This is a genomic window from Paraburkholderia sp. RAU2J, from assembly GCF_003634845.1.
Taxonomy (GTDB): Bacteria; Pseudomonadota; Gammaproteobacteria; order Burkholderiales; family Burkholderiaceae; genus Paraburkholderia; species Paraburkholderia fynbosensis.
Genome location: NZ_RBXG01000001.1, coordinates 969,075 through 1,891,820, shown reverse-complemented (window position 1 = coordinate 1,891,820; position 922,746 = coordinate 969,075). Strand labels below are relative to the sequence as shown.

Here is a 922,746-nt window from a genome sequence, read left to right as displayed (position 1 = left end):
CTTGCAGATGAATCGCGCCAACATGCTCGTCATCCTCGCCCAGGATTCGATCGACGAGCGTGCGCACCGCATCGAAGCGGCCGGCCTGATAGGCGGCTATCGCCTCGTCGTGGAGGCTCGAGGTGTTGGCGGATTCGGCTGGCGGGCGAACAGACATGATTGACGAACCAACGAGCGCGCGTGCGTGATGCACAGGCCCGGTCGCCATAAGCGGCCCAGGCGTAGCGGCAAACACGGCTTGATCAGGGAAAGTCTCGGCGGCGCATGCGATACACCAGGCCGCTCGACTTTTATCGAACGAAGATTATGTTTGAGCCGCGGCAGCGAGTCTTTAGGAGCGCTCTGAAACGCGTCATATATCGCGCTTTGCATCGGTGTGGCGCACGGCAGGACGCGGTTGCTTCCGAGCGATGCGAAGGCTGGCCCTGCGGGCTGCGTTCGAGATTGCCGGCCCTCGCGCCACTACCGCCTAATCATACCCACCCACCGTCAACAGCTTCATCGCCACCCGATAGCTCGTATAAGCCAGCCAGTTGAGCGCGCGCTCGACGACCGGACGCGATTCGTAATGCGCCTCGTCGATACGGCGCGAATCCTTGAACGCGTCGAGTATCGCCTCACGCAGCGCCTCGGTCGACGCGTCGTTCACCAGCACCACATTCGCTTCGTTGTTGAGCATCAAACTCAGCGCATCGAGGTTCGACGAACCCACGGTCCCCCAGTTCGAATCGACCACCGCGACCTTGCCGTGCAGCAGCGTCTTCTCGTACTCGGCGATCTGGACGCCGGACCTGAGCAAGGCGTGATAAAGAAACGGCACCGCGTAATCGAGCGCCTTGAACTCCTTGCGCCCGATGATCAGCTTCACCACGACGCCGCGGCGCGCGGCGAACACCAGAGCACGCCGCAGCTTGCGCCCCGGCATGAAGTACGGATTGGCGAGCAGGATCTCGTGCCGCGCCTGGCCGATTGCGGCCAGATATGCCTTCTCGATCGCGCGCCGGTTGATCAGGTTGTCGCGCGCGACGAACGCCACGCACGGCTGCCCGCCTGCCCACAACTGCTCGTTGCGGCGCCGCCGGCGCCGCCGCAAACTGCCGAGCGACGCGGACGTGTGCGTGCCGAGGTCCGGCTCCAGTGCCTCGATCGGCCGATGCCCGAGTCGAATCCGGCGCCACTGCACCTCGAACGCCTGACGGACGTCGGCGACCACCGGCCCGTGCAACTCGACCGCGAAATCCCAGCGCCGGTAAGGCAGAGTCTCGCCATTGTTCTCGTAGTCGTCGACGATGTTGATGCCGCCGCAATACGCAAATTGATCGTCGATGACCGCGAGCTTGCGGTGGGTGCGCGAAAAGCCGAAGCGGCCGAACAGATGCGGGTTGTAGATGCGATGGTCGATGCCGGCCGGCGGCCATTCGTCGAACATCGACAGACGCGCGGTGCCGATGCCATCGGTGATCACGCGTACCCTTACGCCGCGCGAAGCCGCGCGCAGCAATGCTGCGCTGACTTGCTGGCCGGCGGCGTCGTCGCAGAAGATATAGGTTTCCAGAACGACGTCGCGCTGCGCGGCATCGATACGCTTGATCAGGGCGTCGAAAAAATCGTCGCCCGAGCGCAGCAGCCTGACGTCGTTGTCACTGGTGAAGCGATAACGCTGCCAATAGCGCCGGCCAAGCAGCGTGTGCCGCAGCCGCGAGAAACGGCCGCCTGCGCTCATCGGCCACGCTCCGCGGCAGGAACGCCCGCCGCTCGGCCGGCAAGCCGCCTGGGCAACTGCAGAATCGCGTCCGCGTTCGACGACGAGAAGCAGCGCGACGCCGCCTCTTCATGCGGCAGCCACAGAAACGCAGTGTGCTCGCGCGGTGCCAGCGTCACCTCGAGCTGCTCGGGCACCTGCACACTGAACCAGTGCTCGGTGTTGTGGATCACGCCTTCGGCATAGCGATGGCGGAATTCCGGGTAGATCTCGTATTCGATCGAATATTGCCAGTCAAACAAAGCGCTGCCAGGCACCTGCGCGCCGCCGATCACGATGCCGGTCTCCTCGGCCACTTCGCGCACCGCCGTTTCGACGAGCGGTTCGTCGAGGCGATCCTTGGAACCCGTCACCGACTGCCAGAAGCCCGCATGATCGGCGCGCTCGATCAGCAGCACGTCGAGCGCGGGCGTATGGATGATGACCAGCACGGATTGGGGAATTTTCGGCGGTTTCGGCATGATGTGAAAACTGGGCGCAACGCTTGCGCGGTACATGTCGGCACGCAGTGCAATGAGCGGTCGAAAGCGGTTGCTTCGACTGTAACGCAAAAAACGAAAAAGGCGCATGCGCGCCTTTTTCGTTTGCTCCTGCTGTCGTTTTCAGACAGCACTCACTTGCACTTGCCTCAAGCCTTAGGTTCAGGCGTACGCAAACGGATGTGCAGCTCGCGCAACTGGCGCTCGTCCACTTCGCTCGGCGCCTGCGTGAGCAGACACTGCGCGCGTTGCGTCTTCGGGAACGCGATCACGTCGCGAATCGAATCGGCGCCGGCCATCATCGTGACGATGCGGTCCAGACCGAACGCGATACCGCCGTGCGGCGGCGCGCCGTATTGCAGCGCGTCGAGCAGGAAGCCGAACTTGGCTTGCGCTTCTTCCGCGTTGATCTTCAATGCGCGGAACACCTTGCTCTGCACTTCTTCACGGTGGATACGCACCGAACCGCCGCCGATTTCCCAGCCGTTCAGCACCATGTCGTAGGCCTTCGCGAGGCAGCGCGCCGGGTCCGTTTCCAGGTACTCGAGGTGCTCGTCCTTCGGGCTCGTGAACGGGTGATGCGCGGCGACGTAGCGGTTGTCTTCCTCGTCGTATTCGAACATCGGGAAGTCGATCACCCACAGCGGCTTCCAGCCGGATTCGACGAGACCGTTGGCCTTGCCGAATTCCGAATGGCCGATCTTCAGACGCAGCGCGCCCAGGCTGTCGTTCACCACCTTCGCGCGATCCGCCGCGAAGAAGATGATGTCGCCGTCTTGCGCGCCGGTGCGCTCGATGATCGCTTTGACCGCTTCGTCATGCAGATTCTTGACGATCGGGCTTTGCAAACCGTCACGGCCCTTCGCCACTTCATTGACCTTGATCCACGCGAGACCCTTCGCACCGTAGATGCGCACGAATTCCGTGTAGCTGTCGATGTCGCCGCGCGAAAGCTCGCCGCCCTTCGGCACGCGGATCGCCGCGACGCGGCCGTCCTTCGTGTTGGCCGGCGTGCTGAACACCTTGAAGTCGACGTCCTTGACCGCGTCCGTCAGGTCGGTGAATTCGAGCTTCACGCGCAGGTCCGGCTTGTCCGAGCCGAAGCGGCGCATCGCTTCCGAATACAGCATGACCGGGAATTTTTCGTCGAGCGAAACGCCGATCGTTTCCTTGAACACGTGACGGATCATCGCTTCGAACAGATCGCGGATTTCCTGCTCCGACAGGAACGAGGTTTCGCAGTCGATCTGCGTGAATTCCGGCTGACGGTCGGCGCGCAGGTCTTCGTCGCGGAAACACTTGACGATCTGGTAGTAGCGATCGAAGTTGGCCACCATCAGCAGCTGCTTGAACAGCTGCGGCGACTGCGGCAGCGCGAAGAACTGGCCCGGGTTCGTACGGGACGGCACGAGGTAGTCGCGCGCGCCTTCGGGCGTGCTCTTCGTGAGCATCGGCGTTTCGATGTCGATGAAGCCTTGTGCGTCGAGGTACTTGCGCACTTCGATCGCGACGCGGTAACGCAGACGCAGGTTGTGCTGCATCTGCGGACGGCGCAGGTCGAGCACGCGGTGGGTGAGACGCGTGGTTTCCGACAGGTTGTCGTCGTCGAGCTGGAACGGCGGCGTGATCGATGCGTTCAGCACGATCAGTTCGTGGCACAGCACTTCGATCTTGCCGCTCTTCAACGCGGCGTTGGTCGTGCCTTCCGGACGGCTGCGCACGACACCCTTGATCTGCAGGCAGAACTCGTTGCGCACGCCTTCGGCGGCCTTGAACATCTCGGCGCGATCCGGGTCGCAGACGACCTGAACGAGCCCTTCGCGATCGCGCAGGTCGATGAAGATGACGCCACCATGGTCGCGGCGGCGGCTCACCCAGCCGCACAGCGAAACGGTTTGGCCCAGCCGTTCTTCGGTCACCAGACCGCAGTATTCAGTTCTCATCGACATGATGTTTGTCTTTCGTTTTGCATTGGTTGAACGGCACGCGGCAGTTTGAAACTGCGTAAAACCTTGCGCACCGGCATTACAGCGGAGGCTCGACTGTCGTGCGGCGCACCGGCGCCGGCGGCGCGGACGGCGCCACGACGCCCATCGAGACGATGTACTTGAGCGCGGCGTCGACCGTCATGTCGAGTTCGATCACTTCGCTCTTGGGCACCATCAGGAAGAAGCCGGACGTCGGGTTCGGCGTAGTCGGCACATAGACGCTGACGTAATCTTCTTTCAGGTGGTTGACCACGTCGCCGCCCGGAATCCCGGTCAGAAACCCGATCGTATAGGAGCCGCGGCGCGGGTATTCGATCAGCAGCGCCTTGCGGAACGCATTACCGCTGCTCGACAGCAAGGTGTCGGACACCTGCTTGACACTGGTGTAAAGCGGGCCGACCACCGGAATGTGAGCGACCAGCAGTTCCCACCACTTCACGAGCTTCTGCCCAATGAAGTTCTGCGTCAACAGCCCGACGACAAAGATGAACGCGAGCGTGAGCACCGCCCCGAGGCCGGGCAGGCGATAGCCGATTGCGCGCTCCGGCTGCCAGGAGGTCGGCAGCAGCAACAGCGTCTGGTCCATCGTGCCGATGATCAGGCCGAGCACCCACAGTGTGATGGCCAGAGGCACCAGCACCAGCAGGCCGGTCAGAAACACCGATTTGAGCGTCGTCTTTTTCGTCGTCATGTGTACCGCCAGAAGACCGCGCGGGCCGAGGCTCAACGCGCGGTGTGTGCGCCGCCGATCAGGGCGGCAGTCCCACTAGGCGCTGCCGGCACCGCTCGAGCTTGCCGAGGCGGCGGGTGCGGCAGCGGGCGCGGCCGGCGTAGCGGCTGCGCTCGATGAACCGGCTGCGGTCGTTCCGTTGGCCGAGCCCGTATCGGATTTGGCGGCGCCGTTACTGGCGGCCACCGTATTCTCGCTCGCGCCGTTCGACGCGCCGTTCGCGTCGGGCGTGGCCGGCGCGCTTATGCCGCCATTGCCGCCGCGGAAATCGGTCACGTACCAGCCGGAGCCCTTCAACTGGAAACCGGCTGCAGTGACCTGTTTGCGAAAGGTGTCTTTCCCGCATTCGGGACACTGCGTCAGCTGAGCGTCGCTCATCTTCTGAAGCACGTCTTTCCCGAAGCCGCATGACTCGCAACGATAAGCGTAGATCGGCATGAACTTTTCCTACTGAAATCTTGTAAACGCTTGCAAAGCCTTGAATTATAGCCGCAAACGATATCCGTTCCGTGGAATTCGGGAACCGATGCTCGACGCGACCGCCGGTACGGTAAATTGGGGCGGCCGCGGTCGAATCAAGTGCGCCGCGCCGTGCCCGGGCACGACGGCGCGCCCTTACGGACGACGGCACCAAGTGAGCCAGCGCTCACGCCCGGCGAAAACGGCAATTGAATCGGTCACGGCTTCGTCTTCGATCAGCTCGAAGTACGGCGTGAGCAGCGCATCGAGTTCAGTGCGCTCGATACCGAACGGCGGCCCCTTGGGCGTCGCGCCGATGAAATAGAAACCGGCAAGCAGCGCGCCGCCGGGCAGCAGCTCGGCCATCCGGCGCGCGTAGTCGGTGCGGCGTACCGGCGGCAGTGCGCAGAGGAACGCGCGCTCGTAAATCCACGCGGGCACAAAGGGCGGTTCATAGGTGAAGAAATCCGCCTGCTCCACCAGTTGCGCGTGTTGCGCGCCCAGTTGCTCGTGCGCCGCCGCGACGGCGGCCGGCGAGAAGTCGATCGCGCGGACCGGGTTGCCCTGCCCGGCGAGCCAGACGGCTTCGTAGGCGCTGCCGCAGCCCGGAATCAGCACCGCGGCGCCGCTGTGCCGCGCGGCGAATGCGCGGAATGCGGCGGGCACGCCCGCTTGATCCCACGGCATGAATCCGCGCTCGAAGCGCTCGTCCCAGAACGCGGGCGAGTTGGGGTCGCGAGTCGAGAAGTCGGGCGCGGCGGGTTGAGTCGGATCGCTCATCGGATGCCTCGCATGGGTTGCGCGCGTTGCATGGGTCGTACGGGTGGTCTCGATTAGCCGCCGTATGCCAGCGCCAGAAACGCCCGCGCCAGCACGGCGCCGACGCCCACCGCCACGCCGAACAGCAATAGCCCTTGCAGCAGCCGGTTGGTGCGCTTCTGCTCGAGCAGGATCTGGCGAATCATGTCGTCGTTCGCGCCGCGCGTGTTGTCGTGCCGCTCGGCGAGCACATGGTGGATCAGGCGCGGCAACTGCGGCAGCGTCTTGCTCCACTGCGGCGCTTCGATCTTCAGGCGCTCGTACCAGCCCCGCACGCCGATCTGCTCGTTCATCCAGCGTTCCAGATAGGGCTTGGCGGTCTTCCACAGGTCCAGTTCCGGATCGAGCGAGCGGCCGAGCCCTTCCACGTTCAGCATGGTTTTTTGCAGCAACACCAGTTGCGGCTGGATTTCGACGTTGAAGCGGCGCGAGGTCGAGAACAGGCGCATCAGCACCTGGCCGAGCGAAATGTCCTTCAGCGCGCGGTCGAAATACGGCTCGCACACCGCGCGGATCGCGCTTTCGAGTTCTTCGACACGGGTCGTCGGCGGCACCCAGCCCGACTCCAGATGCAGCGTGGCGACGCGGTGATAGTCGCGCTTGAAGAACGCGAGGAAGTTCTGCGCGAGATAGTTCTTATCGAAATCCGACAGCGCGCCGATGATCCCGAAGTCCAGCGCGATATAGCGGCCGAAGTGCGCGGGATCGAGACTCACCTGAATGTTGCCCGGGTGCATGTCGGCGTGGAAGAAACCGTCGCGGAACACCTGGGTGAAGAAAATCTCGACGCCTTCGCGCGCCAGCTTCGGAATGTCGATACCCGCCGCGCGCAGCGTCTCGACCTGGCTGATCGGCACGCCGACCATGCGCTCCATCACTAGCACCGTGGGCGTGCAGAACTCCCAATACATTTCCGGCACCAGCAGCAGGTCGTGGCCGACGAAGTTGCGCCGCAACTGGCTGCCGTTGGCCGCCTCGCGCATCAGGTCGAGTTCGTCGTGCAGGTATTTGTCGAATTCGGCGACCACCTCGCGCGGCTTCAAGCGCTTGCCGTCGGCCCACAGCCGCTCGGCCCACACGGCGATGTCACGCAGCAATGCGAGATCGGAGTCGATCACCGGCAGCATGTTCGGGCGCAGCACCTTCACCGCGACCGCCTTGCCCGCATGCTGACCGGCCTTCACCTTCGCGAAGTGCACCTGCGCGATCGACGCGCTCGCCACCGGCACCCGCTCGAAATCGTCGAACAGCACGTCGACCGGCGCGCCGAGCGATTTCTCGACCAGCCCGATCGCCACCGCCGAGTCGAACGGCGGCACCTGATCCTGGAGCTTCGCCAGTTCGTTGGCGATGTCCACCGGCAGCAGATCGCGCCGGGTGGACAGTACCTGGCCGAACTTGACGAAGATCGGCCCGAGGCTTTCGAGTGCGAGCCGCAAGCGCACGCCCGGCGGCGCGTCGAACTTGCGGCCGAGCGTGGTGACACGCAGCAGCAGACGCACGCGCCGGTCGTTGATGCGGCCCAGCATCATCTCATCGAGACCGAAACGGATAACCGTGAAAAATATCTTGAGGAAACGCAGAAAGCGCATAGCTGTGCCCGGTGACTAGCGCGTGCCGCGCGACATGGCGGCGCCGCCCGGCGCATTCGCGCCGCGGGCTTCGACCTTCTGTTCAAGACGCTCGATGCGTTTTTCCACGCGCGCCAACGCGTCGCGCGCGCGGGCCAGTTCGACGTTGAAATCTTCGAGCGCGGCGCGGCGCACCAGTTGCGGATTTTCGTCGAGCAGATACTCGGCGGCCGTATCGAGCAGATTCCGGCCAGTGCGCTGCACATGCTGACCGACCGTGCGCACCACCGACGCAACCCGCCACGCCGGACCGTCACCGATCAGCTTTGCCAGATCTTCTTCGGGCTCCCAGCGCAGATGCTCGGCAAGCTTTGCGATCACGGTAGCGAACTCGGCGTCGCCTTCGATCTTCACGTGCTTCATGACGGCGGCCTGGCCGCCTTGTACGAACGCAGGCAATGCGTCGGACGGCACCGAGACGGTTACGTCGAACTGATGCGTTTCGGTTTCGCCGACCGCGCCCAGATAGCCGTCGGGTTGCACCAGCAGCGTCAATACGACTGGCGGACACGACAGGCGCGCGATCTTGCCGGCGTAGGGGGCGAGGCGCTCACGAGCCCACGATTCGCGGGCGAGCAGATGATTGACAGCAGCAGCGAAGGGCTTGGCGGCGAGGGTCATCGAAAGTGGCAAGAAAAAACCCGCGCGAACGAGGTGCTCGCGCGGGTTCCTATTGTAACGTCCGTTCGCTTCGCGGCCTGCTATGCCAAACGGCCAACGTTATGGGCAAAATCAGGAAGAGCCGCACCGCCCGGCTCTATCCTCCTCACGGTTCAGTGCTGCGCCACCTGCTGGATGCCGGCCAGCAGCCAGCCTTCGCCAGCGCGGTTCGCCTTGGACAGATTCCAGACTTCGACGAACGGCTCGGCGGCCGCGCCCGGGGCTTCGCGAAGCAGGCCGGAGAAGCGCACGCTGGCGAAATATTCGTTCGCGCGCTCTTCGACGCCCAGCAACTCGGCGTTCAGCTGCACCACGTCCGTCTGGTTGGACTCCGTGCCGCGCGAAGCGAGGTCGACGCGCACTTCGGCGAACATTTCCGGCGTGGTGAATTCGCGGATGTCTTCGATGTTGCCGACGTCCCATGCGGCTTGCAGGCGCACGAAGTACACCTTGGCATTACGCAGGAACGCTTCCGAATCGAAGCCGGCGGGCACCACGGGCATCGGGTTGATGGTCGGCGTGCTCAGCGGGTTGCCCTGCGGTTCGAGGTACGAGCCGGTGGGCGGTGCGCTGTAGCGCGGTTCCTGGCTATAGCCGGTGCCGCCCGCGTTCAGCGACGGCGAAGCGCCCGCATATGCCGGTTGCGCCGTATCGCGCTTGCGGCCCATAAAGCGGCGGATCAGCCAGATGACGACCATCGCGATCAACGCGATGATGATGACGTTGGCCATCATGCCGGCAAACGCTTCGCCCATGCCGAAGTGCGACAGCAATGCGGCGATGCCGAGACCGGCGGCGAGACCCGCGATCGGCCCGAGCCAGCGGTTGCGGTTAGGCGTGGCAGGCGGCGTCGGCGTCGGTTGCGTGCGCTGCTGCTGCATGGCCTGATTGCTTTGGGCCGGTTGCGACGGGGTCGCCTGATGCTGCTGCTGAACCGTGTTCGACTGACGGCCGATGCTACGGCCACCGCCCATGCGGCGAGCTTCCGCATCGAGCGAAGCGAGCGAGCCGGCCATGATCAGACCGACCATCGCGATCAGTCCGATTCTTCTCACCAGCGAACGCCCAACCTTACGGGGAGATAACACACCTGAATCGGACATTTTCGTACTTTCCTTTAAAAATCGATGGGTTAGGAACCCTAGTATTTGGTCCCCACATGTAAAGCTACCACGCCAGCTGACAAATTGTAATATTTGACGCCGTCGAGACCCGCTTGTTCCATCATTGTTTTTAAGGTTTCCTGATCCGGATGCATCCGGATCGATTCCGCAAGATACTGATAACTCTCGGCATCTTTGGCAAAGCGCTCACCCAGCCACGGCAGCACCTTAAAAGAATAGACGTCGTAGACCTTTTTGAGCGGATCCCACACCTTCGAAAATTCGAGCACCAGCAGACGGCCCGCCGGCTTCAGCACGCGGCGCATTTCCGCCAGCGCAATATCCTTGTGCGTCATGTTGCGCAAGCCGAATGCCACGGTCACAACATCGAAGTAGTTGTCGGGAAAGGGAATTTTCTCGGCGTCGCAAAGCAGCGCCGGGGTGATGACGCCCTTGTCCAACAGCCGGTCGCGGCCCACGCGCAGCATCGATTCGTTGATGTCGGTGTGCCAGACTTCGCCGGTCTCGCCGGCCTGTTTCGCGAAAGCTTTCGACAGATCGCCCGTGCCGCCCGCGATGTCGAGCACCTTGTAGCCCGGCCGCACGTGCGCCTGGGCGATCGTGAACATCTTCCACGCCCGGTGCAACCCGCCCGACATCAGGTCGTTCATCAAGTCGTAGTTAGCGGCCACCGAGTGGAACACGCCCGCCACCTTCTGCGCTTTTTCCTGTTCGTCGACCGATTGAAAGCCGAAGTGGGTTTTGCTCATCGCGCTCGTCCTTTCGCGTATTCTGAAATGTTGCGCCGCATCGGTGCGGCGATCGGGGCGAATCGTATCAGTGACAGTGGCCGTGCGCAGCGCCGGAGGGCACCATCGGCGTATCGCGCTCGACACCCGCCGCTTGCAGTTTGGCGAGATAGTCGCGCCAGAGTTCATCCTGGCGGACCGCCATGTCGTACAGCAGGTCCCACGAATAGATGCCGGTGGCGTGCCCGTCGGAGAAAGTCGGCTGCAGCGCATAGTTGCCGACGCCTTCGATCGACGTGATCGTGACCTCGCGCTTGCCGGTCTGCAGCGTTTCCTGGCCGGGCCCATGGCCCTGCACTTCCGCCGACGGCGAATACACGCGCAGGAGTTCGAACGGCAGCCGATACGATTCGCCGTTTGCGTACTGCAATTCAAGCACACGCGATTTCGAATGCACGACGACGCCGGTCGGCACGGGAGTTTGGGGGGTCAGTCCGCTCATGATGGACTCGCAAGAAAACGCAGGGCCGCCTCAGGTTTGCGCCCCCGGGAGGGGCTTTGGGCGCGCGACGCGACGGGTTAGGGGCGCTCAGCCAAGAGCTTGTTCGATTTCCTGGCGCACGGCTTCGCGCAGCAAGGTGGCCTGCGCGCGGCGCGACGACAGCATGGCTTCGGAAACCGTGCGCTGGCGCGGCGCCCAGATAGGCAATGGAAAATGAGCGTCGTTCGAAAAACGCGGAATCACGTGCCAGTGCACGTGCGGCACCTGGTTGCCGAGGCTCGCCAGATTCACCTTGACCGGCTGCATGACACGCCGGATCGCGCGCTCGACCGCGTACACGGCCTTCATCACGCGATCGCGGTCGTTCACGGCGAGATCGGAAAACTCGGCCACGTGGGTGTTCCAGATCACCCGGCAAAAGCCCGGGTAATCGGGTTCGTCGGGCAGGACGACACGCAAGGTGTCGTCCTGCCACAGCACATCGCCGCCTTCTTCGCGGCAAAAAACGCAGTCCATCGTCGTCCTCAGGCAAAAATCGTCAGTCGTGCCATTAAACCAGCACGCGCTCGATTCCGCCATTGTTCGCCCGTTGGACGTAATCCGCCATCCAGTCTTCACCCAGCACGTGGCGCGCCATCTCGACGACGATGTAGTCCGCCTCGGTGTTCGCATCTTCGTTGTAGCGCGACAGGCCTTGCAGGCACGACGGGCAGCTCGTGAGGATCTTGACGTCGGTCACGCCGTTCGGCTGCGGACCGTCGCCGGCCTTCAGCACGGAGCCGTTCGGCGCACCCGCCGCACCGGCCGAAGCATTGGCCGGATTGATCGCGTTCGCACCGGCTTCGGCCACGAGCGGAATGCCGCGCAGCTTGGCCGCGCCCTTGCGCATCTCTTCTTCCTTGCGGAAGCGCACCTGTGTCGAAATGTCAGGACGCGTCACCGCGAGTGTGCCGGATTCGCCACAGCAACGATCGTTCTTTTCGATCGTGTAGCCGTCCTTTTCCGAACCCATCAGCTGATTGACCAGCTTGACCGGGTCCATCGTCTTGATCGGCGAGTGGCACGGGTCGTGATACATGTAGCGCACGCCGTTCACGCCTTCGAGCTTGATGCCCTTCTCCAGCAGGAACTCGTGGATGTCGATGATCCGGCAGCCCGGGAAGATCTTCTCGAATTCGTAGCCGGCGAGCTGGTCGTAACACGTGCCGCACGACACCACCACGGTCTTGATGTCGAGGTAGTTCAGCGTATTGGCGACGCGGTGGAACAGCACGCGGTTATCCGTAACGATCTGCTCGGCCTTGTCGTACTGGCCCGAGCCGCGCTGCGGATAGCCGCAGCACAGGTAGCCCGGCGGCAGCACGGTTTGCACGCCCGCTTCCCACAGCATCGCCTGCGTGGCCAGCCCCACCTGCGAGAACAGCCGCTCGGAGCCGCAACCCGGGAAGTAGAACACCGCTTCCGTGTCGGCGGTGGTCGTCTTCGGATTGCGGATGATCGGGACGATCTTGTTGTCCTCGATATCGAGCAGCGCGCGCGCGGTTTTCTTCGGCAGGTTGCCCGGCATCTTCTTGTTCATGAAGTGGATCACCTGCTGCGTGACCGGCGGCTTGCCGACCGTCGCCGGCGGATGCGCCGTCTGCTTCTTCGCGAACTTCTTCAGCACTTCGTTGCCGAGCCGCTGCGCCTTGTAGCCGACGCCCATCATCGCGGTGCGCGCGAGGTTGATGGTCTGCGGGTTGGTCGCGTTCAGGAAGAACATGCCCGCCGCGTTGCCCGGGTTGAATTTCTTCTTGCCCATCTTGCGCAGCAGGTTGCGCATGTTCATGGTCACGTCGCCGAAGTCGATCTTCACCGGACACGGCGTCACGCATTTGTGACAGACCGTGCAGTGATCGGCGACGTCGTTGAACTCGTCCCAGTGCTTGATCGACACGCCGCGGCGCGTCTGCTCTTCATACAGGAACGCCTCGACCAGCAGCGAAGTCGCGAGAATCTTGTTGCGCGGGCTGTACAGCAGGTTCGCGCGCGGCACGTGGGTCGCGCACACCGGCTTGCACTTGCCGCAGCGCAAGCAGTCCTTGATCGACTCGGAAATCGCGCCGATGTCGGACTGCTGCATGATCAGCGATTCGTAGCCCATCAAGCCGAAGCTCGGCGTGTACGCGTTGCGCAGGTCGGCGCCTTCGAGCAGCTTGCCCGCATTGAAACGGCCATGCGGATCGACGCGCTGCTTGTACGCGCGGAATTCGCCGATCTCGTCGTCGGTCAGGAATTCGAGCTTGGTGATGCCGATGCCGTGCTCGCCGGAAATCACGCCGTCGAGCGAACGCGCAAGCTTCATGATGCGTGCGACCGCGGTGTGCGCGTCCTGCAGCATCTCGTAGTTGTCGGAGTTGACCGGCAGATTCGTGTGCACGTTGCCGTCGCCCGCGTGCATGTGCAGCGCGACGAACACACGCCCGCGCAGCACCTGCTTGTGGATCGCCTGGGCTTCGTCGAGGATCGGCTCGAACTCGCCGCCGTTGAAGATCTGCCGCAATTCAGCGCGGATTTCCTGCTTCCACGACACGCGGATCGTGCGGTCCTGGGTGATATGGAACACGGTCGCGTCGGGTTGCTGGTCGGCGCGGTCGGCGAATTTTTCCGCGAGGCCTTCGTAGCCGAGACCGACCAGATAGTGCTGCGCCTCGCGCACCGACAGATCGAGCTTGTCGCGCAGGAACTCCCAGCGCGTGCGCACGCGCGTGAGGAGATCGAGTGCCTGCTGCACGCGGTCTTCGAGCAGTTCGGCGCTGGGGATTTCGTTGGCATCGTCGCTCTTGCCGAGCGGCAGCTTGCCGCCCTTGAAGAACGTTTCGAGCGCGTCGACCAGTTGCAGCTTGTTCTTGATCGACAGCTCGATGTTGATGCGCTCGATGCCGTCGGTGTACTCGCCCATGCGGTCGAGCGGGATCACCACGTCTTCGTTGATCTTGAACGCGTTGGTGTGCTTCGCGATCGCGGCGGTGCGGCTGCGGTCGAGCCAGAAGCGTTTGCGCGCCTCGGCGTTGACCGCGACGAAGCCTTCGCCGCTCTTGCCGTTAGCCATCCGCACGACTTCCGAGGTGGCCTGCGCGACCGCATCCGCGTCGTTGCCGACGATGTCGCCGATCAGCACCATCTTCGGAAACGCATTGCGCTTGCTCTTGGTCGCGTAGCCGACCGCGCGCAGATAGCGCTCGTCCAGATGCTCGAGGCCCGCCAGAATCGCGCCGCCCTGACGCGAAGTCTCGAACAGGTAGTCCTTGATTTCGACGATGCTCGGAATCGCCTCGCGCGCCTGGCCGAAGAATTCGAGGCAGACGGTGCGCGTATGCGCGGGCATCTTGTGCAGCACCCAGCGCGCGGACGTGATGAGGCCATCGCAGCCTTCTTTCTGCACGCCCGGCAGACCGGCGAGGAATTTGTCCGTGACGTCCTTGCCCAGACCTTCCTTGCGGAACACGCGGCCCTTGATGTCGAGCGCTTCGGTACGCAGCAGCTTCTCGCCCGGCGCGTAGTTGCCGTCGAACCACTTGAGCTCGAAGCGCGCGACTTCGATGTCGTGAATCTTGCCCATGTTGTGCTCGAGGCGGGTGACTTCGAGCCAGTTCCCTTCCGGGTCGACCATGCGCCACCAGGCGAGGTTGTCGAGCGCCGTGCCCCACAACACCGCTTTCTTGCCACCCGCGTTCATCGCGACGTTGCCGCCGACGCAGGACGCATCCAGCGAGGTCGGATCGACCGCGAACACGAAGCCGGCTTGCTCGGCCGCTTCCGTCACACGGCGCGTGACGACGCCCGCGCCGGAGAAAATCGTCGCGACCTTGCGGTCGACGCCCGGCAGTTGGGTCATCTCGACCGCGCCGAGCTGTTCGAGCTTTTCCGTATTGATGACGGCCGAGAACGGCGTGAGCGGCACCGCGCCGCCCGTGTAGCCGGTGCCGCCGCCACGCGGAATCACGGTCAGCCCGAGTTCGAAACACGCCTTGATCATGCCGGCGATCTCGGCTTCGGTATCCGGCGTGAGCACGACGAACGGGTACTCGACGCGCCAGTCGGTCGCGTCGGTCACGTGCGATACACGGGACAAACCGTCGAACTTGATGTTGTCCTTTTCCGTGACCTTGCCGAGCACCTTCGTCGCGCGACGGCGCAGATCGTAGGTCTTCTGGAACTCGCTCGCGAAGTCGTCGACCGCGCGGCGCGCGGCCTGGACCAGCGTCTCGACGCGCGCGGCGCGATCCACGCCAGCCTCATCCCCGTGTTCCGTCAGATCGGCGCGGCGGCGCTTCTCGATCTCCGACAAACGGTGATGCAGCGCTTCGATCAACTGCGCGCGGCGCTTCGGATTGTCGAGCAGGTCGTCCTGCAGGTAGGGATTGCGGCGCACGACCCAGATGTCGCCGAGCACTTCGTACAGCATTCGCGCCGAGCGGCCGGTGCGGCGTTCCGCGCGCAGTTCGGCAAGAGCCGCCCACGCGTCATCGCCAAGCAGGCGGATGACGATTTCGCGGTCGGAAAACGACGTGTAGTTATAGGGAATTTCGCGCAGGCGCGCTTCGGGATCGGCGGCCACCGCAGCGGCGGCCCCGTGCGGATCGAAAACTTGAGGTGCGTTCATGTTCGGACGACTCGGTAGATCAACCGGGCGCGCTCTTCGGGAGGCGTCGGCTGACGGTGCGCGTGGGGCGCAATGCCTGAAATCTTTCTATAGGGGAGCGAAGCACGACCGACGGCCTACCCACATCGGTCGCTTCGCGGCGCTCAGATATAACTACACGATCGTGCGTGGCGGACGTGACGCTGCGCCGCGGGACAAGATTCACGCGGGACGGGCATCAAGTGGGCGATCCGAGGCTGCCAGTGCATCTTCCGATCCTTATTCCAAAGTGGAATTCTACCGCATGATTCCGCCACGCGTTGACGGCTGCAATCGTAGCAGCAGCGGGGCTTCAGGCGTTTTCACACTGGAAGCGCATGAAGTGAATTTGTCGACCGGTCGGTCGGGCGGGCCCGCGCGAGCGCACCCGACGCGCTTGAGAGACCCTCGCGGCGCTCCCAGGCTGGATCGGACGGAAGGCCTGAGCGGTCACCGTTGGCGCTATCATGGACCCTTTCCCGTCTCACAACGCGCATCGCGCCACCCGCATGGCTTCCCACGACTACCTGAAAAAAACCCTGACTGCACGCGTCTACGACGTGGCCCGCGAAACCGAACTGGAACGCGCGCCGAATCTGTCGGCACGGCTGCGCAATCCGGTGTATCTGAAGCGTGAGGACAACCAGCCGGTGTTCTCGTTCAAGCTGCGCGGCGCGTACAACAAGATGGCGCATCTTCCGGCCGAAGCGCTGGCGCGTGGGGTGATTACCGCGTCGGCGGGCAATCATGCGCAGGGCGTCGCGTTGTCGGCGGCACGCATGGGTGTGAAGGCGATCATCGTAGTGCCGGTGACGACGCCGCAGGTGAAGGTCGATGCGGTACGCGCGCATGGTGGGCCGACGGTCGAAGTGGTGCAGTTCGGCGAGTCGTATAGCGACGCGTACGGCCATGCGGTCAAACTGCAGGAAGAGCGTGGCCTGAGCTTCGTGCATCCGTTCGACGACCCGTACGTGATCGCAGGGCAAGGCACCGTCGCGATGGAAATTCTCAGCCAGCATCAGGGGCCGATCCACGCGATCTTCGTGCCGATCGGCGGCGGCGGACTCGCGGCTGGCGTGGCCGCGTATGTGAAATCGGTGCGCCCGGAGATCAAGGTGATCGGCGTCCAGACTGATGATTCGTGCGCAATGGCCGCCTCGCTCAAAGCAGGCGAGCGCGTCACGCTGAACGAAGTCGGACTGTTCTCGGACGGCACGGCGGTGAAGCTGGTCGGTGAAGAAACCTTCCGCCTGTGCAACGAATATCTCGACGACGTGCTGCTCGTGAATACCGATGCGCTGTGCGCGGCGATCAAGGATGTGTTTCAGGACACCCGCAGCGTGCTCGAACCGGCAGGCTCGCTGGCTGTTGCGGGTGCGAAGCAGTATGCCGAGCGCGAAGGCATCGAGAACCAGACGCTGATCGCGATCACCTCGGGCGCGAACATGAATTTCGACCGCATGCGCTTCGTCGCCGAGCGCGCCGAAGTCGGTGAAGCACGCGAAGCGGTGTTCGCCGTGACGATTCCCGAAGAGCGCGGCAGCTTCAGGCGTTTCTGTGAACTGGTCGGCACGCGCAGCGTCACCGAGTTCAACTACCGGATCGCGGACGCGAACTCGGCGCATATCTTCGTCGGCGTGCAGATCAGAAACCGCAGCGAATCGGCGCAGATCGCGGGCGCGTTCGAAGCGCACGGCTTCGCGACCGTCGACCTGACCTTCGACGAACTCTCGAAGCAACACATCCGCTACATGGTCGGCGGGCGCTCGCCGCTCGCGCATGACGAGCGCCTCTTCCGCTTCGAGTTTCCGGAGCGGCCGGGCGCGCTGATGAAGTTCCTGTCGTCGATGGCGCCGAACTGGAACATCAGCCTGTTCCACTATCGTAACCAGGGCGCGGACTACAGTTCGATCCTCGTCGGCATCCAGGTGCCCGCGAGCGAGACCGAAGCGTTCGAACGTTTTCTCGCCACGCTCGGTTATCCGAACTGGGAAGAGACGCAAAACCCGGTGTATCGGCTGTTTCTTGCATAACAGGGACTGAAACGCGCAGATGGCTCTCTCGCTCGCCGACAAACTGGTGGTGGCAATCTCGTCGCGCGCGCTGTTCGACTTCGAAGAAGAGAACCGCGTGTACGAAGAAGGCGACCTGCACACCTATGAAGCGTTGCAGCGCGACCGGCTCGCGGTGCCCGCCAAACCGGGCGTCGCGTTTGCGCTGATCCGCAAGCTGCTTGCGCTGAATGCCGGCGGCCACCGCGTCGAAGTGGTGATCCTGTCGCGCAGCGATCCGATCAGCGGATTGCGCGCGTTTCATTCGTGCCGCGAACATGGGCTCGCGATCGAGCGCGGCGTCTTCACGCGTGGACGCGCTCCGTTCGGCTATCTGAAGCCGCTGAACGCCTCGCTGTTTCTGTCCGCGAATCAGCAGGACGTGCGCGACGCGCTGGCCGCCGGATTTCCGGCCGCACGCGTGTTGCCCGAATCGGCGAAAATGGCGAGCAAGTATCCCGACGAAATCCGCATCGCGTTCGACGGCGACGCCGTGCTGTTTTCCGACGAAGCGGAACGCGTGTTCCAGAAAGACGGCTTGCACGCCTTCGTCGGCCACGAGATTCACAACAAGGACTTGCCGCTCGCGGACGGTCCGTTGAAACCGTTGCTCGAAGCACTGCATCGGCTGCAAAAACTCGCGGATGAAGCCGCGCCGATGCATATTCGTACGGCATTGGTGACGGCGCGCTCGGCGCCCGCGCATGAGCGCGCGATCCGCACCCTGATGGCGTGGAACATCGAAATCGACGAAGCGATGTTCCTCGGCGGCCTCGACAAGAGCGCATTCCTGCGCGAGTTCGAGCCGGACTTTTTCTTCGACGACCAAATTGGCCACTGCGAATCGGCCCGCGTCGTGACGGCGACCGGGCACGTGCTGAGTGGCATCGTGAATGCATCATGACACCCGAACAATCTCCGCTGGGTAAGGCCTCCACTTACACCGAACACTACGACGCATCGCTGCTGTTTCCGATCGCGCGAAAAACCGCGCGCGAGGCGATCGGCATTGGCGCGCAGTTGCCGTTCTTCGGCACGGACATCTGGAATGCTTACGAGTTGTCCTGGCTGAACGCGCGCGGCAAACCGCAGATCGCGGTCGCGACCTTCTTCGTGCCGGCGGACTCGCCGAATATCGTCGAGTCGAAGTCGTTCAAGCTGTATCTGGGCTCGTTCGCGCAGACGGCGTTCGAGTCGATGGACGTGGTGCGCGACACGATCAAGCGCGACGTATCCGCTTCCTGCGGCGCGACGGTGTCGGTTCGTCTGGCCACGCCGCATGAATTCGGCAAGCTGCAGATGGAAGAATTCGAAGGCTTGTCGCTGGACCGGCTGGATCTGGATACCGACATTTATCAGCCGGATGCGTCGCTGCTGAGCGCGGCGCACGATGAAGCGCCGGTCGAGGAAACCCTGTTTTCCAACCTGTTGAAGTCGAACTGCCCCGTGACCGGGCAACCCGATTGGGGCAGCGTGCAGATTCACTACGTCGGCCCGCAGATCGATCACGCGGGCTTGCTGCGCTACATCATCTCGTACCGTAATCACACCGGCTTTCACGAGCAGTGCGTCGAGCGGATTTTTATCGACGTGCTGAAGGCCTGCAAGCCGGTCAAGCTCGCGGTGTATGCGCGCTATACGCGGCGCGGCGGGCTGGACATCAACCCGTTCCGCACCAACTACAACCTGCCGATGCCGGACAACATGCGTCTGGCCCGGCAGTAACAACGCAGTGGTTCGCCGCGGGTTCAGTCAACCGCGGCGAAGGCAATGCCTCAAGCCGTCGGCTTCTTATATGCGACGCAATCCACTTCCACCTTGCAGTCGATCACCATCGACGACACCACACAGGCGCGCGCCGGCGGATTGTCGCCGAAGTATTCGCGGAACACCTTGTTGAACGACGCGAAGTCACGCGGATCGTCGAGCCACACACCGCAGCGGACCACATGCTCCGCGCCGTAGCCGGCTTCCTTCAGAATGGCGAACACGTTCTGGATCGCCTTGTGCGATTGCTCGACGATGCCGCCATTGATCACTTCGCCGTTCTCCATCGGCGTCTGACCGGACACGAAGAGCCAGCCGTCCGCTTCGACCGCACGCGAAAACGGCATATGCTGACCGCCCGTTCCCTTTCCGCCTTCAACGCCATAACGCTTCATCATCACACTCCTTAAAAAGTCCGGCACGCGCCCGGCACCAGCGCCGCGCGCACCGCAATCAGTCGAACAGAAATAGTTAGAACGCGCCGTGCGCGTCACCCTTCGACGCCGCGCCGCGCGCCACGAAATGACCAGCCCGCTCGCCCGTCACCGCGCCGTCGCGATACGACAGCACGCCGTTCACCCAGACCGCGTCGATGCCGTCCGCCGCCTGCTGCGGCTTGTCGAACGTCGCCGCGTCGCGCACCTTGTCCGGGCTGAACAACACCAGGTCGGCGTGATAGCCGATATGCACTTCGCCACGCTGCGCCAAACCAAAGCGACGCGCCGACAGACTGGTCATCTTGCGCACCGCCTCTTCGAGCGGCAGCAGACCGGCGTCGCGCGCGTAATGGCCGAGCACGCGCGGAAACGCGCCCCACAGGCGCGGATGCGGCAGCGGATCGTTCGGCAAGCCGTCCGAGCCGACCATCGTCGCCGGATGCGAGAGGATGCGCCGCACGTCGTCTTCGGACATGTTGTGATACACCGCGCCCGCCGGTTGCAGACGCTTGCCCGCTTCCTGCTGCGTGACGCCCCACTGCGCGGCGATCTCCTTGACGAGCTTGCCCGCCATCTCGGGATGCGGCTCGGACCACGTGATCGTGATGTCGATGTCGCCCGTCACCTGCTTGAGATCGAGCGTCGACGAGCTACGGTTGTACGGATAGCAGTCGCACCCGATCGGCTGCATGCGCCGCGCCCCTTCGAGCGACTTCAGCACTTCTTCGCTGCGCCCCCAGTTCGACGGCCCCGCGCACTTCAGATGCGAGATCACGACCGGCACATGCGCGTGACGGCCGACGCGGTACGCCTCGTCCATCGCGTCGAGAATCGCATCGAATTCGGTGCGCATGTGTGTGGTGTACAGCGCGCCCGCGGCGGCGAGCGGTTCGGCCAGGGCCATCACTTCTTCGGTCGGTGCGGCGAACGCCGAGCCGTATGCGAGCCCCGAACTCAAACCCAGCGCACCGTTGGCCAGTGCCTCTTCGAGTTGCGCGCGCATGCCGTCGATTTCCTGCGCCGTGGCCGCGCGATCGAGCCGGTCCATCTGATTGCTGCGCAACGCCGTGTGGCCGATCAGCGCGCCGACGTTCACCGCCGGACGCGCGGCGTTCACCGCCTTCACATACTCGGCGAAAGTCGGGTACTGGAACGCGTCGCGCTCGCCGAGCAAATTCATCGGATCGGGCGGATCGCCCTTCAGTGCCACCGGCGACGCGCTGATGCCGCAATTGCCGACGATCACCGTTGTTACGCCTTGCGTAATTTTCGGCAGCATTTGCGGCGCCTGGATCACGTGCGTGTCGTCATGCGTGTGGACGTCGATGAAGCCCGGCGCCAACGCGCGCCCCTCGGCCTCGATCACCTCTTCGGCGAGCCAGTTCGACAGATTGCCGATCGCGACGATGCGGCCGTCGCGGACCGCCACGTCGCGTTCGACAGGCGGTGCGCCCGTGCCGTCATACAGTTGCGCGCCGACGATCAGCGTATCGGCGGCTTCGGGATGCGAGTGCATGGATCAGTCTCCTAACGGTTGTCGATCGCCGCCGCCGCGATGCGCGTCGAGCGCGTGCTTCATGCGGCGCAGCAATTCGCGGCTCTCGTCACCCTGACTGACGGCAAGTTCGGTGACGAGCACATCGAGCGCCATCATCATCGCGTAACGCGACGACGACGGCTTGTAAATGAAATCGGTTTCGAACGCGACGATCGGGATCACCCAGTCCGCGAGTTTCGCCAGCGGCGAGGTGGGCGCGGTCAGCGCGATCACGGTCGCGCCGTAGCTGCGCGCGATCTTGCAGTTCTCGATCATCTCCGGCACGCGTCCGGTGGTGGACAACGCGATCACCACGCATTCGCGCGATACGGTGCTCGCCACCATGCGCTGCAACAAGCCGTCCTGATAGGTCGCGACCGGGCGGCCAAGGCGCACGAGCCGAAAGCGCATCTCGTCGGCAAGCGCGGTCGAGCCGCCCCCCATGCCGAACACGTAGATCATGCGCGCCGCGCGCAAGGCGCTGGCCGCTTCATCGAGCGGCGCCTTGCGCAGTAGCTGATGGTTATGGGCCAGAGCGGTTTGCAGTTCGTCGAATACGCGGGTCGCGATCGGCTCGGGTACGTCTGTTGCGCCGCCCGGCTGCAGGAAGCGCTGCCCGACCGCCGCCGCCTGCGCGAGCCGCAGCTTCAGCTCGCGCACGTCGCGGCACCCGACCGCCTTGGCGAAACGCGTGACGGTCGCGACGCTCACCTCCGCCTGCTGCGCAAGCGCGCCGATGCTGGCGCGCGAAGCGCCCGTCAGATCGTCGAGGATCAACGCGGCGACCTTGCGTTCGGCCGAGCGCAGGTCCGGCGCGCATTCGGCGATGCGCGCGACGATGTCGAAAGCCAGCGGTTCGGCGGTTGAGTTCATGGCGGACTGGGGGAGGTCGCGCGAAGACTTGCAATACGCCTTCGGAACGCCGTGGTACTAAATAACATTTCTCCTGCCATCGTACTTTCGGTAACATGGTAAAGTCAAATTTGATTCAATTTAACTGGACGATGGAGCAAGGAGACATGAAAGTTACAAACTATCAGGGCGCAACGATTGATCCTTATAGCAAGGGCTTGGGCATGGTTCCGGGCACCAGCATCCAGCTCACGGATGCCCCGCGCCTCGAATGGAACCTGCTCAACGAAGACGTGAGCCTGCCGGCGGCCGTGCTGTATGCGGATCGCGTGGAGCACAACCTGAAGTGGATGCAGGCGTTCGTCGCGGAGTACGGCGTGAAGCTCGCGCCGCACGGTAAGACCACGATGGCCCCGCAGTTGTTTCGCCGTCAGCTCGAAACCGGCGCGTGGGGCATCACGCTCGCCACCGCGCATCAGGTGCGCGCGGCGTATCACGGCGGCGTCTCGCGCATCCTGATGGCCAACCAGCTGGTGGGCCGCCACAACATGATGATGGTCGCCGAGCTGCTGAGCGATCCGGACTTCGACTTCTTCTGCCTCGTCGACTCGGTCGAAGGCGTCGAGCAATTGGGCGAGTTCTTCACGTCAGTGAAGAAGCCGTTGCAAGTGCTGCTCGAACTCGGCGTGCCGGGCGGCCGCACGGGCGTGCGCGACGAAGCGCAGCGCAACGCGGTGCTCGCCGCGATCGCCCGCTATCCGGATGTGCTGAAGCTCGCCGGTGTCGAGTTGTATGAAGGCGTGCTGAAGGAAGAGCACGAGGTGCGGGAGTTCCTGCAAAGCGCGGTCGCCGTCACGCGCGCGCTTGTTGAAGAGGGGCGTTTCGCGCGCACGCCGGCGGTGCTGTCGGGCGCGGGTTCGGCGTGGTACGACGTGGTGGCGGAAGAATTCGTGAAGGCGTCGGAGACCGGCAAGGTCGAAGTCGTGCTGCGTCCCGGCTGCTATCTGACGCACGACGTCGGCATCTATCGCAAGGCGCAGACGGATATTTTCGCGCGCAATCCGGTCGCGAAGAAAATGGGCGAAGGCCTGCTGCCGGCGCTGCAGTTGTGGGCGTACGTGCAGTCGATTCCGGAGCCGGATCGCGCCATCATCGGTCTCGGCAAGCGCGACTCCGCGTTCGACGCGGGCATGCCGGAACCAGCGCGTCACTATCGTCCGGGTAACGTTGCGCCGCGCGATATCGCAGCGAGCGAAGGCTGGGAAATTTTCGGCCTGATGGATCAGCACGCGTATCTGCGGATTCCCGCCGGCGCCGATCTGAAAGTGGGCGACATGATCGCGTTCGACATCTCGCACCCGTGTCTGACGTTCGATAAGTGGCGTCAGGTGCTGGTGGTCGATCCCGCGTATCGCGTGACGGAAGTGATCGAAACGTTCTTCTGACGCGGCCGTGAGCGGCGCGCGCCTTGCAGTCAAAAGGCGCGCGCCGCTTGCGGTGGTTCCGATAACCAGTGGCTTGGGCAGCGCAAGGCCAATGCTTGCCAGCGGCATCCGTAAGCCACCCACGCGACGAACGCGTCAGTGAATCAGGGCTGCCGCAACGCCCCACTGTGTGCAGCTTCGCCTGCCTGTCCTACCTCTCAGCACCAGCCGCGCTCGCCGCGGCTGCCACTTCGCCGATCCGCGCTTCGAGCATCTTCAGCGCGCCCGACAGCGCTCCCAACGCCTCGTCTGGCAGCGCGGCCATCGTGTCGTGCAAAAACGCGTTGCGACGCGGCAAGCTCGCTTCGGTCGCCGACTGTCCCGCCTCCGTCAGACGCACATTGGTGACGCGGTTGTCGCGCGTATCCATGCTGCGCGCAATCCAGCCCAATCCTTCCAGCGTTTTCAACTGCCGTGTGAGCGCGCCCGGATCGACCCGCAGGCGCTCGACCAGCCTTTTCTGCGACGACTCGCCCGCCTGCTCGTGCAACGCAAGCAAGATGCGCCAGCGCGGCAGCGGATGGCCGACGTGTGCCTCGAACGCCGACATGAACGCCCGATAAGTGCGGCCAAATTGTTGCATGACGGCGACGCGGTCCTGTTCTTCCATGATCTGTTCAGTCAAACGGTAAGTCTAAAAATCAGTCCGCGTGGATCACGGGCTCGAGCTTGCGCTGGAGCTTGATCCGCGGCACGCGGCGGCTTTGCCACACGGACACCACGGCGATGATCGCCGCCATCGCGAGACCCAGATGAATCGCCCCGACGAGCGCCTCGCGCGCGCTTTCGAGCAGCATCGCGCCGTTGTGGCCCGCATGCGTCAACTGCTCGACCAGGGTGGTCTGCGCCCCCCGGTTGATCAGGATTTGCGGATCGCCGAGATCGGCAAACCAGTGCGATGCGTTCGCGTTATCGAGCGCGCTGCGCACGCCGCTCGCGTACATGTGGCTGACCAGCGTGCCGGTCAGCGCCGTGCCGATCATCCCGCCGATCATCCGCAGCGACTGCAGCAACGCCGTCGCGATGCCCAGGTGTTCGCGGCCGGCCGTCTGCTGCGCGAAGATCGTCAGGTTCGGCATCACGAAGCCGAGCCCGAGGCCGCCCACCACCATGAACGACATCAGCACCCATTGCTGCATGGAACGCGTCGCGACGACAATGCCGAGGCACGACAACGCCACCAGCGAAAAGCCGATATACAGCATCAGATTCGGATTGCTCACGCGCGACACGATGCGCCCGTTGGCAATGCTGCCGATCGTGATGAACACGACCAGCGGCGTAATGACGAGCCCCGCTTCTTTCGGCGACATGCCGAAGCCGCCCTGAAACAGCAGCGGCGCGTAGAACAGCAGCGAGAACATCGTGAAGCCGCCGAGCACCGCGAGCGTGAAGAGCGCGGCAAGACTGCGGTTGCGGAACATGTCGACCGGCAGGATCGCCGTCGGGCAGCGTTTTTCCCACTGCCAGAGCGCGTAAGCCGAGGCGATGCTCAGCGCGAGCAGCGCAAATGCGCTCAGGGTGACGCCGTGTTTCGGCAGCAATTCGACAAACAACTGCAGCGAGCCGAGCGCCACCGCGATCAGCACCGCACCGGGCCAGTCGAGCCGCATCTTGCCCTCGTGCTCGACATGCCGCAAATGCGGCAGGAAGCGCCAGACGAAAAACAGCGACAACAGCCCGACCGGCAGATTCACGTAGAACACCGAACGCCAGCCGTAGTACTGCGTGAGAAAGCCGCCGAGCGACGGCCCCACGGCGTTGGCAATGCCGAACGCCGAACTCATCAGCACCTGCCAGCGCAGGCGCACGACCGAGTCGGGAAAGAGATCGGGAATGCAGGCGAACGCGGTGCCGACCAGCATCCCGCCTCCGATACCCTGCAAGCCGCGCGCAAGCACGAGGAACAGCATGTTGTTAGCCGCACCGCACAGCACCGACGCCGCGGTGAACACGACGATCGACGCGATCACGAATGGCTTGCGCCCGTAGTAATCGCCGAGGCGGCCGAAAATCGGCACCGTGATCACCGAGGTGAGCAGGTACGACGTGGCGACCCACGCGTACAGTTCGAAGCCTCTCAGTTCTGAGACGATGGTGGGCAGCGCGGTGCCGACCACGGTCTGGTCGAGCGCGACCAGCATCGTGACGAACGAGATGCCGAGCATTGCCAGCAAAGATTCACGGAAGGGTAAAACTTGCCCACTCGAGTGGTGGGCCGCGGTATGGACAGCCATTTTTTAATGGAGCTTTTGATAGCGCAACAGTTGACTCGTCAAACGATTGGGAATCATACCACGGTGTGGCGCTCTAAGCGGGACGTGCTCGCGCGGTTCAACGCGCCGGCAATCGACTGAAAAACGCACACGACATGACGCCAGGGAGGCCCATGCAGCCGAGTTCGCTCGCAGCACTATCCTTAACGGAGCAGGATCTGAACGCGCTGCGGCGCGCGAAACATCAACTCGAAAGCCCCGCGCTGGCGATGAAGCTCGCGAGCGTCGTCGGCGCGCCGATCGAAAAGCTGTTGGCGCGGCTGCCGGCATTCGCCAACGCCAAGGTCACCGATGCGACCGAGCTGGCGTTGCGCAAGTGCCTGTCGATCGCGCTGCGCACGCTGAACCGGCGCGACGCCACGTCCCTGATTGCGCCGGACAAGCCGAGCAACCTGCTGCACAAGTTCGCAGTGGCCACGACCGGCGCGGCCGGCGGCGCATTCGGACTGTTCGCGCTGCCGGTCGAGTTGCCGGTCACCACCACGCTGATGTTCCGCTCGATCTGCGATATCGCGCGCAGCGAGGGCGAGGATCTGTCGTCGATCGACACGCAGTTGCAGTGTCTGACCGTGCTCGGCATGGGCGGCACGTCGAGCGAAGACGACGACGCCGAGTTCGGCTATTTCTTCATGCGCGGCGCGCTCGCGCAGGCGGTGTCGAAGGCGTCGTCGGAGATTACGACCAAGGGCTTCACCTCGCATGGCTCGGCGGCGTTGCTGCGGTTGCTGCATGCGATCGCCGCGCGCTTCTCGGTGCAGGTGAGCGAACAGATCGCTGCCAAATCGATTCCGGCGATCGGCGCGGTGCTCGGCGCGATGGTCAATACCGTCTTTATCGACCATTTCCAGCAGGTCGCGCATGGCCACTTCACCGTGCGTCGGCTGGAGCGGCAGTACGGTCAGGCAGCGATCGAAGCCGTCTATCAGACTCTCGACATCGCGCTCGACGGTTGAGCGGCCGCTTGTGCCCCGTGCGCGGCGCGGCTCGTCGCGCGCCGCACGAAAGCCGCCGCATGATCGAGCGCGCGGTTCGCTTCCGGGATGAACGGTGCGAACAGCGGCCAGACGTGCGGCATCTTCTTCCACACTTCGAATTCGCAGTCGACGCCCGCCGCGCGCGCGTTGTCGGCGACGCGTTGCGAGTCGTCGAGCAACACTTCGGTGCTGCCCGCCATGATGAAAAGCGGCGGCACGCCGTGCAGATCGGCATAAACCGGCGACGCATACGGATCGGTGGCCGGCGCATCACCGAGATAGACCTTCGCGGCACGCGCGATCGCGGCGCCGCAAAACATCGGATCGACGCTGTCGTTACCGCGGATGCTGGCGCCGGCCGCCGCCAGATCGGTCCACGGTGAAAACAGCAGGCCGCCTGCGGGACGTGGATCACCGGCGTCGCGCAGCGCCACCAGCGTGGCGAGCGCAAGGCCGCCGCCGGCCGAATCGCCCGCGATCACGATCGACTCGGGCGCGATGCCCATGGCGAGCAACTGTCGATACGCCGCGCTCGCATCGTCGAGCGCCGCCGGGTAGCGATGCTCGGGCGCAAGACGGTAGTCGAGGGAAAAGACCCGCGTATCGGCACGCGTGGCCAGTCCGAACACGAGCGAGCGATGCGTACGTGGCGAGCAGAAGTAGTAGCCGCCGCCGTGGCAGTACAGCACGGTCGGCGGCGCGTGGCCGGCCGGCGCCTGAGCGACGCGCTCCAGCCACTCGCCGCGCAGCGGCGCATCGTGCGGGCGGTATGTTTCGCGCAGACGCCAGTCGCGCGGCACGCGCGGCGACCAGACACGCTTCGCGGTCAGCGCACGCGCGTTCGCGACATCGATGCGAGGCGCGAGGGTTTGCGGACGAAACTGCCTGCGCAGATACCAGCACGCAAGTGCGCTTTGCCAACTCATCAGGACACGCTCCTTCGATAATGTCCCGTCATGGTACGTGCATTCGCGGCTGCGCCTGTGGACGGCGGCTTCTAACCGGATAACGGCGGCTCTTCGCGCAGAGCCGCGCGCCTTCTAGTTCGCCGGCAGCACCTGGCCGCGAATCTCGCCCATCGGGTTCTGCGCGGTATGCACGTTGAAGTACCACTGTCCCGCCATCAGGTCGGTGACCTGCTGCTCGGTGAGCGCCGCCGATCCTTTGATCGGGCTCGCGAGCGCGCCCTTGTCGATCGGCACCTGGACTTTCGCGTTCTGACCGACCGGCGCCGGTCCGTGGAAATGCGCGGCGGTGGGCGCGCCGCTCAAGCCTTCATAGGTGACGGTCCATTGCAGGGATTGCGTCTTCGTGTCGAAGGTGGCGTTCAGCATGCCGTGCCCGTGACTCACGCGAGGCGGCACTTCGCTCGACGGCTCGAGGTCCGCCTTCAGCGCCACCGTATCCGCGAACGCGGCTCCCGACGCCAACGCCCACACCACTACGGCCAGATTCAATTTTCGCAGCGAAATCATGGTCTTCTCCGGACTTTGATGCGCCGCCGCACCGACAGTTCGGCCACGTGCGGAGCCACCACATACTAGTGCAAATCCCTCCGATATGTTGGCGTGGCAAGCGTGTTCGAATCGATGGCGACCTTGCCGTTATATCGCGGCGCGGATTGGATCTGTAGTTATCCGAAACTGTTCGCCGTGTTCGTCATGCGTGACCAAGTTCGCGAGGTCGAGCAGGACGTGCACGCCATTAAGGCATTTCGAACCCCGGTTCGGAGCGATTTGAGAATCGATCCACTCGTCTTCGCCGGTGCTTTACTCGAATTATCCGAACAATTATTTGCGAATTTTGTAATGAATCAATCGCGGCATCCCGGTTATGCTTCCGCCTGCGAGAAGTGACTCCTTCATCGAGGGAAGTCTCCAAACCTTTTAACGCGGCCTCGGCCGCGTTTTTTTTTCGTCCGCTTTTCGGCTGGTTATCGCGCGCTCGTCTGCATTTTTTTGCATTCGGCTGCACTCGCTTGCAGGTGTTGTCCCCTACGCGAGCAAAGCCGCCTGCTGCTCGATGCCGTCCAGCATCGCATTGCACTTCTTGATCAGTGCCCGCCCTTCGTCGCGCAAACGTCCCGGTGACTTGAGGGCGAGGTCGCGGCGATAATCGTCGAGCGCGTCGAGCAGCGGCGGATATTGCAGGACGCCCGCCGCCCCTTCCACCCGGTGCAGCCACTCGCGCACATCCGCAATCTCCATGCGTTCGAGCAGCGGCGACAACGACTGCATGTCTTCACGCACCGCTGAAACGAACGCGTCGAGCAATGCCTTGACGGTCGATGCGCTGCCCCACAGCTGCGTCATGTGCGTGAGATCGACCGGAACGAACGGCTCCTCGCCACCCTGAACGAGCGGCCCGGCAATCTCCGGCTCGCTCTGCGTTTCCGCGGGCGCGGTCTGCCACGCGCTGTCGGTGCCGAACCAGCGGCTCAGATAGTCGCGCAACGTGGCGAGCCGGGTCGGCTTCACGAGGCTGTCGTCCATGCCGGCATCGCGGCATAGATTCAGATCGTCGGGCGCGGTGTTCGCCGTGATCCCGAGGATCGGCAGACGCTGCGTGCCGCCCCGCTCCTTCTCCCGGATATGCCGGGTGAGTTCGTAACCGGACAGATTCGGCATATGGCAATCCGTGATCAGACAGCCATAGTTCGTGCGCTCCAGCGCGGCAAGCGCCTCCACGCCGTCGTTCGCGACATCGCACGCGAAACCGAGCAAAGCCAGTTGATGACGAATCAGCTCCTGATTGACCGGATGATCTTCCGCGACAAGGATCAACCGCCCGCTCGCGATCGCGCGCTCACGGTCCGGCGGCGTCGTGACGCCTTGGGGTGTGCGCGGCAGGCCCGCCGTGGGCCGCGCCACCGAAGGCAGCCCCGTCATCGCGGCGGCGCACGCCGCGCCAAGACCGCGCCACGAAATGGGGTTGACGCTCACGCGCACGGTATTGTCGAGAATGCGATACCCCGTCGGCTTCGGCTTCTCTGTGAGGATGATGACCCGTGTGTCCGGGCCGACGCATGCGGGCAACTGCACCTCCTCGCTCACGAACAGCAAATCCACGTTGGCCAGCGTGCCGCGATCACGCAACGCACTGGCGTGCGGCGCGACGCTGCGCAACTTGAGCCCGAGCGCCTTGCCGAAGTGCATCAGCGCACGGCCGACCCGCGTGTCGCCGGTCGCGACAATCCCGCGTTTGCCCCGCAAGCGGCTCACGGAATAGTGCTGCGCCACGACTGGCATCGTGACCCGCACGATCATGCAGGTGCCGTGACCCGGCGCGCTGCGCAACGCGAGCGTGCCGCCCATGAGGTCGATCAGCTTGCGGCAGATCGTCAGCCCGAGTCCGGTGCCGCCGAAGCGCCGCGTGGTGGACGACTCCGCCTGCACGAACGGCTCGAACAGACTGGCCTGCACGTCCGGCGCGATGCCGATGCCGGTGTCCTCCACGCTCATTTCAAGCGTCTGCGCGGCGCCGTTCTGGTCGACGACCGACACGTCCACGTCGACCTCGCCCTGCGGCGTGAACTTGATCGCATTGCCGAGCAGGTTGAACAGAATCTGCCGCAAGCGCACGCTGTCGCCACGCATGACGGCGGCGACGCCCGACGCAATGTTCACGCGCACTTTCAGCCCCTTCTCGTGCGCGCGGCCCGCGAGCAGTCCGACGGCGTTATCGACCAGCTCACGCAGGTCGATCGGTTCAGCTTCGAGCGTCAGCCGCCCTGCCTCGATTTTCGAATAGTCGAGCAGATCGTCGAGAATCTGCAGCAGCGCGCCCGCGGACTCGTGGATCATGCTCAGCATCTCGCCTTGATCCGTATTGAGCGGCGTGCGCTCCAGCACTTCGACCAACCCAAGCACGCCGTTCATCGGCGTGCGGATTTCGTGGCTCATCATCGCGAAGAAATCGTCTTTCGCGCGCGAAGCCGCCTCGGCCATGTCGCGTGCGCGAGCGAGTTCCTCAGAGCGGGCGCGCTCCACGCTCGCGTCCACCCAGAAGCCGCTCCACACGACGCTGCCGTCCGCCTCACGGCGCGGCACCAGCTCCGCGCGCACCCATTTGGGCTGCTGTCCGCCGCGTAGGCGAAACTCCATGTGCACCGGCGTTTCGCTGCGCGCAGAGCGCTCCAGTTCGGCCTGCACGAACTCGCGGTCTTCCTCCGCTACGCGATGGAAGTCCACCTGGGCGCGATGACTCAGCGACACGCCGTTGTCGCCCAGCAGGTGCCGCGTGTCGCCGCCGATATACGGAAACGAGTACGCGCCGCTCGCGGTGCGGCGCAACTGAAACACCACGGCCGGCAATGAACGCGTCACATCGAAGAGGCGCCGCTCGGTGTCGCGCGCGAGCATTTCGGCACGCCGGATAGTGGTGATGTCGACCATCGCGCCGACGAGGCAAACGGGTTGTCCGTCACTGCCGCGGCACACGCTGTTCCAGAACAGCCCGTGCCGCACATCGCCCGTGCTGCTGCAGAACTGCAACTCCACTTCGGCGATGCCGCCGCTCTTCAGCACCTCGCGCGTCATGCCGTCGAGAATGCGGCTGTTCGCTTCGCCCCATGTCTGCACTTCGATCGTCGTGCGTCCGAGCACTGCCTCGCGGCTGATGCCGCACGCCTTCTCATAAGCGCGGTTGACCGCGATGTAGCGTCCATCCAGATCTTTGGCGACCAGCGCATAGGGCACCGTCTGCATCATGGATTCCTGGAAATTCAGTTGCAGCGCGAGCGCACGCTCGGTCTTCTTGCGCAGCCTGACTTCCCGTTGCAGCAGCAGATAGGCGCGCAACGTGACCACCAGTACGACGCCGACGCCGATCAGCACTGGCAGCAGGCGCACCGCGCTCACGCTCCATATGCCGCTGTGCGGAACCGCGTCGACCACCCAGCGTTGCCGGATGCGCTGCGTCTCCGCCGCCGGCATTGCCAGCAGTGCTCGGTCGAACAACCCGGCGAGCGGCTTCAGGTCCGAGCGTACCGCGATGTCGAGCGAGTCGGATTCGCCGAGCGCGCCGAGAATCTTGAGAACGCCGGCATAGCGGCGCTTCAAACGGATATCGACAGCGGCCATGTTGCCGACCGTCACGTCCGCTTCGCCGGCGGCCACCATTCGCAGCGCGTCGTCCGTACTGGGCGCGACGACGATGTGATCGGGCGCAACGGCCTCGAACGCGTGCGGGACCGAGCCGGCAACCCGAGCCGGGATGACGATGCGACGCGACGTGACATCGTCGAACGCGCGCGCCGTTTCGCCAACGCGGCCGACGACCACCATCGGGTAGCTCGCGTAGGCGCGAGTATGGGCGGCGTTATTCAGTTTCGGATCGTTGCTGGACGCCATCGGCAGAATTGCCAGTTCGCCGCGCTGGAACGCTTCGACGTTCGCGGACCAGTCGGACAGTCGGGCCCGGTTGAAGACGACGCCGAGAGTCCGGCTCAGGTATGCCAGATAGTCGGCGGTCACGCCGGCGGGACGACCCGATTCGTCGATGAAACTGAACGGCGGGCAGTTGCTGTCGAAGCCGATCTGCAACGGCGGCAAGGAGCGAAGCCACGCTTTCTCTTCCGATGTCAGCACGAACTGACGCGCCGCGGCGGCCGGCTGTGCGTTGAAGCTGTCGGACAGCCAGCGCACGCGAATCGCCGTAGCGTCTGCCGGGCTCATCGACGCGAGTGCGCGATCGAGCAGGTCGCGCAGCGCGACCTGATTGCGGGGCACGCCAAAGCGCAGGTTGGAAATTCTCCCGCTCTCGTCGAACGCAACGTGCAGATCTCGGAAAGGCTCCGTCGCCAACTCGTACTGGACGACCGTGGTCAGGCCAAAATAGGCATCGGCGTCGCCGCGGGCCACCGCGGAGAGCGCGGCGCGCGTGGTGGCGAACGCGTTGACTTCGGCGCGCGGAAAACTCTCGCGGATCGGACGCTCGAGCGCGAAACCCCGCTCTATCGCGATACGCGCGCCGGCCAGTTCGCCACGGCTCGCGTACCGTTCGCCGCCGCGCCGCACCACTGCCGAGACCGACGAGCGGAAATACGGCGCCGTGAAACTGAGGCACTGTTCGCGCTCGGGCACGCGAGCGACGCTCATCATCAGATCGATATCGCCCGCGCAAGCCGCGGCCAGCAACTGCGGCATGTCGGGAAACGCTTTGGCTTCGATAATGACGTTCTGCCCCACCAGCGCGCGCAGATAGTCGCCGCTGATGCCGGTGAGGCGGCCGTCCTGCATCATGTCGAACGGCGGCCAGCCACCCGCGAGCACGCCGACGGTCAGCCTGGCAGGGAACGCGCGCGCGGCCGGATAGCGCGCGTTGCTGCCGAACGGCTCGGCGACGGACGTCACGGCCACCGACAGGCAGACGGCGAGCAGCCACAGCGGCAGGTGCCGGAACGCGCGCTTCATCGCAATGCGCTCGACGAGACCCGCGATGAACGGACCACGTGGCACCAGGCTAACCTCACGCGGCGTCGCCGGGACCGTCGGCTAGCGTCGCCGCGGAGGGATCGGTGTCGCCATTCAGGAACGAAAACAGCACGCCGGCCGCGACGCCGCCCGACAGCGGCGCGGCCCAGAACACCCAGAGTTGGTCCAGCGCCCAATTGCCGACGAACAGCGCTTGAGCCGTGGAACGGGCGGGATTGACCGAGCCGTTGGTCACCGGGATCGACACCAGATAAACGAGCGTCAGACACGCGCCGACAATCAGCGGAGCAATCGGCGCGAGGTTCTTTCGGTCGACGATCAGCAGGCACACCATGACGAACGCAAACGACAGCACGAATTCGATGGCCAGCGCCGAGTGCAGTTGATAGTCGGCGGGAGAATGGGCGCCGAAGCCATTCGCGGCAAATTCGCTTGTGCCCGGATCGAAGCCGGGGCGGCCGCTCGCCACGTACACGAGGAGCGCCGCCGCGGAGATCGCCCCAGCAATCTGCGCGGCAATGTAGGGCAGCAGATCACGCACCGGAAAGCGCTGGGCGACCGTGAAGCCGACAGTGACGGCGGGATTGAAATGCGCCCCTGAAATGCCACCGAACGCATAGCCGGCCGTGGCGAATGCAAGGCCGAACGCCAGCGACACGTCCAGGCTGCCATAGCCCTGCAGGATCACGCTGGTATCCAGCACGGTGCTGCCGCATCCAACGAACACCAGCCACGCCGTTCCCACTCCCTCCACCCACAACCGCTTACCCAGCGTGACCATCCGCCCCTCCCATTTTTTCTCTGTACGAGGCAGACGCACCGCGTGATTGCACCGGACCTCTGCTCTGAATTGTCTAAGGCCCGTTACTTCCTAGGACAACGAAATACGAGTCGCCGTCAGGTAGGGAAGCAATAACGCCTCAGTCAATTCAGAATTATTGAATTCGGGGATCGTTATACGAATCAGAAAATTCTTAAATCTACTGCCCTTTAATCATCAATGTTATTCAAAAGTCAAGCAATGTCAGATCACGCCGATTTGCCTTGCGTATTCGACTAAATCGTCTTCCGTTTCCAATCCGAGCTTGCGCATCGCGCTGCGTTTTTGCGTGCTGATGGTCTTGCCGCTGCGCTGCAGACGTTCGGCGATTTCATGAACCGCGAGGCCCTGCGCATAGAGCTGGAAGACTTCCCATTGCCGCGCGCTCAGCGCATTGGCGTAAAGGTGCGGCGCCCGCTCCGCGGCGTTCAGCGCGACACGCACCTGCTCCGACAGATGAACGCGGCCGGAAACCACGACAGCGATGGCATCGACCAGCGTTTGCGCGGCGTCGCGCTTGTCGATGATTCCGCTCACGCCGATGCTTTGCAGTCCGGACAGCAGGTGACCATTGCCGATCATCGTCAGCGCGACGACATGCGGATGCGGCCGGCGCCGCAGCAGCCGGCGCAGAAACGGCACCGCGTTGCTGCTTCCGTCGATCCCCGGCATGGCGATGTCCGAGACGACGACGTCGCACGCGCAGGCATCGAGCAGGACAGCCAGGCCATGGGTGTCGGCTGCCTCGCCGACCACTTCGATATTGGGCCTCGCCTGCAGCAAATATTTGACGCCGACGCGAATGCATTCATGATCGTCGGCCACGATGACGCGGATCTTGTGTGTCATTTTTTTGTTGTCTTTGTCGACTGACACCGCCCGCACGCGCTGTGCTTCCCCGGGCTGTGTCAACACTTGTGCTGTTCGCCATGCGACGGCATGGCGCGTCACTGGATTGCCAGTGGCTTCAGTCGCATCTTCATGACCTTTCAGCGGCTTTGACCACGCCACGCGGAAATGACGCCGTGCTCGGCGGCGAAGCGAAACAGTTCGGCGTCACTGCGCAACGAAAGCTTGCGCATCGCCGTGCATTTCTGCGCGCTGATCGTCTTGACGCTGCGCCCCAGGCGCGCGGCGATTTCACTGACGGCGAATCCCGACGCGTACTGCACGAACACCTCGAGTTCACGACGCGATAACGCGCTGCGAACGAGGTCGAGCCGCTGGGTCACCGTTGCTTCGGCAATCAGCATGCGCACCGCGGGTCCGACATAACACTCGCGCGCGAGCGCCGTGACGACCGCCACGTGAATCAGATCGATCCGGTCGCGCTTGCTCACGAGTCCGTCGACCCCGAGCGCGATCACGCTCTGCAGCGCGGCCGCCTCGGTTTCCATGGTGAGGACGATGAGCGCGACATGGGGATAACGCGTTTTGAACTGCTTGACGACATCGAGCCCGCTACCGTCGATATTGCCCGGCATGTAGAGGTCCATCAGCACCAGGTCGCATGGGCCGCGATCGACTTGCAGGAAGAGTTCGGTGGCGTCGGCGGCGCGTCCGACAATTTGCATGTTCGGATAAGTGCGCACCAGATTTTCGATTGCCAGCAGAACCAGTGGATGGTCGTCCGCTATGATGGCTCGAACCGGTGCGCTCGCCTCAGCGGTGTCGTTCATCGTCTACTGCTCCTCGGTATTTTGTATTTTTGCCGCTCTCTACGACGCAACCGGCTCTATCACCATAATTGAATATTTTTGCGCCGATAAATATAAGAGCGTTCCGAAATAACCTTAGTCAATCGGCCATGGAGAATGCTTAAATATGCGAATCAATTTCAACAATGCCGCATGCGTACAGGCGCGAAAATAGACCGGGGTTGTTGGTGACGCCGAGCTTCGTCATCGCTGCGCGCTTTTGGCGGCTAACCGTACGGCGATGACAACCGAGCGCCTCCGCTATCTCGGCAATAGACTGCCCGCTGACAAGCCGCTTGACGACCTCCGTCTGTCGCCATGACAGACGGACTGTCGGGAGCGACGTGCGCTCGTCGTTCTGCGGGCACGCGAGTGGGTCCGCGATAGAACGTCCGAGGTAGCGCGCACCGTTTGCGCTGGCTTCGATCGCTTGCCAGAGCGTGTCCATCGACTCGGCTTTACCCAGCGCGCTCACCGCGTCGTCTGCCGCGACCGCCCGCAGAATCGAAGGGCCCGTCAGCGTCGTGACCACGACGACGCGCAACTGCGGCCAGTCGCGGCGAATACGCCGCATCAGGGCGAGATCGTCTTCGGGAGCGCCGTCGGCGTCCGGCATGAAGAGGTCGGTCACGAGCACATCGCAAGGGACGCGCTGCAGCAATTCAATCAACGCCCGAGGCGTGTGCGCCTCGCCGACGATCGTGACGCCGGCCTGGGTTGCCAGCATCGCCCGGTAGCCGAGCAGCACGAACGGATGATCGTCTGCCAGAATGATTCGCAGATGCACGGGAATTTAGCTCGTTCGTTGTAGGAATGATTGGCTCGCGCGCCAGACACTCTGAGCGCACAGCGCGCTTTGACTTAGCGCATGACGACGACGTCATGCGCTAAGGCGCCCATAAAATCATCACTAAAATCCCGCAAAAATCAGAGCATTCCGAATCATGTAAAAATAAATGGTCTATTTTTGTCCTTATGAAATAGATCAAAATTAATTATCCCGGTTGAATCATTCCGACATTGGCATATCGCTTTTTCTGTGCTTTTTCTGCGCTTTTTCTGTTAAGGGGCAACGGTTCGACTACCGCATTGCATCGCAAGCCCCCGCCGCCGCCCTGACCCTCGGCATCGCGCGCGGGAAAACGGGCAACGCGAGCAGCGCGCACGCACTCGCCACCGCCCACACCATCGGCCACGAACCCACGGACAATAGCGGCGGGATCGCGAGCGGCGTCAGAAAGAGCGTGAGAAACACGCAGGTGTTGCCGATCGCCAGCGCCGTGCCCGCGCGGTTCGTTCCAGCCAGCGTGGCGAGTTCCGTGAAGGCGACGCCGTGCCACGCCGACGCGCTTACGCCGCCCAGCACGACCATCAGCGCGAACAGCGTAGTGATCGCCGTGTGATGCGGGCCGGCGAGCCCCGTCGCCAGCGCCAGCGACGCGAACAGCATCGCGCTCAGCAAGCTGCAGGCGCGCATGTAAGCCCGTCGATTGCCGCGCCGATCGGTCCAACTGCCGCTCCAGACCCGCGCGATCGCTGCGCCCGTTTGCACCGCGGCCATCGTCACGCTGATCGCCAGCACGCCCGCGTGGCCGTAATCATGCAGAAACACGGTGCCGAACGTGACGACGGCGAGTTGCGGCACGCACAGCGCGCCGGCGCCTAGCGCGACCCGCCAGATGCCGACGTCGCGTAACGGCGAGACCTTCGCAGGGGCGCCGGCCGCCGCAATCTTGTCGTGCCTCGCAGTGCCGACCGCGGACGTCGAGCCGTGCGCCCCCGAAGCGAGCGCCGCACCTGCGCCATGCGCCTGCCGAGCCGGCCGGGCCGGCCGAAGCGACCGGGGCGCGGGCCCGCCCTCCGCTGCCTCAGCGTGCGCAGGCGGCGGCTCGTGCAGCCAGCGCCATGCGAACAGCGCCGTGACAGCACACGCGAGAGCCAGCACGGTATAAGCGCTCGCAAAACCGAATCGCGACGCGAGCGCCGGCAGCATCAACGCGCCGATTCCGCCACCCGCGGGCACGGCGGTCTGACGAATGCTCATCGCCAGCCCACGCTCGCCCTCGCGAAACCACGCCATCACCGCGCGGCCGCTCGATCCGTTGACGCTGCCGCCCAGCAGGCCGACCAGCAGCAGCCCGAGCGCGAGCATCGTCACGCTGGGCACATGGGCGCCGCTCGGCGCGACGAACAAGGCGAGGCCGGCGAGCGCGGCGGCGGTGGACAGCAGCCCGAGCAGCAGCACACGGCGGTCGCCCCAACGGTCGGTCAACAAGCCCCACGGCAACTCGCTGATCGCAATGCCGAGGCCGAGCATGCCGAGCACCAGTCCCAGTCCGTCATTGCCGAGGTGATAGCCCGAGCGCAGAAACACCGCGGTTGTCGGAATACCCGAAAACGCGGCGGAAAAGCTCGCGTTCGCGGCGAATCCGACCCCCAGCACCTTCCACCGGTGACTCGCGCCACGCTGGTGGGCCCCGCCGGCAACCGCAATCGACCTGTTTCCCATGACACCCCTCCGCAATGAGCTTTGGCGGTATCCTACGGCTGGGCTTTCCATCGGAAAAGCCGGAAATTCAGATGCCTTCTATCGGATATACCGAATCATGAGCCAACGCGGATTCGACCTCACCCAGTTGCGCACTTTCGTCGCCGTCGCGGAATCGGGCAGCGTTTCGGCGGGCGCGGAGCGTGTTTTCCTGTCGCAATCGTCGGTGAGCGAGCAGTTGAAAAGACTCGAGGAGCGCGCCGGCCAGCCGCTGTTCCTGCGCAGCAAGCAGGGCGTGAGCGCCACGCCCGCCGGCAGCCGCCTGCTCGATCATGCGCGACGCATCATCGCGATGAGCGAAGCGGCGTTCGAAGACCTGCAAGGCCGCTCGCTCGACGGCGAGCTGCGCATCGCGATCACGGACTACTACCGGCCGCACGACATCGCGCGCATTCTCAAAGCGTTCTCCGAACAGCATCCACGGCTGAAGCTGCACGTCACCGTGTTGCCGAGCGCCGTGATCGACAGCAAGGCCGATGACGACGCGTCGTTCGACATCGGCCTCTCGCTACGGCTCGTGACCGCCAACCCGCGCGCCGCCGGCCGGCGCAGCGGCGCGCCGAGCACCGTGGTGCGGCGCGAGAAACTGCTATGGGTGAGCGCCGCCGATGCCGAGCAACGGCCGGCCGCGCCGTATCAACTGGTACTGCTGCCGTCGAGCTGCCAGTTGCAGCGTTTCGTCGTGAAGCTGCTCGACGAGCACAAGGTGCCGTATCTGATCTCGCATTCCGCGTCGGGCGTGGCGGGCTTGCAACTGGCATTGAAGGCCGGGCTCGGCATTTCCTGCCTGAACGAATCGTCAATCGGCGGCGGTCTCGTGGCCTGTCCCACCAGCGTCGGACTGCCTGCGTTGCCGGCCGTGGAGTTTCATCTGCTGCCCGGATGGCTCGGCGAAAGCGAACTGGTCAGCAATGCACGCACGGCCTTGATGCGCCTGTTCGCGTGAGCGCATCGATACGGATGCGGGCGCGCAATCCCATTTGAAAGCGTTTTAGCCGACGCCTATGATGGTTTGATACAGATCAATTCGAGGTTTTTTCGGCTATTGACGCGTCGAATAAATTCCTGCACGCTGCTACACGCTGCCTGACGCTTCATACGTCCTTTCTCGCGGCCCGGAAACCGCAGCCCAGCCGCGCATTCAGCGCAGATTGCCGTTTTCGCCAAACATTTGCATCGCCGTACAGCATCAATGCTTCGTCATCCGGAATAAGTCCGTTTCGATTCGCCGTAATGCAGTCGTTATAAGAAAAAAAGCAAAACAACTGGCAGACCCGCGATGCGTCGTGCGTCGGATTCGCGCATGAATCCACGAACGAACGCGTGACAAACAAATCGAGAAGCAGAACGCTCCCAACGAGGCTTGGCGTGCATCGTAGAACTATCGGATCTTCGGTTCTGTTCGTGCTTCATGTCGTGTGGAGTGGCGCGGCGCTCGCGGCCACCGATACGTCCAGCGCGATGCCGTCCGCGATGGCCGAGCGCATGCGCGCCTGCACCTCGTGTCACGGCGTGCAGGGCCAAGGCCGCAACAACGACTACTTTCCGCGCATCGCCGGCAAACCGGCCGACTATCTGTTCAATCAGTTGACCGCCTTTCGCGACGGCGGCCGCACTTATCCCCCGATGGGCTATCTGCTCGCCTTCCTGCCCGACGACTATCTGCGCCAGATCAGCCAGTACTTCGCCGATCTGCAACCGCCCTTTCCCGACGCCGATCACACCGACGTCTCGCCCAAGGTGCTCGCGGCCGGCGAACGACTGGTCATGCACGGCGACCCGGCGCGCGGCATACCGGCGTGCATCGCCTGCCACGGCGCGCGCATGACCGGCACGCAGCCGGGCATTCCCGGCCTGCTTGGCTTGCATGCGAGCTACATCGCCGGGCAGATGGGCACGTGGCGCTCGGGCTCGCGTCGAGCGCTCGCGCCGGACTGCATGCATTCGATCGCGGTCAAGCTGAGCGATCGCGACATCACCGCGGTATCGAGCTGGCTGTCCCGCCAACCGCGGCCGGACGATCCGCGGCCCGCACCGGCGTCCGCTGAGCGGCTGCCTCTAGCATGCGGGAGCCAACCACGATGAAGCCGATACTTTGTTCGCGGGGTTGGGGACGGGTGCGGGGTGCGGTTTTTGGCGGCGCTTCTGGCGGCGCTTCTGGCCGCGATTCCAGCGCCGTTTTGCGCGCCGTTGCCCGCGCTGCGACGCAAGCTCACCGCACGGCCTCGTCATTCACCTCGGGCACGCTAACCGGCGCCCTCATCGCGACTGGCTGCGCCCTCCTCCTTCATGCCCTGCACGCGCCACTGATCTCCGAGGCCCGCGCCGCCGATACCGCGCCGGCCACCCCGACGGCCTCGCCATCGACCGCAGCGACGCACGGCGGCGCCCCCGATACACGCCCCGAGATCGTCCAACGCGGCGAATATCTGGCGCGCGCAGGCGACTGCATCGCCTGTCACACCGCGCCGCGCGGCAAGCTGTTCGCCGGCGGCCTCGCGATGGACACGCCGTTCGGCACGCTGTTTTCGCCGAACATCACGCCGGATGCGCAATACGGCATCGGCACGTGGAGCGAGGAAGCGTTCTTCAAGATGATGCGCACCGGCCGCAAACCGGACGGCACGCTGATTTACCCCGCCATGCCGATCGCCCAGTACACGAAGGTCACGCGCGAAGACTCGGATGCGATCTTCGCGTTCCTGCGCACCGTCGAGCCGGTGCGTGAGCCCAACCGCAAGCACACGCTGCGCTTCCCGTTCAACCAGCGCGACTTGCTATACGGCTGGCGCACGCTGTATTTCCACGAGGGCGAGTTCAAGCCCGACCCGACCAAGTCGGTCGAATGGAATCGCGGCGCGTATCTGGTCGAAGGGCTCGGGCACTGTTCGATGTGCCACACCAAGATCAACATGCTCGGCGGTTCGTCGCAGCGCGATCAGTTCGCCGGCGGCCTGATTCCGGTGCAGAACTGGTACGCGCCGTCGCTGACATCGGACAAGGACGGCGGCCTCGGCGACTGGAGCATTCAGGACATCGTCGACCTGTTGCAGACAGGCATCTCCGCGCGTGGCGCCGTGTACGGCCCGATGGCGGAAGTCACCTATCACAGCCTGCAGCATCTGTCGGATGAAGACGTCCGCGCGATGGCCGTGTATCTGAAGTCGCTGCCGGACAATCGCGGCCGCAAGACCGGCCCGTCCGCGCAAGCCGATCCCAAGACGTTCGCCCTCGGCAAACAGATCTACGCCGACAAGTGCGCGCTGTGCCACGGCGCCAACGGCGAAGGCCAGTTGCCGCACTACCCGCCGCTCGCGGGCAACCAGTCGATCGAAATGAATTCGGCGGTCAATCCGATCCGGATCGTGCTCAACGGCGGCTTCCCGCCAGGCACGAAGCGCAATCCGCAGCCATATGGCATGCCGCCGTTCGGTCAGGAGCTCAATGACGTCGAAGCGGCGGCCGTCGTCACCTTTATCCGCACGGCGTGGGGCAATCACGGCCAGCCGGTGACGGCCCGCGAGGTCAACGAATTGCGTAAGGCGCCGCTGCATTGATGCGCCGCACCGGAGAACCATCGAGATGGAAGCGAACGACACCCACAGCGCGGCCCCGCCCACCGATGACGAAGTGGAGCGCGTCGTCGCGGCCGGTCCGCATGGCGCGGTTGCGCTCGCCGGCGTCGCGACGCTGATCGTCATGGCGATCTGGTTCGGCTTCTACTTTTTCGCGTTCCTGCCGCGCGGCATCATTCACTGACCATGTCCACCGATTCCAATCCTCAACCGGAGAGCGGCCACGCGGTCGCGTTGCGCGCCGAGCGACGCTGGGCGATTTTCGCGGTCGGACTGATCGTGCTGATGCTGGCGGTGATCGTCTTCTCCGGCCTGCATTGGGCGATGATGCCGCCGTCGCGCGTCGAAACGATCGACCCGGCGCGCTTGCAACTGTCCGGCGAATTCGTCGAAGACAATCTCGGCAGCGCGGTGCAGCCGGACGGCTCGGTGATCGTGCGCTTCATCGCGCAGCAGTACTCGTTCACGCCGCAATGCCTGCTGGTGCCCGCCGACACGCCGATTACGATCCGCACCACCAGCGCCGACGTCGTGCACGGCCTGCTCGTCACCGACACCAACATCAACACGATGGTCGTGCCCGGCTACGTCGCCACGCTGAACACCCAGTTCGCCCAGCCCGCCGATCACACCATGCCGTGCCACGAATTCTGCGGCTTCGGCCATCAGACCATGTGGGCACATGTGAAAGTGATCGACAAAGCCGCCTTCTTCGAGCAGGCCCGACAATCACGGAGGCTGAGCTGTGTTTCACGCTAAGCGACTCGTTCTCGCGCATTTCTGGCTCGCCTTCATCACGTTTCTGATCGCGCTGTTCCTCGGCGCCTGGCAGATGCTGGTGCGCAGCCCGCTCGTGCCGTGGATCGGCGACCCCGAGTTGTACTATCGATCGGTGACGGCGCACGGCACGGTGATGGCCTATGTCATGCCCACGCTGGTGTCGATGGGCTTCGGCTACGCGATCGTCGAGCTTGCGCTCGCGCAGCGCCTCGCCGGCCTCAAATGGGCATGGGCCGCGCTCATCATGCTGGCAGTCGGCGCGGTCATGGCGATGGTGCCGGTCGCACTTGGCACGGCCTCGGTGCTCTACACATTCTATCCGCCGATGATCGGCAGCCCGTTCTACTACCTCGGCGTGGTGCTGGTGGTGGTCGGCTCGTGGATCTGGGTCGCGCTGATGCACGTGAACCTGCGCATCTGGAAGCGCGCGAATCCCGGCAAGGCGGTGCCGCTCGCGATGTTCGCCAACGTGGCGGGCGCGTATCTGTGGGCGTGGACCGCCGTCGGCGCGGCGGCCGAGATCCTGTTCCAGATCCTGCCCGTCGCCTTCGGCCTCACGCGAACCATCGATGCCGGCCTCTCGCGCGTCCTGTTCTCGTGGACGCTGCATGCGATCGTCTACTTCTGGCTGATTCCGGCGTATATCGCGTACTACACGCTGGTGCCGCGCGCGATCGGGGGACGGCTATATAGCGATTCGATGGCGCGCGTGTCATTCATTCTGTTCCTCGTGTTCGCGATGCCGATCGGCATCCATCACCTGTTCGTCGATCCACAGGTCGGCTCCGGCTTCAAGTTCCTGCACGCGGTGTTCACCGGCATGGTGTCGGTGCCGACGCTGCTGACCGTGTTCACGATCTGCGCGTCGGTGGAAATCGCCGGCAGGCTGCGCGGCGGCAAGGGTGCGTTCGGCTGGCTCACCGCGTTGCCGTGGCGCAATCCGATGATGCTGGTGATCGCCTTCTCGTTCGTCATGCTGGGGTTCGGCGGCGCGGGCGGGCTGATCAACATGAGCTATCAGCTGAACTCGACGGTCCACAACACGCAGTGGGTGACCGGCCACTTCCACCTGATTTTCGGCGGCGCGATCGTCATCATGTACTTCGCGATCGCGTATGAACTGTGGCCGCAATTGACCAACCGCGCGATCGTCTCGGTGAAGCTCGTGCGCACGCAATTGTGGCTGTGGTTCATCGGCATGATGATGGTGACGCTGCCCTGGCATTACGTCGGCCTGCTCGGCGCGCCGCGCCGCATGGCTTATTACGACTACACGATGTCCGGCATGCAGGACCAGGCATTCTGGGTCGGCATGTCGGCGGTGGGCGGCCTCGTCCTCGTCGCCTCGGGCGTGCTGTTCGTCTACATCCTCGCGAAGTCTCAATTCGGGCCGGCGGTGCAACCGCAGGCGTTCCGTTTCGCGAGCGCGGTGCAGCCGGTCGACCGCGTGCCGGCCGCGCTCAATAGCTTCGGCTTGTGGGTCGCGCTGATGATCGGCCTCACGGTCGTCAATTACAGCGTGCCGATCGTACAGTTGCTCAGACTGCCGCAGACGTCGGTGCCGGCGGTCGTCATCGGAGCGCAGCGATGAGTGAGGAACGCGTCTTCAGCTTGCGTAACCCGTGGTTCACCTGGAGCGTGGGCGGCACGATCGCGATTGCGATCGTAGGAATACTGATCGGTTTCATCTGGCTGCCGTCGGCGAGCAGTGCCTTCGGCGATCGCGGCTTATGGGCGACGATCTGCGGCGCCGCCGGCGCGCCGTCGAGCTGGTATAGCGGTGCGAGCGCAGGCAGTCCGGTGCCGAGCGAGGTGGTCGTGTTGCCGCCGTGGCACCCGACGCGCATCGCAGCGGATTCGATCGGCCGCGGCGCGACGATCGCGACGCAGCACTGCTCGATGTGCCACGGTGTGCTCGGCACGCCGCAGGTCACGGCACCCGGGTTGGCCGGGCAGTACGGCGATGCGGTCTATAAGGAATTGCGCGACTACCAGAGCGGGCGGCGGCAAAACGCGGTGATGCAGGCGATCATCGCGGGGCGCAGCGATCAGGATCTGCAGGATCTCGCGGCTTACTACACGTCGCTGACGAGAGGTGCCGGCGCCGAGACGCGACGCGTCGGCGAAGAGCCGGATGCGAACGCGGTGAAGCTGGCGATGCAAGGCGATCCACAGCGCAACATCGCGCCTTGCGCAGCCTGTCATGGAGAGCTCGATCGCAAAGGCGCGACACCATGGCTGGGCGGGCAGTCGTCGGCTTATCTCGCCGAACAGATGCGCGCGTTCGCTTCCGGCGCGCGGCACAACGACATCAACGAGCAGATGCGCAATGTGGCGCGGCAGTTGACCTCGGCGGAGATAGATGGCCTCGCCAGGTATTACGCTGCCATGCAATGACGCTGCGCTCGAATGCGCGGTGTCCGTCGTCGTTTTCGAAGACGCTGCGCGCCGCCGTGCGCAATGGGCCTGAACCGAACGGCCTCGATGAACGAGCGCCAACGAACAGGATTCGACGTCAGGCCGCCACGAACTCGCCCGCGTCATCGCGCTTCGAGGCTGCGGCGGAAGCGTCCCGGCGTCGCGCGACCGCGGCGGAGCCGCTCCCCGTGCGGAACACCGCCACCGCCGATGACAACCGCCGCGCCTGATCTTCCAGCGAACTGGCCGCCGCCGCAGCCTGCTCGACCAGCGCGGCGTTCTGCTGCGTCACCTCGTCCATCTGCGCGACCGCGAGATTGACCTGATCGATGCCGGTGCTCTGCTCGATCGCCGCCGCCGCGATCTCGCCCATGATCGAACTCACGCGCGCAATCGCGTCGACGATCTCGGCCATCGTCGAGCCCGAGCGTTCGACCAGTTGCGAGCCCGCCTCCACCCGCGCCGTCGATTCGTCGATCAAGCCCTTGATCTCCTTGGCCGCCGCCGCGCTACGCTGCGCGAGCGAGCGCACCTCGCTCGCCACCACCGCGAAGCCGCGTCCCTGTTCACCCGCCCGCGCCGCTTCGACCGCGGCGTTCAGCGCGAGGATGTTGGTCTGAAACGCGATCCCTTCGATCACGCCGACGATATCGGCAATCCGCCGCGAGTCGTCGACGATGCCGTGCATCGTGCCGACCACCTGCTCGGTGAGGTCGCCGCCCTGCGCAGCCAGGCTCGACGCGCCCTGCGCGAGCGAACTCGCCTGCTTCGCGTTGTCCGCCGTCTGTTTGACCGTCGACGTGAGTTCTTCGATGCTCGCCGCCGTTTCCTCGAGCGACGCGGCCTGCTCTTCGGTGCGCTGCGACAGATCGGCATTGCCGGCCGCAATCTCGCTCACGCCGGTATCGATGGATTCGGTGCCTTGACGTACCGCATTCACCGTCCCGATCAGCGACTGCTGCATCTTGCGCAGCGCCGCCGCGAGACGGCCCATTTCGTTGTCGCTGGTGACGTCGATCCGGCTCGTCAGGTCGCCGTTGGCGATGCGCTGGAATTGCGCGATGGTCGCGTCGACCGGATTGACGATCGCGCGCACCAGCACCATGCGCCCGAGCAACGAACCGAGCAGCGACACCACCATGCCGATCGCCACCGCGATACAGATCGCGTAGAACAGGTCCTGCGCCTCCTGGTAGCGTTGCGCGCCGTGATCGAGCTGCAACTGTTCGAGCGCGAGCATCGCCTTCTCGTACGTGCTGTAGAGCGACGGCAGCTTGTGCGCCTGCAATTGATTGAATGCGTTTCTGTCGCCCGACTTGAGCGCGGCGAGCGCTGGATCGACGCCTTCGCGCAGGAAGCTGTCGCGCTTGGCCTGCATGTCCTTGATCAGACGCTGCTCGTCGTCGTTCGAGCTCGCGCGGCTCACATAGTGGGCAATCCGCTCGTTGGATACTTTCTGGTACTGATCGAAACGCTTGAGCACGGCATTCGCGCCGTCCTGATCGTTCAGCTCGATCAGCGATGCGTACGTCGCGAGCGCGAGACGCAGGCGCAGCAACTGGCCGGAGCTGCCTTCGAGGTCCGCGACGGCGGGGGTGTCGACGGTGTACATCTGTTGCAGCGACGCGTTGCTCGAGCGCAGCGACAGCAGGCCCGCGGCGGCGCCGAGCAGTAACACGACGCCAAAGAACACGATCATCAGGCTAAGGCAGGTGCGAATCGACAGATTTCTCAACATGGGGCTTGTCTCCAATGGGCCGCTCGGCTGGTGCCTCGATGGCTCCGACCACGCGTGCTGCGCCCAAACCCTTCCGGCCAGGTCCGCAACTTTTGTCTAAAATTTAAGCAACCACCACACTGAGGGACTACGGCGGCACAGCAGAAAACTTTATGGTCGATGACGCATATGGTTGCGATACATCAAGTGACGGGCGCGAGCGCAGGGCCTTTTCCCGCCGCGCATTCCGGTGCGGGACTACCCGGGTATCCGGCACCTGGCAGTTGATGGAAAGTGACGACGCACCAGTCTTCGGAGTATTTCTATGGCGGAAGTCGGATCGGCTCTACTGGTTTTTGCGCTGCTGCTAATGGCGACCAGCCTGGGCGTGTGGGTACGGCCACTTCTGCCCGAAGAGCACAAGGCGCACGAGACCGTTCAGCTCATCCAGCTGGTGATCGGCATGCTGGTGACGTTCGCCGCCCTGGTGCTCGGGCTGTTGACGGCCTCCGCGAAGTCCAGCTTCGATACAGCGTCGAACGATCTGCGTAGCTACGCGGCCGATCTGATCGAATTCGACACGACCTTGCGCGACTTCGGCAACGATACCGACGAAGCCCGCCGCCTGTTGCGCCAGTACACTTCGGCGGCGATCGCGTCGACCTGGCCTCACGAGCCGGCGCCGAGCGGCGACTACCCCAGGAACCTGGGTCCGCAGGATTCGAAGCGGCTGGAAAACGTCCAGCTTGGCGATATGTTGACCGACGTGGGCCGGCAGTTACGGCAACTGCGAACGCAGGATTCGCTGGAGGCGGGTGCGCTCGACGACGCGTTGGCGCAATACCGGCGCGTCGTCGACGCGCGGTGGAAGCTCATCGAAGAAGCGCATAGCTCGATATCGCAGCCGTTCTTCAAGACGCTCACGTTCTGGTTGTGTGTGATTTTTATGAGCTTCGGCTTGATTGCGCCGCGTAATGCACTGGCGCTCGTCACCATTTCGCTGGGGGCGGTGTCGATTGCTTCGGCGATCTATGTGATCGTCGATCTGGATACGCCCTTTTCCGGGCCGATTGTGATTTCCAGCCAGCCGTTGAGAGATGCGCTGACGCATTTGAAGCGGTGAGCGCAAGAAGCAATAAAAACGGCCCCGGAAATTCTCGCCAAACCATTTGAACGGTTGGGAGAACCCGGGGCCTGCTGTACTTCCTGCCGATATGCCTGTTAGAACGGAATATCGTCATCCATCTCATCAAAGCCGCCGCCTGCCGGCGCGCTCGGACGGCTGGAACCGCCGCCACCGCCACCACCGCCGCTGCCGCCACGCGAAGCACCGCCGCCCGACGACATCGCGCGGCCACCACCGCCGCCGCCGCTACGCTCCGACGGCTCGCCGCGGCTATAGCCGCCTTCGTCGCCACCGCCGCCCGAGCCGCCGCGGCCACCCAGCATTTGCATCTGCTCGGCGACGATTTCGGTCGAGTAACGATCGGTGCCGTCCTGCGCTTGCCACTTACGCGTGCGGATGCGCCCTTCCAGATAGACCGACGAACCTTTCTTCAGATATTCCGAAACGATTTCCGCGAGGCGGCCGAAGAACGACACGCGGTGCCACTCGGTGGCTTCCTTCATCTCGCCGGACGCCTTGTCCTTGTACCGGTCCGTCGTCGCAAGGCGGATGTTCGCCACTGCGTCGCCGCTCGGAAGATAACGGACTTCCGGATCGGCTCCGAGATTGCCGACGAGAATGACCTTATTCACGGATGCCATGTGTTTCTCCTGTTGATTCCGTTGCGGGCGGCGCGGCACTGGGCGGTTTGCGTCTCGTGCCCCGCAGGCCGAGATCGGAACAGCGCCTCTGCCCGCCGCCGGGTGAGTTCTGGATGAATTCGGGATGTGCTCCCGGGTGCGCCGCGACAGCCCGGCGAGTGTTGCGTACTACGCCTTGCGCGGCGGCTGTTTCATCTTTGCGGCGATTATAAGCCAGCAAAACACGAGCCCCGAGCAAGTGAGGAACACCGTGCTTTGACCATCCACTTTCAACAGCCAGCCGCCGACCATGCCGCCCAGTGCAAGACCGATCGACTGAGTGGTGTTGTACACGCCGGCAGCCGCGCCTTTGCGGGTGCCCGGCGCCAGTTTCGACACCAGCGAAGGCTGCGACGCTTCGAGAATATTGAAGCCGAGAAAGTACACGAAAAGGATCGCCGCCACACTCAGAATCGTATGCGGAGCGACGCCCAATAACAACTGTCCGATCAGGATAAGACCGATCGCGGACAGCAGCACGATCTTCATCTTGCCGCGCTTCTCGGCGGCGATGATTGCCGGCACCATCATCACGAAAGACAGGCCCATCACCGGCAAATACACCTTCCAGTGCGATGCGACCGGCAGGCCGCCGGCCTCGAGAATGCGCGGCACGACGAGGAACAGCGCGGTTTGCGTCGCGTGCAGCACGAGCACGCCGAAGTTCAGGCGCAGCAGCTCGACGTTGTGCAGCACTTCGGCGAACGGCGCGCGCACGTGCACCGGTCTCGGCGCGTCGGGCACGACCCACAGCACCACGCCGATCGCGAGGATCGAGAAGATGCCGACCAGCGTGAACAGGCCGCTCATGCCCACCCACTGGAACACGATCGGCGCGCCGACGATCGCCACCGCGAACGACACGCCGATGCTGCCGCCAACCATCGCCATTGCCTTGGTGCGATGCTCTTCCGACGTAAGGTCGGCGAGGAACGCGATGACCGCGGACGACACCGCGCCCATCCCCTGGATCACGCGGCCGACGATGATCCACGTCATGTCGTGCGCGCCCGCCGCGACGAAGCTGCCGAGCGCGAAGATCAGCAGGCCGGTGGCGATGACCGGCTTGCGCCCGACCTTGTCGGAGATCCAGCCGTAGAAGATGTAAAGCATCGACTGGGTCACGCCGTACGCGCCGAGCGCGATGCCCACCAGCAGCACGTTGTCGCCGCCCGGAATGGTCTTCGCGTAGATCGAGAACACCGGCATGATCATGAAGAGACCGAGCATGCGCAGCGCGAAGATGGCGGCGAGCGACACGGTCGCGCGCAGTTCAGGCGCGCTCATGCGTGTGGAAGTGGCGGACGGATTGGACATCGGGAGCGTTCTTTGAATGAGCTGGACGGCACACTGCGGGCGACCGGCGGCGGGCGGCGGGAACCGGCTGCGAAACAGGCCCGCTGAGACCGCCACAAGCCAGCAACTTGCCACGGCATAGCCGCAATACCCGCGGGCCCGGCGTTCGAGCCGGCGGCCTGCAGCATGCCCGCCCACGCCTCGCTGTGCCTTGTACTCGCGGAAAACGGCCCCAGTTAAACCCCTTCCCCCGCGGCGCTAAACCGCAGCCTTACAGCTTGCCTCGCGCGTGATTCGCGCTGTCAGGAAGCCGTAACGACGGCCTTGAAAAGTCGTTATAGTAGCAGGTTTAGCCTCTTCCTCTTTCCGCCAGTTCATGGAATAAATCCGTGGAACAAATCCGTATTCGTGGGGCTCGCACCCACAACCTGAAGAACGTCAATCTAGACCTACCCCGTCACAAGCTCGTCGTCATTACGGGCCTTTCCGGCTCGGGCAAATCGTCGCTGGCGTTCGACACGCTCTATGCGGAAGGACAGCGGCGCTACGTCGAAAGCCTCTCCGCCTATGCGCGCCAGTTCCTTCAATTGATGGAAAAGCCGGACGTCGATCTGATCGAAGGTCTGTCGCCGGCAATCTCGATCGAACAGAAAGCGACCTCGCACAATCCGCGCTCCACGGTCGGCACCGTCACCGAAATTCACGACTATCTGCGCTTGCTGTTCGCGCGGGTCGGCACGCCTTATTGCCCCGATCACGAGATTCCGCTCGAAGCGCAAAGCGTGTCGCAAATGGTCGATGCGGCGCTCGCGCTGCCGGAAGAGACCAGGCTGATGATCCTCGCGCCTGTCGTGGCGGACCGTAAAGGCGAGCACGTCGAACTGTTCGAGGAAATGCAGGCGCAAGGCTTCATCCGTTTCCGCGTGCGCTCGGGCGGCGGCACTGCCAATGAAGGCGTCGCGAAGATCTACGAAGTCGACTCGCTGCCGAAGCTGAAAAAGAACGACAAGCACACGATCGACGTCGTCGTCGACCGTCTGAAAGTGCGCCCGGACATGAAGCAGCGGCTCGCCGAGTCGTTCGAGACGGCGCTGCGTCTGGCCGACGGCCGCGCGATCGCGCTCGAAATGGATACGGACAAGGAGCATCTGTTCAGCTCGAAGTTCGCCTGCCCGATCTGCTCGTATTCGTTGCAGGAACTGGAGCCGCGGCTGTTCTCGTTCAACAACCCGATGGGCGCGTGCCCGGACTGCGACGGCCTCGGCCAGATCACCTTCTTCGATCCGAAGCGGGTGGTCGCGCATCCGTCGCTGTCGCTCGCGGCGGGCGCGGTGAAGGGCTGGGACCGGCGCAACCAGTTCTACTTTCAGATGCTGCAAAGTCTCGCGGCGTTCTATGAGTTCGACATCGACACCGCCGTCGAAGATCTGCCGGAGAAAGTCCGCAAGATCCTGCTGTTCGGTTCGGGCAAGCAGGAAATTCCGTTCTCGTACATCAACGAACGCGGCCGCACGTCGGTGCGCGAGCATGTGTTCGAAGGGATCATCCCGAATCTGGAGCGGCGTTACCGCGAGACCGATTCGGTCGCGGTGCGCGAAGAACTCGCCAAGTATCAGAACAATCAGCCGTGCCCGGCCTGCGCCGGCACGCGGCTGCGCCGCGAAGCGCGCTTCGTGCGGATCGGCGCGGACGGCGACGCGCGCGGCATCTTCGAAATCAGCGGCTGGCCGTTGCGCGATGCGCTCGGCTATTTCCAGACGTTGCGGCTGGAAGGCTCGAAGCGCGAGATCGCCGACAAGGTCGTGAAGGAAATCGTCGCGCGGCTGATGTTCCTGAACAACGTCGGGCTCGATTACCTGTCGCTGGAACGCAGCGCGGAAACGCTGTCGGGCGGCGAGGCGCAACGGATTCGCCTCGCGTCGCAGATCGGTTCCGGGCTGACCGGGGTGATGTACGTGCTCGACGAACCGTCGATCGGCCTGCATCAGCGCGACAACGACCGGCTGATCGCCACGCTCAAGCATCTGCGCGATCTCGGCAACTCGGTGATCGTCGTCGAACACGACGAGGACATGATCCGCATGGCCGACTACGTGGTCGACATGGGCCCCGGCGCCGGCGAGCACGGTGGCATGGTGATCGCCGAGGGCACGCCCAAACAGGTGCAGGCGAACGTGGCGTCGATGACCGGCCAGTACATGTCCGGCGCGCGCAACATCGAATTCCCCGACGAGCGCAAGGCGCCCGACGAGCGGCGTCTGCGCATCGTCGAGGCATACGGCAACAATCTGCAGCACGTATCGCTGGATCTGCCGGTCGGGCTGCTGACCTGCGTGACCGGCGTGTCCGGTTCGGGCAAGTCGACACTGATCAACGACACGCTGTATCACGCGGTCGCGCATCACCTGTACGGCTCGGCCACGGAGCCGGCGCCGTACGAGTCGATCGAAGGCCTCGAGCATTTCGACAAGGTCATCAACGTCGACCAGTCGCCGATCGGCCGCACGCCGCGCTCGAACCCGGCCACCTACACGGGACTGTTCACGCCGATCCGCGAGCTGTTCGCTGGCGTGCCGGCCGCCAAGGAACGCGGCTACGATCCGGGCCGCTTCTCGTTCAACGTGAAGGGCGGGCGCTGCGAATCCTGTCAGGGCGACGGCGTGCTCAAGGTGGAAATGCACTTCTTGCCGGACGTGTACGTACCGTGCGACGTCTGCCACGGCAAGCGCTACAACCGCGAAACGCTGGACGTCCAGTACAAAGGCAAAAACATCAGCGAAGTGCTCGACATGACGGTGGAGAACGCCTACGAGTTCTTCAAGCCGGTGCCGGTCGTCGCGCGCAAGCTCAAAACCTTGCTGGACGTCGGTCTGGGCTATATCCGGCTGGGCCAGTCGGCCACTACACTGTCGGGTGGTGAGGCGCAGCGCGTCAAACTATCTTTGGAACTGAGCAAGCGTGACACGGGTCGCACGCTATACATTCTTGACGAGCCGACCACCGGTCTGCACTTTCATGACATTGCGCTGCTGCTCGAAGTAATCCACCGGTTACGCGACCAGGGTAATACCGTCGTGATCATCGAGCATAATCTCGATGTAATCAAAACCGCCGACTGGGTCATCGACCTCGGTCCCGAAGGCGGTGCGGGCGGCGGGCAGATCATCGCTCAAGGCACGCCGGAGCAGGTCGCGAAGTCGAAGGCAAGTTTTACCGGCAATTATCTGGCGCCGCTGCTTAAGCGGGCGGCCAGCAAAAAGTAACGCTGCACAACAAGGGTGGGAGACGGGATAAGCCATGGCCAAGCGGAATCAGGCGCGCGACGACGGGCAAGTGCAGGACCTACGCCCACGCCCGGTCAGGCTGACTAGCGACATGAGCCTGCCGAAGCTGTCGGCGGTCGAAATCGGCAGTTACGTTCTGATGCTGGCCGGCATGTGGGCGGTCATTGCACTGAAGCTGCTCGGCGCATTGCTCGCCGGGCTGCTGGTGTTTCAGCTCGTGCATACGATCGCGCCGCGCATCGAGCGCCACATGTCGAGCATGCGCGCGCGCTGGCTCGCGGTGGTGATCCTGTCGGTGGTGATCGTGGGGGCGCTGACCGGGCTTACGCTCGGCATCATCGAGCATTTCGAGAACGACGTGCCGAGCGTGCAGACCCTGCTCGATCAGGCCATGCAGCTGATTCACCAGGCGCGCGGCCGGATTCCGCAATTCATCGCCAATTCGCTGCCGGTCGACACCGAGCAGATGAAGGCCAAGGCCGAAGAGCTGATGCACACGCACGCGAACATGCTGCAGCAAAGCGGCACGATCGCGGCGCGTGGCTTCACGCACATCCTGATCGGCATGATCATCGGCGCGATCATCGCGGTCGGCGCGCAGAAGCATATGCACCGGCTGCCGCTGTCCACGGCCTTCATCACGCGCGTGACCCGTTTCGCCGATGCGTTTCGCCGCATCGTGTTCGCCCAGGTGAAGATTTCCGCGCTCAACGCGGTCTTCACCGCCATCTTCCTGCTGGTGGTGCTACCGATCTTCCACGACCAGTTGCCGCTGTCGAAAACGCTGGTGCTGGTGACGTTCATCGTCGGTTTGCTGCCGGTGATCGGCAACCTGATCTCGAACACGATTATCGTCGCGGTGGCGCTGTCGGTGAGTTTCCCGGCGGCGGTCATGTCGCTCGTGTTCCTGATCCTGATTCACAAGCTGGAATATTTCCTGAATGCGCGCATCGTCGGCGGACAGATCGAGGCGCGCGCGTGGGAACTGCTGATCGCGATGCTCGTGATGGAAGCCGCGTTCGGCATCCCCGGCGTGGTCGCGGCGCCGATCTTCTATGCGTACATCAAGCGGGAATTGATCTACCTGCGGCTGGTGTGAATTCCGGACGCATCACGGGCGCCCGCTCGGGCAAGCAAAAAACGGCACTTCGGTGCCGTTTTTTTTGGTCTTTTCCCGTTGACCCCATCAAACGCCGCCGCACGACGAACTTGCGGTAGTTTGCGCAAGCCCCTAAGATGCGAACAATTCCCATTTACAGATCGCTTACGCCGTGACGCCCGCCCAGCCTTTCCTCCCCCTCCTGCCGGATCGCGCATGAGGCGCCAGCTCGTCCGCCTGCACCGGTGGTTCGGCGTCGCCACCGCGCTGCTTCTGTTCGTCGCCGGCCTGACCGGCGCGATCATCGCGTGGGACCATGAACTCGATGCAGCGCTGAATCCATCGTTCTTCAAAGCCCGCACGGATGCTCCGGCGCTGTCGGGGCTGGAACTGGGCCGCCGAGTGGAAGCCGCCGACCCGCGACTTCAGGTGACCTATCTGCCGCTGACCGCCGAACCCGGCCACACGCTGCAGATGATGGTGCTGCCGCGCACCAACCCGGCCACGAAACAGCCCTACCCGCTCGATTTCAACCAGATCGCCGTCGATCCCGCCACTGGCGAGATCCAGGGACGTCGCGAGTGGGGCGCCGTATCGCTCGCGCGGATCAATCTGATTCCGTTCATCTACAAGCTGCACTACACGCTGCATCTGCCGTTCACCGGCGGTATTGATACCGGCACGTGGTTGATGGGGATCGTCGGCATCGTGTGGCTGCTCGACAGCGTGATTGCCCTCGTGCTGTCGTTCCCGAGCGTCAAGGCGTGGCGCAAGTCGTTCGCGTTTCGTCTGAAGCGCGGCGGCTATGCGCTCACCTTCGACCTGCACCGCTCCGGCGGCGTCTGGATCTGGGGCCTGCTGATGGTCATCGCGCTGACGTCGATCTCGATGAATCTGTCGAGGCCGGTGGTGCGCCCAGTCGTCTCGATGCTCTCGACGCTCACGCCGGACCCGATCAACAACCCTGAAATCCTGCGCGCCCCGCAACCCGGCGATCAGGTATTGAGCCGTGAACAGATCTTCGAACTGGCCGAGCAGGCCGGCAAGTCGATGAACCTCGCCGCGCCGCCAGGCGGCATCTATTACGCCGAGTTCCTGCACGCGTATGGCGTGGGCTTTTACGCGCCCGGCAACGATCACGGCGACATCGGCCTCGGCAACCCGTGGATGTATTGGGACGCGGCCACCGGCAAGCCGCTCGGCAAAACGATTCCGGGCAAGGGCACCGCGGGCGACATTTTCATGCAGGTGCAATTCCCGCTGCACTCGGGGCGCATCCTCGGACTCGGCGGACGGATTCTGATCAGCGCAATGGGCATCGCGGTCGCCGTGCTGAGCGCGACGGGCCTGCTGATCTGGCTGAAGAAGCTGAATGCGCGCCGCCGTTCGGCGCAGAACGCCGGTCTCGCGCGCGACGCGGGCGGGTCGGCGGCGCGGTCGTAGGGGAAGGAGCTTGCGCCGGCGGCTTCGCGCGGCGCATTTTGCGGCGGCGGCACGCGGACTATCGTCGCCGCCCGCTACGGAGTCATGGGCGCCTGAACGCCTCGACCGCTTTTACCGGAACACCACTGTCTTACTGCCGTTCAACACGACGCGATGCTCGACGTGCCATTTCACCGCACGCGCGAGCGTCACGCATTCGACGTCGCGGCCAATCGCCGTCAATTGCTCCGGTGTCATGCTGTGATCGACGCGCTCCACTTCCTGCTCGATGATCGGACCTTCGTCCAGATCGGTCGTCACGTAATGCGCGGTCGCGCCGATCAGCTTCACGCCGCGGTCGAAAGCCTGGTAATACGGCTTCGCGCCCTTGAAGCTCGGCAGGAACGAGTGGTGAATGTTGATCGCACGGCCAGCCAGTGCTTCGCACAGTTTCGGCGACAGAATCTGCATGTAGCGCGCGAGCACCACCAGATCCGCCTGATGCTCGTCGATCACTTCGAGCACGCGCGCTTCCTGCGCGGCCTTCGCGTCGGGCGTGCCGCCCAGCAGCGGGAAGTGATGAAACGGAATGTCGTAGCTCGCGGCGAGCTGATAAAACTCCTTGTGATTCGAGATGATCGCCGGAATCTCGATGTTCAGCTGGCCGGTACGGTAGCGGAACAGCAGATCGTTCAGGCAGTGACCAATCTTCGACACCATGATCACCACGCGCGGCTTCACCGACGCGTCATGCAGTTCCCAGCGCATGCCGAACTGTTCGGCGAGTTCCGTGAACGACGTGCGCAACGCCTCCAGTCCCGGATCGCCGCCCACCTGCTGAAAATGCACGCGCATGAAGAACTCGCCGGTGCCGCTGTCGCCGAACTGCGCGGAGTCGAGAATATTGCTGCCACGCTCGAACAGAAAGCCCGACACTGCGTGAACGATGCCGGGCCGGTCGGCGCACGACAGTTTGAGGATAAAGCTGTGATCGGTCGACATGACCTGGGTGACTCCCTTCTTCAATGCGTGGTTTGTTCAGTCTGTACGGCTCGATGCTGCGTGCTTCGGGGTGTTCGTCGTGCGGGCGCTGCGGCTGTCAAAGCCGGTGTCTACACAAGCGCCGGTGGCGCGAACAACGCTTCGATGCCGGCGCACGCCTCTTCATCGAGCCAGCGGCGGCGCAGCAGGCAATCCAGCGTGGCGAGACTCGCGTCCACCGTCATCGCGCCCTCCTCGATCCAGCGCGCCACTTCGTCGATGCGTGCGAGCCGGTGCTCACCCACTTCGCCGTCCTGATTGCGCGGCGCGAAATCGGCCGGCAGCGCGAGGTCGTAGATGAAAATCTGTTCGGCCTGCGTGCCTTCCGGCAGCGATTGCAGCACATGCGCGGTGCGCCCGGCGACGGCGCGCGCGGCGATTTCCTCGGGGATGCCGGCTTCTTCCCAGCATTCCTTGATGATCGTCGCCTCGATGCCGAAGCCCCAGCCGATCCCGCCCGCGACGACATTGTCGAGCATGCCGGGGTCGGTCGCCTTGGTATCGCTGCGGCGCGCGATCCACAATTGCGGCGCGCCCTTCTGCGCGCCATCTGTGTATTCTACGACGCCGTTCAGATGCACCGCGTAGGTCATCGTGCCGAAGAAGCGCGACGCCGCGCGTTCGATGTAAGCGAGCGGCGGCGCGTCGAACGCATTGCGGATCGCGTAGGTCTCGTTGCGCCAGCCGGGAATGCGGCCTTCCGCGGCGAGCGCGCCGATCACGGAGCCGAGCGCCGCGCTGCGCAGATCGACGGTATCGAACGCGGCCGCGAGGGCCACCAGAGCGTGGCCGCTATTGCTATCGATGTCGAACACGTCGGGCCAGCGCGTGAGCAGGGGCACGTCGCTCGCACGGATCCAGCCGACCTGTTCGGCGCCGATCCAGAACGGCAGATGCGCAGCCGCATCGAAGCGGCGCGCGGCAGTGATGCAAGGCAATGTCATCCAAAACTCCAAACTGAACGGTGCGCCAGAGGCGGCCGGTGAGTGGCGAACGCGTGGTCGGTCACAGGGCCGCGTCAGTCACGCAGCGCCACGCGAATCCCGATGGCGATGAACGTCGCCCCGGCGAGGCGATCGAGCCACACGCCCACTCGCGGCCGACGCTTGAGCCAGCCGCCGATAATTCCCGCGCACACGCCGAACAGCGAAAACACCACGACCGTCTGCAACATGAACAGCACGCCGAGTTCGAGCATCTGCACCGTGATGCTTTGCGCGCCGTGCGGCTGCACGAACTGCGGCAGGAACACGACGAAGAACAGCGTCACCTTCGGATTCAGCAGATTGCCGAGCACACTCTGGCGAAACACCGTCATCAACGGCTGCGGCGCGCGCTGATGCGCGGTCGCGAGGCCCTGGCTGCGCAGCGCCTTGATGCCGATCCAGACCAGATAGGCGGCGCCGGCCAGCTTGATCGCTTCGAACGCAAGCGGCGACGAACGCAGCAACGCGGCAACGCCGAGCGCGGCCAGTGTCGTGTGAAACGTGATGCCGGCCGCGAAGCCGAGCGCGGCGACGAGACCCGCCGCGCGGCCCTGCGAGATGCCGCGCGCGAGCACCTGCAGGTTGTCGGGGCCGGGCGCCACGGTAATCGCAATCGACGTGGCGAGAAACAGCAGGAAGTTGGGCATCGTCGTTACCTTCTTGTTGTGCGGCGAAGTGCGGCGAACAGCGGCAGCTACGCGCGCGCTCAATGACCTTCGAAGCGTGTCGCGGTGTAGAGCGCGAGGCCGGCGTCGCGCAGCAGCTTCGAGCCGCCGAGTTCGGGCAGATCGACGATCGCCGCGGCTTCCACGACGACCGCGCCGAGCCGCTCGAGCAGAATCTTGCCGGCCATCATCGTGCCGCCAGTGGCGATCAGATCGTCGATGAGCACGACCCGGTCACCGGGCTTGCACGCATCTTCGTGAATCTCGACGGTGGCGGTGCCGTATTCGAGTTCGTACGACTGCGAGAGCCGCTTATACGGCAGCTTGCCCACCTTGCGGATCGGAATGAAACCGATGTTCAACTCGTACGCGAGAATCGGCCCGAAGATGAAGCCGCGCGCATCGAGCCCGGCGACGTAGTCGAGCTGCGCGTCGAAATAGCGCTGCACGAACAGGTCGATCAGCACGCGCAGCGACTTCGGCTCCTGCAAGAGCGGCGTGATGTCGCGAAACTGCACGCCCGGCTGCGGCCAGTCGGGCACCGTGCGAATGTGGCTTTTGATGTAATCGGCCGCATCGAGCGGCGCGCCGACAAGCGCGTTGGACATGATGTCTCCGGATGGACCTCGGCAGGTCCGATGAAAAACTGAATCTGAGCGGCGTAGGGGCTGGCGGCTCACAGCTTGTGCCTTGCGGCGCGGCGTCCCGCCGCGCGCATGCGCCCCGAGCGCCGGCCTACGCCGCAGCCGCCCCCGCTCGACGGTGCTTCGAAAGCCGTTCCTCGGCTTGCGCCAGTTGCTCGGGCAGACCGCGCAATACCACGATGTCGCTCGCGCGCAGCTTGGTGGACGGGTCCGGCTCGACGCCGCGAATGCCGTGCCGGCGTATCGCCGTCACTTCCACGCCCAGATCCAACAGGCCCAGTTCCGCGAGCGTGCGACCCACCGCGTCCGCGTTGGCGTCGACCGGCACCGATTGTAGCCGCACCTGTTCGTGGCCGTCGTCGTCATCGATGTCGTCGGCGCCGTGGAAATAGCCACGCAGCAGCGCATAGCGTTCGTCGCGCATTTCCTCGACCCGCCGCACCACGCGCCGCATCGGCACGCCCATCACCACCAGCGTGTGCGAGGCCAGCATCAGACTGCCCTCGACGATTTCCGGAATCACTTCGGTCGCGCCGGCGGCCAGCAGCTTCTCGAGGTCGGCGTCGTCGACGGTGCGCACGATCACCGGCAGCGTCGGTTCTTCCTCGTGAATGTTGTGGAGCACGCGCAATGCCGACGGCGTGTTCGCGTAAGTGATCGCGACCGCGGCCGCGCGGTGCAGACCGGCGGCGAGCAACGACTCGCGCCTTCCGGCGTCGCCGAACACGACCGACTCACCGGCGGCCGCGGCCGCCGCGACGCGATCGGGGTCGAGATCCAGCGCGACGTACGAGAGGCCTTCGTGCTCCAGCATGCGCGCCAGGTTCTGCCCGGCCCGGCCGTAACCGCAGATGATCACGTGGCCGCTCTGCTTCAGGCTTTGCGTCGCGATGCGCGTCATCTGCAACGACTGCATCATCCATTCGGTCGACGACAGCCGCAGCACGATACGGTCCGCGTTCTGGATCAGGAAGGGCGCAGCCAGCATCGACAGCAGCATCGCCGCGAGAATCGCCTGCAGCAGCGTGGCGTCGACCAGATGCCGGTCGAGAATCAGGTTCAGCAGCACGAAGCCGAACTCGCCGGCTTGCGCGAGGCCGATACCAGTGCGCATCGCGACGCCCGGCGTCGCGCCGAACAGCCGCGCGAGGGCCGTGATCATCACCGCCTTCAGCAGAAGCGGGCCGATCAGGAAGCCGAGCACGATCAGCGGATGTTCCCAGATCACGGTCGGATTCAACAGCATGCCGGTGGTGATGAAGAACAGGCCGAGCAGCACGTCGCGAAACGGCTTGATGTCCTCTTCCACCTGATGCCGGTACGGCGTTTCGGCGATCAGCATGCCGGCGATGAACGCGCCGAGCGCGAGCGACAGCCCGAATTTGTCCGTGATGAACGCGGCGCCGAGCGTCACCAGCAGCACATTGAGAATGAACAGTTCCTGCGAGCGGCGCCGCGCGACCACGTTGAACCAGCGCGTCATGAAGCGCTGCCCGACGATCAGCAGCAGAGCCAGCGCCACGACGATCTTGATCGCCGCGACGCCGAGCGAGGCGACCAGTTCTTCCGACTTGCCGCCAAGCGCCGTGATGATGATCAGGAGCGGCACCACTGCCAGATCCTGGAACAGCAGCACGCCGAAGATGTTGCGCCCGTGCTCCGTTTCGATTTCGAGCCGCTCCGCCAGCATCTTGCTGACGATCGCGGTCGATGACATCGCGAGCGCCCCGCCGAGCGCTACGCTCGCCTGCCACGTGATATGCACCCAGCGCTCCAGCACGAAGCCGAGCGCCACGGCCACCGCGATCGTGCCGAGCACCTGCAACAGGCCGAGGCCGAACACGAGCCGATGCATCGCGCGCAGCTTGGCGAGCGAAAACTCCAGCCCGATCGAGAACATCAGGAACACGACGCCGAACTCGGCGAGGTTCTGCGCCCCGGCCGAGTCGGGAATCAGTCCGAACGCGTTCGGCCCGACGACGATGCCGACCGTCAGATAGCCGAGCATCGGCGGAAGGTTCAGAAAGCGGAATACCACCACGCCCGCCACTGATGCCAGCAGCAGGAACAACGTCATCTCGAGCGGGGAGATCATCGGCAAAAACGCATGGGTGAAGCGTCCTCGTTCGTCAGCGGAACCGTGCACGCAAAACGCCGTGCGGCGAGGTTGAGGGGCCGGCAAAAAGGCCGAAAAAGGGCTGTTGATGGCAGCGGCTTGGCACAGCAGGCCCGGCGCGGCGAACGGCGCCTTTGCTATACTCCGCGAATGATAGCGAAAATCAATGGCGACCGGGCACTGACGCTCGCTCGCGACGTGCTCGACATCGAAGCGGACGCCGTGCGGGCCCTTCGCGACCAACTCGACGATGGCTTCGTAGGGGCGGTTGATTTCATCCTGGGTTGCCGTGGCCGCGTGGTCGTTTCCGGCATCGGCAAATCCGGCCACGTGGCCCGCAAGCTCGCGGCCACGCTGGCCAGCACCGGTACCCCCGCGTTCTTCGTGCACCCCGCCGAAGCGAGCCATGGCGACCTCGGCATGGTCACCTCGGACGACGTGTTCCTCGCGTTGTCCAACTCCGGCGAAACCGAAGAACTCGTGGCGATCCTGCCGCTCATCAAGCGGATCGGCGCGAAGCTGATTGCGATGACGGGACGCCCGTCGTCGAGTCTCGCACAACTGGCCGACGTGCACCTGAATTCCGGCGTCGCCAAAGAAGCCTGCCCGATGAATCTCGCGCCGACCGCCAGCACCACCGCCGCGCTCGCGCTCGGCGACGCGCTCGCGGTCGCGGTGCTCGATGCGCGCGGCTTCGGTCGCGACGATTTCGCGCGTTCGCATCCGGGCGGCGCGCTCGGCCGGCGCCTGCTCACCTATGTGCGCGACGTGATGCGCACCGGCGACCAGTTGCCGCAGGTCACGCCCGAGGCGACCGTGCGCGACGCGCTGTTCCAGTTGACCGCGAAACGCATGGGCATGACCGCGATCGTCGATGAGGAAGGCCGCGTGGCGGGCATCTTCACCGACGGCGACCTGCGCCGCGTGCTCGAGCGCGATGGCGATTTCCGCCAGTTGTCGATCGCCTCGGTCATGACAGCCGGCCCGCGCACCATCGGCCCGGATCGACTCGCGGTCGAAGCCGTGGAACTGATGGAGCGCCACCGCATCAATCAGATGCTGGTCGTCGACGAAGCAGGCAAGCTGATCGGCGCACTCAACATGCACGACCTGTTCTCGAAGAAGGTGATCTGATGGCCATCGCGCCCCCTACCGCTACCGAACGCGCAAGCCGCGTGAAGCTGATGATTTTCGACGTCGACGGCGTGCTGACCGACGGCGGCCTGCTGTTCACGGCAGAAGGCGACACGATGAAGGGTTTCAACTCGATGGACGGCCACGGCATGAAGCTGCTGCGTCAGGCGGGCATCGAGACGGCGATCATCACCGGGCGCAAGTCGGGCATCGTCGCGGCGCGGGCGAAGGAAATGAACATCGCGCATGTGTATCAGGGCGTGCAGGACAAACCTCAGGCGTTTGCAGACCTTTTGCAGCAGACCGGCCTCACCGCGGAAGAATGCGGCTACATGGGCGACGACTGGGTCGACCTCGCCGTGATGCTGAAGGTCGGCTTCGCGGCGGCGCCCGCCAACTCGCATCCTGAAGTGATCGCACGTGCCCATTGGGTCAGCGAGGCGCGCGGCGGTCACGGCGCGGCGCGAGAAGTCTGCGACACGTTGCTGCGCGCACAGCACAAGTACGAAGCCCTGCTCGCTGCTGCCTGCAGCGGCGAACAGCGAGGCCTCGTCGGATGAATCAGTTTCGCTGGACTTCGCTGATTCCGCTGGTCGCGATGGCCGCACTCGCCGGTATCACATGGTGGCTGTTACAAGCCACCCAGCCGCGGCAGAACGAAGGCGCGCCCCGTCCGAAGGGACACACGCCGGACTATTTCGCGGACAACTTTTCGGTTTCCGAACTCGACCAGTCCGGCGCGACGCAATACCGCCTGACCGCCCAGTCGCTGATCCACTACGAAGACGACGATCTGAGCGACCTGATCAAACCGGCCATGCGCGCGTTCCAACCCGGCAAGCCGATCGTCACCGCTACCGGCGACACCGGCAAGGTCAACGCCGACGCGTCGATCGTCGATCTGTATGGCAACGCGCGCATTGTGCGGGCGCCCGGCAACGGCGATCCGCGGATGCAGGCAGATTCGGAGCATTTTAGGGTGCTGGTCAACGACGATGTGATCGAGACCGAAAAGCCGGTTAAACTTCAGCGCGGCATGTCGGTGATGACCGCCAGCGGCATGAACTACAACAACGTCACCCGGGTGATGCAGCTGTTCGGTAACGTGAGAGGCGCCATTACCTCGTCCGACGCCGGCGGCAGCTCGCCCAAGCAACCCGGGTAATCCATTCCAAGCGTGACTGCATGAACGAATCGTTCCCCCGTTTTTTTACCGGCCGCTCGCGCACCCTGTCCGCGTGCCGCGCCGGACTCGCTGCGCTCGCCGTCGCGTTGCCGCTCGCCGGCTTCGCGCCGCTCGCGCATGCGGACCGAGCCGACAAGGACAAGCCGCTGAACATCGAAGCGGACAACATGACTTACGACGACCTCAAGCAGGTCAACATCTTCACCGGCCACGTGGTCGCCACCAAGGGGACGATCGTGATCAAGGCCGATCGTGTCGAAGTGACGCAAGACCCGCAGGGCTATCAGTACGCCACCGGCACGTCGAGCGGCGGCAATCTGTCGTATTTCCGCCAGAAGCGTGAAGGTCTCGACGAATACATCGAAGGCACGGCGGTCCGCATCGACTACGACGGCAAGCAAGATCTGACCACGCTCACCACGAATGCCACGGTCCGCCGCCTGCAGGGTCTGTCGACGGTGATCGACCAGGTGCACGGCAGCGTCATCACCTATGACGGCCAGAACGACTTCTATACCGCGAAGGCAGGCAAGGACGTCGCCAGCCCGGGCAACCCGACCGGCCGAGTGCGCGCGATGCTGTCGCCGCGCAACAATGCCGCGGCGGCGCCGACCGGCGCGTCGGCCACGCTCGCGCCGTCCACTACGATCCAGGGAGCGCCGAATCAGTGAGCACCACCGCGTCCCTCCCCAATCGCAAGCCGGCCGGCACCAGCAGTTCGCTGGTCGTGCGGAATCTGAAGAAGCGCTACGGTTCGCGCACTGTCGTCAAAGACGTATCGCTCGATGTGAAAAGCGGTGAAGTGGTCGGTCTGCTCGGGCCCAACGGCGCCGGCAAGACGACCTCGTTCTATATGATCGTCGGCCTCGTGCCGCTCGACGCAGGCGAAATCGACCTGGACGGCAAGTCGATCAGCCTGCTGCCGATCCACAAGCGCGCGTCGCTCGGCCTGTCGTATCTGCCGCAGGAAGCGTCGGTGTTCCGCAAGCTCACCGTCGAGCAGAATATTCGCGCGGTGCTGGAACTGCAGCACGAAGACAACGGCAAACGGCTCAGCAAAGACACCATCACCGCCCGCACCGAAGCCCTGCTCGACGAGCTGCAAATTGCTCACTTGCGCGAGAACCCGGCGCTGTCGTTGTCGGGCGGCGAGCGTCGCCGGGTCGAGATTGCTCGCGCGCTGGCCACCAATCCGAGCTTCATTCTGCTCGACGAGCCGTTCGCGGGCGTCGACCCGATCGCGGTGCTGGAAATCCAGAAAATCGTCAAATTTCTGAAGCAGCGCAATATCGGCGTACTGATCACCGACCACAACGTGCGCGAGACGCTCGGCATCTGCGATCACGCGTACATCATCAGCGACGGCAGCGTGCTGGCCGCCGGGGCGCCGAGCGAAATCATCGAGAACGAAAGCGTGCGGCGCGTCTATCTGGGCGAGCACTTCCGCATGTAAGCGCACACGGGATTGCCGGCGGTGCGAACGCGCATCCGCCGGTCCTTTTTGCGGCAACCGCACATCAGCATTTTCGACCTGGGCCCTCTCGCGCCCAGCGCCGCCGAAAACGGGCGCACACGTAATTGCGAATGTCGCAAGGTGGTATCGCGGTCGTGGCAAACTCTCTACAATGAATCTCAACTTGCCATGAAAGCCAGCCTCCAACTCCGCCTATCGCAGCATCTTGCGCTGACCCCGCAACTGCAGCAGTCCATCCGGCTGCTTCAGCTGTCCACGCTCGAACTGCAGCAGGAAGTCGCAATGGCGATCTCGCAGAATCCGCTCCTCGAAAACGAGGACGACTGGATCGCGAGCCCGTTGCGGGTGGCGGCTGACGGTTCGCTGATTACGCAGGCACCCAATTCGTCCCCGCCGCCTGAGCAGATGGGCGGCAACGGGTCATCTTCGTCCAGCAGCAACGAGCGCGCCGAAAACGGCGAGCCGCAAGGCGTCGACGAATACAACGGCCTCTCGGGCGACAGCAACGGCGACGCGTCGCAATGGAATCTGGACGACTACGGCCGCTCCGGCAATGCGTCCGACGACGACGACCTGCCGCCGCTGCAAATCCACGAATCGAGCACGTCGCTGCGCGACCACCTGATGGCGCAATTGCGCGTTACCCAGGCGGGTCAACGCGACCGGGCGCTGATCACGTTTCTGATCGAATCGCTCGACGACGACGGCTACCTCGCCGCCACGCTCGAAGAAGTGCTGGCCGACCTGCCCGAAGAGCTCGAAGTCGATGTCGACGAAATGAACGCCGCGCTCGCGCTGCTGCATAGCTTCGACCCGGCCGGGGTCGGCGCGCGTTCCGCGTCCGAATGTCTGAAGCTGCAACTGCTGCGGCTCGATCCGTCGCCTACGCGAACGCTGGCGCTCGACATCGTCAGCCACTACCTCGAACTGCTCGCCGCGCGCGATTTCACGCGGCTGCGCAAACACCTGAAGGCGAACGACGACGACCTGCGCGATGCGCATGTGCTGATCCGTTCACTCGAACCGTTCCCCGGCGCCGCTTACGGCAAGGCCGAAGCGGACTACGTGGTACCGGACATCATGGTGCGCAAAACGGCCCAGGGCTGGCAGGCCGAACTGAATCCGGAAGTAGTGCCGAAGCTGCGCATCAACCACCTGTACGCGAATATTCTGCGCAATAACCGCGGCGATCCGGGCAGCGGATCGTTGCGCCAGCAACTGCAGGAAGCGCGCTGGCTGATCAAGAATATCCAGCAACGTTTCGAGACGATCCTGCGCGTCGCGCAGGCCATTGTGGAGCGTCAGAAGAGCTTTTTCGTGCACGGCGAAATTGCCATGCGCCCCTTGGTTTTGCGAGAAATTGCTGATACGCTGGGCCTACACGAGTCGACTGTCTCGCGTGTGACAACCGGTAAATACATGCTGACCCCATTCGGGACGCTGGAATTCAAGTATTTTTTCGGCTCACACGTTTCAACCGACACGGGCGGCGCGGCCTCTTCCACGGCCATTCGCGCGCTCATCAAACAACTGATAGGAGCGGAAAACCCGAAATCGCCTCTCTCAGACAGCCGCATAGCCGAACTGCTGGCGGAACAGGGCTTCGTGGTCGCACGGCGTACCGTTGCGAAGTACCGCGAAGCGCTCAAGATCCCGGCAGTCAACCTGCGCAAGTCTCTGTAGCCCGTCGCCTTCCGTGGCGGGCATTTACCGGCCGCTCCGCAGTTGGCGGACAGGCCGGCCGATGCGACCTGCCAGATGTCAGTCACCGGGGGGCGACTCAGGCAAGCCGACATATCGACCGGACCTTTGTCATCGTGCGGAACAAGCGGCCACTAGCTTGGAGAAGCACTATGAATCTGCAGATCAGTGGACACCACCTCGAAGTAACGCCTGCGTTGCGCGAATACGTGATCACCAAACTGGATAGGGTGCTAAGACATTTCGATCAGGTAATCGACGGCAGTGTGGTCCTCTCGGTCGACAACCACAAGGAAAAGGACAAGCGTCAAAAGGTTGAAATCAACCTGCATCTCAAGGGCAAAGATATCTTTGTCGAGAGCTGCGACAGCGATCTCTACGCTGCAATCGATCTGATGATCGACAAGCTCGACCGGCAAGTGATACGCCACAAGGATCGTCTGCAAGGTCATCAGCACGAGGCGATCAAGTATCAACCGGCGCCGCAACTGGATGTGCCGCCGCAATAAGGAAAATTAGAGGGCTTTCTCATTTTCCTCACCTTGGCAAAACCGCCCCAAATCGGGCGGTTTTTCGTTTCTGGGCGCATTTTTCGCACGTCGGCGCAGCTTATGGACCAAATCGTTAAAAACCCATCGCGCATCGATGGCGCGCCGCACCATCCGTAGCTACCCTGTTCTATAATGTTCCGGTTACCATCGGGGTCAAGCTAGCTCGTACGGAAATCGGCCGGCCAGAGTCTCGCACTTCCGACTCCACCGCAGGTCTTCGCGAGCATCGAACGAATGGAACGCCACTCAAACGCCCCAGCGAGGAGAACCCAGGCCACGTTTTCGCCTGTCAACATGAATCGTTTAGCCAAATTTCTTCCCCTCGAGAACGTCGTCGTCGGACTATCGGTCACCAGCAAGAAACGTGTGTTCGAGCAAGCGGGCCTGATCTTCGAGAACCAGAACGGCATCGCCCGAAGCACGGTCACTGACAATCTGTTTGCGCGCGAGCGCCTCGGATCGACGGGGCTCGGTGAAGGCGTCGCGATTCCGCATGGCCGGATCAAGGGCTTGAAACAGCCGCTCGCCGCGTTCGTCCGACTCGCCGAACCCATCCCCTTCGAGTCGCCCGACGGTCAGCCCGTTTCGCTGCTGATCTTCCTGCTCGTGCCCGAACAGGCCACCCAGCAGCACCTCGAAATCCTGTCGGAAATCGCGCAGTTGCTGTCCGATCGTGAGGCCCGCGAGCGCCTGCACACGGAAGAAGACCGCGAATCGTTGCATCGTCTGCTCACTCAGTGGCAACCTTGATGCAGCGGCGGTTATCCGCCCGCATGCGAGTACCGGCTGGCAACGCGCGTGGCCCGCGTTAGCGCGTCCGCCTCTTAGCCCGGCAAGCGGCCCACACTGGAGTCACTGACTCATGGATACGTCCAGCATCAACGCCCAAAGCATTTTCGACGACAACGCCGCCATGCTGAAGCTCAGCTGGCTGACGGGGCATGAAGGCTGGGAACGCGGCTTTTCTTCGGAATCCGTCGCGAATGCCACGTCGAGCGCCGATCTCGTCGGCCACCTGAACCTGATCCACCCCAACCGGATCCAGGTGCTCGGCGACGCCGAAATCGACTACTACAAGCGCCAGACCGATGAAGACCGCTCACGCCACATGGCCGAGCTGATCGCGTTGGAGCCGCCGTTCCTGGTGGTCGCGGGCGGCGTCGCCGCGCCGCCGGAGCTGGTGCTGCGCTGCACGCGCTCATCCACGCCGCTGTTCACCACGCCGATGTCCGCCGCCGCGGTGATCGACAGCCTGCGCCTGTACATGTCGCGCATTCTCGCCCCGCGCGCCACCTTGCACGGCGTGTTTCTCGACATCCTCGGCATGGGCGTGCTGCTGACCGGCGACTCGGGCCTCGGCAAAAGCGAACTCGGGCTGGAGCTGATCAGCCGCGGCCATGGCCTCGTTGCCGACGACGCGGTCGACTTCGTGCGCCTCGGTCCGGACTTCGTCGAAGGGCGCTGCCCGCCGCTCCTGCAAAACCTGCTCGAAGTGCGCGGCCTCGGCCTGCTCGACATCAAGACGATCTTCGGTGAAACGGCGGTGCGCCGGAAAATGAAGCTGAAACTGATCGTGCAACTGGTGCGCCGTCCCGACGGCGAATTCCAGCGGCTGCCGCTGGAAAGTCAAACCGTCGACGTGCTTGGCCTGCCGATCAGCAAGGTCACGATTCAGGTGGCTGCGGGCCGCAACCTCGCGGTGCTGGTCGAAGCGGCGGTGCGCAACACGATCCTGCAACTGCGCGGCATCGATACGCTGCGCGACTTCATGGATCGCCAGCGCCTTGCGATGCAGGAACCCGACAGCCAGTTTCCGGGCAAACTGATCTGAGTCGGCATGCGCCATGAAGCGCCCGCAGCCGGAGGCCGGCAGCAGCTACGCGCATGGGGACCAGATGCTATGATGGAATGTACGGTTTCGACGACTCCATGCGCATAATCCTGATCACTGGTATATCCGGCTCCGGCAAGTCAGTTGCCTTGAACGCGCTTGAAGACGCAGGCTACTACTGCGTCGACAATCTGCCGCCGCGCTTTCTGCCGCAACTCGCTACCTACCTGGCCGAAGACGGGCAAGACCACCTCGCGGTCGCCATCGACGCTCGCTCGAGCGCTTCGCTCGACGAAATGCCCGCCATGATCCGCGACCTGTCGCGCGCTCACGACGTGCGCGTGCTGTTCCTGAGCGCGAGCACGCAGTCGCTGATCCAGCGCTTCTCCGAAACGCGCCGCCGCCATCCGTTGTCGGGTTCCACCGCGCACGACGCGGACGTCGGCCTGCTCACCTCGCTCGCGGAAGCGATCGAACGGGAGCGCGAGCTCGTCGCGGGCCTTGCCGAATTCGGCCACCAGATCGATACCAGCAATCTGCGCGCAAACGTGTTGCGCGCATGGGTCAAACGTTTCATCGAGCAGAAGGAAGCGGGACTCGTGCTGATGTTCGAGTCGTTCGGCTTCAAACGCGGCGTGCCGCTCGACGCGGATTTCGTATTTGACGTACGCACGCTGCCAAACCCGTATTACGATCATGAATTGAGGCCCCTCACCGGCCTCGACAAACCGGTGATGGATTTTCTCGGTGCACTGCCGGTCGTGCATGAAATGATCGACGACATCGAGAAGTTTCTCTCCAAGTGGCTGCCGCATTTCCGCGACGACAATCGCAGCTATCTCACCGTCGCGATCGGTTGCACGGGTGGCCAGCACCGCTCGGTGTTCATTGCGGAGACGCTCGCCGCGCGTCTCGCAAAGTCGGCGAATGTGATTGTGCGGCACCGCGATGCGCCGGTCGACGTCGGCGAATCATCGAAGCTAGTGGCTTAACCGGCCGCATCGCGCGGCCTCAACTCGAAGCGTTGCGCCATGTCTTCTACTTCTACTGTGCTTGCCGATGTGCCGCTGTTTCCGCTGCATACGGTGCTGTTTCCCGACGGACTACTGCCACTGAAGATCTTCGAAGCGCGCTACCTCGATATGGCGCGCGATTGCCTGCGTGAAAAAACGCCGTTCGGCGTGTGCATGCTGAAAAGCGGCGCGGAAGTGGCGCGCGAGGAAGAGCCTTCGGTGCCCGAAGCAATCGGCTGTCTCGCTGAAATCGAAGAATGCGACGTGGAAGCCTTCGGCATGCTGCTGATTCGCGCGCGCGGCACGCGGCGGTTTCGCCTGCTGTCGCACCGTGTGGAAAGCAGCGGCCTGCTGGTCGGCATGGCGGAACCGATCGGCGACGACCTGCCGCTCGAAGGCAATGAATTGCTGGCCAAATTCGGCGCGTGCGCGGAGGTGCTCGAACGGATCATCGCGACGATTCGCGAGCGCGACCCGGACAGCCTGCCGTTCGCGGAACCGTTCCGACTCGAAGACCCGTCGTGGGTGTCGAACCGTCTCGCCGAAGTGCTGCCGATCGCGTTGCGAGCACGCCAGAAACTGATGGAACTGCAGGACGCCGGCGCGCGGATCGACGTGGTTCATCACTACATGCAGCAGCATCAACTGCTTTAACGTGCCGCCGCGCCGCCGGCAAATCAGACCGATCGTTAGATCAACGAACCCTGCAGACTGTCTAGCAGTTTGCGCACCGGCGCCGGCACCCCGACCGAATCGAGATCGCCGAGCGCGACCCACGCGGTGTCCGCATCGCTCAGCGCGGCCAATGCGCCGACACTGCGATCGAGTTCCGCGAGCCTCGGCTCGATGTCGAGCTTGAAATGCGTGAACACGTGCGTGAGCGGCGCGAGCGGCGAGACCGCGCCGTCGCTGCCGCAGGCTCGTGCCCGCTCGGCGAGTGCGGCTTCGTCGGCGGCCTCGGGCAGGCTCCACAAGCCGCCCCAAATGCCCGACGGCGGACGCTTCTCCAGCATCACCGCGTTGCCGTCACGCAGCACCAGCATCCAGGTGCGGCGCGTCGGCACGACTTTCTTCGGACGCGATGTCGGCAACTCGCGCTGACGCCCCGTGACGTTGGCCACGCAGTCGGCCGCGAACGGACAACGCAGGCAATCCGGCTTGCCGCGCACGCAGAGTGTCGCGCCGAGATCCATCAGACCTTGCGTGTACGAACTCACTTCGTCGTCCGATGCATTCGGCGGCAGCAGCGACTCGGCCAGCGTCCACATCGCATTCTCGACCTTCTTCTCGCCCGGAAAACCTTCGACGCCGAATACGCGCGCGAGCACACGCTTCACGTTGCCGTCGAGGATCGTCGCGCGCGCGCCGAAGGCAAAAGATGCGATCGCCGCCGCGGTCGAACGGCCGATGCCCGGCAACTCCGCGAGTTGCTCGACCGACGCCGGAAACGCCCCACCATGCTGCTCGACCACCACCTGCGCGCAGCGATGCAGATTGCGCGCGCGCGTGTAGTAGCCGAGGCCGGCCCATAACGCCATCACGTCGTCCGAAGGTGCGGCTGCAAGCGCGGCGACATCCGGAAAACGCGCGAGAAATCTGGCGTAGTACGGAATCACTGTCGACACCTGGGTCTGCTGCAGCATGATCTCCGACAGCCAGATCCAATAAGGATCGCGCGTGTTCTGCCACGGCAGATCGTGACGCCCGTGCCGGCGCTGCCACGCGATCAGGCGCGCGGAGAAATCGGGCATGGCTGAAAACGAAGGCGTTCCGGACGTGCCGGTATCGGACATGCCGGTATCGGACGTGCCGGACGAAGCTGAACGCGCGGCGGCGCGCGGAGTTACACGAGAAGGCATGGGCGATTTACCGCTGACAGGTGGGACAGAAATACGTAGAACGCTGCCCCTGCACGATCTGTTTGATCTGCGTTCCACACACGCGGCATGGCAGGCCCGCGCGATCATAGACGAAATAGTCGAGTTGGAAATAGCCGCTTTCGCCGTCGCTGCCGACGAAATCGCGCAGCGTGCTGCCGCCCTTCTCGATCGCCGCAGCAAGCGTCACGCGCACGGCGTCCGCGAGCAGGTCGTAGCGCACGAGCGAGACCCTGCCCGCAGCAGTGGTCGGACGGATGCCGGCGCGAAACAGGCTCTCCGACGCATAGATATTGCCCACGCCCACCACGATTTCACCGGCCAGCAGCGCCTGCTTCACGGACACCTTGCGCCCGCGTGTGAGCCGATGCATCAACGCGCCGGAGAACGCCGGCGAGAACGGTTCGACGCCGAGCCCCGCGAGCAGCGGATGCTCAAGAATGTCGCCGGCCTCGCGCGGATGCCACAGCACCGCACCAAAGCGCCGCGGATCGCGATAGCGCAGAATGAATTCGTCGAAGATCCAGTCGACGTGGTCGTGTTTCGCCGCCTCCGGTGGATGCGGCACATGCCGCAGCACCCGCAGCGTCCCAGTCATGCCAAGATGCACAATGAGCCAGCCCGCGTCGATTTCGAACAGCAGATACTTGCCGCGCCGCTCAACTTTGCGCACTACATGGCCGCGCAAGGTTTTCGCAAGGTCGACCGGAATCGGCCAGCGTAGCGCGGGCGTACGCACGTCGACGCGTTCGACCTTGCGCCCGGACACATACGGTTCGATTCCCCGTCGGGTAACCTCGACTTCTGGCAACTCTGGCATTTCTAACTGGTCTGCAACTTGCGTGAGTGGTTGTGCCCGTATTGTAGCGAGCGCGTTACAATCGTCCGAAACATTGAACGGATTTCCATGAAATTGTCCTTCGTGAAGCTGTTTTCGAAGCGCCCGGCTCGCGCATCCCGCGTGCCGCACGCCGTGTCCGCTCGCCGGATGCTCGGCGCCGCCGCGCTTGCCGTCTGGGCGCTGGCCGCCGTGCCCGCGCACGCGCAGGACCCGTCGGCGGATCCGGACGATACCTCCGTCACTTTGGCGGACCCGCTCGGCCCGGCATCGGCGGAAGACCAGAAATCGTTGCCCGACGTGCCGCTGTCGAGCCAGATCGTATTTCAGGTGCTAGCGGCCGAAGTCGCGCTGCAGCGCGACCAGCCGGCGCCCGCCTACCAGACCTACCTCGCCCTCGCGCGCGACACGCACGACCCACGCATGGCGCAGCGCGCCACCGAGATCGCGCTGGCCGCGCAAAGCCCGTCGGACGCGTTGGCCGCCGCGCAATTGTGGCAGCAGTATGCGCCGAATTCGGAGCGCGCCGCGCAACTCGACGCGTCGCTGCTCGTGCTGTCGGGCAAACCTGACGAGGCAGCGCCAATTCTCGCTGGCGAACTCGCGAAGGTGCCCGCGGACAATCGCGGCAGCGCCATTCTCGCGTTGCAACTGCTGCTGTCGCGCGGCCCGAACCGGATCGGCGGCCTGCACGTGCTGCAGGAGTTGCTGAAGAACGACATGAACCGCCCGGAAGCGCAACTGGCGATCGCGCGCCAGCAGCTTCTGTCGGACGACGCGCCGGGCGCGCGCAAATCGCTCGAACAGGCGCTGACGCTGAAGCCCGACTACCTGCCGGCGGCGCTGCTGCTGTCGCAGATGGGCCCGGAAGAGCGCGCGGAAGGCATCGCGTCGCTTGAAAAATACGTGCAGCAGAATCCGAAATCGCACGACGCGCGTCTCGCGCTCGCGCAGTTGTATCTCGCGAGCGACCGTCTGGACGACGCGCAGAAGCAGTTCGAGATCATGCACAAGGCCAACCCGAACGACCTCACGCCGCTGATGGCGCTCGGGCTGATCAAGATCCAGCAGAAGAATTTCAACGAGGCGCAGACGTATCTGACCCAGTACGCGCAACTGGCCGAAAAGACGCCGGGCGCCGATGCGGGCCAGGCGTACATCTACCTGGCGCAATTGGCGCTCGAGCAGAAGAACGAAGCGGCGGCGAGCGACTGGCTCAACAAGATCTCGCCGTCGAGCCAGCAATATATGGCCGCGCAGATCACGCGCGCGCAACTGCTGGCGAAGCAGGGTAAGACCGACGACGCGCGCAAGCTGCTGGCCAATCTGCAGGTGTCCGATCCGCGCGACCTGGCGTTGATCTCCCGCACCGACGCGGCGATCCTGTTCGACGCGAAGCGCTACCCGGAAGCGGAATCGCGCCTGCAACAAGCCACGGCGGCCTTCCCCAACGACCCCGATCTCACCTACGACTACGCGATGGCCGCCGAAAAGACCGGCCATTACGACGTGATGGAAGCGCAGTTGCGCAAGCTCATCCAGACGCAGCCCGACAATCCGCAGGCGTACAACGCGCTCGGCTATTCGCTGGCCGATCGCAACCAGCGCCTCCCAGAAGCGGACAAACTGGTCGAGAAAGCATCGGCGCTGGCGCCGAACGACGCGTTCATCATGGATAGCGTGGGCTGGGTCAAATTCCGGATGGGCGATACGTCGGATGCGATCAAGCTGCTGCGCAAAGCCTACGACCTCCAGCCGAACGCCGAAATCGGCGCGCACCTCGGCGAAGTGCTGTGGAAAAGCGGCCAGCAGGATCAGGCTCGCGCCGCCTTCCGCGAGGCGCGCAAGCTCGAACCGGACAACGAAACGCTTGTCAAAACGCTCCAACGTCTCCAGGTAAACGATCTTTGATACGTCTTTCCCGTTTGATTTCCTTTCCCCGGGCGCCTCGCGGCGCGGCGCTCGGATTCGCTGCGGCAGCGGTTGTCGCGTTGGCCGGCTGTGCGTCGGTGAAACCGCAGGGGCCGTCCACGTCGAATGCCGCCACTTCGGTCACCGCGCAGACGAGCCGCGCTTACCAGGGCCGCTTCGCGATCCAGTACAACGATCAGAACGGCCAGCAGCGCAACGCTTACGGCAACTTCTCCTGGCAGGAAACGGGCGACACCGTAACGCTGCAATTGCGCAACCCGCTTGGCCAGACGCTGGCGATCGTGACGTCGTCGCCGTCCGCAGCCACGCTCGAATTGCCGAACCGCCAGCCCCTGACCGCGGACAACGTGTCCACGCTGATGCAGAATGCGCTCGGTTTCGCCCTGCCTGTCGAGGGTCTGCGTTATTGGCTGCAACCGTCGCCCGCGCCTACTTCGCGCGCCAAAACAGAGAAAGACCCGGAGCAGCCGTCGCGTCTGAAGCAGATCACGCAGGATGGCTGGACCATCGACTACCTTGCGTATGCCGACGCGCCCGCCACCGGCGTGAAGCGCCTCAACCTGAGCCGTTCGGAGCCGCCGCTTGACATCAAGCTCGTGCTGGATCAGTAATTCGCGTCTATGCGCAACCTTGCCGCTTCTTCGGCGCCGCTTGGCGCATGTAGCCTCGACTCATGATTGAAACGACCGATTCGCTGCGCGATTGCCTCGCGCCAGCGAAACTCAACCTCTTCCTGCACATCACCGGCCGCCGGCCGGATGGTTATCACACGCTGCAAACGGTTTTCCAGTTGCTCGACTGGGGCGACACGCTGCACTTCAAGCGACGCGACGACGGCCGCATCACGCGCAGCACCGAGATCGCGGACGTGCCGCCTGAGCATGACCTGACCGTGCGCGCCGCGACTTTGCTCAAGGTGCATACGGGCTCGTCCGAGGGTGTCGACATCCAGATTGAGAAGCGCCTGCCGATGGGCGCCGGCCTCGGCGGTGGCAGCTCCGACGCGGCGACGACGCTGCTCGCGTTGAACCGTCTGTGGAAGCTCGACTTGCCGCGTCTGGAATTGCAGGCATTGGCATTGAAGCTGGGCGCTGACGTGCCGTTTTTTGTTTTTGGACAAAATGCGTTCGCAGAGGGTGTCGGTGAAGCTTTAGACGTTGTACAATTGCCGCCGCGCCACTTCTTGGTGGTGACGCCGAGGGTGCGGGTTCCAACTGCAGCGATTTTTTCCGAAAAAGCGTTGACAAGAGATTCAAAGCCACTCATAATTACGGACTTTCCTGCAGAACTCAGCTGCAACACTGAATGGCCGGAAAGTTTTGGCCGTAATGACATGCAGCGGGTTGTCGTAGAAAAGTACGCGGAAGTAGCGCAAGTGCTGCGATGGTTTGAAAACGTCGCGCCAGCGCGGATGTCTGGATCAGGTGCAAGTGTCTTTGCAGCGTTCCGTAGTAAAGCTGAAGCAGAAGCGGTGCAAGCCAGGCTGCCAGCCGAATGGAATAGCGCAGTGGCCGCCGGTCTGGATCAACATCCACTCTTTGCTTTCGCGTCATAAGTTTTGCATCGTCGAACGAAACTCCACGTTCGGCGGAGCTCAGAGTTAGTGTAGGGGAGTCGCCAAGCTGGTTAAGGCACCGGATTTTGATTCCGGCATGCAAAGGTTCGAATCCTTTCTCCCCTGCCAAAAATATCTCGCATTTCCCCTCGCCCCCAGCCTGAAGCAGGTGCACGATGAGCAGCCATGACGGCCTGATGGTTTTTACTGGCAACGCGAATCCCGCGCTTGCACAGGAAGTCGTCAAAATCCTCGGTATTCCCCTCGGCAAAGCAATGGTTAGCCGTTTCTCGGACGGTGAAATCCAGGTCGAGATTCAGGAAAACGTGCGTGGCAAGGACGTCTTCGTCCTGCAATCCACGTGCGCGCCGGCGAATGACAACCTGATGGAACTGATGATCATGGTCGATGCGCTCAAGCGCGCATCCGCTGGCCGGATCACCGCAGCGATCCCCTACTTCGGTTATGCTCGTCAAGATCGTCGCCCGCGTTCCGCGCGCGTCGCCATTTCGGCGAAGATCGTGGCGAACATGCTGGAAATCGCGGGCGTTGAGCGGATCATCACGATGGATCTGCACGCTGACCAGATTCAGGGCTTCTTCGACATCCCGGTCGACAACATTTACGCTACGCCCGTGCTGCTCGGCGATCTGCGCAAGCAGAACTACGAGAACCTGCTGGTCGTTTCGCCGGACGTCGGCGGCGTGGTGCGCGCCCGTGCATTGGCGAAGCAGCTCAATTGCGATCTCGCGATCATCGACAAGCGCCGTCCGAAGGCGAACGTCGCCGAAGTGATGAACATCATCGGTGAGGTCGAAGGCCGTACCTGCGTGATCATGGACGACATGGTCGACACCGCGGGCACGCTCTGCAAAGCAGCACAGGTTTTGAAGGAACGCGGCGCAAAGCAGGTGTTCGCTTACGCTACCCACCCGGTTCTGTCGGGCGGTGCAGGCGAGCGTATCGCGGCTTCCGCGCTCGACGAACTCGTTGTCACGGACACGATCCCGCTCGGCGAAGAAGCCCGCTCGTGCGCAAAGATCCGTTCGTTGACCAGCGCCGGCCTGCTTGCCGAAACGTTCTCGCGCATTCGTCGCGGCGATTCGGTCATGTCGCTGTTTGCCGAAAGTTAAGTATTTGCGAAGGCGCAGCGCATCGCTTCAGGCGGCACGCTGCGCTTTTGCACAATCGGCACGAGCGAACGAAGGTTCGTGCCGCAGCTCTGGGGCCTCAGCCATATTGGCTTGGAGGCCCCGTTTTTACTGCCTGGTCGCGGGCAGTGCATTGGAGATTCAACATGAAAGTAGTCGCTTTCGAGCGTTCTTTGCAAGGTACGGGTGCGAGCCGCCGCCTGCGTAACTCGGGCAAGACCCCGGGCATCGTATATGGCGCTGGTGCTGAAACGCAATTGGTCGAACTGGACCACAACGCGCTGTGGCACGCGCTGAAGAAAGAAGTTTTCCACTCGTCGATCCTCGACCTGGAGGTGGCAGGCAAGTCGCAACAGGTTCTGCTGCGCGACGTGCAATACCACCCGTTCCGTCAGCTCGTGCTGCACGTGGACTTCCAACGTGTCGACGCGTCGAAGAAGCTGCATACCAAAGTGCCGCTGCACTTCATGAACCAGGAATCGAACCCGGCAGTGAAGCTGTCGAGCGCGGTGATCTCGCACGTCCTCAATGAACTGGAAGTCGAGTGCCTGCCGTCGGCACTGCCGGAATTCATCGAAGTCGACCTGGCAAAGATCGAAGCGGGTCAATCGGTTCACGCTAAGGACATCGCGCTGCCGGCAGGTGTGTCGCTGGTTGCTCACCTCGACGCAGAAAACCCGGTGGTCGCAGCTGCAACGATCCCGGCTGGCGCCATCGCTGAAGGCGACGCCGCCGCTGCTGCTGAAGGCGAAACGCCGGCTGCTTAAGGACCTTTCGGGTTCTAGCCAAGCAATCCTCTCGATCCGTTTTCAATGAAACGGTCGATGTGACCCGCCGAGGTTCGCCCCGGCGGGTTTTTTTTCGGTTTTTTTCGGCCCGATCGAGTTCGGCTCCCTGGCCAGATGGACCTACGCAATCATGATCAAGCTGATCGTCGGGCTCGGCAATCCGGGCGCCGAATACACCGCGACGCGCCATAACGCTGGCTTCTGGCTGGTCGATCAACTAGCGCGCGAAGCAGGCACGACGCTGCGCGACGAGCGGCGCTTCCACGGTTTCTACGTGAAAGCGCGGCTGCACGGCGAGGAAGTGCATCTGCTGGAACCCCAAACGTATATGAACCGCTCCGGCCAGTCGGTCGTGGCGGTCGCGCAGTTCTTCAAGATTCTTCCCGACGAAATTCTGGTTGCGCACGACGAACTCGACATGCCGCCTGGCAGCGTCAAGCTGAAGCTCGGCGGCGGCAGCGGCGGCCATAACGGGTTGAAGGACATCACCGCGCATCTGTCATCGCAACAATACTGGCGGCTGCGGATCGGTATCGGTCATCCACGCGATCTGATTCCTGAAAGCGCGCGTGCCGGCGCCAAGCCAGATGTCGCCAACTACGTGCTGAAGCCGCCGCGGCGGGAAGAGCAGGAGGAGATCGACGCATCGGTCGAGCGGGCGCTTGCCGTGATGCCGAAAATTATTGCAGGCGAGCTGGAGCGCGCGATGATGCAGTTGCATCGCAATCCTTGAGCTGGCCCGCTTGCGGACGTATTGCTGTAGCGTTATCGCTCGCTACTGCAATTAGCTTGCATGGGACCGCTTTGCATGGGACCAGAGTAAGCGCTAAAGCGCTAACTCTGGTCGACACAGGAGAATTGCTTGAGCCGCTATTGGAGTGACATCGTTCATCGTCTGACGCCGTATGTGCCGGGCGAGCAGCCCGCGCTCGCGCATCCCGTGAAGCTGAACACCAACGAGAATCCCTATCCGCCGTCGCCGCGCGTGCTCGATGCGATCCGCCGGGAGCTGGGCGACGCCGGCGAATCGCTGCGGCGCTATCCCGATCCGACCGCGCTCAAACTGCGCGAAACGGTGGCCGCCTACCACGGCATCCGCGCAGACCAGGTGTTCGCGGGCAACGGTTCGGACGAAGTGCTGGCGCTCACGTTCCAGGCATTGCTGAAGCACGACCAGCCGCTGCTGTTCCCGGACATCACGTACAGCTTTTATCCGACCTACGCGCGGCTCTTCGAAGTCGACTATCGGACCATCGCGCTCGACGACAGCTTCGCGATCAATGTCGACGACTACACGGCGCCCAATGGCGGCGTGCTGTTCCCGAACCCGAATGCGCCAACCGGCCGCCCTCTGCCGCTTGCCGATATCGAGCGTCTGGTGGCAAGCAACACGGAATCGGTCGTCGTAATCGACGAGGCTTACGTCGATTTCGGCGCGGAGTCGGCCATTGCGCTGATCGACCGCTATCCGAACCTGCTGGTCGTTCAGACGACCTCGAAGTCGCGCTCGCTGGCCGGCATGCGCGTAGGCTTCGCGTTCGGCAATCCGGCGCTGATCGACGCGCTGAACCGCGTGAAGGACAGCTTCAACTCCTATCCGCTCGACCGCCTCGCGCAGGCCGCCGCCACCGCCGCGTACGAAGATGACGCGTGGTTCCGCGGCACCTGCGCCAAGGTGATCGCGAGCCGCGAGCGGCTGGCGGCGGGACTGACGGCGCTTGGCTTCGAGGTCGTGCCATCAGCGGCCAATCTCCTGTTCGCGCGCCATGAAGGCTACGACGCGGCCGCGCTCGTCTTGCGGCTGAGGGAAAAGGAGATTTTCGTGCGCCATTTCAAGGCGCCGCGAATCGACCAGCATCTGCGGATTTCGATCGGCACCGACGCCGAATGCGACATTCTGCTGGAAGGGTTGCGCGATATCTTCAGCGCTTACGTCGGCTAGTCCGCGCACGACGAGAAAGCGCCGCGGCAAAAAGAAAAACGGCGAGGCCAAGGCCTCGCCGTTTTCTCATCCACATTGCGGATCTTATGCGCCCTTCGCGGTTTGCAGCGCGTGATACTTCGCCATCAAGCCGTCGGGCGTTTCCAGGTGGTCAGGATCGCGCGGAATGCACTCGACCGGGCACACCTGAATGCACTGCGGCTCGTCGAAATGGCCGACACACTCGGTGCATTTCTTCGGGTCGATCACGTAGATTTCCGGGCCCATCGAAATCGCGTCGTTCGGGCACTCGGGCTCGCACACGTCGCAATTGATGCACTCGTCGGTAATCATCAGGGCCATACTTCTCTCACTTCGCGCCAGCCGCAGCCGGCATTGATCCGTCGAACCGACAGTTTACGCCGGTTACGGCTGCGTCGCCGAAGCGCCCTCGTTCGGATCCAGCGCGGCGACCTTCTCGTGCAGCCATTTTTCGACCGACGGGAACACGAACTTGCTGACATCGCCGCCCAGCTGCGCGATCTCGCGTACGATCGTGCCCGAGATGAACTGGTACTGGTCGGACGGCGTCATGAACATGGTTTCGACGTCGGGCAGCAAATAGCGGTTCATGCCCGCCATCTGGAACTCATATTCGAAGTCCGACACGGCGCGCAGGCCACGCACGATCACCCGTGCGTTATTGCTGCGCACGAAGTCCTTCAGCAGTCCCTTGAAGCTCATCACCTGGACGTTCGGGTAGTGCCCGAGCACCTCGTGAGCGATGTCGAGGCGTTCTTCCAGCGTAAAGAACGGCTTCTTGTTGCGGCTATCGGCAACGCCCACCACCAGCGTGTCGAAAATGCTCGACGCGCGCCGAACGAGGTCTTCGTGACCGCGCGTCAGCGGGTCAAACGTGCCCGGGTACACGGCGACTACCATGAGACTTCTCCTCTCTTCAGACAAAGGGCACGTCAAAGCGTCCACACGACGCATTTGGCACCGACCGCGCTCGTGACGTCAAACCGCCCGGCGCCTGTTTTAGAACGCGCATTATTCCTTATTTTCGCGCTGCAGCAAATGAAAGTGGACGGCGCCCGCTTTCCCCTGCCGCACGATTTCCCAGCCGGCGAGTGTCTCGTTCCCGTCGAGTTCGAGCGCATCGCCCGCTTCCACGTATAGAAACCCTTCCGCGCTGACGAGCGGCACGGCCAGCGCGAGCGCTTTGCCGAGCAGGGCGCCGTCGAACGGCGGATCGAGGAACACCACGTCGAACGAGCCGGGTGCGAGACTCGCGGCGAGACGCAAACCGTCCGCCTCGGCAATTTCGATCGTGCGCGCGGCCAGCCGTTCCTGGTTCGCGCGCAACTGGCCGGCGGCACGCGCGTTGCGCTCCACCATCAGCACCCGCGCCGCACCGCGCGACGCGGCCTCGAAGCCCAGCGCACCACTGCCGGCGAACAGGTCCAGGCAGCGCTGGCCGTCGAGGCGCTGGCCCAGCCAGTTGAACAGTGTTTCGCGCACGCGGTCGGGCGTGGGGCGCAGGCCGTCGAGATCGAGCACAGGCAAAGGCGTGCGCTTCCAGTCTCCGCCAATGATACGGATGGCGTGCGGCTTGCCGCCTTTCGACGAAGGGCCGTGGGCGCGTGAGGGTGTGGAACGAGGCATGCAGTTTCAATGACGTAATGAATGCACCCGCAACGTCGATACGCGCGGGGTCGGAGCGCCAACGTTACCACAGGGGCGGCCCGCGTCCAGCCTGGCCGATGGGCCGATACGACGGGCGGCGGCGCGCCTGATAAAATGTGCGGCTTCCAGCGCCTTGCATCCCGCGCTTTGTCTACCCCTGCAACGCTGCCTGCTGCTCCCGCCGGTCTTGTGCCGGCTGCGCGCATCGGCGCGCGCTCTCACCACGCCAGATCATGTTCAGCTTTTTCAAACGATTCAAGGGTTCGAAAGAGTCCGATACCGCGGCAGACGAATCGCAGGCGGCACCCGACGGCTCGACGCCCGATGCCGCCGCAGAGGTGCCGGCAGTGCCTGTCGTGCAGCCGGCTCCGCATCCTGCAGCCGCCGTTGGCATCGAAGCGCCGGCGCCCGCCCCGGCCGCAAGCGTGCCGGAGCCTGAGCCGGAACTCGAGTCGGAAGCACCCGCGCTCGAAACCGTCGAAATCGTCCCGCCGCCCGTGCAGGACGCGGGCGCGAAACGCACGTGGCTCACGCGCCTGAAAACCGGCCTGTCGAAGACGAGTTCGAGCCTGACCGGTATTTTCGTCGGCGCGAAGCTCGACGAAGACCTGTACGAAGAGCTCGAAACCGCGCTGCTGATGTCGGACGCGGGCGTCGAGGCCACCGAATTCCTGCTCGAGTCGCTGCGTGAGAAAGTGCGCAGCGAGCGCCTCACCGATCCGCAACAGGTCAAGGGCGCGCTGCGCGCGCTGCTGGTCGACCTGCTCAAGCCGCTGGAAAAATCGCTGATGCTCGGCCGCGCGCAACCGCTCGTGATGATGATCGCGGGCGTCAACGGCGCGGGCAAGACCACCAGCATCGGCAAGCTCGCCAAGCATCTGCAGAGCTTCAATCAATCGGTGCTGCTGGCCGCGGGCGACACGTTCCGCGCCGCCGCGCGCGAGCAACTGGCGATCTGGGGCCAGCGCAACAACGTGACCGTGGTCTCGCAGGAAAGCGGCGACCCGGCGGCGGTAATCTTCGACGCGGTCGGCGCCGCGCGCGCGCGCAAGATCGACGTGATGATGGCGGACACGGCCGGCCGTCTGCCGACCCAGCTGCATCTGATGGAAGAATTGCGCAAGGTGAAGCGCGTGATCGGCAAGGCGCACGACGGCGCACCGCACGAGGTGCTGCTGGTGATCGACGCGAACACCGGCCAGAACGCGCTCGCGCAAGTGAAGGCCTTCGACGACGCGCTCGGCCTCACCGGCCTCATCGTCACCAAGCTCGACGGCACCGCGAAGGGCGGCATTCTCGCCGCCATCGCTCGGCAGCGTCCGATTCCGGTGTACTTCATCGGCGTCGGCGAAAAGGTCGAGGATTTGCAGCCCTTCAGCGCGGAAGAGTTTTCGGACGCATTGCTGGGCGGTTGACCCCCCGGCCGCGCAACGGTCGGCGCACGCGCCAGCAGAAAGGGGCACTCCGCGGAGTGCCCTTTTTTTCATTCAACACCGCCCCCTGTCACTCGGCGTCGGGCTGCATGCCAGGCGCCGCACGGGCAAACGCGTCGATCTGCATCGCGTGATCGTAGATGCGCTGGATCGTCGGAAACCGCGTCGTATCGACCTTGAAGCGCTGCGCATTGAACACCTGCGGGATCAGACAGGCGTCGGCGAGCGTCGGCGTATCGCCAAAACACAGCTTGCCGGTGCGCGCGCTGCCGGCCAGATGGGCTTCGAGCGTCGCGAAGCCCGCCTCGACCCAATGCCGATACCAGGCGTCTTTCGCGTCGTCGTCGACACGCAGCGTGTGCTTCAGATACTTCAGCACCCGCAGATTGTTCAACGGATGAATCTCGCACGCGACCTGTAACGCCAGAGAACGAACGTACGCGCGGTCGCCGGGCGCTTTGGGCAGCAACGGCGGCTCGGGATGCGTCTCCTCCAGATACTCGATGATGGCAAGCGACTGCGGCATCAGCTCGTTGCCGTCGACGAGCGTCGGCACGATGCCATCCACATTCACTTTGCGATACTCCGGCTTCAGTTGCTCGCCGCCGTCGCGCACGAGGTGCACGGGCACATAGTCGTACGGCAGCTTCTTCACGTTCAGCGCAATGCGCACGCGATAGGACGCCGAGCTCCGGAAATAGCTGTAGAGCTTCATGTTGTCTGTCTCCTCCAAGCCGCCGCCTGTCAGACGACGCGCACGCTGAACTCGCCGAGTCCGTCCACACCGCCCTTCATCAGATCGCCCTTCGCCACCGCGCCGACGCCTTCAGGCGTGCCGGTGAAAATCAGATCGCCGGGCTGCAATTCGAACAGCGTCGACAGATAGGCGACCGTCTCCGCCACCGACCAGATCAGCTGCGACACGTCCGAGCGCTGCTTTTCCTCGCCATTGACCGACAACCAGATCGCGCCGTTGCCGACATGGCCGATCGCCGTCACGGGATGGATCGGGCCGAGCGGCGCCGAGTGGTCGAAGCCCTTCGCGGTATCCCACGGACGGCCCAGCTTCTTCGCTTCGGCTTGCAGATCGCGGCGCGTCATGTCGAGACCGAGCGCATAGCCGTAGACGTGGTCGAGCGCGCTTTCGGCCGGAATGTCCTTGCCGCCTTTGCCGATCGCGGCCACCAGTTCCATTTCGAAGTGGACGTTTTTCGACTGCGTCGGATAGGGGAATTCGCCGGTGGCGCCGGGCGCGACGTACAGCACGGCATCGGCTGGCTTGGTGAAGAAGAACGGCGGCTCGCGGTCGGGATCGTGACCCATCTCGCGCGCGTGTGCTTCGTAGTTGCGTCCCACGCAGTAGATGCGACGCACCGCGAACTGCTCGCTGGACCCCACAACCGGCACCGCCACCTGCGGTGCGGGTGCAAATACGTAACTCATCCCGTTCTCCGTTGCTTGATTTGCGCCGACGACGCGGCGAGAAAACTTCGAGTGTAACGCGCGGCACAGCGCCGCGCGCGGCAGTCGGGCAGGTGCGCGCGGGCGGACTGCCGCGCACCGCGCCTCGCAGTATCGCCATAGATGCGATACTGCCACCGAACAGCGACCCAACAGCTTCCCTTGAATACCATGGCGAGCCGCCCGCGCGCGGCACGCCGTCACGCCCCTTGCGCCCGATGACCGACACCGCCATTGACACCCCGTTCCCCTGCGCCCGCTTCATCAAGGAAATCGGCCGCGGCCCGAATGGCGCCCGCGCGCTGACCGCTGACGATACGCGCGCGCTCTACACCGCGATGCTCGATGGCCGCGTGGCCGAGCTCGAACTCGGCGCGGTGCTGCTCGCTTATCGTGTGAAAGGCGAAACCGCCGACGAACTCGCCGCGATGCTGGCGGGCGCGCACGCGTCGTTCGAGCCGATCCATTTGCCGCACGGCGCATTCCGGCCGGTGTCCATCCCCACTTACAACGGTGCGCGCAAGCAGCCGAACCTGGTCCCGCTGCTGGCCCTGCTACTGGCCCGCGAAGGCGTGCCGGTACTGGTGCACGGCGTCACCGAAGATCCGGGCCGCGTGACGAGCGCGGAAATCTTCACCCATCTGCAAATCCAGCATGCGCGCTCGCACGCCGATATCGAAGACGGGCTCGCCGAGCATCGTCTTACGTTCGCGCCGATCGACGTGCTCGCGCCGAAACTCGCGCGCCTGCTCGCGCTGCGCCGACGCATGGGCGTGCGCAATTCGACGCACACGCTGGTGAAAATCCTGCAGCCGTTCGCGCCGGCGGGGCTGCGCCTCGTGAACTACACGCATCCGCCGTATCGCGACAGTCTCACGCAGTTGTTCAACTCGCATCCGGATGCGGCCGTGGGCGGTGCGCTGCTGGCGCGCGGCACCGAAGGCGAAGCGGTGGCCGACACGCGGCGTCAGGTGCAGGTGGACTGGCTGCACGACGGCGTCTGCGAAACGCGCGTGCCGCACGAGCGCTCGTCGCCTGATGCGCCGGAAGTCGACTTGCCCGAAGCGCGCGATGCCGCCACCACGGCCGCGTGGATCGGCGCCGTGCTGCGCGGTGAAGCGCCGGTGCCGAGCGCGATCGAACGGCAAGTGGAACTGATCGTGGACGTCGCGAAAATGCCGGTGTGAAGCGTTGAAAAAGAAGTTGAAGTCGAGGTCGACGCGCATGCGTGAGCCGGCGTGGCGCGCTCCTATGGCATGAGTTGGCGCGAGGAAGCGGTGGTCGCGGGTTGACACACCGCTTCATACCGTCATACATTCAGGCCCATGCGTTCCCTTCCGAACACCCTCCGAATTACCTTCGGCCGCCTAGCGCGGCCCCTATCGCTACGCTTGGCGTAAGTCAGGCATAGCGCCGTTCGTTGGCAACCCTCGTTGCCGTCGGACGGTCCTCCAGGCAGTTTCGCAGTTCCCGTTTCACTTCCCAGCGTAGTTCTTCACAACCTGTAGTCGTTTGCATTCGTCCGTTTACCGTGCGGACGAAGCGCGAGGGTCAAATGCACGTTGCTTGGGCATCATCCACGTTCGTTTTCGTCATCGTCGTGACGTTGTTCGTTCGCGCCCGTTCGTTGTTGCCGCTAGCCATTGGTTGGCGGGCCGTGCATCCGTGGCAGTCCGCCAACCGCTCAATGCCACCCCTTTCGCATACGACACAACGAACAAGGCACATCATGTTGCGCAATCCCGCTGAAAAATACCGTCCCTTCCCTCCCGTGCGCCTCACCGGCCGCAAATGGCCGAGCCGCACGATCGACCAGGCGCCCGTCTGGATGAGCACCGACCTGCGCGACGGCAACCAGGCGCTGATCGAGCCGATGAACGCCGCACAAAAGCTCGAATTCTTCGAGGTGCTGGTCGCGATCGGCTTCAAGGAGATCGAGGTCGGCTTTCCGTCGGCGTCGCAGACCGACTTCGATTTCGTGCGCAAGCTGATCGAGGAAAAGCGCATTCCCGACGACGTGACCATGGAGGTCTTCATGCCGTCGCGCGCGGACCTGATCGCCCGTACGTTCGAGTCCCTCGAGGGCGCGCCGCACGCCATCGTGCACCTGTACAACGCGATCTGCCCGTCGTTCCGGCGCATCGTCTACAACCAGTCGAGAGCCCGGGATCAAGACGCTGGCCGTGGACGGCACCCGCCTCATCAAGGAACACGCGCAGGCGCGCCCGGGCACGCACTGGACCTTCCAGTACTCGCCCGAAACCTTCAATACGGCCGAGCTTCCGTTTGCCCGCGAGGTCTGCGATGCCGTCGCGCAAACATGGCAGCCCACGCGCGCGCACAAGATGATCCTCAAACTGCCGGCGAGCGTCGAGGCGGCGACGCCGAACGTCTTCGCCGACCAGATCGAATGGATGGATCGTCATCTTGCTTATCGCGACAGCATCGTGCTGTCGGTGCATCCGCATAACGATCGCGGCACCGCGGTGGCCGCGGCGGAACTGGCGCTGCTCGCGGGCGCGGACCGCGTCGAAGGATGCCTGTTCGGCAATGGCGAGCGTACGGGCAATCTCGATCTCGTCGCGCTGGCGATGAATCTCGACGCGCAGGGCATCGCCACCGGGCTCGATTTCTCCGATATCGCGGCGGTGCGGCGCGTGGTCGAGCGGTGCAATCGGCTTCCGGTGCATCCACGGCATCCGTATGCGGGCGATGCAGTGATGCAGGCGGCCGATGCGGAACGCCGCCGGAGCGTCGCCGCGGATCAGGAGGGTGCGGCGAGCGCAATCGACACGGCGGGTCGTGCCGAGTCGTGCGAAGAGGAGCGGCAGCGCGTTGCGGCCTGAGATTTGCGCGGGAAGAACGAGAAATGCGACGAGAAAAGCGACGAGAAAGAGCGCGTACCCCGCGCTCTCAGGCTGCCGGCGCGTTCACGAGACGCGACCGGCCTGACGATGTGAAGCCAAGAGGCTTACTCGAGCGCGCACCGGGTGGCCTGCCACGCAATCAGGCGCCACTGCCCGTCTTCCTGCGTGTGAATCGCGGTGTAGGCGATCGGAAACAGCAACGCGCCGTTATTCGCCTCCATCTCGATCAGCGCGCGGCCGGTGACGACATACGTTTCCCGTCCGGCCGGCAGCACCTCCTGCGACTGCACTTCGATCTGCCGATAGCGGCGGCGTCCTCCGGTAATCCCGTCGATGAACTGCCGCTTCGTTTCGCGTTTGCCATTCGTGTGCACATAGCTCACGTTGTCCGCGAGCAGCGTGTCGAGCGACGGTCCGTCGCCTTCAACCATCGCACGAAAGCGCTCTCGCTCCAGCCCGCGAATCGCTTCGATCATCTTTGCCGCCATTGCTCAGCCCCCACACCGGTAAGCCAAACGCGGCCTCGGTCGTCAGAAGTTATATTGCAAATATAACTGGCTGAAATTTATACCAGGATTCGGCTCTTTGATACCGCCGTTGGAAATATGCTGGAAGCGGTAGCCCGCGACGTACTGCTGGCGGTGGCCGAACTGCACGCCGACGCCCGCCATTTCGGCGAACTGGAACGCGGTGCCGAGCGTGAAGTCCGAAGCAATCCGGGGGCTCGACAGCAGGCGGATGCCCGCGCCCACTTCGACGAAGGGGCGAACCCATCCCGATATCTTGATGAAGCGGATCACAGGCGTCACGCCGATTTCGCCGATGTCGCCGTGCACGTTCCCTTCGTTGGTATGCCACCAGGCCGCGTGCGCTTCGCCGATCAGCGCGAAATGCCAGTCACCGATCTGCCACCAGTACAGCCCTGGATCCCACGCCACGCCAAGTTCGAATTTCTTGACGTGATGATCGGCCGCGCCGGCCGCGACCTGAAGTCCGAACTGGCCGGCGGACGCCAGACGCGGAGCCACGAGTAACAGCCCAACCACGACGCTTTTTAGAGCCAGACCACGCAAAACATTGTTTTTGTTGTCCATCTAACATCCGAAGCGGCCGGGTTTAAAAAATGCATAACTGTTTTGCCTATTCTAGATAGAAAGTCGATTTCGTTGATCGTAAGAAAAATACTTATTTTGCGCAATTAGTCGCTTCTGATCCGGAAAATACCGGTCGTTTATGAGAGCGCGAGCGCACAAACGGGTAAATTCTACGTACTGCGCAAGATGCTCCGTTGGTGTACCCTATGGCTATTAAAACGCGAACTTCAATAGGACTTTGCGGAACTTGGATGCCCCTACTCCCTCTAAGTATTAGCACTCCCCGAATCGGAGTGCTAACATCCAACGCTGGAGTCGTTTACTGAATACGTTTTTGTCTGATTCCAAAGGAGTTTTCCACGTGAGCCATGCAATGACCCTTCCGAGTGTTTTGAGCCCGTCGTCGGCTAAGGCCGCTTCGGCAGGTGCACTGGCGCTCTCGCATTCCTCGCTGCTGCCCGGTCAACTGGGCAATATCGACGCCTACATCCAGGCCGTTAATCGGATTCCGATGCTGACGCCGGCGGAAGAACGCCAGTTCGCCACCGAATTTCGCGAGCAGGACAACCTGGAGTCCGCGCGCCGTCTCGTGCTGTCGCACCTGCGGCTGGTCGTATCGATCGCGCGCAACTATCTCGGTTACGGACTGCCGCACGCAGACCTGATCCAGGAAGGCAATATCGGCCTGATGAAGGCCGTCAAGCGTTTCGATCCGGAGCAGAACGTGCGCCTCGTGTCATACGCGATGCACTGGATCAAGGCTGAGATCCACGAATACATTCTGCGCAACTGGCGCATGGTGAAGGTCGCCACCACCAAGGCGCAGCGCAAGCTGTTCTTCAACCTGCGCAGCCACAAGCAGGGCTTGGGCGCGTTCACGCCGGACGAGATCGAAGGTCTCGCGCAGGAACTGAACGTGAAGCGCGAAGAAGTCGCCGAAATGGAAACGCGCTTGTCCGGCGGCGACATCGCGCTGGAAGGCCAGGTCGAGGACGGCGAAGAGTCGTATGCGCCGATCGCCTATCTGGCCGACTCGCATAGCGAACCGACTGCCGTGCTGGCTTCGCGTCAGCGCGACCGCCTGCAAAGCGACGGTATCGCCAGCGCGCTGGACGCGTTGGACGCCCGCAGCCGCCGCATCATCGAAGCACGCTGGCTGAAGGTGGAAGACGACGGTTCGGGCGGCTCGACGCTGCACGAGCTGGCAGACGAGTTCGGCGTGTCCGCCGAGCGTATCCGGCAGATCGAAGCGAGCGCAATGAAGAAGATGCGCGGCGCACTGACCGAATATGCATAAGGCCTGAGGCTGTCAGCACGCCGGTTCGCCCGACGTGCGCCACCCGGCCTCGAGCCTCGCCCTCGCAAGACGGCGGGGCTTTTTTTCGCCCACGCGGCGGCGCATTCGCGCACGCCCACACTGGCTGGATGAAATGGCCCGACGACGGCCTGCCGCCACAGCTTTCTTGACGTATCACAAACCAGATAGCAATACTGGATAAACACGGCGAGTTTAGCGACTCAATGCCGCACTGCCGAATCGATGCGCGCGAGGTTCCGCTCCTAAAATCGGGATGCACTCGCCAGACCGCTCAGGCGGCCTGGATCCAGCCGGATTCACCGGTGTGAAGTCGCTTTCGACCGACTATGACCATAGCCCTCAATCGCAATACCACTCTCCGGTCGCGCTGGCGCAAGCGGCTCGCCGGCTGGGTGCGCGGTCCAACGCTGGCGCGGGATATCGCCATCGTCCTCGCCGTCAAATTCTGTCTGCTGATGGCGCTCAAATACACCTTCTTCAATCATCCGCAGGCGGAGCATATGTCGCTGCCGCCTGAACAGGTCGCGCAGGCGCTGCTGTCCGCGCCTGCCTCGCATTCGTCTCAAGGTGATCAACATGCCCGTTAGCGAAGTCGTAGAACTGTCGCGCCTCCAGTTCGCCATCACGGCGCTCTATCACTTTCTGTTCGTGCCGCTCACGCTCGGCCTCGCATGGCTGCTCGTCATCATGGAGTCCGTCTATGTGATGACCGGCAAACAGATCTACAAAGACATGACACAGTTTTGGGGCAAGCTGTTCGGTATTAATTTTGCAATGGGCGTCACCACGGGCCTCACGCTCGAATTCCAGTTCGGCACCAACTGGGCGTACTACTCGCATTACGTCGGTGACATTTTCGGCGTGCCGCTCGCCGTCGAAGGCCTGATGGCCTTCTTCCTCGAATCGACCTTCGTCGGCCTGTTCTTCTTCGGCTGGAAACGGTTGTCGAAGGTACAGCATCTGATCGTCACGTTCCTCGTCGCGCTTGGCTCGAACCTGTCGGCGCTGTGGATTCTGGTGGCCAACGGCTGGATGAACAATCCGGTCGGCGCCGTCTTCAATTACCAGACCATGCGCATGGAACTCGACAACATCGGTTCCGTCCTGTTCAACCCGGTCGCGCAGGTGAAGTTCGTGCACACCGTGTCGGCCGGGTATGTGACCGCGGCGATGTTCGTGCTCGGCGTGTCGTCGTGGTATCTGCTTAAGCGCCGCGATACCGAGTTCGCGCTGCGCTCGTTCGCAATCGCAGCGGGTTTCGGTCTCGCGTCGACGTTGTGCGTGATCGTGCTCGGCGACGAATCGGGCTACCGCACCGGCGAAGTTCAGCAGGTGAAGCTGGCCGCGATCGAATCCGAATGGGAGACCGCACCCGCCCCGGCGCCGTTCACGATCTTCGGCATTCCGAATCAGGCGGAGCAGCGCACGGACTACGCGATCCGGGTTCCGTACGCGCTCGGCATCATCGCCACACGCTCGATCAGCGAGCCGGTGGTGGGTCTGAGAGACCTGATCGCACGCAACGAAGGGCGCATCAAGAACGGCATGCTGGCCTACGCCGCGCTGCAGAAGTTGAAGCAAGGCGACGCAACCGACGAAGCGCACGCCGCCTTCGAACTCCACAAACAGGATCTCGGCTACGGCTTGCTGCTCAAACCGTTCACGGCGAACGTGACCGACGCCACGCCGGATCAGATCGCCCAGGCGGCCAAAAGGACGATTCCACCGGTCGCGACGCTGTTCTTTTCGTTCCGCCTGATGGTCGGCCTCGGCCTGCTGTTCCTCGCGACCTTCATCCTGGCGTTCTGGTTCTGCGCGCAACGTACGCTGCTGCTGGAAAAGCGTCGCTGGTTCCTGCGCTGGGCCGTGTGGGCGATTCCGCTGCCCTGGATCGCGGCCGAGTTCGGCTGGATCGTCGCTGAAGTGGGCCGTCAGCCATGGAGCATCGCCGGCATTCTGCCGACCAGTCTCGCCGCGTCGAATCTGGCGCCACGCGATCTGTATCTGAGTATCGCCGGCTTCGTGCTGTTCTACACCGTGCTGTTCATCATCGAGATCATGCTGATGTTCAAGTACGCGCGGCTCGGCCCTTCGTCGTTGCATACGGGCCGCTATCACCACGAAGTGACAGAGCCGCTGGACGGGCCGCTGTCGGCCAACCCGGCTGCATGAGTCACCGCCACTCTGTTCCAAGGGAAAGTTCATCATGGATTACGCAACCCTCAAGCTGATCTGGTGGGTATTGATCGGCGTGCTGCTGATCGGCTTCGCGCTCACGGACGGCTTCGACATGGGCGCGACGATTCTGCTGCCGTTCATCGGCAAGACCGACGCCGAGCGGCGCATCGTCGTGAACACGGTCGGCGCGACGTGGGAAGGCAACCAGGTGTGGTTCGTCACGGCAGGCGCCGCCATGTTCGCCGCGTGGCCGCTGGCTTACGCGGCGTCGTTCTCCGGCTTCTACTTCGCGATGCTGCTGGTGTTGTTCGCGCTGTTCTTCCGGCCGGTCGGCTTCGACTACCGCAGCAAACGTGAAGACCCGCGCTGGCGCGCCGCGTGGGACTGGGGACTCTTCATCGGCGGTTTCGTGCCGGCGCTGGTGTTCGGCGTCGCGTTCGGCAACCTGTTGCAAGGCGCGCCGTTCTCGTTCGATACCGACCTGCGCGTCACCTATCACGGCGGTTTCTTCGGTCTGCTCAATCCGTTTGCGCTGCTGTGCGGCCTCGTGAGCGTCGCGATGCTGGCCGCGCATGGCGCCGCCTTCGTGAAGTTGAAGTCCGATGGCGTGATCGCCGCGCGCGCGTCGCTGGCGCTGCGCATCGCAGCGGCGAGCGGCGTGGTGCTGTTCGTGGTGGCCGGCGCACTGGTCGCCACGATGATCCCCGGCTATCAGATCGTCGACGCCCCGCCTCTCGACGCGGTCGCCAATCCGTTGATGAAGACCGTGATCAGCGCGCCCGGCCTGTGGCTCTCCAATTACGCGCTGTATCCGTGGACGGTGATCGCGCCCGTGGCCGCTCTGGTCGGCGGCTTGCTGGCGGCGCTGCTTGCGCGCTCGCGCTTCGAGAAGAGCGCGTTTCTGTCGACCGGGCTGATGATCATCGGCGTGATCCTGACGGCGGGCTTCTCGATGTTCCCGTTCATCATGCCCTCCTCGCTCGACGGCCGCAGCAGCCTGACCATGTGGGACTCGACTTCGAGCCGTCTGACGCTGCAGATCATGCTGTTCGCCGTGATCATCTTCCTGCCGATCATCCTGCTGTACACGAGTTGGGTGTATCGCGTGCTGCGCGGCAAGGTGACCGCCGCGGCGCTCAAAGAGCATCACCATACGATGTATTGAACGGCACTACGCTTAACAGGAGTTCGTGATGTGGTATTTCAGTTGGCTGCTCGGTATCGGTGTCGCGCTGGCGTTCGGCATCATCAACGTGATGTGGCTGGAATCGCGCAGGCCGTCGGAAGCGGCAAAAACCAAAGCGCACTGACGCAGTACGAACCGGCCTCGACCCGGTAAACGCAAAAGCGGCACCTTGCATCAAGGTGCCGCTTTTTTCGTTGCTGACTTATCACCGCCGCATGAGCGCTTACCGCCGACTCAGCGAATGCGCGCCGTGGCAGGGCACTTCGTTAGCAGCCCTGCACGCTTTACGCGGGCAACGGCGTTGCGCCGCCGCTTTCCGACATCCGCGTCGCCAGTCTCGCGGCATAGCGCTGCGCCGCTTCGCCGACGACGATGTGGAACGTGTCGCCAGAGACCCATGCGGTGTCGAGCGAGGCGAGACGCTGACGATCGACCGCCGACGGATCGCGCACGACGATACGCAGACGCGTCGACGCCACCGCATCCAGCGACACCACGTTGCCCGCGCCGCCGAACACGGCGAGCCAGCGCAGCGGGTCCGGGTCGAGCGGACCGCCAGTTGCACCTGTGGTTGCAGCAGCCGGCGCGGTCGCGGCACTCGCGGCGACCGCAGCCGGAGTAGCCGAAGTAGCGGCCGCCACCGGCGTCACCGCCTCACCCCCACCCTGCGCGATCACCGTACGCATTTCGTCTGCGATGATGTCCGCTTCCGGTCCGATGATCACCTGCACATTGTTCGAGCCGCGCTTGAGCACGCCACGCGCGCCAATCGTCTTCAGTTCGCTTTCAGAGACCTTGTTCGCATCGACCACCGACAGACGCAGACGCGTCGTGCACGCATCCACGACCGACAGATTCGCCGCGCCGCCGAGGGCCGCGATATAGCGCTGCGCGCGCGGCACGGCCGCACCGGCTGCCGGCGAAACGAAGCCGCCCGCCGCGAACGACTCGGCCTGCTCGTCGGCGGCAGCGGGTTCGCGGCCCGGCGTCGCCATGTTGAACTTGCGGATGAAGAAGCGGAACAGCCCGTAGTACGCGACCGAATACACGAGGCCGACCGGAATTGCCCACCAGCCCTTGGTCGACAGGCCGAAGTTCAGCACGTAGTCGATGAAACCCGCGGAGAACGTGAAGCCGAGGTGAATGCCGAGCGCCGAGCAGATCGCGAGCGACAGACCCGTCAGCAGCGCATGAATCACGTACAGCACCGGCGCGAGGAACATGAAGCTGAATTCGATCGGCTCGGTCACGCCCGTGAGGAACGAGGTCAATGCCATCGAGAACAGCAGGCCGCCGACCACTGCGCGGCGCTCCTTCGGCGCTTCATGGAACATCGCGAGACACGCGGCCGGCAGGCCGAACATCATCACCGGGAAGAAGCCGGTCATGAAGGTGCCCGCTGTCGGGTCGCCGGCGAAGAAGCGATGCAGGTCGCCCGTCACCGCAGCACCGCCCGGCGGCGTGAAGGTGCCGAACACGAACCACGTCAACGAATTGAGGATGTGGTGCAAGCCCGTGACGAGCAGCAGCCGGTTCAGCACGCCGAACACGAATGCGCCGAGCGCGCCCGCGGTGGTCAGCCAGTGGCCGGCCGTATCGATCACGGCCTGCACCGGCTGCCACACGTAGCCGAATGCTATGCCGAGCCCGAGGCAGACCACCCCCGTGGCAATCGGCACGAAGCGTTTCCCTCCGAAGAACGCGAGGTAGTCGGGCAGCTTGATGTCCTTGTACTTGTTGTATAGCAAGCCCGCGACGATACCCGCCACGATCCCCGACAACACGCCCATGTTGAGCTTGTCGTTGATGTCCTTCATCACCGCGATCTGCACCAGATAGCCGATCGCACCCGCGAGCCCCGCGACCCCGTTGTTGTCTTTCGCGAAGCCGACCGCCACGCCGATCGCGAACAGCAGCGGCAGGTTGTCGAAGATCGCGCCGCCGGCGTCGGCGATCATCTTGATGTTGAACACATCGGGCTGGCCGAGGCGCAGCAGCAGGCCGGCAACCGGCAGCACCGCGATAGGCAGCATCAGCGCGCGTCCCAGGCGCTGAATCTTCAGAAACGGATTCCCATCCATTGATATCTCCAATCCTTGTCTCGTGGTCGACCGTCGTCGTTGAGTTTTTGTAGCTATACGAAGTAACTGTGCGAAGCTGGTTGCGGACTGTGGGGTTCAGTCCAGAGGCCAGGTTTCGCGGCTTGCTGCTCTTACCGCCTGCGCCGATTCGAGCGCGAGAGCATCCTGAGCGCGTTGACGGCACAGCTGATAATCGAGGTGGCGCACCCGCGCTTTGATGCCCGGGACCGACACCGGGTCCACCGACAGCTCGGTCACGCCGAGGCCGACGAGCAGCGGCACCGCGAGCGGATCGCCCGCGAGCGCACCGCACACGCCAACCCATTTGCCATGCCTGCCCGCGCCTTGCACGGTGGCCGCGATCAGGCGCAGCACCGCCGGGTGCAAGCCGTCGGCTTGCGCGGCGAGATCGGCCTGACAACGGTCCATCGCGAGTGTGTATTGCGTGAGATCGTTGGTGCCGATCGACAGGAAGTCCGCGTGTTGCGCGAGTTGATCGGCCAGCAGCGCCGCCGACGGCACTTCGATCATCACGCCGACTTCGATCGGCTCCGTGCGGCCCGCGTCGCGAGCCAGTTCGTCGATACGCTTGCGGATACGGATCAGCTCGCCGACATCGGTGACCATCGGCAACAGGATGCGCACCGAGCCGAGCGGCTGCACTGCGAGCAGGCCGTGCAACTGATCGTCGAGCAGATCCGGGCGCACCTGGGCGAGGCGAATGCCGCGCAGGCCGAGCGCCGGATTCGGCTCGGGCGGCAGCGTGAGGTAGTCCACTTCCTTGTCCGCGCCGACATCCAGCGTGCGGATGATCGCGGTGCGGCCGCTCAATGCGTCGACGATTCCCTGGTAGCTCTGACGATGTTCGTCGGTGGTCGGCGCGGCCGCGCGATGGATGAACAGCAGTTCGGTGCGCAGCAGGCCCACCGCATCGGCGCCATTGTCGACGGCGGCTTTCGCGTCGTCGAGCGTGGCGATGTTCGCGGCCACTTCGATCGCGCGGCCGTCGGACGTCACCGCGGCTTGCTGCGACGTGCGGCGATTCGCTTCGCGCACGTCGGCAAGACGGCTGCGCTCGCGGCGAGCCCGTTCGACGTCGAGCTCGGTCGGTGCGAATTCGAGGCGGCCGCTGCTGGCGTTCACCACCACTTGCGTGCCAGGCGCAATCGCATGCAGCGCGTCGCCGAGCGCGACCAGCGCGGGAATGCCCGCCTGGCGCGCGAGAATCGCCGCGTGCGAGGTCGCGCCCCCACGCGCCATTACCAGCGCGGTGACGCGCGAGCGATCCAGCGACGACAGATCCGACGGCGTGAACTCTTCCGCAGCGAGCACGGCTTCTTCCGGCAACGTGCGCGCGGCGGCGTTCGTATAGCCAAGCGCGCGCACCACGCGCTTGTCGATGTCACGCAGATCGGCGGCACGTTCCGCGAGCAAGGCGTCTTCCACATTGCTCAGGATGCCGATCTGTGCACGGATCGCCTCGCGCCACGCAAAGCCGGCGCTCTTGCCGAGACTGATCAGATCGCGCGCGGCGTCGAGCAGCGTGGGATCTTCGAGCAGCACGCGATGCACCGCGAAAATGCCCGCTTCGCCGTGCGCGCCGCGTTGCGACGCGTCGCGTACGGTCGTGTCGAGATCGGCGTCGACGGTGGCGATCGCTTTGTCGAGCAAACGGCTTTCAGCGGCGGACGTGCCGCTTGCCTGCTCGGGCGGATCGATGTCCGCATCGTCCCAACGCACCAGTTTGCCGACCGCAATGCCCGGCGCCGCGCAGACACCGGCGAGCGTATTCGGCGCGAGCGCTTCGCCTGCCGCACGCGGAACCGCCTGCGGCGCAGGCGAACTTTGCCGCGCCGGTTTCTCTTCGACTTCGCCGTGCGCTTCGCGCGTCAGTTCATGCGCGATCGCGTCGACTGCGGCTTGCGCTTGCGGACCGACACCGAGCAATTCGACGCGCGCGCCCTCACCCGCGCCGAGCCCGAGCAGTCCAACCACGCTTTCGATCGCCGCTTTACGCCCTTCGTATCGCACTTCGACGCGCGCATCGAAACCGCGCGCCGCTTCGCGCGCACGCGCCGCGGGACGCGCATGCAGACCGCCCGCGTGAACCAGCGTGACCTGCCGGCGCGCTTCCTCCATCACCTTCGTCGCGCTGAGCTGGCGCGACGCGTCGGCTGCCGCGCCGTCACGGGCACGCAGTATCAGCAACGGCGTTTCCCCCGCCTTCAGCACACCGCCTTGCGCACGCTCGACGATCTCGAACGCATCCGAATTGGCGATCGCGATCACCGACACGAGGCTCGGCGCATTCAACGCGACCTGATCCTGATCGAACTCGATCAGCACGTCGCCGGCACGCACAGGCGCGCCCTGCTCGACCATTGGTGCAAAGCCTTTGCCGTTCAGCTCGACCGTGTCGATACCGATGTGCAGCAAGATCTCGGCGCCTTCGGTGGTGGCCAGCGTGACCGCATGACCGGTGCGCGCGAGATGGGTGATGGTCCCGTCGCACGGCGCGAGCAGCCGTCCCTCCAAAGGATCGATGCCGATGCCGTCACCGAACATGCCACCCGAAAACACCGGGTCGGGCACCTGCGCGAGCGGCACGACCGGACCGGTCAACGGCGCGAGCAAAACAATATGGCCTTCAGAATGGCTCTTCAAGCGGGACTCCTCGACACGTCGCATCTGATGTCTCGTCAGTGAGTTTCGGTGACTTTGTTGAGATGGCGCGGCGCATCGGGATTGCGCCCGCGCGCGGCGGCAAGGCCGGCGGCCATCACGTAAAAGGACAGGATGGCGGCGATCGGGTCGAGCGCCGCGTGAGCGGTGGCGGCCAGCGGCAAGGTGGCCTCGGGCACGTCGTCCGGTGCGGCGAGCAGCACGCGCGCGCCGCGCGCCCGCATGTCGTGCGCGAGTTGCAGCAGACCGGCCTGCTCGGGGCCGCGCGGTGCGAACACCAGCAGCGGATAATCGCGGTCGATCAGTTCCATCGGACCGTGACGCACTTCCGCGCTCGAAAACGCTTCGGCCTGAATGCCGGAGGTTTCCTTCAGTTTCAACGCGGCTTCCTGTGCAATCGCGAGACCCAGACCCCGGCCGATCACGATCATGCGCTCCATGCCGCGCAGTTCGTCCACGGCCTTCGACCAGTCGAGCTTGCCTGCGGTCTGCAAAGCGTCGGGCAGCGTGTTCAGCGCGCCGAGCAACTCGGCATCCTTCTGCCAGTGCGCGACCAGTTGCGCGGAAATCGACAGCATCGCGATATAGCTCTTCGTGGCCGCGACGCTCAGTTCAGGACCGGCGACGAGCGGCAGTTGCCATTCGCACGCATCGGCCAGCGGCGAGCCCGGCGCGTTCACGGCAGCCACGGTCAACGCGCCCGCGTTGCGCAACGCCTGCATCGTGCCGACCAGATCCGGGCTCTTGCCCGATTGCGAGAACGCCAGTGCGAGCTGTTCGCGCACCTGCAGCGGCGCCTGTTGCAGCGTCGCGACCGACATCGGCAGCGATGCGACCGGCACGCCGAGGCGGCTCATCGTCAGCGATGCGAAGTAACTCGCCGCATGGTCCGAGCTGCCGCGTGCGACGGTCAGCGCAACGTGGCGCGGCTGTAGCGCCAGCGTCGCAGCGAGCGCCGCGACCCGCGAGGTGTCCGTGAGTTGCGCGGCGACCGTGTCAGCGGACGCCAGCGCCTCTTTAAGCATATTCGACAATTGCTTCTCCTTCGACGTAAGTCGCGGTCAATGCCAGTTCACGATCGAACACGACCACGTCGGCCCAGGCGCCGCGCGCAATACGGCCGCGGTCCTCGATACCGAGATAGTCGGCGGCATAGCGCGACAAACGGTTTGATACGTCGGCGATCGGCAGGCCGATCGATACGAGATTGCGCAGCGCCTGGTCCATCGTCAGGGTGCTGCCGGCGAGCGTGCCGTCGGCGAGACGCACGCCGCCCAGGCACTTCGTCACGTGCTGGCTGCCGAGGCGGTATTCGCCGTCGGGCATGCCGGTGGCCGACGTGCTGTCCGTCACCACGTACAGACGCGGAATCGCGCGCAACGCGGCGCGGATCGCGCCTGGATGAACGTGCAGCAGATCGGGAATGATTTCCGCGAACTCGGCATGCGCGAGCGCCGCGCCCACCAGCCCAGGGTTGCGGTGATGCAGCGGCGACATCGCGTTGAACAGGTGCGTGAAGCCGCACGCGCCGTGCTTGAGCGCGGCGACGGCGTCGTCGTAGGTGCCGAGCGAATGGCCGAGCTGCACGCGCACGCCACGCGCCGCCATCGCGGAGATGATCTCCATGTGGCCGGCGATTTCGGGTGCCAGCGTGACCACGCGGATCGGCGCGATCGACAGATACTTCAGCACTTCGTCCATCACCGCCGAGACCGCCGCGTCCGGCTGCGCACCGAGCTTGCCCGGGTTGATGTACGGCCCTTCCAGATGCACGCCCAGCACGCGCGCGCCGCCCGGCGTGCGCACCTTCGCATTGTTGCCGAGCCCGGCCACCACGTTCATCAGTTCGTCGCGCGGCGCGGTCATCGTGGTGGCGAGCAGGCTCGTCGTGCCGTAGCGCGCATGCGTGCGGGCGATCACTTCGATCGCGTCGCCGGCCTCCATCACGTCGGAACCGCCGCCGCCGTGCACGTGCAGATCGATGAAGCCCGGCAGGATGTACGGCGCGTCGTTCGTCGACGGATCGACGCGCTCGCCGGTGAGCGCCGTGATGCGGCCGTTTTCGTATTCGAGCGTGCCGTGAATCCACCCATCGGTGGTGAGTATGTTTCCGGTCAGCATGAGTCTTCCTGGTGAGGCGTGATACGGGTGTGGCCGACTTGCACTCGCCGGCGCCGCGTCCGACGGCCGGCCACGCGGGCCGCCTCGCGGCGCAACCGGCTGAGGCAAGTCAGACGCGCAACTCAGGTGCGCAATTCGGCGACGAAGTCGTAGTAGTCGTCGCGGCAATAGGTATCGGTCAGTTCGATCGCGCGCTGGTCCGCGCTATAGCCGATACGGGTAATGACCAGCAGCGCCGTGCGCGGTTCGATGTCCATCAACGAAGCGATCTCGCTCGACGCGTTGACCGCCCGGAAGTGCTGCAACGCGCGCACGACCGCCGCGCCGCGCTGCTCCAGATAGCTGTAAAGCGATACGCCGATGGCCTGGGGGTCGGGCACGATCGACGCTGGCAGCGCGGAGTGCTCGACCGCCATCACGATGCCGTCCGCGCGCCGTAGCCGCCGCAGACTCGCGACCGCGGCGCCGGGCGACAGTCCGAGGTGCACCAGCTCGTCGCGGTTGGCGGCGCGGATATCGCGCTCGAGCCACACCGAATCCGGCCGGAAACCGCGCTGCTGCATCTTCTTCGTGAAACCGGTCAGCCGCGACAGCGGATCTTCGACGCGCGGCGTGATGAAGCTGCCCGCGCCGCGTGCGCGCCGGATCAGGCCTTGTTCGACCAGCAGCTCGATGGCCTTGCGCGCGGTGATGCGCGACACGCCGATCGCATCCGACAGCGTGCGCTCCGACGGCAGCGCCTCGCCCGCCGACCACACGCCGCAATGGATCGCCGTCGCCAGATTGCGCGCGAGCTGCAAATAGAGCGGCGTGACGTTGCGGGCGTCAGGCATCAGTGCGGACCAGCGAGTTTCCATGGGACTCCGGCGGCCGTCACGAACAGATAGGCCTACGAAAAATGAGAGCCCATTATATAACCAACATAATACCAGTCAACCAACTGGTTCCATGCTGGTACGAATGGCCGCAAAGCCTTGCCAGATAAGGCTCACACAGACCTTGGAGTGCTGTCGGGAGGACATTTGGACGATCAGGATTTACCCGTATTCGCCCCGCCGGGAAGGGGTTTTGGTGGTCTTAGTCGGTCGCCAATTTGATCGAATGGAAGGTCCTGATTGATACCTGTTTAATACCAGTTCAAGGCACCCTTGTCCGGCGCGGCTTTGCTCCAGACAGACGTTCAAATATAGTGCGGGATACCAAGCCATAAAAAATCCCCGGGGAGCCCGCACTTGACCGATTCCGAAGCGCGGCGGCGCGCTCAGGTCGTCCGCCATTTCAACCGCTTCTATATCCAGCACATTGGCGCATTGCACGAGCATCTGGCGAAGAGCGAGTTCTCGCTGACGGAGGTGCGCGTGCTGCACGAACTCTCCCGCGGCCGTGCGCAGACGGCCTCCGTGCTGGGCCGCGCGCTCGGTCTCGACAGCGGCTATCTCAGCCGTCTGCTGACCAGTTTCGAACGACGCGGCTTGATCACGCGCCGCCCGTCCGAGTCGGACGCCCGCCAGTCGCTGATCGCGCTCACCGAGGATGGCCATGCGGTCTACGCCCCGCTCGACGCCGCCGCCATCGATGAAGTGTCGGCGCTGCTCGGCCACCTTACCGTGCTCTCGCAGGAGCAGTTGATTACCGCGATGAAGCTCATCGAGCGGCTGCTGCGCGACAAACCGAAGCATGAACTCGTGACACTGCGGCAGCCGCGTGCTGGCGAGTGCGGCTGGCTCGTGTATCGGCAGGCGCAATGGTTCGCCGCGCAATACGGCTGGGATCGATCGTTCGAGGGGTTGCTGGCGCGCGTGGTCGCCGATTACGCGCAGCGCGACGACCCGTTGCGCGAGATGTGCTGGGTCGCCGAACAGGACGGTATGGTGGTCGGTTCGGTATGCGTCGTCGGGGTGTCGACGACGGTGGCCGGCGTGCGGCTGCTATGGGTCGAACCGGACGTGCAGCGCCTTGGCATCGGCACGCAACTGCTCAGCGAGTCGATGCGGTTCGCGCGGCGGGCGGGCTATACGACGCTCACGCTGACCACCGCCAGCTCGCTCGGCGAACCGCGGCGACTTTGCGGGCGCGCCGGGTTCAGGCTTGCCGGCACAACGGCTGAGCGCCGTTTCGGCAAGGAACTGATGATCGAAAGATGGGAGCTGGAGTTGTAGCAGCACGCGCGCGGCGGACATGGCCGCGCGCGCCTGGGTGCTCAGTGCCGCTCGCTTAGAACGACGGCACCATCGAACCCTTGAACTGGGTCTTGATGAACTGGCGCACATCTTCCGACTGATAAGCCGCGACCAGCTTCTTCACCCACGGCTTGTCCTTGTCCTGCGCGCGCACGGCGATCAGGTTTGCGTACGGGCTGTGGATGTCTTCCAGCGCGATCGCGTCTTTGGTCGGCTGCAGGCCGGCGGCCAGCGCGAAGTTCGTGTTGATCACGGCGGCGTCGACGTCCGACAGTGAGCGCGGCAGTTGCGCGGCGTCGAGTTCGACGAACTTGATCTTCTTCGGATTTTCCGCGATGTCGAGCGGCGTCGCGTTATTGCCGCCCGTGCCCGCGCCAGCTTTGAGCTTGATCAGACCTTGCGACTGCAGCAATAGCAGCGCGCGGTTTTCGTTCGACGGATCGTTCGGCACCGCGACCTTCGCGCCTTGCGACAGGTCCTTCAGCGACTTCAGCTTCTTCGAGTAGACGCCGAGTGGCGAGATGTAGGTGAGACCGGCGTTGACGAGCTTGTAGCCGCGCTGCTTGATCTGGCTGTCGAGGTACGGCTGGTGCTGGAAGCTGTTCGCGTCGAGGTCGCCTGCGTCGAGCGCGGCGTTCGGCTGCACGTAATCGTTGAATTCGACGACCTTCACGTTCAGGCCTTCGCGCTTCGCCACTTTGGTGACGACTTCCCAGATTTGCGCATCCGGGCCGCCGATGGTGCCGACCTTGATCACCTTGTCGTCGGCATGGGCGCCGACGCTGGTGAAGATCGCTGCGCCGGTGACGACGGCGGAGAGGGCTTTGAGGAGGTTTCTGCGCTGCATGTGATTCTCGCTGTTTCTAATCGACTATTTCGCACCGATGCTTCGCTCGGTGTCGGATTCGGGTGGAAGCCGGCGGCGGCGCTTACGGATGCGAGCGCGCCGCCAGCGAAACCCTAAATGGTCTCATATGCACGGCGAGATGGGAAATAGCGCGATTGCATATCGGTATGCATATGAACGGCGCGGGACCGCGTCCGCTGAAAACGCGGTACGCGGCCGGGGTAGTGACTAGAAGGTGGTCCAGTCGTCGTCGGAGGTGCTGGTGCGTGCGGGAGCGGGCCTTGCCGAGGCGGCGGACTGACGCGTGGCGGCGGGCCTGGCGTTCGCAGTCGATGCGGTCGATGCAGTTGGTGCGGTCCTCGCCGAACCGGTGGCCGAAGCTGTCGCGGCTATTTTCGGCTCGGCGCGTATGGGCGCCTCCTTGAACTGAGCCGCTGCGCTGCCGTCCCGCGTCGCCCCTGCAGGCGCTGCTGGCGCCGCTGGAGCCGCTTCACGCGGCCGCCCCGCACCCGCTCGTTCAGCTGCGCCTCCCGCGCCGCTCCCACCGCCGTTCACACGAAACGCGCTCACCGTATCGCGCAGACGCCCGGCCTGGTCCTGCAACGATGCCGCCGCAGCCGCAGCCTGTTCGACCAGCGCGGCATTCTGCTGCGTCACTTCGTCCATCTGCGTGACGGCGCGGCCAACCTGCGAGATGCCACTGCTCTGCTCCTCGGACGCCGCCGCGATTTCGCCCATGATGTCGGTCACGCGCTGCACCGCCTGCAGAATCTCGCCCATGGTCGCGCCGGCCTGCTGCACCAGCGTCGACCCGTTGTGCACGCGCTCCACCGATGCGCCGATCAACTGCTTGATCTCCTTGGCCGCCGTGGCCGAGCGCTGCGCGAGGCTGCGCACCTCGCCCGCGACGACCGCGAAGCCGCGCCCCTGTTCGCCGGCGCGCGCGGCTTCCACCGCCGCGTTCAACGCCAGGATATTGGTCTGGAACGCGATCCCTTCGATCACGCCGATGATGTCGGCAATCTGCCGCGAACTGTCGTTGATCTCGCCCATCGTGCCGATCACGCGGCTCACGACGTGGTTGCCCCGGGTCGCGATTTCCGACGCGTTGTGGGCGAGTCCGCTCGCCTGGCGCGCGTTGTCGGCGTTCTGCTTGACCGTCGCGGTGAGTTCTTCCATGCTCGCCGCAGTCTCCTGCAGCGACGCCGCCTGCTGTTCGGTGCGCTGCGACAGGTCGCCGTTGCCGGCGGCAATCTGCTGCGTCGCCGACGCGATCGATTCCGCCGAGCGCCGGATCTCGCCGATCGTGCGCTGCAAACGGTTCTGCATGTCGCGCATCGCGGCCATCATGCTCGTCGTGTCCTGCGCGCGAACCTCGACCGCGTGCGTCAGATCGCCCTGCGCGATACTCGCCGCGAGCCGCGCCGCCTGGTCCGGCTCGCCGCCGAGGCTCGCGCGCACGTTGCGGATGATCAGCACCATCGCCAGCGAAATGACCGCGCCGATCACCAGCACGACCACGAGGTGGCCGAGCAGCGTGTCGTAGTACACCGTGTCGATGTCCTTGATGAACACGCCGCTCGTGATGTTCCAGTCCCACGGCGCGAACCGCACCACGTAACTGATCTTCGGCACCGCCGTTTCGCTGTGCGGCAGGCGCCCGCGATACTGCGCGAAGCCGCGGCCGCTTGCCTTGGCCGCGTCGACGATCGCCACGTACAGCAGCTTGCCGTCCGGGTCCTTGAAGTCGCCGACGGGCTTGCCGGTCATTTGCGGCAGCGTCGGGTGCATCAGCACGACCGGCTTCGAGTCCATCACGAACAGATAGCCGGATTCGCCGTAGCGCATCGTGGCAAGCCGGGCGAGCGCCTCGCGCTGCGCGTCGGCCTCGCTCATTCTGCCGTTCTGCGACAGCGCATAGTAGCCGCTCACCACCCCCTGCGCCGCCTCGACGAGGTTCGCCATGCCCGCCTTGCGCTCGGCCAGCATCGTGCTGCGGGTTTCGACCGCGCTCCACAGGCCGACGCCAAGCAGCCCCAGCCATACGAGCGCGAGCGACAGCCATAGTTTGCGATTCAAACTCATCCTGCTCATTGTTGTGGTCCCTCTCGTGTGATTCGTCTTCGATCCGCGGCGTGAGCGTGTTGCCGCGCGCGGAGCGCAAACGATTGCCTGTGTTATATCGGCATGCGAGACGGCCAACTTGAGGGATTTGGCTGCACTGCAGGGCGGCGCGCGGATGAGGGGTCTCACACAGCAAAGCGCTCGCTGACTGATAATTCAAGGTCGTAGCCGCGAGCGCAAATGCACGCGGCTCGTTCAATTGCCTGCGAGAACGCTCATGTACGTCATCAATCTTATCTACACCGCATCGCTCGAACGCATCGACGACGCGCTCGACGCGCACCGCGCGTTTCTGGCGCAGCAGTTCGAAGCGGGGGTATTCGTCGCCGCCGGACCGAAAGTGCCGCGCGACGGCGGCATCATCCTGGCGGTGCGCATCGAGCGCGAGAGGCTGGACCAGATCCTCGCCAGCGACCCATTCGCCGAGCAGAAGCTCGCGCGTTACGAAGTGACGGAGTTCAAGACGACGCGTCTCGCACCGGGGTTGAATCTGCCGGTGCCGGTTTGAGAATCGGCGGGAATTGATTGCAGCGAGGGGATTTGAACATGGGCGCGTGATCCGATCACGCGCCCATGTTGATGCCGCCGCGACTCAGTCGAGCAGCAGTTTGATATCGTGCACCCACGGCGTGGAGCCCTGGCCGTCGCGCGCGAACAGACGCAGCTTGCCTTGCGTGTCGAACACATAGCTCGCGGCCGTGTGATCCATCGTGTAGCTGTCGGGCGTCTTGCCCGGCACCTTTGCGTAATAGATGCGGAAGTCTTTCGCGAGCTTGGCGAGCTGCGCCGCATCGGCGGGACGCAAGCCGACGAAAGTCGGATTGAACGCCGGTACGTATTGCCCCAGCAATTCCGGCGTATCGCGCTCGGGGTCGACGGTCACGAACAATACCTGCACGCGCTTCGCGTCCTCGGGGCCGAGTTGCTGCAACGCTTGCGAGAGTTCGGCCATCGTGGTTGGACAAACGTCCGGGCAATGCGTATAGCCGAAGAACAGCACCACCACCTTGCCCTTGTAATCCGCCATCGTGCGGATTTTGCCGGACGTGTCGGGCAGCGAGAAATCGCTCGCGAATTGGGTGTTGCCAGTGATGTCGAGATTGGTGAACGCCGGCGGCTGCTTGCCGCAGCCCGCCACCAGCATCGCGCCGCCCAGCGCGCAAGCGATCACGGCGGCACGCGCGACGCGCGCGAAGCGGTTTGTGAGCATGGTATTACGCGCCGATCAGGACACGTGCATAGTGGTCGATCAGCAGCGCGGCGAACAGCAGCGACAGATAGACGATCGAGTAACGGAAGGTGCGGCGCGCCAGATCGTCAGAGTATTCCCGATAGATCTTCCACGCATACGCGAGAAACACGGCGCCCAGGAACACGGCCGCGGCAAGGTACACCACGCCGCTCATGCCGGAGATGAACGGCATCAGCGTGACCGCGAACAGGATCACCGTGTAGAGCAGAATATGCAGACGCGTGTACTTCTCGCCGTGCGTGTTCGGCAGCATCGGCAGGCCGGCGTTCTCGTAGTCCTTGCGGCGATACAGCGCGAGCGCCCAGAAATGCGGCGGCGTCCACACGAAGATGATCAGCACCAGAATCCAGGCATCGCCCGGCACGTGACCGGTGACCGCGGCCCAGCCCAGCGCGGGCGGCATCGCACCCGACGCGCCGCCGATCACGATGTTCTGCGGCGTAGCCGGCTTGAGCAACAGCGTATAGATGACTGCATAGCCGACGAAGGTGGCCAGCGTGAGCCACATGGTCAGCGGATTGGCGAACGTGTAGAGCGTCCACATGCCGATGCCGCCGAGCACCGCCGAAAACAGCAGAATCTGCGCCGTGCTGATTTCACCGCGCGCGGACGGGCGCCACGAAGTGCGGCGCATCTTCGCGTCGATTTTCTGTTCGACGAGGCAATTGATCGCGAACGCGGCGCCGGCCAGCAGCCAGATGCCGACGGTGCCGCCGATCAGCACGGTCCACGGCACCATGCCGGGCGTAGACAGGAACATGCCGATGACGGCGCAGAACACGGCGAGTTGCGTGACGCGCGGCTTCGTCAGGGCGATGTACTGGGAGGCCCGGCTACCGGGCGTTTGGGAGAGTGTTGTGCTGTCCATGTGGAGTCACGCTGGCGCGGCATCGCGCGCTGGGAGCACGGCGCGGCCGGGACGGCTATAAGCGATCCGAAAGTTTAACATAACGAGCAAAAGCAGCAGGATCGCGGCCCCGCCGTTATGCGCGACCGCGATCGGCAAAGGCCATTGCAGGACGATGTTCGACAGCCCGGTGACGAACTGGATCAGCACCACCAGCAGCACGCCGTTCGCCGGCGCACGCAGCGATTCGAAGCGGCGCAGCTTCGCCGCGAACCACAACAGATACGCGATCACCACGAACGCAAACGTGCGATGCGTCCAGTGGATCGCCACCAGCGCGTCCTGGGTGATCACGTCGCCGTCGCCGGTCATGCCGAGCGCACGCCACAGATGAAAGCCGTGCGCGAAGTCCATCGGCGGAATCCATTGGCCGTTGCAGGTCGGGAAGTCGGCGCACGCGAGCACCGCGTAGTTCGTGCTGACCCAGCCACCCAACGCGATCTGCACGACCAGCAGCGCGAGGCCCGCCAGCGCCGCCGCGCGCCAGCGCGCGGCTTCGGGCTCGTAAGCCGGCAAGGGCGTGAGCCGCGCCGCCAGCCAGCCGAGCGTGCCGAGCAGCGCGAGGCCGAGCAGCAGGTGCGTCGTCACGATGACCGGTTGCAGCTTCATGGTCACGGTCCACGCGCCGAACGCGCCCTGCACGAGGATCAGCAACAGCAGCGAGGTCGGCCACCACGGCGACACATGCAGCGGGCGGCGTTTGATACGCGCGGTCCACGCAATGATCGTCTGCGCGATGATCAGCACGCCGATCGCCATCGCAAAGTAGCGGTGGATCATTTCGATCCAGGCCTTCGTCATGCTGACCGGCCCGGTGGGCATTGCCTGATGTGCGGCCGAAATCGCCGCGTGCGCGATGAACGGCGACGAGGTGCCGTAGCAGCCCGGCCAATCCGGGCAGCCGAGTCCGGAATCGGTGAGGCGAGTGAAGCCGCCGAACATCACGAGATCGAGCGTGAGGAAGGTGGTCAGCCAGACCAGCTTGCGGAATTTATTGTCGTCGGCCTTGACCCACACGTAGGACAGCGGCAACAACGCAATACACAAGCCGATCAGGCCCAGTTGCAATACGAACATCTTTTTTACTCTGTCGTCTTAGCCTGGTTGCGGCATCAGCCGATGCTCGACCATTTGAGCAGCTTGGTCACGTCGCCCTTGATCTTGCTGGGGTTCGGATCTTTCGGAAAACGCATCATCAGATTGCCGTTCGGATCGACCATGTAGATGTGGTCGGTAATCTGGGTGCCCGTGTCGGCGGGCAGCCATGCGGACACCTGCGCTGGATCGGCGACCAGCATGTCGGTGTCCGGGTAGGCGGTTTGTATCACGTCGGCGACCTTGCCCGCATCGGTGCGTAGCCACACTTCCACGAGGCGCTGGCGTTCCGGGCCCTGAGCTGCGCGGATTTGTCGCATGAAGTAGAGCTTGGTGACACACGCTTTGTCGCATGCGCTATTGTCGACGGATACCAGCAGCCAGCGGCCGCGCAGCGTCGCCAACTTGAGCGGCTTGCCGTCTTCGCCGGTGACCACGAGCGAGTCGGGAATCGGCCGCTGCGGGTCGACCAGCGTGCCATAGCTCGTGCTGCCGCCACTCGGCTTGATCACGTAGTACATGAAATACGACACGGCGATCGGCGCGGCGCAGATGATCGCCAGCAGCAGCAGCATCCAGCGGCCGCGCTGCCAGGAACCTTTGCCATTGGGTTGGCCGGGCATCGCTTTCGATGCGGCGGGTTTGCCGGCTCGCGGCGAACGGGGAGATTGCGTCGACACTACAGGACCTCTTTCAATGATTGCGCGGCCTGGCCGTTATTTACCGGACCGTTAAGCCGTATGTGCTGCGTCACGCGCGCAGCGTGTGCTCTGTTTCGCCACGCGCCCCGCGCGTTGCTCTTTCTCACGACGCGGCCCGAGCGCAGGCCACATTCCGATTACGCGCCCGGTGCATGCTCTTTCTTGCCGGCGCGGCGCGCGGCGTACAGCCCGAAGGCCAGGGCTGCGGCCGCCATGCCCCACCACTGGAACATGTAGCCGTAGTTGCGCTCGACACCACTTGTCGGCGCGGGCCAGTCGCGCACCAGTTTGTCGCCGTCGTCGCTCAGTTGCTGAATCACGAACGACTGCAACGGCAGCCCGGTTTCCGCGGCATACGCGGCGATATCCAGATTCTGGCGGATCAGTTGATGCGCGGCCGAACCGCCCTGCCCCAGCTCGAACGCGCGCGACGCGTCGGCCCGCGCGATCCCTTCGATCTCGATTTCGCCTTGCGGCGTCGTGTACGGCGCGATGGTCTCGCGACTGCGCATGTTGCGCGGCAGCCAGCCGCGGTTGACCAGCACATAACCGCCGCCGGCCAGTTTAAAAGGCATCACGACGTAAAAGCCCGGTTGATCGTTATACGGACGATTATCCAGGTACACGACCTTGTCCGCGACAAAACTGCCGCGCGCCTTCACGCGATGAAATTCGATGTCCTTCAGTTCGACCGGCGCGGCACTCACCGGCTGCGCGGGCGCGTTTTCGAACTGCGTGATGTGCGCTTCGAGCGCTTCCTTCTGATGCGCGCGCTCGCGCTGCCAGAAACCGAGCCGCACCGTCACGACGATCACCAGCAGAATCAGCAGCACGGGAATCAGCCGGAACTTCATCGAACACGCTCCGACACGGCTTGCGGCACCAGCTGGAACCGGCGGCAAACGCTCACGCACGGTGCGATAATAAACTTCTTGCCTCTGCGCTTCCTGGTTTCAACCAGTTCCATGCACATTCTCGTTCCCATTGCCTTCGCTCTGATCATCGCCAGCATGGTGTCGGCGCTGTACTTCATGATGCATGACAAGGGCAAAACCAAGCGGATGGTCTGGTCGCTCGCCACGCGGGTAGGCCTCTCGATTTCCCTGTTTCTGTTCATCCTGTTCGCGCACTGGATGGGCTGGATTCAATCGACCGGTATTCCTTACGGGCGTTGACCGGGTACGGCGGACGAACCCTCGCGCTGCCGACCGCAGCCACTCGCAGCCAAACAAAACGCCGCCCCGACAGGGTCGAGGGCGGCGCGACTTGCGTGCTTGCATGCTGCTCGTGCGCCCCGCCCCGAAGGGCCTCGCGCGAACGGCCTGCACGCGGTCCGGTTAGCCGGTCGGCGCAGGCCAAACTCCGTTACAGCCAGTACACGACGACGTACAACCCGAGCCACACGACGTCCACGAAGTGCCAGTACCATGCGGCGCCTTCGAACGCGAAGTGATGCTCCGCCGTGAAGTGGCCACGGATCAAGCGTGCCAGCACCACCGCCAGCATCGTGCCGCCGAGGAACACGTGGAAACCGTGGAAGCCCGTCAGCAGGAAGAACGTCGAACCATACACGCCCGACGACAGCGTCAGATTCAGTTCGTTGTACGCGTGGAAATACTCGAAACCTTGCAGGAACAGGAAGCTGACGCCGAGCACGAGCGTCGCCGCTAACCAGACGATCGCCTTCTTGCGATGATTTTCACGCAGCGCGTGGTGCGAAACCGTCAGCGTGGCGCCCGAGGACAACAGCAGCGCCGTGTTGATGGTCGGCACCGGCCACGGCTGCATCGACTTGTAGGTCGACACGAGCGCAGCCGGTCCGTTGTTCGGCCACACCGCCGAGAAATCCGGCCAGATCAGCTTGTAATCGAGACTGCCGAGTTGATGCATCGCAATTTCACGCGCATAGAACAGCGCACCGAAAAACGCGCCGAAGAACATCACTTCCGAGAAGATGAACCAGCTCATGCTCCAGCGATACGACTTGTCGACGTTCTTGCCGTACATGCCGCCTTCCGACTCGGCGATCGCGTCGCCAAACCAGTGCCACAGCGTAAAGAGCAGCCACAACAAACCGGCGAAGACGCCGATCGGCGCCCAGCTTTGTTCGTTGATCCAGGCCGCAAGCGATCCGAGCATGACCAGCAAGCCGGTGGCGGCGCTGATTGGATGCCGCGACGGATGCGGTACGAAATAGTACGGGCTCTCGTTTTGACCGCTCATTCTTGATTCTCCACTTCAGTCCAGTTGTTCCGGAATCACCGGCTGTATCTTCGGCGGCGCGTCGATACCGCACCGCTTCACTCTAATTCGTGGGCCCTGCTTCGCCTTGCCCTGCTCGCTGCGTGTGCGCCCGAACGTCTATCCCACCACGACGCGCACGACCAGGATCAGCACGCCAATCAGGATAGCCGTGGCGATCAGCGCCGCCGCGATCACATGCAGCGGGTTTAACTGCGTCGCATCCGCTTCCAGATCGCGGCGCTTGCGCACGCCGAAAAACGACCACAGCACGGCCCGCATCGACTGACCGAAACTACTCTTGCGCGGACTACCGCCGTTCTCGCTCATCTTGTCTCGTCTTCCTTCGCTCGCGGCTCGCGCCATCAGGCGGGATTGGCCGCAGTTGCCGCCGTATTGGCCGTGGGCCCCGCGCTCCCGGCCTTCGCCGCTGCCGGCGTGCTCAACTCGAAGAACGTGTACGACAACGTGATCGTCTTCACATCCTTCGGCAACTTCGGATCGACCGCGAACACCACCGGCATCCGTTTGGTCTGATTCGCTGTCAACGTCTGCTGCGTAAAGCAAAAGCACTCGATCTTCTTGAAGTACTCGGTAGCCTGCTTCGGCGCGTAGCTCGGAATCGCTTGCGCCTGAATCGTGCGCGCCTGTTCGTTGCTCACCTCGTACATCACCGTCGTCACTTCGCCCGGATGCACGTCGAGGCTGCGCTGCTCCGGCTTGAAACCCAACGGGCCGCGCGCGTTCGCGTCGAACTCGATCGAAATCGTGCGGCTCATGTCGACCTGCGTATTCTTCGCCTCGCGCGCCGTGGCATCGCGCTGCACGAGGTTGTTCACGCCGGTGATCTGGCAGATCGCGCGATACATCGGTATCAGCGCGAAGCCGAAGCCGAACATCATCAAGGCGACGATGAACAGCTTGATCAGCATCGAACGGTTGAAAGAGCGGTCGGCCTGAGCCGGCGGTTGCGTCGACATCTCAATCCTCAACAAACCTGCATACAGACTCGAACGGCCAAGGCTGCCTCAGGCGAACCAGCACTGCTTGATGATGACGCTCGCGAAAAAGATCGCTGCGATGGCGAACATCACAAGACCCATTCGCCTGTTGCCCGCGCGGATCTGCTCCGGTGTACGTCGTTCCTGTGGATTGCGCGTCATGCTCGACTTTCTGAATACTTTCCGTGACTGGCGGGTTGCGGCCGCCGCCCGGCGGGTGCCCGGTTCCACGCCACGCAGTAATGCGACGCCGGAGCCGGGCATCTCGCCGAAGACCGTTTATTCAACCGTCGGCGGATGTTCGAACGTGTGGAACGGAGCCGGGCTCGGCACGGTCCACTCGAGGCCCGTTGCTCCGTCCCATGGCTTGTCGCCGGCTTCTTCGTGCTCGCCGCCGCCACGGTAGGCCGGCAGCGCAACCGCGAACAGGAAGTAGACCTGAGCGAGACCGAAGCCGAATGCGCCGATCGAGATGACCTGGTTCCAGTCGGTGAACTGAGCCGGGTAGTCGGCGTAACGACGCGGCATACCGGCGAGACCGACGAAGTGCATCGGCAGGAACGCGAGGTTGAAGAAGAACATCGACGCCCAGAAGTGGATCTTGCCGCGCGTTTCGTTGTACATCCAGCCGGTCCACTTCGGCGACCAGTAGTACCAGCCGGCGAACAGCGCGAACAGCGAGCCCGCCACCAGCACGTAGTGGAAGTGCGCCACGACAAAATAGGTACCGTGATACTGGATGTCGAGCGGCGCCATCGCCAGCATCAGGCCCGACAGACCACCGAACGTGAACACCAGCAGGAAGCCGACTGCGAACAGCATCGGCGTTTCGAAGCTCAACGAACCGCGCCACATCGTCGCGACCCAGTTGAACACCTTCACGCCGGTCGGCACCGCGATCAGCATCGTCGCGTACATGAAGAACAATTGGCCCGTCACCGGCATGCCGGTCGTGAACATGTGGTGCGCCCAGACCATGAACGACAGAATCGCGATCGACGCGGTCGCGTACACCATCGAGCTATAGCCGAACAGCGGCTTGCGCGAGAACGCCGGGATCACCTGCGACACGATCCCGAACGCCGGCAAGATCATGATGTACACCTCAGGGTGCCCGAAGAACCAGAAGATGTGCTGGTACATTACCGGGTCGCCGCCGCCTGCCGCGTTGAAGAACGACGTGCCGAAGTGACGGTCGAACAGCACCATCGTGATCGCGCCAGCCAGAACCGGCATCACGGCGATCAGCAGGTACGCGGTGATCAGCCATGTCCACACGAACATCGGCATCTTCATCAGCGTGAGGCCGGGTGCGCGCATGTTCAGGATCGTCACGACGATGTTGATGCCGCCCATGATCGACGAAGCACCCATCAGGTGGATCGCGAAAATCGCGAAGTCCATGCCCGGGCCCATCTGCGTGGACAACGGTGCGTAAAGCGTCCAGCCCGCAGCAGTTGCGCCGCCCGGCGAGAAGAACGAACCGACCAGCAGCACCGCCGCCACCGGCAGCAGCCAGAAGCTGAAGTTGTTCATCCGCGCGAAAGCCATGTCCGATGCGCCGATCTGCAGCGGCACCATCCAGTTCGCGAAACCGACGAAGGCCGGCATGATCGCGCCGAACACCATGATCAGGCCGTGCATGGTGGTCAACTGGTTGAAGAACTCCGGACGCATGATCTGCAGACCCGGCTCGAACAGCTCGGCACGGATTCCCAGCGCCATCACGCCCCCGGAGAGGAACATGGTGAACGAGAAGATCAGGTACAGCGTACCGATGTCCTTGTGATTGGTTGCGAACAGCCAACGGCGCCAGCCATGCGGCGTTTCGTGGGCATGGTCGCCGTGCACGTGCTCGTGGCCCGCGACTACATCGTGTCCGATGCTAGACATGACAATCTCCTAAAGCGAATTCTGCGGTGCTGATCATGAACACGTCAGGCAGCCGGGCTGATCTGAACACGCCGGGCTTCTTTCGCGTCGGTGCCGCCCGTGATCGTTTCCGGCTTCTTCAAAATAATGTGGTCTTCGGCAATGCCGGCTGCTTTCAGTGCGTCGCGCACGGCTTCGGCACGACTCTTCGCGAGCTTCGCGTTGAGGTCGGCGGAGCCGGTGGCGTCGGTGAAGCCCGACAGCGTGAATTTTGCGTCCGGATGCGCCTTCGCGTAGGCCGCGGCCGCGTCGACCGCCGCCTGCGCGTCGGCCGGCAGCGTGCTCTTGCCCGTTTCGAAGTAGATGCTTGCCGGCAGTGCAGCCTGCGTTGCAACCGCGCTGTCCGAACTGGACGCAGCAGCTTGCGCGCCCGAAGCCGCCGTTGCACCGCTGGCCGCGGCACCCGCGTCGGCCAGATGGTTGCCGCCTTCCGGCAGCTTGCCGTTGCGGGCATCCGCAACCTGCTTCGGCTGGAGAATGTCGCCGGTGTGGTTGCCCCACGAGTTGCGCTCGTACGTGACCACCGATGCGATTTCGACGTCGTTCAACGTCGGCGCCCACGAAGGCATCGCGTTTTTGCCCTTCAGCACGAGGCTCACGTGCTCGGCGATCGCGCCGTTGGCGATCTTGCTGCCATCGAGCGCAGGGAACGCGCCTGCGCCCTTGCCGGTCGGCTGGTGGCAGACCGCGCAGTTCGCCGCGTACACCTTGCCGCCGCGCTCCATCAGCTCGGCCATCGTGTAGGTCTTGTTGGGATCGTCCTGGCCAGCGGCCATTTTCTTCTTCTGGGCGTCGACCCACTTCGCGTAGTCGTCGGCGGAAAGCACTTCGACCACTACCGGCATGAACGCGTGTTCCTTGCCGCACAGCTCAGTACAGAAGCCGCGGAACGTGCCGATCCGGTTAGCCTTGAACCACGTGTCGCGCACGAAACCCGGAATCGCGTCCTGCTTCACGCCGAAGGCCGGCACGTACCAGGAGTGGACCACGTCGTTCGCGGTGGTGATGATGCGGATTTTCTTGTCGACCGGAACGACCAGCGGATTGTCGACTTCCTGCAGATACAGCGTGGAAATCGGCTTGTGGCCATCGGTTTCCGCGCGCGGCGTAGCCAGGGTGGACAGGAAGTTGATGCCCTCGCCCGGACCCTTCACGTAGTCGTAGCCCCATTTCCACTGGTAGCCGGTGACCTTGATCGTGAGGTCGGCGTTCGTGGTGTCTTTCATCGCGACGACGGTGCGGGTGGCGGGCAGCGCCATCAGCACGACGATGACGAACGGTACGATCGTCCAGATGATTTCGACGGTGGTGCTTTCGTGGAAATTCGCAGCCTTGTGGCCCTTCGATTTGCGGTGCGCGAAGATCGAATAGAACATGACGGCGAACACGCCGACAAAGATTACGGTGCAAAGAGCCAGCATGAACATGTGGAGGCTGAAGAGCTCCTCGGCGATTCTCGTCGCAGGCGGCTGGAGATTGATCGCGTTGACGGCAGGGCCGCCCGGAGCATCGCCCACTGCCAGGGCAGCACCGGCGAAAAGCAGTCCGCTCATCGCCAGCACGCTCATGAGCGCTCGCTTGATTGTTTTCATAGCTTCCTTACCCAAATTTTCCATTCAAACCCTCGACCCCGCTGGCAGCCTCTCTCGCACTCCCCTTGAACGCCGCGTGACTCGCCCCATCTAACAGCGGGAGAGCCACATACGCAATTCGCCTGCGAACTGCGCGCGCCGATACTGCGCGAGATGTTGCCCGATCATGATCGTCTGGCCGCGCGAGACCAGTTTGATCTGGTCACGCGGCGTTGCGCCCGGCTCGATCCGCACCCAGCGCGGATTGAATTCAAACTGCGTGAGCTGCTCGGCGCTGACCTGCTCGATTACCAACCGGCTCTGGAACAACCGGATACGTTCGTAATCGACAGCATGACGCGCATAAATGGCAAAGGCGATGCCCACCGCGAGCAATTCGATCCCGGTGAACGGCAACACCAGCCAGGCGCCGACCAGAACCAGCATGAAAGCAATTGCCAGCGAGAACAGCGCAAGCGAAACGTAGAGACAGATGAACTGCCGGGGCGATATCGAACAGTTGCGCTTCATCGTCCAGTCCTTGAGAACCGGTTCTGAATCCGCCAGCAGATCTGATGCGCCCACCGCTGCCTCCTGCGAATCGCCAACTTCGGCCATTCCTTGCGGCCATCGATTCCGGCCGCGCGAACCCTCTACCGCGTCACCGCATGTTGCAACCCTATGCCTCGGGCCTGCCGCCCCAAATGTGGGAACTCCGGGCGACAAACTGACGCATTATAGGCGCGATCCATAGCATCCACAAGCAAGCCCCAATTGGCCCACAAGCCAGGCGGGACAAGCCTTAGCGCCGTTTTGACCCGCCTTTTGCGGGTCTTTTGAAGTGCAAATTTCAGACATAACAGATGTCGTCTTTACCGCTTCAACGATTCCTCGCCGAACCCCGTCCGATATCCTCGATGCGCACGATGCCATGCCCTTCGGCCGTCGTGCGCGGCACGGCTTTCCATGCGTGCCCGTAGATCACCTCGAAGGTCAGCGCGATCGTGCCGTCGGCCCGGCGACGGGCTTCGAGCGCCGCCAGCAACGCTTTGTGCAATCTGCGCGCGACCGCGCTCGAGGACGCTTCGCGCTCGAACGGATACGCGCCCCAGCGGCGCACGTCCGCAAGCAACGATCCCGGCGACTTATAGGTGATGGTGAGCACTTCCTGGTCCATTACCGGAATCTCGAAGCCGCTTTCGACCAGCATGTCGCCGAGGTCGTGCATATCGACAAAGTCGATCACGTGTTTGCGCGAGGCGACGCCGTGCGCGGCTTCGACTTCGGCGTAGGCGCCGCGTAATTCCTTGAGCGTGTCGGGGCCGAGCGTGCTGAACATCAGCAGGCCATTGACCTTCAGCACGCGCTGCCATTCCGGGAATACGAGATCGGGCCGCGAGTGCCAGTGCAGCGCGAGATTGGACCAGATGAATTCGAAGGCGCCGGCCGCGAACGGCAGCGCGGAGAAGTCCGCTTGCGCGAAGCGCGGACCGCGGGCGCCGAGCGCCTTGCCGAGTGAGGCCGGCAGAAAGCGCCGCCAGCTCGTGTCGCCGGCATCGTGGTGAAGTGCATGCGTCAGCATGCCGTGCGACAGATCGGAGCCGAACACCGGCGCTTCGGGGAAGCGCTCGCGCAGCGCGGGGATGTCTTCGCCCACACCGCAGCCCGCGTCGAGCACGCTCGACGGCGCGACCTTGATGTAGTCGAGACGCTCGCGCATGCGTTGCGCGATCTCGCGCGGCAGGAACGCAACCTCGTCGAACCGTGCGGCGCGGCGGTCGAAAATACGCCGGAGGCGCCGTGAATCATAGGCCGGACGGCCTGATTGAGCGGAAGTTGGGGGCATGAGTGTCGTGCTGGCGTAGAGCACGAAGTATACTCGTTCGCTTCCTTCCCTTCAGTGTGAAAGGCCTTCGCGGGCGCCCACTCGTGCCATTCCGACCACTTTCTTCGTCTTCACGCGGCAGATTCGCGCGTTTCACATGCGGCTTGCATTCGGCATGGCCGCACGTGATGCACGCGGCATTGCCGAACCTCTGCGCACTCTGCGGCAATTTGTCGCACAAGACGTTGTGCGCCGGTTGCGACGAAGCCTACTGGAACGAAAGCCGGTTGCGATGCACGGCATGCGCGGTGCCCTTGCCGGCAACGCGATGGGCCGCTCATGCGCGATATCGCTGTGCGGATTGCGTCGCGCAAGCGCCGCCGTTCGATGCGACCTTCGCGCTCGCCGACTATCGCGCACCGCTCGACACGCTCGCGGTCGGCCTGAAATTCCGCGCCCGGCTGATGCTGGCGCAGGAGTTCGCGCAGCGCCTCGCGCGGCTTGCGCAGGACGCCTGGCAAGATGAGTCCGAGCGCCCCGACGTGATCGCGCCGGTGCCCTTGGCGGGCCAGCGTCTCACTGAGCGCGGCTACAACCAGGCATGGCAGATCGCCAAGCCATTGGCCCGCACGCTCGACGTGCGCAGCGACGCCACCTTGCTGCATCGCGCGATCCACACCGCACCACAATCGCGGCTCGACCTCGACGCGCGCCGGCTGAACGTCGGCCGCGCATTTCGGGTCGCACGGACCGTGCGCGGGCTGCACGTCGGCGTGGTCGACGATGTGATGACGACCGGCGCGACGCTCGAAGCGCTCGCCCGTACGCTAAAAGCTGCCGGTGCGCGGCGGGTCACGAACTTCGTCGCGCTGCGCACACCGAAAAACTAGTCTTTACCTGGCCTCACTATGTTCAATGTCGTTCTCGTAGAACCGGAAATTCCGCCGAACACCGGCAACGTGATTCGCCTGTGCGCCAACACCGGCGCGCGGCTGCATCTGATCGAGCCGCTCGGCTTCCCGCTCGACGACGCCAAGCTGCGCCGTGCCGGCCTCGACTATCACGAGTATGCGCAAATGAACGTGCATGCCGATTGGGCCGCCTTCGTCGCCAAGGAAGCGCCGGATCCGGCGCGCATGTTCGCGTTCACCACGCGCGGCTCGGGCCGCTTTCACGAGCACGCGTTTCAGGCGGGCGACTGGTTCGTGTTCGGCGCCGAAACGCGCGGCCTGCCCGACGCCGTGCTCGACGAGTTCGCGAACGGGCAGCGCGTGCGCCTGCCGATGCGCCCGGGCAACCGCAGCCTGAACCTCTCGAATACCGTCGCGGTGGTGGTGTTCGAGGCCTGGCGTCAGACCGGCTTCGACGGCGGCGCCTGACGGCGCTTCAATTCGGCCTCGTAGCGCGCGAACATCGCGTCGTCGAAACAGGCGAACACCACCTGTTCGATGTGCGGCGCGCGCGGCAAGGTGTCGAGCACCGTTGCGAGCGCGATCCGCACCGCGTCGTCGGCGGGGAAACGGTAGATGCCACAACTGATCGCGGGAAACGCGATGCTCCGGCACTGCGCCTCGCGCGCCACCTCCAGCGAGCGCTGATAGCAGGAGGCGAGCAGATCGGCTTCGCCATGCGTCCCACCCCGCCATACCGGGCCGACTGCGTGGATCACATATTTGGCCGGCAAGCGGTGGCCGCCGGTGAGCTTGGCGTCCCCGGTCGCACAACCACCCAGCGTTTCACATTCGCGCAGCAAGTCGCGGCCGGCTGCGCGATGAATCGCGCCGTCCGCACCGCCGCCGCCCAGCAGCGACGTATTCGCAGCGTTGACGATCGCGTCCACTGCAAGCGTGGTGATGTCGACCACACGCGCTTCCAACGTGCAAGCATTGACAGTGAGCATGGGAACCTCGCTGATCCGAAGCGTCGATAAAAACGTGGACAGCGATGAAGGGCAGCCGTTCAACGCAGTGACGCGCTAAACGGCTGAAACTGATCGATCAAAACAGCGCTTATTCAGCCTTGGAATCGCGCCGCAGCAGGGCGCTGACGGCGTCGCGAGGCGCTACGCCGTCAAATAGCACGGCGCACACCGCTTGCGTGATCGGCATCTCGATCGCGTGCGCGCGGGCAATGGCGAGAACCGCTTGCGCGCAGCGGACACCCTCGGCCACGTGACCGAGGGCACCGAGAATGTCGTCGAGCGTGCGGCCCGCGGCAAGTTGCACGCCAACCGTGCGATTGCGCGACAGGTCGCCGGTCGCGGTCAGGATCAGATCGCCGAGACCGGTCAGGCCGGTGAACGTCTCAGCACGTCCGCCGAGCGTCACGCCGAGGCGCGACATTTCGGCCAGTCCGCGCGTGATCAGCGCCGCACGTGCATTGAGACCGAGCCCGAGACCGTCGGCAATGCCCGTTGCGATGGCCAGCACGTTTTTCACCGCCCCGCCCACTTCCACGCCGACGACGTCGTCGCCGGTATAGATGCGCATGGCGTCGTGGTGAAACGCGGCAACCGTGTTCTCGCGGCATGCCGCCGACGCGCTGGCGATCGTCAATGCGACCGGTAAGCCCTGCCCGACTTCGCGCGCGAAGCTCGGACCGGACAGCACGCCGTTGCTGCCATGCGCCGGCAGCTCGGCCGCGACCACCTGATGCGGCAGCAACTGCGAATCGGCTTCGAAGCCCTTGCACAACCACACCAGGTGCGCAGGCACCTTGCCCGCGTCGCGCATCGTTCGAAGCAGCCCACGCAGGCCGGCCACGGGGGTGGCCACGACGCATAGCGCTTCATCGGCAAGGGCGTGCTCGAGTGCCGCGTTCAGGTCCGCTTCGTAGCGAAGCGCGGGCGGCAAAGCAACGCCCGCCAGGTAGCGGGCGTTTTCGTGCGTCGCGCAGAGATCGGCAATGAGCGCGGGCTCGCGCGCCCACAGCACCGTGTCGTGCCGTAAGGCCAGATGGCCGGCGAGGGCTGTGCCCCATGCGCCGGCGCCGAGGACAGCAACCTTCATAGCCGGCACTGCCTGCGGCACCTTAGTGCGTGACGCCGTTCTGCGCCGCGCCTTCCTGGCTGCCCATCTGCGCGAGACGTTGCTCGTACAGTGCCTGGAAGTTGATTTCGGCGAGGTGGATCGGCGGGAAACCGGCGCGGGTGATCGCGTCGGCGATGTTCGAGCGCAGGTACGGGAACAGGATCGTCGGGCAGGCGATGCCGACGAGCGGATCGATCTGCTCTGCGGGGATGTTGCGGATGTCGAAAATACCGGCTTGCTTGGCTTCGATCAGGAATGCAACCTTGTCCGACACCTTGGCCGTGACTGTGCCCGTCACGAGGATCTCGAACACGGTGTCGGCGAGACGCTCGGCCTTCACGTCGACTTCGACTTCGACCGACGGCATTTCCTGCTCGAGGAAGATGCCCGGCGAATTCGGCTGCTCGAGCGACATGTCCTTCAAATAGATACGCTGGATGTTGAAGAACGGCTGGTTATTCTCGTCGGACATGATTGAGTGATTCCCTGATAGGTGTGCATGGTGGCGACCCATGATTCCATGGGCCGCCGGATCGTTGCGGCGCGCCGCCCGCCCTCGCGGGGCAGGCACGCGCCGGCTTGTATTTCAACCGCCCGCTCAGGCCGTCCGCAGATGTGCGGAGGACGCGCGAAGTCAGGCGGCTTCGAGCAGCGGCATCAGACCGCCCGCGCGGTCGAGCGCGGACAGGTCATCGTACCCGCCGACATGCGTCTCGCCGATGAACACCTGCGGCACCGTGCGACGACCGGTGCGGGTCATCATCTCCTCACGACGGGCCGGGTCCTTGTCGATCAGTACCTTCTCAACGTGCTCGACGCCGCGCGACTTTAAAAGACGTTCGGCCATCTGGCAATACGGGCACACCTGGGTGCTGTACATGATCACTTTGTTCACTTGGCTGCTCCTTGTTTCACAACCGGCATACCGGCTTTCTGCCAGGCGTCGACACCGCCTTCGAGAACGTGGACTTCCGCGTATCCCGCATCCTGCACGATACGCGCTGCCTTGTTCGACTGCTGGCCGGTCTGACACACCAGCAGCACCGGGTTGCTCTTGTTCTTCACGAGTTGCGCGACCTTCGCTTGCAACTGCGCAAATTCAAGGTGCCGTGCCGAGGGCAAATGCCCCAGGGCGAAGTCGGCGGACGAACGAAGATCGATGACCGCCGCATTGCGCCGGTTGATCAGTTGGGTGGCTTCAGCGGCCGACAGGCCACCGCGACCGCGCCGGCTGATCGTCGGCCACAGCAGCAACCCACCGGAGATGAGGACGATCGCGATCAGTACAAGGTTTGTGTAATCAGTGAAAAACTTCACGGAAAATCCGCCGAAAAAGAGAGAAATCGAAAAGGGCAATCCACCCATTATAAAATAACCGTCTGACGCGATGGCGGTGCTCCTCCAGAGGCATCCCCGCTGCGCTTTACCGCTTCCTTACTACCGACCGGCAATCTCATGTACAAACTCGTTCTCATCCGCCACGGCGAATCGACGTGGAACAAGGAAAACCGCTTCACCGGCTGGGTGGACGTCGACCTCACCGAACAGGGCAACAGTGAAGCGCAGCAGGCGGGCGTGCTGCTGAAGGAATCCGGCTACACGTTCGATATCGCCTACACATCGGTGCTCAAGCGCGCGATCCGCACGCTGTGGCACGTGCAGGACAAGATGGATCTGATGTACCTGCCGGTCATTCACTCGTGGCGCCTGAACGAACGTCATTACGGCGCGCTGTCGGGCCTGAACAAGGCGGAAACCGCCGCGAAGTTCGGCGACGAGCAGGTGCTGGTGTGGCGTCGCAGCTACGACACGCCGCCGCCGGCGCTGGAGCCGACGGACGAACGTGCGCCGTACGACGACCCGCGCTACGCGAAGGTGCCGCGCGAACAGCTGCCGCTCACCGAATGCCTGAAAGACACGGTGGCTCGCGTGCTGCCGCTGTGGAACGAGTCGATCGCGCCGGCCATCAAGTCGGGCCGCAAGATCGTGATCGCCGCGCACGGCAACTCGATCCGCGCGCTGGTCAAGTACCTCGACGACATCTCGGACAGCGACATCGTCCGCCTCAATATTCCGAACGGCGTACCGCTCGTCTATGAACTCGACGAGAACCTGAAGCCGATCAAGCACTACTATCTGGGTGACCAGGAAGCAATCGCCAAAGCGCAAGCCGCGGTCGCCAAGCAGGGCAAGGCGGGCTGATTCCGCCCAGCCGGCCGCGAACCCCGTGCATTGAACATGCACGGGCGCCGCGGTCCGCCGGCTGCGCCGACCGGCAACACGTACCGGCTGGCGTGGCCCGCTTCACGCACGCGCACCCTTCTGGCCGCCTTGGGCGTGTTACGGCACATTACTTCGCTCGCGCGGGCTCAATCTCACGAACCAGCTCCGGTTCGCACTGTCGAATCACCTTTGCCCGCCCTGCCCCTGAGTAGGCGGGTGTGCAGTTATACTTGTCCGTCCAAATCCTATCGACGCTGCCACGCGCTTCCGACCGCAACAGACTCTATGCGAAAGAACCTGAAAAATATCGGCCTGATTGCCGCGGGCCTTGCTACCGGTGCATTTGCCACCCTGCAACTTTCCGCCTCGGCCCAGCAACCCGCTAGTGCCGCCGCCGCACCCCTGCCGTTAGACCAACTCAGGCTCTTTGCCGAAGTGTTCGGGCAAATCAAGCACGAATACGTCGAACCGGTCGACGATAAAAAGCTTCTCACCTCCGCGATCAAGGGCATGGTGTCGAGCCTCGACCCGCACTCGTCGTACCTCGACAAGACCGATTACGAGGAACTGCAGGAGCAGACCAAGGGCCGCTTCGCGGGTCTGGGCATCGAGATTTCGTCGGAAGACGGCCTGATCAAGGTGATTTCGCCCATTGAAGACACGCCCGCGTTTCGCGCCGGCATCCGTCCGGGCGACCTGATCACACGCATCAACGACAAACCTGTACGCGGCATGACGCTCGACCGGGCGGTCAAGCAGATGCGCGGCGAGCCGGGCACCAAGGTCACGCTCACGATCTTCCGCAAGTCCGACGACCGCACGTTCCCGCTCACGGTGACGCGCGCGATCATCAAGGTCCAGTCGGTCAAGGGCAAGGTCATTGCGCCGGGATTCGCGTATGTCCGCGTCACCAGTTTCCAGGAACGCACCACGCCTGATCTCGCGGCGAAGCTGCAGGACATCGCGCGTCAGGAGCCGAATCTGAAGGGCCTCGTGCTCGACCTGCGCAACAACGGCGGCGGTTTGCTGCAAAGCGCGGTTGGCGTAGCCGGCGCGTTCCTGCCGCCGAATTCGGTGGTGGTGTCGACCAACGGCCAGATTCCGGATTCGAAGCAGGTCTATCGCGACACGTACGACAACTACCGCCTGCAATCCTTCGACAGCGATCCGCTGAAGGACATCCCGGCCATCTTCAAGACCGTGCCGATGATCGTGCTGACCAACGCCTACTCGGCGTCGGCTTCGGAAATCGTCGCAGGTGCACTGCAGGATCAGCATCGCGCGCTGATCGTCGGCAAGACCACCTTCGGCAAGGGCTCGGTGCAGACCGTGCGCCCCATGACCGCGGATACTGCGCTGCGCCTGACCACCGCGTACTACTACACGCCGAGCGGCCGTTCGATCCAGAACAAGGGCATCCGTCCTGACATCGCGGTCGACCAATACGCGGAAGGCGATCCGGACGACGCACTCGTGACCCGCGAAGTCGACTACTCGAACCACCTCGCGAACACGCAGGACCCGAACGAGAAGAAGGAAGCGGAACAGCGCGAACAGGAACGCATGGACCAGTTGCGCCAGCTCGAAGAAGCGAACGACAAGAAGACGCCGGAACAGCGTCAGAAGGATCGTGAGCGCAAGCCGGTGGAATTTGGTTCGGCCGACGACTTCATGCTGCAACAGGCGCTGGCCAAGCTCCAGGGCAAGCCGGTGCAGGAATCGAAGTCGCTGACCGAGCGCCGTCTCGCGCAGAGCAAGCCGGCCACGTCGGCGTCCGCGCCGGTCGCGGTGAAACCGACGCAACCGGTTCCGGGTGCATCGGCCGTCGCGCCCGCTTCGGCTCCGGCTACACAAAGCAAGTAAGCAGCAAACCCTCGCGTGTCTTCGCAGCGAATCATGCTGCGAAGACACTCAGCAAGACCCGCAACGAGCCTCACCCTTGGCGCGATTAAAATAACAACAACGAAACGCGCGCGGCAGACCGCAAGTCTGCTTCCCTTTGCGCGACATACTCACGCGCCCCCGCCATGAATGACGATCAACTCCTTCGCTACTCCCGCCATATTCTCGTCGACGAAATCGGCATCGAGGCGCAGCAGCGCTTTATCGACGCGCACGCGATCATCGTCGGCGCGGGCGGGTTGGGTTCGCCCGCTGCGATGTATCTCGCGGCGGCTGGCGTCGGCCGCTTGACGCTGGTCGATGCCGATACGGTCGACCTGACCAATCTGCAGCGGCAGATCCTGCACGTGAGTGCATCGGTCGGGCGCAAAAAGGTGGAGTCGGGACGCGATTCGCTTGCGCAGATCAATCCCGAGGTGACGGTGAACGCGGTGGCCGAGCGCGCCGATGACGCCTGGCTCGATCGCGAAGTACCGCACGCGAGCGTCGTACTCGATTGCACCGATAACTTCGCGACGCGCCACGCGATCAACCGCGCCTGCGTGAAGCACGGCGTGCCGCTGGTGTCGGGCGCGGCGTTGCGTTTCGACGGCCAGATCAGCACGTTCGATTTCCGCGACGAAGCATCGCCCTGCTATGCATGCGTGTTTCCCGAGGACCAGCCGTTCGAGGAAGTCGCGTGTTCGACGATGGGGGTGTTCGCGCCGACGGTGGGCATCATCGGTTCGATGCAGGCCGCTGAAGCGCTCAAGGTGATCGGGACGATCGGCACGCCGCTGCAGGGCCGTCTGATGATGCTCGATTCGCTGCGGATGGAATGGAACACGATGCGAATCGGGCGCCAACCGGATTGCCCGGTATGTGGACAAAGGCATCACGCTTGACGGCGCGATGCCTACGCTAACGAACCGCTGAATAAAAAAAACGCCGCATGCGGCGTTTTTTCATGCGAAGAACCAGCCTCGCGCTCAGGCCTGCGCGACGCGCTTGAGCGCGGCCTGCAACTCTTCCGGTTCGAACGAAGCCAGCACGTCGGCCACCGGCTTCTCGAGCGTCTTGAGATGGGAGCGCAGCACCTCCTGCTTGACCACCAGCAACTGGCTCGGATGCATCGAGAACTCGGTGAGGCCCATGCCCAGCAATAAGCGCGTCAACGCCGGATCCCCCGCCATCTCACCGCACACCGACACCGGCACGCCAGCGCGCCTCGCCTCGCGCAGCGTGAACGCGATCAGATGCAGTACAGCCGGATGCAGCGGGTCGTATAGATGCGCCACCGCGTTGTCCGCGCGATCGATCGCCAGCGTGTACTGGATCAAATCGTTGGTGCCGATCGACAGGAAGTCGAGCCGCTTCAGAAACAGCGGCAATGCGATGGCGGCCGCCGGGATCTCGATCATCGCGCCGACTTGCACGTTGGGATCGTAGGCAATGCCTGCATCGTCGAGTTGGCGCTTGGCTTCCCGCAGCAGATCGAGCGTCTGGTCGATTTCCTGCGCGTGCGCGAGCATCGGAATCAAAATCTTCACCGTGCCGAACGCCGACGCGCGCAGAATCGCGCGCAACTGCGTGAGGAACATCTGCGGCTCCGAGAGGCTCCAGCGAATCGCGCGCAGCCCCAGCGCGGGATTCGCCGCGGTCTCGTAGCCGTCGCCGCCGCCCATGGAGTCGAGCGGCTTGTCGGCGCCGACATCGATGGTGCGAATCGTGACCGGCAAACCGTTCATCAACTCGACGGCCCGGCGGTACGCGGCGAACTGCTCTTCCTCCTCGGGCAAGCGGTGCTTGTGATTCATGAACAGGAACTCGGTGCGGAACAGACCCACGCCGGTCGCACCCGAGTTGACCGCGGCGCGCGCGTCTTCCGGCAGCTCGATGTTCGCGCACAGTTCGATGCGCGTGCCGCACAGCGTTTGCGTCGGCGAAAATTTCAGGCGCTGCAGCTTGCGTTGCTCCAGCTCTTTTTCGCTTTGCCGATACGAATACTCTTCGAGCACGATCGGCGCGGGATCGACGATCACGATGCCGTGATCACCGTCGACAATGATCAGGTCATCCTGACGGATCAACGCGCTTGCGTGCTGCACGCCGACCGCGGCCGGAATGCCCAGGCTGCGCGCGACGATCGCCGTATGCGACGTGCGGCCGCCGAGGTCCGTGACGAAGCCCTGAAACGTCTGCGTCTTGAACTGCATCATGTCGGCCGGCGCGATGTCGTGCGCGACCACGATCATCTCGTCGCAGGCGCCGTGCACGCCGCCACCGAGCGTCGCCGATGCCCCCGCGAGCGCCTTCAGCACGCGCTCCACCACCTGCTCGATGTCGGCTTTGCGCTCGCGCAGGTACTCGTCTTCGATGTCGTCGAAGTGACGCGACAGGCGCTCGAGTTGTTCGGTCAGCGCCCACTCCACGTTGTAGCGGCGCGTGCGGATCAGGTCGATGGTTTCCTGCACGAGCATCGCATCGTTCAGGATCATTGAATGAACATTGATGAACGCGCCCATTTCGCTGGGCGCGTCTGCGGCGAGATCGGCGCGCAGCGTGTCGAGCTCCCGATGCACGTGTTGCTGAGCCGCGCGAAAACGCTCGACCTCGCCCTCGATCTGGGCGGGTTCGATCAGATAGTGGTCTACGTCAAGTGCTGCCGGGGCGATCAGATAGGCCCGCCCGATGGCGATACCGCGTGACACGGGAATTCCATGCAGCGTGAAGGACACGCGCACCTCCTCTAGTTGTGTAATGCCGCGGCAAACCGCTGCAGTGCTCTCAGACTCTGCTGGTCATTATAAATTCCGCACCCTCTGCAAGTACGGCAGGGCTATGTGCAGCGCAGCAACAATTATCGTCATCGACATGACAATGCGCCTTCAGCAGGTTTGCATTCCGGCAAGTTGATCACGCCTATGCGCAGACAGGCAAGCCGATTTCCCCGCACCTGTCCGCCCATTCTCTCGCGCTAAAAAAAACGCCGCGGACAACCGCGGCGTGGATGCTCGTTGTAAACGTGCATGCGCGACTTCACTGACCCTCGCCGAATTTATCGGCAATTAGTTTCAGCAGTGCGTCCATCGCTTCCTTTTCGTCAGTGCCTTCCGTTTCGATCAGCACCGTGCTGCCGATGCCCGCGGCCAGCATCATCACACCCATGATGCTCTTGGCATTGATGCGGCGGCCATTGCGGCTCATCCAGATTTCCGCCTGGTAGTTGCCCGCGAGTTGCGTCAACTTGGCCGACGCACGTGCGTGCAGCCCCAGCTTGTTCACAATAGTCGTTTCCTGTTGCAGCATGTGATGGTCCGAAAGCGCGGGTAAGTATGGTTACGAAAGGTGAATTTGCACACACCCGTTGCACTGCATTTGAAGCATTGAGCATTGGGCTTTGGAACGGCCTGCGCGCGGCCTACAAACCGGCCGCGTCGGTTTTCTGAGTCAGATCGGCGTCGGCCGGGAGCGCGGGTAGACAGTCGCCCGCAGCCGCGTCGGGCGGCAAACCCGACATGCACTCGCTGACAGCCGCCGCGCACGCCACGGAGGCCGGCGTAGCCGGTCCGATTGCATGCACGCCCTTGGTCGCGCCGGCGAGCGCCTTGTCGACCAGCGTGTCGAGCGGCGTGGCGCGATAGCAGACCGCGCGTACCAGCATCGGCAAATTGACGCCGCAGAGCACGCGTACATTCGGCACCGTGGCGAGCCGGCCCGCAATATTCGCGGGCGTCGCACCGAACATATCCGTGAGCACGAGTGCGCCGTTTTCTTCCTTCAAACGCTCGATTTCCGAGTTCGCAAACGCAACCTGTTGCGCGGGATCGCAATCGGGCGATACGTCGATCACGCCGATGCGAGCCGGCAAACCGCCGTAGATGTGCGAAATACAATCGCGCAACGCGGTGGCGAACGGAGCGTGCGCAATGATCAGAATGCCTGCCATGTCAGCCTTGCTGCAAAAGAACGGCCCCAAACCGTGGACCGGGACGAGGCCCGGTTCGTCAGCGCCCTCGACCGGCCGTAGGTCATGAGAGCCGGAACGCATCATTTGATGAGCAGTGCGTCCGCGCCGCGCCATGCCGGCGCCGCCTGGACATTGCTCACTCACCGTCCGCGATCCGTGCCCGTGGCCTCGGTTGAAGCCATCGAACCGGCTTGGCGCGGAAGAGCGGGCATTGTATCAGGCTCATTTTCACGCCAAATCCGGCGCTGCGCTTGATGCGGATTTACTACACAGGTGGGGAGCTATGGCGGGCATTCAAGGCCCGCGCGTCAGGCCGCCGCGCGCTCCAGCGCGTCGACGAACATCGCGGCCACGTCGAAGCCGGTCTGATCCATGATTTCCCGGAAACACGTCGGGCTCGTCACGTTGACTTCGGTCAGCCAGTCGCCGATCGCGTCCAGCCCGACCAGCAGCAGACCACGCGCCGCGAGCACCGGCGCCAGCGCGTCGGCGATCTTGCGATCATGCTCCGTTAGCGGACGCGCCACGCCGAGGCCACCGGCTGCGAGATTGCCGCGCACTTCATTACCCTGAGGAATACGCGCGAGCGAATACGGCACTGCAGCGCCGCCGATCAGCAAAATGCGCTTGTCGCCGTCCTTGATTTCGGGGATGAACTTTTGCGCCATCACCGAGCGCGCGCCATCGTGGCTCAGCATTTCGACGATCGAGCCCAGGTTCATACCGTCGGCCTTCACGCGGAACACGCCCATGCCGCCCATGCCGTCGAGCGGCTTGAGGATCACATCGCCGTGCTGTTCATGGAATGCGCGCAAACGGGTCGCGTCGCGCGTGACCAGCGTGGGCGTGACGAACTGCGCGAACTCGCCGATCGCCAGCTTTTCCGAATGGTCGCGAATCGCCTGCGGCTTGTTGAAGATGCGCGCGCCGCCGCGCTCGGCCATTTCGAGCAGCCACGTCGACGTGACGTATTCCATGTCGAACGGCGGGTCCTTGCGCATCACCACCGCGCTGAAGCTCTTCAGCGCGCGCGGCGCGGCCGCGTCGGCGGCGTGCCACTCGTCGCGATGCAGATCTGTCACGTCGCCGACGATCGTAAGCCGCTGCACGTTCGCTTCGACGTCGCCGCCCGTCCACGCCAGATGCTTCGGCTCGCACGTGTGCACCACGTGCCCGCGGCGTGCGGCTTCGGCCATCATCGCATAGGTCGAATCTTTGTAGATCTTGAACTGGGAGAGCGGATCGGCGATGAAAAGAATGTCCATGAAGGTCCCGGTGCGCCCTGACGGGCGTGGCATTGTTCGTCAATATAGTCGTTGAAAATGGCGATGGCGGCACGCATGCCGCCATCGCCCATTCAGGATGGCTTAGACTTGGATTGCTTCCGGATCGGTCTTTTCCAGTTCGACCGATGCGGCAAGCAGCCCGAGCCGCGCCACCACACCGTACATGTAGAAGCGGTTCGGCGGCGCCGCGCCGGGCTTCGCGTGCGCGTCCGGCAGCGCCGTATGCTCGAAGCCGAGCGGCACGAAGTGCATGCCGGGCGCGTTCAGGTTCTGGTCGCGCTCGCGGCTGCCGTGCACACGGTAGAAGCCGCCCACCACGTAGCGGTCGATCATGTAGACGACCGGCTCGGCGACTTCCTCGCCGATGCGCTCGAACGTGTACACGCCTTCCTGCACGATCACGTCGTGCACTTCGAGGCCGTCCTTGGTGGCCGCCATCTTCGCGCGCTCGCGCTTGGTGAGCGCGGCCACTTCCGACGCGTCGTGCACGGTCATCACGCCCATGCCGTACGTGCCCGCGTCCGACTTGATGACGACGTACGGTTTCTCGGAGATGCCGTACTCGCGATACTTCCTGGCGATCTTTTTGAGCACGCCGTCGATCGCGTCGGTCAGCGCTTCTTCACCGGTGCGCTCCTGGAAATCGACGCCTTCGACATGCGCGAAGTACGGATTGATCATCCACGGATCGATTTCGACCATCTTCGCGAATTTCTTTGCGACGTCGTCATAACACGAGAAATGCGTGGATTTGCGACGAACCGCCCAGCCAGCGTGCAACGGCGGCAGCAGGTACTGCTCGTGCAGATTTTCGAGCACGGGCGGGATGCCCCCTGACAGGTCGTTGTTCAGCAGGATCGAACACGGGTCGAAGTTCTTCAGGCCGAGACGGCGCTGCGAACGTTCGAGCGGTTCGAGCACGAGTTTCTGGCCGTCCGACAGCGCGATCGTGACAGGCCCGTTGATGCTTTCGTCGAGCGTGCCGAAACGCACGTTCAGGCCGGCCTGGCGCATGATCGCGGCCAGGCGGGCGACGTTTTCGAGGTAAAACGCGTTGCGCGTGTGGCGCTCCGGAATCACCAGCAGATTCTTCGCGTCCGGGCAGATCTTCTCGATCGAGGCCATCGCGGCCTGCACGGCCAGGGGCAGCACTTCCTGCGGCAGATTGTTGAATGCGCCGGGGAATAGATTGGTGTCGACCGGCGCGAGCTTGAACCCCGCGTTACGCAGATCGACGGAGCAGTAGAACGGCGGCGTGTGCTCCTGCCATTCGAGCCGGAACCAGCGTTCGATGGCGGGTGTGGCGTCGAGGATCTTCCGCTCGAGATCGAGCAGCGGGCCGTTTAACGCCGTAACTAGGTGCGGAACCATTGATCACTCGCAGACTGGAGAAAAAAGATTGTAGAGCAAATGCTTTGTCCATTTGGGGACGGTTTCTCCATTCGCAAGCGGACGCGAATGCATTCTCCCTATGGTCATGATAGGCGGGGAAATCTGCCGCTCACAAGAGAGCCAGCAAGAAAAAAGCCCGCCATGAAGGCGGGCCAAATCGCTGCGCTTGATCGTGATCAGACGAGCCCGGGAGCGCGGGCTCGCAGACGTTTTGCTTATTCGACGTGTTCGCCGTGCAGGCTCACGTCGAGGCCCTCGCGCTCCTCTTCTTCCGTCACGCGGATGCCCATCACCATGTCGATGATCTTCAGCAGGATGTAGCTCACCACGCCGCTGTAGATCAGCGTCGTCAGCACGCCCTTGGCTTGCACGATGATGCTGCCGTCCGCGCCGCCAATGTCCTTGACCGCGAACACGCCGGTCAGGAGCGCACCGACGATACCGCCGATGCAGTGCACGCCGAACGCGTCGAGCGAGTCGTCGTAACCGAGCTTGTGTTTGAGCCACGTGGCCGACCAGAAGCAGACCACACCCGCCACGATACCGATCACCAGCGCGCCGACTGTGCCGACGAAACCCGAAGCCGGCGTAATCGCCACCAGACCCGCCACCGCACCCGACACGATACCGAGCACCGACGGCTTACCCTTGGCCGCCCATTCGGCGAACATCCACGCGAGCGCTGCCGCCGCGGTGGCCACTTGCGTCGTGAACATCGCGAAACCGGCACGGCCGTCAGCCGCCACCGCCGAACCCGCGTTGAAGCCGAACCAGCCCACCCACAGCATCGCGCCACCGATCAGCGTGAGCGTGAGGTTGTGCGGAGCCATGGCTTCCTTGCCGTAACCGACACGCTTGCCAAGCACCAGCGCGCAGACCAGCGCCGCGATACCGGCGTTGATGTGCACCACCGTGCCGCCCGCGAAGTCGAGGATGCCCGCGCTAGCCAGCCAGCCGGTCGGTTCCCAGACCATGTGCGCGATCGGCGAGTAGACGATGATCGACCACAGCGTCATGAACACCAGCATCGCCGAGAACTTCATACGGTCGGCAAACGCGCCCGTGATCAGTGCCGGGGTGATGATCGCGAACGTCATCTGATAGACGAAGTAGACCGTTTCGGGAATCGTCGGAGCCAGATGGCTGACGGTCAGCGTCGTGGCCTTGTCACCCTTGACGTAGTTCATGCCCGCCATGAAGACGCGCGAGAAGCCGCCGATGAACGAGCTGCCCGGCGTGAAGGCGAGGCTGTAGCCCACCACCGTCCAGACGATCGTCACGAGGCAGGTGATCGCGAAGCTTTGCATCAGCGTCGCGAGCACGTTCTTCTTGCGGACCATGCCGCCGTAGAACAGTGCCAGACCCGGGATCGTCATGAACAGCACGAGCGCGGTGGAGGTCAGCATCCAGGCGGTGTCGCCCGAATTGATCTTCGACGAATCGACCGAGAACGGCGCGCTCGGTGCCGCCGGGGCGGCGTCGGCTGCGGGAGCCGATGCCTCAGGCGCGGCTGCTGCCGGTGCCGAAGCTGCTGCGGCGGCTGGCGCGGCCGAGGCGTCGGGCGCCGGGGCGCTGGCGGTCGCATCGGGAGCCGAGGCGGCTGCGGGAGCGGACGCGTCGTCCGCAAAGGCGGCGCCCATACCGCCCGCGAGCAGCGAACCGGCCATCAGCAGGGACATCAATAATTTGCGCATCTTTCGTTTCCTCTTATCGCTATCTATGTCGCTATCTTTTCGTGTTACAGAGCGTCCGCGCCGGTCTCCCCGGTGCGAATCCGGATCACCTGCTCGATCGGCGTGACGAAGATCTTGCCGTCGCCGATCTTGCCGGTGCGCGCTGCGCGTTCGAGCGCCTCGATCGCCTGGTCGACGATGTCGTCCGAGACAGCTGCCTCGATCTTCACTTTCGGCAGGAAATCGACGACATATTCAGCACCCCGATACAGCTCCGTGTGGCCCTTCTGGCGGCCGAAGCCTTTGACTTCCGTCACCGTGATGCCCGAGACGCCGATGGCCGACAAGGCTTCGCGCGCCTCATCGAGCTTGAACGGCTTGATGATTGCGGTAATGAGCTTCATGAAATCCCTCGCTAAGTTGCGTAACCCGTTGCCTAACCGTTTTGCGTACCCATAACCCGTTCGCGTGGTCTCGTCCCTCTGCCGGCGAAAAGCGTCCGGCAGTGCGCGCGGGGCAGTAACAGCAACTCGCATGCCATGTTGTGTCAGACTGCGCACCGCGCGCCAGGAAAGGCGCGCAAGCGACCCTGGCCGGATGGCTAACGATGGCCGGGCACGCTGGCGCGGCGTATGGATCGTTGCTAGAGTGTTCGAAGGTTTAAACGCGAGGGCGGCGCACCAAAGGCGCTCATGCCGCAGCGGCGCGCAAATGGGGGCGCACCAAAACAGCCCATGCGTGATGACAAAGCACAGGCGTAACGAAATATGCACATTTTTTGTGCACAAAGGGGAACACCATGAAACAACCAAACGATGTTTTCAATGACTTTCAGGCTCGTATGAGCGAGCTGTTCAAGAACTCGCCGGCCAAAGACGTCGAACGCAACGTGAAGGCCATGCTGTCGCAGGGCTTTTCGAAACTCGACCTCGTCACGCGCGAGGAATTCGATACGCAGACCCAGGTGCTGGTACGCACCCGCGCCCGCCTCGAAGAGTTGGAGCGCCGCGTCGCCGAACTCGAACAGAAGCTGCCGGTCACCTCACCAACGCCTTAATGCATCGCTTGTAGCGCACCAGCTGCGCAGTGCTGCCCATCACAGGCAAGCGAGCCGTGACGTCATCAGCGTTTTAGGGGACTTGCGCGCGCCTTCGGCGCGCCGTCCGACGGGAGAAGATATGTCGCTTGCCGTGGTGCGCAGTCGCGCGCCGGCCTCTGGCCGCGCGCCCGAAGTTACTGTCGAGGTTCACCTCGCAAACGGATTGCCCTCATTTTCGATCGTCGGCCTTCCTGACTTGGAAGTGCGCGAAAGCCGCGAGCGCGTGCGCGCGGCACTGCAAAACTGCGGCTTCGACTTCCCCGTCCGACGTATTACCGTCAATCTTGCCCCCGCCGATTTGCCGAAGGAATCCGGCCGCTTTGACCTGCCGATCGCGTTGGGCATCCTCGCGGCGAGCGGGCAGATTCCCGTTGAATCCCTGCTGTATCGGGAGTTTGCCGGCGAGCTATCGTTGACTGGCGCGCTGCGGCCGATGCGCGGCGCTTTCGCGATGGCGTGCGGGACGGCCCGCAGCGGCGCGGCTCAGCGCGGCGCGCACGACGGCGGCTTCTCATCTTCCGCGATCCCCGGAGAGTCGACCGTGGCCCCGCTCCCCCCGGAGCGTACTCCGCAGCTCTATCTCCCTGCCACCAGCGCGGCGGAAGCCGCGCTCGTGCCCGGCGTCGATGTCTACGGCGCCGCCGACCTGCCGTCGCTCTGCGCCCACCTCGCCGGAGCGCCCGACGCACGGCTTTCTCCCGTCGCTGCACCTGACCTCGCCGAAAGCGCGCCCGCTGCCGCGCCCGACATGGCCGACGTGATCGGCCAGCGCGGCGCGCGCCGCGCCCTCGAAGTCGCCGCGGCCGGCGGGCACCACGTGTTGCTGATCGGACCGCCCGGCGCGGGCAAATCGATGCTCGCCGCCCGCCTGCCGGGCCTGCTGCCCCCCATGACCGACGACGAAGCGCTCAGCTCCGCCGCCTTGCTGTCCGCCAGCCGGGCTGGCTTCACGGCGGCGCAGTGGCGGCAGCGCCCGTTTCGGGCGCCGCACCATTCGTCGAGCGCAGCGGCGCTGGTCGGTGGGCGCAATCCGCCGCAGCCCGGCGAGATCACGCTGGCGCATCTGGGCGTGTTGTTCCTCGACGAACTGCCCGAATTCAGTCGCGATGTCCTCGAAACGCTGCGCGAGCCGCTCGAAGCCGGTCGCATCACAATCTCGCGCGCCGCCCTGCAGGCGGATTTCCCGGCGGCCTGCCAGCTGATTGCCGCGATGAACCCGTGCCCCTGCGGATGGCGCGGTGACCCGGGCGGCCGCTGCCGCTGCACGCCGGAGATCGCGGCGCGTTATCTGCGCAAGCTGTCCGGCCCTTTGCTCGATCGAATCGACATTCAGCTTGAGATTCCGGCGCTCACGCCAGCCGAACTTGCGGCTCGGTCGGCGACGGCCGGCGAGGCGAGCGCGGCGATCGCTCGACGGGTATGCGTCGCACGCGAGCGACAACTGCGGCGGCAGGGCAAGACCAATCGCGAACTCGGTGGCCGGGAAGTGGACGAGGTCTGCCGCCCCGACACGGCGGGCGAAGCGCTGCTGCGTGAAGCCGGCGAGCGCTTCCGATGGTCAGCGCGTGCTTACTATCGGGTGCTCAAGGTCGCCCGTAGCATCGCCGACCTCGCAGGCGTGACGATGCCGAGCGCTGCGCAGATCGCGGAGGCCATCCAGTATCGACGGGTTTTTGGCTCGTTATGAGGAGAAAAATATGCTGTCAAGACTTGACTTATGCACACATGCACGCTTCGGATAGATTTTGATACATCTGAAAGGTGCGCTGAAGGGCTCAATCGAAACCCGTTGATTTAATTGGCTTTTTTAAAATATTCAAAGTCGCGGAGAACTGACAGGATGCCCGCGGGACGGGCATCGGCGGCAGATACCGGCGAGTTCTCAACAGAGTTATCCACAGGCGCGCCGAGCATGGGGAAAACTTCAACGTAAACCGGGAATTAGCGCACGATGCTGCGAAGAAACTTTCACTATAAACGTCGCTCCTTCGCGCGCCCGATCGGCCAAAAATACCGCCTTCAATAAAGTTTGAACGACGAAAAAAACTGTTCGACCTGCTCTGGCGGCAGCGGTTTGTCGGCGATGATTGCCGCCTGATAGACGTGCCGCCCGCGTGCCGCCAGGCGGGCGTAGACCGTGCGCATTTCATGCTGCGAGCCCGCCTCACCGGTGAGCTTCATTTCGAGGCCCAGCACCTGGCCGCCCGCTGCGAGCGGGATTTGCACCGCGTGCGCGTCGGGCGCCACGCCAACGTTACGAGCGAGGCCGTCGCGCAGAAAAGCCAGCGCGGCACGCTGCGTGGCTTCCTGGTCGTCGGGCAGCATGACGGTGCCGACCGCGAATACCGCGTTACCGGCTTCGGCCGTTTGCATCGCCATCGGCATCGCCGCGCCGCCGATCTGCACCGGCCGCTGATCGTTGCCCGGCTTGGCGGGAAAGTCGACGGTGTAGCCGTTGTCGTTGTTCATGATGGTGCGCCAGTCGAAGGTCGGCGAGCAGGCGCTCAACGCGGCGCCGAGCACCAGCGCGCAAGCAGTCGCAGCGAGCAGCCTACGCCCGCGCGGCCGGCGCGAAGAAGCGTCCGGAGCGCCGACCGGCGGGTTGTCATCAGCTGGCAGGCCGCTTCGGAAACGGCTACCGAAAGAAAAGCAGGCAGGAATTGGGGCGAGGAAACGGCTAATGCAAAAGGCAGCTCGGAACATGGGGACAGAAGATCGGACCGACCGAAACGTAAAACCCTATTATCCGCTGCCGCCCCGCCTCCTGCCGCGCCGACGGAATGGGGCTACAATAGCGACGCTGTTCAGCACCGGCCCAACGGCCCGATCGACCCACTGGCCCGCGCGTTCCGCGCGACTCTCGAGGTTCCGTTCATGAGCTCCAACCCATCTTCCGCCGCCCGGCGCGCGAGCCCACTGCGCTACATCATCGCAGCCGCCGTGGCGATCGTGCTGGCGGTCGCCGGCTACTTCGCGTTTGCGGGTCAGCAGCGCGTGCCCGATGCGACCTTCACGCTGCTGTCCGGCCAGAAAGTCACGACCGCCGACCTGAAAGGCAAGGTCTATCTCGTCAACTTCTGGGCGACGAACTGCGATACCTGCATGAAGGAAATGCCGCAGATGGTCGAGACCTATAACCGTTTCAAGGGCCGGGGCCTCGAATTCGTGGCGGTTGCCATGAACTACGACGCGCCGATGTACGTGACCAACTACACGCAAACGCGCCAGTTGCCGTTCAAGGTTGCCATGGACGACGGCTCGGCCGCCAAGCAGTTCGGCAATGTGCAACTCACGCCCACCACGTTCCTGATCGACAAGGACGGCAAGATTCTGAAGCGTTATGTCGGCGAGCCCCAGTTCGCGGAACTCGACCAATTGCTGGAAAAGGCGCTGAAGGCGTAACGGCCTTCGCCCCGGCTCGATCCGAGTCGATTCGAGTCGAGTCGAGTCGATCCGATTCAACGCGCCGGCCGCGCCTTGCCGCCGGCGCCGTTCCTCACCGCTCCCCTTCCCCTTTGGCCGCCAGGCCATATCGCTTGATTTTCTCGTAGAGCGTGGCCTTGCCGAGCTGCAGCTTGTCCGCCGCCACCGCTACTGCCCCGCCGGCCTGCTCCAACGCTTGCGCGATCATCGCCCGCTCGAATTGCTCGACACGCTCCTTCAACGGTTGCGTGGCCGCGGGGTCGTCGGCGCAAGACATGACCGGATCTTCTGCGACGCCGAGCACGAAGCGGTCGGCGGCATTGCGCAGTTCTCGCACGTTGCCCGGCCAGTCGCGCTGCATCAGGCTCGCGCGCTGGCGATCGGTGAGAATCGGCGCAGGACGCTGGTAACGCACCGCCGCATCCAGCAGGAAGTGTTCGAAGAGGGGCACGATGTCCTCGCGACGCTCGCCCAACGGCGGCAGCGCGATCGTCACCACGTTCAGCCGATACAGCAGATCGCGCCGGAACGAGCCATCCGCGACGTGCTCGGCCATGTCGCCCTTCGCTGCGGCGACCACCCGGCAATTCACGCGAATCGGCTGGTTCGAGCCGAGCCGCTCCAGCACGCCGTCCTGGAGCACGCGCAGCAGCTTGACCTGCAACGCGAGCGGCATGCTCTCGATCTCGTCGAGAAACAACGTGCCGCCCGACGCATGTTCAAGCTTGCCGATTCGCCGTTTCGCCGCGCCGGTGAAGGCGCCCGGTTCGTAGCCGAACATCTCGGACTCGAACATCGGCTCCGGCAACGCGCCGCAATTCACTGCGATAAACGGCTTGTCGCGCCGCGGCGACAGCTCGTGCAGACTGCGCGCGATCAACTCTTTCCCCGCGCCGGTATCGCCATTGATCAGCACGGAGGCGTCGGTCGGCGCGATGTTCGCGATCAGCCGCCGCACCTGTTCGATCGCGGGACTGCGGCCGATGATCCGCGGCGCCACCGAGTTCTGCTCCGCCAGTTCACGGCGCAGGGCGAGATTCTCCAGCACCAGCTTGCGGCGCTCCAGCGCGCGCCGCACGGTTTCGATCAGGCGCTCGGATGCGAACGGCTTCTCGATGAAGTCATACGCTCCGTCGCGCATCGCCTGCACGGCCATCGAGATATCGCCGTGGCCGGTGACCAGAATCACCGGCACGTCGGGCGCTCGCTCGTGGCACTGCGCGAGCAGATCGAGCCCGCTCGCGCCCGGCAGGCGAATATCGCTGACGATCACGCCGGAGAAATCCGCGCTGATCATCTTTGCCGCGGCTTCCACCGACGCATGGCCGACCACGTCGAAGCCCGCCAGTTGCAGGCTCTGCACGCTGGCGCGGCGCACCAGTTCGTCGTCTTCGATATACAGCACTTGCAGGCCGTGGTTCAGCATCGCGTTTTCCATCTTGATTCAGGAACCCGTGGTTAGCGGGTCCGCCGGGTGGTTCGTCTGCACGCGCGCGCGGCGCAGCGTCAACACGAATAATGCACCGCCGTCCGGCGCGTTGCGCGCGACCAGCGTGCCGCCGCAATCGCGCGCGATCGACGACGAGATCGCCAGCCCGAGTCCCAGCCCCTGCCCCATTTCCTTGGTTGTGAAGAACGGTTCGAACAGACGCGGCAGCACGTCGTCGGGAATGCCGGGGCCGTTGTCGCTCACCATGAGCGACACGTTCGCCTCGGCGACTTCGATCTCGATCGCGATGCGCGGCGCGCTCATGCCGGCAATCGCGTCGAGTGCATTGCCGAGCAGGTTGATCAGCACCTGTTCGAGCCGCAGGTCGTCGCAATGCGCGATCAGTTCGGGATGGTCGTCGGTGAGACTGAGCGGTGTGCGCGCGCCGCTCACCGCATCGCACAGCGTGAACGCGACTTCGACGCCCTGCAAGCGCTTCTGCAGCAGCCCGACGACATTGCGCAGCGCCCGCATGATCGGCGCGCGCGCATTGCGCGGCCGCGCCCGTCCGACGAACAGCTTCAACTGATTGGTGATCTTGCCCATGCGCTCGGTAAGCGCCGCGATCGCTTCGAGGTTCTCGCGCGCCGACGCCTGGTCGCCGCGTTCGAGCAGCACGCGCGTGTTGTCCGAGAAACTGCGCAACGCGGCAAGCGGCTGATTCAATTCATGCGTGATGCCCGCTGCCATTTGCCCGAGCGCGGCGAGCTTGCTCGCCTGGATCAGCTCGTCGTGCGCGGCGCGCAACTCCTGCTCGGCGCGCGTGCGCTCGATCACTTCCTTCTGCAACTGTTCGTTCGCCTGCGACAGATCCACCGTGCGTTCGGCGACCCGCTGATTCAGTTCCGCGTAGGCCTTTTGCAGCAGCGTGCGGCTGCGCATCATCTCGCGCACGCGAGCGCGGCGCATACGCCAGTAGAACGCGAGCAACACGATGGAGATGTAGGCGAAGCCGGTGACGATGGTCGCCTTGCGCGCGTCGGCGTCGACCGGATCGACGGGCGACATCGTGATCAGATGCCAGTCGGGGATGCCCATGCTGCGGCGCGACGCGAGATAGCGCGGCGCATAGCGGCCGCCGCCGATGCGCACGATCTGCGCATGGCCTTCGAGCGTGCGCTCGATCGTCAGCGGCAGCGGCGCGATGGTCTGCTGCGCGTACTGCCGCGCCTGGTAGATCGAATCGGCGACCGGTCCCGACAGCGGCCGTATCGTGTGATATTTCCACGCCGGCACCGAGGACAGAAAGATCACGCCGTGATCGTCGGTGACGACGAGCGGCTCGGACGCATCCGCGCCCTGAAACCATTCGAGATCGAGTTTGACGACCGCCACGCCGACGATCTTGCCGTCGCGCCGCACCGGTTGCGAGATGTAATAGCCCGGCGCCTGCGAAATCGTGCCGATGCCGAAAAAGCGGCCCACGCCGCCATTGACCGCATCGAGAAAATACGGCCGGAACTGATAGCCCGCGCCGATGAAACTGCCCGGCCCGCGCCAGTTGCTGGCGGCGACGCAGTAGCCGTCGAGCGGAATGATGTACGTGACCGTGGCCCGCGCGTGGCGGTTGAGGTCTTCGAGATAGAGGTTCGCGCGTTTGACGTTGGCCGGGCTGGGGTCGACCAGCACGTCCTGCACGATGGGATGCTCGGCAAGCAGATAGGGCAGCGACTCGTAGCGTTCGAGCGTGCTCTTCAGCGCGCTGGCGGTGCGCTCGGCGCGCACGGCGGCGTTGCGCCGCAGGTTGTCGATGCCGCTTTGCCACGCGATGCTGTAGGTCAGTGCACACGCCGCCACGAGCCCGGCAACGAGCGCGAAGAGGATCAACAGGCGGCGCGTCACGTTGGCAATGTCCGATCGGTCAGGATCGGACATTGTGGCATAAGGCGGCGCGCCGCCGTCGCCAGCTTCGCGATGCGGGGACGCGGTGGATCGGCGCGGAGCACCCGGTTTCATACGCGGGTGTCCGCAGCCGTTATGGAGAAGTCCGAACCTGCGCGCGGCTTAAACGCCGGCCGGTTCTTTGACCGCCACGTCGCCGCGCAACGCGGCATTCAGCTTGTTGCGGTCCAGCTCCTTTTCCCATGCCGACACCACGACCGTCGCCACGCCGTTGCCGACGATGTTCGTCAGCGCGCGGCATTCGCTCATGAAGCGGTCGATACCGAGAATCAGCACCATGCCCGACAGCGGAATGGTCGGCACCACGGCCAGCGTCGCGGCCAGCGTGATGAAGCCCGCGCCCGTCACGCCGCTTGCGCCCTTCGACGTCAGCATCGTCACCGCCAGCAGCGTGAGCTGTTGCGCCCACGTGAGTTCGGTGTTGGTCGCCTGGGCGATGAACAGCACGGCCATCGTCATGTAGATGTTGGTGCCGTCGAGGTTGAACGAGTAGCCGGTCGGCACCACGAGGCCCACCACCGAGCGCGAGCAGCCGAGCTTTTCGAGCTTGAGCATCAGTTGCGGCAGCGCGGCTTCCGACGAACTCGTGCCGAGCACGATCAGCATCTCTTCCTTGATGTACGCGACGAAGCGCAGGATGTTGAAGCCCACGAAGCGCGCGATGATGCCGAGCACGACCACCACGAACACGATCGCGGTCAGATAGAACGTGCCGATCAGCTTGAGCATCGGCAGCAGCGAGCCGATGCCGTACTTGCCGATGGTGAACGCCATCGCGCCGAACGCGCCGATCGGCGCCAGCTTGGTGATGATGCGCACGATGCCGAACAGGATGTGCGAGAGCCCTTCGATGAAGTTCGTCACCACCTTGCCCTTCTCACCGGCCGTCGCGAGCACCGCGCCGAACAGCAGCGCGACCAGCAGGATTTGCAGGATCTCGCCTTGCGCGAATGCCGACGACAGCGTGTCTGGGATCAGGTGCATCAGGAAGTCGACCGTGGTCTGGCCGTGCGCCTTCGCGGCGTACGACGCGACCGCCCTGCCGTCAAGCGTGGCCGGGTCGATGTTGAAGCCGGCGCCCGGACGCAGCAGGTGGGTGGCGAACAGGCCGAGCACCAGTGCGAAGGTCGAGACGATTTCGAAGTACAGCAGCGCCTTGCCGCCGACGCGCCCGACCTTCTTCATGTCCTCCATGCCGGCGATGCCGGTGACCACCGTGCAGAAGATGATCGGCCCGATCACCATCTTGATCAGCTTGATAAAGCCGTCGCCGAGCGGCTTCATGTCGACGGCGAGATTCGGGTAGAAATGCCCGAGTGCGATACCGATGACGATCGCCACGATCACCTGGACGTACAGCACTTTATAGAAAGGTTTCTTCACGATGATTCCTGCTTGGTGAGATGAGCTCTAGGCCTGCCACTGCGCATCACGCGAACGAAGATTCGTCAGCCCGTGCACGGCAATAGGCCGCGACAAGACGACGAATTCAGAAATACCGGGAAGGGAAATCGGACATCGTTGTCTCCTTGCTTTAGTTGTCGGACCGTTGCGGCCGCACCCTCTGTTTTGCAAGGTCGATGCCAGGCGGATATAAATCTTAGCGCCTTGATTCTTATGCGATTTTTATCGCAGCAACACGAATGCCGTCCGGGATTCCGGAAATCCGGACGAGGGCTGTCGGGGAATCCGGAATTCGTCGAGGCAAACCTTGCGGGAAAACCCGTAGCCCTTTTTTGCGTGTGCCTACGGTTTGCCGGCGCGAGTGTACCGGCCGCACCGCTTCACCCACGCTCCAGCGCCCGCGTCATGCAACCCTCAGGCCGGACTCGCCGGTGCGGACAACATGTCGTGGTGCAGCTTGTCGATGCGATCCGTGCAAATCATGTCGACGCCCCATTGCGCGAGCAGTTGCGCGCGCGCCGGGTCGTTCACCGTATAGGCCAGCACGCGCAACCCGGCCGCGCGAATCTGCGCGACCAGCGGCTCGCTCAGATAGCGGTGGCTCGCGTGCAACGACACGCAGTCCAGTTCACGCACGATGCGCAGCCAATCCGCCGGCACCTCTTCGAAGAGCATGCCGCGTTGCAGCGACGGAGCGCCATCGCGCGCGGCGGCAAGCGCCTCGAACGAAAACGACGACAGCAGCGGCGGCATCTGTCCTTGCCACAACGTCAGCGCGCCCCTTGCCACCAACGTGCCGGTGAGCACCTCGCGGCCCGGACACGGTTTGATCTCGATGTTGGCGGCGATGCCGTCGCGTACGCAACGTTGCGCCGCATCGGCGAGCGTCGGCAAGCGCGTGCCGGCGAATTGCGGTCCGTGCCACGCGCCGGCGTCGAGCGCGGCCAGTTGCTGCCACGTGTGTTCGGCGGCGGCGCCGTGGCCGTTGGTGGTGCGGTCGAGCTTGTCGTCGTGGAGCAGAAAGAGCTGGTTGTCGGCCGACAGCTTCGCGTCGAATTCGACCATGCGGTAGCCGTAACGCACGCACGCGTCGAAACCGGCCAGCGTGTTCTCCGGCGCCAGCGTGCCGCCGCAGCGATGCGCGACCAGGCGCGGATAAGGCCAGTCTGCGGATAAACCGCGATCAATCCCGTTTGCCACGTCTCGTTCCCTTGCAGAAAGAGCGGTTGAGTTTGCTCGCGATGCGGTGCGTTGCAAGCCGCTATCACCTGCAACGGCGTTCATACGGCACGCTGGGCGGCTTCACACGCGAGTCCCGCGCGTAGTATCGCGCGTGGGCGAATGCGGCGATAGTCTGGCGTGGGCGCGCGCCTCGTCTCGTCGCGTTCTTCAGTCTTTGCAAGTTCGTGATCAGGATGACGAAGCGTCCGGGCTCGCGGATCCCTCGCCGCGGCGCAGTGCCAATGTTTCCCGCCTCATGTGGAATTGATGCGTGCCGGCGTCCGGCCGTTGCAGACACAAGCTGGCGTAGTCCGCCGCTGCCCCGACGCCGCCGGGCAGCGGCGCTCATGCCGCCTTTAACGCGCTTGCGAAGCCGCCTGGGCACGCACCCTGCCGCCGTCGGTCTGCGGCAGCAGCAGCGTGCTCACCACGCCGATCAACAGACTGAACAACACGTAGTACAGCGGCGCGGCATTGCTGCCCGTCACCTTGACGAGCCACGTGTTGACGAACGGCGCCAGTCCACCGAACAGCAGCACGGCCAGGTTGTACGTGAGCGCCGCACCCGTCGAGCGCACGCCGACCGGAAACACTTCCGTCAACACGACCGGTACGGGCGCCCAGATAAAGCTCATGAAGAACGACACCCCCACTTGCAGCAGCAACAGCGAGTGGAACGAGGGCGCGGCGATGAAGTGATGGAAGAAGAACCACGCGGCCACGCCATAGCCGACCATCCCCGGCAGCAGCACCGCCCTGCGTCCGTATCGGTCGGACAGGTAGCCCGCGAGCGGACAGACGAGCAGGATGACGGCCGTTCCGAAAAAGGTCGCGAGATTCGCATCCGCCGTCGCGATGCCCAGGCGCTGCTTCGCGAAGATCGGCAGGAAGAACACGAACACGTACGCGGAGACCGTGCCCACCACGCAGATGCCGGTGCTGGAGATCATCTCGCGCGGATACTTGCGCACGAGATCACGCAACGGCGTGCGCGCGGCCTTCTCCGATGCGCTCGCGGCGCTGCGGCGATAGGCAAGAAACTCCGGCGATTCATCGACCTTCGAACGGATGATCCAGCCCACCGGGCCGATCAGGATGCCAAACAGAAACGGCAGGCGCCATCCCCATGATTCCAGTTGAGCCGCGCTGAGGTGGGTGGTGAGCAGGTACGCCACTGCGGCGCCCAGCGAGAATGCCAGCGCCTGCGAGCACATCTGGAAACTGCCGAAGAAGCCGCGCCGATGAGCGGGCGCGAACTCCACCAGCATCGTGGTCGCACCGCTGAATTCGCCGCCGGCAGAGATGCCCTGAATCATCCGGGCCAGTACCATCAGGATCGGCGCGGCGACGCCGATCGCGGCATAGGTCGGCAGCAGGCCGATCATGCCGGTGCCGAGCGCCATCAGCACGATGGTGACCGACAGCGCCTTCTTGCGCCCGACCCGGTCGCCGTACAACCCGAGCAGCACGCCGCCGAGCGGGCGTACGGCAAAGCCGATGCCGAAGGTCGCCAACGTCAGCATCAGCGAGGCGAGTGGGTTGTCGGCCGGGAAATACAGGCGCGCGATCGTCGCCGCAAACAGCCCGTAGATCGCGAAGTCGAACCACTCGAATGCATTGCCGAGAACGGAGGCAATCACCACCTTTCTCACCATCGACGGCGATTGTACGGGGTTAACGGACATTGCGAATCTCCATGAAGATGTGATTGGCGTGTGCGCTCAACCCAGCCGACGCCGCACGATTTCGAGGAACACCGCCGCGCCTGCCGGTGCCGTGTCGTCGTCGAAATCGAATGCCGGGTGATGGCACGTCAGGCCGTCGTGACCGAGGAAAAAGTACGAACCCGGGCGCTGCTGCAGCATGAAGGCGAAGTCTTCGGACGCCATCAGCGGGGCGACGTTGGAAATCACATTGTCGACGCCCAGCACGTGTTCCGCGGCGGCCCGCACGACGTCGGTCTGCTCAGGCGTGTTGACGGTGGGCGGAGAACTCTGCAGGTGCTCGAATTCGACCGTGCATCCATACATACGCGCCGCGCCGTCGCAAATATCGCGCATGCGCTTCAACGTCAGTTCCTGGGCCGCGACCGACAGCGTGCGCACGGTCCCTTCCAGCATGGCGGTGTCCGGGATCACGTTGATCGCGGTGCCGGCAATGAACTTGCAGACACTGACCACGGCGGTGTCGAGCGGATCGATATTGCGGCTGACGATACTCTGGATCGATTGCACGATGGCCGCGCCGATCATCAGCGGATCGATCGAGCGGTGCGGCATCGCGGCGTGGCTGCCAACGCCCTGGATGTCGATCCGGAAAAGATCGCAGGCCGAAAGAATCGCGCCGCTGCGCACGCCGACCTTGCCCGCCGGCAATGCGTTGTTGTTATGCAGCGCGTAGATTTCGTCGCAATGAAAGCGCTCGAAGAGACCATCGCGAATCATCGCCGAGCCGCCGCGCAGCGTTTCTTCGGCGGGCTGGAAAATCAGATGGACGGTGCCGCGAAATGCGCGATGCGCCGACAGATGCTTCGCGACGCCAAGCAGAATCGCCGTGTGGCCGTCGTGGCCACAGCCGTGGAAAACGTTGTCATGCGTCGAGCGGTGCGCGACGGTGCCCTTCTCCTCCATCGGCAGCGCGTCCATGTCGGCGCGCAATCCGATCGATGGCCCCGCGCCCAGCGTGCCCCGGATCGTGCCGACCACACCCGTGCCGCCCACGCCGGTCTGAACTTCGATGTCCCAACCAGTCAGCAGGCCGGCGACCAACTCTGCGGTGCGATGCTCGTGAAATCCCAGTTCCGGATGCCGGTGAATGTCCCGCCGCCACGTCCGCATCGATTCCGCGAGCGCACCCCATTCCACATTTGTCTGCATGCCGGCATCCCTCGAAACATGATGAAGGTCAGATCTTTTCGCCGCGGCGATGACGATCCCGTTACCGGAAGATACTTTAATAGTTGCAAATTTCAACTAGTGCTTTTACGGACGAACGGCGCGCGGCGGCCATGCTTCGTCTATCATCGAGCTTGATCTGAGCGGCAATCCACGCCGCCTAGGCGACGCCCCCGACCCAACCCGAGCCCGACAGTCCCAAGCGGTATGCCACCTGCCAAGCCGAAAGCCCGCGCGTTTACCGAAGACATGAAGTTTGCGCGCTTCCTCACGTTCAAACTGGATCTGATCAAGACCGAGATGATCAGCCGCGCCAATGCGGTGTACAAGCCGGCGTGCGGTTTCGACGTGCGCGCTCTGCGCGTGCTGCGGATCATCTGCGATGCGCCCGGTATCACGGCGACGGCGGTGAGGGAGCAGACCTTGATCGAGAAGACGCTGCTGTCGAAGCTGCTGGCGGATCTGATCGAGCGCAAGCAGGTACGGCGCACGATCCATCCGGATGACGCGCGTCACTTCCAGTTGTGGCCGACGACGACCGGCAAGCGCACGCGCGCGGCCAGCGACGAACTGGGGCAGGCTTTGGAGGCGGAGTTGTTATCGGTGTTGAGCGACGAAGAGCGCGCGGCGCTCGATCATATCGTCGACAAACTCGTCGACGCATTTCGCGCATCGGCACAACGCGAGGGCGCGAAGTCCACGGACTGATGCAATAGCGAGGTAGCAGCGTGGGATGAGACGGGTGGCCCGACGCAAAGCCGGCAGAAAAAAGCCCGCAACGCGTGCGGGCTTTTTCATCTTCAATACGGACAACGAGCTAAAGCGTTCAGACCACGCCGGCCCCATGCGCCTGCAAATCGGCGTGGTAGCTCGAGCGGACCATCGCGCCGACCGCAGCATGCGTGAAGCCCATCTTGTACGCTTCTTCCTCGTACATCTTGAAGGTGTCCGGATGCACGTACGAGCGCACCGGCAGATGGTGCTCCGACGGTTGCAGATACTGGCCGATGGTCAGCATGTCCACGTCGTGCTCGCGCAGGTCGCGCATCACTTGCAGAATCTCTTCTTCGGTTTCGCCGAGACCGACCATCAGCCCGGACTTGGTGGCGACGTCCGGATGCAGCGCCTTGAAGTCCTTCAGCAGCTTCAGCGAATGCGCGTAGTCCGAACCCGGACGCGCTTCCTTGTAAAGACGCGGCACCGTTTCGAGGTTGTGGTTCATCACATCCGGCGGCGCGGCGTTCAGAATGCCGATCGCACGATCGAGACGACCGCGGAAATCCGGCGTGAGAATTTCAATGCGCGTTTCCGGCGACAGCTCGCGCGTCTGACGAATACATTCGACGAAGTGCGCCGCGCCGCCGTCGCGCAGATCGTCACGGTCGACGCTCGTGATCACCACGTACTTCAGCTTCAGCGCGGCGATGGTGCGCGCGAGGTTGCCCGGTTCTTCGGGATCGAGCGGGTCGGGACGACCGTGGCCGACGTCGCAAAACGGGCAGCGGCGCGTGCACTTGTCGCCCATGATCATGAAGGTCGCGGTGCCCTTGCCGAAGCATTCGCCGATGTTCGGGCAGCTCGCTTCTTCACACACCGTGTGCAGGTTGTGTTCGCGCAGAATCTGCTTGATTTCGTAGAAACGCGAATTGCCGGTGGCCGCCTTGACGCGAATCCAGTCCGGCTTCTTCAGCTTTTCAATCGGGACGATCTTGATCGGGATGCGAGCAGTTTTGGCTTGCGCCTTCTGCTTCGCGGTAGCGTCGTAGGCGGCGGAAGCCGGCACACCTTCGAGCGCGGGGGAAGCTGCGAGGTTCGCGGTAACGTCAGTCATTCGTTCGGTCCAGTCAGGCGGTGAGCGCACCAGCCTGTGGTTGGGCGACGGCCGCGGGACTGCCGTCGAGGTTTGCGGTGAGGCATGCTGCAAGGGTACGGGCCACGTCGTCCCAGCCGGCGGCAACGCCGAGCGTTGCCATGTCGACCGTTTCGAGCCCCGCGTAGCCGCATGGATTGATCGCCAGAAACGGCCGCAGATCCATCTTCACGTTCAGGCTCACGCCGTGATAACTGCAGCCGTTGCGGATTTTCAAACCGAGTGCCGCAATCTTGGCGCCGGCATGCAGCCCGGCGTCGGGATGAGGCGCTACGTAGATGCCGGGGGCGCCGGCCTTGCGTTCTCCGGCGAGATTATACGCCGCCAGGGTGTCGATCACGGCCTGCTCGATCCGAGTGACCATGTCGCGCACCATCAGCTTGCGGCGACGCAAATCGAGCAGCAGGTACGCGACCACCTGGCCGGGCCCGTGATACGTGATCTGGCCCCCTCGGTCGACCTTGACCAGCGGGATGCCGCTGTCGGTGGCCAGCAGATGCGCCGGATCGCCGGCCTGCCCTAGCGTGAAGACGGGTGGGTGTTCGACCAGCCAGATTTCGTCGGGAGTATCGGCCGTGCGTGCATCGGTGAAGGCGCGCATCGCGTCGAAACTGGCTTCATAGGATTCGTTGCCGAGCCAGCGCAGCGTAAGCGGCGCCGTGGCGGGTGAGGGAGACGGGGAAACCGGGATGGTGCTCATGGTCCCGGCAGTTTACCGAAATACCGGGATCCGCGCCGGGGGTGACTGCATTCAAAAGGCCTCGGTGCGGACGGGCGCCGTGTTGCCGTGTGCGTTGTGTAGGGAGGGGCGCTGGCTGGAAGCGCATCGGACGGCGTGGCGGCACGTGTGCCTATTACCGCCAGTGACTTGGCGTCTCGGCGTCTCGGCCTATCGGCGCCCGCCGCCCAACAACGTCATCCGCGCGCCGCCCCGGCCTCAAACCGTGCGCCAACCGCCGCGCAGGCGCATCATCAACCGTTCACCGACCCGCGCGAGCCAGTTCAACGCGCGTTCGTCGCAGCGCGTCGGTACGGAAAACGCCACCTTCGCGTGCGTGGTGCCCTCGGCGCTCAGCCAGAGTCGCTCACCGCGCCGCAGCCGGAGCGTGTGGCCCGGTTGCAGCCAGTAATCTTCGGTGTCGTCGCTGCGCGTGACCCAGATCGCGCCGCCATGGACCACCAGCTTGGTGCTGCGTGCGACCTTCATCGGCAGCGTTTCGCCGTTACGGATTTCAAACGCAATGCTAGAGGAAATTTCTCGCATGATGCCCTCGCCAAAAATCGTTTCATGGCTACAATCGTAGGCGTAGCAAGGGTTTACGCAAAACGATCTATTTTCACCTCTATGTGAGAAATATTGCGATGGACCTCCGACAATTACCCGCGCTGAACGCGATCAAGGCATTCGAGGCCGCCGCCCGTCACGAGAGCTTCTCGCGCGCCGCCGACGAACTGTTCGTCACGCATGGCGCCGTCAGCCACCAGATCCGCGCACTCGAAGCCGAACTGGGCGTGTCGCTGTTTGCTCGCGACGGCAAGCGCGTGCGCCTTACCGAAACCGGCCGGCGCTACGCCACGCATGTGCGCACCGCGCTGATGGCGCTCGCCGACGCCACCCGCGAAATCCGCGCCGGCGACCGCGAGCGCCGCCTGGTGGTGTCGATGCTGTCGTCGTTCGCGGCGCGCTGGGTGACGCCGCGCATCGGCAGCTTCATCGAGGCGCATCCGCAATGGGACCTCGAACTGCTGTCCACCAACGCGCTGACCGACTTCGCGCGCGACGACGTCGACGTGGCGATCCGTTTCGGCTTTGGCAAATATTCGGGGCTGCATTCGGAGTTGCTGCTGGAGGAGATTTTCTTTCCGGCCTGCGCGCCGCATTTCAACGGCGGCAACCTGCCGAAAACGCCGGCCGATCTCGCCAAAGTCCCGCTGCTGCGTTCCGACGACGAATTGTGGCGCCCCTGGTTCGACGCCGCCGGCCTCACCGACTGGCCTGAGCCCAAGCGCGGCGTGCTGTACCAGGATTCGTCGAATCTGCTGCAAGCGGCGATCGACGGCCAGGGCGTCGCGCTCACGCGCCGCTCGCTGGCGATGCATGAGATCGCCGCGGGCCGCCTCGTGCGTCTATTCGATGTGGACGGGCCGAGCCCGTGGCAGTACTACTTCATCTGCCCACCGCAAATGCTCGACACCGCCCGCGTCAGGGCTTTCCGCGACTGGGTGTTCGACGAGGTGGGACGCTTCAAGCAGCTGTTCGACCGGGCTTGCGAGGCGAGACCCGCTGCGAGCCCCGGTCTGGCGGCGGACGCATTGCACGTCACGCCGTGATACGAAACATCGCGCGACGCGTTACAGCACCACTTTGACCATCGGATGGCCGGTCAGCGCGAGATAGATGCTATCGAGATGCTCACGGCTCGTGGCGCGCACGGTGACCGTCAGCCCCGTGTAGTTGCCGCCGCTGGACGGCCGCGTTTCGACGCGCGACGCGTCGACTTCGCCGTCGAACTGGCGGACCACCGTGACGATGGTTTCGGCGAACTCCGGATGCGATTTACCCATGATCTTGATCGGGAAATCGCAGGGGAAATCAAACAGTGAGTCGTTCGCGGGATTCATTCTCTACTCCTTGCTGCGCCTGTTGCGCTTCTTTGTCCTTGGCTCGCTGATACGCCGCATACAGCGCCGCGAACACCGCGCCCGGCTTGCCCTCGCCGACCGGCTGGCCGTCGAGCCGCGTGACCGGCAGCACTTCCTTGGTGGCCGAACTGACGATGATCTCGTCGGCCGCGCGCAACTCGGCTTCGCTGATCTCACGCGCTTCGAAGCGGATGCCGCACTCGGCCGTCAGCTCCTCGATCAGACCGTAGCGAATCCCTTCGAGGATCTTGTGGCTGCGCGGCGGCGCCGACAGCACGCCGTCCTTCACCATCCACACATTCGACGACGATCCTTCGGTCAGCATGCCGTCGCGAAACTGGATCGTCTCGAACGCGTCATTCTCCGCCGCGAATTGCGCCATCAGCACATTGCCGAGCAGCGACACCGACTTGATGTCGCAATTGAGCCAGCGGCGATCCTCGGCGCTCACGCAGGGCACGCCTCGGGCACGCTGCGCGGCGTCCGGCAGATTGAGCGGCGTGACCATCACGAACACGGTCGGCCGAATGCCGGCCGGGAAAGCGTGGCCGCGCTTCGCGACACCGCGCGTGACCTGAATATAGGCAATCGCATCCTGATCCGCCGGCAAACCGCCATCAGCCTCGTTGGCCGCGACCACCCGCTCGATCAGTTCGCGCCAGCCGGCGTCGTCGAACGGATTGGTGATGCCGATCTTGCCCACCGAGCGCGCGAGGCGCGCGAGGTGCTGCGGAAAACGGAACGCGGTGCGCCCGCCCCGATGCGCCAGGCGCGACGCGTAGAACGGTGCGACCTCGTAAATGCCGTCGCCGAAAATAAAGCCGCGGTCGAGCACCGGCACGCGCGCTTCGGACAACGGCACCAGCTCGCCGTTCAGATAAACGATCGGATCGAGCGAAACCTCGGAAACAGCGGTCATTGCGTCAGGCTCTTATTTCTTCTTGTTGAACATCAGCATCAGCGAATCCCACACGCGGCCCACCACGCCGGCTTGCGGCACGGCGTGCAAGGCCACCACCGGGAACTGCGCGAGCACCTTGCCGTCGGCCACCAGCTTGGCGACGCCGACCTGCTGACCGTTCGCGATCGGCGCGATCAGCGTGTCGACCTGCTCGATCTGCGGCTTGACCTTGTCGGCCATGCCCTTCGGCACGGTGATGTACTGGTCGCTCTTCACGCCGATCTGCACACTGTCCTGCGCACCCTTGTAGACGCGCGGCGTGCCGACCACCTGATTCGCCTTGTACAGATGCACCGTGTCATACGCGGTGTAGCCGTAATTCAGCATCTTCAGGCTGTCCTGCACGCGGTCGTGTTCCTTGGTCTCGCCCATCATCACCGAGACGAGACGGCGCGACGCGTCGGTCGTGCCCGGCAGCGAACGCTTCGCGCTCGCGATCAGGCAGTACCCCGCCGCTTGCGTGTGGCCGGTCTTCAGGCCGTCCACGGTCGGGTCGATCCACAGCAGGCGATTGCGGTTCGGCTGCTTGATCTTGTTGTACGTGAAGTCCTTGACCGAGAAGATGTTGTAGTAGTCGGGGAAGTCGCGGATCAGACGCGCCGACAGCACCGCAAGGTCGCCCGCGGTCGTGTAGTGCTGCGGGTCGGGCATGCCGTTCACGTCGGCGAAATGGGTGTTCTTCATGCCGAGGCGCTGCGCTTCGGTGTTCATCATGTTGACGAACTGCGCTTCGCTGCCGCCGACCAGTTCGGCCAGCGCGATCGCCGCGTCGTTACCCGACTGGACGATCATGCCGTACACGAGGTCGTGCACGGTGACCGGCTTGTTCGCTTCGATGAACATGCGCGATTCGTCCGTGCGCACGCGGCGCACCGCTTCGCTCGGCATCACGGTCTGATCCATCGTGATCTTCTTCGTCTGCAGTGCTTCGAAGACGAGGTAGGCGGTCATCAGCTTGGTCAGCGACGCCGGCTCCACGCGCTCGTCGGCATTGCCGGAGGCGAGCACCTGGTTGCTGGTGGCGTCGACGAGCACCCACGAGCGCGCGTTTACCGCCGGCGGCGGCACTTGCGCGAACGCGGTGCTGGCAGCGAGGGTCGCCGGCAACACGATGCCGAGGGTGATGGCGCGGCTAAGTTTGAGGGGGACGAAGGAAGCAACTGACGGGAAGGACGTGCGGCCGGTGGTGGAGAAACGCATAAGGTCGGTTCGTGCGGAAAATACATCGCGCGCAGGGCGCATAGTTTGGAAGAGCCGGTCGGCGGGCGTCCGGCCGTAAAACGGCGCGGCGCCCATTGGACTTCCGGCGACCTGGTTGGTTCGCGCAGCACGCCCCACAGGCACCGCTGCGCGCGAAATGACGCTCCGCGACGCGCGAACTGCCGGATGGACCGTGCTGCGCTCAAAAAAAGAGCGCTCATTATACGCGCGCTATCCGGCCAATCCCGCGTGGCACGATCCGATTAATTCGCGGTTTCGCGTACCTGTACCCCGGAAAACGCGCGCGCGGCGCGGATCATCGCCACGCGTCGACGATGATCCGCTTCAGCACGTGCAGTTTGCGGTGCAGGAAATGTTCCGCTCCGGGAATCACGACCACGGGCAATTCCTGCGGACGCGCCCAGTCGTAAACGGATTGAATGGGAACGGTCTCGTCGGTCTCGCCGTGAATCACGAGCGTGTTGTCCGGCACCGGCGCGACATTCCAACGGCTCGCCGCGGTCCCGACCAGCACCATTCGCTCGATCTCCTGACCTTCTTCGCGCAGCTTCGCGGCCACGTGCGACAGCACGAAGGTGCCGAACGAAAAGCCCGCGAGCACGAGCGGCAGATCGCCCTGCCCGGCTTCGGCGCGCATGTGGTCCAGCACCGCGCGCAGATCGTCGCGCTCGCCGATGCCCGCGTCATGTTCGCCCTGCGTCTGGCCGACGCCGCGAAAATTCGAACGATAGGTGACGTAGTTCAACTGCACGAGGGTGCGCGCGAGCGTCTGCGCAACCTTGTTGTCCATCGTGCCGCCGAACAGCGGATGGGGATGCGCGACCAGCGCGATGCCGCGCGGCGCGGCGCCGTTCTCGCGCATCTCGTCGGGCAGATCCAGCGCGACCTCGATCTTGCCGACCGGGCCGTCGATCAGATATTTCTTCGTGTGTACGTTCATGGGAATGCTTATTGATCGATTTTCAGACGCTCGACAATCTTGCCGTTCAGAAGGTGGGAGTCGACGATCTCGTCGATGTCGCTTTCGTCGACATACGTGTACCAGACGCCTTCGGGATACACGACGAGCGTCGGCCCCAGCTCGCAGCGATCGAGGCAACCAGCCTTGTTGATGCGCACCTGGCCGGGGCCGGCAAGGCCGAGTTTCTTCACGCGCTTTTTCGCGTACTCCTGCATTGCCTGGGCATTGCAGTTCGCGCAACTCGGGCGCTCGGCACCGGGTTCGCGCTGATTCAGGCAGAAGAAGACGTGGTGCTTGTAGAAGGAATCCATGATGTCCGGGACGAGACTGTAAGGGAGGGCCATGGCGCTGTCGGCGCGCCTCGTGTGCGGTCGATTATAGCGAGCGGGGCTGATGGCCGCCGATGCGGGCGAGGGGCGAGGCGTGCTGTGCGGGTCCATTCCGCTTGTGTCGGGCAGGCCACTCTCGCACCGCACCCATCTCACACGCGCTTCATACGCCGCTTGAGCCACGCCTGTTCGACGACAAACGCCAGCCACACCAGCGCCGCATACGGCCAGATCCACGCGAGCCAACGCGCGAGCCCGTTGAAGTGCAGATAACGCCCTTGCCGCCAGTCGGCCAGCACGACATCGAAATAAGGATTCACCGGCAGCAAATTGACGAACACCAGCGCAACCACCAGCGCCACGCTCGCGAGCGCCGCGCGCGAGCGGCGCCGCAGATGCAGCGCGAACAGCGCGGCAGCCGTGCCGCACACGAGCCCGGTGAGCGCACCGGGCGTCGCCCAGTCGAACGCGAGACCCGACTGCGACTGCAAGAACGTCGCGCCCACCTTCACGCCCAACGTGACGACGATGAACACGAGCAACAGCCGCGCCCGCGGCGCGTGGCGGCGCACCGGCAGCGACGCCAGCGCCAGCGCGGCAAACAGATTCAGGGTGGTGATCACGGCTTCCCACGCGTCGTCGGGCAACCATGCGGCGGCCACGGCTGGCCATGCGCCGACGTGCCAGCCCTGCGGCGCCCACGCGAGCAGCGCGTCCTGCGTCGTCGAATCGAAGCGCATCCAGAGCGCGCGCGGCCAGTTGCCGAGACCGAACAGGCGCGGCGCCGGATACATCGTCGCAAACGGCCATGCGACGACCAGACACGCGAGCGCAGCACGGTCGCGCTCGAACCACAGGAGCCGCATACGCCTCAACAAGCCGCGATCGAGCAACGCGCCGGTCGCGGGCGACATCATCGCCGCGCCGAGCAAAGCGCCGAGCGCGTTGGCGGCCAGATCGAGGTTGGACGCGACGCGCGTCGGCAGATACGTTTGCCCCGCTTCCATCACGCCCGACAGCAGCCCGCCGAGCACGAAGGCCAGCGCGACGGCCAATGGGCCGCGCCAGCGCGGATAGACCGCGAGCACCACCAACGCGCCGAGCGGCATATAGCCGAGCACGTTGGTGACGACGTCGAACGCCGTCAGGTACTGCGGCATGGGATCGAACAGATAGGCAAACGGCCCGAGCCCGAGCGAACGCCAGCCCGAAAACGGATACCACGAACCGTACACGATCAGCGCCGCATACAGCAGCAGCGCTTGCCGGGCCAGCACCGACGGACGGCGCAGCCAGGGTCGTTGGCTCATGCAGCGCTCCGTTGCGTGCGCTGCGGGCCCGTCATTGCGCGGCGACCAGCGCCTGCGTGCCGAGCCACGCACCGATCTGCGCGACCAGATCGTCGCTGGCCGTGGCGAGCGCCCGCGCGCCGCCGGCGGCGTCCGCGGAACTGGCCGGCGCCTGGGCGACGAACGTGCGCTGGCCGAGCACCTTGCCACTCTGGGTGAGCGTGGCGCGCGCGGTGATCGCCGCATGGCTTTCCGTCTGGCTGTCGAAAACCTGCTCGAACTGGCTCAGGTTGACTTTCAGCACCGGCGCGGACACGCCGTCCGCGCCCGTCAGCACGGTGCCGTGCGAACTGAGCGCGCCGCGCAGACGCTGGGTCAGCAACTGCGAAGGCATCATGGTCCAGTGGCTGTTCGCGTACGACGCGATCTGCTGCGCGTCGGCGTAGCTGAGGCGGTACAGCAGCCGGTTCGATTCGAGCACCTCGGGCGCGCTCACATCGAGCACCTTCACGGCCGGCAAGCTGCCCGCCGATACCGCCGCGCCCGGCGGCCCGAAGTCGAAGCGCGTGTCGGAGAGCGCCGCGGGCGCGCTCATGCAGCCCGCAGCCAGCACGCCGAACGCGAGCAGCACCGCCACGGCGGCGCTCGAGGACAACAATCGGTGAATCGGACGTGACATGAGCGTTCCTTTCTTCAAACCTGTTGATTCATCGGGCGGCGCGGCCGGCGGGCCAGGCGAAGCCGGCCTCGCCGGGTCCGGGCGCGGCCGGCGGTGCGCCGAACAGCACGCTGCGCGGACTGGTGCTGAACGTATCCGCTGCACGGTCCACCGAGCGGGCCGCCGAACGCACGTCTTCGGCGAGCGAATTGACGCGCGGCAGCGTGTCGTAGCCGACCCGCGCCGACAGCTCCTGCAACGTGGCGTTCATCGACGTGAGCGCGTCGCCCGCCTGTTGCGCGGCCGTGCCGACCTTGTTCAGGTTCATCTCGAACGGGCCGTTCGGACGGTTCAGGCCGGTGACCAGTTGATTGGTCGAGGCCAGCGTGCGGTCCAGCTGGTCGATCGTGCCTGGCAGCTTGCCGGTGACCGGCGTGATCTGCTGGGTCAACGTGGCAACGCCGTCGGCGGCTTTCTGGATGCTGGACGCCGTGGCGTGCAACTGGTCGGCCATTTCCGGCGAGAGAATATTGCTCACGTTGTCGGCGACTCTTTCGAGCTTGCGCAGCAGGATGTCGCCGCGTTGCTGCAATTGATCGAGCAGGCCGGGGCGCATCGGCAACTGCGCGACCGCGTGAGGCGACGACGGCAGCGGCCGCGGGTCGCGCCCGTTGTCATCCAGTTGAATGAAGGCGATGCCCGTCACGCCCTGAAAGCCGAGGCTGCCGAAGGTCGAGTGGGTAATCGGCGCGCGCGTATCGACGAGGATGCGCACCAGAATCTGCCCCGGATGGTTCGGATCGAATTTGATCGACTGCACCTTGCCGACGTCGAGCCCGCGATAGCGCACCGCGGCATCCGCAAACAGGCCGGTCACGTTGGTGCGCGCAATCAGGTCGTACGGCACCCGCACGGAACGGTCGACGTTGAACAGGAATGCCGCCGCCGCGATAGCCAGCAGCAGGACGATCGTGAAGAGTCCGGCCCAGAAGGCATGCGATTTGTTTTCCATTGTCAGGTTCCCTGGTTCACAGCGGCAATTCGGACGATGCCGGCTCGAGCGCCGCGCGCGGCAGCCTCGCGCGGCGTTCCGGCGGCAGCGCCTGCAACGCGCGGCGCCCGCGCAGGCCGAGGAAATATTCGCGGATGAACGGATGATCGACGCCCGCCGCCTCCTCGACCGGTGCGGCGACCACTACCTTGCGATCGGCCAGCACGGCGACGCGGGTGGACAGCGCAATCATCGTGTCGAGATCGTGCGTGATCATCACCACCGTCAAACCCAGCGCGCGATGCAGCGCGGAGATCAGCTCGACGAATTCGTCGGACGCCTGAGGGTCGAGCCCGGCGGTCGGTTCGTCGAGGAACAGCAATTCGGGTTCGAGCGCGATCGCGCGGGCAATGCCGACCCGCTTGATCATGCCGCCCGAGAGCGCCGACGGCATCTTCGATGCATGCTTGCACGGCAAGCCGACCATCTCGAGCTTGAGCATGACGATGTCGCGCAGCAGGTCTTCGGGCACCTTGCCGAGCTCGCGCACCGGCTGCGCGATGTTGTCGAACACCGACAGCGACGAGAACAGCGCGCCGCGCTGGAACAGCATGCCGGAGCGGCTGCGCATCAGCAGCGCGGTTTCCGGCGAGATGGTCGCGAGGTCCTCGCCGAACAGCTTGATGGTGCCGGAGGACGGCCGCTCGAGGCCGAGAATCTGCCGCACCAGCGTGGTTTTGCCCGAGCCCGAGCCGCCGACGATCGACATGATCTCGCCGCGCCGCACGTCCAGGTTCAGATGCTGGTGCACGATGTTGCGGCCGTAGCGCTTGGTGATGTCAATAACCTCGATCACCGGCTCGGCGATCGACGGCACGGGCTGGCCGCGCACGGCTTGGGTGAGTGGCGCGATCATCCTAACCCCACGTTCTGGAAGAGGATCGCGAACACCGCGTCCGCGAGAATCACGATGGTGATCGAGGTCACCACCGAGGTCGTCGTGCCTTCGCCGAGACTCTGCGAATTGGCCTTGATGCGAAAGCCGAAATGACAGCCGACGATCGCGATCAGCATGCCGAACGCGACGCCCTTGCCGAGGCCGATCCACAGGTTCGCGATCGGCACCACGCCCGGCAAGGCCCGCGCGAAATAGCTCATGTCGATGCCGAGCACGAGCTTGGCGGCGAGCGCGCCGCCGCTCAGCGCAACGATGTTGGTCCACATGACGAGCAGCGGCATCGCCACGCCAAGCGCGATCACGCGCGGCAGGATCAGGCGCAGGCCGTGGGGGATGCCCATTACGCGCATCGCGTCGAGCTCCTCGGTCACGCGCATCACGCCGATCTGCGCGGTGATCGCCGAGCCCGAGCGCCCCGCCACCAGAATGGCCGACAGCACCGGGCCCAGCTCGCGGATCACCGAGAGCCCGAGAATATTGACGATGTACTGGTTGGCACCGAACAGCCGCAGTTGCTGCGCCGACAGATAACTGAGCACGATGCCGATCAGGAACGCGACCAGCGCGGTGATCGGCAGCGCCCGGGCGCCCGCGTTGTAGATGTTCGCCGAGATCTCGGTCCACGGCGTGATTTTCGGCTTGCGCACGATCGCGAGCAGATCGAGCACGACGCGCCCGAGCATGCCGACGCCGCCGTACAGGTGCTCGAAGAACGAGAAGATCGCGAGACCCAGCCGGGTGAACGGATCGAACCGGACCACCGGCTCGGCCTTCTCGCGCACCGTGTCGAGCAACGCGATGCGCTCGAAGATGTCGCGCTGCGTGTCGGTGAGCGTCGTGTCCGAGGGCATCCTGTGGCCCCACACGCGCCACAGCGCCTGACCGCCGACGTGGTCCATCCGGTCGATGCGCGACAGGTCCCACTCGCCGATGCCCTCGGCGCCGGCGAGCGAGAGCAGCAGAGGAATCACGTGACCAGTGGCGCGGTCGCGCGCGAGCGCGAGCGCCGTCCACTGGCCCGAGAGCCGGACGATCTTGCCTTGGCTGCCAGCCGCGACTTCAAGGCCGGGCGGAGTGTCGTAGTTCAAGGATCGCGAGAATCTGGTTATCGGGTTAAGGGCCATTGTAGCGAAGGCGCGGCGGATGGGCCGTGCTCAAACCCCCATGGAGTTCGCTGTCGCTACAATATGCGGCATGAACGCTTCCAAGACTCCACCCCAAGCCACCAGCGCGGCCGGCGCCGACTGGCGCATCGACCGCGAGCGCGCGGTCGCGCTGTTCGGCGCGCATGCGCATGACTGGCCGATCGAAATCGTCGAGGAAACCGGCTCGACCAACGCCGACCTGATGGCGCGCGTCAAGGCGCTGCCGCGTAAAGCCGGCGCGCTGCCGCGCCCGATCGTGCGGGTCGCGTATCTGCAAACCGCCGGCCGCGGCCGGCGTGGCCGTCCGTGGTACGCGGAGCCGGGCAATGCGCTGCTGTTTTCGGTCGCGTGCGTGTTGCCGCGTCCGCTGGAAGGGCTGGCGGGGCTGAGTCTCGCTGTCGGCGTCGCGCTCGTCGACGCGCTGCGCTCGCTGCCGGTCGCCGGTCCCGGCCAGATCGCGCTGAAGTGGCCGAACGACGTGCTGCTCGAAGGCGACAAGCTGGCCGGCATCCTGATCGAAACCGCGTGGAGCACGCGCGACGCCAGCGCCGTCGTGATCGGCATCGGCACCAATGTGAAGGGCGCGGACGAACTGGCAGCGCAGGTCGGCGCGCTGAACGCCGATGTGCCGCCGCAGGCGCGCGGCGCGATGCCGACCGCGCTGCAACGCGCGCTGCCCAACGCCAATCTCACCGACACGCTCGCCGCCGAGCTGAACGCGCTCGAACCGGCTTTGCAGCGCTTCGGCGCAGAAGGCTTCGCGCCGTTCCAGGCGCGCTGGAATGCCGTGCATGCGTATGCCGGCCGCGAAGTCGTGCTGCTGGAACAAGGTGTGGAACTGACGCGCGGCGTAGCGGCGGGCGTCGACGAGCGCGGCCAGCTGCTGCTCGACACCGCCGCCGGTCGCCAGACCATCGCGACCGGCGACGTCTCGCTGCGTCTGGCCGACGGTGCCGCATGACGAGCGGCGCGCCTTATCTGCTGATCGACGCGGGCAATAGCCGGATCAAGTGGGCGCTCGTGCAGGCGGGCGGCACACAGCTCGCCGCTGGCGCGCTGGCACACATGAACCATGCGGCGCAGGGCGGCGCCGATCAGCCCGACTGGTCGAACTTGCCGACGCCGGGCAGCGCATGGTTATCCAATGTCGCCGGTGAAGGCGTCGCCGCGCGAGTCGCGGCGCTGCTCGATGCGCACTGGCCGCAACTGCCGCTCACCACGATCCGCGCCCAGGCGCAGCAATGCGGCGTGACCAATCGCTACAGCACCCCCGAGGCGCTCGGCAGCGATCGCTGGGCCGGCATGATCGGCGCGCATGCCGCGTTTCCCGGCGAACACCTGCTGATCGCGACGTTCGGCACGGCGACCACGCTCGAAGCCTTGCGTGCGGACGGCTGTTTTGTCGGCGGCCTGATTGCGCCGGGCTGGACCCTGATGATGCGCTCGCTCGGCGAGCACACGGCGCAACTGCCGACGCTCGACGCCGCCGCGGCACGTGGGCTGCTCGATGCCGATGACGCGCGCGACACCGCACGCCGCGGCCCGTTCTTCGCGACGGACACGCCGCGCTCGCTGTCCGCCGGTTGCACGCTGGCGCAAGCCGGTTTGATCGAGCGGATGTGGCGCGACTTGCAGGATGAATGGCAGGTGCCGGTGCGGCTCGTCGTCAGTGGCGGCGCCGTGCACGCAGTGGCGGGTGCGCTCAAAGTGCCGCATACTCGCCACGATTCGCTCGTGCTGTCCGGCCTCGCGCTGATCGCGGCCGAGTGCGCGGTGCAACAGAGCGCCTGAATCGCAACGCCGCCAACATAACAACGGCTCAACTTTCTCTGGACGGGACCACCCACAATGCTTCGCTGGCCGATCGCCATCTTGCTTCTTGCCAACATTCTGGCATTCGTCGCGGTGCGCGGCGTATTCGGCCCGGCGCCCACGGCCGGCGGCCGCGAGCCGAATCATCTGAATCGCCAGGTGCATCCGGACTGGCTGAAAGTGCGGCCGATCACCGCTGCCGAAGCCGCCGATCAGCCGGTCGTCGGAGCGCCGGCGCCGGCGGCGCCGGTTGCGGCATCGGCGTTGCCGCAGTAAGAAGCTGCGGGCGAAAGCACGACACAGCGCGGCAACTGCAGTTTCTTATGAACGCGAGCGCGCCGCGTGACCTTCACCGCAACACCGTTCAGCCTTGCGTGCGGACCTTCCTCAGAAGCGCGGTGGTCGAGCGATCGTGCTCGAAAGGAATCGCCAACGCCTTGCCGCCCCAGCCTCGCACGATCGCCGACTCCGGCAACGCGTCCATATCGTAGTCGCCGCCCTTGACCAGCACGTCCGGGCGCAACGCCGTAATCAGTTCGACCGGCGTCTTCTCGCCGAAGCACACCACGTAGTCGACGCTCTCCAGCGCCGCCAGCAACGCCATGCGGTCGGCTTCGTTGTTGATCGGCCGGTCATCGCCTTTGCCGAGCATGCGCACCGACGCATCGCTATTCACACCGACGACGAGGCACGCACCCAACGCCTTCGCATCGGCAAGATAGGTCACGTGCCCGCGATGCAGGATGTCGAACACCCCATTGGTGAACACGACCGGCGCGCTCAACGAAGGACGCAGCTTCACCAGTGCATCGCGCGTCAGAATCTTGCGTTCGAAAATAGCAGCCATGACAAAGTCGGAGAGAGAAAAATGCCGTCACGATACACGGTGCACGCCCTGAAGCAAAACGGCCCGACAAGCTCACGCCTGTCGGGCCGTTCCAGAAATCGTCAAACCGGTTCGCGGCTTCGGCACTAAAGGGCGCCTGAATCCGCGAGACATCATCACTACATCACGCCGGCTGTTCGGCCGACTTCTGCTCCGCCTGTAAGCGCGCCACCACTTCCTTGCGATAGCGGTTCAATTCCTGCGCCGTGGTGAACGTGCGCTCGAACAGCAGCGACAGGTTGTGCAGAATGCGCTCGACTACTTTCTTTTCCCAGCCGTCGTCGAAACGGATCTGTTCGTCGAGCCAGCGCTCGAGCCATTCCGGATCCGGCAGACGCGATTGAATCGTGTCGCGCGGGAACAGCGCCTGATTCACGTGCAGGTTGGTGGGATGCAGCGGCTTTTCCGTGCGGCGCGCCGAAGCCATCAGGACACCGATCTTCGCGAATGCAGCGCGTGCGATGTCGCCGGTTTGCACCATCGCCTTCTTCATGTAGCGCAGATACGCGCCGCCATGGCGCGCTTCGTCGCGCGAAATGGTTTCGTAGATCTGCTTGATGACCGGCTCGGTGTGCCACTCGGCCGCACGGCGATACCAGTGATTCAGGCGGATTTCGCCGCAGAAGTGCAGCATCAGCGTTTCGAGCGGCGGCGCCGGATCGAATTCGAAGCGCACGGCGTGCAGCTCTTCTTCGGTCGGGCACATTTCCGGTTTGAAGCGCCGCAGATATTCCATCAGCACCAGTGAATGTTTTTGTTCTTCGAAGAACCACACGCTCATGAACGCGGAGAAATCGCTGTCGTGATGGTTGTCACGCAGAAACATTTCCGTGGCGGGCAACGCCGACCATTCGGTGATCGCGTTCATCTTGATCGTCGCGGCCTGCTCGTCGGTCAATAGCGATGCATCGAACTTGTCCCAGGGAATGTCTTTTTCCATGTCCCATCGAACGGATTCGAGCGATTTATAAAGTTCCGGATAAAGCATGGTGTTCATAGTCCCACCCCTGTTCTGCGCATACTGTCTGTGTCTGTAACTACTACGTGTAGCATTTTCGTTCACGACGAACGAAATACACCGTTTGTCGGCCAAGCATTCAATTTTACGCGGTAATCAGCTGCCTAGATGCACCTGGCAGCAAAGAAGTGCAGGCGTCTTGCGCCAGCGCAACCCGTAAGTTACGCGCTGTGCGGCCAACCGTGGGTGAGGGATACCCTGTGCCTGAGGTCGAGCCAGTCTGCGATGAAAACCGCACCGTCCAGCCCTGCGCCGGTCGTACCGGCGGCAAATGAAGCGAGGGCGGCTGGATTGGTTCTTGTCAACGCGCGCCCAAAGCCAAATGAAGCTTACACAATGATAGCACGCGGGCTTTACCGATTTCGCATCACACAGCCCGCAATTCCGGTGCCCGCTTGAGCTGCGGCAAGAAAGCCCGCAATCGGCGCAGTGTGCCTCGTAATCGGCGGCAAAAGCATGACAGGCGGCGAATCTGCGTTTTGAGCCGGCCCGGCCTTGCGGTTTTGGCGCTGCGGCGCGAGGCGCGCGCCGCGGTCTTTCGTTCCTGCCTTTAAATAGACTTTTTCGCAGTCGAACCGCTCGTGCCCGTGCTGCTCGTGCGTTTTGCGGAGGTCGATGCGCGCTTTGCCGCCGGCCGCTTCTTCGCGGGACTGCCGGCTTGCTCCGAGGCCGAGGCGTGAGCCGCCGCGCCGCGCGCCGCCGACGGCTTCGCCGCGTCCTTTTCCGCGTCCGTCGCTGCCCCGCTTGCTGCCCCGCTTGGTGCTGCTGCGGCGGCGGCCGGTTGCGTCATCGCGAACTGGGCGATCTGGTCGAACTGCGATTGCAGCAGATTCCACCAGGCCGACGCGTCGAACGGCGGTGTGGCGGGCGTGTCCTCTTCCGTGTTGTCTGCGGCAGCCGCACTGTCCGATGGCGCGGCACTCTGCGCGGCCGGACTCGGCGCGGGCGCCGCCGGATGCGGCCAGCCCCTCGCCGGCGCGGGACTCGGCGCGGCGGACGCGGCAGCGGGCTGCGCCATCGACGACTGCGCGAACGCACCAAACGCGCGCAGGGTCGCGAGCGTCGCGCGCTGCACTTCGAGCGCCTGAATCGCGGACTGGAGCATGCTCAGATTCAGCTTCAGCCATTGCTCGACGGCGCGCATATCGGTGATGCGCTTGTCGAGTTCCTCGACGTTGGTGAGCGGTGCCATCATGTCGGACATCATCGACAGCGACGGCCCGAGGCCGCCGCCCGGTTGCGCGCCGGTGAGCGCGGAGCCGAACGGCGAGAGCCGCATCATGCCCCACATGCGATCGAGCATTTCAGCGGGCGGGAAACCAGGAAAGCCGGGAAAGGGCGGCGTGGAATCAGTCGTGTCGGTCATGCTTGTCGCCTCGATGCATTGGGGGGAAGGAATGAGCGCGATTCGCGCGTGTGCGATTCGATCATACCGTGCGAAGCACGGCCTCAGGACCGCTCTTTGCCCGCTTCGCCGTTGTTGGCGCCGTTGTTGGCGCTGCCGTTGGTGTCATTGTTCGCGCCATTGCCCGACGGCGCCTGCGGCTGGCCGCGCCACGGATCGCTTGCGCCGAAAGCGGGCGCGCGCCGTTCACGCAGCGAGTTCACGCCCTCACGCACGTCCGGCCCGGCAAAACCCATGAATTCCAGCGCGAGCGACGTATCGAACGCGGGGCCCGCCGAGCGCAGCCAGTTGTTCAACGCATACTTGGTCCAGCGAATCGCGGTCTGCGAGCCGTTCGCGAGTTTCTGCGCGACTTCGAACGCCTTGGGCAGCAGATCGTTTTCATCGACGGCGAGCGACACGAGGCCGATGCGCTCCGCCTCTTCGCCGCTCACCGGTTCGCACAGCATCAGGTAGTACTTGGCCTTCGCCATGCCGCACAGAAGCGGCCAGACGATCGCCGCGTGATCGCCGGCGGCGACGCCGAGCCGCGTATGGCCGTCGATGATGCGCGCGGTCTTCGCCGCGATCGAGATATCGGCGAGCAGGCCCGCCACGAGTCCCGCGCCGACCGCCGGACCATGCATCGCCGACACGACCGGCTTGCTGCAATTGATCACGTTGTAGACGAGATCGCGCGCCTCGCGCCACACCCGCGCGCGCACGTCGAAATCGGTCGCCATGTCTTCGACCAGTTGCAGATCGCCGCCGGCCGAAAAGCCCTTGCCCTCGCCGCGAATGATCGCGACGCGCGTGTCGGGATCGCGGTCGATGTCGCGCCAGATCTCGGCGAGTTCGAAGTGCATTCGCGCATTGGCCGTGGCGAGCCCGCTTTTGTTCGCGCCCTCGCCGCTCATCACGACTTCGAGCACGCCGTGCGGATGGCGATGCAACTGCAGCGACTGATAGTGAGCGTAATACGGGTCGTTGCTGTGGCCGTTACTGTGTGGTGCCTGAGACATGATGACCAATCCGTGTGTCGCTGTATCTGTTGAACCGGAGCCGCGCGAACGGGAAAGGCGGCGGCATGCGCCGCACCTTCAATGCGGCTGATAAACCCATTTGGCGTTCCTGATTTCCACCATCACGCGCGCCCGCTGATCGAGCCCGAGATGATCGGTGGCGCTCATGTTGACCACGCCGTTGGAGTCCGCGAGACCGTGCGTCGCTTCGAGCGCATCGCGCAGCGCGCGGCGAAACTCCGGCGTGCCCGGCGCGCCCGCCTTCAGCGCAATCGGCACGGCATGGTCGAGCAACGCGCCCGCGTCCCACGTATACGAGCCGAACGCCGACACGCTGCCCGGTCCGCGCAACGCCTCGAAGCGCGCGATGTAGTCGAGCGCGAGGCGTTTGGCCGGATGATCCGCCGGCAATTGCGCCGCGACCAGCACCGGGCTCGCGGGCAGGAACGTGCCATTGCAGTCGGCGCCGCAGACGCGCAGGAAGTCGTTATTGCCGACGCCGTGATTGTGATAGATCAGGCCTTTGTAGCCGCGCTCACGCAGTGTCTTCGGCGGCAACGCGGCGGGCGTGCCGGCCGCGCCGACCACCACCGCATCGGGATGGGTCGCGATGATCTTGAGGATCTGGCCGGTCACGCTCGGGTCGGTGCGATTGAAGCGCTCGCTCGCCACCATGCCGATGTGATGCAGTTGCGCGAACTTCGCGACTTCGGCATAGAAGGTTTCGCCGAGCGCATCCGCCTGGCCGATGAACGCGATGGTTTTGACGCCGTGCTTGCTCGCGTGTTCGGCGATGGCCGAGGCCATCATCGCGTCGGTCTGCGGGGTCTTGAATACCCAGTGACGTTTCGCGTCGACGGGCTCGATGATTTTAGCCGACGACGCGAGCGAGATCATCGGCGTTTCACCCGCGGCGACCACGTCGATCATCGCGAGCGAATTCGGTGTGATCGACGAACCGATGATCGCGTCGACGCGATTTTCGGAGATCAGCTTCTTGGTGTCCTGCACGGCCTGGGTCGTGTCGGATGCGTCGTCGAGCACGATGTATTCGACTGTCTGTCCGCCGATCTGTCTGGGCAGCAGCGCGACCGTGTCGCGTGCGGGAATGCCGAGCGATGCAGCCGGGCCGGTGAGCGACAGCACGAGGCCGATCTTGACCTGCGCGCTCGCCAGCGCCGGCAACGCACCGACGAGCGCCGTGCATAGCGCGGCGGCGCGGCGCACGAAACGGTGGTGCACATGACTCGCGCGCACGCATGCAATCACGTTCGGCGCGCGAGCGCGCAGGCTTCCAGGCTCGAGGGATTCCAATCGCGGCATGCTGTCTCCTCACGTCGGTTTTTCGTTTTTGATGGACTGCCGATGCGCTGCGCCCGCGCCGCCGAGCGCGGCTTTTGCGCCATTGTTTTCACTGCACGACTTGCGATGAGCCGGCGGCCCGCCGCCCCGGCCTTGCCGCCGCGCCAGTCAGTGTAGCCGCGCGCCGTGGCGGCGGCATCGGGCGAAACCCTTTCGTCCGTGCAAGGGTGGCGCGAACGCGGTTCTGCCTTCCGCCCTGCCGCCAGATTTCAATCCAGCGGCGCGATGCCCTGATCGATCGAACCGAAAATCGACTTGCCCGCTTCGTCGAACATTTCGATCTTCACGGTATCGCCGTATTTCATGAACTCGGTTTGCGGCGCGCCCTGCTCGATGGTTTCGAGGCAGCGCTTCTCGGCGATACAGCAATAGCCTCGCTTCGCGTCCTTGTTCGACACCGTGCCCGAACCCACGATCGCTCCGGCGCGCAGGTTGCGCGTTTTCGCGGCGTGCGCGATCAGTTGGCCGAAGTGAAACACCATGTCGGTGCCTGCGTCGGGCTGGCCGACCTTCTTGCCGTTCCAGTGGACGATCATCGGCCGGTGCACGCGGCCTTCGCGCCAGTGTTCGCCGAGTTCGTCGGGCGTGACCGCGACGGGCGCGAACGACGTGGCGGGCTTGCTCTGGAAAAAGCCGAAGCCCTTTGCCAGTTCGGCGGGAATCAGGTTGCGCAGCGATACGTCGTTGACGAGCGTGATCAGGCGCACGCTTCTGAGCGCCTGGTCCGGCGTGACGCCCATCGGCACGTCGGCGGTGATGACGGCGACTTCCGCTTCGAAGTCGATGCCGAACGCCTCCGACGCGCACACCACGTCGTCTTTCGGGCCGATGAAGTCGTCGCTGCCACCCTGGTACATCAGCGGATCGGTCCAGAATTCCGGCGGCATGTCCGCGCCGCGCGCGCGTCGCACGAGTTCGACATGATTCACGTACGACGAGCCGTCGGCCCACTGGAACGCACGCGGCAGCGGCGCCATGCATTCCTTGGCGTCGAAGGAGAAGCTGTTGCGCGCGCGGCCCTGATTGAGCGCGTCGTACAACTCGTGCAGTTGCGGCGCGTAGAAGGACCAGTCGTCGAGCACGCGCTGCATGGTGGGCGCGATCGCATCGGCGATGGCCGCAGTGTGCAGGTCGCGGGACACGACGATCAGTTGGCCGTCGCGCGTGCCGTCCTTCAGCGTGGCAAGTTTCATAGGGGAGTGAACCGTATTAGTGACGATGGAGGGAATCTATTCTACGATGGTGAATCGGCGTGGCCCAAGTGGACGGGGTTGCCGGCGCAAGGGGCGTTGCTGGTTGCCGGGTGCTGCTTGCCCTGCACGATGCCTGTGCGTTGACGGGCGCGGGCGCGACCGCGACCGCGCGCGAACGCCACTATCCCATGTGCCGCCACTCATTTCTTTCCATCATCTTTTGAACGCGCTCGATGCGCCCCGCTCATGCCTTCAACTACCCGCTCCGGCGCGATCCGCACCGACACCGCCTCTGCTGACCCGCTCGACGCCCCCGAAGCCGACGACGAAAGCATCGAGGCCGGCGAGGAGAAACTGCGCTCGGGCATCCAGTCGATCGAAGTCGGCTTCCGGCTGCTCGACGTGCTGACCCGCGAACCGCGCGCGATGATGCTGCGCGATCTCGCGCAGCGCGCCGGCATGAGCCCGGCGAAGGCGCATCGCTATCTGGTGAGCTTTCTGCGCCTCGGCGTCGTCGCGCAGGATCCGCTGTCGGGCCGCTACGAACTCGGCGGTTTCGCGTTGCAACTGGGGCTTGCGCGGCTTGCGCGTGTCGACGGCGTCAAGCTCGCGCGAATCGCGCTCGCGGAGTTGCGCGACCGGCTCGATCTGACGGTCGGCATCGCCGTGTGGGGCAATCAGGGGCCGACCATGGTTCACTGGATGGAGTCGAGCCATCCGGCCAAGGCGTCGCTGAAACTCGGCGACGTGATGCCGCTACTCAGTTCCGCCACCGGCCTGCTGTTCGCCGCCTATCTGCCGGCGAGCAAAACCGCCGCGATGCTCGAGCGCGAACTGGCCGATTCGCGCCGCTCGTCGCAGATGGGCGGCCCGCGCACGCGCGAGGAAGTCGACAAGGTGCTGGCTCAGGTGCGCGAGCATCAAGCAGCACGCGTGGAAGGCATGTTGCTGCCGACCATTCACGCGTTCTGCATGCCGGTGTTCGACTCGACCGGCGAACTCGCGCTCGGCCTCGTCACGCTCGGCCAGGAAGGTGGCTTCGATATTCGCTGGGGCGGCGAGATCGATACGGCGCTGCGCGAATGCGCGCAAAAGCTCTCGTACGAGCTGGGGTATAGTGCCGCGCCACGTCACGAAAACTGAGGACCTGGCGAGGTTGTGGTCGTCGACGGATGATTCGCTGTCGGCAGTATGGGATTGCGGGCGCGGGTGACGCTGTTGGCGGTTGCGGACACTGCGGGCCGCGTCGGATGCATCAGACCCCTGCGTGTTTTCGCCGTCGCGGAACATCATGCGCGGCTGTGCGGTCGAATCCGTTCGCCGCTTGCCATGCGCGTGCACATCGGAGTGAACGTCTTTTCCCGTCAGCCGACATACGTGCGCCCCGCAGCGCCCTGATCCATCCCATCCCACCCACATTCAATCGCCGATGGCTTCAGCTCCCGCCGCACGCCGCGTCAATCGCCAGCCGCCCAACGGGCCGCGCGGCGGGTCGCGCGCGTGGCGATGGCTTGCGGTGCTGGCCATGGTAGCCGTTCTGCACTGGATTGCCGCGCAGTGGTTCGAGCGCAACCGCGCGACGCTCAATCCAACCGATCACGAGCACGTACCGGTGCAGGTCGCGCTGCTGACGCCCGAGCGTATCGAGCGCAAAGCCGCGCCGGCCGCGCCCCCCGCGCCGGCCCCGGTGCCTGCGCACAAGGCCGCGGCGAATCCGCCGCGCGAACACGTGCTGACCGCGCTGCAACCCGCAACGCAAGCTGCGCAGCCGACAGCCGCCGCGTCGGACGTAGCGGCAAGCGCGCCGGTCGCGGCGGCGAGTCCCAATGCTCACGCCGATGCCGCCGCACATGCCGCAGACACAGCCAGCGCGCCTGCTGCCGCCAGCGCGCCTCAAGCGGCGCCCGGGGTGAAGTTTTCGGTCCCGCCATCCGCCGAACTGCAGTACGACGCGTTCTACAACGGCGTGCGCAATCAGCCCGGCACGATCCACTGGACCAGCAACGCGCAAGGCTACGAGATGATCGTGTCCGTGCCGCTGCCGTTCGTCGGCCCATTTGTCTACTCGAGCCGTGGCCGCATCGATGCATTCGGTCTCGCGCCGGATCAGTACAGCGAAAAGCGCGGCCATCGGGCGGAAGACATCGCCATCTTCAACCGCACCGATAAAAAGATCGGCTTCACGCGCACCCCGGCCACGCTGGCGCTGCCCGATGGCGCGCAGGACCGTTTCAGCATGGTGATGCAGCTCGCGAGCCTCGTACGCGGTGACCCGTCTGCGTATAAGCCCGGTGTGACGCGGCAGTTCTTCGTCGTCGATAACGACAGCGGCGAGAACTGGCCGGTCGAAACGATCGGCGACGAGACCATCCGCACGGCCGAGGGCTACCTCGATACGCGTCATTTCAAACGCTTGCCGCGTCGTGACGGCGACATGCGACGCATCGACGTCTGGCTCGCGCCGTCGCTCGGCTGGCTGCCCGCACGCATCGTTCAAACGGAGCCGAACGGCACGCAATTCGAACTGGTGTGGCGCGGCAAGCTCTCGCTCGACGATGCGGGCCCGAGCGTCGGCAGCAGCGAAGACGGCGGCGCGGCCGCTGCGCCCTCGCCCTCGCCTGACAATTCAACCGCCCCGCCTGCCGACACATCGGCAATAACGCCCGAACCCTCGCCCGTCGCACCCGTCGATTCGACCGTCCCGGGCGACGTCAAACCCTGACATCCCCACAATCCGAACAGGGTTTCGATCGAATCGCCGAACTTCCGCGACGACGCCGACTCGCACCACTTGCTGCACCCGTTCGCGCGTGCGCTGCGTATAGGGATCAGCCCCATCGCAGGGGCGGAACACGACGCGTGCAAATGGACGAACGGACCCTTCCACTGCGTTCCCTTCAAGGAGCCCGCATGCAAGTGAACATCAACGGAATCGAAACGCGCTATGTGCTGAGCAACGAGGGCGGCGGCCCGTGGCTGACGTTCATCCATCAACTGGGCGGCGATCTGTCCGTCTGGGACCAGCTTGCCGGCTATTTCCGCGACGACTACACCGTGCTGCGCTACGACGTGCGCGGCCACGGCAATACCGCTGTATCCGGCCAGCCGTTCAGTGTCGACGATCTTTCAAACGATCTCGCCGCGCTGCTCGATGCGCTGGGTGCCCCGACGACCCATCTGGTCGGCATGTCGATGGGCGGCATGATCGCGCAGCAATTCGCACTGAACCATCCGTCACGCGTCGACACCTTGACGATCGCCGACAGCGCCGCCCGCACTTTGCCGGAGAGCCGCGCCGTCTGGGATCAACGCGCCCATACGGCGCGCAGCGACGGCGTCGCGGCGCTAGTGCCCGCGACTTTGAGCCGCTGGCTCACACCCGGTTTTCAGGCCGCGCATCCCGAAGCGGTGGAGCAGATTCGCGAGGTGCTCGCTCATACGTTGCCAGAAGGCTACGCCATGGCATGCGAAGCGCTGCGCGATTTCGACGTAAGCAGTAAGCTGGGAAGCATTCGTTGTCCAACCTTGACCGTGGCGGGCCGCCACGACTCAGGCACGCCGCCTGCTGCAACGCGTGCAATAGCAGACGCCATCGAAGGCGCACAGTTCGAACTCCTCGACGCCGCTCACCTCGCGCCCATCGAGCAATCTCACCGTTTTGCTGCACTGCTTGAAACGTTTCTTGAAAAGCCGGTCTAACCGGTAGGTTCGGAAGCTGGGCAAGCGTCACATCCGGACCCACCCCTTGAATTCCACCAAATACGCTCCACGTATGGTGCAGAAACGGCCAGGAGCCAACGGAAAAAGGAGTGTCGCCATGCAAATGATCTATAACAGCCCCAACTATTGTGTCGTCGAGTTTCCGCCGCAGGAAGGTCCTCTGGCCATGAAGTCGGGTGGCTACGAGATCGTCGACAAAAACATGCAGCGCGAGATCTACATTGACGGTGCAATGGCGGCGCGCTTTCGCGAGCACGTGCAGAAGCTGATCGAAGAAGAACCGTCCCTGGACGAGGTCGACGAATTTCTCGGCCAGTTCGACAGCCTGATGCATCAACCTGTGATCCTTCACTAACCGCGGGATTCGCTTCAACCTCTTTGGCGACATGGATTGACCGCGCCGTCCGGCCCAGCCGGCGGCCTTTATAAGGCGGTCAGCACTCGTAAAACGGCCCAGCAGGCTTTTGCCTCGCTGGGCCGTTTTCTTGGCAGCGTGCTTTTGCCCCGCTAACGGTTTGTCCCCGTACCCTTCTCGCGTTATCTTTGGCTCACTGTCATGCCCGCACGCCGGGGCGTGGCTTCACCCGCGCCGGGCGCATCAACCCGGCAGCGGCTACAATGACAGGTTTCCCGAAAAAGCCGGCGCAAGCCCTCATCCGCCATGAACCAGCCTGCTCAAACCGCCACCCCAGTCCGTTCCGAGCCCGCCTACACGCGCGGCACGGCGCTCCCCGCGCTGCTCAAGTCGCGCATCCTGATCCTGGACGGCGCAATGGGCACGATGATCCAGCGCTACAAGCTCGACGAAGCCCGCTATCGCGGCGAGCGCTTCAAGGACTACGGGCGCGACATCAAGGGCAACAACGAGTTGCTGTCGATCACCCAGCCGCAGATCATCGCCGAGATTCATGAGCAGTATCTGGCGGCGGGCGCCGACATCGTCGAAACCAACACGTTCGGCGCGACCACGGTGGCGCAGGCGGACTACGGCATGGAAGCGCTCGCCATCGAGATGAATCTCGAGTCGGCGAAACTGGCGCGCGCCGCGTGCGATAAGTATTCGACGCCGGACAAGCCACGCTTCGTCGCGGGCGCAATCGGACCGACGCCGAAGACCGCGAGCATTTCCCCTGACGTGAACGATCCGGGCGCACGCAACGTGACGTTCGACGAACTGCGCACCGCCTACTACGAGCAGGCCAAGGCGCTGCTCGACGGCGGCGTGGACCTGTTCCTCGTGGAAACGATCTTCGACACGCTCAACGCCAAAGCCGCGCTGTTCGCGCTCGACGAGCTGTTCGAAGACACCGGCGAGCGTCTGCCGATCATGATCTCCGGCACCGTCACGGACGCGTCGGGGCGTATTCTGTCGGGGCAGACCGTCGAGGCGTTCTGGAACTCGCTGCGTCACGCGAAGCCGCTTACGTTCGGTCTGAACTGCGCGCTGGGCGCGGCGCTGATGCGCCCGTACATCGCCGAACTGGCGAAGCTTTGCGACACGTACGTGTCGTGCTATCCGAACGCCGGTTTGCCGAATCCGATGAGCGACACCGGCTTCGACGAATTGCCCGCGGATACCTCGGGCCTGCTCAAGGAGTTCGCCCAGGCCGGTCTCGTGAACATCGCCGGCGGCTGCTGCGGCACGACGCCGGAGCACATCGCGGCGATTGCCCAGGCGCTCGCCGAAGTGAAGCCGCGCCAGTGGCCGACCCAGTATCGCGACGCCGCGTAAGCGAGGCGGCCCGAGTTCGCGCCGCCACTCCCGCAGTATCGACATAGCCGCACCGTAGCCGCACCTCAACGCAAGCAATCGACTCGCACATACGCCATGACCGATCACACCATGCGCCTTGCCGGCCTCGAGCCGTTCAACGTCACGTCCGGGACGCTTTTCATCAACGTCGGTGAACGCACCAACGTGACTGGCTCGAAAGCGTTCGCGCGAATGATCCTGAACGACCAGTTCGACGAGGCGATTGCCGTCGCGCGCCAGCAGGTCGAAAACGGCGCGCAGGTCATCGACGTCAACATGGACGAAGCGATGCTCGATTCGAAAGCGGCGATGGTGCGCTTCATGAATCTGATCGCGTCGGAGCCGGACATCGCGCGCGTGCCGATCATGATCGACTCGTCGAAGTGGGAAGTGATCGAAGCGGGCCTGAAGTGCGTGCAAGGCAAGGCGATCGTCAACTCGATCTCGCTGAAGGAAGGCGAAGAGGCGTTCCGCCATCACGCGAACCTGATTCGCCGCTACGGCGCGGCCGCCGTCGTGATGGCCTTCGACGAACAGGGCCAGGCCGACACTTTCGAGCGCAAGACGCAGATCTGCAAACGCTCGTATGACTTCCTCGTGAACGAAGTGGGCTTCCCGCCGGAAGACATCATCTTCGATCCGAACATCTTCGCGGTCGCCACCGGTATCGAAGAGCACAACAACTACGCGGTCGACTTCATCGAAGCGACGCGCTGGATCAAGCAGAACCTGCCGTACGCGAAGGTGAGCGGCGGCGTGTCGAACGTGTCGTTCTCGTTCCGCGGCAACGACCCGGTGCGCGAAGCGATCCACACCGTGTTCCTCTACCACGCGATCCAGGCGGGCATGGACATGGGCATCGTCAACGCGGGCCAGCTCGGCGTGTATGCCGACCTCGACCCGGAGTTGCGCGAACGCGTGGAAGACGTAGTGCTGAACCGCCGTGAAGACGGCACCGACCGGCTGCTCGAAATCGCCGACAAGTTCAAGACCGGCGCCGCGAAGAAGGAAGAGAATCTCGAGTGGCGCAACCAGCCGGTCGAAAAACGTCTGGCGCACGCGCTCGTGTCGGGCATCACCAATTTCATCGTCGAAGATACCGAGGAAGTGCGCGCGAAGATCGCGGCAGAAGGCGGCCGCCCGATCAACGTGATCGAAGGCCCGCTGATGGACGGCATGAACATCGTCGGCGACCTGTTCGGTCAGGGCAAGATGTTCCTGCCGCAGGTCGTCAAATCGGCGCGCGTGATGAAGCAGGCGGTCGCGCATCTGATCCCGTTCATCGAAGAAGAAAAGAAACAGCTGGCCGCCGCCGGCGGCGACGTGCGCGCGAAGGGCAAGATCGTCATCGCCACCGTGAAGGGCGACGTGCACGACATCGGCAAGAACATTGTCTCCGTGGTCCTTCAGTGCAATAACTTCGAAGTGGTCAACATGGGCGTGATGGTCTCGTGCAACGACATTCTCGCGAAGGCGAAGGTCGAAGGCGCGGACATCATCGGCCTCTCGGGGCTGATCACGCCGAGCCTCGAAGAGATGGCCTACGTCGCATCGGAAATGCAGCGCGACGACTACTTCCGCGTGAAGAAGATTCCACTGCTGATCGGCGGCGCGACCACCTCGCGCGTGCACACCGCGGTGAAGATCGCGCCGCATTACGAGGGCCCGGTAGTGTATGTGCCCGACGCGTCGCGTTCGGTGTCGGTGGCATCGAGCCTCCTGTCCGACGAAGGCGCGGCGAAATACGTCGACGAACTCAAAGCCGACTACGACCGCATCCGCGACCAGCACGCCAACAAGAAAGCGCAGCCGATGGTGACGCTCGCCGAAGCGCGCGCAAACAAGACCAAGGTCGACTGGGCGAACTATCAGCCGGTCAAGCCGAAGTTCATCGGCCGCCGCGTGTTCAGGAACTTCGATCTGAACGAACTCGCGAATTACATCGACTGGGGCCCGTTCTTCCAGACCTGGGACCTGGCCGGCCCGTATCCGGCGATCCTGAACGACGAGATCGTCGGCGAATCGGCGCGGCGCGTGTTCTCGGACGGCAAGTCGATGCTCGCGCGTCTGATCCAGGGCCGCTGGCTGCAGGCCAACGGCGTGATCGCGCTGCTGCCGGCCAACACGGTCAACGACGACGACATCGAAATTTACACGGACGAATCGCGCTCGGAAGTCGCGCTCACGTGGCGCAACCTGCGCCAGCAAAGCGTGCGGCCGGTGGTGGACGGCGTGATGCGGCCGAACCGGTCGCTCGCCGACTTCATCGCGCCGAAAGACTCGGGCGTGGCCGACTACATCGGCATGTTCGCGGTGACGGCGGGTCTGGGCGTCGACGTGAAGGAAAAGCAGTTCGAAAAGGATCACGACGACTACAGCGCGATCATGCTGAAGGCGCTCGCCGACCGCTTCGCCGAAGCGTTCGCCGAAGCGTTGCATGCACGCGTGCGGCGCGACCTGTGGGGCTACGCGAACACCGAAAGCCTGTCGAACGACGAGTTGATCGCCGAAAAATATCGCGGCGTCCGTCCGGCGCCGGGCTACCCGGCCTGCCCGGATCACCTCGTGAAGCGCGACATGTTCGACGTGCTGCAAGCCACCGAAATCGGCATGAGCGTGACCGAATCTCTCGCGATGCTGCCGGCGGCCAGCGTGTCGGGCTTCTATCTGGCGCACCCCGACAGCACGTATTTCTCGGTCGGCAAGATTGGCCAGGATCAGCTCGAAGACTACGCGCAGCGCATGTCGCTGTCGAAAAAGGACGCCGAGCGGGCGTTGGCGCCATTGCTATAAGCCTTGTGGCGGGAAACCCACCATATCGGGTCTGAAAGACTGAATATTTGCGGCAGCGTAATTTTCGGCTTTGTAGACTGGGTCGGTTTCATCCCGCCAGGCGCGGCCAAAACGCGTCGGCTTATTTAATTGCAATCGTCAACGGAGAAAATCGTATGAAAAAGCTGGCGCTGTTCTTGACTGCTGTTTCGCTTGCCGTGGGCGCTTCGGCGGCACTGGCCCAGCCCGCCGCCCCCGGCGGCTCCAGCGCGGTCAGCTCGTATTCGCCGCCGGTCGCGAAGCACGTCAAGAAACCGAAGAAGCAGAAGACGAAGAAAGGTGCGTCGGCTCCCGCTGCCGCCCCGGCAGAGGCCGCCAGCCAGTAAGCGGCTCGGCCGGCCTCGGCCCGTTCCAAAAACGAAGAGCCCGCGTGGAGCGGGCTCTTTTCATTGGTGCGTCAGGCGTCAGGCCTCAGGCCTCGCGTGGTCAGCCATTGCCTCTGCTGCGCACGCTCTCGCGCGGCATGCGGGGGATCAGAGCCCCCAGACGATGTCCGCGTTTGCCTTCTGCGCCGCGCGCAGCATGTCGAGGAACGGATACGCGCGCTGCGCGAGCCCCGGCGGAATCTCGTGATGCTCATGACCATCTTCGCCTTCGTGGAAATGGCCGTCGTGCTCGGCGCGTTCCTGCTTGTCGAAGGTGATGGCGGCTTCGAGCTTCTCGATGGCCGGGCCCAGTTCGTCGTGAATGATGACGCCCCGCTCCCCAAGGCGTTTGCCGACAATGCCGACCAGATACTGAGCCAGATTCTCCAGCATCATCACGTCTGGGCAGGCGCGGCATTTGAAAGTAATCAGCATGACTGTTCCCTTTTTCGTTATGTCGGATCGACGCGCGAGCGGCCCGAAGGCGGCTGCCGGCGCGCATGACGCGCCTGTCACGACAACTCGCCGGTCAGGCGCGGCGGCCACGGCCCTTGCTGGGCATCTCATTGAACATATTAGCACCTGCTAAAATCCGTCTGGACGGAAAAGCGCGCCGCCCTGCGCCGCGCGAGGCGAAGCGCGGGCAGCGTGGCCGGGCCGGTTGGCCGCAACCCCGTATGCCGTGGCAGTCGACACCGCTGCAAGTTGCCGTGCACCGCTTACCGCGTTGCAGACAACGTGCCCGATGGCGCATCGGATGTACTCCGGCGCCTTCGAAAAGCCGCACGGGGTGCCTCGCCGCTTTCCTCGCTTCTAACGAATCGGCCGCGCCAGCCGCGCGGCCGGCGCCCCTTCCGCATCACCGGATTGCCTCACTGGACTCGCAACAAGCATGCTGCCCGCACATAAACATACCCTCGAAACCCTGCTCGCCGACACCGTGAAGCAGGTCGCGCTCGCCACGCAAGGCGCGAGCGAAGCCGCTTTCGTGTCGCCCACCATCACGCTCGAACGCCCGAAGGTCGCCGCGCACGGCGACGTCGCGTGCAATGTGGCGATGCAACTCGCCAAGCCACTGCGCGCCAATCCGCGCCAGTTGGCGCAGCAGATCGTCGACGCGCTGCTCGCGCAGCCGCACGCCCAGGGTCTCGTCGAAGCCGCCGAGGTGGCGGGCCCCGGCTTCATCAACCTGCGCCTCACGGCCACGGCCAAGCAGGCGGTGATTGCCGCCGTGCTCGCGGAAAAAGGCGCATTCGGGCGCTCGCAGCGCGACGCCGGCAAGCATGTGCTGATCGAATTCGTCTCGGCCAACCCGACCGGTCCGCTGCACGTCGGCCATGGCCGCCAGGCCGCGCTCGGCGACGCGCTGTCGAACGTGCTGGCCTCGCAAGGCTGGGACGTGCACCGCGAGTTCTATTACAACGACGCCGGCGTGCAGATCCACACGCTCGCACTGTCCACTCAGGCACGCGCGCGCGGCCTCGCCCCCGGCGACGAAGGCTGGCCGGCTTCGGCCTACAACGGCGAGTACATCGCCGATATCGCGAAAGACTATCTGAACGGTGTGACGGTGGCCGCGAGCGACGGCGAGCCGGTCACCGGCGCGGGCGACATCGAGAATCTCGAAGCGATCCGCCGCTTCGCGGTCGCGTACCTGCGCCGCGAACAGGACATGGACCTGCAGGCATTCGGCGTGAAGTTCGACCAGTACTACCTGGAGTCGTCGCTGTACACGGAAGGCCGGGTCGAGAAAACCGTCGAGGCGCTGATCGCCGCCGGCAAGACCTACGAGCAGGAAGGCGCGCTGTGGCTGCGCACCACCGACGACGGCGACGACAAAGACCGCGTGATGCGCAAGACCGACGGCACCTACACCTACTTCGTGCCCGACGTCGCCTATCACGTCGCGAAGTGGGAGCGCGGCTTCACCAAAGTGATCAATATTCAGGGCTCGGACCACCACGGCACGATCGCGCGGGTGCGCGCCGGCCTGCAGGGTCTCGGTGTCGGTATTCCGAAGGGCTATCCCGACTACATCCTGCACAAGATGGTCACGGTGATGCGCAATGGCGAAGAGGTGAAAATCTCCAAGCGCGCCGGCAGCTACGTGACAGTGCGCGACCTGATCGAATGGTCGGGCGGCGCGACGCCGGGCTCGGAAGCGGCCGTCGACCTGATCGACGAGGAAACGATTCGGCGCGGCCGCGACGCGGTGCGCTTCTTCCTGATCTCGCGCAAGGCGGACACCGAATTCGTGTTCGACATCGACCTCGCGCTGAAGCAGAACGACGAAAATCCCGTGCATTACGTGCAATACGCGCACGCCCGGATCTGCTCGGTGATCGCCGAATGCAAGGCGCGCTATGGCTCGGACAAAAGCACGGACGAAAGCACGCTCGCGAGCGTGGACGTCGCGCCGCTCACGAGCGAACGTGCAATGGCCCTTCTGAACAAGCTCGCCGAATTCCCGGACATGCTGCAACACGCGGCCGACGAACTCGCGCCGCACGCGGTCGCGTTCTACCTGCGCGACCTCGCCGGGGAATTCCACTCGTTCTACAATGACAGAGCCGAGCGCGTGCTGGTCGACGATGCGGCCGAGCGCAATGCCCGCGTCGCGCTGCTCGCGGCCACGCGTCAAGTGCTGGCCAACGGTCTCGCGACGATCGGCGTCTCCGCTCCCGTCAAGATGTAAGTCCTCCGACGCAACATGCACGCGGCCGTCGTTATAATCGACGGCCGTTCCAGGATTCTTTTTGCAGGTAATTCGTACGATGGCAAAACCACGCCGCACAACAAAGCAATCGAAACAAACCGGGGGGACTTTTCTCGGCATCGTGCTGGGCCTGATCGTCGGCCTTGCGATCGCGGTAGTGGTGGCGCTGTATATCACCCGTGCGCCTACGCCGTTCGTGTCGAAGGTGGCGCCGCCCGCAGCGTCGGACACCGGCGCGAGCCAGGCGCAATACGACCCGAACCGTCCGCTGCAAGGCAAGACGCCGGGCCAGCCGGTGCCGCAGGCCGCACAACCCGCGCCGCCCAATACCGCACCGGGCCAGACCAATTCGCAGACCCAGTCGGGCATGCTCGAAGAACCGCAGATCGTCGAAGTGCCGCCGTCGGCAGGCAGTGCAAACGGTACGGCGGTCGCGCCGAAGCCTTCGCAGGATAACGGCACCGGCACGGCCGCCGTGCCGGCTCCGGCGAAAAAGCCGCAAGCCTCCAGCGCGCCGGCCGCCACCGCAGCGGGCTCCGCGCCGAAGAGCACCTCGGCTCCGGCTACCGCTAACGCCGCCAAGCCGGGCGCGAGCGCGGCGCCAGCGCCGGGCGATGCGAACACCGGCTACTTCCTGCAAGTGGGCGCGTACAAGACCGCAGCCGATGCCGAACAGCAGCGCGCGCGTCTGGCGTTCCAGGGCTTCGAGTCGAAGGTGACCCAGCGGGATGCAGGCGGCGTGACGTACTATCGCGTGCGCATCGGACCGTTCTCGAAGTTCGAAGACATGAATTCGAGCCGTCAGCGTCTGTCGGACGCGGGCGTGGATACCGCCGTGATCCGCTTCACCAAACAATAAACAAACGGTAAACGTCGGCACGCACGGCCACCGAAACTATCGGTGTGCGGTGCGTGTCACAACTCGTCGGACAGTTGCGACGTCCATTGCCGAATCTGAAAACGGTGACGGGCATTTGCGTGGCGCCACCGTTTCTCCGCCTACTCGAGTCAACACAACATGAAAAAACTGCTGAGCATTCTGTTTCTTTCGCTGGGTCTGATTGCCGCCTCGGCACAGGCGTCGCCGGCCGCGCCGGTGTCGGGCAAGGACTACACCGTGCTGGCTTCGCCGCAGCCTACCGACGTGCCGGCCGGCAAGATCGAAGTCATCGAGTTCTTCTGGTACGGCTGCCCGCACTGCAATGAATTCAACCCGTACCTCGAAGCATGGGTGAAGAAGCAGGGTCCGGACGTCGTGTTCAAGCGCGTGCCGGTCGCCTTCCGCGACGACTTCATTCCCCACTCGAAGATGTTCCATGCGCTCGACGCACTCGGCGTCGTGAACGAACTCACGCCGAAGATCTTCAACGAAATCCACGTCAACAAGAACTACCTGCTGACGCCGGAAGACCAGAGCAAATTCCTCGCGAAGCTCGGCGTCGATCCGAAGAAGTACATGGAAGCGTACAACTCGTTCTCGACGCAAAGCGCGCTGCAGAAAGACAAGAAGATGCTCGACACGTACAAGATCGACGGCGTGCCGACGCTGGCCGTGCAAGGCAAGTATGAAACCGGCCCGGCCGCGACCGACAGCCTGCCGGGCACGATCCAGGTGCTCGACTACCTGGTGCAGCAAGTCCGCGCCAAAAAGATGTAACGACGAGGCGCCGGAATGAGTTCACCGCTGAAGGTTTTCATTACCGGCGCTTCGAGTGGCATCGGCCTCGCGCTCGCCGCCGACTATGCGCGGCGTGGCGCGATTCTCGGCCTGGTTGCCCGCCGCGGCGACGCGCTCGCCGCGTTCCAGCAGTCCCATCCGCACAACACCGTCTCCATTTATTCCGTCGACGTTCGCGACGCCGAAGCGCTCGCCGACGCGGCCACGCAGTTCATTGCGCAACACGGCTTGCCGGATATCGTGATCGCCAACGCCGGCATCAGCCGCGGCGCGGTCACCGGGCAGGGCGATCTGCGCACCTTCCGCGAAGTGATGGACGTCAACTACTTCGGCATGGTCGCCACCTTCGAGCCGTTCTCCGCCGCGATGGTCGCCGCGAAGCGCGGCACGCTGGTCGGCATCGCCAGCGTCGCGAGTGTGCGCGGCTTGCCGGGCTCGGGCGCCTATAGCGCATCGAAGTCGGCGGCGCTCAAGTATCTCGAAGCGCTGCGCGTCGAGATGCGCCCGCACGGTGTCGGCGTCGTCACCATCGCGCCCGGCTATATCCGCACGCCGATGACCGAGCACAACCCGTACACGATGCCGTTCCTGATGGACGCCGACCGTTTCGCCGCAAAGGTCGCAGATGCGGTCGAGCGGCAGACGGCGTTCGCAGTGTTTCCGTGGCAGATGCGCATCGTCGCGATGGTGCTGCACGTGCTGCCGCGTTGGCTCTACGACCGCGCGTTTGAACGCGCGCCGCGCAAGCCGCGCGTCCTCGCCGAATAAATCATGCAACCGCGTGCGGTCGATGCAGCCGGCGTCACGCACGAAACAGCGGGCGCCGACGCGCGCATCGTCTCGCTGGTGCCGAGCATCACCGAAACGCTTTTTGCGCTCGGGCTCGACCGGCAGATCGTCGGACGTACTGGCTTTTGCGTGCATCCGCACGACAAGGTGCGCGAGGTCCGCAAGGTCGGCGGCACCAAGGCCGTCAAGCTGGACGCGATTCGCGCGCTGCGCCCTACCCATCTGATCGTCAATATCGACGAAAACGAGCGCGACACCATCGAGCAATTGCGCGCGTTCGTGCCGCATATCGTCGTCACTCATCCGCAGACACCGCAGGACAATCTCTCGCTTTACGCGCTGCTGGGCGCGATCTTCGACCGTAGGCACGAAGCTCAAAGGCTCTGCGAAAGACTCGAAGACCGGCTGCGCGAAGCCGCAGCGCAAGCTTTCGCCGCGCAAAACGTGCTGTATCTGATCTGGCGCGAGCCGTGGATGAGCGTGGCGCGCGACACATACATCGCCTCGATGCTGCAACTCGTGAACTGGCGCACGCTACCCGATGTGCGAGGCGGAGCGGCGGGCGCCGCGCGTTATCCGATGCTCGACTTCGACGACACGCCGTGGCTCGCCGATGTCGACCGCATCCTGCTGTCCAGCGAGCCGTATCGCTTCACGCAGACGCACCGCGACGCGCTCGCGCGTGATCCGCGGCTGGCGGGCAAGCGCATCGAGTTGATCGATGGCGAAATGGTGTCGTGGTACGGCGTGCGCGCGATCGAAGGCATCGCTTATCTGCAGCGGCTTGCGTCAACGCCATGAGCGCGGACGCCCGCTCTCCATATGAATATGCGGATTATGTTGTTGTCGCCATCATCTCCCTTCGATAAGCTTTCGCGAAGGCGCGCGGCGCGCATGAGCCAGGATCACCCGCCCCATGCGCGAGCGCCGCAAACGTATCACAATCAGGGCGGCGTCGACGCCCGTCCCTCGTCACCGGAATAACACACAACCAGACGCACCGACTGACTGCGCTTGTTATGGGAGAACCTATGCGCTTCAAACTGCTCGCAGCCGCCCTACTGTTCACGGCGCCCGCGCTCGTGCTCGCCAAACCGCTGACCGTCTGTACCGAATCGAGCCCGGACGGCTTCGACGTGGTGCAGTTCAATTCGCTCGTCACGACCAATGCGTCGGCCGACGTGATCTTCAACTCGCTGGTCTCGTACGACGAGGCCGCGAAGAAGGTCGTGCCGGCGCTGGCCGAGAAGTGGGACGTGAGCGCCGACGGCCTCACCTACACGTTCCATCTGCGCCCCAACGTGCAGTTCCAGACCACCGACTACTTCAAGCCCACCCGCGCGCTGAACGCCGACGACGTCGTCTTCACGTTCGACCGCATGCTCAACGACAGCAATCCGTGGCACAAGGTGGCGGGCGCGAGCGGCTTTCCGCATGCGCAGTCGATGGGCTTGCCGAAGCTGATCAAGTCGATCAGCAAGGTCGACGAGAACACCGTCAAGTTCGAACTGACCATACCGGACGCGACCTTCGTGCCGATCCTGACGATGGGTTTCGCATCGATCTATTCGGCCGAATACGCCGACCAGTTGCTCAAGGCGGGCAAGCAGACCGATCTGAACGCGAAGCCGATCGGCACCGGCCCGTTCCTGCTCAAGAGCTACACGAAAGACGCGGTGATCCGCTACGACGTGAACCCGACCTTCTGGGGGCCGAAGCCGAAGATCGACCGCCTGATCTACGCGATCACGCCGGACGCCACCGTACGCGCGCAGAAAGTGAAAGCAGATGAATGCCAGATCGCGTTGTCGCCGAAGCCGCAGGATCTCGCCGACGCGAAACAGGACAAGTCGCTCGCAATCGTTCAAACGCCCGCGTTCATGACCGCGTTCGTCGCGTTGAACACGCAGAAGAAGCCGCTCGATAACCAGAAGGTGCGCGCCGCGCTGAACATGGCGTTCGATCGCAGCACCTACCTGAAGACCGTGTTCGACAACACCGCGACGCCGGCCACGAACCCGTATCCGCCGAATACGTGGAGCTATAACAAGTCGATCAAGGGCTGGCCGTACGATCCGGTGAAAGCGAAGAAGCTGCTCGCCGATGCGGGCTATCCGAACGGCTTCGAAACGACCATCTGGGTGCGGCCGAACGGCAGCGTGCTGAACCCCAATCCGAAGGCCGGCGCAGAATTGCTGCAGGCCGACTTCGCGAAGATCGGCGTGAAAGCGGACGTGAAGGTGATCGAATGGGGCGAGCTGATCAAGCAGGCCAAGCAAGGCCAGCATGATTTGCTGTTCATGGGCTGGGCCGGCGACAACGGCGATCCGGACAACTATCTGACGCCGCTCTTCAGTTGCAACGCGGTGAAGTCGGGGATCAACTTCGCGCGCTTCTGCGATCAGGATCTCGACAAGCTGATCACCGACGGCAAGGCCACACCGGATCAGGCCAAGCGCACCAAGGCGTATGAACAGGCGCAGCAGATCATCCACGACCAGGCGCTTTGGATTCCGCTCGGCTATCCGACCGCCTCGGCGATCACGCGCACGAACGTCAGCGGTTATCACGTCAGCCCGTTTGGCCGGGTCAACTTTGGGACGGTCGCGGTGCAGTAATTCGCGCTTGCCTGAAGGTACACAGAAAAAAGCCCGGTTTGCATGACCGGGCTTTTTTTATCGACGCATCAAGGCGATCTCTTCACTCACGGCGCCGAAAAACGGATCACGCCGTCCGCGTCCTGGGTGCGCTTCAACTCGCCTGCGAGCCACAGCAGATGCAAATGCGCGAGCGCCTCACCCAGCGCGAACGTCATCTGATGGATGTCGAGCTGGCGCTTGAACATCAGCGGCACGATGTCGGCCGCGCTCTGCGGCTTCTGCGCACATGCTTCGCGCACTTCGGCCAGTCGCGCATCATGGTGCTCGCGCAGTTGCCGGACGCGCGTGCGCACGCCGCGAAACGGCTTGCCATGCGACGGCAGCACCAGCGTCTCTTCAGGCATGGTCTCGTAGCGGCCGAGCGACTCCAGATACAGCGCGAGCGGCGAGCCTTCCGGTTCGATATCGAACACCGACACGTTGGTCGAAATGCGCGGCAACACCATGTCGCCGGAAATCAGCACGCCGGTTTCTTCGCAATGCAACGCACAGTGTTCCGGCGAATGGCCGAAGCCCGTCACCACCCGCCAGGTCTTGCCGCCGATCTTCACACCATCGGCTTCGCGCAGACGCCGGTATTGCCCCGGAATCGCCGGCACGAGGCTCGCGTAGTAGCTCTTGCGATTGCGCAGCTTCTCGAGCGATTCCTCATCGTTCAGACCGTGGCGGGCGAAGTGCCGCGCCGCCGCCTCGCCGCCTGCATTCGAACCGTCGCCGGCGGCCATCACGCGAGCCTGCATGTATTCGCCGAGGGTCATCCAGAGCCGCGCGTCCCAGCGCTTCCTGTCACCGCCGCTGCACACCCAGTGCGCGAGGCCGATATGGTCCGGATGGCAGTGCGTGACGATCACGCGCAACACCGGCAGGCCGTCGAGCAACGAGTCGAACACGCTCTCCCAGTTCTGCTTGATCGTGTCCGACGTGATGCCGCAATCCACCACTGTCCAGCCCTGCTTGCCGTCGATCTCGTCACGCAGCAGCCACAGGTTGATGTGATCGAGCGCGAAAGGCAGCGGCATGCGCAACCAGAACACGCCGGGTGCGACTTCCATCGTCTGGCCGGCTTCCGGCAAGCTGTCGTTGAATGGGTATTGGAGTTGATGTTCGAGTGCATTCATTGGGGATGTCTTCCTCCGTCGGCCGTCCGGCATGGCGGGGTGTGCGATGCGGGTCGGCGTGGTTATGGCGCGCGCCTGCCGTGTCGCGCCGTGGTTGCAGCAATGGTTGCGTTCAGCTCAGGTTGACGATAACGTAAACGTCGATTCTATCGTCCAATCCGATTTTCTGCCCGGCCACGGGATGCCCCGTATGAATACGCAATACACGATCACCGAGCTCGCGCGGGAATTCGACGTCACGCCGCGCGCGATCCGCTTCTACGAAGATCAGGGTTTACTCTCGCCGAGCCGCGAAGGGTCGAGCGGTTTGCGGCGCGTCTATTCGGGCCGCGACAGAACGCGTCTGAAGCTCACGCTGCGCGGCAAGCGGCTCGGTTTCACGCTCTCGGAGATCCGCGAACTGCTGGACGTGTACGAATCGCCGACCGACACGGTGCCGCAATTGCACGCGTTTCTTGCCACGGTGGCGCGTCATCGCGAGGTCTTGGAGCGTCAACTGGAAGACCTGAACGCCACGCTCGAAGATCTCGCGCAATACGAAGCCCAGGCGCGCGCGTTGCTCGATGGTGCCGCACGCGAGGCCAAGCCCGCATGAACGCGGCATGACGTGGCGCGACACGGCGCGAGCCGATAAACGCAACGTAACGCAGTCAAGCGCAGCACGAAGCAAATTTTTTAGCGGAATTTGCGCCGGCTAGTGATGCCAAACCGGCGCATTGAGCGAAGATAGTCGGAAAGTCGGTGAACGCCTGACAACGCCCACCAGGCGGCAGGGCGCGAGCCGAGCGGCGCGATGCGTCGCGGGCCCACCCGGACGATACAATCACGGGTGTCTTCACGACATGGGACGAATGCACGGTCGACATGAATCACTTCCCCAAACTGCTGTCGTCGCAAATCGGCTTTGACGTCGCCCAGACGATGCTCGAAGGGTTCGACCGCCATTACCGGATCTTCCGCGACGCCGCGATCCACGCGAAGACGCTCTTCGAAACCGGCGACTGGCACGGCCTGCAAAAGCTCGCGCGCGAGCGCATTACCTCGTACGACGAGCGCGTCGAAGAATGCGTCGAACTGCTCGAAGACGAGTACGACGCGGAAAACATCGACGGCGACGTGTGGCAGCAGATCAAGCTGCACTACATCGGTCTGTTGACCACGCACCGCCAGCCCGAGTGCGCGGAAACGTTTTTCAATTCGGTGTGCTGCAAGATCCTGCACCGCTCGTATTTCAACAACGACTTCATTTTCGTGCGCCCCGCCATCTCGACCGAATACATCGAGAACGACGAGCCGGCCGCGAAGCCGACCTATCGCGCGTACTACCCCGGCAAGGACGGACTCGCCGCGACGCTCGAGCGCATCGTCACGAACTTCCAGCTCGACCCGCCGTTCGAAGACCTGACGCGCGACGTCGGCTGCGTGATGCAGACGATCCACGACGCGTTCGGCGTTTTCGACGAAGCGCCGAACTTCCAGATTCATGTACTTTCGTCGCTGTTCTACCGCAACAAGTCGGCGTATATCGTCGGACGCATCATCAACGGCGATGCGCTGCTGCCGTTCGCCGTGCCGCTGCGTCACGCGAAGCCGGGCGTGCTTGCGCTCGACACCGTGCTGCTCAGGCGCGAGCAACTGCTGATCATCTTCAGCTTCTCGCATTCGTATTTCCTCGTCGACATGGAAGTGCCGTCCGCTTACGTCGAATTTCTCGGCACCATCATGCCGGGCAAACCGAAGGCGGAAATCTATACGTCGGTGGGATTGCAGAAGCAGGGCAAGAATCTGTTCTATCGCGATCTGCTGCATCATCTGTCGCATTCGAGCGATCCGTTCATCATCGCGCCCGGCATCAAGGGGCTCGTGATGCTGGTGTTCACGCTGCCGTCGTTCCCGTATGTATTCAAGCTGATCAAGGACAACTTCCCACCGCCGAAAGACACCACGCGCGCGCAGATCCAGGCGAAGTATCAGCTCGTCAAACGGCACGACCGCCTCGGCCGCATGGCCGACACGCTCGAATATTCGAGCGTCGCGTTGCCGGTGGCGCGGCTCGATGAAGCGCTCGTGCGCGAACTCGAAAGGGAAGTGCCCTCGCTGCTCGAATACGAGGGCGAGAACCTCGTGATTCGCCACATGTACATCGAGCGCCGCATGGTGCCGCTGAACCTGTTCCTGCAAAACGGCAACGACGACGACGTCGAGCACGGCATCAAGGAATACGGCAACGCGGTGAAGGAACTGATGCAGGCGAACATCTTCCCCGGCGACATGCTGTACAAGAACTTCGGCGTGACGCGTCATGGCCGCGTCGTGTTCTACGACTACGACGAAATCGAATACCTGACCGACTGCAACGTGCGCGCGGTGCCGGCGCCGCGTAACGAGGAGGACGAAATGTCGGGCGAGCCGTGGTACTCGGTCGGCCCGCACGACATTTTCCCGGAGACGTACGGCACGTTTCTGCTCGGCGACCCACGCGTGCGCCGCTCCTTCATGCAGCACCACGCGGACTTCTTCGATCCTGCGCTATGGCAACGGCACAAGGATCATCTATTGAAAGGCGAACTGCCCGACTTTTTTCCGTACGACAGCCACGAGCGCTTCTGCATCCGCTATCCGGAACGCTTTGCCGATGCATCGGCATCCGCTTCACCGGATACACCGCACGCGCGACCCGACGAGCGCAGCGTGCGCGTGGCGTGAAGCCTGCGCCGCCCGCCTCGTTGAATGCATCGTCCAAACTTTATGTAACGACTTCGACCGGTCAAGCGGTCGAGAAACCACCAAGACGCACCATGAACACAAACGCTTCAAGCTCCTTCCATCCGCTCTCGCATCTGTTCGACAACAACGACGCGTGGGTGGCCCGCAAGCTGTCCGAAGACCCCGAATTCTTCTCGCGCCTCGCGCATCAGCAGGCGCCGGAGTATTTGTGGATCGGCTGCTCGGACTCGCGCGTGCCGGCGAACCAGATCATCGGCTTGCCGCCGGGCGAAGTGTTCGTGCACAGAAACATCGCCAACGTGGTCGTGCATACCGATCTGAACTGCCTGTCGGTGATCCAGTTCGCCGTCGATCTGCTGAAGGTCAAGCACATCATGGTGGTCGGCCACTACGGCTGCTCCGGTGTCGCCGCGGCGCTGCACGGCCGCCGCGTGGGTCTCGCCGACAACTGGCTCGCGCACGTGCAGGACGTGCGCGCGAAGCACGCCGCGCTGATCGAAGAATGGCCGCTCGGCGAAGCGCGGCATCGGCGGCTCGTGGAACTGAATACGATCGAACAGGTGGTGAACGTGTGCCGCACCACCATCGTCAACGATGCGTGGGCGCGCGGCCAGGAACTGACCGTGCACGGCTGGGCGTATGGCGTGCATGACGGCAAGATCCGTAACCTCGGCATGACGATCAGCGACGCGGCCGCGCTCGAAGCAACCTATAAGGAGTGTGTGGCCGCCGTGTCGGCGAGCGGCCCGCGCAACGCGGACAACGACGTGGTTGCCGCGGACGCGGCGCAGCTCGGCGACCTGCCGGCCATCGTCGAAGGTGTGATCAAGGAGCTAAAACATGAGTGAGACAGACATGAGTGAAAAGCGAACCCAAGCGAATGCCGATCCGGTTGTCATCGTGAGCGCCGCGCGCACGCCGATGGCGGCGTTTCAGGGCGACTTTGCATCGCTCACCGCGCCGCAACTCGGCTCGGCGGCGATCGAAGCCGCCGTGCGGCGCGCGGGCCTCAAGCCCGAGCAGATCGACGAAGTGGTGATGGGCTGCGTGCTGCCCGCTGGCCTCGGCCAGGCGCCCGCGCGGCAAGCCGCGCTCGGCGCCGGCCTGCCTTTGAGCACCGGCAGCACCACGGTCAACAAGATGTGCGGCTCCGGCATGCGCGCGGCGATGTTCGCGCACGACATGCTGGCCGCCGGTTCGGTCGACGTGATCGTCGCGGGCGGCATGGAGAGCATGACGAACGCGCCGTATCTGCTGCCGAAGGCGCGCGGCGGCATGCGCATGGGTCACGGCCAGGTGATCGATCACATGTTCTACGACGGTCTCGAAGACGCGTACGAAAAAGGCCGTCTGATGGGCACCTTCGCCGAGGAATGCGCGGCGTCGTTCGACTTCACGCGCGAGGCGCAGGACGCGTTCGCGGTCGAGTCGCTCAACCGTGCAAAGCGCGCCAACGAAGACGGCTCGTTTGCGTGGGAGATCGCACCGGTGAAAGTGGCGAGCCGCAAGGGCGAGGTCACGATCGACCACGACGAGCAGCCGTTCAAGGCCAACCTCGACAAGATTCCGACGCTCAAGCCCGCGTTCAGCAAAACCGGCACGGTGACGGCGGCGAATTCGTCGTCGATTTCCGATGGCGCCGCAGCGCTTGTGATGATGCGCGAATCGACAGCGAAGCGTCTCGGCGTCGAACCGATCGCGCGCGTGGTCGGCCACTCGACGTTCGCGCAGGAACCGGCGAAGTTCACCACCGCGCCGGTCGGTGCGATTCGCAAGCTGTTCGAGAAGAATGGCTGGCGCGCCGACGAAGTCGATCTCTATGAGGTGAACGAAGCGTTCGCCGTCGTGACGATGGCCGCGATGAGGGAACACCACTTGCCGCACGAGAAGGTCAACGTGAACGGCGGCGCTTGCGCGCTCGGCCATCCGATCGGGGCGTCCGGCGCGCGCATTCTCGTCACGCTGATCGGCGCGCTGAAGCGGCGCGGCCTGAAGCGCGGCGTCGCGACGCTGTGCATCGGCGGCGGCGAGGCGACGGCGATGGGTGTCGAACTGGTTTGACGCGTGGATCGTGGCAATCGCCGCCTGTGAGGCGGCGTCCTGAAAACTGAGGTATTCGATGAAGACAGTGTTGATCGTCGGTGCGTCGCGTGGCATCGGCCAGGAATTCGTCCGGCAGTACCGGCATAGCGGCTGGCGCGTGCTCGCTACCGCGCGCGACGGCGCCGCGCTCGATGCGCTGAACGCACTCGGCGCGCAAACATTCGCGGTGGACGTGACCGCGCCCGAGGACATCGCCGCGCTCGGCTGGAAGCTCGACGGCGAACGGCTCGATGCGGCGATTCTGGTGTCGGGCGTGTACGGCCCGCGCACCGAAGGCATCGAGACGATCACCGCCGAAGACTTCGATCACGTGATGCACACCAACGTGCGCGGTCCGATGCAATTGATGCCGATCGTGCTGCCGCTCGTCGAAGACGCGGGCGGTGTGTTCGCGGTCATCTCCAGCAAGATGGGCAGCATCGCCGAGCCGAGCGGCACGAGCGGCTGGCTGTATCGCACGAGCAAGGCGGCGCTGAACGATGCGCTGAAGCTCGCGTCGCTGGAGGCGAAGCGCGCGACCTGCGTGTCGTTGCATCCCGGCTGGGTGCGCACCGACATGGGCGGTGCGCAAGCCGCGATCGACCCGGCGCGCAGCGTCGCCGGCATGCGTGAGGTGCTCGCGCAGGCTGCGGGCGCCCGCAATGCGTTCAACGGCCGCTTCTATCAATACGACGGCACGCAACTCGACTGGTGAGGAGACCGCGCCATGGTGCTTGATCAGGATCACCTGATGATCCGCGACGCGCTGCGCACCTTCGTGCGCGACGCGATCACGCCGCATGCGGCCGTGTGGGACCGCGAGCGCACGTTTCCGCGCGACGTGCACCGCCAACTCGCCGAGCTCGGCGCCTACGGCGTGCTGGTGCCCGAAGCGTACGGCGGTGCCGGCATGGACGCGCTGGCGCTCGCGCTGGTCCTCGAAGAGATCGCGGCGGGCGACGGCGGCACGTCGACAGCAATCTCCGTGAACAACTGCCCGGTGTGCAGCATCCTGCTGAGCTACGGCAACGACGCGCAGAAACGCGACTGGCTCACACCGCTCGCGCGCGGCGAGATGCTCGGCGCGTTTTGCCTGACCGAGCCGCAAGCCGGCTCCGACGCGTCCGCGTTGCGCACCACCGCCACCCGCGACGGCGACGCGTACGTGCTGAACGGCGTCAAACAGTTCATCACGAGCGGCAAGAACGGCGACGTCGCGATCGTGATGGCAGTAACCGACAAGGCGGCAGGCAAGCGCGGTATCAGCGCGTTCATCGTGCCGACCAGCACGACGGGCTACATCGTCGCGCGCGTCGAAGAGAAGCTCGGCCAGCATTCGTCGGATACCGCGCAGATCGTGTTCGAAGACTGCCGCGTGCCCGCCGCGAATCTGATCGGTGCGGAAGGCGAAGGCTACCGGATCGCGCTGTCGGGGCTCGAAGGCGGGCGCATCGGTATTGCGGCGCAAAGCGTCGGCATGGCGCGCGCCGCGTTCGACGCCGCGTTGAGCTATGCCAGGGAACGCGAGAGCTTCGGCGCGCCGCTCTTTTCGCACCAGGCCGTGCAGTTCCGTCTCGCCGACATGGCGACGCAACTCGAAGCCGCGCGTCAATTGATCTGGCACGCCGCGTCGTTGAAAGACGCCGGTCAGCCGTGTCTCACCGAAGCCGCGATGGCCAAGCTGTTCGCCTCCGAAGCCGCCGAGCGCATCTGTTCGGCGGCCCTGCAGATTCATGGCGGCTATGGGTATTTGAGCGACTTCCCGGTCGAGCGGATTTATCGCGACGTGCGCGTGTGCCAGATTTACGAAGGCACCAGCGACATCCAGAAAATATTGATCGCACGCGGTCTCGATTGAACGCTTAATAAATAAACCATTGTTGCCGATGCAAAGACCTTCCGACTGCCCCTGCGGCGGCACCGCGCCCGGACAGCGCAGCGCCGTCAAAGCGCCCCGCTTCGCGCAATGCTGTGGCCGCTATATCGACGGCGGCGAAGCGGCGCCGCGCGCACTCGAACTGATGCGCTCGCGTTATAGCGCGTATGTTGTCGGCGCAACCGACTATCTGCGCGCCACCTGGGCGCCGCACACCTGCCCCGCCGATCTCGACGCGGACCCCACCGCGCCCGACGCGCCGCGTTGGCTCGGACTGCAGATCAAGGCCTTCGCCGAAACCGACGCGGATCACGCAACCGTAGAATTTGTCGCGCGGTACAAGGTGGGCGGCCGGGCGCACCGGCTGCACGAATTGAGCCGCTTCGTGCGCGGCGAGGACGGCCGCTGGCGCTATGTCGATGGCGACGTCCGCGAGTAGTGCGCGGCACGCGAACCTTTCGCGATCTTTCACGGCGCAGCGGCGCGCATTGCGCCGCGATCAATAAGGCCCTCATTGCAGGGCTTTTTTTCGTGTTGGCCCGGCACCACAGCCCGCATGCCGAGCCGCCTGTCGCTTGATCCGGCAACCATCCCGTCTTCGTCCAGCCGGTACGCAGCCACGCGGCGAGCGAGGCCTCCGCGCGACGCCGACATTCGCTCAAAACACGAGCCGCAATTTTTTTCGGCGCGGGTTCTCCTTGATTGCACAAAACAAAATTGTCGTGCCAGGATGAGGCCGTAGCTTCATGACGTCACATTGCGAGAGTCGGCCGAACCAGCTCCGCAAAATGTGCAGGAAGCCCTGCCGCTTACCAGACAGTGTGGATGCGGCGGCGGCTCCGGGCAGCAGGTGTGGCGCTCATCATCGGCGCGTGGGGTCGCGTCGGCCGTTTGGGTTCATCCCGTGCGATCTCGATTGGCATGCGTGCGCTTGGCGCACTGCATACGCGAGTGTGTTTTTGTTTGTCGAAAACGCGGACGAAAGGAAAACGTCAGCAATTAAATCGGCAAGCGGACATCACGGTGTTCAGGGCAGGTCTTCGAGGCAGGTGCGTTAATGGTGTTCAGCAAGGTTCTGACGAAGTGTGCGGTGATCTGTGCAGCGGCTACGTGCGCTGTCGCAGTCGCGCACGCCGATCCGCTCGCCCAGGCGTACGCAGCCCCGCACGCCGACGCGCAGGCGGGACCGCTGGCACGCGCACACGTGCCGCGCATCGCGCTCGACGACGACATCTACCTGCCCACCGCGCGTCTGAACGAACAGGTTATCCGCGTGCCGGTGGACGCCGCCGGCACGATCACGCTCGAAACGACGATCTACAAACCGGACGGCGCCGGCCCGTTCCCGATGATCGTGTTCAACCACGGCAAGATTCCCGGCGATCCGCATACGCAGGAGCGCAGCAACCCGCTGCCGCTCGCGCGCGAGTTCGTGCGTCGCGGCTACGTCGTGGTCGCGCCGAACCGGCAAGGCTTCGGCCATTCGGGCGGCGTGTACCAGCAGGATGGTTGCGATGTCGAACGCAATGGCATTGGCCAGGCTGGCGACATCGCGGCAACGATCAACTATATGTCGAAGCAGCCGTATGTGGACGCGGCGCATATCGTCGTGGCCGGCACCTCGCACGGCGGTCTCGCGACCATGGCCTACGGCACCGAGGCGGCGCCGGGCGTGCGGGCGCTGATCAATTTCTCGGGCGGCTTGCGGCAGGACGCCTGTACCGACTGGCAGAGCAACCTGACGCACGCATTCGGCGCGTATGGCGAGAAGACTACGGTGCCGTCGCTGTGGATGTACGGCGACAACGATTCGGTCTGGAACGCGCCGCTGGTGGCCGGCATGTATGCCGCGTACAGCGCGCACGGCGCGAGCGCGAAGATGGTGGATTTCGGCCACTACAAGAACGACGCGCATCGGCTTGTGGGCGACCGCGATGGCGTGCATGTATGGTGGCCGGCTGTCGAGGCGTTCCTTGCCCGCGTAGGGATGCCCACGGGCGTGCAGTATCGGGTGGCCGATCCGTCGGCGCCGAAGCCGAGCGGCTTCGCTGCCGTCGACGCGGTGGATGCCGTGCCCTTCGTCGATGAAGGCGGGCGCAATGGCTATCGGAATTTCCTGCATCAGTATCCTAGCCGCGCGTTTGCCGTATCGGATTCGGGCGCGTGGTCGTGGGCTGAAGGCGGAGATGATCCGATGTCGGTGGCAGTTGCCAACTGCCAGAAGCAGAGTTCGGATCCATGCCGGTTGTATGCGGTGGATAACGCTGTGGTTTGGGGGCAGCAGTCTTCGCAGACGGCTGATGGTGGGCGTGGTTCTGGTGATCGCGATCGCGATGCCGATGGGCGGCGGGCTATTGCTAGTCGGAATTAAGGCTTTTTTTGCCTGCTCGGCGCTTTGGGTGTGCTATTCGGGTGTTGGCCTTTCCTTGATGTCACGTCGGTCTATTGGCGTTGCCCCTGTGCGGGGCGGCACCTACTTTCTTTGCATGCCGCAAAGAAAGTAGGCAAAGAAAGCGGCTTCACACCGCTAATTCTTAAGCGGGTCCCCTGGCTTGGAGGGGGCAGCGGTCCATCTGGAATCAGTGCCCCCGCACATTCAGCCTCAGTGACAAGGCAGTCATTCTTCCGGCGACGCTTCGCGCGCCGACGCGGTCATTCCTAAAACGCGAGCTCATTTTTCCGGCGTGCGCCCTTCCTGAAGCCTTCAAGGCCGGCCCTTCATGAGGCAGTTGTCTGCCATTCGTTTTTTTCGTCCGGACGCCTCCTCCCCGACATGCTTCATTTGCGCGGCCTCGCCGGGGCGAAGCCGATAGCCCCACCGCACACGACCAAAGCCGTTGGTTTCCCACGCATACCCGTCCGCGACGCACGCAGTGCGGAGTGGGAGCGGATGACGGCATTGTCACTCGCGTGGAATGTGCGGGCGCACCGATTCCAGATGTTCCACTGCCCCCTCCAAGCCAGGGGACCCGCTTAAGAATTAGCGGTGTGAAGCCGCTTTCTTTGCTTACTTTCTTTGCGGCGGCAAAGAAAGTAAGTGCCGCCCCGCACAGGGGCAACGCCAATAGACCACCGTGACATCAAGGAAAGGCCAACACCATAAGACCACAGCCCAAAAGCGCCGAGCAGGCAAAAACCCCAAGATTCCCACCCCATACCCCCAACTACTTTGCCGTCGCCAACTCCGCCGAACGGCGACCTTCCGGGACGAACACAAACCACCTGCACCGAACAGCGCCAAACCCCCGCCCGGCAAGCAAAACCGCCCATTTTGCCGCTAGTGCATAGCACGAAATAAACCGCTAATCTCGACCCCGCACGCTCGCCAAGGCCGCGCGCAGCGCCAAAAAAATGGCGCACGGCCCGCCTGAAATGGCCCTGAAAGCCACCCCGCGCAGCGCGCAAAGAAAAGCACCTCGGAGTACCGTTTTGGAAAAATCAGCCGCATTGCCCGTCGCCCCTGAAGACTGGGTTGCCCGCAGCCTGCGTGCCGTATGGCACCCCTGCACCCAGATGAAGCACCACGAGCGCCTGCCGCTCGTACCCGTCGCGCGCGGTCAAGGCGCGTGGCTCTACGATCGCGCTGGTCATCGCTACCTCGACGCGATCAGCTCCTGGTGGGTCAACCTGTTCGGCCACGCCAATCCGCGCATCAATGCCGCGCTCAAAGACCAGCTCGATACGCTCGAACACGCGATGCTCGCCGGCTGCACGCACGAGCCGGCCATCGAACTCGCGGAGCGCCTCGGCGCACTCACCGGCAACACGCTCGGCCACGCGTTCTTTGCCTCGGATGGCGCATCCGCCGTCGAGATCGCGCTGAAGATGAGCTTCCACACGTGGCGCAACCGAGGCTTCGCAGATAAGCAAGAATTCGTCTGCATTGCCAACAGCTATCACGGCGAAACCATCGGCGCGCTCGGCGTCACCGATGTCGCGCTGTTCAAGGACGCCTACGATCCGTTGATCCGCCACGCGCACGTCGTGGCCTCGCCCGATGCGCGCCTCGCGCAACCGGGCGAAAGCGCCGCCGACGTCGCGCGCCGCGCGCTCGATCACGTCCGCTCGCTGTTCGAAGCTCGCGCCACCCGCATCGCCGCGCTGATCGTCGAGCCGCTCGTGCAATGCGCGGCCGGCATGGCGATGCACGACGCGTCGTATCTCGCCGGTCTGCGAGCGCTATGCGATCAGTACGGCGTGCATCTGATCGCCGATGAAATCGCCGTCGGTTGCGGCCGTACTGGCACTTTCTTCGCGTGCGAGCAAGCCGGCATCTGGCCGGACTTTTTGTGTCTGTCCAAAGGCATCAGCGGCGGCTACCTGCCGCTGTCGATCGTGCTGTCGCGCGATGAAATCTTCGCGGCCTTCTATCACGACGACACCGCGCGCGGCTTCCTGCACTCGCATTCGTACACCGGCAATCCGCTCGCGTGCCGCGCGGCGCTCGCCACGCTCGATCTGTTCGCGAGCGACGACGTGCTCGCCGCCAACGCACGCAAGTCCGCGACGCTGAAGGCCGCGCTCGCACCGCTTGCAGCACACGAGCAGGTCCGCAACCTGCGCCAGTGCGGCACGATCTTCGCGTTCGACGCGGTGATCGACGATGCTCTGCATGCCAAAACGTTTTCGCGCCGCTTCTTCGAAAACGCGTTGCAGCGCGAACTGCTGCTGCGCCCGATCGGGACCACCGTGTATCTGATGCCCCCTTACATCCTCGACGCCGAAGAACTCGCGCTGCTTGCCTCGCGCACGCGCGACACCTTCGACGCCACGCTCGCGGAGGCCCGCTGATGCATTTGCTCGACACCCTCACCGAAGGGCTCAAGGAACTCGACGAACGCGGTCTGCGCCGCCGCCGCCGCACCGCCGACACGCCGTGCGCCGCGCACATGACGGTCGACGGCCGCGCGATGATCGGCTTCGCCAGCAACGACTATCTCGGCCTCGCCGCGCATCCGCAACTGATCGAGGCGATCGCCGAAGGCGCACGTCTTTACGGCGCGGGCAGCGGCGGCTCGCATCTGCTCGGCGGCCACTCGCGCGCGCATGCGCAGCTCGAAGACGATCTCGCGGCATTCACCGGCGGCTTCGTCGATAACCCGCGCGCACTCTACTTCAGCACCGGCTACATGGCGAACCTCGCGACGCTCACTGCGCTCGCGGGCCGCGGCACGACGCTGTTCTCGGACGCGCTGAATCACGCGTCGCTGATCGACGGCGCGCGCCTGTCACGCGCCGACGTGCAGATCTATCCGCACTGCGATATGGACGCGCTGAGCGCGATGCTCGACGCGTCGGAGGCGGACGTCAAGGTGATCGTCTCCGATACCGTGTTCAGCATGGACGGCGATATCGCGCCCTTGCCGCGCCTGCTCGAACTCGCGGAACGGCACGGCGCCTGGCTGATCGTCGACGATGCGCACGGCTTCGGCGTGCTCGGTCCGCAAGGCCGCGGCGCGATCGCACGAGCCGCGCTGCGCTCGCCGAATCTGATTTCGATCGGCACGCTCGGCAAGGCGGCCGGCGTCTCGGGCGCGTTCGTCGCGGCGCATGCGACCGTAATCGAATGGCTCGTGCAGCGCGCGCGTCCGTACATCTTCACGACGGCGTCGGTGCCGGCTGCCGCGCATGCGGTGTCGGCGAGCCTGCGCATCATCGGCGGCGATGAAGGCGATGCGCGCCGCACGCATCTTCAGCAACTGATCGAACGCACGCGCACGATGCTCAAAGCGACGCCGTGGCTGCCGGTCGATTCGCATACGGCCGTGCAGCCGCTCATCATCGGTGCGAACGACGCCACGCTCGATATCGCGGCCACGCTCGATCGCGCGGGCCTGTGGGTGCCAGCGATCCGTCCGCCGACCGTGCCCGCCGGCACGTCGCGGTTGCGCATTTCGCTGTCGGCCGCGCACTCGCACGCCGATCTCGACCGCCTCGAAGCGGGCCTGCAACAACTCGGAGCACAAGCGGCATGAGCGGCAACGTGAACACCATCGGGCCAGCACTGTCGTTCTTCGTCACCGGCACCGATACGGAAATCGGCAAGACCTTCGTTTCTTCGGCGCTGTTGCGGGGCTTCGTTCGCGAAGGCCTGCAAGCCGCCGCGATGAAGCCGATCGCCGCCGGCGCATTCGAACTGAACGGCGTGCTGCATAACGAAGACGCAGATCAACTCGACGCCGCGTCGAACGTGCTGCTGCCGCCCGAGCTGCGCACGCCGTATCTGCTGAAGGAACCAGCCGCGCCGCACATCGCGGCCGCGCTGGAAAACGTCACGCTCGATCTCGATCACATCGTCGCGTGCCATGCACAGGCCGTGCAGCGCGCGGAGATCGTCGTCGTGGAAGGCGTCGGCGGCTTTCGCGTGCCGCTGACCGCCACCCAGGACACCGCCGATCTCGCCGTCGCGCTGAAGCTGCCGGTCGTGCTGGTGGTCGGCATGCGCCTCGGCTGCATCAGCCATGCGTTGCTGAGCGCCGAAGCGATCGCCGCGCGCGGACTCACGCTCGCCGGCTGGGTCGCCAATCGCGTCGACCCCGACATGACGTTCCCCGACGAAAACATCGCGTCGATCCGCGAGCATCTTGCGCGCGCCTACGACGCGCCGCTGCTCGGCATCGTGCCGCATCTGAGCCCGGCTGCAACCGAACTCGCGGCAGATCAGCTCGACATCGACCGGCTTTTACAGACGCTGCGCCACGCGCAGCGCTGAACCACACCACCTCTATCCATCCATGAGGATCGACCCCATGACGCAACTGAACATCACTCCGACGCAGGCCGACGCGGCCGCCGCCAACGCCAACGCCAACGCCAACGCCGCCACGACCGGCGGCAAGCAGGTCGCGCGCTGGCGCGTCGCCGACATCGTCGCGCTGTACGAACTGCCGTTCAACGACCTGATGTTCCGCGCGCAGCAAACCCATCGCGAGCATTTCGACGCGAACACCGTGCAACTGTCGACACTGCTGTCGATCAAGACCGGTGGCTGCGAGGAAGATTGCGCGTACTGTCCGCAGTCGGTGCATCACGACACGGGCCTCGCAGCCGACAAGCTGATGCCGGTCGACGAAGTGCTCGCCGCCGCCAAGGTCGCGAAAGAGAACGGCGCGACGCGCTTCTGCATGGGCGCCGCGTGGCGCAATCCGAAGGACCGCCATCTCGAACCGATCAAGGACATGATTCGCGGCGTGAAAGCGATGGGCCTCGAAACCTGCGTCACTCTCGGCATGCTCGAAACGCATCAGGCTCAGGCGCTGCGCGAAGCGGGCCTCGATTACTACAACCACAATCTCGACACGTCGCCGGAGTTCTACGGCCAGATCATTTCGACGCGCACGTACCAGGATCGACTCGACACGCTCGAACGCGTGCGCGACGCGGGCATCAACGTGTGCTGCGGCGGCATCGTCGGTCTGGGCGAATCGCGCCGCGAACGCGCGGGGCTGATCGCGCAACTGGCGAACATGGAGCCGTATCCGGAGTCGGTGCCCATCAACAACCTGGTGCAGGTGGAAGGCACGCCGCTGACCGGTACCGAAGCGATCGACCCGTTCGAATTCGTGCGCACGATCGCGATTGCGCGCATCACGATGCCGAAGGCGATGGTGCGCCTGTCGGCCGGGCGCGAGCAGATGGACGAGGCGTTGCAGGCGATGTGCTTTCTCGCCGGGGCGAACTCGATTTTCTACGGCGACCAGTTGCTGACCACGAGCAATCCGCAGGCGGAAGCCGACCGCAAGCTACTGGCGCGCCTGGGCATTCGCGCCGAGGCCGCGCAGCAGATGCCGCTGGAACAGAGCGGCTGCGAGCATGGCTGCGATAAGCACAGCGCGCCGAACTGATCGCGTGAGATGACGCGTGCGCAATGAAGCGCACGCACATGAAAAAAGCCGCCTGTTGCGAAACAGGCGGCTTTTTAACTTCGACTCGGAGAATCACTTCCGGTCGACGATGATCTGATCGAATGTCCCGCCATCGGAGAAATGGGTCTGCTGCGCCTTCTGCCAGCTACCGAACATCTCTTCCACGGTGAAGGTCTTGATCGGCTTGAACTCGGCCGCATGCCTCGCCAGCACGTTCTTGTCGCGCGGACGCAGATGATGCTGTGCAATGATCTCCTGCGCGGCCGGCGACCACAGATAGTAGAGATACGCCTGCGCCTCTTTACGCGTGCCGCGCTTGTCGACCACCTTGTCGACGATCGACACCGGCGGCGCCGCCAGCAGACTCACCGACGGATACACCGCTTCGAACTTGCCGTCGCCCACACCGGAGCTAATCAACGACACTTCGTTTTCGAACGTCACCAGCACATCGCCGATGTCGCGCTGAGTGAACGTGGTCGTCGCACCGCGACCGCCCGTGTCGAGCACCGGCACGTTCCTGAAGATCGCCTTCACGAAGTCGAGCGCCTGCGCATCGGTGCCGCCGTGCTGCTTGCGATACCCCCACGCGGCCAGATACGAATAGCGCCCGTTGCCCGACGTCTTCGGATTGGCGATCACCACCTGCACGCCCGGCTTCGCGAGATCGTCCCAGTCCTTGATGTGCTTGGGGTTGCCCTTGCGCACGAGGAACACCATCGTGGTGGTGTACGGCGCGCTGTCGTCCGGCAGGCGCGCGCGCCAGTTGGCCGGCACGAGTTGACCTTTCTGCGCGAGCAGATCGATGTCGTTGGGCTGGTTCATCGTCACGACGTCGGCCTGCAAGCCTTGCAGCACCGACAGCGCCTGCGCGCTCGACGCGCCATGCGACTGGCGGATCGACACGGTCGTGCCGCTCTTCTGCTTGTACGCGGCGATGAAGCCCGTGTTGATGTCCTTGTACAACTCGCGCGTCACGTCGTACGACACGTTGAGCAACGATGTATCCGCGTGCGCCGCCGACACGGGGCCCAGCGCGAACGTGATCGCCGTCGCGCCGGCTGCGAGCCAGCGCGACATCCCCGTCTTGCCTGCCATGCTTGTCCCCGCTTATCGATGATGAAATTCCGTGGCCACACGAGCATGCGGCGTGAAGCGGGATTCTAACGGATCGCTTACCAATCGGCGGCGCGCGGCTTTGGTGCGTCGCCGCGGGCCGTGGCCCCTGATTCACATGAACGCATGCTGGCTCGCTTCGAACGGCTCTTCGCGAAAGCGCAGCGGCGCCGCGCAATGCACGAGCGTATCGACGAAGTATTTGGCGCGCGGCCACGGGCCGAAACCTGCGGCGGTGTTGATATGCCCCGCGTCGCCGAGATTGACGAACGCGCTGCCGAAGCGCTGCGCGAGATCGCGCGCACCGGCGAGCGGCATCCACGGATCGGTTTCGCTGCCGATCAGGATGGACGGCACACCGAGACGGCGCGCGTCGAACGCTCCCGCGAAGGCAAACTTCTGCGGACTCGCGGGCGCGACGAACAGCACGCCGACGACGTCGTTCGCATCCGACGCCTGCTGCAGCGCATGCGCGGTCGCGAGGCAACCGAAGCTGTGCGCGGCCAGCACGAACGGGCCGCGCTCGCGCGCGAGCACATCGCGCAGCGACTTCGACCACAGCGCGATGTCCGGCGCATCCCAGTCGGCCTGCTCGACGCGCAACGAGCGCGCGAATTGCCGCTCCAGCCATGTTTGCCAGTGCGCGCCCTCGCTGCCGTGCAGGCCGGGCACGGTGACGAGACGCGGCGGCCATGTCGATCTGATGCATGAAAGCATAGGTGTGCCTCGCTGCGGGAATCCGGGGAGTCATTGTCGCGCTGGGGTCTGGGCGGGTGAACCAAGTTTTTTTGCTTTGGTTATGGCGCAAATGTGCGGGTCCACGCGGCCCGCCCCGGCAAGCGCACGCAAACGAAGCAGCACGGCCGTGCGCAAACGCGCGCGATCCGCGTTGAAAAAGTAGAATGAAGCCTGTCTATCCATAAAGGGAGGAGGCCCCATGCAGCAAGTGTCGTCGGAAGCGTCGCACCGTGGCTTTGCCGTCGCCGGACCCGACCACGCAGGCGCCTGGCGCACCGTATGAAGATCCTTTTCTACATGCCGCATGCCGATGCCGCCGCGTGGTTGCACGACTTCGTCCACGCGCTGCCCGAGGCCGAGTTGCGCGAATGGCAAGCGGGCGACACCGCGCCGGCCGATTTCGCGGTCGTCTGGCGTCCGCCGCGTGAGATGCTGGCCGGCCGCGATGACCTGCGCGCCATTTTCAATCTCGGCGCGGGCGTCGATGCAATTCTCGCGCTCGAACACGAGCATCCCGGCACGCTGCCGCGCAGCGCCCAGCTGATCCGCCTCGAAGACACCGGCATGGCGCCGCAAATGGCCGAGTACGTGACGTACGCGGTGCTGCGCTATCTGCGCCGCTTCGATGAATATCAAACGCTGCAGAACGAACGCCGGTGGGCAGTCCTCGATCCGCATCCGCGCGAGACCTTCACGGTCGGCGTGCTCGGACTCGGCGTGCTCGGCGCGCACGTGGCGCAAACGCTCGCCGCGTTCGGCATGCCGGTGCGCGGCTATAGCCGCAGCGCGCGGCAGATCGACGGCATCGCGACGTTCGCGGGCGAAGCGCAGTTCGACACGTTTCTCGACGGCGTCAAAGTATTGGTGAATCTGCTGCCGCATACGCCGGATACACGCGACGTGCTGAACGCGCGAACCTTCGCGAAACTCGCACGCGGGGCGTATCTGATCAACGTCGCGCGCGGCGGCCATCTGGTCGAAGCGGATCTGCTCGACGCGCTCGCGAGCGGCCAGCTCGCCGCCGCCACGCTCGACGTTTTCCGCGAAGAACCGCTGCCCGCCGAGCATCCGTTCTGGCAGGAACCGCGCATCACGATCACGCCGCACACGTCCGCGCTGACCTTACGCGCGGAAAGCGTCGGGCAGGTCGCGCGGAAAATCGACGCGCTCATGCGCGGCGACACCGTGAGCGGCGTAGTGAATCTCGAACGCGGATACTGACACCCTCGAATTGAATTGACGAAGCGCCGCCTCGCGCGGCAGGAGACAGATCATGGCCCTACCCCAGCAAGTGAAAATCGTCGAAGTCGGTCCGCGCGACGGGCTGCAGAACGAGAAAGACTTCGTGCCCACCGCGACCAAGATCGATCTGATCAATCGCCTGTCGGCGGCGGGGTTTCGCAACGTCGAGGCGGCCTCGTTCGTGTCGCCGAAATGGGTGCCGCAAATGGCCGACGGCGCCGACGTGATGGCCGGCATCGAGCGCCGCGCGGGCACGATCTACTCGGTGCTCACGCCGAACCTGCGCGGCTTCGAAGGCGCACTCGCCGCGCGTGCCGACGAGATCGTGATCTTCGGCGCCGCGAGCGAGGCGTTCTCGCAGAAGAACATCAACTGCAGCATCGCGCAAAGCATCGACCGTTTCGCGCCGGTCGCCCAGGCCGCGAAGGAGCATGGCGTGCGGATTCGCGGCAGCGTGTCGTGCGCGCTCGGTTGTCCGTATCAGGGCGAGGTGCCGCTCGCGTCGGTGGTGGACGTGGTCGAACGCTTCGCGGCGCTCGGCTGCGACGAGATCGACATCGCCGATACCATCGGTGTCGGCACACCGAAGCGCACCCGCGAAGTGTTCGACGCGGTGACGCGTGTGTTTCCGCGTGAGCGCCTGTCGGGCCACTTCCACGACACGTATGGCCAGGCGCTCGCGAATATTTACGCGGCGTTGCAGGAAGGCATCGAGATTTATCACGCGTCGGTGGCGGGGCTCGGCGGCTGCCCGTACGCGAAGGGCGCGACCGGCAACGTCGCGACCGAAGACGTGCTGTATCTGATGAACGGCCTCGGCATCGAGACCGGCATCGACCTCGCGCAAGTCGTGGCGATCGGCGATTTCATTTCGACGTCGATCGGCAAGCCCAACGTCTCGCGCGCCGGCAAGGCGCTGCTCGCCAAGGCGCGCAGCGAAGCGGCTAACTGCGTGTGAGGGCATGTGAATTCACCCGAAACATTCACCCCATCCATCAGGACCTGAACCGATGACTGACCAAGTGCCCCTCGAATCCGACGATCTCGCCACGCTGCCCGATTCGGCGCGCCGCGTCGCGCTGTTGCTGCGCGAACGCGGTCACTCCGGGCGCGTCGTGATGCTGCCGGAAACCGGCAAGACCTCCACCGAAGCCGCCGCCGGACTCGGCTGCTCGGTCGCGCAGATCGCCAAGTCGATCCTGTTTCGCCGGCGCGACGACGATGCCCCAGTGCTGGTGGTCGCAAGCGGCGCGAATCGCGTCGACGAAAAGAAGGTGGCCGCGCAGGTGGGCGAGATCGGCCGCGCGGACGCGAAGTTCGTCCGCGAGAAAACCGGCTATGCGATTGGCGGTGTCTGCCCGATCGGCCACGCCACCGAGCCGGTCACGCTGATCGACGCCGACCTGCTCGCGCTCGACAGCCTGTGGGCCGCCGCCGGTCATCCGCATGCGGTGTTCAATCTGACGGCGCAGGAACTGATCGCGCTGACGGGCGCACCGGTCCTCGACGTGGCGCTGCGCGAAACGGCCTGACGCAATGACGGCAAGCCTCGATCACGAAGACGAACACGGCGCCGTGCCGTCGCCTTGCATCAACGTGTGCAGGATGGATGCGTCGACCGGCTGGTGCGAAGGGTGCCTGCGCACCATCGACGAGATCGCCGGCTGGTCGCTATTCGACGACGACGCGAAGCACGCGGTGTGGGAGGCGATCAAGGGCCGTCACGCGCAGTTCATGGCGAGCCAGGCCAAGGCACAGGCCAACACGCAGACCAGGGCGAAACGATGACCACTGCGCCACGCATCGTCACGATTGGCGAGACGTTCAGTTCGACGCTCGAGTTGTCGGCGGATTCGGTGAAATCGTTCGCCACGCTCGTCAACGATCTCAACCCGCTACATCACGACGACGCCTATGCCGCGCAAAGCCGCTTCGGCGGCCTGATCGCGTCGGGTACGCAGCCGACGGCGCATTTCATGGCGCTGCTGGCAACGCACTTCTCGACCTACGCGCAACCGCTCGGCCTCGAATTCGATATCAAGCTGAAGAAGGCCGTTCATGCGCACGACACGCTGACCATCAGGTGGCGCGTGCGCGACGCTTACTGGAAGCCGAGCCTGAACGGCGATCTGACGCATCTGGACGGCACGGTGTTGAACCAGCGCGGCGAGACCGTGCTGGTGGGTAGCTCGACCATTCTCGTGATGCCGAAGCCCGAAGCGTCCGCGCAAGCGCTGAGCCCCGCATCATGATCACGCTGCCGGAATCGATCCGAGTATTTGAACGCGGCTGGCTGTCATCGAACAACGTGCTGCTGGTCGACGAGACCTGTGCCGCGCTCGTCGATACCGGCTATGCGACGCATGCGCCGCAAACCGTCGCGCTGGTGCGGCAAGCGCTCGGCGCACGGCCGCTCGATCTGATCGTCAACACGCATCTGCACTCGGATCACTGCGGCGGCAATGCGCTGTTGCAGGCGACGTGGCCGTGCCGTACCGTGATCCCCGCCTCCGAAGCCGATGCCGTGCGCGCCTGGGACGACGTGCGCCTCACCTTTCGCGCAACGGGTCAGACCTGCGAACGCTTTACCTTCACCGACACGATCGTGCCCGGCTCGCATCTGCGACTCGGCGCACTCGACTGGCAGGTGCTCGGCGCGCCCGGTCACGATCCGCATTCGCTGATGTTGTACTGCGCGCACGAACGCATCCTGATCAGCGCGGACGCGTTGTGGGAAAACGGCTTTGGAGTGATCTTTCCGGAGCTCGACGGCGAAAGCGGTTTTGCCGAGGAACAGGCCGTGCTGGACACGATTGCGAGGCTCGATGTGCGCGTCGTGATCCCAGGCCACGGCGCGCCGTTCACGAATGTCGAACAGGCGCTTGAGCGCGCTTTTTCGCGCGTCGCGTGGTTGCGTGCCGATCCCGCGCGCAATGCGAGGAACGCGTTGAAGGTGCTGATCGTATTCAAGCTGCTCGACGTGCGCACGATGAGTTTCGACACGCTGCTGCGGATGCTCGACGACGCGGCCGTGATGCGCGCCGCCGCGTCGATGCTCAAGCCGCGTCACGAGTGGCCGGCGCTGGTGAAGGATATCGTCGGGGAACTGGCCGCGAAGAATGGGCCGCTGGAGACGGATGGCATGCGCATCGTCGCGCGTCAGAGTTGATGCCAGCGCTCGTGCGGGCAAGCCCTGCAAGCGCAGCGGCAGACAGACGCTCACCACAAAAAGAAAGCCGCTCGACAGTCAAGGCGAGCGGCGGAAATTCTGTCGGACGTGATCAGCGTCGCTATGAATGATACGCGTCGCGGTTTTTTGACCGCATTGGTGATTTCCCTACAGATGTTTGACACCGCCTCTTAAACCGCCCACACGTCAGCCATGAAGCCCATGTAGTCGAGGCTTTCGCGCCATTGATCCGCTCATACGAACAATCACCCTCTTGCTGTTATTCCGGAATCCATAACATTGCGACTGCCCGCATCGGCATGATGTCGATCAAGTCGACGGGAGCCACTTCTGCGGCACGATACGCCAGCCAAGATTGACGCCTGCCGCCGCCAGCAGAATCAGCACCGCGCCGAGCACCTGAATCCATGCGAGCGTTTGCCCGAACGCGATCCGATCGACGATGATCGCCACCACCGGATAGATGAACGACAACGCGCCCGTCATCGACGTCGGCAGCTTCTGGATCGCACCATACAGCAGCACGTACATGAGGCCGGTATTAACGACGCCGAGCACGGCCAGTTCGAGCCATTGCACGCCGCTCGTCGGCAGCGCATCGAAGCGCACGAACGGCGCGAGCATCACCACGCCGAGCGACACCTGGATCAACGCGATCAGATGCGGCGGCGTGCCCTTGAGCCGTTTCGTGATGATCGACGACACCGCATACATCGCCGCCGCGCCAACCGCATACGCGACCCCGACGAGGTATTGGCCCGGCTTCGCCAGCACCGCCGGCTCGACCTTCACGACGAACACGAGGCCGATGAACGCGACCACCAGCCACGCGAGCGTCGACGCGCTGATACGCTCGCGAAACACCAGCGCGCCGAGCGCGATCAGCATGAAGGGCTGGGTGTTGTAGACGGCCGTCGCCATCGAAATCGACGCGCGTGAATACGCGGCGAACAGCAAAACCCAGTTGATGACGATGGCCGCGCCGCCGAGCAGCGCGAGGCCGAACATTTTCCACGAGAACAGCTTGCGCCTGAAAAGGCCGAGTACCGCGCACACGAGCGCCAGCGTCGCGCCGCCGAAAATACAGCGAAAGAACACCACGTTGAACGGACTCTGCTGCGACGACACCACCAGCCAGCCGATAGTGCCGGACATCAGCATCGCCATCGTCATCTCCGCGGCCCCGCGGCGAATTTCGTTTGAAGCCATGATCCGATCCCCTGATTGATGCTTTCATGAGGAGCAGTGTAATTAATCCGATCGCGCGAATACATGGCTAAACTTAAGTCTTTCGACGAGTTCACCTGATAATCGAAGGCCATCATGAGCAAACGCCTTGCTGTTTCCATGCCCGCCGCGCTCGACGACACCGACCGGGCGCTCCTTGCCGCGCTCGCGCAGGACGCGCGTCAGCCGGTCAGCGAACTGGCGCGCGTCGTGGGACTGTCGGCGCCGAGTACGGCTGAACGCATTCGGCGGCTCGAAGCGCAAGGCGTGATCGAGCGCTTCACGGTGCAGATCAATCCGCGCGCGCTCGGCTTCACGCTGCAGGCGATCGTGCGCGTGAAGCCCTTACCGGGTCAGTTGCATCTGGTGGAGGAGGTGCTCCGGCGCATTCCGGAGTTCGTCGAATGCGACAAGGTGACGGGCGACGATTGCTTCATCTGCCGCCTGGTCCTGCATTCGATCGAGCAGCTCGATGAGATTCTGTCGAAAGTCACGGAGCGCGCGGAGACCAGCACCGCGATCGTCAAGTCGACGCCGATCGCGCGCCGCCTGCCTCCGCTTGGTTGAACGAGGCGTGCGGCCTGGCCTGGCACTACCGCTCGACCGCTTCGAAGAAGGACAGCATTTCGGCGACCAGTTCGTCCGGCGCCTCCTCGGGTATGTAGTGCCCGCAAGACAGCGCACGGCCGCTCACGTCGCGCGCCACATGACGCCATTCGGCGAGCGCGTCGAAGCACTTCTCGATCACGCCCTTGTCGCCCCACAACACGCGCAGCGGACAGCCGATCTTGTTACCCCGCTCGATGTCCGCCCGATCGTGCTCGAGGTCGATGCTCGCCGACGCGCGGTAGTCCTCGCACATCGCGTGCACCGCGCCCGGTTGCGAGAGCGCCGCGCGATAAGCGTCGAGTGCGGCGGGCTCGAACGGCGCGAGGCCCGCGTGACGGCTACCCATCACCGCATCGACATAAGCGGCCGGATTCGCGCCGATCAGCGTTTCCGGCAACGGCTGCGGCTGGATCAGGAAAAACCAGTGGAAATAGAGCGTCGCGAACGTGCGGTCGGTGGCTTCGTACATCGCGAGCGTCGGCGCGATGTCGAGCAGCATCAGACGCTCGACCGCCTCGGCATGGTCCAGCGCCATCCGGTGCGCGACGCGCGCGCCGCGATCGTGCGCGCAGACGAGGAATTTCTCGAAGCCGAAGTGGCGCATCACGGCGACCTGGTCCGCGGCCATCGCGCGTTTGGAATACGGCAGGTGTGCCGCGTCGCTCGGCGGTTTGCCCGATGCGCCATAGCCGCGCAGATCGGTCGCGATGACGGTGAAATGCTCGGCGAGCTGCGCGGCGCAGCGCTCCCAGATCAGATGCGACTGCGGGTGGCCGTGCAACAACAGCAGAGGCGGCCCCGCTCCGCCCTTCACTCCGAAAATATCGACATCGCCCACGGCGACGCGAAAAGGCGTGAAATTCTCGAAGGGCATGGCGTCTCTCTTTTGTGATTTGTGAGTGACTGCATTGTAGAAGCCCAACGTGTCAGCGCGGGGTGGGATAACCCACGCAAACGTAGAACCTGAAGACTCCTTCCAACTGTTCCGGACCAGGCCGCCAGACGCGGGGACGCGCTTCGCCTATAATCGAACGATCGTTCTTAAATAGTCGAACGGCCTGGCCCGCTGGATGTCGTTGACAGCGCAGCGTGAGACGCGTCAGCTTCGATACGCCGCGGGCCATGTGCCGCTAAACTCATCAAACGCCGGGGCGCTCAACGCCGCACCGGTCCGCCTAAACAGGAGACTCGCACTATGGCATTGCCCGCCGTCCTGCAAAACCTTGCGCTGCCCGTCGTCGCTTCGCCGATGTTCATCGTCAGCTATCCCGAACTCGTGCTGGCCCAATGCAAGGCCGGCATCGTCGGCTCGTTCCCGGCGCTCAATGCGCGCCCGGCCGAATTGCTCGACGAATGGCTCACGCAGATCCAGACGCAACTCGCCGACCACAAGGCGGCCTACCCCGATGCAATCATCGGGCCGATCGCCGTCAATCAGATCGTTCATCAGTCGAATACGCGGCTCGAACACGACGTGCGCGTGTGCGTCGAGCACAAGGTGCCGATCTTCATCACGAGCCTGCGCGCGCCCGCGCGTGAAATCGTCGATGCCGTGCATAGCTACGGCGGCATCGTGCTGCACGACGTGATCAATCTGCGCCACGCGCAGAAGGCGCTGGAAGCGGGCGTCGACGGTCTGATCCTCGTGGCGTCCGGCGCGGGCGGCCATGCGGGCACGACCTCACCGTTCGCGCTGGTCGGCGAAGTGCGGCGCGTCTTCGACGGCCCGATCGTGCTGTCGGGCTCGATCGCCAACGGCGGCTCGATTCTCGCGGCGCAGGCGATGGGCGCGGACCTCGCCTACATGGGCACGCGTTTCATCGCGACGAAGGAAGCGCATGCGGTCGACAGCTACAAGCAGGCGATCGTCAACTCCACGGCGTCGGACATCATTTACACGAATCTGTTTACCGGCGTGCACGGCAATTACATTCGTGAAAGCATCGTGAACGCGGGTCTCGACCCGGAGGCGCTGCCGGAGTCGGACAAGACCAAGATGAACTTCGGCAGCGACAAGGCGAAGGCGTGGAAAGACATCTGGGGCGCGGGCCAAGGCGTCGGCCTGATGGACGATGTGCCGAGCGTCGGCGAACTGGTGCAGCGTTTGTCGCGTGAATATGAGGATGCCAAGGCACGGCTGGGGATCGCGCGCCAGGCGTCGCGCTAAGGCACGGCCTGGCGGAGCGCGTCGGTGCGCTCCATGGCTGCGGCTCGCTTCAGGCTGCCGAGCCGCAGCGTATGCGATGCAGGCACGCGCCTACATATTCCGCCTATACTGCCCGCCCACTTCGAACAACGCATGGGTGATTTGTCCGAGCGAACACACACGCACCACATCGATCAGCACGGCGAACACATTCTCGTCATCGATCACCGCGCGCTTCAGACGGTCGAGCGCCGCGGGCGCCGCTTCGCGATGCCGCGTCTGGAATGCGTGCAGACGCTTTAACTGACTCTGCTTTTCTTCATCGGTGGAACGGGCCAGTACGATCGGCTGCGGCGCTTCATGAGGATGCGCGCTCAGGAACGTATTCACGCCGACGATCGGATACGACCCGTCATGCTTGCGATGCTCGTACAGCATCGACTCGTCCTGGATGCGCCCGCGCTGATAGCCGGTTTCCATCGCGCCGAGCACGCCGCCGCGTTCGGTCAGCCGGTCGAATTCGGCCAGCACCGCCTCCTCCACCAGATCGGTCAGCTCCTCGATCACGAAGCTGCCCTGATTCGGATTCTGGTTCTTCGCGAGCCCCCACTCGCGATTGATGATCAACTGGATCGCCACCGCACGGCGCACCGAATCTTCGGTGGGCGTGGTGATCGCTTCGTCGAAAGCATTCGTGTGCAGCGAGTTGCAGTTGTCGTAGATCGCGATCAGCGCCTGCAGCGTGGTACGGATGTCGTTGAAATCGATCTCCTGCGCGTGCAGGCTGCGGCCCGAAGTCTGCACGTGATACTTGAGCTTCTGGCTGCGTTCGCTCGAGCCGTAGCGCTCGCGCATCGCGACCGCCCAGATACGGCGCGCGACGCGGCCCAGCACGGTGTACTCGGGGTCCATGCCGTTCGAAAAGAAGAACGACAGATTCGGCGCGAAGTCGTCGATCGCCATGCCGCGCGCCAGATAGGCCTCGACGTAAGTGAAGCCGTTGGCCAGGGTGTAGGCGAGTTGCGAAATCGGATTCGCGCCGGCCTCGGCGATGTGATAGCCGGAGATCGACACCGAATAGAAATTGCGCACGCCGTGCTCGACGAAATACGCCTGAATATCGCCCATCACCTTCAGGCTGAACTCGGTCGAGAAGATGCAGGTGTTCTGGCCTTGGTCTTCCTTCAGGATATCGGCCTGCACGGTGCCGCGCACGTTTTCCAATGCCGTGCGACGGGTCGCGGCGAGTTCGTCGTCGGTGAGCGGGCGGCCTTGCTGCTGCTCCCTACGCGCGATCTGCTGATCGATCGCGACGTTGAAGAACATCGCGAGAAGGGTCGGCGCGGGGCCGTTGATCGTCATCGAGACCGAGGTTTCCGGCGCGCACAGGTCGAAGCCGTCGTACAGCGCCTGCATGTCGTCGAGGGTTGCGACCGACACGCCCGAATTGCCCACCTTGCCGTAGATGTCCGGGCGTTCGTGCGGCTCTTCGCCGTATAGCGTGACCGAATCGAAGGCGGTCGAAAGACGTTTGGCCGACATGCCTTCGGAGAGCAGTTTGAAGCGGCGGTTGGTGCGCTGCGGATCGCCTTCGCCGGCAAACATGCGAGTCGGGTCTTCATTCTCGCGGCGAAACGGGAACACGCCGGCGGTGAAGGGAAAATAGCCGGGCAGATTGTCGAGCATCAGCCAGCGCAGAATTTCGCCGTGGTCGACGAATTTCGGCAGCGCGACTTTGCGGATTTCGGAGCCGGAGAGCGTCGTCACGGTGAGCGCGGTGTGGATTTCGCGTTCGCGAATGCGCACGATGTGTTCGGCGCCGGAATAGGCGGCCACGGTTTGTGGCCAGTTGTCGATGAGTTGGCGCTCGCGTTCGCCGAGGGCGGCGCTGCGCTGAGCGATCAGGGTGTCGAGGGCGGTTGGGGTGGTCGGTGGGTCGGTTTGCGCGCTTGTGCTGCCAGTGGCGTTTGCGGTGGCACGTGTGTTTGCGTTGGTAGCTATGTCTGGGTTAGCGGGTGAGGGCGCGCGGGTCGTGGCTTCTGCTCTTGCGGCCGCATCTGCTCCTGCATCCGGGCAAGCCCCCGCTCCTTCGCCCGCCTCCGCAAGCATCCGACGCGCCTCGACAAGCTGCCAACGCTCGCGCGCGATGCGCGCTTGCGCGTCGGCGCGCGCGCGGTAAGCGTGGACTGTCTGCGCAATGTCGGCCAGATAGCGCACACGAGCCGGCGGCACGATCGCATTGCGACCGCTCGAGAAGCGCAGGCCCTCGGGCGTCGCCAGACGGCCTCCGCCCGGACGCAAACCGTGCCGGTGCAGCGCATCGGCGACGTGGCGGTACAACGCGGTCACGCCGTCGTCGTTGAAGCGCGAGGCGATCGTTCCGAACACCGGCATCGCGTCGGGCGGCGTGGCGAAGTCGGCGCGATTGCGCTGCACCTGTTTCGCGACGTCCCGCAATGCGTCCGCCGCGCCTTTGCGATCGAACTTGTTGATCGCGACGAAGCCGGCGAAGTCGAGCATGTCGATCTTCTCCAACTGGCTCGCCGCGCCGAACTCCGGCGTCATTACGTACAGCGATTCGTCGACGAACGGCACGATCGCCGCATCGCCCTGCCCGATCCCGGATGTCTCGACGATGATCAGATCGAAGCCCGCCGCCTTGCAGAGCATCAACGCGTCGGGCAGCGAGTCGGAGAGTTCGCTCGACGCTTCGCGCGTCGCCATCGAGCGCATGTAGACGCGCGCGCCGCCGCCCCAGTCGCCGATTGCGTTCATGCGGATGCGGTCGCCAAGCAGCGCGCCGCCGGACTTGCGGCGCGACGGGTCGATCGCGAGCACGGCGATCGTGAGGGCGTCGCCGTAGTCGAGCCGGAAGCGGCGGATCAGTTCGTCGGTGAGCGAAGATTTGCCGGCGCCGCCCGTTCCGGTGATGCCGAGTACGGGAGTCGCGGAGGGCTTCGCGAGCGCCGACAGTTGTTCGCGGCTGGCTGGATCGACGCTGCCTGCTTCGAATGCGCTGATGAGTTGTGCGAGCCGGCGGAAGGTGAGCGATGCGGGGGTGGGGGTGGCTGAGACGTTCGCGGCGTTCGACAGATCGGCCAGCCACTCGCCAACCGGCGTCTGTCCTGCGGCGATACCCACGCGCGCGCCTTCAGCACAACGCGCGATCATATCGTCGATCATTCCTTGCAGACCGAGCCGCTGCCCGTCCTGCGGCGAATAGATCTTCTCGACGCCATAACGTTCGAGCTCGGCGATCTCTTCGGGGACGATCACCCCGCCGCCGCCGCCGAACACCTTGATGCGCTCGCCGCCGCGCGCGCGCAGCAGATCGACCAGGTAACGAAAGTATTCGTCATGGCCACCCTGATAGCTGGATACGGCGACGCCGTCGGCGTCTTCATGCAGCGCGGCGGTGGCGACTTCATCGACGGAACGGTTGTGGCCGAGGTGGATCACCTCGACGCCGCTCGCCTGCAGAATGCGCCGCATGATGTTGATCGACGCATCGTGGCCGTCGAATAACGCGGCGGCGGTGACGAAACGCAAGCGCCGGCCGGCGGGCAGCTTGTGGCTGCCGGCGCGTTGCGGCGTGGACAGATCAGTCATGTCTCCCCCAGATCGTTACGCGTATGGGTGCTGGCAACCAGTATAGCGAAACGGGTCGCGGCGCCCGGGCCGCCTCGGCGGCGGTTTCGAGTGCGATTGGCGCAGCGGCTCGCCGTGTTTCGCCACGCCCCCCACTCCCGCACCGGCCATCCCTTCTAACGTACCGCCAATGCTTTGATCTGCTCAAGCGACGGCCAGAGCGACTCATTCGCGAACCGCTCGGCAAGAAAGTCGACGAACGAGCGTACCTTCGCCGACAAATGCCGGCGGCTCGCATAGACCACGTGTATAGGCAGCTCGCGCGGCGGCACGTCGTCGACGAGCAGTGGCACGAGACGTCTCGCAGCCAGATCATCGCCGATCACCTCGGTGCCGAGCATCGCGATGCCCGCGCCTTGCAGCACGATCACGCGCTGCGCCTCCAGATGATTGACGATCAGGTTGCCCGACAGACGCACGCGCGGCGACGCATCGCCGGTCGCAAGTTCAAGCGCCGACACGCCCGCGTACTGGAGGTAGTTGTGGTTCGCGAGATCGGCGACGCTCTTCGGCGTGCCGTGCCGGCGCAGATACGCCGGCGACGCGCACAGCACGAGGTGTGCGGTGGCGATCTGCCGCGCGATCAGCGACGACGACTTCATGCCGCCCGGCGAAGCCCGGATCGCCACATCGAAGCCCTCGTCGATCAGTTCGACCACCCGATCGGACAAGGTCATGTCGACGGTGACTTGCGGATATTGCGCGGCGTAGTCCGCCACCGCCGCCATCACGTGGCTCAAGCCGAACGCCGACAAGGACGACACCCGCAAGCGCCCCTGCGGCACGACGCTGGCCGCGCCAACGGCCTGCTCGGCTTCTTCGAGTTCGGTCAGCACCTGGCTCAGCCGCTCGTAGTATTCGCGGCCCGCCTCGGTCGGCGCCACGCGCCGCGTGGTGCGGTTCAGCAGGCGCGCGCCGAGCTGCTGTTCGAGGTGCATCACATGCTTGCTCGCCATCGCAGCCGACATCTCCATCCGCTCGGCCGCGCCAACGAAGCTGCCGACTTCGACCACGTGGCGGAACACTTTCATGCTGACCAGGGTATCCATCTATCAATCGCTCGCTTCAGGAATCAATCGACTCCATTCTGCCGCGTTTATCAAAAAATGGTCGGCAAACTCCGGTGATGCGCAGTCGGAGAGACGGGGAGAAAAGGCTGCGCAACTCGATGTCCTGGCGCTGGCGTGGGAGGCCCGCGCAATCTGGAGCTCAGAAATTGCAAAGCCCGCCTTCCGGGCGGAAGCGGGCTTTGCTCTTGTTGGTCTGCTGCGGTCGGCTCAAGTGCGGCAACCGGGCGGGCTGCCGCACAAGCAGCGCGCCCCGATCACCTCAGACGCTCAGAACTTCGCGCGCAAGCCTGCGCCGTAGGTATTGCCGCTCGACTGGCCGGTGATGTGGTCGTACAGGTACGCCGCATAGACGTCCGTGCGCTTGGACAGCGGATAGTCATAGCCGATCGCGGCCGTCTGACGGGTCTGGTTCGAGCCGCCGCCATTGCGCGAATAGGCGTACGACGCCATCACCGAGCCGGGGCCGAACGGCACCGTGACGCCGCCTTGTCCGGTGTTCACGTGCCAACTCGTGACCTGCTGGTTGTTGTACGTGTACATGTACTGGCCGTAGAACTTCACGAACTTCAGGTCGTACGACACGCCCGCTTGCGCGACGCTCTGGCTGCGCAGGCCGGGCACGCCCGAGGTTTCGAAGCTGCCGAGGTCACCGGGGACGTTGTTGAAGTTCACGTACTGGTACACGGCGGTCGCCGCGAACGGGCCGTGGAAGTACAGCACCTGGCCGCTCCACTTCTTCGCGCCGTTCTGCGTCGTGTTGCCGAGCGCGTACATCGCCGTCGCCGACAGACCGTTGAAGTTCGGCGACGAGTACGACACCGCGTTGCTCCAGCCCGAATCGCCGGTCACGCCCTGGTCGGTGTCATAGGTCGGGAACGTGCCGAGGCCGAGGTACGTGTGATACACCATCGGCGAGAACACGTATGAATCGACGAACGGGTTGAACAGAATCGTCGACACGAACAGCGGCGTCGTCAGGCGGCCGGCCGTCACCGTACCGTACGGCGATTCGATGCCGACGTACGCATTGCGCGAGAACATCGTGTCGCCCGTGAAGCGGCCGTACTGGCCGTTCTGCGCGAGGAAGAAGCCTTCCAGCGCGAAGATCGCCTTGTAGCCGTTGCCCAGATCTTCAGCCCCTTTCATGCCCCAGTACGAGGTCGACATGCCGCCGCCGGACACCACCACCGCGGTCTTGCCCCCCGGGAATTTCTGCGAGCCGACCCATTCGTCGACCTGGCCGTAAAGCTGCACGCTCGATTGCGCAAAAGCAGACGATGCACTGGCCAGCAGAGCGGCACACGCGGTTGCCTTGAGGGTGGTCTTCAGCGCACTGCTGATGCTTGTTTTCATGGATTCTCCAAGTCTTTGTCAAAAGGGTGGCCGTGCGAAAGGGGGCGCTCGCGCGAACCATTGTTGTTGTCCGTTCGATCATCGAGCCAATCTGGGCGACGACCATCTTTGCGGACCATTTTTATGAACAAAAATATCGCTGGTTATTGCGGGTATATCGAACTGGTTAGTTTTGTCGCTTATCGGCCTGATACGGCTCGGCTGCCGACGCGCTCGCGGGGGTGCGTCGGCTGCCTCGGCGCATCACGCAAAGCGGTACTGGCGCAGCGCAGACCGGCGTCACACGTGAGGTGACATGCGGATGACGCATCGCAGCAGAATTGCCCGAATTTGACGACGAGAGCGGCTTGCCTGCCGAGTGTTTTCAAAAAAAGTGTGGCGTCGATACGTCACATCGGCGGGTCGCGTCGGGGATGGGCTGAAACGGGAAGGCGCACGTAAGCGGTTTGGCTGGCGGACGCGATCTGCGGGTATGGGGTGCGGGTGCGGGTGCGGGTGCGGGTGCGGGTGCGGGTGCGGGTGCGGGTGCGGAACGATATCCGACGGGAGGGATAAGCAGCGTTGCGCCACTTTCGGCGCGACTTCGACAGCCCGCAGCCGCCTGCCCGCCGACGGCCTATCCGGCCGCCAGTTGGCAAACCCCTAATTACGATACGGCGAGCCTTCCGGCTGACGCGGATCGTCAGCCTGACGCTGACTCGCGCGCGCGGAACCGCGCTCTTCGTTGTAGCGGGCAACGTCGGCACGAATCGAGCCACCGCGCACCGGCGCATTTTGCGGCGGCCGCGGCACCCCGCGTGACTCGGCGCTGACCGGCGTCATGGCACCGGCGTACTGCATGCGGCCACGCCCGTCACCGGGATAACCAGACGGTCCGCCGACACGGCGCGCATCGGGGCGATAAACGCCGAAGCCGTCCGCGTAATTGACACCCGCGAAGTTCGCGCCGCCTTGCGGCATGCGCAGGTTGCGGTCGGCCATCGAGTCACGGCCGGGTCTTGCAGCAGAAACGTCGCGGTGACGGTCGCCATTGCGTGCGTCCGCCAGCCTCACATGGTCGGCGGCAGCATGCGAGTGTCCGGAGCCACCACCGCCGTGCGGCATACCCGGCGCTTTTGCATAGACGAACGAACACAGCGCAGCGATGACCGCGCCCAACGCCCAGTGCTTCGTTCTCGACAACCCGTCCACCTGGTGACTCTCATGCCCGAAGACTTGCCTGAAGACCACCGTTCGAGCTGCGATGGACTTGTTCTGGGACTGGCAAAGACGCCGCGCTTCTGCCGCGACGCCTGGACATCCCGATGGCCTTTGAACCGTAATTTATGGGCGTGGGCAAAGGGTGTCGAGCCAAAAAGTGTTAGGCCTCACCCTTGGATGTAACACCTTGTTACTGCGGCGTTTTTCTGCGACAGAGTCCTTGCATGAACGCATCGAAGTGGCCTGCACGCGGGAGGTTTGCGGGTTTTCCCGACCCCGCTTGCCATGACGAATTGCCTGGGTTTCTGGGACCCGACTTGTCAAATCGGCATGGACCAATCCGTCCACGTCGCCAATACTGACCGCTACCCCGCGCCACCGGCCGCCGCCCTCGTCAAAAACTTTTTGATGCGCGATGATCATTAATCAATTCGGTAAATGAATTTGCTTTTTCAATCGATTTTCAACAACAATAGCCGTTTCCCATAGCCGGAGGCGGCGCTCTAACACGCGCACTCCGTGCCATTCCGCACTACCCAATCGAGATTCCGACATGGCTCGCCCGAAACTGCTTCCCGATAACTTCACCCTGTGTCTCGTCGGCACCGTGATCCTCGCCAGCCTCCTGCCGGTTCACGGCCAAGCCGCCGTCGGGTTCAACTGGGTGACCAATGTCGCGGTCGGCCTGCTGTTCTTCCTGCACGGCGCCAAGCTCTCACGTGAAGCGATCGTTGCGGGGGCGACGCATTGGCGTCTTCATCTGGTGGTACTTCTCAGCACGTTCGCGCTGTTCCCGTTGCTCGGCCTCGCGCTTAAGCCGATCCTTTCGCCACTTGTCACGCCGGCGCTCTATGCGGGGGTCCTCTTCCTCTGCACGCTGCCATCGACGGTTCAGTCGTCGATCGCGTTCACGTCGATCGCCAAAGGCAACGTGCCGGCTGCCGTATGTAGCGCCTCGGCCTCGAGCCTGCTCGGCATCTTCATCACCCCCGCACTGGTCAGTCTCGTCGTCGCCAATCAGGCGGGCGCCAGCGGCGCGTCGCCGTGGCATACGGTAGGCAACATCGTGCTGCAACTGCTGGTGCCGTTCGTGGCCGGGCAGCTGCTGCGCCCGCTGATCGGCAAGTGGATCGAGCGTCATCGCGGCGTGCTGAAGTTCGTCGATCAGGGCTCGATCCTGCTGGTGGTGTACGGTGCGTTCAGCGAGGCCGTCACCGAAGGCTTGTGGCATCAGATCCCGTTGTCCGCGCTCGGCGGCCTGCTGCTCGTCAGTGTCGTGCTGCTCGCGCTCGCCCTGGCCGTGACGATCTTCGTCAGCAAGCGGCTCGGCTTCACCCGCGCGGACCAGATCACGATCATCTTCTGCGGCTCGAAGAAGAGCCTCGCCGCCGGCGTGCCGATGGCGAAGGTCATCTTCGCCTCGCACGCGGTGGGCGCGGTGGTCCTGCCGCTGATGCTGTTCCACCAGATCCAGCTGATGGTGTGCGCCGCGCTCGCGCAGCGTTGGGGCGCGCGCGACACCAGCGGCGAGACCCAGGTCAGCTCGCGCGAGCGGCCCGCGGCCGCCGTCGCGCGCCGGTGAATACGCCCGCAATGCAAACAGGACATTCATAAGCGCCCTCCCTGAGCGTCGTTCCGAACAAAGCCGCCTTGTGCGGCTTTTTTGTTATTTCACGCGCAAACGCAGGCGCTGTCGCCTCGGCCTGATGGCATAGGAGAATTCCTGGCCAGATGCGGCAGGTCCGCCATCGGCCAGCAAGCGCGCGACACGCACCATCGCGGTGCCTCACGTCACTAAAAGTTCACTTAATTCGAGACCAGAGGCGCCGATAAGCCGAACATCGATCGCTACGCCTTTCCGCCATGCAACTTCGTCCGCACTCCCGATTCGCTGCGCCGCGCATCGAGGATCTGATCATCCGGCGCGATCTGTCAGCCGTCTTCCAGCCGATCATCGATTTCGAACACGGCGGCGCTATCCTCGGCTACGAAGGGCTGATCCGCGGGCCGGCCGGCACCTCGCTCGAAACGCCGTTCGCGCTGTTCTCGCAGGCGCTCGCGGAAGGCTGCGCGCTCGCACTCGAACGCGCAGCCGCGCGCACCTGCATCGAGGCGTTCGCCAAACTCGATTTCGACGGCAAGCTGTTCCTCAATTTCAGCGCGGGCGCGATCCGCCAGCTGGCCGACGCCCGCGAGGGCACGCTCGCGCTGCTGCGCCATCGCGGCGTCGATCCGCGGCGCATCGTGATCGAGCTGACCGAGCAGAGCGCGATTCCGGATGTCGGCAATTTCGTGCCGGTGATCACGGCGCTGCGCACCGCCGGCGCGCAATTCGCGCTCGACGACTACGGCACCGCGAACGCCAGCATGAATCTGTGGGTGCGTCTGCAACCGGATGTCGTGAAGATCGACCGCTTCTTCATCCACGACATCGCCTGCGATCCGCTCAAGTTCGAAGCCGTGCGCGCGATGCAGCACTTCGCGCAGGCGAGCGGCGCGCAGCTTGTCGCCGAGGGCATCGAGAACGAAGCGGATCTGATCGTGGTGCGCGACATGGGGATCGGTTGCGGGCAGGGCTTTTTCTTCGGCCGTCCGCATGCGCGGCCGGCGCGCAACGTGACCGACGACGCCCGCGACGCGCTGCGCGCCGGCCACATCGCGGTATTTCCGGAGACGACGCGCACGGTGAGCAGCGCGTCGCCTTCGGGCGGCATGGCATCCGAGAAGATGCTGGTGCCGGCGCCTGCGCTGCCGCGCCACGCCACCAACAACGACGTGCTCGACCTGTTCAACCGCCTGCCCGATCTGCATGCGGTCGCGGTGGTCGAACACGACGAACCGGTCGGGCTGATCAACAGGCGCAGCTTCATGGATCGCTACGCCCTGCCGTACCACCGCGAACTGTTCGGCAAGCGCCCGTGCATGCAGTTCGCCAACGCGTCGCCGGTGGTGATCGAGAAATCGATGACCGTCGAGCAGATGGCCAAGCTGCTCGCGAGCGACGACCAGCGCTACCTCGCCGACGGCTTCGTGATCACCGACCAGGGCAGATACGCGGGCCTCGGCACCGGCGAGAATCTGGTGCGCGCGGTCACGGAGGTGCGCATCGAAGCGGCGCGCTACGCGAACCCGCTCACCTTCCTGCCGGGCAACATTCCGATCAGTTCGCACATTGCTCGCCTCCTCGGCAACGACGCCGGCTTCTACGCGTGCTACGTCGATCTGAACCACTTCAAGCCCTTCAACGACCAGTACGGCTACTGGCAAGGCGACGAAGTGCTGAAACTCGCCGCCGCCGTGCTCGCCGACGTGTGCGACCCCACGCGCGATTTCCTTGGGCACGTCGGCGGCGACGACTTCCTGATCCTGTTCCAGAGCGAAGACTGGCGCGAGCGCGTGCTGCGCGCGATTCACCTCTTCAACGAGGGCGCGCAACGCTTTTACGCGCCGGCCGACCGCCTGGCCGGCGGCATCCACGGCGAGGACCGGCGTGGCAATCCGACCTTCTTCGGTTTCGTGACGATGGCGATCGGCTGCGTGCGCGTCGAACCGGCCAGCGGCGCCTCGCTCTACACCAGCGAGCAGATCGCGTCGGTCGCGGCGCTGGCCAAGCGCCGCGCGAAGCTGGAGACAAGCGGCTTCGTGCTGATCGATGCCGAGGAAAGCGCGGCGCTGCTTCGACGCGAGGACGAAGCCGAGGCCGCGCCCGAACATGCAGACTGAAGACACACGCGGCATGCACGCGCTCGAAATGTGAGCTTGTTTAGCTAATTTTACTAAACGGCATATTCCGGGCCAACGTCAGCATCTACGGGTATTTACGGGTATCGCGGGGCGGGGCGCGAAGCTGTTTTAGCACCGTTTTACTATACAATCGCCCGAACCCAAACAGTGTGCGGCGCAGCCTGCGGCCGCTTCTTTCGATGGCCACCACGATCCGCGACATTGCCCGCGTGGCGAGCGTGTCGATCGGCACCGTTTCGCGTGCCCTGAAGAACCAGCCGGGTCTCTCCGAGGCCACTCGCGAGCGCGTCGTCGCTGCGGCACGGCAGCTCGGTTACGACGCCGCCCAGTTGCGGCCGCGCATTCGCCGCCTGACCTTCCTGTTGCACCGTCAGCACAACAACTTCGCCGTCAGTCCGTTCTTTTCGCATGTGCTGCACGGCGTGGAGGACGCCTGTCGCGAGCGCGGCATCGTCCCGTCCGTGCTGACCGCGGGTCCCACTGAAGACGTGATCCAGCAGATGCGCCTGCACGCGCCCGACGCCGTGGCCATTGCCGGCTTCGTCGAGCCCGAGACGCTGACCACGCTGGTGGCGATGCAACGCCCGCTCGTGCTGATCGATCTGTGGGCGCCCGGACTGCGCTCCGTGAATCTCGACAACGCCGCGGGCGCCATGCTCGCCATGCGGCATCTGTTCGAACAACAGCGCAAGCGCGTCGCGTTCATCGGCGGTTCGCTCGCGCACTTCAGCATCGCGCAGCGCGCGCTCGGCTACCGCCAGGCATTTTTCGAAGCGGGCATGCTGTTCGACCCGTCGTTGGAAGTGACCATCGACGCCGGCCTCGATCCCGACAGCGGCGCCGCGCGCGCGATGCACCGGCTGCTCGACGCGCCCGGCCCGCGCCCCGACGCCGTGTTTGCCTACAACGACGCCGCCGCGCTCGCCGCGCTGCGCGCGTGCCTCGCACGCGGCCTGCGCGTACCCGAGGACATCGCGATCATCGGTTTCGACGACATTCCCGCCGCCGCCCATGCCACGCCACCGCTGTCGACCATGTCGGTCGACAAGGAAGCGCTCGGCCGGCGCGGCGTCGAACTGCTGCTTGAAGACGCACCCGCCGAGCTGGAAGTCCGCTTGCCCGTTCAACTCATTGCCCGCGCCAGTACTCTGGTGAAAACGCCATGACGCAACCCGATCCGCTTCATCCCGCACTTCATCCCGCCAACGACACCGCCGTGCCGCCCGTCGACAGTTTCCGCAGCCGCGACTTCCTGCTCGCGCACGTCGAGGACACGCTGCGCTTTTACGCGCCGAATGTGCTCGATCCGAGCGGTGGCTTCTTCCATTTCTTCCGCGACGACGGTTTGGTCTACGACAAAACCACGCGGCATCTGGTGAGCAGTTGCCGCTACGTCTTCAACTATGCGATGGCGTATCGTCAGTTCGGCGACCCCCAGCATCTGGAATACGCGCGTCACGGCCTGCGGTTTCTGCGCGAAGCGCATTGGGACGCGCAGCACGAGGGCTACGACTGGGAGCTCGAATGGCACGACGGCAAGAAGCACACGCTCGATGCGACGCGCCACTGCTACGGCCTCGCGTTCGTGCTGCTCGCGTATTCGCATGCGGCGATGGCCGGCATCGAAGAAGCGAAGCCGATGATCGGCGCGACCTTCGAGCTGATGGAGCACCGCTTCTGGGATGCCGCCGCCGGTCTCTACGCGGACGAGGCCTCGCCGGACTGGCGGGTCAGCTCGTACCGCGGACAGAACGCGAACATGCACACCACCGAGGCGCTGCTGGCCGCGCATGAAGCGACCGGTCACCTCGTCTACCTGGATCGCGCGGAACGCGTCGCGTCGAATATCACGCTGCGGCAGGCGAAGCTGTCGCAAGGTCTGGTGTGGGAGCACTTTCACGCGGACTGGTCGGTCGACTGGCATTACAACGAGGAAGACAGCTCGAACATCTTCCGTCCGTGGGGCTTCCAGCCGGGGCATCAGACCGAATGGGCGAAGCTGCTGCTGATTCTCGAACGCTTCCGGCCGTTGCCGTGGCTGCTGCCGCGCGCGATCGAACTGTTCGACGCCGCGATGACGCACGCGTGGGACGAGGACCACGGCGGCCTCTATTACGGCTTCGGCCCGGACGGTACCGTGTGCGACCACGACAAGTACTTCTGGGTCCAGGCCGAAACCTTCGCGACCGCCGCGCTGCTCGGCAAGCGCACCGGCAACGAACGCTTCTGGGACTGGTACGACGAGATCTGGCGCTATAGCTGGGCGCACTTCGTCGATCACAAATACGGCGCGTGGTATCGCATCCTCACCTGCGACAACCGCAAATACAGCGACGAAAAAAGCCCGGCCGGCAAGACCGACTATCACACGATGGGCGCGTGCTACGAGGTGCTGGCCCACGCGCTGCCCGACGGCGCCCAGGCCACAGCCGCCACGGCCGCCGCGTCCAATTCAGCGGAGAAGACAAAATGAGCAATCCGAACCCAGGCGCCGAATTCCCCGTCTTCGTGTCGGCCGGCGACATCCTCACCGATCTCGTGCGCACCGGCGCCTCGCAATGGCTGTCGCGTCCCGGCGGCGCCGGCTGGAACGTGGCCCGCTGCGTCGCGCGGCTCGGTTTGCCGACCGCGTGCGCCGGCTCGCTCGGGGTCGACAACTTCTCCGACGAACTGTGGAACGCGAGTGTCGCCGCGGGTCTCGACATGCGTTTCATGCAGCGCGTGGAGCGGCCGCCCTTGCTCGCGATCGTGCATCAGACGCATCCACCCGCGTACTTCTTCATGGGTGAGAACGGCGCCGACCTCGCGTTCGATCCGGCGCATTTGCCGGCCGGCTGGATCGGCCACGTGAAGTGGGCGCACTTCGGCTGCATCAGCCTCGTACGGCAACCGCTCGGCGACACGCTCGCCGCGTTGGCCGCCGAGCTGCGTTCACACGGCGTGAAGATCAGCTTCGATCCGAACTACCGCAATCTGATGGAGCACGGCTACGAGGCGACGCTGCGCAAAATGGCGGCGCTCGCCGATCTGATCAAGGTGTCCGACGAGGATCTGCGCCTGCTGTTCAAGACCGACGACGAAGCCGCCGCCCTCGCCCAGTTGCGCGCGATGAACCCGGCCGCCACCGTGATGGTGACACGCGGGCCGGAGTCGGCGATGCTGATCGGCGGCGCGGCGGTGATCGAGGCGCGCCCGCCGCGGGTCGAAGTGGCCGACACGGTGGGCGCGGGCGACGCGTCGATCGGCGGCCTGCTGTTCAGCCTGATGACCGCTCCTCAGCGCGCGTGGCCCGAGCACCTGGCGTTCGCGCTGGCGGCCGGCGCGGCCGCCTGCCGGCATGCCGGCGCGCATGCGCCATCGCTGGATGAGGTCGTCGCGCTGCTGTAATTTTCCTGCCTTGCGCGGCGTGCATTGTCACGCACAGGGCGCGCCGCGCGAGCAGGGAACCGAGCCGCCGTCATCGTGCTACGATGAAAAATCCGAAACCTTTGGAAGCAGGAGCGACGCCATGGATGACATCACCTACACCAAGGGCATCTACACGGCGACGGCTTCGGTAAGGGACATCGGCCAGGATACCTGGCAGGGCGTGGTGACGCTCACGCGTGACGAAGGCGACGAAAGCGTCGATCAGGAAACCACGCTCTACGAAGTGAAAGAGCCGTCGTCGACGCCGGAGGAAGCCCTCGAGGAAGCCAAAGCGCTCGCTCACCGCATCCTCGGGGAAATCGAACTCTAGGCAGACCGGCGCCGCGTCTGTCGCGCCGCGCCACTCTGAATCAACCGGATGGAGGCGTTCATGGCTGAACAGCTCTTCCTCTACGGCGTGTACTCGATACACGTCCGCCCTCTCGAACTCAACGGCGCGCGCTGGGACGCGGAGTACGAAATCCGTCATCGCGAGAAAGCCGTCAAAGCGTGGACCACGGTCGGCGGCGACGACGGTTATGCCGATGAAGCCGAAGCGGTAGCGTCCGCGCACCAGCAGGCTATCGACGATATCGAGCACGGTGCGGGCATTCCCAAGCCGCGGGCTTTTCCGTAGTCCGGCGCCGAGCGGGGCGCATCGGTTGTCTCCCGCTTGTCTATTGGTTGTCTGGTGGATGCGGCGAATGGTGCGTCACGTTGTGTGTCGCGCGGAATGGCAACGCGCTGCGCATTGTCCGCGCGAGGTGTCCGGCCGATTGCGTTGCATCTACTCACGCATGCCGTGCACGCCATAAGGACGCAAGCACGAACGTCGCTGCATGCCCCGCGTGACCACCAATTCGAGTGCCGTTGGGTGCATCACCTGCACACGGACACGCACAACACAACAAGGCCCTTTCACCGCCGCCTGATCCCCTTCTCCCACCGCGTCACCGTGCTACGCTTTGCCCGTTTTCATTCCGACGAGCATGCGATGGCAACTGGACCGTCAGACCATTTTTCCGGCACCGGCGACGCCGAACCGGGCGCGCCCGAACGTCGTGCGCGCGGCAGCCGTGAACTACGTCTGGACGATCGCGTGATCATCGCGCACGGCATGCCCACGCCGTTCTGGCAAGACCTCTATCACCGCGCGCTGGTGGTGCGCTGGCCGACGTTTTTTGTCTCGCTCGCGGTGCTGTTCATGTTGCTCAACATGGCGTTCGCCGCGCTTTACATGCTGGGCCACGCGTCGATCGCCAATCAGTATCCGGCGGGTTTCGGCGGCGCGTTTTTCTTTAGCGTCGAAACGCTCGCGACGGTCGGCTACGGCGACATGCACCCGCAAACCGTCTACGCACACTCGATCGCGACGCTGGAAATCTTCGTCGGCATGTCCGGCATCGCATTGGCGACGGGGCTGATCTTCGCGCGCTTTTCGCGCCCCCACGCGAAGATCATGTTCGCGCGCTACGCGGTTGTCCGTCCGCTCGACGGCCGCATGACGCTGATGGTGCGCGCCGCCAACGCGCGCCAGAACGTGATTGCCGAGGCCCATGCGCGGCTGCGCATCATGCGCCAGGAAACCTCCGCGGAAGGCTTCACGCTGCGCAAGCTCTACGACCTGACGCTCGTGCGCGATCAGCATCCGGTGTTCAAGCTGGGCTGGTCGCTGATGCATATCATCGACGAAAGCAGTCCGCTGTTCGGCGAGACCGCCGCGACGCTCGAAGCGCGCGACACGTCGCTGCTGCTCACCCTCGAAGGGGTCGACGAATCGACTTCGCAAACCATGCAGGCGCGCCACACGTGGCGTTGCGATCAGATCTGCTGGCAGCATCGTTTCGTCGACATCATGAGCGAGAAGGACGGCGTGAGCCATATCGACTATTCGCACTTCGATGAGATCGTGCCGCTCGACGCGGCGTCCCTTCACGCGAGCCTGCCGGTCAAAGCAGCGGCCCGATAACTGGCTCGATAAGCGCCGCGGCAAACCCGCATCCGGCAGCGCCGACGGCACCCGACACACACCAGGGCATACCCGAACCGCGCCGCCGCGTGGCAGATCCCTCTCAAAGACTCGCTAAAAAACGCGGCTCGTCGCGCCCGCTTGCTGCTTACTCGTCAAAGTAGAAAAAATTCTCTCTAATCGGCGCTAAAAAATAGAGTCTCTTCCGCAGCGTGCTTTTGTGGTCACCACCCTCGCGCGCGGATGCAAAACAGCAATCATCTTGCATGGAGACTCACCCATGACCGCTCGTCTGCCCATCGACGGCACACCCGCTCTCGCCGACTACAAGCTGTCCGACAATCTCACCGCGACGCGCGGCCGAATCTTCCTCACCGGCACCCAGGCGCTGGTGCGGCTCGCGCTGATGCAGCGCGCGCTCGACAAGACCCGCGGCATGAACACCGCCGGTTTCATCAGCGGCTATCGCGGCTCGCCGCTCGGCATGGTCGACCAGCAGTTGTGGAAAGCGAGCAAACTGCTCGCGGCGAGCGATATCCGCTTTCTGCCGGCGATCAACGAAGAACTCGGCGGCACGGCCGTGCTCGGCACGCAGCGGGTCGAAGCGGACCCCGAGCGCACCGTCGAAGGCGTGTTCGCGATGTGGTACGGCAAGGGGCCCGGCGTCGACCGCGCGGGCGACGCGCTGAAGCACGGCAACGCGTATGGCTCGTCGCCGCATGGCGGCGTGCTGGTGGTGGCGGGCGACGACCACGGCTGCGTGTCGTCGTCGATGCCGCATCAGAGCGACTTCGCGATGATGGCGTGGCACATGCCGGTGGTGAATCCGTCGAACATCGCCGACATGCTCGAATTCGGCCTGTACGGCTGGGCGCTGTCGCGTTTCTCGGGCGCGTGGGTCGGCTACAAGGCGATCTCCGAAACAGTCGAATCGGGCTCGACGGTCGATCTCGATGCACTGCAAACGCACTGGGCCGTTCCGGAGGATTTCAGCGTTCCCGCCGGCGGCCTGCACAATCGCTGGCCCGATCTGCCGAGCCTGACGATCGAGTCGCGCATGCACGCGAAGGTCGACGCGGTGCGCCACTTCGCGCGCGTGAACAGCATCGACAAATGGATCGCGCCGAGCCCGCACGCGAACGTGGGGATCGTCACGTGCGGCAAGGCGCATCTGGATCTGATGGAAACGCTGCGCCGGCTCGATTTGACGGTCGCGGATCTGGAAGCGGCCGGCGTGCGGATCTACAAGGTCGGCCTGTCATTCCCGCTGGAGATGACGCGCATCGATGCGTTCGTGGCCGGTTTGTCGGAAGTGCTCGTGATCGAGGAGAAAGGCCCGGTCATCGAGCAGCAGATCAAGGACTATCTGTACAACCGGACGCAAGGCGCGCGGCCGGTCATCGTCGGCAAGCATGCCGAGGACGGCACGCTGCTGCTGTCGTCACTCGGCGAATTGCGGCCGTCGCGCGTGCTGCCGGTTTTTGCGAACTGGCTCGCGAAGCACAAGCCCCCGCTCGATCGCCGCGAGCGCGTGGTCGATCTGGTCGCGCCGCAAATCCTCTCGAACGCGGCGGACAGCGTGAAGCGCACGCCGTACTTCTGCTCGGGCTGCCCGCACAACACGTCGACCAAGGTGCCAGAAGGGTCGATCGCGCAAGCCGGTATCGGCTGCCACTTCATGGCCTCGTGGATGGAGCGCGACACGACCGGCCTGATCCAGATGGGCGGCGAAGGCGTCGACTGGGCCTCGCATTCGATGTTCACGAAAACGCGTCACGTATTCCAGAATCTCGGCGACGGCACCTACTTCCATTCCGGCATTCTCGCGATTCGCCAGGCGGTCGCCGCGAAAACCACCATCACGTACAAAATTCTCTATAACGACGCGGTCGCGATGACGGGCGGCCAGCCGGTCGACGGCAGCATCTCGGTGCCGCAGATCGCGCGTCAGGTGGAAGCCGAAGGCGTGTCGCGCTTCGTCGTGGTCAGTGACGAGCCGGAGAAATACGACGGTCATCACGATCTGTTTCCGAAGGGCACGACCTTCCACCATCGCAGCGAAATGGACACCGTGCAGCGCGAGTTGCGCGACACGGACGGTGTCACCGTGTTGATCTACGACCAGACCTGCGCGGCGGAAAAACGGCGTCGCCGCAAGAAAGGTGAATTCCCCGACCCGGACAAGCGTCTGTTCATCAACGAGGAAGTCTGCGAAGGCTGCGGCGATTGTGGCGTGCAGTCGAATTGTTTGTCGGTGGAACCCGTCGAAACGACCTTGGGACGCAAGCGCCGCATCGATCAATCGTCGTGCAACAAGGACTACTCGTGCGTGAACGGCTTCTGCCCGAGCTTCGTCACGGTGGAAGGCGGCAAGCTGAAGAAAGCCGCGGGCGCCGCGTTCGATCCGCAAGCGCTGGCCGCGCGCGTCGACGCTTTGCCGGTGCCCGCGACGAAGCTGGACGCCGCGCCATACGACATTCTGGTGACGGGTGTTGGCGGCACGGGCGTCGTCACGGTCGGCGCGTTGATCAGCATGGCCGCACATCTGGAAGGCAAGAGCGCTTCCGTGCTCGACTTCATGGGCTTCGCGCAGAAAGGCGGCTCGGTGCTGTCGTTCGTGCGCTTCGCTGCACGCGATGAGTGGCTCAACCAGGTCCGCATCGACACGCAACAGGCCGACGTGCTGCTCGCCTGCGACATGGTGGTCGGCGCGAGTGCCGATGCATTGCAAACAGTGCGTCATGGCCGCACGCGCATCGTCGTCAATACGCATGCGATTCCGAACGCGACCTTTGTGCAGAATCCGGACGCGACGCTGCACGCCGACGCGCTGATCGACAAGATGCGTCACGCGGCGGGCGCCGAGCGCATGTCGACCTGCGACGCTCAGGCGCTCGCCACGCGTTTTCTCGGCGACACGATCGGCGCGAACATCCTGATGCTTGGCTATGCCTGGCAACTCGGCCTCGTGCCGGTGTCGTTCGGCGCGATGATGCGCGCGATCGAATTGAACAACGTCGCGGTGACCATGAATCAACTGGCGTTTGCAATCGGCCGGCTGGCCGCTGAAGATCCGGCCGCGCTCGAATCGTTGTGGCAGGCGCGGCACGCGGCGAAGCAGACCGTGCGCGTCGATACGCTCGACGAACTGATCGCGCATCGCGAGGGACGTCTGCAGACTTATGGCGGCGCAGCGTATGTGAAGCGTTATCGCGCGCTGGTGGACGCGGCACGCCGCGCGGAGACTGCCGTCGACGCGACGAGCGAGCGCGTGACGCGCGCGGTTGCCACGACGTTCTATCGTCTGCTCGCGGTGAAGGACGAATATGAAGTCGCGCGTCTGCATACGGATGCCGCGTTCCGTGAAGCGCTCGAAGCGCAATTCGAAGGCGTGGCGGGCAAGGACTTCGGCATCAAGTTCAACCTCGCGCCGCCGACGCTCACGCGCGCGCAAGCGGGCGTCAATCCGAGCAAGAAAACCTTCGGTCAATGGATGTGGCCAGTGCTCGGCATGCTCGCGAAATGGCGCGGCCTGCGCGGCACGCCGCTCGATCCGTTCGGCCGCACGCTGGAGCGCCGGATGGAGCGCGAACTCGCGGGCGATTACGAAGCCACGTTGCTGCGCGCGCTCGCCAGGCTTGGCTCGAACAATCTGGAAGACGTCGCGAAGCTCGCCGATCTGCATGCGCGTGTGCGCGGCTATGGTCACGTGAAGCTGGCGAATCTGGCGGGCGTGAAGCGCGGCGAGCGTGATCTGGCGGCACGCTTGCAGATCGACCCGGCGACGGGTGAAGCGGTGAAAAAGTCGCTGGAAGAGATGAAAGGCGCGGGACAATTGCGCGGCATTCCGGTAGTGGTGGCGAAGTAGTCGAAGTCGCCTTGCGATGGCGCTATACGCCGTCGTGCAATGTGAATGAGAAAAGCCGCTTCGGGTGTGATCTCGAAGCGGCTTTTCTTTGCTTGCTGATGTGACGATGCCGTCGCGTCACCCACCTCGCGCGGCGCTCGGGCTCGCATTCAGCCATGCCCTGACTTGGGCGACTTTTTCCGCATCGACCGGTGCGAGGCAGTTGCTGCCCACGCGCACACCGGAACCGAAATGCACCGCTTCAACTTGCGTTGCGCTCACGAATCCGGCAATCGCATCGACCGTCAAACCCGCACCGGCCAGCACCGTGCACTGCGAGCCGCGCGCTTGCCGCACCAGCTCGCGAATCGTTGCTTGCGCGTGCAGCACCGATGGCTTGCCGCCCGACGTCAGCACGTTCGTCACCGCGTCGAAACCGAGCAGCACGTCGAGCGCTTCGCGCAGATCGCGGGTTTCGTCGAACGCACGATGGAAGGTGATGGCCATGCCATCGGCTGCATCGATCGCACGCGCGAGTCCGTCGCGATCGATCTCGCCATCGGCCTTCAGCATGCCGATCACGATGCCGTTCGCGCCCGCCGCCTTGACCGCGCGCACGTCGCGCAGCATCACCGCGTAGTCGTCGGCGTCGTAGACGAACGAGCGGCTATGCGGCCGCACGATCACATTCACCGGCACGGCGGCAGCTGGAATCGCGACCGCCGCGACCACCGCTTCGATCAGGCCGACGCTCGGCGTGAGGCCGCCCTCGCCCATCGCGGTGACGAGTTCGAGACGATCGGCGCCCGCTTGCGCGGCGACGCGCGCATCGGCAACGGTGGTGGCAATGACTTCGAGCAGAACGGACATGAGCGCAGCAGAGTGTCGTTAAAAACGACATCATCTCAGAAGCGCTCTTCGTCCACCCAGTCGATGTCGCCGCACAGCACGCAGGTCTGTTCTCCGACACGTGTCGCCACCGACAGCGTCACGCACGGCAACGCCTCGTTGATCGACAGATACGGGCGAGTCACATGTACGCGTTCCGGCGCATTGATCGCATCGCGGAAATACGGGCGACGCAGCCAGTTCGCCCCTTGCGCGTCGGCCAGCGGCAAAAAGCGTGTTTCATGCGCCGCGCGATCGGCGCGCAGCACAACGTTGCGGCCCGCCTGCCGGCCCTTCGCGTCGAGCAGGAAACAGCGTGCGGCATGGTCGAGCGCAAGGAAATTCCAGCACACTTCCTCGAGCGGTTCACCGGCGGCAAGCCGCTCGGCCGCACGCTCGAAGGCCCGCAAATACGGGGCGAGACGGCTCGCGTTGCGGCGCTCGCGCGCTTCGGCCTGATCGCGGTAGCGCTCGGTCAACTCGCCGATGCACGCCACCGCATGCACCGGGTCGGCCGCGCCGGGATTCGGCCGGCCGAAGAAAAAGCCCTGCACGAAGTCGGCGTTGCAAGCGAGCGCCATCTGCGCTTCATGCTCCGTTTCCACGCCTTCGATCAGCACCAGCTTGCCCGCTTCGTGCAGCAAGGCGACGAGCCCCGGCAGAATCGTCGCCATATCGGCGCGATGCGCGGCGTGCGACAGCATGATGCGGTCGAGCTTCACGATGTCGGGGTTTAACTGCCAGATCCGTTCGACGTTCGAGTGGCCCGCACCGAAATCGTCGAGTGCGATCAGGAAGCCGCGCTCGCGGAACTGGCGCACCGCGTCGGCGAGACGCTCCAGGTCTTCGGCGCTCTGTTCGAGCACTTCGAGCACGATGCGCCGCGGCGGCAGGTCAAGCCGTTTCAGACTGGCGAGCAGCGCCGCGGAGTGATACGGATCGGTGAGCGCGCCGGGATGCACGTTCAGAAACAGCCACTCGCGCTCGGCGCCGAGCACCTTGAAGTTTTCCAGATGCAGCGTCTGGGCGAGCCGATCCACTTGCAGCACGTCACCCAAGCGCGCGGCTTCACCGAATACGTCGAGCGGCGACACGGCGCGGTCGAGCGCGTCGTGCGCGCGCAGCAGCCCCTCGTAACCGACCGCCCGCATATGCGACAGGCTGAAGATCGGCTGGAACACGCTGGTGAGCGTCAGCTCGCCATGCTGCACCGAATAACGTTGGAGGCCCGACGCTACCTCGACGTCGAAACCATGCGGCACACTCGCCGTCCTATCCTGTTGCGCAATCGTCATGCAGTCCTCTCACGCAATAGCCGGCCCGGTCCGAACTCGGAAACGAATACCTCGGCGCCGTTTTTTAAAATGTGCGTCATCGCTACTGCTTAAGCAAGCTCCATGCGCACGCTGGCGCACATCCGGTTGAAATTTGTTCGAAGGATTGCACCGGGGCAAGGGTTCATGCGCCGGACGGGGGCGTGCGGCGCACCGTTGAGGTGCGTGACGCAGAGCGCGGTTGCGCGGGGCGGTTGCTGCAGTGGGGGCCTGAGCTTGCCGCCGTGTCCGTTGCTGCGTTTGCGGCCGCGTTTGCACCGCGTTTGCACCGCGTTTGCCGCCATGTTCACCATCCTGGTCGCTCGCCGCCGCGCCGCCTTCACGCCGCGCTCGCAATGACCGAACGCGTCATCGGGCTACACTTTGGCCTTGCGTGCCGTGAACGCTGCGCGGTGCCCGCGTCGAGCGATCGCTTCGACATCCCGCAAAAACCCCAAGAAAAACCCGTTATATCCGCACCCACAGACCGATGGAAATAGTCTTCACCGTATTGATTCTTCTGCTTGCCGTCGCGGCTTCCGGCGTCCTCACGCGCACACTGCCGTTCAAGCTGCCACTGCCGCTCGTGCAGATCGCGATCGGCGCGCTGCTCGCGTGGCCGACACTCGGCTTGCACGTCACCTTCAATCCGGAAATTTTCATGGTGCTGTTCATTCCGCCGTTGCTGTTCGCGGACGGCTGGCGCATTCCCAAGCGCGAGTTCTTCATGGCGCGCCGCGCGATCCTGATGCTCGCGCTCGGCCTCGTATTCATGACGGTGCTGGTGGTCGGCTACTTCGTGCATGCGCTGGTGCCGGCGATCTCGCTGCCGGTCGCGTTCGCGCTCGCCGCCGTGCTGTCGCCGACCGATGCGGTGGCGCTCTCCGGCATCGTCGGCAGGGACAAGATCCCAGGCCGGCTGATGCATATTCTCGAAGGCGAGGCGTTGATGAACGACGCCTCGGGTCTGGTCGCGCTGAAGTTCGCGATTGCCGCGGCGCTGACCGGCGTGTTCTCGCTGCGCGACGCGTCGCTCAGTTTCGTGATCATCGCGGTGGGCGGCCTCGCGGTCGGCGCGGCGGTGAGCGCGCTGTTCAGCTTCGTGTCGACGCGCTTTCTGAACCTCACCGAAGAGGGCGACCCCGCGCCCGGCGTCGTGATGACGCTGCTGATTCCGTTCGCCGCTTATCTGACCGCCGAGCATTTCGAGTGGTCGGGCATTCTCGCCGCCGTCTCGGCCGGCATGATGATGAATTACGCCGCGGTGGCGAACGCGGGCTCGGTGGCGTCGCGCATCCGCGCCGCCAGCACGTGGACGATGATCGAGTTCGTCTTCAACGGCATGGTGTTCATTCTGCTGGGGCTGCAATTTCCGCACATCCTCGGCCGCGCGCTGCTCGACGCGCACGAGACCAGCGACGCGCAGGTCGGTCTGCTGATCGGCTACATCGCGGCGGTCGCTGCCGCGCTGTATGCGATGCGCTTCGTGTGGGTGTGGTGCCTGCGCTGGTTCGCGAGCCGTGGCGCGGTGAAGCAAGGCGTGACGAACGCTGTGCCGGGCTTGCGCATGGTCTCGGTGACGACGGTGGCCGGCGTGCGTGGCGCGGTGACGCTGGCGGGCGTGCTGTCACTGCCTGTGTCGCTGCCGGATGGCGCGCCGCTGCCGGGCCGCGATCTGGCGGTTTTCATCGCGTCGGGTGTGATTCTGCTGTCGCTGCTGGTGGCGGTGGGCGCGCTGCCGGTGCTGTTGCGCGGCTGGCGGCGAGGCAAGGACCCGCATGCCGCCGAGGAAGCGCACGCCCGCACGGTGGCCGCGCAAGCAGCGATTCGCGCGGTCGACGAGATGCACGACAGGGAGTGCGCGGATCTGGATGAATCGGCATCGGCGTATGCGGCGGATGTGACCGCGCGGGTGATGGATCTGTACCGGCGCCGCCTCGCCACGCTCGACGACGAGCAGGAACGACGCGAACTGGCGCGCCGCGCCGATGCGCTCGAGTTCAGGATGAAGCTGGCGGCAATGCGCGCCGAGCGCAAGGCATTGCTCGCGCTGCGCGAGGCTCAGGAGATCAACGACGAGACGTGGAACAAGCTGATGCGCGAGGTGGATTTGTCGGAGACAGCGCTGACGGCGCGGAGAAAATAGAGCGAGTTTGGCGGTGAGGGAAGCGCCGGCATTTCTCGGTCATGGGATGAGATCTCAAGCCGGCGCCGCTGGCCGCCTGGCGCCAACCGACGCATGTCGCCTCGCTGCGTCAGCCAGCGCCAATCGGAAAATGTAAATCAGGCCACCGGCCCTTGCGTCGGCTTCCTGCGCAGCAACGCGTACAGAATGATCGCGCCGAACGTCGCAGTACCGATTCCGCCGAGACCAAAACCGCCGAGCTTCAGCGAGAAGTCCCCCGCGCCGAGCACCAGCGTCACGGCGGCGACGATCAGGTTGCGGTTATCGGAGAAGTCCACCTTGTTGACGACCCAGATGCGCGCGCCGGTCACGGCGATCAGCCCGAATACGACAATCGACACGCCGCCCAGCACCGGCCCCGGAATGGTCTGGATCACCGCGCCGAACTTCGGGGAAAAGCCCAGCACCAGCGCAATCACCGCGGCGATCACGAATACCAGCGTCGAGTAAATCTTGGTCACGGCCATCACGCCGATATTTTCCGCGTAAGTCGTCACGCCGGTGCCGCCGGCAAAACCGGACACGATCGTCGCGAGTCCGTCGCCGAGAAACGCGCGGCCGATATAGCGGTCGAGGTTCTGGCCGGTCATCGCGCTCACCGCCTTGATGTGACCGAGATTCTCCGCGACGAGGATCACCGCGATCGGCGCAAGCAGGGCCATCGCATGCGGATCGAAAACGGGCGCCGTGAAGTGCGGCATGCCGAACCACGCGGCATTCGCGACGATCGAGAAATCGATCGGCTTAGCCATGCCGAGGCCGTTCGTGACGATCGCGTAAATCACGTATGCCATGAGCAGCCCGATCAGAATGAGCAAGCGTTGCAGCATGCCGCGCGCAAACACCGCGACCGCCCCCACGCACAGCACGGTGACGAGCGCCATCCACGAATCGAAGTTGCTGCCGCTCACGCCGCGCACCGCGATCGGCGCGAGGTTCAGACCGATCACGCAGACGATCGCGCCCGTCACGACCGGTGGCATCAGCGTCTCGATCCAGCGGGTGCCGACTGCCGACACGATCAGGCCGATGATCGCGTACACCACGCCGCACGCGATGATCCCGCCCAACGCCACCGGGATGTTCAGATTCGGACCATGACCGCCGTACCCCGTCACCGCGATCACGAGACCGATGAATGCGAAGCTCGAACCGAGATAACTCGGCACGCGCCCGCCCACCAGCACGAAGAACAGCAACGTGCCGATGCCCGACATGAAGATACAGAGGTTCGGATCGAAGCCCATCAGCAACGGCGCAAGCACGGTCGACCCGAACATCGCGACGACGTGCTGAACGCCCATCGCGAACATCTGCGGCCAGGCGAGGCGCTCGTCGGTGCCGACGACGCTGCCCTCGGCCGCAGCGGACTGGCGACGCCAGCGGGGGAAATAGGAATCGGCCATGGCGGGGGTTCTCCTCTGTTCGGCGTGACGGCGGATGGGTGCCGGACGGCGCGTGGTCGGGCGCGCTCCGGGAATTACGCGCGAGTGTACGGAGTGCTATTGGGCCTGGCAAGCGTGGCGAGAGGCTTGCGCGAATGGTGTTGGCGGGGCGAAGAAGGTTCGGGGATAACGTGTGCCGCCGTGTTGCATGAGCGCCCAGCCCCGCGCGGAGTCAGCTTCGCCCGGGGCTACCGGTGACGTGATGCATCATCCCGCGCGCAAATCGAGCGCAGGTGCGGATGCCACACGACTGAGCGCGCGAATGTCCGCGATTTCGAGCACCGCTTTAGGTGCGCCGTTGCGTGCGGCCGCCAGCATCGCGAGCCCGATGTCCTCGGTGCTCAGCACCAGGTTGGGCAACAGTGCGCGCAGCGTCGGCAGGAACGGCTTCGCCAGCGCGTAGAACAACCTGTACGAACGGGTCTTCGAACGCGCGCCGTTCAGCGGCTGAATCACGCCGGGACGAAACAGATACGCGGCCTTGAACGGCAGCCGTTGCAACGCGTTCTCAGTACGCCCCTTCACACGCGCCCACATGCTGCGCCCGTGTTCGGTGCTGTCGGTGCTCGCGCCGGACACGTAGACGAAGGTCATCTGCGGATTGAGCCGGGCGAGCGTTTGCGCGGCCGCCATCGTGAGATCGTAGGTGAGCCGCGTGTAGTCTTCCTCCCGCATCCCCGCCGACGAAACACCGAGGCAGAAGAAGCACGCGTCGAACCCCGTGGCGGTTGGGGATGCAGTGACTGCGGGCGCAAGCGTGGATGATGGGTGGGATAAGTTTTGAGTGAAGGGCTTTTTGTTGGGGTGAAGGGATGTGGGATGGATGCTTGGGGCTGGGTCTCCCTTTGCTCGCTTGGGGTAGAAAAGGAAAAAACCGGCAAAAAGCCGGTTTTTGCTTTTGATCGAATCTGGTTGGGAGGAGGAGGATCGAACTCCCGACCTTCGCATTGCGAACGCGACGCTCTCCCAGCTGAGCTACCCCCCCAACGTCCTTGTGATTCAAGGGGTTAGCGTTACGTGCCCCCGTTCGTCGGACTGGCTTGTCACCCTGCTGTCACCCCTGGAGAAGTGATGGCTACCATTCGACAACGTAACGACCGCTGGCAAGCGATCATTAAACGGCAGGGCTACCCAGTCCAATCAAAGACATTCGCGCTGAAGAAAGACGCGGAGAAATGGGCGAGACAGCAAGAACGTCTCATCGATGCCGGGCAGTGGATTAACGGCCCACAAGATCGCCAAACGAGTTTAGGTGAACTTCTTGACCGATACGCGAAGGAAGTCAGCAACGGCAAGCGTGGAAGTCGTGCGGAATTTTACAGAATTGAAAGCTTTAAGAAACTTGGCCTCGCGAAGCACGCACTTTCTTCAATAACACCACACATGGTTGCGGCATGGCGAGACGCCCGACTTGGAGAAGTTTCGTCTGGCACCGCGCTGCGGGAACTTCAGCTTCTTGGACACGTTTTCAGCATCGCAATCCGCGAATGGGGCGTTCAGCTTCCAAACAACCCGGTTAGTCTCATCAGAAAGCCACGATCTGGCAAAGCCCGCGACCGCGTGCTGACGGCAGCAGAAAGGGCCGCCCTTATCTCGGCTTGCGGCCAGTGCCACAACCCGTGGATCAAGCCCGTCGTTATCTTTGCCCTCGAAACTGCCGCACGACGTGGTGAAATCCTTGCGCTGTCATGGAATGACGTGGACTTGCCCCATCGGACGGCGACCCTACAGGTAACGAAGGCCGGGCAGCCGCGAAGAATTCCGTTGTCAGGGTCTTGCATCGCGATGCTGGAAGCACTGCCGCACAGTCTTGACGGACGGGTATTCCCCGTCTCTATGGAAGCTGTTAAACAGGCATACGAACGAGCGGTTGCGCGGGCCGGTATCGCCAACTTCACATTCCACGATCTCCGACACGATGCACTGACAAGATTGGCAAAGCAGGGACTCTCGATTCTGGAACTTCGCGCCATATCCGGCCACACGACGGCGAACATGCTTCAACGGTATGTGTCGATTGACGCTGGTGAATTGGCGTTGAAGCTCGGCTGACCGTAGCTGAAACAGCACTGGTTATCGGTCCATCGCCCACCCGCGCGGTGGATCGATCATGTTAGCTCTGCCCTTACGCTTCCTCATCAGGCGGGCGTGTCGTGAAATCAATACTGACGATTAAAGCGGACCGCCGAAACGGCACCGTGAATGCAACGAAGCACCATGCCAAGCGGTCTGACGCAGCAAGCGTCAGCAACTCCTGAAAATGACTCTCCGTCATGTCTACCACGCCCTGTAACTCGGGTTTGATCGATATGAATGCGCCAACGTTAGGCACATCGGCATTGCCAACACCCGGCTTGTCGGTCGGGGAGACTTGGAACAAGAACCGGGTCACATCACGTACTGGTTCGGTGAACTCCCCCTCCAACAGAATCGATGCGCGACTTTCCCGCTCGGGCGGACTACCGCGTGGCCGGTCCACACGCTCCGTCACACTCGCGTGCCAACTTGTGACGCGCCCATACCGACTCAGCAGTTCGCGTCGGCGGGTCGGATGCTTCGCTTTGGTCATACCTCGTTATCTGAACACAAACCACTTAACTACGGCGAACGACAGGGGCGCTTTTAATCGAACTGATTCTACGCCCTTGACCAGCGCATCGAATTGGACGCGCTGCTCACGTATACAACTCGTCCCAGTCTTCACCGAGCATCCATCGCAGGGCGGAAAGCTTACCGTTAATCATCCCCCACTCGAAGTCGGACCAAGGACCATAGTTCCCTTCGCCCAGCTTTCGCTCCGCCTTCTTGGCGGACTTCAGCGCACCCTTCCAAATGTCCTCGACGGTATGGGTCTGGCCGTTCAGCTTCTTTTGGGTCCATTCCTCGCGACTGACGATCTTATGCTTGCCTTTCTCAACTTGCCAAGCAAGGAACTTGTGCCGGTTGTACCAGACTTGCGTCGTCAGCCGGTCCATAGCATCTAACATCTCCGAAAGACTTCTCGGCTGTTGGTCCCATTCCTGCTCCCACATCGCATAGGTAACGCGCATCGGGTCGATACGTCGCAAGCACTCGGCCAAGTTAATGAAGTACATGGACTTGATCTTCGAGAACGATGCAGCGAAGTCTACGTGTGGCAGTCTCTGATTTCCGTTGACGATACTGAAGTCGTGCTTGTTGTGCGTTACAAATGCGAACCGCTGGCCCGCCCTTCCCATCGTTCGCACACACTCGAAGTACGTTTCGATCAGCACGGCGTCAGCCATCGAGTTCTTGTTTTCATGATGGCACGGAGCCTTTCGATGCAACGCACGGTCTGTCGCCTGAAGCTTAACCGCATCACTTGCTTCAATGACGGTTGATGCGGACAGGATCGCAGCGATCCGCGTCAGTACGCCGTCTGCGGCACCACCCAAGATAGGAATACGGTGCCCCAAGTCTGACAGGTAGTCCAGCACCCGGCCCTTTTGCCGGTTGTCGCCATCAGCCTTGCGGATGGCGCTCTTCACTTGATCGAAGTGTGCCGAAAGGCTCTTCGCGCTTGATTTGGCAACCCGGTCACGGTTTTTATGGAATTCATCGACAACGATGCGCGGTACCAGCAGCGTCAACTGTCCGTCCGAAAGCAGACCTTCCAGTAGGTCTAGCAACGGCGTCTGCTTCGCATCTGCCGCAAGATCCAGCCAGACGCTGGTGTCGATCAAAAGATTAAACATCTGTATAGGTCATTGTTGTCACGGCGTAGCAGTTTGACCGACACCGCGAATCGCTAGGTAGCGTCCTTCAAGCCGGATTCAATAGCGGCTTGACCCCGAAGACAGTCCCGGACCGAATCCGCATTTCCAGTTCATAAGCCCGCTTACTCGAATCAACGACCCCAAACTGATATTCGAAGTGGCGGTGAATGTACGCCTTGGTCAGCCGATCCAGCGTATTTTCGCCGGATGCGAATTTTCGTAACTCGTCCAGCCCCAAGCTAGGAAGGACAAGTCGATTGGCAACATACACGCAGAACTGATCGCCACTTAGCCGTCCAGACGCGTGGCTTGCCAGCCGCGTAACCAGCCCGTACTTCTTTCTCTGCGCCAGTTGCGCTTTCTCGAACTCTCGTCCCGACATTCCGCAGTACATGAACGCATCGTCATGCCAGATTGCATATACGCCAGCAGCCAACGCCGGTATCGCAGCATTGGGCCAGTCCGAAAATTTGAACCGCTGCGAAAAGTCTGCCGTGATTTCTGTTTCGTCCATGTTGTAGAGACCGGTCACTGCGGTGCCATAGGAACAGGTTTTGTCAAGAACGAAGCAAGCAACGGTTCGACAAGTTCGAAGCCCCGCAGCTCTTCAAGCCAACGCTGCGGAACACCGGCTAGGCCAAATTTGATACCGGCCAGACCGGCAGCCACGGCGGCGGTTGTGTCGGTATCGTTGCCGAACAGGATGGCAGTCCGGGCGACATCTTCAAACGTCTCTTCTTCCATCGCCTTCCGCGCCGACCAGAGGGTATCAAGCACATAGCCGGTTCCACGCGACTGATCGGTCTTCGGGAAACTTCTCAACACGTCCAGTTCCGTCAGAAGCGCCTTGCGTTCCGGCTGGTCGGGCCAATCTCTGTAAATCTCATCGAGACGTTGATCCGCCCATGACAAAGGGTCGGCAAGGTGCTTCAGGTATCCCCGCGCCCAGAGGCAATAAAATGCGCAAGCGACCTGTGAACGCGGGTGCGCGTGTGTCGGCAGCGATTGACGATGAGCGTCCCGAACCAGCGCTTCGTCGGTTCCGTTGTGCCACAAGGCAAGCGGCAGAACCCGCATCAACGATCCGTTGCCGTTGTCCATCACCGCCGCGCCGCCAGATTCTCTTGGAGACACACCGTCACGCAGTCTGTTCAATGCGTCGGCGGTTTGAATACCAATGTCGAACACGTCACCATCGACAGCGAGATAGCCGTCATCGCGCCAGCGCAGCAACCTATCCGCGAAGTCAGTCAGCGACAGTTTTCCGCAGTCAAACAGGCTGGCAAGCAGACATAAGGCTTGGCTTCCATCGTCAGACCATGTCCCGACCGGCACACCGGCATGAGACCGCCTGAAGCCGACTGGCGTTGTCATCTCAATCTGATAGCGTGGCGGAATCTGTTCAGGCTTCTTGAACTCAAAACCGACGCCAAGCGCGTCGCCGACAAGGAGACCGACCAACCCCGCGATCCGTGCGTCTGCTATGTCGCGTAATCCTATGAAGCGGACTCCTTGTTCCATGTACTTTTCTCCAAGTCGCATCTGAGACCAAGACCGCACCAACACCAGCTGGCTGTCGAAGGTATGAATGACCGGCGCATAACGTCGCAATGGTGGGATGGTGCAACCGAACTGACCGGCAACCGAACTGACCGCTAAAAAAAAGGCCGTCCAGACACGCGACGGCCACCAACACACGCCGTGCAGCGTCTGCACGACAGATTCAGCAAGCTACCGAACTTCAATACAGCGGTTAATCAGGCCGGTCACAAACAGACCATCAGCTTCGACACGTTAAATGTCAGAGGGGGTCTGGATGCGGGCATCAGTTACACGAAGCAGCGCAGCGTGTGACCTAGCCTCTAATCTTGAAAATCACTTGCTGGCAGTCGTCGCCATCGCGGCATCAAGGGAACCGGTGTTGATGACTTTGTCCACGAAGTTCTCCATGGCGTTGGCGATGGCTTTTTGCCCCGCGTCGGCCAGCGCGTCGGCGCCTACGCCGCACGACCCGTCTTGACTCGAATGCCCTTGACCACGAAAGGTAGTCGCGAGAAGTTCTTTGCCCGCTTTGTCAGATACGCGGGCGTGAATCGCTATATCTACGTTGGCGTCAGCCGTCGGAACAAAGAAGCCGGGCGTGAAGCGAATTCTTGGGTCGAACTCCGAAAGGTCGAACTTGAAAATAAGTCCGTCAGCCGACGTAGGAATCGAACCGCCGTTGTTGACAACATGCGGGTAAGCAGCTTCCACGGTCTTCGAAAGGGAGCTTTCAAGCGGTTCACCGATGTACATTGGGTATCGGTGAGCCCCGCACGCGAACCCCGGTTTAACTTCTTTCCCCGCAGTCGCGAGATTGTCGCTGAACACCAAATATGCCTTGTCCTGCTTGACCTTTGTGCTCATGACTTCCGCCGCACCAGACTGCGAGGATACTTGCACGTTGTAGGCACAGCCTGAGAAAACGCTCACCGCTGAAAGAACAAACATTGCTTTAAGCAACCGCATCACATTCCCCGTATCGTTTAATGGTTTTCACTAGTGCCAGCCTTCGGATGACATCTGATCGTTATATCGGAGAAAACGCGCCCGGCTTTAGGGTTGGCACCGCTTATTGCATTCGCAGCGGACGACGCGAAGCACCGCGCCGATCTGCATAGCACACGTCAAAACTGGCTGATTACCCGAGCTTTGATCGTCTCGTATTCGGAGTCACTTATTAGCCCCGCGTCGAGCATGGCCTTGGCTTTTTTCAGTCGTTCAGTCGGGTCCTCATTGGCCGTTGAAGATGCGCCGTCCGCGCCAAGCGAACCCTGAAAGCCGCCAGATTTCGCCCTTAGCTCTTCCAGTTCACGAAGGCGTCGTTTTTCGCGCCAAGCTTGTTCTTGTGCTTGGCAGATGCGGTAGACGGCCTGAGCTTCTGCCTTCCGAAGACCAGAGAATTCGAACGGACGCACCGCACCGTTGATGGCAAGGTCCGGCATAGTTAAAGCAGTCACTCGCAACGTACTACCAAAAATGCCCGCCTTAACGTGCGCGGATTTGATGTCCTGCCAACGGAGATCAACCGGCGTAAAACCACCGATCAAGCCACGGCTAACACCGATCAAACGGCCCGTTGTGGCTGCGACAAGTGAGCGACGGTGCAGCAACGCGAATAGTCTGCGTTGCACAGCCGTCGATTGAATTTTCTCGCCGGTCACAAGCATTGAGTCCAGCGGCGCATACGCTTTTTCGAGTCCCGCTTCGCGCGGGTTGGCCTGTTGTTCGCTCATTTACATTCCCCGTAGGTCTAGTTGTTGGTTTGGCGTCCCCGTTGTGCATTGACTTCAAACGGGTGCGTAAGTGTATCGGAGCTGAATTTTTCGACAGTTGCGGCGTCATCACACGGATGCATGCATGACCGACTTTTCGTTGTCGCCGTCTGACATTCAGCAATGCTTCAACGGCCATTACTCCCGAAACTTAAATACTTTTTGCTGCCTGACAAATGGCCTATTGCGGTACATGGACCGTCGATCCGGCGAGATGCCGCAATGATTCGGTGGTGCCGAATCTCTCATCTCAACGCCAAAATCCCACCCTTGTCGCGCTCGGACAAGCCATTCGCCGCCTTTGCGAAGCCAAAGAGCTTTCACAAGAAGGTCTGGCACTACTCGCGGATGTAGACCGTGCGTATGTCGGTCGCGTCGAACGCGGTGACAACGCTGCTGATGAGCGAAGCGGGTCTATGAAACTTGCCCCCTCACGTCCCGCGCGTCGCACGACGCTCTGACCAGTCAATTAGTGCGCAAGGCACGCCAGCCGGGCCTATGGCAGTATCCGTGTCGTCGTTCGATTCCTTCTTCACTTGCCGACTCAGTCGCGAAAGCGTAGATCGAGAACAACCGGTCGCCGCGACGATGGAATTCCAGCTATCGCCACGGCGCAACATGTTCATGATGGCGGCGTTGCGCTGAACATCTGGCGTCCGCCCTTTGTAGCCACCAGTAGACTTCAGCTTCTCGATCCCCTGTTGCTGTCTGCGACGCCGGTCCTCGTAGTCCTTGCGTGCGATTGCCGCAAGCATGTCCAGCATCATTGCGTTCAACGCATCCATCATGCGTCCGGTCATGTCGTCGGTCGTATTGGTCATCATCCATGATGTCGGCAAGTCAAGGGCGACCACCCGGACACGCCGAGATTGCAGTTCGCCTTTTAACCGCTGCCAGTCATCGTTGTTCAGTCGGCTAAGTCTATCGACCTGTTCGACCAGAAGGATGTCACCTTCGTGGCAATCGGAAAGCAGTCGAAACAACTCCGGTCGTTGAAGCGATGCGCCGGATTCGTTCTCGGTGTAGAAGGACACGATTTGTAATCCCCGCTCCTTCGCGAATTCGATCAGGTCCGATCTAGCACGATTCGCGTCCTGTTCCTTGGTGGATGCTCTGAGATACGCCCTGACGTACATAGTCACCCCATTCGGTTCGTTTTGGCTGGTTCGCATATTACAGGTTCGATTAGGGTCATGTCAATCAACTTATCGAACCAAAAACGACCCAGTTCTCGAAAGGCATACCTATCTGGCACTGGTTAGTTGTCATGTATGGCACCACTGGATCGGTTGTTTGCTGACTTGCTCACCTCTACATCCCGGCCTGACCTCACAAAAGAGGTACGTCGTTCCTATATAATAAATAGACTAGTGAGTTGTTTTTTTCTCCTTACAAGCCGCATAGGTTCGCGCCGCACGCGACGGTAAAGCGTTCGAGCGCCATCAGCGACAACACGCCGCGACACAAACAAAAAACCCCTTTCGGACTGACATCCGAAAGGGGCTATCTACCAATACAAAGTGACCACCAGTATTTATCTGTCCACCGCCGAATCGATTTTTCGAACACCGACCAAGATCGTCAGCCTCGACGAGATCATCCCCATCATTCGCAGCGCGGCCCACAAAGCCACTATCGAGAGCGTCAGGCGGGCGCAAAGCAAATCCGAGAAACATGGGATCAAGCAAAAAAGCTTGCCCGTCTTTTACCCATCGGCAACGTTCGACGAGGACGGAAAGGTACGCGCCGCAACCGGCATCATCCAGTTCGATATTGACGTAAGCGATAACGAAAACCTCGACTTCGATGCCCTGAAACGGGAAGTAAGCATGCATCCGGCGTGTTTGTATGCCTTCCTCTCGCCAGATCGTGGCTTGAAGTTTGGCATTCGCACTGACTTTGCCAGATTGGAAGACGAGGACACGGACGCGATGCTGGAACGATTCAGGCAAGCATACAGGCTATGTCTTGAAGAAGTAGTGGTCAGTTGTTCAATTCAGTTCAACATCGATACCGCAATGCAAACCCTCCGGCAGTCATGTTATTTTTCGCATGACCCCGACGCGATCTTCAGGCCCGACTGCGGTATCGTAAGCCTGAATGCACGTTACGAGTATCGCCCGGTGGTCTATGCTCGGGCGGACGACGCGGGATTGGCCGAGATCGAGCTTGCGCTTGCCGCCATTCCAACGAAGTTGAGTTATCACGACCGACTGCCAGTCAACCTGTGCGTGCTTGCGATGATCGGCGAAGCTGGCATCCCAGTATTGAAAGCGCACTGGCAGACCGATGATCCCCGGAAGTTGGACCGGCAGCTACGCGACCAACTGAAGGGTGCCCGGTTCGGTACCATCGCCCTCCTATGGGCCGTGGCACGTAAGCACGGCTACAAGCCGCCCACAGGGAAACAGCGATGGTCCGTAAAGCCTGAACCTTGCGACCTTGTCCTCGAACCCCTCGCGACTCCCGGAGAAGCAACCGAGAAGCTGCGTTCTATCGTTCGGCATTTCGTCGATACCAAGCAATCGCAGTTCGTGAACGTCTCGACGGGTGCCGGGAAGACTGAGACAGTTCTGAAAACCATCATCGAATACGTTCCCGATGACATCAAGCTGCTAATTCTGGTCCCCACGCATAAACTCGGAAAAGAGGTTGTCGAGAGATTCAAGCGGCTTCGCCAGCAACGCGTAGAAAATGCAATTAATTTGAAAGAAAGGGTCCGCATTAAACGTGTGATCCCGATTGAGGGTCGCGACCGTGCATGCCAGAACCAAGAACAACTGAAGATATTCAAGGACAAAAGCGTAAGCATGCCGTGGGAGTTCTGTTCCAATCATTGCGGCATGCACGGCGACTGTTCCTACACACAGCAGTTCGACGACCCTCTGTCGAATATTCGCATAATGACCCACGACGAGTGGAGAAATGAACAGTCAGCGTGGTTCAGTGGAAGACGCCGCGTTGACGGCACGTATGAGCCGCGCCGGGGGCGCAACGCATGGACGCCTGATCTAATAGTCATCGATGAAGACTTCGTTCGGATAGGTGAAGTCATTAGTGAAATCACATCCACTACATTCCCTTCTTTGGGGCTTGTAATCGAAAGCGTAAAGAAAGGCGTTTCACTGAAAGACGCCGTCTGGATGCACCGTGAACAAGTGCTGAGTGACAGTGGCAAGAATGTCCGCATTCCACTCCCGCCATTCACCGGCGCGGCTGACTATGTGAAAGCCGTTGAGAGAAACAGGTCACGTGAATCGTACTCACCTATCCTAGATCGATTGGCGACATATTGTCGTTACGAAGAGACTAACTATCTCAACGGTCTATGGGTGGAAAATGACAGCCTTCATTTTCTTCCAGTGCGATTGGCTGCGAAGCGGTACAAGGACGTTCCGACGCTATACCTCGATGCGACCGCAAGTGAAACCGTAGTAAGGAAACTATTGCCCGATGTTCAATTCCATCGAATACCGGTAAAGCAGAAGGATGAAATTCGGCTCTTCCAGCTATCCGATGGGACGTTCAGCCGAAAATCCCTCAATGATCCGGCCAAGGTCGAAATGGTCATCAATGGACTGAAATCAATTGTAAGTAGGTACAAGAACGTTGGATTGATTACCTATCAGAAGACAGAATCCGATCCAATGTTTTACAAGACACTCGCGAATGCGCTTGGCGTCAGTCATGCTGGATACTTCAAGAATCTGCGCGGCCTTAACGAATTTGAAGATGTGGATTGCCTGTTGATCGTGGGTAGATTTCGCTTGCCTCCCATCGCCAGCAGAAATTATGTTCGCGCGATTTTTGGTGAAGATGTCACATCAGTGCCGCAGTATGGCGATCTACCAGTGAGGATGAAAGACGGGCGAACGGTCACGCTTAATACATATGTCGCCGAGAACGACTTCCATCAGGCAATACATGACCATTTCAGCCTTGCCGAGACACTGCAAGCAGTGGGGCGTGGGCGACTGATTCACGGTGCAAGAAAGGATATCTACGTTTTTTCTAACGAAAACCTTACCACAGACACTGAAATCGCCGAATTCTTTACCTATGAACAATGCTTTGGTTCAAGAAGCAAAATTAAAGCGAAGCCGGTCGTACCGTTGATTCCGCCCGAGATTATTAATCGTATAAAGCAGCGCGGTTATCTACAAGACATTGAAGGTGAACTCGTCGATCAGTTAAATCTCACCGAAAGCCAAGTGAAGCGAAACAGGAATAAAATTCGGATTGAACTGGCCGCGCTTGGACTGACTAGACGAGGCGTAACGATACGATATGGCAACGGAACCACTGGTTCGCGAAACTATCTTGTCTCTGATGACACGCATAAGCTTCGTCAGGCGCTGGCCGAAAAAGGGGAACGCTTGTTGAGCGATTGATGGAAGTCGGCATTGATCGTCATTGATCGGCCTCACTGTACTGCCACTGGTGGTCGTCACTGGTGGTCGTCACTGGTGGTCGTCACTGGTATCGGCACTGGTGTCGATTGGTGGTCATCACTGGTACCGGCACCGGTGTCGATTGGTGGTCATCACTGGTACCGGCACCGGTGTCGATTGGTGGTCGTCACTGGTATCGCCAATGGTGTCATCACTGGTATCGCCAATGGTGGTCATCACTGGTGTCGGCACTGGTGGTCACATCACTGGCATCGCCAATGGTGTCGCCAATGGTGTCGCCAATGGTGGTCATCACTGGTGTCGGCACTTGTGGTCATCACTGGTATCGCCAATGGTGTCGGCACTTGTGGTCATCACTGGTATCGCCAATGGTGTCGGCACTGGTGGTCACATCACTGGCATCGCCAATGGTGTCGGCACTGGTGGTCATCACTGGTATCGCCAATGGTGGTCATCACTGGTATCGCCAATGGTGGTCATCACTGGTATCGCCAATGGTGGTCATCACTGGTATCGCCAATGGTGGTCATCACTGGTATCGCCAATGGTGGTCATCACTGGTATCGGCACTGGTGTCGGCACTGGTGGTCACATCACTGGCATCGCCAATGGTGGTCATCACTGGCATCGCCAATGGTGTCGGCACTGGTGGTCATCACTGGTATCGCCCAATGGTGTCGGTACTGGTGGTCACATCACTGGCATCGCCAATGGTGGTCATCACTGGTATCGCCAATGGTGTCGGCACTGGTGGTCATCACTGGTATCGCCAATGGTGTCGGTACTGGTGGTCATCACCGGTGCCAGCTGCTTCGGCGCGACATCGGTTGATTTTCTGCCTGAAACAGATCGAGATCGGTAAAAATTTTATGCTGCTTTGGGCTTGCGGAAGATGTTCCGTTTGCCTTATATTTCAACGGCTCTCCGGATTCGCCGGAGAGGAAAGTGACAGGTTGTCAAGCCACGCCGAATTGCTCGTAGAGCACAGACGCAGTGCAGACAACACGTAGACCGCGATTTCCGTCATACGGACCTCCAAGTTTATACTGACATGATATTGCATTTCTAACATTAAGCGGCCAAAGCCCGAATTATAATCGGGTGAGATAATGTAAAGAACATTGGTGTATATCCGGGAATGCGTATTTTGGAGTGCCGCCAACCGCCGCATTCCCGGTTTGCTAGGTACCCTTGATGAATGTGCCTCTGGAATGGTATCGACGCCGGACATATCTACATTTTGATATGCCGATTAGTGAAAGTGCGGCGATTTCAATCACAGGAAATCCGGCTGTCGTTGCCCGTCACGCCTTTTACCCGTTCATCACCTTCACTATAACGAGCAAAAAGGTCAAATGGGACAAGACACTCAAAAAGTTATCGATAGTCCCAAAACCCCGCCCGGTTAGTTACGCATCGCATGTAGATAGTCACATATATGCATATTATGGGGCGCTACTGAGCGACCGATATGAGGCCCATCTGAGAGAAGCCGAGTATGAACCCGCCGTACTGGCTTTTCGGAAGTTAAGCAAGAGTAATATACATTTCGCCAAAGAAGCGTTTGCTGCAATCGCGAAGATTGGCAACGCAGACGTAATCACCACCGACATAAGAGATTTCTTTGGGAATCTCGATCATAAAATTCTAAAAGCCGCGTGGTGTTCCATTCTAGGCGTTGATGCATTACCGAAAGATCACTATACCGTCTTTAAATCGCTCACTAAATTCGCACAAGTAGACAAGCGCAATCTCTATGCAGCCTTGCACATCTCCCCGAATAATCCAAGAGCGTCGGGGCCGCGAATATGTGAGCCGGATGAATTCCGTCAAGTTGTGCGTGGTTCTAAACTGATTGAAACCAACGCACTGGCGCGGGGCATCCCCCAAGGGTCGCCGATCAGTGCGCTGCTCTCGAACATTTATATGGCGAACTTCGATGAGTTGATGTGGAACGCAGTCACGGCTTGGGGCGGCAAATACTTTCGTTACTGTGACGACATGCTCATCATCGCCCCGCATGGAAGGGGTAAAGACCTGTTGAAACTCGCACAGCAATTTGCTGACCTTCACAAACTTCCGTTGCACCCGGATAAGACAGAGGAGCGCACGTTCACCGTGACTTCAGGTGGGTTAATGGCGGACAAACCCCTCCAATATTTGGGATTTGTGTTTGACGGTAAACGCGTTATCTTGCGTTCAGCGTCGCTGGCGCGATATTCAGACCGAATGAAGCGAGGAGTGCGCCTCGCCAAGGCTACTATGCGGAGTCGAAACGATCTACGAGTGGGACGCGGAGAAGCGCCAATTTCCCTTCATAAGCGGAAACTGTATAAGCGGTATTCCTATCTCGGTAGACGAAATTTCGTCTCGTATGCGTTACGTGCGGCGGGAATCCTCGAAGCGAAAGAGATCAAGCGCCAAGTCAAGCCGTTGTGGAAGCGACTTCGGAAGCAGATGATTTAGCGTCTATGGGCGCATGAGGTCTAGCAATGGGCAGGGATAGGAGAACCGAAGCCGCAAGTCAGGACTCCGGCGGACCAATCACACAGTCAGTGCGTCCGGTTCGTCCTTCGCTTCCATCAACTGGCCTACAGTCGGCCCCGGCTGCTGAATGTCGAGACGCGGCAGAGATTTCACGATCTTCATCGTTTCCAGACAGACGGTCACGACACGCTGGAACAGTTCCAGTGGGTAGCGAGGGTTGTTCATCGTCTCCGTCGCATAATTGTTCGCGTCGTTGACAATGTCGCTGTCCTTGTCGGTCCGTACTTGCTGCCGGTCAATCACCCAGTCTAGCGCCGGTTTGCCGTTGACTACATACTCGTAGGCTTCGAGCGGAATACCCTTCGCCGTGATCTTGTCGTTGTAGATCAACGTGGTCAGGTCCTTGTCCTTGCCGACCTTGCGGTACTTCATCTTCTCAACCCGGAAATCGGCATCGGTCAACAACAGCCCGCCACCTTCGATTGGTAACGGATACTTCTCCACCGTCTCGTAATTCACGTGTAGGTCTGCCAGCTTGCGGCCAGCATCCGAAAACGCCCAGAAGTCAGCAGCCGTCTTCACGCAAGGGATGCGCGGCAACTCCTTCGACAAATTGTCGGCATATCGATCGCGATAGTCGCTCGAATGCAGCAGCCCATAGACATAGTAAAAGATGTCTTCCTTGTCGATCTGTTCGCCCGGATACGCTGCCTCAAAGTGCGCAAGTCCTTCGTTGGTCAGCGCGTCGCGACGCTTCCGTTTGCCTGTGTCGGGCGCTCCGAATAATCCCGCTTGTGTTTGCTCATCGTCTACGTCGTCGCTCGATTCATCGTAGAGATACAGTGGGAAGTACTGCGACCCGACCATATCTACGGCGTGGAGACTGGTCACGCTGTCCGACATCAGGGCAGAGAAGCCGCTACGAGTCCCTAGCGACGATACACCGATGACAAGATTCTCACACAACGAGTCTGGAAAGAGACGTGGCATCTGCAAGACGCGCTCATTGAAGCGTCGATTGAAGTAAAGCCAATGTTTCGTGAAGGGCCGGTACAAACAAGCAGTCAAACACTTGTCGTCAAACTCAAAGCGCCGCCCTTTTAGCAATTCCTGCTTTAAATTTACCGACCAGCTAATCTGCGTTGGATCACTATCAACGAATCCGTCCACCTTCTCCGCACGCCCTTTTGTGTCCAACCCGGCGAATGATCCGTCGAATCGCTTCGCTTCCGCATTGTAAAAAGCAATCGTGCGTGACATATTCTCAGTCAACTGCTTCTTAGAGAAGTTATAGCACCACGCGTCGCGGTTTGTTGACACGCCAAGAGAAAAATTTTCAAACAGTTTCAGTTCGTGGCCTTTCTTGTTCCCCAAGGCCACGAAGTCTTCAAAGTCGTCGTCTCGCTGATTGAGCCAATCCCCATGAGAATCAGGGATAACGGGCACCCATCCTCCCACGCGACTGATGCCATCAATGCTACTGAAGTTTTGAATTTTCCCCAGCTTATCGTCCCGACTCAGGTAATCCCCAATATCATGGAACTGAATGTTGCCATGACGCTTTGCGTCGGGATTTTTGACGAGTATCGAAATAGCGATAGCCGCGCCGCTTGCGGCTCCAAATATCTGGCCACCTTCGCGTTTCGCCCGTTCACCAGACGTTTTTTGTCCTCTCAGACCGCGTAGATGGAAGACATAGATATTCGAAAACTCTTCGGCAAGCGATTTTCGCAAACCATCGGTTGTTTTCGCATCCAAAAATCCTGCGTTCGTTACAAAACCGATTACTCCTTTATCGCCGATTCTGTCGCTGGCCCAGCGAATGGCACGAATGTAGCTATCGTAAAGTCCCTTCGAAAGCGACGCGTTGGAGCGTTTCGCGTAGGTATCAGTGATGCGTTGATCAAGGTGCGGATACCCAATATTTCTATTATTGTCGTTAGCATCGCTCTGTCCGACCGAGTAGGGCGGATTGCCGATAATCACGCGAATATCCAACTTCTTCTGGCGCTTTCGCCGGGCGCTGTTCTGCGCCAGCACGGCGTCAACCAAGTCTTCCTTCTCGTAAAGCTGAAAGGTATCAGCAAGGCAGATGCCTTCAAACGGCTGATACGTGCCACCGGCGATGCCGTGATAGACCGCTTCGATATTGATGGCGGCGATGTAGTAGGCCAGCAGGACGATCTCGTTCGCGTGGATTTCGTGCTTGTACTTGTGAGGCAGTTCTTCCGGCTTGATGAGACCGCTTTGCAGCAGACGCGTCACGAACGTGCCCGTGCCAACGAAGGGATCGATGATATGCACGCCCTTGCTACCCAAGGTCTGGCCGAATTCGGTCTTCAGGACATTGGCGACGCTATGGATTACGAAGTCCACGACCTCGACCGGCGTGTAGACAATCCCCAACCGTTCGGTCATCTTCGGGAAGGCGTTGCGGAAGAACCTATCGTACAAGTCCACGACGATCTTCTGCTTGCCAGCCGCATTGTCGATCCCTTCGGCCCGCAGCTTCACGCTTTCGTAGAACCGTTCAAGCGTGTCGGCTTCCTTGTCCAGTCGGTGCTCTTGAAGCACGTCGAGAACGTCCTGCATCGCCAGCGACATCGGATTGTGCTTTGCGAAGCTGTAGTCTTCGAACAGGGCGTCGAACACCGGCTTCGTGATGAGGTGCTGCGCCAGCATCTCGATGATTTCGCCGTCCGTGATGCTGCCGTTCAGGTCATCCCGGAGTTCGTGAGCGAACGCCTCGAACGCTTCACGCTCCTTGGCATTGGCCGGGTTCTCGATGATGCCGCTGATGCGGTCGATGTGCGTTCGGGCGATCTTCGCGATGTCGTTCGCCCAATCTTCCCAATGGTGTCGGTTGCCGACCTTCTGGACCAGTTTGGCGTAGATCGCCTTTTCGATCTCGCCGATCTCGAATTGCAGTTCCTGTTGTTCCTGCGCGGTGCGCTTCTTCACCGGGTCGCCGATGGTGAACTTGCCCTTACCGGCGTCTTTGTTCGTCGTGCCCTTGCCTTTCTGCTGTTTCTTCTGAATCTTGTCGGTGATGGCGATAACTTCCATCTTGTTGGTGTTTGGCCCATTAAGTTCGAGCTTGTTCACCATCGCATCGAAGCGGTCATCGTGCGAACGGAGCGCCTGTAAAACCTGCCAAACCACCTTGTATGTCTGATTGTCGTTCAGCGCCTCGTGCGGCTCTACGTCAGGCGGAATCACGACTGGCAAGACGACGTAGCCGCGCTTCTTGCCCGGTGCGTTGCGCATGACACGACCGACTGACTGCACCACGTCAACCTGAGAGTTACGCGGCGTCAGAAACAGCACGGCGTCCAGCGCCGGAACGTCCACACCTTCGGACAAGCAACGGACATTGCTGAGGATGCGGCACGTGTTTTCGGGCGCATCGGCCTTCAGCCACGCCAGCCTTGCTTCCTTCTGACTAGCATTCATCCCGCCATCTACGTGTTCGGCTTCGCAGTGAAGCGGCGCCGCCTGTTCGAACTCTTCCGTCTCCTCTGCTTCCTGATACGCTTCGACGACCGACTGGAACATCGCGGCGATCTGCTTCGAACTGACCTTGTGGGTCTTCGAACCTTTCGAAACCTCGATGACCTGACAGAAGGCCACGGCACGTTTCATAGGGTCGCCGTCGCCGATTAAATCTTCGGTCAGCCCTTGCTTGGATAGTGCCTTCCAGCAGCCAACGATCTTGGATGCATCGTCCACCTTCAATTGATTGTTCTCGTCGCGCAGCAAGTCTTGCAGACGACGGCTGACGTGCTTTTGTTCGACCGCCAACACGATCACCTTGTAATCGACCAGCAGCCCGCGCTTGACGGCCTCCGAGAACGTGATGACGAACAGTTCCTTGCCGTACCATTCCTCCTTGTTCATGCCGAACAGAAGCACCTTGTCCCGCTCCGCCTGAGCTTCGGCAGTATCGCTGTAAATACGGGGCGTCGCTGTCATGTAAAGCCGTTTGGCGGCGCGGATGAAGTCTCCCTCATGCACCTTGATGAAGTGACTCTCGTCGTCTCCGCCATACGAAATCCCCGTAGTGCGGTGAGCTTCGTCGCAGACGATCAGGTCGAACTCAGCCAGCCCATATTCCTTCTGGGCGCGACTGATAACATCAATCGAGTGGTAGGTGCTGAAAACGACGCTCATGTGCGATGCGTCGTGGCGCTTCGCCATTTCTTCCGCCAGTCGTGCCGAATTCGTAGTCGCCGGATAGCGCAGTTCATGGACGAAGGTCTTAACCTCGTCGTCCTCTTTCTTGCGCTTTTTGCCAACGTCGCTATCTGAGCAGACCGCGAAGCTATGCAGCGGCGTCTCAGCTTCTTGGGTCCATTCGGTCAAGGATTGCGACAGCAGGGACAGGCTCGGGACAAGGAAAAGCACCCGCTTGCCCGCACCGGCCAACGTCTCGGCGATCTTCAAGCTGGTGAACGTCTTCCCGGTACCGCAAGCCATAATCAGCTTGCCACGGTCGGCATCCGCCAGACCATGAACAACGGCGTTCAGCGCGTTGGTCTGGTGAGAGCGCAATTCCTTCTTCGCCTTGATGACCGGTGCAGCCTTCGGCTGGTATCTCGACCAATCGATCTGGCTCTCTTCAAGGGCTGTCAGGTCGACCTTGCTGACCGGTGGCTGCTGATTCAGCAAGGCGTCTTCTGCGTGTTCGCTCCAATGATCAGTCGTTGCGACGATGATCCGGCGCGTGAACGGCTTCTTGCCCGATGCCGTAAAGAAGCTATCTATGTCGCCCTTCTGGACCTTGTAGTCGGCTGCATACATCTTGCACTGGATGGCGTGGACTTCATCCGTCCCGCGCGTTTTCGCTACAAGGTCGATACCGGCGTCGCGCTTGTCCAACCCTTGAAGGTCGGCCCATTCCGAATAGGTCCACACGTCGCTGTACAGGTCGCGGTACGTGGCTTCGTTCCGTAGATAACAGACGATCAACTCTTCGAAGTAGGTCCCTTTCTCCCGTTCCGTGACGGCGGCGTGGCGGAACGTATCGAGCAGTTTTTCGAGAGGGGTCATAGTCTTTTTTAGCTGGGAGATCAGCCAGTACGTAATCCAAGGACAACATTATGCCGTCCCAATCCGTTGTTTCGGCCTGATTTCGGCTTACCACAATCCGAGAAATACCCGCAGAATGCGGGTTGACTCAATTCAGACCGAGACCGGGCTCATGGCGACAATGAACGAACACGGGCATGTCGTTGCAAACTGCCCGACTTGCAGTGGTGCGCTGACATCCTTCCTCATTGGCGACCCGCAACGCGGGCCATACGGGCAGATTTTTCGACAGATCGACGCCAAGCAGACCGAGATATACAGGCTGGCTCGATGCACGGGCTGTGGCGCTGGTGCATTGATAACGCTCTCGACGAGCAGCGTGCATGGCAGCGGCCAGTTGGAACTGACCGATTTTTACCCGGAAGCAGAAGTTCGCCAAGTTTTGCCAGACGCGGTTCCCGAAGGAATCGTCAAGGAATTCCGGGAAGGCGAAGAGTGCGCGGAAGCCGGGTGCTACAGGGCGGCTGCCGCCCTGTTTCGGTCCGTGCTGGACAAGACGCTTCGCGCCAACGGTTACAAACTGAAGAAGGGTACGTCACGCGAACAGCAGATTGATTTGGCTGCCGCAGATGGCGTTATCACCGCGTCACGACGGAAACGCGCCCATGACGAGATTCGTACCTTGGGAAACTACGTGCTGCACGAAGAATGGCGAGAAGTCATGCCACCGGAAGTGAAGGTAGCCAAGGAGTACGCCGCATACCTGTTGCACGACTTCTACGATGATCGTGAAACGGTGCTGGCTTTGCTTCGAGAGAAGAACCGTATCGTTGACGAAGACCGCACGTCAGATGACGAGTAGTGACGGGCAAGCTCGGTCGAACGCGGTCACGCGCTATCGTGACTGTTGACCTTGTATCCGAGTGCGTGCCATCCTTCCGCCAGACAGACGACTGTCTGTCACCCTGATGTCACCCTGCGGGGTGTCGAGCCAACGACGACGGAAGCAACGCACAAAGAAAAAATCAGCCTAAGTGGCTGATTTTAAAGGGATTTTTTGGTGGAGAGGAGGAGGATCGAACTCCCGACCTTCGCATTGCGAACGCGACGCTCTCCCAGCTGAGCTACCCCCCCAACGTGCGAACAATTCTAGCACAGCCATTTTCTCTTTTGCCAAGCCCCAACGGCTGGCCTGTAACCCCTCCAAATCACTTCTCCGGCGCCCCCGCCAGCACCCAATCCACGACCGCCCGTATATCCGCATCGCTCATCGATTGATGTGCGGGCATCGGAATCATGCCCCACACGCCCGAGCCTCCCTCTTTCACCTTGCGAGCCAATTTCACCGGCGCCTGCGCATCGCCCTTGTACTTCGCGGCGATCTGCTGAAACGACGGACCGACCAATTTGCGGTCCACCGCGTGACAACCCATGCAGGCATTCGCATTGGCGACCGTCCGGCCGCGCTGCGCATCGGGAGCAGCGCATGCCGCCGTCGCAACGAGACCCGTCGCCGCGCCGACAATCAGCGCAGCGACGACAACAACACCACGCCTCATGGCGCAGCCTTCGGGTTACCCGGACGCACCGAATTCGAATTGCTGACCGGCGCAGGCGCCTGCTGTTCCAGCGGCCGCGCGCTCACCGACGAATCAGGAATCGCGCCTACCGTCGGCTCGCCCGCATCCGGCTGCGATGCGGCAACCGGTGCCGTGGCTGCCGCCGTGGCGGCCGCCGCAGCTTCCTGCGGCTGGATGTACTGGAACACCTTCACGACTTGGACGACACCCGGCACGCGGCTCGCGACGTCGGCGCCGCGATTGCCTTCATCCATCGTGACGAGCCCCATCAGATACACCGAGCCGCGTTCGGCCACCACCTTGAAGTTGTTCGCCGAAATATTCTTCTCGGCGATCAGCGCGGTCTTCACGCGCGTTTCAAGATACGTGTCGTTGGTCCGCGAAGAGAACGAGCTGGCCGGCATGATCGCCAGTTCGTTGACGATCGTATTGACGTTGTTCAAGCCGCGCACGATGCTCTCGGCGCGCTGCTTCGACGCGTCGCCCGCCACCTCGCCTGTCAGCAACACACGGCGGTTGAACACCGCCACGTTGACGTGCGCGCTATCTGGCAAATTCTGGCTGATCTGCGACAGCGCCTTCACCTGCAACTCGCGATCTTCGGTCTGCGCACCGAGCGTGCGCCGGTCGGTCGCCACCAGAGCGCCGCCGCCCGCCGCGCCGGCGACAGCGAGAAAGCAGCCCTGCAAGGTTGCCGACAGCCCCGCCGCGAACCCAACCACCAGCACGGTTCTCACCAGTGTCTTCTTGATGCGGAATACGCTCATCAACTAGCTCTCCTTCGAAATCAGTCTCAGTCTTCGCCCAGCAACATGGCATCGATGCCGTCGCATAGACAATGGATGGTCAGCAAGTGCACTTCCTGAACGCGCGCGGTCCGGTCGGACGGCACGCACACATGAATGTCGGTATCGCTCAAAACTTCCTGCATGCGCCCGCCGCCCTTGCCGGTCAGCGCGACCACGATCATTTCGCGCTCGTGCGCGGCTTCGATCGCGGCAAGCACGTTCGCGGAATTGCCGGAGGTGGTGATCGCGAGCAGTACGTCGCCCGGTTGGCCGAGCGCCCAGACCTGCTTCGAGTAAATCTGTTCGAACGAATAGTCGTTGGCGATGGCGGTCAGCACCGACGTGTCGGTGCTCAGCGCGATCGCCGGCAAGCCTGGCCGCTCGCGCTCGAACCGACCGATCAGTTCCGCTGCGAAATGCTGGGCGTCGGCCGCCGAGCCGCCGTTGCCGCATGCAAGAATGCGATTGCCGTTGGCTAGCGCGCCGAACATCGTGTCGATCGCAGCGGCGATCGGCATCGACAGGGTTTCGAGGGCTTCGAGTTTGACTGCCGCGCTGTCGCGGAAGTGTTGTTGAATGCGTTCGACTGACATCGAGTCTCTATCTTCTACCGCGAATGGACCGCACTGCGCGGCCGTGTTGTGAAGTCGTATTGCGAAGTCGCGCCACGCCGATGAACTTCGCCAGCACCACAGGACGTGAGCGCGAAAAGCATCGCGCAATGCGCGGTTTGCCGTGTTGTCGCGTTGCCTCACGGCCCGCACGCGAGCGCAAGTTTATCGCACTCACACGCGTTCTCCGCGCAAGGCGTCAGACTTCGTCGGCGCGAAACGCATCGCGCAGCCAGACGAGCCGGCCGCTGTCGAAAGCAACCACATCGAAACGGCAGGCGGGCTGATCCTGCGAACCGTGACTGCGCGTCGCCAGGTAGTGCTGCGCCGCGCGCACGATGCGCTGCTTCTTGTGCCAACCGATGCTAGCCACCGCGCCGCCGTAGCGACGCTGCGCACGCGCGCGGACTTCGACGAACACCAGCACGCCGTCGCGATCGCGCATCACGAGATCGATCTCGCCGCTCCTGCACGACACGTTGTGTGCGACGAACCGTAAGCGCTGGCGTTGCAGGAATTCTCGCGCACGCGCCTCGAAAGCCGCGCCGACGAGCTTGGACCCACTGGGTTTGGAAAAGTTGTAGGGTGTGGGTGCTGCGCGGGATGTCGTTGTCGGCGTGACAGTAGTCACCACGGTCGCCGACGCTTCGGTCCTTTGCGCCTTGGCTCCTGTCGCCGCACTCGCCGGCCCCCTCGCAGTCCGACCGCCGCGCCGATCGCCCTCCCCACCTGAGCCGCGCAACCCCGCGTGGCACAATGGCGGCCTCATTCCGTCTGTTTGCGTCTTCTGCCTCATGACTCCTCTCTCCGAACTTGCACAAGGGCAGCAGTACCCCGCCGCCGCGCTGTATGTGGTGGCCACGCCGATCGGCAACGTCGCCGACGTCACCCTGCGCGCGTTGCATGTGCTCGGACTGGTGGACCGCATCGCTGCCGAAGACACCCGCAACACCGGCCAACTGCTCGCGCGCTACGGCATCTCGAAGCCGCTCGTCGCCGTGCATCAACACAACGAGCGGGCCGCGGCACTGCGTCTGATCGAGCATCTGCAAGCGGGCGAGCGCGTGGCCTACGTGTCCGACGCAGGCACGCCGGGCATTTCGGACCCCGGTGCGAAACTCGTCGATGCGGTCCGTGACGCCGGCTTTCCGGTCGTCCCCCTGCCAGGCGCAAGCGCGCTCGCGACGGCGCTAAGCGCAGCCGGCGATTGGGTCGCGACGTTCTCATTCCTCGGCTTCCTGCCGCCGAAAGCGAAGGCCCGCGCCGCGACGTTGCAGACGCTCGCGCAGCATCCGCACGCGATGGTGTTCTACGAAGCGCCGCACCGGATTATCGAAACGGTGCAGGCACTGGCGGACGCTTTCGGCGGCGAGCGCAAGCTGCTGATCGCGCGGGAACTGACGAAGTTACATGAAGCGCTGCATCGCGGCACCCTGGCCGAAGGGCCAACGTGGCTCGCCGCCGACCCGAACCGGCAACGCGGCGAATTCGTGCTGGTGGTGGAAGGCGCATCGCCGGAAGCCGCCGGCGAACACGATCACGACGCGCTCCTGCGCATCCTGCTGGAAGAGTTGACGGTGAGCAGCGCAGCGAAGGTGGCGGCTGCGATCACGGGCGCGTCGCGCAACGCGCTGTACACGCGCGCATTGGCGCTGAAGGCCGACGACGAGTAAAACGAACGGAGAAAACAAACGGAAAAGAAAAGGGCCGCGCAGTTCTGAACTGCGCGGCCCTTTGTTTTTCTGCCGAGACGGCGACTGCGTGCAAGGCCGCCGTGCTACGCGACGCTGCGGGCGCGTCAGACGCGCCTACATCATTTGTCGGCGTTCGAACCCAAGCTCGACGCCAGCGTTTCGTTGAGTTCGGCGCGAGCTTCCTGCTGCGTCAAACCTTCGATCCGCACGCTCGCGGTCCCGGCGTGACGCATGTCGAGCGCAGCGGCAGCGGCCGCCGACAGGTCGATCACGCGACCACGTGCGTACGGACCACGATCATTGATACGCACGATGACCGAGCGCGAGGTGGCCGGATTGGTCACGCGCACATACGAACCGAGCGGCAGCGTACGATGCGCGGCCGTCAGGGCGTGCATATCGTAACGTTCGCCGTTAGCGGTACGGCGGCCGTGAAAGAAACGACCATACCACGACGCGCGACCCGTCTGATGGAAGTCAGACACGTCCGCGCCGTCGTCCGTCAGCGGCTTGGCGTCGGCCAACGGCGTGCTTTGGGCAGCCGGGCTGGAGGCGGGCGCGCTACCGTAGGATTGCGGTCCAAAGGTGCTCGATTGCGCATGTTCCGTGCTGCGCGGCACGTCGTTAGCGGACGTGTCGCTAGCGCTTGGCGGCGTGGCACAGCCGGCCAGCACAAAAAAGGCAAAAAGAGTCCCCAGACTGCGGGTTAACCGAGTTTTCATAAGACGTATCAAATTGTCGAGCCGCATCACGCGAAATGTTGTGCGTGTTGTCTGCGACTCCGGCGGCAACGGACGACAACGCGCCGCGCAGACAAGCGCAGTACGTCAAAGCCCGGATGCGGCTCATTCAGCCGCCACCGCACGGTTAATTTTCACGTCTGGCGCAACCTGTCCCCGGCAGCCTGACCAGACCCCACATGCCGCCATCGAACGTGGCAAACACGTTCTTGCGCGCGCAACTCAGCGCACAGGAACGGCGGCGTAGGCCCCACCCAGCGTCACGGCAGTTAAGTCCGTAGCAGGCGCGTGGCGCCTGGCTGGGCAAGACGTGTGCATCGAACGCATCGATACTTGATGGCCGTCGACCAAACGCGACAGCCCATACTTGAATGGCGATCCGCGTACCCATTTTTGATGGGAACGCATCGCCGTGTGACAACACAGTGACCTGTGCATGGGTCCATTATACCTAAAACAAAATTTAGAGACGCCAAGCACATGAAAAGCTTGATGAATTTTAACATTTGCCGCAAAAATGAGCAGACAAAAGCCCGCGCCAGCGGGCTTCAACGGCTCGGCGGGCACGAGCGAGACGCCGGTACAATCAACCTTTTCCAGCGGCGCCGTCCTCCATGAAAGTCACCTTGATCCCCGTCACGCCGTTCCAGCAGAACAGCTCGCTGCTCGTTTGCGAGGCGACCGGACGCGCGGCCGTCGTCGATCCGGGCGGCGACCTCGATGTCATTCAGGGCGAGATTGCGCGTCAGAACGTGATGGTCCAGAAAGTTTTCCTGACCCATGGCCACATCGATCATTGCGCCGGCGCGAAGACGCTCGCGGCGCACTATGGCGTGCCGATCGAAGGCCCGCATCCCGACGAGCGCTTCTGGCTCGACAAGCTGCCGGATCAGAGCGCGCGGTTCGGCTTCCCCGCCGCCGACGCATTCGAACCGGATCGCTGGCTGGACAACGGCGACACCGTGCAGTTCGGCGACGAGACACTCGAGGTCTATCACTGTCCAGGCCACACGCCCGGCCACGTGGTGTTCTTCAGCCGCGCCCACCGGCTCGCCCTGGTAGGCGACGTGCTGTTCGCCGGCTCGATCGGCCGCACGGATTTTCCGCGCGGCAATCATGCGGACCTGGTGCGCTCGATCCGCGAAAAACTCTGGCCGCTCGGCGACGACGTCACCTTCGTGCCGGGTCACGGTCCCACTTCCACATTCGGCGCGGAACGGCGCACCAATCCGTACGTTGCCGATGGGGTGCAGGCATGAGCAGCGAAATCTACGTCAGCACCGATGTCGAAGCAGACGGCCCGATCCCCGGCCCGCATTCGATGCTCAGCTTCGCGTCCGCCGCGTACACGGAAGACAAGCAACTGATCGCCACCTTCTCGGCGAATCTCGAATTGCTCGAAGGCGCCGCGCCGCATCCTGTGCAGGAAGCGTGGTGGAAGACCCAGCCCGACGCTTGGGCGGCCTGCCGCAAGGATTTGCAGCCACCCCAAGCCGCTCTGACGGCTTACGTCGACTGGGTGGAGGCGTTGCCGGGAAAGCCTGTGTTCGTGGCGATGCCGGCCGGCTTCGATTTCACGTACATGTTCTGGTACATGATGCGGTTCGCAGGCCGCTGCCCGTTTTCGTGGTCGGCGCTCGACATCAAGACGCTCGCGTTCGCGATGACCGGCCTACCCTATCGCAAGAACATCAAGCCGCGTTTCCCGAAGCACTGGTTCGACGATCATCCGCACACGCACGTCGCGCTGGACGACGCGATCGAACAGGGCGCGCTTTTTTGCAACATGCTGAAAGACCTGCGTGCAAGTCAGGCCGCCTTGCTCGGGGCGGCTAAAGATGGGGACGGCTCAGGACAAAACGCCGCTGAGGAACCGGCAAATTAGACGATCTCCCTCGCCGAAGCCGTTTTACATTGCGTTTCGTTTTCGCGCCCTCTACCATGCGTTGATACGGCGACGCAAACGGAGGCGCAGTTGACACTCGATACGTTCTCACAAAAAATCCTGCGCTTGCTGCAGTTGGACGCCCGCCGTTCCGTGCAAGAGATTTCCGATCAGGTCGGCCTGTCGAGCACGCCTTGCTGGCGGCGCATCAAGGACATGGAACAATCGGGTGTCATCCAGCGCTACACGGCGTTGCTCGACCGGGAAAAGCTCGGACTGCATGTGTGCGCGCTTGCGCATATCCACCTGACGCGGCATACCGAAGGCGGCGTCGAACAGTTCGAGCGGGAAATCGCCACCTGTCCTGAAGTCACCGAGTGCTACAGCACGACCGGCGAATCCGATTACATCCTCAAGATCGTCGCGCCCGACATCAAAGCGTACGACAGCTTTCTGCACGAACGCATCTTCAAGATTCCGGCCGTTGCACAAGTGCGCACGAGCGTCGTGCTGCGCGAAATCAAGTTCGATACGCAATTGCCGCTGTGATCGCCTGACTGGGGGACGCTGCCGTTCGCGTATGCGGCGGCTGTTTTATCAACGCCCTCGGTCCAGTCATCAAACGGTGCCGTGCGATTCCGCGGCTTTGGCATGATTGGCTGCCGCGCCGCCGTTTTTTGCCGGGAGTACTTCCAACTCCTGCAACAGCTCCAGCGTGCGGGCGCCCAAACGACGCTTGAGTTCTGCCAGATCGATCTGGCCGAGCGTCGGCGCGCCGCTTTTACCGTCCGAAGTGCGCGACGGCCCCGCCGGCAGCACCACCTCCACGTCGAGTCCCGTGCTCAGGTAGTGGATATTGACTGCCGCGGCCTGCATACCGCCCGCTGCCAACGCCGCGTTGACCTCCGTGACCACCCGCTCCCGCGTCGGCAGATCGACGGGCGGATGCGTCACCGCATCGTTCTCCGGGTCGACGTGGATCAGCGCGTCGAGTACCCGGTTGTCGCTCAGCACGCGCAGGCGCGCCGATTCGGCAATGTAATGCCCCTCGGAGACGGAGATCAGCGGATCGACCAGGATGTGCGCATCGACGAGCGCGAAGTCGCCCATCTTGCGGGTGCGCATTTCGTGCACTTCGCGCACGCCGGGCGTCGCGAGCAGGAGCGCGCGGACGTCGGCAGAAGCGGCTTCGTCGAGCGCCCGGTCGGACAGATCCTGGAGCGCGTCCCAGCCGAACTGCCAGCCCATGCGCGCCACCATGAAGCCGACGATCGCCGCCGCAATCGGATCGAGCAAACGCACACCGGCAAGGCTACCAACAATGCCGATCGCCACCACCAGCGACGACGCCGCGTCCGAGCGCGCATGCCATGCATTTGCGATCAACATGGCCGAGCGCACGCGCTGCGCTTCACGCAGCATGTAGCGAAACAGGCTCTCTTTGGAAATCAGCACCAGCACCGCCACCGCAAGCGCGCTCGCGTGCACGGCGGGAATGCTTTGCAAATCGGCCAGACGGGTGCCGGCGCGCCACAACATGCCGACGCCCACCGCTATCAATGACGCGCCCAAAAATAATGAAGCCACCGTTTCATAACGGCTATGTCCGTAATTGTGGTCGGCATCGGGCTTCGCGCCGCTATGCCGATTGGCAAACAGCACGACAAAATCGGAAATGAGATCGGCAAGGGAATGGACACCATCGGCAACGAGGGCCTGAGAATGCGCAAACATCCCGACGACGATTTGCAGTGTCATCAACACCGCATTGAGCGCAATACTCACGAACGTGCTTTTGCGCGCAACGTTATGTTTCTCGGTGGATTGGGCGGTGGCGGCGGAAGGCATCGTGGAAGGGAGTGAAAAATGAGGTGAAAAAACGTACGTCCCCATATTCTACCCGCGGCACTTCGAAATGAATGGCGAAAATCGAAAAATTTCCTTTTAAATCATATGCTTATCTAAACGAAAAGCATTCGCGTTCAACGTCCGAAGTGCATGCGACAAAAACCCGCACGAATACGCCGCGCAAAACAAAAAACCGCGCCCTGAACGGTACGCGGCTTTCTTTGGCCAGATCAGCGCGCGCTAAGCGCAACTGACTGAATCTATTCGTATTACCAGCAGGCCAAGGCGGTACTTTGCCCGACAGGGGTATTACTTCTGGATCAGGAATTTCTCACGGTCCAGACCTGCAATCCAGCGCGGCGGCTTGCCGCGGCCCGACCACGTGCTGCCGGTGTCCGGGTCGCGATACTTCGGCGCGACGCCCGCGCGCGGACGCGCGGCTTTAGCGCCCTTCGCTGCGCGGCCACCGCCGAGTTCAGTGAGCGAGATGCCGTAGTCGGCCATTTTCTGCTTGATCTCATTCAATACTTCTGCGTATTCACGCGACTTCGCTTCTTCGATCTGCTTTTCAAGCTTCTCGCGCTGTGCGAGTAGTTCTTTGTAGGAAGACATAGGTTCCCTTGTAGTTTGGATAAATGACTGCCAGTCTTAAGCCGGCTTGCCCTTTGAAGGTGTTCATGCCTCGGAATTTGTTGGCGAGATTAACACAAAAGAGAAAACTCACAAAAGCAAGCATGAAAAATTAATCCAAATTCGTTTCAAAAAGTTTCCGTGCAACCTTGCATCCTTACGCTTTCTTTCGAACAACTGATTTCGGACGTCACTGAAACGCCAATGGTCCATCGTATCTATGTGATTATTTATCAAAAAATGAAATTTCAGACAGCGATCCGGCATCAACATTTCATACGATGAGAACTTTTGATATTGAGCATCCGGCGCGCATTTTTTCGAGAGACAGAGGCCCCTTAATTGACGCATGGGTGTTTTCCCAAAAGTGCAATCAACTAATCTGCTTGGCGTTGGATACAAACTTCAAGCGCCGTATGCAAGGCTTCGGGGTTCAGCCTGGCGTCGTCGAAGGCAAGCCGCTTGCGCGCGCCCGCGAGCTTCAGATCCGCGCCGTATCGGTCGACGCCGAGCAGTCGAAACGCCCCAGCGCCGCCGTAAGCGTGGTTGAATTCCTCGATGAGCGCATTCTCCTCATCGACGCCGAGTGGCGGCAGCGCGTCAAGTTCGGCTCCGCTCAGCCATCCCATCGCCCCGAAGCCGCCGATGTAGCGCAGCCGTTCGAGCTTCATCGTCCAGAAGGTGAAGTCCCCAAGGACGAGATAGCGCTCCGCATCCGGGTGATAGCGCAAATGGCGCTGCACGACTTCCGGGGTCGAATCGACGGGTTCGAAGGTGCCCAGCAGCGTCACGCGCTGTCCGCTCAGCACGTCGCCGTCGGGGGCGTCGACGACCAGAAACCCGGCGCGCGGGTCGGCGTGCAGGTTATGGGTATGCTCGGCGAGCCGGCTCACCAGAATCGTCGGACGGTGCCGCGCGTCTGGAGCGAACGGCAGCATCGACGGATACGGAAAACCTTCCGGCTGGCGCGCGTGCGTGGCGAGCGTGCCAACAGCGGCCGTGTGCAACAGATGCAGCGGAGCATGAGCGGGAATGTTCAAGAGCGCATACCTCGGTGGAGGGGTGAATGGATGGCGAATCGCCGGGACGGACCCACGCAACGAGGACGACGAACCGCTCGCACCGCCTGTCACGTTGACGCCGAATAATCGCCAATATCGGGCGCCCGCCTTCCAAGCATAAGACAGCCCGCTTCGATAGAATCAGAAATCCGCTTTCAACGCGCTTTCCCCACGCGTGTTTTTCGCCACGCGGCCGCCTTCCACGAGACTTCAGTGCCCGACCACCAATCCGCCGAATTCGACGCGCTCCCCGCCGCTCACCGCGACCTGTCCGACACCGCTCGGCAGCGGGCTCGCTACGCCACGATGGCGGTGTTCTTCATCGCCGGCATGATGTACGCGTCGTGGGGGGTGCATGTGCCCACCGTGCGCGACCGCTTCCATCTGAACGCGGCGCTGCTCTCGTTCGCGCTGCTGGCCGTCGCCGGGGGCTCGATCGGCGCGATGGCGGCGAATGCTTCGTGGATCGCGCGGGTCGGCACACGCCGCGCCTGCCTCGCCGGCGGCCTTGTAATGGCGGTATGCGCCGCGCTGATTCTGGTCGTACCGGCTTACTGGATGCTGCTGGTCGTGCTGGCCATCTTCGGCGCGGGCATGGCGACCCTCGACGTCGCGATGAACGCCGAAGCCAGTGCCGTGGAGAAAGCGCTCGGCAAGCCGATCATGTCGGCGCTGCATGGCATGTTCAGTGTCGGCGGGATGTTCGGCGCGGCCGCAGGCGGCGCGTTGCTCTCGCGCGGCATGGCGCCGGCGCTGCATCTGGCGCTGGCCGCCGCGGTCAGCGCGCTGGTCCTCGTGAGCGCCTGCCCGTCCGTGTTGCCGCACGTGCCGCACGCCGAGCACCCGGACTCCGCCACGCCGCGCGCGAGCCGCTGGCGCTCGCCGGCGCTGTGGGCGCTCGGCGCAATTGCGCTGGTCGCGCTCATCGCGGAAGGCGCGATGTACGACTGGGCCACCGTCTATATGCGCGACGTCGTGCTGGCTACGCCCGCGCTCGCGAGCGCGGCGTACGCGGCTTTCTCGGGCGGCATGGCGGCGGCACGATTTGCCGGCGACGCGGTGCGCGCCCGCTTCGGCGCGCCGCAACTGGTGATGCTGAGCGCGACGCTCGCCTGCGCCGGCATGGTCGACGCGCTGCTGCTGCCGAATTCGATCGCGGCGCTCATCGGCTTCGCGCTGATCGGCCTTGGCCTCGCGAATATGATGCCGGTGCTGTTCGCGGCCGCGGCGAACGTGAAGGGCGTGCACGCGGCCGAAGGGCTCGCGCACGTCGCGGGGCTTGCGTACTTCGGGTTGCTGCTCGGGCCCGTGATCATCGGCGCGGTGACGCAACTGACCAATCTGACAATCGGCTTGTCGGTCGTCGCCGTGTGTTCCGCAGCGATCGCGGTTGCAGGTCCGAAGGTGCTGCAGCGCCTGAAAATCTGACGCCGAAGCGCGGCGGCGATTCGGGCGCCTGTGAAGCCGTACTGAGACCACAAGCTCACGTTACGTTACGCGCGGCCCGTGTGCCGAGGTGCTCCCCGACACATCGGCCGCCCAAAAAGCTGCACTGCACGTTCAGCCTGTCTCGTCGTGAGTCGTATATGACAGGATGGCGTCGAGCAGCAGATTTTCGGCAATCCAGCGGCGCCAGTCGTCGATCGAGCGGGTCACGGTAGTCACGGCATGTCCTCATACGGTGTGCGCGACCGTGAGTCTCTAATGCCAACGCCCAAAAGAAAAGGCACGCAAAGCCTGACGGCATGCGTGCCTTTTAACCAGTTGACCGAAGACAGCCAATAAGCCGTCTTCGATCGCGCGGATTTACATCTTCACCACATCGAGCAGCGTCTTCTTGCCCGACTTGTAGTTGTAGAGCGAGATCACGCCGTGTTGAAGGTCACCCTTCGAGTCGAACGTGGTTTCACCGATCACACCCTTGTAGTCGGTGGCCGGCATCGCTGCGAGGATCTTCGCCGGATCGGTCGAGTTGGCACGCTTCATCGCGTCGACGATGATGTACACCGCGTCATACGTGAACGGAGCGTAGATCTGGATCGGCTGACCGAAACGCTTCTGATACTTGGCGAGGAACGCCGGGCCGCCAGCCATCTTTTCAAGCGCCATACCGGCTTCCGAGCAGACGATGTTGTCGGTTGCGTCGCCAGCCAGATCCGACAGCTTGTCGGTACAGACGCCGTCACCTGCCAGCACCTTCGCGCGCAGGCCGAGCTGCTTGGCTTGCTTCGCGAACGGGCCGCCGGTGGCGTCCATGCCGCCGTACATGATCGCATCCGGGTTTTCGCCCTTGATCTTCGTCAGAATCGCGCGGAAGTCGACGGCCTTGTCGTTCGTCGCGTCATGCGACATCACGTTCAGGCCGAGCGACTTGGCGGTCTTTTCGAATTCGTTCGCGAGACCCTGGCCGTAAGCGGTCGAGTCGTCGACGATCGCGACGCTCTTCACTTTCAGACCCTTCGCTGCGTAGTTGGCCAGTGCCGGACCTTGCTGCGCATCGGTCGCAACGACGCGGTACGTCGTCTTGAAGCCTTGTTGCGTATAGGCCGGATTGGTGGCCGACGGCGAAATCTGCACGATGCCCGCATCGCTATAGATCTTCGACGCAGGAATCGACGTGCCCGAGTTCAAGTGACCGACGACGGCGACGACCTTATCGTCGACCAGCTTCTGTGCGACTTGAGTTGCCGTGCGCGGGTCGGCCGCATCGTCTTGCGCATCGAGTTGCAGCGTGATTTTCTGGCCACCGATCGTCAGGCCCTTGGCGTTGATTTCCTCAATTGCCAGGCGCGCGCCGTTTTCGTTGTCTTTACCCAGGTGAGCGATACCGCCGGTCAACGGCGCAACGTGACCGATCTTGACGACCGTGTCCGCTGCAGCCGATGTTGCCAACGTCGCGAACAGCATCGCCGCAGCGCTGATCGGCAACAGCTTTTGAATCTTGATGTTCATGTAAGTCTCCAGTTTCGGTCCCAAAAACAACGTAATCGCCTGTGCCCCCGCTTCCCCAACACGTGTCGCTCAGTCCCGTGGACGATCACGCCGGTTGCATCGTTCATGCACTTGGCCAGCACGTTTGCCGGACTGTTTGTGGCAGGTGGCAAACCGTACTTGCGCGCAAGTGTAGGTGATCAAATTAATTTGTGGGACTTTTTTGAGAAAGTGGGATGAACACTAATAGCGTTTATCCCACAAGGGCCCGTGCGGGCTGGCTTGACTAGCTGAAGAGCACCGACCCATGCGGGTTTCCGCCAGGTGAGGCTTTATTCTAAAAGGGGCGGTTTGACACTTTGCGCGGCTAAAAACGTTAGTGATTCGAACCGCTTTTGTGCTTCAAAATTAAGCGCTTCGCAATCGATTGCGAAGCGCACCGGAAGTGCCGCCAAATCATTATCTGAATGCGGCGATCCGTGCCGTCGCGGCACGCCATTCCTGTTCGAGTTGTGCCATCAATTCGGCGGCGCCGAGGTCTTCACGGCGCGCCCGGCCCAAGGGTGCACCCTGGCCCGACCAGAGCGAAAGATAATCGGCGTTCTGCGCGCGGCCCGCGCTTTGACGCAGTTCCTGCGTCAAAGCGTTTTGCACCGGATACGGCGCGATCCTGTCCATCGTTTCGCTCAAACGTTGCATTAACGGATTGCGGATGCCCCGCGCATGGCGTCCGGTGATCGCGCGCGTGACCGACGTCGACGTGTCGGACATCGCGCGTACGCGGGTTTTCCATGCCTGCGGTACGGCGCTTTCGTGACAGGTGAGGAACGCGGTGCCCATCACCGCAGCTTGCGCGCCGAGCGCGAGGGCGGCAACGATGCCGCGTCCATCCATGATGCCGCCTGCGGCCAGCACCGGCAGTCCGGTCGCGTCGACGAGTTGCGGCACGAGCGCCATGGTGCCGATCAGCGCGTCCTCGAATGCGCCGATGAAGGTGCCGCGATGCGCGCCGGCCTCCGCGCCTTGCGCGGCGATCGCGTCCGCGCCGGCGTCGCGCCATGCCACGCCTTCGGCAACGTGCGTCGCAGTGCCTATTACATAGAGGCCATTCGCATGCAGCCGTGTGACGTCGTCGGCGGAGAGCAGACCGAATGTGAAACTCGCCACCGGCACGCGCAATTCGATCAGCACGTCCAGTTGCGCGCGGAAGTCCGGCGCGTAGCGTTCGAGCGGCTGGCCCGACGGCAAGCCGAGATCGGCGCGCAACGGATCGATCGCTGCGAGCGCGCGCCGCACGGTGGCAGCGTCGGGCGCGGCGGGCTCGAGCACGAACAGATTCACGCCGAACGGACGATTGGTCAGCGCGCGAATCGCCGCGACTTCGCCCGCGATCTTCTCGGGCGACAACGCCGCGCCCGCGAGAAAGCCGAGGCCGCCCGCGTTCGACACGGCCGCCGCCATCGCCGGCGTGGTTGCGCCAGCCATCGGCGCCTGCACCACCGGCACCCGCATTTCAAAACGCTGCGCAAACGACGTCACAAAACTGCCTTCACTCATGATCTATTCCTTTTCCGGCAATACACTCGCGACAGGGGCGAGCCGACAAGCCGACTCTACAGACGCGAACCACGACGGAAAAATGAATTATCAAGAATGTTTCATTCGCCTTACGAGAACAGCGCCGCGCGGCGCGGCTCGCCAACCCGCGCCCAGCCGTGCTGCAAGGCGGTTCTTTTGATGGCACACTAACTGCCGCTTGAGGCATTCGGGCCTCTGGCATTTCGTTAAGACGGGCCTCGCGCAATCTCACGCAGGCCCAATGGAGAACAGCATGAGCACGACTTCCCGATGGATCGACATCCCCGCCGGCGACGACAGTTTCGGCGGCTACCTTGCGCTGCCCAAAGGCGGCAAAGGTCCGGCCGTCATCATCATTCAGGAAATCTTCGGTGTGAACGGCCATATCCGCTCGATCGCGGATCAGTACGCGCAGGACGGCTACGTCGCGCTCGCGCCGGACGTGTTCTGGCGCGTGCAGCCGCGCGTCGAATTGACGTATGACGGCGCAGACCGCGAGAAGGGCGTCGAACTGATGCAGAAGACCAATGTCGACCAGGCCGTGACCGACATCGGCGCAGCCGCTGCGGCATTGCGCGCGATGCCGGAAGTCACCGGCAACGTTGCGGCCATCGGCTACTGCTTCGGCGGCCGGCTCGCGTATCTGGCCGCGGCGCAAGGCTCGGTCGACGGCGCAGTCGCCTACTACGGCGGCGGCATCCAGAACCAGCTCGACCAGGTGCCGAACATCAGGGTGCCGATGCAGTTCCACTACGGAGAACTCGACACGCATATTCCGCTGTCGGATGTCGGTCAGATTCAGGAACGCTTCGCCGGCCGCAGCGACGTCGAGTTCTACATTTATCCGAACGCCGATCACGGCTTCAACTGTTCGGAGCGCGCGTCGTATAACCAGCGCGCGTCGGCGTTGGCTCATGGCCGCACGCTGACGTTCCTCGGTGAGCGTCTGTACTGATCTCGGCACCGCGCGATTCTGAATCGCGCATTTTGGCTTCGCGCACGTGATGCGCGCTGTCGAATCCGCGTGACAAACGCTCGCGAGTCACTGGAACTCGGTTACTCTCCCAAAGACGGCGTGTCGGCGACACGCCGTCTTTTTCCATGTGTGACGATCAACCCGGGCATCGGGAAGCCCAGCAAAACGGATTCATTCCATACACAGGCACCCGGCAGAATTCATACTCGATCGCGAGGACCCATCCGCCGTGCAATCAGACTATCTCGCCCATGACGCCATCGGCCTCGCCGAACTGGTGCGCACTCGCCAGGCCAGCGCGCGCGAATTGATCGACATCGCGATTTCGCGCACCGAAGCCGTCAATCCCGCGATCAATGCGATTGTCCTGAAAGACTACGATGCAGCCCGTCATCGCGCATCACGCGACGACGCGAACAGAACCAACGGCGCGCAGGCTCCAGAGAGCACGAGCGCGCAGATCGCACTGGCCGGCGTGCCCTTTCTGATCAAGGACCTCGGCGCGCCGGTCGCCGGACTGCGCATGGCAATGGGCAGCCGCCATTACCGCCACTTCATTCCGGAGCAGGATGCACCGGTGGTCGCGCTCGCGAAAGCAGCCGGCCTCAACATCTTCGCCAAGACCAGCACCTCCGAACTCGGCCAGATGCCTTATACGGAGCCCGAACTATTCGGCGCGTGCCGCAATCCGTGGAATCTCGACCATACGCCGGGCGGTTCGAGCGGCGGCGCGGCAGCGGCGGTTGCCGCCGGCATCGTGCCGCTCGCGCATGCGTCGGACGGTGGCGGCTCGATCCGCATTCCGGCTTCGTGCTGCGGACTGTTCGGCCTGAAGCCTTCGCGCGGACGCGTGCCGCGCGCAGCCCCTCCCGGCGCCGGCGAACTCGGCATCGATCTCGGGATTTCGCGCAGCGTGCGCGACAGTGCGTTGCTCCTCGATCTGCTGGCGGGCAACGCGGACCGGCCGCTCGGCGCGCCCGGCACCTTTCTGGGCGCAAGCCGCGAGCCGTGCAGGCCGCTGAACATCGCCTACGTCACCGACCCAATGCTGGCGCCGACGCTGTCCGCCGATTCGCGCGCCGCACTCGAAGACGCCGCGCAACTTGCCCACTCGCTCGGCCATAACATCGAGCCGGCTTCGCTCGGCATCGATTTCGCGGCGGTCCGCCATGCATTTCTCACGCTGTGGTCCGTGACGGCGGAAGACCTGGTGCTGAACGCCGAGCGCATCAGCGGCCACAAGCCGCTGCGCACGGAGTTCGAAATCTCGACGTGGGCGATGGCGCATGTCGGCCGCAAGCTCGGTGAGCGCGGTTTGCCCGGCGCGCTCGAAGAACAGCGCCGCATTACCGAGCGCCTCACCGATCTACTGCACCGCTATGACGCGATCCTGTGCGCGACGCTCGCCGCGCCGCCGATCAAGATCGGTGAAATGCAGCCGACTCCCGCCGAACGGATACAGATGCGTGCGGTCACCGCGATGCCGCTCGAAGTGCTGCTGAAACGGCTGCTGCAGGAAGCGTCGGACAAGGCCTTCGCGTGGGCGGGATGCACGGAGTTGTTCAACCTGAGCGGCCAGCCGGCGATGTCGGTGCCGCTTTTCTGGAACGCGCGCGGCTTGCCGGTGGGCGTGCAATTCGCTGCGCGCACTGGCGGCGAAGCGACTCTGTTGCGGCTCGCGGCACAGCTCGAAGCAGCCCGGCCGTGGTTCGACAAGCGGCCGCCGTTGATGAAGGCGCGCAGTTAGAGAAAGCGGCGCGCCAAGTCGGCGCGGGTTTCGAAGAGCCGCGCTTCAGGCCGTCTTGCGCTGCGCATCCAGATCCCCGTGCCGCTTGCCCGGAATGCAGGCCACCGCGACGATCGACAGCGCCAACCCGCCCATCACGTGTTGCTGGCCGGAAAGAACAATTGCGCGATCACCACCGTGAGGAATCCGAACACGGTGAAGTCGTGCCATTCGAGCGCATTGCCGATGACCGCTGCGACGACGGCGCGTGTATTGAGGCTTCTCGACGCGGGTGCCATGCAAATCTCCAGCTTGCGAAAAATGCTCGACATAGGTCGTGGCGAACGCCGTCGCGCGTGAGGACGCGTCGAGACGCGAGAGCAAAAACCGCGCTTGCGGCGGTGTGATCGCCTGGGTGTGTAAAGAGCGCACAAGCTGTTTTCAAGCAGCAAAAAGGCGTCTGCCGCAATGACGGAAGACGCCTCGACACGCGGGCTTCGACCAAGCGCCGCGATATTGCGGCGCATCTTGTGCGACACCGGCCAAGTACCACGTTCAAACGTGCCTAGGCCTTCTTGTTATATGCGCTGCACCAACCCTTGCTAGAGACCTGCTTGCCCGCGAACATCTGGCAGCCAGCGTAGGCATCGGTGGCCTTGCCCTGAAAGAAACTGCAGTTGCCACAGTCCTGGCCCGCGGCATATTTGGCGAACTTCGCCTTATCGACTTTGCTCGCGTCCTCTTTATAGCCGAGCGCTTGTGCGGTCGGGTCGGTTTCGGCGACCTTCGGTGCATCCGCGAAAGCCTGCCGCGACAAAGCGAAGGAGGAAGCTACACCGAGGCTGGTGATCAAAAACGTACGACGGGAAGATTTCATGGGGACTTACTCCGTTTATGAACCGATCGCCGTTCTAGTGACAGCGGTCCCCAAGCATAGCAATGAAGCCGTCGCGCGTGATGGCCCAAATGATAGAGATAACCGAATTGCTACTACGCCTCGCTCGATGACCGTGCGAGGCGGTGCCGCATGAAATTAAGATAGCTTGCGCAAGCCCGCGCCCGCACTCCGACATCGCGTGAGCGCGACCCGGTCAGGCGCGCCCGCTCAACTCGCATACCCGCTGCGCAATCGCGAGCGACGCCGTCAAACCCGGCGACTCGATGCCGAACAGATTGACGAGTCCACGCACGCCGTGCGCGGCTGGCCCCTGAATGACGAAGTCGGCAGCAGGTTCGCCCGGCCCCGAGAGCTTCGGACGAATACCCGCGTACGCGGGTTGCAAGGCGCCGTCGGGAAGCGCGGGCCAGTACGCGCGAATCGCCGCGTAGAACGATTCGGCGCGACGTGGATCGACGTCGTAATTGATCGCATCGACCCACTCGACGTCGGGACCGAAGCGCGCCTGGCCGCCGAGGTCGATGGTCAGATGCACGCCGAGGCCGGCCTCGTTCGGCATCGGATAAATGAGCCGGGTGAACGGCGCGCGTCCCGAGATACTGAAGTAGTTGCCGCGCGCCAGATAGAGCGGCGGTACGTGACGCGCGTCCAGTCCGCGGATCTTACGCGCCAGCGCATTCGCATACAGACCGGCGCTGTTGATCACGCAGCCGGCGCTGATCGTGGTCGGCGCGTCGCCGCCCACGGTGATGACGAAGCGCCCATTGTTCGCCTCGATCGCGGTCACCGGCGCATGAAACGCGCACACCGCGCCGTCGCGTTCGGCATCGCCCTGCAGCGCCAGCATCAACTGATGACTATCGACGATACCCGTCTGCGGAGAGAACACCGCCTCGACATATTCGAGCGCCGGCTCGAGGGCTTGCGCCTGATCGCCGCTGATCCGCAACAGATCGAGCACACCGTTGTCGCGCCCCTTCGCCATGATGCTTTCGAGCTGAGGAATCTGGTTGCGCGAGGTGGCAACGAGCAGCTTGCCGCAGCGCGAATGCGGGACGTTGCGCTCGGCGCAATAGTCGTAGAGCATCTCGCGGCCGCGCACGCAGAGCGCCGCTTTCAGCGAACCGCGCGGATAGTAGATGCCCGCGTGAATCACTTCGCTGTTGCGCGAACTGGTGCCCACCCCGATCGCCTCGGCCGCTTCCAGCACGATCACCTCGCACCCGCGCGCTGCCAGCGCGCGTGCCACTGCAAGACCGATCACGCCCGCGCCGATCACTACACATTCGATTTGGTCCATGTCCCTTGACGCGGCCGGCTTCGCCGCGCACTGCCTCGTTCATCCGATAGAGAGGAAGACAGGATGCAAAGATCGCGCGCCACTCACCGCTCGCTGTCGAACGCACCTGCCCTTTCGCAACCGCTACGCAAAATTGTACGACGCCGTACAGACAGAAATGCCCGCGAGTCGGAGCGACTGCGGGCATTCGGTATTGAGCGCGTCTCAAACGTACCGGCCGGACTGATTCAGTGTACGCCGTCGAAGCGCATGGTGCTCGCTTCTTGTATCTGACGAAGGCGGTGAACTCGACCGACGCGCCGGACAGAGGCAGGCCACAACACCGCTCAGTTCTGCGTGTTCACCGGGCGATGCGACGCAGCGACCAGGCCGCTCGTCACTTGCGCGCGCGGCGCGGCGTAGCTGTCGAGTGCGGCTTGCTGCGCATAGGCCGGCGCGTTCGGATTCAGATTCAAGTAACCGCTCGCGCGTGCTTCGGCCAACTCGGCCTTTACCTCGGCACGGCTTTTGGGACCGTTGCCGGGCGTGGCGCTCACGCTGTCGGCCGAAACCGGCGCGTACGGATTCTGGTTCAGTTCGCCGGTTGCGCGAGCGCGCGCTACTTCAGCTTTTACTTGCGTACGGGTCACGCCGCTCGGTTGCGTGTCCGTGGCGACCTCCGGCCGATACGACGTCGCCGGACCATAGCCGCTCGCGAAAGCCGGTGCGGCGATGGCAGCAGAGAAAAGCAAAGCGAAAGAAGCGGTTCTCATGATGGTTTCCAATAGTCGTTGATGGTGGGTTCTGTGCGTTGCGCGATGGCGTCTGGATTCGTTGCGCAGCCGTCATCTCGTTGGCCCTCAGTGTATTCCCTGACTATTGAAAAACTAGACCGATTGAAATCAACTTAGAATCCCAAAAATGGCAACAATTGCGTCGGCATTCCCTCCATTTCCAGCAGGGAGTCCCCTGTTGAATCGAAAAAAGCCGCCCGGAGGCGGCTTCAGCCGGAAAAAGGGCAAAAAATGCTCAGAAACCGATGGGTTTTCGCCGGTTTCCGTAGTCCAGACGAATATCGCCCGCTTCGATCCGATCGCGCCCGTCGATTCGCGCCGCGCCGAAGCCATTCAGAATCGCGCGGCGCATTTCACGCGGCGAAGCGAGCTTCAGCGCCTCGAGCGCGCCTTCGCCCAGTGCTTCGGGAAAACGCAGTCCCCAGTTGTGCGCCGAGCGGATCTCGTCGTAGATCGCTTGCGCGATGCGCCGCGCGCCGTCGTGATCCGGCGGCGGAATCTCGTACACGTTCATCCGGTTCAGGATCGGCTCGGGAATCGAGCGCTCGTCGTTGGCCGTCGCGATCCAGATCACGTTGCCCGCGTTGATCGGAATCTCCGCGAATTCGTCGATGAAGCTCTGCGCGGTGTCGTGTTCGAGCAGCGCGTACAACGCGCCGAGCGGATCGTATTGCGAATCGCCGGTGGCCTTGTCGATTTCGTCGACGGCGATCACCGGGTTCGCGTAGCTGCCGTTCACGAGTGCATCGAACACCTTGCCCGGCTTCGCGTTCTTCCATTGCGACGACGCGCCCGACAGAATCCAGCCCGCCGTCAACGAACTCATCGCCACGTATTGATAAGCGGTGCCGAGCAGGCGCGCCAACTGTTTCGCAAAGTGCGTCTTGCCGATGCCGGGGTCGCCGAGCAGCAGGATCGGCATCAGTTCGAGCCGGTCTTCGGTTTCGAGACACAGCGCGACCTGCTTGCGAATGTCGTCGAGCGGCGAAGAAAAATTGGGCAGCGCGGCGATCAGATCGTCGATCGACGGCATCCGGTTCGGCTTGACGCAGAAGCGCAGATTGCCGGTCTTCAGCATCTTTTCGTACGTTGCGCGCAGCGCCTCGTTCGCGCCGTCGCCGAGATCGTTCAACGCGGTCTCGACCTGATCGAGGTCGTACACCCGGCTGAAAGACGCCACGGCGATTTCCTGTTTGACCATTGCTGTTGTCATCGCTCACCCCGTCTGGCTGGTCCTGCTGCGGCGGTGCCTCGCGGGCACCGTTTCAAGTCCAGTGTAACGACGACATATTCGCGTGCAAGCCAGCAGTCCTGCTGCTCTGCTGCTAACGATGCGCTTGCTTCGGCCACGGCCCGACAGAGGCGCCCTTGCAATTGCCAACGGTGCCCGCAATGTATTGTTGCTGAACCCGGCTCCCGCTGGCGTGTCAGAAAACCGTTGCAGCTATCAGAGGTAAGATGGCTCCCTGACCAGACAGGCCGAGGTTGAGCCGGAGATTCCTTCTATGTGGAAAACCAGTATCGTCGCCGTGCTGCTTGGGACTTCGTTGCTTGCGAATGCACAACAACCGCCCGCGCAGCAGGTCGTGCAATGGCAGTTGCAGGTGCTGAGCGACGGTCAGCAGATCGACGCGTTCGAGGGCACCACCACGGTCGGCCAGGCGCGCACGGATACGCATCACAGGATGGTGCAGCATAACGTCGGCTGCAAAGACCAGCCCGCCGGCAACCTCGATCTGTCGCGCACGCTGACCATCTCGCCGTTACGGGCGGACGCGAACCAGATCATGCTGTCGATCGACGCGCAGGAAACGCTCGAAGATCCCACCGCCCGGCAAACCGACATCGGCTGCAAGCTCCCGCCGCAGCCGCGCCAGGTGAACGCGAGCCATCCGGGTCTGATGGTGACGCCCGGTCAGTGGGCGAGCTGGACCATCGTCAACGCCAATCCGAACCTCGTGTACCGCGTGCGTGCGAGTCTCGCGGACAGCGCCAGCAATGGAAAGTGATGCAAACAACGAACGCGCAACCAACCCGGCCTTCAATCAGAACACGTGGATAACGCGGCATGCGAAACCCAGAAGAATTGATCCGCGAGAACCTCGCGCCGAACGATTTCGTCGCGGTGAGCTGGAACCTGCACAAGGGCCGCACGCCGCTCGGCTTTCAGGCCTGGCAGGCGATGCAGCGCTGGGTCCAGTCGACTCACGCGGACGCCTATTTTTTGCAGGAAGCGATGGCGCGGCGCATGCCGTCGCCAGTGCTCGCGAGCAGTTTCGGCGCGCCGCTCGGCGATCCTCTGAACGATGTCTGGCATTGCCAGGCCACTGAAATCGCGCGCTCGCTGGAACTCGAAGTGGCGCTCGGGCCGAACGTGTTCAAGCCGTCGTGGCGGCACGGCAACGCAATCCTGTCACCGCATCCGCTCGATCTCGGCGGACGCTGGGACATCTCCGCGCATCGCTTCGAAAAGCGGGGTTTGCTGGTGGCGCGGGCGACCTTCGGCGGACATTCGGTCACGCTGCTGTGCGCGCACCTCGCGCTCACACGCCCGGCGCGCTTGCGGCAGATGAACTGGATCGCGCACTGGATCGCGAAGGAAGCGCCCGATGGTCCGCTGGTGCTGGCCGGCGACTTCAACGACTGGCGCAACGACTCCGTGCCCCTGTTTCGCGAACACGGACTGCACGAAGTGGCGACGCTGCTCGGCGAAGCGGGCCGCACCTTCCCGGCCTTCTCGCCGGCGCTCGCACTCGACAAGATGTTCGTGCGCGGCATGCAACCGATCGAATGGATCCAGCCGACGCAGGAAACCGCGTGGCTGTCGGATCACTTGCCGTATATGGCTCGCTTGCGGGTTGAATGAGCGCGGGTGGACTCATGTGAAAAAGGGCGGCCTGGGCCGCCCGTTTGTTTTGCTCAACGCTCATTCCTGCCAGCGCGCGCGCAGCGCAATACGACGCTACCCGCGTTGCGGCGTCCACTTCAGCGTCGCGGCAATCTCCTCACCCGGCTGCAACACACACCCGCCCACCTGATCACGCATACCGACCGCATTGAAGCAGTCGGTGGTGTTGGTTACCGGCTCCACACACAGTTGGGGATCGTTGGCCGGTGCGAACACCACCATATGATCGAACGGCGCGTCGGCGGTCATCGTCAGGCGGCGGTGTTCGTCGGGCCATGCGATGGTCGCCTCGCGCGTCCAGTTGGCGAAGTTGTTGTCGAGGTCGAACGCATCGGGCGACATGCCTTCACGCAGCGCGTCGACCGCGGGGTGCGGGCCGAGATGCGTCGGCAGCACGTCGGCGTCGGCATGCCACATGGCCTGCACATCGGCGTACACGCGGGTCTGCGCGGTACGCGGATAGTAGGGGTGATGGCCCATGCCGAACGGCATAGGCCGCTCGGCCAGATTTTGCGCGGACAGTGTGATGCGCAGTTCGCCCCCGCTCAACTCGATGCGTTGCTGCGCCCGATAGCGAAACGGCCAGTCGCCGGCCACCTGCGCGTCGGGGTCATGTTCGAAGTGCAGCTCAACCGAACTGTCTGTGCGCGCGCCTACTTGCCACGGACGCCGCCACGCGTTGCCATGCAGCGCATGCGCGAAGCGCTCGTCGTTGCCGGACAAGTCGATGGTGCCGCCGCCGAATTCGAAACGCGCGTCGCGAATCCGATTGCAGTAGGGGAACAGCGGGAAACTCGCCATCCGAAGCGGATCGCGTTGTTCGAACGCCGCGGACGCAGCAGGCCGCAGCCAGTGCAGCGGGCCCTCGGGCGTGGCCTCGTAGAAGGCCGCAAGCGCGCCGCCGACGGCCGGCGCGATCACTGCCCGCAGCGCGCCTGCCGTCAACGTGACAAGCGAAGCCGCAAGCGCGGGATCGTCGAGCCACGCAAGCTCCGTGGAAAGCGGCCGGATCGGATTCAAGGAAACGTCGTCGCGCATGGTCAGAAAAGGCAGGGCCTCGGGCGGATGACGGCAAAAACGCGCATCAGTGTCTCCTATGGCGCGCCGCGCACAGCGCGCGACCGGCGGACGGTCGAGGTCCGCGCGACCGAGAATCGCACGACAAAGCGCCGTGGTCAATATTATTAGTAATAAATTTATCGTAAGGATGTGTTCCGGGTGTTCATCAAGCGCTCCCAAATGGCGGGTTAGCGCGCGTTGCCGTGCGCATATTATTAGTGGTACCGTCAGCACCACGATACCCACGGCATGCCTTAGCTTTTGCGCCGCCAACCGCGCGGCCCGCCCCATGAAAAAATCGACTCAACGCCGTCCGACCATGACCGACATCGCCAAGCTCACCGGCGTGTCGCAATCGACTGTTTCGCTCGTGCTGAACAACGCGACCGGCGCGAAATTCTCCGAAGCCACCCGCAATAAGGTGCTCAAGGCCGCGCACGATCTCGGCTACCGGCTGTCGCTGCGCGAGCCGGTCGCGGCCTCGACCGACGAGCGCAACCTGATCGTCTATCTGGCCGACGAAATCTCCACCAGCCCGCACCCGGTCGTCAACGCAGACGGCGCGCGCGACGCGGCCTATGCGAGCGGCAAGATGCTGGCGATCTATTCGACACACGGCAACGCCGATATCGAAAAGCAGGTGCTCGACACGATCCTCGCGAACCCGCATGTGTTCGGCGTGATCTACGCGACCGTCTACACGCGCAAGGTGACGCCGCCGGCAGCGCTCTCGCAGGTGCCGACCGTGCTGCTGAACTGCTACACGAGCGAGGGCGGCTTTTCGTCGGTGGTACCGGCGGAAGTCGCGGGCGGCCATCTGGCCACCGACTACCTGCTGCAAGCGGGCCATCGGCGGATCGGCTACATCAACGGCGAGCCGTGGCAGGACGCGTCAAAAGACCGCCTGAAGGGCTACCGCACCGCCCTCGCCACCGCCGACCTGCCGTTCGCGCCGGAACTCGTGCGCGACGGTGACTGGAGCTCGGGCCTCGGCTTCGAACTGACGCTCTCGCTGATGCGCGAAGCCAATCCGCCGACCGCGATTTTCTGCGCGAACGACCTCACCGCGATCGGTGCCATCGAAGCATTGAAGCAACTCGGTCTGCGCGTGCCGGAAGACGTCTCGGTGCTCGGCTACGACGACCAGGAAATTGCCCGCCACACGCACCCGCCGCTCTCGACCGTGGTGCTGCCGAACTACGAACTGGGACGCTGGGCCGTCGAAACGCTGCTGCAGGAAGAGCACAACCGCGCCGCCGGCGCGCCGGTGCGGCACCGGATGGTCAAGCTCGACGGGCCGCTCGTCGAACGTTCCTCGGTGAGGGTAATTACCGAGGCAAAAAAGCCAATAACTAATATTATTAGTGATTGACCGATAATAATTCCCGATGGAATAATCGGCACGACCGGTCGGGGCAAAAATAGCGCTGATCGATCAGGTGCAACACAAAAAGCAAATACAACTTACCTCACCAGGTACTGGAGGAAGACATGGCGTCGCACAACACGCAGTCGCGCAAACTCGCGCGCAGGCAGCAGATTCGTCCGCTGGCAGGTTCGCTGCTGGCACTGGCAATCGGTTTCGGCGTCGCCACCGCGCACGCCGACGACGCATTGCCGAAGTTGTCCACCAAGACTCCGCTGAAGGTCGGTTTCGCGCAGACCGAAAGCAACAACCCGTGGCGTCTCGCGGAAACCAAGAGCTTCAAGGACGTCGCCGCGAAATGCGGCTGGCAGGTCGTGATGACCGACGCCAACGGCTCCAACTCCAAACAGGTCTCCGACATCCAGAGCATGATCGCGCAGCACGTCGATCTGCTGGTGTTCCCGCCGCGTGAGGAAAAGCCGCTCGCACCGATCGTGCTGCAAGCTAAAAAGGCCGGCATTCCGGTGATCCTGGTCGACCGCAATGTCGATCAGTCGGTTGCCGTTGCTGGCCGCGACTACATCACGTTCATCGGCTCTGACTTCATCGATCAGGGCCATCGCGCCGCCAACTGGCTCGTCAAGGCGACGGGCGGCAAGGCGAAGATCATCGAACTCGAAGGCACGACCGGCGCGTCCGCCGCTAACGATCGCAAGAAGGGCTTCGACGAAGTCGTCGCGAAGAATCCGGGCATGACGATCATCGCGTCGCAAAGCGGCGACTTCGCGCGCGACAAGGGTCGCCAGGTCATGGAAACGCTGTTGCAGGCGCATCCGGACGTCACCGCGGTCTACGCGCACAACGACGAAATGGCGCTTGGCGCGATCGCCGCGATCAAGGCAGCCGGCAAGCAGCCGGGCAAGGACATCCAGATCGTGACGATCGACGGCACCAAGGGCGGCCTCGACGCGATCGCCGCCGGCGAACTCGGCGCGAGCGTGCAGTCGAGCCCGTTCTTCGGCCCGCTCGCCTGCGACGTCGCGCAGCGTTACGCGAAGGGCGAAAAGATCCCGACCTGGGTCAAGGTCTCCGACCGCTTCTACGACAAGAGCAACGTGCAGCAGAGCATGCAGTACGGCTATTGATAGAGCAGCTAGCGTTGCAGCAGGAAGTCACCCGCCTTTGAGAAGTCTCCTCTCGATGCAAGATACTTGCGCGGTGGGCGGGTGACGGGAAGGGTTCGAAGCGACGCGCCCGTGATTGCACGGACCGTCGCTTCGCTTTTATGCGGCGTAACATGACTCGACGCATCGATTCGACTGCGCCTCTGCATCAAGTCCGCACGCGCACGGCGCTTCGCCGTGCAGCCTATGCAGCACCCGCATCAGGAGGACTCCCCGTGACGGAATCCGGCAAAGAGACACCCCACTCCCCCCTTACCCGCGCGCCGCTGCTCGAGATGCAGGACATTGGCATCAGCTTCGGCGGCGTGCCCGCGTTGCGCGGCGCGAATCTGAGCGTCGCCGCGGGTGAAGTGCACGCGCTGATCGGCCAGAACGGCGCCGGCAAATCGACGATGATCAAGATCCTGACCGGCGCCTATCGGCGCGATTCGGGCAGCGTGCGCTTCGAAGGCCGCGAAGTCGATTTCCGCACGCCCAAGCAGGCGCGCGAAGCGGGCATCAGCACGATCTATCAAGAGATCAACCTGGTGCCGTTCCGCTCGGTCGCGGAAAACATTTTCCTCGGCCGCGAGCCGCGCCGCTTCGGTCTGATCGACTGGCGCGCGGTGCAGCAGCGCGCCAGCGCGCTGCTCGAATCGTTCGGCCTGCAGATCGACGTGAAGAAACCGGTCGGCCGCTATTCGACCGCGATCCAGCAGATGGTGGCGCTCGCGCGCGCGGTGTCGTCCGACGCGAAGATGGTGATCATGGACGAATCCACCTCGTCGCTCGACGAACGCGAAGTGGAACTGCTCTTCACCGTGGTGCGCAAACTGCGCGACGACGGCCGCGCGGTGATCTTCGTGTCGCACCGGCTCGACGAGCTTTATGCGCTGTGCGACCGCGTCACCGTGATGCGCGATGGCCAGACGGTCGCGCAAAGCACGATGGCCGAGATGGACAAGCTGCAACTCGTCACGACGATGCTCGGCCGCACACTCGCCGCCGTCGTGCAGGAAGACACCGCCTCGCGCGAAGCGAACCTCGCGCGGCGCGGCAAGCAGGCGATCGCCGCGTCGCAGTTGAGCGCGCATCCGAAGGTGAGCGACGTGTCGCTCGACGTGCATGCGGGCGAAGCGGTGGGTCTCGCGGGCCTGCTCGGCTCGGGCCGCACCGAGACCATGCGGCTGATGTTCGGCGCCGATCCGCTGGAGCGCGGCTCGCTGTCGATCGGCGGCGCGGCGGTTACATTGAAGTCGCCGCAGGACGCGATCGCGCGCGGCCTCGCGTACCTCACCGAAGACCGCAAGGGCGAAGGCATCGTCCCCGAACTGTCGGTGCGCGACAACCTCACGCTGGTCTGCCTGCGCACGCTCGCGAAGAATGGCGTGGTCGACGTGAAGAAACAGCAGGCGATCGTGGACCGCTTCATCGCGTCGCTCGGCGTCAAGCTGCGCTCCGCCGATCAGCCGATCCGCGAGCTGTCGGGCGGCAATCAGCAGAAGGTGCTGCTCGCGCGCTGGCTCGCCGCCGAGCCGTCGCTGCTGCTGCTCGACGAACCGACGCGCGGCATCGACGTCGGCGCCAAAGCCGACGTCGCGAAGATCGTGCGCGAGTTGCGCGACGCGGGACTGGCGGTGCTGCTCTGCGCATCGGAACTGGAAGAGCTGACCGCCGTGGCCGACCGCGCGGTCGTGATCCGCGACGGCCGCACGGTCGCCGAGCTGAACGGCGCCGAGATGAGCGAGACCGCGATCATGGACGCCATCGCCTACGGCAGCGAAGGACATTCGCCACTGGTGGAAGCGGCCCACGCCGCCCATATCGAAGACGCGTTGGAGGGCGACCGTCATGGCGCTTAAGCTGCACACCGAATCGTTGCAAACGGAACCGCCGCGACATGGCGAGGCCACCTCGGCCATGAGCGCCGCGCCGCGCGCCAAACCGGCGAGCACGGTGCAGAAATGGCGGCACCTGGCGATGCAGCGCGAAGTCATCGTGCTGCTCGCGATGGTGCTGTTCAATCTGATCTTCACGCCGCACTTCTGGTCGCTGCAAACCTTCAACGTGAACATGACCCAGGTGGTGACGATCGTGATCGTCGGCATCGGCATGACGCTGGTGGTGGCGACGGGGGGCATCGATCTGTCGGTGGGCGCGTCGATGGCGATCTCCGGCGCGCTTGCGCCGATGCTGTTCCTCAACATACCGGGGCCCGGCGGCATTACGCTCGCGTTCGTGCTGCCGGTGCTCGCCGCCGCGTTGTGCGGCGTGTTCAACGGCTTGCTGGTGACGAGGCTATCCGTGCAGCCGATTGTCGCGACGCTGGTGCTGTTCATCGCCGGACGCGGCATCGCGCAGGTCGTCACCGATGGCAGTCTGCAGGCGTTCAACACGCCGGCTTTCCAGTGGATCGCGCTCGGCAAGGTCGCGGGCGTGCCGTTCCAGGTGCTGCTGATGCTGGCGCTGGTCGCGGTGTTCGTGTGGGTCGTGCGCAAGACGTTGTTCGGGCAGTACCTGCTGATCACGGGCGGCAACGAAAAAGCCGCGTACCTGTGCGGCGTGCCGACCGCCAGCGTCAAGCTGATCGCCTACACGTTGTGCGCGGCGCTCGCGGGTCTCGCCGGCCTGATCTCGATCTCGGTGAATTCGTCTTCCGATGCGAACGTGGTCGGGCTCGGGGTGGAGCTCGATGCGATCGCCGCGGTCGCCGTCGGTGGCACCGCGCTGACGGGTGGCAAGGCGTACATCGGCGGCACGCTGATCGGCGCGCTGATCATCCAGTTGCTGCGCTATACGCTGCTCGCGCACGGCATTCCCGACGCGGCGGCGCTGGTGGTGAAGGCCGGCATTATCGTCGCGGCCGTTTATGTGCAACGGCGCTCGCGCTAACGCCTGACGCAGCTTACGGACACTCCCGGACTCATGCGATGAAAAAGAATCTTCCTATCCTGCTCGCGCTGGCGGCCCTCGTCGTCTTCGGCCTCGTGCGCTACGAGCATTTCGGCTCGGCGTACAACATCACGTCGTTCTGGCGCTACAACTCGATGTTCGCGCTGATCTCGATCGGCATGGCCTTCGTGATCATCACCGGCGGCATCGACCTGTCGGTGGGTACGGTGGCCGCGCTCGCGAGCGTCGTCGCCGCGCTGACCAGCGTGTACGGCGGCTGGGTCGCGGTGCTGGCGGGCTGCGCGGCGGGACTCGCGGTTGGCGTGCTGAACGGACTCATCATCACGCGGCTAAAAATCCTGCCGTTCATCGTGACGCTCGCGACGAGCCTCGGCGCACACGGCGTCGCGCTGCTGCTCGGCAGGAACGATGCGGTGTCGATTGCGTCCGAATCGAACTTCGGCAACTTCGGGCAAGGCGATCTGTTCGGCTTGCCGATTCCGGGGATCGTCGCGGCGGCCGCCGCCGTGCTCGGCTGGCTCGCGTTGCGCAGCACGCGCTTCGGGCGGCATTCGCTGGCGATCGGCGGCAGCGAGGAAGCCGCGCGGCTGATGGGGCTGAACGTCGACCGCACACTGGTGATGGCCTATGCGGTGAGCGGGCTGCTCGCAGGCATGGCGGGCGTGATCCTCGCCGCGCAGTTCGGCGCGGGACAGCCGAACGAAGGCGTCGGCTGGGAGCTGTTCGCGATTTCGGCGGTGGTGCTCGGCGGCACGCTGCTCACCGGCGGCGAAGGCTCGGTCGCGATGACGATTGCCGGCGTGCTGCTGCTCGGTCTCGTCTTCAACCTGCTGAACTTTGAAAACGGCCTGGGTTTCATCAGCTTGTCGGCGTACTGGCAGTCGGTGATTCGTGGCGTGTTCCTGTTGCTGGTGATCGTCTTGCAGGCGCGAGTGCTGAAACAGCGCGGGAAAAAGCGGGTGGCGGCGCCGGCGTAGGCTCTCGCGTGAGTTGGCAACTTCAAGGTGAGGCTGTGGGCGGTTTCGGGCGATTCGGTCCGGCCGCTCACCTGCTCGGCGTCATCGCACTGGCAAATAAGCCGATCCTTACCTCACCTACGCTTCAGTCAAGTCGTGACGCGTCGAATCCACCTTCGTGTACCAAAAAATCGCTCACCGGACCATGCGGGGTAGAAAGTCTCCGCGCTCACGCCCTGCTATCCACCGGCCAGCTGATTTCCCCTCCCTGCGCCCCATTTGCCAGTTTTCTCAGCAGGGTCAATGCTGCAGCGCACGCCACGTTTCGGTATGATCCCGATCATGTTGCCCGCGCGGCGCGCCTATCCGGCGCATGCCGGACGGCCGATGGCAGCGGCCTAGCGCGACTTTTCGCCCATCGCCGTACCCCTGCTGAAGCGCGGCCGCTTTCACGCCAACGTCGTTCGCGGCGCCCGATTGTTTCGACAGCCGGTGCCGCCGCTTCCAGGTTCGGCAACCCGCATCACCACGCTCAATCGCCGCGCCGCCGCCCTTCGGCTCCGGGCGCGCTAAAATAGCGGATTGCGCGTGACTCCCGTCCACGGGTGAGCGCAGCATCGCCCTTGCCGTGCCGGCCGGCTCAAACGACTGGCCGCCTTTGTTTTCGCACTATCCAAGAAGCCATGAGCAACCTGAATTCACAAACCGTCCTGAGCGTCCATCACTGGACCGATACGCTTTTCAGCTTCACCTGCACGCGCGATCCGTCGTTCCGTTTCGAAAACGGCCAGTTCACGATGGTGGGCCTCGAAGTCGATGGCAAGCCGCTGATCCGCGCGTATAGCCTCGCGAGTGCGAACTACGAAGAGCATCTCGAATTCCTGAGCATCAAGGTGCAGGACGGCCCGCTCACGTCGCGTTTGCAGCATCTGAAAGTCGGCGACGAAGTGCTGATCGGCAAGAAGCCGGTCGGCACGCTGATGGCCGACAACCTGCTGCCGGGCAAGACATTGTGGCTGCTGTCCACCGGCACGGGCCTCGCGCCGTTCATGTCGATCATTAAAGATCCGGACATTTACGACCGTTACGAGCGCGTCGTGCTCACGCACACCTGCCGTTTCGTCGACGAACTGGCGTACAAGGAATACATCACCGACCATCTGCCGGCACATGAGCACTTGGGCGAACTGGTGCAGGAAAAGCTGCTGTACTACCCGACGGTCACGCGCGAAGCATTCCAGAACCGCGGCCGCATCACCGAGCTGATCGAAACCGAAAAGCTGTTCGCCGACCTCGGCGTGCCGGGCTTCTCGCTCGAAAACGACCGCATCATGCTGTGCGGCAGCCCGCACATGCTGCGCGACACGCGCAAGCTGCTGGACGACCTGGGCTTCCAGGAAGGCAGCAACAACGCGCCGGGTCACTACGTGGTCGAAAAGGCGTTCGTCGGCTAAGCCGCGCACTGCTTTTCGCGGCTTGCGCCGCAGATCCAACAAAAAAGGAGCCTTCGGGCTCCTTTTTTGTTGCCAGTTACAAATTCACGCCGTAAATTTGACATTTAATGTCGGTATTCTTCCTACATATGCAGGCTTGCTCGAAAGTTGACCAACATCAAGCACTGCATGAGATATAAGCGCTAACCCTTGGTGCAACTGCATTTTTTATTTTTTTGAGATATCATCCCGGCGCACGACGAGGCAATTCGACAGACTTTTCGTCGTTCGATCTAGATGTTACTGAATGTAAATTTCGTTACTTCGCACCATGGCGTTTTACCCGTCGCGTGCTATACGTAACGGCCACACCCGGAGGCTCGAGATTCGCATGCGTTCTTTCGTCTTCGCGGCGCAGATGCGCACCCGCTTCGCTGTCCGTACGGCTTCCTAACAGGAAACTCATGGATACGTCGACTGTCGTCCCGTTCAACGCCCAGCTTTCCCCGTCAGCGGCCCGCGACGGATTCGTCGCGCCGTCCACCGCAGTCGAGCGCGAGCTCGCGCAACTGCGTGCGCGGGTGCGCGAACTGTCGGCCGAACTGGTTCAGGCGCACGAAACCGCCTGCCATCATGTGGCGCGCGAACTGCACGACGGCCTCGGCGCCGAATTGACCGCGGCGCGCTTCGCGCTGGCCGGCGTCGAAACCTGGCTGCCCGCCCACGCGCCGTCGCAATGCGCTGCCGCGCTCGCCGTCGCCAACCGTTCGCTCGACGCGGTGTGCGCCGCGAGCCGCCAGGCCGTCGCGGAGTTGCACGCGCCGTCGCTGGAAGCCGGCATCGTCGGGGCGCTCGCGCATTGGACCAGCGACTTCGCCACCCGCACGCAACTGCGCACGAGCTTCGTCTGCGCCGCCGACGCGCGTCTCACGCGCCTGCCCGCCGACGCGGCGCTGGCCGTGTTCCGCGTCGCCCAGGAAGCGCTGAATAACATCGTCAAGCACGCCCGCGCCGAATCCGCCGACGTACGCATCGAGACGAACCGTCGTCACCTCACGCTGCTCATCAGCGATGATGGGATCGGGCTCACGCGCAACGCCCGCCAACGCCGTGGCCATGCCGGTCATGGCGGTCATTTCGGCCTAAGCGGCATGCAGGCGCGTTGCGCCGCGTTTGACGGCACGCTGCGCGTCAGCGTCCGGCGCAGCAGCCCGCACCACGCCGCCGACGCCAGCACGCAGCGCGGCACACGGGTGCAGGCGCGCTTTGCGTGGGATGCGATGCTCGCGCCCACGCCTCGCGCCGAGCAGCGCGCGCTGCAATCGTGAGCGCGCCGTCATGAGCCTGCGCATCCTGATCGCCGACGACCACGCCGTGGTTCGCCAGGGCGTTCGCCAATTGCTGCTCGACCGCGGCGTGGCGCGCGAAGTCATCGAGGCGCAAAGCGGCGCCGACACCCTCACCGCCGTCGGCCTGCAGAGCTACGACGTCGTGCTGCTCGACATTTCCCTGCCCGACATGAACGGCGTCGAAGTGCTCAAGCGGCTCAAGCGCAAGGCGCCGCGCGTAGCCGTGCTGATGTTCTCGATGTACCGTGAGGACCAGTACGCAGTGCGCGCGTTGAAGGCGGGGGCCGCCGGCTATCTGTCGAAGACGGTCGACGCCGCGCAGATGATCGGCGCGATCCAGCAGGTCGCGGCCGGCCGCAAATACGTAAGCCCGGCGATGGCCGAAGCGCTGGCCGACTACGTGTCGTTCGACGGCGAACAGCTGCCGCACGAAAAGCTCTCCGATCGCGAATATCAGACGCTCTGCATGCTCGCGTCGGGCAAACGGCTGACGGATATCGCGGCGGCGCTGTCGCTGTCGGTCAAGACGGTCAGCGTGTACCGCACGCGCCTGCTCGAGAAAATGAAGCTGCGCAATAACGCCGAACTCACGTTCTATGTGATGAGTAACCGCCTCGTCGATCTGAACCCGGCGATGGCCGGCTGAGCCCGCCTGCGTTGCCGCCTCTCCCTGTCCGCTGACTAGCGAACCGCTGCCCGGCTCGTTTGCAAGAGAAAGATTCCCTCCCCATTATTCGCGCATCGAGCGAAAGCTTGGCTGCCGGTATGCGTCCTGCGCATGAACGCCACGCGCGAAGCCCCTCGGGCCGGGAGTTTCCGTCCACCGGCTGGGCGCTCCGCTGTATGTCCCACAATAGTGCGGCGACGCGCATCCGCTAAAATCGCGGGTTTCCCCGACATTCGGCGCGCAACACGCGTGCACTACTGGAGACCCACGCCAATGTCCCTGTTTCGCAAAAAGAGCGTCGAGCACATGATCGCGGCAAGCGCTCGGAACGCCGGCTTGAAGAAAGAGCTCGGCGCACTCGATCTGACTTTCCTCGGTGTCGGCGCCATTATCGGCACCGGCATTTTCGTGCTGACCGGCACGGGCGCCGTCCAGGCCGGCCCGGCGCTAATGATCTCGTTCCTGATTGCGGCACTCGCGTGCGGCTTCGCCGCGCTCGCCTATGCCGAATTCGCGTCGACCATTCCGGTCGCGGGTTCCATCTACACGTATTCGTACGCGACGCTCGGCGAACTGGCCGCCTGGATCATCGGCTGGGATCTGATGCTCGAATATGGGCTGGCCACGTCCGCCGTATCGGTGGGCTGGTCGGGCTATCTGCAATCTTTATTGTCGGGCTTCGGCGTGTCGTTGCCGGTCGCGCTGACGGCGGCGCCGGGCGCATTGCCCGGCCACGAGACCCTGTTCAACCTGCCTGCGTTCCTCGTGATGATGGTGATCACCGCGCTGCTGTCGATCGGCATTCGCGAATCCGCGCGGATCAACAACATCATGGTCGCGATCAAGGTGACCGTGGTGCTGCTGGTGATCGGCGTGGGCGTTTTCCACGTGAGCCCGGCCAACTGGCATCCGTTCATGCCGAACGGCTGGAGCGGCGTATTCGGCGCGGCCGCGGTCATGTTCTTCGCGTTCATCGGCTTCGATTCGGTGTCGAACGCAGCGGAAGAGGTGAAAAATCCCAAGCGAGATCTGCCGGTCGGGATCATCGCGTCGCTGGCCGTGTGCGCGGTGTTGTACGTGGCGGTGGCGGCGGTGGTCACGGGCATCGTGCCGTCGGCGAAGTTCGCGAATATTTCGCACCCGGTGTCGTACGCGTTGCAGGAAGCGGGGCAGACGTGGGTCGCGGGATTTATCGACCTTGGCGCCGTGCTCGGCATGCTGACGGTGATTCTGGTGATGGCTTATGGTCAGACGCGGATCATCTTCGCAATGTCGCGTGACGGGCTGTTGCCGGCGCGACTCTCGCGGCTGCATCCGCGCTTTGCGACGCCGTTTTTCACGACGTGGCTCGTGGGGATTTTCTTTGGCTTGATCGGCGCGCTGGTGCCGTTGAATGTGCTCGCCGAGCTGATCAATATCGGCACCTTGGCCGCGTTTTCCATGGTGTCGATTGCGGTGCTTGTTTTGCGGAAGACGCATCCTGAGTTGCCGCGGGCGTTTCGTTGCCCGGGTGTGCCGGTGGTGCCGATTCTGGCTGTGGCGTCGTGTCTGTTTCTCATGCTCAATCTTGAGGGTGTGACTTGGGCTGCTTTTGGTATCTGGCTTTTGATCGGCATGGTCATTTATTTCGGGTATTCGCGGCGGAATTCGAAACTCGCGAAGTGAGGTTTCTTTTTTTGCCTTCGCGGCGCTTTTGGGCTGTGCTATTCGGGTGTTGGCCTTTCCTTGAATTCACGTCGGTCTATTGGCGTTGCCCCTGTGCGGGGCGGCACTTACTTTCTTTGCCGCCGCAAAGAAAGTAAGCAAAGAAAGCGGCTTCACACCGCTAATTCTTAAGCGGGTCCCCTGGCTTGGAGGGGGTAGTGGTCCATCTGGAATCGGTGCGCCCGCACATTCCACGCGAGTGACAAAGCCGTCATCCGCTCCCACTCCGCACTGCGTGCGTCGCGGACGGGTCTGCGTGGGAAACCAACAGCTCTGGTCGTGTGCGGTGGGGCTATCGACTTCGCCCCGGCGAGGCGGCGCAAATGAAGCGTGTCGGGGAGGAGGCGTCCGGACGAAAAAAACGAATGGCAGACAACCGCCTCATGAAGGGCCGGCCTTCAAGGTTTCAGGAAGGGCACACGCCGGAAAAATGGGCTGGCGGTTTTAGGAATGACCGCGTCGGCGCGCGAAGCGTCGCCGGAAGAATGACTGCCTTGTCACTGAGGCTGAATATGCGGGGGCACTGATTCCAGATGCACCACGACCCCCTCCAAGCCAGGGGACCCGCTTAAGAATTAGCGGTGTGAAGCCGCTTTCTTTGCCTACTTTCTTTGCGGCGGCAAAGAAAGTAGGTGCCGCCCCGCACAGGGGCAACGCTAATAGACCACCGCGACATCAAGGAAAGGCCAACACCCCAAGCGCGACATCAAGGAAACGCCAACACCCCAAGAAATGCCGCGCAGCGAATTCAACGAAAGCCCGACATCCAGACAAACAAAAAAAACAAAACCGGCTCGCACACTTCCCCTCATAGCGCGCCAGCCCGATTTGTGCTTTACTTTTCGGCAGACTCATAAAAATCCGCAGCACCCTTATCGGACCCCACGAACAGGCAGCTGAAGGCAAGAAAACAAAGGTCCGGTCTCATCCCCATCAGGAGACACTTCATGGCGATCAGCATCAGTCTGACGGTGAACGGCGCGCCCATTAGCGCCTCAATCGACCCCGGCACCCTGCTTGTCCAGTTCCTGCGTGATCAACTCCGCCTCACCGGCACCCACATCGGCTGCGATACCGCACAGTGCGGCGCGTGCACGGTCCACCTGAACGGCCGCGCAATCAAGTCCTGCAACATCCTCGCGGTGCAAGCGGAAGGCGCGAACGTCACCACCATCGAAGGGCTCGCGCAGAACGGCACGCTGCATCCGATGCAAGCCGCCTTCAAACACTGCCACGGTCTGCAATGCGGCTTCTGCACGCCCGGCATGGTGATGAGCGCGGTGTCGCTCGTCGAGCGTCAGCCCGAACTCACCGGCGAAGACGTGCGCGCGCAGCTCGACGGCAATCTGTGCCGCTGTACGGGCTATCACAACATCGTCAAGGCAGTGCTAGAAGGCGCCGAGGGCATGAAGTCCTCCGGCACGGCCAGCGCCAATGCCGCTCCGTCCGCCACGGCCGCCGCGCCGCTCACCGCCTGAGGAGCCGACGATGAACGCACCCGACACTCACCTCATCGGCGCTTCCGTCGAACGTAAGGAAGACTACCGGTTTCTGACCGGCAACGGCCAGTACACCGACGACATCGTCCTGCCCCAGCAAACCTATGCGGTCTTCCTGCGCTCGCCGCATGCGCATGCGAAGCTCAACAGCATCGACACCACCGCGGCCAAACAGTCGCCGGGCGTGGTCGCAATCTTCACCGGCGCGGACATGGCCGCGGAGAACGTCGGCGGGCTGCCGTGCGGCTGGCTGATCCACAGCACCGACGGCAAGCCGATGAACGAGCCGCCGCATCCGATCATCGCGCATACGAAAGCACGCCACGTCGGCGATCAGGTCGCGCTCGTGATCGCCGATTCGATCAAGGCCGCGAAAGACGCCGCCGAACTGATCGAGGTCGACTATGACGTGCTGCCCGCCGTAGTCGACACCGCGCATGCGGCCGATCCGGGCCAGCCCGCGGTTCACGATGAAGTACCGGACAACGTCTGCTACAACTGGGGCCACGGCGACAAAGCCGCGACCGACGCCGCGTTCGCCAAAGCCGCGCACGTCACCACGCTCGACATCGTCAACAACCGCCTGATTCCGAATGCGATCGAACCGCGTGCGGTCAATGCGAGCTACTCGGCGCAGGACGACAGCTACACGCTGTACGTCGCGAATCAGAATCCGCACGTCGAGCGTCTCCTGATGGCCGCGTTCGTGCTGTCGCTGCCGGAATCGAAACTGCGCGTGATCGCGCCGGACGTCGGCGGCGGCTTCGGCTCGAAGATCTTTCTGTACGCCGAAGATGTCGCGCTGACGTGGGCCTCGAAGAAGATCCGCCGCCCGGTCAAATGGACCGCCGAGCGCTCGGAAGCATTCGTCTCCGATGCGCACGGCCGCGATCATGTGACGAAAGCCGAACTCGCGATGGACGCGGACGGCAAGTTCCTCGCGATGCGCATCCACACGATCGCCAACATGGGCGCGTATCTGTCCACGTTCTCGTCGAGCGTGCCCACCATCCTCTACGCGACGCTGCTCGCCGGGCAGTACACGACGCCCGCGATCTATGCAGAAGTGAAAGCGGTTTTCACCAACACCGTACCGGTCGACGCCTATCGTGGCGCGGGCCGCCCCGAGGCGACCTACGTCGTGGAGCGCCTCGTCGAAACCGCCGCGCGCGAGATGAAGCTCGATCCGGCGGAAATCCGCCGCCGCAATTTCATCCGCGAGTTCCCCTATGCGACGCCGGTAGGCCTCACCTACGACACCGGTGACTACGAGACCATCCTCGCGCGCTCGCTCGAACTCGCGGACGTCAAAGGTTTCGAAGCACGTCGGCAGGAATCCGAAAAGAACGGCAAGCGGCGCGGGCTCGGCTACTCGTGCTACATCGAAGCGTGCGGTCTCGCGCCGTCGAATATCGCGGGTGCATTGGGCGCGCGCGCCGGTCTCTTCGAAGTCGGACAGATTCGCGTGCATCCCACCGGTTCGGTCACCGTGTTTACGGGCTCGCACAGTCACGGCCAGGGACACGAGACGACCTTCGCGCAAGTGGTCGCCGACCGGCTCGGCATTGCGCTGGAAAACGTCGAGATCGTCCACGGCGACACGGGCCGGATTCCGTTCGGCATGGGCACGTATGGCTCGCGCTCGATCGCTGTCGGCGGCTCCGCGATCATGAAGGCGCTCGACAAGATCGAAACGAAAGCGAAGAAAATCGCCGCGCACCTGCTCGAAGCCGCAGCCGAAGACATCGAGTTCAAGGACGGCGTGTTCCGCGTCGCGGGCACCGATCGCACGAAGGCATTCGCCGAAATCTCGCTCGCCGCGTATGTGCCGCACAACTATCCGCTCGACGTGCTCGAACCGGGCCTCGAAGAAAGCGCGTTCTACGATCCGAGCAACTTCACCTATCCGTCGGGCGCGTACATCTGCGAGATCGAAGTCGATCCTGAAACGGGCGTGTGCCGCATCCAGAAGTTCACCGCCGTCGACGATTTCGGCAACGTGATCAATCCGATGATCGTCGAAGGCCAGGTGCATGGCGGGCTCGCGCAGGGTATCGGCCAGGCGATGCTCGAGCGCTGCGTGTACGACAACGACAGTGGCCAGCTGCTGTCCGGCTCGTACATGGACTACGCGATGCCGCATGCGTCCGATCTGCCGGACTTCACGGTCGAAACCTCGAAGGGCACGCCGTGCACGCACAATCCGCTTGGCGTCAAAGGCTGCGGCGAGGCGGGCGCGATCGGCTCGCCGCCGGCGGTGATCAACGCGATCATCGACGCGCTCGCGCCGCTCGGCGTGACCGATCTGCAAATGCCGGCGACGCCGCATCGCGTGTGGTCCGCGATTCGCACAGCCCAAACCCATTGAGATCCTGAGCGGAGCATTCGACATGTATTCATTCGAGTATCAACGCGCGACGGATCCCAAAGCGGCCGCCGCCCTCCTCACCGCCGACAGCGACGCGAAGTTTCTGGCCGGCGGCCAAAGCCTCCTGCCCACCATGCGGCTGCGTCTCGCGCAGCCGTCGCAACTGATCGACGTGACGCGGATTCCCGCGCTCAAGTCGATCACCGTCGACGCGGACAAGGTGACGATCGGCGCAGCCGTCTGTCATGCCGACGTCGCGGATCACGCGGAATTGCGGCGCGTGTCGCCGGCTCTCGCAGATCTCGCCGCGCATATCGGCGACCGGCAGGTGCGCGCGCTCGGCACGCTCGGCGGCTCGCTCGCCAACAACGACCCGGCCGCCTGCTATCCGGCGGCGGCGCTCGCGTTGGATGCGACCATCGTGACCGAGCGGCGGCGCATCGCGTCGAGCGACTTCTTTGTCGGCATGTACGAGACCGCGCTCGCGCCCGACGAGTTGATCGTCGCCGTCGAGTTTCCGGTTCCCGAGCGCGCGGCCTACGAGAAATTCCGCAATCCCGCGTCGCACTTCGCGCTGGTCGGTGTGTTCGTCGCGAAGTTCGCGAGCGGCGTGCGCGTCGCGGTGACGGGCGCGGCATCTGCGGTATTTCGTGTGCCGGAACTGGAGAGCGCGCTGTCGGCGAATTTCACACCGGACGCCGCGCGCGGGGTCAGCGTGCCGCCCGGCGATCTGAACACCGACATGCACGCGAGCGCCGAGTACCGCGCGCATCTGATTCCGGTGCTGGCCGCGCGCGCGGTGACGAAGGCGAACGCTTAGCGATCCTTGCTATCGGCGGCTGACGTGTGGTGCAGTTTGCCTGAGCACGTCAGCGCCGTCCCGTTCGCCAAACCACGCGAGGCGAGGTGCGCCGCCCCGCTTCGCGTTTCACCGGCGTCGCGCTTCACCGCCCGGAGCGCGCAGATTCAGGACCGCCATGCAGCCAGCTTCGATCGACGACACCCTCGCGCAACTCGCTGCCCAACGCTATTTCGCCAGCCGCGAACTGGCGACCGCGTTGTATCTCGCGTTGCGCATGGAGCGGCCGTTGTTCGTCGAAGGCGAGCCGGGCGTCGGCAAGACCGAGCTCGCCAAGGCCGCTGCCGGCATGCTGGGCACCACGATGTTGCGGCTGCAATGCTACGAAGGCCTCGACACGGCCAGCGCGCTCTACGAGTGGGACTATCCGCGGCAGATCATGGCGCTGCGGCTGGCCGAAGCCGCCGGCGAGCGCCCTGACAACGACACGCTGTATCGCGGCGAATTCCTGCTGAAGCGGCCGCTGCTGCAAGCGCTGATGCCGGACGAACATCATCCCGGCGCGCGGCGCGTGCTGCTGATCGACGAGATCGACCGCGCCGACGAACCGTTCGAGGCCTTTCTGCTTGAACTGCTGTCGGATTTCCAGGTATCGATTCCCGAATACGGCACCGTGCGCGCGGCGCAGCCGCCGCTCGTCGTGATGACGTCGAACCGCACGCGCGAAGTGCATGACGCGTTGAAACGCCGCTGCCTGTATCAATGGATCGGCTATCCCGAGCGCGAGCGCGAACTGGAGATCGTCGCCGCGCGTGCGCCGCAGACGTCGGTGCAGTTGCAGCGGCGCGCGGTCGACTTCGTGCATCGGCTGCGCGGCATGGATCTGTTCAAGGCGCCGGGCATCGCCGAAACGATCGACTGGTGCCGCGCGCTGGAGGCGCTGTCGGTGACGGAGCTCGATCCTCAATCGGTGCAGAACACGTTAGGCGTGCTGCTCAAGTATCAGGACGATCTGGCGCGCGTGGATGCCGCGCAGATTGCGCAATGCCTCACCGCGCCCGGATAGCCAGCATGACGAACCGAACCGACAGCGGCGACAGCGATAGCGACGCTTCCGACTCAAACCCGCGAGTGGGTTTGCCAGCCGCGCGAATCGTCAGCGCGACTTCGGGCGTGAGCGCCGCGCCGCGCGACGACACGCCCACGCTCGCCCGCAACGTCGTCCATTTCGTGCGCGTGCTGCGCGGCGCCGGTTTGCCGATGTCGCCCGCGCAAGCCGTCGACGCGCTCGCCGCCTTGCACTGGATCGATCTCGGCCGCCGCGACGACGTGCGCGCCGCCCTCGCCGCGCTGCTGGTCTGCGCACCCGACGAACGTGACCTGTTCAACGCGGCATTCGATCTGTTCTGGCGCGATCCGGACTGGGAAGGCAAGCTGCGCGCGCTGCTGCTGCCGAAAGTCCGCGACGGTCTGCCGCCGCCCAAACGCAACAACCGTCTCGCCGATGCGCTGGCCGTGCGCGCGCCGCCGTCGCCGCATAGCAGGACGCCGCAGGAAACCGAGCAGCACGAGTTGCACGCGCACGTCACGTTCAGCGCCGAAGAGCGGTTGCGTCATCGTGATTTCGACACGCTTTCCGCAGCTGAGTGGCGCAGCTTGCGCCATCTGATCCGCGGCCAGCGGCTGCCGCTCGCGACCGAGCCGACGCGCCGTCTGAAGGCCGCCTCGCACGGCACCCATGCGGACTTGCGCGCGAGCGCGCGGCACGCGGTGCGCGCGGGCGGCGACTGGACGGTGTGGAAATATCGCGCGGTGGTCGAGCGCAAGCCGCCGCTCGTGCTGCTGCTCGACATTTCCGGCTCGATGAGCAGTTACTCGCGCGCGGTGCTGTATTTCTGCCACGCGCTGCTGCAGTCGCGCGAACGTCTGCAGGTGTTCCTATTCGGCACACGCCTGACCAACGCGACGCGCGCGCTGCGCGAGCGCGACCCCGACGTGGCGATCGCGACGCTCACCGACCAGGTGCTCGACTGGTCGGGCGGCACGCGGATCGGCGCGGCGCTCGCCGAGTTCAACCGCCGCTGGGCGCGGCGCGTGCTGACCGGCAGAGCCACCGTGCTGCTCGTCACCGACGGCCTCGACCATGAAGCGATCGACGTGCTCGACATCGAGATGGCGCGTCTGCGCCGCTTCGCGCACCGCATCGTCTGGCTCAATCCGCTGCTGCGTTTCAGCGGCTTTTCTCCGAAGGCGCGCGGCGTGCAGGCGATCCTGCCGTATGTCGATGCGCATCGCCCGGTTCATAATCTGGACAGTCTGGCTGCGTTCGGCCGCGATCTCGCGCAGCTCACACGCGCGCCTCGACCAACCCGCGCGGCCACGACAACCGCAGGAGCAACGTCATGGAATTGACCGAAACCCACACACTGCCGGTCGCGCAGCAGCGCACTTGGGACGCGCTGAACGATACGGAGATTCTGCGCGCCTGCATTCCGGGTTGCGAAAGCATCGACCCGGATGGCGAGAACGCGTATCTGGTGACGCTGAGCGCCGCCGTCGGTCCGGTGAAGGCGCGCTTCAAGGGGCGCATGCAGCTGACCGACATCGACGCGCCGAACGCGTACAACATCGTATTCGAGGGCCAGGGCGGGGCGGCGGGTTTTGCGAAAGGCAACGCGCGCGTCACGCTCGAACCCGACGGCGACGCCGCGACGAAGCTCAGCTACACGGCGAGCGCGCAGGTCGGCGGCAAGCTCGCGCAGATCGGCTCGCGGCTCGTCGACGGCGCGGCGCGTAAAATTGCTGGCGAATTCTTCAAACGCTTCGGCGTACAGGTCGCGGGAGAGGGCGGGGGCGACAATGCCGCGCCCGCCGACGGCGACGAGGCCGCTGGCACACAGACCGGTACGGAATCGAATGACGCGTCGGCTGCCGAGTCCGGTGCCGACGCAGACGCAACGAAAAGGAAACGATCATGGACAGCGTGGATCTCGAAGTCCTGAAGTCCAGCGCACGCTGGCTGGAAGAAGGACATCGCGCGCTACTGGTGACGGTGGTGAAGACGTGGGGCTCGTCGCCGCGTCCCGAGGGCGCGATGCTCGCGGTGCGCGACGACGGGCTCGTGGTGGGCTCGGTGTCGGGCGGATGCATCGAAGACGATCTGATCGACCGGGTGCGGCATAGGGGTATCGAGCAGACGCATCCGGAAGCGGTGAAGTACGGCATCACGGCCGAGGAAGCACATCGCTTCGGCCTGCCTTGCGGCGGCACGATCCAGCTGGTGCTCGAACCGTTGACGAAACAAAGCGGTATCGCCGAACTGTGCCACGCGGTGGAGAACGGCCGGCTCGTCGTGCGCGATGTCGACATGACCACGGGTTCGGTGCGGCTCGGCGACGCGCAGGCGACCGACGGCGTGCATTTCGACGGCGAGCGGCTGTTGACGATTCACGGCCCGCGCTACCGGATGCTGGTGATCGGCGCGGGGCAGTTGTCGCGCTACCTGTGCCACATCGCGGTGGGGCTCGATTATCAGGTGACGGTGTGCGATCCGCGCGAGGAATATACCGAGGAGTGGAACATCCCCGGCACGAAAATCGTGCGGACGATGCCCGACGACACCGTGATCGACATGAAGCTCGACGAACGCTGCGCGGTGATCGCGCTGACGCACGACCCGAAGCTCGACGATCTCGCGCTGATGGAGGCGCTGAAGACACCGGCGTTTTATGTCGGTGCTTTGGGGTCGCGCCGGAATAATCAGGCGCGCCGCGAGCGGCTAAAGGAGTTCGATCTGAACGAGACTGAGTTGGCGCGGTTGCATGGGCCGGTCGGGATTTATATCGGCAGCCGGACGCCGCCTGAGATCGCCGTATCCATTCTCGCCGAGGTGACGGCGGCCAAGAACGGCGTTTCGTTGCCTACGCTGCTGCGGGTGGAAGGTGCGAAGGCGGCACGGGAGATCGCTGCTTCTGGTGGCGCGGCATGTAGCGTTTAGTGAAAGCCTCTGAGAGAGGCGCTGCGATCTGGCGGTGATGACGAGGTGGTGACGCGGCGCGGTTGAGGCCGCAGCCGCAGCCGCGGCCGCAGCGCCCGTTTGCGCTGCGCACATCAGCCGTGCCGCTCAACTGCTTACATCAACCCGCACACCACCGCCGCGATCACCGACCCGCCAATTAGCACGACGCCCGCCACGCGGCGTTTATTCAACTCGGTCCAAAGCAACACGCCGGTGAGCGACAGCAGAATCAGGCTGCCCGCAATCGTGTCGATCAACAGCACCCAGCCGACACTCAAGCCCACGCCCTTGTGCAGATTGTTCATCGTGGCAAGAAACGAGTTCTGCGTGCGCTTCACCGAGACGAAGCTGTTGCCGACCCAGTACTCGGCTTGCATGCTTTGCGACGGCCCCACGATGCCGACCTGCCAGAACTCCGGCTGCATCGTGCTGCGCTCGCCCCACGCCACCGGATGCGCCGGCTCGCGACGCGAGCGCCCCGGCTTGCCGTCGATGTTCAGCTCTTTCTTCAGCCACTTCGCCATCTCCATCGGCGAATGCAGCGGTTTTTGCGGCACGGGAATCTGCATTTCCTCGACCTGCGGCTCGCCTGTCGGCACCTTCAGCGGCCCGCCGCGATGGTTCAGCAGAAAACCGGTCACGCCGAACATCAAACCCAGCACCGCACCCCATAGACCGACCCACCCATGCACCTTGCGCAGCCACTTGATGAAAGTTGCGCGCCGCGAACGTTGGCGCCGCGCGGCCTGCTCGGCACCGTCCATCAGATGATGGCCGCGCCCCGGCGTATGGACGGTGTACTGGGTGCTGTTTGCGGCAGCGGGTTTCACTTCGATCGAATCAGGCGCATTCACATCCAGGCTCCAGGCGCAGCGGGTTGCTGCGTCGCCGGCGCGCGACGGATCACGTGCGCTCACCGGCAGCGGTTATAAAAATTTATTCGGGGAAGGGGCCGGACGGCCCGGCGTGCGGTCCCTGGTCGTCCGGTTGAGAGGCTGGCTGGCAGTCACCGAGGAGGAGAAATGTGACAAATAGCTGGCGATGCCTTTCAATTGAGAATGGATATCATTACACGTTTAAGCGGTTTGCTCAATCCGTGCTCTATTTCCATGTATGACAGCGGCTTGACATCCACCCAGCGCAAACCGACTCCAAGCGCAGATCCCGTCAACGTTGCCGTTCGCGTTCGTATACCTGCCTGCCATGCGACTCTCCTCCGTGGCCTGCCTTGCCGCTTTCGGCTGGCTCGCCGGCCTTCCTGTCGAGAGCGCGAATACGCCGGCAAGGCTGGACGATCCCTAGACCAACAAGGCAGGCGAATTGCCCGTCAACTTTCGGGCGCTCGACATGCCGGAGGCAAAGCGCACCCAGGACCGCTTCGTCGATTTCCAGTCGCAGTACACGTTCGATCCGCTCAGCAACGTCGTCACGATGACGCGCGACGGCGCCACTCATTTCGCAAGCGAGGTCTGCTCGCCCGAGGACTTCGCGCAGATGCGTCCTGCCCTCGAAGCGATCGGGCGCGACGTGCGCGCGGAGGTGATCGTCAAGTCGACGTTGGTGGAGTCGTCGAGCGTGGTGTCGCAAGCGCCTTGAAAAGCCTGCCCGCCTGCGCGCGCGCCGCAGCCCCTATGTAGCTGCCAGAATCGCTGCCACGATGCACACATCAGACCCCTGTCACGCACCATGCGGCCACGTGCGGGCCAGCGGTCAGCCTCATCCGCCTCATGTTCGGACCGTTCGCGAATGGCATGCGCAATCGCATGCGGCGCGAGCCTTTAAACCGGCCAGAGCGGCCCTTCCTGCATCGCGCCGATCTGCTCGCGCATTTCGAGGATGCGGTCTTCCCAATAGCGCTGCGTGTTGAACCACGGAAACGCCGCCGGAAATGCCGGGTCGTCCCAGCGACGCGCGAGCCACGCCTGGTAGTGAATCAGCCGCAGCGTGCGCAACGCTTCGACCAGATACAGTTCGCGCGGCTCGAACTCGCAGAAGTCTTCGTAACCGGCGAGCAGATCCGTCAGCGCACGCGAGGCCTCCGCGCGCTCACCCGGCAGCAGCAGCCACAGATCCTGCACCGCCGGACCCATGCGGCTGTCGTCGAAGTCGACGAAATGCGGGCCCGCGTCGGTCCACAACACATTGCTCGGATGACAGTCGCCGTGCATGCGCAACATGCGGATATCGCCGGCACGTTCGAACGCGCGCTCGACACCTTCGAGCGCGAGATTCACCACGGTCTCCCATGCGGTGCGCACGTCGTCGGGCACGAAGTGCTGCGCGAGCAGGAAGTCGCGCGGCTCATAGCCGAATGTCTGGATGTCGAGCGTGGGCCGTTCGGCGTAGTCCTGCGTCTGCCCAATCGCATGAATGCGGCCGATGAAACGACCCAGCCATTCGAGCGTGTCGCGCCGGTCGAGATCCGGCGCGCGGCCGCCGCGGCGCTCGAAGATCGAGAAGCGAAAACCGTCGAAGGTATGCAGCGTGCGGCCGTCCAACGTACGCGCAGGCACCGCCGGAATCTCACGAGCGGCGAGATCGGCGACGAACGCATGTTCTTCGAGGATGGCGGCATCGCTCCAGCGCTCCGGGCGATAGAACTTCGCGACCACGGGCGGGCCGTCTTCGACGCCCACCTGGTACACGCGATTTTCGTAGCTGTTGAGCGGCAGCATGCGGCCATCGGTGCGCACGCCGATCGTGCTGAGCACGCTGTCGAGCGCGTCGAGCACGATTTCCGGCTGGAGCCGGGCGAAAGGCACGGCGCTCTGCGCGCCGTCCTGGGAGTCGAGGTTGTCGTCGTTCATGCCCGCATTGTGCGCCGGGCCGCCGTCAAAGACGAGAGCGACGGCTCACGATACGGATTACAACTCAGCTACAACGCGCCTGGACTTCGACAGCAAAATGCCGTCAGTGCATCTGCGCGCTCGACGGGCGGACCTGCTCGCCGGTGTCGATCAGGTCTTCGAGAAAAAAGGGTTCAGTATTCAGATGCGGCGATGCACCGGGCTCGCCGGCGTACCACGCCACCATGGCCATGTCGCCAAGAATGCGCATGACGATTCCGCGCGCGCCTTGCGGCACGGCGATATGCACCGATCGGACAATGGAACCGATTTGCATGATGTTTCCCCGTTTCTCCCGTAGCCGGCTTTGTGATTTCATGCCGGTCAAGGTGATGATAAAAGCGCCGCTTCGCCGCCAACGTTGCGTACGCACCCAATCTGCTGCGCGTGATTCGCGTGAGAGGTTCGAGTGATTGTTCCCGTTTTACGCGCCGTTGGAAAGCGCGAATTAAAGGCTGTTCACCCGTCGTTTCGCCCTATTCCAATTAGGCTGCGCGCGACCGATGATCTGGGCGTAAAACCTCGTAACGAGACCATCATAAACCCTGCTGGGGTGGGATATCAAAAACGTGCACCGTCAGGGCGATTCGTTTAATCGGCGCACCACGCCCTCATCGCGCCACGGTCTGCGCCGCCGCGCGCGCCATATTCAGCGCGGCCGCCGCGTCGCGTGTGCGCACGGCAGCTCCCTTCGCGCTTTCGAGCGGGCACGCTAGCCATGTGGATCGTTCGTCTCGCGCTGCGGCGTCCCTACACCTTCGTCGTGCTGGCGCTGCTCCTGCTGATCGTCGGGCCGCTCATGATTCTGCGCACGCCGACCGACATCTTCCCGAACATCGACATTCCCGTGCTCTCGGTGATCTGGTCGTATAACGGCCTGCCCGCCGACGAGATGGAAAAGCGCATCGTGCTCAACTACGAGCGCGGATTGTCGGTGGCGGTGAACGATATCGAACACACGGAATCGACCTCGCTGAACGGCATCGCGGTCATCAAGATCTTTTTCCAGCCGCACGCCAATATCAACGAAGCGCTCGCGCAGGTCACCGCGCTGTCGCAAGCACAGTTGCGCTCGCTGCCGCCTGGCATCACGCCGCCGTTCATCCTGCGCTACAACGCGTCGACGGTGCCGATCCTGCGGCTCGCGCTGTCGTCCGCGTCGCTCACCGAGCAGGAGCTGTACGACTTCGGCAACAACTTTCTGAAGACGCAGCTCGCCACCGTACCCGGTGCGTCGGCGCCGTTGCCCTATGGCGGCAAGCAGCGGCAGATCATGGTCGATATCGATTCGCGCAAGTTGCAGGAGCGCAATCTCTCGCCGCTCGACGTGGTCAACGCCGTCACCGCGCAGAATCTGATCCTGCCGTCGGGCACCGCGAAAATCGGCTCGACCGAATACTCGGTGGAAATGAACGGCAGCCCGGATTCGCTGGCCGGTCTGAACAACATCCCGATCCGCTCGACGGCCAACGGCACCGTTTATATCCGCGACGTCGCGCATGTGCGCGACGGTTTTCAACCGCAGACCAACATCGTGCGCGTGAACGGCCAGCGCGCGTCGCTGCTCACGATCAACAAAAGCGGCAACACGTCCACGCTCGATATCGTCGACCGCATCAAGACGATGATGCCGACGCTGCGCAATCTCGTGCCCGCGTCGCTGAATATTGATCCCGTCGCCGATCAGTCGCTGTTCGTGCGCGCGTCGGTGCAGGGCGTGCTGCGTGAAGCGTTGATCGCTGCGTGCCTGACCGGTCTGATGATTCTGCTGTTCCTCGGCAACTGGCGTGCGACGCTGATCATCTTCGTGTCGATTCCGTTGTCGATGATCACGTCGATCATCGCGCTGTCGATCCTCGGCGAAACCATCAACATCATGACGCTCGGCGGGCTCGCGCTCGCGGTCGGGATTCTGGTCGACGATGCGACGGTGGCGATCGAAAACATCAGCCATCAACTGGAACAGGGCAAGACGCTCGAACAGGCGATTCTCGACGGCGCGCATCAGATCGCGATTCCGACGCTGGTGTCGACCCTGTCGATCTGCATCGTGTTCGTGCCGATGTTTCTGCTCACGGGCGTCGCACACTATCTGTTCATTCCGCTCGCCGAAGCCGTGGTGTTCGCGATGCTGGCGTCCTATTTCTTCTCGCGCACGCTGGTGCCGACGCTCGCGAAATATCTGCTGCGTCATCACCACAAACCGGCCGAGCTGCATCACGCGCCCGCGCAGACGCGCAATCCGTTCATGCGCGTGCACTACGCTTTCGAACGCGGGTTTGCGCGTCTGCGCCAGCGCTATCGCGTGTTTCTCGAAGCGCGCGTCGCGCGGCCGGGTCTGTTCGTGACGCTGTTTCTGCTTGGCTGTGGTGCATCGATGCTGCTGATGCCGTTCCTCGGGCGTGACTTTTTCCCGGCCGTCGACGCCGGTACGATCGCACTGCATCTGCGTGCCAAAACCGGCATGCGGGTCGAGGAAACCGCCGTGCTCACCGATCGCGTCGACATGCGGATTCGCCAGTTGATCCCGGCGGGCGAGCTGCATTCGATCATCGACAATATCGGCTTGCCGGTGTCGGGCATCAACCTCTCATACAGCAACACGGGCACGATCGGCACCTCGGATGCCGACGTGCTGATCACGCTGAATCCCGATCATCATCCGAGCGCCGACTACGTGCGCACGTTGCGGCACACGCTCACCGACGAATTCCCCGGCGTGCAGTTCGCGTTCCTGCCTGCGGATATCGTCAGCCAGACGCTCAACTTCGGCATGCCGTCGCCAATCGACATTCAGATCGTCGGCCGCGATGTGGCCGGCAATCGCGTGTTCGCCGCGAACTTGCTGCACCGTTTGCGCACGGTGCCGGGTCTGGCCGATGTGCGCATCCAGCAGCCCGCCGACTTGCCGCGCATCTTCATCGACGTCGATCGCACGCGCGCGCAGCAAGCCGGTTTCTCGCAACGCGAGATCGCGAGCAATCTGCTGATCACCCTGTCCGGCAGCCAGCAAACCACGCCGACGTTCTGGCTCAATCCGCGCAATGGCGTGAGCTACAACGTGATCACCGAAGCGCCGCAATACACGATCGATTCGCTGCAATCACTCGCGAACATCCCTTTGAACGCGAACGGCCGCACCAACATTCTCGGCTCGCTCGCCACCATGAGGCGCGAAGCCGCCAACGCGGTGCTCACGCACTACAACGCGCAGACCACGATCGACATTTTCGGCACGGCCGACGGCCGCGATCTCGGCGGCGTCTCCGACGACATGCGCAAGATCGTCGACGAAGCCCGGGCCGAACTGCCCAAGTCCTCGACCATCGAAATCCGCGGCCAGGTGCAGACCATGAACGATTCGTTCTCGGGCCTGTTCGCCGGTCTCGTGTTCGCGATCGTGCTGGTGTATCTGCTGATCGTGGTGAACTTTCAGTCATGGCTCGATCCGTTCATCATTATCACCGCGCTGCCGGGTGCGCTCGCGGGCATCGTGTGGATGCTGTTTCTCACGCACACTACCCTGTCGATTCCCGCGCTGACGGGGGCGATCATGTGTATCGGCATCGCCACCGCCAATTCGATTCTTGTAATCAGCTTCGCGCGCGAACAGTTGCTCGAACATGGCGACGCGACCCGTGCGGCAATCGAAGCGGGCTTCACGCGTTTTCGTCCGGTGCTGATGACGGCGCTCGCGATGGTGATCGGCATGGTGCCAATGGCGACCGGTCTCGGCGAAGGCGGCGAGCAGAATGCGCCGCTCGGGCGCGCGGTGATCGGCGGGCTGACGGTCGGTACGCTGGCGACGCTGATCTTCGTGCCGGTGGTGTTCTCGATGATCTACCGGCGGCTCGCGGCGCGGCGTCAGCGGGCGGCCGGGCATGTGGTGGGTAAGCCATGAGGCAAGAAGCGATACACATGGCACGCGATACGATGCGCGACACCGCATGCAATACAAGAGGCAGCGTCGACTGCCCGCGCAAATACATAGGGGAAGTTTGATGGAAGCACAACGTCCAGACGGTTCCGGCAGCGCGCGCGATCCCGCGAAAGCGAAGCGCACGCGCTGGCTCGTCGTCGTGCTGGCCGTGGTAATGATCGCGCTCGCAGCCCAGGGCATCTGGTCGCGTCACAGTGCGCACGCGGCGCTCGAACGCGACGCCGAGCATGCGAGGCAGATGAGCGTCGAAGTCGTGCGCCCGCAGAAGTCGTCGGCCGGACTCGATCTCGTTTTGCCCGGCAACGTGCAGGCCTTTCTCGACACGCCGATTTACGCACGCACCAACGGCTATCTGAAAAAGTGGTACGCCGACATCGGCGCGCGCGTGAAAAGCGGTCAATTGCTCGCGGAAATCGACACGCCGGAAGTGGACGATCAACTGCGCGCCGCCCGCGCCGATCTCGCGAACGCCAACGCGAACTATGCGCTCGCGAAAAGCACCGCCGATCGCTGGAGCGAGATGCTGAAGAGCAGATCGGTGTCGAAGCAGGAGACCGACGAGAAGGTCGGCGACATGCTCGCGAAGAAAGCCACGCTCGACGCGGCGCGTTTCAACGTCGCGCGTCTGGAGAAGACGCAGTCGTTCCAGAAGGTGTATGCGCCGTTCGACGGCATGGTGACGGCGCGCAACGTCGACGTCGGCGCGTTGATCGACGCGGGCAGCGCGGGTGGGCCCGCGAAGGAACTGTTTCATGTTGCGCAGGCGGATCGGCTGCGCGTGTATGTGAATGTGCCGCAGGCTTATGCGCAACAGGTGCGTGCCCAGCAGACAGCGTTTCTCACGCTGACCGAAACGCCGTCGCGGCATTATCCGGGCACGGTGGCGCGCACCGCGGGCGCTGTCGATCAGCAGCAACGGACCATGCTGGTCGAGGTCGATGTCGACAATCGCCATGGCGATTTGCTGCCGGGGGCCTATGCGCAGGTGCATTTCGCGTTGGGCGCGGGCGCGGCGCCGTTCACGGTGCCGGGCAACGCTTTGCTGTTCCGCCCAGATGGCGTGAAGGTCGCGACCGTGGATGCGCAACGCAAGGTGAAACTGCTGCCGGTGTCGCTCGGGACTGACTTCGGCACGCGGGTTGCGATTGCGTCCGGGCTGCACGGCGACGAGCAGGTGATCTTGAATCCGCAGGACTCGATTGTCGACGGCGCGCCTGTGCGGATCGTGCCGCGCAAAGCAGAAGGGGCGGCGGGTGCTTCGGGTGCGGGGGCGGGTGGTGACGGAGCGGCTGGCGCTTCGGCGGCGGCGGCGAGGGCATCGTCATGACCGCGCGAGCAGCACACCGCAGCATGACGGCCACGCCCGGGTGCGCCCTCATGCCCGTTTCCATGGGCGCGTCAGCATGCGCACTGACCTTGGCCATCACCCTCACCGCTTGCACCGTCGGCCCCGACTACGTCAAGCCACCCACACCCGCCGCAGCTACCTTCAAGGAACTCGAAGGCACCGGCTGGAAGCCCGCGCAACCCGCCGACATGCTGACGCGCGGCGCCTGGTGGAGCATCTACGCGGACCCATCGCTCGATGCGCTCGAACAGCAGGTCGCAGGCGCGAATCAGAACGTGCAGGCGGCCGAAGCGCGCTTTCGCGCCGCACGCGCCACGGTCGCGCAATATCGTTCGAGCTTCTTCCCGCTGGTCACCGCGAATGCCGCCTACTCGCGCGCGCGATCCTCGGAAAACGTGCTGCACAAATCGACCGCCGGCCTCACGCTGAACGACTACCTCGTGCAGGCCGACGCGTCGTGGGAACCTGACCTGTGGGGCCGCGTGTCGCGCAGCGTCGAAGGGGCGAAAGCGCAGGCGCAGGCCAGCGCCGCCGACACGCAAGCCGTGCTCCTGTCAATGCAGGCCGAACTCGCGACAGACTACTTCGAACTGCGCGGGCTCGATCAGGAGCGCCAGCTTCTCGACGACACGATCAAGGCCTATCGCGAAGCGCTGGATCTGACGCAGCATCGCTACGCCGGCGGCATCGCCACCGATGCCGACGTCGCACAGGCGCAGACGCAACTGAAAACCACCGAAGCACAAGCACTCGAGCTCGGCGTGCAGCGCGCGCAGCTCGAACACGCAATCGCGATCCTGATCGGCCAGCCGCCCTCCACTTTCTCGCTGCCGGTCGCGCCGCTCGCGGCCGTGCCCGTGGTGGCGCAAGCGGGCGTGCCGTCCGCGCTGCTCGAACGGCGGCCCGACATCGCGGCCGCGGAAAGGCAGGTCGCCGGGATGAACGCGCAGATCGGCGTGGCGACGGCGGCATTCTTCCCGAACCTGATTCTGTCGGTGACGGGCGGCCTCGAAGCGACCAACTACAGTCAATGGCTGCTCGCGCCGAGCCGCTTGTGGTCGCTCGGGCCGGCTCTCGCGGGCACATTGCTCGATTTCGGCGGACGCGCATCCGCGAAGGAACAGGCCCGCGCGCACTACGACGAAAGCGTCGCGCAATACCGGCAAACGGTGCTCGCCGCATTCGGCCAGGTCGAGGACAATCTCGCCGCGCTGCGCGTGCTCGAACAGGAAGCCGCCGCGCAGGACGACGCGGTGGCCGCCGCGCAGCGCGCGCTGTCGGTCGTGTCGGACCGCTATAAAAACGGCGCGATCACGTATCTCGACGTGGTCGTCGCGCAAACGACGGCGCTCACCAACGAGCGCAATGCGGTGTCGATCGCACGCCGCCGGATGGCCGCGAGCGTCGCGCTGGTCAAGGCGCTCGGCGGCGGCTGGGATGCGTCGACGCTGCCGACCGACGAGCAGCTCGTGCATCCGTCGCCGCCGGCCAGCGATGCAGCGGCGCAGGGTTAGCGCCCGGGTAGCTATCGGTTTCAGTGAGCAGGCTTTACTGCGTCGAACAGCCGTGCTGCGCCTGCTGAGCACTCACGCAAGCATGACGCTTCACGGCGGCGGCGCCGCGCATCGCGCCGGCCTGCATCTCTATTTCAGCGTATCCTTAACTCCTTTTGCGCGTTTCGCTTTCCCCAAGGAGATTTTTTCGTGACCCCGCCGCCGGAATCCCTGCGGACTGCTACCTCGGCTGCTCCTTCTTCGTCTGCTTCTCCCAACGTTTCCGCCGTGCCCGACATTCCCTACCTCGAACGCGGCAGCCGCGCCTATTGGCGTGCCAGCATCGCACTGCTGTTCGCCGGTTACGCGACCTTCTCGCTGCTGTACTGTGTGCAGCCATTGCTGCCGTCGTTTTCCGCGGCGTTCGACGTGACGCCCGCGCAAAGCAGCTTATCGCTCTCGCTCACCACCGCCGCGCTCGCGCTCGCCGTGTTCGTCGCCGGCTTCGTCTCCGAAGGCTGGAGCCGTCACAAGCTAATGACGCTGTCGCTGACCGTGTCCGCGTTGCTGACGATCGGCGTGTCGATCGCGCCGCAGTGGCATCAGTTGCTCGTGCTGCGCACGCTCCTCGGTCTCGCGCTCGGCGGCGTGCCCGCCGTCGCGATGGCCTACCTCGCCGAGGAAGTGCATCCCGACGGCCTCGGTCTTGCAATGGGGCTTTATGTGGGCGGCACGGCGATCGGCGGCATGGCGGGACGCGTGATCACGGGTGTCGTCGCGGATCTGTTTTCCTGGCGCATGGCGATCGGCACGATCGGCGTGCTCGGCCTTCTGTCGATGCTCGCGTTTCGCGCGCTGCTGCCGCCGTCGCGTCATTTCGTGCCGCGGCGCGGACTCGGCTTCGCGCATCACCGCACCGCGCTGCTTAAGCAGTTCACGCGGCCGGGTCTGCCCTTGCTGTTCCTGCTCGGCTTCGTGCTGATGGGCAGCTTCGTCACGCTGTACAACTACATCGGCTACCGGCTGCTCGCGCCGCCGTATCGATTGAATCAAACGGAAATCGGCGCGATCTTCGTCGTGTATCTGACCGGTGTGATCGCGTCGCCATGGTCGGGGCGCATGGCCGATACGTTCGGCCGCGCGCGCGTGCTCACCGGCAGTTTGCTGCTGATGCTGCTCGGTCTCGCCCTCACGATGCTGCATCCGCTGGCGATGATCGCCACCGGCATCGCGTGCGTCACGTTCGGATTTTTCGCCGGGCACTCGGTGGCGAGCGGTTGGGTCGGACGCCTCGCCAAGGACGCGAAAGGCCAGGCCGCCGCGCTCTACCTGCTCGCGTATTACATTGGTTCGAGCGTGGTCGGTTCGTACGGCGGCCGCGTGTGGGCCGGTCATGGATGGAATGGCGTCGCCGGACTCGTGGGCGCGTTGCTCGTCATCGGGCTCGTTGCGGCGAGGCGTTTGCGCGGACGCGAAAAGGCGGCCGCCTAAAAGCTCGAATCTGTTCGCGCCGCCACCCATTGCGCATTGAATCGCACCAAAAAGTAAGGCCCGCGTAAGCAAACACTTCATTTTTTTCGATCTGTTTGCTGCGCCGCGCCAATCGTGGGGAGCCTTGCCACAGCGCATTCAGCGCCTTGCGAAAAGTCGCCGCGGCGCCGCACGTCATTGCTACGCCGATCTAACGGTCTTCTATACTCAAATCGAGCGGGGGCGGTGAATGACTCCGGCAGATCGAGCCGCCCCTTCGCGACCAATACATAGCAACCATGTTGCATGGGAGACGAATATGATGACCTACTTCACGATCGGCGATTTCATCCTCGTCATTCCGATGGCGCTCGCGGGCGCGCTATTTGTCGGCGCGCTACCCTGCAAGACGGAAATGCGGCACAACGCGCTGCGTGTGCTGGGCGCACTGATCGGCGTGATTTGCGCAGTCGCGCTGGTTGAAGGTCTGCCGGCGCTGGTGTAGCGCACAGTAAAAAAGCCGCCTCACGGGCGGCTTTTTCGCTTCTGCTCATCGGCTTTCTGCGGATGCGGGTCGCGATGATCAGATTGCCTGATCCGTCGACGGCTTCTCCCACAGATTGACTCCGCCTTCGGTCGCGTAGCGGTCGATCTCCGCGAGTTCGTCCTTCGTGAACGCGAGGTTCTTCAACGCACCGACGTTCTCGCGCACCTGCTCCGCGCGGCTCGCGCCGATCAGCACCGACGTCACGCGCGAATCGCGCAATGCCCACGCCAGCGCCATTTGCGCGAGGCTCTGCCCGCGACGCTGCGCGATGTCGTTGAGCTTGCGCACGTGCTCGATGTTTTGCGGGCTCAAATGCTCCTGCTTCAACGAACCGCCGCCCGGCTTGTTGACGCGCGCATCGTCCGGCACGCCATTCAGGTATTTGCCGGTGAGCAAACCCTGCGCGAGCGGCGTGAAGGCGATCGTGCCAGCGCCGACCTTCTCCAGCGTATCCAGCAGCTCATGCTCGATCCAGCGGTTGAGCATGTTGTACGCGGGCTGATGGATCAGCAGCGGCACCTTGTACTCGGCGAGCAGCTTCGTCATTTCGAGCGTCTTGGTTGCCGAGTAAGACGAAATGCCGATGTACAGCGCCTTGCCTTGTTGCACGGCGCTCGCCAATGCACCGGCGGTTTCCTCGAGCGGCGTGTCGGCATCGAAACGATGCGAATAGAAGATGTCGACGTAGTCGAGTCCCATGCGTTGCAGGCTCTGATCGAGACTCGCGAGCACGTACTTGCGCGAGCCGCCACCCTGGCCGTACGGACCCGGCCACATGTCCCAACCGGCCTTCGACGAAATCAGCAGCTCGTCGCGATACGGTTTGAAATCGTCCTTGAACAGACGCCCGAAGTTCGTCTCCGCGCTGCCGTACGGCGGCCCGTAGTTGTTCGCGAGGTCGAAGTGGGTGATACCGAGATCGAACGCCGTGCGCAGGATGTCGCGCTGCGTGGAGATCGGCGTGGTGTCGCCGAAGTTGTGCCACAAGCCGAGCGACAGCGCCGGCAGTTTGAGACCCGACTTGCCGCAGACGCGGTATTGCATGTCCGAATAGCGTTCGGAAGCTGCTTCGTAAGCCATTGCTAGTGTCCTTGTTGGTGAAGTCGCCCGGTCAATGCGGGCGTGAGGCGATCACACGTTGCGAGAGGCGGGCTGCTTTATAGGTTTATGCGAAGTGCAGCCAGAGCGCTATGGTAGCCAATCGACGCGATGCGTGCAGACGCCCAGTATGCGGGATGGACGATGGCTTGCGGGTCCCTTACACTTTGGCCGGTCGAAGCTTATGGGAGGAATGCATGACGAAGGCTATTTCATTCGCGCTGCTCGTCGGCGGGATCGTGTTGCTGTATTTCGGCGGGCAGGCGTTCAATTCGGTGAGCAGCGACGTCGCGCGCGTGTTCACCGGTTCGCCGAGCAACAAGGCGATCATGCTGATCGTGGCCGGCGTGATCGCCACGCTCGCCGGAGTCACGGGAATCGCGCTGTCCGGACGCAAACGGTAAGCGCTGATGGACGGGTGCGGCGCCTGGCGTTCGATCGCATGAAATGAACGCACACGAGCGCCGCCGCCAACGATAAAAAGCTAAAACGCCACTTCAGGCTTCGCAGCCGAACGGGTGCCCGGCAACGGCACATTGCTCGCGCCGTGATACGTGTACACCAGAGAAAACTTCACCTGGTCGCTGAGGTTTTTGCCCGCTGAGTGCAGCGTGTTGCAGTGGAAGAAAACGACGTCCCCGGCCTTCAGTTCGGGCGACACCGCCGCGCGAATCCAGGCCTGATTCTCTTCGAGGTCGGAGCGGAAAAATTTGGCTTCGTCAAACCGGTCGGACGTGAACGGCTCGCTGTGAGACTTCGGCACGAGCCACAGCGCACCGTTATCGACGGTTTCCGAACCGACCGCGAGCCACACCGATACCAGATCGTCACGCTCGAACGACCAGTAGCGCACATCGCGATGCCAGCCGGTCAGGCTGCCGTATGCGGGATGCTTGGTCATCATGCAGTTGTGATGCGCGCGCGACAGGCGCGGCTCTTCACCGAAGTACAACTCCATCCAGCCGCGAATTTCCGGCGCAGTCGCCCACTGCGCGAACGCCGGATGGCGCCCATACGCATCCAACAGCCGCCGCACCGTATGGCCGCCCGGCGCGTGTTTCGACGACGGCGCGCCGGGGTACTGCAGATCCGCTTCGAATTCGATCGGCACCGCCGCTTCCTGCAACTGCTGCTGCGCGATCTGCTTCAATTCGGCGCAACGCTCGGGCGACACCAAATCGGGCACCACGACGAAGCCCTGCTCCCGCAACGTCTGAATTTGCTCTTTCTTCGAATGGAATGACATGGTGATCCGTTACTGTCGACTAGCCGATGCTCGATTGTAAAACGGGCGCGATCGCACTGCGCGCAGTTTCACCCGCCGACGCGACGCAGCCTGACTCACGACTTTCACGCGCAGGAACGCCGGTACGGCACAGCGACGGGGCAAACGCGCACGATAATCGACCGCGGCGTGCCCGCCGCGCGGGCGTGCGTTGCGCTCCATCTTCGTAATAACCCGTATTCGCAGGGTAAAAACCCGACTTTTTGGCGTCATGAATCACGTGTAGCCTGCACGCATGTTGATCGCCGCTCCCGCACTTTTGCGTCGTGCCCAGGCCGCCCAGGCCCGCGCCGCCGAGCTCCGTGCTTTTTTCCGACGAATTCCGGGCTTTCGTGCCGTCCCTCGGGACACCGCCTTTGGCATGTTTGCTGCTGCTATTGGCGCACCCTCCGTCGCGCGACACGTTGCCTACCTGTGAAGCCATGCATACTCTTCTGAGCACCCGTCTTACCCGCGCCGCACTGAAAGCGGCGCGCCCCGCGCGCCGCCACGTCGTGCGCGCGCTGCGTCATCACGCCACGCGCACCCGCGCGTTGGGCGAACAGTGGCGCGATGCCAAAGCGGTCGACGGCATTCGCACGTGGTTCCACACATTCTTCTCAGCACTGCGCCTGCAAGGCAGTTCACGCCGCTTCTCGCTGCGCACGCTGCTGCGCAAACCGACACCGCTGCGGCTCACCGCCGCGCAACGCGCACCGGTTCCCGCGCAGCAGAATACGAGCCGCCGCCCGCGTCGCATGTCGACGAGCAGCAGCAGCGGCTGGTTCGTGTTCGCGTTTGCGAGCCGTTAAGACGGGGCTCGGACACGCACCCCGCCGCTATCGCTAGCGCGGTTTCCGAACAGACGCGCGCGTGGCGGTTTCCCATGACGCGGAGTAACCGCGCGACGAAGCAGCGACGCACTACGCAATAGGCGATAAAAAAACCCCGCCCGGCTCACGCCGGCGGGGTTTTTGTTTGAAGCGGGCAGCGCGTGCTGATTAGGCGAGCGCGGCAACCGGTTCGGTGCCGGCGGCTTCCGCCAGCGCGAGCGCCTTGTCCGTGGATTCCCACGTGAATTCCGGCTCTTCGCGGCCGAAGTGACCATAGGCCGCGCTCTTCTCATAGATCGGGCGCAGCAGGTCGAGCATCTGGATAATGCCCTTCGGACGCAGGTCGAAATGCTCCTGCACCAGACGCGTGATCGTCGCATCCGACACGCGGCCCGTGCCGAACGTGTTGACCATCACCGAAGTCGGCTGCGCAACGCCGATCGCGTACGACACTTGAATCAGGCAGCGCGACGCGAGGCCGGCGGCCACGATGTTCTTCGCGACATAACGGCCTGCATAGGCCGCCGAGCGATCGACCTTCGACGGGTCCTTGCCCGAGAACGCACCGCCACCGTGGGGCGCCGCACCGCCGTACGTATCGACGATGATCTTGCGGCCCGTCAGGCCGCAATCGCCTTGCGGACCGCCAATCACGAAACGGCCGGTCGGGTTCACCAGGAACTTGATGTCGCCCTTGATGAGTTCGGCGGGCAGCGTCGGCTTGATGACTTCTTCGATCACGGCTTCGCGCAGCGTGTCCAGATCGATGTCCGGCGAGTGCTGCGTGGACAGCACGACGGTGTCGATCGAATGCGGCTTGCCGTCGACATAACGCACGGTGACCTGCGACTTCGCATCCGGGCGCAGCCACGGCAGACGGCCGTCGCGGCGCAGATTCGCCTGACGTTCGACCAGACGGTGCGACAAATGGATCGGCAGCGGCATCAGCTCCGGCGTTTCTTCACACGCGTAACCGAACATCAGGCCCTGGTCGCCGGCGCCTTGATCGAGGTTGTTGTCGTGCGCGCGGTCCACGCCCTGGGCGATGTCTGGCGATTGCTTGTCGTACGCGACGAGCACGGCGCAGCCGCGGTAGTCGATGCCGTAATCGGTGTTGTCGTAGCCGATGCGCTTGATGGTATTGCGCGCGATCTGGATGTAATCGACGTTCGCCGTGGTCGTGATTTCACCGGCCAGCACGACCAGGCCCGTGTTGCACAGCGTTTCTGCTGCGACACGCGAGTATTTGTCCTGCGCCAGGATCGCATCGAGAATCGCGTCCGAGATTTGATCCGCGACTTTGTCGGGATGGCCTTCGGAGACGGATTCGGAAGTGAAGAGATAGTCGTTTGCCACGTTGCAGACTCCTGTTTGGTGGTTACGGTTGAGTTTCACGTAGCCAGCTTCGGGAGTCTGAAGCGGCGACGCTTTAGCGGATTACTTTGACCGGCCGGCGCATATCACATGGATCGCACCCGCCAGCTTCGCCCCGCAAGTTGTCTATTAACTCGGCGAAGCCCTTATTATAGCGACTTCCTTTGATTGTCACAGAGTGTCCACGAGTGCGGTATTACGTCAATTTCTCCGCTTTCCTGAAATCCGTCGTGCGCAGCGCCTCTTCTTTCCTGGAGGCGGCATGCTGAGCCGCTATGGCGCGAAGCTCGCGATCGGGCTGTTGAAACTTTTTGCACTGCTGCCCTATGGCCTCGTCGCCCGTTTCGGCGACGGGCTCGGCTGGCTGCTCTATCAGATTCCGAGCCGCCGCAAGCGCATCTTGCACACCAATCTGACGCTGTGCTTTCCCGAGTGGAGCGACGAGCGCCGCGAAGATGTCGCGCAGAAACACTTCCGCCACGCGATCCGCAGCTACATCGAACGCAGCGTGCAGTGGTTCGGCTCGGCGAAGAAACTCGAAAAGTTGATCCAGCTCGACAGCGCGATCGATCTGACGGACCCGAACCTGCCGCCTACGCTGTTTCTCGGCTTTCACTTCGTCGGCATCGAGGCCGGGTCGATCTTCCTGAACTACTCGCTCAAGCGTCAATGCGGCTCGCTGTATCAGCCGATGTCGAACCCGGAACTCGAAGAGGTCGCCAAAGCGGCGCGCGCGCGTTTCGGCGCGGACATGGCGAGCCGCGCCGACAGCGCGCGCATCGTGCTGCGCTGGCTGCGCGAACGCAAGCCGGTGATGCTCGGCGCCGACATGGACTACGGCGCGCGCAATTCCACCTTCGTGCCGTTCTTCGGCGTGCCGACCTGCACGCTGACCGCGGTGGGGCGTCTCGCGAAGGTCGGCCGCGCGCAGGTCGTGCCGTTCATCGGCGAAGTGCTGCCGAACTACAAGGGTTACCGCCTCAAGGTATTCAAGCCCTGGGACAACTATCCCACCGGCGACGACGACTTGGACGCGCGGCGCATGAACGCCTTCCTCGAAGAGCAGATTCCGCTGCTGCCCGAGCAGTATTACTGGGTGCACAAGCGCTTCAAGACCCGGCCGCCGGGCGTCCCGAGCGTGTACTGACCCGGTTCGACCTGAACGACGCCGGCGCAGCCAGCCGGACAAGCCGCCCGAACGCGGAAATAACGCGGCGTTCGGCTCACCTGCCGGCGCGTCACTTACAATAGCGCGATGAAACTGAAATTCACCAAGATGCACGGCGCGGGCAATGACTTCGTCGTGCTCGACGGCTTCACCCGACCGGTCAACCTGAGCCCGGCGCAGGTGCGCGCGCTCGCGGACCGGCACTTCGGCGTCGGCGCCGATCAATTGCTGCTGGTCGAAAAGCCCACCGTGGATGGCGTCGATTTCCGATATCGCATCTTCAATTGCGACGGCGGCGAGGTCGAGCACTGCGGCAATGGCGCGCGCTGCTTCGTCAAGTTCGTGCGCGACCGCGGCCTGACCGATCGGCGCAGCGTGCGCGTGCAAGTGCAGAAGGGCATCATTACGCTGACCGTGCAGGACAACGGTGAAGTGCTGGTCGACATGGGCGCGCCGGTGTTCGACCCGGCACGCGTGCCGTTCGCCACCAAGGGCCTCGAAGGGCGCCGCGAAGGCACGGACACGCTCTGGCCGCTCGACGTGAACGGCACGACGCGCTGGATTTCAGTGGTGTCGATGGGCAATCCGCACGCCGTGCAGGTGGTCGACGATGTCGAAGCGTTCCCGGTGCTGGTCGAAGGCCCGGTGATCGAACGCCATGCGCGCTTCCCGCAGCGGGTGAATGCGGGCTTCATGCAGATCGTCGGCCGCAGCGAGATCAGGCTGCGCGTGTATGAACGCGGCGCGGGCGAAACGCTCGCGTGCGGCACGGGCGCCTGCGCGGCGGTTGCGGCGGGCATCCGGCGCGGGCTGCTGGACGCACCGGTGCTGGTCCACACGCACGGCGGCAAGCTGACGATCACGTGGGACAGCACCCGCGAAGGCGAACCGCTGCTGATGGCGGGCCCCGCCGCCACCGTTTTCGAAGGCGAGATCGAACTGGCCGACTCGTTGGCCGCTTAAACTCATTGACCGATGCGCCGCCCTTGGGGCGTCGTCCCGTAGTCCTTTAGCCGAAACCATGAACGATCGCGAAGTCGCCGAATACCTGCTCGCCAACCCCGAATTCTTCGCCGAACACGCGGAAATGCTCGCGACCATCCGGCTTGCGAACCCGCACGGCAAAGCCGCGGTGTCGCTGCAGGAACGGCAGATGGAAATGCTGCGCGACAAGAACAAGCATCTCGAACGGCGCCTCGCCGAACTGCTGCGTTACGGCCACGAGAACGACAGCATCGCGTCGAAATTCAACCGCTGGACCATCCGCGTGATAGCGGAGCGCGATCCGTACGCGCTGCCGCGCACGATCGCCACCGGCTTGCGCGAGATTTTCGACGTGCCGCAGGCCGCGCTGCGCGTGTGGGACGTGGCCGAGCCTTACGCTCAGGCCGACTTCGCGCGCCACGTCGGCGAGGAAGTGCGCATTTTCGCGGGCAGTCTCACGACGCCGTACTGCGGCGCGAACACCGGCTTCGAAGCCGCGCAGTGGCTAACTCCGGCGGTCGGCGCGGTGGCGGACGAGAGCGCGTGCGGCAGTGCCACGTCCGAGTCGGCGCACGTCACTGAATCGATTGCGTTGCTCGCGCTGCGCGACCCGGAGGCCAACGAAGAGGCGCCCACCTTCGGTCTGCTGGTGATGGGCTCGGCCGATGCGCGCCGCTTCCACGACGGCATGGCCACCGATTTCCTGACGCAGATCGGCGCGCTGGCGAGCGCCGCGCTGAGCCGTCTGCTGCCGCGCTGACCTGCGCCCGCCCGCACGCACGCGCCCGAGCCCGCTACCGTGACCGCCGCCGACCCGATCGCCGCGTACCTGTCGAACCTCGAACATGAGCGGCGGCTGTCGGCGCATACGCTGCGCGGCTATACCCACGAACTCGAAGAACTCAGGCTGCTGGCCAAAGGTCGGCCGCTCGAAAGCCTGAGCGCCGTCGACATTCGCGGCGCCGTAGTGCGCGCGCATGCGGGCGGCCTGACGGCGCGCTCGATCAGCCACCGGCTGTCGGCGTGGCGCGCGTTTTATCGCTGGCTCGCCGGCCGCGTCGAGCTGCCGGCCAATCCTGTCGCCACCGTGCGCGCGCCGAAGCAGGCGAGGACGCTGCCCAAGGCCCTGTCCGTCGACGACGCCACGCGCCTGATGGAAACGCCGCCCATCGCATCGCCCGAAGGGTTGCGCGATCACGCGATGCTCGAACTGTTTTACTCGTCCGGTCTGCGTCTCGCTGAACTGGTCGGCCTCGACGCCCGTTTCGCCGATGCCGACGGCTACCGTTCCGCCGGTTGGCTCAAGCTGGACTCCGCCGAAGTCGAAGTGCTCGGCAAGGGCAACCGGCGCCGCGTCGTGCCGGTCGGCAGCAAGGCGCTCGCCGCGCTGAACGCATGGCTCGCGGTGCGCGGCCAGATGGTCAAGCACGATCCGCATCCGCTGTTTCTGTCGGCGCGCGGCAACCGCCTGTCGCCGAATGTCGTGCGTGAGCGCGTGAAGCGCGCGGCGCTGGTCGCGGGCATCCCCGCCAACGTACATCCGCACGTGCTGCGGCATTCGTTCGCCACGCACGTGCTGCAGTCGAGCGGCGATCTGCGCGCCGTGCAGGAACTGCTCGGCCATGCCAGCATCACCGCTACGCAGGTCTACACCGCGCTCGATTTCCAGCACCTCGCCCACGTCTACGACCAGGCGCATCCGCGCGCCAAAAAACGCGACTGACGCCGCTTATTCGGCTTGTAGTCTCCTGCGCTTTCGCTTCACTCGCTGCGTGCGCGTTGCCACGCGGCCATTGCTCTGCTGACACCCTGATGAATACCGTTACGCTCAAACCGTCGAAAGAAAAATCGCTGCTGCGCCGCCATCCGTGGGTCTATGCCAACGCGATCGACCGCGTCGATGGCAATCCCGCGCCCGGGGCAACCGTGCTGGTGCGCGCGCACGACGGCCGCTTTCTCGCGCGCGCCGCCTACAGTCCGCATTCGCAGATCCGCGCGCGCGTGTGGAGCTTCGACGAAACCGAGCCGATCGATCACGCGTTTTTCAAACGCCGCGTGCAGCGCGCGCTCGCGCATCGTCAGACGATGGTGCACGACACCGGCGCGGTACGGCTGATTTTCGGCGAAGCGGACGGCCTGCCCGGCTTGATCGTCGATCATTACGTCGCCGCGGACGCAGGCCAGCGGAGTCAGTTGGTTTGCCAGTTCATGGCGGCGGGCGTCGAGGCGTGGAAGGAAGCAATCGTCGCGGTGCTGGTCGGCGCGACCGGCTGCCCGAATGTCTACGAACGTTCGGACGTGTCGATTCGCCAGAAGGAAGGACTCGAACAGATCACCGGCGTGCTGGCGGGCGAGGCGCCATCGGATGCGTTGATTTCGAGCGAAAACGGCGTGCGCTATCACGTCGACGTGCGCAACGGCCACAAAACCGGCTTTTACGTCGATCAGCGCGACAACCGCCTGCTGGTGCAGCAGCTCGCGCAGGATCGCGACGTGCTGAACTGCTTCTGCTACACCGGCGGCTTCTCGCTGGCGGCGTTGAAGGGTGGCGCGAAGCGGGTGGTGTCGATCGACTCGTCGGGCGAAGCTCTGGCGCTCGCCCAGCAGAACGTAACGGCCAACGGCTTCGACGCCGAACGCGCCACCTGGCTCGACGCCGACGCGTTCAGGACGCTGCGCCGTCTGTACGACGAGGGCGAGCGCTTCGACCTGATCGTGCTCGACCCGCCGAAATTCGCGCCGTCGCGCGAACACGTGGACCGCGCGTCGCGCGCTTACAAGGACATCAACCTGACCGGCCTGAAGCTGCTGCGCCCGGGCGGTTTGCTGTGCACCTACTCGTGCTCGGGCGCGATCGACTCCGAACTGTTCCAGAAGATCGTCTCCAGCGCGGCCGCCGACGCGCGCGTCGATGCGCGCATTCTCAAGCGCCTCGGCGCGGGCGTGGATCATCCGTTGCTCACGGCGTTCCCGGAAGGCGAATACCTGAAGGGTCTGCTGTTGCAAATCGCCTGATCGCCCATAATTTGAGCTTATTTTTCAGGCTCGTTTAGCGCTCGGGCGGCGCTGGCGCCGGCGGGCGGGAACCCCGACCGTCAGCGCGGGCTTGACAGATATGGTTCAATAACCGGCTACACAGGGCTGCGCGCCATCCGGCCGCCGCGCCCGGCTACGCTTTCGATCACGCACCGTTTCACGAACTACAGGCGACCAACATGCTCCCAGTCACCATCCTGACCGGCTTTCTCGGCAGCGGCAAAACCACCCTGCTCAAGCGCATCCTGAACGAAAAACACGGCATGAAGATCGCCGTCATCGAAAACGAGTTCGGCGAAGAGAACATCGACAACGAAATCCTCGTGCAGGACACCAGCGAGCAGATCATCCAGATGAGCAACGGCTGCATCTGCTGCACGATTCGCGGCGACCTGTCGCGCGTGCTGGGCGATCTGGCGGCGAAGAAACAGGCGGGCGAAGTGGACTTCGACCGCGTCGTGATCGAAACCACCGGTCTCGCGAATCCAGGCCCGGTCGCGCAGACGTTCTTCATGGACGACCAGATCGCCAGCGAATTCCTGCTCGACGCGATCATCACGCTGGTGGACGCGAAGCACGCGAACCATCAACTGGACGAACACGAAGTGGTGCAGCGTCAAGTCGGTTTCGCCGACCGCCTGTTCATCACCAAGGCCGATCTGGTCGACGAAAAGCACGTGAGCGATCTGCGCCACCGTCTGCTGCACATGAACCCGAAGGCGGCGATCAAGGTCGTCAATTTCGGCGAAGCGGACATCAAGGAAATTTTCGATCTGCGCGGCTTCAACCTGAATTCGAAGCTGGAAATCGACCCGGACTTCCTCGCCGAAGACGAGCACGCCCACAGCCACGCTCACGCGCATGACGAGCACGGCCATACGCACGCCGACCACGATCACGAAAACTGCGATCACGACCACGGCCATTGCGACCACGAAGGCCACGATCACGCGCACCATCACCATGCGCATCACGACGACAAGATCAAGTCGTTCGTGTACCGCAACGATCGGCCGTTCGATCCGAACAAGCTCGAAGATTTCCTCGGCGGCATTCTGCAGATTTATGGCGAGCGCCTGCTGCGCTACAAGGGCGTGCTGTACATGAAGGGCGTCGATCGCAAGGTCGTATTCCAGGGCGTGCATCAGATGATGGGCAGCGATCTGGCCGCAAAATGGCAGCCGGTCGAGAAGAAGACCAACAAGATGGTGTTCATCGGCATCGAACTGCCGCAAGACCTGATCACCGACGGCCTGGACGCCTGTCTCGCCTAAGCGCGGGCGCTTGCCGTGCTGCGGCAGCGGCGCGGCACACGCCGCGCTGCCGCGCTCGCCACATATGTGGCCGTATGCGCGGCGTTAATCATCTGCCGAATGCGCGTGACGTCCGGTTGCAAGGCCCCGAACAAGTCACGCGAATGAAAAGCGCGTGAAAACCCTGCTGTATTAATACGTGCACGACCATCGCTTTTTGGTCGTGCGCGCGTTATATTTTCGGGATATTGGTGCGCTGTAAGGAGATTTTCGCTAGTTGCGGTACCGGATTGTGATTCAGTTACAATACGTCCCCACTGGAGAATGACAACGAATTGCCCGGTCAGCGCGTAGGTCGCGCAGGGCCTGAAGCGGCGCCGGAAAAACTTGACCGGGAACGACGCCGACCATGCCGGCTGGCACTGCCTGACAAGGTGCGCTGCCGGCAAGCAATACCTCAGGAGCATTTGAGAATCGGTTTCCAGAGGAGTTCGGCCCCGCATTGGCGTTGCGACGCCCGGCGTGTGGGCGCCAGGCGCTTCGGCGTCACGACAGTCCACCGTTCGTGCCCGCCTTCGCGCTTCCGCGTCCTCGAGGCGCCTTTGCGGGCAATACGAAAGTGCGGGCACTATGTAAGAGTTTTGCCTCACATTGAAGAAGTAAGCCAGATGACGACGAAACGACTCTTGACCGAAGCCGAAATCCTGAAGATGAGCGACAAGGATTACATGAATGAGGATCAGCTCGCCTTCTTCAAGAACAAGCTCGAACAGCTGCAGGCGGACATTCTCCGCAATGCCGGCCAGACGACCGAGAACCTGCGCGAAACCGTAATCGTGCCGGACCCGGCCGACCGTGCAACGATCGAGGAAGAGCATGCGCTCGAACTGCGCACGCGCGACCGCGAACGCAAGCTGCTGAAGAAGGTGCAGCAATCGATCGCGCGCATCGATTCCGGCGACTACGGCTGGTGCGAGGAAACCGGTGAGCCGATCGGCATTCCGCGTCTGCTCGCGCGGCCCACGGCAACCCTGTCGCTCGAAGCGCAGGAACGCCGCGAACTGCGCCAGAAGCTGTTCGGCGACTGAAAGCCTGTGGCGCGGCTTCGGCTCCGCGCCCTGACACGCTGCTTCGTCGAGAGGCGCACGGTGAAACGTGCGCCTTTTTTCTTTTGTGCGACGCAGTCGTGCGCCGCACTGTGAAGCGGTTTCATGCCCGCCGCTGTTCGGTTTCGGCGATGCGGTTCGACATCCGACGGTCGTCGTTTTTCGTCGCATGAGGCGCCTCGCGGCGAGGCTGGCCCCTTCGCGCCGCCCGCCGCTGCACCATTGCCGCGCACGCACCCAATCCCCGGTTTTTTGTCTTATGCCATTCGGCAGCTCTTGATATGACCGCGCACGCCCTAAAATAAATCGGACATGCGCTGCACGAGCGCGCGCCGACCAGTCGAATTACAGCGTCGTGCGCCGTCCGTTTTCAGGATTCATGCGGTAGCGCGTCGCGCTGCCGCGTCCTACCCGTTTTGCAAAGAGGAACGCATATGGAGCAATTTCACGGCACGACGATCGTCTCCGTGCGCCGCGGCGACAAGGTCGCGCTCGGCGGCGACGGCCAGGTAACGCTGGGCAACATCGTCATGAAAGGCGGTGCGAAGAAGGTCCGGCGCATCTATAACGGCAAGGTGCTGGTCGGCTTCGCCGGCGGCACGGCCGACGCCTTCTCGCTGCTCGACCGCTTCGAAGCGAAGCTGGAAAAACATCAGGGCAACCTCACGCGCGCCGCCGTTGAACTCGCGAAAGACTGGCGCACCGACCGCATGCTGCGTCGTCTGGAAGCGATGTTGATCGCCGCCGACGCGACCACCACCCTCGTCATCACCGGCAACGGCGACGTGCTCGATCCGGAAGGCGGCATCTGCGCGATCGGCTCGGGCGGCGCTTACGCGCAGGCCGCCGCGAAAGCGCTCGCCGACAACACCGAGCTGTCGCCCCGCGAAATCGTGGAGAAGTCGCTGGAGATTGCCGGCGACATGTGCATCTACACGAACCACAACCGCGTTATCGAGACGATCGAGTAAGGACCCACGATGAGCACAATGACCCCTGCCGAGATCGTCTCCGAACTCGACAAACACATCATCGGCCAAGGCCGCGCGAAAAAAGCCGTGGCCGTCGCGCTGCGCAACCGCTGGCGCCGTCAGCAGGTCGAAGACCCGCTGCGCCAGGAAATCACGCCGAAGAACATTCTGATGATCGGACCGACCGGCGTCGGCAAGACCGAAATCGCGCGGCGTCTGGCGAAGCTCGCGGATGCGCCGTTCATCAAGATCGAAGCCACCAAGTTCACCGAAGTCGGTTATGTGGGCCGCGACGTCGACAGCATCGTGCGCGATCTGATCGAGATTTCGGTCAAGCAGACTCGCGAAACGGAAATGCGCAAAGTGCGGACCAAGGCCGGCGACCAGGCTGAAGACCGCATTCTCGACATCCTGCTGCCGAGCGCACGCCCGGTCGGTTTCGGTGCGAGTTCGAGCGCCGCCGACACCGCCGACGAAAGCAGCAGCACGCGTCAAACGTTCCGCAAGCGTCTGCGTGAAGGCCTGCTCGACGACAAGGAAATCGAACTCGACGTCGAACAGCCGCAAGCGGGCATGGACATCATGGGGCCGCCGGGCATGGAAGACATGACCGAGCAGATCCGTTCGATGTTCGCGAACATCGGCGGCGGCAAGAAGGCGCGCCGCAAGATGAAGGTGAAGGAAGCGCTGAAGGTGCTCACCGACGAAGAAGCCGGCAAGATGCTCAACGACGAAGAGGTGAAAACCAAGGCGGTGCAGAACGTCGAGCAGAACGGCATCGTGTTCCTCGACGAGATCGACAAGATCGCGTCGCGCAGCGAAGCAGGCGGCGGCGAAGTGTCCCGCCAAGGTGTGCAGCGCGATCTGCTGCCGCTCGTCGAAGGCACCACGATCAACACCAAGTACGGGATGGTGAAGACCGATCACATTCTGTTCATCGCGAGCGGCGCGTTTCATCTGGCCAGGCCGAGCGATCTGATTCCCGAACTGCAAGGCCGCTTTCCGATTCGCGTCGAACTCGACTCGCTGTCGGTGAACGACTTCGAATCGATCCTCGTGTCGACCGATGCGAGCCTCGTCAAGCAGTATCAGGCACTGCTCGCCACTGAAGACGTGCATCTCGAATTCGCCGACGACGCGATTCGGCGCTTGGCCGAGATCGCTTACTCGGTCAACGAGAAGACCGAGAACATCGGCGCGCGGCGTCTTTACACGGTCATCGAAAAACTGCTCGAAGAGGTGTCGTTCTCGGCGGGCAACCACTCGGGCAGGGCCGTGCAGATCGACGCGGCATATGTCGATCGCGCGCTGAACGAAGTGGCGGAAGACGAAGATCTGTCGCGTTACGTGCTGTGATATCCGTGTCGATGCACATGCTGCGTCAGGTTATTCACATTGCCTGACGCAGATCAAATCTGACGCACAAAAAAACGGGCTGCCTTAATCGAAGGCAGCCCGTTTTCTTTTGTCACATTGCTTACGTCGAAGCAGAACGACTTACTGTTTGACCGGCCGCTTCGCCAGCTTGCGCTGCAACGTTCGACGATGCATGTTCAAGGCCCGCGCCGTGGCCGAAATATTGCCGCCGTGTTCGGCCAGCACGCGCTGAATATGCTCCCACTCCAGACGCGCCACCGACAACGGCGTGGGATGTTCGATCGCCTCTTCCGCTTGCAGCGCGCTCGCTTCGGTTTGCAGCGCCGATAAGATCGTCTCGACGTTGGCGGGCTTCGCGAGGTAGTTGTCCGCGCCGTCTTTCACCGCCTGCACCGCGGTGGCGATGCTCGCATAGCCGGTCAGCACCAACATGCGCGCGTCGGGCTGCAGATCGCGCAACGGCGCGACGAGCGTCAGGCCCGAGTCGTTGCCGAGATGCAGATCCACCGTGATCTGGCTGAACTTCTGCTGGTTCGCCAGCTTGATCGCCTCGTCCGCGTTGTGCGCTTCGCTAACCGTGTAACCGCGCCGCGTCAGACCGCGAGCGAGGATGCCGGAGAACACCTCGTCGTCGTCGATCACCAGAAAATTCTTTTCGCTCATGCCTGTTTCTCCGTGTTGGATGGCGTGGCGCCTTGACGGCCCGCGCCAGAAAATTTGCGCCCGCCGGCGAGCGGAATTTTCAGCACCGCGCGCGTGCCGCGCGGCTTGATCGCGCTGACGTCGGTCAGCTCGATCGAAGCCTTCAGACGCGACGCCGCCGAGAAGGCCAGATAAAGGCCGACACCGTGACCGCCCTGTGTGCTGTCCACCGGCATCGCGCCAAGCGAGCCGCGCAGTGCGGCCGGAATCCCGGGGCCCGCGTCGCAGACTTCGAAGACGACTTTCTCGCCGCGTGGATCGAGCGCGCACGACAGCGTCACGTGATCGCGGCTCGCGCGCGCGGCGTTGTCGAGCAGGATCGTGAGGATCTGGCTGACGGCCACCGTGTCGTCGAGACTGACATCCGCGGGCGGTGCGCCGATCCGTTCGAACTTCACATGCGGATGACGCAGGCGCCACTGCTCGGCAAACGATTCGAGCCACGCGCCGACCGGCTGTCGATTGGTCGTCGTCGACGCGCGGCTGCGCAAGCGGGCCAGCGCCGACGTGCATAGCGTCATCTGCTGTTCGAGCAGTTCGAGATCGGCACTGTACGGTGCGAGCTCTTTGTCGCTGCGTGCCGCGTCGCGCAATTCTTCGGACAACATCGCGATTGTAGACAGAGGCGTACCGATTTCGTGAGCGACGGTGGCGGCCTGCACGCCGAGCGCGACCGCGCGTTCGTCCTGAAGCAAGCGCTGCTGCGCTTCTCCGAGCGCTGCGTCACGTAGCCGCAGAGCTCGCGACATACGCGCGACGAACCATGCAATCAGCCCGACGCTGACCATGAAGTTGACCCACATGCCGGCGCGGTAGTAGTCGAAGAGGTTCGCGGGGTTGTCGAGATTGAGGGGCACGGAATCGAAACCGAGCACCGCGTAGCAGGTCACGGCGAACGCCGCGAGCCATGCCATCAGTTGCCACGGCAACACTGCGGCGGCGATCGCGAGCGACGGCAGGTAGAGCGAAACGAATGGATTCGTGGTGCCGCCGGAGAGAAACAGCAACGCGGACAACGCGCCGAGATCGACCCAGATCTGGCCGAACAATTCCATGTTCGACTCGGGCCGTTGCTGCGACACGCGCCACCACGTGAGCGCGTTGAACAGCACTTCGAGCGCGATCACGAGCAGCATCGCGGGCAGCGGCAGGTTCACGCCGATGAAGATCTGCACGAATGCGATCGTCATGAGCTGACCGATGATGGCGAGGCTGCGCAGCCAGAACAGATGACCAAGATTGACCCGGCCGGTGTTGGTTATACGGTGCATCACTTTAGTCTACCCGTTCGGAATACTCCGACTTACTTTGCAGCGGTGCCGCCGGTAACATATTGCTTTTGCGACAGCGTCGCATGGTCCGGTCTTTCGTCATCGGCGCCCGCGCCGCGCAACCGTTCCATGCCGCCTACCTCCAACCGCGAAGCCGACGCCTCATCAGCTTTCCTGAATTATTTGCGCGATGCCGCCGCAGCGAGGGAAAGCGGTAGCGCGGCAACGGAGGCTGCCTGTTTCGAGGCGGCGGCGCAGTTGCATCCACTCGACGACGCTTCGCTCGCCGCACTCATCGCAAGCTTCTCCGAACAGCATCGTCAGCGCGACGCGATCGAGCTCGCCGCCATTATTGCTCAACTCGATCCGCATCGCGCTCTTACGCACTTTCGTCTCGGCTACGCGCTGCAGATCGCCAATCTGCATCGCGAAGCCGTCGCTCCGTACCGCCGCGCGCTCGCCATCGAACCGACCTTGCCACAATTGCGCAACAATCTCGCCGCCGCGCTGATACTCAGCGGCGGGGACCTGGACGAACAACGGGCGTTGCTGGAAAGCGCGGTTCGCGACGAACCCGCCAATGGCGACGGCTGGATCAATCTCACCAACACGTATCGCTTGAGCATGGATCTGCCGCATGCGCTGGAAGCGGGCGCACGCGCCGTGCAATGCGCGCCGCACAGCCCGCTGTCGCATAACAACTATGCGCTGGCGCTACGCGAAGCGCAACGCTGGAGCGAAGCCGAACACGCCGTGACAACGGCCTGCACGCTGGCGCCGCATGACGCCACGATGCGCGCCGGTCTCGGGATGCTGCAACTCGTGCGCGGCGAGTACGCGAACGGCTGGCTGTCGCACGAGGCGCGTTGGGACGGTTCGCAGGAGCTCCGCGGTGGCCGTCCGCAGATGCCGGCACCCGCCTGGCGTGGCGAACCGCTCGCGGGCAAGACTCTGCTGGTGTGGGGCGAACAGGGCATGGGCGACCTCCTGCAATTCAGCCGCTATATCCCGATGCTGGCCGAGCGTGTTCATCGCGAGGGCGGCCGATTGTCGTGGAATTCGTTTCCGCACATGGGCGCGTTGCTTGCGCGCTGCCTCGGCAGCCATGTGGACGAATACTCCGCCGGCGGAGGCGTCGAAACGCTACCGCCGTTCGACTATGAAATTCCGCTGCTCAGCCTGCCATTGATCTTCGAGACGCGCGAGGAAACGATTCCGGCTGCGTCGCCGTATCTGTTTGCGCAAGCGTCGGCGCGCGACTCGTGGCGCAAGCGGCTCGCAGGGGAATCGCGGCTCAAGGTCGGACTCGCGTGGACCGGCAGCCTTGGCCATCAGCGCAATCCGTTCCGGCGTGTCGGATGGGAACGCTACGCGGCCCATTTCGGCGGCATGCAGGACGTGGCGTTCTACTCGCTGCAACCGGGCGCGGACGCCGACGTGACCGCCGCGCGAGCGGCCGGTCTGCCGATGACCGACCACACCGCCGAATTCGCGACTTTCGACGACACCGCCGCGTTCGTCAGCGAACTCGATCTGGTCATCACGGTGTGCACGTCCGTCGCGCATCTGAGCGGCGCGCTCGGCCAGCGCACGTGGGTGCTGCTCGACGTCAATCCGCACTGGGTCTGGCTGCTCGGACGCAACGACAGCCCGTGGTATCCGAGCGCGACGCTGTACCGGCAGCCGCGGTTCGGCGAATGGGAGCCGCCGCTGGAAGCGGTCTCCCGCGACCTGCGCACGTTGGCTGCCCAACATTGCGCGGCCTAGCTCTGCGGCGTTTCGCCAACGGGGCGTCGGCCTCGCCGCGGGCTACAGCCAGCTCAGGCCGGGCCGGCACCCGGTCCCGCATGAGCCGCTTGCGCAATCTCCCCGGCCAGACATTCGGGACACAGACACGGGCGCGCCGGATCGAGCCTGTCCGCCGGTAACGACGGCATCTCGCGGCACCAGCACTCGAACGGCTGCGCATGCCTACCGCAATCGAACGCATTACCGCAGCGCGGACAGCGCGGGCTGTTGGTTGAACGGGAAGCGGACGGTTTCATGACGGGCTGGGACGTGCGCCGAGGCATCGATCAGGAGATGATGCCACGACTGGCGAACCCGCGTGAGTCGTCCATTCGGCCAATTCACGAACGTCACGTGAGCGCGTTAAGCTTGATGGTCGAGCGAAGCCTGCGGCCTGCCGTTGCGCAGTGCGCAAAGCCCACGCCGCCCGCGGCCCGCGCAGCTATCGAAAACCCTGTTGCAGCGCGCCAGTCCTGTACAATTCGCCCTGTTTTAACTGTTCCGTGCCTGAGCCTGCCGCCATGTCCGAGCTTCCCGACCTTTCGCAGATCGCGCCCACCCTGAAGGCTGAAATCCTGGCCGAGGCGCTGCCCTACATCCGCCAGTATCACGGTAAGACCGTGGTCATCAAATACGGCGGCAACGCCATGACCGAGGAGCGTCTGAAGCAGGGCTTCGCGCGCGACGTGATCCTGCTGAAGCTGGTCGGCATCAATCCGGTGATCGTTCACGGCGGCGGTCCGCAAATCGACCAGGCGCTGAAGAAAATCGGCAAACAGGGCACGTTCATTCAGGGCATGCGCGTCACCGACGAAGAGACGATGGAAGTCGTCGAATGGGTGCTCGGCGGCGAAGTGCAGCAGGACATCGTCACGCTGATCAATCATTTCGGCGGCCACGCGGTCGGCCTGACCGGCAAGGACGGCGGCCTGATCCACGCCCGCAAGATGCTGATGCCGGATCGCGACAACCCGGGCCAGTACGTCGACATCGGCCAGGTGGGCGAAGTCGAGGCGATCAATCCGGCGGTCGTGAAGGCGCTGCAGGACGACGCGTTCATTCCGGTGATCTCGCCGATCGGCTTCGGCGAAGACGGCCTGTCGTACAACATCAACGCCGACTTGGTCGCCGGCAAGCTGGCGGTCGTGCTGAACGCCGAAAAGCTCGTGATGATGACCAACATCCCGGGCGTGATGGACAAGGAAGGCAATCTGCTAACCGATCTGTCGGCTCGCGAAATCGACGGCCTGTTCGCGGACGGCACGATCTCCGGCGGCATGCTGCCGAAAATCTCTTCGGCGCTGGACGCGGCGAAGAGCGGCGTGCGCTCGGTGCACATCATCGACGGCCGCATCGAACACTCGGTGCTGCTGGAGATTCTCACCGAACAGCCGTTCGGCACGATGATCCGCTCGCATTGATGCCTGCGCATTGACTCCTGCATCAATCCCGGCACACACGGCGCGCCGCAACGGCGCGTCATGTGTGCCGTGCGGTTACGCTGCGAAGCCGGGCACACTGCCCGGCCAATGCGCGGTGTCCGGCGCGCGCAACCACTCTCGAAGCGCGCTCGTGGCACACCAGCCAGCACTCTCCTTCTCTCGCGCCACCCGCATCGCGAACGCTCCACGTTCGCCGCGAGCAGCGCCCGTCCGCGCCTGAACGGCGTTCTCCACCATGCGCACCCCCACTTCCCGCCGCCGTCGTCCGCATATCGCAGGCGGCAAGCCGGTCTGGCTGTTCGATCTCGACAACACGCTGCACCACGCCTCGCACGCCATCTTCCCGGCGATCAACCACGGCATGACGCAGTACATCATCGACGCGCTGCAGGTGGACATCGACGAAGCCAACCGTCTGCGCACCGGCTACACGCAGCGCTACGGCGCAGCGCTGCTTGGCCTGACGCGCCACCATCCGCTCGACGCGATCGACTTCCTGAAGGTCGTGCACACATTCCCCGATCTCGGCTCGATGATCCGTCACGAACGCGGCATTGCGCGCCTCGTCGCGGCGTTGCCGGGCCGCAAGATCGTGCTGACCAACGCGCCTGAAGCGTATGCGCGCGCGGTGCTGGCCGAATTGCGCATCGAACGTCTGTTCGAGCAGGTGATCGCCATCGAGCACATGCGCGATCGCCGCCGCTGGCGCGCCAAGCCCGATCACGCGATGTTGCGCAAGGCCATGCACGACGCCCATGTCTCGCTCAAGGATGCGATCCTCGTCGAAGACACGCGCTCGCATCTGAAGAACTATCGGCGTCTCGGCATCCGCACGGTGTGGATCACCGGGCATCTGCCGCGCAAGCCGCACGCGCAGGGCGTGCCGACGCGTCTGCCGGGCACCGGCCGGCCGCATTATGTCGACCGGTGCATTCGTTCGTTAAAATCGCTACGACTGGGCAGCCGCTCGGTTCGATGGAAGGGACAGCAGCCGGGACGACAGCCATGCAGCCGATCGACAAACCTGACGAAGCCTTAGCCGAACACGAAGCCACTGCGCCGGCCAATGCAGCGGCCACCCAGCGCGCGCAGCGTCTGAAGCCGGGCGAGCGCCGCGTGCACATTCTGCAGACGCTCGCCGCAATGCTGGAAGCGCCGAAAAGCGAAAAGATCACTACGGCGGCGCTTGCCGCCCGGCTCGGTGTGTCCGAAGCCGCGCTGTACCGCCATTTCGCCAGCAAGGCGCAAATGTTCGAAGGCTTGATCGAGTTCATCGAGCAAACGCTCTTTGGCCTCATCAACCAGATCGCCGACAAGGAAAGCAACGGCGTGCTGCAAGCACGCGCCATCGCGTTGATACTGCTCAATTTCCCCGCGAAGAACCCCGGCATGACGCGCGTGCTGACGTGCGAGGCGCTGGTGGGCGAGCATGAACGGTTGACCGAGCGCGTCAACCAGATGCTGGAGCGCGTCGAGGCATCGCTGAAGCAGTGTTTGCGGCTGGCGCAGACGGAAGCGATTGCGCACGCCAGCGAAGGCACGAACGACGCCGCACACACTGCCGCCCCGCTGCCTGCCGGCTACGATCCCGCGATCCGTGCGAGCCTGCTGTTGAGCTACATCATCGGCCGCTGGCATCGTTATGTGCGCAGCGGTTTCGCCCGGATGCCCGCCGAACACGCCGACGCACAATTGCTGCTGATCCTTCAGTAATCCGCGCGGCACGCAGCGCGCGAGGGTGCGCCGGCGACGCTGTCGCACGAAATTTTCCGCTATACTTTGCGCCTGAACGCGGCCCTTCGATGCATCCGGGACCGCGATCCGGATCACCCTGAACACTCATCACGCGCCGATTTGCTGACTCGATTGCGGGCGCGCGAACCACTGGAATACTCCCGCGGTTCACTATAAATGCGGCTAAAGAGGTCGTCAGCCGCGCACACAGTCGTTCCTCCGTGCTTCGCCGACGCCATCTAGCCGCCTGTTTTTTTAATGGCGGAATGAATGGAATCGATCGGTATCGTCGCTCCCCAAACAATGCATTTCACCGAGCCACTGCAGCTGCAGAACGGCAGCTCGCTGGCCGGTTACGACCTGATGGTCGAGACCTACGGCACGCTCAACGCCGCGCGCAGCAATGCGGTACTGGTGTGCCACGCGCTCAACGCGTCGCACCACGTCGCGGGTGTGTACGCGGACAACCCGAAGGACGTCGGCTGGTGGGACAACATGGTCGGCCCGGGCAAGCCGCTCGACACCGACAAGTTCTTCGTGATCGGCGTGAACAACCTGGGCTCGTGCTTCGGCTCGACCGGGCCGATGAGTATCGACCCGGCCACTGGCGTCCCGTACGGCGCGACCTTTCCGGTCGTCACCGTCGAAGACTGGGTCAACGCCCAGGCGCGCGTCGCCGATCAGTTCGGCATCACGCGTTTCGCCGCGGTGATGGGCGGCAGCCTCGGCGGTATGCAGGCGCTCGCGTGGAGCATGATGTATCCGGAGCGCGTCGCGCATTGCATCGTGGTCGCGTCCACGCCGAAGCTGTCGGCACAGAACATCGCGTTCAACGAGGTCGCGCGCTCGGCGATCCTGTCGGACCCCGACTTCCACGGCGGCAACTACTACGCGCACAACGTGAAGCCGAAGCGCGGCCTGCGCGTCGCGCGGATGATCGGCCACATCACGTATCTGTCGGACGACGACATGGCCGAGAAATTTGGCCGTTCGCTGCGCCGCGCGGAAGGCGCACTGGACGCATACAACTTCAACTTCGACGTCGAGTTCGAAGTGGAGTCGTACCTGCGCTACCAGGGTGACAAGTTCGCTGACTACTTCGACGCGAATACGTATCTGCTGATCACGCGCGCGCTCGACTACTTCGATCCCGCCAAAGCTTTCGAAGGTGACCTGACCAAAGCGGTCGCGCACACCACGGCGAAATATCTGATTGCGAGCTTCACGACCGACTGGCGTTTCGCGCCGGCCCGCTCGCGCGAACTGGTGAAGGCGCTGCTCGACCACAAGCGCACCGTCACCTACGCGGAGATCGACGCGCCGCACGGCCACGACGCCTTCCTGCTCGACGACGCGCGCTATCACAACGTGATGCGCGCCTACTACGAACGTATTGCGAACGAGGTGAACGCATGAACCAGCGAGCACTCGATTACCTGGCGCTGCGCCCGGACTTCCGCGCGATCGCCCGTTGGGTCGAACCGCGCGCCACGGTGCTGGATCTCGGCTGCGGCGACGGCTCGCTGCTGTCGCTGCTGACCGAAGAACTCGACGTGCAGGGCTACGGCATCGAGATCAACGACGCGGGCGTGCTGGCGTCGACGCAAAACGGCGTCAATGTGATCCAGCAGAATCTCGAAGACGGCCTGCGCCTGTTCGAAGACGGCAGCTTCGACTTCGCGATTCTGTCGCAGACGCTGCAAACCATTCATCAGACCGCCGCGATCCTGCGCGAGACGGTGCGGGTGGGCAAGGAATGCATCGTGTCGTTTCCGAATTTCGGCTACTGGGCGCATCGGCTGTCGGTGCTACAGGGGCGCATGCCGGTGTCGAAGTCGCTGCCTTATCAATGGCACAACACGCCGAACGTGCGGGTGCTGACCATCGAGGACTTCGAAGCGCTCGCACCGGAAGTCGGCATCGAAATTCTCGACCGCGTGGTACTGCACGACGGGCAGACCGTGCGCTGGGGCGTGAACTGGCGTGGTAGTCTTGCGGTCTATCGCGTCAAGAAAAGCTAACGCAAATTATCCACATGTCGAACCCGCCGCACGAGGCGCCTGCACTTAACGCTCACGAAGAACATCCCGGCTGGCGCGCGTTCCTGAATACGCGCATGCTGATCTGCGTCTTTCTCGGCTTTACGTCGGGCCTGCCGCTATTCACGCTCGTCTATCTGGTGCAGGCATGGCTTCGCTCCGAAGGCGTCAACCTGAAGGAAATCGGCCTCTTTGCGCTGATCCAGTTCCCGTACACCTGGAAATTCATCTGGGCGCCGCTGATGGACCGCTACATGCCGCGCTTTCCGGGCTGGCGTCCGGGCCGACGGCGCGGCTGGATGCTCGTCACGCAGATCCTCGTGGCCGGCGCCATCGCGACGCTGGGGTTCGTGTCGCCGCGCGATTCGATCTGGACGGTGGCGGCTTTGACGGCGTTGGTCGCGTTTTTCGGCGCGAGCCAGGACATCGTGATCGACGCGTACCGGCGCGAACTGCTGAGCGACACGCAGCAGGGCCTCGGCAATGCCGTCCATGTGAACGCCTACAAGATCGCGGCGCTGGTGCCCGGCTCGCTCGCGCTGATTCTCTCCGACCATTTGCCGTGGACCACCGTGTTCATCGTCACGGCGGCATTCATGCTGCCGGGCATGGTGATGACGCTGGTAGTCAGCGAGCCCGAAGTGCACGGCAAGCCGCCGAAGAACCTGCGCGAAGCGATCGTGCAGCCATTCCGGGAATTCATTCAGCGCGACGGCTGGCGCGGCGCGCTGTTCGTGCTCGGCTTCATCTTTCTCTACAAGCTCGGCGACACGATGGCGACCACGCTGTCCACATCGTTCTTCCTCGACATCGGCTTTTCGCGCACGCAGATCGGTGTGATCGCGAAGACCACCGCGTTCGGCGCGAGTCTCGCGGGCGGCATCGTCGGCGGGATCTGGCTGATGAAGATCGGCATTGGCCGCGGCTTGTGGATCTTCGGCGTCCTGCAGATGGTGTCGACGCTCGGCTTCGCGTGGCTCGCGCATCTCGGTCCGGCATCGCCGGGTCTTGCCGAGATTTACGACATCGCCGTCTGGCTCAGCCAGGGGACGACGAAGGTGCTCGCGCTGGTCGGGATCGATTGGGCCGTGCAGTTCGAGCCGCGCTCGGTCGCGCTCGCACTGGTGTATGGCTTCGAAACCTTCACCACCGGTCTGACGATGGCGGCCTTCACCGCGTATATCGCCAGCACCACCGACCCGCGCTACACGGCCACGCAGTTCGCGCTCTTCACGAGCCTCGCGTCGGTGCCGCGCACGCTGGCATCGGCGGCGAGCGGTTATGTGGTCGCGCAGATCGGCTGGTTCGACTACTTCATCGCGTGCACGGTGCTGGCGTTGCCCGGCATGCTGCTGCTGTTGCGCATCGCGCCGTGGAGAACCCGCTCGTGAAGACGCAACGCTCAATGCGTGCGCGGCCTTTGCGCGCGACCTGGGTTCCGTCGTTCAAAGCGACGCGCACGGTACTGTATGCGGCCTGCGCGCTAGGCTGGGCAAGCGGCCTGGCGTTGACCATGCCGTCGGGCGCGTACGCGGCAAGCGCACCGGCGGCCGGCGCCAGCGCGGCCACAGCCGCCGCACCGGTCACCGCGACGGGCCCGGCGGCCGCGCCTACGGCGAAGTCCGCGGCGGTGACGGCCGGTGCCGAGAACCCGACCCCGGCAGCACCCGGCGCGAACAACGCGACGAGCAGCCCGAACACCGGCAGCACGCCCGCCACCACCGCACCGACCTCCGCGACACCGCCGGCTCAACCGCCCGTCACCGCGAAAACGCCTGCGGCGACTTCCGCGCCGCCCGCCTCGCCGCTCTCGTACACTCCGAACACTCAGTTGCGTTTCGGTGGCTACATGGTGTTCCGCAATCTGATTCCGTCGCCGATGCTCGAGGCGCAAGCCGCCGAAGAGTTCAGCCAGATTGCGTACGGCGCCGAGCACGCCAACCGCCTGTACGGCGACGCCGATGCGCACGTCACGCGCGTACGGTCGATCGTCGACAGGATGATTCCGTACTCGCTGAAATGGAACGAGCGGGCCAAAAACTGGAAGTGGGATGTGGAGGTGGTGCGCTCGCCCGATATCCGCATGTACTGTCTGCCGGGCGGCAAGATCGTCGTCTACGGCGGGTTGCTCGACCGCGTGCGTCTGAACGACAACGAGCTCGGCATGCTGATCGGCCACGAGATCGCGCACGCGCTGCGCGAGCATGCACGCGAACGGCTCGGCCAGCTCCAGGCGAGCCAGCTCGATTCGACCGGCACGATCCCGCAGCTATTCGGGCTGGCCGACCTCGGCGCTGCGCCGCTCGGCATCGGCTCGCGCCTGCTGGAAATGAAGTACGAGAGCACCGACGAAACCGAAGCCGACGTGATTGGCAGCGACATCGCCTCGCGCGCCGGTTTCGATCCGCGCGCGGCGGTCACGCTGTGGGACAAGCTCGCGCAAGCAACGCGCGGCGATCGCGAGCGCGGCTTCATCTACGTGCATCCGTACACGCCGGCGCGTCGTCAGGACATCATCAAGCGCTTGCCGGACATGCTGCCGCTCTATGCGAAGGCGATCGGCAAGAGCGTGGACGCGCTACCGGATTACGCGGGCATGGGCCGTCCGCGCCGCAAGCCGATCCGCGATTGACAGACGGGTATTGAGCGACGCGGCACGGGTGCTTACTTCTTGACCTTGTGATCGTAGTCGACCGTCAGCGGCGCATGGTCGCTGAACTTGATATCGCGGAACACGTCGGTGCGCTTCGCCTTGCCGGCGATGCCCGGCGTCGCGATCTGATAGTCGATCCGCCACCCGACGTTCTTCGCGTACGCCTGACCGCGATTGCTCCACCACGTGTACTGTTCCGGCCGCTGGTCGAGCGTGCGGAACACGTCGACGTACCCCACTTCGTCGAACAGTTTGGTCAGCCACGCGCGCTCTTCCGGCAGGCAACCCGAGTTCTTCTGGTTGCTCTTCCAGTTCTTGATGTCGATTTCCTTGTGGACGATGTTCACGTCGCCGCACGCGATCACTTCGCGCTCTTTCGCGAGTTCGGCGAGATGCGGCATGAACTCGTCCATGAAGCGGTACTTGGCCTGCTGGCGCTCGTCGCCGCTCGAGCCCGACGGCACATACACCGAAATCACCGACAGCTTGCCGAAGCGCAATTCGACATAGCGCCCTTCCGGATCGAATTCTTCGCTGCCGAAGCCGATCACCACTTCGTCCGGTTCGTGACGCGTGTACACGCCCGCGCCGCTATAGCCCTTCTTCACCGCGTGCTGAAAATAGCCGGTGAAATCGTGCGGCGCCATGAATTCCGGCGTCATGTCGTCCTGCGAGCATTTGATTTCCTGCACGCACAAGACGTCGGCGTTCTGCTCGCCGAACCAGTCGAAAAAGCCCTTCTTCGCCGCAGAGCGGATGCCGTTCAGGTTGGCGGTAATCACACGCAACATGTCGTTCCTTTATGTTCGATTCGTTTCTGGAGCCAGGGGGCGCAGCCGGTCTCACTCGACCTTGACGCCCTTCAGCGATTCTTTGGGAGGCGGGTATTCGAGCTTCAGCGCATCCAGCGCGCGCAACAGCAACTCGGCGACCATCACATTGCGATGCGTCTTCGAGTCGGCGGGAATGACGTACCACGGCGCGTAGTCGGTCGACGTCGCGGCCAGCGCGTCGCGATACGCCGACTGATACGCGTCCCACTGCTTGCGCGCGTCGAGATCGGCCACGTCGAATTTCCAGTGCTTGCTCGGGTCGTCGATACGCGCCTGCAGACGCTGACGCTGTTCGTCTTTCGAAATGTGCAGCATGCACTTGACGATAGTCGTGCCGCTATACGCAAGCATCTCCTCGAACTGGCGAATGTGGCAGCAGCGTTGCTCGAACGCCTGCTCATCCAGTTCGCCGCGTACGGTGGGCACTAGCAGATCTTCGTAGTGACTGCGGTTGAAGATCGTCAGCTCGCCGGCGGCGGGCGCCTGCGCATGCACGCGCCACAGAAAATCGTGCGCCAGTTCCACCGGCGTCGGCGCCTTGAACGGGACGATGCGCAAACCGAGCGGATCGACGTCGTGAAATACCGCGCGGATCGTGCCGTCCTTGCCGCTCGTATCCATGCCTTGCAGCACCAGCAACACGCGACGCTTCTGCTGCGCGTGCAGGCACTCCTGCTGGGTCTGGAGTTGCGCACCGATCTCGGCGAGCCGCTCGCGGTCCGCATCTTTCGAGCCGGTTGAAAATGGCTTCGCAGCCGTATCGAAATCGTTCAGCGAGAATTTGAATTTTTTCTTGCCGTCGTCGAAATACGGCACGCGGAAATCGTCGAGTTCGGGTTGCTTCGCCATCCACACACTCCGTGATCTGCGTTCAGCGGTTCGAAAAAAAACGAGCCAGCAAAATGAAACGGGCCGTTGCCCCACTTTCGTTTCCGGCAACAGCCCGTGATGGTCCGGGCGACAACGCCCAGACCGCGCTTCTTCAACTCAGGACAGCTTTTTCTTCAGCAGTTCGTTCACCTGCGCCGGATTGGCCTTGCCCTTGGTCGCCTTCATCGCCTGACCGATCAGCGCGTTGAACGCCTTTTCCTTGCCGGCGCGGAATTCCTCGACCGACTTCTGGTTCGCGGCGAGCACTTCGTCGATGATCGTTTCCAGCGCGCCGGTATCCGAAATCTGCTTGAGGCCCTTCGCTTCGATGATGCGATCGGCGGCGGCTTCGTCGGTGGCCTTCTCTTCCCAGATCGCGAGGAAAATTTCCTTCGCGATCTTGTTCGAGATCGTGCCGTCGGCAATGCGTTGCAGCAGCAGCGCGAGTTGCGCGGACGACACCGGCGACGCGTCGATTTCCAGCCCTTCGCGATTCAGTTGCGACGACACTTCGCCCATCAGCCAGTTCGCCGCGACCTTCGCGTTGGCCGGGCCGACCTTGACGACCACCGCTTCGTAGTACGCGGCCATCGCCTTGCTCGACGTCAGCACGTTGGCGTCGTAGGGCGTGAGGCCATATTGCGACACGAAGCGCTGCTGGATCGCTTCCGGCAGCTCCGGCATCTCGCCCTTCACGCGCTCGACCCACGCCGCGTCGATCACGAGCGGCATCAGATCGGGGTCGGGGAAATAGCGGTAATCGTGCGCGTCTTCCTTGCTGCGCATCGAACGCGTTTCGCGCTTGTCCGGATCGTACAGACGCGTTTCCTGCACCACCGTGCCGCCGTCTTCGATCAACTCGATCTGACGGCGCACTTCGTACTGGATCGCCTCTTCGAGGAAGCGGAACGAGTTCAGGTTCTTGATCTCGGCGCGCGTGCCGAATTCCGCCTGACCGACCGGGCGCACCGACACGTTCGCGTCACAGCGGAACGAGCCTTCCTGCATGTTGCCGTCGCAGATGCCGAGCCACGTGACGAGTGTGTGCAGCGTCTTCGCATACGCAACCGCTTCGGCCGCGCTGCGCATTTCCGGCTCGGTGACGATTTCCAGCAGCGGCGTGCCCGCGCGATTCAGATCGATGCCGGTCATGCCCGCGAAGTCTTCGTGCAGCGACTTGCCCGCGTCTTCCTCCAGATGGGCGCGCGTGAGGTTGACGACCTTCTCGTACGCTTCCTTGCCCGCCTTCTCATTGGCAGGCACCTGAATCGTCACCTGGCCGCCCTGCACCACGGGGATTTCGTACTGGCTGATCTGATAGCCCTTCGGCAGATCAGGGTAGAAATAATTCTTGCGCGCGAAAATGCTGCGCGGGGCCACCGTCGCGCCGATCGCGAGACCGAACTGGATGGCGCGTTCGACCGCGCCGCGGTTCATCACCGGCAGCGTGCCCGGCAAGGCGAGGTCGACGGGGCAAGCCTGCGTGTTCGGCGCCGCGCCGAATTGCGTGGCCGCGCCCGAGAAAATTTTCGATTGAGTCGACAGTTGCGCGTGGGTCTCCAGACCGATCACGACTTCCCATTGTTTGGTCATGGTGCTCACACTCCTGCCGGTGCTTTGCGGTGCCAGTCGGTGGCGCGCTGGAACGCGTCGGCCACCTGCAGCATCCGGGCTTCATTGAAATAGTTGCCGATGATCTGCAGACCCACCGGACGCTGCGCATTCGCGCCCGCGCCGAAACCGCACGGCACGCTCATGCCCGGCAAACCGGCGAGGCTCACCGACAGCGTGTAGATGTCGGCCAGATACATCTGCACCGGATCGTCGCCCTTCGCGCCGAGATCCCACGCTACCGACGGCGCGACCGGTCCCATGATCACGTCGCACTGCTTGAACGCTTCCTGGAAGTCCTGCGCGATGATGCGGCGGATTTTCTGCGCCTGCAGGTAGTACGCGTCGTAATAGCCATGCGACAGCACGTATGCGCCGACCATGATGCGGCGCTTCACTTCCGGACCGAAACCTTCGGCGCGCGACTTCTTGTACATGTCGAGCAGATCGCGATATTCAGCGGCGCGATGGCCGAAGCGCACGCCGTCGAAGCGCGACAGGTTCGACGACGCCTCGGCCGGCGCGATCACGTAGTACACCGGAATCGACAGTTCGGTTTTCGGCAGCGAGACGTCGACCAGCGTGGCGCCGAGCGCTTCGTACTGCTTCAGGGCGGCGTCGATCGAGGCGCGCACGTCGTCGGCGAGACCCGCGCCGAAGTACTCGTTCGGCAGACCGATGCGCAGGCCGGCGAGCGGCTTGTGCGCGCCGCTGTCCTGCCACGGCTTGCCGAGATAGCGCGTGTAGTCTTCGTCGTCGCGCACGAGGCTCGTGGAATCCCGCTCGTCGAAGCCGGCCATCGCGTTGAGCAGCGTCGCGCAGTCCGCGGCGCTCTTCGCCATCGGGCCGCCCTGATCCAGCGACGACGCGAACGCGATCATGCCGTAGCGCGACACGCGGCCATATGTCGGCTTGATGCCGGTGACGCCGGAGAACGACGCCGGCTGACGGATCGAGCCGCCGGTGTCGGTGCCGGTCGCGGCGGGCGCGAGACGCGCGGCCACCGCCGCCGCCGAGCCGCCCGACGAACCGCCGGGCACCGATTTAGGATCCCACGGATTCTGGACGGGGCCGAAGTACGAATTCTCGTTGGACGAGCCCATCGCGAACTCGTCCATGTTGGTCTTGCCCACGCACACCATGCCGGCGTTCTGCAGACGCGCAACCACGGTGGCATCGAACGGGCTTTCGTAGTTCGCCAGCATCTTCGAGCCGGCGGTGGAGCGCCACCCCTTGGTGACGAACACATCCTTGTGCGCGATCGGCAGGCCGACCAGCGGTCCGGCATGGCCGGTGTGGAGCAGCGCGTCGGCGGCTTTCGCCTGCGCGAGCGTTAATTCGTGATCGACCTGGATGAACGCGTTCAGGCCATTGGCCGCGTCGATCCGCTTCAGGTACAACTGCGCCAGTTCGACTGCGGAGCATTCCTTGGCCGCCAAGGCGGCGCGCAGTTCGGTCAGACTTTTTTCATGCATTGCGTTTTATCCTGGAAAGCGCGGCAGCGCGGTCACGCTGCCGTGGAGGCATCGGGCTGCCCGCCGGCAAACCGGGGCGAGGAAGCCCGCGATGGGCGCGCACGCCGCTCGTGCGGGGCGGCACGCCGCAGGCTGGCAAGCCACGCCGGGCCTGCAGCGCGGGACTTACTCGATCACCTTCGGCACGAGATACAAGCCGTCCTGAACGGCCGGCGCCGGGCGCTGGAAGGCTTCGCGTTCGACCGTTTCGGTCACGGCGTCGTTACGCAGGCGCAGCGCGACGTCTTCGATCTGCTCGATCGGGTGGGCAAGCGGGGCGATGCCGGTGGTATCGACCGCCTGCATCTGCTCGACAAGGCCGAAAAAACCATTGAGCTGGGCACGCGTGTGCTCAGCGTCGGCGTCGGCCAGTTCGAGCCGCGCGAGATGCGCGATGCGTTTAACATCGGTCAGGGTCAGAGCCATGCAGTCACCGGAAATTGTGGTGGACCGTCGCAGCACGAAAAAAACGACGCTGCAACAGCAAGTTACGAGGCAATAGGACAACCCCGAAAAAGGGGGTCGGCGGGGGCAAAAAGTGCCCTCCGTTTCCTTCAAAACATCCAAAATTATAAGGTATCATTACGCGTTCGACCCAAACCCGGACCGACTTACCAAGTCCTTTCTGAACAATTCCCAAAGATCGTTCGGATTTTTCTGATTTGGCTTCGCAACGGCCTCCGGTAGACTCCCTCGCAGTTTCAAGCTCAAGTGGCGTAGTGTCCGCCCGGTTGAAGCTGTTATTTTTCCGCTGCCGCCCTACGCAAACGTTGCGAGGCCCGGCCCCCAGCGAGACAGGATTTTGAATGTTCGGTTTTCTTCGCAGCTACTTCTCCAACGATCTGGCGATTGACCTCGGCACCGCCAACACGCTCATCTACATGCGTGGCAAAGGCATCGTGCTGGACGAACCGTCGGTGGTTTCGATCCGCCAGGAAGGCGGTCCCAACGGCAAGAAGACCATCCAGGCAGTCGGTAAGGAAGCCAAGCAGATGCTCGGCAAGGTGCCGGGCAACATCGAGGCGATCCGCCCGATGAAAGACGGCGTGATCGCCGACTTCACCGTCACCGAGCAGATGATCAAGCAGTTCATCAAGACAGCTCACGAATCGCGCATGTTCTCGCCGTCGCCGCGCATCATCATCTGCGTGCCGTGCGGTTCGACCCAGGTCGAGCGCCGCGCAATCAAGGAAGCGGCGCACGGCGCGGGCGCGTCGCAGGTTTATCTCATCGAAGAGCCGATGGCCGCCGCAATCGGCGCCGGCCTGCCGGTGTCGGAAGCAACCGGCTCGATGGTCGTCGACATCGGCGGCGGCACGACTGAAGTCGGCGTGATCTCGCTCGGCGGCATCGTGTACAAGGGCTCGGTGCGCGTGGGCGGCGACAAGTTCGACGAAGCGATCGTCAACTACATCCGCCGCAACTACGGCATGCTGATCGGCGAGCAAACCGCCGAAGCGATCAAGAAGGAAATCGGCTCCGCGTTCCCGGGTTCCGAAGTCAAGGAAATGGAAGTGAAGGGCCGCAATCTGTCGGAAGGCATTCCGCGCAGCTTCACGATTTCCAGCAACGAAATTCTCGAAGCCCTCACCGATCCGCTGAACCAGATCGTGTCGTCGGTGAAGATCGCGCTGGAACAAACGCCGCCCGAACTCGGTGCCGACATCGCCGAACGCGGCATGATGCTCACGGGCGGTGGCGCATTGCTGCGCGATCTGGACCGCCTGCTCGCCGAAGAAACCGGCCTGCCGGTGCTCGTCGCCGAAGACCCGCTGACCTGCGTCGTACGAGGCTCGGGCATGGCGCTCGAACGCATGGACAAGCTCGGCAGCATCTTCTCGTACGAGTAAGCGAGCCCCTCTCCATGTCAGTAGCGCGGATCTGGCACACGGCCCCTTGCGGGCCGGTTTGTGTTTGTCACCGGCTGGGCCAACCAGCCGCCGCGCGCTGAGCGCGCGTCCGTCGCGCGCCGCCGTCTCACTCAACTGTTCACGCCCCCGGCGCCGACCATGGAATACAGTCCGCCGCCCCTGTTCAAGCAAGGCCCTTCCGCACTGGCACGACTGCTATTTTTCGTCGTGCTGGCGCTGGCCCTGTTGATCTCCGATGCACGCTTCCAGACGCTCGAAATCGTTCGCGGCGTGCTCGGCGCGGGTCTTTATCCGTTGCAACGCGCGGCTCTGGTGCCGCGCGACATCTTCATGGGCGCCGCCGATCTGGCCGTGACCAGCGCCACACTGCGCAGCGAGAACGACAAGCTGCGCACGAAAGACCTGCAGCTGTCGCAGCAAGCCAATACCGCCGCCGGACTTGCCGCCGAAAACGCCCATTTGCGCGCGCTGCTGCAACTGTCGCAGCGCTCGACCACGCAATCGCTGCCTGCTGAAATCCAGTACGACACGCGCGATCCGTTCACGCAGAAGGTGGTCATCGGGCGCGGCGCGCAACAGGGCATCCAGAACGGCTCGCCGGTCGTCAACGAAGATGGCGTGATCGGCCAGGTGACGCGCGTGTTCCCGCTGCAGGCCGAAGTCACGCTGCTCACCGACAAGGATCAGGCGGTGCCCGTGCAGATCGTGCGCACCGGCTTGCGCAGCGTGATCTACGGTACGCCGAAGGGCGATACGCTCGACCTGCGCTTCGTGCCGATCAGTGCCGACGTTCAAACCGGCGACGAACTCGTCACCAGCGGGCTCGACGGCGTGTATCCGCCGGGACTGCCGGTCGCGAAGGTCGTGCGGGTCGACAAACAGGCCGACACGGCGTTCGCGCGCGTGGTCTGCGTGCCGGTCGCGCCGGTGCGCGGCGCGCGTCAACTGCTCGTGCTGCACTACGTCAACGACGTGCCGCCGCGTCCGCCCGAAGAGCCCGACGCGGCCACCACCGCGAAGGAAGCGAAGAAGAAGGGCGGCAAATCGGCGGACGGCAAGGGCGCAGCGGATAAATCCGCCGCCAAGCCGGGGGAAAAAGCGGCCGAGAAGCCCGTGACGGAGAAATCCACCGCGAAGCCCGTCGAAAAAACGCCAGCCAAGCCGGCCGCCGCAGAGAAGAAGTCCGCCGCCGCAGAAAAGAAACCGGTCCCCGAGAAGAGCGCGAAGCCACAAGCTGCGTCGGGAGCCAAGCCATGAATCGTCCGCAATACATCCTGCAGCCGGTCAATCCGTACTTCATCGCCTTCAGTCTCGCTGCGGCGTTCCTGCTGAATCTGATGCCATGGGGGCGCCTCGTCGGCGTGCCTGACTTCGTCGCGCTCGTGCTGCTGTTCTGGAACGTGCACCAGCCGCGCAAAGTCGGCATGGGCATCGCATTTTTCCTCGGTTTGCTGATGGACGTGCACAACGCCAGCCTGCTCGGCGAGCACGCGCTGGCGTACACGCTGTTGTCGTACGGGGCGATCACGATCCACCGTCGCGTGCTGTGGATGTCGCTCGGCGTGCAGACCTTCGCGGTGATGCCGCTGCTGGTCGTCGCGCAGCTGGTGCCGTTCGTGATCCGCTTGCTGACGGGCGCGGCGTTTCCGGGCTGGGGTTACCTGATCGACGGTTTCGTCGAAGCCGCGCTGTGGCCGATCGCCAGCGTGCTGTTGTTGATGCCGCAACGCCGCCCGGCCGATCCGGACGATACGCGGCCCATTTGATCCCGCATCGGGCGCGCCGGCCGTTCCGTTCCGATGGAACTCATCCGCCGGCCCGCCCGACGCACATCGCTGTTCATGCCCTCCGGTTCCGGCCGGATCAGGCGCACACTCATGATGGCCGTCGTCCGGCCTTTTGCAGAATCGCATGACCGAATTCAAGGACACACAGCAACAGCTCTCGAAGTTCCGCCTGCGCGTCGCGGCGGCGGGCCTGTTTGTGTTCGTCTGCTTCGGGCTGATCGGCTTCCGTTTCCTGTTCCTGCAGGTCTGGCACTACAGCAAGTACTCGCTGCAAGCCGACGAGAACCGCATTTCCGTCGCGCCGATCGTGCCGAACCGCGGCATCATCACGGATCGCAACGGCGTGGTGCTCGCCAAGAACTACTCGGCCTATACGCTCGAAATCACGCCGTCGAAGCTGAACGACTCGCTCGAAAACGTGATCGACAATCTGGCGACCGTGGTGTCGATCGATGCCCGTGACCGCCGCCGCTTCAAGAAGCTGCAGGAAGATTCGAAGAACTTCGAAAGCCTGCCCATCCGCACCCGCCTGACCGACGACGAAGTCGCGCGCTTCACCGCGCAGCGCTTCCGCTTCCCCGGCGTCGAAGTGCGCGCGCGCCTGTTCCGCCAGTACCCGCTCGGGGAGACCGCGGCGCACGTGATCGGCTACATCGGCCGGATTTCGCAGCGCGACCAGGAGCGTATCGACGACGCCAGCGACCAGAACGACAGCGATCCGGACCACTACGATCCGCGTCTAGACGCGAACAACTACAAGGGCACCGACTACATCGGCAAGATCGGCGTCGAGCAGAGCTACGAGACCGAACTGCACGGCCAGACCGGCTTCGAGGAAGTGGAAGTGACGGCCGGCGGCCGGCCGGTGCGCACGCTGTCGCGCACCCAGGCGACGCCCGGCAACAACCTCGTGCTGTCGCTCGATATCGGCCTGCAGCAGGTCGCCGAGCAGGCGTTCGCCGGCCGCCGCGGCGCGCTGGTCGCCATCGAACCGGCAACCGGCGACGTGCTCGCGTTCGTATCGGCGCCGAGCTTCGACCCGAATTCCTTCGTCGACGGCATCGACCAGCAAACCTGGGACGAGCTGAATAACTCGCCGGACCATCCGCTCCTGAACCGGCCCCTGCATGGCACCTACCCGCCGGGCTCGACCTACAAGCCGTTCATGGCGCTCGCCGCGCTGACGCTGCACAAGCGTACGCCGGGCTGGGGTTTCCAGGATCCGGGCTCGTACACGTTCGGTGGCCACACGTTCCGCAACGACGTGCGCTCGGGCCAGGGCTGGATCGACATGAACCGCGCGATCGTCGTGTCGAACGACACGTATTTCTACATGCTCGCGCACGATCTCGGCGTCAACAACATCGCCAACTTCATGAAGCCGTGGGGTTTCGGCCAGATCACCGGCATCGACATCTCGGGCGAGGCGCGCGGCATCCTGCCGTCGACGGAATGGAAGCGCAAGGCGTACCGTAAGCCCGAACAGCAACGCTGGTATGAAGGCGAGACCATCAGCCTGGGCATCGGTCAGGGCTACAACTCGTTCACCATTCTGCAGCTCGCGCACGCCACCGCGACGCTCGCGAACAACGGCGTCGTGATGAAGCCGCACCTCGTGCGCGACATCGAAAATCCGATCACGAAGGACACCCGCGCGGTGGTGCGCGATCCGAGCGACAAGATCGCGGTAAAGCAGTCGGACATCGACTTCATCAAGCGCGCAATGGAAGGCGTCGTGACCAACGGTACGGCGTCCAAACTGTTCATCGGCGCGCAGTATCAGGCGGCCGGCAAGACGGGCACGGCGCAGGTCTATTCGCTGCAGGGCGCGAACTACAAAGGTCACGCGATCGCCGAGCATCTGCGCGACCATGCGCTGTTCATCGCGTTCGCTCCGGCCGAGCAACCGAAGATCGCGCTCGCACTGATCGTCGAAAACGGCGGCTGGGGTGCGGAGTCGGCCGGTCCGATTGCGCGCAAGGTGCTCGATTACTACCTCGTCGGCAAGAACAAGCCGGGCGCCGAGGCGGCGGCCGTCGCGGCGGCGGCATCGGCGACCCAGGACGCGTCCGCGCCGCAGGTCGGCGATGCGCCGACACTGCAGGAAGGCGCGCAGCCAGTCAGAATCGCCGCAGGCTTCACCGCGTTGCCGATGCCCGGAGCGGCTTCGGCAGCGGCGGCAGCCTCTGCGGCTGCGGCGTCTTCTGCTGCCGCGAATGCCGCGTCCGCGCCGGCAGCGGCTTCCGCCGCAGCGGCGACAGGTGCGTCGGCGGCGATGCCCGCCTCTGCGTCCGCTGCCGCGAAGAAACCAGCGCCGCGTAAATCTGGCGCTCCGCATCAACCCCGTCCCGCCAGCGACCCGACGCCGACCGCCGTCACGCGCCCCGCCCCGTCGCGGGATGACGCCACCGAGGCCACGTCGCCGCGCCAGCCGGCTACCGGCGGCATCGACGAGTAAGGAGAAAGGCATGCAATTCGACAAGCGCGCCTGGCTCGAGCGCATCAAGCAGATGTTCGCGGGCTTCGACCGCCCGCTCGCCCTGATCGTGTTTCTGCTGTTGTGCGTCGGCATCGTCACGCTGTACAGCGCGAGTCTGGATGTCCCCGGCCGTGTGGAAGACCAGTTGCGCAACATCCTGCTGACGTTCGTGCTGATGTGGGGGCTCGCCAATGTGCCGCCCACCACGCTGATGCGCTTCGCGGTCCCGCTCTATACGTTCGGGATCGCGTTACTCGTCGCGGTGGCGATGTTCGGCCTCACGCGCAAGGGCGCGAAGCGCTGGATCAATGTCGGCGTGGTGATCCAGCCATCGGAGATCCTGAAGATCGCCACACCGCTGATGCTCGCCTGGTACTACCAGCGCCGCGAAGGCGTGATGCGCTGGTACGACTATCTGGTGGGTCTTCTGATCCTCGCGGTGCCGGTCGGTCTGATCGCCAAGCAACCCGATCTGGGAACGGCCGTGCTGGTGTTCGCGGCGGGCTTCTTCGTCATTTACTTCGCGGGCCTGAGTTTCAAACTGATCGTGCCGGTGCTGATTGCCGGCGTGATCGCGGTCGCTTCGATTGCGGCGTTTCAGGACAAAATCTGTCAGCCTGAGGTGCAGTGGCCGCTGATGCACGACTATCAGAAGCACCGCATCTGTACCCTGCTCGATCCGACCTCCGATCCGCTCGGCAAGGGCTTCCACACCATTCAGGCGGTGATCGCGATCGGCTCCGGCGGCCCGCTCGGCAAAGGCTGGTTGAAGGGCACGCAAGCGCATCTGGAGTTCATCCCCGAGAAACACACCGACTTCATCTTCGCGGTGTTCTCCGAAGAGTTCGGCCTGGCCGGCGGGGTCGTGCTGCTTACGCTTTACATGCTGCTGATCGCGCGCGGGCTGTATATCGCGGCGAACGGCGCGACACTGTTCGGGCGGCTACTAGCCGGATCGTTGACGATGGCCTTCTTCACCTACGCGTTCGTCAATATCGGTATGGTGAGCGGGATCTTGCCGGTGGTCGGCGTGCCGTTGCCGTTCATGAGCTACGGCGGCACCGCACTGACGACGCTGGGGGTCGCGATCGGCCTCATCATGAGCGTCGCGCGGCAGAAGCGGCTGATGCAGAGTTAGCGGCGCGAGAGGCCACGCCGCCATGGTCGAAGTTTGACGCTGGCTGGAGCAGGCCTGAACGAAGAATCAAAATGCTTAAGGGGCGCACCGTTCACGGCAGCGCCCCTTTTTCATTTACTGCGGCTTCACTTCTTTCTGATCCCGCAGCTGCGTGCTGAGCTGCTGATACTTCAGACGCGCCGCCGGATCGCCCTGCGCCGCCGCTGCCGCATAGTAGGCGCGCGCGACGTTCAGATTCTTGTCCACGCCGTCGCCGCCGCGCTCGTAGAACGAGCCGGTCACGTATTGCGCGGTCATGTCACCACCCTGAGCCGCCTTCTTGTACCAGACGAACGCCTGCTTGTTGTCGCGCTCGGTGCCGCGCCCGTCGAGAAACTGGTTGGCCAACGCGAGCTCAGCCTGCACGTGGCCCTGTTGCGCGGCCTTCAGAAACCAGCGGTGCGCCTCAACCGGATCGCGCCCGACGAACTCGCCATCGTCGTACATCTTGCCGTACACGTATTGCGCATGCGACATGTTGGCGTCGGCGGCCTTGCGCAGCCACTTTTTGCCTTCGTCGACATTGACCGGCGTGCCTTCACCGTTGAGCAGCATCATCGCGTAGTTGAATTCGGCGAGCCGGCTGCCGCGCTCGGCGGCCTTGCGAAACTCGGCAAGCGCCGCACCCAGATTGCCGGCGTTGTAGTCGGCCACCGCGGTTTGCGTCTCCGGATCGTTCGACTTCGCGACCCGGTCCTGCGCATAGGCCACGCCGCTCATCAGCAACGCCGCCGTGACCACCGCCTGCACGAGGACTGCCTGCACCCTGCACTTCATGACCTCACCTCCTGCAACGCCTGACGGGTCGCGCGCAACATCCACATGACGTCGGCGGCCAGCGCGATGAAACGAAAACCGGCATCGCGATGCTGCTTCGCGCTCGCGACGTCCATCGCGAAGATGCCGGCCGCGATGCCGGCTTTGTCGGCAGCGCTGACGATCCGCACCATCGCCGCCTGCACGTCGGCATGCTTCGAATCGCCGAGATGGCCGAGGCTCGCGGCCAGATCGGCCGGTCCGACAAACAGGCAGTCGACACCCGGCGTTGCCGCGATCTTCTCGACCTCCTGCAAGCCGCGCGCCGACTCGATCTGCACGATGGTCGCGATCTGCGCGTTGACCGTCTGCACGTAATCGCGCCGCATGCCGTAGCCCGATGCGCGCACCACCCCGGCGACGCCGCGCTGGCCGTCGAGCGCCCCGGCGGTCGGATATTGCGTGAGACGCACGGCATGGGCCGCGTCGTCGGCGGATTCGATGTTGGGGAACATCAGCGTGCGCGCACCGGCATCCAGCACACGCTTGACGAGCCAGCCTTCGCTGGCCGGCACGCGCACCACCGGCTCGCTCGGCAGATGCGCGGCGGCGATTGCGCGCAGTTGCGAGGCGACGTCGCCGCTATCGTTCGGCGCGTGCTCCATGTCGATCAGCAGCCAGTCGAAACCGGCGTGCGCGAGCGCTTCGGCGGCCGCGTCGCTGCCGAGCGACAGCCACAGGCCGAACAGCGGATCGGCTTCCGCCAGACGTTGCTTGAGGGGATTGGTGAAAGTGCTCATCGCCGCGCTCCGTGACGACGATCGCACGGATCGCCTGAAACGCGGGAAAGCAGGCCGGCCTCGTGGGCCCGGCAGGAACAAAGACGATGGCGCAGGCCGGGTCGGCCTGGATGCCTGTTGCGACGCAATGCGGTGACCGGCATGTCTCGCTCCGTGTGGTTATCGGAGCGATCATACCGTGTCAATAACGCCGAGGTCAGGCCGTCCCCGAAGGGGACTTTCCATGGGCGCGCAAGTGCGCCTCGAGGTCTAGTCGCGGACCACGTCGGCCCAGCAATTCGGTGTCTCGTACAGACGCACCTTGTGCAGGCGCAGATTCACGCCGTAGTGCGCGTCGTACACGTTCGCGAGAATATCGAACGCGACAGCGGCGAGGTTTTCCACGGTTGGAATGCGGTCGAGCACCACCGTCTTGTGGCCCGCCATGCTTTCCAGAAAGCCGCGCACCTGCGTGTCGCCTTCGTAGACGAGGAACGCATGATCCCACCTGTCGACCAGATGCTCGTTGGCAAGCGATTTCACGTCGGCGAAGTCCATCACCATGCCGCGATCGGGCGCGCCTTCGGTGTCGACCAGATCGCCTTGCAGCGTGATTTCGAGCACATACCGATGGCCGTGCAGATTACGGCACTGGCTGCGGTGATCGGGGATGCGGTGACCCGCGTCGAATTCGAGTTTTCGTGTAATCGTCAGCACGGCAATCAGGGAATGTTCAGATACTTGTGGGTCTGCATCGACAGGCGCCATTGCGGATGGCGTTTGCACCACTCGATCGCGAGCTTGGTGTTGATGTCGCGCGACGGGCCGTCCATCGGCTGGACGAGGAAATACTCGAAGTCGAGCTTCGCATAGTCGGACAGGCGCTGGTTGTCTTGCGGGATCACGACCTTCAGCTCGTTGCCTTTGGTCACGACGAGCGGCGCGTCGGCCTTCGGGCTCACGCAGATCCAGTCGATCGTGTCGAGCACCGGCAACGAGCCATTGGTTTCGATCGCGATCTCAAAGCCCGCGGCATGCAGCGCGTCGACCAGCGGCTGATCGATCTGCAACATCGGCTCGCCGCCCGTGCAGACCACGAAACGCTTGCCCTCGCCTTGCGGCCATTGCGACGCGATTAACTGCACCAAGTCTTCGGCGCTGCGGTACTTGCCGCCGTTCTCGCCATCGGTGCCGACGAAGTCGGTATCGCAGAAACGGCACACGGCTTGCGCACGATCTTCCTCGCGGCCCGACCACAGATTGCAGCCGGCAAACCGGCAGAACACGGCGGGACGCCCGGCATTCGCGCCCTCGCCCTGCAACGTGTAGAAGATTTCCTTGACCGCGTAACTCATGCTGCTTTCTGCCTTGTGTTCCTGAAAATGATGGACTGCGTTGCGCTGCTGACTGCGTTGTTGCGTCGTGCGCCGTTTGTCAGAGCGGCGGCTCGGTGACCTTTTCGCCGGCCAGGTACGCTTCGTAGCCGCGCTTGCGCAAGCGGCATGCCGGACATTCGCCGCAGCCGAAGCCCCACGCATGCAGTTCGGCACGTTCGCCGACATAGCAGGTGTGCGTCTCGATGCGTACCAGTTCGACCAGTTCGTCGCCGCCCAGCTCGTGCGCGAGACGCCACGTGTCGGCCTTGTCGAGCCACATCAGCGGCGTTTCGAGCAGCATGCGCGTGTCCATGCCGAGGTTCAGCGCGACCTGCAATGCCTTCATCGTGTCGTCGCGGCAATCGGGATAGCCCGAGAAGTCCGTCTCGCACATTCCGCCGACCAGCACCTGCAAACCGCGCCGGTAGGCAATCGCCGCCGCGATGGTCATGAACATCAGATTGCGGCCCGGCACGAACGTATTCGGCAAACCGTTGGCCGTGGCTTCGATCTCGATCTCGCGCGTCATCGCGGTATCGCTGATCGAGCCGAGCACCGACAGATCGATCATATGGTCTTCGCCGAGCCGCTCGGCCCACGCCGGAAACGCTCGCGCGACACCCTGACGGAATCCTTCGCGGCATTCGAGTTCGACGCGATGACGCTGACCGTAATCGAAGCCGAGCGTTTCGACCGTCTCGTAACGATCGAGCGCCCAGGCAAGGCACGTGGCGGAATCTTGGCCGCCGGAAAACAGCACGAGAGCGCTACGCTTAGCGTCTTTGCGGATCACCGTGAAACTCCGTGAATGATGAGTGCCACGTCGCGCTGCGCGAGGTGCGCCATGCGAGCAACGCGGCGCGACGCGTGCCGGCACTGCTGCCGGCCCAAAGCAGTATAGGCCGCGCCTTCTGCAGGCAGAGTCGCTGGGCGCTTATACCGTTAATCGTCGGGCGAAGGGTTCGGGGCGGATGGCGGCCTGTGCCGCGCGGCATCCAGGCGCGACGCAGGTGACACATTTGCCTGCGCGCAAGTCCTTGAACTGGCGCGATTTTATCACGCGACGCCGAATGCCGCCGAGCGCGTCCTGGCGCAGCGTACGTGCAAGCCGAAGCCACGAATACCCGTCAGAAAAGGAAAAGCCCCAGGAATCTTGCGATTTCCTGGGGCTGAATCCTGGTGGCCTGGGACGGAATCGAACCATCGACACGCGGATTTTCAATCCGCTGCTCTACCAACTGAGCTACCGGGCCAACGAAGAACGAAATGATATCAAGGGGTCTTCAGTATGACAAGCCCCTGCGTGAAAAAATATGTCGTGGCGGAAGCCACGCGTGAGACTCCGCGCTCACACACGTCCTCACTCTCCTTTGTTCTTGCCGAGATCGACGCCGAGCTGCTTGAGCTTGCGATACAAGTGCGTGCGCTCCAGACCGGTCTTCTCCGCCACGCGCGTCATGCTGCCGTTCTCGCGCGCAAGGTGATATTCGAAGTACGCGCGCTCGAACGCATCGCGCGCATCGCGCAACGGAATGTCGAACGAGATCGATGCCGTTTGCGCGGCCAGCGCACCGCTGCCCATGCCGTCGGTGGACAGCATCGGCAACGCGGCCGACGACGCCACCGCTGACGCGCTCACCGGCAACACCGGCTTGGCCGCTGCACCGCCGAGCGCCCCGGCCGAATTGCCGCGCGCGAGGCCCTGCTCGACGGCCTTCAGCAGCTTCTGCAGCGCAATCGGCTTCTCAAGGAAATTGAGCGCGCCGATCTTGGTCGCTTCGACCGCCGTATCGATGGTCGCGTGACCGGACATCATGATCACCGGCATGGTCAGTTGCCCTTGCGCCGCCCATTCCTTGAGCAAGGTCACGCCGTCGGTGTCGGGCATCCAGATGTCGAGCAGCACGAGGTCCGGCGCCTGGCGCAAACGGAACTCGCGCGCTTCCTGCGCATTTTCAGCGGCCTCCACGACATGCCCCTCGTCGCTCAGGATCTCCGAGAGCAATTCCCGGATGCCCATTTCATCATCTACCACCAGGATGGTTGCCATTTACGCTGCCCTTGTCTGCACTGTTGCTTTTGTCTTTCCCTGCGACGCACCGCTGCCGTGCGCCGGTCGCGGCCCTGTACCAGGTGCCGCGGCATCGTCCGCCAGTTGAAGGAAGAGGATCGAAATCTGCGCGCCTTCGATCACGTCGCCCGCTTTCATGCGATTGCGAATGTCGATGCGCGCGCCATGCTCGTCGACGATCTTCTTGACCATTGCAAGACCCAGACCCGTACCTTTGGCCTTGGTCGTCACATAAGGTTCGAATGCGCGCGTGAGGATGCGCGCGGGGAACCCCGGTCCGTTATCCGATACTGTCAGACGCACCGCGACGCGTACTTTGCCTTCCGTGTCGGGGTCTCCGTATTCTACTGTCCTCGTCTCGAGCAACACACGCGGATGCTCGACATCGGCTACCGCATCCTGCGCGTTCTGCAGCAGGTTGTGAATCACCTGCCGCAATTGCGTCGCGTCGCCGCGAATCGCGGGCAACGCGGCGAGCTCCACCTGGATCGCGCCCTTGCCTTCTTCGATACCGTACAGCGTGAGCACTTCGCTGACCAGATCGTTTAACTGCAGATGCGCGAGCACGGCCGGAGGCGTGCGCGCATAGTCGCGGAAATTGTCGACCATCTGCTTCATCGCGGCGACCTGGTTGACGATCGTAGTCGCGCCGCGCTTCAATACGTCGGCGTCGGATGGCGACAGCTTGTCGGCGAGCTTCATCTGCAATCGCTCGGCGGAGAGCTGGATCGGCGTGAGCGGATTCTTGATCTCGTGCGCGAGCCGCCGCGCGACTTCACCCCATGCAATCGAACGCTGCGCGGAGATCACGTCGGAGATGTCGTCGAACACCACGACGTAGCCGGAGGTCTGCATGTCTTCGGCATCGCGGTCCGTCGCCGAGACGAGGCGCGCGCCACGCACGAGCAGCGTGAGCGGTTCGGTTTCGCCCGGCACCTGAATCGAGAACTGCTGCTGCCAGTGGCCACGATCATCGTGACCGTCGCCGCTTGCTGCTTCGCGATCGGCAAACGCCTTGCGGACCATGCCGCCGAATTCGCTCAACGCGCCGATCTGATCGAGCGACGAACCGAGCACGGTCTGGAACGGCTGACGGAAAATCCGCTCGGCGCCACGATTCGCGGTGGTGAGCCTGAACTGCCGGTCGAACACGAACACACCCGCGGTCAGATTCGCGAGGATGCTTTCCAGATACGCCTTCGAATGTTCGAGCGCGATGCGGTTGTTCTCGACCGCGGCGCGCGCTTCGGACAACTGCCGCGTCATCGCGTTGAACGACTGCGTGAGAAAGCCCAGCTCGTCGCGCGATTTGATTTCGCGCTTCGGCGTGTAATCGCCTTCGGTGACTTCCTTGGTGCCCTGCGCGAGCAGGAACAGCGGCCGCGCCAGTTGATTGCCGAGCGCGAGCGCGAGCATCATCGCGATGAAGGTGGCGAGAAACAACGCGAGCGTCAGCGTGCCGATGTACATCTTGCGCAAGCCCGTGCGGCCGAGCGCCTTCTCCTGGTACTCGCGATAAGCGCGCTGCACCGCGTCCGCATTATGCGCGAGCGACGGCGATACCGGCTGCGTGAGTTGCAGGAAGCGTTCGGCCGGCTGCAACAGCGAAGCGTTCGAGTCGGGGATGCGCTGCACGACGCGCAGGCGCAGCACGCCCTTGCTGCCATGCGCTTGCGGATCGCCGTCCACTTCGCCTTCGATCGCCGCGTAGCCGCGACCGCGCGCCTGTTCGATCATCAGCGGCGTGGGCAGGTCGTTCGACACGAGCATCGCGTAATTGCCGGAGGCCTGTGCGACCACATGCATGTCGGGTGTCGCGCCCGACATGCTGCGCGTGGGCTCGACGATGATCGCGTCCTGCACGCCGAACTGATCGCGCAGACGCAACAGCGTGAGCGTGGTGCCGGCGGCGTCCGCGCTGGCGATCTGCTCGGACATCAGGCGGGCCTTGGTCTGCAGGTCAGACAGCGACGCGTCGAGCATGCCGCGCCCGAGATTCAGACCGGCCGTGAGCGCAGTTTCGACATTGACGTCGAACCAGGACTCGATACTGCGCGACACGAATTGATACGAGACCACGTAAATGATGCCACCCGGCACCACGCCGACCAACGCCATGAAGAACGCGAGTTTCGCGAGCAGCCGCGTGCCGAACTTACCCTTGCGCAGCCGCACGATGATGAGGATGACGAGCGTCGCCACGACCAGCAGAAAGATCATCGCGACCGCGACATTGGCGCCGTACAGCCACTGGTAATAGCGGTCGAAGAATTCGGTATTCGCGCTCGCGGCGGCCAGCAGCACGAGCAGCAGCACGGCCGTCACCGCGACCGTCGACACCAGCACGCGCACGACGATGCTGCTGACACTGGTGGTTGAGCGCACTTTATTTAGCACGTTCGGTTGCCGTGAAGGTAAAGCGCTTCCATTCGGAGGCGAGGTTCCAGTCGCGGTTGTTCACCGCGTCGATCTGGAACGGCTTGGGCATCAGCGCGATGTCGAGTTGCATGCGCACTGATGCGTTGTAGGTTTCGCCGACGCGCACCTGATTGCGCTCGATCACATGCCATGACGTGACGTGCTTGATCACGGCGAGCGCATCCTTGAGCGTGCTGAAGGCGAGCTGCAACCCGCCGGACGACACGCTCGATACGCGGTATTCGCGCGTCAGCGGCTGGAACGACAGGCGAATGCTCTGCGACACGCTCACCGGCTGCTCGTCGAACCAGTACCAGCGCGGCCGGCTCAGTTCGAAGTCGGTCGTGAAATAGAGCGGAATGCCTTTGTTGACGGCATCTTCGAGATTGCTGTTGAGCTCGAAGTCGAAACGCGCGTCGAGACTCCAACCACTGCTGTCGGCTTGCAGCGACGCGCGCTGCACCGCGATCGAATCAGCGTGCGCCGCGCCCGGCGCTGCAAGCCATACGGCCAGCGCGATCCAGAGCACGGCAGCGAGCCGAAGCGGGAAGAAGCGTTTGATGGTCACCGTTTCTGAAAGCGCGCGTAGAAAAATCCGTCGTGGTCTGAGTTCGCGCCGGCGCTGTCTTCAGCGGATTGTCCGGCATGGGAACCGGCCGAGGTATCGGCGGGCGCGCGGGCGACTGAAGGTAAAAGTTGCCCTGGCGCGTCCAATCGTACCGCATCCTGATACTTGTTTCCAAACCACTGCGCCTGCAATTCGCCTTCGTCGGGAAAGATCGAACACGTAACGTAGAGCAACTCGCCGCCCGGCTTCACGAGCGGCCAGAGCGCATCGAGGATGCGGCGCTGTTCTGCGACCAGTGCGGGAATATCGGACGCGCGGCGCAGCCAGCGAATGTCCGGATGACGCCGCACAATGCCCGATGCAGAACACGGCACGTCGGCGAGGATGCGGTCGAACGGCTGGTCGATATCGTCGTGCCACTTCGCGGGCGTGCCCGCATCGCCGATGCGCACTTCCGCTTCGAGCTTGAGCCGCTGCAGGTTTTCGCCGATGCGGCGCGCGCGCGACGCATCGCTTTCGAGCGCCACGAGCTGCAGATTCGCCAGTTCGAGCAGGTGGCCGGTCTTGCCGCCTGGCGCCGCGCACGCGTCGAGCACGCGCATGCCGTCACGCACGCCGAGCAATTGCGCGGCGAGTTGCGCGCCGGCGTCCTGCACCGAGACGACGCCATCGCTGAAACCGGGGATGCGGTCCACCGGCATCGGTGTGTCGAGCCTGACGGCGTAGTCGCCGGCCCGGCTCGCGGCGACGTGATGGCTCTGCAGCACTTGCAGGTAGGCATCGACCGTCGAGCGGCGCGCGTTCACACGCAGCGTGAGCGGGCCTTGCGTGTTGCCGGTCGCGAGCACCGCTTGCCACGCGTCGGGCCATGCGCGCTTGACCGCGTCAATCCACCAGGCCGGATAGTTCCAGCGTGCGACTTCGTCGGCTTGCGCGGCGCTCAGCAGCGTCTCGCGCTCGCGCAGGAAATTGCGCAGCACCGCGTTGACGAGCCCCTTCGCGAACGCGAATTCGCGACGCGCAGCGATTGCGCTCACCGCCTGATCGACCACGGTGAACGGCGTGTAGGCGGCGCTCGCTTCATCATCGACCAGCAGCGCGAGCGAGCAGGCGAGCACATGGCCGACGTGCGGCGGCGGAACTTTCTTCACCAGCTTCGCCATCAGCCATTCGGCGGTCGCGAGGCGCCGCATCGTGCGGTACGCGATGTCCTGCACCGCGCCGCGCGCGGCGGCGGCGCTGCCCTCAGGCGCGGACACGAAGACGGATTGCAGCGCGGCCGGCAAGGCCGCGCCGAGACGCACGGCGCCGACAGCCTGGCCGGCACAGTCGAGCGCGAAACCCAGCGATTCGGGCGCGAGATGCAACATCGACAAACGGGATTCGCGCGGACGTGCCGACGGAGAAGCAGAACGCGAAGAAGGCTTTGATGTCATGAAAGAGGCAAAGGCAGGCCGCACGGTGCGCGCGGCGCAATCAGCACACATTGTAGCGTGGCGTCGGGCCGGGGCCGCCGCGGCTGGGTGGCCAACGGTGGAGTCATGGCAAATCAGGGGCGGCCAATCATAGGCTAATCGTGCGAGCGTAGCGGCGAGCGCGGGTTCGCTGCAACGGCAGGAAAGAGGTGAAGCGAATTCGCCGGGTGGTGCTATCTGAGATTTTTCGTGAAATCATCCGGCGACGCTTCCGCATGCGCCCTCTTACGGCGCGTGAAATGAAGAAGGCGGGCCTGCGGGCCCGCCTTCTTCCGTCACGTCACTCGGCGTTACTCGAAGCGCCCCGTGCGCGCCATTTCCATCAAACGCGCGATGCGTTCCTCAGTGGCCGGGTGCGTCGAGAACAGATTCGCGATGCCGCCGCCCGACAGCGGATTCATGATCATCATCTGCGCGGTGGCCGGATGCTGCTCGGCCACGGGGAACGGGATCCCGCTCGCGTAACGATGGATCTTGTCGAGCGCCGAAGCGAGCGCTTGCGGGTCGCCGGAAATCTGCGCGCCAGCGCGGTCGGCCTCGAATTCGCGCGCGCGTGAAATCGCCATCTGAATCAGCGCACCCGCGAGCGGCGCCAGCAACGCGACGGCGATGCTCGCGATCGGATTCGACCGATTACCGTTCTCGTCGCGGCCGCCGAAGAACATTGCGAAGTTCGCCAGTGCGGAAATGGCGCCGGCCATGGTTGCCGACACGGTCGAAATAAGAATGTCGCGGTGCTTCACGTGTGCCAGTTCGTGCGCCATCACCCCGCGCATTTCGCGCTCGGACAGCACGCGCAGGATGCCAGTGGTGGCAGCGACCGCCGCGTGCTCCGGATTGCGGCCGGTGGCGAAGGCGTTCGGCGCATCTTCGTTGATCAGGTAGACGCGCGGCATCGGCAGATTGGCGCGCGTGGAAAGCTCGCGCACCATGCGATAGAACTGCGGGGCGCTGCTTTCGTCGACTTCCTGCGCGTTGTACATGCGCAGCACCATCTTGTCCGAAAACCAGTACGAGAAGAAATTCATCCCGAGGGCGATCACGAGCGCGATCATCATGCCGCGCGACCCGCCGATCATCCCGCCGATCACGATGAAAAGGGCCGTGATCGCGGCCATCAACATCGCGGTTTTGACCCAATTGAACATGTCTGCAACTCCTAAAACGTGGGCTCCATCTCTGCGCCGCTAGAACGCGGCGCCTGATTGTAAGCGAAACGTTAGATAAGGACGGATGGAGAAAATTCAATCATCTTGATGCGGTGGCGAGCTTGATGCCGAGGCCGACGAACGCGCTGCCGACGCCCCGATCCAGCCACTTCTTCACCGAAGGCTTGCCCGAAAAGCGCTGCGTCACGCTGCCCGCGATCCACGCGACGAAACTGTTCCAGAACATGCTCATCACGACAAACACCGCGCCGAGCGTGAGGAACGCGAAAGTTTTGTGTTCGCTGCCGGTTGTCACAAACTGCGGGAAAAACGATACGAAGAAAAGCACGACCTTGGGATTCAGCACATTGGTCCAGAAGCCTTGCAGAAAAAGCTGCTTCAGCGACTTGGGTGCATCGGCCGCGCGTGCGTCGCCCACCGCCGTCCGCGCTGCAGGTTTGGTGAAAATCAGGCGCGCGCCGAGGTAGATCAGATAAATCGCGCCGGCGAACTTGATGACGGTGAACGCCGTGGTCGAGGCGGCCAGCAGCGCGGTCAAACCGAACGCGCACGCAAGCGAATGGACGCAGCAGCCCGCCGAGATGCCGAGTGCGGACATCAGACCCGCGCCACGGCCTTGAGCGACGCTGCGCCCGACGATGTACGCCGTGTCCGGACCGGGCGTCACGTTCAGAAGGAAGACAGCAACGACGAAAAACTCGAAATGGGTAATGCCGAACATTGAAAACCTCGAAATTTGGGCGACTGCATAGAGGATTCTAACGCGCGGCAGGGTCGCGGCGGCGGTCTTGAACATCGGCCAAACGGCCGATTTTCAAGACATGCGCGAGCTGTTACTTTGCTTCGGGAAGTTGAAAACGCTGTCCCGCGGCCAACGTCGAGCCCGCGAGGAACTCGCGCACCGGCAGGCGCTTGCCGCCGGGTTTCTGCAATTGCGTCAAACGCAACGCGGCTTCGCCGCAAGCCACGATCACGCCGTCGACAGAGACTTCGGTAATCGTGCCGGGCGCGCTGTTGCCTTGGGCTTGAGCGGGAATCGCGGCCCAGATTTTGATTGAACTGCCGTCTTCCAGCGTGCCCACGCCACCGGGGAACGGATCGAACGCACGCACCTGGCGCGCAAGCACCTCGGCCGGGCGGCGCCAGTCGAGGGCGGCTTCGTGCTTGCCGATTTTTTCCGCGTAGGTCACGCCGTCCGCCGGTTGCGGGGTCGATGTCAGCTTGCCGTTGCGCTCGAGTTCGATCAACGCGTCGACGATGAGCTTCGCGCCATCCTGCGCCAGACGGTCGTGCAGCGTGGCGGTGGTGTCGTCGGCGGAAATCGGCGTGCGCGCTTCGGAGATCATCGCGCCGGTGTCGAGGCCGACGTCCATCTGCATCAGCGTGATGCCGGTTTGTGCGTCGCCCGCTTCAATCGCGCGATGGATCGGCGCCGCACCGCGCCAGCGCGGCAGCAACGACGCATGAATGTTGATGCAGCCAAGCCGTGGAATATCGAGCACTTCCTGCGGCAGGATCAGGCCGTAGGCGGCGACCACCATGACGTCGTGTGGCGTGGCGCGCAGCTGCTCGATCGCGGCCGCGGCTTCCGCCGGGTATTTGCCAGCGCGGCGCAGCGAAGGCGGCTGCGCGACCTCGAGCCCGTGCTCCTGCGCGTAGCGCTTGACGGGGCTCGCCTGCAATTTCATCCCGCGCCCAGCGGGCCGGTCGGGCTGGGTCAGCACGAGCGGCACCGGAAAACCGGCACGGTGAATCGCGGCCAGCGCGGCCGCAGCGAACTCCGGCGTACCGGCAAAGATGACGCGCAACGAATGACTCATGAACGGGGACGATGGACGAGGTGAACGCGCATTACATTGCGTGGGCGAGCTTCTTCATCTTGCTTTTGATACGCGTCTGCTTCAGCGACGACAGGTACTCGACGAACACGCGGCCCATCAGGTGATCCATTTCGTGCTGGATGCACACGGCGAGCAGCCCTTCGCAATCCAGTTCGAAGGTTTCGCCCTTCTCGTTCAACGCGCGCACACGCACTTTCTCGGCGCGCTCGACGTTGTCATAAATGCCCGGCACCGAGAGGCAACCCTCTTCCGAGAGCTTGCGCTCGTCGCTCGACCAGAGGATTTCCGGATTGATGAACGCGAGCAACTGGTCGTGCGTGTCCGATACGTCGATCACTATCACGCGTTCGTGCACGTCCACCTGGGTCGCGGCGAGGCCGACGCCAGGCGCTGCATACATGGTCTCGGCCATGTCTGCGACGAGACGGCGAATCCGGTCGTTGACCTGTTCGACCGGCTTCGCAACCTTGTGCAGACGCTTGTCCGGATAGTTGAGGATATTCAGTAAAGCCATGATTTCGAGTGTGATTTGAGGCGCCGCTGACCGTCGAAGGGTTCGTGTTGGCCGTTCGGCCAGGTTGTGGGCCCATCGTATTGCGCCGAGGATAGATGGTGTCGAACCGGTTCGATTCAACGCGCCACATGCGCTAAACGACGGGCCCGCGCGGGTGGGCGCGGCGCTGCGGTTATTTCGGATGATGAAAATTTTAGCATGGCGCCCGCCTGCCCGCTGGCCCTGCAGAAGGAGCGACTCGCAATGCACACCTTGCCCGCAACCGACATCGAACTCGCCGCGTGGCTGCGGCTGTCGCTCGCACCGGGGCTGAAACCCGCGGCGCTGCGCTTGATGCTGAGCGCTTTTGGATTGCCGGGAGCGATTTTAGGTCAATCGCCGCAAGCCCTGGCCGGGGTCGCCGGCGAAGCCGCAGCGCGCGCCGCGCTCGCGCCGCCGGGCCCCGAATTCGACGCCCAACTCGACGCGGTGATCGCATGGCGCGAGCTGCCAGGCAATCAGGTCGTGACACTCGACGACCCCGCGTACCCGCCCGCGCTGCTGACCATGCCCGACCCGCCGCCACTTCTATATATAAAAGGCCGGCTCGATCTGGTGCATACGCGAGCGGTCGCTCTCATCGGTAGCCGCAGCGCGACGCCGCAAGGCGTCGAAGACGCGGAGCGTTTCGCACGCGAGCTGTCGGCTGCAGGTGTGGTCATCGTGTCGGGACTGGCGCTCGGCATCGACGGCGCCGCGCATCGGGGCGGCCTGGAAGGCATCGGCAGCACGGTGGCGGTGATCGGCACCGGCGCGGATCTCGTGTACCCGGCGGCGCATCATGCGCTGGCGCGGCAGATCGCGGTGCAGGGCGCGATTCTCTCGGAGTGGCCGCTCGGCACGCCCGCGCGCGCCGCCAATTTTCCGCAGCGTAACCGCCTGATCGCCGGGCTGGCCAGCGGCGTGGTGATCGTCGAGGCGGCGATGCGCTCTGGCTCGCTGATCACCGCGCGGCTCGCCAATGAAATGGGACGCGACATCTTCGCGTTGCCCGGCTCGATTCACGCGCCGCTGTCGCGCGGATGTCATCGGATCATCAAGCAAGGCGCAAAGCTGGTGGAATCGCCCGAGGAAGTGCTGGAAGAATTGGGCTTTGCCAGGCGGCCGGCGGTTCGTGCTGCCCCGGCTTCAACGCAGACTGTGCTTCGGGATGGCGTCGATTCGCGGAATACGCCGCCAGTCGGCGCTTCGGCAAAGGTTCAGCCCGCGCTGGCAACGGCGCCGGCCGCCGATATGAATCACTCGAAATCGGCGACTTCAGACGCGAGCGGAGCGGTATGTGCCGGCTCGGAGGCCGCGCCTGACTCGACCACGCTGTCGCTAGCAGCAGGAACACCGCTGAAACCACGACCCGCGGCGGCGAAGCAAGCAGCGGCCCGCGCCGGTTTCGCAACGCCAGAATCGCCCGCGCCGCCCCTTACCCCGGCCACTCCCGATGCGCAGCGACTCCTCGCGGCGCTCGGCCACTCGCCGACCACGCTTGAAATCCTGGCCACCCGCACCGAGATGGAGGACTCGGCCCTGCAAACCACGTTGCTGCAACTGGAACTCGCCGGACAGGTGACCTTGCTGCCCGGTGGCCGTTTCATGCGGGCCAGCCACAGCCGAGCTCGCGTGGACCAGGGTTGACCACCCTTCGGCATCGGCCATGCTACATTCGCGCCAAAGCACCTGACAAAGTACGCAAGGAACCCACCACATGCCCGCGCTGAATCTCGACACCGACCAAGACCGGATCGCCGAGCGCGTCAACGAGCCCGACACGCTGTTCGTGGCGTGCCTATGCGCGCAATGGTGCGGGACCTGTCGTGATTATCGGGACGCTTTCGACAAACTGGCCGACCGGCATCCCGATATCTGTTTCGCATGGATCGACATCGAAACCCATGCGGATCGCTTCGACGATCTGGATGTCGAGAACTTCCCGACCATCCTGATCGAAGACTCGGTCACAACACGCTTTTTCGGTACGGTTTTGCCACAGGCGTCGATTGTGGAGCGGATGTTGCTGGACCTGACGGCCGTGCCTGGCATCACCGGCGCGCCGAAGCTGCGGCCCGCGCTGACGGTCGCCTGACCGCGGCGGCGCCGCCGCTCGACTGTCGCTGCGAGAGCGTGTTGAAAGCGCTACACAGCACGTTTGCCGCAGCTTGCCCAACGTCTGAGCGCGCAATTATGATGGCGCGCTTTTAGGGCACTTGACACGCCGCCTTCGCGCCGTGTGCTATAAAGCGGTCGTCAATGGGTCGCAAAGGTCGCAAACGAGGGTCGCGCGCTTAAATGGCGCACTCAAGGCCAACAACCCGGATCTACCAACCTCACATCGAGTCATGTCCAAAGCACTGATCATCGCCGAAAAGCCTTCCGTCGCGAACGACATCGCGCGCGCTTTGGGCGGCTTTACCAAGCATGACGAGTACTACGAAAGCGACGACTACGTCCTTTCCTCGGCAGTCGGCCACCTGCTGGAAATTGCCGCGCCCGAAGACTACGAAGTCAAGCGCGGCAAGTGGAGCTTCGCCAATCTGCCCGTCATTCCGCCACATTTCGATCTGAACCCGATCGCCAAGAGCGAGTCGCGCCTGAAGGTGCTGACCAAGCTGCTCAAGCGTAAGGACGTCGACCGTCTGATCAACGCATGCGACGCGGGGCGCGAGGGCGAGCTGATCTTCCGCCTGATCGCGCAGCACGCCAAAGCCAAGCAGCCGGTGCAGCGTCTGTGGCTGCAATCGATGACGGCCGGCGCAATCCGTGACGGCTTCGCCCGTCTGCGCAGCGACGAAGAGATGCAGCCGCTCGCCGATGCGGCGCGCTGCCGCTCGGAGGCGGACTGGCTGGTCGGCATCAATGGCACGCGGGCAATGACCGCGTTCAACAGCAAGGGCGGCGGATTCTTCCTGACCACGGTCGGGCGGGTGCAGACGCCGACGCTGTCGATCGTCGTCGAGCGCGAAGAGAAGATTCGCCGCTTCGTGCCGCGCGACTACTGGGAAGTGAAGGCGGAGTTCGTCTGTGCGGGCGGTTTCTACGAAGGCCGCTGGTTCGATCCGAAATTCAAGCGCGACGAGTTCGACCCGGAAAAGCGCGATTCGCGTCTGTGGGCGCTGCCCGCGGCCGAAACGATCGTCGCCGCCTGCCGCGGCCAGATCGGCACAGTGACCGAAGAATCGAAGCCGTCCACACAGCTGTCGCCGGCCCTCTTCGACCTGACCAGCTTGCAGCGCGAGGCCAATGGCCGCTTCGGCTTCTCGGCGAAGAACACACTGGGCCTCGCCCAGGCGCTGTATGAAAAGCACAAGGTGCTGACCTATCCCCGGACCGACGCTCGCGCGCTGCCGGAAGACTATATGGATACGGTCAAGCAGACACTCGGCATGCTCAAGGAAAGCAACAACTATTTGCCGTTCGCCAAGCAGGTGCTCGACAAGGGCTGGGTGAAGCCGAACAAGCGCATCTTCGACAACTCGAAGATCAGCGACCACTTCGCAATCATCCCGACGCTACAAGCGCCGAAGAATCTGTCCGAGCCGGAGCAGAAGCTCTACGACCTCGTCGTGAAGCGCTTCCTGTCGGTGTTCTTCCCCGCCGCCGAATACCGGGTGACGACGCGGATCACCCAAGTGGTCGGCCATCACTTCAAAACCGAAGGCAAGGTGCTCGTCGAACCCGGCTGGTTGCAGGTCTACGGCCGTGAAATCAGCGGTGAAGACGCGAACCTGGTACCGGTGCAAAAGGACGAGAAGGTCAAGACCGACAAGATCGCCGCTCAGCAACTGGTGACCAAGCCGCCCGCACGCTACAACGAAGCGACCTTGCTGTCGGCGATGGAAGGCGCGGGCAAACTCGTCGAAGACGACGAGTTGCGCGAAGCGATGGCGGCCAAGGGGCTTGGCACGCCGGCTACGCGTGCGGCCATCATCGAAGGTCTGCTCGGTGAAAAGTATCTGATCCGCGAAGGCCGCGATCTGATTCCGACCGCTAAAGCGTTCCAGTTGATGACGCTGTTGCGCGGCCTCGGCGTGAAAGAGCTGACCGCGCCTGAACTGACCGGCGAGTGGGAATACAAACTCTCGCAGATGGAACGCGGCAACCTGCCTCGCGATGCGTTCATGCAGGAAATCGCACGCATGACGCAGACGATCGTCAAGCGCGCGAAGGAATACGATTCCGACACGATCCCGGGCGATTACGCGACGTTGCAGACGCCGTGTCCGAATTGCGGCGGTCAGGTGAAGGAGAACTACCGGCGTTTCGCCTGCTCGAAATGCGAGTTTTCGATTTCGAAGATTCCGGGCGGACGCCAGTTCGAAATTCCAGAAGTCGAAGAACTCCTGCAGAACAAGACGATCGGACCGCTGTCGGGCTTCCGCAGCAAAATGGGGCGGCCGTTCTCGGCGATCCTCAAGCTGTCGTTGGACGACGAGATCAAGAACTACAAGCTCGAGTTCGATTTCGGCCAGGATGCGGGCGGCGAAGACGGTGAACCGCCTGACTTCTCGGATCAGCAGCCGGTGGGCGCTTGCCCGAAGTGCAAGGGTCGCGTGTTCGAACACGGCATGAGCTACGTCTGCGAGAACTCGGTCGCCAACCCGAAGACCTGCGACTTCCGCTCGGGCAAGGTGATCCTGCAGCAGGAAATTGCCCGTGAGCAGATGGCCAAGCTGCTCGAAGAAGGCCGCACGGACCTGCTGACGAACTTCAAGTCGTCGCGCACCGGACGTAACTTCAAGGCGTTCCTCGTCAAGCAGAACGACGGCAAGATCGGCTTCGAATTCGAGAAGAAAGAGCCGTCGGCGAAGACTGCCGCGAAGACCGCGGCGGCCAAATCGGCTGCGAAGGCGGCGCCGGAGTCGGACGATGGAGAAACGGCAGTGGCGGTAAAGACTGCGCCCGCCGCTAAAAAGGCTGCGGCGAAGAAAGCGCCTGCGGGCAAAACCGCAGCAGCCAGGAAAGCGCCCGCGAAGAAAGCGGTAGCGCGTAAAACCGGCTCCTGATTCAAGCTGATAGCCGCGCCGGAAGACGTTTCACGTCCGGCAGGTCTCCTCCGCGCTTGCCATGAAAAAAGGCGCAGTCACTTTTGGTGACTGCGCCTTTTTAATGTCCACAGGCATATGCCTGCGTTGCTGCCTTCTGTCATCCCAACCGTTACAGCGGCGACAAAGCCGTTGGCCGGGTGCGATTCGTCGTCTTTGCCAAAGTCTTCGGCACGGGTGCCAGCTCGCTGTCCAGCAGCCGCGACAGCGGCTCGGCGCCATCGAACGCTTCCGGCGGCATGGAGTCCGCGGAATCGAACGCCGCCGACGTAACGGGCCGCTCGAGGCCGTCCTTGATCCATTGCTCACCGAGCACGCTGTTCGGCGTCTGGTTGAAGTGCTCGACCAGATGATCGATGAACGTGCGCACCTTCGCCGGCAAGTGACGACGGCTCGGATAGGCGATGTTGATCTCCACCTGCGGCAAGCGGTAATCGCCGAGCAAGCGCACCAGTCTGCCGCGTGTCATGTCGCGGCCGATCAGGTAGCTCGGCAGAATCGCGATGCCCATGCCGAGCAGCGCAAACTGCCGCAGCATTTCCGTGTTATTCGCAACGATGACGTTCGACGGACGCACGCGCACCTCGCCTTCCGGGCCCGTGAACACTCGCTCGTCGCCCCAGTACTCGGAGGGCAGACTCAGGCACGGATGCTCCAGCAGATGCTCGGGACGCGTCGGCGTGCCGTGCTTCTCCAGATAGGCCGGCGTCGCGCACACGGTCATGCAGCCGGTGGTCAGGCGCCGCGTGACGATGCTGGCACTGCGCATTTGCCGCGCAATCACCACGCCGACGTCGAAGCCTTCTTCGACGAGATCAACCTGGCGGTCGACCAGCGTGACATCGGGGATGACTTTCGGATAGCGCTCCGCGTACGTTTGAAGCACGGGCGCGAGATTATGCAAACCAAAGACGACCGGTGCGACGATTCGCAACGTGCCGACCGGCTCGTGATTACGCGCCACCACCATCTGTTCGACGTCTTCCAGTTCGTCGAGAATCTGGCGCGCACGCTCGAGATACACCTGACCTGATTCGGTCAGCGACAAGCTGCGGGTCGTGCGATTAAGCAGCCGCGTACCAAGACGGCCTTCGAGGTCGGCAACGTGACGGGTGGCGACCGCGTTGGAAATATCCATCGCGCTCGCAGCGCGGGCAAAACTGCCGAGATCCGCCACTTTGACGAAAACTCGCATCGACTGCAAATGATCCATAGGACAACTCCTGCCGTGTTACAGCTTTCTGACAATTGGTGAAAACCAGTGCAGCGAACTTGGAATTCTCCTACGACTCGCGAAATCGTGCAGAAGTTGCCCGCGAAACCGGAAATATTGTCAATTTTCGTGCGACTGTATTCCCTAATGTGGGGCATGACCGTCGATTGTTCCTTGAAACGAAACAATTTGCTGCGACGCAGCTAGTACAGTCTTTTTTGTTCGAACAGACGCAAAGGTCGCTCCAGCATTGCGGAATCAGAAAAAATCCTCGAGCGGGGGTCGAATCAGAAAAGAAAAGCCGCCCGAAGGCGGCTTTAGTCGAGAAGTGAACGCTCACATGATCAAGCTGCGAGTTTCCCTTCGAGCGCCTTTTTGGCCTGCGTCAAAGCGGGGGGCAAACCATTTCGCAATGTGTCGAATAGCTCCGCATGCAGCGCGAGTTCGTTGCGCCACGCGGCGTCGTCGACCGAAATCACCTGCTCGAACTGCTCACGGCTGAAGTCCAGCCCGCTCCAGTCAATGTCCTCGTAGTGAGGCGACACGCCGAAAGCGTGCTCCTCGCCCTGCGCCGTGCCTTCGATCCGGCCAACCATCCAGCTCAACACGCGCATGTTCTCGCCAAAACCCGGCCAGACAAACTTGCCGTCCGCGCCTTTGCGGAACCAGTTAACGCAGAAGATTTTCGGCAGCTTGGCGTTCAGTCTTTCGAGACGCTCGCCGGTTTTCAGCCAGTGACCGAAGTAGTCGCTCATGTTGTAGCCGCAGAATGGCAGCATCGCGAACGGATCGCGGCGCACCACGCCCTGCTGGCCGGCGGCGGCGGCGGTCGTCTCGGAGCCCATGGTCGCCGCCATGTAGACACCTTCGACCCAGTTGCGCGCTTCGGTGACGAGCGGCACGGTGGTCGAACGGCGGCCCCCGAAGATGAATGCATCGATCGGGACGCCAGCCGGATTTTCCCAGTCCGCGTCGATCGACGGACATTGCGAGGCCGGCGCCGTGAAGCGTGCATTCGGATGCGCCGCCTTGCGTCCGCTCTCCTTCGCGCTGGCCGGTGTCCAGTCCTTGCCCTGCCAGTCGATCAGGTGCGCGGGCGGCTCGTCGGTCATGCCTTCCCACCAGACGTCGCCGTCGTCCGTCAGCGCGACGTTCGTGAAGATGACGTTTTCCTTCAGCGTGGCCATCGCGTTGAAGTTGGTCTTTTCGCTCGTGCCCGGCGCGACGCCGAAATATCCCGCTTCGGGATTGATCGCGTACAGACGGCCATCCTTACCCGGCTTGATCCAGGCGATATCGTCGCCGATCGTGGAGATTTTCCAGCCGTTCAGGCCTTCCGGCGGGATCAGCATCGCAAAGTTGGTCTTGCCGCACGCCGACGGAAACGCCGCCGCGACGTGATGCTTGCGCCCTTGCGGCGACGTCACGCCGAGAATCAGCATGTGTTCGGCGAGCCAGCCTTCGGCGCGGCCCATCGTCGAGGCGATGCGAAGCGCGAAACACTTCTTGCCGAGCAGCGCATTGCCGCCGTAGCCGGAGCCGTAGCTCCAGATTTCGCGCGATTCGGGGAAATGGACGATGTACTTGGTCTTGTTGCACGGCCAGGACACGTCTTCCTCTCCCGCCGCGAGCGGCGCGCCGACCGAATGGACGCACGGCACGAAGTCGCCCTCTTCGCCCAGCACGTCGTACACCTGGCGGCCCATGCGCGTCATGATGCGCATGTTGGTCGCGACGTACGGGCTGTCGCTCAACTCGACGCCGATGTGTGCGATCGGCGACCCGAGCGGCCCCATGGAAAACGGCACCACGTACATCGTGCGGCCGCGCATCGCACCGTCGAACAGGCCGTCGAGCGTGGCGCGCATGTCGTCCGGGGCGATCCAGTTATTGGTGGGGCCCGCGTCTTCCTCACGCTGCGAGCAGATGAAGGTGCGATCCTCGACGCGCGCGACGTCGGAAGGATCGGACCATGCCAGGTAAGAATTGGGACGTTTCGCTGGATTGAGCTTCTTGAGGGTGCCCGCTTCGACCATCTGCGCGCAAAGTCGGTCGTACTCCTGCTGCGTGCCGTCGCACCAGACGATCCTGGCCGGCTTGGTCATCGCGGCAACCCGCCGCACCCAGTCGATCAGTTTGCGGTTCTTGACCCACGCTGGCGCCTTGATAGCTGGCTGTCCTTCAAATGAGGGATGATTCATCGACCTGTCTCCGTTTTGAAAGCAATAGAAAAACGGTACTAGCCCGGCGACGCTGCATGCGAGAGGCATTCAATTCATCACGCGAGGTGTCGACTACCCGACGCGCAATTGCGCAGGTCATCCTGAGCCATCCAGTCTGTCTGGCGGAGGCGCCCTATTGACGGGGCTTCTGCAACCGTCTGTAAAGCGGCTTGCCTCAACACGCAACAAACTGTTAAAAACGATTTCAATTTGCCCTTAGCGTGGTGCTGTTGTACTTTGCAGCAGCATCTACGGTAAGGCATCCTGCCACACCGGCATGTGACCTAAGTCACATGGAGGGACAGTGAGCATAACACTCGATTCCGCACCGTCATGGTGCGCCGCAAGACACATACCATGAAGATTGCCATCCTCGACGATTACCAGGACGCTGTTCGCAAGCTCGACTGCTTTCAATTGCTGGCCGATCACGAAGTCAAAGTTTTCAACAATACCGTCCGCGGACTCGGCCAGCTGGCAAGCCGTCTCGCCGAAGTCGACGCGCTCGTCCTGATTCGCGAACGTACCCGAATCAACTCGCAACTGCTCGACAAATTGCCGCGACTGCGCATGATCAGCCAGACCGGAAAAGTGGCCGGCCACATCGATCTTGCGGCCTGCACCGAGCGCGGTGTCGCCGTGTTGGAAGGCACCGGTTCGCCGTTCGCGCCGGCCGAGCTGACGTGGGCTCTCATCATGGCGGCGCAGCGCCGCATTCCGCAATACGTAGCTAACCTTAAGCAAGGCGCCTGGCAGCAATCCGGCCTGAAGACGTCGGCGCTGCCGCCGAACTTCGGTCTGGGTCAGGTGCTGCGCGGTCAAACGCTGGGGATTTGGGGTTACGGCAAGATCGGCCGTCTGGTCGCCGGCTACGGCAAGGCGTTCGGCATGAACGTGCTGATCTGGGGCCGCGAGCATTCGCGTGAAGCCGCTCGCGCCGACGGGTATAGCGTGGCCGAGAGCCGCGAAGCGCTTTTCGAGCAGACCGACGTGCTGTCCTTGCACCTGCGTCTGCACGACGACACGCGCGGCATCGTCAAGCAGGAAGACCTGATGCGCATGAAGCCGACCGCCTTGCTCGTGAACACGAGCCGGGCCGAACTGCTCGACGAAAACGCGCTGGTGAGCGCGCTGTCGCACAACCGGCCGGGGATGGTCGCCATCGATGTCTACGAAAGCGAGCCGATCCTGCAGGGCTACAGCCTGCTGCGAATGGAAAACGTGATCTGCACGCCGCACATCGGCTATGTGGAACGCGAGAGCTACGAGCAGTATTTCACCGCGGCGTTCAACAACATTCTGGCGTTCGACGCCGGCGATACCGCCAGCGTCGCGAATCCGGAAGCGTTGCAGGGCGGGCGCCGGCGGTAAAGCTGGGCGTTGACTGGCTGCCCCGGCGACGATTGCCGGCGGCTGGTGGCAGGCCGGTACGCGATCTCACGCGCAACCCATCCGTGCAGCTCAGCTCGACTCAGCGCGCTTCGTGCGCGCCAGCCTCCAGCAGATCGGGCACGCGCTCGAGGAAGGTCTCGCCATCGGCGCGACCGAGGTTGTATGCATGCGTCATCTGGGAAGGGCTCGTGTAATCCCAGCTCGAAATCGGCACCTTGCGCGACGGCTGCACGTAAAGCCGTTGCTGCACGCCGTGCGGCACGACGAACATCTGTGGCCGCGGGTAGAGGCGCGTGACCATCACCAGCACGTTACCGGGGGCGCTGGCGTCGAGTGCGCCGACCGGCACGTTGTCGACCATGCCACCGTCCAGCACCGGCCGGCCGTTGCGCCGCAGAACCGGCGTAAACGGCGGCGTACTTGATGATTGCAGGATCAGATCCGCGAGATCCTCGACGCTCGCGCAATCCTGCGCACGCACGAATTCCGGATGAAAGCCGAGCGTCTGACCCAAGGTCGGATGCAGCGTCTTGCGCACGTATTTCTCGATGTTGTACGCGATCAGGCCCGCGGCGACTGCGCTGCGCGCGCCCAGCCAGCGCGGCAGGTGCGACACGCCGATGCGGATTTCCGGCGCGTCGGCAAGCGTCGAAAACTTCTCGCCGTAGATGTCGAGCAGCGCCTGCCGGTAGATCCGGTAGTGCGGAAACACCGACTCGCCGCGCAGCAGGTTGCCCCAGTAAGCGTTGCGGGTGTTGTGGCGTAGTGCGTCCTGGTAATAGCGCATGACCCAGTCGGAGTCGCGCGTGTAGAGCATGCACGCGGTCGCGGCGCCGGCCGAAATGCCGGTAATGACGCGCGGCCGGACCTGTAACTCCGGCTGCACCACGTCCCAGAAACCCGCCTGCCACCAGCAGCGGTTGCCCCCGCCGGCGAATACGACCTGATCGAACATCCTGGTTTTTCCTCTCGTGCGGCTTGCCGCGCTGTTTCTGTCTCAGTCGAGCAGCGCGTAGGTCGTGGTGGCGTGAACGGCCATCTTGCCGGTTTCATCGAACAGTTCGACTTCGCCGAACACCAGATTGCGGCCCATGCGCAGCACGCGCGCGGTGATCAGCACGTCGCCCTTGCGGACCGCGCGCATGAAGTTGATGTTCAGCGACACCGTGCTCATCGGCTTGAAGCCGCCGAGCGCGGCCGAAATGGCGATGATCATCGCCGTGTCGGCGGCCGCCATGAACACTTGGCCGCAGATCACGCCGCCCGCATGGCGCAGGCCGCCGGAAAACGGCAGGCGCAGTGTGGCGCTTTCTTCATCAGCCTTGACCGGGGTCAGCGTGAGCGCACGAACCCATGGCGCGAGGATGCGGTCGAGCAACTCGATAATTTCTTTCTCATCCATGGCAGTCCCCGGTCGAAAGCCGCGCGACGCTTCGCGCGGTGAGATGTCCGCGACATGATACCGGGACGATCAGCGCCGCGCGTTTTTCACGCTCGTGGCGCCATCGAGGAATGACTCCCATCTGCGGACGCGAATGTTTTTAAGAAATTTACTAAAGGGGCTTGGCAAGCTCGAAAAGTTACTGCATAATTTCGCTTCTGTTGGGGGCGTTAGCTCAGTTGGTAGAGCAGCGGACTCTTAATCCGTAGGTCGAGTGTTCGAGTCACTCACGCCCCACCAAAGAAATCAAGCACTTAGCCCGGTCCTCGCGACCGGGCTTTTTGTTTCCTGGCGCCCATGTAACCGCGGTGTAACCGGCTTTCGTCAACGCACGTCGACTACCGACGTCGCCGCCGAGACTAAACAACGGCGATGTGTTCGCCTGTTCGGCCTGTTCGCCCACTTCCTGCGATCCTCCGCGACCGTACTCACAATCGGTTCGCGAGCGTTCACCCCCGAGGGACGAACCACCCTTCGATGCAGCAATAGCGGCCGGGACTTGTCCGGCCTGTTGCGAACGTTCACTTACTGATACCGCAGCGCCTTATTGCGACACAGCGCGGACAAGTACACGTTCGCGTCTGCACGCCGCCGCATCAACGCACCCGGTCTACATTCCGGGTCGGCCACGCCCGCCTCCCCTCACTGCGTCAATCGAAGCACACCAAGGCTGCTGGCAATCTGCTGGAAGATGGTATTGAGGTCCGAGTTGGTCGGTGCATGGTAGTAGTTGCCCGGCGACGCGCAACTCTGCATCGTCTGCTGTGCCACCGCACTCGATGCGTCGCTCCCGAAAGTAATCGCGTAGATGACGATCCCGCTGTTCTTCATCGCGGTACAGACACCGAGCTGGAAGGCATTGATGTCGTCGACCGATGTTGTCGAGCCGTCGAAGAGCGACGAACCGTTCAGGCGTGTGACGGTGGGCGCTTGCAACGCGCTGCTCCCGACGCCCGACAAGCCGTTGAAGGACGGCGGCGGCATGATGCCGTTCGCGCTCCCTGGATCATTCTCGCCGTCGGTCAATACGATCGCGACCCGTTGCAATCCTTGCGTGATCTCCGGGCGGGGCAACGTGTTGTCGGTCGACACCCAGCCGTTTCCTTTCGACACATTGTTCGACCAGTCCGACGACAACATACGCCAGCCCCACAGCAGGCCCGTCGGAATGATCGTCGAGCCCGCGGCCTGCATACCGCCGATGGCGGTGGTCAGCGAGTTCGCGTCCTGAGTGAGGAATTTTACCGGCGCGATCGAGCAAGGGCTGCCGGTTCCGTTGACGTTGCCGTTCTGATCATAGGTCTTGGTTTTGGGGTTGGTCTGGCTTGCCTGGCCCCAGGCCGCGGCGATACCCAATCCGTTGCTGATGCCGCAGGTTGTCGTCGAACCGTTGGTCTGCAGGGTCAGCGGAACGCCGGCCACGGTGTTGGTACTCGACTCAACACAATTGTTATTGCCACCACTCGTGCTTTTGTACGTCTTAACCGTGAAGCCTGCCTTCGGGACGTTAAAGAAGAACGGCGTGAATCCTGGCGAATTCAACGGTGCATAGGCCTGTGGATACAGGTTCGAGCTCACATCGCGCGGCTCGACGGCGCAACCGCCCCATCCCGATCCGGTCACGCCAGAGTGGCGCGTCATATAGACATAGTTCGGGTTGTATGTGAAGCTCGGCGTCATCCAGCTGCCGCTCGGAAGCAGCGCGCTGCCCAAATTGACCATGGTGGTGAACGGCACAAGCCCGACGTAGGAGTTGTTCTTCGGAACACTGAAGATGTTGTTCACGAGGCCAGTGGCCGCCGTGCGAAGCCCTTGGATCTTCGTGCCCTGCGTCTTGTCGCTGCTCGCGTAGTCGGACATCGAACCAGTGTTGTCGAGCACCAGGACCAGTTCGAGCAAACTCTGCGGCTGGCGCAGCGCCGTGTTGCTGGCGGAGATAGTCACCGTGTCAGGCGCTCCGCCGGAGCCGGAGCCGGAGCCGGAACCAGAACCGGACCCGTCGCCCGATGCGCTATTACCGAAGATGATCGGTGCCAGCAACGGAGCGCTACCCGTCGCAGAGAGCTTGATGGTCTGGCCAGTGGAAGGCATGCCGCTGACCGTCGCCGAAAACTTGGGGTCAGGCATGCTGAATTCCATGTAACCCGACGGCATGTTCGCATTGTAGTAAGCGCGCGCGTCGGCTTGCCACTGCGCAAGACTGCTCCCCGTGGTACTCGGGTAATGCGCGAGGTTGACACCCGAAGACAGCGTGGCGACGTCGAGCGCCATCTGGATGCGAGTCTGCGTCATCTGGTAATGAATGGTGTCGATGGCAGTGCACATCGATCCGATCATCATGGTTGCGCACAGCGAGAACATGACCGTGAGCGAACCCTCGTCTCCGCTGAGCAATCTCGTGAGAGAGCGAGGCTGTAATGGAGCCACGTGGCGGGTCGACCGATTGGCGGCTCGTGCCGCGATATGGTCGAAAATCATGACGACACCAAAGTCAGTGCAGTGCCAGCACGCGGGCGCACATAGACTCGTTCGTAGATGGTCTGAGTGCCTGGTGCGCTCGTCCAGAAAGGCATGGTCATCGAGAAGGGCGTGTATGAATAGAACACCTCCACCACGACCGCCGAATCACCGTTACGAAACGGCCATGTTGCCGGCAAGAGACTCGTGGCCGTTTCCCGCGATTTCATGGCGGCCAGGGTCCAAGGCGCGCTCCGCTGCCAGAACCGCACCGGCGTACCGGCAGCCATCGTCGGCGCGCTGGGTACGTAGGGTTTCGTGCCCGGGGCGGCCGCGTTGCAGCCTGCCATCGCCTGATCGCAGATCGAAGTGATATAAACGCCACCCTTCGTCTGCAATGCGTTCGGCACGGCGAGCAGCGTCGCCGCGTTCCAGAGCGAACCGAGACTGTCCGTAGAACCTGTCGTGGGGTCGTCGACAACCGCTGTCATCTGCCCCAGCGAATCGGCGAGCGTGAAGGCTGTATGCTCGACAAGACTCACGGCCCGCATGTACAGGTACACCTCGCTAAAGCCGAGCAGGATCAGCAGCATCAGCGGGACGATAATCACGAACTCGATCGTCACGCTGCCGCGATCCGATCGAAGAAGGCCGAAACGACTGGCCAATGACATTTTTTTCATCGCACTTTTCATTTTTCGTTTTGCACGAGGTAATTGCGTTGAAACGTAAGCGGCAACGTCACTCCGAAAAATCTGTATATGCCAGTGAAGCCCGTCGGCAAGGTGACGCTGATCTGGTAAGCGACGACGTCGCCGAGACCGCCCATGTTCGATTGATAGTTTGGCGTGCCAACATTGTCGTAATTGCCATAGTTCCAGGTGTTGATACTCACCGTTGCACCGATGTTCTGCCAGCGGCCCAGCACGCTCATCACGATGCTTTTCGCCTGATCCGAACGCGTGCCGGTGGCCGGATCGGTCGTGGTCAGCCCGGTGCGCGACGCGGATTCAGCCGCAATCTGCACCGTTGCGTCGACAATCATGTCGAGCGCAAGCTCGAAGGTGGCCAGCGTCAGGAGGATCACGACCGGCGACAGGAGGGCGAACTCGATCGCCGAGACCCCACGGTTGTCGGCAAGGAAGCGGGCCAGCCGGCGACGCCGCTGCGAGGCTGCCGTTTTCATCGGAGGCTCGCTGCCTGGACAGAGGCGGTCGGCACTGCCGTTACTTTGGACGTAGCCGGACGCGGCGCGAGGCGCTCGCGCTGGATTTCGTAGAAGCGCAAGTTGTCCTGCACCGATGCCTTGGGCAGATCGCGCCCGAGGATTTCAGCAGCCGCTTCGGTATTGCCGAGCAGGCCATAGGCAAGCGCGAGATCCTGGCGAGCCTGCGGGGGCGCCGCAGGATAACGTGTAACGTCGAGCAGCACGTTCGCGCCTTCACGCGGATTGCCGCTCAGGATCAGCGACAGACCGAGGTTCACGCTCAGCATTGGATCGCCGGGATTCATGTTCAATGCATCGCGAAGCACAGCCTGCGCGCCCAGATGATCGCCCGTGAGGTCGAACGCCGCGCCAAGCCCCGCCAACGCCATTGGATCGTTCGGCGTCACCGCTAGTACGCGATGATAGGTGGCGATCGCAGTATCGAAGCGCCTCTGGTGAATCGCGACACGCGCGATGCCGATCAGCGGTGCGGTCGCGCGCGGATCGGCCTGGCTTGCGTGCTCGTAGTAGACACCCGCCCGCGTGAAATCGCCGACCGCGTAAAGGGTATTACCGAGCCCGGTCAATCCCTCGACCGAATGCGGGTCGGCCTTTACCGCTTTTTCGTACAGCGTCGTCGCCAGTTCGAGGTTGCCGGAGTCGAGCGCCGTGTCCGCGATTCGAAGCTCGCTCATGGTCGTGGGCGTCGAGTTGCGTATTACGGGCCGCGCTTCGGAGACGCGTTCGGTTGTCGTGCACGCAGCGGTGAGCGTCAACAGCGACATGCCGCAAGCGATCAGCGAGGCTCGCCGGACAGAACCCAGAAGCTGGATGCCTCGCGTGACGGGCACACGGCGAGCAATGGTGAGATGAGCGTTTTTCATTGTTTGGCGAGTGCATCCATCAGTTGGATAACGGCCGGGCCGGCGGCAATCGCCACGACCGCGGGAAGAATGAACAGCATCATCGGCACGACCATCTTTGGAGCGAGCTTGGCAGCCTTCTCTTCCAGCGAAACGATGTGGGCGAGCCGTTCGGTGCGCGACAGCGTACGCAGTGCCTGGGTGATCGGGGTGCCGTAACGCATTGACTGCGTTAGTGTTGAAATGAGCGCGCGGATCGACGGCAGATTGATCCGCTCGGCCAAACCGTGCAGCGCACGCGTGCTGTCACCGGAGAGCTTGAGTTCGTCGGCCGTCAGTGCAAATTCGCTCGAAAGTGGCGGGCAGATTGTCGCGAGTTCATCGGCCACGCGCCGGATACTCACGCCGAGGCTGTTACCCGCGTTCGTGCAGATAACGAGCAGATCGAGTGCATCGGGCAAGCACCCTTCCATCTCTTTGCGGCGTTGCGACGCGCGAAACGAAACGACGTATTCGGGGATGATCATTCCGATGATGAACACGAAGAGCATCATCACACCGCGAAACGCCGGATAGCCGCCAAAGACCGGAATGTGTGACCCCAGCATGACCGTCAGCGCGGCACAGATCAGACCGACTCCGAACTTGACCGCCAGCAGGATGGACACAGCGAGGTTGCTGCGGTAGCCGCTTTGAAGCATTTCCTTCTTCAACTTGAGGCGATATTTCGCGTCGAACAGCGGCAGGCGGTCACCCACCACCGCCAGGCGATGCAGGAAGCGCTGGCCAAACCCGCTTCCTTCCTCGAGTTCCTCCGACTCCGTGCTGCCTGCCCGCTGGGCGAGCGCGGCTTGCCGTGCTCGCTCGGCGATCCGTCCGCGGCTGCCGCCGTGCTTCGTCGCCCACCAGATCGCGAGCGCGGCGAACAGCGCAAACAGCATCAGCAGGTTGATCAGCGTTTCGACGTTGGCCGGACTCATCGCGAGGTATCCAGTTTTGAAATTTTGCCGATGACGGTCAGGCCGATCGCGAGCGAGATCGCGCCAAACGTCAGAAGCTTCTGGCCGGGAAGCGTCTTGAACAGAATAAAGAGGTAGGTTCGATTCATCGCATACATAGCAAGCATGATCACCGCTGGAATGGCAGCCATGATCTTGGTCGTGATGCGGGCTTCTCCCGTAAGCGCCTTCGTTTTCTGACGGATCTCACGACGTGTCCGAACAATCCCGGCCAGACCTTCGAGCGTCTCGCCAAGCTGGCCGCCCGTTTCACGCTGCAGCAACAGACACACGCAGAAGAATGAAAAGTCCGCGATCTCAATGCGTTTGACGGCCACGGCCAACACTTCTTCCAGATCGAGACCGACCTGCAGCGAATCGCTCATCAGCTTGAATTCACGACGCATCGGCTCAGGGCACTCGCTCGAAACGGTGCCGATGACCTGCGTAACCGGGACACCAGCACGCACCGCGCGCACGATAAGGTCGATCACGTCAGGGAAGCCCTCGAGAAAGCGTCGGCGAAACCGCTGGACCAGCGTTTGATAAGCGCGGCCGCCTGCAAATATCGGTAGTCCGACGATAAGCAGCGGTATAGCGAAGCTTGGCAGCGGCATGAAGCGCGTCATCAGCATCGCAACGAGCGCGCCGGCCCCCCCTGCCGCCAGCACGACGCGAATGCCGTTCTTCCCGGCGACGGTTCGCAGGCGCGCCGCCTTCGGTCCATACCGGCGGCTTATCGCGTTGTCGCGTTTGCTGATCGTGAACAGGTCGGTATGGCGTGTCCTGTCGTCTCGCGTGCGCAAGTCGTGCGAGGAAAACGCTTCTTCCATACGCGCCTTGATCCTTGCTTTAGGCTGGTGCTTGCGCATGTCCTGCATGACCAGCCACATCACGCCGAGCATCAGCACGAGTATGAAAGCGCATGTCGTAAGGAGGTCAACCCTGTTCATGGCCTCATCGCCTCCAGCAGCGCATCTTCGAGCCCGTAATACGCCGCGCGCGCCGAGAACGCCGGTCGCACCAACGCCGATTCGTAGACACCCTTGACCTCTTCGCTATAGGCGGTTGCGTCGTAGCGAAACGTAAACAGATCCTGCGTGATGATGACGTCGCCTTCCATGCCGACCAGTTCGGTGATGCGGGTGACACGGCGCATGCCGTCGCGCATCCGCTCGATCTGCACGATCAGGTGCACCGCACTCGCGATCTGCCGGCGAATCGATAGAAGCGGGAGGTTCCCGTTCGCCATCATCACCATGCTCTCAAGCCGGGTGATGCCGTCGCGCGGAGTGTTCGCATGGATCGTGGTCATCGAGCCGTCGTGGCCCGTGTTCATCGCCTGCAACACGTCGAAGGCTTCCGCACCACGCGTTTCGCCGAGGATGATCCGGTCCGGACGCATCCGCAGCGCATTGCGCACGAGATCGCGCTGAGCGACGCCGCCGAGTCCTTCGGCGTTCTCTGGCCGCGTCTCCAGACTGACGACGTGCGGCTGGACGAGTTGCAGCTCGGCCGCGTCTTCGATGGTGATGGTCCGCTCGCCGAGTCCGATGAAGTGCGACAGCGCATTGAGCAAGGTAGTTTTGCCGGAGCCGGTACCGCCCGACACAATGACGTTCAGCCGGCAGGTACTCGCAAGCTTGAGCAGGTTCGCCATCTGCAGCGACATGTTGCCTTGCTGCGCCATCCGCAAAAGCGTGATGTTGCGCTTCGAGAACTTACGAATCGAAATGCTCGCCCCATGAATGGCGAGCGGCGGTAGCACGACGTTCACCCGGCTGCCGTCGGCGAGACGTGCATCGACCATCGGACTGCTTTCGTCGACCCGCCGCCCCACCCCAGCGGCGATCCGCTGCGCCACATTGACGACGTGCGCATTGTCTCGAAACTTGAAGGGCGTGAGTTCCAGGCGTCCGTGCCGCTCTACGTAGACCTGATCGGGTCCGTTGACCAGCACGTCGGTGATCGTTTCGTCGGCAAGCAACGGTTCGATCGGACCCAGGCCGAACATGTCGTTCAACAGTTCACCGACGATCTGCCCTTGTTCAGACATCGTGATGTTGAGGCGTTCGCGCTCCGCAATTTCGAGCACCAGTTGCTCGACGCCCGGTTTCATCTGCTCACGCGTCTTGCCGACCGCGGCCGACGCGTTTATCAGGCTGAACACACCGTTACGGATCGTTCTGAACAGCTCGGAGCGCACCAGCGTCTCGTTGCCCTCCGACGTATGCGAGCGAGCCGCAGCTGGCGCCGCCGTCGCTTCGATCACGGCGACAGCTTCCGCTGCTGCGGCGTCAACAGTCGCTTCAGATGTACGCGGAGCCTGCTTTTGCCCGAACATCAGCGCCTCCTGAATCTGAGCTTTTGGAAGAACGTGCGTTCAGCGGCCGCAGGCTGACCGGTCAGGTCGCGTGCGATTCGCATGATGGTCTGATTAAAGCCGTTCGGCGCCTTTTCGTTCGGCGCCTCGCCCAGGTTCTCGGCGACAGTGACTGCCTTGGCTTCGAACGGAATCTCATACAGCGCGGCACGTCCGACGGCCGCCGTGAAGTCGGCCGCCTGGACCTTGCCCGTGCTCGCCGCATTCGGATTGTTCAGCAGCAGCGAAGTGGGCGGGTTGTTGTCGCGGTCCTCGATAAAACGCAAGATACGTATCGTCTCGCGCGTCGAATGCACCGAAGGGTCGGCGACCAGATAGACGCGCGATGCATAGTCGAACGCGTCGCCTGCAAGCGGGTCGGTCAGACTGCCGACATCCAGGATCACATAGTGAAAGCTATCGCATAGCAGCTCGAGCACGCGCGCAAGCGCCCCCCCCTGGAACGGCGAGAGGTTCCCGTAATCGAGTTCGGCCGACAGGACGAAGAGCCGCGCGCCCTTTGCGATCAACGTGCGCTCCACATACTGCGGATCCAGCCGATGCACGTTCTGTAGCACGTCGCTCAGGCCGTTGTTACTTTGGATGCCGAGCATGCTGTTCGCCGCGCCGCCGTACAGGTTCAGGTCGACATAGGCCACCCGGCGATGCGTGTCCTCGGCCAGATGGCGGGCGATGTTGAGCGCGACCGTGGTCGTGCCGACGCCGCCGCGCGTTCCTGCGAACGCAATCGTCTTGCCCGCGCGCGCCAGCATCACGGGGCTGACCTTGCCCTCGGCGACATTCACGGTCCGCTTGAGCAGTTCGACCGTGAGAGGCTTGACCAGATAATCGCGCACGCCGATCTTCAGGAGACTGCGGAACAGCCCGACATCATTACGCTCGCCCAAGGCCACGACCTGAACGGAAGGCTCGCACACTTCAGCGAGCCGGCCGAGGTCCGACAACGGCATCACCGAATTCTGCAGATCGATCAGCAGGAACTGCGGCGATCGTTCGATTTTCGCCAGGTAAGCAATCGCGTCATCGACTCCGCCGACTGCAACGTGCGTATGCGGCATGACCTGGTCGAGCACGAAGCTCTTGAGCACCTGCTCCGTCTTGCGGTCGTTCACGAACGCAATGAAATCGGCGACCCGGGTTCCTGTGTTGTTCTTCGTAGAGTTGAACTCAGTCGTGCTCATGGTCGTCTTCCGTGAGTGTTAGCCGCGTCACTTGGAATCGCGCGAAGTGCCGCTGTCGAGCGGAATCACACGACCGGTTTCGTAACGATGCACCGCGCTCGCCGCGACGGCGGCGTCGGCTGGACCGAGTGGCTGCGGCTTGACGAGATCTTCCGGATGCGCGACTTGCGCTGCGAGATTGGTGTAAGTCGCACAGCCCCACTCCATGCTCGGGCGATGCCAGCCCGCGTCCGTCAGCACCGACGGGCGCGCGAGCTTGGCGCAATCGGGCGGCAACACGGAGTGGCCGTCGAAGCCGATCGTCGACGAATCCGGCATGCCGAACGGGGGCTTGAAGCATCCGCTGACGCTGGCCGCGATAGCGCAGACGAGAAGGAGCGTAAGAAGACGGACGGTTTTCATTAGGTCGGGCTCCTGAAGCGGCTCAATAGACGTATCCGGCCGCGCCAACGAGACGCGGTTGATCAGACGCGGAAGACCCATTGCCGGCCTGACGGTTGTAGCTGTATTCGACGTCGCTGCTGGGCGATACCAGCGATTCGAGCGGCGTGCGAAGCTTGGACGAGTCGGTCGGCTCGACCAGATAGGGCGTCACCATGATCACGAGCTCCGTCTTGTTGTTCTGGTAATTCGTCGACGAGAAAAGCTTGCCCAGAATAGGAATGGAGCCCATGCCCGGGATCTGCGAAATGATGTCGGTCGTATTGCTCTGCAGCAGGCCGCCGATCGCAAAACTCTGGCCGCTCCCCAGTTCGACGGTGGTATCGGCACGGCGCACACTTAGCCCCGGCACCGTGATGCCGCCCGTCGTGACACTCACCGACGTGTCGATCTGGCTCACCTCCGGACGCACCTTCAGGCTGATGCGGCGATCGTTGAGTACGGTCGGCGTGAAGTCGAGCTTCACGCCGAACTGCTTGAACTCAACGGAAATCGCGCCGTTGGTCTGCGACACCGGAATCGGGAATTCGCCGCCGGCGAGGAAGCTTGCGGTCTGGCCGGACATCGCCACGAGGTTCGGCTCGGCAAGAACGGTCAGCAGACCTTCCTGGTTCAATGCATCGACGAGCGCCTGAATATTGACGTTATTCGTCTTGAACGCGCCGAATAGCGAAAACGCGTTATTGCTCGGCAGGTTCACCGGATAAGTCGTCTGGCCCGTCGGGCCGATGATTGGCTGGTTCAGGTTGTAGATCGGGCGCCCGCTGAAGAGGCCGCCGTAGAAATTGCCGAACGAGTTACCCATTGCCTGCCAGTTGATCCCAAGCTGCTGCGTTACGTTCCGGTCCACTTCCGTGATTCGCACGCGCAACTGCACCTGCAGCGGACGGTCGATCGTCATGCGGTTGATCAGGACTTCCTTGTCCGCCAGATACGGCGTGACGGCCTGGACTACGGCGTCGGCGTCGGACGGGTTGGTCGCCTTGCCCGACAGCTGCAACGAGCCCTTCCCCGTGCTCACCTGCACGTTCATGCCGGGAAAGCGCGCGGCGATCATGTTGCGCAGTCCGTCCATGTCGCGCCCGACCACGACCGTTCGTCGCACCAATGTCTTGTTGTTCGCGCCGAGCACGTAGAGCGTGGTGTTACCGGTTTTCTTGCCCAGCACGAACACGGCCTTCGGCGACGGGACGTGAACGTCAGCGATCGTCGGATCGGCGATGAAGACCGAAGTGGCGACCTCGTTCAGCGGCACCAGCGTGCCTTTACCCTCACTGACGTTCAGTGGCGCCGATGCATCGTTGGGCAAGGCCATCGATGTCGCAGCGACAGTCCGCGGCAACGTGGCGTGAGAGGAAGCCGTGCGCCCCGCGGAGGCCGGATGTGAGGCAGCGCCGTGCGACTTGTCCGAGCGCAATGGCGCCGCGTGCGCCGGCGTTGCGAGTATCGGCACCGCGCAAGAAACCGCGCAAGCCATCAACCATACTGCTTTGCGAATCGGACTGAACGGCATTTTCACGTTTCTCTATCCTGGCAAATGAACCTGATCCCGCGGTTAGACGACGTCAGCGTTGCGCGGGAATGGACGGCAACGGCGGCGCGCTGTCTCCCCCTCCGGCAGTACCCGCTGCCGGGTCGGACTTCTCGGAGCCTCGGTAGATCATGACCGGCCGCGCTGCGACGGATGCGGGTGCGGTGGCGCTGAGCTGGACTGCGCGCGATCTCGGGAGGTCGCGCACGGCGCGCGAGATGTCGCCCGCCCAAACCGGCGCCGGTTGTACGGCGGAAGCCGGCGCCGATGCGGCGGGGTCGCGCGAAGCCGTCGCGAAACTGCGGAGCGCAAGCGACAGGCTGCCGAGCCGTGCAGCGACGGACACAACCTCGCCCATGCGCGGTGTGACTTCCAGCGTGACCGTACGGGCCGGGCGGCTTCCCATCGGCTCCGCGCCGTCGCCGGTTTTCGGCCGCTTGATTTCGGAGCCGACCGCGAGCACGCGCACGTGCTCGACCACCGTTTCGCTCGACACGGCGAGATCAGGAGAGTCGGTGCGGCGATCCATCTGCTGCGTCAGCAGCAGATCGACGTAATCGCCCGGCTGGATCAGCCCTGCGTTACCGGAGACGTCGTCGACGGCCACCGACACCGCGCGCATTTCAGGCTTGAGCGTTGCCGCCAGGAATCCCGGTGCACCCGGCAGAATCACGTCTTCGGCCACGAGGACGGTGCCGGTCGCTGCCGCATGACGCAGCAACGCACCCTTCAGTTCGGGCGCGCCTGGCGTACCGGCAACAATGGCGCCCGCCGGGATATCGGCGAGGGACATGGGTTTCCAGACCATATCTTCGTCGCGCAGGAGCAAGCCCTGCGGGAGATCGGCTGCGCTCACCAGCACCTTTTGCGTCTTGATGACAGCCTTCGACGGATGCGATCCACTCGCTACGACCACCCGCACGATCAGGGCGATCATGATGGCTCCGACGATCAGCACGGCGAATTTAATGACGTTTGACATGGGAGCGCCGTCCTATCGCTTCAAAATCAGAGGCATCACGGCCGGCAGCACGATCATCAGACCGCCGCCAAAGGCGAGCGCTACGCCGTAGGGGACGCCACGTGCTCCGGAAAACAGCGCCAGCACCCGCATCGGCAGGGCTCGTTGGTCCGGATTCATGTTTCGCGTGGCAAGACTGATCAGGGACACCACCGTCCCGATCACGGAAATCAGTGTTAATGCCGGCAGCGCGAGACTCGAGCCAACCCACAGAAAAATGACCGACGCCAGCTTCGCGTCACCTCCGCCGAGCATCTTCGCTGCGAAGAGCGCGGCACAGACGAGGAACACCCCCAGCGCCAACACCAGGTGGACGATCACTTCGTCAGCGGGCAGACGAAGGATTAGCGCGTCCGCGAAAAACAGCGCGCCGACTGCCAGCACGACGCGGGTCGGCAGGCGTCGCGAACGAATGTCGATGACCGCGAGCCACAGCAGAGCGCACAGCACAAGGAAACGAATGCCGAGAGACAGTAGGTGCACGAAGGTCGCCGTATAGAAATGCGAGGTGAGCCAGACAGGGGTTCGGATCGAACCGGTCCGAACCCCTGACCATCGTTACGTCGAAGCGGCCGTGATTTTCGCGTACAGGTTGGTGAACAAATCACCCATCGATGTTTTCATCGTCACACCGACTGCTGTCAGAGCGACGACAACGATGCCAGCCAGAATCGCGTATTCCATGGCGCTCACGCCACGCTCATCGCGAACAAACGCTTTCAAGAGTTTGATCATGTGTTTCCCCCGTAAAACAACAGATAGAAAAACTCTCCCGGGAAGGCCAAGAACCGGGTATAGCCAGCCACATCCCATGCCCGTCTCGCCCAAACAAAGAGAAGGGCGACAAATCATTGCTGCGCATTACGAGCCGGGACGGCCGGTAATTCCTATAACGGCGAGGCAGCAAGCAACTTTAGCAATCCGTATCGATTATTTTTGTGCCCAGCGATAGTTGGCAAAACTTCGCAAATCGCTTAAAAAATGCAACATCGGATGATTTAACGTTTGCGAGGTCCATTCTGTGCGGGAGTCCTCACTGAAGAGCTTTGGTAAGTTGCTTTGTCAATCTGGAGCGGATAGGCGTTAGCCCGTACAAAAATCTCAACAAAAAAATCCTTCGGACAGTGATGATCGGTAAATTCTTGTGATTGCCAGGTTTCTAACTTGGCTAGTTTTGCCCCTCGTCATAAGGTTCACGCGAGGCGATACATTTATGACGTTCACGTGCGCACGCCGACCGAAGCGACCCGACACGTGCTCGAGCTGATTGGCGAACTGTACGGCATCGAGGCCGGCATCCATGGCAAGCCGGCCGCCGAGCGGCAGCGCGTGCGACAGGAGAAGAGCGTGCCGCTGATCGCAACCATCAAAGCGTGGATGACAGACAAGATCGCCGCGCTGCCGACGAAATCCGAGCTGGCCAAGGCGATCCGCTACTCGCTCAACCAATGGGACGCGCTCGTGCTGTACTGCGAAGACGGTCGCCTGGAGATCAGCAACGCTCTTGCCGAAAACGCCCTGCGCTGTGTCGCCCTCGATCGCCGGACCTACATGTTCGCCGGCTCCGACAAGGAGGTGAGCGGGCCGCCGCGATGTACAGCCTGATCGGGACGGGCAAGCTGAACGGCATCAACTCGCGCGCCCACCTGGAATACGTCCTGACTCATATTGCCGATCACAAAATCAATTGCATCGATGAGTGGGTATTCCGGCCTAACGTGACCGACGATTCCGGACGAACGTGACCGAGCATTCCGATTCATCGTGACCGGTCATTCCGGACGAACGTGACCGATTTCCGGGGCTTTCCGGAATCCGCGGTCACGAAGCCGGAATCGACGGTCACGATACCGGAATGGTGTCGTACAGCGCCGTAACGGTGTTACGCATATCCGCAACAGCGACGGGTACCTGTCGATGACCGGCAGAGCGGACGGGTCGGAGTCGGACGTCAGCGCATCAGTGCTCTTGCTTCGAGAGGCACTCGCCTTGCTGACCGCACGTGGCCCTTCATAGTTGAGCTGACCTAGTTGGGCAAACCCTACCTGCATCCCTGTTAGCAGGTCAAAACCGCCGTTTGCACGCCGTGGCGTCGAAAGACCGCAGCGGGTCGAGTGCTGCCGATCGCTCTCTACTGATTTCAGGTAACGGCAAATCCAACTGCCGCGAAGGGCAAGCGGGTGCGCTTCTAAAGCGGGTGCGCTTCTATTTAACGATCGACCTGGTAAAACGAAATCGACGAACGGATGAACGCCCACGCCGTGTCGCGGTCGAATCGACAAGTGTTCTGCGACTCGCCGGTGGAACGAATAAATCGCCATGCCACGCTGGCCGCCAGGAGCGCAATGCATGTCTCGCGTCTCGCCTCATCATATGAGGATTATCATGCGCAACTTTCTTCCTTCCCTGCTCGCATCCATCCTGTTCGGCTTCGCCGGCACCGTACATGCAACCCAGACCAACGACACCGCCAATTTGAGCGCCGCCAACGATCAGGTCAGGAGTGACCAGACCAGCGCCACCTCCTTCGCGTCGGGACAGGTCCAAACAGCGAATTCCACGGCGAACTTGCCGACCCTCAGCGCCGGCTTCCACGTTTCGATTTATGCCAATGTACCCGAACCGATGAAATTGTCGTTCGCGCCAGACGGGGCGCTCTACGTGGGTCGGCAGGGAGGAAGCAACAACCGGATTCACAAGGTGGAGCCCTGCGGCGGATCGGTGTCTGAGTTTGGCCCGCCCCAGGTTGACCCGGATGCAGTGCTGTTCGACGCCTCCGGACGGATAGGCGGCGTGCGCAATTCCGTGCTCGTCGGAGGCGGCGGCATTCTGGCCGCGATCTTCAAGGACCAAACATCCGCGGTGATATTCAATTCCGGCTTTGCCGATGTCGATGATATGAAGTTCGATCAACGAGGACGCCTGGTGTTTTCCGACGACTTCCCGCGGATCCTTGTGAGCAATGGCGGCTCTCCCACTGTATTGTTTTCCACCCCGAACCGGCCAAACAGTATCACGATCGCCGACGACAACCGGATCGTCCTGTCGATCGCCGACGGGACCATCCGGATTTACAACGCCGACGGGACAGTTGCGGACAATGCGTTTGCGACCGGCTTGGCCGGATTCAATACCTATCTCGCCTTCGGGCCTGCCGAAGGTGGTTTCGGAAAGGCGCTCTACGTATTGAATGGCACTGAACTGCTTACCTACAACAAGCGTGGTGAGGCTACAACGATTGGATCCGGCTTCAGTATCGGCCCCGCATCTGGCACCGGCTTTGTGTTCGGCCCTGATAAATCGCTCTACGTTTCCGATTATTACAATAACCGGATTCTCAAAATAACCAGGGGTGATCATGAAGGGCGGCATGAAGGCCCGCGTTGCCCGAACCGCTGAAAAAGATCTTCTTGCGCCGGACAGCGTCATGTCTGTCACCGGTGCATAGCGGTGTTACCCGGAGCCGGTATCAGGCTCGACAGATTCGCGGACGCCGGTTGTTCGACGTGACGAGCACGGCGGTGCCGGCCGTGCGCGCTTCGAGTTCGACGTAGAAGGCGCCGGCCTTCACGATGGCCGACAGGACGCCGCCCGCCTGGGCGGCGGCGGTCGCCTGGGAGACGTCCAGCGTTTTCATCGGATGACCTGTAAATGATGCTGCCACGGTTAACAATACATCGTGGCAGCACGTTCCGATCGGCACGTGTTGCCCCGGTCACGTAGCGCTGCAACCGGCCACTAGGGACGTTGGTCCGCGCTTACGCCAAGCCATTCAAAAGTCCGTTCTGCTTCTACAACGGTCGCTGTCGCGTTTTAGTTCGTACACATCTCGTAGACCGGGGTGAAGGTTAGTTACCCCGCGAGTACTGGTGTCGCACTGTCTACAGTCGGCTCGTGTATCGTAGCGCCGGGGACGCCTTGGGCAATGCCACGAATGTGTGACCGAACGTGCGAATCATCCGTTAGTCGGCCGCTCGGTCTTGGGGGGCGGCACAGGTTCGGCATTCGGTCAGCCCCGCGCGCTCTCGAACCTGACTTATGCCGCCCCTAGACATTGCGCGCACAGACCATGAGCAGGTCCACTTATCGGGAAGCCACTCCTTTCATTTTTCGAACCGACTCACAGACGCTAAACCTCTGTTGGACAGTCCGAACTGGACAGACTACGTTTTCTCTTTTACTGCCCTTTTTAGGGATACTGATTACCAATTTACGATCTTCGTACATGATCGGTACTTCATCTTTTCGTTTCGTTGCCCGCGCGTCGCCGCGTCGTCTGAAGCAAATTCAATAAAGGCGTACCCTTTCGCATGAGTGTGCCTGCGCGGTACTCGAAGGTCAACGATCTCACCTGGTTCCGAAAAAATTTCGAATAATTTCCGATTAGATGTCTCTGGCGGTCGGTTCCCAATAAAAATTCGACGGCGCTCAATGTCGGCCTCTTCAACAACCGACTCGTCCGCCTTAATTTCCTTGGTGCGCGTTCGTCGATCGATGTCGCTTTTCGCGGCTGCGCCGGCAGGCCTATTCGATAACGTGGATATTCCCGGTAGGGAAATTTCCTTTTCGATGCCAGTCTTTTTGCAACAGTTCGCTCGACTTCATTCTGAAGAATACCCATCTTAAGTAACGAGTCGACTAACTTCCGGTAATCTTCGGTGTCCACTATTCCGACAGCATCCCAAACGTTAGCGGCGGAAAAAATCCGACCGCCTTGGCACATCAGCACAATCGCCTTCTGTTTTCGATCGAGATCGAATGAGTCAAACTGACTCAGCCACAGCATATCTTTCGGCGAGTACATCGCCTTATTAGTAAGCGTAATGCCAAGCCGTCTGGGAACTAATCTCCGCTGCGGCGCTGTCATCGTCGCTCGATAGGAACACTGCTCTCCTACCGCCGTGTACGGCCGGATCCTGGCCAAGTACAGCAGCGACCAAATGATTGAAGCCCTTGACCAGTCTTCCGCCAGTGAAGGCGTTCGCGACGACCTTCGAAGACGGCTGTCCTCCCAGTTCCTCAGGGGGCACGCCGTAGGCATTGGTCACATCGACGATGGTCTTCCCCTGCCAGGTGGGCAGCGCCTTCGCGACGTCCCGGTGCGACTCGAAACGGACAGCCAAAAAAATGATGTCCGCTTTGACGGCATCCGCCAGTTTTTTGGGGATGATCGCAGGTCCAATCGCGGCCACATCGGATGCAAAGCTTTCGGGGTCGCGCGTGGTTGCAACGGATACTTCGATGTCGCTGCGGGCAAACGCCTTTGCAAGAGCTTGGCCGACCTTGCCGAAGCCGATAATTGCGTAGCTCATATATTCTCCTTTGGTTCACCACGCCCGACGGGCTCCGAATACCGAACGGAGTGACCGGCCGGGCGCGGCGTGTCAAATTTGCGCCAAGCCACCGTCGACGGCGACCTCGCTGGCGGTCATGAAGCTGCTGTCCTGCGACGCGAGAAAAGCAGCGACCGCCCCGATCTCCGCCGGATCGGCCATGCGCTGCAGCGGATTCATCGAGGCGAACGCCTTCATGCCTTCCTCGCCTAGTGCCTCCTTCGCGAGTTCGGTCGCCGTCGGCCCAGGCGACAGTACGTTGACCCGGATGCCAGTGCCTTTCAGGTCCTCCGCCCAAGTCCGCGCGAGGTTGCGCACTGCGGCCTTGCTCGCGCTATAGGCGCTGAATGCCGGGGCCCCCGTGGTGCCGGCGCTCGATCCGGTCAGGATTATCGAACCGCCTCGGCCCATCAGCGGCAACGCCTTCTGGATAGTGAAGATCAAGCCTTTCACGTTGGTATTGAAGATATCGTCAATGTGCTCGGCAGTGATCTTGCCGAGCGGAAGCGGGCTTCCGGCCCCGGCATTGGCGAAGACGATGTCGAGGGTTGCGCGCTCGGCCTTCACGGCCGCGTAGAGTCGGTCGAGGTCGGCCGGCTCGCAGACCGAGCCCTTCACCGCGCGGGCATTGGGCCCGAGGTCGGCCACAGCGGCGTCGAGCGCTTCTTGTCGGCGGCCGAAGATGAAGACGAAGGCGCCCTCTTCGATGAAGCGCTGTGCCGCGGCGCGGCCGATGCCGGTAGCGCCGCCGGTGATCACGGCGGTCTTTCCATTCAGTCTGGTCATGTCATGGATCCTTTCGTTGGGAGTTGCACAAGTATCCAGACCTGATTACATTAGGACAAGTATGCACTTTTTGGTAAGTACCAAAACATGACGACGTCCTCTCAAATTTGCGATACCGGCTGTGGGCTCAACGCCACCCTGCGCATCATCTCGGGCAAGTGGAAACCGCTGATCCTGTTTTTTTTGCGCGACGGCCCGAAGCGCTACGGCGAGCTCAAGCGCTTGACACAAGGCGTCAGCGACAAGGTGCTGATCCAGCAGTTGAAGGATCTGGAGGCCGATCGAGTGCTAGCGCGGACCGACTACAAGGAGGTGCCGCCGCGTGTCGACTACGCGCTGACCCCGCTCGGTCGCAGCCTGGCCGACGCGATCGTCCCGCTGTGCACTTGGGGAACCGAGAATGCGGCGGAAATGGCAAGCATCTTCGCCAAGCGCGACGCTTCGGGACAACCATCGCCGTGATTGCACATCGACCGTGCGCTTTGGGTCGGTTTGGTGCGCTCGCCGTCGGCCCGGATACGGCCATGAGCGTTCCCTTGCACTCTATCGGGAACGCCTGTTGACGAGCAGCAACCGCCATTCAGCAAGGCGGCAACCGACCATTTCCATCAGCTCCGATTGCCTTCTTTAAGGCCAGTCATTATGTGATCGAGGATCATTACTCATAGACGAGTCTCCAAACAATTGCGGAGCGCGCCTTACATGATGGAAAGTCGGCGGTAAGACGGCATCGGCGGCCCCTTCTTTCCGTAAAAAGGCCTGTGTATTGCTCCTTGCTGCCGGCTGACCGCCGTTGTGCGATCACTGGATCGGTGGCACCACGCCAAGCTTTTCGGCCAGCATTCTTTCGTAGACACCGAAGTGCAGATCAACCTCCTCCTGCGTCACTACGGTCACGAAAATATTGATCTGCGCGGGCTGCAGACCCAGGACCGTCGCGACCGCCGCTTCCAGTTGCGGCGCGCAAAGGCGGTCGTCGGCAAAGGTGGTGCCGACAGCAATTTCGTAAGCGGATTCCCGGTGGAATACCACTTCAACCAGGCGCGCACGGGCGCTCATATTGTTGTCGATCGCCAGCCGGATTACTTCGACCGCCGTGCGCATCGTCTCGGTCGGGAAACCCTTTGTTGAGCGCAGCCGGATCCGGTGTCGTCCCAGTGTCAGCCAGTCGTATTCGAATTCCATGGTGTCCTCGCATGGTCCGTCAGGGGTGTCGAGGAGGTAGGGATGCGGCCGGCCAAATTCAAGGGTAAAAAATGGCAACACCCTCTTGAAATTTTCGCGCAGGATTCCTATCTTAAATTCCGCTCAGGCAGTCGCGCGAGTAGTCTGGCGCGCTGCGTGTTTCTATTTGTTTGCCCGCAGCACGGCAGACGAACTGGAGCGCGTAGGCCGGTTCGTCTTCCTGCTGGTCTGAAGGAGGAAATGACCATGAGTGATCTCTACTTCGGGACCGACGTTTTCAGCGAGTTCGACCGTCTGCAACGGCAGATGGCGAGCCTCTTCGGCGGCTTCCCGTCCAGCATCCGTTCCGGGCGCTCCGGCGCGTTCCCGCAGGTCAACATCGGTTCGACTGACGACTCGATCGAGATCGTCGCGTTCGCGCCGGGTATCGATCCGGCGAACCTCGACGTATCCATCGACAAAGGGCTGTTGACCATCAGCGGCGAGCGCAGGACCGCACAGCCGGACGCGGCTGGCGACGACACGCGCACCTATGCGCAGGAGCGGTTCGTCGGCTCTTTCCGGCGCGTCATTGAACTGCCGCAGCACGCGGACCCCGACAACGTTAAGGCGCAATACACCAATGGCTGCCTGACCGTCAGCATCGGCAAGCGGGAGACATCCAAGCCGCGGGCCATCACCGTTCAATGAAACCCGTCGCAGAACTGAGGAGGACATCATGAACGACACCACAGAACTTGCCAGGAAAGACGAAAAGGCGGTGGCGCGGCGCGAAGACGAGCAGTCACAACGCCTGATCACGCTGACGCCGCCCGTGGACATCTTCGAGGATAGTCAGGGCATCACCCTGTGGGCGGATTTGCCCGGTGTGACAAAGGACCGGCTCGATGTAAAGGTGCACGATGGCAACCTGTACATCGAGGCAGAGGCAGTTGTACCCACGCCGGAGGGGCTGCGTCTGCATCACGCCGAGATCCGCCAGCCTCACTTCGCGCGGGCGTTCGCTCTTGGGGCTGACTTCGACCCAACGAAAATCGACGCAAACCTGAAGGACGGCGTGCTGAAGCTGACGATACCGCGCCGCGACGAAGCGCGGCCGCGGCGGATCGAAGTGCACACGACCTGAACCCGGCAGACGGGTGACAACGACAGGAGAAAACCCGGTGGCGGTCGTCTGGCCGCCGCCGTCCGATGTGGAGGCCAAGATGCAGGACAGCCGTCGGGGGCGCCGGAGTGAATCCCCGGTCAGCGTGTCGGCAATGCTGCTACGCCGGTCCCCGGACGGTCCGTTCGCTGCGCGGGCCAGGAGCGTCGACGGCGAGGCGACCACGGCAGCCGCGTACTGGCAGTCGGAAACATCAACGTTCACGCCACTGTTTCCGCCAAATGACCGGCATCCGGCTCTCCTGCCAGACGTGCCTTAAGGAGAACGCTACGATGAACACCGACCTGAAGAAGTGGAATCCTTTTAAATTCCTTCGCGGCGCCGGGCGCAAATCCGATGCGGACAGCCCGGAAGGCCAGCCGGCCACCGACCAGTGGCGCGCCTCCTGGCCTGACATACCGAGATTGTTCATGCGCGAACCGTGGCGCGTCGTGGAGGAGTTTTTTCACGACCCGTTCGCTGGCCGCGGCGCACTGGAACGATGGTTCGGGGACTTCAGTTCATCGCGCTTCCAGCCGCGCATCGACGTGGTCGACGAAGGAAAGGTTTTGCGTGTGACCGTCGAGCTGCCCGGCATGCAGCGGGAGGATGTGAGCGTCACCGTCGACGATGGGGCGTTCGTGTTGCGCGGCGAGAAAAAGCAGGATGTGCGCAGCGAGGAAGACGGATGCTACCGGCTCGAGCGCGCCCATGGCAGCTTCGTACGTACGATCCCGATGCCGGAGAACGCCGACCCCGATCATGCCCTGGCAAAGTTCGACAATGGTGTGCTCACGTTGACCGTGCCGAAGTCAGAGCCACCACGATCCGTGGGCCGCACGATTGATATCGGCTAGCCCGGACGCCAGCCTGAGCCCCGTCATCAAGGCTGATTCCGAACTTCGTCTCATGGACGGACGCAAGCGCGACGGTGTGATCGCGCTGTTCGCCAGAAAAGAATGGGGCCGGAGTAGTTCGCGACCACGAAAGGGCGCGAACTACTCATCAGGACCGGCGACGAGGTCAATGGCGACGGCAGTTCGCCATGAATCCGCACTCTTTTTGCGTAGCGGCCTCACGCACAGTTTGATAGGCATCGACTGCAATTCTCGCTCCGCAGTAAAACAACAATTACCGCCGGGCGACTGCGCCGCGCTACGGAGCCAGTCCTTTCAGTTGCGCTGTGTCTCCGCGTGTCCATCGCCGGCACGGCGCTGCGTCCGTCAGCTGTCGGCCGGCTGCAACGCGGCGCGCAACTGATCAAGCGTGAAGGGCTTGCGCAGCGCCGACCATTCGAAGTCAAACCTCTCGTGCTCCGGGACAACGTTTCCGGAAGCGAAAATAATCCGGAGTGCCGGGTGTGCGGAAGCCGCGCGTCGCGCGAGCTCGGTGCCCGACATGTCGGGCATGATGACGTCCGTGAAGAGGACGTCATAGTCGTCCGCTTCCAATGCATTGAGCGCCGCCGCCGCGCTTTCTGCGCGCTGCGGAGCCATCCCGAGCAACATCAGCAGCTCACAGGTTGCGTCCAGCGACGCAACGTCGTCTTCCACGACCAGGATGCGCAGGCCTTCACCGTCTCCGGCTGGCCCGACACCCTCCCTTGGACGCGTACGGGCCGCACCCGCTCCGGTTGCTTCGATATTGCTGTTACCGAGTACCTGCCGCACCTTGGCGGCAAGCTGCCGACGGCTGTAGGGCTTGCTCAGCAGTTCCACGCCGGCATCGAGCCGGCCACCATGCACGATCGCGTTCTGGGTATAACCCGACGTAAAAAGCACCTTCAGCCCGGGCAACATCTGGACTGCCCTTCTGGCCATTTCCGGACTGCGCAGTGCGCCGGGCATCACCACGTCGGTAAACAGCAGATCGATATGTACGCCGCTCGCCACGACGGTCAGCGCCTGCTCGGCGTCGTTGGCCTTGAGCACCGCATAGCCGAGACCGCTGAGAAGTTCAACGACTGTCGACTGGACCTTCAGATCGTCCTCCACGACGAGGATGGTCTCGCTGCCATGCTTGAGGACGCCCCCGGTGCTACGTCTGGCCTCAACCGCCGTGCCGGTTGAGCGGGGCAGATAGATCCTGACTGTCGTTCCCTCACCGACCTCGCTATAGAGCCGGATATGGCCGCCACTCTGCTTGACGAAGCCGTAGGCCATGCTCAGGCCGAGGCCCGTGCCACGGCCCTCCGGCTTCGTGCTGAAGAACGGGTCAAAAGCGCGCTCCATCACTTCCCGGCTCATGCCCGTCCCCGTGTCCGTGACCGCCAGCATCACATACTGCCCGGCTGAGACGTCGGCAAGCGCTAAAACGTACTCATCGTCAAGCGTCGCGTTGGCGAGTTCAAGTGTGAGCTTACCGCCGTCCGGCATCGCGTCGCGCGCATTGATGGCCAGATTCAGTATCACGTTTTCAAGCTGATGGGGATCGGCGATGGTATTCCACAGGCCGCCGGCAACGACGGACTCAATCTCGACCCTCTCGCCCAGTACCCGCCGCAAGAGGTCGTCCAGCGCCTGAAGCTGACGCGCGGGGTTGATGACGACGGGTTCAAGGGGCTGCTGGCGACCGAAGGCCAGCAGCTGTGACGCGAGCTTCGCGCCGCGATCAACCGCGTCAAGCGCGTTACCCAGCCGCTCAGCGCTCCAGTCGTCGCGGCCGTGCCGGCTTTCGAGCAGTTCCAGATTGCCCCGCATTACCTGGAGAACATTGTTGAAGTCGTGCGCCACGCCGCCCGTCAGTTTGCCCAAGGCCTCCATCTTCTGTGCCTGGAACAGGGCTTTCTGCGTTTGCTCGAGCTGCTCGCTGGCGCGCCGTCGCTCGGTGATATCGCGCGTGATCTTTGCAAATCCGACCAGCTCACCGTTTTCATGAATGGCGTCTATCACGACATGCGCGAAGAAACGGCTTCCGTCGCTGCGCACGCGCCACCCCTCGGCCTCGAAACGTCCCTCCCGTCGTGCCGTGTCCAGGCCCCGGAAGGGGACGCCCGCCGCGACATCCTCCGGGGTGTAGAACCGGGAAAAATGCGAACCGACAATCTCGTTTTCGGCGTACCCCTTGATGCGTCGAGCGCCGGCATTCCAGCTCGTGATGTGCCCGTCGGGCGACAGCATAAAAATGGCGTAGTCGGTTACACCCTGGACCAGAAGACGGAAGCTGCGCTCGCTTTCGAGCACCGCGTCGTGAGCGGCCTTCTTGTCACTGACGTCGCGGACCACCTTGCCAAAACCGATAAGCTCGCCGCCGCTGTCGCGCAGCGGTGTCATGACGACGTTCGCCCAGAACGACGTGCCATCCTTGCGCACTCGCCAGCCCTCCGCGACATAACGCCCGCCCTCGGTGGCGGCGCGCAGGGCGGCCTCGGGCGCGCCCACGGCACGCTCGGCCTCGGGGTAAAAAAGGGAGAACGACCGACCAATAATTTCGTCGGGGCGATAGCCCTGAATGCATTCGCCGCCTGGGTTCCATGTGAGCACAGTACCTTCGCGAGAAAGGGCGAAGATGGAGTAGTCTTGAGTGGACTCGGCCCAAAGCCGGAGCCACGCAGAGCTGAAGGCGTCGGATTGCGGGTCAACGTGGTTCATCTTCATCTGATCAACCTGGTAACGCCGGTCAGCGGCGCGGCGGGATTAAATCCGACGTAGCAGCAATAAGCGAGCCTGGCGTGCGCGCTGCGCGTTGCCGTGCTGCGGCTCTGGCTGAACGGCAGTGAGGCTGAACCGCGAGAACTGGACGACCTGGTCCGTTTTAACGAAGCGATCGATCAGGCGCTGACCGAGTCGGTCAGCTTTTTCAGCAGTCAGGTTGAGCGGTCGCGCAACCTGCTCCTGGGCATGCTCGGGCATGACATGCGCGGTCCCCTGCAGACGATCCAGATGACCGCGTACCATCTCGCAAACTCAACGATGGCCAGGAAATCTCCGCCGCCGCGGCACGGTTGATCAGGAGCGGAGCGCGGATGCAGGGACTGCTCGATGACATGCTGGATTTCAGCCGCACGAAGCTCGGTCTCGGTATCCGGGTAGCGCCTGCGCCCGTTGAGGTGGCGGCTCTGGTCGCCGACGAACTGGACCAGCTACGGGCTGCGCACGGAACGCAAAGAATCGAATTCGGTGTGACAGGGGACACCCGCGCAGTCTGCGACGGCCGGCGAATCCAGCAGGCGCTCGGCAACCTGGTGGCCAACGCGATCAAGTATGGACAGCCGACAGCCGCAGTGCAGGTGGCGCTCACCGGTGGGGATTCGGAGATATCGATCGAGGTCAGGAACCGCGGGCCGGCGATACCGCCGTCTACCCTTCGTCGCATATTCGAGCCGCTTGAGCGCGGCGCGGGTAGCCAAAGCCGCGCTGGGTCGCAGGACGGCCTCGGTCTGGGACTCTTCATTACCCGAGAGATCGCCCGTGCTCACGGCGGCGAAGTAGACGCACGCTCCGACGCATCCGAAACCGTATTCGTCGTTCGGCTACCTCGCCGCGGTCCCGACATACAGATGGAGAGCGCTAACGCCAGGTAACTTCAGACTTGCTGAGGCCGCCAACGTCCTGCTCCTCCATTTCACCTAAAACCTGAAACTCGCGCGGCGACAGGGCCGAAGGAGTCGCGAGCGGATCGACCACCGGCTCCACCGGTCTGTATAGCAAGGCCCTTCGTGACCATGGGTGGGAGCGAACACGAATCAGCAGTGCCCCCATACGTCCGACCGGGCGCCGCGGCGGAATGGCTGCTTTGGAGCGCGGCGGCAACATTCGCATACGCTGGCTGAGGGCGGGAAGGGTCGACTGCTGTCCGACGGGGACTTCAATGGCCGACCACGCCGGCCAGTCCATGTCGGACCGGGTTCGGGCCACTTTCTGCCACTCGCCTAAGCCTCGCAGAGGTCACTCGAACGGCTGGTCTACCCCGAAATCGGTCCGATGCGGGCACGCGCTGGTCGGCCATTGCCGAGATTGGGCCGGGTGGGTGCAACGTCAGCAATGTGGCTGATTGCCGACCTTCAACGGGCTCCACGGGTAACACCGAGTGTCCCATCGCTGCCAACGCCGCGGCATCACGGCCCATGCCGGCGCCCAGGTCGAGGATGAGCGATGGCGCGGCCGGTATGAGATGCATCACCGGCCGGCGGGGTCCGTCAACGATGTTTCGCCCCGCTGGTTGGCCAGGGCAGCCGCGTGTTCTGCATAACCTTCAGTTCCAGGAATGTCGCTTGACATTGTTAGCGGTGGCGCTGTGTAATCATCGTGGTGTGTCGGATGGTTTTTCCTGGCCGCTCAGTGCCTCACGCAAAAGAGCATCGACCGATAAATCATTCCCGCCCGCGATCAACAATGCGCGAGCCTGAACCGCCGTTCGAAATTTCGCCCTTGCACGAGCCGTTTCCAAGGTACAGCCGTCTCATCAAAGTCGAGTTAGCGGGCGATTCCGTGCGCTGCCGAACAGACGCAGTTTGATTTAGCGCCCGTAATCCCCGCTCGGATGTCTTCGTTTCCAAGGCCGTCGCCAGCAAAGCGGGAGCCCGGCTAGATTTCGATGAGGGTGAATACAGGTTCGCGAGTGATGACCGATATACTTGGCCCTTTTTTCCAAATCACGGGTCACCCGTCTCCGATCGATTGGGGTTGCACGCCTGGATCAGGTCTTCCGCATAACCCACTACTTCACAGGATGGCAATATGTCGCTTCGTATCAACGACGTCGCTCCCAACTTCACTGCGCGCACCACTCAGGGCACCATTGATTTCCACGACTGGATTGGGGATCAATGGGCCATCCTGTTCTCGCACCCGAAGGATTTCACGCCGGTTTGCACCACTGAACTGGGGTACATGGCAAGGATCGAGCCGGAGTTCACACGGCGCAACGCCAAGCTGATCGGCCTCTCGGTCGATGCAGTCGAAGACCATGCCAAATGGGCCGCAGATATCGAAGAGACTCAGGGAGCCGCCGTCAAGTATCCGATGATCGGGGACACCGATCTGGCCGTGGCCAAGCTATACAACATGCTCCCGGCCGATGCGGGCGATACGAGCGAGGGGCGCACCGCGGCCACCAACGCCACCGTGCGCTCTGTCTTCATTATCGGGCCTGACAAGAAAATCAAGCTGATGCTGACCTATCCGATGACCACTGGCCGCAACTTCGACGAAATCCTGCGCGTGCTCGACTCGATGCAGCTGACCGCGAAATACAAGGTGGCCACGCCGGTCAACTGGAAGCAGGGCGAGGACGTGATCATCACGCCCGCCGTCAGCAACGAAGAGGCGGAGCAGTCCTTCCCCGGCTTCAAGACCATCAAGCCGTATTTGCGCACCACCCCGCAGCCGGACTGAACACAGGCAAGGCGGCCCGTGCCGGGCCGTCTTGCGTTCCCCCCTCGGAGGTCCGCGATGATCTTTCGCCAGCTCTTCGACGCTGCCTCCTCCACCTATACCTACTTGCTGGGCGACAGCAGCGAAGCGTTGCTGATCGACCCCGTGTACGAGCAGGTGCCGCGGGACATGGCGCTGCTGCAGGAGTTGGGCCTGCGGCTGCCGACTACGCTCGACACCCACGTACACGCCGACCACGTGACCGGCGCATGGCGCTTGCGTCAATCTTGCGGCAGCCTGATCGCACTCGCCGCAGTCGTCGGCGCCGAGGGAGTGAACCGGCCGCTGCGGCACGGCGATCGCATCGACTTCGGCAGGCGCCATTTGACCGTACGCGCAACGCCCGGCCATACCAATGGCTGCCTGACTTATGTTCTGGACGACCAGAGCATGGCCTTTACCGGCGACAGCCTGCTGATTCGCGGCTGTGGCCGCACCGATTTCCAGCAAGGTAGCCCACAGCAGCTGTTCGCCTCCGTGCGCGGGCAGATCCTGACATTGCCCGACGACTGCCTGCTCTATCCTGCGCACGACTATCGCGGCATCACCGTCACCAGCGTGGCCGAGGAGAGGCGCTTCAACCCGCGCCTCGGCGGCGACGTGGATGTCGGCGACTTCACGGGCCATATGGACAACCTGAATTTGCCCCATCCCAAGCTGATGGCCGCGGCGGTGCCCGCCAACCTGCGTTGCGGACAACCGGAGGGCGACGCGGCTGCGGCGCAAGCGCCGGACTGGGCGCCGTTGACGCTGCGCTTCAGTGGAGTGTGGGAGATCGAGCCCATGGCACTGCTGCAGTATGCGGCGACGCTACAGATCGTTGATGTGCGCGAGGCGCGGGAGTTTATCGATCGTCTGGGCCATCTGCCAGGTGCAAAGCTGGTGCCACTCTCGCAGTTGATGAGCCGGCTGGATGAACTGGATCGCGAGCGTCCGGTTGTGGTCGTGTGCCGCTCGGGGGTCCGCTCGGCCCAGGCTAGCGTGCTGCTGACCAAGGCAGGCTTTGGCAAGGTGGCCAACCTCGCCGGCGGCATGCTGCGCTGGAACACAGAGGGACTGCCGGCGGCGTCGGGCAGCGCTTGACAGTCTGTGTTGACCGACGTGGTCAGAACGTCAAGGACCGCACTCCAGACTCGCCACTCAGCTCGAGTCAGGGCGAAAGGCTGCGGTGGATCCTACGTGAGCTTGCGATGAGGTCGTCACCTGACGGTGCACCACCTTAGCGGTAGCTCCACAAACGTCGCCCGCTCGAGGCCGCTAGGCCCTTGCTGCATGTGCACGGTGGCTGCAGTACCGAGCCGGCGATCGGTTGACGAAATCGAACCGGCCTCGGGCGAGAAAAACGGGTATCGGAATGGGTTGAATTCCGCATCCCCCGACAGCCTAAACCGCCGACAGTGTGCCATGTAGCGGAACCCAGCCTCACCACTCGGGTCAGCCACGTATCTCCAATAAACCTCGCGCAGTCCAATTAAAGTCGCGCTGCCTTGCGCGTGGACTACCCGATGACACGCCGGTAACAGCGACAACAGTGGAATTCGACATGACCAGCTCCCTTCAGGTGAATTGATGGTGTTTTTAACTGCCCGCGTCGAGCGCGTCCTGCAGCGTTTGCTCGGAAGGCTGCGCCTGCTCATGCCGATCTTTGCGCAAGCCAGCGATACCGCCGGGTCGAATCCTGAACCAGATCGAATACATCGCCGGCAGGAAGACCAGGGTCAGAATCGTCCCGGCGAACGTACCGCCGATCAGCGTGTAGGCGAGGGTTCCCCAGAACACCGAATGGGTCAGCGGGATGAAAGCGAGGATCGCCGCCATGGCCGTCAGGATCACCGGTCTGGCACGCTGCACGGTGGCTTCGACGACCGCATGGAACGGATCCAGCCCCGCCTGCTCGTTCTGGTGGATCTGTCCGATCAGGATCAGCGTGTTGCGCATCAGGATGCCCGATAGCGCGATGAGGCCGACCAGCGCATTGATGCCGAACGGCTGCCGGAACAGGATCAACGTCGGCACCACCCCGATCAAGCCCAGCGGGCTCGTCAGGAACACCATCACCATGGCGGAGATCGAGCGCACCTGGAAGATGATGATGATGAGCGTAACCGCCAGCATGATCGGGAAGAACGGCAGCATGGCGGTCGTCGCTTTAGCCGATTCCTCGATGGAGCCCGCCTCTTCGATACGGTAGCCGGTCGGCAGCCGGGCCATGATGGGCTGAAGCTGCTTCGTGATCGCCGTCGATACGTCCGGCGGCTGAAGATTGTCGGCAATGTCGCCCCGTACCGTGATCGTCGGCACGCGGTCCCGCCAGCGCATGATGGGTTCCTCCATGCGCACGTCGACCTTGCCCACCTGCGACAGCGGAATGCGTTGCCCGTTCGCGCCAGCCAGCGTGAAATCGCCGATCCGGGCCGGATCGAGCCGCACGTCGCCGGCCGAACGCGCCATGACCTGCACGGTTCGAATATCCTCACGCACGGCGGTGACCGGCACGCCGCTGAGCAGAAACTGCAGCTGCTGCGCCACGGCGCTGGAGGTCAGCCCCACGGCCTGCAAGCGATCCTGCTGCAAGGTGAAATGCAGCGTGGGCGTGCGCGTGCCCCAGTCGGCGTTGACCGTGCGCATCATCGGGCTGGCCTCCATCCCCTGCTCAACTTCTCCCGCAATACCGCGCAGCCTGTCCGGGTCCGGACCAGAGATACGGTAGGCGACCGGGTACGGCGAATATGGACCGAACACGAGTTGCGTGACCCGCACGCGCGCCTGCGGGGCGAGTCCGCCCGCGATGGCCTGACGCAGTCGCTGCTTCAATGCGTCGCGCTCATCCTGGCTGTCCGTGCGCACCACGATCTTGGCAAACGACGGATCGGGCAGTTCCGGTCCCATCGCCAGGTAAAAGCGCGGCGCACCCTGCCCGACGTAGGCGGTGACGATCTTCGCTTCCTTCTGCTTCGCGAGCCACGCTTCGACTTTCTCTGTGGCAGCGCTGGTTTGCGAGATCGACGTGCCATAGGGCATCTGCACCTCGACCAGCACTTCGGGACGGTCGGAGATCGGGAAGAACTGTTTCTTGACGACCGCCATACCGAGGATGGCGAAGGCGAAGAGGCCCACGACGGAACCGGCGACCAGCCATTTGCGCGCGATGACGCGCGTGAGCAGCTGACGGAAGCGGTTGTAGCGCGGCGTGTCGTAGATCGCGTCGTGACCGCCTTCGACCTTTTTGAAGTCGGGCAGCATCTTCACACCCAGGTAGGGCGTGAAGACCACCGCGACGACCCACGATGCGATCAGTGCGATGCCGACGATCCAGAACATGTTGCTGGTGTATTCTCCGGCCGTGGAGCGCGCGAAGCCATTGGGCATGAAGCCGACGGCGGTCACCAGCGTGCCCGCCAGCATCGGCGCGGCCGTATGACTCCACGCGTAGGCGGAGGCGGCGATGCGGCTGTAGCCTTCCTCCATCTTTACCACCATCATTTCGATCGCGATGATCGCGTCGTCCACGAGCAGGCCGAGCGCGAGGATCAGCGAGCCGAGCGTGATGCGGTCGAAGTTCTTGCCGGTGGCGGCCATCACGACGAACACCACCGCGAGTGTCAGCGGTACGGCCGCGGCAACGACGAGGCCCACCCGCCAGCCCATGCTGACGAAACTCACCAGCATGACCACCAGCAGCGCAACGAAAAACTTCACCATGAACTCGTCGACCGCCGAATGAATGTTGACGGCCTGATCGGTGACCTTGGTCAGGCTCATGCCCAGCGGCAGCCCGGCGTTGATGGCGCCGACCTCGCTGTCCAGCGCCTTGCCGAGATCAAGCCCGTTCCAGCCGTCGCGCATCACGATACCCAGCAGCAGTGCAGGTTCGCCGTTGTTGCGGATCATGAACGTCGCCGGATCTTCATAACCACGCGTCACGGTGGCAATGTCCGACAGCTTCAGCGTGCGGCCCTGCGCGACGACCGGCGTGTCGCGGATCTTCTGCAGGTTGTCAAAGGCACCGTCCAGGCGAATGAACACCTCCGGACCTTTGGTCTCCACGGAGCCGGCCGGCGTCAGGGCGTTCTGACCGTTGAGCGCGGCGAACACGTCCTGGGGGCTCACGCCCAGCGTTGCCAGCCGGTCATGTGAGAGTTCGACATAGATTCTCTCCGACTGCTCGCCGATGATGTTGACCTTCTTCACGCCCGGCACGTGGAGCAACCGCTGGCGCTGCGTCTCGGCATCGCGCACCAGCAGGCGCTGCGGTTCGCCCCTGGCCTTCAGTGCGAAGAGGGCAAACGTGACATCCGAGTATTCGTCGTTGACCATCGGCCCGATCACGCCAGCCGGCAGGTTGGCTGCCTCGTCGCTGATCTTCTTGCGGGCCTGGTAGAACTGTTCCTGTACTTCCGACGGCGGCGTGCTGTCGAGCAGGGTCAAGGTCGTGAAGGCGAGGCCTGGTCGCGTATAGGTCTCGGTCCGGTCGTACCAGCGCAGCTCCTGCATGCGCTTTTCGAGCTTCTCGGCGACCTGATCGTGCATTTCCTGCTCGGTCGCCCCGGGCCACGCGGTGATGATGGTCATCACCTTGACCGTGAACGCCGGGTCTTCCGCCCGGCCCAGCTTGAAGAACGAAACAAGCCCGGCCAGTGAGATCAGGCAGATCAGGAACAGGGTGATGGAGCGCTCGCGCACGGCGAGCGCCGACAGGTTGAAACGGCCTTCGCTCACGGACGGACTCCCTCGGACGCGACGGCGACGGCTTGACTCGTCAGCCGGACCTGCTCGCCTTCGCGCAGCAGCTGCGCGCCGAGCGCGACGATCCGGTCGCCTTGCTTCAATGTACCTGACACGCGAGCGCTGTCGTCGTCCAGGTGAAGGACCGTCACCGGCCGCCACGCAACCTTGGCCGGCTCGCCGTTTATCACCCACACGCCCGCGCCCTTGCCCGCGTCGAGCACCGCGCCAATCGGCACCTGCAAACCGTCTTGCACCGCAGAACGCGCGTCCGGAATCTGGACCGTCACCGTGGCGCCCAATGGGGCGTCGGCCAGTTCTCCCTGCAGGACATACCGCGCTTCAAAGGTCCGCGTGCGGGGATCTGCCGCATCCGACAGCTGACGTAGCGTCGCCGGCACGGTGCTGCCGCTGCTGCCGAAAAGCGTCGCCTGGGCGACCGAGCCAATCGCGGGACGCAGGGTTTCGGGTAGCTGGATGACAGCCTCGCGACGCCCGGCGTGAGCGAGGCGCACGACAGGCTGTCCGGCGCTGACGACCTGACCGGGTTCGGCCAATGTTTCCATCACAACGCCATCGCCGTCCGCCATCAGCCCGGCATAGCCCGTCGCATTGCGCGCCACGTCGGCGTCAGCTTCGGCCGCATTGAGCTGCGCCCTGGCGGCATCGGCGGCCGCCTTGGCCTGGTCGTAGGCCGACGCCGAGATCGCACCGGTGCCGCGCAGGTCGCGATAGCGCTCCTCATCCTGCGCGGTCTGCTGCGCCCGTGCCCGCGCGGCGGTGACCGCCTCCTGCCGGGCCTGCGCGGCAAGCTTGAGATCGATCGGGTCGAGGCGCATCAGCGGCTGACCGCGTTTGACGGTTTGGCCGGCATCCACCAGCCGTTCCAGCACCTTGCCCGAAACACGGAAACCCAGGTCGCTCTGCACGCGTGCCGCGACGGTCCCCGTCAACGAACGGGACGCGGGGACGGCGCGCTGAACGACGGCCATGCGCACCAGTGGGGCTTCGGTGCGCGGATCGGGCAGTGTTTTTTCGCCGCAGGCCGCTAGCGCAAACGGCAGCGCACAGGCGAGTGCGGAAGTGGCGAGGCGACGCGAGAACATGAAAGTCCCATCGATGAGTGATGACGGCTTCCATTATGGTTCTAGTAACCAAATTAGTCAATGGTCACAACCGAAATTTCCATCAAGGCGACAGACTGCGGAGCACGAGACTGGACAGTTGTGCAGGCGCGACCCTGGTGTAATCGAAGCTGTACTGCAGCAGCATTGGGTTAAGGTAGGGGCGCATCACCAGATAGATCGCCATCGCAGTCTCATCGAGGGGTGTTTTGCGCTCGAAGTCCCCGCTTTGCCGACCCGCCTGGAGGACGTCCCGAAGCAACTTCTGGACGCGCTCTTCATACGCAAGCACCGACTGCCAGTTCTCCGTGGCCGCCGATGCGGCAATCTCGTAGAGCTTGCGGTCCTGGAAAAACAGACGGAGGCTCGCTTCGGTGAAGACGCTGAACATCCGCCGCAGCTGCTCTGGCGGCAGATCGGTCTGTGCGACGGCCGCCCTGACTTCGGTTTCGATCTGGTGCAGGCAGTTGGCGCAGATCATCTCGCCAATGGCCTGCTTGGATTCGAAGAACTTGTAGATGTAGGCCTTGGAAAAACCGACGGCCTTCGCGAGGTCTGAGACCGTCGTTTTCTCGTAGCCATACCGGCTGAAGTGCTCGGTGGCGGCGACAACGATCTGATCCCGTACCTCGTGGTCAGCGGGGCCGCGCGCCGGGATGGGGGAAGTGGTGGCTTTTTTCATGGGTAGAGCATACAGGAATGGACAACCAGTGACTATTTGGTATTATAGTCACAACCGGAACCCTTGCGAAGACGCTCATGCTACCCAAACCCATCCTTGCCGCGGTTATTGTCGCCAGTCTTTCGGCTGGCTGCGCTGTAGGCCCCGATTATGTCCGGCCCAACATAGCCATGCCCGAGCAGTTCCAGGGCCAGGCCGCGGTGGATCACCGGCACGCGGCGGCCAGTGCCGACCTTGTCACGTGGTGGACGGGTTTCGATGATCCTCAATTGACACGATTCGTCACGCTCGCGCTGGAACAGAACCTGGACCTCGCCCAGGCCGCCGCTCGCGTCTCGCAGGCGCGCGCGGGACTTGGCGCGGCGAATGCCGCGCTGCTGCCGTCCGGCAATGTCAGCGGCCAGGCGGCGCGAGTCTACCAGTCGGTCGAAACCCCCCTGGGGCGAGTCCTGAATTCCACGCCCGGTTTCGATCGCTACGGCAATGATTACGAGGCTAATTTCAACGCGAGCTGGGAACTGGATGTGTTTGGTGGCCTGCGTCGCGGGCGGGAAGCGGCACTTGCCGAATACCAGGCTTCGGAAGCCGGCGCGGCGGCCACGCGCCTGGCAGTGGCGGCGCAGACTGGCGACATTTACATCACGATTCGTGGATTGCAGGCCCGTCTGAAGGTTGCCCGACAGCAGGTGCAGACACAGCAGGATCTGCTTTCGACCATCAACCTCCTGTATAGCAAAGGATTGGCGGCCGACCTTCAGGTGAGCCAGGCCGAAGGTGCGCTATCCCAGGTTCAGGCATCTGTCCCGGTCCTCGAGGCGGGTCTGGATGCAGCGATGAACGCGCTGGATGTGATGCTGGGCTCACAGCCCGGCACGCATCGGGCCGAACTGGTCGACGCTGGTGACATCCCGGTCGCCCCGCGGATCGCGGACACAGGATCCCCGGGAGAGTTGCTCAGGCGCCGGCCCGACCTGATCGCGGCCGAGCGTCGCCTTGCTGCATCGAACGCGCGCATCGGCGTGGCCGTCGCCGAGTATTACCCTAAGGTGTCGCTCAGCGGACTGCTCGGCAGCGCCACCTCGGTGGCCAGCGGCAACCTGTTCAGTACCGGCGCCAATCAGGCCGCTGGCGTGCTGGGGCTGCGCTGGCGTCTGTTCGATTTCGGCCGCATCAATGCGCAGATCGAGCAGGCCAAGGGGCAGCAGGCGGAAGTGCTGGCCGCGTATCGGCTCGCCGCGCTTCATGCAACCGAAGACGTCGAGAACTCATTCTCGGCACTCGTCAAGCGGGAGGCACAGGCGGTGGTACTCGCCCAGGGAGTGAACTCGCTCGGCCGGGCGCGAGCCGCCTCGTTCGCGGCCTATCAAAAAGGCGTAGTCAGCCTGATCGAAGTCTTGCAGGCCGACGACAACCTGCTACGCGCCTCCGATGAGCGGGTGCAGGCGCAAACGGAATCCGCACGCGCAGCCGTTGCTGCCTTCAAGGCGCTCGGCGGCGGATGGCAACCGCGCGAATCCGAAGCGGTCGCCATCAAATAGCAGCCCTAAGCACCCAACGATTTGCCAGGAGCGTGGATTCTGGCCATCGTTCTTTGCCATATGAGCGCTTTGCCGCATGCCACACAAACGAATGACGCGAGCAGAAAGCCGCGAGCGAACCCGGCGGCGCCTGCTCGACGCAGCAGCGTCGAGCATCGCCGAAAAGGGGTTTGCTGCGACCAGCGTGGAGGATATCGCAGCCCAGGCCGGCTATAGCCGCGGCGCGTTTTACTCGAACTTCAGCAGCAAGAGCGATCTATTCGTCGAACTGCTCCGTCTCGATCACCAGAACATGCAAAAAAACTTGCAGACGCTGCGAGACGCCGCACCGTCCAGCGAAAACCTGCAAGAACAGCTCACCTTGTTATATGCGCAGTGCTATCGCGACGATAACAACTACATCGTCTGGGCTGAGGCACGTTTGCATGCCACGCGTGATGCGAAATTCCGACAGCATGTGCATGCCCTATGCCTGCAAAAGCGCGACATGGTCGCGTACTTCATCGAGCAGTTATGCAAGCGCCTCAACATACAGTTGCCGGGTCCTTTCGCCGACCACGCGCTCGCCGTTATCGCATTGATCGACGGCATCCTCTGCTTCAACATGACAATGCCCAATGATCTGTCGGACGCTTCGGCCGAAACGACTTTGTGCCGCGTATTTACAAGGATGTTCTGCAATGCATCAGTCTTGACTGGAACATAGTTTGTTCACGCGACTTGTCGACCTCGATAGCGTGCTGCAGGAATTCAAAGAGACACGTCTTTGCGAGACGCGCGAGTGCGGCGACAGCGGGAACTATCCGTGCTGCCTCATTGCCTCATTCGATGCTCTGCATTACTGCCTGAAGCCAGCGCCCGAGGTAGGCCGCAAACTTCCTGTCTGCTGCAAGGTGTCGATGAACGCTCGCACCTTGGCACTCAGCAATCGCCGCGAGCTGTAGAGTGCCCAGATCTCGACGGGCGGACCTGCTTCGAGACCAAGCTGCACGAGCTTCCCCGCATGCACGTCCTGCTCGACCAGCAGACCCGGCAGCAGCGCGGCGCCCGCACCGTCGAGCACGGCTTCACGCACCATCAGTAACGACGACATGCGCAAGACCGGCGCGGGCGCGATCGTGCGAGTCATGCCGTTCTTCATCTCGATCTGCCAGCGCGCATTGACAGGCGTATTGCTCATCAATATCGCAGGCAATTCGAGGAGCGCTCGGGAATCGCTCGGCGCGCGCGGAATCGACAGACCGGGTGGCGCGACGAGCACGCGGCGGTCCGTCGCAATGCATCGTCCGACGAGCAGCGCATCCTGCGGCGGATTGATGCGTAGCACGAGATCGAAGCCGTCCTGTACAGGGTCGGCGATGCGGTCTTCGGCGACGATCTCCAGTTCCACTTGTGGATGGGCCAACGCATATCGCGATGCGATGCGGCTCAGCACGACCTGACCGAATACTAGTGGCGCGCTGACACGCAATCGCCCGCTCGGCACCGGTGCGCGCGCGGCGACGGCTTCGCCCGCTTCGACGATTTCTGCGAGCAGGCCTCGCGTGCGTTCATGGAGCGCGTGACCTTCTTCGGTCAGCCGAAGCATGCGCGAGCCACGTTCGACGAGACGCACGCCCAGATCCGTTTCGAGTTCCGCGACGTGACGCGAAAGCGTCGCCTTGGGACGTCCGAGCGCCCGACTCGCTGGGCCGAAGCCCTTATGTTCGGCTACGGCGTTGAAGTCGGCTAAAGCGGCGAGATCCATAGACGTTCCACTGACGAGACAGATGGTCTCGATTATCGGGCTTTCGACCCGCGCATGGAACGGCTATCGTTGTTTCTGCCGGGCCCGACAAACGACGGCCCTTCACGTATCCAAGGACAAACAACATGACAATTCTGGTCACGGGCGCCACGGGCGTCGTCGGTTCGCAAGTCATCGCGCATCTTCAAAACGAAGGGGCAGACGTGCGCGCGCTCACGCGCTCGCCGGAGAAGGCGAAGTTCGAAGGCAGCGTTGTGCCGATCAAAGGCGAGCTCTCCGACATCGCCGCAATGCGCGCGGCGATGAAAGGCATCGACACACTATTCCTGCTCGCGCCGAACGCAGCCGACGAACTGACGCAAGCGCTTCAGGCGATGAGCATTGCGCGCGAAGCGGGCGTGAAGGGCATCGTTTATCTGTCGGTATTCAAGGGCGCCGAATACGTCGACGTGCCGCACTTCGCGAGTAAGCACACGGTCGAACGGATGATCGAAGGGATGGATTTACCCGTGACGGTGTTGCGTCCCGCGTACTTCATCCAGAACGATGTCCGTCAGAAAGAGGCGCTGCTCGGGCACGGCATCTACGCCATGCCGATCGGCAGTAAAGGCATTTCGATGGTGGATGTGCGCGACATCGGCGACGCAGCCGCGCGCGAACTGCTGCGCCGCGAGCGATCCGCCGCATCCTTGCCTCGCGTGACGTTCGAACTCGTCGGTCCCGATGCGCTCACCGCAGATTCGATCCTCGCAATCTGGGCGGACGTCTTGCAACGCCCCATCCGTTATGCGGGCGACGATCTCGATGCGCTCGAAGCGGGGCTCAAACAGGTATCGCCGGACTGGCTCGCGTACGACTTGCGCTTGATGATGCGGCGCTACCAGCAGGACGGCGCAGTGGCGACATCGACGGAAATCGACGCGCTCACCGCGCTATTGGGCCGCGCGCCGCGTTCGTATCGGGATTTCGCGGAAGCAACCGCGAAAGAATGGGCATCGAGTTAAAGCGGCGACCATGGAGGCGGCGCTTCGATTCGAACGCGTCACATCGCCGCCTTGAGATTGCGTTACACGCCGGCGTTCCGTCGTATGGCAGCGCGCTACGAAAGCCGCCCTCGGCAGATTCGCCCGCGCACTGGAAGTCTTCTCTCCGGCCGTTGAAGATCGGCTCCGGTCGACCGCATCGGGCAGTAGTCCAACGAAAAGTGGTCGTTCGCGAGTTCCAGTCGAATGATCGCTTCACGCCCTGAGGCGGTCAGTCAAGGTTTTTCCGAGGGCATGCGCAGCCCACATCCTTGACCTTGTAGCCTCGGGCGTCGCTCATTCATGAAACGGCGGATGTCGAAGAAACGTCGTGCGCTCATCTGGCGAGTTGCCCACCGCCGGCCAGCGTCATGGTCATAACAGGCGACCCGCCGGCCGGCCGTGGACAACTCGCGACATGACGTCAAGCGGAGGCAACCCACGGATCCGGAAGCAGTTGCGTAACCCGTCGACCGGAGCGGGCTACCCCGGAAGCCCGAGGTTCCCGAGGAGTGGTGAACCGCGTTTCCTCAAGGCGTTGAGGTAGATGTTCTCGTCGTACCGCGTTCCGGTCTGCCAGCAGCGGTAGATGATCCGTATCCACTTGAACGCCAATGCCCGCACGGCGGCCTGATACGAGCTGCCCTTCGCCCGCTGTTGCCGGTAGTAGGCGCCCGCCCAGAACGATTTGTTGATGGTCTGGCCCGCCCATTCGACGAAGGTCTGGCGCAGGAAGGTCGGGCATTGCCAGCGCCAGTGCACCCAGCACTTCTTGCCGCTGCGCTCGGTGACCGGCGCGATGCCGGAGTACTTCTGCAGTTCATCCGCGCCCCTGAAGCGGTCACGTTGCTCGCCAAACGCAGCCAGCAGGCGCGGTGTCAGATGCGGACCTGCGCCGGGCAAGCTGTCAAACAGGTCGAAGTCGGGCAGCGCCCGTGCGACTGCCGCGATTTCCCTGTCGAACACGTCAATCGCAGCGAGCGCTGTGCGCAGTTGCGTCACCAGCATCAGCGCGAGCAACCGGTGAGGTGCAACGATACCGGGATCATCAGTGAGCGATGCAGCGCAGCGGATTGACTCCAGACGTCCCTCAATCAGTTGGGCCCGGCGACAATTGTGCGCATGGAAGAACGTTTCAAGGGTCTTTCTGTTCGCGCGCCTGGCTGCCGGCAGAGTAGGCCAGCGGGTCACGAAATCACAGAACAGCACCGTGTCGATGTCGTCGAACCATTCCAAGGCTTGAGGATAATACTGCTTGAGTGCGTTGGTTAGCCGGTTGGTGAACCGGGTCTTGTCGCCGACCAGTTCACGACGCTGTTCGATCAGGCTCAGCAAGGAGCGCATGCCTGCGCTCTGCGGCCTGAGCGGGCTGAACCGCTCAGGATGGCGCAGCAGCAGGTCGAGTGCCAGTTCGGCATCGGTGGGATCGTCCTTGGCCCGGCTCGGCTTGAATGCCTCACGGTACTTCGCGAGCATTGCAGGGTTGATCGGGAATAGAGTGACGAACGCATGTTTCTGCAACACAGAGACGATCGGCCCTGTGGCCAGCTCAAGCGCGACCGCGATCGGACCACCAAAGCGCTGATGTAACGCCTTTGCCCATTCATCAATGCGCGTAACCTGGTGAGGGATGCAGTCGAACTCGCGCCTGTCGTCGCCTGCCTGCTGTAGGCAGATGTCATGTTTGGTATCTGCCCAGTCGAGGCCGACGAAAGCCTTGAATTGCTGGTTCGATAGAGGTGCCATGTGAACCTCCGCAAGTGATAGATTACCCCGTAGGGACATGCATGCTTGCGTCCAGCGAAGGCAATATAGTGAGCCGGTGCCACGGCGAACCCTGAGTATTCGTTATCGGACGCAGGCGCACCCGTGGACTCGAAGCTAAAGCGGCAATCGTCCAGGCGTTTGGGTCGGGATATTCGTAGTCCACGGGTGCATGTCCCGCCTCGACTGGCAGCTCGCTGCCAGTCCCACCAGTATCGATGAAAGCGGGACGGACTATCTATACAGGGTCGGGTGTCGTCAGTCGATACCCGAGTGCTTCGACCAATTCATGGTGATCGTATGAGGCAGTGGGCGGCTAACAAGCGTCATTCGCGCGTTTTTTTGCTCAGACATTCGGGCGTCGGCTCCGCTCCCCTGAGCGGCCATCCGGGTCTCTGTGAGCCTTGCCCTAGTCGCCCCTGCGCCTCTTCGAACGCCAGGGCAAGGTCACGCATAGTCAACCGTCAACCGTTTGGCAGCTCACCTGACCCTCACGACGACCTTGCCCTTGGCGCGTCCCTGGGCCAGGTATTCAAGCGCTTCCTTCGCTTGCTCAAACGGAAAGACCTTGTCGATCACTGGACGAACGCGTTCTGACTTAAGCAGTTCGCCAATTTCGGCAAGCTGGGTGCCATCGGGACGCACGAAGAGAAATGAATAGGATACATCCCGCGTTTTCGCAAGCCGCATGATCTTGCGGCTCATTAGCCCGAATACCAACCTCAGAATAAAGTTTAGCCCGCGAGCACGGGCGAACGCTGCGTCCAGCGGCCCGATGAGAGACACAATCTTGCTCCCCGGTTCGAGGATGCCTATGGATTTTTCAATCGCGTCACCTCTGATAGTCCCAAGCACCACGTCGTAGCCGCGCAGCACTTTCTCGAATTCCTGCTTTTTATAGTCGACGACCTCATCCGCGCCCAGACTGGTTACTAGTGGGACGTTGCCCGTACTGGTGGTCGTTCCCACCCTGGCGCCGAAGTGCTTTGCCAGTTGGATCGCAAACGTGCCGATACCTCCGGACCCGGCAGGGATGAACACCTTCTGGCCAGCTCGAAGATTGGCGCGCTCCTTCAACGCCTGCCAGGAGGTGAGCCCGACCATCGGAACGGCCGCAGCCTGCACAAAGTCGAGATTGAACGGCTTCGACGCGGCGACGCTCTCCGGCACCGCCGCGAATTCGGCGATCGAGCCCCTGCCGAGATCGAAGAGGCTGGCAAAGACTGCGTCGCCCGGCTTGAAACGCGTCACACGGCTGCCGACCTCAGTCACCACACCGGCAATATCGCTGCCCAGCGTAGCGGGCAACTCGAACTTGAGGACGGGCTTGAACGTTCCCGCCGGAATCATGTTGTCGATTGGGTTCAACCCCGCCGCGTGGACCTGGACCAACAGTTCATCAGGCTTTAGCGTGGGGCGAGGCACTTCGGCGAACCCGATCTCGGGTGACTTGCCATAGCGTTTGAAGGTGAGCGCTTTCATGGTGTTCTAAATCCAATGTTGGGTACCTGTCGCTGACCGCGAAGGATCCATTGCGCCAGAAACTTCAGCGCCTTGATCACGAAGTCGGTGTGATACTGAAAGATGCCTCCGTGTCCCGCGTCCTCGTAAATGACGAACTGCGCGTTGGGAATGCGGCGGGCCATATCGTGGCTCAAGGCCGTGGGCACCATGATGTCGTTGTCTCCATTGGCGATCAGGACAGGCATGTGCAGGCGGGCGAGGTCCTGCGGCGCCTGCTGGCCCCAAGCCTTGATCGCCTTGAGCTGGCGGTGCAACGCGCGGGGTGTCGGCCCCTTGTCGCGCCCCGCCTCGCGTTCCTTCAGCCTCTTGAGGAATGCGCTTGCTGCCTGCCGGCCGTTAGCGGTGGAGGTGAAGAACAGATAGGTCTTGGGGTCGCGCATCGTCACCAGGCCCTTGAGCATCAGTGGCCAGGAGATGGCCCCCACACGATCGATGCCCTGACCGCCCGCGGGCCCCGTGCCTGTGAGGATAAGCCTGCGCACCAGGTCAGGCGCCTTTAGCGCCACGTCCTGCGCCACGAAGCCGCCGAGCGAAAAGCCGAGCAGATCGACCTGATTGAAACCCATCGCGCGGATCAACGCGATGGTGTCGTGCGCCATCTCGTCCACGCTCACGGGCGCAATGCCGCCGGAAGAACCGATTCCCCGGTAGTCGATCGCAATAACGCGACGCTCGCGGGCCAGGCCATCGACGATGCGCGGGTCGAAGTTGTCCAGCACGGCGCCCCAGTGGTTGAGCAGGATCAGCGGAATGCCGCCGTGCGGGCCCAGTTCACGGTAAGCGAAGGTGGTTCCGGCCGCCCTGAGCTGGTTGTTCGGTGCGTGGGCATAGGACGTTGCCGATTGGCTATCTGGGTTCAAACTGATCATCATCGATTCCTTGGGCTCGGCCTTCATGCGTTGACGTCCACGACGGTGGGGCCACGCACCCGGCCCGGGAATACCGCATCTGCGAGGCCAGGCACGTCGGCCAGGCCGACCATCCGGGTAGTGCGTGCGAGCTTTCCGGGGTCCGGGTCGACAGACAGACGTGCCCATGCTTCCAGCCGCATGTTCTGCGGTGCGTGACCGAGTCGATGGCGGCCAGGGTCACGTTGCGCAGGACGAAGGGCAACACCGAGCCGGGCAGGTCCGCGCCCTGCGCGAGCCCGAAGGCAGCCACCGCGCCGTGGTAGCAGGTCTGCGCCGGCACGTAGGCCAGCGTGTGGCTGCCAACCGGGTCGATCGCTCCGGCCCACCGTTCCTTGGCGATTGGTGCACCCGGCTCGGACAACGTGCGACGGTCGATAACCTCGGCCGCACCCAGCTCGCGCAGATAGTCCGTCTCTTCCAACCGGCCGGTCGAAGCGATCATCCGCAAAGCGTGGGGGCGCCGTGTAGGCGCGTCAGTCATCGGGTTACATGTTGAGGGCTGAGCCGGGGCATCGGTCGATAAGGCATGGCTGGCTTTCGGGTAGGACGGAAGCCGCAGTGGTCAGGCTTCTGGCCGATAGCGATCGGCCGCGTGCGCTTGTCGAATGTCCGACATGAGCCCTTGACGCGCGCCATCCAGCGCGTCCCAGCGCCCGGCCACGTGCAGCGGCGGGATGGTGACGAGTTCGCGGCGATCGAAGCCGACCAGCGCCGCATCAACCAGTTCGCCGACCTCCATCACTTCGGAAAGCGTATTGACGTCGATGCCGGCGCGCTCCCAGATCTCCGTGCGGGTCGCCGCCGGCAGCACCGCCTGCACGTAGACCCCACTGGGCGACAGCTCGAGGTTCAATCCCTGCGACAGGAACAGCACGAAGGCCTTGGTCGCGCCGTAGATCGACATGCCGAGCTCGGGCGCGAAACCCACCACCGAGCCAATGTTGACGATCGCTCCGGTCCGCGACTGCACGAAGCGCGGAGCGACCGCGGCTGCGAGCCGCGTCAGCGCCGTGGTGTTGAGCGTGATCAGGCGTTCGATGCCCGCAGCGGTCTGCTGCACGAAGCCGCCCGCCTGACCCATGCCGGCGTTGTTGATGAGGATGCCTATGCGAGCGTCGTCGCGCAGGCGAGTCTCGACCGCGGCCAGATCCCCAGGCTGGGTCAGGTCGGCCTGGAGCACTTCGACGGCCACACCGCTTTCTTCACGCAGACGTGCGGCCAGCGTATCGAGGCGCGCCTTGTCGCGTGCAACCAGCACGAGGTCGTGGCCGCGGCCGGCGAAGCGCTCGGCGTAAGTGGCGCCGATGCCGGAGGAGGCGCCGGTGATGAGAACAGTCGGAAGCGTGGTCATGGGTTATTTCCTTTGCAAAGTGGTTCGGACGCGGACGCAAGCAGCACGCCTCAGGCGGCAACGCTCGGGTAGTCGGTGTAGCCCGCAGCGCCGCCACCATAGACCGTGGCGAAGTCGGGCTGCGCCAGCGGTGCGCCGGTCTTCAGGCGTTCCACCAGATCGGGGTTGCTGATGAATGCGCGGCCGAAGGCGAACAGGTCTGCCTTTCCCTCGTTGAGTCCGGCGGTAGCGAGTTCCAGGTCGTAGCCGTTATTGGCCAGATAGGTTTGCCTGAACCGGCGGCGCAACGCGTCGTAGTCGAACGGTGCGACATCACGCGGGCCGCCGGTCGCACCCTCGACCACGTGCAGATAGACGATGCCCAGCGCGCTGAGCTGCCCGGCGATGTAGTGGTATTGCGGCTGGGGATCGCTGCTCGAGATGCCGTTTGCCGGCGACACAGGCGAGATGCGCACACCAGTGCGGTCGGCGCCGATTTCTTCCACCACCGCAGTGACGACTTCCAGCAACAGGCGAGCACGGTTCTCGATGGAGCCGCCGTAGGCGTCAGTGCGCTGGTTGGCCCCGTCCTTGATGAACTGCTCCAGCAGGTAGCCGTTGGCACCGTGGATCTCCACGCCGTCGAAGCCGGCTGCAATGGCGTTAGCCGCAGCCTGGCGGAAATCGTTCACGATGCCCGGCAATTCGACAAGCGCCAGCGCACGTGGCTGGGACACGTCGACAAATCCGTCGTTGACGAAGGTTTTTGTCGCAGCGCGAATCGCCGAAGGCGCGACCGGCGCAGCGCCGCCAGGCTGGACATCGACGTGCGAAACACGGCCGACGTGCCAGAGTTGCACGAAGATGCGCCCACCCTTGGCATGCACAGCCTCGGTGACCTTGCGCCAGCCGGCGATCTGCTCAGGTGTGTAGAGGCCGGGCGTGTCCTGATAGCCCTGCGCCTGGGCTGACACCTGGGTGGCCTCCGTGATGATGAGGCCGGCCGAGGCGCGCTGCGCATAGTAGGTCGCGGCCAGTGCGCCGGGTGTCAGCCCCGCGCCTGCGCGATTGCGGGTCAGCGGTGCCATGACAAAGCGGTTGGCGAGTGTCAGGCGGCCGAGGGCGTAGGGCTCGAAAAGCGTCGTGTCGCTCATGTTGCGTCACATTCCAGGGTTGATAGTGCGCTCAATGATGACGGTCATAATCCAACCTGTCAAGGTTTTGATGACGATCGACATCAATGTATAATGAAGCCTTCGCAGATATGCACTCACAGTGGTCAACAAATGAAGATCACCAAGGCACAGGCGCAGGCCAACCGGGAGCGCGTCGTCGAGACGGCGTCCAGGCTGTTTCGGGAGCGCGGCTACGATGGGGTTGGCGTTGCCGATCTGATGGCCGCCGCCGGCTTCACCCACGGCGGCTTCTACAAGCAGTTCCGTTCCAAGGCCGACCTGATGGCGGAATCGGCGGCCTGCGGCATCGCGCAGACCGCGGCGCTGAGCGAGGGTGTGAACGCGCCTGAGTTTGTGCGGTACTACCTTTCCCGCGAGCACCGCGACGCCCGCGCAACCGGTTGCACGATGGCCGCACTGAGCGGGGATGCCGCGCGTCAGTCGGAAGCAGTTCGGGCCACGTTCGCGGCCGGCATTGAGAGCCTGCTGGCTGTGCTGAACCCCGAGGGCAGTGCGTTGGACGGGGTGGACCCAAGCCAGGCGCGAGCCAGATCCCTCGACATACTGGCGCACGCGGTCGGTGCCATTGTCATGTCGCGCGCCTGCCCGGACGATTCGCCGCTGGCCGACGAAATCCTTGCGGTTTGCCGCGACGAGATTCTGGCGTCAATGAGCCCGTCGGCGAGCGCGGGCGAACCTACGCGCGATCACGGTAGCGGCGCGTCGGCAAGGCCGGAATGATGCAGTCACAGGTGGCACACCGAAATGTCCGAGAGTCGGCTGCATGAGTCAGTCGGTCGAGTATTCGAGTCACTCACGCCCCACCCAAAGATTCAAAGCAAAAAGCCCGGTCCTCGCGACCGGGCTTTTTGCTTTTCTAGCGCCCTTCAAGCGCTCTCCTCCCACAAAGCAATTTCCTTCAATACACCCCACCCCTGCGCCCGATACCGTTGACCGTCGCCATTCCTGCGCAACGCGCTCACGTACCGAGGCATCTGATGACCGTCTTACTCTCCATGGCCGCCTTCGCGCTCGCCAGCTCCATTTCCCCCGGCCCGGTGAACGTCGTCGCGCTCAGCGCGGGCGCCCGGCACGGACTCGCCGCTAGCATGCGGCACGTGAGCGGTGCGACCGTCGGCTTCACCGCGCTGCTTCTGCTCATCGGACTGGGTCTGCATGAGTTGCTCACGCATTTCCCCAATCTCATCGACATCATCAAATGGGCCGGCATCGCCTTCCTGCTTTACATGGCGTACACGCTCGCGATTGACGACGGCCGTCTCGGCACGGATAAACCGTCTCGCGGCCCGTCCTTCGCCCATGGCGCGGCGATGCAATGGCTCAATCCGAAAGCCTGGCTCGCGTCGCTGGCCGGCATGGGCGCCTATGCGGCCAACGGCGACGGCGGCCTCGTCTGGCAATTCACCGCGTTGTACTTCGTGATCTGCTACGTGTCGATTGCGAGTTGGGCCTACGCGGGCACGTTCCTGCGCAAATACTTGCAGGAACCGGAGCGGGTCAGGCCGTTCAATCGCGTGATGGCGGCGCTGCTTGCGGCCAGCGCGCTATATCTGCTGATGGAGTGACGCACCGCGCTGTGCACCGCTCAGTGCATTCGCCAGATCAAAGTCAAAGTCGAGGTCAAGTGCGATACTGCCCCGGCGTCGCCGCGACCAGCCGCTTGAACGTCCGCTGCAAATGCGCCTGGTCGGCGAAACCGGCATCGAGTGCGACATCCGCGATCAGACGGCCGCGTCTGAGTTGCGCGCGGCTGTATTGGATGCGCCGGTTGATCAAATAAGCGTGCGGGGTCATCCCGTAGCGCTGCTTGAACACGCGAATCAGATGCGACGCGGACAAGTCCGCCACCTCGCAAATGTCTTCGAGTGTCAGCGATTGCGTGCAGTTTTCAGCGATGAATTCCGCAGCCCGCGCCAGTTGCCGGCTTGCTTCGCGATCCGGCAAGGACGCCGGATTCAGCTTGCGTTGCACTTCGGAGAAGAAGGTGATCGCCGCGCTTTCCTTGCGCAGCGTGTCGGCATCGTCGGCGACCAGAATCGCGCACAGCCGGTCCAAGCCATCGAACAACGCCGCATCCAGCGTCATGGTCTGCGAGAACGCGCAAAACGCGCGGTTCTCGCTGAAGCCCAGTTCGTGTTGCAGCCCCGTGAGCCATTCGACGTCGACATGCAGCATGCGATACGACCAGCGCTCGTCGGCGATCGGGTTGCATGCATGCACGTCGTCGGGGTTCATCATTACGACTGCACCGGCGCCGATCCACTCGCGCGCATGGCGATTCAGATACACGCTGCGGCCGCCGGTCACAGCGCCGATCGAAAACGTCTCGTGCGAGTGTTTGGCGTAGCAGACCTCGCGGCCGTCGTCGATGGAACGTGCTTCGATGAACGGCAGCGCGTCGCTGCGCCAGAACTTCGGCGCAGAAGCGCTCTTAACGTGGCTTGCCGCCTCTGTGATTCCGCTCATCCGCGTGCTCTCCGATGCTTGCATAGACCTCGCCAAAGCGAGGCCTACGTATCGTAGCCGTCAAACACGCCGTCAACAAGCCAACACCGCGAGAGCGTCAACATCACCGCGCGTGCGTATGCGCATGCAGCAATAACTTACTTCGCACTCACATCGATATTGCCGAGATATTTCGTCGCCAGCGTCTTCACCGTCCCGTCGGCCTGCACCTTCGCGATTGCCGCGTTCAACTGATCGCGCAGCGCCGTATCGCCCTTGCGAATCCCGTACGCGATGCCGCTGCCGAGAATCTTGTCGTCACGCACCGGCTGGCCGACGAACGCATAGTCCTTGCCGTTAGGCTTCGACAGAAAACCCGTTTGTCCAGCAGGCGCGAGCACGAGCGTCGCGTCCAGACGTCCGGCCGCCATATCCGTGTAGACCTGATTCTGATCCTGGTACGGCACGATGGTCACACCGGCCGGTTCCCAATGCGTCTTCGCGAAGGTCTCCTGAATCGACGCCTGCAACACGCCCACCCGCTTGCCCTTCAACGACTCGGGTGTCGGCAGCAAGCCGCTGTCGCGCCGCGCGATCAATTGCGTCGGCACGCGATACACGACCGTGGTGAAATCGATCGCCTGCCGACGCTGCTCGGTCGCGTTCATCGCCGAATTGATCGCGTCGAACTTGCGGCCCTGCAGCGCGGGAATCAATCCGTCGAACGAGGTCTCGACCCACTTGCACGTCATGTGCGCGGCGGCGCAGACAGCATTGCCCACGTCGATATCGAGCCCCTGCAATTCACCGTTCGGGCCTTTCGATTCGAACGGGGGATACTGCGCTTCGACGCCGAAGCGCAGCGTCGCGGTGTCGGCGGCACTCGCGGCGGACGACGCCGCGAGCGACGCGAATGCGCAGGCCAGCGCCAATAGAGGCTTGAGCAACTTCATAGCGAATCCCTTTCTCTTCTTTCGATTTCGTCGTATCGCCCGCGCCGCAGCATGCCGATGCACGGCGGCGTAACGAGGCGCGACGATCATACTGCGTTCAAAAAACCAGCCAGTGCTGCGGACCACGTTCGTCAGCGCGCTCAGATCTCGCACAGACGCCGCGCGCCTTCGAGCAGTGTCGCGTCGTCCTTCGAGAAGCTGAGGCGGATCAAACCGGAATCCGTGCCGTCAGTGTAAAACGCGGACAACGGGATCGTCGCGACGCGCGCATCGCGAATCAGGCGCAGCACGAAATCGCTGTCGCTTTCGTCGGAGATGCCGCGAAAACGGGCAAGCATGAAGAAGCTGCCCTCACTCGGCAACAATTCGAAGCGCGACTCGCGCAGCGCGTGCGCGAGCAGATCGCGCTTTTTCTGATAGAACGCGGACAGGCCGAGGTAGCTTTCGCGATCGGCCAGCGCATCGGCGAACGCGTACTGCATGGGGGTATCGGCGGAAAAGACCATGAACTGATGGACCTTGCGAATCTCGTCCATCAGCGCGGCGGGTGCGAGGCAATAGCCGACGCGCCAGCCGGTCACGTGATACGACTTGCCGAACGACGAGACGATCACGCTGCGCTCCGCGAGCTCGGCGTCGCACGCCATGCTCTGATGCTTCGCGCCGTCGAACACGACGTGTTCATAGACCTCGTCGGCGAGAATCACGATGTCGGTGTTACGCGTGAGCGCCTTCAGCCGCGCGACGTCGGCCTCGCTGAACACGGTAGCGGTCGGGTTGTGCGGCGTGTTGATGATGATCATGCGGGTCTTCGGCGTGATCGCGGCAGCGACCTCGTCCCAGTCCACGCGGAAGTCGCTCAACGAGAGTTTGATCGCCAGCGGCGTCGCGCCTTGCAGCCGGACGATCGGACCATAGCTGTCGAACGACGGCTCGAAGTAGATCACTTCGTCGCCGGGATGCACCAGTGCGCTGATCGTCGAATACAGCCCTTCGCTCGCGCTGGCGATCACGGTCACTTCGCTGACCGGGTCGTAGCGCACGCCATACAGCGTTTCGACCTTGTCGGCGAGCGCTTCGCGCAACGCGGCAATGCCGGCCATCGGCGCGTACTGGTTGTGGCCAGCGCGCATCGCTTGCGCGACACCGTCGACCAGTTTCGCGTCCGGCGCGAAATTCGGAGCGCCCTGCGACAGGTTCAGCGCATCGTATTGAGCGGCCAGCTGGCCGATCACGGTAAAAATCGTCGTGCCCACGTCAGGCAGTTTCGAGCGGGCTTGCATGGCGCTCTGCATAAGGCTATCTCCCTTTCTTCATCCGGCTGCGGATTCGAGGACGCACCGACAGTGCGGCGGCCTTTCCGGTCTGGTGATTAGGCATCAGCCAAAGAACCGTCACAATCGAAACTTTGTCATGCGCGGCATGCGTTTACGTCATGACGCGCGCGAAAGCGCACCGCGCCCGGTGAAGCCAATCGGATCAAAGCCTTGGGGAAGAAACCGGGCCGCGAAAAGCACCCGAAATAAAGCGCAGGTATGACGTAATGTGATGCGCGAAGGGAGCGGCCGCGAATGCCGCCACCCCTTACGATGTCCTGATAGCGGGCGCTATCAGGCGTCGTCCATCAGACGGACCTTGACCTTCTTGCCCTTCACCTTGCCGGCGCTGAGCTTGCGCAGCGCGTCGCGCGCGATGCTGCGCTCCACCGCCACGTAGGTCGACATCTCGGTTACGTTGATCTTGCCGATCTGCGAGCCGGCGAAACCCGCCTCGCCGGTCAGCGCGCCGAGCACGTCGCCGGGGCGGATCTTTTCCTTGCGGCCGCCGAGAATCTGCAGCGTTTCCATCGGCGGCAGCAGCGGCTCCTTGCTCGTCGTCGTGAGTTCGGACAGCTTGTGCCATTCGACGTCGCGCTTTTGCGCCTGTTCGAGACTGCCGACGCGGCCCATCTCGTTCATGCTCGCGAGGCTCAGTGCCCAGCCTTCCTGATCGGCGCGGCCCGTGCGGCCGATGCGGTGCACGTGCACTTCCGGGTCCGGCGTTACGTCGACGTTGATCACCGCTTCGAGTTGCGCGATGTCGAGACCGCGCGCGGCGACGTCCGTGGCGACCAACACCGAGCAGCTGCGATTCGCGAACTGGATCAGCACCTGATCGCGCTCGCGCTGATCGAGTTCGCCATGCAGCGCGAGCGCATGGAAACCTTGCGCGCGCAGCACGTCGAGCAGATCGCGGCATTGCTGCTTGGTATTGCAGAACGCGAGCGTGCTCACCGGGCGATAGTGGTTGAGCAGGAGACCGACGGCATGCAGGCGCTCGTCTTCGGTCACTTCATAGAAGCGCTGGCGAATCTTGGTGTTGTCGTGCCGCTCGGCGAGCTTCACTTCCTTCGGATTGCGCAGGAACTGCTGGCTCAGCTTGACGATGCCCTCGGGGTATGTCGCCGAGAACAGCAGCGTTTGCCGCTCTTTCGGGCATTGCTTCACGACGGTCGAGATATCGTCGAAGAAACCCATGTCGAGCATGCGGTCGGCTTCGTCGAGCACCAGCGTGTTCAGCGCTTGCAGCGGCAGGCTGCCGCGTTCGAGGTGATCCATGATGCGGCCCGGCGTGCCGACCACGATGTGCGCGCCGTGTTCCAGGCTGGCCGTTTGAGGCCGCATCGGCGTGCCGCCGCACAGCGTCAGCACCTTGATGTTTTCTTCCGCGCGCGCGAGGCGGCGGATTTCCTGCGTGACCTGATCGGCGAGTTCGCGCGTCGGGCACAGCACCATCGCCTGCACGGCGAAGTTGCGTACGTCGAGGCGCGCGAGCAGCGCGAGCGAAAACGCCGCGGTCTTGCCGCTGCCCGTTTTCGCCTGGGCGATCAGATCATGGCCGGCGAGCGCGATCGGCAGGCTCGCGGCCTGTATCGGCGTCATCTCGACGTAGCCGAGCTGCGTCAGGTTCGCGAGGGTCGCGTCCGGCAGCGGCAATGCGCTAAACGGCGCGCCGGCGGTGGTGGGACTGTTCATAGGGTGAGGGTTCGCTATTGGCTGGAGACTAGTCGGCCATGGGGCCAGGGGCGGGACGGCCTTCGATCTGTTCGTACAGCACCGAGCCGTCTTCGCCGTCGAAACGCTCGACGTAATTGCGCGCGCCGCACATCGGGCAACGGAACAGCAGCCCCTGTCCTTCGTTCTTGATGACGACGTCCGACAGTTCCCACTGCGCGTCGCAGGACTGATTTCTACAGGTAAACACGTTGATTCTCCAACTGGATTCGGGGTTTATCGGGCGGGCCGCACGAACGGCCCGGCCATGAAGGGGTCGCCGCGCTCGATCACGCGATGCGGCCGGAACGCTTCAGCCCAGATGCGTATGGCGCGCACGCGGCGCGCTCACATCCATTTCGCTCAGGCCGTGCACGATGCCGCAGTCTTCGACGGCCTGTTCGCCGCGGCATTGCTCGCGCAACGTGGTCAATTGCAGTTTCAGTTGCTTCAGTTCGTCGATGCGCGTGTCGACGTGCGCGATGTGCTCGTCGATCAGCGTATTGATGCCGCCGCAGCCGTTCGCCGGCGCGTCGGTTAACAGCAGCAACGCGCGGATTTCGTCGTGGGTCATGTCGAGCGCGCGGCAATTGCGGATAAAGCGCAAACGCTCGACGTGCTTCGCCGTGTAACTGCGGTAATTGGCCTCGGTGCGATCCGCCTCGGGCAACAGGCCCTCTTTCTCATAGAAACGGATGGTTTCGGTCGTGCAATGGGCGATTTCCGCCAATTCGCCGATTTTCATGGACCCTCCGGATAGCGGCCTTGACCTTGTAGTGGCTTCAAGGTGTTTACTAGACCACAAATCGAACCAGGAAGCCACCAATGCGTCACGTCAGCGAATCCGAAGCGGACCGTTATGAAGAGGGGAAAGGCTGTGCTCATGGTCGTGAGGGGCATGCTCATGAGCATGGGGATGCGCACGGGCAAGAGGGGTGTTGTGGGCGTGTCGATCCGCATGCGCGTGGCCATGATCGTGGCAATGGCCGTCGCGGTGCTCGTGCTCATGCCCACGACACCCATGCCGCCGCCGATTGCTGCACACCCGCAACCGCGATCTCCGCAGCCATCGCGCTGCCGCGATCCGAAGCCGTCGGCGACGACATGCGCACCGCGATCCGCATCATGCAGATGGATTGCCCGACCGAGGAAGCGCTGATTCGCAAGAAATTCAGCCGCATGGCCCACGTGCGCAGCATGGACTTCAATCTGATGCAGCGTGTGCTGACGGTCGTCCACGCGCCGCATGCCCTTGATGCGATCCTCGCCGCGCTCCACTCACTCGACTTCACGCCCGAACTCGCGAGCACCGCCTCCGGCACAGCGCCCTCCGCCGTTTCGCCCGCACCGCCCAGGCCGTGGTGGCCGCTCGCGCTCGCCGGGGCCGCCGCGGCGGGCTCAGAGGCCGCTGGCTGGCTCGGCGCACCGGTCTGGCTGGCTGCGGGTCTGGCGCTCCTCGCGATCGTCTCCTGCGGCCTCACAACGTACCGCAAGGGCTGGCTCGCGATCCGCAACGGCAACCTGAACATCAACGCGTTGATGAGCATTGCGGTGAGCGGCGCGCTGATGCTCGGCCAGTGGCCGGAAGCCGCGATGGTGATGGTGCTCTTCACGATCGCCGAACTGATCGAGGCGAAGTCGCTCGACCGCGCCCGCCATGCGATCCAGGGCTTGATGCAACTCACGCCGGAGCAGGCGAGCGTGCGGCAACCCCAAGGCGGCTGGCAACTCACGAGGCTCGACGCGATCCCGCTCGGCGCGGTGGTGCGCGTGAAGCCGGGCGAGCGGATCGCGCTCGACGGCGAGGTCGTCGCGGGCCGCTCCAGCGTGAATCAGGCGCCGATCACGGGCGAGAGCCTGCCCGTCGACAAAACCATCGGCGACGCCGTGTTCGCCGGCACGATCAACCAGGCGGGCTCGCTCGACTATCGCGTCACGGCCGGGTCCAGCAACACGACGCTCGCACGGATCATCCACGCGGTCGAGGAAGCGCAAGGCACCCAAGCGCCGACGCAACGTTTCGTCGACCGGTTCGCGCGGCTGTATACGCCGATCGTGTTCGCGATCGCGCTCGCCGTCGCGGTCGTGCCGCCGCTGCTGTTGGGCGGAGCGTGGCACGAGTGGGTCTACAAGGCGTTGGTGATGCTGGTGATCGCCTGTCCGTGCGCGCTCGTGATCTCGACGCCGGTGACCATCGTCAGCGGGCTCGCGGCCGCCGCGCGCAAGGGCATCCTGATCAAAGGGGGCGCCTATCTCGAACAGGGCCGCAAGCTCACCCGGCTCGCGCTCGACAAGACCGGCACGATCACGCACGGCAAACCGGCGCAGACCGAGTTCGAGCAGTTACACGGCGTCGGCGGCATGGCAGACGCGCTCCGTTGCCGGGCGCTCGCGGCGAGTCTCGCGGGGCGCTCCGATCATCCGGTGTCGATGGCGATAGCGGCGGCGGCGCAAAGCGACGGCATGGCCCATCTCACGGTCGATGCGTTCGAAGCGCTGGCGGGACGCGGCGTTCGCGGCACTATCGACGGCGCGCCGTATTGGCTCGGCAATCATCGGCTGGTCGAAGAACTCGGCCACTGCTCGGCGTCGCTCGAAGCGCGCCTCGACACGCTCGAAGGCGAAGGCAAAACCGTCGTGATGCTGATGAACCCGGAGCGCGTGCTCGCGCTCTTCGCCGTCGCGGATACGATGAAGGAGACGAGCCGCGCCGCCATCGCCGAATTGCGGCAGCTCGGCGTCTCCACGGCGATGCTCACCGGCGACAACCGGCACACCGCCTCGGCGATCGCGCAGCAGGTCGGTATCGACGAAGCGCGCGGCGACCAGTTGCCGCAAGACAAGCTGAACGCGGTCGCCCAATGGTCGGCTAATGGGGCAACGGTCGGCATGGTCGGCGACGGCATCAACGATGCGCCCGCGCTGGCGCGCGCCGACATCGGCTTCGCGATGGGCGCGATGGGCACCGACACCGCGATCGAAACCGCCGACGTCGCGCTGATGGACGACGACCTGCGCAAGATTCCTCAATTCATCCGTCTGTCGAAGGCGACGCATGCGGTGCTGGTGCAGAACATCGCGTTGGCGCTCGGCATCAAGAGCGTGTTTCTCGTGCTGACGTTGATGGGTCTCGGCACGATGTGGATGGCGGTGTTCGCCGATGTCGGCGCGAGCCTGCTGGTGGTGGGGAACGGGCTGCGTCTGTTGCGCAAGTGAGTTGCGCACGGATACGAGGCGCGTGTTGCTGGCGCCTGAACGGCGGGACCGCTGCCTGTCCGCTGCTCGCGTGCCGCCCGTGCGCCTAGTGAGCGAACGAACCTGCTTCTGCCATGCCGTGGCGAACGCTCACCGCCGCCTTCAACGTCTCCGACGGGCGTACGCCGAATAGCTTCCGATAATCGGTTGCGAACTGGCTCAGATGCCAGAAGCCCCACGCCGCCGCGACATCCTGCACCGAACGCGATTCGCGCAATGCATTCGACAGATCGCGCCGCGCGCCATTCAGACGAAGCGCGCGCAGATAGGTGGCGGGCGCCATGCCGAGCACGTCCTGAAAGCAGTACTGCAGCGTGCGCCGGCTCACATGCAGCCGCTCGCACAACTCCGGCACGCTGACCGCGCGATCGCGATGGGCCAGCACGTACTCGCGCGCTTCCGACACGATCGACTGACGACGCGGCCGCGCCGGCATCGCAACCGGCTCCGCCGCCGGCAACGCGCCGACGTCGAACAGCGATGCCAGCACCGACGCCTGCACATTGTTGCGCGCGAACGCAGACAACGGTGCGCCGCTCGCCGCGCCGTCGTCGAGCAATTGACGCAGCGACGCACATAAGCGCGCCTTGCGCGCCACGCCGATCGGCACGACTTCGTTGTGCGGCATATGATCGGCGAGACCGACACGCTCCACGTCCGCCGCATAACGGCGCAGCACCTCGCCCTTCACCACCACGCCAAAAATCTCGTAGCCCGCCGAGGTCAGCAATTCGAACTCCACGCCGCCCGGACGAAACGCGAGCGCGTCGCCGGCGATCACCTGCGCGTCGATGCGGCCCGAAGCCGTCGTGCAAGTCGGGATACCGAACCAGTACGCGTCCTTCTGCACCTCGCAGGTTTGCCGCAACGTGTGGCTCGTCGTCTCGACGAACACCTGCATGTGATCGATGCACAGCTCCGTCAGTTCGCCGACGAAGCAGCCCGCGGTCAACTGGTCATAAGTCTGGTTCCAGCCGTGCAGATTGCCCGCCTGTTCATCGGCGTCGTGAGCGACGCGCGTCTGCACGCGGAAGCTCGGGTGCGGCGCGAGCGTCGGATTGATGAGGCTGTCGTCTCGGGTATCGGTCGTCATACCGGACCTGCGCAAACGGAAGGGGAAGAGAACAGGAAGGCAAGTCCCATGCCGAACCCACTTGTCGCGCTCTCGCCCGCGCGCCCTGTTCAATTCATGAACAGGACGGCACACACTGGTCAGAAACGAAACGCTCCAGTGCCTTGGCCTGAACAGCGCTGCGCACGATGCCGTGCGCCGATGCCTGCTGCGCGTGCACGGGTCACCGGCGCGGTGCATTGGCACACTTCTGGCTCTAGGCTGTCACGGCCGAGCGGTATAGCGCGCCGAATACAGCCCATTCAATCATGCGAGGAGCACACAGATGAATCACGCGGAGATGCAGTTTCTGACCACCGAATTCCCGTTCAAGAAGCAGTATGCAAATTTTATCGGTGGGGAATGGGTGAAGCCCGTGGGCGGCGAGTACTTCGACAATGTGTCGCCGATCACCGGCGAGCCGTTCACGTCGATCCCGCGTTCACGCGAAGCCGATATCGAACTCGCGCTCGACGCCGCGCACCGTGCGAAAGTCGCATGGGGCAAAACCTCCACGGCGGATCGCGCGAACATCCTGAACCGTATCGCCGACCGGATGGAAGCGAATCTGCAACGCCTCGCGGTCGCCGAGACGATCGACAACGGCAAGCCGCTGCGCGAAACCATGGCCGCCGATATTCCGCTCGCGATCGATCACTTCCGCTATTTCGCCGGCGCGGTGCGTGCACAGGAAGGCTCGATCTCCGAGATCGACGACGACACTGTCGCCTATCACTTTCACGAACCGCTCGGCGTGGTCGGTCAGATCATCCCGTGGAATTTCCCGATCCTGATGGCGGTGTGGAAGCTCGCGCCAGCGCTGGCCGCCGGTAACTGCGTGGTGCTGAAGCCCGCTGAGCAAACGCCCGCTTCAATCCTCGTGCTGGTCGAACTGATTCATGACCTGCTGCCCGCGGGCGTGCTGAACGTGGTGAACGGCTTTGGTCTCGAAGCCGGCAAGCCGCTCGCGTCGAACAAGCGCATCGCGAAGATCGCGTTTACCGGCGAGACCACGACTGGCCGTCTGATCATGCAGTACGCGAGCCAGAACATCATTCCGGTGACGCTCGAACTCGGCGGCAAGAGCCCGAACATCTTCTTCGCCGACGTGATGAACGCCGACGACAGCTACTTCGACAAAGCACTCGAAGGCTTCACGATGTTCGCGCTGAATCAGGGCGAAGTGTGTACGTGTCCATCGCGCGTGCTGATCGACGAAAAGATTTACGACCGCTTCATGGAACGTGCGTTGAAGCGCGTCGCCGCGATTGCGCAAGGGCATCCGCTCGACAGCAAGACGATGATCGGCGCGCAAGCCTCGCAGGAGCAGCTCGAAAAGATCCTCTCGTACGTCGACCTCGGCAAACAGGAAGGCGCCGAATGTCTGATCGGCGGCGAGCGCAACACGCTCGACGGTGAGCTGAGCAAGGGCTATTACGTGAAGCCGACCGTGTTCCGCGGCCACAACAAGATGCGCATCTTCCAGGAGGAAATCTTCGGGCCGGTGGTGTCGGTCACGACCTTCAAGACCGAGGACGAAGCGCTGGAAATCGCCAACGATACGCTCTACGGTCTGGGCGCCGGCGTCTGGACGCGCGATGGCACGCGCGCCTATCGCTTCGGCCGGCAGATCCAGGCGGGCCGCGTGTGGACCAATTGCTACCACGCGTATCCGGCGCATGCGGCGTTCGGCGGCTACAAGCAATCGGGCATCGGCCGGGAGAATCACAAGATGATGCTCGATCACTACCAGCAGACCAAGAACCTGCTCGTCAGCTATAGCGAGAAGCCGCTCGGGTTCTTCTAACGCTAACGGTCCGACCGGGGCGGGCCGCATTGCGCGGCTCGCTCTTTTTCAGCGAGGGCATGTGATGGCCGATGAGAAAGAAGTCGCCCGCGTGATCGCGACGCCTGCCGCTGTCGAGTTGATCGGCAAGCTGCGCGCCGAACATGGGGAGGTGCTGTTCCATCAATCCGGCGGATGCTGCGACGGCAGCGCGCCGATGATGTTTCCCCGCAACGAGTTCATGGTCGGCGGGTCCGATGTGAAACTCGGGACGATCGCGGACGTGCCGTTCTACATGAGCGAATCGCAATTCGAATACTGGCAGCACACGCAACTGATCATCGACGTGGTGCCCGGTAATGGCGGGATGTTTTCTTTGGAGCGCCCGAGCGGCATGCGGTTTCTCACGCGCTCCCGCCTCTTCGAAGACGACGAGAATGCGTGGCTTGAAATTCATCCGGTGGAACGGGCGGATGCCTGAGGGCTGATGTCGGGTCGCTTACGTCGTAGGTTACGTCGCGGCCTTGTTTGAATCGTCACCGATAGCGGGCGTTGCTGGAGTGCTTGCCAGCAGCGCATCGCTATCGTCTTTCAGGCCGACGCCGGTGAGCCCCAGGCGACGGGCATGCGTGAGCAGGTAATGCAACTTGTGCGCGGCCAGCGGGTAGTCGAGTCCTTCCGGGCGCACATTCGAAATGCAATTGCGTTGCGCATCGCTGCATCCCACCTTGGGCGCGTACGTCAGATAAATGCCGAGGCTATCAGGCGAACTCAAACCAGGCCGCTCGCCGATCAGCATCACCACGATCTTCGCGTTGAGCAACTCGCCGATTTCGTCGCCGAGCGCGACGCGTGCCTGCCGTGCCACCACCACCGGGCCGATTGTCCAATCCGCGAGTGTCGGGCAAACGGCTTGCAGCAGCGGGACCGATTGCTTCGATGCGGCGAACGCGGAAAGACCATCGCCGATCACGAACACCACATCGCTCGGCGCGGCCCGCGTCTTTGCGAGCATCGCGCGACTCTCCTCCGATAAGCGCCTGCCCAGATCGGGACGCCGCAAATAATGCTCACGATCGGGCGCCGCGCTATGCACATCCAATGTCTTGAAGCCTTGCGCGCGCAAGTGCTCGTGCAACACATCGGCATCGAGCGGATGATGCACCGCGTCGCGCGCCTGCGCATGCGACAGGTTGAACGCGAGCAACGGCGCAGTCGGCAAACTGCTGCCTGCGCGGCCCAACGCGATACGCGCGTTGGTGAACTCGCGCAGCGCGTTCCATGGGTTCTTTTCGAGGAAGTCGCTCATGCCATGCCCATCCAGTCGCGCGCGCCTTCGAGCAGCGGTTGCTGCGGCGACGCACTCAACAAAGCACCGCGTGCGTCGGTGATCTGCATCGACTCCAGCCACTCCTCAAATTCCGGCGCGCGGCGCAAACCGAGCACGTTGCGCACATACAGCGCGTCGTGGAACGACGTGCTCTGGTAGTTGAGCATCACATCGTCCGCGCCCGGAATGCCCATGATGAAATTGATGCCCGCGACGCCGAGCAGCGTCAGCAGGTTGTCCATATCGTCCTGATCGGCTTCGGCGTGGTTCGTGTAGCAGATGTCACAACCCATCGGCACGCCGAGCAGCTTGCCGCAGAAGTGGTCTTCGAGACCGGCGCGCGTGATCTGCTTGCCGTCGTACAGATACTCCGGTCCGATGAAGCCCACCACGGTATTCACGAGGAACGGATTGAACTTGCGCGCCACCGCATACGCACGCACTTCACAGGTCTGTTGGTCGACGCCGAAATGCGCGTCGGCCGACAACGCGCTGCCCTGCCCGGTTTCGAAGTACATCAGATTGTTGCCGACCGTGCCCCGTTGCAGCGACAGTCCCGCTTCATATGCTTGCTGCAGCAGCGCGAGCGAAATACCGAAGCTCGCGTTCGCTTTCTCCGTGCCCGCGATCGATTGAAACACCAGGTCGACCGGTGCGCCTTTTTCGATCGCGGCAATCGTGTTGGTGACGTGCGTCAGCACGCACGATTGCGTCGGCACCTGATAGCGCTGTCGAAATTCGTCGATCATCAGCAACAGCTTCGTGATCGCGGCGAGATTATCGCTCGCCGGGTTGATGCCGATCATCGCATCGCCGCAACCGTACATCAGGCCGTCGAGCATCGAAGCCGCGATGCCTTTGACGTCGTCGGTCGGATGATTCGGCTGCAGACGCACCGACATGTGACCCGGTAAGCCGACGGTGTTGCGAAAGCGCGTAATCACCGGACGTTTGCGCGCCGCCAGGATCAGATCCTGGTTGCGCATCAGCTTCGACACAGCGGCAACCATCTCCGGCGTGAGACCGGCGGTGATACGCGTGAGCGTGTCCGCATCGGTCGTACTGCTCAGCAGCCAGTTGCGGAAATCGCCGACCGTCAGATGCGCGATCTCGGCGAACGCTTGCGGCGAGTGATCGTCGATCACGAGGCGCGTGACCTCATCGCTCTCGTACGGGATCAGCGCTTCATTGAGGAAGGTGCGCAACGGCACCTGCGCGAGCGCCATTTTGGCAGCGACGCGTTCTTCTTCGGTCACTGCCGCGACGCCCGCGAGTTGATCGCCGGAGCGCTGCGGGCTGGCTTTCGCCATCAGCGTCTTCAGATCGGCGAAGCGATACGTGCGGCTGCCGATCGACTCGGTGTATCTCATGCTTACGACTCCATCGCCGCTGCTCGCACAGCGGCTCGATTCGTCACGTCATTCTTCGAGCAAAGCGTCCGCGGGCGCCGCCTCGCGTTGATGACGCGTCAACAGGAAGTATACGTAGCCCAGCGCGAGGAAGATGGCGAACACGATCGCCACCAGAAAATTGAAGTAAACCATCGTCGCCAGACAGATCACCGCCGCCACCAACGCGAATGCCGGAAAGAACGGAAACAGCGGCGCACGAAACGGGCGCTCCATGTTCGGCGCGCTGCGGCGCAGCTTGAACAACGCCAGCATGCTGACGATATACATCACGATAGCCCCAAACACCGACATCGTCACGATGTTTGCCGTTAGCGTCTGACCGCCGAACTGGATCAGCTCGTCGCTGTAGATCGCGGCAATGCCGACCACGCCGCCCGCGAGAATCGCGCGATGCGGTGTTTTGAAGCGCGGATGCACCTTCGAGAGCCACTCCGGCAGATAGCCCGCGCGAGCCAGCGCAAAGATCTGCCGCGAGTAGCCGAGGATGATGCCGTGAAACGACGCGACCAGTCCAAACAGGCCGAGCCACACCAGCATATGCATCCAGCCGCTGTGTTCGCCGACGATGAATTTCATCGCTTGCGGCAGCGGGTCGTTGATGTTCGACAGTTTGGTCCAGTCACCGGCCGCGCCGGCAAACACCATCACGCCGATCGCGAGCACGACCAGCGTCAGAATGCCGGTGACGTAGGCGATCGGAATCGAGCGCTTCGGGTTTTTCGCCTCTTCGGCCGCCATTGCCACGCCTTCGATCGCGAGGAAAAACCAGATCGCGAACGGGATCGCCGCGAACATGCCGTGGAACGAGCCCATGCTGAAGGTGTTCGAGCCGGCCCAGCCGCCCGTCGTGAAGTTCGACCAGCGGAAACCCGGCGACACGACGCCCATGAAGACCAGCAGTTCGAAGATTGCGAGCAGCGTCACGCACAACTCGAACGCCGCGGCGATTTGGACGCCGGCGATGTTCAACGCCATGAACACGAGATACGCGCCCATTGCAGCGTGCTTGGGTTCGAGTCCGGGGAACTGGACATGCAGATAAGCGCCGATGGCGAGAGCGATGGCCGGTGGCGCGAATACGAATTCGACGAGCGTCGCCGCGCCCGCGAGATAACCGCCGGTCGGACCGAACGCTTGGCGCGCGTATGCGAAGGGGCCGCCCGCGTGCGGAATCGATGTCGTGAGTTCGGTGAAACTGAAGATGAAGGTCGTATACATCGCGGCGACGAAAATGGCCGTGATGACGAAGCCGAGCGTGCCCGCGCTCGCCCAGCCATAGCTCCAGCCGAAATATTCGCCGGAAATGACGAGGCCGACGGCAATGCCCCATAGCTGCCATGTGCCGAGCGTCTGCTTCAGCTCGTGATGCATGGCCTGACCGATCGACTGCTGATTGGACGCTGGCTTCATCGGATGCTCCTGGGTTCGCGTGTGTGCGTTGACGCGGTTTGCTCGACGCCGCAAGGGTTTGCGGTGCATGGGCCGACAGGCTTCAGCCGATGGTAGGGAGCCATTATTCGAGGGTGTTATCGAAATTCGGCAAAGTTATCGGTGCGTTCGGGTGTTAACGGGCGCTTAACTGCGGTTACCAGTCTGGTGTGAAGTTCGCAGGATTGGGTCATCGAGGGCGTGGTACTTTTGTCTTTCCCTATGTGCCGCTCCTTGTCGGCAAGGTCATTCATGAACGAATCAGGCAATCGGGTTCGATACGAAACGCGGCTCGCACGCGTGCTCGATCTTATTTGCGATCATCTCGACGAGCCGCTCGATATCGCGCGGTTCGCTGGCATAGCGTGCCTGTCGCCGTATCACTGGCATCGGATTTATCAGGCAATGTATGGCGAGACGGTCGCGACAACGGTTCGCGGCTTGCGGTTGCATCGCGCGGCGGGGCTATCTCGCGAACGGTCCGATGCCGATTGCGGAGAATCGCCGAGCGATCGGGCTGCAGCAGTTTGCAGTCTTTTGCGCGCACTTTTCGCACGGCGTGGCGTGCCGCCGGCGCGGTTTCGCAAGCAAGGCACGCATTGCCGGTTTCGTCCGGCGCTTACAGGAGACGGTCAAATGACGATGCGCGAAGTGGTGATTCGTTATGTGGAGCCGATTGAGGTTTTGTCGGTGGATCACGTGGGGCCATATATACAAATCAGCAAAGCGTTCGATGCTTTGTTCGGGTGGCTCGCTCAACATAATTTGCTGGCGGCGGAGATGCGAATGATCGGGATTTTCTTCGATGATCCTCATGTGGTCGATGAAAACGCGTTGCGCTCGAAGGCTGGGGTGTCGTTGCCGCATCCGCTGCAAGTGGCGGTGACGGTGAATCCACCGGTTTCAGTCGCGCATGTTAAAGGCGGGGAATACGCGGTGTTGCGGCATAAGGGTCCGTATAGCGATCTGCGGGCGGCGTACGAGTGGTTGTATGGGACGTGGCTCGTGCAGTCGGGGCGTGAAGCGGCGGACGCGCCGGTGTTCGAGGAGTATCTGAATAGCCCGAAGGAGACTGCGCCTGCGGAACTGGTTACCGAGATCTGTTTACCGTTGGTTTGACGGTTGACCGCGTTTGTGAACGCGCTCGCGGAGGCTTATGCATGTATACGCAGCCCGCTTTCCGGATGCCTCTCTGGTTTTTATAGTCTTTGTATATGTATACGTAGTAACAGTTAACAAGCATCGCACCTGGCTGTGGATAACGCGAAACTTCGTTTACGCATCAATGGGCTGCGTAAACCATAAGTCTGCGGAGTAAGGGCGGACAGGAGGGAGGAGCCAGGGAAAACTTTTGTGCGGCCTGGTTAACCTGCGGGTTTATCAAAGTTTCGCCCACAAGGTGCCAGGGGGTTTCTACAAAAGTTGTCCAGAGGGGGGTGTGGATAAGTTTGGGGGCGTTGGCGGGAGTCCTCGTTCCCCCGGCTGCCCAGGTTTTCACCATGCAATTTCGCGAGCGCTTGGCCGCGCTGCCCTGTCCGATGCAGTTGGCCTATCTGGCCATCGTGTGGCCACAAACCGCATGCCACTGCGCCCCGGCCGCACCGAGACGGTCCGCGACGGATTCGATGGAAGTTTGCTGTCCGAGCCGGGGAATGAGGTGCCGCAACTTCTCCGGGCGACGCAGGCCGACGAGCGGCGTGCCGGTCCGCCGGTTGAAATCCTGCTGACAGGTATGGCATCTGAAGTGCGGACTTGGCCCGGCCCGGCTGGAGCGGCGCGATCGCAGTACCGTATGGCGACTTCCGCAGCGCGGACAGGCAAATGGATTCTCCGATAGCGAGAACGCTTCTTCCCACGCACGCTCGACATACGCGGTAAGTGCGACGTCCGCATGATCGGGCACCTCGGCGCGCGCACGCGAGAGCGGCACCCGTTGGCTCAAAAGCCCGCAGCCACGCCGGCATGTTGTCGTCGGCGGTCCGTTGGCCTTTCGGGGCCGAGGCCTTATTGCTGGATCGACGCATTCTTCAGCTGGTTTCCGGTGAACTGCGCCGCAGCCTTCTCCATCGCGAGCGTTTCCAGCTGTTTGCGCATTGCATCCTTCGCCTGATCGAACGCCGGCACCTGCGTCGGGCGCTTCGCATCGAGCTTAACGATCACCCACACATTCCCGACCTGGACCGGCAGCGGCGTCGCCCCGCCCACCGGCAACTTCGAGATCGTCTGCGCCAGCGCCATTGGCAGACCCTGTGTCCTGCCCTCGGTCACTGGCACCGGGAAACTGATCCACGGCATTTCGCCACCGTTCGCCTTGCTCGGAGCCACGCTGTATTCCTTCGCCAGTGCCTCGAACGGCTGCCCCGCCTTCATCTTGTCGAGTACCTTTTTCGCGGTGACCTCATCCCCCACCGTGATGACGCGCGGCTTGAACTCGTCCTTGCCGAGCGAAGCGGCGATTTCGTCGTAGCGTGCCTTCACCTGTGCGTCCGTCACCGCCTCCGGGTGAATGCTGTCTTTCAGGTACAACTGGATCTCAGTGCCGACCTTCGCAGTGGCAAGCGCCTGCTGCACTTCCGGCTTCTGATCATAGTGGGCCTTCTCGGCGTTCTGCCGCAACACCTCGCGGGCAATCAGTCCACTTCTGAGCATCTGGCGCAACTGCGGTGTGTCGGGCTGCCCGGTCTTTGCCGTGACCATCTTCACGGCATCGTCGAGCTGGCTCTGCGGCACCGGCACCCCGTTGACGACCGCAACCGCGCCAGCGGGCAGGTTCGACGCGGGCGCGTCGGCTGCATGTGCGGACGACGATGCGAAAATACTGAGCGCGACCGAGGCAAAGGCCGTCACGCATGCGGCGCGGATCATGTTGTTGAGTCGGAACATCGGTACACCTCTTTGAAATAAGTGTTATTGAGAATGAGTTGTCGCTCACGTCGGGCAGCACGCGTCAGCATTCGCCAGCGCGTGCCAACCTCGGATAGCCAGGTCGACTGGAGTCGATCACGTTCACACAGTTCCCCGGTTGAAGATCGAGCGGACTATCGACATCGCGCTTCGATCCGTCCGGCAGCTGGACACCATATCGGTAGACCCTGACTGGCGAGTTAACCTGCCGTTCAAACAGACGCGAGAGGTCGAAGCTCAGGCCCGCGCCAAGCCCCACTCCACTGACGCCACCGCCACTGATGCCCCCCGCTCCAATGCTGGCTGACGGCGTCTCCGACGACTGCGGCACGACCGTCGTCAGATACTGCTTGCCGCCAACCCGCCCTGTGCTGACGCGGGCATCGTCCGGCATCACGGCAGACATCCCGTCCGTCGTGCTGCAGCCCGACTGTGCAATCGCCAGCAGCGCGAGCAGGACCAGCCCGCACCATCGCGGCTTCATTGAATTTCTGCGATTCATGTTCGGTTCGACTCCGTGTGAGTAAGGGCAATAAGCAGCGTCTTGCCGTACTCAGAATGACCAATTGATGGTGGCCAGCGCGAGCGTCGACTTCGGGCCGATGGCTGCGGGCCGGCAGAGCTGCCGTCCCACCAGTCCTTCGGCCGAAAACTGCTGACGGTGCCACTGCCATTGCGCACGCAGGCCCACCCCGGCGCCTGCCAACGTTGAGAATCCCGGCACTGCGATCAGGTCGGCCTTGCCCGCGTCGAGGAATACATAGGGTTCAATGCGCCCGTCATGCCAGACCGGCACGTTCACCCACGCCAGCTCGTTACGCGAATAAAAACCCCGGTCGCCCGCAATGTCACCCGAACGAAAGCCCCGGATCGTGTCCATGCCGCCGAGGTACAACTGGTCGGTACCGTAAAGCGCCACGTTCGTGTACTGACCGCCCAGCGTCCCGCGATATGCGAGTGCGGCGCGGCCCAGCTTCGGCAGCGGCACTGTCCAGCTCGCCGTTGCATCGAACTTCGTGAACTGCGCATGCGCGTCGGTACGTGGCGCATCCGCTCCATCATGATTTGCGCCGATCCACGGCAGGCCCTGCGAGAGACCCGCGTCGAGCGTTAGGTTGCCCTGCGCATCGTTCAGCACGAAACGATGCAGCCAGTTGCCGCCCACACGCAGCACGGCCACGCGCTGGGGGTCGAGGTCGTTGTCGTTGATCTCGCGGTCAGTTCGCCGCCACGACAGCGTTGCGTCGAGCGCCGTGAGGTCAGATGCGGTACGTCCGATCTGATAGTTCCAGCCAAAGATATGGCCGAGCGTGCGGCCATATTCGAGCGCCGTGGTGCCGACGAGCTGCTGGTATTCGGAGTCCGATAGCGTATAGCTGAAGGTATTGCGGCCCCACGGAATCGCGAACGAACCGACGAGCGCATTGCTCTCGAGGCTGTCGATATAGTTCAGGCTCAGCGACTCCTGCAGGCCGAGCAGGTTGTCCGCCTCGACGCCCGCGCGATAGCGCGTCACACCCGTCGATTGGGCACCATAGTTGTCGACGCCGAGCGTGTAGTACGTGCGGTCGCCGGGTACGTTGCTGATCGCGATCACCGAATCGCCCACAGCCTGTCCCGGCAGCACCTGCACGCTTGCCTGATTGCGGCGCAGGCGGTTGATCTGCGCGACGCCCTGGTCGATGTCGGAGAGCCGCAACGGTTCGCCCGGGCCCGTCGGGAACGCGTTCTGGTAGCCCGCATCGGTCAGCCATCCGCCGCCGGCAGAAGTTTCGTTCGTCGCCAGGCGACGGATGGGCTGGCCGTTGACCGTGAAGGCTTCAATCAGGCCCGTCTGGATCACGACCGTCAGCGTACCCGCGCCGATGTTCTGCGGCCCGAGCACTGCGCGCGTGGTCACGTATCCGGCGGACACGTAGGCGTTGGTGAGACGTCGCAGCAGTACGTTCAGACGGTGTGAACCGATTTCGTGACCGGCAAAGGCCGCGGTGATCGCGTCCAGCGTCGACTGCGAAACGGTGGTCTGGACGAGCGGCCTGCCTTCCGGTCCGGTCAGGGTGATGTGCTCGACCCGGAAGGTTGGGCCGGGTTCAGGGATCTGGTCGACCGGCGTGTCCAGTGGAATGTTCAGCGAGATATCGCTGCCAGACGGCGCGACGCTGATCTGTGCCGGCGGTTCGGCAAGCTGCCTCTGACGCGCGGACTCGCGCTGCTGGTCGATCAGTTGCTGCGCCGGGTCCTGCACGGGGCGCGGCGCAACAGGCGGTGCGATCGGTGGGGGTGTCTGCGCACAGACGTTCGTTACGACGACCATCGCCGCCGGGAGTGTTGCGAGCCGCCAGGTATTCTTCATCTGCATCGTTAGAACCACAACCACGTCGTCAGGCCCAGGTGCTGGCCGATCTGCACCGGCGTTCTCGACGGCGCACGCAGCGTCGTGAGTTGGCCTCTGACACCCTGTCCGCCCGAGATATAGCCGCCGTTGACAATCGCGTCGCCCGTGAGTGTCACGAGCCCGTCCGCCGTGAAGCCGCCGCCGATGTCCATCGCGATGAGCTGCGCCCACGTCGATCCAAAGAACGCCTTGAAACCGCGGTCCTGGTTGATCGACAAGTAGCCCGTCACGCCTGTCGCGTAGGTGAGAGGTGCGTCAACCGTCAGGTCGCCGTGCGCGTAGACGTTTCCCCCGATGTTCGCCGCGCTCGTGCCGGCCTTGATGGTCATGTCGCCACCCGCCATGATCGACCCACCATAGGGCGTCACACTACTCGACGCGCTGCCGTGGCAGAGGATGAAGCAGCTCTGCGAGTAGCTGGCCTGCCCGGCGAACACCGCCGCATTGGTGAATGCGTCGCGCGCGATAATGTTCACGTCCCCATTGCTGGCCTCGATCATCCCGCCCGAATTGGTGACGTTGCGCCCCGTGATCGCAACCGGGCCGGCACTCGATGCGATATAGGCGAGCTGGTCCGGCGCATTCACGGTGCCGTAATCGACATTGAATCCGCTCGACTGATGCTGGAAAAACAGGAACCCGCCGCCCTCGTCGGAGTACGCCACTGGCGTTCCGCCGTTGACACCGCCGCTATGGTCAATGACGTTGTTCACGTCGCCCTGTGCGGCGAGCGAGATCCCGCCGTTGGCGAGGATGCGCGCGTTGTCGTTGGTGATGTCGCCCTGCGCGGTCAACAGCACCTGGCCGTTCGCCGAAAATAGGATGCCGAGGTTCGTGGCGTCCGAGCGGTTTGTGATGCTGCCGCCCGCGTCGAGCATCAGGTCGCCGCCCAGGAGCGAACCGTCTGGCTGCACGACGCCTGCCTGGATCAGGCTGCCGGTATCCGAAATGTCGCCAGCGCTCTTCAGCGCCAACGCATTGTCCGCACGCACGGTCGCAGGACCCGACGCGTCGTCGGAGACTGTGATGCCCGCAGCCTGAAGCGTTGCGTTGTGGTTAGCGCCGATCTGTCCGCCCTGCATCGACAGCGCTCCGCCCGCGTCCAGCGACAGGTCGTTTGCAGCAAACGCCTGGGCGTCCTGCAGCGTCACCGCGCCAGCCGCGCTGACGGCCGTGTCGTTTCCGGCCTTGACCGTGCTGCCGGTGCTCGTGAGGTCGCCACTGCTCGCGAGCGTCGCATTGCGGCCTGCCGAGACGGTCGAAGCTCCGTTGCCATCAGCCGACAGGGTGATACCCATCGCCTGCAGTGACACATCCTGCCCCGCCAGCACCTGGCTGCCCTGCGCGCTGAACACCTCGGTCGCCGTCAGCGAGACATCCTGACTGGCAGTGACCTTCGTATCCTGCAAGGTCATCGGGCCCCCCTGCGCGTTGAGCGTCGTAGCGTTGCCCGACTCGACTGCGCCGCCTGCAACCGCAATGCTGGTCCCCGCCGTCACGTTTGCGTTACTGCCGGCGGTCATCGGCGTGCCCTGTACCGACACCGCGCCGGGTGTGGTCATCGTCACGTCGTTGGCTGCGGTCACCGAACCGCCCGCGATCGTGATGTCACCGTTCGCCTGCACAACCGCGTCGCCTGCCGTGGCGTTGAGCGTACCGGCACTGCGCACGCCCGCCCCCTGGTCGGTGACGATGAGCTGCACGCGGCCCGCGGTAAGACCGCCCGCCTGCGTGATGTCGACCGCATAACCCGCCCCCGGCACACCGGGCGAAGTCAGGCCAACGAGCCAGTCGTGGCCGTTGTCGGAGGGCGACAGGCCCGTGTCCCACGTTGTCGTGCTGTTGCCGGTAATCGCGCGGATACCACCGGTCGAACTCGAATAGTCGTTCGTGACCGGGCCGTTGACCGCGAGCTGCTTCGAGACGAGGTCAAGGTTGATGAGCGTGCCCGTGAGGCCGCCCGCGCCGATGATGATCGCACCGCCGTTCGTCGTCAGCACGACGTCGCGCTGGATCTGCCCCGGCGCGAGTGTGATGTCGCTGAAGCTGACCTGACCGGTTGAAAGCACGACGTGACCGGCATTCACGAAGCTGCCGCCGTCGACGGTGATGCCGTTCGGGTTCGCCAGGATCACGTTCGCGCGCGAGCCCAGGACGTTGACCGCCCCCTGGATCAGCGACGGGTTCGTGCTGGTCACCTGATTAACGATCGTGCGCGCGTTGATGCCCGTATTGTTCAGGTCCGCGCCCACTGCCGACACGTTGAACGAGCGGTACGTGTTGCTCGACACGCCGCCTGCTGCTGGTGCGATGGCGACCGTCTGGCGACCGTTTGCTGCCGTCGAGACGCTCGTCGCGGTGCTGCCGTCAGGCACGATGCCCACCGCCAGCGCTGGTTTTGTCAGTGCGCAGAGCAGAGCACTGGCCACCGCAGCGATGTGGGTAAGCGGAAAGGGCCTTATCTGATTTTTATACATTTTTAACAATTTGCAGTACTAACCTGAACTCACGCGGATCGGATGATTTTTTAAGCATGTGCCCGTGAGTGTCATCCAACCGATCGAGCGTCACCAGATGCTGCGGTTCGAATCACCTGCGTCCTGCTGTTAATCTTTGCTGGTGTTCTGGCGTATGGGGTGGTCCTGCGCGTCGGACGTTCCCGTGTAATTCAGTTCTGCGATGTCCTTTGCACCGGTATCGGGTTGCTCAAGCGATGGCACTATCCGGCCGACCAGCAAACCCATCGATATCGAAGTGCGGACATACTTCGTTTCGCCTGCATCCAGAGCAAATGACAGGGTTTTCTCCGTTTCTGTTTCCGTCGATACGGTGTACTGGCCCGCCGGCTCGTCAACGTAGAAGAAGCCCCCCGGCTTCGAATGTCCGATCACCATGCCATTCAGCTTGATCTCAGGCTGGATCGCCGCACCAATAACCAAACCCGACCGGAAAAAGTAGATACGGCCGTGATCCGCCGCAAGTGTCGGAATCGAAGAGGCCATCTCATTGTATTGTGGTCCGGAAGCACAACCTGCAGCGAGCAGCGCTGCGCTGCCTGCGAATGCGAGCGTACGAATCAGGTTTTTCATCAGGGTTCTCCGAAGGTGAGTGAAACAGATGGAGCAAGTGGCGAAAAATGTTCTTCGCCTGGAAGATAGAAGCCAGTCAAACGGCCATCCTTGACGACGAGCCAGGCTTCATGAATCTGCCGCCCCTCGATCGTGAAGACGGCGTCAACCGGCTTGAACACCTGTCCTTGCGGCAACGTCCCAATTACGCGCCAGCGCGATTGGTCGGCGATCCTGCGCTCATAGCTGGAGCTGAGACGAACAATCACCTGTTGCTGGACGACGTAGACCCGCGTGATCTGTGGATCGGCAGGTACAGTGAGGCGGGCCCGCTGCACGGGCACAGCCGGCGCGCAGCCCGATAGCGTAACTATGCAGGCCGCTAACGTGGGTAAAAGCGGCAAAAAGAGTTGTTGTCGGAACATTGTTTTTATTTCTGTGTAACGCCACTGTTTGCTGCTGTCGGGCGGTAATAACCGGCGCAATCCTATCCTGCGTGCTTAACCGTAATGCGCCTAACCAGTGCACCGACTGAACGCAAATCGTAACGCCGCGCCGATTTCCGTTGAATCACAATCAGCCCGAACTCGCACAAAGCTGTCTTCAGCAATACCCAAGCCGCTCCACGCCTCAAGCTTTTCGTGATGCGTTGGGCGCATCGTGATCACCCCGTCCTGTTCCTCGATACCGCAGCTCTTCATATCCTTGAATAGTGCTCGTCGCGTCTTGTACCCGTAAGCATCCGTCACTGACTTTACCCACCCCTCGTACTGCGGCACCACCCTGCCTCTAATATCGAAGAATTCCCGATGTTCATTGGGATGCAGGAAGCGGCTTGCCGCCAATGCGTCGAGTACGGCACGACCTAGTGCCTCATCCGTTGCCGGATTCGATATTTGAATCCTCTTTCCAAGGGGATCGGGAAGTCCACCACGATATCCCGATTGGGTTTCGACCTGAACGAAATCGCGATTCTCATAGGCGCTCGCCCAGCGCTTCCTTACGACATCTGTCATCTCGTTACCGTAATTTTCACGTTGACACCCTTGCTCGCCCCGTATTGAACAGCGTTGCTGATTTGTTGCCACTGAGCCGGTGTGGTACTAGCCGGAACCGCAACCTGCAAATTGCTCGAAGCAATCATGTCGGGCGTTAAGCTCACGCCGCTCAGCTGATATCCGGGGAAATTGGTGATTGCGTCGATATTACTCTTGAGCGACGAATACACCTGTGACGGATCAGCCAGTCTAGCTGCGGTCGTGGTGTCAAGCGTCTTCGCGCTCGTAGCAACACCACTTAAAGGATCGTAAAAATCGAAGGTCTTAAAATTCGGCGGCAGCCTCGATTCGGCAGGCAACTGAGCAGCGAGGTAATGCTCCCACGGCATGCCCTGCCCCATGATTCCCTTACCCCACTGAATGCCAGCGTCGATGATGCCGCTGTCGCCAATCAGCGACCTCACTACATTGCCGATTGCACCCAGCCCGGCAGCAACACCAGGGATGTCGATCGGCGCAAACTGCAACGCATCGGACGTGCTCTGCGCCACCTGTCCGTCAAACGAATTTGCGTAGGCTGTCTGATACGGATCGCCAACTGCCTTGATCGCCGGGCCATTGGGATCAAACGCGTAGGCTGTCCCATTAACGAACTGGACGTTATTTCCTCCCGCCAGCGCTGCGGTCACGGCAGCCTTACATGCTGGCGTGCCAGTCCCACCTGCACATGCATTCGCCAGCCAGGCATCGTTCTGCTGGGACTGGGTCTGAAGCGCACTTGCCGTAGCGCAAGCCTGCTGGTCGCCGTTGCCGCACGCCGCTACCGCATTGTCGTAACGCTGCTGGTCCGACAGGAACATCGGGCTCGGTGGAACGTGATTCAGCCAGTTGTTCAGCGTCTCGTTCTGCGCCGCCGTCACCGCACCCTGAACATTAAAGCCCAACGCTCCGGCGATGCCGCCGCTCACCAGCGTTTCGATCGCCGTCAAGGCAACTGGCGGGATATTCCCATTCGCATCGATGATCGGGTTCAACCCGGCCGACACCGCCCCGCCAATGGCACCGCTCGCGCATCCAGTCCCCTCAGCAGCACTCGCAGCACAACCCAGAGCGGCGTGCTCGGCGGCATACAGCGGATTGCTCGTGGTCCAGAATCCGCTTTGGTCACCGAACTCGTTGCCGATCGCGAACGCACCAGCCGCCGCCACATCACTGACCGCGCTGTTGCGCAGATTGGTCAGGAAGCTGCCGCCCCCGATCGCGGTCTGGGTACCCCCCTGGATAGCCGTCACTGCTGCAAGAGCCAGCACCGTCTGCAGGGTATCGCCCGTGGCAGCGGTCGTCGTCGGCACCATCACACCACCGACAGCCTGCACACCCGCCAGCGCCGCCAGGCTGTTCGTCGACGCCTGCGTGGTGAAGCCGAGCGTACCGTTCGCGTACGTGATGCCGTTCGTCAGGCCCGCCGTCACAAACGCCGTCGCCCCCGCCTCGAACATCTGGCCCAGGTTGAACCCGTCACCGGACAACGACTGGCCCATCGCGCTGTTCACCATCCCGCCCACTGCCGCCGACAGCGCAACGTTACCGACACCCGCACCCAGTGCGCTCGCTCCCGAACCGGCAGCCGCAAACGTCGCCCCCGAGCCAACCGCCTCACCCGCCGCGCCCGCCATCGCACCAATCGCCGCGGAGGCCGCACCCGCCGTGCCAATCGAGATCACGGTCATCACCGTCATCATGAAAACGGTGCCGAGCACACTCATGCCCTGGTCAGCCACGACCGACGTCTGCAGGTTGTCGCTCACGGACGACTGCGTGAAGTTGCCCGCGAGCTGCGCTTTCAGGTTCGCCAGCAGTTGCGCGGTCGGCGCATCGTTCGCGCTGCCGTCCGCGTTGACCTGCTGCAGTGCCCCGCCGATCTGGTTCAGCGTGTCGACGTTGAGCTGGTAGTTCGCGGCGCTCATCAGGCCGCCCTGCTGCACCACCGTGCCGGTCGTGTCCGTCACGCCCGCACCACCGGCCAGTTCAGCGTAGATGTTGCCGACGTTGGTCGACCGCTGCTCGTTGGTCAGCGAGCCGGTATTGACGCTCAGGTTCTCCGCACTGACGGATCCGGTATTGAGAATGCTGTTCGCGTAGTTCAGCGCAACGTTCGTCCCGGTAATCGTGCCGTCTGCATTCACGGTCGCGAAGTTCTGCGGCAGCAGCACCTCCGGCATCAGCGCCTGCACGGTCGGGCATGCGCCATTACCTGTTGCCGTGCATCCCGGCTCGGGCACCGTCTCCTCGACGTACCAGAGTATCGGTGCGTTGATCAGCGCTAGCTGCGCCTGGCTCAGCTGCGTGCCGAGCGCAACGTTGTTCTGCTCCGCATACTGCAGCGCCGCGCCATACAGCGCCGCTGTGTCCAGATTGTTGACCGTCTGCTGGGTCTGGCTGTCGGTCTGCGCCGGCAGCGCGTAGAAGCTCGACTGGCCCGTTGCCTGCAGCGCGGCCTGCTCCACCTGCTGCGCCTGAGTGTACGGGTCGTAGTAGAACTGCGTCGTATCCGGTTGCAGGCTCGCGGGCAACCGTGCGAGCAGTGCGGCAGGTGACAGGTCACCTGTCACCGCCGACGCCGGGCTATTGAGCAGGTACGTCACATTCAGCGTCTGCCCGCCCACCGTGGCCACCGTCGTGCCCGCCAGCGCGCTGGTGCGGCCAACGGACGGCGCGACCGGCTTGCCCACCGTCGTCACGCCAATCGGCGAGTTCGACGGCAGACCCGCGGCCCCCGTCACGGACACCGGCTGACCTGTCAGGTTCGTCACCAGGCCCGCGGCGTTGACGGTGGTCGTCGCCGTCGACGGCACGGAAGGTGGCCCAAGGGTGATCACCTGGCCCGCTACTGCAGGCGGTGGAGTGTAGGCATTCGGGTTCGTCAGGCCATTGACGAGCGTGGAGCCCGTCAGATTCACTGTCTGACCGATCACATTGCCCGTGTTGGTCAACGTCGGCGAGTTCACCGCGAGCGTGTTGCCCGCCTGGATCGTGCCTGGCACGAAGTCCGGCAGACCGGCCGCATCCGGCAACCCCGCCGGATCCTGCGCCTGCGCGCTCTGGTAAGCGCCGCCGTAAAGCGACGCGCACAGCGCGGAATTGCCTGCGCAGCCCCAGGCCGGGAAGTTCGCATCGTAGTACGACAGGTTCGCGTGCCAGTACGCATTCAGGTACTGGTTATCGCTCGACGCGGCCGTCGTCGCATTGATCGTGACGTTGTTCAGGCCCGTCACGAGGCTGCCCATATTTGCGAATGTACCGGCGCTCAGGTTGACGTCATGATTCGCCGTGATCGTCGCCGGGCTGGCGGACTGCACATCGACGTATGCCTCGCAGTTCGACGAGCAGCCCGCAAACGGCTTTGCACTCCCGTAGTTTTCATGGACCTGCACCGGCGCCGCAATCGTATTGACGATACTCGACGCGTTGATATCGATGTCGTTGCCCGCCGCGATCGCACCTGAGGTGTTCGTCACGCTTGCGGCCTGCGTCAGGTTCGTCGGGGTGCCCGAACCGTCGCTCGCATCTGTACCTGCACCACCGATCACGACGTTTCGTCCGGCGACGAGGTTGCCGTAAGTATTGCTGACGGCGTTTGCGGCGACGACGATATCGTTGCCCGCTGTGACGTTCGCGTTGAGCTGCTGGTAGCTGTAGCTCTGCGAATTGTTATTGGTCGTGGCACCTGCGGTGCAACCGCTATGGCCGGCCGCGCAACCCGCCGTGGTTGTCATCGTCCCGGTGTTGGTGCCCTGGTTTGTGAAGCTGTTCGCGGTGATGTTCACGTCGTTCGCGGCGGCAATGGTGCCCGCGTTCGTGAGGTCGCCCCCCGAGAGATTCACGTTGTGACCGGCCACGATCTGACCGGTTGCGCCCTGCACCGTCAGCGAGGACGAGGTGGACACGGGCGTGACGGTGCCAGGCGAGTCGAGCCGGATACCCGGCGGTGCAATGTAATAGCCCACCGTGTAGGGTCCTACCGCCATATCCCCGTAGTAGTTATTCCAGATCGAAATCGTCGATGGCGCGGCCGCGAGAAACGCATTCAGCGAGGGGAGATCGACGCCGTCCGTCACGGTCGAGCTGTACGTCGAGCCGCTGTTGTTAAGCGACTGCACGTTGATGTTTGCATCATGGCCCGCGCTGACCGTGCCACCCTGATTGTCCAGGCTGTTCGCGGTCAGGCTCAGATCATGGCCTGCGGCAATCACCGAACTGGCGCCTGGCGCACCGCCAGTCGTGGTCGTCGTTTCCGTCACCGTGGGCAACGCGATGGTCTTCGTGGCGATAGCCTGACTTGCGTTATCCGGCGTCTGGACAAACCACAGGTTCTGCATGCCACCCGATGCCGTGGGAACCTCCACCTCGACAAAGGTCACCGTGCCCGAAGTCGTCACCGGCGGGCTGCCGGGCAGCAGGGTAAGGACGCCCTCAGTGACCCCTGCCGCCGTACCGTCAGCCGATAGTGCATCCGCGAGCGTCACTTTCTGCGGCGTCGATGTGATGTCGCAGCAGAAGCCGTTCTCGGCACCGTAAATCGTGGCCTCGTCAAGCGTGTCGGAGCCGACCACGAGCGCCATGAGCAGCGCCGGATTGTCGATGACGGTCGTCGTGGTCGTGGTCGCGCCGGAACCCGACGCACCCGAATTGATCACGTTCGCCGCGCTCAGCGCGAGGTCGTTGGTCGCCGTGATCGTGCCGCCGGAATTGGTGAGATCGCCCGACAGGTTGATCGCCATGTTGCCGCTGCCTGCACCGGTGCCGGCCTTCGTGATGCCGTTCGAATTGTCGTAGCTTGTGCCGCTGATGGTCAGCTTGTTGAGCGCCTCGATCGTGCCCGCATTCGTGCCCGAACCGTTCAGCGTAAAGGCGTCACCGGCCTGTACAGTCGCACCTGCCTGATTGGCGAGGTTGCCATTGACCGTGAGGTCCTGCGCGGCGATCGTGCCGCTGTTGATGACGGCGCCGTCAAGCGCGAGCGAACCTGCCGCCTGGCCGATCGTGCCGCTGTTCGTCATCCCCTGGGATGCCGAAACAGTCACGTTCGTGCCCGGCAGCGTCCACGTTCCGCTGTTGGTGATGGCCGCCACCGACAGGTTCAGCGCGTTGCCGCCATTGACCGTGCCAAAGGTGGCGGATGACGGATCCACCGTCTGGTTCGGCAGGTTCAGCGTGACGCTGTTCTGCCCCAGGATCTGCCCGTTCGTGTTGCTGAAGCTGCCATCGCCGCCCGTCACGTTGACCGTCACATCGCCCGTGGCGGCCGTTGGATTGTTCACGTCGCCCGCGAAGATCACACCGTTGCTGTTGTCGAGCGCGCGGGTCGTCAGCGTGAGCGCACTGGTCGCCATCAGCGCGCCGATGTTGGCCGTGCTGTTCGCGACCGACACGTTCATCGCCGGGCCATACACCGTGCCGCTGTTGATCAGGTCTGCTGCAGTGATGTTCGCCGCGCTCAGGCCCGAGAGCGCGCCTGTGTTCGTCACCGTCGAGCCCGAGACCGTCAGCGTACCCGCGGCCATCTGCGTGCCGCTGGTCGTGACCGTACCACCCGCGAGCGTCGCGTCGCCAAGGTAAGCGCCCGTGCCAGTCGTGGTGAGAGTTTGCGAGCCAGTCGCGCTGTAGGCGCCCCCAACCAGCGTATTGCCGGTCCTCACCGTACCACCCGCGAGCGTCGCGGTGCCGTTCACGCTGACCGTCCCTGCCGAGGTGTCGAGGTTTTGCGTCGCGGTGGCCGTCAGGTTGCCGCCCACGTCCGCATCCTGCGTCGTGATGTTCGCGCCCGTGAGCGTCGCATTGCCCGACACGCTGGTCTGGCCGTTGAGCGCCAGGTTCCGTCCTGCGTTTAGCGTCGCGTTGCCCGCAGCCGACAACGGGCCGCTGGCCATGAGGTTGCCGCCTTGCGCATTCAGGTTCAGGTCGCCCAGCGCCGTGACACTACCCGGCACGTTCACGTCCGTGCCGGCGCTCACGCCCAGGTTGCCGCCGGTGAGCACATCGCCGCCGAGCGTCGCGCTGCCGCTCGTGGCCGTCACGCTCGCATTGCCGACCGCCGTCACCGCGCCCGTCGAGATGTCCTGCACCGCCGTGGCGCTCAGGTCGTTGCCGGTCTGCAGCGCGCCGGTCAGTGCGATGCTGTTGCCAGCAGTCAGCGTGGTGTTGTTCGCGACGTTGATCGCGCCGCTGCCGGTGATGTTGCCGCCTGCCGTTACCGTCGCGTTGCCCGTACCGTCGGCCTCGAGGCCGCCGTTCAGCGCCACGTTACCGCCGGCGTTGACGGCCGTGTCGCCGCCGCTGTGGACGGTGCCCGCGAGCGTCGCATCCTGCGCCGCGTTCACGGTGATCGCGCCGGGGCTCGACAGGGTCCCGCCCACTGTCACCGTTCCTGCGCCCGAGCTGATCGAGGCGTTGCCCTGGCTGTACACGGTGCCACCCAGGTTCACGCCCTGCTGGCCACTCGCGTTAAGTGTGCCAAGGCTGACGACATCACCCGTCGTGGCAAGCGTGCCTGCCCCGGCCGACAATGCCACGTTGCCGAGCGACGCGACTGTGCCGTCAATCGAAGCATTGCGGCCTGCGTTGACGGCAAGCGTCATGCCCGCGGTCGCCGCACCGGCGAGCGTGGCATCCCGCCCCGCAGTCACCGTGACTGCGCCCGGAGCCGTCGCCGTCCCGCCAAGCATCGCGTCGGCGCCCGCGCTCACGCTCAGGTCCGTGCCTGCCTGCAGGTTGCCGCCCGCCTGCACATTCTGGCCTGCGGTGAGCGAGACCGCGTCGTTCGACGAGGCGACATTACCCTGCCCGGTAATGGAGCCATTCGTTGCGGTAACCGAAACCGGCCCCTGCGCCTGCACGGTACCGCCGAGTGCCACGTCCTGCGCTGCCGTCGTTGTGAACGCCCCGTTGCTCTGTACATTGCCTGAGACGGATGCAGAGCCCGTCCGGGCCGTGATCGTCGTGTCGCCGACCGCCGCCACCGACCCATTGATCGTCGCGCTACGCGCGCCCGTGAGCGCCACCGTACTGCCACCCTGCACGGCCCCGTTGATCGTCAGGTCACGCCCGGCTACCGCCGCGATCGTGCCCGGTGCGGCAAGCGCTGAATTGACGGTCAGATCGCCCGTCTCCGCCCGCAGGTTGATCGCGTTTGCCGCGAGCGAACCGAGCGTCATCGAATTGCCTGCAACAAGGCTCGCCTGCCCGTTCGCGGCCACCGTCGCCGCATTCAGGTTGTTGCTTGCGGTAAGTGCGATATCCTGGCCCGCCGAGACACTGCCGGTCGCATTGATGTCGCCTGTGGCATTGACGGTGTAGTTCTGGTTCGCCAGACCTGTATTGCTTATCGTGACCTTGCCAGCGCTGGTGAGGCTCACGTTCTGGTTCGCAAACGTCTGCCCGACCGTGATGTCGCCGTTCGAATTCACGCTCAGGTTGCCAGCGGTCGCCGCCAGCGGTCCCTGCATGTTCACACCCTCGCCTGCCGCGGTCGAGACGATATAGATCTGCCCAGCAGTGACCGAACCGTACTGGCTCGCATCGACCGCGACCGCGCCTGGCGTTCCCCCGGCGATGTTCGAGGTGGCGTAGCTCGTGCTGGAGCTCCCCGTCGTGCCTGGCGTAACCGTCTGGCTGCCCGCGATGACGTTGACGGCCTGGTTCGCATGGAGCGGCGCATTCAGACTTACCGACTGGCTGATGATGTCGATATTGCCCACCGTCCCTTCGATACCTGATCCGGGACCGTTGGCGCCTGCAGGGCCGTCGATCGTCACGTTGCCCGAAGAAACGCTATACGCCACGGCGCCCGCATTCGCGAAGCTGGTGGCGCTGCCGCCAGGGCCGGCGATGAACTGCGGCACCCCCGTGGTCAGCACGAGACCCGGTGCGTTCGTCAGCGAAAGTCCGTTGACCGAAAGTCCGTTGGGATTGCTGATGATGATTGAGGCAGGCGACCCGAAGACCTCGAGCGGACCTGCCAGTGTCGACGACGCAGTCGAGGTCACCTGGTTCAGGATCGTGGTGGCCGCGCGCCCATTGAGGTTCGGATTCGCGCCGAGCGTGCCGCCAAGCAGCGGCGTGCCGGAGACCAGACTGTTATTGAGCACAAGGCCCGAACTGTCGACATTGAACGAACTGTACTGGTTCGCGCTAAGGCCATTTGCATTCGGGGCTGCGATGTTAACAGCTGGTACGCCGGTGCTGGTCTGGGTAATCGTTGGCTGGAACGAAACCGGAGCGCGAGGATCGACGATCGGCGCGGCCTGTGCGGTCGCCTCTGCCAGCAGCAAGGCGGGCGCGAAATACATCACGACCACCATGATCCACGCCGTTACACGCATCCAGCGCGGACGAGGCGAGCCGTTATCGCAAGCTGGCGCAGCAAGGCAACCCTCAGTCCATGCACCAAAGCGCGCAAGATCACGTTGCAATAGACGCGCTGCGAGAAGGCGAGAGCTGATCCCCATACCCGTTTGTATTTCGTAGTCCTGTTTTATTTCAAGATTACGGTGCATATTCGCTCGAACAGCCCACCGAATCATTCCACGGCGGACATTATCATCGCGTCAGCGCAATGGTAAATAGCACGGCACATGAATTAACCATTGTTGACCAAACCTCTTGTGCAATCGGCACACTGTTAATGCAATACGTGTAAGTTTAATAATTCAGGAAGAGGTCCAGCCGATAACGCCGCGATCGTTCAGCATCTGCCAATTGCTTTCCGACCAGGCACTCACGTAAGCGCTCGCGCCTTCTTTGGCTTCGAATCCTGGGTCGGACAGGTCAAATCCGCCTTTTATATTTTTGCTCCGCCAAGATCATCAGAATCTATACCTTTCCGAACATCGCGAAAATCCCATTCCGGCCATCCATGAGATGTCTGTTTTCAGTCGTAGCCCTGAACCTTGCCGTGGTCGGCCACGCGATGCCACATGCTGCACGCGAAGCCAGGGCTTGTAGTCTGGGCCAGAACCCTGTCCGTACCCTCGCGCTACGTATCTGTCGATGTCGCTCTGCGTCTTGAAACGTCGTCCTCGCATCCAGCACGGTCTAACCAAACCGGGCAGTATAGTCAGGCGTCCGCTTATGTCACGCTCTATTGTTTTGTGCCAAGGTGTATTGTCTTGTGTCGAGCTCTATTGTTCGTTCACATTTATCCGTTTTTCACCGGTCAACCGATGTCCCGCTCTACAAAGCTTTCCGAGGTTCTCACTCTTGCCGAAGTCCAGTCGCTCGCCGACACGAAGACGTTTGCGCGCGGCAAGGCTTATTTTCACGATGGTGTCGTCTCCCGCCTGGATGAGCGCGATGACGCTGTTCGCGCCACCGTGAGAGGCACGCACCGTTACCGGGTTGAACTCGCCGTCGACGATGGCGAACTCGCGTATGAATGCAGCTGTCCCGTAGGCGACGAAGGCGTGTTCTGCAAGCACGCTGTCGCCGTTGCACTTTCCTGGCTCGAAAATTCCGGTGAAGAGGTGTTTCACGCCGAAGAATCGGGCCCGGGGAAGCCACGCAAAAAGCGGAAAACCTTCGAGGAAGTGATTCGCGAATACGTCGCGACGCTGGACACGGGTGCGCTTCAGGAATTATTGATGGACGCCGTCGAACGCGACCTGACGCTGCGTGACAAGCTGCTGTTCGCTGCGCGTGCCGCGGGGGCATCCGATTTGCCCGGCATGAAGGCCGCCGTCAGGCAGGCGACCCGCATTTCCCGGCCGTTGGACTGGCGGGAGTCTGGTGCATACGGCGATGGCCTGATGTCGCTGGCCGACATGCTGCGCCAGAGGCTTGCCGGGCCGCACGCCGCACAGGTGGTCGAACTTTCCGAACTGGCGATTGCGGGTGCGGAACAGAGCCTCGAACAGATTGACGACTCTGGTGGGGATGTGATGCCGGCCATTTTCGAGCTGGCGTCTGTTCATCTCGATGCCTGCACGTTGACGGGCCCCGACCCGGTGAAGCTGGCGGAGCGACTATTCCGCTTCCAGACAGAAGGCAAATGGGACACCTTCTACAACGTTCTTCCGGCCTATGCGGAGCCATTGGGCAAGGACGGGTTGAGCCGCTATCGCGAACTCGTCAACGAGGCCTGGGAAGCGCTGCCCGCGCTCGCGCCGGGTAAAGAACATCGACGGTCATACGACTCGCCGCGCATGCAGCTCGAACACGCGATGGAAGCGCTGGCCGAACTCGACGCAGACGTGGATACGTTGATTCGCATTCGCTCGAAGGACCTCTCGAGTCCGTACCGCTTTCTGCTGGTGGCGGAGCTTTGTGTTAAGCACGGTCGCCCGGACGAGGGGCTCGTGTGGGCCGAGCGCGGCATCAAGGAATCCGGCAAGAGCTTTGACCAGCGCCTGCTCGACTTCTGCATTGATGCGTATCTGCGTCGCAGCGAATTCGACAAGGCCGATGCGTTCGCATGGCGCCGTTTCGAGATGCAGCCGACGGCCGAGGCGTTTCCCGCCTTGATGAAGGTCGCTACGGCCACCGGCAGGCATGACGAAACCCGGGAGCGTGCTCTCAGGCATCTCTGGGCGCTGGTCAGCGAAGAGGAGTCGGTCGCAAAATCGAAACGCAGTGTCTGGCAGCGCGCGACGCGGACCGAACTGGTCAAGGTCTTTCTGGCCGGGAAAGAGAACGACGTCGCATGGGAAACGTTCACCGGAGGTCCGGTCGCAATCCAGCTGTGGCCTGAGATGGCCTCTGTCCGCGGCAAAACCCATCCGCACGACGCCATCGCTCTTTATCACCGCCTGCTGCCGGTCGCTGCCGAGAGCGGCTCGCGCAACGCCCGATATGACGAGGCATTTGAAATCGTGCGGGCCATCGGCATGCTGCGGGCAAGGCTGGATGAACGTGCGGAGTTCACCAGCGAACTGGAGGCGATTCGGGCGGCGTATCGTGCGAAGCGCAACTTCATCAAGCTGCTCGCCAAACTGTCCTGAAGTCGACGTCAGGCTTTGACGGGCCGACATCCACAACGCAGTTTCCTTGGCTGGGATAACCGTGGAAAAGGGGTGCTAAGTCGTTACGCCTACCTGTGTCATGCCGCCGCCAATTGCTGATTTGTCGGACGAGATGGCAACCGAGCTGACGTTGAGTTTTATCAGGAGAAGCGGGACGCGTTGTTGAAGACGCTTGCCGAATAACGGCCTCAACCTTCGCAGCAAGTGTCAACTGATGATAGAAATGGGCCCGTAAGTATCTCTACTTACGGGCCCGGCGGACTCCGTTCTACCCTCCGTGCCACCAATTATCAATGGCTATCGAAGGACGAGAATCCTAAATTTCTCAGTTTATGCGTCCGGTTTCTCAGGTCATGAGGCTACCTACTGCAGGGAAACGGAATTCGTGAGACTAGGGCGCTTCTCGTGAGACCGGAAAAGCGGAAATCGTGAGACTAGCCGGACTACGAGTTCGGATGGCGTTGTCGACAGTAGTCGGCGTTCACGTCTCGCGGCGACAGCAATTGTTGGCGCGAAACGTTTAAGCCACTGAACCGGGTTTTCCCGACACATCGATCGTTCGCGACACTGCCCCTTGAGGGACAGTGGGAACGATCGCGACAAATGGATCAAATGGCTTTTGGTAGCCCAGCTTCGATGCTGGGCTCTCCCTCTAATTCCAGAAAAGTCGCGCGCTATCGGATGGAGTGATCGGTTGGCACCAACGATGGATCGTCATCCGAGTACCCCGGAACAAAAATTTCGACTCCCCGAGATGCTTGAGTGGCTGGTGAGCTCTCCACCCACAGCCAGTCCACGAGCGCTGGCGGCATTCCAACGATTACATTTGTGTTCCAATAGTTCTCCCAATGGCTAAAGCGCTCGTTGAAGGACACCGCCAAGCTTTTTTTCGGATCCGTCCACTTGTCCTTAGCCGCGAGCTGTGCCGAAATGCACTCCTTCAGTTCCCTGATACCCGGAACCGTGGGCTCGACGATGCGGCTCCTGATTTGCGATGGGACCAGCGAAGCTAGTCTGTCGTGCAAGTCAGATCCGAATTTCGGTGATTTATTTTCGTCGACCTCCACAATAGGCAAGTAAGCAACGAGCTGAAGTGGATTCGCCAGCGCCTGCGGCCTTGGCTTGCCTTCATGCATAAACAGCGGATCAACGTCGGCGATAACCATCGCCTGCTCACTATCGCCAAGAGCGTCGGAGCGACTGCTGTAGTAAATACCCTTTGACCACCCTGCATAAGGAGTTATGTTCGTGTCGCGGTGGACGTTCTGCCCGCCCCCATTCCAACTATTTCGCCCAATGAAGCAACTTCCTCCGACCGCATGGCTATCGACGGCGTTGCAAAAGACAGTTGTCGCCCCGCCGGCGAGCAAAGCGGCTTGGCCGAAGATCCAATAGTCGGCGGATCTGGTCGTCATCGCCGGCACCAGCAAAATTGAACGTCGCTTCATCGTCGCTGTTGTATCAGAGATACCCAGAAATCTCGCAACGTTCGCTATGTCGTCCTGTACTTGCGTCATCGCGCCCTTCTCGTCAATTCTTGAACCGAATCGACGCGCTAGTTTGTGCAGTTCTACAGCGAGCGTTTGATGGTTGGCAAGGCTCATTGGCAAGAACAGTTCTGAGCACACAAATTCTGCGAAACATTCCAGATGTCGCAGCTTGTCGACGTAATGGAGTATTTCGGCTGCCGATACCGCCTCTGGAGTGGCGGAACGAAGCCCGCCCTTGGAACGACGCCCCAATTCGTGCAACAGCCCCGAACTCGAAAAGAGCGGCTCCAGCGGTTCTAGCGGGGGGTTAAAGACTTCGGCGGCGGCGAGGGACGGATACTTCTTCCGCCGCGAGAAGGTACAGACGACTCGTTCACCATTCTCCAACTCCAAAGGCGATAGCATGGTTAGTACTGCACTGTGCTCGCCAGAAATGTAACCTCCGTTGCTTCCCTTCGCGACGACAGACGACGATTCGAACGTCTTCTGATATTCGGCTAAACCGAGAATCTCCCGATATACCTTTTCGAAGTTCAAATCTGACGATCTGCCATGCAACTTGTAGGTGCCAGCCAGTACCGAGGGTGCCCCCGTCCTTAGCTGCAGCTGGTTTTTCAGCCAACCGACCGTATCAGGTCTGACCGAGTACTCCGGGAGCACCAGAACATCCACCTTGAAACTTTCGCATGCGGTTAGGGCCTCAGTTAGAAACTGTCTGCGACGATATTCGATTGCACTCGCTTCAAAGGGTAAAAGTGGCTTAGGTATTCCCCCGACCGGTTCCCTCCGTGGCGGCCATTTCTTGTCCCATTTATCCGCGTCGATTGCCGGATGATGGTAGGTCTCATCCAGCTCCCACTGCATCAAGGCAATGCGTACGTGTCCAGGCGACTTCGCTCGTCTCAACTGCCACGTGTTCTGCTGCAACGTCCGCCAATCAGTCCGTTGACCCAATGACGATGAACCGGAAGGAGTGGAGGTTTGCCTAAATCCTCGCAGCGCATCATTGGTCGCGCGTAGCTCATTGATCGATGAACGCGATTCTTGCGTGTTGTCGGCTTGGCTACCTCTTTCAGACGTCTCGTCAGCTGTATGAATACCAGTCTCGAATACGGCACCACCAGCCCTTTCGGAAGGGCTTCCTAACGTGTCCGGTGCCACGTTGCCTTGCGAGTCTTTACGAGCGAAAGCCTCGTTTAGCAATTTACCAAGCCGTGCATCGCGTGCGGCGACGAGTAAAAGGTTTCCTTCAGCGTCTCGTGTTTCATCCCAGATGCTGAGGATTCGCCTTCCTATCGTGACCCGCTCTGGTTTTGCGCCTCCGCCCAAAAGGATCTGCCATGGTGCGACGCCCCACTTACCTCCGCCCGAATCGGTGAAGCTGCGATCCGCAGGATCAAGTCTCCAGGGCCCGACTATCCGAGAAGTATGATTGAGGCCGATATTCGCCTCGAATTCGCCGACGATGACCGCGCTCGAAGCAAACGAAGGTGTCGCCCATTGCGCAAGCACAGCTGCGCGGTCGCATTCAAACGGCCAGTCGGGATGGACATCGTCTCCATCTTCACCAGTCGCAGATGCAATTGCCGCAAGGCTAGTTGCCAGCGCTTTTGCGCGATCAACCTGGTCAGTGCTCCATTCGCGCATCAACGGTCTTCTCATTAATCCGTTGATCAGACCAATTCTGCCCGCCAACAAAATCAGCCAACCGAGTGGGGTAATGCTTGCGAATGCCCGCTCCGACGCGCCTTCGACAACTTTTTTTTGGAAGAACTCTGTAAGAGCGCTAACGGATCCATCAGGCCGATCGAAAAGAAAACCTCTCTCTTCAATTTGCCATACTTCGGCGACTTCACCATCGAGGGGGAGTGGCCATTCTTCCTTTCTTGGAAGGGCCTCCACCGAAAACGTCAGCTCACGTAACCACGCCGATATGGCTGCAAGCCGCAATCCTGAGATCAGTACCGTGAAGCTTCGCTCTTGCTCTCCGATACGCTCCGTGGCCGAACGTAATGACGACAACCTATTGGCTAGAGACCAGTATGTCCGTGGCAGGATGCGTTCCGTCGACAGTGCGTTGATAGTATCCGACTCAGAGAGTTGACCGAGCCAACCTAGCTGTATCCGGCTGACGACGCGCATGGCGACTTGCTCGAAGAAAGCTCCCCCGATGCCAGGATAATCGAGCGATACGTCAGTCGCGAGGCGTGTCCGCATTCCGGCCGTCTCTGCTTCGCTAGAAAGCACGTAGGCCATCGCGTTGTGGTATTCCCCGTCAACCGGGAATTTTCGTAACAGGTCAAGTGATCGGGCGACGGATGCAGGGATGTAATCTCGCCCTGGCGGGGATTGGAGTACACGTCCGTTTACGTATGCTCCTCGTAACTTACGAAGAACGTTACGAAGAAGATGCGCGGCGGGTTCAAGGCTGTCAGCGGCGTCGTGATGACCAAGAGCGAGTGGGTTCAATGAAGCGTACTGATCGAGATCGCTTCGAAACCCGAATAAATCGGACAGAAGAACACCAGCTCGCCAATGTCGACCATATAGTTCCGGCACGTCGTACGTCTGCAAGCCCCGCGCGCCGTTACGCACGAATGCTAGACCGTCAAGCGACGACCGTGGATAACGCGGCGAGAGTAGTGTCAGCTTTAATGAGGTCTCGTCGGGTCTCTCGGGACGCAAGTTGACGACCAAATATGGCCAAGCCGGTGCAAACTCGGCACCGTCAGTCGACATATCTTGCCCGACAATATGATTTAACTTTGCGATCGACTCGTAAGCATCCGCGATCCACGCCAAACAGCGGGTGGTTATTGACAACGCGGGAGGTTGCAACAGCGCGTAAGCAGGCGAGTTGTCCGCAGCCCATGCGGCGCTAAACATTTGAAGCCCATCCACCCCTTGGACACGCTGCCAGTCGAGCGCGATTTCTTCGACGGTTCCGCTCGCGGACGCAAGGCGGAAGCTAGGAAGCAACGTTTCCGCATCTTCTCGTTGGGGCGTAACCCACCATACGGTCGAGATTTTTGCCCAATTACCATCTCTCTCGGCATGAGAAATGAGCAGTAGCCCTCTCGCAGGTACGCCTGGCAAAGGCGGAAGAGGGAGCTTTTCTCCGCCGCCCTGTAGCAAGTGTCCTCGTCTTGATAGCAACTTTGCCAGATGCTGTCTCGGCGCGATAGCGGCAAGCGTCTGGAGAGAGAGCAAAGTAGTCTCGCCGTCCTGCTTTTGCTGCCCAAGCGTGCTGAACGGATCATCATCATTCGGCAATAGACCACGCAGCAACGGCAGAAACCTATCGTGCGTAACCGAAAAATGCGCTGCTCTATCATCCCTCAGCCACCGCTCCATCCTTTCGAGGTCACTATCAAACCCTGACAGCGGATCCGCTTCTGAAAAATCCGTTTCCGATGCCAGCGCTGCGATCGCTCGATGGATCCATTGAAACCCGTCGCTCAACACATTGAATTCAGACTGGCCGCTAGAGGTTACTGCGACACCCGTTGTACCAGTCCTCCAAGTTTCCGCATCGGTAATAAGTGATCGCCGTAGCGAAGCGCGCAGCGGGTCACCAAGATGACGGAGCAAAATCTGGGCTGTTTCGTTGCGAGAATCAGCCATGGGAGCGTCATCGGTCAAACACGCGGCCTTCCAGCGCATGCAAATGACGCGCTGGAAAAACATTCGACGCAAGCGCTCTGTCCCGTGTCCCCATCCTGGGGGCGCATCTTCGCGATCGGTTTGTTCAAACATGCGCGCGAACTCCAGAGAGCGGGCTACGCGCGCCAGTCCAGCGATACACCTTGTCCGTTCAATTGATTCTTCTGGTGTCAAACCAAATTCGGCACGGTTTGCCCTCTCGAACAGATTCTCCAATCCCTCGATCGCATGGAATGCCGGATCATCCCAAGGAACTCGTACATCTAGTGTAAAAGGTGCGCCTGAAGTTACGGTACCCCAAAGCTTCCAGTAGCGCGCAATGACATCTTTCGCACTATATTTAGTTTCCTTGAAGGACAGCGCGGCTTGATACCACAACCAGCGCGAAGCTTTCCCTAGTTCCGCCGGTCGCAAATCATCAGCCCTCAGTGCCGTGTAAACTTGATCTAAAACCGTGTCGGCCGACATGGCGTACAGCCGAGAATCCCGAAGAAGCTCCAATGATGTTTGCCGGCGTGGACCCTCGGTCTGCCACATACCCCAGCCGGCGTCGCCATCACCAGATTCAAGGAGTAGCGCCTCTTCTCGCGGGCCATAGGCCGGTAGTGCGCGGCCTGCGGTTAGATGCTGTGAAAATTCCCCCGCTGACATTGGCGCGAAATTTTCTTTCGAGATCAGTTCAAGCTGTAGAGTGCGAGTGACATCCTCAGCGGCCGCTCTCAGAACATCGAGTATCCCTTGATTTTCGGCCAAAATGACTACGTCATCGACATATCTCGCGTAGCCAGCCCGAACCACTTGGTCGAGATTAAGCTCCTGTAGCTTTGCACGCATCACAGCGTCAAGCTTGAAGAGAATAATATTTCCGAGCCACGCGGACAGCACTGGCCCCTGTGGTATGCCTTTCTCCCGATCGGATGCTATCGGGTGTCCCGTGTTCGGATGGTAGTAGTAAAATCCGAAGCTCTGGTCCAGGAGAAAATCGATAGCAGCATGTTGACGCTCGGCTTGTAGTGCCGTAGGGCGGAGGAGCGGAACGAAAGCCTCGCGACTATCACCTAGGCTTTTGTACGCCGACTCAATGCTGCTACCCAAAATGTCTTTTGCGACGATACGCGTTATACGATCGTAGTACCTCTTCAAATCTAGACGGACCATATGAACATGGTTCATCGCTCGTCCCTGTTTCAGCAGCGAAGAGATGAAGCCGCGCCAGCACTCAAAATATGGGCGAAACATTCCGCCTTCGCTAGGAGGAGAGCGGCCTTCTAGCGCATCCATGTCGACTTGATACGCAAAACTCAGCGTTTCGCTATGTTCAGTTCCTCCTGATTCGCCCGTTGTGCGCACGTGATCAATTGAGCGGTAGTAGCGAACGGCCGGAATATGGTTGCTAAATTTCGACTCGGAACCGTCGTCTAGGCGCTCCGTAAGCAGTTCATTCATTAAATACTGCTGTACGATCAAATCCTCAAGGCATGGCATTGCCTTGAGGCGTTCTGCATCCTTGCCAAATCCTCTCGACACGACGACAGCGTCGAAAGGCTCGATCGGCTGGAACTGGACCTGCTGGAGGCGCGTTATGAGACCTTCGTTAAACGCGGTGGCGGCAAGTGATACGCGCCTCCATGCCGCTATATCTGAGAGCACCTCGCCTTTGTTTGCGCCCGCCTGAGCGAGCTCACGCGCGATATTCAGTTGCAGGGCGATTTCTTCCGCAGACTGGATCGGTAGTCCAACATGTGTAGGAACCGGATTCAGAATAAATCGCCAGACATCTTGATGCCACTTGCCGTATGAGTCAGATTGTGCCGTTCCCGTTGTCAGGACGCGATCGATAAGACCACCTGCCAAGCTCTCAAGTAGTACCGCTAGGCGATATTTCGCTCCAAGGGGAATAGTTTCCCAGCGGTTATCTTCTAGGATGTCTACGGGGGGAACCCTGAGCCGCTCAGCCAGAAACGCTACCGCGACCGGGTGAGTGGAGCGGTCAAGATATGCAATTGCCGGCTCCGGCTCATCGAACATTCTGAGTAAATCGTCCGGATCCTTAATTGGAAGCGATTGCGAATGAGCCGATTGACTGTCCAGTGGCCAGACGAACCCTAACTCTAGGCGCACGTCTTTATCAAGTTTGAGGACAGTTTGTATGGATGCTGCAGCCCCTTTCAAACCCGCCCCATCCTGGTCTAGGAAGAATCGGACCTGCAAGGGAGCCATATCGGGCAACGTACCAGCGAAATCGATTAGGATTCGAGCTTGAGCGTCCGACATGCGCGCGCCGAGAACTGCCACGGCGGACAACCCAATGCTTTCGAGCCTCAAAGCATCGACTAGTCCTTCACAAACGTACACCACCGGCTTGGCACCATTGGCTAAGTCGGCTTTGATTTTGGCAAGCGCGAAATTTGCTCGATAGAGCACCTGCGATTTAGGCAGGTTCGGCGAATAGAGATACTTCGGCGCGGGCGACTCGTTTAACCTTCTTCCCGCAAATCCTAACATTCGTCCTGAAGCGTCCCTTATTGGAAAAATCACCCGACCGTCGTTAAAGAAATCTCTATATTGCCCTCCGAGATTTAGATAAGTCTCAGCAGCGACAACATCTAACTTCTTTCTTTCAGACCGTATTAGGCCTGCGCTTTGCAATTGACCGAGTAGTTCCCTGAACGCGCCGAAATCAGATCGGCCGTTTTCAACATAATTCACAAGCGTAGCCGGGGCAGCAAATCCCAGCTCTGCCGCGGCGGCGACTTCCTTGGGCAGCGCGCGAGCCTTCAGCCACTCCTCAAGTGCTTTCGTATCCTTCTGCCTGTACACCCCGACGACGCGCTCGAGAACGCCGGAATCTGCGGGCGTCGGTTCGACGATCGCCCGACCTATTGTTATCGGGGACTTTCTTGCTGATGCACCACTTGCTAGTGCTGGCGACGCTAATCCATAGGACGACGCCAGCCAGCGCACCGCCTCGACAAAGTCCAATCCTTTCGACTGTTTGACTAGTTCGAAGATATCGCCGTGAGCGTCGCAGACAAAGCAGTGGTAATGCGCCTTATCTCGCGGTGTGCCCGGATACAGCGCCATGGATGGGTTGGTGTCGTTATGGAATATGCATTGCGCATACGAACGGCCACCTACTCGCCTTACCGGAATTCCCAGCCGCTCGGCGAGATCGTCAATATGGATCGTGTCAGCCAGTTGTTCGATTAGTCGACGGATTTCACTTCCGGGCTTTGTCGGGCTCATTTTTTATATTCGATACTGAGATTTTGCGACTCTAGCACTCTGAGCGTATAAACGTCTTGCAGGACGGGCTAATCGTCGAAGACAACACGGCGCTTCGTGAGCTAGCCAAGTCAACTAACTCTGCTCGATACGACGCTTGCCAACCTCGCGTGTGCGCGGGGGCAATCATCCTGCAGCCCGACTCCTTGACTGCAGAACGGCTGTTTGAATGAGTGAATAGGCCTGTTTCTATGTGGGCGACGCTGCTGTGAACGACGCTAAATGATCCCGGAAGACAACGTTCGGCCTGCCACCTCGCGAAGCGGACGTTTGACACCAAGTTTCCGGGTGCAACGGTAGTTATTGAGAACCGCTTTTATCAATAGTTGACGCGCCCTTCCTGCGCCCGCCGGCCATGGCCGGCGGGCAGATGGCGCTTGGCCCATCGCCCGGTCACCCGCTGCGGCGTCCGCCTGCTGACAACCTTTCTTCAGGCGGCCGCTGCCAGGTCGTCCCTGCCTGCTGCTAGTGGAGCGGTGGATGCGGCCTGCTCGACCAGGGCTTCAGCGAAGCGGGTCTGACAGGCTTGGCGTGCGACTAAACGCTCGCGGAGGTCGGCACAGAGGCGGCGCAGGTCATCGACACGATCAACGATGCGGCACTGTGTCTCCAAGGGGGGGAGTGGAAATTGCAATCCGGATACTTCCGTGCTGTTAATGTTCTTCACGCCCGACGTACTTCGAATCGGACCCTCTATCTGCGCTCGCACCCCCTCGGTCTCCAATGCCAGCATGATGTATGTTGACAGAGCGACATCCTCTCGAAGTCGAATCCGCATCAGATAGCCTGCAAATGCGAAATCGCGAGATTCCTCTCTGACCAGCGCGGCAGAACCTACCAACGTTGCGCTGCCATTCGAACGGATAAGAAGCAAATCACCTGGAACAAGTGCCAGCCGCGCAGTCTCTTGCGTGGTTAGCGCCCCGAACTTGAGGTCTTCGGTCGAAATTCGACCATTTTTTAGGTTCGGAATGCGCAATACAGGGATCCCATCAACCTTGTAGTCGCATTTCGCAGATGTGCCATACCGCAAATCACGCATGATCTCGCCGAATCGGATCCACGACCAAGACGACGGAATCTCATACGGCGCGACGTTTAGCGAATCATGGGTTGCTTCATCAGCTTGCTCGACAGCGTTTGCCGTTGCCGTTTCATCCACTCGTGAAGTCGTTCCGTCGCGCTCGTCGACTGGCAGCAGCAGCCCACGCACAGCAAGCTCCAGAATCGTCCTCTCCAGCGCGTCGACCGCTTCCGGCCGGTCGAGCAGCAGGTCGAAATGGGCTGCAATACGGGACCAGTTTTCGGCGAGCGCGTGTGGCGACTCGCTTGCGGCGAGCGCATCGAACAGCGTCGCGGTCAGCCGCGCGTGCTGCTCGGCCTCCAAGCGACCACGGTTTTCCAGTTCATCGCACAGGCGCATCAGCTCATCGACCTTCGCGACGATGCGTGATTGTTCCTTGATAGGAGGCAATGCGACAACGATGTCATTTAGCTTCGCCTGATTCATTTTCGGCTGAGCTGTACCTGTGACATACGGCTCTAGCGAGATCGCGTTGATGAAAAGGCATAGATACTGCATGACAACATCGTGAGTCGCATCAACAACGTGGGCGTGATTATTTACCCAGTACTTACCGGTAGCAAGGAATGCGATGGGCGTCGAACGATTTATTAGATTTGCTCCGTCTTCGCCGATAAGCAGCAATGTCTTGTCGAACAGATATCCGTCAATCTTATCGATGACTCCGGAGGCTCCATAGTAGTCGTACAGTTTCGCGCGCTTTTCCCGGTCCGCCGACGATACGGGAACCCGCTCTCCGTCCCGATTGATAGAGACGTTGCCAAATCGAACCCACTCCCAGTTGGCCGGTAGGCTGTACGGCTTTTCCTTGTCATCGATTTCGGTCGACGGTTTTTCTGCCTTGATCGTACCCGTTGCGATTCGCCGGTTTTTCTCTGTACGTATCTCTTGAAGTAAAACACGCGCAGGCTCATCCGTCTGCTCCTGCGGTACCAGTTTGCCCATCACTGCTAGACTGAAAATCAGTTTGCGCAGGCGCGTCATGCCCTCTGGCGCGGTGGCCAGTAGCTGGAATCCTTCAGTCGGCCTCACGCCCGGGCTCCCAGCGCGTCCGTCAGAATACCCTTGAGCTGGTCGCGCAATGCCTGCGCCTGCGCCGTCAGCTGCCGATACTGGGCCAGCAGTTCGTCCGGGTCGTGACTGATCTCATCGCCCTTGTGCGGGTTCTTCTGGTCGAGGTTGTAGCCGTTCGCCTTTAGGGTCGCCATATCGACCTTCCAAGCGAACTCGTTCTCGACGCGGCCCGCAAAGCCGTCCGCTTCGCTACCCCACCATGTCTTTTCCGCGTCGAACTCTTCGATGCGGATTGGCTTGGTCTTCGAGTAGCTCTTGCAGCCCGCAGGGTACGGGTGCTCGTAGTACCAGACGTGTTGGCTCGGCGTGCCCTTGGTGAAGAACAGTAGATTGCTTTTGATGCCGGTGTACGGCGCGAACACGCCGTTCGGCAGCCGCACAATCGTGTGCAGGTTGCACTCGTTTAAGAGCTTTTCCTTGATGCGGCTTTTCACACCTTCGCCGAACAGCGTGCCATCCGGCAGCACCACCGCCGCGCGGCCGTTGTGCTTCAGCAGCTCAATGATCAGCACCAGGAACAGGTCGGCCGTTTCCCGGGTGCGCACGTCCGCCGGAAAATTCCCTTCGATGCCCGGTTCTTCGGTGCCGCCAAACGGCGGATTGGTGAGGATCACGTCGACCATGTCGCGCGTGCCATAGTCAGCCAGCGGTCGCGCCAGCGTGTTGTCGTGGCGGATCAGCGACGGCACCTCGATGCCGTGCAGCATCATGTTCGTGACGCACAGCATGTGCGGTAGCTGCTTTTTTTCGACGCCGTTAATGGCGTTCTGCACCACGACGTCGTCCTCGATACTCCTGCGCTGAACTTTTAGATGCTCGAGCGCGCACGCGAGGAAACCACCAGTGCCGCACGCCGGATCAAGGATTCGCTCGCCGAGCTGAGGGTTGATCTGGTCGACCATGAACTGCGTAACGGCCCGAGGCGTATAGAACTCGCCCGCATTTCCAGCGCTCTGCAGGTCCTTCAGAATCCGCTCGTACAGATCGTTGAACAGGTGACGGTCCGCGCGATTATTGAAGTCGATCTCGTTGATCCGATTGATCACCTGGCGCAGCAGCTGGCCGGACTTCATATAGTTGTACGCGTCGCTGAACACCTCGCGGGCCACGAAACCGCGCGCATTGCGCTTTGAGTCTGCACTGAGTCCCTTGATCGACGGAAACAGGTCGGCGTTCACGAAGGCCAGCAGTTCATCGCCAGTGATGCCTTCCGGGTCGGCTGCCCAGTTGCGCCAGCGTAACCGCTCGGGCAATGGCGACTTGAAGGCATCGCGCATCAGTTCGAGCTCTGTTTCCTGGTCGTCGAAAATTTTCAGGAACAGCAGCCAGGTCAGCTGTGAGATCCGCTGCGCGTCGCCGTCGACGCCGGCGTCCTGGCGCATGATGTCCTGAACGGACTTGATAAAGGTAGAGCTGATTGTCATGAGTGAACCGGTGAAACCTTATTGATAGAGCGAGCGTTCGAGCTCGCGGATCGCAGCCTGATACTGGGCCCGGCCACCGAACGCCTGAACCAGTTCGACCGGCGAGCCGAGCTGGTCGAGCGGCGCGAGCCGCAGCACTTCTGGACGCTCGATATTTTCAATGCCGTCGTCGGCATATTTCTCAAGCAGCGCTTGGAGCACCTGCCGCGCGGTGTCGCCGTACTTGCCGAAATAGTCGCGCTTCCTGACGTTCTCGGCGCGTTCCCGCCGAGTCAGCGGCTTCTGGCCAAACGCGATATGGCAAACCAGGTCGAACGGGTCGAGGTCCTTGCCGGCCTCTCTCGCCAATTCGTCGAACAGGATGCCCTGTTCCTCGAGCTCGGCGACGATCGCCTGCTTTTTGTCAGCATCGTTCCAGGCCTGCAGGAACGCGTCGAGCGACACAAAGCGTCTGCCGATCTGGATCCGCGTGAAGTCGCGCAGCGACTCCGTGATCAGCCTGCCGTCGGGGCCCAGATACTGGACCCGCTCATTGACGACATAAACGGGCACTTCGTCAATGACGTACTTGGTTCGGCCTGTGCTTGGCCCGTCAGGCCCACCAACAATAATTGGCATGTCGCTAGCGTCTCCGTCCAGACCGCCAAGGGGGTCACCCATTGGATCGCCGTCCTCTTCCGGCGGAACCACGGGTTCGTCAGGCCCGGGTTCGAACACCACGACCGGATCGCCGTCAAAGGCCGGGTCGGCAAACAGCTCGGTCGCCTTCTTGAAGTCCAGAATGGTAAACCACAGCTTGCCGTACTCCTCGTCGATCCGCGTGCCGCGGCCGATGATCTGCTTGAACTCGGTCATCGACCTGATCGTACGATCGAGTACGACGAGCTTGCAGGTCTTCGCATCGACGCCGGTCGTCATCAGGCGCGACGTGGTGGCAATCACCGGATAGTCCTTGCGGGGATTGATGAAGTTGTCGAGCTCGAGCTTGCCTTCCGGGTTGTCGCCAGTGATCTGCATCACGTACTTCGGATTGGCGCCCGCCAGGTCGGGGTTCGCGTTGGCCAGCGCCTGGCGCATCCGGGCCGCGTGGTCGATGTCCTCGCAGAACACAATGGTCTTCGCCATCCGGTCGGTCGCATGCAGAAATTCGGTGATGCGTTTCGCGACCGCTTCGTCGCGCCGCGTCAGCACCAGCGACCGGTTCATGTCGGACTGGTTGTAGATCCGGTCTTCGACCAACTGCCCCAGCCTGTCGACCATCCCGGCTGTGGGCCGCCAGCCCAGATCCTTGTCGAGATCGACCCGGATCACCTTGTACGGCGCCAGAAAGCCGTCCTCGATGCCTTGCCGCAACGAATACGTATAGACCGGCTCACCGAAGTAGGTAATGTTTGACACCTCGGCGGTTTCCTTCGGCGTCGCGGTCAGCCCGAGATGGGTCGCGGAGCTGAAATAGTCGAGGATCTCGCGCCAGGCCGAATCCTCGGCCGCACTGCCACGATGGCACTCGTCGATCACGACGAGGTCGAAAAAGTCGCGGCTGAACTGGCGGTAAATGTTCTGTGTTTCTTCCGTGCCAGTCACCGCCTGATAAAGCGACAGGTAGATCTCGTAAGACTTGTCGACCTCGCGATTTTCGATCTTGGTCATCGCGCCGGCGAACGGCTTGAAGTCGTTGGTCTTGGTCTGGTCCACCAGGATGTTGCGGTCGGCAAGGAACAGGATGCGCTTCGCCGCCCGCGCCTTCCACAGCCGCCAGATGATCTGGAACGCGGTATAGGTCTTGCCGGTGCCCGTTGCCATCACCAGCAGGATCCGCGACTGCCCTTTCGTGACCGCCTCGATCGCGCGGTTCACCGCGTTCAGCTGGTAATAGCGGGCCGGTTTGCCGGGGTAGTAGTCCTGCGCGTAGACCGGCTCCGCCTCCGGCCCGATGCCCTTCCACGCTAGGTAGCGCTGCCACAGGTCCGCCGGCGACGGAAACTGGTCCATCGCGATCTCGCGCTCGAGCACGCCGTCATGCAGGGTCCTGTCATGCCAGACGAAGCCGTCGCCGTTACTCGAAAAGGCGAACGGGACGTCGAGCATGTCGGCATAGGCAAGCGCCTGCTGGATGCCGTCGCGTACCGTGTGGTTGTTGTCCTTCGCTTCGACGATCGCGAGCGGAATACCGGGCTTGAAATACAACACGTAGTCCGCGCGCCGGATGGTCTTCGCGTCGCGCTTCGCCTTATTGCCACGAACTACGACTCGACCGCTTGTCAGAGCTACTTCCTCAAGTAACTGAGTATGCATGTCCCAGCCGGCTGTCGTTAGTGCCGGGGTGATGAACTTGCTGCAGACGTCGCGTTCAGATAGCGATTTTTTTTCCATTGTCGATCATCCCCGATTCACTGGACTGCCGACCCAATGAAGGTTTACGTTCCCGGCGCGCATAGGTTCCTCGCCTTGGGCAAAAGCGTCGAATTGACTTCGCTTGGGAGAAGACATGGGCGGTCGTGCCAATATCAGTATGGAATTATAAATGGCCGGAGCAAATAGCCTAGAAATGGCAGGAATCCATACACGGCACGATAAGTGCCCTCGTCGAGCCGTAGCATCTGTAATCCGCGATCACAAGATCCCGCGCATTGCTCTCGACTTCCAACGTCAGAAAATCGGGCTTGGTGTCATTGTGAAATAGAGAAATTAGTATTTAAAATCAAATGCTTGTGTGTTGACGGGATTTCGACTTTGGCCTATGGTTGGTACATCGTGTGACCATCTATCGCCATTCCTCTATGTCAACGCCCCTAGGAATTTTCCTCCGAGCCCTTCGATTGAGAGCTGGACTGAGGCAGCAGGAGCTTGCTGAGAAGGTTGGATACGATGCTTCGCATGTGTCCGGCGTGGAACTGGGGCGCAAGAATCCGTCTCCTGAGTTCCTGGAGCGTTTCGCTGAATCGTTGCAGCTTGCGGCTGACGAAAAAGCAGGCCTGAAGAGGGAGCTCGCGGACTCGCCGACGAGCATTCAGCTGATTCCGGATTTGCCTACCGATGAGTACCGGATGTATGCGGAGCTTGGCCGAAAGCTCGGAAGGCTGTCGCCCGGGCAAATTGCGACCATCCGCGCGATTGTCCGGCTCGACGAGGAGATACGTTCGCAACCGGCGTATCAGCCAAGTCGCATAAAACGACGATCGAAAGAGGAGGCGCCAATGTAAAAACGGGACAAGACCTTGCGGCTTGCCCCGTTGCGAGCTAGCGAACGACACTAACCCGGTTGACGCCTTTAGTATCGTCCGCCCCTCCGCGACAGTCAAGCCGCTTTTCCTCGATTCATGGGAAAACGCACGGGACAGATTCGCCTGTGTGGGGACACTTTTTCGTCCGGATTCGGGCAATTTCGTTAGTCGGGCAGCGACCGACGCTGCCTGGTGGCACAGCTCGTCCCCGACCGTGGATCGCTCAAGAAACCTGCTCGTCATACGCAACGAGCAGCAGTTCAGTCGTAGGAGCAATCATGGACGTCCCATATGATGGCGCCGGCGCCAGTCGGCCAAACACTTCTCCGCCGCAAACTTCCAGGCATCCGGCGCGCAATCCTGTTACGCCGACAGGCAGAGGGTTTCGCGCCAAGTTTTTTTCGCCAAAGAACAACCGGCTTGTCCGCTGCGAGAGTCTTCTGGAATTTGACTGCCTCCACTTGTTCGAATTTGCACGGGGTGTCGTTCGATTTGTCGAGCAGCCGAAGACCATCAGGTATCGCGTCGGCGCAGCTTCGCGAACCTACACGCCGGACTTCGCCGTCGATTGGAGCGACGGTCGCCGTTGGCTCATAGAAGTGAAGCCTGCCGACGTGCTAGCCGAGCAGCGAAACCAGGAAAAGTTCGACCGACTTTCGGAGGTGTTTAAAAGTCAGGGAGAGCAGTTTCTCTTGCTGACCGATCTACAGATTCGGAAGTCAATCAGATTGGCTCAGATCAAAACGCTGCTTCAGGTGCGTTACGGAAAATGGCTGGACGGGGCAACGCAACCCGCCGTCCCCTCCAGCCTTGCGAATCGGACCATCGCGGAGGCACTCCGAATCGGGGCGTCGGGCCGCTCGATTGTTCATCGTCTGGCCGCGCGCGAGTTGACCTGCTGTCTAGACACGGAGATTACTGGATCAACCCTTTTGTTGCCGTTTGAGGAGAGCCACGATGACGCGCTATTCGTTTAGGGCTGGGGAGTCCTTCTCGCTGCACAGGGTTAACTATCTGATACAGGATGTGATCGATCGATCCGTGCATGTGACGTCTCTCAGCGACGCAAGCAAATCAACACATAAAGTCGCGGAGCTTCTCTCGCGATATGAAAGCGGAGAACTAAAATTTCTTTCAAGCGAAGAAGCTCGGATTGCGGCGGTCGATGTTCCGCCGGAACGGTGTATCGAGCGCGGTCTCTCGAATTTTTCGCATCGCGTTCAGACAAACACCATAGCAAAGTGGAAGTATCTGCATGCGATTTGCCCGGACGGACGGGTAGGATACCCGCGCAACGTTGTGGCGAATCTTCTTCGCAAGGTGTGGAGCGAGCTTGACCCGAAATATCGTAGTGAACGCCCGCCGTCACTACCAAGCTTTTATCGTTGGAGAACACGGTGGGTATGGGCGAACTTCGACATTCGCGCACTCATAGACAAATCGGAACTTCGAGGACACAGGCCGGCTGAACTTCCCGACAAGCTGTCAGAATTGATAAACGAGGGAATCGAAAAGATCTATCTGACTCCGCAGCGCGAGTCACTTCGAGAGGTGCTCGACTGGGTCCAGCACGAAGTCGAAATGGAGAACCGTCGCCGAGCGCCCGAAGATGCGTTGCCTCGCGTTACCCGCCGCATGCTTAATCGTGTCATTGCGCGGATCGACCGTTATGCAATTTTAAAGAGGCGGTACGGTGAAAAATATGCCAGGGAAGCAACACGGATATACGGGAAGGGACCTATTTGCACACGGCCGCTCGAACGCGTAGAAGTTGATCACACACCACTCGATATTCTGGTGGTTGATTCCAGTACCGGTCTTCAACTTGGCAGACCGTGGATAACGGTCATGATTGATGCATATTCACGGATGATTGTCGGGATCCACATCTCTTTCCGTAAGCCAAGCGTACGTTCTGTCTTGCGATGTCTGAAACATGCGATCTTGCCGAAGTCGTATGTCAAGGATCGGTTCCCGAGGGTAACTGGCGACTGGCCCGTCTATGGACTCATTGACCAGCTCGTATGTGACAACGGTCTCGAGTTTCATGCGCAGGATCTGGAGGCGGCGTGCGCGGAACTCGGAATCCACGTGATCTACTGCCCAACCCGGGCACCGCAGATGAAGGGACGCATTGAACGCTCACTCAAGACGCTTAACTACGGGCTGGTTCATATCCAGCCAGGAACAACGTTCGCCACCTATGGTGAGCGGCATGCATACGATTCTGAACGGACAGCTTTGCTAACCTTTGAGGCGCTACAGGAACTCGTTCATCGATGGATTGTGGACGTCTATTCCGTGAGCTTTCATCGAGGAATCCAGACTACGCCAAGGCAGAAATGGGACGAAGGCATTGCTAAATTCGCCCCCCGGTTGCCTCCGTCAACCGACGTTGTGAGTGTCTATCTCGGTAACACTGCGATTCGCACTCTCAGCAAAAATGGTATCGAAGTGCATTCACTACAGTATGCGTCGCCCGCGCTTCAGGATCTCCGACGGCGACGCGGTGACATTGAAGTCACGGTGCGGACGGATCCCGATGACCTCGGCATCATTTTTGTGTTTGATGAAGAGGCCGCTCAGTACATAGAAGCCAGATGCACGATAGCAGGATATGCCGAAGGTATTACTGCCGAGCAGCACAAGTGGATGCTTGCGAAGGCAAGGAAAGACTACGACACATCACCGCTCCGCCTTGCGCTACTCGCTGCCAAGTCCGCGTTGCGTGAAGACACCGACCGGCTTATCCGAGAGTGTTCGCCAACGAATTCGAAGTCGAAGCGTACAAAAGCTACTAATGCGGACCGTGAGGCCCTGATGCAGCGAGAAGAAACGCGTCAGATACCGTTGCCGCTCGAACCGATCGAGGAAGCGGATGTGTCGGGTGACATTGAGAATGATGATGTCGAGACGCCTTTGTTCCCAATCCGGCGCGGAACGTCTTCGCCCGACGACGTAAATCCAAAGCCTCGCGGCGCTTAACGCATTGCAGATTTTTCGGCCCACTGTTACGGCCGCTTGGAGAAGCTATCATGAACGCCCACATCATAAATGATTCGGATAACGAATATATAGAGAGCGACGAGAAACGTGAAAATCAAATTCAGCATCTTATCGACAAGAAGTATGAGTCGGTGGCCACGGTACGTGAGACGCTTATCGAACATCCAGCGTTTGCCTACGGTATCAGCGCCATCCGACGGTGCCATCGGATGGGGCGATTCGGACTTCAGGAGCCAGGATGCCTGATCATTACGGGAGTATCCGGTAGCGGCAAGTCTACACTTCGCAAGGAATACGGCAAGCATCATCCTCGTCGTGAAACAGAGAATGGAACAATCATTCCCGTTTTGCATCTTGAGCTACCCGCGAAACCGACGATAAAGAACGTCGCAGAACGCATCCTTTTAGCGTTAGGCGATCCGTTATTCGCCCGCGGAACTGCCATAGATATGACACAACGGATCGTCATGCTGTTTAAGAACTGCCAGTTAGAACTGGTTATCCTGGATGAATTTCAACACTTTATCGATCATTCGAGTGAAAAGATCGAGACGGCGGTCGCTGACTGGTTGAAAAGTCTTATCAATGAAACGAAAGTTCCCTTCGTGCTGATGGGCTTGCGCCGCTGCAGGCGAATCCTGCAGAGCAACGAGCAGTTGCGTCGGCGCTTTTCGCGGCAGATATCACTTGAGCCGTTCAGCATTGCTGACAAACGGTCGCGGCGCATTTTTGACGGTCTCTTGCGTACAATATATGGCATCTTGCCGGTTCCGTGTGTTCCCGAACTCACAGGTGGTGGAGCCAGCGTCGAGCAGATGCACTACGCGACCTTTGGTCTGATTGGCTATGTAATGACGCTCGTTGCCGCGGCAGTCGAGATCGTCATTGAAGACGGACGCGCGGCAATCGATCGAGGTGTCCTCAGCAGGGCATTTTCCGACGCCATCTGGCCAGAAGGTGTAGGCCGTCTAAACCCGTTTCACCCAAGCTTCATCAACAGGCCGCTGACTAACGCAAGCGAGCCGTTCTTTGGCTACAAGGACGATTCCGACCACGTCCGTTGAGATCGTTCTGGATGAAAAGAGTAACTCTATCCGTTGATAGTGTACGCGCCCATATCATTTTTGAGTTTCTGTCTAGATAGGCGCGTACGTCTCAATCCTGTCATGGCCGCTTCATGTGGGAGACTATTGCCCTATGCCGGGAGACCGTTCTTTGGCTACCCACGCTGCCTCCACAGGTCGGCGTTTTATCTGCCGTCCTCGACCGGCGCGCGACGAACACGTACTGAGCTATTTGCTGAGACTTGGGGTGATGAATGGGTACAGCGGACACCCAGCGCTTGGGCGGTTTGTGCGGTCGATCCAGGCCAGCCTTTGCAGGGCAGACGAGGTGGCCACGGTCGCTCAACTTGTTGATCTCGACGTATGCATCCTACACGAGCTGCTAGGCCGGCACCGGCGTGTTCCCGGCGTGCGTACTAGCTCACTATATTGGGCAACGCACTACTTTTTTCGCGACCCGTATATCGCATATTGCCCAGCATGCATTGGTGAGCGCGGACTTTTCAGGGCTATCTGGAACTTTCGCGCCATCGCCATATGCGAGTTGCATTGTGTATGGCTCGTGGAGCGCTGCCCGCAATGCACCGAGCTCGTAGGGTGGGATCGACCTGGACCCACATCGTGCAAATGCGGATTCGATCTTGGCCAGACGGAGACGACACCAGCTCCCATTGAGGCTGCTCTAATCAGTAAGCAGATTTCTGCAGCAGTTCTCGAGGTCGCAGAAACTGATCTGATTGAGCAGCAGCTATTTTGTACCAAAGTGCGTCGAATGAGCCCGTTGGAGTGGCTAGCAGTCTCCAACTTCCTGTCGACGATTGTTACACGATCACATCACTTCCATCCAACCACCAAGTCTTCCCTTGAGACAGAGAAACGCGCCACGATTCTTGCGGCCGAGCTGCTCAGAGCTTCGCCGACAAGCGCTATGCACGAACTGAACAGGATCTCGCAGAGCCACTTGGTCGGATGGAAGCCTCTACTCATCTCTTTCGAAAAGCTTATCGCGAGGGCGCCGACTCGTTACTTGAATCGCCGTCGAGGTGCAATGGCACTCCCGGCCTTCTTGACCGAATTGGTGCACCAGTATGTTGACGACCTCACTGTGTATCGGGAAGGACGGAGGTTCGCGGTCAACCCAGACAGGCTAGAAGCGGGCAGCGATGGATCCCTAGCCATATCAATACGGAGGGCGACGAGCATAGGCAGCTCCGAGGCCCGCAGCCAACGCGAATCTATTTCCCTGGGAGACCTCATTCAGGCGATTCGGCAAATGAACATCGTCCTTCACAGCACTCGCGAGGCTGAAGAGCTGATAGGTGCGACAAGCCGCCAGCGTCTTGCATTGATCCGCGTCGGGCTCTTACACCGTTTCGACGGAAGCACGTTCGTATTGTCGTCTGAGATTGATCGCTTTCTGCGATGGTTGCGAGACAATAGTACGCTGACCACTGACCTGAGCAGCATGGTGCGGCTGAGCGAACTCACGCCAATGAGCTGTCTTGGATTTCAACGAGTGATGACGGCTGTCATTGAAAAGCGTGTACGACTTTTCCGACGCGTCGAGGATAGTGTGACATTCGGCACGTGCTTTGTCGCAAAGCGTTCACTTGCCACACTCGTGAGGTAGCAACATGACCAAGCTTCTGGTTCGCTTCGCGCCAATGCCTGATGAGAGCACGACAGGCTACCTGCTTCGTCTATCAGAATGTAACGGCTTCTCATCGTTGCTTGATCTGGATCTTTTGGCCTCTGACGAGCATGGTGTCGATGGTCTAGCGAGGGTGGGCTCGATGCTTCCTGGGCTGTCACTGCAGCCGCTCCGTGGTCAGGTAAGCCACTTTCGTCATCTCAACACCGCTGATCCGGGTCGCCTTAGCGCGAAGTATTGGAACGGACGCAGACCCCGCTACTGCCTGGAATGTCTCGCGGAAAGGCCAGGATGGCGCGCAGCCTGGGATTTGACGCTGATGGTGGCCTGCCCGATCCATCGCGCCCGATTGCGCGACTCCTGTCCCGGTTGCAAGCAACCGCTGTCCTGGAAACGGCGCTTTGTTTCTCTGTGCAACTGCGGCCGATCGTTGACAGAAGCTGCGTCAGAAACGGCTACGGACGCGGAGATTGCCGTAGGGGCCTATCTGTCTTCAGCATTGACCGGGGAAGCATTCGGAGAACCCGCCCTGCATCGAACAAACGTTGGGCTCCTCGGGCTTCAGGACCTGTTGGCAGCCTGCATGTTTCTCGGTGGATATGCGTCCAACAATGCGGCAAAACCTACCAAAATCGCAAATCTGGATGAGGTCTCGGTGGCAACCGCAACAGCAGACGCAGCAGGGCGGGCATTTCTCGACTGGCCGCGCGGGTATCAAGAGCTACTGCGCATGGTTTGTCGTAACAGAGGGGCCGACAATTCATGCGCCCGCCTGACTGCCCGGTTCGGTTACTTTTATACTGCCTTGTACAAGCGCTTCGCAGCTGATCAGTTCGATTTTCTGCGTCGGGAGTTCGACTCATATGTCAGCCGCGAATGGGTCGGCCAGCTGGCCCAGAGGAATCGGCGGCTGTCGCAGGCGACCCGCCGTCAACATGCCTGGATTCCGCTCACGTCGGCGGCGAAGCTGCTGAGGACGAAGCGCGACACGATCTTGGTATTGATCGCGGACGGCACTCTGGAGGGACAAACGCACAAGACGGCCGCCGGCCGAACGTCGGGTACAGTAAGCAGGTGCAGTGTGGAGGCGTTCCGCCACGAGAAAGCGCAGTGGATGACACTTGCGGATGCACGAGAAACCTTGCAAATTTCGCGCAAGCGTGCGTACGCTTTGCTTCGCTCACATGTGCTGAGGCCGGTCGGAGGGCCATCGGTGGACGGTTCAGCGGTATGGAGATTTTCTGCACGAGAGGTGATGGCATTGATGTCGACGCGATCTGATGCGACGTCAACCGCCGACCGTCATTGAGCCAAGGATGATCAATTAACCTGAACGCAGGTAGAAAATGGAAGACATGTCGCCCGAAGTTTTGGACCCGTGCGATTTGCTGAGGACAATCGACTCGCTCCATGAAGCCGATATCCGAAACGGATTTTTTTCACGGCGGGACGGTGTCACCGGCGAGATCCAGCCAGTTACTGTGTCCGAACATCTCGCAGACGTAGTATCGGTCGGCCTAAGCGTGAGAGTACCCCGGTCGGTCCGAGTCCACTTCGAAACGGCGAAAAATCTCTACGCGTACGCATGGTTTGTCTATCGCTTTTATCCTGTGGCAGAGCAACAAGCGCTCACGTCGCTCGAGTTCGCACTCCGCGAGCGGTTAGCTGCCGGGGTGGCGCAATCCTCACGAGAAGGGGCCAGGCGGTCACGTGGTCTGAAAAACTTGCTGGAGGAAGCACGGCAACGAGAACTGGTATCGAATGACCGGTTTTCGTGGACCCGAGAGCGAGCGTTGCAACGTGCCAGACAACGTGCCGAGTTCCAACAGATCGAGGAGATGCACCGCCTTGGCCTGACGACGGTCGAGGTCGACTACTCGAATATAGAACCATTATCCGAGGATTTCGACCAGGACTGGATCGGCACATTCATCGACACTCTGCCCAGAATTCGAAACACGTACGCTCATGGCTCGGGCGTCCTTCACAACTCGGTCCTGCACACATTCGAAATCGTTAGTGAGCTGATTAATCAGCTATTCTCTTCAGCGCGGTAGCGCGCCGTTACTGGCAATGCAACGTCAACTGTGCGCTTTAACGGAGTTCCCAGAGGCCGCCAAGCGACGGCGCGCCGACGTTTTCGCCGAGAGGCCCCAGCTATGCTTGTCTTTCTAGACACCGAGTACACCGGACTTGGTCAACCGTCACCGAAGCTGATTAGCCTCGGGATCGTGACGGAGGACGGACGCAGAAAGTTCTATGTTGAGCTCGAAGATACCTGGAAGCTTAACGACTGCTCTGATTTCGTTCAACGGGAGGTTCTGCCGTTGCTTGGCGGACCGGCTGTGTCACTGCTGAAAGCTCGTGAAAGGCTACTCAACTGGTTCGCCGCTTCTCCGCGTACGGTGCGTGTCGCTTGTGACTCGATGACGGATTTTCGATTCCTTTTGCAGGTGCTCGGCGAATCGACGCCGCCTAACCTTGCTGCGGCGCCATTTGATCTGCGACCGCTGATCGATACCTCGGTATATCACGATGCAGTAATGACGCACTACCTGACAGACAACCGTGAGCACCATGCGCTGGTCGATGCATGCGCCTATCGTAAAGGCTGGCTGGCATGGATGGATGCGCGCAAGGCTAGCCCGCCTTATGCGGGTCAAAAGCAAGGTTCCACGTGCCGCTAGTCCTCATGCATTGAATGTCATGGTGTTCCCGCAGAAAATCCGCATCGCCACGCGGGTGTAGCGGTCACGGAGCAGTTGGCGTATTGCTGTGCTCCTTAGCCTGTGTGGTGGTCAGCTGGTCACTGCGCACAACGAAAACAAAGTTTGGAGAGCTACGATGGAAGACGGTCGTCAAGAACCTTCGAGCAATGGCCGTAGTGGCCACCAAAATCCCCTTCAAAAGGGAACCCTACATTCGATTCCTTCATCGGGTAAGTTTGATACAGCACCATCGTCGGACGAGCACATGGCTGACGAAGTCGGCAAGGGAACGTTGGGCGGACCTGTTTCAGAGCGGCCTTTGGTCAACCTAAAAGACACGTACAAAGAGACCATCGCGATGGTCAAAGATACGCTTGACGTCGCATGGAAGGTAGCGCCAGTTGCCTTGCTCCCGGCTGCCCTATTCGTGTGGAGCTATCTACGATCAATACACTGGACAAACTTGTTTCAGGACTCTGCGATGTCCGGCAGTGGTTTGGTCTTTCTCTTTATTGCGGCGGTGCTGATCGCGGTGGCTGTTCTATTGCAATTCATCGCACCGTCGCTACTACTGATTGGCACCATGTGGAACTACCGCAATGAAAGCATCCTTCCGAAAGCCGTACCACGGCTGTTCGGCTGGGCAACTGTTGGATGGCTTGCCGGGTTAGCGTTGGTAGTTGAGCTGGAAACGAACCAGGTCTGGATCATGTTCGCGATGGCCTTTATTGCAGCGTTTATATTTGGTGTCTATAGCCGCAGTTCGTTAGATATCCCCGCAAAGATCGGTGGAAAACTACCTCTCTCCGCGGCCCACGCAATTGGCTTGGCGTTAGTCGCCATGTTCGCGTTGACGGCGACATCAATACCGCTCTTGATTACCCTACACGTAGCAGAGCGACATGCAGACGGCGGTTGGCTGGAGAAGCTACTCGTGTTCTCCGTGTGCTTTGGCACAACAGCCGTTAGCTTGCTGCCCGGATATATGTATCTTAATGCTCGCACATGGAGGCCCGGGTTCTATCAACCGCTCAAGCTTGCTTCACTTGGGTTTTTTCTGCTCTCGAATATCGTTGTATCCGGCGCAGCGCTTTTTGTCCCTGTTTCGTCTACGGTCATGCGACTTGCTGGCATCTACAGCAACGAGCCGCAAAGTTTTCAGATTTTGCAGCCCAGTCTCACTGCGGCCCTCGACGCGGCTGGTGTACCGATTCAGAAAGGTGAACAGTCGAATATCGTCACTGGATATGTTAGGTACGACTTCGGAGGAATTCGCCTCCTTTGTCGGCGACCCTTCGACGCGGCCCTCGTATCTGGCGATGCCATAAAACTTGCGCGGAAAAATAAGGCCCCAGATCCAACGGTGCTCGCAGGTTCTGGCTGCGTTCAGGCGACTCCGTCGGAGCTGCGGCCTTTGCGGATGTGAGGAAACACGATACAGCGCGAGGGTGAACCGTCGAGGGGCGGGGCGGATCACTGCGTACGCGCTGATTACAGGCTGTGTGCTTACCTTGGATATGGCGAGGCTCTATATGGTTCTTAACCGATATGTTGGCGTGGTGCGCGCTATGGTTGGCAGCGCTGCATCGAGTCGCGGAACGGTCACGTTCAAGCAATTGTTCGGTGCGTTCCCGACAGAGACGCCGCCGTCCGATGTCTACGATACTCTGGAGAAGGCATGTTCAGAGCTTGGATCGTGGGACGAGGTCATCTATTCGGTGGTGATGGCAAAGGCGAAGGACGGCCTGCCGGGCGACGGCTTTTTTGACATATTCAAGACGCATCGCGAGGTCGCGTTTCGCCGTATCGCTGATCGTGCTAAGACGCTCGATCTGACGGATGAGCAGCGCAAGCAGATGACCGAGTTGGAGCGCGAGCGCGTGTATGCTCCCGCGAGCCTAAAATAACGCCGTTCGGTCGCCTATGCATCATCGTCGCGCACGAGAAAATTGGGTAATGCCGGACAGAGGGGAATACCTATGACAGACTCAACAAACGATGTATTTACACTCGATCACTTCCGGCGTGCACTCGGCGACGTGAGTGACTTGCACTACGATGATCTGCATGAAATTCCCTACATGAACGTCGCCACAAGACTCTACCTTACGGCGGGTGTCGCAGTGATGCGTATTTCGGCGAACGTGACCGTCGATTTCGGGAACGTGACCGATTCGGCGGGGTTGGGCGTTGCGCGGTGTTGATTGTAGATTTTCTTGTTAGTTCTGGTCGAGTTCGGGCTCCAGGACGTTGGGTTTAGGGGATGCTTTTCTGAGGGATTCACCGGTGAGCGTGATCCGGTGATGACGTTGCATGAGGCGGTCGAGCATTGCGTCGGCGATGGTCTCGTCGCCGATCCATCCATGCCAGTGCTCAATCGGTAACTGGCTGGTGACGATGGTCGCCTTTCCCGCCGAGCGGTCATCGATCATCTCGAGCAGATCGTTTCGAACCATCGCATCGAGGGGCGCCATTCCCCAATCGTCCAGTAGAAGCACGTCGACGCGGGCAACCTGCAGCAGCCATTTTGTGAAGCCGCCGTTGCCGTGCAGAACTCGAAACTCCTCGCCAAGTCGCGGCACGCGCAGGTACAAGGCTGAATGCCCGCGCCGGCAAGCGTATTGGGCCAGGGCGCAAGCGAGCCACGATTTCCCAGCGCCGGTTGGGCCGCTGATGAGCAGGCTGTAGCCGGCTTCCACCCAGTCACCGAGTGCAAGGCTCGTGAGCGAGCGCGGATCGACGCCACGGCCAGCGCGCGTGTCGAGATCTTCAATGGCGGCCTGCGGATACTTGAGGCGCGCCTGCTTGAGCAGTCGGGTACGACGGCGATCATCACGCCAGCTGGCTTCCCGGTCGACCAGCAGTGACAGGCGCTCCTCGAAGCTCAGGCTGGCCGCACTGGGCTGCGTCAATTGTTCTTCCAGGCCGTCAGCGAACCCGTCCAGCTTGAGTGTGCGCAGTTGCGTCAATGTCTGTTGCATCATCATGGTAGGTTCTCTTTATTGGTAGTAGCCGGGGCCGCGTACATGCGGGTGACTTGGACTGATCCAGTCGGCAGGTGTCGCCACCGCCGCCCGGTCGCGGTTGTTGACCAGGATGTCGCGCACGTGGCGGTAACGGTGCACGCCCAGTTCCAGCGCCAGCGCGCAGGCGGCTTCGAGACGGTCGCTGCCATAGCGACGTGAGAGCGACAGCAATCCAAGGCACGCCCGATAGCCGTGTTCCGGATGGCGTTGCTCCTGCAGCAGCCGGGTGACGAGCGCGCCGGTTGCCGCGTCGATCTGCTGTCCCCAATGAATCAGCCGCTGCGGCGTCCATTCCAGATGAGCGCGGTGTGCCGCCGGCATGTGCTCGACGACGGTGGTGTAGCCACCGGCGCGGTCGTTGCGTGCGTGGCTGGCGACACGGCGACCGCGATGCAGCAGTTCGACAGCGCCCGCCGTGATGCGCGCATCGAGCTTGAGACCGACCAGCGCGTGCGGCACGCTGTAGCGGTGTTTGTTGATCTCGACGTGATAGTCGATGTGAACCGTCACTGTCTTGAAGCGCGCGAGTTCATAGGGCTGTGCCGGCAGCGGCTGCAGTGCCGGCGCGTCCAGCTGGGCGAATGCGCTGGTGCGACATCCCGGCAGCTTCTGGAACGGCCTCTCATTCAGGTTCTTGAGCAACGGGTGGATCGCCTCATTGACCGAGTGAACCGACTCAAACCGGTGATGACGCAGGCGCGCCATGATCCAGCGTTCGACCACCTGGACCGCAACCTCTACCTTCGGTTTGTCCTGCGGACGATATACGCGTGCAGGAAGGAATGACGTGCCGTAGTGACGCGCAAAGTCCAGCACGGTGTCACCGGCGCGAGGTTCATAGCGATCGGGATCGGCAATCATCGCGCGCGGGTTGTCCGGCACGATCAGCTGCGGCACGCCGCCATAGAACGTCAGCGCGCGAGCAATGCCGCCCAGCCAGTCCTCCATCGTTTCGGCTGGCGTCGCGCATGCGAACGTGTAACTCGATGCGCCCATGGCCGCCACGAAGATGTGCGCGCGGCGTCCAGTCGTCAGCGGCAACGTGGGGCCGGCGAAGTCGACAAACAGCTTCTCGCCGGCGCGGTGAATCTGACGCATCGAGCGCTTCAGGCGTTTCGTGAAAGCCTTGTAGTGCCCGCAGAACTGCGTATAGCGGTAAGTCTGCCGGTCCGCGAACTCGGTCTGGTACTCCTCCCACAGCAACGTCAGCGTCATGCCCTTGCGACGCAGTTCCTGGTGGATGCGTCCGTAGTCGGGCTGGGCGTAGCCTGCTGGCCCCGTGGGCTTGCCGAGCAGCCGCCGTTCGAGCTCGCCTTCGTCCATCTCACAGGCGCTTGCCCAGTCCAGCCCGGCGGCACCGGCCAGTCCTATGTACTTCGTGACCACGCCCTTGGATATGCCCAATGACGTGGCGATCCGATCGTGCGAGAAGCCGCCGTCGAATTTAAGTCGTAAAACATCCTTGATCATGCGCATGTTCATCCGGTGCGCGGGCATGCTCTCTCCGGCAAAAGCCGGCGAGCATAGCCCGCGTAGTTGATGTCATGCGCAACGCCAATCCTGCCTTCCGGTCCGCTCGGTCACATTCCCGAAATGACCGGTCACGTTGCCGAAATCGCTGGTCACCATCCCGAAACGGCCGGTCACGTTCGTCCGAAATACGCACCGAAATCATCGTGAACGTGCTTTGAAGTCTTTGCGCTCGGTGGTTAGCGTCTGGCAAATGGCTATCAACAACTGGGCCGAGCACTAGACTTCCAGAGACAACAGAAACTTATTTCGGTCGCGTTCGAGATCCGAATAGTAAGGTCGCAACCAAGCGGTTCCGTCGGAAGACATGATGATTAGCGCACGTTTCACTGAGCGCTTTGGCATCAAGCATCCGATTGTTTGTGCGCCAATGGCGTTCGTCACTGGCGGGGCGCTCGCGGCTGCTGTTTGTCGCGCCGGAGGACTGGGGATCGTTGGCGGAGGCTACGCAGGGACGCTGGGTTGGGACCTTGATCTAGAAACCGAACTTTCTCGAGCGAAATCCGGCAAATTCGGCGTTGGATTTATCAGCTGGGCTCTGGCGCGTGCGCCGACGATGCTGACGAAAGCGTTGCAACACTCGCCGTCATGCGTGTTCCTGTCATTTGGTGACCCTCGACCGTTTGCAGCAGAAATCCGCGACGCGGGCGCCGCGTTGATCTGCCAGGTGCAGTTCTTGTCGCAGATCGACGTGGCCCTGGAAGCTGGCGCCGCAGCGATCGTAGTACAGGGCACCGAGGCAGGGGGGCACGGAGGAAACCGTTCAACGTTTCCGTTTGTGCCGGAAGCTGCCGACTATTTGAAACAACGCTCGCCTGAGACTTTGCTGGTTGCCGCCGGCGGCATAGCGGACGGGAGAGGACTGGCAGCAGCCCTGATGCTTGGTGCAGACGCGGTGGTGGTCGAGGAGCAGCAACACCAACGAAGTATCGCTGCCCTCAAACGTCGCGCCGCCAAGCGTGGGTTCCGGCTTGAATCAGTTCAGGTGACAACGTAAAAGCTACCGCCGAATAGCTTTTTTTCTTGAGAGAGGGATAAGGAAAGCTTGGAGTTCCTCTCAATCCCGGCCGGAGCTTGGCCATGTCCCGACCAAGGGTTACCGGTCTTTGGATTGAGATATTTTGCGGGCAACGGTGCCTTTTTTCACCGCAGCAATTTATAGGTGCACGCGGTTATCGTGCCAGTGCGCGGAACGCTTGCGTTTCTCTCCAGGATATCGAGTACGGCATTCCAGTCACGTCTTTGCGTGACGGATTGCTTGAGGCAAGGTTTGCTGCATTGGTATCCTTGACTGGACGTGCGGCATCGCACATTGCATGCTTGCGCGCCGGCATGCTATGACTAAACTACCTTTTGGTGCGCGCAAGCTAGCACTTTCTATTTCCGAAGTGCCAGGGCGTGTAGCCCGTGCCTGGAATGTTGGAACATGAGGAGGCCCCTTGCCGACTCACATTTTTCGAAGGCATTCAGGAGACGCGCGTGGGTGGCGAAGGCGTGCCCGATTCCACGCAGCCAACGCTCGACGGCTCATAGCGAACCCCATCACCTTCCTGTTGCTTGTCAGCACCGCAGAGTCCGCATTGGCGATCGATTCCGAAGAAGTCGTTGAGACAGCCGTCTGTACATCTGCGAATATTGCGACTCCGATCGCCGTCAAAGCCTCGTACTTCACGTTCAATCGTAAGGATGGCTTCGATTGCGCCCGAAGGGCGTTGAAATCGCTCGAAACCAGTATTTCTACGAATCCCGAGGCGAGACTGGGCTCATCGCGCCTGTTATGGGGAATATTTTCTTTGGCGCGGGACGATGCGACGCGGGACGCAGAATTCAAGGCATTGACCACATCGATTCGCCTTGCGGACAAGCATCCGCTCCGGGGCGAAGCGAGACTCGCACAGTTACGTCTCGATGCGTTGCGCGGCAAGCCGAACGCGTCGCTTGGCACGCAGATCGAAGGGGTCATCACAGATCTGGGCATTCGTTCGGATGTCCGCAGGCTCGCGGCGTTATATAACGACGGCAGCCTCCCTCTTCGAGAGTCGTTGCGTTGGCTGTTCTATTCGTATGCCGAGACGCGCTCTCGGGCAAGTAGCCCGAACGTCAATCTGACGCTACGGCTTCGCGAAATTGCGGCTTGGGGCGTAGAGTTGGCTTCGATTGGTGCGGCATGCCCGGAGATGGCGCGATACTTGATCAGCCGCAGCTGGCAGCAGGGACGTCGACTGGTAAATCAGGGGACAGGAAAGCCACTGGTGTCGGGGGAACCCTATGCCGAAATGGACGGAAAGCTGACCTATTCGCTGTGTGCGAATTCAAATTGTCAGACTCAGAATCTGTCGTTTGTAAAAATTAGTGACCAACTTATCGAGAAGCGGGAGAGCCACGAGTTGTCGGATTCGCTGGCCGCGATTCGTTATAGCGTTGATAGCAGCCCTATTCTCCAGATAAATTGCTCGCGGAATGAGACGTCGTGCAAGGATCTTTCGCCCCAAGAGGCTGGTCGGCACTATCAAATTGGTGTGGTTTCCGCAGTGGTAGGCGGATCACGCTGGAAAGACGCTTTCTGGAAGCAGGTCAAGGGCATCGAGGACTTCGGCTCAAGCGTTTCATACTCACTCGAATCCCGGGTAAAGATACCGTCCTGCGCAAACCCAGTCCAATGTCCCATCAACATTTTGGCCGCCGCTAGGTATTTGAGCAATGGCGAGGACGCCGGCACGGAGCGCACGGCGACGCTTCTGCGCCCGGACGGGTCAAAGACGCTTTTTCCGAAGGAAAGTCTCGTCAGTATCGATCGTAGTACGGGAGACCACTACATCGATCTCAAAATCTCGGAGACGCGCCAATCCAAGGGAGGCACCCATGGGCCCAATCAGGAATCATTAGTTGGCGTATCGCTCTGGTCTGGCGCAACGGTATCTGCACACGTTCTCGAGTCAACGAAAAAGGCGCTCGCCGCCAGCCCACTACCATTGACCGACTATCTTCCCGTCATCCTCATGACCCGAGCGGTGCTCGAGAGCCCCTCGGTGACCTCCGGAACGCCGAAGTACATGGGGCTCGGTGAAGCTCTCAGCCAGTATTCAGACCCTAAGGTCGCGAATCGCTGGGAGCGGATTTATCTCCCCCTTTATTTCACCTCGCTGCTGCAGACTGATGTCGGGCCGCGACTAGCGCCGGAGGATCGGCAGGGGCTAATGCTTGCGGACCAACTTCTGAGTCAGGTAGCCAAGGACAACTTTGGTCCCTTCGTGGACCAGCAAATCGCCCTGCTGCGCGGCTTGCGACAAGCCCTGAGCGTCGCGCTACTGGACAGCGCCATCGGAGCCATCCAAAAAGATCAACCCCTCGACAATACGCTTACGCCGTTTGTGCAAACGATCTTGGACGCACCGACCACAAACGGACTGTCATCGGATGACAGCCTTGCACAGGCTCAGTCGCTTATTACGCGGGCTCGCGCGAGTGACAACTTGCTCGACGCAGTGTTGCTGCTTTATCAGGCGAGAGACAGACTGGCACAGGCAGAGGAGCGTCTCGTGATCGTGCTGGACCAGCTCGTGGTCGAGAAAACCGGCCTGATCGCTCCATGAAGCCGGCAACCAGGGTGGTGGCGTTGGCGGTGACGAGCCTTCTGCTTTCGGGCTGCGAGGACGACTGGGGGGACAAAATCGCTAATTTCGTCGATAACGAGGTGCATGCGCTTACCGTCGAAATTGCCCGACAGGAGCTGGAACTTCGCTGGCTAGATTATTTCCGCGGACTTCCCATCAAATCCGCGCTGGTTCTCGGAGTGACGGGGAAATTAATCGACACAGAAGATATTTCGAAGTCGGAGGTTGCTTCTTTTGACAATCGCGAAGAGCTTCTTACACGCATTAACTTGACGGATCTCAATACGATCGCGGCCACCAAGATGTTGCGTTCTGCCATTGCGGAGATTGATCGGGTGGATACCCTCTGCGAAGATACGAACGCACTGTATACAGTCGATATGGCCGGAATCGGCCAGAAGATATCCCAGCAGATTGCGCTACCAGAACCGCAGTGGTATGTGGAGATAAGTTGCCAATTTGGCGGAGGCGAAAATCAGGGCGCAGCGTCAGCAAATGGTGGCGACCGCGGCGACAGCGGTGGAAACTGCTGGAAGAGCTTGGTATCCGTGGTCACGGCAATCTTTGGTGCCGATAGTCAGAAGGAGCAGGAAGAAAAGGCGAAAAACGCGATCTCCCGCATTCCCCAGCGCGTCGTCTCCCCAGCTGAGGTGTTATCCATGTCTCGCATGACGTGCGCACAGGTATCGTCTCTTCCCTTGATCCGTCAGAGCTTGGAGAAGTCACGCATCGCGCTGTCCTCCGCCCTGCAAGCCTCATCGGCCACCGCTGTCGCGCTTTCGAACATGCGAACCCGACTAAATGCGCAACAGATCCCGGCACTCCTCGCGGAAGTTACCGACGCCACGGGAGTGCAGAAAACCGCAAGCGCTGTTGCCAGTGAGTACGAGTCGGTGGCTGTAGAAGCGACCATAAGCCGGCAACGCAAGGACCTTCAGTACTTCGAGTCCAGAGCTTTGAATGCGGCATCGTGCGGTGAAGTGCTTGGGGCCAATCAGTTATACGCGCTTGTCCTCGCCGAGAAGAGGACGCAGCTGCAGGCTGCGGTCGGCGTCGGTAGTACATACGGCCCAGACTTCCAGGCGTTGCTGGATAGCGTCACGGCAGCGGAAAAAACCTTCTCGGAAATGCATGGGGCGAGGGCGGCCAGGCTATGCGCATCCCATTGATTCTCTGCGCCCTCATCTTACAGGCCTCGAATTGCTTTGCCGGACCGTGGGGAGAGTTGATATGCGTTAGGCGCGTCTGGCACGGGGAAACGCTGCATAGCACTGCGGATTGTGCGGTGTCCACACCCGGTGGCACGCGCTTTGAGCCAAGTAAACCAGGGCCAGTCGGAGAGGTGAAGCAGGGGTCGTGGATTGGCGACCTACCTCCCAATGAGACCGGCGTCATATACATCAAGGGCGCTGGAGGCGGAGCTGAAGCGGGATCTGATGCGGGTGCCGACGCAGGCTCCTACCGTGAGGTGAGCCGGGGGGCGAAGCCGTATATCGAATCGGCCGGTTACTTCGGCTCACTGTTCGCCGAGGAAATGGTCGAGTACCGGGCGGCAGCTATCAACAGAAACGAGAGTGTGGAACTCAACCTAGGCAGGGTGCGGCAGACGGCCAATGCGACAGCGGAAGACTTGGCGGGCGCAGTGAAGGCGCGTAACGAGGGGCTTGCTCAATCGACCCAGCAGACGGGCGACATGATCTCAACTAATCTCGGCGCGGTTGGTGAGAAGTTAAAACTTGCGACCGATGGCGCGAAGAACTTAGATGCAAGGCTTTCGGCTCTAGGTGTGGCAGATGCCCCGTCGGGGGAGAGCAGTCTCGCAGGCAGGGAGGTTCTGCCGGTGGAGGTGGTGCGCGCTGCCACGCTCGCGGTGGACTCCGCCAGGTTAGTGGGACAAGAATCCCTCGCAGGCAGCGCACCGAACGGACTGAGTAACGCGGCGGACATTGAGCTAGGCGAATATGACAAACTTGACCCCGCTTTGAGGGGAAGCCCCGGACTAGTTCAGGGAGCCGAAGCTCTCAGGCAGGCGAAGTATTACTCCAAGACGAATCCGGAGATGGCCGGTGCCTTGTATGCCGAGGGACGAAGCGCCCGAGCGTTTGCTACCGGAGAGATCGGGACAGCACAGGTGGCCGTCTGGGACGTTTCTGCGGGAAATATTGCGATGGTGCCTGTGACGGACGCAGCCAACCGTGTGTTACCGGTCGCTTCATTTTTTGGCGCGCAGCGGCTGAGGGTGGAATCGATGCTCGAAGACGCTGCGGGCGGTACGGGGACCAATGCCAACACGGCGGCGGCACCCGACAGCGTGCTGCGCACGACACAGCGTATTGTCGCCGAGGCAACAGAGACGCTGGCCAGCGATCCAGTCAAATCGCTTGGCGGACTGTTCAGAGCGCGGACGCTTGTAGAAAACATCAAGCTATATGGCGGGGCGTGGGCCAAACTGACCAAATGGTCCGCCGGCGCGGCTGCAAGGCTGCGTAAGTTATTCAGTCCCCCGCCCAAGGTCGCATATCCTGGCGGAGCAGGTCGGTATATCGCGATCGAAGTATCCAAAAATCTGAAGAACGCAGTGTCCGAGTACCAGAAAAACTTGCAGGCCGGTCAGTATGCAATTTACGGTATCGGGAGCGTCTACGACATGTTTGGCACCGATGAACTCGCGGAACTGAAAACATCCTTGAAAGATGGCGCATACGCAGCCTCCGTTGAGGCGAAACCCATGGAGGATCTTTATACCGTCGCTCCGACGTTGTATAGGCTGTGGGTGTCGAATGACGCCAGGAAAGCCAACGAGGCAGATTCTAAGGCGGAAATTGCGCAACTTAACCAATTGCGCGATCTGTATGAGGCCAGGGTGCAAACTCTATTGCAGTATGGTGACCGGATCAAGGCACTGTCCGGTCTTGCGACGGTAGATGCGAGCGCCCTTGACTCCCCCTTAGCTTTTGGCTACATAAGGGCGCTCTGCTCGCCCCAAACGGGGACGGTCTGCGATGCCGAAGTGTTCGCCACAAGCGAACAGCTTAGGGAAGTCTCTGCACTTTCGGACGACGCGCGCAGGGAAACGGCGAAGACCGTAGAACGATACCGCCGCGAGCTTGAGAAACTCGACCAGCTCATCGACGGCTGGCTAATGGTGCTTCCTGACCCGTCCGTGAGGGACTATCGCCGGCTTGGGCCTCCGATGCGGGATTTGGAACGTAGTTTTCGGTGAGGTAAGTACCCGTGAAAATGCGTGTTGCGTCAAACCTTGTCGCTATGCTGCTTCTCCTGCCGACCAGCCTTGCATACGCGACTCCATTCGAGGAGTTCTTTGAGCCCGACCGTTCCCGGTACTGCGGTGTGGAGCGCAAGGAAGACATTCTCGAAACTTCGTGTCTCTGGGATGCTACGGCGCGGGCGTCAGGTAACTGCGACGCTAAGGAATACCAGGTCACGATTGGGAAGGAACCCATCTACCGCAGTTGCCGTTCACTATTCACTCTCGGTGAGACCGCATCGACTCTCACGCCAGACGCTCCGCCCGGGATAACGCCAAATGCCGCCTTGATCTGGCGCCTTATGGCAGCCATCCAACCCATCGCGAAGGAAGCAACGACCGTCTCGCCCCCCGCTTGCGTCGCCGATGTAAAGGAACCCAAGGACCGGACTTCCCGGGAAGACCATGAGAAGTACTTCAGTTGCCTGGACGAATGGGACAACGCCATTCTTTACCAGGCTGATACGAGCGCCCCTGGCAAGATGGTCGGTATCATCGAGGAAGGGCTGAAAGGTGCAAAATTGGAGGATGATGACTCCCGCGGAGCTTTAGGTGAACTCACGCTTTTGCTCGAAGACGAGGGATCCGCCGCCGATCCATCAACCGTCCAGAATCTAGTGGCGAGGTTGAAATAAGACTATGCGAGCCGCTCGTGCTCGGACACGATCTTCCATTAGAAGGCGCATACTCAGTCATTACAAAGAGTTGAAGTTTTCCGTGGTCTGCGGAACGAGTGGACAGACTGTCACAGATTGGAGAGCGACCAATCGACAGAACTCCGCTTCGTACGAGACTTTTCTTCGCCCGTCCCGGTCACTGTCTAGGGATTATGACAGGCGTGTAGTTAACCGTCCCGGGTTTAGTGGAGGCTCCAATTCTTGAATGGAGCCCATGAGCAAGCAAACCAAGTTTTCCCCCGAGGTCCGAGAGCGAGCTGTACGGGGCAGGCAATCGTATTTCAGCTTCTTCGTGCTTGATGACATGACTATTCGTCATAAACAGGTCATGGCTGATTGGAAATTCGGTTCCCAGCTCCGACGTCGTGGCGTAATTGACCTCGACATAGGCTACAGCCCGTGCCCGTTGTGCGCCTACTGGCAGAAAACTGACACGCTGGAAGTCGATGGTGTCTCCAACAATCGATTCTGGTCCGTTTCGGTCGGACCGGCGCCGACGTGCTGAGTATGCTCGTGCGCGCTCGAGGTCTGGCTCAGCTTCGCGCCAGCGCCCCTCGCCGACTAGTTTCCGAACGCGCCGCCGCTGGACTTCTGTAGCCGCGACTCGGGCCAGGATCTCATCTCGTTTGCTTATCCATTTGATTTTTCTCACACTCAATTCGGTGGTCGGTGACTTGGCCGGTAATGGTTGTGTGAAGGTACGCCCCGTGTCGCGTGTTGCGTGTTGCGTGTTGCGTGTTGCGAAGGGTAGTTCACGCTTTCCAGCATTCAATCCAAAGATTAGAAGATCTCGCGCGGTGCCAATACACGCAAGAATTCTCAAGGAGATCCACGTCAGGAAAGACGAGAAAAATCCGCTTCTACATTTTTGGGCGAGTTGCACACGACAGCGTTTATGTCCCAACGGAGGTTGACTGTGGTTCGTCCGGTTGCCATGGGCTGGTCGCGGACCGATATTCAATCCAGATTTTTTTCGGCCGTAGCGGTGCCACGGTCACGCGCAACGATACCTGTGGTTGCTCAGATTCCCTCGCTTTCTAATTCAGATCTGTGCGGAGAATCCCCGAAACATTTCGCCACTGGCGTTGGCACGATGTCGACGAGTACTCGTTCGCGGCAGGCCTTTCATTTCCCTTGAGAACGATAGGAGATCGCGGACCGGTTGATGTGGATGGATGCGCACTTGTGCGGCTTACCGCACACAGATCTCAATGTTATACGGCGCTTGATAGCGGGGTAGCGATGTGGGTAGAGTTGCACCATGAACACAGCATGGACTCCCCGCCAAGCGGCGACACGCGAATCGGATCCCTTTCCAGCGAAATTCAAACTAACAGATCGGGATTGAGCTGTGTCACGGAATTTGGAAGGTGTTTGAGCTGACAACCGTTCAGGAAGTCACGGGTAGCCGCCTGACCAAGACGGGACTTTGAATGCGCGCAGTGCCGGGCTGCACCATCGGGCAGGTGTCAGCCGAGCGGATCGTGACGGCGCATAAGAGATCAAAACGGTCATTGCTGCGCGCTGTCGGACTAACCGCGACAAACCCTACCTGAAACGCGGCGCATAACTTCCCCACTATCGTAGAGACTTATTTGCATGCCGAAGCTGCGCTCACAATCGATGCGAAATCGTCTGTCTAACCGCGGCGGCCGAACTCTAAGCGGGTGAGACACACGAACTTGACGAGACGCCTCTGTTTGCCTTGAATGAAAGATGCCGTTCAACCGTCAACTAGAAGTAATGGAGCAACGACGCGCTTCTATCAGACTAATTCGGCGAGTTGTTCGCGAACTAGCCAAGAGGGACACCAGTCGGAATAGCACCGTACACGTATTCGAGGGCGTAAATTGATGAACCAGCCAAAGGAAGCGGACGACAGCACGAGCCTTGCTCCGGCGGCCGTGCGGCGAGGAGAACCATCGGCTTCGCCGGTTCACTCCATGCGCTCCTTTCCATTGCGTCTTCTTGTCGCTGCCTGCGCTTGCGTGATCGCTACGTTCGCATCGCAGGCCGTCGCCGAATCGGTCACGACGTATCGTGGCATCTGCAGCGCGTCGGCGGGTATCGATCTCGGTTCTGGTCACTTCGTCGTTGCCGATGATGAAATGAATCTCCTCGTCGTCTACCGATACGACTCTCCCGCCTATGTGAGCATCGTGGACCTCTGGGACTTCTTGCGCGGCAGCGACGGCAAGAAGGAAGCCGACCTTGAAGGCGCGGCACGAATCAACGAGCGGATCTATTGGATCGGCTCGCACAGCCGGAACAACGATGCCGACCTCAGGCCTGCGCGTCATCGTCTGTTCGCGACGCGCATCGATACGACTGGCGCATCGCCGACAGTCAAACAGATCGGAGCGAAGCCTTATGATGGATTGCTGGAGGCGATCACGTCGGACGAGCGTTTTGCCGAGTTGCGCGATGCATCGGCGCGGGGCGCCGAACGGCCGAAAGGCTTGAATATAGAAGGGCTCGCCGCCACTGAAGACGGCGGCTTGCTAATAGGTTTCAGAAATCCGCTTTCAGGCGAGAAGGAGATGGCGTTCGTCCTGAAGCTCACGAATCCCGCCGCGGTTGTCGATCAGAACGCGGTGCCCGTCTTCGGCGACCTCATACGGCTCGATCTAGGTCAGCGCGGGATTCGCAGCATGGAGCGTGTCGGTTCGGAGTACTTCATCGTCGCTGGACCTGTCGATGATGGCGCGCCGGGCACGCCGTCTTCAAAGTTCGCGATCTACAAATGGAGCGGCGCACCCGGCGCGGCTGCGGTGCACTGGAAGGACATCAGTCCGCCTGACTTGCACATCGAGGGGTTGTTCGAGATTGCCGGGACGAAACAACTCTATCTGCTGAGCGACGACGGTGGCGGCCGCGATAACTGCACGAACAAAAAAGTGCCTTCCGACGACAAGACGTTCCGGGGCATGCGCGTCGCTTTCTGACCCTCTTGAGCGATAGTGCTTCAGCGGTGTCGAAGACACACATTGGAAAATGAACGCCGCGTTCGGATCCTGCGAATGAGTTGCGCCACAATAAGGAAATATCGATTAATCCGCCAACTACGGGCGTTTGCTTTGTAGTTCGGCTACAGTCAGACGATACATCACTGCTCAGGCAAATGCGGTCATCCTCCATCCAATATGTGATGAATCATGAATCGCTTCTGGCTCTTTATCAACAGGGTTGGTTACCGCATTTCAGCGACGCACGCATTTCGTGGACTGTTCTTCGCGTCGACACTGGCGGCTATTCCCGGATGCAAGCGGCTCGCCGATACAGGCCGCGAATAACATCTACGCTAACCTGGAGTATCCATTCGAGACGGAAGTGCCTCCCACATTCTCCGCCTACCGTTCGTCGGTGGAAATCGAGACGATTATCGGCGGAATGGGGCGCGGAAACGATTGCTTCATTCCCTGATACTGTGATGTCGCTTTCAAGCAGTCGCCTGGCGCCGCTATCCCCCTCAACCGCGACATGTTCGACCACCGAATCACTTCGTTACTCACGACATCGCCACTCTGGCGGACTTAATGGCAGGCGCTCGATATGTCCGCCTGCACCCATCGCAAGCGAGCGGGGCGCGCAGTCCATCAAGCCGGCAACGATCTGCCTCTGTGGTTCGCCAGTTTTCGGCATGGCCAATGCAATTGGGGGCAGGCAGACGCCGCTCACTTTTCGGCCTTTGCCGACGTTGAGGCCGTTCCGTTCAACGTCAGCAGCGCGGCGTAATGCTGACGTTGCCGGCGTCGCGCGGCAGAACTCCAACTGCATGCGTCAGCGAAAGCACACTCACGACCCTCTGCCGACGGTCGCGTCGTCAGCGTTTCAAAGACAGGTAACGGATCGGTCCGGCCATCGAAGCTGGCTTCTCCGGGACAGCTGTTGCGATTCGCCAGGCGGCACTGCCGGAAATTGTGGGCGGTGGCGCTACGCCGGGCGTTCCCTTTTCGCGGAAAGGCGCGATGCACTCGCGACCGGCGGGGCACACACACTGTCATTGCCAATCGTCGGGTTTGCGGGCGCGCCACGCTGAGTGCATCTACTATTTGGTTCTCGGCGCCGTTGGGATCGCTGGCGCCGCATCAACGCCCGGCGATATTCGCGATGTGCTCCACGCCGAAATGGTTCGAGTTCTCGCGTGCGTTTTTTCAATCTGTCCACCCAGTCCAACTAATTCGTGACGCAAATCCGGCTAGTCCAACTATTTCGGTTCGGGTCGTCCGTGTGACTCGACCGAATTAGTTAGCAAGTCATTGATTAATAAGGATCTGCAGTCTAATTAATTCAGTCTCCCTGCACTACAATTCCCCTCAAACATCAATATTCCCCGCCCTCAACGCATTCGACTCAATGAAAGCCCTCCGCGGCTCCACATCGTCCCCCATGAGCGTAGTGAAAATGCCATCAGCCGCAATAGCATCCTCAATTTGCACACGAAGCAAACGACGCACCGTCGGATCCATCGTCGTCTCCCAAAGCTGCTCAGGATTCATCTCACCGAGACCCTTATAGCGCTGCTTGGAAACGTTACGTTCAGCATCAGCCAGCAACCACTTCATCGCGCTCTTGAAGTCGCTAACCGCCATACTCCGCTCACCACGCTTGATCACTGCGCCAACGCCAATCAACCCCTTGAACGTATTAGCGGTATTGATCAGCTGCTGATAATCCGCAGTCAACTGAAACTCTTCATCGAACACCGAAATCTTCTGATTACCGTGGTGAGTACGAGCGACGCGCAGCGAGCGCAGTTCACGCACCGGGTCATACATCGTGGTGACCGTCACCTCGGGCTTCAGTGCGTCGTCGCGCAGCTTGGCCTCGAGTGCCTTGGCCGAAGCCTCGGCCGCAGCTTCACTCGTGAGGTCGACCACCACCCCATCCATCACAGCCTCGAGCGCACCAGCGTCGTACAACCGGCTCAAACGATTCACCACGGCCTGCGCAAGCAGATAAGCCCGAGCCAATTCGCCCAACGCATCGCCGGTGATCGGCGTAGCGCCTTCCGAAGCCACCAGCTCCGACCCTTGCAGCGCGAGCTTCAGAATGTGAGCATTAACCTCGGCTTCATCCTTCAGATACCGCTCGTCCTTACCCGCCTTGATCTTGAACAGCGGCGGTTGCGCGATGTAAATATACCCACGCTCGATCATGTCCGGCATCTGACGATAGAAGAACGTCAGCAACAGCGTCCGAATGTGCGCACCGTCGACGTCAGCATCGGTCATGATGATGATGCGGTGATAACGCAGCTTCTCGAGGTTGTAATCGTCCTTGCCAATCCCGCAACCCAACGCGGTAATCAGCGTCACGATCTGCTCCGAAGAAAGCAGCTTGTCATAGCGCGCCTTCTCCACATTGAGCACCTTGCCGCGCAGCGGCAAGATCGCCTGAAATTTCCGGTCACGCCCCTGCTTCGCCGAGCCGCCTGCCGAGTCACCCTCGACGATATAAATCTCGGACTTCGCGGGATCCTTCTCCTGGCAATCCGCCAGTTTCCCAGGCAGACCGACGCCGTCAAGCACGCCCTTACGACGCGTCATTTCGCGCGCCTTGCGAGCCGCATCGCGCGCGCGCGCGGCATCGACGATCTTGCCGCAAATGATCTTCGCGTCGTTCGGCGTTTCCAGAAGGAATTCCTCGAGCGCCTTCGCGACCACGTCTTCCACCGGTGCACGCACTTCCGACGACACCAGCTTGTCCTTGGTCTGCGCGCTGAACTTCGGCTCCGGCACCTTCACGGAAAGCACGCACGAGAGCCCTTCGCGCATGTCGTCGCCGGACGTTTCGACCTTGGCTTTCTTCGCGACTTCGTGATCGTTGATGTACTTGTTCAACACGCGCGTCATCGCCGCACGCAACCCGGTCAGGTGCGTGCCGCCGTCGCGCTGCGGAATGTTGTTCGTGAAGCACAGCACGTTTTCGTTGTAGCTGTCGTTCCACTGCATTGCCACTTCCACGCCGACGCCGTCCTTCTCGCCGCTGATGTGGAAAATGTTCGGGTGCAGTACGGCCTTGTTCTTGTTGATGTACTCGACAAAACCCTTCACACCGCCGACGAACGCGAAATCTTCTTCCTTGCCGCTGCGCTGGTCCGTCAGGCGAATGCGCACGCCGTTATTCAGGAACGACAGCTCGCGAATGCGCTTGGCCAGGATGTCGTAGTGATATTCGACATTGCCGAAGATCGTCTCGTCGGCCATAAAGTGCACTTCAGTACCGCGGTTCTCGGTATCGCCCACCACCGGAATCGGCGACACGGCCACGCCGTCGATCTCTTCGATCACGCGGTTCTGCGGCACGCCACGGTGGAATTCCATGAAGTGCTTCTTGCCGTCGCGGCGCACGGTCAAACGCAGCCACGCGGAGAGCGCGTTCACACACGACACGCCTACGCCGTGCAGGCCGCCGGACACCTTGTAGCTGTTCTGGTCGAACTTGCCGCCGGCGTGCAGTTCGGTCATCACGATTTCGGCGGCGCTGCGCTTAGGGTCGTGCTTGTCGTCCATCTTCAGACCGGTCGGCACGCCGCGGCCGTTGTCGGTGATCGAGATGGAGTTGTCCGCGTGAATGATCACCTGGATGTCGTTGCAGTGCCCGGCCAATGCCTCGTCGATCGAGTTGTCGAGCACCTCGAACACGAGGTGGTGCAAACCGGTGCCATCCGATGTATCCCCGATGTACATCCCCGGCCGCTTGCGCACAGCCTCCAGACCTTCGAGGATCTGAATGGACGAGGCGCCGTAGCTGTTGTCGGGTTGCGTATTGTTCGTTTCAGTCATGGATTTTTTCCGGTTCTGCGTTACTGCGAGGTTGCTGCTCGGGACTTTTCAAAACGCCATAAAAACGCCAAAGGGGCGCTGCGCCCCTTGGTGTGTTCCAGGTGTTGGACGCGTCAGATGCGCATCGGCATCACCACGTATTTGAATTCGTCGTTCTCGGGAATCGTGATCAACGCGCTGGAGCTGGCGTCGCCCAGGCTCACTTGCAACATGTCGACCTTCAGGTTCGCGAGCACGTCGAGCAGATACGTGACGTTGAACCCGATGTCGACGCTGTCGCCGTCGTACGCGATTTCCAGTTCTTCCTGCGCCTCTTCCTGATCGGCGTTGGTGGACATGATCTTCAACTGGCCCGGCTCGATGATGCAGCGCACGCCCTTGAATTTGTCCGACGTCAAGATTGCCGCGCGTTGCAGCGAACGTTGCAGCTCTTCGCGGCCAATCAGGAATTGATTCTTGTGTGACTTCGGGATCACGCGCTGGAAGTCGGGGAACTTGCCTTCCACCAGCTTCGACACCAGTTCGACCTGGCCGAACGTGAATTTCACCTGCGTTTGCGCGATGTCGATCTTCAGTGTGTCGTCGATGTCTTCCAGCAGACGCTGCAATTCCAGAATCGTCTTGCGCGGAATGATCACTTCCTGACGCGAGAACGAACCTTCGATCTTCATCGACGAGAACGCCAGACGGTGGCCGTCGGTAGCGACCGCCATCAGCTGGTCGCCGTCCACCACCAGCAGCATGCCGTTCAGGTAGTAGCGGATGTCCTGCTGGGCCATCGAAAAATGGACCATGCCGAGCAACTGGCGGAACGTCTTCTGGGGAACCACGAGGTTCGCGCCGTAGTCTTTAGCTTGCGCGACCGTCGGGAATTCGTCCGCGGCGAGCGTTTGCAGCGCAAAGCGGCTCTTGCCGGATTGCACGGTCAGGCGCTTGTCGTTCAAAGTGAGCGTGACCTGCCCGTCGGGCATCGCGCGCAGAATGTCGAGGAGCTTTCGTGCTGCCACCGTGGTCGCCACCGAATCGCCGCCCACGCCAAAATCGGCACGCGTGGTGATCTGCAATTCGAGGTCGGTCGACAGGAACGACACATCAGGGCCGTTCTTGGTAATCAGCAAATTGGCGAGGATCGGCAACGTATGGCGGCGTTCGACGATGCCGCTCACAGTTTGCAGCGGCCTGAGGAGGTTATCGCGTTCGGTCTTGACCAGTTGCATAGAGTTCCTTCGTTGATATAACGGCCTGCGCGCCTTGCCAGGTAAGGTTTGCAGCATGCAGCCGTGGCTCCCCGCCGGCGCCACGCAGCGCCCGTCACGGCGTGAAATCCGCCCGCGGCCGCCGGGCGGTTAAACCTGTATTGTGCCTGAAAATGGAACCGCCTCACTAAAATGGGGGCGAGTTTGGAAATAAACAGGTCGATTTTCCCGTCCGGCCCGCTTAGCCCTTCAGCGTCTGCTCCAGCACGTGCAGCTCGTGGTTCAGCTGGGCGTCCTTGCTGCGTTCGTCGGCAATTTTGCGCACCGCGTGCAGCACGGTCGTGTGGTCGCGCCCGCCGAACAGCTCGCCGATTTCCGGCAGGCTCTTCTGGGTCAGCTCCTTCGCCAGATACATCGCGATCTGCCGCGGCCGCGCGATGTTCGCCGGACGCTTCTTCGAATACATGTCAGCGACCTTGATGCTGTAGAAGTCAGCCACCGTCTTCTGGATGTTTTCCACCGAAATCTGCCGGTTCTGCACCGTCAGCAGGTCTTTCAGCGCTTCCTTGGTCAGTTCGATCGTGATTTCGCGGCCGTGGAACTTCGAGTACGCGAGGATCTTGCGCAGCGCGCCTTCGAGCTCACGGACGTTCGAGCGCAAATGCTTGGCGACGAAGAACGCGACGTCCTCGTTCAGGCTGACGAACTCCGACTGTGCCTTGCGCATCAGAATTGCGACGCGCATTTCCAGCTCGGGCGGTTCGATCGCGACCGTGAGGCCCGAGTCGAAGCGCGAGATCAGGCGGTCGTCGATCCCCGAAATTTCCTTCGGATACGTGTCGCTGGTGATGATCACCTGCGCCTTGTTCGCGACCAGCGCCTCGAACGCGTAAAAGAATTCTTCCTGCGTGCGCGACTTGCCCGAAAAGAACTGAATATCGTCGATCAGCAGCAGGTCGAGCGAGTGGTAGTAGCGCTTGAAATCGTCGAACGCCTTGCGCTGGTACGCCTTCACCACGTCGGACACGTACTGTTCCGCGTGGATGTAGCGAATCCGCGCGCCGGCCTTGTCCATCAGAAGCTGGTTGCCGATTGCGTGGATCAGGTGGGTCTTGCCCAGACCCACGCCGCCATACAGGAACAGCGGGTTATACGAAATGCCGGGGTTGTCCGCGACCTGAATCGCCGCAGCGCGCGCCAACTGGTTGGCCTTACCGGTCACGAAGTTGTCGAAGGTCAGAACCGGATTCAGCTTCGAGCGCTCGTACATCGAGTCGTTTTCGCCGCTGCCGGTCGAAGCGGCGCTTTGGCCCGGACGCCAGGTGCGGCGTGCGGCTGCGGCTTCGTTCGCGTCGAGACTCGGCAGATCGAGGTCGGCGGCGTCTTCGGCAGCCGCGCGAGCGTTAGCGTTTTGCGTGGCCATGGCATGGTTGGCGCGGGCCATTTGCGCCGCCTGCACGGCGCCGACCGCCGCGTCGACTGCGGCGCCACCGCCGGAATGGCCGCCGCCCATCGGCGCGGACGAAGCCGGACGAGCCGGCGCGGACGCTGCCGCGAAGGCGCGCATGCCAGCTTTCGGATCCAGCACGAATTGCACGTCGACCGGGGCTTGCCAGAAATCGCGGGCCATATCCGCGATGCGGCCGGAGAACTGGCTCTTGACCCAGTCGAGCTTGAAGCGGTTCGGCGCGGCGATGCTAAGCGTGTGCGCAGCGGCGTCGAAGGCGACCGGGGCCAACGGTTTGATCCACGTCACGTACTGCTGGGGCGTAAGCTCACGCTCCAGCAATGCGGAACAGTGTTGCCAGAAATCGTTCATCGAGTTGCTGTCGTTATGGTGTGCACGGCGGTCGCCGCTGCCCTTGTCGCGCGCGCGCAACAAGGCCCTGAGCAGCCAGGCGTAACGGCTCCAGGCGCTTGTGCCACAAGGGTTTGCGGGGCAAGCGAGCCGGAGCGGCGTGCAGGATTTTTGGGAAGTAAGGCGAGATTCTAACGCCAAAACGGACCCGGAAGGGAGTTATCCACAGGGACGGATCATCTGGCGAACGCGGCCCGGTCTGCGGCCGAACCTGGCTAAGCTATTGACGGCCAACGGAAAAGCGGTTTAAATAGCGGGTTCCGCGAAAACCAATTTCAGTAAACCTCCGGCCATTGCGCTTTCAGCGATGCTCGCGCGGTTTTTTTTCGATCAAGTGAGAGCAACATGAAACGTACTTACCAACCTTCCGTTACCCGTCGCAAGCGCACCCACGGCTTTCGCGTTCGCATGAAGACCGCTGGCGGCCGCAAGGTCATCAACGCACGTCGCGCGAAGGGCCGCAAGCGCCTCGCCATCTAAGGCGAGCGGATTGCGCGCTGTGACCGAAGCCCGCGGCGAAGCGGGAGCGGCTGGGGCGCAGCAACCGGGCTCGGTTCCGTTGCGAGCGCACGCCGCCTTTCCCAAAGTCGCCAGGCTACTGAAAACGGATGAATTTTCATCCGTTTTTCGTTTGCGCCCGTGGCGCCGCACCCCGCACTTCGTGGTTTACGGCCGGCCTACCGGCAACGACGCGCGCTTGGGCCTCGTGATCGGCAAGAAGTATGCGCCGCGCGCGGCCACGCGTAATCTGGTACGTCGAATCGCGCGTGAAGCCTTCCGGTTGCGTCGCGCGGAATTCGGCGGTTGGGATGTGCTGCTGCGTTTGCACACGCGCTTCGACAAGAAGGCTATGCCGAGCGCCTCGTCGCCGCCGTTGAAGGCGCTGTGCCGCAGTGAAATCGAAGCGCTGCTCGACAAGGCAGCGCGCGAAATTGTCCGTCGCGAGGCGCCGCCCGCGGAAGCGCCCAAGACGGAATGATGCTCAAGTGACCGCCCGTTTTGAAGGTTCGGCAGTTCAGGCCGCTTTGGCCGCCCTGCCGGACGGGCGTCACCCGGTACTCCACGTTGCGCGGCGCCGTCCGGCCGCATCAGCCATGCAAACGGTACTCATCGCTTTATTGCGCTTTTACAAGGTTGCCGTGAGCCCAATGCTCGGCAACCGGTGCCGTTTTTACCCTTCCTGTTCTGATTACGCGCGCGAAGCAATCCAGTATCATGGCGCCGCGCGCGGGACTTATCTCGCCGCCAGGCGTATTTGCCGCTGCCACCCGTTTTCCGCGGGCGGCATCGATCTCGTCCCGCCTCCCACTTCTGAAAAGCGCTGACGCGCCGTTCCATCGACACTGAGACAACGCATGGATATCAAACGCACCGTCCTATGGGTCATCTTTTTCATGTCAGCTGTCATGCTGTTCGACAACTGGCAACGCGACCACGGACGCCCGTCGATGTTCTTCCCGAGCGCCACGCCGACCAAGACCGTCGGTAGCGCCGCACCGGGAACCACGACGCCGGGAACCCAGCCGGCCGATCTGCCGGCCACCAACGCAGCCGCGCCCGGCAACGCGCCGGCGGCGACGCAATCGCAACTCGTGAAGTTCTCCACCGACGTCTACAGCGGTGAGATCGACACCCGCGGCGGCACGTTGTCGCGGCTCTCGCTCATCAAGCAGGGCGACGGCAAGACACCGGATCTGATGATCACGCTGTTCGACCGCACGAACAATCACACGTATCTGGCTCGCACGGGTCTGCTCGGCGGCGATTTCCCGAACCACAACGACATCTTCACGCTGATGCCGAATCAGCAGACCGAACTGAAGGGCGACGAGAAGACGTTCAGCCTGAGCTTCGAGTCGCCGGAGAAGGGTGGCGTGAAGGTCATCAAGACTTACACGTTCACGCGCGGCAGCTACGTGATCGGTGTCGACACGAAGATCCAGAACGTCGGCAGCACGCCGGTGACGCCGTCGGTTTACATGGAACTGGTGCGTGACGACCAGCCGGTGGAAACGCCGCGCTTCTCGCACACCTTCATCGGACCGGCTGTCTACACCGATCAGCATCACTTCCAGAAGATGACGTTCGGCGACATCGACAAGAACAAGCAGGATTACGCGCACGAGGCCGACAACGGCTGGATCGCGATGGTCCAGCACTACTTCGCGTCGGCGTGGATTCCGCAGCAGGGCGCGAAGCGCGACATCTACGTCGAGAAGATCGATCCGTCGCTGTATCGCGTGGGCGTCAAGCAGCCGCTGCCGACCATCGCGCCGGGCCAGACGGTCAGCGTGTCGGCGCGCCTGTTCGCAGGTCCGGAAGAAGAGCGCATGCTCGAAGGCATCGCGCCGGGTCTGGAACTGGTGAAGGACTACGGCTGGGTCACGATCATCGCGAAGCCGCTGTTCTGGCTGCTCGAGAAAATCCATAGCTATGTCGGCAACTGGGGCTGGTCGATCGTGCTGCTCACGGTGCTGATCAAGGCGGTGTTCTTCCCGCTGTCGGCCGCGAGCTACAAGTCGATGGCGCGCATGAAGGCGATCACGCCGCGCATGCAGGCGTTGCGCGAACGCTTCAAGGGCGATCCGCAAAAGATGAACGCCGCGCTGATGGAGCTGTACAAGACCGAGAAGGTCAATCCGTTCGGCGGCTGTCTGCCGGTGGTGATTCAGATTCCGGTGTTCATCTCTCTGTACTGGGTGCTGCTGTCTTCGGTGGAAATGCGCGGCGCGCCGTGGATTCTGTGGATTCACGATCTGTCGCAACAGGACCCGTACTTCATCCTGCCGGTCCTGATGGCCGTCTCGATGTTCCTGCAGACCAAGCTGAACCCGACGCCGCCGGACCCGGTTCAGGCCAAGATGATGATGTTCATGCCGATCGCGTTCTCGGTCATGTTCTTCTTCTTCCCGGCGGGTCTGGTGCTGTACTACGTCGTCAACAACGTCCTGTCGATCGCGCAGCAGTACTACATCACGCGCATGATGGGCAAGTCGTCGGTGAAGCCCGCCTGACGGACTGTCTGAAAGGCGGCGGCAGAGCCCGCCGCCTCGCGTCGGGCTGAAGCAGGCCGACGCTGACTGACCAAGCAGCGACAAAAAAAGCCGCCCGGTGCAAACCGGGCGGCTTTTTTCATGGGCGCACGAATCTCGAACGGCGCCCTCGACTCGTCGATTACTCTTCGGTGTCTTCGCCGTAAAAGCGCTCGATCATCTCCTCGACCAGGTTGCGGTCTTTCGGCATCAGTGATGCGATCTTCGAAGCGAGTTCGATCGTTTCCGGCGTCGGCGGGTATTTCTCGCCACGCGCCCTGGGTCTGCTGCTCGACCCGGGCGGCGGTCCGTAGTGAAGCCAATGCTCCTTGACGTTCAGCCATTCGGCTAACGTGCGCAGCTTGTCCGGTTTGGGGATCGTCGTACCCGTCAACCATTTGTGCGCGGTTTGCGGCGTAACGGGACGCTCGCCGTGATAGCGAAGGTTGAATTGCTCGGCGAGTTTGGTCCCGCCGCGTATCTTGAGCGGCTCTAGCAGATCCTTCAGCCGTTTGGCGAAGGCGGCTTTTTCTTTGTCGGTCGGCATGGGCCAGATTGTGCAATTCAGTATCCTCCGAGTTGACAACCAGTCAAGCTTGGTATTAGCGTATTTGAGATAGTTTTAGCTTACGAGCCGCGCCAGACAAAGCGTTTCAGCAATTTGAAATTTTCTATTTTTTCTTTATTCCGTGGGCGTCCACGCCATCCTCTTGTCTCATCTCACTTCGCTTTTCCTAAGAGAATGTAGGAATAATCCTAGCTTATTTGAGATAAATATAAGTTGACATCAGAATCACTGACAGACGCATTGGCGGCCCCGCTGCGCAGTCGTCGCCCGCGCCCGCGTTACAATGCCTCGCGCTGTTCAACTGCCGCCGTCCCGCCCTTCTCTCCGCCTTTCTCGACGCCCCATGCTCACCACCGATTCCGATCCCATCGTCGCCATTGCTACCGCGCCCGGCCGGGGAGGCATCGGTGTCGTGCGGATTTCGTTCGGCCGCGCGGCAGAGGCGGCGGCCCAGCCGCTGATGCAGGCGCTCACCGGACAAGCGCTCGCGCCACGCCACGCCAGCTACGTCCCGTTTCTGGACGACAGCGGTAAAGCGCTCGATCGGGGCATCGCACTGTATTTTCCGGCGCCGCATTCGTACACCGGCGAGCACGTGCTCGAGCTGCAGGGCCACGGCGGTCCGGTCGTGTTGCAACTCGTGCTGCAGCGCTGTATCGACGCCGGCCGCGCATTCGGCTTGCGTCTTGCCGAGCCGGGCGAATTCACCCGCCGCGCGTTCCTGAATGACAAGCTCGATCTGGCGCAGGCCGAAGCCGTCGCGGATCTGATCGAGGCCAGCACCGAGGCCGCCGCGCGTTCGGCCGGCCGCTCGCTCGACGGCGCATTTTCGCGCGACATCCACGCGCTGGTCGAAGAGGTGATCACGCTGCGCATGCTGGTCGAGGCGACGCTCGACTTTCCGGAAGAAGAAATTGACTTCCTCGAAGCCGCCGATGCGCGCGGCAAGCTGGCCCGCATTCGCGAGCGCCTCGCGCACGTGCTGAGTGAAGCGCGCCAGGGCGCGTTGCTGCGCGAAGGTTTGTCGGTGGTGCTCGCGGGCCAGCCGAACGTCGGCAAATCGTCGCTGCTGAATGCGCTGGCGGGCGCCGAGCTGGCCATCGTGACGCCGATCGCGGGCACGACCCGCGACAAGGTCGCGCAAACCATCCAGATCGAAGGCATTCCGCTGCACGTGATTGACACTGCCGGTCTGCGCGACACCGAAGACGAAGTGGAGAAGATCGGCATTGCGCGCACCTGGAGCGAAATCGAGCGTGCGGACGTGGTGCTGCATCTGCTCGACGCACGCACCGGCATGACCGCCGAGGACAAAGCGATCGCCGGGCGCTTTCCGGGCGGTGTGCCGGTGGTGCGCGTGCTGAACAAGACCGACCTGACGGGCCTGGTGCCGGCGACCCAGGCACTTGACGCGGATCTCGATCTCAGCGAGGTGCGCTTGTCGGCGAAACAGGGTGACGGCGTCGCGCTGTTACGCGGCGAGTTGCTGCGGATCGCCGGCTGGCAGGCCGGCGCGGAAAGCGTGTACCTGGCGCGCGAGCGGCATCTGATCGCATTGCGCGCCGCCGAGGAGCATCTGGCGACGGCGGCCGCCCACGCGGATCAGAACTCGCAGGCGCTGGATCTGTTCGCCGAGGAATTGCGGCTCGCACAGGATCAGTTGAATTCGATTACCGGTGAGTTCAGTTCGGATGATCTGCTGGGGGTGATTTTCAGCAGATTTTGTATTGGCAAGTAGCAGTGGAACTGAGATTCGTGGGATTGCTCGGCTGGTAGGCATTTTCCCGACTTCCGGGCACCGCATCGCAAGTTACCTTCATTAACGTTGTTGACGCAAAAATCGCCGAATCTTTGGTACACAGCACACATAAGCGCTAAAATCGCCGCTGTCCGTCTCAACGATCCGAGCATGCCCCGCCTCGCTGTCCCCCTCACTGAATCCCAGATTCGCGCGCTCGAACCGCGCGCTACCCGCTATTGCGTCGCCGACGGCAACGGCCTCGTCATCGAAGTCATGACCACTGGCACCAAGATCTGGCGCTTTCGCTACACCCTGAACGGCAAGCGCCAGCCGCTCGCGACCATCGGCGACTACCGGATGATCTCGCTGCGCGTCGCGCGGGCCAAGGCACAGAAATACGCGGAGATGGTCGCGCAAGGCATCTCGCCGGTTGCCACCGCCCGGCGCGATCGCGGAGCCGAAAGCAAGGCGGACGTGCTGCGCGAAGCCGCCGACCTCTACCTCGCCACCGCCATGGCCGGCAAATCGGCCGAATATCGCCGCACCACCCGGCGCGCGCTCGACAAGGACGTATTGCCCGCGATCGGCGGCAAGCCGATCAACGCGGTCACCGCGGATGACATCGTCGAAATCTGCGAGCGGATCAAAAATCGGGGCTCGCCGAAAATGGCGCTCCACACGCGCAACGTGGTCAAGCGCCTCTACGCCTATCTGATGGCGCGCCAGCTCGCAACCGGCAATCCGGCCGAGGTCGTTCCGGCGCGCTCGATCGCCACCTTCGACAGCCGCACTCGCGTGCTCTCCGGCGCGGAAATCGGCAACATGCTGCGCGCGATCGACGCGTCGAGCATTCGCCGCCCTCTGAAACTGGCGCTGCATCTGCTCGTGCTGACGATGGTGCGCAAGTCGGATCTGGTGGAATCGACGTGGGCCGAATTCGATCTGGACAACGCGCTGTGGACGATTCCCGCCGCGCGTCTGAACATGGGCCGGGACCGCATCGTCTATTTGCCGCGTCAGGCGGTCTCGATGCTGCGCGAGCTTCACAGCGCCGGGGCCAGCCGAAAATTCGTTTTCCCGAGCGTCCGGGGCGACGATCGGCCCATCGCGAAGAGCACGTTGAATCAGGCGGTCAAGGCGCTCGGGCTCGACGTTGAACATTTCGTGCTACACGACTTCCGGCGTACCGCGTCGACGCATGTGCGCAAACTCGCGCAGGGAGACGACACGCTCGACGGCGTATCCGCGCTTGCTGCCGACGCTCTCTCGTCAGAGGACAAAGCGGTGCAGCAGCGTCGAATCCTGCAAGGTTGGGCGGACTTCGTCGATCAACAGCTCGAAACCGCGCGGCGTATGGCAAGTCACCCGGCCTGACGAACGTTTTCGCCTTTTGCGAAGGGTAATTTTTAGGTACACAACTCGACCAACCAGGTCGGCAAGCCGATGATCTGAATCAAAAATAAAATTGTCCGCTAGGTTTCAAAGGTGAGCTTTTGTCTGGCATAAAGCGCGCCGCCAAATCGCTTCACACGGTTCTTTTTTCCCCGATTCCCATCGCCTAAACTGAAGCATCGATGCAAGCCGATACGGAGGTTCCGATGCCTGAATCGTTGATCGCTTATTTGCTGGGGCCGGCCGTCATGATCGTGATCGGCCTTGCCATCTGGGCGGCGTCCCTCTATCACCGCACGACGAAGCCGCCAAGGCTCGAGCGCTGGCTCGATACGCACTATGCGGAATGGCTGCATCAGAAACATTGAGCAAACGCTGACCGGTGCATTCAATGCAAAGGCCGTCGCATCGAGCGACGGCCTTTTTTCTGCGGCATGCCGGGGTTGCGCGCTCTCGGACGATCACCAGCCCGGTTGCGGCTGCCCATATCCATACTGTGCCGGCGGCGGCGCAGCGCAAGCGACATAGCCGCGCTGATACGGGTCATAGCAGTATCCCGGCGGCGGCCCCGCATAGACCGGAGCGGGTTGGTAAGCCGGCTGCGCATAGACAGGCTGCTGGTAAGCCACCACCGGCGCGGGTGTCAACGCGGAACTCACCACCGCGCCGAGCACGGCACCGCCGATCAGCGCACCGACCACGTCGCCACCGCCATGACCGTGAGCCGAAGCTTGCCCTGCCATGCTCAGACTTCCCACCATCACCAACGCCACTGCGATCTTTTTCATTTTCAGCTCCCGCCGTTCAGGCATGGAATGGATTGTGAAGGGAGTCCGTAGAAATAGATGCTGCAAGTGGTAACGGAACATTACGTTACAAACGCCCTCGCGAACGTCGTCCGCCGTCCCACCGCCAATTGACAATTGCGAAACAATCTCCCGATCAATGTAAAATCCGCCGCGTAAGCCGTCGGACAAATCCACCAATCCGACGACCCGCCAAGCTTGCTGATCCGTCGATTACGGGACAGACCGGTGTCAGCAAGCCGGGAATCGGGGACCAAGCCAAAAGTAAGGGACGTGCGCGTGAAACAATGGACCATCCGTCAACGGATTCTGTGCAGCTTCGGGATCGTGCTGATCGTGATGCTGGTAATGGCAATCGTCACTTTCCAGCAACTTGGCGCGATCGACCGTGACGCGAAGAGTCAGCAGCAGGACTCGATGCCCGGCCTCTACTACGCGACCGCGATGCGTGCGGCCTGGTTCGAGAACTATTCGGTGACGCAGCGTCTGATCTACGTCGACGCGGACCCCGACGCCGTCAAGCGCGATGCGACGCGTTTGCAGGAAACCCAGCAGACGCTCCAGAAGCTGATCGAGGACTACAGCTCGACCATCTCCCGCCAGACCGACCGGGACCTGTTCAACCATTTCCGCCAGCAGCACGCGCAGTACCTGCCAATCCAGACCGCGTTGCTCGACACCCTGCCGGCTTCGAAGGACAACGCCGCGCGCATCTTCAACACGCAGCTCACGCCGATCTGGGAAACCGGCCGGTTGTCGGTGCGCAAGCTGGTTGAAGACAACAAGAGCTACGCCGACCAAGCCACGGACAGCATCCGCAATTCGGTCGAGACCACCCGCATCGTGTTGCTCGTGATGCTGCTGCTCGCCGCGATTGCCGCCGTGCTGGCCGGTTACTGGCTGCTGCGCGCGGTGACCACGCCGATGGCCAAGGTGTTGCAAGTGGTCGACGTGATGCGCACGGGCGACCTGACGCAACGCCTGCATCTGAATCGCGCAGACGAGATCGGCGCGCTCGAAGCCGGTTTTAACCGGATGACCGACGAACTCACCGCGCTGGTCGGCCAGGCCCAGAAATCGGCCATGCAGGTCACCACGTCGGTGACGGAAATCGCCACAACCTCGCGCGAACAGCAAGCCACCGCGAACGAAACCGCCGCCACCACGACCGAGATCGGCGCGACGTCGCGGGAAATCTTCGCGACCTCGCGCGACCTGCTGCGCACCATGAACGAAGTATCGGATGTGGCGGGCCAGTCGGCGGCACTCGCGGGCACCGGCCACGCCGGTCTCGCGCGCATGGAAGAAACCATGCGCCTCGTGATGGAAGCGGCCGGCTCGGTCAACGCGAAGCTCGCGATCCTCAACGAGAAGGCCAGCAACATCAACCAGGTGGTCGCCACCATCACGAAGGTCGCGGACCAGACCAACCTGCTCTCGCTGAACGCGGCGATCGAAGCGGAAAAAGCGGGCGAATACGGCCGCGGCTTCGCGGTCGTGGCGACCGAGATCCGCCGCCTCGCCGACCAGACCGCCGTCGCGACCTACGACATCGAACAGATGGTCAAGGAGATCCAGTCGGCGGTGGCCGCAGGCGTGATGGGCATGGACAAGTTCTCCGAGGAAGTGCGGCGCGGCATGCTCGACGTGCAGAACGTCGGCGGCCATCTCACGCAGATCATCCAGCAGGTGCAGCAACTCGCGCCGCGCTTCTCGATGGTCAACGACGGGATGCAGACCCAGGCGACCGGCGCCGAGCAGATCACCCAGGCGCTGACGCAGTTGTCCGAGGCCGCGCAGCAGACGGCGGAATCGCTACGGCAGTCGACTCAGGCGATCGACGATCTGACGCACGTCGCCAACAGTCTGCGCACCGGCGTGTCGCGCTTCAAGGTGGTGGCCTGACGCGCGCCGCAAGGCGAACCCGCCAGCGCCCCGCTTCGTCACTGCTCACACGCCGATGCTCTTCATCCTCTTCACGCTCGATAGCGAACGCTACGTGATCGACGCGACGCAGGTGGAGCGTCTGATGCCGCTCGCGCCGCAATCGCCGCCGAAGGCGATTCCCGGCGCGCCGTCGTGGGTGGCGGGCGTGCTCGATTACGAAGGCGCGCCGCTGCCGCTGATCGATCTGCCCGCACGGGCGCTCGGCCGTCCGGCCGCACAGCTGATGTCGACGCGCGTCGTGCTGGTGCGCTATCCGCATGCGGGCGCCGTGCGGCTGCTCGCGCTGCTGCTCGAAGGCGCGACCCGCACGCTTCGTCTGGATGCCGAAGCATTCCACGAGACCGGCATCGACGTGCCGCACGCGCGCTATCTGGGCCCGGTCGCGAGCGACGCGGGCGGCTTCGTGCAGTGGGTGCGCACCGAACATCTGCTGCCCGACGACGTCAAGGCGCTGCTGTTTCCCGAGGCGCACGCATGAACGCGCATCACGACAACGCGCCGCTCTATCGACGCTTCGCCGAACTGCTGCATCGAACCATGGGGCTCGACGCGGCGTCGCTCGGTCATCACGCAATCGAGCGCGCGGTCGATCAGCGCGCCGCCGCATGGCGCGCGCAGAGGCCTGCCGCAGCCACGCTCGCCGACTATTGGGACGCGATGCAGGCATCGCCGGCGATGGTGCAAGCGCTGATCGAAACCGTGGTGGTGCCGGAGACCTGGTTCTATCGCGACGCCGACGCGTTCCACGCGCTCGCCCGGCTTGCGCACGAACGTCTTCACGAACGCGCGGCCGGACTGCCGCTGCGCATCCTGAGCCTGCCCTGCTCGACCGGCGAAGAGCCATACACGATCGCGATGAGTTTGCTCGACGACGGCATCGACGCCGCGCGTTTTCGCATCGACGCAATGGATATCAGCGAACGTTCGCTCGCGCTTGCGCAGCGAGCGCTCTACGGGCGCAACTCGTTTCGCGGCAATGCGTTCGCTTTTCGCGACGCGCATTTCACCCGCACCGAAGACGGCTGGCGTCTCGCGCCGCGCATCGTCGACACGGTGCGCTTCTCGTGCGCCAATCTGATGCAGATCGACGCGGCGGCGCTCGGCGTCTACGACTTCGTGTTCTGCCGCAACGTGCTGATCTACTTCGACCGTGAAACGCAGCAGACCGCGTTGCACGCGCTCGATAGCCTGTTGGCGGAGAACGGCACGCTGTTCGTCGGTCCAGCGGAAACCGGGCTGCCGATGCGCCACGGTATGCAGTCCGCGAAGATTCCGCTGGCGTTCGCGTTTCGGCGCGCCGCGCCCGCCGACGCGCCGTGGCACGGCCGGCACACCGCGCCGCTCGCCGGCGCCCTCGCGATGACGCATTCGCCGGTGCCTGCGCTCGCGCCTGCGCTGGCGTTTGCTGCCGAGCCTTTTGCATGGACCGATCCGGTCGCGGGCGCAGCGCTCGACGAGGTGACGCGAAGCGCGTCGCTCGATGGTGCGGCCCGCCCCAATCTGTTCTACAACGGCAGTGCGCGACATGCTGGCACGCCACCGATCCCCGTAACGCCCGCGCTTAACTCGCAACCGCCGCAGACCAACGCTTCGCCGCCGCATGCGCCGACCACCGCCGCACGCGACACACTCCGGGCCGCGCACGCACTCGCCGACGCCGGGCGTCTGACGGAAGCCGCCGCCGCGATCAACGCGTACCTGGAGCAGCACGCGCCGCACGCCGACGCGTTCTACCTGCTCGGCGTGCTGGCCGACGCCAGCGGCGACACGCACCTCGCGCGCGGCCAGTATCGCAAGGCGCTCTATCTCGAGCCGCAGCACGCGGAAGCGCTCGCGCATCTGGCGGCGCTGCTCGAACTCGAAGGCGATCGCGACGGCGCGCGCCGCCTGATGCAACGCGCGACGCGCGCACAGGGAGCGCCACGTGGCTGACGATCGCAGGGTGGGCTTCGACGATTGCTGGAACCGCATCGGCGTGCGCGGCGATTCGTCGTGCGAGCGGCTGGCCGACTACGTGCGCTGCCTGAATTGCCCCGTGTTCGAAGCGGCCGCCGCCAAACTGCTCGATCAGCCAATTCCGCGCGTGGATCTGTCACGCCATGACATCCGCACGGCCGCTCAACCGCGGCACGACGCGCGGGGAACGAACGAATCGTTCCTCGTGTTCCGGATCGGCGCCGAATGGCTCGCGCTGCCCACGCCGATCTTCAAGCGCATCGTGCAGACGCGGCCGATTCACACGTTGCCGCACCGGCAGCATCGCGCGGTGCTCGGTGTGGTCAATGTGCAGGGCGAATTGCTGGTGTGCCTGGCGCTCACGCACCTGCTCGGTTTCGAAGCCGACACCACCACCGCTGCCGCTGCGCGCGACGGCCAGCCGTCGCGCCACGATCTGCCGCGCCTGCTGGTGGTCTCGCGTAACGAAGAGCACGCGGTGTTTCCCGTCGATCAGGTCGACGGCGTGCATTGGCTCGCGCCGTCCACTTTCTGCGCGCCGCCCGCGACGCTGTCGCAAGCAGCCGCCGCGCACACGCGCGCGGTCGCGCCGTGGCGCGGCATGAGCGTCGGCCTGCTCGACGCCGACGCGCTGTTCGACACGCTGAACCGGAGCCTCGGATGACCGACGACCCGCGCCGCCCGTCGTTGATCGATCTGTTCCGCGAAGAAGCGCGGACCCAGGCGCGCGTGCTCAACGACGGCCTGCTCGTGCTCGACCGCGCACCCAACGACGCCGCCGCGCTCGAAGCCTGCATGCGCGCCGCACATTCGTTGAAGGGTGCGGCGCGCATCGTCGGCGTGCAGGTCGGCGTCGAACTCGCGCATGCGATGGAGGACTGCTTCGTCGCCGCGCAGGAAGGCCGTGCGCTGCTCGACGCCGCGTGGATCGACGAATTGCTGCGTGGGGTCGATATCGTCGCGCACATCGGCAACGATGAAGACGAGTCGGCGCGTGACGCGGTCGGCGCATGCGTGGCTGCGTTGCAGGCGCGCATGGCGAGGGTGGCGCCGCATGGGGCTCCGCTGCGGCGCGAGGGGGCGCCACCGGTCGCCGCGGGGTCAGTGGTGTCAGCGCCGACGCCTCGCGCGGTCATTGAACCGTCGGCGGCCCGGGCCGATCCGCCCGCCGACGCCGATGCCGCGTTCAACCTGCTGGCCGATACGCTGCGCGCGCAAGCCTCGACGACGCCCGTGCCCGCCATGCCCGCGAGCATCGCGGCCGATACACCCACCGCACCGGCCAGCACGAGCAGCACCGCCAACGACCCCGGCCGCATGCTGCGCGTGCGCGCCGACAACCTCGACCGGCTGCTGTCGCTCTCGGGCGAATCGCTGGTCGAATCGCGCTGGCTGAAACCCTTCGCGCAATCGATGCTGCGAGTCAAACGCGTACAGCGCGACAGCACCCGCGCGCTCGATCAGCTGCACGAAACGCTTGCCGACCTGAAGCTCGATCCGCGTGCGCACGCGGCGCTCGAAGAACTGCGACGCCTCACCGCCGAATCGCAGCATCTGCTGGCCGAACGTCTTGCCGATCTCGAAAGCTTCGACCGCCGCTCGACGCATCTGTCGCAACAGCTTTACGACGCCGCGCTGCAATGCCGGATGCGCCCGTTCGGCGACGGCACCGGCGGACTCGCACGCATGGTGCGCGACGTCGCGCGGTCGCTCGGCAAGAAAGTGCGCTGGCAACTGGTCGGCGAATCGACCCAGGTGGACCGCGACATTCTCGATCTGCTCGAAGCGCCGCTCGGCCACCTGCTGCGCAACGCGCTCGACCACGGCATCGAAGCACCCGCCGTGCGGCTCGCGCGCGGCAAAGCGGAGGAAGGCACGCTTACGCTCGACGCGCGTCATACGGCCGGCGCGTTGCTGATCACCGTCTCAGACGACGGCGCGGGCATCGACCTCGCCGCGCTGCGCGCGTCGATCGTGCGCAAGAAGCTGGCGAGCGAGGACACGGCCGCGCGTCTGTCGGAAGCCGAGCTGCTGGAATTTCTGTTCCTGCCCGGCTTCTCGCTACGCGATCAGGTAACCGAAGTGTCGGGCCGCGGCGTCGGACTCGACGCGGTGCACGACGTCGTCAAACGCGTGCGCGGCAGCGTGCGCATCACCCAGGAGCCGGGCCTCGGCACGCGCGTGCAATTGCAACTGCCGCTCACGCTGTCGGTGATCCGCAGCCTGCTGATCGAAGTCGCGGGCGAGCCGTACGCGGTGCCGCTCGCGCACGTGAACCGCACGCTGCACGTGAGCCGTGCGGACATCGAACTGCTCGAAGGGCATCAGCACATCGCGTTCTCGGGGCGGCGCATCGGCGTCGTCACCGCGCACCAGATTCTCGACACCGCGCCGCCCGCCAATGAAGACGGCGCCGTCTGCATGATGGTGATCGGCGACGGCCCGCAAACCTACGGCGTGGTGGTCGACCGTTTTCTCGGCGAGCGGATGCTGGTCGTGCAGCCGCTCGACCCGCGTCTGGGCAAGATCCGCAACATCACGGCCGGCGCGCTGATGGAAAACGGCGATCCCGTGCTGATCGCCGACGTCGACGACTGGCTGCGTTCGGTCGAGCGGCTCGTGGCGGGCGGCGAGTTGCGGCACGCGCAGCATGGCGGCACTTCGACGGCGCAGCGCGTCGTCCGGCGCGTGCTGGTGGTCGACGATTCGCTCACCGTGCGCGAACTCGAACGCAAGCTGCTGGCCACGCGCGGTTATGACGTGACGATCGCGGTCGACGGCATGGACGGCTGGAACGCGGTGCGCGGCGAACGCTTCGATCTCGTCATCACCGACATCGACATGCCGCGCATGGACGGCATCGAACTCGTCACGCTGATCAAACGCGATCCGCAACTCCAGGCGCTGCCGGTGATGATCGTGTCGTACAAGGATCGCGAAGAGGATCGCCGCGCAGGTCTCGACGCGGGCGCGGATTACTATCTGGCGAAAGGCAGTTTTCATGACGAAGCACTGCTCGATGCGGTGCGTGATTTGATCGGCGAGGCCTACGGGTAAACGGATGAAGATCGGAATCGTCAACGACATGCCGCTCGCCGTCGAGGCGCTGCGGCGCGCCCTCGCCGCCCGTCACGACTACGACGTGCTGTGGGTCGCGCAGGACGGCGAGCAGGCGGTCGATTTCTGCGCCGCGCAGCGGCCCGATATCGTGCTGATGGATCTGGTGATGCCGAACATCGACGGGATCGAGGCCACGCGCCGCATCATGGCGCGCGCGCCGTGCGCGATCCTGATCGTCACCGTCGACGTGGGCGCGAACGCGTGGCGCGTCTACGAGGCGATGGGCGCGGGCGCGCTCGACGCCGTCGATACGCCGTCGCTGAGCGGTCCCGATGCGCACCGGAGCATCGCCACGCTGATCGCGAAGATCGATCGCATCGGCGCGCTCGTCAAGGAGCGCCACGCGCCCGGCGCGGCGGCCGCGGCGGGGATCGCACGCGTGACGAATCGCGATACGCCGCTGGTGGCGATCGGCGCGTCGGCGGGCGGACCGGCCGCGCTCGCCACGCTGCTCGCCGGGCTGCCGAAGGATTTCAACGCGGCGGTCGTGATCGTGCAGCACGTCGACGCGGCGTTCGCCGCCGGCATGGCGGACTGGCTGAACCAGCAATCGGCGTTGCCGGTGCGGATCGCACGCGAAGGCGACCGGCCGCAGGCGGGCCTCGCGCTGCTCGCTGGCACCGACGATCATCTGCATCTCAAACTGCCCGACGCACTCGGCTACACGCGCGTGCCGGAAGAAACGCCGTATCGCCCTTCCGTCGATGTGTTTTTTCACAGCGTGGTGGCGCGCTGGCCGGCGCGTGCGATCGGCGTGCTGCTGACCGGCATGGGCCGCGACGGCGCGATCGGTCTCAAGGCGATGCGCACCAAGGGCTATCACACGATCGCGCAGGACGAAGCGACCAGCGCCGTGTATGGCATGCCGAAAGCGGCCGCCGCGCTTGGCGCGGCCGTTGCGATCCTGCCGCTGCCCCGGATTGCCGCCGCGCTCGCCGCTGCGGCGAGCGCGCAATAGAACGCACCGGCCACCGACGAGCCCGATTCACTGACATTCATTCTGGCTGAACATCATGGACACTCCCGAACCGCATCAGAACGCCGCTGCGCGAGGCCTTGCAGAACCCGACGCGAATGCGCAGGCGCTCGCGGAGGACGCGCCCAACCTCGCCATCGATGACGCGTTGGCGCGCATCCTCGGCAATCCACCCGCGGCGGAGTGCCCGATCATGGTGTTGCTGGTCGACGACCAGGCGATCATCGCCGAGGCGATTCGCCAGGCGCTGGCCGACGAAGCGAGCGTCGACTTCCACTATTGCGCGTCGCCCGAAGACGCGGTGCAGTGCGCGGAGGAAACCCGCGCGACCGTGATCCTTCAGGATCTCGTGATGCCGGGCACCGACGGTCTCACGCTGGTGCGGCAATACCGGCAGAATCCGGCGACCCGCGACATTCCGATCATCGTGCTGTCGACCAAGGAAGAGCCGCTCGTGAAAAGCGCGGCCTTTGCCGCCGGTGCCAACGATTATCTGGTGAAGCTGCCGGACCGCATCGAGCTGATCGCTCGCATCCGCTATCACTCGCGCTCGTATCTGAACCTGCTGCAACGTGACGAGGCTTACCGGGCACTGCGTCAATCGCAACAGCAGTTGCTCGCGACCAACCTCGAATTGCAGCGGCTCACGCATTCGGACGGGCTGACGGGTCTGTCGAACCGCCGCTATCTCGATCAATACCTGGCCGCCGAATGGCGCCGCGGTACGCGTGACAAGACCGGCCTCGGCTTCCTCATGATCGATGTGGATAACTTCAAGGCCTACAACGACACCTATGGGCACGTCGCCGGCGACGAAGTGCTCAAGCGCGTCGCGCAAACCGTCGAGTCGTGTCTCGGGCGCTCACCCGATCTCGCGGCGCGCTTTGGCGGCGAAGAGTTCGCGGTGGTGGTGCCGGGCACGTCGGCGGGCGGCTTGCGCCTGCTCGCCGAAAAAATCCGCCTCGCGATCGAGGCGCTGGCGATCCCGCATGCGGGCTCGGCAAGCGGCGTCGTGACGATCAGCATCGGCGCGGCGACGCTCGTGCCGTCGGCCGCCGAGCCGGTGACGACGCTGATCGAAGCCGCCGATGTCGGCCTGTATCGCGCGAAGCGGGATGGGAAAAATCAGGTGGCGGTGAGCGGCTGATTGGCCTTCTCAGCACTGCCACGGCGCCGCGCCGGCCGGCGCATCACCACGATACTTATTGCGCGCAGCATCCAGCACACGGGCCTCGATTGCGCCGTCGTCCGCGAGCGCCTGCAGCGCGGCCAACACGATAGCCTTGCGATCCACTTCGAAGAATTCGCGCAACGCCTGGCGCGTGTCGCTGCGGCCGAAGCCGTCGGTGCCGAGCGTCACATAGCGGCGCGGCACCCTGCTTCAATCGCGTGCGGGCGCTCGAAAAGCTGGGCCTGTTCAAGCAGCAGGTCACGTTGCTGAACCCGGAGCCGCTCGGGCTGCGCATCAACGTGTTCATTCAGGTGAGTCTGGAAAAACAGGTGGAAGACGCGCTGCTGCGCTTCGAGCAGGCGATTTCGGAGCGGCCCGAGGTGATGGAGTGCTATCTGATGACGGGCGACGCCGACTATCTGCTGCGCGTGGTGATGCCGGATATGCAGACGCTCGAGCGGTTCATCGTCGATCATCTGACGAAGATTCCGGGCATCTCCAATATCCGCTCGAGCTTTGCGCTCAAACAGGTGCGATACAAGACGGCGCTGCCGTTGCCATCGTCGGGATTGACGCTGGCCGATCCCGACGATGTGGCGACGGACTGGCGGTGAACTGCGCCGCCAGTCGATTCGTCGTCAGGCGGCGGCCTTGGCGCGCGTATAACGCTCCGCCGGCAGCTTGTGCGACAGATTCGGCTGCAACTGCTGGCGAGCGCTGTTCAACCGGTCCCAATCGGCCGCGTCCGGCAGCGCCGGGATCGTCACCAGTTCGCCCTGGTCGAGACCGGCAAGCGCGGCGTCCACCATGTCCTCGGCGGTCATCACGATCTGCGCGGGCAGATTCTCGATGGCCAGTCCCGCGCGGTCCCAGAACGCCGTGCTGGTCGCGCCCGGCAACACCGCCTGCAACTTCACGCCCTTGTCGCCCACTTCGTGATGCAGCGATTGCGTCAGGTTCAGCACATAGGCCTTGGTGCCGCTGTACGTCCCGTTCAGAAGCTCCGGCGCCAAGGCCACGATCGACGAAATATTGATCACCACGCCGTTACCCCGCTCGATGAAGCCGGGCACCGCCGCCGCGGTCAGACGCGTGAGCGCGGTCACGTTCAGGTCGATCATCTTTTCGAGTTCGTCGATGTCCGAGTCGATCAACGGGGCCGACGCGCCGACGCCCGCGTTGTTGACCAGCATCGTGATCGCGCGGTCCGCGCGCAGCCGCTCCTCGATGCGCCGCACGTCGGCCTTCACGGTCAGATCGGCGCTGACGGTATCCACGTGGCGTCCGGTTTCCTGCGTCAGATGCTCGGCGAGACCCTTCAGCCGTTGACCGTCGCGTGCGACGAGGATCAGGTCGTAGCCGCGCCGCGCGAGGCGATCCGCATACACCGCGCCGATGCCCGACGACGCCCCCGTCACCAGTGCCGTCCCTTTGCTGCCTTTGCCTGCTTGCGTTGCCATTTGGAGCGCTCCTTGCGGGCCTGGCGCGTCGCGCCGCTGCCCTATCCGTTGAATGAGACAAGCCGTGAACCTGCGCCGCCGCCCGCTTTCGGCCGGCAAGACACTGTTGACGAGACAAGTCTAGGCGCGTAGTCTTTTGTCTCAAATGTCGTATTTACCTCGTTTCAGGACATCGCGATGAAGCATATCGGCGTGGTGGTTTTTCCCGGCTTCCAGATTCTGGATATGGTCGCGGTCGCGATATTCGAGCTGGCGAATCTGGAAGCCGGCCAACCCGAGTACGAGGTGGAGACCATCTCCGAGCACGGCGGGATGGTGCGTAGCTCGTCCGGCGTCGAGGTCGCCACGCGAGCCTTCGGCGATCCCGCCTACGACACCGTGATCGTCACGGGCGCGATGCAGATCGCGCCGTCGTCGCCGGGCATGCTGGCGTTTCTGAACCGTGCGCTCGTCGCGTCGCGGCGCACCGCCAGCATCTGCACCGGCGCCTTCGCGCTGGCCGAGGCAGGCATTCTCGATGGCCGCCACGCGACCACCCACTGGGTTCACGCGCGCACCCTGCAAGAACGCTTTCCCGCGACGAGGGTCGACGACGACCGCATTTTTATCGTCGACGGTTCGGTGTGGACTTCGGCGGGCATGACGGCATGCATCGACCTGTGCCTCGCGCTGGTCGAAAACGATCTCGGCGTGGACGTGTCGCGCGCGATCGCGAAAAAACTCGTGGTGTATCACCGGCGCACCGGTGGGCAGTCACAATTTTCGGCCATGCTGGAGCTCGAGCCGAAATCCGACCGCATCCAGAACGCACTCTCGTATGCGAAAAGCCATCTGCACGAGCCGTTGACGGTCGAGCAGCTGGCCGACATCGCGCACCTGAGTCCGCGCCAGTTCAGCCGGGCGTTTCGCGACGAAACCCGGCAGTCGCCGGCCAAGGCCATCGAGTCGTTGCGCGTCGAAGCCGCGCGCGCGATGCTCGAAGCAGGCCGTCATTCGATGGAAGCGGTCGCCGCCGACACCGGTTTTATCGACACCGAGCGCATGCGCCGCGCGTTTCTACGCGCTTACGGCCAGCCGCCGCAGGCGATCAGGCGTGCCGCGCGTGCGCTGTAACAGATGTAGTAGACAATGTCGGCAGCCCTGCCTTATATCGATCCGAACTTGCAACCAGGAAAGGAAGCGCGATGAACTACGACGACAGCAATCCGTTCGCAAGAATTCTGCGTGGTGAACTGCCCTGCATCAAAGTGGCCGAAAACAATGCCGCGCTGGCGTTCATGGACTTGATGCCGCAAGCCGACGGCCATCTGCTGGTCGTGCCGAAAGAGCCGGTGGCAGAGATTTTCGAGTTGTCGGATGCGTCGCTGGTGGCGAGCATGCGCATGACGCAGAAGCTCGCGATCGCCGTTCGCGCGGCCTTGCACCCCGACGGCGTGTTTATCGGCCAATTCAACGGCGCTGCGGCAGGACAGACCGTGCGGCACGTGCATTTTCACGTGATCCCGCGCTGGGAAGGCCAGCCGTTGAACATGCATGCGCGCGATGTCGCCGATGCGGACACGCTCGAGGCGCTCGCCAAGCGCATTCGCGCGCATTGGCGCGCCGACTGAGGCCGGGCGCCGGGGCACGTGGTCATGCGCCGTAACAAGTGTAATAGCGGCCGAAACAAGCGGCGCGCGCGGCGCGACTAGACTGTTATCTGCCTTGTAGCCTCAAGGCAACGAGTGTGGATCTCTTTTTAAGCCTGCCCGCAACGGCAGGCTTTTTTCTTTGCGATGCAGCGCGCCGGGCGAGATAAAAATTGGGTTGCATAAAAAACCCGCACTTGGCGGGTTGTTGACACATTCACGATGGCGCGGCGGCGGCACGTGGTGGCGACGCTTCATCCCTGGACATACGCCCGCGGGCGCTTACATTCGGCCTTCGGATACGCGTTGGCGACAGCCGGCGCACGAAACTTAACGGCCCGCCATTCCAACATGGCGGGCGCGTTGCGCGCCCTGCCGCACACAGAAGCGCTGCGGCGCTTCAGAGACGGTCTCGCGTGCGGCGCAGCGGATGCCGCCAGTCCATCCGCCGATGCCTCAGACGCACGGGCCGCATGTCATGCAGGTGACGATGTTCCTGCCACAGTTCGTCCGAAAAAAGAAACGCGACGATGAGCAGCGGCACGACGAGGAATACGCCCAATATCAATTGCTCGATCACGGTGGCCTCCGATCGCAGGAGCATAATTTCATTGTAGAGCACCGTGCGTGCCGCGCCGTACCGAAACGGGCGGCAGCTAGCGTTTGGCGATTCGAAGCTTCCGCCCTCCCCGGCGTGGGCGGCCTTGGCGGTTCTGTGTGCGTTTCGCACGCTTTTTGCAGACGCAAAGCTGTATCGGGCAGACCGTGCAGGAACGGCGCGGGCCACGGCCGGGCGCGCGCGCAGACTCACGCAAATTAACGGTTCAGGGGGATTCGATGACGACCGAACGAAGCAGCGAACTCACGTTGCGCCCACTTGAACGCACCGATCTGCGCTTCGTCCATGAAGTGAACAACAACGCGAAGATCATGCGTTACTGGTTCGAGGAGCCGTATGAGACGTTCTCCGAACTATCCCAACTTTACGATCAGCACGTGCACGATTTGCGCGAACGACGCTTCGTCGCGGTGGACAACGTGGGCCAGACGATCGGCGTCGTCGAATTGATCGAACTGGATTACATCCACCGGCGCGGCGAATTCCAGATCATCATCGCCCCACACGCTCAAGGCCGCGGCTACGCCACCGTCGCAACGCAGCTCGCGATCGACTACGCGTTTTCAGTGCTGAACTTGCGCAAGATCTATCTGATCGTCGACAAGTCGAATACCGCCGCGATTCATATCTACGAAAAATGCGGTTTCCGGCACGAGGCGGAACTGATCGAAGAATTTTTCGGCAATGGCCGGTATCACAATGCATTGCGCATGTGCATGTTCCAGTCGGAGTTCTTCAACGCCGGCAAGCACGTCGAGTGACCGCGTGCACCCGCAGCAGGTCGCGTGGGTTTGGCCGTGGCCGCGCGGATCGATTGCCTGGCATTGTTTATTTTCTGCATGCACACCGTTATTTCGCATTTCTCAATGACGCGGCCGAACGACTTTGTGTGCGATGCACAAAGTGCGCTATTTAATTGTATTAAATCGCTTAATTGATGCTGCGCGTTTACGCGAATGCGTGCGGCGAAAGCTTGACTGTTAAAGCACTGCGCCCCGCCGGGTTCTTATTTATCCGTGTTATTGCCCACCGTTTAGACCACTGCACGGGGCCAAAGTCGCTGCGACAGCAGGTGCGACAATTCGCCACTGTTGCGACCGCACACAAGATGTGCTTGTCGTTCGTTGACGTTCTTCTAAAGTGCAAGTTGCGGGTTCAACGTTAAAGTTAAATACATAGCTAACCTGAGTATTCAACCCGCACCGGAGGAACATATGAAAATGCGCATCGCCGTTGTTTTCGCCATTGCGGGTTTGGCTGCCGCGACTGTTCAGGCGCAAGACGTCGTGATCAAGCCGCAGCAAACCATCCAGTTCAAGGCCAACGCCTATGGTTGTCTGTCGAAGGATAAACTCGACGCCGCCGACCTGCATGCACGAGCCGGCGAACAGCAAAAAATGCAGGAATTCTTCTCCGGATATCAGTGCGTGTCGACACCGCAGGACTCGAGTTTCCGGGTCGTACGCGTGGTCGGCCACGATGTCGAATTCGTGAATTCCGGCAATAGCGATACGCAAGGTTTGTGGGCAAACGATCGATTTATCAAGCAATAAACCGATCGTCGAACTGCGCGCCGCCATTCTGGAATAAATGGCGGAATGCGGTTTCTCGCGAATTGAAAAAACTTCGAGCGATTCCAAGCCGAAGAGTGCAAACCTGCGAGTAAAAATGGCCGGGCATTGAAATGCCCGGCTTTTTTATGCCCACGCGCGTGCGCTGTACTTTTCAGCAAGCCAGAAAGAGGCCAGAAAAAGGCCGATGCGGATTCTCGATCCGCATCGGCAGTACGCCTTCTCGCAAAGCGCAGGAACAACTCTAGAATCGACGCGACGGCGTCGGCCGCCCGTGCGTCAGTGCACGCGCTTGCTGCGGCGGAACTGGTCAAACAGCACCGCCAGCAGCAGAATCCCGCCGCGGATCAGGTATTGGTAAAAAGTCGGCACGTTCAACAGGCTCATCGCATCCTGCACCGAACCCATGATCAGCACGCCGACCAGCACGCCGGAAATCGTCGCGACGCCGCCCGTCAGGGAAACGCCGCCCAGCACGCAAGCCGAAATCACGCCGAGTTCGAGCCCGACCGACGTTTTCGGATCGCCGAGACTCATGCGCGACGCCAGCATCACGCCGGCGAAGCCCGTCACGAGGCCTTGCAGCACGAACACGGTGATCTTGATCCGCGTCACCGGCAGGCCGGCCAGCACGGCGGCCTCGCTGTTGCCGCCGACGGCCAGCACGTTCTTGCCGAACACGGTCTTCTTCAGCAGGAAGCCGAACAGCACGAAGCCGATGATATTGCTCCAGATCGGAAACGAGATGCCGAGGAACGAGCCGCCGCCGAGATCGAAGAAACGCTCTTCGGAAATCATCACGGCGTCGCCGTTCGACGTGATGAACGCGAGGCCGCGCACGACCTCCATCATCGCGAGCGTGACGATCAGCGAGTTGATCTTGTAGCGCGCGACCAGCACGCCGTTGACCAGGCCGACTGCGCCGCCCGCGAGCACCCCGACCGCGACGCCCAGCAGCACGCTATGCGTCGCGGTGATCACCGTGGATGCCGCCACGCCCGCGAACGCGACGATCGACGCCACCGACAGATCCACCTCGCCGAGGGCGAGGACGAACATCATCGTGACGGAGATCGAGCCGATCAGCGTGACGGAGAGCAGCAAGCCCTGGATATTGCGCGAGCTGAGAAAGTCCGGCACGGTGAACGACAGCACCGCGAACAGCATGATGAACACCATCACGATGCCGGACTTGTTGATCAGGTCCCAGGTGCGCGCGGCGCGCGCGCTCAGGCCCGCGGAAGCGACGGCTGGGGTCGGGGAGTCGGTGGAGGGTGTCTGCATGATGTCTGTTCCGTTTCAATAAGCGCGATTCAGTGGCTTGTTCGGTTCGAGTCGAGTGGGTGGAGCGGGGCGTCAGCGCGGCAGCGCGAGCTTGATCAGCGCATCCGGCGTGGCCTGCGCCTTCGGCAGGTCGCCGACGATGCAGCCTTCCTTCATCACGATCACGCGATCCGCGACACCGATCACTTCGGCGAGATCGCTCGACACGACGATGACCGTGCGGCCCGCTTCGGCGAGCCCGTACAACAGTCCGTAAATCTCGCTGCGCGCACCGACGTCGATGCCGCGCGTGGGTTCGTCCATCAGGAACACGTCGATCTCTTCGGCGAGCCAGCGCGACAAAATCACTTTCTGTTGATTGCCGCCGGACAGCGTGCCGATCGGCGTCTCGGCGTTGCGCGTCTTGATCGCGAGCTTGCCGATGAATTCTTTGGCGGTCTGCGCTTCCTTGCGGCCGTTGAGCACGTGAAAGCGGCTGAAATGGCGGCGGCAACTGATGTTGACGTTGTCCGACACCGAGGCGATCGATACGATGCCTTCCTGTTTGCGATCTTCCGGGCACAGCGCGATGCCCGCGCGCACCGCGTCGCGCGGCGAGGCGAAGCGCACGCGCTTGCCCTTGAGCGTGATTTCGCCGGCGGCCGGCTTGACCGCGCCGTAGATCAGCTTCATCAACTCGGACCGGCCCGCGCCGACGAGCCCGAAAAAGCCGACGATCTCGCCTTTGCGCGCCGCGAACGAAGCCGGTTCGCGCAAGCCGCGTCCCATCAGATCCTGGACCTGCAGTTGCACGTCGCCGAGTTCGCGCGAGCGATAGCCGTACACGTCGGCGATCGAGCGGCCCACCATGCAGCTGATCAGGCGATCGCGATCGAGTCCCGCGCCGGCTTCGAACGTGTCGATGCGGCGGCCGTCGCGAAACACCGTGACGCGGTCGCACAGCTCGTACACTTCCTCCATCCGGTGCGTGACGTAGATGATCGCGCGGCCTTCGGCCCTGAGCGCACGGATGATCCGGAACAGCTGCGTGGTTTCGCGCGACGACAGCGAACTGGTCGGTTCGTCGAAAGCGATCACGCGCGCGTCGCGCATCAGCGCCTTGCCGATCTCGATCATCTGGCGCTGGCCGATCGACAGATTCTTGACCTGCTGCGACGGATCGATCTTTTCGCCGAGCCGCTCCAGCTCACGCACCGCACGCGCGACCAGCGCCTTTTCGTCCAGTACGCCGAAGCGATTGGGCAGCGCGCCGAGCATCAGGTTTTCCGCGACGGTCAGCTCCGGCACGAGGTGCAGTTCCTGGTAGATGATCGCCACGCCAGCCGCGATGGCTGCCTTCGTCGTGGTGAACTGCTGCACGACCCCGCCGAGCGACAGCGTGCCCGCCGCCGGCTGATTCACGCCGGACAGCACCTTGAGCAGCGTCGATTTGCCGGCGCCGTTTTCGCCCATCAGACCATGCACTTCGCCGCGCCGCACTTCGAGCGACACCTGGTCGAGCGCGAGCACGCCGGGAAAGCGCACGGTGATGCCGTCGAGTTGCAGATACGGTTGCGCGTCATCGACGAAGACAGAGACGGGCGAGGGCGCTTGCGCCGACAGCGCGACTGCGTCGCCGGGAGACTCGGTGGGTATGGACGTCATTGGAAAACCTCAAGCGGTGAACAACTCAACTACCGTGCTGACGACTGCGCGGGCCGGTCTCGCGTGAGCGGAGCCGGCCCGCCGAACCTGCGGACTCGAAGCGGGCTTAGATGCCCAGTTCCTTACGCACGTCCTGCCAGTTGCTGCGCACCATCAGCTTGCCGGTGGTCTGCGTGTCGGCGGGCGGCTGCTTGCCGTCCTTGATCCACTCGACGAGGTTTTCCGTGCTGTCCTTGCCATGGTTGGTCGAGCTCACGGCGATCGTGCCGTAGAAGCCCGTCGGTTCCTTCTTCTGGAACTCGGCAAACGCTTCGCCCGCGCCGTTGATGCCGACGCCGATCACGTCGGCCGCCGGAATATGCAGTTGCTCGGTCGCGCGCACGCCGCCCAGCACGCTTTCCTCGTTGAGCGCGAAGATCACCCACTTCTTGATGTTCGGATGCTGTGCGAGCACCGGCGACGACGCGTTGAAGCCGCCTTCGTCATCGGTCGTCTTCTGCGGGGCGTCGAAAATGTTTTCCTTCTTGAAGCCGCCAGCCAGCAGCGATTGCGTCGCGCCGTCGGTGCGCAGCTTCGCGGTCGGCAGTTCGTAGTTCGTGATGCGCAGCGCGCCGACTTCTTCAGGCTTCCAGCCGCGGCGCTTCATTTCCTCCGAGATCGCCGTGCCGACCTGATTGCCGATCTTGAATGCCGACATGCCGAGGTGCGGCACGTTCGCGAGCGGCTTGCCGGTGGAGTCGACCAGTTGGTCGTCGACGGTGACGAACTTCATGTTGTAGCGCTTCGCGCGCGCCTGAATCGCCGGTCCGAGGCGTACGTCGGGCGCGCAGATCACGAAGCCCTTCGCGCCTTGTGCGCCGAGGTTGTCGATCGCGGCCAGCACTTTTTCGCCATCCGGCGTGCCGATGTTGACGACCGAGAAACCGTCCTTCTGGCCGAGCGCGGTTGCGGCTTTCTGTTCGTTGATGAACCACGCCTGTTCCGGCATCTTCACGAGAAAGCCGACTTTGAGCGGCTGATCCGCGTGCGCGGAAAGTTGCATGGCGAACGGAGCGGCGAGGGCGGCGGCGGCCATCGCGGTGAGGGTCAAACGGCGAAGCTTGCTGGTCATTGCGTGTCTCCTGAGGTTGAAAAGCTGCATTGATTTCGTTAGCGTGCAGCAGGGTCATGCGCGGCGGCGTCAGCCGGGGCGCGAATGAAGCTTGGGATGCGCGGCGCATCGGATTGCGGCTGCGCGATAAACGGCACGGTGGGGAAGGCCATGCGTGACATTCATCGCAATCAGCCCGCGACATAGGCCGTTTTCACGGCCGTCCAGAACGCTGCGTCGGTGGCGCCGTAGGCGGACGCCTTGCGGCCGCCGCCGGGCGCGTGGTGCTCGACGGTCGTGGTCGGCAGATTGATCGTGACGAGGCCGCTCTGGACGTGGCGGCGGAAATGCCGCGCGCGTTCGAGCGAGCGTGTGCAGATGCCGGCGCACAAGCCGTAGGTGGTGTCGTTCGCCAGATGCAGCGCGTGGTCGTAGTCGTGCGCGCGCAGCACGACGGCGAGCGGCCCGAAAATCTCCTCGCGCGCGATGCGGTGTTCCGGCTCGCCGATGAAGAGCGCCGGTTCGAAGAAGTAGCCGCGCGTCGCGCGCTCCAGTTGCTGGCCGCCGCGCACCAGTTGGGCGCCTTCCTGCTGACCGATGCGCACGTAGTCCAGGTTGCGCTCCAGTTGCGCGGCGTTGGCGACCGGGCCGATGTCCGTGCCGTGCTTCAACGCGTGATCGACCGAGAGTTTGGCGAGCTTCGTGCGCAATGCGTCGACGAACGGCTCGAACACCGCGCGCTCGACGATCAGCCGGGCCGCCGCCGTGCTGCGCTGACCCGTCGAGCTATAGGCGCCGCTCAAGGCGGCATCGACCGCGCCGTCGAGATCCGCATCGGCCAGCACCACGAACGGATTCTTGCCGCCCATCTCCAGTTGCACACGCACCTGACGGGCGGCCGCGGCCTGCAGCACGCGCGTGCCGGTGTCCGTCGAGCCGCTGAAGCTGATTGCCGCCACCAGCGGATGTGCGACGATCCGCGCGCCGACCTGGCGGCCGCTGCCCATCACCAGATTGAACACGCCCGCGGGCAAGCCCGCGCGGCCGATGATCGAAGCCAGCGCCGCCGCGCAAGCCGGCGCCGACTCCGCCGGCTTGAAAACGACGCAGTTGCCGTGCGCGAGCGCGGCGCCGATCTTCGCCGCGGCGATCGCCAACGGCGCGCTCCACGGTGTGACGATGCCGACCACGCCGAGCGGTTCGCGCGTCACGTCGATTTCGACGCCCGCGCGCGCCGATGCCAGCGGCTCCGCAAACGCACGCAGCGTTTCGGCGGCGAACAGCTTGAAAATCTGCCCCGCGCGCGTGGCTTCGGTTTGCGCCTCGGGCAAGGTCTTGCCGATTTCGCGCGCGAGCAGCCGGGCGAGTTCGTCGCGGCGGCCCAACATCTCGGTGCCGATCGCGTCGAGCGCGTCCGCGCGTCGCTGCGCCGACGCCAGCGACCAGTCGCGAAACGCCGCGTGCGCGGCTTCGATCGCCGTATCGGTCTGCCGCACGTCCGCGCGGACGTATTCGCCGACCGGCTCGTCGAGGTCCGACGGGTTCAACGACACGCCCGCGGTCGCGCCCGTCTCCCATCCGCCATTGATGTAATGGCGAAACGGACTGGCAACGAGCGGGACGAGCGAATCGCGGTTCATCGAAGGGCGCCACGTGGGAAGCTTGGAAAGTCCACGAATGGTATGAGCCGTGCCAATAACTTTCCAATCCCTTTTTAAGCCATCCCGATATCAGTTTCGGTATGGCATGATTGACGCGGTGCCGGATGAAGCGTCCGTCACACGGGCTTCATGCCGCTCAGCGAAAAACAAGATTGGGAGACAAACGATGACGCGAAGTTATTCGAACTGGTTCGTCCGGGCGCGGCTCAAGACGCGCCAGTTGCTGCTGCTCGCGGCGATGGAGGAGGAGGGCAACGTGCGCCGGGCCGCCGACGTGCTCGGCATGACGCAGCCAGCCGCCTCGCGCCTGCTCAAGGAGCTGGAGGACATGCTGGAAGTGAGCCTGTTCGATCGCACGCCACACGGCATGCACGCGACCTTGTACGGCGAGGTGATGATCCGGCACGCGCGCATGGTGCTGTCGAATCTGAGCCACGCTCACGACGAAATCTCGGCGCTGCGCTCCGGCCTCGCGGGGCAGGTGCGCATCGGCGTGATTGCGGCCGCCGCCGCGACGATGGTGCCGCGCGCGATTGCCAGCGTGAAGGAGCGCTATCCGCAGTTGCAAATCTGGGCCGAGGTGGAAACCTCGGACGTGATGCTGCCGCGGCTCGCCGAAGGCGAACTGGACATCATGATCGGCCGGGTGCTGGAGCGGCAGAACCAGTTCAAGGCCGAAGTCCGCTACGAGCCGCTCGCCGACGAACCGCTCTGTGTGGTGGCTCGGCCTGGCCATCCACTCGAAAATGAGACAGGTTTGACGCTGCGGGGAATCGTCAACGCGAGCTGGGTTTTACACCCGCCGGGCAGCGTTCTGCGTCATCGCTTCGATCTGATATTTTCGCAAATCGGCCTGAATCCGCCGCAAAACGTGGTCAACACCAACAATTTCCTCGCGATTTCGAGCTTGCTGCTCCAGAGCGACATGTTGGCCGTTCTGCCCGACGAAGTGGCGCGTCAATACCAACAGTACGGTGTGCTCACGCGTATGCCGATCGATTTACCGTGCAGGATGGATACATTCGGTATCATCACGCGCCAGTCGCATTTGCTCTCGCCTGCCGCGGCCGTGGTGCTGGAAGCCTTGCGCGAAGCCGCCGCCGGGGTCTACGGCACGGCTTTCGAGCCGGCAGTGGCGCGATAAATGCTTCTCCCGTTGGCATGGCCGCCGGCTGACGGCGCGGGAGAAATGCGATGTACAACAAACACCGAAAACGGCAACGCGTCGTCGACGATTCTTTTTCTGTTCGCTCCGGTGGAGCGAGCGCCTGGTTTAGCAACGGCATGGCACTCAAATCGACGATTTACAAGGCGGAACTGCAGATCGCCAACATGGACCGGCACTACTACGCCGACCATTCGCTGACGATCGCCCGCCACCCCTCGGAAACCGACGAGCGGATGATGGTCCGCGTGGCGGCGTTCGCGCTCTTCGCGCAGGAACGCCTCGAATTCTGCAAAGGTTTGTCGGATGTCGACGAACCGGATCTGTGGCAAAAAGATCTCACCGGCGCGATCGAAACGTGGATCGAAGTCGGCCAACCGGACGAACGGCGCATCGCCAAGGCGAGCGGCCGCTCGAACGAAGTGATCGTGATCGCCTACGGCGGCCGCGCGTCGGACATCTGGTGGCAGGGCGTGCGCAACAAGGTGGAGCGCATGCGCAACGTAACGGTGTGGACCCTCGGCGAAGATGTCGCGGCGGCGCTCGGCACGCTGGCGGAACGCACGATGCGCCTGCAATGCACGGTGCAGGACGGCGAAGCATGGCTCGGCAGTGCCGAAGCCGATGCGGTGAAGATCGAGTGGGCGGTGTTGAAGGCGCCGGCCAACGCGTAAGGGCTGACGGCTTGCGAATCGCGCTGGCGCCTGACTCGCAATTCGACTCGCTTTGGCGCCGAAGCGGTGTTCAGTCCCGCCATCAGCCTGACGCCTAAAGCGATGTCACCCGCGCCGCTTCCGGCGGCCCCTTGAGTTCGACCATGTTGCCCTCCGGATCGAACAGATATAGCGACTGGCCGAAGCCGTCTGCGCCATAGCGCAGCGCCTGTTCGCCCAGCCGCGCGCCATGCCCGGTTAGATGCGTCTTGAGCGCGTCGGCGTCGAATGGTTCGACGCGCAAACACACGTGGTCCATATTCCGTCCCGCGCCCGGCGCGCCGTTTTCGGCGTGATCGAGCTTGCCGCCAACCTGCAACAGGTCGATCAGCGAGCGCCCTGCGCGCAATTGCGTCAGACCCAGTTCCCGCTGTTCCTTTTCCAGGCTGCAGCCGAGCACGTCGCAATAAAAGCGCGTCATGGTTTCGACGTCCGTCGCCCGGATGACGACGTGATCGATCTCGCGAATGTGGATTTTCATGTCGGACGCCTCTCGCTAGTTGGCACAACGGATGATTAGCCAGTGTAGGAGAAAGGGCGCCGCCGTGAGCGGGGCCATGAATCCGGCCGTGAGGGCCGGATCAGTAGCCATGCGGGGAACGTACAGACGAAAAAAAGCCCGCTCTATGTGGAGCGGGCTGAATCCATATCAGGAGGAGACATGGAGGAGACAGGTACTAATATACACACGGGGTTGATGCGACGCAATAACTTTTTAAGGGAAAACCCGATATCGGGCCAAATTGTCGCACTTTGTGGCAAAACGACCGCCTGGCGGCCGTTCCAGCCAACCAACAAGCGCAATGACAGAGCAAGAACCGGGGCGTAGGGTGTGAGCATACGGCCTACATTGGTGAGCATCGACCACGTCTGACCTCGAGACCATCATGAACCGCACGACCGAGCCTGCCGCACCCCGCCCCGTCCCGGCCACCACGAGCTGGGCCTCCGACGACGAGCGCTGGGCCGCCGTCACGCGCCGCGAGCCGAGTGCCGACGGCGCATTCTTCTACGCAGTCAAGACGACCGGCGTGTTCTGCCGTCCGTCGTGCGCTTCGCGCCAGCCGCGCCGTGAGAATGTCGCTTTCTTTACCGATGTCGCCGCCGCCCGCGCCGCGGGCTTTCGCGATTGCAAGCGATGCCAGCCCGGCGGCCTGCCGCGCGAACTGGAGATCATCCATCGTGCGTGCGCCGCGCTGGACGCCGACCCGCAGCAGCGCCTCACGCTCGCGCAACTGAGCGATGCCGTGCACGTCAGCCCGTTTCACCTTCAACGTCTGTTCAAGCGCGTGGTGGGCGTATCGCCGCGGCAGTATCAGGCCGCGCAGCGCGGCGCCGCGTTGCGCGATGCGCTGCAAAACGGCGCGGACGTTACGCGCGCCACGCTCGACGCCGGCTTCGGCTCGCCCTCGCGGATGTACGACAGCGCGCCGGCCGAACTGGGCATGGCGCCGTCCGCGTATCGCAGGAAGGGTGCGGGGCTGACCGTGCGCTACGCCTGCGCGCCGACCTCGCTCGGCTTCGTGCTGGTCGCGGCCACGGACAAGGGCATCTGCAAAATCGGTTTCGGTGACGACGACACCTCGCTGGTCAACGAACTGCGTGGCGAATTCGCCAACGCCGACCAGCTGGAAGACGCCCAACAGCTCGCGCCGTTCATCGCGCAGATCGACGCCTATCTGCGCGGCACCCGTCAGGACTTCGATCTGCCGCTGGACATTGCCGCGACCGCATTCCGGCAACGTGTGTGGGACGCGCTGCGGCGCATCCCTTACGGCGAAACGCGCAGCTATTCGCAGATCGCCGAAGCGGTCGGCTCACCACGCGCGGTGCGCGCGGTGGCGACCGCCTGCGCGACGAACCCGGTGGCGCTCGCCATTCCTTGTCATCGCGTGGTGCAAAAGGGCGGGGCGCTGGCCGGCTATCGCTGGGGCCTGCCGCGCAAGGCCGCGCTGCTCGACAACGAGGCACAGCATGCCGGCCACGTTTCGCTCGAGCAATCTGGCCGCAAAAAGCCAGCCGCGGCCGGCGCCGATTCCCTCACCACCACCCCCGCCAAACTGGATCACGCCGCGTGAGTACGCTCGACGAAGTCACCACCCTCGAATTGCCGTTCAAACCACCATTCGACTGGCCGCGCCTGCTGCGCTTTTTCGGCGGACGCGCGACGCCCGGCGTCGAGGCGGTCGAAGACGGCACGTATCGCCGCGCGATCGATTGGGCCGGCGACAGCGGCACGCTGAGCGTGCGTCTGCATCCGCGCAAACGCTGTGTTGTCGCGAGCATCGAAGGGCCGGCGAGCCGTCACGCCGACGCGCTCGCAGCGCCGATCGCGAAGATGTTCGATCTGCACGCCGATCCGAAAAAGATCGGCGCCGAACTCGCCGCGGACCCGTGGCTCGCGCCGCTCGTCGAGGCCGCGCCCGGCCTGCGTGTGCCGGGTGCGTGGTCGGGCTTCGAGCTCGTAGTGCGCGCGATCGTCGGCCAGCAGGTTAGCGTGAAAGCGGCGACCACGATCATCGGACGGCTCGTGCAGCGCGCCGGTGAGCGCATCGACGGCCATCCGCATGAGAACACCGCATGGCGCTTTCCTACGCCCGCCGCGCTGGCCGCTGTCGATCTCGCGCAGATCGGCATGCCGGGCAAACGCGTCGCGGCGTTGCAGGGCTTCGCGCATGCCGTCGCCACCGGCGACGTGCCGCTCGACAGCAAGGTCGTCGACGCGACCAGCCTGCGTGCCGCGTTGCTCGCGCTGCCCGGCATCGGCCCGTGGACCGTCGAATACGTCGCGATGCGGGCATGGCGCGACGCCGACGCGTGGCCCGCATGGGACCTCGTGCTGATGCAGTCGATCTGCGCGCGCGATCCGTTGCTCGTGCGGCCGACGCAGCAACGCACCCGTACCGACGCGTGGCGTCCATGGCGCGCGTATGCGGCCATGCATCTCTGGAACGAGGTGGCGGACCGCGCGGGCGCCGCACGCGGCGGCTGAAGTTGCACGGGCACGCGGGTCGAATAAAAGTGTGCGACGGGGCAGCGCGGAGAACCGGCCGGCAGGCTGATTCGTGCTGAAAACGGGCGGGACTGGCGGCCCTGAAGGGGCGCCAGAGCGGGCTCAAGCAGGCGTCGTAGCGAGATGTTAAAGTGCCCGCTACTGAAAATTCCGCCGAACGTTGTCGACCGCGCAGTGCTGCCCGCGAGCAGTCGAGCGGCACATGGCGGCCGACATCGCCCGACTCGCATCAATGCCAAACACGACGACACCTCCCCGCACGACCGACGCGTTCCTGCACCGCTTGTCCGTGCTGACCTCGGGCCCGCAGCGCGACGCGCTGACACGCGGTCTGCGCGGCATCGAAAAGGAAAGCCTGCGCGTCACGCAGGACGGTAAGCTCGCCTTGAGCCCGCATCCGCGCGCGCTGGGTTCGGCGCTCACGCATCCCTCGCTGACCACTGACTACTCCGAAGCACTGCTCGAACTGATCACGCCGGCCGAACACGACGTCGCGGTGACGCTCGAGAAGCTCGACACGCTGCATCGTTTTGTCTACGCGGAACTCGGCGACGAGATCCTCTGGAACAACTCGATGCCCTGCCTGCTGCCCGACACCGACGAAGGCATTCCAATCGCGCATTACGGCACGTCGAACATCGGCAAGCTGAAGTACGTGTACCGCATTGGCCTTGCGCTGCGCTACGGCCGCTCGATGCAGTGCATCGCAGGCATCCACTACAACTATTCGCTGAACGAAGAAGTGTGGCGGCTCCTGCATGCCGACCAGCAATCCACCGCCACCGCAGTCGATTTCCAGTCCGAACGTTATCTCGCGCTGATCCGCAATTTCCGCCGCACCAACTGGCTGCTGATGTATCTGTTCGGCGCGTCGCCGGCGCTGGATCGTCGTTTTCTCCGCGACCGCAAACACTCGCTGGAAACGTTCGACGCCGACACGCTGTACCGGCCGTACGCCACGAGCCTGCGCATGAGCGACCTCGGCTATTCGAACACCGCCGCGCAAGCCGCCCTGCATGCCGACTACGACACGCTACCGGGCTATCTCGACGCGCTCGCAAAGGCCGTGAGCCAGCCTTACCCGGCGTACGAAGCAATCGGCACGCAGCGCGACGGCGAGTGGGTGCAGATCAACACCAACGTCCTGCAGATCGAAAACGAGTTTTACTCGACGATTCGTCCGAAGCGCGTCACGCATCCGGGCGAGCGTCCGTTGCATGCCCTGGCCGCGCGCGGCGTGCAATACGTCGAAGTGCGCTGCATGGATATCGATCCGTTCGAGCCAAGCGGAATTTCGCTGGAGACATCGCGCTTTCTCGACGCGTACCTGCTCGTCTGCGCGCTCGACGACAGCGCGCCGTTGCCGCCGGCCGCCTATTGCGAAGCCAATCAGAATTTTGGCCGCGTGACGATGGAAGGGCGCAAGCCTGGCCTCGAACTGACGCGCGACGGCAGCCCCGTTGCGATGATGGATTGGGCCGACGAACTGATGAGCCAGATCGACACGGCGGCCGCCGCGCTCGACGAACTGCAGGGCGGCGACGAGCACGCGCGCGCCGTGGCGGTCCAGCGCGCGAAGCTCGCGGACGTGACGCTGACGCCGTCGGCACGTGTGCTGCAAATCATGCGCGACAAGCAGCAGAGCTTTCTCGCGTTCGGCCTCGAGCAAAGCGAAGCGCACGCCGCGTATTTCCGTTCGCGTCCGCTCGACGCCGCGCAAACGCAGGCATTCACTGAACTCGCTGCGCAGTCGCTGGCCGAGCAGAGCAAACTCGAGCGTGAAGAAGTCGGTTCGTTCGACGCATTCGTCGCCGCTTATCGCGCGTACACGTTGAACCGGTTCAGCGTCTGAACGACACGCATAGCGACATGACGAAAAGGCGGCCCACGTGTGGCCGCTTTTTTCTCGCCCTTTACTATCCGCAGGTAACGACTACGTGCCGTACGGCAGCGCGTCGAACGGGATCGGCAAATTCTCCGCGCCCTCTGACGATTCCCTGACGCAGATGAAACACCACACCAGCACCGTGGTCCAACCTGGTATGACACGCTCCCAGGCAGGAGGTATCGACGTGATGAACAAAGGTCTGTTGGCCGCGCTGTGTCTGGCAACAGCGGCGGGATGTTCGACGCAAGGGCAGGTCGATCCGGACGTCATGCAGATCGCGACGAAGCCGTTGACGTGTTCGAACAAAGCGGAATGCGACCTGTGGTGGCAACGGGCGCAGTCATGGGTGTCGAGCCATTCGACCTACAGGATTGAATCCGCGACCGACTCGCTGATTCAGACTGCCGGACCAGACGGCGGCAAGCGTGCGCTGGCGTATGAGATCACGCGCGCGGCGAACCCCGACGGCACGGCGACCATCGGCTTTGCCGCGCATTGCGACAGCTCGTTGGGTTGCAAGCCGAACCCCTGGGAAGCCGGCGCCGACTTCAAGCAATACGTGCGCGGCGTGGCTGCCGGCGCACCGCAAGGCGACGTGAAACCGTCTCCGCCAGCGGCGCCCACGGCCATGCATCCGGATTCCGCGCAAGGGCAGTCGATTCCGTCGAGCACTGGCGAAGCCCTGACGCAGTAGTGATGCCGTGATGAATACAAACGCGGGCGACGATGCGAAGATCTCGCATGGTTGCCCGCGTCAGCGTGCGAAGCATGGCGATAAAGCTCAATGCCCCATCGAAGGACCTGCGCCTTTGCGCGGCTTGGTAATCCACACCAGTATCGCAAGCACGAGAAACGCCGCGCAGGAAATGCGGAAGAAATCGTTGGTGGCCATCATGTACGCCTGGGCGGTCACCACCTGGTTCAATTGCGCGGTAGCGCCATCGCCGGAGAGTCCGATCCCCGCCAGCGCATTGGTGTAGGCGTTGGTATTCGCCGAATACACGTTCACCGAATCGGTCAGCATCGCGTGATGGGTGATCGTGTCGTTCTCCCAGAACGTCGTGCTGATTGCGGTGCCGATCGCTCCCGACAAGGTCCGGAAAAAGTTCGATAAACCCGACGCGCTGGCGAGCCGGTCGTCCGGGACGCTCGACAGCGTGATGGTCGTCATCGGCACGAAGAAGCAGGCCACGCCGATACCTTGCACGAGACGCGGCCAGATTACGTGATTGAACGGCACGTCGAGCGTAAACGTCGAGTTCCAGAATGAGACGAACGCGAACACGATGAACGCAAAGCTCGCCACCATGCGCAGGTTCAGCCGGTGCATGTTCTTGCCGATCAGCGGCGACAGGAACAGCGCGAGCAGGCCGACCGGCGCGGTCGCGAGACCCGCCAGGCCGGCGGTGTAGCCCATGACCGTTTGCAGCCACAGCGGGAAGATCACCACCGACCCGAAAAAGGCCATGAAGCCGAACGAAATGATCAGCACACCGAGCGCGAAGTTACGGTCCTTGAACAGCGAGAGATCGACGACGGGTTCTTTCTCCGTCATCTCCCACACCAGCAGGAACGCGATCGACACCACCGCGATCACCGCCAGCGCGACGATGAATGTCGAGTTGAACCAGTCACGATCCTTGCCGAGGTCGAGCATCATCTGCAGACACGACACGCCGATCACGAGCAACGCGAGGCCGACTGCATCGATGCGTTGACGGGTGGTCTTCGTCTCGCGGCCGCGCAGCAGCAGATAGGCGCACACCGCCGAGAACAGCCCGATCGGCACGTTGATGTAGAAGATCCACGGCCACGTGAAGTTGTCGGTGATATAGCCGCCCATCACGGGTCCGAAAATCGGCGCGCAAATCACGGTCATCGCCCAGAGGCCGAGCGCAAGCCCGCGCTTCTCCGGGGGATAGGAACGCATCAGGATGGTTTGCGAAAGCGGAACCATCGGCCCGGAGACCAGCCCTTGCACGAGCCGGAACGCGATCAGCGACTCGAAGTTGTGCGCGAAACCGCACAGCGCCGATGCAAGCGTAAAAAGCAGCACGGACAGCGTGAAGAGCCGCACTTCGCCGACGCGCCGCGCGAGCCAGCCTGTCAGCGGCACGGCGATCGCCGACGCCACCGAATACGACGAGATGACCCACGTGCCCTGGCTGGTCGCCACGCCGAGGCTGCCGGAAATGGTCGGCACCGCGACGTTCGCAATCGAGGTGTCGAGCACCTCCATGAAGGTGCCGAGCGCGAGGCCGACCGTCAGCAAGGCGAGCGCCCCGCCCTTGAGCGGGGCGGGTTCGGCGGCGGGCCGGGCAGCGGCGGAAGCCGTGGCGTCCATAAATTCTTCTCCTCAGTCGGGAAAGCTTGTCACGGCAGCTTTATTGCGCCCTTCGACTAGCGCACTTATATGCCGGAACATCCTCTGCCCAGACAGATATTCAAAGGCAAGGGCGCTTTCAAAAAACGCCTTTTGGGTTACTGGCCGCCGGACTCCGGCGAGGCCTCTTCGGGTGATTCTCCCTGCGACTCCGATGGCGGCCCCAACCCGCAGCCCGCGCCGAGTCCGTCGCCGGGACCGTTCGCAATGAAGCGGGCGAGCAGATCGATCAACGTCGCATGCTCGTCGGCGGAGAAGCCGCGCAATTGCTCGTTCAGCACCGCCGCGCCGAGACTGGGCAACTGGCGTGCCGCGTCGTGACCTTGCGGCGTCAGTTCCAGTTTCACCATCCGGCGATCGGCGTCACTGCGCGTGCGGACCACAAAGCCTTTCTTTTCAAGTCGATCGAGCAGACGCGTCATCGAGCCGCTGTCGTATGACATAGCGCGCGACAGCTCGAACGGTGTGCTGGCGCGCTGCGACGACAACATCACGATCACGCCGATCTGCTGTGCGGTCAGCCCGAGCGGTTTGACCGCGCGGTCGGTCCGCTCGACCAGCACGTTCCGCGCTTTCGTCAGGTAGTAGCCGAGACTCGTCGTCAGTTGAATCTCGTGCGCTTTGTAGGGACCGTCGATCATGGTGTTTCCAGAACGTCGGGAATCAGAAACGAAGTTTAGCTGCCTAAGCAGGCAAGTCAAATCAAATGACGCGCTGCCCCGGCCAACAGAAAAACAACACGAAACACGCGCGCGGCGCAAAGTATGTTGAAATTTAATTGCATAGTCAATATTATTACAGGCAACGAGTTACTCGCCTCCGAGCCCATGTTCTGACCGATTGTCTGCACGCCGCGAGCGCGCCGTGCAAAAAGGATTTCCCCCATGCTGTACCTCAAAAACACCCTTGGCGGCTTGAGCCGCTCCCTGACCGATTCCGCGTTGCATAGCTTCAAGGGGCCGCACCGCTGGTGGAAACTGGCGCTGTTCGCCGGGCTGTTCGTGTTGCCCGGCGGGTCGGTGGGGGTCGCGGTGCTGGCTTGGGCCGAGCATCGGCGGGGCAGGAGGGTCGGGCAGGCGACAGAGGTGAAGCGGGCCGCTGCGCCGCTCCTGACCGAGGGCATCACGACAGCGGCAGGCAACGCGACCCATGCGGCCAGTCCCGCAGCTGCCTGCCAGGCGCGTGGCGATGCGCCGTGCCGGGCGGCGGCGGGCCGACTGGCGCGCCAGACCACGTCGACGGAATCACGGGTTTAACGGCCCCGGCTGCCTGCCGGGCGCGCCGGTAACAGCACGTAACCATCGCGACACCCCAAGTAACACACCTGCGCGCATCCCCGCATTACCCTTTCAGTTTCCCGCGTTCACGCGGGCTCATACGCTAACATTCCGGCAGACCAAGATTTCGCCCGGCCGACGGTGCCGCCATCGGCCGCATTGCGGCGTCCAGAAGGAATTCATTGCATGCAGTCTGATCGAATCTCGCGCGCGCGGCCGCTTGCGCCTCGCGCCCTGACCATTGCGATAACAGCGGCCCTCGCCACGTTGCTGGCCGCTTGCGCCGTCGGCCCCGACTATAAGCGGCCGGCCACGGAGATTCCCGCGTCGTTCAAGGAGGCCGCCCCCGGCTGGAAAGTCGCCGAACCCGCCGACCAACACGATCGCGGCGACTGGTGGACAATCTACGAAGACCCGCAACTCAACGCGCTCGTAGACAAGCTGAACGCCGCGAACCAGACCGTCGCGCAATTCGCCGCCACCTATCGGCAGGCACGCGCGCTGGTCAGCGAGGCGCGTTCGGCGTATTTCCCGGTGATCGGCGCTTCGGCGGGCGCGACGCGTTCCGGCAACGGCATCGCATCGAGCGGTAGTTCGACGACCGGCAGCAGCCGCTCGGGCGTCGGCAACAGTTTCAACGTGCAACTCGACGCCAGCTGGGAGCCCGATCTGTGGGGTTCGGTCACTCGCTCGGTCAACGCGCAGACAGCGGGCCAGCAGGGCGCGGCCGCCGATCTGGCGAACGCCAGGCTGTCCGCTCAGGCCACGCTCGCGCAAACCTATTTCTCGCTACGCGCGCTCGACTCCACCCAGAAGCTGCTCGACGACACCGTCGCGGCTTATCAACGCTCGCTGCAACTCACGCAGAACCAGTACGCCGCAGGTGTCGCCGCGCGCTCGGACGTGATTCAGGCGCAAACGCAGTTGCAGTCCGCGCAGGCCGCCGCGATCGACAACGGCATCCAGCGCGCGCAGGACGAGCACGCGATCGCCGTCCTGATCGGCGTGCCTGCCTCGGTCTTCACGCTGCCGCCAATGCCGCTCACCGCAACCCCGCCCGCCGTGCCCGCGCAGATGCCGTCGGCGCTGCTGGAGCGGCGTCCGGACATCGCGTCGGCGGAACGCAAGGCCGCCGCCGCGAACGAGCAGATCGGCGTGGCGATTGCGGCGTTCTTCCCGACGCTGACGGTGTCGGCCACCGGCGGCTTCGAGAATTCGGTGTTCTCGCAGCTGCTGACCGCGCCGTCGCGCTTCTGGACGGTCGGCCCGCAACTCGCGGCCACGCTGTTCGACGCCGGTCTGCGCAAGGCCCAGACCGAAGCCGCCCGCGCCACCTACGACGCGGACGTCGCCAGCTACCGTCAAACGGTGCTGGCCGCGTTCCAGGACGTCGAGGACAACCTCGCGTCGCTGCGCATTCTCGAACAGGAAATCGTCGTGCAGCGGCAAGCGGTGGACTCGGCCCGGCAGGCACTCGCCATCGTCACGAACGAGTACAAGGCGGGCACCGTCGGCTTCGTCAACGTGCTGACCGCGCAGACCACGGCGTTCACGGCCGAGCAGAAGCTCGAGAGCATCGCTGGGCAACGGATGGTGTCGTCGGTGGGTCTGGTGAAGGCGCTGGGCGGCGGCTGGGAGGCATCGCAGATGAATCGCGAAACCGGCGACGTGGCCGCGCCGGCGCCGTTGCCGGCGGCATCGGCGGTGCCCGTCGCGCAGAGCGGGGCCGCGCCGCAACAGCAGGTTCAGAGCAGATAAGCGCCGCGCCGCTCGCCGGTGCGAAGCAAAAGAGGCATGGCCGCGAAATGCGCCCGTGCCTCTTTTTTATCCTGCCAGCGCAACCGGGCAGGCGACCCGCACCGTCGCGCCAGCCGCAAACGTCGGTGCGCGAACCTCAGTGTGCAAACGTCAACGTCACCGTATCCGGTCCGCTCGGCCGGCCCAGCAGATTCAATAGCCCTGCGAGGTTTTCACGCGCTTCGGGGGCGGCACTGGCGGTGCCGTGAAACGACGTCGACGCGGCAGATATCGTGCCGTTGCCGTTGAGCATCAGCGGGCCCTTGAGGGTCGTCAGATCGAGCGTGGACGATGCGCCTTGCGCCTGAAAGGTCACGCGGTACGAGCCGAGCGGCTTGACCAGCGAGACGCGCGAACTGACATCGTTCAGCGTCACCGTCAGCTGGCCGAACGCTTCCCGGTTGAAGCTGCGCCAGTCGGACCAGGAAAGCTGCACATTGCCCTGCAGATCGAGCGTATTGAAGGGTGCGCCGAGACCGCTCAACAGCGAAGCCGGCACGGCGATCGTGCCGGGCGTGACGGTCGCGCTGCGCGGCGTGGCGTCGACCGTGATCGGGTCGGGCATCGCCTCGCTATGCCGCATGACCATACGCACCCGGCCGGTGAACAGCGGCCAGAACGCCGTGCTCCATTCGATCCGGCCAGGCAGCAGCGTCGCCGCGCTCATGTCGGAGCCGGCGGCCAGCATCAGCGTGGCCGAGCCATGCCAGAGCGAGCCGGCCGGGTCGACCAGATTGACGTGGCCGCGCGTTTGCCGCGCGAACTGCGGCGTGATCCAGGCAGCCGGCAACAGAGAGAGCATCACCGCCGCGGAGGCCAGCCCGCCCACCACCGCCCACGGCAGCGCGACGCGTACGCGCCGCATCCAGTAACTCATGCGAAACCCCGTAGCGACGCGCTCATTTCGCGGTCGACGGCTGCAACGACGCCGTCAGATCCACCTGGCCGTCGTCCTTCAGCGCGGTGACATGCGCCTCGGCGATCTGCACCTTGAACTGCTTGCGCGCATCGTCGACCCAGCTGGTCCACGCCGGGAACGACGCGTTCTTCATCTGGATCTGCACCGCGTTGCCGATCACCTGCACCTGCGTGGCAGCAAGCCCGTGATCGCTGAGCGACGCGGAGAGCGCATCCTTGAGCGCGGCGCCGGTCGGCGCGACGCCTTGCGCGACCGCCGAGAGCGCGCGCGCTTCGTTCGCCTGCGCGGTCATTTGCGCGAGTTGGTGCTGCAGGCTGGGCAGCGATTCACGCAGATGCGCGCGGCCTTCCTGCGCCGGCGCCCACAGCACCGACCACGCGAGCACCACGGCGAGCACACCGCCGCCCCACGTGATGATGGCTTTTTCGCGCTCGGTGCGCTGGTCCCAGAAGCCGGCCCATGTTTGAGCGAGTTCAGCTTTCATTGTCCGTTCCTGATGGTCCACTTGCCGGTATTGCTGTCGATCGCGCCGCTCAGCCCGTTGCGTCCGAGCCGCTTCGCGAAGTCGGGGTCGAGCTTGACCTCGGGCTTGAAGGTCACATCGAGCCGCCGGTCGTGATAGTCGAGCGCCGCGATGCCGTTGACCGGCACCGGCGCGAGCGAGCGCGCGAGGCCGTCGGCGAGCGACAGGAAGTCATCCGGCGACAGTTCGCCCGCCGCCACGCGCAGCTGCTGCAACTGGCGCGACATCTGGCCGGGCGCATCGAGCACGACCGTCGTCTTCGGGAAGGTGTTGAGCAGCAGCTCGGTCATCTGCGTGCTGATCGCGTCGCGTTGGCGCGCGAGCATCAGCCACTGCACGTTCGCGCCGACAATCGCGATGATCAGCGCGCCGATCGCCAGCAGCACCGGCAGGCGCAGACGCCGCAGCGTCGCGCGGTCGAGCCGCCACGGCTGCGACGCGAACTCGAACTGACACAGATCGAAGCGGCACTCCAGCGCGCGCCGCGCGAGCTGCTCGAACGGCAACGGACTCGCGCCGTGAATATGCGCGGCGAGGCGCGCCGGGCTGTTCGCGGCGAGACCCGGCTCGTTGCCCGGCACTTCGGTCAGCATGTACAGCGAGACGGACGCCGCGCCGGCGAGCGCGCCGAGCGTCGTGTTCACCGCATTGGCCGGCACCGCCATACCTTCGCCTTGCGCCCCACGCGCAATCGCCAGTTCGACGCGCGGCACGTCGCTCTCGACCACGCCTTCCAGCAGCAAGGCGGGCGCGGTCGGCACCACCGCGCCGAGCACGGCGGCCACCATCGGCACCACGGCGGCGACATCGGGCGCCACCACGGGCGCGACGCCCGGCAGCGCCGTCGCGACGTCGGCCGAGCCCGCCAGCGTGGGCTCGCCCGCGTCGACCAGTTCCGCGATTTCGGCGAGGGTAGCGGGCGCGGCTGCCTGCGGCAGGCAGCGCGTCACCGGCACGGCACGCAAGCTGCGGTGACCGGCCGTCGTGAATGCCTCGCAGATAAAGCGGAACCAGCCACGGTCGATGATCGCGAGCAGCTGCCGGCCGCCCGCGGCCGGTTGCGGATCGACGGCGATGTGACAGGTTTGCGGGTCTTGGATCAGCTGATCCTCGACGATGTTGGGCAAGGCCTGACGCAGCTTCGGACCGCGCAGCGGCGGCAGCGTCGTGGGCATCATCAGCAGGTCGCGCGCGGCGACCATCAGCACCGTCGACGTCGCGCGCGGCAGCAGCGCGAGCGCCGAGCGGCCGGCGCGCTGGGTGCGGCCCGACTTGTCGAGCAGAACGAACGGCAGCTCGGGCAATTGCCATTCCTGCGATGGCACCGCCGGATCACGCGGCGGCAGTAGGACGATCAGCGTGCTCAAAGGCCACTCTCTCCGGGAATTGCGTTATTCATAGTTGGTCTTGTACCCGCACGATACGCGTAGTGTGAGTCATCGCGTCGCGATAGACGAGCGTCGTGCGGTCCACCTCGGCGCGTTCGTGCTGCACGCGGCCGTGGATCAAAAAGTAGTTCGAGTTGACGTCCATTTCGGCCGGATCGATCGCGACCGATTGCACGCCGGCGCCGCGCAACGCGAGCTGCACGTCGCTGACGTTGTGGAAGAACACCGTCGTGCGGCTCGCGACGAAACTTTGCGCGGCCGACTGGCTCATGCCCGGCACGACCGCCGCGATCACTTCGGCCGACGCCGTGTTCATGTTGAGCGCCGTGACGGTCGGCAACACCGTGACGAAGGGGCGCAAGCGCGCGACCATCTCCGGTGTGTAGCCGGGAATGTCGAGCAGCGAATCGACACCGGTCATTTGCAGCGGCGCGACCGCCGCGTTGTCGTCGCCGTCTTCGATGCCGGGTTTGTCGGTGAAGCTGCCGCCGGTGGCGCCGCCTTGAATGGTCGGCGTCGCGGATGTCGTCGAGCCGCTGGTGGACGTGACGCTCTGGAAGCGGGTCGCCGACTGCGAGAGACTGTTGCGCACCTGTACGGCAGTGGCTTTCGCGAGCTGGCTGTTCACGCCGAGCGACACCAGCAGGCGCTGATACGCGCCGATCTGTTCGTCGTTCAGCTGCATCACGCCGGGCGCGGGGCTCGCCACCAGATTGCGCAGATTGAATTTCGCCTGCGCGTCTTCGATCGAACCGGACAGATAGGTTGCCGCGCCTTGCTCGGCACGGACCTCGCCGATCTGGCCAAGGAAATCGGACAGGCGCGTCTTCGCGATCGGCACGCCCCACAGTCCGCCCAGATAGGTGATGCCGGCCGACGTATCGCCTTCCGAGCGCAGGATCAGACGGGTCCAGTCCAATGCGCCGCGCGCGACCCATTGCGCCTGCGAAAGCAGCCGCTGGTTTTCGATCCGGCGAATCTGCACCTGCTGGCGCCAGAGCATGCCCGAGACCAGAATCGCCGATAACGCGACGACCAGCAGCGCGCTGATGATCGCCGCGCCTTGCTCTCGTGCGCGAGATGGCGAGCGCGAAGAAGATGAAAAGCGTCGCGGAGATGAGCAAGAGAATTTCATATCATTCTCCGACGAGAAAAACCCGCGTCACAGGCCGCGCCAGCGAGCGCGCCCCGACGCTCACTTCGAGCCCCGTCACCGAGCGCGGCAACGGCGCATTGCCGAGCTGCGGCACCTTCAGGTTGTTGTCGGCCTCGGTGATCGCGCTCTGCACGTCTTTCATCTGCGTGGTCCAGCCGACCTTCGGCACGTAGAGCCGCGCGGAGATCGCACCGACGCCGCCCATCAACGGCACCGCGCTCCAGCCTTCGCCTTCGCTGCCGCGCAAAGCGCGTCGCAATTCGCCGGCATTGGCAAGCGGCGGCGACGCGTAACGGATCACGCGTCCATTGGACACCTGGTAGCGCACCACCTGCAGGCGCGGCGCCGTGCCCGGCAAGTTCATCTGCCGCACGATCTGCAGCGTGTTGCCGGACAGTGAAATTGCCGCCTGCCCGGACTCGTCGTCGGACGCGGCCTGCCGTGCGTCGATCCGCATCTGGTCGAATACCTGCGCAAAGACACGTTCTTCCTCCATCGCGTTCGTGATGGTGGTGCGGCCGCGAATGATCTGGTCGAGCCCGCGCCACGACAGCACGGCGATCACCGCCATGATCGCGATCGCCACCAGCAATTCGATCAGCGTGAAGCCGCGCGCGCCCGATCGGCGGCGGCGCTCAGAGCGAGCGGTTGTTTTCATTCGCGACCACCGTGACCATCTGAGCGAGATTGCCGGAACGCCCAGGCATCGTCACCATCACTTCCACACGACGAAACACCGGATTCGGCGTCGCCGTCACATGCTCGGTGCAGATCAATTGCAAATTGCCCTGCGAGCAATCGAAACTCGTCGCGCCGACGTTCGGCCACGCATGCGTCAGACGCAACTGCGCGAGCGTATTGTCCGCGCTCCAGCCGGCCAGCAGGCGGCGATGCAGATCGGCTTCGCCGCTCGCGAGACTGCCGACCGCGCGCAACGACGCCGATAGCGCCACCGCGATGATCGCAAGCGCGACCAGCACTTCGATCATCGTGAAACCGCGTTGCGCGCGTCGGGCACGCTGGCGAGCGGTCCTGCTGCTGCAACGACGCATCTCAGTGCACCTCATAGCGGCCATTGCCGGTGCCGACGATTGTCGCGCGCCCCGCCGCCGAAAACAGCGTGATCTGCACCGGTACGTCGATCGCTTCGGTGCCGAAGACGACGCGGCTCGGCTGCGAATCCGAGCCCGGATAGCTGATCGTCACGCCGGTCACGCCGCCTTCCCACTGACGGGGCCCGAGCAGATCGTCGCGCAGCGGACGCCACCCGTCTTCAGTGCGTTGATCAAACCGGAAGCCGCCCTCGACCGGTTGCCACGCGATGGGCCGCGCGCGCACCTGGGCTTCGTCGCCGGCCGATTCGAACAGCAGCGCGAGACGCTGCGCTTCCTCGTTCAGATCGGTGCGCGGATTGCGCGTCATCGTCAGCGCGGTCAACGATACCAGCAGGCCTGCGATGACCAGCACCACCATCATTTCGAGCAGCGTGAAGCCCGCGTCGCGGCGCCGGCTGCCGGCGAGGCGCGAACGACGCGCGCCAGCGCACGCCGCGCGCGGCGGCGAGACCGGACACGGAGTGTCCACAGGGGACTTGCAAGCGGACATACGCATAGTGCCGGCCACGAAACGATCAACCAAAGATCAAACGACGATGTATCGATAAAGCGTGCGAGCATCACTGCAGAGCAGCGCGGGCATCGCGCGCGGGAGAATCAAAAGTTGTGCAGCGCGCCTATTGCCACGAGCCGACATCGGAGTCATTGCCTTCGCCGCCGGCCTTGCCGTCCGCGCCGTAGCTGAACACGTCGATCTCACCGTGCACGCCCGGATTCAGATACTGATACGCGTTGCCCCACGGATCGTTCGGCAGACGCTCGAGGTAGCCGCCGTCCTTCCAGTTGCTCGGCACCGGATCAGTGCTCGGCTTTTCGATCAGCGCGCGCAGGCCTTGCTCCTGGGTCGGATAACGGCCGTTGTCGAGACGATACAGCTTCAACGCCTGCATCATCGTGCCGATGTCCTGCTTGGCGGCGACCCGGCGCGCTTCGTCCGGACGGCTCATGATTTTCGGCACGATCAGCGCGGCGAGAATGCCCAGAATCGCGATGACGACCATGATTTCGATCAGCGTGAAACCGCGCTGACGACGGCTGCGCGAACCCGCGATATCAGTGCGGCGAGTGGTCGACAGTTGCATAGCTTGCTACCTCTTTTCAGGTGAAATTTTCGACTGGGCGGGGTTCGCTGGTCAGCTATCAGGCCGCTATTGAACACGCCCGGGCGGTCATTTTAATGTCATGGTGTTGAAGGGTTCCAACGCCACGCAATTTCCACAATAGTCCGTACAATGATGCGCATGAACGCCATCCAAATCCGCCTTCTGTCGCTCGCGCTGTTCGCCGTTTTTTGCGCGACGCTGACCTACTGGGTCATCACGCTCACCACGATGTCCGGCGCGCCGTTGCCCGCCGCCGCCGCGCACGCGCAGGTCTCGACCGACCAGGCCGCCACGCTGTTCGGCGGTCAGCTCACGCGCAGCGTCAACCAGGACGTGCATCTGTTCGGCATCCTCGCCTTGCGCGAAGGCGCCGCGGCCATCGTCAGCGTGGGCGGTGAACCGCCGCATGCGGTGTCGCTCGGCAGCACGCTGATGCAAGGCGCCAAACTTTCCGAGGTCCGGGCCCGCTCGATCATCATCGACCGCAACGGCGCGCACTCCGAAGTCTTTCTGCCCGCCAACGCCAGCGGTCCTACGATCTACGTGCGCTAAACACCGGCGCTGAAGCGAATGCGCGCGGCTTGCGCGCTTTTATCTGGACTATGCTTTTTGCCTGCGTTTTGCCGGATTAACGCATCAATCAGCTTCAACCGCTTCAGCTCACCTCAACCGATTGTGCGGCGCCCGCCGTCCGTCAAACCCGCACGCCGCGCAATCCGGTCTCCTCACGCATCACTGCACGAGGTTGTTCAACTCGATGATCGGCAGCATCACCGCCAGCACGATCACGAGCACCACGCCCCCCATCGCCAGAATCAGCAAGGGCTCGAGCAGGCTCGTCAGGAACATCGTGCGGCGCTCCAGTTCGCGTGCCTCGCCGTCGGCCGCACGGTCGAGCATGGTCGTCACGTCACCGGTCGCTTCGCCCGAACGGATCAGGTGCACCAGCACCGGCGGAAACGTCTTCGTATTGCCGAGCGCGCGCGATAACGACGTGCCTTCGCGCACGCGCACGATCGCGTCGTCGATGTTCTCGCGCATCGCGTTGTTGCTGAGCGTTTCGGCGGCGGCTTGCAGGGCGCGCAGAATCGGCACGCCCGCTGCGGTCAAAATGCCGAGCGTGCTGGCAAAGCGCACGGTGTTATAGCCGCGCACGAGCTTGCCGAGCAGCGGCGCGGTCAGCAGCCAGCGGTCGAACGCGAGGCGCGGGCCCGGTTGCCTGAGCACCGAGCGCACCAGATACGCCACACCGAGCACGCCGATCAGCACCGCCCACCACCAGCTACGCACGAAGCCGGACAGCGCCATCATCATCACCGTGAGGATGGGCAGTTGCTGCTTGGTGCTGGCGAACACGTTCACCACCTGCGGCACCACGTAGCTCAACAGAAACGTGACGATGCCGAACGCGATGAGCGTCACGATGCCCGGGTACGTGAACGCGAGCACGATCTTCTGCTTGAGCGCGTTGCGTTGCTCGATGTAGTCGGCGAGGCGCGACAGCACCAGCCCGAGCTTGCCGGTGTGTTCACCGGCGGCGACGAGCGCCCGATAGATTTCAGGGAAGTCCTTCGGATGCTGCGTCAGCGCATTAGCGAGCGAATGGCCGCCGAGCACTTCGGCGCGAATCGACGCCATCAGTTCGCGGATATAGTCACGCTCCGATTGCTCGGTGAGCACGGCGAGCGCTTCGTCGAGCGGCAAACCGGCAATCAGCAGACTGGCCAGCTGGCGCGTGAGGATCGCCTGTTCGCGCTGCGACAAACGCCGCCCGAGCGACAGCCGTTGATTGCGCTCGCCGCGCACGCGCGATGCGGCGGGCTCCACGACGAGCGGCGTGAGGCCTTGCGAGCGCAGGTTGGTACGCGCGCTGCGCGCGCTGTCCGCGTCGAGCACGCCTTTTTGCGCCTTGCCCGCCGCGTCGATTGCTTCGAAACGAAATGCCGGCATGCGTTTACGCTCCGCCCGTCACGCGAATCACTTCTTCCAACGAGGTCAGCCCGGACTCGAGCCAGCGGTTCGCATCCTCACGCAACGTACGCATGCCTTGCTCGCGGCCGGCCGTGAGAATCTCCGCATCGGCCGCATTGCGGTGGACCAGCGTGCGGATCGACTCGTCGATCAACAACAGTTCGTAGACGCCGCGCCGTCCCGCATAACCGGACTGGCCGCATTTGTCGCAGCCCACCGGATGCCAGCGCACGCGCCCGTCGTCCTCGGTGCGCTCTTCGCGGCACACCGGACACAGCCGCCGCACGAGCCGCTGCGCCAGCACGCCGAGCAGCGACGAGGCGAGCAGATACGGCTCGACACCCATGTCGGTCAGACGCGTGACCGCGGAGGCCGCGTCGTTCGTATGCAGCGTTGCCAGCACGAGGTGGCCGGTGAGCGACGCCTGCACCGCGATCTGCGCGGTTTCGAGGTCGCGGATTTCACCGATCATGATGACGTCCGGGTCCTGCCGCAGAATCGAGCGCAACGCGCGCGCGAAGGTCATGCCGATCCGCTCGTTGACCTGTGTCTGGCCGATGCCGGAGAGGTCGTATTCGATCGGGTCTTCGACCGTCATGATGTTGGTCGTGGTCGTCTCGAGCCGCGACATCGCCGCATACAGCGTGGTCGTTTTGCCCGAGCCGGTTGGGCCGGTCACCAGCACGATGCCGTGCGGCTTGCCGATCAGCTTGTCGAACTTGACGAGCGTGTCGGACGCCATGCCAAGCGCTTCGAGGTTCAAACGCGACGCGTCTTTTTCCAGCAGACGCAACACCGCGCGCTCGCCGTGGCCCGTCGGCAGCGTCGACACTCGCACGTCGACCGGACGCCCACCGACGCGCAACGTGATACGGCCGTCCTGCGGCAAGCGTTTCTCCGCGATGTCGAGCTGCGCCATGATCTTGATCCGCGAGATCAGCGCGCCGTGCAGCGCTTTCTTCGGGCGCACGACGTCGCGCAGCGTGCCGTCGACCCGGAAGCGCACCACGGAAGCATTCTCGAACGGCTCGATGTGAATATCCGACGCCTGTTCGCGCGCCGCTTGTGTGAGCAGCGCGTTGATCATGCGGATGATCGGCGCGTCGTCTTCGGATTCCAGCAGATCCTCGACCTCGGGGATGTCCTGCATCAAACGCGACAGATCGACTTCGCCTTCTACTTCACCGACCACCTGCGCGGCGCTGCCGTCCTGGCGCGCATACGCCTGGTTGATCGCCTGCGCGAGTTCGTCGGCAGGCAAACGTACAACCGACACCACGCCGAAGTTGCGCGTGATTTCGGCGAGCGCGGCTTCGCTGGTGCGCTCGCTGATCCACACTTCGAGGCTGTCCGCGTGCTGATGCGCGACCAGAATCTGACCGTTGCGGGCGAAGCCGTATGGCACGAGCCGCGCGGCGAGCGGCGAGGGCGCGGCGCGCTCGCCGTTGGCGGAGTCGCCGCCCTGAGCGCGGTGCGCTGTTTGCGCGGGCGCCTGAATCACGGACGCGCTCCCGGTGATGCGGTGGTCGGCTCCGTGCCGGTCGTCGGATAGGGCGTTGTGACCGGCTGCGGGGCGGTTTGCTGCGCCGGCTGCTGGCTCGACTGGGGCACGGCTTGCGGTACGGCCTGTGGCGCCTGCTGCGGTACCTGTTGCGGCGCCGCCTGCTGACGGCGCATCTGGTTCAGATCGAACAGGTTCATCGCGGGCGGCACGCCCTGGCTCGGGCCGAGCGGCATCGGCGGCATCACCGGATCGTCCTTGTCCCTCATCACGTTGTTGTCCGACCTGTACGCGCCCTGCACACCCTGGATGTAGTCGTAACGGTTCGACGTCACGGCCTGCGCGGTATCGCGGTCGTTGATGATCACCGGGCGCAGGAACACCATCAGGTTAGTCTTCTCGCGCGTCTTCTGTTCGGAGCGGAACAGCTGACCGAGCCACGGAATGTCGCCGAGCAACGGCACCTTGCTGTTGCTGACCTGGTAGTTGTCCTGCATCAAACCGCCCAGCACGATGATCTCACCGTTGTCGGCGAGCACCGTGGACTGGATCGAGCGCTTCGTGAACTGCGGGCCCGACGGGTTGGTCACCGCGTTCGTGGTGCCGTTCACGATCGCCGAGTCTTCGGTGTAGAGCTGCAGCTTCAGAATGCCGCCGTCGGTGATCTGCGGCTTCACGTGCAGCGTCAGACCGACGTCGACGCGGTCGAATGTGTTGAACGCCGCGCTCGTGGCGCCGCTCGTGAGGTTCGAATACGAACCGGTCTGGATCGGCACGTTCGTCCCGACGACGATCTTCGCTTCCTCGTTGTCGAGCGTGATCAGGTTAGGCGTGGACAGCACGTTCGCGTCGGCGTTTTGCGACAGCGCCTGCAGCAGCGCGCCGAGCCCTTGCACGCCGAAAATGTTGTGAATCCAGCCGACGTTCAGGCCCTGCTGCAAAGCCCCGTTGCCGAGCGCCGTGGCAAGCCCGCCGGTGGTGCCGGCCGCCGCGGCGGCCGCCGTCAGGTTGATGATGCTGTTGCTCGATCCGGTCTGCAGGTTCGTGCCGGCGAACACCGAGTTGTTCGCGATCTGCCACTGAATGCCGAGGTTGCCGCTCGTGTTCGAGTTCAACTCGACGATCAGCGCCTCGATGTAGACCTGCGGGCGGCGTGCGTCGAGCTGATCGATCACCGCGCGCAGATTGCGGTACACCGGCTCGGCCGCCGTGATGATCAGCGAGTTGGTGGCGGAGTCCGCCTGGATCATGCCGCCGGCCTGGTTGTCCTCGCCCTTCTCCTTGTCGCCACCGAGCAGGCTGCCGGAACCGGAGGCATTGTTGCCGCCCGAGCCGCTGCCGGTCAGCGGCGAGGACATCGAGCTGCTGTTCAGTCCGCCCGACGGCAACGGCGGGGTGCCCGAAGTGCCCGTCGAATTGCCGCCCGAGAAGCCGCCGCCGCCGCCGCCCTGGTTGAACGAATTCGCTTCACCCGAGCCGCTCGACGAGCCGCTGTCGCCGCCCTTGCCGAGCATGCCGCGCAGCGTCTTCGCGAGCCGCGTGGCGTCCGCGTTGCGCAGCGCCACGACGTGCATGTTGCCAGGCATCGTGGTCGGCATGTCGAGCTGCTTGGCGAGTTCCTTCGCGGTGGCAAGACGCCCGCCGTTCGAGGCGCGGATCATCAGCGAGTTGGTGCGCGGATCGGCGGTGACCGAGACCTTCAGCGTCGCGTCGGTGCTGCCGATCGCGCCGGGGTCGAGCATCTTGGTCATCTGCGCGGCGATGTCGATCGCGTTGCCGTTTCTCAGCGGCACGACGGCGACCGCCTGGCCCGCCGCGGTATCCACGCCCGCGATAATCTGCGCGATGCGCCGCACGTTATCGGCGTAGTCGGTGACGACGATCGTATTGTTGGCCGGGTAAGCGGCCACGGTGTTGTTCGGCGAAATTAGCGGACGCAGCACCGGCAGCAGATTATTGGCCGATTCGTTCTTTAGCACGAACACCTGCGTGACCACCTGGTCGCCGCGCGCGACAGGCGCATTGCCGACGTAGGTCGGCACGCCCTGCAGCTTGGCGTCGGCTTCCGGCACGACCTTCAGCACGCCGTGGTCCTGCACCAGCGCGAAACCCTGCATGCGCAAAGCGGACTGCAGGGTCTTGAGCGCCTGGTCCTCCGGCACTGAATTTTCCGACACGAGGTTCAACTGGCCCTTCACACGCGGGTCGACGATGATCGTTTTGCCGGTGGCCGCGCCGATCGCCTTGGCAACCTGGTCGATATCGGCGTTCACGAAGTTGAGTGTCACCTGAGCCTGTGCTGTCTGCGCGGTGATCAATCCAGCCACCAGCAGCGCCGTTGCAACGCGACGCAAAGCCATACAATTTCTTCTCATGGGTTGTGATATCGATGCCGGCAGCCGATGCTGCCGACGGTCATGCAGTGCGGACACGGGGGTAAGCCACCACCCTGCCGGTCTGTGGATCGGCCTCGCGGACCAAGGTCGCTGCGGGCTCCGACCGTCCGACGTCCGAAAAAAATGAACAGTAACAGTTTTTCATGTCCGATTTGTCACAAAACGGGCGGTGATGTGCGATTCCCCTGAAAGCCCGCACCGTTTGTCATGCAATTGAAAGGTAGACGGCGCTTGGTGAAACCGGCAGAGCGCTTCGTTTTCCGTCCGCTTATGTCTGTTAGCTAACTTGACGCGGGTCGGACTGCCGGTATGATACGAGCCGTTCGAGTCTCCGGTTGAGAGTTTGCTGACGCGGGTTTTCCCGGATGTTGGACAAAGGCCCTACCGGCGTGCCCTAGCGGCTGTCGTCGGCTGGAATATGGCCGGATAAATGCCTTACCAACCCTTACTCTTGCGATTTTACTTAGTCCTCTTGACCGATGAATCATGCCTTCGTCACCATCGCCGCGGGACTCGCCATGCTGGCAGCAGCGGGGTCAGCACGCGCCGATTGCTTCGACGAAGCAGCGAAGTACCAAAAAGTTAACCCGTTGATTCTACGCGCAATTGCATGGCAGGAGTCGCACAACCGGCCTGACGCGCAACACAAGAACGCCAACGGTTCGACCGACTACGGGGTGATGCAGATCAATTCGATCCATCTGCCCACGCTCGCCCAGTACGGCATCTCGCAAGGCACGCTGATGGAGCCGTGCAAGAACGTCTATATCGCGGCCTGGCATCTGCGCCGTCAGATGAACAAATACGGTAACACGTGGCAAGCGGTCGGCGCATACCACTCCGAGACACCCACTTTGCGCGACAAGTATGCGCAGCAGATCGTCGCTATTCTACGCAAGTGGAATCTGATGCCGGCTACACGTTGAGCGTGCGGTTTTTTCGAGCAGGCCTGTTTGGGCTGTCTGCCGCTGGCGTCTGTCGTGATTATCGCCCTCATTTTCCCTTTTTCGAGTCCGCTTCCCGCCTGACTGCTTGACGCATTTCGCGGTCTGCCCGTGAGCGCGCATCGGCATTTTCCACATCGTGTCGTCCTGGCGTTCATGCTGCCGCCCGATTTCCAGACACGCTGGCCAAGCCCCGCCGATCCAGCCAGTCACGCGGCGGCCGCCCGTTTTGATGCACAATGCGGCTTCGTGCTGCCGTCGAGCCCAAGCGTCAAACCGGTCGCGCAGTCATGCGGCCCCAAGCCCGGCACGCCCTCCAATCCTCTTGCTTTTCCGTACTGCGATGAACCAGCCGCTATTGCCCGTCACCGTGCTCTCCGGTTTTCTGGGCGCCGGCAAGACCACGCTCCTGAACCACATTCTCGCGAATCGCGCCGGTTTGCGCGTGGCCGTGATCGTCAACGACCTGGCCGCCGTCAACGTCGACGCGACGCTCGTGCGCGATACCGCCACGCTGTCGCGCGTCGAAGAGCGGCTCGTCGAACTGTCGAACGGCTGCATCTGCTGCACGCTGCGCGACGATCTGGCAGTCGAGATCAAACGCCTGGCCGCCGAACAGCGTTTCGATGCGATTCTGATCGAATCGACCGGCGTTGCCGACCCGATGCCGATCGCCGAAACCTTCACCTTCGTCGACGATGCAGGCGCTTCGCTCGCCGACGTCGCACGGCTCGACACGATGGTGACTGTGGTCGACGCGTTCAACTTCCTGCGCGACTACGGTTCGGCCGACGCGCTCGCCGAGCGCGGCATCGCCGCGACCGACGAAGACGACCGCACCATCGTCGAATTGCTGATCGAGCAGATTGAATTCTGCGACGTGCTGGTGGTGAACAAGGCCGACCTCGTGAGCGCAGACGAGCTCACGCGTTTGCAACGCATCCTCGCGCGCATCAACCCGCGTGCGGTGCAGGTGGTCAGCCGCTTCGGCGCGGTGCCGCTCGCGCAAGTGCTGAACACCGGCCGGTTCGATTTCGACGAGGCGGCGAGTGCGCCGGGCTGGCTCGCGTCGCTCAATCATGAGCACGGCCACGGCCATGCGCCTCAAGGGGAAGCGGACGAGTTCGGCATCGGCAATTTCGTTTATCGGGCGCGCCGGCCGTTTCATCCGGAGCGGCTGTGGGCGCTGCTGCATCAGGAGTGGAAGGGCGTCTTGCGCGGCAAGGGCTTCTTCTGGCTCGCGACGCGCAACGACATTGCCGGTTCGCTGTCGCAGGCCGGCGGCGCTTGCCGGCATGGTCCGGCGGGCATGTGGTGGGCCGCGCAGGACCGCAGCGAATGGCCGGACGGCGACGAGGAACTGGCCGCCGAAATCGCCGGCGACTGGTACGGCGATCCGGACGATCTGAGCATTGGCGACCGTCGCCAGGAGCTAGTGCTGATCGGGGTCGGCATCGACCCGGCGCAGTGGACGGCGAAGTTCGACGCGTGTCTGCTGAGCGACGGCGAATACGCATTGGGGCCGCAGGGCTGGCAACAGTTCGCCGATCCGTTTCCCGCCTGGGATTTCGACGAAGACGATCACGATCATCATCATGATCACGACGGTCATGGGCATGATCACGACCACCGTCACGACTGAACGGCGTCACCCCGCGTCGATGCGATCAAAAAGGCCGCGACGTGTGTCGCGGCTTATCCCGCGCACAACGCGCAGCCGAAAAAAAACCCGCCGTTGGCGGGTGTCAACTGCCTGGCAGCAATCTGCTTAGCGCTTGTTGACCGCGTCCTTGAACGCCTTGCCTGCCGTGAACTTGACGGTCTTGGCTGCCGGAATCTTGATGGTTTCGCCGGTCTTGGGGTTACGCCCCGTACGCGCTGCGCGCTTGCCCGAACCAAAGCTACCGAAGCCAATCAACTGGACCGCATCGCCTTTCGACACAGACTTCTTGATCACTTCAAGCAACGTGTCCAGCGTTTCACCGGTTTGAGCCTTGCTGGCGCCCGTCTGTCCTGCGACGGCGTCGATCAGTTCCTGTTTGTTCATTAAGGTTCCTTTCTGAGTTTAGGTTGATACGAACAGCGCGAACGCGCCGATTATACGTGCGCGGCCGCGCCGTCGAGCAGCTACGGCTCCGGATCCCCCGGATCCGGTAGCACAGGACAGATGACTGTCCATTGGCCGTGCTGCCGCTCAATTCGCGGCGCTTGCTATGATAGCGCAGCGCAAACCCAATCAGGATAAGGGTTTCGAAGAATTGCGAGGTTCGAGCGTCGATCTGGCGAGGAAAACGCGATTTTGCGCTCAACGACCTCTCACGGAGGGCTGAAACCCAGTAGGGACGGGGCTTGGCGTTGGTTTTTGCCAACGTTCGGCGCGTCTTTTTCGCCGTCCGGCGAGCTGCGCGCGCTGGCGGTAACGTTAGAACCGCTCTTGCGAGCGTCATTTTCCGACGCATGACCGATCCGCTGATCCCCGCTGTCCTCGCTTTTCGCGACAACGGCACCCCGTTTTCACCGTTCTACGACGATATCTATCACAGCGCCGTGGGCGGTCTCGAACAGGCTCGCTATGTTTTCCTGAACGGCAACGCGCTGCCCGAACGTTGGCAAGGCCGCCGCACTTTCACCGTGCTCGAAACCGGCTTCGGCATGGGCATCAACTTCCTCGTGACGTGGGCCGCATGGCGCGCCGATCCGGCGCGATGCGAGCGGCTGCATTTCGTTTCGACCGAGAAGCATCCGTTTACCGTCGCCGATCTGCGCAGCGTCTATGCGGCGACCCTGTCCGATCCGGCGGTGGCAGAACTGGCCGATACGCTCGCGAACGCATGGCCGATGCTCGTCCCCGGCACGCACCGGCTCGAATTCGAAGAGGGCCGCGTCATGCTGACGCTGGTGCTGGCCGACGCGCTCGACAGCTTGCCGGCCTTGCGACTGCGCGCCGATGCGTTCTATCTCGACGGCTTCGCGCCGGCCAGAAATCCAGAGCTCTGGTCCCTGCCGGTTTTCAAGGCGCTCGCTCGACTGGCGGGCGAGGGCGCCACGTTCGCCACCTACAGCAGCGCCGGCGAGATTAAACGCGCGTTGACGCAATGCGGTTTCGAGTATCGAAAGATCGACGGCTTCGGCTGGAAACGGGCGATGCTGGTCGGCCACTTCGCGCCGCGCTGGCGCGTGCGCCGCTACGAGCCACCCGCCCCGCTCGCACTCGGCGAACGGCATGCGGTGGTGATCGGCGCAGGGCTTGCGGGCAGCGCGGTCATCGAGCGGCTTGCCGCGCGTGGTTGGCGCGTGACGTCGCTGGAGCGGCATGCGTCGGTCGCGCAGGACGCGTCCGGCAATCCCGCCGGCGTGTTCCACCCGATGATTTCCCGCGACGACAGCGTCGCCTCGCGCGTCACACGAGCCGGCTTTCTGTATGCGTTGCGGCGCTGGGCCGAACTCGAACGGCTCGGTCATCGACCGTTGCGCGGCGGCCCAGGCTTGCTGCAGATCGCCGCGGACGACGACGAAGCTCGCGCGATTGGCGACGCGATCGCTGCGTTCCGCTATCCGTGCGCGTACGTGACGCCCGTCTCGGCACAAGACGCTCGACAACTCGCCGGCATGCCGCTCGTACGCGGCGGCTGGTTTTTCCCACAGGGAGGCTGGGTCGATCCGACGTCGCTTTGCGCCGCACAGTTCGCCGCGGCGGGCGGGTTGCTCGAACGCCGCTTCGGCGTCGAGGTCGCCCGGCTGGAACGGTCGGGCGATCAGTGGACCGTCTTCGACACGGCGGGCCAGGCCGTCGCGCGCGCGCCGGTGGTGATCGTCGCGAGCGCGCACGATGCAGCGCGCTTCGCCGGCTTGCAGCATGCGCCGACGCGCAGCATTCGTGGCCAACTGACGTTGCTACCCTCGGGCACCGCGCCGTCGCCCGCGTTGCCGGTGATCGGCGAAGGCTACGCGGTGCCGCTTGCCAACGGCGTCACGTTGACGGGCGCCACGTATGAACTCGACGACCCCGAGACGTCGCTGCGCGCGAGCGGTCATCTGGAAAACCTCGAGCGCGTCGCGCAGATGCTGCCGGCGTATGCCCCGCTTGCCGCCTCCGCGGGCGATCCCGCACGGTCGGCGGCGCTGGCCGGACGCGTCGCGTTTCGCTGCGTCACGAGCGACCGCATGCCGATGATCGGCCAACTCGCCGACGAAGGCGAAGCGGCCCGCGATGCGCAGCGTCTGCGCGGTGCATGGCCGCTCGATCTGCCGCGCATGGAAGGCGTCTACGGCGCGTTCGCATACGGCTCGCGCGGACTGGTGTGGGCAACGCTAGGCGCCGAACTGATCGCGTCACAAATAGAAGGCGAGCCGTGGCCGCTCGAACGCGATCTGGCCGAAGACATCGATCCCGCCCGTTTCCTGCTGCGCGCATTGCGGCAGGGAACGGTCGGCTAACGGTTAACCGGAGGGCCGGCCCACCCGTCAACCGTCGGGATACGCACGTATACGCGTCGACAGAGTTATCCACCGAAGGGTGTGGATAACCATGCTGTTAACCCGCGCAAGTCGTGTGGACCCGTTGTGGACGTAAACGGGGTAACTTTCTCCGCGCCGAAAAGCGCAAAAAGTTACTCGCGTATACGCGCTGCTCCCGCACATGCTGTGCATCCGGTTATGCCGTCGGCAAACCAATGATTCGCTTCGGTAAACATGAGTTATCCACAGAAACCGAGGCAGCTTGTTAACTGTTACTACGTATACATACAGTAAACCTGTAAACAGCAAGGCCAACGCTGGAGACGCGGTCATCGGTGTGGTAATCCCCTTCGAACCAACGCGAAAACTTCTGCGGCAATGTCCTCAAAAGCACATACGCGGCGTCCAATCTGACGGTTAACTCGACAGTCTGCTGCGGTAAAAAAGTCGCTTTTTCCCGGTGGCACGGAGATAACGTACGTTTTTACCGTTTTGCCAGCATGTTCGTGTGTTTTCGGTCAAGGCTGAAAAAGCTATGGCACAATCGCCGTTCTTTTCGCGTCGTGCCTGGTCTCTGGCGGCACACGCGGCAACGGAACGGTGCCGCTCAATCAGAATCTGATTCAAAGTCGACGGCGTTCTTCGCCGTTTCGTTTGCTACAGCCTCATCCTTGAATGTGCCTGCCTCTTTCGCGGCTGCAGCGCATTCAGATTCAGATCATCCGATCAATGAAAACTCGCAACGCTGGCCATGCGAAGCGATTGCGATGGTGAGCGCCTCACGCGCGCCCGCCTGTTCGCCGGTGTTTGCGCCGGTTCGTGTCGTCCGCCGTTGCTGCAAAGGAGAACCCATCACGATGAATTCGGCGTTTTCATTTTTTCCAGCCTGGCCGCTTTCACCCGACGCCATCTTTTGGGCTGGTCTCGCCTTGCTTGCCGCAGGTCTGTGCGGTGAGCTGTGCTATCGCGCGTGGCGTTTACCGCGCATTTCCGGCTATGCGGTCATTGGCCTGATTGCCGGTGCGGCCGGCTTCGGCGTGATCGATGCGGATTCCGCAATGGCCGCGCGTCCGTTGCTCGACGTCGCGCTGGGTCTGCTGCTGTTCGAACTCGGAAGCCGGCTCGATCTGCGCTGGATCCGCCGCAATCCGTGGCTGATCCTGTCGAGCGTGGCCGAAGCCACGCTGACTTTCGCCTTCGTCCTGCCGGTGTTGCTGTTCCTGAACGTGCCGCTGATGGTGGCGATGGTGCTCGCTGCGATTGCCATGGCAACGTCGCCCGCGATGGTCATCCAGCTCAAAACGGAATTGCGCGCAGAAGGCCAGGTGACCCAGCGTCTGCTGACCTTGACCGCGCTGAACAGCATGTATGCGGTCGTGATCGAAAAGCTCGTGTCGAGCTGGCTGCATCAGGAGGTTTACGGCAATGTTTTCGCGACGATCCTGCAACCGCTTTACCTGCTGATCGGCTCGCTCGTGCTCGCGTATCTGCTTGCGCGCACCTGCACGTTTTTCTATCGCCGGCTGAACATGCAGGACGAGCATTCGTTCGTCGCGCTATTCGGCCTCGTGCTGCTGGCGATCGCCGTCTCGCATCTGTTCAAGCTGTCGACCATTCTTGCGCTGCTGGCCGCCGGCATCATCGTGAAAAATCACGAGGCGCGCCCGCAGTTGTGGCCGCAGCATTTCGGCACCGCCGGCTGGCTGTTGACCGTGATTCTGTTCGTGCTCACGCTGACGTCGTTCGAATGGCGGCACATCGCGCTCGGCGGTGTCGCGGCGCTGGGTCTGATCGTTGCTCGTCTGATCGCGAAGCTGATCGGTGTCATGGCGTTCGCCAAGCCGAGCGGCTTGAACTGGAAGCAGGGGGCGGCGCTTGGTTTGTCTTTATCGCCAATGTCGGCGCTTGCCTATCTGCTGGTCGACGATACCTACAACCTTTATCCGAATTTCGATCCGCAATTGCGGGCAATCGTGATGTGTTCGATTTTCGTGCTGCAGATTCTCGGGCCGTGGCTCGTCTATCGCAGCCTCGCGCTCGTCGCTGAACGGCGCGAAGAGTCAACGCGGTAAGCGCCTGCCGCGCGCTCGCGGCAGGCGACGTTTCATTCAACTCATTCGATTCAAAAGCGGCCGGGCAAGTGACAGCTACCCGGCCGACCTGACTCAGGGGACGCCATGTCACTCGAACCCTTCATCGATTCGAAACCGTTTACGTTTGGTGTCGAACTCGAGATGCAGATCGTCAATACGCATGACTATGATCTGACCAAAGCCGGCACGGATCTGCTGCGTCTTATCAAGGACGAAAAGATCCCCGGCAACATCACGCCGGAAATCACCGAGAGCATGATCGAGTTGTCGACCGGCATCTGCACGACGCACGAGCAGGCGGTCACCGATTTGCACAAGATTCGCGACACGCTGGTGTCCGCGGCCGATCATCTGAACGTCGGCTTGTGTGGCGGCGGCACGCACGCATTCCAGCAATGGAGCGAGCGGCAGATCGTCGATACACCGCGTTTCCAGTATCTGTCAGAGCTGTACGGCTACCTCGCGAAGCAATTCACGGTGTTCGGCCAGCACGTGCATATCGGTTGCCCGGATCCGAACAGCGCGCTGTATCTGCTGCATTCGATGTCGCGGTTCATCCCGCATTTCATCGCGCTGTCCGCCTCGTCGCCGTTCGTGCAAGGCGTCGATACCGGATTTCATTCGGCACGCCTGAATTCCGTCTTTGCGTTCCCGTTGTCGGGCCGCGCGCCATTCGTGCTGACGTGGGACAGCTTCGAGGAATATTTTTCGAAGATGGTCCAGACCGGCGTGGTCAACAGCATGAAGGATTTTTACTGGGACATCCGGCCGAAGCCTGGCTTTGGCACGATCGAAGTGCGCGTGATGGATACGCCGTTTTCGGTCGACCGCGCCGCGGCGATTGCGTGCTACATCCAGACGCTCGCCCGCCATCTGCTGCTCGACAAGCCGATCGCGCCGAAGGAAGACGACTATCTCGTCTACACGTTCAACCGTTTCGAAGCATGCCGTTTCGGTCTGGCCGGCGTCTGCATCAATCCGCAAACGGGCGAACGCAAGACGATTTCAGAGGACATCCTCGAAACGCTCGACCTGATCGCACCGCATGCGCAGGCGCTCGGCTCGGCCCATGCACTCGCCGAAATCGGCGCAATCGCGCGCGGGCAGGTGAATGACGCGACTTGGTTGCGCGGTGTGTTTGCGCAGGAAAAGTCCCTGCACGAAGCGGTTCGGCAGCAGTGTTTGCAATGGCGAGCCTAGCTCTGGACGGCATTGCGCAGCTCGGCCATCAAAAAAAACCCGCTTCGCGCGGGTTTTTTTCGAAATTTATTTGCGCTCGCGGCCTTCAAGTTTTTCCAAAGTTTACGTATACCAACCTAGTAGCCGTGCGCGTGCATCGCATGAGGCTGTGGACAACTGAATAATTCCCTGCAAAGTCAACATGCTGCGAAAAGCATAACCAGAGCGGCTGGGCGCGCATCGGCGCGTTGAACGAGGACTATTCCGGTGCCGTCCAGCCCGCCCCGAATGCGCGCCAGGAATCGATGCGCATGCTGTCCACGTGTTTTCCCAAGGTTATCCACAGATAGCACTGGATAAGTTAGCTGTACGATTTGCCGCTCTCGCATAGAATGTTGTTTCACCGCCTCGGGATTGCTAGGCGGTAAATTTTTGAGATAGAGAAAACGGTTTCGTCCGCCCTTGGGCGAAGCTACCCCACACAAGCTACGGGCGAAGTCGGCAAGCGGTTCACCGGCGGCGTCCTAAAGCTGTAAATAAACGAATCGAAGATTATGAGCGAAGGCGTATACGGAGAACAGGCAGCCGGGCGAGTGACCCATAGCCTATTGCGATTGAGCACGGCGATGCGAAGCCAGGCCTGGGAATGGGCCGAAGGCGCGGGTCTCACGCCGACTCAGGGCGAAATCCTGGTCTTGTTGATGCAACGCAAGGGGCCGATGCGCCTCGGCGAAATCGCCCGTGAAACGGCCTTGACCGCCGCCACCACCAGCGACGCGGTCAGCACGCTTGAAACCAAAGGCCTCGTCGAAAAGCGCCGCGCCCTCGACGACGGCCGCGCCCTCGCAGTTCGCCTGACGGCGCGTGGGCGCACGGCTGCGAAGCGCGCCGCGCAATGGCCGGACTTTCTGGGCAAGGCGGTGGGCACGTTGCGTGACGACGAGCAGGCCGTTTTCTATCGCACGCTGCTCAAGACGATCTATCAACTCGAGGCGCAAGGCACGATTCCGCCGCACCGCATGTGCCTCAGCTGCACGCACTTCGAGCCGAGCAAGAATCCGAAGAAGACGCCGCATTACTGCGCGCTGCTCGACATGAAGATGTCCGATACGGATCTGCGTCTCGACTGCTCGGTGCATGAAACCGCCGACGTCGCCACCCAGAAGAAGACCTGGAAGATCTTTGCGCAGTAAGCGCTTTCGTCCAGGACAATCCGCTACACTGCCAAGCCGGCTTCAGCGGGCGGTATTCCTCGCCAGTCAGCCGTCTGGCGCCGTGTAGCGGCAAGTCTTTAGTCAACCTGAAGGTGGGGCAGGCCGATGAATCGCGAAGTACTGGCCATTCGTCATGTGCACTTCGAGGATCTGGGCAGTCTTGAGCGAGTGCTCGGTGAGCGCGGGCGCCCGGTCCGTTATCTCGATGTAGGCTTCGCCCGAATCGAGGCGCCGAACCCGGTTGCCGCGTCACTGATGGTGGTGCTCGGCGGCCCGATCAGCGCCACCGACGACGCGCTTTATCCAACGCTTGTCCCGTTGCTGTCGCTGATCGAAAAACGCATCGCGGCCGGATTGCCGACGCTCGGCATCTGCCTCGGCGCTCAACTGATCGCGCGTGCGCTCGGAGCGCGCGTCTATCCCGCGGGCCATACCGAACTCGGCTGGACGCCGCTCACGCTGACCGATGCCGGCCGCGCATCGCCGCTGCGTCATCTGGATGGCGAGCATACTTCGATGCTGCATTGGCACGGCGACACCTTCGATCTGCCCGATAACGCAACGCGTCTCGCATCGACGCCCGCCTGCGAAAACCAGGCGTTCGCCTGGGGTGACCACGTGCTGGCCTTGCAGTGCCATCCGGAGATTCGTGCCGATCGCTTCGAGCCCTGGCTGATCGGTAACGCGGGCGAGCTTGCCGGTCATGGCATCGACCCGCGTCGGTTGCGGGCCGACACCGCGCAATTTGGTCCCGCGCTCGAAGCCGCCACCTGCCGGATGTTCAGTGAATGGCTCGATCAGGTGGAAGCCAAAGCCTGACCGACGGTACATGCAGTAAACCGCTCACGGTGCTATGCTCGATCGCTCTCGGGCTTTCACTGGGCGTAATCCATGAGCGCGCTTTTTTCTCCGCTCACGCTGCGTAGCGTGACGCTTCCCAATCGTATCGTCGTGTCCCCGATGTGCCAGTATTCCGCCGAACGTGGCGAGGCGACAGCTTGGCATATGCTGCACCTCGGCGGTCTCGCGTTGTCGGGCGCCGGCATGCTGTTCATCGAGGCCACCTCCGTCGAACCGGACGGCCGCATCACGCCGAGCGATCTCGGCTTGTGGGACGACGCCACCGAAGCCGCGCTCGCGCCGGTGCTCGCGGCGATCCGCAAGCATTCGCATATCAAGGTGACGATGCAGTTGTCGCACGCCGGGCGCAAGGCGTCGAGCCATGTGCCATGGGAAGGCGGCCAGCTGATTCCGGTGGCGCAAGGCGGCTGGCTGCCGCACGCGCCCTCCGCATTGCCGCACAAGGCGGGCGAAGAGCCGCCGCTCGCGCTCGATACAGCCGGGCTGAACCGGATTCGCGAAGCGTTCGCGGCCTCTGCGCGACGTGCCGCGCGTCTCGGTGTCGACGCATTGGAAGTGCACGCAGCGCACGGTTATCTGCTGCATCAATTCCTCTCGCCGATCGCCAATCAGCGCGACGACGACTATGGCGGTTCGCTCGAAAACCGCATGCGCTTTCCGCTCGAAATCTTCGATATCGTGCGCGCCGCCTTTCCCGCCGACAAACCGGTCGGCGTGCGTGTTTCGGCGACCGATTGGGTCGAAGGCGGCTGGACGCTCGCGGACACGGTTGCTTTCGCGCACGAGTTGAAAAAGCGTGGTTGCGACTGGATCGACGTGTCCTCTGGTGGCGTGTCGCCGTTGCAGAAGATTCCACTCGAGCCGGGTTATCAGATTCCGTTCGCGAAGGCGGTCAAGCAGGCCACGGGGCTGACCACCATCGGCGTCGGCTTGATCACCGATCCGCTGCACGCCGAGCAACTGATCGAAGCAGGCGACGCGGATCTGATCGCGCTGGCTCGCGCGTTGCTGTACAACCCGCGCTGGCCTTGGCATGCCGCAGCGCAACTCGGTGCGACGGTCGAAGCGCCGCCGCAATACTGGCGTTCGCAACCGCGCGAGCAGAAAGCGCTGTTCGGCGACATTTCCTTCGGACAACGGTGAAGCTAGCAGCGCAGGTTGCGCGAGCGCGTTTCTTTGACGGTTGAACGAAGCCGTCTTGAGCGTGTAGGATGCCGGATGTGGCGCATTGCGCGTCGCAAGTCGACGCGGCGCTCGCAAGGCGCCGCGTTTGCTATCCGCGTCAGAAAAAAGCAGCGCGTCAGACGCGGGCAATTCAAGCGGCTGCCGGACTTCACCCCCAGTTCTTCACAAGGATTCATTCAATGAGTTCACGCAGGATCGCCGTGCGCCGTTCGGGTGTGCACGGCAAAGGCGTGTTTGCCGTCGAACCGATTGCGGCCGGCGAGCGGTTGATCGAATACAAGGGCGAGCGGATCTCCTGGAAAGAAGCATTGCGCCGTCATCCACATAATCCGGCCGAACCGAATCACACATTTTATTTCGCGCTCGATAGCGGCAAGGTGATCGACGGCAAGGTGAACGGCAACAGCGCGCGCTGGATCAATCACTCCTGCGCGCCGAACTGCGAAGCCGAGGAAATCGACGGCCACGTCTACGTGCACGCGTTGCGCGATATCGCGGAAGGCGAGGAGGTTTTTTACGACTACGGCCTCGTGATCGACGCGCGTCGGACCAAGAAGCTCAAGAAGGAATACGAATGCCGTTGCGGCGCTCGCAAGTGCCGCGGCACGATGCTGGCGCCGCCGGAGAAAGAGAAGAGCGCGGGCAAGGCCGGCCAGTCGGCGAAAAAGGCGGGCGTGAAGGCGTCGGAGAAAAAAGCGAAAAAGAAGTGACGCAGGGGCTGCCTGGGCTGCTCTCTCGTGTCACTGAGTTCAAAGCAGCCCGCTAACACCGTTACATGTCGATCGGCGCCGAGTGCGCCGATTTTTTTGCCTGGCGGCGTGGCTCGGCGTCGGTGGTGTCGCTCTGAACGACGATCGGCACGAGTGGAATCCGCACGATGAAACGTGCGCCGCCTTCTGGCGCGTCCTCGTAATGCACGCTGCCGCGATGCAGCACCATGATGTCGTGGACGATCGCGAGACCGAGACCCGCGCCGCTATCGACACCGGCGTCGCTCTGACCGTCGCCGCGGAAGAACCGTTTGAAGAGGTCGGCCTGCTGTATACGCGGCACGCCCGGCCCGTTATCTTCGACCACGATCTCCGCCATGCGCAGATCGTCGATCGTCGTTTGCGACACCGTCACCGTGATGCGGCTGCCATCGAAGCGCGACGGCGGTACGTACTTGAGCGCGTTATCCAGCAGATTGGCGATCACTTCGTGCAGCAGCACCGGATTGCCGCGCGCGATCAACGGATGATCGTTGTCCGGGTCGTCGAGGCGCTGGAAGCCGAGGTCGACGTGGAAGGTCAGCGCGCGCGGCACCCACTCCGCGCCGGTATCGAACGCGAGCGCGGCCATGTCTACATTGACGAAGCGGGCCGCCTGTTCGCCCGGCTCCGCGCGCGCCAGCGAAAGCAACTGATTCGACAGTCGCACTGCGCGGTCGGCCGCGGCGCGCAGCTCGCGCACCGCGGCGAGCGTCTGCTGCGGATCACGCGCGATCGCCGCCTGTTCCGCATGCAGCTTCACGGCGGTAAGCGGCGTGCGCAATTGATGCGCGGCATCGGCGATGAATTTGCGCTGTCCGTCGAGCGCAGTTTTCAGACGGCCGAGCAGCGCGTTCAGGGCGCCCGTCAGCGGCCGGATTTCGACCGGCACATAGGTTTCGTCGACCGGTTCGAGCGACGTGTGCGTCTGCCGGTTCAGCGAGTCCGCGAGATCGGTGAGCGGATTAAGCTGCTGATTGACGACCCGCCAGACAATCACCCAGCCCGCCAGCAGCAGCAACAGCAGCGGCATCATGATCGCGACGAGAAACTCGGCGGCGATGCGAAAGCGGTGATGCACCGGCTGACCCACTTCGACGACGATCGGATTGCCGCTCGGCTGATCGACCCGCACCTGTGCTACGCGCACCGTCACGCCTTTGTGCTGCGTTTCGAACACGTACGCGTAATGCATGCGGCGCACGCTGGTGCCTTGCAGCGGCAGGTTGTGATCGCCGGCGATTTCGGTCTCGCCGTCACTGATCCGGTAGACGAGTTGTTCGACCGGATCGGAGAACATCGCCTGAGCGAGCGGCGGCACGGTGATCGGCGCATCCGGGCCGGCAATCTGGATCTGTTTGGAAATCGCGGTGGCGAGGTCGGCAAGCGAGCGGTCGACGACATGCTGCGTGTACTGCCAAGCCAGCCAGTAAGCGATCAGGCCGCTCATCAGCGCGAGCAGTGAAAGAGGTGCAGCGAGGCGCCGCAGCAGCGTGCGGCGCAGACTATTGGCGGCCGGCTGGGGCATGATCGAACGCGTGGGAAAGTGGCAACGGCGTCGTGCGCCGTGAAATTCGCCGGATGCCGGCGAACTGCGCACGGAGTGCGCGGCGCCGGCCCGGCACCGTCAGGCCGCAGTCGAACTTGCGGCCTTCATGACGATTATGCGGCCTGGCGGATTTCCTGCAACAGGTAACCAAAACCGCGCACCGTGACGATTTCGACACGACAGTTCTCGAGCTTCTTGCGCACCCGGTGCACATAGACTTCGATCGCGGTGTCACCGAGATCGCCGCCGAAATGCGTCAGGTGATCTTGCAGTTGCGCCTTGCTGACCACGCGGCCATGACGCAGCAGCAGCATTTCGAGCACCGCGAATTCACGCGGCGACAGTTCGAGCGGCTTGTCGTCGTTGAAGATGCGGCGATCGACGCCCGACAAACGCACACCGCCCAACGACACTTCCGGACGCGGCATGTCGCCGTGCGGGCCGCTGCGGCGCATCACCGCGCGGATGCGCGCTTCGAGTTCAGCCGGTTCGAACGGCTTCAGCATGTAGTCGTCGGCGCCGGAATTCAGGCCTTGCACGCGGTCGTGCAATTCGTCGCGCGCGGTGAGGATGATCACCGGCGTGTGGCGATTGCTCTGCCGAAAGCGCGAGAGCAGTGTCATGCCGTCGATGCCGGGCAGACCCAGATCGAGGATCACCAGCTCGTGACGGTTTTGCGTGAGGGCCTGTTCGGCGAAAATGCCGTCGTGGACCATGTCGACGGTGAAGCCGGCTTGTTCGAGACTGCTTTGGATGCCGCGTGCGATGGGGCGGTCATCTTCGATCAGAAGGAGTCGCATGGAATTCGCTCAAGTACAATGGGTTTAGGCGTTTGGGCAAGCGGTTCGCCGGGGCGCCTGCTGCACAAAGGCAGCGTGCGGCGTGGCCATGCCGGATTGGCGGGAACGGGCCACGAAGCAGCCATCGAGCCGCCTTCAGCGCTACTGAGCGATCACGAAGTCATGTCCGATATATCCATTCACGAACTGGAAGCCGCGATCAACTTCTGGCGCGCCCGCTCACCTTCGAGCGGCGACGAACTCGTTCTGTGCAAGGAGGCAAGCGCGCTCTCCAAGCCGTATGCGCTGCTGATTGTACAGCGTCAACAGACGCTATCGCCGGATCGTTTGGACGGGATTGCGAGGCAAGCCTGGGAAACTTACGTGCGCCTTAATAATAGCCTGTAGAACTGAAGGATTAAACGCGGGATTGCCTGCATTGTCCTTTCATTTGTGCGGGATTGTTCAACGCGTGGCAGGTAAACCCGCGTGAAACGCCGTAGATTTTTTGTATTACGCGGTAATGCTGTCGATGAACGAAGCCAATTCGATGTCGCGAGCGGTGACGCCATCGGCTTCATGCGTGGACAGCGTGATATCCACCTTGTTGTACACGTTGAACCACTCCGGGTGGTGATCCATTTCCTGCGCCTTGATCGCCACGCGCGTCATGAAGCCGAACGCTGCGTTGAAGTCTGCGAACTCGAACTTGCGCTGGATCGCGTCGCGCTCCGCGACGGTTTGCCAGCCATGCAGTCGAGCCATCTGCGCAGTGCGCTCTGCGGAAGTCAGTTTCTGAATCATGCGTTACCTCCTCGATCGGAACGCGCGCCGGCGGGCGAGCGCGTTCACTATTTTTTCACGGATGCGAAGAACCCGCTGCCGATGCAGCCGCGCTGGCGACGTCAAACGTCGCCGTCGGCTCGCCAGCCTTCCTGCGAACCACGCGTGATGATGCGGTCGTTCCCGAGCACGTCGCCGGCCAGGAAGGCCGGTTCGGCTGCAAGTCGCGTAAGCAGCGCGGCGAAATCGGTTTGCGCGACGCTGAACAGCTGCTCGAAGTCATCGATCACGAAGTAGGTTTTCTGGAACGTGTCGATGCGATAGCGCGTGCGCATCACGCGCTCCAGATCGAAGCGCAACCGGTTCGGCGCCGCGCTCTGCTGGCTGTAAAGCGTCTCGCCCTTGCTCGACACGATGCCCGCGCCGTAGATCTTCACACCGTTCGGACTCGCCGCGTCGCGGATCAGGCCGAACTCCACTGTGTACCAATAGAGCCGTGCAAGCAGCGGCAGCGCGCCGGCGTCGTTGGCCGCGAGTGCGGCGCGGCCGTACGCGTGCATATAGTCGGCGAATATCGGGTTGATCAGCAGCGGCACGTGGCCGAACAGATCGTGGAAACAGTCCGGCTCCTGCAGATAATCGAGCTGGTCCGGACGACGCACCCACCACGTCACGGGAAAGCGGCGGTTCGCCAGGTGCTCGAAGAACACCTGATCCGGCACGAGACCGGGCACGGCGACGATTTGCCAGCCGGTGGCCGGCGTCAGCTTCGCGTTGATTTCATCGAAGGAAGGCACGCGGTCGGCCGGCATGCCGATACGCTCGACGCCCGCGAGGAACGCGTCGCAGACCCGGCCTTCGAGTAGCGCGGTCTGGCGGGCATAGAGCTGTCGCCATACCGCGTGATCGACTGCGCCGTATCGGTCGGTCGGTTGATCGATGGTGAAATCGGCGCGGGTTTCGAGGCCGGCGTCGAATTGCTCTTTCAGCCTGGCGGTGTTGGCGGTGCTGGTTGCTGTTGACATGGGTGCTGCGCCCGACGGCGATGACAGTGAAATCGATGATGCGAGTGTAGAGCGGCAAGTGCGCGGGAAGGGCGCAATGTTGGCGTTTTTAGCCATTGATATGCAATAATCGTGCATTAGACGGCGATTAAATGCGGACAATTGACATGTTGGAACTCGATCACTTCGATCTCGCACTGCTCGACGTGCTGCAGCGCTTCGGCCGGGCCACGCATCAGCAACTGGCCGAGCAGGTGCCGCTGTCACCATCGCAGATTGGACGGCGTTTGCAACGGCTGGAACAGGTGGGCGTGGTGGACGGCTATCGCGTCGTGCTACGGCCAGAGAAACTCGGGCTCGGCGTCACCGCTTTCACGAGTTTGAAGTTGAAGCACCACGGCGACTCGATCATCGAACAATTCCAGCAACAGATTGACGTGTTGCCTGAAGTGCTCGAATGTCATGCAGTGGTGGGGGACGCCGATTACCTGTTGCGCATCGTCGCGCCCGATCTGAATTATCTGTCGACCTTCGTGATGAAGAAATTGATGCGCGTACCGGGCGTCGACAGCGTGCGCTCGAATATCGTGCTGACCACCTTCAAGCGCAACGGGCCGCTGCCGCTCGGTCATCTATCGCCGGGATCGTCCGCTGGCTGAGGTGGGCGGCACGCAGAGCCGGGAAGATTTCGACGCGGCTCGCGTTGCGTGACCTTTGCGTGACCTTTACGCGACCTGCTTCGACTCGCCTTCCGGGTTCAGCAGATCGACATACGCCACCGCCACCAGATCCGCTTCCGCGACGCCCAAGCGCTCGAACATCGCGTGGGCTTCGGCATGGCCGCCTTCCTCGTCGTCGTCCTGGGCGAGCAGCACCTCCAGTTCGACGAAGTCGCCCAGACCGTCGACGCGGTCCAGATGAATCCGCGTGCGCCCGGTCAGATACACATGCCGTTCCTTGGTGACGATGCCGCGCGTGGTCAACGCCGTGGCGAGCAGCGCGTGCATCGCTTCGGGATTGGTCACGGGGCTGCGCGTGTAATACGACGCTTTCGGGCCGTCGCGATCGTCGCGCTGATAGAAGATCAGTTCGGCCGGCGTGCCGTCGTCGAACTGGCGCAGTTTCAGACGGCCGCGCGGCACGTCGTAGAAAAAGTCCTGCTGGCGGAAGATCAGCGGCGCGTCCGTCGCGAGCTGCGCCGCGCGCTCGCGCAGTTGCTCGAAATGCTGGGCGCGGGCTTTGATTTCGATGTTGCGTGCCATGTCAGGCTCCTGTCGAAGGATGGCGTGGTCGGCGGCTTCTGGTGTTGCCGGGGCGAAGCTGCCGGGAAGGACAAAGTCATGCGGAACAGAAAACGATGCGGGGTCGGCTTGTGAGCGCGAACCGCCAATCTAACAAAAACCGCGTGACGGTGTCGTTTCGGGAGGAAATGAATCGTTGAGCGAGTGCAGGGCGCGAGAGGCGGTTACCAGCATCGCTTGCACCGACGAGCGTTTAGCGCCTCGCATCCATCTGGCATTAGCGCGACTCATATCGCAGCCGCCCTGTCGCATGCGGCCTGCGCGCACGCCGGCATTCAGGTCGCCCATTGCTGCTCGATCAGCTTCAACGCCGCGGCAATCGCCGGTTCGTCCTTGCGTTCCTCGAGCGTGACAAAGCTGAGCTGGGTCGGCACCGTAATCCCGTCGATGATGGTCAGCGCGTGCGCATGTGCTTCGGCGATCGCGGTGGCGTCGCGTGCGAGCGTGAGCCCGACCCCGGATTTCACGAGATCGAGCATCGACGGCTCCTGATCCACTTCCGCCACCTTGACCGGTTTCACCCCGGCCTCGCCGAAGCAGCGCGACAGCAGGCGGTTGTGCGCGGACGCGGGCGGCGTCCAGATCCACGGCAGCGCGGCAAGCGAGCGCCAGTCGCGCGCGCCTTTGACACGGTCTTTCCAGCCGGCCGGCGCCAGCACGCGATACTGGAAGTGGGTGAGCGTGAGCGCGTGGAACGCGGGGCCGTCGCGCGGTTCGTCGTCGGACGGCAGGCCGATGTAGTAGCCGACATCCAGTTCGCCCGCGCGAATCTGCTCCAGCACCCAGCCCGACATGCCGTGCCGCAAGGCCGTTTCGATATGCGGCCAGGCCTCCACCAGCTGCTTCAGAAAGCCGCCGAGGCGCAGGAACGCCGGGTCGAGAATCGTGCCGATCCGCAAGCGGCCCCGAACTTCGTGACGCAGCGACTGCGCGGCCCGCTGCACATCGGCCGCCGCGCCGAGCGCGCGTTCGGCATGGGGCAGCAGCGCCTGACCGTCGCGCGTGAGCGAGAGGCCGTGCGAAGTCCGCGTGAACAGTGTCACGCCGAGCGTCTCCTGCAAATGCTTGATTTGCAGGCTGACGGCGGGTTGGGTGAGGTGAAGCTGCACTGCGGCACGCGTGAGGTTGCCCTCCCGCGCCACGGTGACGAAGGCCCGGAGCAGAATGAGATCCATACGCTGATATTAGCGCGGCTTATAGCGCAGTTGAGCATTACTCATTGGATTTGTCGCACCGAAGCGCCGTACGCTGGGCGTTCAGCACGCCTTTGACGCGCCTCGCGCGGCGGGCGGAAGATTTCACAGGACGAGGAAAGACATGAGCGAGACACTTCAGGGCGAGACTACCCGCAGCGCAAGCACCACCACCAGCGGCGCGCGCGCGCTGACCCATTTCATCAACGGCAAGCCGATCGACGGCACGAGCAGCCGTTTCGGCGACGTCTTCAATCCTGCGCTCGGCAGCGTGAGCGCGCGCGTGCCGCTTGCGAGCGTCGCGGAAGTGGACGCCGCGGTCGCTGCTGCCCGAGCCGCCTTTCCCGCGTGGAGCGAAACCGCGCCGATCAAACGGGCGCGCGTGCTATTCAAGTTCAAGGAATTACTCGACCGCCATCACGACGAACTGGCCGAACTGATCACGCGCGAGCACGGCAAGGTGTTTTCGGATGCGAAGGGCGAGGTGATGCGCGGCATCGAGATCGTCGAGTTTGCCTGCGGCATACCGAATCTGTTGAAGACGGACTTCACCGATCAGATCGGCGGCGGCATCGACAACTGGAATCTGCGCCAGCCGCTCGGCGTGGTGGCCGGCATCACGCCGTTCAACTTCCCGATGATGGTGCCGTGCTGGATGTTCCCGGTCGCGATTGCGTGCGGCAATACGTTCGTGCTGAAGCCGTCGGAGCGGGATCCGTCGGCGTCGAACCGGCTCGCCGAATTGCTGAAGGAAGCCGGCTTGCCCGATGGCGTGTTCAACGTCGTGCATGGCGACAAGGTCGCGGTCGACGCGCTGCTCGTGCATCCGGAAGTAAGCGCGTTGTCGTTCGTCGGCTCGACGCCGATCGCCGAATACATCTACACGGAAGGAACGAAACACGGCAAGCGTGTGCAGGCCTTGGGCGGCGCGAAGAATCACCTCGTCGTGATGCCGGACGCCGATCTCGATCAGGCGGTCGATGCGCTGATCGGCGCCGCATACGGTTCCGCGGGCGAGCGCTGCATGGCGATTTCGGTCGCGGTCGCGGTGGGTCATATCGCCGATGAACTGATCGAGCGGCTGACGCCGCGCGTGAAGAGCCTGAAGATCCTCAACGGCATGGAGTCCGCAGCCGAGATGGGGCCGTTGGTGACGGCAACGCATCGCGAGAAGGTGGTCGGCTATATCGATGCGGGCATCGAGGCGGGCGCGAAGCTGGTGGTCGACGGACGCGGTCATCAGGTTGCGGGCCACGAGAAGGGCTTCTTCCTCGGTGGCACATTGTTCGACGACGTGTCGACCGACATGAAGATTTATCGCGAAGAGATTTTCGGGCCCGTGCTGTGCGTGGTGCGCGTGCCGGATTTCGCTTCCGCGGTCGAACTCATCAACGCCAACCAGTTCGCCAACGGCGTGTCGTTGTTTACGTCTGATGGCGGTGTGGCGCGGGCATTCTCGCGGCAGATCGAGATCGGCATGGTGGGGATCAACGTCCCGATTCCGGTGCCGATGGCATGGCATTCGTTTGGCGGATGGAAGAAGTCGCTGTTCGGCGACCATCATGCGTACGGCGAAGAAGGCGTGCGTTTTTATACGCGCTACAAGAGCATCATGCAGCGCTGGCCAGACAGTATCGCGAAGGGCGCCGAGTTTGCGATGCCGGTCGCCAAATAGTCAGGCCGGTTGCGTTCGCACGCACAGAAAACACAAATAGAGCCTGACGCCGCGGCCGCATGAGAACAATGCGGCCGCGCGAAAAAAAGCTTAGGAGACTGAAGCGATGAGCCACACCGAAAGCACGCATGCGGCCGCCCGGCGGCTGGAGGGCGAATTCGACTACATCATTGTCGGCGCGGGAACGGCCGGTTGCGTGCTCGCCAATCGGCTGACCGAAGATCCGGACGTGAGCGTCCTGTTGCTGGAAGCCGGCGGCAAGGACGATTACCACTGGATTCACGTGCCGGTCGGCTACCTGTACTGTATCGGCAATCCGCGCACGGACTGGCTTTATAAAACGCAGCCGGAAGCCGGTCTGAACGGACGCGCGCTGTCGTATCCACGCGGACGCGTGCTAGGCGGCAGTTCGTCGATCAACGGCATGATCTACATGCGCGGCCAGCGCGAAGACTACGACGAGTGGGCGCGCGTGACCAATGATGCATCGTGGTCGTGGAACGCGGTGCTGCCGCTCTTTAAACGCAGCGAAGACCATCATGGCGGCGCCAGCGAGTCGCACGGCGCGGGCGGACCGTGGCGCGTCGAAAAACAACGCCTGAAATGGAAGATTCTCGAAGAGTTTTCGAAGGCCGCGCAGCAGAGCGGCATTCCCGCCACGGACGACTTCAATCGCGGCGACAACACCGGCGTCGGCTACTTCGACGTCAATCAGAAACGCGGCATTCGCTGGAATGCGTCGAAAGCGTTCCTGCGCCCCGCACTCAAACGTCCGAATTTGACGATCATCACCGGTGCGCATACCCAGCGCGTGGTGTTCGAAGGACGCCGTTGTTGCGGCGTCGAATATCGCGGCGACAACACCGACTATCTCGCGAAGGCGCGCTGCGAAGTCATCCTCAGCTCGGGCGCGGTGAACTCGCCGCAACTGCTCGAACTCTCCGGCATCGGCGACGGTGCGCGTTTGCAGAATCTGGGCATCGAGGTCGTCAAGGATTTACGTGGCGTCGGCGAAAATCTGCAGGATCATTTGCAACTGCGCATGGCCTATAAAGTCGACGGCGTGCGCACGCTCAACACGGCGTCCGCACATTGGTGGGGCAAGCTGATGATCGGTGTGCAATACGCGTTGCTGCAAAGCGGGCCGATGTCGATGGCGCCGTCGCAACTCGGTGCGTTCGCCAAATCGGATCCCGCCGACCGTTCGCTCATGCGACCCGATCTGGAGTATCACGTGCAGCCGCTTTCGCTCGATCGCTTCGGCGAACCGCTGCATCGCTTCAATGCGTTCACGGCGTCGGTGTGTCAGTTGCGGCCGACTTCGCGTGGCAGCATCCACATCGAATCGGCCGATGCGTCGGCGCCGCCGCTGATCGCGCCGAACTATCTGTCCACCGATTACGATCGCCACGTAGCCGCCAACGCGTTGCGTCTCACGCGCCGCATCGTGTCGGCGCCGGCGCTCGCACGTTATCGGCCGCAGGAGATCTTGCCGGGCATCCAGTATCAGACCGAGGAGGAACTGCAGCAGGCCGCCGGCGCGGTCGGCACCACCATCTTCCATCCGGTCGGGACCTGCCGCATGGGCACGAGCGATGATCCGGCCGCGGTGGTCGACAACCGGCTGCGCGTGCTTGGCGTCGACGGACTGCGCGTGGTCGACGCATCGGTGATGCCGAACATCACGTCGGGCAACACGAACTCGCCCACGCTGATGATTGCCGAACGTGCGAGCGACATGATCCGTGAAGATCGCCGCGCTCGTGTGAGCGGCAATGTCGCGCAGCAAACCAGCGCGGCGCCTTCTATGTCCGCTGTGTGACAAGGCAGCGTTGGAGCGTCAGCACGGTCTATGGTATGAGACATCGGTCATGTTTGCCGAACCGGCGTCTCACGAACCGCCGTCTCACGACCGTTCCCGTACGCGTGGGCCGCGCCGCTGGCCGCGCACAGGACGGACACGCTTCACTAAGTGCAAATCCCAATGAATGCGCTGCATCATTGGCGCGACAATGGCAGCGATGCTGCGTGCCGCGCCATGGATTACCGTCCGGATTGGTGCACCACGCCAACGAGCGGCAAGGGGTGCCGCCGTCATAACAAGTCGCGCAAAGCTTTGCGCGGAAGACCGTAATGCTTCGCCTTACTCCGTATGGAAGGGAACATGATTCTCGGCGATACGATTCTCGAAACGCGCGGTCTGACTCGCGAGTTCAAAGGCTTCATCGCCGTGAACGGGGTGAACCTGCGCGTGCGCCGTGGCTCGATCCATGCGCTGATCGGCCCTAATGGGGCGGGCAAGACCACCTGCTTCAACCTGCTCACCAAATTTCTCGAACCGACTGCGGGTCAGATCGTTTTCAACGGCGTCGACATCACGCACGAGCGTCCGGCGCAAATCGCGCGGCGCGGCATCATCCGTTCGTTCCAGATTTCCGCGGTATTTCCGCATCTGACAGCATTGCAGAACGTGCGCATCGGTTTGCAGCGCTCGCTTGGCACGTCATTCCACTTCTGGAAGAGCGAGCGCACGCTGCGCCAGCTCGACGACCGCGCCATGGATCTGCTCACCCAGGTTGCCTTGACCGATTTCGCCGATGTGCCGACCGTCGAACTGTCATATGGCCGCAAGCGTGCGCTGGAAATCGCCACCACGCTCTCGATGGAGCCTGAACTGATGCTGCTCGACGAACCGACCCAAGGCATGGGGCATGAAGACGTCGACCGCGTCACGGCGTTGATCAAAAAAGTATCGAGCGGCCGCACCATCCTGATGGTCGAGCACAACATGAACGTGATCGCCGGTATCTCCGACACGATCACGGTGCTGCAACGGGGCGAGGTGCTCGCCGAAGGCAGCTACGTGGAAGTGTCGAAGAATCCGCTCGTGATGCAAGCGTATATGGGCAGCGCCGACGCGGCGCTCGCCGGAGCTCACGCATGAATACGATTGTCGAGCGCGAAGGCCTCGAAGTGAGCGGCACGGGCGATGCCGCGCCCGCGCTGGAGATCGCGGGCTTGCAGGCGTGGTACGGGGAGTCCCACATCCTGCATGGCGTCGATCTGACGGTGCACCGCGGCGAAGTGGTCACGCTGCTCGGCCGCAACGGCGCGGGCCGCACCACCACGCTGCGCGCGATCATGGGGCTGACTGGCCGGCGCACCGGTTCGATCCGCATCGGCGGACGCGAAACGATCAACTTGCCCACGCATCGCATCGCGCATTGCGGCATCGGTTATTGCCCGGAAGAGCGCGGCATTTTTTCGAGCCTCTCGTGTGAGGAAAATCTGCTGCTGCCGCCGCCTGTCGGCGACAAGGCGCACATGATGTCGCTCGAAGAAATCTATTCGATGTTTCCGAATCTGCAGGAACGCCGCATGAGCCAGGGCACGCGCCTCTCGGGTGGCGAGCAGCAGATGCTGGCGGTCGCGCGAATTCTGCGCACCGGCGCGAGCCTGCTGCTGCTCGACGAAATCTCGGAAGGACTCGCGCCCGTGATCGTGCAGGCGCTTGCTCGCATGATCGTCACGCTCAAGGCGCGCGGGTATACGGTCGTGATGGTCGAACAGAATTTCCGTTTTGCCGCGCCGCTTGCCGATCGCTTCTACGTGATGGAGCACGGTTCGATCGTCGAGCACTTCGAGGCGAACGAACTCGAAGGCAAGATGCCGGTGCTGCACGATTTACTGGGCGTATGAACCTATAGCCACGCGCCCGATTGCCTCTGATAACCACAAGCGAAGAACCCAGGAGACACGAATGAAAAAGAACCCACTCGCGCGGCTTGCCTCAGTTTGTTTCGCGGTCGCGGCCGGCGCCGCTCTCACGATGGGCAGCGCGCAAGCGGCCGACGATGCGGTGAAGATCGGCTTCATCACCGATCTGTCGGGGCTGTATGCGGACATCGACGGCCCGGGCGGCCTCGAAGCGATTCGCATGGCGATCGCCGACTTCGGCGGCAAGGTCAACGGCAAGCCGATCACGCTGGTCTACGCGGATCACCAGAACAAGGCGGACATCGCCGCGTCGCGAGCCCGCGAGTGGTTCGACCGTGATGGCGTCGATATGCTGATCGGCGGCACGAACTCGGCGACCGGGCTGTCGATGAACACGGTGGCGGGCGAGAAGCACAAGGTCTACATCAGCATCGGCGCAGGCGCGGACACGCTGACCAACGAACAGTGCACGCCGTACACGATCCACTATGCGTACGATACGACCGCGCTCGCCAAGGGCACGGGTTCGGCGGTGACCAAGCAGGGCGGCAAGACGTGGTTCTTCCTGACGGCTGACTATGCGTTCGGCAAGGCGCTCGAAAAGAACACGTCGGACGTGGTGAAAGCGAATGGCGGTCAGGTGCTGGGGGAGGTGCGTCATCCGCTGTCCGCGTCGGACTTCTCATCGTTCCTGCTGCAGGCGCAAGCGTCGAAGGCGCAGATTCTGGGCCTCGCCAATGCCGGCGGCGACACGATCAACTCGATCAAGGCCGCCAAGGAATTCGGTATCAACAAGACGATGAAGATCGCCGCGCTGCTGATGTTCATCAACGACGTACACAGCCTGGGTCTGGACACCACGCAAGGTCTGGTGCTGACGGATAGCTGGTACTGGAACAAGGACGCCAACTCGCGCAAGTGGGCGCAACGCTATTTCGACAAGATGAAGAAGATGCCGTCGAGCCTGCAGGCCGCCGACTACTCGGCGACGATGAACTACCTGAAGGCCGTACAGGCAGTCGGCTCGACCGACTCCGACAAGGTGATGGCGCAGCTGAAGAAGACCAAGATCGACGACTTCTACGCGAAGGGCTACGTGCGTCAGGACGGCAGCATGATCCACGACATGTACCTGATGCAGGTGAAGACGCCGGCCGAATCCAAAGAGCCGTGGGACTACTACAAGATCGTCGCGACGATCCCCGGCGAGCAGGCGTTCACGACCAAGGCGGAAACGCGCTGCGCGGCGTGGAAGTGAGCGTGGATCGAGGGTCTTGAGGCCGTCTGCCTGTCGAAGTCTTGCCGCGCGCGCTGGCGGATGGGCGGTGGGCGGCAGGCAGAGGGCAAACCGTTTCACATGCCGCGCGCGATGGGCGCTGTTGCCGCCTGTCGCGCGCAGGCCGGATCGTGCGTGAGCGATCTCACCTAGGCGATGGCTTCAGGGGTTAAGGGCTTCAATGGACATCTTTGGCGTTCCGCTACCGGCGATGCTGAGCCAGCTTCTGCTGGGGCTCGTGAACGGCTCGTTCTACGCGATTCTGAGTCTCGGGCTGGCGATCATCTTCGGCTTGCTCAACGTGATCAACTTTGCGCACGGCGCGTTATTCATGCTCGGCGCGATGCTCGCGTGGATGGGGCTGTCGTATTTCGGCTTGCCGTACTGGGTGATGCTGCTGCTGGCGCCGCTGCTCGTCGGGCTGTTCGGTATCGCGATCGAACGCTCGATGCTGCGCTGGCTGTACAAGCTCGATCATCTGTATGGCTTGTTGCTGACGTTCGGGCTCACGCTCGTCGTCGAAGGCGTATTCCGTTCGATCTATGGTTCGTCCGGCCAGCCGTACGACGTGCCGTCGGCGCTTTCGGGCGCGACCAATCTCGGCTTCATGTTCCTGCCGAACTATCGCGCGTGGGTGGTCGTCGCGTCGCTGGTGGTCTGCTTCGCGACATGGTTCGTGATCGAGAAGACGCGCCTGGGCGCCTATTTGCGCGCAGGCACTGAGAATCCGAAACTGGTCGAGGCGTTCGGCGTCAACGTGCCGCTGATGATCACGCTGACCTACGGCTTCGGCGTCGCGCTGGCCGCGTTCGCCGGCGTGCTGGCCGCGCCGGTCATTCAGGTGTCGCCGCTCATGGGCCAGTCGATGATCATCACCGTGTTCGCCGTGGTCGTGATCGGCGGGATGGGTTCGATCATGGGCTCGATACTCACCGGTCTCATGCTCGGCGTGATCGAGGGGCTCACGCGCGTGTTCTATCCGGAAGCGTCGGCCACCGTCGTCTTCGTGATCATGGCGCTCGTGTTGCTGGTGCGCCCGGCGGGCCTCTTCGGCAAGGAAAAATGATGCAGAGAAAAGTGCTCTACGGTCTGCTGCTGATCGGGCTTATTGCAGTGCCTGTGCTCGGCATCTATCCGCTCTTCGTGATGAAGGTGCTGTGCTTCGCGCTGTTCGCGGCGGCGTTCAATCTGCTGATCGGCTATACGGGATTGCTGTCGTTCGGACACGCGATGTTTCTGGCGTCGGCCGGTTACGTCACGGGTTATGCGATGCAGACGCTCGGCTTTTCGCCCGAACTCGGTGTGATTGCCGGCACCGCGGTGGCGACCTTGCTCGGCTTGATCGTCGGATTTTTCGCGATTCGCCGCCAAGGCATCTACTTCGCGATGGTGACGCTGGCGCTCGCGCAAATGGTCTACTTCGTGTTCCTGCAAGCGCCGTTCACGCATGGCGAAGATGGCCTGCAAGGCGTGCCGCGCGGCAAGCTGTTCGGTTTGCTGGATCTGTCCTCGGATGTCACGCTGTACTTCGTCATGCTGATCGTGATGGTGCTCGCCTTCCTGCTGATCGTGCGGATCGTGCACTCGCCGTTCGGCCAGGTGCTGGTGGCGATCAAGGAAAACGAGCCGCGGGCCGTGTCGCTCGGCTACGATACGGATCGCTTCAAGCTGCTCGCGTTCATTCTGTCGGCGGGGTTGGCCGGTCTCGCGGGGTCGCTCAAAGTGCTCGTGCAAGGCTTCGAGACGCTCGGCGACGCTTACTGGACCATGTCCGGTCTGGTGATCCTGATGACGCTCGTCGGCGGTATGGGGACGTTGTTCGGGCCTTTGCTCGGCGCCGCGTTGATTGTCGCGCTGGAAGACCGGCTCGGCGACATCGGTGGGGCGCTCGCGGCGACGACCGGCATCGACTGGTTCCGTTCGCTGGGCGAGTCGGTGACGATCGTGACCGGCGTGATTTTCATTGCGTGTGTGCTGGCGTTCCGGCGCGGTATCGTCGGCGAGATCATTGCGCGGGTGCGGCCGTTGCGGGCCTGATGCGCGGTGCGGTGCGTAGTAGGGGGGCATGGTGAGATGCGAAATTGATTCGGTATCCGATCTAATTCGGCACCCATCGACGCACTGAGCATGTGAATCGCGAAATCGGATAGCGCTTGCACGCACGTCGGCAAGGCCGTCCCAACGTGCCCCAATTCGGTGCCGCATTGCACCACTAGGGTAATTGCTAGTTGTAGCAGAGGGGGTGGTCGTTTAACCTTCATGCAGTTCTGATGCACCACGAAATTTGCAGGTGGAGAACGAGGAGACAATGAGGCACTCAGTGCCCAGACGAAAGCGCTGTTGGATTGATATCCAACAGCGCTTTTTATTTGTGCTTTTGTTATAGCGTCATTCCATTCTTTCGCTAATTCGGCGGCTCTTTTTTATTCGCCGAAGCGGCCACGACATCACACTGTATAACCCTGTAAAACGCTTGCGGCGTGGGGCTTTCGTCCGCTAAACTCGCTATTCACCGACCACTGGGTCGGTATTTAAATCCGTAGATTTAAATTCGAACGAATAACGGTGTTGATAGAGGAGCGGGATGAAGTCGGCATTGCGTTGGATTAGCGCGGCATTGGTCGCCACCGGGGTATCCGCAGCATGGAGCGGTCATGCATTCGCGGACGTGAAAATCGGCGTCACTGTGTCGGCAACGGGGCCGGCCGCCTCACTCGGTATTCCGGAAAAGAACACCGTCGCGTTGTTGCCTAAAGAGGTGGCGGGTCAGAAAATCGACTACATCGTGCTCGACGATGCGACCGATTCCACCCAGGCGGTCAAGAACGCACGCAAGCTCACCAGTGAAGATCACGTGGATGCGTTGATTGGCTCGACCGTCGTGCCGAACTCGCTCGCAATGATCGACGTCGCCAGCGAAAGCGGCACGCCGATGATCTCCATGGCTGCCGCGGCGAGCATCGTCGAACCGATGGACGCGAAGCGCGCATGGGTCTTCAAGACACCGCAAAACGACATTCTGATGGCCACCGCGATCGCGCAGCATATGGCGAATCACGGCGTGAAGACGGTCGCGTTCATCGGCTTTTCGGACGCGTACGGCGAGAGCTGGTTCAAGGAGTTCGGTAAGGCCGCTGATCTCGCGAAGATCAAGGTCGTCGCGAACGAGCGCTTTGCGCGCAACGACGCCTCGGTCACGGGTCAGGTGTTGAAGATGATGTCGCAGAACCCGGATGCGGTGCTGATCGCGGGGGCGGGCACGCCGGCCGCGCTGCCGCAGAAAACGCTCAAGGAGCGTGGCTACAAGGGCAAGTACTACCAGACGCACGGCGTCGCGAATAACGACTTCCTGCGAGTGTGCGGCAAGGACTGCGAAGGCACCTGGCTGCCCGCTGGCCCGCTGCTGGTCGCCGATCAACTGCTCGATTCGAACCCGGTGAAGAAGACTGCGCTCGCCTACAAGCACGCGTACGAAGCCGCTTATGGCGCCGGCTCGGTGTCGACCTTCGGCGGTCACGCGTGGGATGCGGGCTTGCTGCTGCAACGCGCGATTCCGCTCGCACTGAAGAAGGGCCAGCCGGGCACGCCAGCGTTCCGCGAGGCACTGCGTGCAGCACTGGAGAACACCAAAGACCTGCCCGCGTCGCACGGCATCTTCAACATGAGCGCGAACGACCACGCTGGCCTAGACCAGCGGGCGCGCGTGATGGTGGAGATCGTCGGCGGCAAGTGGAAGCTGGCCGGCGACTGAGCAAAGGCGCAGCGACGAGGAACCTCATTGAAAAAGACGCGTGCAGTTGACGCGTCTTTTTTATTGCCCGGTGTCACGTGAAAAGTGTGGTTCCATCGCTTCAGGACAAACCCGCATTTGCCTAGCGGTCTATTGACCGTCAATGATGCAGAACGCAATACTACTAATATGTTAGTGGTTTGTTGAGTCGAATTCGAAGCAGGGAAGTGAGGCGACGGCCGCAGGACATCGCGGCGGTTGGCAGTCGTGGTGAGAGAGGGGAGCGGCACCCAACAAAACGGCGAAGGTATTCGCGCCGAGCGGGGAAAACCATGCTTGGCACACCTGAACCCTATAACTAGATTCAGACACCCGGTCGTCAAGCCGGATTACAGATACGCGCTTCAAAGCGTTTGGAGACTCGCAATGAACAAGACAAGGCAATGGGTACGCACCGGCATCGCGATGGCGTTGATGTGCGGTGCCGGCGCGGCGTTTGCCCAGGTGAAAATCGGGGTGACGTTGTCGACGACGGGGCCGGCTGCATCGCTCGGGATTCCTGAGAAGAACACGATCGCGTTGTTGCCGAAAGAGATCGGCGGGAAGACGGTGCAGTACATCGTGCTCGACGACGGCTCGGATACCGGCAAGGCCGTGCAGAACACGCGCAAGCTGATCGATGAGGACCACGTCGACGCGATCATCGGTTCGACCATCACGCCGAATTCGCTCGCGATGCTCGACGCCGCCGCCGAAGGCAAGACGCCGGTGATCTCACTGGCGGCATCGGCGGCGATCATCTCGCCGATGGACGCGAAGCGCGCATGGGCCTTTAAACCGCCGCAGAACGACAGCCTCATGGCCGACGCGATCGCCGACTACATGGAGCATCACGGCGTGAAGACGGTGGGCTTCATCGGCTTCGCGGACGCGTATGGCGACGGCTGGAACAACGTCTTCACCGCTGCGGCCGCCGCGCACAAGCTGAAGATCGTTTCCAACGAGCGCTTTAACCGCACCGACGCATCGGTGACCGGCCAGGTGCTCAAGACGATGGGCGCGAATCCCGACGCCGTGTTGATCGCCGGCGCGGGTACACCGTCGGCGCTGCCGGCCAAGACGCTCAAGGAGCGCGGCTACAAGGGCAAGGTCTACCAGACGCACGGCGTCGCGAATAACGACTTCCTGCGCGTGTGCGGCAAGGATTGCGAGGGCGAATTCCTGCCCGCTGGCCCGATCCTCGTGACAGACCAGTTGCCGGATTCGAATCCGGTGAAGAAGTCGTCGCAAGCGTATAAGACGGCGTACGAGAAAGCGTATGGAGCGGGCTCGGTGGCGACCTTCGGCGGTCACGCATGGGATGCCGGCCAGATGCTGCAAGCGGCGATTCCGGTCGCGCTGAAGACGGCTCAGCCGGGCACTGAAGCATTCCGTGTGGCACTGCGCGGCGCGCTCGAAAACATCAAGGAATTGCCGGTGTCGCACGGCATCATGAACACCACGACGACCGACCACAACGGCCTCGACAAGCGTGCGCGCGTGATCGTGCAGATCGTCGACGGCAAGTGGAAGCTGCAGAACGACTAACGATAAAAGCGGTACGCGCCTCTCGCGCAATCTGCGGCATCTGACGCCGCATTGCCATTGTGTTCGATGACAATGGCATCGACCGCCGCGCCGGAACACGGTGCGGCGGTTGCCTTTTCAGGCATTGCAGGTCGGTGGCCGGCCGCGGCTTGTGCCGCCACGCCGCGACCGTTTCCCGATTTCGATTTCGACGCTTCAGGACGAGGAAGTATGGATCTATCAATTGCGGCGATCCTCGCGCAGGACGGCATCACCACCGGTGCGATCTACGCGCTGCTCGCGCTCGCGCTGGTGCTGGTGTTCTCGGTGACGCGGGTGATCTTCATCCCGCAGGGGGAGTTTGTTTCGTACGGCGCGTTGACGCTCGCTGCTCTGCAGACACAGAAGTTTCCGGCCACCTGCTGGCTACTGATGGCGATGGGCGCGGCCTGCTTCGTCGTCGAGGTGGCGGGGCTGGTGCGGCATGCCGAGCGTCGCCGAAACGCGGCACGGACCCTGGTCACGCTAGCCGGGAAATACCTGCTGTTTCCGATCGCGGTCTACGCGCTCACGCGGGGTGTTTTCCTACAGCCGCTGCCAATGATCGTACAGATCGCTCTGACGCTTCTGATCGTGATTCCGATGGGCCCGCTCCTCTACCGGCTTGCCTATGAGCCGATCGCGGAAGCGACCACGCTGTTGTTGCTGATCGTGGCAGTCGCGGTGCACTTCGCGATGGTTGGGCTGGGGCTCGTGATGTTCGGCGCGGAAGGTTCGCGCACGACCGCGTTCTCGGATTCGACGTTCAACGTCGGCAGCCTGTCGATCTCCGGACAAAGTCTGTGGGTGGTCGGCACCGCGGTCGTGCTGATCGGCGCGCTGTATCTGTACTTCGATCGCTCGATTTCGGGCAAGGCGTTGCGCGCGACGTCGGTGAACCGGCTCGGCGCGCGGCTCGTCGGCATCGGCACCACGCAAGCGGGGCGCCTTGCGTTCACGCTGGCAGCCGGGCTCGGCGCGCTGTGCGGGATCCTCGTGGCACCCCTGACCACCATCTACTACGACTCGGGCTTCCTGATCGGTCTGAAGGGCTTTGTGGGGGCGATTATCGGCGGTCTGGTCAGCTATCCGCTGGCGGCGGCGGGCTCTATCCTGGTGGGCCTGCTGGAGTCATATTCGTCGTTCTGGGCGAGCGCTTATAAAGAAGTGATCGTGTTCACGCTGATCATCCCCGTGCTGCTTTGGCGAAGTCTTGCCAGCCCGCACGCCGAAGAGGAAGAGGAGTGACACGATGAAACGGATCATGCAAAACAAGTTCTTCTGGTTGTTCCTCGTGGTGCTGTTCGCGCTGCCGGTGTTGCCGCAGCCGATTCACGTGCCCGAATACTGGGTGACGCTGCTCAACTACATCGGCCTGTATTCGATCGTCGCGATCGGACTTGTGCTGCTGACCGGCATCGGCGGGATGACGAGCTTCGGGCAGGCGGCGTTCGTCGGCATCGGCGCCTACGCGACCGCGTATCTGACGACCACATATGGTGTGTCGCCGTGGCTCGCGTTGATCGCGGGCGTCGTCGTGACCGCATTGATCGCGCTGATGCTGGGCCTCGTGACAATGCGCCTGTCCGGCCACTTTCTGCCGCTCGGCACGATCGCGTGGGGGCTTGCGCTGTTCTATCTGTTCGGCAATCTGGAAATGCTCGGTAAGTACGACGGCATCAACGGGATTCCGGTGCTGAATGTTTTCGGCATCAACCTGGAGTCTGGTCGGCATATCTATTACCTGATCTGGGTGGTCGTGCTTGGTGCGGTGATCTCTGTTCAGAATCTGCTTAATAGCCGGCCGGGGCGGGCAATTCGCGCGCTGCGCGGCGGCGGCATGATGGCTGAGGCGATGGGCGTGAATACTGGCTGGATGCGCGTCGTGATTTTCGTCTATGCAGCCGTGCTGGCGTCGGTGTCGGGCTTCCTGTACGCCCATCTGCAACGCGCGGTGAATCCGACGCCGTTCGGTCTGAATCACGGCATCGAGTTTCTGTTCATGGCGGTGGTGGGAGGCGTATCGCACGTGTGGGGCGCGGTCCTCGGCGCGGCAATCCTCACGTTGCTCCAGGACTATCTGCAAACGCTGCTGCCGAAGCTGCTGGGTGAGAACGGCAACTTCGAAGTGATCGTATTCGGCATCTTGATGGTGTTACTGCTGCAGTACGCCCGCCAAGGGGTTTGGCCATTCGTCGCACGCTTCTTCCCGCGTGGTCCGCGCGCGCATCTGGCGGATCATGCCGAACCGTTGCCGCAGCGCAGCAAGCCGGAAGCCGGCGAAGACCTGTTGATGGTGAACAAGGCGCGCAAGCAGTTCGGTGGTCTGGTCGCGGTCAACGATGTCAGCTTCGAGGTGAAAGCGGGGCAAATCATCGGCCTGATCGGGCCGAACGGCGCCGGTAAGTCGACGACCTTCAATCTGGTGACGGGGGTACTACAGGCGACCAGTGGCGAGATCACGTTCCGCGGCGAGCGTATCGATTCGTTGAGTTCACGTGAAATCGTTAGGCGTGGGATCGGCAGAACCTTCCAGCACGTCAAGCTTCTGCCGGGGATGACGGTGCTCGAGAACGTCGCGATCGGCGCGCATTTGCGCGGCCAGGCCGGCGTCTGGCGCAGTGTCGCGCGTCTGAACGGCGCGGAAGAAGCGCGCTTGATGGCGGAGGCGGCTCGCCAGATTCGTCGCGTTGGGCTCGAACAGCATATGTACGATGAGGCGGGCAGTCTCGCGCTGGGCCAGCAGCGGATTCTCGAAATTGCTCGCGCTTTGTGCTGTGACCCGACGTTGTTGCTGTTGGACGAGCCTGCGGCCGGCTTGCGCTATCAGGAAAAGTTGCAGCTCGCTGATTTGCTGCGTCGCCTCAAGGCGGAAGGCATGAGCGTGCTGCTGGTGGAGCACGACATGGACTTCGTGATGAATCTCACTGATCGTCTAGTCGTCATGGAGTTCGGGACGCGGATCGCGGAAGGTTTGCCGTTGGATGTGCAACAAGACCCGGCGGTGCTCGAAGCGTATCTGGGCGGGGTCGAGTGATGGAGAACACAATGAATGCTGCTGCACCGATTCTCGATGTGGACGGTCTGTCGGTCCGATACGGCAAGGTCGAAGCGCTGCACGGCGCGGCGATCAAGGTGCGGGCCGGGCAGATTGTCTCGGTGATCGGCCCAAACGGCGCGGGCAAATCCACGTTGCTGAACGCGATCATGGGCGCGTTGCCGACTACCGGCCATGCGAAGGGCGCCGTGATCTATCAGGGCGAAGACGTCAGCGCGGTGCCGGTCGAGAAACGGGTCGCTCGCGGCATGTGTCTGGTGCCCGAAAAGCGCGAGCTTTTTGCATCGATGACAGTGGAAGACAATCTTGTCCTCGGAGCATATCGGCGAAAGCGCGCGGGGGAGCGCAATTTCCTCGACCAGCTCGAGCCCGTTTTCACGCTGTTTCCGCGACTGAAAGAGCGTCGCAAGCAGGCTGCCGGTACGTTGTCCGGCGGTGAGCGGCAGATGTTGGCGGTGGGGCGTGCGCTGATGGGCAAGCCCGATCTGTTGATGCTCGATGAACCGAGTCTGGGTCTTGCGCCGCTGATCGTAAAAGAGATTTTTCACATCATTAGCGCATTACGGCAGACCGGCGTCGCGACGCTGCTGATCGAGCAGAATGCGCGAGCCGCTTTGCAAATTTCCGACTATGGGTATGTACTGGAGACCGGAGAGTTGGCGCTGGAGGGGCCCGCCCCGGATTTGGCGCAGAACCCGCGCGTCATCGAAACCTATCTGGGGTTAGCTAAGAAAGTAGCGTAGGTGCGTATTTTTTAGCTAGTTGCAACAAATCGAAGCGGTGTGTTTCACGTGAAACACACCGCTTTTTTTATGTATGGCCATTCGGACGAAAGTCGGGCCGAAACCGAACCCGTTATAATTCGCCCATACTTTTCCTTTAAGGCTCACGCGACGATCTGGCGTGAGATCCGCAATGCTCTTTCCCACAGAATTTGACGTCATCGTCGTTGGCGGCGGTCATGCCGGCACAGAGGCCGCGTTGGCCTCGGCGCGTATGGGCAATACGACGCTCCTGCTGACCCACAACATCGAAACCCTCGGCCAGATGAGCTGCAATCCGTCGATCGGCGGCATCGGCAAGGGCCATCTGGTCAAGGAAGTCGATGCGCTCGGCGGCGCCATGGCAGCCGCGACGGACGAGGGCGGGATCCAGTTCCGCATCCTCAATTCCTCGAAGGGCCCCGCAGTTCGGGCCACACGCGCTCAGGCGGACCGTCTGCTGTACAAGCAGGCGATTCGGCATCGGCTGGAGAATCAGCCGAACCTGTGGCTGTTCCAGCAGGCGGTCGATGATCTGATGGTGGAGGGCGATCGTGTCGTTGGCGCCGTGACGCAGGTGGGAATTCGTTTCCGCGCGCGGGCGGTCGTGTTGACGGCCGGAACCTTCCTCGACGGCAAGATTCACGTGGGTTTGAACAACTATACCGGTGGTCGCGCCGGCGATCCTGCTGCGATTTCGCTTTCTGCACGTCTGAAGGAATTGCAGCTGCCGCAAGGCCGGCTTAAGACCGGCACGCCGCCGCGGATCGACGGTCGCACGATCGACTTTTCGCAACTCGAAGAGCAGCCAGGTGACCTGGACCCGGTGCCGGTGTTTTCGTTTCTCGGGCGCGTCGAGCAGCACCCGCGGCAAGTGCCATGCTGGGTGACGCACACGAACGAGCGGACGCACGACATCATCCGTGGCGGGCTCGACCGGTCGCCGATGTACACGGGCGTCATCGAGGGCGTAGGGCCGCGCTACTGTCCGTCTATCGAGGACAAGATCCACCGCTTTGCGTCGAAGGAATCGCACCAAATCTTCCTGGAGCCGGAAGGGCTGACCACCAACGAGTTCTATCCGAACGGGATTTCCACGAGCCTGCCGTTCGATGTGCAGCTGGAATTGGTGCGCTCGATGCGCGGTCTGGAGCACGCGCATATCCTGCGACCGGGCTACGCGATTGAGTACGATTATTTCGATCCGCGCGGGTTGAAGGCATCGCTGGAAACCAAGGTGATCAACGGTCTCTTCTTCGCCGGCCAGATCAACGGGACGACCGGGTATGAAGAGGCGGCCGCGCAAGGCCTGCTGGCGGGCATCAACGCCGGGTTGTACGTGCAGGGCAAGGAAGCATGGTGTCCGCGTCGGGATCAGGCCTACCTTGGCGTGCTGGTCGACGATCTCGTGACTCGCGGCGTGTCCGAGCCGTACCGGATGTTCACTAGCCGCGCCGAATATCGTCTGAGCCTTCGGGAAGACAATGCCGATGTGCGCCTGACTGCGATCGGGCGCGAGCTTGGCGTGGTCGACGACATTCGTTGGGGCGCCTTTAGCCGCAAGCGCGACGCTGTTTCACGTGAAACAGAGCGACTCCGCACGACGTGGGTCAATCCTAAGACGTTGCCTGCCGACGAAGCGACAGCCTTGCTCGGCAAGCCAATCGACCATGAATACAGTCTCGCGGATCTGCTGCGCCGCCCGGGCGTGACCTACGATGGCGTTTGCGGATTGCGTGCTGGCGCATGCGGCGCACCCGAGATCCTCGCGGAAGACGACGTATTGCTTGCGCAGATCAAGGAACAGGTCGAGATCGGCATCAAATATCAGGGCTATATCGACCGTCAGGCTGGTGAGATCGAGCGGAACGAGGCCCACGAAAGCACGCGCCTGCCCGAAGGGCTGGACTACGCGGAAGTCCGAGGCCTTTCGTTCGAAGCTCGTCAGAAGCTGTCGCAATTCCGTCCCGAAACTATTGGCCAGGCATCGCGCATCTCGGGCATCACACCGGCTGCAATTTCCTTGCTGATGGTCCATCTGAAGCGCGGCTTCGGCCGTCGTTCGACGAAACCCGCCGAACCTGGCGCCGATAGCACGCCGGTGACGCAATGACGGTGAGCCAGAAGGGCAGTATTCAGCAAGCGTTGGCGCCACTGCTAGCGGACGGTGTCCGCGAACTCGGCCTCGATCTGAGCGACACGCAACTCGGTAAGCTGCTCGACTACGTCGCGCTGCTGTCGAAATGGAATGCCGTCTATAACCTGACGGCGATCCGCGATCCACGGCAAATGCTGATCCAGCACATTCTCGATTCACTGTCGATTGTGCCGCATCTCGCGCCGCGTGGCCCGTCGTCGGCGCTCGATGTGGGGTCGGGCGGCGGCCTTCCAGGAATCGTACTGGCGATCGTTTTGCCCGATTGGACCGTCACCGTGAACGACATCGTTCATAAGAAGACGGCGTTTCAGTCGCAGGCGAAGGCCGAACTCGGCCTTGCCAACCTGTCGGTCGTGACTGGCCGCGTCGAGACTTTGCGGCCGGGCGCCGAAGTACCGGCAAAGTTCGACGTAATCGTCTCGCGCGCATTCGCAGAGCTCGCGGATTTCGTTACACTGGCCCGTCATCTGGTTGCGGAGCAGGGTGCGATCTGGGCAATGAAAGGCGTGAGGCCGGAGGGTGAAATCGAACGGTTGCCGGCCGGTGCCCACGTGGAGCAGATCATCCGGCTGCAAGTGCCGTTGCTCGACGCGGAGCGGCATCTGATCAAGGTTCTGGTGGACGCCGACAACTGAGGCTGCTGCCAGCCCAGATCGGCTCCAGTATCATCAGCGATTTTTTCTTCATCCAGCAGCAAAAGGGACACACCAACGATGGCAAAAATCTTCTGCGTTGCGAACCAGAAGGGTGGCGTCGGCAAGACGACCACCACAGTCAATCTGGCCGCGAGCTTGGCAGCGCAGGGACAGCGAGTTCTTCTCATCGACCTGGACCCGCAGGGCAACGCCACGATGGGCAGCGGTATCGACAAGGCCGCGTGCGCTAACACCGTCTACGAAGTGCTCGTGGATAACGTATCGGTGGCCGATGCGCGAATCCGTCCGGAAGCAGTCAGCTACGACGTACTGCCCGCGAACCGCGAACTCGCGGGCGCCGAGGTGGAACTCGTCAGCGTGCAGAACCGTGAACGGCAGTTGAAGGCGGCGCTCGCCGCGGTCGAGAGCGAATACGATTTTGTGCTGATCGACTGCCCGCCGGCTTTGTCGCTGCTGACACTCAACGGCCTGTGCGCCGCGCACGGCGTCGTGATTCCCATGCAGTGCGAGTACTTCGCGCTCGAAGGCTTGTCCGATCTGGTCAACACGATCAAACAGGTGCATGCCAACCTGAACCGGGACTTGAAGGTGATCGGCCTGCTGCGAGTGATGTTCGATCCGCGCATCACGTTGCAACAGCAAGTTTCAGATCAACTGAAAGAGCATTTCGGCGACAAGGTATTCGACGCGGTCATCCCACGCAACGTACGTCTGGCCGAGGCGCCGAGCTATGGCTTGCCCGGCGTGGTGTTCGACCGGGCATCGCGCGGCGCGCAGGCGTATGTGCAGTTCGGCGCGGAAATGATTGAGCGGGTGCGTGCGTTGAATGACGCCCCCCAGGCATCCTAAGTGGACCGAGGAAGCACGATGAACGCAGTAGCAAGAAAGAAGGGATTGGGCCGCGGTCTTGAGGCATTGCTAGGCGGTACCGCCGATATCACGGAAGCGGTGACGATCGACGGTGCGCCCAATGTGCTGCCGCTCAGCAAGATGCAGGCGGGCAAGTACCAGCCGCGCACGCGAATGGACGAAGGCGCGTTGCAGGAACTGGCGGCCAGCATCCGCGCCCAGGGACTGATGCAACCGATCCTCGTGCGTCCTGTTTCGGCGGACAGATACGAAATCATTGCGGGGGAGCGGCGTTTTCGTGCCGCGCGCCTTGCGGGTCTCGACGAGGTGCCGGTACTGGTGAGGGATGTGCCAGACCAGGCTGCCGCCGCGATGGCGCTGATCGAAAATATTCAGCGCGAGGATTTGAATCCGCTGGAAGAGGCGCAGGGTATCCAGCGCTTGCTCGACGAGTTCAATTTCACGCACGAGCAGGCGGCAGAGTCGGTGGGCCGTTCGCGCAGCGCGGTCTCGAATTTGTTGCGCTTGCTCAACCTCGCGTCGCCGGTGCAGACGATGCTGCTGGCCGGCGATCTGGACATGGGGCACGCCCGCGCGCTGCTGGCAGTCGATGGCGCCACGCAGATCACGTTGGCCAATCAGGTGGTCAACAAGCGCATGTCCGTGCGTGAAACCGAAAAACTGGTGACGACGACAACCAAGGCTGCCCCAGCGGTCAAGGCGCGCGCGAATCCGGATGGCGGACGCGATACGCGGCGGCTTGAGGAGGAACTGTCGGATCTGCTGTCGGCAACGGTCAAGATCAAGCTCGGTCGACGCGGCCGGGGCCAAGTGTTGGTGGACTTCGGCGATCTGGATGCGCTGGAAGGCATTCTCGTTCGATTGCGTGGTAATGCCACTGCGTGAAACGCAGATCGCGTAGGAAGGGTGCTGAATAGGCTTGCGGCGGGTTCAACGTTCGTGCGTAAGCTATTCGGCGCACTTTAGCCACGTTCCGGTGTGGGCGCTACGCCTACACCTGGTCGGCCTGTTCTGTTGCTTCGCATCCCGCGTCAAATTTGGTTGGATTCCTAAACAAAAGCGAGCGTCGGATAATAAGGAATCCGGATATATCGGTGTCTCACGCGAATCTTGTTCGTGCCAACGAGGCCGTTTGGTTGCGGTGCGGGAGGCGGGCGGGCCGGCTTGCGGTAACCGCCGACGCGGTGCGTAGGATTCCGGCCGCGCATTAGGCTTCCTTCTCCACAGGTGGGTGGCGTCGTGTCCTCGCGAGGCTCAGCGCCGCTTGCGGGGGAGGGCAGAGCCCACGCACCGGTATGACGCTAACCCGCATGGCGCGGTTAAGCCAATTGTTCGCAGTCAACCGTTAACTCGCTCGCGAATCTGCCGTTGACTTCGCCGCCTCGTTATAAGGAACCTTGCACCACCACGCCGCTCGACCTCTACCTGTCGGCGGCCAATCCCGCACGCAAAAATTGACGTTTGTTGTGTTTTCGACACGTCCGCCATAACGTCTGCGCGACCTGTGATCAGGCGCAAACCTGCGCGATTCCAACTCCCCGTTTTGCCATCCCCCAGCCGCCTTACATTTGGCGTGTTTTCCCTTGGCAGAATGCTGTTCCCGCGCGGCGAGGGCGCCTTTGATGCCGGTTATTGAACGGCCTAAAGTCTTGAATTGCCTGCAACTATCGCTTACAATCGCCCGGATTTAATTGCACGGCAACCCCGTAAGCGCAGCGAAAGCTCGCGAGCTGAACAAGACTTTCGGAACACTGCGATGGCGGTCAAAACGTCGAATCAAGCGCCGAAGAATGGGCACGACGGGCACCGCGCTGAACGCACCGTTTCCGATTCGTCCACCGGCCAGCAAGTTACGCATGACGAGTCGTGGGGCGTCGAGCAAGAAGATAACAATATCGTTCCGCTCACGCGGGCCGAGGCTGAAAAGCTGTTTGGTCCTAACGTGAGTCGTCCATCGCGCGTCACGCCTTTCAAGGTCGTGATGGCGCAAATGGTTTTGTCCCTGGGTGTTACGCTGGTGTGGTGGCTGTTCTACAAGCCGCCGGGCGCTGCTGCGCTGTCCGCGTTCCTGGGGGGAGCGATTTGCTGGATCCCTGGCGCGCTGTTCGCGGCACGCCTTAGAACGCTGAGCGGCGCCGAGACAGTGATGAGCTGGATGATCGGCGAAGCGCTCAAGATGGGGACAACGATTGCGATGTTTGTAGCCATCGCTTTCTGGTATCACGACGTACGCTGGGTGCCGCTGCTCGTGACCTACCTCATCGCGCTCAAGACTTACTGGATCGCCTTGGCGTGGCGCTAAGGTAGCAGAAACAGTTAGCAGCAAAAAATTCAGGCTGGCGCGCAGCGCCGGCACCAGGTGTGCGGATATGACACGGTCCGCGCCCGGCGTGTTCCCGCAATACAGCATTGCTGCGGGTGCGGCCTAAGACGATTTTCGACAATTTGGGTGGCTTTAACGATATGGCAGCTAGCGAAGGCACGCGCGCAATGGATCCGTCCGAGTACATCGCGCACCACTTGCAGAACTTTTCCACCGCGCACCAGACGTCGATTTTCGACATTCACGTGTGGAATCTGGACACCCTTTTCTGGTCGATCGTTTGCGGTCTGGCCACCATCCTCATCCTGCGTCTCGCTGCCCGCAAGGCGACGTCCGGCGTGCCCGGCCGTTTCCAGTGCGCCGTCGAAATGCTGGTCGAAATGGTCGAGGATCAATCGAAGTCGATGATCCACGGCACGCGCACTTTCATCGCACCGCTGGCCCTGACCGTGTTCGTCTGGGTCGCGCTGATGAACTCGCTCGACTTTATCCCTGTCGACCTGCCGGGCCACGTAATCGGCTGGCTGGGTCTGTCCGAAGTCATCCCGCACCACCGCATCGTGCCGACCGCCGACCTGAACGGCACGCTCGGTATCGCCCTCGGTGTGTTCGCGCTGATGATCTATTACAACTTCAAGATCAAGGGCGCCGGCGGCTTCGTGCATGAACTGCTGTCCGCTCCGTTCGGCGCGCATCCCCTGCTGTGGATCCCGAACCTTGCACTGAACATCATCGAGTTCGTCGCGAAGACGGTGTCGCTCGGCATGCGGCTGTTCGGCAACATGTACGCGGGCGAACTGTTGTTCCTGCTGATTGCCCTGCTCGGCAGCCTCTGGAGCTTCGGCGCGGACACGACGGTGCTTGGCTTCATCGGCCACGTGATCGCCGGCACCGTGTGGTCAATCTTCCACATCCTGATCGTTCTGCTGCAGGCGTTCATTTTCATGATGCTGACGCTGGTGTACATCGGCCAGGCACACGACACGCACTAACCGGCGCCGTCGACCACGAATCGTAGTTTTTCAAATCCCAGTTCCAACCAGTTCTAAAAGACTTTTCACAAAGGAGTGATCATGCAAGCTTTCATCGCCAACATCCAGGGTCTGACCGCCATCGGTATCGGCATCATCATCGGCCTGGGTGCAATCGGCGCCTGTATCGGTATCGGCCTGATGGGCGGCAAGTACATCGAAGCATGTGCTCGTCAGCCGGAACTGATGAACCCGCTGCAAACCAAGATGTTCCTGCTGGCTGGTCTGATCGATGCGGCGTTCCTGATTGGCGTTGGTGTGGCAATGCTGTTTGCGTTCGCGAACCCGCTGCTGTCGAAGCTGGCAGGCTGAGGTTCCTCGGAAGTTTGCGCCTGAGCTATAACTGGTAAAGGCGCAGGGCGGAACGGGCACTTGGGCGCTGATCGAATACAGAATCGATGAGCGCCTTGCCGTTTCACTTTCCGAACTAGCAACGTTTAAGGAAACACCGTGAATCTCAACGCAACCCTGTTTGCGCAAATGGTCGTGTTCCTGATCCTCGCGTGGTTCACGATGAAGTTCGTGTGGCCGCCGTTGATCAACGCCATCGACGAGCGCTCGAAGAAGATTGCTGACGGTTTGTCGGCTGCTGAAAAGGGCAAGCAAGAACTCGAAGCGGCTCACAAGCGCGTCGACCAGGAACTCGCCCAGGCTCGCAACGACGGTCAGCAACGTATTGCCGACGCGGAAAAGCGCGCGGTGGCAGTCGCTGACGAAATCAAGGCTCAGGCACAAGCTGAAGCCGCTCGCATCATCGCGCAAGCGAAGGCCGACGCGGAGCAGCAAGTCGTGAAGGCGCGCGAAACGCTGCGCGGCGAAGTCGCTGCACTCGCTGTGAAGGGCGCCGAACAGATCCTGAAGCGCGAAGTCGACCAGGCAGTTCACGCTGACCTGCTGAATCAACTGAAAGCCGAGCTCTGATCATGGCCGAACTTGCAACCATCGCCCGTCCGTACGCAGAAGCGCTGTTTGGCGTGGCCGAAGCTGGTGACATCGCCGCCTGGTCCACCCTCGTGCAGGAGCTGGCACAGGTTGCGCGTCTGCCCGAAGTGCTGTCGATCTCCTCGAGCCCGAAAGTAAGCCGCGCCCAGGTCAGCGAATTGCTGCTGACCGCGGTCAAGTCGCCGCTCAAGGACAACGCGCAAGCGAAGAATCTGGTGCAAATGCTGGTGGACAACCATCGCCTGCAATTGCTGCCAGAAATCGTCGTGCAGTTCGAAGAGTTGAAGAACGCCCGCGAAGGGGCGGCCGATGTGCTGATCGTCAGCGCATTCCCGCTCGAAGGCGCGCAGTTGAACGAACTCGTCGCAAGTCTCGAACGCAAGTTCAAACGCAAGCTGAAGCCGACGGTCCAGGTGGACTCGTCGTTGATCGGCGGCGTGCGCGTGACGGTCGGCGACGAAGTGCTCGATACCTCGGTCCGCGCGCGGCTTGCCAGCATGCAGACGGCTCTGACGGCCTGAAGCGCTTTAGGCGCTGAAGCGGCTGGCACGCAACAGAATTGACTATCAGGAGCGAATAATGCAACTCAATCCCTCTGAGATCAGCGAGCTGATCAAGAGCCGGATCCAGGGCCTTGAAGCGAGCGCAGACGTTCGCAACCAGGGCACCGTGATCTCCGTGACCGACGGTATCGTGCGTATTCACGGCCTGTCGGAAGTGATGCAGGGCGAAATGCTCGAATTCCCGGGCAACACCTTCGGTCTCGCACTGAACCTCGAGCGCGACTCGGTCGGCGCCGTGATTCTGGGTGAGTACGAACACATCTCGGAAGGCGACATCGTCAAGACGACGGGCCGCATTCTGGAAGTGCCGGTGGGTCCGGAACTGCTCGGCCGCGTGGTCGACACACTCGGCAACCCGATCGACGGCAAGGGCCCGATCAACGCGAAGAAGACCGACGCAATCGAAAAGATTGCTCCGGGCGTGATCTGGCGTAAGTCGGTTTCGGAACCGGTCCAGACCGGTCTGAAGTCGATCGACGCGATGGTGCCGATCGGCCGTGGCCAGCGTGAGCTGATCATCGGCGACCGCCAGTGCGGCAAGACCGCAGTCGCAGTCGACGCGATCATCAACCAGAAGGGTAAGAACCTGTTCTGTATCTACGTCGCGATCGGCCAGAAGGCTTCGTCGATCATGAACGTGGTGCGCAAGCTGGAAGAAACCGGCGCGCTGGAATACACGATCGTCGTGTCCGCTTCGGCTTCGGAATCGGCTGCGATGCAGTACCTCGCACCGTACGCCGGCTGCACGATGGGCGAATATTTCCGCGACCGCGGTCAAGACGCGCTGATCGTTTACGACGACTTGACCAAGCAAGCCTGGGCATACCGTCAGATCTCGCTGCTGCTGCGCCGCCCGCCGGGCCGCGAAGCCTACCCGGGCGACGTGTTCTATCTGCACTCGCGTCTGCTGGAACGTGCTGCTCGCGTCTCGGAAGATTACGTCGAGAAGTTCACCAACGGCGAAGTCAAGGGCAAGAGCGGTTCGCTGACGGCACTGCCGGTCATTGAAACGCAAGCCGGCGACGTGACCGCATTCGTTCCGACGAACGTGATCTCGATTACCGACGGCCAGATCTTCCTGGAAACCGACCTCTTCAACGCAGGTATCCGCCCGGCAATTAACGCCGGCGTGTCGGTGTCGCGCGTCGGTGGTGCGGCTCAGACGAAGGTCGTGAAGAAGCTGTCGGGCGGTATCCGTACCGACCTCGCGCAGTACCGTGAACTGGCGGCGTTCGCGCAGTTCGCATCGGATCTCGACGAAGCGACCCGTAAGCAGCTGGAGCGCGGCCGCCGCGTGACGGAACTGCTGAAGCAGCCGCAGTATCAGCCGCTGCAAGTGTGGGAACTGGCCATTTCGCTGTTCGCAGCGAACAACGGCTACCTCGACGACCTCGAAATCTCGCAAGTCCTGCCGTTCGAAAAGGGCCTGCGCGAATACCTGAAGTCGAGCCACGCCGACTTGGTCAAGCGCGTCGAAGATACCAAGGAACTCTCGAAGGACGACGAAGGCCTGCTGCACACGGCCCTTAAAGACTTCAAGAAGTCCGGCGCTTATTGATCCGCGAGTGATCCGCAAGGCATAAACGGACCTTGAAGCGGCGCGGGCCGCATGTGAATGCACCCGTGCTGCTTCGATCGCTTTGCATGGGACCCGAGTAAGCGCTGAAGCGCTAACTCGGGCCGACAAGGAGCAAGCAATGGCTGGAATGAAGGAAATTCGCGGCAAGATCAAGAGCGTGCAAAACACGCGCAAGATCACGAAAGCGATGGAGATGGTGGCCGCATCGAAGATGCGCCGCGCTCAGGAGCGCATGCGCGCTGCTCGCCCGTATGCCGACAAGGTCCGCGATATCGCTGCGCACATGAGCCGCGCGAACCCGGAGTATCGTCACCCGTTCATGGTGTCGAACGAAGGCGCGAAGGCGGCCGGCATCATCCTCGTCACGACCGACAAGGGTCTGTGCGGCGGGATGAACACCAACGTGCTGCGCGCGTCGCTGCAGAAGTTCAAGGAACTGGAAGGCCAAGGCAAGACGATCGAAGCAACTGCGATCGGCAGCAAGGGCCTGGGTTTCCTGAACCGTTTGCGCGCTCAGGTGGTTTCGAACGTCGTGCAACTGGGCGATACGCCGCATCTGGAAAAGCTGATCGGTGCGGTGAAGGTGCAGCTCGACCTGTACTCGGAAGGCAAGGTTTCGGCGGTGTACCTGGCGTACACACGCTTCGTCAACACGATGAAGCAGGAGCCGGTGATCGAGCAACTGCTGCCGCTGTCGGCAGAACAGTTCGAGCGCCAGGAAGAAGACGGCACGACGCCGAGCACACAGTGGGACTACATCTACGAGCCGGATGCGCAGGCAGTGGTTGACGAACTGCTGGTGCGTTATGTCGAAGCGCTGGTCTATCAGGCCGTCGCGGAAAATATGGCATCGGAGCAGTCGGCCCGGATGGTCGCGATGAAGGCCGCTTCGGACAACGCGAAGACGGTCATCAACGAACTGCAGCTCGTATACAACAAGAGCCGTCAGGCCGCGATCACGAAAGAACTGTCGGAAATCGTCGGTGGCGCAGCGGCAGTCTGACCTTGACGGTCAGGCATGCCGCTTCGTGTGCGCCGGTCAGGCGCACCCGTCCAGGCGGCCCCGTCTAGGCGACCCCATCGAAATTGCGCCTTTGCGCGAGTGAAGAATTGAGTATCTAAAGGAAAAGCGATGAGTACTACTGCTTTGGTAGAAGGCAAGATCGTACAGTGCATCGGCGCGGTGATCGACGTGGAATTTCCGCGTTCGGACATGCCGAAGATTTACGACGCGCTCATTCTCGAAGGTTCGGAACTGACCCTCGAAGTCCAGCAACAGCTGGGCGACGGCGTCGTCCGTACCATCTGTCTGGGTGCATCGGACGGCCTGCGTCGCGGCACGGTCGTGAAGAACACCGGTAATCCGATCAGCGTGCCGGTCGGCAAGCCGACGCTGGGCCGGATCATGGACGTGCTGGGTCGCCCGATCGACGAAGCCGGCCCGATCAACTCGGACGTGGTGCGCGGCATTCACCAGAAGGCGCCGGCGTTCGACGAGCTGTCGCCGTCGACCGAACTGCTCGAAACCGGCATCAAGGTTATCGACCTGATCTGCCCGTTCGCGAAGGGCGGTAAGGTGGGTCTGTTCGGTGGCGCCGGTGTGGGCAAGACCGTGAACATGATGGAACTGATCAACAACATCGCTAAGGAACACGGTGGTTACTCCGTGTTCGCCGGTGTTGGCGAGCGTACCCGCGAAGGGAACGACTTCTATCACGAAATGAAGGACTCGAACGTTCTCGACAAGGTCGCGCTGGTGTACGGCCAGATGAACGAGCCGCCGGGCAACCGTCTGCGCGTCGCGCTGACCGGTCTGACGATGGCCGAGCACTTCCGTGACGAAGGCCTCGACGTGCTGTTCTTCGTCGACAACATCTACCGTTTCACGCTGGCAGGCACGGAAGTGTCGGCACTGCTCGGCCGTATGCCGTCGGCAGTGGGCTATCAGCCGACGTTGGCTGAAGAAATGGGCAAGCTGCAAGAGCGTATTACGTCGACCAAGACCGGCTCGATCACGTCGGTTCAGGCCGTGTATGTCCCTGCGGATGACTTGACCGACCCGTCGCCGGCTACGACTTTCGGCCACCTGGACGCAACGGTCGTGTTGTCGCGTGACATCGCTTCGCTGGGCATCTACCCGGCAGTCGACCCGCTCGATTCGACTTCGCGTCAGATCGACCCGCACGTGATCGGCGAAGAGCACTACTCGATCACGCGCGGCGTGCAGCAAACGCTGCAGCGCTACAAGGAACTGCGCGACATTATCGCGATTCTGGGCATGGACGAACTGGCGCCGGAAGACAAGCTCGCCGTGGCGCGCGCTCGTAAGATCCAGCGTTTCCTGTCGCAGCCGTTCCACGTCGCCGAAGTGTTCACGGGTTCGCCGGGCAAGTACGTGCCACTGAAGGAAACGATCCGTGGCTTCAAGATGATCGTTGAAGGCGAGTGCGACCATCTGCCGGAGCAAGCGTTCTACATGGTCGGCACGATCGACGAAGCCTTCGAAAAGGCCAAGAAGATCCAGTAAGGGTTGGGTGTAACGAAGCGGGCGCCGGCCGTGCGTGTCGATATGGTTGTGCTGTATCGGAACGCAAAGCGGGCGCCTCTCACTACGCTCACCTCAGCCTTGCATGGGACGAGAGTAAGCGCTGAAGCGCTACCTCTCGTCGACAGGAGTCGACAGTTATGGCAACCATTAAAGTAGACGTCGTCAGCGCGGAAGAGCAGATCTTCTCGGGCCAGGCGAAGTTCGTCGCGCTGCCGGGCGAAGCGGGTGAACTCGGCATTTTGCCGGGTCACACGCCGCTCATCACGCGGATTCGTCCGGGTGCGGTGCGCATCGAAGCTGAGAACGGCGAAGAAGAATTTGTGTTCGTCGCCGGCGGCATCCTCGAAGTCCAGCCGGGCGCAGTGACGGTTCTCGCCGACACCGCGATCCGTGGCAAGGATCTCGACGAAGCCAAAGCTGAAGATGCACGCAAGCGTGCGGAAGAAGCGCTGCAAAACACGGGTTCGAACCTCGAATATGCCACCGCGCAAGCGGAACTGGCCTACGCGACGGCTCAGCTCGCTGCGATTCAGCGTCTGCGCAAGCTGCGTGGTCAGAAGTAAGGCACACGTATCAGAGAGAAAGCAGCCTTCGCGGCTGCTTTTTTTTTGACCACTAGTTGACGTTTACGGAAAGGTCAGCAAAATCATGCGATCCGGCCGGTTGCAGACCTGCCGCGCAAATCCGCGCGATGCGCTGCGGGTAAGACTTGATGCCGTAAGAACGCACGCCGGTGGCACAATCGATTTCAAATTCATTTCAATCGGACGAGCTTCCACTCACGGAGACAACACCATGGCAACGCAAGCGTCAGGCGAAGGTGCACTCATCGAACCCAAAGACGGGCTGTCGTATGTGCGCGGGTCGACCGAAATCCCGTTGAGCGAAGCGACCGTCGGCCAGTTTCTTCGCGACACGGCCAAGCGCTTTGCCGACCGCCCGGCCGTGGTGTTTCGCGAGCAGCGTATTCGCTGGACGTGGAAGGAATTTGCAGATGAAGTGGACGTGCTGGCGGCCGGGCTTCTCACACTCGGCATCGCGAAGGGCGACCGCGTTGGCATCTGGTCGCCGAACCGCGTGGAGTGGCTGCTCACCCAATTCGCGACCGCGCGGATCGGCGCGGTGCTGGTCAACATCAATCCGGCCTATCGACTCGCGGAACTCGAATATGCGTTGAACAAGGTCGGCTGCAAGGCGGTCATTGCCGCCGAGCGTTTCAAGACGTCGATGTACCTCGAAATGTTGCAGGAGCTTGCCCCCGAGCTGGCGGCGCAGGCGCCGGGGGAACTTCACGCCGCACGGTTGCCGGAGTTGCGCTACGTGATTCGCATGTGCGATACCGAAACGCCTGGCATGATGAGCTTTTCCGAACTGATTGAACGGGGACGCGCGACGCTCGACACCGCGCAACTCGAAGCCCTTGGCACGACGCTGACATGCCACGAAGCGATCAATATTCAGTTCACGAGCGGTACGACGGGGAATCCGAAAGGCGCAACGCTAACCCATAGCAACGTGGTCAACAACGCGCGCTACATCGCGATGGCGATGCGGCTGACCGAGCAAGACGCCTTATGCATTCCCGTCCCGCTATACCACTGTTTTGGGATGGTGCTGTCGGTGCTCGCGTGCGTATCGGTCGGCGCGAATATGGTGTTTCCAGGCGAGGGCTTCGACCCCGCCGCGACGCTCGCCGCGGTGGCCGAAGAAAAGTGCACCGCCTTGCATGGCGTGCCGACCATGTTCATCGCCGAGCTCGATCACCCGGACTTCGCCGGGTACGACTTCTCGCAACTGCGCACCGGCATCATGGCGGGCTCGCCGTGCCCGATCGAAACGATGAAGAAGGTCGTCTCGAAGATGCATCTGAGCGAGATCACGATTGCGTACGGCATGACGGAAACCAGCCCGGTGTCGTTCCAGAGTTCGACGACCGACCCGCTCGACAAACGCACCACCACGGTAGGCCGCATTCAGCCGCATCTGGAGGTGAAGATCGTCGATCCGCTCGGCGAGATCGTGCCGGTAGGCGAGACTGGCGAGCTGTGCACGCGGGGCTACTCGGTGATGCAGGGCTATTGGGACGACGAGGCGAAGACGCGCGAAAGCGTGATCGACGGCTGGATGCATACCGGCGATCTGGCAACCCTCGATGCCGAGGGTTACTGCAACATCGTCGGCCGACTGAAGGACATGTTGATTCGCGGAGGGGAAAACATCTATCCGCGTGAGATCGAAGAATTTCTGTTCCGCCACCCGAAAATTCAGAGCGTGCAGGTATTCGGCGTGCCCGACGCGAAGTACGGCGAGGAAGTATGTGCGTGGGTCGTGCTGCGCTCGGGTGAGCAGGCGAGCGCCGAAGAGATCCAGCAGTTTTGCCAGGGGCAAATTGCGCACTACAAGGTGCCGAAGTACATCCGTTTCGTCGACGAACTGCCCATGACGGTGACCGGCAAAGTGCAGAAATTCATCATGCGCGAACGGATGATCAGCGAATTGAAGCTGCGGGAAGACAAGACGGCATGACGGCTGGGCAGCGCCCGGCTGGGCAGCGCCGCGCTGGCAATTGTTGAGGACAAACGCCGCTCGGCGCGAACAGAAGCCAGAGGCGTTTAGTGGGCTTCGCGAACCGACCCTGAATAGAAGCAACCCGGAGCGACGTCTTGCGCGCAAACGTTTGGCCAGACGAAAAAAAAGCGGGCCTGGAGCCCGCTAAAAACCACACGCTACGGGGTTAGCGCGAGGAGACCAAAGTTGGAGCACCTGAGACGGCGACCCTGCACCGAATACGGCCCCAGCAGGGATGCCCCTTCTCAGGGCTTCGGCATAGGCCGACCGGCAAGTGCATTGTATCCGCTCACACCATGCACCCAGCCACATCCGTGTTGAAACCGTTGAGGCATTGTGGGCGAATTACTCTAGCGGCGCGGTAACAAAGTGTTTCAGGTTGTAACGCCCGCCAGATAAGGCGCTGCGGGACTAATTGCCAAATTTGGCCGGTTGAAACGTAAATTTTACTGATGACTGGCTCGCAATTTCATACGCATGATTGATGCTATTCGTGTCGCATATTGCGGCGTAAATTGTTCAGTCGATTCCGCATGAAATGGTTGCATGCGCATCTTTTACGGGCAAGATCTCCGTGTTACAGGGGTTCCCAAGCTGCAGGAAATTTCGTACTTAAACCCCAGAGTGAAGTGTTGCAAAGCAACACTTCACTGTTTTTGAATCGCGTCCGTAGGGGCCAATTCACTAAATTAGCCGTTCCGCGTCGTTGTTAGGCTTTTGCTTAAACCCGACGAGCTTCGTTACACGATGGTGGCCGCCGCCAGAACTAATTGGCAACGGCCGGCCACTTACTTCATTTCAACCACTTATCCGAAATGGCTTGATATTCGCCAGTCGCCCGCGCAAGGTGCAGCCATTGGTCGACATACTGCTGGAAAGTCACATCGCCGCGCGGCAGCAGCCAGGCTTTCTCGCCATACTGGAAGGGCTTGTCCGGATGCACGGAACAAAGACCCGGATTCAGCTTCTGCTGCAACAAGGTTTCCGAGGCGTCCGTCACCATCACGTCGGCCTTCCCGGCAAGGATCTGCTTGAAAATTGTCACGTTGTCGGGATAGACGGTCAGGTTCGCATGCGCAAAGTACTGCTTCGCGAAACGCTCGTTGGTCCCGCCCGGATTGACGATCACGCGCGTCGATGGCTGGTCGATTTGCGCGACAGTCTGATACTTGCTGACGTCGTCGCAGCGCACGATGGGCGTCTTGCCGTCGATCATGTAAGCCTGCGTGAAGAACGCGCGCTTTTGCCGCTCGAGCGTAGGTGACACCCCACCCACGCCGATATCGCATTTCGAGACAAAGTCGTTCATCAGGTTCGACCATGACGTCTTGACGAACTCCGCCTTCACGCCGAGCGATTTGGCGAGCGACTCCGTCATGTCAATGTCGATGCCTTCGAACTGGCCGTCCCCTTTGTAAAACGAATATGGTTTGTAGTCACCGGTCGTGCAGGCGCGCAGCGTGCCGCGGCTAAGAATTTCGTCGAGCCTCGACGGCGCGGCGGGACTGGTCTGCGCACCGGCCACGCCTGCGTGCATCAAAACACCGGCGACGGCGCCGAGGATGGCAAGTACTAGCTTGTTCATCGAGTCTCCATTTGTATGTAATTGTCTGGTAAGAAGGTCCGATAGTAGCTTGGTGAAGCTGGCTTGAACATCGGCCATTCAGCCAGGGTGACATGCTGCAGGCGGCCAGGAAAACTGTCGCTGCCATGCGGCCGGACAGTTATTGGTCGCATCAGGCGCGATGGGGCGAGCGCGCTCCGGTAAAATGCTCCTTTGCCCTCAGTCGTACGAAACGTGGCCCATAAACTCCTGAACGACACCTTCCTGCGCGCGTTGCTGCGCCAGCCGACCGACTACACGCCGATCTGGCTGATGCGGCAGGCTGGTCGTTACCTGCCGGAATACAACGCCACGCGGGGTCGCGCGGGCAGTTTCCTTAATCTTGCAAAAAGTCCGGCGTTCGCGACGGAGGTCACGCTTCAGCCGCTCGATCGTTACCCGCTCGACGCCGCGATCCTGTTCTCTGACATCCTGACCGTGCCCGACGCCATGGGCCTCGGACTCGAGTTCGCTACCGGCGAGGGGCCCAAGTTCGCCCGCCCGGTGCGCACGGAAGACGACGTCGCGCGCCTCGCGGTGCCGGACATCGACGCCACGCTGCGTTACGTGACTGACGCCGTTCGCGAAATTCGCACCGCGCTCACGGACGCGCAAGGCCGCCAACGCGTGCCGCTGATCGGTTTTTCGGGCAGCCCGTGGACCTTGGCCTGCTACATGGTCGAAGGCGGCGGGTCGGCGGACTTCCGCACCGTCAAGTCGATGCTTTACGCACGTCCGGATCTGATGCATCGGATCCTCGACGTCAACGCACGTTCGGTCGCAGCCTACCTGAACGCGCAGATCGAAGCCGGCGCGCAAGCCGTGATGATTTTCGACACGTGGGGTGGGGCGCTGGCGGACGGTGTATATCAACGCTTTTCGCTGCAGTACATCCAGCAGGTGGTGAACCAGTTGAAGCGCGATCACGACGGCGAGAAAGTGCCGGTGATTACCTTCACGAAGGGCGGCGGTCTGTGGCTCGACGAGATAGCCGAGATCGGCGTGGACGCGGTCGGTCTCGACTGGACCGTGAACCTGAGCAAAGCTCGCGAGCGCGTGGGCGGCAAAGTCGCGCTACAGGGCAATATCGACCCTTCAGTGCTGTTTGCGCCGCCCGCTTCGATTCGCATGGAAGCGCGCGCGGTCCTCGAGAGCTTCGGCAATCATCCGGGCCACGTCTTCAATCTGGGTCACGGTATCTCGCAGTTCACGCCGCCGGAAAACGTGGCGGAGCTGGTCGACGAAGTGCATCGTCACAGCCGCGCAATTCGCAGCGGCGCACATGCACTAACGTGAGGCCGTAATCGTTACCATTTTTGTTGCGACGCAGCGAAGTGGGCTCCGGGCCTAAGGGGAGAATTGCTGTCCAGGGGCCGTCGGATGGCGGTCTCGTGATTGTCAAGACTTGACTTATGCACATTTGCCACGCTGCGGCGCAGTAGAACCTTTCGTCGTGTCCCGACCCTTGCACAATGCGTGCGCATTTGATCCAACCCTTGTCAGGCAAGGGTTTGACGGGTGCCAGACGAAATGTGCGATACCCCACAGAAGGCCGCCGCGACGCGGTTCTCGGCCCATCCGGGCGAAGTTTTCAACAAAGTTATCCACAGGCCATCGGATCGATTGCAATTGTTCAGCGGAATCCAAAACTTAGCGCCGTTATTGAAGTTTTACTTTAACTTTGACCGGCGCTCTGCTTGTCCAATGTGCGTGGCGACGTTGCGTCACGTCGCGTCAGCACTCCCACGTCGTGCGACCGCGTGAGCGAGGTCTTCGTCCGCGTCGCGCTGGATCATCCGCTGCCGACCCTGTTCGACTACCGATACGACGCATCTGAGCCCGTCGCGCCGGGCATGCTCATCAGCGTGCCATTCGGCAAGCGGCATGTGGTCGGGCTCGTCTGCGAAGTGACCGCTCACAGCGACGTGCCGGCGAACCGCCTGCGCTCGGTCAGCGGCTTATGCACCGCGTGTCCACCGGTGTCGGCGGAATGGTTGAGGCTGAGCGCGTTTGCCGCCGACTACTACCAACGCGGGCTCGGTGAGGTGGCGTTGCCGGCGTTGCCGCAAGCGTTGCGCGATGCGTCGCGCTGGTCGCGCCTGTTCGCACCGGAGGAGCGCTATAGCCTCACGCCTGAAGGCCGGGCGGCATTGCCCGACGCCTTGCCGGCCCGCGCGAGCGCCTTGCGAAAGCTCGCGCAGTCGCTCGCCGACGCCGACTTCCTGCTGGCCGCCGACACTCGCGCGCTCCACCCCAAAGCGCTTGCGAATCTCGAAGCATGGCAAGCGCAGGGGTGGGTGGCGCTCGACATCATCGAGGCTGCCGAGGTGCAGGCCGCTGCGGCGTCGCCCGGCGCGCCTGCGCCCGTGCTCCCCACGCTTACGGACGAGCAGACGGCCGCCGTCGAAGCGATTCGCGACGCGGACGGCTTTGCTCCGTTCCTGCTGCACGGCGTGACGGGCAGCGGCAAGACCGAGGTGTATCTGCGCGCGCTCGCCGAGATTCTTGCCGCGAAGCCCGACGCCCAGGCGCTCGTCCTCGTGCCGGAAATCAATCTGACGCCGCAATTCGAGGCGGCGTTCCGCGCGCGCTTCGCCGCGCTGAACGGCACGTCGATCGTCACGCTGCACAGCGGCCTCGCGGAAGGTGAACGCGCCCGCCACTGGTTCGCCGCGCATACCGGGCGCGCGCGCATCGTGCTCGGCACGCGCCTCGCGGTGCTGGCGTCGCTGCCGAAGCTCGCGATCATCGTCGTCGATGAGGAGCACGATCCGGCGTACAAGCAGCAGGAAGGTCTGCGCTATTCGGCGCGCGATCTGGCGATCTACCGGGCCAAGCAACTGGGTCTGCCGGTCGTACTCGGCTCGGCGACGCCTTCGCTCGAAAGCTGGTGGCAGGCCGACCAGGGGCGCTACAAACGGCTCACCTTGTCGCGCCGGGCCGTAGCCGACGCCGTGTTGCCCACCGTCAGGCTGATCGATCTCGAAGAGGAGCGCCGGCGCGGGCGGGCGTCGGTGGAAGGCTTGTCGGGCCCGCTGATTGCCGCGCTCAAGGCGCGGCTCGAGCGCGGCGAGCAGAGCCTCGTGTTCCTGAACCGGCGCGGCTACGCGCCCCAACTCGCCTGCGATGCGTGCGGCTGGGTCGCGGGCTGTCCGCGCTGCAGCGCCTACGTCGTCCTGCACAAACCCGAGCGCGCGCTGCGCTGTCACCACTGCGGTTGGGAGTCGCGCATTCCGCGTTCGTGTCCGGAGTGCGGCAACGTCGACATCGCGCCGATGGGGCGCGGCACGCAGCGCGTCGAGGAAACGCTGGCGAGCGCAGTGCCCGGCGCCCGTGTGCTGCGCATCGATGCCGACAGCACGCGCCGCAAAGGCAGCGCGCAGGCGCTGTTCTCCGATGTCCACGCGGGCGAGGTCGACATCCTCGTCGGCACGCAGATGATCGCGAAGGGGCACGACTTTCAGCGCGTGTCGCTGGTCGGCGTGCTCAATGCCGACACCGCGCTGTTCTCCCATGATTTCCGCGCGAGCGAGCGCCTGTTTGCGCAATTGATGCAGGTGAGCGGCCGGGCGGGCCGAGCCGGTCTGCCTGGCGAAGTGCTGGTGCAGACGCGTTATCCGCGCCACGCGCTGTACCACGCGCTGGGCCGCCACGACTACGTCGGTTTTGCCAACTCGACGCTGGCCGAGCGGCGCGACGCGCACCTGCCGCCGTTCGTCTATCAGGCGTTGCTGCGTGCCGAGGGTCGCACGCTGGAGGCCGCGCTCGCCTTTCTGCAGCAGGCCGCCGTCGAACTGACCGGCATCCCGGCCGCCGAGCGCGTGACCGTCTACGACGCCGTGCCCCTGACCATCGTCAAGGTGATGTACGTGCATCGCGCGCAACTGCTGATCGAAAGCGCGTCGCGGGCTGCACTGCAGGCCACGCTGCGCGCGTGGCAACCGCTGCTGCGCGGCCTGAAAGGCGTGCTGCGCTGGAATCTCGAAGTCGATCCGCTCGACATCTGACGTCGGCCGCCAGCCGGCGGCCCGCATTACTTCTTCAGGTCATATTCATAGAGCGAATGGTCGTTTCGTTTTGCGACGCCGCTCGCCTATATTCGCCGAATCGGCGCCTATTCAGGCAAAACTCCAATATTCCCGCGCCGATGCACCTCAACTTCCTCGGGCATTGTGATGAGCGACAGCAACCAGACCGTGCCGAGCGGCGCGACCCCAGCCAGGCGCCAAGGCACGCACGGCGGCGGACTCCTGCTCACAGAAGACTGGCTGGCCGTGTGGGTCGGCCTGCTCGTGATCGTGATTGCCTGGGCGCTGTTCGCGTCGGGCAGCAGCATCAAGTGGCTGGCGGTGGCGCCGGCCAAATGGTCGAGCATCGGCCAGGCCGCGCAGGACCTCGGCACGCATCTGCCGAACTATATAGCGTTGTTCATCGTGTTTGCGCTGCTGTTCGGCGCAAGTCTCGCGCTGCTGAAGCAGCATGTCGGCGCCTTCCTCGCGGCGTTCCTGATTCTTTTCATCGCCTCGGCGCTGATTTTTACGCTGGGCGCATGGGTCAATGCGTCGAAGTACAACCTGGAGCCGCCCTTGGTGGCGCTCGCGCTCGGATTGCTGATCTCGAACGTGTTCACCTTGCCCGACTGGTTTTCGGCGGGCTTGCGGGTCGAGTTTTACATCAAGGTCGGCATCGTGCTGCTCGGCGCGACGCTGCCGTTCACGTTGCTGGTGTGGGCCGGACCGGTGGCGGTCGCGCAGGCGACCATCGTGTCGCTCGTGACGTTCTTCGTGATTTTCTTCGCCGCCAGGGCGTTCGGACTCGACCGGCGCTTCGCCGCCGTGCTCGGCGTGGGCGGCGCGGTGTGCGGCGTGTCGGCGGCGATCGCGATTGCCGGCGCGGTGCGGGCCAAGCGCGAACAGGCGTCAGTGGCGATTACGCTGGTGGTGCTGTGGGCGATCGTGATGATCTTCGTGCTGCCGTTCGCGTCGCGCTCGCTCGGGCTATCCACGGCGGTCGCGGGCGCGTGGATCGGCACCTCGGAATTCGCGGACGCCGCCGGCATCGCCGCCGCACAGGCCTACGGCGACTTCGCGAGGCACGCGGGCGGCGCGATTGCCGGCGCGCAGGAGGCATCGCTGCAGGCGTTCACGCTGATGAAGGTGGTCGGCCGCGATATCTGGATCGGCATCTGGGCGTTCGTACTGGCGATCGTCGCGACGACGCGCTGGGAGTCGCAGGATAGCGGCGTCAAAGCGAAGCCGAATGCCGGCGAAATCTGGGCGCGTTTTCCGAAATTCGTGATTGGCTTTGTCGTCGCGTCCGCGTTGGTGACGTGGATCGCCAGCCACTATTCGCTGGCCGATTACCGCAAAATCGTCACGCCCGAATTCGTCGCGCCGATTACCGTATTGCGCACCTGGGCGTTCACGTTCTGTTTTCTCAGCATCGGCCTGACGACACGCCTGCGTTCGCTTTCGGCGACCGGCCTGAAGCCGTTCCTCGCGTTCACTGCGGGAGTGGTGATCAATATCGTCATCGGCTACGTGCTGTCCGCGCATGTGTTCGCGGCGTACTGGAACAGTCTCGGGTGAGGCGCGTGGCACACCGGGCCGAGCACGTCGACAGGACCGAGAACGCGCACCACCCGGCGTGCGAGCCGCGCTGCGCCGACTGTCGGCACCGCGCCGAGGATCGGCATTCGCTCGAGCAAAGCATGCCGGGACTCGCGGTATTCAGTTCCGGGTTCGGCGCAAGTGTCGCGGATAGCCGCCTGTGCCGCCTGCATGACCAGCTGGTTTCACCGGGCGATGGCTGCGCGCAGTTCGAGCATCGCCCGTCGTGTTGACGCGTGCGTCGACCCCGCGTCGGGGTTTAAGCCCGGCGACGCGTGCTGGCCAATCCACACCCGGCGGCGGCTAGCACCGCTCTCCCACTCGCACTAGCCCGGGACGCCGCGCGTGCGGCTCAGTCGTTCAAAGCGGCTCGCGTATCTCCCGAAGGTGCGCGTGCGCCCCCTTTCGAGACGATGCGCTTGCTCGACCCCGCCGTCGCGCCCCGAATGAACAGCACCGCGCAGGCCGCACACATCGCCCAGATGCCCAATACCACCAGCCACTTTTCCATTTCGCCAGTCCTCAAAAACCCCGTATCGTTTTTTGCGTGCCCTAAGGCCGCGCGCTATGTCTCTATAACGGCGCGCCGGATCATTTGATAAGGGCAAATGCAAAAAGAATCAGGCCAGGGAAAATACCGAGCGCAACCGGGGTTGCCGCGAGTGGCGCCGTCGGCCGGAAACCCCTGTCGCATAAGGCTTTCATGGGGGTGCAACCTTTCGGCGGAATTGGTTGCACCTTTTTATTTGGAGGCGTACGATTCGCCCAACTTTTAGTCTTTCACCAGGCATTCATCCGGTATCCGAAGAAGGAAACATGGCTAGCACCACCCTTGGCGTCAAGGTCGACGACCTCCTGCGTTCCCGGCTGAAAGATGCCGCCACCCGCCTCGAACGCACTCCGCACTGGCTGATCAAGCAGGCGATCTTCGCTTATCTCGAGAAAATCGAGCACGGCCAGTTGCCGCCTGAATTGTCGGGCGCGAACGGTTCGGCCGATCTGGCCGACGGCACGGCGGTCGAACAGGAGGAAGACGGTGCGTCACATCCATTCCTCGAATTTGCGCAAAACGTGCAACCGCAATCGGTGCTGCGCGCGGCGATCACTGCTGCATACCGTCGACCGGAGCCTGAGTGCGTGCCGTTCCTGCTCGGTCAGGCGCGCTTGCCGGCCAATCTCGCAGGCGACGTGCAGGCCATGGCCGGCAAGCTGGTCGAAACGCTGCGCACCAAGAGCAAGGGCGGCGGCGTAGAAGGACTGATCCACGAATTCTCGCTGTCGAGCCAGGAAGGCGTGGCGCTGATGTGCCTCGCCGAAGCGCTGCTGCGCATCCCCGATCGCGCGACCCGCGACGCGCTGATTCGCGACAAGATCAGCAAGGGCGACTGGAAATCGCACGTCGGCCAGGCGCCGTCGCTGTTCGTCAATGCCGCCACCTGGGGCTTGATGATCACCGGCAAGCTGGTGACGACCAATAGCGAAACGAGTCTCTCGTCGGCGCTGACGCGTTTGATCGGCAAGGGCGGCGAGCCGCTCATCCGCAAGGGCGTCGATATGGCGATGCGCCTGATGGGCGAGCAGTTCGTCACCGGCGAGAGCATCTCCGAAGCGCTTGCCAACAGCCGCAAATATGAAGCGCGCGGGTTCCGCTACTCGTACGACATGCTCGGCGAAGCGGCCACCACCGAAGCCGACGCGCAGCGCTACTACGCATCGTATGAACAGGCGATCCACGCGATCGGCAAGGCCGCCGGCGGCCGTGGCATCTACGAAGGCCCGGGCATCTCGATCAAGCTGTCGGCTTTGCACGCACGCTACTCGCGTTCGCAGCACGAGCGCACGATGAGCGAACTGCTGCCGCGCGTGCGCTCGCTGGCGATCCTCGCGCGCCGCTACGACATCGGCCTGAATATCGACGCCGAAGAAGCCGACCGCCTCGAAATCTCGCTGGATCTGCTCGAAGCGCTGTGTTTCGATCCGGAGCTGGCCGGCTGGAACGGTATCGGCTTCGTGGTGCAGGCCTATCAGAAGCGCTGCCCGTTCGTGATCGAATACATCATCGATCTGGCGCGCCGCAGCCGTCACCGCATCATGGTGCGGCTCGTGAAGGGCGCGTACTGGGACACCGAAATCAAGCGCGCGCAAGTGGACGGTCTCGAAGGCTATCCGGTCTACACGCGCAAGATCTATACGGACGTGTCGTACCTCGCGTGCGCGAAGAAGCTGCTCGGCGCACCCGACGCGGTCTATCCGCAGTTCGCCACGCACAATGCGCACACGCTGTCGGCGATCTATCACCTCGCGGGCAACAATTACTACCCGGGCCAGTACGAGTTCCAGTGCCTGCACGGCATGGGCGAGCCGCTGTACGAGGAAGTCACCGGCCCGCTGTCCGCCGGCAAGCTGAACCGTCCGTGCCGCGTCTACGCGCCGGTCGGCACGCACGAGACGCTGCTCGCGTACCTCGTGCGCCGCCTGCTGGAAAACGGGGCGAACACGTCGTTCGTGAACCGCATCGCCGATGAAAGCGTCGCGATCAAGGACCTGATCGCCGACCCGGTCGACGAAGCGTCGAAGATCGTGCCGCTCGGCGCGCCGCACGCGAAGATTCCGTTGCCGCGCAATCTGTACGGCGCCGAGCGTCTCAATTCGATGGGCCTCGATCTGTCGAACGAGCATCGCCTCGCGTCGTTGTCGTCGGCGTTGCTGGCGAGCGCGCATCATCCGTGGCGCGCCGCGCCGATGCTCGAAGACAACGAGATCGCCGTGGGCACCGCCCGCGACGTGCGCAACCCGGCGGACCAGCGTGACCTGGTCGGCACGGTCGTCGAAGCGACGCCGGAGCACGTGAGCGCCGCGCTCGCGCATGCAGTGGCCGCGGCGCCGATCTGGCAAGCAACGCCGGTCGACGCACGGGCCGATTGCCTCGCGCGTGCCGCCGATCTGCTGGAAGCGCAGATGCATACGCTGATGGGTCTGGTGGTGCGCGAAGCCGGCAAGTCGCTGGCGAACGCGGTCGCGGAAATCCGCGAGGCGATCGACTTCCTGCGCTATTACTCCACGCAGATCCGCGACGAGTTCTCGAACGACACGCACCGTCCGCTGGGGCCGGTGGTCTGTATCAGCCCGTGGAATTTCCCGCTGGCGATTTTCATGGGCCAGGTGGCGGCGGCGCTGGCAGCCGGCAACACCGTGCTCGCGAAACCTGCTGAACAAACGCCGCTGATCGCCGCGCAAGCCGTGCGGATTCTGCGCGAAGCCGGCGTGCCGGCGGGCGCCGTGCAACTGCTGCCGGGCGACGGCGAAACGGTCGGCGCGGCGTTGGTGGCCGACCCGCGCACACGTGCCGTGATGTTCACCGGCTCGACCGAAGTCGCGCGCCTGATCAACAAGACGCTGTCGAACCGGCTCGATCCGGACGGCAAGCCGATTCCGCTGATCGCCGAAACCGGCGGCCAGAACGCGATGATCGTCGATTCGTCGGCGCTCGCCGAACAGGTGGTTGCGGACGTGCTGCAATCGTCGTTCGACTCCGCCGGTCAACGGTGTTCCGCGCTGCGCGTTCTTTGTCTGCAGGACGACGTCGCCGACCGCACGCTCGAAATGCTGACGGGCGCGATGCGCGAACTGGCGGTGGGCAATCCGGACCGCCTGTCGATCGACGTCGGCCCGGTGATCGACCTGGACGCGAAACGCGGCATCGACGCGCACGTCGCGGCGATGCGCGAGAAAGGCCGCAAGGTCGAACAACTGCCGATGCCGGAAGGCTGCGCACAAGGCACCTTCGTGCCGCCGACGCTGATCGAACTCGACAGCATCGACGAACTGAAACGCGAAGTGTTCGGCCCGGTGCTGCACGTGGTGCGTTATCGCCGCAGCCAGCTCGACAAGCTGCTCGAACAGATCCGCACGACCGGCTACGGCCTGACGCTCGGCATCCATACGCGGATCGATGAAACGATCGCTCACGTGATCAGCCGCGCGCACGTCGGCAACATCTACGTGAACCGCAACGTGATCGGCGCGGTGGTGGGTGTGCAGCCGTTCGGTGGCGAAGGTCTGTCGGGCACCGGTCCGAAAGCGGGCGGCGCGCTGTATCTGCAGCGATTGCTCGCGACGCGTCCGGCGGGTTTGCCGAAGTCGCTCGAGAAGGCGTTGGTCGCGGATGTACCGCAAGCCGCCGAAAACGGCGACAATCCGACCGCTGCGTTGACCGCGCTGCGTGACTGGCTGATCACCGAACGCCAGCCGCAACTGGCCGCTCGCTGCGATGGTTATCTGTCGCATGTGCCGGCGGGCGCGACTGCGGTGTTGTCGGGGCCCACCGGCGAGCGCAATACCTACACGCTGGGCGCGCGCGGCACGGTGCTGTGCGTCGCGTCGACGCAGAGCGGTGCGCGCGTGCAGTTTGCCGCCGCGCTGGCTACTGGAAATCGTGCGCTGTTCGAAGGCGCGGCGGGTGAACAATTGGTGTCGCAACTGCCCGCTTCGCTGAAGTCGTACGCGAGCGTGAAGAAGAGCGCCGATACGCCGTTCGATGCCGTGCTGTTCGAAGGCGACAGCGACGAACTGCTGGCGCTGGTGAAGGAAGTCGCGAAGCGTCCGGGGCCGATCGTCTCGGTGCAGGGCGTCGCGGCGCGCGCGCTGGAAAGCGGCGAAGAGGATTACGCGCTCGAGCGTCTGTTGACCGAACGCTCGGTCAGCGTGAATACGGCGGCGGCAGGCGGCAATGCGAATTTGATGACGATCGGTTGAGCGAACCTCATTGATCCCTTCAATAAAACGGAAGCGGTACGGCGACCCCGATATCGCTCCATCTACACCTGGTACCAAGGAGAAGCTATGCAACACAAGATGAAACAGCTGGCAGGCGCAGCGCTGGTTGCAGCAATGTCGCTGGCGGGGACGGCCAACGCACAATCGACGGAAGACGTGAAGGTGGGTTTCGCCGGTCCGATGACGGGCGCGCAGGCTCACTACGGCAAGGACTTCCAGAACGGCATCACGCTGGCAGTGGAAGACATGAACGCGACCAAGCCGGTGATCGGCGGCAAGCAGGTTCGCTTCGTGCTGGATTCGGCCGACGACCAGGCTGACCCGCGCACCGGCACGACCGTCGCGCAGAAGCTGGTGGACGACGGTATCAAGGGCATGCTCGGTCACTTCAATTCGGGCACCACGATCCCGGCTTCGCGCATCTACGCTAACGCAGGCATCCCGCAGATCGCAATGGCGACGGCGCCGGAATACACGCAGCAAGGCTTCAAGACCACGTTCCGCATGATGACGTCCGACACGCAGCAAGGTTCGGTCGCCGGTACGTTCGCGGTCAAGACCCTCGGCATGAAGAAGATCGCGATCGTCGATGACCGCACGGCTTACGGCCAGGGTCTCGCCGATCAGTTCGAAAAGGCGGCGAAGGCTTCGGGCGCGACGATCGTCGATCGCGAATACACGAACGACAAGGCCGTCGACTTCAAGTCGATCCTGACCAAGCTGAAGTCGGCGAACCCGGACCTGATCTATTACGGCGGCGCGGATTCGCAAGCGGCACCGATGGTCAAGCAGATGAAGCAACTCGGCGTGAAGGCGCCGCTGATGGGCGGCGAAATGGTTCATACGCCGACCTTCATCAAGCTCGCGGGCGACGCGGCGAACGGCACGGTGGCATCGCTTGCCGGCCTGCCGCTGGAAGAAATGCCGGGCGGCAAGGACTACGTCGCGAAGTACAAGAAGCGTTTCAACGAAGACGTGCAAACGTACTCGCCGTACGCTTACGACGGCGCAATGGCGATGTTCACGGCGATGAAGACCGCGAACTCGACCGATCCGGCCAAGTACCTGCCGGTGCTCGCGAAGACCTCGATGCCGGCGGTGACGTCGTCGAATCTCGCGTATGACAGCCGCGGCGATCTGAAGAACGGCGGCATCACGCTGTACAAGGTGGTCGACGGCAAGTGGACGACGCTGCAAAGCGTGGGCGGGAAGTAAGCGGCGTTTGTTGCTTGCTTTGACGTCGGAAGTCAAAGAAAACCCCGCTTCGGCGGGGTTTTCTTATGGAGTAGTTGTTTCGAACTGCTCTGCACACTAGTCCGCCTACTCCCCACGCATCTTCCTCCCCTGCTCGCGAATCTGCTCCAACGTCGCGCCCGGCGTGCTCGCTTCCTGCGGCATGCGAATCTCGATCACCGCCGCGCGCTGCGCATTCATGGCGCGTTGCAAGGCCGGCAGAAAATCCTCGGTCCGCTCCACCGTCTCGCCATGCGCGCCGAACGACCGCGCGAACGCCGCGAAGTCCGGATTCGTGAGCCCCGTGCCATGCACGCGGTTCGGATAATGCCGCTCCTGGTGCATCCGGATCGTGCCGAAGTGGCCGTTGTTCACGACGATGAACAGCACGTGAAGGTCATACTGCATGGCCGTCGCGAGTTCCTGCGCGGCCATCATGAAGCAGCCGTCGCCGGCGAGCGCAACGACCGCGCGCTGCGGATACAGCGACTTCGCCGCGATTGCCGCGGGCACGCCGTAGCCCATCGCGCCACTCGTCGGCGCGAGTTGCGAGCGGTAGTGCCGATATGAAAAGTGCCGGTGCAGCCACGTCGCGTAATTGCCCGCGCCGTTTGTGAGGATCGCGTCGGCGGGCAGATGCGCGCGCAGTTGCTGGATCACTTCGCCCATTTGCACGTCGCCGGGAATCGGGCGCGGCTTGCGCCACTCGAGATAGGCGCGATGCGCATCCTCGGCCGCGCCGGCCCACGCCGGCTGGCCGGACGCTGGCTGCAACGCCGCCAGCGCCGCAGCCAGTTCAGGCATGCCGGACACGATCGGCAGATCCGCGACATACACACGCCCCAACTCTTCCGCGCCCTGATGCACGTGCACGAGCGTCTGCTTCGTCTTCGGAATGTCGAGCAGCGTGTAGCCGTTCGTTGTCGCTTCGCCCATGCGCGGACCAAGCACGAGCAACACGTCGGCATCGCGGATACGCTGCGCCAGCGCCGGATTGATGCCGAGGCCGACGTCGCCCGCGTAGTTCGGATGCTCGTTGTCGAGCGTGTCCTGAAAGCGGAACGCGAGGCCGACCGGCAGTTGCCAGTTCTCGACGAAGCGCCGCAAGTCTGCGCATGCGGCCAGCGTCCAGCCGCTGCCGCCCGCGATCACCATAGGCCGCTGCGCGCCTTCGAGCAACTCACGCAGCTTGTCGATCTGTGCGGCCGAGGGCGACGCCGCCACGCGTTGATAAGCCGGCACGCCGGCCACGGCATCGCATGCATCGCTCAGCACGTCTTCCGGCAACGACAGCACGACGGGCCCCGGCCGCCCGGAGGTCGCTGTGTGAAACGCGTGGCTCAGATATTCGGGAATACGTTTCGGGTCGTCGATTTGCGCGACCCACTTCGCCATCTGGCCGAACATGCGCCGATAGTCGATTTCCTGAAATGCCTCGCGGTCGAGATGCTCGCGTGCGCATTGACCGATCAGCAGGATCATCGGTGTGGAATCCTGAAACGCGGTATGCACGCCAATTGACGCGTGCGTCGCGCCCGGCCCGCGCGTGACGAGCGCGACGCCGGGGCGGCCGGTCAGTTTACCGACCGCTTCCGCCATGTTCGCCGCGGCGGCTTCGTGGCGGCACACAATGGTCTGGATGCGCCCGGTCTCGTCGTGCAGCGAATCGAGCACAGCGAGAAAACTTTCGCCGGGAACGCAGAAAACGCGTTCGACGCCATGCGTAAGCAGAGCATCGACGACGAGACGCGCACCGGTCGTGCGAGCAAGGTTGGAATCTGAAACGAGAGCGTTCGGCTGCGACATTGCGAAGAAGCCTCCAGGCAGTACGTGAGTGCGGTCGGATAGTGCCGCATCGACCCACGTGAGGTGCCGGCCGATGGGCGCTTCGACAGCTTACGCCGAGCGCGCGTGCGCTGTCATGGCGCAGCGCAACTGTCCCGTCCGACGAAGCGCGAACCTGAAGCGAAGGCCGTGAGCACGTAAATGAAAAACGCGGGCCTTGGCCCGCGTCGTCATGTGCAATGAATGAGTGTGATCAACACTCGACGATATTCACCGCCAGCCCGCCCCGCGAGGTTTCCTTGTACTTGGTCTTCATATCCGCGCCGGTTTCGCGCATGGTCTTGATCACGGAATCGAGCGATACGTAGTGGCTGCCGTCGCCGCGCAACGCCATACGCGCCGCGTTGACCGCTTTCACCGACGCCATCGCATTGCGTTCGATGCACGGAATCTGCACCATCCCGCCGACCGGATCGCAGGTCAGTCCAAGGTTATGTTCCATGCCGATTTCCGCGGCGTTCTCGACCTGCTTCGGTGTGCCGCCCATCACGGCGGCAAGCGCGCCCGCGGCCATCGAGCAGGCCACGCCCACCTCGCCCTGGCAGCCCACTTCCGCGCCGGAAATCGACGCGTTCAGCTTGTACAGAATGCCGATGGCCGCCGCCGTCATCAGGAAGTCGATCACGCCTTGCTGGTTCGAGCCCGGCATGAAGCGGGTGTAGTAATGCAGCACGGCCGGAATGATGCCGGCGGCGCCGTTGGTCGGTGCGGTGACGACGCGCCCGCCCGCGGCGTTTTCTTCGTTGACCGCGATCGCATAGAGATTGATCCAGTCGATCATCGACAACGGATCACGCAGCGCGAGTTCAGGATTGCCGGACAGCGCGCGATACAACTGCGGCGCGCGACGCTTCACCTGGAAGGGCCCGGGCAAGTTGCCATCGGCGTCGGGGTTGTTGATGCCGCAGCCACGCGCGACGCACGATTGCATCACGTCCCAGATTTTCAGCAAGCCGGCGCGCGTCTCTTCCTCGGTATGCCAGACGCGCTCGTTGTCCCACATCAACTGAGCGATGCTCTTGCCGGTCGATGCGCACAGCGCGAGCAATTCATTGCCGGTGCGAAACGAGTGCGGCAATTGATCGACGGCGCTCAGCACCTTCGTGTTCGGCGCGCCGGCTGTCACCACGAAACCGCCGCCCACCGACAGATAGGTCGACTCGCGCAGCGTCTCGCCCTGCGCATCGAACGCGCGTAGCTTCAGCCCGTTCGGATGCTCGGCCAACGCCTGGCGATAAAACGAAATGTGATCCTTCTGCACGAATGGCACGTCGTGCGTGCCGAGCAGCGGCAGCTTGCGCGACACCCGCACCGCTTCGAGCCGTTGCGCGATCGTGTCCGGGTCGACGGTGTCGGGCGCGTCGCCCATCAGGCCGAGCATCACGCCGCGATCCGTGCCGTGGCCCTTGCCGGTCGCGCCGAGCGATCCGTACAGATCCACCTTCACCGATGCGGTCGCGTCCAGCAGTCCGTCGCGTTCGAGCCCTTGAACGAACATCAGCGCCGCGCGCATTGGCCCAACCGTGTGCGAGCTGGACGGACCAATGCCGATTTTGAAGAGATCGAACACGCTGACTGCCATTGACTGCTCCCTGCTGATAAGTAGATATTAGCGCGCCGGCAGCGGCAAACACACGGCGAGCCACGCGGGCGGCGTCGGTGCGAGCTGTAGCGCGATTGGCGTAAAGCGTCCGTCGAGACGCGCGGCCAGGTGAAACAGTTCCGTCGCGTTCTTCGGGTCCCATGGACCCGAGTAGCCAGGCAAGCCGGCCTCGCGACGTTTTGCATCGAACGGGACGCTCGAATGCACGAATTCTTCATGCGTCTGACTGCCGGACGCGAACGGCGCCAGCCAGTTGAGCGCGGCTAGCAACGTGGCGCCGTTGGCGCCCTTCTCCTGCAGCCAGTTGCGGTTGTGGCGGCGCGCGGCCAGCGCGGCCATCACGAGCGGCTGCAGATCGTAGGTGACATAGCGCAGTGCGTCGCGCTCGCTGAAGTCGATGGTCGAGCCGTCCGGCGCGATGTTGTCGCCGATATGCTCGACGAACAGACGCTGCGCCGCATTGATCATCTTGCGGTTGTCGAGCGTGAACGCGGCCATCGCGATCAGCTTGATCCGGTGGCTCTGCCAATTGTTGCGGAAGGTGCCCTTCAGCGGCCGCGGTTGGGCGTCGATCTGCGCGATGTAGCCGTTCGCGAGCTTCGTCAGGAACGTCATTGCCGCGTTGCGCGTCTTCACGGGCAACGCGCTCGCGGTCATGTCGTAGGCGAGGATCAGCCCTTCGAAATGGGTTTCGTCGATCGGATTGAAACTCGGCTGATAGGTCGTGACCCACGCGTACAGCAGGCGGTCGACGAGCTTCAGAAAACGGTCGTCGCTGGTCGCGCGCCAGGCAAGCGCGGCGTCGCGCAGCAGATCGAGATCCTTCTCCGCTTCGACACTCTGATCGTAGATGCCCTCGTGCGGCAGCGTGCCCTCGGTATGCAGCTTCGCGAGCGCATGCGGCTGCTCGTTCAGATGCGTTTGCACGTTGCTCACGAGTGCCTTCACGCCGGGATCGGCGTTGGTGCGCTCGCTGGTTTGCAACGCGGGCGCCGCACAGAAATTCATTGCGGCCTGCGCTTGCCGCAGCGGCAGCAGCGCGGCCGCGCCAGCGAGCACCAAGACACACATTTGCCGCCACGGACGGGCTCGCGTTGCTGCGGCCCGGCTTTGCATCGATCGCACCTTTCGCGCCATGCGAAACTCCTCGTTAGGCTGATTCGGTGTGTGATGTTAGCCGTTTGCGGCCACGAGCGACAGAAGCCCGGGCGGAACCGCGCGCACCGCCCTGCCGCCCGTCCGGACAGCGGGCGGCGCGCAACGCCGCTTACTCGTAGTCGGCGATCGGCACGCAGGAGCAGAACAGATTGCGGTCGCCGTACACGTTGTCCGCACGGCCGACCGGCGGCCAGTACTTCTTCGCGATCAACGTGGGCAGCGGATACGCGGCGGTTTCGCGTGCATACGCATGCTTCCAGTCGTCGGCGATCACCACGGCGGCGGTGTGCGGCGCGTGCTTCAGCGGATTGTCCTCGCGATCCGAGCGGCCTTCTTCGACCGCGCGAATTTCGTTGCGGATCGCGATCATCGCTTCGATGAAGCGGTCGAGTTCTTCCTTCGATTCCGATTCGGTCGGCTCGACCATCAACGTACCCGGCACCGGGAAGCTCATCGTCGGCGCGTGGAAGCCGTAGTCGGCGAGGCGCTTGGCGACGTCGTCCACGGTGATGCCGCTGGTTTCCTTCAACGGACGCAGATCGAGAATGCACTCGTGCGCGACCAGACCGCCCGGGCCCGAATACAGCACCGGATAGTGCGCCGCGAGTTTGTTCGCGACGTAGTTCGCGTTGAGGATCGCGGTTTCGGTGGCCGCGGTCAGGTTCTTCGCGCCCATCATCGCGATGTACATCCACGAGATCGGCAGGATCGACGCGGAGCCGTACGGCGCGCCCGATACCGCGCCGATACCGTTCGGCGCGCGTTCATAGCCCGACGAGATCTGGTTCGGCAGGAACTGCGCGAGGTGCGCGCCGACCGCGACCGGACCGACGCCCGGTCCGCCGCCGCCGTGCGGAATGCAGAAGGTCTTGTGCAGGTTCAGGTGCGAGACGTCGCCGCCGAACTGGCCCGGCGCGCACAGACCGACCATCGCGTTCATGTTCGCGCCGTCCACGTAAACCTGGCCGCCGTGCGCATGCACGATCTCGCAGATTTCGCGCACGTTCGCCTCGAACACGCCGTGCGTGGACGGGTACGTGATCATGATCGCCGCGAGCTTGTCGGCGTGTTGCGCGGCCTTCTTCTTCAGGTCTTCGATATCGACGTTGCCTTGCGCGTCGCAGGCGACCACCACGACCTGCATGCCGGCCATCTGCGCCGACGCCGGGTTCGTGCCGTGCGCCGAAGCGGGAATCAGACAGACGTTGCGATGCGCTTCGCCGCGCGACGCGTGATACGCGTGGATGATCAGCAGGCCGGCGTACTCGCCTTGCGAGCCGGCATTCGGTTGCAGCGAAACCGCGGCATAGCCGGTTGCGGCGACCAGCATTTCCTCGAGCTGATCGATCATTTCGCGGTAGCCGACGGTTTGCTCTGCCGGCGCGAACGGATGGATCTGGCCGAACTCGGGCCACGTGACCGGCAGCATTTCCGAGGTCGCGTTCAGCTTCATCGTGCATGAGCCGAGCGGGATCATCGAGCGGTCGAGCGCGAGGTCCTTGTCCGACAGACTGCGCAGATAGCGCAGCATTTCCGTTTCCGAATGATGACGGTTGAACACGTGGTGCGTGAGGTAAGCACTGGTGCGCTCCAGCGCAGGCGGCACCGACGCGGTGTTCGACGCGGCCATTGCGGCGTCGAGTGCATCGACTTGCGGCACGTCGCTTGCGAACGCCGCTTGCGCGAAGACCGCGAGCAGATCGGCGAGATCGTGGCGCGTCGTGGTTTCGTCGATCGACAGGCCGACTTGCGTGGCGCTCACGCGGCGCAGGTTGATGCGCCGGGCGGTTGCCGCGTCGAGCAGCGCTTGCGTGCGCGCGCCGGTGTCGAACGTGAGCGTGTCGAAGAAGGTCTCGTTGACGAGCGTGTAGCCGAGTTGCTTCGCGCCTTCGGCGAGCAGCGCGGCGATGCGGTTCACGCGCAGCGCGATGGTCTTCAGACCGTGCGGGCCGTGATAGACCGCGTACATGCTGGCCATGATCGCGAGCAGCGCTTGCGCGGTACACACGTTCGAGGTGGCCTTCTCGCGGCGGATATGTTGTTCGCGCGTTTGCAGCGCGAGACGCAGTGCGGGATTGCCTTGCGCATCGACAGTCACGCCGACCAGACGCCCCGGCATCTGCCGCTTGAATTCGTCGCGCACCGCGAGATAGGCGGCATGCGGGCCGCCGAAGCCAACCGGCACGCCGAAGCGCTGCGTATTGCCGACGGCCACGTCCGCGCCCCATTCGCCGGGCGGCGTAAGCACGGTCAGCGCGAGCAGGTCGGCGGCGACCACCACGTGGCCGCCCGCTGCGTGGATCGCTTCGGTCAGCGCGCGGTAGTCGCGCACGTCGCCGTTCACGCCGGGGTATTGCAGCAGCACGCCGAACGCGTTCGAGTTCGCGGCTTCAGCGGCGGGTCCGACTTTCACTTCGATGCCGACCGGCGTCGCGCGCGTCTTCACCACTTCGATGGTTTGCGGCAGCACGTCGTCGGCGACGAAGAACACGTTCGACTTCGGCTTGCCGACGCGTTGCAGCAGCGTCATCGCTTCGGCGGCGGCGGTGGCCTCGTCGAGCAGCGATGCGTTCGAGATCGCGAGACCGGTCAGGTCGACGATCATCTGCTGGAAGTTCAACAGCGCTTCCAGACGGCCTTGCGAAATTTCCGGCTGATACGGCGTGTACGCGGTGTACCACGCCGGATTTTCCAGCACGTTGCGCAGGATCACCGTCGGGGTGTGCGCGTTGTAATAGCCCTGCCCGATATACGAGCGGAACACCTGGTTCTTGTCCGCGAGTTCGCGCAGCGCGGCGAGCGCTTCGGCCTCGCTCTTCGGTTGCGCGAAGGGACCGAGCGGCAGCGCTTCGGTGCGGCGGATCGTCTTCGGAATCACGGCGTCGATCAGCGCGGCGCGCGAGGCGAAGCCGAGGGCTTCGAGCATCGCTTGCTGGTCGGCGGAATCCGGGCCGATATGCCGTTCTGCGAAGGCGTCATGCACTTCGAGCGCGGCGAGCGAGAGAGGAGTGCGGTTCATCAGACGATCCGGGTGTTCGAGCTTCATGGGTGTTCCTGGCGGTGCGGCTATCCCTGTGCTTCGAGAGGGACGCGCCGCACCTGGCGGGTTAAACGTAAAGGTGAAGCAGATCAGGCGCCGATCGACTTCGTGTACGCGTCGGCGTCGATCAGGCGATCTTGCGTCGCGTCGGCGGCCGGCTTGATCTTGAAGAGCCAGCTTTCGTACGGCGTGCTGTTGACCGAGTCGGGCGAGTCGGCCACGGCCGAGTTCGCTTCGATGATCTCGCCCGAGACCGGCGCGTAGATGTCGGAAGCGGCCTTCACCGATTCGATCACGGCGACGGTGTCGCCTGCGGTCACGGTCTTGCCCAGTTGCTGGACTTCGAAGAAGACGATGTCGCCGAGCGCTTCCTGCGCGTGGTCGGTGATGCCGACCGTCAGCGTGCCGTCCGCTTCGGTGCGGACCCATTCGTGCGATTCGGTGTATTTGAGGTCGGCCGGGATGCTCATCGGATGCTCCTGTGCGGTGTGATTCGGTATTGGCTTAAAAAAGAGGGGACGTGCGCGCGGCTGCCTAAACGGCCAGCACCTTGCCATTGCGCACGAATGGCAGTTTTACCACGCTCGCGGGAACGGCCTTGTCTCGAATCTGGACGTGAACGGTGTCGCCCGGCTGCACGCCCTTGGGCACGCGCGCGAAGGCGATCGATTCCTGCATCGTCGGGGAAAAAGTGCCGCTGGTGATTTCGCCTTCGCCCTGCGGCGTGAGGACTTTCTGGTGCGCGCGCAGCACACCCGCGGCCTTGCCGTTTTCCTTCAGCAGGATCAGCCCGACGAATGCGGCCTTCGAGCCGTCGGCTTCGAGCTTGCCCTTGCCGACGAACTCGCGCGGCGAGGTCAGATCGACGGTCCACGCGAGGCCGGCGTCGAGCGGCGAGACGCTGTCGTCCATGTCCTGGCCGTACAGGTTCATGCCGGCTTCAAGGCGCAGCGTGTCGCGCGCGCCGAGGCCGGCCGGGCGCACGCCTTGCGCGTGCAGCGCGTTCCACAGCGCCGCTACGTGGTCCGCCGGCACGATGATTTCGAAACCGTCTTCGCCGGTGTAGCCGGTGCGTGCGACGGTCAGTTCGCCAAACGGCGTGCCTTCGACGCGTGCCGCGTTGAACGGCTTCAGAGCTTCGGTGGCGGCGCGCGCGGTGGGCACCGTTTGCCAGACTTTCTCGCGCGCGTTCGGGCCTTGCACGGCGACGATCGCGAAGTCGCGGCGCGGCGTGATGGTCAGGCCGAAGCCGCCGTCGGCGTTGAGCTGGCCGAACCAGGCGATGTCTTTGTCGGCGGTGCCGGCGTTGACGACCACGCGGAAGTGGTCTTCGCCGAAGTAATAGACGATCAGATCGTCGATCACGCCGCCGTTCGGGTTCAGCAGACAGGAATAGAGCGCGCGGCCGGGCGTTTGCAGCTTGCCGACGTTGTTGGCCAGCGCGTATTCGAAGAAGGCGCGCACGCGCTCGCCGGTGAAGTCGACCACGCACATGTGCGAGACGTCGAACATGCCGGCGTCGGTGCGCACGGCGCGGTGTTCGTCAATCTGCGAGCCGTAGTTGACAGGCATGTCCCAGCCGCCGAAATCGACCATGCGGGCATTGAGCGCACGATGGGTGGCGTTGAGCGGGGTGTGTTTGAGTTCGGTCATGGGGCCTCGGGCATCTCGCGAAACAGAAAAGGCCATGCGGCGCGACGCCTCGCAGCAAGGTGCCTGCGAGCGTGGTTCTGCATGACCCCTCTGTCCTCGATACCTGAGAGATTGCGCGACCGTGAACGTTGCTTCGTCACGGTGACACGCGCGCCCCTTCGGTGGGCAGCCTGCCTGAATCTGCATGATGTTGCCAAAACGCAGACGGCTACTGCCGCTCTCCAGAGTGCGAAAAACCGCTGCCTTGAGCTTGCTTTGGCGAGGGTTTTTCGACGCGGTCGGTCCTTTTGCCTGAGAGTTTGCGGGTGTGCCCCTTCGGCGGCGCGGCCTGCGATATTCGGCGGCCAGCGCGCTCTCCCGACGCGTGCGGCGAATGTACGCGACGGCCGGGGGCTTGTCAAATAAAGGCTGGCGGCCTATAGGGAGGCGGCTGCGGCACGCGCGGGCGAAAAAAAAGCGCGGGCCGGCTTGCCCGCGCTGGGCTGCGTAACGGTGCTGCTTCGACGGGTGCTGCTTCGACGGGTGCTGCTTCGACGGGTGGTGCTTCGATGACCGAACCGGAGCCGCTTACTCGCCGATCGCGTGAGCCGCGTTGTCCAGCTCCTGATTCAGCACGCGCTGTTCGTCGGCGGTGAGGCCGCCGCCATGTTGCGCGGCCATGTCGTGCGCTTCCTGGCGGATCACGTCCAGCCGATGATGCAGGGATGCGCCTTGCGGCGGCGGGTAGTCGCCCTGATTCACCCGTTTGTCGATGCGGCGGCCGAGATTGTCGATCCGGCCTTCGACCTGACGCAGACGCTGATCCGCGATCTGCTGCTGGGTGGGGTGTGGCGCCGGCGCGGGCGGCGGAGTCACCACACAGGCGGCGAGAGAACTGAGCAGGGCGCCTGCTGCAATGGCGCGGGTGATACGAGGCATAGACTCTCCGGAAGTCGTTGTCGTGGGGATGCTACTCAGGTAGCAACGAATGAGCGCGGCCGCGCGCTGACCGGCGAGCGGGCAGAGTTGTAACGTTATGTTCCTTTCGGAGGTGTCGGGTTTCTGCCCGCGCGAGCCCGGCGGCTCGTGCAGTTTTAGGTACACAAGGCGTCGTGCCGCGCGCTCGAGCGGCTCAGAGAATGCGCGCGAACGGCAAGCGCACACCTTCTTCCGAGCTGCGCGCGGCAAGCTCGATGATGGTCATCACGTCGACAGCATCCTGAGCCGTGACAGGGAATGCAATGCCGTTCTGGATGGCGTCCGCCACCGCGATATAGAACCCGGCGTAGTCCCCATTGCGGGTCGGCACTTCGCGCTCGACTTCCTGATCGCCTTCCAGCACGCGCAGCAAGCCCGTGGTATTGCCGGCGCCGAACCCTTCGTCGCCGGGCCGCAGGCCTGCTTTCAGCTGGTCTTCCTGCGTGTCGAGGCCGTGTTTCACATAGCTGCCGCGCGTGCCGTGGACTGCAAAGCGCGGCGCGGCCAACGCGGTCAGCGCGCTCGCGTGCAGCACCACCTCGAACTCGCCGTAGCCGAGCTGAATGTGTACGTAGTCCGGCGCGCTCGCCTGGTCGCGATGCGTGCGCACCGTCGCCGAGACCGTCTGCGGAGCGCCGAACAGCGCCAATGCCTGGTCGATCAGATGCGGCCCGAGATCGAACAGCAAGCCGCCGCCGCGCGACACCTCTTCACGCCAGCGTTGTCGCACGCCCGGCCGGAAGCGATCGAAGTGCGATTCGAACTGCGTGACGCGCCCCAGTTCCACGCGGGCGAGCAGATCGCGCACGGTCAGAAAATCGCCGTCCCAGCGACGGTTGTGGAACGGCATGAACAGCTTGCCCCGCGCGAGCGCGATGTTGGCCAGCGTGTGGGCGTCGGCGGCGCTCAGCGTGACCGGCTTGTCGACCACCACGTGCTTGCCGGCTTCCAGGGTGCGGCGCGCGAGGTCGAAGTGCGTGTCGTTGGGTGTGGCGATGACGACGCAGTCGATGTCGTCGAGCGCCAGCAGCGCATCGAGGTCGGCCACGACTTTCGCGTGCGGATAGTCGGCCTGCGCGCGTTCGGGCTGGCTCGTCGCGATGGCGGCGACGCTCGCGCGTCCGCAATGCGCGATTACCGGCGCATGAAAGGTCGCGCCAGCAAAACCGTAACCCATCAATCCAATGTTTAGCGATCCGGGCATGCGTGTCTTCCTGCAAAAACGGCGCGCCGCTTTGCCACCGCGGCGACGGCGCGCAACACCGTAATTGTGGCATGACCTGGAGGCGGACCCTCAGCATCGTCGCGGTGATTCGGCGGGGACCGCTTGGGGCCGGCCCGGGTGTCGGTCACGGCTAGCCGCCGGGGTGTCCGGCGCGGCGTCCATCGCAGGCATCCGTGTTAACATCGCTCCTCTCGCGCGAAATCGCGCCGGACCGGAACACCCTCGCACCCTGCGGGCGCCCGTTCCAGCCGACGCGGCCGCGCAGCATGCCCCCGGGCCTCCAGCCGGCGATTTTCACGCCGACGTGCCCTCGACCACCGCTCTTAACCGCATCACCCATCCACAGACGATGTCCGCAGGCCTGAACCCCGCTCAAAATGAAGCGGTCCGTTATCTCGACGGTCCGTGTCTCGTGCTCGCCGGCGCAGGCAGCGGCAAAACGCGCGTGATCACGCAGAAAATCGCCCACCTGATCGAAGCCAAAGGCTTCGAGCCGCGCCACATCGCCGCCGTCACGTTCACGAACAAGGCCGCGGCCGAAATGCGCGAGCGCGTCGGCAAGCTACTCGAAGGCAAGACGCTCACGACGCCCGGCAAGGAAGGCCGCAAGGTGCCCGTCAATCAGTTGACGGTGTGTACGTTCCACTCGCTCGGCGTGCAGATTCTGCGGCAGGAGGCGGAACACGTCGGACTGAAGCCGCAGTTCTCGATCATGGATTCGGACGACTGCTTCGGCATGATTCAGGAGCAGGTGGGCTCGACGGACAAGGGCTTCATCCGCAAGATCCAGTCGATCATCTCGCTGTGGAAGAACGGCCTGATCATGCCCGAGCAGGCGATTGCGATCGCCGCGAACGAAGACGAGCATCAGGCCGCGATCGTCTACCGCAACTACGTGGCGACGCTGCACGCGTATCAGGCGGTCGATTTCGACGATCTGATCCGCCTGCCCGCCGAACTGTTCGCGAAGAACGAGCAGGTGCGCGAGCGTTGGCAGAACAAGCTGCGCTATTTGCTGATCGACGAGTACCAGGACACCAACGCGTGCCAGTACGAACTCGTGAAGCTCCTCGCGGGCAAGCGCGCGGCGTTCACGGCGGTCGGCGACGACGACCAGGCGATCTACGGCTGGCGCGGCGCGACGCTCGAAAATCTCGGCCAGCTCAGCAAGGATTTTCCGAAGCTGCATCTGATCAAGCTGGAACAGAATTACCGCTCGACGGTGCGCATTCTGACCGCTGCGAACAACGTGATCGCGAACAATCCGAAGCTGTTCGAAAAGAAGCTGTGGTCCGAGCACGGCATGGGCGACACGATCACCGTCACGGGTTGCAACGACGAAGAGCATGAGGCCGAGTCCGTGGTGTTCCGGCTGTCCGCGCACAAGTTCGAGCGGCGCGCGAATTTCCGCGATTACGCGATCCTGTATCGCGGCAATTTCCAGGCGCGCATCTTCGAACAGGTGCTGCGTCGCGAGCGGATTCCGTATGTGCTGTCCGGCGGGCAGTCGTTCTTCGATAAGGCCGAGATCAAGGACATCTGCGCGTATCTGCGTCTGATCGCCAACGCGAACGACGACCCCGCGTTCATCCGCGCGATCACCACGCCGCGCCGCGGCGTCGGCAATACGACGCTCGAAGCGCTCGGCTCGTTCGCAGGCCAGGCGAAGGTCTCGCTGTTCGAGGCGGTGTACATGGGCGGCATCGAGGCGCGTCTGTCGCCGCGCCAGATCGAACCGATGCGCGTGTTCTGCGACTTCATGCAGCGCCTCACCGATCGCGCCGAGAAAGACGCGGCCGGCACGCTGCTCGACGAACTGATGGACGCGATCCACTACGAAGCGTATCTGTACGATGCATTCGACGAACGTCAGGCGCAGGCCAAATGGCAGAACGTGTTGGAGTTCATGGAGTGGCTCAAGCGCAAAGGCACCAAGGCCGAGCCCGAGAGCGCCGCCAACAGTGAGGCGACCGGTTACGACACCGCCGACGGTTTCGGCGACACCGGCAAGAATCTGCTGGGCCTGATCCAGACCGTCGCGCTGATGTCGATGCTCGAAGGCCGCGAGGAAGATCCGGATGCAGTGCGGCTTTCGACCGTGCACGCGTCGAAGGGGCTGGAGTATCCGCACGTGTTTCTGGTAGGCGTCGAGGAAGGCATCATGCCGCATCGCGGCGGCCCCGACGACGAACCGATCGACGACGCGCGCATCGAGGAAGAGCGCCGGCTGATGTACGTCGCGATCACGCGGGCGCAGCGCAGTTTGCATCTGAACTGGTGCAAGAAGCGCAAGCGCGCACGAGAGACGGTGGTGTGCGAGCCGTCGCGCTTCATCCCCGAAATGCTGCTCGACGATGCGCCGCCGCCGACGCCGGAAGAAGCGCCGATGTCGCCGAAAGACCGGCTCGCGAGTTTGAAGGCGTTGTTGCAGAAGCCTTGAGCAAGTGGGGTGGACGCCCGGTGCCGGTGCCTGTCTCAAGCGCTTGTTCCGGGCACGCTGCGGGTTGCTCTGTTTGCGTCGTTTGTCAGTCCGCTCGTTCGTTGGCGAGACACCGCGCGCCGCGATGAGCCTTTGTCTAGGACGCATTGCATTCAGTCGTGCCGCGTGCGCCCCCGGACGCGCACCATCGGGCCTGACGCATAAACGCATCGCGCATAAAAAAATCCCTGCATCGCGTCACCGCATGCAGGGATTTTCCTTTCGCGCGCCAAGCACACGCAGCGCGTTCTGTCGAAAGCCTTACTTCACCGCGCTGACCATGTAGTCGACGGCGGCCTTCACGTCGGCATCCGACGCACTCGACCCGCCCTTCGGCGGCATCGCGCCCTTGCCGTGCAGCGCGTAGTTGTAGACCGTGTCCATCGGCTCTTTCAGGCGCGGCGCCCAGGCTTGCTTGTCGCCGAATTTCGGTGCGTTCAGCACGCCCGCCGCGTGACACGCCTGACAGACCTGCTGATACAACGCCTTGCCGGCTTGCGACGCGTCCGCGCTTTGGGCAGCACCGGCTGCCGGCGCTGCGGCTTGCGGGACACTTGCCATCGCGGCCATGGCTGCGGCGGCTTGTGCCTGAGCCGCACCCGCGTCCGAAGCGCCCGCCGGCGCGGCCGCCGCGGCCGCACCGGAGGCCGCCGCCGCACCGGAGGCCGGCTGCGCCGGTTCTGGGAAGCTCGCGCCGGAGTTGTTCGCCATGTAGGCCACCGCGCGGGCGATTTCGAAGTCGCTGTAGTCGTCCGGGCTGGTGCCGCCGCGCGGGGGCATCGCGCCCTTGCCCGCGAGCGCCGTGTGCCAGAGCGTGTCGAAGCCCTGCGCGATGCGCGGCGCCCAGTCGGCGGTATTGGTGAATTTCGGCGCGCCTGCCGTGCCCGACGCGTGACATGCGGAGCAAACGGCCTTGTAGACCTCTTCGCCGCTCTTGTAGACGCGCGGCGCGTTGGCATCGCGAATTTCGACCTGGGCTAGTGGCTTGATGCGGGCGGTGACTTCGGCTTCGGAGAGAGAGTCGGTGCCGGCGCCGGTGCGTGTCGAATTATCGACATAAAACGCCAGCAGAACGATGATGACGATCGGTACGGCAAACGCGGCGATGATCGCGGCGACAAGTTGCGCTGGGGTTTTGATCGGGGCTCCGTGGGGTGCTTCGCTCATGCTTGTCTCGTCTCCGTGGGTATGTGAGCGGTACAGCGTGACGGCAACTTCTTGTTCTATATCAGCCACGGACGATTATAGACGCAAGATTTCGGCTGCGGCGAGGGCGGCGGCGGAGTGTTCAGCAGGCGTTTACCCGGAGCGCGCGGGAGTTGCCGAAAGGCGCCTAATCCTGCCATATCGGCCGTCCGGTGGACGGTGTGGCCGAAACCGGGTATCCTTGCGGTCTCGCTTTGGCGCCGCATCCGTTCTGGTTGCCGCGCTGTCGTGTTGAAGCGCCCGTAGCTCAATGGATAGAGTACTGCCCTCCGAAGGCAGGGGTTGCTGGTTCGATCCCAGCCGGGCGCACCAAGTGATTTCAAGCACTTAGGTTATCTCTCGCGTTGCTCTTCGCGTCCAAGGGACTCGAAAAGGGACGCAGCAATGGCTACATTCTCAAAACGCGTGATCGCTTCCGGCGAAGTCACGTATCAGGCAAAGTGCCGCCGCAGTGATTTTCCCACCCTAACGAAGACCTTCCGAAGCCTCGCGGATGCCAAGAAGTGGGCTCGCGGTATCGAACGTTCCTGGGACACAGGCGAGGGTCAGGCGACCCAGCCGCAGGCCGATACGACACTTGGCGATCTGTTGAAGCGCTACCGGGAAGAGGTCACGCCCACGCTCCGCAGCGGCGATCTGGACGCGCACCGAATCACCCTCTGGCTCAAGGAACCGTTCACGAAAGTTCGCGTTGCCGATCTGACGCCTTCCGTATTCGCGACCTATCGCGATGAGCGGTTGAAGAAGGTTTCTGCCGGAACGGTCCTGCGCGAACTCAACATTATTCGAGCCGCGCTGAACCGGGCGAAGATCGAATGGGGCGTTGCCGTTCCTGAGTGCCGTATCACGCGGCCTCGTGCACCGGCTCCGCGCGACAGGCGACTCAAACCGGGCGAACTCGAAAAGCTGCTGGAAGGCTGCAAGCAATCGCGCATCATCCATTTAGCGCCCGCCATCATCCTCGCGGTGGAGACTGCTGCGCGCCAAGGCGAACTGCTGGCGCTGACTTGGAAGAACGTCGATCTGGAGCAGCGCACCGCGCGATTCCCGGTAACGAAGAACGGGCACCCACGAACAATCCCGCTATCGAGCCGCGCGGTGGCGGTGCTGAGCGGACTGGAGCGCAAGGGAGACCGGGTGCTTTGGGCGTTCGGCAAAGACCGGTGCAGCCTTAAGCACGCGTTTGTCCGGTTGCGCGAACGGGTCAAGATCGACGGATTACGGTTTCATGACCTTCGCCGGGAGGGCGTGTCGCGCATGTTGGAGCGGGGCTTGAATATCGTGGAAGTCTCGCAGGTCAGCGGGCACCGCACGTTGTCTATGATCCAGCGGTACGCCGCGCCGCGCGCTGAGGATATTGCGAAGAAGCTTGGATAAGGCATACGCACAAGGCCGCTCAGCATTGGGCGGCCTCTTTCCAGATCAGGGCGAAACCCTGTTAATTTCTACAGTACTTCCTTCGGTCCCGCGTGTAAAATCGCTCAAGCGCCAAACGGGCCGCTCTGCCTTGCAACGGCGCAGATACGCGGTGACGATGCGGTTCCAAAATAAGCTCTTATCAAAGGCATCAGAAATGAAACGAGAGGATCTCGACGCGTATGACTTCTTGAACGATATACCGACGAGCGACAATACCTCTGAAAGCCTTGCGAAGCTCCGCGAAATTAATCTGACCCTTCGGTCTGTGCCTTGGCCCTCTCCATTTGACGAGACGCGGCATGGGACTCATCTAGGAGACGCGCGCGACCTGTCTTGGATTCCGGACGGGTCTGTTCATCTAGTCGTTACCTCGCCGCCCTACTGGACGCTGAAGGATTATCGTGACCATCCCTCTCAGATGGGACACATCGAAGACTACGAGGAGTTTCTAAAGCAGCTTGACCTGTGCTGGGCTGAGTGCGCTCGCGTGCTAGCTCCGGGCGGACGAATCTGCTGTGTGGTCGGAGACGTTTGTTTGCCGCGTAAGAAAGCTGGCCGCCACTACGTTATGCCGCTGCATTCGGACATTCAGGTTCGGGCGCGCAAGTTCGGCTTAGATTCCTTGTCTCCAATCTACTGGAACAAGATCGCCAACGGGGTGACAGAAGCCGCTGGGAACGGAGCAGGGTTTTATGGTAAGCCGTACCAGCCGGGTGCAATCGTTAAGAATGACGTTGAGTTCATTCTCTTCATGCGTAAAGGGGGCACCTACCGTACGCCATCGCTGCTACAAAAGGCGCTCTCGATGCTGACAAAGGACGAGATGCAGGCGTGGTGGCAACCGATCTGGACGGATGTGCGAGGGGCTTCGACACGAAACGGTCACCCCGCGCCTTATCCTGTCGAACTGGCTGAGCGGTTGATTCGCATGTTCTCGTTTGCAGGTGATGTGGTGCTCGATCCGTTCGCGGGCACCTGCTCGACCGCGATTGCGGCGTATAAGTCGGGGCGGCATTCGATCTCCAACGAAATTGATCCGGAATACCTGCGTATCGGAACGGAAAAGTTGCAGACCGCGCTGAATCGTCCTATGCTGACGGGCGCCTCAAGGGGCACTTTGATAAGCATGTGAACGATTTGATTTAAAACCACGATAAATGGCGACCGCTCCGAGTTATAAGCTTCTCGATTCATTCCGCTCCCTATTCGAAAACAACGAATATCGCCATCGTGACTCGACTCGCGGTGATTTCGTCGCGTCATTTCTCGTGGAAGACCTCTATGCGCTTGGTCGCTCCGCGAAGCTCATTAGCAATATCGACAGTGGTCGTAGCGTAGCGAACTCCACGAACAAGACCACTGGCAGACCGCATCGCCGAGGTGATGGTTTTTTTGGCGCAGCGGTTCCTGGTATCGACCCGGAAACGAGAGATTTATACGCAGTTAGGTTTGGAAAGATCGCGGATGCTGAAGTCGGGACGGAGACAAAAGTCCTCGCTAAAGCGATGATCAAGCAGTTGGACCGTGTCGGCTCGGACATGCTGAATCAAGCGGCCGAGTTTCGAAGGGGCGGCAACAATCCTATCTGCGTTGGTGTCATTGGCGTGAACTATGCGTCGATTTACCGCAGTCTAGAAGGCGAGAGAGAGTTTTCAACGACAGGCGTTGGCGGATACAAACATCCTGCTCAAGAGGCTCAGGCCGCCGAGCAAAGACTCGTTGCCCGCGTTTCGTCCTCTTTCGATGAGCTGATTGTCCTAAGATTCATCGCCACCAATATCGCGCCATTCAAGTTTAGCTGGGTGGACCCCGTGGCAACCGCGCATGAATACGGCGCGACGCTTGTGCGAATTTCACGCTATTACGAGCAGCGCTTCTAAGCGTTCTGTCTGGGAAAGCGTTGCGGCAGAGCGAGCGCAACCGCCTTTGGAAGGCGAGGCCGCAACTGGAGGATCAAGGTTTGCGCCCTGCCGCGCGTGTAAAGGGACGCGAGCGGGACGCGCGGTGCTCACGCTGCCCGTTTTGCGACTGTCGGCTTTGTGACCCGCTGTTCTTCGGCCATTCGCCTTTCAATCCAAGCTAAAAACTGCAACTCTCCCTTCTTCGACAAGCGTTCCCGAATTCCGCCGCACATCTGGGTGCAAAGTGGCAGAAGGTCAAAATCATCAAGAAATTCAGACAATCCACGCAGTGAGCCCCAAGCTCTTGCAGCTACCTCCCGATCCTTGCGTTTTGTCAGTCCAATATCCGCTACATGGCGAAGGCACGATTGGGTAATTTGATCTTTCGTCATCAACGGTTTATTCACGTCACTTCTCCTGTTTGGTTACGCAGCAAGATCGCTGCACAGGACGCATTTGACGAAACTCCAATGAACACTGCAATACGCTGCAACGCAAATAAATCGCGTGAGTTGTTCACTAAAGTATGCTTGATGCTAACGCTTGACCCTCATCACTTCGGGTCGTTCCGAGCTACCGTAAGTGGGTGTTGAAATGAGTTCAGTAGCGACAGCCGTGAATATCACGCTGGGCGTCGTGAATGTTGTGCTTGTGGCCGTCAATGTGTACATGCTGGTGCGCTCGCAGCGCGTTTCACTGCAGGTCGTGCCGACTATTCCACTTGAAGGCTCGACGGCCGACCCGGACACGTATGAGATACGCATTCAAGTGGTCAACCTGAGCCAGTTTCCTGTGTACGTGAGCGAGGTTGGTGTTAAGCCAAGAGACTCAAACGATGCCACCATCAAGTTCGTCGCACCGGACGGTCTGACTTTTCCGTTTGAGTTGAAGTCGCGCGAATCTGTGCGCCTACTCCCTGCAAGGGATGATGACATGCGAGTTTCGGCTGGACGGTTTCGTTACGCGTATGCGAAAACGGCATGCGGTCGGACGAGAACCGGCACGAGTCCGTCATTGCAGCAGCAGGAATTCAACGTGTTCGAAGCCACTGGCGCGACTGCTGACGATCTTGAGAAACTGCGCAGGCGTCACAAGTGGGATCGGATCGAGAGCAAATTGGATGCGATGCGTTGGTAATGCGGTGGGTTGGCAGTGCGGGCGGCGCTACTCGATGGGCGGTTACAGCCGCGCCACGTGTGTAAAACGGTGTTCGGCTAGGGCGCTGCCAAGGCGGGAAGGATACGAGATGGGCGGGGCGCCACAACGGGCTAGAGCCAGCGTTTAGCACAACCGCCCCTATAAGGCGGTCGCAGGCGCTGGGCGCTTGGGATCAGCACCTAGCGGGACGCGGGTAGGACGTTACTCAGTAGGAGCGGCGGACGACTCAGCCACGACCGGTTCAGCTTCAGCCACGACCAGTTCGGCCTCTGCAACGGTCGATCGATCCACAAGAGCAGCTTGCGCCGAAGTATCGCGATACTCCATCAAACGATCCTGCTCTGCTCCAGCCGCTGCGGCCAGTCGGCTTGCTTCCGAGTGATCGACCGGGTGCGCGCCGTTAGTCGGGCCTTGGTAGCCGCGCATCTTCATCGTGTCCATCTCGCCCGGTACGGCGTGGCAGACCTTGGTTGCCGGGATGGTGTTCTCTACGTTGGTGTTCATTGCTATGTACTCCTATGGTTAGTGAAAGAATGTTTTGCCTATGTGTGCAACTTGTGCTTTTCCAAGAACGCTTCGGCTTCAGGTGAACCCGGTTCCGGGTGGCGGTGATTGAACTCTTGCATAACGACGACTCGCAGCACGAGCCGCAGTGCAGACACATCGTCTGCATTCAAGCTTCTTACCCATTCCGTCCATCCGAACCAACCCGCAAACCACGCGCAGTAATAGCAGCCATCAGCGACCGTGACGAACTCACCTTGATCGTCCACGATGAGGAAAGATTCTTCAATCCGTTCGTCAAGCACTATGCACTTGTACAGAAAGCGGATGACCCAATCACCCCAGAACTCTCGCGCGCCGAACAGCTGATCGAACCAATGTGCGCTTGCGCCTCTTGTGGCGTGATAGATCGGGCTGAGAGGATTTGCCGGGTGGTTGCTGTAGTGCTTGTTCCAACCAACAGGATCGAACTGATCGACCAACCCGGTCTTGCAACGCTCGTTCTCTGGCAGGCCTGCTTCGTTGCCGTACATCGCGTAAAAGCCGTTCAACGAGTGCTCTGCATCGCGCCCCAACGCAGCGTATGCCGCACGGTTTGCGACACGTCTGCCGTGCTCCTTCAGGATGGTCTTGTACTCGTTGGCTTCCATAATCAGTGCGTCTTCGGGCTTGAAGATTGATCGGCAGTCATCTTGTAGAAGTCTTCGAGCGTGTGACCGATCTTGCGTTTCACACTGTCATCCAGTTCGAGATAGCCGCACATGACGTTGAGCGCGTTGATAGCGTTCAAACGCGTCGTGTCCCTTACACGCGGGTCTTCGATAAGCTTGAGCAGGTTATGGACTGCCCTGTTCTGGGTCCAGAGGTCACTCGTTACGGCCTTCGCCGCCAGCACTTTCTCGAACCGCGCCTTCACGTACGGGTTGCAATCCGCCGCGCGTCCGAGTTCTTCGGCGTTGTGAAGACTTACCTTCAGACGGATCAGCTCAAATGCTTCAATCACGGCCAGATCGCGCGGCATGCCCTTCACTCGCAGTTCGATATAGGCATCGAAGCACGGATGGAACTGCTGCGCGTATTCCGCGTCAGCAAATTCGAAAGGCTCGTATGCGGTTAGGTCCATGATCGTCGCTCTTCGTTCGTATTCCGGGGTGTCTACGCGCGGAGCATATCGAGGATTAGTGAACGCGGGTCGAAGTGCAGAAGATCATCGCCGCCTGCGTGCAACGTCCCTCACGAGTCCCTTGTTGGGCGAGACGCTTTGCTTTTGTCATCGGCACCTGTAAATTGATACACCGTCGGCACTGAGGAATTGATACACCTCGACGAAGGGATAATGGCCGCTTTGAGCGGCGATGATCTCGTACGAGGGATACATGCAGATCAGGATATTGCACAAGCAGGGCAAGAGCCTGCGTGCCATTGCTTGTGAGGTTGGCTGCTCCGTCAACACGGTGAGGAAATATCTGGCGACGCAGGACGCGCCGATGTTTCGGCCCGCAGCGACTGCGCGCGATTCGATACTGAAACCGTTCGAAGCCTATCTTCGGGAACGGATCGCGTCAGCGGCACCGGACTGGATTCCAGCGACAGTTCTGTGGCGCGAGATCCAATCGCAGGGATTCAATGGCGGCGAGAGAATCGTGCGCAAGTTCGTTGCGACATTGCGGCCTCTACCGGCGCCCGATCCTTTGGTGCGATTCGAGACTGCCGCGGGCGATCAGATGCAGGTCGACTGGGTCGAGTTCCGCCGGCGCAAAGGAGCGAATCTGTTCGCATTCGTGGCCACTCTCGGCTATAGCCGCGCGACTTACGTCGAATTCGTTTCCGACATGCGACTCGATACTTTGCTCAGGTGTCACGTCAACTGTTTTAACTGGTTCGGCGGTGTGCCGCGCCGTGCGCTGTACGACAATATGAAGACCGTTGTCATCGAGCGGGATGCTTATGGTCCGAAGCAGCACCGTTTCCAGCCGGGGTTTCTCGACTTCGCCCGGCACTACGGGTTTCAGCCCCAGCTTTGTCGGCCTTATCGCGCGAAGACCAAAGGCAAGGTCGAACGGATGAACGGATATTTGCGCCGCAGTTTCTACGTTCCGCTGGCCGCCCAGTTCAAGGCGGCCAACGTCGAACTGGACGTGACGACCGCCAACACTGAAGTCTGGCGTTGGCTACGCGAAGTTGCGCATGTCCGGATACATGGAACGACCCGCTTGAAGCCAGGCGAGCAGTTGCTTGTTGAGCAGAAGGCCTTGCAGAGCGTACCGCCACCGTATCCGTCGCTGTTGCCAGCAACGACACCGGCGAGCGGACAGGAGTTGCGCGAGCGATTCCACGACTGGCTATCTCCGCTACAGCACCCGCTGTCCGTGTACGACCAGCTGATTCGGGTTGCCGCATGAACATCGCACACGAACGAGTGGCGCAGCTATGCGCCCAGCTGAAGCTCACGACCATCGCGGACGCGTTGCCGCACCTGGCGCAAAAGGCGATCGCCGATGAGGTAAACCTGACAGAGTTTCTCGAATCGGTACTTAAGGCCGAGCACACGGCGCGGCTCGTCAGGCAGCGCGCGACGTTTGCACGCCTGGCAGGCTTCCCGACGATCAAGACCCTCGACGGTTTCGACTTCGCAGCAGCCAGCGGTGTGCCCAGATCGCAGGTTCAGGAGCTGGCGAGTCTGACGTTTCTGGAGCGAAACGAGAACGTCGTATTACTCGGACCGAGTGGCACAGGCAAAACGCACATTGCAATGGCGCTTGGTTATGCAGCAACGCAAGCTGGAATCAAGGTGCGCTTCATTACGGCAGCAGACCTGCTGATGATACTGACCACGGCACATCGGCAGAATCAGCTGGGCGACGCCCTCAAACGGTTCATCAACCCGTACCGGCTGTTGATCATCGATGAGATCGGGTACCTGCCGATGAGCCGTGAACAGGCCAACCTGTTCTTCCAGGTGATCGCCAAACGATACGAGCGCGGCAGTCTGATCGTGACCAGCAACCTTCCATTCGGGCAGTGGGACCAGACGTTCGCCGATGACGCAACGCTCACTGCTGCCATGCTCGACCGGCTATTGCATCACGCTCACGTCGTGGCGATCCAGGGCGAGAGCTATCGACTACGCGACAAGCGGCGCGCCGGACTGGTTATGAAGAGATCGACTACGACAAAGGAGAACGCCGCCAACGGAATGCGGTCGGCACCGCAATAACACTACAACCCGGTGTATCAAATCTGAAGTGCCGATGCCGACAGAAACTGTATCAATTCCTGAGTGCCGTTGACACTTTAGCGCGAGGGACCGCCCTTTGAAGGCGGTTGCTATGAGAATCGCGTGCGGAACGACAAGAGCATCGCCGCCCTGCGTGTTGGTGGGCCGAGGGATTGTGAGTAGCAAGTCTCGGAGGTCTCGGATGTATCTCGGATATCCGAGGAGATGAGAAATACCATAAATACAATGGGTTAAGCCGGATTCTCGGAAGTCTCGGATATCTCGGAGGTTTCTATAAAGACTCCTGGAAAAAGGTAACTGTCGTAGTTACGCTTTGGCGAGTATCTATATCGCTGGGTAAATATAGGCGGAACCTCCGAGATATCCGAGGATTTAGTGTATTCCCCTTTCGTATCAATGACTTCGGTGCTCTCGGAGATATCCGAGGATTATCCGACGTCCGATAAATTCTCACGCCCCGAGTCAAAAAAACAAAGGGCAGAGCGCCCGAAAGCGACCCTGCCCAATGATTAGTAGATCAGATTTAACGAGTCAGAAGCCCGACGCCTTGGGGAACGGCTCCCACTTTTTACGATTCTCTTGCGTATCCGTAGCCACCAAAAGCTTCTTCACGCGCTCCGTTGCCATCTGCCTCGTGCGACCCTCGTAATCCTTAGCATCGCGCACGTACACGGTCTGCGCCTTATCGTTCCAGAACACGTCAAACGGAACCCTGTGCCACCCCATGTCCACCATCATCGTCGCGATCTGCCTTGTGTTCCGTGAGCGCACGCCCGTATCGCGGGCGATGTGCTCGCCAAGCAAACTCGTAGCAACGACATCGCGACTCACTCCAAGTTCGCCAACTTCGAAATACGCATCCAGCTTTGTCTTGCCAGAATCTGTCGCCTCTAGACCAACCATCACCTTTTTGTCCTCCGTTTCGGGGGCGCGCATGCCCCAGTACCAACCTTCGCAAAGCTGATATTCGCCAAAGAATTTCCGAATCTGGGGTGCTTGCGTTTTAATCGCATGACCGATTCTGCCGAAGTAGGCTTCAAGGCCGCCGACCTTCTTGATGAGTTCTTCAATAGCCTTCCACTGCGTGAAGATGACCATCCAGCGGCGATCACCGTCTTTCAGCGGCAGAGCGTTTGCGAAGTTCGTCATGCCCACGTAGTTAGTCGCGTTCATCGTGACGTGACGCTTGACGTACTTATCAACAACGTCAACCTTCTTGTTGGTGATGTATTGCTTAATCTTGTTCGTGATCTGGTGTCGATTATCGCCGCTCGCGGCCTTGATCTCCTCGATTGCGACAACGGCGTGCCCCTTGGCCCAACCGGTGTTCTCCGTGATTTCGTCTCCCGACACTAGGCTGACGTTAGCATCTCCCAGCAGCGCCCCCATAAGGCCTTGGAAGATGATCGTTTTGCCGTCACCTTCGATGCCCTTAATCAACGGCGCAAAGCCGATCAGTTCGCCGGGCTTCTTCACGTTCATCGCGATCCACGAAAGAATGCGACTAGAGTTGTCTTCGTTGCCCGTCAGGTTGTCGATGTGATCGGTGATCAACTTGATCGCGGCGAGTCCTTCCGGCGTGTACTCTTCTGCCGTCTTAGGGATCGACTTCTCGTTGAACAGATTTACCCAGACATTCCCCTCCCATTGGAACACGCTAGGATGGCCGCACACGTACGCCGTCGCGGCGCACATATTGAATCGGTGGTTGTCCTGTACGTAGGTGTACGCGCTTTGTGCACCTTGGGTCAGCGCCTTGTCCTTCCGCAGCGGCGCGAACAACGAACCGAACGCCGCATTGAAGTCTTGCTGGCTATACAAAAAATTCGAGCCCGGTCGGCAAACTTTCCCCTCGGCCATCGAGTACCACCACCCCTTCATCCAATTTGCCGCACCTACACCAAGATCGGCAGACGACCTCGATTCGGATTCTGCGCGGTCATCGACGCCTCGCTTCATCGCATCGGCAGCGCTCTTCTCTTCGACTTTGCTCGGTTCTTCAGCCTTTTCAACAACGGCAGAAAGTCCGTCCGCAAACAGGAATTCCGCCCAAACGCTGTCGTTCGCAGCGGCCTCAGCGTTCACCTGGATCAGCGCCGCTTCAACCAGCTTCTCGATATGCGTGCCGCATCCTTCTTTAACGAAGGCCGTCCAACCGCGCTTCGCCTCTTTGCACGTTGAATGCGAGCACGAGAACACATAGGGGTTGTCCATCCCGGCGCTCGGACCCGCGATAAAAGCATCCAGGCCGTCCCCAGAGGAGTGTTCAGCGCCCCACGGGCAACGGATTCGATACTTACCCGGCGTGGAGCGGTCTTCGAGCAGCGAACCTGCCTCGCGTAGTGCCTCGACCTCGGCAGCGAGAACCGCGTCATCGAAAGCGTTGCCAACGGTCTTCACTTCGCGCTTCTCGTATTTAGCCGATTCGCGAATTTCCACATTGAAGGCTGCGGCGATTCGGTCAATGGAGTAGCGCCGGTCATAGTCCGCGTCGGCAAGGCGCACTGTCCAAGGCCTGCCGCTCTCGTCTGCGTACTTCAACACGCCATCAGGCGTCCGCTTCGTATTTACACCGAACGGCACGCGAGCGATCCGCACCGGGTCATCAAGTTTATCGCCGCCCTCGACCATTACCTGCTCAACGAACGAGACGATGAAGTTCTTGAAACGCTTTGCGTCGCGCTCAGGAGCATCAAAGAAGTACCAAACCTGAAAGTTATCTGGCGAGGTCTCGACTACGGCAGTAGGTGGAAGCATGGAAGCTAGGGCATCCACGGTCATCGCACCTTTCGATCCTTTGCCGGTGCCAAGATCGTCCAGCATCAGCGCATGGCCGCCTCGGAAGTGCTCGATTTTCCGCGACCAAACCGGCTTGCCCGTATCCTTGTGTGCAGACTTGTTGACCGTAGCGATGCAGGCATAGATGTTCTCGTCTTCGCGCAGAGTCGTGGATTCATTAAACCCCTTCATCGGCCAGCCGCCATCAACTTCATCCTTCTGGCACACGAGCACCCGCTCGTCATCTTCGCAGTTCGCGCTGAGTTCCAGCAAAAACTCTTCTGCCATTTCTCTACGTTTCGCGGGAGTTTTGCACAGCGCCTCAACAGACACCGTATGTCGTTGGGCGGAAACAGAAATATCGTCTTCACGCTTCTCAGCGTCATTAAGATTCGGCATACTAACCTCGTTGCGTTGCTCTGTTGTTCCGCTGCTCGTCACAGCGGTTAGGTTCAAGATTCAACTGCTAAAGCCGCTTTGATCGAAAGGTCACAGCGGCTTTTCTTTTTGTTCCTTGCTGCGGCACAACGTGTAAATCAATATCACGCAGTCTTCACATCAGCCTTCAGGCCGCCATGCCGCAGAGCGCGGCCACGCTTCTCTTCCGGCACCTCAAAGGGCGGCTTTCCGTTATCGCGCAGATTCACGAGACATAGCCGCAGGTATTCGGAGAGCGTGATGCGCTCGCGCTGAAGGATCGGCTCGATGCTCGCGCGCAGTTCGTGAGTGACCGCAGCAGACGCAATTGAGTGATTAGCCATCTCACTTACTCCATTCCGTTATCAACCGATCAGCGACGCACCGCACGATCAGTTCGAGGTTGAAACAAACCCATCCAATAGCCAAAGCGTCCTTGAAGTAGCCCATAGTAGGACTCCTAATGTACGCGTAGCGAGCGCAGCGGTGCGGTAGAATAAACACCGAAGGCCGCGCCGTTCAACGCGAGTTTTCACCTTGAAGGCCCGCTCTCGCTTCCCGGCATTGCGGGCCTTCTCCTTTCCGGCTTCCGTTTTCGCTTAACCGTTAAGAGCTATTTTACGGATTCGCTTGTGTACGTTTGTCTCACCGTTTAGTACGAAACGGACAGCGCACATAGTATGGACGCGAGATGACCAACTCCAATTGATCATCTCAATTGCAGCCCGTTTGGTGATGGACATTCTTCTGTGGTAGGCGTCTGTTCACCGTCCCACCTAGATGCGTGCGACCTTGCAGTGTTCACTAACCTATGCTTGGACACATCGCGCCCCTACACTAGGCGCTCCAATCACAGGTGTCGATTGGTTGGTGCGGCCTCTCTGGCGGCATCGGTAGCGCGTGGTTTGGTTTCGAGGGTCCGCGTGGCCCTCTCTTTTTGTCCGCAGCCGCCAGCCGTCCACGCAACAGGCCATCCGAGTGTATTAACGCGCTCCAAAAGTCCGGCGCAGTACACAGCGCAGCAATAACCTACCCGCTTTATCCAACACGGAGCGAGCGGTGATGACCGACAGCCATCAAACCAAGCGCGCACTGGACAACGCGCCTGCACGCGCGGCCCTCCCGCGAGCAATCGAAGTAGCCACGATGAAACGGCATCTTCGCACCGCCGACATGACCATTACCACGCTGGCAATCCGCGCGGCCTTCGAGCGGATCGGATATCAGCACAACCTCACGCCCAGTGCCCTTCTGCACGCTCTGACGGCAGCGGGCATGGTGAAGATTAGTCACTCTCAAACGGAAGGCCAACGCTATTCATTTCCCGGCGCGCAAAGTCGGATGGAAGCCGTTCGCATGGCCGCGAGGAACATCGCGTGCTTTGAACTGGCTGAATTGACCAAGCAAGAAGAGCAAGACGAGCGGGCCGTCTGTAGCGCGCGGCGAACTCCGACCGGCCAGGGCTATCTTGTGACGTTTGTTTGAGATTTGTGCGGCTCGAATAGGTAGCGGTGTGGACCTAACACGCTGCGTGTATTCGAACACTATATGCAAACGATAATTCTATAACGCCGTTTCGTTTATCTCCGATTCACGCTCATCAAATCAGGTTATCAATACATGGACACCAAGATTTATCACCGGACTAACAGCGAAGTTGATCTTGTAGCGAAAGACTTTGCTATGCCTTTTCTCGTTCGACAAATCTGCGGCAGCGTAAACATCAAACTCTACGCCACCCTGCGCGTAACCGGGCACGACTCGATGTCATCGTTCATCGCCGCATTCGGAACACAGCTATTCGGGCACCCTGATGCGGTCGTTCTCGCGGCCAAGCACTTCGAGCGCACGCGCTTGTATCAGACATCAGCGGGTGACGCGGTTGAAGTGCTGGGCGCAGACCGTATCGCCAAAGAACTCGCCGCCCGTTGCGACGAGGCATCGCATTTTACGCAGTCGCACGCGATGGCATTCCGCGTTGGGATGAAAGCAGCGTGGACCGACGAGCCGGTTGCTACCACCGCGAACCGTGACGACGCGGCATTTGCCGAGTTCGTTAAAGAGCGTCGAACGAGCCGCGAGAAGGCAGCGCGCAAGGCTCTCGTTGGTAACGGAACGGGAGGCCAATGACATGAGCAATGAACTCATTAAACGCATGCCTGCGATCCTTGCCGACGCTCCCACTCTTCGTGCGCGAGCCACAGGCGAAATCACGGTGGACGGCGCGGCAATCCGCAAGGCCGCAATCGACAGCGGCTATACGAACGTCATCACGAACGCGGAGTTGGGCGCAGCGATGGTAGCTGCTGGCGCGGCGCATTACACGAACGGCCCGACCGGCGCGCGCTACGTGTTCAAAGGCGCTATGCAAAAGTCCGAAGTGATCGATTCAGCAGCGGCAAAGGTCAACCGTCTGACGAAGCAGGCAGAGAGCAAGTAATGGCAGACGACCTTGATAAATTTGTGCTTCAGTACACTGTGGAATTAAAGGACAGTGTAGCGAAATTAGAGAAGCTCCAAGAGAAGATGAACGGCGTTGGCGCGGCTTCAAAGAAAAGTGGCGGTGAGGCCAGACAATTCGCAGCGGACGCAGCAGGCGAACTTGGCAAGCTCGTGCCCGGTCTCAACGCGGTGTCCAGCGCCGTCCGTGCGATGGGTGTGGAGTTCGTGGGCGCTACTGCCGCGCTGGGCGCGTTGGCGCTGGGCGTTAAGGCCGTGATGCAACTACGCGAGCAGTACAACCAGCAACGCTCCGAAGGCATGCAGCTTGGGGTTAGCGGGCTTCGGATGGAGGAATATCAACGCAAGTTCGTCAAAGGCTCTGGCGGCTACATCTCGCGCGATCAGGCCGCAGACGGAATCAAGACGTTTGCCGGGATGGCCAACGCCGCCTACGCGGACCCTTCGCGGCTGGGCCGTGAAGCGCGAATCATGCGCAACTATCTGGGTGTTGATGTCGGCGAGCGCGGCCAGACTCCGACCGGCCTGAACACAGAACTGACTCAACTCGCTCGCGGCTTGCAAGGGAAGTCGAAAGGCGACGTTCAAGGCATCGCCAAGGCGACCGGACTCAGCCAAGACTGGCTGCTGACCGTGCAGAAGCTGGGACCGTCGATTGGTAAGATCACCGAAATGACCGGTGAGGAAATCGAGAAGCGCGAGCAAGCTGAACAAAGCCTGTCGAAGTTCAATGATGAGCTCAGCCAGCTTAAGGAGAAGTTCACTGAAGTATCCAACGAACTCGCGGAACCGCTCCTGCCGTTCCTGACAGAACTCGTCAAGATTATGGAGAAGCTGACACAGGCAATTCCAAACGCAGTTCACGACTTCAAAAAGACCGGACCGGTAGGAAGCATCGCCGCCACAACAAGCGATGCAAAGGCTCACCCGGAAAAGGGCGGCGGCTTTATTGGATGGTGGAGACGCCTGAATGGAATTCCTGACGCCGATTATCAGGGTGCGCATAATGCTTTGAATAATGACCCGAACAGGTCAAACCCGCACAAACAGCAGAAGGGCCAAGCCGATAAGAAGGCCGCCGATAAGCGCGACACTGCTGTCGATAAGATGGACGAGACCAGCAAGCAAGGAATTCAGACCGCCAATCAAATGGCGCTCGCAATCAACATGTTCGCTGGCGCGGTCCAGTCGTTCTCTTCTGCCGTGAACATTCAGCAGGCGTGGGCGGCTTGGGCTGGTGAGATCGGAAAGGCTGGCGGGTTGCCCGGATCGTCAGCGGCCAGCGGATCGGTGTCGCAGGTGGGACCGACTGCATACGACGAGTACTTTCAAGCTGCCGGGAAGAAGTACGGCGTGAGCGTTGGTTTGCTCAAGCGTATGGCACAGGTTGAATCGACCATGAACCCGTTGGCCGTCAGTCCGACCGGTGCAGGCGGCTTAATGCAGATCACGCGCGGCAATCAGAAGGCTTACGGGCTGAAGGACTACCGCGACCCGGCGACCAACATCGACACTGGCGCGCGGATTTATTCGGGGTTCCTGAAGCGGAACAACGGCGATGTAGCTGCCGCCCTTCGCGGGTACAACGGGAACAGCGACCCTATGTATGTCCAAAAGGTACTCGGCACTGGCGGCGCTGGGATAGGCGAGAGCAAGCAGAAGATGCAGGTGCGCCAAGTACAGCAGGCCATCGCGTCTTATTTGAACGTCCCGCTGGCCCAAATCCAGCGCGGCGGCGTGCATAGAGATGATGCCGCGTCGGCGTCTCAGCAGATGCAGGCCGGTATCGAAAACCACATCTACGGACTCAAGCAACAGCTATCCGTGGGCGGTCTTCCGGCGCAGAACTACGCCAAGTTGCAGATGGAACTCCGTGACCAGTCGCGCGGCCTGGACCTGATGCGGCAGTACTCGTCAGGCGTGGTAGGCGCGCAACCGGCTGGCGAGCGTACGCGAACGGTGGACGAGCGACCTATTATCATCAACGTCAATGGCGCGACCGATCCAAAGGCGGTCGCTGCCGAAGTCAACCACCAGCTGACGAAGAGCATCAATGATTTGCTCGTCAATAGCGCCACAGGGACAAAGGGCTGATTCGATGCGCGCCGTTCGCGTGTGTCCGTAACGTACGATAGAAGCAAGCACGCGGCAATCAAGGCGTAAATTTCTCAACCGGACTCTTCGGAGTCCTTCACAAACTGGAGTAGCAAAAATGACGACCCGTATGATTCACGATCGTATCCCGCGCAATCCGCGCACTCAGGCCGAAGCCGGATTGGCGAATCTGCCGAAGTGGATGCAAACGAAAATTGGCGATATGAAAGGCGCGGCGCGAAGGGTGCAGGATGCGCCTGACGTATTGAAAGCGCTGCTTGCTGCACGTGATGGCGACCTTCCCGAAGCGAAGGCGCTGGCAGAGCGAGTGCTCGGAAACAAAGAATTGATGGCGGAATTTGAGAAGCTGCTTACAGCGCACGGCATCGAGATTCCCACTGCCTCTGCTGCTAAAGCCGCGCCCACGGCAGGCGGCAACGGCCTCAGCGCCGCGCGTAACGAAGTGGCAGGAAGCGAAGAAGAACGCGACGAAATCAACAAGCGCATTGCCAAAGAGGAAGGGCTGGCTGGAATTGATGCGGCAGCGGCAGAGCCGACGACCGGCAATAGTCTCCGCGCCGCACGCATCGAAATCAACAAGCGAATCGCCAAAGAGAAAGGGCTTGCTGGATTCGACGCGGGCCGCCCGATTCTGACCGCTGAAGACGCCGCACGTGTTGCAGCGGCTCGCGCGAAACTCTCGCGGCTTCGTACGGCTGAGGCAATCGGCGATGCAGGCGACATTGTTCGCGCCAAGTTCGGCATGGAAGAGCGCCCTGCGACCGCTGACGACCTGTTCGCGCTTGGTCGCGAGGGCGAGTCAAAGTTCACGCCGCGCGGCTGAGTAAGTAGCGCACAGAGCCGCGCCTCAATGTGAGCCAATTGGGGCGGCTCTATACCTTCGATTTTTTTATTGACCTTCGAGACCTATGATGAACATCTTTGAATCTTTCCTTGCTGCGAAACTTTTCCGTATCGCCAGCCCGCTTAAAAAATTCAACCCCAACTTCGATGAAATTCGTATCGTATCCAATTTCAATCGCAGACCGGGCGACCCTCGCTGCGGACTCGTCATGTACTCCGGTTGCTTCGTTGTTGGCGCGGAAACTGTGGTGCTTCCATTCTCAATCGCCTTCTCCGGTCGCAACGGTCGGAGTACGTCCAGTCTTGCTCAATTTTCATATTTCGACGCGCGGCTAGATGTTCGCATTCTCGCCTTCCTCAGCGTTCTTGACTTCCTCGAAGCGACAGGCGAATTGCCCCTTGGTTCGCTCGCCGCGCACACGAACAGGATCGTCAGCAAGCGCCCCGGATGCCGGAAGGAGATTTGTGACAGCTACCCTGAGTTCTGCGAGCGCGCGGCGAAGGATTTGCCGTATGACATGTCACTCGAAGTTCTGGGCGCAGCAGCTTGAATGGAACCCCAGACGAGCGACAACATTCGCGACCTTCTGTTTGCCGCGCTTGGTGCGCTCCGGGTAATGGCGATGATCGACCCTTTCGTGATTGCCGCACGGCAACTGATTAACCGATTGAGAGGAAAACGGAAATGACTGACCAAACTATGATGGAGCGGCTGTTCGGTGCGTTAGAGCAGCTGGACGAGCCAACGATGATTGATACGCTCTTCGGCAGCATGGCCGCCATGAGCATCAAGCAGCGCGGCGAAGCGATAGACGCGATGGTTAAGGCCGCGCGACCCAAAAGCGAAGTGCAGAAGGTGATGTGCGGAACAGGTTTTCGCTATCGGGTGTATATGCTCGACACGCTGGCGGCGTTCGATACCCGCAACGTCCGTGGCACCTTCGACTCTGCTGCTCGCGTGGACGAGTTTGACACCGTTTATGGGCGGCTGAAATGATTACAGGCCACATCACCCGAAACAAACTGATCCTCGCTTTAGTATCGGTCGCGCGCAGTCCCGATGCCACTGACGCCAACAAGAACGATGCGAAGAACATGATCTTGCTGCTTATAGGTGCTGCCGATTATTTCTTCGACAAGACCGGCGCGCGAATCATGCGCATTGAAGAAGCGATCCGCGAGAAGACTTGCGAGTTGGGCGTGGATCACCCAGACGTCATTCGGATGCGCGTGGAACGTGACCATCAAAACTTCATCGAAGACTTGGTTGAAGGGCGCGGCTATGAGCTTCACTAGAACGGAACTCGGCAACGTTGTATTCACCAATTGCCGCCTGTTCAGGGCTGGCATTATGCCTGCGTTCGGGCGTGAAATTGGACGGCCTAGCGAAGACGCGTATCAAATGTTCAACGTCTACTATCCGCCGCAGGAAGTCGGGCGTGTGGAGTTCTTGGACGGCATCGAGAATTTGCCTCTGATCGCAGGCCACAGGAATGTCATCGAGCCGCACCATATCGAGGGGCGAGTATCGAACGCTCGATTCGACGGTGAATGGGTGATTGCCGATGTAACGGTTGAGACCCGCGCGTTGCTCGAAGAGATCACGAAATTCAAAGTGACCGGTCTTTCGTTGGCGTCCACAGGAACCACGCACGATATGGAGGCGAGCGTGGTGGATCGCGGAGTAGAAACAGACTTTCAGTATTACCAAACCGCGCTGCGAGCGACGCACTTGGGATTGGTGGATCTTGGTCGGGTTCGCGGCGCAATGCTCAGCTGGCGGGATCAATTGAAGAGAGGGCCGCAGCCGTGAGTTTCGAAAGTGCTATGAAAACCTTGTTCGAGCAGCAGCAGGCGGCAGAGCGCTTGGAGAAGGAGCAGCGCCGGAAGGAATTCGCCGCAGCGGTGAAGCGAACGGATGCCTTGTTTCGGAATCGGTCTCCAACGCACCCCATGCAAAGCCGATACCGTCGTGCTGTGGCCTGCAAGTGACCTTCAGGCTTCGCAGCATCACCTGAGTACCGAAGCAAGGCCGCGCGTCTGAAAAGGCGCTGCGGCCTTTTCCTTCGTTTGCGGGCCGGACATTGGCTGGCGACCTGGAGCGGGCGACCGGTCCAGCCGCGCGGCTTTCGTCCATCTTACAGTGTTCGAAAAGGAGGCTTCGGCCCAGTCAACCTCTGTATACGTATACAGCGCGGCGAAACCGCCTCTTTGCGTCCCTTCGAGTAAAATAAAGTGCCTGAGCAATCCGGCTCAGAGCTAATTTCCCAAAAGACGCAGGACGCGTGAGGGACGAGGGACGCGGAAAATTGATCGAGCGCCGTTTCTAAGTAATTGATTTATATGGCTCTCGGATCGTTCTACCTCCCTCCGAAGGCAGGGGTTGCTGGTTCGATCCCAGCCGGGCGCACCAAATCTGGCCGAAATTTCGGCGCTGGTTTCTCGTCGTTTCATCCCCCCGTCTCTGCTGCATCCTTGAGTTCGTCGCATATCGCAGTCGTCGATCTGGCGTGACCTCAGTTCCATCGACTCGCATTTCCACATTCGCAATCCCCGCCGTCCTATCCACGACGCGAAAATCCAACGCGCGTCGCTGCCGCTGACATGTCAGCACAAGCTTGTTGAAAGCGGCGCCTGCGATTAGAATCCCCCGGTCACTGGGGAGTAGCCTTCCTTCATCCTTTGAAGGAGAGCGCGTCAACATACTTGGCCTGTGGGTCATGGCGCGTTCGACCGGTTCGGTTTGGCGAGACCATTGACGTACTGCCTCGTTCTGGTCGGACGGGTGGCGGTGCGTCATTGGTTCGTCACATACGTCCGACCGTGGAGTTGCCCTGTGAATCACCGTAGGTTGCCGTCAAGTATCCCCACATACTGCCCGCATGCTTTCGCATCGGCTCATCATCCAGCGAGCAGCCGTGCTTTCGACGCATGCGCCGGGAGCCTTGCATGACCGGTTTGCTTGTCGAACTCGCGATCATGCTGCTCGTCATTCTGGTGGCAGCCGAACTCTTCACCAATGCGCTCGAACATCTCGGCGAACGTTTGAAAATCTCCGAAGGTGTGACTGGCTCGCTGTTCGCGGCCGTCGGCACCGCGCTGCCGGAAACGCTCGTGCCGCTGCTTGCCATCGCGGGCGGCACGAGCGATAACACCGTCAACCATGAAATTGGCGTCGGCGCGATTCTCGGTGCGCCGCTGATGCTCTCCACACTGTCCACGTTTCTGATGACGCTCGCCATTCTTGGCGCGCGCGGAGTCAAAGGCTGGGTCGCGCCCGAGCGCACCGGCTTCACGCGGGACCTCAACTATTTCCTGTGCGCGTTCGTGCTGGCGGCCGCGGCGATGTACGTGCCGCACGAGCAGATGGTCGTGCGCGCGTTTTTCAGTGTTGCGCTGGTGGGCGTCTACGTGACCTACGTGGTGATGACGTTTCGCGCGTCGAATCAGCTCGTCGACGCCGGGCACGGCACCGAAGCGCCCGGCAAGATGCTGCTGGCGCGTCTCGGCATGCCGACCAATTTCGCGACCATCATGCTGCAACTGATCGTGGCCGTCGCGTTGCTGGTGTGGGGGGCGGAGGGGTTCATCCACGGCGTGCGGGGTGTGTCGCAAGCGGTGGGCGTGTCGCCGCTGCTGTTGTCGCTGCTGATCATTCCGATCGCCACGGAGCTGCCGGAGAAGGTCAACAGCATCTTGTGGATCCGGCGCGGCAAGGACACGCTCGCGTTTGGCAACATCACCGGCGCGATGGTCTTTCAGGGGACGCTGCTGCCCGCAATCGGCATTCTGCTGACGCCGTGGACGCCGCGTATCGAAGTGGTGACGGGCATCGTTATCACGCTGGCCGCTGCCGCGTGGCTTCGCGTCAATGTGCGCGAGCGCGGTGTGCCGGTGTGGGCGCTGCTTCTATGCGGCGTGCTGTACGTCACTTATCTGGTGGTGACGCTGACGCGTTGAGCGGGCGGCCACGCAAGTCGGCCGGTTCGAGTGCTCCATCCGATGAGCGTCGGTGCGGCCAGATCGAGGCTCGGTGCCACCGGGAGCGGCCGATTGTCAGCGGCCTCGACCGGTCGTTAACGGCGGCAATCTGGCCGGCTTGAGGCCTGCATCTGCAACTTGTTTGCTCAATCCGGCATGCGGATGTTTTCGTCTGCCGAATCGACGAATATGCGTGTTGTCCCCATAAAGTTTTTCCTGGACGGGCCGTTACCACAAACAAGGCGGGCGGCAAACGAACATAGCTGCCTCGTTCGCTGATGCCTTGATCTATATGGCATGTAACGGGCTGACGGCCCCCAACAGGAGAATTTTCATGCTCGGAATTAACAGCAACATCAACTCGCTGGTTGCACAGCAGAACCTGACCGGCTCGGGCAGCGCACTGTCGCAAGCAATCACGCGTCTGTCGTCGGGCAAGCGCATCAACAGCGCAGCGGACGACGCGGCAGGTCTGGCAATCTCGAACATCATGCAGACCCAGATCAACGGTCTGAATCAAGGTGTGTCGAACTCGAATGACGGCGTCTCGATGGTGCAAACCGCATCGAGCGGCCTGTCGTCGCTGACTAGCAGCCTGCAACGTATCCGCCAGCTCGCGACGCAAGCGTCGAACGGCAGCATGACCGATACCGATCGCGCCGCACTGCAACAGGAAGTGACGCAGCAGGTCGCGGAAGTGAACCGTATCGCATCGCAAACGACGTACAACGGCATGAACGTCCTCGACGGCTCGTTGGGCAGTGCGTCGTTCCAGGTCGGCGCAAACGTCGGTCAGTCGATCTCGCTGAATCTCTCGCAGTCGATGTCCGCTGCTTCGATTGGCGGCGGCGTTCCGGCAGCGGGCAACACGCTCGGCTCGTTCTCGGTCTCGCTGGATAACACCGGCACAGCGGCGGCGGCTCCGGGCATCTCGTCGATCACGGCTTCGTGGGATACCTCCAAGGGCGCGGTCTCGTACACGGACCAAAACGGCAACGCTATCACCGACGCATCCACGATTTCCTACTACACGGCAACTACGACGGGCGCGATCCCGGCTGCAGCGGGCGATCCTTCAGATACGCTCGCGGTTGCTGCCACCGCCAACGCTACTATCACGCAGATCAACGTGCTTGCCGACGGTAAGGGCGGCTTCACCCTCACGGACCAGAATGGCCAAGCCTTGAATGTCACTGCTGCTACCAACATCTTCGCGACCGCAACTACTGCTCCTGCTACGGACGCCAACGGCAATACCACGATGAGTGGCGAAACCGGTGCGCAGATGGTGACCGACATCGAAGCGGTCACGGACGCTGGCGTCACGGCTGACGCGAATGTCGTGGCTGCGGACAAGGTTACAGCCGCAGTGGGCACGACCATCGACAAGCTGACCACGTCGAACACGGTTTCGCAGATCGACATCTCGACCAAGGACGGCGCTTCGGCAGCAATGCTGACCATCGACAACGCGCTGAGTGCGGTCAACAACCTGCAAGCAACGCTCGGCGCGGCACAGAATCGCTTCACCGCGATCAGCACGACGCAGCAGGCTCAGTCGACCGACCTGTCGTCGGCCCAATCGTCGATCCAGGACGCCGACTTCGCACAAGAAACGGCTAACCTGAGCAAGGCGCAAGTGCTGCAACAAGCTGGTATCTCGGTGCTGTCGCAAGCGAACTCGCAACCGCAGCAGATCCTGAAGCTCCTGCAGTAATCGGCTTCATGTAGCAATGCAACGCGTCCCGCCCGCCCCACCCGGCGCGTGGGACGCAAAACCATCGGGAGGCCTGCCTCCCGATTACCGCTTTCAGATCTGAATCGATTCATACGGCATCGCCGAAACACGGAGCCTGTCCATGTCCACCGTATCCTCGAGCGCAAGTTCGATCGCCAGTACTGTCGCTGCCACCACCGCAGCGAGCAACGCCGCGATGCAGGCAGCCGCGCAGTCAATCATCAGCGGTTCGACCAATTCGTCGATGGACGTGAATTCGCTCGTGACGGCGCTCGTCAACTCCAAGATCGCCGGCCAGGCTGCGACGCTCGCAGCAGAGCAGACGACGGACAATACCCAGATTTCCGCCTACGGCACGCTCTCGGCGGCCCTTTCCGCGCTGCAAGCCGGACTGACCTCTCTCTCGGATGGCACGGCCCTGAACGACTTCACGGCGACGATGAGCGGCACCGGAACCGGCATCACGGCCACGGCGGCCAGCGGTGCCGTGGCCGGCACGTATTCGATTGACGTCGCCCAGGTGGCGACGGCCCAGGTGCTGACCTCGACCGGCTATGACGCGAAGACGCCGCTCGCCTCCGGATCGAGCACGATGACGCTCTCCGTGGGCGGCAAGAGCACGACGATTTCGCTCGACAAGTCGAACAGCACGATCTCCGGTATCGCCGCGGCCATCAACAGCGCGAGCAACAACCCGGGTGTTTCCGCTACCGTCGTCAACGGCGCGGACGGCGCCCACCTCGTGCTGCACTCGACCTCGACAGGCTCCGCAGGCGCGATCAGCGTGCAGATCACCGATTCGAATGCGAGCGACGCACTGAACAATCTCGCCGTGTCGAGCAACAACGGCACGACGTTGACCGGTACGTCGGGCGCCACCAGCGCGCAGCTCGCGGCCAACCAGTCGACGCTCGACGACGGCTCGGGAACGGGCGTCAAAAGCACGGCCTACTGGACCCAGACGACGGCCGCGCAGGACGCCTATTTCACGATCGACGGCACCGGCGTCACCAGCTCGACGAACACGGTGACCTCCGCACTGTCCGGCATCACGCTGAACCTGACTGCTGCTTCCGTCGATACGACCGGTTCGACGCCACAGACGCTAACGGTCGCGCAGGACACTACCTCGCAGGCGAACACGATCAACCAGTTCGTCACGCTGTATAACACGCTCGTCACGACGATGAGCGCGTTGACCGCGTACAGTTCGACCGCGACATCGCAGGGCGTGCTGCTGGGCGACTCGACGTTGAACATGGTGCAGAATCAGTTGGCCTCGATCGTCTCGACCGGCGTCAAAGACGGCAACACGACGACGAGCCTCGCCTCGATCGGCATCTCACTGAATGCGGACGGCTCGCTCACGGTCGACGACGACACGCTGAACAGCGCATTGAAGGACAATCAGTCGACGGTGGCGTCGCTCTTCAACTCGACCAATGGTGTCGCGGAGCAGTTGAACAGCAACATCACCAGCTACCTGTCGGACGGCGGCGTCATCAAGACGCGCACTGACGCACTCAACGCGGACCTGACGAACCTCACGACACAACAGACCTCGCTGACGAACTATCAAACCCAGCTCACCAGCATGTACAACGCGCAGTTCACGGCGCTCAACACGCTGATGGCGACGATGAACAGCAACTCGCAATATCTGACGCAGCTGTTCGGCGGCACGAACAGCGCCGGCGCGCTGTCCGACAACAAGAGCTGAGTGGAAGGGGGAGGCAGGACATGGAATTCGCGACGCGCATCGATCGTATCTGGGAACTCACCAAGTCCATCGAGCAGGCTGCGGCCGTCGCCGACTGGGAACGGGCGGCGCAGCTCGCGGACGAGCGTTCGCCGCTGCTCATGTCGCTCGATGCGCAGCAGGCGCCCGCCGCGCTCGATGTGCTCAGGCTCGTTCACGAGATCGACACTCGGATCGCCGCGGAGGCGCAGTTGGCCCAGAGCGAACTCGCCGCGGAGTATCAGGCCAGCATGCGGGCCACCCGCAACGTCAGCCAATACCAGCGCATCGCGCAGTTCTGAAGCCGGCGGTGAAGCGCGAGCCGCGTAACAAATACTGAGCCGCTTGCAGGCTGATCCATTCGATGCGCTGCAGCGCATTCAAAGTGGGCGTATTCTCATTCGTTCGCCCGTTATTGATCGTGGAGAACGCATGCAAAAGCGCAGGATTGGCCGCTCCGAATTGCAGGTCGCGCCGCTTATGTTCGGCGGCAATGTATTTGGCTGGACCGCGGATGAAAACACTTCTTTTTCGATTCTCGATGCGTTCGTCGATGCCGGACTCGATTTCATCGACACCGCCGACGTCTATTCGGCCTGGGTGCCCGGCAATCAGGGCGGCGAGTCGGAGACGATCCTCGGCAAGTGGTTCCGGCAAAGCGGCAAGCGCGACAAGATCGTGCTCGCCACCAAGGTGTCCAAGCATCCGCAGCGCAAGGGCCTGTCGGCGGCCAATATTCAGGCGGCCGTCGAGGATTCGCTGCGGCGCCTGCAAACCGATTACATCGACGTCTATTTTTCCCACGACGACGACACCGACACGCCGCTCGTCGAAACGCTCGGCGCGTATCAGAAGCTGATCGAGGCGGGCAAGGTGCGGGTGATCGGCGCGTCGAACTACAGCGGCGCGCGCGTCGAAGAGGCGCTCGCCGTGGCCCGTCAGCACGGATTGCCCGAATATCAACTGCTGCAGCCGGAGTACAACCTGTACGACCGCGCGGAATATGAACGCGATACCGAACCGGTGGCGCTCGCCAATCAGCTCGGCGTGGTCGTGTACTACAGCCTCGCGAGCGGTTTTCTGTCCGGCAAGTACCGCTCGCAGGCCGATCTGGCCGGCAAGGCACGTGGCAGCCGGGTCGAAAAATATCTGAACGAGCGGGGCTTGCGCATTTTGGCGGCGCTCGACCATGTCGCCGAACGACACGGCAGCACGCCGGCCGCGATCGCGCTAGCCTGGCTGATCGCGCGGCCGAGTGTCACGGCCCCAATTGCCAGCGCGACCTCGGTGGACCAGCTCAAAAGCCTCGCGGCGGCCGTTCACCTGATGCTGACCGGTGACGATATCCGCGAACTGGACGAGGCGAGTGCTTGATCGTTCAAGAGGCCTGGCGCAATCGCTAAACCCTGGTAGGATGGAGAGTTTCCTGATATCATCGGGAGTGAATTGAGATCTTTGCCTGTTTCGTCAGTGTTTTTCATTGATGAAAGGTTGGCGAAACGGCAGCAGGCGCGGCTTCTGCAATACGTCTGTCCGCGTTCCGCGGTGAGCTCCACACCTCTCTTTTCCGGCCTCCGTGGCCGCTTTGCCTCTCGTTTCATTCGTGGTTTGGCCGGGGTTTCCCCGCGTTTGCCTGTTACTGGCCATGAATCGAAACGACCGGAGGGCCGGCGCGTGAGCGGTCTCCCTGCCACGCAAATTAACCCGTATCAAGTGATTGATTTAGGAATTACATGACGACGATTCTTCTGAAGGAAAACGAGCCGTTCGAAGTGGCAATTCGCCGCTTTCGTCGCGCAATCGAAAAGAATGGCCTGATCGCTGAACTGCGTGAGCGCCAATCGTACGAAAAGCCGACTACGGCACGTAAGCGTAAGAAGGCTGCTGCTGTGAAGCGCCTGCACAAGCGCCTGCGCAGCCAGATGCTGCCGAAAAAGCTGCACTAAGCACGCTTTTCCGTACGCCGAACGGCGGTGTGAGCTTCGAAAGAAGCCACATCGCCGTTTTGCTTTTGGGCGCTGTTTTTTGGTATCTGCAAGGTCGCGACTTTGCGGGCGACTGGGCCGAGCGAAGCCTAGGTAGCGCCTCGGCCGATCCGCGATACGGTGAACCTCCGGCAAGGCAAACGCGCTTACGGCTGCGCCTCGCCACCTCAACGCCATCGCGCCCGCTATGCGGCGTTCTTCAGCTGGTCGGCGGACAGACCGAACTGACGGGCAATCGAGCCAAGTCGATCGCGCCATTCCCAGGTGCCGAATACGTCGTGGACATTTTGCAGGCAGCTGAGCAGATCGACGGTGGCCTGGTCGTACACGTTGACGCGTGCGCGCAGGAGCGCCTTTTTCAGCGCCGAGACGCCGATGTCCATGTAAGTGGGCACCGCGATTGGCGTTTTGCCGATAAAGCGCACCGGAATACCTTCCATCGCAGTCATGTAGTCGCGCGGCCTGATAAAACTGCCGACCGGGCAGCCGCCGCAATAGCCGCGATAAGCCCCGCCGCCGCGCGGCAGCAACGCGGCACGTTTCTGATCGAACAGGTGGGCCACGGCCTGGTCGAAAATGTCCTGATGCGTCAGGAAGTTAAGCGTTTTCATGGTTGGTCTCCAGCGCGTGCCGCAGCGATTATTCGTTGTCTGGCGCATGAGCAGTAGTATCCGGTGCGCGCCAGTTGGCGAATTCCGGAGTAGCACGACGAAAAGCCATCAGTTCCCGCCTTCGACGCGTCGTGTCCTGCGCGGAATCGCGGCTGTCACCTGCGCAGCGCACATCACCGCTCATAGCCGTATAACGGTCGAGATGCGTCGGAAGCGCAGTCGGGCTTTGCCGGATAGGTTGTTGATGGGTGTCCTGAGGATATGCAGCACGCCTTCCTCGTCCCTGCGGCCTTGCGCCCGCGGGCCAGACGCCGCGCGAGACGCGACTGTGCTCGGGACTTTCCCTGGACGGCTTTCCTTTGTTAGAGCCGCGGCACTAGGCGTCCTCGCGACTTCAACGGGCGAGGCGCCGGCCAACCCGTGGCCGGCTCAACCGGCCTTGCGGTTACGCCCCTTCTTGCCCAGCGCGGCGCATCGCGAGCGGCACATGCAATTCGTCTCGTGGTCGTTCACCATGCCGACCGCCTGCATGAACGCGTAGCAGATCGTCGAGCCGACGAACTTGCAGCCGTAGCGCTTGAGCCCCTTGCTCAGCGCGTCCGACACCTCGGTCGACGCGGGCGCCTGCTTGTACGAGGCCCAATCGTTCTGAATCGGCGTCTGGTCGACGAACGACCATACGAAGTTCGCGAGCGAGCCGTGCTCGGCCTGAATCTGCTGGACGGCGCGTGCGTTGCTGATGGCGGCTTCTATCTTGCCGCGGTGGCGCACGATACTTTCGTTCGTCACCAGCTTATCCACGTGTTTCGGCGTAAAGCGCGCCACTGCGTCGATATCGAAGTCGGCGAACGCGCGGCGATAACCGGCCCGCTTGTTGAGAATGGTCGACCATGACAAGCCCGCCTGAGCGCCTTCCAGCACGAGCATCTCGAATAGATGCCGATCGTCACGCGAAGGCACGCCCCATTCAGTGTCGTGGTAGTGTGCGAGCGCTTCGCTCGATACCCAGTTGCATCGCTGTGTCACTGTCGCGCTCCCGTTGTGATGTCGCCCGCCAGCATAGCGGAAGCGGCGCGCATCGCAAGCTGGCCGTTCGGCCAATTGCGGGATTGAAAATGACCTGCCACGCTATGCGCTATCCACTCACGGAACTCAATCGACTCGATGAACCAGGACTTCTTTCTGATCGGCATTGACGGCGGCGGCACCGGTACGCGTGTGGTGCTCGGCGACGCGCAGGGGCGCGAACTCGCGCAGGCGGCGAGCGGGCCGTCGGGTTTGGGGCTCGGCATCGAGCGCGCATGGCAGGCCATCGAGGCCGGCTGCGGCGAAGCGTTCAAGCGCGCGGGCAAGACATTGGACTGGTCGCGCTGCGTGCTCGGTTGCGGCCTGGCGGGCGTCAATAATCGCGACTGGCTGGCCGAGTTCCGCGCGCAAGCGCCGGAGGTCGCCGGACTCGCGCTGGAGCAGGACGCTTATACGACGCTGCTCGGCGCGCACGGCGGCGCGCCCGGCGTGATCGTGGCGCTTGGCACCGGCAGCGTGGCGGCTTCGCTGGCCGCAGACGGCGCATTTCTCGTCGCCAGCGGTTACGGCTACCCATCGGGCGACGAAGCGAGCGGTGCGTGGCTCGGACTGCGGCTCATCGTCCATGCGCAGCAGGTGCTCGACGGCCGCGTGCCTAACGACGACCTCGCGCGGGCGCTGCTCGCCCACACCGGAGCTCAGGACCGCGACGGTCTCGTCGTCTGGCTCTGCGCGGCCAACCAGACTGCTTATGCGAAGCTCGCGCCGGTTGCGTTCGAGCATCCCACGCACCCGTTCGCGGCGCGATGGCTCGGCGAGGCAGGCGTCGAAGTGGGCAAGATGATTGCCGCGCTGGACGCCTCGGGAACCCTGCCGGTCGCCCTGTGCGGCGGGCTCGGCGCGCCGTTGCGCGAGTATGTGCCGCAGGTCTACCAGGCGCGTCTGCGTGAGCCGCTCGCCGACTCGGCGCATGGTGGATTGCAGTTGGCGCAGCGCGAAGCGGCGCGTCTTGCCGGCTGAGAATCGCTGGAGGTGGCAGCCGAGATCCTGCGTGCGCGACCGGGGACGGTAAAATACGCACTTCGACGCTGCCCCGACCGCTCATACCATGTACAAAGTCATCGCCACTGATCTCGACGGTACGCTGCTCAACGCCGACCATCAGGTGGACCCGTTCACGGTCGCCACCGTGCGCAAACTGGAAAGCGACGAGCTGCGGTTCGTGATCGCAACGGGGCGCCATTTTTGCGACGTCGCGGGTATCCGTGACTTGCTGGGCATCAGTCCGTATCTGATCACGTCGAACGGCGCGCGCATTCATGCGCCGGACAACGCCGTGATCCACGCCGACGACCTGCCGCCGGCCATCGTCCAACGTTTGGTGCAGCCGGAAATTGCCGGTGCGCATGGCCGCGTGATCGTCAACCTGTTCGCCGACCAGGCGTGGTTGATCGACCGCGACGCGCCGGATCTGCTGAAATTCCATCAGGACTCGGGCTTCACCTACGAAGTAACCGATCTGCCGAAACACGACGGCGTCGACATCGCGAAGGCGCTCTATATCGGCGAGCCCGCCGACCTCGCGCACGTCGCGGAGAATCTTGCACGCGAATTCGGCGACGAACTGTATGTGACCTACTCGCTGCCGGATTGTCTGGAAGTGATGACGTCGAACGTTTCGAAGGGGCGCGCGTTGCAAATCGTGCTCGAGCAGCTCAGCGTGGACGCGTCGCAGTGCGTGGCATTCGGTGACAACATGAACGACATCGACCTGCTGGAAACGGCCGGCCACCCTTTCATGATGAACAACGCCAATCCCGATCTCATTGCGCGTCTGCCGAACGTGCCGCGCATCGGCAACAACTTCGAAGCGGGCGTCGCGCACCACTTGCGCAAGCTCTTCTCACTCGACGACGAGCTGATGTCCTGATCCGCACGAACCCCGGCCCGCATCCACGTTCGTGAAGGCGGGCCGGGTTGGCGAATGAGGCCGGTCTACCAGCGGCGCGGCGGGTCAAATCAAGGCTAGTGATGCCTGGCCGTTCCCCGCGCGAGGATCAAACTCAATCGTGCCAGCCGCTTCGGCGGTCGCCCCTGTTATCGTGGCCCCAGTGGCGATTGTCGTGACCCCAGCCGCGGTCATACCGATGGTCGCCGCGATAATAGTCGCTGCGCTCATACCGATGATTCCAGCCGCCGTAGTACACCGGCTGCGGCGCCGCATAGACGCGGGCGGGCTGTGCATAAACCGGTGCGCCAAGCGACAGGCCGATGTTCAGATTCGTATGCGCTCGCGCGACCCCGCATGCGCCCGCCGCGAGTCCGGCAGCAACCAGCAAATGAGTGACGATGCGTTTCATCTTGTTCTCCTGTGAAGCGACGTATGTGTGTCGCACAGGACCAATGTACGCATTGCGCTCGGCTTTGATTGCGACGAGATGTTACGGACTGAAAGCATCGTCGCAGTGTTTCAGCGGAACGAAGCGCGGCATCGGCTTAAATCGTGCATCGCATGCAATTCGCTCGACAGCCCGTCGAATAAGGTTTTTCAGCGTATCGAACCCTGCCGGATTACGAACTGCGCTGCGCTCGATTCAATTCGGGCCGAGCGCTGCGTAATCGCGGCTTACATCTGTATTACCCAATTAATCTGCCGCATTCGTCGAAACCGCGGCAGACGCGGCTGCCGACGGCGCCCCCGGCAGCGCTGCGCAAGGACAGTCGGTCGCGCGTCCGTCCAGCCCCTGGCGGTCACGCTTGAAACTGGCGCGCGCTGTGCCGTCCTGCCAGTCAAGGCGAACGACATAAATACTGTCGAAGTCGCCGCTTTGCCAGTTTGGAACGTCAGCGGCATTGCCGCCGTGCGCGCTCACCATCTGGCGCAATAGCTTTACGATGAGTTTGTGCTCCCACGCGACGACGATCAGCTTGTTCCGGTTGGCCGGATTGACGAGCGCGGTACCAAGCTGGTCGATCTGCGCAAAGCCATACGGCGTTTGCACCGGCATCTGGAATTGAATGGCCGTCGGCTCGACCGTTGCCAGCGGACGAACGTAGTAATAAGAACGGCCATTGTCGTCTTTTTGCTGCCCGGGATCGGGCGCATAGATCGCATCCGGTTTGCCGAACTTGGCGGCGATCACGGCCGGCAAAGCAAGCGCCCGGTTGAGGCCCTGGCAGTTCAGTTGACCGAAGCCTTGTGCGGGTTTCTCGCCATGTCGCACGAACACCAGTGTTTCGATATTGCCGTCGGCCGCCTGCGCGGCGGGTAGCGCGAGCACGCCAGCGCACAAACCGCCGATGATGGATGCGACGCGATGTAGGAATCTGCGGGAGCGAATCATCGGTAGCACCTGTACGAGCCTGGAAGTGGCCGATTCTAGCAGCGCGTTCATGGCCGGCCACTGCCGGACGACAAGCCAGTGCGTCACGCTTGCACCAATACAAAGCGGGCGCCGTGGCGCCCGCTTTGACTGCGTCGATTAACGAGCTTGCCGTTCAGTCGAGCGCCATTTCTTGCGCATTGCGGCTTCGGCTCTCGGCGATCAACGGATAGATCACGCCCGCGATCACGGCGCCGAGGATCGGCGCGACCCAGAACAGCCACAACTGATCGACCGCTGCGCCGCCGACGAACAGTGCCGGGCCAGTGGAGCGCGCCGGATTGACCGACGTGTTGGTGACCGGAATCGAAATCAGGTGAATCAGCGTCAGGCACAAACCGATGGCGATCGGTGCGAAGCCGGCCGGCGCCCGCTTGTCGGTTGCGCCGAGAATCACGAACAGGAAGAACCCGGTCATCACAACTTCGCAGATGAACGCTGCAGCGAGCGAATAGTGCCCTGGCGAGCGCTCGCCGTAGCCGTTACTGGCGAAACCGCTGGCGACGAGGTCGAAGCCCGGCTTGCCCGAGGCGATCAGCGACAGCACCAGCGCACCCAGAATCGCACCGATCACTTGCGCGGCGATGTATGGCACCAGGTCGCGAGCCGGAAAACGGCCGGCGACGGTCAGCCCGACGCTCACGGCCGGATTCAGGTGGCAACCGGAAATATGACCGATCGCAAAAGCCATGGTCAGCACGGTCAAGCCGAATGCGAGCGACACGCCCACGAAACCAATGCCCAGGCCATGAACCGGGCCGGCGAAGTTCGCGGCGAGGACCGCGCTGCCGCAGCCCCCGAGCACGAGCCAGAAAGTGCCGAACAGCTCCGCGGCAACGCGCTTTGACAACTGCATGATTGGTAATCCTAAAAAGGTTGATGCTTCCGGAGCACACACGGCTGACTGCGGTGCATGCCTTGACCGCGCAATTCTAGGCAAACACCGCCAAACTGGGTGTCAACAATTGTCAAGGGCGAGGGCTGCTTTACCGATTATTGGTCGATAAAGATCCTGTTTTTTCATTCACCAATGGTTAATAATTATCAGAGGAAATCTTCCTAAATCGGTATTATTGGCCATTGCGAATTTTTATAATTACAGTTAGTCTGCCGTCGAATGAGTTCTAAAAAAGGGGAGAACCGAATGTCTCAATATGCAGACCTCAAGGCGCAGATCGCCAAATTGCAGGCACAAGCAGAAGAAGCGCGGCGGACTGAAATTGACAATGTGGTCGCCGACATCCGCCAAAAGATCGCTGAATACGGTCTAACCGCACAGGACCTCGGCTTTGCCGCCGCCGCCAAGCGCGGACGCCCGCCCAAGAAGGCGCCGCTGCCGGCGAAATACCAGGATCCGAAATCGGGCAACACGTGGAGTGGGCGGGGCAAGCCGCCCAAGTGGATTGTCGGCAAGAATCGCGAGCGCTTTTTGATTGGCGCGGTTTGAGTCGCGCTGCGGCGAGACCGAAAGCCAATTGAAGGTCGATCGGCGCCCCGTTTTATTTGCCGAACGCTATTTTGGGATGGAAGCGTATCCATTCCCGGCATTAAAAAAGCCGCCCTTTGGGGCGGCTTTTCTGTGGAGGAAGCGGGATAACTCCGAATTCCTCGCCTGCGCAAACGATTCGCGTGTCAGATTTGCCTGCTATTGACCTGCAAATTGGAATGCGCGGGAAAGCGATGCACGCAGCAGGTAAGTGACCCAATCAACTGTCAAAGCGGCTGAACGCGAAAGCGCATCAGCCGTTTCAAACACGGGTGTTAGCCCACGGCAACCTGACGCAATACCGGGCGGCGCGTCGCATCGATCAGTGCCGAATAGCCATCGACATAGTTCTGCGCCATCGTTTTCGAACTGAAGCGGCGCTCGAACTGCGCGCGGATTTCAGTGCGCGACAATTCATCGAGACGCTGCAGCGCGGCGACCGCCCCTTGCACGTCCTCGACGATGTAGCCCGTCACACCGTGATCGATCACTTCGGGCACCGAACCGCGGTTGAACGCGATTACCGGCGTGCCGCATGCCATCGATTCGATCATGACGAGGCCGAACGGCTCCGACCAGTCGATCGGGAACAGCAACGCCTTGGCGCCCGACAGAAACTCCGGCTTCTGCGCTTCGTTAATCTCGCCGACGAACTCCACGTGCGCCATCGACAGCAACGGCTCGATTTCACGCTTGAAGTATTCCTGATCGACCTTGTCCACCTTGGCGGCGATCTTCAGCGGCAAACCGCTTTGCGCAGCGATCTTGATAGCTGTATCGACGCGCTTTTCCGGGCAGATACGGCCGAGGAACGCGAGGTATTCCGGTTTCTTGTGCGCTTGCGGCGTCAGCAATTGTTCCGGCAGGCCGTGATAGATCGTGTTGAGCCAATTGGCCTGCGGCAGCGGCAAACGCTGCGAATCGGAAATCGACACCACCGGCACATTCGAAAACGCGTCGAACACTGGCTGCAATTCCGGCAGATCGAGGCGGCCGTGCAACGTCGTCACGAATGGCGTGTCCATCGTGGTGAAGAGCGGGAACGGCATGTAGTCGAGGTGAAAGTGCAGCACGTCGAATTCATGCGCGACCTTGCGTACCTTCTCCATCATCAGGACGTGCGGCGCCAGTGCGTCGCGGATCGTCGGATCGAGGCGCAGCGCACGCGGCCAGCATGCGTCGAGATTCGCGGACGTGACTGAGTCGCCGCTCGCAAACAGCGTGACATCGTGGCCGAGGTCGACGAGGGCTTCGGTCAGATACGACACGACACGTTCGGTGCCGCCATAGAGTTTCGGCGGGACAGCTTCATACAGCGGCGCAATTTGTGCGATTCGCATGCGGTTTCTCCTATTCACAACGGCTTCGCACAGCGGCGCTCGAGTAGAGCGAGGAGCGAATGCCAGACGGACGGTGGGCGCGGTATGCCGCCGCCCGGGGGTGCTCCGAACCTGCATCGGGTAATCCCTTAGCGTTCATTATCGGGATCGGCCGCGCTAATTCGAGTCATTTTTCAAACGCTTAATGTTGTTACAGCGCGAAACATCGCCCGTTACAGCGCATCTGGAGGGCTGTCCCGATAATCGGGACGCGCGTGATCTGGCCCGCATAGACGAACGCCGAACAGCTGACAGAGGACATTAGCAATTCGCGGGCCTGAGCGGCCGGGAAGTTGGGAAGAAGCGTCTACACGAGTCACATTGCATAGCAGTGAAAACGTCATATAATTGCTTTTCACCGCCGCAAAGATGCGGAATATGAACCGACACGAACTCACCGGTTAGTTCAGTCCGCTTTCAGCAAAAAATTCAAGGCGCATCACGCATCCCAAGCTGGGCGCCGTCTCACTTCATTCAATTCCCCGCGCAGCCGTCCGTGTAGGAAAAATTCCTACAACAATGACGGATTAATCCGTCAAACAGGCAGGGTGTCTCTCCGATTTTCGTTCGCCCCCCCTTTCGAGACAATGGCCGCAAGACTAGGAGCGAGCCAATTCGTGCGGTTTGAGCGCGCGCGTTCGAGCAAACGTTTCCGTAAACGGCCTGACCAGCCAGATATACCCCGGGGGAATCATGAGCGCGACAAGCGATATGCTCAATGAGATCAGAGAAGTCAACCTGTCTTATCTCCTGCTCGCGCAGCGTCTGCTGCGCGAAGACAAGCCTATGGGCATGTTTCGCATGGGGATTTCGGACCAGCTAGCCGATGTGCTTGCCAATCTGTCGTTGGCGCAGACCGTCAAGCTCGCGGCGTCCAATCAGGTGCTGTGCCGTTTCCGTTTCGACGACCATGCCGTGCTGTCCGCGCTCGCGGACAAAGGCAAATCGAGCGCCGTGGCCCAGGCGCATTCCGCGATCCTGATGGCAAGCCAGCCGGTCGAGCAACTCGGCTGATGGCGATCCGTTTCTCACACAAAGCGATCGGGCGAGGGGAATGGCACGCGGATGGCCACTAAAAGCGTCGTACTCGAAGTCAGGGAAATCACCCTGGCCATCGAACTGATTGAACTTGGCGCGCGTTTGCAATTGCTGGAGGCGGAAACCAGTCTGTCGCGCGACCGGCTCATCAAGCTGTACAAGGAACTGAAAGGGGTGTCGCCGCCGAAGGGCATGCTGCCGTTTTCGACCGACTGGTTCATGACCTGGCAGCCCAACTTTCACTCTTCGCTGTTCTACAACATCTACCGTTTCATGGCCGGCCACGGCGGCTGCCAGACGATCCAGTCGATCGTGAAGAGCTACCGGCTCTATCTGGAACACGTCCAGCTGCACGACGACGAGCCCGTGCTCAGCCTCACGCGCGCGTGGACGCTGGTGCGTTTCTTCGGCTCCGGCATGCTGCAGATGACCACCTGCTGCCGGTGCCGCGGGCATTTTGTCGCGCATGCCCACGATCCGCAGCACGCCTTCGTCTGCGGGCTGTGTCAGCCGCCGTCGCGCGCGGGTAAGACAAAGAAATTCGCCGACGCCCGGGTCCGCTCAAGTCTCGCCGCTGTCGAGGCTTGAGCGCAACCGGCTGGGTTGGGCGCCTCGCATGCCGCCGGCGCTCCGTCCGGCGGCCCTCACGCTCCGTCGGACGGGCTGCCGGGCGGCCTCATGCCGCCGCTGACGCCATACGCCGCGCACGCTTGCCGCGCCGGTTGAGCCGCCCTCTGGTTTACACCGCAGCGACCAGCCGCTTTTCCGTCAAAGTTTTCTGCTCCGTTGCCGTAAACAAGATTAACGACGGTCACCGTCGCTTCTTTGTGAGGGCTCGGCAGTGCTGATTTTCGTGGGAACACTCGTGACGCTTTTGTCCGTTTTCGGCGGTTACGCGCTGGAAGGCGGCCATCTCGGCGCGCTGCTGCAGCCCGTTGAAGTGCTGATGATCGTCGGCGCCGGTATCGGCGCGTTCATTCTCGGTAACGGAATGAAGACCATCAAGGCCACGGTGCGCGTCATCCCGACCCTCTTCAAGGGCGCGAAGTACAACAAGGACGTCTACATGGAGCTGATGGCGCTCCTCTACGTCCTGCTGGCGAAGGCGCGCAAGGAAGGCACGTTGACGCTGGAAGCCGACATCGATGATCCGACCAAGAGTCCGATCTTTACGCAGTACCCAAAGATCCTCGCCGACAAGCACATCATCGAGTTTCTGACCGACTACCTGCGCCTGATGGTGGGCGGCAACATGAACGCGTTCGAGATCGAAAGCCTGATGGACGAGGAGATCGAAACGCACCACCAGGAAGGCGAAGCGCCCGCGCATGCGCTGAACAAGGTCGGCGACGCGATGCCCGCGTTCGGGATCGTCGCCGCGGTGATGGGCGTGGTGCACACCATGGCCTCGGCCGACAAGCCGCCCGCGGTGCTCGGCGAGATGATCGCGCAGGCGCTGGTCGGCACCTTCCTCGGCATTCTGCTTTCGTACGGCTTGATCGGACCGCTCGCGAGCGTCGCCGAACAGCGCGTGACCGAGTCGACCAAGATGTTCCAGTGCATCAAGGTGACGATTCTGGCGAGCCTGAACGGCTACGCGCCGGCGATTGCCGTCGAGTTCGGCCGCAAGGTGCTCTTCTCGACCGAGCGCCCGTCGTTCGCCGAGCTCGAAGAGCACGTGCGCCGCGTCAAGGCGAAGTAAAGGGCGCCGGGAACCGAACCGATGAGCAAGGACAAAGACCGCGCCATTGTCGTCAAGCGCTCCGCGCCGAAGAAAGCCGGCCACCACGGCGGCGCGTGGAAGCTCGCGTACGCGGACTTCATGACGGCGATGATGGCGTTCTTCCTGCTGATGTGGCTGCTGAGTTCGGCGTCCACGGTGCAGTTGAAGGGCATCGCCGATTACTTCAACCAGCCGTTGAAGATCACGCTGTGGGGCGGCGACCGCAGCGCCGAGGATTCGAGCATTCTGAAGGGCGGCGGCCGCGACATCTCGACCGACGCGCAAGGCGTGACGCGCTCCACCGACGGCTCGAGCAGCCGCGCCGAGCGCACCGTATCGCATAGCAACGAAGACTCGGTGAAGCAGCTGCAGGGCGAGCTGGAGCGTCGCGAGCAGGTCCGCCTGCACGATCTGCAGGTCAAGCTGATGGCCGCGATCGAAGCGAATCCGGTACTGCGCCAGTTCAAGCAGCAGATCCGCATCGACTCGACGCTGACCGGCTTGCGCATCGAGATCGTCGACTCGCAGAAGCGGCCGATGTTCGCGACCGCCAAAGACCAGGTGGAGCCGTACATGCGCGACATTCTGCGCGAAATCGGCCACACGCTGAACGACGTGCCGAACCGCATCATCGTGCAGGGGCACACCGACGCCGCGCAGTATGCGGGCGGCGAGAAGGGCTACAGCAACTGGGAACTGTCCGCGGACCGCGCGAATGCGTCGCGTCGCGAGCTGATCGGCGGCGGCATGGACGAAGCGAAGGTGATGCGCGTGCTCGGCCTCGCGTCGACGCAGAACCTGAACAAGGCGGACCCGATGGACCCGGAAAACCGCCGCATCAGCATCATCGTGTTGAACAGGAAGTCGGAGGATGCGCTCAATCATGACGACTCCACCACGACCACCCTGTCGGACGACGCAGCCGGCTCCAAGCCGCTGCTGCAAAAACTTGCGCAGCCGGTGACGGTTGCACCGAAGTTGCCGGCGCCAGCGCCGGCGGCCCAGTAACAGACAGCGGTCGCCACACCGAAGCACGCGCCCCACTGGCGCGCACGGCGCGGCGATCCCAAGCGTTAAGTGCAGCGAGGTTTCAATGATCAGGCACATTCTGGCAATCGACGATTCGGCATCGATGCGGCAAATCCTGGCCGCAACGCTGACGACAGCGGGCTACGAAGTGACGCTCGCGGCGGACGGCGACGAAGGGCTCGAAAACGCCCTCGCGATGTCGTTCGACCTCGTGCTGACCGACCAGCATATGCCGGGCAAAACCGGTCTCGACCTGATCACCGCGCTGCGCGGCAACCCCGCTTACCAGGCGACGCCCATCCTCGTCCTCACGACGGAATCGGGCGAGCCGTTCAAGGCTGCGGCGCGGGCGGCGGGCGCGACCGGCTGGATCGAAAAGCCGCTCGACCCCGACCTGCTGACCGAACTGGTGGCGGCGCTGGCCGAGCCGGATCAGGCATAAGCGCCCCTTAGACAAGACACGTTATAGAAAGCGCTCGGCGCGGCGGCATGGCAGCCCAAGCCCAGACAGGAACTCTCGCGGTGACCCAGGCATGACACTCGACATCACTCAGTTCTATCAGACCTTCTTCGACGAAGCGGACGAACTGCTCGCGCAGATGGAGCAGTTGCTGCTCAATCTCGATATCGCCCATCCGGACCCCGAAGACCTCGCGGCGATTTTCCGCGCGGCGCATTCGATCAAGGGCGGCGCGGCGACCTTCGGCTTCACCGCGCTGACGGAGACGACCCACATTCTCGAATCGCTGCTCGATCGCGCGCGCAATAACGAACTCGTGCTGCGCAAGGACATGATCGACACGTTCCTCGAAACCAAGGACGTGCTGTCGGGCCAGCTCGCCGACTATCGCGCAAGCTCGGAGCCGGACGGGGCAGTGGCCCGCGCGATCTGCGCGAAGCTCGAACAGTTGCATGCGGAGAGCCGCTTCGGCGGCGCGCCCGCCGAGGCGCATGCCGTCTTCGGCGCGGCCCCTCAAGCCGCGGCAGCGGCACAAATTGAAGTACAGGCAGCAGAAGTACAACGCGGCACCCCGCCCGAGCACGTCGTCGAACAGGCGGTGCAGGCGGCGGGTGAATGGACTGACGGCGAACCGGCACAGACCGGGCAAGCCGCGGAGGCAGGCATTGTCGGCGGCAGCGCCGACAATGCCGGTCCCCATCTGAAAATTACGCTACGGGGCGTTGGTGAGAAGGACCAGGAACTGCTGGCCGAAGAGCTCGGCAACCTGGGCAACATCGTCGGGCAGGTCAAGAGTGGCGGCGATCTGATGCTGTGGCTCGCGACCGACGTACCCTCCGACGACATCATCGCCGTGTGCTGTTTCGTGATCGACGAAAGTCAGATCTCGATCGGCCGCGGCACCGCACCGGCGGACGAGACGCAGCAAGGCGAACCTGGAACGCCCGACGCTGCCGCCTCGACCCCGGTGCAAGCAGCACAGGCAACACCGGCAGCACACGCGGTTCAGGCGGACCAGGCAGCATCGCCGGCGGCCGGCATCGCTGCGTCCGCCGGGTCGGCGGCGCAAGGGCAGTTCGACGCGCCGGCGGCATCGGCAACGTCGGCAGCCCCGGCGCCCGCCGCGGCCCAATCGGCTGCTGCGCCCAACGCGGTGGCACCGGGCGCGGCCGCGCCCGCCGAACACGACCGCAAGGCAGCGCGTCCGGCGGCTGCCGCCGCAGGCGCCGAAGGCAGCTCGATTCGCGTCGGCGTCGAAAAGGTCGATCAGCTGATCAACCTGGTCGGCGAACTGGTGATCACGCAGGCGATGCTCGCGGAAACCACCAGCACGTTCGACCCGGCGCTGCACGATCGCCTCTTCAACGGCATGGCCCAGCTCGAGCGTAACGCGCGCGATCTGCAGGAAGCGGTGATGTCGATCCGCATGATGCCGATGGATTACGTGTTCAGCCGCTTCCCGCGTCTCGTGCGCGATCTGGCGGCGAAACTCGGCAAGGAGGTCGAACTCGTCACCTTCGGTCAGGCGACCGAACTCGACAAGAGCCTCATCGAACGGATCATCGATCCGTTGACCCACCTCGTGCGCAACAGTCTCGACCACGGCATCGAAACCGTGGAGGCGCGGCGCGCGGCGGGCAAGGATTCGACCGGGCAACTGGTGCTGTCGGCGGCGCATCATGGCGGCAACATCGTCATCGAAGTAAGCGACGACGGCGCGGGTCTGCGCCGCGACAAGATTCTCGCGAAGGCGGCCAAGCAGGGCATGCAGGTCAGCGAAACCATGACCGACGATGAAGTCTGGAACCTGATCTTCCTGCCGGGCTTCTCGACGGCGGAACAGGTGACCGACGTGTCGGGCCGAGGCGTCGGCATGGACGTGGTGAAGCGCAACATCCAGTCGATGGGTGGTCACGTGGAAATCACCTCGCACGCCGGCAAGGGCAGCACCACGCGAATTGTCCTGCCGCTCACGCTGGCTATTCTGGACGGCATGTCGGTGAAGGTCGGCAGCGAGATTTTCATTCTGCCGCTGAACTTCGTGATGGAATCGCTCCAGCCGCGAGCCGAGGATATCTACACGGTGGCCAACGGCGAGCGCGTGGTGCGCGTGCGTGGCGAATATCTGCCGCTGGTCGCATTGCACGAAGTGTTCAACGTCGAAGACGCGAAGCAGGAGCCCACGCAAGGCATCGTCACCATCATGCAAACCGAGGGGCGCCGCTTCGCGATGCTGATCGACGAGCTGGTGGGACAGCAGCAGGTGGTCGTGAAGAATCTGGAAACGAACTACCGCAAGGTGCACGGCATTTCCGCCGCGACCATTCTCGGCGACGGCAGTGTCGCGCTGATCGTGGACGTGGCGGCGCTGAACCGCGAAACCCGCAACGCGCACGGCGCGATGAGCCTCGCATGATGACCGTGACGCGCGCGGAACGCGCACGGCGCACAGCATTCGCAACACTCATTCAACTTGTTTCATCCCAACCGTTTGGGGGCTAACGTGGCAGAAGTCCAATCCATCAATTCGAGCGGCACGAACGCGAACGGTACGAGCAGCCGCCGCGACGCGCAGCAGGCGGACGCCGGCGGTCAGGAATTCCTCGTCTTCACGCTCGGCGCCGAAGAGTACGGCATCGACATTCTCAAGGTGCAGGAAATCCGCGGCTACGACAACGTCACGCGGATCGCCAATGCGCCCGAGTTTATCAAGGGCGTGATCAATCTGCGCGGCATCATCGTGCCGATCGTCGACATGCGCATCAAGTTCCATCTGGGCCGCGTCGAGTACGACCATCAGACGGTCGTGATCATCCTGAACGTCGCGCATCGCGTGGTCGGGATGGTGGTCGACGGCGTGTCCGACGTACTGACGCTCGCCACCGACCAGATCATGCCGGCGCCCGAGTTCGGCGCGACGCTGACGACCGAGTACCTCACGGGGCTCGGCACCGTCGACGGCCGCATGCTGATTCTGATGGACATCGAAAAGCTGATGACCAGCCGCGAAATGGCGCTGATCGAAACGCTCGGCGTCTAGGCGGAACACGGCGTGAACACAACGGCCAGGCGGAAACGAGAGATAGGTAAGGGAGCGTGAAGATGCTGAACAGGTGGTCGATCCGCACGTCGCTGACGACAGTAGGGGTCCTTCTGGTTGCGCTGACCGTGACGGTCGGCGCCCTCGGGCTAAGCGCGTTGAATCGTGCGAGCCAGTCGCTCGATCGCATCGCGCGCGGCGACCTGGTGGCGATTCACGCACTCGACGACGCGGCTTCTTACCTGTTGCGCTCGCGTCTCGCGGTGGACCGCTTCAACACGCTGTCGGCCGCGGGCAATGCGGACGAAGCGAAGAAAGCGATCGACCGCGCGCAGGAACTGCTCGCGAAGGGCAACCAGAACTGGCAGACCTATCTCGACGCACCGAAACCCGGCATCGACCAGGCCTTGCTCGACGACGTGCTCGCCAAGCGCACGGCGGTGATGCACGAGGGCGTCGAGCCGGAGTTCGCGGCGCTGAACGCGAACGACATGGCCGCGTATCACGCGATCGCCGATACGAAGATCAGCCCGATGTTCATCGCGTACGACGCGGCGTCGGCGGCGGTCATCAAGGCGTTGCAGCAAGGCGTGACGCAGCAGCAGGAGAGAGCGCAGGCCAACGCGTCGCTGATGATGACGCTGATCGTCGCGATGACGGTGTTCGCGTTGCTGCTGGTGGTGGGCATCCGCTTCGCGCTGCGCGGGCTGATCGTGCAGCCGCTCAAAGATGCGACGACCTGCTTCGAGCGGATCGCCTCGGGCGACCTGTCCGAGACGATCGAGGTGTACAGCCACAATGAAATCGGCCGCCTGTTCGACGGCATCAAGCGGATGCAGGAGAGCCTCTCGACGATGGTGAAGGCGGTGCATGGCAGCGCCGAATCGATCGACACCGGCGCGCGCGAAATCGCGATGGGCAACACCGATCTGTCGCAGCGCACCGAACAGCAGGCCGCTTCGCTGCAGGAAACCGCGTCGAGCATGGAGCAGTTGACCGGCACCGTGCGGCAGAACGCCGAGAACGCGCGCCAGGCGAGCCAGCTCGCCGTCAACGCGTCCGACATCGCCACGCGCGGCGGCGACGTGGTGAGCCAGGTCGTCACGACGATGCAGGGCATCGCGACCAGCTCGAACAAGGTCGTCGACATCATCGGCGTGATCGAAGGCATTGCGTTTCAGACCAATATTCTCGCGCTGAACGCGGCGGTCGAAGCCGCGCGCGCCGGCGAACAGGGCCGCGGCTTCGCGGTGGTGGCCGGCGAAGTGCGCAGTCTCGCGCAGCGCAGCGCGAGCGCCGCGAAGGAAATCAAGGAACTGATCGGCGACTCGGTCGACAAGGTGCAAAGCGGCTCGGCGCTGGTCGGCCGCGCCGGCACGACGATGGACGAGATCGTGCAGGCGGTGCGCCGCGTGACCGACATCATGGGCGAAATCAGCGCGGCGTCCGAAGAACAGTCGGGCGGCATCGAGCAGGTGAATCGCGCGGTCGTGCAGATGGACGCAGTCACGCAGCAGAACGCGGCGCTGGTCGAGCAGGCGGCGGCGGCTGCCGCGTCGCTCGAAGACCAGACGCGTCAGTTGCAGGCGGTGGTGAACGGCTGGAAAGTGGCTGGCGGCCAGACGCGCGCCGGCGGTACGGCGGTGCGTCAGCAGGCTGCAGCGCGAGTGAACGGCGGCGTGGGCTCGCGGTCCGCTAAAGCCGTGGCGCAAGCGTCGACGGCGAACGGCGCGGCGCATCCGGCGGCGTCAAGGGTTGCAAACGCAGCAAGCTCGAACACTGCGGCATCGGCAGCGAACCCCGCGCCGGCTTCGGCAAGCCACGACGCAGGCGCACGCGTCGAACCTGCGCTCAAGCCGAAGGCGACGGCCCGCGCAGCTACCGGCGCCGTTGCACGTCCGGCTCCGGCAAGCCCTGCTCCGGCAGGCGCCGACGCGGATTGGGAAACGTTTTAGGAAGTGGCACAAAGACATGCAGTCATTCGGCATCTCGCCCGTTGATGGGCGAATCATCGAAGCACGCTGGTTCAGCGTGTCGCGGGCCGACTGCGTGTTGGCAAACCTCGCGGGCGGGCGCGACCCCGCGAACACAACCGTTTCTGCGCTGGCGTCTTCGCCGGGTGGCAAGCGGAATGGCTCGTATCGCAGGCAGGAATTCACATGATGGCAACGCGCGCACAGCAGCGACCCGGACGGGCAAGCCCCGAACGGGTCACACCCGATCGGGCGGAGTCGGGCAGGTCCAGTGAGCAGGCACGGGACTTCGAATTCACGTCGGCGGATTTCGCTCGCATTCGCGAGCTGATTCATCGCAGCGCGGGTATTTCGCTGTCGGATCACAAACGCGACATGGCGTACAGCCGCCTCGCGCGCCGCTTGCGTGCGCGCGGCCTCGACACCTTCAAGCAGTATCTCGATCTGCTCGAAGCGGAAAACGACCCTGCCGAGTGGGAAGCGTTCACCAATGCGCTGACTACCAATTTGACGGCGTTCTTCCGCGAAGCGCATCACTTTCCGATTCTCGCCGACTTCGTGCCGCGTCGCGCACAGCCGGTGTCCGTGTGGTGCTCGGCGGCGTCGACCGGTGAAGAGCCGTATTCGATTGCGATGACGCTGATCGAAGCGCTCGGCGAAAGCGGCGCGCGCCAGGCGTCGGTGCTCGCCACCGACATCGATACCCAGGTGCTCGCGAAAGCCGAAGCCGGCGTGTACCAGTTCGACCAGGTGAAGCACCTGTCGCCCGAGCGGCTCAAGCGCTTCTTCCTCAAAGGCACCGGCGCGCAGGCGGGAATGGTGAAGGTGCGCCCTGAAGTGCGCGCGCTGGTGCGCTTCGAACAACTGAACCTGACCGACCGCGACTACCAGTTGCGCTCGCAGTTCGACGCGATCTTCTGCCGCAACGTGATGATCTATTTCGACAAGCCGACCCAGGCGCAAGTCCTCGCGCGCTTCGAGCCGCTGATGAAAACGGGCGGCCTGCTGTTCGCCGGGCACTCGGAAAACTTCACGTACGTGACGCAGGCATTCAAGCTGCGCGGTCAGACCGTCTACGAATTGACGCGCGACGTGGGCGGCGCCCGCCCTGCGTCACGCACGACGGGCGCAACGGGTAGCGCCGCGCACCACACGACGAGCGGGGTGGCAGCATGAGCAGCGCCCTGCCGATCGCATCGAATCTGTATTACGACAACCACTTCCAGCGCCCAGGCGTGAAGCTGTTGCCGAACGAGTTCTATACCACCAGCGAAGACATGGTGCTCGTCACCGTGCTCGGTTCGTGCGTCGCGGCCTGCATCCAGGATCGCACGGCGGGCATCGGCGGGATGAATCACTTCATGCTGCCCGACGACGGCGCGGACGTCGCGCAAGCCGCATCGGATTCGATGCGCTACGGCGCATACGCGATGGAAGTGCTGATCAACGAACTGATCAAGGCGGGCGGGCGGCGCGAGCGCTTCGAAGCGAAGGTGTTCGGCGGCGGCGCGGTGCTCGCGGGCATGACGACGATGAACATCGGCGACCGCAATTCTGAATTCGTGCGCCGCTATCTGGCGACCGAAAAAATCCGCATCGTCGCCGAGGATTTGCAAGGCTCGCATCCGCGCAAGGTTGCCTTCATGCCGCGCACCGGCCAGGTGATGGTGAAGAAACTGCGCGTGCAGCAGGAAGCGGGCGTCGCCGAACGCGAACGCGCGCTCGTGCGGCAGAGCCCCGAAGCGCGCGCCGAACGGCTCGCGGCGGCGCGCAAGCGGGTCGAACTGTTTGCGGCGCCCGCCGCCGCGCGCCCGCGCATCGAGCTGTTCGGCGCGAGCCCGCGACCGATTCATTCAAACAACGCCAGAACCACAGAGGAGGCGTGAGCGCTGTGCAAAAGATCAAAGTACTGTGCGTCGACGATTCGGCGCTGATCCGCAGCCTGATGACCGAAATCATCAACAGCCAGCCGGACATGACCGTCGTCGCGACCGCACCCGACCCGCTGGTCGCGCGCGATCTCATCAAGCAGCACAACCCGGACGTGCTGACGCTCGACGTCGAAATGCCGCGCATGGATGGGCTCGACTTCCTCGAGAAGCTGATGCGTTTGCGGCCGATGCCGGTCGTGATGGTGTCGTCGCTGACCGAGCGCGGTAACGAAATCACGCTGCGCGCGCTGGAACTGGGCGCGGTCGATTTCGTCACCAAGCCGAAGGTCGGTATTCGCGACGGTATGCTCGACTACTCGGAAAAGCTCGCCGACAAGATTCGCGCGGCGGCCCGTGCGCGCGTGCGCCAGGCCGCGCCGGCGCAGCATGCGGCCGCGCATGCCGCACAGGCCGCGCATGCGCCGGCCGGCGCCGCGCCGCTCTTCAACAATCCGTTGCTCAGTACCGAGAAGCTGATCATCGTCGGCGCGTCGACGGGCGGCACCGAAGCGATCCGCGAGGTGCTGGTGCCGCTGCCGCCGGATGCGCCCGCCGTGCTGATCGCTCAACACATGCCGCCGGGGTTTACGAAATCTTTCGCGCAACGCCTCAATGGTTTGTGCCGGATTACCGTTAAAGAAGCTGAGCACGGCGAACGCGTGTTGCCCGGACATGCGTATATCGCGCCGGGCCACGCGCACTTGTTGCTGGCGCGTAGCGGCGCTAACTACATCGCGCATCTGTCGGACGAGCCGCCGGTCAACCGGCATCGTCCGTCGGTCGACGTGCTGTTCCGTTCGGCCGCGCAGCATGCGGGCAAGAACGCGATCGGCGTGATTCTGACCGGGATGGGGCGTGACGGCGCCGCCGGGCTGCTGGAGATGAAAAAGGCGGGGGCGTACACCCTCGCGCAGGACGAAGCGAGCTGCATCGTGTTCGGCATGCCGCGCGAAGCGATTGCGCTCGGTGCGGCCGACGAGATCGCAGCGCTGCCGGAAATGAGCCGGCGCGTGATGGCGCGTTTGTCGTCGATGGGTGACCGCGTTCAGCGGGTATGATGCGCACCGGATGGATTGAGGCGGTCAAGCGCCGCAACATGGAACAAGCAAAGGGAATGAAATGGATAAGGGAATGAAGATTCTGGTAGTTGACGACTTTCCGACGATGCGCCGGATCGTCCGCAACCTCCTCAAGGAACTGGGCTACTCGAACGTCGACGAGGCGGAAGACGGTCAGGCGGGTCTCGCGCGTTTGCGCAGCGGCGCCTACGAGTTCGTGATCTCCGACTGGAACATGCCGAACCTCGACGGCCTCGCGATGCTCAAAGCCATTCGCGCCGACGCCGCCCTCGCGCATCTGCCGGTGCTGATGGTGACGGCCGAGTCCAAGAAGGAAAACATCATCGCGGCGGCGCAGGCCGGCGCGAGCGGTTATGTCGTCAAGCCGTTCACGGCCGCGACGCTCGACGAGAAGCTCAACAAGATTCTCGAGAAGATGGCGAAGACCGGGAGCTGACGTGAATTTGCCGACCCAAGCGCCTCACGCCGAAGCGGTCGGCGAGAGTGGCGACCACACGTCCGACCGCATTCTCGCCCGCATTGGACAACTGACGCGCACGCTGCGCGATTCGATGCGCGAGCTCGGGCTCGACAAGCACGTCGAGCGTGCGGCGGAAGCCGTGCCCGATGCCCGCGATCGTCTGAAGTACATCGCGGACATGACCGAGCAGGCTGCCGAGCGCGTGCTGTCGGCGATCGATGTCGCCAAGCCGGTTCAGGAGCAACTGCAGAAGGACGCGGGCGAACTCGACGCGCGCTGGGAGCAGTGGTACGCGGCGCCGATCGAGCGCGAGGAAGTGCGCGCGCTGATGAACGACACGCGCACCTTCCTGCGCGGGGTGCCCGAGGCGACCAGCGCGACCAACGCGCAGCTGATGGAGATCATGCTCGCCCAGGACTTCCAGGATCTGACCGGCCAGGTCATCAAGAAGATCACGGATGTCGTGTACCTGATCGAGCAGCAGTTGCTCGGCGTACTGGTCGAAAACATCGCGCTCGAACGGCGCGAGCAGTTCGCGGCCAACGCGGCGGCGCTCGCCGCCGAGGTGTCCCCGACCGGCAGCCCCGAACATCTGCTGAATGGCCCGCAGATCAATCCGGAAGGCAAGACGGACGTGATGCAGGATCAATCGCAGGTCGACGACCTGCTCGCCAGCCTGGGTTTCTGACGCTGGCAGCGCTGGTGGCCGCCTGTCGGCCATGCGGCCTCACAGGCAGCCCAGGCCAGCCATTCGTTCGCTCCGCTCGGCCATCGTCACGCATGGCAAGCCGCGCCTCCCCGCGCGCTTGCTGTCTCTGCGCGCGAACCACAGGCATACTACGGGCTCAAGCAGCGGCACGGCGCTCCGGCGGATATAGTCGCCGGCCGGTGGCTCGGTGGGCGAGGCCCCTCTGATTCCCACTGCGGCCGTGCCGTATGATCTGCCTATTTGCAGCCGGTTCGCGCGCGATGCGAACCGAGCGCAGTTCGGGAGGAGCATCACCATGTGGAGTCGTATACGCCGCGCCGGGTTCGTTACGGCGTTAGCCTTGCCCTGTTCGCTGTTGGCCGTGCAGTCCGCTCACGCGGGACTGGGCGGGGCGCCGATGACGCCACCCGCGGACGCATCGGTTTCTTCCCGCGTCGTCCAGCCCGGCGGCGGCATTGCCGCCTCGGCGGCCCAGAGCGTGATGCGTTCGGCATCGGGCACCACTTCTTCCGCTTCCTCGTCCTATACCGTGCGTGAGACCACGCTCGGCAACGGCACCGTGGTGCGCGAATATCTCGCCGCCGACGGCGCCGTCTTCGGCATCGCCTGGCGCGGCCCGCAAATGCCGGATCTGAACGATCTGCTCGGCAGCTATTTCCCGCAGTACGTCGCTGGCGTGAAGGCCGTGCGCGCGGCGCGCGGCGGTGCCCGCGGTCCCGTCAGCGTCGACCAGAGCGGGCTCGTGGTGCGCTCCGGCGGCCACATGGGCGCGTTCAGCGGGCAGGCCTGGCTGACGCCAGCGCTGCCCTCCGGCGTCAGCGGTTCCGACATCCAGTGACGGCGAGGACGACTATGCGAACCCAGCATCTCGGTATGAACCTCAAAGGCTGGCTGCAGGCGGCTCTCGCCGTGGCGCTTCTGGCGACGCTCGCCGCATGCGGCGGCGGAGACGACGGCAGTTCCGGTGGCAATTCGTCGAGCATACTGAACGGCGGTTCGCTGCCGGCCAGCCCGACCCAGCAGCCGATCGCCGCGACCGCCGCGAACACCACGCCGATCACGGTGGGGCGGGGCGTGAATGGCGTCATCAATATTCCGACGGTCAGCGTAACGATTTGCGCGCCCGGTTCGACGTCCAATTGCCAGACCATCAACAACATCCAGCTCGACACGGGTTCGTTCGGGCTGCGGGTGGTCAGCTCGGCGCTGAACGCATCGCTGCTCGGCGCGCTGCCGGTCAGCAGCGTGAACGGCGCGCAGCTCGCCGAGTGCGCGACCTTCGCCGACGGCTTCACCTGGGGCACGGTGCGCACCGCGACCATCGCGATCGGCGGCGAAACCACGACGGCCGCGATCCCGCTGCAGATCATCGGCGACAAGGACGCGAGCACGGTGCCCTCGCGCGGCTGCGGCAACGGTGCGGAGGAAAACACGGCCAGCGATCTCGGCGCCAACGGCATACTCGGCGTCGGCACGGCGCCCTTCGATTGCGGCGCGACCTGCGCGGACGCGGCGACCGCTGCGACCTACAGCAACTACTTCGCTTGCCCGGGCGGTACGTCATGCACCCGCACGGCGGTGCCGTTCGCGCAGCAGGTCGCCAATCCGGTGGCCAACTTCGCGATCAACAACAACGGCTTGATCGTGCAGATGCCGCCCGTGCCGGACGCGGGCGCGGCGTCGGCCAGCGGCACGCTGGTGTTCGGCGTTGGCACGCAATCGAACAATGTGCTCGGCGCGACACAGGTCTTCACGACCGACGCCTATGGCGATATGAACGACAGCACTTTCAACGGCACGCCTGTGCAGGCGTTCCTCGATTCGGGCTCGAACGGCTACTTCTTCACCGATAGCTCGCTCGCACTGTGCGACAGCAAGTTCTCGGGCTTCTACTGTCCGAACTCCGCGCAGACCCGCTCGATCACGCTGGTCGGACTGAACAAGACGACCGCGAGTGTCAGCATCGGCATCGTCAGTGCGGCCACGCTGTTCAGCAACGCCAACAACTACGCGTTCAACAACCTCGCCGGGCAGATCGGCGGCGGCAGCAGCTTCGACCTCGGGCTGCCGTTCTTCTATGGCCGTCATGTGTACTATGGCATCGACCGGACACTGAGCGGCGGCCAGGCGCCCTATGTGGCCTTCTGATGCGTAGCGCCGCAACGTAAGACCGGAGCGCCGCGCGAGTCACGCGCGGCGCTGCGCTTCATCCGTCGAAATACCCCCCTTTCTCCGCCCTTATCCGCCGATCGCCGCTTGCGTCGAGCGGGAATAATCGCTCTCACTGGAAAGAGGCGTCGTGCCTCGGCCGACTGGAGAGCTTTTGTGGCAGAGGACAGCGACCTCGAAAAGACCGAATCAGCCACTCCCCGGCGCCTGCAGAAGGCGCGCGAGGAAGGGCAGATCGCGCGTTCGCGGGAACTGTCGACGTTCGCCCTGCTGGCGGCGGGGTTCTACGGCGTGTGGGGGATGTCCGGCAGCATCGGCGAGCATTTGCAGAACATGCTGCGCGCGTCGCTCACGTTCGACCACGCCAGCAGTTTCGAAACCAGCCGCATGCTGATCGGCGCGGGCGCGGCGAGCCGCGAGGGCTTCTACGCGCTGCTGCCGATTCTCGCCTTCACCGGCCTCGCCGCCTTGCTCGCGCCGATGGCGCTGGGCGGCTGGCAGCTGTCGGCGAAAGGTCTCGAACCGAAGTTCAGCCGGCTCAACCCGATTGAAGGCTTCGGCCGGATGTTCTCGATCAACGGGCCTATCCAGCTCGGCATGTCGATCGTGAAGACGCTGGTGGTGGGCATCATCGGCGGCACGGCGATCTGGAATCGCCGCGAAGAGATCGTCGCGCTCGCCACCCAGCCGTTGCATATCGCGCTTGCCAACTCCGTGCATCTGATCGCCGTGTGCTGCGGCATGACCGTCGCCGGCATGTTCGCGGTCGCCGCGCTCGACGTGCCGTATCAGCTCTGGCAGTTCCACAAGAAGCTGCGCATGTCGAAGGAAGAAGTGAAGCGCGAGCATCGCGAAAGCGAAGGCGACCCGCACATCAAGGGCAAGATTCGCCAGCAGCAGCGCGCCATTGCGCGTCGCCGGATGATGACGCAGGTGCCGAAAGCCGACGTCGTGGTCACCAACCCGACGCACTTCGCGGTTGCGCTGCAATACGCCGACGGTGAGATGCGCGCACCGAGGGTGGTCGCGAAGGGCGTGAACCTGGTGGCCGCGCGGATTCGCGAAATCGCCGCCGAGAACAACGTGCCGCTGCTCGAAGCGCCGCCGCTCGCGCGGGCGCTGTATCACAACGTCGATCTGGACCGCGAGATTCCCGGCCCGCTGTATGGCGCGGTCGCCGAGGTGCTCGCGTGGGTGTATCAGTTGCGGCGCTTCAAAACCGAAGGCGGCGTCGCGCCGGTCGCACCGACCGATTTCGACGTGCCGCCGGAACTCGACAAGGGCGGCCTATCGGATGATGAAGCCGAGCAGGAAGCCGCCGACGTCCTAACCCCCGCTAACGACGACGCTTCAGGAGCCTCCGCATGAACGCTCGCGCCGGTTTCCTCGCCCGACGGCCGGAAGCCTTGAGCAGCACCAACCTGCGCGCCCTCGCCGGGCCGGTGCTGATCTGCATGATCCTCGGCATGATGATTCTGCCGTTGCCGCCGTTCCTGCTGGATCTGCTGTTCACCTTCAACATCGCGCTCTCCGTGATGGTGCTGCTCGTCAGCATGTACACGATGAAGCCGCTCGACTTCGCCGCGTTCCCGAGCGTGCTGCTGTTCTCGACGTTGATGCGGCTGTCGCTGAACGTCGCCTCGACACGCGTCGTGCTGCTCGAAGGCCACACCGGCCCGGACGCGGCCGGCCAGGTGATCGAATCGTTCGGCCACTTCCTTGTGGGCGGCAACTTCGCGGTCGGTATCGTCGTCTTCATCATTTTGATGGTGATCAACTTCATGGTGATCACCAAGGGCGCGGGGCGGATCGCGGAAGTGTCCGCGCGCTTCACGCTCGACGCGATGCCCGGCAAGCAGATGGCGATCGACGCCGATCTGAACGCGGGCCTCATCAACGAAGAGCAGGCCAGAAAGCGCCGCTCGGAAGTCTCGCAGGAAGCCGAGTTTTACGGCTCGATGGACGGCGCGAGCAAGTTCGTGCGCGGCGATGCGATCGCCGGTCTGCTGATCATGGTGATCAACATCGTCGGCGGGCTGATCGTCGGGATGGTCCAGCACAACATGGACTTCGCGGCGGCGGGCAAGAACTACACGCTGCTGACGATCGGCGACGGCCTCGTCGCGCAGATTCCGTCGCTGGTGATTTCGACTGCGGCCGGCGTGATCGTGTCGCGCGTCGCGACCAACGAGGACATCGGCACGCAGCTCACCGGCCAGCTGTTCACGAACCCGCGCGTGCTGATCATCACCGGCTGCATTCTCGTGCTGATGGGCCTGATTCCGGGCATGCCGCACTTCGCGTTTCTGCTGCTCGGCGGCGGTCTGATCCAGCTCGGCCGCACGATGAAAAAACGTGCCGAGGAGCGCAAGACCAGCACGGCACTCGTCGACGTCGCGCCAGCCGCGCTGGCCCCGGTCGAAAACACCGAAGCAAGTTGGGACGACGTGACGATGATCGACACGCTCGGCCTCGAAGTCGGCTACCGGCTGATCCCGCTCGTCGACAAGAACTCGGACGGCGAACTGCTCAAGCGGATCAAGAGCATCCGCAAGAAGTTCGCGCAGGAGATCGGCTTTTTGCCGCCGGTCATTCATATTCGCGACAACCTCGAATTGCGGCCGAACGGTTACCGCATCGCGCTGAAGGGCGTCGAAGTGGGCGTCGGCGAAGCGTTTCCGGGGCAGTGGCTGGCGATCAATCCCGGTCAGGTCTCCGCGGCGCTGCCCGGTACGCCAACCCAAGACCCGGCGTTCGGCCTGCCCGCCATCTGGATCGATACGAATCTGCGCGAACAGGCGCAGGTGTACGGCTACACGGTGGTCGATTCGAGCACGGTGGTGGCCACGCACCTGAATCACCTGGTCGTGACGCACGCGTCGGAACTGCTCGGCCGCCGCGAAGTGCAGGCGCTGCTCGAACGGATGCAGAAGGACACGCCGTCGCTGGTCGACGATCTGGTGCCAAAGACGCTCCCGCTCACCACCCTGCAGAAGGTGCTGCAAAACCTGCTGGAGGAAGGCGTGCCGATCCGCGATTTGCGCACGATTCTCGAAGCGCTCTCCGAACATGCGTCGAAGATCAGCGACGCGCACGATCTCACCGCCGCCGTACGGCTCGCGCTGGGCCGCGCGATCACCCAGCAGTGGTTCCCCGGCACCGGCGACATGCAGGTGATGGGCCTCGATTCGAATCTGGAGCGGGTGTTGTCCCAGGCGCTCTCGACCGGGGCGAATCCGGGACTCGAGCCGGGGCTCGCGAACACGCTGCTCAACGAAACGCAGAAGGCGATGACGCGTCAGCAGAACCTCGGCTTCGCACCGGTGCTGCTGGTGCAGCATGCTTTGCGGCCGATGCTCGCGCGCTTCCTGCGCCGCAGCCTGCCGCAGTTGAAGGTGCTCTCGTATGCGGAAGTGCCCGACACACGCAACGTGAAGGTGGTGAATCTGATCGGCGCACATGGTTGACGCGCCGCCCGGCGTTCGCAATCGCACAAGCAGACGCAGACCCGGACGCAGACCTGCACGCAGCCTTTCGCCGGCGCCCTCGGGCGCCGGTTTTCATTTCGGCGGCTTACCCGCTGCACCCCGCGATCGCTCCGATGCAGACCCGTGCTCGTCGCGAAAGCGCGTGCCAGGCCGCTCGAAGGTCTGTCTGAAACCCCCATGCGCATCGCGCCGGCCGAGTTTCCATCGCGCGAATTGCCCGCCTTTAACGGTCTTTATCCATCGATCGTCGCTCGACAGCTTTCGCAATAATTGATCTCAATGGGAAGCGGTGTGTTGCCGGTCCGTCAGTCCGTTTACCTCATCGGGGGTCCAGCTTGAACATTCGTAAATTTGTCGGTGCCAACAGTCGCGATGCACTGCGTCTCGTGCGTGAAGCCTTGGGCCCGGATGCGGTCGTGCTGTCCAATCGCACGATGGACGACGGCAGCGTCGAGATCGTCGCGCTGGCCGACAGCGACCTCGCAGCCATCACGCCGAAGGCTCGCGAAGGCGCCAGTGCGGCACAAGCCGCGCCGACAAGTTCAGGTGCTGGACTGGCACTGCCCGCCGCGCCGCGCGCGCTGCCTGCGATGCAAGCGAACCCGTATGCGAGCGGCATGCCCGATGTGTTTTCGTCGGTGTTCGGCGCGAGTCCCGAAGCGGGCGCTGAAACGATGCCCGCCAGCGCGCCGCTCAGCACGGCCGCGATTGAAGTGACACCGGCCGTTCCGAAAGCGGCGGCGCCGAAAGCGACGCCCCAACTTCAGCCGACAGCCGCAGCAATGGCTCCGACCACGGCCTTGCCGGGCGCCGCAACGAACCCGGTGCCGGCGATCGGTCAACCTGTTGCGCAGCCGATTCCCACCGGACCGAGCGCCCGCGCAGCCGCCGCGCGTCTCACGGAAGACATGCGCGCCGATGTGCTCAAGGCCGCCGGCGTGCCTGTCATGCCCGCCGTGCCGAAGGCAGAGGCCGCCGCGCCGCGCACGATGGCCGAATCGAATCCGTGGCTGATCGACCATGCGCGTCGCATCGCCGCCGAACAGCAGCAACAGGGCGAATACAGCGCGCGCCCCGCGGCCATGACGCCGTCCGCCGCCACCGCCAAGGGACTCGGCGCTGCCGTCGAAATCGACCTGGCCGCAGCCCGACCGGTCGCCGCCACGCCCGAGACCGACACGCCCGACTGGGCCCGTGAAGCTGCGCAAGCGGCCGCGCGCCGCAGCGCGCAAAAGCTCGCGCCGGTGCAATCGGGCAACGACGAAGCACGCACGCCGGCAGCCGTGGCCGAAGCGATCAAGGCGCGCATGGAGCAGGTCGTCAACGACACCGTGATGAACGAACTGTCGTCGATGCGCGGCATGATGGAAGAACACTTCGCCGGCCTGCTGTGGGGCGATCGTCAGCGCCGCAACCCGGCGCGCGCCGCGCTCACCAAGCACCTGTTCGCCGCGGGCTTTTCCGCGCAGCTCGTGCAGATGATGGTCGACAACCTGCCCGACGAAGCCGAGACGATGGACGGCGGCATGGCGTGGGTGCGCTCGGTGCTCGAATCGAACCTGCCGGTGATGGAAGACGAAGACGCGCTGATGGAGCGTGGCGGCGTGTTCGCGCTGATGGGCCCGACGGGCGTGGGCAAGACAACGACCACCGCGAAGCTCGCCGCGCGCTGCGTGATGCGCTTCGGCGCGAGCAAGGTCGCATTGCTCACCACCGACAGCTACCGGATCGGCGGCCACGAGCAGTTGCGCATCTTCGGCAAGATTCTCGGCGTGTCGGTGCATGCGGTGAAAGACGGCGCCGACCTGCAACTCGCGCTCTCCGAACTGCGCAACAAGCACATCGTGCTGATCGACACGATCGGCATGAGCCAGCGCGATCGCCTCGTGTCCGACCAGATCGCGATGCTGTGCCGCGCCGGCCAACCGGTGCAGCGCCTGCTGCTGCTCAACGCGACGAGTCACGGCGACACGCTCAACGAGGTCGTCCAGGCGTATCAGCGCGCGCCGGATCAGCAGCCGCTCGCCGGCTGCATTCTGACCAAGCTCGACGAAGCCACCAATCTCGGCGGTGTGCTCGATACGGTGATCCGCTACAAGCTGCCGGTGCACTACGTGTCGACCGGTCAGAAGGTGCCGGAGAACCTCTACGTCGCCACGAAGAAATTCCTGATCAAGAGCACCTTCTGCATACCGCGCGACAACTCGCCGTTCGTGCCGCATGACGACGATATTCCGGCGCTGCTGTCCGCGCTATCAGCACGTTCGACGGCCGAGTTGCACGAGGTTCGCTTTGGATAAGCTCATTTCGGATCAGGCGGAGGGGCTGCGGCGGCTGCTTGCCCGCAGCGGCGCACGCGTGATTGCGATGACGGGCGGCCCGGCCGGCGTGGGCTGCACCACGGTGGTGGTCAACCTCGCCGCGGCGCTCGCGCAGCAGGGCAAGGACGTGCTCGTGGTCGATGAATGCGTCGGCGAGCGCTCGGTGAGCGCGATGCTCGGCGGCTTGCGCGGCGCCGGCAATTTTTCGGCGGTGATGCGTGGCGAGATGACGCTCGACGACGCCGCCGCGCGGCACGCGCTGGGGTTTTCGGTGCTGGCCGCCTCGCGCGCCAACCGCGAAGGCCACACGGCCGCGCAGTTCAACGTGCTGCTCGGCGGGTCCGCCGACATCGTGCTGATCGACGCGCAGATCGACGAGCAAGGCCACCTGTCGCCATTCGCGCGGCAGGCGCACGACGTGATGATCGTCACGCGCGTGTCGGCGCAGGCGATCACCGACACGTACGCATGCATGAAACGTCTGCACTACGCGCACGCGATCGCGCAGTTCCGCGTGCTGACGAACCACGTCCAAAGCGTGAACGACGCGCATACGACGTTTGCCAACCTGGCCGGCGTGGCCGGGCGCTACCTGGCGGTGGCGCTGGAAGACGCCGGTTGTATTGCCGCCGATGCGCGGATGGCGCGAGCCGAGGAGTTGTCGCGTTGTGTCGTCGATGCGTTCCCATCGACACCGGCTGCGCGCGACTTCCGCCATCTCGCCGCCGAATTGCAGTACTGGCCGATGCGGCCAGCGATGTCGTCGCAAACGCCCTGGATGGCGCCTGCGACCGTTACAGCGGCGCAACACGCCGACCAACCGTCCGCGCAGCACGCCTGAGAGGCGACACAAGGACAAGGGGAGCACGATGTATAACGCCCAGGGAAAGATTTCCCAAGCCGAAGTTCTGACGAAGTACGCACCGCTCGTGCGTCGCCTCGGCTTGCAGCTCGTCGCCAAGATGCCGGCGAGCGTCGATCTCGACGATCTTATCCAGGCCGGCATGATCGGATTACTGGATGCCGCTGGCCGCTACAAGGAAGATCAGGGCGCGCAGTTCGAGACCTACGCCAGCCAGCGGATTCGCGGTGCGATGCTCGACGAGTTGCGCAGCAACGACTGGTTGCCGCGCAGCTTGCGGCGCACCTCGCGCGAGGTCGAAACGGCGGTGCATAAGGTGGAGCAGAACCTGGGCCGCTCGGCGAGCGAAACCGAGGTGGCCGAGCACCTGCAGATGCCGCTCGACGAATATCAGTCGATGCTGCAGGACCTGCATGGCAGCCAGTTGATCTACTACGAAGACTTCGACCGCTCCGCCGACGACGAGCCGTTTCTCGACCGCTACTGCGTGGATCATTCCGACCCGCTGTCGGCGCTGCTCGATGACAGCCTGCGCTCGGCGCTCGTGGAGGCGATCGACCGCCTGCCGGATCGCGAGAAGCTGCTCATGTCGCTGTACTACGAGCGCGGCATGAACCTGCGCGAAATCGGCGCGGTGATGGAGGTCAGCGAGTCGCGGGTGTGCCAGTTGCACAGCCAGGCCGTGGCGCGCCTGCGCACGCGGCTGCGGGAAATGGCCTGGGCGAACGCCGAGGCGAACTGAAGCGGGACTGTTCGAGGTTGGACGGGTAGCGCTACACGCACACCGCGCTCCTCAGGCATCAGCCATTTCATGTTCGGCGGCGAGCGCGAGAAAGGCCGAGCGCGACATGCCGCGCGCCTGCGCGTACGCATCGATCTCATGCACCAGCGCCTCGGGCAGTGAGATGTTGATGCGAACCGCTTTCTTCAGCGCCGGAATATTGCGCGTGGTCACGAGGCCCCACGTGAATCCTGCGAAGCCAGGATTGAGCCGATGCTCGTCGAGCGTCCGGCGTTCGGGCAGCGGCATACCTTCGTCGATCAAGGTCTCGAGATGCGTTTCGATGGCCTCTTTCGCGTTCGCGTAGGCTTGCTCCAGCGTATCGCCCGCCGAGTGGCAGCCCGGGATGTCGGGCACCACCACGCCGAACGCATGCTTCCCGTCACCGGGTTCGATGGCGATTGGAAAGACCAGGTTTTTCATTTCAGACCCGCCTGTTTCAGAATGCTGTTCACGGTGCCGGGCGGCAGATCCTTTTTCGGATGCGGGATGGTCACGAGACCGGGCTTTACCGCGTGCCGAAAATGATGGTGGCTGCCCGTTATCCGGACAAGTTGCCAGCCATCGGCGTGGATCAGTCTGACGACCTCGGCGCTGTTCATATTGCACTCCCGCAACTATACACACGATTACACAACCTCGCTAGGTGAGCGGAGTTTTGCCTGTGGATGCGCCGCAACGGCAAAGCCGCGGCGGCGGCGGCGAAAACTCGATTGGGGGATGACATTTCAACGCGACGCGGCGTTGTGCGCCAGCTAGCCAGATGGCTAACGTTGGAGCGTGAGGGCGGGCAATGAGGTGAGGGCGCCGCAATAGAAAAAGGCTCGTCGATGACGAGCCTTTGCGTTCAGCCTAGGTGTGGCCGACAGGGCCGGGGTCGGTGCGGCAGCCACTTGGCCGCCGATGCTTTTCAAACTCCGGAGTGCGCCGGAATCCGCCCATCGGGCCCGTAGAAGTTGTTGGCCTTGCGCGGTGCGTGCACCTGCAGGGCAGTCAGCGCGCGCTGGTTGTAATCCATCCGCACGCGGATCAACTCGCCATTGTTGGTATTGGCGCGCCGGGCGCGCTCGACTGCTTTTTGCAGCAGCGACCACTGTGCGGCGATCCGCGCATCCGAGTCGGCCGCCAGTTCCATGCCGGGCCAGCCGGCCGGCAAGCCCTGCTCGGCCAGTTGCGCGTCGCGCGCTGCTTCCAGGCGCGCGAGCACGCCAATCAGTTCAGTCTTCTTTTCGACGATCGAGGGCAGTTCTTCCAGCGCCGACGTGGAGGCCAGCACCTTGGACTCGATGGTCAGGATCGAGGCGAACGCCTCGACGGTCGAATATTCGTCGATGAGGGTGGCAAGCAGGGCGTCTTTCATCTCAGCAACTCGCTGGGCACGGCGGCTCGCGCATGATTCGCGAGCCGGGTTGGTCGAACGCCGCCCGGCATTTCACCGCACTTCGCTGTGCCGCTCAATGGCCGGTCGACGAGGTCTTGTTCTGCAACAGGTCGCGCGCCGTCTGCAGCACGCCGTCGGCGATCTTGCCGGAATCGATCTGCAACGTGCCGCCCTTGATGGCCTGCTTGATCGACTCGACGTGCGCCGTGTCGATGTCGGCCGAGCCGGACGCCGCGAGGCTGCGTAGATGCTGCGACAGGCCCGACAGGCTGACGCTCGCGTCGCCCGAACCGCTGGCCGTGGTGGCCGCCGCCGTGCTCGCGGCCTGCGCGGTGCCGGCCGCAGGGGTGCCATCGCTCTGTTGCGAGCGGGACAGGGCGTCTTTCAACGTCGGCAGATTCGAATTGGTTGTGGAATCGACTTTCACGATTGGCTTCCTGAACGATTTGATCCTGATAACGGCAACCGCTGATCAAAACTTTAGCGCAATCGGTCCACGCCGGACCCTGCTTTTCCACGCGATCCGTCCCCTTCGATGCCGCCTCCGCCCCAGCCGGTTCCGGCGTGTGGCGCACGGCGGTCCGCCCGTTCACAGTTGAATCTCCACGGTCGCGCCGTCCTTGACGATGCCCGAGATGACCTGCCCGTTCGCGGTTTTCACCCGCACCTGCTGGCCCGGCGACGCGTTGTTCATCGCGCTGCCTTCGGCCGAGATCGAGAAGCCGTTGCCGGCAGCCACGACCCGCACCGTCTGGCCGATCGCGACCGCGGATGCGCTCTTGAGCATGTCGCGGCGCAGCGGCATGCCGCCCGCGATCCGCACGAGCGAGACCGAGCCGACCGCCTGCGAGGGATCGGTGACGATCGCTTGCGGCAGGCCGGTCAGGTCGCCGTCGCGCGCGACGAGGTCAGCGGCGGTGAGCACTTCGCCCGGCGCCATGGCGCGGGCAGCGAGGTAGTAGGTGGCGTGCAGCGAGACGCGCGCCTGCAGATAGATGGTCCACGGACGCTCGCCCGCACAGCGCACGCCGACGGTCATGCGGCCCCACAGGCGCGCGCCCGTCGGCATGAATGGTTCGAGCGAGGCGCAGGCGCTGAGGCCACGCGGAAAGGCCGACGCGACGGTGATGTCGATCTTGCCGGGCAAGCCGGCGGACTGCTGCTGCAAAAAGGCCAGCGCGGCGGCGTGAATCGCTTCGGCGTCCTGCTGGCCGGGCAGTGTCGCCGGCTGCGCAATCGCGGCTGCCTGCATGTTTTTCTGCGCGACGGCCGGCGCTGGCTGGCGCACCGCCGGCATTCTGGCGATCACGGGACGCCTCGGCATCGCGGTGGCCGTCGGCGCGATCGGCTTGCCGTTCGCGCCGAATTGCGGCGGCTCGCCACGCGACGCGAGGGTGTCGAAACCGCTGCCTTGCGGCGCGCTGGCGTCGACCGGCTGGACGGCGGACGGGGCCGCCGTCGGCGCAGGCGTCACGATGACCGGCATGACCGCGCGCGAAGCCGGCGCGACATTCACGCGCGCCACGTTCGCCGACCCCCCGGCATTGCCGGGCGCGGGAATTGTCACGACGCCGTTGGCGTCCGGTTTGAAGTTGGTGCGGATCATTGCCGGTGCGGCGGCCGGTTCGTTCGCGCCCGGAATGACGATCGCGCCGCTCGTGCCGGCGGCGCGTGTGAACGGATCCGCGTCGCGCGGCGCGGGCCCGCGTCCGATCGATTGCGCCGTGGCGGCGGCGAGCGAGGTGGCCGAAGCCGCGCGCTGCGACGGCGTGCGCATCTGCTGCGCGATATCGGCGAGCGCGCCGGGATTCTTTTCAGCGGGACCCGGAATCACGATCGGGCCGCCGGCTTCCTGCGCCTGGCTCGTGCCCGGCAGCAGCACGATGCCGCCCGCGACCCACAGCGCCACGCTCACCACCAGCCGCGTGAAGACGCGCGAAGCGGCGCGCATGGCAAGGCGCGGCGCCAGCCGCATGACGCGCGCAGGCCGGCCGGCGCGCAGCGAAGCGACCGCGGTTGCCTCTGCGGATGCATGCAAGGACGCACCCGGGCGATGCGCCGCCGCGCGGCTCGCACGCTGCGGCAAATCGGAAGTGGGCTGGTCCATCGTGAGTCTCCATCGAATGCATCGGTACGCCTTGCATTCTAGTGAGCGCCCCCGCCACGCAAACGTTGAATAGAAGCCCCCTTTCCCGGTTATTCGTCCGATTGCCGCTTGCGTTCGGCCCATAAGATGCACCTCATGCAAAAAGGTCTTCCCGGTCGATGCAGTTCGCGAGCGGCGCAGTGATGGGAAGCCTAGGGAACCCTCTCGGGAGATTTCTATGCTGGACAAACTCGATGCCGAATTCGCCTTCGGCCGTCAGGCGCTGGATGTGCGCGCTTACCGACAGGAGCTGCTGTCGTCGAATATCGCCAATGCCGATACCCCGGGCTACCGGGCGCGCGACGTCGATTTCGCGTCGTCGCTGGCCGGCGCGCTGAAGAAGACGGGCGGCACGGCCGCCGGCCAGGGCGCGTCGAACAGCTCGACGCTCGCGATGACGCAGCCGGCCGGCGTGACGAGCGGTATGTCGATGGTGTCGACGGAGCCTGGCCACATGGCCGGCAAAGCGACGCTCACCGCGACCGGCGGCGCGCCCGACGACTACGGCAATCTGCAATACCGGATTCCGACGCAGCCCGCGCTCGACGGCAACACGGTGGATATCGACACCGAGCGGGTCCAGTTCGCCGACAACACACTGCATTTCGAATCGGGCATGACGGTGTTGTCGAGTCAGATCAAAACGATGCTGGCGGCGATCACGTCGGGTTCATAACAGCACACGCAGCAAGAGACACAGCAGCAAGCACGAACAAATCGCTACGGGACTTAACTTGAGGCCGGCTCGAACCGGCAGGAGAGGTCAGGAAACCATGCCATCCCTGATGAATATTTTTGGTGTTGCCGGCTCCGCGATGTCCGCGCAGTCGCAGCGGCTCAACGTGACGGCGTCGAATCTCGCCAACGCGGACAGTACCACCGGCCCGGACGGCCAGCCGTACAAGGCCAAGCAGGTCGTGTTCGCGGTGAACCCGCTCGGCGGCGCGCGCTCGGGCTCCGGCCAGCAGGTGGGCGGCGTGCAGGTCACGGGCGTGGTCGATGACCCGTCGCCGATGAAGACCGCCTACGAGCCCGGCAATCCGGCGGCCAATGCGGACGGCTACGTCACGCTGCCCAACGTCGATCCGGTGCAGGAAATGGTCAACATGATCTCGGCTTCGCGCTCCTATCAGGCCAACGTCGAAACGCTGAACACGGCCAAAACCCTGATGCTGAAAACGCTCACGATCGGAACCTGAGGAGAACGCCTTGACCACTAGCACCACGATCGGCAGCAACGGCACGACCGTATCGCAGACGCTGCTCGACACGATGAACGGCACGAACAGCAGCACGAGTTCGACCAGCAGCACGTCCGCCACGTCCGGCACGTCGGCCGCCGATCTGCAGAACACTTTCCTGCAATTGTTCGTCGCGCAGTTGAAGAACCAGGACCCGACCAATCCGATGGACAGCTCGGAGATGACCTCGCAGCTCGCGCAGATCAGCACGGTGCAGGGCATCAGCCAGCTGAACACCTCGCTGAGCTCGCTGTCGACGCAGCTCTCGGCGGGCCAGCAATCGCAGGCCGCGCTGCTGATCGGCTCGACCGTGCTCGCGCCGGGCAACTCGATCTCCGTGGCGAGCGGCAAAACCGGCGCGTTCGGCGTCACGCTCGCGAACGACGTAAGCGATCTGCAGGTCGTCGTGAAGAACTCGGCCGGCACGATCGTCAACACGATCGATCTCGGCAAGCAGTCCGCCGGCACGATTCCGGTCGGCTGGACGCCGACCGACACGGCGGGCAACGCGCTGCCCGACGGCAACTACACGATCACCGCGATGGGCACGATCAACGGACAGCAGGCGACCGCCACCACGCTGACCGGCGCGACGGTGGAAAGCGTCGTCACGCAGAGCTCGGGCACGGCGGGCCTCGTCCTGTCGAACGGGACGACGGTCGGCCTGACCAGCGTCGCCGCGATCCTCTGATTCAGAACAATTCAGTTACGACTTTCCAGATACGGAGAACGGCATGGGTTACCAGCAAGGTTTGAGCGGTTTGTCGGCATCGTCGAGCGATCTCGACGTGATCGGCAACAACATCGCCAACGCCAACACGGTCGGCTTCAAGAGCGGCACCGCCGAATTCGCCGACATGTACGCCAATTCGATCGCGACCGCGGTGAACCAGCAGGTCGGTATCGGCACGAAGCTCGCGGAAGTGCAGCAGCAGTTCTCGCAAGGCACGATCACCTCGACCAATCAGGCGCTGAACGTTGCGATCAACGGCAACGGCTTCTACCAGATGAACAACAACGGCACGCTGACCTATTCGCGTAACGGCGTGTTCCAGCTCGACAAGAACGGCTACATCACCAACGCGCAAGGCCTGCAACTGATGGGCTACGCCGCGAACAGCGGCGGCGTGATCAATAGCGCGCAGACCGTGCCGCTGCAGGTGCCGACCGCGAACATCGCGCCGACGGCGACCACCACGATCGCCGCCGGCCTGAACCTGAATGCGCAGGACGATCTGATGCTGGGCACGCCGACGGTGACGGCCGGCGCGACCAACGCCGGCACGCTCGCGAGCAACGGCGCGACGATCACGAACGCCGCCTCGGGCACGAACAACGACAACTACACGATCAAGTTCACCAGCGCGACGGACTACACGGTCACGGACAACACGCTCGGCACGTCGACGTCCGGCATCTACACGGCGGGCACGGCGATCACGCTCGGCAACGGCGAAAGCATCACATTCAGCGGCACGCCGGTGGCCAACGACAGCTACACCGTCGCGCCGACGCCTATCGCGTTCAACCAGAACAGCTCGTCGACGTACAACTACTCGACCAGCACGACCGTCTACGACACGCTCGGCGGCTCGCAGCAGGTCAACATGTACTTCGCGAAGTCGGCGGCCGGCACGTGGAACGTCTACGCGGGCACCTCGACCGGCACGGCGACGCTGGTCGGCCAGGCGAACTTCGACTCGTCGGGCAAGCTGATCGGCACGACCAATGCGAACGGCACCGCGACCTCGACGCCGTACACGTTCGACCTCTCGATCCCGACCACCGACGGTTCGACGACGCCGCAGAGCATCACGCTGAACCTCGCGGGCACCACGCAGTACGGCGGCAAGGACGGCGTGAACAGCCTGCAGCCCGACGGTTACGCGGCGGGCCAGTTGACCGGCTTCACGGTGGCCGCCGACGGCACGCTGACCGGCAACTATTCGAACGGCCAGACCTCCGCGCTCGGCCAGATCGTGCTGGCGAACTTCGCGAACCAGAACGGCCTGATCGACCTCGGCAACAACGAATACGGCGCGACCTCGGCATCGGGCGTCGCGCAGATCTCCACGCCGGGCTCGACCAACCACGGCGTGCTGCAAGGCGGCGCGGTGGAAAACTCGAACGTCGATCTGACGAGCGAACTGGTGAATCTGATCACCGCGCAACGCAACTATCAGGCGAACGCGCAGACGATCAAGACCCAGCAGACCGTCGACCAGACCCTGATCAACCTGTAAGCGACCGGGACCCCATCATGGATCGGCTGATCTACACCGCGATGTCGGGCAGCGCCCAGGCGCTCGAACAGCAGGCGATCGTCGCGAACAACCTCGCGAACGCATCGACCACCGGCTTTCGTGCGCAGCTCGAGACTTTCCGTGCCGTGCCCATGTCGTTCGGCGACGGCAGTTCGATCAACGACAACACCACCCGCACCTTCGTGCTGTCGTCGACGCCGGGCGCCGACTACACGCCTGGGCCGATCCAGCAGACGGGCAATCCGCTCGACGTGGCGATCCAGGGGCCGGGCTGGCTGTCGGTGCAGACCGCCGACGGCAACGAGGCTTATACGCGCGCCGGCAATCTGCACGTCGACGAAAACGGCCAGCTGGTGAATGCCACCAACCAGGTGGTGCTCGGCAACGGCGGGCCGGTGTCGGTGCCGCCGGGCGCGGAAATCACGATCGGCAAGGACGGCACGGTGTCCGCGTTGACGCCGGGCGATCCGCCGACGGCGGTAGTCACGGTCGATCAATTGAAGCTGGTGAATCCGGACCCGCAAACCATGACGCGCGGCGACGACGGCCTTTTTCGCACCGCCGACGGCAACCCCGCCGACGCCGATCCGGCCGTCACGCTGGCGCCGGCGTCGCTCGAAGGCAGCAACGTGAATCCGGTCAGCGCGATGGTCTCGATGATCACCAACGCGCGGCAGTTCCAGATGCAGACCAAGCTGCTCGAGAACGCCGACAAGAACGATCAGTCCGCCAACCAGCTGCTCAGCTTCAGCTAACGGATCGCCCCGGCATAGCAATCATGGGACCGGAGTAAGCGCTAAAGCGCTAACTCCGGTCGACACAGGAGAACATAAGTGAATCGCTCGCTCTACATCGCCGCTACCGGCATGAATGCGCAACAGGCGCAGATGGACGTGATCTCGAACAACCTCGCGAACGTCAGCACCAACGGCTTCAAGGGCTCGCGCGCGGTGTTCGAGGACCTGCTGTACCAGACCATCCGCCAGCCGGGTGCGAACTCGACGCAGCAAACCGAACTGCCGTCCGGCATCCAGCTCGGCACCGGCGTGCAACAGGTCGCCACCGAGCGCCTGTACACCCAGGGCAACCTGCAGCAGACCGGCAACTCGAAGGACATCGCGATCAACGGCGCGGGCTTCTTCCAGGTGCAGATGCCCGACGGCACCACCGCCTACACCCGCGACGGCTCGTTCCAGACCAACGCGCAGGGGCAGCTCGTGACGTCGAGCGGCTATCAGGTGATTCCGGCCATCACGATTCCGACCAACGCGACGTCGCTCACGATCGGCAGCGACGGCGTCGTGTCGATCACCGTCGCCGGTTCGACCAATAGCCAGCAGCTCGGCTCGATGCAGGTCGCCACCTTCATCAACCCGGCCGGCCTCGACGCGAAAGGCGAGAACCTGTTCTCGGAAACGGCTTCGTCGGGTGCGCCGAACATCGCGCAGCCGGGCCTGAACGGCGCCGGCACGCTGAATCAGGGCTACGTGGAAGCATCGAACGTCAACGTGGTGCAGGAACTGGTGAACATGATCCAGACGCAGCGCGCTTACGAAATCAACAGCAAGGCCGTGACCACCTCCGACCAGATGCTGCAGACCCTCAGCCAGATGCAGGTTTGAGGGACTGGGAATAAAAGGCGGTAATCAAGATGTCGCACTTCACTCGCATTCCGGTTCATTCGCGCACCGCTCAGGCGCTCGTGCAGCTCACGCTGCTCGCGGCCCTGGGTGGCTGCGGCCTCGTGCCCAGGGAGCCGATCACGCAGCAGCCGATGACGGCGTTGCCGCCGGTGCCACCTCAAGCGCAGGCGCCGGGCTCGATCTACAACCCGGGCTATGCGGGCCGGCCGCTGTTCGAAGACCAGCGGCCGCGCAATGTCGGCGACATCATCACGATCGTGATAGCCGAAAACATCAACGCGACCAAGTCGTCGGGCGCCAATGCGAATCGCAACGGCAGCACGAATCTGGCGGTGCCGACCGCGGGCTTCCTCGGCGGCCTGTTCGCCAAGGCCAATCTGAGCGCGAGCGGCGCCAACGTGTTTTCGGGCACCGGCGGCGCCAATGCGTCGAATACGTTCAACGGCACGATCACCGTCACGGTGACGGGCGTGCAGGCGAACGGCAACCTGATCGTCAGCGGCGAAAAGCAGATGCTGATCAACCAGGGCAACGAATTCGTGCGCTTTTCGGGCGTGGTGAATCCGAACACGATTTCCAGCCTGAACGCGGTGTATTCGACCCAGGTGGCCGACGCGAAAATCGAGTACTCCGCGAAGGGCTATCTCAACGAGGCCGAGAACATGGGCTGGCTGCAGCGCTTCTTCCTCAACGTGTCGCCGTGGTGACCATGCGTACCGTCTCCCTTCGCCGCGCAGCCCGCGCCGTGCTTGCCGCCGCCCGGGCCGCCGTGGGCGTCACCGCCCAGCGTGCCGGCCGTGCGCTCGCGCTCGTCGCGCTCACCTGTGCGGCGCTGCCGGCCGCCACGCCCGCCCATGCCGAACGCCTGAAAGACCTCGTCCAGATCCAGGGCGTGCGCGACAACCCGCTGATCGGCTACGGCCTCGTGGTCGGTCTCGACGGTACCGGCGACCAGACCACGCAGACGCCGTTCACCACGCAGACGCTCGCCAACATGCTGGCGAACCTCGGCATCTCGATCAACAACCAGGCGGCGGGCTCGAGCAACTCGCAGTCGTCGCTGTCGAACATCCAGTTGAAGAACGTCGCCGCCGTGATGGTGACGGCGGTGCTGCCCCCGTTCGCGCGGCCGGGCGAACAGATCGACGTCACCGTGTCGTCGCTCGGCAATGCGAAGAGCCTGCGCGGCGGCACGCTGCTGCTCACCCCGCTCAAGGGCGCCGACGGCCAGGTGTACGCGCTCGGCCAGGGCAATCTCGCGGTCGGCGGCGCCGGGGCCAGTGCCAACGGCAGCAAGGTGCAGGTCAATACGCTGGCAGCAGGTCGCATCGCTGGCGGCGCGATCGTCGAACGCGCGGTGCCGACCTCGGTGTCGCAAGCGGGCACCATGCAACTCGACCTGAACGAGATGGACTACGACACCACGCAGCGCGTCGTCGCGGCGGTCAACAACGCGTTCGGCGGCGGCACCGCCACCGCGCTCGACGGCCGCACGATCCAGTTGCGCGCGCCGAGCGATCCCGAGCAGCAGGTCGCCTTCATGGCGCAATTGCAGAACCTCGACGTGAGGCCCGCGCAGGCCGCCGCGAAGGTGATTCTGAACGCGCGCACCGGCTCGATCGTGATGAACCAGATGGTCACGCTGCAGAACTGCGCGGTCGCGCACGGCAACCTCTCGGTGGTGATCAACACGCAACCGGTGGTGAGCCAGCCGGGCGCGTTCTCGAACGGCCGCACCGTGGTTGCGCAGCAGTCGCAGATCCAGATGAAGCAGGACAACGGTGCACTGAGGCTGGTGAGCGCCGGCGCGAATCTCGCCGACGTGGTGAAGGCGCTCAACGCACTCGGTGCGACGCCCGCGGATCTGATGTCGATCCTGCAGGCCATGAAGGCGGCGGGCGCGTTGCGCGCCGACCTGGAAATCATCTAAGGAAGACGCCAGATGAATTCGGATACGACCAATACCGCGAACGACCTGACCAGCCGGTTCGCGCTCGACGTGCAGGGCTTCGCGAGTTTGAGCGCGCAAGCCAAGGCCTCGCCGCAAGCCGGCATGAAGATGGCCGCGCAGCAGTTCGACGCCGTGTTCACGCAGATGATGCTGAAGAGCATGCGCGATGCGACGCCGCAGGACGGCCCGTTCGATTCGCACGACAGCGCGACCTTCACGTCGATGATGGATCAGCAGATGTCGCAGCAGTTGTCGAAGAAGGGCATTGGCGTGGCCGACGCGATGCTCAAGCAGTTGATGCGCAATCAGGGCATCCAGACAGGCGGTGGCGCGGGCGGTGCAGGTGGCGCGGGCGGTTTCGCCGGCATGGCCAACGCATTGGGCGGTGGCGGAAGCGGTGGCGACGAAGGCCAGACCGCCGCGCTCAACGCGCTCGCGAAGGCCTACGGCAACGCGCAGGCCAACGGTCAGCTGGCGATGGGCAAGGGCTACTCGGCCAATAGCGCATTGACGCCGCCGTTGCGCGGCGACGGCAGCTCGCCGAAGGTCGACGCGTTCGTCGACAAGCTCGCCGCGCCGGCCCAGGCCGCGAGCGCCGCGACCGGCATTCCGGCACGCTTCATCATCGGCCAGGCCGCGCTCGAATCGGGCTGGGGCAAGAGCGAGATCAGGAAGACGGACGGTTCGCCCAGCCACAACGTGTTCGGCATCAAGGCGAGTAAGGACTGGACCGGCAAGACCGTCTCGACCGTCACGACCGAATATGTGAACGGCAAGCCGCAGCGCACCGTCGAGAAATTCCGCGCGTACGACTCGTATCAGGAAGCGATGACCGATTACGCGAACCTGCTCAAGGGCAACCCGCGTTACGCGCAGGTGATCAATTCGTCGCGCGACGTGAACGGCTTTGCCAACGGCATGCAGCGCGCGGGTTACGCGACCGACCCGCATTACGCCAAAAAACTGATGTCGATCATGCAGAAGATGGGCTGATCTGCCGTCGATGCAGCGACGCAGTCATGCAGCGCCATGCCGGCCGAAGCCGGCTCGCAGCAAACCGACGTACCGGATAAAAAGCCATGCCCGCGACGGGGCGAGGTGCATGACAAGACGGGTGGACGGGCCGCCGGGAGGCGGCCGGTCCACCCGCGAGAGGTCCTTGCGTTTTAACGTTTGCGGCAAATATTTCATTAAAGCCCCTAAATTTTGGCTGGATGCTGCCGCTAATCAGCTAAGACCCGATACCGGAAAAGTCGCAACGTCCGGTTGAATGCGTGTGTCGCGGCTTCGATCGGGGCCGCGCGAAAGCTCCGGCAGGAGCCCTGGCACGCGCCCGCAAGAACATGCATACCGGCAAGCCCATGGATATGAACCAGTCGAACGGCCAGACCGACACGCACGGCCAGCCGCACGCCCCGCAAGACGATAGCGCGCCGGATTTCGGCCGCCGCAATCCGCTGGAGATCGGCGTTCAGTTGCGCAATCTCGTCAATCGCGGCGATTTCCTTACCGTCGAATATGCAGGCGGCCAGCTCGTGACGCGCCTGCTCGACGTCGACGTGCGCGGACGCACCTTCACCTTCGATTGGGGCGCGTTGTCCGATCAGAACACGGGGTTGCTGGCCGCGCCGCGCTGCAAATTCCACGCGGCGCCGGACGGCGTGCGCCTCGAGTTCGTCACTGCGACGCCGCGCGAGACCCGCTTCGAAGGACTGCCCGCGTTCGAGGCCGACTTCCCCGAAGTGCTGTTTTACGTGCAACGCCGCGAGTATTTCCGCGTCGATGCGCCGATTCTCGATCCGTACATGTGCAGCGGCCGTCTGCCCGCGGGCGACACGTTCCGCTTCGAAGTGCACGATCTGTCGCTTGGCGGCGTTGGCATGCGCACCACGGACGAACGCGTCGCCGAATTGCCGATGGACACGCGTCTGGAAGATTGCGAACTGTCGCTCGGCGCGCTCGGCCGCCTGTCGCTCGATCTGCAACTGGTGTCGCACCGCGCCACGGCGTTGCCGAACGGCACGCGGCGCTACCAACTCGGTTTCCGTTTTCTGACGCTGCCGGGCAGCGCCGAAAACACGCTGCAACGTCTGATCACGCAGCTTGAAATGAAGCGCCGTTCGCTGGTGCGTTAAGCGGATGCGGGGCGGGTGGACCGGCGTTGATCCGGGCCTTGCGCGCTTGCCGCGTGAGGAACGGCCCGCGCGGTTCGTCTGAAAGAGCGCGGCGCAACCCACGCAATGAGGCGCACGTGAACTCGCACCAGCGCCGCGCCCGGCCAGCCTCGCAAACGTTGCAACGAAGTCGCGCACGCATCGCAATGGCCCTCAATTTTTTTCACTGTGGGCCGTTAAACAGATTGTTCAAGTAACGTGGCGGCATGTCTGCAGTGTCGCCCTTCAGGATGACGCATGTCCAGCAATCTCTTAAACATCGGCCTCAGCGGACTCAATGCAGCCCAGTGGGGGTTAACGACGACCGGCCAGAACATCAGCAACGCGTCGACGCCCGGCTATTCGATCGAGACGCCGGTCTATGCGGAAACCGGCGGCAGCTACACCGGTTCTGGCTATCTGCCGTCGGGCGTGTCGACGACCACCGTGCAGCGCCAGTACAGCCAGTACCTCGCGACCCAGCTGAACAACGCGCAATCGTCGAGCAGCGCGCTGTCCGCCTATAACACGATGATCACGCAGCTGAACAACCTGGTCGGCAGTCCGACTGCGGGGATCGCGAGCGCCATCACCGGTTATTTCACGGGTTTGCAGAACGTCGCCAACGGCGCGTCCAGCGTCTCGACGCGCCAGACCGCGATGAGCGATGCGCAGACGCTCGCGAACCAGATCAACGCCGCCGGCGAGCAGTACGACCAGTTGCGCTCGAGCGTCAACACCCAGCTGAGCAACGCGGTCACGCAGATCAACAGCTATACGCAACAGATCGCCCAGTTGAACACGCAGATCACCGCGGCGAGCAGCCAGGGTCAGCCGCCGAACCAGTTGCTCGACCAGCGCGATCTGGCGGTATCGAACCTGTCGCAACTGATCGGCGTGTCGGTCGTGCAGAACAACGGCGGCTATAGCGTGTTCATGTCCAACGGCCAGCCGCTCGTGTCCGCTGGCAACAGCTTCAATCTCGGTACGGCGACGTCCGCCAGCGACCCGAGCGAACTGTCGGTCCAGTATCTCGGCCAGGCTGGCGCGAAGCCGGCGCCGACGCCGCAGACATTGTCCGACACCAACGTGTCCGGCGGCACGCTCGGCGGCTTGCTGCAGTTCCGTTCGCAGACGCTCGATCCGGCGCAAGCGCAGCTCGGCGCCATCGCTACCAGCTTCGCCGCGCAGGTGAACGCGCAGAACGAACTCGGCATCACGCTGAACGGCACCGCGGGCGGCGCGCTGTTCACGGTCGGCTCGCCGACGGTGTATGCGAATGGGCAGAACACCGGCAACGCGTCGCTTTCCGTGTCGTTTGCCGACGCAACGCAGCCGACCACCAGCGATTACACGCTGTCGTACAACGGCACCGCCTACACGCTGACCGACAACGCGACCGGCAGCATCGTGGGCTCGGCGACGAACCTCACCAACCCGATCGGCGGGCTGCAGTTCTCAGCCACCGGCACGATGAAGGCCGGCGACTCGTTCTCGGTCGAACCGACGCGCGGCGCGCTGAACGGCTTCGCTTTGACGACCACGTCGCCGTCGGCGATCGCGGCGGCCTCGCCGGTGCTGGCGTCGGCCTCCGCGTCGAATACCGGCAGCGCGGCGATCACGCAGGGCACCGTCACGGCGGGCTACAGCGCGCCGACCACGGCCTCGACCATCACCTACACCGCGGGCACGGGCCTGACGGGCTTCCCGTTGAATTCGGTGGTGACGGTGGCCGGCACGCCGCCCACTTCGTACACGATCACCTCGGCGACGACCGCCGTGCCGTACTCGCCCAGCTCGGGCGCGACGCTGACGATCGACAACCCGACCAACTCGGCCGTTGCCGGCAGCATGAACGGCGTGACGGTCACGCTCAGCGGCACGCCCGCGGACGGCGACACGTTCTCGATCGGTCCGAACACCGGCGCGACCAACGACGGCCGCAACGCGCAACTGCTGTCGAACCTGACCACCTCGAAGGTGATGTCGGGCGGCACGTCCACGCTGACGAGCGCGTACGCGACCTACGTGAACAACATCGGCAACCAGGCGAGCCAGGTGCAGACTTCGAGCACCGCGCAGGCCTCGCTCGTCACGCAGATCACCGCCGCGCAGCAGTCCGTGTCAGGTGTCAATATCAATGAGGAAGCAGCTAACCTGCTTCAGTATCAGCAGCTCTATCAGGCCAACAGCAAGGTCATCCAGACCGCGCAGACCCTGTTCCAGACGTTGCTCGGCATCTTCTCGTAAGGCGTTGAACCATGCGTATCTCCAGCTCGCAATACTTCAGCATGAACGTCGAGACAATGAGCAACCAGCAGGCTCAGTTGTCCCAGATCTACCAGGAAATCTCGAGCGGCATCAGCCTGAACACGGCGGCCGACAATCCGCTCGGTGCGGCCCAGGCGGTGCAGTTGAGTTCGACGGCGACGGCGCTGTCGCAATACACCACCAACCAGAGCGCCGCGCTGTCGTCGCTGCAGGCCGAGGACTCGACGCTCAGCGGCGTGATCAGCACGCTGCAAAGCGTGAACACACAAGTGCTCAGAGCGAGCGACGGTGGCCTGAACGATTCGAACCGCAGCGCCATTGCCGCCGAGCTGACAACCCTGCGCGACCAGTTGCTGACCTACGCCAACGCGACGGACGGCGCGGGCAATTCGCTGTTCTCCGGATTTCAGAACAGCACGCAGGCATTTACGACCGACCCGAGCGGCAACGTCGTCTATTCGGGCGATACCGGCACGCGCACCGTGCAGGTCACCGACAGTAACCAGGTGGCGACCGGCGACAACGGGCTTACCGTGTTCATGAGCGTCGGCGCGGTCAATGCGGAGCCGGTCGCCGGCGGCAGTTCGACCAACCAGGGCACCGGCGTGATCGGCTCGGTGACGGTCAACGATCCGACCAATGCAGCGAACGCGGACGCGTATCAGATCCAGTTCACCGGCAGCGGCGCGGCGCAGACCTATACCATCACGGACACGACCACCGGCGTCGCAGGCACGCCGCAAGCCTATACCGATGGAGCCAACATCACGATGGGCGGTCAGACTGTCGCGATCACCGGCACACCGGCCGACGGTGACACCTTTACGGTCAAGACGGCCAAGCAGGCGGGCACGGACGTGTTCGCCAACATCAACGCGATGATCGCCGCACTGCAACAGCCGGTGACGGGGAATACTGCGGCGACCGCGAACCTGCAGAACGCGCTGAACACTGGCCTCACGCAGTTGTCCAACACGCTGAGCAACGTGACGGCGGTGCAGGCGTCCGTGGGCGGGCGCGAGCAGGAGGTGAAGGCGCTGCAAACCGTCACGCAGACCAACTCGCTGCAAACGCAAAGCAACCTCGCGGACCTGACCCAGACCGACATGGTGGCGACGATCAGCAAGTACACAATGCAGCAGGCGGCATTGCAGGCTTCGCAGCAAGCGTTCGTGCAGATCCAGAACATGTCGCTGTTCCAGTACATCAACAACTGATGCACGAACGCGACAGAAAAAAACCGGCGCGAGCCGGTTTTTTTATGCCGTGAATTCCGGCGCGAAGGGTCTGCCGAGCCGCGGCCTTATCGCAAGCCCGCCGCAACCCGCCCCATCTCGTCGATGCCGCCGTCGAACAGCCGCACGAAGAACGGGATCATGTTCGGCAGCATCAACTGCACCAGCAGCAGACCGACCAGCATCGTGAGCGGAAAGCCGATCTGGAACACGCCGATCTGCGGTGCGGCGCGATTGAGAATGCCGAGCGCGAGGTTGGCGATCAGCAGCGCCACCACCACCGGCAGCGACAGCAGCAAGCCCGCCGCGAAGATCGAGCCGCCCCAGTTCGCAAGCGTCTGCCAGCCGTGCGGCGCGAGCAGGTTCGCCGACACCGGCACCGACTGGAACGTCGTCACCAGCGCGGCCAGCATCTGCAAGTGGCCGTCGACGGAGAGAAACACCAGCATCGCGATGGTCGTCATGTAGCGCGAGATCACCACGCCCGAGCCGGTCGCCTGTGCGTCGAAGAAGGTCGCGAAGCCGAGGCCCATGCCGAGGCCGATGAAGTAGCCGGTGGCGTCGATCGCCTGGAAGACCACTTGCATCGTCACGCCGAGCGCGATGCCGATCAGGAACTGGTTGACGAGCACCCACACGCCGGCCGCCGAAAACACCGTGACTTGCGGCATGGCGCCGATGGTCGGCGCGACGATGATCGTGGTGAAAGCGGCAAGGCCGATCTTCACACGGGCGGGCATCGACACGTTGCTGAACACCGGCGCGGTGGCGATCAGCGCGGCGATCCGCGCGAACGGCCAGAGGAACGCGGTCAGCCAGCCGTTCAGTTGAGCGTAAGTGACCGTGAACATGGCGAGGGAAGTGGCGGCGCGCCGCTCAGTTGACGAGCGTCGGAATGCTGGTGAGCGTGTGACGCAGATAGTCGAGCATCGTCGTCAGCATCCACGGGCCGGCGATCACCATCGTGACGGCGATCGCGAGCAGCTTCGGAATGAACGAGAGCGTCGATTCGTTGATCTGCGTGGCCGCCTGGAACAGACTCACCACCAGGCCGACGACCAGCGCGACCAGCAGGAGCGGGGCGGCCAACAGCAGGCCGACATACATCGCCTGGTGGGCCAGCGTCATGACTGCTTCAGGTGTCATGGTGAGTGCGCCAAAAAATGCGGGTTAAACGAAACTCTGCGCGAGCGAGCCGAGCAGCAACTGCCAGCCGTCGACCAGTACGAACAGCATCAGCTTGAACGGCAGCGAGATGGTGGCGGGCGACACCATCATCATCCCCATCGACATCAGCACGCTCGCCACCACCATGTCGATGATCAGGAACGGGATGAAGATCGTGAAGCCGATCGTGAAGCCGGTCTTCAGTTCGCTGGTCACGAACGAGGGCACGAGGAGCGACAGCGGCACGTCTTCCGGACCCTGCATCGGCGCCGCGTGCGAGATGCGCGCGAATAGCGCGAGATCGCTTTCGCGGGTCTGGCGCAGCATGAACGTCTTGAACGGCGCGACGCCGCGCGAGACCGCCTGGTCCATCGAGATCGTGCCGTCGGAAAACGGCTTGTAGCCCTCACTGTAGGCCTTGTCGAGCACCGGCGACATCACGAACAGTGTGAGGAACAGCGCGAGACCGACCAGCACCTGATTCGGCGGCGTGGTAGTCGTGCCGAGCGCCTGACGCAGCAGCGACAACACGATGATGATGCGCGTGAAGCTCGTCATCATCAACACCATCGCCGGGAGGAACGACAGCATCGTGAGCAGCAGCATCGTCTGCACGCTCAGCGAGTAGGTGGTGCCGCCGTTCGGACCGGGGCTCGTGTTGAAAGCCGGCAGCCCGGCGGTTTGCGCGAACGACAGCGTCGGCAGCGCGAGCATCAGCGTGGGCACGACGAGGGGCAGCGCGAGTGGCGCGACACGGCGCAATACTTTGAGTGCGGCTTGCACCGGGGCAGGGCGTGCGTCACGCAGCGACGAAACGCTGACTTGCATGGAACTGAACTGCATTACCGGTCCCCGCCGCCGTGCGCGTTGAAACGTTTGCCTACTTCACCTTTCAAAGCGTCGCGAAAGCGTTGAGCGAAGGTGCCCGGCAGCGGTGCGCGAGCAGCGCCGTTTTGCGGGGCCGTAACGGCGACGCTATCGGGCGTGGCGGAGCCCGCGGGCATCGTATGCAGGAGACGCACGTTGCCGGGCGCCGCGCCGAGCACGAGCCACGTGTCGCCGATCTCGACGACCGCGACGCGCTCCTTGCCGCCGAGCGACGCAGCGCCGACGGTCTTCACGAGCCCGCTGCGCTGGCCCGGCTGCAGGCCGAAGCGGCGCGCGAGCCACGCGCAGCCGAACACCAGACCGATCACGACCAGCAGGCCGACGATCGTTTGCAATACCGCGCCGACGCCGAGCGCCGGAACGGACGAGCCGGCGCCGACACCCGAAGCGATGTTCGCGGCGTTGTTGACCGCGTTCATGTCGGCGGCGTGCGCCGACAGGGGCACGGCGAGCGCCACCGTGGCGACCACGCCGGCGCGAAGCAGGGCTTCGCGCGAAGCGTTCAGCACGGCGCGTGCGGTCAAGCGTTTCATCGATTCAACTTCCGGATGCGTTCGGACGGCGTGATGATGTCGGTCAAACGGATGCCGAACTTGTCGTTCACGACCACCACTTCGCCCTGGGCGATCAGGCAGCCGTTGACCAGCACGTCCATCGGTTCGCCGGCGAGGCCGTCCAGCTCCACCACCGAGCCCTGGGCGAGTTGCAACAGGTTGCGGATCGCGATCTTGGTGCGACCGAGTTCGACGGTCATCTGGACCGGAATGTCCAGGATCATGTCGATGTCGTTGCGCGTCGAGGTCGGCTCGACTTTCGACAGCGGCTGGAACACGCCGGCCGTCGTCGCGCTGACTTCGGCATTGTCGTTCTGCTCGGCCAGCGCGCTGGCCCAGTCGGCCATCGCGTCATCGTCCTCGGCCGCGCCGGCGGCCAGTTGCGGCTCGCCGGCAGCCAGTTCGGCCTCGGGCTTTGCGTTCAGGTCACTCATATCCACCTTCCTTCATCGTGTCGGCTGCGCTGATCATTTTCTGGACCCGCAACGCGTACTGACCATTGAAAATTCCGTAGCCGCATTCCATCACCGGCACGCCGTCGACTTTCGCCGTGATGCGCTCGGGGATGTTGATCGGCAGAACATCGCCTTTGCGCATGTTCAGGATCTGTTCGAACGTGACCGGCACCTGCGCGAGGTCCGCGCTCAGCTCCACTTCCGCCGCCTGCACCTGCTGCGACAGCACGCGCACCCAGCGGCGGTCGATGTCCATCGCTTCGCCCTGAATCGGCGAAGAGAGGATGTCGCGGATCGGCTCGATCATCGAATACGGCATGCAGATGTGCAGCGTGCCGCCCGTCGTGCCGAACTCGATCGAGAACTGCGTGACGATCACGATTTCATTCGGCGTGGCGACGTTGGCGAACTGCGTGTGCATTTCCGAGCGCACATATTCGAACTGCAGCGGCCGCACGCTTTTCCACGACGCCGCGTAGTGCTCGAACGTCAGATTGAGCAGCTTCATGATGATGCGCTGCTCGGTCTGCGTGAAGTCGCGCCCTTCGACGCGGGTATGGAAGCGTCCATCGCCGCCGAACAGGTTGTCGACCACGAAGAACACGAGGTTCGGGTCGAACACGAACAGCGACGTGCCGCGCAACGGCTTCACGTGGACCAGGTTCAGGTTGGTCGGGATCGGCAGGTTGCGGGTGAATTCGCTGTACTTCTGCACCTTCACCGGACCGACGGAGATTTCCGCCGAACGCCGCATGAAGTTGAAAATACCGACGCGCAACAGACGCGCGAAACGGTCGTTGATGATTTCGAGGCCGGGCATCCGGCCGCGAACGATGCGTTCCTGCGTCGCGATGTTGTACGGGCGTACGCTCGAGCGGTCGCTTTGCTCGGCTTCCGAGTCGGACTCGCCGGTGACGCCCTTGAGGAGGGCATCGACCTCCTCCTGGGACATGAACTCTTCGTGGCCCATGGCTTATTCCTCGTGCGTCCCGTGGCGGTTGATGGTGGCAGCGCTAGATAACGTCACTGAGCGTTCACTGCACGACGAATTCGGTGAACAGCACGTCCTGCACGTGGATCGGCGCGGCGCCCTTTTCGGTCGGCTGCGCGATCAGCGTCTTGAGCTCTTCGGCGAGCGCGCGCTTGCCTTCCAGCGGCGCGAGATCGTCGGGGTGCTTGTTCGAGAGCGCGAGCAGGATGTGGCTGCGCACTTCCGGCATGTGCTCGGTGAGCTGCTGCTGGGAGGCGGCGTCGCCGAGCCGGAGCGTGAGGCCGATGCGCAGGAAGTGCTGCTGGCCGTCGTCCGATTGCAGGTTGACCGTCATCGATTCGAGTGGGAAGAACAGCGGCGCCGCGGTCGGCGGCGGCGCGGCTTCCGCTGAGGTCGCGGCGGGCGCGCGTTTGGACATGAAGAACCACACACCCGCGCCGGCTGCGCCCGCGGCGACGATCGCAATGAGGGCGATCAGGATGATGCGCTTCAACGGGCCCGGGGAGGCGGGCGCGGCTTGCTGGTTTGCGGTCGTGGATGCCATGTGGTTTGCTTTGCGTGCCTTTAGTGCTGGTGAGGGTGATTGTTGTTGATTTGGGCTTGGATCGATGGGTCGAAAAGAAGGGGGATTGCGGGCTATCTCTGGTTTTTGGGTTGGTTTTAGGCTGGCGTGTTTGGCTGTTTGCCTTCGGTGTTGGCCTTTCCTTGAGTTCGCGGTGGTCTATTGGCGTTGCCCCTGTGCGGGGCGGCACTTACTTTCTTTGCCGCCGCAAAGAAAGTAAGCAAAGAAAGCGGCTTCACACCGCTAATTCTTAAGCGGGTCCCCTGGCTTGGAGGGGGTAGTGGTGCATCTGGAATCAGCGCCCGCGCACATTCAGCCTTAGCGACAAGGCAGTCATTCTTCCGGCGGCGCTGCGCGCGCCGTCGCGGTCGTTCATCGAACCGGTGGAGTGCTCAGGGGCCCTCGAATCGAGAAGTCGTTGGGGGCTGCTTTCAGGTCAAGAAAAGCCCGGGCCTCCGCGCGCGTGCAATTGGCGCGCGAACGGCCGCAGGTCGCATGCAAAGGCCGCTCCGCGGCCAAGCGTCAGGCGTCAGGCGAATGTATCGACCAGCCCAACCTTGCGCTTCACCGCGACGTTGGCCACCGTGTCTATCGTGTCCGATGTGCCGCCGCCAAACGATCCGCCGCCGCTGCCGGATTTGCCGCCCGTGCGGCCCGAATCGGCGTTCTGTTGCTGGCCGCTGCTCTGGCGCGCGAAGCCGTCGCTGACGCTCGCGCTGCCCAGCCCGATGCCGTTCGATTCCATCGCCTCGCGCAGCTTCGGTAACGCCGCCTCGACCGCCTCACGTACCGACTGGTGCTGCGAAACGAACAGCGCATGCGCGTGGTTGTCGGCGACCTGCAAGACGACTTGCAGCGGGCCGAGATCCTTCGGGTTCAACGTCAGTTCGGCACTCTGCGAATGCGCGTTCGACAGGAACACCACCTTCTGGCTCAGCGCCTCTTCCCAGTCGGTCGTGCCGACCTGCGGCGCCAGTGCGTTCGCCGCTTCCGCCGCGCTCGCGGTGCCTGTGCTTTGGGCGGCGGCCGTCGTCGCGGCGCTCGCCGCGGCTTGCGTGGCGGCCAGGGCCGCAGTCGCCGCGTCGGCCGCGCTCTTGAAGGACGACAGGTTGTCGGTTTGAGCGCCAGCAGCCGTGGCCGTCAGCGTGTCAACCGCTGACTTGGCCGCCGCAGCCGGGTCGGTCAGCGTCGTCGGCGCAGCCGTCGCCGTCGTGGCGCCCTTCGATGCGTTCAAGCCCTTGCCTTCGCCGAATAGCCCGCTCGCGAGCGACTTGCCGTCCGCCGAGCCGTTCAGCCCGCCGTTCGCGCTCGCCAGTCCGCTCGCCGCTGCCGCGCCGCTCGCCAGCGCCTGCGCCGGCACCGTGCCCTGGCCGCTCGCCAGTGCGGCGAGCGCAGCCTGCAATGCGTCCTGCAACGACTTCGGATCGGTAGCGGTGGTTTTCTTGCCTGCCGCCAGGCCGGGTGTCGTGGCGGTGGCCGTGCCGGTCAGCGCGGCCGCGGCGTCGGTCAAGGCCGTGGCGGGATCGGTGGTCGTCGTGGCGCTGTTTGCGTCGGCCTGAGCTTGCGCCTGGCCCTGAGCTTGCGCGTGTGCGGCGGCCGCCGCTGCAGCCGCGCCTGCATCAGCTGGTGTCGTGTTGTTGCCGGATTTCGCCGGCGTCGTCGGGGTTTTGTCGTTCGACGCCTGCTGCGCGTGATCCGGAGATGTTGTGGATGAAGCCGCGTTCGTCGAACTGTCGCTGCTGCTGTTGCTGCTCTGCGCGTCGTTTGCCTGTTGCGTGGCGGAATCGGCCGGCGGCGCGTCGTGCACGCTCGACGAAGCCGCCGACGATGACGAAGCCTGCTGCTGGCTCGCGCTCTGCGCGGCCGCGTTGCTCTGCTGGTCGATGCTTTGCTGCAAGGTTTGCGAGAACGGCTTGGCGCTCGCCGCGGCGGCCATCGCCGCGCTGGTCGACGAGTTGCCGGCGGAGCCGAGCAGCGAACCGATTTGTGAGCCGATCTGTGAAAGAAGCGACATAAGGAATCCTGTCAATCTGTCATACGGGTGGTCGGTGAGACGGGGCGACGCTCGCCCCCTCAGATGCCTTCGGCGCGCATGCGCAGAATCCGCGCGGCGAATTCGTCGGCGTCGCGCTGATCGCGCCGCGCGACGGTTTTTGCTTCGGCTGCTTCGCCGCGCGCCTGCAGCACTTCGTAGGAGCCGAGCTTTTGCTTCTGGCGCTGCCAGTCGGGCTTCGCCGCTTCGACACGGGCGGTGGCCGTCGCGAGCAGATTGCGCTGCTGGTCGATGGCGGCGTCGAGCGTGTCGATGAACGCCTGGAAGTTGCGCATGTTGCCGGCGGGCATGCCGCTCTGGGCGGTCGTCGTGAAGCGCGAGTGGTATTCATCGCGGTACTGCACGAGCGCATCGAGCTGCGCCTCGACGTCGTTGCGCTCGCGCTGCGCGCGGCCGAGACGCTGCGCGGCGGCGTCCACATCGTCCTGCGCGAGGCCGATGAGCGTCTTGATCGGAAAGTGCTTCGCCATCGTCAGCCTCCTTGGGCAAACAGTGCGTCCAGCATCTCGACGCTGGGTTCAAAGTTTGCGCATTCGCGAAAACCTTGCTGCAAAAATGCTTCCATCCGCGGATACAGCGCGATTGCGCGATCGAGCACAGCGTCGCGCCCGCTCGAATACGCGCCGACGTTGATCAGATCGCGGTTGCGCTGATAGCGCGACAGCATCTGCTTGAACATACGCGTCTTGTTCAGATGGTTATCGTCGATCAGCGCGGTCATTGCCCGGCTAATCGACGCTTCGATGTCGATCGCCGGATAATGGCCGGCCTCGGCGAGCGAGCGCGACAGCACGATGTGGCCGTCGAGAATCGCTCGCGCGGAGTCGGCGATCGGGTCCTGCTGGTCGTCGCCTTCGGTCAGCACGGTGTAGAACGCGGTGATCGAACCGCCGCCCGCCGGGCCGTTGCCGGTCCGCTCGACGAGCGCCGGCAGCTTGGCGAACACCGAAGGCGGATAGCCCTTGGTGGCGGGCGGCTCGCCCACGGCCAGCGCGATTTCGCGCTGCGCCATCGCGTAGCGGGTCAGCGAGTCCATGAGCAGCAGCACGTGCTTGCCCTGGTCGCGGAAGTATTCGGCGAGTGAAGTGGAATACGACGCGGCCTGCATCCGCAACAGCGGCGAGACGTCGGCCGGCGCCGCGATGACCACGGAGCGCGCGAGACCTTCCTCGCCGAGAATCTGCTCGATGAATTCCTTCACTTCGCGACCGCGTTCGCCGATCAGGCCGATTACGATCACCTCGGCGCTGGTGTAGCGCGCCATGGTGCCGAGCAGCACCGATTTACCGACGCCCGACCCGGCAAAGAGCCCCATGCGCTGACCACGGCCGACGGTCAGCAGCGCGTTGATCGCGCGCACGCCGACGTCGAGCACCTTGTGAATCGGCTCGCGGTTCAGCGGATTGATGACCGGCGCGGACAGCGGCGCGTCGGCGTGCGCACCGAGCGGGCCGAGTCCGTCGAGCGGACGGCCCGACGCGTCGAGCACGCGGCCGAGCAATTCCCAGCCGACCGGCAGACGTTTCGCGCCCGCCATCGGGTCGGCGATCGGCGCGCTTTCGAGCGGATAGACGCGTGCGCCGGGCAGCAGGCCGATTACTTCGGTGGTCGGCATCAGAAACAGTTTGTCGCCGGAGAAGCCGACGACTTCGGCTTCGGCCATCGGCAGCGAACTGCCGAGCGGCAGTTCGATCATCACCTCGGCGCCGACCGACAGGCGCAGGCCGACCGCTTCGAGCACGAGGCCGGCGGCGCGCGTCAATCGTCCGCACGCGCGCAGCGGCTTCGCGATCGCATTGCGCGCGCGCAGTGCGTCGAGGCGGCCTCGCCAGGCTTGCATGTGCGGGTTGCTGTCGAGCGCGGGGTCGTAGGCTGCGTGGATGGCGGCAGTGGAGGCAGCGCCTGGAGCGGCGGAATCACGGCTCGCGGCGGTGCCCGTCGCCGGATGCGCGTGAGCCGGGTCGCGCAAGGCCGCTTCGATCGCGGCAACCGCGGCCGCGGCGGACGTCACCGAAGATGTCGCCGCCGAGGTCGCCGCGGGCATGACCCCATCCGCCGCATTCACATCCGCAAGCGCTTCGGCGCCGAACGACGCCAGCGCCAGTTCGCGTTCGAGCGGCGTCAGGTCGCTGGCGCGAATCTCTTCGAGGGTCGGCTTCACCATGTGCTCACCTTGCCGAGCGCGGCCGCGACACGTTCCCAGCGCGTGTCGATGCCGGCATCCACTTCGCCGGTGCCGGCCTGGGCGCGGCAGCCGCCGCGTTCGACCGACGCATCCGTGCGCACTGTCCAGCCGCGCGTTTGCAACTCTTCCATCAGATAGGCCTCGACGACCGGCAGATCCGCGGGACTCACGATCAGGGCCGGCGCGCCGACCAGCGCGGGTTCGGTGGCCAGCACCTCACGCGCGGCGGCGATCAGCGCGGTCGGGTCGTGCTGCACGTGCTGGCGCACCACCTGCTGCGCGATGTCCAGCGCCAGCGCGACCAGCGTTTCGGAGATCGCGCTCTGGGCGCCGTCGAGCGCCGTCTTGAAGGTCGCCGCCAATGCGGCGAGCCGCGCCGCTTCTTCGCGCGCTTCGCTCTGGCCCTGCTCGAAACCCTGCGCATGACCCTGGTCGTAACCGGCCTGGTAGCCGAGCGCCTGGCCGGCCACGTGGCCGGACGCGATGCCCTGCGCGTGCGCGGCGTCGCGCAGGCGTTCCAGTTCGGCTTCGAACGCGGCGCCGTCGTCGACTTCGGGCTCGGGCGGCGGCGCCGGCGGCACCGGATCGAACGAGGCCATCTCCCAGCGCTGGTAGGCCGAGAGGCTTGCCTTCGCCGAGGAGTTCTGATCAGACATATGCATCTTCCGCCTTGCCGCCTAGCACGATCTGACCGCTCTCGGCCAGATTGCGCACGATCTGCAGGATGCGGCGCTGTTGCGTTTCGACTTCGGAGACCCGCACCGGACCGCGTGCATCGAGGTCTTCGGCGAGCAGTTCGGCCGCGCGTTGCGACATGTTCGACAGGAACTTCTGGCGCAGCGCGGGCGGCGCGCCCTTCAGCGAGATGATCAGCGCCTCGGACTCGACTTCCTTCAGCAGCAGCTGGATCGCGCGGTCTTCCAGATCGAGCAGGTTCTCGAACACGAACATCTGATCGATGATCTTCTGCGCAAGTTCCGCGTCGTACTGGCGGACGTTCTCGATGACGCCTTCCTCGTGGTTGCTCGACATGAAGTTGAGAATCTCGGCCGCCGTGCGGATGCCGCCCATCGGGCTGCGCTTGAGGTTGTCGCTGCCGGACAGCAGGCCCGTCAGCACGTCGTCGAGTTCGCGCAATGCGGCCGGCTGGATGCCGTCGAGCGTGGCGATGCGCAGCAGCACGTCGTTGCGCAGCCGCTCGGTGAAGCAGGCGACGATTTCCGACGCCTGATCGCGGTCCAGATGCACGAGGATGGTCGCGATGATCTGCGGATGCTCGTTCTTGATCAGCTCGGCGACCGCCGCGGAATCCATCCACTTCAGGCCTTCGATGCCGCTGGTATCGCTGCCTTGCAGGATGCGGTCGATGATCGCGCCGGCCTTGTCGTCGCCGAGCGCCTTGGTCAGTACCGAACGGATGTACTCGTTCGAATCGAGCGACATGCCGGTGTGCTGCTCCGCTTCCTTCACGAACTCCTGCAGGACTTCGTCAACCTGCTCGCGGGTCACGTTCTTCAGCGCGGCCATCGCGACGCCGATCTTCTGGACTTCGCGCGGCCCGAGGAACTTGAACACCTGCGCGGCTTCTTCCTCGCCGATCGACATCAGCAGCAGCGCGCTCTTCACTACGCCTTCAGCGCTCATCGGACACCCAATTTTTCACGACGGTTGCAACGATCTTCGGATCCTGGCGCGCGATGCTGCGCGCGAATTCCAGGTTCCGCTCGTATTTGTGTTTCGCGTTTTCGAGCGCGAGCGTTTCGCTGTCGGTCTCGATCTCGACCACGGCGCCATCGCGCTCCGCAGCCGGAATGCCGTCCAGCAGAACCGGCTCGTCCGGCGAGTCCAGCGCGGCCACGGCGACCGGTTCCGGCGGCGGGAAAGCGCGGCGCAGGGCCGGCTTCACCATCACGAAGTAGAGGAACAGGGCCACCGCGCCGATGCCGAGATAGGTGGCGATCTGCTTGTAGAGCGCCAGCATGTCCGGCGTGCGCCACCACGGCAGGTTCGCATTCGGATCGATGTCGGCGGTGAACGCGCTGTTGACCACGTTGACCGAGTCGCCGCGTGCCGCGTCGAAGCCCATCGCGTCCTTCACCAGTTGCGTGACCTGCGCGAGCTTGTCGGCGGTGACCGGCTGCATGGTCACATTGCCCTTCGCGTCGGCCACCCGCAGGTAGTTCACCACCACCGCCACCGACAGACGCCGGATACCGCCCATCGGCCGGTCGACATGGCTCACAGTCTTGTCGAGCTCGTAGTTGGTGGTCGAATCCTTGCGGTCGCTGACCGGCGTGGTCGTGACGCCGCTCGCGCCATTGCCCGCCGTGATCGGCGCGGAGGCCGGTTGCGGCGGTTGGTTCGACAGCGCGCCGGGCACGCCCGAAGCGCCGCCTTGCGACATTTCGGTGGCGCTGCTCGACTGCTGGCTGCGGATCGCCGCCTGCTGCGGGTTGCCGTTCGGGCTGTAGTTTTCCGAAGTCTGTTCGCTGTGCGAGAAGTCGATGTCGGCGCTGACCTGCGAGTGCGCGTTGCCCGCGCCGAACAGCGGCGCGAGGATCGCGTTGATGCGCTGCTGCGTGTTGCGCTCGATCTGCTGGCGGTACTTCAGTTGCGTCGCGTCGAGTCCGCTGCCGGTGGTCGGCTGCGTCAGCAGGTTGCCGTCCTGGTCGAGGATCGTCACGCCATGCACCGGCATTTCCGGCACCGCCGACGACACCATGTGCGTAATCGCGACCACCTGGCCTTCGTCGAGCACGCGGCCCGGATAGAGGTTCACCAGCACGGCCGCCGACGGCGCTTCCTTGTCGCGCACGAATACCGAGGGCTTCGGAATCGCCAGATGCACGCGCGCGGACTTCACCGTCGAAATCGATTCGATCGTGCGTTCCAGTTCGCCCTCCAGCGCGCGCTGATAGTTGATCTGCTCGTCGAACTGGCTGATGCCGAACTTCTGGTTGTCCATCAGCTCGAAGCCGACCGAGCCGCTCTTGGGCAGGCCTTGCGAGGCGAGCCGCAGACGCATCTCGTGCACCTGCTCGGCCGGCACGAGGATCGCGCCGCCGTTGTCGGAGATCTTGTACGGAATGTTGGCCTGCTGGAGCGCGGCGATGATCGAACCGCCGTCGCGGTCGGACAGATTGCTGAACAGCACCTTGTAGTCCGGCGCGCGCGACCACAGGAACAGGCCCGCCACGATCGCAACCAGCAGTGCGACCGCGAAGATCAGCGGGGCGCGCGGGTTGCCGCGCATCTGCGCGAGGCCCGACAGACGCTGGGTGAAGTTGCCGCCCATGCCGCCCAGGTTGCCGCCGAGCCCGCCCAGGTCGGCGCCGGCCTGGCCGGCGCCGGCCGCGCCGGTGCCAGGCTGCGCGCCGGCCAGCCCCATGCGGGCGTCGGGGTTGATCAAAGAGTTGGCTGACGAATCCATGCGTCGGGTATCTCCGGGATGCCTTTGCGTTCTGCCGCCTGAGCGCGCCGAGGGTCGGCGGGCGTACGGACAGAGACTTTCACCCTTGAAATTATCCGCAGCGCCGCTCAACCCGATTGCTTGAATAGAGCGGGGTTTCCCCTCTACTTTCGGGGCTGTTGCGACGGGGGCGCTTGCTATGCTTCGGTTCAGATCGGTACGGCTGTGCAGTGCGGCTATAACCCGCCGGTCCTTCATTCAACGGAGAGAACATGACCATGCCCGTGAACGCGCTCTCGTCGGCGCTGCAACAGATGCAGGCGATGGCGGCGCAGGCGGCCGGCGGCACGACCCCGGCGGCCGAGCAGTCCGGCGCGGCGACCACCGGCGGCTTCGCGTCGGCGCTGAAGGCGTCGCTCGACAAGATCAGCAACGACCAGAAAACCGCGATCGGCGAATCGCAGGCGTTCGAACTGGGTTCGTCGAACGTGTCGCTGAACGACGTCATGGTCGACATGCAGAAGGCCAACGTCGGCTTCCAGTTCGGCCTGCAGGTGCGCAACAAGCTGGTTTCCGCCTACAACGACATCGCGCAGATGGCGGTCTGAGCGAGCCGCCCGCGGCTTCGCCCGGCTGAACCTGCGCGGGCCTGCACGAGCTTGCTCGACTGCCGGCAGCGCCGCCCGCGACGGCGGTGCACTCGCTGGCGTTCGCGCCTTCGCGGGCGTGGCGCAGTCGCTGCGGCCCGCATGCGGCCGGCGTGGTTCGCCATGGAGACTGGCGAGCCCCGTCGCCCATGGCGCAGGCTCGTGCGCGATACGCCCCTTATTCCTCCTTACATCGGCCTAAAGCTTTGTCGTTGCGTATCCGATAACCCGGATACAGGGCAACTTCGGGCGCTGCGATGCTCCGAACGGCCATGCCACGACCAAAACCGCAGTCTGTATGAGAAGAGGAGCGCCGATGTTTTCCCAAGGACACGCTGGAGCCAATGCGTATGCACGCGTCGGTGTCGAGACAAGTGTGATGGGCGCAAGTCCGCATCGTCTGATCGTGTTGCTGTACCAGGGTGCAAGGCAGGCGATCGCGCAGGCGCGGATGCATTTGCAGCAAGGCAATGTGGCCGAGCGTGGCATGGCGATCAGCAAGGCGATTCGCATTGTCGAAAGCGGGCTGCAGCAGTCGCTCAACCTTGAGGTGGGCGGCGAGATTGCAGAGCGGCTGAACGCGCTGTACAGCTACATGGCGCGCCGGCTGCTCGAAGCCAATATCAAACAGAGCGAGACGATGCTCGTCGAAGTCGACGGCCTGCTGGCGACGCTCGAAGAAGCATGGATCGGCATTGGCCCGGAGATCGCGCGGATGGCAGCCCAGCCGGCCGCGGAAAGCATGAGATGACATCGAACGCAGAATATTTTGCCCGCTACGAGGCGATCGCAGCGATTTCCTGCCGCATGCTGACGGCTGCCCGGCGCGCACTGTGGAACGACCTGGTCCACTTGCAGGAGGAGTACCGGCATCTGGTGGAAGCGTTGAAGGAGGCCGACTCCGATGTGAAGCTCGACGACGCCGAGCGTCTGCGTAAATACGCGCTGATCCGCCAGATTCTCGCGGACGACGCCGCCATCCGGGATCTGGCGAATCCGTGCATGGCCAACCTGTCGGCGCTGTTCGCCGGACGGCCGACGCGCGTGCTCAAGGAACTGTACGGCGCGCGCTGAGCCGGCGTGCGTACGCCGCGTCTCCGGATCGCGGAGCCAGACCGGACTGATTTGAGATTGAGCGCGCTGCCGCCAATGTGACCAAGGAATCGGCATGAACGGAATTGACACGGCCATCGCTTCGGTGCTTACGAGCCGGGTCGACAGTCTGCTCAACATCGCGCCGGGCAGTACGGCCACCTCGCAGACCGGTGCGGCGGGTGTCGATGCCGCGCCGATTACGGTATCCCCGGCCGCGCCGTCCACGCCGCCGCCTTCCGCGCAAACCGCGCTTTCCGCCGTCGCGCTGACGCTCAATGCGATCGCGCACGCGGGCGGCGAGGCCACCCTGGCGGTGCTCGGCCAGACGCCGATCTGGCCGGCCGCACCGGCGCTCGATATTGAAGTCGGCGGCTTGCCGCTGTTCGACACCTCCGCCGAGTCCACCACGCTGAAGGGAAATCCCGCCACTGCCGGCACGACGACCACGGCTGCTGCGGCCACCGCCAGTATCGCGGCAGCCCAGGTGCCGGTCGCGGCGCTCGCGGCCGCGCTCGAACGGACCGTGAGTGATACCGGTCTGTTCTACGAAGCTCATCTCGCGCAATGGCTGGCCGGCCAGCGCTCGCCGGCGGACCTCGCCGACGAGGCGCAAAACAAGCTGGTGGCGGCCGCGCAATTACCGCTCGACTGGACCAACGAAGACGGCGACGCGCCGCTGCCGAACGGCTCGATGCGGCAAGGCACCGGCACTACTTCCAATGGCGGCGTGCAGGGCGGCGCACCCGAGAACGCCGCCACGGCCCGCGCGATGCCGTCGATCCTGACCGCGCAGGCCGCACGTTTCGTCGCCGGTGAAGTGCTGGCCGATTTGCTGTCCGACCTGGCCGGCCAACCCGCGCATGCCGGGCTGCACAGCGCGGCGGCGCAAACCGCCGACACGGGCGCGGGGCAGAATTCGCCATCGATGGCCGCGGCGGTGCATCCCGCGACCGTGCCGCTGGTGAGGCAGCAACTGGATCTGCTCGCGACCGGGCAGTTTCGCTGGAGCGGCGAAGCGTGGCCGGGCGCGCGGCTCGACTGGACCATCGAGCAGGACGGCGACGAATGGGACCGCAGCGGCGGCGGCATGGCGAGCGAGGATGACCAGCCCTGGCGCACGCGCCTGACGTTGTCGCTTCCAACGCTCGGCACCGTCGACGCCGAATTGACGCTGACCGGCATGCGGCTCATGGCGCGCGTGCAGGCGAGTGCGGGCGGCGCGGCGCGGCTCGCGATGCAAGGGGAAAGCTTCCGGCAGCGGCTCGCCGCGGCGGGCATCGAACTGAACGGCCTGACGATCCGCGAGATCGGCGGTGGCGTGCCTGGCGCCGCGGCCACGGCGGCGAGCGCGGCGCAGGCGCAGGCCGCGGCATCGGCCTATGCGCGCTCGGCGTCGACGGCGGGGTCGGCTTCCGCAACCTCCGCGAGCCCGGCGGCCGACGCCGCGACGGCGGCCCGCCGCAACACGCGCGGCGCTCGCGCGCCAGCCGCGCCGGGCAACGATTTCGACTGGGATATCTGATGAGCCGCACACACCGCCGCACCGCGGCCGCGCTCGTCTACGACACGCAAAGTGGCGACCCCGCGCCGCGCGTGGTCGCCAAAGGCTATGGGCTGCTGGCCGAAATGATCGTGCAGCGGGCCAAGGAAGCGGGCCTGTATGTCCACGAGGCGCCCGAGATGGTCTCGCTGCTGATGCAGGTGGACCTCGACGCGCGTATCCCGCCACAGCTTTATCAGGCGGTGGCGGAATTGCTCGCGTGGCTGCATCGGCTGGAAAGCGGCGCCGAGGATGAACCGGCACACGGCGGCGCCACCGCGCAGGACGTGACCGACGTGGTGGCCAGCGAGATCGAGGGCGGTACGGCGCAGCGCTAGACGGCGCCCGCTCTGCGCGGCCTGGACGGATTGATCAGAAGCGCATCATCAACTTCAGCAACGCGTTGACCCGCCTGCCATACGGCGGCGCGATCCAGCCGCGCGCGTTCAGCCGCGACTGCGTCAGCACCGGCTTCATCTTCGAGAAGGTCACGAAGCCTTCATAGCCGTGATACGCGCCCATTCCGCCCGCGCCCACCCCGCCGAATGGCAGGCTTTCGCACGCGAGGTGCATCAGCGTTTCGTTGACCGCCATGCCGCCCGCGATCGTTTCGAGCGTCACGCGTTCGATTGTCGGCGCATCGTCGGCGTACAGATACAGCGCGAGCGGACGAGGGCGCGTGGTGATGTACGCGATCGCGTCGTCGAGCGTGTCGTAAGGGATGATCGGCAGCAGCGGCCCGAAAATTTCCTCCTGCATCAGCGCGCATTCGTCGGGCGCGTTCGTGACGACGGTCAGCGGGAAGCGGCGGCTCGCCGGATCGGGCGCGGTGTCGGTCAGCGCATGCAGTTGCGCGCCGCCAGCGCGGGCTTCGTCGGCGAGACGCTCGAGCCGCGCGAAGTGGCGCGGCGAAATGATTGACGTGTAATCCCGGTTGGTCGCAAAGGCGGGATACATCTTCGCCATCCGCGCGCGCGCCCGCTCGATGAACGCCTGCTCCGTGCCGCGCGGCACCAGCACGTAGTCCGGCGCGACGCAGGTTTGGCCCGCGTTGAACGTCTTGCCGGCGACGAGGTTGTCGACTGCGTTGTCAAAGCGCGCCTGCGCGCCGATGATCGCCGGCGACTTGCCGCCGAGTTCAAGCGTGACCGGCGTCAGATGCTCGGCCGCCGCGCGCATCACTTCGTGGCCGACCCTGGTCGAGCCGGTAAACAGCAGGTGATCGAACGGTTGCGCGCTGAACGCGGCGCCGAGCGTCGCGTCGCCATTGACCACCGCGACGTGATTGCGCGCGAAGGTCTGGCTGATTAGCTGCTTGAACAGCGCCGACGTTCGCGGCGTCAGTTCGGACATTTTGATGATCGCGCGATTGCCCGCGGTCAGCGCGCTGATCAGCGGCCCGGCGGCAAGCAGCACCGGATAGTTCCATGGCACGAGAATGCCGACCACGCCGAGCGGCTGCGGCACGACCTTCGCGCGCGCCGGCAGCAGCCATTTGCTGGTGCTGCGGCGCTGCGGTTTCATCCAGCGTTTGCCGTGTCTGAGCGCGGCGTCGATCTCTTCCTTCACCAGCAGGAACTCGGCGAGCAGCACCTCTTCTTTCGCGCGATTGCCGAAGTCCGCGCTCATCGCGTCGGCGAGCGCGTCGCGATTGTCGAGCATGACCTGGCGCAACGCTTTCAGATGCGTGGCGCGCGTGTCCCACGACGGGTACGGCGCGCGCAGGTAGGCATCGCGTTGATCGCGCAGTAGTGCTTCGAGCGCGGCGAGCTCGGGCAAATCCTTCTTCATGCGGGCCCACTCCCTGATTGGATGGCGGTGCGCGTTGGGTCGCGCTTATTGATCTGGCGGTATCTGCTTCGAGTGTTTCACATTGATGTAGGCGCGAATCTCACGCGGGAAACGCGCGTTCGATGATCGCCGCATGATCGAACGTGGCCGGCAGCGTGCCGTACACGCGGCCGCTTTCGCCGCAGCCCTCGGCGAGACGCGTCGTGATGAACGCGTCGGCGATCGCGGCGGGCGCATGTTCGACGAGCAGCGTGGCCTGCGCGATCAGCACGATCTGCTGGGCGATCCGGCGCGCCGACGCCTCGCGCTCATCGGCCGGGCCGTTGAGCGTGGCGGCCAGCTTGCCGAGCGCGGCGCGCAACGCCGGCTGCGCGCCTGCCTGCGCCTGCCACGCGGCGAACAGCGCTTGCGCTGCCTCCGGCTCACGCTCCAGCGCGCGCAGCACGTCGAGGCACATCACGTTGCCTGAGCCTTCCCAGATCGAATTCACCGGCGCTTCACGGTAGAAGCGCGCCATCGGACCGGTTTCGACGTAGCCGTTGCCGCCCCAGACTTCCATCGCCTCACCGGTGAATTCCAGCGCCCGCTTGCAAACCCAGTACTTCGCCGCCGGCGTGACGATGCGCCGCCACGCGCGCTCGGCGGGTGAGCTGGACGAAGCGTCGGCGGATGCCTCGAACGCGCGCGCGAGGCGCATGAACAGCACCGTTGCCGCTTCGGACTCCAGGGCGAGATCGGCCAGGACGTTGCGCATCAGCGGCTGGTCGGCCAACTGCCGGCCGAACGCGCTGCGATGGCGCGCATGGTGGATCGCCTGCACCAGCGCCGCGCGCATCAACGCCGCGCTGCCGATCACGCAATCGAGCCGCGTGTAGTTCGCCATTTCGATGATGGTCGGCACACCGCGCCCTTCGTCGCCGATCATGACGCCGAACGCGTCGAGGAATTCGACTTCGCTGCTCGCATTCGAGCGATTGCCGAGCTTGTCTTTAAGACGCTGAATCTGCACGGTGTTCTTGCGGCCGTCCGGCGCGAAACGCGGCACGTAAAAGCACGACAGGCCGGTGTGATCGTCGGTGCGCGCGAGCACGAGATGGGCGTCGCACTGCGGCGCGGAGAAAAACCACTTGTGCCCGACGAGCCGGTAGGCGCCGTCGCGCCCCCCGGCGGCGAGCGCATGCGCGTGAGTCTGGTTGGTGCGCACATCCGAGCCACCCTGTTTCTCGGTCATACCCATGCCGATCATCGCGGACGTTTTCTGCGTGAGCGGCACGTCGCGCGGATCGTGCTCGCGGGAGTAGAGCTTGTCGCGCAACGTATCGAACAAGCCGGGCTCGCGCTGCAATACCGGGATGCTGGCGAAGGTCATCGTCAACGGACAGAGCGAACCGGATTCGAGCTGCGCATGCAGAAAGTAGCCGGCGCAGCGTGCGGCCATCGCGCCGTTTTGCGGATCGGAGAACGGCAGCGCATGCAGTCCCTCGCGTCGCAAAAGCGAAAGCAGCGTATGCCACGAGGGATGGAACTCCAGCGCGTCGATGCGCTCGCCGCGCGGGCTGTGCGTGAACAGTTCGGGTGTGTGACGGTTGGCCAGTTCAGCGAGCGCCAGCGTCTCGGGGGCGGTGAGCGCCGCGCCATGCCGCAGCAGGGCTTCGCGATGCCAGCCGGCACCGTCGCGTTCGAGGGCGGCGGACAACGCGACGTCGCTGGAAAAGAGGTTGTAGTCCGCTAGCGGCGGGACCTGATTCGTCACGTCGTGCGTCTGGCCGAAGTGATGCCGTTCCATGTGCTGTCTCCGTTCACCGCAGGCTCGCCGGTGCTGATCGACGGGAGCTGCGACGGTGTGCCGTTTAATCGCCGCGTGTCGTGCCGCACGCTGGGGGAGGGCGCCGGCCGCGCCCTGTTTGAATGACGTGCGCGGCCGGCTGGCGGGCGGGCGCGCGTCTTTCATCATAGGGGCGCGGCCGCGCTTGCGTTTAGAGGAATCGCTCTGGCGCGCAGGCGGCGCGGCCTTGGAGCGCTCCTTACAATGCCGCTGAAACACACGTAGACAAGTGTGCATGAGACAGGGTGCGCGAGCAACGCGGCCCCTCAGGAGGAGCGGATGCAATACGACTACATCATTGTCGGCGCGGGCTCGGGTGGCTGCGCGCTGGCGAGCCGTCTCGCGGATAGCTGCCCCGATGCGACGATCGCACTGATCGATGCCGGTCCGCACACTGACCGCAATCTGTTCGTGAACATGCCGCTCGGCGTGGCGGCCGTGGTGCCCAACAAACTCAAAACCAATTACGGCTATCTGACGACGCCGCAGCCAGGCTTGGGCGGGCGGCAAGGCTATCAGCCGCGCGGGCGCGGCGTCGGCGGATCGAGCGCGATCAACGCGATGATCTATACGCGCGGCCATCCGCTCGATTACGACGAATGGGCGCAGCTCGGTTGCGATGGTTGGTCGTGGGCCGAGGTGCTGCCGTACTTCCGCCGCGCCGAAGGCAACGAGCGCGGCGCCGACGCGTGGCACGGCGACGCCGGCCCGCTCACCGTTTCCGACTTGCGCTACCGCAATCCGTTTTCGACGCGCTTCGTGCAGGCCGCGCTCGAAGCCGGCTACCAACCGAATCGCGATTTCAACGGGGCGGACCAGGAAGGCATCGGCTTCTACCAGGTGACGCAGCGCGATGGCCGCCGCTGCAGCGTCGCGCGCGCTTATATCTACGATCGCGCGCGCTCCAATCTGCACACGATCGCCGATGCGACCGTGCTGCGCGTCAACTTCGACGGCAAACGCGCGAGCGGCCTGGAGATCGTGCGCGGCGGCCGCACCGACACGCTCGAAGCGCGCGCCGAGGTAGTGCTGGCGGCGGGCGCGTTCAATTCGCCGCAACTGCTGATGTGCTCGGGCATCGGGCCGGCGGCGCATCTGCAATCGCTCGGCATCGCCGTGCTGCACGACGCGCCGGAGGTCGGCCAGAACCTGATCGATCACGTCGATTTCACGATCAACAAGCGGGTTGCGTCGATCGAGCCGACGGGTTTTTCGGTGCGCGGGATTGCGCGGATGCTGCCGCAGTTCGTCACTTTCATGCGCCACGGGCACGGCATGCTGTCGAGCAACGTCGCCGAGGCGGGCGGTTTTCTGAAGAGCCGGCCGACGCTCGCGCGGCCCGATCTGCAACTGCATTTCTGCGCGGCGATCGTCGACGATCACAACCGTCACATGCATTGGGGCCACGGCTACTCGCTGCACGTGTGCGTGTTGCGCCCTCACAGCCGCGGCATGGTGACGCTCGCGAGTGCCGATGCGCGTACCGCGCCGGTCATCGATCCACGTTTTTTCAGCGACGCGCGCGATCTCGATCTGCTGGTGGACGGCGTGAAGATGGCGCGGCGCATTCTCGATGCGCCGTCGCTCGCGCTGCATGGCGGCGCCGAGTTGTACACGCATGCGGGACAGTCGGACGCGCAATTGCGCCAAACCATCGCCGGGCACGCGGACACGATCTACCACCCGGCGGCCACCTGCCGGATGGGCGGCGACGCTCGCTCGGTGGTCGATCCGCAACTGCGGGTGCGCGGGGTGAGCGGCTTGCGGATCGTCGATGCCTCGGTGATGCCGACGCTGATCGGCGGCAACACCAATGCGCCGACGGTGATGATCGGCGAGCGCGCGGCCGAGCTGATCGCGGCCAGCCGCCGTGATGGCGCGACGGGGCTGAGCACGTCGCCAGCGGGCATCGGCGGCATGGCGGCGCGGGCCGCCTGAGCACATCAAAGTCCCCAATCTGTTTTCATTTTCAGGGCAAATTTGAACAACGTCGGTCAATTGTCATAAATTGTCCAGCTTCGATTTTGAGATTCCTCAGCTCCTATAATCGCGCCGCGAAAAAGAGCGCGTCATGTGGCGCGCCCGGAATTTCAAGGAAGCGAAGCAATGAGTCTCAATGTGATCCAGTTGGTTCAGTCCGTGCTGACGGACGATATCGTGCGGCAACTCGGCGCACGCCTGGGGCTGCCGGCGGAAACCGCCCAGAAAGCGTTGACTGCCACCGGCCCCGCGCTCGTCGCAGGCCTGATGCACAAGGGGGCGACGCTCGAAGGTGCGCGCTCGCTGTTCACGACGATCCTTTCACCGGAGGTGGACGGGCACATCGCCGAACAGTTGCCGCATCTGCTCGCCAGCACGAGCGGTTTGAACCAGCTGGAAACCGTCGGGCGCCAACTGCTCGAACGCGGGCTCAATCGCCCAACCGATCTGGTCAGCGACGAGGTCGCCCGGCAAACCGGCGCGCCCGCGCACGCCGCGCATGCGATCACGGGCATTGTGGGCGCAACGCTGTTCGGCGTGCTCAAGCGGCATCTGCTCGACGGCCGGGGCAATGTCGGCCAGTTGCCTGCTTTGCTGAGCCAGCAGCTTCCCGTCATTACGCCGTATCTGAACGACCATCTGCTGGGCGCGCTGGGCGTGGGCGGCCTGAGCGCGTTCACCGGCAGCATCCTGTCGCAACTCAAAGCGGTATCGGCGCATATCGACCAGCCCACACCGGCCGGCAAGCCGGTGCCGGAAATGCTGGCGCCGATCCACGTGCCGGCGGACGCGGTGGTGCGCGAAGAGCGCCGGTCGCACGCGTGGCTCTGGTGGCTGCTGGCGGCCGTCGCGGCCGTGCTGGCTTTTCTGTTTTTGCGCGGCTGCCACGGCGGGTCAGGCGGCGGCGAGGCGATTTCCGCGACTAGCGGCGCGCAAACGGCTGTTGCTGCGCAGCCGGCTTCCGCAGCGCGCGTAGCGTCGGGGACGCCAGCCACCGCCACGGCAGCGAGCAGCGATGCCGCCGCGTCGACGGTCGAAGCCAGCGCCGCCGCGGCGAGCGCCGCCAGCGCGCCAGCCGCCGCGCTCGAGCCGACCAAAGACAGCCAGCTCGCCTTTACCGTCAACGCCGCCGGCAAGCCGACGCTCACCGCCACGGTCGGCAACGAAGCGGAAAAGACCCAGTTGATCGACGAACTGACGAAGCGGCTGGGCGTCGCCAATGTTGTCCAGAACGTCACGGTCGATCCGCAGGTGAAGCCCGCCGACTGGCTCGCGCATCTCGACGGCCTGTTTCCGTTGATGGCGCTGCCGGGCGCTGAAGTGAAAGTGGACGGCACGCGCGTCGAACTCAGCGGCAGCGCGGCCGACACGAAGCTCGGCTGGCTCGGCAAGCTGAAGTCGCTGTTCGGCGCGTCGTATCACATCGGTACGTTCGATGTCGCGCACGCGGTCGCCGACGCCACCGAAAACTTCCGCAGCGCGGTCAAAGGATTGTTCGCACCCGATAGCACGTGCGTGGCGGCGGACATCGTTAAGGTGCTGAATCTGCAGGTAATCAATTTCGCGAGCGCGAGCGCCCGTGTGCCGGCTTCGGCGGTGGAAGACCTGAACCAGTCGGCGCGGGGGTTGAACGCCTGTGTGCACAACGGTAAGACGGTGCGGCTCGAAGTGGCCGGCTATTCGGATAACGTCGGCGGCGCGCAAGCCAATCTGCAACTGTCGAAGAAGCGCGCCGAGGCGGTTCGCGCGTATCTCGTCAACGCAGGTGTGCCGGCCGACTCGTTGATCGCGCAAGGCTACGGCGATGCGAATCCGGTCACGAGCAACGACACGGCTGGCGGGCGCTTCACCAACCGTCGCATCGAATTCGTCGCGCAGCCGTAATTGGCTGCGTCACGCGCGGGCATCGGATGCCGGCCGGCATTCTGTCATTCGGCGGGCGGAGTTCGCGTCGGCGGCGCGATGCCCGTCATGCCGATGCCCGGACCCAGCATGAAATCGTCGCCGGCCTGGCCGGGCAACGCCTCGCGCGCGACGTCGAGCCACGCGCGCGCGGCATGCGACAGATAACCGTTGCGGCGCCAGCCGATCGCCATTTCCCACCGAATCTCCGGGTCGACCACCGGCAGGCAGGTGAACTGCGCCGGGTCGAGCCGGCGGCAATACGGCGCGGGCAGCAGCGCGATGCCGACGCCGGCCAGCACCAGCGCCGCCATGAAATCCCAATGCCCGCTTCGCCCGACGATGGTCGGCGCGAACCCCGCCGTGCGGCACGCGTTCAGCACGACATCGTTGAGCGCGAGGCTCTCGCCGTAGAACACGAACGGTTCGCTGGCGAGTTGCGCAAGCGGCACCTCGTGCAAGTGATCCCAGCGCGAGCCGGTACGCGCGACGAGCCAGAGCAACTGGCGCGTCATCGGCAGCACCTCGATGTTTTCCGGGTCGACCGGTTGCAGCACGCCACCCAACTCCAGCTCGCCGTTGATCAGCGCCGCTTCGATCGCGCGCGAGCCCTGCTCGAAAAGCTTCAGCTCGATCTTCGGATAACGCTGGCGGAACGCAGCGATGGCCGGCGTGAACAGCGAGCCGCCCATCGGCGGAATGCCGATGGTGAGCTCGCCACGGCCGAGCGTGTCGAGATCGTTCAGTTCCGCCTGCAATTGCGCGTGCGCCGCCAGCACGTCCTGACCGCGCTGGTAGACGATACGGCCAGCATCGGTCAGCACCATCTGACGACCGTCGCGCAGCAATAGCGGTGAGCCGATCTCGTCTTCCAGTGACTTGACCATCTTGCTGATGGTCGGCTGCGTAACGAACATCTGCTCGGCCGCGACGGTGAAGCTCTGTTGACGAACCACTTCGACGAAATACCGCAGCGCACGTAGTTCCACGATCCCGGCCTCCGGAATTCCAAATTGGAATGATTTGAATGATTGTAAGTCATTATATTTATGTTGCGGTGCAACCTATACTGGCTTTCATTCGAAGTCACCCAGGGATTCCCATGACGACGCCCGTTCCCGCTTACACCGCCCGTGCCCACGCCGGCCGCGCCAGCGGTGCGTTGCGCGTCGCGCGGATCGTCGTGCAAAGCGCCGCGCTGGCGGGTCTGTGGGTCGTCGCCGATTTCGCCGTGCGCATGCTCCACCTGCCGGTGCCGGGCGGCGTGGTCGGCCTGGTCGTGTTGCTCGCGCTGCTGTTTTGCGGTGGTATCGCGCCGCGCTGGGTCAAGGCCGGCGCGGACTGGCTGCTGTCCGACATGCTGTTGTTCTTCATTCCGGCCGCGGTTGCCGCCGTGCAGTACGGCGGGCTGTTCCGCGAGGACGGCTGGCGTCTCGCGCTGGTGGTGGTCGGCGGCACGCTGATGGTGATGATCGCGGTCGCCTTCGCGGTCGAGCAGGCTGCCCGCCTCGAGCGGCGCCTTGCGCTGCGCCGCGTGATGGTCGCGCGGCACGCGGCGCGCACCTGAGTTTTCCTGATCTGCCATTGCCGCCCAAGCCCCCTCGATGAGCACGCTCTATTCGTCCCTGTTCGCCGACGATGCCTCGCGTCTGATCGCAGCCGGCTGTTTCGTGCTGACGGTGGCGCTGTATTTCGCGTCGAAGGCGCTGTACGCGCGCTTCAGATCGCCGTGGCTGACGCCGCTGCTGGCAGTGCCGGCCGTGCTCGCGGCGATTGTCGTGCTCGCGCACATTCCGTATCCCATCTACTTCCAGGACACGCGCTGGCTGATGTGGCTGCTCGGGCCCGCGACCGTTGCGTTCGCGGTGCCCATCTACGAATACCGTGAACTGCTGAAGCGGCACTGGATTTCGCTGACGGTCGGCGTGACGGTGGGGATCGTCGTGGCCGTTGGCGGCTCGTTGATGCTCGCGAAGCTGCTGCATCTGTCGCCGGAGTTGCAACGCAGCCTGATGACCCGCTCGGTGTCGACACCGTTCGCGCTCGCCGTCTCCGACCGGATCCACGCACCGCGGGATCTCACCGCGCTCTTCGTGATCGCCACGGGTGTCTGCGGGATGCTCTTCGGCGAACTCGTGCTGGGTCTCGTGCCGCTGCGCACGCGACTCGCGCGCGGCGCGCTGTTCGGTGCGGCGGCGCATGGCGTGGGGACAGCGAAAGCGCGCGAGCTCGGTAGCGAAGAAGGCGTGGTCGCCAGTCTGACCATGATGATCGCCGGCGTGGTGATGGTGCTGCTCGCGCCGATGCTGGGGCTGCTGCCAATTTAAGGCAGCGGCCCGCCGATCAGGTCGTCGAGACGCCGCGTTTTCAAGATGGACGCCGCGAGAAGCGGGCTAACATCGACGGCTTTCCAACGTCGACCCACACGCCCGCTTCAACTCATGATGCCCGTCTCGATCCTCATTCCCTGCTACAACGGCGCGGCCACGCTCGCTCGCGCGTTGCAAAGCTGTCTGATCCAACCTGAAGCCGCGCAAATCGTCGTGGTGGACGACGGTTCGACCGATGCGTCCGCGGAAATCGTCGCCCATTACGGCCGCCTCGATCCGCGTGTGGGTCTGCTGTGCATGCCGTACAACGGCGGCGCGGCGCGGGCGCGTAACTGGGGCGCGCTGCACGCCTCGCACGATCTGCTCGCCTTCCTCGACGCCGACGACGAATACCTGCCCGGCGCACTGCACGCAGCAAGCGCGTTCCTCACGCAGAATCCGGCGGAAGTCTCGGTGCGGCTCGACGTCGAGTACACGGATTTTCCCGTCGAACTCACCGCGCATCCCGACTTCGCGTTACACGCGCAGACGCTCAGCAATACGGTGCCGAGCAGCCTGATCATCCGCCGTGCAGTGTACGCAGCGCTCGGCGGCTTTCCGATGGACGATGCGTTTCGACGCCTGGGCGGCGAAGACGGCGCGTTTTCGTGGGCGCTGCGCGAGATTTTCGGCAACCCGCGTCTCGATGACGTGAAGCGCGTGCGCATGCATTACCACGCAGGCATCCACGCCGAACGCTACTTCCGCGTTGCGCTCGGACTGCAGATTCCGGCCGCGGCCGATATCGCCGATGCGTTCCGCTTCTCCCGGCAGTTCCTCAACACCGCTCGCGCGGGCATCGGGCGATTGCGCGCGGCGCGGGTGATCGAAGGCTGACGCCTGCCAGGCGGGCTCCGCCGCCACGCTCCCCACCCCATCCCGCCGCTGCGCGATCCACGCCGCGCCCGCGCGCCCCGAAGCCATCTCGATTTGCTACAATCGCCGTTCGTCTTCGAGGAGCGTTGCGACGGGTACCGCGAATCAGCATATTCGCCGGCCGCCCGCCAGGCTCGAAGGCTTCAATCGGAGGGGTCGGACGCGCATCGCGCTGTCCTATCTACCGCATCGAACCGCGCTCACGTCAAATTTCTAGTCAATTTCTTAGAAAGGAGGGCGTGATGAACGCCGCAGTTATCGATTCGCAAGCTTCCAAAGATTTCATCGTTGCCGACATGTCGCTTGCCGACTGGGGTCGCAAGGAACTCACCATTGCCGAGACGGAAATGCCCGGTCTCATGCAAACGCGTGAAGAGTACAAGGCGCAGCAGCCGTTGAAGGGCGCGCGCGTCGCAGGTTCGCTGCACATGACGATTCAGACCGGCGTGCTGATCGAGACGCTCACCGCGCTCGGCGCCGATGTCCGCTGGGCTTCGTGCAACATCTTCTCGACCCAGGACCATGCCGCTGCGGCCATCGCGCAAGCCGGCACGCCGGTGTTCGCGTTCAAGGGCGAATCGCTCGACGAATACTGGGAATTCTCGCACCGCATCTTCGAATGGCCGAATGGCGAATTCGCCAACATGATCCTCGACGACGGCGGCGACGCCACGTTGCTGCTGATCCTCGGCTCGAAGGCGGAGAAAGACCGTTCGGTCATCTCGAAGCCGACCAACGAAGAAGAAGTCGCGCTGTACAAGTCGATCGCGAAGCACCTCGACGCGGACCCGACGTGGTACTCGACGCGTCTGTCGCACATCCAGGGCGTGACGGAAGAAACCACGACCGGCGTGCACCGCCTGTATCAGATGGAAAAGGAAGGCCGCCTGCCGTTCCCGGCGATCAACGTCAACGACTCGGTCACGAAGTCGAAGTTCGACAACCTGTATGGCTGCCGTGAGTCGCTGGTCGACGGCATCAAGCGCGCGACCGACGTGATGATCGCGGGCAAGATCGCGGTGGTCGCCGGTTACGGCGACGTGGGCAAGGGCTGCGCGCAATCGCTGCGCGGTCTGGGCGCCACCGTGTGGGTGACCGAAATCGATCCGATCTGCGCGCTGCAGGCGGCGATGGAAGGCTATCGCGTCGTGACGATGGAATACGCCGCCGACAAGGCCGACATCTTCGTGACGGCCACCGGCAACTACCACGTGATCGGCCACGACCACATGAAGGCGATGCGCCATAACGCGATCGTCTGCAACATCGGTCACTTCGATTCGGAAATCGATGTCGCGTCGACCCGTCAGTACCAGTGGGACAACATCAAGCCGCAAGTCGACCACATCATTTTCCCGGACGGCAAGCGCGTGATCCTGCTGGCCGAAGGCCGCCTCGTGAATCTGGGTTGTGCGACGGGGCACCCGTCGTTCGTGATGTCGAACTCGTTCACGAACCAGACGCTCGCGCAGATCGAACTGTTCACGCAGGGCGAGAAGTACGAGAACAAGGTGTACGTGCTGCCGAAGCATCTGGACGAGAAGGTCGCCCGTTTGCATCTGGCGCGCATCGGCGCGACCCTGACCGTGCTGTCCGACGATCAGGCCGGCTACATCGGCGTCGACAAGAACGGTCCGTTCAAGCCGAACCACTACCGTTATTAAGCACGCGGGCGGTTTTCGCATGACGGCTTGAAGACAGGGCGGCGCGTAATGCGCCGCTTCGTTCGCCATGCCCTCATTTTCCCGTGCTTTTTCCGTCAATGGACATCCTGCCGACAAGGAGCTCTACATGACCGTGCTGTTGACCTGGCTGATCAACGCGCTTGCGCTGCTGATCATCACCTATCTCGTTCCGTCGATCCATATCCGCAGCTTCGGCACCGCCTTGCTGGTCGCGGTGGTGCTCGGGTTGATCAACACGATCCTGCGCCCGGTGCTGATCCTGCTGACGCTGCCCGTCACGATTCTCACGCTCGGACTCTTCATTCTGGTGGTCAATGCGCTGTGCTTCTGGCTGTGCGCGTCGCTGCTGAAGGGCTTCGAAGTGTCGGGATTCTGGTCGGCGTTCTTCGGCTCGATTCTGTACAGCATCGTTTCGTGGCTGCTGTCCGCGCTCATTTTCGGCAACCGCAGTTTAGGTTGACTTACTGAATCATGAACCCGATCGAACTTTCATTCGAATTCTTCCCGCCGAAAACGCAGGAAGGCGTCGACAAGCTGCGCGCCACGCGCGCACAACTCGCGTCGCTCAAGCCCAAGTTCGTGTCCGTCACGTTCGGCGCCGGCGGCTCGACGCAACAGGGCACGCTCGATACCGTCGTCGACATGGCGAAGGAAGGGCTCGAGGCGGCGCCGCACCTGTCGTGCATCGGCTCGTCGAAAGAGAGCCTGCGCGCGATCCTCAACGAGTACCGCAAGCATGGCATTCGCCACATCGTCGCGCTGCGCGGCGATCTGCCGTCCGGCATGGGCGAAGTCGGCGAATTGCGTTACGCGTCGGAACTGGTGAGCTTCATCCGCGCCGAGTTCGGCGACTGGTTCTGGATCGAGGTGGCCGGCTATCCGGAATACCATCCGCAGTCGCGCTCGCCGCGTCACGATCTGGAAAACTTCGCGAACAAGGTGAGGGCAGGCGCCAATTCGGCGATCACGCAGTACTTCTTTAACGCCGACGCGTATTTCCGTTTCGTAGACGACGCGCGCAAGCTCGGCGTCGATGTGCCGATCGTGCCGGGCATCATGCCGATCACGAACTTCTCGCAGCTGATGCGCTTCTCCGAAATGTGCGGCGCCGAAGTGCCGCGCTGGATCGCGCGCCGGCTGGAGAGCTTCGGCGACGACCGCGAGTCGATTCGCGCGTTCGGGCTCGATGTGGTGACGGACCTCTGCCAGCGGCTGATCGACGCGAAGGTACCGGGGCTGCATTTCTATACCCTGAACGGTGCCGCGGCGACCAAGGCGATCTGCGAACGGCTCGGCGCGTGATCAAGCCGTCAAGCAGCAGCCCATGAAAAATCCGCGCGGCTGCAACGGCCGCGCGGACTAATCCGATACCTTGCGCACGTAGAGCTGATACAACGGCGCGGACAGCACTTCCAGCTTGCGGAAGTTCAGATTGACGAACGCGTCGATCGCGGGCTTCGGGCAACGCAGCGGGTCTTTCCCTGACGGCAACTGCTCCGACCACAGGTAGTCGTCGAACACGATGATGCCGCCCACCTTCAAGAGCCTGAAGCCAAGCACGGCATCGGCCAGCACGTCGGCCGCCTGGTGCGACCCGTCGACGTACACGAAGTCGAAGTAACCCTTCCTGCCCGCGGCGATCAAACGCGCGAGGCATTCGTCCGAGTACCCCTTGTGTGCCGTGAGCTGCGCGCGGCCCGGATATTTGCCGGCCGCGAGCGTCACATTGCGATGAAAGCGCGCCTCGACCGCGCTCATGTCGGCCGGCGCGACGCCGCCGGCCTGGTGCTCGATGCCGCCTTCCCAGCTATCGATGCAATGCAGCTCGATGGGCTGGTACGGCGCCAGCGTGTCGATCAGATAGCAGGCGCTCGCGCCTTCGTACGAACCGATTTCGAGAATCCTCGCGGGCGCATGGTGCGTCATCAATTGGTCCCACACGCCTTTGGCGAGGGTGTCGAACCAGTTGTTGGTGAATTGGTACGAGGTCATGATGCCAATTAAAGGATCGCCTAAATCATCCATTATCACGCGCTGGTTATTTCAAAAAAGATCGCCGCGCGCATACGCTGCGCCGCGCGCGACGTGGTAAGTCCCTGTTGAAGCTCATTTTTGTGCTGTCTATGATCGAAGCGCAGCCGACCCGGCTGCTGTGCGGAGAACAATATGACAGTGTCACAGAGGCTGTTTGCGCTTCACCAGTTCTGCCTGCCCGCTCTTGCCGCTTTCGCGCTCGCCGCGAGCGGCATGGCGCCCGTCGCGTCACACGCGGCCACGCTGCCCGACAAGACCCTCGTGTTCTGCTCCGAAGGCAGCCCGGCGGGCTTCGACACCGCGCAATACACGACGAGCGTGGAATTCAGCGCCGGCTCGTACACGGTCTACAACCGGCTGATCGAGTTCGCGCACGGCAGCACCGATATCGAGCCGGGCCTCGCCGAAAAATGGGAGGTGTCGCCGGACGGCCTGACCTATACGTTCCATCTGCGCCACGGCGTGAAGTTCCAGACGACGTCGTTCTTCAAGCCGACGCGCGAATTCAACGCCGACGACGTCGTCTTCACCTACGAGCGAATGCTCGATCCCGATCAGCCATTCCGCAAGGCGTACGCGGTGCCGTTTCCGTATTTCACCGATCTCGGCCTGGCCAAAAACATCACGAAGATCGAGAAGGTCGATCCCTACACGGTGCGCTTCACGTTGAAGGAAGTCGACGCGCCGTTCCTGCAGCAAATCGCGATGCCGTTCGCGTCGATCCTGTCGGCCGAATATGCGGATCAATTATTGAAGGCGGGCAAGGCGTCCGATATCAATCAATATCCGGTCGGCACCGGCCCATTCATTTTCCGCAGCTACACGAAGGACGACACGATTCGCTTCGACGGCAATCCCGATTACTGGAAGCCGGGCGTGGTCAAAGTCAGCAAACTGATATTCGCGATTACCGTCGATCCCGCGGTGCGTCTGCAGAAGTTGAAACGCGGCGAATGCCAGGTGATGTCGTATCCGCGGCCCGCCGATATTCCGGCGGTCAAAGCCGACGCATCGCTTGCGATGCCGAACGAGGTGGGTTTCAACCTCGGCTATATCGCGTACAACACCACGAAAAAGCCGCTCGACAATGTGCTGGTGCGCCGCGCGCTCGATATGTCGATTCACAAGAAAGCGATTATCGACTCGGTCTATCAGGGCGCCGGCCAGCCGGCAACCAACCCGATGCCGCCGACGCAATGGGGTTACGACAAAAGCCTGAAAGACGCGCCATACGACGTCGAAAAGGCGAAAGCGCTGCTGAAACAGGCGGGTTATCCCGACGGCTTCGACCTGACGCTGTGGGCGATGCCGGTGCAACGCCCGTATAACCCGAACGCGCGGCTGATGGCGGAAATGCTGCAGGCCGATTGGGCGAAGATCGGCGTGAAGGTGAAGATCGGCACTTATGAATGGGGCGAGTACATTCGCCGCGGCCATCAGGGCGAGCATGAAGCGATGCTGATTGGCTGGACCGGCGATTATGGCGATCCGGATAACTGGCTCGCGGTATTGCTGGGTTGCGACGCGGTGAATGGCAGTAACTTTTCCAAATGGTGCTACAAACCTTACGACGATCTGATCAAAAAAGGCCGCGGCACCACCGATATGGCGGAGCGCACTAAAGTCTATATGCAGGCTCAGGAAATCTTTAAAGACCAGGTGCCATTTACGCCGATCGCCCATTCCACCGTGTATCAGCCGATCAGCAAGAACGTGGTGGGTTTCAAGATCGACCCGTTCGGCCCGACGCAGTTCATGAACGTCGGCCTCAAATAAGCGCGGCGGGCCGTCTTTTTGCTGCACTTGCCCGCTGAAGCCGCACGCTCCGGCCCTCGCCGGCGTGCGGCTGTCTTTATGCACGAAGTGTTTCCGATCGTCAACGGGGGGAATTTCCTCCGCTTGTTGCCGCGAGCCAAGCTCAAGTAAGATCGCGCTACGCTGGCGGGAGCCGGCCCTGAACCTGGAGGAAACATGAAGCAAAACAACCTGTTGCGCGCCGCGCGTGTTACGACGCTCGTCGCTGCTGCAGTGGCATCGCTGGTGGGCGCGAACAACGCGCGCGCCGAGATTCCGAACAAAACGCTCGTCTACTGCTCAGAAGGCAGCCCCGCGGGTTTCGATCCCGCTCAATACACGACGGGTGTCGACTTCACGGCCAACACGTTCACCGTTTATAACCGTCTCGTCGAATTCGAACGCGGCGGCACCAAGGTCGAGCCGGGTCTCGCTGAAAAGTGGGATGTGTCGCCCGACGGCAAGGTTTACACGTTCCATCTGCGCCACGGCGTCAAGTTCCAGACCACGCCGTTCTTCAAGCCGACGCGCGAATTCAACGCCGACGACGTCGTGTTCTCGTTCCAGCGCATGCTGGACCCGAACCAGCCGTTCCGTAAGGCCTATCCGGTGCAGTTCCCGTACTTCACCGACATGGGTCTCGACAAGCTGATCACCAGCGTCGAAAAGGTCGACCCGTACACGGTCAAGTTCACGCTGAAGGAAGTCAACGCGCCGTTCATCCAGAATCTGGCGATGGAATACGCGTCGATCCTGTCGGCCGAATATGCGGACAAGCTGCTGAAGGCCGGCAAGGCGGCCGACATCAACCAGTTCCCGGTCGGCACGGGCCCGTTCATCTTCCGCAGCTACACGAAGGACGCGACGATCCGCTTCGACGGCAATCCTGACTACTGGAAGCCGAACGCGGTGAAGATCTCGAAGCTGATCTTCTCGATCACGCCGGACGCCGGCGTGCGCGTGCAGAAAATCAAGCGCGACGAATGCCAGGTGATGAGCTATCCGCGTCCGGCCGACATCGCGCCGCTGAAGGCCGAGGCGAACATCGACATGCCGTCGCAGCCGGGCTTCAACCTCGGCTACCTCGCGTACAACGTGACGCACAAGCCGGTCGACAAGGTCGAAGTGCGTCAGGCGCTCGACATGGCAATCAACAAGAAGGCGATCGTCGAATCGGTGTACCAGGGCGCAGGTCAACTCGCCACGAATCCGATGCCGCCGACCCAATGGTCGTTCTACAAGGATCTGAAGGCCGCGCCTTACGATCCGACCCAGGCCAAGGCGTTGCTCGCGAAGGCCGGCTATCCGAACGGCTTCGACCTCACGCTGTGGGCGATGCCCGTGCAGCGCGCGTACAACCCGAACGCCCGTCTGATGGCGGAAATGATCCAGGCCGACTGGGCCAAGATCGGCGTGAAGGCGAAGATCGTCACGTATGAATGGGGTGAGTACATCAAGCGCGCACACGCGGGCGAAGATGACACGATGCTGATCGGCTGGACCGGTGACAACGGCGATCCGGACAACTGGCTCGGCACGCTGCTCGGCTGCGAAGCGGTGAACGGCAACAACTTCTCGAAGTGGTGCTACAAGCCGTTCGACGATCTGATCCAGAAGGGCCGCGTGACGTCCGACGTGGCCGGACGTACCAAGGCATACATCGAGGCGCAGCGGATCTTCGCGCAGCAACTGCCGTTCTCGCCGATTGCTCACTCGACGGTCTACCAGCCGGTCAGCAAGAAGGTGGTTGACATGCGCATCGAACCGCTCGGCTACGCGCGCTTCGACGGCGTGAGTGTCAAGTAAGCTGGGGCATCAGCCTGCAAGCAAGCCGTAAATTTCGCGCAGTACGCTTTTCGCACGGTTAGAAAACTGGTCGAAATGGTCCGGCGACCGGGGTCACAAGCCCTCGTCGCCGGTTGCGTTTTTTCTTCATCAAGACCATAGGGACGAACCATGTTCCGCTTTGTTTTGCGCCGCGTCGGCATGGTGATACCGACGTTCATCGGCATCACGATCCTCGCGTTCGCGCTGATTCACCTGATACCGGGCGACCCCATCGAAGTGATGATGGGCGAGCGCGGTGTCGATCCCGCGATGCACGCCGCGGCGATGCACCGCCTCGGGCTCGACGAACCCCTGCCGATGCAGTACGTCCATTACATTGGCCGCGCGCTGCACGGTGATCTCGGCACTTCGATCATCACCAACACGAGTGTGATGGGCGAATTCCTCGCACGCTTTCCCGCTACCGTCGAACTGTCGCTCTGCGCGATGCTGTTCGCGCTGATCGTCGGCCTCCCGGCGGGCGTGTTCGCCGCGCTCCGGCGCGGCACGGTGGTCGATCACGGCGTGATGGGCACCGCGCTCACCGGCTACTCGATGCCGATCTTCTGGTGGGGCTTGATCCTCATCATGGTGTTCTCGGTGAAGCTCGGCTGGACGCCGGTGTCGGGCCGTATCGCGGTCGAATACGACATTCCGCACGTGACCGGCTTCATGCTCATCGACGCGATGATGTCCACCGACGAAGGCGCGTTCAAATCCGCGCTGAGCCATCTGATCCTGCCGGCGATCGTGCTCGGCACGATTCCTTTGGCCGTGGTCGCGCGCATGACACGTTCGTCGATGCTCGAAGTGCTGCGCGAGGACTACATCCGCACCGCGCGCGCGAAGGGCTTGTCGCCTGGGCGCGTGATCGTCGTGCATGCGTTGCGCAATGCGCTGATTCCCGTCGTGACGGTGATCGGCCTGCAGGTCGGCACGCTGCTCGCGGGCGCGGTGCTGACCGAGACGCTGTTCTCGTGGCCGGGTATCGGCAAATGGCTGATCGACGCGATCGGCCGGCGCGACTATCCGGTCGTGCAGGGCGGTATCCTGATGATCGCCACGCTGGTGATCGTCGTGAACCTCGTCGTCGATCTGTTGTACGGCGTGCTCAACCCACGCATCCGCCATACGAGGTGAAAATATGAACCCCCACGCTCACTCACGTTCGCTGCCCCCCGCGGGGGCACATGCCTCCCTTGAGGCGGCTCTGCGGGAGGCATGACGACCATGGCAGACATACAAAACACAGTCCCTCAGGCAGTCACTCCGCCAAGCGGCCGCGCCATCGCGGCCCGTGAATTCTGGGCCAACTTCTCGCACAACCGTGGCGCGGTCGGCGCAGGTGTCATCGTGCTCGTGCTGATCTTCGTCGCGATCTTCGCGCCGTTGATCGCGCCGCACAGCCCGATCGAGCAATATCGCGACTTCGTGAAGATTCCGCCCGCGTGGCTCGACGGCGGCAACTGGAAGTTCATTCTCGGTACCGACGAAGCGGGCCGCGACATCCTCTCGCGTCTGATGTACGGCGCGCGGCTGTCGTTCTGGATCGGCTTCGTGTCGGTGGTGCTCGCGCTGATTCCGGGCATCGTGCTCGGCCTGATCGCGGCGTTCTTCGAGAAGTGGGCCGACACGCCGATCATGCGCATCATGGACGTGCTGCTCGCGTTGCCGTCGCTGCTGCTCGCGGTCGCGGTGGTCGCGATCATCGGCCCCGGTCTCGTCAACACGATGCTCGCGATCGCGATCGTCGCGCTGCCGGGTTATGTGCGTTTGACGCGCGCATCGGCGCAGGGCGAGTTGCAGAAGGAGTACGTGACGGCTTCGCGCGTAGCGGGCGCCGGCACCTTGCGGCTGATGTTCTCGCAAGTGCTGCCGAACTGCACCGCGCCGCTGATCGTGCAAGCCACGCTCGGTTTTTCGTCGGCGATTCTCGATGCCGCCGCGCTCGGCTTTCTCGGGCTCGGCGTGCAGCCGCCGTCGGCGGAGTGGGGTGCGATGCTGGCCTCGGCGCGCGATTACATCGACAGCGCCTGGTGGATCGTCACCATGCCTGGCCTGTCCATCCTGATCTCGGTGCTCGCGATCAATCTGCTCGGCGACGGGCTGCGCGACGCACTCGACCCCAAACTGAAACGGATGGCATGACATGGCTAATTTATTGACCATCCGCAATCTGGCGGTGAATTTCAACGGTCTGCCCGCGGTCGACCGCATCAACCTCGACGTCGCGCCGGGCGAAGTAGTCGGCGTGGTCGGCGAATCGGGCTCGGGCAAGAGTGTCACGATGATGGCGCTGATGGGCCTGATCGACGCGCCCGGCAAAGTCACCGCCGACGAGATCACCTTCAACGGCAGGAGCCTGCTGAATGCATCGGCGAAGGAGCGCCGCAAGATCATCGGCAAGGACATCGCGATGGTGTTCCAGGATGCGCTCACGAGTCTGAATCCGAGCTACACGGTCGGCTATCAGATCAAGGAAGTGCTGAAGCTGCACGAAGGCCTGCGCGGCAGCGCGCTCGACAAACGCGCGCTCGAACTGCTCGACCAGGTAGGCATTCCCGATCCGAAAGGCCGCATCGGTTCGTTCCCGCATCAGATGTCGGGCGGCATGAACCAGCGCGTGATGATCGCGATGGCGATTGCCTGCAACCCGAAGCTGCTGATTGCCGACGAGCCGACCACCGCGCTCGACGTGACGATCCAGGCGCAGATCATGGAACTGCTGATCAAGCTGCAGAAGGAGCGCGGCATGGCACTCGTGCTGATCTCGCACGACCTCGCGGTGGTGTCCGAGGTCGCGCAGCGCGTCGCGGTCATGTACGCTGGCGAAGTGATCGAAACGAACCAGGTCCCGGACATCTTCGCGGCGCCCCATCATCCGTACACGGAAGCGTTGCTGGCGGCGATTCCCGAGCACAACGTCGGCGCGGTGCGGCTGGCGGCGTTGCCGGGCATGGTGCCGGGGCGCGACGATCGCCCGAAAGGGTGCCTGTTCGCGCCGCGCTGCAAGTACGTGGTCGACGACTGCATGAAGGCGCGGCCCGCGCTTGCGCCGATGCAAGGTCACGCCGAAGTGGCGCGCGTGCGCTGCATCAAACCCCTGAACCTGAGCGGCGACGCCAACGTTCACACCCGTGGAGGCGCACGATGAACGCAGTACTCGAAACGCGGCGCCAGTCGAAACCTACGGGTGATCACGTGCTGGTCGCCGACCAGCTCGCGCGGTACTACACGGTCAAGCGCGGCATGTTCGCGTCGGGCACGGTGAAGGCGCTCAACGGCGTGTCGTTCGCGCTGGAACGCGGCCGGACGCTCGCGGTGGTCGGCGAATCCGGCTGCGGTAAGTCCACGCTTGCGCGTCAACTGACGATGATCGAAACGCCCACGGCCGGGCGTCTGCTGATCGACGGCGAGGACGTGGCGGGCGCCGATCACGCGAAGATCGCGGCGCTGCGGCGGCGCGTGCAGATGGTGTTCCAGAACCCGTTCGCGTCGCTCAATCCGCGCAAGACCGTCGAGCAGACGCTCGGCGAGCCGCTCGCGATCAACACGCAATTGAGCGCCACCGAGCGCGCCGAACGGATCGCGCAGATGATGCGCACCGTCGGCCTGCGTCCGGAGCATGCGAAGCGCTATCCGCATATGTTCTCCGGCGGCCAGCGGCAGCGCGTGGCGATTGCGCGCGCGATGATTCTCGATCCGCAGATCGTGGTCGCCGACGAACCGGTGTCGGCGCTCGACGTGTCGATCCAGGCGCAGATCCTGAACCTGTTCATGGACCTGCAGGAGCAGTTCAAGACCAGCTACGTGTTCATCTCGCACAATTTGTCCGTGGTCGAGCATATCGCCGACGATGTGATGGTGATGTACTTCGGCGGCGTGGCCGAACTCGGCGACAAGCAGCGGATTTTCTCGAAACCGCGCCATCCGTACACGCGGGCGTTGATGTCGGCGACGCCTTCGATTTTCGAGGCGGATCGCAGCATCAAGATCAAGCTGCAAGGTGAAATGCCGTCGCCATTGAATCCGCCTTCGGGTTGCACGTTCCACCAGCGCTGCCCGTATGTGATCGACCGCTGCCGCAGTGAGGAGCCGAAGCTGCGCGAAGTGGATGGCCGTCAGGTGTCGTGTCACCGCGCCGAGGAGGTGGGGGACGTGGATGCCTGATGCGGTAGCGGCGCGTCGTCTTGCGCGCCGCTTGCGTGATGGCGGCTGCGGTGCTGCTTTCGCGCGGCGCCGGCGAGCGCGTGCACTGAACGGTGCCGCGCTCGTGGGCGTGTGTTGTGCTCTTTGTCTCGGCTCCGCACCCGCCGAGCTCGCGCATGCGGCGGGCGCGGCGGCTACCGCGCCGGCCCAGGCGGGGCGCCCGGCGGTGCCGGTGCCCGGCATGCAGACGCCGCCGCGCGCGAGCGTGCCGGGCTTCAATCCGCCGCCGCCGTCGCCTGCGCCGCCCGGCACCACCGCGAGCGGTCCGGTACGCACGCAGCCGGCGCGCATGCCGTTCTATGTCGCCACGCGCGGCACGACCACGATCTACGTGCTGGGCACGCTGCATGTCGGCGACCCCGCCGACTATCCCGCCGCCCAGCCGTTCCGGCCGCCGATCCTCGCCGCGCTGGCCGCCTCCCCGACGCTGGCGCTCGAACTCTCCCCCGACGAACTGCTGATCTCGCAGGACGACGTGTCGAAGTACGGCGTGTGCAAGCGCGACTGTCTGCCGAGCTCGTTGCCGGAACCGTTGTGGCACAAGCTGGCGTTGCGTCTGCGCGGCAATCCCGCCGCGCTCGATGCGATCAAGAAGATGCGGCCCTGGCTCGCCTCGCTGGTGGTCGAAACCTACGATTCGCTGAGCGCCGGCCTGCAGACCGAGTACGGCACGGAAGCGCAACTGCAGAACGTGTATCTGGAGACGCGCGGCAAGATCGTCGGACTCGAAACGCTGCGGCAGCAGATGCGCGCGTTCACGGGTCTCTCGCTTGCGCAGCAGCGCGAAATGCTCGCGCAGGACCTGGTGCAGACGCCCGCGCAAAACGTCGCGGATGTGCGCGCGCTGCATCGGCTGTGGCGGGTCGGCGATGCCGATGCGATCGCCGCGTGGCAGGCCGCGAAATCCGAAAATCTGGCGCGCGACCAGCGGATCTCCGCCTCGATCGACAACAGGATCGTCTATGAGCGCAACCGGCGCTTCGTGTCGCGGATGCTGCAGATCGCCGCGCCGAACAAGCCGGTGTTCGTTGCGATCGGCGCGCTGCATCTGGGCGGACCCAAGGGCGTATTGCAGCTTTTGCGGCAGCGCGGGTTCGTGGTGGAGCCGGGTTGAGCCGGGTTGAGCCGCGGTGGTCCTATTGCCGTTGCAGAGCCTGCGCGACTTCCGCCACCACCGCCTCCCAGTCTCCCATCGTCTTTTGCCTGAACAACCTCATTCCCGGATACCACGGCGTATCGTTGCGCGCTTGCAGCCAGCGCCAGTCGGCGTTGGCGGGCAGTAGCAGCCACACCGGCTTGCCCAGCGCGGCCGCCAGATGCGCGACGCCGGTATCGACAGCGATCACCAGATCGAGCAGCATGATCAGCGCGGCGGTCTCGTCGAAGCTGGTCAGATCGGCGGTGAAATCGCGTGCGCGGAACACTGGCGGCGCGTCGGCCAATTGCGCGTGTGCCGCGCCTTTCTGCAGTGGATACCACACGATGTTCTTCAACCCGCTCAACGCGCTCAGGTCCGCCAGCGTCATCGAGCGGTAGCGGTCGTTGCCGAACGTGGGACTGCCGGCCCATACCAGGCCTACTTTGCGTTTCAATTTATTGACGGGGCCCAACCGCTGGCGCCATGCCTTGAGCTTCGCCTTGTCGGCGAACAGGTAGGGCAGTTCGGCGGGAATGGTGTCGATCCCGGTGCCGAGGCGGGACGGCACGCTCATCATCGGCACCCAAAAATCGTACTCGCCATCGGGCTTGCCGCTGAACGCGCGATTCACGCCCGGTATCCGTTCGACCAACGGCAGCAACAGCTCGCGCACGCGGAGGTCGACCGTCGCGCCGCGCGCCTGCAGCACGCGCGCAAAGCGCAGGAACTGGAAGTGGTCGCCGAAACCCTGTTCGCCGACCACCAGCAGACGCCGTCCGTCGAGCGGCTCGCCACGCCATTCGGCGACGCCAGGCACTGCGATCGCGTCGTAGTCCCGCTTGCGCCAGCGCAGCGCGAACTCCGCCCAGCCTTGCCTGTAATCGCCGCGCTTGAGCAGCAGCCACGCGAGATTCTGATGCGCATCCGCGTAGTGAGGATCGAGCGCGAGCGCCTCGCGATACAAGCCTTCTTCTTCGCCGTCTTCTTTCAGCCGGCCTTGCGCGGCCAGCGAACCGCCGAGGCACACGAGGTGGGCCGGACTCGGCCTGAGCGCGACCGCGCGCCGGTAATGCGCTTCGGCCCCCGCATAGTCGCCGAGCCGGCCAATCAGGCTGCCCAGATTGACGTGCGCCTCGACATAATCCGCGCGCAACGCGAGCGCCCGCTCGAAACTGGCGAGGGCAGCGTCGTGACGGCCTTGCGCTTGATACGCATTGCCCGCGTTGAAATGCGCTTCGGCCATGTTCGGGTCGAGCGCAAGCACGGCGCGATAGCTCGCGAGCGCTTCGTCGAAACGGCCGAGCTTGCTCAGCACCGTGCCGAGGTTCAGATGCGCGTCGATCATCGCGGGGTTCGACGCCAGCGCGAGCCGGTATTGCTCGAGCGCTTCGTTCAGCGCGCCTTGCGCTTGCAGCGCGACACCGAAGTTGTTGCGCGCGTCGGCGAAATCCGGCTGGAGTTGCAGCGCCTGGTCGTAGCAGATCGTGGCTTCGTCGAGGTGGCCGAGCGCGGCGGCCACGAGACCACGATTGCTCCAGCACGCGGCGTCGCGGCGATCGAGCTTGAGCGCCCGGCTCATCAGGCGAGCGGCGGTGTCGTGCTGGCCGCGCTGATAATGCAGCACGCCAAAGTAATGCAGCCCCTTCGCATGCGAGGGGTCGAGTGTGAGGGTTTGGCGGTAGAGTGCGTCGGCGGCGTCGAGCTGGCCTGCCTGGTGCGCGGCCAGCGCGGCGTCGATCAACGAGGTGACGTGGGTGGCGGAGCCGCCGTCGCGGCGGGATGGATGTTCCATGGACACCTGCAGAGGATCGCAAGCGGCGCGCGCTGCACGCACCGGCGCGTGGGATGGGAGACCATCCGCGATCTTAGGTGCCGCCCCCGGTTCCGACGATCGGACGCTTCTTAATTCGGTCGCGTACGATCAGCAACGAGTGCTTGAGCGACGCATCACAGCTGCGCGCTGTGATGCGTCGGCGTAGACCGCCTTGAACGCAGGCGTCCTATAAAAACATCAGAAAATTCAGCAGCAGGATGTTGATGACCAGCAAGGGCAGCGCGGTGGGAATCTGCACCTTGATCACCGCGTTCTTGTCCGGCAGTTCGAGCAGCGCGGCTGGCACCATGTTGAAGTTCGCGGCCATCGGCGTCATCAGCGTGCCGCAGTAGCCGGAGAACATGCCGATCGCGACCATCACGGCCGGATTGCCGTGAAACACGCCGACCAGAATCGGCACGCCGACGCCGCCCGTCATCACCGGGAACGCGGCGAAGCCGTTGCCCATCACCATCGTAAAGAGCGCCATGCCGATGCAGTACACGGCCACCGCGACGAAGCGATAGTCGAGGCTGATGTAGGACGTGGTCACGTGCGCGACGGCCTTGCCGACACCCGCGTCGGAGAACACAAGGCCGAGCATGCCGAGCATCTGCGGCAGCACCGCGGCCCACGACAACGCATCGACCAGCCGGCGCGCTTCCTTCATCGACTGGCCGACGGTGTCGCGCGTCATCACGCAGGCCACCGCGAGCGCGATCACGCAGCCGATGCCGAAACCGATCAGCGTGACGTTGGCCTTCTCGATCAGCGGCACGCCGCCGAACACCAGATGGCTCGCCGACAGCGTGATGATCACGGTGATGACCGGAATCGTCAGCGCGGGCACGAACAGCTTGTTACCCAGACGCGCGGCGCTTGCCTTGCGCGCGTCGAGCGACAGCGTTTTCGGCCTGGCCGCGGTGACGCCGCCGAAACCGGCGATCAGCGCCATCACGATCACCGCGACGCCAACCACCGCCGGCGGCAGCCGGTCGCCGATCAGAAAGATCAGCGCATAGAGAATCCAGAAGCCTCCTGCGGTGAGACGGCGCGGATGCGTCCTGTCGGTGACGATCATGCCGCCGACGATCAGCAGCACCACGCCCAGCAGCCAGAACAGATAGGTGATCGTAAACGTCATGCTTTGTCTCCCGCTGCGGATTGCGTCGACGACACGGCAGCGCTGCCGCCCTTGGCATGGCCGCGCAGTTCGCGTTCGAGCCGGCGGTCGAGCAGATACAGCCGGAAGCCGTGCACGATGAACGCGCAGATCGCGGTCGGAATGCCCCACACCGCGACGTGAATCGGCTCGACGACGATGCCCGCTTCCTTCAGGAAGGTCGTCATCAGCACGATCGCGCCGAACGCGACGAAGATGTCCTCGCCGAAGAAGAGGCCCACGTTGTCGGTGGCCGCGGCGTACGCGCGCAATTTGAAACGCACCGCGTCGCTGATCTTGCCGAAGCGCGTTTCGGCCGCGCCTTCGGCCATCGGCGCGATCAGCGGGCGCACCATCTGCGGATGCCCGCCGAGCCCGGTCAGGCCGACCGCGGCGGTCAGCTCGCGCACCAGCAGATAGACGATCAGCAAGCGCCCCGCGGTGGCGGCCTTGATGCCGCCGATCCACGCTTGGGCGCGCTCGCGCAGCCCGTGCCGTTCGAGCAGGCCGATCACGGCGAGCGGCAAAAGAATGATCAGCGGGATGTTGCGCGTCTTGATGAAGCCGGTGCCGATCTGCGCGAGGATTTTTTCAGGCGGGAAGTGCGCGGCGAGACCGGTGACGATCGCGGCGACCGCGACGATCAGCATCGGATTGAACCGCAATAGAAAGCCGACGATGATGACGGCCACGCCGATGAGCGGCCATAGACTGACAGTTGACTGCATCAGGATCTCCAAACAGGGTTTCAACCTCGCCGCGGTTAGCGGCAGACGTGGGCCGGCGCGTGGTGTTCCATGCGCCGTCTTGGTGTTGCCACGGCTCTTGATGGCCGCGTTGCTTCGAACCGCGTACATCTGCACTTCAAACTGCACCTGCACCTGCACCTGCACCTGCACCTGCACCTGCACCTGCACCTGCACCTGCACCTGCACCTGCGTTCGCGGTTTGCCCGCCGGGTATTGCAACGCATCCTGCACCTGGCAAACGCCCCGCTCGAAAGCGGGGCGTTGGACGTGTCGCTGGAAGTGACTTGCGCTGTCTGTCTGGCCGCCGAAGCCGCCGCTCAGACGCGTGCGGCGTTGGCCGCGTGAACGTCGATGCCGGCAGCCTCCAGGGCGCCGCGAATGCGCCGCGCGAACGCCAGCGCATGCGGCCCGTCGCCGTGCAGACAGATGGTCTGCGCGTTCAGCGGCACCCATTGGCCGTCCACGGCCTGCACGCGCTGCTCGCGGATCATGGCGAGCGTGCGTTCGAGCACTTCGTTTTCATCGTCGAGCAGCGCGCCCGGTTCCTTGCGCGGCACCAGCGAGCCATCGGCGCGATAGCCACGGTCGGCGAACACTTCTTCGATCGCGACGAGACCCGCGTTGCGAGCCGCCGTCACGAGACCGCCGTTGGCGAGCGCGAACACGGCCACCGACGGATCGAAATCGTGCACCGCCGAAACGATCGCGTCGGCGATCTTCGCGTCGCGCGCGGCCTGGTTGTACAGCGCGCCATGCGGCTTGACGTGCGCGATGCGCCCGCCCTCGGCTTGGGCGATCGCCGACAGCGCGCCGAGTTGATACAGCACGCCCGCGTAAATCTCGCCGGCCGGCAGATCCATTTCCTTGCGGCCGAAATTCTCCGGGTCGTTGAAGCTCGGATGCGCGCCGATCGACACGCCTTTCTGCACCGCCCAGCGCACGCATTCGCGCATGACATTGGGACCGCCCGCGTGCCAGCCGCAGGCGATATTCGCCGAGCTGACGAGGTCGAGCAGCGCCTCGTCGGAGCCGCAGCCTTCGCCGAGGTCGGCGTTCAAATCGATTTCCATGGTGTTCCCCTACTGAGTGTTACAGCGCCGCGACGGCCGACGGGCGCGCGCAGCGTTCTTCATGCATCGCGATTGCGGCGTCGATCTGCCGCAAGTACGTACGTTCTTCCAGCAAAGCCTGGCGCGCTTCAAACAGCGTGGTCGGGATGAAGCGCACCGCGGCGTTCAGACGGACCTGCGCGAGTTTCCACAGATCGGCCTGGATCACCGCGCCGATCTTCGGATAGCCGCCGGTGGTTTGTGCGTCGCTCATCAATACGATCGGCTGGCCGTTCGGCGGCACCTGGATCGTGCCGGGCAGCACCGCGTGCGAGAGCAGGTCGGTTTTGCGGGTGCGTTCCAGTTCGACGCCGGCGAGGCGATAGCCCATGCGGTTGCTGTTCGGCGTGACGAGCCATTCGTCCGCCCAGAACGATTCGTGCGCGGCCTCGGTGAAGCTGTCGTAATCCGGGCCGCGCAGCACGCGGATCGGCACCGCCCACGGCACGCCTGACGGATGCCGGCCGCGCCGCAGCGGCTCGTGAACCAGCACGAACTTGCACCAGCTGGGCGCCTTCACGCCGAACTCCGGCGCCTCGGGCGTGAAGCCGACCTGGCCGCGCTGCTGCGGCACGCCGACCGGCAGGCGATCGCCGTCGCGCAGCGCGCGGCCGCCGAGTCCGCCGAAATGACCGGCGAGATCGGTGCTGCGCGAGCCGAGCATCGGCAGCACGTCGATGCCGCCCGCCACACTGACGTAGCCGCGCATGCCGCGTTTCGCCGCGTTCAGCACCAGCTCCTGGCCGGCTTGCACGGGCAGGCTCCACCACGAATAGACCGGCTTGCCGTCGAGCGTCGCGCCGAATTCGGTGCCGGTGATGGCGACCCGTGACGCGCGCAGAAAGCGCAGCACGGTCGGACCGAAGGTGATTTCCAGGCCGGCCGCGTCGGGCCGGTTGCCGACCAGCCGGTTGCCGACTTCGAGCGACAGCCGGTCGAGCGCGCCCCCCATCGCGACGCCCAGATGCCGTTGGCCGTGACGGCCGAGGTCCTGGATCGTGGTCAACAGACCTGCGCGAATCACATCGATCATGCATGTATCTCCGCGATGGTGAAGCGCACACGGTCGCCCGGCTGCAACAGGGTGGGCGGGCGGCGCGCCGGGTCAAACAGCGGCAGCTCGGTGCGGCCGATCAGCTGCCAGCCGCCGGGCGAGACGGCCGGATAGATGCCGGTCTGTTCTCCGCCAATGCCGACCGAGCCGGCCGGCACTTCCAGCCGCGGCGACGCGCGGCGCGGCGTATGCAAGGCGGCGTCGAGACCGCCCATGTACGCGAAGCCCGGCTGGAAGCCGAGGAAAAAGACCACGTACTCGCCAGCCGCGTGACGCTGCACGACCTCGCGCACGGTCAGACCCGTGTGATCGGCGACCGCCTGCAGATCCGGGCCGAACTCACCGCCGTACTGCACCGGAATTTCGACCTCGCGACCCGGCTCGGGCGTCTTGCCCGCGGCGTCCCACGCGGCCAGCAACTGTTCGCCGAGCGCGTCGCGATCGGCTTCGAGAGGATCGAACACGAGCGTCAGATTGTTCATGCCCGGCACGACCTCCAGCACATGCGGCCAGTCGCGCGCGAGCGCGGCGGCCGCCCACACGCGCCGCTGGCACGCCAGCGTGGCGGGCGGCGGCGCTTCGCAGACAAGCGCGGCATCGCCGAGCGGAAAGATTCTTGGTTGGCTCATGGCTTAACGGCCCAGGGCGGATGGCAGGAAGCGGGCACCGCAGACCCTTTGACGCGCAATCCGCGCCGGTATGCGGTAGTTGAAGCGTACATTATCAATAAAATATCAACAATTTCTCAATAAGCGTTTGTGCCAGGCTCGCCGGGATCGTTGGCTCGTCGTACACTCCCGACACCTTCTCATCCTGTCCCTCGGGCTCTTTGTCATGTCGCGTCATCCCACCAAGATCGTCTCGTCGGAACATCTCGTCTCCGAGACCAGCGCGGAACTGTCCGAACTCGAATACGCGCTGATCATGGCGGGCAACGCCTTCAACCGGTGGATGGTGCGCTGCATGTCGGCGGCCGGCGACAAGGACATGACCGCGATCGAAGTATCGCTGCTGCACCACGTCAGCCACCGCGAGCGTCGCAAGAAGCTCGCGGACATCTGCTTCGTGCTGAACATCGAAGACACGCACGTCGCCACCTATGCGTTGAAGAAGCTCGTAGCTAGAGGGTACGTAAAAAGCGAAAAGACCGGCAAGGAAGTGTTTTTTTCGGCGACCGAGGCGGGCCGCGAGTTGTGTCTGAAGTATCGTGAGGTGCGCGAGAGCTGTCTGATTTCGACGCTGAAGGAAAGCGGCCTGACCAACGAACAGATCGGCGATGCGGCGCAGCTGATGCGCAACGCGTCCGGTCTGTACGACACGGCCGCGCGGGCGGCGGCGTCCCTATAACGGGTTGCTGGGCTGGTGCGGCTGCGTGAAGCCAGTACGCGCGCCGCATGCGCGGCTCAACCTGCCGGGCGTGGATGGAAACCGGCCTCGGTAACGATCAGGTCGAGAACAATGTCGTGTGCTTCGCGTTGCAGTGCCGGCGTGCGGCACGCCTCATACGCGATGCCCACCGTCAGCGGCCGTTTCGAACCCGGCCACGCGGCCAAGGTGCGATCGTAATAGCCGCCGCCGTAACCGAGCCGGTAGCCGGCGTCGTCGAAACCGACGCAGGGCACGAGCAGCAGCTCGGGAATCACCACCTTGCCCGACACCGGCTCGGCAATCTTGTGATGACCGATCTTCATCTCCATGTCGGGGTGCCACGCATGGAATTCGAGCGGTGCGCCGCGTGTCTGGATAATCGGCAAGCTGGCTTCTCGTTGAGCGTTGGCCGCAAGCCACAGAGAGATCGTAGCGCGTGCGTCGAATTCGCCGGAAAGCGGCCAGTAGAATCCTACGCTGTCCACACCATAGTGCTCCAGCGCATCGAGCACGTGGCGGCCGAGCGCGGCGTTGTGCGCCGGCTCGGAAGCCGCTTGCAGCCTCGTTTCCAATAGCGTCCGGCGCAGCGCCTTTTTCGCGGCCGGCACGGGGTTGCATGCTATGCTTTGGTCCAATTCGCGCTCCAGAAACAACGATGTCAAAAAGCCTTTATCGAGTATATCGCGCGGCCAGTCTGGCGCTCGCCGCAGCGGCACTCGTCGCGTGCAGCACGGCCGCCGCCGTCAAGCCCGTTCCCTTTTCGCAACTCACCAACGACGACCAGATTTTCGTCCAGTTGCGCGAGGCTGCCCGCAATAACGATGCGGCGCGCGCGGCGCAACTGGCGAGCATGATCCCGAACTATCCGGCGCCTTCGTATCTGGAGTACTTCCAGCTCAAGCCGCAACTGTTCGATTCGACCGGCCATGCGCGCGTCGACGCGCCGGACGCGCCGGTGCTCGCGTTCCTGCAGAAGTACGACGGCCAGGCGATTGCCGACCGTCTGCGCAATGACTACCTCACGGTGCTCGGCACGCGGCACGACTGGCGCAACTTCGACCAGCAATACGCGCGCTTCGTGCTGAACGACGACACCCAGGTGAAGTGCTACGCGCTCGAATCGCGCGCCTCGCGTGGCGAAAACGTCGCCGACGCGGCGCGCGCGCTGCTGGTCGAGCCGAAGTGGTACGGCGACGGCTGCGTCGATCTGATCACCGTGCTCGCCGTGAACCGCCAGCTCAGTGCCGACGACGTCTGGCAGCAGATCCGTCTCGCGTACGAACAGAACTACACGAGCACCGGCAGCAAGCTGCTCGACGCGCTCGGCAACCAGGCGCCCGACCCGGTGCTGTTCAGCCAGGCCACGAGCACCCCGCCGTTGCTGCTGGCGCGCGGCGTCGGTCCCGATGCGCAGTCGCATCAACTGGCGCTGCTGGCGATCACGCGGATGGCGCGCAACGATCCGGCGATGGCTGCGGCCACGTTCGCGTCGGTCGCGCCGTCGCTGAACTCGCCGGAGCGCGCGATCGGCTGGGGCACGATTGCCTATCAGGCGGCCGCCAAGCAGATGCCGAGCGCGGTGGACTGGTATCGGCTGTCGGCGAACGCGCAGCTGTCGAATCCCGCGTATGAATGGCGCACCCGCAGCGCGCTGCTGGCGGGTGACTGGAACATGGTGCGCTGGTCGATCGAGCAGATGCCGGAGGCGTTGCGCAAGCAGCCGTCGTGGGTCTACTGGCACGCGCGCGCGCTGAAGCAGGCGGGCGACACGACCACGGCCAACCAGGAATTCGAGTCGATCGCGCAGGGCTTTAACTTCTACGGTCAACTGGCCGCCGAGGAACTGGGCCAGAAGATCTCGGCGCCGCCGAAAACCTCGGTGAGCGACGCTGAAGTCCAGCAGGCCGGCAACACGCCGGGCTTCGATCTCGCACAACGCTTCTATGCGATGAATCTGCGGCTCGAAGGCAATCGCGAATGGAACTGGCCGCTGCGCACGATGAGCGACCACCAACTCCTCGCGGCGGCCGAATACGCGCGCCGTATCCAGCTCTATGACCGCACCGTCAACACGGCGGATCGCACGAAGAGCGAGCACGATTTCTCGCTGCGTTATCTGTCGCCGTTCCGCGATATCGTCGAGCGCGACGCGCAGTCGAATGGGCTCGACGTTGAGTGGGCGTACGGGCTGATTCGCCAGGAATCGCGCTTCATCATCAACGCGCGCTCCGAAGTCGGCGCGGGCGGGTTGATGCAGTTGATGCCGGGCACCGCGCAACTGGTTGCGAAAAAGATCGGCCTCGGCCCGATTTCGCGCGAGCAGATGAACGACATCGACACCAACATCCTGCTCGGCACCAACTACCTGTCGATGATCTACAATCAGTTCGACGGGTCCGCCGTGCTGGCCACCGCCGGCTATAACGCAGGCCCGGGCCGTCCGCGCAACTGGCGGCAGTCGTTGCAGCATCCGGTCGAAGGCGCGATCTTCGCCGAGGCGATCCCGTTCCAGGAAACCCGCGACTACGTCAAGAACGTGCTATCCAACACGGTCTACTACGCGGCGTTGTTCGAAGGCCGTCCGCAATCGCTGAAGGCGCGTCTGGGTTACATCGCGCCGTAAAGCGCCGTGCCGCCGCGGCCTCGTTCGAGGCCTCGGCGCGCCACGCCAGCCGTTGCCGCGGCTTCCATCAGGGAGTCGAAAATGCGACACAAAGCCATTGCGATCACCGGCGGTTCCGGATTTATCGGCAGCCATCTCGTCAACGCGCTCGTCGAAGCGGGCAAAGACGTGCGCATCGCCACGCGGCGGCGCTACAACGCCCGCCATCTCACGCTGCTTCCCATCGACGTGATCGAAACCGACGTGTTCGATCCGGTCCAGCTCGCGCGCTTCGTCGAAGGCGCCGATTGCGTGATCAATCTCGTCGCCACGTTAAATGGCAAACGCGGCACGCCATACGGTCCGGAGTTCGCGCGCGTGCAAGTCGATCTGCCGACCCGGATCGTGGCCGCCTGCGAAGGCAAGGGCGTGCACCGGCTGATTCATCTCAGCGCGCTCGGCGCCAATCCGAACGGACCCAGCATGTACTCGCGCTCGAAGGGCGACGGCGAGAAAGCGGTGCATGCGGCCAACGTCGCGTGGACGATCTTCCGGCCGTCCGTGGTCTTCGGTCCCGAGGACCAGTTCCTCAACAAGTTCGCGTTCCTGCAGCGGATGCTTCCGGTGCTCCCACTCGCGATGCCGGATGCGAAATTCCAGCCGGTGTATGTCGAAGATGTCGTGAAGGCGATCGTCAACGTGCTCGATCTCGACGCCGCGAGCGGCCGCACCTACGAACTGGGCGGCCCGACCGTTTACACCCTCGAAGACCTCGTCACCTATTGCGGCGACGTGATCGGCAAGCATGCGCGCATCATCCGTTTGCCGGACGCGTTGGCGCGCCTGCAGGCGCTGACCTTCGAAATGGCGCCCGGGGAACCGGTGATCTCGCGAGACAATCTCGATTCGATGAAAGTCGACAACGTGTTGAGCGGCCCGCTCGCGCCTGAACTCGGCATCGAGCCCGCCAGTATCGAAACGATTGCGCCGGTGTATCTGACCGGCGCGTCGACGCGTTCGCGCTTCGACACGTTTCGCGCGAGCGCCGGACGTTGACGTACCCGTTCAAATCCTCTCCCCATTGAAACGAAGCATGAAACTGCTAATTGGTGACAAGAACTACTCGTCATGGTCGATGCGGCCGTGGCTGCTGCTGAAGCACTTCGGCCTTCCGTTCGACGAAGTGCTGATCCACCTGAACGAGCCCGGCACGACCGCCGCGATCCTCGCTCATGCGCCGGCCGGGCCGGGCAAGGTGCCCTGTCTGATCGACGACGCGGGGCAGGCCGTTTGGGATTCGCTGGCGATCGCCGAGACACTGGCCGAGCGCTTCCCGCAGCACGCGCTGTGGCCGCGCGATGCGGCGGCGCGCGCGCTCGCCCGCAGCGTGAGCGCCGAGATGCATTCGGGCTTCGGCGAGTTGCGCTCCAACATGTGGATGAACATTCGCGCGTCGTTTCCGGGCAAGAACGCAACGCCGGGCGTGCTCGCCGATATCGCGCGGATCGAGACGCTCTGGCGCGAGTGCCTGAGCGCGCATGGTGGACCTTTCCTGTTCGGCGAGTTCGGCATTGCCGATGCGATGTATGCGCCGGTCGCGATGCGCTTCAACACTTGGCAGCCGCCGTTGTCCGAAACCGCGTCGGCATACGTCGAGCGGATCACCGCGTTGCCGGCGGTGCAGGCATGGATCGACGCTTCGCGTCGCGAGACCCACGCGATTGCCTATCAAGACGTATGCCCATGAACATCTACGCGGTAGGCGGCGCCATCCGCGACGAGTTGCTGGGCGTACCGGTGCAGGACCGCGACTACGTGGTGGTCGGCGCGACGCCCGAGCAGATGGTGGCGCAGGGCTATCGACCGGTGGGCAAGGATTTTCCGGTGTTCCTGCATCCGCAGACGCACGAGGAATACGCGCTCGCGCGCACCGAGCGCAAAACGGCGGCGGGCTATCACGGCTTCCAGTTCTTCTATGCGCCGGACGTCACGCTGGAGGAAGACCTCGCGCGCCGCGATCTGACGATCAACGCGATGGCGCGCGAGGTGCGTCCGGACGGCGAGTTGAGCGGTCCGGTCGTCGACCCGTTCAACGGTCAGGCGGACTTGCAGGCGCGGCTGTTCCGGCATGTGAGCGACGCGTTCCTCGAAGATCCCGTGCGGATTCTGCGGATTGCGCGCTTCGCGGCGCGCTTCGTCGACTTCACGGTCGCGCCGGAAACGCTGACGCTGATGCGCAAGATGGTCGCCGAGGGCGAAGTGGATGCGTTGGTAGCCGAACGCGTGTGGCAGGAAGTGTCGCGCGGCTTGATGGAGAAAAAGCCTTCGCGCATGTTCGAGGTGCTGCGCGAGTGCGGCGCGCTGGCGCGCATTCTGCCGGAGATCGACGCGCTGTTCGGCGTGCCGCAACGCGCCGACTATCATCCCGAGGTGGACACCGGCGTGCACGTGATGATGGTGGTCGATCATGCCGCCCAGCAGGGCTATGCGCTGCCGGTCCGGTTTGCCGCGCTGACGCACGACCTCGGCAAGGCGACCACGCCTGAGGACGTGCTGCCGCGGCATATCGGCCACGAGGGGCGCAGCGTGGACCTGCTCAAGCCGCTCTGCGACCGGCTTCGCGTGCCGAACGACTGCCGCGATCTCGCGCTGCTGGTGGCGCGCGAGCACGGCAACATTCATCGCGTGACGGAGATGGGGGCGGCGGCGTTAGTGAGATTGCTCGAACGCAGCGACGCGCTTCGCAAACCGGCGCGCTTCGCCGAAGCCTTGCAGGCCTGCGAGGCCGATGCGCGCGGCCGGCTGGGGTTCGAGATGCGCGACTATCCGCAGGCCGAGCGGCTGAGGCTCGCGCTCGTCGCGGCGCGCGGCGTGGATGCCGGTGCGGTGGCCAAACGAATGGCCGATGCGCCTGCCGGCATCAAGGACGCCGTGCATCAGGAGCGGGTGCGCGCGGTGGAAGCGGCGCTGCGCTAGGGTGCTTCGGTGGTGTGGCTGCCTTTGGCCTTCGCGGCGCAGGCCGCCGTGGTCAAAGGCAACGCGGACTTAAAGCACCCTCGCCAGCAGCGACAGGATCATCGACAGCACCAGCGTCGACATGAACGGAAACGGATACTCACGGCCGAACACGCGCAAGGTCACGTCGCCGGGCATCCGGCCAATGCCGATCTTCCTGAGCCACGGCCAGCAGGCCGACAACACCGCCACCGCAACGAACGTAGTCAAGAGCCAGCGGATCATCACGAATTCCTAACGCCCAATCAGGCAAAAGATCACAACGTGTGCGAGCGGTCGCCGCTGGAAAACGCCTGCAGCGTATCGTCCAGCCCGCGCGAAAAGGCGATCACCTTGAACAGTTCGCCCATCTCCGCTTCGGACAACAGCTTCTGCACCGCATTCGCCGCGGGCAGGAAGCGCGCCGTGTCGGCCGGATCGATTTCCGACAACGCGTCGGTGATGCCCGCATTCAGCAAGAAGCGCGCTTGCGACGTGAAGCCCAGCAAATCCGCGCCCGTCTCGACACCGGCTTCGGCGATCCCGGTGAATTCCACGTGCGCGGTGATGTCCTGCAACCCCGGGTAGAGGAAGGGATCGCCGTGCGCGCGATGCCGGTAATGACACATCAGCGTGCCTTGCGCGCGCTGCGCGTGGTAGTACTCGTGGCGCGGGAAACCGTAGTCGATCAGGAATACCGCGCCGCGCGCGAGCATCGTGCAGACGGTGCGCGTGAAGGCGCTCGCGGCTTCGTGGGTTTCGGTCAGGTAGTCTTCGCCGGCAGTGTCGATGTCCGCGAGCAATGCGGTGTCCGCTGCCGCGGATACCGGGCGATCGTCGAACGCAAACGCCTCGTCGCGCCACACCACGCCACGTTCGTGCCAGACGCCGCCGGTTGCCGCGAATAGCCGCACGGGCATCGCATCCAGCACTTCGTTGCCGACCACCACACCCTCGAAGCGCTCCGGCAACGCGTCCAGCCAACGGACTTTCGCCAGCAGCGCGGGCGCGGCCGCCGCGATCGTCTCACGTTGACGTTCGCGCAATTCGCCCGACAGATCCACGATCGAGTAGCTGTCGAACTCGGCGCCCAGCGCATCGAGCGCGTTGAGCAGGCCGGCGGCCAGCTTGCCGGTGCCGGCGCCGAATTCCATCACCTCGCGCGTCCCGCTCGCTTCCAAGGCTTCGGCCAGCGGGCGCGCAAGCGTCGCGGCGAACAGCGGCGACAGTTCCGGCGCGGTGACGAAGTCGCTGCCGTCGTCGCCGCGCAGACCGAATTTGCGCGCGCCACCGCTGTAATAGCCGAGTCCCGGCGCGTAAAGCGCGCGCTCCATGTAGCGGTCGAATGGCAGCCAGCCGCCGGCGCTGTCGAGCTCCGCACGCAGCCGCGCGACCAGTGCTTCGGACTGCGCCAGCGCGCTTGGGCCGGGAGCAGGTAAACTATCGGGTTGGTGAGCTTTCGGATTCATCCCCGCATTGTAAATGACCGCCTCTCTAGACACCGCCGCTGACCGCGCCCCTGAAACGCCCCGCGTCGTGCTGATTACCGGCGCCGCCCGCCGCATCGGGCGCGCGCTCGCGCTCGGTTTTGCGGCGCGCGGCTGGGACGTGGCGGTTCACTACGGCGCGTCGCGCGAAGAGGCCGACGAAGTGGTCGCGCAAATCGGCGCGCTGGGGCGCCGGGCGGTCGCGCTGCACGCGGAATTGGGCGACGAGGCGCAGGTCGAGCGGCTGTTGCCGGCTTGTACGGCGGCCTTGGGCCGGCCGGTGTGCATCGTCAACAACGCGTCGCGCTTCGAGGAAGACACGGCGCACAACGTCGGCTACGACCTGCTGCTGAAGCTGACCGCGATGAATCTCGGTGCGCCGCTGGTGCTCGCGCGCATGCTGTTCGAGGCGACGCCGGAGGCCGCGCGCACCGACGAAAGTCAGCGCGCGGTGGTAATCAACGTGCTGGATCAGAAGCTGTACAACATGAATCCGGATTACCTGTCGTACACGCTGTCGAAGGCGGCGCTGCAAAGCGCCACGGTGGCGCTTGCGCAGGCGCTGGCGCCGAAAGTACGCGTGGTCGGGCTCGCGCCGGGCCTCACGATGCAATCCGCCGACCAGACGCAGGACGGTTTCGAGGCCGCTCACCGAATCACGCCTTTGGGCCGCGCGTCGCGGCCCGAGGATGTTGTCGCCGCCGCGCTGTATCTCGCGGATGCAGCCGGCGTCACCGGAACGACGCTGGTGGTCGACGGCGGGCAGCATCTCGTGCCGCTGCCGCGCGACGTTATGTTTTTGACGGGCGCCTGAGGCGCCCCTTTGCGTGCCCCGCACGCTTTTTTCGACTGGAAACGAACATGTTTGCCGCTCTTTCGCACCCCCGGCTCGCCGATTGCCGCCGGCTCTTTCTGCGCAACTACGAAGTGCACATCAACATCGGCGTGCACGATTTCGAAAAGCGCGGCGAACAGCGCGTCGTGATCAACGTCGAACTGTTCGTGCCGCTCGCGCTGTCCACGCCGGTTCAGGACAAGCTGAACGAAGTCGTCGACTACGATTTCATGCGCTCCACCATCTCGCGCCGCGTCGCGCAAGGTCACATCCACTTGCAGGAAACGCTGTGCGACGACCTCGTCAGGACCATGCTCGAGCACCCGCAGGTGCGGGCCGCGCGCGTGTCGACCGAGAAGCCGGACGTGTATCCCGACTGCGACGCCGTGGGCGTCGAAGTTTTCCGAATCAAAGAGGATTGAGCCATGAATGCTCCGGAAATCCTGAACGACAGCGCGCCCGCCGCGAAGGCCAAGTCGCCGCTCACGCGCCGCGAGCAGAAGGAAGCGTACGAGAACAACAAGCTGTTCAAGCGCCTGGCGCGCCAGGTCGGCGAGGCGATCGGCGACTTCAACATGATCGAGGAAGGCGACAAGGTGATGGTCTGCCTGTCGGGCGGCAAGGACAGCTATGCGATGCTCGACATCCTGATGCGGCTGCGCGAACGCGCGCCGATCAACTTCGACATCGTCGCGGTCAATCTCGATCAGAAGCAGCCGGGCTTCCCGGAGCACATCCTGCCGGAATACCTGAAGCAGCTCGACATTCCCTTTCACATCGAGAACCAGGACACCTACAGCATCGTCAAGCGGCTGGTGCCGGAAGGCAAGACCACCTGCTCGCTGTGCTCGCGGCTACGGCGCGGCATTCTATACCGTGTCGCGGGCGAACTCGGCGCGACCAAGATCGCGCTCGGCCATCATCGCGACGACATCCTGCAAACGCTGTTGCTGAACATGTTCTACGGCGGCAAGCTGAAGGGGATGCCGCCCAAGCTGCAATCGGACGACGGCAAGAACATCGTGATCCGGCCGCTCGCCTACGTGAAGGAAACCGACTTGGAGAAATACGCGGAGTTGCGCGAATTCCCGATCATTCCGTGCAATCTGTGCGGCAGCCAACCCAACCTGAAGCGCGCCGAGATGAAGGCGCTGATCCGCGACTGGGAGAAGCGTTTCCCGGGGCGTATCGAGAACATGTTCAACGCGCTGTCGAACATCGTGCCGTCGCATCTGATGGACCACAAGCTGTTCCCGTTCGCGGGCCTGCGCGCAACCGGCGAGGCCGATCCGCAAGGCGATATCGCGTTCGACGAAGAGCCGTGTTCGACCGGTAACGAAGATGGCGCCATGCTCGGCGCAGCGAAGCCGATTTCGATTGTCCAGTTCGACGATCTTTGACGGAAATGCCCGGAAAATGGGCGCTTCCGCGCTATCGGACCCGCCGTCCAATGCGCGCCAGCGCGCCTTTTTCGGCATTTGGCGCATGATAGAATCGTCGGCCACAAACTGACTGATTGCCGACGCCATGAACATCGTGATTTTGGCGGCAGGCACCGGCAAGCGCATGCGGTCCGCGCTTCCCAAGGTGCTCCATCCTCTGGCCGGTAGGCCGCTTCTCGCTCACGTCATCGACACGGCTCGCGCGCTCGAACCCGCACGGCTCGTGGTCGTGATCGGCCATGGCGCCGAAGCCGTACGTGAGGCGGCTGCGGCGCCGGACGTGCAGTTCGCGGTGCAGGAGCAGCAGCTCGGCACTGGCCACGCGGTCCAGCAGGCGCTGCCGCTGCTCGATCCGTCCGCGCCCACGCTGGTGCTGTACGGCGACGTGCCGCTCACGCGCGCCAGCACGCTGCGCGCGCTGACCGAACGCGCGGGGCAGGGCGGTTATGGCGTGCTGACCGTGACGCTCGACGACCCCACCGGTTACGGGCGCATCGTGCGCGACCAGCAAGGCAAGGTGTCGCGTATCGTCGAACAGAAGGACGCGAGCGCCGAGCAGCTGGAGATCCCTGAAATCAATACCGGCATCATCGTCGCGCCGACCGAACGTCTCGCCGGCTGGCTCGCGGCGTTGAAGAACGACAACGCGCAAGGCGAGTTCTATCTGACCGACGCGGTCGAAATGGCGATCGAAGCCGGCCTCGAAGTCGTCACCACCCAGCCGGACGACGAGTGGGAAACGCTCGGCGTGAACAGCAAGCAGCAGCTTGCCGAACTCGAACGGATCCATCAGCGCAACGTTGCCGATGCTTTGCTGGTGGCGGGCGTGACGCTCGCCGATCCCGCGCGCCTCGACGTGCGCGGCACGCTCGAATGCGGCCGCGACGTGTCGATCGACGTGAACTGCGTGTTCGAAGGCAGCGTGACGCTGGCCGACAACGTCAGCGTCGGGCCGAACTGCGTGATCCGCAATGCGAGCATCGGCGCCGGCACGCGCGTCGACGCGTTCACGCATATCGAAGGCGCCGAGGTCGGGGCCAATGTCGTACTGGGCCCATATGCGCGCTTGCGCACAGGCGCAACGCTGCAAGACGAGTCTCATGTCGGTAACTTCGTCGAAGTGAAGAACGCGGTGCTCGGTCGCGGCTCGAAAGCGAATCACCTCACGTATATCGGCGACGCGGATATTGGCGCGCGCGTGAATATCGGCGCGGGTACGATCACCTGCAACTACGACGGCGCGAACAAATTCCGCACGATCATTGAAGACGACGTGTTCGTCGGTTCGGACACGCAACTGGTCGCTCCGGTGCGCGTGCAGCGCGGCGCGACGATCGCGGCGGGCACGACGGTCTGGAAGGACGTCGAAGCCGAAGCGCTGGTTCTGAACGATAAAAAACAAACAAGCAAAACGGGCTATGTTCGCCCGGTCAAGAAAAAGAACTGATGGGCGTGATGCGTGCGCGAAGCGCGCTCCCTGAAACCCAGCATTGAAAAGGAATGAGCCATGTGTGGCATTGTCGGCGCGGTTGCGCAACGTAACATTGTTTCCGTCCTGATCGAAGGACTGCGGCGCCTCGAGTACCGTGGTTACGATTCGTGTGGCGTCGCGGTGCTGGACGAGAACGGACCGAGCCGCGCGCGCAGCGTCGCGCGTGTCGCCGATCTCGACGAGCAGGTGCACGAGGGCCATCTCGAAGGCATCACGGGTATCGCGCATACGCGCTGGGCGACGCACGGCGCCCCGGTGACGGACAACGCGCACCCGATCTTCTCGCGAGATGCGCTCGCGTTGGTACACAACGGCATCATCGAGAATTACGAATCGCTGCGTGAAATGCTGCGGGGCAAGGGCTACGAGTTCGTCTCGCAGACCGATACCGAGGTTATCGCGCACCTGATTCACAGCGTGTATCGCGGCGACCTGTTCGCCGCCGTGCGTGAAGCGATCGCGCAATTGCACGGCGCGTACGCTATCGCGGTGCTGCACAGAAATCAGCCGCATACGGTGGTCGGCGCGCGGCAGGGCTCGCCGCTGGTGGTCGGGCTCGGCGACGGTGAGAACTTCCTCGCCTCGGATGCGCTCGCGCTCGCGGGCAGCACCGAACGTTTCATCTTCCTCGAAGAAGGCGATGTGTGCGAACTGTCGCTCGACGGCGTGCGTATTGCCGATCGCGATGGCAACGATGTGCAGCGCGACGTGCGTCAGGTCGCGGCTTATGGCGGCGCGGTCGAACTCGGCCCGTATCGCCACTTCATGCAGAAGGAAATTTTCGAGCAGCCGCGTGCGATCACCGACACGATTCCGCAAACCGATTCGTTCGACGCATCGATCTTCGGCGAGGCTGCCGGCGACGTGTTCGCCCAGATCGACAGCCTGCTGATTCTCGCGTGCGGCACGAGCTATTACTCGGGCCTGACGGCGAAGTACTGGCTCGAATCGATCGCGAAGATTCCGACCCAGGTGGAGATTGCGAGCGAGTATCGCTACCGCGAGTCGGTGCCCAATCCGAGGTCGCTGGTGGTGGTGATTTCGCAGTCGGGGGAAACGGCGGATACGCTTGCGGCGCTCAAGCATGCGCAGTCGCTCGGACACAAGCACACGCTGGCGGTATGCAACGTCGGCACGAGCGCAATGGTGCGTCAGACGGAGTTGTCGTTCCTGACGCACGCGGGCCGCGAGATCGGCGTGGCGTCGACCAAGGCGTTTACGACGCAACTGGTCGCGCTGTTCGTGCTGGCAGCCACGCTGGCCAAGCTGCGCGGTCATCTGAACGAAGAACAGGAAGCCGACTACCTGAAGCAGTTGCGCCACTTGCCGGCCGCGTTGAATAGCGTGCTGGCGCTGGAGCCGCAGATCATCGCGTGGTCGGAAGAGTTTTCGCGCAAGGAACATGCGCTGTTCCTCGGGCGCGGCATGCATTACCCGATCGCGCTCGAAGGGGCGCTGAAGCTCAAGGAGATTTCGTATATCCATGCCGAGGCTTATCCGGCCGGTGAGTTGAAGCACGGGCCGCTCGCGCTCGTGACCGAAGCGATGCCGGTGGTGACGGTAGCGCCGAACGACGCGCTGCTGGAAAAGCTGAAGTCGAATATTCAGGAAGTGCGCGCGCGCGGCGGTGAGCTTTATGTATTCGCCGATGCGGATACGAAGATCGTCAACGATGAAGGGCTGCATGTGATCCGGATGCCGGAGCACTATGGTTTGCTGTCGCCGATTCTGCATGTCGCGCCACTGCAGTTGCTGGCGTATCACACGGCGTGTGCAAGAGGCACGGATGTGGATAAGCCGCGGAATCTGGCGAAGTCGGTGACGGTGGAGTGAGGGGCGACTCGCGACACCATGCTCTCAGTTGCATTAATTTCGGCTACGAGGGCTCTTCCCGGTCGCTCAGCCTTGCCTGACCCAGGCGTAGCCACAATAAATGTCGAAGGGGCGCCGGAGATTTTTTCCCGCGCCCTTTTTTGTGACTGCCCTCCAGACGCAGCTCGGGAATCGCTGCCAGCGCGTCCACGCTGCGTTGCTGACATAGGGAGAGGTCTTTTTCGCAAAGCCGTCCAACTTCACCCGAGTCGGCCCCAGTTCAAGCATGTTCTTACCGCGAACGATCCCGCGTTTTTTCGCTGCGCCGAAGGCCTGTGCTTCGACGAATGACGAATGCACCCGCAGCAATCGCAATGAGTAAGACAAGCATCAGTCCAGCGCTCAACCCTGCGCTGCTGCGAGATTCACCCGCGCCGGAAGCCGAGGATGGGGTCACTGGTGAAGAAACCTGGCTCGCGACCGGCTGCGGGAGCGCAACGCCGGCCGCGCTACCCTGACGCACAAGCGATGCTTCGGAGGTTGGTAATGCCGCCGCGGATGCTGGTAGGCCTTGAGTTGCAGAAAGAGCGTCTGCATCGGAAGCAGGTCCGACAGGGGCTACTTCCGTCGCCGAGGCAATGGCAGGCATAGGCACAACGGCGGCATTTGCTTCGACCGACCTGGCAATTGTTTTCCATTGCGCAAATACCGTGTCAATGCAGTGGACGTCGGAGCAGGCGTTTCGCGATTGCCTCCATCGGGTAAGCTGCTCGGGCGATAGCTTCCCGCTATTCAGCAAGGCCTGCTGCTCAGCGGCGATATCGTCGTACTCGTTGTCGAGTATCGCGTGGTCGCATATGACGCGCTCGGCGGGTTGCCGCGTGGTAGCGCATTGAATATCGCTCGCCCATGCCCCGGTCGAGCTGAGGGTTGCCACGGAAAACAGAAATGCCAAACATCGTCTCGGATGCATTAGTCCTCCTTTTGAACCGGTTGCCGCAGGGCCGGCGCTTGGCAAGACAATGCAAGTCGAACGGCCAACGGGTCACGGTTCTTGAGACCGCGCCACCCCGACCAAGTTGCCGTCCGGCATTTTAAGGACCTGGCGCGACGTCGCATCGTCGGCGCAGGAAGGCAGTTGCGTAGCAACAAGCCGAGGTCTAATCCATTGAAAAGACGACAGCCGCCATGTCGTCGACCTGCGTGAAGCTGCGGGCGAAACGATAGAGCTGGCCGTTGATTTGCAGCTCGTTCACGCCCGAAAAAGTCGACTCCAGCATACTGTTTGCCACCGATGTTGCAATCGTAGCAATCTGCTTCAGGTCTTCGCGCAGACCCGCGGGGTCGCCCAAATACACGATGCAGACATCGTCGGTGGGCCGCATCATCACGATGCTCGTCGCGCTATCAAGTGCACGCTCCAGATACGCCGCGAGTGTTCGCAGCGATTCCGGAACGTATTCCGGCCCGGTGGCCAACTCGTTGTGATCCGTCATTCGTAGCTCCGGTGACTTACGGCCAGGTAACCGAATTAATGTACCTCTGCACATCGAGAAAATGTCTGCAGGGTAGAAAAAAGTTTTCAACGTTCCGCAACAGGAAGGGAAAAGACGTCCATCTCGCTGAACGAATAGCCGTCAGTCAATGGCCCGCCATTCCCGATGGCCGCTTTTATTTGCCGCTTTCGAAACGCCGAACGTCACGACGAGTGCCTTGCCGTTCTGGCGTGAACATATGTTCGAGACGGTGCTCTACAGATTGATCCGCGTCCAACGCGCCGTGTTTCATCATCGCGGCTACCATGCAGTCCCCGCCACCCATGGCAGCTATCTGATCACCAGGTTTTCGCATGAGTCTCCTGCTACGTCTAATACTCCTGTTGTTGAGCAGCGCTCGCCGCAGCCGGCTGCATGTGCTCGACACCTGCGTCACGCCGTTTCGCGTCTGGATAAACGATCTCGACGTATTGTTCCACATGAATAACGGACGCTATTTCACGATCCTCGATCTTGCGCGCGTCGATCTGATGATGCGCAGCGGCCTGTGGCGGCAATTGAGAGCAGAAGGTTGGTATCCGGTCGTCACGCTGGAAACGCTGCGCTTTCATCGCTCGCTGGAGCTGGGTGATCGCTATGACGTGCACACTCGCGTTATCGGCTGGGATGAAAAGCACATCTTCATCGAACAGGGCTTCGTGCGTGGCGATGTGCAAGTCGCGCTGGCCGTTGTTCGGGCGCGGTTCCTGAAACGAAAGGGCGGTACCGTGACGACTGCCGAATTGCTGGCACTGGCGGACATTACTCAAGCGTCGCCGGTGTTACCCGAGTGGGTCGCGAGCTGGAGCGAGGCCGAGGGCGGAATGGCGTTTCAGCCGTCTTCTTCGACGTAACCGGACGCAGTGCAATCGCGCGGCGCCACGCCGCGCGAAGCAGCCGGCAACGTAGACCCGCGCGCAATGCGTTCATCGTCGCGTGCAGCGGCGAAAACACGAAGTCTTGCAGCAGACCGAACTGCGTGCTGTTCAGAGAACAGACTCTTCCTGAGCGGTTCGATCATCAGCGCCCGCGCAGGCAACAATCAATTCCTTGCCAACGCCACGGCCGCGGGCGAAATAAACTCGGCCCGCACGCTGTCGCCGACTCTCAGCCGATCGAGCGGAATGTCCTGCGCCGCTCGCAATACCTGCTGGTGCCGTGGCCCACGCAGCGTCACGACAACCCGCACCCGATGCGCGGACGACGTCATCCCCGCCGATGCCGGAATCGCCACGGTCGTTTCGACGCGCTCACGCATACCTTTTGTCGCGAGCTTGTCGATGCGAAGCAGGAGTGCCTGTTCATAAGCCACGTTCAGCTTGTCGCCGACCCGCAGCAGAGTGACGTCGACCAAGGCGGGATTCACGTCCACGTCGCCAAGATTGCCGCGCGGGCCGCGTAGCGTCACGCTATTGGTGGCGGCATTGAGCGCGGCAACGCGTACCTGCGCGTGAACGACGTCCGCTTTCCCGAGTGCTGCTTGCGCGGCGTCCGACGTCGGCGTTCTGCGCAAAGCCGGGTTGACTGGCTGCGGCCGTCAGCACGGTCATCAGCGCGGCCGCGTTCCACATGGCAGCAGCCGATGAGCCCCTTCCGCGCAGACTAGCCATTCGTTGCTCCGAAATGATCACGCGAGGCGACTGGCCGACGGATCGCCGTACGCCCTCATCACAACTCCGGGCGCGCCAGGTCGCTGGCCACGATGTGTTCGCCGTACACGTGAGCAGCTGCAATCGCCTCCAGTTTGGACGGATACGGGCCGAGTTCCGGGGCGCCGTCGAACGGAAACAGCACGCGACCATCGGTGGACCGTATCACTTTCAACACGCCAAAGAAACGCCGGTAGCCGGCCATCTTCGACATGGCCGATACGTCGAAATCGTCCTCCGATGTCCCGGGGACGCTGGGAATAAACGCAGTCTTGCTCATACCTGAAAACATCTCTTGTTCGATGGGACGGCATCGGTGGGAAACGCCAAGCCTACACCCGGTTGTCCGCCACCCTGTTCGCGGGCGGCGTTCATTGTCTCAAATACGGGGGAATTCAACCGGCAGCGGGGAGGAGGCCGACGTAATTAAGCTGTGGACGGAGCGGCAGCATCGTGAAGCTTCGCTGCTCGCGACACTGGAGCATCCTCGATATGGGACACGCTTCAAAGACATGTTCGACCCGACCATCCTCGCCGATTCAACAGGAAGCGTTCACTCAGATCCATGCACTCGATCGAACACTTCGAACCGGCGCAGTGAGCTTTCACTTTGACATCAGCGAACTCGATTACTGTCTTGGATCTTAAATGCAACTAACGGAACATAAGCCAAGAGTCAAAAACCCCTGTTCAGCAATCCGGCCGCGGGCACTCCGACACGCCGACCCCGATTACGAACTGAACGCGAGCGGAGTGAGGTGAACAGCGCTGGAAACCGATCATCCTTGATTTAAAAAGAGAAATTGCGCTCGCCGGACGCCTCGTTTCGGTGCGACGCTATAATGCCCGGTCCTCATCCTTCCATTCCCCTCATGAGCCGGTTACTTTGCCTGATCGTGCTTTCGCTCGGCCTGATGCAGACCGCAACGGCCGACGAGAACACCGACCGCATGTCCGCGTATCTGACGCACAAGTTCGGTCTCGCAAAGGATAAAGCTCAAAAGATTTCCGACGCGGTGCAATCCGCCGCTTCGAAATATTCCCTCCCGCCGGCGCTTCTGCTGGCCATCATCTCGATCGAATCCCGCTTCAAGGAAAAGGCCAAAGGTGCCAACGGCGCGACTGGCCTGATGCAGGTGGTGCCGCAGGCTCATCGCGGGCTGCTGCGGAACGTCAAGGACCTCACGGAGCCGACCGCGAACATCGAAGTGGGCTCGGCCATCCTGTACGGCTACATGCGCTCGGCCAACGGCGACCTGAACGCCGCGCTCAAGAACTACGGCGGTTCAAAGGCGTATGCGCAAAAGGTCAGCTTGCGCGCCGAAGATTTCGCCGAGATCGCCGCGTCGCAAGACCTTGGCCAGCGTCCTGGAACGGCCGCCGACACTTGCAAGGATGAGCGTTGCGCGGCGCCCGGTTACTGGGCGAACGCGTTTGCCGTGCCTGCCATCACTGCCGGGGCCCAGGCAAGCAGCGCCGCGGCGAGTGGTTTGCCTGCGGCATCGCACTGAACTGGTTTTTTCCTTCGTTTTCTTTCCGCCTGCGGCGCTACAACCCGCCGCGGTAAGCGTTCGTCATGCCGTGCAAGGCGGCGCGCGGCTGACGTTGCATGCTTTTTACGCACACCGGGCGACCCGCTCTACAATGCATTTCCATTCGCGCTCACGCAGCGTCCCTTGCAATCGACCATGTTGACCTCGCTTTCCAAAACCACGACCTCGGCCCTGTTCGGCCTGTTGATCCTTGCCGCGTGCAGCAGCGCACCGCAACCGAAATTCCAGCAGGAATTGTTCGAAACCGGCGCGAGTCCTTACGCGCGCAATTTCAATTCGAGCACCACGGATAGCTGCGAAGCCGCGCGCCGCGCCCTGCTGAGCCAAGGCTACCTGACGACGATGACCGGCAACGATACCGTCGACGGAACCAAGAACTTCCAGCCGACGGGCGACACCCACGTCGTCGTCGAGTTTCATGTGGTCTGCACGCCGGGCGAGGAGGCGAGCGATACGAGCATCGTTTACGTCAACGCCGTGCAGAACGGCTTTGCGCTGAAGAAAAGCGATACGTCGGCAAGCGTCGGGCTAAGCGTGCTGGGTTCGCTCTCGCTGCCGATCCGCTCGAACAGCGACGCGATGGTCAAGATCTCGAGCGAAACCATTCCGTCGGGCAAGTTCTATGACCGTTTCTTCGGCCTCGTGGATCACTATCTGCAGACCGTCGTGCGCACGCAGCCGGTTGCCAATAGCCACATCGAAACGCGTCTTCTGCCGATGCCGGTCGAAGTGACGACGCCCACGCTCGTTCCCGACTTGCCTGCACCAGTGGGCCAGGCCACCGCGGTTCAACCGGCAAGCGGAGTTCTCGCGTTGCCTTGAGGTGCCGTTCCGCGTGAACGAACGGTTAAGGTAGGGCTGGTCAGGACCGCCTCAGCCTTCGATCTCATCGCACAGCGGTACTTATCCTATGTTTTTTACTTCATACGTATACATATGTAGTAGTAGATAACAAGGATTGACCGCCTCTGTGGATAACTCCCAAATGTCCCATTGCATCAAGGTCATGCAAAATCCGTAACCCTGCGGATCAAACGTGTAGAAAAACTACAAAGCGGGGATAACTCTGACACGGACTCCTCGCGCGTGCGCTTTATCAAGAATCCGCGCACAGGCTGTCCTATGCGCTATCCCAAAGTTATTCATAGATGTTTGTGGATAACTACCTCCCGGCCATTTCTTCCACAGGCCGCTGAGCCGGGCTCTTCCGGCGCATAGAGCGCTCGCCAGCGTACAGACGCTCATCTGCCGAACGCGCACATTGAGACTGGACGGTACGAAGATTGCGTGTCTTTTTTTGCAAGCGCAACTGTTGCTAATTAGCGAAAAACATTTCGGCGACGCCCATCCAGGCATAGAGTTAAAGTGTTTTCTGAAGTTATTGGTGCAGTGCGGGGGGGTGTATGAAACGCAGATCAGCACGACAGCTCGTCCGTCTTCTAGCGGATATCCGACATGCCACCCATTGCAGCACGCTGCGGGCGGCAGCCACCAACCGGGCCATCGCCCTCGCATCCGCGGAAGCCGACGCGGACGCCGCCGACAGCGACGACAACCCTGAATCCCCGCGCGATGCGCGTCAGGACAAGCCGGTCAGGAGCGGATCATGAGAGCCGCGAGCGAACAGTCGCTGCGTTTTCTGGTGGAGAAGTGGCTCGCACCGGCGCAGTCCGCGCCGGTCCACGTCACCGAATTCAGCCGCACCCGCGTGGGAGGCCGGCGTTATGTACGCGTCGAGACGTCTGCCAAGGGCGGCACACGAAGTCTCTTCTTCTTTCGTCACGACGACGGCTGCTGGTGCGTGTTTCCGCCGACCGGCGATACGTCGAATGTTTTCGCTCATCCGCGCGCGGCGTAGCTGATGTACCCGGGCTGAAGGGCGCCGGGCGCGGTCGCCGAGCGTCTTCGCGGTCTCGAGCGAGGCGCGCTGGCTAAGCTACGCCGTCACGACGCCTGACGCACGCGCTCGCGCCCACGTCGCCAGCCTGGCATCACCTGACACACGATCAGACCCGCCAGCATCAGTGCGCAGCCGGACATCGCGCGTGTCGACAGCGTTTCGCCCAGCACAAGCCAACCCGCGAGCGCGGCGAACACCCCTTCCATGCTGAAGATCACCGCCGCGTGCGAAGGCGCTGCGTACTTTTGCGCGACCACCTGAATCGTATAAGCGATGCCCACGGACAGTGCTCCACCGTAGGCGATCGTCGGGGCGGCGCGCGCGATCACGGCAAGACTAACCGGCTCGATGGCGAGGCCGACCACGAGGCATGTCGCGCCGCACGTCACGAATTGCACGAGTGCGAGCATGAGCGTGTCGTGGCGCAGCGCGAAGTACCCGACGAGCATCATCTGCACGGAGATCACGAGGGCGCCCGCCAGTTGATACCAGTCGCCGTCAAGCATCGAAAAGTGTTCGTCGACGCTCAGAAAATACATGCCGACGGCCGCCAGCGACGCGCCGAGCCACGTGGCAATGCCGGTGCGGTGCCGAAACAGCACGCCGAGCAACGGCACGATGACCACGTATAGCGAGCTGATGAAGCCGGCGTTGGCGACCTTGGTGTATTGCAGGCCGATCTGCTGCAAGGAGATCGACGCGGCAAGCACCACGCCGAGCAGCGCGCCGGCGCCGAGCAACTCGCGTGCGCCGCCGGGTTCGCGCTTCGACAGTTCGGCGAGCGCGGAGCGCCGCACGCACACGATCAGCGTCAGCACGACGAGCGCGCCGAGCAGGAAGCGCAAGCCGGTGAACAGGAACGGTCCGATCGCATCGAGACTCAGGCGTTGCGCGACGAATGCAGAGCCCCAGATCATCGCGGCGATCAGCATCAGCAGATTGGCGCGCAGGTGTTGGCGGGTGTCGGGATTCACAGGCGGTTATTCGAGTGGGATGGTTCTTATGAGGCGTTCGCGGCGTTTCGGGCAGCGGGGGCGGCGCTGTGCGCACTATGCAATGCGGAGGGGCTTCAATGCACGCGCGCTGCCCTGTCCCGAATCGCCCACATGATACGCGGGCAGCCGGCCATGATCGGAACAACGGGTGGGTGGCCACGGCGTCGGTCGGTTCGCATTGAACACCGCCTTCCCGTGCGCACCGTCCAACTCGCGCGATAATCGCGCAACGGCCGTCCGGCCGAATGACACCTTACGCCACCCCGCCGACTTTCAAACAACCGCGATGGACGACAAAGACTGGATCGCCGGCGCCGCGAAGGCGTTGGCGATCATCGAAGCATTCGACGAAGAGCATGCCCGCATGACGCCGACGATGGTGGCCGCCCGCGCGAGCCTGTCGCGCACCGCAGCGCATCGTTACCTGTTGACGCTGCGCGAACTCGGCTACGTGGACACCGATGGCAAGCTGTTCTGGCTCGCGCCTCGCGTGCTGCGGCTCGGCCAGTCGAATCTGGATTCGGCGCGCCTGCCGCGCACCGTGCAGCCGTTTCTCCAGCGCATCACCGCGACCGTGCAGGAAACCGCGCTGGTCGCGATCCTCGACGAACACGACGTGGTGTACGTCGCGCGCAACGGCGTGAATCGCGCGATGGCGGTCGGCTTCGTGCTCGGCTCGCGCGCGCCGGCGCCGTTGTCGTCGGCGGGATTGGTGCTGCTGGCGTTCCAGGCACCCGAAAGCATCGATCATTGGCTCGCGTCCTATCCGATCAAGGTGTTCACGCCCTATACCTACTCGACGATCGAACGGCTGCGCGAAGTGCTCGGCGAAATCCGCCGCAACGGTTACATGGTCACCGACCAGCAACTCGAACTGGGGGTGCGCGGCGTCGCGGTGCCGTTGCGCGACCGGCATGGCTCGGTGGTGGCGGCGATCAGCGTCAGCATGCCGATCGGCCAGGAGTCGGCGCACGCCGCGCTGCAGCGCGTGTTGCCGACCCTGCAGGAAACCGCCAGCCTGCTGCGTAATCTCGTCTGAAGACAGCTAGGTAATGTCCCTGGTATGGAATGCTTAGCGATCGAAAGCATGTCGCAAGCAAGCTGTCTCCCGGAAAATACATATCGAGTTTTGCGCATGACAAACTGCCTACGCCAGGTAATACTCTGCGCGGGGAGCGGGGAGGCGCTCGTGCCTTGCCTGCTTTACCGCGCAGCTTATTTCATTCACATTGACTCAGTCGCAAAGGTTTGGGGAACAACACATGAAAAAAGTTATCGTCTCGCTCGCAGCCGCATCGATCGCGCTGGTCTCCGTTCAAGCTTTCGCACAGGCATCGGACGCAGCAGCGCCGGCCGCAGCAGCTAGCGCGCCGAAGAAGCACCACTCCAAGCACCTGAAGACGCACGGCAAGCGCGCTCCGGTTTCGGCAGCAGCTTCGGCCGCTGGCACGAACGACAAGGGCGTGCAAAACTAAGCTGACGTCCGGTTCGCCGGGCGAGCCGGCGCGGTGTGCGGCGCTAGATGGCCAACGTCGCGCGGGCGCGCAAAAAGGCGTTGTCAGCAAAAAGGCCAGAGCACAAGCTCTGGCCTTTTTGCATGGACGGCAGGGTGATACGGCGATCAGCCCGCGAGGCCACGCTTGATCACTTCGTTCAGCAGGCCGGTCATACCCTCGGGATGCGTGGCGGCACGCGTTTTCAACTCGGTGACCAGTTCGCCGTTCAGCTTGCACGCGAACGCCACGAGGCCTTGCGCCTGATCGAGCTTGCGTTGCTCGCGGCGATCGAGCTTCGGCTCGGCGGCTGCGGCTTTACCGAAACGCTCGGCCGTCGACTGCTTCATTGCGTTGTTCAGTTTGAGCGCCTTGTTTTTTTCAAGGTCGGTTTTTTTCATCGCCATACGGAAGGCCTCTGCCAGATAAGTAATCCCGCATTGTACGCACCGCGCCGTGCGTAGCGGGAAAGGCGGCGCTCAGAGCCGGCAGCAGACGCGCAGCAACCCATAGGGCGACGCACGTGAGCCGCGAACAGGCGCAGAGCTTCAGGACCGTCAGCGCGAACTCCGAACGGTGTTTAACCTGGCCGCTCCGGCGCCACCGCCACGCTATCGATCAGCGCGCGCATCCGCTGCCAGTGCGTGCCTTCCCAAAATACGCGCCGGCACACGTCACAGGTGACGAACTGGTTGTGCCGTTCCAGTACGCCATCGGGTGCGCGGGCGCCGACTTCCTCCTTCGCGATTCGCCGCAGCGGCGCATTGCACATCAGGCACAGACGGAACGGTTGCGCGCTGCCGGCCAGATCGAGCCGTTCGAATACTTCGCGCAATTGCTCGCGCGGCTTGAGCGTACGGACATAGCAGCCATGCGTGATGCTGCGGCGTTTCAACAGCTCACGGTCGCGTGTCAGCACGATGCGCTGTTGCGCAACGCAAAGCGCTTCGATATCGGCGTCGGGATAGTGGTTGTCGTATAGCGTGTCGAAGCCGGCTAGCCGCAGCAGCGGCGCGAGGCCGCCGAGATGCGCGTCGGCGATGAAACGCAGCACGCGCAGCGGCCGTTCGCGCACGCGTAGGAGCGGGCGGATGTCGAGCGCCTCGAACTTCGGATAAACGGCGATGCGGTCGCCGTCCACCAACGGATGATTGAAACCGACCGATTCGCCGTTCACCAGGATCAGTTCGACTTCGGTGTGCGGCACGCCGAGCGCTTCGATCATGTGCTTCGCGGTCGCGTTGGACGCGCAGGCGTAGCTGAACGCGCGCCGGCGCAGCGGCCGGGCGAGAAAGTCGTTCAACTCCTCATAGAAGCGGAATGTCGCGGTGACCATCGCAGCAGTATCGCACTGTGTTTTGTTGCGCGCTGCCCTGCACGTGTCGCATCGATGTGCTTTACTTCGAGTTCCTTAGAAGACGGAGCGACAGATGGACATCGGTTTTATCGGTCTCGGCGAGATGGGCGCCGTGATGGTTGCAAACATTCTGAAAGCCGGGCATCAGGTGCGCGTGTGGAACCGCTCGCCGGAGCGGGCGCAGCCGCTGGCCGATCTCGGTGCGCTGGTCGTCGCGACGCCGGCCGAAGCGTTTGCGGGCGACGCGGTTTTCTCGATGCTGGCCGACGATAGCGCATTGCGCGAGGTCGTTACCGCATCATTGCTGGAGCATGCTCCGCGTGGCCTGATCCACGTGAACATGGCGACGATCTCGGTGGCGCTGGCCGAGGAGCTGGCGACCGCGCATGCGTCGCGCGGACTCCATTACGTGGCGGCGCCGGTGTTGGGGCGACCCGACGTCGCGGCTGCGGGCAAGCTGACGATCGTTGCCGGCGGCCCGGCCGAGGCGATCGACCGGGTTCAGCCGGTGTTCGACGTGATCGGCCAGAAAACCTGGCGTATCGGATCGCTGCCGCAACAGGCGAACGTGATGAAGCTCGCCGCGAATTTCATGCTCGGCGCGGCGATCGAGACGCTCGGTGAAGCGGCTGCGATGGTGACGGGGCATGGCCTCGCGATGCAGGATTTTCTCGACGTCATGACGAGCGGGCTGTTCACGGGTCCGGTCTATTCGGGCTACGGCAAGATGATCGCGGAGCAGCGCTTCGAGCCGGCGCTGTTCAAGGCGCGTCTCGGGCTGAAGGATCTGCGCCTCGTGCTCGCCGCAGCCGATTCAGTGACGACGCCGATGCCGATCGCCAGTGTGGTGCGCGACAGCCTGATCGAAGCCGTGGCGCACGGCGACGGCGAGAAGGACTTTGCGGTGCTGGGCCAGGTGGCGGCGCGGCGAGCCGGGCGTTAAAAGAGCGGGGCGGCGCGTGCGGGAAGCCGCTCGCTGCCGCCGCGGACGCAAACGCGGAAGCGGGTCCCGCGCGGACACATTTGCAAACAAAGCCTCAAACAAAGCCCCAACCGGGCGGGCATAATAGCCGCCCGATCCCAATCCGCTTCGATTCTCATGACTCTGCATACCTGGTGGCTGTTTGTCGCCACCGTCTTTGTCGTTTCCGCGATTCCCGGTCCGAACATGCTGCTCGTGATGACGCACGGCGCCCAGCACGGCTTGCGCCGTTCCAGCGCGACCATGGCTGGCTGTCTGTCGGCGCTGGTGCTGATGCTCGCGGTGTCGGCGGCGGGACTCGGTGTCGTGCTCGCGGCGTGGCCGGCCATGTTCAACGCGCTGCGCATGATCGGCGCTGCCTACCTCGTCTATCTGGGCATCAAGGCATGGCGCGCACCGGCTGACGAAGCCGCCGCCGATAGCGTCGACGAACTCGCCGCCAGGCCCGCACGTTCGCGTTTCGCGCTGTTTCGCAACGGTTTTCTGGTGGCGGGCAGCAACCCGAAGGCCATTCTGTTCGCGGCCGCGTTGCTGCCGCAATTCATCGATGCCACGCAACCCAAGCTGCCGCAATTCGGCATGCTCGTGGCGACCTTCGCGGCGATCGAGGTGAGCTGGTATCTCGTGTATGCGGGGTTCGGCACCCGCATCGGCGCGAGACTGAAGAGCCGCAGCGTCGCGCGAATGTTCAACCGGCTGACGGGCGGGTTGTTCATCGGCTTCGGCGCAATGATGGCGCTGGTGCGCCATTAGGCAGGCGGCCGCATTCATACGCGCCCGGAGCGTTGTATTTGAACAACATTGAGGGTCAACCCTAATTTTCATGTTGCGTCGCACCAAATCATTTGCTATAGTTCGTCTGTCTCCTCCATGTCTCCTCTGATATGGATTCAGCCCGCCCACGTAGGCGGGCTTTTTTTCGCCCAAAATTTGCCGGCGTCGGCTGCATCAAACGTCGCGCGGAAAAACAAAGCCGGCTGACCCCTTTGCGTGGAGTCGCCGGCTTTGTCGTATAGGCGCGGAACTCAGAACCTGTACGAGACGGCCAGGAAGGAAATGATCGGATCGGCCTTCAGGTCCGCCTTCGAGACCCCTAACGCCGTGCCATCCGCCGCCTTGATGATGACCGACGACGTGGTCTTCAGCGGAATGTAGGTGACCGAGGCCACGAGACCCCAGTGATCGGTGATGTTGTACGCGAGACCGGCATTGAACACCGGCGCCCATGACGAGGACGCCTTCGCCGACACCTGCGTCTGCCCCGGCTTGCCGGCGCCCGCGGCCAGCACCGCGCCGAGGTTGTTCTGCGTCGACTTGACGAAGTTGTCGCTGAGCTGGATGTCGGAGAACCAGTTGTACGACACGCCGATGCCGACAAACGGCCTGAACTTCGCCGTCGGCGAGTTGAAGTAGTACTGGAACATCAGCGCCGGGCTCCACTGGCGCACGCTCTTCACGATCGGATTGGCCTGGGGATCGCCCAGATCCTGCTGGCCGAGCGCGCCCGCCGGCCCCGGCGGCTTGATGACGCCGTGTCCGTAGATCTTGAAGACCGGCGGCACGCCTGCCACCGTCGTCACCGCGATATGGTCGGTGAGGTAGTGGCTGAAAACGAGACCGACGGTATTCGCGCTATTAGTCGACAAGCCCGTGCCGGCCGACGTGAACGAACTCGGCAGGCGCAGCGGCGTGTTGATCGGCGTCGGGGCGACGTGGGTGGTGAGCGGCGTGCTCGAATCCTGCGGCATCACGTGGAACCAGCCGAGCACGGCAACGTTGTCGCCCGCATGCTGGGCGTACGCGCTGGCCGACAGCAGCCCGGCCAGTAACGCGAGACAGATCTTCTTCATGTTTTTCTCCTCAGGCGCTCGTGCGGCGCATCGCGCGCGACGAGCGGCGGCGGGCTGGTCGGCCCGGCCAGAGCGCTGAATAGTCGTGGGGCGCCTGCTGCCGCGTCGCGCAAAGCGCACGGCAGCCGGAATGCGAACACCGCGTGGCGCACGGGCGGCGTATGCCGCGCCCGCTACTGGACGAAGGCGCCGATCGTGAAGTACGGCGAGGCCGCGTTGGTCAGATCGAGGTAGCCGAACACACCGCCGCTGAAGATCATCTTTCCGGTCGGCGTGGTGCCGGTCGTGGCGCCCACGTGCATGGTCGTCACGACGCCCGGCACGGTTTGCGTGAAGTCCAGATTCAGTGCGGTCGCGAGCGAGGCCTGCGAGGCGTTGAACGGATCCAGCAGCGTGGCCTCGGTGCCTTCGAGCGCGGTGGTGCGGTAATCGAACTGGCTATCCACGCCGATGTACTCACCGTTCTGCGAGTTCACCGCAATCGTGTTTTGCGGCGACAGGATCGAGATGCCCGATTCATCGTCGGCATAGGGGCCGAGCGCGTCGTTGTGCGGCACGGTGATCGACGAGTTCGCGGCGCCCGCGCGCACGAGGATCGGCACAAGCTGGTTACGCAGCTTGCCGACGATCATGTAACCGCGGGCTTTCGGCGTGCTCGCGAGTGTCGGTTTCGCCTGGCCGAGGAGGTTGTTGGTCTGGAACCCGCCGCTGCCGTCGGCCGCCGGCGCGAAATTGCCGCCCGGTTGCTGGCAGGTGCCGGCGTTGATGCCGGAGTTGTCGCACTCGGTCCACGTGCCGTCCGCGTTGATCGTGATCTTCGAATCGACCGCGACCGGCGCGAAATTCTGCGACGGCACCTGGTGATAGCCAAGCTGGTTGTAGGTGCCGGCGACGTTCGCGAGATTCGTTTCAATCGACGAGAAGCCGATGAACGGGTAATACGGGAAGGTGGTATCGGGCACCGCGCCCACCCCGAGAATCCCGCCGAACGAAATCTCCGCGCCGGGAATCGTGCCGCCCGCCACCCCTTCGCCGACGAAAATCCGCGCCGGCCGGTTCGGGTCGAGACTCGCGCCGTTCAGCCGGAACGCGCACTGGTTGAGCTTGTTAGTCGGCAGCAGGGTTTCCTGCGTCAGCGTGCCGCTCGCGGTCTGGCCGGCGCGAGTCGGGACGACGGTGCCGGCGGTGGCCGGGATCGGCGACTCGATGTAATTGACCTGCCACGTCATCCCGGTCGTATCGAGTTGCAGCTTGACCAGTTCGCCGTCACCGCCGCCGCCCGTGAACACCGTGCCGTAGTCGAGCGATGCGGGACACAGGCGGACTTCCGTCACCGGCCCATCACCGCCGCCTCCCCCGCCACACGCCCCCAACAACGGCGCAGCAAAAGCGAGCACCGAAAAGACTCTCCAATTCATACCGCCTCCAGAATTTTCTCGTTGTGGGTGGCCGGCTCCCGGTCCAGCCACCTTCTGTTTTGTGTTTTTTCCGCACCGCGAACGGCCGGCTCGTTGCGCGTTACTTGCTGATCTGCGCGCCGATGCCGAAGTAGGGCGTGCTCGGCGTATCCGCGTTGGCCGAGGTGGGCGCGAGGCCGCCGTTCTCCGTGCCCTGGATGGCGATGGCATAGAGGCCGCCCGACGCAATCGCGAAGCCGGCAGCACTGCCCTGCACCCCGACGAGGCCTGGGCTCTGCAGACCGTAGGTCAGACCGAAATGGTCTTCGGGCGCGGAAGTCGACGGGTTGATGAAGGTGCCGACGGCGCCCTGGATCAAGGTCGCGGTGTTCCTGAAGTTCGAGTCGGCGCCCACGTAGCCGCCGTCGAAACCGCCGGAGGCAAGCGGCGTGGCCGCGGCGAGCATGGCGATGCCGGATTCGTCGTCGACTTTGGCGTCGAGGTGGAATGGATCGGTGCCGAGATTGATGGCGCCCGTGCGCACGACCAGCGGTACGGTCGCGCCATTGATCTGGCCGAGAATCATGTGCGCCGTCGCCGACTTGCCGCTTGCGCCGATGAGCGGCAACTGGAACTGCGGCACGATTTGCGGCGCGAGCTGGCTGTCGAAATAGCCATTGCTGTTCAGCGTCAGCGCATTGCCGGTCGTCAGGCAGCCGCCGGCGTTCGCCGAGTAGTTCGGATTGGCGGTATTGCTGCTCGTGCAGGCGCCGCTCGCGTCGAAGGTTTCGACCGTGTTGGTCGCGACCGTCGCATAGTTGCCCGACGGCGCGAGGTGATACAGCAAGCCGTTGTAGGTGCCGGCCAGCTTGGTGAGGTCGGTCGTCGTGCTGGCAAACCCGAGGAACGGATAGAAGTCGAAATGACGGCTCGGCACTTTGCCGATGCCCGAGCCGACGAGCGGAATCGTCAGCCCGTCGAACTGGACCGTTGCGCCCGGAATGCCACCGCCCGCGACGCCGAGGCCGACAAGGATCATCGGCGGATTGGGGTTGTTGACGAAGTCCGGCGTGGTGTAAGGCTGGCCGTCGCCGGGTGCGGTGCCGGTGCCCGCGCCGAGAATGAACGCACAGCGCGTTTGTTCGGCGGTCGGCAGCGCACCGGCGGGCGGGTGGATCACCGCGCCGGTGATTTGCGTGCCGGCGCGCGTCGGTGTGACCTGACCCGTGCGCAACGGAATCGGCGATTCGAGCCACTTCAGCGTGTAAGTCATCGCCGTCGCGTCGATGTTCACCTGGACGACTTCACCGCTTCCCGCTCCGCCCAGATAGGTGGTTTTGACGATGTCGGCGGTAGCGGGGCATAACGCGGCCGCGCCAGTACCCGTGGGGGGCGGGCCCTGCACGCCGCAGCTCGCGCCCGAGCATTGCGGCGTGTCGATCGTGCCTGGATTGTCGGCTTTGCCGCCGCCGCAAGCGACGAGTAATGGCGCTGTGGCAAGGGCCATTGCGAGGCCGAGATTAATGGCGTGCGACATACCGCTGTCTCCGTTCATGTAATTGTGCGAAGTAATTTCGCTGCGCGGTTAATCGCTGTCAATTGAATGAGCCGTCTAAAAAGATCGATTCAAACAGCGTGAATTTCGGCGCGTACGCACTGCACGGACACTTGCGGCCCTTTTAAACAGAAAAGTGATTTTCGCGAACAGGACGGCGCCGTTGCGTCGCCGCACGCCCGTGATGGGCAAGCGTTATGGCAAAAAGGCTCTATCATCTTCGAACGATCGTTCGCGAAAAAATTGGGTGTTTCCCTATGCGGAAAACTATGCGAGGCGAGCGAATTAAAGGAATGAATTACCGGTAGTGCACGGCATTGCGATTTTCTTTTTTTAGAAATTCGGGCTAATACCAGTCGAGCTTGCAATTAGAATTAACGCGAGTGGCTTTTAAAACAAAAAAGCCGGTCTTTGCAGACCGGCTTTTCGATGGAAGCGACGGCGAACTGCCGTCGATACCTCGGTTATTCAGCGCTTCAAGCCGCTTTCTTCGGCCGCGCCGATGGCCAGATTCATACACTGGATCGCCGCGCCCGACGCGCCCTTGCCCAGATTGTCCAGTCGCGCGACGGTCACGAAGCGCTCTTCGTTGCCGAACACGAACAGGTCGACACGGTTGGTGTCGTTGTTCGCCTGCACGTCGAAAAAGCCGCTGTCCAGGTTCGCGTCAGCATCGAACGGTGCGACGCGCACGAAGGCTTCGCCCGCGTAGTACTCGGCGAACAGCGCCTGCACGTCTTGCGGCGTGGCCTTCTTCGCCAGCTGGTTCGGCGAGAAGAACGTGGTGACGGCGAGACCCTTGTAGAAGTCGCCGACGATCGGCGTGAAGATCGGCGCCGAAGTCAGACCCGTGTGCGCCGCCATTTCCGGCAGATGCTTATGCGTGAGGCCGAGCGCATAGGGACGCGGGCTCTTGAGCTTGTCGTTACCGCCAGCTTCGTACTCGGCAATCATCTTCTTGCCGCCGCCGCTGTAGCCGGTGATCGAATAAGCGTGCGCGGCGAAGTCGGCCGCGACCACGCCCGCTTCGACGAGCGGACGCATTGCCAGCACGAAGGCCGACGCGTGGCAGCCAGGCACGGCGATGCGCTTGGCCGTACGCAGACGCTCGCGTTGCGTACGGGCCAGTTCGGGCAGGCCGTACGCCCAGTCGGCGGAGGTGCGGAACGCGGTGCTCGCGTCGATCAGCACGGTGTGATCGTTGGCGACCAGTGAAGCGGATTCGCGCGACGCGACATCGGGCAGACACAGGAACGTGACGTCCGACGCGTTGATGAGACGGCGGCGCTCTTCGAGGTCTTTGCGCTTCGCTTCTTCGATACGCAGGATCTCCACGTCGGCGCGTTGCGACAGGTATTCAAAAATCTTCAGGCCGGTCGTGCCTTCCTGTCCGTCGACAAAAACTTTCGTGCTCATCTCGATCTCACTCGCTTGCTGGAAACGGGGCGCGACGCCGCGCCGGAACGCTATTTTAAGACCTCACGCCGGCGGACGTGCGAAACGGGGCGAAAAAAACGACGATGCGCGCCGAACGTGACATCGGCGTGACCTCTTGTGGGGTAGATACCAGCCGATGCCGCCCGGTTCGCGACAGAGCGGCGGCGCGTTAGCCGCGCGCGGCGATCCACCGTGCCGTCACGCCGGCCACGCGGGCGCCGAACATTCGCGCCGTTTCCAGATCGCCGGCGGGCGGCGCCTCTTCCGGCGACGCGTCGGCCGGCGATTGCGTGAGCAGGCCGGTCGAGCCGCCCACGTAGTTCAGATCGTTGCGGGTCGCCGCCTTGGTGTTCGACGGCATCATGCCGGTGCCCGCCCAGATCATGCCGTGTTGCATCGCGAGCGTGACGAGGTACTGGATGGTCGAGAACTTGTCGCCGTTCATGGTCGCCGAGTTGGTGAAGCCGGCCGCGATCTTGTCTTTCCACGTTTGGCCGAACCACGGCTTCGAACTCGCGTCGGCGAATTTCTTGAAGTCCGCCGACGGACCGCCCATGTAGGTCGGCGCGCCGAAGATGATGGCGTCGGCGCCGGCCAGTTCGGTCCAGGCCGCATCGTCGATTTCGCCGACCGGCAGGAGCCGCGCCTGCGCACCGGCTTCGATGGTGCCCGCGAGCACCGCTTCAGCGACCTTCTTCGTGTGGCCGTAGCCGCTGTGATAAACGATGACGATCTTCGACATGAGGTTCTCCGGCAGTAGTGAAACAGGATGGGTTCAGGCGCAGCAATGGTGCGCAGGGAGAGCCGCGCGCACCGCCTCGCCGCACATTAGGGCGCACGGATGACAGAAATTCCGCGCGCGCGGCCTGTCGATGCAAACCGTACACCAAGCTTCATGACCTCGCCGCGTCGCTGCGCTCGATCCGACGAACCCATCGGACGACCCTACCGCCCGTAATTGACCACCATGCGCGCACTACCGAGCGAGGCAGTGCCGATCTCATGATCGAACATCAGCGCCGGGCGTCCTTGCGCGAGGCGCAGGTCGGCGGTGCTCAGCGCATAGACAGTGATGATGTAGCGATGCGGTTTGCCCGGCGGCGGACAGGGGCCGCCATAGCCGTCGGTATCGAAGTCGTTGCGCGCCTCGACGGCGCCGAGTTTAGTAAGGAACCCGGAGGAACTCGCGTTCTCGGGCAAGCTGTCGACTTTCGCCGGAATGCCGGCGACCGCCCAATGCCACCAGCCACGGCCCGGCGCATCCTGATCGAACATGGTGATCGCGAAGCTGCGCGTGCCGGCCGGCGCGTCGCGCCAGGTCAGTTGCGGCGAACGGTTGCCGCCTTTGCACTCGGCCTGATTGAAAACCTGTGCGGCTTCCACCTTGCCGCTATGGAAACTGGCGCTCGTCAGCGTGAACGGGGTCTCGGCGAACGCGCATGGACTATGCATCAGGAATAGAGCCAACCCCAGCGTCGCGCAGGTGAAGAACGGCGTACGGTACAGCGGTAAAGCAAGCGAAACAACCAGGCAACGCGAGCGCATGTGCCGGTTCTCCTATCAGGGCGCGAGGTGCTTGTCCTCGCGATGGTTGTTGTCCTTAATCGTGCCCCAAGGTCGAATCAAGTCTAGCATTAGCTCTGCGATACATCATTGTTGCCACACCGTGGGATTTGCGAAGGGGAAATCGGCTATAGTCGGAGGAATTGCCCGCGCGACACCGGCCCCGCGTTCTCATTCGTGTGCATACAACATAGAAAGACATGGTAGAAGTTGTGGAGAGTGATTTACCAATCGAGAGGAGGGCGATGCAAGATCACCTCAAGGTCGTGGTCGCCGACGATCACCCGGTCATTCTGTTCGGTGCGGAGCACGCGCTGCTCAAGTTTCCGGGGCTGGAAGTCGTCGGTCGTGCGCGGCAGTCAACTGAGCTGGTCAAGATGCTGCAAACCTCGCCCTGTGACGTGCTTGTTACGGATCTGGCGATGCCGGGCGGGCAGTATGGCGACGGGCTGCAGCTGATCGGCTATCTGCGTCGCAATTTCCCGGATCTTCCCATTGTCGTGCTCACCATGCTGGAAAATGCTGCACTGCTGAAGCGGCTGAGGGAGCTGGGCGTGACGTCGGTCGTTCATAAATCTGACGATCTGAGCCACATTGGGCTCGCGGTGCAGCATGTCAGCCGCCACCTCGAATACATGAGCCCTTCGGTGAAGGCGGTGCTCGATACGCTACGCATGAATTCCGGTGGCAAGAGTGATGACGTTATGCTGTCCAAACGCGAACTGGAAGTGGTGCGTTTATTCGTATCGGGCATGACGATCAAGGAAATCTCCGAGCAGCTCAACCGAAGCATCAAGACGATCAGCACTCAGAAAAACGCGGCGATGCGCAAGCTCGGTATCGATCGCGATTCTGAATTGTTCCAGTATGCGCAGAGCAACGGCTTGCTGAATCTGTCGTCGCCCGCACCGGAAGATTCCGGCGACATGTCTTAGCGCCGGGTGACAAAAAAGCCGCCTGTCGTGAGACAGGCGGCTTTTTCAATTCAGACGGCTAGAAGGTCTGTGCTAACGCGACGTCTGCTGCTTACTGCGGCGTCGCGTTTGCGCCGCCATGCGCTGCCGACCATTCGGCCGGTGCGTGCAGGAATTTTTCCACTTCGTCGAGCGTCTTCGTGTCGAAGTATTGGTTTTCCTTGGCGATGCGCAGGACGTCCCACCACGTGGCCAGCGCGTGCAGATCGACGTCGATGTCTTTGAGCACCGACACGCTTTCCTTGAAAATGTTGTAGTGGAACAGCACGAAGCAATGATTCACCGTGGCGCCGGCAGTGCGCAGCGCGTTGATGAAGTTGATCTTGCTGCGGCTGTCGGTGGTCAGGTCTTCCACCAGCAGCACGCGCTGACCTTCGGTCAGCAGGCCTTCGATCTGCGCGTTGCGGCCGAAACCCTTCGGCTTCTTGCGCACGTATTGCATCGGCACCATCAGGCGGTCGGACAGCCATGCCGCGAACGGGATGCCGGCGGTTTCGCCACCGGCGACGGCGTCGATCTGCTCATAGCCGACGTCGCGCAGGATGGTCGCTTCGGCCATTTCCATCAGGCCACGACGCACGCGCGGATACGAAATCAGCTTGCGGCAGTCGATATAAACCGGGCTCGCCCAGCCGGACGTGAAGATGTACGGTTTCTCCGCGTTGAAGTGCACTGCCTGAACTTCTAGCAGCATTTTTGCGGTCGTATCGGAGATCGTCTGGCGATCGAAGCCTGTCATGGGCGGGATCCTTGGGTATGAGCGGGAGAAGCGGGCGCGCGGCCCGGTGGCGCAGCAAGCGAGGTATGCCGCGCCATGCTGGGCGGAATACGCTGCCGGTCAGTGGCGCCGTTAGTGGACAAAGGCCGGTTTTTGCTGCGCGCGTAGGCCGACATTTTACCTGAAACGGACCCTTCGGACGAGGCCGTCGTGCGCGGCTAGCGCGAATGGCGGTCATCACGGCCGGCGCCAAGCCGGCGTTGCGAACCATGCCGGGGCCGGCCGTCGAATCTGCGCCGGAGCTCGCCCGCCGCATTTTGGTCTCGCTTGTGAGCAGTCGGGGGCGCCTTTACACTCACGCGAATTTCTCGGGCGCAGCCGCGTGCCCCTTGACCTACGGAATGCTTTCAATGACCGCCGCCTCCTCCGCCTCCGACATCCGCGCCCCCGCGAAAAATGGCTATGCAGGCCGCGCGCTGCTCGCGTCGGCGCTGGGTTATGCGATGGACGGCTTCGATCTGCTGATTCTCGGTTTCATGCTGCCGGTGATCGCCGCCGACTTGCATCTGACCTCCACCCAGGCCGGCTCGCTTGTCACATGGACGTTGATCGGCGCGGTCGCGGGCGGTCTGATCTTCGGTGTGTTGAGCGACTATTTCGGCCGCGTGCGAATGCTAACTTGGACGATCCTGCTCTTCGCCGCGTTCACCGGCCTGTGCGCGCTGGCGCAGGGCTATACGGACCTGCTGGTGTATCGGACCATCGCCGGCATTGGGCTGGGCGGCGAATTCGGCATCGGCATGGCGCTGGTGGCCGAAGCGTGGCCCGCGTCGCAGCGGGCGCGCGCATCGTCGTATGTCGGGCTCGGCTGGCAGGCCGGCGTGCTGGCGGCCGCTTTGCTGACGCCGCTGCTGTTGCCGGTGATCGGCTGGCGCGGCATGTTCGCCCTCGGACTGCTGCCCGCCGCCGTCTCGTTCTTCGTGCGGCGCCGCGTCGAGGAGCCGGCGCTCTTCAACGAGCGCGTGGCGCGCGGCATGCGCAAGCTGCCGTTCAAGCTGCTGGTCGTCGATGGTCGCACCACGCGCGCCAGCATCGGCGTGGCGATTTTGTGTTCGGTGCAGAACTTCGGCTATTACGGCCTCATGATCTGGCTTCCGAGCTATCTGTCGCAGACCTTCGGCTATTCGCTGACCAAATCCGGCATCTGGACCGCGGCGACGATACTCGGCATGGCGAGCGGCATCTGGCTGTTCGGCGTCGCGGCCGATCGCTTCGGCCGCAAGCCGACTTTTCTGTTCTACCAGGCGGGCGCCGTGGTGATGGTGTTCGTCTATGCGCACCTGAGCACACCTATGGCGTTGTTGATCGGCGGCGCGGCGATGGGCGTGTTCGTCAACGGAATGATCGGCGGTTATGGCGCGCTGATTTCAGAGCTCTATCCGACCGATGCGCGCGCCACCGCCCAGAACGTGTTGTTCAACGTCGGCCGGGCGGTCGGCGGGTTTGGGCCGGTGGTGGTCGGCGCGTTGGCCGCACGTTATTCGTTCGGTGCGGCGCTTGCCTTGCTTGCTTCGATCTATCTGCTCGACATCTTCGCGACACTTTTTCTGATTCCCGAACGACGAGGCGCCGAGCTCGAATGAGCGTCATGGGCTGCGATGGCCTGCGCATCACTTGCGGACGACAAACGGCGCGATGGGTGCGGCGTCGCAGCATCGCCAGCCCTTGTTTCGCCGATGGCGAGTCCTGTTAACCACGCAGTGCATCGACGCATGCGGGGTGTACACTAACCGGCCCGCGAAGCACTCCGCATCGTCCTCGCATTGCCCTCTTCGTCGTCGCGGTTCAACGCCACGCCTACCCGGCGCATGCGCAAAACCGCCTCGGTCGGTGCTTCATTCGACAGATGCAGGCGACGCCGGCCGTGTGGTGTGCCGGGCCCAATTTCTTACGTCTCGCAGGCCAAAAAATGGACGAACAACTTAAGCAAAGCGCTCTCGCATACCACCAGAATCCGAAACCCGGCAAGATTTCGGTTACGCCCACCAAGCCGCTATCGAATCAGCTCGATCTGTCGCTCGCGTATTCGCCGGGTGTCGCCGCAGCCTGCATGGCGATCTACGACGAACCGCTCGACGCTCAGAAGTACACCTCGCGCGGCAACCTGGTTGGCGTGATCACGAATGGCACGGCCGTGCTCGGCCTCGGCAACATCGGCCCGCTCGCCGCGAAGCCGGTGATGGAAGGCAAGGGTTGTCTGTTCAAGAAGTTCGCCGGCATCGACGTGTTCGACATCGAACTTTCCGAGTCCGATCCGGACAAGCTGGTCGAAGCGATCGCGATGCTCGAGCCCACGCTTGGCGGCATCAACCTCGAAGACATCAAGGCGCCCGAGTGCTTCTACATCGAGAAGAAGCTGCGCGAGCGCATGAAAATTCCGGTCTTCCACGACGATCAGCACGGCACTGCGATCATCGCGTCGGCGGCGATCCTGAACGGCCTGAAAGTGGTCGGCAAGAAGCTCGACGAAGTGAAGCTGGTGTGTTCGGGCGCGGGCGCGGCGGCTATCGCCTGTCTGGATCTGCTGGTGAATCTCGGTCTGTCGAAGAAGAACATTCTCGTCACCGATTCCAAGGGCGTGATCTACGAAGGCCGCGGCAATCTCGATCCGTCGAAGGAACGCTATGCGGCGAACACCGAAGCGCGCGCGCTGGCCGACGCGATTCGCGGCGCCGACGTGTTCCTCGGCTGCTCGAGCGCCGGCGTGCTGAAGCCGGAAATGGTCGCCGAAATGGGCACCCAGCCGCTGATTCTGGCGCTGGCGAATCCCGAGCCGGAAATCCGCCCGGAAGAGGCCAGGAAGGTTCGCCCGGACTGCATCATCGCGACGGGCCGTTCGGACTATCCGAACCAGGTCAACAACGTGCTGTGCTTCCCGTTCATCTTCCGCGGCGCGCTGGATGTCGGCGCAACCACGATCACCGAAGAAATGAAGCTCGCTTGCGTGCGCGCGATTGCCGAGTTGGCCGAAGAGACCGATCAAGGCGATGAAGTCGCGAAGGCGTACGAAGGCCACTCGCTGGAATTCGGCCCGGAATACCTGATTCCGAAGCCGTTCGATCCGCGCCTGATCATCAAGATCGCGCCGGCTGTTGCGCAGGCGGCAATGGATTCGGGCGTCGCGACCCGTCCGATCAAGGACATGGACGCGTACCGCGAAGAACTCGGCACGACCGTGTATCGCACCGGCATGGTGATGCGCCCGGTGTTCGCGGCGGCGAAGTCGGAGCCGGCGCGCATCGTGTTCGCCGAAGGTGAAGACGAGCGCGCGCTGCGCGCCGCGCAATTCGTGCTGCTGGAAAAGATCGCCAAGCCGATTCTGGTCGGCCGTCCGTCGGTGATCGAGATGCGTCTGAAGAAGATGGGCTCGAAGCTCAAGTGCGGCGAAGACGTTGAGATCGTCGATCCCGAAGACGATCCGCGCTATCAGAAATGCTGGCAGGCGTATCACGAACTCGGCGCGCGCGAAGGTGTCACGCCGGACGTCGCGAAGGCCGCGATGCGCAAGTTCAATACGCTGATCGGCGCGATCCTCGTGCGCCTCGGCGAAGCCGACGGCATGATCTGCGGGATGATCGGCCAGTACCACATGCACCTGAACTTCATCGAGCAGGTGCTGGGCAAGGCGGACAACGTGCAGAACTTCGCCGCGATGAATCTGCTGATGCTGCCGGGCCGCAACCTGTTCATCTGTGACACGTACGTGAACGAAACGCCGACCGCTGAACAGCTCGCCGACATGACGATGCTGGCTTCGCGTGAGATCGAGAAGTTCGGTATCACGCCGAAGGTCGCGTTGCTGTCGAATTCGAACTTCGGCAGCGCGCCGTCTTCGTCGTCGCAGCGCATGGCCGCGGCGCGCAAGCTGATTGCGGAACGCGCGCCGACGCTGGAAATCGACGGTGAGATGCACGGCGATGCCGCGTTGTCGGAAGTGGTCCGCAAGGCCGCGTTCCCGGGCACGACGCTGACCGGCGAAGCGAACCTGCTGATCATGCCGAATGTCGAAGCGGCGAACATCGCGTACAACCTGCTGAAGATGGTCGGCGGCGAAGGCGTGACGGTCGGTCCGTTCCTGCTCGGCGCGGAAAAGCCGGTGCATGTGCTGACGCCCGCGGCGACGGTGCGCCGGATCATCAACATGACGGCGGTGGCTTCGGCAAACGCGCGCAAGCCGGTGAACGCGAAGTAACGCGCGTGGCCTGAAAGTCGAGGCGGGGCGTGTTCCAACGCATGCGCTGCCGAGAAGTGAGGGGAGAACGCCACGGAAGTAGTTCCGTGGCGTTTTTTTATCGTGGAAGGAATCGCAGGCAAAAAAAGGCGGTGGCCCGTGAGGGTCACCGCCTTTTCAATTTCCAACCCAGACCGATGAACCGGTCAAGCGATCAGGCTTGCGCTTTCACGCTCACGCAGCATGTTGCGTCTTGCCCGCCTCCGGCGAGCGCCAGCGCGTCAGCAACTCGTTCCATTTGATACGCACGCCCTTCAGGTTGTTTTCCTTCACGTGACCATAACCGCGGATGCCGTCCGGCAGATTCGCCAACTCAATGGCCAGCTCGCGCTTCTGCTCGCTCAGCCCGCCGATCAGTTCGCGCACCAGCGCTTCATACTCGACGATCAGCGCGCGCTCGGTACGACGCTCCTCCGTCTTGCCAAACACATCGAACGCGGTGCCGCGCAGGAACTTGAGTTTGGCGAGCACGTGCATCGCGCTGAAGACCCACGGGCCGTACTTCTTCTTCACCAGATGGCCCTGCGCGTCCTTTTTCGAAAACGTCGGCGGCGCGAGGTGAATGTGCAGCTTCCAGTCGCCTTCGAAATTCGCCTTCAGTTTTTCGATGAACGCCGGGTCGCTGTAGAGACGCGCGACTTCGTACTCATCCTTGTACGCCATCAGCTTGTGCAGATTCTTCGCGACCGCCTCGGTCAGCGGCAACTGGCCGTCGACCGGATCGAGCGCCGCTTCCGCCTTCCGCACCTCCGACACCAGCGCGCGATAACGCTCGGCATACGCGCGGTTTTGCCACCCCGCGAGGTAGTCGGCGCGCTTGTCGATGAGCGTGTCGAGCGCCTTGGGCGTATGCAGCGCGATGATCTTGCTGCTCGCCGTTTCCGCCGCCGCGCCGCGTCCCTGCGATTGCACGAGCTTGCGTACCGCAGCCAGATCGTGCGCGGCGCGCCGGCCCCACTCGAAGGCCGCGCGGTTCTTCTCGATCTGCACGTTGTTCAACTCGATCGCGCGCATCAGCGACTGATACGTGAGCGGCACCCAGCCGCGCTGCCACGCGTAGCCGAGCACGAACGGGTTCGTGTAGATCGCATCGCCGAGCAGTGCGAGCGCGAAGTGATTCGCATCGACCGTAGCGACGCCGTCGTCGCCGGCGCCGGCCCGCACGTCGGCTTCCGTGCTGGTGCCAGGGAAGCGCCAGTTCGGATTCTTGATCAGCTCGGCAGTCGGCGTATGCGCGCTGTTCAACACCACGCGTGTGCGGCCCACCTGCATCCGCGACACGCATTCGTCGCTGGCGGTGACGATCGCATCGCAGCCGATCACGAGACTCGCTTCGCCCATCGCAATGCGGGTCGCGTGGATGTCGGCGGGGTTCGTCGCGATCTGCACGTGGCTCATCACGGCGCCGCCTTTTTGCGCGAGGCCGGTGACGTCCAGCACGGTGACGCCCTTGTTCTCCAGATGCGCGGCCATACCGAGCAGTGCGCCGATCGTCACGACGCCCGTGCCGCCGACGCCCGTGACCAGCACGCCATAAGGACGGTCGATCGCGGGCAGTTCCGGTTCCGGCACCGGCGGCATCGCGTCGCCCCCGACGCTTGAAGCCGCCTTCGGCTTGCGCAACTGACCGCCTTCAACGGAGACGAAGCTTGGGCAGAAGCCGTTCACGCACGAGAAGTCCTTGTTGCAGGTCGACTGGTTGATCTGGCGTTTGGTGCCGTACTCGGTATCGAGCGGTTCGACGGACAAACAGTTCGACTTCACCGAGCAATCGCCGCAGCCTTCGCACACGGCCTCGTTGATCACGACCCGCCGCGCCGGGTCCGGATACGTGCCGCGTTTCCTGCGGCGGCGCTTCTCGGTGGCGCACGTCTGGTCGTAGATCAGGATCGTGGTGCCGGGAATTTCGCGCAGCTGACGCTGCACTTCGTCGAGTTTGTCGCGATGGTGGATGTCGATGCCCGGCGCGAGGCCGACATTCGCCGAATACTTTTCCGGCTCGTCGGTGACGATCACGATTTTCGTCGCTCCTTCGGCGGCGAGCTGATGCGTGATCTGCGGCACGGTGAGCACACCGTCCACAGGTTGGCCGCCGGTCATGGCAACCGCGTCGTTGTAGAGCAGCTTGTAGGTGATGTTCGCCTTCGACGCGATCGCCGCGCGAATCGCCAGCAGGCCGGAGTGGAAGTAGGTGCCGTCGCCGAGATTGGCGAATACGTGCTTGTCGTTGCTGAACGGCGCCTGGCCGATCCACGCGACGCCTTCGCCGCCCATCTGGCTGAACGTGCTGGTGCTGCGATCCATCCACACCGTCATGTAATGGCAGCCGATGCCGGCCATCGCACGCGAGCCTTCTGGCACATTGGTCGACGTGTTGTGCGGGCAGCCCGAGCAGAACCACGGTTTGCGTTCGGCTTCCACGCGCGGGCGCGCGAGCGCCTTTTCTTTCGCTTCGATCACGGCGATGCGCGCGGCAATGCGCGCGCGTACGTCCGACGGCAGATCGAACTTGTCGAGCCGCGTGGCGATCGCCTTGGCGATGATCGCCGGCGACAATTCGTAATGCGCCGGCAGCAGCCAGTTGCCCATCGGCACCGACCATTCGCCGCCCGCGCCATCCTTCTCGTCGAACTTGCCGAACACGCGCGGACGCTGGGCGTCGGGCCAGTTGTATAGCTCTTCCTTGATCGCGTATTCGAGAATCTGGCGCTTCTCTTCGACCACGAGGATTTCGTCGAGACCGCGCGCGAACGCATGCGCGCCTTGCGCTTCGAGCGGCCAGACGCAGCCGACCTTGTAGAGCCGGATGCCGATGCGCGAACAGGTTTCGTCATCGAGGCCGAGGTCGGTCAGTGCCTGACGCACATCGAGATAGGCCTTGCCGCCGGTCATGATGCCGAAGCGCGCGTGCGGCGAATCGATTTCGATACGATCCAGCTTGTTCGCGCGCACATAGGCAAGCGCGGCGTACCACTTGTAGTCGAGCAGACGCGCTTCCTGAACCAGCGGCGGATCGGGCCAGCGGATATTCAGGCCGCCGTCGGGCATCGCGAAGTCTTCCGGCAGGATGATCTTCGTGCGGTGCGGGTCGATATCCACCGAAGCGGACGATTCGACCACGTCGGTCACGCACTTCATCGCCACCCATAGACCGGAGTAGCGGCTCATCGCCCAGCCATGCAGACCGAAGTCGAGATACTCCTGCACGTTCGACGGAAACAGCACCGGCAGCCCGCATGCCTTGAAGATGTGCTCGGACTGATGCGCGAGCGTCGAGGATTTGGCCGCGTGGTCGTCGCCGGCGAGGACGAGGACGCCGCCGTGGCGCGCGGAGCCCGCCGAATTGCCGTGCTTGAAGACGTCGCCGGTGCGATCGACGCCCGGTCCCTTGCCGTACCACATCGAGAACACGCCGTCGTATTTGGCGCTCGGGTACAGGTTGACCTGCTGCGAACCCCAGACGGCGGTGGCCGCGAGGTCTTCGTTGACGCCCGGCTGGAACACGACCTGATGCGCGGCGAGATGCTGCTTCGCCTTCCACAAAGATTGGTCGAGTCCGCCGAGTGGCGATCCACGGTAGCCGGAGATGAAGCCGGCGGTATTGAGTCCGGCGGCCTTGTCGCGTTCCTGTTGCAGCATCGGCAGACGCACCAGCGCCTGGATGCCGCTCATGTACGCGCGGCCGCGTTCGAGAGTGTATTTGTCGTCGAGCGTGACGGAAGACAACGCGGCTTCGAGCGAGGCTCGCTGACCTGCGTCTAGCGGGGCATTCATTATGTGTACTCCTCCACTCAGTTTGGGATCACCAAAACTTTGTTGGGCCGTGGCATCTTGTGAATGCGAAGGGCCGGGGCCGTCATATTGACGTGTTTCAGGTGATGGTAGCACTGGTGAAAACCCGCCGCAGCATGCCAAAAAGCCATCCCAAAAGGGGCTTCGCGGGTGCGTGCGAGACCTTTCCATGCAGCTTGGGTTTGCGTGGCGTCACGTTGCGAACCGCGCCTGTAACAAGCTGTAAAAGCGACAAATTCACGGAACCGCAGTTCAATTTCCTGTCTAACTCCCACCTGTGAGCAATGTCTGCGTAACGCTCCGCATTCGGTGGAGCTTCAGGACAACAGGGCAGTTAGAAAAGGAGTACGCATGAACACTAGAAACATCCAGACCTTCCTGATGGTCTCAGCAGCCTTCTTCGCCATGAGCGCGCCGGTGCGCTCGAACCCGGGCAGCGCGGGGGCGCTCTCGAACGCGATGAGCCGGACGGCGCAAGTTGTGCCGGCCAGCATCGCCATGGACCGCGTTTCGCGTTCCTCGAAAGCGGACAAGGGAAACCAGAATTCGTGATGCGCCGCTGAAGCGGCGTGTCGGTTGATAACCAGCCGTTGTCCTCCCGAATTTCACTAGAGGCAACGGCGCAAATGAAAAGGGCGAGGATCTTGCGATCCTCGCCCTTTTCATTTCTGCTTGCGTGTTCACATTAGACTTTGTCCTGCACCACGCCACGGCGAATTTGATCCAGTTCGATCGATTCGAACAGCGCCTTGAAATTGCCCTCGCCGAAGCCCTGGTTGCCCTTGCGCTGAATGATCTCGAAGAAGATCGGGCCGATCTGATTTTCGGTGAAGATCTGCAGCAGCAGATCTTCCGGCGCGCCGTCGATCAGGATCTTGCGCTTCTTCAGTTCGTCGAGCGGCTCGCCATGATTCGGCACGCGGCGATCGACGAGTTCGTAGTAAGTGTCGATCGTGTCGAGCAACGAAATGTTCGCCGCGCGCAGGCCGTCCACCGTGCGGTAGATGTCGTTGGTGCCGAGCGCGATGTGCTGAATGCCTTCGCCGTGGTACGCGTCCAGATACTCCTGAATCTGGCCTGCCGTTTCCGAGCCTTCTTCGTTGATCGGAATCCGGATCTTGCCGCACGGCGAGGTCATCGCCTTCGACTTCACGCCTGTCACCTTGCCTTCAATGTCGAAGTAACGCACTTCGCGGAAGTTGAACAGGCGCTCGTAAAACTCCGCCCATTCCTGCATGCGGCCGCGATGCACGTTGTGCGTCAGATGGTCGATGTAGGTCAGACCGTGCCCAACCGGATTCGGGTTCGCGCCGGCAATGGGTTCGAAGTCGACGTCGTAAATGTCGATGTTGCCGATGCTGTCTGGCTGCGCGCCGTTCTTGCCGCGCCAGCGATCGACGAAATAGATCAGCGAGTCGCCGATGCCTTTGATCGCCGGGATGTTCAGCTCCATCGGGCCAGTCTTGTTGTCGAAGCCCCATGCGCCTTTTTCCAGGGCCTGCTTGTAGGCTTTGGCCGCGTCCTGCACGCGAAACGCGATCGCGCAGATCGACGGGCCATGCAGGCGCGCGAAGCGCTGCGCGAACGAATCCGGCTCCCCGTTGACGATGAAATTTATCTCGCCCTGGCGATACAACGTCACGTCTTTATGACGATGCCGCGCGACGGCGGTGAAGCCCATCTGTTCGAAGAGGTTGCCGAGCGCTTTCGGGTCCGGCGCGGTGTATTCGATGAATTCGAAGCCGTCAGTGCCGACCGGATTGTCCCAGGTTGAAACCTGCATTGTCTGTCTCCTGTCGACCGGAGCCGGCGCTTGGGCGCCTGACTCGGGTCCCGTGCAAGATGGTTGATGTGCGCCGGCGCGTTGCGCGAGCGGGGATGGGTGATGAGTGCGACCGAATGAAGCAAGTGTAAAGTCCGCCGTGAGACGAAAACTTGCGAATTTAATCGCGCGTCGATACGCTGGAGCTATTTTCTATCCTATTTTTTGAGAAGAGCGGCAGAAAATGGCCAAGGTTGAGATCGATGCCATCGACAGGCGCATTCTTGCAATCCTTCAGGAGAATGGCCGGTTGTCGAATCAGGAGATTGCCGAGCGCGTCAATCTCTCGCCGAGTCCCTGTCTGCGGCGTATTCGTCGGCTGGAAGAGAGCGGCGTCATTCGCGGCTATGTCGCCTTGCTCGATGCGCAGCATCTCGGCCTCGGCTTGCTCGCCTACGTGAATGTGCGGCTGGAAAAGCGCGGCGGCTCGGCGCCCGGTCCGCGCGGCGACGCCACGCATGCCGATCTGTTTCGTGCGGCGGTCCAGGCGTGGCCGGAGGTGGTCGCGTGTCACGCCATGACGGGCGATATGGATTATCTGCTGCGGGTCCAGGTGGAGGACATGGCGCACTTTTCGCGCTTTGTGCAGGATCAGCTGCTGCACCATCCGTCGGTGATCGACGTGAAAACGAGCTTCGCGCTCGAAAAGTTCAAAGAGACGACGGCGTTGCCGATCTTGTGAACGTGACGTTGTAGCCAGGCAGTAGACAAAGAAAAAGGGCAGCCGCATGGCTGCCCTTTTTTCACTTCTCCGAAGCCGAGGCCCAACCGCAGGTTTCTCAGGCCGCGGCGGCCGTCGGCAGGAACGACTCGAACAACCTGGATGCATGACGCGCTTGGCGCTTGAGCGCGTAGTCGAACACGGCAACCTGCTCCTGCAGCATCTCCGCGATGATGCTCGACTGATCCGCCGGCAACAGCGTCAGATAAGCGTCTGCTTCGCCATACGCGTACTCGATCTTCATGCCGGCCTTCTTCGCGATGTGCATCATCGTGGTGTTGCGCGCGAGGCAGTGGATGTACAGCACCGTGACGTGGGTGTTGCGGCTGCGGATGGCGGCGCGCTCGAAAAGCTTCGAGCCGATGCCTTGGCCGCGCACGCTTTCCAGCACCGACACGCCAAATTCGGCCGTGCGCTTGTCGCCTTCGGCGGGCAGATAGGCGAGGTGCCCGACGCCGGTGAGTTCCAGCTTGCTGTTGAACACGCCGAACACGGTGTCGCGCGTGAAGTCGATGGCGCGGACGTAGTTTTCAATGACGTGGTCCGGCACGATCTGGCCGAAGCGCAGGAGCCGGTCGTCTTCGTCGAGCGCGAGGAAGTGGGCCAGCAGCCGTTCGCGATCGACGGCCGTGAGTTCACGGACCAGAGCAGGTGCGCGGCCAGCTGGCAGCGACGCGCGATCGCGCGGGACGATCGGCTCGACGGCGTGGGGGGGCATCATGTTCATGGTCGGGTTCTCCTTGTGATCGAGCGGCTTGGTGCACCGCAAAATCCATTTTAGCGGAAAGCGGAGTTTCTCACTAGGGAAAACCCGTATCAAAAGCTGAAGAGAATGCCTAAAAAACTTGCGCCCTATTTTTAGTTGATTGATTTAAAAAGAAAAATCAAATTGAACGAGCGTTCGTGGCGTCCATGCCACATGATTAGGTCGCCCGCAGGCGGATGTTCCGAATATTGCTGCTTTGCGTCATTTGGCCGGGGGCGCGCTCAAACCGTGATCCACCATGCCGACCACCTGTTCGGCGAATTCACGGTAGCCCATGCGCCCGTCCGGCTTCAGCCACGTGAACGTCCAGTTGATCATGCCGAACACCATCATGGTGAGGGCGGTTTGATTCTCGCGAGTGGCGCGCTCCGGATAGGCGCGCGCCAACTGCCGCGCAAAGGCCGCGACCACGTCGCGCTGGCGGTTCAGGATCACCTCGCGCTGGGTGTCGACCAGATATTTCACGTCGTTCAACAGCGCGACGTGCCGGCTATGCGAGGTTTCATACTCGGAGAGAAACGCCCGGATCAGCTCGGCGAAGGTTTCCCGCTCGGTGAGTCCGCGCCGCTGGCTGGCGCCTTCCACTTCGGCGATGATCAGCATCAGCCGCTTCGTGTAGCGATCGAGCAGATCGAACAGGATCGCTTCCTTGCTCGCGTAGTAGTGGTACAGCCGTGCTTTCGAGGTCCCGCTCGCGGCGGCCAGATCGGCCATCGACGTGCTGGGATAGCTGGTTTGGGCGAATTTCGCCGCCGCCAGTTCGAGAATCTGTTCGCGCTGGGTTTCGTGGTCGGGGGCTCGGGTGCGGGCCATAGTCTTTGGTTTTATTAGTTTGGGCAGGGAGCGCGCGCCGCGCACAACTCCAGTGTGCGCCACGCGCCGGTGTCGCCGCGCAGCTTGATGCGCCTCGTCGAGGCCATTTCGCGCAGGCGCCACAGCACGATGCTGTCGCTTACCAGAAACCAGAGCTCGGCGGTCATCAGCTCGGCGGCGACGCGGGCGGCAGGTTGCCAGTCTTCGGTGATGCGCTCGAGAATCAGCGCGTCCAGATCGGCAAAGCTGCCGCTCGTGAATGTGTTGTCGCGCCAGCGGCGTGTTTCACCGTTCGCGTGCTTGACCTCCTGCCATTCGAGTGCGAGGCGGCTGATGCGCAGCACGGAAATCGGCGCGGCGTCAGCCAGACGCGCTTGCAGCACGGCAGGCGCAAACATGCCGACCGAGGTCGCCCGATCCCGGCGGCTGTGCGCCCACGCGCCCGGATCGGTCAGATCGCGAATCGACAGACGCACCTCGTTCAGGCGCTGCGGGTTGTTGCGCAGGTGATAGCACACACGGCGCAGCATCAGTTGATCCGCCGCGCTTTCGCCATGCCAGACCACCAGATTCGCTTCGCCGCGTGCGATGTTGTCCAGCGCCGCTGCCTGCTCGCGGAATTCCCGCAGGAAATCCCGCCGGGTGTCCACGCTGATGCGATCCCAGAAGTTCGCGCGCACATCCGGCGCGTCGTCGATGCCGCGCAGTGGGCCGACGGCCAAGTCGTCCCGTAGCGACTGCACGCGATCGTCGCGGCCTGCTTCGTGGAGCGCGGTGCGTAGGGAGTCGGCGGCGACGTCGCCATTGGTGAGGTGAATCGTGCTCATGAGCAGTGGCTTGCTGTGGCAATAACAAAAGGGGCCGCTCGTCGACCAGGACCGGTGTCCGATCGCGAGCGGCCCCTAGTGTAAAGGATCGCGAAGCTGCGGAAAGCGCCGCGGGCATCGCGCGGGCCTTCGTGCGGCGTGCGGCTCAGCGTTCGTCGTAGCTCACCACCACGCGGTCGCTGATTGGATGGCATTGACACGTCAGCACGAAACCGTCGCGAATTTCGTGCTCTTCGAGTGTGTAGTTCTTTTCCATTTTCACTTCGCCTTCCAGCACCTTCGCGCGGCAGGTGCAGCAAACACCGCCCTTGCAGGCATAAGGCAGCGCGAGTCCGGCGCGCAAGCCTACATCCAGCACGCTCACACCCTGATAGGGCAGGCGCAGCTTGCGCCGCTTGCCGTCGAGTACGATTTCGAGGTCGGCGGCCGGTGTGTCTTCGGTGATCTCGACCGGCGGCACGCCCGCTTGCGGCAGCGGGGAGCCGAAGCGTTCCACGTGGACTTTCTCTTGCGGCACGCCGGCGGCCTTCAACGCGGCCTCGGCGGCGTCCATCATCGGGCCGGGGCCGCAAATGAAGGCTTCGTCGATCGCATCAGCCGGCAGCAGATTCTCGATAAAGGCTGCGCACTTCTGCTGGTCGAGCACCCCGTTGAACAGCTCCACGTCCTGCAGATCGTCGGACAGCACGTGATACAGCACGAAGCGGTTCATGAAGCGATTCTTCAGGTCTTCGAGCTCTTCCGCGAACATGATCTGATCGACGCTGCGGTTGCCGTAGACGAGCGTAAAGGTGCTGCGCGGCTCGACCTCGAGCGTTGTCTTGATGATCGCCAGCACCGGCGTAATGCCCGAGCCGCCCGAAAACGCGAGGTACTGCTGCCCCTGATCGGCGTTCAGATGGGTGAAGAAGCGCCCATCCGGCGTCATCACGTCGATCGTGTGGCCCGGCTGCAGCGTGTCGAACGCGAAGTTCGAGAAGCGCCCGCCGCGCACGCGCTTGATGCCGATGCGCAGTTCGCCGTCGCGATCGTAATCGGTGACGCCGACGCAGATCGAATACGAGCGGCGCGTCTCCTCTCCGTCGATATGCGTTTTCAGCGTGACGAACTGGCCTTGCGTGAAGCGATAAAGGTCGCGCAGCTCGACCGGGACTTCGAAGGCGACCGAGACCGCGTCGGCGGTTTCGCGCCGCACTTCGCGGATACGCAGCGGATGAAATTGCGGGGTGGCCATATCAGTATGGTTTGAAGTAGTCGAAGGGTTCGCGGCAGTCGAGGCAGCGGTACAAGGCCTTGCAAGCGGTCGAGCCGAATTGCGCGAGACGTTCGGTATGCGCCGAGCCGCAGCGGGGGCAGGAAGGTGCGGGCAGTGCGCGAGGCACGAAACGCACCACTTTTTCCTGTGGCGCCGCGGCCGAACCGCAGTTGCCCGTGGGCGGCGCGATGCCGTAGGCGCGCAGCTTTTCGCGGGCGTCGGCGGTCATCCAGTCGGTGGTCCAGGCCGGTGCGAGCACAGTGGCGACGCGATACGGCTTGAGTTGCGCGACGTCGAGCGCATGGGCGACATCCTCGGCAATCTGCGACATCGCAGGGCAACCGGAATAGGTCGGCGTGATCACGACTTCGAGCGTGCCGTCGATGTCGCGGCGCACATCGCGCAGAATGCCGAGTTCGCGAATCGACACCACCGGAATTTCCGGATCAGGTACCGTTTCAAGGACGTCCCAGGCGCGTTGGAGCGCGGCGTCGGCCGTAGCGATGGCAGTCGAAGTCGTCATCGTCGGATTACCAGGTGGCGCCAGGATGCTGGCGCGCTAGGCTTTGCATTTCGGCGAGTACGAAACCCATGTGCTCGGAATGTTCGCCGTGCTTGCCGGTCGTGATGTGTTTGACCGCTTCGGGCAGCGTCAGCGTGGCCGCATCAAGTGTGGCGCGCACATCGTCGAGCCATGCGGCTTCGAGGTCCGCGGTCAGCGGGCCGATGCCGGCCGCGGCGATCGTCTCTTCCACCGCGTCCGCGCTGAAGAACTCGCGCGTGTACGGCAGCAGGTAGTCCAGCGCGGCCTGCGCGCGGCGGTGCGATTCCTCGGTGCCGTCGCCGAAACGGATCAGCCACTCGCTTGCGTGATGCACGTGGTAGCTGGTTTCCTTGATCGATTTCGACGCGATCGCCGCAAGCTGTTCGTCGGTGGAAGTCGTCAGCGCGGTCCAGAGATGCGCCATCAAGGTCGAATACAGGAAGTTGCGCGCGATCGTGACCGCGTAGTCCTTCTCCGCTTGCGCGGTGCCACACAGCGGGCCGTAATGCGGCAGCTCGGCCAGCGTGTAGTTGGCGAATTCGCGCTCGGCGCGGAAGTACGCGTAGTCGTCCTCCGTGCGCGTCTTGCCGGTGAGCCGTTGCTCGAGCGAGGCGGCATGCGTATACAGCAGACGCGCCTGGCCGATCAGATCGAGACTCATGTTCGACAGCGCGATGTCCTCTTCGAGGATCGGACCGTGGCCGCACCACTCGCTATTACGCTGACCGAGAATCAGCGCGGTATCCGCGAGGCGCAGCACGTATTGGAGATGTTGGGGCGTGATGTCCATGGCCGCGCTTACATGTGGTTGACTTCGTCGGGGAGCGTGTAGAACGTCGGGTGGCGGTAGATCTTGTCGCCCGCCGGTTCGAACAGCTCTGCCTTGTCTTCCGGCGCGGACGCCGTGATTGCCGACGACGGCACCACCCAGATGCTCACGCCTTCCTGGCGGCGCGTGTAGACGTCGCGCGCCATGCGCAGCGCCATCGGCGCGTCGGCGGCGTGCAGACTGCCGCAGTGTTTATGGTCGAGTCCCTGCTTGCTGCGCACGAAGACTTCCCAGATCGGCCATTCCTTGTTCATTGCTCTATCTCCTGTTTCTTCCTGACGCGCCGCGTCTATCAAGCGGCGTGCTGTTGGGCGCGCTGGCGCTGTTTTTCGGCGTGGGCCAGGGCGGCTTCACGGACCCAGGCACCTTCGTTATGGGCTTTGACGCGGGTGGCGAGGCGCTCGGGGTTGCACGGGCCGTCGCCGTTCACGACACGCCAGAACTCTTCCCAGTCGATGTCGCCGTAGTCGTGATGGCCGCGCGCTTCGTTCCATTTCAGGTTGGGGTCGGGCAGCGTGACGCCGAGCACCTTGGCCTGATCGACCGTGGCGTCGACGAATTTCTGGCGCAGGTCGTCGTTGGAAATGCGCTTGATGCCCCATCTCGACGACTGATTGCTATGGATCGAGTCCTTGTCGCTCGGGCCGAACATCATCAGCACCGGCCACCACCAGCGATTCACTGCCTGCTGGACCAGTTCGCGTTGCGCGTCGGTGCCGGCCATCATCGACATCAGCGCGTCGAAACCCTGACGCTGATGGAACGACTCTTCCTTGCAGATGCGGATCATCGCGCGGGCATACGGGCCATACGTGCAGCGGCACAGCGGGATCTGGTTCATGATCGCCGCACCGTCGACCAGCCAGCCGATCACGCCGACGTCAGCCCACGTGGGCGTCGGATAATTGAAGATGCTCGAATATTTGGCCTTGCCCGAATGCAGCGCGGCGATCAGTTGATCGCGCGACACGCCGAGCGTTTCGGCCGCGCTGTAGAGATAGAGGCCGTGACCGGCTTCGTCCTGCACTTTGGCGAGCAGGATCGCTTTGCGCTTCAGGCTCGGGGCGCGTGTGATCCAGTTGCCCTCCGGCAGCATGCCGACGATTTCCGAATGCGCGTGTTGGGAAATTTGCCGCACCAGCGTCTTGCGGTACGCGTCGGGCATCCAGTCCTGAGCCTCGATTTTGCCGTCGGCGGCCATGACCGCATCGAACTGCGCCTGTTCGGGCGAACTCGCGCCCGCGTCGACTGGCGCAACATTGCCGGGAATATCCAAGGATTGCGTGTACATGGGGACGCTCTCTGCGGAAGTTGTCTGAGTTCGCTCAGTATAAGCCAACCGACCGGTCGGTTAATAAATTTTTTGGCGGAAGCCTTCCACGCTGTTGGTGTTCCGGCCCGCTTGTCACGGGCGTTTCTTCAGCGTCGCTGGTCCGTGCCGGCACTTAACCTATAAAATTGCGAATTGGCCGCGATTGGCGGCCCTCCCGCATCCCGGTACTCATGTTACGTCTAAGCGAAATCAAACTCCCGCTCGATCATCCCGAGAGCGCCCTCGAAGCGGCCGTCCGTGCGCGCCTCGCGGAACTCGGCGTGGCTGAAGACGGGCTCATCCGATACACCGTGTTTCGCCGCGCGCACGACGCGCGCAAACGCGCCGACATCAAGCTCACCTACATCGTCGATGTCGAGGTAACGGATGAAGCGGTCGCGCTCAAGCGACTCGCCGACGTGCCGCACTGCGGCGTGACGCCGGACATGACTTACCGGTTCGTCGCAAAGGCGCCGGCGCAATTGACCACGTTGCGCCCGGTCGTGATCGGCATGGGGCCGTGCGGCCTCTTTGCCGGATTGATCCTCGCGCAGATGGGTTTCCGACCGATCATCCTCGAGCGCGGCAAGGCCGTGCGCGAGCGCACCAAAGACACTTTCGGGCTGTGGCGCAAGTCGGTGCTCAATCCCGAGTCGAATGTGCAGTTCGGCGAAGGCGGCGCGGGCACGTTTTCGGACGGCAAGCTGTACAGCCAGATCAAGGACCCGAAGCACTACGGCCGCAAAGTGCTCGACGAATTCGTCCGCGCCGGCGCGCCGGAAGACATTTTGTATCTGAGCCGGCCCCATATCGGCACGTTCCGCCTTGTGAGCATGGTCGAAAAGATGCGCGCGACCATCCACGAGCTGGGCGGCGAGGTGCGCTTCGAAACCCGCGTCGACGATATCGACATCGACGACGGCAAGGTGCGCGGCCTGACGCTGTCGACCGGCGAGACCTTGCGCTGCGATCACGTCGTGCTGGCGGTCGGCCATAGCGCGCGCGATACGTTTGAGATGCTGCACGAGCGCGGCGTCTATATCGAGGCCAAGCCGTTTTCGCTCGGCTTCCGGATCGAACATCCGCAGGGTCTGATCGATCGCAGCCGTTTCGGCAAATTTGCCGGCCACAAACAGCTGGGCGCCGCCGACTATAAAGTCGTGCATCACTGCAGCAACGGCCGCGCGGTCTACAGCTTCTGCATGTGCCCGGGCGGGACCGTGGTGGCGGCGACGTCCGAGCTCGGGCGCGTGGTCACCAACGGGATGAGCCAGTATTCGCGGGCGGAGCGCAACGCCAATGCGGGAATCGTGGTCGGCATCACGCCGGACGATTACCCGGGCGGACCGCTCGCCGGCATCGCTTTTCAGCGCAAATGGGAAGAGCGCGCATTCGAGCTCGGCGGCGGCAACTATATGGCGCCGGGCCAGTTGGTCGGCGATTTCATTGCCGGGCGTCCTTCCACGTCGCTCGGTTCGGTGGTGCCGTCGTACAAACCCGGCGTGCATCCGACCGATCTGAGCACCGCGCTGCCGGATTATGTAATCGAGGCAATTCGCGAAGCGCTGCCGCAGATGGACAAGAAAATTGCGGGCTTCGCTATGCACGACGCGGTGCTGACGGGCGTCGAGACGAGAACGTCGTCGCCGATTCGCGTGCGTCGCCGGGATGACTATCAGAGCATGAACGTCGCGGGTTTGTATCCGGCGGGCGAGGGAGCGGGATATGCCGGGGGTATTTACTCCGCGGCGATCGATGGGATCGAAGTTGCCGAAGCGCTTGCTTTGAAAATGACCGGCGGGCAGCCGGCTTGAGTTTGGATGGGCCGCGTGCATTAGCGACCGTCCGCGGCCGTCCGCGGTTGCCGTTGCGATCGGGCACAATGCGCGTTTGGCCTCGAACCGACCACCCGAATGACCCTTCGCACCCTGGCCGCCACGTGCGGCGCCGCGCTGCTTGCGCAGTTTGCCGCTTCCTCGAACCTTTTCGCCGCCGACGCCCCGCTGGCGGGACATTGGGTCGCCGCGTGGGCAACGGCGCTGCAACCCCTTCCGCAGCGAGCGGACTTGCCGCCGTTGTACCGGGCACCGGAAGTCGCCGGGCGCACTGTCCGACAGATTGTTTACCCGACGCTGTCGGGAAAGTCTGCGCGAATCCATCTGAGTAACGAGTACGGCAAGACGCCGCTTGTCATCGAAGAACTGCGCATAGCGCGTTCGGCCGGCGGCGCGGCTGTTGTCGAAAACGGCGCTGCGCGCGTGACGTTTGGCGGCAGGACGGCTGTCAGCATTCCAGCAGGCGGAGAGCTGGACAGCGACCCCGTCGCGCTGGATGTCGCCGAAGGCGTGCCGTATGCGATCAGTGCGGTCATGGGGCCAGAACAACGGGTTGCGGCATGGCACCGTGTATCGAATCAGGTGAATTACGTGTCGGTGCCGGGCAATCATGTGGCGGACGCTTCTGCCGACGCATTCCGCGGCCGGTTTACGCACTACATCTGGGTGAGCGGGTTGTCGGTAGAGACGGGGTCTTCGGCGGCGGCGGTCGCCGCGATCGGCGATTCGATCACCGACGGCATGCGTTCCAGCCTGAATCAGAATCGACGCTGGCCGGACGCGCTGGCCCGTCGGTTGGACGGTGCAGGCGATCATTCGATCGCGGTCGTCAATCTCGGGATCAGTGGGAATCGGCTGCTGAGCGACTCGCCTTGTTATGGCGACGCGTTGGCGAGTCGTTTCGAGCGCGATGTGCTCAGGCGTCCGGGCGTCAGGACGGCGATCCTGCTGATCGGCATCAATGACATCAATTTCGCGGCGATGCCGCCTCGCAGTGGGCTCGACTGCGACTCCCCGCATATCGCGGTGACGGCTGCGGACCTGATTGCTGGATACCAGCGGGTGATCGCTGTCGCGCGGAACGCCGGTGTGAAGGTGTTTGGCGCGACGCTGACCCCGGCGTCGCTGCCAGCGGAGCGGGAGAATATCCGGCTGACCGTCAACCAATGGATTCGAACTAGCCATGCGTTTGAAGGCGTCGTGGATTTCGACGCCGCGTTGCGGGACCGGGCGCAGCCGGACCGGCTGCAGCGGGCTTTCGACAGTGGCGACCACATCCATCCCAGCGATGCCGGTTATGCCGCAATGGCTGCAGCGGTTCCCGTGGATGCCGTTTTGAACTCGAGCCGTAGGTAAGTCGACGGAAAAATTCCGTCACATGCTTGTCACAGGTTGAATATTCGCCTATTATTCGCCCCCTCGTTTCCGAACGAGGGCCGCGGCAGAAACCAGCGGTCGTGATGTCAGCAGGTTTTAAGCGAAGGCGAAAAAATGTTGTTGACGAAACGAAAAAGAGCCTTCATAATCTCGTTTCTCTGCTGCTGATGCAGCGACGCAGAACGACGCAGTGCCGGGTGGTTGAAGTGGGTGCTGTGCGTGAGCGGATCGATCTTTAAAAATTAACAGCCGATAAGTGTGGGCGCTTGATGCGGGACGCGACGGTGGATTCTGCGGAATCTGCCGTAAAAGCGGAAGTATCAAGTCTCACACAGTAATGAAAGGAAGGTTTGACCATCGGGAGATGGTCGGACACTTCGTCAGTACGTTGAGTGAGCGACCGGTTTCGAAAGAGACCGAAAAACAGTAACAGGTTTGAACTGAAGAGTTTGATCCTGGCTCAGATTGAACGCTGGCGGCATGCCTTACACATGCAAGTCGGACGGCAGCACGGACTTCGGTCTGGTGGCGAGTGGCGAACGGGTGAGTAATACATCGGAACGTGTCCTGGAGTGGGGGATAGCCCGGCGAAAGCCGGATTAATACCGCATACGCTCTGCGGAGGAAAGCGGGGGATCTTTCGGGACCTCGCGCTCAAGGGGCGGCCGATGGCAGATTAGCTAGTTGGTGGGGTAAAGGCCTACCAAGGCGACGATCTGTAGCTGGTCTGAGAGGACGACCAGCCACACTGGGACTGAGACACGGCCCAGACTCCTACGGGAGGCAGCAGTGGGGAATTTTGGACAATGGGCGCAAGCCTGATCCAGCAATGCCGCGTGTGTGAAGAAGGCCTTCGGGTTGTAAAGCACTTTTGTCCGGAAAGAAATCCTTTGGGCGAATACCCTGGGGGGATGACGGTACCGGAAGAATAAGCACCGGCTAACTACGTGCCAGCAGCCGCGGTAATACGTAGGGTGCAAGCGTTAATCGGAATTACTGGGCGTAAAGCGTGCGCAGGCGGTTCGCTAAGACAGATGTGAAATCCCCGGGCTTAACCTGGGAACTGCATTTGTGACTGGCGGGCTAGAGTATGGCAGAGGGGGGTAGAATTCCACGTGTAGCAGTGAAATGCGTAGAGATGTGGAGGAATACCGATGGCGAAGGCAGCCCCCTGGGCCAATACTGACGCTCATGCACGAAAGCGTGGGGAGCAAACAGGATTAGATACCCTGGTAGTCCACGCCCTAAACGATGTCAACTAGTTGTCGGGTCTTCATTGACTTGGTAACGTAGCTAACGCGTGAAGTTGACCGCCTGGGGAGTACGGTCGCAAGATTAAAACTCAAAGGAATTGACGGGGACCCGCACAAGCGGTGGATGATGTGGATTAATTCGATGCAACGCGAAAAACCTTACCTACCCTTGACATGTATGGAACCTGGCCGAGAGGCCGGGGTGCCCGAAAGGGAGCCATAACACAGGTGCTGCATGGCTGTCGTCAGCTCGTGTCGTGAGATGTTGGGTTAAGTCCCGCAACGAGCGCAACCCTTGTCCCTAGTTGCTACGCAAGAGCACTCCAGGGAGACTGCCGGTGACAAACCGGAGGAAGGTGGGGATGACGTCAAGTCCTCATGGCCCTTATGGGTAGGGCTTCACACGTCATACAATGGTCGGAACAGAGGGTTGCCAAGCCGCGAGGCGGAGCCAATCCCAGAAAACCGATCGTAGTCCGGATCGCACTCTGCAACTCGGGTGCGTGAAGCTGGAATCGCTAGTAATCGCGGATCAGCATGCCGCGGTGAATACGTTCCCGGGTCTTGTACACACCGCCCGTCACACCATGGGAGTGGGTTTCACCAGAAGTAGGTAGCCTAACCGCAAGGAGGGCGCTTACCACGGTGGGATTCATGACTGGGGTGAAGTCGTAACAAGGTAGCCGTATCGGAAGGTGCGGCTGGATCACCTCCTTTCTCGAGCTAAGCGCGTCAGAAGTGTTGAGCGCTCACGCTTATCGGCTGTGAAAAAGACAGACTCAGGGGTCTGTAGCTCAGCCGGTTAGAGCACCGTCTTGATAAGGCGGGGGTCGATGGTTCGAATCCATCCAGACCCACCACTGTTTCTGCGGTGGCTGCGCGAACCGGTAAAAAACCCCTTGAGTAGAGGCAGACAGATCTGTCTGTGCATGACTGGGGGATTAGCTCAGCTGGGAGAGCACCTGCTTTGCAAGCAGGGGGTCGTCGGTTCGATCCCGTCATCCTCCACCAATCCTCAATGCTGGTTTGTCTGCATGCGCTAACGGGAGTTGGCGGTGTAGTGAAACAAGCATTGGCGATTGAGCCAGTCAGAGCGATACGCAATCAGGGATTGCGCGATCGGCTGTCGTTCTTTAACAATCAGGAAGAAGTAGTAAAGAGATTCACGAAAGCACACCTGGAGATGGGTGTGCGGGTAGGTGAATCAGGGTTGTGATTGTATCAATGTATTTTTTAAGTGATCGAAAGATTGCTTTGGAATACGGCGCAACACGAATACTCAACCTGTAGCGGAATGTGAACTGGAGAGTCCTTCGGGAACCTTGTCCCCTTCGGGGATGAGCCCCGCGTAAGCGCTAAAGCGCTAACGCGGGCCGCAAGACACACCCGTTATAGGGTCAAGCGAACAAGTGCATGTGGTGGATGCCTTGGCGATCACAGGCGATGAAGGACGCGGTAGCCTGCGAAAAGCTTCGGGGAGCTGGCAAACGAGCTTTGATCCGAAGATGTCCGAATGGGGAAACCCACTCCGAATGGAGTATCCATGACTGAATCCATAGGTCATGCGAAGCGAACGCGGTGAACTGAAACATCTAAGTAACCGCAGGAAAAGAAATCAACCGAGATTCCCAGAGTAGTGGCGAGCGAAATGGGACCAGCCTGTACTCTTTATCTTCACTGTTAGCTGAAGGCTCTGGAAAGTGCTGCCATAGCGGGTGATAGCCCCGTAAGCGAAAACAGCGAGGAAGAACTGGGTGTACGAGAAGTAGGGCGGGACACGTGAAATCCTGTCTGAAGATGGGGGGACCATCCTCCAAGGCTAAATACTCGTGATCGACCGATAGTGAACCAGTACCGTGAGGGAAAGGCGAAAAGAACCCCGGGAGGGGAGTGAAACAGATCCTGAAACCGCATGCATACAAACAGTCGGAGCCTTCGCAAGGGGGTGACGGCGTACCTTTTGTATAATGGGTCAGCGACTTACATTCAGTGGCAAGCTTAACCGATTAGGGCAGGCGTAGCGAAAGCGAGTCCGAACAGGGCGTTCAGTCGCTGGGTGTAGACCCGAAACCAGGTGATCTATCCATGGCCAGGATGAAGGTGCGGTAACACGTACTGGAGGTCCGAACCCACTAACGTTGAAAAGTTAGGGGATGAGCTGTGGATAGGGGTGAAAGGCTAAACAAACCTGGAAATAGCTGGTTCTCTCCGAAAACTATTTAGGTAGTGCCTCGTGTATCACCTTCGGGGGTAGAGCACTGTCATGGTTGTGGGGTCCATTGCGGATTACTACGCCATAGCAAACTCCGAATACCGAAGAGTGCAATCACGGGAGACAGACATCGGGTGCTAACGTCCGGTGTCAAGAGGGAAACAACCCAGACCGCCAGCTAAGGTCCCCAAATATTGCTAAGTGGGAAACGAAGTGGGAAGGCTAAAACAGTCAGGAGGTTGGCTTAGAAGCAGCCATCCTTTAAAGAAAGCGTAATAGCTCACTGATCGAGTCGTCCTGCGCGGAAGATGTAACGGGGCTAAGCAATATACCGAAGCTGCGGATGCACATTTATGTGCATGGTAGGAGAGCGTTCCGTAAGCCTGCGAAGGTGCACTGGAAAGTGTGCTGGAGGTATCGGAAGTGCGAATGCTGACATGAGTAGCGATAAAGGGGGTGAAAGGCCCCCTCGCCGTAAGCCCAAGGTTTCCTACGCAACGTTCATCGGCGTAGGGTGAGTCGGCCCCTAAGGCGAGGCAGAAATGCGTAGCTGATGGGAAGCAGGTTAATATTCCTGCACCATTGTTAAATGCGATGGGGGGACGGATCGCGGAAGGTTGTCCGGGTGTTGGAAGTCCCGGTCCTTGCATTGGAGAAGGCGCTTTGGCAAATCCGGGCGCGCAATTCAAGGGTGTGAGGCCATTCACTTCGGTGAAGAAGCAACTGGAAGTGGTTCCAAGAAAAGCCTCTAAGCTTCAGTTTAACAGGACCGTACCGCAAACCGACACAGGTGGGCGAGATGAGTATTCTAAGGCGCTTGAGAGAACTCGGGAGAAGGAACTCGGCAAATTGGTACCGTAACTTCGGGATAAGGTACGCCCCGGTAGCCTGACTGGCCTGCGCCAGAAGGGTGAAGGGGTTGCAATAAACTGGTGGCTGCGACTGTTTAATAAAAACACAGCACTCTGCAAACACGAAAGTGGACGTATAGGGTGTGACGCCTGCCCGGTGCCGGAAGATTAAATGATGGGGTGCAAGCTCCTGATTGAAGTCCCGGTAAACGGCGGCCGTAACTATAACGGTCCTAAGGTAGCGAAATTCCTTGTCGGGTAAGTTCCGACCTGCACGAATGGCGTAACGATGGCCACACTGTCTCCTCCCGAGACTCAGCGAAGTTGAAGTGTTTGTGATGATGCAATCTCCCCGCGGCTAGACGGAAAGACCCCATGAACCTTTACTGTAGCTTTGCATTGGACTTTGAACCGGTCTGTGTAGGATAGGTGGGAGGCTGTGAAGCGTGGACGCCAGTCTGCGTGGAGCCGACCTTGAAATACCACCCTGGTCTGTTTGAGGTTCTAACCTTGGCCCGTGATCCGGGTCGGGGACAGTGCATGGTAGGCAGTTTGACTGGGGCGGTCTCCTCCCAAAGTGTAACGGAGGAGTACGAAGGTACGCTAGGTACGGTCGGAAATCGTGCTGATAGTGCAATGGCATAAGCGTGCTTAACTGCGAGACCGACAAGTCGAGCAGATGCGAAAGCAGGTCATAGTGATCCGGTGGTTCTGTATGGAAGGGCCATCGCTCAACGGATAAAAGGTACTCTGGGGATAACAGGCTGATACCGCCCAAGAGTTCATATCGACGGCGGTGTTTGGCACCTCGATGTCGGCTCATCTCATCCTGGGGCTGTAGCCGGTCCCAAGGGTATGGCTGTTCGCCATTTAAAGAGGTACGTGAGCTGGGTTTAAAACGTCGTGAGACAGTTTGGTCCCTATCTGCCGTGGGCGCTGGATATTTGAAGGGGGCTGCTCCTAGTACGAGAGGACCGGAGTGGACGAACCTCTGGTGTACCGGTTGTCACGCCAGTGGCATCGCCGGGTAGCTATGTTCGGAAGAGATAACCGCTGAAAGCATCTAAGCGGGAAACTCGCCTTAAGATGAGATATCCCCGGGGCTTCGAGCCCCTTGAAGGGTCGTTCAAGACCAGGACGTTGATAGGTCAGGTGTATAAGCGCAGTAATGCGTTAAGCTAACTGATACTAATTGCCCGTAAGGCTTGATCCTATAACAGGTGTGTTTTGCGATGACCGTCAGTGCTTCGGCACTTATGGACATCCCACCCCCGAAAGGGGTAACAGACACCCAGGTTGAGATCAGTGTTGTGCCTCGAACAACACAGCCCGCCTCCTCTGGTGAGTATCACCAGACACTACTTCTTCCCGATTGGTTGTGCCGCCCCCAGAGGCGACACGACAACAAGTCATGCCTGATGACCATAGCGAGTCGGTCCCACCCCTTCCCATCCCGAACAGGACCGTGAAACGACTCCACGCCGATGATAGTGCGGATTGCCCGTGTGAAAGTAGGTAATCGTCAGGCTCCCCAGCAGCAACAGAAACCCCACCCCCAAAAGGTGGGGTTTCTGCGTTTACGGAAGGACTGGCATCACTATATAAGTGAGAGCCTTGGGTTTGGAACAGTCAAGCAAGTCTTGACAACAAGCGGTTGTTCCCCCATAATCATCAGTTCTCTGCGGAGGGGTGCCCGAGTGGCTAAAGGGGGCAGACTGTAAATCTGTTGGCTTACGCCTACGTTGGTTCGAATCCAACCTCCTCCACCAGAATGCAAGTTGTAGCAGTTGTTGGGAATCCATGCATCCTTGCGGGTGTAGCTCAATGGTAGAGCAGAAGCCTTCCAAGCTTACGACGAGGGTTCGATTCCCTTCACCCGCTCCAGCAATACAGAAGTAGCGCCCATGTGGCTCAGTGGTAGAGCACTCCCTTGGTAAGGGAGAGGTCGGCAGTTCGATCCTGCCCATGGGCACCAGAAGTACTCGGTGATTGTTTGCGCCCGGCGCAACGTACGGAAAAATCCTCTTAGGAGTCGAAAATGGCCAAGGGTAAGTTTGAGCGGACCAAGCCGCACGTGAACGTCGGCACGATCGGTCACGTTGACCACGGCAAGACCACGCTGACGGCAGCGATCACGACGGTTCTGACGCAGAAGTTTGGCGGCGAAGCGAAGGCATACGACCAGATCGACGCGGCGCCGGAAGAAAAGGCACGTGGTATCACCATCAACACGGCACACGTCGAGTACGAAACGGCTAACCGCCACTACGCCCACGTCGACTGCCCGGGCCACGCTGACTATGTGAAGAACATGATCACGGGCGCAGCGCAGATGGACGGCGCGATCCTGGTGTGTTCGGCTGCAGACGGCCCGATGCCGCAGACGCGTGAGCACATCCTGCTGGCGCGTCAGGTTGGCGTTCCGTACATCATCGTGTTCCTGAACAAGTGCGACATGGTGGACGACGCTGAGCTGCTGGAGCTGGTCGAGATGGAAGTTCGCGAACTTCTGTCGAAGTACGACTTCCCGGGCGACGACACGCCGATCATCAAGGGTTCGGCCAAGCTGGCGCTGGAAGGCGACAAGGGCGAGCTGGGCGAAGTGGCGATCATGAGCCTGGCCGACGCGCTGGACACGTACATCCCGACGCCGGAGCGCGCGGTTGACGGTTCGTTCCTGATGCCGGTGGAAGACGTGTTCTCGATCTCGGGTCGCGGCACGGTGGTGACGGGTCGCGTTGAGCGCGGCATCGTCAAGGTCGGCGAAGAAATCGAAATCGTCGGTATCAAGCCGACGGTGAAGACGACCTGCACGGGCGTGGAAATGTTCCGCAAGCTGCTCGACCAGGGTCAGGCAGGCGACAACGTGGGTATCCTGCTGCGTGGCACGAAGCGTGAAGACGTGGAGCGTGGCCAGGTTCTGGCGAAGCCGGGTTCGATCAACCCGCACACGCACTTCACGGCTGAAGTGTACGTGCTGAGCAAGGACGAAGGTGGCCGTCACACGCCGTTCTTCAACAACTATCGTCCGCAGTTCTACTTCCGTACGACGGACGTGACGGGCTCGATCGAGTTGCCGAAGGACAAGGAAATGGTCATGCCGGGCGACAACGTGTCGATCACGGTGAAGCTGATCAACCCGATCGCGATGGAAGAAGGTCTGCGTTTCGCCATTCGCGAAGGCGGCCGTACGGTCGGCGCTGGTGTGGTTGCCAAGATTCTCGAGTAACGCCAGATAGTTCTCGTTGATCGGTGGTTTCGGGGTTGGCGGTGTCGTCCACCCCAAATGGTTTAGGGGCATAGCTCAACTGGCAGAGCGTCGGTCTCCAAAACCGAAGGTTGGGGGTTCGATTCCCTCTGCCCCTGCCAACTCTTGCGTCGTGTATGGCGCTTCGTTAAGGTGTTATGGCGAATCCTTCCGTCGAAACTGTAAATACATCCGGCGACAAGTTGATGCTCGTTGCAGGCGTATTGTTGGTCTTGGCCGGGTTCGTGGGGTTCTTCTGGCTCAATGGTCAGGAATGGTACATCCGCGGAGCTGCCTTGGCTGTTGGTGCGATCGCGGGTGTTGTGGTCGGTCTTCTCTCCGCGCCTGGCAAGAGTTTTATCGCTTTCGCCAAAGATTCGTACAAGGAAGTCCGTAAGGTTGTTTGGCCTACTCGCAAAGAGGCTACCCAGACAACGCTCGTAGTTTTCGGCTTCGTGTTCGTCATGGCAATTTTTCTTTGGGTTAGTGATAAATCCATCGAATGGGCGATTTTCTCGGTGATTCTGGGTTGGAAATGATATGAGCGATACTCCGGCATCTCCGAGTGGCAAGCGTTGGTATGTGGTGCACGCCTACTCCGGCATGGAGAAGAGCGTGCAACGTGCGCTTCAAGAGCGCATCGAACGTGCTGGCATGCAAGATCAGTTTGGTCAAATCCTCGTTCCGACTGAAGAAGTGGTCGAGGTAAAGGGTGGTCACAAATCGGTGACCGAACGTCGTTTCTTCCCGGGCTACGTGCTTGTGGAAATGGAAATGACAGACGAAACGTGGCACCTAGTGAAGAACACGGCTAAAGTGACCGGTTTCGTTGGCGGTGCGCGAAATCGTCCGAGCCCGATTTCCCCGCGGGAAGTCGAGAAGATCATGTCGCAAATGCAGGAAGGCGTGGAAAAGCCGCGCCCGAAGACCCTGTTCGAAGTTGGCGAAATGGTCCGGGTGAAGGATGGCCCTTTCACGGATTTCAACGGCAGCGTCGAAGAAGTGAACTACGAAAAGTCTCGCGTCCGTGTTTCCGTCACAATCTTCGGCCGCGCAACGCCGGTCGAGCTGGAATTCGGCCAGGTCGAAAAGTTGTAATGCAGAATTCCACGGGGCGCACCAATCGGTGCGCCCCGTATTTCGCGCTTACGGCCCGCGTAAAGGTCGTTGAGGAGCGTCAGTAGTCGATTTTTGGCGAACGCGCGCTACTACTCACTGAACGTTCGCAAGTTTTCCTGCAGCGTTCCAAAGAGGTTTTCAACATGGCAAAGAAGATCATCGGCTTTATCAAGCTGCAGATTCCTGCAGGTAAAGCCAACCCGTCGCCGCCGGTCGGTCCGGCACTGGGCCAGCGCGGCCTGAACATCATGGAGTTCTGCAAGGCGTTCAACGCGCAGACTCAAGCAATGGAACCGGGCCTGCCGATTCCGGTTGTGATCACCGCGTTTGCTGACAAGAGCTTCACGTTTGTCCTGAAAACGCCGCCGGCTACGGTGCTGATCAAAAAGGCTGCGAAGATCGACAAGGGCTCAAGCAAGCCGCATACCGACAAGGTCGGCAAGATTACCCGTGCTCAAGCAGAAGACATCGCCAAGGCCAAGATGCCCGATCTGACGGCAGCTGATCTGGATGCAGCGGTTCGTACGATCGCTGGTAGCGCCCGCTCGATGGGCATCACCGTGGAGGGCGTGTAAATGGCTAAGCTTTCGAAGCGTCTGCAAGCTTTTGCAGCCAAGGTAGATCGTCAGAAGCTGTACGCGATCGACGAAGCTCTGTCGATCGTCAAGGAATGCGCAAGCGCGAAGTTCGATGAGTCGATCGACGTTGCAGTGCAACTCGGCATCGACGCGAAGAAGTCGGATCAAGTGGTTCGTGGTTCGGTCGTGCTGCCGGCTGGTACCGGTAAGTCGGTCCGCGTCGCAGTGTTCGCGCAAGGTGAAAAGGCCGAGCAAGCTCGTGCAGCTGGCGCAGAAGTCGTCGGTATGGAAGACCTGGCTGAACAGGTCAAGGCTGGCAAGCTGGACTTCGACATCGTGATCGCCTCGCCGGACACGATGCGTGTCGTCGGTACGCTGGGTCAGATTCTCGGCCCCCGCGGCCTGATGCCGAACCCGAAGGTCGGTACGGTTACGCCGGACGTCGCGACTGCAGTCAAGAACGCCAAGGCTGGCCAGGTGCAATTCCGTGTCGACAAGGCCGGTATCATCCACGCGACCATCGGCCGTGCTTCGTTTGAGCCGACGGCTCTGCGTAGCAACCTGAGCGCGCTGGTCGAAGCCCTGCAAAAGGCAAAGCCGACAACGAGCAAGGGTGTCTACCTGCGTAAGGTTGCGGTGTCGAGCACGATGGGTGTTGGCGTTCGCGTCGACCAGGCATCGCTCGCAGCACAGTAATAAATTTCATCGCCTTGACGTAAGTCGGGGCGGTTTTATGGGCTTTGGGCGGTTGTGAGGTGGCAGTCTGCATCGCACAGCCGGTTGTCAAAGACCGTTGGCGGGCAAGCAGCAGGTAGGCGAGTCCTTAATGTAAAGCCAACGCAGATGGCGAACCCGAAAAGGTTTTGTAGTGATGAAGCCGGTTGATGTCCGCAGCAATGCGGGTGTCGGGCGGTCGAAATACTCCTGACTGGTCGGACGCCGTTATTGAACGCGGTACACAATGCGCACGCTGCGTGTATCGAATCTGGAGGTTAACCGTGCCACTCAACAAAGAAAGCAAGCAGGCTGTGGTCGCTGAGGTTGCCGCGCAAGTCGCGAAAGCCCAGACCGTGGTTCTGGCTGAGTATCGTGGAATCGCGGTTGGCGATCTGACCAAGCTGCGCGCGAAAGCGCGTGAGCAACAGGTTTACCTTCGCGTGTTGAAAAACACGCTGGCGCGTCGCGCTGTCGAAGGTACCCCGTTTGCTCCGTTGGCAGAGCAGATGACTGGCCCCCTGATCTACGGCATCTCGGAAGATGCAATTGCTGCTGCTAAGGTCGTCAACGACTTCAGCAAGGGCAATGACAAGTTGGTCATCAAGGCTGGTTCCTACGAAGGCAAGGTGATGGACAAAGCTGGCGTGCAAGCGCTGGCAAACATCCCGAGCCGCGAAGAACTGCTCTCCAAGCTGTTGTACGTTATGCAAGCACCTGTTTCCGGCTTTGCGCGCGCTTTGGCCGCGCTGGCAGAAAAGAAACAAGGCGAAGAAACCGCTGCGTAACGCACTTCAGCCGAGCGTGATTGATCGCTGGCTGTATCCGAATTCAATTTAGGAGTATTTCAAATGGCAATCGCAAAAGAAGACATCCTCGAAGCCGTAGGCTCGATGTCGGTTCTGGAACTGAACGAGCTGGTCAAGGCGTTCGAAGAAAAGTTTGGCGTGTCGGCAGCTGCTGTTGCAGTGGCAGGCCCGGCAGGCGGCGGCGCTGCTGCTGCTGCTGAAGAGCAGACCGAATTCACGGTCAACCTGGTTGAGGTTGGCGCCAACAAGGTTTCCGTCATTAAGGCTGTTCGTGAACTGACGGGTCTCGGCCTGAAGGAAGCGAAGGACCTGGTCGACGGTGCTCCGAAGCCTGTTAAGGAATCGGTACCGAAGGCTGCTGCTGAAGAAGCCAAGAAGAAGTTGGAAGAAGCCGGCGCGAAGGCTGAAATCAAGTAAGTTTCAGCGCGCTGTGCGAAGGCTGGCGGTTTTCCACCGCCGGCCTTTTTGTGCTTTGTGGGAGCCGCGTTTTTACAGGACCGTTTCGGTAGAAACGAGACTCCCAGAAGCCAAAGAAAACCGCCCTTCGGCAATATTGACCGGCGTTTTTCTTTGTCTTCTGAAGCGACTGCAGAAGGCAAGTTTGGTCGGGTAGCGGGCAACATAGGCATCCGCTGCCGTCAGCCAGCGGTTGGTAGCGGCCAACCACCAAGCTTCTAGGCTCGTTCAAGCCATCGGACGGCCATCGGGTCTCAGTCGGTGAACACTCGGGTTGTCTCATCAAGGTATCCTGCCTCGACAACAATGCCCGCCGTGATTCGGAGATCGTATGCAATATTCCTTCACCGAGAAGAAGCGCATTCGCAAGAGTTTTGCGAAGCGCCCCATCGTTCACCAAGTACCTTTCCTGCTGGCTACCCAGCTTGAATCATTCAGCACGTTTCTGCAAGCAGACACGTCGTCTACGCAACGCAAGCCGGAAGGCCTGCAAGCTGCGTTTACCTCCGTTTTCCCGATCGTTTCGCATAACGGGTTCGCTCGTCTCGAGTTCGTCAGCTACATGCTGTCGCCGCCGGCATTCAACATCAAGGAATGTCAGCAGCGCGGTTTGACGTACTGCTCGGCCCTGCGCGCGAAAGTACGTCTGGTGCTGCTCGACAAGGAATCGCCGAGCAAGCCGGTCGTCAAGGAAGTGAAGGAACAGGAAGTGTATATGGGCGAAATTCCGCTCATGACGCCGACCGGTTCGTTCGTCATCAACGGCACGGAACGTGTGATCGTTTCGCAGCTGCACCGTTCGCCGGGCGTGTTCTTTGAACACGACAAGGGCAAGACGCACAGCTCGGGCAAGCTCCTGTTCTCCGCCCGTATCATTCCTTATCGCGGTTCGTGGCTCGACTTCGAGTTCGACCCGAAGGACGTGCTGTATTTCCGTGTCGACCGTCGCCGCAAGATGCCGGTCACGATCCTGCTTAAGGCAATCGGCCTCACGCCGGAGCAGATTCTCGCAAACTTCTTCGTGTTCGACAATTTCACGCTGATGCCGGAAGGCGCGCAGATGGAATTCGTGCCGGAGCGTCTGCGTGGCGAAGTCGCGCGCTTCGACATCTCGGACCGCGACGGCAACGTGATCGTCCAGAAGGACAAGCGGATCAACGCGAAGCACATTCGCGACCTGGACAACGCGAAGACCAAGTTCATCTCGGTCCCGGAAGACTATCTGCTCGGCCGCGTGCTGGCGAAGAACGTCGTCGATGGCGACACCGGTGAAGTCATCGCCAACGCGAACGACGAAATCACCGAAACCGTCCTCGAGAAGCTGCGCGAAGCGAAGATCAAAGACATCCAGACGCTCTACACGAACGATCTGGATCAAGGTCCGTACATCTCGTCGACCCTGCGTATCGACGAAACCGCGGACAAGATGGCCGCTCGCATCGCGATCTACCGCATGATGCGTCCGGGCGAACCGCCGACCGAAGAAGCGGTCGAGGCGCTGTTCAACCGTCTGTTCTACAGCGAAGACGCATACGACCTGTCCAAGGTGGGTCGTATGAAGTTCAATCGTCGCGTGGGTCGCGACGAAATCGTCGGTCCGATGACGTTGCAAGACGACGACATCCTCGCCACGATCAAGATCCTGGTCGAACTGCGTAACGGCAAGGGCGAAGTGGACGACATCGACCACTTGGGCAATCGCCGTGTGCGTTGCGTCGGCGAACTGGCGGAAAACCAGTTCCGTGCAGGTCTCGTGCGTGTCGAACGTGCTGTGAAGGAACGCCTCGGCCAGGCCGAAAGCGAAAACCTGATGCCGCACGATCTGATCAACTCGAAGCCGATTTCGTCGGCGATTCGCGAGTTCTTCGGTTCGTCGCAGCTGTCGCAGTTCATGGACCAAACGAATCCGCTGTCGGAAATCACCCACAAGCGCCGTGTTTCGGCACTTGGCCCGGGCGGTTTGACGCGTGAGCGCGCTGGCTTTGAAGTCCGCGACGTGCACCCGACTCACTACGGTCGTGTGTGCCCGATTGAAACACCGGAAGGTCCGAACATCGGCCTGATCAACTCGCTGGCTCTGTACGCGCACCTGAACGAATACGGCTTCCTCGAAACGCCGTACCGCAAGGTCGTGGACAGCAAGGTCACCGATCAGATCGATTACCTGTCGGCGATCGAAGAAGGCCGTTACGTGATCGCTCAGGCGAACGCGGCGGTGGCTGCCGACGGCTCGCTGACCGACGAACTGGTGTCGTCGCGTGAAGCCGGCGAAACGCTGATGGTCACGCCGGATCGCATCCAGTACATGGACGTGGCGCCGTCGCAGATCGTGTCGGTTGCAGCATCGCTGATTCCGTTCCTCGAGCACGATGACGCGAACCGCGCATTGATGGGTTCGAACATGCAGCGTCAGGCTGTGCCGTGTCTGCGTCCTGAAAAGGCCGTGGTCGGTACGGGTATCGAACGCACCGTGGCTGTCGACTCGGGTACGACGGTTCAGGCATTCCGCGGCGGTGTGGTCGATTACGTCGACGCAGGCCGTATCGTGATTCGCGTGAACGACGACGAAGCGGTTGCGGGCGATGTCGGTGTGGACATCTACAACCTGATCAAGTACACGCGTTCGAACCAGAACACGAACATCAACCAGCGTCCGATCGTGAAGATGGGCGATAAGGTTGCGCGCGGCGACGTGCTAGCTGACGGCGCATCGACCGATCTGGGTGAGCTCGCGCTCGGCCAGAACATGCTGATCGCGTTCATGCCGTGGAACGGCTACAACTTCGAAGACTCGATTTTGATCTCGGAGAAGGTGGTTGCTGACGACCGCTACACGTCGATCCACATCGAAGAACTGAATGTCGTGGCTCGCGACACGAAGCTCGGACCGGAAGAAATCACGCGCGACATTTCGAACCTCGCGGAAGTGCAGCTTGGCCGTCTCGACGAGTCGGGCATCGTGTACATCGGCGCGGAAGTCGAAGCGGGCGACGTGCTGGTCGGTAAGGTCACGCCGAAGGGCGAAACCCAGCTGACGCCGGAAGAGAAGCTGCTGCGCGCGATCTTCGGCGAGAAGGCTTCGGACGTGAAGGACACGTCGCTGCGCGTGCCGTCGGGCATGAGCGGCACGGTGATCGACGTTCAAGTGTTCACGCGTGAAGGCATTCAGCGCGACAAGCGTGCGCAACAGATCATCGACGATGAACTGAAGCGCTATCGCCTCGACCTGAACGACCAGCTGCGCATCGTGGAAGGCGACGCGTTCCAGCGTCTCGCACGCATGCTCGACGGCAAGGTCGCGAACGGCGGTCCGAAGAAGCTCGCGAAGGGAACGAAGATCGAACAGGCTTACCTGGAAGATCTCGACCACTACCACTGGTTCGACATTCGCCTCGCGGACGAAGAAGCAGCGGCGCAGCTCGAAGCGATCAAGAACTCGATCGAGGAAAAGCGTCACCAGTTCGATCTGGCGTTCGAAGAAAAGCGCAAGAAGCTCACGCAGGGCGACGAACTGCCGCCGGGCGTGCTGAAGATGGTCAAGGTCTACCTGGCCGTCAAGCGTCGTCTGCAGCCTGGCGACAAGATGGCCGGCCGTCACGGTAACAAGGGTGTCGTGTCGAAGATCGTTCCGATCGAAGATATGCCGTACATGGCCGACGGCCGTCCGGCTGACGTCGTTCTGAACCCGCTCGGCGTGCCGTCGCGGATGAACGTGGGTCAGGTTCTCGAAGTACATCTGGGTTGGGCCGCGAAGGGTCTGGGCTGGCGTATCGGCGAAATGCTGCAGCGTCAGGCGAAGATTGCTGAACTGCGCGAATTCCTGACCAAGATCTACAACGAGTCGGGCCGTGCTGAAGAGCTGGACAGCTTCACCGACGACGAAATCGTCGAACTGGCGAAGAACCTGCGCGAAGGCGTGCCGTTTGCAACGCCGGTGTTCGACGGTGCGACGGAAGAAGAAATGTCGCGCGCGCTGGATCTGGCATTCCCGGATGACATCGCGAAGAACCTCGGCATGACGCCGTCGAAGAATCAGGTTCGTCTGTACGACGGCCGCACGGGCGAGATGTTCGAACGTACGGTGACGGTCGGCTACATGCACTACCTGAAGCTGCACCACCTGGTCGACGACAAGATGCACGCGCGTTCCACGGGCCCGTACTCGCTCGTGACGCAGCAGCCGTTGGGCGGTAAGGCGCAGTTCGGTGGCCAGCGTTTCGGTGAGATGGAAGTATGGGCGCTCGAAGCGTACGGCGCATCGTACGTGCTGCAGGAAATGCTGACGGTGAAGTCGGACGACGTGACAGGCCGGACCAAGGTGTACGAGAACCTGGTCAAGGGCGATCACGTGATCGATGCAGGCATGCCGGAATCCTTCAACGTGTTGGTGAAGGAAATCCGCTCGCTCGGTATCGACATCGACCTCGACCGCAACTAATCGGACTACTGGAGAGAAGCGATGAAAGCTTTGCTCGATCTATTCAAGCAAGTCCAACAACCTGAAGTTTTTGACGCGATCAAGATCGGTCTGGCCTCGCCGGACAAGATCCGTTCGTGGTCGTTCGGTGAAGTGAAGAAGCCAGAAACCATCAACTACCGGACGTTCAAGCCGGAGCGCGATGGTCTGTTCTGCGCGAAGATTTTTGGTCCGATCAAGGACTACGAATGCCTTTGCGGTAAGTACAAGCGCCTGAAGCACCGTGGCGTGATCTGCGAGAAGTGCGGCGTCGAAGTGACGTTGGCGAAGGTGCGTCGCGAACGGATGGGCCACATCGAACTGGCCTCGCCGGTCGCGCACATCTGGTTCCTGAAGTCGCTGCCGTCGCGTCTGGGCATGGTGCTCGACATGACGCTGCGCGACATCGAACGCGTGCTGTACTTCGAAGCATATGTGGTGATCGATCCGGGCATGACGCCGCTGAAAGCGCGGCAGATCATGACCGAAGAGGATTACTACAACAAGGTCGAAGAATACGGTGACGAATTCCGTGCCGAGATGGGCGCGGAAGGCGTTCGCGAGTTGCTGCGCGCGATCAACATCGACGAACAGGTCGAGATGCTCCGTACCGAACTCAAGAACACGGGTTCGGAAGCGAAGATCAAGAAGTACGCGAAGCGCCTGAAGGTGCTCGAGGCTTTCCAGCGTTCGGGCATCAAGCCTGACTGGATGGTGCTCGAAGTGCTGCCAGTGCTGCCGCCGGAACTTCGTCCGCTGGTGCCGCTGGATGGTGGCCGCTTCGCGACGTCGGACCTGAACGACCTGTATCGCCGCGTGATCAACCGTAACAACCGGTTGAAGCGTCTGCTCGAGCTGAAGGCGCCTGAAATCATCGTCCGCAACGAAAAGCGGATGCTGCAGGAAGCCGTCGATTCGCTGCTCGACAACGGCCGTCGTGGTAAGGCGATGACCGGCGCGAACAAGCGTCCGCTGAAGTCGCTCGCTGACATGATCAAGGGTAAGGGCGGTCGTTTCCGTCAGAACTTGCTCGGTAAGCGCGTGGACTACTCGGGCCGTTCGGTGATCGTGGTCGGCCCGACGCTCAAGCTGCATCAGTGCGGTCTGCCGAAGCTGATGGCGCTCGAACTGTTCAAGCCGTTCATCTTCAACAAGCTCGAAGTGATGGGTGTCGCTACCACCATCAAGGCTGCGAAGAAGGAAGTCGAGAACCAGACGCCGGTGGTGTGGGACATCCTGGAAGAGGTGATCCGCGAGCATCCGGTCATGCTGAACCGTGCGCCGACGCTGCACCGTCTTGGCATTCAGGCTTTCGAGCCGGTGCTGATCGAAGGGAAGGCAATCCAGCTGCACCCGCTCGTTTGCGCGGCGTTCAACGCCGACTTCGACGGTGACCAGATGGCTGTTCACGTGCCGCTGTCGCTGGAAGCGCAGATGGAAGCGCGCACGCTGATGCTGGCGTCGAACAACGTCCTGTTCCCGGCCAACGGCGATCCGTCGATCGTGCCGTCGCAGGATATCGTGCTCGGCCTGTACTACGCGACTCGCGAAGCCGTGAACGGCAAGGGCGAAGGCCTGACGTTCACGGGTGTCTCGGAAGCGCTGCGTGCATACGAGAACAAGGAAGTCGAGCTGGCCTCCCGCGTCAACGTGCGGATCACGGAAATGGTCCACAACGAAGACAAGTCGGAAGGCGCGCCGGCGTTCGTGCCGAAGATCTCGCTGTACGCGACGACCGTCGGTCGTGCAATCCTGTCGGAAATTCTGCCGCCGGGCCTGCCGTTCTCGGTGCTGAACAAGCCGCTGAAGAAGAAGGAAATCTCGCGTCTGATCAACACCGCATTCCGCAAGTGCGGTCTGCGCGAAACGGTGATTTTCGCCGACCAGTTGATGCAGTCGGGTTTCCGTCTGGCAACGCGCGCTGGTATCTCGATCTGCGTCGACGACATGCTTGTGCCGCCGCAGAAGGAAACCATCGTCGGCGACGCCGCGAAGAAGGTGAAGGAATACGACCGTCAGTACATGTCGGGTCTCGTCACGTCGCAAGAGCGCTACAACAACGTGGTCGACATCTGGTCGGCAACGTCGGAAGCGGTCGGCAAGGCGATGATGGAACAGCTGTCGACGGAACCGGTCACTGACCGAGACGGCAACGAAACGCGTCAGGAATCGTTCAACTCCATCTACATGATGGCGGACTCGGGCGCTCGTGGTTCCGCGGTTCAGATTCGTCAGCTGGCCGGTATGCGTGGCCTGATGGCGAAGCCGGACGGCTCGATCATCGAGACGCCGATTACGGCGAACTTCCGTGAAGGCCTGAACGTGTTGCAGTACTTCATCTCGACCCACGGTGCACGTAAGGGTCTGGCTGATACGGCACTGAAGACGGCGAACTCGGGTTACCTGACGCGACGTCTCGTCGACGTGACGCAGGATCTCGTGGTGGTCGAGGACGATTGCGGTACGTCCAACGGCGTCGCGATGAAGGCGTTGGTCGAAGGCGGTGAAGTCGTCGAAGCGCTGCGTGACCGTATTCTTGGTCGCGTGACGGTGGCTGACGTCGTCAATCCGGAATCGCAGGAAACGCTGTACGAAACGGGCACGCTGCTCGACGAAGACGCGGTCGAAGAAATCGAACGCCTCGGCATCGACGAAGTGCGCGTGCGTACGCCGCTGACTTGCGAAACGCGTTACGGTCTGTGCGCAGCCTGCTACGGCCGCGACCTGGGCCGGGGCTCGTCGGTCAACGTCGGTGAAGCAGTCGGCGTGATCGCGGCGCAGTCGATCGGTGAACCGGGCACGCAGCTCACGATGCGTACGTTCCACATCGGTGGTGCGGCATCGCGTGCGGCAGTGGCTTCGTCGGTCGAAGCGAAGTCGAACGGTACGGTGCGTTTCACGGCGACGATGCGTTACGTCACCAACGCGAAGGGCGAGCAGATCGTCATCTCGCGTTCGGGCGAAGCGATGATCACCGACGACCACGGTCGCGAGCGCGAACGTCACAAGGTGCCGTACGGCGCGACGCTGTTGCAACTGGACGGCGCGCAGATCAAGGCCGGCACGCAACTGGCGACGTGGGATCCGATGACGCGTCCGATCATCACCGAGTACGGTGGCACGGTGAAGTTCGAAAACGTCGAAGAAGGCGTGACCGTTGCGAAGCAGATCGACGATGTGACGGGTCTGTCCACGCTGGTCGTGATCGACGTGAAGCGTCGCGGTTCGCAAGCGTCGAAGACGGTGCGTCCGCAGGTCAAACTGCTCGATGCGAGCGGCGAAGAAGTCAAGATCCCGAACACCGAGCACTCGGTGCAGATCGGCTTCCAGGTCGGCGCTCTGATCACCGTGAAGGATGGTCAGCAAGTGCAGGTGGGCGAAGTGCTCGCACGTATCCCGACCGAATCGCAGAAGACGCGTGACATTACCGGCGGTCTGCCGCGTGTGGCGGAACTGTTCGAAGCACGTTCGCCGAAGGACGCAGGTATTCTGGCGGAAGTCACGGGTACGACGTCGTTCGGTAAGGACACGAAGGGCAAGCAGCGTCTCGTGATCACGGACCTCGAGGGCAACCAGCACGAGTTCCTGATCGCGAAGGAAAAGCAGGTTCTGGTGCACGATGGTCAAGTCGTCAACAAGGGCGAAATGATCGTCGACGGGCCGGCGGATCCGCACGACATCCTGCGTTTGCAGGGCGTCGAAGCGCTGTCGCGTTACATCGTGGACGAAGTGCAGGACGTGTACCGTCTGCAAGGCGTGAAGATCAACGACAAGCACATCGAAGTGATTGTTCGTCAGATGCTGCGCCGCGTGCAGATTACGGACAACGGTGATACGCGTTTCATCCCGGGCGAACAGGTCGAGCGGTCGGATATGCTCGACGAAAACGACCGTATGATCGCGGAAGACAAGCGTCCGGCAACGTACGAAAACGTGTTGCTCGGTATCACGAAGGCGTCGCTGTCGACCGATTCGTTCATCTCCGCGGCGTCGTTCCAGGAAACGACTCGCGTGCTGACCGAAGCGGCGATCATGGGCAAGCGCGACGATCTGCGTGGTCTGAAGGAAAACGTGATCGTCGGCCGCCTGATTCCGGCCGGTACGGGTCTCGCGTTCCACAAGGCACGCAAGAGCAAGGAACTGTCCGACCGCGAGCGTTTCGATCAGATCGCAGCGGAAGAGTCGTTCGAATTCGGTACGCCGGAAACCCCGGCTGCCGAACAGCAGCACTCAGGCGAGTAAGTCCCGGCGGCGCACGCCGCCCGGGGCCCTAGCCAGCGAAGCCGCTCAGTTTCGACTGAGCGGCTTTTTTTATGCGCCTCTTTTTTGGCGCTTGTGTCGATTCGTAGGCCGAATGGCTAACGTTGTCGCAAAGCGCGGGCGCAGCACGAATGCGTTGGTAAAATTCGTGTCACCGGCTTTTGGCTGCTTCTCTCAAATTCATGTCCCGTCCGCTCGAAATCCTCAACGAAGTCTTCGGTTATCCCGCGTTCAGAGGGCAGCAGGGCGAAATTGTCGAGCACGTCGCCGGCGGCGGCGACTGCCTCGTGCTGATGCCGACGGGCGGCGGCAAGTCGCTGTGTTATCAGATTCCGTCGCTGGTGCGGCGCGAAGGCGGCTTCGGCACGGGGATCGTCGTGTCGCCACTGATCGCCCTGATGCAGGACCAGGTGGCCGCGCTAACCGAAGTCGGTGTGCGCGCCGCGTATCTGAACTCGACGCTGTCGGGCGCCGAGGCGATGGCCACCGAGCGCGCGCTGCGCGACGGCGAGATCGACCTGCTTTACGTCGCGCCGGAACGCCTGATGACGCCGCGTTTTCAGGAGTTACTTGAGCGCACGCGTATCGGTCTGTTCGCAATCGACGAAGCGCATTGCGTATCGCAGTGGGGACACGATTTCCGCCCCGAATATATTCAGTTGTCGGTGCTGCACGAGCGCTTCCCGAACGTGCCGCGGATCGCGCTCACTGCGACCGCGGACGCGATCACGCGCGACGAAATCATTCACCGTCTGGCGCTCGATGACGCGCGCATCTTCGTGTCGAGCTTCGACCGGCCGAACATCCGCTACCGCATCGTCGAAAAAGACAATGCGCGCACGCAATTGCTGGACTTCATCCGCGCCGAACATTCGAAGCCGGATGGCACCACTGACGCCGGTGTGGTCTATTGCCTGTCGCGCCGGAAGGTTGAAGAAACAGCGGAGTGGCTGAAAGAAAAAGGCATGCGCGCGCTGCCGTATCACGCCGGCATGGAGTTCGAGATTCGCCAGAAGCATCAGGAGATGTTCCAGCGCGAGGAGGGCATCGTGATGTGCGCGACGATCGCGTTCGGCATGGGCATCGACAAACCGGACGTCCGGTTCGTGGCGCACCTGGATTTGCCGAAGAGTGTCGAAGGTTATTACCAGGAAACCGGCCGGGCCGGTCGCGACGGCATGCCGGCGAACGCATGGATGGCCTACGGTCTCGGCGATGTCGTACAGCAACGCAAGATGATCGACGAATCCGATGCCGACGACGCCCACAAGCGCGTTCAAACCGGCAAGCTCGACGCGCTGCTCGGTTTGTGCGAGGCGGCGACCTGCCGGCGTGTCCGGCTGCTCGCTTACTTTGGCGAAACCAGCAAGCCGTGCGGGAACTGCGACAACTGTCTCGAACCGCCCGCAACCTGGGATGCGACGCGCGAGGCGCAGATGGCGCTGTCCTGTGTGTTTCGAGCGCAGCGCGCGAGCGGCTTTCATTTTGGCGCCGGGTATCTGATCGACATTCTGCGCGGCAATCGCAGCGAGAAGATCATGCAGCGCGGCCACGAAAAGCTCACCACGTTCGGCATCGGCGCGGTGCTTGGCGAGCCGGAGTGGCGCGCGGTGTTTCGCCAGCTGGTGGCGTTCGGCTATCTGACGGTCGATCACGAAGGTTTTGGTTCGCTGGTGCTGACCGAAGCAAGCAAGCCGGTGCTCAAGGGCGAGCAGAACGTGACGATGCGCCGCTACGTGAAACCGACCCGTACGCGCCAGTCGTCCGGACGCACCAGCGAACGTGCCGATCCGACGATCGGCATGGGGCCGCGCGAACGCGCCCGCTGGGAGCGTTTGCGCACGTGGCGCACCGAAACGGCGAAAAGCGACGGCGTGCCGGCTTATGTGATCTTCCACGATGCGACGCTGGCGGAAATCGCCCGTAACGGCCCCGGTTCCATTGAGGATTTGCGCGGTATTCCGGGCATGGGCGCCCGTAAACTCGACCGTTTCGGCGACGAATTGCTGGAAGTCGTTGCCGCCGATTGAGCGCCCCGTCAATGCGACGGAAGGTCGGCAGGGGTGCGAAACATCGCAACCTGTTGACTCCCTTAGTATTTTCGGAATATTATGCTAGGTTCCGGTTCTTGGAATGCCTGCGCGCGAAGCCAATTCACGCACTGACAGCCCGTCCGGAAGTTCGATGCGCAATCGTTTCTGCTTTGCCCGGAAACAGATGCGTCGATTTTGTTCAATTTCAGGAATAAACAATGCCAACCATCAATCAACTGGTTCGCAAAGGCCGCGCGTCGGAAACGACGAAGAGCAAGAGCCCGGCTTTGCAGGACTGCCCCCAGCGTCGCGGTGTGTGCACCCGTGTGTACACCACGACGCCGAAGAAGCCTAACTCGGCACTGCGTAAGGTTGCCAAGGTTCGTCTGACGAACGGCTTCGAAGTTATTTCGTACATCGGTGGTGAAGGCCACAACCTGCAGGAACACTCGGTCGTGCTGATTCGCGGCGGCCGTGTGAAGGACTTGCCGGGTGTGCGTTACCACATGGTTCGCGGCTCGCTGGATACCCAGGGCGTCAAGGATCGTAAGCAGGCTCGCTCGAAGTACGGTGCGAAGCGTGCCAAGGCTGGCAAGTAATCTAGCCGGTTTAGTAGTTTCAGGTCGCCTGCAAAGGCGGTAATAGCGGTGGTGCCGGAATCGCCGGTGCTGTCGAGTAAGTGGTCACCCGACCGGGCTGGTAAGTCTTGAAGATGAATCGGGTTAGTTGGTGGCCGCGGGGCTGAGTAGCTCCAACTGAAAAGTTAAAGGAAGAAACATGCCGCGTCGTCGCGAAGTCCCCAAGCGGGAAGTGTTGCCGGATCCGAAGTTCGGTAACGTTGATGTAGCTAAGTTCATGAACGTGCTGATGTTGTCCGGCAAGAAGTCGGTTGCTGAACGTATCGTGTACGGCGCTTTCGAACAGATCCAGACCAAGGGTGGCAAGGACCCGCTGGAAGTGTTCACGGTAGCGCTCAACAACGTCAAGCCGGTGGTCGAAGTCAAGAGCCGCCGCGTTGGTGGTGCGAACTATCAGGTTCCGGTCGAAGTGCGCCCGTCGCGTCGTATGGCATTGGCGATGCGTTGGCTGCGTGAGGCCGCGAAGAAGCGCAGCGAGAAGTCGATGGCCCTGCGTCTGGCAGGTGAACTCTCCGAAGCGGCCGAAGGCCGTGGTGGCGCAATGAAGAAGCGCGACGAAGTTCACCGGATGGCAGAAGCCAACAAGGCGTTCTCGCACTTCCGTTTCTAAGCTTCCCGAACCCGGGTTTAGCGGAAAAACGGAAAGAAATTCCGGGCGGGTGCGCTTACAAAGCGCCTCGCCCGTTTGTGTTACAGCGCGATGGGTATTTTCTCGCATCGCGTCATCCCAATAGAGGATCAAAGTGGCTCGCAAGACACCTATCGAGCGCTACCGTAACATCGGTATTAGCGCTCACATCGACGCCGGCAAAACGACGACGACCGAGCGCATCCTGTTCTACACCGGCGTGAACCACAAGATTGGTGAAGTTCACGACGGCGCTGCCACCATGGACTGGATGGAGCAGGAGCAGGAACGCGGTATCACGATCACGTCCGCTGCTACCACGGCGTTCTGGAAAGGCATGGCCGGCGACCGCGCTGAGCACCGCATCAACATCATCGACACCCCGGGCCACGTCGACTTCACGATTGAAGTTGAGCGTTCGATGCGCGTGCTCGACGGCGCGTGCATGGTGTACTGCGCTGTGGGCGGCGTGCAGCCCCAATCGGAAACCGTGTGGCGTCAGGCTAACAAGTACAAGGTTCCCCGTCTCGCGTTCATCAACAAGATGGACCGTACCGGCGCGAACTTCTTCAAGGTCTACGACCAGCTCAAGCTGCGTCTGAAGGCGAACCCGGTTCCGGTCGTGGTGCCTATCGGCGCGGAAGAAAGCTTCACGGGCGTCGTCGATCTGCTGAAGATGAAGGCGATCATTTGGGACGACGCGTCGCAAGGCACGAAGTTCTCGTACGAAGACATCCCGGCAGAGCTGGCTGACACGTGCAACGAGTGGCGCGAGAAGATGGTCGAAGCGGCTGCTGAGTCGAGCGAAGACCTGATGAACAAGTACCTGGAAGAGGGCGAGCTCTCTGAAGCGGAAATCATCAAGGGTCTGCGCGACCGTACGATCGCTTGCGAAATCCAGCCGATGCTGTGCGGCACCGCGTTCAAGAACAAGGGCGTGCAACGCATGCTGGACGCCGTGCTCGACTTCCTGCCGTCGCCGATCGACATCCCGCCGGTTACCGGCGAGTTGGAAAACGGCGAGCAAGGTGAACGCCGCGCTGCTGACGACGAAAAGTTCTCGGCCCTGGCATTCAAGATCATGACCGACCCGTTCGTCGGGCAACTGATCTTCTTCCGCGTGTACTCGGGCGTTGTGAATTCTGGCGACACCGTGCTGAACGCGACCAAGGACAAGAAGGAACGTCTGGGTCGCATTCTGCAGATGCACGCGAACCAGCGCGAAGAAATCAAGGAAGTCCGCGCAGGCGACATCGCTGCTGCAGTCGGCCTGAAGGACGCGACGACCGGCGACACGCTGTGCGATCCGCAAAGCCCGATCGTGCTCGAGCGCATGATTTTCCCGGAGCCGGTGATTTCGCAGGCTGTTGAGCCGAAGACGAAGCCAGACCAGGAAAAGATGGGTCTCGCGCTGAACCGTCTGGCTCAGGAAGATCCGTCGTTCCGCGTTCAAACGGACGAAGAGTCGGGCCAAACCATTATTTCGGGCATGGGCGAGCTCCACCTGGAAATTCTGGTCGACCGTATGCGTCGTGAATTCGGCGTGGAAGCGACCGTCGGCAAGCCGCAGGTCGCTTACCGCGAAACGATTCGCGGCAAGGCGGAAGACGTTGACGGCAAGTTCGTCAAGCAGTCAGGTGGTCGCGGCCAGTACGGTCACGCGGTCATCACGCTCGAGCCGAACGAGCAGGGCAAGGGCTACGAGTTCCTGGACGAGATCAAGGGCGGTGTGATTCCGCGTGAATACATCCCGGCAGTCGACAAGGGTATCCAGGAAACGCTGAAGGCAGGCGTGCTGGCGGGCTTCCCGGTCGTTGACGTGAAGGTTCACCTGACGTTCGGCTCGTACCACGACGTTGACTCGAACGAAAACGCGTTCCGCATGGCCGGTTCGATGGCGTTCAAGGAAGCAATGCGCAAGGCTCAGCCGGTCATCCTCGAACCGATGATGGCCGTCGAAGTCGAAACGCCGGAAGACTACATGGGCAACGTGATGGGCGACCTGTCGGGCCGTCGCGGCATCGTGCAGGGCATGGACGATATGGTCGGCGGCGGCAAGATCGTTCGCGCAGAAGTCCCGCTGTCGGAAATGTTCGGCTACTCGACGTCGCTGCGTTCGCTGACCCAAGGTCGTGCAACGTACACGATGGAGTTCAAGCACTACTCCGAAGCACCGCGCAACGTGTCGGAAGCGATCATCAACGCGAAGTCGAAGTAAGCGCGCGGCAAGTCATTTAACGATTAACTTTTTGAAAGAAGAGAAACATGGCTAAAGGTAAATTCGAACGGACCAAGCCGCACGTGAACGTCGGCACGATCGGTCACGTTGACCACGGCAAGACCACGCTGACGGCAGCGATCACGACGGTTCTGACGCAGAAGTTTGGCGGCGAAGCGAAGGCATACGACCAGATCGACGCGGCGCCGGAAGAAAAGGCACGTGGTATCACCATCAACACGGCACACGTCGAGTACGAAACGGCTAACCGCCACTATGCCCACGTCGACTGCCCGGGCCACGCTGACTATGTGAAGAACATGATCACGGGCGCAGCGCAGATGGACGGCGCGATCCTGGTGTGCTCGGCTGCAGACGGCCCGATGCCGCAAACGCGTGAGCACATCCTGCTGGCGCGTCAGGTTGGCGTTCCGTACATCATCGTGTTCCTGAACAAGTGCGACATGGTGGACGACGCTGAGCTGCTGGAGCTGGTCGAGATGGAAGTTCGCGAACTTCTGTCGAAGTACGACTTCCCGGGCGACGACACGCCGATCATCAAGGGTTCGGCCAAGCTGGCGCTGGAAGGCGACAAGGGCGAGCTGGGCGAAGTGGCGATCATGAGCCTGGCCGACGCGCTGGACACGTACATCCCGACGCCGGAGCGCGCGGTTGACGGTTCGTTCCTGATGCCGGTGGAAGACGTGTTCTCGATCTCGGGTCGCGGCACGGTGGTGACGGGTCGCGTTGAGCGCGGCATCGTCAAGGTCGGCGAAGAAATCGAAATCGTCGGTATCAAGCCGACGGTGAAGACGACCTGCACGGGCGTGGAAATGTTCCGCAAGCTGCTCGACCAGGGTCAGGCAGGCGACAACGTGGGTATCCTGCTGCGTGGCACGAAGCGTGAAGACGTGGAGCGTGGCCAGGTTCTGGCGAAGCCGGGTTCGATCAACCCGCACACGCACTTCACGGCTGAAGTGTACGTGCTGAGCAAGGACGAAGGTGGCCGTCACACGCCGTTCTTCAACAACTATCGTCCGCAGTTCTACTTCCGTACGACGGACGTGACGGGCTCGATCGAGTTGCCGAAGGACAAGGAAATGGTCATGCCGGGCGACAACGTGTCGATCACGGTGAAGCTGATCAACCCGATCGCGATGGAAGAAGGTCTGCGTTTCGCCATTCGCGAAGGCGGCCGTACGGTCGGCGCTGGTGTGGTTGCCAAGATTCTCGAGTAAAATCGCGGATTGTGACCTTGCAGTACATGCAGTAAGTGGTGCCCGGAGCCGGGCGCCGGCCCCAAGCGGGCGCCCGGCTCTACGTTCTTTTACTATCTGGCGGCGCAATACCGCCTCGCTCTTTTCCAAGGAATTGTCATGCAGAACCAGAAAATCCGCATTCGCCTGAAGGCTTTCGACTATCGCCTGATCGATCAATCGGCAGCTGAAATCGTCGACACGGCTAAGCGGACTGGCGCAATCGTTCGTGGTCCGGTGCCCCTGCCGACCCGCATTCAACGCTTCGACATCCTGCGTTCGCCGCACGTCAACAAGACGTCGCGCGATCAGCTTGAAATCCGTACGCACCAACGGCTGATGGACATCGTCGATCCGACGGACAAGACCGTTGACGCATTGATGAAGCTCGATCTGCCGGCTGGCGTGGACGTTGAAATCAAGCTGCAATAAGGCTTCCGGAGCTTGTCCGGCCTGCCGGACAGCGCTAAGTCATTGATTGCTTGCGGAAAACGAAAAGCCTCGCTATAATGCAAGGCTTTTCGCGCATTTGCGCAAAAAAGTCGGTGCGCTGCAGCGTGAATTCACGCCCGAAACGGCACCGGCATTTTGTAAATTAGCCCCGACCAATCGCAGTCGGGAATGGAGAAAACGATGAGCCTTGGACTCGTAGGTCGCAAGGTTGGCATGACCCGTATCTTCACGGCAGAAGGGGATTCGATTCCCGTTACCGTGCTGGACGTGTCCGACAACCGCGTGACGCAGATCAAGACTGTTGAAACCGACGGCTACACGGCCGTGCAGGTTGCATTCGGTACGCGCCGTGCATCGCGCGTGACGAAGCCGTTGGCCGGTCATCTCGCCAAAGCCGGTGTTCAAGCCGGTGAAATCCTCAAAGAATTCCAGATTGATGCCGCCAAGGCTGCCGAGTTGTCGAACGGCACCGTGGTCGGTCCCGACCTGTTCGAAGTAGGCCAGAAGGTCGACGTGCAAGGCGTGTCGATCGGTAAGGGCTACGCCGGTACCATCAAGCGTTACAACTTCGCATCCGGCCGTGCATCGCACGGTAACTCGCGCTCGCACAACGTGCCGGGTTCGATCGGTATGGCGCAGGATCCGGGCCGTGTTTTCCCGGGTAAGCGCATGACCGGTCACATGGGTGACGACACGGTAACGGTGCAAAACCTCGAAATCGCTCGTATCGACGCTGACCGCAAGCTGTTGCTGGTCAAGGGCGCCGTTCCGGGTGCGAAGGGTGGCAAGGTATTCGTTACGCCGGCCGTGAAGACGCGTGCCGTGAAAGGAGCGAAATAATGGAACTTAAGCTCCTGAATGCCAATGGTCAGGAAGGTGCAGGCGTTAGCGCGTCGGACGTCGTGTTCGGCCGCGATTACAACGAAGCCCTGATTCACCAGGTAGTGGTGGCGTATCAAGCGAATGCCCGTAGCGGCAACCGCGCGCAGAAGGACCGTGAGCAAGTCAAGCACACGACCAAGAAGCCGTGGCGCCAGAAGGGTACGGGCCGCGCCCGTGCCGGTATGTCGTCGAGCCCGTTGTGGCGCGGCGGTGGCCGGATCTTCCCGAATTCGCCGGAAGAAAACTTTTCGCACAAGGTCAACAAGAAGATGCATCGCGCAGGTCTCTGCTCGATCTTCTCGCAGCTGGCCCGCGAAGGCCGCATCTCGGTGGTCGACGAGCTGACGCTCGAAGCGCCGAAGACGAAGCTGCTGGCCGAAAAATTTAAGGCGATGGGTCTCGACTCCGTGCTGGTGATTACCGACACGGTTGACGAAAACCTGTACCTCGCGTCGCGCAACCTCGCCCATGTGGCAGTTGTCGAGCCGCGTTACGCCGACCCGCTGTCGCTGATCTACTTCAAGAAGATCCTGATCACGAAGGCTGCGGTCGCCCAGATCGAGGAGTTGCTGTCATGAGCGAGATTCGCAAGAACGATCATCGTTTGATGCAGGTCCTGCTCGCGCCGGTGATCTCCGAAAAGGCGACGCTGGTGGCCGACAAGAACGAGCAAGTTGTGTTCGAAGTCGCGCCCGATGCCACGAAGCAGGAAGTGAAAGCTGCAGTCGAGCTGCTGTTTAAGGTGGAAGTCAATTCCGTCAACGTGCTGGTCTCGAAGGGCAAAGCCAAGCGCTTTGGCCGCTTCATGGGCAAGCGCAAGGACGTGAAGAAGGCGTACGTCTGCCTGAAGCCCGGCCAGGAAATCAACTTTGAAGCGGAGGCCAAGTAATCATGGCAATCGTTAAAGTTAAGCCGACTTCGCCGGGTCGCCGTGCGATGGTCAAGGTGGTCAACAAGGATCTGCATAAGGGCAAGCCGTACGCACCGCTGCTCGACTCGCAATCCTCGACCGCCGGCCGTAACAACAACGGTCACATCACCACGCGTCATAAGGGTGGTGGTCACAAGCATCACTATCGTGTCGTCGATTTCCGTCGCAACAAGGACGGTATCGCAGCGAAGGTGGAACGTCTCGAGTATGACCCGAACCGTAGCGCGAACATCGCGCTGGTTCTGTACGCAGACGGCGAACGCCGCTACATCATTGCTCCGAAGGGTGTCACCGTCGGTCAGCAACTGATGTCGGGTTCGGAAGCGCCGATCCGCGCAGGCAACACGCTGCCGATCCGCAACATTCCGGTCGGTACGACGATCCACTGCATCGAAATGCTGCCGGGCAAGGGCGCGCAAATGGCGCGTTCGGCTGGTACGTCGGCGATGCTGTTGGCTCGTGAAGGCATCTACGCACAGGTCCGCCTGCGCTCGGGTGAAATCCGCCGCGTCCACGTTGAGTGCCGCGCGACGATTGGTGAAGTTGGCAACGAAGAGCATAGCCTCCGTCAAATCGGTAAGGCTGGCGCAAACCGCTGGCGCGGTATCCGCCCGACGGTGCGTGGCGTTGCAATGAACCCGGTCGATCACCCGCACGGCGGTGGTGAAGGCAAGACGGCTGCAGGTCGCGATCCGGTGAGCCCGTGGGGCACGCCGGCTAAGGGTTATCGCACCCGCAGCAACAAGCGCACGACGAGCATGATCGTCCAGCGCCGTCACAAGCGTTAAGGAGTAGGCAATGGCACGTTCTGTAAAAAAAGGTCCGTTCTGCGACGCCCATTTGCTGAAGAAAGTTGAGGCGGCAGCAGCTTCGCGGGATAAGAAGCCGATCAAAACCTGGTCGCGTCGCTCGACGATCCTCCCGGATTTCATCGGTCTGACGATCGCCGTTCACAACGGCCGTCAACACGTTCCGGTGTACATCTCGGAAAACATGGTCGGCCACAAGCTTGGCGAGTTTGCATTGACCCGTACGTTCAAGGGTCATGCAGCCGACAAGAAGGCTAAGAAATAAGGGGCTCATGATGGAAGTGAAAGCAATTCATCGCGGTGCCCGCATCTCGGCGCAGAAAACGCGCCTTGTGGCTGACCAGATCCGCGGTTTGCCGGTCGACAAGGCGCTGAACGTTCTGACGTTCTCGCCGAAGAAGGCTGCGGGAATCGTGAAAAAGGTCGTGCTGTCGGCGATCGCGAATGCGGAGCATAACGAAGGCGCCGATATCGATGAGCTCAAGATCACGAGCATCTACATCGACAAGGCTGCATCGCTCAAGCGTTTCACCGCGCGCGCTAAAGGCCGTGGTAACCGCATCGAGAAGCAATCCTGTCACATCACTGTGACGGTCGGGAATTAAGGGGTCATACGATGGGACAGAAAATTCATCCGACTGGCTTCCGTTTGGCCGTCAGCCGCAATTGGGCGTCGCGTTGGTACGCGAACAACAACAATTTCGCGGCGATGTTGCAGGAAGACATCGGTGTTCGTGAATACCTGAAGAAGAAGTTGAAGAACGCGTCCGTCGGCCGCGTTGTGATCGAGCGTCCTGCAAAGAACGCACGTATCACGATTTTCAGCTCGCGTCCGGGTGTCGTGATCGGCAAGAAGGGTGAAGACATTGAACTGCTGAAGTCCGAGCTGCAAAAGCGCATGGGCGTTCCGGTTCACGTCAACATCGAAGAAATCCGCAAGCCGGAAACCGATGCGCAACTGATCGCCGATTCAATCACGCAACAGCTCGAGCGCCGGATTATGTTCCGCCGCGCGATGAAGCGTGCGATGCAAAACGCAATGCGTCTGGGTGCTCAAGGCATCAAGATCATGAGCGCTGGCCGTCTGAACGGTATCGAAATCGCTCGTACGGAATGGTATCGCGAAGGTCGCGTACCGCTTCATACGCTGCGTGCTGATATCGACTACGCGACGTCTGAAGCGAAGACGACGTACGGCATCATCGGCGTGAAGGTGTGGGTCTACAAGGGCGACACGCTCGGCCGCAACGACGCTCCGGTGGTTGAGGAAGTCGCCGAAGAAAAGCGTCCGCGCCGCAACGCACGTCCGGGTGGCGATCGCCGTCCGCGTCGCGATGGTGAAGGTGGTGGCCCGGCAGGTGCACGCCGTGGCGCTCCTCGTCGTGCTGGCGGTGCCGGCGGCGACGGGAAGACTGGAGAATAACGATGCTGCAACCGAAACGCAGAAAGTATCGCAAAGAGCAGAAAGGTCGTAACACCGGTATTGCTACCCGCGGCAACGCGGTGTCGTTCGGTGAATTCGGCCTGAAGGCTGTCGGTCGTGGTCGCTTGACCGCGCGCCAGATTGAGGCGGCACGTCGTGCAATGACGCGTCACATCAAGCGTGGCGGCCGGATCTGGATCCGCATCTTCCCGGACAAGCCGATCTCGCACAAGCCGGCTGAAGTACGTATGGGTAACGGTAAGGGTAACCCTGAGTACTATGTCGCAGAGATTCAACCGGGCAAGATGCTGTACGAAATGGACGGCGTAACCGAAGAGCTGGCACGCGAAGCGTTCCGTCTGGCTGCAGCTAAGCTGCCGCTGAAGACGACGTTTATCGTGCGTCAGCTCGGCGCCTAAGGAGCAAATGATGAAGGCTTCCGAACTTCACCAGAAAGATCAGGCCGCGCTCAACAAGGAGCTGTCGGACCTGTTGAAGGCGCAATTCGGCCTGCGCATGCAACTCGCGACCCAGCAGCTCACGAATACGAGCCAGCTGAAGAAGGTCCGTCGCGACATCGCACGTGTGCGGACCGTCCTGACTGAGAAGGCGAACCAGAAATGAACGATAGCGTAAAAACCTCGCTCAAGCGGACGCTGGTCGGCAAGGTCGTCAGCAACAAGATGGACAAGACGGTCACCGTGCTGGTCGAGCACCGCGTGAAGCACCCGATCTACGGCAAGTACGTTGTGCGTTCGAAGAAATACCACGCGCACGACGATGCGAACACGTACAACGAGGGTGACCTCGTTGAAATCCAGGAAACGCGTCCGATTTCGAAGACGAAAGCTTGGGTCGTGGCTCGCCTGGTCGAGGCTGCTCGCGTCATCTGACGCCGCAAAGTTGTAGAAGTAATTGAAATCGCAGTAAGTTTCGCTTGCAAGACCGGGATTATTTGTTATAATCTCGGTCTTCCCTCTTTTATGGGAGCCCCGTCGCGGGCGAAGTTGGTGGGGGAAGCGGGTCGGGCGCCAGCCTGTTCCGAAGGATTCACCGGATTGCGATGGCGGGTTTCGTTTGCCGTCGCTGCTGTTCATACCCAAGCAGCCGATTGGCTGACGGGACCAAGACTGACCGGGTACGCCATGGTGGTGTGACCGGATTAAGTTGGGAAAGATAAACCATGATCCAGACCGAAACTCGGCTTGAAGTGGCCGACAACACGGGTGCGCGTGAAGTCATGTGCATCAAGGTGCTCGGCGGCTCGAAGCGTCGTTATGCCAGCATTGGCGACATCATTAAGGTGACCGTCAAAGAAGCAACGCCGCGCGGGCGCGTGAAGAAAGGCGAAATTTATAACGCCGTGGTGGTTCGCACCGCCAAGGGCGTGCGCCGTCAGGACGGCTCGCTGATCAAGTTCGATGGCAACGCCGCTGTGTTGTTGAATGCCAAGCTCGAACCTATTGGCACCCGTATTTTCGGGCCTGTCACGCGCGAGTTGCGCAGCGAACGATTCATGAAGATCGTTTCGCTGGCACCTGAAGTGCTGTAAGGAGTCGCGATGAACAAGATTCGCAAGGGTGACGAAGTTATCGTCATCACCGGCAAAGATAAAGGCAAGCGCGGCGTCGTGCTGTCCGTTGGCGAAGGCAAAGTTATTGTCGAGGGTATCAACCTCGTCAAGAAGCATGTCAAGCCGAACCCGATGAAGGGTACGACGGGCGGTGTGGAAGCCAAGACGATGCCGCTGCAAATTTCGAACGTCGCATTGGTCGACGCGAATGGCAAGGCGTCGCGTGTAGGCATCAAGGTCGAAGGAGACAAGAAGGTCCGTTTCCTTAAGACGACCGGTGCCGAGCTGAGCGCCTGACGCTGCGGAGTAAAAAAATGGCTCGTTTGCAAGAGTTTTACAAAGAAAAGGTTGTACCCGGCCTCATCGAGAAGTTCGGTTACAAGTCCGTGATGGAAGTGCCGCGCATCACCAAGATCACCCTGAACATGGGCCTTGGCGAAGCGGTTGCTGACAAGAAGATCATCGAAAACGCCGTTGGCGACCTGACGAAGATCGCAGGCCAGAAGCCGGTGATCACGAAGGCGCGCAAGGCAATCGCTGGCTTCAAGATCCGTCAGGGCTATCCGATCGGTGCAATGGTCACGTTGCGTGGTCAGGCAATGTACGAATTTCTGGACCGTTTCGTGACGGTTGCGCTCCCCCGTGTGCGTGACTTCCGTGGCGTGTCGGGTCGTGCGTTCGATGGTCGCGGCAACTACAACATCGGTGTGAAAGAGCAGATCATTTTCCCCGAAATCGACTACGACAAGATCGACGCACTGCGTGGGCTGAACATCAGCATCACGACGACTGCGAAGACCGACGACGAAGCAAAGGCTCTGCTCGCCAGCTTCAAGTTCCCGTTCAGAAACTGAGGTTACCGTGGCTAAACTGGCACTGATCGAACGTGAAAAGAAGCGTGCTCGCCTCGCTGCTAAGTACGCTCCCAAGCGTGCAGAGTTGAAGGCGATCATTAGCGATATGAGCAAGTCGGACGAAGAGCATTACGCAGCACGTCTGGAACTGCAACAACTGCCGCGCAACTCTAACCCGACCCGTAAGCGCAATCGTTGCGCACTTACCGGTCGTCCGCGCGGTACGTTCCGTAAATTCGGGCTGGCGCGTAACAAGATTCGCGAAATCGCGTTCCGCGGCGAGATCCCTGGCCTGACCAAGGCGAGCTGGTAATAGGAGAAACGTAAATGAGCATGAGTGATCCTATCGCCGATATGCTGACTCGCATCCGCAATGCGCAGATGGTTGAGAAAGTCTCGGTGACTATGCCCTCGTCGAAAGTCAAGGTTGCGATTGCGCAGGTCCTGAAGGACGAAGGCTATATCGATGATTTCGCAGTGAAGTCCGAAGGTGCGAAGTCTGAATTGAACATCGTGTTGAAGTACTACGCTGGCCGCCCGGTGATCGAGCGCATTGAACGCGTTTCGAAGCCTGGTCTGCGTGTGTACCGCGGCCGTAACGACATCCCCGTGGTCATGAATGGCCTCGGCGTGGCAATCGTGTCGACGCCGAAGGGCGTGATGACGGACCGCAAGGCGCGTGCAACGGGCGTTGGCGGCGAAGTCATCTGCTACGTCGCTTAAGGCCGAAAGGAGAGAAACATGTCTCGAGTAGGTAAAAGCCCGATCGCGCTGCAAGGCGCAGAAGTGGCCCTTAGCGACGAACGCATTACCGTCAAGGGCCCGCTGGGTACGATTTCGCAGGCTGCCAACAGCCTCGTGAAAGTGGTGAACGACAACGGCACGTTGAAGATCGAGCCGGTGGGCGAGAGCCGCGAAGCGAATGCGATGTCGGGCACGATGCGCGCACTGGTTGCGAACATGGTGCACGGCGTGACGAAGGGTTTCGAGCGCAAGCTGACGCTGGTTGGCGTCGGTTACCGCGCACAGGCGCAAGGCGACAAGTTGAACCTGTCGCTGGGTTTCTCGCACCCTGTGGTGCACCAGATGCCGGAAGGCGTCAAGGCTGAAACCCCGTCGCAAACCGAAATCGTGATCAAGGGGATCAGCAAACAGCAAGTTGGCCAGGTCGCTGCAGAAGTGCGCGGCTATCGCCCGCCGGAGCCCTACAAGGGCAAGGGTGTGCGTTATGCCAATGAGGTTGTGATCCTCAAAGAAACGAAGAAGAAGTAAGGGTGCGCAATCATGGATAAGACTCAATCTCGCCTGCGCCGCGCTCGTCAGACGCGTATCAAGATCGCTGAGCTGCAGGTCGCGCGTCTCGCCGTGCATCGCACGAACACGCACATCTATGCGCAAGTGTTCTCGCCGTGCGGCACCAAGGTGCTCGCCAGCGCGTCGACGCTCGAAGCCGAAGTGCGTGCGCAATTGGCTGATCAGACGGGCAAGGGCGGCAACGTCGCTGCGGCGACCCTGATCGGTAAGCGCATCGCAGAAAAGGCTAAGGCTGCCGGCATCGAATCCGTCGCCTTCGACCGTTCGGGTTTCCGTTACCACGGCCGCGTGAAAGCGCTGGCTGATGCGGCGCGCGAAGCCGGACTCAAGTTCTAAGGGAAGAATTCGTCATGGCAAAGATGCAAGCGAAAGTTCAGGCTGACGAACGCGACGACGGCCTTCGTGAAAAAATGATTTCGGTCAACCGCGTGACCAAGGTCGTGAAGGGTGGCCGGATTCTCGGTTTCGCCGCACTGACAGTGGTCGGCGATGGTGATGGCCGCGTCGGTATGGGCAAGGGCAAGGCGAAGGAAGTGCCGGTCGCTGTTCAGAAGGCGATGGAACAGGCTCGCCGCAACATGTTCAAGGTGCCGCTGAAGAACGGTACCCTGCAACACGAAGTGCACGGTAAGCACGGCGCATCGATGGTCCTCCTCGCTCCGGCGAAGGACGGTACCGGCGTGATCGCTGGCGGTCCGATGCGCGCAGTGTTCGACGTGATGGGCGTGCAGAACGTTGTGGCCAAGAGCCACGGTTCGACGAACCCGTACAACCTCGTTCGTGCAACCCTCGACGGCCTGCGCAAGCAGTCGACGCCGGGTGACATCGCGGCGAAGCGCGGCAAGTCCGTCGAAGATATTCTGGGCTAAGGTGGACACCATGTCTGATAAAACTGTCAAGGTCCAGCTCGTCAAGAGCCTGATCGGCACCCGTGAAACGCATCGTGCAACGGTGCGTGGCTTGGGCCTGCGCCGACTCAACTCGGTTAGCGAGTTGCAGGATACGCCGGCTGTGCGCGGCATGATCAACAAGGTTTCGTACCTCGTTAAGGTCATCAGCTAAGCGGCTGACCAGGACTCAAGGAGTTGATAATGGAATTGAATAACCTGAAGCCGGCTGAAGGCGCGAAGCACGCAAAGCGTCGCGTTGGTCGCGGTATCGGCTCCGGCCTCGGCAAGACCGCTGGCCGTGGTCACAAGGGTCAGAAGTCGCGTTCGGGCGGCTTTCACAAGGTTGGCTTCGAAGGCGGTCAAATGCCGCTGCAACGTCGCCTGCCGAAGCGTGGCTTCACCTCGCTGACGAAGGAATTCGTCGGTGAAGTGCGTCTCTCGGATCTGGAAAAGCTGCCGGTCGACGAAATCGATCTGCTGGCTCTGAAGCAAGCTGGCCTCGTTGGCGAGCTGATCAGGAGCGCCAAGATCATTGCGACGGGCGAGCTCAAGCGCAAGGTCGTTGTGAAGGGTCTGGGTGCGACGAAGGGTGCGCGCGCTGCTATTGAAGCAGCCGGCGGCTCTTTTGCCGAGTAACGCGCAAGTTATTTGCCGTCACTAGCATTTGCATCGGAGAAGGTACTTGGCTAACAGCCCGAGTCTCGCAAAACCCGGTCGCAGCGCGGCGAAGTTTGGCGATCTGCGTCGGCGTGCAGTGTTCCTGCTGCTGGCGTTGATCGTCTACCGTATCGGCGCGCATATTCCGGTGCCGGGTATTGACCCGGACCAACTGGCAAAGTTGTTCCAAAGCCAGTCGGGCGGCATCCTTGGCATGTTCAACATGTTTTCGGGTGGCGCACTTTCGCGGTTCACGATTTTTGCGCTGGGGATCATGCCGTACATTTCGGCCTCGATCATCATGCAGTTGCTGGCGATTGTCTCGCCGCAACTCGAAGCGCTGAAAAAGGAAGGGCAGGCGGGTCAACGGAAGATTACGCAGTACACGCGTATCTTTACGGTCCTGCTGGCGACGTTCCAGGCGTTTGGCATTGCCGTCGCACTGGAAAATCAGCCGGGCCTGGTAATCGATCCGGGGATGGTGTTTCGGTTGACGACGGTCGTGACGCTGGTGACCGGCACGATGTTCCTGATGTGGCTGGGTGAGCAGATCACGGAACGTGGGCTTGGCAACGGTATCTCGATCATCATTTTCGGCGGTATTGCGGCGGGTTTCCCGAACGCAATCGGTGGTCTTTTCGAATTGGTGCGAACCGGCTCGATGAGCATCATCTCGGCGATTATCGTGGTCGCGCTGATTGCCGCAGTGACGTATCTGGTGGTGTTCATCGAACGCGGCCAGCGCAAGATTCTTGTGAACTACGCCAAACGGCAAGTCGGTAACAAGATTTACGGCGGACAGTCTTCGCATCTGCCGCTGAAGCTGAACATGTCGGGTGTGATTCCGCCGATCTTCGCATCGTCGATCATTCTCTTCCCGGCAACTATCCTGAACTGGTTTAGTTCGGGGTCGCGTACCAGCTGGTTCGCAGACACGTTGCACAATGTGGCCGAGGCCCTCAAGCCCGGTCAACCCGTGTACGTGTTGCTGTACGCGTTGGCGATCGTCTTCTTCTGCTTCTTCTACACCGCACTGGTGTTCAACAGCAGGGAAACGGCCGACAACCTGAAAAAGAGTGGCGCTTTCGTCCCAGGCATCCGCCCGGGCGATCAAACGGCGCGATATATCGACCGTATCCTCACGCGTTTGACGCTGGCTGGTGCGATCTACATCGTGTTTGTTTGTCTGCTGCCCGAATTTCTGGTGCTGCGCTGGAACGTGCCGTTTTATTTTGGTGGAACGTCGCTGCTGATCATTGTCGTCGTCACAATGGATTTCATGGCGCAGGTGCAGTCGTACGTTATGTCGCAACAGTATGAATCGCTGCTGAAGAAAGCTAATTTCAAAGGCGGCGGCGTCCCGATGCGTTGAAAGGACTTATGGCCAAAGACGATGTTATCCAGATGCAGGGTGAAGTCATCGAAAACCTGCCTAACGCTACCTTCAGGGTGAAGCTGGAAAACGGCCATGTCGTATTGGGACACATATCCGGCAAGATGCGGATGCACTACATCCGAATCTTGCCGGGCGACAAGGTGACGGTTGAATTGACGCCTTACGATCTGTCGCGTGCGCGGATCGTGTTCCGGGCGAAGTGATTTGAAAAAAGGGTAATATCATGAAAGTGATGGCATCGGTTAAGCGCATTTGCCGCAATTGCAAGATCATCAAGCGCAAAGGCGTTGTGCGCGTGATTTGCAGCTCTGATCCGCGCCACAAACAGCGTCAAGGCTGAACGCCGCGCTTTTGCTTGCGCTTTTTGTTTGAGGAAAAACAATGGCTCGTATCGCAGGGGTTAACATCCCGAATCACCAGCATACTGAAATCGGCCTGACGGCTATTTACGGTATCGGCCGCACGCGCTCGCGCGACATTTGCGTCGCTGCTGGTGTGGCATTTTCGAAGAAGGTCAAAGACCTGAACGACGCAGACCTCGAAAAGCTGCGTGAAGAAGTCGGCAAGTTCATCGTTGAAGGCGATCTGCGCCGTGAAACGACGATGAACATCAAGCGCCTGATGGATCTCGGCTGCTACCGTGGCGTGCGGCATCGTAAGGGCTTGCCCCTGCGCGGCCAACGTACGCGTACGAATGCCCGTACGCGCAAGGGTCCGCGTCGTGCAGCGCAATCGCTGAAGAAGTAAGCGGAACTGACAGTTACAGGAAAACGTAATGGCTAAGGCTTCGAACAACTCCGCGGCGCAACGCGTTCGCAAGAAGGTCAAGAAGAACGTCGCCGAGGGCGTGGTTCACGTTCACGCGTCGTTCAACAACACCATCATCACGATCACCGATCGTCAAGGCAATGCACTTGCTTGGGCAACGTCGGGTGGTCAGGGCTTTAAGGGTTCGCGTAAGTCGACCCCGTTTGCAGCTCAGGTGGCAGCCGAATCGGCAGGCCGCGTGGCGATGGAATACGGCGTCAAGAACCTCGAAGTGCGGATCAAGGGCCCCGGTCCTGGCCGTGAGTCGGCGGTGCGCGCGTTGCATGGTCTTGGCATCAAGATCACCGCGATCTCCGACGTGACTCCGGTGCCGCACAACGGCTGCCGTCCGCCGAAGCGTCGTCGCATCTAAGACGCGGGTTTTGCTTGCGCCTGTTGCCGCCCCGCGCGGCGGCAGGCTGCTTGCGTTATTGAATTGACTAAGCCCACCGTTCGACCCAAAGGGTTCGGACTAGCGCGAATGGATGCATTCGCGTGATTAATCATAGAAGGAATCAACGTGGCACGTTATATCGGCCCTAAGGCCAAGCTGTCCCGCCGTGAAGGCACTGACCTCTTCCTGAAGAGCGCCCGTCGTTCGCTCGCTGACAAGTGCAAGCTTGACAGCAAGCCTGGCCAACATGGCCGCACCTCGGGTGCACGTACGTCCGACTACGGCACGCAGCTGCGCGAAAAGCAAAAAGTTAAGCGTATCTACGGTGTTCTCGAGCGTCAATTCCGCCGCTACTTCGCTGAAGCCGACCGCCTGAAGGGCAACACGGGTGAAAACCTGCTCCAGTTGCTCGAATCGCGTCTGGACAACGTCGTGTATCGCATGGGCTTCGGCTCGACGCGCGCTGAAGCACGTCAGCTCGTGAGCCACAAAGCGATCATGGTGAACGGCGTCGTGTCGAACATCCCGTCGATGCAGGTGAAGGCAGGCGACGTTGTCGCAGTGCGCGAACAGAAGAAGAAGCAAGCCCGTATTCTCGAAGCGCTGTCGCTGGCTGAGCAAGGCGGTCTGCCGAGCTGGGTCGCAGTCGATTCGAAGAAGTTCGAAGGCACGTTCAAGTCGAAGCCGGAACGCAGCGACATCGCTGGCGATATCAACGAAAGCCTGATCGTCGAATTGTATTCGCGGTAATCGGATTAACGGCCGGGGCACCCCGATTGCGTTGCGCAAGGGGGCGTCTCGGCTGTTTATTTTCAGGTTGTTACCGGTCAGCCTTATCGGTGTAACGAGCCGAGGGTATTGAAAAGGAAAACCTATGCAAACCAGTTTGTTGAAGCCCAAGATCATCGCAGTTGAATCGCTTGGCGAGAGCCACGCGAAAGTGGTCATGGAACCGTTTGAACGCGGTTACGGCCACACCTTGGGTAACGCGCTCCGGCGCGTGCTGCTGTCGTCGATGGTGGGCTACGCGCCGACCGAAGTGACGATCGCAGGCGTCGTACATGAGTATTCGACGCTCGACGGTGTGCAAGAGGATGTGGTCAACCTCTTGTTGAACCTGAAGGGCGTCGTGTTCAAGCTGCATAACCGTGATGAAGTCACGGTTACGCTGCGCAAGGACGGCGAAGGCGTTGTCACCGCTGGCGACATCGAACTCGCGCACGATTGCGAAGTGATCAACCCGGATCACGTGATTGCGCATCTGTCGAAGGGCGGCAAGCTCGACGTGCAGATCAAGGTCGAAAAGGGCCGCGGCTATGTGCCGGGCAATGTGCGTCGTTATGGCGAAGAATCGGCCAAGATCATCGGCCGTATCGTGCTGGACGCGTCATTCTCGCCGGTTCGCCGTGTGAGCTACGCCGTGGAAAGCGCTCGCGTCGAACAGCGTACCGATCTCGACAAGCTCGTGATGAACATCGAAACCAACGGTGTGATCTCGCCGGAAGAAGCTATCCGTCAATCGGCTCGCATTCTGGTCGATCAGCTGTCGGTGTTCGCTGCACTGGAAGGCACGGAAGCAACGGCTGAAGCGCCGTCGCGTGCGCCGCAGATCGATCCGATCCTGCTGCGTCCGGTCGATGATCTCGAACTGACGGTTCGTTCCGCGAACTGCCTGAAGGCCGAGAACATCTACTACATCGGCGACCTGATCCAGCGCACGGAAAACGAGCTGCTCAAGACGCCGAATCTGGGCCGCAAGTCGCTGAACGAAATCAAGGAAGTATTGGCGTCGCGTGGTTTGACGCTCGGCATGAAGCTCGAAAACTGGCCGCCCGCAGGGCTGGACAAGTAAGTCGAGTAGCAATCCGGGGACAGAAACCCGCCCGCTGCACTGGCAAAGACGCGGATTTTCCCTTAAAATCCGCGTCTTGTCTTTTTTCACTACCGGCCCGTGCACTCGCTACTTTCGGGTAGATTGAGCGCGATAGAAGAGCTGGACCAAAACTTTGAATCGAAGGAATTAACATGCGTCACCGTCATGGTCTGCGGAAACTGAACCGCACGAGCAGCCACCGTCTGGCAATGCTCCGTAATATGTCCAACTCGCTGATCGAGCACGAAGTCATCAAGACCACGCTGCCGAAGGCGAAAGAACTCCGTAAAGTTGTCGAGCCGCTGATCACGCTCGGCAAGAAGCCCTCGCTGGCAAATCGTCGTCTGGCGTTCAACCGCCTGCGCGATCGTGACTCGGTCACGAAGCTGTTCGAAGTTCTCGGCCCGCGTTACGCTACCCGTCCGGGCGGCTACCTGCGCGTCCTGAAGTTCGGCTTCCGCGTCGGCGACAACGCACCGATGGCACTGGTCGAACTGCTTGATCGTCCGGAAGTTGAAGAAGTTGAAGTGCAGGAAGCTGAGTAAGCTTTTTTGCTTCGAGAAAAGCCAGGCGCGTAGCCTGGCTTTTTTGTTTTTGGCGCCTCATTTGCCATCGAGGTGCCCGTCCACTATGGCCAAATGCTGCGCGTCTGCGAGACGATCAGCGGCGCCATAAGGCTAGGTGATAGGATATCGACACCTGAATCGTGTGGCGCCGGAGCCTTTTGTGAGTGTGAATGTGATCCTGATTCTGACCACGGTGCCGGATGTGGCCGTCGCTCAGAAGCTCGCCGCAGATGCGCTGGCCGCGCGTTTATGCGCGTGCGTCACGCAGCTAGGCAGCGTGCAGTCGAGCTATCACTGGCAGGGCAAAATCGAAACCGCGCAGGAGATCCAGTTGCTGTTCAAGACGAGCGCCTTACGTGCTCTTGAACTCGAGCAGTACATCCAGGCTCACCATCCCTACGACACGCCGGAAATCCTCTCGTGGCAAGCGACGGCTACGGCCGCGTACGGCCAGTGGATCACTGCTGAAACCCAACGTCCTCTCCATGTTTAACGGTCTCGACCGGCGCGCGCGTCATGCGCTGCGCATCGTATTTTTCCTGCTCGGTTGCGTAATCCTCGCGCAGTTCGCCACGCCCGCCCGCGCCGCTGACGACTTTCTGGATCCAGCCGTCGCGTTCCAATTCAGGGCGAGCGAGAAGGCCGGTGAAGTCGTCGTGACATACAAGATCGCCGACGGCTATTACATGTACCGCGAGCGTTTCGCTTTTGCGACCCGGAACGGCGCGGCCACGATTGGCGAGCCGCAGTTGCCGGCTGGCCACGTGAAGTTCGATCAGACGTTCAACAAGGACGTGGAGACTTACCGCAACGAGCTTACGATCCGCATCCCCGTCACGCAAGCGAAGGGACCGTTCGATCTGGCGGTCACGTCGCAGGGCTGCGCTGATGCCGGCATTTGCTATCCGCCGATGGAGCGTGTGTACCGCGTGAGCGGCGAAGCCTTGCAGCCCGCCGGCAGCGCGGCGGCCGCCACGACGGCCTCGCAGCAATCCACGGCGGTCGACGAGCCTTGGTACGAGCGCGCCACCAGCGCCGACTACGCGCAGTCGCTGCTGCAGCGCGGTGGCCTGCTGGCGATCGTCGGGCTCTATTTCGTCGCGGGCGCCGTACTCAGCCTCCTGCCGTGCTCGTATCCGATGATCCCGATCCTGTCGGCGATCATCATCGGTGAAGGCGCGCGGGTGATGCGTGCCCGCGGTTTCGCGTTATCGCTCGCCTACGTGATCGGCATGGCGCTCGTGTACACCGCACTGGGCGTGGCGGCGGCGCTGCTCGGACAGAGCCTCGGAGCATGGCTTCAAAACCCGTGGGTACTCGGCGCATTCGGCGTCCTGCTGACGATTTTCGCGCTGACGCTGATCGCCGGTTTCGACATCGCGCTGCCGCAGCGCTGGCAGGAGGGGGTGTCGCGTGCATCGCGTGGGCGCTCGGGCGGGAAATTCGCCGCCGTCGCCGTAATGGGCGCGCTGTCTGCGCTGGTGGTCGGCGCGTGTATGACCGCGCCGCTTTTTGCCGTCCTGGCATTCATCGCGCATACCGGCGATGCCGTGCTTGGGGGCGCCGCGCTGTTTTCGATGGGACTCGGGCTCGGTGTGCCGCTCCTGATCGTCGGACTTGGAGCCGGCACGCTGCTGCCGCGTGCGGGCGCATGGATGGATGGCGTCAAGGTCTTCTTCGGCGTCGTGCTGCTTGCGGCGGCGCTGTGGATCGTTTGGCCCGTGCTTGGCGCGGCTGCGACGATGCTCTTGAGCGCGCTTTGGTTGCTGATCGCGGCGGTTTCGCTTGGGTTATTTTCCGGGCCGGTTGTCGGCGGGTCCGTATGGCAGCGGTTGGGCCGCGGAATCGGTACGGCGCTGGCAGTCTGGGCGGCGGTGCTGCTGGTCGGTCTGGCTGCGGGATCATCAGATCCCCTGCGGCCGCTCGCCGTGTTGGCTGCGCGCGACGCAGAGGTCGGCACCGCGAATGGCTCCAGCAAGGTGGGCTCGGCGGCGCAAGGCGCTCTGATGTTTGCCACGGTCCGTTCATCGAGTGAACTCGACCAGGCCGTCAAAACGGCTGCACAGCCCGCCATGCTCGATTTTTATGCGGACTGGTGCGTGAGTTGCAAGGAGATGGAGAAATTCACCTTCAGCGACCCGCGCGTTCAGGCGAAATTAAAGCAGATGAACCTGCTGCGTGCCGACGTCACTGCAAACAACGTCGACGATCAGGCGTTGCTCAAGCGCTTCAGCCTGTTCGGGCCGCCGGGGATCATCTTTTTCGATCAGGGCGGCAAGGAAGTGTTGCGCGTCGTGGGATATGAGTCGGCGGATAAATTCTTGCGCACGCTGGATCGCGCGGGCACACCGGGAGCGTAACGCGCCCTGACATCGGGAAATGGCGGCAACGACACTGATCCCAGAACAGCCGAACTGACGTAATCGACATCCCGACATAGAAAACGGAGCCACGCCTGAAAGGGCCCGCCTCCGTTTCGCATAGCGCCTGAACAATCCAGGCCGCCGCCAACCGGCGGCCCGTCAGCTTACTTCTGCGAACGCAGAATCCGCGCGGCATCCAGCGCGAAGTACGTCAACACGCCATCCGCGCCGGCCCGCTTGAACGCCAGCAGCGATTCCATCATGGCTTTGTCGTGATCGAGCCAGCCGTTTTGTGCGGCGGCCTTCAGCATCGCGTATTCGCCGCTGACCTGGTACACGTAAGTCGGGAATTGGAACTCATCCTTGACGCGACGCACGATGTCCAGATACGGCATGCCCGGCTTGACCATCACCATGTCCGCGCCTTCGTCGATGTCCGCTTGCACTTCGCGCAGCGCTTCGTTCGAGTTGGCCGGGTCCATCTGGTACGTCATCTTGTTGCTCTTGCCGAGGTTCGTCGCGGAACCGACGGCGTCGCGGAACGGGCCGTAGAACGCCGACGCGAACTTGGCCGCGTAAGCCATGATGCGCGTATGGATGTGGTCCTCGCTCTCGAGCATTTCGCGGATCGCGCCGATACGGCCGTCCATCATGTCCGACGGCGCGACGATATCGACGCCCGCTTCAGCCTGCGCACGTGCCTGCTCGACGAGAATCTCGACGGTCTCGTCGTTGATCACATAACCGGTTTCGTCGAGCACGCCGTCCTGGCCGTGGCTCGTGTACGGATCGAGTGCGACGTCGGTGAGCACACCGAGTTCCGGGAAATTCTTCTTCAGTTCACGAACCGCGCGCGGGATCAGGCCGGCCGGATTGGTCGCCTCGCGGCCATCGGGGGTCTTCAGCGACGGCTCGATCGCGGGGAACAGCGACAGCACGGGCACGCCCAGTTGGACGCATTGCTCGGCGACGCCCATCAACAGATCGACCGACACGCGCTCGACGCCCGGCATCGACGGTACGGCTTGCCGCACGTCGGTGCCTTCGACGATGAACACGGGGTAGATCAGATCGTTGGTGGTGAGGATGTTTTCGCGCATCATGCGACGCGAGAAGTCGTCACGGCGCATACGGCGCGGACGGTAATGCGGGTAGAAGCTCATATCGGATCGAAGGTCGTGGATGTGTGGAGTGGACAAGTAACGCCTGCCTCCGCTCCCGGAAACTTTTCGAGACAATGGTATATCATACCGATCGAGCAAGGCGCCTTGCGCTGACCTCCCCGCTTCTCCTCCCTGAGCGGGTGCCTGTCGTTTTTTCGATTAGGCTGTTTGACCCGCCGTTTAAGCGGCGGGTTTTTTTATGCGCAGCCGGATTTGGCACTTTTGCCCTATCCGAGCCGGCGACCGAACTTACTGCGCGCCGTCCGTTTCGCCCTTCGCATCGGGAATCAGCCAGCTTTCGATCAACGCGTGCGCTTCGTCGATCCCGACGCGCTTGAGCGCCGAGAACAGTTGAGCGGTCAGCTCGCCCTGGTAGCCGGCGGTGCGATATTCCTCCAGCCCTTTCTGCGTGGCGCGCAAGGCGTTTACGCTTTCCTGTCGCGTCAATTTGTCGCATTTCGTGAGCAGCGTGTGGATCGGCTTGCCGGTGGGCGCGAACCACTCGATCATGCGGCGGTCCAGTTCGGTCAGCGGGCGGCGCGAGTCCATCATCAGGATCATGCCGCGCAATTGCGAGCGCGATTGCAGATACGTGGACAGCAGCGCTTCCCAGTGAGCCTTGGCTGCGCTCGGCACTTCCGCATAACCGTAGCCCGGCAGGTCGACCAGATGCGCGGTCGGCTCGTCCGCCTTGCCCACCGAAAAGTAATTGATGTGCTGCGTGCGGCCCGGCGTTTTACTGGCGAAGGCGAGGCGCTTCTGATTGCACAGGATATTGATGGCCGTCGACTTGCCCGCGTTCGAGCGTCCCGCGAAGGCGATCTCGGGTTGCGAGGTGGCCGGCAGATCGCGCAGATGATTGACGGTCGTGAAAAAGCGGGATTGGTGGAGCAGGAAGGACATGATCAGGCCAGGATTCGAGACGCCGGGGAACCCGGAGTGGGGACGGGTCAAGCCCGACTGGCGTCTTAGCGATTAGCGAGTTATTGTACAATACGATGGTTTACTGAAAACTTGAGGGAGGCCAGCCCGCGTGCCTTGGCGGCTCCTGGCGGTCACTCGGTCGCCGTCGTATTTTGCAAAACCTCTAAAATCCCACAAGACGAGACAGGGTGTGCGAATGAATCGACTGAGCAAGACTCTGATGGTGCTTCATGTAGCGGCAGGTCTTTCAGGTTTGGCAATTCAGGCACGAGCAGCAGATCCGGCGAAGCCGGACGTCAATCGGGGGCAGGCAATCGCAGTGCAGGTATGCGCGTCGTGTCACGGCGCGGACGGCAACAGTGCCGGCGGTGCCTATCCGAAGCTGGCGGGCCAGCATCCCGAGTATCTCGTCAAGCAACTGCAGGATTTCAAGATTCAGCCGGGCGCGAAGCAGCCCGCGCGCAACAATGCGATCATGGCGGGTATGGCCGCGGCGCTCTCCGAACAGGACATGGTCAACGTCGCCGCTTATTTCGCGTCGCAGACCCCGAAGCCCGGCTATGCGCATAACAAGGACACTGTCGCGCTCGGTCAGAGAATTTATCGAGGCGGGATCGCCGACAAGGGCGTGCCGGCATGCGCGAGCTGCCATGGGCCGACCGGTCAGGGGATCCCATCGCAATTCCCGCGTATGTCGGGTCAATGGGCGGAATACTCAGTGGCGCAGTTGGCCGCGTTCACGCAAGGGCCTGGCGCACGCAACAACAACGAGGCGATGCATACCATTGCATCGCGTCTGTCGGACAGCGAGATCAAGGCTGTAGCCGATTACATCGCGGGCTTGCGTTAAGAAGTCCGCTCGCAAGCGCAACCGGTCCGGCGAGGCCGGTACAAACAAGAAAAGGGTGAGGGCGTCGCGCGTACGACAGCCCTTCACCCTTTTTTGCTGTTCAGTCGGAGTTTGAATGAGCGTCACCACGTCGGGTTTGCAGTCGAAGTCGGGCAATCGCGTCTTGCGCAGCGTCGTCGAAGTCTTGAGTTCGATGCGTTTCGCCATTGCGCTGCTCGTGATTCTGTCGATCGCCAGCATCATCGGCACCGTCCTCACACAGGACGATCCGTATCCCAACTACGTCAATCAGTTCGGCCCGTTCTGGGCGGACATCTTCCGCTCGCTGAGCCTGTACACGGTGTACAGCTCGTGGTGGTTCATGCTGATCCTCGGCTTCCTGATGGTGTCGGTGTCGCTGTGCGTGATCCGCAATGCGCCGAAGATGCTCGCCGACGCGAGGAGCTGGAAAGATAAAGTCCGCGAAGGCAGCCTGCGCGCGTTCCACCACAAGGGCGAGTTCGCGGTGCACGACACGCGCGCGCAGACCTCGGCGCTGCTTGCCAAACTGTCGGCGCGACTCGGCTACAAATTCGTCACGCGTGAGTCCGACGGCGCGACGCTGATCGCGGCCAAGCGCGGCGCGTTGACCAGGTTCGGCTATATCTCCGCTCACATCGCGATCGTCGTGATCTGCCTCGGCGGCCTGCTCGACAGCAATCTGCCGATCAAGCTACAAATGTGGCTGTTCGACAAATCGCCGATCCGCGCCAACACGGTGATCAACGACATCCCGCCGGAACATCGCCTGTCGCAGTCGAACCCGACGTTCCGTGGCTACGCGTGGGTGCCGGAAGGGCAGCACGTGTCGACCGCAATCCTGAACCAGCCGGACGGCTCGTTGATCCAGGACCTGCCGTTCTCGATCGAGCTGAACAAGTTCATCGTCGATTACTACTCGACCGGCATGCCGAAACTGTTCGCGAGCGATATCGTCGTGGTCGATCATAAATCGGGCGCGCGTGTGCCGGCGCGCGTCGAGGTGAACAAGCCGTTCACCTATGACGGCGTGTCGATCTACCAGTCGAGCTTTCAGGACGGCGGCTCGCAGATGCAGATGACCGCCTATCCGATGTCCGGCACGAGCGCGAAGACCGCGCCGTTCGGCGGCACGATCGGCGGCAACGCGCCGCTCAGCACGGCCACGCCGCTCGCCGACGGCCAGACGGTCGAATTCACCGATTTCCGAGCGATTAACGTCGAAAACATCTCGAACGGCAGTGGCCAGAACGATGCCCGCGGCGTCGCCGCGCACCGTTCGCTGAAAGAGGCGTTTGACGAGCGCCTCGGCTCCGGCGCGAAGAGTTCGAAGCCGCTCGACCTGCATAACGTCGGCCCGTCGGTGCAGTACAAGGTGCGCGACAAGGATGGCCAGGCGCGCGAGTACAACAACTACATGCTGCCGGTGGACGTCGCGGGCGAGAAGATGTTCCTCGCCGGCATGCGCCTGAATCCGGACGATCCGTTCCGCTACCTGCGCATTCCCGCCGACACCGGCGGCACGGTCAAGGAATGGATGAACCTGCGCGCGACGCTCGCGGATCCGGCCATGCGCGCCAAGGCCGCGCATCGCTTCGCGCTGCGCTCGGTGCCGGGTTCGAACGCCGAACTGCAGCAGCATCTCGAAGAAAGCGCCTCACGTGTGCTGACCCTTTTTGCCGGCGCGGACAGCGCCATCAAGCTGCCCAACGGCCAGCCGGTCGGCGGCTTCCAGGCGATTGCCGGTTTTATCGACCATTCGGTGCCGAAGGGCGAGCAGGAAAAGGCCGCTGGACTGCTGCTGCGCATGCTGGAAGGCGCGACGTGGGACTTGTGGCAACTGTCGCGCGAGCGGCTCGGCGAGCCCGAGGCGCAGGCCAGTGCGGAGGCGAGCCGCTTCGTCCAGAGTTCGATCAACGCAATATCCGACAGCTTTCTGTATGGATCGCCGGTCTATTTGCAGCTTGACTCCTTCAAGCAGGTGCAAGCTTCGGTATTTCAGTTGACGCGCGCGCCGGGCAAAAAAGTCGTGTATCTTGGCAGCCTGCTCCTCGTGTTGGGCATCTTTTCGATGTTCTACGTCCGCGAACGGCGCCTCTGGTTCTGGCTCAAAGATACCGATCACGGCACGAATGTCGTGATGGCGATGTCGAGCGCGCGTAAAACGCTCGACTTCGAAAAAGAGTTCGTGCAGACGCGCGACGCCGTAGGCGCGGCGCTGGGCGCGAAGCTCAGCGAAACATCCGACGCCGCCGGCAAGCCACGCGACGCCGACCCGCCGTCCGCCAGCTCACAAGACTCGACCCGGTAAGATCATGGACTTGACTCAGGTTTCCTCCTCCTCTTCAGCGTCGCGGCCCGACAGGGTGTTCGCGGGCGAAACGCTCAACGTCGCGCAGTATGACGAGCGTCCGTTTCTGAAGCGACTCGGTATCGTCGACTGGCTGTTCGCCATCGCGATGGTCGCGGGCGCCGGGTTCGCGCTGTCGCGCTATCACCCGTTCATGAACTACTACGACAAACTGGTGCTGGTGTGCGCGGTGCCCGTCTTCGTCGTGCTCGGCTGGCGCTGGAAGCCGGTGCGTCCGTTGATGGTCGGGATCGCGGCGCTGTCGCTATTGGCGATCCAGATCTACCAGGGCGATCTGAGCCGTGCAGACAATGAGTTCTTCCTCAAATATTTCCTGTCGAGCCAGTCCGCGATTCTGTGGATGAGCGCGCTCTTCGTGTTCGCCACCGTGTTCTACTGGATCGGCCTGCTGTCGCGCTCGGCGACCGGCGCGGCGATCGGCTCGAAGATGACCTGGGCTGCCGTGGTGATGGGCTTCGTCGGTCTGATGGTGCGCTGGTACGAGTCGTATCTGATCGGTGCAGACGTCGGCCATATTCCCATCTCGAATCTGTACGAAGTATTCGTGCTGTTCAGCCTGATCACCGCGCTGTTCTATCTGTACTACGAGCAGCATTACAACACCCGTGCGCTCGGCGCGTTCGTGCTGCTGGTAATCAGCGCCGCCGTCGGCTTCCTGATGTGGTACTCGGTCGCGCGCGACGCGCAGCAGATCCAGCCGCTGGTCCCCGCGCTCCAAAGCTGGTGGATGAAGATTCACGTGCCCGCCAACTTCATCGGCTATGGCAGTTTTGCGCTGTCGGCGATGGTCGCCGTCGCATATCTGGCGAAAGAGCGCGGCGTGCTGGCCGACCGCCTGCCGGCGCTCGACGTGCTTGACGACGTGATGTACAAGTCGATCGCCGTCGGCTTCGCGTTCTTCACGATTGCAACGATTCTCGGCGCGCTGTGGGCCGCGGAAGCGTGGGGTGGCTACTGGAGCTGGGATCCGAAGGAAACGTGGGCGCTGATCGTCTGGCTGAACTATGCCGCCTGGCTGCACATGCGCCTGATGAAGGGGCTGCGCGGCGCGGTCGCGGCCTGGTGGGCGCTGACCGGCCTGCTGGTGACGACGTTCGCGTTTCTCGGCGTCAACATGTTCCTGTCGGGGCTGCATAGCTACGGCAAGCTGTAAGATCCGCCGCTTTGGATGGACAAGAAACCGCCGCGTGTTTTCGCACCGGCGGTTTTTTTACGACTGGCGGAATGTTTGCTGCATCCAATGTGTTCGTCCTCACAGTACCTACGGGTGAGCGGATGCAGGTCCGGACGAGCGATCATCAATATGGCCCCGTAAGATGCACAGACCGAAGGGGCGAAGGAGCAGCACGATGTGGATCAAACGAAGCGACAGAAGGCAACTCGTCGGTGACGACATTGCGCGCAGCGAGATAACACCGCAGCGTGTCTTCGAGAACCGGCGGCGCGTGTTGCAGGCGGCTGGCGCGGTGGCGCTCGGCGGTCTGATCGGCGGCAGCGGCGAGGCGCAGGCCGCCTACACGTCGCCGGACCCGAAGGCGCAGAAACTGGCGGCGAAGACCAATACCAGATTCGTCGCGCTCGACCGTATCACGCCGTACAAGGACATCACCACATACAACAACTTCTACGAGTTCGGCACCGACAAAGGCGATCCCGCGCACAACGCCGGGACGCTGCGGCCGCATCCGTGGAAGGTGAGCGTCGAGGGTGAGATCAGGAATCCGAAGGTGTACGACATCGACGAACTGCTCAAGCTCGCGCCGCTCGAAGAGCGCGTGTACCGGCTGCGTTGCGTCGAAGGCTGGTCGATGGTGATTCCGTGGATCGGCGTGCCGCTAGCGGAGCTGATCAAACGCGTGCAGCCGACCGGCAATGCCAAATACGTGCAGTTCATCACGCTGGCCGATCCGTCGCAAATGCCGGGGCTATCGACGCCCGTGCTCGACTGGCCGTATTCCGAAGGCCTGCGCATGGATGAAGCGATGAACCCGCTCACGCTGCTGACGATGGGTCTCTACGGCCAGGTTCTGCCGAATCAGAACGGCGCGCCGGTGCGCATCGTGGTGCCGTGGAAGTATGGGTTCAAGAGCGCCAAGTCGCTGGTGAAGATCCGCTTTCTCGACAAACAGCCGCCGACCAGCTGGAACACGTACGCATCGAGCGAATACGGTTTTTATTCGAACGTGAATCCGAATGTCGATCATCCGCGCTGGAGTCAGGCGACCGAACGGCGCATCGGTGAAGACGGTTTCTTCACGCCGAAGCGCAAGACGCTGATGTTCAACGGCTACGGGGATCAGGTCGCGTCACTTTATCAAGGCATGGACCTGAAGAAGAATTTCTAAGGCGCGACGATGGCTTCCGATACACAACCCGTTGTCCCGACCGAACGCAACGCATCGCGTGCGCCGGCTGCCACGCCCGCCGCAGCGGCAAAGACGGCAGCGACGGCGAAGCAGCGGCCCGCCGGCGGCGCGCGCTGGATCGTGCCGACCAAAATCGCGGTATTTATCGCAGCGTGGTATCCGCTTGCGCGCATCGTGCTGTTCGGCATGACTGACCGGCTCGGCGCGAATCCCATCGAATTCATCACGCGTTCGACGGGTCTCTGGACGCTTGTCTTTCTCTGCATCACGCTGGCCGTGACGCCGTTGCGCCGCGTCACGAGCGTCGCAGCGTTCGTGCGTTTTCGGCGCATGCTCGGCCTCTACACGTTCTTTTACGCGACGCTGCATTTCACCACTTACCTCTGGTTCGACAAGTGGTTCGACGTGGCTGCCATTCTCAAGGACATCGGCAAGCGGCCGTTCATCACGGTGGGCTTTGCCGCCTTCGTGTTGCTGATCGCGTTGGCCGTGACGTCGCCACGCGCGATGGTGCGCAAACTCGGGCGCCGCTGGCAGACCCTGCATCGCGCGATCTATGCGATTGGCGCGCTCGCGATTCTGCATTTCTGGTGGATGAAGGCGGGCAAGCACGATCTGCTGCTGCCGAAGATCTACGGCGCGATCATGGTCGTGCTGCTGGGATGGCGGTTGATTATCTGGCTGCGTGAGCGAAGGGCGACGGCGCGCTGACGATCACGCGGCGTGCGCGGCTACGGCGCGTAAACAGAAAAGGCGATGCCGCGCCGGCATCGCCCTTTCTTATCTTGTGGCGCAGGCGCTACCGTTTACGCCGGCAGGATGGCTTCGCCCGCAAACAGCTGCTTGACCTCTTCACGTGCGCGAGCCACATGGACCTGTGTACCATCGACCATCACCTCGGCTGCACGCGGACGCGTGTTGTAGTTCGAGCTCATCACGAAGCCGTAAGCGCCGGCCGAGCGGATCGCGAGCAGATCGCCCGGTTCGATGGCCAGCAGCCGTTCGCGGCCGAGCCAGTCGCCGCTTTCACAAACCGGGCCGACCACGTCGTAGACATGAGCCGGCACGTCGCGCTTCATGACGGGGTCGATGGCGTGATACGCCTCGTACATCGCGGGGCGCGCGAGATCGGTCATCGCCGCGTCGACGATGGCGAAGTTCTTTTCAGCGCCCGGCTTCAGAAACTCGAGACGCGTAAGCAGCACACCCGCATTGCCGACCAGCGAACGGCCCGGCTCGAAATACACTTCACGATGGCCGTGACCGCGCGCTTCGATGCGATCGAGCACGGTGCGCACGAACTCGCCGATTTCCGGCGGCGTTTCGTCGTCGTACGTGATGCCGAGACCGCCTCCTACGTCGACGTGGCGAATCTTCACGCCGTCCTGCTCGATCTGCTCGACCAGTTCCAGCACCTTGTCGACCGCGTCGAGATAAGGCGCGACTTCGGTGATCTGCGAACCGATATGGCAGTCGATACCGACCACGTCCAGATTTGCCATTGCCGCGGCGGCGCGATATGTGGCGCGCGCGTCTTCGAAGGCGACGCCGAACTTGTTCGACTTCAGCCCGGTGGAGATGTACGGATGCGTTTTCGCATCGACGTCCGGATTCACGCGCAACGACACCGGTGCCTTCTTGCCCATTTCCGCCGCGACCGCGTTCAGGCGATCGAGCTCGGGAATCGATTCGACGTTGAAGCATTTGACGCCCGCCGCGAGCGCGTCGCGCATCTCTTGCGCATTCTTGCCCACGCCGGAAAACACGGTGTTCTCCGCTTTGCCGCCGGCCGCGAGCACGCGCGCCAGTTCGCCGCCCGACACGATGTCGAAGCCGGCGCCGAGACGTGCGAACACGTTCAGCACCGCGAGATTGCTGTTGGCCTTGACGGCCACGTGCACGCTCGCGCGACGGCTGGCGCAAGCGCCCGCATACGCGTTCCACGCTTCCGTGAGCGCGGCGCGCGAATAGACGTACAGCGGCGTGCCGAACTGTTCGGCGAGAGAGACGGCGGACACGCCTTCGGCGTGCAATACGCCGTCGACGTAGTCAAATGCGGATCGAGTCATGCGAAAGTCTATTGAACGGGGGTGACGGCGGAGGCAGGCAGCGGAGCGGCGGTACCGGATGCAGCGGAAGCGGGCGGCGTGGCGAGTTCGGTTTCCGGTGCCAGCGAGAGCGGTGTGCCCGAGGTATCCGGCACGGTGCTCAGGTCAGTGGCGCTTTCCGACGCGGGTTGCGCGTTCTCCGGCGGCGGAGTTTGCGTGCGGGTAGCCGGCGGAGCAGGAAGCGGCGGTACGGTCGGCAAATAGAGCGAACCGCGTTGCCCGCAACCGGCTAGGGAACCACCGAGTGCACAACCTGCGAGAATGGCTAAACCCGCTACAATCGCGCGGCCGGGCGCCGCCGCGCGCATCCGAGATACGACTCGCATGACTGTCCCTGAATAAATAATCGATGGAGTTTAGCATGTCCGATAGTGATTACCTGACCCGTGCGGAAGCCGCGCTAGCCGCCATCGAACGCGCGCTGGACGACACCGACGCCGACATCGAACTCGAGCGCAGCGGCAACGTGCTGACGCTCGAATTCGAGAATCGCTCGAAGATTATCGTCAACCTGCAACCGCCGATGAGCGAGATCTGGATCGCCGCGAAAGCGGGTGGTTTTCATTTCCGTTTCGTCGATGGTGAATGGCGCGATACGCGCAGCGGCACCGAGTTTTTCGCCGCGCTGTCGGAGTACGCGACGCAGCAGGCTGGTGAACCGGTTCGCTTCTCGGCGTAAGCCACATGGCGTCGAGTTTGGCGCTGGCGCTGACGCGCTCGAATGCCCGGCAACGCCGGGCAAGCGCTGCGTAGCGCAAATCAGACGCCCAAAACAAAACCGCCGCGCATCTTTTGAGCGCGGCGGTTTTGTTTTTTCCAGCGACACCTGAGAACGCGTCAGTGTCCGCGGAACAGATTCATGATGTCCTGCTTTTCCTGTTCGCCGACCTGTTGGGGTGCGGCCGCCGCCGCGCTCGCCTCGGCGTCCAGCGTCGCCTGACTGACGCCGACTGTCGCGACGAAACCGTGCCCCGGCGTGAAGTCGTCGAAGTAAAGCTCCGAGCCGATTTCGGTTACCTCGTCGGGGCGCGGCATCTTGTACTCCGGCACGCCTTTGAGCGCGCGCCCCATGTACTCGATCCACACCGGCAACGCGAGGCCGCCGCCGGTTTCCTTGTCGCCGAGACTGCGCGGATTGTCATAGCCGATCCACGCGATCGCCGTGAGTGTGTGCTGATAACCGGCGAACCACGCGTCGCGCGAATCGTTGGTCGTGCCCGTCTTGCCGGCCAGATCGGTACGCTTGAGCACATTGGTTTTCGCGCCCGTGCCGCGTTGCGCGACGCTCTGCAGCAGGCTGTTCATCACGTACGCGTTGCGCGGCTCGATCGCGTGCGGCGCGCTTTGCGCGGCCACCAGCGGCTGCGCGTGCGCCACCACGATGCCGCGCTGATCGGTGACTTCGGCGATCAGATACGGATTGACGCGGTAGCCGCCGTTCGCGAACACCGAGAACGCGCCCGCCATCTGCAACGGTGTGACGAGACCTGCGCCGAGCGCCATCGGCAGATAGGCGGGATGACGCTCCGCATCGAAGCCGAAGCGCGTGATGTACTGCTGCGCGTACTTCGGCCCGATCTGGTTCAGGATGCGGATCGACACCAGGTTCTTCGACTTCTGCAGCGCGGTGCGCATGGTCATCGGACCATCGAAGCCGCCGCCGTAGTTCTTCGGCTCCCACGCCTGGCCGCCGGTTTCGGCGGCGCTGAAAAAGAGCGGTGCGTCGTTGATGATGGTGGCCGGCCCGAGTCCCTTTTCGAGCGACGCCGAGTAGATGAACGGCTTGAAGCTCGAACCCGGCTGACGCCAAGCCTGGGTCACGTGATTGAATTTGTTCTTGTTGAAATCGAAGCCGCCGACCAGCGCGCGAATCGCACCGTCCTGCGGGATCACCGAAACGAACGCGCCTTCCACTTGCGGTAGTTGCGTGATCGACCAGTCGCCGTCGTCGTTCTTCGCGAGGCGGATGATCGCGCCGGGCCGCACGCGCTGATTCGGCTGCGCGCGTGGCCCGAGCGCGAACTGCGCGAAGCGCAGGCCGTCCCCCTGAATGGTCGCGACATTGCCGTCGATGAACGCGGCCTCCACCTGCTTCGGGCTCGCCGCGGTAACGACCGCCGCGACGATCTCGCCGTTGTCCGGATGTTCGAGCAGCGCGTCGTCGATCGCCTGTTCGCGGTCCCCGGCATCGGCCGGCAAATTGATGAACGCCTCCGGACCCCGGTAGCCGTGGCGGCGTTCGTAGTCCATCAGCCCTTTGCGCAGCGCGCGGTAGGCGACGTCCTGATCGGCCGAGTCGATCGTGGTCACGACGTTCAGGCCGCGCGTGTACGCTTCTTCGCGATACTGCGCGTACATCATTTGCCGCACCATTTCCGCGACGTACTCCGCGTGCACGCTGAATTCCTTGCCAGCGCCCTTGACGACGAGCACCTGTTTGCTGGCGTCGTCGTATTGTTCCTGCGTGATGTAGTGCAGCTCATACATGCGCTGAAGGATGTATTCCTGACGCACCTTCGCGCGCTTCGGATTGACCACCGGGTTATACGCGGACGGCGCCTTCGGCAGACCGGCCAGCATCGCCGACTCCGCCAGTGTCAGATCCTTCAGATCCTTGCCGAAGTACACGCGCGCCGCGCTCGCGAAACCATACGCGCGCTGGCCGAGATAGATCTGATTCATGTACACCTCGAGAATCTGATCTTTCGTCAGCTTCGACTCGATCTTGTACGCGAGCAGCATCTCGTAGATCTTGCGCGTATAGGTCTTCTCGCTCGACAGGAAGAAGTTGCGCGCCACCTGCATCGTGATCGTACTGGCGCCCTGGGTGGCGTGGCCGTTGGTCAGCGCGACGAAGCCGGCGCGCGCGATGCCGGTGAGGTCGACGCCGCCGTGATCGTAGAAGCGCGCGTCTTCGATCGCGAGGATCGCCTTCTTCAGACTATCGGGCACGTCCTGGATGTGCACGATGTCGCGCCGCTCTTCGCCGAATTCGCCGATCAGCACGTGGTCGGCCGTATAGATGCGCAGCGGCACTTTCGGGCGATAGTCGGTCAGCGCATCGAGCGAGGGCAGATTCGGCGTGGCGACGACGAGCGCATAACCGAGTACCAGCAGCACGCACAGAATGCCCGCGACGATCAGGCCGAAAAAGCCGAGGATGAGCTTGAGCCATAGCGGGCGTTTGCGCTTCTGAGGCGCGGGCGGCGGGGACGTAGGAGACGTGGATTGCATAGGTGCACCAAAAAACAGTCCCGCGATTATAGCCGCCTCGCTTTTTAGCTTTCGGCTCACTTACGAGGCGTGCTGTCAGGTCTGCGCATACGGCGCGGGAATGACTTCACTGTAGACGCTTTGATCGCGCGCAGGGCGTGTGCTGCGCAACGTTAGCCATTCGGCTGAGTGTCGCGCGGCGGCGCGACTACGCACAATTCTCCCTCGTCACTCGCGTTCGAATGGTTCGTCGCGAGAGTCAGAGGGAGGGCGTGATGGGGTTCAGAAATTCGTGGCTTCAGGCAGTGCGATCAGGGCGGCAGCGTTTCGGCGCCGGAATCGATGTCGGTTCGCAAAACGTGCGTCTCGTCGTGGTAAGTCAGCGCTCGCGCGCACCCGGCGCGCTGCATCTCGAATATGTCAGCACCGTCGCGCTTGCCGCCGGTGCGATGGCCGGCTCGGAGATCGCCGACCGCCAGGCGGTGGCGCGTGCGTTGCGCGACGCGTTCGCCGGTTTGCCGCGTGCGTGTGCGGCGCACGCGTTGCGATGCGCGATGGCAGTGCCCGCGTCGGCCACGTCGACCGCCACGGTGCCGCTCGCGCGGCTCGCTGCGCAAAGCCATTGCGCGGACGACGGCGGCCATGCATTAACCGCACTGGAGCCTGCGGTGATGGGCGAGGCCGAGCGCATCGCGGGAATCGAGCGGCATGCATTGGCGGTCGACTGGTCGGTCGATGAGACGCCGTCGCCGATCCGCTCGGTGAAGATCGCCGCCACCGCGCGCCAGCATCTCGAAGCGCGCATGGAGTGCGCGGCGACGGCCGGCATCTCGCTCACCGCCGTCGATGGCGAGCCGCATGCGGCGCTGCGCGCAATGCGCTACGCGGCGAGCCGCGAACTCGATCCGCTCGAGCCGTATGTGGCGCTGTGGATTGGCACGGACGGCGTATACGGCTGGCGCATCGTGGACGACTCCATCGCAGGCGAAATGCGTTATCCGGCGCCCGAGCATGCCGATCTCGCCGATGCGTTGCGCGATCTCGTGCATGGCCCAGTACTCGACTGCGCATTGGTGAGCGGCGAAGTCGATCTGCTCGACGGTGTGGGTTTCACGCTGGCCGATATCGCGGATGTGTTGGGCTGCACGGTGTTGCCGTTCGAGTGCTCGGTGCTGGCTGGGCTCGTCCGGCCGCTGAGCGACGAGCTGCTGCATGAGCCGGCCGGGGCGGTCGCGTTCGGGCTTGCGTTGCGCGGGGTGATCGAATGACGGGCGGCCTTTCGTTTTCAGGGGCGGCTGGTTCGCGCGCGGCGGTTTCGTCGCGTGCCGCGCGTCTCACGCGGCCGTGGCTCGGCGGTTTCAATCTAATGCCGTACCGGCAACGCAACGTGCGGCTCGCGCGGCGGCGTCGTGCGTGCGAATGGGGCGCTGCCGTGCTCGCGGGTTGTGCCGCTGTCCTCGCATTGGCCGGCTGGCAGGCATTCGGGAAGGCGCGTCTCGATGCACAGCGCGCGTCGATCGAACGCGCCCTGGCAGGACTCACTGTGCCGCTCGCGGAACACGCTACCTTGCTGCGCGAACGAGACGAGTTGCGCAAGCATGCCGCACGCGCGACGAGTTTGTCCGAGCCGCTCGCGCATCTGCTCGATCTGCTCGAAACACTGAGTTTCGAACCCGGCGATGGTGTGGTGTTGCGGCAGCTACGCCAGCGCGAGCACGAAACCGAGTTGCTGGCGACGTCGCGCGGACATTTGGCGTCGGCCGAGTGGCTCAAGCGCCTGAGTGCGATCCGCGGCGTGAAGGGCGCGGAGATGAGCGACCTGCATCGCCCGACGACGCGCGGCAACTCGCCCGCGGATGAAAGCGTGAGCGGCCCGGTCGAATTCGGCGCACGTCTGCGCTGGGACGAGCCGGCGCCGAAAGCTGCCCACGTTGCGGTATCTGCGGCGGCGCGTCCTGTGAAGTCCGAACGGTCGGGAGGTGTGAAATGAGTACGATCTTTGCCGGGGCGGGCGGCGTGGCCAACACCCAATTCTCTGTTGGTCATTGGACCCGGCGGTTGCGGTTACCGCTCGCTGCGTGGAGCCTGCGCCGGCGCTGGCTGGTCGCGTTGTTGATCGCCGTGCTGGTGTTCGGGCTGGGCGCGCACGGCTGGATCGTCGCCGATCTTGGCGGCGTCGAGACGAGCCGTGCGGCGTTGGCCGCGAGCGCTCAGCGTCTTGCGCACGCGCGCCGCTCGCTTGCGCAGTTGCCCTCGCTGCGCCGCAAAGCCACGGCGAACCCCGCGGTGTCGCCGGCTGCCTCGTGGAGTTCCGCAGACGATGTGCGCATCGTTTCCGAATTGGCTGCCGCGAATAACGTCGCCTTATATGCGCTCGAGCCGGGTGCGGCCAGTGGCGAAGGCATGGAACGCATGCGCCCTTTGCAGCTCACCGCACGCACGGACTTTGTCCACCTGATGGCGTTTCTGCACGGACTGTCGGACATGCCAGTGCTGATCGTTCCCGTCGATATGTCCGTCAAGCAGGACGCCGCGTCGTTGTCGGTGAGGGCGACGCTGCGGGTGTTCAGCGCGCTGCGGCCCGCTTCTTCGAATGACGCCGCGCACGCGTTCGACGACGCGAGCCTCGACGCGGACGACGACGAGGACATCGTGTTCTTCGACCCGTTCGCGCAACCGCAGATGCGGGCAGCCGGCGAAATGCCCGATATCTCGCAACTGCGTCTGGTCGGCGTGCTGCGCGATCGCACGCACGGCCTGGCCTTGCTCGATACGCCGGACGGCGCGACGACCGTCGCATCCGGGCAGCGGTTGGGCGCCGAGCGCGTGACGCGGCTCGACGCGCTCGGCATTACGCTCGCGAGAGGCGATACGACACGCACGCTCGCACTCGCGGAGGCTTCATGACGGAAAGACTGACGAAGCCGTCGCTTGCGACTTGTGCGCGCATCGGTGTTCACGCATCTCCGGGTGTTCGCACGCGTCCTTGGGTTCGAACGTACATCGGCCTTTACATTAGTGCGGCGCTCGGCGCAGGCACCGCGCAGGCTTCGACGCCACCGCAGCCGCTGCTGCCGCCGTTGCCGAGTTTCATGCCGCTCGACGACGCGGTGGCGTCTGCCGATCCCGCGTACGGCGCAGCCCCGTTGCCGCGCGCCGTTTTCGGGGAAGTGCCGAATCCGTTTCGCGACGATCCAGCGGAGGACCCCGCGGCCGCGCGAACGGCCGCGCCGTCGGCCAACGAGAACGCCAACGCGGACGATTTCGCCGCCGCCGCCGAAGGCTCCGTGCCGCTGGGCGCAAAACAGTCGCTCGCTGCGGCTCGCGACGATAGCGCCGCCGCCAGCGTGCTCGAAGGTCCGCCGGTGCCGTTGCCGCCGCGCGTGCGTCTGAGTAACGGACCCAGAAGCGCAGCCGACGCGGGCCTCGCCGCCGACGACAAACCGATCTCGCTGAATTTCCAGCGCGCCGAACTCGGCGCCGTGCTCAAAGCGTTTGCCGAGTTCACGGGGCTGAACGTCGTCGCGAGCGAACGAGTGCGCGGCGCCGTGTCGTTGCGGCTCGACAAGGTGCCGTGGCGCACCGCGTTCGATACCTTGCTCGACGTCAACAACCTCGCGATGGAGCGGCACGGCAACGTGATCTGGGTCGCACCGGTCGCGGATCTGGCCGCGCGCGAGCGGCAGCGTTTCGAAGCGCACGCGCGGGCCGCCGATCTCGAACCGCTCGCGAGCCGCACTTTCGAGCTGCATTACGCGCACGCCGAGGACGTGCGGCGCCTGCTGACCGGCTCGGGTACGCAGCGCGTGCTGTCCAAACGCGGCGCCGTGACCGCCGATCCGCGCACCAATCTGCTGTTCGTGACCGATCTCGCGGGGCGCCTCGAACAGATCGCGGCGCTGCTCGCTGCCGTCGACCGGCCGACTCGCCAAGTGCTGATCGAAGCGCGTATCGTCGAGGGCGATCATGGCTTCTCGCGCAATCTCGGCGTGCGGCTCTCGCTGGCTGCCACGAGTACCGACGGGACGGCGAAAGGTCTGAGCGGCGGCACCGACGGCACCGTCTACGATCTGTCGGCCCGGCCGATCTCCGGTTTCGACGCCGCCACGGCCGGGCTCACGTTGTTCGCCGCCGGCGCGACGCGGCTGCTGAATATCCAGTTGAGCGCGCTCGAAGCGGAGGGACGCGGCAAAATCATCTCGAGCCCGCGGGTCGTCACCGCCGACCGCATGAAGGCGGTGGTCGAGCAGGGCACCGAGCTACCGTATCAGGCCAAGGTGGCACAGGGCGTGTCGGGCGTGCAGTTTCGCCGGGCCACGCTCAAACTGGAGGTCGAGCCGCAAATCATGCCGGACGGCCGGGTCGTGCTGGACCTCGACGTCGCCAAGGACAGCGTCGGCGAGCAGACCGACGCCGGACCCGCGATCAACACCAAACACGTGCAAACGCGCGTCGAAGTCGAGGATGGTGGTACGGTGTCGATCGGCGGAATTTACGCGTCCGATGACCGGGACGATGTGACCAGAGTGCCTGTCCTGGGCAAAATACCAATTTTGGGCGCGCTTTTCCGCAATCGGGCGCATCGCGACCAGCGTAGCGAGCTGGCGGTATTCATCACGCCAAGCGTTGTTCCGATAAATTAGGGGCAGGCCGCCGCCGCTCGCCAGCGGCGGCGCGTAGGCTCGACAAGGCAGCCGCTTTGCCAGTAAGCTGCGGCACGAACCATACCGGATTAGCCAGAGGACACAGTTGCAAGCGCGGGACGCACACGCCAATGTATTTTTTGTAGGTCTCATGGGGGCAGGGAAAACCACCGTGGGCCGGGCCATTGCGCGCCGTCTCGATCGCCCGTTCTTCGATTCCGACCATGAAATCGAGGCGCGCACGGGTGCGCGCATCCCCGTGATCTTCGAGATGGAAGGCGAAGCGGGCTTCCGCGAGCGGGAGGCGAGCGTGATTTCCGAGCTCACCGGGCGCGACAACATCGTACTGGCGACGGGCGGCGGCGCGGTGCTGCGGCCGGAAAACCGTGCGGCGCTCCAGAACAACGGCGTAGTGATCTATCTGCGGGCCAATCCTCACGACCTGTGGCTGCGCACGCGGCGCGACAAGAACCGCCCGCTTTTGCAGACCGAAGATCCCAAAGCGCGCCTCGAAGCGCTCTACGAAGTACGTGATCCGCTCTACCGCGAGTGCGCGCATTTCGTGATTGAAACCGGCCGGCCGTCGGTCAACGGACTCGTTAACATGGTTCTGATGCAGCTCGAGATGGCCGGCGTCGCCAAACATCCTGCGTCATAATGGACCGTATGATTACCGTCAACGTCGAACTAGGCGAGCGCGCCTACCCCATCCATATCGGTGCGGATCTGATCGGCCAGACCGCGCTGTTCGCGCCGCATATCGCCGGCAGCTCGGTCACCATCGTCACGAACACCACGGTCGACCCGCTCTACGGCGACACGCTGCGTGCTGCGCTCGCGCCGCTCGGCAAACAGGTGTCGACGGTGGTCTTGCCGGACGGCGAGGCGCACAAGAACCTCGGCACCCTGAACCTGATCTTCGACGCGCTGCTCGGCTCGCGCGCCGATCGCAAGACCACGCTGATTGCTCTGGGCGGCGGCGTGATCGGCGATATGACGGGCTTTGCCGCGGCCTGCTATATGCGCGGCGTGCCGTTCATTCAGGTGCCGACTACGTTGCTGTCGCAGGTCGATTCGTCGGTGGGCGGCAAGACCGGCATCAATCACCCGCTCGGCAAGAACATGATCGGCGCCTTCTACCAGCCGCAGGCGGTGATCGCCGACATCGGCGCGCTGCGCACGCTGCCTGCGCGTGAACTGGCGGCGGGCGTCGCCGAAGTGATCAAGACCGGCGCGATCGCCGACGCTGATTTCTTCGACTGGATCGAAGCCAACATCGAGGCGTTGAATCGCTGCGAGCCCGAGGCGTTGACCGAGGCCGTCAAGCGTTCGTGCGAGATCAAGGCGTCGGTGGTAGCCAAGGACGAGCGCGAAGGCGGACTGCGCGCGATCCTCAACTTCGGCCACACCTTTGGCCACGCGATCGAGGCCGGCCTCGGCTACGGCGAGTGGCTGCACGGCGAGGCCGTCGGCTGCGGGATGGCGATGGCGGCGGATCTGTCCGTGCGCATGGGCTATCTCGACGATGCCGCGCGCCGGCGCCTCGTCGACGTGATCGTTGCCGCGCACTTGCCAACCCAAGCGCCTGCGCTCGGCGAAAGGCGCTATGTCGAACTGATGCAGGTCGACAAGAAGGCGGAAGCCGGCGCAATCAAATTCATTCTGCTGAAGCGTTTCGGTGAGACGCTGATCACCCAGGCGCCCGATGCCGAGGTGCACGCCACGCTGGCCGCCGCTGTCTAGACACGACGAGGCAATACCCAGCCACGCATCACGCACCCGCGTCACGAGGCGCCGCCCATGTTTCGGAGAATCCGGTGACTGACAGGCGCAGCGACGATGTACAGCATGACCCGGCGGCAGGCGTGGCGGCGATCGCCGTGCCCACACAGGAGGCACTCGAAGCGCACCTCGCGCCGTATGCGGCGCATTCCGCGCAATCGCGCGGCCGCCGTTATCCCGAAGCCGCGCCGAGCGCGCGCACCGAGTTCCAGCGCGACCGCGACCGCATCGTTCACTCGACGGCATTTCGCCGGCTCGAATACAAGACTCAGGTGTTCGTGAATCACGAGGGCGACCTGTTTCGCACACGCCTTACGCACAGCCTGGAGGTCGCGCAGATCGCGCGTTCTGTGGGGCGCAATCTGCGCGTCAACGAAGACCTCGTCGAAGCCATTTCGCTTGCTCACGATCTCGGTCATACGCCGTTCGGCCATGCCGGCCAGGACGCGTTGAACGAATGTATGCGCGAGCACGGCGGCTTCGAGCACAACCTGCAAAGCCTCGCGGTGGTCGACGATCTGGAGGAGCACTACGGCGCGTTCAACGGCCTGAACCTGTGCTTCGAAACGCGCGAGGGCATCCTCAAACATTGCTCGCGAGACAACGCGCGGCGGCTCGGTGCGTTGGGCGAGCGCTTTCTCGAAGGACGCCAGCCATCCATCGAAGCACAGATCGCGAATGTCGCCGACGAGATCGCGTACAACAATCATGACGTCGACGACGGTCTGCGCTCAGGCCTCCTCACGGTCGAGCAGCTTGCCGAAGTCGAGTTGTGGCAGACGCATTTCGAGGCGTCGCGTCGCGATTTTCCGCAGATCGAAGGCCGCAGGCTGATCCATGAGACGGTGCGGCGAATCATCAACACGCTGGTCGTGGATCTGATCGATACGACGCGGGAGAACATCGCCCGGCATGCGCCGGCCTCGCTCGAAGCCGTGCGCGCTGCGCCCGCGCTCGTCGCGCACAGCGACGTGATCGCCGCTCAGGCTGCGGCGCTCAAGCGCTTCCTGTTCAAGAACCTGTATCGTCACTACCGCGTGATGCGCATGGCCAACAAGGCGCGCCGCGTGGTGATCGGCCTGTTCGACGCGTTCACGGAAGACGCGCGGCTATTGCCGCCGGGCTATCAATCGACGGACGTGACGCAGCAGCCGCGACTGATCGCCCATTACATCGCGGGCATGACGGATCGCTATGCGGTGAAAGAGTATCAGCGGCTGTTCGTGATCGACGACAACTAGCGCACAGCGAGCCAATGCTCATCGGCCCCCCGCTCGGGGCGCCGACGCATGCGCACCCTCAGAATCGCAACTGATCACCGTCAGTCAAAGCCGCCGGAATCATGGCGGCTCGACTCTTCACTCAGCGTGGCCAACGAGTGCAACTCGGGCGCCCACGGAAGTGCACCTTCGGCGCACCTCAGCGCAACCGCGACGCGAACAACGCGCCGGCGATCAGCGCCACCCCGCCGACGATTGCGATCGTCTGCCACGGATTCTCATGCACGTAATTGTCCGCGTCGGACATCGCGACTTCGGCGCGTTCACGCACGACATCGCGGGTGTCGTTCAGGCGGGCGCGCGCGGCGTCCAGCTGTTTGCGCAGCTTGCCGCGCAATGCCACCGCGTCCGCCTGGGTGCCGTCCGCCAGTGTGGATTCGAGTTCGGTCAACAGCGTGCGCAACTCGCCCGCGATGTCTTCGGCCGCATGGCGGCTATGGCGGGCGATGCGCCGCGCGCGGCGGCTCGTGCTGGTCCAGGATTCGCCGAGGGCGTCTCTCGTATTCGGAAGTGCTGTCATGGTCGCTCCGTCGATGAGGGTGAAAAGAGTTCACGCGTTGTCACCGGGACGCGCTAGCGCGTCGCGACGCGGAAACACCGTGAGAACGCAACTTCGGTGCCAAACCCGTAAAGCCCCTCGGGGCGTGGCGCGGGTGAAGAATCCTGCGCAGATATTGCACGAGCCGAGCCGATTCCGGGTCAAATTTACAAATGCTCACGCATGCGTGCCGCACCTGGTTTGCCGTGCCGCAGATCAACCCTTGCTGCGAGCGCAAATGGAAACGCCGTCATCGAATGGATGACGGCGTTGTCCAAGCCACGAAAATTCGACTACCCTAGCTCTACGCCCCCCATTTCTCGAAGCGTTAGAAACGGTAACCAATGTTGACGTAAGTAACGATCGGGTTCAGCTTGATCTTGGTCTGCGACTGCACGTTCAGCGTGCCCACCGGCGTGTTCGCGGCGGTGTTCAGCTTGGCCGTGGTGCTGAGCGGCAGGTACGAGATCGAGACGCCCGCGAACCAGTGCTGGTTGAACGCGTAGGTGAAACCGGCATTAAAGACCGGCTCCCACGAACTATCCGTGGTGACGCTGGTCGGACCATGCAGAACGTTGGCTTCGAATGCGCTGTTGGTGATCTTTTCGTCCGTGAACCAGATGCGGCTCACGCCGATGCCGAGATACGGACGGAACGCAGCGGTCGGAGCGTTGAAGTAGTACTTGAACAACAGCGTCGGGCTCCACTGTTTCGCCTGACCCAGCTTGCCAAATTGTTCGAAGCTGCCCGTACCGTTCAGATCGAAAGAGGGCGGGTAGCCCATCACCAGTTCGGTGGCGATGTGGTCGGTGATGAAGTAACCCGCGGTGACGCCGATGGTGTCGGCTGAACTGAGTGATGCCCCAGTGTTCGGTTCTGTGATGTTGGTCGGGCTGCCGCCAATGCTTGTCACTCTCAACGGGTCGCTGCTCGATTGAGGCGCAAGATGGAACCAGCCCGTCGTGACGTAAAAACTGCCGGCCGATTGTGCGTGCGCTGCCGTTGTCATGCAGACTAGCGCCGCCATCCCCGTTACGGCCTGTTTTAATTTCATATGTGCTCCTCCAAAAAAGGCCCGCTCATTATGACGAGAACGTTTGAAACAAACCATACGCGGCAGTTAGAGCTTTCTCCCTAAGCGCCGCGCGGTTTCTGGCTCAGCCGCGCCGCGCCGAACCTTGAGCGCATGCGGTTCTTCGGACCTTCGGGTATGTACCAACGCGACTATTGGATACTCCAGCATGGCACGGCTTGCACGTCTTTATGTTCCTGACCAGCCGCAGCACGTCATCCTTCGCGGGCTCGATCAGCAGCCCGCATTCGTCGACGACCAGGACTACGAGCTCTTCATCGACTGCCTGAAAGCGGCTTCTCGCGACCATCATCTTTCGATCCACGCGTACGCATTGATGCCGGGCGCCGTGCAGTTGCTCGTCACGCCGACGGAAGAGTCGAGCTTGCCCAAGGCGATGCAGGCGGTGGGTCGTCGCTACGTCGCGCATTTCAATCGACGCTACGCGCGCCGTGGCACGCTGTGGGAAGGCCGCTATCGGGCCACCGTGATCGAAGGCGAGCGTTACTTCCTGCTGGCAAGCCGTGTCGTCGAGATGTGTCCGCTGCGCGCGCAACTGGTCAGCGCGCCGGAGGACTATCGCTGGTCGAGCTACCGTCATCACATCGGCCTTACGCTCGACAGCCTGATCACCGACCATCCGTTGTACTGGTCTCTGGGCAACACGCCGTTCGAGCGTCAGCGCGCGTACCGCGAATTGTGCGAGCAGCCGCTCGACGAACGCGAAGCCAGCCAGCTGCAGCAGGCCACGCTGAAAGGCTGGGTGCTGGGCAGCGATACCTACCGGGAATGGGCGGCACGGGCCGCAAACCGGCGCGTCTCACCGCTGCCGCGCGGGCGGCCGCGCAAGGTCCGCGAAACGCCGCACACGCAATAAAGCGTTTCGCGTCAAAGGTGTACAGGGAAACGGCATCGCGCATGCCGTTTTCTTTTGCGCTATTTTGATATGGCACCAATAAAAAATGAGTGCGATGCACCAATCTGATAATCGGGGTTCAATCAACACGTTTTATTTGCTATTCCATTGATTCGTCGCGTATATTCCGAATTCCGGCGCTTTTTGATACGCGTAGCGTTCAGCGTAAAGAGCGCCGTCGTGGTTGCGATGCCAACTGCGGCAATAGAAAAATGGTTTTAACGGCCTGTCCGGCCCCTCACAGACGGTGTCCCCATGAACGACCACCTGCAACCAACTCACCCGGTTCCCGCCGCGCAAGGTCTGTACGACCCGCAAAACGAGCACGACGCCTGTGGCGTCGGCTTCGTTGCTCACATCAAGGGCCACAAGAGCCACGAGATCATCGAGCAAGGCCTGAAGATTCTCGAGAACCTCGACCACCGGGGCGCCGTCGGCGCCGATCCGCTGATGGGCGACGGCGCGGGCATCCTGATTCAGATTCCGGACGGTTTCTATCGTGAGGAAATGGCCAAACAAGGCGTGACGCTGCCGCCGTACGGCGAGTACGGCGTCGGCATGGTGTTCCTGCCGAAGGAACACGCATCGCGCCTCGCGTGCGAACAGGAGCTCGAGCGTACGGTGAAGGCCGAGGGCCAAGTGGTGCTGGGCTGGCGCGATGTGCCGGTCGACCACACCATGCCGATTTCGCCCACCGTGAAGGCGAGCGAGCCGCTGATCCGTCAGATCTTCATCGGCCGCGGCAAGGACATCATCGTGACCGACGCGCTCGAGCGGAAGCTGTACGTGATCCGCAAGACCGCGAGCCACCGCATCCAGGCGCTCAAGCTCAAGCACGGCAAGGAATACTTCGTCCCGTCGATGTCGGCGCGCACGGTCGTCTACAAGGGACTGCTGCTGGCCGGTCAGGTCGGCGTGTACTACCGCGACCTGCAGGACGAGCGCACGGTCTCGGCGCTGGCGCTGGTGCACCAACGCTTCTCGACCAACACCTTCCCGGCGTGGGAGTTGGCTCACCCGTACCGCATGATCGCCCACAACGGCGAAATCAACACGGTGAAGGGCAACGTCAACTGGCTGAACGCCCGTACCGGCGCAATCGCGTCGCACGTGCTCGGCGACGACCTGCCGAAGCTGTGGCCGCTGATCTATCCGGGCCAATCGGACACCGCCTCGTTCGACAACTGTCTCGAACTGCTGGTGATGGCCGGCTACCCGCTCGTCCACGCAATGATGATGATGATCCCGGAAGCCTGGGAACAGCACACGCTGATGGACGACAACCGCCGCGCGTTCTACGAATACCACGCCGCGATGATGGAGCCGTGGGACGGCCCCGCCGCAATCGCCTTCACCGACGGCCGTCAGATCGGCGCGACACTCGACCGTAACGGCCTGCGTCCGGCGCGCTACATCGTCACGGATGACGATCTCGTCATCATGGCGTCGGAAGCGGGCACGCTGCCGATCCCCGAGTCGAAGATCGTCAAGAAGTGGCGTCTGCAGCCGGGCAAAATGTTCCTGATCGACATGGAGCACGGTCGCATCATCGACGACAAGGAACTGAAGGACAACCTCGCGAATGCCAAGCCGTACAAGAGCTGGATCGACGCGGTCCGGATCAAGCTCGACGAAATCGAGGCGAAGGCCGAAGACGTCGCGACGGAACGCCGCGAAGCCGCTGCTTTGCTGGATCGTCAGCAGGCGTTCGGCTACACGCAGGAAGACCTCAAGTTCCTGATGGCGCCGATGGCGCAAGCCGGTGAAGAAGCAGTCGGCTCGATGGGCAACGACTCGCCGCTCGCGGTCATGTCCAACAAGAACAAGACGCTGTATCACTACTTCAAGCAGCTGTTCGCGCAAGTCACGAACCCGCCGATCGACCCCATCCGTGAAAACATGGTGATGTCGCTGGTGTCGTTCGTCGGTCCGAAGCCGAACCTGCTGGACACGAACAACATCAACCCGCCGATGCGCCTCGAAGTGTCGCAGCCCGTGCTCGACTTCAAGGACATCGCGAAGATCCGCGCGATCGATCAGTACACGGGCGGGAAGTTCAGCTCGTACGAACTGAACATCTGCTATCCGGTGGCATGGGGCAAGGAAGGCATCGAGGCGCGTCTCGCGTCGCTGTGCGCGGAAGCCGTCGATGCGGTCAAGTCCGGCTACAACATGCTGATCGTGTCGGATCGCAAGACCGACCGCGACAACGTCGCGATTCCGGCGCTGCTGGCCACCGCGGCGATCCACACGCACCTCGTGCAGCAAGGTCTGCGCACGAGCACTGGCCTGGTCGTCGAGACCGGCTCGGCGCGTGAGACGCACCACTTCGCGCTGCTCGCGGGCTACGGCGCGGAAGCCGTGCACCCGTACCTCGCGATGGAAACGCTCGGCCAGCTCGCCAGCGGGCTGAAGGGCGATCTGTCGGCGGAGAAGGCGGTCTACAACTTCACCAAGGCAGTCGGCAAGGGCCTGATGAAGGTCATGTCGAAGATGGGCATTTCGACCTACATGTCCTACACCGGCGCGCAGATTTTCGAAGCGGTCGGTCTCGCTGAAGACCTCGTGCAGAAGTACTTCAAGGGCACGTCGTCGAAGGTGGGCGGTATCGGCCTGTTCGACGTCGCGGAAGAAGCGATCCGTTTGCACCGCGACGCGTTCGGCGACAACCCGATCCTCGCGAACATGCTCGACGCGGGCGGCGAGTACGCGTACCGCGTGCGCGGCGAAGAACACATGTGGACGCCGGATGCGATCGCCAAGCTGCAGCACTCGGCACGCAGCAACTCGTACCAGACGTACAAGGAATACGCGCATCTGATCAACGATCAGACCAAGCGCCACATGACGTTCCGCGGTCTGTTCGAATTCAAGTTCGATCCGACCAAGGCGATCCCGCTCGACGAAGTCGAATCGGCGAAAGAGATCGTCAAGCGTTTCGCGACCGGCGCGATGTCATTGGGCTCGATCAGCACCGAAGCGCACGCTACGCTGGCTGTCGCGATGAACCGCATTGGCGGCAAGTCGAACACGGGCGAAGGCGGCGAGGACGCGAACCGTTACCGCAACGAACTGCGCGGCATTCCGATCAAGAACGGCGACACGATGAAGTCCGTGATCGGCGACGAAGTGATCGTCGACATTCCGCTGAAGGACGGCGATTCGCTGCGCTCGCGCATCAAGCAGGTCGCGTCGGGCCGTTTCGGCGTGACGGCGGAATACCTCGCGTCGGCCGATCAGATCCAGATCAAGATGGCGCAGGGCGCGAAGCCGGGCGAAGGCGGTCAGCTGCCGGGGCACAAGGTGTCGGAGTACATCGGCAAGCTGCGTTACTCGGTGCCGGGCGTCGGCCTGATTTCGCCGCCGCCGCACCACGACATCTACTCGATCGAAGATCTGGCGCAGCTGATTCACGACCTGAAGAACGCCAACTCGGCGGCTAGTGTGTCGGTGAAGCTGGTGTCGGAATCGGGCGTGGGCACGGTTGCCGCGGGTGTCGCGAAGGCGAAGGCCGATCACGTCGTGATCGCCGGCCATGATGGCGGCACGGGCGCATCGCCGCTGTCGTCGATCAAGCATGCCGGCACGCCGTGGGAGCTGGGTCTCGCCGAAACGCAGCAAACTCTGGTGCTGAACCAGTTGCGCGGCCGTATCCGCGTGCAGGCCGACGGTCAGATGAAGACCGGCCGCGACGTCGTGATCGGCGCGCTGCTCGGCGCGGACGAGTTCGGCTTCGCGACGGCGCCGCTCGTCGTCGAAGGCTGCATCATGATGCGCAAGTGCCACCTGAACACCTGCCCGGTCGGCGTCGCGACGCAAGATCCGGTGCTGCGTGCGAAGTTCCAGGGCCAGCCGGAACACGTCGTGAACTTCTTCTTCTTCGTTGCGGAAGAAGCGCGCGAGATCATGGCGCAACTGGGCATCCGCAAGTTCGACGACCTGATCGGCCGTGCCGAACTGCTCGACACGAAGAAAGGCATCGAGCACTGGAAGGCGAAGGGCCTCGACTTCTCGCGCGTGTTCTATCAGCCGCAAGTGCCGGCCGAAGTGGCGCGCAAGCACGTCGACGTGCAGGACCACGGTCTGGACAAGGCACTCGACCACACGCTGATCGAAAAGGCGAAGGCGGCGATCGAGAAGGGCGAGCACGTCTCGTTCATCCAGCCGGTGCGCAACGTGAACCGTACGGTCGGCGCGATGCTGTCCGGCACGATCGCGAAGAAGTACGGCCACGACGGTCTCGCCGACGACACGGTGCATATCCAGTTGAAGGGCACCGCAGGTCAGAGCTTCGGCGCGTTCCTCGCGAAGGGCGTCACGCTGGATCTGGTCGGCGACGGCAACGACTACGTAGGCAAGGGCCTGTCGGGCGGCCGCATCATCATCCGCCCGACCAACGATTTCCGCGGCAAGTCGGAAGAGAACATCATCTGCGGCAACACGGTGATGTACGGCGCGATCGAAGGTGAAGCCTTCTTCCGCGGCGTGGCGGGCGAGCGTTTCTGCGTGCGTAACTCGGGCGCGACGGCGGTCGTCGAAGGCACGGGCGACCACGGTTGCGAATACATGACGGGCGGCACGGTCGTCGTGCTCGGCGAAACGGGCCGTAACTTCGCAGCCGGCATGTCGGGCGGCGTCGCGTATGTGTTCGATCCGGACAGCACGTTCGCGAGCAAGTGCAACAAGTCGATGGTCGCGCTCGATCCGGTCTTGCAGCAGGCCGAACAGGAACGCACCGTCGACAAGGGCCTGTGGCACGCCGAGACGACCGACGAGGCACTGCTGAAGGGGCTCATCGAGCGTCACTTCCAGTTCACCGGTTCGCCGCGTGCGAAAGCGCTGCTCGAAAACTGGGACGCATCGCGCCGTCAATTCGTGAAGGTGTTCCCGACCGAATACAAGCGCGCGCTGAGCGAGCTGGCAGCGAAGAAGGCGAACAAAGAAGTACTCGCCGCCTGATTCGCTTCGCTGCCCGTCAGCAGGACGTCACCATTAGCCGTACCCGCCGCCGCCCGGCAATCCGACGCGCGGCGGGTCCAGATCACCCCTAGATACAGATAGAGAAGAGAACCACATGGGCAAGGCAACCGGTTTTCTCGAGTTCGAACGCCGCCACGAGGCGTACGAAGCTCCGCTCACGCGTGTGAAGCACTACAAGGAATTCGTCGCGGCTCTCACCGACGACGAAGCGAAGATTCAAGGCGCACGTTGCATGGACTGCGGCATTCCGTTTTGCAACAACGGCTGCCCGGTGAACAACATCATCCCGGACTTCAACGACCTGGTGTTCCATCAGGACTGGAAGAACGCGATCGAAGTGCTGCACTCCACGAACAACTTCCCGGAGTTCACGGGCCGCATCTGTCCGGCACCGTGCGAAGCGGCGTGTACGCTCGGCATCAACGACGACCCGGTCGGCATCAAGTCGATCGAGCACGCGATCATCGACAAAGCCTGGGCCGAAGGCTGGGTGGCGCCGCAGCCGCCGAAGCACAAGACCGGCAAGAAGGTCGCGGTGGTCGGCTCTGGCCCCGCGGGTCTCGCTGTCGCGCAGCAACTCGCGCGCGCGGGGCACGATGTCACCGTGTTCGAGAAGAACGACCGCATCGGTGGCTTGCTGCGTTACGGCATTCCCGACTTCAAGCTGGAGAAGTGGCTGATCGATCGCCGCATGCGCCAGATGGAAGCCGAAGGCGTGACGTTCCGCGCCAACGTGTTCGTCGGCAAGGCGGATTCGCTGCCGGCCTACATCGGCAGCACGGCAAAGGAAACCATCACGCCGGCCGAGCTGAAAGAACAGTTCGACGCGGTCGTGGTCGCCGGTGGTTCGGAAACGCCGCGCGATCTGCCGGTGCCGGGGCGCGAACTGGAAGGCGTCCACTATGCGATGGACTTCCTGCCGCAGCAGAACAAGGTCAATGCCGGCGACAAGGTCGCGAACCAGTTGCTCGCGAAGGGCAAGCACGTGGTCGTGATCGGCGGCGGCGATACGGGTTCGGACTGCGTGGGCACGTCGAATCGTCACGGCGCGAAGAGCGTCACGCAATTCGAGTTGCTGCCGCAACCGCCGGAAGAAGAGAACAAGCCGCTCGTGTGGCCGTACTGGCCGATCAAGCTGCGCACGTCGTCGTCGCATGACGAAGGCTGCGAGCGCGATTGGGCGGTCGCGACCAAGCGCCTCGAAGGCAAGAACGGCAAGGTCGAGAAGCTGATCGCCGCGCGCGTCGAATGGAAGGACGGCAAGATGCAGGAAGTGCCGAACTCGGAATTCGAAATGAAGGCCGATCTGGTGCTGCTCGCGATGGGCTTCACGCAACCGGTATCGCCGGTGCTCGAGGCGTTCGGCGTCGACAAGGATGCGCGCGGCAACGTGCGCGCGTCGACCGAAGGCGACAAGGCGTATTACACGTCGGTGGGCAAGGTGTTCACCGCGGGCGATATGCGTCGCGGCCAGTCGCTGGTGGTGTGGGCGATCCGCGAAGGCCGTCAGTGCGCGCGTTCGGTCGATGCGTTCCTGATGGGTCATTCGGAACTGCCGCGCTAAAGCGTCTTCGGCCGGTTTCCGTTGTGGTCCGCGCTTGGGATTGCGTGACACGGAAATGGGCCACTGCTTGCAGGAAGAGGTGGAGACGACAATGTGCTGAACAACGGCACATAAGCGGTACATCACGGCGGTACATCACAGCGGTGAAAAACAAAGCCGGGCCGCCTGAGAGGGCGGACCCGGCTTCTTAGTGTCCCGTGGTTCGCGGGCCTGGCGCGAATGCGCCGTTACTTCCGATATCGCGCCAACGTCAGCCCATCGAGATCGATCTCCGGTTTGCGCTGCGCGATCAGATCCGCGACCACGCGTCCCGAGCCCATCGACATCGCCCAGCCGGTCGAACCGTGCCCGAGGTTCAGCCACAGATTGTCCACGCCGGATGGGCCGAGCAGCGGCGCGCCATCGGGCGTCATCGGCCGGCGGCCGACCCAGAAATGCGCGGACGTGGGATTGGCCGCGTGCGGGAACCAGTCGGCGAGTACTTTCATCAACGTCTGCAGCGCCTGTTCGCGCAGGGTGGATTGGCCATTGCCCAGCTCCGCCGTCCCCGCCACGCGCAAGTTATTGCCGAAGCGTGTGATTGCCGTTTTCAGCGACTCGTCCATCAACGCGGCGCGGGGGGCCTTTTCTTCGTCGGTGATAGGCAGCGTCGCCGAATACCCTTTCACGGGATAGAGCGGCACTTTCACGCCGAGCGGTGCGAGCAGCGCCGCGCTATCGACGCCCAACGCCACCACCACCGCGTCGGCCTGCCATGCTTCGCTACCGCGTTCACTGTCGACACGCACGCCGCGCACCGCTGCGCCTTGCACATCGAGCGACGTCACACGCGTGTCGAAGCGAAAGCGCACGCCGTTGCGCTCGCAGATCGCGCGCAACTCGCGGGTGAAGCGCGCGCAGTCGCCGGCTTCGTCGTCGGGCAGATAGAGACCGGCGAGCGGCGTCTGACGGGCCCAGCGCAATCCCGGTTCGATCTCCACACATTGCGCCGCGTTGATTTCCCGATGCGCAATGCCCGCGTCGCGCAGCACCGCGAGCGCCGGTTGAGCGAGTTCGAGGTCGTACTCGCTGCGAAACAGCTGCAGATAACCCTGGCTGCGGCCGTAATCGAACGGATGGCGGCTGCGAAACTCGTGCAGACAATCGCGGCTGTAGTAGGCGATGCGCTGCATCCGCTGTTTGTTGACGCGAAAGCGTTCGAGGTCGCATTCGCGCAGCCAGCGCGCGATCCAGCGCCATTGCGCGGGATTGAACGTGGGCCGGAAGATCAACGGCGAGGTTGGCTTGAACAGGTATTTGAGGATTTTGGCCGGCATGCCCGGCGCGGCCCACGGCGTCACATAGCCCGGGGCGATCACGCCGGCGTTGCCGAAACTGGTGGACAGTGCGACGTCGGGTTCGCGCTCGATCACCGTGACGTCGCAGCCTTGCTGGCACAGGTAAAAAGCGCTGGCGACGCCGATGACGCCGCCGCCGAGAACTATCGTTTTCATGTGTGTGTACGGCAAATTCAGGCGAATGCCGGCGATTTCAGATGGCCACGCGTGTCGAGCCGAGCACCTTGCCCTTGGTTTCCGGCAGGCACAGCGCGGCGACGATCACGAGCAGATAGCCCGAACCGGCCACGATACCCATCGCCTTCACGAGCGTCATGGTTTGCGACAGTGTACCGACCAGGATCGGGAAGAACGAGCCGAGCCCGCGTCCCAGGTTGTAGCAGAAGCCCTGGCCCGAGCCGCGTATCTCGTTCGGATAGAGTTCCGACAGATACGCACCGACGCCCGCGAAAATGCCTTGCACGACGATCCCGAGCGGGAAGCCGAGTGCGAGCATCATGACGTCGGTGATCGGCAGCATCGTATAGACCATGCCGAGCACGAACGAGCCGATGGCGAACAGCACGAACGACGCGCGCCGGCCGATCCTGTCGCACAGAATCGCGCCGACGATATAGCCGGTGAACGAGCCGACGATCAGCACGATCGGATAGCCGCTGGTGTTGAACACCGACAGGTGGCGCACGGTCTTCAGATAGGTCGGCAGCCACGTGGTGATCGCGTAATAGCCGCCGAGCATGCCGGTGCACAACGCGCTGCCGAGCAGCGTGGTCTTCACGTGAGCGGCCGAGAAAATCTGCATGAAGTGCGAGGTGTCGAAGCCGCTTTCGCGCGCGCGGCGCGTCTCGAGATAGATCTCGGGATCGCTCACATTGCGGCGGATGTAGATGATCCACGCCGCGGGCAGCAGGCCGATCCAGAAGCACGCGCGCCATGCGTACTGTTCCGGCAGCAGCGCGAAGGCTGCCCAATAGACGATCGCCGCCGCGGCCCAGCCGAACGACCAGCTGCTTTGCACGGTGCCGACCGCCTTGGCGCGATGCTGCGGCGAGCGGATGGTTTCGGCCATCATGATCGTCACGACCGACCACTCACCGCCGAAGCCGATGCCTTGCAGCGTGCGGGTCGTGAGCAGTTGCCAGAACGAGTTCGTGAAGCCCGACAGGAAAGTGAACACCGCGAAGGTGGCGATGGTCCACTGCAACACGCGGATCCGGCCGTAGCGATCGGCGAGAATGCCGGCGAGCCAGCCGCCGATGGCCGACGAGATCAGCGAGCTGGTGGCGATCATGCCGGCTTCGCTTTTGGTCATGCCCCAGGTCGCGATCAGCGTCGGAATGAGGAACGAGTAGATCATGAAGTCGAAGGCATCGACCGCATAGCCGCCGAAGCCGGCGTAAAGCGTGCGGCGCTCGCGCGTGGTCAGCTCGGTGAACCATTGGAGAGAAGGCATGTTTTGTTGTGGTCTCCAGGTCTTTCTGCCGGCGGGGGCTTGATAGCAGGGTGGTTGTATTCTACGGGGATGCGGCGTCCTGCGGCCAGTTGTGGTCAAAAATGGCAGCAGCGGTAATCGCTGATAAGCGCCGATAACCGGCGATAAGAGACGCAAGCAGGTAGAAACGAGTCCGGAAACATGCCGCGCGCCTTTGGCTGGCCGATCGAGCCGCCGCCAGTGGACCAACGCAGATCTCGCCTTGCCTTACGAACTGCTACTGTGTAACGCAAAAGATATTGACCACCGTTAAACTTCGCTCGCAGCCTCGATGCTGCGCATTACTCCCTCACGCCCACGCCTAATGCCCGCAACCGCGAAATCCTGCTCGCCGTCCCACCGCTCAGCCAGTTCGATCGTGAGGGAAGGCCATTGCACGCGCGGTGCAGTCTCCATGTCGCGCAGGGGCTTCCTCAAGGGCTCCGCGAACGTGGTGCTCGCTTCCGGTCTGGGCGGCGCGTTGCTGTCGGCGTGCGGCGGTGGCGACCTCGACACCGAACTGGCCGAGACCCCGCGTCTTGCGTCGGTCAGCAACTTTCGCGATCTGGCGGGCGTGGGCGCCGGTTACACGACCGTCGATGGCAAACGGGTGCGCCGTGGCGCGTTCTATCGCGCGAATGTGCTGACGCTGAACGGCGCCGATGAAACCGCGATCGACAAACTCGGCATCGCGTCGGTCTACGATCTGCGCACGCCTGGCGAAATCGCGCGGCAAGACGACGTGCTGCCGCGCGGCGCGACGTCGCAAACGCTCAACGTGCTCGGCAGCAGCGACTTCGTCGTGCCTGTGATGGATACGGCGACGGCCGCCACCGCGTTCATGGAAGCGCAAGCGCGCGGCTATGTGACCGGCGCCGCGCAGCGAGCCGCGTACGGCACGCTCCTGACGCGTCTTGCCGACGGCGCCGGCGCGCAACTGTTTCATTCCAATGCGGGTAAGGATCGCGCCGGCTGGGTCGCGGCGCTGTTGCTCGGCATCGCCAACGTGCCGCTCGACGTCATCATGCAGGACTATCTGCTCAGCAACACCTACCTGGCGGCGTCGCTCGACGAGCAGACCAAGACGTTGCGCGCGCAGGACGGCGAGGCCGCCGTCGCGATCCAGATGCCTTTGCTGGAAGTTCAGGAGAGTTATCTGCAAGCCGGTTTCGATCAGGTGCAGATGAGCTACGGCACGATGGCGAACTATCTGACGCGCGGCCTCGGCATGTCGCAAACGACGATCGATACGTTGCGCGCCCGGCTCGTGAGCTAAGGCGCGTCAAAGACTCGCGCAAAAACCGCAGGCGAAAAAAAGTCCGCCCCAAGTAACCGGGCGGACAGAGAAGGGCGGCATCGAGGTTGCCGTCGCCGACTATAAAGCCGCAGTCATTGCGAGGATCCATCCAGTAAGGACGCGTAAGCGGCCACGTTCGCCGTGCCGCTTCGCCCCGTGTCACGCGACCGGCCCGCCTACCGGCAATTCGATCCGCACTTCCAGTCCGCCTTGCACGTGATTGCGCACATGACAACGCCCGCCGCGATCGTGCGCGAGTCGCGCGACGATCGCGAGGCCGAGTCCGCAATGGCCTTCGCCGCCACGCGCGGCATCGAGCCGGACGAACGGCTTCATCGCCGCGGCGATGCGCTCGTCAGGAATGCCGGGACCGTGGTCGCGCACGCTGATCGTCCAATGCCGGTCGTCGCGCGCGGTGGTGATCTCCACCGGCGGCGTGCCGTGTTCGAGCGCGTTGTCGACGAGGTTCGTCACGAGCCGGTCGAGCAGCGTGCGCGGCAGCGTGAACGAGGGACCCGCGCGCAGATCGAGCGCGAAAAGCGGTGCTTCCGTGTTGTCGCCGGAAGTATCGCCGGACGAGAACTGCTCCCGTAAGAATTCTTCGACTTCGACCGGCGGCCCCGCGTCGGCGGATTGGCCGGCGAATTCGAGAAACTGCTGCACGATGTTGGTCAGCGAGTCGACATCGCGAATCAGACCGGCGCGTTCGTTCTCCGCCACCAGCACGCTTGCGCGCAACTTGAGCCGCGTGAGCGGCGCTTTCAGATCGTGTGCGACGCCGGCCAGCATCACCGCCTGATCGTCGCCGGCTTCATTCAGGCGCCGCATCATGTCGTTGAACGAACCGATCAGATCGCGTAACTCGCGCGGGCCCTGCACGGTCACCGGTTCGGGCCGCCCGCCCGAGCCGAACGCGCGCGCGGCGGTGGCGACGCGCGACAGCGGCCGCTGCATCTGCCAGACCGCGAATAGCGAAAGAATCAGCGCGGCGAGCAGCATCGATGCACCTTCGACGACAAAACGCGGGCGCGGCGGTACATCGACCGGCACGACCACCCAGTTCGACTTGCCTGGGAACAACACCCAGAGTTGCGGCGGATGCAGATCGTCGACGGCGATCTGCGTGCCAGGCGGCAGGTTCTCCCGCAAATGCCGGCTCAGTTCGACCAGCGGATGAGCCGTGGGCTTGCGCAGATGCACGCTCGCCGGCATGTTCCAGGTGGGGACCAGATGCACGCGCAAGGCCGGCGCAAGCGCCGTGCCTTTCATCGGCTCGCCGTTGATGGCTTGCAGCACCAGCAGAATGCCGCGTGCGAAGCCGTCGATTTCATGGCGCGGCGGCTGCATCACCACCAGCACGAACCAGCCGGCCTGAATCGCGAACAACACCACCGCAGACAGCAACGCCATTCTGCCGAACAGCGTGTTCAGCGGATTTTTCATGCGCTTGGAGCGGCCTCGTCGGCGAAGGGCGAGGCGTTGGCGTCGGGCACGAAGACGTAGCCCTTGCCGCGCACCGTCTGCACGTAGCAGGGGTTGGACGGATCGTCCTCGATCACACGGCGCAGGCGCCAGATCGGCACGTCGAGACTACGGTCGCGGAACGCGAGATTGTCGCGATGCACGAGGTCGTGAATCAGCACGCGCGACAACACCTTGTACGGATTGTTGACGAAGATCTTCAGGAGCGCGAACTCACTGTCGCGCAACGGCAGCTTCGAATCCGCGCGCGACAGCGAACGGGTCGCGAAGTCGAGTTCGAACGGGCCGAAGCGATAGCGCTTGCGGGCTTCCGGCGCGCTGGTGGTGCTCGGCCCGCGACGGCGCAGCACGGTGTGGATGCGCGCGAGCAATTCGCGTGGATCGAAGGGCTTGATCAGGTAGTCGTCCGCGCCGAGCGAGAGCCCGACGATGCGGTCGGCCACCGTGCCGCGCGCGGTCACGAAGATCACCGGGATGTCGTCACCGGCGGCGCGCAGCGCGGTGAGCGCGCGCAGGCCGTCGGTGTTCGGCATCATGATGTCGAGCACGACGACCGATGGCCGTTCACGTTCGAGCCGGCGCTGGAGATGGGTGCCGTCGTGCAGCACGGACGCGTCGAAGCCGTTCGATTGCAGAAACTTGCATAGCAGATCGCGTACGACCGGATCGTCGTCGACGATAAGGACCTGTGGATTCATGGCGAAATTCTAGACTGGCGCGCGCAAACGCGCGATCGACTGTTTTCTTACCAATGCTTACGATGCGCCGCACGGTCCGGGACGACTCGCGTGTCACGCCCGCCGCTCAAGGCTCACAGCATATTTCAGCGCGGCTGGAGCCGGGGCAATCGCGCGGAAACCGTGCCACATCGGCGCCTCCCGCCGATCAAAAATGGCTGCGCAATCGTAACCGCTGCAGGCATTGGAACCGATGGCAACGGCTCGGAACGGCTCGTAAGAACCGCCGGAAAGCGCGCTTTGCTTCGTGCATCGCCGATGCGGGTGCGGCGCGATGATTCGCCGTGCAGTACGTTGCGCCGCATGCCGGAGACAGCCTTGATGGGTTGGACCACGGCCGGTGGCGTGAAATCGAAACCCGGTGCCACGCGAGGCTCATCATGACCATTCCCAGCAACCTTAGTTCGACTCAGCTTCCTTCGCTCACGTCCACGACCGCGAGGGACAAACCCGCGAGCGCCAGCCACCCGGCCGCGAGTGCGCAGCCGCAGGAGAGCGCCACCCGCGCGCAGCCGTCGCCGCCGGCCGGGCTCGTCGGACACAACGTCAATACGACTGCCTGATCTCCAGAGGCCTGTGTGTCGACTCCGAGAATTTTTGACCGCCTCGTCCGTGCCGCCGCGTGGTTGACACTCGGCGCGGCGCTGCTGCCGCTTGGCGGCTGTGCCGTCGCCGCGCTGCCGTGCCGGCTGACTTCGGCCACGCTGAAGATCATCCCGGTCGTCGGCCATGCCGCCGCCACGCCATTCGATATGTGCTCCTCCGCAATCGACTGAACCATGACACTCACACGGATTGCTCGCGCGCTGGCGCTATTGGGCGGCATCTTATCGTCGGCCGTTGGTGCACAGCCCGCCGCACAGCCCGCCGCGCGTGAAGCGAAGGCGGTGGGCGCCGCGTCGAACAACGGGTCCGCCGACGCGTCCGTCAACCCCCCGTTCAACGCGCCGTTCAACGCGCCATCCAACGCGCGCCGGCGCTCGCAGGACGCGCCGTTTGCTTTTCGCGGCGTGGCGCTCGGCATCACGCTCGACGAATTCCGCGCGGGTTCGACCGTACGGGCGACGCCAATCGGCAGCGTGCCCGTCTGCGAGACCGACGTGCAGGCGGGCACGCTCGGCATGCGGCTGAAATCGCGCGAAAGCCTGATGGTCGCGTGCCGTTGGGCGCATCGCGTGGATGATCGCTGGGCGATGTCGCAAGCGGTGGTGGACGGCGCGCCGGCGCTCGAGCACGTGCTGCGCTTCGCGCGGACCGATGCGCAGAGCGCGCTGCGTTTGTACGAGATTTCGTTCGTGATCGACGAGTTGACCGCCGAGGACTTGCGCGACGCGCTCGAGGATCGCTACGGCCCGCCGCGTCTCGCGACGCAGAACGTGGCGGCGTCGGGTGCGATGCCGACGTACGTGTGGGAAAACGCGGTGAGTTCTATCACGTTGTGCTTTTTGCCGGGCAGCCGCAACGGCACGCTCACTTATCTGCTGAAGGGTTCGGATGCGTGGGTGAAGTCGGTCGCGCGGCAGTGGCAGGCGAGCGGCGCGGAGGCGGGGTGACGAAACGCTCTTATGGGCGATGGGAGGGCGGCGGCGGTGCGCTGACGTCGGTCGAACCCGTTGCGAACCCGGCCCATCCGGCCGACCCCCTTCACGGAGCATGCATGATCGCGCTACGTCTCACGCTCACGCTAGGCACGGCGGTTTGTCTCGCCGCTTGCGCGGGCCATCAACTGAACTCGATCGTCGAGACGCCGATGGCGCCGCCCCTCGCTTCGGCGCCGCTGAACGTCAACACGCAAGGCGCGATCTATCAGGCGGGCACGCCGCTGCTGCTTTACGAAACGCCGCGCGCCCAACATATCGGCGATGTGCTGACGATCCGTCTCGCGGAATCGTATAGCGGCAACAACAGCTCGACCGCGGCGGCGAGCCGCGCGAGCAGCATCACCGCCGACGCCGCCGATCACTCGAGCAACGCCGCGGCGCGCCTCGCGAGGCTGTTCAACATCGGCTCGGCGAGCACCGACTACAAAGGCCAGGGCAGCCTCACCGACGTCAGCGGCATGACCGGCACGCTTGCCGTCACCGTGATCGGCACGATGTCGACCGGCAACCTCGTGGTGTCGGGCGAGAAGGTGATCGCCATGAGCGGCAACCGCGACCGGTTGCGGCTGTCGGGCATCGTCAATCCGAAGGATATCGAAGCAGGCAATTACGTCGCATCGAGCAAGGTCGCCAATGCGCGCATCGAGCAGGCCGGCGTGGGCATGGTGTCCGACGCCACCACGTTGGGCTGGCTGCAGAGAATGTTCCTGAGCGTGCTGACTTTCTGACGCTTGGACACGTGGCGTTGCTGCGCGCAGTGCGGCTCGCCTGCCGGGCCGCGTCAGGCGAGCGCAGCGCTTCGTTCCGCCGCGCCGATCTCACCGTCCGGCACGAACACATAGCCGCGTCCCCATACGGTTTGCACATAGCGCGGCTCGGACGGGTCCACCTCGATCAGCCGGCGCAAACGCCAGATCGACACGTCCAGACTGCGGTTGCGATGCGCCTCGCTATTGCCGTGCAACTTCTCCAGCAATTGCGAGCGTGTGAGCACGGTCATCGCGTGGGTGACGAACACCTTGAGCATCGCGAATTCGCTCGAACGCAGCGTGATGCGCTCGCCGTCGCGGCGTAGTTCGCGCGCCGGGAAATTCACTTCGAAACGCCCGAAGTGATAGGGCGCGCGCTGCTCCGGCGCACTCGGCGCAATCGAGCCGCGCCGGCGCAGCACCGTGCGAATGCGCGCGACGAGTTCGCTCGGCTCGAACGGCTTGCCGAGATAGTCGTCGGCGCCGAGTTCGAGACCGATGACACGGTCGATCGTATCGGCGCGCGCGGTCAGCAGGATCACGGGGATATCGTCGCCGGCGACGCGCAACGCGCGCAGTGCGCTGATGCCGTCGAGCTCGGGCATCATGATGTCGAGCACGATCAGCGCGGGACGCTCGTCCTGCAATTTGCGCTGCAGCGCCATGCCGTGTTCGAGCGTGGCGACCTTGAAGCCGCGCCCCTGCAAATATTCGCTGACGAGCTCACGTACGACGGGGTCGTCGTCGACGACAAGAATGGTTTGGTTCATTCAGGGCATCTTAGTGATGCGCGCGCGCGGAGCAAAGCGCGCGATGCTTTCGAATCCTTTCTCGCGTAAGACAAAGCAAGCAGCCGGCGCTCAGTTCGCCTGCGACGTTTGAATGGTCTGCGGCGGCGAGTGCGCGAAGTCGGTCTGATCGACCACCATCCGGTCGATCAGACCGCTGAGCTTGGTCGATGCGGAGGAGAAGCGGTCGGTGTTGAGGCCGCCTGTCTGATAACGCGCTGTGACGAGGATGCGGCCGTTCTGGATCAGCGTCAGATCGATGATCGACAGATACTGGATCGATTCGTCGCTGAACGAGCGGCGGCCATAGTCGATCGCGGCGTTGTAGACGAGCCGCGCCTCACAGCCCGCGGGCGAGGTGCCCGGATTGTAGACGTCCGAACGAACGCCGCGCCGGTCGAGCGCGAGTTGCAGCGCCGGCACGAAGTCGCCGACCGACACCGTCTGGTTCACTTCGATGCAGACGTGATGCAGGTCGGCCGGCCTGCCATTGACGAAGGTCGGCGACGAGTAGCCCGCCGCGATCGCGTAGCCCGCCTGAATCACCGAGCCGGTCGCGTCGGCCGCCTGGATCAGCGTCCATGCACAGCCGTTCAGCCCGAACGCGAGCGCAGCGGCGACGGCCAGCCACGCGCACGGTCGCCGCAGCCGGACCCACGCGGCCCGTGCGGGTCGCGTGAAGCGGGCGTCGACGCGCATGCTCGGCGTGAGGGTCATGAGAGCGGGTGCCAGGTGGCGATGAGGAACGCGGCTGATCGCGGCGGATCGCAACGCAGAACGGCGCCTGCGCGCACGCTCAGCGCGTGACGCGCAGGCGCAATTCGTTTTGCCCTTGCACGCTTGCCGTGACGCTGACGCGCCGCTCGGCCGTGGTGACGATGAAATGCTGGCGCGTCGGCGTGTTGACGTCGTGCACGACGTTCGAGAAGCAAGCCGCGATGTCGGCGCCGAATTCTTCGAGCGGATCGTTGATCACGCCGTCGGCTTCCCAGTGCGCGCGCCAGTGGCAGTCGTACGTGTGCGCGTTGGCACGGCAGTCGTCGGCGGTCGATACGCCCGGCAGTTGCGCGGCGGGCTGGCTGCGCAGTTGCTTGAAATCGTCGGCGTCGACGATGTGTTTGAGCACGGGGCAAACGTCCGCGGGCTCGTTCGGTTGAGTGGCTTGCGCTGCGTGCGCGGTGCTCGCGACCAGCAACGCTGCGCCGAGCGCGAGCGCGAGGCGCTGGGTCAAAGGATGGGAGCGGCGATCGAATGACATGGGCAAAGAGTCCGGTAACAGTGAATGACGTTGGGGCGAGGACGGGATCGGCCCGCATGACTATCGTCGCTGCCGGGAGGCATTTTCAAAGCGCGGAACAGCTTGCCCGCTTCGCAAATGCTTTCGATCTCTTCTCGCGTGTTTCCGGATGTTGCGGGGTGTTGTGTTGCGGCGAAGGGAAGGTGTGACGTGACGCGTGTGGCGGGAGTTGTGTCCCGTTGCGCAGTGCGTTGCTGCGATTGCCGCTCAGCCGAGCGTAAGACCACCATCGATATGAATCACCTGCCCGGTGATATGGCGCGCTTCGTCGGAGAGCAGGAACGCGATCAGCGCGGCGACATCCGCAGGCTCGGCGACGTGGCCGAGCGGCGTTGCTTCGGCGGCGCGCGTCCACGCCGACGCATTCTCGGCGCTCGGACCACGATCTTTGCGGGTGTAGCCGGGTGCCACGCAGTTGACGGTCACGCCATGCGGCGCCAGTTCCGCGGCGGCGGTTTTGGCCAGCGATTCGAGCGCGGCTTTCGCCGCCGCCGTCGCGGCAAACGGCGCGTCTGCGCGATAGCGGTGCGCAACGAACGAACTCAGCGCGATCACGCGACCGCGCTTCGACGTTTCCAATGCAGGGGTTGCGCGTTTGACGAGCGCCGCGAACGCGGCCGGCATCGCAGCGAAGGCGGCGTTGAACGTGTCGGGGTCGAGCGCGTTGAGGGTCTGGCGTTGCGCGTGCCCCGCGTTGGCGACCAGTTGATCGAGTGCGCCAAAGTGTGCCAGCGTCTGGTGGACCACGTGTTCCGCGGCGCCGCGTTCGGCGAGGTCGCCGAACACCGTCGCGCAGCGTGCGCCGCTTGCGCGGCACTCGGCGGCGAGCTCGGCAAGCCGCTGGCGGGCGGCGTCGTCGGCGCCACGGGCGTGCAGCATGAGTGCGGAGTGCGGCGCGGCGATGCGCCGGGCGAGCGCCGCGCCGATGCCGGAGCCCGCACCGGTGATCAGCACGACGCGTTCATCAGGGCGGGCTGCGCTCACGTCGCGGATATCGCTCACGATGCTCAGGCCGCGACCGCTTCGCCCGCACGTTCGACGTCGAGCGTTTCGTCGTGGTACGCAGCTAGCGATTCGCGATGCGCAACGCTGACGATCGCCGCCTTCGGCAGGCGCTCCGTGAACAGGCGATACAGACGCGCTTCGTTTTCCGCATCGAGCGCGCTGGTGGCTTCATCGAGGAACAGATAGTCGGGCTTGTGCAGCAGCACGCGTGCGGCGGCGAGGCGCTGCTGTTCGCCCGGCGACAGGATGCGGGTCCAGTGCCCGGACTCCTGCAGGCGGTCGGCGTACTCCGACAGATGGCAGGTGACGAGCGCTTCGCGGCATTCGTCGTCGGTGTAGGCGGTGGCCGAGGACGGGTAGGCGAGCGCCGCTTTCAGCGTGCCGATCGGCATGTAGCTGACCTGCGGGATGAACATCATGCGCGCGGTGACCGGCGCGTCGATCGAGCCGTCGCCGAACGGCCACAGGCCGGCGAGCGCGCGCATCAGCGTGCTCTTGCCCGCGCCGGACGGACCGCGCACCAGCCAGCGCGAACCCGGTTGAATCGCGATATCGCGGATGCGCGACAGCGGGTTGCCGTTCGGCAGCGCGAGCTTGAGGCCGTCGGTGGAAAGCTGATCGGCGTCGACGAAATGCAGCTTGATGCCGCCATGCTCGGTGGCCGGCGAGACCGACTCCTTCAGACGCGGCGCGTGAACGACACGGCGGAATTCGCGCAACCGGTTCACGGTGGCGCGCCACTCGACGAGGCTCGCGTAACTGTTGATGAACCACGAGAACGAATCGCTGACGGTGCCGAATGCGCTCGAAATCTGCATCAGGACACCGAAGGTGAAGGCGCCCGCGAAATAGCGCGGCGCGGCGACCACCAGCGGAAAGATGATCGCGATCTGGCCATAGAAGCTCAGCACGAAGGTGAGCCGCTTGGTGTACTTCATCACCTGCCACCAGTTGTCGCGGATGCGGCCGAACAGCGAGTGCGCGTTCGACTTCTCGGTGTCCATGCCGTTGTAGAACGCAATCTGTTCGGCATTCTCACGCAGCCGGATGAGGCCGAAACGGAAATCCGCCTCGACTTTCTGCGCCTGGTAGTTGATCGACACGAGCGGATGGCCGACCTTCTGGATGATCAGCGAGCCGACCACCGCATACAGCGCCGCGGCCCACACCATGTAGCCGGGAATCTGCAACGGCATGCCGCCGAGCGAGATGGTCAGCGCACCGGCCAGCGACCACAGGATCGTGATAAACGACACGAGCGTGACGACCGTGGACAGCAGATCGAGCGTGAGCGACAGCGTGGTGGTGGCGAACGACTGCAGATCGTCGCTGATCCGTTGGTCGGGGTTGTCGGCAAGCCGGTCGCGTTCGATCCGGTAGAAGGCGCTGTCGTGCAGCCACTCGTTCAGATAGCGCGTGGTCAGCCACTGGCGCCAGCGGAAACCGAGCATCTGACGCAAATATCGCCCGTACACCGCGAGGATGATGAAGCCGAACGCGAGTCCCGAGAACACCATCAGCAGGTGCGGGAAATCGTGCACGTTCTTGCTTTGCAGCGCGTTGTAGAAGTCGGCGCTCCAGCGGTTCAGCCGCACGTTGATCCACACGACGAGCAGGTTCATCACGATGATCGCTATGAGCAAACCCCACGCCGTCTTGCGTTCTTCGGAAACCCAGTAGGGTTTGATCAGGCTCCAGGCGGAGACTTTTTCGTCGGGCGGCAGCGCGGGGCTGGAGGAAAAATTGGGTGTCATGAGCGTCCTGATGAAGTGCAGGCCCGAAGTGCTGATCCGAAGCGCCGACCCGACTCCGGCCGGCCCATGTCGGGCTATTGCGCCGCGAAGCGGCCCAATGTCGGGCCGCTCTGCGACGGCGGTGCGATACCTGCCCGGGCGTCGTGTTTCGGTGAACGCGCGTCTGGGCGACCGCCCGATTCTGGCGTGAGGCCCTTAAGCGAAAATTAATTTTCGCTTAAGGGCTTCGCCCCGGCGGCGCCCGCCGCGCATGCGGCGAAGCGCGCATGCGGCATCCGGTCCCGGCATTGTGCCAGAGCCTCGGCTCCGCCCACATCGCCGCAACGAAACAGGGTGCCGGTTGAAACCCATGCTGCCGCGCGAGCCGCTGGTTTGCGGGCGCCGCGCCTTTTATGGTCTAATGAGCTGCGACGAAACAGGGGTGCTTCGCCCACAGGCGGCTTGATTTTCAGGCTGCGGCGGCGAGGCTGAGAGAGACCCTTTGCACCCGATCCGGGTAATACCGGCGCGGGAAGTTTCCGGAAGCAGCCAGTCTTCCATTCCCCGCCGGACGGCGTCCGTACCTCGGTACGCGCGTATTGTCCGGCCGGCTTGACCCGCCGGTTTCGTCCTGGGTACGTGCGTTTCTTTGCCGTACGGAAAGGACTCGATGACCGCCTATTCTTCAGATATGTGTTTTGCTCTTCGCTACGTCGCCGTCGGCGCGTCGTGCTTCAGCCTTGCTTGCCGCCGTAGACCAAAGCACACGCGGGAGTCCGCGCGATGAACCGGTCCGCCCAACCTGATTTCGCCGTTCTCGGCGGCGGTCTTTGCGGCCGGTTGGTCGCATGGCGTCTGGCGGGCCAGGGACATCGCGTGGCGCTGTATGAGCGCGGCGACGCCGCCGGCTCGCAGGCCGCCGCGTGGGTCGCCGCGGCGATGCTGGCGCCGCTCGCCGAAGCCGCCAGCGCCGAGTTGCTCATCACGCGCCTTGGCGCGAGTTCGCTCGATACCTGGCCGCAGGTGCTGGCCGAATTGCCCGAGCCGGTATTCTTCCAACGCAATGGCACGCTGGTCGTCTGGCATCATGCCGACCGCACCGAAGCGCCGCTGTTCGAACGCCGGGTGCGCTCGAACGCGCCGGCCGACCTGCTCGACGGCGGTTTCGTGACGCTGACCGGCGCGCAGGTCGGCGCGGCCGAGCCCGCGCTGGCGGGCCGCTTCAACCAGGGCTGGCTGCTGCCGCGTGAAGGCCAACTGGATAATCGCCAGGTGCTGGCCGCGTTGGCCGCGGGCCTTGCCGAGCGCGGCGTCGAAACCCACTGGAACACGGCCGTCGACGAGCAGTCGCTGCCGCCCGGGCGCATCACGATCGACTGCCGGGGCCTCGGCGCGAAGCCCGTGCTGCCCACGCTGCGGGGCATTCGCGGCGAAGTCGCGCGGGTGCATGCGCCCGGTATCAACCTGACACGCCCGGTGCGGCTGCTGCATCCGCGCTATCCGCTCTATATCGCGCCGAAGCAGAACGACCTGTACGTGATCGGCGCCACCGAAGTCGAAGGCGAGGACATGTCGCCGGTCAGCGTGCGCTCGGCGCTCGAACTGCTGAGCGCGGCGTTTTCGGTGCATCCGGGCTTCGGCGAGGCGCGCATCCTCGAACTGAATTCGCAATGCCGCCCGACCTTGCCGGACCACCGTCCGGCGCTCCTGTGGGACGGCGCGCGGACGTTGCGCGTGAACGGGCTGTACCGGCACGGCTACATGATCGTGCCGGAGGTCGCCGACGAAGCCGTGCGCTTCGCGTCGGCGCTGCTCGACGGCCGTATCGGCGATGCCGACGCGTTCGCCGAGTGGCGCCGCGACGCCCGCTGGAGCGAGCTTTTCCAACAGGACTGCGCGCGGGAGCCAGCATGAGCGTTGCGCGGTCCCATGCCGCTCGGCCGCCGCTTTCGCCATCGATTGAACCGTATTCGAACACCATGGACATTCATATCAATCAGAAGCCGTTGTCGCTGCCCGAAGGCGCGACCGTCGCCGATGCGCTCGCCGCGTACGGCGCGCGCCCGCCGTTCGCGGTCGCGCTGAACGGCGATTTCGTCGCGCGCACGCAGCATGCGGCGCGCGCGCTGCAGCCGGGCGACCGGCTCGACGTCGTGCAACCCGTGGCCGGCGGCTAAGCGCTGCCCCGCCGCCCGCCACGCTTTGCCGGAGACCCGATGATGCAAATGACTTCCCCCCAAACGGCCGACGCGCTTACGCTGTACGGCCAAACCTTCGCGAGCCGCGTGCTGCTCGGCACCTCGCGCTATCCGTCGCTGCAGTCGCTGTCCGATTCGATCGACGCGGCGCGCCCCGGCATGGTGACCGTCGCGCTACGCCGGCAGATGAACGAAGGCGGCGCCGAAGCCGGCTTCTTCGATCTGCTCAAGCGCCACGGCGTGCCGCTCCTGCCGAACACGGCCGGCTGCCTGACGGTCGGCGAGGCGGTGGCCACCGCCCACATGGCGCGCGAAATCTTCGAAACGGACTGGATCAAGCTCGAACTGATCGGCGACGACTACACGTTGCAGCCCGACCCGGTCGGCCTGATCGAAGCGGCCGCGCAGCTGATCAAGGACGGCTTCAAAGTGCTGCCGTATTGCACCGAAGACCTCGTGATCGGCCGCCGCCTGCTCGACGCCGGTTGTGAAGCGCTGATGCCGTGGGGCGCGCCGATCGGCACCGGCAAGGGCGTGATCAATCCTTACGGGCTGCGGGTGCTGCGCGAGCGGCTGCCGGACGTGCCGCTGATCGTGGACGCCGGGCTCGGCGTGCCATCGCATGCGGCGCAGGTGATGGAGTGGGGTTTCGACGGCGTGCTGCTGAACACCGCGGTGTCGCAGGCGACGCACCCCGACGCGATGGCGCGCGCGTTCGCGCTGGGCGTCGAAGCGGGCCGCCAGGCTTTTCTGGCGGGGCCGATGGCCGAGCGCGAAAGCGCGCACGCGAGCACGCCGGTGGTCGGCATGCCGTTCTGGCACCAAGACGGGAGCGCCGCATGACGCAAACACTGGCCTTGAAGAATCGCGACCTGTTCTGGCCGCCCGCCGACGAACTCACCGAAGCCACGGAGCGCATCCGCGCGCGCCTGGGCGACTGGCCGCCGACGCACGCGCCGTGGCGCATCTGCCTGACCGCGCCGGACGAGCCGAATGGCGGCGACCTGATCGTGATCGCCGACGCCCAGCAGCACGGCGAGCAGATGGCGCGCTGGCTGGTGCAGGGCGCCGGTGTGATCGAAGCGGCGCAGGACAAGGCCACGCTGCATCTGGGCGGGGAGAAGTACCGCCTCGAAGGCCATCTGGCGGATGACTGGATTGCCGCGCTGGCCGCGTTTCTCGACTGCGGCTTCGATCCGCACGATGCGCTGGTGCTGGCGCTCGCGTGGCGCGACGGCGACGAAACCCGCGCCGACGACGCCTTTCCGTCCGACCTCGCCCGTTTCCCGCGCCTTGCCGGTTTGCCGGCCGCGCCCGCGCAAGTGTTCGCACGATGCCCGGACCGGCTCGGCCTGTACCCGGTGCTGCCGAGCGCCGAATGGGTCGAGCGGGTGGTTGGCTTCGGCGTGAAGACGGTGCAGTTGCGCCGCAAATCGGCCGAACCCGCCGACGAACTGAAGCGCGAAATCGCCCGCTGCGTGGCCGCCGGACACGCGCACGACGCCCAAGTGTTCATCAACGACCACTGGCAGGCCGCGCTCGAAGCGGGCGCGTATGGCGTCCACCTCGGTCAGGAAGACGTGCATACCGCCGACCTGTCCGCATTGGCCGCCGCCGGCATCCGGCTGGGTCTGTCGACGCATGGTTTCTACGAAATTCTGAAAGCGCTGCATTTTCGGCCGAGCTACATTGCGTTGGGCGCCGTGTTTCCGACCACGACCAAAGTCATGCCGACCGCGCCGCAGGGTCTCAAGCGCCTCGCACGCTACGTGCGTCTGCTGGACGGCGTCGTGCCGCTGGTGGCGATCGGCGGCATCGACTTGCAGGTGCTGCCCGACGTGCTGGCGACGGGTGTCGGCTGTGCGGCGGTGGTGCGCGCGGTCACGGAAGCTGCCGATCCGGCGGCCGCCGTTTCTGCCCTGCAGCAAGGGTTTACGCGATAATCGTCAGGCTTTTTTAATAGACAGGGCACCTCACGGCAACTTTTGCATGATGGCCCTATAATTCGGCCTTCCGTGTAAAAGGATTGTCAGTTTCGTGTCTTCCTCCCCCGAGACCCTACTCGAGCTGCGCGACGTCGACTTCGGTTACGGCGACCAGCTCGTCCTGTCGAACCTGAATCTGCGCTTCAAACGCGGGCAGGTCGTCGCGGTCATGGGCGGCTCGGGTTGCGGCAAGACCACCGTGCTGCGTCTGATCGGCGGTCTGGTACGCGCGCAGCGCGGCCAGATCCTCCTCCACGGCCAGGACGTCGGCCAGCAGACGCGCGACGGCCTTTACGCGCTGCGCCGCAAAATGGGCATGCTGTTCCAGTTCGGCGCGCTGTTCACCGACATGTCGGTGTTCGAAAACGTGGCCTTCGCGCTGCGCGAGCACACCGATCTCCCCGAAGAATTGCTGCGCGACCTCGTGCTGATGAAGCTCAACGCGGTCGGCTTGCGTGGCGCGCGCGACCTGATGCCGTCGGAGATTTCCGGCGGCATGGCACGGCGCGTGGCGCTCGCGCGCGCCATCGCGCTCGACCCCGAACTGATGATGTACGACGAGCCCTTCGCCGGTCTCGATCCGATCTCGCTCGGCATTACCGCGAACCTGATCCGCGCGCTGAATCAGGCGCTAGGCGCCACCTCGATCCTGGTCACGCACGACGTGCCTGAATCGTTCGCGATCGCGGACTACGTCTACTTTCTCGCCAACGGCGGGGTTCACGCCGAAGGCACACCGGCCGAGCTGCGCGCGTCGGCCGATCCGACCGTGCGGCAGTTCATCGACGGCGCGCCGGACGGCCCGTTCAAATTCCACTATCCGAGCAAGGCGTCGCTGGCGGCGGACTTCGGCATCGGCGGAGGCCAGTCATGACCAGTGCGATCAGTGCGATCGGTCGCTTGGTGATCGGCGGGCTCGGCACGGCCGGCTACGCCACGCGTTTTTTCTTCCGGCTGCTGCTCGAATTTTTCCCGTTGCTGCGCCGTCCGCGCCTTGTCACGAAGCAGATCCACTTCGTGGGTAATTATTCGCTGGTGATCATCGCCGTGTCGGGGCTGTTCGTCGGCTTCGTGCTTGGGTTGCAGGGCTATTACACGCTCAATCGCTACGGCTCCGAGCAGGCGTTGGGCCTGCTGGTCGCGCTGTCGCTCGTGCGCGAACTGGGACCGGTGGTCACCGCGCTGCTGTTTGCCGGCCGCGCCGGCACGTCGCTCACGGCCGAGATCGGCCTGATGAAGGCCGGCGAGCAACTTACCGCGATGGAAATGATGGCGGTCGACCCCGTCAAGGTCGTGGTCGCGCCGCGCCTGTGGGCCGGGATTGTCTCGATGCCGATCCTCGCCGCGATTTTCAGCGCGGTCGGCGTGTTGGGCGGTTATGTGGTGGGCGTGCTGCTGATCGGCGTCGACGCGGGCGCGTTCTGGTCGCAGATGCAAGGTGGCGTGGACGTCTGGCGCGATGTCGGCGCCGGGGTCGTCAAGAGCGTGGTGTTCGGCCTCGCGGTGACCTTCGTCGCGCTGTTTCAGGGCTACGAAGCCAAGCCGACGCCCGAAGGCGTGTCACGCGCGACCACCAAAACGGTCGTGTATGCGTCGCTGGCGGTGCTCGGACTCGATTTTCTGCTGACCGCACTGATGTTCAGCTAAGACTGCGCGGCACGTTGGCCGCCAGCGGCGTGTCTCTCGGCGCGCGCGGCGGGCAGCATTGGCGGCGTGGCGGATTCACTTTGGGATGACGATGAAAAAGACTGTTCTCGACTTCTGGGTCGGCCTGTTTGTAGTGTTGGGTTTCGTGGCGTTGCTGTTTCTCGCGCTGAAGGCCGGCAACATGAGCTCGTTGTCTTTCCAGGCAACCTACCCGGTCAAGCTCAAGTTCGACAATATCGGCGGGCTGAAGGCGCGCGCGCCGGTGAAAAGCGCGGGCGTGACGGTGGGCCGGGTCGCGTCGATCGGCTTCGACAGCAATGCGTATCAAGCGCTCGTCGTGATCGATCTCGACAAGCAGTACCAGTTTCCGAAAGACACCTCCGCGAAGATCCTGACGTCGGGTCTGCTCGGCGAACAGTACATCGGACTCGAACCCGGCGGCGACACCGAAATGCTCAAGGCCGGCGACACGATTTCGATGACGCAATCGGCGATCGTGCTGGAAAACCTGATCGGCCAGTTCCTGTATAGCAAGGCCGCGGATTCGGGGGCGTCGAAGCCCGCGACGGCCGCGCCCGCCCCGGCGCCCGCGCCGGGCTCGCCTGCCGCCGGCGCGGCCCGTCAATAAGGAGAACAAGAATGCAGACCACACGCATCGGAGGCGCGCGCGCCTTCCAGTTGGGCACGATCGTGGTGGCGGCCGCGGTGCTGGCCGGCTGCGCCACGGTGGAAACACCCACCAAGGGCGATCCGTTAGAAGGCCTGAACCGCACCATCTTCACCGTCAACGACAAGATCGACCAGTACGCATTGAAGCCGGTCGCCAAAGGCTACGTATGGGCGACCCCGCAGCCGGTGCGCGACAGCGTGACGAACTTCTTCTCGAACATCGGCGACGTCTACATCGCGGCGAACAACCTGCTGCAGTTGAAGATCACTGACGGCGTGGAGGACATCATGCGGATCGTGATCAACACGGTCTTCGGTGTCGGCGGCCTGTTCGACGTGGCGACGCTCGCCAAGCTGCCCAAGCACGAGAACGACCTCGGTCTGACGCTCGGCCACTACGGCGTGCCGCCGGGGCCGTACCTGGTGCTGCCGCTGTTCGGCCCGAGCACGGTGCGCGACGCGGTCGGCTCGGTCGGCAACTACTATGTGAACCCGCTGAGCTACATCGACCCGCCGGGTCTGAGCTGGGCGCTGTACGGCCTGAACGTCGTCAACGTGCGCGCGAATCTGCTGGGTGCGAGCGACGTGCTGGAAGGCGCCGCGCTCGACAAATACTCGTTCGTGCGTAACGCGTATCTGCAACGCCGCCAGTATCTGCTGTCGGACGGCCGCCGGCGCACGCAGGCGCTGCCGAATTACGACGAGGAAGCGCCGCTGCCGAAGTACGACGAGAACGTCGAGGGCGCAGCAGGCGCGGCCGGGGCGCCTGCTGGTGCGGTCACCGGAACGGCGGGCACGCAGGGTGCTGGGGCGAAGGCTGCGCCGGCATCCGGCCCGGCCGTCGCGACGCCGCCGCAAGCTGCGTCGGGCGCGTCGGAGACCCCGCCGCTCAACCTGAACGGCGGTCCGGAAACGACGCAAATCCCAGCAGGCCAACTGGTTCCGCCGACGCGTTTCAATTTTCCGTCATTCAAATTGCGCTGAACGTGCGGCGGTAACAGATCGATACGACTCTCGCAGTTTGCGCATGGATTGCCCTCGAACTCGCGTGCTAAGGTCGGCTCAAACGCTTGCACTACTTTTAAGGCTAGGCTCGATATGAAAAAACTTTTCCTGATTCCGTTGTTCGCTGCGTTGTTTTCCTTCGTTAGTGTCGGGGCATCGGCGCAAACCGTGGATACGAATTCGCCGGACGCCATGATCAAGACCGTCACCCAGCAGGTGATCGACGCGGTGCGCGCCGACAAGTCGATCCAGCAGGGCGACATTTCGCGCATCACTCGTCTCGTCAACGAAAAGATCCTGCCGTACATGGATTTCCGCCGCACCACGCAACTCGCGATGGGCCGTAACTGGCGCACGGCCTCGCCCGAGCAGCAGAACCAGGTGGTCGAGCAATTCAAGATGCTGCTGATCCGCACGTACGCGGGCGCGCTCGCGCAGGTGCGCGACCAGCAGATCCAGTACAAGCCGTTCCGCATGAATCCGGACGACACCGACACGGTGGTGCGCTCGGTGGTGATGAACAACGGCTCGCCGATCGAACTCGACTACCGTCTGTACAAGACGCCGCAAGGCTGGCGTGTGTATGACATCAATGTGCTCGGCGCATGGCTGATCCAGGCGTACCAGCAGCAGTTCAATGAGCAGATCCAGCAGAAGGGCGTCGACGGGCTGATCCAGTTCCTCACGCAGCGCAATCAGCAACTCGCCGCGGGCAAGCAGTCGTGAGCGAAGTGCTGAGCACCGTCGGGAACCGCTTCGAGAGCGGTGCAACGTTGACCCACCAGAGCGCGAAGGCGGCGCTCTCGGCGGGTTTGCAACGCATCTCGGCCGGCGCGACCGGCGTGGATTGCACGCCGCTCGCGCAGTTCGATTCATCCGCACTGGCCGTGTTTCTCGCGTGGCAGCGTGCCGCCCAAGCACGCGGCGTCAAGTTCGAGATCGTCAATCTGCCGGCTGGTCTCGCCAGTCTCGCGCATGCCTACGGCGTCGATACGCTGGTGTGTCGACCAGAGTTAGCGCTTTAGCGCTTACTCTGGTCCCATGCAACGCGAGTCGACCAGAGTTAGCGCTTTAGCGCTTACTCTGGTCCCATGCAACGCGAGTCGGCCAGAGTTAGCGCTTTGGCGCTTACTCTGGTCCCATGCAACGCGAGTCGACAAGAGCTAGCGCTTTAGCGCTTACTCTGGTCCCACGCAACGCGAGTCGGCCGGGGTAGCGCTTTCGCGCATACTCTGGTCCCATGCAATGCGAGTCGGCCGGGGTTAGCGCTTTAGCGCATACTCCGGTCCCACGCAACGCGAGTCGACCGCGGTTAGCGCTTTCGCGCATACTCCGGTCCTACGCGACGCGAGTCCCCGGGCTTCCCGCTTTGGCGCCTACGCCGCTCCCCCCACCATCGCCGCATTGACGCTCCCTCCGCGTCGCTCCCAATCCTTCCGGTCGAGTCGGGCCCGCTGATTTTTGCCCTATAATCAAACGTTTTTTGGTGCTCGTCACCGGCCCCAATTCCGTTTCTCCTAGCATTTTGTTGACCCTGCTCCGGGCTGCCTCAAGGCTCCCACAGGGTTCATTTAGGCGCTGCGATCCACGCGGCCCACAGTCATGTCAGCCATAGAAATTCGTAACGTCAAGAAGCGCTACAAGGACTTGCAGGCGCTCAAGGGCGTCAGCCTCACAGTCGAAGAAGGCGAGTTCTTCGGACTGCTCGGTCCGAACGGCGCGGGCAAGACGACGCTCATCAGCATCCTCGCCGGCCTCGCCCGCGCCGATGAAGGCAGTATCGCGGTGCGTGGCCACGACGTCGTGACCGACTTCCGCGACGCGCGCCGCGCGCTCGGCGTGGTGCCGCAGGAGCTCGTGTTCGATCCGTTTTTCACCGTCCGCGAGACCTTGCGCATCCAGTCCGGCTACTACGGCCTGCGCAACAACGACGCGTGGATCGACGAGATCATGGCCAATCTCGACCTCACCGACAAAGCCGACGCCAACATGCGCGCGCTGTCGGGCGGCATGAAGCGTCGCGTGCTGGTCGCGCAGGCGCTGGTGCACCGCCCGCCCGTGATCGTCCTCGACGAACCGACTGCGGGCGTCGACGTCGAGCTGCGTCAAACGCTGTGGAAATTCATCTCGCGCCTGAACCGCGAGGGCCACACCATCGTGCTGACCACGCACTATCTCGAAGAAGCCGAGTCGCTGTGCGACCGCATCGCGATGTTGCGGCGTGGCGAGGTGGTCGCGCTGGAGCGCACCAGCACACTGTTGCAGCGCTTTGCCGGCATGCAGCTGTTCGTGCGTTTCGCGCAGGGCGTGCTGCCTGCCGAGCTGCGTCCACTCGAAGCGGAAAGCGGCGCGGGCAACGGCAATGGCCGCCAGCATCTGCTGCGCCTCACGAGCTACGACGACGTCGAGCGGATTCTCGCGCAGTGCCGCGCAGCGGGCTGTACATTCGAAGAAATCGAGGTCCGCAAGGCCGACCTCGAAGATGTGTTCGTTCAGGTGATGAACGGTCCGGAAGTGATCGAGGGGCTTGCATGAGCGGCTACAGTGGATTCAGTACGCTGTTTTACAAGGAGTTGCTGCGGTTCTGGAAGGTGGCGTTCCAGACCGTGCTCGCACCGGTCATCACCGCGCTGCTCTATCTGACCATCTTCGGCCACGCATTGCGCGACCACGTGCAGGTTTATCCGGGCGTCGAATACACGAGCTTCCTGATTCCGGGTCTCGTGATGATGAGCGTGTTGCAGAACGCGTTCGCGAACAGTTCGTCGTCGCTGATCCAGTCGAAGATCACCGGCAACCTGGTGTTCGTGCTGCTGCCGCCGCTGTCGCACTACGAGATGTTCGCCGCCTATGTGCTCGCGGCGGTGGCGCGCGGGCTCGCGGTTGGCTTCGGCGTGTTCATCGTGACGATCTGGTTCGTGCCGGTCAGCTTCATCGCGCCGCTCTACATCATTCTGTTCGCGATTTTCGGCGCGGCGATTCTCGGCACGCTCGGTCTGATCGCCGGTATCTGGGCGGAGAAGTTCGATCAGCTCGCCGCATTCCAGAATTTTCTGATCATGCCGCTCACGTTCCTCTCGGGCGTGTTCTACTCGACGCATACGTTGCCGCCGGGCTGGCGCGAAGTGTCGCGTCTCAATCCTTTTTTCTACATGATCGACGGCTTTCGCTACGGTTTCTTCGGGATGTCGGATATCAATCCGCTCGTGAGCCTTGCGATCGTCGCCGGTTTCTTCGTGGTGCTGGCCGTGGTGGCGATGCGCATGCTCGCTTCCGGCTACAAACTGCGCCACTGATCAGGAGCTTCTCTCATGTTGCCGACTCCCGAACAGGTCAAGCAATACATTGCGGCTGGGCTCGCTTGCCAGCATCTCGAAGTCGAAGGCGACGGCCAGCACTTCTTCGCGACCATCGTGTCGCCGAGCTTCGAAGGCAAGCGTCTGATCCAGCGTCATCAACTGGTGTATGCGGCGCTCGGCGACCGCATGCGCGAAGAAATCCACGCGCTCAGCATGAAGACGCTGACGCCCGCCGAATGGCAGAACGCGTAATCTGGAAATTTAGTGCGAATTACTCAAGAAGGACGCGACGCCGGTAGCGGCGCGTCGAACACGGTCAATGCAGCCCCGGCCGAAGTCCGGGTCAATCAGGAACTGACAGGCATGGATAAACTCGTCATTGAAGGTGGCTACCCGCTGTCGGGTGAAGTCGTCGTCTCGGGTGCGAAGAACGCGGCGTTGCCGATCCTGTGCGCGGGTTTGCTCAGCGCGGAGCCGGTGCATCTGGACAACGTGCCCGACCTGCAGGACGTGCGCACGATGCTCAAGCTGCTCGGCCAGATGGGCGTGCGTATCGAGAGCGGCGAAGGCCGTGTGACACTGGACGCGTCGAAGGTCGACAACGTCGTCGCGCCGTACGAGATGGTGAAGACCATGCGTGCGTCGATCCTCGTGCTGGGCCCGCTGGTCGCGCGCTTCGGCCACGCGCGGGTGTCGCTGCCGGGCGGCTGCGCAATCGGCGCACGTCCGGTCGATCAGCACATCAAGGGCTTGCAGGCGATGGGCGCCGAAATCACGATCGAGCACGGCTTCATCGAAGCCCGCGCGAAGCGTCTGAAGGGCGCGCGCATCGTCACCGACATGATCACCGTGACCGGCACCGAAAACCTGCTGATGGCGGCGGTGCTGGCCGAAGGCGAAACGGTCATCGAGAACGCGGCGCGTGAGCCGGAAGTCGGCGATCTCGCGCATCTGCTGGTGTCGATGGGCGCGCAGATCGAAGGCATCGGCACGGATCGCCTCGTGATCCAGGGCGTCGACAAGCTGCATGGCGCGAAGCACACGGTAATTCCGGATCGCATCGAAGCCGGCACGTTCCTGTGCGCGGTGGCGGCAGCCGGCGGCGACGTCACGCTGCGTAAAGTGCGTCCGCTGATTCTCGAAGCCGTGACCGAAAAGCTGCGCGAAGCGGGCGTCACGATCGAAGAAGGCGACGACTGGATGCGCGTGCGCATGGATAAGCGTCCGAGCGCCGTCACGTTCCGCACCTCCGAATACCCCGCGTTCCCGACCGACATGCAGGCGCAGTTCATGGCGCTGAACACGATCGCGGACGGCACCTCGCAGGTCGTCGAAACGATCTTCGAGAACCGCTTCATGCACGTGCAGGAATTGAACCGCCTTGGCGCGAGCATCACGATCGACGGCAACACCGCGCTCGTGAACGGCGTCGACAAGCTGTCCGGCGCGATGGTGATGGCTACCGACCTGCGCGCGTCCGCGAGTCTCGTGATCGCCGCGTTGCGTGCCGAAGGCGAGACGCTGATCGACCGTATCTATCACCTGGATCGCGGCTACGACCGGATGGAGACCAAGCTCAACGCGATCGGCGCGAAGGTGCGCCGCGTGTCCGGGAGCCAGGCATGAGTTCGATGCCGCAAACGTCGTCGTCGCCGGCGGTGAGCGCACCGCTCACGCTGGCGCTGTCGAAAGGGCGTATCTTCGAAGAAACGCTGCCGTTGCTCGCGGCGGCCGGCATTGAAGTGGCCGAGGATCCGGAAACCTCGCGCAAGCTGATTCTGCCGACCACCGACGCGAACCTGCGCGTGATCATCGTGCGTGCCACCGACGTGCCGACCTATGTCGAATACGGCGCGGCCGACTTTGGCGTGGCGGGCAAGGACGTGCTGCTCGAGCACGGCGGCAGCGGCCTGTATCAGCCGGTCGACCTGGATATCGCGCGCTGCCGGATGTCGGTCGCGGTCGCAGCGGGTTTCGATTATGCGAAGGCTGTGCGCCAAGGCGCGCGCCTGCGGGTGGCGACCAAGTACGTTGAGACCGCACGTGAGCATTTTGCCGCCAAGGGCGTACACGTCGATCTGATCAAGCTGTACGGTTCGATGGAACTGGCGCCGCTCGTCGGCCTCGCCGATGCGATCGTCGACCTGGTGAGTTCGGGCAATACCTTGCGCGCCAACAATCTTGTCGAGGTGGAGGAGATCATGGAGATCTCGTCGCGCCTCGTCGTGAACCAGGCCGCGCTGAAACTGAAGCGCGCCGCGCTGCGGCCGATTCTCGACGCGTTCGAACGTGCGTCGAAAGCCGGCTGAACGGCGGTCCGATGATGTTGTGACCCTGCTGTTAAGCGCGCCTTACCGAAAACGGATACCCGTATGTCTATCAAGATTCGCAAACTCGATTCCACCGCTCGCGACTTCCACAAGTCGATGCATGCGGTGCTCGCGTTCGAGGCGAGCGAAGACGAAGCAATCGAGCGCTCGGTCGCGCAGATTCTGAACGATGTGAAGGCGCGCGGCGACGCGGCGGTGCTCGAGTACACGAACCGCTTCGACCGGCTCGACGCGAAGAGCGTCGCCGCGCTGGAGCTGCCGATGGCCGAGCTGGAAGCGGCGCTCGAAGGCCTGGAGCCGAGGCGCCGTGCGTCGCTCGAAGCGGCGGCGGCGCGCGTGCGCGGCTATCACGAGAAGCAGAAGATCGAGTGCGGCAGCCATAGCTGGCAGTACACCGAGGCCGACGGGACCGTGCTCGGCCAGAAGGTCACGCCGCTCGATCGCGCGGGCATCTACGTGCCGGGCGGCAAGGCTGCGTATCCGTCGTCGGTGCTGATGAACGCGATTCCGGCGCGTGTGGCCGGCGTGCGCGAAATCGTCATGGTCGTGCCCACGCCGGACGGCGTGAAGAATCCGCTGGTGCTGGCGGCCGCGCTGCTGGGCGGCGTGGATCGCGTGTTCACGATCGGCGGCGCGCAGGCGGTGGGCGCGTTGGCTTATGGCACGCAAACCGTGCCGGCGGTCGACAAGATCTGTGGCCCCGGCAACGCGTACGTCGCCTCGGCCAAGCGCCGCGTGTTCGGCACGGTCGGTATCGACATGATCGCCGGGCCGTCGGAAATTCTCGTGCTGTGCGACGGCACCACCGACCCGCGCTGGGTCGCGATGGACCTGTTCTCGCAAGCCGAGCACGACGAACTCGCACAATCCATCCTGCTATGCCCGGACGACACGTTCATCGCCCGCGTGCATGACGCGATCAACGAATTGCTGCCGACCATGCCGCGCCAGGACGTGATCCGCGCGTCGCTCGAAGGGCGCGGCGCGCTGATCAAGGTGCGCGACATGGCCGAAGCCTGCGCCATCGCCAACGACATCGCCCCGGAGCACCTCGAGATCTCCGCGCTGGAGCCGCATCAGTGGGGCCAGCTGATTCGCCATGCGGGCGCGATCTTCCTCGGCCGCTACACCAGCGAGAGCCTCGGCGACTACTGCGCGGGGCCGAATCACGTGCTGCCAACGTCGCGTACCGCACGGTTCTCGTCGCCGCTGGGCGTCTACGATTTCTTCAAGCGCTCGAGCGTGATCGAAGTCAGCGCGGAAGGCGCGCAGACACTCGGCGAGATCGCCGCTGAACTCGCGTATGGCGAAGGCCTGCAGGCGCATGCCCGCAGCGCCGAATACCGGATGCGGCAAAACAGCAACGATCGCGGCTAGGAGCGGTGGGGGCGCGGCGACTCTGACACGGAAGAGAAGCGGGCAGCCAGCGAGCGGGTGCCCGCACACTTCAGCGACGGATTGCGCGCGCTCGTTGCTCCTCCCGTTCATTACGAGAATAGAGACCAACCAGGGCGGCCCGTGCGCCGCCGATGCCCGGCCGGCATCTTCCTTCGCGGCCGGTTCCATACAGCTATGACGACACCACAAGACATCATCCGCCGCGACGTGCTCGCGATGACGAGCTATCCGGTTCCGGACGCCACGGGCTTCATCAAGCTCGACGCGATGGAAAACCCGTTTCCGCTGCCGCCGGTGCTGGCCGCGCATCTGGGCGAGCATCTCGCCGGCGTCGCACTGAACCGCTACCCGGCGCCGCGCCCGGACGCGCTAATCGAAAAGATCAAGCGCGTGATGGGCGTGCCGGCCGGCTGCGACGTGCTGCTCGGCAACGGTTCGGATGAAATCATCAGCATGGTGTCGGTCGCGTGCGCGAAGCCGGGTGCGAAGGTGCTCGCGCCAGCGCCGGGTTTCGTGATGTACCAGATGTCGGCGAAGCTGGCGAATCTCGAATTCGTGGGCGTGCCATTGAACGCGGACTTCACGCTCGACACCGAAGCGATGCTCGCCGCGATCGCTGAGCACGAACCCGCGATCGTCTATCTCGCGTATCCGAACAACCCTACCGGCACGCTCTTCGACGACGCCGACATGGAACGCATCATCGCCGCGGCGGGCAAGAGCCTCGTGGTGATCGACGAGGCGTATCAACCGTTCGCCCAGCAAAGCTGGCTGCCTCGCGCCGACGCGTTCGACAACGTCGTTGTGATGCGCACGGTGTCCAAGCTCGGCCTCGCCGGCATCCGTCTCGGCTACCTGGTCGGCAAGCCCGCGTGGCTGACCGAGTTCGACAAAGTGCGGCCGCCGTACAACACCAACGTGCTGACGCAGGCTGCCGCCGATTTTCTGCTCGACCACGTCGACGTGCTCGATGCGCAAGCCGCGCAGTTGCGCGAAGAACGCACGAAACTCGCGCAGGCGGTGGCCGCGTTGCCGGGCGCGCAAGTGTTCCCGAGCGCCGGCAACTTCCTGCTGGTGCGCGTGCCCGATGCGTCCGTTACGTTCGAAACCCTGCTCACCGCGCGGGTTCTGATCAAAAACGTGAGTAAAATGCATCCATTGCTGGGCAATTGCGTGCGTTTGACCGTCGGGTCGCCGGAGGAGAATGCGCAATTGCTGGCCGGTCTGAAGCTCGTGCTGCACTGAACGAACGGCGCTGCCGTTTTCCCACCCCACACTACTATCGCTTTCTAGCTAGATTCGAGGAATTACCATGCGCCTTGCGGAAGTCGTTCGCAACACCAGCGAAACGCAGATCCGTGTGAAGATCAATCTGGACGGCACCGGTCAGCAGAAGCTGGCCACCGGTGTGCCGTTTCTGGACCACATGCTCGACCAGATCGCACGGCATGGTCTGTTCGACCTCGAGATCGAAGCGCATGGCGACTTGCATATCGATGACCATCACACGGTCGAAGACACCGGTATCACGCTCGGCCAAGCCGTCGCAAAGGCGATCGGCGACCGCAAGGGCATCCGCCGTTACGGTCATTCGTACGTGCCGCTCGACGAAGCGCTGTCGCGCGTCGTGATCGACTTTTCCGGCCGTCCGGGCCTCGAATTCCACGTACCGTTCACGCGCGCGCGCATTGGCACGTTCGACGTCGATCTGTCGATCGAGTTTTTCCGCGGCTTCGTGAATCACGCGGGCGTCACGCTGCATATCGACAACCTGCGCGGCCTGAACGCTCACCATCAGATGGAAACGGTGTTCAAGGCATTTGGCCGGGCGTTGCGTATGGCGACGGAAATGGACGAACGCGCGGCGGGCCAGATTCCGTCGACCAAGGGCAGCCTTTAAGCCTAACCAAGCCGCATTCAGCCGCTCAACTTCAGACGACTCATTGACCAGCACCGCGCGTCGGCCGGCCGTCGTTCGGCGCTGGACCTCACCGTCGATCGATTGACGGCGTTGCCGCCAAATTTGAAATGAAAACTTCGATAGCGATTGTGGATTACGGAATGGGCAACCTGCGTTCGGTTGCCCAGGCATTGCGCAAGGCTGCGCCGGAAGCGGACGTGGCGATCGTCGACCGGCCGGAGGCGATCCGCGCGGCCGACCGCGTGGTGCTGCCCGGCCAGGGCGCGATGCCCGATTGCATGCGCAGTCTCGGCGAGTCCGGCTTGCAGGAAGCCGTGATCGAGGCGTCGCGCAGCAAGCCGTTGATGGGCGTGTGCGTCGGCGAGCAGATGCTGTTCGACTGGAGCGCGGAAGGCGATACGCCGGGCCTGGGCCTGCTGCCGGGCAAGGTACTGCGCTTCGACCTTGAAGGCCAGGTGCAGGACGACGGCTCGCGCTTCAAGGTCCCGCAAATGGGCTGGAACCGCGTGCGCCAGGCGCAGCCGCATCCGCTGTGGGACGGCGTCACGGACAACGCGTTCTTCTATTTCGTGCACAGCTACTACGTGCAGCCGGACAACGCGGCTCATACGGCGGGCGAAACGGTGTACGGCGTGCCCTTTACCTCGGCGGTGGCGCGCGATAACATCTTCGCCACCCAATTTCACCCGGAAAAGAGCGCCGACGCGGGGCTGCGCGTGTATCGCAACTTCGTGCACTGGAACCCGTGAGCGCCTTTTTTCATCCGGTTGTCACGCGCCATTGCGCCGCAAATGCGGCGGTTGCCGCGCGCCGTAACCGCAGCACTGCGATTTCGCTTGCAAAGGACGCTCAGCAAGGGCGTCGAAAGACTTGTACTAAACTAGCGAAACGGCGTTTTGACGGACTGTCTCATCAGCCGCTGCCGCCGACCTTCAACCCCTTCCCAGACAACACCCGATTGCTATGCTGCTGATTCCCGCCATCGACCTGAAAGACGGTCAGTGTGTACGCCTCAAGCAAGGCGATATGGACCAGGCGACGATATTTTCCGAGGAACCGGCGGCGATGGCCCGACATTGGGTCGAGCGTGGCGCCCGCCGTTTGCACCTCGTCGACCTGAATGGCGCGTTTGCCGGCAAGCCGAAGAATGAAGAGGCGATCCGGGCGATCATCGAGGAAGTGGGCGGCGAGATTCCCGTGCAACTGGGCGGCGGTATCCGTGACCTGAACACCATCGAGCGCTATCTCGACGATGGTCTGTCGTACGTGATCATCGGCACCGCGGCGGTGAAGAATCCCGGCTTCCTGCAGGATGCGTGCACGGCGTTCGGTGGCCACATCATCGTCGGGCTGGATGCGAAAGACGGCAAGGTCGCGACCGACGGCTGGAGCAAGCTGACCGGCCACGAAGTTGCCGATCTCGCGCGCAAGTTCGAGGACTACGGCTGCGAATCGATCATCTACACCGACATCGGCCGCGACGGCATGCTGCAAGGCATCAACATCGAAGCGACGGTGCGCCTCGCGCGCGCGGTGAAGATTCCGGTGATCGCGAGCGGCGGTCTGTCGAACCTCGCCGATATCGAATCGCTGTGCGAAGTCGAAGACGAAGGCATTGAAGGCGTGATTTGCGGCCGTGCGATCTACTCGGGCGATCTCGACTTCGCGGCGGCGCAGACACTCGCGGACCGGCTGCGCGAATCGGACGACGCGTAACCCCGCTTCGGGCTCGCGGCGAGGCCCCGAGCCTGGGCCGTCGCGGTGGCCCGATCGTGCTTCGTCCGCAGCGGACGCGGTGCTTCGTCCGCGGAACAACACGTCGCGCGTCGCGGCCGCGCTTTACTCGCGGCGTGATCCAGCCTCGGCAGCCTCGCGGCTGGTCGCGCCGGCATAGCGCCGCAAGCCCCCGGGTGAGCGGCCTCATCAGCGGTATTGGCAGAATTGCAAGATCATGGCTCTAGCTAAACGCATCATCCCCTGTCTCGACGTCACGGCCGGACGCGTGGTCAAGGGCGTCAACTTCGTCGAACTGCGCGATGCGGGCGACCCCGTCGAAATCGCCCGCCGTTACGACGATCAGGGCGCCGACGAACTCACCTTCCTCGACATCACCGCCACCTCCGATCAGCGCGATCTGATCCTGCCGATCATCGAAGCGGTCGCCTCGCAGGTGTTCATTCCGCTGACGGTCGGCGGCGGCGTGCGCGCCGTCGAAGACGTGCGGCGCCTCCTGAACGCGGGCGCGGACAAGATCAGTATGAACTCGTCGGCGGTCGCGAATCCGCAACTCGTCAAAGACGCGACCGACAAATACGGCTCGCAGTGCATCGTCGTCGCGATCGATGCGAAACGCGTGTCCGCGGACGGCGAGCCGCCGCGCTGGGAAGTCTTCACGCATGGCGGGCGCAAGGCCACCGGCCTCGAAGCAGTCGAATGGGCGCGCAAGATGGCCGAACTCGGTGCCGGCGAAATCCTGCTGACCAGCATGGACCGCGACGGCACCAAGAGCGGCTTCGACCTCGCGCTCACGCGCGCGGTGTCGGACGCGGTGCCGGTTCCGGTGATCGCGTCGGGCGGCGTGGGCAACCTGCAGCATCTGGCCGACGGCATCAGGAACGGGCACGCGGACGCGGTGCTGGCCGCGAGCATCTTCCACTACGGCGAGCATACCGTGGGCGAGGCCAAGCGCTTCATGGCCGATCAAGGCATTTCGGTGAGGTTGTGACGTGGTGAATCCCTCGGCAGTGAATTGGCTCGACAAGGTCAAGTGGGACGCGAACGGCCTTGTGCCGGTGATCGCGCAGGAAGCGTCGACCAACGACGTGCTGATGTTCGCGTGGATGAACCGCGAAGCGCTGGCGAAGACCATCGAATTGGGCCGTGCGGTGTACTTCTCGCGCTCGCGTCAGCGCCTGTGGTTCAAGGGCGAGGAGTCCGGCCACGTGCAGCATGTGCACGAAGTGCGGCTCGATTGCGACGAAGACGTCGTGCTGCTGAAGGTGGAGCAGGTCTCTGGCATCGCGTGCCACACCGGCCGCCACTCGTGCTTTTTCCAGAAATTCGAAGGCTCGGTGGATGATGGCGACTGGCTCGCCGTCGATCCCGTGCTGAAAGACCCCGAACACATCTACAAATGACGCAATCCACCCAAACCACGTCGTCTACCGCCGATACCTTGCTGCGCCTCGCGGCGATCATCGACAGCCGTAAGGGCGGCGACCCGGACGTTTCCTACGTCTCGCGCCTGTTCCATAAGGGCGATGACGCGGTGCTCAAGAAGATCGGCGAAGAGGCCACCGAAGTCGTGCTGGCCGCCAAGGACGCGCGCCACGGCGGTGCGCCGAAGGCGCTCGTTGGCGAGGTCGCGGACCTGTGGTTCCATTGCCTCGTGATGCTGTCGCACTTCGATCTGAGTCCGGCGGATGTCCTCGCCGAACTCGAGCGCCGCGAAGGCCTGTCGGGCATCGAGGAAAAGGCGCTGCGCAAGAGCCGCGAACGCGAACAGAACGGCGATTGATCGGCCGGCCCGGCCTGAAGCCGCGCGCAGGCGCCCATATTGCACTGAATTCGCATCTGAGCGCATCATCGGGAGGACGCAAGCATGGAACAGCCGAACGAGAGCTACCCGCCGCCGGTTTATCGCCACGCGATGGAGCCGGAACGCGAACGCAGTCTACGCACGCTCACTCACGTGCTTTATGCGCTATACGCGGTCCACTGGCTGACAGGCGGTCTGACGATCCTGATCGCAATCATCATCAACTACGTGAAGCGGCCCGACGTGGCGGGCACGCCGTACGAAGCCCACTTCGAATGGCAGATCCGCTCCTTCTGGCTGTGTCTGCTCGGTTACGCAATCGGCGCCATGCTGCTGCTCGTGGTGATAGGCATTCCGGTTCTGTGGGCGGTCAGCATCTGGATGTTGTACCGTATTATCAAGGGCTGGCTGTATCTGTACGATAACAAGCCGCTTGCGAATCCGCGTGCCTGGGTCTGAGCGTAGTGCGCCCGTTTATCGGGCTTTGCTCGAATTCTGCAGCGTCGCTTCGCGCTCCAGTCATACCGCGTCAGGAATACGATGAGTCACGATCCGAACTGCCTTTTCTGCAAGATCGCCGCTGGCGAGATTCCGTCGACCAAAGTCCACGAAGACGAAGAGTTCGTTGCCTTCCGCGACATCCATCCGGCCGCCGACACGCATGTGCTGGTGATCCCGCGCAAGCATATCGCCACGCTGTCGAATTGCACCGAAAGCGATGCGACTCTCCTTGGTAGAATGATTGTTTTGGTGGCGCGTCTGGCCGACCAGCTCGGGGTTGCCTACACCGGCGGCGAAACGGGTTTTCGCACGGTAATCAACACCGGTCCCGGCGGCGGACAGGAGGTATATCACCTGCATGCGCACATTCTCGCGGGACCGCGCCCCTGGCGACGGATGGGCTGACGCAAAAGCGGGGTCACACGCGTCGGCTGCGAGTTTTGGTCGTGGACAATAGCGCGGCTGTCGTTTTTAAGCACTGTAATAACGACGACGCGACGGTTCGGCCACAATGACATTCGCCCTGTCGCCGGTTGAATCGGAACAGTCCGCGGCCACGTATAGAGGAAGCGCAAGCGACAGAGCAAGCGCACGCGCTTCGGTCGCCGCAAGGCGCATGAATTTTTTACCGCATCGCGGTGCGGTGTCGGGGTTAAGGAGAGTAGTCATGGGTTCGTTGAGCATTTGGCATTGGCTGATCGTGTTGTTGATCGTGGCACTCGTGTTCGGCACGAAGAAGCTGCGCAACATCGGCGCCGACTTGGGCGGCGCGGTGAAGGGCTTCAAGGAAGGCGTGAAGGAAGCCGAAACGCCGGCAGGTGACGCGCAGCAGCGCGAACTGCCGCGCAACGGCGCGGTGGATGTGGAGGCGAAGGAAAAAGCGCCGCGTTCTGGCGATTACCGCTAAGCCGCGGCTCATCCGCGTTACTGACGGACATTCCACTTCATGCTGGACCTCGGTCTAACCAAGATGGCGCTGATCGGCGTCGTCGCGCTGGTCGTACTCGGACCGGAGCGCCTGCCACGCGTTGCCCGCACGGCTGGCGCGCTGTTCGGCCGCGCGCAGCGGTATATCAACGACGTGAAGTCCGAAGTCACGCGCGAAATCGAGCTCGACGAATTGCGGCGCATGAAGACCGAGTTCGAAACGGCCGCGAGCAATGTCGAAACCTCCGTTCAGGACAATCTGCGCAAGCACGAGAGCGAACTGAACGACGCGTGGAACAGCGGCACGTCGGTGTCGCCGAGCATTGCCGGCGGCGCGCTGGAAGACGCCGGCAATTCGTCGTGGCACAGCAGCACGCCGGCCACGGCGCCCAGGCGCAAGAACTGGCGCGTCAAGCAGACCGCCATGCCCACCTGGTACAAACGCGCCACCACGCGTCGCACGCGCGTGCAATCGGGGGCGGCGCGTGTCGCGCGGCATACGCCCGCCACCCTGCGTCGTCCGACGCGGTTCTTCTGATGATCAGAACGACAATCTCTAACCGAGGGCCGGTGTGAGCGACCCCCAGCATACCCAGAACGAAGGCACTGAAGAGACCTTCATTTCGCACCTCGTCGAATTGCGCGACCGCATCATCCGCGCGGGCCTTGCCGTCATCGTGGTGTTCATCGGACTCGTCTATTGGGCGCCGGACATTTTCCGGCTGCTGGCACGTCCTCTGATGCAGAACCTGCCGAAGGACGGCAAGATGATCGTCACCGACGTCACCGGCTCGTTTTTCGTGCCGATGAAGGTGACGATGCTGGTCGCGTTCGTGATCGCGCTGCCCATCGTGCTGTACCAGATCTGGGCGTTCGTCGCGCCGGGGCTTTATCAGCACGAGAAGAAGCTGGTGGGGCCGCTCGTCGCCAGCAGCTACACGCTGTTCCTGTGCGGGATGGCGTTCGCGTACTTCGTGGTGTTCCCGACCATCTTCCGCGTGATGGCGCACTACAACGCGCCGCTCGGCGCGGAAATGACCACCGACATCGACAACTACCTGAGCTTCGTACTGACGATGTTCATCGCGTTCGGCGTGACATTCGAAGTGCCGATCGTCGTCGTGCTGCTGGTTCGCATGAACGTGGTCACGTTGAAGAAGCTCAAGGAGATCCGGCCGTATGTGATCGTCGGCGCGTTCGTGATCTCGGCCGTGGTGACGCCGCCGGACGTGTTCTCGCAACTGATCCTGGCGATTCCGCTGATCGTGCTGTACGAAGCGGGGATCATTGCTGCGCGCCTGATTGTCCGCAAGCAGCCGATCGTGGTCGAAGACGCGAGTTCTCCGCCGGGTTGAATTGCCACCCGCCGGGGCTTGCAGGAAATCAGGACCCGCGCAAAGCAAAAAGGGCAGCCCGTCGCGGACTGCCCTTTTTGCTTCCGGGGCCGGCGGGTCGCTCGCTATGCCCTGCGCGACCCGCTGCGTACTTTCCTCTGCCTTAGCCTGCGTCGTCGTCCTGGTCGCCGCCGCCGTTATCTTCGACCGGCTGCTTCGGCGGGGGCGGGCGCTTGCCGATCGTCACGTCCAGATCGATCTCGCGTCCCTTGCGCACCAGATGCACCTTCGCGGCCGTGCCCGGCTTGATCTGCGCGATGACGTTCAGCAAGCGCGTGGTGTCGGTGATTTCCTGGCCGTTCACGCTTATCAGGATGTCGCCCGGCTTGACGCCCGCGCGGTCGGCAGGGCCGCCCTTCAGCACGCCCGCAACGATCGCGCCCGACTTCTGATCGAGCCCGAACGACTCCGCGATCTCCGGCGTGACGTCCTGCGGCTCGACGCCGATCCAGCCGCGCGTGACCGTACCCGTGGTGATGATGCTCTCCAGCACGCTGCGCGCGGTCGACACGGGGATCGCAAAGCCGATGCCGAGCGAGCCACCCGAGCGCGAATAGATCGCCGTGTTGATGCCGAGCAGGTTGCCGTTCTCGTCGACGAGAGCGCCGCCCGAGTTGCCCGGGTTGATCGCCGCGTCGGTCTGAATGAAGTTTTCGAACGTGTTGATGCCGAGGTGATTGCGCCCGAGTGCGCTGACGATGCCCATCGTCACCGTCTGGCCGACGCCGAACGGATTGCCGATCGCGAGCACCACGTCGCCGACGCGCGTCTGGTCCATGCGGCCCAGCGTGATGGTAGGCAGGTTGGTCATGTTGACCTTGAGCACGGCCAGATCCGTTTCAGGATCGATGCCGATCACCTTGGCGTTGGTGGTGCGGCCGTCGGCCAGGGCGATTTCGATCTGATCGGCGCCGTCCACGACGTGCTGGTTCGTTAGAATGTAACCTTCCGAACTCACTATCACCCCGGAGCCGAGGTTGGATGCCGGTTGCTCCTGCTGATTGCGTTTGTTCTTGTCGCCGAAGAAATAACGGAACAGCGGATCTTTCGCGCGCGGATCGGGCGGCAGTGAGCCATCCTTGCTGGAGAACACATTGACGACCGCGGGCATGGCCTTTTGCGCGGCGTCCGCGTATGACGCCTGGGCGGGGCCGCTGCCGATGCCTGGCGCCACTTCCCGCAGGGCGACGATCGGTTCGGCGAGTTGCTTGCCGAATTGCCCTTGACGCTGGAGCCACTGCGGTTTGAGGGTCGCAATGATGAACATCAGCGCCAACAGCACAGTCACCGCTTGGGCAAAGAACAGCCAAAAGCGTCTAAGCATCTGAAGACTAGAGGTTTATATGGATCGGATCGAACTTGAATTGTACTTGAACAATCTTCTTGAAACCGCGCGCTTCAAGGACTATTGCCCCAATGGATTGCAGGTCGAAGGGCGACGCCGGATCAATAAACTCGCGACCGGCGTGACCGCGTCAGTGGCCTTCCTGGAGGCCGCGCTCGACTGGGGCGCGGACGCCGTGCTGGTCCACCACGGCTACTTCTGGCGCAACGAAGCGCCGCAGATCACCGGGCGCAAACATGCGCGCCTGAAACTGCTGATCGGCAATGACCTGAACCTGTTCGCCTATCACCTGCCGCTCGACGACCACCCCGAATTCGGCAACAACGCGCAGATCGGCGCGAAGATGGGCTGGATCAGCGACGCTCGCTTCGGCGAGAACGGTCTCGGCTGGCTCGCCACTTTTCCGATGCCGATCACGCTCGCACACTTCACTGCGGAAATCGAGCAGACACTCGGCCGCACGCCGCTCGTGTTCGGCGATCCGGACCGCGAACTGCGGCGCGTGGGCTGGTGCACGGGCGCCGCGCAAGGCATGTTCGACGCGGCGATCGACGCGGGCGCCGACGTCTACCTGACCGGCGAAGTCTCGGAGTCAATAATGCATACATCGGCGGAGAGCGGCGTCGCGTTTCTCGCGGCCGGACACCATGCAACCGAGCGCTTCGGCGTGCAGGCGGTGGGCAAGCACCTGTCCGAGCAGTTCGATATGGAACACCTCTTTATCGATATCCCTAATCCAGTTTGAATTGCGATTTGCATTAAAGAAGAAAAAGGCACGAATAACGCAGAGGGCACTTAAAAGGAAGTAAAAAAAGTTTGCGATCCGTACGGAGAAACCCTGAGTTATCAAGGGCTTCGCACGGTTTTTGGCAATCGGCCCTTGTAAATGGCGACTCCATTCGCGCAAACTAGCGGCGGTAGAAGCGACGTGAAGGAAAAATCCAACTCAGAAGTGGGGCGTGTGATGCGAGACAAGGAAGATGAACGCGTCGTCGACGGCAGCCGCCGTAACTGGCTGGTAGCGACGACCGTAGCAGGTGGCATCGGAGGTGTTGCCATTGTCGTACCCTTTGTTAGTTCGTTTGCACCATCTGAAAAGGCCAAGGCAGCAGGCGCCCCGGTCGAAGTCGATATCGGCAATCTCAAGCCCGGCGACATGATGACCGTCGCCTGGCGTGGCAAGCCGGTGTGGATCATCAACCGCACCGACCAGATGCTCGCCGACGTCCAGAAAGCCGATAACCAGGTAGCGGATCCTCTCAGCAAGAATCCCTTTTCGATGCCGTTACCGGAGTACTGCAACAACGAATTCCGTTCACGCGCCGAGAACAAGCATCTTCTAGTCGCCGTCGCCGTGTGCACCCATCTGGGCTGCACGCCGACGCCGCGCTTCCAGCCGGGCGCGCAGCCCAATCTTCCGGACGACTGGCCAGGCGGCTTCCTGTGCCCGTGCCACGGCTCGACCTACGACATGGCCGGCCGGGTCTTCAAGAACAAACCCGCGCCGCAAAACCTCGATATCCCGCGCTTCATGTTCACGTCGGCCACCGGCCTCGTGATTGGGAAGGACGAGAAAGGAGAAGCGTAATGGCGAGCGACCACGAAGTAGAGACGACCGGGCTGGTCGGCTGGATCGACCGGCGCTTCCCGATGACCTCCACCTGGAAGAAGCACGTTTCCGAGTACTACGCGCCGAAGAACTTCAACTTCTGGTACTTCTTCGGTTCGCTCGCGCTGCTGGTGCTGGTCAACCAGATCGTCACCGGCATCTTCCTCACGATGAACTACAAACCCGACGCGACGCTTGCGTTCTCGTCGGTCGAGTACATCATGCGCGAGGTGCCGTGGGGCTGGCTGATCCGCTATATGCACTCCACCGGCGCGTCGATGTTTTTCGTCGTGGTGTATCTGCACATGTTCCGCGGGCTGCTGTACGGCTCGTACCGCAAGCCGCGCGAACTGGTGTGGATCTTCGGCTGCCTGATCTTCCTGAGCCTCATGGCCGAGGCGTTCTTCGGCTATCTGCTGCCATGGGGGCAGATGTCGTTCTGGGGCGCGCAGGTGATCGTCAACCTGTTCTCGGCGATCCCGTTCATCGGCCCGGATCTGTCGCTGTGGATTCGCGGCGACTACGTGGTCTCGGACGTCACGCTGAACCGCTTCTTCGCGTTTCACGTGATCGCGATTCCGCTGGTGCTCGTGGGCCTCGTGATCGCCCACCTGGTCGCGTTGCATGAAGTGGGGTCGAACAATCCGGACGGCATCGAGATCAAGGCGAAGAAAGGCCCGGACGGCGTGCCGCTCGACGGCATTCCGTTCCACCCGTTCTACTCGGTGCACGACTTCATGGGCGTGACGGTGTTCCTGCTGATCTTCGCGGCGATCATCTTCTTCGCGCCGGAGATGGGCGGCTACTTCCTCGAAGCCAACAACTTCGTGCCGGCCAATCCGCTGCAGACGCCGCCGGAAATCGCGCCGGTGTGGTACTTCACAGCCTTCTACGCGATGCTGCGCGCCACCACCGATCCGTTCAAGATCGTGCTGATGATCGTGATCGCGCTGCTCGGCCTGCTCGCGCTGGTGCGCGCGCGCGGCAAGTGGAAGCTCGGCTTGCCCGCGCTCGCGGTGCTGGTGATACTGGCGATGGCCTTCACCGAGTCGAAGTTCTGGGGCGTGGTGGTGATGGGCAGCGCGGTGATCTCGCTGTTCTTCCTGCCGTGGCTCGACCACTCGCCGGTGAAATCGATCCGCTACCGGCCCTTTTTTCACAAGGTGTTCTACGGGATCTTCGTGCTCGCTTTCCTGACGTTGGGCTTCCTTGGCACCAGGCCGCCGTCGCCTGCCTCGACGTTGATTGCTCAGGTGTGCGCGCTGATCTACTTCGCGTTTTTCCTCGGCATGCCGTTCTGGACGCGGCTTGGCAAGTTCAAGCAGCCGCCCGAACGCGTGCGGTTCAAGCCTCACTAATCGCGAGCCAGGAGAACACGAAATGAAGAAACTGCTTTCGACGTGCGCGCTAATCGGCGCGACACTGCTCGCGGTGCTGGCCGCTCCGGCTCACGCGGACGAGAATTTCCATCTCGACCGCGCGCCGGATAACGCGGAGAATTTCGCTTCTTTGCAGCACGGCGCGCAATTGTTTGTAAACTACTGCCTGAATTGCCACAGTGCGAGTCTGATGCGCTACAACCGCCTGACCGATATCGGCATCGCGCCGAGCGAAATTCAGGCGAACCTGCTCTTCACCACCGACAAGGTCGGCAACACGATGACCGTGGCGATGCGCCCGGACGACGCGAAAGCGTGGTTCGGGGCGGCGCCGCCGGATCTGTCGGTGGAAGCGCGGGCGCGAGGCAAGGACTGGCTCTACACGTATTTGCGCAGTTTTTATCGCGACAATACGCGGCCCACCGGCTGGAACAATCTGGTGTATGAGAACGTGAGCATGCCTCACGTGCTGTGGCAGCTTCAGGGGCAACGTGCAGCGAAGTTCGGTGACGAAACGGACGAAAAAACTGGCGAGACGGTACACAAATTTGTCGGCTTCCAGCAGCTCACTCCGGGGACGATGTCGCCGGTAGATTATGATTCTGCTGTGGCCGACCTCGTGTCGTACCTGTCATGGATGTCCGAACCGACGCAGAAAACCCGCAAACAGCTTGGCGTGTGGGTGCTGCTGTTCCTCGGTATCCTGAGCTTTTTCGCCTGGCGACTGAACGCCGCGTACTGGAAACATATCAAATAATCACGCCGTCACCCGGCGTGGGGCCGGCGCCAGGAGAAACCTGCTGAACGGTTTTTCCGTGCGCTGGCCCTTCAGCTTTTTGAGGAAACGTAAACATGATGGTTCTGTATTCCGGCACAACTTGCCCGTTCTCCCAGCGTTGCCGGCTGGTGTTGTTCGAAAAGGGCATGGACTTCGAAATCCGCGACGTCGACCTGTTTAACAAGCCGGAAGACATCGCCGTGATGAATCCGTATGGTCAAGTGCCGATTCTCGTCGAACGGGACCTGATTCTGTACGAATCGAACATCATCAACGAGTACATCGACGAGCGCTTCCCGCATCCGCAACTGATGCCGGCCGATCCGGTGCAGCGCGCCCGCGCCCGTCTGTTCCTGCTGAACTTCGAAAAGGAACTGTTCGTGCACGTCGGCACGCTCGAAAACGAGAAGGGCAAGGCCGCCGAGAAGAATCACGAGAAGGCCCGTCTCGCGATCCGCGATCGCCTGACGCAGCTCGCGCCGATCTTCCTGAAGAACAAGTACATGCTCGGCGAAGAGTTCTCGATGCTCGACGTCGCGATCGCACCGCTCCTGTGGCGTCTGGATCACTACGGCATCGAGCTGTCGAAGAACGCTGCACCGCTGATGAAGTACGCCGAGCGCATTTTCAGCCGCC

826 protein-coding genes, 12 tRNA genes, 3 rRNA genes, 10 pseudogenes and 5 riboswitches (2 of these 856 running past the window's edge) are annotated in these 922,746 nt (G+C 62.9%); of the genes and pseudogenes, 493 read left to right on the top strand and 358 right to left on the bottom strand.

The genetic code is table 11. The features are described 5' to 3' along the window. The 14 genes from B0G69_RS08760 to B0G69_RS08695 all read right to left on the bottom strand — a co-directional run. Positions 1–157, bottom strand: the beginning of a protein-coding gene (locus B0G69_RS08760) for a tetratricopeptide repeat protein (protein WP_121319240.1). Its footprint begins 1,406 nt before the window's first position; the window shows 157 of its 1,563 coding nt (coding positions 1–157); the start codon lies at positions 155–157; its stop codon lies off the left edge, out of view. Positions 158–469: 312 nt separating this feature from the next. Further along, entirely contained in the window at positions 470–1,723 is a 1,254-nt protein-coding gene (gene clsB, locus B0G69_RS08755; RefSeq protein ID WP_121316516.1) for a cardiolipin synthase ClsB, read from the bottom strand. Continuing rightward, positions 1,720–2,223, bottom strand: a complete 504-nt coding sequence (gene nudB, locus B0G69_RS08750; RefSeq protein WP_121319238.1) for a dihydroneopterin triphosphate diphosphatase — start codon at positions 2,221–2,223, stop codon at positions 1,720–1,722. The genes clsB and nudB overlap by 4 nt, the downstream gene beginning before the upstream one ends. Positions 2,224–2,390: 167 nt before the next feature. Then, on the bottom strand, positions 2,391–4,190 hold the full coding sequence (aspS, locus tag B0G69_RS08745; protein WP_121316515.1) for an aspartate--tRNA ligase: 1,800 nt from the start codon (positions 4,188–4,190) through the stop codon (positions 2,391–2,393). A gap of 76 nt (positions 4,191–4,266) precedes the next feature. Then, a complete protein-coding gene (locus B0G69_RS08740) occupies positions 4,267–4,920 on the bottom strand; it encodes a DUF502 domain-containing protein (protein WP_121316514.1) in 654 nt (217 codons plus the stop codon). A gap of 75 nt (positions 4,921–4,995) precedes the next feature. After that, entirely contained in the window at positions 4,996–5,397 is a 402-nt protein-coding gene (locus tag B0G69_RS08735; RefSeq protein WP_121316513.1) for a zinc ribbon domain-containing protein, read from the bottom strand. A gap of 177 nt (positions 5,398–5,574) precedes the next feature. Continuing rightward, complete coding sequence (locus tag B0G69_RS08730) at positions 5,575–6,198, bottom strand: thiopurine S-methyltransferase (protein ID WP_121316512.1); 624 nt, start codon at positions 6,196–6,198, stop codon at positions 5,575–5,577. 53 nt (positions 6,199–6,251) lie between these two features. Next, a complete protein-coding gene (gene ubiB / locus B0G69_RS08725; RefSeq protein WP_121316511.1) occupies positions 6,252–7,829 on the bottom strand; it encodes a ubiquinone biosynthesis regulatory protein kinase UbiB in 1,578 nt (525 codons plus the stop codon). Positions 7,830–7,844: 15 nt separating this feature from the next. After that, a complete protein-coding gene (locus B0G69_RS08720; RefSeq protein ID WP_121316510.1) occupies positions 7,845–8,489 on the bottom strand; it encodes an SCP2 sterol-binding domain-containing protein in 645 nt (214 codons plus the stop codon). A 152-nt stretch (positions 8,490–8,641) separates the two neighbouring features. Further along, entirely contained in the window at positions 8,642–9,631 is a 990-nt protein-coding gene (locus B0G69_RS08715; RefSeq protein ID WP_121316509.1) for a TIM44-like domain-containing protein, read from the bottom strand. A gap of 38 nt (positions 9,632–9,669) precedes the next feature. Further along, the gene (gene ubiE, locus B0G69_RS08710) at positions 9,670–10,401 is read right to left on the bottom strand and encodes a bifunctional demethylmenaquinone methyltransferase/2-methoxy-6-polyprenyl-1,4-benzoquinol methylase UbiE (protein ID WP_121316508.1); all 732 of its coding nucleotides are present in this window, start codon (positions 10,399–10,401) and stop codon (positions 9,670–9,672) included. Positions 10,402–10,468: 67 nt separating this feature from the next. Further along, positions 10,469–10,882 carry a DUF971 domain-containing protein gene (locus B0G69_RS08705; protein ID WP_121316507.1) on the bottom strand — a complete coding sequence of 138 codons (414 nt, stop codon included), beginning with the start codon at positions 10,880–10,882 and terminating at the stop codon, positions 10,469–10,471. An 87-nt stretch (positions 10,883–10,969) separates the two neighbouring features. Further along, the gene (locus B0G69_RS08700) at positions 10,970–11,398 is read right to left on the bottom strand and encodes an HIT family protein (RefSeq protein ID WP_121316506.1); all 429 of its coding nucleotides are present in this window, start codon (positions 11,396–11,398) and stop codon (positions 10,970–10,972) included. 34 nt (positions 11,399–11,432) lie between these two features. After that, positions 11,433–15,527, bottom strand: coding sequence for an FAD/FMN-binding oxidoreductase (locus B0G69_RS08695; protein WP_121316505.1), 4,095 nt, complete (start codon positions 15,525–15,527; stop codon positions 11,433–11,435). A gap of 485 nt (positions 15,528–16,012) precedes the next feature. On the opposite strand from B0G69_RS08695, the gene ilvA reads away from it, so the two are divergent. The 3 genes from ilvA to queF are packed head-to-tail and all read left to right on the top strand — an operon-like array spanning position 16,013 to position 19,321. Further along, the gene (ilvA, locus tag B0G69_RS08685; protein ID WP_121316504.1) at positions 16,013–17,578 is read left to right on the top strand and encodes a threonine ammonia-lyase, biosynthetic; all 1,566 of its coding nucleotides are present in this window, start codon (positions 16,013–16,015) and stop codon (positions 17,576–17,578) included. A gap of 19 nt (positions 17,579–17,597) precedes the next feature. After that, positions 17,598–18,500: a 5'-nucleotidase gene (locus tag B0G69_RS08680; protein WP_121316503.1), complete on the top strand. Its 903-nt coding sequence runs from the start codon at positions 17,598–17,600 to the stop codon at positions 18,498–18,500. Beyond that, complete coding sequence (gene queF, locus B0G69_RS08675; RefSeq protein ID WP_121316502.1) at positions 18,497–19,321, top strand: NADPH-dependent 7-cyano-7-deazaguanine reductase QueF; 825 nt, start codon at positions 18,497–18,499, stop codon at positions 19,319–19,321. The genes B0G69_RS08680 and queF overlap by 4 nt, the downstream gene beginning before the upstream one ends. A gap of 50 nt (positions 19,322–19,371) precedes the next feature. Here queF and B0G69_RS08670 read toward each other — a convergent pair whose 3' ends face one another. The 3 genes from B0G69_RS08670 to B0G69_RS08660 all read right to left on the bottom strand — a co-directional run bounded on the left by B0G69_RS08670 (position 19,372) and on the right by B0G69_RS08660 (position 22,210). Then, positions 19,372–19,758 carry a RidA family protein gene (locus B0G69_RS08670; protein WP_102636390.1) on the bottom strand — a complete coding sequence of 129 codons (387 nt, stop codon included), beginning with the start codon at positions 19,756–19,758 and terminating at the stop codon, positions 19,372–19,374. A gap of 76 nt (positions 19,759–19,834) precedes the next feature. Further along, positions 19,835–21,316 (bottom strand): D-aminoacylase, encoded by a 1,482-nt coding sequence (locus B0G69_RS08665; protein ID WP_121316501.1) that lies wholly within the window; start codon positions 21,314–21,316, stop codon positions 19,835–19,837. Between the two features lie 3 nt (positions 21,317–21,319). Then, complete coding sequence (locus tag B0G69_RS08660; RefSeq protein WP_121316500.1) at positions 21,320–22,210, bottom strand: MurR/RpiR family transcriptional regulator; 891 nt, start codon at positions 22,208–22,210, stop codon at positions 21,320–21,322. Positions 22,211–22,356: 146 nt separating this feature from the next. On the opposite strand from B0G69_RS08660, the gene B0G69_RS08655 reads away from it, so the two are divergent. After that, positions 22,357–23,634, top strand: a complete 1,278-nt coding sequence (locus B0G69_RS08655) for an amino acid deaminase (protein ID WP_121316499.1) — start codon at positions 22,357–22,359, stop codon at positions 23,632–23,634. Positions 23,635–23,824: 190 nt separating this feature from the next. Here B0G69_RS08655 and B0G69_RS08650 read toward each other — a convergent pair whose 3' ends face one another. Both B0G69_RS08650 and B0G69_RS08645 read right to left on the bottom strand, forming a co-directional pair. Beyond that, on the bottom strand, positions 23,825–24,283 hold the full coding sequence (locus B0G69_RS08650) for a MarR family transcriptional regulator (protein WP_121316498.1): 459 nt from the start codon (positions 24,281–24,283) through the stop codon (positions 23,825–23,827). A 31-nt stretch (positions 24,284–24,314) separates the two neighbouring features. Further along, entirely contained in the window at positions 24,315–25,910 is a 1,596-nt protein-coding gene (locus B0G69_RS08645) for an MDR family MFS transporter (protein ID WP_121316497.1), read from the bottom strand. 152 nt (positions 25,911–26,062) lie between these two features. On the opposite strand from B0G69_RS08645, the gene B0G69_RS08640 reads away from it, so the two are divergent. Next, the gene (locus B0G69_RS08640; protein WP_121316496.1) at positions 26,063–26,902 is read left to right on the top strand and encodes an EcsC family protein; all 840 of its coding nucleotides are present in this window, start codon (positions 26,063–26,065) and stop codon (positions 26,900–26,902) included. Here the strand turns inward: B0G69_RS08640 and B0G69_RS08635 are convergent. Beyond that, positions 26,872–27,849: an alpha/beta hydrolase gene (locus tag B0G69_RS08635; protein ID WP_121316495.1), complete on the bottom strand. Its 978-nt coding sequence runs from the start codon at positions 27,847–27,849 to the stop codon at positions 26,872–26,874. The two genes, B0G69_RS08640 and B0G69_RS08635, sit on opposite strands and share 31 nt — an antisense overlap. Before the next feature lie 114 nt (positions 27,850–27,963). Next, the gene (locus B0G69_RS08630) at positions 27,964–28,398 is read right to left on the bottom strand and encodes a CHRD domain-containing protein (protein WP_121316494.1); all 435 of its coding nucleotides are present in this window, start codon (positions 28,396–28,398) and stop codon (positions 27,964–27,966) included. Between the two features lie 102 nt (positions 28,399–28,500). Between B0G69_RS08630 and B0G69_RS08625 the strand changes: the two genes are divergently transcribed. After that, the gene (locus tag B0G69_RS08625) at positions 28,501–28,779 is read left to right on the top strand and encodes a hypothetical protein (protein WP_121316493.1); all 279 of its coding nucleotides are present in this window, start codon (positions 28,501–28,503) and stop codon (positions 28,777–28,779) included. Between the two features lie 138 nt (positions 28,780–28,917). Here B0G69_RS08625 and B0G69_RS08620 read toward each other — a convergent pair whose 3' ends face one another. The 6 genes from B0G69_RS08620 to B0G69_RS08595 all read right to left on the bottom strand — a co-directional run bounded on the left by B0G69_RS08620 (position 28,918) and on the right by B0G69_RS08595 (position 38,383). Further along, a complete protein-coding gene (locus B0G69_RS08620) occupies positions 28,918–33,336 on the bottom strand; it encodes a transporter substrate-binding domain-containing protein (protein ID WP_199731259.1) in 4,419 nt (1,472 codons plus the stop codon). 55 nt (positions 33,337–33,391) lie between these two features. Then, a complete protein-coding gene (gene aqpZ / locus B0G69_RS08615; RefSeq protein WP_121316492.1) occupies positions 33,392–34,138 on the bottom strand; it encodes an aquaporin Z in 747 nt (248 codons plus the stop codon). A gap of 243 nt (positions 34,139–34,381) precedes the next feature. Then, positions 34,382–35,026: a response regulator transcription factor gene (locus tag B0G69_RS08610; RefSeq protein WP_121319234.1), complete on the bottom strand. Its 645-nt coding sequence runs from the start codon at positions 35,024–35,026 to the stop codon at positions 34,382–34,384. Positions 35,027–35,166: 140 nt separating this feature from the next. Further along, positions 35,167–35,856 carry a response regulator transcription factor gene (locus B0G69_RS08605; RefSeq protein ID WP_121316491.1) on the bottom strand — a complete coding sequence of 230 codons (690 nt, stop codon included), beginning with the start codon at positions 35,854–35,856 and terminating at the stop codon, positions 35,167–35,169. Positions 35,857–35,995: 139 nt separating this feature from the next. Continuing rightward, a complete protein-coding gene (locus B0G69_RS08600; protein ID WP_121316490.1) occupies positions 35,996–36,661 on the bottom strand; it encodes a response regulator transcription factor in 666 nt (221 codons plus the stop codon). A 294-nt stretch (positions 36,662–36,955) separates the two neighbouring features. After that, positions 36,956–38,383: an MFS transporter gene (locus B0G69_RS08595; RefSeq protein WP_121316489.1), complete on the bottom strand. Its 1,428-nt coding sequence runs from the start codon at positions 38,381–38,383 to the stop codon at positions 36,956–36,958. A 97-nt stretch (positions 38,384–38,480) separates the two neighbouring features. Here B0G69_RS08595 and B0G69_RS08590 point away from each other — a divergent pair, with 97 nt between their 5' ends. From B0G69_RS08590 to B0G69_RS08565, 7 genes are all read left to right on the top strand, one after another. Then, positions 38,481–39,368: a LysR family transcriptional regulator gene (locus tag B0G69_RS08590; RefSeq protein WP_121316488.1), complete on the top strand. Its 888-nt coding sequence runs from the start codon at positions 38,481–38,483 to the stop codon at positions 39,366–39,368. A gap of 422 nt (positions 39,369–39,790) precedes the next feature. Next, entirely contained in the window at positions 39,791–40,507 is a 717-nt protein-coding gene (locus tag B0G69_RS08585; protein ID WP_121316487.1) for a c-type cytochrome, read from the top strand. Beyond that, on the top strand, positions 40,504–41,979 hold the full coding sequence (locus B0G69_RS08580) for a cytochrome c (RefSeq protein ID WP_241991281.1): 1,476 nt from the start codon (positions 40,504–40,506) through the stop codon (positions 41,977–41,979). The genes B0G69_RS08585 and B0G69_RS08580 overlap by 4 nt, the downstream gene beginning before the upstream one ends. A 25-nt stretch (positions 41,980–42,004) precedes the next feature. Continuing rightward, the gene (locus B0G69_RS41340) at positions 42,005–42,181 is read left to right on the top strand and encodes a hypothetical protein (protein ID WP_168670655.1); all 177 of its coding nucleotides are present in this window, start codon (positions 42,005–42,007) and stop codon (positions 42,179–42,181) included. 2 nt (positions 42,182–42,183) lie between these two features. Continuing rightward, a complete protein-coding gene (locus B0G69_RS08575; RefSeq protein ID WP_121316486.1) occupies positions 42,184–42,756 on the top strand; it encodes a cytochrome C oxidase subunit II in 573 nt (190 codons plus the stop codon). Next, positions 42,743–44,368, top strand: coding sequence for a b(o/a)3-type cytochrome-c oxidase subunit 1 (locus tag B0G69_RS08570; RefSeq protein WP_121316485.1), 1,626 nt, complete (start codon positions 42,743–42,745; stop codon positions 44,366–44,368). The genes B0G69_RS08575 and B0G69_RS08570 overlap by 14 nt, the downstream gene beginning before the upstream one ends. Beyond that, positions 44,365–45,174 (top strand): c-type cytochrome, encoded by an 810-nt coding sequence (locus tag B0G69_RS08565; RefSeq protein ID WP_121316484.1) that lies wholly within the window; start codon positions 44,365–44,367, stop codon positions 45,172–45,174. Before B0G69_RS08570 ends, B0G69_RS08565 begins: the two co-directional genes overlap by 4 nt. Before the next feature lie 118 nt (positions 45,175–45,292). Here B0G69_RS08565 and B0G69_RS08560 read toward each other — a convergent pair whose 3' ends face one another. Beyond that, positions 45,293–46,933 carry a methyl-accepting chemotaxis protein gene (locus B0G69_RS08560; RefSeq protein WP_121316483.1) on the bottom strand — a complete coding sequence of 547 codons (1,641 nt, stop codon included), beginning with the start codon at positions 46,931–46,933 and terminating at the stop codon, positions 45,293–45,295. A 304-nt stretch (positions 46,934–47,237) separates the two neighbouring features. Here B0G69_RS08560 and B0G69_RS08555 point away from each other — a divergent pair, with 304 nt between their 5' ends. Further along, positions 47,238–48,035, top strand: a complete 798-nt coding sequence (locus tag B0G69_RS08555; RefSeq protein ID WP_121316482.1) for a DUF4239 domain-containing protein — start codon at positions 47,238–47,240, stop codon at positions 48,033–48,035. 98 nt (positions 48,036–48,133) lie between these two features. Here B0G69_RS08555 and B0G69_RS08550 read toward each other — a convergent pair whose 3' ends face one another. Together B0G69_RS08550 and B0G69_RS08545 are read right to left on the bottom strand one after the other, a co-directional pair. Further along, positions 48,134–48,679 (bottom strand): single-stranded DNA-binding protein, encoded by a 546-nt coding sequence (locus B0G69_RS08550; RefSeq protein WP_121316481.1) that lies wholly within the window; start codon positions 48,677–48,679, stop codon positions 48,134–48,136. A 168-nt stretch (positions 48,680–48,847) separates the two neighbouring features. Further along, positions 48,848–50,035, bottom strand: coding sequence for an MFS transporter (locus B0G69_RS08545; RefSeq protein ID WP_121316480.1), 1,188 nt, complete (start codon positions 50,033–50,035; stop codon positions 48,848–48,850). Between the two features lie 368 nt (positions 50,036–50,403). Between B0G69_RS08545 and uvrA the strand changes: the two genes are divergently transcribed. The 3 genes from uvrA (at position 50,404) to B0G69_RS08530 (ending at position 55,840) form a co-directional block, all read left to right on the top strand. Beyond that, positions 50,404–53,277, top strand: a complete 2,874-nt coding sequence (gene uvrA / locus B0G69_RS08540) for an excinuclease ABC subunit UvrA (RefSeq protein WP_121316479.1) — start codon at positions 50,404–50,406, stop codon at positions 53,275–53,277. 34 nt (positions 53,278–53,311) lie between these two features. Next, entirely contained in the window at positions 53,312–54,397 is a 1,086-nt protein-coding gene (locus B0G69_RS08535) for an AI-2E family transporter (RefSeq protein WP_121316478.1), read from the top strand. Between the two features lie 216 nt (positions 54,398–54,613). After that, positions 54,614–55,840 (top strand): PepSY-associated TM helix domain-containing protein, encoded by a 1,227-nt coding sequence (locus B0G69_RS08530; protein ID WP_121316477.1) that lies wholly within the window; start codon positions 54,614–54,616, stop codon positions 55,838–55,840. A gap of 111 nt (positions 55,841–55,951) precedes the next feature. On the opposite strand, the gene purU is transcribed toward B0G69_RS08530, so the two are convergent. The 5 genes from purU to B0G69_RS08505 form a co-directional block, all read right to left on the bottom strand. Then, the gene (gene purU, locus B0G69_RS08525; protein WP_121316476.1) at positions 55,952–56,821 is read right to left on the bottom strand and encodes a formyltetrahydrofolate deformylase; all 870 of its coding nucleotides are present in this window, start codon (positions 56,819–56,821) and stop codon (positions 55,952–55,954) included. A 110-nt stretch (positions 56,822–56,931) separates the two neighbouring features. Next, positions 56,932–57,804, bottom strand: a complete 873-nt coding sequence (locus B0G69_RS08520) for a DUF4743 domain-containing protein (RefSeq protein ID WP_121316475.1) — start codon at positions 57,802–57,804, stop codon at positions 56,932–56,934. 74 nt (positions 57,805–57,878) lie between these two features. Then, the gene (locus B0G69_RS08515) at positions 57,879–58,493 is read right to left on the bottom strand and encodes a LysE family translocator (protein WP_121319231.1); all 615 of its coding nucleotides are present in this window, start codon (positions 58,491–58,493) and stop codon (positions 57,879–57,881) included. Positions 58,494–58,552: 59 nt separating this feature from the next. Further along, entirely contained in the window at positions 58,553–59,119 is a 567-nt protein-coding gene (locus B0G69_RS08510; protein WP_121316474.1) for an adenine phosphoribosyltransferase, read from the bottom strand. Positions 59,120–59,246: 127 nt separating this feature from the next. Beyond that, positions 59,247–61,250, bottom strand: coding sequence for a monovalent cation:proton antiporter family protein (locus B0G69_RS08505; protein ID WP_121316473.1), 2,004 nt, complete (start codon positions 61,248–61,250; stop codon positions 59,247–59,249). Between the two features lie 171 nt (positions 61,251–61,421). On the opposite strand from B0G69_RS08505, the gene kdsD reads away from it, so the two are divergent. From kdsD to B0G69_RS08450, 11 genes are all read left to right on the top strand, one after another. Beyond that, positions 61,422–62,405, top strand: coding sequence for an arabinose 5-phosphate isomerase KdsD (gene kdsD / locus B0G69_RS08500; RefSeq protein ID WP_121316472.1), 984 nt, complete (start codon positions 61,422–61,424; stop codon positions 62,403–62,405). Further along, positions 62,405–62,965, top strand: a complete 561-nt coding sequence (locus tag B0G69_RS08495; RefSeq protein WP_121316471.1) for an HAD family hydrolase — start codon at positions 62,405–62,407, stop codon at positions 62,963–62,965. The genes kdsD and B0G69_RS08495 overlap by 1 nt, the downstream gene beginning before the upstream one ends. Continuing rightward, on the top strand, positions 62,962–63,570 hold the full coding sequence (gene lptC / locus B0G69_RS08490) for an LPS export ABC transporter periplasmic protein LptC (RefSeq protein ID WP_121316470.1): 609 nt from the start codon (positions 62,962–62,964) through the stop codon (positions 63,568–63,570). The genes B0G69_RS08495 and lptC overlap by 4 nt, the downstream gene beginning before the upstream one ends. A gap of 20 nt (positions 63,571–63,590) precedes the next feature. Beyond that, positions 63,591–64,262 (top strand): lipopolysaccharide transport periplasmic protein LptA, encoded by a 672-nt coding sequence (lptA, locus tag B0G69_RS08485; protein WP_121316469.1) that lies wholly within the window; start codon positions 63,591–63,593, stop codon positions 64,260–64,262. Further along, complete coding sequence (gene lptB / locus B0G69_RS08480) at positions 64,259–65,044, top strand: LPS export ABC transporter ATP-binding protein (protein WP_121316468.1); 786 nt, start codon at positions 64,259–64,261, stop codon at positions 65,042–65,044. Before lptA ends, lptB begins: the two co-directional genes overlap by 4 nt. A 189-nt stretch (positions 65,045–65,233) precedes the next feature. Beyond that, a complete protein-coding gene (locus B0G69_RS08475; RefSeq protein WP_121316467.1) occupies positions 65,234–66,748 on the top strand; it encodes an RNA polymerase factor sigma-54 in 1,515 nt (504 codons plus the stop codon). 170 nt (positions 66,749–66,918) lie between these two features. Beyond that, positions 66,919–67,275, top strand: coding sequence for a ribosome-associated translation inhibitor RaiA (gene raiA / locus B0G69_RS08470; protein WP_020066967.1), 357 nt, complete (start codon positions 66,919–66,921; stop codon positions 67,273–67,275). 276 nt (positions 67,276–67,551) lie between these two features. Beyond that, positions 67,552–68,067, top strand: a complete 516-nt coding sequence (locus B0G69_RS08465) for a PTS sugar transporter subunit IIA (protein WP_012431657.1) — start codon at positions 67,552–67,554, stop codon at positions 68,065–68,067. A gap of 112 nt (positions 68,068–68,179) precedes the next feature. Then, positions 68,180–69,148, top strand: a complete 969-nt coding sequence (gene hprK, locus B0G69_RS08460; protein WP_121316466.1) for an HPr(Ser) kinase/phosphatase — start codon at positions 68,180–68,182, stop codon at positions 69,146–69,148. 98 nt (positions 69,149–69,246) lie between these two features. Beyond that, positions 69,247–70,140: an RNase adapter RapZ gene (gene rapZ / locus B0G69_RS08455; RefSeq protein WP_121319229.1), complete on the top strand. Its 894-nt coding sequence runs from the start codon at positions 69,247–69,249 to the stop codon at positions 70,138–70,140. Positions 70,141–70,179: 39 nt separating this feature from the next. Next, positions 70,180–70,815 carry an LON peptidase substrate-binding domain-containing protein gene (locus B0G69_RS08450; protein WP_121316465.1) on the top strand — a complete coding sequence of 212 codons (636 nt, stop codon included), beginning with the start codon at positions 70,180–70,182 and terminating at the stop codon, positions 70,813–70,815. A 35-nt stretch (positions 70,816–70,850) separates the two neighbouring features. Here the strand turns inward: B0G69_RS08450 and mutY are convergent, their stop codons facing one another. Both mutY and mutM read right to left on the bottom strand, forming a co-directional pair. Beyond that, positions 70,851–71,912: an A/G-specific adenine glycosylase gene (mutY, locus tag B0G69_RS08445; protein WP_121316464.1), complete on the bottom strand. Its 1,062-nt coding sequence runs from the start codon at positions 71,910–71,912 to the stop codon at positions 70,851–70,853. A gap of 115 nt (positions 71,913–72,027) precedes the next feature. Further along, the gene (mutM, locus tag B0G69_RS08440) at positions 72,028–72,858 is read right to left on the bottom strand and encodes a bifunctional DNA-formamidopyrimidine glycosylase/DNA-(apurinic or apyrimidinic site) lyase (RefSeq protein ID WP_121316463.1); all 831 of its coding nucleotides are present in this window, start codon (positions 72,856–72,858) and stop codon (positions 72,028–72,030) included. An 87-nt stretch (positions 72,859–72,945) separates the two neighbouring features. Between mutM and B0G69_RS08435 the strand changes: the two genes are divergently transcribed. From B0G69_RS08435 to hisC (B0G69_RS08400), 8 genes are all read left to right on the top strand, one after another. Next, a complete protein-coding gene (locus B0G69_RS08435) occupies positions 72,946–74,787 on the top strand; it encodes a tetratricopeptide repeat protein (RefSeq protein WP_121316462.1) in 1,842 nt (613 codons plus the stop codon). Beyond that, positions 74,787–75,419 (top strand): lipoprotein insertase outer membrane protein LolB, encoded by a 633-nt coding sequence (gene lolB / locus B0G69_RS08430; protein ID WP_121319227.1) that lies wholly within the window; start codon positions 74,787–74,789, stop codon positions 75,417–75,419. Before B0G69_RS08435 ends, lolB begins: the two co-directional genes overlap by 1 nt. A 62-nt stretch (positions 75,420–75,481) precedes the next feature. Continuing rightward, on the top strand, positions 75,482–76,363 hold the full coding sequence (gene ispE / locus B0G69_RS08425) for a 4-(cytidine 5'-diphospho)-2-C-methyl-D-erythritol kinase (RefSeq protein WP_121316461.1): 882 nt from the start codon (positions 75,482–75,484) through the stop codon (positions 76,361–76,363). Between the two features lie 52 nt (positions 76,364–76,415). Next, positions 76,416–76,492: transfer RNA gene (locus B0G69_RS08420), tRNA-Gln, on the top strand. A 47-nt stretch (positions 76,493–76,539) separates the two neighbouring features. Then, positions 76,540–77,496, top strand: coding sequence for a ribose-phosphate pyrophosphokinase (locus B0G69_RS08415; RefSeq protein WP_006048037.1), 957 nt, complete (start codon positions 76,540–76,542; stop codon positions 77,494–77,496). Between the two features lie 164 nt (positions 77,497–77,660). Then, a complete protein-coding gene (locus B0G69_RS08410) occupies positions 77,661–78,281 on the top strand; it encodes a 50S ribosomal protein L25/general stress protein Ctc (protein WP_121316460.1) in 621 nt (206 codons plus the stop codon). A 151-nt stretch (positions 78,282–78,432) separates the two neighbouring features. After that, entirely contained in the window at positions 78,433–79,035 is a 603-nt protein-coding gene (gene pth, locus B0G69_RS08405; protein ID WP_121316459.1) for an aminoacyl-tRNA hydrolase, read from the top strand. A gap of 129 nt (positions 79,036–79,164) precedes the next feature. Beyond that, positions 79,165–80,244, top strand: coding sequence for a histidinol-phosphate transaminase (gene hisC, locus B0G69_RS08400; protein ID WP_121316458.1), 1,080 nt, complete (start codon positions 79,165–79,167; stop codon positions 80,242–80,244). Positions 80,245–80,328: 84 nt separating this feature from the next. Here hisC (B0G69_RS08400) and B0G69_RS08395 read toward each other — a convergent pair whose 3' ends face one another. The 3 genes from B0G69_RS08395 to rsmD form a co-directional block, all read right to left on the bottom strand. Beyond that, positions 80,329–80,586, bottom strand: coding sequence for a YfhL family 4Fe-4S dicluster ferredoxin (locus tag B0G69_RS08395; RefSeq protein WP_121316457.1), 258 nt, complete (start codon positions 80,584–80,586; stop codon positions 80,329–80,331). Between the two features lie 63 nt (positions 80,587–80,649). Beyond that, entirely contained in the window at positions 80,650–81,165 is a 516-nt protein-coding gene (gene coaD / locus B0G69_RS08390) for a pantetheine-phosphate adenylyltransferase (protein WP_121316456.1), read from the bottom strand. Positions 81,166–81,276: 111 nt separating this feature from the next. Then, positions 81,277–81,891: a 16S rRNA (guanine(966)-N(2))-methyltransferase RsmD gene (rsmD, locus tag B0G69_RS08385; protein WP_121316455.1), complete on the bottom strand. Its 615-nt coding sequence runs from the start codon at positions 81,889–81,891 to the stop codon at positions 81,277–81,279. Positions 81,892–82,145: 254 nt separating this feature from the next. On the opposite strand from rsmD, the gene ftsY reads away from it, so the two are divergent. Next, complete coding sequence (gene ftsY / locus B0G69_RS08380) at positions 82,146–83,327, top strand: signal recognition particle-docking protein FtsY (protein ID WP_121316454.1); 1,182 nt, start codon at positions 82,146–82,148, stop codon at positions 83,325–83,327. 88 nt (positions 83,328–83,415) lie between these two features. Here the strand turns inward: ftsY and maiA are convergent, their stop codons facing one another. Together maiA and B0G69_RS08370 are read right to left on the bottom strand one after the other, a co-directional pair. Then, positions 83,416–84,060: a maleylacetoacetate isomerase gene (gene maiA / locus B0G69_RS08375; protein ID WP_121316453.1), complete on the bottom strand. Its 645-nt coding sequence runs from the start codon at positions 84,058–84,060 to the stop codon at positions 83,416–83,418. Positions 84,061–84,089: 29 nt separating this feature from the next. Next, positions 84,090–84,788, bottom strand: a complete 699-nt coding sequence (locus tag B0G69_RS08370) for a fumarylacetoacetate hydrolase family protein (RefSeq protein ID WP_121316452.1) — start codon at positions 84,786–84,788, stop codon at positions 84,090–84,092. Between the two features lie 236 nt (positions 84,789–85,024). On the opposite strand from B0G69_RS08370, the gene ybiB reads away from it, so the two are divergent. Beyond that, positions 85,025–85,993, top strand: coding sequence for a DNA-binding protein YbiB (gene ybiB / locus B0G69_RS08365; RefSeq protein WP_121316451.1), 969 nt, complete (start codon positions 85,025–85,027; stop codon positions 85,991–85,993). A 542-nt stretch (positions 85,994–86,535) separates the two neighbouring features. Next, positions 86,536–87,526 (top strand): annotated as a pseudogene (locus B0G69_RS08360) (2-isopropylmalate synthase); the annotation flags it as partial. 251 nt (positions 87,527–87,777) lie between these two features. Here the strand turns inward: B0G69_RS08360 and B0G69_RS08355 are convergent. Both B0G69_RS08355 and B0G69_RS08350 read right to left on the bottom strand, forming a co-directional pair. Next, positions 87,778–88,161 (bottom strand): nuclear transport factor 2 family protein, encoded by a 384-nt coding sequence (locus B0G69_RS08355; RefSeq protein WP_121316450.1) that lies wholly within the window; start codon positions 88,159–88,161, stop codon positions 87,778–87,780. Between the two features lie 42 nt (positions 88,162–88,203). Continuing rightward, positions 88,204–88,767 carry an acyloxyacyl hydrolase gene (locus tag B0G69_RS08350; RefSeq protein ID WP_121316449.1) on the bottom strand — a complete coding sequence of 188 codons (564 nt, stop codon included), beginning with the start codon at positions 88,765–88,767 and terminating at the stop codon, positions 88,204–88,206. A 361-nt stretch (positions 88,768–89,128) separates the two neighbouring features. Here B0G69_RS08350 and rpoH point away from each other — a divergent pair, with 361 nt between their 5' ends. The 5 genes from rpoH to cydX all read left to right on the top strand — a co-directional run bounded on the left by rpoH (position 89,129) and on the right by cydX (position 93,573). Then, on the top strand, positions 89,129–90,064 hold the full coding sequence (rpoH, locus tag B0G69_RS08345; protein WP_121316448.1) for an RNA polymerase sigma factor RpoH: 936 nt from the start codon (positions 89,129–89,131) through the stop codon (positions 90,062–90,064). Between the two features lie 347 nt (positions 90,065–90,411). Continuing rightward, complete coding sequence (cydP, locus tag B0G69_RS08340) at positions 90,412–90,672, top strand: cytochrome oxidase putative small subunit CydP (protein WP_121316447.1); 261 nt, start codon at positions 90,412–90,414, stop codon at positions 90,670–90,672. After that, positions 90,662–92,257 carry a cytochrome ubiquinol oxidase subunit I gene (locus tag B0G69_RS08335; RefSeq protein WP_121319225.1) on the top strand — a complete coding sequence of 532 codons (1,596 nt, stop codon included), beginning with the start codon at positions 90,662–90,664 and terminating at the stop codon, positions 92,255–92,257. Before cydP ends, B0G69_RS08335 begins: the two co-directional genes overlap by 11 nt. Positions 92,258–92,291: 34 nt before the next feature. Then, entirely contained in the window at positions 92,292–93,428 is a 1,137-nt protein-coding gene (gene cydB / locus B0G69_RS08330) for a cytochrome d ubiquinol oxidase subunit II (RefSeq protein WP_121316446.1), read from the top strand. Positions 93,429–93,456: 28 nt separating this feature from the next. Next, the gene (gene cydX, locus B0G69_RS08325) at positions 93,457–93,573 is read left to right on the top strand and encodes a cytochrome bd-I oxidase subunit CydX (RefSeq protein WP_121316445.1); all 117 of its coding nucleotides are present in this window, start codon (positions 93,457–93,459) and stop codon (positions 93,571–93,573) included. A gap of 160 nt (positions 93,574–93,733) precedes the next feature. Here cydX and nagE read toward each other — a convergent pair whose 3' ends face one another. The 5 genes from nagE to B0G69_RS08300 form a co-directional block, all read right to left on the bottom strand. Next, on the bottom strand, positions 93,734–95,530 hold the full coding sequence (gene nagE, locus B0G69_RS08320) for an N-acetylglucosamine-specific PTS transporter subunit IIBC (RefSeq protein ID WP_121316444.1): 1,797 nt from the start codon (positions 95,528–95,530) through the stop codon (positions 93,734–93,736). Between the two features lie 96 nt (positions 95,531–95,626). Further along, positions 95,627–98,218 (bottom strand): phosphoenolpyruvate--protein phosphotransferase, encoded by a 2,592-nt coding sequence (gene ptsP / locus B0G69_RS08315; protein ID WP_121316443.1) that lies wholly within the window; start codon positions 98,216–98,218, stop codon positions 95,627–95,629. A gap of 11 nt (positions 98,219–98,229) precedes the next feature. Beyond that, entirely contained in the window at positions 98,230–99,237 is a 1,008-nt protein-coding gene (locus tag B0G69_RS08310; RefSeq protein ID WP_121316442.1) for an SIS domain-containing protein, read from the bottom strand. Continuing rightward, positions 99,230–100,333, bottom strand: a complete 1,104-nt coding sequence (nagA, locus tag B0G69_RS08305) for an N-acetylglucosamine-6-phosphate deacetylase (protein ID WP_042328753.1) — start codon at positions 100,331–100,333, stop codon at positions 99,230–99,232. Before nagA ends, B0G69_RS08310 begins: the two co-directional genes overlap by 8 nt. 122 nt (positions 100,334–100,455) lie before the next feature. Then, positions 100,456–101,190, bottom strand: a complete 735-nt coding sequence (locus B0G69_RS08300) for a GntR family transcriptional regulator (protein WP_042328750.1) — start codon at positions 101,188–101,190, stop codon at positions 100,456–100,458. Positions 101,191–101,565: 375 nt separating this feature from the next. On the opposite strand from B0G69_RS08300, the gene B0G69_RS08295 reads away from it, so the two are divergent. After that, positions 101,566–102,492 carry a bifunctional helix-turn-helix transcriptional regulator/GNAT family N-acetyltransferase gene (locus tag B0G69_RS08295; protein WP_121316441.1) on the top strand — a complete coding sequence of 309 codons (927 nt, stop codon included), beginning with the start codon at positions 101,566–101,568 and terminating at the stop codon, positions 102,490–102,492. Positions 102,493–102,547: 55 nt separating this feature from the next. Here the strand turns inward: B0G69_RS08295 and B0G69_RS08290 are convergent, their stop codons facing one another. Further along, entirely contained in the window at positions 102,548–103,360 is an 813-nt protein-coding gene (locus B0G69_RS08290) for a MetQ/NlpA family ABC transporter substrate-binding protein (RefSeq protein WP_121316440.1), read from the bottom strand. A 228-nt stretch (positions 103,361–103,588) separates the two neighbouring features. Further along, positions 103,589–105,454 carry a methyl-accepting chemotaxis protein gene (locus B0G69_RS08285; RefSeq protein ID WP_121316439.1) on the bottom strand — a complete coding sequence of 622 codons (1,866 nt, stop codon included), beginning with the start codon at positions 105,452–105,454 and terminating at the stop codon, positions 103,589–103,591. A gap of 247 nt (positions 105,455–105,701) precedes the next feature. Here B0G69_RS08285 and B0G69_RS08280 point away from each other — a divergent pair, with 247 nt between their 5' ends. Continuing rightward, positions 105,702–105,992 carry a YciI family protein gene (locus B0G69_RS08280; protein WP_121316438.1) on the top strand — a complete coding sequence of 97 codons (291 nt, stop codon included), beginning with the start codon at positions 105,702–105,704 and terminating at the stop codon, positions 105,990–105,992. Positions 105,993–106,076: 84 nt separating this feature from the next. Here B0G69_RS08280 and B0G69_RS08275 read toward each other — a convergent pair whose 3' ends face one another. From B0G69_RS08275 to B0G69_RS08255, 5 genes are all read right to left on the bottom strand, one after another. After that, positions 106,077–106,694, bottom strand: a complete 618-nt coding sequence (locus B0G69_RS08275; RefSeq protein WP_121316437.1) for an SCO family protein — start codon at positions 106,692–106,694, stop codon at positions 106,077–106,079. 4 nt (positions 106,695–106,698) lie between these two features. After that, positions 106,699–107,604 (bottom strand): heme o synthase, encoded by a 906-nt coding sequence (cyoE, locus tag B0G69_RS08270; RefSeq protein WP_121316436.1) that lies wholly within the window; start codon positions 107,602–107,604, stop codon positions 106,699–106,701. Positions 107,605–107,610: 6 nt separating this feature from the next. Continuing rightward, positions 107,611–108,720: a COX15/CtaA family protein gene (locus tag B0G69_RS08265; protein ID WP_121316435.1), complete on the bottom strand. Its 1,110-nt coding sequence runs from the start codon at positions 108,718–108,720 to the stop codon at positions 107,611–107,613. 35 nt (positions 108,721–108,755) lie between these two features. Next, positions 108,756–109,361, bottom strand: coding sequence for a cytochrome C oxidase subunit I (locus B0G69_RS08260; RefSeq protein ID WP_241991355.1), 606 nt, complete (start codon positions 109,359–109,361; stop codon positions 108,756–108,758). Between the two features lie 215 nt (positions 109,362–109,576). Beyond that, positions 109,577–110,293, bottom strand: coding sequence for an SURF1 family protein (locus B0G69_RS08255; RefSeq protein WP_121316433.1), 717 nt, complete (start codon positions 110,291–110,293; stop codon positions 109,577–109,579). A 111-nt stretch (positions 110,294–110,404) separates the two neighbouring features. Between B0G69_RS08255 and B0G69_RS08250 the strand changes: the two genes are divergently transcribed. Then, complete coding sequence (locus B0G69_RS08250) at positions 110,405–110,614, top strand: twin transmembrane helix small protein (RefSeq protein ID WP_121316432.1); 210 nt, start codon at positions 110,405–110,407, stop codon at positions 110,612–110,614. A gap of 190 nt (positions 110,615–110,804) precedes the next feature. On the opposite strand, the gene B0G69_RS08245 is transcribed toward B0G69_RS08250, so the two are convergent. From B0G69_RS08245 to B0G69_RS08215, 8 genes are all read right to left on the bottom strand, one after another. Further along, entirely contained in the window at positions 110,805–111,662 is an 858-nt protein-coding gene (locus B0G69_RS08245; protein ID WP_121316431.1) for a cytochrome c oxidase subunit 3, read from the bottom strand. A gap of 138 nt (positions 111,663–111,800) precedes the next feature. Further along, entirely contained in the window at positions 111,801–112,010 is a 210-nt protein-coding gene (locus B0G69_RS08240) for a DUF2970 domain-containing protein (RefSeq protein WP_042328736.1), read from the bottom strand. A 35-nt stretch (positions 112,011–112,045) separates the two neighbouring features. Further along, positions 112,046–112,660: a cytochrome c oxidase assembly protein gene (locus B0G69_RS08235; protein ID WP_121316430.1), complete on the bottom strand. Its 615-nt coding sequence runs from the start codon at positions 112,658–112,660 to the stop codon at positions 112,046–112,048. A gap of 48 nt (positions 112,661–112,708) precedes the next feature. Then, a complete protein-coding gene (locus B0G69_RS41725) occupies positions 112,709–112,843 on the bottom strand; it encodes a cytochrome oxidase small assembly protein (RefSeq protein WP_241991354.1) in 135 nt (44 codons plus the stop codon). Between the two features lie 117 nt (positions 112,844–112,960). Beyond that, on the bottom strand, positions 112,961–114,574 hold the full coding sequence (gene ctaD / locus B0G69_RS08230; protein ID WP_121316429.1) for a cytochrome c oxidase subunit I: 1,614 nt from the start codon (positions 114,572–114,574) through the stop codon (positions 112,961–112,963). Positions 114,575–114,618: 44 nt separating this feature from the next. Further along, positions 114,619–116,229, bottom strand: coding sequence for a cytochrome c oxidase subunit II (gene coxB, locus B0G69_RS08225; protein WP_121316428.1), 1,611 nt, complete (start codon positions 116,227–116,229; stop codon positions 114,619–114,621). 66 nt (positions 116,230–116,295) lie between these two features. Then, entirely contained in the window at positions 116,296–116,769 is a 474-nt protein-coding gene (locus tag B0G69_RS08220) for a DUF2244 domain-containing protein (protein ID WP_121319223.1), read from the bottom strand. Positions 116,770–117,064: 295 nt separating this feature from the next. Next, a complete protein-coding gene (locus B0G69_RS08215; protein WP_121319221.1) occupies positions 117,065–118,030 on the bottom strand; it encodes a methyltransferase domain-containing protein in 966 nt (321 codons plus the stop codon). 167 nt (positions 118,031–118,197) lie between these two features. Between B0G69_RS08215 and B0G69_RS08210 the strand changes: the two genes are divergently transcribed. Both B0G69_RS08210 and trmL read left to right on the top strand, forming a co-directional pair. Then, positions 118,198–118,899, top strand: coding sequence for a ComF family protein (locus B0G69_RS08210; protein WP_121319219.1), 702 nt, complete (start codon positions 118,198–118,200; stop codon positions 118,897–118,899). An 18-nt stretch (positions 118,900–118,917) separates the two neighbouring features. Continuing rightward, positions 118,918–119,388, top strand: coding sequence for a tRNA (uridine(34)/cytosine(34)/5-carboxymethylaminomethyluridine(34)-2'-O)-methyltransferase TrmL (trmL, locus tag B0G69_RS08205; protein WP_121316427.1), 471 nt, complete (start codon positions 118,918–118,920; stop codon positions 119,386–119,388). On the opposite strand, the gene B0G69_RS08200 is transcribed toward trmL, so the two are convergent. The 5 genes from B0G69_RS08200 to B0G69_RS08180 form a co-directional block, all read right to left on the bottom strand. Then, positions 119,361–119,909, bottom strand: a complete 549-nt coding sequence (locus B0G69_RS08200) for an O-acetyl-ADP-ribose deacetylase (RefSeq protein WP_121316426.1) — start codon at positions 119,907–119,909, stop codon at positions 119,361–119,363. The two genes, trmL and B0G69_RS08200, sit on opposite strands and share 28 nt — an antisense overlap. 109 nt (positions 119,910–120,018) lie before the next feature. Beyond that, positions 120,019–121,017, bottom strand: coding sequence for an NAD(P)H-dependent glycerol-3-phosphate dehydrogenase (locus B0G69_RS08195; RefSeq protein ID WP_121316425.1), 999 nt, complete (start codon positions 121,015–121,017; stop codon positions 120,019–120,021). 22 nt (positions 121,018–121,039) lie between these two features. Next, entirely contained in the window at positions 121,040–121,510 is a 471-nt protein-coding gene (secB, locus tag B0G69_RS08190) for a protein-export chaperone SecB (protein WP_074762880.1), read from the bottom strand. 162 nt (positions 121,511–121,672) lie between these two features. Beyond that, on the bottom strand, positions 121,673–121,933 hold the full coding sequence (grxC, locus tag B0G69_RS08185; protein ID WP_028199035.1) for a glutaredoxin 3: 261 nt from the start codon (positions 121,931–121,933) through the stop codon (positions 121,673–121,675). Next, positions 121,930–122,355, bottom strand: coding sequence for a rhodanese-like domain-containing protein (locus B0G69_RS08180; protein WP_121319217.1), 426 nt, complete (start codon positions 122,353–122,355; stop codon positions 121,930–121,932). The genes grxC and B0G69_RS08180 overlap by 4 nt, the downstream gene beginning before the upstream one ends. A 138-nt stretch (positions 122,356–122,493) precedes the next feature. On the opposite strand from B0G69_RS08180, the gene gpmA reads away from it, so the two are divergent. From gpmA to moeB, 3 genes are all read left to right on the top strand, one after another. Beyond that, entirely contained in the window at positions 122,494–123,240 is a 747-nt protein-coding gene (gene gpmA, locus B0G69_RS08175; protein ID WP_121316424.1) for a 2,3-diphosphoglycerate-dependent phosphoglycerate mutase, read from the top strand. Between the two features lie 306 nt (positions 123,241–123,546). Then, the gene (locus B0G69_RS08170; RefSeq protein ID WP_121316423.1) at positions 123,547–125,124 is read left to right on the top strand and encodes a S41 family peptidase; all 1,578 of its coding nucleotides are present in this window, start codon (positions 123,547–123,549) and stop codon (positions 125,122–125,124) included. A gap of 164 nt (positions 125,125–125,288) precedes the next feature. Next, on the top strand, positions 125,289–126,047 hold the full coding sequence (gene moeB, locus B0G69_RS08165) for a molybdopterin-synthase adenylyltransferase MoeB (protein ID WP_121316422.1): 759 nt from the start codon (positions 125,289–125,291) through the stop codon (positions 126,045–126,047). A gap of 84 nt (positions 126,048–126,131) precedes the next feature. Here moeB and ptsP (B0G69_RS08160) read toward each other — a convergent pair whose 3' ends face one another. From ptsP (B0G69_RS08160) to B0G69_RS08130, 7 genes are all read right to left on the bottom strand, one after another. Continuing rightward, positions 126,132–127,880 carry a phosphoenolpyruvate--protein phosphotransferase gene (gene ptsP / locus B0G69_RS08160; protein ID WP_121316421.1) on the bottom strand — a complete coding sequence of 583 codons (1,749 nt, stop codon included), beginning with the start codon at positions 127,878–127,880 and terminating at the stop codon, positions 126,132–126,134. Between the two features lie 301 nt (positions 127,881–128,181). Beyond that, entirely contained in the window at positions 128,182–128,451 is a 270-nt protein-coding gene (locus tag B0G69_RS08155; protein ID WP_054035732.1) for an HPr family phosphocarrier protein, read from the bottom strand. Positions 128,452–128,563: 112 nt separating this feature from the next. Beyond that, positions 128,564–129,091 (bottom strand): PTS mannose transporter subunit IIA, encoded by a 528-nt coding sequence (locus B0G69_RS08150; RefSeq protein WP_121319215.1) that lies wholly within the window; start codon positions 129,089–129,091, stop codon positions 128,564–128,566. A 329-nt stretch (positions 129,092–129,420) separates the two neighbouring features. Continuing rightward, positions 129,421–130,377 carry a glutathione synthase gene (gene gshB, locus B0G69_RS08145; protein ID WP_121316420.1) on the bottom strand — a complete coding sequence of 319 codons (957 nt, stop codon included), beginning with the start codon at positions 130,375–130,377 and terminating at the stop codon, positions 129,421–129,423. A 102-nt stretch (positions 130,378–130,479) separates the two neighbouring features. Further along, positions 130,480–131,769 carry a glutamate--cysteine ligase gene (gene gshA, locus B0G69_RS08140; protein ID WP_121316419.1) on the bottom strand — a complete coding sequence of 430 codons (1,290 nt, stop codon included), beginning with the start codon at positions 131,767–131,769 and terminating at the stop codon, positions 130,480–130,482. 236 nt (positions 131,770–132,005) lie between these two features. Further along, positions 132,006–133,484 (bottom strand): ammonium transporter, encoded by a 1,479-nt coding sequence (locus B0G69_RS08135; RefSeq protein ID WP_121316418.1) that lies wholly within the window; start codon positions 133,482–133,484, stop codon positions 132,006–132,008. Between the two features lie 44 nt (positions 133,485–133,528). Further along, complete coding sequence (locus B0G69_RS08130; RefSeq protein WP_006048089.1) at positions 133,529–133,867, bottom strand: P-II family nitrogen regulator; 339 nt, start codon at positions 133,865–133,867, stop codon at positions 133,529–133,531. Between the two features lie 395 nt (positions 133,868–134,262). Here B0G69_RS08130 and B0G69_RS08125 point away from each other — a divergent pair, with 395 nt between their 5' ends. Next, positions 134,263–134,520 (top strand): accessory factor UbiK family protein, encoded by a 258-nt coding sequence (locus B0G69_RS08125; protein WP_121316417.1) that lies wholly within the window; start codon positions 134,263–134,265, stop codon positions 134,518–134,520. A gap of 121 nt (positions 134,521–134,641) precedes the next feature. After that, positions 134,642–136,249: a YifB family Mg chelatase-like AAA ATPase gene (locus B0G69_RS08120; protein WP_121316416.1), complete on the top strand. Its 1,608-nt coding sequence runs from the start codon at positions 134,642–134,644 to the stop codon at positions 136,247–136,249. Between the two features lie 332 nt (positions 136,250–136,581). On the opposite strand, the gene B0G69_RS08115 is transcribed toward B0G69_RS08120, so the two are convergent. Next, positions 136,582–137,112 carry a hypothetical protein gene (locus B0G69_RS08115; protein WP_121319213.1) on the bottom strand — a complete coding sequence of 177 codons (531 nt, stop codon included), beginning with the start codon at positions 137,110–137,112 and terminating at the stop codon, positions 136,582–136,584. Positions 137,113–137,436: 324 nt separating this feature from the next. Between B0G69_RS08115 and B0G69_RS08110 the strand changes: the two genes are divergently transcribed. Further along, positions 137,437–137,964: a TlpA disulfide reductase family protein gene (locus tag B0G69_RS08110; RefSeq protein ID WP_121316415.1), complete on the top strand. Its 528-nt coding sequence runs from the start codon at positions 137,437–137,439 to the stop codon at positions 137,962–137,964. A gap of 94 nt (positions 137,965–138,058) precedes the next feature. Here the strand turns inward: B0G69_RS08110 and B0G69_RS08105 are convergent, their stop codons facing one another. From B0G69_RS08105 to B0G69_RS08080, 6 genes are all read right to left on the bottom strand, one after another. Beyond that, a complete protein-coding gene (locus B0G69_RS08105; RefSeq protein ID WP_175164270.1) occupies positions 138,059–139,411 on the bottom strand; it encodes a sigma-54 dependent transcriptional regulator in 1,353 nt (450 codons plus the stop codon). 18 nt (positions 139,412–139,429) lie between these two features. Further along, on the bottom strand, positions 139,430–141,430 hold the full coding sequence (locus tag B0G69_RS08100; protein WP_121316414.1) for an ATP-binding protein: 2,001 nt from the start codon (positions 141,428–141,430) through the stop codon (positions 139,430–139,432). Between the two features lie 48 nt (positions 141,431–141,478). Next, positions 141,479–142,759 (bottom strand): dicarboxylate/amino acid:cation symporter, encoded by a 1,281-nt coding sequence (locus B0G69_RS08095; RefSeq protein ID WP_121316413.1) that lies wholly within the window; start codon positions 142,757–142,759, stop codon positions 141,479–141,481. Positions 142,760–143,194: 435 nt separating this feature from the next. Next, positions 143,195–143,980 carry a glycerophosphodiester phosphodiesterase gene (gene ugpQ / locus B0G69_RS08090; protein ID WP_121316412.1) on the bottom strand — a complete coding sequence of 262 codons (786 nt, stop codon included), beginning with the start codon at positions 143,978–143,980 and terminating at the stop codon, positions 143,195–143,197. Between the two features lie 377 nt (positions 143,981–144,357). Then, positions 144,358–145,686, bottom strand: a complete 1,329-nt coding sequence (locus B0G69_RS08085; RefSeq protein ID WP_121316411.1) for an MFS transporter — start codon at positions 145,684–145,686, stop codon at positions 144,358–144,360. A 36-nt stretch (positions 145,687–145,722) separates the two neighbouring features. Continuing rightward, on the bottom strand, positions 145,723–146,877 hold the full coding sequence (locus B0G69_RS08080; RefSeq protein ID WP_241991280.1) for a M20 aminoacylase family protein: 1,155 nt from the start codon (positions 146,875–146,877) through the stop codon (positions 145,723–145,725). Between the two features lie 267 nt (positions 146,878–147,144). On the opposite strand from B0G69_RS08080, the gene B0G69_RS08075 reads away from it, so the two are divergent. Then, positions 147,145–147,603, top strand: a complete 459-nt coding sequence (locus B0G69_RS08075; protein WP_121319207.1) for a MarR family winged helix-turn-helix transcriptional regulator — start codon at positions 147,145–147,147, stop codon at positions 147,601–147,603. A 118-nt stretch (positions 147,604–147,721) separates the two neighbouring features. Here the strand turns inward: B0G69_RS08075 and lipA are convergent, their stop codons facing one another. The 3 genes from lipA to B0G69_RS08060 all read right to left on the bottom strand — a co-directional run bounded on the left by lipA (position 147,722) and on the right by B0G69_RS08060 (position 150,029). Next, positions 147,722–148,726: a lipoyl synthase gene (lipA, locus tag B0G69_RS08070; RefSeq protein ID WP_121316410.1), complete on the bottom strand. Its 1,005-nt coding sequence runs from the start codon at positions 148,724–148,726 to the stop codon at positions 147,722–147,724. A 13-nt stretch (positions 148,727–148,739) separates the two neighbouring features. Beyond that, positions 148,740–149,465, bottom strand: a complete 726-nt coding sequence (gene lipB, locus B0G69_RS08065; protein WP_121316409.1) for a lipoyl(octanoyl) transferase LipB — start codon at positions 149,463–149,465, stop codon at positions 148,740–148,742. 237 nt (positions 149,466–149,702) lie between these two features. After that, positions 149,703–150,029 (bottom strand): DUF2917 domain-containing protein, encoded by a 327-nt coding sequence (locus tag B0G69_RS08060; protein ID WP_121316408.1) that lies wholly within the window; start codon positions 150,027–150,029, stop codon positions 149,703–149,705. Positions 150,030–150,127: 98 nt separating this feature from the next. Between B0G69_RS08060 and B0G69_RS08055 the strand changes: the two genes are divergently transcribed. Next, positions 150,128–151,096 (top strand): transcriptional regulator GcvA, encoded by a 969-nt coding sequence (locus B0G69_RS08055; RefSeq protein WP_121316407.1) that lies wholly within the window; start codon positions 150,128–150,130, stop codon positions 151,094–151,096. A 21-nt stretch (positions 151,097–151,117) separates the two neighbouring features. On the opposite strand, the gene B0G69_RS08050 is transcribed toward B0G69_RS08055, so the two are convergent. The 10 genes from B0G69_RS08050 to B0G69_RS08005 form a co-directional block, all read right to left on the bottom strand. Further along, the gene (locus B0G69_RS08050) at positions 151,118–151,387 is read right to left on the bottom strand and encodes a DUF493 family protein (protein WP_121316406.1); all 270 of its coding nucleotides are present in this window, start codon (positions 151,385–151,387) and stop codon (positions 151,118–151,120) included. After that, a complete protein-coding gene (locus B0G69_RS08045; protein WP_121316405.1) occupies positions 151,359–152,327 on the bottom strand; it encodes a D-amino acid aminotransferase in 969 nt (322 codons plus the stop codon). The genes B0G69_RS08050 and B0G69_RS08045 overlap by 29 nt, the downstream gene beginning before the upstream one ends. A gap of 12 nt (positions 152,328–152,339) precedes the next feature. After that, complete coding sequence (locus B0G69_RS08040) at positions 152,340–153,569, bottom strand: D-alanyl-D-alanine carboxypeptidase family protein (protein ID WP_121319205.1); 1,230 nt, start codon at positions 153,567–153,569, stop codon at positions 152,340–152,342. Between the two features lie 316 nt (positions 153,570–153,885). Then, entirely contained in the window at positions 153,886–154,530 is a 645-nt protein-coding gene (locus tag B0G69_RS08035) for an alpha/beta hydrolase (RefSeq protein ID WP_121316404.1), read from the bottom strand. 8 nt (positions 154,531–154,538) lie between these two features. Further along, on the bottom strand, positions 154,539–154,862 hold the full coding sequence (locus B0G69_RS08030) for a ferredoxin (RefSeq protein WP_121319203.1): 324 nt from the start codon (positions 154,860–154,862) through the stop codon (positions 154,539–154,541). Positions 154,863–155,032: 170 nt separating this feature from the next. Further along, a complete protein-coding gene (locus B0G69_RS08025; protein ID WP_121316403.1) occupies positions 155,033–156,190 on the bottom strand; it encodes a VanZ family protein in 1,158 nt (385 codons plus the stop codon). Between the two features lie 31 nt (positions 156,191–156,221). Beyond that, on the bottom strand, positions 156,222–156,848 hold the full coding sequence (locus B0G69_RS08020) for an ABC-type transport auxiliary lipoprotein family protein (protein ID WP_121316402.1): 627 nt from the start codon (positions 156,846–156,848) through the stop codon (positions 156,222–156,224). Between the two features lie 28 nt (positions 156,849–156,876). Then, positions 156,877–157,839 (bottom strand): MlaD family protein, encoded by a 963-nt coding sequence (locus tag B0G69_RS08015; RefSeq protein WP_121316401.1) that lies wholly within the window; start codon positions 157,837–157,839, stop codon positions 156,877–156,879. A gap of 16 nt (positions 157,840–157,855) precedes the next feature. Further along, entirely contained in the window at positions 157,856–158,734 is an 879-nt protein-coding gene (locus B0G69_RS08010) for an ATP-binding cassette domain-containing protein (protein WP_121316400.1), read from the bottom strand. Continuing rightward, positions 158,731–159,864, bottom strand: a complete 1,134-nt coding sequence (locus B0G69_RS08005; RefSeq protein ID WP_121316399.1) for an ABC transporter permease — start codon at positions 159,862–159,864, stop codon at positions 158,731–158,733. Before B0G69_RS08005 ends, B0G69_RS08010 begins: the two co-directional genes overlap by 4 nt. 106 nt (positions 159,865–159,970) lie before the next feature. On the opposite strand from B0G69_RS08005, the gene B0G69_RS08000 reads away from it, so the two are divergent. The 3 genes from B0G69_RS08000 to B0G69_RS07990 are packed head-to-tail and all read left to right on the top strand — an operon-like array spanning position 159,971 to position 162,009. Next, on the top strand, positions 159,971–160,882 hold the full coding sequence (locus B0G69_RS08000) for a biotin--[acetyl-CoA-carboxylase] ligase (protein ID WP_121316398.1): 912 nt from the start codon (positions 159,971–159,973) through the stop codon (positions 160,880–160,882). Then, positions 160,879–161,712 carry a type III pantothenate kinase gene (locus tag B0G69_RS07995; RefSeq protein WP_121316397.1) on the top strand — a complete coding sequence of 278 codons (834 nt, stop codon included), beginning with the start codon at positions 160,879–160,881 and terminating at the stop codon, positions 161,710–161,712. The genes B0G69_RS08000 and B0G69_RS07995 overlap by 4 nt, the downstream gene beginning before the upstream one ends. Positions 161,713–161,769: 57 nt before the next feature. Continuing rightward, a complete protein-coding gene (locus B0G69_RS07990) occupies positions 161,770–162,009 on the top strand; it encodes a hypothetical protein (protein WP_121316396.1) in 240 nt (79 codons plus the stop codon). A gap of 88 nt (positions 162,010–162,097) precedes the next feature. Here the strand turns inward: B0G69_RS07990 and rfaE2 are convergent, their stop codons facing one another. The 6 genes from rfaE2 to B0G69_RS07960 all read right to left on the bottom strand — a co-directional run bounded on the left by rfaE2 (position 162,098) and on the right by B0G69_RS07960 (position 168,598). Continuing rightward, on the bottom strand, positions 162,098–162,580 hold the full coding sequence (gene rfaE2 / locus B0G69_RS07985) for a D-glycero-beta-D-manno-heptose 1-phosphate adenylyltransferase (RefSeq protein ID WP_121316395.1): 483 nt from the start codon (positions 162,578–162,580) through the stop codon (positions 162,098–162,100). 163 nt (positions 162,581–162,743) lie between these two features. Then, on the bottom strand, positions 162,744–163,616 hold the full coding sequence (locus B0G69_RS07980; RefSeq protein ID WP_121316394.1) for a ferritin-like domain-containing protein: 873 nt from the start codon (positions 163,614–163,616) through the stop codon (positions 162,744–162,746). A gap of 571 nt (positions 163,617–164,187) precedes the next feature. Further along, on the bottom strand, positions 164,188–165,003 hold the full coding sequence (locus tag B0G69_RS07975) for a PhaM family polyhydroxyalkanoate granule multifunctional regulatory protein (protein ID WP_121316393.1): 816 nt from the start codon (positions 165,001–165,003) through the stop codon (positions 164,188–164,190). Positions 165,004–165,086: 83 nt separating this feature from the next. Further along, complete coding sequence (locus B0G69_RS07970) at positions 165,087–166,043, bottom strand: enoyl-CoA hydratase/isomerase family protein (protein WP_241991279.1); 957 nt, start codon at positions 166,041–166,043, stop codon at positions 165,087–165,089. A 78-nt stretch (positions 166,044–166,121) separates the two neighbouring features. Then, positions 166,122–167,366 carry an ABC transporter substrate-binding protein gene (locus B0G69_RS07965; RefSeq protein ID WP_121316392.1) on the bottom strand — a complete coding sequence of 415 codons (1,245 nt, stop codon included), beginning with the start codon at positions 167,364–167,366 and terminating at the stop codon, positions 166,122–166,124. A gap of 248 nt (positions 167,367–167,614) precedes the next feature. Further along, entirely contained in the window at positions 167,615–168,598 is a 984-nt protein-coding gene (locus B0G69_RS07960) for a fumarylacetoacetate hydrolase family protein (RefSeq protein WP_121316391.1), read from the bottom strand. 246 nt (positions 168,599–168,844) lie between these two features. On the opposite strand from B0G69_RS07960, the gene B0G69_RS07950 reads away from it, so the two are divergent. From B0G69_RS07950 to B0G69_RS07920, 7 genes and pseudogenes are all read left to right on the top strand, one after another. Next, a complete protein-coding gene (locus B0G69_RS07950) occupies positions 168,845–169,741 on the top strand; it encodes an IclR family transcriptional regulator (protein ID WP_121316390.1) in 897 nt (298 codons plus the stop codon). 286 nt (positions 169,742–170,027) lie between these two features. After that, positions 170,028–171,320: a DUF3108 domain-containing protein gene (locus tag B0G69_RS07945; RefSeq protein ID WP_121316389.1), complete on the top strand. Its 1,293-nt coding sequence runs from the start codon at positions 170,028–170,030 to the stop codon at positions 171,318–171,320. 188 nt (positions 171,321–171,508) lie between these two features. Beyond that, positions 171,509–172,297, top strand: a complete 789-nt coding sequence (gene pcaD / locus B0G69_RS07940) for a 3-oxoadipate enol-lactonase (RefSeq protein WP_121316388.1) — start codon at positions 171,509–171,511, stop codon at positions 172,295–172,297. A 118-nt stretch (positions 172,298–172,415) separates the two neighbouring features. Beyond that, entirely contained in the window at positions 172,416–172,673 is a 258-nt protein-coding gene (locus tag B0G69_RS07935) for a DUF3567 domain-containing protein (RefSeq protein WP_007179533.1), read from the top strand. 306 nt (positions 172,674–172,979) lie between these two features. After that, entirely contained in the window at positions 172,980–174,050 is a 1,071-nt protein-coding gene (locus B0G69_RS07930) for a homocysteine S-methyltransferase family protein (protein WP_121316387.1), read from the top strand. 54 nt (positions 174,051–174,104) lie between these two features. Then, positions 174,105–176,864 (top strand): annotated as a pseudogene (gene metH, locus B0G69_RS07925) (methionine synthase); the annotation flags it as partial. A 155-nt stretch (positions 176,865–177,019) separates the two neighbouring features. Further along, a complete protein-coding gene (locus B0G69_RS07920) occupies positions 177,020–177,229 on the top strand; it encodes an acid-shock protein (RefSeq protein ID WP_121316386.1) in 210 nt (69 codons plus the stop codon). 147 nt (positions 177,230–177,376) lie between these two features. Here the strand turns inward: B0G69_RS07920 and B0G69_RS07915 are convergent, their stop codons facing one another. After that, a complete protein-coding gene (locus B0G69_RS07915) occupies positions 177,377–177,703 on the bottom strand; it encodes a DUF1840 domain-containing protein (protein WP_121316385.1) in 327 nt (108 codons plus the stop codon). 457 nt (positions 177,704–178,160) lie between these two features. Between B0G69_RS07915 and argS the strand changes: the two genes are divergently transcribed. The 6 genes from argS to B0G69_RS07885 all read left to right on the top strand — a co-directional run bounded on the left by argS (position 178,161) and on the right by B0G69_RS07885 (position 185,069). Further along, the gene (gene argS / locus B0G69_RS07910) at positions 178,161–179,963 is read left to right on the top strand and encodes an arginine--tRNA ligase (protein ID WP_121316384.1); all 1,803 of its coding nucleotides are present in this window, start codon (positions 178,161–178,163) and stop codon (positions 179,961–179,963) included. 61 nt (positions 179,964–180,024) lie between these two features. Further along, positions 180,025–180,843 (top strand): SPOR domain-containing protein, encoded by an 819-nt coding sequence (locus B0G69_RS07905; RefSeq protein WP_121316383.1) that lies wholly within the window; start codon positions 180,025–180,027, stop codon positions 180,841–180,843. A 159-nt stretch (positions 180,844–181,002) separates the two neighbouring features. Next, positions 181,003–181,641 carry a thiol:disulfide interchange protein DsbA/DsbL gene (locus tag B0G69_RS07900; protein WP_121316382.1) on the top strand — a complete coding sequence of 213 codons (639 nt, stop codon included), beginning with the start codon at positions 181,003–181,005 and terminating at the stop codon, positions 181,639–181,641. Positions 181,642–181,656: 15 nt separating this feature from the next. Continuing rightward, complete coding sequence (locus B0G69_RS07895) at positions 181,657–182,430, top strand: SDR family oxidoreductase (protein WP_121316381.1); 774 nt, start codon at positions 181,657–181,659, stop codon at positions 182,428–182,430. Between the two features lie 3 nt (positions 182,431–182,433). Next, entirely contained in the window at positions 182,434–183,252 is an 819-nt protein-coding gene (locus B0G69_RS07890; protein WP_121316380.1) for a helical backbone metal receptor, read from the top strand. A 230-nt stretch (positions 183,253–183,482) separates the two neighbouring features. Next, positions 183,483–185,069: an ABC transporter substrate-binding protein gene (locus B0G69_RS07885; protein ID WP_121316379.1), complete on the top strand. Its 1,587-nt coding sequence runs from the start codon at positions 183,483–183,485 to the stop codon at positions 185,067–185,069. 86 nt (positions 185,070–185,155) lie between these two features. Here the strand turns inward: B0G69_RS07885 and B0G69_RS07880 are convergent, their stop codons facing one another. Continuing rightward, positions 185,156–186,229 (bottom strand): MBL fold metallo-hydrolase, encoded by a 1,074-nt coding sequence (locus B0G69_RS07880; RefSeq protein WP_121316378.1) that lies wholly within the window; start codon positions 186,227–186,229, stop codon positions 185,156–185,158. A gap of 190 nt (positions 186,230–186,419) precedes the next feature. On the opposite strand from B0G69_RS07880, the gene B0G69_RS07875 reads away from it, so the two are divergent. From B0G69_RS07875 to bioB, 12 genes are all read left to right on the top strand, one after another. Next, positions 186,420–186,824, top strand: a complete 405-nt coding sequence (locus B0G69_RS07875; protein WP_121319199.1) for a MerR family DNA-binding transcriptional regulator — start codon at positions 186,420–186,422, stop codon at positions 186,822–186,824. A gap of 269 nt (positions 186,825–187,093) precedes the next feature. Beyond that, positions 187,094–188,935, top strand: coding sequence for a bifunctional isocitrate dehydrogenase kinase/phosphatase (gene aceK / locus B0G69_RS07870; protein WP_121316377.1), 1,842 nt, complete (start codon positions 187,094–187,096; stop codon positions 188,933–188,935). Positions 188,936–189,027: 92 nt separating this feature from the next. After that, complete coding sequence (gene can, locus B0G69_RS07865) at positions 189,028–189,804, top strand: carbonate dehydratase (RefSeq protein WP_121316376.1); 777 nt, start codon at positions 189,028–189,030, stop codon at positions 189,802–189,804. Further along, a complete protein-coding gene (locus tag B0G69_RS07860; protein WP_121316375.1) occupies positions 189,797–191,017 on the top strand; it encodes an acetyl-CoA C-acetyltransferase in 1,221 nt (406 codons plus the stop codon). The genes can and B0G69_RS07860 overlap by 8 nt, the downstream gene beginning before the upstream one ends. Before the next feature lie 58 nt (positions 191,018–191,075). Next, entirely contained in the window at positions 191,076–191,753 is a 678-nt protein-coding gene (locus B0G69_RS07855; RefSeq protein ID WP_121316374.1) for an SDR family oxidoreductase, read from the top strand. Positions 191,754–191,765: 12 nt separating this feature from the next. Continuing rightward, positions 191,766–192,896, top strand: coding sequence for an acyl-CoA dehydrogenase family protein (locus B0G69_RS07850; RefSeq protein WP_121316373.1), 1,131 nt, complete (start codon positions 191,766–191,768; stop codon positions 192,894–192,896). Positions 192,897–192,903: 7 nt separating this feature from the next. Continuing rightward, positions 192,904–193,353 (top strand): YchJ family protein, encoded by a 450-nt coding sequence (locus B0G69_RS07845; RefSeq protein WP_121316372.1) that lies wholly within the window; start codon positions 192,904–192,906, stop codon positions 193,351–193,353. A 618-nt stretch (positions 193,354–193,971) separates the two neighbouring features. Then, positions 193,972–195,285 (top strand): CocE/NonD family hydrolase, encoded by a 1,314-nt coding sequence (locus B0G69_RS07840; RefSeq protein ID WP_121316371.1) that lies wholly within the window; start codon positions 193,972–193,974, stop codon positions 195,283–195,285. A 1,058-nt stretch (positions 195,286–196,343) separates the two neighbouring features. Next, positions 196,344–197,705, top strand: coding sequence for an adenosylmethionine--8-amino-7-oxononanoate transaminase (bioA, locus tag B0G69_RS07830; protein ID WP_121316370.1), 1,362 nt, complete (start codon positions 196,344–196,346; stop codon positions 197,703–197,705). Then, complete coding sequence (bioF, locus tag B0G69_RS07825) at positions 197,705–198,889, top strand: 8-amino-7-oxononanoate synthase (protein WP_121316369.1); 1,185 nt, start codon at positions 197,705–197,707, stop codon at positions 198,887–198,889. Before bioA ends, bioF begins: the two co-directional genes overlap by 1 nt. Then, complete coding sequence (gene bioD / locus B0G69_RS07820) at positions 198,886–199,626, top strand: dethiobiotin synthase (protein ID WP_121316368.1); 741 nt, start codon at positions 198,886–198,888, stop codon at positions 199,624–199,626. The genes bioF and bioD overlap by 4 nt, the downstream gene beginning before the upstream one ends. Before the next feature lie 37 nt (positions 199,627–199,663). Continuing rightward, positions 199,664–200,758: a biotin synthase BioB gene (bioB, locus tag B0G69_RS07815; RefSeq protein ID WP_121316367.1), complete on the top strand. Its 1,095-nt coding sequence runs from the start codon at positions 199,664–199,666 to the stop codon at positions 200,756–200,758. 93 nt (positions 200,759–200,851) lie between these two features. Here bioB and B0G69_RS07810 read toward each other — a convergent pair whose 3' ends face one another. Together B0G69_RS07810 and B0G69_RS07805 are read right to left on the bottom strand one after the other, a co-directional pair. After that, on the bottom strand, positions 200,852–201,877 hold the full coding sequence (locus B0G69_RS07810) for a sulfate ABC transporter substrate-binding protein (protein ID WP_121316366.1): 1,026 nt from the start codon (positions 201,875–201,877) through the stop codon (positions 200,852–200,854). 132 nt (positions 201,878–202,009) lie between these two features. Beyond that, the gene (locus B0G69_RS07805; protein ID WP_121316365.1) at positions 202,010–202,612 is read right to left on the bottom strand and encodes an alpha/beta hydrolase; all 603 of its coding nucleotides are present in this window, start codon (positions 202,610–202,612) and stop codon (positions 202,010–202,012) included. Between the two features lie 300 nt (positions 202,613–202,912). Between B0G69_RS07805 and B0G69_RS07800 the strand changes: the two genes are divergently transcribed. Genes B0G69_RS07800 through B0G69_RS07775 form a run of 6 tightly spaced genes read left to right on the top strand, consistent with a single transcriptional unit; the run spans position 202,913 to position 207,044 of the window. Continuing rightward, a complete protein-coding gene (locus tag B0G69_RS07800; protein WP_121316364.1) occupies positions 202,913–203,854 on the top strand; it encodes a glyoxylate/hydroxypyruvate reductase A in 942 nt (313 codons plus the stop codon). A gap of 52 nt (positions 203,855–203,906) precedes the next feature. Then, entirely contained in the window at positions 203,907–204,833 is a 927-nt protein-coding gene (locus B0G69_RS07795; RefSeq protein ID WP_121316363.1) for a hydroxymethylglutaryl-CoA lyase, read from the top strand. Between the two features lie 52 nt (positions 204,834–204,885). Then, positions 204,886–205,407, top strand: coding sequence for a YbaK/EbsC family protein (locus B0G69_RS07790; RefSeq protein WP_121316362.1), 522 nt, complete (start codon positions 204,886–204,888; stop codon positions 205,405–205,407). Positions 205,408–205,411: 4 nt separating this feature from the next. Next, positions 205,412–205,663, top strand: coding sequence for a DUF1289 domain-containing protein (locus B0G69_RS07785; protein WP_121316361.1), 252 nt, complete (start codon positions 205,412–205,414; stop codon positions 205,661–205,663). Beyond that, a complete protein-coding gene (locus tag B0G69_RS07780; protein WP_121316360.1) occupies positions 205,660–206,127 on the top strand; it encodes a MaoC family dehydratase in 468 nt (155 codons plus the stop codon). Before B0G69_RS07785 ends, B0G69_RS07780 begins: the two co-directional genes overlap by 4 nt. Beyond that, a complete protein-coding gene (locus B0G69_RS07775; protein WP_121316359.1) occupies positions 206,124–207,044 on the top strand; it encodes an MBL fold metallo-hydrolase in 921 nt (306 codons plus the stop codon). Before B0G69_RS07780 ends, B0G69_RS07775 begins: the two co-directional genes overlap by 4 nt. A 330-nt stretch (positions 207,045–207,374) precedes the next feature. Here B0G69_RS07775 and B0G69_RS07770 read toward each other — a convergent pair whose 3' ends face one another. Next, positions 207,375–208,274, bottom strand: a complete 900-nt coding sequence (locus tag B0G69_RS07770) for a DMT family transporter (RefSeq protein WP_121316358.1) — start codon at positions 208,272–208,274, stop codon at positions 207,375–207,377. Between the two features lie 114 nt (positions 208,275–208,388). Between B0G69_RS07770 and B0G69_RS07765 the strand changes: the two genes are divergently transcribed. Beyond that, the gene (locus B0G69_RS07765) at positions 208,389–208,859 is read left to right on the top strand and encodes an Lrp/AsnC family transcriptional regulator (RefSeq protein WP_121316357.1); all 471 of its coding nucleotides are present in this window, start codon (positions 208,389–208,391) and stop codon (positions 208,857–208,859) included. A 25-nt stretch (positions 208,860–208,884) separates the two neighbouring features. Here B0G69_RS07765 and B0G69_RS07760 read toward each other — a convergent pair whose 3' ends face one another. Next, positions 208,885–209,775, bottom strand: a complete 891-nt coding sequence (locus B0G69_RS07760; protein WP_121316356.1) for an alpha/beta hydrolase — start codon at positions 209,773–209,775, stop codon at positions 208,885–208,887. Between the two features lie 321 nt (positions 209,776–210,096). Between B0G69_RS07760 and B0G69_RS07755 the strand changes: the two genes are divergently transcribed. Next, positions 210,097–211,068, top strand: coding sequence for a nitronate monooxygenase family protein (locus B0G69_RS07755; protein ID WP_121316355.1), 972 nt, complete (start codon positions 210,097–210,099; stop codon positions 211,066–211,068). Positions 211,069–211,158: 90 nt separating this feature from the next. Here the strand turns inward: B0G69_RS07755 and B0G69_RS07750 are convergent, their stop codons facing one another. Continuing rightward, positions 211,159–214,656, bottom strand: coding sequence for a methylmalonyl-CoA mutase family protein (locus B0G69_RS07750; protein WP_121316354.1), 3,498 nt, complete (start codon positions 214,654–214,656; stop codon positions 211,159–211,161). 155 nt (positions 214,657–214,811) lie between these two features. Next, on the bottom strand, positions 214,812–215,744 hold the full coding sequence (locus tag B0G69_RS07745) for a LysR family transcriptional regulator (RefSeq protein WP_121316353.1): 933 nt from the start codon (positions 215,742–215,744) through the stop codon (positions 214,812–214,814). On the opposite strand from B0G69_RS07745, the gene B0G69_RS40595 reads away from it, so the two are divergent. After that, positions 215,725–216,063, top strand: a complete 339-nt coding sequence (locus B0G69_RS40595; protein WP_147440711.1) for a hypothetical protein — start codon at positions 215,725–215,727, stop codon at positions 216,061–216,063. The genes B0G69_RS07745 and B0G69_RS40595 overlap by 20 nt on opposite strands. Here the strand turns inward: B0G69_RS40595 and B0G69_RS07740 are convergent. Further along, the gene (locus tag B0G69_RS07740) at positions 216,033–217,118 is read right to left on the bottom strand and encodes a porin (RefSeq protein WP_121316352.1); all 1,086 of its coding nucleotides are present in this window, start codon (positions 217,116–217,118) and stop codon (positions 216,033–216,035) included. The genes B0G69_RS40595 and B0G69_RS07740 overlap by 31 nt on opposite strands. A gap of 642 nt (positions 217,119–217,760) precedes the next feature. After that, on the bottom strand, positions 217,761–218,309 hold the full coding sequence (locus B0G69_RS07735; protein ID WP_121316351.1) for a hypothetical protein: 549 nt from the start codon (positions 218,307–218,309) through the stop codon (positions 217,761–217,763). 562 nt (positions 218,310–218,871) lie between these two features. Between B0G69_RS07735 and B0G69_RS07730 the strand changes: the two genes are divergently transcribed. From B0G69_RS07730 to B0G69_RS07690, 9 genes are all read left to right on the top strand, one after another. Beyond that, entirely contained in the window at positions 218,872–219,900 is a 1,029-nt protein-coding gene (locus B0G69_RS07730) for a bile acid:sodium symporter family protein (RefSeq protein WP_121316350.1), read from the top strand. 281 nt (positions 219,901–220,181) lie between these two features. Further along, positions 220,182–222,041, top strand: a complete 1,860-nt coding sequence (locus tag B0G69_RS07725) for a phosphodiesterase (protein ID WP_121316349.1) — start codon at positions 220,182–220,184, stop codon at positions 222,039–222,041. Positions 222,042–222,241: 200 nt separating this feature from the next. Continuing rightward, positions 222,242–223,228 carry a LacI family DNA-binding transcriptional regulator gene (locus B0G69_RS07720; RefSeq protein ID WP_121319197.1) on the top strand — a complete coding sequence of 329 codons (987 nt, stop codon included), beginning with the start codon at positions 222,242–222,244 and terminating at the stop codon, positions 223,226–223,228. Beyond that, on the top strand, positions 223,225–224,535 hold the full coding sequence (locus B0G69_RS07715; RefSeq protein WP_121316348.1) for an AGE family epimerase/isomerase: 1,311 nt from the start codon (positions 223,225–223,227) through the stop codon (positions 224,533–224,535). Before B0G69_RS07720 ends, B0G69_RS07715 begins: the two co-directional genes overlap by 4 nt. Then, positions 224,532–225,449, top strand: coding sequence for a carbohydrate kinase (locus B0G69_RS07710; protein WP_121316347.1), 918 nt, complete (start codon positions 224,532–224,534; stop codon positions 225,447–225,449). The genes B0G69_RS07715 and B0G69_RS07710 overlap by 4 nt, the downstream gene beginning before the upstream one ends. A 121-nt stretch (positions 225,450–225,570) precedes the next feature. Next, positions 225,571–225,801, top strand: a complete 231-nt coding sequence (locus B0G69_RS07705) for a hypothetical protein (RefSeq protein ID WP_121316346.1) — start codon at positions 225,571–225,573, stop codon at positions 225,799–225,801. 60 nt (positions 225,802–225,861) lie between these two features. After that, positions 225,862–226,107, top strand: a complete 246-nt coding sequence (locus tag B0G69_RS07700; RefSeq protein ID WP_121316345.1) for a hypothetical protein — start codon at positions 225,862–225,864, stop codon at positions 226,105–226,107. 357 nt (positions 226,108–226,464) lie between these two features. Next, positions 226,465–227,439 (top strand): ion channel, encoded by a 975-nt coding sequence (locus tag B0G69_RS07695; protein WP_121316344.1) that lies wholly within the window; start codon positions 226,465–226,467, stop codon positions 227,437–227,439. Between the two features lie 280 nt (positions 227,440–227,719). Next, on the top strand, positions 227,720–231,307 hold the full coding sequence (locus tag B0G69_RS07690; RefSeq protein ID WP_121316343.1) for an indolepyruvate ferredoxin oxidoreductase family protein: 3,588 nt from the start codon (positions 227,720–227,722) through the stop codon (positions 231,305–231,307). Positions 231,308–231,424: 117 nt separating this feature from the next. On the opposite strand, the gene B0G69_RS07685 is transcribed toward B0G69_RS07690, so the two are convergent. Beyond that, positions 231,425–232,156, bottom strand: coding sequence for a copper homeostasis protein CutC (locus B0G69_RS07685; protein WP_121316342.1), 732 nt, complete (start codon positions 232,154–232,156; stop codon positions 231,425–231,427). Between the two features lie 35 nt (positions 232,157–232,191). Then, on the bottom strand, positions 232,192–233,469 hold the full coding sequence (locus B0G69_RS07680; RefSeq protein WP_121316341.1) for an EAL domain-containing protein: 1,278 nt from the start codon (positions 233,467–233,469) through the stop codon (positions 232,192–232,194). Between the two features lie 508 nt (positions 233,470–233,977). Between B0G69_RS07680 and B0G69_RS07675 the strand changes: the two genes are divergently transcribed. Then, complete coding sequence (locus B0G69_RS07675; RefSeq protein ID WP_121316340.1) at positions 233,978–235,633, top strand: Na+/H+ antiporter; 1,656 nt, start codon at positions 233,978–233,980, stop codon at positions 235,631–235,633. Positions 235,634–235,770: 137 nt separating this feature from the next. Here the strand turns inward: B0G69_RS07675 and B0G69_RS07670 are convergent, their stop codons facing one another. The 3 genes and pseudogenes from B0G69_RS07670 to B0G69_RS07660 all read right to left on the bottom strand — a co-directional run bounded on the left by B0G69_RS07670 (position 235,771) and on the right by B0G69_RS07660 (position 238,103). Continuing rightward, positions 235,771–237,078 carry a solute carrier family 23 protein gene (locus tag B0G69_RS07670; RefSeq protein WP_121316339.1) on the bottom strand — a complete coding sequence of 436 codons (1,308 nt, stop codon included), beginning with the start codon at positions 237,076–237,078 and terminating at the stop codon, positions 235,771–235,773. Positions 237,079–237,324: 246 nt separating this feature from the next. After that, a pseudogene (locus B0G69_RS07665) lies at positions 237,325–237,837 on the bottom strand (epimerase); the annotation flags it as partial. A 189-nt stretch (positions 237,838–238,026) separates the two neighbouring features. Further along, positions 238,027–238,103, bottom strand: a tRNA-Ala gene (locus B0G69_RS07660). Between the two features lie 85 nt (positions 238,104–238,188). Between B0G69_RS07660 and B0G69_RS07655 the strand changes: the two genes are divergently transcribed. Beyond that, a complete protein-coding gene (locus B0G69_RS07655) occupies positions 238,189–239,169 on the top strand; it encodes a site-specific integrase (RefSeq protein WP_121316338.1) in 981 nt (326 codons plus the stop codon). A gap of 73 nt (positions 239,170–239,242) precedes the next feature. Here B0G69_RS07655 and B0G69_RS07650 read toward each other — a convergent pair whose 3' ends face one another. The 6 genes from B0G69_RS07650 to B0G69_RS07625 form a co-directional block, all read right to left on the bottom strand. Further along, complete coding sequence (locus tag B0G69_RS07650) at positions 239,243–239,686, bottom strand: hypothetical protein (RefSeq protein WP_147440710.1); 444 nt, start codon at positions 239,684–239,686, stop codon at positions 239,243–239,245. A gap of 106 nt (positions 239,687–239,792) precedes the next feature. Beyond that, entirely contained in the window at positions 239,793–240,833 is a 1,041-nt protein-coding gene (locus B0G69_RS07645; RefSeq protein ID WP_121316336.1) for a PIN domain-containing protein, read from the bottom strand. A 67-nt stretch (positions 240,834–240,900) separates the two neighbouring features. Further along, positions 240,901–241,386: a hypothetical protein gene (locus tag B0G69_RS07640; protein ID WP_199731157.1), complete on the bottom strand. Its 486-nt coding sequence runs from the start codon at positions 241,384–241,386 to the stop codon at positions 240,901–240,903. Next, positions 241,383–242,570 (bottom strand): ADP-ribosylglycohydrolase family protein, encoded by a 1,188-nt coding sequence (locus B0G69_RS07635; protein ID WP_241991278.1) that lies wholly within the window; start codon positions 242,568–242,570, stop codon positions 241,383–241,385. The genes B0G69_RS07640 and B0G69_RS07635 overlap by 4 nt, the downstream gene beginning before the upstream one ends. A 159-nt stretch (positions 242,571–242,729) precedes the next feature. Continuing rightward, a complete protein-coding gene (locus B0G69_RS07630; RefSeq protein ID WP_121316334.1) occupies positions 242,730–243,362 on the bottom strand; it encodes a hypothetical protein in 633 nt (210 codons plus the stop codon). Positions 243,363–243,520: 158 nt separating this feature from the next. After that, a complete protein-coding gene (locus B0G69_RS07625) occupies positions 243,521–244,129 on the bottom strand; it encodes an SHOCT domain-containing protein (RefSeq protein ID WP_121316333.1) in 609 nt (202 codons plus the stop codon). 215 nt (positions 244,130–244,344) lie between these two features. On the opposite strand from B0G69_RS07625, the gene B0G69_RS42665 reads away from it, so the two are divergent. Then, positions 244,345–244,629 carry a helix-turn-helix transcriptional regulator gene (locus B0G69_RS42665; protein ID WP_277873512.1) on the top strand — a complete coding sequence of 95 codons (285 nt, stop codon included), beginning with the start codon at positions 244,345–244,347 and terminating at the stop codon, positions 244,627–244,629. Here B0G69_RS42665 and B0G69_RS07615 read toward each other — a convergent pair. Continuing rightward, a complete protein-coding gene (locus B0G69_RS07615; RefSeq protein WP_121319193.1) occupies positions 244,600–245,304 on the bottom strand; it encodes a recombinase family protein in 705 nt (234 codons plus the stop codon). The two genes, B0G69_RS42665 and B0G69_RS07615, sit on opposite strands and share 30 nt — an antisense overlap. Before the next feature lie 384 nt (positions 245,305–245,688). Here B0G69_RS07615 and B0G69_RS07610 point away from each other — a divergent pair, with 384 nt between their 5' ends. The 3 genes from B0G69_RS07610 (at position 245,689) to drt2 (ending at position 251,046) form a co-directional block, all read left to right on the top strand. Next, the gene (locus B0G69_RS07610) at positions 245,689–248,559 is read left to right on the top strand and encodes a BT4734/BF3469 family protein (protein ID WP_121316331.1); all 2,871 of its coding nucleotides are present in this window, start codon (positions 245,689–245,691) and stop codon (positions 248,557–248,559) included. A 22-nt stretch (positions 248,560–248,581) separates the two neighbouring features. Beyond that, positions 248,582–249,442: a hypothetical protein gene (locus B0G69_RS40590; RefSeq protein WP_147440709.1), complete on the top strand. Its 861-nt coding sequence runs from the start codon at positions 248,582–248,584 to the stop codon at positions 249,440–249,442. Positions 249,443–249,774: 332 nt separating this feature from the next. After that, complete coding sequence (gene drt2, locus B0G69_RS07605; protein ID WP_199731155.1) at positions 249,775–251,046, top strand: antiviral reverse transcriptase Drt2; 1,272 nt, start codon at positions 249,775–249,777, stop codon at positions 251,044–251,046. A 78-nt stretch (positions 251,047–251,124) separates the two neighbouring features. On the opposite strand, the gene B0G69_RS07600 is transcribed toward drt2, so the two are convergent. Beyond that, positions 251,125–256,116, bottom strand: a complete 4,992-nt coding sequence (locus tag B0G69_RS07600; protein WP_121316330.1) for a type ISP restriction/modification enzyme — start codon at positions 256,114–256,116, stop codon at positions 251,125–251,127. 151 nt (positions 256,117–256,267) lie between these two features. On the opposite strand from B0G69_RS07600, the gene B0G69_RS07595 reads away from it, so the two are divergent. Next, positions 256,268–256,957, top strand: a complete 690-nt coding sequence (locus B0G69_RS07595; RefSeq protein ID WP_121319188.1) for a DUF4145 domain-containing protein — start codon at positions 256,268–256,270, stop codon at positions 256,955–256,957. A gap of 196 nt (positions 256,958–257,153) precedes the next feature. Here B0G69_RS07595 and B0G69_RS07590 read toward each other — a convergent pair. The 5 genes from B0G69_RS07590 to B0G69_RS07570 all read right to left on the bottom strand — a co-directional run bounded on the left by B0G69_RS07590 (position 257,154) and on the right by B0G69_RS07570 (position 259,705). Continuing rightward, positions 257,154–257,229, bottom strand: a tRNA-Ala gene (locus tag B0G69_RS07590). Positions 257,230–257,303: 74 nt separating this feature from the next. Next, a complete protein-coding gene (locus B0G69_RS07585; RefSeq protein ID WP_121316329.1) occupies positions 257,304–257,654 on the bottom strand; it encodes a c-type cytochrome in 351 nt (116 codons plus the stop codon). Further along, a complete protein-coding gene (locus B0G69_RS07580) occupies positions 257,651–258,442 on the bottom strand; it encodes a BON domain-containing protein (protein WP_121316328.1) in 792 nt (263 codons plus the stop codon). Before B0G69_RS07580 ends, B0G69_RS07585 begins: the two co-directional genes overlap by 4 nt. A gap of 26 nt (positions 258,443–258,468) precedes the next feature. Beyond that, positions 258,469–259,056 carry a phosphoheptose isomerase gene (locus tag B0G69_RS07575; protein ID WP_121316327.1) on the bottom strand — a complete coding sequence of 196 codons (588 nt, stop codon included), beginning with the start codon at positions 259,054–259,056 and terminating at the stop codon, positions 258,469–258,471. Between the two features lie 217 nt (positions 259,057–259,273). Further along, entirely contained in the window at positions 259,274–259,705 is a 432-nt protein-coding gene (locus B0G69_RS07570; protein WP_347232457.1) for a YraN family protein, read from the bottom strand. A gap of 163 nt (positions 259,706–259,868) precedes the next feature. Between B0G69_RS07570 and rsmI the strand changes: the two genes are divergently transcribed. Then, the gene (rsmI, locus tag B0G69_RS07565; protein ID WP_121316325.1) at positions 259,869–260,747 is read left to right on the top strand and encodes a 16S rRNA (cytidine(1402)-2'-O)-methyltransferase; all 879 of its coding nucleotides are present in this window, start codon (positions 259,869–259,871) and stop codon (positions 260,745–260,747) included. 140 nt (positions 260,748–260,887) lie between these two features. Here rsmI and B0G69_RS07560 read toward each other — a convergent pair whose 3' ends face one another. Then, on the bottom strand, positions 260,888–261,517 hold the full coding sequence (locus tag B0G69_RS07560; RefSeq protein WP_121316324.1) for a septal ring lytic transglycosylase RlpA family protein: 630 nt from the start codon (positions 261,515–261,517) through the stop codon (positions 260,888–260,890). Between the two features lie 605 nt (positions 261,518–262,122). On the opposite strand from B0G69_RS07560, the gene B0G69_RS07550 reads away from it, so the two are divergent. The 3 genes from B0G69_RS07550 (at position 262,123) to B0G69_RS07540 (ending at position 263,942) form a co-directional block, all read left to right on the top strand. Beyond that, positions 262,123–262,767 carry an MBL fold metallo-hydrolase gene (locus B0G69_RS07550; protein WP_121316322.1) on the top strand — a complete coding sequence of 215 codons (645 nt, stop codon included), beginning with the start codon at positions 262,123–262,125 and terminating at the stop codon, positions 262,765–262,767. Beyond that, positions 262,764–263,393, top strand: coding sequence for an exonuclease (locus B0G69_RS07545; protein WP_121316321.1), 630 nt, complete (start codon positions 262,764–262,766; stop codon positions 263,391–263,393). Before B0G69_RS07550 ends, B0G69_RS07545 begins: the two co-directional genes overlap by 4 nt. A 90-nt stretch (positions 263,394–263,483) precedes the next feature. Beyond that, complete coding sequence (locus B0G69_RS07540; protein WP_012431468.1) at positions 263,484–263,942, top strand: Lrp/AsnC family transcriptional regulator; 459 nt, start codon at positions 263,484–263,486, stop codon at positions 263,940–263,942. Positions 263,943–264,011: 69 nt separating this feature from the next. On the opposite strand, the gene B0G69_RS07535 is transcribed toward B0G69_RS07540, so the two are convergent. The 3 genes from B0G69_RS07535 to B0G69_RS07525 all read right to left on the bottom strand — a co-directional run bounded on the left by B0G69_RS07535 (position 264,012) and on the right by B0G69_RS07525 (position 266,911). After that, on the bottom strand, positions 264,012–265,241 hold the full coding sequence (locus B0G69_RS07535) for a cation diffusion facilitator family transporter (protein WP_121316320.1): 1,230 nt from the start codon (positions 265,239–265,241) through the stop codon (positions 264,012–264,014). A gap of 309 nt (positions 265,242–265,550) precedes the next feature. Next, positions 265,551–265,853, bottom strand: coding sequence for an H-NS histone family protein (locus B0G69_RS07530; RefSeq protein ID WP_121316319.1), 303 nt, complete (start codon positions 265,851–265,853; stop codon positions 265,551–265,553). A 395-nt stretch (positions 265,854–266,248) separates the two neighbouring features. Then, positions 266,249–266,911, bottom strand: coding sequence for a pyridoxamine 5'-phosphate oxidase family protein (locus tag B0G69_RS07525; RefSeq protein WP_121316318.1), 663 nt, complete (start codon positions 266,909–266,911; stop codon positions 266,249–266,251). A gap of 234 nt (positions 266,912–267,145) precedes the next feature. Between B0G69_RS07525 and B0G69_RS07520 the strand changes: the two genes are divergently transcribed. Continuing rightward, positions 267,146–268,360 carry an MFS transporter gene (locus B0G69_RS07520; protein WP_121316317.1) on the top strand — a complete coding sequence of 405 codons (1,215 nt, stop codon included), beginning with the start codon at positions 267,146–267,148 and terminating at the stop codon, positions 268,358–268,360. Between the two features lie 378 nt (positions 268,361–268,738). Here the strand turns inward: B0G69_RS07520 and B0G69_RS07515 are convergent, their stop codons facing one another. Together B0G69_RS07515 and B0G69_RS07510 are read right to left on the bottom strand one after the other, a co-directional pair. Next, the gene (locus B0G69_RS07515; protein ID WP_121316316.1) at positions 268,739–269,884 is read right to left on the bottom strand and encodes a branched-chain amino acid ABC transporter substrate-binding protein; all 1,146 of its coding nucleotides are present in this window, start codon (positions 269,882–269,884) and stop codon (positions 268,739–268,741) included. A 438-nt stretch (positions 269,885–270,322) separates the two neighbouring features. Beyond that, on the bottom strand, positions 270,323–271,420 hold the full coding sequence (locus B0G69_RS07510; protein ID WP_121316315.1) for a nitronate monooxygenase: 1,098 nt from the start codon (positions 271,418–271,420) through the stop codon (positions 270,323–270,325). A gap of 274 nt (positions 271,421–271,694) precedes the next feature. Between B0G69_RS07510 and B0G69_RS07505 the strand changes: the two genes are divergently transcribed. Beyond that, positions 271,695–272,396, top strand: a complete 702-nt coding sequence (locus tag B0G69_RS07505; RefSeq protein ID WP_121316314.1) for a dienelactone hydrolase family protein — start codon at positions 271,695–271,697, stop codon at positions 272,394–272,396. 250 nt (positions 272,397–272,646) lie between these two features. After that, positions 272,647–274,164: an amidase gene (locus B0G69_RS07500; RefSeq protein WP_121316313.1), complete on the top strand. Its 1,518-nt coding sequence runs from the start codon at positions 272,647–272,649 to the stop codon at positions 274,162–274,164. Positions 274,165–274,304: 140 nt separating this feature from the next. Here B0G69_RS07500 and B0G69_RS07495 read toward each other — a convergent pair. The 5 genes and pseudogenes from B0G69_RS07495 to B0G69_RS07475 form a co-directional block, all read right to left on the bottom strand. Next, a pseudogene (locus B0G69_RS07495) lies at positions 274,305–274,442 on the bottom strand (MFS transporter); the annotation flags it as partial. A gap of 266 nt (positions 274,443–274,708) precedes the next feature. Further along, positions 274,709–275,020: a high-potential iron-sulfur protein gene (locus B0G69_RS07490; protein WP_121316312.1), complete on the bottom strand. Its 312-nt coding sequence runs from the start codon at positions 275,018–275,020 to the stop codon at positions 274,709–274,711. Positions 275,021–275,234: 214 nt separating this feature from the next. Further along, positions 275,235–276,347, bottom strand: a pseudogene (locus tag B0G69_RS07485) (NAD(P)/FAD-dependent oxidoreductase); the annotation flags it as partial. Positions 276,348–276,667: 320 nt separating this feature from the next. Further along, positions 276,668–277,093 carry a DUF4148 domain-containing protein gene (locus B0G69_RS07480; RefSeq protein WP_121316310.1) on the bottom strand — a complete coding sequence of 142 codons (426 nt, stop codon included), beginning with the start codon at positions 277,091–277,093 and terminating at the stop codon, positions 276,668–276,670. 256 nt (positions 277,094–277,349) lie between these two features. Then, positions 277,350–278,327: an AAA family ATPase gene (locus B0G69_RS07475; RefSeq protein WP_121316309.1), complete on the bottom strand. Its 978-nt coding sequence runs from the start codon at positions 278,325–278,327 to the stop codon at positions 277,350–277,352. A gap of 292 nt (positions 278,328–278,619) precedes the next feature. Here B0G69_RS07475 and B0G69_RS07470 point away from each other — a divergent pair, with 292 nt between their 5' ends. Next, positions 278,620–279,123, top strand: a complete 504-nt coding sequence (locus B0G69_RS07470; protein WP_121316308.1) for a hypothetical protein — start codon at positions 278,620–278,622, stop codon at positions 279,121–279,123. Between the two features lie 59 nt (positions 279,124–279,182). Then, entirely contained in the window at positions 279,183–279,980 is a 798-nt protein-coding gene (locus tag B0G69_RS07465; RefSeq protein WP_121316307.1) for an endonuclease/exonuclease/phosphatase family protein, read from the top strand. Positions 279,981–280,076: 96 nt separating this feature from the next. Here B0G69_RS07465 and B0G69_RS07460 read toward each other — a convergent pair whose 3' ends face one another. Then, positions 280,077–281,060, bottom strand: coding sequence for an aldose 1-epimerase (locus B0G69_RS07460; RefSeq protein ID WP_121319186.1), 984 nt, complete (start codon positions 281,058–281,060; stop codon positions 280,077–280,079). Between the two features lie 340 nt (positions 281,061–281,400). On the opposite strand from B0G69_RS07460, the gene B0G69_RS07455 reads away from it, so the two are divergent. The 5 genes from B0G69_RS07455 to B0G69_RS07435 all read left to right on the top strand — a co-directional run bounded on the left by B0G69_RS07455 (position 281,401) and on the right by B0G69_RS07435 (position 287,500). Continuing rightward, positions 281,401–282,453 carry a LacI family DNA-binding transcriptional regulator gene (locus B0G69_RS07455; RefSeq protein WP_121316306.1) on the top strand — a complete coding sequence of 351 codons (1,053 nt, stop codon included), beginning with the start codon at positions 281,401–281,403 and terminating at the stop codon, positions 282,451–282,453. Positions 282,454–282,572: 119 nt separating this feature from the next. Next, positions 282,573–283,592: an ABC transporter substrate-binding protein gene (locus B0G69_RS07450; RefSeq protein WP_121316305.1), complete on the top strand. Its 1,020-nt coding sequence runs from the start codon at positions 282,573–282,575 to the stop codon at positions 283,590–283,592. A gap of 314 nt (positions 283,593–283,906) precedes the next feature. Continuing rightward, a complete protein-coding gene (locus B0G69_RS07445) occupies positions 283,907–285,472 on the top strand; it encodes a sugar ABC transporter ATP-binding protein (protein WP_241991353.1) in 1,566 nt (521 codons plus the stop codon). Next, complete coding sequence (locus B0G69_RS07440; RefSeq protein WP_199731153.1) at positions 285,462–286,502, top strand: ABC transporter permease; 1,041 nt, start codon at positions 285,462–285,464, stop codon at positions 286,500–286,502. The genes B0G69_RS07445 and B0G69_RS07440 overlap by 11 nt, the downstream gene beginning before the upstream one ends. A 38-nt stretch (positions 286,503–286,540) precedes the next feature. Beyond that, positions 286,541–287,500 (top strand): ABC transporter permease, encoded by a 960-nt coding sequence (locus tag B0G69_RS07435; protein WP_121316303.1) that lies wholly within the window; start codon positions 286,541–286,543, stop codon positions 287,498–287,500. A gap of 279 nt (positions 287,501–287,779) precedes the next feature. Here the strand turns inward: B0G69_RS07435 and B0G69_RS40975 are convergent, their stop codons facing one another. Next, positions 287,780–288,097, bottom strand: a complete 318-nt coding sequence (locus tag B0G69_RS40975) for a hypothetical protein (protein WP_158608927.1) — start codon at positions 288,095–288,097, stop codon at positions 287,780–287,782. 65 nt (positions 288,098–288,162) lie between these two features. Between B0G69_RS40975 and B0G69_RS07425 the strand changes: the two genes are divergently transcribed. The 11 genes from B0G69_RS07425 to B0G69_RS07365 all read left to right on the top strand — a co-directional run bounded on the left by B0G69_RS07425 (position 288,163) and on the right by B0G69_RS07365 (position 301,295). Beyond that, positions 288,163–288,933, top strand: coding sequence for a ferredoxin--NADP reductase (locus tag B0G69_RS07425; protein ID WP_064266833.1), 771 nt, complete (start codon positions 288,163–288,165; stop codon positions 288,931–288,933). A 443-nt stretch (positions 288,934–289,376) separates the two neighbouring features. Further along, positions 289,377–290,240 (top strand): ATP-binding protein, encoded by an 864-nt coding sequence (locus tag B0G69_RS07420; protein WP_121316302.1) that lies wholly within the window; start codon positions 289,377–289,379, stop codon positions 290,238–290,240. A gap of 10 nt (positions 290,241–290,250) precedes the next feature. Beyond that, a complete protein-coding gene (gene rqpR / locus B0G69_RS07415) occupies positions 290,251–290,907 on the top strand; it encodes a response regulator transcription factor RqpR (protein ID WP_121319182.1) in 657 nt (218 codons plus the stop codon). A gap of 294 nt (positions 290,908–291,201) precedes the next feature. Continuing rightward, entirely contained in the window at positions 291,202–292,593 is a 1,392-nt protein-coding gene (locus tag B0G69_RS07410) for an amino acid permease (protein ID WP_121316301.1), read from the top strand. Between the two features lie 986 nt (positions 292,594–293,579). Beyond that, entirely contained in the window at positions 293,580–294,110 is a 531-nt protein-coding gene (locus B0G69_RS07395) for a (2Fe-2S)-binding protein (protein WP_121316298.1), read from the top strand. 10 nt (positions 294,111–294,120) lie between these two features. Continuing rightward, a complete protein-coding gene (locus B0G69_RS07390) occupies positions 294,121–296,499 on the top strand; it encodes a xanthine dehydrogenase family protein molybdopterin-binding subunit (RefSeq protein ID WP_121316297.1) in 2,379 nt (792 codons plus the stop codon). 22 nt (positions 296,500–296,521) lie between these two features. After that, a complete protein-coding gene (locus B0G69_RS07385; protein ID WP_121316296.1) occupies positions 296,522–297,319 on the top strand; it encodes a xanthine dehydrogenase family protein subunit M in 798 nt (265 codons plus the stop codon). A 157-nt stretch (positions 297,320–297,476) separates the two neighbouring features. Continuing rightward, positions 297,477–298,364 carry a MoxR family ATPase gene (locus B0G69_RS07380; RefSeq protein WP_121316295.1) on the top strand — a complete coding sequence of 296 codons (888 nt, stop codon included), beginning with the start codon at positions 297,477–297,479 and terminating at the stop codon, positions 298,362–298,364. A 5-nt stretch (positions 298,365–298,369) separates the two neighbouring features. Next, positions 298,370–299,710, top strand: coding sequence for a VWA domain-containing protein (locus B0G69_RS07375; RefSeq protein ID WP_241991276.1), 1,341 nt, complete (start codon positions 298,370–298,372; stop codon positions 299,708–299,710). Then, positions 299,701–300,300: a carbon monoxide dehydrogenase subunit G gene (locus B0G69_RS07370; RefSeq protein WP_121316294.1), complete on the top strand. Its 600-nt coding sequence runs from the start codon at positions 299,701–299,703 to the stop codon at positions 300,298–300,300. Before B0G69_RS07375 ends, B0G69_RS07370 begins: the two co-directional genes overlap by 10 nt. Beyond that, entirely contained in the window at positions 300,273–301,295 is a 1,023-nt protein-coding gene (locus tag B0G69_RS07365; protein ID WP_121316293.1) for an XdhC family protein, read from the top strand. The genes B0G69_RS07370 and B0G69_RS07365 overlap by 28 nt, the downstream gene beginning before the upstream one ends. A 134-nt stretch (positions 301,296–301,429) precedes the next feature. On the opposite strand, the gene B0G69_RS07360 is transcribed toward B0G69_RS07365, so the two are convergent. Next, positions 301,430–302,170: a PepSY-associated TM helix domain-containing protein gene (locus B0G69_RS07360; protein WP_199731151.1), complete on the bottom strand. Its 741-nt coding sequence runs from the start codon at positions 302,168–302,170 to the stop codon at positions 301,430–301,432. A gap of 466 nt (positions 302,171–302,636) precedes the next feature. Between B0G69_RS07360 and B0G69_RS07355 the strand changes: the two genes are divergently transcribed. Further along, positions 302,637–302,912: a hypothetical protein gene (locus B0G69_RS07355; protein ID WP_241991275.1), complete on the top strand. Its 276-nt coding sequence runs from the start codon at positions 302,637–302,639 to the stop codon at positions 302,910–302,912. 182 nt (positions 302,913–303,094) lie between these two features. Here B0G69_RS07355 and B0G69_RS07350 read toward each other — a convergent pair whose 3' ends face one another. Both B0G69_RS07350 and B0G69_RS07345 read right to left on the bottom strand, forming a co-directional pair. Next, positions 303,095–304,123 (bottom strand): serine/threonine protein kinase, encoded by a 1,029-nt coding sequence (locus tag B0G69_RS07350; protein ID WP_121316292.1) that lies wholly within the window; start codon positions 304,121–304,123, stop codon positions 303,095–303,097. A 103-nt stretch (positions 304,124–304,226) separates the two neighbouring features. Then, entirely contained in the window at positions 304,227–304,439 is a 213-nt protein-coding gene (locus tag B0G69_RS07345; RefSeq protein WP_042327325.1) for a hypothetical protein, read from the bottom strand. A 441-nt stretch (positions 304,440–304,880) separates the two neighbouring features. Here B0G69_RS07345 and B0G69_RS07340 point away from each other — a divergent pair, with 441 nt between their 5' ends. From B0G69_RS07340 to B0G69_RS07320, 6 genes are all read left to right on the top strand, one after another. Next, positions 304,881–308,063 carry an efflux RND transporter permease subunit gene (locus B0G69_RS07340; protein ID WP_121316291.1) on the top strand — a complete coding sequence of 1,061 codons (3,183 nt, stop codon included), beginning with the start codon at positions 304,881–304,883 and terminating at the stop codon, positions 308,061–308,063. Between the two features lie 100 nt (positions 308,064–308,163). After that, positions 308,164–309,429: an efflux RND transporter periplasmic adaptor subunit gene (locus tag B0G69_RS07335; RefSeq protein ID WP_121316290.1), complete on the top strand. Its 1,266-nt coding sequence runs from the start codon at positions 308,164–308,166 to the stop codon at positions 309,427–309,429. Between the two features lie 50 nt (positions 309,430–309,479). Then, positions 309,480–310,964, top strand: coding sequence for an efflux transporter outer membrane subunit (locus tag B0G69_RS07330; RefSeq protein WP_121316289.1), 1,485 nt, complete (start codon positions 309,480–309,482; stop codon positions 310,962–310,964). Positions 310,965–311,016: 52 nt separating this feature from the next. Continuing rightward, complete coding sequence (locus B0G69_RS40970; RefSeq protein ID WP_158608926.1) at positions 311,017–311,157, top strand: hypothetical protein; 141 nt, start codon at positions 311,017–311,019, stop codon at positions 311,155–311,157. Between the two features lie 74 nt (positions 311,158–311,231). Further along, positions 311,232–312,434, top strand: a complete 1,203-nt coding sequence (locus B0G69_RS07325) for an MFS transporter (RefSeq protein WP_121316288.1) — start codon at positions 311,232–311,234, stop codon at positions 312,432–312,434. Between the two features lie 298 nt (positions 312,435–312,732). After that, the gene (locus B0G69_RS07320; RefSeq protein ID WP_121316287.1) at positions 312,733–312,918 is read left to right on the top strand and encodes a hypothetical protein; all 186 of its coding nucleotides are present in this window, start codon (positions 312,733–312,735) and stop codon (positions 312,916–312,918) included. A 78-nt stretch (positions 312,919–312,996) separates the two neighbouring features. Here B0G69_RS07320 and mgrA read toward each other — a convergent pair whose 3' ends face one another. After that, complete coding sequence (gene mgrA / locus B0G69_RS07315) at positions 312,997–314,040, bottom strand: L-glyceraldehyde 3-phosphate reductase (RefSeq protein WP_121316286.1); 1,044 nt, start codon at positions 314,038–314,040, stop codon at positions 312,997–312,999. Positions 314,041–314,255: 215 nt separating this feature from the next. Here mgrA and B0G69_RS07310 point away from each other — a divergent pair, with 215 nt between their 5' ends. Beyond that, positions 314,256–314,462: a DUF3185 family protein gene (locus B0G69_RS07310; RefSeq protein ID WP_121316285.1), complete on the top strand. Its 207-nt coding sequence runs from the start codon at positions 314,256–314,258 to the stop codon at positions 314,460–314,462. An 80-nt stretch (positions 314,463–314,542) separates the two neighbouring features. Here the strand turns inward: B0G69_RS07310 and B0G69_RS07305 are convergent, their stop codons facing one another. After that, on the bottom strand, positions 314,543–315,304 hold the full coding sequence (locus B0G69_RS07305; RefSeq protein ID WP_121316284.1) for a phytanoyl-CoA dioxygenase family protein: 762 nt from the start codon (positions 315,302–315,304) through the stop codon (positions 314,543–314,545). Positions 315,305–315,765: 461 nt separating this feature from the next. On the opposite strand from B0G69_RS07305, the gene B0G69_RS07295 reads away from it, so the two are divergent. After that, positions 315,766–316,134: a hypothetical protein gene (locus B0G69_RS07295; RefSeq protein ID WP_121316282.1), complete on the top strand. Its 369-nt coding sequence runs from the start codon at positions 315,766–315,768 to the stop codon at positions 316,132–316,134. Positions 316,135–316,323: 189 nt separating this feature from the next. Here the strand turns inward: B0G69_RS07295 and metK are convergent, their stop codons facing one another. After that, on the bottom strand, positions 316,324–317,511 hold the full coding sequence (gene metK / locus B0G69_RS07290; protein ID WP_121316281.1) for a methionine adenosyltransferase: 1,188 nt from the start codon (positions 317,509–317,511) through the stop codon (positions 316,324–316,326). Positions 317,512–317,791: 280 nt separating this feature from the next. Between metK and B0G69_RS07285 the strand changes: the two genes are divergently transcribed. The 9 genes from B0G69_RS07285 (at position 317,792) to hslU (ending at position 327,403) form a co-directional block, all read left to right on the top strand. Continuing rightward, a complete protein-coding gene (locus tag B0G69_RS07285; RefSeq protein ID WP_121316280.1) occupies positions 317,792–318,676 on the top strand; it encodes a lipid A biosynthesis lauroyl acyltransferase in 885 nt (294 codons plus the stop codon). A gap of 108 nt (positions 318,677–318,784) precedes the next feature. Beyond that, positions 318,785–319,660: a diaminopimelate epimerase gene (dapF, locus tag B0G69_RS07280; protein ID WP_121316279.1), complete on the top strand. Its 876-nt coding sequence runs from the start codon at positions 318,785–318,787 to the stop codon at positions 319,658–319,660. A 58-nt stretch (positions 319,661–319,718) separates the two neighbouring features. Further along, the gene (locus tag B0G69_RS07275; protein WP_121316278.1) at positions 319,719–320,441 is read left to right on the top strand and encodes a DUF484 family protein; all 723 of its coding nucleotides are present in this window, start codon (positions 319,719–319,721) and stop codon (positions 320,439–320,441) included. Positions 320,442–320,480: 39 nt separating this feature from the next. After that, positions 320,481–321,404 carry a tyrosine recombinase XerC gene (gene xerC / locus B0G69_RS07270; RefSeq protein WP_121316277.1) on the top strand — a complete coding sequence of 308 codons (924 nt, stop codon included), beginning with the start codon at positions 320,481–320,483 and terminating at the stop codon, positions 321,402–321,404. Between the two features lie 89 nt (positions 321,405–321,493). Further along, entirely contained in the window at positions 321,494–322,696 is a 1,203-nt protein-coding gene (locus B0G69_RS07265; RefSeq protein ID WP_121316276.1) for a class I SAM-dependent rRNA methyltransferase, read from the top strand. Between the two features lie 200 nt (positions 322,697–322,896). Continuing rightward, positions 322,897–323,991: a GTP-binding protein gene (locus tag B0G69_RS07260; protein WP_121316275.1), complete on the top strand. Its 1,095-nt coding sequence runs from the start codon at positions 322,897–322,899 to the stop codon at positions 323,989–323,991. A gap of 647 nt (positions 323,992–324,638) precedes the next feature. After that, positions 324,639–325,058, top strand: coding sequence for an RNA polymerase-binding protein DksA (dksA, locus tag B0G69_RS07255; RefSeq protein WP_012431412.1), 420 nt, complete (start codon positions 324,639–324,641; stop codon positions 325,056–325,058). 452 nt (positions 325,059–325,510) lie between these two features. After that, positions 325,511–326,047, top strand: coding sequence for an ATP-dependent protease subunit HslV (hslV, locus tag B0G69_RS07250; RefSeq protein WP_006050517.1), 537 nt, complete (start codon positions 325,511–325,513; stop codon positions 326,045–326,047). A 9-nt stretch (positions 326,048–326,056) separates the two neighbouring features. Continuing rightward, a complete protein-coding gene (gene hslU / locus B0G69_RS07245; RefSeq protein WP_121316274.1) occupies positions 326,057–327,403 on the top strand; it encodes an ATP-dependent protease ATPase subunit HslU in 1,347 nt (448 codons plus the stop codon). Between the two features lie 141 nt (positions 327,404–327,544). On the opposite strand, the gene B0G69_RS07240 is transcribed toward hslU, so the two are convergent. Together B0G69_RS07240 and B0G69_RS07235 are read right to left on the bottom strand one after the other, a co-directional pair. Continuing rightward, positions 327,545–328,087 carry a response regulator transcription factor gene (locus B0G69_RS07240; protein WP_121316273.1) on the bottom strand — a complete coding sequence of 181 codons (543 nt, stop codon included), beginning with the start codon at positions 328,085–328,087 and terminating at the stop codon, positions 327,545–327,547. Further along, positions 328,084–329,397: an ATP-binding protein gene (locus B0G69_RS07235; protein ID WP_121316272.1), complete on the bottom strand. Its 1,314-nt coding sequence runs from the start codon at positions 329,395–329,397 to the stop codon at positions 328,084–328,086. Before B0G69_RS07235 ends, B0G69_RS07240 begins: the two co-directional genes overlap by 4 nt. A 129-nt stretch (positions 329,398–329,526) precedes the next feature. On the opposite strand from B0G69_RS07235, the gene B0G69_RS07230 reads away from it, so the two are divergent. Continuing rightward, on the top strand, positions 329,527–331,164 hold the full coding sequence (locus tag B0G69_RS07230; RefSeq protein WP_121316271.1) for a hypothetical protein: 1,638 nt from the start codon (positions 329,527–329,529) through the stop codon (positions 331,162–331,164). Positions 331,165–331,217: 53 nt separating this feature from the next. Here the strand turns inward: B0G69_RS07230 and B0G69_RS07225 are convergent, their stop codons facing one another. Further along, a complete protein-coding gene (locus B0G69_RS07225; RefSeq protein WP_121316270.1) occupies positions 331,218–331,442 on the bottom strand; it encodes a cysteine-rich CWC family protein in 225 nt (74 codons plus the stop codon). A 264-nt stretch (positions 331,443–331,706) separates the two neighbouring features. Here B0G69_RS07225 and argB point away from each other — a divergent pair, with 264 nt between their 5' ends. The 7 genes from argB to B0G69_RS07185 all read left to right on the top strand — a co-directional run bounded on the left by argB (position 331,707) and on the right by B0G69_RS07185 (position 339,032). Continuing rightward, positions 331,707–332,606 (top strand): acetylglutamate kinase, encoded by a 900-nt coding sequence (gene argB, locus B0G69_RS07220; protein WP_007179687.1) that lies wholly within the window; start codon positions 331,707–331,709, stop codon positions 332,604–332,606. 256 nt (positions 332,607–332,862) lie between these two features. Next, entirely contained in the window at positions 332,863–333,666 is an 804-nt protein-coding gene (locus B0G69_RS07210; protein ID WP_121316268.1) for a pyrimidine 5'-nucleotidase, read from the top strand. Next, positions 333,633–334,340, top strand: a complete 708-nt coding sequence (slmA, locus tag B0G69_RS07205; protein WP_121316267.1) for a nucleoid occlusion factor SlmA — start codon at positions 333,633–333,635, stop codon at positions 334,338–334,340. Before B0G69_RS07210 ends, slmA begins: the two co-directional genes overlap by 34 nt. 291 nt (positions 334,341–334,631) lie before the next feature. Further along, on the top strand, positions 334,632–335,777 hold the full coding sequence (locus B0G69_RS07200; RefSeq protein WP_121316266.1) for a homoserine O-acetyltransferase: 1,146 nt from the start codon (positions 334,632–334,634) through the stop codon (positions 335,775–335,777). Further along, the gene (gene metW / locus B0G69_RS07195) at positions 335,774–336,382 is read left to right on the top strand and encodes a methionine biosynthesis protein MetW (protein WP_121316265.1); all 609 of its coding nucleotides are present in this window, start codon (positions 335,774–335,776) and stop codon (positions 336,380–336,382) included. The genes B0G69_RS07200 and metW overlap by 4 nt, the downstream gene beginning before the upstream one ends. Positions 336,383–336,396: 14 nt before the next feature. After that, positions 336,397–337,791 carry an AmpG family muropeptide MFS transporter gene (locus B0G69_RS07190; protein ID WP_121316264.1) on the top strand — a complete coding sequence of 465 codons (1,395 nt, stop codon included), beginning with the start codon at positions 336,397–336,399 and terminating at the stop codon, positions 337,789–337,791. Between the two features lie 14 nt (positions 337,792–337,805). Continuing rightward, the gene (locus tag B0G69_RS07185) at positions 337,806–339,032 is read left to right on the top strand and encodes a M48 family metallopeptidase (protein WP_241991352.1); all 1,227 of its coding nucleotides are present in this window, start codon (positions 337,806–337,808) and stop codon (positions 339,030–339,032) included. Between the two features lie 32 nt (positions 339,033–339,064). On the opposite strand, the gene B0G69_RS07180 is transcribed toward B0G69_RS07185, so the two are convergent. The 5 genes from B0G69_RS07180 to gatC all read right to left on the bottom strand — a co-directional run bounded on the left by B0G69_RS07180 (position 339,065) and on the right by gatC (position 344,307). Further along, positions 339,065–339,844, bottom strand: a complete 780-nt coding sequence (locus B0G69_RS07180) for an exodeoxyribonuclease III (RefSeq protein WP_121316263.1) — start codon at positions 339,842–339,844, stop codon at positions 339,065–339,067. 51 nt (positions 339,845–339,895) lie between these two features. Beyond that, on the bottom strand, positions 339,896–340,735 hold the full coding sequence (locus B0G69_RS07175; RefSeq protein ID WP_121316262.1) for a PPK2 family polyphosphate kinase: 840 nt from the start codon (positions 340,733–340,735) through the stop codon (positions 339,896–339,898). Positions 340,736–340,873: 138 nt separating this feature from the next. Next, positions 340,874–342,349, bottom strand: a complete 1,476-nt coding sequence (gatB, locus tag B0G69_RS07170; protein ID WP_121316261.1) for an Asp-tRNA(Asn)/Glu-tRNA(Gln) amidotransferase subunit GatB — start codon at positions 342,347–342,349, stop codon at positions 340,874–340,876. Between the two features lie 5 nt (positions 342,350–342,354). Then, complete coding sequence (gene gatA / locus B0G69_RS07165) at positions 342,355–343,842, bottom strand: Asp-tRNA(Asn)/Glu-tRNA(Gln) amidotransferase subunit GatA (protein ID WP_121316260.1); 1,488 nt, start codon at positions 343,840–343,842, stop codon at positions 342,355–342,357. A 165-nt stretch (positions 343,843–344,007) separates the two neighbouring features. Continuing rightward, positions 344,008–344,307, bottom strand: a complete 300-nt coding sequence (gatC, locus tag B0G69_RS07160) for an Asp-tRNA(Asn)/Glu-tRNA(Gln) amidotransferase subunit GatC (RefSeq protein WP_121316259.1) — start codon at positions 344,305–344,307, stop codon at positions 344,008–344,010. A 380-nt stretch (positions 344,308–344,687) separates the two neighbouring features. Between gatC and B0G69_RS07155 the strand changes: the two genes are divergently transcribed. From B0G69_RS07155 to rodA, 5 genes are all read left to right on the top strand, one after another. Further along, entirely contained in the window at positions 344,688–345,731 is a 1,044-nt protein-coding gene (locus B0G69_RS07155) for a rod shape-determining protein (RefSeq protein WP_004189550.1), read from the top strand. Between the two features lie 159 nt (positions 345,732–345,890). Further along, positions 345,891–347,009: a rod shape-determining protein MreC gene (mreC, locus tag B0G69_RS07150; RefSeq protein ID WP_121319174.1), complete on the top strand. Its 1,119-nt coding sequence runs from the start codon at positions 345,891–345,893 to the stop codon at positions 347,007–347,009. Beyond that, positions 347,006–347,518, top strand: a complete 513-nt coding sequence (mreD, locus tag B0G69_RS07145; RefSeq protein WP_121316258.1) for a rod shape-determining protein MreD — start codon at positions 347,006–347,008, stop codon at positions 347,516–347,518. The genes mreC and mreD overlap by 4 nt, the downstream gene beginning before the upstream one ends. A 145-nt stretch (positions 347,519–347,663) precedes the next feature. After that, positions 347,664–349,997, top strand: a complete 2,334-nt coding sequence (mrdA, locus tag B0G69_RS07140; protein WP_121316257.1) for a penicillin-binding protein 2 — start codon at positions 347,664–347,666, stop codon at positions 349,995–349,997. 10 nt (positions 349,998–350,007) lie between these two features. Continuing rightward, a complete protein-coding gene (rodA, locus tag B0G69_RS07135) occupies positions 350,008–351,156 on the top strand; it encodes a rod shape-determining protein RodA (protein ID WP_121316256.1) in 1,149 nt (382 codons plus the stop codon). Positions 351,157–351,270: 114 nt separating this feature from the next. Here rodA and B0G69_RS07130 read toward each other — a convergent pair whose 3' ends face one another. The 14 genes from B0G69_RS07130 to def form a co-directional block, all read right to left on the bottom strand. Beyond that, positions 351,271–351,972: a tetratricopeptide repeat protein gene (locus tag B0G69_RS07130; RefSeq protein ID WP_121316255.1), complete on the bottom strand. Its 702-nt coding sequence runs from the start codon at positions 351,970–351,972 to the stop codon at positions 351,271–351,273. Then, positions 351,969–352,751, bottom strand: a complete 783-nt coding sequence (locus tag B0G69_RS07125; RefSeq protein ID WP_121316254.1) for an aldolase/citrate lyase family protein — start codon at positions 352,749–352,751, stop codon at positions 351,969–351,971. The genes B0G69_RS07130 and B0G69_RS07125 overlap by 4 nt, the downstream gene beginning before the upstream one ends. A gap of 249 nt (positions 352,752–353,000) precedes the next feature. After that, complete coding sequence (gene queD / locus B0G69_RS07120) at positions 353,001–353,444, bottom strand: 6-carboxytetrahydropterin synthase QueD (protein WP_121319172.1); 444 nt, start codon at positions 353,442–353,444, stop codon at positions 353,001–353,003. Positions 353,445–353,452: 8 nt separating this feature from the next. Then, positions 353,453–354,085, bottom strand: a complete 633-nt coding sequence (gene queE, locus B0G69_RS07115; protein ID WP_121316253.1) for a 7-carboxy-7-deazaguanine synthase — start codon at positions 354,083–354,085, stop codon at positions 353,453–353,455. Between the two features lie 79 nt (positions 354,086–354,164). Continuing rightward, positions 354,165–354,899 (bottom strand): 7-cyano-7-deazaguanine synthase QueC, encoded by a 735-nt coding sequence (queC, locus tag B0G69_RS07110; protein WP_121316252.1) that lies wholly within the window; start codon positions 354,897–354,899, stop codon positions 354,165–354,167. Positions 354,900–355,283: 384 nt separating this feature from the next. Next, positions 355,284–355,359: transfer RNA gene (locus B0G69_RS07105), tRNA-Phe, on the bottom strand. A gap of 107 nt (positions 355,360–355,466) precedes the next feature. Beyond that, a complete protein-coding gene (gene esaR, locus B0G69_RS07100; protein WP_121316251.1) occupies positions 355,467–356,156 on the bottom strand; it encodes a response regulator transcription factor EsaR in 690 nt (229 codons plus the stop codon). Further along, positions 356,157–358,574: a PAS domain-containing sensor histidine kinase gene (locus B0G69_RS07095; RefSeq protein ID WP_121316250.1), complete on the bottom strand. Its 2,418-nt coding sequence runs from the start codon at positions 358,572–358,574 to the stop codon at positions 356,157–356,159. Next, on the bottom strand, positions 358,564–359,163 hold the full coding sequence (locus tag B0G69_RS07090) for a DUF4390 domain-containing protein (protein ID WP_121319170.1): 600 nt from the start codon (positions 359,161–359,163) through the stop codon (positions 358,564–358,566). The genes B0G69_RS07095 and B0G69_RS07090 overlap by 11 nt, the downstream gene beginning before the upstream one ends. Next, complete coding sequence (rsmB, locus tag B0G69_RS07085; protein WP_121316249.1) at positions 359,160–360,599, bottom strand: 16S rRNA (cytosine(967)-C(5))-methyltransferase RsmB; 1,440 nt, start codon at positions 360,597–360,599, stop codon at positions 359,160–359,162. Before rsmB ends, B0G69_RS07090 begins: the two co-directional genes overlap by 4 nt. A 329-nt stretch (positions 360,600–360,928) precedes the next feature. Then, positions 360,929–361,786 carry a zinc metalloprotease HtpX gene (gene htpX, locus B0G69_RS07080; protein WP_121316248.1) on the bottom strand — a complete coding sequence of 286 codons (858 nt, stop codon included), beginning with the start codon at positions 361,784–361,786 and terminating at the stop codon, positions 360,929–360,931. Between the two features lie 100 nt (positions 361,787–361,886). Further along, positions 361,887–362,528, bottom strand: a complete 642-nt coding sequence (locus B0G69_RS07075; RefSeq protein WP_121316247.1) for a LysE family translocator — start codon at positions 362,526–362,528, stop codon at positions 361,887–361,889. A 112-nt stretch (positions 362,529–362,640) separates the two neighbouring features. After that, positions 362,641–363,627, bottom strand: a complete 987-nt coding sequence (gene fmt / locus B0G69_RS07070) for a methionyl-tRNA formyltransferase (RefSeq protein ID WP_121316246.1) — start codon at positions 363,625–363,627, stop codon at positions 362,641–362,643. 31 nt (positions 363,628–363,658) lie between these two features. Continuing rightward, positions 363,659–364,162 (bottom strand): peptide deformylase, encoded by a 504-nt coding sequence (gene def, locus B0G69_RS07065; RefSeq protein WP_121316245.1) that lies wholly within the window; start codon positions 364,160–364,162, stop codon positions 363,659–363,661. 243 nt (positions 364,163–364,405) lie between these two features. On the opposite strand from def, the gene dprA reads away from it, so the two are divergent. The 3 genes from dprA (at position 364,406) to B0G69_RS07050 (ending at position 369,195) form a co-directional block, all read left to right on the top strand. Beyond that, positions 364,406–365,830: a DNA-processing protein DprA gene (dprA, locus tag B0G69_RS07060; RefSeq protein ID WP_121316244.1), complete on the top strand. Its 1,425-nt coding sequence runs from the start codon at positions 364,406–364,408 to the stop codon at positions 365,828–365,830. A 70-nt stretch (positions 365,831–365,900) separates the two neighbouring features. Next, on the top strand, positions 365,901–366,278 hold the full coding sequence (locus B0G69_RS07055; protein WP_121316243.1) for a thioredoxin family protein: 378 nt from the start codon (positions 365,901–365,903) through the stop codon (positions 366,276–366,278). A gap of 253 nt (positions 366,279–366,531) precedes the next feature. Beyond that, complete coding sequence (locus tag B0G69_RS07050) at positions 366,532–369,195, top strand: DNA topoisomerase III (RefSeq protein WP_121316242.1); 2,664 nt, start codon at positions 366,532–366,534, stop codon at positions 369,193–369,195. 151 nt (positions 369,196–369,346) lie between these two features. Here the strand turns inward: B0G69_RS07050 and B0G69_RS07045 are convergent, their stop codons facing one another. Continuing rightward, positions 369,347–370,447: a LysR family transcriptional regulator gene (locus B0G69_RS07045; RefSeq protein WP_121316241.1), complete on the bottom strand. Its 1,101-nt coding sequence runs from the start codon at positions 370,445–370,447 to the stop codon at positions 369,347–369,349. Between the two features lie 59 nt (positions 370,448–370,506). Between B0G69_RS07045 and B0G69_RS40580 the strand changes: the two genes are divergently transcribed. After that, entirely contained in the window at positions 370,507–370,779 is a 273-nt protein-coding gene (locus B0G69_RS40580) for a hypothetical protein (RefSeq protein ID WP_147440706.1), read from the top strand. Between the two features lie 12 nt (positions 370,780–370,791). Here B0G69_RS40580 and B0G69_RS07040 read toward each other — a convergent pair whose 3' ends face one another. Beyond that, the gene (locus B0G69_RS07040; RefSeq protein WP_121316240.1) at positions 370,792–372,648 is read right to left on the bottom strand and encodes a phosphoenolpyruvate carboxykinase (GTP); all 1,857 of its coding nucleotides are present in this window, start codon (positions 372,646–372,648) and stop codon (positions 370,792–370,794) included. A 378-nt stretch (positions 372,649–373,026) separates the two neighbouring features. Here B0G69_RS07040 and B0G69_RS07035 point away from each other — a divergent pair, with 378 nt between their 5' ends. Continuing rightward, entirely contained in the window at positions 373,027–374,040 is a 1,014-nt protein-coding gene (locus tag B0G69_RS07035; protein ID WP_121319168.1) for a D-2-hydroxyacid dehydrogenase family protein, read from the top strand. 100 nt (positions 374,041–374,140) lie between these two features. Here B0G69_RS07035 and B0G69_RS07030 read toward each other — a convergent pair whose 3' ends face one another. Further along, positions 374,141–375,016 (bottom strand): patatin-like phospholipase family protein, encoded by an 876-nt coding sequence (locus tag B0G69_RS07030; protein WP_121316239.1) that lies wholly within the window; start codon positions 375,014–375,016, stop codon positions 374,141–374,143. A gap of 42 nt (positions 375,017–375,058) precedes the next feature. Beyond that, positions 375,059–375,463, bottom strand: coding sequence for a PaaI family thioesterase (locus tag B0G69_RS07025; protein ID WP_121316238.1), 405 nt, complete (start codon positions 375,461–375,463; stop codon positions 375,059–375,061). 203 nt (positions 375,464–375,666) lie between these two features. Here B0G69_RS07025 and B0G69_RS07020 point away from each other — a divergent pair. Further along, positions 375,667–375,742: transfer RNA gene (locus tag B0G69_RS07020), tRNA-Lys, on the top strand. A 402-nt stretch (positions 375,743–376,144) separates the two neighbouring features. On the opposite strand, the gene B0G69_RS07015 is transcribed toward B0G69_RS07020, so the two are convergent. The 13 genes from B0G69_RS07015 to B0G69_RS06955 all read right to left on the bottom strand — a co-directional run bounded on the left by B0G69_RS07015 (position 376,145) and on the right by B0G69_RS06955 (position 388,319). Then, positions 376,145–377,980, bottom strand: a complete 1,836-nt coding sequence (locus tag B0G69_RS07015) for a VWA domain-containing protein (RefSeq protein WP_241991274.1) — start codon at positions 377,978–377,980, stop codon at positions 376,145–376,147. Beyond that, complete coding sequence (locus B0G69_RS07010; protein WP_121316237.1) at positions 377,977–378,654, bottom strand: TadE/TadG family type IV pilus assembly protein; 678 nt, start codon at positions 378,652–378,654, stop codon at positions 377,977–377,979. The genes B0G69_RS07015 and B0G69_RS07010 overlap by 4 nt, the downstream gene beginning before the upstream one ends. Further along, positions 378,651–379,145, bottom strand: a complete 495-nt coding sequence (locus B0G69_RS07005) for a TadE/TadG family type IV pilus assembly protein (protein ID WP_121316236.1) — start codon at positions 379,143–379,145, stop codon at positions 378,651–378,653. The genes B0G69_RS07010 and B0G69_RS07005 overlap by 4 nt, the downstream gene beginning before the upstream one ends. Further along, the gene (locus B0G69_RS07000) at positions 379,142–380,050 is read right to left on the bottom strand and encodes a tetratricopeptide repeat protein (protein WP_241991273.1); all 909 of its coding nucleotides are present in this window, start codon (positions 380,048–380,050) and stop codon (positions 379,142–379,144) included. The genes B0G69_RS07005 and B0G69_RS07000 overlap by 4 nt, the downstream gene beginning before the upstream one ends. Further along, complete coding sequence (locus B0G69_RS06995) at positions 380,047–381,009, bottom strand: type II secretion system F family protein (protein WP_121316234.1); 963 nt, start codon at positions 381,007–381,009, stop codon at positions 380,047–380,049. The genes B0G69_RS07000 and B0G69_RS06995 overlap by 4 nt, the downstream gene beginning before the upstream one ends. Beyond that, entirely contained in the window at positions 381,006–381,980 is a 975-nt protein-coding gene (locus B0G69_RS06990) for a type II secretion system F family protein (RefSeq protein ID WP_121316233.1), read from the bottom strand. The genes B0G69_RS06995 and B0G69_RS06990 overlap by 4 nt, the downstream gene beginning before the upstream one ends. Continuing rightward, positions 381,977–383,371: a CpaF family protein gene (locus B0G69_RS06985; RefSeq protein WP_121316232.1), complete on the bottom strand. Its 1,395-nt coding sequence runs from the start codon at positions 383,369–383,371 to the stop codon at positions 381,977–381,979. Before B0G69_RS06985 ends, B0G69_RS06990 begins: the two co-directional genes overlap by 4 nt. Beyond that, positions 383,371–384,591, bottom strand: coding sequence for an AAA family ATPase (locus B0G69_RS06980; RefSeq protein WP_121316231.1), 1,221 nt, complete (start codon positions 384,589–384,591; stop codon positions 383,371–383,373). Before B0G69_RS06980 ends, B0G69_RS06985 begins: the two co-directional genes overlap by 1 nt. Positions 384,592–384,618: 27 nt before the next feature. Then, on the bottom strand, positions 384,619–384,993 hold the full coding sequence (locus B0G69_RS06975; RefSeq protein WP_121316230.1) for a CpaD family pilus assembly lipoprotein: 375 nt from the start codon (positions 384,991–384,993) through the stop codon (positions 384,619–384,621). 22 nt (positions 384,994–385,015) lie between these two features. Further along, positions 385,016–386,347, bottom strand: coding sequence for a type II and III secretion system protein family protein (locus B0G69_RS06970; protein WP_121316229.1), 1,332 nt, complete (start codon positions 386,345–386,347; stop codon positions 385,016–385,018). A gap of 250 nt (positions 386,348–386,597) precedes the next feature. Beyond that, on the bottom strand, positions 386,598–387,545 hold the full coding sequence (gene cpaB / locus B0G69_RS06965; RefSeq protein WP_121316228.1) for a Flp pilus assembly protein CpaB: 948 nt from the start codon (positions 387,543–387,545) through the stop codon (positions 386,598–386,600). A 12-nt stretch (positions 387,546–387,557) separates the two neighbouring features. Next, positions 387,558–388,067 (bottom strand): prepilin peptidase, encoded by a 510-nt coding sequence (locus tag B0G69_RS06960; RefSeq protein WP_121316227.1) that lies wholly within the window; start codon positions 388,065–388,067, stop codon positions 387,558–387,560. A gap of 75 nt (positions 388,068–388,142) precedes the next feature. Continuing rightward, on the bottom strand, positions 388,143–388,319 hold the full coding sequence (locus B0G69_RS06955; RefSeq protein ID WP_121316226.1) for a Flp family type IVb pilin: 177 nt from the start codon (positions 388,317–388,319) through the stop codon (positions 388,143–388,145). Positions 388,320–388,778: 459 nt separating this feature from the next. Between B0G69_RS06955 and B0G69_RS06950 the strand changes: the two are divergent. Continuing rightward, positions 388,779–389,329: pseudogene (locus B0G69_RS06950) on the top strand (transposase); the annotation flags it as partial. 640 nt (positions 389,330–389,969) lie between these two features. Then, complete coding sequence (locus tag B0G69_RS06945; RefSeq protein WP_121316225.1) at positions 389,970–390,983, top strand: hypothetical protein; 1,014 nt, start codon at positions 389,970–389,972, stop codon at positions 390,981–390,983. A gap of 70 nt (positions 390,984–391,053) precedes the next feature. Here B0G69_RS06945 and B0G69_RS40965 read toward each other — a convergent pair whose 3' ends face one another. The 3 genes from B0G69_RS40965 to B0G69_RS06930 form a co-directional block, all read right to left on the bottom strand. Further along, a complete protein-coding gene (locus B0G69_RS40965; protein WP_158608925.1) occupies positions 391,054–391,221 on the bottom strand; it encodes a hypothetical protein in 168 nt (55 codons plus the stop codon). A 1,174-nt stretch (positions 391,222–392,395) separates the two neighbouring features. Next, the gene (locus tag B0G69_RS06935) at positions 392,396–392,896 is read right to left on the bottom strand and encodes an NAD(P)-binding domain-containing protein (protein WP_199731150.1); all 501 of its coding nucleotides are present in this window, start codon (positions 392,894–392,896) and stop codon (positions 392,396–392,398) included. Positions 392,897–392,968: 72 nt separating this feature from the next. After that, positions 392,969–393,703, bottom strand: a complete 735-nt coding sequence (locus tag B0G69_RS06930) for an SDR family oxidoreductase (protein WP_121316224.1) — start codon at positions 393,701–393,703, stop codon at positions 392,969–392,971. A gap of 87 nt (positions 393,704–393,790) precedes the next feature. On the opposite strand from B0G69_RS06930, the gene B0G69_RS06925 reads away from it, so the two are divergent. Further along, positions 393,791–394,165: a helix-turn-helix domain-containing protein gene (locus tag B0G69_RS06925; protein WP_121316223.1), complete on the top strand. Its 375-nt coding sequence runs from the start codon at positions 393,791–393,793 to the stop codon at positions 394,163–394,165. Positions 394,166–394,504: 339 nt separating this feature from the next. Here B0G69_RS06925 and B0G69_RS06920 read toward each other — a convergent pair whose 3' ends face one another. Then, positions 394,505–394,888, bottom strand: coding sequence for a hypothetical protein (locus B0G69_RS06920; protein ID WP_121316222.1), 384 nt, complete (start codon positions 394,886–394,888; stop codon positions 394,505–394,507). Positions 394,889–395,134: 246 nt separating this feature from the next. Here B0G69_RS06920 and B0G69_RS06915 point away from each other — a divergent pair, with 246 nt between their 5' ends. From B0G69_RS06915 to B0G69_RS06905, 3 genes are all read left to right on the top strand, one after another. Beyond that, the gene (locus tag B0G69_RS06915) at positions 395,135–395,578 is read left to right on the top strand and encodes an Hsp20/alpha crystallin family protein (RefSeq protein WP_121316221.1); all 444 of its coding nucleotides are present in this window, start codon (positions 395,135–395,137) and stop codon (positions 395,576–395,578) included. 28 nt (positions 395,579–395,606) lie between these two features. Next, positions 395,607–396,014 carry an Hsp20/alpha crystallin family protein gene (locus B0G69_RS06910; RefSeq protein WP_121316220.1) on the top strand — a complete coding sequence of 136 codons (408 nt, stop codon included), beginning with the start codon at positions 395,607–395,609 and terminating at the stop codon, positions 396,012–396,014. Between the two features lie 311 nt (positions 396,015–396,325). Further along, complete coding sequence (locus B0G69_RS06905; protein ID WP_121316219.1) at positions 396,326–396,889, top strand: Hsp20/alpha crystallin family protein; 564 nt, start codon at positions 396,326–396,328, stop codon at positions 396,887–396,889. Between the two features lie 366 nt (positions 396,890–397,255). Here B0G69_RS06905 and B0G69_RS06900 read toward each other — a convergent pair whose 3' ends face one another. Beyond that, positions 397,256–399,628 carry a PAS domain S-box protein gene (locus B0G69_RS06900; protein ID WP_241991272.1) on the bottom strand — a complete coding sequence of 791 codons (2,373 nt, stop codon included), beginning with the start codon at positions 399,626–399,628 and terminating at the stop codon, positions 397,256–397,258. Positions 399,629–399,721: 93 nt separating this feature from the next. Between B0G69_RS06900 and B0G69_RS41720 the strand changes: the two genes are divergently transcribed. The 4 genes from B0G69_RS41720 (at position 399,722) to B0G69_RS06885 (ending at position 403,489) form a co-directional block, all read left to right on the top strand. After that, positions 399,722–399,979: a hypothetical protein gene (locus B0G69_RS41720; protein WP_241991271.1), complete on the top strand. Its 258-nt coding sequence runs from the start codon at positions 399,722–399,724 to the stop codon at positions 399,977–399,979. Between the two features lie 17 nt (positions 399,980–399,996). Continuing rightward, positions 399,997–400,554: a HAMP domain-containing sensor histidine kinase gene (locus tag B0G69_RS06895; protein ID WP_241991270.1), complete on the top strand. Its 558-nt coding sequence runs from the start codon at positions 399,997–399,999 to the stop codon at positions 400,552–400,554. 1,156 nt (positions 400,555–401,710) lie between these two features. Next, positions 401,711–402,367 (top strand): peroxiredoxin, encoded by a 657-nt coding sequence (locus B0G69_RS06890; protein ID WP_121316218.1) that lies wholly within the window; start codon positions 401,711–401,713, stop codon positions 402,365–402,367. A gap of 57 nt (positions 402,368–402,424) precedes the next feature. Then, positions 402,425–403,489 carry an MBL fold metallo-hydrolase gene (locus B0G69_RS06885; protein WP_121316217.1) on the top strand — a complete coding sequence of 355 codons (1,065 nt, stop codon included), beginning with the start codon at positions 402,425–402,427 and terminating at the stop codon, positions 403,487–403,489. 495 nt (positions 403,490–403,984) lie between these two features. Here B0G69_RS06885 and B0G69_RS06880 read toward each other — a convergent pair whose 3' ends face one another. The 3 genes from B0G69_RS06880 to B0G69_RS06870 all read right to left on the bottom strand — a co-directional run bounded on the left by B0G69_RS06880 (position 403,985) and on the right by B0G69_RS06870 (position 408,937). Further along, entirely contained in the window at positions 403,985–407,125 is a 3,141-nt protein-coding gene (locus B0G69_RS06880; protein ID WP_121316216.1) for an efflux RND transporter permease subunit, read from the bottom strand. Further along, positions 407,122–408,237: an efflux RND transporter periplasmic adaptor subunit gene (locus B0G69_RS06875; RefSeq protein ID WP_121316215.1), complete on the bottom strand. Its 1,116-nt coding sequence runs from the start codon at positions 408,235–408,237 to the stop codon at positions 407,122–407,124. Before B0G69_RS06875 ends, B0G69_RS06880 begins: the two co-directional genes overlap by 4 nt. Positions 408,238–408,319: 82 nt before the next feature. Further along, positions 408,320–408,937: a TetR/AcrR family transcriptional regulator gene (locus tag B0G69_RS06870; protein WP_121316214.1), complete on the bottom strand. Its 618-nt coding sequence runs from the start codon at positions 408,935–408,937 to the stop codon at positions 408,320–408,322. A gap of 77 nt (positions 408,938–409,014) precedes the next feature. Between B0G69_RS06870 and B0G69_RS06865 the strand changes: the two genes are divergently transcribed. Then, complete coding sequence (locus tag B0G69_RS06865) at positions 409,015–410,475, top strand: TolC family protein (protein WP_121316213.1); 1,461 nt, start codon at positions 409,015–409,017, stop codon at positions 410,473–410,475. A 76-nt stretch (positions 410,476–410,551) separates the two neighbouring features. Then, a complete protein-coding gene (locus tag B0G69_RS06860) occupies positions 410,552–411,181 on the top strand; it encodes a TetR/AcrR family transcriptional regulator (RefSeq protein WP_277873509.1) in 630 nt (209 codons plus the stop codon). 132 nt (positions 411,182–411,313) lie between these two features. Here B0G69_RS06860 and B0G69_RS06855 read toward each other — a convergent pair whose 3' ends face one another. After that, complete coding sequence (locus B0G69_RS06855; protein WP_121316211.1) at positions 411,314–412,222, bottom strand: LysR family transcriptional regulator; 909 nt, start codon at positions 412,220–412,222, stop codon at positions 411,314–411,316. A 125-nt stretch (positions 412,223–412,347) separates the two neighbouring features. Between B0G69_RS06855 and B0G69_RS06850 the strand changes: the two genes are divergently transcribed. Continuing rightward, the gene (locus tag B0G69_RS06850; RefSeq protein ID WP_121316210.1) at positions 412,348–413,226 is read left to right on the top strand and encodes an NmrA family NAD(P)-binding protein; all 879 of its coding nucleotides are present in this window, start codon (positions 412,348–412,350) and stop codon (positions 413,224–413,226) included. A gap of 501 nt (positions 413,227–413,727) precedes the next feature. Here the strand turns inward: B0G69_RS06850 and B0G69_RS06845 are convergent. The 6 genes and pseudogenes from B0G69_RS06845 to B0G69_RS06820 all read right to left on the bottom strand — a co-directional run bounded on the left by B0G69_RS06845 (position 413,728) and on the right by B0G69_RS06820 (position 419,927). Then, positions 413,728–414,990 carry an IS110 family transposase gene (locus B0G69_RS06845; RefSeq protein WP_121316209.1) on the bottom strand — a complete coding sequence of 421 codons (1,263 nt, stop codon included), beginning with the start codon at positions 414,988–414,990 and terminating at the stop codon, positions 413,728–413,730. A gap of 498 nt (positions 414,991–415,488) precedes the next feature. After that, entirely contained in the window at positions 415,489–416,490 is a 1,002-nt protein-coding gene (locus B0G69_RS06840) for an NADP-dependent oxidoreductase (RefSeq protein ID WP_121316208.1), read from the bottom strand. Next, complete coding sequence (locus B0G69_RS06835; RefSeq protein WP_121319160.1) at positions 416,487–417,401, bottom strand: alpha/beta hydrolase; 915 nt, start codon at positions 417,399–417,401, stop codon at positions 416,487–416,489. Before B0G69_RS06835 ends, B0G69_RS06840 begins: the two co-directional genes overlap by 4 nt. Positions 417,402–417,424: 23 nt before the next feature. Continuing rightward, positions 417,425–417,888, bottom strand: a pseudogene (locus tag B0G69_RS06830) (oxidoreductase); the annotation flags it as partial. 117 nt (positions 417,889–418,005) lie between these two features. Then, complete coding sequence (locus B0G69_RS06825) at positions 418,006–418,794, bottom strand: SDR family oxidoreductase (protein WP_121316207.1); 789 nt, start codon at positions 418,792–418,794, stop codon at positions 418,006–418,008. A gap of 50 nt (positions 418,795–418,844) precedes the next feature. Beyond that, positions 418,845–419,927, bottom strand: coding sequence for an alkene reductase (locus tag B0G69_RS06820; RefSeq protein WP_121316206.1), 1,083 nt, complete (start codon positions 419,925–419,927; stop codon positions 418,845–418,847). Positions 419,928–420,059: 132 nt separating this feature from the next. Between B0G69_RS06820 and B0G69_RS06815 the strand changes: the two genes are divergently transcribed. Both B0G69_RS06815 and B0G69_RS06810 read left to right on the top strand, forming a co-directional pair. Beyond that, positions 420,060–420,689: a TetR family transcriptional regulator gene (locus tag B0G69_RS06815; protein ID WP_121316205.1), complete on the top strand. Its 630-nt coding sequence runs from the start codon at positions 420,060–420,062 to the stop codon at positions 420,687–420,689. A 257-nt stretch (positions 420,690–420,946) separates the two neighbouring features. Beyond that, positions 420,947–421,534 carry a LysE family translocator gene (locus tag B0G69_RS06810; RefSeq protein ID WP_121316204.1) on the top strand — a complete coding sequence of 196 codons (588 nt, stop codon included), beginning with the start codon at positions 420,947–420,949 and terminating at the stop codon, positions 421,532–421,534. Between the two features lie 55 nt (positions 421,535–421,589). Here the strand turns inward: B0G69_RS06810 and B0G69_RS06805 are convergent, their stop codons facing one another. From B0G69_RS06805 to cadR, 6 genes are all read right to left on the bottom strand, one after another. After that, positions 421,590–422,435: an AraC family transcriptional regulator gene (locus B0G69_RS06805; protein ID WP_121319158.1), complete on the bottom strand. Its 846-nt coding sequence runs from the start codon at positions 422,433–422,435 to the stop codon at positions 421,590–421,592. Between the two features lie 137 nt (positions 422,436–422,572). Next, positions 422,573–423,367 (bottom strand): ABC transporter substrate-binding protein, encoded by a 795-nt coding sequence (locus tag B0G69_RS06800; RefSeq protein WP_121316203.1) that lies wholly within the window; start codon positions 423,365–423,367, stop codon positions 422,573–422,575. Positions 423,368–423,507: 140 nt separating this feature from the next. Continuing rightward, positions 423,508–424,662, bottom strand: a complete 1,155-nt coding sequence (locus tag B0G69_RS06795; RefSeq protein ID WP_121316202.1) for a pyridoxal phosphate-dependent aminotransferase — start codon at positions 424,660–424,662, stop codon at positions 423,508–423,510. Positions 424,663–424,977: 315 nt separating this feature from the next. Then, the gene (gene dbpA, locus B0G69_RS06790) at positions 424,978–426,381 is read right to left on the bottom strand and encodes an ATP-dependent RNA helicase DbpA (protein ID WP_121316201.1); all 1,404 of its coding nucleotides are present in this window, start codon (positions 426,379–426,381) and stop codon (positions 424,978–424,980) included. A 28-nt stretch (positions 426,382–426,409) separates the two neighbouring features. Further along, positions 426,410–426,610, bottom strand: coding sequence for a hypothetical protein (locus B0G69_RS06785; RefSeq protein WP_121316200.1), 201 nt, complete (start codon positions 426,608–426,610; stop codon positions 426,410–426,412). 102 nt (positions 426,611–426,712) lie between these two features. After that, on the bottom strand, positions 426,713–427,144 hold the full coding sequence (gene cadR / locus B0G69_RS06780) for a Cd(II)/Pb(II)-responsive transcriptional regulator (protein ID WP_121316199.1): 432 nt from the start codon (positions 427,142–427,144) through the stop codon (positions 426,713–426,715). A gap of 359 nt (positions 427,145–427,503) precedes the next feature. Here cadR and B0G69_RS06770 point away from each other — a divergent pair, with 359 nt between their 5' ends. Next, positions 427,504–429,615 (top strand): heavy metal translocating P-type ATPase, encoded by a 2,112-nt coding sequence (locus B0G69_RS06770; protein WP_121316197.1) that lies wholly within the window; start codon positions 427,504–427,506, stop codon positions 429,613–429,615. A gap of 85 nt (positions 429,616–429,700) precedes the next feature. On the opposite strand, the gene B0G69_RS06765 is transcribed toward B0G69_RS06770, so the two are convergent. Beyond that, positions 429,701–430,747 (bottom strand): helix-turn-helix domain-containing protein, encoded by a 1,047-nt coding sequence (locus B0G69_RS06765; protein ID WP_121316196.1) that lies wholly within the window; start codon positions 430,745–430,747, stop codon positions 429,701–429,703. Positions 430,748–431,051: 304 nt separating this feature from the next. Between B0G69_RS06765 and adh the strand changes: the two genes are divergently transcribed. Continuing rightward, positions 431,052–432,572 (top strand): aldehyde dehydrogenase, encoded by a 1,521-nt coding sequence (adh, locus tag B0G69_RS06760; protein ID WP_121316195.1) that lies wholly within the window; start codon positions 431,052–431,054, stop codon positions 432,570–432,572. 64 nt (positions 432,573–432,636) lie between these two features. Further along, positions 432,637–433,032 carry a DUF779 domain-containing protein gene (locus B0G69_RS06755; RefSeq protein ID WP_121316194.1) on the top strand — a complete coding sequence of 132 codons (396 nt, stop codon included), beginning with the start codon at positions 432,637–432,639 and terminating at the stop codon, positions 433,030–433,032. 30 nt (positions 433,033–433,062) lie between these two features. Here B0G69_RS06755 and eutC read toward each other — a convergent pair whose 3' ends face one another. Genes eutC through eat form a run of 3 tightly spaced genes read right to left on the bottom strand, consistent with a single transcriptional unit; the run spans position 433,063 to position 436,703 of the window. Beyond that, positions 433,063–433,860, bottom strand: coding sequence for an ethanolamine ammonia-lyase subunit EutC (gene eutC, locus B0G69_RS06750; RefSeq protein WP_121316193.1), 798 nt, complete (start codon positions 433,858–433,860; stop codon positions 433,063–433,065). Beyond that, positions 433,857–435,251 carry an ethanolamine ammonia-lyase subunit EutB gene (locus tag B0G69_RS06745; RefSeq protein ID WP_121316192.1) on the bottom strand — a complete coding sequence of 465 codons (1,395 nt, stop codon included), beginning with the start codon at positions 435,249–435,251 and terminating at the stop codon, positions 433,857–433,859. The genes eutC and B0G69_RS06745 overlap by 4 nt, the downstream gene beginning before the upstream one ends. 48 nt (positions 435,252–435,299) lie before the next feature. Beyond that, a complete protein-coding gene (eat, locus tag B0G69_RS06740) occupies positions 435,300–436,703 on the bottom strand; it encodes an ethanolamine permease (RefSeq protein WP_121316191.1) in 1,404 nt (467 codons plus the stop codon). Between the two features lie 654 nt (positions 436,704–437,357). Here eat and B0G69_RS06730 point away from each other — a divergent pair. Continuing rightward, entirely contained in the window at positions 437,358–437,840 is a 483-nt protein-coding gene (locus B0G69_RS06730; protein WP_121316189.1) for a GyrI-like domain-containing protein, read from the top strand. Positions 437,841–438,725: 885 nt separating this feature from the next. Here B0G69_RS06730 and B0G69_RS06725 read toward each other — a convergent pair. From B0G69_RS06725 to B0G69_RS06690, 8 genes are all read right to left on the bottom strand, one after another. Further along, positions 438,726–439,604, bottom strand: a complete 879-nt coding sequence (locus B0G69_RS06725; RefSeq protein ID WP_241991268.1) for a peptidyl-prolyl cis-trans isomerase — start codon at positions 439,602–439,604, stop codon at positions 438,726–438,728. 64 nt (positions 439,605–439,668) lie between these two features. After that, positions 439,669–440,127: a hypothetical protein gene (locus B0G69_RS06720; protein ID WP_241991267.1), complete on the bottom strand. Its 459-nt coding sequence runs from the start codon at positions 440,125–440,127 to the stop codon at positions 439,669–439,671. A 51-nt stretch (positions 440,128–440,178) separates the two neighbouring features. Then, positions 440,179–441,978, bottom strand: a complete 1,800-nt coding sequence (locus B0G69_RS06715; protein WP_199731149.1) for a ShlB/FhaC/HecB family hemolysin secretion/activation protein — start codon at positions 441,976–441,978, stop codon at positions 440,179–440,181. Between the two features lie 8 nt (positions 441,979–441,986). Beyond that, the gene (locus B0G69_RS06710) at positions 441,987–444,497 is read right to left on the bottom strand and encodes a filamentous hemagglutinin N-terminal domain-containing protein (protein ID WP_121316187.1); all 2,511 of its coding nucleotides are present in this window, start codon (positions 444,495–444,497) and stop codon (positions 441,987–441,989) included. A 129-nt stretch (positions 444,498–444,626) separates the two neighbouring features. Next, entirely contained in the window at positions 444,627–445,109 is a 483-nt protein-coding gene (locus B0G69_RS06705; RefSeq protein WP_121316186.1) for a DUF2846 domain-containing protein, read from the bottom strand. Next, positions 445,109–445,513, bottom strand: coding sequence for a hypothetical protein (locus tag B0G69_RS06700; RefSeq protein ID WP_121316185.1), 405 nt, complete (start codon positions 445,511–445,513; stop codon positions 445,109–445,111). The genes B0G69_RS06705 and B0G69_RS06700 overlap by 1 nt, the downstream gene beginning before the upstream one ends. A 90-nt stretch (positions 445,514–445,603) precedes the next feature. Continuing rightward, the gene (locus B0G69_RS06695; RefSeq protein ID WP_121316184.1) at positions 445,604–446,104 is read right to left on the bottom strand and encodes a contact-dependent growth inhibition system immunity protein; all 501 of its coding nucleotides are present in this window, start codon (positions 446,102–446,104) and stop codon (positions 445,604–445,606) included. Beyond that, positions 446,101–454,446: a filamentous hemagglutinin N-terminal domain-containing protein gene (locus B0G69_RS06690; protein WP_241991266.1), complete on the bottom strand. Its 8,346-nt coding sequence runs from the start codon at positions 454,444–454,446 to the stop codon at positions 446,101–446,103. Before B0G69_RS06690 ends, B0G69_RS06695 begins: the two co-directional genes overlap by 4 nt. Before the next feature lie 861 nt (positions 454,447–455,307). On the opposite strand from B0G69_RS06690, the gene B0G69_RS06680 reads away from it, so the two are divergent. After that, positions 455,308–457,080 carry a DUF6880 family protein gene (locus B0G69_RS06680; protein ID WP_121319152.1) on the top strand — a complete coding sequence of 591 codons (1,773 nt, stop codon included), beginning with the start codon at positions 455,308–455,310 and terminating at the stop codon, positions 457,078–457,080. A 695-nt stretch (positions 457,081–457,775) separates the two neighbouring features. Here B0G69_RS06680 and B0G69_RS06675 read toward each other — a convergent pair. The 4 genes from B0G69_RS06675 to B0G69_RS06660 all read right to left on the bottom strand — a co-directional run bounded on the left by B0G69_RS06675 (position 457,776) and on the right by B0G69_RS06660 (position 471,494). Beyond that, positions 457,776–465,500, bottom strand: coding sequence for a CHC2 zinc finger domain-containing protein (locus B0G69_RS06675; RefSeq protein WP_121316182.1), 7,725 nt, complete (start codon positions 465,498–465,500; stop codon positions 457,776–457,778). A 469-nt stretch (positions 465,501–465,969) separates the two neighbouring features. Further along, positions 465,970–467,655, bottom strand: a complete 1,686-nt coding sequence (locus B0G69_RS40960; RefSeq protein ID WP_158608924.1) for a restriction endonuclease subunit S — start codon at positions 467,653–467,655, stop codon at positions 465,970–465,972. Further along, a complete protein-coding gene (locus B0G69_RS06665) occupies positions 467,652–469,121 on the bottom strand; it encodes a class I SAM-dependent DNA methyltransferase (protein WP_121316181.1) in 1,470 nt (489 codons plus the stop codon). Before B0G69_RS06665 ends, B0G69_RS40960 begins: the two co-directional genes overlap by 4 nt. 18 nt (positions 469,122–469,139) lie before the next feature. Continuing rightward, the gene (locus B0G69_RS06660) at positions 469,140–471,494 is read right to left on the bottom strand and encodes a DEAD/DEAH box helicase family protein (protein ID WP_121316180.1); all 2,355 of its coding nucleotides are present in this window, start codon (positions 471,492–471,494) and stop codon (positions 469,140–469,142) included. A 407-nt stretch (positions 471,495–471,901) separates the two neighbouring features. On the opposite strand from B0G69_RS06660, the gene B0G69_RS06655 reads away from it, so the two are divergent. The 10 genes from B0G69_RS06655 to B0G69_RS06605 all read left to right on the top strand — a co-directional run bounded on the left by B0G69_RS06655 (position 471,902) and on the right by B0G69_RS06605 (position 482,978). Continuing rightward, the gene (locus B0G69_RS06655) at positions 471,902–472,324 is read left to right on the top strand and encodes a helix-turn-helix transcriptional regulator (protein WP_121316179.1); all 423 of its coding nucleotides are present in this window, start codon (positions 471,902–471,904) and stop codon (positions 472,322–472,324) included. 299 nt (positions 472,325–472,623) lie between these two features. Continuing rightward, on the top strand, positions 472,624–473,322 hold the full coding sequence (locus B0G69_RS06650; RefSeq protein ID WP_121316178.1) for a TnsA endonuclease N-terminal domain-containing protein: 699 nt from the start codon (positions 472,624–472,626) through the stop codon (positions 473,320–473,322). Next, the gene (locus tag B0G69_RS06645) at positions 473,303–475,330 is read left to right on the top strand and encodes a DDE-type integrase/transposase/recombinase (RefSeq protein ID WP_121316177.1); all 2,028 of its coding nucleotides are present in this window, start codon (positions 473,303–473,305) and stop codon (positions 475,328–475,330) included. The genes B0G69_RS06650 and B0G69_RS06645 overlap by 20 nt, the downstream gene beginning before the upstream one ends. A 50-nt stretch (positions 475,331–475,380) precedes the next feature. After that, a complete protein-coding gene (locus B0G69_RS06640) occupies positions 475,381–476,415 on the top strand; it encodes a TniB family NTP-binding protein (protein ID WP_121316176.1) in 1,035 nt (344 codons plus the stop codon). 1,634 nt (positions 476,416–478,049) lie between these two features. After that, on the top strand, positions 478,050–479,375 hold the full coding sequence (locus B0G69_RS06630) for a TniQ family protein (RefSeq protein WP_121316174.1): 1,326 nt from the start codon (positions 478,050–478,052) through the stop codon (positions 479,373–479,375). A gap of 37 nt (positions 479,376–479,412) precedes the next feature. Next, positions 479,413–480,123: a hypothetical protein gene (locus B0G69_RS06625; RefSeq protein ID WP_121316173.1), complete on the top strand. Its 711-nt coding sequence runs from the start codon at positions 479,413–479,415 to the stop codon at positions 480,121–480,123. A gap of 102 nt (positions 480,124–480,225) precedes the next feature. Next, positions 480,226–480,753, top strand: a complete 528-nt coding sequence (locus B0G69_RS06620) for a 3'-5' exoribonuclease (protein ID WP_121316172.1) — start codon at positions 480,226–480,228, stop codon at positions 480,751–480,753. 286 nt (positions 480,754–481,039) lie between these two features. After that, the gene (locus tag B0G69_RS06615; protein ID WP_121316171.1) at positions 481,040–482,200 is read left to right on the top strand and encodes a hypothetical protein; all 1,161 of its coding nucleotides are present in this window, start codon (positions 481,040–481,042) and stop codon (positions 482,198–482,200) included. Positions 482,201–482,306: 106 nt separating this feature from the next. Continuing rightward, positions 482,307–482,681, top strand: a complete 375-nt coding sequence (locus B0G69_RS06610; RefSeq protein WP_147440704.1) for a hypothetical protein — start codon at positions 482,307–482,309, stop codon at positions 482,679–482,681. A gap of 72 nt (positions 482,682–482,753) precedes the next feature. Next, complete coding sequence (locus B0G69_RS06605; RefSeq protein WP_121316169.1) at positions 482,754–482,978, top strand: hypothetical protein; 225 nt, start codon at positions 482,754–482,756, stop codon at positions 482,976–482,978. Positions 482,979–482,993: 15 nt separating this feature from the next. On the opposite strand, the gene istB (B0G69_RS06600) is transcribed toward B0G69_RS06605, so the two are convergent. Next, complete coding sequence (gene istB, locus B0G69_RS06600; RefSeq protein ID WP_121316168.1) at positions 482,994–483,761, bottom strand: IS21-like element helper ATPase IstB; 768 nt, start codon at positions 483,759–483,761, stop codon at positions 482,994–482,996. Between the two features lie 12 nt (positions 483,762–483,773). After that, entirely contained in the window at positions 483,774–485,297 is a 1,524-nt protein-coding gene (gene istA / locus B0G69_RS06595) for an IS21 family transposase (protein WP_121316167.1), read from the bottom strand. Between the two features lie 334 nt (positions 485,298–485,631). Between istA (B0G69_RS06595) and B0G69_RS42660 the strand changes: the two are divergent. Both B0G69_RS42660 and B0G69_RS42655 read left to right on the top strand, forming a co-directional pair. After that, a pseudogene (locus tag B0G69_RS42660) lies at positions 485,632–485,772 on the top strand (nitronate monooxygenase); the annotation flags it as partial. A gap of 114 nt (positions 485,773–485,886) precedes the next feature. Beyond that, positions 485,887–486,327, top strand: coding sequence for a nitronate monooxygenase (locus B0G69_RS42655; RefSeq protein ID WP_277873546.1), 441 nt, complete (start codon positions 485,887–485,889; stop codon positions 486,325–486,327). On the opposite strand, the gene B0G69_RS06585 is transcribed toward B0G69_RS42655, so the two are convergent. Further along, entirely contained in the window at positions 486,312–486,461 is a 150-nt protein-coding gene (locus B0G69_RS06585) for an H-NS histone family protein (protein WP_121316165.1), read from the bottom strand. The genes B0G69_RS42655 and B0G69_RS06585 overlap by 16 nt on opposite strands. Before the next feature lie 449 nt (positions 486,462–486,910). Here B0G69_RS06585 and B0G69_RS06580 point away from each other — a divergent pair, with 449 nt between their 5' ends. The 6 genes from B0G69_RS06580 (at position 486,911) to B0G69_RS06555 (ending at position 495,834) form a co-directional block, all read left to right on the top strand. Then, entirely contained in the window at positions 486,911–488,923 is a 2,013-nt protein-coding gene (locus B0G69_RS06580; protein WP_147440703.1) for a hypothetical protein, read from the top strand. Beyond that, on the top strand, positions 488,920–490,113 hold the full coding sequence (locus tag B0G69_RS06575; protein WP_121316163.1) for a hypothetical protein: 1,194 nt from the start codon (positions 488,920–488,922) through the stop codon (positions 490,111–490,113). The genes B0G69_RS06580 and B0G69_RS06575 overlap by 4 nt, the downstream gene beginning before the upstream one ends. Positions 490,114–490,229: 116 nt before the next feature. Then, on the top strand, positions 490,230–492,167 hold the full coding sequence (locus B0G69_RS06570; protein WP_147440702.1) for a hypothetical protein: 1,938 nt from the start codon (positions 490,230–490,232) through the stop codon (positions 492,165–492,167). An 11-nt stretch (positions 492,168–492,178) separates the two neighbouring features. Further along, positions 492,179–492,847 carry a hypothetical protein gene (locus tag B0G69_RS06565; RefSeq protein ID WP_147440701.1) on the top strand — a complete coding sequence of 223 codons (669 nt, stop codon included), beginning with the start codon at positions 492,179–492,181 and terminating at the stop codon, positions 492,845–492,847. Positions 492,848–493,103: 256 nt separating this feature from the next. Continuing rightward, on the top strand, positions 493,104–493,394 hold the full coding sequence (locus tag B0G69_RS06560; RefSeq protein WP_147440700.1) for a hypothetical protein: 291 nt from the start codon (positions 493,104–493,106) through the stop codon (positions 493,392–493,394). A gap of 1,348 nt (positions 493,395–494,742) precedes the next feature. Beyond that, positions 494,743–495,834, top strand: a complete 1,092-nt coding sequence (locus B0G69_RS06555; RefSeq protein ID WP_121316159.1) for a DUF3616 domain-containing protein — start codon at positions 494,743–494,745, stop codon at positions 495,832–495,834. Between the two features lie 1,371 nt (positions 495,835–497,205). Here the strand turns inward: B0G69_RS06555 and gyrB are convergent. From gyrB to dnaA, 3 genes are all read right to left on the bottom strand, one after another. Further along, entirely contained in the window at positions 497,206–499,677 is a 2,472-nt protein-coding gene (gene gyrB, locus B0G69_RS06545) for a DNA topoisomerase (ATP-hydrolyzing) subunit B (protein ID WP_121316157.1), read from the bottom strand. Positions 499,678–499,790: 113 nt separating this feature from the next. Then, positions 499,791–500,894, bottom strand: a complete 1,104-nt coding sequence (gene dnaN / locus B0G69_RS06540) for a DNA polymerase III subunit beta (RefSeq protein WP_121316156.1) — start codon at positions 500,892–500,894, stop codon at positions 499,791–499,793. Positions 500,895–501,114: 220 nt separating this feature from the next. Continuing rightward, the gene (gene dnaA / locus B0G69_RS06535; protein ID WP_241991265.1) at positions 501,115–502,692 is read right to left on the bottom strand and encodes a chromosomal replication initiator protein DnaA; all 1,578 of its coding nucleotides are present in this window, start codon (positions 502,690–502,692) and stop codon (positions 501,115–501,117) included. A gap of 384 nt (positions 502,693–503,076) precedes the next feature. Here dnaA and rpmH point away from each other — a divergent pair, with 384 nt between their 5' ends. The 4 genes from rpmH (at position 503,077) to yidC (ending at position 505,745) form a co-directional block, all read left to right on the top strand. Continuing rightward, complete coding sequence (rpmH, locus tag B0G69_RS06525; protein ID WP_004198824.1) at positions 503,077–503,211, top strand: 50S ribosomal protein L34; 135 nt, start codon at positions 503,077–503,079, stop codon at positions 503,209–503,211. Positions 503,212–503,221: 10 nt separating this feature from the next. Then, positions 503,222–503,710 carry a ribonuclease P protein component gene (locus B0G69_RS06520; RefSeq protein WP_199731148.1) on the top strand — a complete coding sequence of 163 codons (489 nt, stop codon included), beginning with the start codon at positions 503,222–503,224 and terminating at the stop codon, positions 503,708–503,710. Positions 503,711–503,825: 115 nt separating this feature from the next. After that, positions 503,826–504,056, top strand: a complete 231-nt coding sequence (gene yidD / locus B0G69_RS06515; RefSeq protein ID WP_007180115.1) for a membrane protein insertion efficiency factor YidD — start codon at positions 503,826–503,828, stop codon at positions 504,054–504,056. A gap of 30 nt (positions 504,057–504,086) precedes the next feature. After that, positions 504,087–505,745, top strand: a complete 1,659-nt coding sequence (gene yidC / locus B0G69_RS06510; RefSeq protein ID WP_121316155.1) for a membrane protein insertase YidC — start codon at positions 504,087–504,089, stop codon at positions 505,743–505,745. Positions 505,746–505,905: 160 nt separating this feature from the next. Here the strand turns inward: yidC and B0G69_RS06505 are convergent, their stop codons facing one another. Next, a complete protein-coding gene (locus B0G69_RS06505; RefSeq protein WP_121316154.1) occupies positions 505,906–506,310 on the bottom strand; it encodes an XRE family transcriptional regulator in 405 nt (134 codons plus the stop codon). Between the two features lie 364 nt (positions 506,311–506,674). Between B0G69_RS06505 and mnmE the strand changes: the two genes are divergently transcribed. The 3 genes from mnmE to B0G69_RS41335 all read left to right on the top strand — a co-directional run bounded on the left by mnmE (position 506,675) and on the right by B0G69_RS41335 (position 509,832). Next, positions 506,675–508,069 carry a tRNA uridine-5-carboxymethylaminomethyl(34) synthesis GTPase MnmE gene (mnmE, locus tag B0G69_RS06500; protein WP_121316153.1) on the top strand — a complete coding sequence of 465 codons (1,395 nt, stop codon included), beginning with the start codon at positions 506,675–506,677 and terminating at the stop codon, positions 508,067–508,069. A 171-nt stretch (positions 508,070–508,240) separates the two neighbouring features. After that, positions 508,241–509,446 (top strand): integrase arm-type DNA-binding domain-containing protein, encoded by a 1,206-nt coding sequence (locus B0G69_RS06495; RefSeq protein WP_121316152.1) that lies wholly within the window; start codon positions 508,241–508,243, stop codon positions 509,444–509,446. A 224-nt stretch (positions 509,447–509,670) separates the two neighbouring features. Continuing rightward, entirely contained in the window at positions 509,671–509,832 is a 162-nt protein-coding gene (locus B0G69_RS41335; protein WP_175160359.1) for a hypothetical protein, read from the top strand. 93 nt (positions 509,833–509,925) lie between these two features. On the opposite strand, the gene B0G69_RS06485 is transcribed toward B0G69_RS41335, so the two are convergent. Then, a complete protein-coding gene (locus B0G69_RS06485) occupies positions 509,926–510,252 on the bottom strand; it encodes an ecotin precursor (protein WP_121316150.1) in 327 nt (108 codons plus the stop codon). 297 nt (positions 510,253–510,549) lie between these two features. Between B0G69_RS06485 and B0G69_RS06480 the strand changes: the two genes are divergently transcribed. Genes B0G69_RS06480 through B0G69_RS06450 form a run of 7 tightly spaced genes read left to right on the top strand, consistent with a single transcriptional unit; the run spans position 510,550 to position 519,416 of the window. Next, positions 510,550–512,175: a methyl-accepting chemotaxis protein gene (locus B0G69_RS06480; protein WP_121319146.1), complete on the top strand. Its 1,626-nt coding sequence runs from the start codon at positions 510,550–510,552 to the stop codon at positions 512,173–512,175. A 55-nt stretch (positions 512,176–512,230) separates the two neighbouring features. Then, complete coding sequence (locus B0G69_RS06475) at positions 512,231–512,695, top strand: chemotaxis protein CheW (RefSeq protein ID WP_121316149.1); 465 nt, start codon at positions 512,231–512,233, stop codon at positions 512,693–512,695. Further along, a complete protein-coding gene (locus B0G69_RS06470) occupies positions 512,692–514,149 on the top strand; it encodes a protein-glutamate O-methyltransferase CheR (protein ID WP_121316148.1) in 1,458 nt (485 codons plus the stop codon). The genes B0G69_RS06475 and B0G69_RS06470 overlap by 4 nt, the downstream gene beginning before the upstream one ends. Next, complete coding sequence (locus tag B0G69_RS06465; protein WP_121316147.1) at positions 514,142–514,837, top strand: chemotaxis protein CheW; 696 nt, start codon at positions 514,142–514,144, stop codon at positions 514,835–514,837. Before B0G69_RS06470 ends, B0G69_RS06465 begins: the two co-directional genes overlap by 8 nt. Then, positions 514,834–517,230: a hybrid sensor histidine kinase/response regulator gene (locus B0G69_RS06460; protein ID WP_121316146.1), complete on the top strand. Its 2,397-nt coding sequence runs from the start codon at positions 514,834–514,836 to the stop codon at positions 517,228–517,230. Before B0G69_RS06465 ends, B0G69_RS06460 begins: the two co-directional genes overlap by 4 nt. 4 nt (positions 517,231–517,234) lie before the next feature. Next, the gene (locus B0G69_RS06455) at positions 517,235–518,251 is read left to right on the top strand and encodes a chemotaxis response regulator protein-glutamate methylesterase (protein WP_121316145.1); all 1,017 of its coding nucleotides are present in this window, start codon (positions 517,235–517,237) and stop codon (positions 518,249–518,251) included. 55 nt (positions 518,252–518,306) lie between these two features. Next, positions 518,307–519,416: a diguanylate cyclase gene (locus B0G69_RS06450; protein ID WP_121316144.1), complete on the top strand. Its 1,110-nt coding sequence runs from the start codon at positions 518,307–518,309 to the stop codon at positions 519,414–519,416. A gap of 9 nt (positions 519,417–519,425) precedes the next feature. Here B0G69_RS06450 and B0G69_RS06445 read toward each other — a convergent pair. Then, positions 519,426–519,644: pseudogene (locus tag B0G69_RS06445) on the bottom strand (hypothetical protein); the annotation flags it as partial. Here B0G69_RS06445 and B0G69_RS06440 point away from each other — a divergent pair. Next, positions 519,644–520,054: pseudogene (locus tag B0G69_RS06440) on the top strand (Lrp/AsnC family transcriptional regulator); the annotation flags it as partial. The pseudogenes B0G69_RS06445 and B0G69_RS06440 sit on opposite strands and share 1 nt — an antisense overlap. A gap of 24 nt (positions 520,055–520,078) precedes the next feature. Here B0G69_RS06440 and B0G69_RS06435 read toward each other — a convergent pair. Then, the gene (locus B0G69_RS06435) at positions 520,079–520,900 is read right to left on the bottom strand and encodes an SDR family oxidoreductase (RefSeq protein ID WP_121316143.1); all 822 of its coding nucleotides are present in this window, start codon (positions 520,898–520,900) and stop codon (positions 520,079–520,081) included. A 177-nt stretch (positions 520,901–521,077) separates the two neighbouring features. Here B0G69_RS06435 and B0G69_RS06430 point away from each other — a divergent pair, with 177 nt between their 5' ends. Next, the gene (locus B0G69_RS06430) at positions 521,078–522,013 is read left to right on the top strand and encodes a GlxA family transcriptional regulator (RefSeq protein ID WP_121316142.1); all 936 of its coding nucleotides are present in this window, start codon (positions 521,078–521,080) and stop codon (positions 522,011–522,013) included. A gap of 71 nt (positions 522,014–522,084) precedes the next feature. Continuing rightward, complete coding sequence (locus tag B0G69_RS06425; RefSeq protein ID WP_121316141.1) at positions 522,085–522,510, top strand: HIT family protein; 426 nt, start codon at positions 522,085–522,087, stop codon at positions 522,508–522,510. Positions 522,511–522,928: 418 nt separating this feature from the next. Here the strand turns inward: B0G69_RS06425 and B0G69_RS06420 are convergent, their stop codons facing one another. After that, positions 522,929–523,108 carry a hypothetical protein gene (locus B0G69_RS06420; protein ID WP_121319144.1) on the bottom strand — a complete coding sequence of 60 codons (180 nt, stop codon included), beginning with the start codon at positions 523,106–523,108 and terminating at the stop codon, positions 522,929–522,931. A gap of 257 nt (positions 523,109–523,365) precedes the next feature. Between B0G69_RS06420 and speG the strand changes: the two genes are divergently transcribed. Next, positions 523,366–523,908: a spermidine N1-acetyltransferase gene (gene speG, locus B0G69_RS06415; RefSeq protein WP_121319142.1), complete on the top strand. Its 543-nt coding sequence runs from the start codon at positions 523,366–523,368 to the stop codon at positions 523,906–523,908. A gap of 453 nt (positions 523,909–524,361) precedes the next feature. After that, on the top strand, positions 524,362–524,700 hold the full coding sequence (locus B0G69_RS06410) for a hypothetical protein (protein WP_121316140.1): 339 nt from the start codon (positions 524,362–524,364) through the stop codon (positions 524,698–524,700). Between the two features lie 297 nt (positions 524,701–524,997). On the opposite strand, the gene araH is transcribed toward B0G69_RS06410, so the two are convergent. The 4 genes from araH to B0G69_RS06390 all read right to left on the bottom strand — a co-directional run bounded on the left by araH (position 524,998) and on the right by B0G69_RS06390 (position 530,376). Beyond that, the gene (gene araH, locus B0G69_RS06405; RefSeq protein WP_121316139.1) at positions 524,998–526,002 is read right to left on the bottom strand and encodes an L-arabinose ABC transporter permease AraH; all 1,005 of its coding nucleotides are present in this window, start codon (positions 526,000–526,002) and stop codon (positions 524,998–525,000) included. A 72-nt stretch (positions 526,003–526,074) separates the two neighbouring features. Beyond that, entirely contained in the window at positions 526,075–527,646 is a 1,572-nt protein-coding gene (gene araG, locus B0G69_RS06400) for an L-arabinose ABC transporter ATP-binding protein AraG (RefSeq protein WP_121316138.1), read from the bottom strand. A gap of 106 nt (positions 527,647–527,752) precedes the next feature. Beyond that, a complete protein-coding gene (locus tag B0G69_RS06395; protein WP_121316137.1) occupies positions 527,753–528,757 on the bottom strand; it encodes an arabinose ABC transporter substrate-binding protein in 1,005 nt (334 codons plus the stop codon). Between the two features lie 170 nt (positions 528,758–528,927). Beyond that, positions 528,928–530,376, bottom strand: a complete 1,449-nt coding sequence (locus B0G69_RS06390) for an aldehyde dehydrogenase family protein (RefSeq protein ID WP_121316136.1) — start codon at positions 530,374–530,376, stop codon at positions 528,928–528,930. Positions 530,377–530,563: 187 nt separating this feature from the next. Between B0G69_RS06390 and B0G69_RS06385 the strand changes: the two genes are divergently transcribed. Then, positions 530,564–531,541 (top strand): LysR family transcriptional regulator, encoded by a 978-nt coding sequence (locus tag B0G69_RS06385; RefSeq protein ID WP_121316135.1) that lies wholly within the window; start codon positions 530,564–530,566, stop codon positions 531,539–531,541. A 140-nt stretch (positions 531,542–531,681) separates the two neighbouring features. Then, positions 531,682–532,236 (top strand): YaeQ family protein, encoded by a 555-nt coding sequence (locus tag B0G69_RS06380; RefSeq protein WP_121316134.1) that lies wholly within the window; start codon positions 531,682–531,684, stop codon positions 532,234–532,236. 94 nt (positions 532,237–532,330) lie between these two features. Here B0G69_RS06380 and B0G69_RS06375 read toward each other — a convergent pair whose 3' ends face one another. Continuing rightward, complete coding sequence (locus B0G69_RS06375) at positions 532,331–532,756, bottom strand: VOC family protein (protein WP_121316133.1); 426 nt, start codon at positions 532,754–532,756, stop codon at positions 532,331–532,333. 406 nt (positions 532,757–533,162) lie between these two features. Here B0G69_RS06375 and ada point away from each other — a divergent pair, with 406 nt between their 5' ends. The 4 genes from ada to B0G69_RS06355 all read left to right on the top strand — a co-directional run bounded on the left by ada (position 533,163) and on the right by B0G69_RS06355 (position 537,870). Next, positions 533,163–534,353 (top strand): bifunctional DNA-binding transcriptional regulator/O6-methylguanine-DNA methyltransferase Ada, encoded by a 1,191-nt coding sequence (gene ada / locus B0G69_RS06370; RefSeq protein WP_121316132.1) that lies wholly within the window; start codon positions 533,163–533,165, stop codon positions 534,351–534,353. Beyond that, positions 534,350–535,267, top strand: coding sequence for an AlkA N-terminal domain-containing protein (locus tag B0G69_RS06365; RefSeq protein ID WP_121316131.1), 918 nt, complete (start codon positions 534,350–534,352; stop codon positions 535,265–535,267). Before ada ends, B0G69_RS06365 begins: the two co-directional genes overlap by 4 nt. A gap of 253 nt (positions 535,268–535,520) precedes the next feature. Beyond that, positions 535,521–537,140 carry a glutamate--cysteine ligase gene (gshA, locus tag B0G69_RS06360; RefSeq protein WP_121319140.1) on the top strand — a complete coding sequence of 540 codons (1,620 nt, stop codon included), beginning with the start codon at positions 535,521–535,523 and terminating at the stop codon, positions 537,138–537,140. A 223-nt stretch (positions 537,141–537,363) separates the two neighbouring features. Continuing rightward, a complete protein-coding gene (locus B0G69_RS06355) occupies positions 537,364–537,870 on the top strand; it encodes a hypothetical protein (RefSeq protein WP_199731251.1) in 507 nt (168 codons plus the stop codon). An 87-nt stretch (positions 537,871–537,957) separates the two neighbouring features. Here the strand turns inward: B0G69_RS06355 and B0G69_RS06350 are convergent, their stop codons facing one another. After that, positions 537,958–539,520: a DHA2 family efflux MFS transporter permease subunit gene (locus tag B0G69_RS06350; RefSeq protein ID WP_121316129.1), complete on the bottom strand. Its 1,563-nt coding sequence runs from the start codon at positions 539,518–539,520 to the stop codon at positions 537,958–537,960. 137 nt (positions 539,521–539,657) lie between these two features. Continuing rightward, a complete protein-coding gene (locus B0G69_RS06345) occupies positions 539,658–540,200 on the bottom strand; it encodes a MarR family transcriptional regulator (RefSeq protein WP_121316128.1) in 543 nt (180 codons plus the stop codon). 243 nt (positions 540,201–540,443) lie between these two features. Here B0G69_RS06345 and B0G69_RS06335 point away from each other — a divergent pair, with 243 nt between their 5' ends. Next, positions 540,444–540,815 carry a hypothetical protein gene (locus B0G69_RS06335; RefSeq protein ID WP_121316126.1) on the top strand — a complete coding sequence of 124 codons (372 nt, stop codon included), beginning with the start codon at positions 540,444–540,446 and terminating at the stop codon, positions 540,813–540,815. A 207-nt stretch (positions 540,816–541,022) separates the two neighbouring features. Then, positions 541,023–542,594, top strand: coding sequence for an efflux transporter outer membrane subunit (locus B0G69_RS06330; RefSeq protein WP_121316125.1), 1,572 nt, complete (start codon positions 541,023–541,025; stop codon positions 542,592–542,594). Positions 542,595–542,730: 136 nt separating this feature from the next. Here B0G69_RS06330 and B0G69_RS06325 read toward each other — a convergent pair whose 3' ends face one another. From B0G69_RS06325 to gspG, 8 genes are all read right to left on the bottom strand, one after another. Then, entirely contained in the window at positions 542,731–543,510 is a 780-nt protein-coding gene (locus B0G69_RS06325; protein WP_121316124.1) for a type II secretion system protein N, read from the bottom strand. A gap of 22 nt (positions 543,511–543,532) precedes the next feature. Next, complete coding sequence (locus B0G69_RS06320; protein ID WP_121316123.1) at positions 543,533–544,036, bottom strand: type II secretion system protein M; 504 nt, start codon at positions 544,034–544,036, stop codon at positions 543,533–543,535. Then, the gene (gspL, locus tag B0G69_RS06315; RefSeq protein ID WP_121316122.1) at positions 544,033–545,442 is read right to left on the bottom strand and encodes a type II secretion system protein GspL; all 1,410 of its coding nucleotides are present in this window, start codon (positions 545,440–545,442) and stop codon (positions 544,033–544,035) included. Before gspL ends, B0G69_RS06320 begins: the two co-directional genes overlap by 4 nt. 28 nt (positions 545,443–545,470) lie before the next feature. Next, on the bottom strand, positions 545,471–546,598 hold the full coding sequence (gene gspK, locus B0G69_RS06310) for a type II secretion system minor pseudopilin GspK (protein WP_121316121.1): 1,128 nt from the start codon (positions 546,596–546,598) through the stop codon (positions 545,471–545,473). Between the two features lies 1 nt (position 546,599). Further along, positions 546,600–547,277 carry a prepilin-type N-terminal cleavage/methylation domain-containing protein gene (locus tag B0G69_RS06305; RefSeq protein WP_121316120.1) on the bottom strand — a complete coding sequence of 226 codons (678 nt, stop codon included), beginning with the start codon at positions 547,275–547,277 and terminating at the stop codon, positions 546,600–546,602. Further along, positions 547,255–547,671 carry a type II secretion system minor pseudopilin GspI gene (gene gspI / locus B0G69_RS06300; RefSeq protein WP_121316119.1) on the bottom strand — a complete coding sequence of 139 codons (417 nt, stop codon included), beginning with the start codon at positions 547,669–547,671 and terminating at the stop codon, positions 547,255–547,257. Before gspI ends, B0G69_RS06305 begins: the two co-directional genes overlap by 23 nt. A gap of 1 nt (position 547,672) precedes the next feature. Beyond that, complete coding sequence (locus B0G69_RS06295; RefSeq protein WP_121316118.1) at positions 547,673–548,230, bottom strand: GspH/FimT family pseudopilin; 558 nt, start codon at positions 548,228–548,230, stop codon at positions 547,673–547,675. A gap of 121 nt (positions 548,231–548,351) precedes the next feature. Continuing rightward, positions 548,352–548,816 (bottom strand): type II secretion system major pseudopilin GspG, encoded by a 465-nt coding sequence (gene gspG, locus B0G69_RS06290; RefSeq protein WP_121316117.1) that lies wholly within the window; start codon positions 548,814–548,816, stop codon positions 548,352–548,354. 159 nt (positions 548,817–548,975) lie between these two features. On the opposite strand from gspG, the gene B0G69_RS06285 reads away from it, so the two are divergent. Beyond that, positions 548,976–549,389 carry a type II secretion system protein N gene (locus tag B0G69_RS06285; protein ID WP_121319138.1) on the top strand — a complete coding sequence of 138 codons (414 nt, stop codon included), beginning with the start codon at positions 548,976–548,978 and terminating at the stop codon, positions 549,387–549,389. 180 nt (positions 549,390–549,569) lie between these two features. On the opposite strand, the gene gspF is transcribed toward B0G69_RS06285, so the two are convergent. The 3 genes from gspF to gspD are packed head-to-tail and all read right to left on the bottom strand — an operon-like array spanning position 549,570 to position 554,669. Continuing rightward, entirely contained in the window at positions 549,570–550,787 is a 1,218-nt protein-coding gene (gspF, locus tag B0G69_RS06280; RefSeq protein ID WP_121316116.1) for a type II secretion system inner membrane protein GspF, read from the bottom strand. A 4-nt stretch (positions 550,788–550,791) separates the two neighbouring features. Continuing rightward, on the bottom strand, positions 550,792–552,309 hold the full coding sequence (gene gspE, locus B0G69_RS06275) for a type II secretion system ATPase GspE (protein ID WP_121316115.1): 1,518 nt from the start codon (positions 552,307–552,309) through the stop codon (positions 550,792–550,794). Then, positions 552,306–554,669, bottom strand: coding sequence for a type II secretion system secretin GspD (gspD, locus tag B0G69_RS06270; protein ID WP_121316114.1), 2,364 nt, complete (start codon positions 554,667–554,669; stop codon positions 552,306–552,308). The genes gspE and gspD overlap by 4 nt, the downstream gene beginning before the upstream one ends. A gap of 515 nt (positions 554,670–555,184) precedes the next feature. Here gspD and B0G69_RS06265 point away from each other — a divergent pair. Next, entirely contained in the window at positions 555,185–555,631 is a 447-nt protein-coding gene (locus tag B0G69_RS06265; protein ID WP_121316113.1) for a lytic transglycosylase domain-containing protein, read from the top strand. Between the two features lie 361 nt (positions 555,632–555,992). Then, positions 555,993–557,291: a GTP-binding protein gene (locus B0G69_RS06260; protein ID WP_121316112.1), complete on the top strand. Its 1,299-nt coding sequence runs from the start codon at positions 555,993–555,995 to the stop codon at positions 557,289–557,291. Positions 557,292–557,417: 126 nt separating this feature from the next. Here B0G69_RS06260 and B0G69_RS06255 read toward each other — a convergent pair whose 3' ends face one another. Next, on the bottom strand, positions 557,418–557,696 hold the full coding sequence (locus B0G69_RS06255) for an HU family DNA-binding protein (protein WP_006050811.1): 279 nt from the start codon (positions 557,694–557,696) through the stop codon (positions 557,418–557,420). A 410-nt stretch (positions 557,697–558,106) separates the two neighbouring features. Between B0G69_RS06255 and mnmC the strand changes: the two genes are divergently transcribed. After that, positions 558,107–560,086 carry a bifunctional tRNA (5-methylaminomethyl-2-thiouridine)(34)-methyltransferase MnmD/FAD-dependent 5-carboxymethylaminomethyl-2-thiouridine(34) oxidoreductase MnmC gene (gene mnmC / locus B0G69_RS06250; RefSeq protein WP_121316111.1) on the top strand — a complete coding sequence of 660 codons (1,980 nt, stop codon included), beginning with the start codon at positions 558,107–558,109 and terminating at the stop codon, positions 560,084–560,086. A 739-nt stretch (positions 560,087–560,825) separates the two neighbouring features. Here mnmC and B0G69_RS41330 read toward each other — a convergent pair. After that, entirely contained in the window at positions 560,826–561,017 is a 192-nt protein-coding gene (locus tag B0G69_RS41330) for a hypothetical protein (RefSeq protein WP_199731277.1), read from the bottom strand. On the opposite strand from B0G69_RS41330, the gene B0G69_RS06245 reads away from it, so the two are divergent. The 6 genes from B0G69_RS06245 to B0G69_RS06220 all read left to right on the top strand — a co-directional run bounded on the left by B0G69_RS06245 (position 560,965) and on the right by B0G69_RS06220 (position 567,349). Next, positions 560,965–562,179 carry a cation:proton antiporter gene (locus B0G69_RS06245; RefSeq protein ID WP_121316110.1) on the top strand — a complete coding sequence of 405 codons (1,215 nt, stop codon included), beginning with the start codon at positions 560,965–560,967 and terminating at the stop codon, positions 562,177–562,179. The two genes, B0G69_RS41330 and B0G69_RS06245, sit on opposite strands and share 53 nt — an antisense overlap. A gap of 105 nt (positions 562,180–562,284) precedes the next feature. Continuing rightward, positions 562,285–563,400, top strand: coding sequence for a YbdK family carboxylate-amine ligase (locus tag B0G69_RS06240; protein ID WP_121316109.1), 1,116 nt, complete (start codon positions 562,285–562,287; stop codon positions 563,398–563,400). Positions 563,401–563,933: 533 nt separating this feature from the next. Next, positions 563,934–564,572 carry a MarR family winged helix-turn-helix transcriptional regulator gene (locus B0G69_RS06235; protein WP_121316108.1) on the top strand — a complete coding sequence of 213 codons (639 nt, stop codon included), beginning with the start codon at positions 563,934–563,936 and terminating at the stop codon, positions 564,570–564,572. 126 nt (positions 564,573–564,698) lie between these two features. Continuing rightward, positions 564,699–565,412 carry a glutamine amidotransferase gene (locus B0G69_RS06230; protein WP_121316107.1) on the top strand — a complete coding sequence of 238 codons (714 nt, stop codon included), beginning with the start codon at positions 564,699–564,701 and terminating at the stop codon, positions 565,410–565,412. Positions 565,413–565,484: 72 nt separating this feature from the next. Then, positions 565,485–566,597, top strand: a complete 1,113-nt coding sequence (locus B0G69_RS06225; RefSeq protein ID WP_121316106.1) for an NADH:flavin oxidoreductase/NADH oxidase — start codon at positions 565,485–565,487, stop codon at positions 566,595–566,597. Between the two features lie 221 nt (positions 566,598–566,818). Next, positions 566,819–567,349 (top strand): SET domain-containing protein-lysine N-methyltransferase, encoded by a 531-nt coding sequence (locus tag B0G69_RS06220; protein ID WP_121316105.1) that lies wholly within the window; start codon positions 566,819–566,821, stop codon positions 567,347–567,349. 61 nt (positions 567,350–567,410) lie between these two features. Here B0G69_RS06220 and B0G69_RS06215 read toward each other — a convergent pair whose 3' ends face one another. Next, entirely contained in the window at positions 567,411–568,916 is a 1,506-nt protein-coding gene (locus B0G69_RS06215; RefSeq protein WP_121316104.1) for a sensor histidine kinase, read from the bottom strand. Between the two features lie 134 nt (positions 568,917–569,050). After that, entirely contained in the window at positions 569,051–569,737 is a 687-nt protein-coding gene (locus B0G69_RS06210; protein ID WP_042327201.1) for a response regulator transcription factor, read from the bottom strand. A gap of 162 nt (positions 569,738–569,899) precedes the next feature. On the opposite strand from B0G69_RS06210, the gene B0G69_RS06205 reads away from it, so the two are divergent. Next, entirely contained in the window at positions 569,900–570,124 is a 225-nt protein-coding gene (locus B0G69_RS06205; protein ID WP_121319136.1) for a DUF3717 domain-containing protein, read from the top strand. A gap of 105 nt (positions 570,125–570,229) precedes the next feature. Here the strand turns inward: B0G69_RS06205 and B0G69_RS06200 are convergent, their stop codons facing one another. Further along, complete coding sequence (locus tag B0G69_RS06200) at positions 570,230–570,520, bottom strand: 4a-hydroxytetrahydrobiopterin dehydratase (protein WP_121316103.1); 291 nt, start codon at positions 570,518–570,520, stop codon at positions 570,230–570,232. Positions 570,521–570,621: 101 nt separating this feature from the next. Continuing rightward, positions 570,622–571,524: a phenylalanine 4-monooxygenase gene (gene phhA / locus B0G69_RS06195; RefSeq protein ID WP_121316102.1), complete on the bottom strand. Its 903-nt coding sequence runs from the start codon at positions 571,522–571,524 to the stop codon at positions 570,622–570,624. A gap of 146 nt (positions 571,525–571,670) precedes the next feature. Between phhA and B0G69_RS06190 the strand changes: the two genes are divergently transcribed. Further along, on the top strand, positions 571,671–572,162 hold the full coding sequence (locus B0G69_RS06190) for an Lrp/AsnC family transcriptional regulator (RefSeq protein ID WP_121316101.1): 492 nt from the start codon (positions 571,671–571,673) through the stop codon (positions 572,160–572,162). Positions 572,163–572,228: 66 nt separating this feature from the next. On the opposite strand, the gene B0G69_RS06185 is transcribed toward B0G69_RS06190, so the two are convergent. Beyond that, positions 572,229–572,765: a class IV adenylate cyclase gene (locus B0G69_RS06185; protein WP_121316100.1), complete on the bottom strand. Its 537-nt coding sequence runs from the start codon at positions 572,763–572,765 to the stop codon at positions 572,229–572,231. A 314-nt stretch (positions 572,766–573,079) separates the two neighbouring features. Next, on the bottom strand, positions 573,080–573,979 hold the full coding sequence (locus B0G69_RS06180; RefSeq protein ID WP_121316099.1) for a LysR family transcriptional regulator: 900 nt from the start codon (positions 573,977–573,979) through the stop codon (positions 573,080–573,082). Between the two features lie 142 nt (positions 573,980–574,121). Between B0G69_RS06180 and B0G69_RS06175 the strand changes: the two genes are divergently transcribed. The 26 genes from B0G69_RS06175 (at position 574,122) to B0G69_RS06050 (ending at position 605,015) form a co-directional block, all read left to right on the top strand. Beyond that, entirely contained in the window at positions 574,122–575,672 is a 1,551-nt protein-coding gene (locus B0G69_RS06175) for a CoA-acylating methylmalonate-semialdehyde dehydrogenase (RefSeq protein WP_121316098.1), read from the top strand. 106 nt (positions 575,673–575,778) lie between these two features. Further along, positions 575,779–577,494, top strand: coding sequence for a GMC family oxidoreductase N-terminal domain-containing protein (locus B0G69_RS06170; protein WP_121316097.1), 1,716 nt, complete (start codon positions 575,779–575,781; stop codon positions 577,492–577,494). Between the two features lie 342 nt (positions 577,495–577,836). Further along, positions 577,837–578,616: an ABC transporter ATP-binding protein gene (locus tag B0G69_RS06165; RefSeq protein WP_121316096.1), complete on the top strand. Its 780-nt coding sequence runs from the start codon at positions 577,837–577,839 to the stop codon at positions 578,614–578,616. Continuing rightward, positions 578,613–579,371, top strand: a complete 759-nt coding sequence (locus B0G69_RS06160; protein ID WP_121316095.1) for an ABC transporter ATP-binding protein — start codon at positions 578,613–578,615, stop codon at positions 579,369–579,371. The genes B0G69_RS06165 and B0G69_RS06160 overlap by 4 nt, the downstream gene beginning before the upstream one ends. Before the next feature lie 61 nt (positions 579,372–579,432). Then, positions 579,433–580,647 carry an ABC transporter substrate-binding protein gene (locus B0G69_RS06155; protein WP_121316094.1) on the top strand — a complete coding sequence of 405 codons (1,215 nt, stop codon included), beginning with the start codon at positions 579,433–579,435 and terminating at the stop codon, positions 580,645–580,647. Positions 580,648–580,846: 199 nt separating this feature from the next. After that, on the top strand, positions 580,847–581,731 hold the full coding sequence (locus B0G69_RS06150; protein ID WP_121316093.1) for a branched-chain amino acid ABC transporter permease: 885 nt from the start codon (positions 580,847–580,849) through the stop codon (positions 581,729–581,731). Next, the gene (locus tag B0G69_RS06145) at positions 581,731–582,702 is read left to right on the top strand and encodes a branched-chain amino acid ABC transporter permease (RefSeq protein WP_199731250.1); all 972 of its coding nucleotides are present in this window, start codon (positions 581,731–581,733) and stop codon (positions 582,700–582,702) included. The genes B0G69_RS06150 and B0G69_RS06145 overlap by 1 nt, the downstream gene beginning before the upstream one ends. Positions 582,703–583,249: 547 nt before the next feature. Continuing rightward, complete coding sequence (locus tag B0G69_RS06140) at positions 583,250–584,416, top strand: ABC transporter substrate-binding protein (protein WP_121316091.1); 1,167 nt, start codon at positions 583,250–583,252, stop codon at positions 584,414–584,416. Positions 584,417–584,821: 405 nt separating this feature from the next. Next, positions 584,822–585,982, top strand: a complete 1,161-nt coding sequence (locus B0G69_RS06135) for an ABC transporter substrate-binding protein (RefSeq protein WP_121316090.1) — start codon at positions 584,822–584,824, stop codon at positions 585,980–585,982. 210 nt (positions 585,983–586,192) lie between these two features. Beyond that, positions 586,193–587,248, top strand: coding sequence for a branched-chain amino acid ABC transporter permease (locus tag B0G69_RS06130; protein WP_121316089.1), 1,056 nt, complete (start codon positions 586,193–586,195; stop codon positions 587,246–587,248). Positions 587,249–587,252: 4 nt separating this feature from the next. Then, positions 587,253–589,037 carry a branched-chain amino acid ABC transporter ATP-binding protein/permease gene (locus B0G69_RS06125; RefSeq protein WP_121316088.1) on the top strand — a complete coding sequence of 595 codons (1,785 nt, stop codon included), beginning with the start codon at positions 587,253–587,255 and terminating at the stop codon, positions 589,035–589,037. 11 nt (positions 589,038–589,048) lie between these two features. Continuing rightward, positions 589,049–589,801, top strand: coding sequence for an ABC transporter ATP-binding protein (locus B0G69_RS06120; RefSeq protein ID WP_199731147.1), 753 nt, complete (start codon positions 589,049–589,051; stop codon positions 589,799–589,801). Between the two features lie 172 nt (positions 589,802–589,973). Next, complete coding sequence (gene mnmG, locus B0G69_RS06115; RefSeq protein ID WP_121316086.1) at positions 589,974–591,932, top strand: tRNA uridine-5-carboxymethylaminomethyl(34) synthesis enzyme MnmG; 1,959 nt, start codon at positions 589,974–589,976, stop codon at positions 591,930–591,932. Continuing rightward, positions 591,929–592,612: a 16S rRNA (guanine(527)-N(7))-methyltransferase RsmG gene (gene rsmG / locus B0G69_RS06110; RefSeq protein WP_121316085.1), complete on the top strand. Its 684-nt coding sequence runs from the start codon at positions 591,929–591,931 to the stop codon at positions 592,610–592,612. Before mnmG ends, rsmG begins: the two co-directional genes overlap by 4 nt. A 78-nt stretch (positions 592,613–592,690) precedes the next feature. After that, positions 592,691–593,482 carry an AAA family ATPase gene (locus B0G69_RS06105; protein WP_121316084.1) on the top strand — a complete coding sequence of 264 codons (792 nt, stop codon included), beginning with the start codon at positions 592,691–592,693 and terminating at the stop codon, positions 593,480–593,482. A gap of 18 nt (positions 593,483–593,500) precedes the next feature. Beyond that, complete coding sequence (locus B0G69_RS06100) at positions 593,501–594,388, top strand: ParB/RepB/Spo0J family partition protein (RefSeq protein WP_121316083.1); 888 nt, start codon at positions 593,501–593,503, stop codon at positions 594,386–594,388. Positions 594,389–595,259: 871 nt separating this feature from the next. Then, on the top strand, positions 595,260–595,805 hold the full coding sequence (locus tag B0G69_RS06095) for an ATP synthase subunit I (protein ID WP_121316082.1): 546 nt from the start codon (positions 595,260–595,262) through the stop codon (positions 595,803–595,805). 161 nt (positions 595,806–595,966) lie between these two features. Beyond that, positions 595,967–596,818, top strand: a complete 852-nt coding sequence (gene atpB / locus B0G69_RS06090; RefSeq protein WP_121316081.1) for a F0F1 ATP synthase subunit A — start codon at positions 595,967–595,969, stop codon at positions 596,816–596,818. Positions 596,819–596,899: 81 nt separating this feature from the next. Then, positions 596,900–597,169, top strand: coding sequence for a F0F1 ATP synthase subunit C (gene atpE / locus B0G69_RS06085; protein WP_007180033.1), 270 nt, complete (start codon positions 596,900–596,902; stop codon positions 597,167–597,169). A gap of 138 nt (positions 597,170–597,307) precedes the next feature. After that, a complete protein-coding gene (locus B0G69_RS06080; protein WP_121316080.1) occupies positions 597,308–597,778 on the top strand; it encodes a F0F1 ATP synthase subunit B in 471 nt (156 codons plus the stop codon). A 2-nt stretch (positions 597,779–597,780) separates the two neighbouring features. Next, on the top strand, positions 597,781–598,320 hold the full coding sequence (locus tag B0G69_RS06075) for a F0F1 ATP synthase subunit delta (protein WP_121316079.1): 540 nt from the start codon (positions 597,781–597,783) through the stop codon (positions 598,318–598,320). A gap of 58 nt (positions 598,321–598,378) precedes the next feature. Further along, entirely contained in the window at positions 598,379–599,920 is a 1,542-nt protein-coding gene (gene atpA / locus B0G69_RS06070; protein ID WP_121316078.1) for a F0F1 ATP synthase subunit alpha, read from the top strand. A gap of 139 nt (positions 599,921–600,059) precedes the next feature. After that, positions 600,060–600,944, top strand: coding sequence for a F0F1 ATP synthase subunit gamma (gene atpG / locus B0G69_RS06065; protein ID WP_121316077.1), 885 nt, complete (start codon positions 600,060–600,062; stop codon positions 600,942–600,944). A gap of 129 nt (positions 600,945–601,073) precedes the next feature. Next, on the top strand, positions 601,074–602,468 hold the full coding sequence (gene atpD / locus B0G69_RS06060) for a F0F1 ATP synthase subunit beta (protein WP_121316076.1): 1,395 nt from the start codon (positions 601,074–601,076) through the stop codon (positions 602,466–602,468). 158 nt (positions 602,469–602,626) lie between these two features. Then, complete coding sequence (locus B0G69_RS06055; protein WP_074281814.1) at positions 602,627–603,052, top strand: F0F1 ATP synthase subunit epsilon; 426 nt, start codon at positions 602,627–602,629, stop codon at positions 603,050–603,052. 232 nt (positions 603,053–603,284) lie between these two features. Continuing rightward, on the top strand, positions 603,285–605,015 hold the full coding sequence (locus tag B0G69_RS06050) for an AMP-binding protein (protein ID WP_121316075.1): 1,731 nt from the start codon (positions 603,285–603,287) through the stop codon (positions 605,013–605,015). An 835-nt stretch (positions 605,016–605,850) separates the two neighbouring features. On the opposite strand, the gene B0G69_RS06045 is transcribed toward B0G69_RS06050, so the two are convergent. Beyond that, on the bottom strand, positions 605,851–606,642 hold the full coding sequence (locus tag B0G69_RS06045; protein WP_121316074.1) for a transporter substrate-binding domain-containing protein: 792 nt from the start codon (positions 606,640–606,642) through the stop codon (positions 605,851–605,853). 213 nt (positions 606,643–606,855) lie between these two features. Here B0G69_RS06045 and hemE point away from each other — a divergent pair, with 213 nt between their 5' ends. The 3 genes from hemE (at position 606,856) to B0G69_RS06030 (ending at position 612,248) form a co-directional block, all read left to right on the top strand. Next, entirely contained in the window at positions 606,856–607,956 is a 1,101-nt protein-coding gene (hemE, locus tag B0G69_RS06040) for a uroporphyrinogen decarboxylase (RefSeq protein ID WP_121316073.1), read from the top strand. A 464-nt stretch (positions 607,957–608,420) separates the two neighbouring features. Next, entirely contained in the window at positions 608,421–610,667 is a 2,247-nt protein-coding gene (locus tag B0G69_RS06035) for a primosomal protein N' (protein ID WP_121319134.1), read from the top strand. Positions 610,668–610,835: 168 nt separating this feature from the next. Next, positions 610,836–612,248 carry a putative sulfate exporter family transporter gene (locus tag B0G69_RS06030; RefSeq protein WP_121316072.1) on the top strand — a complete coding sequence of 471 codons (1,413 nt, stop codon included), beginning with the start codon at positions 610,836–610,838 and terminating at the stop codon, positions 612,246–612,248. A gap of 373 nt (positions 612,249–612,621) precedes the next feature. Here the strand turns inward: B0G69_RS06030 and B0G69_RS41325 are convergent, their stop codons facing one another. Further along, positions 612,622–612,780, bottom strand: a complete 159-nt coding sequence (locus B0G69_RS41325; RefSeq protein WP_199731146.1) for a hypothetical protein — start codon at positions 612,778–612,780, stop codon at positions 612,622–612,624. 305 nt (positions 612,781–613,085) lie between these two features. Between B0G69_RS41325 and putA the strand changes: the two genes are divergently transcribed. Continuing rightward, positions 613,086–617,024, top strand: coding sequence for a trifunctional transcriptional regulator/proline dehydrogenase/L-glutamate gamma-semialdehyde dehydrogenase (gene putA, locus B0G69_RS06020; protein ID WP_121316071.1), 3,939 nt, complete (start codon positions 613,086–613,088; stop codon positions 617,022–617,024). An 87-nt stretch (positions 617,025–617,111) separates the two neighbouring features. Continuing rightward, positions 617,112–618,260, top strand: a complete 1,149-nt coding sequence (locus B0G69_RS06015; protein ID WP_121316070.1) for a branched-chain amino acid ABC transporter substrate-binding protein — start codon at positions 617,112–617,114, stop codon at positions 618,258–618,260. A 105-nt stretch (positions 618,261–618,365) separates the two neighbouring features. Here the strand turns inward: B0G69_RS06015 and B0G69_RS06010 are convergent, their stop codons facing one another. The 8 genes from B0G69_RS06010 to B0G69_RS05975 form a co-directional block, all read right to left on the bottom strand. Next, positions 618,366–620,084 carry a thiamine pyrophosphate-binding protein gene (locus B0G69_RS06010; RefSeq protein ID WP_121316069.1) on the bottom strand — a complete coding sequence of 573 codons (1,719 nt, stop codon included), beginning with the start codon at positions 620,082–620,084 and terminating at the stop codon, positions 618,366–618,368. A 232-nt stretch (positions 620,085–620,316) separates the two neighbouring features. Then, positions 620,317–621,705 carry an L-serine ammonia-lyase gene (locus tag B0G69_RS06005; RefSeq protein ID WP_121316068.1) on the bottom strand — a complete coding sequence of 463 codons (1,389 nt, stop codon included), beginning with the start codon at positions 621,703–621,705 and terminating at the stop codon, positions 620,317–620,319. Between the two features lie 27 nt (positions 621,706–621,732). After that, entirely contained in the window at positions 621,733–622,863 is a 1,131-nt protein-coding gene (locus B0G69_RS06000) for an alginate lyase family protein (protein WP_121316067.1), read from the bottom strand. A gap of 130 nt (positions 622,864–622,993) precedes the next feature. Beyond that, the gene (gene gcvP, locus B0G69_RS05995) at positions 622,994–625,930 is read right to left on the bottom strand and encodes an aminomethyl-transferring glycine dehydrogenase (RefSeq protein ID WP_121316066.1); all 2,937 of its coding nucleotides are present in this window, start codon (positions 625,928–625,930) and stop codon (positions 622,994–622,996) included. An 83-nt stretch (positions 625,931–626,013) separates the two neighbouring features. Next, complete coding sequence (gene gcvH / locus B0G69_RS05990) at positions 626,014–626,394, bottom strand: glycine cleavage system protein GcvH (protein ID WP_121316065.1); 381 nt, start codon at positions 626,392–626,394, stop codon at positions 626,014–626,016. Between the two features lie 64 nt (positions 626,395–626,458). Then, on the bottom strand, positions 626,459–627,577 hold the full coding sequence (gene gcvT, locus B0G69_RS05985) for a glycine cleavage system aminomethyltransferase GcvT (protein ID WP_121316064.1): 1,119 nt from the start codon (positions 627,575–627,577) through the stop codon (positions 626,459–626,461). 80 nt (positions 627,578–627,657) lie between these two features. Next, a riboswitch (glycine riboswitch) is annotated at positions 627,658–627,812 on the bottom strand. Between the two features lie 33 nt (positions 627,813–627,845). Next, a riboswitch (glycine riboswitch) is annotated at positions 627,846–627,947 on the bottom strand. A 197-nt stretch (positions 627,948–628,144) separates the two neighbouring features. Beyond that, positions 628,145–628,495 (bottom strand): hypothetical protein, encoded by a 351-nt coding sequence (locus B0G69_RS05980; RefSeq protein ID WP_121316063.1) that lies wholly within the window; start codon positions 628,493–628,495, stop codon positions 628,145–628,147. Positions 628,496–628,688: 193 nt separating this feature from the next. Continuing rightward, the gene (locus tag B0G69_RS05975) at positions 628,689–629,738 is read right to left on the bottom strand and encodes an oxidoreductase (RefSeq protein WP_121316062.1); all 1,050 of its coding nucleotides are present in this window, start codon (positions 629,736–629,738) and stop codon (positions 628,689–628,691) included. Positions 629,739–630,108: 370 nt separating this feature from the next. Between B0G69_RS05975 and B0G69_RS05970 the strand changes: the two genes are divergently transcribed. Then, positions 630,109–632,199: a UvrD-helicase domain-containing protein gene (locus tag B0G69_RS05970; RefSeq protein ID WP_121316061.1), complete on the top strand. Its 2,091-nt coding sequence runs from the start codon at positions 630,109–630,111 to the stop codon at positions 632,197–632,199. Positions 632,200–632,499: 300 nt separating this feature from the next. Here B0G69_RS05970 and B0G69_RS05965 read toward each other — a convergent pair whose 3' ends face one another. Next, positions 632,500–633,405 (bottom strand): c-type cytochrome, encoded by a 906-nt coding sequence (locus B0G69_RS05965; protein ID WP_121316060.1) that lies wholly within the window; start codon positions 633,403–633,405, stop codon positions 632,500–632,502. 275 nt (positions 633,406–633,680) lie between these two features. Between B0G69_RS05965 and B0G69_RS05960 the strand changes: the two genes are divergently transcribed. The 4 genes from B0G69_RS05960 to B0G69_RS05945 all read left to right on the top strand — a co-directional run bounded on the left by B0G69_RS05960 (position 633,681) and on the right by B0G69_RS05945 (position 636,743). Then, positions 633,681–633,756: transfer RNA gene (locus B0G69_RS05960), tRNA-Arg, on the top strand. A 72-nt stretch (positions 633,757–633,828) separates the two neighbouring features. Beyond that, a complete protein-coding gene (locus B0G69_RS05955; RefSeq protein ID WP_121316059.1) occupies positions 633,829–634,821 on the top strand; it encodes a site-specific integrase in 993 nt (330 codons plus the stop codon). Further along, positions 634,814–635,995: a site-specific DNA-methyltransferase gene (locus B0G69_RS05950; protein WP_199731145.1), complete on the top strand. Its 1,182-nt coding sequence runs from the start codon at positions 634,814–634,816 to the stop codon at positions 635,993–635,995. Before B0G69_RS05955 ends, B0G69_RS05950 begins: the two co-directional genes overlap by 8 nt. A gap of 25 nt (positions 635,996–636,020) precedes the next feature. Further along, the gene (locus tag B0G69_RS05945; RefSeq protein WP_121316057.1) at positions 636,021–636,743 is read left to right on the top strand and encodes a hypothetical protein; all 723 of its coding nucleotides are present in this window, start codon (positions 636,021–636,023) and stop codon (positions 636,741–636,743) included. Between the two features lie 128 nt (positions 636,744–636,871). Here the strand turns inward: B0G69_RS05945 and B0G69_RS40575 are convergent, their stop codons facing one another. Further along, positions 636,872–637,171 carry a hypothetical protein gene (locus B0G69_RS40575; protein WP_147440699.1) on the bottom strand — a complete coding sequence of 100 codons (300 nt, stop codon included), beginning with the start codon at positions 637,169–637,171 and terminating at the stop codon, positions 636,872–636,874. 208 nt (positions 637,172–637,379) lie between these two features. Here B0G69_RS40575 and B0G69_RS05940 point away from each other — a divergent pair, with 208 nt between their 5' ends. Continuing rightward, a complete protein-coding gene (locus B0G69_RS05940) occupies positions 637,380–637,901 on the top strand; it encodes a hypothetical protein (RefSeq protein WP_121316056.1) in 522 nt (173 codons plus the stop codon). Between the two features lie 222 nt (positions 637,902–638,123). Here the strand turns inward: B0G69_RS05940 and B0G69_RS05935 are convergent, their stop codons facing one another. From B0G69_RS05935 to B0G69_RS05925, 3 genes are read right to left on the bottom strand one after another with little or no spacing between them, the layout of a single operon-like run. Continuing rightward, complete coding sequence (locus tag B0G69_RS05935) at positions 638,124–638,426, bottom strand: hypothetical protein (RefSeq protein WP_121316055.1); 303 nt, start codon at positions 638,424–638,426, stop codon at positions 638,124–638,126. 38 nt (positions 638,427–638,464) lie between these two features. Beyond that, on the bottom strand, positions 638,465–639,076 hold the full coding sequence (locus B0G69_RS05930; RefSeq protein WP_121316054.1) for a hypothetical protein: 612 nt from the start codon (positions 639,074–639,076) through the stop codon (positions 638,465–638,467). 2 nt (positions 639,077–639,078) lie between these two features. Further along, complete coding sequence (locus tag B0G69_RS05925) at positions 639,079–639,549, bottom strand: hypothetical protein (protein ID WP_241991264.1); 471 nt, start codon at positions 639,547–639,549, stop codon at positions 639,079–639,081. A 253-nt stretch (positions 639,550–639,802) separates the two neighbouring features. On the opposite strand from B0G69_RS05925, the gene istA (B0G69_RS05920) reads away from it, so the two are divergent. Together istA (B0G69_RS05920) and istB (B0G69_RS05915) are read left to right on the top strand one after the other, a co-directional pair. Further along, on the top strand, positions 639,803–640,828 hold the full coding sequence (istA, locus tag B0G69_RS05920) for an IS21 family transposase (RefSeq protein ID WP_241991246.1): 1,026 nt from the start codon (positions 639,803–639,805) through the stop codon (positions 640,826–640,828). Next, a complete protein-coding gene (gene istB / locus B0G69_RS05915; RefSeq protein ID WP_121315176.1) occupies positions 640,825–641,643 on the top strand; it encodes an IS21-like element helper ATPase IstB in 819 nt (272 codons plus the stop codon). The genes istA (B0G69_RS05920) and istB (B0G69_RS05915) overlap by 4 nt, the downstream gene beginning before the upstream one ends. A 552-nt stretch (positions 641,644–642,195) precedes the next feature. Here istB (B0G69_RS05915) and B0G69_RS05910 read toward each other — a convergent pair. Further along, entirely contained in the window at positions 642,196–644,841 is a 2,646-nt protein-coding gene (locus B0G69_RS05910; RefSeq protein WP_241991263.1) for a DNA-primase RepB domain-containing protein, read from the bottom strand. Between the two features lie 143 nt (positions 644,842–644,984). Further along, positions 644,985–645,203, bottom strand: coding sequence for a hypothetical protein (locus tag B0G69_RS05905; protein WP_121316052.1), 219 nt, complete (start codon positions 645,201–645,203; stop codon positions 644,985–644,987). Between the two features lie 718 nt (positions 645,204–645,921). On the opposite strand from B0G69_RS05905, the gene B0G69_RS05900 reads away from it, so the two are divergent. The 16 genes from B0G69_RS05900 (at position 645,922) to rpsU (ending at position 659,680) form a co-directional block, all read left to right on the top strand. Further along, positions 645,922–646,344 (top strand): hypothetical protein, encoded by a 423-nt coding sequence (locus B0G69_RS05900; protein WP_121316051.1) that lies wholly within the window; start codon positions 645,922–645,924, stop codon positions 646,342–646,344. Positions 646,345–646,479: 135 nt separating this feature from the next. Beyond that, complete coding sequence (locus B0G69_RS05895; protein WP_121316050.1) at positions 646,480–646,989, top strand: hypothetical protein; 510 nt, start codon at positions 646,480–646,482, stop codon at positions 646,987–646,989. Between the two features lies 1 nt (position 646,990). Further along, entirely contained in the window at positions 646,991–647,299 is a 309-nt protein-coding gene (locus B0G69_RS05890; protein ID WP_121316049.1) for a hypothetical protein, read from the top strand. Continuing rightward, the gene (locus B0G69_RS05885) at positions 647,299–649,413 is read left to right on the top strand and encodes a lytic transglycosylase domain-containing protein (protein WP_121316048.1); all 2,115 of its coding nucleotides are present in this window, start codon (positions 647,299–647,301) and stop codon (positions 649,411–649,413) included. The genes B0G69_RS05890 and B0G69_RS05885 overlap by 1 nt, the downstream gene beginning before the upstream one ends. A gap of 181 nt (positions 649,414–649,594) precedes the next feature. Continuing rightward, positions 649,595–650,257, top strand: coding sequence for a hypothetical protein (locus B0G69_RS05880; RefSeq protein ID WP_206751801.1), 663 nt, complete (start codon positions 649,595–649,597; stop codon positions 650,255–650,257). A gap of 85 nt (positions 650,258–650,342) precedes the next feature. Then, the gene (locus B0G69_RS05875) at positions 650,343–650,828 is read left to right on the top strand and encodes a hypothetical protein (protein ID WP_147440697.1); all 486 of its coding nucleotides are present in this window, start codon (positions 650,343–650,345) and stop codon (positions 650,826–650,828) included. Further along, positions 650,829–650,966 (top strand): hypothetical protein, encoded by a 138-nt coding sequence (locus tag B0G69_RS40955; protein ID WP_158608921.1) that lies wholly within the window; start codon positions 650,829–650,831, stop codon positions 650,964–650,966. It begins immediately after the preceding gene. Beyond that, positions 650,963–651,274, top strand: coding sequence for a hypothetical protein (locus B0G69_RS05870; protein WP_121316045.1), 312 nt, complete (start codon positions 650,963–650,965; stop codon positions 651,272–651,274). Before B0G69_RS40955 ends, B0G69_RS05870 begins: the two co-directional genes overlap by 4 nt. Beyond that, the gene (locus B0G69_RS05865; protein WP_121316044.1) at positions 651,271–651,573 is read left to right on the top strand and encodes a hypothetical protein; all 303 of its coding nucleotides are present in this window, start codon (positions 651,271–651,273) and stop codon (positions 651,571–651,573) included. The genes B0G69_RS05870 and B0G69_RS05865 overlap by 4 nt, the downstream gene beginning before the upstream one ends. Continuing rightward, a complete protein-coding gene (locus B0G69_RS05860; protein ID WP_121316043.1) occupies positions 651,560–652,090 on the top strand; it encodes a DUF2213 domain-containing protein in 531 nt (176 codons plus the stop codon). Before B0G69_RS05865 ends, B0G69_RS05860 begins: the two co-directional genes overlap by 14 nt. A gap of 834 nt (positions 652,091–652,924) precedes the next feature. After that, a riboswitch (yybP-ykoY riboswitch) is annotated at positions 652,925–653,096 on the top strand. A gap of 130 nt (positions 653,097–653,226) precedes the next feature. Then, complete coding sequence (locus B0G69_RS05855; protein WP_121316042.1) at positions 653,227–654,237, top strand: sodium:calcium antiporter; 1,011 nt, start codon at positions 653,227–653,229, stop codon at positions 654,235–654,237. Between the two features lie 355 nt (positions 654,238–654,592). Continuing rightward, positions 654,593–655,975 (top strand): flagellin, encoded by a 1,383-nt coding sequence (locus B0G69_RS05850; protein WP_121316041.1) that lies wholly within the window; start codon positions 654,593–654,595, stop codon positions 655,973–655,975. A 142-nt stretch (positions 655,976–656,117) separates the two neighbouring features. Next, entirely contained in the window at positions 656,118–657,716 is a 1,599-nt protein-coding gene (gene fliD / locus B0G69_RS05845) for a flagellar filament capping protein FliD (protein ID WP_121316040.1), read from the top strand. A gap of 20 nt (positions 657,717–657,736) precedes the next feature. Then, positions 657,737–658,036 (top strand): flagellar protein FliT, encoded by a 300-nt coding sequence (gene fliT / locus B0G69_RS05840; RefSeq protein ID WP_121316039.1) that lies wholly within the window; start codon positions 657,737–657,739, stop codon positions 658,034–658,036. A gap of 130 nt (positions 658,037–658,166) precedes the next feature. Then, the gene (locus tag B0G69_RS05835) at positions 658,167–659,108 is read left to right on the top strand and encodes an aldo/keto reductase (protein WP_121316038.1); all 942 of its coding nucleotides are present in this window, start codon (positions 658,167–658,169) and stop codon (positions 659,106–659,108) included. Positions 659,109–659,467: 359 nt separating this feature from the next. Continuing rightward, positions 659,468–659,680 carry a 30S ribosomal protein S21 gene (rpsU, locus tag B0G69_RS05830; RefSeq protein ID WP_006050883.1) on the top strand — a complete coding sequence of 71 codons (213 nt, stop codon included), beginning with the start codon at positions 659,468–659,470 and terminating at the stop codon, positions 659,678–659,680. Between the two features lie 224 nt (positions 659,681–659,904). Here rpsU and B0G69_RS05825 read toward each other — a convergent pair whose 3' ends face one another. Next, positions 659,905–660,330, bottom strand: a complete 426-nt coding sequence (locus tag B0G69_RS05825) for a hypothetical protein (RefSeq protein ID WP_121316037.1) — start codon at positions 660,328–660,330, stop codon at positions 659,905–659,907. Between the two features lie 429 nt (positions 660,331–660,759). Continuing rightward, positions 660,760–661,356 (bottom strand): DNA-3-methyladenine glycosylase I, encoded by a 597-nt coding sequence (locus B0G69_RS05820; protein ID WP_121316036.1) that lies wholly within the window; start codon positions 661,354–661,356, stop codon positions 660,760–660,762. A gap of 138 nt (positions 661,357–661,494) precedes the next feature. Here B0G69_RS05820 and B0G69_RS05815 point away from each other — a divergent pair, with 138 nt between their 5' ends. Both B0G69_RS05815 and B0G69_RS05810 read left to right on the top strand, forming a co-directional pair. Further along, entirely contained in the window at positions 661,495–662,376 is an 882-nt protein-coding gene (locus B0G69_RS05815) for a BadF/BadG/BcrA/BcrD ATPase family protein (RefSeq protein WP_121316035.1), read from the top strand. Between the two features lie 88 nt (positions 662,377–662,464). Continuing rightward, a complete protein-coding gene (locus tag B0G69_RS05810) occupies positions 662,465–663,286 on the top strand; it encodes a Cof-type HAD-IIB family hydrolase (RefSeq protein WP_121316034.1) in 822 nt (273 codons plus the stop codon). Between the two features lie 133 nt (positions 663,287–663,419). On the opposite strand, the gene B0G69_RS05805 is transcribed toward B0G69_RS05810, so the two are convergent. The 3 genes from B0G69_RS05805 to aqpZ (B0G69_RS05795) form a co-directional block, all read right to left on the bottom strand. Continuing rightward, the gene (locus B0G69_RS05805) at positions 663,420–663,716 is read right to left on the bottom strand and encodes a PXPV repeat protein (protein ID WP_121316033.1); all 297 of its coding nucleotides are present in this window, start codon (positions 663,714–663,716) and stop codon (positions 663,420–663,422) included. A 285-nt stretch (positions 663,717–664,001) separates the two neighbouring features. Then, a complete protein-coding gene (locus B0G69_RS05800; protein ID WP_121319128.1) occupies positions 664,002–664,700 on the bottom strand; it encodes a histidine phosphatase family protein in 699 nt (232 codons plus the stop codon). A 154-nt stretch (positions 664,701–664,854) separates the two neighbouring features. Further along, positions 664,855–665,595 (bottom strand): aquaporin Z, encoded by a 741-nt coding sequence (gene aqpZ / locus B0G69_RS05795; protein ID WP_121316032.1) that lies wholly within the window; start codon positions 665,593–665,595, stop codon positions 664,855–664,857. Between the two features lie 288 nt (positions 665,596–665,883). Between aqpZ (B0G69_RS05795) and B0G69_RS05790 the strand changes: the two genes are divergently transcribed. Next, a complete protein-coding gene (locus B0G69_RS05790; protein WP_121316031.1) occupies positions 665,884–666,186 on the top strand; it encodes an H-NS histone family protein in 303 nt (100 codons plus the stop codon). A gap of 314 nt (positions 666,187–666,500) precedes the next feature. Here the strand turns inward: B0G69_RS05790 and B0G69_RS05785 are convergent, their stop codons facing one another. Beyond that, positions 666,501–667,565, bottom strand: a complete 1,065-nt coding sequence (locus tag B0G69_RS05785; RefSeq protein WP_121316030.1) for a glycosyltransferase family 4 protein — start codon at positions 667,563–667,565, stop codon at positions 666,501–666,503. A gap of 732 nt (positions 667,566–668,297) precedes the next feature. Here B0G69_RS05785 and flhD point away from each other — a divergent pair. From flhD to B0G69_RS05675, 20 genes are all read left to right on the top strand, one after another. Next, positions 668,298–668,618: a flagellar transcriptional regulator FlhD gene (gene flhD, locus B0G69_RS05780; protein ID WP_013589958.1), complete on the top strand. Its 321-nt coding sequence runs from the start codon at positions 668,298–668,300 to the stop codon at positions 668,616–668,618. Positions 668,619–668,669: 51 nt separating this feature from the next. Beyond that, on the top strand, positions 668,670–669,230 hold the full coding sequence (flhC, locus tag B0G69_RS05775; RefSeq protein ID WP_121316029.1) for a flagellar transcriptional regulator FlhC: 561 nt from the start codon (positions 668,670–668,672) through the stop codon (positions 669,228–669,230). Between the two features lie 253 nt (positions 669,231–669,483). Beyond that, positions 669,484–670,344 carry a flagellar motor stator protein MotA gene (gene motA, locus B0G69_RS05770; protein ID WP_121316028.1) on the top strand — a complete coding sequence of 287 codons (861 nt, stop codon included), beginning with the start codon at positions 669,484–669,486 and terminating at the stop codon, positions 670,342–670,344. A gap of 21 nt (positions 670,345–670,365) precedes the next feature. Then, the gene (motB, locus tag B0G69_RS05765) at positions 670,366–671,373 is read left to right on the top strand and encodes a flagellar motor protein MotB (protein WP_121316027.1); all 1,008 of its coding nucleotides are present in this window, start codon (positions 670,366–670,368) and stop codon (positions 671,371–671,373) included. An 85-nt stretch (positions 671,374–671,458) separates the two neighbouring features. After that, positions 671,459–671,836 (top strand): response regulator, encoded by a 378-nt coding sequence (locus B0G69_RS05760; RefSeq protein ID WP_121316026.1) that lies wholly within the window; start codon positions 671,459–671,461, stop codon positions 671,834–671,836. Between the two features lie 91 nt (positions 671,837–671,927). Next, positions 671,928–674,270: a chemotaxis protein CheA gene (gene cheA, locus B0G69_RS05755; RefSeq protein WP_121316025.1), complete on the top strand. Its 2,343-nt coding sequence runs from the start codon at positions 671,928–671,930 to the stop codon at positions 674,268–674,270. 87 nt (positions 674,271–674,357) lie between these two features. After that, entirely contained in the window at positions 674,358–674,894 is a 537-nt protein-coding gene (locus B0G69_RS05750; protein ID WP_121319126.1) for a chemotaxis protein CheW, read from the top strand. 62 nt (positions 674,895–674,956) lie between these two features. Continuing rightward, positions 674,957–676,849, top strand: coding sequence for a methyl-accepting chemotaxis protein (locus tag B0G69_RS05745; RefSeq protein ID WP_121316024.1), 1,893 nt, complete (start codon positions 674,957–674,959; stop codon positions 676,847–676,849). A 204-nt stretch (positions 676,850–677,053) separates the two neighbouring features. Continuing rightward, complete coding sequence (locus B0G69_RS05735) at positions 677,054–678,043, top strand: CheR family methyltransferase (protein ID WP_121316022.1); 990 nt, start codon at positions 677,054–677,056, stop codon at positions 678,041–678,043. Beyond that, positions 678,040–678,753, top strand: a complete 714-nt coding sequence (gene cheD, locus B0G69_RS05730) for a chemoreceptor glutamine deamidase CheD (protein WP_121316021.1) — start codon at positions 678,040–678,042, stop codon at positions 678,751–678,753. Before B0G69_RS05735 ends, cheD begins: the two co-directional genes overlap by 4 nt. Before the next feature lie 5 nt (positions 678,754–678,758). Further along, positions 678,759–679,856, top strand: coding sequence for a chemotaxis response regulator protein-glutamate methylesterase (locus B0G69_RS05725; protein ID WP_199731144.1), 1,098 nt, complete (start codon positions 678,759–678,761; stop codon positions 679,854–679,856). A 61-nt stretch (positions 679,857–679,917) separates the two neighbouring features. After that, positions 679,918–680,313: a chemotaxis response regulator CheY gene (gene cheY, locus B0G69_RS05720; RefSeq protein ID WP_121316019.1), complete on the top strand. Its 396-nt coding sequence runs from the start codon at positions 679,918–679,920 to the stop codon at positions 680,311–680,313. Position 680,314: 1 nt separating this feature from the next. Then, the gene (gene cheZ / locus B0G69_RS05715) at positions 680,315–681,025 is read left to right on the top strand and encodes a protein phosphatase CheZ (protein ID WP_121316018.1); all 711 of its coding nucleotides are present in this window, start codon (positions 680,315–680,317) and stop codon (positions 681,023–681,025) included. Positions 681,026–681,341: 316 nt separating this feature from the next. Further along, entirely contained in the window at positions 681,342–681,884 is a 543-nt protein-coding gene (locus B0G69_RS05705; RefSeq protein WP_121316016.1) for a DUF2844 domain-containing protein, read from the top strand. Between the two features lie 14 nt (positions 681,885–681,898). Then, positions 681,899–683,194: a DUF3443 domain-containing protein gene (locus tag B0G69_RS05700; protein WP_121316015.1), complete on the top strand. Its 1,296-nt coding sequence runs from the start codon at positions 681,899–681,901 to the stop codon at positions 683,192–683,194. A gap of 177 nt (positions 683,195–683,371) precedes the next feature. Beyond that, positions 683,372–684,583, top strand: a complete 1,212-nt coding sequence (gene flhB / locus B0G69_RS05695; protein ID WP_121316014.1) for a flagellar biosynthesis protein FlhB — start codon at positions 683,372–683,374, stop codon at positions 684,581–684,583. Next, positions 684,580–686,682: a flagellar biosynthesis protein FlhA gene (flhA, locus tag B0G69_RS05690; protein WP_121316013.1), complete on the top strand. Its 2,103-nt coding sequence runs from the start codon at positions 684,580–684,582 to the stop codon at positions 686,680–686,682. Before flhB ends, flhA begins: the two co-directional genes overlap by 4 nt. A gap of 356 nt (positions 686,683–687,038) precedes the next feature. Further along, the gene (gene flhF / locus B0G69_RS05685) at positions 687,039–689,003 is read left to right on the top strand and encodes a flagellar biosynthesis protein FlhF (RefSeq protein ID WP_121316012.1); all 1,965 of its coding nucleotides are present in this window, start codon (positions 687,039–687,041) and stop codon (positions 689,001–689,003) included. Beyond that, positions 688,996–689,865, top strand: a complete 870-nt coding sequence (locus B0G69_RS05680) for an AAA family ATPase (protein WP_121316011.1) — start codon at positions 688,996–688,998, stop codon at positions 689,863–689,865. Before flhF ends, B0G69_RS05680 begins: the two co-directional genes overlap by 8 nt. Positions 689,866–689,893: 28 nt before the next feature. Beyond that, positions 689,894–690,628 (top strand): RNA polymerase sigma factor FliA, encoded by a 735-nt coding sequence (locus tag B0G69_RS05675; RefSeq protein ID WP_121316010.1) that lies wholly within the window; start codon positions 689,894–689,896, stop codon positions 690,626–690,628. A gap of 51 nt (positions 690,629–690,679) precedes the next feature. On the opposite strand, the gene B0G69_RS05670 is transcribed toward B0G69_RS05675, so the two are convergent. From B0G69_RS05670 to flgA, 5 genes are all read right to left on the bottom strand, one after another. Continuing rightward, complete coding sequence (locus tag B0G69_RS05670; RefSeq protein ID WP_121316009.1) at positions 690,680–691,090, bottom strand: type II toxin-antitoxin system HicB family antitoxin; 411 nt, start codon at positions 691,088–691,090, stop codon at positions 690,680–690,682. Beyond that, a complete protein-coding gene (locus B0G69_RS05665; RefSeq protein WP_121316008.1) occupies positions 691,087–691,269 on the bottom strand; it encodes a type II toxin-antitoxin system HicA family toxin in 183 nt (60 codons plus the stop codon). The genes B0G69_RS05670 and B0G69_RS05665 overlap by 4 nt, the downstream gene beginning before the upstream one ends. Before the next feature lie 308 nt (positions 691,270–691,577). Continuing rightward, positions 691,578–692,027 carry a flagellar protein FlgN gene (locus B0G69_RS05660; protein WP_121316007.1) on the bottom strand — a complete coding sequence of 150 codons (450 nt, stop codon included), beginning with the start codon at positions 692,025–692,027 and terminating at the stop codon, positions 691,578–691,580. A 94-nt stretch (positions 692,028–692,121) separates the two neighbouring features. After that, positions 692,122–692,475 carry a flagellar biosynthesis anti-sigma factor FlgM gene (flgM, locus tag B0G69_RS05655; protein WP_121316006.1) on the bottom strand — a complete coding sequence of 118 codons (354 nt, stop codon included), beginning with the start codon at positions 692,473–692,475 and terminating at the stop codon, positions 692,122–692,124. A gap of 162 nt (positions 692,476–692,637) precedes the next feature. Then, the gene (gene flgA, locus B0G69_RS05650; protein ID WP_121316005.1) at positions 692,638–694,155 is read right to left on the bottom strand and encodes a flagellar basal body P-ring formation chaperone FlgA; all 1,518 of its coding nucleotides are present in this window, start codon (positions 694,153–694,155) and stop codon (positions 692,638–692,640) included. Between the two features lie 217 nt (positions 694,156–694,372). Here flgA and flgB point away from each other — a divergent pair, with 217 nt between their 5' ends. The 12 genes from flgB (at position 694,373) to flgL (ending at position 706,934) form a co-directional block, all read left to right on the top strand. Next, positions 694,373–694,870 (top strand): flagellar basal body rod protein FlgB, encoded by a 498-nt coding sequence (gene flgB, locus B0G69_RS05645; RefSeq protein ID WP_121316004.1) that lies wholly within the window; start codon positions 694,373–694,375, stop codon positions 694,868–694,870. A gap of 97 nt (positions 694,871–694,967) precedes the next feature. Further along, a complete protein-coding gene (gene flgC / locus B0G69_RS05640) occupies positions 694,968–695,393 on the top strand; it encodes a flagellar basal body rod protein FlgC (protein WP_042327114.1) in 426 nt (141 codons plus the stop codon). A 10-nt stretch (positions 695,394–695,403) separates the two neighbouring features. Continuing rightward, positions 695,404–696,126: a flagellar hook assembly protein FlgD gene (locus B0G69_RS05635; RefSeq protein WP_121316003.1), complete on the top strand. Its 723-nt coding sequence runs from the start codon at positions 695,404–695,406 to the stop codon at positions 696,124–696,126. A 43-nt stretch (positions 696,127–696,169) separates the two neighbouring features. After that, complete coding sequence (locus B0G69_RS05630) at positions 696,170–697,678, top strand: flagellar hook protein FlgE (protein WP_121316002.1); 1,509 nt, start codon at positions 696,170–696,172, stop codon at positions 697,676–697,678. Positions 697,679–697,695: 17 nt separating this feature from the next. After that, on the top strand, positions 697,696–698,454 hold the full coding sequence (flgF, locus tag B0G69_RS05625; protein ID WP_121316001.1) for a flagellar basal-body rod protein FlgF: 759 nt from the start codon (positions 697,696–697,698) through the stop codon (positions 698,452–698,454). Positions 698,455–698,532: 78 nt separating this feature from the next. Then, on the top strand, positions 698,533–699,321 hold the full coding sequence (gene flgG / locus B0G69_RS05620; RefSeq protein ID WP_121316000.1) for a flagellar basal-body rod protein FlgG: 789 nt from the start codon (positions 698,533–698,535) through the stop codon (positions 699,319–699,321). Between the two features lie 29 nt (positions 699,322–699,350). Continuing rightward, entirely contained in the window at positions 699,351–700,049 is a 699-nt protein-coding gene (gene flgH / locus B0G69_RS05615; RefSeq protein ID WP_121315999.1) for a flagellar basal body L-ring protein FlgH, read from the top strand. Positions 700,050–700,051: 2 nt separating this feature from the next. Next, on the top strand, positions 700,052–701,272 hold the full coding sequence (locus B0G69_RS05610; protein ID WP_121315998.1) for a flagellar basal body P-ring protein FlgI: 1,221 nt from the start codon (positions 700,052–700,054) through the stop codon (positions 701,270–701,272). Positions 701,273–701,284: 12 nt separating this feature from the next. Further along, the gene (gene flgJ / locus B0G69_RS05605; protein ID WP_121315997.1) at positions 701,285–702,286 is read left to right on the top strand and encodes a flagellar assembly peptidoglycan hydrolase FlgJ; all 1,002 of its coding nucleotides are present in this window, start codon (positions 701,285–701,287) and stop codon (positions 702,284–702,286) included. 368 nt (positions 702,287–702,654) lie between these two features. Then, positions 702,655–703,428 (top strand): flagellar brake protein, encoded by a 774-nt coding sequence (locus B0G69_RS05600; protein ID WP_199731143.1) that lies wholly within the window; start codon positions 702,655–702,657, stop codon positions 703,426–703,428. 276 nt (positions 703,429–703,704) lie between these two features. Further along, positions 703,705–705,696: a flagellar hook-associated protein FlgK gene (gene flgK, locus B0G69_RS05595; protein WP_121315995.1), complete on the top strand. Its 1,992-nt coding sequence runs from the start codon at positions 703,705–703,707 to the stop codon at positions 705,694–705,696. Positions 705,697–705,707: 11 nt separating this feature from the next. Further along, positions 705,708–706,934: a flagellar hook-associated protein FlgL gene (gene flgL, locus B0G69_RS05590; RefSeq protein WP_121315994.1), complete on the top strand. Its 1,227-nt coding sequence runs from the start codon at positions 705,708–705,710 to the stop codon at positions 706,932–706,934. An 86-nt stretch (positions 706,935–707,020) separates the two neighbouring features. Here the strand turns inward: flgL and fliR are convergent, their stop codons facing one another. From fliR to fliF, 13 genes are all read right to left on the bottom strand, one after another. Continuing rightward, positions 707,021–707,803: a flagellar biosynthetic protein FliR gene (gene fliR / locus B0G69_RS05585; protein WP_121315993.1), complete on the bottom strand. Its 783-nt coding sequence runs from the start codon at positions 707,801–707,803 to the stop codon at positions 707,021–707,023. A 25-nt stretch (positions 707,804–707,828) separates the two neighbouring features. After that, positions 707,829–708,098 (bottom strand): flagellar biosynthesis protein FliQ, encoded by a 270-nt coding sequence (gene fliQ / locus B0G69_RS05580; protein ID WP_121315992.1) that lies wholly within the window; start codon positions 708,096–708,098, stop codon positions 707,829–707,831. 24 nt (positions 708,099–708,122) lie between these two features. Then, on the bottom strand, positions 708,123–708,947 hold the full coding sequence (fliP, locus tag B0G69_RS05575) for a flagellar type III secretion system pore protein FliP (RefSeq protein WP_121319124.1): 825 nt from the start codon (positions 708,945–708,947) through the stop codon (positions 708,123–708,125). A gap of 14 nt (positions 708,948–708,961) precedes the next feature. Then, positions 708,962–709,540 (bottom strand): flagellar biosynthetic protein FliO, encoded by a 579-nt coding sequence (gene fliO / locus B0G69_RS05570; RefSeq protein ID WP_121315991.1) that lies wholly within the window; start codon positions 709,538–709,540, stop codon positions 708,962–708,964. Beyond that, the gene (fliN, locus tag B0G69_RS05565) at positions 709,537–709,995 is read right to left on the bottom strand and encodes a flagellar motor switch protein FliN (RefSeq protein WP_121315990.1); all 459 of its coding nucleotides are present in this window, start codon (positions 709,993–709,995) and stop codon (positions 709,537–709,539) included. Before fliN ends, fliO begins: the two co-directional genes overlap by 4 nt. Beyond that, positions 709,988–710,986: a flagellar motor switch protein FliM gene (gene fliM, locus B0G69_RS05560; protein WP_121315989.1), complete on the bottom strand. Its 999-nt coding sequence runs from the start codon at positions 710,984–710,986 to the stop codon at positions 709,988–709,990. The genes fliN and fliM overlap by 8 nt, the downstream gene beginning before the upstream one ends. A gap of 64 nt (positions 710,987–711,050) precedes the next feature. Then, positions 711,051–711,551: a flagellar basal body-associated protein FliL gene (gene fliL, locus B0G69_RS05555; protein WP_121315988.1), complete on the bottom strand. Its 501-nt coding sequence runs from the start codon at positions 711,549–711,551 to the stop codon at positions 711,051–711,053. Between the two features lie 547 nt (positions 711,552–712,098). Next, the gene (locus tag B0G69_RS05550) at positions 712,099–713,583 is read right to left on the bottom strand and encodes a flagellar hook-length control protein FliK (protein WP_121315987.1); all 1,485 of its coding nucleotides are present in this window, start codon (positions 713,581–713,583) and stop codon (positions 712,099–712,101) included. Positions 713,584–713,642: 59 nt separating this feature from the next. Further along, positions 713,643–714,092 carry a flagellar export protein FliJ gene (fliJ, locus tag B0G69_RS05545; RefSeq protein WP_121315986.1) on the bottom strand — a complete coding sequence of 150 codons (450 nt, stop codon included), beginning with the start codon at positions 714,090–714,092 and terminating at the stop codon, positions 713,643–713,645. A 2-nt stretch (positions 714,093–714,094) separates the two neighbouring features. Then, positions 714,095–715,786, bottom strand: coding sequence for a flagellar protein export ATPase FliI (gene fliI / locus B0G69_RS05540; protein WP_121315985.1), 1,692 nt, complete (start codon positions 715,784–715,786; stop codon positions 714,095–714,097). Next, positions 715,780–716,469 (bottom strand): flagellar assembly protein FliH, encoded by a 690-nt coding sequence (gene fliH, locus B0G69_RS05535; protein ID WP_199731142.1) that lies wholly within the window; start codon positions 716,467–716,469, stop codon positions 715,780–715,782. The genes fliI and fliH overlap by 7 nt, the downstream gene beginning before the upstream one ends. After that, positions 716,456–717,451, bottom strand: coding sequence for a flagellar motor switch protein FliG (fliG, locus tag B0G69_RS05530; RefSeq protein WP_121315983.1), 996 nt, complete (start codon positions 717,449–717,451; stop codon positions 716,456–716,458). The genes fliH and fliG overlap by 14 nt, the downstream gene beginning before the upstream one ends. After that, positions 717,441–719,237: a flagellar basal-body MS-ring/collar protein FliF gene (gene fliF, locus B0G69_RS05525; protein ID WP_121315982.1), complete on the bottom strand. Its 1,797-nt coding sequence runs from the start codon at positions 719,235–719,237 to the stop codon at positions 717,441–717,443. Before fliF ends, fliG begins: the two co-directional genes overlap by 11 nt. A gap of 251 nt (positions 719,238–719,488) precedes the next feature. Here fliF and fliE point away from each other — a divergent pair, with 251 nt between their 5' ends. From fliE to B0G69_RS05500, 5 genes are all read left to right on the top strand, one after another. Beyond that, complete coding sequence (gene fliE / locus B0G69_RS05520; protein ID WP_121315981.1) at positions 719,489–719,824, top strand: flagellar hook-basal body complex protein FliE; 336 nt, start codon at positions 719,489–719,491, stop codon at positions 719,822–719,824. A gap of 355 nt (positions 719,825–720,179) precedes the next feature. After that, positions 720,180–720,614, top strand: a complete 435-nt coding sequence (gene fliS / locus B0G69_RS05515; RefSeq protein ID WP_121315980.1) for a flagellar export chaperone FliS — start codon at positions 720,180–720,182, stop codon at positions 720,612–720,614. Then, positions 720,611–720,937 carry a flagellar protein FliT gene (locus B0G69_RS05510; RefSeq protein ID WP_121315979.1) on the top strand — a complete coding sequence of 109 codons (327 nt, stop codon included), beginning with the start codon at positions 720,611–720,613 and terminating at the stop codon, positions 720,935–720,937. The genes fliS and B0G69_RS05510 overlap by 4 nt, the downstream gene beginning before the upstream one ends. Positions 720,938–721,031: 94 nt before the next feature. Continuing rightward, positions 721,032–722,480: a flagellar hook-length control protein FliK gene (locus B0G69_RS05505; RefSeq protein ID WP_121315978.1), complete on the top strand. Its 1,449-nt coding sequence runs from the start codon at positions 721,032–721,034 to the stop codon at positions 722,478–722,480. Then, positions 722,480–722,836, top strand: a complete 357-nt coding sequence (locus tag B0G69_RS05500; protein ID WP_121315977.1) for an EscU/YscU/HrcU family type III secretion system export apparatus switch protein — start codon at positions 722,480–722,482, stop codon at positions 722,834–722,836. The genes B0G69_RS05505 and B0G69_RS05500 overlap by 1 nt, the downstream gene beginning before the upstream one ends. 34 nt (positions 722,837–722,870) lie before the next feature. Here B0G69_RS05500 and B0G69_RS05495 read toward each other — a convergent pair whose 3' ends face one another. Both B0G69_RS05495 and B0G69_RS05490 read right to left on the bottom strand, forming a co-directional pair. Next, positions 722,871–724,289, bottom strand: coding sequence for a coniferyl aldehyde dehydrogenase (locus B0G69_RS05495; RefSeq protein WP_121315976.1), 1,419 nt, complete (start codon positions 724,287–724,289; stop codon positions 722,871–722,873). 100 nt (positions 724,290–724,389) lie between these two features. Next, entirely contained in the window at positions 724,390–726,075 is a 1,686-nt protein-coding gene (locus tag B0G69_RS05490; protein ID WP_121315975.1) for an isovaleryl-CoA dehydrogenase, read from the bottom strand. 318 nt (positions 726,076–726,393) lie between these two features. Between B0G69_RS05490 and B0G69_RS05485 the strand changes: the two genes are divergently transcribed. Together B0G69_RS05485 and B0G69_RS05480 are read left to right on the top strand one after the other, a co-directional pair. After that, positions 726,394–728,052 carry a GMC family oxidoreductase N-terminal domain-containing protein gene (locus B0G69_RS05485; RefSeq protein ID WP_121315974.1) on the top strand — a complete coding sequence of 553 codons (1,659 nt, stop codon included), beginning with the start codon at positions 726,394–726,396 and terminating at the stop codon, positions 728,050–728,052. A gap of 168 nt (positions 728,053–728,220) precedes the next feature. Further along, on the top strand, positions 728,221–729,978 hold the full coding sequence (locus B0G69_RS05480; RefSeq protein ID WP_121315973.1) for an OmpA family protein: 1,758 nt from the start codon (positions 728,221–728,223) through the stop codon (positions 729,976–729,978). A 44-nt stretch (positions 729,979–730,022) separates the two neighbouring features. Here B0G69_RS05480 and B0G69_RS05475 read toward each other — a convergent pair whose 3' ends face one another. Further along, positions 730,023–730,985: a LysR family transcriptional regulator gene (locus tag B0G69_RS05475; RefSeq protein ID WP_121315972.1), complete on the bottom strand. Its 963-nt coding sequence runs from the start codon at positions 730,983–730,985 to the stop codon at positions 730,023–730,025. Between the two features lie 113 nt (positions 730,986–731,098). Here B0G69_RS05475 and B0G69_RS05470 point away from each other — a divergent pair, with 113 nt between their 5' ends. The 6 genes from B0G69_RS05470 (at position 731,099) to metF (ending at position 736,228) form a co-directional block, all read left to right on the top strand. Then, entirely contained in the window at positions 731,099–731,563 is a 465-nt protein-coding gene (locus B0G69_RS05470) for a CidA/LrgA family protein (RefSeq protein WP_121315971.1), read from the top strand. Between the two features lie 37 nt (positions 731,564–731,600). Continuing rightward, positions 731,601–732,323, top strand: coding sequence for an LrgB family protein (locus tag B0G69_RS05465; RefSeq protein WP_121315970.1), 723 nt, complete (start codon positions 731,601–731,603; stop codon positions 732,321–732,323). Positions 732,324–732,437: 114 nt separating this feature from the next. Further along, complete coding sequence (locus tag B0G69_RS05460) at positions 732,438–733,202, top strand: glycosyltransferase family A protein (RefSeq protein WP_121315969.1); 765 nt, start codon at positions 732,438–732,440, stop codon at positions 733,200–733,202. A 111-nt stretch (positions 733,203–733,313) separates the two neighbouring features. Continuing rightward, a riboswitch (S-adenosyl-L-homocysteine riboswitch) is annotated at positions 733,314–733,450 on the top strand. A 33-nt stretch (positions 733,451–733,483) separates the two neighbouring features. Further along, a complete protein-coding gene (gene ahcY, locus B0G69_RS05455) occupies positions 733,484–734,905 on the top strand; it encodes an adenosylhomocysteinase (protein WP_121315968.1) in 1,422 nt (473 codons plus the stop codon). 127 nt (positions 734,906–735,032) lie between these two features. After that, positions 735,033–735,386: a phage holin family protein gene (locus tag B0G69_RS05450; RefSeq protein WP_121315967.1), complete on the top strand. Its 354-nt coding sequence runs from the start codon at positions 735,033–735,035 to the stop codon at positions 735,384–735,386. A gap of 11 nt (positions 735,387–735,397) precedes the next feature. Further along, positions 735,398–736,228: a methylenetetrahydrofolate reductase [NAD(P)H] gene (metF, locus tag B0G69_RS05445; RefSeq protein ID WP_121315966.1), complete on the top strand. Its 831-nt coding sequence runs from the start codon at positions 735,398–735,400 to the stop codon at positions 736,226–736,228. Between the two features lie 57 nt (positions 736,229–736,285). On the opposite strand, the gene B0G69_RS05440 is transcribed toward metF, so the two are convergent. Next, a complete protein-coding gene (locus tag B0G69_RS05440; protein WP_121315965.1) occupies positions 736,286–736,918 on the bottom strand; it encodes a class I SAM-dependent methyltransferase in 633 nt (210 codons plus the stop codon). Positions 736,919–737,092: 174 nt separating this feature from the next. Between B0G69_RS05440 and B0G69_RS05435 the strand changes: the two genes are divergently transcribed. The 7 genes from B0G69_RS05435 to B0G69_RS05405 all read left to right on the top strand — a co-directional run bounded on the left by B0G69_RS05435 (position 737,093) and on the right by B0G69_RS05405 (position 745,904). Then, entirely contained in the window at positions 737,093–738,736 is a 1,644-nt protein-coding gene (locus B0G69_RS05435) for an ABC transporter substrate-binding protein (protein WP_121315964.1), read from the top strand. Positions 738,737–738,931: 195 nt separating this feature from the next. After that, on the top strand, positions 738,932–740,560 hold the full coding sequence (locus B0G69_RS05430) for an ABC transporter substrate-binding protein (RefSeq protein ID WP_121315963.1): 1,629 nt from the start codon (positions 738,932–738,934) through the stop codon (positions 740,558–740,560). A gap of 150 nt (positions 740,561–740,710) precedes the next feature. Next, positions 740,711–741,721 carry an ABC transporter permease subunit gene (locus B0G69_RS05425; RefSeq protein ID WP_121315962.1) on the top strand — a complete coding sequence of 337 codons (1,011 nt, stop codon included), beginning with the start codon at positions 740,711–740,713 and terminating at the stop codon, positions 741,719–741,721. A 90-nt stretch (positions 741,722–741,811) separates the two neighbouring features. Next, positions 741,812–742,729, top strand: a complete 918-nt coding sequence (locus B0G69_RS05420; protein ID WP_121319122.1) for an ABC transporter permease subunit — start codon at positions 741,812–741,814, stop codon at positions 742,727–742,729. Between the two features lies 1 nt (position 742,730). Next, a complete protein-coding gene (locus B0G69_RS05415) occupies positions 742,731–743,735 on the top strand; it encodes an ABC transporter ATP-binding protein (protein WP_121315961.1) in 1,005 nt (334 codons plus the stop codon). Then, the gene (locus B0G69_RS05410) at positions 743,732–744,751 is read left to right on the top strand and encodes a peptide ABC transporter ATP-binding protein (RefSeq protein WP_121315960.1); all 1,020 of its coding nucleotides are present in this window, start codon (positions 743,732–743,734) and stop codon (positions 744,749–744,751) included. The genes B0G69_RS05415 and B0G69_RS05410 overlap by 4 nt, the downstream gene beginning before the upstream one ends. Further along, complete coding sequence (locus B0G69_RS05405; protein WP_121315959.1) at positions 744,744–745,904, top strand: TraB/GumN family protein; 1,161 nt, start codon at positions 744,744–744,746, stop codon at positions 745,902–745,904. Before B0G69_RS05410 ends, B0G69_RS05405 begins: the two co-directional genes overlap by 8 nt. 22 nt (positions 745,905–745,926) lie before the next feature. Here the strand turns inward: B0G69_RS05405 and B0G69_RS05400 are convergent, their stop codons facing one another. The 3 genes from B0G69_RS05400 to B0G69_RS05390 all read right to left on the bottom strand — a co-directional run bounded on the left by B0G69_RS05400 (position 745,927) and on the right by B0G69_RS05390 (position 749,631). Next, positions 745,927–747,720, bottom strand: coding sequence for a tetratricopeptide repeat protein (locus B0G69_RS05400; protein ID WP_121315958.1), 1,794 nt, complete (start codon positions 747,718–747,720; stop codon positions 745,927–745,929). 208 nt (positions 747,721–747,928) lie between these two features. Continuing rightward, positions 747,929–748,885: a DUF979 domain-containing protein gene (locus B0G69_RS05395; RefSeq protein ID WP_121315957.1), complete on the bottom strand. Its 957-nt coding sequence runs from the start codon at positions 748,883–748,885 to the stop codon at positions 747,929–747,931. Then, positions 748,882–749,631, bottom strand: coding sequence for a DUF969 domain-containing protein (locus tag B0G69_RS05390; protein WP_121319120.1), 750 nt, complete (start codon positions 749,629–749,631; stop codon positions 748,882–748,884). Before B0G69_RS05390 ends, B0G69_RS05395 begins: the two co-directional genes overlap by 4 nt. A 69-nt stretch (positions 749,632–749,700) precedes the next feature. Between B0G69_RS05390 and B0G69_RS40570 the strand changes: the two genes are divergently transcribed. Further along, positions 749,701–749,997: a hypothetical protein gene (locus B0G69_RS40570; protein ID WP_147440696.1), complete on the top strand. Its 297-nt coding sequence runs from the start codon at positions 749,701–749,703 to the stop codon at positions 749,995–749,997. Here the strand turns inward: B0G69_RS40570 and pxpA are convergent. The 3 genes from pxpA to pxpB are packed head-to-tail and all read right to left on the bottom strand — an operon-like array spanning position 749,970 to position 752,444. Beyond that, complete coding sequence (gene pxpA / locus B0G69_RS05385) at positions 749,970–750,722, bottom strand: 5-oxoprolinase subunit PxpA (RefSeq protein WP_121315956.1); 753 nt, start codon at positions 750,720–750,722, stop codon at positions 749,970–749,972. The two genes, B0G69_RS40570 and pxpA, sit on opposite strands and share 28 nt — an antisense overlap. Before the next feature lie 19 nt (positions 750,723–750,741). Then, positions 750,742–751,794, bottom strand: a complete 1,053-nt coding sequence (locus tag B0G69_RS05380; RefSeq protein ID WP_121315955.1) for a biotin-dependent carboxyltransferase family protein — start codon at positions 751,792–751,794, stop codon at positions 750,742–750,744. Then, positions 751,791–752,444, bottom strand: a complete 654-nt coding sequence (gene pxpB, locus B0G69_RS05375; RefSeq protein WP_121315954.1) for a 5-oxoprolinase subunit PxpB — start codon at positions 752,442–752,444, stop codon at positions 751,791–751,793. Before pxpB ends, B0G69_RS05380 begins: the two co-directional genes overlap by 4 nt. Before the next feature lie 205 nt (positions 752,445–752,649). On the opposite strand from pxpB, the gene B0G69_RS05370 reads away from it, so the two are divergent. After that, positions 752,650–753,162 carry a winged helix DNA-binding protein gene (locus tag B0G69_RS05370; protein ID WP_042327041.1) on the top strand — a complete coding sequence of 171 codons (513 nt, stop codon included), beginning with the start codon at positions 752,650–752,652 and terminating at the stop codon, positions 753,160–753,162. Positions 753,163–753,218: 56 nt separating this feature from the next. On the opposite strand, the gene B0G69_RS05365 is transcribed toward B0G69_RS05370, so the two are convergent. After that, on the bottom strand, positions 753,219–753,818 hold the full coding sequence (locus tag B0G69_RS05365) for a 5-formyltetrahydrofolate cyclo-ligase (protein WP_241991262.1): 600 nt from the start codon (positions 753,816–753,818) through the stop codon (positions 753,219–753,221). A gap of 20 nt (positions 753,819–753,838) precedes the next feature. Between B0G69_RS05365 and B0G69_RS05360 the strand changes: the two genes are divergently transcribed. The 4 genes from B0G69_RS05360 (at position 753,839) to B0G69_RS05345 (ending at position 758,761) form a co-directional block, all read left to right on the top strand. Continuing rightward, positions 753,839–755,806: a lytic transglycosylase domain-containing protein gene (locus B0G69_RS05360; protein ID WP_121315953.1), complete on the top strand. Its 1,968-nt coding sequence runs from the start codon at positions 753,839–753,841 to the stop codon at positions 755,804–755,806. Positions 755,807–755,887: 81 nt separating this feature from the next. Then, positions 755,888–756,841, top strand: a complete 954-nt coding sequence (locus tag B0G69_RS05355; protein ID WP_121315952.1) for a complex I NDUFA9 subunit family protein — start codon at positions 755,888–755,890, stop codon at positions 756,839–756,841. A gap of 37 nt (positions 756,842–756,878) precedes the next feature. Next, a complete protein-coding gene (locus B0G69_RS05350) occupies positions 756,879–757,532 on the top strand; it encodes a glutathione S-transferase family protein (protein ID WP_121315951.1) in 654 nt (217 codons plus the stop codon). Then, entirely contained in the window at positions 757,529–758,761 is a 1,233-nt protein-coding gene (locus B0G69_RS05345) for a multifunctional CCA addition/repair protein (RefSeq protein ID WP_121315950.1), read from the top strand. Before B0G69_RS05350 ends, B0G69_RS05345 begins: the two co-directional genes overlap by 4 nt. Positions 758,762–758,830: 69 nt before the next feature. Here B0G69_RS05345 and B0G69_RS05340 read toward each other — a convergent pair whose 3' ends face one another. After that, the gene (locus B0G69_RS05340; RefSeq protein ID WP_121315949.1) at positions 758,831–759,025 is read right to left on the bottom strand and encodes a DUF2905 domain-containing protein; all 195 of its coding nucleotides are present in this window, start codon (positions 759,023–759,025) and stop codon (positions 758,831–758,833) included. Between the two features lie 32 nt (positions 759,026–759,057). Continuing rightward, positions 759,058–760,248, bottom strand: a complete 1,191-nt coding sequence (locus B0G69_RS05335) for an SAM-dependent methyltransferase (RefSeq protein ID WP_121315948.1) — start codon at positions 760,246–760,248, stop codon at positions 759,058–759,060. Between the two features lie 13 nt (positions 760,249–760,261). Here B0G69_RS05335 and B0G69_RS05330 point away from each other — a divergent pair, with 13 nt between their 5' ends. The 5 genes from B0G69_RS05330 to glmS all read left to right on the top strand — a co-directional run bounded on the left by B0G69_RS05330 (position 760,262) and on the right by glmS (position 765,868). Then, the gene (locus tag B0G69_RS05330; protein WP_121315947.1) at positions 760,262–761,080 is read left to right on the top strand and encodes an SDR family oxidoreductase; all 819 of its coding nucleotides are present in this window, start codon (positions 760,262–760,264) and stop codon (positions 761,078–761,080) included. Between the two features lie 47 nt (positions 761,081–761,127). Next, a complete protein-coding gene (locus B0G69_RS05325) occupies positions 761,128–761,523 on the top strand; it encodes a dihydroneopterin aldolase (RefSeq protein ID WP_121315946.1) in 396 nt (131 codons plus the stop codon). 3 nt (positions 761,524–761,526) lie between these two features. Continuing rightward, positions 761,527–762,501 (top strand): tRNA 2-thiocytidine(32) synthetase TtcA, encoded by a 975-nt coding sequence (gene ttcA / locus B0G69_RS05320; RefSeq protein ID WP_121315945.1) that lies wholly within the window; start codon positions 761,527–761,529, stop codon positions 762,499–762,501. Between the two features lie 127 nt (positions 762,502–762,628). Then, positions 762,629–763,990, top strand: a complete 1,362-nt coding sequence (glmU, locus tag B0G69_RS05315) for a bifunctional UDP-N-acetylglucosamine diphosphorylase/glucosamine-1-phosphate N-acetyltransferase GlmU (protein WP_121315944.1) — start codon at positions 762,629–762,631, stop codon at positions 763,988–763,990. A 60-nt stretch (positions 763,991–764,050) separates the two neighbouring features. After that, on the top strand, positions 764,051–765,868 hold the full coding sequence (gene glmS, locus B0G69_RS05310; protein WP_121315943.1) for a glutamine--fructose-6-phosphate transaminase (isomerizing): 1,818 nt from the start codon (positions 764,051–764,053) through the stop codon (positions 765,866–765,868). 66 nt (positions 765,869–765,934) lie between these two features. Here glmS and B0G69_RS40950 read toward each other — a convergent pair whose 3' ends face one another. Together B0G69_RS40950 and B0G69_RS05300 are read right to left on the bottom strand one after the other, a co-directional pair. Then, positions 765,935–766,234: a hypothetical protein gene (locus tag B0G69_RS40950; protein WP_158608920.1), complete on the bottom strand. Its 300-nt coding sequence runs from the start codon at positions 766,232–766,234 to the stop codon at positions 765,935–765,937. A 773-nt stretch (positions 766,235–767,007) separates the two neighbouring features. Further along, positions 767,008–767,343: a hypothetical protein gene (locus B0G69_RS05300; protein WP_121315941.1), complete on the bottom strand. Its 336-nt coding sequence runs from the start codon at positions 767,341–767,343 to the stop codon at positions 767,008–767,010. Positions 767,344–767,696: 353 nt separating this feature from the next. Here B0G69_RS05300 and B0G69_RS05290 point away from each other — a divergent pair, with 353 nt between their 5' ends. Beyond that, positions 767,697–768,236 carry a thioesterase family protein gene (locus B0G69_RS05290; RefSeq protein WP_121315939.1) on the top strand — a complete coding sequence of 180 codons (540 nt, stop codon included), beginning with the start codon at positions 767,697–767,699 and terminating at the stop codon, positions 768,234–768,236. Between the two features lie 188 nt (positions 768,237–768,424). Here B0G69_RS05290 and B0G69_RS05285 read toward each other — a convergent pair whose 3' ends face one another. Next, a complete protein-coding gene (locus B0G69_RS05285; RefSeq protein ID WP_241991261.1) occupies positions 768,425–768,895 on the bottom strand; it encodes a hypothetical protein in 471 nt (156 codons plus the stop codon). A gap of 155 nt (positions 768,896–769,050) precedes the next feature. Beyond that, on the bottom strand, positions 769,051–769,311 hold the full coding sequence (locus B0G69_RS05280) for a DUF6723 family protein (RefSeq protein WP_121319116.1): 261 nt from the start codon (positions 769,309–769,311) through the stop codon (positions 769,051–769,053). A 592-nt stretch (positions 769,312–769,903) separates the two neighbouring features. On the opposite strand from B0G69_RS05280, the gene B0G69_RS05275 reads away from it, so the two are divergent. From B0G69_RS05275 to B0G69_RS05260, 3 genes are all read left to right on the top strand, one after another. Further along, a complete protein-coding gene (locus tag B0G69_RS05275) occupies positions 769,904–770,542 on the top strand; it encodes a transglycosylase SLT domain-containing protein (RefSeq protein ID WP_121315938.1) in 639 nt (212 codons plus the stop codon). A gap of 177 nt (positions 770,543–770,719) precedes the next feature. Further along, a complete protein-coding gene (locus B0G69_RS05270; protein ID WP_121315937.1) occupies positions 770,720–771,406 on the top strand; it encodes a DUF2242 domain-containing protein in 687 nt (228 codons plus the stop codon). Between the two features lie 784 nt (positions 771,407–772,190). Further along, on the top strand, positions 772,191–772,442 hold the full coding sequence (locus B0G69_RS05260) for a hypothetical protein (RefSeq protein ID WP_121315935.1): 252 nt from the start codon (positions 772,191–772,193) through the stop codon (positions 772,440–772,442). Between the two features lie 86 nt (positions 772,443–772,528). Here the strand turns inward: B0G69_RS05260 and B0G69_RS05255 are convergent, their stop codons facing one another. Next, complete coding sequence (locus tag B0G69_RS05255) at positions 772,529–773,458, bottom strand: DMT family transporter (protein ID WP_121315934.1); 930 nt, start codon at positions 773,456–773,458, stop codon at positions 772,529–772,531. A gap of 307 nt (positions 773,459–773,765) precedes the next feature. Between B0G69_RS05255 and B0G69_RS05250 the strand changes: the two genes are divergently transcribed. Together B0G69_RS05250 and B0G69_RS05245 are read left to right on the top strand one after the other, a co-directional pair. Further along, positions 773,766–774,518: an IclR family transcriptional regulator C-terminal domain-containing protein gene (locus B0G69_RS05250; protein WP_121319114.1), complete on the top strand. Its 753-nt coding sequence runs from the start codon at positions 773,766–773,768 to the stop codon at positions 774,516–774,518. A 223-nt stretch (positions 774,519–774,741) separates the two neighbouring features. Then, positions 774,742–774,954 carry a hypothetical protein gene (locus B0G69_RS05245; RefSeq protein ID WP_121315933.1) on the top strand — a complete coding sequence of 71 codons (213 nt, stop codon included), beginning with the start codon at positions 774,742–774,744 and terminating at the stop codon, positions 774,952–774,954. Between the two features lie 146 nt (positions 774,955–775,100). Here the strand turns inward: B0G69_RS05245 and B0G69_RS05240 are convergent, their stop codons facing one another. Then, the gene (locus B0G69_RS05240) at positions 775,101–775,379 is read right to left on the bottom strand and encodes a hypothetical protein (RefSeq protein ID WP_121315932.1); all 279 of its coding nucleotides are present in this window, start codon (positions 775,377–775,379) and stop codon (positions 775,101–775,103) included. A 173-nt stretch (positions 775,380–775,552) separates the two neighbouring features. Further along, positions 775,553–776,308, bottom strand: coding sequence for a Mut7-C RNAse domain-containing protein (locus B0G69_RS05235; RefSeq protein WP_121315931.1), 756 nt, complete (start codon positions 776,306–776,308; stop codon positions 775,553–775,555). A 94-nt stretch (positions 776,309–776,402) separates the two neighbouring features. Between B0G69_RS05235 and B0G69_RS05230 the strand changes: the two genes are divergently transcribed. Together B0G69_RS05230 and B0G69_RS05225 are read left to right on the top strand one after the other, a co-directional pair. Further along, positions 776,403–777,272: an NAD(P)-dependent oxidoreductase gene (locus B0G69_RS05230; RefSeq protein ID WP_121315930.1), complete on the top strand. Its 870-nt coding sequence runs from the start codon at positions 776,403–776,405 to the stop codon at positions 777,270–777,272. Between the two features lie 156 nt (positions 777,273–777,428). Then, positions 777,429–778,064, top strand: coding sequence for a LysE family translocator (locus tag B0G69_RS05225; protein WP_121315929.1), 636 nt, complete (start codon positions 777,429–777,431; stop codon positions 778,062–778,064). A 272-nt stretch (positions 778,065–778,336) separates the two neighbouring features. Here B0G69_RS05225 and B0G69_RS05220 read toward each other — a convergent pair whose 3' ends face one another. The 6 genes from B0G69_RS05220 to B0G69_RS05195 all read right to left on the bottom strand — a co-directional run bounded on the left by B0G69_RS05220 (position 778,337) and on the right by B0G69_RS05195 (position 785,095). After that, positions 778,337–779,161 (bottom strand): OmpW family outer membrane protein, encoded by an 825-nt coding sequence (locus B0G69_RS05220; RefSeq protein WP_121315928.1) that lies wholly within the window; start codon positions 779,159–779,161, stop codon positions 778,337–778,339. 173 nt (positions 779,162–779,334) lie between these two features. After that, positions 779,335–780,579: a DUF2957 domain-containing protein gene (locus B0G69_RS05215; protein ID WP_121315927.1), complete on the bottom strand. Its 1,245-nt coding sequence runs from the start codon at positions 780,577–780,579 to the stop codon at positions 779,335–779,337. A gap of 100 nt (positions 780,580–780,679) precedes the next feature. Then, a complete protein-coding gene (locus tag B0G69_RS05210; RefSeq protein ID WP_121315926.1) occupies positions 780,680–782,095 on the bottom strand; it encodes a DUF2957 domain-containing protein in 1,416 nt (471 codons plus the stop codon). Positions 782,096–782,581: 486 nt separating this feature from the next. Then, the gene (gene argC, locus B0G69_RS05205) at positions 782,582–783,529 is read right to left on the bottom strand and encodes an N-acetyl-gamma-glutamyl-phosphate reductase (protein WP_121315925.1); all 948 of its coding nucleotides are present in this window, start codon (positions 783,527–783,529) and stop codon (positions 782,582–782,584) included. A 190-nt stretch (positions 783,530–783,719) separates the two neighbouring features. Next, the gene (locus B0G69_RS05200) at positions 783,720–784,292 is read right to left on the bottom strand and encodes a flavodoxin family protein (protein WP_121315924.1); all 573 of its coding nucleotides are present in this window, start codon (positions 784,290–784,292) and stop codon (positions 783,720–783,722) included. A gap of 203 nt (positions 784,293–784,495) precedes the next feature. Next, positions 784,496–785,095, bottom strand: a complete 600-nt coding sequence (locus B0G69_RS05195) for a YbhB/YbcL family Raf kinase inhibitor-like protein (protein WP_121315923.1) — start codon at positions 785,093–785,095, stop codon at positions 784,496–784,498. A 263-nt stretch (positions 785,096–785,358) separates the two neighbouring features. Between B0G69_RS05195 and B0G69_RS05190 the strand changes: the two genes are divergently transcribed. Beyond that, positions 785,359–786,048 carry a response regulator transcription factor gene (locus tag B0G69_RS05190; protein WP_121315922.1) on the top strand — a complete coding sequence of 230 codons (690 nt, stop codon included), beginning with the start codon at positions 785,359–785,361 and terminating at the stop codon, positions 786,046–786,048. A 91-nt stretch (positions 786,049–786,139) separates the two neighbouring features. Here B0G69_RS05190 and B0G69_RS05185 read toward each other — a convergent pair whose 3' ends face one another. Further along, positions 786,140–786,826: an orotate phosphoribosyltransferase gene (locus B0G69_RS05185; RefSeq protein ID WP_121315921.1), complete on the bottom strand. Its 687-nt coding sequence runs from the start codon at positions 786,824–786,826 to the stop codon at positions 786,140–786,142. 389 nt (positions 786,827–787,215) lie between these two features. Between B0G69_RS05185 and B0G69_RS05175 the strand changes: the two genes are divergently transcribed. Together B0G69_RS05175 and B0G69_RS05170 are read left to right on the top strand one after the other, a co-directional pair. Beyond that, positions 787,216–788,448, top strand: a complete 1,233-nt coding sequence (locus tag B0G69_RS05175) for an MFS transporter (RefSeq protein WP_121315920.1) — start codon at positions 787,216–787,218, stop codon at positions 788,446–788,448. 326 nt (positions 788,449–788,774) lie between these two features. Further along, positions 788,775–791,057, top strand: coding sequence for an NADP-dependent malic enzyme (locus tag B0G69_RS05170; protein WP_121315919.1), 2,283 nt, complete (start codon positions 788,775–788,777; stop codon positions 791,055–791,057). A 213-nt stretch (positions 791,058–791,270) separates the two neighbouring features. Here B0G69_RS05170 and B0G69_RS05165 read toward each other — a convergent pair whose 3' ends face one another. After that, complete coding sequence (locus B0G69_RS05165; RefSeq protein WP_121315918.1) at positions 791,271–794,870, bottom strand: indolepyruvate ferredoxin oxidoreductase family protein; 3,600 nt, start codon at positions 794,868–794,870, stop codon at positions 791,271–791,273. A gap of 369 nt (positions 794,871–795,239) precedes the next feature. On the opposite strand from B0G69_RS05165, the gene B0G69_RS05160 reads away from it, so the two are divergent. Then, positions 795,240–795,440 carry a hypothetical protein gene (locus B0G69_RS05160; protein ID WP_121315917.1) on the top strand — a complete coding sequence of 67 codons (201 nt, stop codon included), beginning with the start codon at positions 795,240–795,242 and terminating at the stop codon, positions 795,438–795,440. Positions 795,441–795,573: 133 nt separating this feature from the next. On the opposite strand, the gene hppD is transcribed toward B0G69_RS05160, so the two are convergent. Continuing rightward, a complete protein-coding gene (hppD, locus tag B0G69_RS05155) occupies positions 795,574–796,671 on the bottom strand; it encodes a 4-hydroxyphenylpyruvate dioxygenase (protein ID WP_121315916.1) in 1,098 nt (365 codons plus the stop codon). Positions 796,672–796,894: 223 nt separating this feature from the next. Between hppD and B0G69_RS05150 the strand changes: the two genes are divergently transcribed. Next, a complete protein-coding gene (locus B0G69_RS05150) occupies positions 796,895–797,392 on the top strand; it encodes an Lrp/AsnC family transcriptional regulator (RefSeq protein WP_121315915.1) in 498 nt (165 codons plus the stop codon). Between the two features lie 97 nt (positions 797,393–797,489). Here B0G69_RS05150 and B0G69_RS05145 read toward each other — a convergent pair whose 3' ends face one another. The 8 genes from B0G69_RS05145 to paaA form a co-directional block, all read right to left on the bottom strand. Beyond that, a complete protein-coding gene (locus B0G69_RS05145; RefSeq protein ID WP_121315914.1) occupies positions 797,490–798,158 on the bottom strand; it encodes a GNAT family N-acetyltransferase in 669 nt (222 codons plus the stop codon). A 240-nt stretch (positions 798,159–798,398) separates the two neighbouring features. After that, on the bottom strand, positions 798,399–799,010 hold the full coding sequence (locus tag B0G69_RS05140; RefSeq protein WP_121315913.1) for a TetR/AcrR family transcriptional regulator: 612 nt from the start codon (positions 799,008–799,010) through the stop codon (positions 798,399–798,401). 14 nt (positions 799,011–799,024) lie between these two features. Then, positions 799,025–799,837, bottom strand: a complete 813-nt coding sequence (locus B0G69_RS05135; RefSeq protein ID WP_121315912.1) for a DUF1835 domain-containing protein — start codon at positions 799,835–799,837, stop codon at positions 799,025–799,027. 145 nt (positions 799,838–799,982) lie between these two features. After that, positions 799,983–801,071 carry a 1,2-phenylacetyl-CoA epoxidase subunit PaaE gene (gene paaE / locus B0G69_RS05130; protein ID WP_121315911.1) on the bottom strand — a complete coding sequence of 363 codons (1,089 nt, stop codon included), beginning with the start codon at positions 801,069–801,071 and terminating at the stop codon, positions 799,983–799,985. Position 801,072: 1 nt separating this feature from the next. Further along, positions 801,073–801,615 carry a 1,2-phenylacetyl-CoA epoxidase subunit PaaD gene (gene paaD, locus B0G69_RS05125; protein ID WP_121315910.1) on the bottom strand — a complete coding sequence of 181 codons (543 nt, stop codon included), beginning with the start codon at positions 801,613–801,615 and terminating at the stop codon, positions 801,073–801,075. A 7-nt stretch (positions 801,616–801,622) separates the two neighbouring features. Next, positions 801,623–802,426, bottom strand: a complete 804-nt coding sequence (paaC, locus tag B0G69_RS05120; RefSeq protein WP_121315909.1) for a 1,2-phenylacetyl-CoA epoxidase subunit PaaC — start codon at positions 802,424–802,426, stop codon at positions 801,623–801,625. Positions 802,427–802,434: 8 nt separating this feature from the next. Further along, a complete protein-coding gene (paaB, locus tag B0G69_RS05115) occupies positions 802,435–802,719 on the bottom strand; it encodes a 1,2-phenylacetyl-CoA epoxidase subunit PaaB (RefSeq protein ID WP_007179854.1) in 285 nt (94 codons plus the stop codon). Between the two features lie 38 nt (positions 802,720–802,757). Then, positions 802,758–803,756: a 1,2-phenylacetyl-CoA epoxidase subunit PaaA gene (paaA, locus tag B0G69_RS05110; protein ID WP_121315908.1), complete on the bottom strand. Its 999-nt coding sequence runs from the start codon at positions 803,754–803,756 to the stop codon at positions 802,758–802,760. 212 nt (positions 803,757–803,968) lie between these two features. On the opposite strand from paaA, the gene B0G69_RS05105 reads away from it, so the two are divergent. The 18 genes from B0G69_RS05105 (at position 803,969) to rplL (ending at position 818,189) form a co-directional block, all read left to right on the top strand. After that, positions 803,969–805,591: an NAD(P)/FAD-dependent oxidoreductase gene (locus B0G69_RS05105; protein ID WP_121315907.1), complete on the top strand. Its 1,623-nt coding sequence runs from the start codon at positions 803,969–803,971 to the stop codon at positions 805,589–805,591. A gap of 99 nt (positions 805,592–805,690) precedes the next feature. Next, complete coding sequence (locus B0G69_RS05100; RefSeq protein ID WP_121315906.1) at positions 805,691–806,968, top strand: SGNH/GDSL hydrolase family protein; 1,278 nt, start codon at positions 805,691–805,693, stop codon at positions 806,966–806,968. Between the two features lie 458 nt (positions 806,969–807,426). Then, positions 807,427–808,959: ribosomal RNA gene (locus tag B0G69_RS05095) — 16S ribosomal RNA — on the top strand. A 66-nt stretch (positions 808,960–809,025) separates the two neighbouring features. Next, positions 809,026–809,102 (top strand) — tRNA-Ile (locus tag B0G69_RS05090). Positions 809,103–809,177: 75 nt separating this feature from the next. Continuing rightward, a tRNA-Ala gene (locus B0G69_RS05085) sits at positions 809,178–809,253 on the top strand. Positions 809,254–809,637: 384 nt separating this feature from the next. After that, positions 809,638–812,518: ribosomal RNA gene (locus tag B0G69_RS05080) — 23S ribosomal RNA — on the top strand. A gap of 201 nt (positions 812,519–812,719) precedes the next feature. Then, a 5S ribosomal RNA gene (gene rrf / locus B0G69_RS05075) occupies positions 812,720–812,833 on the top strand. Together the 16S, 23S and 5S rRNA genes with 5 tRNA genes alongside form the textbook arrangement of a ribosomal RNA operon. 155 nt (positions 812,834–812,988) lie before the next feature. After that, positions 812,989–813,074 (top strand) — tRNA-Tyr (locus B0G69_RS05070). Positions 813,075–813,115: 41 nt separating this feature from the next. Continuing rightward, positions 813,116–813,189, top strand: a tRNA-Gly gene (locus tag B0G69_RS05065). A gap of 16 nt (positions 813,190–813,205) precedes the next feature. Then, positions 813,206–813,280: transfer RNA gene (locus B0G69_RS05060), tRNA-Thr, on the top strand. Positions 813,281–813,343: 63 nt separating this feature from the next. Next, a complete protein-coding gene (gene tuf, locus B0G69_RS05055; RefSeq protein WP_121315898.1) occupies positions 813,344–814,534 on the top strand; it encodes an elongation factor Tu in 1,191 nt (396 codons plus the stop codon). 64 nt (positions 814,535–814,598) lie between these two features. Next, positions 814,599–814,674: transfer RNA gene (locus B0G69_RS05050), tRNA-Trp, on the top strand. A gap of 36 nt (positions 814,675–814,710) precedes the next feature. Then, positions 814,711–815,091: a preprotein translocase subunit SecE gene (gene secE, locus B0G69_RS05045; RefSeq protein ID WP_121315905.1), complete on the top strand. Its 381-nt coding sequence runs from the start codon at positions 814,711–814,713 to the stop codon at positions 815,089–815,091. A 1-nt stretch (position 815,092) separates the two neighbouring features. Next, on the top strand, positions 815,093–815,650 hold the full coding sequence (gene nusG, locus B0G69_RS05040; protein ID WP_007180147.1) for a transcription termination/antitermination protein NusG: 558 nt from the start codon (positions 815,093–815,095) through the stop codon (positions 815,648–815,650). Positions 815,651–815,814: 164 nt separating this feature from the next. Beyond that, on the top strand, positions 815,815–816,246 hold the full coding sequence (rplK, locus tag B0G69_RS05035; protein ID WP_111932936.1) for a 50S ribosomal protein L11: 432 nt from the start codon (positions 815,815–815,817) through the stop codon (positions 816,244–816,246). Beyond that, a complete protein-coding gene (gene rplA, locus B0G69_RS05030) occupies positions 816,247–816,945 on the top strand; it encodes a 50S ribosomal protein L1 (protein ID WP_121315904.1) in 699 nt (232 codons plus the stop codon). Positions 816,946–817,247: 302 nt separating this feature from the next. Beyond that, on the top strand, positions 817,248–817,751 hold the full coding sequence (rplJ, locus tag B0G69_RS05025) for a 50S ribosomal protein L10 (protein WP_042329779.1): 504 nt from the start codon (positions 817,248–817,250) through the stop codon (positions 817,749–817,751). A 63-nt stretch (positions 817,752–817,814) separates the two neighbouring features. Next, entirely contained in the window at positions 817,815–818,189 is a 375-nt protein-coding gene (gene rplL / locus B0G69_RS05020; protein WP_121315903.1) for a 50S ribosomal protein L7/L12, read from the top strand. Between the two features lie 72 nt (positions 818,190–818,261). Here the strand turns inward: rplL and B0G69_RS40945 are convergent, their stop codons facing one another. Then, entirely contained in the window at positions 818,262–818,435 is a 174-nt protein-coding gene (locus B0G69_RS40945; RefSeq protein WP_158608919.1) for a hypothetical protein, read from the bottom strand. A 124-nt stretch (positions 818,436–818,559) separates the two neighbouring features. On the opposite strand from B0G69_RS40945, the gene rpoB reads away from it, so the two are divergent. The 38 genes from rpoB (at position 818,560) to dsbD (ending at position 850,899) form a co-directional block, all read left to right on the top strand. After that, entirely contained in the window at positions 818,560–822,666 is a 4,107-nt protein-coding gene (gene rpoB, locus B0G69_RS05015) for a DNA-directed RNA polymerase subunit beta (protein ID WP_121315902.1), read from the top strand. 21 nt (positions 822,667–822,687) lie between these two features. Then, complete coding sequence (gene rpoC / locus B0G69_RS05010; RefSeq protein ID WP_121315901.1) at positions 822,688–826,926, top strand: DNA-directed RNA polymerase subunit beta'; 4,239 nt, start codon at positions 822,688–822,690, stop codon at positions 826,924–826,926. A gap of 200 nt (positions 826,927–827,126) precedes the next feature. Beyond that, positions 827,127–828,974 carry a DNA helicase RecQ gene (gene recQ, locus B0G69_RS05005; RefSeq protein WP_121315900.1) on the top strand — a complete coding sequence of 616 codons (1,848 nt, stop codon included), beginning with the start codon at positions 827,127–827,129 and terminating at the stop codon, positions 828,972–828,974. A 221-nt stretch (positions 828,975–829,195) separates the two neighbouring features. Next, positions 829,196–829,576 carry a 30S ribosomal protein S12 gene (gene rpsL, locus B0G69_RS05000; protein WP_006998493.1) on the top strand — a complete coding sequence of 127 codons (381 nt, stop codon included), beginning with the start codon at positions 829,196–829,198 and terminating at the stop codon, positions 829,574–829,576. Positions 829,577–829,754: 178 nt separating this feature from the next. Further along, complete coding sequence (gene rpsG / locus B0G69_RS04995) at positions 829,755–830,225, top strand: 30S ribosomal protein S7 (RefSeq protein ID WP_006053291.1); 471 nt, start codon at positions 829,755–829,757, stop codon at positions 830,223–830,225. A gap of 133 nt (positions 830,226–830,358) precedes the next feature. Next, complete coding sequence (fusA, locus tag B0G69_RS04990) at positions 830,359–832,461, top strand: elongation factor G (RefSeq protein ID WP_121315899.1); 2,103 nt, start codon at positions 830,359–830,361, stop codon at positions 832,459–832,461. A gap of 47 nt (positions 832,462–832,508) precedes the next feature. Further along, positions 832,509–833,699: an elongation factor Tu gene (gene tuf / locus B0G69_RS04985; protein WP_121315898.1), complete on the top strand. Its 1,191-nt coding sequence runs from the start codon at positions 832,509–832,511 to the stop codon at positions 833,697–833,699. Positions 833,700–833,837: 138 nt separating this feature from the next. Further along, positions 833,838–834,149, top strand: a complete 312-nt coding sequence (gene rpsJ / locus B0G69_RS04980) for a 30S ribosomal protein S10 (RefSeq protein WP_006998489.1) — start codon at positions 833,838–833,840, stop codon at positions 834,147–834,149. Between the two features lie 201 nt (positions 834,150–834,350). Next, complete coding sequence (rplC, locus tag B0G69_RS04975; RefSeq protein WP_007180137.1) at positions 834,351–835,010, top strand: 50S ribosomal protein L3; 660 nt, start codon at positions 834,351–834,353, stop codon at positions 835,008–835,010. Then, positions 835,010–835,630: a 50S ribosomal protein L4 gene (rplD, locus tag B0G69_RS04970; RefSeq protein ID WP_007180136.1), complete on the top strand. Its 621-nt coding sequence runs from the start codon at positions 835,010–835,012 to the stop codon at positions 835,628–835,630. Before rplC ends, rplD begins: the two co-directional genes overlap by 1 nt. Further along, the gene (gene rplW / locus B0G69_RS04965) at positions 835,627–835,941 is read left to right on the top strand and encodes a 50S ribosomal protein L23 (RefSeq protein ID WP_007180135.1); all 315 of its coding nucleotides are present in this window, start codon (positions 835,627–835,629) and stop codon (positions 835,939–835,941) included. Before rplD ends, rplW begins: the two co-directional genes overlap by 4 nt. 2 nt (positions 835,942–835,943) lie before the next feature. Then, complete coding sequence (gene rplB, locus B0G69_RS04960; protein WP_121315897.1) at positions 835,944–836,771, top strand: 50S ribosomal protein L2; 828 nt, start codon at positions 835,944–835,946, stop codon at positions 836,769–836,771. Between the two features lie 10 nt (positions 836,772–836,781). Next, complete coding sequence (gene rpsS / locus B0G69_RS04955; protein ID WP_004199273.1) at positions 836,782–837,057, top strand: 30S ribosomal protein S19; 276 nt, start codon at positions 836,782–836,784, stop codon at positions 837,055–837,057. Between the two features lie 7 nt (positions 837,058–837,064). Then, the gene (gene rplV / locus B0G69_RS04950; RefSeq protein WP_007180133.1) at positions 837,065–837,397 is read left to right on the top strand and encodes a 50S ribosomal protein L22; all 333 of its coding nucleotides are present in this window, start codon (positions 837,065–837,067) and stop codon (positions 837,395–837,397) included. A gap of 11 nt (positions 837,398–837,408) precedes the next feature. Beyond that, a complete protein-coding gene (gene rpsC, locus B0G69_RS04945; protein WP_012434570.1) occupies positions 837,409–838,215 on the top strand; it encodes a 30S ribosomal protein S3 in 807 nt (268 codons plus the stop codon). A gap of 2 nt (positions 838,216–838,217) precedes the next feature. Next, positions 838,218–838,634: a 50S ribosomal protein L16 gene (rplP, locus tag B0G69_RS04940; RefSeq protein ID WP_042329259.1), complete on the top strand. Its 417-nt coding sequence runs from the start codon at positions 838,218–838,220 to the stop codon at positions 838,632–838,634. Between the two features lie 10 nt (positions 838,635–838,644). Continuing rightward, on the top strand, positions 838,645–838,839 hold the full coding sequence (gene rpmC, locus B0G69_RS04935) for a 50S ribosomal protein L29 (protein WP_007180130.1): 195 nt from the start codon (positions 838,645–838,647) through the stop codon (positions 838,837–838,839). Continuing rightward, a complete protein-coding gene (gene rpsQ / locus B0G69_RS04930; RefSeq protein ID WP_007180129.1) occupies positions 838,836–839,108 on the top strand; it encodes a 30S ribosomal protein S17 in 273 nt (90 codons plus the stop codon). The genes rpmC and rpsQ overlap by 4 nt, the downstream gene beginning before the upstream one ends. A gap of 290 nt (positions 839,109–839,398) precedes the next feature. Further along, positions 839,399–839,767: a 50S ribosomal protein L14 gene (gene rplN / locus B0G69_RS04925; RefSeq protein WP_006052212.1), complete on the top strand. Its 369-nt coding sequence runs from the start codon at positions 839,399–839,401 to the stop codon at positions 839,765–839,767. Positions 839,768–839,776: 9 nt separating this feature from the next. Beyond that, positions 839,777–840,085, top strand: coding sequence for a 50S ribosomal protein L24 (rplX, locus tag B0G69_RS04920; protein ID WP_006052213.1), 309 nt, complete (start codon positions 839,777–839,779; stop codon positions 840,083–840,085). A gap of 17 nt (positions 840,086–840,102) precedes the next feature. Then, positions 840,103–840,642: a 50S ribosomal protein L5 gene (gene rplE, locus B0G69_RS04915; RefSeq protein WP_006052214.1), complete on the top strand. Its 540-nt coding sequence runs from the start codon at positions 840,103–840,105 to the stop codon at positions 840,640–840,642. 7 nt (positions 840,643–840,649) lie between these two features. Then, positions 840,650–840,955 (top strand): 30S ribosomal protein S14, encoded by a 306-nt coding sequence (gene rpsN / locus B0G69_RS04910; protein ID WP_121315896.1) that lies wholly within the window; start codon positions 840,650–840,652, stop codon positions 840,953–840,955. Between the two features lie 14 nt (positions 840,956–840,969). Then, positions 840,970–841,365 (top strand): 30S ribosomal protein S8, encoded by a 396-nt coding sequence (gene rpsH, locus B0G69_RS04905; protein ID WP_006052216.1) that lies wholly within the window; start codon positions 840,970–840,972, stop codon positions 841,363–841,365. Positions 841,366–841,383: 18 nt separating this feature from the next. Next, entirely contained in the window at positions 841,384–841,914 is a 531-nt protein-coding gene (rplF, locus tag B0G69_RS04900) for a 50S ribosomal protein L6 (RefSeq protein WP_121315895.1), read from the top strand. Between the two features lie 12 nt (positions 841,915–841,926). Continuing rightward, on the top strand, positions 841,927–842,292 hold the full coding sequence (rplR, locus tag B0G69_RS04895; RefSeq protein ID WP_006052218.1) for a 50S ribosomal protein L18: 366 nt from the start codon (positions 841,927–841,929) through the stop codon (positions 842,290–842,292). Positions 842,293–842,306: 14 nt separating this feature from the next. After that, on the top strand, positions 842,307–842,825 hold the full coding sequence (gene rpsE / locus B0G69_RS04890) for a 30S ribosomal protein S5 (protein WP_006052219.1): 519 nt from the start codon (positions 842,307–842,309) through the stop codon (positions 842,823–842,825). A 10-nt stretch (positions 842,826–842,835) separates the two neighbouring features. Continuing rightward, positions 842,836–843,018 (top strand): 50S ribosomal protein L30, encoded by a 183-nt coding sequence (rpmD, locus tag B0G69_RS04885; RefSeq protein ID WP_007180126.1) that lies wholly within the window; start codon positions 842,836–842,838, stop codon positions 843,016–843,018. 29 nt (positions 843,019–843,047) lie between these two features. Continuing rightward, a complete protein-coding gene (rplO, locus tag B0G69_RS04880) occupies positions 843,048–843,482 on the top strand; it encodes a 50S ribosomal protein L15 (protein ID WP_075303261.1) in 435 nt (144 codons plus the stop codon). A gap of 46 nt (positions 843,483–843,528) precedes the next feature. Continuing rightward, a complete protein-coding gene (gene secY / locus B0G69_RS04875) occupies positions 843,529–844,875 on the top strand; it encodes a preprotein translocase subunit SecY (RefSeq protein WP_042329256.1) in 1,347 nt (448 codons plus the stop codon). An 8-nt stretch (positions 844,876–844,883) separates the two neighbouring features. After that, positions 844,884–845,102 (top strand): translation initiation factor IF-1, encoded by a 219-nt coding sequence (gene infA, locus B0G69_RS04870; protein WP_004521905.1) that lies wholly within the window; start codon positions 844,884–844,886, stop codon positions 845,100–845,102. A gap of 20 nt (positions 845,103–845,122) precedes the next feature. Further along, complete coding sequence (rpmJ, locus tag B0G69_RS04865; protein WP_004199844.1) at positions 845,123–845,239, top strand: 50S ribosomal protein L36; 117 nt, start codon at positions 845,123–845,125, stop codon at positions 845,237–845,239. Positions 845,240–845,280: 41 nt separating this feature from the next. Next, the gene (gene rpsM / locus B0G69_RS04860) at positions 845,281–845,646 is read left to right on the top strand and encodes a 30S ribosomal protein S13 (protein ID WP_006052223.1); all 366 of its coding nucleotides are present in this window, start codon (positions 845,281–845,283) and stop codon (positions 845,644–845,646) included. A 28-nt stretch (positions 845,647–845,674) separates the two neighbouring features. Further along, entirely contained in the window at positions 845,675–846,079 is a 405-nt protein-coding gene (gene rpsK / locus B0G69_RS04855; protein WP_006052224.1) for a 30S ribosomal protein S11, read from the top strand. Between the two features lie 147 nt (positions 846,080–846,226). Further along, positions 846,227–846,850: a 30S ribosomal protein S4 gene (rpsD, locus tag B0G69_RS04850; RefSeq protein WP_121315894.1), complete on the top strand. Its 624-nt coding sequence runs from the start codon at positions 846,227–846,229 to the stop codon at positions 846,848–846,850. A gap of 124 nt (positions 846,851–846,974) precedes the next feature. Then, positions 846,975–847,952, top strand: a complete 978-nt coding sequence (gene rpoA, locus B0G69_RS04845) for a DNA-directed RNA polymerase subunit alpha (RefSeq protein WP_042329254.1) — start codon at positions 846,975–846,977, stop codon at positions 847,950–847,952. Between the two features lie 173 nt (positions 847,953–848,125). Then, complete coding sequence (gene rplQ, locus B0G69_RS04840) at positions 848,126–848,518, top strand: 50S ribosomal protein L17 (RefSeq protein WP_006052227.1); 393 nt, start codon at positions 848,126–848,128, stop codon at positions 848,516–848,518. A gap of 187 nt (positions 848,519–848,705) precedes the next feature. Continuing rightward, positions 848,706–849,032: a divalent-cation tolerance protein CutA gene (gene cutA, locus B0G69_RS04835; protein WP_199731249.1), complete on the top strand. Its 327-nt coding sequence runs from the start codon at positions 848,706–848,708 to the stop codon at positions 849,030–849,032. Then, positions 849,025–850,899, top strand: coding sequence for a protein-disulfide reductase DsbD (dsbD, locus tag B0G69_RS04830; RefSeq protein ID WP_121315892.1), 1,875 nt, complete (start codon positions 849,025–849,027; stop codon positions 850,897–850,899). The genes cutA and dsbD overlap by 8 nt, the downstream gene beginning before the upstream one ends. 167 nt (positions 850,900–851,066) lie before the next feature. Here the strand turns inward: dsbD and hemB are convergent, their stop codons facing one another. Continuing rightward, entirely contained in the window at positions 851,067–852,065 is a 999-nt protein-coding gene (gene hemB, locus B0G69_RS04825) for a porphobilinogen synthase (protein WP_121315891.1), read from the bottom strand. A gap of 249 nt (positions 852,066–852,314) precedes the next feature. After that, positions 852,315–852,968, bottom strand: coding sequence for a ribosome biogenesis GTP-binding protein YihA/YsxC (gene yihA, locus B0G69_RS04820; RefSeq protein WP_121315890.1), 654 nt, complete (start codon positions 852,966–852,968; stop codon positions 852,315–852,317). A 217-nt stretch (positions 852,969–853,185) separates the two neighbouring features. Between yihA and B0G69_RS04815 the strand changes: the two genes are divergently transcribed. From B0G69_RS04815 to msrQ, 5 genes are all read left to right on the top strand, one after another. Beyond that, positions 853,186–853,839, top strand: coding sequence for a c-type cytochrome (locus B0G69_RS04815; RefSeq protein WP_121315889.1), 654 nt, complete (start codon positions 853,186–853,188; stop codon positions 853,837–853,839). Between the two features lie 115 nt (positions 853,840–853,954). Then, positions 853,955–856,168: a cytochrome c biogenesis protein ResB gene (locus B0G69_RS04810; protein WP_121315888.1), complete on the top strand. Its 2,214-nt coding sequence runs from the start codon at positions 853,955–853,957 to the stop codon at positions 856,166–856,168. Positions 856,169–856,172: 4 nt separating this feature from the next. After that, the gene (gene ccsB, locus B0G69_RS04805; protein ID WP_121315887.1) at positions 856,173–857,381 is read left to right on the top strand and encodes a c-type cytochrome biogenesis protein CcsB; all 1,209 of its coding nucleotides are present in this window, start codon (positions 856,173–856,175) and stop codon (positions 857,379–857,381) included. 196 nt (positions 857,382–857,577) lie between these two features. Next, on the top strand, positions 857,578–858,573 hold the full coding sequence (gene msrP, locus B0G69_RS04800) for a protein-methionine-sulfoxide reductase catalytic subunit MsrP (protein WP_121315886.1): 996 nt from the start codon (positions 857,578–857,580) through the stop codon (positions 858,571–858,573). Positions 858,574–858,582: 9 nt separating this feature from the next. Then, on the top strand, positions 858,583–859,305 hold the full coding sequence (gene msrQ / locus B0G69_RS04795) for a protein-methionine-sulfoxide reductase heme-binding subunit MsrQ (RefSeq protein ID WP_121315885.1): 723 nt from the start codon (positions 858,583–858,585) through the stop codon (positions 859,303–859,305). Positions 859,306–859,400: 95 nt separating this feature from the next. Here the strand turns inward: msrQ and lysA are convergent, their stop codons facing one another. Continuing rightward, positions 859,401–860,663 (bottom strand): diaminopimelate decarboxylase, encoded by a 1,263-nt coding sequence (gene lysA, locus B0G69_RS04790; RefSeq protein WP_121315884.1) that lies wholly within the window; start codon positions 860,661–860,663, stop codon positions 859,401–859,403. Between the two features lie 8 nt (positions 860,664–860,671). Continuing rightward, positions 860,672–861,028 carry a lipoprotein gene (locus B0G69_RS04785; RefSeq protein ID WP_121315883.1) on the bottom strand — a complete coding sequence of 119 codons (357 nt, stop codon included), beginning with the start codon at positions 861,026–861,028 and terminating at the stop codon, positions 860,672–860,674. Between the two features lie 35 nt (positions 861,029–861,063). Here B0G69_RS04785 and cyaY point away from each other — a divergent pair, with 35 nt between their 5' ends. Then, positions 861,064–861,381 carry an iron donor protein CyaY gene (cyaY, locus tag B0G69_RS04780; RefSeq protein WP_121315882.1) on the top strand — a complete coding sequence of 106 codons (318 nt, stop codon included), beginning with the start codon at positions 861,064–861,066 and terminating at the stop codon, positions 861,379–861,381. A gap of 158 nt (positions 861,382–861,539) precedes the next feature. On the opposite strand, the gene B0G69_RS04775 is transcribed toward cyaY, so the two are convergent. Then, entirely contained in the window at positions 861,540–863,936 is a 2,397-nt protein-coding gene (locus B0G69_RS04775) for a penicillin-binding protein 1A (protein WP_121315881.1), read from the bottom strand. A 254-nt stretch (positions 863,937–864,190) separates the two neighbouring features. On the opposite strand from B0G69_RS04775, the gene pilM reads away from it, so the two are divergent. The 7 genes from pilM (at position 864,191) to B0G69_RS04740 (ending at position 871,581) form a co-directional block, all read left to right on the top strand. Beyond that, positions 864,191–865,183: a pilus assembly protein PilM gene (gene pilM / locus B0G69_RS04770; RefSeq protein WP_121315880.1), complete on the top strand. Its 993-nt coding sequence runs from the start codon at positions 864,191–864,193 to the stop codon at positions 865,181–865,183. Further along, the gene (locus B0G69_RS04765; protein ID WP_121315879.1) at positions 865,180–865,905 is read left to right on the top strand and encodes a fimbrial assembly protein; all 726 of its coding nucleotides are present in this window, start codon (positions 865,180–865,182) and stop codon (positions 865,903–865,905) included. The genes pilM and B0G69_RS04765 overlap by 4 nt, the downstream gene beginning before the upstream one ends. Next, the gene (locus B0G69_RS04760) at positions 865,902–866,822 is read left to right on the top strand and encodes a hypothetical protein (RefSeq protein ID WP_121315878.1); all 921 of its coding nucleotides are present in this window, start codon (positions 865,902–865,904) and stop codon (positions 866,820–866,822) included. The genes B0G69_RS04765 and B0G69_RS04760 overlap by 4 nt, the downstream gene beginning before the upstream one ends. Next, a complete protein-coding gene (gene pilQ, locus B0G69_RS04755) occupies positions 866,819–868,558 on the top strand; it encodes a type IV pilus secretin PilQ (RefSeq protein ID WP_121315877.1) in 1,740 nt (579 codons plus the stop codon). The genes B0G69_RS04760 and pilQ overlap by 4 nt, the downstream gene beginning before the upstream one ends. A gap of 106 nt (positions 868,559–868,664) precedes the next feature. Then, positions 868,665–869,216, top strand: coding sequence for a shikimate kinase (locus B0G69_RS04750; RefSeq protein WP_121315876.1), 552 nt, complete (start codon positions 868,665–868,667; stop codon positions 869,214–869,216). Beyond that, entirely contained in the window at positions 869,216–870,301 is a 1,086-nt protein-coding gene (gene aroB, locus B0G69_RS04745) for a 3-dehydroquinate synthase (protein WP_199731141.1), read from the top strand. The genes B0G69_RS04750 and aroB overlap by 1 nt, the downstream gene beginning before the upstream one ends. A 74-nt stretch (positions 870,302–870,375) precedes the next feature. Further along, positions 870,376–871,581: a deoxyguanosinetriphosphate triphosphohydrolase gene (locus B0G69_RS04740; RefSeq protein WP_121315875.1), complete on the top strand. Its 1,206-nt coding sequence runs from the start codon at positions 870,376–870,378 to the stop codon at positions 871,579–871,581. A gap of 178 nt (positions 871,582–871,759) precedes the next feature. Here B0G69_RS04740 and B0G69_RS04735 read toward each other — a convergent pair whose 3' ends face one another. Together B0G69_RS04735 and B0G69_RS04730 are read right to left on the bottom strand one after the other, a co-directional pair. Beyond that, positions 871,760–872,140: a DUF883 family protein gene (locus tag B0G69_RS04735; protein ID WP_121315874.1), complete on the bottom strand. Its 381-nt coding sequence runs from the start codon at positions 872,138–872,140 to the stop codon at positions 871,760–871,762. A gap of 346 nt (positions 872,141–872,486) precedes the next feature. Next, on the bottom strand, positions 872,487–873,212 hold the full coding sequence (locus B0G69_RS04730) for an OmpW family outer membrane protein (RefSeq protein WP_121315873.1): 726 nt from the start codon (positions 873,210–873,212) through the stop codon (positions 872,487–872,489). A 187-nt stretch (positions 873,213–873,399) separates the two neighbouring features. On the opposite strand from B0G69_RS04730, the gene B0G69_RS04725 reads away from it, so the two are divergent. The 3 genes from B0G69_RS04725 (at position 873,400) to B0G69_RS04715 (ending at position 880,690) form a co-directional block, all read left to right on the top strand. Then, complete coding sequence (locus B0G69_RS04725) at positions 873,400–874,107, top strand: transposase (protein WP_121315872.1); 708 nt, start codon at positions 873,400–873,402, stop codon at positions 874,105–874,107. A gap of 294 nt (positions 874,108–874,401) precedes the next feature. Continuing rightward, positions 874,402–879,105, top strand: a complete 4,704-nt coding sequence (locus tag B0G69_RS04720; RefSeq protein ID WP_121315871.1) for a glutamate synthase-related protein — start codon at positions 874,402–874,404, stop codon at positions 879,103–879,105. 115 nt (positions 879,106–879,220) lie between these two features. Further along, positions 879,221–880,690 carry a glutamate synthase subunit beta gene (locus B0G69_RS04715; protein WP_121315870.1) on the top strand — a complete coding sequence of 490 codons (1,470 nt, stop codon included), beginning with the start codon at positions 879,221–879,223 and terminating at the stop codon, positions 880,688–880,690. 227 nt (positions 880,691–880,917) lie between these two features. Here the strand turns inward: B0G69_RS04715 and B0G69_RS04710 are convergent, their stop codons facing one another. Next, positions 880,918–882,183: a D-amino acid dehydrogenase gene (locus B0G69_RS04710; protein WP_121315869.1), complete on the bottom strand. Its 1,266-nt coding sequence runs from the start codon at positions 882,181–882,183 to the stop codon at positions 880,918–880,920. A 37-nt stretch (positions 882,184–882,220) separates the two neighbouring features. Continuing rightward, the gene (locus tag B0G69_RS04705; protein ID WP_121315868.1) at positions 882,221–883,480 is read right to left on the bottom strand and encodes an MFS transporter; all 1,260 of its coding nucleotides are present in this window, start codon (positions 883,478–883,480) and stop codon (positions 882,221–882,223) included. Between the two features lie 433 nt (positions 883,481–883,913). Here B0G69_RS04705 and B0G69_RS04700 point away from each other — a divergent pair, with 433 nt between their 5' ends. Beyond that, positions 883,914–884,774, top strand: coding sequence for a tyrosine-protein phosphatase (locus B0G69_RS04700; RefSeq protein WP_241991260.1), 861 nt, complete (start codon positions 883,914–883,916; stop codon positions 884,772–884,774). 180 nt (positions 884,775–884,954) lie between these two features. Here B0G69_RS04700 and B0G69_RS04695 read toward each other — a convergent pair whose 3' ends face one another. Together B0G69_RS04695 and B0G69_RS04690 are read right to left on the bottom strand one after the other, a co-directional pair. Then, positions 884,955–886,238 (bottom strand): ATP-binding protein, encoded by a 1,284-nt coding sequence (locus tag B0G69_RS04695; RefSeq protein WP_121315866.1) that lies wholly within the window; start codon positions 886,236–886,238, stop codon positions 884,955–884,957. Then, entirely contained in the window at positions 886,235–886,975 is a 741-nt protein-coding gene (locus tag B0G69_RS04690; protein WP_121315865.1) for a response regulator, read from the bottom strand. The genes B0G69_RS04695 and B0G69_RS04690 overlap by 4 nt, the downstream gene beginning before the upstream one ends. 419 nt (positions 886,976–887,394) lie before the next feature. Here B0G69_RS04690 and B0G69_RS04685 point away from each other — a divergent pair, with 419 nt between their 5' ends. From B0G69_RS04685 to B0G69_RS04670, 4 genes are all read left to right on the top strand, one after another. Next, complete coding sequence (locus B0G69_RS04685; protein ID WP_121319110.1) at positions 887,395–887,577, top strand: hypothetical protein; 183 nt, start codon at positions 887,395–887,397, stop codon at positions 887,575–887,577. Positions 887,578–887,607: 30 nt separating this feature from the next. Beyond that, positions 887,608–887,790, top strand: coding sequence for a DUF6726 family protein (locus B0G69_RS04680; RefSeq protein WP_342030510.1), 183 nt, complete (start codon positions 887,608–887,610; stop codon positions 887,788–887,790). 3 nt (positions 887,791–887,793) lie between these two features. Next, complete coding sequence (locus B0G69_RS04675; RefSeq protein WP_121315863.1) at positions 887,794–888,567, top strand: hypothetical protein; 774 nt, start codon at positions 887,794–887,796, stop codon at positions 888,565–888,567. Between the two features lie 104 nt (positions 888,568–888,671). Next, on the top strand, positions 888,672–889,343 hold the full coding sequence (locus B0G69_RS04670; RefSeq protein WP_121315862.1) for a flagellar basal body L-ring protein FlgH: 672 nt from the start codon (positions 888,672–888,674) through the stop codon (positions 889,341–889,343). Positions 889,344–889,396: 53 nt separating this feature from the next. Here B0G69_RS04670 and B0G69_RS04665 read toward each other — a convergent pair whose 3' ends face one another. From B0G69_RS04665 to B0G69_RS04645, 5 genes are all read right to left on the bottom strand, one after another. Beyond that, positions 889,397–890,134, bottom strand: a complete 738-nt coding sequence (locus tag B0G69_RS04665; protein WP_121315861.1) for a response regulator — start codon at positions 890,132–890,134, stop codon at positions 889,397–889,399. Positions 890,135–890,224: 90 nt separating this feature from the next. After that, positions 890,225–890,869 (bottom strand): hypothetical protein, encoded by a 645-nt coding sequence (locus B0G69_RS04660; protein WP_121315860.1) that lies wholly within the window; start codon positions 890,867–890,869, stop codon positions 890,225–890,227. A gap of 79 nt (positions 890,870–890,948) precedes the next feature. Continuing rightward, the gene (locus tag B0G69_RS04655; protein ID WP_121315859.1) at positions 890,949–891,410 is read right to left on the bottom strand and encodes a hypothetical protein; all 462 of its coding nucleotides are present in this window, start codon (positions 891,408–891,410) and stop codon (positions 890,949–890,951) included. A gap of 246 nt (positions 891,411–891,656) precedes the next feature. Then, positions 891,657–892,460 (bottom strand): SDR family oxidoreductase, encoded by an 804-nt coding sequence (locus B0G69_RS04650; protein ID WP_241991350.1) that lies wholly within the window; start codon positions 892,458–892,460, stop codon positions 891,657–891,659. Then, positions 892,457–894,208, bottom strand: coding sequence for an ABC transporter ATP-binding protein/permease (locus B0G69_RS04645; protein WP_121315858.1), 1,752 nt, complete (start codon positions 894,206–894,208; stop codon positions 892,457–892,459). The genes B0G69_RS04650 and B0G69_RS04645 overlap by 4 nt, the downstream gene beginning before the upstream one ends. 407 nt (positions 894,209–894,615) lie before the next feature. Then, a riboswitch (TPP riboswitch) is annotated at positions 894,616–894,739 on the top strand. A gap of 231 nt (positions 894,740–894,970) precedes the next feature. Here B0G69_RS04645 and B0G69_RS04640 point away from each other — a divergent pair. The 28 genes from B0G69_RS04640 (at position 894,971) to tatC (ending at position 916,960) form a co-directional block, all read left to right on the top strand. After that, positions 894,971–896,101, top strand: a complete 1,131-nt coding sequence (locus B0G69_RS04640) for an FAD-dependent oxidoreductase (RefSeq protein WP_121315857.1) — start codon at positions 894,971–894,973, stop codon at positions 896,099–896,101. Positions 896,102–896,166: 65 nt separating this feature from the next. After that, positions 896,167–896,364: a sulfur carrier protein ThiS gene (gene thiS, locus B0G69_RS04635; RefSeq protein ID WP_121315856.1), complete on the top strand. Its 198-nt coding sequence runs from the start codon at positions 896,167–896,169 to the stop codon at positions 896,362–896,364. 48 nt (positions 896,365–896,412) lie between these two features. Beyond that, positions 896,413–897,228 (top strand): thiazole synthase, encoded by an 816-nt coding sequence (locus tag B0G69_RS04630; protein ID WP_121319106.1) that lies wholly within the window; start codon positions 896,413–896,415, stop codon positions 897,226–897,228. After that, positions 897,225–898,328, top strand: coding sequence for a thiamine phosphate synthase (gene thiE, locus B0G69_RS04625; RefSeq protein WP_121315855.1), 1,104 nt, complete (start codon positions 897,225–897,227; stop codon positions 898,326–898,328). The genes B0G69_RS04630 and thiE overlap by 4 nt, the downstream gene beginning before the upstream one ends. Before the next feature lie 94 nt (positions 898,329–898,422). Then, entirely contained in the window at positions 898,423–899,244 is an 822-nt protein-coding gene (locus tag B0G69_RS04620; protein WP_121315854.1) for an ABC transporter ATP-binding protein, read from the top strand. Continuing rightward, a complete protein-coding gene (gene mlaE / locus B0G69_RS04615; protein ID WP_121315853.1) occupies positions 899,241–900,017 on the top strand; it encodes a lipid asymmetry maintenance ABC transporter permease subunit MlaE in 777 nt (258 codons plus the stop codon). Before B0G69_RS04620 ends, mlaE begins: the two co-directional genes overlap by 4 nt. A 91-nt stretch (positions 900,018–900,108) precedes the next feature. After that, positions 900,109–900,645: an outer membrane lipid asymmetry maintenance protein MlaD gene (gene mlaD / locus B0G69_RS04610; RefSeq protein WP_121319104.1), complete on the top strand. Its 537-nt coding sequence runs from the start codon at positions 900,109–900,111 to the stop codon at positions 900,643–900,645. An 11-nt stretch (positions 900,646–900,656) separates the two neighbouring features. Continuing rightward, positions 900,657–901,670, top strand: a complete 1,014-nt coding sequence (locus tag B0G69_RS04605; RefSeq protein WP_121315852.1) for a VacJ family lipoprotein — start codon at positions 900,657–900,659, stop codon at positions 901,668–901,670. Between the two features lie 114 nt (positions 901,671–901,784). Then, on the top strand, positions 901,785–902,417 hold the full coding sequence (locus tag B0G69_RS04600; protein WP_121315851.1) for an ABC transporter substrate-binding protein: 633 nt from the start codon (positions 901,785–901,787) through the stop codon (positions 902,415–902,417). Further along, positions 902,414–902,716 (top strand): STAS domain-containing protein, encoded by a 303-nt coding sequence (locus B0G69_RS04595; protein ID WP_121315850.1) that lies wholly within the window; start codon positions 902,414–902,416, stop codon positions 902,714–902,716. The genes B0G69_RS04600 and B0G69_RS04595 overlap by 4 nt, the downstream gene beginning before the upstream one ends. 577 nt (positions 902,717–903,293) lie before the next feature. Further along, positions 903,294–904,226 (top strand): ABC transporter ATP-binding protein, encoded by a 933-nt coding sequence (locus B0G69_RS04590; RefSeq protein ID WP_042329180.1) that lies wholly within the window; start codon positions 903,294–903,296, stop codon positions 904,224–904,226. Then, a complete protein-coding gene (locus tag B0G69_RS04585) occupies positions 904,223–904,987 on the top strand; it encodes an ABC transporter permease (RefSeq protein ID WP_121315849.1) in 765 nt (254 codons plus the stop codon). The genes B0G69_RS04590 and B0G69_RS04585 overlap by 4 nt, the downstream gene beginning before the upstream one ends. A 15-nt stretch (positions 904,988–905,002) precedes the next feature. After that, the gene (locus B0G69_RS04580; protein WP_006052280.1) at positions 905,003–905,242 is read left to right on the top strand and encodes a BolA family protein; all 240 of its coding nucleotides are present in this window, start codon (positions 905,003–905,005) and stop codon (positions 905,240–905,242) included. A 111-nt stretch (positions 905,243–905,353) separates the two neighbouring features. Further along, entirely contained in the window at positions 905,354–906,616 is a 1,263-nt protein-coding gene (gene murA / locus B0G69_RS04575) for a UDP-N-acetylglucosamine 1-carboxyvinyltransferase (RefSeq protein ID WP_121315848.1), read from the top strand. Further along, a complete protein-coding gene (gene hisG, locus B0G69_RS04570; RefSeq protein ID WP_042329176.1) occupies positions 906,613–907,299 on the top strand; it encodes an ATP phosphoribosyltransferase in 687 nt (228 codons plus the stop codon). The genes murA and hisG overlap by 4 nt, the downstream gene beginning before the upstream one ends. A gap of 63 nt (positions 907,300–907,362) precedes the next feature. Next, positions 907,363–908,697, top strand: a complete 1,335-nt coding sequence (gene hisD / locus B0G69_RS04565) for a histidinol dehydrogenase (RefSeq protein ID WP_121315847.1) — start codon at positions 907,363–907,365, stop codon at positions 908,695–908,697. Between the two features lie 195 nt (positions 908,698–908,892). Next, complete coding sequence (gene hisC, locus B0G69_RS04560) at positions 908,893–909,963, top strand: histidinol-phosphate transaminase (protein WP_121315846.1); 1,071 nt, start codon at positions 908,893–908,895, stop codon at positions 909,961–909,963. Positions 909,964–910,030: 67 nt separating this feature from the next. Beyond that, positions 910,031–910,618 (top strand): imidazoleglycerol-phosphate dehydratase HisB, encoded by a 588-nt coding sequence (gene hisB / locus B0G69_RS04555; protein WP_042329170.1) that lies wholly within the window; start codon positions 910,031–910,033, stop codon positions 910,616–910,618. Positions 910,619–910,746: 128 nt separating this feature from the next. Then, positions 910,747–911,388, top strand: coding sequence for an imidazole glycerol phosphate synthase subunit HisH (hisH, locus tag B0G69_RS04550; protein WP_121315845.1), 642 nt, complete (start codon positions 910,747–910,749; stop codon positions 911,386–911,388). Between the two features lie 214 nt (positions 911,389–911,602). After that, positions 911,603–912,355, top strand: a complete 753-nt coding sequence (gene hisA, locus B0G69_RS04545) for a 1-(5-phosphoribosyl)-5-[(5-phosphoribosylamino)methylideneamino]imidazole-4-carboxamide isomerase (RefSeq protein WP_121315844.1) — start codon at positions 911,603–911,605, stop codon at positions 912,353–912,355. A gap of 235 nt (positions 912,356–912,590) precedes the next feature. Beyond that, the gene (hisF, locus tag B0G69_RS04540; RefSeq protein ID WP_121315843.1) at positions 912,591–913,364 is read left to right on the top strand and encodes an imidazole glycerol phosphate synthase subunit HisF; all 774 of its coding nucleotides are present in this window, start codon (positions 912,591–912,593) and stop codon (positions 913,362–913,364) included. A gap of 1 nt (position 913,365) precedes the next feature. Beyond that, positions 913,366–913,776: a phosphoribosyl-AMP cyclohydrolase gene (hisI, locus tag B0G69_RS04535; protein WP_175164720.1), complete on the top strand. Its 411-nt coding sequence runs from the start codon at positions 913,366–913,368 to the stop codon at positions 913,774–913,776. After that, positions 913,773–914,156: a phosphoribosyl-ATP diphosphatase gene (locus B0G69_RS04530; protein WP_121315842.1), complete on the top strand. Its 384-nt coding sequence runs from the start codon at positions 913,773–913,775 to the stop codon at positions 914,154–914,156. The genes hisI and B0G69_RS04530 overlap by 4 nt, the downstream gene beginning before the upstream one ends. 84 nt (positions 914,157–914,240) lie before the next feature. Next, a complete protein-coding gene (locus B0G69_RS04525; protein WP_121315841.1) occupies positions 914,241–914,636 on the top strand; it encodes a hypothetical protein in 396 nt (131 codons plus the stop codon). Between the two features lie 81 nt (positions 914,637–914,717). Beyond that, positions 914,718–915,083: a histidine triad nucleotide-binding protein gene (locus tag B0G69_RS04520; RefSeq protein WP_121315840.1), complete on the top strand. Its 366-nt coding sequence runs from the start codon at positions 914,718–914,720 to the stop codon at positions 915,081–915,083. 262 nt (positions 915,084–915,345) lie between these two features. Next, positions 915,346–915,585: a Sec-independent protein translocase subunit TatA gene (tatA, locus tag B0G69_RS04515; protein ID WP_121315839.1), complete on the top strand. Its 240-nt coding sequence runs from the start codon at positions 915,346–915,348 to the stop codon at positions 915,583–915,585. Positions 915,586–915,624: 39 nt separating this feature from the next. Continuing rightward, a complete protein-coding gene (gene tatB / locus B0G69_RS04510) occupies positions 915,625–916,143 on the top strand; it encodes a Sec-independent protein translocase protein TatB (RefSeq protein ID WP_121315838.1) in 519 nt (172 codons plus the stop codon). Positions 916,144–916,177: 34 nt separating this feature from the next. Beyond that, on the top strand, positions 916,178–916,960 hold the full coding sequence (gene tatC / locus B0G69_RS04505) for a twin-arginine translocase subunit TatC (protein ID WP_121315837.1): 783 nt from the start codon (positions 916,178–916,180) through the stop codon (positions 916,958–916,960). Positions 916,961–917,102: 142 nt separating this feature from the next. Here tatC and B0G69_RS04500 read toward each other — a convergent pair whose 3' ends face one another. Further along, on the bottom strand, positions 917,103–918,323 hold the full coding sequence (locus B0G69_RS04500; RefSeq protein ID WP_121315836.1) for a Do family serine endopeptidase: 1,221 nt from the start codon (positions 918,321–918,323) through the stop codon (positions 917,103–917,105). Positions 918,324–918,342: 19 nt separating this feature from the next. On the opposite strand from B0G69_RS04500, the gene B0G69_RS04495 reads away from it, so the two are divergent. The 5 genes from B0G69_RS04495 to B0G69_RS04475 form a co-directional block, all read left to right on the top strand. Next, complete coding sequence (locus B0G69_RS04495) at positions 918,343–919,089, top strand: Nif3-like dinuclear metal center hexameric protein (protein WP_121315835.1); 747 nt, start codon at positions 918,343–918,345, stop codon at positions 919,087–919,089. 219 nt (positions 919,090–919,308) lie between these two features. Then, positions 919,309–919,932 (top strand): ubiquinol-cytochrome c reductase iron-sulfur subunit, encoded by a 624-nt coding sequence (gene petA, locus B0G69_RS04490; protein ID WP_121315834.1) that lies wholly within the window; start codon positions 919,309–919,311, stop codon positions 919,930–919,932. Beyond that, positions 919,932–921,311 carry a cytochrome bc complex cytochrome b subunit gene (locus B0G69_RS04485; protein ID WP_121315833.1) on the top strand — a complete coding sequence of 460 codons (1,380 nt, stop codon included), beginning with the start codon at positions 919,932–919,934 and terminating at the stop codon, positions 921,309–921,311. Before petA ends, B0G69_RS04485 begins: the two co-directional genes overlap by 1 nt. Positions 921,312–921,333: 22 nt before the next feature. Continuing rightward, positions 921,334–922,089 carry a cytochrome c1 gene (locus B0G69_RS04480; RefSeq protein ID WP_121315832.1) on the top strand — a complete coding sequence of 252 codons (756 nt, stop codon included), beginning with the start codon at positions 921,334–921,336 and terminating at the stop codon, positions 922,087–922,089. 95 nt (positions 922,090–922,184) lie between these two features. Beyond that, positions 922,185–922,746: the 5' portion of a glutathione S-transferase N-terminal domain-containing protein gene (locus B0G69_RS04475; RefSeq protein WP_006052302.1), read on the top strand. It continues 50 nt past the right edge of the window; the window shows 562 of its 612 coding nt (coding positions 1–562); the start codon lies at positions 922,185–922,187; the stop codon falls past the right edge of the window.

What these genes read in the sequence shown, in the direction of transcription:
- B0G69_RS08650 (WP_121316498.1), bottom strand. Translation starts at nt 24,283, where the DNA reads ATGGAAGAACAGGACCGCGTCGCCGTCATGCAACAATTTGGCCGCACT.
- B0G69_RS07375 (WP_241991276.1), top strand. Translation starts at nt 298,370, where the DNA reads ATGACGAACCGAACCGACAGCGGCGACAGCGATAGCGACGCTTCCGAC.
- B0G69_RS06045 (WP_121316074.1), bottom strand. Translation starts at nt 606,642, where the DNA reads ATGAACAAGCTAGTACTTGCCATCCTCGGCGCCGTCGCCGGTGTTTTG.
- B0G69_RS05165 (WP_121315918.1), bottom strand. Translation starts at nt 794,870, where the DNA reads ATGAATGCCCCGCTAGACGCAGGTCAGCGAGCCTCGCTCGAAGCCGCG.
- gcvP (WP_121316066.1), bottom strand. Translation starts at nt 625,930, where the DNA reads ATGAAGCTCGAACACCCGGATCGTCTGATGAACCGCACTCCTCTCTCG.
- pilM (WP_121315880.1), top strand. Translation starts at nt 864,191, where the DNA reads ATGGGGTTCAGAAATTCGTGGCTTCAGGCAGTGCGATCAGGGCGGCAG.
- B0G69_RS07745 (WP_121316353.1), bottom strand. Translation starts at nt 215,744, where the DNA reads ATGGATACCCTGGTCAGCATGAAAGTGTTCCGCCACGTGGTCGAAGTC.
- B0G69_RS06030 (WP_121316072.1), top strand. Translation starts at nt 610,836, where the DNA reads ATGAGCGACAGCAACCAGACCGTGCCGAGCGGCGCGACCCCAGCCAGG.
- cyoE (WP_121316436.1), bottom strand. Translation starts at nt 107,604, where the DNA reads ATGGACAGCACAACACTCTCCCAAACGCCCGGTAGCCGGGCCTCCCAG.
- B0G69_RS05955 (WP_121316059.1), top strand. Translation starts at nt 633,829, where the DNA reads ATGGCTACATTCTCAAAACGCGTGATCGCTTCCGGCGAAGTCACGTAT.
- B0G69_RS06555 (WP_121316159.1), top strand. Translation starts at nt 494,743, where the DNA reads ATGAACCAGCCAAAGGAAGCGGACGACAGCACGAGCCTTGCTCCGGCG.
- cheD (WP_121316021.1), top strand. Translation starts at nt 678,040, where the DNA reads ATGAGCAGCGCCCTGCCGATCGCATCGAATCTGTATTACGACAACCAC.
- fliP (WP_121319124.1), bottom strand. Translation starts at nt 708,947, where the DNA reads ATGCAAGTCAGCGTTTCGTCGCTGCGTGACGCACGCCCTGCCCCGGTG.
- hisF (WP_121315843.1), top strand. Translation starts at nt 912,591, where the DNA reads ATGGCTCTAGCTAAACGCATCATCCCCTGTCTCGACGTCACGGCCGGA.
- B0G69_RS06615 (WP_121316171.1), top strand. Translation starts at nt 481,040, where the DNA reads ATGGCTGACGAAGTCGGCAAGGGAACGTTGGGCGGACCTGTTTCAGAG.
- rpsU (WP_006050883.1), top strand. Translation starts at nt 659,468, where the DNA reads ATGACGACGATTCTTCTGAAGGAAAACGAGCCGTTCGAAGTGGCAATT.
- B0G69_RS06575 (WP_121316163.1), top strand. Translation starts at nt 488,920, where the DNA reads ATGAAGCCGGCAACCAGGGTGGTGGCGTTGGCGGTGACGAGCCTTCTG.
- B0G69_RS07945 (WP_121316389.1), top strand. Translation starts at nt 170,028, where the DNA reads ATGGCTTCAGCTCCCGCCGCACGCCGCGTCAATCGCCAGCCGCCCAAC.
- B0G69_RS05965 (WP_121316060.1), bottom strand. Translation starts at nt 633,405, where the DNA reads ATGAGCGAAGCACCCCACGGAGCCCCGATCAAAACCCCAGCGCAACTT.
- B0G69_RS07305 (WP_121316284.1), bottom strand. Translation starts at nt 315,304, where the DNA reads ATGTCATTCCATTCGAAGAAAGAGCAAATTCAGACGTTGCGGGAGCAG.
- B0G69_RS06690 (WP_241991266.1), bottom strand. Translation starts at nt 454,446, where the DNA reads ATGGTGGTCGTGATGTATTTCGCGCCCGCCTTGCTGCTGGCAGAGGCG.
- rplA (WP_121315904.1), top strand. Translation starts at nt 816,247, where the DNA reads ATGGCTAAGCTTTCGAAGCGTCTGCAAGCTTTTGCAGCCAAGGTAGAT.
- nusG (WP_007180147.1), top strand. Translation starts at nt 815,093, where the DNA reads ATGAGCGATACTCCGGCATCTCCGAGTGGCAAGCGTTGGTATGTGGTG.
- B0G69_RS08695 (WP_121316505.1), bottom strand. Translation starts at nt 15,527, where the DNA reads ATGAACGCACCTCAAGTTTTCGATCCGCACGGGGCCGCCGCTGCGGTG.
- B0G69_RS07795 (WP_121316363.1), top strand. Translation starts at nt 203,907, where the DNA reads ATGGCCCTACCCCAGCAAGTGAAAATCGTCGAAGTCGGTCCGCGCGAC.
- B0G69_RS05700 (WP_121316015.1), top strand. Translation starts at nt 681,899, where the DNA reads ATGCGAACCCAGCATCTCGGTATGAACCTCAAAGGCTGGCTGCAGGCG.
- B0G69_RS04760 (WP_121315878.1), top strand. Translation starts at nt 865,902, where the DNA reads ATGAGTACGATCTTTGCCGGGGCGGGCGGCGTGGCCAACACCCAATTC.
- B0G69_RS06890 (WP_121316218.1), top strand. Translation starts at nt 401,711, where the DNA reads ATGTCGCTTCGTATCAACGACGTCGCTCCCAACTTCACTGCGCGCACC.
- B0G69_RS06390 (WP_121316136.1), bottom strand. Translation starts at nt 530,376, where the DNA reads ATGAACCGCGATTCGCTCGTCCCGCTCGTTGCCAGTCCGTTTCGCCAT.
- rplC (WP_007180137.1), top strand. Translation starts at nt 834,351, where the DNA reads ATGAGCCTTGGACTCGTAGGTCGCAAGGTTGGCATGACCCGTATCTTC.
- B0G69_RS06205 (WP_121319136.1), top strand. Translation starts at nt 569,900, where the DNA reads ATGTCCGATATATCCATTCACGAACTGGAAGCCGCGATCAACTTCTGG.
- fliF (WP_121315982.1), bottom strand. Translation starts at nt 719,237, where the DNA reads ATGGATTCGTCAGCCAACTCTTTGATCAACCCCGACGCCCGCATGGGG.
- B0G69_RS05510 (WP_121315979.1), top strand. Translation starts at nt 720,611, where the DNA reads ATGACATCGAACGCAGAATATTTTGCCCGCTACGAGGCGATCGCAGCG.
- B0G69_RS08265 (WP_121316435.1), bottom strand. Translation starts at nt 108,720, where the DNA reads ATGTTCGTATTGCAACTGGGCCTGATCGGCTTGTGTATTGCGTTGTTG.
- B0G69_RS08060 (WP_121316408.1), bottom strand. Translation starts at nt 150,029, where the DNA reads ATGCGAGAAATTTCCTCTAGCATTGCGTTTGAAATCCGTAACGGCGAA.
- B0G69_RS07850 (WP_121316373.1), top strand. Translation starts at nt 191,766, where the DNA reads ATGGTGCTTGATCAGGATCACCTGATGATCCGCGACGCGCTGCGCACC.
- B0G69_RS08150 (WP_121319215.1), bottom strand. Translation starts at nt 129,091, where the DNA reads ATGGCAGGCATTCTGATCATTGCGCACGCTCCGTTCGCCACCGCGTTG.
- B0G69_RS05425 (WP_121315962.1), top strand. Translation starts at nt 740,711, where the DNA reads ATGTTCCGCTTTGTTTTGCGCCGCGTCGGCATGGTGATACCGACGTTC.
- B0G69_RS06915 (WP_121316221.1), top strand. Translation starts at nt 395,135, where the DNA reads ATGAGTGATCTCTACTTCGGGACCGACGTTTTCAGCGAGTTCGACCGT.
- B0G69_RS06805 (WP_121319158.1), bottom strand. Translation starts at nt 422,435, where the DNA reads ATGAGCGGAATCACAGAGGCGGCAAGCCACGTTAAGAGCGCTTCTGCG.
- B0G69_RS06475 (WP_121316149.1), top strand. Translation starts at nt 512,231, where the DNA reads ATGCTCTTCATCCTCTTCACGCTCGATAGCGAACGCTACGTGATCGAC.
- thiS (WP_121315856.1), top strand. Translation starts at nt 896,167, where the DNA reads ATGGACATTCATATCAATCAGAAGCCGTTGTCGCTGCCCGAAGGCGCG.
- B0G69_RS05760 (WP_121316026.1), top strand. Translation starts at nt 671,459, where the DNA reads ATGATCAGGCACATTCTGGCAATCGACGATTCGGCATCGATGCGGCAA.
- B0G69_RS08210 (WP_121319219.1), top strand. Translation starts at nt 118,198, where the DNA reads ATGCACGCGGCATTGCCGAACCTCTGCGCACTCTGCGGCAATTTGTCG.
- B0G69_RS05855 (WP_121316042.1), top strand. Translation starts at nt 653,227, where the DNA reads ATGACCGGTTTGCTTGTCGAACTCGCGATCATGCTGCTCGTCATTCTG.
- B0G69_RS05250 (WP_121319114.1), top strand. Translation starts at nt 773,766, where the DNA reads ATGGACGACAAAGACTGGATCGCCGGCGCCGCGAAGGCGTTGGCGATC.
- B0G69_RS07995 (WP_121316397.1), top strand. Translation starts at nt 160,879, where the DNA reads ATGACGAGCGGCGCGCCTTATCTGCTGATCGACGCGGGCAATAGCCGG.
- dnaA (WP_241991265.1), bottom strand. Translation starts at nt 502,692, where the DNA reads ATGAACGATTTCTGGCAACACTGTTCCGCATTGCTGGAGCGTGAGCTT.
- B0G69_RS06995 (WP_121316234.1), bottom strand. Translation starts at nt 381,009, where the DNA reads ATGAGTCCGGCCAACGTCGAAACGCTGATCAACCTGCTGATGCTGTTT.
- rpsQ (WP_007180129.1), top strand. Translation starts at nt 838,836, where the DNA reads ATGAACGATAGCGTAAAAACCTCGCTCAAGCGGACGCTGGTCGGCAAG.
- B0G69_RS08105 (WP_175164270.1), bottom strand. Translation starts at nt 139,411, where the DNA reads ATGCTGAACCACGGCCTGCAAGTGCTGTATATCGAAGACGACGAACTG.
- paaC (WP_121315909.1), bottom strand. Translation starts at nt 802,426, where the DNA reads ATGGACATCACGCCCCAACATCTCCAATACGTGCTGCGCCTCGCGGAT.
- B0G69_RS05745 (WP_121316024.1), top strand. Translation starts at nt 674,957, where the DNA reads ATGCTGAACAGGTGGTCGATCCGCACGTCGCTGACGACAGTAGGGGTC.
- B0G69_RS06380 (WP_121316134.1), top strand. Translation starts at nt 531,682, where the DNA reads ATGGCACTCAAATCGACGATTTACAAGGCGGAACTGCAGATCGCCAAC.
- B0G69_RS06710 (WP_121316187.1), bottom strand. Translation starts at nt 444,497, where the DNA reads ATGTATAAAAATCAGATAAGGCCCTTTCCGCTTACCCACATCGCTGCG.
- B0G69_RS06095 (WP_121316082.1), top strand. Translation starts at nt 595,260, where the DNA reads ATGGCGGTCAAAACGTCGAATCAAGCGCCGAAGAATGGGCACGACGGG.
- cydP (WP_121316447.1), top strand. Translation starts at nt 90,412, where the DNA reads ATGACCATAGCCCTCAATCGCAATACCACTCTCCGGTCGCGCTGGCGC.
- B0G69_RS05485 (WP_121315974.1), top strand. Translation starts at nt 726,394, where the DNA reads ATGCAATACGACTACATCATTGTCGGCGCGGGCTCGGGTGGCTGCGCG.
- B0G69_RS07895 (WP_121316381.1), top strand. Translation starts at nt 181,657, where the DNA reads ATGAGTTCACCGCTGAAGGTTTTCATTACCGGCGCTTCGAGTGGCATC.
- B0G69_RS07690 (WP_121316343.1), top strand. Translation starts at nt 227,720, where the DNA reads ATGACCGCTCGTCTGCCCATCGACGGCACACCCGCTCTCGCCGACTAC.
- B0G69_RS07260 (WP_121316275.1), top strand. Translation starts at nt 322,897, where the DNA reads ATGCTCCCAGTCACCATCCTGACCGGCTTTCTCGGCAGCGGCAAAACC.
- B0G69_RS06855 (WP_121316211.1), bottom strand. Translation starts at nt 412,222, where the DNA reads ATGGATCTCGCCGCTTTAGCCGACTTCAACGCCGTAGCCGAACATAAG.
- B0G69_RS04495 (WP_121315835.1), top strand. Translation starts at nt 918,343, where the DNA reads ATGGATCGGATCGAACTTGAATTGTACTTGAACAATCTTCTTGAAACC.
- B0G69_RS08085 (WP_121316411.1), bottom strand. Translation starts at nt 145,686, where the DNA reads ATGTCCGTTAACCCCGTACAATCGCCGTCGATGGTGAGAAAGGTGGTG.
- B0G69_RS05210 (WP_121315926.1), bottom strand. Translation starts at nt 782,095, where the DNA reads ATGTCGCACGCCATTAATCTCGGCCTCGCAATGGCCCTTGCCACAGCG.
- gspG (WP_121316117.1), bottom strand. Translation starts at nt 548,816, where the DNA reads ATGCAACTGTCGACCACTCGCCGCACTGATATCGCGGGTTCGCGCAGC.
- B0G69_RS04630 (WP_121319106.1), top strand. Translation starts at nt 896,413, where the DNA reads ATGACTTCCCCCCAAACGGCCGACGCGCTTACGCTGTACGGCCAAACC.
- B0G69_RS07380 (WP_121316295.1), top strand. Translation starts at nt 297,477, where the DNA reads ATGCAGCCAGCTTCGATCGACGACACCCTCGCGCAACTCGCTGCCCAA.
- B0G69_RS07585 (WP_121316329.1), bottom strand. Translation starts at nt 257,654, where the DNA reads ATGAGGCGTGGTGTTGTTGTCGTCGCTGCGCTGATTGTCGGCGCGGCG.
- nagA (WP_042328753.1), bottom strand. Translation starts at nt 100,333, where the DNA reads ATGCTGACCGGAAACATACTCACCACCGATGGGTGGATTCACGGCACG.
- B0G69_RS06305 (WP_121316120.1), bottom strand. Translation starts at nt 547,277, where the DNA reads ATGAAAACAACCGCTCGCTCTGAGCGCCGCCGCCGATCGGGCGCGCGC.
- B0G69_RS06745 (WP_121316192.1), bottom strand. Translation starts at nt 435,251, where the DNA reads ATGAGATACACCGAGTCGATCGGCAGCCGCACGTATCGCTTCGCCGAT.
- B0G69_RS05370 (WP_042327041.1), top strand. Translation starts at nt 752,650, where the DNA reads ATGTCGCGTCATCCCACCAAGATCGTCTCGTCGGAACATCTCGTCTCC.
- B0G69_RS08555 (WP_121316482.1), top strand. Translation starts at nt 47,238, where the DNA reads ATGGCGGAAGTCGGATCGGCTCTACTGGTTTTTGCGCTGCTGCTAATG.
- aqpZ (WP_121316492.1), bottom strand. Translation starts at nt 34,138, where the DNA reads ATGGTCACGCTGGGTAAGCGGTTGTGGGTGGAGGGAGTGGGAACGGCG.
- B0G69_RS07715 (WP_121316348.1), top strand. Translation starts at nt 223,225, where the DNA reads ATGACGCAACCCGATCCGCTTCATCCCGCACTTCATCCCGCCAACGAC.
- hslU (WP_121316274.1), top strand. Translation starts at nt 326,057, where the DNA reads ATGAGCACAATGACCCCTGCCGAGATCGTCTCCGAACTCGACAAACAC.
- B0G69_RS05665 (WP_121316008.1), bottom strand. Translation starts at nt 691,269, where the DNA reads ATGAACAGCGCCGAGGTCGTCAGACTGATCCACGCCGATGGCTGGCAA.
- B0G69_RS06295 (WP_121316118.1), bottom strand. Translation starts at nt 548,230, where the DNA reads ATGCGTATGTCCGCTTGCAAGTCCCCTGTGGACACTCCGTGTCCGGTC.
- B0G69_RS07230 (WP_121316271.1), top strand. Translation starts at nt 329,527, where the DNA reads ATGCCGCCTACCTCCAACCGCGAAGCCGACGCCTCATCAGCTTTCCTG.
- B0G69_RS06120 (WP_199731147.1), top strand. Translation starts at nt 589,049, where the DNA reads ATGAATGCTGCTGCACCGATTCTCGATGTGGACGGTCTGTCGGTCCGA.
- B0G69_RS06160 (WP_121316095.1), top strand. Translation starts at nt 578,613, where the DNA reads ATGAATACGATTGTCGAGCGCGAAGGCCTCGAAGTGAGCGGCACGGGC.
- B0G69_RS05465 (WP_121315970.1), top strand. Translation starts at nt 731,601, where the DNA reads ATGAGCACGCTCTATTCGTCCCTGTTCGCCGACGATGCCTCGCGTCTG.
- glmU (WP_121315944.1), top strand. Translation starts at nt 762,629, where the DNA reads ATGAACATCGTGATTTTGGCGGCAGGCACCGGCAAGCGCATGCGGTCC.
- B0G69_RS05145 (WP_121315914.1), bottom strand. Translation starts at nt 798,158, where the DNA reads ATGAACATGATGCCCCCCCACGCCGTCGAGCCGATCGTCCCGCGCGAT.
- B0G69_RS08715 (WP_121316509.1), bottom strand. Translation starts at nt 9,631, where the DNA reads ATGTCCGATTCAGGTGTGTTATCTCCCCGTAAGGTTGGGCGTTCGCTG.
- eutC (WP_121316193.1), bottom strand. Translation starts at nt 433,860, where the DNA reads ATGAGCGACTTCCTCGAAAAGAACCCATGGAACGCGCTGCGCGAGTTC.
- flgB (WP_121316004.1), top strand. Translation starts at nt 694,373, where the DNA reads ATGCTGGACAAACTCGATGCCGAATTCGCCTTCGGCCGTCAGGCGCTG.
- ccsB (WP_121315887.1), top strand. Translation starts at nt 856,173, where the DNA reads ATGGACTTGACTCAGGTTTCCTCCTCCTCTTCAGCGTCGCGGCCCGAC.
- B0G69_RS06495 (WP_121316152.1), top strand. Translation starts at nt 508,241, where the DNA reads ATGCCCCGCCTCGCTGTCCCCCTCACTGAATCCCAGATTCGCGCGCTC.
- gspF (WP_121316116.1), bottom strand. Translation starts at nt 550,787, where the DNA reads ATGCCGGCATTTCGTTTCGAAGCAATCGACGCGGCGGGCAAGGCGCAA.
- ada (WP_121316132.1), top strand. Translation starts at nt 533,163, where the DNA reads ATGAACCGCACGACCGAGCCTGCCGCACCCCGCCCCGTCCCGGCCACC.
- B0G69_RS41725 (WP_241991354.1), bottom strand. Translation starts at nt 112,843, where the DNA reads ATGACGCGCAATCCACAGGAACGACGTACACCGGAGCAGATCCGCGCG.
- B0G69_RS07225 (WP_121316270.1), bottom strand. Translation starts at nt 331,442, where the DNA reads ATGAAACCGTCCGCTTCCCGTTCAACCAACAGCCCGCGCTGTCCGCGC.
- mnmE (WP_121316153.1), top strand. Translation starts at nt 506,675, where the DNA reads ATGCTCACCACCGATTCCGATCCCATCGTCGCCATTGCTACCGCGCCC.
- rplR (WP_006052218.1), top strand. Translation starts at nt 841,927, where the DNA reads ATGGATAAGACTCAATCTCGCCTGCGCCGCGCTCGTCAGACGCGTATC.
- B0G69_RS07515 (WP_121316316.1), bottom strand. Translation starts at nt 269,884, where the DNA reads ATGAACATCAAGATTCAAAAGCTGTTGCCGATCAGCGCTGCGGCGATG.
- B0G69_RS05335 (WP_121315948.1), bottom strand. Translation starts at nt 760,248, where the DNA reads ATGAATCCGAAAGCTCACCAACCCGATAGTTTACCTGCTCCCGGCCCA.
- mreD (WP_121316258.1), top strand. Translation starts at nt 347,006, where the DNA reads ATGAATCGTCCGCAATACATCCTGCAGCCGGTCAATCCGTACTTCATC.
- def (WP_121316245.1), bottom strand. Translation starts at nt 364,162, where the DNA reads ATGGCTTTACTGAATATCCTCAACTATCCGGACAAGCGTCTGCACAAG.
- B0G69_RS07930 (WP_121316387.1), top strand. Translation starts at nt 172,980, where the DNA reads ATGAACCAGCCTGCTCAAACCGCCACCCCAGTCCGTTCCGAGCCCGCC.
- rpsG (WP_006053291.1), top strand. Translation starts at nt 829,755, where the DNA reads ATGCCGCGTCGTCGCGAAGTCCCCAAGCGGGAAGTGTTGCCGGATCCG.
- htpX (WP_121316248.1), bottom strand. Translation starts at nt 361,786, where the DNA reads ATGTTCAATTGGGTCAAAACCGCGATGTTGATGGCCGCGATCACGGCC.
- B0G69_RS07015 (WP_241991274.1), bottom strand. Translation starts at nt 377,980, where the DNA reads ATGATTTTCGACCATATCGCGGCACGAGCCGCCAATCGGTCGACCCGC.
- B0G69_RS05970 (WP_121316061.1), top strand. Translation starts at nt 630,109, where the DNA reads ATGTCCGCAGGCCTGAACCCCGCTCAAAATGAAGCGGTCCGTTATCTC.
- cheY (WP_121316019.1), top strand. Translation starts at nt 679,918, where the DNA reads ATGGATAAGGGAATGAAGATTCTGGTAGTTGACGACTTTCCGACGATG.
- B0G69_RS05170 (WP_121315919.1), top strand. Translation starts at nt 788,775, where the DNA reads ATGGACGAACAACTTAAGCAAAGCGCTCTCGCATACCACCAGAATCCG.
- B0G69_RS06375 (WP_121316133.1), bottom strand. Translation starts at nt 532,756, where the DNA reads ATGAAAATCCACATTCGCGAGATCGATCACGTCGTCATCCGGGCGACG.
- B0G69_RS06470 (WP_121316148.1), top strand. Translation starts at nt 512,692, where the DNA reads ATGAACGCGCATCACGACAACGCGCCGCTCTATCGACGCTTCGCCGAA.
- infA (WP_004521905.1), top strand. Translation starts at nt 844,884, where the DNA reads ATGGCCAAAGACGATGTTATCCAGATGCAGGGTGAAGTCATCGAAAAC.
- B0G69_RS05460 (WP_121315969.1), top strand. Translation starts at nt 732,438, where the DNA reads ATGATGCCCGTCTCGATCCTCATTCCCTGCTACAACGGCGCGGCCACG.
- B0G69_RS06385 (WP_121316135.1), top strand. Translation starts at nt 530,564, where the DNA reads ATGACGCGAAGTTATTCGAACTGGTTCGTCCGGGCGCGGCTCAAGACG.
- B0G69_RS06260 (WP_121316112.1), top strand. Translation starts at nt 555,993, where the DNA reads ATGAACCAGCCGCTATTGCCCGTCACCGTGCTCTCCGGTTTTCTGGGC.
- B0G69_RS07330 (WP_121316289.1), top strand. Translation starts at nt 309,480, where the DNA reads ATGCCCGTTTCCATGGGCGCGTCAGCATGCGCACTGACCTTGGCCATC.
- B0G69_RS07805 (WP_121316365.1), bottom strand. Translation starts at nt 202,612, where the DNA reads ATGCTTTCATGCATCAGATCGACATGGCCGCCGCGTCTCGTCACCGTG.
- B0G69_RS06170 (WP_121316097.1), top strand. Translation starts at nt 575,779, where the DNA reads ATGAGCCACACCGAAAGCACGCATGCGGCCGCCCGGCGGCTGGAGGGC.
- hisH (WP_121315845.1), top strand. Translation starts at nt 910,747, where the DNA reads ATGAAAACTTCGATAGCGATTGTGGATTACGGAATGGGCAACCTGCGT.
- B0G69_RS06100 (WP_121316083.1), top strand. Translation starts at nt 593,501, where the DNA reads ATGAACGCAGTAGCAAGAAAGAAGGGATTGGGCCGCGGTCTTGAGGCA.
- B0G69_RS07035 (WP_121319168.1), top strand. Translation starts at nt 373,027, where the DNA reads ATGAAGATTGCCATCCTCGACGATTACCAGGACGCTGTTCGCAAGCTC.
- B0G69_RS08730 (WP_121316512.1), bottom strand. Translation starts at nt 6,198, where the DNA reads ATGAGCGATCCGACTCAACCCGCCGCGCCCGACTTCTCGACTCGCGAC.
- B0G69_RS08155 (WP_054035732.1), bottom strand. Translation starts at nt 128,451, where the DNA reads ATGCTGCAACAGGAAACGACTATTGTGAACAAGCTGGGGCTGCACGCA.
- B0G69_RS05865 (WP_121316044.1), top strand. Translation starts at nt 651,271, where the DNA reads ATGATTACAGGCCACATCACCCGAAACAAACTGATCCTCGCTTTAGTA.
- lptA (WP_121316469.1), top strand. Translation starts at nt 63,591, where the DNA reads ATGAACGAATCGTTCCCCCGTTTTTTTACCGGCCGCTCGCGCACCCTG.
- B0G69_RS07695 (WP_121316344.1), top strand. Translation starts at nt 226,465, where the DNA reads ATGGCAACTGGACCGTCAGACCATTTTTCCGGCACCGGCGACGCCGAA.
- B0G69_RS07675 (WP_121316340.1), top strand. Translation starts at nt 233,978, where the DNA reads ATGGAAATAGTCTTCACCGTATTGATTCTTCTGCTTGCCGTCGCGGCT.
- tatA (WP_121315839.1), top strand. Translation starts at nt 915,346, where the DNA reads ATGGGTTCGTTGAGCATTTGGCATTGGCTGATCGTGTTGTTGATCGTG.
- B0G69_RS06850 (WP_121316210.1), top strand. Translation starts at nt 412,348, where the DNA reads ATGACAATTCTGGTCACGGGCGCCACGGGCGTCGTCGGTTCGCAAGTC.
- lptC (WP_121316470.1), top strand. Translation starts at nt 62,962, where the DNA reads ATGAATCAGTTTCGCTGGACTTCGCTGATTCCGCTGGTCGCGATGGCC.
- B0G69_RS04685 (WP_121319110.1), top strand. Translation starts at nt 887,395, where the DNA reads ATGACCATTCCCAGCAACCTTAGTTCGACTCAGCTTCCTTCGCTCACG.
- gspD (WP_121316114.1), bottom strand. Translation starts at nt 554,669, where the DNA reads ATGGCTTTGCGTCGCGTTGCAACGGCGCTGCTGGTGGCTGGATTGATC.
- B0G69_RS06990 (WP_121316233.1), bottom strand. Translation starts at nt 381,980, where the DNA reads ATGAACAGGGTTGACCTCCTTACGACATGCGCTTTCATACTCGTGCTG.
- B0G69_RS06285 (WP_121319138.1), top strand. Translation starts at nt 548,976, where the DNA reads ATGAACGCCATCCAAATCCGCCTTCTGTCGCTCGCGCTGTTCGCCGTT.
- B0G69_RS05490 (WP_121315975.1), bottom strand. Translation starts at nt 726,075, where the DNA reads ATGGAACGGCATCACTTCGGCCAGACGCACGACGTGACGAATCAGGTC.
- adh (WP_121316195.1), top strand. Translation starts at nt 431,052, where the DNA reads ATGAATCACGCGGAGATGCAGTTTCTGACCACCGAATTCCCGTTCAAG.
- B0G69_RS06630 (WP_121316174.1), top strand. Translation starts at nt 478,050, where the DNA reads ATGACCAAGCTTCTGGTTCGCTTCGCGCCAATGCCTGATGAGAGCACG.
- paaE (WP_121315911.1), bottom strand. Translation starts at nt 801,071, where the DNA reads ATGGCCACCCCGCAATTTCATCCGCTGCGTATCCGCGAAGTGCGGCGC.
- B0G69_RS05390 (WP_121319120.1), bottom strand. Translation starts at nt 749,631, where the DNA reads ATGCAGTCAACTGTCAGTCTATGGCCGCTCATCGGCGTGGCCGTCATC.
- B0G69_RS40975 (WP_158608927.1), bottom strand. Translation starts at nt 288,097, where the DNA reads ATGCTGCGCTCACCCGTGGACGGGAGTCACGCGCAATCCGCTATTTTA.
- B0G69_RS08110 (WP_121316415.1), top strand. Translation starts at nt 137,437, where the DNA reads ATGAGCTCCAACCCATCTTCCGCCGCCCGGCGCGCGAGCCCACTGCGC.
- B0G69_RS06920 (WP_121316222.1), bottom strand. Translation starts at nt 394,888, where the DNA reads ATGGAATTCGAATACGACTGGCTGACACTGGGACGACACCGGATCCGG.
- fliS (WP_121315980.1), top strand. Translation starts at nt 720,180, where the DNA reads ATGTTTTCCCAAGGACACGCTGGAGCCAATGCGTATGCACGCGTCGGT.
- ahcY (WP_121315968.1), top strand. Translation starts at nt 733,484, where the DNA reads ATGAACGCCGCAGTTATCGATTCGCAAGCTTCCAAAGATTTCATCGTT.
- B0G69_RS06700 (WP_121316185.1), bottom strand. Translation starts at nt 445,513, where the DNA reads ATGTTCCGACAACAACTCTTTTTGCCGCTTTTACCCACGTTAGCGGCC.
- B0G69_RS05150 (WP_121315915.1), top strand. Translation starts at nt 796,895, where the DNA reads ATGGCCAAGGTTGAGATCGATGCCATCGACAGGCGCATTCTTGCAATC.
- B0G69_RS04815 (WP_121315889.1), top strand. Translation starts at nt 853,186, where the DNA reads ATGAATCGACTGAGCAAGACTCTGATGGTGCTTCATGTAGCGGCAGGT.
- cydX (WP_121316445.1), top strand. Translation starts at nt 93,457, where the DNA reads ATGTGGTATTTCAGTTGGCTGCTCGGTATCGGTGTCGCGCTGGCGTTC.
- B0G69_RS06970 (WP_121316229.1), bottom strand. Translation starts at nt 386,347, where the DNA reads ATGGCCTTGCCCAACGATGCATCGGCGCCACTGAACGTCAGTGAGGGT.
- rsmB (WP_121316249.1), bottom strand. Translation starts at nt 360,599, where the DNA reads ATGACATCAAAGCCTTCTTCGCGTTCTGCTTCTCCGTCGGCACGTCCG.
- istB (WP_121315176.1), top strand. Translation starts at nt 640,825, where the DNA reads ATGAACATCGCACACGAACGAGTGGCGCAGCTATGCGCCCAGCTGAAG.
- hisG (WP_042329176.1), top strand. Translation starts at nt 906,613, where the DNA reads ATGAGTTCGATGCCGCAAACGTCGTCGTCGCCGGCGGTGAGCGCACCG.
- B0G69_RS05200 (WP_121315924.1), bottom strand. Translation starts at nt 784,292, where the DNA reads ATGTCGAAGATCGTCATCGTTTATCACAGCGGCTACGGCCACACGAAG.
- fliG (WP_121315983.1), bottom strand. Translation starts at nt 717,451, where the DNA reads ATGAGCGCTGAAGGCGTAGTGAAGAGCGCGCTGCTGCTGATGTCGATC.
- paaA (WP_121315908.1), bottom strand. Translation starts at nt 803,756, where the DNA reads ATGTACACGCAATCCTTGGATATTCCCGGCAATGTTGCGCCAGTCGAC.
- gatC (WP_121316259.1), bottom strand. Translation starts at nt 344,307, where the DNA reads ATGGCTCTGACCCTGACCGATGTTAAACGCATCGCGCATCTCGCGCGG.
- B0G69_RS07770 (WP_121316358.1), bottom strand. Translation starts at nt 208,274, where the DNA reads ATGGCTTCAAACGAAATTCGCCGCGGGGCCGCGGAGATGACGATGGCG.
- B0G69_RS06770 (WP_121316197.1), top strand. Translation starts at nt 427,504, where the DNA reads ATGCGCACCGCGATCCGCATCATGCAGATGGATTGCCCGACCGAGGAA.
- dsbD (WP_121315892.1), top strand. Translation starts at nt 849,025, where the DNA reads ATGTTTAACGGTCTCGACCGGCGCGCGCGTCATGCGCTGCGCATCGTA.
- B0G69_RS05260 (WP_121315935.1), top strand. Translation starts at nt 772,191, where the DNA reads ATGAGAGCCGCGAGCGAACAGTCGCTGCGTTTTCTGGTGGAGAAGTGG.
- B0G69_RS08355 (WP_121316450.1), bottom strand. Translation starts at nt 88,161, where the DNA reads ATGGCGGCAAAGATGATCGAAGCGATTCGCGGGCTGGAGCGAGAGCGC.
- aceK (WP_121316377.1), top strand. Translation starts at nt 187,094, where the DNA reads ATGAATCACTTCCCCAAACTGCTGTCGTCGCAAATCGGCTTTGACGTC.
- B0G69_RS08590 (WP_121316488.1), top strand. Translation starts at nt 38,481, where the DNA reads ATGAGCCAACGCGGATTCGACCTCACCCAGTTGCGCACTTTCGTCGCC.
- B0G69_RS07335 (WP_121316290.1), top strand. Translation starts at nt 308,164, where the DNA reads ATGGAAGCACAACGTCCAGACGGTTCCGGCAGCGCGCGCGATCCCGCG.
- rplV (WP_007180133.1), top strand. Translation starts at nt 837,065, where the DNA reads ATGATGGAAGTGAAAGCAATTCATCGCGGTGCCCGCATCTCGGCGCAG.
- pxpA (WP_121315956.1), bottom strand. Translation starts at nt 750,722, where the DNA reads ATGGAAATCGATTTGAACGCCGACCTCGGCGAAGGCTGCGGCTCCGAC.
- B0G69_RS07410 (WP_121316301.1), top strand. Translation starts at nt 291,202, where the DNA reads ATGTCCCTGTTTCGCAAAAAGAGCGTCGAGCACATGATCGCGGCAAGC.
- B0G69_RS05100 (WP_121315906.1), top strand. Translation starts at nt 805,691, where the DNA reads ATGACCCTTCGCACCCTGGCCGCCACGTGCGGCGCCGCGCTGCTTGCG.
- mreC (WP_121319174.1), top strand. Translation starts at nt 345,891, where the DNA reads ATGGAATACAGTCCGCCGCCCCTGTTCAAGCAAGGCCCTTCCGCACTG.
- B0G69_RS06485 (WP_121316150.1), bottom strand. Translation starts at nt 510,252, where the DNA reads ATGAAAAAGATCGCAGTGGCGTTGGTGATGGTGGGAAGTCTGAGCATG.
- B0G69_RS05930 (WP_121316054.1), bottom strand. Translation starts at nt 639,076, where the DNA reads ATGGAAGCCAACGAGTACAAGACCATCCTGAAGGAGCACGGCAGACGT.
- atpG (WP_121316077.1), top strand. Translation starts at nt 600,060, where the DNA reads ATGGCTGGAATGAAGGAAATTCGCGGCAAGATCAAGAGCGTGCAAAAC.
- B0G69_RS06895 (WP_241991270.1), top strand. Translation starts at nt 399,997, where the DNA reads ATGCAGGGACTGCTCGATGACATGCTGGATTTCAGCCGCACGAAGCTC.
- B0G69_RS05275 (WP_121315938.1), top strand. Translation starts at nt 769,904, where the DNA reads ATGAGCCGGTTACTTTGCCTGATCGTGCTTTCGCTCGGCCTGATGCAG.
- B0G69_RS07530 (WP_121316319.1), bottom strand. Translation starts at nt 265,853, where the DNA reads ATGTCTTCCTACAAAGAACTACTCGCACAGCGCGAGAAGCTTGAAAAG.
- B0G69_RS05945 (WP_121316057.1), top strand. Translation starts at nt 636,021, where the DNA reads ATGGCGACCGCTCCGAGTTATAAGCTTCTCGATTCATTCCGCTCCCTA.
- B0G69_RS07890 (WP_121316380.1), top strand. Translation starts at nt 182,434, where the DNA reads ATGCAACCGCGTGCGGTCGATGCAGCCGGCGTCACGCACGAAACAGCG.
- dnaN (WP_121316156.1), bottom strand. Translation starts at nt 500,894, where the DNA reads ATGCAACTGGTCAAGACCGAACGCGATAACCTCCTCAGGCCGCTGCAA.
- B0G69_RS08635 (WP_121316495.1), bottom strand. Translation starts at nt 27,849, where the DNA reads ATGAGTTGGCAAAGCGCACTTGCGTGCTGGTATCTGCGCAGGCAGTTT.
- B0G69_RS06105 (WP_121316084.1), top strand. Translation starts at nt 592,691, where the DNA reads ATGGCAAAAATCTTCTGCGTTGCGAACCAGAAGGGTGGCGTCGGCAAG.
- B0G69_RS06125 (WP_121316088.1), top strand. Translation starts at nt 587,253, where the DNA reads ATGAAACGGATCATGCAAAACAAGTTCTTCTGGTTGTTCCTCGTGGTG.
- B0G69_RS06230 (WP_121316107.1), top strand. Translation starts at nt 564,699, where the DNA reads ATGAATCGCGAAGTACTGGCCATTCGTCATGTGCACTTCGAGGATCTG.
- B0G69_RS05450 (WP_121315967.1), top strand. Translation starts at nt 735,033, where the DNA reads ATGACCGTGCTGTTGACCTGGCTGATCAACGCGCTTGCGCTGCTGATC.
- B0G69_RS05340 (WP_121315949.1), bottom strand. Translation starts at nt 759,025, where the DNA reads ATGATCCGCTGGCTCTTGACTACGTTCGTTGCGGTGGCGGTGTTGTCG.
- flgK (WP_121315995.1), top strand. Translation starts at nt 703,705, where the DNA reads ATGTCCAGCAATCTCTTAAACATCGGCCTCAGCGGACTCAATGCAGCC.
- hisA (WP_121315844.1), top strand. Translation starts at nt 911,603, where the DNA reads ATGCTGCTGATTCCCGCCATCGACCTGAAAGACGGTCAGTGTGTACGC.
- B0G69_RS06325 (WP_121316124.1), bottom strand. Translation starts at nt 543,510, where the DNA reads ATGAGTTACTGGATGCGGCGCGTACGCGTCGCGCTGCCGTGGGCGGTG.
- B0G69_RS07550 (WP_121316322.1), top strand. Translation starts at nt 262,123, where the DNA reads ATGAAAGTCACCTTGATCCCCGTCACGCCGTTCCAGCAGAACAGCTCG.
- B0G69_RS08130 (WP_006048089.1), bottom strand. Translation starts at nt 133,867, where the DNA reads ATGAAGCTCATTACCGCAATCATCAAGCCGTTCAAGCTCGATGAGGCG.
- B0G69_RS08535 (WP_121316478.1), top strand. Translation starts at nt 53,312, where the DNA reads ATGGCCAAGCGGAATCAGGCGCGCGACGACGGGCAAGTGCAGGACCTA.
- B0G69_RS07915 (WP_121316385.1), bottom strand. Translation starts at nt 177,703, where the DNA reads ATGCTGATTACTTTCAAATGCCGCGCCTGCCCAGACGTGATGATGCTG.
- B0G69_RS07240 (WP_121316273.1), bottom strand. Translation starts at nt 328,087, where the DNA reads ATGAGCGAAAAGAATTTTCTGGTGATCGACGACGACGAGGTGTTCTCC.
- petA (WP_121315834.1), top strand. Translation starts at nt 919,309, where the DNA reads ATGCGAGACAAGGAAGATGAACGCGTCGTCGACGGCAGCCGCCGTAAC.
- B0G69_RS07595 (WP_121319188.1), top strand. Translation starts at nt 256,268, where the DNA reads ATGGCGACAATGAACGAACACGGGCATGTCGTTGCAAACTGCCCGACT.
- fliI (WP_121315985.1), bottom strand. Translation starts at nt 715,786, where the DNA reads ATGGTGAAGCCGACCCTCGAAGAGATTCGCGCCAGCGACCTGACGCCG.
- nagE (WP_121316444.1), bottom strand. Translation starts at nt 95,530, where the DNA reads ATGGATGGGAATCCGTTTCTGAAGATTCAGCGCCTGGGACGCGCGCTG.
- rsmI (WP_121316325.1), top strand. Translation starts at nt 259,869, where the DNA reads ATGACTCCTCTCTCCGAACTTGCACAAGGGCAGCAGTACCCCGCCGCC.
- B0G69_RS07275 (WP_121316278.1), top strand. Translation starts at nt 319,719, where the DNA reads ATGAACGATCGCGAAGTCGCCGAATACCTGCTCGCCAACCCCGAATTC.
- araH (WP_121316139.1), bottom strand. Translation starts at nt 526,002, where the DNA reads ATGCAGACACCCTCCACCGACTCCCCGACCCCAGCCGTCGCTTCCGCG.
- B0G69_RS06945 (WP_121316225.1), top strand. Translation starts at nt 389,970, where the DNA reads ATGCGCAACTTTCTTCCTTCCCTGCTCGCATCCATCCTGTTCGGCTTC.
- B0G69_RS41335 (WP_175160359.1), top strand. Translation starts at nt 509,671, where the DNA reads ATGCCTGAATCGTTGATCGCTTATTTGCTGGGGCCGGCCGTCATGATC.
- gatB (WP_121316261.1), bottom strand. Translation starts at nt 342,349, where the DNA reads ATGACCAAACAATGGGAAGTCGTGATCGGTCTGGAGACCCACGCGCAA.
- B0G69_RS08290 (WP_121316440.1), bottom strand. Translation starts at nt 103,360, where the DNA reads ATGCAGCGCAGAAACCTCCTCAAAGCCCTCTCCGCCGTCGTCACCGGC.
- B0G69_RS07600 (WP_121316330.1), bottom strand. Translation starts at nt 256,116, where the DNA reads ATGACCCCTCTCGAAAAACTGCTCGATACGTTCCGCCACGCCGCCGTC.
- rplD (WP_007180136.1), top strand. Translation starts at nt 835,010, where the DNA reads ATGGAACTTAAGCTCCTGAATGCCAATGGTCAGGAAGGTGCAGGCGTT.
- B0G69_RS08580 (WP_241991281.1), top strand. Translation starts at nt 40,504, where the DNA reads ATGAAGCCGATACTTTGTTCGCGGGGTTGGGGACGGGTGCGGGGTGCG.
- mnmC (WP_121316111.1), top strand. Translation starts at nt 558,107, where the DNA reads ATGACCGATCCGCTGATCCCCGCTGTCCTCGCTTTTCGCGACAACGGC.
- rplB (WP_121315897.1), top strand. Translation starts at nt 835,944, where the DNA reads ATGGCAATCGTTAAAGTTAAGCCGACTTCGCCGGGTCGCCGTGCGATG.
- B0G69_RS08300 (WP_042328750.1), bottom strand. Translation starts at nt 101,190, where the DNA reads ATGGAAACTCGCTGGTCCGCACTGATGCCTGACGCCCGCAACGTCACG.
- B0G69_RS07785 (WP_121316361.1), top strand. Translation starts at nt 205,412, where the DNA reads ATGACGGCAAGCCTCGATCACGAAGACGAACACGGCGCCGTGCCGTCG.
- B0G69_RS08530 (WP_121316477.1), top strand. Translation starts at nt 54,614, where the DNA reads ATGAGGCGCCAGCTCGTCCGCCTGCACCGGTGGTTCGGCGTCGCCACC.
- fliD (WP_121316040.1), top strand. Translation starts at nt 656,118, where the DNA reads ATGTCCACCGTATCCTCGAGCGCAAGTTCGATCGCCAGTACTGTCGCT.
- ubiE (WP_121316508.1), bottom strand. Translation starts at nt 10,401, where the DNA reads ATGAGCAAAACCCACTTCGGCTTTCAATCGGTCGACGAACAGGAAAAA.
- B0G69_RS07975 (WP_121316393.1), bottom strand. Translation starts at nt 165,003, where the DNA reads ATGACCGACACGACTGATTCCACGCCGCCCTTTCCCGGCTTTCCTGGT.
- B0G69_RS06935 (WP_199731150.1), bottom strand. Translation starts at nt 392,896, where the DNA reads ATGAGCTACGCAATTATCGGCTTCGGCAAGGTCGGCCAAGCTCTTGCA.
- B0G69_RS07365 (WP_121316293.1), top strand. Translation starts at nt 300,273, where the DNA reads ATGGACAGCGTGGATCTCGAAGTCCTGAAGTCCAGCGCACGCTGGCTG.
- B0G69_RS06135 (WP_121316090.1), top strand. Translation starts at nt 584,822, where the DNA reads ATGAACAAGACAAGGCAATGGGTACGCACCGGCATCGCGATGGCGTTG.
- pcaD (WP_121316388.1), top strand. Translation starts at nt 171,509, where the DNA reads ATGCAAGTGAACATCAACGGAATCGAAACGCGCTATGTGCTGAGCAAC.
- ctaD (WP_121316429.1), bottom strand. Translation starts at nt 114,574, where the DNA reads ATGTCTAGCATCGGACACGATGTAGTCGCGGGCCACGAGCACGTGCAC.
- B0G69_RS07670 (WP_121316339.1), bottom strand. Translation starts at nt 237,078, where the DNA reads ATGGCCGATTCCTATTTCCCCCGCTGGCGTCGCCAGTCCGCTGCGGCC.
- B0G69_RS05660 (WP_121316007.1), bottom strand. Translation starts at nt 692,027, where the DNA reads ATGAAAGACGCCCTGCTTGCCACCCTCATCGACGAATATTCGACCGTC.
- B0G69_RS05160 (WP_121315917.1), top strand. Translation starts at nt 795,240, where the DNA reads ATGAACACTAGAAACATCCAGACCTTCCTGATGGTCTCAGCAGCCTTC.
- B0G69_RS05290 (WP_121315939.1), top strand. Translation starts at nt 767,697, where the DNA reads ATGAGTCTCCTGCTACGTCTAATACTCCTGTTGTTGAGCAGCGCTCGC.
- B0G69_RS06930 (WP_121316224.1), bottom strand. Translation starts at nt 393,703, where the DNA reads ATGACCAGACTGAATGGAAAGACCGCCGTGATCACCGGCGGCGCTACC.
- B0G69_RS06815 (WP_121316205.1), top strand. Translation starts at nt 420,060, where the DNA reads ATGAAGATCACCAAGGCACAGGCGCAGGCCAACCGGGAGCGCGTCGTC.
- B0G69_RS06505 (WP_121316154.1), bottom strand. Translation starts at nt 506,310, where the DNA reads ATGCCGACCGACAAAGAAAAAGCCGCCTTCGCCAAACGGCTGAAGGAT.
- B0G69_RS08645 (WP_121316497.1), bottom strand. Translation starts at nt 25,910, where the DNA reads ATGGCTGTCCATACCGCGGCCCACCACTCGAGTGGGCAAGTTTTACCC.
- B0G69_RS08235 (WP_121316430.1), bottom strand. Translation starts at nt 112,660, where the DNA reads ATGTCGACGCAACCGCCGGCTCAGGCCGACCGCTCTTTCAACCGTTCG.
- B0G69_RS07580 (WP_121316328.1), bottom strand. Translation starts at nt 258,442, where the DNA reads ATGAGCGTATTCCGCATCAAGAAGACACTGGTGAGAACCGTGCTGGTG.
- B0G69_RS08655 (WP_121316499.1), top strand. Translation starts at nt 22,357, where the DNA reads ATGAAAGTTACAAACTATCAGGGCGCAACGATTGATCCTTATAGCAAG.
- B0G69_RS06240 (WP_121316109.1), top strand. Translation starts at nt 562,285, where the DNA reads ATGTCACTCGAACCCTTCATCGATTCGAAACCGTTTACGTTTGGTGTC.
- B0G69_RS08700 (WP_121316506.1), bottom strand. Translation starts at nt 11,398, where the DNA reads ATGGACTGCGTTTTTTGCCGCGAAGAAGGCGGCGATGTGCTGTGGCAG.
- B0G69_RS06210 (WP_042327201.1), bottom strand. Translation starts at nt 569,737, where the DNA reads ATGCGACTCCTTCTGATCGAAGATGACCGCCCCATCGCACGCGGCATC.
- B0G69_RS05230 (WP_121315930.1), top strand. Translation starts at nt 776,403, where the DNA reads ATGGACATCGGTTTTATCGGTCTCGGCGAGATGGGCGCCGTGATGGTT.
- B0G69_RS07005 (WP_121316236.1), bottom strand. Translation starts at nt 379,145, where the DNA reads ATGAAAACGGCAGCCTCGCAGCGGCGTCGCCGGCTGGCCCGCTTCCTT.
- B0G69_RS07780 (WP_121316360.1), top strand. Translation starts at nt 205,660, where the DNA reads ATGACCACTGCGCCACGCATCGTCACGATTGGCGAGACGTTCAGTTCG.
- B0G69_RS05735 (WP_121316022.1), top strand. Translation starts at nt 677,054, where the DNA reads ATGATGGCAACGCGCGCACAGCAGCGACCCGGACGGGCAAGCCCCGAA.
- B0G69_RS08310 (WP_121316442.1), bottom strand. Translation starts at nt 99,237, where the DNA reads ATGCTTAAAGAGGCGCTGGCGTCCGCTGACACGGTCGCCGCGCAACTC.
- drt2 (WP_199731155.1), top strand. Translation starts at nt 249,775, where the DNA reads ATGAATGTGCCTCTGGAATGGTATCGACGCCGGACATATCTACATTTT.
- B0G69_RS07340 (WP_121316291.1), top strand. Translation starts at nt 304,881, where the DNA reads ATGTGGATCGTTCGTCTCGCGCTGCGGCGTCCCTACACCTTCGTCGTG.
- B0G69_RS06460 (WP_121316146.1), top strand. Translation starts at nt 514,834, where the DNA reads ATGACCGACGACCCGCGCCGCCCGTCGTTGATCGATCTGTTCCGCGAA.
- flhC (WP_121316029.1), top strand. Translation starts at nt 668,670, where the DNA reads ATGGCCACTAAAAGCGTCGTACTCGAAGTCAGGGAAATCACCCTGGCC.
- B0G69_RS06255 (WP_006050811.1), bottom strand. Translation starts at nt 557,696, where the DNA reads ATGAACAAACAGGAACTGATCGACGCCGTCGCAGGACAGACGGGCGCC.
- fliR (WP_121315993.1), bottom strand. Translation starts at nt 707,803, where the DNA reads ATGTTCACGGTCACTTACGCTCAACTGAACGGCTGGCTGACCGCGTTC.
- mrdA (WP_121316257.1), top strand. Translation starts at nt 347,664, where the DNA reads ATGACCGAATTCAAGGACACACAGCAACAGCTCTCGAAGTTCCGCCTG.
- B0G69_RS06765 (WP_121316196.1), bottom strand. Translation starts at nt 430,747, where the DNA reads ATGACGACCGATACCCGAGACGACAGCCTCATCAATCCGACGCTCGCG.
- B0G69_RS06430 (WP_121316142.1), top strand. Translation starts at nt 521,078, where the DNA reads ATGAAGCATATCGGCGTGGTGGTTTTTCCCGGCTTCCAGATTCTGGAT.
- B0G69_RS07385 (WP_121316296.1), top strand. Translation starts at nt 296,522, where the DNA reads ATGTATTCATTCGAGTATCAACGCGCGACGGATCCCAAAGCGGCCGCC.
- B0G69_RS06055 (WP_074281814.1), top strand. Translation starts at nt 602,627, where the DNA reads ATGGCAACCATTAAAGTAGACGTCGTCAGCGCGGAAGAGCAGATCTTC.
- B0G69_RS06725 (WP_241991268.1), bottom strand. Translation starts at nt 439,604, where the DNA reads ATGTTCCGACTCAACAACATGATCCGCGCCGCATGCGTGACGGCCTTT.
- B0G69_RS07970 (WP_241991279.1), bottom strand. Translation starts at nt 166,043, where the DNA reads ATGTCTCAGGCACCACACAGTAACGGCCACAGCAACGACCCGTATTAC.
- B0G69_RS07860 (WP_121316375.1), top strand. Translation starts at nt 189,797, where the DNA reads ATGAGTGAGACAGACATGAGTGAAAAGCGAACCCAAGCGAATGCCGAT.
- B0G69_RS08605 (WP_121316491.1), bottom strand. Translation starts at nt 35,856, where the DNA reads ATGAACGACACCGCTGAGGCGAGCGCACCGGTTCGAGCCATCATAGCG.
- B0G69_RS08080 (WP_241991280.1), bottom strand. Translation starts at nt 146,877, where the DNA reads ATGCAGACAAATGTGGAATGGGGTGCGCTCGCGGAATCGATGCGGACG.
- putA (WP_121316071.1), top strand. Translation starts at nt 613,086, where the DNA reads ATGGCTAGCACCACCCTTGGCGTCAAGGTCGACGACCTCCTGCGTTCC.
- B0G69_RS07180 (WP_121316263.1), bottom strand. Translation starts at nt 339,844, where the DNA reads ATGTTGCGTGTGATTACCGCCAACCTGAACGGCATCCGCTCTGCGGCG.
- nudB (WP_121319238.1), bottom strand. Translation starts at nt 2,223, where the DNA reads ATGCCGAAACCGCCGAAAATTCCCCAATCCGTGCTGGTCATCATCCAT.
- B0G69_RS07040 (WP_121316240.1), bottom strand. Translation starts at nt 372,648, where the DNA reads ATGAATCATCCCTCATTTGAAGGACAGCCAGCTATCAAGGCGCCAGCG.
- B0G69_RS07950 (WP_121316390.1), top strand. Translation starts at nt 168,845, where the DNA reads ATGCCTTCAACTACCCGCTCCGGCGCGATCCGCACCGACACCGCCTCT.
- cyaY (WP_121315882.1), top strand. Translation starts at nt 861,064, where the DNA reads ATGTCCGATAGTGATTACCTGACCCGTGCGGAAGCCGCGCTAGCCGCC.
- B0G69_RS07475 (WP_121316309.1), bottom strand. Translation starts at nt 278,327, where the DNA reads ATGACAACAGCAATGGTCAAACAGGAAATCGCCGTGGCGTCTTTCAGC.
- B0G69_RS04785 (WP_121315883.1), bottom strand. Translation starts at nt 861,028, where the DNA reads ATGCGAGTCGTATCTCGGATGCGCGCGGCGGCGCCCGGCCGCGCGATT.
- B0G69_RS04590 (WP_042329180.1), top strand. Translation starts at nt 903,294, where the DNA reads ATGTCAGCCATAGAAATTCGTAACGTCAAGAAGCGCTACAAGGACTTG.
- flhA (WP_121316013.1), top strand. Translation starts at nt 684,580, where the DNA reads ATGAACGCTCGCGCCGGTTTCCTCGCCCGACGGCCGGAAGCCTTGAGC.
- bioD (WP_121316368.1), top strand. Translation starts at nt 198,886, where the DNA reads ATGAGCGGCAACGTGAACACCATCGGGCCAGCACTGTCGTTCTTCGTC.
- gcvT (WP_121316064.1), bottom strand. Translation starts at nt 627,577, where the DNA reads ATGACCGAACTCAAACACACCCCGCTCAACGCCACCCATCGTGCGCTC.
- B0G69_RS06010 (WP_121316069.1), bottom strand. Translation starts at nt 620,084, where the DNA reads ATGTCGCAGCCGAACGCTCTCGTTTCAGATTCCAACCTTGCTCGCACG.
- B0G69_RS05790 (WP_121316031.1), top strand. Translation starts at nt 665,884, where the DNA reads ATGTCTCAATATGCAGACCTCAAGGCGCAGATCGCCAAATTGCAGGCA.
- B0G69_RS42665 (WP_277873512.1), top strand. Translation starts at nt 244,345, where the DNA reads ATGGCCTATTGCGGTACATGGACCGTCGATCCGGCGAGATGCCGCAAT.
- B0G69_RS07125 (WP_121316254.1), bottom strand. Translation starts at nt 352,751, where the DNA reads ATGAGCACTTTCACCAATCCCCTCAAGCAACGTCTGGCGGAAGCCGAT.
- B0G69_RS08735 (WP_121316513.1), bottom strand. Translation starts at nt 5,397, where the DNA reads ATGCCGATCTACGCTTATCGTTGCGAGTCATGCGGCTTCGGGAAAGAC.
- B0G69_RS05600 (WP_199731143.1), top strand. Translation starts at nt 702,655, where the DNA reads ATGGATATGAACCAGTCGAACGGCCAGACCGACACGCACGGCCAGCCG.
- B0G69_RS05240 (WP_121315932.1), bottom strand. Translation starts at nt 775,379, where the DNA reads ATGGCGATGAAAAAAACCGACCTTGAAAAAAACAAGGCGCTCAAACTG.
- B0G69_RS08415 (WP_006048037.1), top strand. Translation starts at nt 76,540, where the DNA reads ATGAGCAGCCATGACGGCCTGATGGTTTTTACTGGCAACGCGAATCCC.
- gyrB (WP_121316157.1), bottom strand. Translation starts at nt 499,677, where the DNA reads ATGACTGAAACGAACAATACGCAACCCGACAACAGCTACGGCGCCTCG.
- phhA (WP_121316102.1), bottom strand. Translation starts at nt 571,524, where the DNA reads ATGTCAACAGCAACCAGCACCGCCAACACCGCCAGGCTGAAAGAGCAA.
- B0G69_RS08000 (WP_121316398.1), top strand. Translation starts at nt 159,971, where the DNA reads ATGAACGCTTCCAAGACTCCACCCCAAGCCACCAGCGCGGCCGGCGCC.
- B0G69_RS07575 (WP_121316327.1), bottom strand. Translation starts at nt 259,056, where the DNA reads ATGTCAGTCGAACGCATTCAACAACACTTCCGCGACAGCGCGGCAGTC.
- B0G69_RS08370 (WP_121316452.1), bottom strand. Translation starts at nt 84,788, where the DNA reads ATGAGTTACGTATTTGCACCCGCACCGCAGGTGGCGGTGCCGGTTGTG.
- eat (WP_121316191.1), bottom strand. Translation starts at nt 436,703, where the DNA reads ATGAAGCCAGCGTCCAATCAGCAGTCGATCGGTCAGGCCATGCATCAC.
- B0G69_RS07265 (WP_121316276.1), top strand. Translation starts at nt 321,494, where the DNA reads ATGAATACCGTTACGCTCAAACCGTCGAAAGAAAAATCGCTGCTGCGC.
- flgH (WP_121315999.1), top strand. Translation starts at nt 699,351, where the DNA reads ATGTCGCACTTCACTCGCATTCCGGTTCATTCGCGCACCGCTCAGGCG.
- fmt (WP_121316246.1), bottom strand. Translation starts at nt 363,627, where the DNA reads ATGAGTCATTCGTTGCGCGTCATCTTTGCCGGTACGCCGGAGTTCGCT.
- B0G69_RS05135 (WP_121315912.1), bottom strand. Translation starts at nt 799,837, where the DNA reads ATGAGCACGATTCACCTCACCAATGGCGACGTCGCCGCCGACTCCCTA.
- mgrA (WP_121316286.1), bottom strand. Translation starts at nt 314,040, where the DNA reads ATGGCTTACGAAGCAGCTTCCGAACGCTATTCGGACATGCAATACCGC.
- atpB (WP_121316081.1), top strand. Translation starts at nt 595,967, where the DNA reads ATGGCAGCTAGCGAAGGCACGCGCGCAATGGATCCGTCCGAGTACATC.
- B0G69_RS07655 (WP_121316338.1), top strand. Translation starts at nt 238,189, where the DNA reads ATGGCTACCATTCGACAACGTAACGACCGCTGGCAAGCGATCATTAAA.
- B0G69_RS06645 (WP_121316177.1), top strand. Translation starts at nt 473,303, where the DNA reads ATGACGCGCTATTCGTTTAGGGCTGGGGAGTCCTTCTCGCTGCACAGG.
- B0G69_RS06650 (WP_121316178.1), top strand. Translation starts at nt 472,624, where the DNA reads ATGGACGTCCCATATGATGGCGCCGGCGCCAGTCGGCCAAACACTTCT.
- purU (WP_121316476.1), bottom strand. Translation starts at nt 56,821, where the DNA reads ATGTCGACCGATCACAGCTTTATCCTCAAACTGTCGTGCGCCGACCGG.
- B0G69_RS07210 (WP_121316268.1), top strand. Translation starts at nt 332,863, where the DNA reads ATGCGCACCCCCACTTCCCGCCGCCGTCGTCCGCATATCGCAGGCGGC.
- B0G69_RS07615 (WP_121319193.1), bottom strand. Translation starts at nt 245,304, where the DNA reads ATGTACGTCAGGGCGTATCTCAGAGCATCCACCAAGGAACAGGACGCG.
- rplO (WP_075303261.1), top strand. Translation starts at nt 843,048, where the DNA reads ATGGAATTGAATAACCTGAAGCCGGCTGAAGGCGCGAAGCACGCAAAG.
- lipA (WP_121316410.1), bottom strand. Translation starts at nt 148,726, where the DNA reads ATGACTGACGTTACCGCGAACCTCGCAGCTTCCCCCGCGCTCGAAGGT.
- B0G69_RS07130 (WP_121316255.1), bottom strand. Translation starts at nt 351,972, where the DNA reads ATGAAGTGCAGGGTGCAGGCAGTCCTCGTGCAGGCGGTGGTCACGGCG.
- B0G69_RS06075 (WP_121316079.1), top strand. Translation starts at nt 597,781, where the DNA reads ATGGCCGAACTTGCAACCATCGCCCGTCCGTACGCAGAAGCGCTGTTT.
- B0G69_RS06795 (WP_121316202.1), bottom strand. Translation starts at nt 424,662, where the DNA reads ATGCAGAGCGCCATGCAAGCCCGCTCGAAACTGCCTGACGTGGGCACG.
- B0G69_RS07010 (WP_121316237.1), bottom strand. Translation starts at nt 378,654, where the DNA reads ATGAAAAGTGCGATGAAAAAAATGTCATTGGCCAGTCGTTTCGGCCTT.
- moeB (WP_121316422.1), top strand. Translation starts at nt 125,289, where the DNA reads ATGAATGACGATCAACTCCTTCGCTACTCCCGCCATATTCTCGTCGAC.
- B0G69_RS06005 (WP_121316068.1), bottom strand. Translation starts at nt 621,705, where the DNA reads ATGGCAGTCAGCGTGTTCGATCTCTTCAAAATCGGCATTGGTCCGTCC.
- B0G69_RS05470 (WP_121315971.1), top strand. Translation starts at nt 731,099, where the DNA reads ATGACGACGCCCGTTCCCGCTTACACCGCCCGTGCCCACGCCGGCCGC.
- B0G69_RS04655 (WP_121315859.1), bottom strand. Translation starts at nt 891,410, where the DNA reads ATGTCATTCGATCGCCGCTCCCATCCTTTGACCCAGCGCCTCGCGCTC.
- B0G69_RS04735 (WP_121315874.1), bottom strand. Translation starts at nt 872,140, where the DNA reads ATGACAGCACTTCCGAATACGAGAGACGCCCTCGGCGAATCCTGGACC.
- ttcA (WP_121315945.1), top strand. Translation starts at nt 761,527, where the DNA reads ATGAATGCTCCGGAAATCCTGAACGACAGCGCGCCCGCCGCGAAGGCC.
- B0G69_RS06345 (WP_121316128.1), bottom strand. Translation starts at nt 540,200, where the DNA reads ATGATCGACGGTCCCTACAAAGCGCACGAGATTCAACTGACGACGAGT.
- B0G69_RS04720 (WP_121315871.1), top strand. Translation starts at nt 874,402, where the DNA reads ATGAACGACCACCTGCAACCAACTCACCCGGTTCCCGCCGCGCAAGGT.
- B0G69_RS04660 (WP_121315860.1), bottom strand. Translation starts at nt 890,869, where the DNA reads ATGACCCTCACGCCGAGCATGCGCGTCGACGCCCGCTTCACGCGACCC.
- B0G69_RS07460 (WP_121319186.1), bottom strand. Translation starts at nt 281,060, where the DNA reads ATGCGCGACGACGTTTCCTTGAATCCGATCCGGCCGCTTTCCACGGAG.
- mlaD (WP_121319104.1), top strand. Translation starts at nt 900,109, where the DNA reads ATGAAAAAGACTGTTCTCGACTTCTGGGTCGGCCTGTTTGTAGTGTTG.
- B0G69_RS06885 (WP_121316217.1), top strand. Translation starts at nt 402,425, where the DNA reads ATGATCTTTCGCCAGCTCTTCGACGCTGCCTCCTCCACCTATACCTAC.
- flgJ (WP_121315997.1), top strand. Translation starts at nt 701,285, where the DNA reads ATGAATTCGGATACGACCAATACCGCGAACGACCTGACCAGCCGGTTC.
- B0G69_RS08040 (WP_121319205.1), bottom strand. Translation starts at nt 153,569, where the DNA reads ATGCGTTTCTCCACCACCGGCCGCACGTCCTTCCCGTCAGTTGCTTCC.
- B0G69_RS05380 (WP_121315955.1), bottom strand. Translation starts at nt 751,794, where the DNA reads ATGATCGATGTGATTCGCGCAGGTCTGTTGACCACGATCCAGGACCTC.
- B0G69_RS08545 (WP_121316480.1), bottom strand. Translation starts at nt 50,035, where the DNA reads ATGTCCAATCCGTCCGCCACTTCCACACGCATGAGCGCGCCTGAACTG.
- B0G69_RS07535 (WP_121316320.1), bottom strand. Translation starts at nt 265,241, where the DNA reads ATGCCTTCCGCCGCCACCGCCCAATCCACCGAGAAACATAACGTTGCG.
- B0G69_RS06235 (WP_121316108.1), top strand. Translation starts at nt 563,934, where the DNA reads ATGAGCGAAGGCGTATACGGAGAACAGGCAGCCGGGCGAGTGACCCAT.
- aroB (WP_199731141.1), top strand. Translation starts at nt 869,216, where the DNA reads ATGGACCGTATGATTACCGTCAACGTCGAACTAGGCGAGCGCGCCTAC.
- B0G69_RS05900 (WP_121316051.1), top strand. Translation starts at nt 645,922, where the DNA reads ATGACCGACAGCCATCAAACCAAGCGCGCACTGGACAACGCGCCTGCA.
- B0G69_RS05235 (WP_121315931.1), bottom strand. Translation starts at nt 776,308, where the DNA reads ATGGTCACCGCGACATTCCGCTTCTATGAGGAGTTGAACGACTTTCTC.
- B0G69_RS04520 (WP_121315840.1), top strand. Translation starts at nt 914,718, where the DNA reads ATGAGTCACGATCCGAACTGCCTTTTCTGCAAGATCGCCGCTGGCGAG.
- B0G69_RS05330 (WP_121315947.1), top strand. Translation starts at nt 760,262, where the DNA reads ATGACCGCCTCTCTAGACACCGCCGCTGACCGCGCCCCTGAAACGCCC.
- B0G69_RS06620 (WP_121316172.1), top strand. Translation starts at nt 480,226, where the DNA reads ATGCTTGTCTTTCTAGACACCGAGTACACCGGACTTGGTCAACCGTCA.
- B0G69_RS06680 (WP_121319152.1), top strand. Translation starts at nt 455,308, where the DNA reads ATGTCCCGCTCTACAAAGCTTTCCGAGGTTCTCACTCTTGCCGAAGTC.
- B0G69_RS06410 (WP_121316140.1), top strand. Translation starts at nt 524,362, where the DNA reads ATGAAAATGCGCATCGCCGTTGTTTTCGCCATTGCGGGTTTGGCTGCC.
- B0G69_RS07935 (WP_007179533.1), top strand. Translation starts at nt 172,416, where the DNA reads ATGCAAATGATCTATAACAGCCCCAACTATTGTGTCGTCGAGTTTCCG.
- B0G69_RS06840 (WP_121316208.1), bottom strand. Translation starts at nt 416,490, where the DNA reads ATGAAAGCGCTCACCTTCAAACGCTATGGCAAGTCACCCGAGATCGGG.
- B0G69_RS06335 (WP_121316126.1), top strand. Translation starts at nt 540,444, where the DNA reads ATGCTGTACCTCAAAAACACCCTTGGCGGCTTGAGCCGCTCCCTGACC.
- B0G69_RS06265 (WP_121316113.1), top strand. Translation starts at nt 555,185, where the DNA reads ATGAATCATGCCTTCGTCACCATCGCCGCGGGACTCGCCATGCTGGCA.
- B0G69_RS07645 (WP_121316336.1), bottom strand. Translation starts at nt 240,833, where the DNA reads ATGTTTAATCTTTTGATCGACACCAGCGTCTGGCTGGATCTTGCGGCA.
- ubiB (WP_121316511.1), bottom strand. Translation starts at nt 7,829, where the DNA reads ATGCGCTTTCTGCGTTTCCTCAAGATATTTTTCACGGTTATCCGTTTC.
- fliL (WP_121315988.1), bottom strand. Translation starts at nt 711,551, where the DNA reads ATGGCATCCACGACCGCAAACCAGCAAGCCGCGCCCGCCTCCCCGGGC.
- B0G69_RS05800 (WP_121319128.1), bottom strand. Translation starts at nt 664,700, where the DNA reads ATGATTCGCTCCCGCAGATTCCTACATCGCGTCGCATCCATCATCGGC.
- ptsP (WP_121316443.1), bottom strand. Translation starts at nt 98,218, where the DNA reads ATGCGACGTGTCGAGGAGTCCCGCTTGAAGAGCCATTCTGAAGGCCAT.
- rplE (WP_006052214.1), top strand. Translation starts at nt 840,103, where the DNA reads ATGGCTCGTTTGCAAGAGTTTTACAAAGAAAAGGTTGTACCCGGCCTC.
- B0G69_RS05280 (WP_121319116.1), bottom strand. Translation starts at nt 769,311, where the DNA reads ATGAGCAAGACTGCGTTTATTCCCAGCGTCCCCGGGACATCGGAGGAC.
- B0G69_RS40965 (WP_158608925.1), bottom strand. Translation starts at nt 391,221, where the DNA reads ATGAAAACGCTGGACGTCTCCCAGGCGACCGCCGCCGCCCAGGCGGGC.
- dprA (WP_121316244.1), top strand. Translation starts at nt 364,406, where the DNA reads ATGCACACCTTGCCCGCAACCGACATCGAACTCGCCGCGTGGCTGCGG.
- raiA (WP_020066967.1), top strand. Translation starts at nt 66,919, where the DNA reads ATGAATCTGCAGATCAGTGGACACCACCTCGAAGTAACGCCTGCGTTG.
- B0G69_RS08125 (WP_121316417.1), top strand. Translation starts at nt 134,263, where the DNA reads ATGAAACAACCAAACGATGTTTTCAATGACTTTCAGGCTCGTATGAGC.
- B0G69_RS05350 (WP_121315951.1), top strand. Translation starts at nt 756,879, where the DNA reads ATGAAACTGCTAATTGGTGACAAGAACTACTCGTCATGGTCGATGCGG.
- B0G69_RS06900 (WP_241991272.1), bottom strand. Translation starts at nt 399,628, where the DNA reads ATGAAGATGAACCACGTTGACCCGCAATCCGACGCCTTCAGCTCTGCG.
- B0G69_RS05870 (WP_121316045.1), top strand. Translation starts at nt 650,963, where the DNA reads ATGACTGACCAAACTATGATGGAGCGGCTGTTCGGTGCGTTAGAGCAG.
- B0G69_RS06015 (WP_121316070.1), top strand. Translation starts at nt 617,112, where the DNA reads ATGCAACACAAGATGAAACAGCTGGCAGGCGCAGCGCTGGTTGCAGCA.
- B0G69_RS05895 (WP_121316050.1), top strand. Translation starts at nt 646,480, where the DNA reads ATGGACACCAAGATTTATCACCGGACTAACAGCGAAGTTGATCTTGTA.
- B0G69_RS06185 (WP_121316100.1), bottom strand. Translation starts at nt 572,765, where the DNA reads ATGGCACGCAACATCGAAATCAAAGCCCGCGCCCAGCATTTCGAGCAA.
- B0G69_RS07545 (WP_121316321.1), top strand. Translation starts at nt 262,764, where the DNA reads ATGAGCAGCGAAATCTACGTCAGCACCGATGTCGAAGCAGACGGCCCG.
- ilvA (WP_121316504.1), top strand. Translation starts at nt 16,013, where the DNA reads ATGGACCCTTTCCCGTCTCACAACGCGCATCGCGCCACCCGCATGGCT.
- metW (WP_121316265.1), top strand. Translation starts at nt 335,774, where the DNA reads ATGAACCAGCGAGCACTCGATTACCTGGCGCTGCGCCCGGACTTCCGC.
- B0G69_RS07990 (WP_121316396.1), top strand. Translation starts at nt 161,770, where the DNA reads ATGCTTCGCTGGCCGATCGCCATCTTGCTTCTTGCCAACATTCTGGCA.
- B0G69_RS08035 (WP_121316404.1), bottom strand. Translation starts at nt 154,530, where the DNA reads ATGAACGTACACACGAAGAAATATCTGATCGACGGCCCGGTCGGCAAG.
- B0G69_RS08260 (WP_241991355.1), bottom strand. Translation starts at nt 109,361, where the DNA reads ATGCCCGGCCAACCCAATGGCAAAGGTTCCTGGCAGCGCGGCCGCTGG.
- B0G69_RS06145 (WP_199731250.1), top strand. Translation starts at nt 581,731, where the DNA reads ATGCAGAGAAAAGTGCTCTACGGTCTGCTGCTGATCGGGCTTATTGCA.
- pth (WP_121316459.1), top strand. Translation starts at nt 78,433, where the DNA reads ATGATCAAGCTGATCGTCGGGCTCGGCAATCCGGGCGCCGAATACACC.
- B0G69_RS07175 (WP_121316262.1), bottom strand. Translation starts at nt 340,735, where the DNA reads ATGGCGAAGCAACCCGAACTCGACGATTTCCGCGTGCCGTATTTCGAC.
- tatB (WP_121315838.1), top strand. Translation starts at nt 915,625, where the DNA reads ATGCTGGACCTCGGTCTAACCAAGATGGCGCTGATCGGCGTCGTCGCG.
- atpE (WP_007180033.1), top strand. Translation starts at nt 596,900, where the DNA reads ATGCAAGCTTTCATCGCCAACATCCAGGGTCTGACCGCCATCGGTATC.
- B0G69_RS06200 (WP_121316103.1), bottom strand. Translation starts at nt 570,520, where the DNA reads ATGATTCAGAAACTGACTTCCGCAGAGCGCACTGCGCAGATGGCTCGA.
- gcvH (WP_121316065.1), bottom strand. Translation starts at nt 626,394, where the DNA reads ATGAGCATCCCGGCCGACCTCAAATACACCGAATCGCACGAATGGGTC.
- B0G69_RS05140 (WP_121315913.1), bottom strand. Translation starts at nt 799,010, where the DNA reads ATGGCCCGCACCCGAGCCCCCGACCACGAAACCCAGCGCGAACAGATT.
- dksA (WP_012431412.1), top strand. Translation starts at nt 324,639, where the DNA reads ATGACGACGAAACGACTCTTGACCGAAGCCGAAATCCTGAAGATGAGC.
- hisD (WP_121315847.1), top strand. Translation starts at nt 907,363, where the DNA reads ATGTCTATCAAGATTCGCAAACTCGATTCCACCGCTCGCGACTTCCAC.
- B0G69_RS07900 (WP_121316382.1), top strand. Translation starts at nt 181,003, where the DNA reads ATGAAAAAACTGCTGAGCATTCTGTTTCTTTCGCTGGGTCTGATTGCC.
- B0G69_RS06655 (WP_121316179.1), top strand. Translation starts at nt 471,902, where the DNA reads ATGTCAACGCCCCTAGGAATTTTCCTCCGAGCCCTTCGATTGAGAGCT.
- maiA (WP_121316453.1), bottom strand. Translation starts at nt 84,060, where the DNA reads ATGAAGCTCTACAGCTATTTCCGGAGCTCGGCGTCCTATCGCGTGCGC.
- B0G69_RS06875 (WP_121316215.1), bottom strand. Translation starts at nt 408,237, where the DNA reads ATGTTCTCGCGTCGCCTCGCCACTTCCGCACTCGCCTGTGCGCTGCCG.
- B0G69_RS06925 (WP_121316223.1), top strand. Translation starts at nt 393,791, where the DNA reads ATGACGACGTCCTCTCAAATTTGCGATACCGGCTGTGGGCTCAACGCC.
- B0G69_RS07185 (WP_241991352.1), top strand. Translation starts at nt 337,806, where the DNA reads ATGCGTGCGCGGCCTTTGCGCGCGACCTGGGTTCCGTCGTTCAAAGCG.
- B0G69_RS07045 (WP_121316241.1), bottom strand. Translation starts at nt 370,447, where the DNA reads ATGGATCATTTGCAGTCGATGCGAGTTTTCGTCAAAGTGGCGGATCTC.
- B0G69_RS08045 (WP_121316405.1), bottom strand. Translation starts at nt 152,327, where the DNA reads ATGACCGCTGTTTCCGAGGTTTCGCTCGATCCGATCGTTTATCTGAAC.
- B0G69_RS07075 (WP_121316247.1), bottom strand. Translation starts at nt 362,528, where the DNA reads ATGTTCGGCATTACCCATTTCGAGTTTTTCGTCGTTGCTGTCTTCCTT.
- gshA (WP_121316419.1), bottom strand. Translation starts at nt 131,769, where the DNA reads ATGGTTCCGCACCTAGTTACGGCGTTAAACGGCCCGCTGCTCGATCTC.
- B0G69_RS07505 (WP_121316314.1), top strand. Translation starts at nt 271,695, where the DNA reads ATGAGCACGACTTCCCGATGGATCGACATCCCCGCCGGCGACGACAGT.
- trmL (WP_121316427.1), top strand. Translation starts at nt 118,918, where the DNA reads ATGTTCAATGTCGTTCTCGTAGAACCGGAAATTCCGCCGAACACCGGC.
- B0G69_RS05825 (WP_121316037.1), bottom strand. Translation starts at nt 660,330, where the DNA reads ATGAAAACGCTTAACTTCCTGACGCATCAGGACATTTTCGACCAGGCC.
- rsmD (WP_121316455.1), bottom strand. Translation starts at nt 81,891, where the DNA reads ATGCCTCGTTCCACACCCTCACGCGCCCACGGCCCTTCGTCGAAAGGC.
- B0G69_RS08015 (WP_121316401.1), bottom strand. Translation starts at nt 157,839, where the DNA reads ATGGAAAACAAATCGCATGCCTTCTGGGCCGGACTCTTCACGATCGTC.
- B0G69_RS06215 (WP_121316104.1), bottom strand. Translation starts at nt 568,916, where the DNA reads ATGCCCCAGCCGGCCGCCAATAGTCTGCGCCGCACGCTGCTGCGGCGC.
- rpsK (WP_006052224.1), top strand. Translation starts at nt 845,675, where the DNA reads ATGGCTAAGGCTTCGAACAACTCCGCGGCGCAACGCGTTCGCAAGAAG.
- B0G69_RS07420 (WP_121316302.1), top strand. Translation starts at nt 289,377, where the DNA reads ATGGATACGTCGACTGTCGTCCCGTTCAACGCCCAGCTTTCCCCGTCA.
- B0G69_RS05850 (WP_121316041.1), top strand. Translation starts at nt 654,593, where the DNA reads ATGCTCGGAATTAACAGCAACATCAACTCGCTGGTTGCACAGCAGAAC.
- B0G69_RS05500 (WP_121315977.1), top strand. Translation starts at nt 722,480, where the DNA reads ATGAGCCGCACACACCGCCGCACCGCGGCCGCGCTCGTCTACGACACG.
- hisB (WP_042329170.1), top strand. Translation starts at nt 910,031, where the DNA reads ATGCGCCTTGCGGAAGTCGTTCGCAACACCAGCGAAACGCAGATCCGT.
- B0G69_RS07440 (WP_199731153.1), top strand. Translation starts at nt 285,462, where the DNA reads ATGGCGCTTAAGCTGCACACCGAATCGTTGCAAACGGAACCGCCGCGA.
- rpoC (WP_121315901.1), top strand. Translation starts at nt 822,688, where the DNA reads ATGAAAGCTTTGCTCGATCTATTCAAGCAAGTCCAACAACCTGAAGTT.
- rplX (WP_006052213.1), top strand. Translation starts at nt 839,777, where the DNA reads ATGAACAAGATTCGCAAGGGTGACGAAGTTATCGTCATCACCGGCAAA.
- B0G69_RS06865 (WP_121316213.1), top strand. Translation starts at nt 409,015, where the DNA reads ATGCTACCCAAACCCATCCTTGCCGCGGTTATTGTCGCCAGTCTTTCG.
- B0G69_RS07740 (WP_121316352.1), bottom strand. Translation starts at nt 217,118, where the DNA reads ATGAAAACAAGCATCAGCAGTGCGCTGAAGACCACCCTCAAGGCAACC.
- metF (WP_121315966.1), top strand. Translation starts at nt 735,398, where the DNA reads ATGAACCCGATCGAACTTTCATTCGAATTCTTCCCGCCGAAAACGCAG.
- B0G69_RS07310 (WP_121316285.1), top strand. Translation starts at nt 314,256, where the DNA reads ATGACGAAGGCTATTTCATTCGCGCTGCTCGTCGGCGGGATCGTGTTG.
- B0G69_RS08410 (WP_121316460.1), top strand. Translation starts at nt 77,661, where the DNA reads ATGAAAGTAGTCGCTTTCGAGCGTTCTTTGCAAGGTACGGGTGCGAGC.
- fliM (WP_121315989.1), bottom strand. Translation starts at nt 710,986, where the DNA reads ATGGGCCACGAAGAGTTCATGTCCCAGGAGGAGGTCGATGCCCTCCTC.
- dapF (WP_121316279.1), top strand. Translation starts at nt 318,785, where the DNA reads ATGAAACTGAAATTCACCAAGATGCACGGCGCGGGCAATGACTTCGTC.
- B0G69_RS07190 (WP_121316264.1), top strand. Translation starts at nt 336,397, where the DNA reads ATGTCGAACCCGCCGCACGAGGCGCCTGCACTTAACGCTCACGAAGAA.
- B0G69_RS05420 (WP_121319122.1), top strand. Translation starts at nt 741,812, where the DNA reads ATGGCAGACATACAAAACACAGTCCCTCAGGCAGTCACTCCGCCAAGC.
- B0G69_RS05505 (WP_121315978.1), top strand. Translation starts at nt 721,032, where the DNA reads ATGAACGGAATTGACACGGCCATCGCTTCGGTGCTTACGAGCCGGGTC.
- tuf (WP_121315898.1), top strand. Translation starts at nt 813,344, where the DNA reads ATGGCCAAGGGTAAGTTTGAGCGGACCAAGCCGCACGTGAACGTCGGC.
- B0G69_RS06320 (WP_121316123.1), bottom strand. Translation starts at nt 544,036, where the DNA reads ATGAAAGCTGAACTCGCTCAAACATGGGCCGGCTTCTGGGACCAGCGC.
- B0G69_RS07775 (WP_121316359.1), top strand. Translation starts at nt 206,124, where the DNA reads ATGATCACGCTGCCGGAATCGATCCGAGTATTTGAACGCGGCTGGCTG.
- rplF (WP_121315895.1), top strand. Translation starts at nt 841,384, where the DNA reads ATGTCTCGAGTAGGTAAAAGCCCGATCGCGCTGCAAGGCGCAGAAGTG.
- B0G69_RS04605 (WP_121315852.1), top strand. Translation starts at nt 900,657, where the DNA reads ATGCAGACCACACGCATCGGAGGCGCGCGCGCCTTCCAGTTGGGCACG.
- rplP (WP_042329259.1), top strand. Translation starts at nt 838,218, where the DNA reads ATGCTGCAACCGAAACGCAGAAAGTATCGCAAAGAGCAGAAAGGTCGT.
- yidC (WP_121316155.1), top strand. Translation starts at nt 504,087, where the DNA reads ATGGATATCAAACGCACCGTCCTATGGGTCATCTTTTTCATGTCAGCT.
- B0G69_RS08050 (WP_121316406.1), bottom strand. Translation starts at nt 151,387, where the DNA reads ATGAATCCCGCGAACGACTCACTGTTTGATTTCCCCTGCGATTTCCCG.
- B0G69_RS06455 (WP_121316145.1), top strand. Translation starts at nt 517,235, where the DNA reads ATGAAGATCGGAATCGTCAACGACATGCCGCTCGCCGTCGAGGCGCTG.
- B0G69_RS08740 (WP_121316514.1), bottom strand. Translation starts at nt 4,920, where the DNA reads ATGACGACGAAAAAGACGACGCTCAAATCGGTGTTTCTGACCGGCCTG.
- lipB (WP_121316409.1), bottom strand. Translation starts at nt 149,465, where the DNA reads ATGAGCACCATCCCGGTTTCCCCGTCTCCCTCACCCGCCACGGCGCCG.
- B0G69_RS06605 (WP_121316169.1), top strand. Translation starts at nt 482,754, where the DNA reads ATGACAGACTCAACAAACGATGTATTTACACTCGATCACTTCCGGCGT.
- B0G69_RS08620 (WP_199731259.1), bottom strand. Translation starts at nt 33,336, where the DNA reads ATGAAGCGCGCGTTCCGGCACCTGCCGCTGTGGCTGCTCGCCGTCTGC.
- B0G69_RS08660 (WP_121316500.1), bottom strand. Translation starts at nt 22,210, where the DNA reads ATGAACTCAACCGCCGAACCGCTGGCTTTCGACATCGTCGCGCGCATC.
- secE (WP_121315905.1), top strand. Translation starts at nt 814,711, where the DNA reads ATGGCGAATCCTTCCGTCGAAACTGTAAATACATCCGGCGACAAGTTG.
- B0G69_RS04600 (WP_121315851.1), top strand. Translation starts at nt 901,785, where the DNA reads ATGAAAAAACTTTTCCTGATTCCGTTGTTCGCTGCGTTGTTTTCCTTC.
- B0G69_RS06705 (WP_121316186.1), bottom strand. Translation starts at nt 445,109, where the DNA reads ATGAAAAACCTGATTCGTACGCTCGCATTCGCAGGCAGCGCAGCGCTG.
- cheA (WP_121316025.1), top strand. Translation starts at nt 671,928, where the DNA reads ATGACACTCGACATCACTCAGTTCTATCAGACCTTCTTCGACGAAGCG.
- B0G69_RS08025 (WP_121316403.1), bottom strand. Translation starts at nt 156,190, where the DNA reads ATGAGCCAACGACCCTGGCTGCGCCGTCCGTCGGTGCTGGCCCGGCAA.
- B0G69_RS07465 (WP_121316307.1), top strand. Translation starts at nt 279,183, where the DNA reads ATGCGAAACCCAGAAGAATTGATCCGCGAGAACCTCGCGCCGAACGAT.
- argC (WP_121315925.1), bottom strand. Translation starts at nt 783,529, where the DNA reads ATGAGCACGAAAGTTTTTGTCGACGGACAGGAAGGCACGACCGGCCTG.
- B0G69_RS06905 (WP_121316219.1), top strand. Translation starts at nt 396,326, where the DNA reads ATGAACACCGACCTGAAGAAGTGGAATCCTTTTAAATTCCTTCGCGGC.
- B0G69_RS06050 (WP_121316075.1), top strand. Translation starts at nt 603,285, where the DNA reads ATGGCAACGCAAGCGTCAGGCGAAGGTGCACTCATCGAACCCAAAGAC.
- B0G69_RS07470 (WP_121316308.1), top strand. Translation starts at nt 278,620, where the DNA reads ATGTGGAAAACCAGTATCGTCGCCGTGCTGCTTGGGACTTCGTTGCTT.
- lysA (WP_121315884.1), bottom strand. Translation starts at nt 860,663, where the DNA reads ATGACTCGATCCGCATTTGACTACGTCGACGGCGTATTGCACGCCGAA.
- rqpR (WP_121319182.1), top strand. Translation starts at nt 290,251, where the DNA reads ATGAGCCTGCGCATCCTGATCGCCGACGACCACGCCGTGGTTCGCCAG.
- B0G69_RS07980 (WP_121316394.1), bottom strand. Translation starts at nt 163,616, where the DNA reads ATGAACACCATGCTTTATCCGGAACTTTATAAATCGCTCGAATCCGTT.
- B0G69_RS05105 (WP_121315907.1), top strand. Translation starts at nt 803,969, where the DNA reads ATGTTACGTCTAAGCGAAATCAAACTCCCGCTCGATCATCCCGAGAGC.
- B0G69_RS05910 (WP_241991263.1), bottom strand. Translation starts at nt 644,841, where the DNA reads ATGCCGAATCTTAATGACGCTGAGAAGCGTGAAGACGATATTTCTGTT.
- flgC (WP_042327114.1), top strand. Translation starts at nt 694,968, where the DNA reads ATGCCATCCCTGATGAATATTTTTGGTGTTGCCGGCTCCGCGATGTCC.
- B0G69_RS06800 (WP_121316203.1), bottom strand. Translation starts at nt 423,367, where the DNA reads ATGAAGTTGCTCAAGCCTCTATTGGCGCTGGCCTGCGCATTCGCGTCG.
- rpsH (WP_006052216.1), top strand. Translation starts at nt 840,970, where the DNA reads ATGAGCATGAGTGATCCTATCGCCGATATGCTGACTCGCATCCGCAAT.
- B0G69_RS04500 (WP_121315836.1), bottom strand. Translation starts at nt 918,323, where the DNA reads ATGCTTAGACGCTTTTGGCTGTTCTTTGCCCAAGCGGTGACTGTGCTG.
- B0G69_RS06560 (WP_147440700.1), top strand. Translation starts at nt 493,104, where the DNA reads ATGAGCAAGCAAACCAAGTTTTCCCCCGAGGTCCGAGAGCGAGCTGTA.
- B0G69_RS06625 (WP_121316173.1), top strand. Translation starts at nt 479,413, where the DNA reads ATGGAAGACATGTCGCCCGAAGTTTTGGACCCGTGCGATTTGCTGAGG.
- B0G69_RS05345 (WP_121315950.1), top strand. Translation starts at nt 757,529, where the DNA reads ATGAACATCTACGCGGTAGGCGGCGCCATCCGCGACGAGTTGCTGGGC.
- B0G69_RS08010 (WP_121316400.1), bottom strand. Translation starts at nt 158,734, where the DNA reads ATGATCGCGCCACTCACCCAAGCCGTGCGCGGCCAGCCCGTGCCGTCG.
- yihA (WP_121315890.1), bottom strand. Translation starts at nt 852,968, where the DNA reads ATGTCCTTCCTGCTCCACCAATCCCGCTTTTTCACGACCGTCAATCAT.
- B0G69_RS06000 (WP_121316067.1), bottom strand. Translation starts at nt 622,863, where the DNA reads ATGGCGCGAAAGGTGCGATCGATGCAAAGCCGGGCCGCAGCAACGCGA.
- B0G69_RS06245 (WP_121316110.1), top strand. Translation starts at nt 560,965, where the DNA reads ATGAATTCGGCGTTTTCATTTTTTCCAGCCTGGCCGCTTTCACCCGAC.
- B0G69_RS07200 (WP_121316266.1), top strand. Translation starts at nt 334,632, where the DNA reads ATGGAATCGATCGGTATCGTCGCTCCCCAAACAATGCATTTCACCGAG.
- B0G69_RS07630 (WP_121316334.1), bottom strand. Translation starts at nt 243,362, where the DNA reads ATGCGGTTGCTTAAAGCAATGTTTGTTCTTTCAGCGGTGAGCGTTTTC.
- murA (WP_121315848.1), top strand. Translation starts at nt 905,354, where the DNA reads ATGGATAAACTCGTCATTGAAGGTGGCTACCCGCTGTCGGGTGAAGTC.
- hisC (WP_121315846.1), top strand. Translation starts at nt 908,893, where the DNA reads ATGACGACACCACAAGACATCATCCGCCGCGACGTGCTCGCGATGACG.
- B0G69_RS04730 (WP_121315873.1), bottom strand. Translation starts at nt 873,212, where the DNA reads ATGAAATTAAAACAGGCCGTAACGGGGATGGCGGCGCTAGTCTGCATG.
- rpoB (WP_121315902.1), top strand. Translation starts at nt 818,560, where the DNA reads ATGCAATATTCCTTCACCGAGAAGAAGCGCATTCGCAAGAGTTTTGCG.
- pilQ (WP_121315877.1), top strand. Translation starts at nt 866,819, where the DNA reads ATGACGGAAAGACTGACGAAGCCGTCGCTTGCGACTTGTGCGCGCATC.
- thiE (WP_121315855.1), top strand. Translation starts at nt 897,225, where the DNA reads ATGACGCAAACACTGGCCTTGAAGAATCGCGACCTGTTCTGGCCGCCC.
- fliJ (WP_121315986.1), bottom strand. Translation starts at nt 714,092, where the DNA reads ATGGCGAAGCACTTTCCGATCAAGACGCTCATCGGCCTCGCGCAGGAC.
- B0G69_RS07425 (WP_064266833.1), top strand. Translation starts at nt 288,163, where the DNA reads ATGAGCAACCTGAATTCACAAACCGTCCTGAGCGTCCATCACTGGACC.
- B0G69_RS05400 (WP_121315958.1), bottom strand. Translation starts at nt 747,720, where the DNA reads ATGGAACATCCATCCCGCCGCGACGGCGGCTCCGCCACCCACGTCACC.
- B0G69_RS08120 (WP_121316416.1), top strand. Translation starts at nt 134,642, where the DNA reads ATGTCGCTTGCCGTGGTGCGCAGTCGCGCGCCGGCCTCTGGCCGCGCG.
- B0G69_RS08550 (WP_121316481.1), bottom strand. Translation starts at nt 48,679, where the DNA reads ATGGCATCCGTGAATAAGGTCATTCTCGTCGGCAATCTCGGAGCCGAT.
- rfaE2 (WP_121316395.1), bottom strand. Translation starts at nt 162,580, where the DNA reads ATGGCTGCTATTTTCGAACGCAAGATTCTGACGCGCGATGCACTGGTG.
- coaD (WP_121316456.1), bottom strand. Translation starts at nt 81,165, where the DNA reads ATGGTAGTCGCCGTGTACCCGGGCACGTTTGACCCGCTGACGCGCGGT.
- queF (WP_121316502.1), top strand. Translation starts at nt 18,497, where the DNA reads ATGACACCCGAACAATCTCCGCTGGGTAAGGCCTCCACTTACACCGAA.
- B0G69_RS04810 (WP_121315888.1), top strand. Translation starts at nt 853,955, where the DNA reads ATGAGCGTCACCACGTCGGGTTTGCAGTCGAAGTCGGGCAATCGCGTC.
- B0G69_RS05815 (WP_121316035.1), top strand. Translation starts at nt 661,495, where the DNA reads ATGAACCAGGACTTCTTTCTGATCGGCATTGACGGCGGCGGCACCGGT.
- B0G69_RS04700 (WP_241991260.1), top strand. Translation starts at nt 883,914, where the DNA reads ATGTCGCGCAGGGGCTTCCTCAAGGGCTCCGCGAACGTGGTGCTCGCT.
- B0G69_RS06730 (WP_121316189.1), top strand. Translation starts at nt 437,358, where the DNA reads ATGACGATGCGCGAAGTGGTGATTCGTTATGTGGAGCCGATTGAGGTT.
- B0G69_RS07875 (WP_121319199.1), top strand. Translation starts at nt 186,420, where the DNA reads ATGAATACGCAATACACGATCACCGAGCTCGCGCGGGAATTCGACGTC.
- B0G69_RS05430 (WP_121315963.1), top strand. Translation starts at nt 738,932, where the DNA reads ATGAAGCAAAACAACCTGTTGCGCGCCGCGCGTGTTACGACGCTCGTC.
- B0G69_RS06175 (WP_121316098.1), top strand. Translation starts at nt 574,122, where the DNA reads ATGAGCGAGACACTTCAGGGCGAGACTACCCGCAGCGCAAGCACCACC.
- B0G69_RS08465 (WP_012431657.1), top strand. Translation starts at nt 67,552, where the DNA reads ATGGAACGCCACTCAAACGCCCCAGCGAGGAGAACCCAGGCCACGTTT.
- B0G69_RS04485 (WP_121315833.1), top strand. Translation starts at nt 919,932, where the DNA reads ATGGCGAGCGACCACGAAGTAGAGACGACCGGGCTGGTCGGCTGGATC.
- B0G69_RS06860 (WP_277873509.1), top strand. Translation starts at nt 410,552, where the DNA reads ATGCCACACAAACGAATGACGCGAGCAGAAAGCCGCGAGCGAACCCGG.
- B0G69_RS08100 (WP_121316414.1), bottom strand. Translation starts at nt 141,430, where the DNA reads ATGAAACCGGGTGCTCCGCGCCGATCCACCGCGTCCCCGCATCGCGAA.
- B0G69_RS04695 (WP_121315866.1), bottom strand. Translation starts at nt 886,238, where the DNA reads ATGAAAAATCCGCTGAACACGCTGTTCGGCAGAATGGCGTTGCTGTCT.
- B0G69_RS05610 (WP_121315998.1), top strand. Translation starts at nt 700,052, where the DNA reads ATGCGTACCGTCTCCCTTCGCCGCGCAGCCCGCGCCGTGCTTGCCGCC.
- B0G69_RS07725 (WP_121316349.1), top strand. Translation starts at nt 220,182, where the DNA reads ATGCAACTTCGTCCGCACTCCCGATTCGCTGCGCCGCGCATCGAGGAT.
- B0G69_RS07155 (WP_004189550.1), top strand. Translation starts at nt 344,688, where the DNA reads ATGTTCGGTTTTCTTCGCAGCTACTTCTCCAACGATCTGGCGATTGAC.
- ispE (WP_121316461.1), top strand. Translation starts at nt 75,482, where the DNA reads ATGATTGAAACGACCGATTCGCTGCGCGATTGCCTCGCGCCAGCGAAA.
- B0G69_RS08135 (WP_121316418.1), bottom strand. Translation starts at nt 133,484, where the DNA reads ATGCGCAAATTATTGATGTCCCTGCTGATGGCCGGTTCGCTGCTCGCG.
- cydB (WP_121316446.1), top strand. Translation starts at nt 92,292, where the DNA reads ATGGATTACGCAACCCTCAAGCTGATCTGGTGGGTATTGATCGGCGTG.
- rpmJ (WP_004199844.1), top strand. Translation starts at nt 845,123, where the DNA reads ATGAAAGTGATGGCATCGGTTAAGCGCATTTGCCGCAATTGCAAGATC.
- B0G69_RS04670 (WP_121315862.1), top strand. Translation starts at nt 888,672, where the DNA reads ATGATCGCGCTACGTCTCACGCTCACGCTAGGCACGGCGGTTTGTCTC.
- B0G69_RS08280 (WP_121316438.1), top strand. Translation starts at nt 105,702, where the DNA reads ATGTACGTCATCAATCTTATCTACACCGCATCGCTCGAACGCATCGAC.
- B0G69_RS07450 (WP_121316305.1), top strand. Translation starts at nt 282,573, where the DNA reads ATGGCGTCGCACAACACGCAGTCGCGCAAACTCGCGCGCAGGCAGCAG.
- B0G69_RS07480 (WP_121316310.1), bottom strand. Translation starts at nt 277,093, where the DNA reads ATGAGAACCGCTTCTTTCGCTTTGCTTTTCTCTGCTGCCATCGCCGCA.
- B0G69_RS07025 (WP_121316238.1), bottom strand. Translation starts at nt 375,463, where the DNA reads ATGGATGAGAAAGAAATTATCGAGTTGCTCGACCGCATCCTCGCGCCA.
- yidD (WP_007180115.1), top strand. Translation starts at nt 503,826, where the DNA reads ATGCAAACGGTACTCATCGCTTTATTGCGCTTTTACAAGGTTGCCGTG.
- B0G69_RS04675 (WP_121315863.1), top strand. Translation starts at nt 887,794, where the DNA reads ATGACACTCACACGGATTGCTCGCGCGCTGGCGCTATTGGGCGGCATC.
- B0G69_RS08215 (WP_121319221.1), bottom strand. Translation starts at nt 118,030, where the DNA reads ATGCCCCCAACTTCCGCTCAATCAGGCCGTCCGGCCTATGATTCACGG.
- B0G69_RS08575 (WP_121316486.1), top strand. Translation starts at nt 42,184, where the DNA reads ATGTCCACCGATTCCAATCCTCAACCGGAGAGCGGCCACGCGGTCGCG.
- B0G69_RS05805 (WP_121316033.1), bottom strand. Translation starts at nt 663,716, where the DNA reads ATGAAACGCATCGTCACTCATTTGCTGGTTGCTGCCGGACTCGCGGCG.
- rpmH (WP_004198824.1), top strand. Translation starts at nt 503,077, where the DNA reads ATGAAACGTACTTACCAACCTTCCGTTACCCGTCGCAAGCGCACCCAC.
- paaD (WP_121315910.1), bottom strand. Translation starts at nt 801,615, where the DNA reads ATGACGACTTCGACTGCCATCGCTACGGCCGACGCCGCGCTCCAACGC.
- hemB (WP_121315891.1), bottom strand. Translation starts at nt 852,065, where the DNA reads ATGAGCTTCTACCCGCATTACCGTCCGCGCCGTATGCGCCGTGACGAC.
- B0G69_RS06435 (WP_121316143.1), bottom strand. Translation starts at nt 520,900, where the DNA reads ATGGCAACGCAAGCAGGCAAAGGCAGCAAAGGGACGGCACTGGTGACG.
- B0G69_RS06715 (WP_199731149.1), bottom strand. Translation starts at nt 441,978, where the DNA reads ATGAAGAATACCTGGCGGCTCGCAACACTCCCGGCGGCGATGGTCGTC.
- slmA (WP_121316267.1), top strand. Translation starts at nt 333,633, where the DNA reads ATGCAGCCGATCGACAAACCTGACGAAGCCTTAGCCGAACACGAAGCC.
- fliH (WP_199731142.1), bottom strand. Translation starts at nt 716,469, where the DNA reads ATGCATATGTCTGATCAGAACTCCTCGGCGAAGGCAAGCCTCTCGGCC.
- B0G69_RS07050 (WP_121316242.1), top strand. Translation starts at nt 366,532, where the DNA reads ATGTCCAAAGCACTGATCATCGCCGAAAAGCCTTCCGTCGCGAACGAC.
- B0G69_RS06845 (WP_121316209.1), bottom strand. Translation starts at nt 414,990, where the DNA reads ATGGCACCTCTATCGAACCAGCAATTCAAGGCTTTCGTCGGCCTCGAC.
- aspS (WP_121316515.1), bottom strand. Translation starts at nt 4,190, where the DNA reads ATGTCGATGAGAACTGAATACTGCGGTCTGGTGACCGAAGAACGGCTG.
- rodA (WP_121316256.1), top strand. Translation starts at nt 350,008, where the DNA reads ATGCAATTCGACAAGCGCGCCTGGCTCGAGCGCATCAAGCAGATGTTC.
- B0G69_RS41330 (WP_199731277.1), bottom strand. Translation starts at nt 561,017, where the DNA reads ATGGCGTCGGGTGAAAGCGGCCAGGCTGGAAAAAATGAAAACGCCGAA.
- B0G69_RS06355 (WP_199731251.1), top strand. Translation starts at nt 537,364, where the DNA reads ATGAACAAAGGTCTGTTGGCCGCGCTGTGTCTGGCAACAGCGGCGGGA.
- gspK (WP_121316121.1), bottom strand. Translation starts at nt 546,598, where the DNA reads ATGAAATTCTCTTGCTCATCTCCGCGACGCTTTTCATCTTCTTCGCGC.
- B0G69_RS05975 (WP_121316062.1), bottom strand. Translation starts at nt 629,738, where the DNA reads ATGCCCGGATCGCTAAACATTGGATTGATGGGTTACGGTTTTGCTGGC.
- istA (WP_121316167.1), bottom strand. Translation starts at nt 485,297, where the DNA reads ATGCCCGCGCACCGGATGAACATGCGCATGATCAAGGATGTTTTACGA.
- B0G69_RS05220 (WP_121315928.1), bottom strand. Translation starts at nt 779,161, where the DNA reads ATGAAGAAGATCTGTCTCGCGTTACTGGCCGGGCTGCTGTCGGCCAGC.
- B0G69_RS08680 (WP_121316503.1), top strand. Translation starts at nt 17,598, where the DNA reads ATGGCTCTCTCGCTCGCCGACAAACTGGTGGTGGCAATCTCGTCGCGC.
- B0G69_RS07490 (WP_121316312.1), bottom strand. Translation starts at nt 275,020, where the DNA reads ATGAAATCTTCCCGTCGTACGTTTTTGATCACCAGCCTCGGTGTAGCT.
- B0G69_RS05405 (WP_121315959.1), top strand. Translation starts at nt 744,744, where the DNA reads ATGCCTGATGCGGTAGCGGCGCGTCGTCTTGCGCGCCGCTTGCGTGAT.
- B0G69_RS06180 (WP_121316099.1), bottom strand. Translation starts at nt 573,979, where the DNA reads ATGGATCTCATTCTGCTCCGGGCCTTCGTCACCGTGGCGCGGGAGGGC.
- B0G69_RS08250 (WP_121316432.1), top strand. Translation starts at nt 110,405, where the DNA reads ATGCACATTCTCGTTCCCATTGCCTTCGCTCTGATCATCGCCAGCATG.
- B0G69_RS05860 (WP_121316043.1), top strand. Translation starts at nt 651,560, where the DNA reads ATGAGCTTCACTAGAACGGAACTCGGCAACGTTGTATTCACCAATTGC.
- B0G69_RS04710 (WP_121315869.1), bottom strand. Translation starts at nt 882,183, where the DNA reads ATGAAAACGATAGTTCTCGGCGGCGGCGTCATCGGCGTCGCCAGCGCT.
- speG (WP_121319142.1), top strand. Translation starts at nt 523,366, where the DNA reads ATGACGACCGAACGAAGCAGCGAACTCACGTTGCGCCCACTTGAACGC.
- B0G69_RS05675 (WP_121316010.1), top strand. Translation starts at nt 689,894, where the DNA reads ATGTATAACGCCCAGGGAAAGATTTCCCAAGCCGAAGTTCTGACGAAG.
- mnmG (WP_121316086.1), top strand. Translation starts at nt 589,974, where the DNA reads ATGCTCTTTCCCACAGAATTTGACGTCATCGTCGTTGGCGGCGGTCAT.
- tuf (WP_121315898.1), top strand. Translation starts at nt 832,509, where the DNA reads ATGGCTAAAGGTAAATTCGAACGGACCAAGCCGCACGTGAACGTCGGC.
- B0G69_RS08285 (WP_121316439.1), bottom strand. Translation starts at nt 105,454, where the DNA reads ATGAGCAGGATGAGTTTGAATCGCAAACTATGGCTGTCGCTCGCGCTC.
- bioB (WP_121316367.1), top strand. Translation starts at nt 199,664, where the DNA reads ATGACGCAACTGAACATCACTCCGACGCAGGCCGACGCGGCCGCCGCC.
- rpsM (WP_006052223.1), top strand. Translation starts at nt 845,281, where the DNA reads ATGGCTCGTATCGCAGGGGTTAACATCCCGAATCACCAGCATACTGAA.
- cadR (WP_121316199.1), bottom strand. Translation starts at nt 427,144, where the DNA reads ATGAAAATCGGCGAATTGGCGGAAATCGCCCATTGCACGACCGAAACC.
- B0G69_RS07750 (WP_121316354.1), bottom strand. Translation starts at nt 214,656, where the DNA reads ATGACTGATCTGTCCACGCCGCAACGCGCCGGCAGCCACAAGCTGCCC.
- B0G69_RS06755 (WP_121316194.1), top strand. Translation starts at nt 432,637, where the DNA reads ATGGCCGATGAGAAAGAAGTCGCCCGCGTGATCGCGACGCCTGCCGCT.
- B0G69_RS07760 (WP_121316356.1), bottom strand. Translation starts at nt 209,775, where the DNA reads ATGCCCTTCGAGAATTTCACGCCTTTTCGCGTCGCCGTGGGCGATGTC.
- pxpB (WP_121315954.1), bottom strand. Translation starts at nt 752,444, where the DNA reads ATGAGCCAACCAAGAATCTTTCCGCTCGGCGATGCCGCGCTTGTCTGC.
- flgA (WP_121316005.1), bottom strand. Translation starts at nt 694,155, where the DNA reads ATGGACCAGCCCACTTCCGATTTGCCGCAGCGTGCGAGCCGCGCGGCG.
- B0G69_RS04585 (WP_121315849.1), top strand. Translation starts at nt 904,223, where the DNA reads ATGAGCGGCTACAGTGGATTCAGTACGCTGTTTTACAAGGAGTTGCTG.
- B0G69_RS07710 (WP_121316347.1), top strand. Translation starts at nt 224,532, where the DNA reads ATGAGCAATCCGAACCCAGGCGCCGAATTCCCCGTCTTCGTGTCGGCC.
- B0G69_RS05215 (WP_121315927.1), bottom strand. Translation starts at nt 780,579, where the DNA reads ATGAATTGGAGAGTCTTTTCGGTGCTCGCTTTTGCTGCGCCGTTGTTG.
- B0G69_RS08195 (WP_121316425.1), bottom strand. Translation starts at nt 121,017, where the DNA reads ATGAAGGTTGCTGTCCTCGGCGCCGGCGCATGGGGCACAGCCCTCGCC.
- B0G69_RS08565 (WP_121316484.1), top strand. Translation starts at nt 44,365, where the DNA reads ATGAGTGAGGAACGCGTCTTCAGCTTGCGTAACCCGTGGTTCACCTGG.
- B0G69_RS07510 (WP_121316315.1), bottom strand. Translation starts at nt 271,420, where the DNA reads ATGAGTGAAGGCAGTTTTGTGACGTCGTTTGCGCAGCGTTTTGAAATG.
- B0G69_RS06395 (WP_121316137.1), bottom strand. Translation starts at nt 528,757, where the DNA reads ATGACCAGCAAGCTTCGCCGTTTGACCCTCACCGCGATGGCCGCCGCC.
- B0G69_RS05810 (WP_121316034.1), top strand. Translation starts at nt 662,465, where the DNA reads ATGTACAAAGTCATCGCCACTGATCTCGACGGTACGCTGCTCAACGCC.
- B0G69_RS06665 (WP_121316181.1), bottom strand. Translation starts at nt 469,121, where the DNA reads ATGACAATCAGCTCTACCTTTATCAAGTCCGTTCAGGACATCATGCGC.
- gshB (WP_121316420.1), bottom strand. Translation starts at nt 130,377, where the DNA reads ATGGACATTCTTTTCATCGCCGATCCGCTCTCCCAGTTCAAGATCTAC.
- B0G69_RS05785 (WP_121316030.1), bottom strand. Translation starts at nt 667,565, where the DNA reads ATGCGAATCGCACAAATTGCGCCGCTGTATGAAGCTGTCCCGCCGAAA.
- B0G69_RS08610 (WP_121319234.1), bottom strand. Translation starts at nt 35,026, where the DNA reads ATGACACACAAGATCCGCGTCATCGTGGCCGACGATCATGAATGCATT.
- B0G69_RS05415 (WP_121315961.1), top strand. Translation starts at nt 742,731, where the DNA reads ATGGCTAATTTATTGACCATCCGCAATCTGGCGGTGAATTTCAACGGT.
- B0G69_RS08520 (WP_121316475.1), bottom strand. Translation starts at nt 57,804, where the DNA reads ATGACATTGCCTTGCATCACTGCCGCGCGCCGCTTCGATGCGGCTGCG.
- B0G69_RS07960 (WP_121316391.1), bottom strand. Translation starts at nt 168,598, where the DNA reads ATGAAACTTGCCACGCTGAAGGACGGCACGCGCGACGGCCAACTGATC.
- argB (WP_007179687.1), top strand. Translation starts at nt 331,707, where the DNA reads ATGTCCGAGCTTCCCGACCTTTCGCAGATCGCGCCCACCCTGAAGGCT.
- B0G69_RS08335 (WP_121319225.1), top strand. Translation starts at nt 90,662, where the DNA reads ATGCCCGTTAGCGAAGTCGTAGAACTGTCGCGCCTCCAGTTCGCCATC.
- fliE (WP_121315981.1), top strand. Translation starts at nt 719,489, where the DNA reads ATGACCATGCCCGTGAACGCGCTCTCGTCGGCGCTGCAACAGATGCAG.
- B0G69_RS08505 (WP_121316473.1), bottom strand. Translation starts at nt 61,250, where the DNA reads ATGATCTCCCCGCTCGAGATGACGTTGTTCCTGCTGCTGGCATCAGTG.
- B0G69_RS07350 (WP_121316292.1), bottom strand. Translation starts at nt 304,123, where the DNA reads ATGAACGACGACAACCTCGACTCCCAGGACGGCGCGCAGAGCGCCGTG.
- fliO (WP_121315991.1), bottom strand. Translation starts at nt 709,540, where the DNA reads ATGAAACGCTTGACCGCACGCGCCGTGCTGAACGCTTCGCGCGAAGCC.
- B0G69_RS06640 (WP_121316176.1), top strand. Translation starts at nt 475,381, where the DNA reads ATGAACGCCCACATCATAAATGATTCGGATAACGAATATATAGAGAGC.
- B0G69_RS05410 (WP_121315960.1), top strand. Translation starts at nt 743,732, where the DNA reads ATGAACGCAGTACTCGAAACGCGGCGCCAGTCGAAACCTACGGGTGAT.
- gshA (WP_121319140.1), top strand. Translation starts at nt 535,521, where the DNA reads ATGCCAAACACGACGACACCTCCCCGCACGACCGACGCGTTCCTGCAC.
- B0G69_RS41340 (WP_168670655.1), top strand. Translation starts at nt 42,005, where the DNA reads ATGGAAGCGAACGACACCCACAGCGCGGCCCCGCCCACCGATGACGAA.
- msrP (WP_121315886.1), top strand. Translation starts at nt 857,578, where the DNA reads ATGTGGATCAAACGAAGCGACAGAAGGCAACTCGTCGGTGACGACATT.
- can (WP_121316376.1), top strand. Translation starts at nt 189,028, where the DNA reads ATGAACACAAACGCTTCAAGCTCCTTCCATCCGCTCTCGCATCTGTTC.
- B0G69_RS08670 (WP_102636390.1), bottom strand. Translation starts at nt 19,758, where the DNA reads ATGAAGCGTTATGGCGTTGAAGGCGGAAAGGGAACGGGCGGTCAGCAT.
- B0G69_RS07295 (WP_121316282.1), top strand. Translation starts at nt 315,766, where the DNA reads ATGCATACTCTTCTGAGCACCCGTCTTACCCGCGCCGCACTGAAAGCG.
- B0G69_RS05435 (WP_121315964.1), top strand. Translation starts at nt 737,093, where the DNA reads ATGACAGTGTCACAGAGGCTGTTTGCGCTTCACCAGTTCTGCCTGCCC.
- B0G69_RS40595 (WP_147440711.1), top strand. Translation starts at nt 215,725, where the DNA reads ATGCTGACCAGGGTATCCATCTATCAATCGCTCGCTTCAGGAATCAAT.
- B0G69_RS05480 (WP_121315973.1), top strand. Translation starts at nt 728,221, where the DNA reads ATGAGTCTCAATGTGATCCAGTTGGTTCAGTCCGTGCTGACGGACGAT.
- B0G69_RS06695 (WP_121316184.1), bottom strand. Translation starts at nt 446,104, where the DNA reads ATGACAGATGTCGTAAGGAAGCGCTGGGCGAGCGCCTATGAGAATCGC.
- B0G69_RS05185 (WP_121315921.1), bottom strand. Translation starts at nt 786,826, where the DNA reads ATGACAGGCTTCGATCGCCAGACGATCTCCGATACGACCGCAAAAATG.
- B0G69_RS08475 (WP_121316467.1), top strand. Translation starts at nt 65,234, where the DNA reads ATGAAAGCCAGCCTCCAACTCCGCCTATCGCAGCATCTTGCGCTGACC.
- B0G69_RS06825 (WP_121316207.1), bottom strand. Translation starts at nt 418,794, where the DNA reads ATGACCACGCTTCCGACTGTTCTCATCACCGGCGCCTCCTCCGGCATC.
- B0G69_RS06150 (WP_121316093.1), top strand. Translation starts at nt 580,847, where the DNA reads ATGGACATCTTTGGCGTTCCGCTACCGGCGATGCTGAGCCAGCTTCTG.
- B0G69_RS07370 (WP_121316294.1), top strand. Translation starts at nt 299,701, where the DNA reads ATGGAATTGACCGAAACCCACACACTGCCGGTCGCGCAGCAGCGCACT.
- rpsE (WP_006052219.1), top strand. Translation starts at nt 842,307, where the DNA reads ATGGCAAAGATGCAAGCGAAAGTTCAGGCTGACGAACGCGACGACGGC.
- B0G69_RS06985 (WP_121316232.1), bottom strand. Translation starts at nt 383,371, where the DNA reads ATGTTCGGGCAAAAGCAGGCTCCGCGTACATCTGAAGCGACTGTTGAC.
- B0G69_RS04690 (WP_121315865.1), bottom strand. Translation starts at nt 886,975, where the DNA reads ATGAATCCACAGGTCCTTATCGTCGACGACGATCCGGTCGTACGCGAT.
- B0G69_RS05395 (WP_121315957.1), bottom strand. Translation starts at nt 748,885, where the DNA reads ATGACGTTTACGATCACCTATCTGTTCTGGCTGCTGGGCGTGGTGCTG.
- flgL (WP_121315994.1), top strand. Translation starts at nt 705,708, where the DNA reads ATGCGTATCTCCAGCTCGCAATACTTCAGCATGAACGTCGAGACAATG.
- bioF (WP_121316369.1), top strand. Translation starts at nt 197,705, where the DNA reads ATGCATTTGCTCGACACCCTCACCGAAGGGCTCAAGGAACTCGACGAA.
- B0G69_RS05905 (WP_121316052.1), bottom strand. Translation starts at nt 645,203, where the DNA reads ATGGCTAATCACTCAATTGCGTCTGCTGCGGTCACTCACGAACTGCGC.
- B0G69_RS07920 (WP_121316386.1), top strand. Translation starts at nt 177,020, where the DNA reads ATGAAAAAGCTGGCGCTGTTCTTGACTGCTGTTTCGCTTGCCGTGGGC.
- gpmA (WP_121316424.1), top strand. Translation starts at nt 122,494, where the DNA reads ATGTACAAACTCGTTCTCATCCGCCACGGCGAATCGACGTGGAACAAG.
- B0G69_RS07560 (WP_121316324.1), bottom strand. Translation starts at nt 261,517, where the DNA reads ATGCGGCTCGACAATTTGATACGTCTTATGAAAACTCGGTTAACCCGC.
- clsB (WP_121316516.1), bottom strand. Translation starts at nt 1,723, where the DNA reads ATGAGCGCAGGCGGCCGTTTCTCGCGGCTGCGGCACACGCTGCTTGGC.
- B0G69_RS06820 (WP_121316206.1), bottom strand. Translation starts at nt 419,927, where the DNA reads ATGAGCGACACGACGCTTTTCGAGCCCTACGCCCTCGGCCGCCTGACA.
- B0G69_RS08595 (WP_121316489.1), bottom strand. Translation starts at nt 38,383, where the DNA reads ATGGGAAACAGGTCGATTGCGGTTGCCGGCGGGGCCCACCAGCGTGGC.
- B0G69_RS08030 (WP_121319203.1), bottom strand. Translation starts at nt 154,862, where the DNA reads ATGGATTCCTTCTACAAGCACCACGTCTTCTTCTGCCTGAATCAGCGC.
- cpaB (WP_121316228.1), bottom strand. Translation starts at nt 387,545, where the DNA reads ATGTCAAACGTCATTAAATTCGCCGTGCTGATCGTCGGAGCCATCATG.
- B0G69_RS08020 (WP_121316402.1), bottom strand. Translation starts at nt 156,848, where the DNA reads ATGTCACGTCCGATTCACCGATTGTTGTCCTCGAGCGCCGCCGTGGCG.
- msrQ (WP_121315885.1), top strand. Translation starts at nt 858,583, where the DNA reads ATGGCTTCCGATACACAACCCGTTGTCCCGACCGAACGCAACGCATCG.
- rsmG (WP_121316085.1), top strand. Translation starts at nt 591,929, where the DNA reads ATGACGGTGAGCCAGAAGGGCAGTATTCAGCAAGCGTTGGCGCCACTG.
- rplW (WP_007180135.1), top strand. Translation starts at nt 835,627, where the DNA reads ATGAGCGAGATTCGCAAGAACGATCATCGTTTGATGCAGGTCCTGCTC.
- B0G69_RS06190 (WP_121316101.1), top strand. Translation starts at nt 571,671, where the DNA reads ATGTTGGAACTCGATCACTTCGATCTCGCACTGCTCGACGTGCTGCAG.
- B0G69_RS07030 (WP_121316239.1), bottom strand. Translation starts at nt 375,016, where the DNA reads ATGTTCGATCAGGTCGTATTCGCCGGCGGGGGCAACCGCTGCTGGTGG.
- B0G69_RS07345 (WP_042327325.1), bottom strand. Translation starts at nt 304,439, where the DNA reads ATGCAAATCGGTTCCATTGTCCGATCGGTGCATATCGCCGTGCCGCAA.
- B0G69_RS05300 (WP_121315941.1), bottom strand. Translation starts at nt 767,343, where the DNA reads ATGACGGATCACAACGAGTTGGCCACCGGGCCGGAATACGTTCCGGAA.
- B0G69_RS06140 (WP_121316091.1), top strand. Translation starts at nt 583,250, where the DNA reads ATGAAGTCGGCATTGCGTTGGATTAGCGCGGCATTGGTCGCCACCGGG.
- B0G69_RS07790 (WP_121316362.1), top strand. Translation starts at nt 204,886, where the DNA reads ATGACTGACCAAGTGCCCCTCGAATCCGACGATCTCGCCACGCTGCCC.
- B0G69_RS08055 (WP_121316407.1), top strand. Translation starts at nt 150,128, where the DNA reads ATGGACCTCCGACAATTACCCGCGCTGAACGCGATCAAGGCATTCGAG.
- B0G69_RS08435 (WP_121316462.1), top strand. Translation starts at nt 72,946, where the DNA reads ATGAAATTGTCCTTCGTGAAGCTGTTTTCGAAGCGCCCGGCTCGCGCA.
- ybiB (WP_121316451.1), top strand. Translation starts at nt 85,025, where the DNA reads ATGACCGACACCGCCATTGACACCCCGTTCCCCTGCGCCCGCTTCATC.
- rplN (WP_006052212.1), top strand. Translation starts at nt 839,399, where the DNA reads ATGATCCAGACCGAAACTCGGCTTGAAGTGGCCGACAACACGGGTGCG.
- gspI (WP_121316119.1), bottom strand. Translation starts at nt 547,671, where the DNA reads ATGCGTCGTTGCAGCAGCAGGACCGCTCGCCAGCGTGCCCGACGCGCG.
- hprK (WP_121316466.1), top strand. Translation starts at nt 68,180, where the DNA reads ATGGATACGTCCAGCATCAACGCCCAAAGCATTTTCGACGACAACGCC.
- B0G69_RS04765 (WP_121315879.1), top strand. Translation starts at nt 865,180, where the DNA reads ATGACGGGCGGCCTTTCGTTTTCAGGGGCGGCTGGTTCGCGCGCGGCG.
- B0G69_RS08705 (WP_121316507.1), bottom strand. Translation starts at nt 10,882, where the DNA reads ATGAGCGGACTGACCCCCCAAACTCCCGTGCCGACCGGCGTCGTCGTG.
- B0G69_RS08245 (WP_121316431.1), bottom strand. Translation starts at nt 111,662, where the DNA reads ATGAGCGGTCAAAACGAGAGCCCGTACTATTTCGTACCGCATCCGTCG.
- ftsY (WP_121316454.1), top strand. Translation starts at nt 82,146, where the DNA reads ATGTTCAGCTTTTTCAAACGATTCAAGGGTTCGAAAGAGTCCGATACC.
- B0G69_RS07840 (WP_121316371.1), top strand. Translation starts at nt 193,972, where the DNA reads ATGGTGTTCAGCAAGGTTCTGACGAAGTGTGCGGTGATCTGTGCAGCG.
- flgF (WP_121316001.1), top strand. Translation starts at nt 697,696, where the DNA reads ATGGATCGGCTGATCTACACCGCGATGTCGGGCAGCGCCCAGGCGCTC.
- rpsS (WP_004199273.1), top strand. Translation starts at nt 836,782, where the DNA reads ATGGCACGTTCTGTAAAAAAAGGTCCGTTCTGCGACGCCCATTTGCTG.
- rpmC (WP_007180130.1), top strand. Translation starts at nt 838,645, where the DNA reads ATGAAGGCTTCCGAACTTCACCAGAAAGATCAGGCCGCGCTCAACAAG.
- B0G69_RS05440 (WP_121315965.1), bottom strand. Translation starts at nt 736,918, where the DNA reads ATGACCTCGTACCAATTCACCAACAACTGGTTCGACACCCTCGCCAAA.
- B0G69_RS04480 (WP_121315832.1), top strand. Translation starts at nt 921,334, where the DNA reads ATGAAGAAACTGCTTTCGACGTGCGCGCTAATCGGCGCGACACTGCTC.
- B0G69_RS04580 (WP_006052280.1), top strand. Translation starts at nt 905,003, where the DNA reads ATGTTGCCGACTCCCGAACAGGTCAAGCAATACATTGCGGCTGGGCTC.
- B0G69_RS06220 (WP_121316105.1), top strand. Translation starts at nt 566,819, where the DNA reads ATGAGTTCACGCAGGATCGCCGTGCGCCGTTCGGGTGTGCACGGCAAA.
- B0G69_RS04645 (WP_121315858.1), bottom strand. Translation starts at nt 894,208, where the DNA reads ATGACACCCAATTTTTCCTCCAGCCCCGCGCTGCCGCCCGACGAAAAA.
- B0G69_RS08275 (WP_121316437.1), bottom strand. Translation starts at nt 106,694, where the DNA reads ATGCTCACAAACCGCTTCGCGCGCGTCGCGCGTGCCGCCGTGATCGCT.
- B0G69_RS08510 (WP_121316474.1), bottom strand. Translation starts at nt 59,119, where the DNA reads ATGTCCAACGCGCTTGTCGGCGCGCCGCTCGATGCGGCCGATTACATC.
- B0G69_RS07755 (WP_121316355.1), top strand. Translation starts at nt 210,097, where the DNA reads ATGGCATTGCCCGCCGTCCTGCAAAACCTTGCGCTGCCCGTCGTCGCT.
- paaB (WP_007179854.1), bottom strand. Translation starts at nt 802,719, where the DNA reads ATGAACAAGGAATGGCCGATCTGGGAAGTCTTCGTGCGCAGCAAGCAG.
- aqpZ (WP_121316032.1), bottom strand. Translation starts at nt 665,595, where the DNA reads ATGCAGTTGTCAAAGCGCGTTGCCGCGGAGCTGTTCGGCACTTTCTGG.
- B0G69_RS05245 (WP_121315933.1), top strand. Translation starts at nt 774,742, where the DNA reads ATGAAAAAAGTTATCGTCTCGCTCGCAGCCGCATCGATCGCGCTGGTC.
- B0G69_RS07685 (WP_121316342.1), bottom strand. Translation starts at nt 232,156, where the DNA reads ATGTCCGTTCTGCTCGAAGTCATTGCCACCACCGTTGCCGATGCGCGC.
- glmS (WP_121315943.1), top strand. Translation starts at nt 764,051, where the DNA reads ATGTGTGGCATTGTCGGCGCGGTTGCGCAACGTAACATTGTTTCCGTC.
- flhD (WP_013589958.1), top strand. Translation starts at nt 668,298, where the DNA reads ATGAGCGCGACAAGCGATATGCTCAATGAGATCAGAGAAGTCAACCTG.
- B0G69_RS06810 (WP_121316204.1), top strand. Translation starts at nt 420,947, where the DNA reads ATGACCGTCTTACTCTCCATGGCCGCCTTCGCGCTCGCCAGCTCCATT.
- B0G69_RS05175 (WP_121315920.1), top strand. Translation starts at nt 787,216, where the DNA reads ATGACCGCCGCCTCCTCCGCCTCCGACATCCGCGCCCCCGCGAAAAAT.
- queE (WP_121316253.1), bottom strand. Translation starts at nt 354,085, where the DNA reads ATGAGTTACGCGGTCAAGGAAATCTTCTACACGTTGCAGGGCGAGGGC.
- dbpA (WP_121316201.1), bottom strand. Translation starts at nt 426,381, where the DNA reads ATGAACAGTCCCACCACCGCCGGCGCGCCGTTTAGCGCATTGCCGCTG.
- rpmD (WP_007180126.1), top strand. Translation starts at nt 842,836, where the DNA reads ATGTCTGATAAAACTGTCAAGGTCCAGCTCGTCAAGAGCCTGATCGGC.
- B0G69_RS04525 (WP_121315841.1), top strand. Translation starts at nt 914,241, where the DNA reads ATGGAACAGCCGAACGAGAGCTACCCGCCGCCGGTTTATCGCCACGCG.
- B0G69_RS08075 (WP_121319207.1), top strand. Translation starts at nt 147,145, where the DNA reads ATGAAGTTTGCGCGCTTCCTCACGTTCAAACTGGATCTGATCAAGACC.
- B0G69_RS05225 (WP_121315929.1), top strand. Translation starts at nt 777,429, where the DNA reads ATGACTCTGCATACCTGGTGGCTGTTTGTCGCCACCGTCTTTGTCGTT.
- coxB (WP_121316428.1), bottom strand. Translation starts at nt 116,229, where the DNA reads ATGGAAAATTTGGGTAAGGAAGCTATGAAAACAATCAAGCGAGCGCTC.
- B0G69_RS06955 (WP_121316226.1), bottom strand. Translation starts at nt 388,319, where the DNA reads ATGATCAAACTCTTGAAAGCGTTTGTTCGCGATGAGCGTGGCGTGAGC.
- B0G69_RS06835 (WP_121319160.1), bottom strand. Translation starts at nt 417,401, where the DNA reads ATGATCAGTTTGAACCCAGATAGCCAATCGGCAACGTCCTATGCCCAC.
- B0G69_RS08240 (WP_042328736.1), bottom strand. Translation starts at nt 112,010, where the DNA reads ATGAGCGAGAACGGCGGTAGTCCGCGCAAGAGTAGTTTCGGTCAGTCG.
- B0G69_RS05670 (WP_121316009.1), bottom strand. Translation starts at nt 691,090, where the DNA reads ATGAAAAACCTGGTCTTTCCAATCGCCATCGAACCCGGTGACGGGAAG.
- B0G69_RS04725 (WP_121315872.1), top strand. Translation starts at nt 873,400, where the DNA reads ATGGCACGGCTTGCACGTCTTTATGTTCCTGACCAGCCGCAGCACGTC.
- B0G69_RS08495 (WP_121316471.1), top strand. Translation starts at nt 62,405, where the DNA reads ATGGCCATCGCGCCCCCTACCGCTACCGAACGCGCAAGCCGCGTGAAG.
- B0G69_RS06610 (WP_147440704.1), top strand. Translation starts at nt 482,307, where the DNA reads ATGGTTCTTAACCGATATGTTGGCGTGGTGCGCGCTATGGTTGGCAGC.
- atpD (WP_121316076.1), top strand. Translation starts at nt 601,074, where the DNA reads ATGAGTACTACTGCTTTGGTAGAAGGCAAGATCGTACAGTGCATCGGC.
- B0G69_RS40570 (WP_147440696.1), top strand. Translation starts at nt 749,701, where the DNA reads ATGCGCCGTCTTGGTGTTGCCACGGCTCTTGATGGCCGCGTTGCTTCG.
- B0G69_RS08450 (WP_121316465.1), top strand. Translation starts at nt 70,180, where the DNA reads ATGTCTTCTACTTCTACTGTGCTTGCCGATGTGCCGCTGTTTCCGCTG.
- B0G69_RS07720 (WP_121319197.1), top strand. Translation starts at nt 222,242, where the DNA reads ATGGCCACCACGATCCGCGACATTGCCCGCGTGGCGAGCGTGTCGATC.
- B0G69_RS06720 (WP_241991267.1), bottom strand. Translation starts at nt 440,127, where the DNA reads ATGAATCGCAGAAATTCAATGAAGCCGCGATGGTGCGGGCTGGTCCTG.
- B0G69_RS40955 (WP_158608921.1), top strand. Translation starts at nt 650,829, where the DNA reads ATGGAACCCCAGACGAGCGACAACATTCGCGACCTTCTGTTTGCCGCG.
- B0G69_RS07000 (WP_241991273.1), bottom strand. Translation starts at nt 380,050, where the DNA reads ATGAAAAACGCTCATCTCACCATTGCTCGCCGTGTGCCCGTCACGCGA.
- B0G69_RS05190 (WP_121315922.1), top strand. Translation starts at nt 785,359, where the DNA reads ATGCAAGATCACCTCAAGGTCGTGGTCGCCGACGATCACCCGGTCATT.
- B0G69_RS07395 (WP_121316298.1), top strand. Translation starts at nt 293,580, where the DNA reads ATGGCGATCAGCATCAGTCTGACGGTGAACGGCGCGCCCATTAGCGCC.
- B0G69_RS06130 (WP_121316089.1), top strand. Translation starts at nt 586,193, where the DNA reads ATGGATCTATCAATTGCGGCGATCCTCGCGCAGGACGGCATCACCACC.
- B0G69_RS07700 (WP_121316345.1), top strand. Translation starts at nt 225,862, where the DNA reads ATGGCTGAACAGCTCTTCCTCTACGGCGTGTACTCGATACACGTCCGC.
- istB (WP_121316168.1), bottom strand. Translation starts at nt 483,761, where the DNA reads ATGATGATGCAACAGACATTGACGCAACTGCGCACACTCAAGCTGGAC.
- rpsC (WP_012434570.1), top strand. Translation starts at nt 837,409, where the DNA reads ATGGGACAGAAAATTCATCCGACTGGCTTCCGTTTGGCCGTCAGCCGC.
- rplQ (WP_006052227.1), top strand. Translation starts at nt 848,126, where the DNA reads ATGCGTCACCGTCATGGTCTGCGGAAACTGAACCGCACGAGCAGCCAC.
- B0G69_RS06225 (WP_121316106.1), top strand. Translation starts at nt 565,485, where the DNA reads ATGAGCGCGCTTTTTTCTCCGCTCACGCTGCGTAGCGTGACGCTTCCC.
- gatA (WP_121316260.1), bottom strand. Translation starts at nt 343,842, where the DNA reads ATGCATGAAAAAAGTCTGACCGAACTGCGCGCCGCCTTGGCGGCCAAG.
- B0G69_RS07800 (WP_121316364.1), top strand. Translation starts at nt 202,913, where the DNA reads ATGAAGATCCTTTTCTACATGCCGCATGCCGATGCCGCCGCGTGGTTG.
- rpsJ (WP_006998489.1), top strand. Translation starts at nt 833,838, where the DNA reads ATGCAGAACCAGAAAATCCGCATTCGCCTGAAGGCTTTCGACTATCGC.
- mutM (WP_121316463.1), bottom strand. Translation starts at nt 72,858, where the DNA reads ATGCCAGAGTTGCCAGAAGTCGAGGTTACCCGACGGGGAATCGAACCG.
- B0G69_RS06675 (WP_121316182.1), bottom strand. Translation starts at nt 465,500, where the DNA reads ATGAGCCCGACAAAGCCCGGAAGTGAAATCCGTCGACTAATCGAACAA.
- B0G69_RS07320 (WP_121316287.1), top strand. Translation starts at nt 312,733, where the DNA reads ATGATGACCTACTTCACGATCGGCGATTTCATCCTCGTCATTCCGATG.
- B0G69_RS08630 (WP_121316494.1), bottom strand. Translation starts at nt 28,398, where the DNA reads ATGATTTCGCTGCGAAAATTGAATCTGGCCGTAGTGGTGTGGGCGTTG.
- B0G69_RS05360 (WP_121315953.1), top strand. Translation starts at nt 753,839, where the DNA reads ATGTCAAAAAGCCTTTATCGAGTATATCGCGCGGCCAGTCTGGCGCTC.
- B0G69_RS07455 (WP_121316306.1), top strand. Translation starts at nt 281,401, where the DNA reads ATGACCGACATCGCCAAGCTCACCGGCGTGTCGCAATCGACTGTTTCG.
- argS (WP_121316384.1), top strand. Translation starts at nt 178,161, where the DNA reads ATGCTGCCCGCACATAAACATACCCTCGAAACCCTGCTCGCCGACACC.
- B0G69_RS06450 (WP_121316144.1), top strand. Translation starts at nt 518,307, where the DNA reads ATGGACACTCCCGAACCGCATCAGAACGCCGCTGCGCGAGGCCTTGCA.
- mutY (WP_121316464.1), bottom strand. Translation starts at nt 71,912, where the DNA reads ATGCCCGATTTCTCCGCGCGCCTGATCGCGTGGCAGCGCCGGCACGGG.
- fliN (WP_121315990.1), bottom strand. Translation starts at nt 709,995, where the DNA reads ATGAGTGACCTGAACGCAAAGCCCGAGGCCGAACTGGCTGCCGGCGAG.
- B0G69_RS06660 (WP_121316180.1), bottom strand. Translation starts at nt 471,494, where the DNA reads ATGGAAAAAAAATCGCTATCTGAACGCGACGTCTGCAGCAAGTTCATC.
- mlaE (WP_121315853.1), top strand. Translation starts at nt 899,241, where the DNA reads ATGACCAGTGCGATCAGTGCGATCGGTCGCTTGGTGATCGGCGGGCTC.
- istA (WP_241991246.1), top strand. Translation starts at nt 639,803, where the DNA reads ATGCAGATCAGGATATTGCACAAGCAGGGCAAGAGCCTGCGTGCCATT.
- kdsD (WP_121316472.1), top strand. Translation starts at nt 61,422, where the DNA reads ATGATAGCGAAAATCAATGGCGACCGGGCACTGACGCTCGCTCGCGAC.
- B0G69_RS08665 (WP_121316501.1), bottom strand. Translation starts at nt 21,316, where the DNA reads ATGCACTCGCATCCCGAAGCCGCCGATACGCTGATCGTCGGCGCGCAA.
- B0G69_RS08170 (WP_121316423.1), top strand. Translation starts at nt 123,547, where the DNA reads ATGCGAAAGAACCTGAAAAATATCGGCCTGATTGCCGCGGGCCTTGCT.
- B0G69_RS42655 (WP_277873546.1), top strand. Translation starts at nt 485,887, where the DNA reads ATGCTGACGAAAGCGTTGCAACACTCGCCGTCATGCGTGTTCCTGTCA.
- motB (WP_121316027.1), top strand. Translation starts at nt 670,366, where the DNA reads ATGAGCAAGGACAAAGACCGCGCCATTGTCGTCAAGCGCTCCGCGCCG.
- B0G69_RS05935 (WP_121316055.1), bottom strand. Translation starts at nt 638,426, where the DNA reads ATGAACACCAACGTAGAGAACACCATCCCGGCAACCAAGGTCTGCCAC.
- B0G69_RS04705 (WP_121315868.1), bottom strand. Translation starts at nt 883,480, where the DNA reads ATGCCTTCTCTCCAATGGTTCACCGAGCTGACCACGCGCGAGCGCCGC.
- B0G69_RS06870 (WP_121316214.1), bottom strand. Translation starts at nt 408,937, where the DNA reads ATGAAAAAAGCCACCACTTCCCCCATCCCGGCGCGCGGCCCCGCTGAC.
- B0G69_RS05890 (WP_121316049.1), top strand. Translation starts at nt 646,991, where the DNA reads ATGAGCAATGAACTCATTAAACGCATGCCTGCGATCCTTGCCGACGCT.
- B0G69_RS05355 (WP_121315952.1), top strand. Translation starts at nt 755,888, where the DNA reads ATGCGACACAAAGCCATTGCGATCACCGGCGGTTCCGGATTTATCGGC.
- rapZ (WP_121319229.1), top strand. Translation starts at nt 69,247, where the DNA reads ATGCGCATAATCCTGATCACTGGTATATCCGGCTCCGGCAAGTCAGTT.
- B0G69_RS07445 (WP_241991353.1), top strand. Translation starts at nt 283,907, where the DNA reads ATGCAGGACATTGGCATCAGCTTCGGCGGCGTGCCCGCGTTGCGCGGC.
- B0G69_RS07730 (WP_121316350.1), top strand. Translation starts at nt 218,872, where the DNA reads ATGGCTCGCCCGAAACTGCTTCCCGATAACTTCACCCTGTGTCTCGTC.
- B0G69_RS07880 (WP_121316378.1), bottom strand. Translation starts at nt 186,229, where the DNA reads ATGAATGCACTCGAACATCAACTCCAATACCCATTCAACGACAGCTTG.
- hppD (WP_121315916.1), bottom strand. Translation starts at nt 796,671, where the DNA reads ATGCAGGTTTCAACCTGGGACAATCCGGTCGGCACTGACGGCTTCGAA.
- B0G69_RS07390 (WP_121316297.1), top strand. Translation starts at nt 294,121, where the DNA reads ATGAACGCACCCGACACTCACCTCATCGGCGCTTCCGTCGAACGTAAG.
- fliT (WP_121316039.1), top strand. Translation starts at nt 657,737, where the DNA reads ATGGAATTCGCGACGCGCATCGATCGTATCTGGGAACTCACCAAGTCC.
- B0G69_RS08255 (WP_121316433.1), bottom strand. Translation starts at nt 110,293, where the DNA reads ATGAAGTTCCGGCTGATTCCCGTGCTGCTGATTCTGCTGGTGATCGTC.
- B0G69_RS07435 (WP_121316303.1), top strand. Translation starts at nt 286,541, where the DNA reads ATGAAAAAGAATCTTCCTATCCTGCTCGCGCTGGCGGCCCTCGTCGTC.
- B0G69_RS08640 (WP_121316496.1), top strand. Translation starts at nt 26,063, where the DNA reads ATGCAGCCGAGTTCGCTCGCAGCACTATCCTTAACGGAGCAGGATCTG.
- rplL (WP_121315903.1), top strand. Translation starts at nt 817,815, where the DNA reads ATGGCAATCGCAAAAGAAGACATCCTCGAAGCCGTAGGCTCGATGTCG.
- B0G69_RS06910 (WP_121316220.1), top strand. Translation starts at nt 395,607, where the DNA reads ATGAACGACACCACAGAACTTGCCAGGAAAGACGAAAAGGCGGTGGCG.
- B0G69_RS04775 (WP_121315881.1), bottom strand. Translation starts at nt 863,936, where the DNA reads ATGCAATCCACGTCTCCTACGTCCCCGCCGCCCGCGCCTCAGAAGCGC.
- B0G69_RS07235 (WP_121316272.1), bottom strand. Translation starts at nt 329,397, where the DNA reads ATGCACCGTATAACCAACACCGGCCGGGTCAATCTTGGTCATCTGTTC.
- rplK (WP_111932936.1), top strand. Translation starts at nt 815,815, where the DNA reads ATGGCAAAGAAGATCATCGGCTTTATCAAGCTGCAGATTCCTGCAGGT.
- B0G69_RS06425 (WP_121316141.1), top strand. Translation starts at nt 522,085, where the DNA reads ATGAACTACGACGACAGCAATCCGTTCGCAAGAATTCTGCGTGGTGAA.
- araG (WP_121316138.1), bottom strand. Translation starts at nt 527,646, where the DNA reads ATGACGTCCATACCCACCGAGTCTCCCGGCGACGCAGTCGCGCTGTCG.
- B0G69_RS04665 (WP_121315861.1), bottom strand. Translation starts at nt 890,134, where the DNA reads ATGAACCAAACCATTCTTGTCGTCGACGACGACCCCGTCGTACGTGAG.
- B0G69_RS05925 (WP_241991264.1), bottom strand. Translation starts at nt 639,549, where the DNA reads ATGGACCTAACCGCATACGAGCCTTTCGAATTTGCTGACGCGGAATAC.
- B0G69_RS05885 (WP_121316048.1), top strand. Translation starts at nt 647,299, where the DNA reads ATGGCAGACGACCTTGATAAATTTGTGCTTCAGTACACTGTGGAATTA.
- B0G69_RS05835 (WP_121316038.1), top strand. Translation starts at nt 658,167, where the DNA reads ATGCAAAAGCGCAGGATTGGCCGCTCCGAATTGCAGGTCGCGCCGCTT.
- B0G69_RS06165 (WP_121316096.1), top strand. Translation starts at nt 577,837, where the DNA reads ATGATTCTCGGCGATACGATTCTCGAAACGCGCGGTCTGACTCGCGAG.
- B0G69_RS41325 (WP_199731146.1), bottom strand. Translation starts at nt 612,780, where the DNA reads ATGGAAAAGTGGCTGGTGGTATTGGGCATCTGGGCGATGTGTGCGGCC.
- B0G69_RS07680 (WP_121316341.1), bottom strand. Translation starts at nt 233,469, where the DNA reads ATGACGATTGCGCAACAGGATAGGACGGCGAGTGTGCCGCATGGTTTC.
- B0G69_RS05705 (WP_121316016.1), top strand. Translation starts at nt 681,342, where the DNA reads ATGTGGAGTCGTATACGCCGCGCCGGGTTCGTTACGGCGTTAGCCTTG.
- B0G69_RS05980 (WP_121316063.1), bottom strand. Translation starts at nt 628,495, where the DNA reads ATGCCTCGTATCACCCGCGCCATTGCAGCAGGCGCCCTGCTCAGTTCT.
- B0G69_RS07705 (WP_121316346.1), top strand. Translation starts at nt 225,571, where the DNA reads ATGGATGACATCACCTACACCAAGGGCATCTACACGGCGACGGCTTCG.
- B0G69_RS07855 (WP_121316374.1), top strand. Translation starts at nt 191,076, where the DNA reads ATGAAGACAGTGTTGATCGTCGGTGCGTCGCGTGGCATCGGCCAGGAA.
- B0G69_RS06980 (WP_121316231.1), bottom strand. Translation starts at nt 384,591, where the DNA reads ATGAGCACGACTGAGTTCAACTCTACGAAGAACAACACAGGAACCCGG.
- B0G69_RS05630 (WP_121316002.1), top strand. Translation starts at nt 696,170, where the DNA reads ATGGGTTACCAGCAAGGTTTGAGCGGTTTGTCGGCATCGTCGAGCGAT.
- atpA (WP_121316078.1), top strand. Translation starts at nt 598,379, where the DNA reads ATGCAACTCAATCCCTCTGAGATCAGCGAGCTGATCAAGAGCCGGATC.
- B0G69_RS07650 (WP_147440710.1), bottom strand. Translation starts at nt 239,686, where the DNA reads ATGACCAAAGCGAAGCATCCGACCCGCCGACGCGAACTGCTGAGTCGG.
- hslV (WP_006050517.1), top strand. Translation starts at nt 325,511, where the DNA reads ATGGAGCAATTTCACGGCACGACGATCGTCTCCGTGCGCCGCGGCGAC.
- B0G69_RS07055 (WP_121316243.1), top strand. Translation starts at nt 365,901, where the DNA reads ATGCCCGCGCTGAATCTCGACACCGACCAAGACCGGATCGCCGAGCGC.
- esaR (WP_121316251.1), bottom strand. Translation starts at nt 356,156, where the DNA reads ATGGCAACCATCCTGGTGGTAGATGATGAAATGGGCATCCGGGAATTG.
- B0G69_RS07765 (WP_121316357.1), top strand. Translation starts at nt 208,389, where the DNA reads ATGAGCAAACGCCTTGCTGTTTCCATGCCCGCCGCGCTCGACGACACC.
- B0G69_RS07810 (WP_121316366.1), bottom strand. Translation starts at nt 201,877, where the DNA reads ATGGCAGGCAAGACGGGGATGTCGCGCTGGCTCGCAGCCGGCGCGACG.
- B0G69_RS05875 (WP_147440697.1), top strand. Translation starts at nt 650,343, where the DNA reads ATGATGAACATCTTTGAATCTTTCCTTGCTGCGAAACTTTTCCGTATC.
- B0G69_RS06330 (WP_121316125.1), top strand. Translation starts at nt 541,023, where the DNA reads ATGCAGTCTGATCGAATCTCGCGCGCGCGGCCGCTTGCGCCTCGCGCC.
- B0G69_RS08720 (WP_121316510.1), bottom strand. Translation starts at nt 8,489, where the DNA reads ATGACCCTCGCCGCCAAGCCCTTCGCTGCTGCTGTCAATCATCTGCTC.
- recQ (WP_121315900.1), top strand. Translation starts at nt 827,127, where the DNA reads ATGTCCCGTCCGCTCGAAATCCTCAACGAAGTCTTCGGTTATCCCGCG.
- rpsL (WP_006998493.1), top strand. Translation starts at nt 829,196, where the DNA reads ATGCCAACCATCAATCAACTGGTTCGCAAAGGCCGCGCGTCGGAAACG.
- B0G69_RS07965 (WP_121316392.1), bottom strand. Translation starts at nt 167,366, where the DNA reads ATGCCGCGATTGGAATCCCTCGAGCCTGGAAGCCTGCGCGCTCGCGCG.
- B0G69_RS06155 (WP_121316094.1), top strand. Translation starts at nt 579,433, where the DNA reads ATGAAAAAGAACCCACTCGCGCGGCTTGCCTCAGTTTGTTTCGCGGTC.
- B0G69_RS05195 (WP_121315923.1), bottom strand. Translation starts at nt 785,095, where the DNA reads ATGCGCTCGCGTTGCCTGGTTGTTTCGCTTGCTTTACCGCTGTACCGT.
- B0G69_RS04715 (WP_121315870.1), top strand. Translation starts at nt 879,221, where the DNA reads ATGGGCAAGGCAACCGGTTTTCTCGAGTTCGAACGCCGCCACGAGGCG.
- B0G69_RS07625 (WP_121316333.1), bottom strand. Translation starts at nt 244,129, where the DNA reads ATGAGCGAACAACAGGCCAACCCGCGCGAAGCGGGACTCGAAAAAGCG.
- B0G69_RS07285 (WP_121316280.1), top strand. Translation starts at nt 317,792, where the DNA reads ATGCTGAGCCGCTATGGCGCGAAGCTCGCGATCGGGCTGTTGAAACTT.
- B0G69_RS06975 (WP_121316230.1), bottom strand. Translation starts at nt 384,993, where the DNA reads ATGAAAACCGTCCGTCTTCTTACGCTCCTTCTCGTCTGCGCTATCGCG.
- secB (WP_074762880.1), bottom strand. Translation starts at nt 121,510, where the DNA reads ATGTCCGACGAGAATAACCAGCCGTTCTTCAACATCCAGCGTATCTAT.
- B0G69_RS04530 (WP_121315842.1), top strand. Translation starts at nt 913,773, where the DNA reads ATGACGCAATCCACCCAAACCACGTCGTCTACCGCCGATACCTTGCTG.
- B0G69_RS05550 (WP_121315987.1), bottom strand. Translation starts at nt 713,583, where the DNA reads ATGTCGCTTCTTTCACAGATCGGCTCACAAATCGGTTCGCTGCTCGGC.
- B0G69_RS08350 (WP_121316449.1), bottom strand. Translation starts at nt 88,767, where the DNA reads ATGGACAACAAAAACAATGTTTTGCGTGGTCTGGCTCTAAAAAGCGTC.
- B0G69_RS06350 (WP_121316129.1), bottom strand. Translation starts at nt 539,520, where the DNA reads ATGGACGCCACGGCTTCCGCCGCTGCCCGGCCCGCCGCCGAACCCGCC.
- fliQ (WP_121315992.1), bottom strand. Translation starts at nt 708,098, where the DNA reads ATGACACCTGAAGCAGTCATGACGCTGGCCCACCAGGCGATGTATGTC.
- B0G69_RS07885 (WP_121316379.1), top strand. Translation starts at nt 183,483, where the DNA reads ATGCGCTTCAAACTGCTCGCAGCCGCCCTACTGTTCACGGCGCCCGCG.
- rpoA (WP_042329254.1), top strand. Translation starts at nt 846,975, where the DNA reads ATGCAAACCAGTTTGTTGAAGCCCAAGATCATCGCAGTTGAATCGCTT.
- B0G69_RS08395 (WP_121316457.1), bottom strand. Translation starts at nt 80,586, where the DNA reads ATGGCCCTGATGATTACCGACGAGTGCATCAATTGCGACGTGTGCGAG.
- B0G69_RS05495 (WP_121315976.1), bottom strand. Translation starts at nt 724,289, where the DNA reads ATGAAGAAGGATTTGCCCGAGCTCGCCGCGCTCGAAGCACTACTGCGC.
- B0G69_RS05270 (WP_121315937.1), top strand. Translation starts at nt 770,720, where the DNA reads ATGTTGACCTCGCTTTCCAAAACCACGACCTCGGCCCTGTTCGGCCTG.
- B0G69_RS04640 (WP_121315857.1), top strand. Translation starts at nt 894,971, where the DNA reads ATGAACCGGTCCGCCCAACCTGATTTCGCCGTTCTCGGCGGCGGTCTT.
- B0G69_RS08560 (WP_121316483.1), bottom strand. Translation starts at nt 46,933, where the DNA reads ATGTTGAGAAATCTGTCGATTCGCACCTGCCTTAGCCTGATGATCGTG.
- B0G69_RS08515 (WP_121319231.1), bottom strand. Translation starts at nt 58,493, where the DNA reads ATGCCCAACTTCCTGCTGTTTCTCGCCACGTCGATTGCGATTACCGTG.
- B0G69_RS05325 (WP_121315946.1), top strand. Translation starts at nt 761,128, where the DNA reads ATGTTTGCCGCTCTTTCGCACCCCCGGCTCGCCGATTGCCGCCGGCTC.
- B0G69_RS08200 (WP_121316426.1), bottom strand. Translation starts at nt 119,909, where the DNA reads ATGCTCACTGTCAATGCTTGCACGTTGGAAGCGCGTGTGGTCGACATC.